The organism is Bradyrhizobium guangxiense (genome assembly GCF_004114915.1).
Classification (GTDB): domain Bacteria; phylum Pseudomonadota; class Alphaproteobacteria; order Rhizobiales; family Xanthobacteraceae; genus Bradyrhizobium; species Bradyrhizobium guangxiense.
The window spans coordinates 2227565-3135550 of the sequence record NZ_CP022219.1 but is presented as its reverse complement, the minus strand read 5'-3'; the positions used below and the strand labels follow the sequence as shown (position 1 = coordinate 3135550).

Annotated in this window: 872 protein-coding genes, 6 tRNA genes, 12 pseudogenes and 3 riboswitches (2 of these 893 only partly in view); of the genes and pseudogenes, 360 read left to right on the top strand and 530 right to left on the bottom strand. The window is 64.5% G+C overall.

Features of this window, described 5'->3' with window-relative positions:
• The 4 genes and pseudogenes from X268_RS14800 to X268_RS14785 all read right to left on the bottom strand — a co-directional run.
• A protein-coding gene (locus X268_RS14800; protein ID WP_128925636.1) for an acetamidase/formamidase family protein crosses the window boundary here: on the bottom strand, positions 1–1210 show its 5' portion. 32 nt of this gene lie to the left of the window's left edge; only the first 1210 of its 1242 coding nucleotides appear in the window; the start codon lies at positions 1208–1210; its stop codon lies beyond the left edge, outside the window.
• A 42-nt stretch (positions 1211–1252) separates the two neighbouring features.
• Positions 1253–2875: an amino acid ABC transporter permease/ATP-binding protein gene (locus X268_RS14795; RefSeq protein WP_128925635.1), complete on the bottom strand. Its 1623-nt coding sequence runs from the start codon at positions 2873–2875 to the stop codon at positions 1253–1255.
• A complete protein-coding gene (locus tag X268_RS14790; protein ID WP_128925634.1) occupies positions 2875–3795 on the bottom strand; it encodes an ABC transporter substrate-binding protein in 921 nt (306 codons plus the stop codon). The genes X268_RS14795 and X268_RS14790 overlap by 1 nt, the downstream gene beginning before the upstream one ends.
• Before the next feature lie 431 nt (positions 3796–4226).
• Positions 4227–4482 (bottom strand): annotated as a pseudogene (locus X268_RS14785) (hypothetical protein).
• A gap of 263 nt (positions 4483–4745) precedes the next feature.
• Between X268_RS14785 and X268_RS14780 the strand changes: the two are divergent.
• Positions 4746–4955: a hypothetical protein gene (locus X268_RS14780; protein WP_128925633.1), complete on the top strand. Its 210-nt coding sequence runs from the start codon at positions 4746–4748 to the stop codon at positions 4953–4955.
• An 83-nt stretch (positions 4956–5038) separates the two neighbouring features.
• Here X268_RS14780 and X268_RS39440 read toward each other — a convergent pair whose 3' ends face one another.
• From X268_RS39440 to X268_RS14750, 7 genes are all read right to left on the bottom strand, one after another.
• The gene (locus tag X268_RS39440; RefSeq protein ID WP_164937738.1) at positions 5039–5185 is read right to left on the bottom strand and encodes a hypothetical protein; all 147 of its coding nucleotides are present in this window, start codon (positions 5183–5185) and stop codon (positions 5039–5041) included.
• A 199-nt stretch (positions 5186–5384) separates the two neighbouring features.
• A tRNA-Cys gene (locus X268_RS14775) sits at positions 5385–5458 on the bottom strand.
• Positions 5459–5578: 120 nt separating this feature from the next.
• On the bottom strand, positions 5579–6310 hold the full coding sequence (locus X268_RS14770) for a tRNA-uridine aminocarboxypropyltransferase (RefSeq protein WP_128925632.1): 732 nt from the start codon (positions 6308–6310) through the stop codon (positions 5579–5581).
• 37 nt (positions 6311–6347) lie between these two features.
• Positions 6348–9452, bottom strand: coding sequence for an efflux RND transporter permease subunit (locus X268_RS14765; RefSeq protein WP_128925631.1), 3105 nt, complete (start codon positions 9450–9452; stop codon positions 6348–6350).
• Positions 9452–12601 carry an efflux RND transporter permease subunit gene (locus tag X268_RS14760; RefSeq protein WP_128925630.1) on the bottom strand — a complete coding sequence of 1050 codons (3150 nt, stop codon included), beginning with the start codon at positions 12599–12601 and terminating at the stop codon, positions 9452–9454. Before X268_RS14760 ends, X268_RS14765 begins: the two co-directional genes overlap by 1 nt.
• Before the next feature lie 37 nt (positions 12602–12638).
• Positions 12639–14045: an efflux RND transporter periplasmic adaptor subunit gene (locus X268_RS14755; RefSeq protein ID WP_128925629.1), complete on the bottom strand. Its 1407-nt coding sequence runs from the start codon at positions 14043–14045 to the stop codon at positions 12639–12641.
• Positions 14035–15519, bottom strand: coding sequence for an efflux transporter outer membrane subunit (locus X268_RS14750; protein ID WP_128925628.1), 1485 nt, complete (start codon positions 15517–15519; stop codon positions 14035–14037). Before X268_RS14750 ends, X268_RS14755 begins: the two co-directional genes overlap by 11 nt.
• A 741-nt stretch (positions 15520–16260) precedes the next feature.
• Between X268_RS14750 and X268_RS14745 the strand changes: the two genes are divergently transcribed.
• Positions 16261–17295 (top strand): cysteine synthase A, encoded by a 1035-nt coding sequence (locus X268_RS14745; protein WP_128925627.1) that lies wholly within the window; start codon positions 16261–16263, stop codon positions 17293–17295.
• A gap of 58 nt (positions 17296–17353) precedes the next feature.
• On the opposite strand, the gene X268_RS14740 is transcribed toward X268_RS14745, so the two are convergent.
• The 6 genes from X268_RS14740 to X268_RS14715 all read right to left on the bottom strand — a co-directional run bounded on the left by X268_RS14740 (position 17354) and on the right by X268_RS14715 (position 26574).
• Positions 17354–19537, bottom strand: coding sequence for an O-linked N-acetylglucosamine transferase, SPINDLY family protein (locus tag X268_RS14740; RefSeq protein WP_128925626.1), 2184 nt, complete (start codon positions 19535–19537; stop codon positions 17354–17356).
• Positions 19538–19718: 181 nt separating this feature from the next.
• On the bottom strand, positions 19719–21959 hold the full coding sequence (locus tag X268_RS14735; protein WP_164937737.1) for a tetratricopeptide repeat protein: 2241 nt from the start codon (positions 21957–21959) through the stop codon (positions 19719–19721).
• Between the two features lie 100 nt (positions 21960–22059).
• Entirely contained in the window at positions 22060–22797 is a 738-nt protein-coding gene (locus X268_RS14730) for an amino acid ABC transporter ATP-binding protein (protein ID WP_128925625.1), read from the bottom strand.
• 11 nt (positions 22798–22808) lie between these two features.
• A complete protein-coding gene (locus X268_RS14725; RefSeq protein ID WP_128925624.1) occupies positions 22809–24329 on the bottom strand; it encodes an amino acid ABC transporter permease in 1521 nt (506 codons plus the stop codon).
• Positions 24326–25531: an amino acid ABC transporter permease gene (locus tag X268_RS14720; RefSeq protein ID WP_128925623.1), complete on the bottom strand. Its 1206-nt coding sequence runs from the start codon at positions 25529–25531 to the stop codon at positions 24326–24328. Before X268_RS14720 ends, X268_RS14725 begins: the two co-directional genes overlap by 4 nt.
• A 26-nt stretch (positions 25532–25557) precedes the next feature.
• On the bottom strand, positions 25558–26574 hold the full coding sequence (locus X268_RS14715) for an amino acid ABC transporter substrate-binding protein (protein ID WP_128925622.1): 1017 nt from the start codon (positions 26572–26574) through the stop codon (positions 25558–25560).
• Between the two features lie 390 nt (positions 26575–26964).
• On the opposite strand from X268_RS14715, the gene metC reads away from it, so the two are divergent.
• A complete protein-coding gene (gene metC, locus X268_RS14710; RefSeq protein ID WP_128925621.1) occupies positions 26965–28149 on the top strand; it encodes a cystathionine beta-lyase in 1185 nt (394 codons plus the stop codon).
• Between the two features lie 176 nt (positions 28150–28325).
• Complete coding sequence (locus tag X268_RS14705; protein ID WP_128925620.1) at positions 28326–30017, top strand: Na/Pi cotransporter family protein; 1692 nt, start codon at positions 28326–28328, stop codon at positions 30015–30017.
• A 45-nt stretch (positions 30018–30062) separates the two neighbouring features.
• Here the strand turns inward: X268_RS14705 and X268_RS14700 are convergent, their stop codons facing one another.
• The 8 genes from X268_RS14700 to X268_RS14665 all read right to left on the bottom strand — a co-directional run bounded on the left by X268_RS14700 (position 30063) and on the right by X268_RS14665 (position 42894).
• A complete protein-coding gene (locus tag X268_RS14700) occupies positions 30063–30923 on the bottom strand; it encodes a DMT family transporter (protein ID WP_128925619.1) in 861 nt (286 codons plus the stop codon).
• A gap of 70 nt (positions 30924–30993) precedes the next feature.
• Positions 30994–31530, bottom strand: a complete 537-nt coding sequence (locus tag X268_RS14695) for a TetR/AcrR family transcriptional regulator (RefSeq protein WP_245477896.1) — start codon at positions 31528–31530, stop codon at positions 30994–30996.
• 170 nt (positions 31531–31700) lie between these two features.
• A complete protein-coding gene (locus X268_RS14690; protein WP_128925617.1) occupies positions 31701–32039 on the bottom strand; it encodes a lipid-A-disaccharide synthase N-terminal domain-containing protein in 339 nt (112 codons plus the stop codon).
• Positions 32036–32806: a glycosyltransferase family 2 protein gene (locus X268_RS14685; RefSeq protein ID WP_164937736.1), complete on the bottom strand. Its 771-nt coding sequence runs from the start codon at positions 32804–32806 to the stop codon at positions 32036–32038. Before X268_RS14685 ends, X268_RS14690 begins: the two co-directional genes overlap by 4 nt.
• Before the next feature lie 45 nt (positions 32807–32851).
• Positions 32852–33697, bottom strand: coding sequence for a phosphatase PAP2 family protein (locus tag X268_RS14680; protein ID WP_128925616.1), 846 nt, complete (start codon positions 33695–33697; stop codon positions 32852–32854).
• Between the two features lies 1 nt (position 33698).
• A complete protein-coding gene (locus tag X268_RS14675; RefSeq protein ID WP_128925615.1) occupies positions 33699–35441 on the bottom strand; it encodes an ArnT family glycosyltransferase in 1743 nt (580 codons plus the stop codon).
• A gap of 50 nt (positions 35442–35491) precedes the next feature.
• Positions 35492–37510, bottom strand: a complete 2019-nt coding sequence (gene pbpC, locus X268_RS14670; protein ID WP_245477894.1) for a penicillin-binding protein 1C — start codon at positions 37508–37510, stop codon at positions 35492–35494.
• Between the two features lie 179 nt (positions 37511–37689).
• Positions 37690–42894, bottom strand: a complete 5205-nt coding sequence (locus X268_RS14665; protein WP_128925613.1) for an alpha-2-macroglobulin family protein — start codon at positions 42892–42894, stop codon at positions 37690–37692.
• Between the two features lie 404 nt (positions 42895–43298).
• Between X268_RS14665 and X268_RS14660 the strand changes: the two genes are divergently transcribed.
• The 3 genes from X268_RS14660 (at position 43299) to X268_RS14650 (ending at position 44475) form a co-directional block, all read left to right on the top strand.
• Positions 43299–43375, top strand: a tRNA-Arg gene (locus X268_RS14660).
• Positions 43376–43678: 303 nt separating this feature from the next.
• A complete protein-coding gene (locus X268_RS14655) occupies positions 43679–43861 on the top strand; it encodes a hypothetical protein (protein WP_208764440.1) in 183 nt (60 codons plus the stop codon).
• On the top strand, positions 43861–44475 hold the full coding sequence (locus X268_RS14650; protein WP_128925611.1) for a type II toxin-antitoxin system HicB family antitoxin: 615 nt from the start codon (positions 43861–43863) through the stop codon (positions 44473–44475). The genes X268_RS14655 and X268_RS14650 overlap by 1 nt, the downstream gene beginning before the upstream one ends.
• Before the next feature lie 436 nt (positions 44476–44911).
• Here the strand turns inward: X268_RS14650 and X268_RS14645 are convergent, their stop codons facing one another.
• From X268_RS14645 to X268_RS39435, 8 genes are all read right to left on the bottom strand, one after another.
• On the bottom strand, positions 44912–45703 hold the full coding sequence (locus X268_RS14645; RefSeq protein ID WP_128925610.1) for a hypothetical protein: 792 nt from the start codon (positions 45701–45703) through the stop codon (positions 44912–44914).
• 10 nt (positions 45704–45713) lie between these two features.
• Positions 45714–46967 (bottom strand): DNA-packaging protein, encoded by a 1254-nt coding sequence (locus X268_RS14640; protein ID WP_128925609.1) that lies wholly within the window; start codon positions 46965–46967, stop codon positions 45714–45716.
• On the bottom strand, positions 46964–47593 hold the full coding sequence (locus tag X268_RS14635) for a hypothetical protein (protein WP_128925608.1): 630 nt from the start codon (positions 47591–47593) through the stop codon (positions 46964–46966). Before X268_RS14635 ends, X268_RS14640 begins: the two co-directional genes overlap by 4 nt.
• Before the next feature lie 525 nt (positions 47594–48118).
• On the bottom strand, positions 48119–50518 hold the full coding sequence (locus X268_RS14630; RefSeq protein ID WP_128925607.1) for a bifunctional DNA primase/polymerase: 2400 nt from the start codon (positions 50516–50518) through the stop codon (positions 48119–48121).
• 306 nt (positions 50519–50824) lie between these two features.
• Complete coding sequence (locus X268_RS14625) at positions 50825–51028, bottom strand: cold-shock protein (RefSeq protein WP_164937735.1); 204 nt, start codon at positions 51026–51028, stop codon at positions 50825–50827.
• Positions 51029–51051: 23 nt separating this feature from the next.
• Positions 51052–51231, bottom strand: a complete 180-nt coding sequence (locus X268_RS40860) for a helix-turn-helix transcriptional regulator (protein ID WP_128925605.1) — start codon at positions 51229–51231, stop codon at positions 51052–51054.
• 135 nt (positions 51232–51366) lie between these two features.
• Positions 51367–51885, bottom strand: a complete 519-nt coding sequence (locus tag X268_RS14615) for a DUF4339 domain-containing protein (RefSeq protein WP_164937734.1) — start codon at positions 51883–51885, stop codon at positions 51367–51369.
• Positions 51886–51953: 68 nt separating this feature from the next.
• Positions 51954–52172, bottom strand: coding sequence for a hypothetical protein (locus tag X268_RS39435; RefSeq protein WP_164937733.1), 219 nt, complete (start codon positions 52170–52172; stop codon positions 51954–51956).
• A gap of 532 nt (positions 52173–52704) precedes the next feature.
• On the opposite strand from X268_RS39435, the gene X268_RS14605 reads away from it, so the two are divergent.
• Positions 52705–53067: a hypothetical protein gene (locus tag X268_RS14605; RefSeq protein ID WP_128925602.1), complete on the top strand. Its 363-nt coding sequence runs from the start codon at positions 52705–52707 to the stop codon at positions 53065–53067.
• A 777-nt stretch (positions 53068–53844) separates the two neighbouring features.
• Here the strand turns inward: X268_RS14605 and X268_RS14595 are convergent.
• Positions 53845–54087 carry a DUF6894 family protein gene (locus X268_RS14595; protein WP_128925600.1) on the bottom strand — a complete coding sequence of 81 codons (243 nt, stop codon included), beginning with the start codon at positions 54085–54087 and terminating at the stop codon, positions 53845–53847.
• Between the two features lie 159 nt (positions 54088–54246).
• Between X268_RS14595 and X268_RS14590 the strand changes: the two genes are divergently transcribed.
• Positions 54247–54483 carry a hypothetical protein gene (locus tag X268_RS14590; RefSeq protein ID WP_128925599.1) on the top strand — a complete coding sequence of 79 codons (237 nt, stop codon included), beginning with the start codon at positions 54247–54249 and terminating at the stop codon, positions 54481–54483.
• A 1359-nt stretch (positions 54484–55842) separates the two neighbouring features.
• Here X268_RS14590 and X268_RS14580 read toward each other — a convergent pair.
• The 5 genes from X268_RS14580 to X268_RS39430 form a co-directional block, all read right to left on the bottom strand.
• Positions 55843–56079 (bottom strand): hypothetical protein, encoded by a 237-nt coding sequence (locus X268_RS14580; RefSeq protein WP_128925597.1) that lies wholly within the window; start codon positions 56077–56079, stop codon positions 55843–55845.
• A 64-nt stretch (positions 56080–56143) separates the two neighbouring features.
• Positions 56144–56908, bottom strand: coding sequence for a hypothetical protein (locus tag X268_RS14575; RefSeq protein ID WP_128925596.1), 765 nt, complete (start codon positions 56906–56908; stop codon positions 56144–56146).
• Positions 56909–56926: 18 nt separating this feature from the next.
• Positions 56927–57130, bottom strand: a complete 204-nt coding sequence (locus X268_RS14570; RefSeq protein ID WP_208764439.1) for a hypothetical protein — start codon at positions 57128–57130, stop codon at positions 56927–56929.
• Positions 57131–57344: 214 nt separating this feature from the next.
• Complete coding sequence (locus tag X268_RS14565; RefSeq protein ID WP_128925595.1) at positions 57345–58601, bottom strand: tyrosine-type recombinase/integrase; 1257 nt, start codon at positions 58599–58601, stop codon at positions 57345–57347.
• A 6-nt stretch (positions 58602–58607) separates the two neighbouring features.
• Positions 58608–58784: a hypothetical protein gene (locus X268_RS39430; protein ID WP_164937732.1), complete on the bottom strand. Its 177-nt coding sequence runs from the start codon at positions 58782–58784 to the stop codon at positions 58608–58610.
• A gap of 73 nt (positions 58785–58857) precedes the next feature.
• Between X268_RS39430 and X268_RS39425 the strand changes: the two genes are divergently transcribed.
• A tRNA-Ser gene (locus X268_RS39425) sits at positions 58858–58930 on the top strand.
• 22 nt (positions 58931–58952) lie between these two features.
• Here the strand turns inward: X268_RS39425 and X268_RS39420 are convergent.
• Positions 58953–59129 carry a hypothetical protein gene (locus tag X268_RS39420; protein ID WP_164937731.1) on the bottom strand — a complete coding sequence of 59 codons (177 nt, stop codon included), beginning with the start codon at positions 59127–59129 and terminating at the stop codon, positions 58953–58955.
• Positions 59130–59605: 476 nt separating this feature from the next.
• Here X268_RS39420 and X268_RS14560 point away from each other — a divergent pair, with 476 nt between their 5' ends.
• From X268_RS14560 to X268_RS14535, 6 genes are all read left to right on the top strand, one after another.
• Positions 59606–60277, top strand: coding sequence for a class I SAM-dependent methyltransferase (locus X268_RS14560; RefSeq protein ID WP_164937730.1), 672 nt, complete (start codon positions 59606–59608; stop codon positions 60275–60277).
• On the top strand, positions 60274–61218 hold the full coding sequence (locus X268_RS14555) for a glycosyltransferase family 2 protein (RefSeq protein WP_128925593.1): 945 nt from the start codon (positions 60274–60276) through the stop codon (positions 61216–61218). Before X268_RS14560 ends, X268_RS14555 begins: the two co-directional genes overlap by 4 nt.
• Before the next feature lie 6 nt (positions 61219–61224).
• Entirely contained in the window at positions 61225–63168 is a 1944-nt protein-coding gene (gene asnB / locus X268_RS14550; protein ID WP_128925592.1) for an asparagine synthase (glutamine-hydrolyzing), read from the top strand.
• A 2-nt stretch (positions 63169–63170) separates the two neighbouring features.
• Positions 63171–64013 carry a class I SAM-dependent methyltransferase gene (locus X268_RS14545; RefSeq protein WP_245477890.1) on the top strand — a complete coding sequence of 281 codons (843 nt, stop codon included), beginning with the start codon at positions 63171–63173 and terminating at the stop codon, positions 64011–64013.
• Between the two features lie 67 nt (positions 64014–64080).
• A complete protein-coding gene (locus X268_RS14540; protein WP_128925591.1) occupies positions 64081–65526 on the top strand; it encodes a hypothetical protein in 1446 nt (481 codons plus the stop codon).
• Positions 65527–65854: 328 nt separating this feature from the next.
• The gene (locus X268_RS14535) at positions 65855–66073 is read left to right on the top strand and encodes a hypothetical protein (RefSeq protein WP_245477889.1); all 219 of its coding nucleotides are present in this window, start codon (positions 65855–65857) and stop codon (positions 66071–66073) included.
• A gap of 33 nt (positions 66074–66106) precedes the next feature.
• On the opposite strand, the gene X268_RS14530 is transcribed toward X268_RS14535, so the two are convergent.
• Positions 66107–67393, bottom strand: coding sequence for a hypothetical protein (locus X268_RS14530; protein ID WP_128925590.1), 1287 nt, complete (start codon positions 67391–67393; stop codon positions 66107–66109).
• Between the two features lie 116 nt (positions 67394–67509).
• Here X268_RS14530 and X268_RS14525 point away from each other — a divergent pair, with 116 nt between their 5' ends.
• A complete protein-coding gene (locus tag X268_RS14525; RefSeq protein ID WP_027574503.1) occupies positions 67510–67737 on the top strand; it encodes a DUF2171 domain-containing protein in 228 nt (75 codons plus the stop codon).
• 101 nt (positions 67738–67838) lie between these two features.
• Here X268_RS14525 and X268_RS14520 read toward each other — a convergent pair whose 3' ends face one another.
• The gene (locus X268_RS14520; RefSeq protein WP_128925589.1) at positions 67839–68084 is read right to left on the bottom strand and encodes a hypothetical protein; all 246 of its coding nucleotides are present in this window, start codon (positions 68082–68084) and stop codon (positions 67839–67841) included.
• 686 nt (positions 68085–68770) lie between these two features.
• Here X268_RS14520 and X268_RS39415 point away from each other — a divergent pair.
• The gene (locus tag X268_RS39415) at positions 68771–68932 is read left to right on the top strand and encodes a hypothetical protein (protein ID WP_164937729.1); all 162 of its coding nucleotides are present in this window, start codon (positions 68771–68773) and stop codon (positions 68930–68932) included.
• 207 nt (positions 68933–69139) lie between these two features.
• Here X268_RS39415 and X268_RS14515 read toward each other — a convergent pair whose 3' ends face one another.
• The 3 genes from X268_RS14515 to X268_RS14505 form a co-directional block, all read right to left on the bottom strand.
• Complete coding sequence (locus X268_RS14515; RefSeq protein WP_128925588.1) at positions 69140–69898, bottom strand: hypothetical protein; 759 nt, start codon at positions 69896–69898, stop codon at positions 69140–69142.
• A 173-nt stretch (positions 69899–70071) separates the two neighbouring features.
• Positions 70072–70290, bottom strand: coding sequence for a DUF2273 domain-containing protein (locus X268_RS14510; RefSeq protein WP_128925587.1), 219 nt, complete (start codon positions 70288–70290; stop codon positions 70072–70074).
• A 91-nt stretch (positions 70291–70381) separates the two neighbouring features.
• Positions 70382–70618 (bottom strand): hypothetical protein, encoded by a 237-nt coding sequence (locus X268_RS14505; protein ID WP_164937728.1) that lies wholly within the window; start codon positions 70616–70618, stop codon positions 70382–70384.
• A gap of 262 nt (positions 70619–70880) precedes the next feature.
• Between X268_RS14505 and X268_RS14500 the strand changes: the two genes are divergently transcribed.
• Complete coding sequence (locus X268_RS14500) at positions 70881–71228, top strand: DUF6481 family protein (protein ID WP_128925585.1); 348 nt, start codon at positions 70881–70883, stop codon at positions 71226–71228.
• A 133-nt stretch (positions 71229–71361) separates the two neighbouring features.
• On the opposite strand, the gene X268_RS14495 is transcribed toward X268_RS14500, so the two are convergent.
• Positions 71362–71607 (bottom strand): pentapeptide MXKDX repeat protein, encoded by a 246-nt coding sequence (locus tag X268_RS14495; RefSeq protein ID WP_128925584.1) that lies wholly within the window; start codon positions 71605–71607, stop codon positions 71362–71364.
• A gap of 332 nt (positions 71608–71939) precedes the next feature.
• On the opposite strand from X268_RS14495, the gene X268_RS14490 reads away from it, so the two are divergent.
• Genes X268_RS14490 through X268_RS14480 form a run of 3 tightly spaced genes read left to right on the top strand, consistent with a single transcriptional unit; the run spans position 71940 to position 74868 of the window.
• The gene (locus X268_RS14490) at positions 71940–72962 is read left to right on the top strand and encodes a TRAP transporter substrate-binding protein (RefSeq protein ID WP_128925583.1); all 1023 of its coding nucleotides are present in this window, start codon (positions 71940–71942) and stop codon (positions 72960–72962) included.
• Positions 72959–73513: a TRAP transporter small permease gene (locus X268_RS14485; RefSeq protein ID WP_128925582.1), complete on the top strand. Its 555-nt coding sequence runs from the start codon at positions 72959–72961 to the stop codon at positions 73511–73513. The genes X268_RS14490 and X268_RS14485 overlap by 4 nt, the downstream gene beginning before the upstream one ends.
• Entirely contained in the window at positions 73510–74868 is a 1359-nt protein-coding gene (locus tag X268_RS14480) for a TRAP transporter large permease (RefSeq protein ID WP_128925581.1), read from the top strand. The genes X268_RS14485 and X268_RS14480 overlap by 4 nt, the downstream gene beginning before the upstream one ends.
• 136 nt (positions 74869–75004) lie before the next feature.
• Here X268_RS14480 and X268_RS14475 read toward each other — a convergent pair whose 3' ends face one another.
• A complete protein-coding gene (locus X268_RS14475) occupies positions 75005–75688 on the bottom strand; it encodes a GntR family transcriptional regulator (RefSeq protein ID WP_128925580.1) in 684 nt (227 codons plus the stop codon).
• Positions 75689–75917: 229 nt separating this feature from the next.
• Between X268_RS14475 and X268_RS14470 the strand changes: the two genes are divergently transcribed.
• The 4 genes from X268_RS14470 (at position 75918) to X268_RS14455 (ending at position 79799) form a co-directional block, all read left to right on the top strand.
• Positions 75918–76526: a TRAP transporter small permease gene (locus X268_RS14470; RefSeq protein ID WP_128929262.1), complete on the top strand. Its 609-nt coding sequence runs from the start codon at positions 75918–75920 to the stop codon at positions 76524–76526.
• Complete coding sequence (locus X268_RS14465; RefSeq protein WP_128925579.1) at positions 76526–77791, top strand: TRAP transporter large permease; 1266 nt, start codon at positions 76526–76528, stop codon at positions 77789–77791. The genes X268_RS14470 and X268_RS14465 overlap by 1 nt, the downstream gene beginning before the upstream one ends.
• Before the next feature lie 25 nt (positions 77792–77816).
• The gene (locus X268_RS14460) at positions 77817–78800 is read left to right on the top strand and encodes a TRAP transporter substrate-binding protein (protein WP_128925578.1); all 984 of its coding nucleotides are present in this window, start codon (positions 77817–77819) and stop codon (positions 78798–78800) included.
• 72 nt (positions 78801–78872) lie between these two features.
• On the top strand, positions 78873–79799 hold the full coding sequence (locus tag X268_RS14455) for a dihydrodipicolinate synthase family protein (RefSeq protein ID WP_128925577.1): 927 nt from the start codon (positions 78873–78875) through the stop codon (positions 79797–79799).
• Between the two features lie 128 nt (positions 79800–79927).
• Here the strand turns inward: X268_RS14455 and X268_RS14450 are convergent, their stop codons facing one another.
• Genes X268_RS14450 through X268_RS14435 form a run of 4 tightly spaced genes read right to left on the bottom strand, consistent with a single transcriptional unit; the run spans position 79928 to position 85650 of the window.
• Positions 79928–80839 carry a hydroxymethylglutaryl-CoA lyase gene (locus X268_RS14450; protein WP_128925576.1) on the bottom strand — a complete coding sequence of 304 codons (912 nt, stop codon included), beginning with the start codon at positions 80837–80839 and terminating at the stop codon, positions 79928–79930.
• A 1-nt stretch (position 80840) separates the two neighbouring features.
• On the bottom strand, positions 80841–82844 hold the full coding sequence (locus tag X268_RS14445) for an acetyl/propionyl/methylcrotonyl-CoA carboxylase subunit alpha (protein WP_164937727.1): 2004 nt from the start codon (positions 82842–82844) through the stop codon (positions 80841–80843).
• A 4-nt stretch (positions 82845–82848) separates the two neighbouring features.
• Positions 82849–84453: a carboxyl transferase domain-containing protein gene (locus tag X268_RS14440; RefSeq protein WP_128925574.1), complete on the bottom strand. Its 1605-nt coding sequence runs from the start codon at positions 84451–84453 to the stop codon at positions 82849–82851.
• Between the two features lie 24 nt (positions 84454–84477).
• Positions 84478–85650, bottom strand: a complete 1173-nt coding sequence (locus X268_RS14435; protein ID WP_164937726.1) for an isovaleryl-CoA dehydrogenase — start codon at positions 85648–85650, stop codon at positions 84478–84480.
• Positions 85651–85772: 122 nt separating this feature from the next.
• Between X268_RS14435 and X268_RS14430 the strand changes: the two genes are divergently transcribed.
• A complete protein-coding gene (locus tag X268_RS14430) occupies positions 85773–86801 on the top strand; it encodes an AraC family transcriptional regulator (protein ID WP_128925573.1) in 1029 nt (342 codons plus the stop codon).
• A gap of 96 nt (positions 86802–86897) precedes the next feature.
• Here the strand turns inward: X268_RS14430 and X268_RS14425 are convergent, their stop codons facing one another.
• From X268_RS14425 to X268_RS14415, 3 genes are all read right to left on the bottom strand, one after another.
• Entirely contained in the window at positions 86898–87197 is a 300-nt protein-coding gene (locus X268_RS14425) for a DUF3551 domain-containing protein (RefSeq protein WP_128925572.1), read from the bottom strand.
• 222 nt (positions 87198–87419) lie between these two features.
• A complete protein-coding gene (locus tag X268_RS14420) occupies positions 87420–87914 on the bottom strand; it encodes an Lrp/AsnC family transcriptional regulator (RefSeq protein WP_128925571.1) in 495 nt (164 codons plus the stop codon).
• A gap of 147 nt (positions 87915–88061) precedes the next feature.
• Positions 88062–88367, bottom strand: coding sequence for an ETC complex I subunit (locus X268_RS14415; protein WP_128925570.1), 306 nt, complete (start codon positions 88365–88367; stop codon positions 88062–88064).
• Positions 88368–88619: 252 nt separating this feature from the next.
• On the opposite strand from X268_RS14415, the gene X268_RS14410 reads away from it, so the two are divergent.
• Together X268_RS14410 and X268_RS14405 are read left to right on the top strand one after the other, a co-directional pair.
• On the top strand, positions 88620–89795 hold the full coding sequence (locus X268_RS14410; protein ID WP_128925569.1) for an OpgC domain-containing protein: 1176 nt from the start codon (positions 88620–88622) through the stop codon (positions 89793–89795).
• 180 nt (positions 89796–89975) lie between these two features.
• The gene (locus X268_RS14405; RefSeq protein ID WP_128925568.1) at positions 89976–90374 is read left to right on the top strand and encodes a translational machinery protein; all 399 of its coding nucleotides are present in this window, start codon (positions 89976–89978) and stop codon (positions 90372–90374) included.
• Between the two features lie 82 nt (positions 90375–90456).
• Here X268_RS14405 and X268_RS14400 read toward each other — a convergent pair whose 3' ends face one another.
• The 5 genes from X268_RS14400 to X268_RS14375 all read right to left on the bottom strand — a co-directional run bounded on the left by X268_RS14400 (position 90457) and on the right by X268_RS14375 (position 93742).
• Positions 90457–90651: a hypothetical protein gene (locus tag X268_RS14400; RefSeq protein ID WP_128925567.1), complete on the bottom strand. Its 195-nt coding sequence runs from the start codon at positions 90649–90651 to the stop codon at positions 90457–90459.
• A gap of 631 nt (positions 90652–91282) precedes the next feature.
• Positions 91283–91359: transfer RNA gene (locus X268_RS14390), tRNA-Pro, on the bottom strand.
• A gap of 93 nt (positions 91360–91452) precedes the next feature.
• Positions 91453–91938: a DUF192 domain-containing protein gene (locus tag X268_RS14385; protein WP_128925565.1), complete on the bottom strand. Its 486-nt coding sequence runs from the start codon at positions 91936–91938 to the stop codon at positions 91453–91455.
• A gap of 185 nt (positions 91939–92123) precedes the next feature.
• Complete coding sequence (locus X268_RS14380; RefSeq protein WP_164937725.1) at positions 92124–92786, bottom strand: cold-shock protein; 663 nt, start codon at positions 92784–92786, stop codon at positions 92124–92126.
• Positions 92787–92983: 197 nt separating this feature from the next.
• Positions 92984–93742, bottom strand: coding sequence for an SIR2 family NAD-dependent protein deacylase (locus tag X268_RS14375; protein ID WP_164937724.1), 759 nt, complete (start codon positions 93740–93742; stop codon positions 92984–92986).
• Between the two features lie 241 nt (positions 93743–93983).
• On the opposite strand from X268_RS14375, the gene X268_RS39410 reads away from it, so the two are divergent.
• Complete coding sequence (locus X268_RS39410) at positions 93984–94148, top strand: hypothetical protein (RefSeq protein WP_162832225.1); 165 nt, start codon at positions 93984–93986, stop codon at positions 94146–94148.
• Between the two features lie 80 nt (positions 94149–94228).
• On the opposite strand, the gene X268_RS14370 is transcribed toward X268_RS39410, so the two are convergent.
• Positions 94229–94516: a hypothetical protein gene (locus X268_RS14370; RefSeq protein ID WP_128925563.1), complete on the bottom strand. Its 288-nt coding sequence runs from the start codon at positions 94514–94516 to the stop codon at positions 94229–94231.
• A 245-nt stretch (positions 94517–94761) separates the two neighbouring features.
• On the opposite strand from X268_RS14370, the gene X268_RS14365 reads away from it, so the two are divergent.
• Together X268_RS14365 and X268_RS14360 are read left to right on the top strand one after the other, a co-directional pair.
• The gene (locus X268_RS14365; protein WP_245477887.1) at positions 94762–95028 is read left to right on the top strand and encodes a hypothetical protein; all 267 of its coding nucleotides are present in this window, start codon (positions 94762–94764) and stop codon (positions 95026–95028) included.
• A 28-nt stretch (positions 95029–95056) separates the two neighbouring features.
• The gene (locus X268_RS14360; RefSeq protein WP_164937431.1) at positions 95057–95227 is read left to right on the top strand and encodes a hypothetical protein; all 171 of its coding nucleotides are present in this window, start codon (positions 95057–95059) and stop codon (positions 95225–95227) included.
• Here X268_RS14360 and X268_RS14355 read toward each other — a convergent pair.
• The 3 genes from X268_RS14355 to X268_RS39405 all read right to left on the bottom strand — a co-directional run bounded on the left by X268_RS14355 (position 95224) and on the right by X268_RS39405 (position 96651).
• Positions 95224–95421, bottom strand: coding sequence for a hypothetical protein (locus X268_RS14355; protein WP_128925562.1), 198 nt, complete (start codon positions 95419–95421; stop codon positions 95224–95226). The two genes, X268_RS14360 and X268_RS14355, sit on opposite strands and share 4 nt — an antisense overlap.
• A gap of 659 nt (positions 95422–96080) precedes the next feature.
• The gene (locus X268_RS14350) at positions 96081–96308 is read right to left on the bottom strand and encodes a hypothetical protein (protein ID WP_128925561.1); all 228 of its coding nucleotides are present in this window, start codon (positions 96306–96308) and stop codon (positions 96081–96083) included.
• Positions 96309–96513: 205 nt separating this feature from the next.
• Entirely contained in the window at positions 96514–96651 is a 138-nt protein-coding gene (locus X268_RS39405) for a hypothetical protein (RefSeq protein ID WP_164937723.1), read from the bottom strand.
• Between the two features lie 459 nt (positions 96652–97110).
• Between X268_RS39405 and X268_RS39400 the strand changes: the two genes are divergently transcribed.
• Positions 97111–97287 (top strand): hypothetical protein, encoded by a 177-nt coding sequence (locus tag X268_RS39400; RefSeq protein WP_164937722.1) that lies wholly within the window; start codon positions 97111–97113, stop codon positions 97285–97287.
• A gap of 50 nt (positions 97288–97337) precedes the next feature.
• On the opposite strand, the gene X268_RS14345 is transcribed toward X268_RS39400, so the two are convergent.
• Entirely contained in the window at positions 97338–97634 is a 297-nt protein-coding gene (locus X268_RS14345; protein WP_008558895.1) for an HU family DNA-binding protein, read from the bottom strand.
• A 350-nt stretch (positions 97635–97984) separates the two neighbouring features.
• Between X268_RS14345 and X268_RS14340 the strand changes: the two genes are divergently transcribed.
• The 3 genes from X268_RS14340 to X268_RS14330 all read left to right on the top strand — a co-directional run bounded on the left by X268_RS14340 (position 97985) and on the right by X268_RS14330 (position 99553).
• Positions 97985–98476 (top strand): hypothetical protein, encoded by a 492-nt coding sequence (locus X268_RS14340; RefSeq protein WP_128925559.1) that lies wholly within the window; start codon positions 97985–97987, stop codon positions 98474–98476.
• Positions 98477–98805: 329 nt separating this feature from the next.
• Positions 98806–99108 (top strand): hypothetical protein, encoded by a 303-nt coding sequence (locus X268_RS14335; RefSeq protein WP_128925558.1) that lies wholly within the window; start codon positions 98806–98808, stop codon positions 99106–99108.
• A 172-nt stretch (positions 99109–99280) separates the two neighbouring features.
• Positions 99281–99553 carry a hypothetical protein gene (locus tag X268_RS14330; protein ID WP_128925557.1) on the top strand — a complete coding sequence of 91 codons (273 nt, stop codon included), beginning with the start codon at positions 99281–99283 and terminating at the stop codon, positions 99551–99553.
• A 116-nt stretch (positions 99554–99669) separates the two neighbouring features.
• Here the strand turns inward: X268_RS14330 and X268_RS14325 are convergent, their stop codons facing one another.
• The 3 genes from X268_RS14325 to X268_RS14315 form a co-directional block, all read right to left on the bottom strand.
• Positions 99670–100050 carry a hypothetical protein gene (locus tag X268_RS14325; RefSeq protein ID WP_128925556.1) on the bottom strand — a complete coding sequence of 127 codons (381 nt, stop codon included), beginning with the start codon at positions 100048–100050 and terminating at the stop codon, positions 99670–99672.
• 136 nt (positions 100051–100186) lie between these two features.
• Positions 100187–100414 carry a hypothetical protein gene (locus X268_RS14320; RefSeq protein WP_128925555.1) on the bottom strand — a complete coding sequence of 76 codons (228 nt, stop codon included), beginning with the start codon at positions 100412–100414 and terminating at the stop codon, positions 100187–100189.
• Positions 100408–100641 carry a hypothetical protein gene (locus X268_RS14315; RefSeq protein ID WP_128925554.1) on the bottom strand — a complete coding sequence of 78 codons (234 nt, stop codon included), beginning with the start codon at positions 100639–100641 and terminating at the stop codon, positions 100408–100410. Before X268_RS14315 ends, X268_RS14320 begins: the two co-directional genes overlap by 7 nt.
• Positions 100642–100740: 99 nt before the next feature.
• On the opposite strand from X268_RS14315, the gene X268_RS14310 reads away from it, so the two are divergent.
• Positions 100741–100932: a DUF3072 domain-containing protein gene (locus tag X268_RS14310; RefSeq protein WP_128925553.1), complete on the top strand. Its 192-nt coding sequence runs from the start codon at positions 100741–100743 to the stop codon at positions 100930–100932.
• Between the two features lie 58 nt (positions 100933–100990).
• On the top strand, positions 100991–101143 hold the full coding sequence (locus tag X268_RS39395) for a hypothetical protein (RefSeq protein WP_164937721.1): 153 nt from the start codon (positions 100991–100993) through the stop codon (positions 101141–101143).
• A 201-nt stretch (positions 101144–101344) separates the two neighbouring features.
• Here X268_RS39395 and X268_RS40705 read toward each other — a convergent pair whose 3' ends face one another.
• Both X268_RS40705 and X268_RS14300 read right to left on the bottom strand, forming a co-directional pair.
• Positions 101345–101479 (bottom strand): hypothetical protein, encoded by a 135-nt coding sequence (locus X268_RS40705; RefSeq protein ID WP_347341912.1) that lies wholly within the window; start codon positions 101477–101479, stop codon positions 101345–101347.
• A gap of 8 nt (positions 101480–101487) precedes the next feature.
• On the bottom strand, positions 101488–101688 hold the full coding sequence (locus X268_RS14300; protein ID WP_128925552.1) for a hypothetical protein: 201 nt from the start codon (positions 101686–101688) through the stop codon (positions 101488–101490).
• Positions 101689–101961: 273 nt separating this feature from the next.
• On the opposite strand from X268_RS14300, the gene X268_RS14295 reads away from it, so the two are divergent.
• From X268_RS14295 to X268_RS14280, 5 genes and pseudogenes are all read left to right on the top strand, one after another.
• Complete coding sequence (locus X268_RS14295; protein ID WP_128925551.1) at positions 101962–102621, top strand: oxidoreductase; 660 nt, start codon at positions 101962–101964, stop codon at positions 102619–102621.
• Positions 102622–102949: 328 nt separating this feature from the next.
• A pseudogene (locus X268_RS14290) lies at positions 102950–104023 on the top strand (tannase/feruloyl esterase family alpha/beta hydrolase); the annotation flags it as partial.
• A 6-nt stretch (positions 104024–104029) separates the two neighbouring features.
• Positions 104030–104569, top strand: coding sequence for a tannase/feruloyl esterase family alpha/beta hydrolase (locus X268_RS40855; RefSeq protein WP_488232313.1), 540 nt, complete (start codon positions 104030–104032; stop codon positions 104567–104569).
• A gap of 868 nt (positions 104570–105437) precedes the next feature.
• Positions 105438–105890, top strand: coding sequence for a VOC family protein (locus tag X268_RS14285; RefSeq protein ID WP_128925549.1), 453 nt, complete (start codon positions 105438–105440; stop codon positions 105888–105890).
• Between the two features lie 291 nt (positions 105891–106181).
• Positions 106182–106820, top strand: a complete 639-nt coding sequence (locus X268_RS14280; protein ID WP_128925548.1) for a glutathione S-transferase family protein — start codon at positions 106182–106184, stop codon at positions 106818–106820.
• 122 nt (positions 106821–106942) lie between these two features.
• On the opposite strand, the gene X268_RS14275 is transcribed toward X268_RS14280, so the two are convergent.
• From X268_RS14275 to X268_RS14265, 3 genes are read right to left on the bottom strand one after another with little or no spacing between them, the layout of a single operon-like run.
• Entirely contained in the window at positions 106943–107110 is a 168-nt protein-coding gene (locus X268_RS14275; protein ID WP_128925547.1) for a hypothetical protein, read from the bottom strand.
• A gap of 6 nt (positions 107111–107116) precedes the next feature.
• Entirely contained in the window at positions 107117–107362 is a 246-nt protein-coding gene (locus X268_RS14270; RefSeq protein ID WP_128925546.1) for a hypothetical protein, read from the bottom strand.
• Between the two features lie 58 nt (positions 107363–107420).
• Complete coding sequence (locus X268_RS14265; RefSeq protein ID WP_128925545.1) at positions 107421–107675, bottom strand: PilZ domain-containing protein; 255 nt, start codon at positions 107673–107675, stop codon at positions 107421–107423.
• A 225-nt stretch (positions 107676–107900) separates the two neighbouring features.
• On the opposite strand from X268_RS14265, the gene X268_RS14260 reads away from it, so the two are divergent.
• The 7 genes from X268_RS14260 to X268_RS14230 all read left to right on the top strand — a co-directional run bounded on the left by X268_RS14260 (position 107901) and on the right by X268_RS14230 (position 113605).
• Positions 107901–107975: transfer RNA gene (locus X268_RS14260), tRNA-Glu, on the top strand.
• A gap of 232 nt (positions 107976–108207) precedes the next feature.
• Complete coding sequence (locus tag X268_RS14255; protein WP_245477883.1) at positions 108208–108768, top strand: hypothetical protein; 561 nt, start codon at positions 108208–108210, stop codon at positions 108766–108768.
• A 219-nt stretch (positions 108769–108987) separates the two neighbouring features.
• Entirely contained in the window at positions 108988–109614 is a 627-nt protein-coding gene (locus X268_RS14250; protein ID WP_128925544.1) for a PilZ domain-containing protein, read from the top strand.
• A gap of 187 nt (positions 109615–109801) precedes the next feature.
• Positions 109802–110044 (top strand): hypothetical protein, encoded by a 243-nt coding sequence (locus X268_RS39390; protein WP_164937718.1) that lies wholly within the window; start codon positions 109802–109804, stop codon positions 110042–110044.
• A gap of 548 nt (positions 110045–110592) precedes the next feature.
• On the top strand, positions 110593–111633 hold the full coding sequence (locus X268_RS14240; protein ID WP_128925543.1) for a PrsW family intramembrane metalloprotease: 1041 nt from the start codon (positions 110593–110595) through the stop codon (positions 111631–111633).
• A gap of 72 nt (positions 111634–111705) precedes the next feature.
• Positions 111706–112284: an HdeD family acid-resistance protein gene (locus X268_RS14235; RefSeq protein WP_128925542.1), complete on the top strand. Its 579-nt coding sequence runs from the start codon at positions 111706–111708 to the stop codon at positions 112282–112284.
• A 235-nt stretch (positions 112285–112519) separates the two neighbouring features.
• The gene (locus X268_RS14230; RefSeq protein WP_128925541.1) at positions 112520–113605 is read left to right on the top strand and encodes a 3-deoxy-7-phosphoheptulonate synthase; all 1086 of its coding nucleotides are present in this window, start codon (positions 112520–112522) and stop codon (positions 113603–113605) included.
• Between the two features lie 66 nt (positions 113606–113671).
• Here the strand turns inward: X268_RS14230 and X268_RS14225 are convergent, their stop codons facing one another.
• Genes X268_RS14225 through epmA form a run of 3 tightly spaced genes read right to left on the bottom strand, consistent with a single transcriptional unit; the run spans position 113672 to position 116116 of the window.
• Positions 113672–113923: a hypothetical protein gene (locus X268_RS14225; RefSeq protein ID WP_128925540.1), complete on the bottom strand. Its 252-nt coding sequence runs from the start codon at positions 113921–113923 to the stop codon at positions 113672–113674.
• A 37-nt stretch (positions 113924–113960) separates the two neighbouring features.
• Positions 113961–115055, bottom strand: a complete 1095-nt coding sequence (locus X268_RS14220; protein WP_128925539.1) for a lysine-2,3-aminomutase-like protein — start codon at positions 115053–115055, stop codon at positions 113961–113963.
• Positions 115052–116116 (bottom strand): EF-P lysine aminoacylase EpmA, encoded by a 1065-nt coding sequence (gene epmA, locus X268_RS14215; RefSeq protein WP_128925538.1) that lies wholly within the window; start codon positions 116114–116116, stop codon positions 115052–115054. The genes X268_RS14220 and epmA overlap by 4 nt, the downstream gene beginning before the upstream one ends.
• Positions 116117–116278: 162 nt before the next feature.
• Here epmA and efp point away from each other — a divergent pair, with 162 nt between their 5' ends.
• The 3 genes from efp to X268_RS14200 all read left to right on the top strand — a co-directional run bounded on the left by efp (position 116279) and on the right by X268_RS14200 (position 119562).
• Positions 116279–116845: an elongation factor P gene (efp, locus tag X268_RS14210; protein WP_128925537.1), complete on the top strand. Its 567-nt coding sequence runs from the start codon at positions 116279–116281 to the stop codon at positions 116843–116845.
• 24 nt (positions 116846–116869) lie between these two features.
• Positions 116870–118492: a M23 family metallopeptidase gene (locus tag X268_RS14205; RefSeq protein WP_128925536.1), complete on the top strand. Its 1623-nt coding sequence runs from the start codon at positions 116870–116872 to the stop codon at positions 118490–118492.
• 83 nt (positions 118493–118575) lie between these two features.
• Entirely contained in the window at positions 118576–119562 is a 987-nt protein-coding gene (locus X268_RS14200) for a DUF808 domain-containing protein (RefSeq protein WP_128925535.1), read from the top strand.
• Between the two features lie 10 nt (positions 119563–119572).
• Here X268_RS14200 and X268_RS14195 read toward each other — a convergent pair whose 3' ends face one another.
• Entirely contained in the window at positions 119573–120076 is a 504-nt protein-coding gene (locus X268_RS14195) for a cupin domain-containing protein (protein ID WP_128925534.1), read from the bottom strand.
• A gap of 21 nt (positions 120077–120097) precedes the next feature.
• Positions 120098–120577, bottom strand: a complete 480-nt coding sequence (locus X268_RS14190) for a carboxymuconolactone decarboxylase family protein (RefSeq protein ID WP_128925533.1) — start codon at positions 120575–120577, stop codon at positions 120098–120100.
• Between the two features lie 54 nt (positions 120578–120631).
• Here X268_RS14190 and X268_RS14185 point away from each other — a divergent pair, with 54 nt between their 5' ends.
• Positions 120632–121162, top strand: coding sequence for a MarR family winged helix-turn-helix transcriptional regulator (locus X268_RS14185; protein ID WP_128925532.1), 531 nt, complete (start codon positions 120632–120634; stop codon positions 121160–121162).
• Between the two features lie 27 nt (positions 121163–121189).
• Here X268_RS14185 and X268_RS14180 read toward each other — a convergent pair whose 3' ends face one another.
• Entirely contained in the window at positions 121190–121441 is a 252-nt protein-coding gene (locus tag X268_RS14180) for a hypothetical protein (protein WP_128925531.1), read from the bottom strand.
• Between the two features lie 60 nt (positions 121442–121501).
• Entirely contained in the window at positions 121502–121756 is a 255-nt protein-coding gene (locus X268_RS14175; protein ID WP_128925530.1) for a hypothetical protein, read from the bottom strand.
• Positions 121757–121880: 124 nt separating this feature from the next.
• Here X268_RS14175 and X268_RS14170 point away from each other — a divergent pair, with 124 nt between their 5' ends.
• Entirely contained in the window at positions 121881–123110 is a 1230-nt protein-coding gene (locus X268_RS14170; RefSeq protein WP_128925529.1) for a lytic murein transglycosylase, read from the top strand.
• A 26-nt stretch (positions 123111–123136) separates the two neighbouring features.
• On the opposite strand, the gene X268_RS14165 is transcribed toward X268_RS14170, so the two are convergent.
• The 3 genes from X268_RS14165 to recJ form a co-directional block, all read right to left on the bottom strand.
• Positions 123137–123928, bottom strand: a complete 792-nt coding sequence (locus tag X268_RS14165) for an aldolase (protein WP_164937717.1) — start codon at positions 123926–123928, stop codon at positions 123137–123139.
• 96 nt (positions 123929–124024) lie between these two features.
• The gene (locus tag X268_RS14160) at positions 124025–124834 is read right to left on the bottom strand and encodes an SDR family NAD(P)-dependent oxidoreductase (protein ID WP_164937716.1); all 810 of its coding nucleotides are present in this window, start codon (positions 124832–124834) and stop codon (positions 124025–124027) included.
• Between the two features lie 91 nt (positions 124835–124925).
• Positions 124926–126767, bottom strand: a complete 1842-nt coding sequence (recJ, locus tag X268_RS14155) for a single-stranded-DNA-specific exonuclease RecJ (protein ID WP_128925526.1) — start codon at positions 126765–126767, stop codon at positions 124926–124928.
• 283 nt (positions 126768–127050) lie between these two features.
• Between recJ and X268_RS14150 the strand changes: the two genes are divergently transcribed.
• Positions 127051–128127 carry a methyl-accepting chemotaxis protein gene (locus X268_RS14150; RefSeq protein ID WP_128925525.1) on the top strand — a complete coding sequence of 359 codons (1077 nt, stop codon included), beginning with the start codon at positions 127051–127053 and terminating at the stop codon, positions 128125–128127.
• A gap of 241 nt (positions 128128–128368) precedes the next feature.
• Here the strand turns inward: X268_RS14150 and X268_RS14145 are convergent, their stop codons facing one another.
• The 3 genes and pseudogenes from X268_RS14145 to X268_RS14135 form a co-directional block, all read right to left on the bottom strand.
• Positions 128369–129400, bottom strand: a complete 1032-nt coding sequence (locus tag X268_RS14145; protein ID WP_128925524.1) for a glycosyltransferase family 4 protein — start codon at positions 129398–129400, stop codon at positions 128369–128371.
• A gap of 131 nt (positions 129401–129531) precedes the next feature.
• Entirely contained in the window at positions 129532–129747 is a 216-nt protein-coding gene (locus tag X268_RS14140; protein ID WP_128925523.1) for a hypothetical protein, read from the bottom strand.
• Between the two features lie 133 nt (positions 129748–129880).
• Positions 129881–130123 (bottom strand): annotated as a pseudogene (locus tag X268_RS14135) (4-hydroxythreonine-4-phosphate dehydrogenase PdxA); the annotation flags it as partial.
• Between X268_RS14135 and X268_RS14130 the strand changes: the two are divergent.
• Both X268_RS14130 and X268_RS14125 read left to right on the top strand, forming a co-directional pair.
• Positions 130096–130392, top strand: a complete 297-nt coding sequence (locus X268_RS14130; protein WP_128925522.1) for a hypothetical protein — start codon at positions 130096–130098, stop codon at positions 130390–130392. The pseudogene X268_RS14135 and the gene X268_RS14130 sit on opposite strands and share 28 nt — an antisense overlap.
• Positions 130393–130653: 261 nt before the next feature.
• Positions 130654–131973, top strand: a complete 1320-nt coding sequence (locus X268_RS14125; RefSeq protein ID WP_164937715.1) for an adenylate/guanylate cyclase domain-containing protein — start codon at positions 130654–130656, stop codon at positions 131971–131973.
• A 30-nt stretch (positions 131974–132003) separates the two neighbouring features.
• On the opposite strand, the gene X268_RS14120 is transcribed toward X268_RS14125, so the two are convergent.
• From X268_RS14120 to X268_RS14095, 6 genes are all read right to left on the bottom strand, one after another.
• Positions 132004–133017, bottom strand: coding sequence for a 4-hydroxythreonine-4-phosphate dehydrogenase PdxA (locus X268_RS14120; protein ID WP_128925520.1), 1014 nt, complete (start codon positions 133015–133017; stop codon positions 132004–132006).
• Positions 133014–134552 carry a tripartite tricarboxylate transporter permease gene (locus X268_RS14115; RefSeq protein ID WP_128925519.1) on the bottom strand — a complete coding sequence of 513 codons (1539 nt, stop codon included), beginning with the start codon at positions 134550–134552 and terminating at the stop codon, positions 133014–133016. Before X268_RS14115 ends, X268_RS14120 begins: the two co-directional genes overlap by 4 nt.
• An 11-nt stretch (positions 134553–134563) precedes the next feature.
• A complete protein-coding gene (locus X268_RS14110; RefSeq protein ID WP_128925518.1) occupies positions 134564–135046 on the bottom strand; it encodes a tripartite tricarboxylate transporter TctB family protein in 483 nt (160 codons plus the stop codon).
• A gap of 231 nt (positions 135047–135277) precedes the next feature.
• Positions 135278–136270, bottom strand: a complete 993-nt coding sequence (locus X268_RS14105; protein ID WP_128925517.1) for a Bug family tripartite tricarboxylate transporter substrate binding protein — start codon at positions 136268–136270, stop codon at positions 135278–135280.
• 58 nt (positions 136271–136328) lie between these two features.
• Positions 136329–137582 carry a CaiB/BaiF CoA transferase family protein gene (locus tag X268_RS14100; RefSeq protein ID WP_128925516.1) on the bottom strand — a complete coding sequence of 418 codons (1254 nt, stop codon included), beginning with the start codon at positions 137580–137582 and terminating at the stop codon, positions 136329–136331.
• 8 nt (positions 137583–137590) lie between these two features.
• A complete protein-coding gene (locus X268_RS14095) occupies positions 137591–138385 on the bottom strand; it encodes an enoyl-CoA hydratase/isomerase family protein (RefSeq protein ID WP_128925515.1) in 795 nt (264 codons plus the stop codon).
• 118 nt (positions 138386–138503) lie between these two features.
• Here X268_RS14095 and X268_RS14090 point away from each other — a divergent pair, with 118 nt between their 5' ends.
• Both X268_RS14090 and X268_RS14085 read left to right on the top strand, forming a co-directional pair.
• Positions 138504–139169, top strand: a complete 666-nt coding sequence (locus X268_RS14090) for a GntR family transcriptional regulator (protein ID WP_128925514.1) — start codon at positions 138504–138506, stop codon at positions 139167–139169.
• Between the two features lie 225 nt (positions 139170–139394).
• Positions 139395–140366: an MBL fold metallo-hydrolase gene (locus X268_RS14085; RefSeq protein WP_128925513.1), complete on the top strand. Its 972-nt coding sequence runs from the start codon at positions 139395–139397 to the stop codon at positions 140364–140366.
• Positions 140367–140466: 100 nt separating this feature from the next.
• On the opposite strand, the gene X268_RS14080 is transcribed toward X268_RS14085, so the two are convergent.
• The 5 genes from X268_RS14080 to X268_RS14060 form a co-directional block, all read right to left on the bottom strand.
• Complete coding sequence (locus X268_RS14080; RefSeq protein WP_128925512.1) at positions 140467–141186, bottom strand: haloacid dehalogenase type II; 720 nt, start codon at positions 141184–141186, stop codon at positions 140467–140469.
• A 167-nt stretch (positions 141187–141353) separates the two neighbouring features.
• The gene (gene glpX / locus X268_RS14075; protein WP_128925511.1) at positions 141354–142355 is read right to left on the bottom strand and encodes a class II fructose-bisphosphatase; all 1002 of its coding nucleotides are present in this window, start codon (positions 142353–142355) and stop codon (positions 141354–141356) included.
• 145 nt (positions 142356–142500) lie between these two features.
• Positions 142501–143817, bottom strand: coding sequence for a homoserine dehydrogenase (locus X268_RS14070; protein WP_128925510.1), 1317 nt, complete (start codon positions 143815–143817; stop codon positions 142501–142503).
• A 29-nt stretch (positions 143818–143846) separates the two neighbouring features.
• The gene (locus tag X268_RS14065) at positions 143847–145067 is read right to left on the bottom strand and encodes an LL-diaminopimelate aminotransferase (RefSeq protein ID WP_128925509.1); all 1221 of its coding nucleotides are present in this window, start codon (positions 145065–145067) and stop codon (positions 143847–143849) included.
• A 209-nt stretch (positions 145068–145276) separates the two neighbouring features.
• Positions 145277–145552, bottom strand: coding sequence for a hypothetical protein (locus tag X268_RS14060; RefSeq protein ID WP_128925508.1), 276 nt, complete (start codon positions 145550–145552; stop codon positions 145277–145279).
• Between the two features lie 252 nt (positions 145553–145804).
• Here X268_RS14060 and X268_RS14055 point away from each other — a divergent pair, with 252 nt between their 5' ends.
• Positions 145805–147610, top strand: a complete 1806-nt coding sequence (locus X268_RS14055; RefSeq protein ID WP_164937713.1) for a PHA/PHB synthase family protein — start codon at positions 145805–145807, stop codon at positions 147608–147610.
• Positions 147611–147674: 64 nt separating this feature from the next.
• The gene (locus X268_RS14050; RefSeq protein WP_128925507.1) at positions 147675–148073 is read left to right on the top strand and encodes an MAPEG family protein; all 399 of its coding nucleotides are present in this window, start codon (positions 147675–147677) and stop codon (positions 148071–148073) included.
• A gap of 37 nt (positions 148074–148110) precedes the next feature.
• On the opposite strand, the gene X268_RS14045 is transcribed toward X268_RS14050, so the two are convergent.
• From X268_RS14045 to X268_RS14035, 3 genes are read right to left on the bottom strand one after another with little or no spacing between them, the layout of a single operon-like run.
• On the bottom strand, positions 148111–148857 hold the full coding sequence (locus tag X268_RS14045; RefSeq protein ID WP_128925506.1) for a nucleoside triphosphate pyrophosphohydrolase: 747 nt from the start codon (positions 148855–148857) through the stop codon (positions 148111–148113).
• Entirely contained in the window at positions 148847–149914 is a 1068-nt protein-coding gene (locus tag X268_RS14040; RefSeq protein ID WP_128925505.1) for a hypothetical protein, read from the bottom strand. The genes X268_RS14045 and X268_RS14040 overlap by 11 nt, the downstream gene beginning before the upstream one ends.
• Positions 149911–150465, bottom strand: coding sequence for a hypothetical protein (locus tag X268_RS14035; RefSeq protein ID WP_128925504.1), 555 nt, complete (start codon positions 150463–150465; stop codon positions 149911–149913). The genes X268_RS14040 and X268_RS14035 overlap by 4 nt, the downstream gene beginning before the upstream one ends.
• A gap of 284 nt (positions 150466–150749) precedes the next feature.
• Here X268_RS14035 and X268_RS14030 point away from each other — a divergent pair, with 284 nt between their 5' ends.
• Positions 150750–151058, top strand: coding sequence for a hypothetical protein (locus X268_RS14030; protein WP_128925503.1), 309 nt, complete (start codon positions 150750–150752; stop codon positions 151056–151058).
• Between the two features lie 457 nt (positions 151059–151515).
• Here X268_RS14030 and X268_RS39855 read toward each other — a convergent pair whose 3' ends face one another.
• From X268_RS39855 to X268_RS14005, 5 genes are all read right to left on the bottom strand, one after another.
• Positions 151516–151662: a hypothetical protein gene (locus X268_RS39855; RefSeq protein WP_208764438.1), complete on the bottom strand. Its 147-nt coding sequence runs from the start codon at positions 151660–151662 to the stop codon at positions 151516–151518.
• A gap of 13 nt (positions 151663–151675) precedes the next feature.
• On the bottom strand, positions 151676–152722 hold the full coding sequence (gene argC / locus X268_RS14020; RefSeq protein ID WP_128925502.1) for an N-acetyl-gamma-glutamyl-phosphate reductase: 1047 nt from the start codon (positions 152720–152722) through the stop codon (positions 151676–151678).
• 26 nt (positions 152723–152748) lie between these two features.
• On the bottom strand, positions 152749–153732 hold the full coding sequence (gene argC, locus X268_RS14015) for an N-acetyl-gamma-glutamyl-phosphate reductase (protein ID WP_128925501.1): 984 nt from the start codon (positions 153730–153732) through the stop codon (positions 152749–152751).
• Positions 153729–154409 carry an FMN-binding negative transcriptional regulator gene (locus tag X268_RS14010; protein WP_128925500.1) on the bottom strand — a complete coding sequence of 227 codons (681 nt, stop codon included), beginning with the start codon at positions 154407–154409 and terminating at the stop codon, positions 153729–153731. The genes argC (X268_RS14015) and X268_RS14010 overlap by 4 nt, the downstream gene beginning before the upstream one ends.
• Before the next feature lie 347 nt (positions 154410–154756).
• Positions 154757–155287 carry a DedA family protein gene (locus X268_RS14005; protein ID WP_128925499.1) on the bottom strand — a complete coding sequence of 177 codons (531 nt, stop codon included), beginning with the start codon at positions 155285–155287 and terminating at the stop codon, positions 154757–154759.
• A 273-nt stretch (positions 155288–155560) separates the two neighbouring features.
• Between X268_RS14005 and parE the strand changes: the two genes are divergently transcribed.
• The 4 genes from parE (at position 155561) to X268_RS13985 (ending at position 160044) form a co-directional block, all read left to right on the top strand.
• Positions 155561–157603, top strand: a complete 2043-nt coding sequence (gene parE, locus X268_RS14000) for a DNA topoisomerase IV subunit B (protein WP_128925498.1) — start codon at positions 155561–155563, stop codon at positions 157601–157603.
• A 447-nt stretch (positions 157604–158050) separates the two neighbouring features.
• A complete protein-coding gene (locus X268_RS13995; protein ID WP_128925497.1) occupies positions 158051–158827 on the top strand; it encodes an outer membrane protein in 777 nt (258 codons plus the stop codon).
• A 239-nt stretch (positions 158828–159066) separates the two neighbouring features.
• Positions 159067–159252: a hypothetical protein gene (locus X268_RS13990; RefSeq protein ID WP_008558617.1), complete on the top strand. Its 186-nt coding sequence runs from the start codon at positions 159067–159069 to the stop codon at positions 159250–159252.
• A 21-nt stretch (positions 159253–159273) separates the two neighbouring features.
• The gene (locus tag X268_RS13985) at positions 159274–160044 is read left to right on the top strand and encodes an SDR family NAD(P)-dependent oxidoreductase (RefSeq protein ID WP_128925496.1); all 771 of its coding nucleotides are present in this window, start codon (positions 159274–159276) and stop codon (positions 160042–160044) included.
• A 111-nt stretch (positions 160045–160155) separates the two neighbouring features.
• Here the strand turns inward: X268_RS13985 and X268_RS13980 are convergent, their stop codons facing one another.
• The 4 genes from X268_RS13980 to X268_RS13965 all read right to left on the bottom strand — a co-directional run bounded on the left by X268_RS13980 (position 160156) and on the right by X268_RS13965 (position 164505).
• Complete coding sequence (locus tag X268_RS13980; RefSeq protein ID WP_128925495.1) at positions 160156–160920, bottom strand: outer membrane protein; 765 nt, start codon at positions 160918–160920, stop codon at positions 160156–160158.
• Between the two features lie 163 nt (positions 160921–161083).
• Positions 161084–162346, bottom strand: a complete 1263-nt coding sequence (locus tag X268_RS13975; protein ID WP_128925494.1) for an FAD-dependent oxidoreductase — start codon at positions 162344–162346, stop codon at positions 161084–161086.
• A 229-nt stretch (positions 162347–162575) separates the two neighbouring features.
• Positions 162576–162815, bottom strand: a complete 240-nt coding sequence (locus X268_RS13970; RefSeq protein WP_128925493.1) for a hypothetical protein — start codon at positions 162813–162815, stop codon at positions 162576–162578.
• A gap of 175 nt (positions 162816–162990) precedes the next feature.
• On the bottom strand, positions 162991–164505 hold the full coding sequence (locus X268_RS13965; protein ID WP_128925492.1) for a caspase family protein: 1515 nt from the start codon (positions 164503–164505) through the stop codon (positions 162991–162993).
• Between the two features lie 198 nt (positions 164506–164703).
• Between X268_RS13965 and X268_RS13960 the strand changes: the two genes are divergently transcribed.
• The 3 genes from X268_RS13960 to X268_RS13950 all read left to right on the top strand — a co-directional run bounded on the left by X268_RS13960 (position 164704) and on the right by X268_RS13950 (position 168725).
• Positions 164704–165666 carry a helix-turn-helix domain-containing protein gene (locus X268_RS13960; protein WP_128925491.1) on the top strand — a complete coding sequence of 321 codons (963 nt, stop codon included), beginning with the start codon at positions 164704–164706 and terminating at the stop codon, positions 165664–165666.
• 301 nt (positions 165667–165967) lie between these two features.
• On the top strand, positions 165968–167491 hold the full coding sequence (locus tag X268_RS13955; RefSeq protein ID WP_128925490.1) for a DEAD/DEAH box helicase: 1524 nt from the start codon (positions 165968–165970) through the stop codon (positions 167489–167491).
• Between the two features lie 166 nt (positions 167492–167657).
• Positions 167658–168725, top strand: coding sequence for a GGDEF domain-containing protein (locus tag X268_RS13950; protein WP_128925489.1), 1068 nt, complete (start codon positions 167658–167660; stop codon positions 168723–168725).
• Between the two features lie 86 nt (positions 168726–168811).
• Here the strand turns inward: X268_RS13950 and X268_RS13945 are convergent, their stop codons facing one another.
• A complete protein-coding gene (locus X268_RS13945; RefSeq protein ID WP_208764437.1) occupies positions 168812–169720 on the bottom strand; it encodes an alpha/beta fold hydrolase in 909 nt (302 codons plus the stop codon).
• Between the two features lie 129 nt (positions 169721–169849).
• Here X268_RS13945 and X268_RS13940 point away from each other — a divergent pair, with 129 nt between their 5' ends.
• Both X268_RS13940 and fabA read left to right on the top strand, forming a co-directional pair.
• Positions 169850–170377 carry a winged helix-turn-helix transcriptional regulator gene (locus X268_RS13940; RefSeq protein WP_128925488.1) on the top strand — a complete coding sequence of 176 codons (528 nt, stop codon included), beginning with the start codon at positions 169850–169852 and terminating at the stop codon, positions 170375–170377.
• A 161-nt stretch (positions 170378–170538) separates the two neighbouring features.
• Positions 170539–171069 (top strand): bifunctional 3-hydroxydecanoyl-ACP dehydratase/trans-2-decenoyl-ACP isomerase, encoded by a 531-nt coding sequence (gene fabA, locus X268_RS13935; RefSeq protein ID WP_128929254.1) that lies wholly within the window; start codon positions 170539–170541, stop codon positions 171067–171069.
• Positions 171070–171121: 52 nt separating this feature from the next.
• On the opposite strand, the gene X268_RS13930 is transcribed toward fabA, so the two are convergent.
• Complete coding sequence (locus X268_RS13930) at positions 171122–171568, bottom strand: TfoX/Sxy family protein (RefSeq protein ID WP_128925487.1); 447 nt, start codon at positions 171566–171568, stop codon at positions 171122–171124.
• 155 nt (positions 171569–171723) lie between these two features.
• Between X268_RS13930 and X268_RS13925 the strand changes: the two genes are divergently transcribed.
• The gene (locus tag X268_RS13925) at positions 171724–172233 is read left to right on the top strand and encodes a hypothetical protein (protein ID WP_128925486.1); all 510 of its coding nucleotides are present in this window, start codon (positions 171724–171726) and stop codon (positions 172231–172233) included.
• On the opposite strand, the gene X268_RS13920 is transcribed toward X268_RS13925, so the two are convergent.
• The 8 genes and pseudogenes from X268_RS13920 to X268_RS13885 form a co-directional block, all read right to left on the bottom strand.
• Complete coding sequence (locus X268_RS13920) at positions 172230–172640, bottom strand: HesB/IscA family protein (protein WP_128925485.1); 411 nt, start codon at positions 172638–172640, stop codon at positions 172230–172232. The two genes, X268_RS13925 and X268_RS13920, sit on opposite strands and share 4 nt — an antisense overlap.
• Positions 172641–172689: 49 nt before the next feature.
• Positions 172690–173061: an SUF system Fe-S cluster assembly protein gene (locus X268_RS13915; protein WP_018641712.1), complete on the bottom strand. Its 372-nt coding sequence runs from the start codon at positions 173059–173061 to the stop codon at positions 172690–172692.
• Complete coding sequence (locus tag X268_RS13910) at positions 173058–174305, bottom strand: cysteine desulfurase (RefSeq protein WP_128925484.1); 1248 nt, start codon at positions 174303–174305, stop codon at positions 173058–173060. The genes X268_RS13915 and X268_RS13910 overlap by 4 nt, the downstream gene beginning before the upstream one ends.
• Positions 174302–175606, bottom strand: a complete 1305-nt coding sequence (gene sufD, locus X268_RS13905) for a Fe-S cluster assembly protein SufD (RefSeq protein WP_128925483.1) — start codon at positions 175604–175606, stop codon at positions 174302–174304. Before sufD ends, X268_RS13910 begins: the two co-directional genes overlap by 4 nt.
• Positions 175607–175618: 12 nt before the next feature.
• The gene (gene sufC, locus X268_RS13900) at positions 175619–176371 is read right to left on the bottom strand and encodes a Fe-S cluster assembly ATPase SufC (RefSeq protein WP_128925482.1); all 753 of its coding nucleotides are present in this window, start codon (positions 176369–176371) and stop codon (positions 175619–175621) included.
• A 132-nt stretch (positions 176372–176503) separates the two neighbouring features.
• Positions 176504–177997, bottom strand: a pseudogene (gene sufB, locus X268_RS13895) (Fe-S cluster assembly protein SufB).
• Positions 177998–178110: 113 nt separating this feature from the next.
• Positions 178111–179250, bottom strand: coding sequence for a cysteine desulfurase family protein (locus tag X268_RS13890; RefSeq protein WP_128925481.1), 1140 nt, complete (start codon positions 179248–179250; stop codon positions 178111–178113).
• Positions 179251–179302: 52 nt separating this feature from the next.
• On the bottom strand, positions 179303–180496 hold the full coding sequence (locus X268_RS13885; RefSeq protein ID WP_128925480.1) for an acyltransferase family protein: 1194 nt from the start codon (positions 180494–180496) through the stop codon (positions 179303–179305).
• A 44-nt stretch (positions 180497–180540) separates the two neighbouring features.
• Here X268_RS13885 and X268_RS13880 point away from each other — a divergent pair, with 44 nt between their 5' ends.
• On the top strand, positions 180541–181533 hold the full coding sequence (locus X268_RS13880; protein WP_128925479.1) for a LytTR family DNA-binding domain-containing protein: 993 nt from the start codon (positions 180541–180543) through the stop codon (positions 181531–181533).
• A 338-nt stretch (positions 181534–181871) separates the two neighbouring features.
• The gene (locus X268_RS13875) at positions 181872–182519 is read left to right on the top strand and encodes an alpha/beta hydrolase (protein ID WP_024337874.1); all 648 of its coding nucleotides are present in this window, start codon (positions 181872–181874) and stop codon (positions 182517–182519) included.
• A gap of 18 nt (positions 182520–182537) precedes the next feature.
• Here X268_RS13875 and X268_RS13870 read toward each other — a convergent pair whose 3' ends face one another.
• The 3 genes from X268_RS13870 to X268_RS13860 all read right to left on the bottom strand — a co-directional run bounded on the left by X268_RS13870 (position 182538) and on the right by X268_RS13860 (position 184760).
• Positions 182538–182861 (bottom strand): DMT family transporter, encoded by a 324-nt coding sequence (locus X268_RS13870; RefSeq protein ID WP_128925478.1) that lies wholly within the window; start codon positions 182859–182861, stop codon positions 182538–182540.
• A gap of 10 nt (positions 182862–182871) precedes the next feature.
• Positions 182872–183549, bottom strand: a complete 678-nt coding sequence (locus tag X268_RS13865) for a glutathione S-transferase family protein (protein WP_128925477.1) — start codon at positions 183547–183549, stop codon at positions 182872–182874.
• A 107-nt stretch (positions 183550–183656) separates the two neighbouring features.
• Positions 183657–184760 carry an anhydro-N-acetylmuramic acid kinase gene (locus tag X268_RS13860; RefSeq protein ID WP_128925476.1) on the bottom strand — a complete coding sequence of 368 codons (1104 nt, stop codon included), beginning with the start codon at positions 184758–184760 and terminating at the stop codon, positions 183657–183659.
• A gap of 163 nt (positions 184761–184923) precedes the next feature.
• Between X268_RS13860 and tyrS the strand changes: the two genes are divergently transcribed.
• The 4 genes from tyrS (at position 184924) to X268_RS13840 (ending at position 190167) form a co-directional block, all read left to right on the top strand.
• The gene (gene tyrS, locus X268_RS13855) at positions 184924–186177 is read left to right on the top strand and encodes a tyrosine--tRNA ligase (RefSeq protein ID WP_128925475.1); all 1254 of its coding nucleotides are present in this window, start codon (positions 184924–184926) and stop codon (positions 186175–186177) included.
• A gap of 57 nt (positions 186178–186234) precedes the next feature.
• Positions 186235–187503: an MFS transporter gene (locus X268_RS13850; protein ID WP_128925474.1), complete on the top strand. Its 1269-nt coding sequence runs from the start codon at positions 186235–186237 to the stop codon at positions 187501–187503.
• A 218-nt stretch (positions 187504–187721) separates the two neighbouring features.
• The gene (locus X268_RS13845) at positions 187722–188126 is read left to right on the top strand and encodes a DoxX family protein (RefSeq protein WP_128925473.1); all 405 of its coding nucleotides are present in this window, start codon (positions 187722–187724) and stop codon (positions 188124–188126) included.
• A gap of 346 nt (positions 188127–188472) precedes the next feature.
• On the top strand, positions 188473–190167 hold the full coding sequence (locus tag X268_RS13840) for a methyl-accepting chemotaxis protein (protein WP_128925472.1): 1695 nt from the start codon (positions 188473–188475) through the stop codon (positions 190165–190167).
• A gap of 100 nt (positions 190168–190267) precedes the next feature.
• Here the strand turns inward: X268_RS13840 and X268_RS13835 are convergent, their stop codons facing one another.
• Positions 190268–194086: a DUF3971 domain-containing protein gene (locus X268_RS13835; RefSeq protein ID WP_164937712.1), complete on the bottom strand. Its 3819-nt coding sequence runs from the start codon at positions 194084–194086 to the stop codon at positions 190268–190270.
• A gap of 195 nt (positions 194087–194281) precedes the next feature.
• Between X268_RS13835 and X268_RS13830 the strand changes: the two genes are divergently transcribed.
• Entirely contained in the window at positions 194282–194971 is a 690-nt protein-coding gene (locus tag X268_RS13830) for a peroxiredoxin (RefSeq protein ID WP_128925470.1), read from the top strand.
• 111 nt (positions 194972–195082) lie between these two features.
• Complete coding sequence (locus X268_RS13825; protein WP_208764436.1) at positions 195083–196435, top strand: M23 family metallopeptidase; 1353 nt, start codon at positions 195083–195085, stop codon at positions 196433–196435.
• 117 nt (positions 196436–196552) lie between these two features.
• Here X268_RS13825 and X268_RS13820 read toward each other — a convergent pair whose 3' ends face one another.
• The 6 genes from X268_RS13820 to X268_RS13795 form a co-directional block, all read right to left on the bottom strand.
• Positions 196553–197788, bottom strand: a complete 1236-nt coding sequence (locus X268_RS13820; RefSeq protein WP_128925468.1) for an ABC transporter substrate-binding protein — start codon at positions 197786–197788, stop codon at positions 196553–196555.
• Between the two features lie 250 nt (positions 197789–198038).
• Positions 198039–198989: an MBL fold metallo-hydrolase gene (locus X268_RS13815; RefSeq protein ID WP_208764435.1), complete on the bottom strand. Its 951-nt coding sequence runs from the start codon at positions 198987–198989 to the stop codon at positions 198039–198041.
• Positions 198990–199183: 194 nt separating this feature from the next.
• Positions 199184–200065, bottom strand: a complete 882-nt coding sequence (locus tag X268_RS13810; RefSeq protein WP_128925467.1) for an NAD(P)-dependent oxidoreductase — start codon at positions 200063–200065, stop codon at positions 199184–199186.
• A gap of 2 nt (positions 200066–200067) precedes the next feature.
• Positions 200068–201199 (bottom strand): peptide chain release factor 2 gene (gene prfB / locus X268_RS13805; protein ID WP_128925466.1). Its coding sequence is split into 2 segments (ribosomal slippage): positions 200068–201129 and positions 201131–201199, totalling 1131 coding nucleotides; the frame shifts between segments, so codons are not numbered across the junction.
• Positions 201200–201305: 106 nt separating this feature from the next.
• A complete protein-coding gene (locus X268_RS13800; RefSeq protein ID WP_128925465.1) occupies positions 201306–203816 on the bottom strand; it encodes a penicillin-binding protein 1A in 2511 nt (836 codons plus the stop codon).
• A 276-nt stretch (positions 203817–204092) separates the two neighbouring features.
• The gene (locus tag X268_RS13795) at positions 204093–205388 is read right to left on the bottom strand and encodes an N-acetylmuramoyl-L-alanine amidase (protein WP_128925464.1); all 1296 of its coding nucleotides are present in this window, start codon (positions 205386–205388) and stop codon (positions 204093–204095) included.
• Positions 205389–206093: 705 nt separating this feature from the next.
• Here X268_RS13795 and X268_RS13790 point away from each other — a divergent pair.
• Positions 206094–209171 carry an Rne/Rng family ribonuclease gene (locus X268_RS13790; RefSeq protein ID WP_128925463.1) on the top strand — a complete coding sequence of 1026 codons (3078 nt, stop codon included), beginning with the start codon at positions 206094–206096 and terminating at the stop codon, positions 209169–209171.
• A 65-nt stretch (positions 209172–209236) separates the two neighbouring features.
• Entirely contained in the window at positions 209237–210469 is a 1233-nt protein-coding gene (locus X268_RS13785; RefSeq protein ID WP_128925462.1) for an NAD(P)/FAD-dependent oxidoreductase, read from the top strand.
• An 85-nt stretch (positions 210470–210554) separates the two neighbouring features.
• Here X268_RS13785 and X268_RS13780 read toward each other — a convergent pair whose 3' ends face one another.
• The 3 genes from X268_RS13780 to X268_RS13770 form a co-directional block, all read right to left on the bottom strand.
• Positions 210555–211889: a dicarboxylate/amino acid:cation symporter gene (locus tag X268_RS13780; RefSeq protein ID WP_128925461.1), complete on the bottom strand. Its 1335-nt coding sequence runs from the start codon at positions 211887–211889 to the stop codon at positions 210555–210557.
• A gap of 86 nt (positions 211890–211975) precedes the next feature.
• Entirely contained in the window at positions 211976–212533 is a 558-nt protein-coding gene (locus X268_RS13775) for a biotin transporter BioY (protein ID WP_128929252.1), read from the bottom strand.
• Between the two features lie 89 nt (positions 212534–212622).
• The gene (locus tag X268_RS13770) at positions 212623–213810 is read right to left on the bottom strand and encodes a pyridoxal phosphate-dependent aminotransferase (RefSeq protein WP_128925460.1); all 1188 of its coding nucleotides are present in this window, start codon (positions 213808–213810) and stop codon (positions 212623–212625) included.
• Positions 213811–214000: 190 nt separating this feature from the next.
• On the opposite strand from X268_RS13770, the gene X268_RS13765 reads away from it, so the two are divergent.
• The 10 genes from X268_RS13765 to aat all read left to right on the top strand — a co-directional run bounded on the left by X268_RS13765 (position 214001) and on the right by aat (position 223954).
• Entirely contained in the window at positions 214001–215401 is a 1401-nt protein-coding gene (locus X268_RS13765; RefSeq protein ID WP_128925459.1) for a M48 family metalloprotease, read from the top strand.
• 110 nt (positions 215402–215511) lie between these two features.
• The gene (locus X268_RS13760) at positions 215512–216279 is read left to right on the top strand and encodes a DsbA family protein (RefSeq protein ID WP_128925458.1); all 768 of its coding nucleotides are present in this window, start codon (positions 215512–215514) and stop codon (positions 216277–216279) included.
• Between the two features lie 210 nt (positions 216280–216489).
• The gene (locus tag X268_RS13755; protein WP_128925457.1) at positions 216490–217356 is read left to right on the top strand and encodes a DUF1236 domain-containing protein; all 867 of its coding nucleotides are present in this window, start codon (positions 216490–216492) and stop codon (positions 217354–217356) included.
• Between the two features lie 229 nt (positions 217357–217585).
• Complete coding sequence (gene aroQ / locus X268_RS13750) at positions 217586–218053, top strand: type II 3-dehydroquinate dehydratase (protein WP_128925456.1); 468 nt, start codon at positions 217586–217588, stop codon at positions 218051–218053.
• Between the two features lie 37 nt (positions 218054–218090).
• Positions 218091–218576, top strand: a complete 486-nt coding sequence (gene accB, locus X268_RS13745) for an acetyl-CoA carboxylase biotin carboxyl carrier protein (RefSeq protein ID WP_128925455.1) — start codon at positions 218091–218093, stop codon at positions 218574–218576.
• 97 nt (positions 218577–218673) lie between these two features.
• On the top strand, positions 218674–220029 hold the full coding sequence (gene accC, locus X268_RS13740; RefSeq protein WP_128925454.1) for an acetyl-CoA carboxylase biotin carboxylase subunit: 1356 nt from the start codon (positions 218674–218676) through the stop codon (positions 220027–220029).
• Between the two features lie 107 nt (positions 220030–220136).
• Entirely contained in the window at positions 220137–221663 is a 1527-nt protein-coding gene (locus X268_RS13735) for a sensor histidine kinase (protein WP_128925453.1), read from the top strand.
• Positions 221660–222100, top strand: coding sequence for a response regulator (locus tag X268_RS13730; protein ID WP_128925452.1), 441 nt, complete (start codon positions 221660–221662; stop codon positions 222098–222100). The genes X268_RS13735 and X268_RS13730 overlap by 4 nt, the downstream gene beginning before the upstream one ends.
• Positions 222097–223212: a sensor histidine kinase gene (locus tag X268_RS13725; RefSeq protein WP_128925451.1), complete on the top strand. Its 1116-nt coding sequence runs from the start codon at positions 222097–222099 to the stop codon at positions 223210–223212. The genes X268_RS13730 and X268_RS13725 overlap by 4 nt, the downstream gene beginning before the upstream one ends.
• Positions 223213–223273: 61 nt before the next feature.
• Positions 223274–223954, top strand: a complete 681-nt coding sequence (aat, locus tag X268_RS13720; protein WP_128925450.1) for a leucyl/phenylalanyl-tRNA--protein transferase — start codon at positions 223274–223276, stop codon at positions 223952–223954.
• Between the two features lie 38 nt (positions 223955–223992).
• On the opposite strand, the gene X268_RS13715 is transcribed toward aat, so the two are convergent.
• The gene (locus tag X268_RS13715; RefSeq protein WP_164937711.1) at positions 223993–225015 is read right to left on the bottom strand and encodes a DUF2155 domain-containing protein; all 1023 of its coding nucleotides are present in this window, start codon (positions 225013–225015) and stop codon (positions 223993–223995) included.
• Between the two features lie 208 nt (positions 225016–225223).
• Here X268_RS13715 and X268_RS13710 point away from each other — a divergent pair, with 208 nt between their 5' ends.
• Genes X268_RS13710 through X268_RS13700 form a run of 3 tightly spaced genes read left to right on the top strand, consistent with a single transcriptional unit; the run spans position 225224 to position 227718 of the window.
• A complete protein-coding gene (locus tag X268_RS13710; protein ID WP_128925448.1) occupies positions 225224–226171 on the top strand; it encodes an alpha/beta hydrolase in 948 nt (315 codons plus the stop codon).
• A gap of 41 nt (positions 226172–226212) precedes the next feature.
• Entirely contained in the window at positions 226213–227220 is a 1008-nt protein-coding gene (locus tag X268_RS13705) for a Na+-dependent transporter (RefSeq protein WP_128929251.1), read from the top strand.
• A 51-nt stretch (positions 227221–227271) separates the two neighbouring features.
• Complete coding sequence (locus X268_RS13700; protein WP_128925447.1) at positions 227272–227718, top strand: GNAT family N-acetyltransferase; 447 nt, start codon at positions 227272–227274, stop codon at positions 227716–227718.
• Positions 227719–227784: 66 nt separating this feature from the next.
• Here X268_RS13700 and X268_RS13695 read toward each other — a convergent pair whose 3' ends face one another.
• Positions 227785–228723 (bottom strand): GlxA family transcriptional regulator, encoded by a 939-nt coding sequence (locus tag X268_RS13695; RefSeq protein ID WP_128925446.1) that lies wholly within the window; start codon positions 228721–228723, stop codon positions 227785–227787.
• A 93-nt stretch (positions 228724–228816) separates the two neighbouring features.
• Between X268_RS13695 and X268_RS13690 the strand changes: the two genes are divergently transcribed.
• Positions 228817–229503 carry a DJ-1/PfpI family protein gene (locus tag X268_RS13690; RefSeq protein ID WP_128925445.1) on the top strand — a complete coding sequence of 229 codons (687 nt, stop codon included), beginning with the start codon at positions 228817–228819 and terminating at the stop codon, positions 229501–229503.
• A 190-nt stretch (positions 229504–229693) separates the two neighbouring features.
• Positions 229694–230347: a glutathione S-transferase family protein gene (locus X268_RS13685; RefSeq protein ID WP_128925444.1), complete on the top strand. Its 654-nt coding sequence runs from the start codon at positions 229694–229696 to the stop codon at positions 230345–230347.
• Positions 230348–230783: 436 nt separating this feature from the next.
• Here X268_RS13685 and X268_RS13680 read toward each other — a convergent pair whose 3' ends face one another.
• Positions 230784–231191, bottom strand: a complete 408-nt coding sequence (locus X268_RS13680; RefSeq protein WP_128925443.1) for an NADH:ubiquinone oxidoreductase subunit NDUFA12 — start codon at positions 231189–231191, stop codon at positions 230784–230786.
• A gap of 235 nt (positions 231192–231426) precedes the next feature.
• On the opposite strand from X268_RS13680, the gene X268_RS13675 reads away from it, so the two are divergent.
• The 3 genes from X268_RS13675 to X268_RS13665 all read left to right on the top strand — a co-directional run bounded on the left by X268_RS13675 (position 231427) and on the right by X268_RS13665 (position 234963).
• Positions 231427–232053 carry a BA14K family protein gene (locus X268_RS13675; protein ID WP_128925442.1) on the top strand — a complete coding sequence of 209 codons (627 nt, stop codon included), beginning with the start codon at positions 231427–231429 and terminating at the stop codon, positions 232051–232053.
• Positions 232054–232294: 241 nt separating this feature from the next.
• Positions 232295–232711 carry a response regulator gene (locus X268_RS13670; protein WP_128925441.1) on the top strand — a complete coding sequence of 139 codons (417 nt, stop codon included), beginning with the start codon at positions 232295–232297 and terminating at the stop codon, positions 232709–232711.
• Positions 232708–234963, top strand: a complete 2256-nt coding sequence (locus tag X268_RS13665; RefSeq protein WP_128925440.1) for a CHASE3 domain-containing protein — start codon at positions 232708–232710, stop codon at positions 234961–234963. Before X268_RS13670 ends, X268_RS13665 begins: the two co-directional genes overlap by 4 nt.
• On the opposite strand, the gene X268_RS13660 is transcribed toward X268_RS13665, so the two are convergent.
• Positions 234960–235856, bottom strand: coding sequence for a DMT family transporter (locus tag X268_RS13660; protein ID WP_128925439.1), 897 nt, complete (start codon positions 235854–235856; stop codon positions 234960–234962). The two genes, X268_RS13665 and X268_RS13660, sit on opposite strands and share 4 nt — an antisense overlap.
• Before the next feature lie 802 nt (positions 235857–236658).
• On the opposite strand from X268_RS13660, the gene X268_RS13655 reads away from it, so the two are divergent.
• On the top strand, positions 236659–240429 hold the full coding sequence (locus X268_RS13655) for a vitamin B12-dependent ribonucleotide reductase (RefSeq protein ID WP_128925438.1): 3771 nt from the start codon (positions 236659–236661) through the stop codon (positions 240427–240429).
• A 141-nt stretch (positions 240430–240570) separates the two neighbouring features.
• Positions 240571–240987: a Rossmann-fold NAD(P)-binding domain-containing protein gene (locus tag X268_RS13650; protein WP_128925437.1), complete on the top strand. Its 417-nt coding sequence runs from the start codon at positions 240571–240573 to the stop codon at positions 240985–240987.
• A 136-nt stretch (positions 240988–241123) separates the two neighbouring features.
• On the opposite strand, the gene X268_RS13645 is transcribed toward X268_RS13650, so the two are convergent.
• On the bottom strand, positions 241124–241687 hold the full coding sequence (locus tag X268_RS13645; RefSeq protein ID WP_128925436.1) for a type 1 glutamine amidotransferase domain-containing protein: 564 nt from the start codon (positions 241685–241687) through the stop codon (positions 241124–241126).
• Between the two features lie 166 nt (positions 241688–241853).
• On the opposite strand from X268_RS13645, the gene X268_RS13640 reads away from it, so the two are divergent.
• On the top strand, positions 241854–242369 hold the full coding sequence (locus X268_RS13640; RefSeq protein WP_128925435.1) for a ParB N-terminal domain-containing protein: 516 nt from the start codon (positions 241854–241856) through the stop codon (positions 242367–242369).
• Positions 242370–242838: 469 nt separating this feature from the next.
• Here X268_RS13640 and X268_RS13635 read toward each other — a convergent pair whose 3' ends face one another.
• Positions 242839–243105, bottom strand: a complete 267-nt coding sequence (locus X268_RS13635; RefSeq protein ID WP_128925434.1) for a DUF2312 domain-containing protein — start codon at positions 243103–243105, stop codon at positions 242839–242841.
• Between the two features lie 109 nt (positions 243106–243214).
• Between X268_RS13635 and X268_RS13630 the strand changes: the two genes are divergently transcribed.
• A complete protein-coding gene (locus X268_RS13630; RefSeq protein ID WP_128925433.1) occupies positions 243215–243997 on the top strand; it encodes a class I SAM-dependent methyltransferase in 783 nt (260 codons plus the stop codon).
• Positions 243998–244178: 181 nt separating this feature from the next.
• A complete protein-coding gene (locus X268_RS13625; protein ID WP_128929250.1) occupies positions 244179–245219 on the top strand; it encodes a hypothetical protein in 1041 nt (346 codons plus the stop codon).
• A 780-nt stretch (positions 245220–245999) separates the two neighbouring features.
• On the opposite strand, the gene X268_RS13615 is transcribed toward X268_RS13625, so the two are convergent.
• The 5 genes from X268_RS13615 to X268_RS13595 all read right to left on the bottom strand — a co-directional run bounded on the left by X268_RS13615 (position 246000) and on the right by X268_RS13595 (position 248973).
• The gene (locus tag X268_RS13615; protein WP_128925431.1) at positions 246000–246281 is read right to left on the bottom strand and encodes a hypothetical protein; all 282 of its coding nucleotides are present in this window, start codon (positions 246279–246281) and stop codon (positions 246000–246002) included.
• Between the two features lie 237 nt (positions 246282–246518).
• Entirely contained in the window at positions 246519–247055 is a 537-nt protein-coding gene (locus tag X268_RS13610) for a helix-turn-helix domain-containing protein (protein WP_128925430.1), read from the bottom strand.
• Between the two features lie 192 nt (positions 247056–247247).
• Entirely contained in the window at positions 247248–247919 is a 672-nt protein-coding gene (locus X268_RS13605; protein WP_128925429.1) for a cell envelope biogenesis protein TolA, read from the bottom strand.
• Between the two features lie 55 nt (positions 247920–247974).
• Complete coding sequence (locus tag X268_RS13600; protein ID WP_128925428.1) at positions 247975–248379, bottom strand: VOC family protein; 405 nt, start codon at positions 248377–248379, stop codon at positions 247975–247977.
• A gap of 234 nt (positions 248380–248613) precedes the next feature.
• Positions 248614–248973, bottom strand: a complete 360-nt coding sequence (locus X268_RS13595; protein ID WP_164937710.1) for a c-type cytochrome — start codon at positions 248971–248973, stop codon at positions 248614–248616.
• A gap of 249 nt (positions 248974–249222) precedes the next feature.
• Between X268_RS13595 and X268_RS13590 the strand changes: the two genes are divergently transcribed.
• A complete protein-coding gene (locus X268_RS13590) occupies positions 249223–249573 on the top strand; it encodes a zinc ribbon domain-containing protein YjdM (RefSeq protein ID WP_128925427.1) in 351 nt (116 codons plus the stop codon).
• Between the two features lie 248 nt (positions 249574–249821).
• On the opposite strand, the gene X268_RS13585 is transcribed toward X268_RS13590, so the two are convergent.
• The 5 genes from X268_RS13585 to X268_RS13570 all read right to left on the bottom strand — a co-directional run bounded on the left by X268_RS13585 (position 249822) and on the right by X268_RS13570 (position 252198).
• A complete protein-coding gene (locus X268_RS13585) occupies positions 249822–250742 on the bottom strand; it encodes a DMT family transporter (protein ID WP_128925426.1) in 921 nt (306 codons plus the stop codon).
• A 91-nt stretch (positions 250743–250833) separates the two neighbouring features.
• Positions 250834–250980: a hypothetical protein gene (locus X268_RS39385; protein WP_164937709.1), complete on the bottom strand. Its 147-nt coding sequence runs from the start codon at positions 250978–250980 to the stop codon at positions 250834–250836.
• A gap of 274 nt (positions 250981–251254) precedes the next feature.
• The gene (locus tag X268_RS13580) at positions 251255–251509 is read right to left on the bottom strand and encodes a hypothetical protein (RefSeq protein ID WP_128925425.1); all 255 of its coding nucleotides are present in this window, start codon (positions 251507–251509) and stop codon (positions 251255–251257) included.
• 170 nt (positions 251510–251679) lie between these two features.
• Positions 251680–251883 (bottom strand): hypothetical protein, encoded by a 204-nt coding sequence (locus X268_RS13575; protein WP_128925424.1) that lies wholly within the window; start codon positions 251881–251883, stop codon positions 251680–251682.
• A 150-nt stretch (positions 251884–252033) separates the two neighbouring features.
• On the bottom strand, positions 252034–252198 hold the full coding sequence (locus X268_RS13570; protein WP_430648413.1) for a Flp family type IVb pilin: 165 nt from the start codon (positions 252196–252198) through the stop codon (positions 252034–252036).
• Positions 252199–252526: 328 nt separating this feature from the next.
• Between X268_RS13570 and X268_RS13565 the strand changes: the two genes are divergently transcribed.
• On the top strand, positions 252527–253834 hold the full coding sequence (locus X268_RS13565) for a M15 family metallopeptidase domain-containing protein (protein ID WP_128925422.1): 1308 nt from the start codon (positions 252527–252529) through the stop codon (positions 253832–253834).
• A 103-nt stretch (positions 253835–253937) separates the two neighbouring features.
• Here X268_RS13565 and pdxY read toward each other — a convergent pair whose 3' ends face one another.
• Both pdxY and X268_RS13555 read right to left on the bottom strand, forming a co-directional pair.
• Positions 253938–254756, bottom strand: coding sequence for a pyridoxal kinase (gene pdxY / locus X268_RS13560; protein ID WP_128925421.1), 819 nt, complete (start codon positions 254754–254756; stop codon positions 253938–253940).
• Positions 254757–254813: 57 nt separating this feature from the next.
• Complete coding sequence (locus X268_RS13555; RefSeq protein WP_128925420.1) at positions 254814–255446, bottom strand: TetR/AcrR family transcriptional regulator; 633 nt, start codon at positions 255444–255446, stop codon at positions 254814–254816.
• 96 nt (positions 255447–255542) lie between these two features.
• Between X268_RS13555 and X268_RS13550 the strand changes: the two genes are divergently transcribed.
• The 3 genes from X268_RS13550 (at position 255543) to X268_RS13540 (ending at position 257302) form a co-directional block, all read left to right on the top strand.
• Positions 255543–256208, top strand: coding sequence for an O-methyltransferase (locus X268_RS13550; RefSeq protein ID WP_128925419.1), 666 nt, complete (start codon positions 255543–255545; stop codon positions 256206–256208).
• 180 nt (positions 256209–256388) lie between these two features.
• Complete coding sequence (locus X268_RS13545; RefSeq protein ID WP_128925418.1) at positions 256389–256733, top strand: DMT family transporter; 345 nt, start codon at positions 256389–256391, stop codon at positions 256731–256733.
• Positions 256733–257302: a TetR/AcrR family transcriptional regulator gene (locus tag X268_RS13540; protein ID WP_128925417.1), complete on the top strand. Its 570-nt coding sequence runs from the start codon at positions 256733–256735 to the stop codon at positions 257300–257302. The genes X268_RS13545 and X268_RS13540 overlap by 1 nt, the downstream gene beginning before the upstream one ends.
• A gap of 16 nt (positions 257303–257318) precedes the next feature.
• Here the strand turns inward: X268_RS13540 and X268_RS13535 are convergent, their stop codons facing one another.
• From X268_RS13535 to X268_RS13515, 5 genes are all read right to left on the bottom strand, one after another.
• Positions 257319–257639, bottom strand: coding sequence for a hypothetical protein (locus X268_RS13535; RefSeq protein ID WP_128929249.1), 321 nt, complete (start codon positions 257637–257639; stop codon positions 257319–257321).
• A gap of 132 nt (positions 257640–257771) precedes the next feature.
• Entirely contained in the window at positions 257772–257978 is a 207-nt protein-coding gene (locus tag X268_RS13530; protein ID WP_164937708.1) for a hypothetical protein, read from the bottom strand.
• Positions 257979–258214: 236 nt separating this feature from the next.
• Positions 258215–258493: a hypothetical protein gene (locus X268_RS13525; protein WP_164937707.1), complete on the bottom strand. Its 279-nt coding sequence runs from the start codon at positions 258491–258493 to the stop codon at positions 258215–258217.
• 169 nt (positions 258494–258662) lie between these two features.
• Positions 258663–259652, bottom strand: coding sequence for an SH3 domain-containing protein (locus X268_RS13520; RefSeq protein ID WP_128925414.1), 990 nt, complete (start codon positions 259650–259652; stop codon positions 258663–258665).
• A gap of 155 nt (positions 259653–259807) precedes the next feature.
• Positions 259808–261730 (bottom strand): FAD-binding monooxygenase, encoded by a 1923-nt coding sequence (locus tag X268_RS13515; RefSeq protein ID WP_128925413.1) that lies wholly within the window; start codon positions 261728–261730, stop codon positions 259808–259810.
• Positions 261731–261846: 116 nt separating this feature from the next.
• On the opposite strand from X268_RS13515, the gene X268_RS13510 reads away from it, so the two are divergent.
• Both X268_RS13510 and X268_RS13505 read left to right on the top strand, forming a co-directional pair.
• The gene (locus X268_RS13510) at positions 261847–262311 is read left to right on the top strand and encodes a MarR family winged helix-turn-helix transcriptional regulator (protein WP_128925412.1); all 465 of its coding nucleotides are present in this window, start codon (positions 261847–261849) and stop codon (positions 262309–262311) included.
• Between the two features lie 120 nt (positions 262312–262431).
• Complete coding sequence (locus X268_RS13505; protein WP_128925411.1) at positions 262432–262866, top strand: COG4315 family predicted lipoprotein; 435 nt, start codon at positions 262432–262434, stop codon at positions 262864–262866.
• Between the two features lie 46 nt (positions 262867–262912).
• Here X268_RS13505 and X268_RS13500 read toward each other — a convergent pair whose 3' ends face one another.
• On the bottom strand, positions 262913–263509 hold the full coding sequence (locus X268_RS13500) for a L,D-transpeptidase (RefSeq protein WP_430648349.1): 597 nt from the start codon (positions 263507–263509) through the stop codon (positions 262913–262915).
• A 143-nt stretch (positions 263510–263652) separates the two neighbouring features.
• Here X268_RS13500 and X268_RS13495 point away from each other — a divergent pair, with 143 nt between their 5' ends.
• On the top strand, positions 263653–264930 hold the full coding sequence (locus X268_RS13495) for a hypothetical protein (RefSeq protein WP_430648348.1): 1278 nt from the start codon (positions 263653–263655) through the stop codon (positions 264928–264930).
• Positions 264931–265290: 360 nt separating this feature from the next.
• Positions 265291–265521 carry a DUF6894 family protein gene (locus X268_RS13490; protein ID WP_128925409.1) on the top strand — a complete coding sequence of 77 codons (231 nt, stop codon included), beginning with the start codon at positions 265291–265293 and terminating at the stop codon, positions 265519–265521.
• Between the two features lie 97 nt (positions 265522–265618).
• Here the strand turns inward: X268_RS13490 and X268_RS13485 are convergent, their stop codons facing one another.
• Complete coding sequence (locus X268_RS13485) at positions 265619–266404, bottom strand: SDR family NAD(P)-dependent oxidoreductase (RefSeq protein ID WP_128925408.1); 786 nt, start codon at positions 266402–266404, stop codon at positions 265619–265621.
• 130 nt (positions 266405–266534) lie between these two features.
• Between X268_RS13485 and X268_RS13480 the strand changes: the two genes are divergently transcribed.
• Entirely contained in the window at positions 266535–266924 is a 390-nt protein-coding gene (locus X268_RS13480; protein ID WP_128925407.1) for a hypothetical protein, read from the top strand.
• A 107-nt stretch (positions 266925–267031) separates the two neighbouring features.
• Complete coding sequence (locus tag X268_RS13475; RefSeq protein ID WP_128925406.1) at positions 267032–267280, top strand: hypothetical protein; 249 nt, start codon at positions 267032–267034, stop codon at positions 267278–267280.
• Between the two features lie 25 nt (positions 267281–267305).
• Here the strand turns inward: X268_RS13475 and X268_RS13470 are convergent, their stop codons facing one another.
• From X268_RS13470 to X268_RS13450, 5 genes are all read right to left on the bottom strand, one after another.
• Positions 267306–267491 carry a hypothetical protein gene (locus tag X268_RS13470; protein ID WP_128920679.1) on the bottom strand — a complete coding sequence of 62 codons (186 nt, stop codon included), beginning with the start codon at positions 267489–267491 and terminating at the stop codon, positions 267306–267308.
• 174 nt (positions 267492–267665) lie between these two features.
• Positions 267666–267947 (bottom strand): cell division topological specificity factor MinE, encoded by a 282-nt coding sequence (gene minE / locus X268_RS13465; protein ID WP_128925405.1) that lies wholly within the window; start codon positions 267945–267947, stop codon positions 267666–267668.
• Positions 267944–268759 (bottom strand): septum site-determining protein MinD, encoded by an 816-nt coding sequence (gene minD / locus X268_RS13460; protein ID WP_128925404.1) that lies wholly within the window; start codon positions 268757–268759, stop codon positions 267944–267946. The genes minE and minD overlap by 4 nt, the downstream gene beginning before the upstream one ends.
• 19 nt (positions 268760–268778) lie before the next feature.
• Entirely contained in the window at positions 268779–269477 is a 699-nt protein-coding gene (gene minC, locus X268_RS13455) for a septum site-determining protein MinC (RefSeq protein ID WP_128925403.1), read from the bottom strand.
• A gap of 105 nt (positions 269478–269582) precedes the next feature.
• Positions 269583–270587, bottom strand: coding sequence for an ABC transporter substrate-binding protein (locus tag X268_RS13450; protein WP_128925402.1), 1005 nt, complete (start codon positions 270585–270587; stop codon positions 269583–269585).
• 100 nt (positions 270588–270687) lie between these two features.
• On the opposite strand from X268_RS13450, the gene X268_RS13445 reads away from it, so the two are divergent.
• The 6 genes from X268_RS13445 to X268_RS13420 all read left to right on the top strand — a co-directional run bounded on the left by X268_RS13445 (position 270688) and on the right by X268_RS13420 (position 275908).
• Positions 270688–271335: a TetR/AcrR family transcriptional regulator gene (locus X268_RS13445; RefSeq protein ID WP_128925401.1), complete on the top strand. Its 648-nt coding sequence runs from the start codon at positions 270688–270690 to the stop codon at positions 271333–271335.
• 83 nt (positions 271336–271418) lie between these two features.
• Complete coding sequence (locus tag X268_RS13440) at positions 271419–272189, top strand: ABC transporter permease (RefSeq protein ID WP_128925400.1); 771 nt, start codon at positions 271419–271421, stop codon at positions 272187–272189.
• A gap of 41 nt (positions 272190–272230) precedes the next feature.
• On the top strand, positions 272231–273268 hold the full coding sequence (locus X268_RS13435; protein ID WP_128925399.1) for an NAD-dependent epimerase/dehydratase family protein: 1038 nt from the start codon (positions 272231–272233) through the stop codon (positions 273266–273268).
• Complete coding sequence (locus X268_RS13430; RefSeq protein ID WP_128925398.1) at positions 273255–274076, top strand: GNAT family N-acetyltransferase; 822 nt, start codon at positions 273255–273257, stop codon at positions 274074–274076. The genes X268_RS13435 and X268_RS13430 overlap by 14 nt, the downstream gene beginning before the upstream one ends.
• Positions 274077–274082: 6 nt before the next feature.
• Positions 274083–275138, top strand: coding sequence for a dihydrodipicolinate synthase family protein (locus X268_RS13425; RefSeq protein ID WP_128925397.1), 1056 nt, complete (start codon positions 274083–274085; stop codon positions 275136–275138).
• Positions 275126–275908 (top strand): ABC transporter ATP-binding protein, encoded by a 783-nt coding sequence (locus tag X268_RS13420; protein ID WP_128925396.1) that lies wholly within the window; start codon positions 275126–275128, stop codon positions 275906–275908. Before X268_RS13425 ends, X268_RS13420 begins: the two co-directional genes overlap by 13 nt.
• A 169-nt stretch (positions 275909–276077) precedes the next feature.
• Here the strand turns inward: X268_RS13420 and X268_RS13415 are convergent, their stop codons facing one another.
• From X268_RS13415 to X268_RS13405, 3 genes are all read right to left on the bottom strand, one after another.
• On the bottom strand, positions 276078–277169 hold the full coding sequence (locus tag X268_RS13415; RefSeq protein ID WP_128925395.1) for a TRAP transporter substrate-binding protein: 1092 nt from the start codon (positions 277167–277169) through the stop codon (positions 276078–276080).
• Between the two features lie 128 nt (positions 277170–277297).
• Positions 277298–277555 carry a hypothetical protein gene (locus X268_RS13410; protein WP_128925394.1) on the bottom strand — a complete coding sequence of 86 codons (258 nt, stop codon included), beginning with the start codon at positions 277553–277555 and terminating at the stop codon, positions 277298–277300.
• 67 nt (positions 277556–277622) lie between these two features.
• A complete protein-coding gene (locus X268_RS13405; RefSeq protein WP_128929247.1) occupies positions 277623–278582 on the bottom strand; it encodes a DUF2778 domain-containing protein in 960 nt (319 codons plus the stop codon).
• A gap of 190 nt (positions 278583–278772) precedes the next feature.
• Here X268_RS13405 and X268_RS13400 point away from each other — a divergent pair, with 190 nt between their 5' ends.
• The gene (locus X268_RS13400; RefSeq protein WP_128925393.1) at positions 278773–279213 is read left to right on the top strand and encodes a DUF1810 domain-containing protein; all 441 of its coding nucleotides are present in this window, start codon (positions 278773–278775) and stop codon (positions 279211–279213) included.
• A gap of 190 nt (positions 279214–279403) precedes the next feature.
• On the top strand, positions 279404–281485 hold the full coding sequence (locus X268_RS13395; RefSeq protein ID WP_128925392.1) for a methyl-accepting chemotaxis protein: 2082 nt from the start codon (positions 279404–279406) through the stop codon (positions 281483–281485).
• A gap of 42 nt (positions 281486–281527) precedes the next feature.
• Here the strand turns inward: X268_RS13395 and X268_RS13390 are convergent, their stop codons facing one another.
• Positions 281528–282118 carry an NADPH-dependent FMN reductase gene (locus X268_RS13390; protein WP_128925391.1) on the bottom strand — a complete coding sequence of 197 codons (591 nt, stop codon included), beginning with the start codon at positions 282116–282118 and terminating at the stop codon, positions 281528–281530.
• A 50-nt stretch (positions 282119–282168) separates the two neighbouring features.
• A complete protein-coding gene (locus X268_RS13385; RefSeq protein WP_128925390.1) occupies positions 282169–283116 on the bottom strand; it encodes an AraC family transcriptional regulator in 948 nt (315 codons plus the stop codon).
• A 300-nt stretch (positions 283117–283416) separates the two neighbouring features.
• On the opposite strand from X268_RS13385, the gene X268_RS13380 reads away from it, so the two are divergent.
• The 3 genes from X268_RS13380 to X268_RS13370 are packed head-to-tail and all read left to right on the top strand — an operon-like array spanning position 283417 to position 286020.
• Positions 283417–284526 carry a DUF2336 domain-containing protein gene (locus X268_RS13380; RefSeq protein WP_128929246.1) on the top strand — a complete coding sequence of 370 codons (1110 nt, stop codon included), beginning with the start codon at positions 283417–283419 and terminating at the stop codon, positions 284524–284526.
• Complete coding sequence (locus X268_RS13375; RefSeq protein WP_128925389.1) at positions 284523–284855, top strand: PilZ domain-containing protein; 333 nt, start codon at positions 284523–284525, stop codon at positions 284853–284855. Before X268_RS13380 ends, X268_RS13375 begins: the two co-directional genes overlap by 4 nt.
• A gap of 49 nt (positions 284856–284904) precedes the next feature.
• On the top strand, positions 284905–286020 hold the full coding sequence (locus X268_RS13370) for an HD-GYP domain-containing protein (protein WP_128925388.1): 1116 nt from the start codon (positions 284905–284907) through the stop codon (positions 286018–286020).
• A gap of 27 nt (positions 286021–286047) precedes the next feature.
• On the opposite strand, the gene X268_RS13365 is transcribed toward X268_RS13370, so the two are convergent.
• Both X268_RS13365 and X268_RS13360 read right to left on the bottom strand, forming a co-directional pair.
• Entirely contained in the window at positions 286048–286251 is a 204-nt protein-coding gene (locus X268_RS13365) for a hypothetical protein (protein WP_128925387.1), read from the bottom strand.
• Positions 286252–286383: 132 nt separating this feature from the next.
• Positions 286384–287061, bottom strand: coding sequence for a nitroreductase (locus tag X268_RS13360; RefSeq protein WP_128925386.1), 678 nt, complete (start codon positions 287059–287061; stop codon positions 286384–286386).
• A gap of 112 nt (positions 287062–287173) precedes the next feature.
• Here X268_RS13360 and X268_RS13355 point away from each other — a divergent pair, with 112 nt between their 5' ends.
• Positions 287174–288136 carry an alpha/beta hydrolase gene (locus tag X268_RS13355; protein WP_128925385.1) on the top strand — a complete coding sequence of 321 codons (963 nt, stop codon included), beginning with the start codon at positions 287174–287176 and terminating at the stop codon, positions 288134–288136.
• A 6-nt stretch (positions 288137–288142) separates the two neighbouring features.
• Here X268_RS13355 and X268_RS13350 read toward each other — a convergent pair whose 3' ends face one another.
• Positions 288143–288607: a cupin domain-containing protein gene (locus X268_RS13350; protein WP_164937706.1), complete on the bottom strand. Its 465-nt coding sequence runs from the start codon at positions 288605–288607 to the stop codon at positions 288143–288145.
• A 202-nt stretch (positions 288608–288809) separates the two neighbouring features.
• Between X268_RS13350 and X268_RS13345 the strand changes: the two genes are divergently transcribed.
• Entirely contained in the window at positions 288810–289058 is a 249-nt protein-coding gene (locus X268_RS13345) for a hypothetical protein (RefSeq protein ID WP_128925384.1), read from the top strand.
• 134 nt (positions 289059–289192) lie between these two features.
• Here X268_RS13345 and X268_RS13340 read toward each other — a convergent pair whose 3' ends face one another.
• Both X268_RS13340 and X268_RS13335 read right to left on the bottom strand, forming a co-directional pair.
• Positions 289193–290068 (bottom strand): MBL fold metallo-hydrolase, encoded by an 876-nt coding sequence (locus X268_RS13340; protein WP_128925383.1) that lies wholly within the window; start codon positions 290066–290068, stop codon positions 289193–289195.
• Positions 290069–290305: 237 nt separating this feature from the next.
• The gene (locus X268_RS13335) at positions 290306–291928 is read right to left on the bottom strand and encodes an ABC-F family ATP-binding cassette domain-containing protein (RefSeq protein ID WP_128925382.1); all 1623 of its coding nucleotides are present in this window, start codon (positions 291926–291928) and stop codon (positions 290306–290308) included.
• Positions 291929–292225: 297 nt separating this feature from the next.
• On the opposite strand from X268_RS13335, the gene X268_RS13330 reads away from it, so the two are divergent.
• The 3 genes from X268_RS13330 to X268_RS13320 all read left to right on the top strand — a co-directional run bounded on the left by X268_RS13330 (position 292226) and on the right by X268_RS13320 (position 295284).
• Positions 292226–293266 carry an alpha/beta hydrolase gene (locus tag X268_RS13330; RefSeq protein ID WP_128925381.1) on the top strand — a complete coding sequence of 347 codons (1041 nt, stop codon included), beginning with the start codon at positions 292226–292228 and terminating at the stop codon, positions 293264–293266.
• Between the two features lie 66 nt (positions 293267–293332).
• Positions 293333–294391 (top strand): YeiH family protein, encoded by a 1059-nt coding sequence (locus X268_RS13325; RefSeq protein WP_128925380.1) that lies wholly within the window; start codon positions 293333–293335, stop codon positions 294389–294391.
• Positions 294392–294393: 2 nt separating this feature from the next.
• A complete protein-coding gene (locus X268_RS13320) occupies positions 294394–295284 on the top strand; it encodes a LysR family transcriptional regulator (RefSeq protein ID WP_128925379.1) in 891 nt (296 codons plus the stop codon).
• Between the two features lie 232 nt (positions 295285–295516).
• Here X268_RS13320 and X268_RS13315 read toward each other — a convergent pair whose 3' ends face one another.
• The gene (locus tag X268_RS13315) at positions 295517–295768 is read right to left on the bottom strand and encodes a hypothetical protein (RefSeq protein ID WP_128925378.1); all 252 of its coding nucleotides are present in this window, start codon (positions 295766–295768) and stop codon (positions 295517–295519) included.
• 17 nt (positions 295769–295785) lie between these two features.
• On the opposite strand from X268_RS13315, the gene X268_RS13310 reads away from it, so the two are divergent.
• Both X268_RS13310 and X268_RS13305 read left to right on the top strand, forming a co-directional pair.
• A complete protein-coding gene (locus X268_RS13310) occupies positions 295786–297027 on the top strand; it encodes a molybdopterin-dependent oxidoreductase (RefSeq protein WP_128925377.1) in 1242 nt (413 codons plus the stop codon).
• Positions 297028–297037: 10 nt separating this feature from the next.
• The gene (locus X268_RS13305) at positions 297038–297373 is read left to right on the top strand and encodes a cytochrome c (protein WP_128925376.1); all 336 of its coding nucleotides are present in this window, start codon (positions 297038–297040) and stop codon (positions 297371–297373) included.
• Between the two features lie 187 nt (positions 297374–297560).
• Here X268_RS13305 and X268_RS13300 read toward each other — a convergent pair.
• The 3 genes and pseudogenes from X268_RS13300 to X268_RS13290 form a co-directional block, all read right to left on the bottom strand.
• Positions 297561–297830 (bottom strand): annotated as a pseudogene (locus X268_RS13300) (GrlR family regulatory protein); the annotation flags it as partial.
• Positions 297831–298067: 237 nt separating this feature from the next.
• Positions 298068–298418 (bottom strand): oxidoreductase, encoded by a 351-nt coding sequence (locus X268_RS13295; RefSeq protein ID WP_128925375.1) that lies wholly within the window; start codon positions 298416–298418, stop codon positions 298068–298070.
• A 73-nt stretch (positions 298419–298491) separates the two neighbouring features.
• Positions 298492–298746: a hypothetical protein gene (locus X268_RS13290; protein ID WP_128925374.1), complete on the bottom strand. Its 255-nt coding sequence runs from the start codon at positions 298744–298746 to the stop codon at positions 298492–298494.
• A 167-nt stretch (positions 298747–298913) separates the two neighbouring features.
• On the opposite strand from X268_RS13290, the pseudogene X268_RS13285 reads away from it, so the two are divergent.
• The 3 genes and pseudogenes from X268_RS13285 to X268_RS13275 all read left to right on the top strand — a co-directional run bounded on the left by X268_RS13285 (position 298914) and on the right by X268_RS13275 (position 301850).
• Positions 298914–299643: pseudogene (locus X268_RS13285) on the top strand (DUF3750 domain-containing protein).
• 185 nt (positions 299644–299828) lie between these two features.
• The gene (locus tag X268_RS13280) at positions 299829–300809 is read left to right on the top strand and encodes a Bug family tripartite tricarboxylate transporter substrate binding protein (protein WP_245477878.1); all 981 of its coding nucleotides are present in this window, start codon (positions 299829–299831) and stop codon (positions 300807–300809) included.
• A gap of 24 nt (positions 300810–300833) precedes the next feature.
• Positions 300834–301850, top strand: coding sequence for a methyltransferase (locus tag X268_RS13275; protein ID WP_128925372.1), 1017 nt, complete (start codon positions 300834–300836; stop codon positions 301848–301850).
• Between the two features lie 129 nt (positions 301851–301979).
• On the opposite strand, the gene X268_RS13270 is transcribed toward X268_RS13275, so the two are convergent.
• The 6 genes from X268_RS13270 to X268_RS13245 form a co-directional block, all read right to left on the bottom strand.
• Complete coding sequence (locus tag X268_RS13270) at positions 301980–302684, bottom strand: hypothetical protein (RefSeq protein ID WP_128925371.1); 705 nt, start codon at positions 302682–302684, stop codon at positions 301980–301982.
• 257 nt (positions 302685–302941) lie between these two features.
• Positions 302942–303091: a hypothetical protein gene (locus tag X268_RS13265; RefSeq protein ID WP_128925370.1), complete on the bottom strand. Its 150-nt coding sequence runs from the start codon at positions 303089–303091 to the stop codon at positions 302942–302944.
• 73 nt (positions 303092–303164) lie between these two features.
• Positions 303165–303986: a tetratricopeptide repeat protein gene (locus X268_RS13260; protein WP_164937705.1), complete on the bottom strand. Its 822-nt coding sequence runs from the start codon at positions 303984–303986 to the stop codon at positions 303165–303167.
• Between the two features lie 32 nt (positions 303987–304018).
• Complete coding sequence (locus tag X268_RS13255) at positions 304019–304702, bottom strand: substrate-binding domain-containing protein (protein ID WP_128925368.1); 684 nt, start codon at positions 304700–304702, stop codon at positions 304019–304021.
• Between the two features lie 18 nt (positions 304703–304720).
• Positions 304721–305422, bottom strand: a complete 702-nt coding sequence (locus X268_RS13250; protein WP_128925367.1) for a GrlR family regulatory protein — start codon at positions 305420–305422, stop codon at positions 304721–304723.
• Between the two features lie 199 nt (positions 305423–305621).
• A complete protein-coding gene (locus tag X268_RS13245; RefSeq protein ID WP_128925366.1) occupies positions 305622–306656 on the bottom strand; it encodes a glutamine synthetase beta-grasp domain-containing protein in 1035 nt (344 codons plus the stop codon).
• A 534-nt stretch (positions 306657–307190) separates the two neighbouring features.
• Here X268_RS13245 and X268_RS13235 point away from each other — a divergent pair.
• Positions 307191–307394 carry a DUF2735 domain-containing protein gene (locus X268_RS13235; protein ID WP_128925365.1) on the top strand — a complete coding sequence of 68 codons (204 nt, stop codon included), beginning with the start codon at positions 307191–307193 and terminating at the stop codon, positions 307392–307394.
• 110 nt (positions 307395–307504) lie between these two features.
• Here the strand turns inward: X268_RS13235 and X268_RS13230 are convergent, their stop codons facing one another.
• A complete protein-coding gene (locus tag X268_RS13230; protein WP_128925364.1) occupies positions 307505–307831 on the bottom strand; it encodes an MliC family protein in 327 nt (108 codons plus the stop codon).
• 86 nt (positions 307832–307917) lie between these two features.
• On the opposite strand from X268_RS13230, the gene X268_RS13225 reads away from it, so the two are divergent.
• The 4 genes from X268_RS13225 (at position 307918) to X268_RS13210 (ending at position 310574) form a co-directional block, all read left to right on the top strand.
• Positions 307918–308661 carry a tyrosine-protein phosphatase gene (locus tag X268_RS13225; protein WP_128929244.1) on the top strand — a complete coding sequence of 248 codons (744 nt, stop codon included), beginning with the start codon at positions 307918–307920 and terminating at the stop codon, positions 308659–308661.
• Between the two features lie 23 nt (positions 308662–308684).
• Positions 308685–309365, top strand: a complete 681-nt coding sequence (locus tag X268_RS13220) for an SDR family oxidoreductase (RefSeq protein WP_128925363.1) — start codon at positions 308685–308687, stop codon at positions 309363–309365.
• A gap of 113 nt (positions 309366–309478) precedes the next feature.
• Complete coding sequence (locus X268_RS13215) at positions 309479–310165, top strand: DUF2161 domain-containing phosphodiesterase (protein ID WP_128925362.1); 687 nt, start codon at positions 309479–309481, stop codon at positions 310163–310165.
• 103 nt (positions 310166–310268) lie between these two features.
• Complete coding sequence (locus X268_RS13210; protein ID WP_128925361.1) at positions 310269–310574, top strand: hypothetical protein; 306 nt, start codon at positions 310269–310271, stop codon at positions 310572–310574.
• Between the two features lie 79 nt (positions 310575–310653).
• Here the strand turns inward: X268_RS13210 and X268_RS13205 are convergent, their stop codons facing one another.
• The 7 genes from X268_RS13205 to X268_RS13175 all read right to left on the bottom strand — a co-directional run bounded on the left by X268_RS13205 (position 310654) and on the right by X268_RS13175 (position 317148).
• Positions 310654–311259: a GNAT family N-acetyltransferase gene (locus tag X268_RS13205; RefSeq protein WP_128925360.1), complete on the bottom strand. Its 606-nt coding sequence runs from the start codon at positions 311257–311259 to the stop codon at positions 310654–310656.
• A gap of 152 nt (positions 311260–311411) precedes the next feature.
• The gene (locus tag X268_RS13200) at positions 311412–311810 is read right to left on the bottom strand and encodes a PaaI family thioesterase (protein ID WP_128925359.1); all 399 of its coding nucleotides are present in this window, start codon (positions 311808–311810) and stop codon (positions 311412–311414) included.
• 139 nt (positions 311811–311949) lie between these two features.
• Positions 311950–313152 (bottom strand): kynureninase, encoded by a 1203-nt coding sequence (gene kynU / locus X268_RS13195; RefSeq protein WP_128925358.1) that lies wholly within the window; start codon positions 313150–313152, stop codon positions 311950–311952.
• A gap of 8 nt (positions 313153–313160) precedes the next feature.
• The gene (gene kynA / locus X268_RS13190) at positions 313161–314000 is read right to left on the bottom strand and encodes a tryptophan 2,3-dioxygenase (protein WP_128925357.1); all 840 of its coding nucleotides are present in this window, start codon (positions 313998–314000) and stop codon (positions 313161–313163) included.
• A gap of 36 nt (positions 314001–314036) precedes the next feature.
• Entirely contained in the window at positions 314037–314846 is an 810-nt protein-coding gene (locus tag X268_RS13185; protein WP_128925356.1) for an alpha/beta hydrolase, read from the bottom strand.
• A 244-nt stretch (positions 314847–315090) separates the two neighbouring features.
• Positions 315091–316368 carry an ArgE/DapE family deacylase gene (locus X268_RS13180; RefSeq protein WP_128925355.1) on the bottom strand — a complete coding sequence of 426 codons (1278 nt, stop codon included), beginning with the start codon at positions 316366–316368 and terminating at the stop codon, positions 315091–315093.
• Between the two features lie 54 nt (positions 316369–316422).
• Positions 316423–317148, bottom strand: a complete 726-nt coding sequence (locus tag X268_RS13175; RefSeq protein WP_128925354.1) for a pyridoxamine 5'-phosphate oxidase family protein — start codon at positions 317146–317148, stop codon at positions 316423–316425.
• A gap of 75 nt (positions 317149–317223) precedes the next feature.
• Here X268_RS13175 and pdxR point away from each other — a divergent pair, with 75 nt between their 5' ends.
• Positions 317224–318696: a MocR-like pyridoxine biosynthesis transcription factor PdxR gene (gene pdxR, locus X268_RS13170; protein WP_128925353.1), complete on the top strand. Its 1473-nt coding sequence runs from the start codon at positions 317224–317226 to the stop codon at positions 318694–318696.
• A gap of 67 nt (positions 318697–318763) precedes the next feature.
• On the top strand, positions 318764–319009 hold the full coding sequence (locus X268_RS13165) for a DUF6719 family protein (RefSeq protein WP_128929243.1): 246 nt from the start codon (positions 318764–318766) through the stop codon (positions 319007–319009).
• On the opposite strand, the gene X268_RS13160 is transcribed toward X268_RS13165, so the two are convergent.
• Positions 319010–319375, bottom strand: a complete 366-nt coding sequence (locus X268_RS13160) for a hypothetical protein (RefSeq protein WP_128925352.1) — start codon at positions 319373–319375, stop codon at positions 319010–319012. It lies immediately after the preceding gene.
• A gap of 34 nt (positions 319376–319409) precedes the next feature.
• Positions 319410–319574 carry a hypothetical protein gene (locus X268_RS39380; RefSeq protein WP_164937704.1) on the bottom strand — a complete coding sequence of 55 codons (165 nt, stop codon included), beginning with the start codon at positions 319572–319574 and terminating at the stop codon, positions 319410–319412.
• Positions 319575–319993: 419 nt separating this feature from the next.
• Between X268_RS39380 and X268_RS13155 the strand changes: the two genes are divergently transcribed.
• On the top strand, positions 319994–320197 hold the full coding sequence (locus X268_RS13155; RefSeq protein ID WP_164937703.1) for a hypothetical protein: 204 nt from the start codon (positions 319994–319996) through the stop codon (positions 320195–320197).
• A gap of 9 nt (positions 320198–320206) precedes the next feature.
• Here the strand turns inward: X268_RS13155 and X268_RS13150 are convergent, their stop codons facing one another.
• Positions 320207–320755: a CreA family protein gene (locus X268_RS13150; protein ID WP_128925350.1), complete on the bottom strand. Its 549-nt coding sequence runs from the start codon at positions 320753–320755 to the stop codon at positions 320207–320209.
• Between the two features lie 207 nt (positions 320756–320962).
• Between X268_RS13150 and X268_RS13145 the strand changes: the two genes are divergently transcribed.
• From X268_RS13145 to X268_RS13125, 5 genes are all read left to right on the top strand, one after another.
• Complete coding sequence (locus X268_RS13145; protein ID WP_164937702.1) at positions 320963–322561, top strand: L,D-transpeptidase; 1599 nt, start codon at positions 320963–320965, stop codon at positions 322559–322561.
• A 101-nt stretch (positions 322562–322662) separates the two neighbouring features.
• On the top strand, positions 322663–323232 hold the full coding sequence (locus X268_RS13140) for a glutathione peroxidase (protein ID WP_128925348.1): 570 nt from the start codon (positions 322663–322665) through the stop codon (positions 323230–323232).
• 165 nt (positions 323233–323397) lie between these two features.
• Positions 323398–324411 carry a polysaccharide deacetylase family protein gene (locus tag X268_RS13135; RefSeq protein WP_128925347.1) on the top strand — a complete coding sequence of 338 codons (1014 nt, stop codon included), beginning with the start codon at positions 323398–323400 and terminating at the stop codon, positions 324409–324411.
• 7 nt (positions 324412–324418) lie between these two features.
• The gene (locus X268_RS13130; RefSeq protein ID WP_164937701.1) at positions 324419–324982 is read left to right on the top strand and encodes a dihydrofolate reductase family protein; all 564 of its coding nucleotides are present in this window, start codon (positions 324419–324421) and stop codon (positions 324980–324982) included.
• A gap of 411 nt (positions 324983–325393) precedes the next feature.
• On the top strand, positions 325394–326509 hold the full coding sequence (locus tag X268_RS13125; protein WP_128925346.1) for a helix-turn-helix domain-containing protein: 1116 nt from the start codon (positions 325394–325396) through the stop codon (positions 326507–326509).
• Between the two features lie 3 nt (positions 326510–326512).
• On the opposite strand, the gene X268_RS13120 is transcribed toward X268_RS13125, so the two are convergent.
• Positions 326513–326965 (bottom strand): DoxX family protein, encoded by a 453-nt coding sequence (locus X268_RS13120; protein ID WP_128925345.1) that lies wholly within the window; start codon positions 326963–326965, stop codon positions 326513–326515.
• Between the two features lie 307 nt (positions 326966–327272).
• Positions 327273–329582 (bottom strand): NADP-dependent malic enzyme, encoded by a 2310-nt coding sequence (locus X268_RS13115; RefSeq protein WP_128925344.1) that lies wholly within the window; start codon positions 329580–329582, stop codon positions 327273–327275.
• A gap of 248 nt (positions 329583–329830) precedes the next feature.
• Here X268_RS13115 and X268_RS13110 point away from each other — a divergent pair, with 248 nt between their 5' ends.
• A complete protein-coding gene (locus tag X268_RS13110) occupies positions 329831–331798 on the top strand; it encodes a hypothetical protein (protein WP_128925343.1) in 1968 nt (655 codons plus the stop codon).
• Positions 331799–331998: 200 nt separating this feature from the next.
• Here the strand turns inward: X268_RS13110 and aspS are convergent, their stop codons facing one another.
• Complete coding sequence (aspS, locus tag X268_RS13105) at positions 331999–333771, bottom strand: aspartate--tRNA ligase (RefSeq protein ID WP_128925342.1); 1773 nt, start codon at positions 333769–333771, stop codon at positions 331999–332001.
• Positions 333772–333967: 196 nt separating this feature from the next.
• Between aspS and X268_RS13100 the strand changes: the two genes are divergently transcribed.
• The 6 genes from X268_RS13100 to rnd all read left to right on the top strand — a co-directional run bounded on the left by X268_RS13100 (position 333968) and on the right by rnd (position 341222).
• On the top strand, positions 333968–335440 hold the full coding sequence (locus X268_RS13100) for a protein adenylyltransferase SelO (protein WP_128925341.1): 1473 nt from the start codon (positions 333968–333970) through the stop codon (positions 335438–335440).
• 206 nt (positions 335441–335646) lie between these two features.
• Positions 335647–336498 (top strand): phosphodiesterase, encoded by an 852-nt coding sequence (locus X268_RS13095; protein WP_128925340.1) that lies wholly within the window; start codon positions 335647–335649, stop codon positions 336496–336498.
• Complete coding sequence (locus X268_RS13090) at positions 336495–337445, top strand: carbohydrate ABC transporter permease (RefSeq protein WP_128925339.1); 951 nt, start codon at positions 336495–336497, stop codon at positions 337443–337445. The genes X268_RS13095 and X268_RS13090 overlap by 4 nt, the downstream gene beginning before the upstream one ends.
• A complete protein-coding gene (locus X268_RS13085; protein ID WP_128925338.1) occupies positions 337442–338311 on the top strand; it encodes a carbohydrate ABC transporter permease in 870 nt (289 codons plus the stop codon). Before X268_RS13090 ends, X268_RS13085 begins: the two co-directional genes overlap by 4 nt.
• Before the next feature lie 11 nt (positions 338312–338322).
• A complete protein-coding gene (locus X268_RS13080; protein ID WP_128925337.1) occupies positions 338323–339657 on the top strand; it encodes an ABC transporter substrate-binding protein in 1335 nt (444 codons plus the stop codon).
• A gap of 416 nt (positions 339658–340073) precedes the next feature.
• A complete protein-coding gene (gene rnd, locus X268_RS13075; RefSeq protein ID WP_128925336.1) occupies positions 340074–341222 on the top strand; it encodes a ribonuclease D in 1149 nt (382 codons plus the stop codon).
• A 166-nt stretch (positions 341223–341388) separates the two neighbouring features.
• Here the strand turns inward: rnd and X268_RS13070 are convergent, their stop codons facing one another.
• The 5 genes from X268_RS13070 to X268_RS13055 form a co-directional block, all read right to left on the bottom strand.
• Positions 341389–342771: an aspartate aminotransferase family protein gene (locus tag X268_RS13070; protein ID WP_128925335.1), complete on the bottom strand. Its 1383-nt coding sequence runs from the start codon at positions 342769–342771 to the stop codon at positions 341389–341391.
• A 233-nt stretch (positions 342772–343004) separates the two neighbouring features.
• A complete protein-coding gene (locus X268_RS39375) occupies positions 343005–343175 on the bottom strand; it encodes a hypothetical protein (protein ID WP_164937700.1) in 171 nt (56 codons plus the stop codon).
• Between the two features lie 30 nt (positions 343176–343205).
• Positions 343206–343769, bottom strand: coding sequence for an isochorismatase family protein (locus tag X268_RS13065; RefSeq protein WP_128929241.1), 564 nt, complete (start codon positions 343767–343769; stop codon positions 343206–343208).
• A gap of 25 nt (positions 343770–343794) precedes the next feature.
• Positions 343795–344415, bottom strand: coding sequence for a GNAT family N-acetyltransferase (locus tag X268_RS13060; protein WP_128925334.1), 621 nt, complete (start codon positions 344413–344415; stop codon positions 343795–343797).
• Complete coding sequence (locus X268_RS13055) at positions 344402–345019, bottom strand: hypothetical protein (RefSeq protein WP_164937699.1); 618 nt, start codon at positions 345017–345019, stop codon at positions 344402–344404. The genes X268_RS13060 and X268_RS13055 overlap by 14 nt, the downstream gene beginning before the upstream one ends.
• Before the next feature lie 71 nt (positions 345020–345090).
• Here X268_RS13055 and X268_RS13050 point away from each other — a divergent pair, with 71 nt between their 5' ends.
• Positions 345091–346131 carry a LysR family transcriptional regulator gene (locus X268_RS13050; RefSeq protein ID WP_128925333.1) on the top strand — a complete coding sequence of 347 codons (1041 nt, stop codon included), beginning with the start codon at positions 345091–345093 and terminating at the stop codon, positions 346129–346131.
• A gap of 224 nt (positions 346132–346355) precedes the next feature.
• On the opposite strand, the gene X268_RS13045 is transcribed toward X268_RS13050, so the two are convergent.
• Entirely contained in the window at positions 346356–347519 is a 1164-nt protein-coding gene (locus tag X268_RS13045) for an autotransporter outer membrane beta-barrel domain-containing protein (protein ID WP_128925332.1), read from the bottom strand.
• A 375-nt stretch (positions 347520–347894) separates the two neighbouring features.
• Here X268_RS13045 and X268_RS13035 point away from each other — a divergent pair, with 375 nt between their 5' ends.
• Positions 347895–348101, top strand: coding sequence for a cold-shock protein (locus X268_RS13035; RefSeq protein ID WP_057757870.1), 207 nt, complete (start codon positions 347895–347897; stop codon positions 348099–348101).
• 89 nt (positions 348102–348190) lie between these two features.
• Here X268_RS13035 and purN read toward each other — a convergent pair whose 3' ends face one another.
• Both purN and purM read right to left on the bottom strand, forming a co-directional pair.
• A complete protein-coding gene (purN, locus tag X268_RS13030; RefSeq protein WP_164938127.1) occupies positions 348191–348859 on the bottom strand; it encodes a phosphoribosylglycinamide formyltransferase in 669 nt (222 codons plus the stop codon).
• Positions 348859–349932 carry a phosphoribosylformylglycinamidine cyclo-ligase gene (purM, locus tag X268_RS13025; RefSeq protein WP_128925330.1) on the bottom strand — a complete coding sequence of 358 codons (1074 nt, stop codon included), beginning with the start codon at positions 349930–349932 and terminating at the stop codon, positions 348859–348861. Before purM ends, purN begins: the two co-directional genes overlap by 1 nt.
• Before the next feature lie 155 nt (positions 349933–350087).
• Between purM and X268_RS13020 the strand changes: the two genes are divergently transcribed.
• The 4 genes from X268_RS13020 (at position 350088) to ppx (ending at position 355308) form a co-directional block, all read left to right on the top strand.
• Positions 350088–350630 carry a CDP-alcohol phosphatidyltransferase family protein gene (locus X268_RS13020; RefSeq protein WP_025035876.1) on the top strand — a complete coding sequence of 181 codons (543 nt, stop codon included), beginning with the start codon at positions 350088–350090 and terminating at the stop codon, positions 350628–350630.
• A gap of 129 nt (positions 350631–350759) precedes the next feature.
• Complete coding sequence (locus X268_RS13015) at positions 350760–351437, top strand: P-loop NTPase family protein (RefSeq protein ID WP_128925329.1); 678 nt, start codon at positions 350760–350762, stop codon at positions 351435–351437.
• Positions 351438–351597: 160 nt separating this feature from the next.
• Positions 351598–353790 (top strand): RNA degradosome polyphosphate kinase, encoded by a 2193-nt coding sequence (locus X268_RS13010; protein WP_164938126.1) that lies wholly within the window; start codon positions 351598–351600, stop codon positions 353788–353790.
• Positions 353791–353805: 15 nt separating this feature from the next.
• Positions 353806–355308 (top strand): exopolyphosphatase, encoded by a 1503-nt coding sequence (ppx, locus tag X268_RS13005; protein WP_128925328.1) that lies wholly within the window; start codon positions 353806–353808, stop codon positions 355306–355308.
• 37 nt (positions 355309–355345) lie between these two features.
• Here the strand turns inward: ppx and X268_RS13000 are convergent, their stop codons facing one another.
• From X268_RS13000 to X268_RS12990, 3 genes are read right to left on the bottom strand one after another with little or no spacing between them, the layout of a single operon-like run.
• Positions 355346–356725 (bottom strand): sensor histidine kinase, encoded by a 1380-nt coding sequence (locus X268_RS13000; RefSeq protein WP_128925327.1) that lies wholly within the window; start codon positions 356723–356725, stop codon positions 355346–355348.
• The gene (locus X268_RS12995; protein ID WP_128925326.1) at positions 356722–357387 is read right to left on the bottom strand and encodes a response regulator transcription factor; all 666 of its coding nucleotides are present in this window, start codon (positions 357385–357387) and stop codon (positions 356722–356724) included. Before X268_RS12995 ends, X268_RS13000 begins: the two co-directional genes overlap by 4 nt.
• Positions 357387–357761 (bottom strand): PepSY domain-containing protein, encoded by a 375-nt coding sequence (locus X268_RS12990; protein WP_347341910.1) that lies wholly within the window; start codon positions 357759–357761, stop codon positions 357387–357389. The genes X268_RS12995 and X268_RS12990 overlap by 1 nt, the downstream gene beginning before the upstream one ends.
• Positions 357762–357847: 86 nt before the next feature.
• Here X268_RS12990 and X268_RS12985 point away from each other — a divergent pair, with 86 nt between their 5' ends.
• The 5 genes from X268_RS12985 to X268_RS12965 all read left to right on the top strand — a co-directional run bounded on the left by X268_RS12985 (position 357848) and on the right by X268_RS12965 (position 363439).
• Positions 357848–358123, top strand: coding sequence for a PepSY domain-containing protein (locus tag X268_RS12985; RefSeq protein ID WP_128925325.1), 276 nt, complete (start codon positions 357848–357850; stop codon positions 358121–358123).
• Positions 358124–358134: 11 nt separating this feature from the next.
• The gene (locus X268_RS12980; RefSeq protein ID WP_128925324.1) at positions 358135–358698 is read left to right on the top strand and encodes a cytochrome b/b6 domain-containing protein; all 564 of its coding nucleotides are present in this window, start codon (positions 358135–358137) and stop codon (positions 358696–358698) included.
• A 323-nt stretch (positions 358699–359021) separates the two neighbouring features.
• Positions 359022–360056 (top strand): efflux RND transporter periplasmic adaptor subunit, encoded by a 1035-nt coding sequence (locus X268_RS12975; protein WP_245477877.1) that lies wholly within the window; start codon positions 359022–359024, stop codon positions 360054–360056.
• Positions 360057–363131 (top strand): efflux RND transporter permease subunit, encoded by a 3075-nt coding sequence (locus X268_RS12970; protein ID WP_128925322.1) that lies wholly within the window; start codon positions 360057–360059, stop codon positions 363129–363131.
• Positions 363128–363439 (top strand): DUF3240 family protein, encoded by a 312-nt coding sequence (locus X268_RS12965; protein ID WP_128925321.1) that lies wholly within the window; start codon positions 363128–363130, stop codon positions 363437–363439. The genes X268_RS12970 and X268_RS12965 overlap by 4 nt, the downstream gene beginning before the upstream one ends.
• 6 nt (positions 363440–363445) lie before the next feature.
• Here the strand turns inward: X268_RS12965 and X268_RS12960 are convergent, their stop codons facing one another.
• Together X268_RS12960 and ndk are read right to left on the bottom strand one after the other, a co-directional pair.
• Positions 363446–364306 (bottom strand): TerC family protein, encoded by an 861-nt coding sequence (locus tag X268_RS12960; protein WP_128925320.1) that lies wholly within the window; start codon positions 364304–364306, stop codon positions 363446–363448.
• A 44-nt stretch (positions 364307–364350) separates the two neighbouring features.
• The gene (ndk, locus tag X268_RS12955; protein WP_128925319.1) at positions 364351–364773 is read right to left on the bottom strand and encodes a nucleoside-diphosphate kinase; all 423 of its coding nucleotides are present in this window, start codon (positions 364771–364773) and stop codon (positions 364351–364353) included.
• Between the two features lie 321 nt (positions 364774–365094).
• Here ndk and X268_RS12950 point away from each other — a divergent pair, with 321 nt between their 5' ends.
• The 3 genes from X268_RS12950 to X268_RS12945 all read left to right on the top strand — a co-directional run bounded on the left by X268_RS12950 (position 365095) and on the right by X268_RS12945 (position 367662).
• Positions 365095–365346 carry a hypothetical protein gene (locus X268_RS12950; RefSeq protein ID WP_027576269.1) on the top strand — a complete coding sequence of 84 codons (252 nt, stop codon included), beginning with the start codon at positions 365095–365097 and terminating at the stop codon, positions 365344–365346.
• A 226-nt stretch (positions 365347–365572) separates the two neighbouring features.
• Positions 365573–365746 carry a hypothetical protein gene (locus X268_RS39370; protein ID WP_164937698.1) on the top strand — a complete coding sequence of 58 codons (174 nt, stop codon included), beginning with the start codon at positions 365573–365575 and terminating at the stop codon, positions 365744–365746.
• 56 nt (positions 365747–365802) lie between these two features.
• On the top strand, positions 365803–367662 hold the full coding sequence (locus X268_RS12945) for an ABC-F family ATP-binding cassette domain-containing protein (protein ID WP_128925318.1): 1860 nt from the start codon (positions 365803–365805) through the stop codon (positions 367660–367662).
• A 135-nt stretch (positions 367663–367797) separates the two neighbouring features.
• Here the strand turns inward: X268_RS12945 and X268_RS12940 are convergent, their stop codons facing one another.
• The 4 genes from X268_RS12940 to X268_RS12925 all read right to left on the bottom strand — a co-directional run bounded on the left by X268_RS12940 (position 367798) and on the right by X268_RS12925 (position 371619).
• On the bottom strand, positions 367798–368763 hold the full coding sequence (locus X268_RS12940) for a tripartite tricarboxylate transporter substrate-binding protein (RefSeq protein ID WP_128925317.1): 966 nt from the start codon (positions 368761–368763) through the stop codon (positions 367798–367800).
• A 232-nt stretch (positions 368764–368995) separates the two neighbouring features.
• Positions 368996–369481: a hypothetical protein gene (locus X268_RS12935; protein WP_208764434.1), complete on the bottom strand. Its 486-nt coding sequence runs from the start codon at positions 369479–369481 to the stop codon at positions 368996–368998.
• 178 nt (positions 369482–369659) lie between these two features.
• Positions 369660–370112, bottom strand: coding sequence for a DNA polymerase III subunit chi (locus X268_RS12930; RefSeq protein ID WP_128925315.1), 453 nt, complete (start codon positions 370110–370112; stop codon positions 369660–369662).
• Positions 370113–370119: 7 nt separating this feature from the next.
• The gene (locus tag X268_RS12925) at positions 370120–371619 is read right to left on the bottom strand and encodes a leucyl aminopeptidase (RefSeq protein ID WP_128925314.1); all 1500 of its coding nucleotides are present in this window, start codon (positions 371617–371619) and stop codon (positions 370120–370122) included.
• Between the two features lie 339 nt (positions 371620–371958).
• Here X268_RS12925 and lptF point away from each other — a divergent pair, with 339 nt between their 5' ends.
• The 9 genes from lptF (at position 371959) to X268_RS12880 (ending at position 382053) form a co-directional block, all read left to right on the top strand.
• Complete coding sequence (lptF, locus tag X268_RS12920; RefSeq protein ID WP_128925313.1) at positions 371959–373128, top strand: LPS export ABC transporter permease LptF; 1170 nt, start codon at positions 371959–371961, stop codon at positions 373126–373128.
• Positions 373125–374222 carry an LPS export ABC transporter permease LptG gene (gene lptG, locus X268_RS12915; protein ID WP_128925312.1) on the top strand — a complete coding sequence of 366 codons (1098 nt, stop codon included), beginning with the start codon at positions 373125–373127 and terminating at the stop codon, positions 374220–374222. The genes lptF and lptG overlap by 4 nt, the downstream gene beginning before the upstream one ends.
• The gene (locus X268_RS12910) at positions 374222–376711 is read left to right on the top strand and encodes an LPS-assembly protein LptD (RefSeq protein WP_164937697.1); all 2490 of its coding nucleotides are present in this window, start codon (positions 374222–374224) and stop codon (positions 376709–376711) included. The genes lptG and X268_RS12910 overlap by 1 nt, the downstream gene beginning before the upstream one ends.
• Positions 376712–376779: 68 nt before the next feature.
• Positions 376780–377715 (top strand): SurA N-terminal domain-containing protein, encoded by a 936-nt coding sequence (locus X268_RS12905; protein WP_164937696.1) that lies wholly within the window; start codon positions 376780–376782, stop codon positions 377713–377715.
• Entirely contained in the window at positions 377715–378752 is a 1038-nt protein-coding gene (pdxA, locus tag X268_RS12900) for a 4-hydroxythreonine-4-phosphate dehydrogenase PdxA (RefSeq protein ID WP_128925310.1), read from the top strand. Before X268_RS12905 ends, pdxA (X268_RS12900) begins: the two co-directional genes overlap by 1 nt.
• Positions 378752–379609 carry a 16S rRNA (adenine(1518)-N(6)/adenine(1519)-N(6))-dimethyltransferase RsmA gene (rsmA, locus tag X268_RS12895; RefSeq protein ID WP_128925309.1) on the top strand — a complete coding sequence of 286 codons (858 nt, stop codon included), beginning with the start codon at positions 378752–378754 and terminating at the stop codon, positions 379607–379609. The genes pdxA (X268_RS12900) and rsmA overlap by 1 nt, the downstream gene beginning before the upstream one ends.
• 23 nt (positions 379610–379632) lie before the next feature.
• Positions 379633–380691 carry an alcohol dehydrogenase gene (locus X268_RS12890; RefSeq protein ID WP_128925308.1) on the top strand — a complete coding sequence of 353 codons (1059 nt, stop codon included), beginning with the start codon at positions 379633–379635 and terminating at the stop codon, positions 380689–380691.
• 77 nt (positions 380692–380768) lie between these two features.
• A complete protein-coding gene (locus X268_RS12885) occupies positions 380769–381005 on the top strand; it encodes a hypothetical protein (RefSeq protein ID WP_128929237.1) in 237 nt (78 codons plus the stop codon).
• A 331-nt stretch (positions 381006–381336) separates the two neighbouring features.
• Entirely contained in the window at positions 381337–382053 is a 717-nt protein-coding gene (locus X268_RS12880) for a Crp/Fnr family transcriptional regulator (protein WP_128925307.1), read from the top strand.
• Between the two features lie 68 nt (positions 382054–382121).
• Here X268_RS12880 and X268_RS12875 read toward each other — a convergent pair whose 3' ends face one another.
• On the bottom strand, positions 382122–382859 hold the full coding sequence (locus X268_RS12875; protein WP_128925306.1) for a Crp/Fnr family transcriptional regulator: 738 nt from the start codon (positions 382857–382859) through the stop codon (positions 382122–382124).
• Positions 382860–383016: 157 nt separating this feature from the next.
• Here X268_RS12875 and X268_RS12870 point away from each other — a divergent pair, with 157 nt between their 5' ends.
• On the top strand, positions 383017–383256 hold the full coding sequence (locus tag X268_RS12870; protein ID WP_128925305.1) for a hypothetical protein: 240 nt from the start codon (positions 383017–383019) through the stop codon (positions 383254–383256).
• 16 nt (positions 383257–383272) lie between these two features.
• Entirely contained in the window at positions 383273–383974 is a 702-nt protein-coding gene (locus tag X268_RS12865) for a Crp/Fnr family transcriptional regulator (protein ID WP_128925304.1), read from the top strand.
• 34 nt (positions 383975–384008) lie between these two features.
• Here X268_RS12865 and X268_RS12860 read toward each other — a convergent pair whose 3' ends face one another.
• Entirely contained in the window at positions 384009–384623 is a 615-nt protein-coding gene (locus X268_RS12860) for a cupin (protein WP_128925303.1), read from the bottom strand.
• A 324-nt stretch (positions 384624–384947) separates the two neighbouring features.
• Between X268_RS12860 and X268_RS12855 the strand changes: the two genes are divergently transcribed.
• The 4 genes from X268_RS12855 to X268_RS12840 all read left to right on the top strand — a co-directional run bounded on the left by X268_RS12855 (position 384948) and on the right by X268_RS12840 (position 388927).
• Positions 384948–385637, top strand: a complete 690-nt coding sequence (locus X268_RS12855; RefSeq protein WP_128925302.1) for a hypothetical protein — start codon at positions 384948–384950, stop codon at positions 385635–385637.
• 123 nt (positions 385638–385760) lie between these two features.
• The gene (locus X268_RS12850; protein WP_128925301.1) at positions 385761–387107 is read left to right on the top strand and encodes a caspase family protein; all 1347 of its coding nucleotides are present in this window, start codon (positions 385761–385763) and stop codon (positions 387105–387107) included.
• Positions 387108–387132: 25 nt separating this feature from the next.
• On the top strand, positions 387133–387627 hold the full coding sequence (locus tag X268_RS12845; protein ID WP_128925300.1) for a hypothetical protein: 495 nt from the start codon (positions 387133–387135) through the stop codon (positions 387625–387627).
• Between the two features lie 151 nt (positions 387628–387778).
• The gene (locus X268_RS12840) at positions 387779–388927 is read left to right on the top strand and encodes a hypothetical protein (RefSeq protein WP_164937695.1); all 1149 of its coding nucleotides are present in this window, start codon (positions 387779–387781) and stop codon (positions 388925–388927) included.
• Here the strand turns inward: X268_RS12840 and gmk are convergent.
• From gmk to X268_RS12795, 9 genes are all read right to left on the bottom strand, one after another.
• Positions 388860–389519 (bottom strand): guanylate kinase, encoded by a 660-nt coding sequence (gene gmk / locus X268_RS12835; protein ID WP_128925298.1) that lies wholly within the window; start codon positions 389517–389519, stop codon positions 388860–388862. The genes X268_RS12840 and gmk overlap by 68 nt on opposite strands.
• A 3-nt stretch (positions 389520–389522) precedes the next feature.
• A complete protein-coding gene (locus tag X268_RS12830) occupies positions 389523–390410 on the bottom strand; it encodes a YicC/YloC family endoribonuclease (protein WP_128925297.1) in 888 nt (295 codons plus the stop codon).
• 115 nt (positions 390411–390525) lie between these two features.
• Positions 390526–391800, bottom strand: a complete 1275-nt coding sequence (mltG, locus tag X268_RS12825; RefSeq protein ID WP_128925296.1) for an endolytic transglycosylase MltG — start codon at positions 391798–391800, stop codon at positions 390526–390528.
• Between the two features lie 123 nt (positions 391801–391923).
• A complete protein-coding gene (gene fabF, locus X268_RS12820; RefSeq protein ID WP_128925295.1) occupies positions 391924–393189 on the bottom strand; it encodes a beta-ketoacyl-ACP synthase II in 1266 nt (421 codons plus the stop codon).
• 108 nt (positions 393190–393297) lie between these two features.
• Positions 393298–393537, bottom strand: coding sequence for an acyl carrier protein (locus tag X268_RS12815; RefSeq protein WP_008130699.1), 240 nt, complete (start codon positions 393535–393537; stop codon positions 393298–393300).
• Between the two features lie 315 nt (positions 393538–393852).
• Positions 393853–394590, bottom strand: coding sequence for a 3-oxoacyl-[acyl-carrier-protein] reductase (gene fabG, locus X268_RS12810; RefSeq protein WP_128925294.1), 738 nt, complete (start codon positions 394588–394590; stop codon positions 393853–393855).
• A 10-nt stretch (positions 394591–394600) separates the two neighbouring features.
• Positions 394601–395560, bottom strand: coding sequence for an ACP S-malonyltransferase (gene fabD, locus X268_RS12805; protein WP_128925293.1), 960 nt, complete (start codon positions 395558–395560; stop codon positions 394601–394603).
• A gap of 190 nt (positions 395561–395750) precedes the next feature.
• Positions 395751–396776: a fatty acid desaturase family protein gene (locus X268_RS12800; RefSeq protein WP_128925292.1), complete on the bottom strand. Its 1026-nt coding sequence runs from the start codon at positions 396774–396776 to the stop codon at positions 395751–395753.
• Positions 396777–396779: 3 nt separating this feature from the next.
• Positions 396780–397478, bottom strand: a complete 699-nt coding sequence (locus X268_RS12795) for a TetR/AcrR family transcriptional regulator C-terminal domain-containing protein (protein ID WP_128925291.1) — start codon at positions 397476–397478, stop codon at positions 396780–396782.
• Positions 397479–397813: 335 nt separating this feature from the next.
• Between X268_RS12795 and rpsF the strand changes: the two genes are divergently transcribed.
• Both rpsF and rpsR read left to right on the top strand, forming a co-directional pair.
• Positions 397814–398281, top strand: coding sequence for a 30S ribosomal protein S6 (gene rpsF / locus X268_RS12790; RefSeq protein ID WP_128925290.1), 468 nt, complete (start codon positions 397814–397816; stop codon positions 398279–398281).
• A 5-nt stretch (positions 398282–398286) separates the two neighbouring features.
• Positions 398287–398526: a 30S ribosomal protein S18 gene (gene rpsR, locus X268_RS12785; protein ID WP_007592020.1), complete on the top strand. Its 240-nt coding sequence runs from the start codon at positions 398287–398289 to the stop codon at positions 398524–398526.
• 217 nt (positions 398527–398743) lie between these two features.
• Here rpsR and X268_RS40030 read toward each other — a convergent pair whose 3' ends face one another.
• The 7 genes and pseudogenes from X268_RS40030 to X268_RS40025 all read right to left on the bottom strand — a co-directional run bounded on the left by X268_RS40030 (position 398744) and on the right by X268_RS40025 (position 402971).
• Positions 398744–399646 (bottom strand): hypothetical protein, encoded by a 903-nt coding sequence (locus tag X268_RS40030; RefSeq protein WP_245477874.1) that lies wholly within the window; start codon positions 399644–399646, stop codon positions 398744–398746.
• A gap of 152 nt (positions 399647–399798) precedes the next feature.
• The gene (locus tag X268_RS39850; protein WP_208764433.1) at positions 399799–400047 is read right to left on the bottom strand and encodes a hypothetical protein; all 249 of its coding nucleotides are present in this window, start codon (positions 400045–400047) and stop codon (positions 399799–399801) included.
• Entirely contained in the window at positions 400047–400481 is a 435-nt protein-coding gene (locus X268_RS12765; RefSeq protein WP_164937694.1) for a hypothetical protein, read from the bottom strand. The genes X268_RS39850 and X268_RS12765 overlap by 1 nt, the downstream gene beginning before the upstream one ends.
• Before the next feature lie 166 nt (positions 400482–400647).
• Entirely contained in the window at positions 400648–401244 is a 597-nt protein-coding gene (locus X268_RS12760) for a superoxide dismutase (RefSeq protein WP_128925288.1), read from the bottom strand.
• A gap of 28 nt (positions 401245–401272) precedes the next feature.
• Positions 401273–402181 (bottom strand): DUF1259 domain-containing protein, encoded by a 909-nt coding sequence (locus X268_RS12755; protein ID WP_164937693.1) that lies wholly within the window; start codon positions 402179–402181, stop codon positions 401273–401275.
• 17 nt (positions 402182–402198) lie between these two features.
• The gene (locus X268_RS39365; RefSeq protein WP_164937692.1) at positions 402199–402432 is read right to left on the bottom strand and encodes a PepSY domain-containing protein; all 234 of its coding nucleotides are present in this window, start codon (positions 402430–402432) and stop codon (positions 402199–402201) included.
• 35 nt (positions 402433–402467) lie between these two features.
• Positions 402468–402971, bottom strand: a pseudogene (locus X268_RS40025) (hypothetical protein).
• A 521-nt stretch (positions 402972–403492) separates the two neighbouring features.
• On the opposite strand from X268_RS40025, the gene X268_RS12740 reads away from it, so the two are divergent.
• The 5 genes from X268_RS12740 to rplI all read left to right on the top strand — a co-directional run bounded on the left by X268_RS12740 (position 403493) and on the right by rplI (position 407797).
• On the top strand, positions 403493–404527 hold the full coding sequence (locus X268_RS12740; protein WP_128925285.1) for a Cj0069 family protein: 1035 nt from the start codon (positions 403493–403495) through the stop codon (positions 404525–404527).
• A 3-nt stretch (positions 404528–404530) separates the two neighbouring features.
• Positions 404531–405127, top strand: a complete 597-nt coding sequence (locus X268_RS12735; RefSeq protein ID WP_128925284.1) for an ABC transporter ATP-binding protein — start codon at positions 404531–404533, stop codon at positions 405125–405127.
• Entirely contained in the window at positions 405124–405924 is an 801-nt protein-coding gene (locus X268_RS12730; RefSeq protein ID WP_128925283.1) for an ABC transporter permease, read from the top strand. Before X268_RS12735 ends, X268_RS12730 begins: the two co-directional genes overlap by 4 nt.
• Positions 405925–406168: 244 nt before the next feature.
• On the top strand, positions 406169–407146 hold the full coding sequence (locus X268_RS12725; protein ID WP_128925282.1) for a hypothetical protein: 978 nt from the start codon (positions 406169–406171) through the stop codon (positions 407144–407146).
• A 51-nt stretch (positions 407147–407197) separates the two neighbouring features.
• Positions 407198–407797 (top strand): 50S ribosomal protein L9, encoded by a 600-nt coding sequence (rplI, locus tag X268_RS12720; RefSeq protein ID WP_128925281.1) that lies wholly within the window; start codon positions 407198–407200, stop codon positions 407795–407797.
• 110 nt (positions 407798–407907) lie between these two features.
• On the opposite strand, the gene X268_RS12715 is transcribed toward rplI, so the two are convergent.
• The 3 genes from X268_RS12715 to X268_RS12705 form a co-directional block, all read right to left on the bottom strand.
• A complete protein-coding gene (locus tag X268_RS12715; RefSeq protein ID WP_128925280.1) occupies positions 407908–408375 on the bottom strand; it encodes a PaaI family thioesterase in 468 nt (155 codons plus the stop codon).
• Between the two features lie 8 nt (positions 408376–408383).
• Positions 408384–408980, bottom strand: a complete 597-nt coding sequence (locus tag X268_RS12710) for a TetR/AcrR family transcriptional regulator (protein WP_128925279.1) — start codon at positions 408978–408980, stop codon at positions 408384–408386.
• A 114-nt stretch (positions 408981–409094) separates the two neighbouring features.
• Positions 409095–410021 (bottom strand): hypothetical protein, encoded by a 927-nt coding sequence (locus tag X268_RS12705; protein ID WP_164937691.1) that lies wholly within the window; start codon positions 410019–410021, stop codon positions 409095–409097.
• Positions 410022–410300: 279 nt separating this feature from the next.
• Here X268_RS12705 and X268_RS12700 point away from each other — a divergent pair, with 279 nt between their 5' ends.
• From X268_RS12700 to alr, 3 genes are all read left to right on the top strand, one after another.
• Positions 410301–411551, top strand: coding sequence for a cyclopropane fatty acid synthase (locus X268_RS12700; protein WP_164937690.1), 1251 nt, complete (start codon positions 410301–410303; stop codon positions 411549–411551).
• Between the two features lie 861 nt (positions 411552–412412).
• Positions 412413–413918, top strand: coding sequence for a replicative DNA helicase (locus X268_RS12690; RefSeq protein ID WP_128925277.1), 1506 nt, complete (start codon positions 412413–412415; stop codon positions 413916–413918).
• A gap of 62 nt (positions 413919–413980) precedes the next feature.
• Positions 413981–415249: an alanine racemase gene (alr, locus tag X268_RS12685; protein ID WP_164938125.1), complete on the top strand. Its 1269-nt coding sequence runs from the start codon at positions 413981–413983 to the stop codon at positions 415247–415249.
• A gap of 12 nt (positions 415250–415261) precedes the next feature.
• Here alr and X268_RS12680 read toward each other — a convergent pair whose 3' ends face one another.
• Positions 415262–415483, bottom strand: a complete 222-nt coding sequence (locus X268_RS12680) for a cysteine rich repeat-containing protein (RefSeq protein WP_128925275.1) — start codon at positions 415481–415483, stop codon at positions 415262–415264.
• Positions 415484–415523: 40 nt separating this feature from the next.
• On the opposite strand from X268_RS12680, the gene X268_RS12675 reads away from it, so the two are divergent.
• Positions 415524–416294, top strand: coding sequence for an exodeoxyribonuclease III (locus X268_RS12675; protein ID WP_128925274.1), 771 nt, complete (start codon positions 415524–415526; stop codon positions 416292–416294).
• Positions 416295–416457: 163 nt separating this feature from the next.
• Complete coding sequence (locus X268_RS12670) at positions 416458–417447, top strand: hypothetical protein (RefSeq protein ID WP_128925273.1); 990 nt, start codon at positions 416458–416460, stop codon at positions 417445–417447.
• A 62-nt stretch (positions 417448–417509) separates the two neighbouring features.
• Here X268_RS12670 and X268_RS12665 read toward each other — a convergent pair whose 3' ends face one another.
• Positions 417510–417878, bottom strand: coding sequence for a GFA family protein (locus X268_RS12665; RefSeq protein WP_128925272.1), 369 nt, complete (start codon positions 417876–417878; stop codon positions 417510–417512).
• 288 nt (positions 417879–418166) lie between these two features.
• Between X268_RS12665 and X268_RS12660 the strand changes: the two genes are divergently transcribed.
• The 9 genes from X268_RS12660 (at position 418167) to X268_RS12620 (ending at position 425018) form a co-directional block, all read left to right on the top strand.
• Positions 418167–418907, top strand: a complete 741-nt coding sequence (locus tag X268_RS12660) for a FadR/GntR family transcriptional regulator (protein ID WP_128925271.1) — start codon at positions 418167–418169, stop codon at positions 418905–418907.
• Positions 418816–419847 (top strand): NAD(P)-dependent oxidoreductase, encoded by a 1032-nt coding sequence (locus X268_RS12655; protein ID WP_430648343.1) that lies wholly within the window; start codon positions 418816–418818, stop codon positions 419845–419847. The genes X268_RS12660 and X268_RS12655 overlap by 92 nt, the downstream gene beginning before the upstream one ends.
• Positions 419848–419857: 10 nt before the next feature.
• On the top strand, positions 419858–420541 hold the full coding sequence (locus tag X268_RS12650; RefSeq protein ID WP_128925269.1) for an amino acid ABC transporter permease: 684 nt from the start codon (positions 419858–419860) through the stop codon (positions 420539–420541).
• A gap of 7 nt (positions 420542–420548) precedes the next feature.
• Complete coding sequence (locus tag X268_RS12645) at positions 420549–421217, top strand: amino acid ABC transporter permease (RefSeq protein ID WP_164937689.1); 669 nt, start codon at positions 420549–420551, stop codon at positions 421215–421217.
• Position 421218: 1 nt separating this feature from the next.
• Positions 421219–421977, top strand: coding sequence for an amino acid ABC transporter ATP-binding protein (locus X268_RS12640; protein WP_128925267.1), 759 nt, complete (start codon positions 421219–421221; stop codon positions 421975–421977).
• 20 nt (positions 421978–421997) lie between these two features.
• A complete protein-coding gene (locus X268_RS12635) occupies positions 421998–422792 on the top strand; it encodes a transporter substrate-binding domain-containing protein (protein WP_128925266.1) in 795 nt (264 codons plus the stop codon).
• A gap of 64 nt (positions 422793–422856) precedes the next feature.
• Positions 422857–423303: a ribose 5-phosphate isomerase B gene (gene rpiB / locus X268_RS12630; protein ID WP_128925265.1), complete on the top strand. Its 447-nt coding sequence runs from the start codon at positions 422857–422859 to the stop codon at positions 423301–423303.
• Between the two features lie 12 nt (positions 423304–423315).
• On the top strand, positions 423316–424233 hold the full coding sequence (locus X268_RS12625; RefSeq protein WP_128925264.1) for a ribokinase: 918 nt from the start codon (positions 423316–423318) through the stop codon (positions 424231–424233).
• 59 nt (positions 424234–424292) lie between these two features.
• Entirely contained in the window at positions 424293–425018 is a 726-nt protein-coding gene (locus X268_RS12620; protein ID WP_128925263.1) for a sulfite exporter TauE/SafE family protein, read from the top strand.
• 6 nt (positions 425019–425024) lie between these two features.
• Here the strand turns inward: X268_RS12620 and X268_RS12615 are convergent, their stop codons facing one another.
• Both X268_RS12615 and X268_RS12610 read right to left on the bottom strand, forming a co-directional pair.
• Positions 425025–427088, bottom strand: a complete 2064-nt coding sequence (locus X268_RS12615) for a putative bifunctional diguanylate cyclase/phosphodiesterase (protein WP_128925262.1) — start codon at positions 427086–427088, stop codon at positions 425025–425027.
• Positions 427088–428248: an ABC transporter substrate-binding protein gene (locus tag X268_RS12610; protein WP_128925261.1), complete on the bottom strand. Its 1161-nt coding sequence runs from the start codon at positions 428246–428248 to the stop codon at positions 427088–427090. Before X268_RS12610 ends, X268_RS12615 begins: the two co-directional genes overlap by 1 nt.
• A gap of 189 nt (positions 428249–428437) precedes the next feature.
• On the opposite strand from X268_RS12610, the gene radA reads away from it, so the two are divergent.
• The 6 genes and pseudogenes from radA (at position 428438) to X268_RS12580 (ending at position 435730) form a co-directional block, all read left to right on the top strand.
• The gene (radA, locus tag X268_RS12605; protein WP_128925260.1) at positions 428438–429883 is read left to right on the top strand and encodes a DNA repair protein RadA; all 1446 of its coding nucleotides are present in this window, start codon (positions 428438–428440) and stop codon (positions 429881–429883) included.
• Between the two features lie 166 nt (positions 429884–430049).
• Positions 430050–430679, top strand: coding sequence for a CvpA family protein (locus tag X268_RS12600; protein ID WP_128925259.1), 630 nt, complete (start codon positions 430050–430052; stop codon positions 430677–430679).
• A 28-nt stretch (positions 430680–430707) separates the two neighbouring features.
• On the top strand, positions 430708–432231 hold the full coding sequence (gene purF / locus X268_RS12595; RefSeq protein WP_128925258.1) for an amidophosphoribosyltransferase: 1524 nt from the start codon (positions 430708–430710) through the stop codon (positions 432229–432231).
• A gap of 137 nt (positions 432232–432368) precedes the next feature.
• On the top strand, positions 432369–433109 hold the full coding sequence (locus X268_RS12590) for an SDR family NAD(P)-dependent oxidoreductase (protein ID WP_128925257.1): 741 nt from the start codon (positions 432369–432371) through the stop codon (positions 433107–433109).
• 91 nt (positions 433110–433200) lie between these two features.
• Positions 433201–434333, top strand: a pseudogene (locus X268_RS12585) (NHL repeat-containing protein).
• 170 nt (positions 434334–434503) lie between these two features.
• On the top strand, positions 434504–435730 hold the full coding sequence (locus X268_RS12580; protein ID WP_128925256.1) for an ABC transporter substrate-binding protein: 1227 nt from the start codon (positions 434504–434506) through the stop codon (positions 435728–435730).
• 89 nt (positions 435731–435819) lie between these two features.
• On the opposite strand, the gene X268_RS12575 is transcribed toward X268_RS12580, so the two are convergent.
• From X268_RS12575 to X268_RS12540, 8 genes are all read right to left on the bottom strand, one after another.
• Positions 435820–437085: a TCR/Tet family MFS transporter gene (locus X268_RS12575; protein ID WP_128925255.1), complete on the bottom strand. Its 1266-nt coding sequence runs from the start codon at positions 437083–437085 to the stop codon at positions 435820–435822.
• Entirely contained in the window at positions 437082–438464 is a 1383-nt protein-coding gene (der, locus tag X268_RS12570) for a ribosome biogenesis GTPase Der (protein ID WP_128925254.1), read from the bottom strand. Before der ends, X268_RS12575 begins: the two co-directional genes overlap by 4 nt.
• A 49-nt stretch (positions 438465–438513) precedes the next feature.
• Positions 438514–439065 carry a hypothetical protein gene (locus X268_RS12565; protein ID WP_128925253.1) on the bottom strand — a complete coding sequence of 184 codons (552 nt, stop codon included), beginning with the start codon at positions 439063–439065 and terminating at the stop codon, positions 438514–438516.
• A 45-nt stretch (positions 439066–439110) separates the two neighbouring features.
• Positions 439111–439764, bottom strand: coding sequence for a tetratricopeptide repeat protein (locus X268_RS12560; RefSeq protein WP_128925252.1), 654 nt, complete (start codon positions 439762–439764; stop codon positions 439111–439113).
• 166 nt (positions 439765–439930) lie between these two features.
• On the bottom strand, positions 439931–441523 hold the full coding sequence (locus X268_RS12555; RefSeq protein WP_128925251.1) for a class I adenylate-forming enzyme family protein: 1593 nt from the start codon (positions 441521–441523) through the stop codon (positions 439931–439933).
• Positions 441524–441595: 72 nt separating this feature from the next.
• Entirely contained in the window at positions 441596–442180 is a 585-nt protein-coding gene (locus X268_RS12550; RefSeq protein WP_128925250.1) for an NnrU family protein, read from the bottom strand.
• A 223-nt stretch (positions 442181–442403) separates the two neighbouring features.
• A complete protein-coding gene (locus X268_RS12545; protein ID WP_164937688.1) occupies positions 442404–442982 on the bottom strand; it encodes a hypothetical protein in 579 nt (192 codons plus the stop codon).
• A gap of 98 nt (positions 442983–443080) precedes the next feature.
• Positions 443081–444703, bottom strand: a complete 1623-nt coding sequence (locus X268_RS12540; protein ID WP_128925248.1) for a peptide chain release factor 3 — start codon at positions 444701–444703, stop codon at positions 443081–443083.
• A gap of 158 nt (positions 444704–444861) precedes the next feature.
• Between X268_RS12540 and sugE the strand changes: the two genes are divergently transcribed.
• Positions 444862–445176, top strand: coding sequence for a quaternary ammonium compound efflux SMR transporter SugE (gene sugE / locus X268_RS12535; RefSeq protein WP_128925247.1), 315 nt, complete (start codon positions 444862–444864; stop codon positions 445174–445176).
• Here sugE and X268_RS12530 read toward each other — a convergent pair.
• From X268_RS12530 to X268_RS12500, 7 genes are all read right to left on the bottom strand, one after another.
• A complete protein-coding gene (locus X268_RS12530; protein ID WP_128925246.1) occupies positions 445169–446176 on the bottom strand; it encodes an inorganic phosphate transporter in 1008 nt (335 codons plus the stop codon). The genes sugE and X268_RS12530 overlap by 8 nt on opposite strands.
• Before the next feature lie 99 nt (positions 446177–446275).
• Positions 446276–446920, bottom strand: a complete 645-nt coding sequence (locus tag X268_RS12525) for a DUF47 domain-containing protein (RefSeq protein ID WP_128925245.1) — start codon at positions 446918–446920, stop codon at positions 446276–446278.
• Between the two features lie 156 nt (positions 446921–447076).
• The gene (locus X268_RS12520) at positions 447077–448045 is read right to left on the bottom strand and encodes a branched-chain amino acid ABC transporter permease (protein ID WP_128925244.1); all 969 of its coding nucleotides are present in this window, start codon (positions 448043–448045) and stop codon (positions 447077–447079) included.
• A 1-nt stretch (position 448046) separates the two neighbouring features.
• Positions 448047–448910, bottom strand: coding sequence for a branched-chain amino acid ABC transporter permease (locus X268_RS12515; RefSeq protein ID WP_128925243.1), 864 nt, complete (start codon positions 448908–448910; stop codon positions 448047–448049).
• 73 nt (positions 448911–448983) lie between these two features.
• Positions 448984–450219, bottom strand: a complete 1236-nt coding sequence (locus X268_RS12510; RefSeq protein WP_128925242.1) for an ABC transporter substrate-binding protein — start codon at positions 450217–450219, stop codon at positions 448984–448986.
• Positions 450220–450252: 33 nt separating this feature from the next.
• Positions 450253–450999 carry an ABC transporter ATP-binding protein gene (locus X268_RS12505; protein ID WP_128925241.1) on the bottom strand — a complete coding sequence of 249 codons (747 nt, stop codon included), beginning with the start codon at positions 450997–450999 and terminating at the stop codon, positions 450253–450255.
• Positions 450992–451747 (bottom strand): ABC transporter ATP-binding protein, encoded by a 756-nt coding sequence (locus X268_RS12500; protein WP_128925240.1) that lies wholly within the window; start codon positions 451745–451747, stop codon positions 450992–450994. Before X268_RS12500 ends, X268_RS12505 begins: the two co-directional genes overlap by 8 nt.
• A gap of 342 nt (positions 451748–452089) precedes the next feature.
• Here X268_RS12500 and X268_RS12495 point away from each other — a divergent pair, with 342 nt between their 5' ends.
• The gene (locus X268_RS12495) at positions 452090–452731 is read left to right on the top strand and encodes a PAS domain-containing protein (RefSeq protein ID WP_164937687.1); all 642 of its coding nucleotides are present in this window, start codon (positions 452090–452092) and stop codon (positions 452729–452731) included.
• Positions 452732–452756: 25 nt separating this feature from the next.
• On the opposite strand, the gene X268_RS12490 is transcribed toward X268_RS12495, so the two are convergent.
• Positions 452757–453110: an ArsC family reductase gene (locus tag X268_RS12490; protein ID WP_128925238.1), complete on the bottom strand. Its 354-nt coding sequence runs from the start codon at positions 453108–453110 to the stop codon at positions 452757–452759.
• A gap of 104 nt (positions 453111–453214) precedes the next feature.
• Here X268_RS12490 and X268_RS12485 point away from each other — a divergent pair, with 104 nt between their 5' ends.
• From X268_RS12485 to X268_RS12475, 3 genes are all read left to right on the top strand, one after another.
• Positions 453215–453586: a tRNA-binding protein gene (locus X268_RS12485; protein ID WP_128929233.1), complete on the top strand. Its 372-nt coding sequence runs from the start codon at positions 453215–453217 to the stop codon at positions 453584–453586.
• Positions 453587–453801: 215 nt separating this feature from the next.
• Positions 453802–454434 (top strand): TetR/AcrR family transcriptional regulator, encoded by a 633-nt coding sequence (locus X268_RS12480; protein WP_128925237.1) that lies wholly within the window; start codon positions 453802–453804, stop codon positions 454432–454434.
• Positions 454435–454437: 3 nt separating this feature from the next.
• The gene (locus X268_RS12475) at positions 454438–455220 is read left to right on the top strand and encodes a sulfite exporter TauE/SafE family protein (RefSeq protein WP_128925236.1); all 783 of its coding nucleotides are present in this window, start codon (positions 454438–454440) and stop codon (positions 455218–455220) included.
• Between the two features lie 3 nt (positions 455221–455223).
• On the opposite strand, the gene X268_RS12470 is transcribed toward X268_RS12475, so the two are convergent.
• The 10 genes and pseudogenes from X268_RS12470 to X268_RS39840 form a co-directional block, all read right to left on the bottom strand.
• Positions 455224–455928, bottom strand: coding sequence for a glutathione S-transferase family protein (locus X268_RS12470; RefSeq protein ID WP_128925235.1), 705 nt, complete (start codon positions 455926–455928; stop codon positions 455224–455226).
• Positions 455929–456021: 93 nt separating this feature from the next.
• Positions 456022–456165, bottom strand: coding sequence for a hypothetical protein (locus X268_RS39360; protein WP_164937686.1), 144 nt, complete (start codon positions 456163–456165; stop codon positions 456022–456024).
• Between the two features lie 113 nt (positions 456166–456278).
• Positions 456279–456944 (bottom strand): DUF429 domain-containing protein, encoded by a 666-nt coding sequence (locus X268_RS12465; RefSeq protein WP_128925234.1) that lies wholly within the window; start codon positions 456942–456944, stop codon positions 456279–456281.
• 554 nt (positions 456945–457498) lie between these two features.
• The gene (locus X268_RS12460; RefSeq protein WP_128925233.1) at positions 457499–458014 is read right to left on the bottom strand and encodes an RNA polymerase sigma factor; all 516 of its coding nucleotides are present in this window, start codon (positions 458012–458014) and stop codon (positions 457499–457501) included.
• Positions 458011–458220, bottom strand: coding sequence for a YgaP family membrane protein (locus X268_RS12455; RefSeq protein WP_128925232.1), 210 nt, complete (start codon positions 458218–458220; stop codon positions 458011–458013). The genes X268_RS12460 and X268_RS12455 overlap by 4 nt, the downstream gene beginning before the upstream one ends.
• A gap of 95 nt (positions 458221–458315) precedes the next feature.
• Complete coding sequence (locus X268_RS12450) at positions 458316–459500, bottom strand: serine hydrolase domain-containing protein (RefSeq protein WP_128925231.1); 1185 nt, start codon at positions 459498–459500, stop codon at positions 458316–458318.
• 73 nt (positions 459501–459573) lie between these two features.
• Positions 459574–460266: a GNAT family N-acetyltransferase gene (locus X268_RS12445; protein ID WP_128925230.1), complete on the bottom strand. Its 693-nt coding sequence runs from the start codon at positions 460264–460266 to the stop codon at positions 459574–459576.
• Between the two features lie 4 nt (positions 460267–460270).
• On the bottom strand, positions 460271–460618 hold the full coding sequence (locus X268_RS12440; RefSeq protein WP_128925229.1) for a Lin0512 family protein: 348 nt from the start codon (positions 460616–460618) through the stop codon (positions 460271–460273).
• 196 nt (positions 460619–460814) lie between these two features.
• Positions 460815–462479, bottom strand: coding sequence for an acetolactate synthase large subunit (locus tag X268_RS12435; protein WP_128925228.1), 1665 nt, complete (start codon positions 462477–462479; stop codon positions 460815–460817).
• 752 nt (positions 462480–463231) lie between these two features.
• Positions 463232–463552 (bottom strand): annotated as a pseudogene (locus X268_RS39840) (LysR substrate-binding domain-containing protein); the annotation flags it as partial.
• Between X268_RS39840 and X268_RS12425 the strand changes: the two are divergent.
• The 3 genes from X268_RS12425 to X268_RS12415 are packed head-to-tail and all read left to right on the top strand — an operon-like array spanning position 463504 to position 465938.
• The gene (locus tag X268_RS12425; RefSeq protein WP_245477872.1) at positions 463504–464565 is read left to right on the top strand and encodes a VWA domain-containing protein; all 1062 of its coding nucleotides are present in this window, start codon (positions 463504–463506) and stop codon (positions 464563–464565) included. The pseudogene X268_RS39840 and the gene X268_RS12425 overlap by 49 nt on opposite strands.
• A gap of 57 nt (positions 464566–464622) precedes the next feature.
• The gene (locus X268_RS12420; RefSeq protein ID WP_128925227.1) at positions 464623–465495 is read left to right on the top strand and encodes a bifunctional helix-turn-helix transcriptional regulator/GNAT family N-acetyltransferase; all 873 of its coding nucleotides are present in this window, start codon (positions 464623–464625) and stop codon (positions 465493–465495) included.
• Between the two features lie 56 nt (positions 465496–465551).
• The gene (locus tag X268_RS12415; RefSeq protein WP_128925226.1) at positions 465552–465938 is read left to right on the top strand and encodes an ester cyclase; all 387 of its coding nucleotides are present in this window, start codon (positions 465552–465554) and stop codon (positions 465936–465938) included.
• Between the two features lie 22 nt (positions 465939–465960).
• On the opposite strand, the gene X268_RS12410 is transcribed toward X268_RS12415, so the two are convergent.
• The 3 genes from X268_RS12410 to X268_RS12400 all read right to left on the bottom strand — a co-directional run bounded on the left by X268_RS12410 (position 465961) and on the right by X268_RS12400 (position 468679).
• Positions 465961–467181 carry an MFS transporter gene (locus tag X268_RS12410; protein ID WP_128925225.1) on the bottom strand — a complete coding sequence of 407 codons (1221 nt, stop codon included), beginning with the start codon at positions 467179–467181 and terminating at the stop codon, positions 465961–465963.
• A gap of 253 nt (positions 467182–467434) precedes the next feature.
• Positions 467435–468013 (bottom strand): DUF308 domain-containing protein, encoded by a 579-nt coding sequence (locus X268_RS12405; protein WP_430648341.1) that lies wholly within the window; start codon positions 468011–468013, stop codon positions 467435–467437.
• Between the two features lie 81 nt (positions 468014–468094).
• A complete protein-coding gene (locus X268_RS12400; protein WP_128925223.1) occupies positions 468095–468679 on the bottom strand; it encodes a TetR/AcrR family transcriptional regulator in 585 nt (194 codons plus the stop codon).
• Between the two features lie 77 nt (positions 468680–468756).
• On the opposite strand from X268_RS12400, the gene X268_RS12395 reads away from it, so the two are divergent.
• The gene (locus tag X268_RS12395; RefSeq protein ID WP_128925222.1) at positions 468757–469257 is read left to right on the top strand and encodes a peptide deformylase; all 501 of its coding nucleotides are present in this window, start codon (positions 468757–468759) and stop codon (positions 469255–469257) included.
• 229 nt (positions 469258–469486) lie between these two features.
• Here X268_RS12395 and X268_RS12390 read toward each other — a convergent pair whose 3' ends face one another.
• The gene (locus X268_RS12390; RefSeq protein WP_128925221.1) at positions 469487–469849 is read right to left on the bottom strand and encodes an ArsR/SmtB family transcription factor; all 363 of its coding nucleotides are present in this window, start codon (positions 469847–469849) and stop codon (positions 469487–469489) included.
• Entirely contained in the window at positions 469849–470511 is a 663-nt protein-coding gene (locus X268_RS12385) for an SRPBCC family protein (protein WP_128925220.1), read from the bottom strand. Before X268_RS12385 ends, X268_RS12390 begins: the two co-directional genes overlap by 1 nt.
• 178 nt (positions 470512–470689) lie before the next feature.
• Here X268_RS12385 and X268_RS12380 point away from each other — a divergent pair, with 178 nt between their 5' ends.
• A complete protein-coding gene (locus tag X268_RS12380) occupies positions 470690–471049 on the top strand; it encodes an AraC family ligand binding domain-containing protein (RefSeq protein ID WP_128925219.1) in 360 nt (119 codons plus the stop codon).
• Positions 471050–471163: 114 nt separating this feature from the next.
• Here the strand turns inward: X268_RS12380 and X268_RS12375 are convergent, their stop codons facing one another.
• On the bottom strand, positions 471164–472411 hold the full coding sequence (locus X268_RS12375; protein ID WP_128925218.1) for a serine hydrolase domain-containing protein: 1248 nt from the start codon (positions 472409–472411) through the stop codon (positions 471164–471166).
• Positions 472412–472642: 231 nt separating this feature from the next.
• The gene (locus X268_RS12370; RefSeq protein WP_128925217.1) at positions 472643–473203 is read right to left on the bottom strand and encodes a hypothetical protein; all 561 of its coding nucleotides are present in this window, start codon (positions 473201–473203) and stop codon (positions 472643–472645) included.
• Between the two features lie 242 nt (positions 473204–473445).
• Between X268_RS12370 and X268_RS12365 the strand changes: the two genes are divergently transcribed.
• The 3 genes from X268_RS12365 to X268_RS12355 all read left to right on the top strand — a co-directional run bounded on the left by X268_RS12365 (position 473446) and on the right by X268_RS12355 (position 477857).
• On the top strand, positions 473446–474411 hold the full coding sequence (locus tag X268_RS12365) for a hypothetical protein (protein ID WP_128925216.1): 966 nt from the start codon (positions 473446–473448) through the stop codon (positions 474409–474411).
• Positions 474412–474880: 469 nt separating this feature from the next.
• Entirely contained in the window at positions 474881–476746 is a 1866-nt protein-coding gene (locus tag X268_RS12360; protein WP_128929232.1) for a caspase family protein, read from the top strand.
• Positions 476747–476864: 118 nt separating this feature from the next.
• Positions 476865–477857 carry a hypothetical protein gene (locus X268_RS12355; protein WP_128925215.1) on the top strand — a complete coding sequence of 331 codons (993 nt, stop codon included), beginning with the start codon at positions 476865–476867 and terminating at the stop codon, positions 477855–477857.
• Positions 477858–477881: 24 nt separating this feature from the next.
• Here the strand turns inward: X268_RS12355 and X268_RS12350 are convergent, their stop codons facing one another.
• The 3 genes from X268_RS12350 to X268_RS12340 are packed head-to-tail and all read right to left on the bottom strand — an operon-like array spanning position 477882 to position 482102.
• Positions 477882–478532, bottom strand: a complete 651-nt coding sequence (locus X268_RS12350; RefSeq protein ID WP_128925214.1) for a DUF4384 domain-containing protein — start codon at positions 478530–478532, stop codon at positions 477882–477884.
• A 12-nt stretch (positions 478533–478544) separates the two neighbouring features.
• Positions 478545–480323, bottom strand: coding sequence for a caspase family protein (locus tag X268_RS12345; protein WP_164937685.1), 1779 nt, complete (start codon positions 480321–480323; stop codon positions 478545–478547).
• Positions 480324–480380: 57 nt separating this feature from the next.
• Positions 480381–482102, bottom strand: a complete 1722-nt coding sequence (locus tag X268_RS12340) for a hypothetical protein (protein WP_128925212.1) — start codon at positions 482100–482102, stop codon at positions 480381–480383.
• Between the two features lie 177 nt (positions 482103–482279).
• On the opposite strand from X268_RS12340, the gene X268_RS12335 reads away from it, so the two are divergent.
• Together X268_RS12335 and X268_RS12330 are read left to right on the top strand one after the other, a co-directional pair.
• On the top strand, positions 482280–482537 hold the full coding sequence (locus tag X268_RS12335; protein WP_245477871.1) for a hypothetical protein: 258 nt from the start codon (positions 482280–482282) through the stop codon (positions 482535–482537).
• Positions 482538–482587: 50 nt separating this feature from the next.
• A complete protein-coding gene (locus X268_RS12330) occupies positions 482588–483616 on the top strand; it encodes a DUF4424 domain-containing protein (protein WP_245477869.1) in 1029 nt (342 codons plus the stop codon).
• A 9-nt stretch (positions 483617–483625) separates the two neighbouring features.
• Here X268_RS12330 and X268_RS12325 read toward each other — a convergent pair whose 3' ends face one another.
• The 9 genes from X268_RS12325 to X268_RS12285 are packed head-to-tail and all read right to left on the bottom strand — an operon-like array spanning position 483626 to position 497225.
• Complete coding sequence (locus X268_RS12325) at positions 483626–485431, bottom strand: serine/threonine-protein kinase (protein WP_128925209.1); 1806 nt, start codon at positions 485429–485431, stop codon at positions 483626–483628.
• Positions 485344–486204 (bottom strand): PP2C family protein-serine/threonine phosphatase, encoded by an 861-nt coding sequence (locus X268_RS12320; RefSeq protein ID WP_128925208.1) that lies wholly within the window; start codon positions 486202–486204, stop codon positions 485344–485346. The genes X268_RS12325 and X268_RS12320 overlap by 88 nt, the downstream gene beginning before the upstream one ends.
• A 6-nt stretch (positions 486205–486210) precedes the next feature.
• Entirely contained in the window at positions 486211–486912 is a 702-nt protein-coding gene (gene tagF / locus X268_RS12315; RefSeq protein ID WP_128925207.1) for a type VI secretion system-associated protein TagF, read from the bottom strand.
• Complete coding sequence (gene tssM / locus X268_RS12310; RefSeq protein ID WP_128925206.1) at positions 486909–490457, bottom strand: type VI secretion system membrane subunit TssM; 3549 nt, start codon at positions 490455–490457, stop codon at positions 486909–486911. Before tssM ends, tagF begins: the two co-directional genes overlap by 4 nt.
• Positions 490458–490500: 43 nt before the next feature.
• On the bottom strand, positions 490501–492027 hold the full coding sequence (gene tssL / locus X268_RS12305; RefSeq protein WP_128925205.1) for a type VI secretion system protein TssL, long form: 1527 nt from the start codon (positions 492025–492027) through the stop codon (positions 490501–490503).
• Positions 492024–493361, bottom strand: coding sequence for a type VI secretion system baseplate subunit TssK (gene tssK, locus X268_RS12300; RefSeq protein WP_128925204.1), 1338 nt, complete (start codon positions 493359–493361; stop codon positions 492024–492026). The genes tssL and tssK overlap by 4 nt, the downstream gene beginning before the upstream one ends.
• A gap of 46 nt (positions 493362–493407) precedes the next feature.
• The gene (gene tagH, locus X268_RS12295; RefSeq protein ID WP_164937683.1) at positions 493408–494775 is read right to left on the bottom strand and encodes a type VI secretion system-associated FHA domain protein TagH; all 1368 of its coding nucleotides are present in this window, start codon (positions 494773–494775) and stop codon (positions 493408–493410) included.
• A gap of 12 nt (positions 494776–494787) precedes the next feature.
• Complete coding sequence (locus tag X268_RS12290) at positions 494788–495351, bottom strand: DUF6931 family protein (RefSeq protein WP_128925202.1); 564 nt, start codon at positions 495349–495351, stop codon at positions 494788–494790.
• Positions 495352–495356: 5 nt separating this feature from the next.
• The gene (locus tag X268_RS12285; RefSeq protein WP_128925201.1) at positions 495357–497225 is read right to left on the bottom strand and encodes a type VI secretion system Vgr family protein; all 1869 of its coding nucleotides are present in this window, start codon (positions 497223–497225) and stop codon (positions 495357–495359) included.
• Positions 497226–497574: 349 nt separating this feature from the next.
• On the opposite strand from X268_RS12285, the gene X268_RS12280 reads away from it, so the two are divergent.
• The 9 genes from X268_RS12280 to X268_RS12240 all read left to right on the top strand — a co-directional run bounded on the left by X268_RS12280 (position 497575) and on the right by X268_RS12240 (position 509630).
• The gene (locus tag X268_RS12280) at positions 497575–498891 is read left to right on the top strand and encodes a type VI secretion system protein TssA (RefSeq protein ID WP_164937682.1); all 1317 of its coding nucleotides are present in this window, start codon (positions 497575–497577) and stop codon (positions 498889–498891) included.
• 115 nt (positions 498892–499006) lie between these two features.
• Positions 499007–499531, top strand: coding sequence for a type VI secretion system contractile sheath small subunit (gene tssB / locus X268_RS12275; RefSeq protein WP_128925199.1), 525 nt, complete (start codon positions 499007–499009; stop codon positions 499529–499531).
• A gap of 17 nt (positions 499532–499548) precedes the next feature.
• Positions 499549–501051, top strand: coding sequence for a type VI secretion system contractile sheath large subunit (tssC, locus tag X268_RS12270; RefSeq protein WP_164937681.1), 1503 nt, complete (start codon positions 499549–499551; stop codon positions 501049–501051).
• A 50-nt stretch (positions 501052–501101) separates the two neighbouring features.
• A complete protein-coding gene (locus X268_RS12265) occupies positions 501102–501587 on the top strand; it encodes an Hcp family type VI secretion system effector (RefSeq protein ID WP_128925197.1) in 486 nt (161 codons plus the stop codon).
• Between the two features lie 168 nt (positions 501588–501755).
• Entirely contained in the window at positions 501756–502304 is a 549-nt protein-coding gene (gene tssE, locus X268_RS12260) for a type VI secretion system baseplate subunit TssE (protein ID WP_128925196.1), read from the top strand.
• 1 nt (position 502305) lies between these two features.
• Complete coding sequence (gene tssF / locus X268_RS12255; protein ID WP_128929231.1) at positions 502306–504273, top strand: type VI secretion system baseplate subunit TssF; 1968 nt, start codon at positions 502306–502308, stop codon at positions 504271–504273.
• Complete coding sequence (gene tssG / locus X268_RS12250; RefSeq protein ID WP_128925195.1) at positions 504237–505301, top strand: type VI secretion system baseplate subunit TssG; 1065 nt, start codon at positions 504237–504239, stop codon at positions 505299–505301. Before tssF ends, tssG begins: the two co-directional genes overlap by 37 nt.
• Before the next feature lie 97 nt (positions 505302–505398).
• Entirely contained in the window at positions 505399–508038 is a 2640-nt protein-coding gene (gene tssH, locus X268_RS12245; RefSeq protein WP_128925194.1) for a type VI secretion system ATPase TssH, read from the top strand.
• Between the two features lie 5 nt (positions 508039–508043).
• Entirely contained in the window at positions 508044–509630 is a 1587-nt protein-coding gene (locus X268_RS12240) for a class I SAM-dependent methyltransferase (protein WP_164937680.1), read from the top strand.
• A gap of 86 nt (positions 509631–509716) precedes the next feature.
• Here the strand turns inward: X268_RS12240 and X268_RS12235 are convergent, their stop codons facing one another.
• Complete coding sequence (locus tag X268_RS12235; protein ID WP_128925192.1) at positions 509717–510346, bottom strand: hypothetical protein; 630 nt, start codon at positions 510344–510346, stop codon at positions 509717–509719.
• A gap of 72 nt (positions 510347–510418) precedes the next feature.
• On the opposite strand from X268_RS12235, the gene X268_RS12230 reads away from it, so the two are divergent.
• Positions 510419–511435, top strand: a complete 1017-nt coding sequence (locus tag X268_RS12230) for a hypothetical protein (RefSeq protein WP_245477868.1) — start codon at positions 510419–510421, stop codon at positions 511433–511435.
• Positions 511436–511555: 120 nt separating this feature from the next.
• On the opposite strand, the gene X268_RS12225 is transcribed toward X268_RS12230, so the two are convergent.
• The 11 genes from X268_RS12225 to X268_RS12175 form a co-directional block, all read right to left on the bottom strand.
• Positions 511556–512122 (bottom strand): OmpA family protein, encoded by a 567-nt coding sequence (locus tag X268_RS12225; protein WP_128925191.1) that lies wholly within the window; start codon positions 512120–512122, stop codon positions 511556–511558.
• A gap of 387 nt (positions 512123–512509) precedes the next feature.
• Positions 512510–514207 carry a GMC family oxidoreductase gene (locus X268_RS12220; RefSeq protein ID WP_128925190.1) on the bottom strand — a complete coding sequence of 566 codons (1698 nt, stop codon included), beginning with the start codon at positions 514205–514207 and terminating at the stop codon, positions 512510–512512.
• A 60-nt stretch (positions 514208–514267) separates the two neighbouring features.
• On the bottom strand, positions 514268–515599 hold the full coding sequence (locus tag X268_RS12215; RefSeq protein ID WP_128925189.1) for an MFS transporter: 1332 nt from the start codon (positions 515597–515599) through the stop codon (positions 514268–514270).
• A gap of 75 nt (positions 515600–515674) precedes the next feature.
• On the bottom strand, positions 515675–516481 hold the full coding sequence (locus X268_RS12210; protein ID WP_128925188.1) for an enoyl-CoA hydratase/isomerase family protein: 807 nt from the start codon (positions 516479–516481) through the stop codon (positions 515675–515677).
• A 31-nt stretch (positions 516482–516512) separates the two neighbouring features.
• On the bottom strand, positions 516513–518057 hold the full coding sequence (locus X268_RS12205) for an AMP-binding protein (RefSeq protein WP_128925187.1): 1545 nt from the start codon (positions 518055–518057) through the stop codon (positions 516513–516515).
• A complete protein-coding gene (locus X268_RS12200) occupies positions 518050–518568 on the bottom strand; it encodes a (2Fe-2S)-binding protein (protein WP_128925186.1) in 519 nt (172 codons plus the stop codon). The genes X268_RS12205 and X268_RS12200 overlap by 8 nt, the downstream gene beginning before the upstream one ends.
• Positions 518565–519380 (bottom strand): FAD binding domain-containing protein, encoded by an 816-nt coding sequence (locus X268_RS12195; protein ID WP_128925185.1) that lies wholly within the window; start codon positions 519378–519380, stop codon positions 518565–518567. Before X268_RS12195 ends, X268_RS12200 begins: the two co-directional genes overlap by 4 nt.
• Positions 519377–522379, bottom strand: coding sequence for a xanthine dehydrogenase family protein molybdopterin-binding subunit (locus X268_RS12190; RefSeq protein ID WP_164937679.1), 3003 nt, complete (start codon positions 522377–522379; stop codon positions 519377–519379). The genes X268_RS12195 and X268_RS12190 overlap by 4 nt, the downstream gene beginning before the upstream one ends.
• 143 nt (positions 522380–522522) lie before the next feature.
• Entirely contained in the window at positions 522523–523362 is an 840-nt protein-coding gene (locus tag X268_RS12185; RefSeq protein ID WP_128925183.1) for a helix-turn-helix transcriptional regulator, read from the bottom strand.
• A gap of 127 nt (positions 523363–523489) precedes the next feature.
• A complete protein-coding gene (locus X268_RS12180) occupies positions 523490–524911 on the bottom strand; it encodes a UbiD family decarboxylase (protein ID WP_164937678.1) in 1422 nt (473 codons plus the stop codon).
• 29 nt (positions 524912–524940) lie between these two features.
• Positions 524941–525561, bottom strand: a complete 621-nt coding sequence (locus tag X268_RS12175; RefSeq protein WP_128925182.1) for a UbiX family flavin prenyltransferase — start codon at positions 525559–525561, stop codon at positions 524941–524943.
• A gap of 166 nt (positions 525562–525727) precedes the next feature.
• On the opposite strand from X268_RS12175, the gene X268_RS12170 reads away from it, so the two are divergent.
• The 10 genes from X268_RS12170 to X268_RS12125 all read left to right on the top strand — a co-directional run bounded on the left by X268_RS12170 (position 525728) and on the right by X268_RS12125 (position 537927).
• Positions 525728–526699, top strand: coding sequence for a LysR family transcriptional regulator (locus X268_RS12170; RefSeq protein WP_128929228.1), 972 nt, complete (start codon positions 525728–525730; stop codon positions 526697–526699).
• A gap of 210 nt (positions 526700–526909) precedes the next feature.
• Positions 526910–527950: a Bug family tripartite tricarboxylate transporter substrate binding protein gene (locus X268_RS12165; protein ID WP_128925181.1), complete on the top strand. Its 1041-nt coding sequence runs from the start codon at positions 526910–526912 to the stop codon at positions 527948–527950.
• Positions 527951–528484: 534 nt separating this feature from the next.
• Positions 528485–529879 carry an ABC transporter substrate-binding protein gene (locus X268_RS12160; RefSeq protein WP_128925180.1) on the top strand — a complete coding sequence of 465 codons (1395 nt, stop codon included), beginning with the start codon at positions 528485–528487 and terminating at the stop codon, positions 529877–529879.
• A 3-nt stretch (positions 529880–529882) separates the two neighbouring features.
• Positions 529883–530818: a carbohydrate ABC transporter permease gene (locus X268_RS12155; protein WP_128925179.1), complete on the top strand. Its 936-nt coding sequence runs from the start codon at positions 529883–529885 to the stop codon at positions 530816–530818.
• The gene (locus tag X268_RS12150) at positions 530815–531654 is read left to right on the top strand and encodes a carbohydrate ABC transporter permease (RefSeq protein ID WP_128925178.1); all 840 of its coding nucleotides are present in this window, start codon (positions 530815–530817) and stop codon (positions 531652–531654) included. Before X268_RS12155 ends, X268_RS12150 begins: the two co-directional genes overlap by 4 nt.
• Entirely contained in the window at positions 531651–532703 is a 1053-nt protein-coding gene (locus X268_RS12145) for an ABC transporter ATP-binding protein (protein ID WP_128925177.1), read from the top strand. The genes X268_RS12150 and X268_RS12145 overlap by 4 nt, the downstream gene beginning before the upstream one ends.
• A 4-nt stretch (positions 532704–532707) precedes the next feature.
• A complete protein-coding gene (locus tag X268_RS12140) occupies positions 532708–533481 on the top strand; it encodes a GntR family transcriptional regulator (protein WP_128925176.1) in 774 nt (257 codons plus the stop codon).
• A gap of 32 nt (positions 533482–533513) precedes the next feature.
• Positions 533514–535157 (top strand): arylsulfatase, encoded by a 1644-nt coding sequence (locus X268_RS12135; protein WP_128925175.1) that lies wholly within the window; start codon positions 533514–533516, stop codon positions 535155–535157.
• A 147-nt stretch (positions 535158–535304) separates the two neighbouring features.
• Positions 535305–536135 (top strand): formylglycine-generating enzyme family protein, encoded by an 831-nt coding sequence (locus X268_RS12130; RefSeq protein ID WP_245477866.1) that lies wholly within the window; start codon positions 535305–535307, stop codon positions 536133–536135.
• Between the two features lies 1 nt (position 536136).
• Positions 536137–537927, top strand: a complete 1791-nt coding sequence (locus tag X268_RS12125) for a chloride channel protein (RefSeq protein WP_128925173.1) — start codon at positions 536137–536139, stop codon at positions 537925–537927.
• Positions 537928–537934: 7 nt separating this feature from the next.
• On the opposite strand, the gene X268_RS12120 is transcribed toward X268_RS12125, so the two are convergent.
• Genes X268_RS12120 through X268_RS12110 form a run of 3 tightly spaced genes read right to left on the bottom strand, consistent with a single transcriptional unit; the run spans position 537935 to position 541408 of the window.
• Positions 537935–538657 (bottom strand): GntR family transcriptional regulator, encoded by a 723-nt coding sequence (locus X268_RS12120; protein ID WP_128925172.1) that lies wholly within the window; start codon positions 538655–538657, stop codon positions 537935–537937.
• Positions 538658–538685: 28 nt separating this feature from the next.
• Positions 538686–540281: a GMC family oxidoreductase gene (locus tag X268_RS12115; protein WP_128925171.1), complete on the bottom strand. Its 1596-nt coding sequence runs from the start codon at positions 540279–540281 to the stop codon at positions 538686–538688.
• The gene (locus X268_RS12110; RefSeq protein WP_128925170.1) at positions 540281–541408 is read right to left on the bottom strand and encodes a mandelate racemase/muconate lactonizing enzyme family protein; all 1128 of its coding nucleotides are present in this window, start codon (positions 541406–541408) and stop codon (positions 540281–540283) included. The genes X268_RS12115 and X268_RS12110 overlap by 1 nt, the downstream gene beginning before the upstream one ends.
• Positions 541409–541515: 107 nt before the next feature.
• On the opposite strand from X268_RS12110, the gene X268_RS12105 reads away from it, so the two are divergent.
• The 3 genes from X268_RS12105 to X268_RS12095 are packed head-to-tail and all read left to right on the top strand — an operon-like array spanning position 541516 to position 544110.
• Positions 541516–542286: an ABC transporter permease gene (locus tag X268_RS12105; protein ID WP_128925169.1), complete on the top strand. Its 771-nt coding sequence runs from the start codon at positions 541516–541518 to the stop codon at positions 542284–542286.
• Positions 542283–543092 (top strand): ABC transporter ATP-binding protein, encoded by an 810-nt coding sequence (locus tag X268_RS12100; protein ID WP_128925168.1) that lies wholly within the window; start codon positions 542283–542285, stop codon positions 543090–543092. Before X268_RS12105 ends, X268_RS12100 begins: the two co-directional genes overlap by 4 nt.
• 22 nt (positions 543093–543114) lie before the next feature.
• Entirely contained in the window at positions 543115–544110 is a 996-nt protein-coding gene (locus X268_RS12095; protein WP_128925167.1) for an ABC transporter substrate-binding protein, read from the top strand.
• A 294-nt stretch (positions 544111–544404) separates the two neighbouring features.
• Here the strand turns inward: X268_RS12095 and guaA are convergent, their stop codons facing one another.
• Complete coding sequence (gene guaA, locus X268_RS12090; protein ID WP_128925166.1) at positions 544405–546003, bottom strand: glutamine-hydrolyzing GMP synthase; 1599 nt, start codon at positions 546001–546003, stop codon at positions 544405–544407.
• 147 nt (positions 546004–546150) lie between these two features.
• Here guaA and X268_RS12085 point away from each other — a divergent pair, with 147 nt between their 5' ends.
• From X268_RS12085 to X268_RS12070, 4 genes are all read left to right on the top strand, one after another.
• The gene (locus X268_RS12085; RefSeq protein WP_128925165.1) at positions 546151–546522 is read left to right on the top strand and encodes a nuclear transport factor 2 family protein; all 372 of its coding nucleotides are present in this window, start codon (positions 546151–546153) and stop codon (positions 546520–546522) included.
• A 146-nt stretch (positions 546523–546668) separates the two neighbouring features.
• Positions 546669–547778, top strand: coding sequence for an endonuclease/exonuclease/phosphatase family protein (locus X268_RS12080; RefSeq protein WP_128925164.1), 1110 nt, complete (start codon positions 546669–546671; stop codon positions 547776–547778).
• Positions 547779–547891: 113 nt separating this feature from the next.
• A complete protein-coding gene (locus tag X268_RS12075) occupies positions 547892–548224 on the top strand; it encodes a DHCW motif cupin fold protein (protein WP_128925163.1) in 333 nt (110 codons plus the stop codon).
• A gap of 262 nt (positions 548225–548486) precedes the next feature.
• Complete coding sequence (locus X268_RS12070) at positions 548487–548696, top strand: cold-shock protein (RefSeq protein ID WP_008141931.1); 210 nt, start codon at positions 548487–548489, stop codon at positions 548694–548696.
• A 214-nt stretch (positions 548697–548910) separates the two neighbouring features.
• Here X268_RS12070 and X268_RS12065 read toward each other — a convergent pair whose 3' ends face one another.
• Positions 548911–550212, bottom strand: a complete 1302-nt coding sequence (locus X268_RS12065) for an RsmB/NOP family class I SAM-dependent RNA methyltransferase (RefSeq protein WP_128925162.1) — start codon at positions 550210–550212, stop codon at positions 548911–548913.
• Positions 550213–550248: 36 nt separating this feature from the next.
• Entirely contained in the window at positions 550249–550671 is a 423-nt protein-coding gene (locus X268_RS12060) for an MAPEG family protein (RefSeq protein ID WP_128925161.1), read from the bottom strand.
• A 158-nt stretch (positions 550672–550829) separates the two neighbouring features.
• Here X268_RS12060 and X268_RS12055 point away from each other — a divergent pair, with 158 nt between their 5' ends.
• A complete protein-coding gene (locus X268_RS12055) occupies positions 550830–551444 on the top strand; it encodes an acriflavin resistance protein (protein ID WP_128925160.1) in 615 nt (204 codons plus the stop codon).
• 69 nt (positions 551445–551513) lie between these two features.
• On the top strand, positions 551514–552356 hold the full coding sequence (locus tag X268_RS12050; protein WP_128925159.1) for a metallophosphoesterase family protein: 843 nt from the start codon (positions 551514–551516) through the stop codon (positions 552354–552356).
• A 13-nt stretch (positions 552357–552369) separates the two neighbouring features.
• On the opposite strand, the gene X268_RS12045 is transcribed toward X268_RS12050, so the two are convergent.
• The 3 genes from X268_RS12045 to guaB form a co-directional block, all read right to left on the bottom strand.
• Positions 552370–552663 (bottom strand): hypothetical protein, encoded by a 294-nt coding sequence (locus X268_RS12045; RefSeq protein ID WP_128925158.1) that lies wholly within the window; start codon positions 552661–552663, stop codon positions 552370–552372.
• 151 nt (positions 552664–552814) lie between these two features.
• Complete coding sequence (locus tag X268_RS12040; RefSeq protein ID WP_128925157.1) at positions 552815–553837, bottom strand: NADP-dependent oxidoreductase; 1023 nt, start codon at positions 553835–553837, stop codon at positions 552815–552817.
• A 245-nt stretch (positions 553838–554082) separates the two neighbouring features.
• A complete protein-coding gene (gene guaB, locus X268_RS12035; protein ID WP_128925156.1) occupies positions 554083–555576 on the bottom strand; it encodes an IMP dehydrogenase in 1494 nt (497 codons plus the stop codon).
• Between the two features lie 391 nt (positions 555577–555967).
• Between guaB and X268_RS12030 the strand changes: the two genes are divergently transcribed.
• A complete protein-coding gene (locus X268_RS12030; RefSeq protein WP_128925155.1) occupies positions 555968–557458 on the top strand; it encodes an MFS transporter in 1491 nt (496 codons plus the stop codon).
• A 128-nt stretch (positions 557459–557586) separates the two neighbouring features.
• On the opposite strand, the gene X268_RS12025 is transcribed toward X268_RS12030, so the two are convergent.
• Positions 557587–558273 carry an RlmE family RNA methyltransferase gene (locus X268_RS12025; RefSeq protein ID WP_128925154.1) on the bottom strand — a complete coding sequence of 229 codons (687 nt, stop codon included), beginning with the start codon at positions 558271–558273 and terminating at the stop codon, positions 557587–557589.
• Between the two features lies 1 nt (position 558274).
• Positions 558275–559348, bottom strand: a complete 1074-nt coding sequence (locus X268_RS12020; RefSeq protein WP_128925153.1) for a Ppx/GppA phosphatase family protein — start codon at positions 559346–559348, stop codon at positions 558275–558277.
• 211 nt (positions 559349–559559) lie between these two features.
• On the opposite strand from X268_RS12020, the gene X268_RS12015 reads away from it, so the two are divergent.
• Positions 559560–561932, top strand: coding sequence for a xanthine dehydrogenase family protein molybdopterin-binding subunit (locus X268_RS12015; RefSeq protein ID WP_128925152.1), 2373 nt, complete (start codon positions 559560–559562; stop codon positions 561930–561932).
• A 152-nt stretch (positions 561933–562084) separates the two neighbouring features.
• On the opposite strand, the pseudogene X268_RS12005 reads toward X268_RS12015, so the two are convergent.
• A pseudogene (locus tag X268_RS12005) lies at positions 562085–562884 on the bottom strand (hypothetical protein).
• 105 nt (positions 562885–562989) lie between these two features.
• Between X268_RS12005 and X268_RS12000 the strand changes: the two are divergent.
• The 3 genes from X268_RS12000 (at position 562990) to X268_RS11990 (ending at position 566440) form a co-directional block, all read left to right on the top strand.
• A complete protein-coding gene (locus tag X268_RS12000) occupies positions 562990–563481 on the top strand; it encodes a YaiI/YqxD family protein (RefSeq protein WP_128925150.1) in 492 nt (163 codons plus the stop codon).
• A 2-nt stretch (positions 563482–563483) separates the two neighbouring features.
• Positions 563484–565295, top strand: coding sequence for an ABC-F family ATP-binding cassette domain-containing protein (locus X268_RS11995; RefSeq protein WP_128925149.1), 1812 nt, complete (start codon positions 563484–563486; stop codon positions 565293–565295).
• A 65-nt stretch (positions 565296–565360) separates the two neighbouring features.
• Entirely contained in the window at positions 565361–566440 is a 1080-nt protein-coding gene (locus tag X268_RS11990) for a D-TA family PLP-dependent enzyme (RefSeq protein WP_128925148.1), read from the top strand.
• A 176-nt stretch (positions 566441–566616) separates the two neighbouring features.
• On the opposite strand, the gene X268_RS11985 is transcribed toward X268_RS11990, so the two are convergent.
• From X268_RS11985 to X268_RS11950, 8 genes are all read right to left on the bottom strand, one after another.
• Positions 566617–567837 (bottom strand): BaiN/RdsA family NAD(P)/FAD-dependent oxidoreductase, encoded by a 1221-nt coding sequence (locus X268_RS11985; RefSeq protein ID WP_283818299.1) that lies wholly within the window; start codon positions 567835–567837, stop codon positions 566617–566619.
• Entirely contained in the window at positions 567834–568751 is a 918-nt protein-coding gene (locus X268_RS40020) for an SDR family NAD(P)-dependent oxidoreductase (RefSeq protein WP_131871457.1), read from the bottom strand. Before X268_RS40020 ends, X268_RS11985 begins: the two co-directional genes overlap by 4 nt.
• 240 nt (positions 568752–568991) lie before the next feature.
• Positions 568992–569468, bottom strand: coding sequence for a MaoC family dehydratase (locus X268_RS11975; RefSeq protein ID WP_128925145.1), 477 nt, complete (start codon positions 569466–569468; stop codon positions 568992–568994).
• Positions 569469–571187: an AMP-binding protein gene (locus tag X268_RS11970; protein ID WP_128925144.1), complete on the bottom strand. Its 1719-nt coding sequence runs from the start codon at positions 571185–571187 to the stop codon at positions 569469–569471.
• 128 nt (positions 571188–571315) lie between these two features.
• Positions 571316–572233 carry a 3-hydroxyisobutyrate dehydrogenase gene (gene mmsB, locus X268_RS11965; RefSeq protein ID WP_430648411.1) on the bottom strand — a complete coding sequence of 306 codons (918 nt, stop codon included), beginning with the start codon at positions 572231–572233 and terminating at the stop codon, positions 571316–571318.
• Positions 572229–573296: an enoyl-CoA hydratase/isomerase family protein gene (locus tag X268_RS11960; RefSeq protein WP_128925142.1), complete on the bottom strand. Its 1068-nt coding sequence runs from the start codon at positions 573294–573296 to the stop codon at positions 572229–572231. Before X268_RS11960 ends, mmsB begins: the two co-directional genes overlap by 5 nt.
• Positions 573293–574438, bottom strand: a complete 1146-nt coding sequence (locus X268_RS11955) for an isobutyryl-CoA dehydrogenase (RefSeq protein ID WP_128925141.1) — start codon at positions 574436–574438, stop codon at positions 573293–573295. Before X268_RS11955 ends, X268_RS11960 begins: the two co-directional genes overlap by 4 nt.
• Before the next feature lie 121 nt (positions 574439–574559).
• Positions 574560–576056: a CoA-acylating methylmalonate-semialdehyde dehydrogenase gene (locus X268_RS11950; protein WP_128925140.1), complete on the bottom strand. Its 1497-nt coding sequence runs from the start codon at positions 576054–576056 to the stop codon at positions 574560–574562.
• Positions 576057–576158: 102 nt separating this feature from the next.
• Between X268_RS11950 and X268_RS11945 the strand changes: the two genes are divergently transcribed.
• The gene (locus X268_RS11945; RefSeq protein WP_128925139.1) at positions 576159–577067 is read left to right on the top strand and encodes a LysR family transcriptional regulator; all 909 of its coding nucleotides are present in this window, start codon (positions 576159–576161) and stop codon (positions 577065–577067) included.
• Between the two features lie 123 nt (positions 577068–577190).
• Here X268_RS11945 and X268_RS11940 read toward each other — a convergent pair whose 3' ends face one another.
• Together X268_RS11940 and X268_RS11935 are read right to left on the bottom strand one after the other, a co-directional pair.
• On the bottom strand, positions 577191–577808 hold the full coding sequence (locus X268_RS11940) for a TetR/AcrR family transcriptional regulator (protein WP_128925138.1): 618 nt from the start codon (positions 577806–577808) through the stop codon (positions 577191–577193).
• A 64-nt stretch (positions 577809–577872) separates the two neighbouring features.
• Positions 577873–578406 (bottom strand): PaaI family thioesterase, encoded by a 534-nt coding sequence (locus X268_RS11935; protein ID WP_128925137.1) that lies wholly within the window; start codon positions 578404–578406, stop codon positions 577873–577875.
• A gap of 156 nt (positions 578407–578562) precedes the next feature.
• On the opposite strand from X268_RS11935, the gene X268_RS11930 reads away from it, so the two are divergent.
• The 3 genes from X268_RS11930 to X268_RS11920 all read left to right on the top strand — a co-directional run bounded on the left by X268_RS11930 (position 578563) and on the right by X268_RS11920 (position 582216).
• A complete protein-coding gene (locus tag X268_RS11930) occupies positions 578563–579333 on the top strand; it encodes an enoyl-CoA hydratase (protein WP_128925136.1) in 771 nt (256 codons plus the stop codon).
• Between the two features lie 239 nt (positions 579334–579572).
• On the top strand, positions 579573–580769 hold the full coding sequence (locus X268_RS11925; RefSeq protein WP_128925135.1) for an acetyl-CoA C-acyltransferase: 1197 nt from the start codon (positions 579573–579575) through the stop codon (positions 580767–580769).
• Between the two features lie 151 nt (positions 580770–580920).
• On the top strand, positions 580921–582216 hold the full coding sequence (locus X268_RS11920; protein WP_128925134.1) for an MFS transporter: 1296 nt from the start codon (positions 580921–580923) through the stop codon (positions 582214–582216).
• Here the strand turns inward: X268_RS11920 and X268_RS11915 are convergent.
• The 11 genes from X268_RS11915 to X268_RS11865 form a co-directional block, all read right to left on the bottom strand.
• Positions 582213–583610, bottom strand: a complete 1398-nt coding sequence (locus X268_RS11915) for a carbohydrate porin (protein ID WP_128925133.1) — start codon at positions 583608–583610, stop codon at positions 582213–582215. The two genes, X268_RS11920 and X268_RS11915, sit on opposite strands and share 4 nt — an antisense overlap.
• Before the next feature lie 22 nt (positions 583611–583632).
• Positions 583633–584646 (bottom strand): transporter, encoded by a 1014-nt coding sequence (locus tag X268_RS11910; RefSeq protein ID WP_128925132.1) that lies wholly within the window; start codon positions 584644–584646, stop codon positions 583633–583635.
• Between the two features lie 287 nt (positions 584647–584933).
• Positions 584934–585680, bottom strand: coding sequence for a CoA-transferase (locus X268_RS11905; protein WP_128925131.1), 747 nt, complete (start codon positions 585678–585680; stop codon positions 584934–584936).
• Positions 585677–586483 (bottom strand): CoA transferase subunit A, encoded by an 807-nt coding sequence (locus tag X268_RS11900; protein WP_128925130.1) that lies wholly within the window; start codon positions 586481–586483, stop codon positions 585677–585679. Before X268_RS11900 ends, X268_RS11905 begins: the two co-directional genes overlap by 4 nt.
• A gap of 43 nt (positions 586484–586526) precedes the next feature.
• Positions 586527–587741, bottom strand: coding sequence for a 3-sulfinopropanoyl-CoA desulfinase (gene acdA, locus X268_RS11895; protein ID WP_128925129.1), 1215 nt, complete (start codon positions 587739–587741; stop codon positions 586527–586529).
• A 57-nt stretch (positions 587742–587798) separates the two neighbouring features.
• Complete coding sequence (locus tag X268_RS11890; protein WP_128925128.1) at positions 587799–588374, bottom strand: peroxidase-related enzyme; 576 nt, start codon at positions 588372–588374, stop codon at positions 587799–587801.
• 21 nt (positions 588375–588395) lie between these two features.
• Complete coding sequence (acuI, locus tag X268_RS11885) at positions 588396–589397, bottom strand: acrylyl-CoA reductase (NADPH) (protein WP_128925127.1); 1002 nt, start codon at positions 589395–589397, stop codon at positions 588396–588398.
• Positions 589398–589400: 3 nt separating this feature from the next.
• A complete protein-coding gene (acuR, locus tag X268_RS11880) occupies positions 589401–590051 on the bottom strand; it encodes an acrylate utilization transcriptional regulator AcuR (protein WP_128925126.1) in 651 nt (216 codons plus the stop codon).
• A gap of 349 nt (positions 590052–590400) precedes the next feature.
• On the bottom strand, positions 590401–591054 hold the full coding sequence (locus X268_RS11875; RefSeq protein WP_128925125.1) for a TadE/TadG family type IV pilus assembly protein: 654 nt from the start codon (positions 591052–591054) through the stop codon (positions 590401–590403).
• On the bottom strand, positions 591051–591590 hold the full coding sequence (locus X268_RS11870; RefSeq protein WP_245477862.1) for a TadE/TadG family type IV pilus assembly protein: 540 nt from the start codon (positions 591588–591590) through the stop codon (positions 591051–591053). Before X268_RS11870 ends, X268_RS11875 begins: the two co-directional genes overlap by 4 nt.
• A gap of 32 nt (positions 591591–591622) precedes the next feature.
• Entirely contained in the window at positions 591623–593044 is a 1422-nt protein-coding gene (locus X268_RS11865) for a TadE/TadG family type IV pilus assembly protein (protein WP_128925123.1), read from the bottom strand.
• Positions 593045–593395: 351 nt separating this feature from the next.
• Here X268_RS11865 and X268_RS11860 point away from each other — a divergent pair, with 351 nt between their 5' ends.
• Positions 593396–594871, top strand: a complete 1476-nt coding sequence (locus tag X268_RS11860) for an FAD-binding oxidoreductase (protein WP_128925122.1) — start codon at positions 593396–593398, stop codon at positions 594869–594871.
• A gap of 92 nt (positions 594872–594963) precedes the next feature.
• Here the strand turns inward: X268_RS11860 and X268_RS11855 are convergent, their stop codons facing one another.
• The 3 genes from X268_RS11855 to X268_RS11845 all read right to left on the bottom strand — a co-directional run bounded on the left by X268_RS11855 (position 594964) and on the right by X268_RS11845 (position 599234).
• The gene (locus X268_RS11855; protein ID WP_128925121.1) at positions 594964–596661 is read right to left on the bottom strand and encodes a GMC family oxidoreductase; all 1698 of its coding nucleotides are present in this window, start codon (positions 596659–596661) and stop codon (positions 594964–594966) included.
• A 109-nt stretch (positions 596662–596770) separates the two neighbouring features.
• The gene (locus tag X268_RS11850; RefSeq protein ID WP_128925120.1) at positions 596771–598330 is read right to left on the bottom strand and encodes an acyl-CoA carboxylase subunit beta; all 1560 of its coding nucleotides are present in this window, start codon (positions 598328–598330) and stop codon (positions 596771–596773) included.
• Positions 598260–599234 (bottom strand): IclR family transcriptional regulator, encoded by a 975-nt coding sequence (locus X268_RS11845; RefSeq protein ID WP_128925119.1) that lies wholly within the window; start codon positions 599232–599234, stop codon positions 598260–598262. The genes X268_RS11850 and X268_RS11845 overlap by 71 nt, the downstream gene beginning before the upstream one ends.
• 94 nt (positions 599235–599328) lie before the next feature.
• Between X268_RS11845 and X268_RS11840 the strand changes: the two genes are divergently transcribed.
• The 4 genes from X268_RS11840 (at position 599329) to glsA (ending at position 604866) form a co-directional block, all read left to right on the top strand.
• Positions 599329–599550: a biotin/lipoyl-containing protein gene (locus tag X268_RS11840; protein WP_063684430.1), complete on the top strand. Its 222-nt coding sequence runs from the start codon at positions 599329–599331 to the stop codon at positions 599548–599550.
• Between the two features lie 167 nt (positions 599551–599717).
• On the top strand, positions 599718–600884 hold the full coding sequence (locus X268_RS11835) for a TAXI family TRAP transporter solute-binding subunit (protein WP_128925118.1): 1167 nt from the start codon (positions 599718–599720) through the stop codon (positions 600882–600884).
• Between the two features lie 37 nt (positions 600885–600921).
• Entirely contained in the window at positions 600922–602997 is a 2076-nt protein-coding gene (locus X268_RS11830; RefSeq protein WP_128925117.1) for a TRAP transporter permease, read from the top strand.
• 21 nt (positions 602998–603018) lie between these two features.
• On the top strand, positions 603019–604866 hold the full coding sequence (gene glsA / locus X268_RS11825; protein ID WP_128925116.1) for a glutaminase A: 1848 nt from the start codon (positions 603019–603021) through the stop codon (positions 604864–604866).
• Positions 604867–604936: 70 nt separating this feature from the next.
• On the opposite strand, the gene X268_RS11820 is transcribed toward glsA, so the two are convergent.
• Positions 604937–605239 carry a nucleoside triphosphate pyrophosphohydrolase family protein gene (locus tag X268_RS11820; RefSeq protein ID WP_164937677.1) on the bottom strand — a complete coding sequence of 101 codons (303 nt, stop codon included), beginning with the start codon at positions 605237–605239 and terminating at the stop codon, positions 604937–604939.
• Between the two features lie 25 nt (positions 605240–605264).
• Positions 605265–605792 carry a carboxymuconolactone decarboxylase family protein gene (locus tag X268_RS11815; RefSeq protein WP_128925114.1) on the bottom strand — a complete coding sequence of 176 codons (528 nt, stop codon included), beginning with the start codon at positions 605790–605792 and terminating at the stop codon, positions 605265–605267.
• A 30-nt stretch (positions 605793–605822) separates the two neighbouring features.
• Between X268_RS11815 and X268_RS11810 the strand changes: the two genes are divergently transcribed.
• The gene (locus X268_RS11810) at positions 605823–606020 is read left to right on the top strand and encodes a hypothetical protein (RefSeq protein WP_128925113.1); all 198 of its coding nucleotides are present in this window, start codon (positions 605823–605825) and stop codon (positions 606018–606020) included.
• Between the two features lie 365 nt (positions 606021–606385).
• On the opposite strand, the gene X268_RS11805 is transcribed toward X268_RS11810, so the two are convergent.
• From X268_RS11805 to X268_RS11750, 12 genes are all read right to left on the bottom strand, one after another.
• Entirely contained in the window at positions 606386–606745 is a 360-nt protein-coding gene (locus X268_RS11805) for a Zn-ribbon domain-containing OB-fold protein (protein ID WP_128925112.1), read from the bottom strand.
• Positions 606742–607878, bottom strand: a complete 1137-nt coding sequence (locus tag X268_RS11800; protein WP_128925111.1) for a thiolase family protein — start codon at positions 607876–607878, stop codon at positions 606742–606744. The genes X268_RS11805 and X268_RS11800 overlap by 4 nt, the downstream gene beginning before the upstream one ends.
• 149 nt (positions 607879–608027) lie before the next feature.
• On the bottom strand, positions 608028–609227 hold the full coding sequence (locus X268_RS11795; RefSeq protein ID WP_128925110.1) for a CaiB/BaiF CoA transferase family protein: 1200 nt from the start codon (positions 609225–609227) through the stop codon (positions 608028–608030).
• A gap of 127 nt (positions 609228–609354) precedes the next feature.
• The gene (locus X268_RS11790) at positions 609355–609561 is read right to left on the bottom strand and encodes a hypothetical protein (protein WP_035674530.1); all 207 of its coding nucleotides are present in this window, start codon (positions 609559–609561) and stop codon (positions 609355–609357) included.
• A 111-nt stretch (positions 609562–609672) separates the two neighbouring features.
• Entirely contained in the window at positions 609673–610842 is a 1170-nt protein-coding gene (locus tag X268_RS11785; RefSeq protein ID WP_128925109.1) for an acetyl-CoA acetyltransferase, read from the bottom strand.
• Between the two features lie 60 nt (positions 610843–610902).
• Positions 610903–611553 (bottom strand): bifunctional 4-hydroxy-2-oxoglutarate aldolase/2-dehydro-3-deoxy-phosphogluconate aldolase, encoded by a 651-nt coding sequence (eda, locus tag X268_RS11780; RefSeq protein WP_128925108.1) that lies wholly within the window; start codon positions 611551–611553, stop codon positions 610903–610905.
• 38 nt (positions 611554–611591) lie between these two features.
• The gene (locus X268_RS11775) at positions 611592–612560 is read right to left on the bottom strand and encodes a sugar kinase (protein WP_128925107.1); all 969 of its coding nucleotides are present in this window, start codon (positions 612558–612560) and stop codon (positions 611592–611594) included.
• 24 nt (positions 612561–612584) lie between these two features.
• On the bottom strand, positions 612585–613571 hold the full coding sequence (denD, locus tag X268_RS11770; protein WP_128925106.1) for a D-erythronate dehydrogenase: 987 nt from the start codon (positions 613569–613571) through the stop codon (positions 612585–612587).
• Between the two features lie 67 nt (positions 613572–613638).
• Entirely contained in the window at positions 613639–614562 is a 924-nt protein-coding gene (locus X268_RS11765; RefSeq protein WP_128925105.1) for a carbohydrate ABC transporter permease, read from the bottom strand.
• 81 nt (positions 614563–614643) lie between these two features.
• Positions 614644–615597: a carbohydrate ABC transporter permease gene (locus tag X268_RS11760; protein WP_128925104.1), complete on the bottom strand. Its 954-nt coding sequence runs from the start codon at positions 615595–615597 to the stop codon at positions 614644–614646.
• A 64-nt stretch (positions 615598–615661) separates the two neighbouring features.
• Positions 615662–616981 (bottom strand): ABC transporter substrate-binding protein, encoded by a 1320-nt coding sequence (locus X268_RS11755; protein ID WP_128925103.1) that lies wholly within the window; start codon positions 616979–616981, stop codon positions 615662–615664.
• A 51-nt stretch (positions 616982–617032) separates the two neighbouring features.
• The gene (locus X268_RS11750; protein ID WP_128925102.1) at positions 617033–618100 is read right to left on the bottom strand and encodes an ABC transporter ATP-binding protein; all 1068 of its coding nucleotides are present in this window, start codon (positions 618098–618100) and stop codon (positions 617033–617035) included.
• A gap of 202 nt (positions 618101–618302) precedes the next feature.
• Here X268_RS11750 and gntR point away from each other — a divergent pair, with 202 nt between their 5' ends.
• The 5 genes from gntR to X268_RS11725 all read left to right on the top strand — a co-directional run bounded on the left by gntR (position 618303) and on the right by X268_RS11725 (position 623402).
• Positions 618303–619403, top strand: coding sequence for an HTH-type transcriptional regulator GntR (gntR, locus tag X268_RS11745; RefSeq protein WP_128925101.1), 1101 nt, complete (start codon positions 618303–618305; stop codon positions 619401–619403).
• A 137-nt stretch (positions 619404–619540) separates the two neighbouring features.
• On the top strand, positions 619541–621370 hold the full coding sequence (locus X268_RS11740) for an IlvD/Edd family dehydratase (protein ID WP_128925100.1): 1830 nt from the start codon (positions 619541–619543) through the stop codon (positions 621368–621370).
• Between the two features lie 136 nt (positions 621371–621506).
• Positions 621507–622238 carry an SDR family oxidoreductase gene (locus tag X268_RS11735; RefSeq protein WP_164937676.1) on the top strand — a complete coding sequence of 244 codons (732 nt, stop codon included), beginning with the start codon at positions 621507–621509 and terminating at the stop codon, positions 622236–622238.
• 17 nt (positions 622239–622255) lie between these two features.
• Positions 622256–623002 (top strand): SDR family NAD(P)-dependent oxidoreductase, encoded by a 747-nt coding sequence (locus X268_RS11730; RefSeq protein WP_128925098.1) that lies wholly within the window; start codon positions 622256–622258, stop codon positions 623000–623002.
• A 7-nt stretch (positions 623003–623009) separates the two neighbouring features.
• Positions 623010–623402: a GFA family protein gene (locus tag X268_RS11725; RefSeq protein WP_128925097.1), complete on the top strand. Its 393-nt coding sequence runs from the start codon at positions 623010–623012 to the stop codon at positions 623400–623402.
• A 2-nt stretch (positions 623403–623404) separates the two neighbouring features.
• Here the strand turns inward: X268_RS11725 and X268_RS11720 are convergent, their stop codons facing one another.
• Positions 623405–624316: a DMT family transporter gene (locus tag X268_RS11720; protein ID WP_128925096.1), complete on the bottom strand. Its 912-nt coding sequence runs from the start codon at positions 624314–624316 to the stop codon at positions 623405–623407.
• 89 nt (positions 624317–624405) lie between these two features.
• Between X268_RS11720 and X268_RS11715 the strand changes: the two genes are divergently transcribed.
• The 3 genes from X268_RS11715 to X268_RS11705 all read left to right on the top strand — a co-directional run bounded on the left by X268_RS11715 (position 624406) and on the right by X268_RS11705 (position 626515).
• Positions 624406–625275 carry a LysR family transcriptional regulator gene (locus X268_RS11715; protein WP_128925095.1) on the top strand — a complete coding sequence of 290 codons (870 nt, stop codon included), beginning with the start codon at positions 624406–624408 and terminating at the stop codon, positions 625273–625275.
• 73 nt (positions 625276–625348) lie between these two features.
• Positions 625349–626029 (top strand): site-2 protease family protein, encoded by a 681-nt coding sequence (locus X268_RS11710; protein WP_128925094.1) that lies wholly within the window; start codon positions 625349–625351, stop codon positions 626027–626029.
• 63 nt (positions 626030–626092) lie between these two features.
• Positions 626093–626515, top strand: a complete 423-nt coding sequence (locus X268_RS11705) for a type 2 periplasmic-binding domain-containing protein (protein ID WP_128929227.1) — start codon at positions 626093–626095, stop codon at positions 626513–626515.
• Here the strand turns inward: X268_RS11705 and X268_RS11700 are convergent.
• The 6 genes and pseudogenes from X268_RS11700 to X268_RS11675 all read right to left on the bottom strand — a co-directional run bounded on the left by X268_RS11700 (position 626503) and on the right by X268_RS11675 (position 632308).
• On the bottom strand, positions 626503–627321 hold the full coding sequence (locus tag X268_RS11700; protein WP_128925093.1) for a TonB family protein: 819 nt from the start codon (positions 627319–627321) through the stop codon (positions 626503–626505). The two genes, X268_RS11705 and X268_RS11700, sit on opposite strands and share 13 nt — an antisense overlap.
• Positions 627322–627332: 11 nt before the next feature.
• The gene (exbD, locus tag X268_RS11695; RefSeq protein ID WP_128925092.1) at positions 627333–627788 is read right to left on the bottom strand and encodes a TonB system transport protein ExbD; all 456 of its coding nucleotides are present in this window, start codon (positions 627786–627788) and stop codon (positions 627333–627335) included.
• Positions 627789–627791: 3 nt separating this feature from the next.
• Positions 627792–628757: a tonB-system energizer ExbB gene (gene exbB, locus X268_RS11690; RefSeq protein WP_128925091.1), complete on the bottom strand. Its 966-nt coding sequence runs from the start codon at positions 628755–628757 to the stop codon at positions 627792–627794.
• Positions 628754–629443, bottom strand: coding sequence for a Fe2+-dependent dioxygenase (locus X268_RS11685; RefSeq protein WP_128925090.1), 690 nt, complete (start codon positions 629441–629443; stop codon positions 628754–628756). Before X268_RS11685 ends, exbB begins: the two co-directional genes overlap by 4 nt.
• Before the next feature lie 2 nt (positions 629444–629445).
• A pseudogene (locus tag X268_RS11680) lies at positions 629446–631845 on the bottom strand (TonB-dependent receptor).
• Between the two features lie 223 nt (positions 631846–632068).
• Complete coding sequence (locus X268_RS11675; protein WP_027571757.1) at positions 632069–632308, bottom strand: hypothetical protein; 240 nt, start codon at positions 632306–632308, stop codon at positions 632069–632071.
• 379 nt (positions 632309–632687) lie between these two features.
• On the opposite strand from X268_RS11675, the gene X268_RS11670 reads away from it, so the two are divergent.
• From X268_RS11670 to X268_RS11660, 3 genes are all read left to right on the top strand, one after another.
• Complete coding sequence (locus X268_RS11670; RefSeq protein ID WP_164937675.1) at positions 632688–633857, top strand: efflux RND transporter periplasmic adaptor subunit; 1170 nt, start codon at positions 632688–632690, stop codon at positions 633855–633857.
• Positions 633854–637000 (top strand): multidrug efflux RND transporter permease subunit, encoded by a 3147-nt coding sequence (locus tag X268_RS11665; protein ID WP_128925089.1) that lies wholly within the window; start codon positions 633854–633856, stop codon positions 636998–637000. Before X268_RS11670 ends, X268_RS11665 begins: the two co-directional genes overlap by 4 nt.
• Positions 637001–637063: 63 nt before the next feature.
• Positions 637064–637630 (top strand): invasion associated locus B family protein, encoded by a 567-nt coding sequence (locus X268_RS11660; protein WP_164937674.1) that lies wholly within the window; start codon positions 637064–637066, stop codon positions 637628–637630.
• A gap of 67 nt (positions 637631–637697) precedes the next feature.
• Here the strand turns inward: X268_RS11660 and X268_RS11655 are convergent, their stop codons facing one another.
• A complete protein-coding gene (locus tag X268_RS11655) occupies positions 637698–639986 on the bottom strand; it encodes an arylsulfatase (protein WP_128925088.1) in 2289 nt (762 codons plus the stop codon).
• Positions 639987–640105: 119 nt separating this feature from the next.
• On the opposite strand from X268_RS11655, the gene X268_RS11650 reads away from it, so the two are divergent.
• On the top strand, positions 640106–640780 hold the full coding sequence (locus X268_RS11650; RefSeq protein WP_164937673.1) for a TetR/AcrR family transcriptional regulator: 675 nt from the start codon (positions 640106–640108) through the stop codon (positions 640778–640780).
• 14 nt (positions 640781–640794) lie between these two features.
• On the opposite strand, the gene X268_RS11645 is transcribed toward X268_RS11650, so the two are convergent.
• Positions 640795–641157, bottom strand: a complete 363-nt coding sequence (locus X268_RS11645) for a DUF1428 domain-containing protein (RefSeq protein WP_164937672.1) — start codon at positions 641155–641157, stop codon at positions 640795–640797.
• A gap of 176 nt (positions 641158–641333) precedes the next feature.
• A tRNA-Gln gene (locus tag X268_RS11640) sits at positions 641334–641407 on the bottom strand.
• A gap of 397 nt (positions 641408–641804) precedes the next feature.
• Here X268_RS11640 and X268_RS11635 point away from each other — a divergent pair.
• Entirely contained in the window at positions 641805–642620 is an 816-nt protein-coding gene (locus X268_RS11635; RefSeq protein ID WP_128925085.1) for a class I SAM-dependent methyltransferase, read from the top strand.
• Here X268_RS11635 and X268_RS40015 read toward each other — a convergent pair.
• The 8 genes from X268_RS40015 to X268_RS11595 all read right to left on the bottom strand — a co-directional run bounded on the left by X268_RS40015 (position 642617) and on the right by X268_RS11595 (position 650632).
• A complete protein-coding gene (locus X268_RS40015) occupies positions 642617–642757 on the bottom strand; it encodes a hypothetical protein (RefSeq protein WP_245477860.1) in 141 nt (46 codons plus the stop codon). The two genes, X268_RS11635 and X268_RS40015, sit on opposite strands and share 4 nt — an antisense overlap.
• Positions 642758–642770: 13 nt before the next feature.
• Positions 642771–643808, bottom strand: a complete 1038-nt coding sequence (gene pdxA, locus X268_RS11625; protein WP_128925084.1) for a 4-hydroxythreonine-4-phosphate dehydrogenase PdxA — start codon at positions 643806–643808, stop codon at positions 642771–642773.
• Positions 643805–644911, bottom strand: coding sequence for a four-carbon acid sugar kinase family protein (locus X268_RS11620; protein ID WP_128929224.1), 1107 nt, complete (start codon positions 644909–644911; stop codon positions 643805–643807). The genes pdxA (X268_RS11625) and X268_RS11620 overlap by 4 nt, the downstream gene beginning before the upstream one ends.
• Before the next feature lie 107 nt (positions 644912–645018).
• Entirely contained in the window at positions 645019–645939 is a 921-nt protein-coding gene (locus X268_RS11615) for a dihydrodipicolinate synthase family protein (RefSeq protein WP_164937671.1), read from the bottom strand.
• Positions 645940–646094: 155 nt separating this feature from the next.
• Positions 646095–646997, bottom strand: a complete 903-nt coding sequence (rnz, locus tag X268_RS11610; RefSeq protein ID WP_128925083.1) for a ribonuclease Z — start codon at positions 646995–646997, stop codon at positions 646095–646097.
• A 51-nt stretch (positions 646998–647048) separates the two neighbouring features.
• Positions 647049–648032, bottom strand: coding sequence for an antibiotic biosynthesis monooxygenase (locus X268_RS11605; RefSeq protein ID WP_128925082.1), 984 nt, complete (start codon positions 648030–648032; stop codon positions 647049–647051).
• 14 nt (positions 648033–648046) lie between these two features.
• Positions 648047–649444 (bottom strand): guanine deaminase, encoded by a 1398-nt coding sequence (gene guaD / locus X268_RS11600; RefSeq protein ID WP_128925081.1) that lies wholly within the window; start codon positions 649442–649444, stop codon positions 648047–648049.
• A 15-nt stretch (positions 649445–649459) separates the two neighbouring features.
• Positions 649460–650632, bottom strand: coding sequence for a multidrug effflux MFS transporter (locus X268_RS11595; RefSeq protein WP_245477858.1), 1173 nt, complete (start codon positions 650630–650632; stop codon positions 649460–649462).
• Between the two features lie 491 nt (positions 650633–651123).
• Between X268_RS11595 and X268_RS11590 the strand changes: the two genes are divergently transcribed.
• The gene (locus X268_RS11590; protein ID WP_128925079.1) at positions 651124–652620 is read left to right on the top strand and encodes an amidase; all 1497 of its coding nucleotides are present in this window, start codon (positions 651124–651126) and stop codon (positions 652618–652620) included.
• Here the strand turns inward: X268_RS11590 and X268_RS11585 are convergent, their stop codons facing one another.
• The gene (locus tag X268_RS11585; protein ID WP_128925078.1) at positions 652621–653226 is read right to left on the bottom strand and encodes a TetR/AcrR family transcriptional regulator; all 606 of its coding nucleotides are present in this window, start codon (positions 653224–653226) and stop codon (positions 652621–652623) included.
• 199 nt (positions 653227–653425) lie between these two features.
• On the opposite strand from X268_RS11585, the gene X268_RS11580 reads away from it, so the two are divergent.
• A complete protein-coding gene (locus X268_RS11580; protein ID WP_128925077.1) occupies positions 653426–654670 on the top strand; it encodes an efflux RND transporter periplasmic adaptor subunit in 1245 nt (414 codons plus the stop codon).
• A 162-nt stretch (positions 654671–654832) separates the two neighbouring features.
• Positions 654833–658036, top strand: coding sequence for an efflux RND transporter permease subunit (locus X268_RS11575; RefSeq protein WP_128925076.1), 3204 nt, complete (start codon positions 654833–654835; stop codon positions 658034–658036).
• Between the two features lie 8 nt (positions 658037–658044).
• Here X268_RS11575 and X268_RS11570 read toward each other — a convergent pair whose 3' ends face one another.
• The 13 genes from X268_RS11570 to X268_RS11505 all read right to left on the bottom strand — a co-directional run bounded on the left by X268_RS11570 (position 658045) and on the right by X268_RS11505 (position 669624).
• Positions 658045–658773 carry a sulfite exporter TauE/SafE family protein gene (locus X268_RS11570; protein WP_128925075.1) on the bottom strand — a complete coding sequence of 243 codons (729 nt, stop codon included), beginning with the start codon at positions 658771–658773 and terminating at the stop codon, positions 658045–658047.
• 186 nt (positions 658774–658959) lie between these two features.
• Positions 658960–659196, bottom strand: coding sequence for a hypothetical protein (locus X268_RS11560; RefSeq protein WP_245477856.1), 237 nt, complete (start codon positions 659194–659196; stop codon positions 658960–658962).
• A gap of 243 nt (positions 659197–659439) precedes the next feature.
• A complete protein-coding gene (locus tag X268_RS11555) occupies positions 659440–660558 on the bottom strand; it encodes a helix-turn-helix transcriptional regulator (RefSeq protein ID WP_128925072.1) in 1119 nt (372 codons plus the stop codon).
• A gap of 188 nt (positions 660559–660746) precedes the next feature.
• Positions 660747–660995: a DUF6894 family protein gene (locus X268_RS11550; protein WP_128925071.1), complete on the bottom strand. Its 249-nt coding sequence runs from the start codon at positions 660993–660995 to the stop codon at positions 660747–660749.
• A 118-nt stretch (positions 660996–661113) separates the two neighbouring features.
• Entirely contained in the window at positions 661114–662079 is a 966-nt protein-coding gene (locus tag X268_RS11545; RefSeq protein WP_208764461.1) for a helix-turn-helix transcriptional regulator, read from the bottom strand.
• Between the two features lie 231 nt (positions 662080–662310).
• Positions 662311–663462 (bottom strand): helix-turn-helix transcriptional regulator, encoded by a 1152-nt coding sequence (locus X268_RS11540; RefSeq protein ID WP_128925069.1) that lies wholly within the window; start codon positions 663460–663462, stop codon positions 662311–662313.
• 304 nt (positions 663463–663766) lie between these two features.
• The gene (locus tag X268_RS11535) at positions 663767–664264 is read right to left on the bottom strand and encodes a hypothetical protein (protein WP_128925068.1); all 498 of its coding nucleotides are present in this window, start codon (positions 664262–664264) and stop codon (positions 663767–663769) included.
• A gap of 87 nt (positions 664265–664351) precedes the next feature.
• Positions 664352–664798 carry a MaoC family dehydratase gene (locus X268_RS11530; RefSeq protein ID WP_128925067.1) on the bottom strand — a complete coding sequence of 149 codons (447 nt, stop codon included), beginning with the start codon at positions 664796–664798 and terminating at the stop codon, positions 664352–664354.
• 450 nt (positions 664799–665248) lie between these two features.
• The gene (locus X268_RS11525; protein ID WP_128925066.1) at positions 665249–665671 is read right to left on the bottom strand and encodes a hypothetical protein; all 423 of its coding nucleotides are present in this window, start codon (positions 665669–665671) and stop codon (positions 665249–665251) included.
• Positions 665672–665683: 12 nt separating this feature from the next.
• Entirely contained in the window at positions 665684–665905 is a 222-nt protein-coding gene (locus X268_RS11520; protein ID WP_128925065.1) for a hypothetical protein, read from the bottom strand.
• Between the two features lie 113 nt (positions 665906–666018).
• Complete coding sequence (locus X268_RS11515; RefSeq protein ID WP_128925064.1) at positions 666019–666837, bottom strand: lytic murein transglycosylase; 819 nt, start codon at positions 666835–666837, stop codon at positions 666019–666021.
• 115 nt (positions 666838–666952) lie between these two features.
• On the bottom strand, positions 666953–667759 hold the full coding sequence (locus X268_RS11510) for a shikimate dehydrogenase family protein (RefSeq protein WP_128925063.1): 807 nt from the start codon (positions 667757–667759) through the stop codon (positions 666953–666955).
• 5 nt (positions 667760–667764) lie between these two features.
• A complete protein-coding gene (locus X268_RS11505; RefSeq protein ID WP_128925062.1) occupies positions 667765–669624 on the bottom strand; it encodes a flavin-containing monooxygenase in 1860 nt (619 codons plus the stop codon).
• Between the two features lie 175 nt (positions 669625–669799).
• Here X268_RS11505 and X268_RS11500 point away from each other — a divergent pair, with 175 nt between their 5' ends.
• The 3 genes from X268_RS11500 to X268_RS11490 are packed head-to-tail and all read left to right on the top strand — an operon-like array spanning position 669800 to position 673588.
• A complete protein-coding gene (locus X268_RS11500; RefSeq protein WP_128925061.1) occupies positions 669800–671425 on the top strand; it encodes a long-chain fatty acid--CoA ligase in 1626 nt (541 codons plus the stop codon).
• A gap of 48 nt (positions 671426–671473) precedes the next feature.
• A complete protein-coding gene (locus X268_RS11495; protein ID WP_128925060.1) occupies positions 671474–672685 on the top strand; it encodes an acyl-CoA dehydrogenase family protein in 1212 nt (403 codons plus the stop codon).
• A gap of 9 nt (positions 672686–672694) precedes the next feature.
• The gene (locus X268_RS11490) at positions 672695–673588 is read left to right on the top strand and encodes an HpcH/HpaI aldolase/citrate lyase family protein (protein ID WP_164937670.1); all 894 of its coding nucleotides are present in this window, start codon (positions 672695–672697) and stop codon (positions 673586–673588) included.
• On the opposite strand, the gene X268_RS11485 is transcribed toward X268_RS11490, so the two are convergent.
• From X268_RS11485 to X268_RS11445, 9 genes are all read right to left on the bottom strand, one after another.
• Positions 673585–674451 (bottom strand): efflux RND transporter periplasmic adaptor subunit, encoded by an 867-nt coding sequence (locus X268_RS11485; protein ID WP_128925058.1) that lies wholly within the window; start codon positions 674449–674451, stop codon positions 673585–673587. The genes X268_RS11490 and X268_RS11485 overlap by 4 nt on opposite strands.
• Positions 674448–674654, bottom strand: a complete 207-nt coding sequence (locus X268_RS11480; protein WP_128925057.1) for a DUF1656 domain-containing protein — start codon at positions 674652–674654, stop codon at positions 674448–674450. The genes X268_RS11485 and X268_RS11480 overlap by 4 nt, the downstream gene beginning before the upstream one ends.
• Positions 674651–676699: an FUSC family protein gene (locus X268_RS11475; RefSeq protein ID WP_128925056.1), complete on the bottom strand. Its 2049-nt coding sequence runs from the start codon at positions 676697–676699 to the stop codon at positions 674651–674653. The genes X268_RS11480 and X268_RS11475 overlap by 4 nt, the downstream gene beginning before the upstream one ends.
• 2 nt (positions 676700–676701) lie before the next feature.
• Positions 676702–677175 carry a MarR family winged helix-turn-helix transcriptional regulator gene (locus X268_RS11470; RefSeq protein WP_164937669.1) on the bottom strand — a complete coding sequence of 158 codons (474 nt, stop codon included), beginning with the start codon at positions 677173–677175 and terminating at the stop codon, positions 676702–676704.
• A 90-nt stretch (positions 677176–677265) separates the two neighbouring features.
• A complete protein-coding gene (locus X268_RS11465; protein WP_128925054.1) occupies positions 677266–678174 on the bottom strand; it encodes an amino acid ABC transporter substrate-binding protein in 909 nt (302 codons plus the stop codon).
• Between the two features lie 147 nt (positions 678175–678321).
• The gene (locus X268_RS11460; protein ID WP_128925053.1) at positions 678322–679761 is read right to left on the bottom strand and encodes an amidohydrolase family protein; all 1440 of its coding nucleotides are present in this window, start codon (positions 679759–679761) and stop codon (positions 678322–678324) included.
• Between the two features lie 16 nt (positions 679762–679777).
• On the bottom strand, positions 679778–680803 hold the full coding sequence (locus X268_RS11455) for an ABC transporter substrate-binding protein (RefSeq protein WP_128925052.1): 1026 nt from the start codon (positions 680801–680803) through the stop codon (positions 679778–679780).
• 39 nt (positions 680804–680842) lie between these two features.
• Positions 680843–681619 carry an ABC transporter permease gene (locus X268_RS11450; protein ID WP_128925051.1) on the bottom strand — a complete coding sequence of 259 codons (777 nt, stop codon included), beginning with the start codon at positions 681617–681619 and terminating at the stop codon, positions 680843–680845.
• Positions 681619–682476 (bottom strand): ABC transporter ATP-binding protein, encoded by an 858-nt coding sequence (locus tag X268_RS11445; RefSeq protein WP_128925050.1) that lies wholly within the window; start codon positions 682474–682476, stop codon positions 681619–681621. The genes X268_RS11450 and X268_RS11445 overlap by 1 nt, the downstream gene beginning before the upstream one ends.
• 198 nt (positions 682477–682674) lie before the next feature.
• Here X268_RS11445 and X268_RS11440 point away from each other — a divergent pair, with 198 nt between their 5' ends.
• Entirely contained in the window at positions 682675–683433 is a 759-nt protein-coding gene (locus X268_RS11440) for a GntR family transcriptional regulator (RefSeq protein WP_128925049.1), read from the top strand.
• On the opposite strand, the gene X268_RS11435 is transcribed toward X268_RS11440, so the two are convergent.
• Entirely contained in the window at positions 683430–683846 is a 417-nt protein-coding gene (locus X268_RS11435) for a nuclear transport factor 2-like protein (protein ID WP_128925048.1), read from the bottom strand. The two genes, X268_RS11440 and X268_RS11435, sit on opposite strands and share 4 nt — an antisense overlap.
• Before the next feature lie 146 nt (positions 683847–683992).
• On the opposite strand from X268_RS11435, the gene X268_RS11430 reads away from it, so the two are divergent.
• Together X268_RS11430 and X268_RS11425 are read left to right on the top strand one after the other, a co-directional pair.
• Positions 683993–685234 (top strand): amidohydrolase family protein, encoded by a 1242-nt coding sequence (locus X268_RS11430; RefSeq protein ID WP_128925047.1) that lies wholly within the window; start codon positions 683993–683995, stop codon positions 685232–685234.
• Positions 685235–685440: 206 nt separating this feature from the next.
• On the top strand, positions 685441–685761 hold the full coding sequence (locus X268_RS11425; protein ID WP_128925046.1) for a hypothetical protein: 321 nt from the start codon (positions 685441–685443) through the stop codon (positions 685759–685761).
• Positions 685762–685777: 16 nt separating this feature from the next.
• Here the strand turns inward: X268_RS11425 and X268_RS11420 are convergent, their stop codons facing one another.
• From X268_RS11420 to X268_RS11395, 6 genes are read right to left on the bottom strand one after another with little or no spacing between them, the layout of a single operon-like run.
• Positions 685778–686692 carry an NAD(P)-dependent oxidoreductase gene (locus X268_RS11420; RefSeq protein ID WP_128925045.1) on the bottom strand — a complete coding sequence of 305 codons (915 nt, stop codon included), beginning with the start codon at positions 686690–686692 and terminating at the stop codon, positions 685778–685780.
• The gene (locus X268_RS11415; RefSeq protein ID WP_128925044.1) at positions 686692–687561 is read right to left on the bottom strand and encodes a substrate-binding domain-containing protein; all 870 of its coding nucleotides are present in this window, start codon (positions 687559–687561) and stop codon (positions 686692–686694) included. The genes X268_RS11420 and X268_RS11415 overlap by 1 nt, the downstream gene beginning before the upstream one ends.
• A gap of 14 nt (positions 687562–687575) precedes the next feature.
• Entirely contained in the window at positions 687576–688259 is a 684-nt protein-coding gene (locus tag X268_RS11410; protein WP_128925043.1) for a 4-carboxy-4-hydroxy-2-oxoadipate aldolase/oxaloacetate decarboxylase, read from the bottom strand.
• Positions 688256–688969, bottom strand: a complete 714-nt coding sequence (locus X268_RS11405) for a PIG-L deacetylase family protein (protein WP_128925042.1) — start codon at positions 688967–688969, stop codon at positions 688256–688258. Before X268_RS11405 ends, X268_RS11410 begins: the two co-directional genes overlap by 4 nt.
• A 52-nt stretch (positions 688970–689021) precedes the next feature.
• Positions 689022–689906, bottom strand: a complete 885-nt coding sequence (locus tag X268_RS11400; RefSeq protein ID WP_128929222.1) for an amidohydrolase family protein — start codon at positions 689904–689906, stop codon at positions 689022–689024.
• A 32-nt stretch (positions 689907–689938) separates the two neighbouring features.
• Entirely contained in the window at positions 689939–690649 is a 711-nt protein-coding gene (locus X268_RS11395; protein ID WP_128925041.1) for a TetR/AcrR family transcriptional regulator, read from the bottom strand.
• A gap of 122 nt (positions 690650–690771) precedes the next feature.
• On the opposite strand from X268_RS11395, the gene X268_RS11390 reads away from it, so the two are divergent.
• Positions 690772–691749 (top strand): tripartite tricarboxylate transporter substrate binding protein, encoded by a 978-nt coding sequence (locus tag X268_RS11390; protein ID WP_128925040.1) that lies wholly within the window; start codon positions 690772–690774, stop codon positions 691747–691749.
• Between the two features lie 137 nt (positions 691750–691886).
• Positions 691887–692810, top strand: coding sequence for a PepSY-associated TM helix domain-containing protein (locus X268_RS11385; protein ID WP_128925039.1), 924 nt, complete (start codon positions 691887–691889; stop codon positions 692808–692810).
• Positions 692811–692822: 12 nt separating this feature from the next.
• Here the strand turns inward: X268_RS11385 and X268_RS11380 are convergent, their stop codons facing one another.
• Positions 692823–693965, bottom strand: coding sequence for a mechanosensitive ion channel family protein (locus X268_RS11380; RefSeq protein WP_128929221.1), 1143 nt, complete (start codon positions 693963–693965; stop codon positions 692823–692825).
• A gap of 126 nt (positions 693966–694091) precedes the next feature.
• On the opposite strand from X268_RS11380, the gene X268_RS11375 reads away from it, so the two are divergent.
• Entirely contained in the window at positions 694092–695342 is a 1251-nt protein-coding gene (locus tag X268_RS11375) for a DUF763 domain-containing protein (protein ID WP_128925038.1), read from the top strand.
• A gap of 36 nt (positions 695343–695378) precedes the next feature.
• Here X268_RS11375 and X268_RS11370 read toward each other — a convergent pair whose 3' ends face one another.
• The 7 genes from X268_RS11370 to X268_RS11340 form a co-directional block, all read right to left on the bottom strand.
• Positions 695379–695621, bottom strand: coding sequence for a hypothetical protein (locus X268_RS11370; RefSeq protein WP_128925037.1), 243 nt, complete (start codon positions 695619–695621; stop codon positions 695379–695381).
• A gap of 27 nt (positions 695622–695648) precedes the next feature.
• Positions 695649–695912 carry a hypothetical protein gene (locus tag X268_RS11365; protein WP_128925036.1) on the bottom strand — a complete coding sequence of 88 codons (264 nt, stop codon included), beginning with the start codon at positions 695910–695912 and terminating at the stop codon, positions 695649–695651.
• A gap of 15 nt (positions 695913–695927) precedes the next feature.
• Positions 695928–696128, bottom strand: a complete 201-nt coding sequence (locus X268_RS11360; RefSeq protein WP_128925035.1) for a hypothetical protein — start codon at positions 696126–696128, stop codon at positions 695928–695930.
• 14 nt (positions 696129–696142) lie between these two features.
• Positions 696143–696328, bottom strand: a complete 186-nt coding sequence (locus X268_RS11355; protein WP_128925034.1) for a hypothetical protein — start codon at positions 696326–696328, stop codon at positions 696143–696145.
• Between the two features lie 147 nt (positions 696329–696475).
• Positions 696476–697747 (bottom strand): cytochrome P450, encoded by a 1272-nt coding sequence (locus tag X268_RS11350; RefSeq protein ID WP_128925033.1) that lies wholly within the window; start codon positions 697745–697747, stop codon positions 696476–696478.
• A gap of 77 nt (positions 697748–697824) precedes the next feature.
• On the bottom strand, positions 697825–698148 hold the full coding sequence (locus tag X268_RS11345) for a hypothetical protein (protein WP_128925032.1): 324 nt from the start codon (positions 698146–698148) through the stop codon (positions 697825–697827).
• A gap of 106 nt (positions 698149–698254) precedes the next feature.
• Entirely contained in the window at positions 698255–699028 is a 774-nt protein-coding gene (locus X268_RS11340; protein WP_128925031.1) for a ferredoxin--NADP reductase, read from the bottom strand.
• A gap of 158 nt (positions 699029–699186) precedes the next feature.
• Here X268_RS11340 and X268_RS11335 point away from each other — a divergent pair, with 158 nt between their 5' ends.
• Complete coding sequence (locus X268_RS11335; protein ID WP_128925030.1) at positions 699187–700383, top strand: amidohydrolase family protein; 1197 nt, start codon at positions 699187–699189, stop codon at positions 700381–700383.
• 112 nt (positions 700384–700495) lie between these two features.
• Here the strand turns inward: X268_RS11335 and X268_RS11330 are convergent, their stop codons facing one another.
• The 8 genes from X268_RS11330 to X268_RS11295 form a co-directional block, all read right to left on the bottom strand.
• Entirely contained in the window at positions 700496–700951 is a 456-nt protein-coding gene (locus X268_RS11330) for a MarR family winged helix-turn-helix transcriptional regulator (protein ID WP_128925029.1), read from the bottom strand.
• Positions 700952–700977: 26 nt separating this feature from the next.
• Complete coding sequence (locus X268_RS11325) at positions 700978–701682, bottom strand: ABC transporter ATP-binding protein (RefSeq protein ID WP_128925028.1); 705 nt, start codon at positions 701680–701682, stop codon at positions 700978–700980.
• On the bottom strand, positions 701679–702470 hold the full coding sequence (locus X268_RS11320) for an ABC transporter ATP-binding protein (protein ID WP_128925027.1): 792 nt from the start codon (positions 702468–702470) through the stop codon (positions 701679–701681). The genes X268_RS11325 and X268_RS11320 overlap by 4 nt, the downstream gene beginning before the upstream one ends.
• The gene (locus X268_RS11315; RefSeq protein ID WP_128925026.1) at positions 702467–704356 is read right to left on the bottom strand and encodes an ABC transporter permease; all 1890 of its coding nucleotides are present in this window, start codon (positions 704354–704356) and stop codon (positions 702467–702469) included. Before X268_RS11315 ends, X268_RS11320 begins: the two co-directional genes overlap by 4 nt.
• A gap of 156 nt (positions 704357–704512) precedes the next feature.
• Positions 704513–705715: an ABC transporter substrate-binding protein gene (locus tag X268_RS11310; RefSeq protein ID WP_128925025.1), complete on the bottom strand. Its 1203-nt coding sequence runs from the start codon at positions 705713–705715 to the stop codon at positions 704513–704515.
• A gap of 80 nt (positions 705716–705795) precedes the next feature.
• Positions 705796–706380 (bottom strand): amino acid synthesis family protein, encoded by a 585-nt coding sequence (locus X268_RS11305; protein ID WP_128925024.1) that lies wholly within the window; start codon positions 706378–706380, stop codon positions 705796–705798.
• Between the two features lie 15 nt (positions 706381–706395).
• Positions 706396–707292: a UPF0280 family protein gene (locus X268_RS11300; RefSeq protein ID WP_128925023.1), complete on the bottom strand. Its 897-nt coding sequence runs from the start codon at positions 707290–707292 to the stop codon at positions 706396–706398.
• Positions 707289–708746 carry a 6-hydroxynicotinate reductase gene (locus tag X268_RS11295; protein WP_208764460.1) on the bottom strand — a complete coding sequence of 486 codons (1458 nt, stop codon included), beginning with the start codon at positions 708744–708746 and terminating at the stop codon, positions 707289–707291. Before X268_RS11295 ends, X268_RS11300 begins: the two co-directional genes overlap by 4 nt.
• Positions 708747–708997: 251 nt before the next feature.
• On the opposite strand from X268_RS11295, the gene X268_RS11290 reads away from it, so the two are divergent.
• Positions 708998–709480: a (2Fe-2S)-binding protein gene (locus X268_RS11290; RefSeq protein ID WP_128925021.1), complete on the top strand. Its 483-nt coding sequence runs from the start codon at positions 708998–709000 to the stop codon at positions 709478–709480.
• Positions 709480–713004, top strand: coding sequence for a molybdopterin cofactor-binding domain-containing protein (locus X268_RS11285; protein WP_128925020.1), 3525 nt, complete (start codon positions 709480–709482; stop codon positions 713002–713004). Before X268_RS11290 ends, X268_RS11285 begins: the two co-directional genes overlap by 1 nt.
• A gap of 128 nt (positions 713005–713132) precedes the next feature.
• Here the strand turns inward: X268_RS11285 and X268_RS11280 are convergent, their stop codons facing one another.
• A complete protein-coding gene (locus X268_RS11280) occupies positions 713133–714101 on the bottom strand; it encodes a catechol 2,3-dioxygenase (protein WP_128925019.1) in 969 nt (322 codons plus the stop codon).
• A 419-nt stretch (positions 714102–714520) separates the two neighbouring features.
• Between X268_RS11280 and X268_RS11275 the strand changes: the two genes are divergently transcribed.
• Positions 714521–716260, top strand: a complete 1740-nt coding sequence (locus X268_RS11275; RefSeq protein ID WP_128925018.1) for an ATP-binding protein — start codon at positions 714521–714523, stop codon at positions 716258–716260.
• Between the two features lie 170 nt (positions 716261–716430).
• Positions 716431–716946: an MgtC/SapB family protein gene (locus X268_RS11270; RefSeq protein WP_128925017.1), complete on the top strand. Its 516-nt coding sequence runs from the start codon at positions 716431–716433 to the stop codon at positions 716944–716946.
• 3 nt (positions 716947–716949) lie between these two features.
• On the opposite strand, the gene X268_RS11265 is transcribed toward X268_RS11270, so the two are convergent.
• The 6 genes from X268_RS11265 to X268_RS39350 all read right to left on the bottom strand — a co-directional run bounded on the left by X268_RS11265 (position 716950) and on the right by X268_RS39350 (position 723933).
• Complete coding sequence (locus X268_RS11265) at positions 716950–717159, bottom strand: hypothetical protein (RefSeq protein ID WP_128925016.1); 210 nt, start codon at positions 717157–717159, stop codon at positions 716950–716952.
• A gap of 3 nt (positions 717160–717162) precedes the next feature.
• Positions 717163–718311: a PepSY-associated TM helix domain-containing protein gene (locus X268_RS11260; RefSeq protein WP_128925015.1), complete on the bottom strand. Its 1149-nt coding sequence runs from the start codon at positions 718309–718311 to the stop codon at positions 717163–717165.
• Positions 718312–718319: 8 nt separating this feature from the next.
• A complete protein-coding gene (locus X268_RS11255) occupies positions 718320–720287 on the bottom strand; it encodes a TonB-dependent siderophore receptor (protein ID WP_128929220.1) in 1968 nt (655 codons plus the stop codon).
• Between the two features lie 551 nt (positions 720288–720838).
• A complete protein-coding gene (locus X268_RS11250) occupies positions 720839–723391 on the bottom strand; it encodes an HAD-IC family P-type ATPase (protein WP_128925014.1) in 2553 nt (850 codons plus the stop codon).
• Positions 723388–723555: a hypothetical protein gene (locus X268_RS39355; RefSeq protein ID WP_164937667.1), complete on the bottom strand. Its 168-nt coding sequence runs from the start codon at positions 723553–723555 to the stop codon at positions 723388–723390. Before X268_RS39355 ends, X268_RS11250 begins: the two co-directional genes overlap by 4 nt.
• A 234-nt stretch (positions 723556–723789) precedes the next feature.
• The gene (locus tag X268_RS39350; RefSeq protein WP_164937666.1) at positions 723790–723933 is read right to left on the bottom strand and encodes a hypothetical protein; all 144 of its coding nucleotides are present in this window, start codon (positions 723931–723933) and stop codon (positions 723790–723792) included.
• A gap of 258 nt (positions 723934–724191) precedes the next feature.
• On the opposite strand from X268_RS39350, the gene X268_RS39345 reads away from it, so the two are divergent.
• Positions 724192–724347 carry a hypothetical protein gene (locus tag X268_RS39345; protein ID WP_164937665.1) on the top strand — a complete coding sequence of 52 codons (156 nt, stop codon included), beginning with the start codon at positions 724192–724194 and terminating at the stop codon, positions 724345–724347.
• Positions 724348–724456: 109 nt separating this feature from the next.
• Here the strand turns inward: X268_RS39345 and X268_RS11245 are convergent, their stop codons facing one another.
• Positions 724457–725086, bottom strand: coding sequence for a ParB-like protein (locus X268_RS11245; protein WP_128925013.1), 630 nt, complete (start codon positions 725084–725086; stop codon positions 724457–724459).
• A gap of 339 nt (positions 725087–725425) precedes the next feature.
• On the opposite strand from X268_RS11245, the gene X268_RS11240 reads away from it, so the two are divergent.
• From X268_RS11240 to X268_RS11215, 6 genes are all read left to right on the top strand, one after another.
• A complete protein-coding gene (locus X268_RS11240; RefSeq protein WP_128925012.1) occupies positions 725426–725767 on the top strand; it encodes a hypothetical protein in 342 nt (113 codons plus the stop codon).
• A 222-nt stretch (positions 725768–725989) separates the two neighbouring features.
• Positions 725990–726277: an acyl carrier protein gene (locus X268_RS11235; RefSeq protein WP_007592476.1), complete on the top strand. Its 288-nt coding sequence runs from the start codon at positions 725990–725992 to the stop codon at positions 726275–726277.
• A gap of 10 nt (positions 726278–726287) precedes the next feature.
• The gene (locus X268_RS11230) at positions 726288–726758 is read left to right on the top strand and encodes a 3-hydroxyacyl-ACP dehydratase FabZ family protein (RefSeq protein WP_128925011.1); all 471 of its coding nucleotides are present in this window, start codon (positions 726288–726290) and stop codon (positions 726756–726758) included.
• Positions 726755–727960, top strand: a complete 1206-nt coding sequence (locus X268_RS11225) for a beta-ketoacyl-ACP synthase (RefSeq protein ID WP_128925010.1) — start codon at positions 726755–726757, stop codon at positions 727958–727960. Before X268_RS11230 ends, X268_RS11225 begins: the two co-directional genes overlap by 4 nt.
• A gap of 51 nt (positions 727961–728011) precedes the next feature.
• Positions 728012–729289, top strand: a complete 1278-nt coding sequence (locus tag X268_RS11220; protein ID WP_128925009.1) for a beta-ketoacyl-ACP synthase — start codon at positions 728012–728014, stop codon at positions 729287–729289.
• Positions 729290–729297: 8 nt separating this feature from the next.
• Positions 729298–730230 carry a lipid A biosynthesis lauroyl acyltransferase gene (locus X268_RS11215; protein ID WP_128925008.1) on the top strand — a complete coding sequence of 311 codons (933 nt, stop codon included), beginning with the start codon at positions 729298–729300 and terminating at the stop codon, positions 730228–730230.
• A 103-nt stretch (positions 730231–730333) separates the two neighbouring features.
• Here the strand turns inward: X268_RS11215 and X268_RS11205 are convergent, their stop codons facing one another.
• From X268_RS11205 to X268_RS11175, 7 genes are all read right to left on the bottom strand, one after another.
• Positions 730334–731446, bottom strand: a complete 1113-nt coding sequence (locus X268_RS11205) for a polyamine ABC transporter substrate-binding protein (protein WP_128925007.1) — start codon at positions 731444–731446, stop codon at positions 730334–730336.
• A gap of 7 nt (positions 731447–731453) precedes the next feature.
• Positions 731454–732632, bottom strand: coding sequence for an aminotransferase (locus X268_RS11200; RefSeq protein ID WP_128925006.1), 1179 nt, complete (start codon positions 732630–732632; stop codon positions 731454–731456).
• An 8-nt stretch (positions 732633–732640) separates the two neighbouring features.
• Complete coding sequence (locus X268_RS11195; RefSeq protein WP_128925005.1) at positions 732641–732967, bottom strand: rhodanese-like domain-containing protein; 327 nt, start codon at positions 732965–732967, stop codon at positions 732641–732643.
• Between the two features lie 333 nt (positions 732968–733300).
• Positions 733301–735229: a potassium transporter Kup gene (locus X268_RS11190; RefSeq protein WP_128925004.1), complete on the bottom strand. Its 1929-nt coding sequence runs from the start codon at positions 735227–735229 to the stop codon at positions 733301–733303.
• Between the two features lie 141 nt (positions 735230–735370).
• Positions 735371–737269, bottom strand: coding sequence for a potassium transporter Kup (locus tag X268_RS11185; protein WP_164937664.1), 1899 nt, complete (start codon positions 737267–737269; stop codon positions 735371–735373).
• A gap of 251 nt (positions 737270–737520) precedes the next feature.
• Positions 737521–738351, bottom strand: a complete 831-nt coding sequence (locus tag X268_RS11180) for an OmpA/MotB family protein (RefSeq protein WP_128925002.1) — start codon at positions 738349–738351, stop codon at positions 737521–737523.
• Between the two features lie 24 nt (positions 738352–738375).
• Entirely contained in the window at positions 738376–739149 is a 774-nt protein-coding gene (locus X268_RS11175) for a motility protein A (protein WP_018645542.1), read from the bottom strand.
• 290 nt (positions 739150–739439) lie between these two features.
• Here X268_RS11175 and X268_RS11170 point away from each other — a divergent pair, with 290 nt between their 5' ends.
• Positions 739440–739733, top strand: a complete 294-nt coding sequence (locus tag X268_RS11170; protein WP_128925001.1) for a hypothetical protein — start codon at positions 739440–739442, stop codon at positions 739731–739733.
• A gap of 3 nt (positions 739734–739736) precedes the next feature.
• Here the strand turns inward: X268_RS11170 and X268_RS11165 are convergent, their stop codons facing one another.
• The 4 genes from X268_RS11165 to X268_RS11150 all read right to left on the bottom strand — a co-directional run bounded on the left by X268_RS11165 (position 739737) and on the right by X268_RS11150 (position 744275).
• Complete coding sequence (locus X268_RS11165; RefSeq protein ID WP_128925000.1) at positions 739737–740456, bottom strand: RraA family protein; 720 nt, start codon at positions 740454–740456, stop codon at positions 739737–739739.
• 124 nt (positions 740457–740580) lie between these two features.
• Positions 740581–741459: a CDP-alcohol phosphatidyltransferase family protein gene (locus tag X268_RS11160; protein WP_128924999.1), complete on the bottom strand. Its 879-nt coding sequence runs from the start codon at positions 741457–741459 to the stop codon at positions 740581–740583.
• Positions 741460–741542: 83 nt separating this feature from the next.
• Positions 741543–742265 carry a phosphatidylserine decarboxylase gene (locus X268_RS11155; RefSeq protein ID WP_283818298.1) on the bottom strand — a complete coding sequence of 241 codons (723 nt, stop codon included), beginning with the start codon at positions 742263–742265 and terminating at the stop codon, positions 741543–741545.
• A 54-nt stretch (positions 742266–742319) separates the two neighbouring features.
• Positions 742320–744275, bottom strand: a complete 1956-nt coding sequence (locus X268_RS11150; protein ID WP_128924997.1) for an ABCB family ABC transporter ATP-binding protein/permease — start codon at positions 744273–744275, stop codon at positions 742320–742322.
• Between the two features lie 201 nt (positions 744276–744476).
• Between X268_RS11150 and X268_RS11145 the strand changes: the two genes are divergently transcribed.
• Positions 744477–745082 carry an LOG family protein gene (locus X268_RS11145; RefSeq protein ID WP_164937663.1) on the top strand — a complete coding sequence of 202 codons (606 nt, stop codon included), beginning with the start codon at positions 744477–744479 and terminating at the stop codon, positions 745080–745082.
• Here X268_RS11145 and X268_RS11140 read toward each other — a convergent pair.
• The 4 genes from X268_RS11140 to cysS form a co-directional block, all read right to left on the bottom strand.
• Positions 745079–745456 (bottom strand): VOC family protein, encoded by a 378-nt coding sequence (locus X268_RS11140; RefSeq protein ID WP_128924995.1) that lies wholly within the window; start codon positions 745454–745456, stop codon positions 745079–745081. The genes X268_RS11145 and X268_RS11140 overlap by 4 nt on opposite strands.
• Before the next feature lie 105 nt (positions 745457–745561).
• Complete coding sequence (gene cimA / locus X268_RS11135; RefSeq protein ID WP_128924994.1) at positions 745562–747160, bottom strand: citramalate synthase; 1599 nt, start codon at positions 747158–747160, stop codon at positions 745562–745564.
• Positions 747157–747648 carry a GNAT family N-acetyltransferase gene (locus tag X268_RS11130; protein WP_164937662.1) on the bottom strand — a complete coding sequence of 164 codons (492 nt, stop codon included), beginning with the start codon at positions 747646–747648 and terminating at the stop codon, positions 747157–747159. Before X268_RS11130 ends, cimA begins: the two co-directional genes overlap by 4 nt.
• Positions 747649–747763: 115 nt before the next feature.
• A complete protein-coding gene (cysS, locus tag X268_RS11125; RefSeq protein ID WP_128924992.1) occupies positions 747764–749146 on the bottom strand; it encodes a cysteine--tRNA ligase in 1383 nt (460 codons plus the stop codon).
• A gap of 287 nt (positions 749147–749433) precedes the next feature.
• Between cysS and X268_RS11120 the strand changes: the two genes are divergently transcribed.
• Both X268_RS11120 and X268_RS11115 read left to right on the top strand, forming a co-directional pair.
• Positions 749434–749715, top strand: a complete 282-nt coding sequence (locus tag X268_RS11120; protein WP_128929219.1) for a hypothetical protein — start codon at positions 749434–749436, stop codon at positions 749713–749715.
• Positions 749716–749859: 144 nt separating this feature from the next.
• Positions 749860–751044, top strand: a complete 1185-nt coding sequence (locus tag X268_RS11115) for a DUF2865 domain-containing protein (RefSeq protein ID WP_128924991.1) — start codon at positions 749860–749862, stop codon at positions 751042–751044.
• 192 nt (positions 751045–751236) lie between these two features.
• Here the strand turns inward: X268_RS11115 and X268_RS11110 are convergent, their stop codons facing one another.
• Genes X268_RS11110 through X268_RS11100 form a run of 3 tightly spaced genes read right to left on the bottom strand, consistent with a single transcriptional unit; the run spans position 751237 to position 754763 of the window.
• A complete protein-coding gene (locus X268_RS11110) occupies positions 751237–752994 on the bottom strand; it encodes an NAD+ synthase (RefSeq protein WP_128924990.1) in 1758 nt (585 codons plus the stop codon).
• 22 nt (positions 752995–753016) lie between these two features.
• Positions 753017–753370, bottom strand: coding sequence for a diacylglycerol kinase (locus X268_RS11105; RefSeq protein ID WP_128924989.1), 354 nt, complete (start codon positions 753368–753370; stop codon positions 753017–753019).
• 4 nt (positions 753371–753374) lie between these two features.
• A complete protein-coding gene (locus tag X268_RS11100) occupies positions 753375–754763 on the bottom strand; it encodes a class II 3-deoxy-7-phosphoheptulonate synthase (protein WP_128924988.1) in 1389 nt (462 codons plus the stop codon).
• 182 nt (positions 754764–754945) lie between these two features.
• Here X268_RS11100 and X268_RS11095 point away from each other — a divergent pair.
• A pseudogene (locus X268_RS11095) lies at positions 754946–755838 on the top strand (alpha/beta hydrolase family protein).
• Positions 755839–755844: 6 nt separating this feature from the next.
• Here the strand turns inward: X268_RS11095 and X268_RS11090 are convergent.
• Positions 755845–756108: a hypothetical protein gene (locus tag X268_RS11090; RefSeq protein ID WP_128924987.1), complete on the bottom strand. Its 264-nt coding sequence runs from the start codon at positions 756106–756108 to the stop codon at positions 755845–755847.
• Positions 756109–756295: 187 nt separating this feature from the next.
• Positions 756296–757780, bottom strand: a complete 1485-nt coding sequence (locus X268_RS11085) for an aldehyde dehydrogenase family protein (protein ID WP_164938119.1) — start codon at positions 757778–757780, stop codon at positions 756296–756298.
• Between the two features lie 114 nt (positions 757781–757894).
• Between X268_RS11085 and X268_RS11080 the strand changes: the two genes are divergently transcribed.
• Positions 757895–758977, top strand: coding sequence for a substrate-binding domain-containing protein (locus tag X268_RS11080; protein WP_128924985.1), 1083 nt, complete (start codon positions 757895–757897; stop codon positions 758975–758977).
• Positions 758978–759111: 134 nt separating this feature from the next.
• Here the strand turns inward: X268_RS11080 and X268_RS11075 are convergent, their stop codons facing one another.
• The 5 genes from X268_RS11075 to X268_RS11055 all read right to left on the bottom strand — a co-directional run bounded on the left by X268_RS11075 (position 759112) and on the right by X268_RS11055 (position 761933).
• Entirely contained in the window at positions 759112–759693 is a 582-nt protein-coding gene (locus tag X268_RS11075) for a TIGR00645 family protein (RefSeq protein WP_128924984.1), read from the bottom strand.
• A gap of 34 nt (positions 759694–759727) precedes the next feature.
• Positions 759728–760366 carry a TerC family protein gene (locus X268_RS11070; protein ID WP_128924983.1) on the bottom strand — a complete coding sequence of 213 codons (639 nt, stop codon included), beginning with the start codon at positions 760364–760366 and terminating at the stop codon, positions 759728–759730.
• Positions 760363–760725: a hypothetical protein gene (locus tag X268_RS11065; RefSeq protein ID WP_128924982.1), complete on the bottom strand. Its 363-nt coding sequence runs from the start codon at positions 760723–760725 to the stop codon at positions 760363–760365. The genes X268_RS11070 and X268_RS11065 overlap by 4 nt, the downstream gene beginning before the upstream one ends.
• Before the next feature lie 2 nt (positions 760726–760727).
• Positions 760728–761195, bottom strand: a complete 468-nt coding sequence (locus tag X268_RS11060; protein WP_128924981.1) for a TerB family tellurite resistance protein — start codon at positions 761193–761195, stop codon at positions 760728–760730.
• Between the two features lie 357 nt (positions 761196–761552).
• Positions 761553–761933 (bottom strand): nuclear transport factor 2 family protein, encoded by a 381-nt coding sequence (locus tag X268_RS11055; protein WP_128929218.1) that lies wholly within the window; start codon positions 761931–761933, stop codon positions 761553–761555.
• Positions 761934–762066: 133 nt separating this feature from the next.
• Here X268_RS11055 and X268_RS11050 point away from each other — a divergent pair, with 133 nt between their 5' ends.
• The 3 genes from X268_RS11050 (at position 762067) to X268_RS11040 (ending at position 764389) form a co-directional block, all read left to right on the top strand.
• Positions 762067–762894, top strand: coding sequence for a class II glutamine amidotransferase (locus X268_RS11050; RefSeq protein ID WP_128924980.1), 828 nt, complete (start codon positions 762067–762069; stop codon positions 762892–762894).
• 17 nt (positions 762895–762911) lie between these two features.
• Positions 762912–764141, top strand: coding sequence for a carboxylate-amine ligase (locus tag X268_RS11045; RefSeq protein ID WP_128924979.1), 1230 nt, complete (start codon positions 762912–762914; stop codon positions 764139–764141).
• A 62-nt stretch (positions 764142–764203) separates the two neighbouring features.
• Positions 764204–764389 (top strand): hypothetical protein, encoded by a 186-nt coding sequence (locus X268_RS11040; protein WP_128924978.1) that lies wholly within the window; start codon positions 764204–764206, stop codon positions 764387–764389.
• Positions 764390–764402: 13 nt separating this feature from the next.
• Here the strand turns inward: X268_RS11040 and X268_RS40850 are convergent, their stop codons facing one another.
• Positions 764403–764918, bottom strand: coding sequence for a hypothetical protein (locus X268_RS40850; RefSeq protein WP_245477854.1), 516 nt, complete (start codon positions 764916–764918; stop codon positions 764403–764405).
• A gap of 164 nt (positions 764919–765082) precedes the next feature.
• On the opposite strand from X268_RS40850, the gene X268_RS11030 reads away from it, so the two are divergent.
• Positions 765083–766222, top strand: a complete 1140-nt coding sequence (locus X268_RS11030; protein ID WP_128924977.1) for a hypothetical protein — start codon at positions 765083–765085, stop codon at positions 766220–766222.
• Between the two features lie 11 nt (positions 766223–766233).
• On the opposite strand, the gene gor is transcribed toward X268_RS11030, so the two are convergent.
• The 3 genes from gor to rpiA all read right to left on the bottom strand — a co-directional run bounded on the left by gor (position 766234) and on the right by rpiA (position 769038).
• Positions 766234–767622 carry a glutathione-disulfide reductase gene (gene gor / locus X268_RS11025; RefSeq protein ID WP_128924976.1) on the bottom strand — a complete coding sequence of 463 codons (1389 nt, stop codon included), beginning with the start codon at positions 767620–767622 and terminating at the stop codon, positions 766234–766236.
• Between the two features lie 145 nt (positions 767623–767767).
• A complete protein-coding gene (locus X268_RS11020; RefSeq protein ID WP_128924975.1) occupies positions 767768–768310 on the bottom strand; it encodes a DUF2059 domain-containing protein in 543 nt (180 codons plus the stop codon).
• A 2-nt stretch (positions 768311–768312) separates the two neighbouring features.
• Positions 768313–769038, bottom strand: coding sequence for a ribose-5-phosphate isomerase RpiA (rpiA, locus tag X268_RS11015; protein WP_128924974.1), 726 nt, complete (start codon positions 769036–769038; stop codon positions 768313–768315).
• 157 nt (positions 769039–769195) lie between these two features.
• Here rpiA and X268_RS11010 point away from each other — a divergent pair, with 157 nt between their 5' ends.
• The 6 genes from X268_RS11010 to X268_RS10985 all read left to right on the top strand — a co-directional run bounded on the left by X268_RS11010 (position 769196) and on the right by X268_RS10985 (position 775491).
• Positions 769196–769870 (top strand): HAD family hydrolase, encoded by a 675-nt coding sequence (locus X268_RS11010; protein ID WP_128924973.1) that lies wholly within the window; start codon positions 769196–769198, stop codon positions 769868–769870.
• A gap of 156 nt (positions 769871–770026) precedes the next feature.
• Entirely contained in the window at positions 770027–770521 is a 495-nt protein-coding gene (locus tag X268_RS11005) for a hypothetical protein (RefSeq protein ID WP_128924972.1), read from the top strand.
• 109 nt (positions 770522–770630) lie between these two features.
• Positions 770631–771650 (top strand): GTP 3',8-cyclase MoaA, encoded by a 1020-nt coding sequence (moaA, locus tag X268_RS11000; protein ID WP_128924971.1) that lies wholly within the window; start codon positions 770631–770633, stop codon positions 771648–771650.
• A 168-nt stretch (positions 771651–771818) separates the two neighbouring features.
• Positions 771819–772400: a TRAP transporter small permease subunit gene (locus X268_RS10995; protein ID WP_128924970.1), complete on the top strand. Its 582-nt coding sequence runs from the start codon at positions 771819–771821 to the stop codon at positions 772398–772400.
• Between the two features lie 26 nt (positions 772401–772426).
• On the top strand, positions 772427–774082 hold the full coding sequence (locus X268_RS10990; RefSeq protein ID WP_128924969.1) for a TRAP transporter large permease: 1656 nt from the start codon (positions 772427–772429) through the stop codon (positions 774080–774082).
• Positions 774083–774201: 119 nt separating this feature from the next.
• On the top strand, positions 774202–775491 hold the full coding sequence (locus X268_RS10985; RefSeq protein ID WP_164937660.1) for a M20/M25/M40 family metallo-hydrolase: 1290 nt from the start codon (positions 774202–774204) through the stop codon (positions 775489–775491).
• A gap of 174 nt (positions 775492–775665) precedes the next feature.
• Here X268_RS10985 and X268_RS10980 read toward each other — a convergent pair whose 3' ends face one another.
• Together X268_RS10980 and X268_RS10975 are read right to left on the bottom strand one after the other, a co-directional pair.
• Entirely contained in the window at positions 775666–777087 is a 1422-nt protein-coding gene (locus tag X268_RS10980) for a sensor histidine kinase (protein WP_128924967.1), read from the bottom strand.
• Position 777088: 1 nt separating this feature from the next.
• A complete protein-coding gene (locus X268_RS10975) occupies positions 777089–777763 on the bottom strand; it encodes a response regulator (protein ID WP_128924966.1) in 675 nt (224 codons plus the stop codon).
• Between the two features lie 225 nt (positions 777764–777988).
• On the opposite strand from X268_RS10975, the gene X268_RS10970 reads away from it, so the two are divergent.
• Positions 777989–778516 carry a P-loop nucleotide/nucleoside kinase family protein gene (locus X268_RS10970; RefSeq protein ID WP_245477852.1) on the top strand — a complete coding sequence of 176 codons (528 nt, stop codon included), beginning with the start codon at positions 777989–777991 and terminating at the stop codon, positions 778514–778516.
• Positions 778517–778573: 57 nt separating this feature from the next.
• Here the strand turns inward: X268_RS10970 and X268_RS10965 are convergent, their stop codons facing one another.
• From X268_RS10965 to X268_RS10945, 5 genes are all read right to left on the bottom strand, one after another.
• Positions 778574–778924 (bottom strand): YunG family protein, encoded by a 351-nt coding sequence (locus tag X268_RS10965; protein ID WP_128924965.1) that lies wholly within the window; start codon positions 778922–778924, stop codon positions 778574–778576.
• Positions 778925–779187: 263 nt separating this feature from the next.
• Positions 779188–780276: a TRAP transporter substrate-binding protein gene (locus tag X268_RS10960; RefSeq protein ID WP_128924964.1), complete on the bottom strand. Its 1089-nt coding sequence runs from the start codon at positions 780274–780276 to the stop codon at positions 779188–779190.
• A gap of 167 nt (positions 780277–780443) precedes the next feature.
• Positions 780444–781532 (bottom strand): TRAP transporter substrate-binding protein, encoded by a 1089-nt coding sequence (locus X268_RS10955; RefSeq protein WP_128924963.1) that lies wholly within the window; start codon positions 781530–781532, stop codon positions 780444–780446.
• A gap of 220 nt (positions 781533–781752) precedes the next feature.
• The gene (locus X268_RS10950; protein ID WP_128924962.1) at positions 781753–782889 is read right to left on the bottom strand and encodes an Mrp/NBP35 family ATP-binding protein; all 1137 of its coding nucleotides are present in this window, start codon (positions 782887–782889) and stop codon (positions 781753–781755) included.
• 129 nt (positions 782890–783018) lie between these two features.
• Positions 783019–783456 carry a VOC family protein gene (locus X268_RS10945; RefSeq protein ID WP_128924961.1) on the bottom strand — a complete coding sequence of 146 codons (438 nt, stop codon included), beginning with the start codon at positions 783454–783456 and terminating at the stop codon, positions 783019–783021.
• 196 nt (positions 783457–783652) lie between these two features.
• Here X268_RS10945 and X268_RS10940 point away from each other — a divergent pair, with 196 nt between their 5' ends.
• The 5 genes from X268_RS10940 (at position 783653) to X268_RS10920 (ending at position 788487) form a co-directional block, all read left to right on the top strand.
• A complete protein-coding gene (locus tag X268_RS10940; protein ID WP_128924960.1) occupies positions 783653–784525 on the top strand; it encodes an NAD(P)-dependent oxidoreductase in 873 nt (290 codons plus the stop codon).
• Positions 784526–784642: 117 nt separating this feature from the next.
• On the top strand, positions 784643–785923 hold the full coding sequence (gene nhaD, locus X268_RS10935; protein ID WP_128924959.1) for a sodium:proton antiporter NhaD: 1281 nt from the start codon (positions 784643–784645) through the stop codon (positions 785921–785923).
• Between the two features lie 137 nt (positions 785924–786060).
• A complete protein-coding gene (locus tag X268_RS10930) occupies positions 786061–787656 on the top strand; it encodes a sensor histidine kinase (protein ID WP_164937659.1) in 1596 nt (531 codons plus the stop codon).
• Between the two features lie 44 nt (positions 787657–787700).
• A complete protein-coding gene (locus tag X268_RS10925) occupies positions 787701–787904 on the top strand; it encodes a DUF1289 domain-containing protein (protein ID WP_128924957.1) in 204 nt (67 codons plus the stop codon).
• A gap of 28 nt (positions 787905–787932) precedes the next feature.
• Positions 787933–788487, top strand: coding sequence for a TIGR02281 family clan AA aspartic protease (locus X268_RS10920; RefSeq protein ID WP_128924956.1), 555 nt, complete (start codon positions 787933–787935; stop codon positions 788485–788487).
• Between the two features lie 134 nt (positions 788488–788621).
• Here the strand turns inward: X268_RS10920 and X268_RS10915 are convergent, their stop codons facing one another.
• The 3 genes from X268_RS10915 to dctA are packed head-to-tail and all read right to left on the bottom strand — an operon-like array spanning position 788622 to position 791355.
• Complete coding sequence (locus X268_RS10915; protein ID WP_128929216.1) at positions 788622–789461, bottom strand: bifunctional allantoicase/(S)-ureidoglycine aminohydrolase; 840 nt, start codon at positions 789459–789461, stop codon at positions 788622–788624.
• Positions 789462–789495: 34 nt separating this feature from the next.
• Complete coding sequence (locus X268_RS10910; RefSeq protein ID WP_128929215.1) at positions 789496–789996, bottom strand: ureidoglycolate lyase; 501 nt, start codon at positions 789994–789996, stop codon at positions 789496–789498.
• A gap of 24 nt (positions 789997–790020) precedes the next feature.
• On the bottom strand, positions 790021–791355 hold the full coding sequence (gene dctA, locus X268_RS10905; RefSeq protein ID WP_128924955.1) for a C4-dicarboxylate transporter DctA: 1335 nt from the start codon (positions 791353–791355) through the stop codon (positions 790021–790023).
• A 195-nt stretch (positions 791356–791550) separates the two neighbouring features.
• On the opposite strand from dctA, the gene X268_RS10900 reads away from it, so the two are divergent.
• Together X268_RS10900 and X268_RS10890 are read left to right on the top strand one after the other, a co-directional pair.
• Positions 791551–792447: a LysR substrate-binding domain-containing protein gene (locus tag X268_RS10900; RefSeq protein WP_128924954.1), complete on the top strand. Its 897-nt coding sequence runs from the start codon at positions 791551–791553 to the stop codon at positions 792445–792447.
• A gap of 610 nt (positions 792448–793057) precedes the next feature.
• Positions 793058–793357, top strand: a complete 300-nt coding sequence (locus X268_RS10890) for a hypothetical protein (protein ID WP_245477850.1) — start codon at positions 793058–793060, stop codon at positions 793355–793357.
• A gap of 132 nt (positions 793358–793489) precedes the next feature.
• Here the strand turns inward: X268_RS10890 and X268_RS10885 are convergent, their stop codons facing one another.
• The 26 genes from X268_RS10885 to X268_RS10760 all read right to left on the bottom strand — a co-directional run bounded on the left by X268_RS10885 (position 793490) and on the right by X268_RS10760 (position 823311).
• Positions 793490–794857, bottom strand: coding sequence for a sensor histidine kinase (locus X268_RS10885; protein ID WP_128924952.1), 1368 nt, complete (start codon positions 794855–794857; stop codon positions 793490–793492).
• Complete coding sequence (locus X268_RS10880; protein WP_128924951.1) at positions 794850–796286, bottom strand: sigma-54-dependent transcriptional regulator; 1437 nt, start codon at positions 796284–796286, stop codon at positions 794850–794852. The genes X268_RS10885 and X268_RS10880 overlap by 8 nt, the downstream gene beginning before the upstream one ends.
• On the bottom strand, positions 796283–797986 hold the full coding sequence (locus X268_RS10875) for a hydrogenase maturation protein (RefSeq protein ID WP_347341909.1): 1704 nt from the start codon (positions 797984–797986) through the stop codon (positions 796283–796285). Before X268_RS10875 ends, X268_RS10880 begins: the two co-directional genes overlap by 4 nt.
• A gap of 6 nt (positions 797987–797992) precedes the next feature.
• Positions 797993–799033, bottom strand: a complete 1041-nt coding sequence (gene hypE / locus X268_RS10870) for a hydrogenase expression/formation protein HypE (RefSeq protein WP_128924950.1) — start codon at positions 799031–799033, stop codon at positions 797993–797995.
• Complete coding sequence (gene hypD / locus X268_RS10865; protein WP_128924949.1) at positions 799030–800172, bottom strand: hydrogenase formation protein HypD; 1143 nt, start codon at positions 800170–800172, stop codon at positions 799030–799032. Before hypD ends, hypE begins: the two co-directional genes overlap by 4 nt.
• Positions 800169–800405 (bottom strand): HypC/HybG/HupF family hydrogenase formation chaperone, encoded by a 237-nt coding sequence (locus X268_RS10860; RefSeq protein WP_128924948.1) that lies wholly within the window; start codon positions 800403–800405, stop codon positions 800169–800171. The genes hypD and X268_RS10860 overlap by 4 nt, the downstream gene beginning before the upstream one ends.
• Complete coding sequence (hypF, locus tag X268_RS10855) at positions 800405–802666, bottom strand: carbamoyltransferase HypF (RefSeq protein WP_128924947.1); 2262 nt, start codon at positions 802664–802666, stop codon at positions 800405–800407. The genes X268_RS10860 and hypF overlap by 1 nt, the downstream gene beginning before the upstream one ends.
• A complete protein-coding gene (gene hypB, locus X268_RS10850) occupies positions 802663–803580 on the bottom strand; it encodes a hydrogenase nickel incorporation protein HypB (protein ID WP_128924946.1) in 918 nt (305 codons plus the stop codon). The genes hypF and hypB overlap by 4 nt, the downstream gene beginning before the upstream one ends.
• Positions 803580–803921, bottom strand: a complete 342-nt coding sequence (hypA, locus tag X268_RS10845) for a hydrogenase maturation nickel metallochaperone HypA (protein WP_128924945.1) — start codon at positions 803919–803921, stop codon at positions 803580–803582. Before hypA ends, hypB begins: the two co-directional genes overlap by 1 nt.
• Positions 803914–804999 (bottom strand): nickel-dependent hydrogenase large subunit, encoded by a 1086-nt coding sequence (locus X268_RS10840; RefSeq protein WP_128924944.1) that lies wholly within the window; start codon positions 804997–804999, stop codon positions 803914–803916. Before X268_RS10840 ends, hypA begins: the two co-directional genes overlap by 8 nt.
• Positions 804996–805502, bottom strand: coding sequence for a [NiFe]-hydrogenase assembly chaperone HybE (gene hybE, locus X268_RS10835; protein WP_128924943.1), 507 nt, complete (start codon positions 805500–805502; stop codon positions 804996–804998). The genes X268_RS10840 and hybE overlap by 4 nt, the downstream gene beginning before the upstream one ends.
• Positions 805499–805708 (bottom strand): rubredoxin, encoded by a 210-nt coding sequence (locus tag X268_RS10830; RefSeq protein WP_097659208.1) that lies wholly within the window; start codon positions 805706–805708, stop codon positions 805499–805501. The genes hybE and X268_RS10830 overlap by 4 nt, the downstream gene beginning before the upstream one ends.
• Positions 805705–806568, bottom strand: coding sequence for a hydrogenase expression/formation protein (locus X268_RS10825; RefSeq protein ID WP_128924942.1), 864 nt, complete (start codon positions 806566–806568; stop codon positions 805705–805707). Before X268_RS10825 ends, X268_RS10830 begins: the two co-directional genes overlap by 4 nt.
• Positions 806565–807011: a thioredoxin domain-containing protein gene (locus X268_RS10820; RefSeq protein WP_128924941.1), complete on the bottom strand. Its 447-nt coding sequence runs from the start codon at positions 807009–807011 to the stop codon at positions 806565–806567. The genes X268_RS10825 and X268_RS10820 overlap by 4 nt, the downstream gene beginning before the upstream one ends.
• Before the next feature lie 260 nt (positions 807012–807271).
• Positions 807272–807568: a HypC/HybG/HupF family hydrogenase formation chaperone gene (locus X268_RS10815; protein ID WP_128924940.1), complete on the bottom strand. Its 297-nt coding sequence runs from the start codon at positions 807566–807568 to the stop codon at positions 807272–807274.
• A 29-nt stretch (positions 807569–807597) separates the two neighbouring features.
• A complete protein-coding gene (locus tag X268_RS10810; protein WP_128924939.1) occupies positions 807598–808176 on the bottom strand; it encodes a HyaD/HybD family hydrogenase maturation endopeptidase in 579 nt (192 codons plus the stop codon).
• A gap of 17 nt (positions 808177–808193) precedes the next feature.
• The gene (cybH, locus tag X268_RS10805; protein ID WP_128924938.1) at positions 808194–808937 is read right to left on the bottom strand and encodes a Ni/Fe-hydrogenase, b-type cytochrome subunit; all 744 of its coding nucleotides are present in this window, start codon (positions 808935–808937) and stop codon (positions 808194–808196) included.
• A 9-nt stretch (positions 808938–808946) separates the two neighbouring features.
• Complete coding sequence (locus X268_RS10800; RefSeq protein ID WP_128924937.1) at positions 808947–810737, bottom strand: nickel-dependent hydrogenase large subunit; 1791 nt, start codon at positions 810735–810737, stop codon at positions 808947–808949.
• A gap of 29 nt (positions 810738–810766) precedes the next feature.
• Positions 810767–811858: a hydrogenase small subunit gene (locus X268_RS10795; protein WP_128924936.1), complete on the bottom strand. Its 1092-nt coding sequence runs from the start codon at positions 811856–811858 to the stop codon at positions 810767–810769.
• A gap of 251 nt (positions 811859–812109) precedes the next feature.
• Positions 812110–813549 (bottom strand): nickel-dependent hydrogenase large subunit, encoded by a 1440-nt coding sequence (locus X268_RS10790; protein WP_128924935.1) that lies wholly within the window; start codon positions 813547–813549, stop codon positions 812110–812112.
• On the bottom strand, positions 813546–814562 hold the full coding sequence (locus X268_RS10785; protein WP_128924934.1) for an NADH-quinone oxidoreductase subunit B family protein: 1017 nt from the start codon (positions 814560–814562) through the stop codon (positions 813546–813548). The genes X268_RS10790 and X268_RS10785 overlap by 4 nt, the downstream gene beginning before the upstream one ends.
• A gap of 67 nt (positions 814563–814629) precedes the next feature.
• Positions 814630–815949, bottom strand: a complete 1320-nt coding sequence (locus tag X268_RS10780; protein ID WP_128924933.1) for a DUF3422 domain-containing protein — start codon at positions 815947–815949, stop codon at positions 814630–814632.
• 138 nt (positions 815950–816087) lie between these two features.
• The gene (locus X268_RS10775; RefSeq protein WP_128924932.1) at positions 816088–818400 is read right to left on the bottom strand and encodes a TonB-dependent receptor; all 2313 of its coding nucleotides are present in this window, start codon (positions 818398–818400) and stop codon (positions 816088–816090) included.
• Positions 818381–819412, bottom strand: a complete 1032-nt coding sequence (locus tag X268_RS10770; RefSeq protein ID WP_347341908.1) for a HoxN/HupN/NixA family nickel/cobalt transporter — start codon at positions 819410–819412, stop codon at positions 818381–818383. Before X268_RS10770 ends, X268_RS10775 begins: the two co-directional genes overlap by 20 nt.
• A 351-nt stretch (positions 819413–819763) precedes the next feature.
• Positions 819764–822031, bottom strand: a complete 2268-nt coding sequence (locus tag X268_RS10765; protein WP_208764432.1) for a TonB-dependent receptor — start codon at positions 822029–822031, stop codon at positions 819764–819766.
• 284 nt (positions 822032–822315) lie between these two features.
• Complete coding sequence (locus tag X268_RS10760; protein ID WP_128929212.1) at positions 822316–823311, bottom strand: Bug family tripartite tricarboxylate transporter substrate binding protein; 996 nt, start codon at positions 823309–823311, stop codon at positions 822316–822318.
• A gap of 279 nt (positions 823312–823590) precedes the next feature.
• Here X268_RS10760 and X268_RS10755 point away from each other — a divergent pair, with 279 nt between their 5' ends.
• On the top strand, positions 823591–824727 hold the full coding sequence (locus tag X268_RS10755; RefSeq protein WP_128924929.1) for a GNAT family N-acetyltransferase: 1137 nt from the start codon (positions 823591–823593) through the stop codon (positions 824725–824727).
• A gap of 28 nt (positions 824728–824755) precedes the next feature.
• Here the strand turns inward: X268_RS10755 and X268_RS10750 are convergent, their stop codons facing one another.
• Positions 824756–825979 carry an FAD-dependent oxidoreductase gene (locus X268_RS10750; RefSeq protein ID WP_128924928.1) on the bottom strand — a complete coding sequence of 408 codons (1224 nt, stop codon included), beginning with the start codon at positions 825977–825979 and terminating at the stop codon, positions 824756–824758.
• 459 nt (positions 825980–826438) lie between these two features.
• Here X268_RS10750 and X268_RS10745 point away from each other — a divergent pair, with 459 nt between their 5' ends.
• The 3 genes from X268_RS10745 to X268_RS10735 all read left to right on the top strand — a co-directional run bounded on the left by X268_RS10745 (position 826439) and on the right by X268_RS10735 (position 830735).
• Entirely contained in the window at positions 826439–827785 is a 1347-nt protein-coding gene (locus X268_RS10745; RefSeq protein ID WP_128924927.1) for a lipopolysaccharide biosynthesis protein, read from the top strand.
• 213 nt (positions 827786–827998) lie between these two features.
• Positions 827999–829174: a glycosyltransferase family 4 protein gene (locus tag X268_RS10740; protein ID WP_128924926.1), complete on the top strand. Its 1176-nt coding sequence runs from the start codon at positions 827999–828001 to the stop codon at positions 829172–829174.
• Positions 829175–829199: 25 nt separating this feature from the next.
• On the top strand, positions 829200–830735 hold the full coding sequence (locus X268_RS10735; RefSeq protein WP_128924925.1) for a glucosamine inositolphosphorylceramide transferase family protein: 1536 nt from the start codon (positions 829200–829202) through the stop codon (positions 830733–830735).
• A 142-nt stretch (positions 830736–830877) separates the two neighbouring features.
• Here the strand turns inward: X268_RS10735 and X268_RS10730 are convergent, their stop codons facing one another.
• The 5 genes from X268_RS10730 to X268_RS10710 form a co-directional block, all read right to left on the bottom strand.
• A complete protein-coding gene (locus tag X268_RS10730; RefSeq protein WP_128924924.1) occupies positions 830878–831825 on the bottom strand; it encodes an ABC transporter substrate-binding protein in 948 nt (315 codons plus the stop codon).
• Between the two features lie 89 nt (positions 831826–831914).
• Positions 831915–832952, bottom strand: coding sequence for an ABC transporter permease subunit (locus X268_RS10725; RefSeq protein ID WP_128924923.1), 1038 nt, complete (start codon positions 832950–832952; stop codon positions 831915–831917).
• Positions 832945–834468, bottom strand: coding sequence for a sugar ABC transporter ATP-binding protein (locus X268_RS10720; protein WP_128924922.1), 1524 nt, complete (start codon positions 834466–834468; stop codon positions 832945–832947). The genes X268_RS10725 and X268_RS10720 overlap by 8 nt, the downstream gene beginning before the upstream one ends.
• Positions 834469–834598: 130 nt before the next feature.
• Complete coding sequence (xylB, locus tag X268_RS10715; RefSeq protein ID WP_128924921.1) at positions 834599–836044, bottom strand: xylulokinase; 1446 nt, start codon at positions 836042–836044, stop codon at positions 834599–834601.
• 13 nt (positions 836045–836057) lie between these two features.
• Positions 836058–836981, bottom strand: a complete 924-nt coding sequence (locus tag X268_RS10710; protein WP_128924920.1) for a LysR family transcriptional regulator — start codon at positions 836979–836981, stop codon at positions 836058–836060.
• A gap of 107 nt (positions 836982–837088) precedes the next feature.
• Here X268_RS10710 and X268_RS10705 point away from each other — a divergent pair, with 107 nt between their 5' ends.
• From X268_RS10705 to X268_RS10655, 11 genes are all read left to right on the top strand, one after another.
• Positions 837089–837412, top strand: coding sequence for a Dabb family protein (locus X268_RS10705; protein WP_128924919.1), 324 nt, complete (start codon positions 837089–837091; stop codon positions 837410–837412).
• Positions 837409–838488, top strand: a complete 1080-nt coding sequence (locus tag X268_RS10700; RefSeq protein WP_128924918.1) for a maleylacetate reductase — start codon at positions 837409–837411, stop codon at positions 838486–838488. The genes X268_RS10705 and X268_RS10700 overlap by 4 nt, the downstream gene beginning before the upstream one ends.
• Positions 838489–838492: 4 nt before the next feature.
• Positions 838493–839866, top strand: coding sequence for an amidohydrolase family protein (locus X268_RS10695; RefSeq protein ID WP_128924917.1), 1374 nt, complete (start codon positions 838493–838495; stop codon positions 839864–839866).
• A 21-nt stretch (positions 839867–839887) separates the two neighbouring features.
• Entirely contained in the window at positions 839888–840790 is a 903-nt protein-coding gene (locus X268_RS10690) for an NAD(P)-dependent oxidoreductase (RefSeq protein ID WP_128924916.1), read from the top strand.
• A gap of 14 nt (positions 840791–840804) precedes the next feature.
• Entirely contained in the window at positions 840805–841689 is an 885-nt protein-coding gene (locus X268_RS10685) for an intradiol ring-cleavage dioxygenase (protein WP_128924915.1), read from the top strand.
• 60 nt (positions 841690–841749) lie between these two features.
• On the top strand, positions 841750–843144 hold the full coding sequence (locus X268_RS10680; RefSeq protein ID WP_128924914.1) for an FAD-linked oxidase C-terminal domain-containing protein: 1395 nt from the start codon (positions 841750–841752) through the stop codon (positions 843142–843144).
• 10 nt (positions 843145–843154) lie between these two features.
• Positions 843155–844678 carry a sugar ABC transporter ATP-binding protein gene (locus X268_RS10675; protein WP_128924913.1) on the top strand — a complete coding sequence of 508 codons (1524 nt, stop codon included), beginning with the start codon at positions 843155–843157 and terminating at the stop codon, positions 844676–844678.
• A complete protein-coding gene (locus X268_RS10670) occupies positions 844671–845621 on the top strand; it encodes an ABC transporter permease (protein WP_128924912.1) in 951 nt (316 codons plus the stop codon). The genes X268_RS10675 and X268_RS10670 overlap by 8 nt, the downstream gene beginning before the upstream one ends.
• A complete protein-coding gene (locus X268_RS10665; protein ID WP_128924911.1) occupies positions 845618–846595 on the top strand; it encodes an ABC transporter permease in 978 nt (325 codons plus the stop codon). The genes X268_RS10670 and X268_RS10665 overlap by 4 nt, the downstream gene beginning before the upstream one ends.
• 41 nt (positions 846596–846636) lie before the next feature.
• Positions 846637–847611, top strand: a complete 975-nt coding sequence (locus tag X268_RS10660) for a sugar ABC transporter substrate-binding protein (protein WP_164937658.1) — start codon at positions 846637–846639, stop codon at positions 847609–847611.
• 72 nt (positions 847612–847683) lie between these two features.
• A complete protein-coding gene (locus tag X268_RS10655; RefSeq protein WP_128924909.1) occupies positions 847684–847971 on the top strand; it encodes a YciI family protein in 288 nt (95 codons plus the stop codon).
• An 89-nt stretch (positions 847972–848060) separates the two neighbouring features.
• On the opposite strand, the gene X268_RS10650 is transcribed toward X268_RS10655, so the two are convergent.
• From X268_RS10650 to hydA (X268_RS10590), 13 genes are all read right to left on the bottom strand, one after another.
• The gene (locus X268_RS10650; protein WP_128924908.1) at positions 848061–849053 is read right to left on the bottom strand and encodes an ABC transporter ATP-binding protein; all 993 of its coding nucleotides are present in this window, start codon (positions 849051–849053) and stop codon (positions 848061–848063) included.
• Positions 849050–850039 (bottom strand): ABC transporter ATP-binding protein, encoded by a 990-nt coding sequence (locus X268_RS10645; protein ID WP_164937657.1) that lies wholly within the window; start codon positions 850037–850039, stop codon positions 849050–849052. The genes X268_RS10650 and X268_RS10645 overlap by 4 nt, the downstream gene beginning before the upstream one ends.
• 31 nt (positions 850040–850070) lie before the next feature.
• The gene (locus X268_RS10640; protein ID WP_128924906.1) at positions 850071–850994 is read right to left on the bottom strand and encodes an ABC transporter permease; all 924 of its coding nucleotides are present in this window, start codon (positions 850992–850994) and stop codon (positions 850071–850073) included.
• Positions 850991–851932 carry an ABC transporter permease gene (locus X268_RS10635; RefSeq protein ID WP_128924905.1) on the bottom strand — a complete coding sequence of 314 codons (942 nt, stop codon included), beginning with the start codon at positions 851930–851932 and terminating at the stop codon, positions 850991–850993. Before X268_RS10635 ends, X268_RS10640 begins: the two co-directional genes overlap by 4 nt.
• Positions 851933–851949: 17 nt before the next feature.
• The gene (locus X268_RS10630; RefSeq protein WP_128924904.1) at positions 851950–853551 is read right to left on the bottom strand and encodes an ABC transporter substrate-binding protein; all 1602 of its coding nucleotides are present in this window, start codon (positions 853549–853551) and stop codon (positions 851950–851952) included.
• 154 nt (positions 853552–853705) lie between these two features.
• Positions 853706–855376 carry a nickel ABC transporter ATP-binding protein NikE gene (gene nikE, locus X268_RS10625; RefSeq protein WP_128924903.1) on the bottom strand — a complete coding sequence of 557 codons (1671 nt, stop codon included), beginning with the start codon at positions 855374–855376 and terminating at the stop codon, positions 853706–853708.
• The gene (locus X268_RS10620) at positions 855373–856221 is read right to left on the bottom strand and encodes an ABC transporter permease (protein WP_128924902.1); all 849 of its coding nucleotides are present in this window, start codon (positions 856219–856221) and stop codon (positions 855373–855375) included. The genes nikE and X268_RS10620 overlap by 4 nt, the downstream gene beginning before the upstream one ends.
• A complete protein-coding gene (locus tag X268_RS10615; RefSeq protein WP_128924901.1) occupies positions 856218–857249 on the bottom strand; it encodes an ABC transporter permease in 1032 nt (343 codons plus the stop codon). Before X268_RS10615 ends, X268_RS10620 begins: the two co-directional genes overlap by 4 nt.
• 31 nt (positions 857250–857280) lie before the next feature.
• The gene (locus tag X268_RS10610) at positions 857281–858900 is read right to left on the bottom strand and encodes an ABC transporter substrate-binding protein (RefSeq protein WP_128924900.1); all 1620 of its coding nucleotides are present in this window, start codon (positions 858898–858900) and stop codon (positions 857281–857283) included.
• A 119-nt stretch (positions 858901–859019) separates the two neighbouring features.
• On the bottom strand, positions 859020–860456 hold the full coding sequence (locus tag X268_RS10605) for an NAD(P)-binding domain-containing protein (RefSeq protein WP_128924899.1): 1437 nt from the start codon (positions 860454–860456) through the stop codon (positions 859020–859022).
• Positions 860453–861202 carry an SDR family oxidoreductase gene (locus X268_RS10600; protein WP_128924898.1) on the bottom strand — a complete coding sequence of 250 codons (750 nt, stop codon included), beginning with the start codon at positions 861200–861202 and terminating at the stop codon, positions 860453–860455. The genes X268_RS10605 and X268_RS10600 overlap by 4 nt, the downstream gene beginning before the upstream one ends.
• A 1-nt stretch (position 861203) precedes the next feature.
• Complete coding sequence (locus tag X268_RS10595) at positions 861204–862178, bottom strand: NAD-dependent epimerase/dehydratase family protein (RefSeq protein ID WP_128924897.1); 975 nt, start codon at positions 862176–862178, stop codon at positions 861204–861206.
• A 16-nt stretch (positions 862179–862194) separates the two neighbouring features.
• A complete protein-coding gene (hydA, locus tag X268_RS10590; RefSeq protein ID WP_128924896.1) occupies positions 862195–863664 on the bottom strand; it encodes a dihydropyrimidinase in 1470 nt (489 codons plus the stop codon).
• A 57-nt stretch (positions 863665–863721) separates the two neighbouring features.
• On the opposite strand from hydA (X268_RS10590), the gene X268_RS10585 reads away from it, so the two are divergent.
• Positions 863722–864384, top strand: coding sequence for an aspartate/glutamate racemase family protein (locus X268_RS10585; protein WP_128924895.1), 663 nt, complete (start codon positions 863722–863724; stop codon positions 864382–864384).
• On the opposite strand, the gene X268_RS10580 is transcribed toward X268_RS10585, so the two are convergent.
• From X268_RS10580 to X268_RS39335, 9 genes are all read right to left on the bottom strand, one after another.
• Complete coding sequence (locus X268_RS10580) at positions 864381–865040, bottom strand: flavin reductase family protein (RefSeq protein ID WP_208764431.1); 660 nt, start codon at positions 865038–865040, stop codon at positions 864381–864383. The two genes, X268_RS10585 and X268_RS10580, sit on opposite strands and share 4 nt — an antisense overlap.
• A gap of 5 nt (positions 865041–865045) precedes the next feature.
• Positions 865046–865978, bottom strand: a complete 933-nt coding sequence (locus X268_RS10575; protein WP_128924893.1) for an N-carbamoyl-D-amino-acid hydrolase — start codon at positions 865976–865978, stop codon at positions 865046–865048.
• Positions 865979–866115: 137 nt separating this feature from the next.
• Entirely contained in the window at positions 866116–867411 is a 1296-nt protein-coding gene (locus tag X268_RS10570; RefSeq protein ID WP_128924892.1) for an aminotransferase class III-fold pyridoxal phosphate-dependent enzyme, read from the bottom strand.
• 10 nt (positions 867412–867421) lie between these two features.
• Positions 867422–869002: a hydantoinase B/oxoprolinase family protein gene (locus X268_RS10565; RefSeq protein ID WP_128924891.1), complete on the bottom strand. Its 1581-nt coding sequence runs from the start codon at positions 869000–869002 to the stop codon at positions 867422–867424.
• On the bottom strand, positions 868999–871008 hold the full coding sequence (locus tag X268_RS10560) for a hydantoinase/oxoprolinase family protein (RefSeq protein ID WP_128924890.1): 2010 nt from the start codon (positions 871006–871008) through the stop codon (positions 868999–869001). The genes X268_RS10565 and X268_RS10560 overlap by 4 nt, the downstream gene beginning before the upstream one ends.
• 487 nt (positions 871009–871495) lie before the next feature.
• Positions 871496–872956: a dihydropyrimidinase gene (gene hydA, locus X268_RS10555; RefSeq protein ID WP_128924889.1), complete on the bottom strand. Its 1461-nt coding sequence runs from the start codon at positions 872954–872956 to the stop codon at positions 871496–871498.
• Positions 872917–873657, bottom strand: a complete 741-nt coding sequence (locus X268_RS10550) for a maleate cis-trans isomerase family protein (protein ID WP_128924888.1) — start codon at positions 873655–873657, stop codon at positions 872917–872919. Before X268_RS10550 ends, hydA (X268_RS10555) begins: the two co-directional genes overlap by 40 nt.
• A 116-nt stretch (positions 873658–873773) precedes the next feature.
• Positions 873774–875207 carry a PepSY domain-containing protein gene (locus X268_RS10545; RefSeq protein ID WP_128924887.1) on the bottom strand — a complete coding sequence of 478 codons (1434 nt, stop codon included), beginning with the start codon at positions 875205–875207 and terminating at the stop codon, positions 873774–873776.
• Between the two features lie 13 nt (positions 875208–875220).
• The gene (locus tag X268_RS39335; RefSeq protein ID WP_164937655.1) at positions 875221–877563 is read right to left on the bottom strand and encodes a TonB-dependent receptor; all 2343 of its coding nucleotides are present in this window, start codon (positions 877561–877563) and stop codon (positions 875221–875223) included.
• A gap of 115 nt (positions 877564–877678) precedes the next feature.
• A riboswitch (cobalamin riboswitch) is annotated at positions 877679–877880 on the bottom strand.
• Positions 877881–877954: 74 nt separating this feature from the next.
• Here X268_RS39335 and X268_RS10530 point away from each other — a divergent pair.
• Entirely contained in the window at positions 877955–878527 is a 573-nt protein-coding gene (locus X268_RS10530) for a histidine phosphatase family protein (protein ID WP_128924885.1), read from the top strand.
• An 87-nt stretch (positions 878528–878614) separates the two neighbouring features.
• On the opposite strand, the gene cobT is transcribed toward X268_RS10530, so the two are convergent.
• The 8 genes from cobT to cbiE form a co-directional block, all read right to left on the bottom strand.
• Complete coding sequence (gene cobT, locus X268_RS10525; RefSeq protein WP_128924884.1) at positions 878615–879673, bottom strand: nicotinate-nucleotide--dimethylbenzimidazole phosphoribosyltransferase; 1059 nt, start codon at positions 879671–879673, stop codon at positions 878615–878617.
• A gap of 10 nt (positions 879674–879683) precedes the next feature.
• Positions 879684–880433, bottom strand: coding sequence for a precorrin-6A synthase (deacetylating) (gene cobF, locus X268_RS10520; RefSeq protein WP_128924883.1), 750 nt, complete (start codon positions 880431–880433; stop codon positions 879684–879686).
• A 40-nt stretch (positions 880434–880473) separates the two neighbouring features.
• Positions 880474–881151: an energy-coupling factor ABC transporter permease gene (locus tag X268_RS10515; RefSeq protein ID WP_128924882.1), complete on the bottom strand. Its 678-nt coding sequence runs from the start codon at positions 881149–881151 to the stop codon at positions 880474–880476.
• 37 nt (positions 881152–881188) lie between these two features.
• Positions 881189–881409: riboswitch (cobalamin riboswitch) on the bottom strand.
• A 45-nt stretch (positions 881410–881454) separates the two neighbouring features.
• Positions 881455–882186 (bottom strand): uroporphyrinogen-III C-methyltransferase, encoded by a 732-nt coding sequence (cobA, locus tag X268_RS10510; RefSeq protein WP_128924881.1) that lies wholly within the window; start codon positions 882184–882186, stop codon positions 881455–881457.
• A complete protein-coding gene (locus X268_RS10505; protein WP_128924880.1) occupies positions 882183–883493 on the bottom strand; it encodes a cobyrinic acid a,c-diamide synthase CobB in 1311 nt (436 codons plus the stop codon). The genes cobA and X268_RS10505 overlap by 4 nt, the downstream gene beginning before the upstream one ends.
• Entirely contained in the window at positions 883493–884275 is a 783-nt protein-coding gene (gene cobM / locus X268_RS10500; RefSeq protein WP_128924879.1) for a precorrin-4 C(11)-methyltransferase, read from the bottom strand. The genes X268_RS10505 and cobM overlap by 1 nt, the downstream gene beginning before the upstream one ends.
• A complete protein-coding gene (locus X268_RS10495; RefSeq protein WP_164937654.1) occupies positions 884272–884640 on the bottom strand; it encodes a cobalamin biosynthesis protein in 369 nt (122 codons plus the stop codon). Before X268_RS10495 ends, cobM begins: the two co-directional genes overlap by 4 nt.
• Positions 884637–885818, bottom strand: a complete 1182-nt coding sequence (gene cbiE, locus X268_RS10490) for a precorrin-6y C5,15-methyltransferase (decarboxylating) subunit CbiE (protein ID WP_128924877.1) — start codon at positions 885816–885818, stop codon at positions 884637–884639. The genes X268_RS10495 and cbiE overlap by 4 nt, the downstream gene beginning before the upstream one ends.
• Here cbiE and X268_RS10485 point away from each other — a divergent pair.
• Positions 885817–886563, top strand: coding sequence for a cobalt-precorrin-6A reductase (locus X268_RS10485; RefSeq protein WP_128924876.1), 747 nt, complete (start codon positions 885817–885819; stop codon positions 886561–886563). The genes cbiE and X268_RS10485 overlap by 2 nt on opposite strands.
• On the opposite strand, the gene cobJ is transcribed toward X268_RS10485, so the two are convergent.
• Genes cobJ through X268_RS10450 form a run of 7 tightly spaced genes read right to left on the bottom strand, consistent with a single transcriptional unit; the run spans position 886539 to position 894461 of the window.
• The gene (cobJ, locus tag X268_RS10480; RefSeq protein ID WP_128924875.1) at positions 886539–887273 is read right to left on the bottom strand and encodes a precorrin-3B C(17)-methyltransferase; all 735 of its coding nucleotides are present in this window, start codon (positions 887271–887273) and stop codon (positions 886539–886541) included. The two genes, X268_RS10485 and cobJ, sit on opposite strands and share 25 nt — an antisense overlap.
• A complete protein-coding gene (locus tag X268_RS10475; RefSeq protein WP_128924874.1) occupies positions 887270–888001 on the bottom strand; it encodes a precorrin-2 C(20)-methyltransferase in 732 nt (243 codons plus the stop codon). Before X268_RS10475 ends, cobJ begins: the two co-directional genes overlap by 4 nt.
• A 2-nt stretch (positions 888002–888003) precedes the next feature.
• Positions 888004–888633 carry a precorrin-8X methylmutase gene (locus X268_RS10470; RefSeq protein ID WP_128924873.1) on the bottom strand — a complete coding sequence of 210 codons (630 nt, stop codon included), beginning with the start codon at positions 888631–888633 and terminating at the stop codon, positions 888004–888006.
• Positions 888633–889796: a precorrin-3B synthase gene (gene cobG / locus X268_RS10465; RefSeq protein WP_128924872.1), complete on the bottom strand. Its 1164-nt coding sequence runs from the start codon at positions 889794–889796 to the stop codon at positions 888633–888635. Before cobG ends, X268_RS10470 begins: the two co-directional genes overlap by 1 nt.
• Positions 889793–893041, bottom strand: a complete 3249-nt coding sequence (gene cobN / locus X268_RS10460) for a cobaltochelatase subunit CobN (RefSeq protein ID WP_128924871.1) — start codon at positions 893039–893041, stop codon at positions 889793–889795. Before cobN ends, cobG begins: the two co-directional genes overlap by 4 nt.
• On the bottom strand, positions 893041–894090 hold the full coding sequence (gene cobW / locus X268_RS10455) for a cobalamin biosynthesis protein CobW (protein WP_128924870.1): 1050 nt from the start codon (positions 894088–894090) through the stop codon (positions 893041–893043). Before cobW ends, cobN begins: the two co-directional genes overlap by 1 nt.
• Entirely contained in the window at positions 894087–894461 is a 375-nt protein-coding gene (locus X268_RS10450; protein WP_128924869.1) for a DUF1636 family protein, read from the bottom strand. The genes cobW and X268_RS10450 overlap by 4 nt, the downstream gene beginning before the upstream one ends.
• 94 nt (positions 894462–894555) lie before the next feature.
• Positions 894556–894775: riboswitch (cobalamin riboswitch) on the bottom strand.
• Positions 894776–894815: 40 nt separating this feature from the next.
• Here X268_RS10450 and cobO point away from each other — a divergent pair.
• Both cobO and X268_RS10440 read left to right on the top strand, forming a co-directional pair.
• The gene (gene cobO / locus X268_RS10445) at positions 894816–895451 is read left to right on the top strand and encodes a cob(I)yrinic acid a,c-diamide adenosyltransferase (RefSeq protein ID WP_128924868.1); all 636 of its coding nucleotides are present in this window, start codon (positions 894816–894818) and stop codon (positions 895449–895451) included.
• A 5-nt stretch (positions 895452–895456) separates the two neighbouring features.
• Positions 895457–896905, top strand: a complete 1449-nt coding sequence (locus tag X268_RS10440) for a cobyric acid synthase (RefSeq protein ID WP_128924867.1) — start codon at positions 895457–895459, stop codon at positions 896903–896905.
• On the opposite strand, the gene cobD is transcribed toward X268_RS10440, so the two are convergent.
• Positions 896894–897859 (bottom strand): threonine-phosphate decarboxylase CobD, encoded by a 966-nt coding sequence (gene cobD, locus X268_RS10435; protein WP_164937653.1) that lies wholly within the window; start codon positions 897857–897859, stop codon positions 896894–896896. The genes X268_RS10440 and cobD overlap by 12 nt on opposite strands.
• 11 nt (positions 897860–897870) lie before the next feature.
• Complete coding sequence (cbiB, locus tag X268_RS10430; RefSeq protein ID WP_128929211.1) at positions 897871–898794, bottom strand: adenosylcobinamide-phosphate synthase CbiB; 924 nt, start codon at positions 898792–898794, stop codon at positions 897871–897873.
• Positions 898795–898962: 168 nt separating this feature from the next.
• Between cbiB and cobU the strand changes: the two genes are divergently transcribed.
• From cobU to bluB, 3 genes are read left to right on the top strand one after another with little or no spacing between them, the layout of a single operon-like run.
• Positions 898963–899466, top strand: a complete 504-nt coding sequence (cobU, locus tag X268_RS10425; RefSeq protein ID WP_164937652.1) for a bifunctional adenosylcobinamide kinase/adenosylcobinamide-phosphate guanylyltransferase — start codon at positions 898963–898965, stop codon at positions 899464–899466.
• On the top strand, positions 899463–900245 hold the full coding sequence (gene cobS, locus X268_RS10420; protein ID WP_128924864.1) for an adenosylcobinamide-GDP ribazoletransferase: 783 nt from the start codon (positions 899463–899465) through the stop codon (positions 900243–900245). Before cobU ends, cobS begins: the two co-directional genes overlap by 4 nt.
• A gap of 4 nt (positions 900246–900249) precedes the next feature.
• A complete protein-coding gene (gene bluB, locus X268_RS10415; RefSeq protein WP_128924863.1) occupies positions 900250–900882 on the top strand; it encodes a 5,6-dimethylbenzimidazole synthase in 633 nt (210 codons plus the stop codon).
• On the opposite strand, the gene X268_RS10410 is transcribed toward bluB, so the two are convergent.
• A complete protein-coding gene (locus X268_RS10410) occupies positions 900879–901784 on the bottom strand; it encodes a LysR family transcriptional regulator (RefSeq protein WP_164937651.1) in 906 nt (301 codons plus the stop codon). The genes bluB and X268_RS10410 overlap by 4 nt on opposite strands.
• Positions 901785–901910: 126 nt before the next feature.
• Between X268_RS10410 and X268_RS10405 the strand changes: the two genes are divergently transcribed.
• The gene (locus X268_RS10405) at positions 901911–902849 is read left to right on the top strand and encodes a ring-cleaving dioxygenase (RefSeq protein WP_128924862.1); all 939 of its coding nucleotides are present in this window, start codon (positions 901911–901913) and stop codon (positions 902847–902849) included.
• A complete protein-coding gene (locus tag X268_RS10400; RefSeq protein ID WP_128924861.1) occupies positions 902846–903472 on the top strand; it encodes an alpha/beta hydrolase in 627 nt (208 codons plus the stop codon). The genes X268_RS10405 and X268_RS10400 overlap by 4 nt, the downstream gene beginning before the upstream one ends.
• Positions 903473–903661: 189 nt before the next feature.
• On the opposite strand, the gene X268_RS10395 is transcribed toward X268_RS10400, so the two are convergent.
• Positions 903662–904204, bottom strand: coding sequence for a 2'-5' RNA ligase family protein (locus X268_RS10395; RefSeq protein WP_128924860.1), 543 nt, complete (start codon positions 904202–904204; stop codon positions 903662–903664).
• A 568-nt stretch (positions 904205–904772) separates the two neighbouring features.
• On the opposite strand from X268_RS10395, the gene X268_RS10390 reads away from it, so the two are divergent.
• Positions 904773–905393, top strand: a complete 621-nt coding sequence (locus X268_RS10390) for a nucleoside/nucleotide kinase family protein (RefSeq protein ID WP_245477848.1) — start codon at positions 904773–904775, stop codon at positions 905391–905393.
• Positions 905394–905577: 184 nt separating this feature from the next.
• Here the strand turns inward: X268_RS10390 and X268_RS10385 are convergent, their stop codons facing one another.
• Both X268_RS10385 and X268_RS10380 read right to left on the bottom strand, forming a co-directional pair.
• Positions 905578–906783 carry a calcium-binding protein gene (locus X268_RS10385; RefSeq protein ID WP_128924858.1) on the bottom strand — a complete coding sequence of 402 codons (1206 nt, stop codon included), beginning with the start codon at positions 906781–906783 and terminating at the stop codon, positions 905578–905580.
• Between the two features lie 226 nt (positions 906784–907009).
• On the bottom strand, positions 907010–907986 hold the 3' portion of the coding sequence (locus X268_RS10380) for a calcium-binding protein (RefSeq protein ID WP_128924857.1). Its footprint extends 226 nt past the window's final position; 977 of the gene's 1203 nt are visible here — the last part of the coding sequence; the start codon falls outside the window, past its right edge; it ends in the stop codon at positions 907010–907012.

Sequence of the window (907986 nt, the reverse complement as noted above, 5' to 3'; positions counted from 1 at the left end):
TGCCGTGGACACCCCAATTGGCATCGACCACCTGGGTGACGCCGAAATCGGCGCCGACCGACATCAGCGAGATCGCCTCGTCCTCGCTGAGGCGATGCACGGTCATCAGGAAACGGCGAAGTTTTCTGAACGCATCGCGCATCGCACGGTCGAGACTACTGTGATTGGCGATCTCCGTTTGCGCGTCGGAGCCGAGCGCGGCGAGATAGTTCGGATAGGTGAAGCCGTAGAACGACCAGGCGTGGTCGGTCTCGAGCATGGGATGGTCGAGGCCTTCGAGGCTGGTGCCGGCAAGGTCGGCCTTCTTGTGCAGGATGAATTCGAAATCGCCGGTCAGCGAGGTCTCTATCGCGGTGCCACCGAGCTCGCTGTCGCCTTGCGCGGCATGGGGATCGCCGACAGAAAAATAGGCGCCGGGGACGGCAACCGGATAGAACATTCGCGCGCCCTTGCCGATGCGCCAGTCATCGATATTGCCGCCGGTATAGCTCGGCGGAATCGAGCTGACGAAATCGGCTTCCGACGGCGCAAGGCCCATGGTGCCGAAGTGCAATCGTGCGGGCACTTTCACGCTGGAGAGGATGTTCTCGCGTTTCCTGATGGTGGCGTGATCGACGCGGACGCCGGGATAGTCGATGGTCGGATGCACGATGCCGTCAGGATCGGTCTGCGGCGTCCAGACGTAATTGTAGACGGCCTTTGCAAAGGGCTCGCCGGAGGTGTCGAGCTCGAAGATGGTGATGACCTCGCGTGGCTTCGGCTCCTCGATCAGGTCGTGATAGTGAAAGCCCCAGTTGGCGGCGACATTGGAGCCGAAGCAGCGGCCGGCATGGCAAGCACTGCAGCTCGGCCGCGGCCTGATATCGAGGATGCGCACCTCCAGAATGTCGCCGGGCTCGGCGCCCTCGATCGCGACAGGGCCGGTGAGCAAATGCACGCCGATCCCCTCGCCTGCGCCGCGAATGAAGGGGCCCTCGACCGGGCCTGAGCCGCGGCGCGCGACCGCCTTGTGCTCGCGCGTCCACTGGAACACGCTCTCGGCGCCTGGATCGCCCTGGATCATGCGCTCATAGTCGTCGTTGGCATGATGGGTCAGCGTCTCGATGGTGGCGCGATCCCCGGAGCGCAGCGTCAGGGCCGGCGTGACTGTCTTGGAGAAATAGCCCCAATGGACCGTTTTCGGCGAAACCGGGAGCGTGACATGCTTCATGAGGTGGCCTCGTAGGGAGTCTTGAGCTTGTGGAGGCGCCGCTCATCGCACCGTCTCCAGCGTCTTGTCGGCTTCCATCACACTGAGGAAACGCGCCGTCAGCGGATTGCGGGGATTGGAGAGCACCTCGTGCGCGGGCCCCTCCTCGATGATCGCACCGCCGCTCAGGAAAGCGACGCGGTCGGCGACCTCGTCGGCGAAGCGGATCTGGTGTGTCGAGATGATCATGGTGAGGCCGTCGTCGATGGCGAGGCGGCGGATCACCTCCAGCACCTCGTTGACCAATTCGGGATCGAGCGCGGAGGTCGGCTCGTCCAGCAGCAACACACTTGGATTGGGTGCGAGCGCGCGGGCGATGGCAACGCGCTGCTGCTGGCCGCCGGAGAGATGCCGCGGCAGCGCATCGGCGCGATGCGAGAGGCCAACGCGGTCGAGCAGCTCGGTGGCGCGGCGATCGGCATCGATCCGGGTCATGCCATGGACCCAGCGCAATGGGCCCGCGATGTTCTCCTTCGCCGACAGATGAGCGAACAAATTGAACTGCTGGAACACCATGCCGACGCCGACACTGGCGCGCTCGTTGGCGATGGCGCGCGGCGACAGTGGCTTGCCGTCTTCGCCAAAGCCAAGGCGGCGGCCGCCGACGCGCACGGTGCCGGCGTCCCAGTTTTCGAGATGGTTGATGCAGCGGAGCAGCGTGCTCTTGCCTGAGCCGCTCGGCCCGAGCAGTGCGACAACCTCGCCGACCCGCACCGTGAGGTCGAGGCCGTGGAGCACTTTCTGCGGGGCGTAGCTCTTGGTGAGATCCTTGACCTCGACCGCGATGTTGTTGCGCGCGATGGTCGCGGCGCGGCGGGCGCGCTCCTCACGGGTCAAGGCCAGCGGCGGCGTGTCGGTCAACTCTGCTGGTGCGCGCCCGGGATCGGCGACGGTCGCATCGGCGAGTTCGAGCCTGGCGACGAGATCGACGCGGCGCCACGGCAGATAATCGACGAGCTTGCGCTCGCGGCCCTTGGCACGGTCGAGATCGAGCAACCATTCGATGAAGAGCTGGATGACGCTGATGGTCGCGGTCAGCACCAGATAGAGCAGACCCGAAGCGAAGAAGATCGAGAAGAAGTCGAAGGTCGAGGACGCCAGCTGGGTCGAGCGCAAGGTCAGCTCCTGCACCGCGACGACGGAGGCGAGCGAGGAATTTTTCAGCGCGCTCACCGCCTCGTTGCCGAAGGCCGGGATCATGGTGCGGATGGCCTGCGGCGCGATGACCCTGCGCATCAGCACTGACGGCGTCATGCCGAGCGCCTGCCCCGCAGTCAGCTGCCCGCGGTCGACGCCGAGTACGCCGGCCCGCAGCATCTCCGCGATGAACGGCGCCTCGTTGCAGGCGAGCGCGAGACCGGCGGCCAGCACCGCCGGCAGCTTGATGCCGATATGCGGCAGCGCGTCGTAGGCGAACACCATTTGCAGGATCAGCGGCGTGCCGCGGAAGATCACGGTGTAGGCCCTGGCGATCCCCGAGAGGAGCCAAAAGCGCGAGAGCTGCATGCCGGCGAGGATCAGTCCGAGGATCAATCCACCGCCGAGCCCGAGGGCAGTCACCTCCAGGGTGAGCTCGATGCCCTCGAGCAGATACGGCATGCTCAGATAGTGGAGGAACAGCGACATCAGTCAGCCGTCAGAATGTCCGGCTCCTTGAAGTTGTTCACATCGAGCCCATGCTTCTTCAGAAGCTCCATATGCGTGCCGGCCTTCTGCACCTCGATGAGGGCGGCGAGCACGGCGTCGCGGAATTTCGGCTTGTCCTTGGGAACGGCGATGCCGACCGAATATGGGATCGTCACCGCGATCGCCTTCTCCAGCTTGTCCGGATAGGCCTTCACCGCGCTGTCGACGGTGTTGACGTCGTTGACATAGGTGTCGGCACGGCCGGCGAGGATCGCCTGGATGCAGTTGGCGTTGTTGTCGTAGAGCTGGATGGTCGGCTCCGCCTTGCCGGCCTTCTTGCACTCCGGGATCAAGGCCTGAATCAGGGGCACCTCGACATAGCCGGTGTTCTCGGCGGCAGCCGCGCCGCACATCGACATGTTGATGCCGTTGATGCCCTTCGGATTGCCCTTGGCGACCAGCACGCCGTCGAACACTTTCGAATAGGTGATGAAGTCGGCCGCCTTGGCACGCTCCTTGGTGGCGTAGATGTCGGAGATCACGATGTCGGCCTGGCCGGCCGCGAGCGTGGTCAGGAGTGCCGCAAACACTACGGGCTTGTAGGTCAGCTTGAAGCCGAGGCATTCGCCGATGGCTTCACCGAGATCGATATCGAATCCGATGTACTTGCTGGGGTCCTTGGGATCGATCGTCTCATAGCCCGGCGTGTGCGGGTTGATGGCGTTGACGAGCGTCTTGCCCTTCCAGTCCGGGTACTTCTCCTGGAGCGTGGCGCAGGCGGCGGGCGCAGCGGCCTGCGCGCTCAGCGGCGCGGCGACGACGAGGCCGAAAGCGATGGCGGCACCGAGCATGAGCTTGCGCTGTGGCAATGATGCGCGCGCCGTTCCCCGCCGCGCCTGGGGCCAAACCGATTTCTCCATCTCGCCAGTTCCTCCGAAATGTCATGGCGCCTGCCATGGTCCAGTGATCGGAGAGGAAGCGTGCGGGAGCGCGGCGCGAAAAGCTTGTCCGCGGGCGTACAAAAAATTGGATGGAGCGCGCCCGACATTTGGGCAAACGGCTGCCCAAAAACTGTTCGCAGGCCACAGCGGCGCGGGTAGGGATTCCGAATTCGGGATAGACACATCATCTCCGCCGACGCAGCGATTTGCGCGATCGGCGCATCATTCGGTGAACCTGTTTGACAGAGATACGACATCGCCGATTGAGATCTGACGCCGAACCGAAGCATCCACGTCCGGCATCCGCAGCAAATTCACTGGTCTTCCACAGCATATCCACAGGCCGACCATGGCGGATTCGCGAGCCCCTGCGAGGCACTTGCTGCGCACAAACCCACAAGCAGGGCGGTTCAGCCACCCTGATCGAAGACGGAGCGCAGGCCTCGCTCAGATTCGACCGGTTATGCCGCAGCAGACGGTGATGGCGCGGACGTTGGGAACTTCGCCCGCGCAAAGCCGATAGACATCGGGCGCACAGGCCCGGCGCTGCTCGGCCGTTCCCTGCGCGTGGGCGACGGAAGCAAATAGCGTCAGGAACAGCCCGACCGTCGAGGCGCGACGCGCCCGGCTCTTCACACCTGCAGACCGTAAGAACCTCGCCTGCATGACCAATCTCCTCTCTGCCCTGCCCGCCTCCCGGCTTTCTCGGCCGGTCTCGTGCAGAGGGGTAGGAGAAAAAAATTGCGCGGAATGTGATCCCTTTCACACGGGGGACGGCCGGACGGAACGTAGCGTTTCTCAGGGGATTATTTGGAAATCGCTAACCAATCGAACCCAGATCGCCGGGTCGTTAAAATGCGAACGATCGGCTCAATCGGGTAACAAACCGGCTTTGCGACATTGCGCCATCCGCGTTTTGCGAGGATGCGATGAGAAGCGAAGCCGAATTCAACTTGCTGCTGGATGCCGTCCGGAACGCCATGGTCATTGAAGATTTCGCTTCCGCTCCGGAGCAGGAATTCGTGCCGCGCTCGGGGAACTTTGACGCGATGTCCAGGACAGCCCCGATGGCCGCCAACGACAATGATGGTGCCTGGCCTCTCCTGCCATTTCCCGACGGCTGGTACGCGGCCGGCTAAGGCCTGCTTTCACCGCGACCCGAACCGCCCGCCTCGCGGGCGTGTTGCCGCGCGGCCTGCGCCGGAACCCGGCCCGGCAATGGTCAATTTTTGACGCGATCCTCGCCATCCTGCGGCGCCCGGTCCGGTGGGGCCGATGGAAAGATACTGTCGTAGATCGCGCGGGCCTCACGAATGAGGCGGGCTCGCTCCAGCTCGGATTTCGGGACAAATCGGACGATGTCGCCCACTTGTGGCTCCAGTGCTCGGGGTGACGAGATGCTTCACTTCGCAGATGCGAACACTATGCCAACGGGCTGAATCGCGGGTTTCCGGCAAGCCCCGGGCAAACCCGGTGGCCGCGCCATCCTGCACCTCGCGGAGCGCCGCGCGCCGCATCGGCGGAACCGACGCAAGGTAAAATTGTGCTGGGAAATCAGAGTATTGTGATGGAGGCCACGACCAGAATTGAACTGGTGTACACGGTTTTGCAGACCGTTGCGTAACCACTCCGCCACGTGGCCCCGTAAGGGCGGACCAATATAGGGGATCAATGGCTTAGGCAACTGCCTTCGTCTGAGTTTGGCTCGTAGCCCCCGGCGCGGTCGTTATGATCGCAACCGCTCAGATGATGCCGGCCGAAGTCAGGCTCGTTTGCGACGACGGAAGTCACGCCGGCCCTTCGGGGCGGGTTTGGGCGCCAATTCCGGCATATCGGCCTGGACCTCGCGGTAGCGTGTCAGCAGTCGTTCAAAACTGGCATGCAGGGTCTCGGCGATGTCGGGACGTCGCTCGAGGCCGGCGAGAACCGTCGCCGCGGCCTCTATGGTCGAGAGCCCGTCGCGGCGCGGCTCGCGGCGCAGGCGCCCATAGCGCGAGGGATGCGCCGGGTTGAGGATCACGCGCTGGCATTTGAGCATCCAGGGATTGCGCCACCACAGCGCCTTGGCCTGGCTCCAGGTGCCGTCGAGCAGCACGACCCCTTCGAGCTTGCTGAGGATCGCGCGCTGGTTCTCCGCGATCTCACCCTTGCGGTTGAGCGCGATGACCTCGCCTTCGGCTTCGAGATCGGCGGCGCGCGCCGAGCCGAGATAGAGCACGGCCCAGCGCGCGGCATTCTCGACCGGCCGTCCCAGCGCCTTGGACAGGCTCGGCCAGGACAGACCGACGCGCACCGTGGCATCGGCGAAATGCCTGGCCAGCAGGCGCGCGGTGCCGAGCGCCCTGTCCTGCTCCTGCGGATGCTGCAGGATCAGGAGCGACAGCCGATTTTCGATCGGCGTAACGCTGTCGCAGATGCACAGCGGCATCGGCTTCTGGCAATGCGGGCACTCGGGAATCGGATCGGCGGCGGCCGTATCGGGCGGGTTCGACATGGGCGCGGCTATACGCTTGAAGCGGGGCTTCAACAACCTATTCCGCGGGCGCAGGCACTGGACGCGGTTCGGACCGCCGCCGCAGGCGGTCGATCAAGAGATAGATCACGGGCGTGGTGTAGAGTGTCAGGATCTGCGAAACGAACAGGCCCCCGATGATGGTGATGCCGAGCGGACGGCGCAGCTCCGTACCGGGGCCGGTCGCCACCACGAGCGGAATGCCGGCGAACAGTGCCGCCATGGTCGTCATCAGGATCGGGCGGAAGCGCGCCTGGCAAGCCTCGAAGATCGCCTCCGCCGAGGACAGGCCGCGTCGGCGCTCGGCGTCGAGCGCGAAATCCACCATCATGATGCCGTTCTTCTTGACGATACCGATCAAGAGGATGATGCCGACGAAGGCGATCACCGTCAGCGGCGTGTCGGTGAGCTGCAGGGCGAGCAGCGCACCGAGCCCGGCCGAAGGCAGCGTCGAGATGATCGTGAGCGGATGGGCGAGGCTCTCGTAGAGCACCCCTAACACAATGTACATCGCCACCAGCGCACCGAGGATCAGAAGCGGCTGGCGGCCGCTGGTCCTGGCGAAGTCGCCGGCATTGCCGTCGAAGCTGCCGCGGATGCCTTCGGGCATGTGCAGCTCCTCCACCGCCCGCTGGATGTTTTGCGTCGCCGCCTGGAGCTGCACGTTCGGCAGGAGGTTGAACGACACCGTGGTCGAGGGAAACGATTGCGAGTGATAGACCGCGAGCGCGGCAAGGCCGCGCGTGGCGTACACCACGGCCGATAGCGGCACCTGCGCGTCGCCCGCGCCGGCGACATAGATGCGATCGAGGTTGGCGGGATCGACCTGGAATTTCGGATCGATCTCCAGCACGGTCATGTACTGGTTGCGCTGGGTGTAGATGATCGAGATCTGGCGCTGCGAGAAGGCGTTGTTCAGCGCGTTGTCGATGTCCTGAACCCTGACGCCGAGCGCCGAGGCCTTCTGCCGATCGATCGCGAGCGTGAGCTGAAGGCCGCCTGGGTCGCGGTCGCTGGAGATGTCGGTGATGCCTTCGACACTCTCCATCCGCTTGGCCACGATCGGCGCCCACTTCTGCAGCAGTCCGAGATCGGTGCTGGTCAGCGTGTACTGGTAGTCGGAATCGCTCTGCCGGCCGCCGGCACGGACGTCCTGGGCGGCGAACATGAAGAGGCGGATGCCGGGCACGGGGTACAGCGCGCGCCTCAGGCGGTCGATCACGGTCTGCGTCGAGACGTGGTCGCGCTCCTCCGGCGGCTTCAGGCTGATGTACATGACGCCGCGGTTCGAGGTCGCCCCCCCCGGCCCGCCGCCGGCGCCGACGGTCGAACCGATGCCCGCCACGGCCGGATCCTGCATGACGATGTCGGCGAGCCGCTGCTGGAGGCCAAGCATCGACTGGAACGAGATGTCGGCCGAGGCCCGCGTCGCTCCGATGACGAAGCCGGAATCGTCGGTCGGGAAATAGCCCTTGGGAACCTTGATGTAGAGCGTCACGGTGAGACCGATGGTGGCGAAGAACACCAGCAGCGTTGCCAGCGGATAGTCCAGCACGGTACGCAGCGTTCGGGCGTAGAAGGCGACGATGCGCGACAGCGAGCCCTCGATCAGCCGATCGAACAGGGTGGCCGTGCCGGACGTGGTCTGCCGGATGTAATGGGCGCAGATCATCGGCGTGACCGTGAGCGACACCAGCGTCGACACCAGAATGGCGAACGTCAACGTCAGCGAGAATTCCCGCAGCAGGCGGCCGACGATGCCGTCCATGAAGATCAGCGGCGTGAACGCCGCGACCAGCGACAGGCTGATCGAGACCACCGTGAAGCCGATCTGCTTCGCGCCCTCCTGCGCCGCCCGAAACGGTCGCATGCCGTGCTCGAGATTGCGATACATGTTCTCGATCATGACGATGGCATCGTCGACCACGAAGCCGACGGAAATCGCGAGCGCCATCAGCGACAGATTGTCGATCGAGAAGCCCGCCACCCACATGCCGGCGCAGGTGCCGGCCAGCGCCAACGGCACCGAGATGCCGGCCGCGATCGTCGGCGTCAACCGCCGCAGGAACACGAACACCACGAGCATCACCAGGACCGCGGTCGCAAGCAATGTCCATTGCATGTCCAGCACGCTGGCGCGAATCGTGCCGGTGCGGTCGACCAGGGTCGAGATCTCGACTCCGGCGGGAATCCACTGCTTCAGCTGGGGAACCAGCGCCTTCACCCTGTCGACGGTATCGATGACGTTGGCGTCGCCCTGCTTGGTGATCTGGATCAGCACCGCCGGCTGCTTGTTGAACCAGGCGATCGACCGCGCGTTGCGGACGGAATCCTCGATGTCGGCGACGTCGGATAGCCGCACGAAATTGCCGTTGGAGCTCTTGATGACGATGTCGCGGAATTCTTTCGCCGTGCGCATCTGCCGATTGAGCGCCAGCGTCTCGCTCTGGCGCTCGCCGTTGAAGATGCCGACGGGACCCAGCGGGTTGGCGTTGACGATCGCGGTCCGGACGTCGTCGGTGGCGATGCCGGCATTCGAAAGCGCGACCGGATTGAGCTGGACCCGCACCGCTGGCTGGTCGGCTCCGGACACCGTGACGTCGCCGACACCCGGAACCTGCGAGATGCGCTGCGCCAGCACCGTGTCGGCGACGTCATAAATCGCGCTGGCCGACAGCGTCTTCGAGGTCAACGCCAGCACGAAGACGGGCGCGCCGGCCGTGTTGGCCTTGCGGAAGCGCGGCAGCGTCGGCAGGTCGCTCGGCAGATCGACCATCGCGGCATTGATCGCCGCCTGCACGTCGCGCGCGGCCTTGTCGATGCTGCGGCCGATGTCGAACTGGAGCTGGATGCTGGTGTTGCCGAGCGTCGAGGTCGAGGTGATCTGGTTGATGCCGGCGATCTCCCCTAGCCGCCGCTCCAATGGAGACGCCACCGTCGCCGCCATCACCGACGGGTCGGCGCCGGGCCGGCTGGCCGAGACGAAGATGGCGGGGAAGTCGACGTTCGGGACCGAGGCGACGGGAAGGAACTCGTAGGCGACCACACCCAGCAGGAACAATCCGATCGACAGCAGCGTGGTGGCGACCGGGCGGCGGATGAAGGGCTCCGAGATCGACGCCATCACTGCATCCCCTCGGTCGCGCCCGCGACCGGCGGGCCACCGGATTCAGCCGGCGGCAGCGCCTGCTCGAGGCGGCGGTTGATGCGGTCGAGCGCGAGATAGATCACGGGCGTCGTATAGAGCGTCAGCAGCTGGCTCAGCAGTAGGCCGCCGATGATGGAGATGCCGAGCGGAAAGCGCAGCTCGGCGCCGGTGCCGCTCTCGATCGCGAGCGGCAGCGCGCCGAACAACGCCGCCAGCGTCGTCATCATGATCGGGCGGAAGCGCAAGAGGCAGGCCTGCACGATGGCTTCGTCGGGCGACATGCCCTGCCCGCGCTCGGCCTCGAGCGCGAAATCGATCATCATGATCGCGTTCTTCTTGACAATGCCCATCAGGAGAATGATGCCGATCAGGCCGATCACCGAGAGGTCCTGCCCGCACAGCACCAGCGCCAGGATGGCGCCGACGCCGGCCGAAGGCAGCGTCGACAGGATCGTGATCGGGTGGATGTAGCTCTCGTAGAGCACGCCGAGCACGATATAGATCGTGATCACGGCGGCAAGCAGCAGCCAGGGCTGCCCGGCGAGCGCCTTGGCGAATTCGGCGGCGTCGCCGGCATAGACGCCGACGATGCTGTTGGGCATGCCGATCCGGGTCTCGATTGTCTTCACAGCCTCGACCGCATCGCCGAGCGCGGCGCCCGGCGCGAGGTTGAAGCTGAGCGATACGGAGGGGAATTGCGCCTGGTGCGAGATCGCGAGCGGCGCAGTGGTGCGCTTCAGTGTCGCCACGGCCGACAGCGGCACCTGGGCGCTCGGCGCTCCGGCGACGGTGCTCGCCGCGCCCGGCAGATAGAGCTTCGAGAGGATCGAGGGATCGCGCTGGTACATCGGCAGCGCCTCCAGCACCACGCGGTACTGGTTGGCCTGGCCGTAAATGGTCGAGATCTGGCGCTGCGCGAACGCGTCGTTGAGCGTATCGGTAATTCCTTGCAGGCTCACGCCGAGCTGGCCCGCGCGGGTGCGATCGACGTCGAGCTGCGCCCGCAGGCCGCCTTCCTGCGCCTCGGAGGAGACGTCGCGGAACAAGGGATCGCGCCGCATCTCAGTAACCAGCTTGCGCGCCCATTCCGACACCAGCGTCGCATCGGTCCCGGTCAGCGTGTACTGGTATTGCGAGCGGCTCGACTGGGTCGAGATCTGCACGTCCTGCACCGGCTGGAAATAGACGGTCATTCCGGGGATACCCGCCACCCTCTCCTTCAACCGAGTGATGACGACCGCGACATCGTCGCGCCGCTCGCCGCGCGGCCTTAAGCTCATGACGAGCCGGCCGACATTGGTGGTCGGATTGACTGAGCCTGCCCCGATCACCGAGACCACGCCGACGACATCAGGGTCGGCCTTAATGGCGTCGGCCGCCTCGGCCTGCCGCCTCTGCATCTCCGCAAACGACACGTCTGCTCCGGCCTCCGTGACTGCCGTGATCGAGGCGGTGTCCTGCAGCGGCAGGAAGCCTTTTGGCGCGACGACATAAAGGACCAGGGTTGCGATCAGGGTGACGAAAGTCACGACCAGCGTCGCGCGCTGGCGCTCCAGCACCCACAGCAGCGAGCGATGATAGGCCTCGACGGTGCGGTCGATGAAGCGACTGACGGCGGCAAGTCCCGGCACCGCCAGCTCCTCATGGGCGTGCTTGAGCAGGCGTGAACACATCATCGGCGTCAGCGTCAGCGAGACCACGGCCGAGGTCACGACCGCAATGGTCAAGGTCAGCGCGAATTCGCGGAACATGCGCCCGACGAGGCCCGACATGAACAACAGCGGGATGAACACCGCGATCAGCGAGACCGTCAGCGAGATCACGGTGAAGCCGATTTCGCTGGCGCCCTTGAGCGAGGCCTCCATCGCGCCATCGCCGTTCTCCATGTGGCGCACGATGTTCTCGATCATGACGATGGCGTCGTCGACCACGAAGCCGGTGCCGATCGTCAGCGCCATCAGCGACAGATTGTCGAGACTGAACCCGGCGAAATACATGATGCCGAAGCTCGTGATCAGGGACAGCGGCAGTGCCACGCCCGCGATTATGGTCGCGCGCAGCGAACGCAGGAACAGCAGCACCACCAGGGTCACCAGCACGACCGCAAGGACCAGCGTGAACTGCACGTCGCGCACCGAGGCTCGGATGGTGACGGTGCGGTCGGAGACGATGGTCAGGTTCACACCGGCCGGGATCGCGCGCTGCACTTTGGGGATTTCGGCGCGGATCTGCCTGACGACGTCGATCACGTTGGCGCCGGGCTGGCGCTGGATGTCGATGATGACGGCCGGCGTGCCCTGGTACCAGCCGCCGGTGCGGTCGTTCTCCAGCCCGTCAACGATGTGCGCGACGTCGGCGATGGTGACCGGCGAGCCGTTGCGATAGGCGATGATGACGGGCTTGTAGGCGTCGGCCGCGGCGATCTGGTCATTGGCCGCGATGATGTAGGATTGCTGCGCGCCGTCGAGCGAGCCTTTCGGCCCCGAGACATTGGCATTGGCGATGGCGGTGCGCAGATCTTCCATCGCAATGCCGTAGGCGGCGAGCCGCGCCAGGTCAGCCTGGATGCGCACGGCCGGTTTCAATCCGCCGAGCACCGAGACCCGTCCGACACCGGAAATCTGGCTCAAACGTTGCGCCAGTATGGTGTCGGCAATGTCGCTCATCGCCCGCAGCGAGATCGTGTCCGAGCGCAGCGCCAGCGTCATGACAGGCGCGTCTGCCGGGTTCACCTTGGCGTAGGTCGGCGGATAAGGCAGCGTCTTGGGCAGCACGCCGGCTGCGGCGTTGATCGCGGCCTGCACGTCCTGCGTCGCGCCATCGATGTCGCGGTTGAGGTCGAACTGGAGCGAGATCTGGCTGACGCCGAACGAGCTCGTCGAGTTCATCGCCGACAGCGACGGGATCTGCCCGAGCTGCCGCTCCAGCGGCGCGGTGATCAGCGAGGCGATCACGTCGGGGCTCGCGCCCGGCAGCTGCGTCGTCACCTGCACGGTCGGGAAATCGACCTGCGGCAGCGCCGAGACTGGCAGCGCGAAATAGCCCAGCAGCCCGCCGATCAGAAGCGCGATGCCGAGCAGCGAGGTTGCGATCGGCCGGCGGATGAAGGGTTCGGAGACACCCATGGGATCTGCCTGCCGCTTCAGGCGGCTGTTGACGGGATCATGGCTGCTTGGCTCCAGATCCCGATGCCCCCGGCCCCGGTGCCGGCCCGGTCTGTCCCTTCTGGTCGCCCTCGCTGCTCTTGCGCTTGGCGCGGAACTCGCCGTCCTTGCCTTGTCCGTCCTTCTGCCCTTCGTTCTGACTCTCCTTGGCGCCATCCTTCCTCTGGGCGTCAGGCCCGCGCGAGCGCTTGCGTGGGGCGAGATCAGCCGACGGGGTCTGGTCGTCACGGCCGACGATCACCTTGGAGCCGTCGGACAGATTGGCAAAGCCCGTGGTGACGACCCTGTCGTTCGCCGACAGGCCGCTGGCGATCACGGCGTCATGCTCGTTCTGCTGGGTCACCGTCACGGGCTTGGCCGAGACAATGTTGTCCCCGCCGATGACGTAACTGAAAGTCCCGATCGGGCCGCGCTGCACCGCAGAGGTCGGCACCACCAACGCCTGGGTCAACGTCTCGACCTTGAGGCGGACATTGACGAACTGGCCGGGCCAGAGCTGGTAATTGGCGTTGGGGAATTCTGCCTTGAGCTTGAGCGTGCCGGTGGTCTGGTCGACCTGGTTGTCGATGCCGGTGAGCTTGCCGGTGTCGATCACGGTGATGCCGTCATTGCCGAACACGTCGACTGCGAGCGGGCCCTTCGCCGCGGCCGCATTGACGCGCATGATCTGTTGCTGCGGCAGGCTGAACCACACCGCGATCGGCTGCAATTGCGTGATCACCACAAGGCCCGTGGTGTCGGAAGCATGGATAATGTTGCCCTGGTCGACCTGGCGCAAGCCGGCGCGCCCCGAGATCGGCGCCACGATCTTGGTGTAGCTCAGCGTCGCCGCCGCGTTGTCGATCGCGGCCTGATCGGCCTTGACCAGCGCCTCGGTCTGCGCGACCAGCGCGCGCTGGGTGTCGGCCTGCTGCTTGGAGCCGGCGTTGGAGGCAGCAAGCTGCTCGTAGCGTGTCAGGTCGATGCGCTGGTTGGCGAGCTGAGCCTGATCCTGCGCCTTCTTGGCGACCGCTTGGTCGTAAGTGGCCTGATAGAGTGCGGGATCGATCTCGCCGAGCACGTCGCCCTTCTTGACGTCCTGGCCTTCCGTGAAGTTCACCGCGATCAGCTTGCCATCGACCTGCGAGCGCACGGTCACGGTGTTGAGCGCGCGGATCGCGCCGACACCGTCGAGATAGACCGGAACGTCCTGCACCCGCGGGCTCGCCGCCAGCACGGGCACCGGCAGATCGAGCCGCTGATTGTTGCGATTGTTGGCCTGCTGCTGATGCGTGACGGTCCAGCCGAGATAACCGAGTCCGCCGAGGATCGCGAGCGTGACCAGGGTCATGATGAAACCGCGGCCGCGCGACCTTTTCGCCGTCCCCTCCTCCGCAGCTTGCTTACCATCCGGCTTAAAGAGCATTGACCGGTTTCTCCATTCGCGGCTCCCAGCCGCCGCCGAGGGCCTGATAGAGGCTGACGATGGCGAGCAGGCGGGCCAGTTGCGCCTGTGACAGCGCGTCTTCCGCCTGGAACAGGGTCAGTTGAGTGTTGAGCACGGTCACGATGTCGGCGGTGCCGGCCCGCAATTGCTGCTCGGACAGATCGAAGGCGCGGCGCGAGGCGGCGACGACGTCGCGCTGCAATTGCAGCTTGATCGTGGTCTGCTTGATCGAGAACAGCGCATTGTCGACGTCGGCGAAGGCCTGCACGATGGTCTTGCGGTAGGTCTGGAGCAGCTCGTCCTGCCGCGCCTTGGCCAATTCGAAATTGCCAAGGATCTTGCCACCGTCGAAGATCGGTTGCGTGGCGCTGCCGACGAGCTGGAAGAACGCCGCATGCGGCTGGAACAGCGAGACCAGCGCCGAGCTCTGATAGCCGCCATTGCCGGTCAGCTGGATGGTCGGAAAGAACTGGGCCCGGGCATTGCCGATGTTGGCGGTCGCAGACGCAAGCTGCGCCTCCTGGCGGCGGATATCCGGCCGCTGCGTCAGCAGCTCCGACGGCAGGCCGGACGTCACGCGCGGGGTCGCGATCCGGTCGAGGGAGCCGCCCTGCACGCGCACGCTCTCCGGCGGACGCGAGACCAGCACGGCGAGCGCGTTGACATTCTGGTCCAGCGTCTGGCGCAGCGGCGGCACCAAGGCCTTCTGATTGGCAAGAACGCTCTCCTGCTGGGCGACGTCGAGATCCGTGCCGGTGCCGGCCTTGCGCCGCTCCCTCACGGCATCGAGGATGCGCTGCGCGCTCGCGATGTTGCGCTGTGAGGTCCTGATGCGGTCCTGCGAGGCCAGCACCTGGAAATAGGCGTTGGCGACGGCCGCCAGCGTCGTCAGCGCGACGGTGTCGCGATCGAAACGGTTGGCGTTCGCCGTCTCCTCGGCCGATTGCAGCGCGTCGCGGTTCTGGCCCCAGAAGTCGAGCTGATAGCTCGCGCTCAGCGAAGCCGAATAATTGACGACCTCGCGGCCGCCGATGGACAGGCCGGACGCGCTCGAGCCCGAGGTGCGCGAATAGGTTTCCGACCCGCCCGTCGACACGCTCGGCAGCAGCGCCGCGCCCGCCTGCCGTGCCTGGGCGTCGGCCTGGACGATGCGCGCAACGGCGGCGGCGATGTCGAGGTTGACGGTCTGGGCCTCTTCCATCAGCTGGGTCAGCTCCGCGGAGCGAAAGCCGCGCCACCAATCCAATGACGGTGGCGCATCGCCCTTGCCGCCGTATTTGTACTGCGTGGGAACGTCCAGGGCGGGATCGGGAAGGTCCTGGGTCAGCACGCAAGCACCCGAGGCGGCAGCGAAGCTCAGCACCGCAAGCCAGCGGGCCGCACGCAACGCCCGGGATGCAGCACCTTCGGACCGCCGCATGGCGATCGCCGGAACATCCTGTGTCACATCCACCCCCCGCCGGGCAGATCATGCCGCCGCGCAACCGGATTAACCGATTCGCGGCGGGACGGTCGGGAGGCTTTGGACAACTCGTTCACAGGGGTGATGCTTTCTGCGGAACCTCGACATCGATACTAGCCGGGCGGTGAACTGCCGGACAGTCCCGCAGTTGCGAGATGGTCATGCCAACGCGCCGGAAACAACCCGGAAAAAATGCAAAAAATGCCTGTCCTGCAGTGACTTCTCTCATTCCCAAAACCGGAGAAGGCGCGATCAAGCTTACCAAGATTTCATGTGATATTGCTGCCACACCGGCACCTGAGCCTTTCCATCCGGCCGTGCCCTTGTCCACCGCACGGCGTCGGTTCAGTTTCGCGATCCAACCGAGCCAGGTCTCAAGGCCGTCAATGGCCGAAAAGGATGCTTGCTTCTGGAGGGAGATATGACTTCGGCCATCCAAGCGCCATCCACAGCCTCGATGGCCGCTCGTTTCGCCATTGGAAGAAAGCGATCGTGAAATGGCTGGCGGCGACCGTCATCTTCCGTGCTGCGACGGAGTTCAGCCATTTCCGCCTATAGCTGTCCCGCCGCGCGCCCAAGTCCATCATCGGAGCTCGCACCGCTCGAGAAAATCCATTGACTGGACAGGCGTTTCAGCCGGTTTCGCCGCAGCGCAAAAGCCTTCCCCTTTGGTCTTCCAAGCACTAGGTTCTGGCCAACCAGATCAAACCCCTTGGTAGCGATTTCCCAGACATGACCATTCGAAACGACGTTGTCGAAGCCATCGGCAACACCCCGCTGATCAAGCTGAAGCGCGCCTCGGAACTGACCGGCTGCACCATTCTCGGCAAGGCCGAATTCATGAACCCAGGTCAGTCGGTGAAGGATCGCGCCGGCAAATGGATGATCCTCGAGGCCGAGAAGCGCGGCGAGCTCAAGCCCGGCGGTCTCGTGGTGGAAGCGACCGCCGGCAATACCGGCATCGGCCTTGCGGTCGTCGCCAGCGCGCGTGGCTACCGCACCCTGATCGTGATCCCGGAGACGCAGAGCCAAGAGAAGAAGGACTTCTTGAAGCTGTGCGGCGCCGAGCTGATCGAGGTCCCGGCCCTTCCTTACGCCAATCCCAACAACTACCAGCATGTCGGTCGCCGTCTTGCGGACGAGCTGCGCAAGACCGAGCCGAACGGCGTGCTGTTCGCCGACCAGTGGAACAACCTCGACAACGCGAAGGCGCATTACGAATCCACGGGGCCGGAGATCTGGGAGCAGACCGGTGGCAAGGTCGACGGCTTCGTCTGCTCGGTCGGTAGCGGCGGCACGCTCGCCGGCACCAGCCGCTTTCTGAAGGAAAAGAGCAAGAACGTGCGGATCGCGTGTGCCGATCCCCACGGCGCCGGCATGTACGAATATTTCAGAACCGGCGACGCCAAGGCGACGCCGGGCGGCTCGATCACCGAAGGCATCGGCCTCAACCGCGCGACCGCCATCGTCGAGACCGCGAAGGTGGATGACGCCTATCTCATCCCCGACGGTGAAGCCGTCAGCGTGATCTATGAGCTGCTCCAGCATGAAGGTCTCTGCCTTGGCGGCTCGACCGGCATCAACATCGTCGGTGCGATGCGCCTCGCCAAGCAGCTCGGGCCCGGCAAGACGATCGTCACCGTGCTGTGCGATTCCGGCAGCCGCTACCAGTCGAAGCTGTTCAACGCGGATTTCATGCGCGCCAAGAACCTTCCGGTGCCGGAGTGGCTCGAGAAGCGCAGCAACATCAAGCCGCCTTTCGTGTGACCGTCACGCTACTCGGGGCAAGAGCGCACGTCCACAAGCTCTGCGCGGTTCGGCCGGTTTAGGCGACCTCCCCGCTTTCCGGGGCCGCGGCGCAATAATCGCGCCAGAACTTGCGGTAGCCCGCTTCGAGCTCGCGTGTGTAGATCTCGACATTGCCGGCGGGCGAGGCTGCGATCTGAGCCGGCAAACCCGCGCGCAACTTCGCCAGATGCTCGGGCTGCGAGGCATATTTGCGGGCGATCTCGACATAGCCGTCGTCATCCTCGGCGACCCAGTCGCCGAGACCGACGGCCGCCACGATCGAAGCGCCGGCGCGCGAGGAGGCGCCATTGCCGAGCTTGGCGACGACGGGCACGCCCTTGTAGAGGGATTCCCAGGTGCTGATGCCGCCATTCTGCGGGAACGTGTCGAGCGAAATATCGATCCGATCGAAGGCCCTCAGATGGTCGTCGCGTGAAGTGGTGCCGAGGCACGTGATGTCCTCCTCGGGGATGCCCTGCGCGACGAAGCGTGCGACCAGGCTGTCGCGCAGCAAGGGATCGTCGAGCAAACTATGCTTGAGGACGATCTTCGATCCCGGCACCTCCCGCATGATGCGCGACCACACACGGATCGCGTCATCCGAGATCTTGTAGATGCGGTTGAATACGCCGAAGGTGACATAGCCGTTGCGGAGCATCGGCAGCTCGGACGGCTGCAGATTGGTGACGGGCTCCATCGTGATCAGGCACGGCAGATCGTAGATCTTTTCCGGGAACAGATGCCGCGCCGATGGCGGAATGAAGATGGGATCCGCGAGCACATAGTCCATCGTCGGCATGCCCGTGCCCGTCGCGTGCCCGAAACCGGTGGCCTGGATCGGGGCCGGCTTCCGCGCGAAGACCGGGAGCCTGTTGCCGGTCGTGTGGCCCGAGATGTCGATCAGGACGTCGACATTGTCGGCCTGAATGCGATCGGCGAGCTCATCGTCCGACATCTGCCAAGCCTCGACCCAGACGTCCGCCATTTGCTTGAACTTGGCGGTGTACTCGTCCGCCCCCGGCCAGGAGTAATAGCAGATGATCTTGAACTTGGCGTGATCATGATGGCGCAACACGGGCAGCACGGTGAGCCCCGCCGAATGCTGCCGGAATTCGGCCGCGACATATCCGATCACAATCTGCTTGTCCGGATCCAGCGGCCGCTTCGGCAGCGTCCTTTGCAAAATCTTCGAGCCGATCGCATCCCACCAGGACTTTCGCACCGCCTGCTGGACCGCGAAATCCGCCTCCGCAAGGTAGTCCAGCAAGAAGATCTTGCCCCTGATCGCGTCGCCATAGTCCGGTCGGAGCGCCAGCGCGCGATCGAGATATTCGATCGCAGCGTCCATGTCTCCCTGGTTCGAATAAGCGAAGCCCATCAGCGCCAACCCCATCTCGGAGCGAGGATTTCGCTCGATCAAGGTCGTCGCGGCCGCCATCGCCTGCGCGGTCCTTCCCATGATGAGGCAGACCTGCGCCTTGCCCCGAAGGGCCAGCTCGAGCTTGGGCGAAATCGCAAGCGCCGCATCGAAATCTGCCAGCGCCTCGTCCAAGCGCTGCAGTTCGAAACTGAGCCGTCCGCGCTGGGCCAGGATCCGCGGCGCGCCCGGCTTGATTGCGAGTGCCTGGGCGAACTTGGCTGCGGCCTCCTCGTGGTGCCGCAAGTCCATGCTGACCATGCCGCTGCCGACGATGGCCTCGGCGTGACGCGGCTGAAACAGCAGGGCGCGATCGAAACTCTCCTTGGCGCGCATGGTCTGCCCAAGCACGATCTCGACCATGCCGCGATTGCAGAGCGCGTCGGCATAATCCGGTTTGATCTTGATGGAGCGCTCGTGCATCTCGAGCGCCTGCTCGTATAGCCCCAGATGCATCAGCGTGTTGCCGAGATTGGTCAGCGCGACGGCGAAATTCGGCTTCAGCGCGATCGCCCTCTCCTGGGATCGCCGCGCCTCCTCGTAATTGCCGAGGTCGAAATGCACGGTCGCAAGGTTGTTGTGGGCATCGTGCAGGCGCGGATCGAGCGCAATCACGCGCTCGAGCAGCTGCTGTGCCTCCTCGAGGCGCCGGCCGTCATGGGCGCACATGCCGAGCAGGTGGATGGCGTCGACATGATCCGGAAGGGCTTTCAGGATTTCACGGCACAGCGCCTCGGTTTCGGCATATCGACCTTGGCCATAGGCGTTCGCCGCGGCGGCAATCACGGCGTCGGCCTGCTTCATCAACTTCTTCTGCAATCGCGCATTTTGGAATGCGCGCGCGCCGCCGCCGCCGCCGCTCTTCTGCAAGGTGTCTCTCCGGAGGATGCCCTGGTGCGAGTCTAACTGATTCGCGGACCCGGCCGGCCGGTCAGCGGACCGGCATCGGCTCCGGGATTTCCCGGGGTCTCAGCGCAAGGGCTGCCTACGCCACCTCACCGCGTTCCGAGGCCGCGGCACAATGATCGCGCCAGAACCGGCGATAGGCCGCTTCGACCTCACGCGTATAGCGTTCGACGTTTCCGGCCGGCGAAGCTGCGATCCGCGCCGGCAGCTCCGCCCGCAACTTCGCCAGATGCGCGGGCTGCGCCGCGTATTTGCAAGCGATCGCGGCATAGTCGTCGTCATCCTCGGCGACCCAGTCGTCGAGGCCGACCGCCGCCACGATCGAGCCGCCGGCGCGCGACGAGGCGCCGAGGCCGAGCTTGGCGACGACCGGAACGCCCGCATAGAGCGATTCCCAGGTGCTGATGCCGCCGTTTTGCGGAAATGTATCGAGGGAGATATCGACCTTCGCAAAGGCCAGCAGATGCTCATGGCGCGAGGTCGAGCCGAGGCAAGTGATACTCTCTTCGGCAATGCCCTGGTCCATAAACCGCGCGATCAAGCCGTCGCGCAGCAAGGGATCGTCGAGCAGCCCGTGCTTGATGATGATCTTCGAGCCCGTCACCTCACGCATCACCTTCGACCAGACCCGGATCGCCTCATCCGAGATCTTGTAGATGCGGTTGAAGACGCCGAAGGTGACATGACCGTTGCGGAGCATGGGGAGCTCCGAAGGCGGCACGTCCTGGATCGGATCGATCGTGATCAGGCACGGCAGATCGTGGACCTCCTCGGCCAGCAGATGGCGGGCCGATTGCGGGATGAAGATGGGATCCGCGAGCACGTAGTCCATGGTCTGAAGACCGGTTCCCGTGGCGTGTCCAAAGCCTGTGACCTGGATCGGGGCCGGCTTGCGGGCGAAGACAGCGAGCCTGTTGCCGGCCGTATGCCCTGACACGTCGATCAGGATGTCGATCTTGTCTGCCTGGATGCGGTCGGCCAGCTCGTCGTCCGACAGCTGCGCGGCGTCGACCCAGACGTCGGCGAGAGGCTTGAACCGCTCGGTGATCTCGTCCTGCAACGGCCAGCAGGAATAGCAGACGATCTCGAACCTCGTATGATCATGATGGCGAAGCACCGGCAACAGAGCGAACGCTGCCGAGTGGTTCCTGAATTCCGAGGCGACATATCCGACGACGATCCGCCTGTCCGGATCGAGCTGCCGGGGCGGCAATATCCTTTGCGGCAGTTTGGCGCCGATCACATCCCACCAGGATTTTCGCACCGCCTGCTGGACCGCGAAATCGGCCTCCGGCAGATAGTCCAGGATGAAGATCTTGCGTGCGATGGCATCCGCATAATCCGGCGAGATCGCGAGTGCCGCATCAAGATGCTCGAGTGCCGTCGCGACGTCTCCCTGGTTGGCATAGCAGGCGCCGAGCAGCACGATTGCGTAATCGGACCGCGGATTGTCCTCGAGCAGGGTCTTGACGGCCGCAATCGCCTGCGTCGTGTTCCCCAACAGGAGGCTGACTTGCGCCTTCCCACGTAGCGCGAGCTCGAGCCGCGGCGATTGCGTCAGCGCCGCGTCGAAGTCCGCCGCCGCCTGCTCCAGCCGGTACAGATCGAAGTTGAGCCGTCCGCGCTGCGCCAGAATCCGCGGTGAACCCGGCTTGATCGAAAGCCCTGCCACAAGGGCGGCCTCCGCCTCCTCGTAGTGCCGGAGCTCGATGCACACCATGCCCTTGCCGGCAAGCGCTTCCGCATGACGCGGCTGAAACACGAGGGCGCGGTCGAAACTCTCCTTGGCACGTTCGAGGCGGCCGATCATCAGCTCGGCCATGCCTCGGTTGCAAAATGCATCGGCATAGTCCGGCCGCAGCCTGATCGCACGTTCGTGCAGCCCGATGGCCTGCTCGCCGAGGCCGATGTTGAGCAGCGTATTGCCGAGATTTGTCAGGGTGATCGGACAATTCGGCTTCAGCGCAATGGCCTTCTCCTGGCAGGCGCGGGCATCCTGAAATCTCTGCAGATCGAAATACACGGCCCCGAGATTGCCATGGGCATCCGGCGAGCGCGGATCGAGTGCAATCGCGCGCTCGAACAGCTGTTGCGCTTCCTCGAGCTGCCCATCCTCAAACGCGCGCAGGCCGAGCAGGTGCGTGGCGTGGAAATGATCCGGCACCTCCTTCAGAATCTCGCGGCAGAGTGCCTCGGCCTCCGCAAATCGGCCCTGCCCGAGCGCCTCGATTGCGAAGGACAACACGGCGTCCGCCTGCTTCCTCAACTTCTTCTGCAATCGCGCATTCTGGTAGGCGCGCGCGCCGACACTGCTCTGCAACGTCTCTCTCCGGGGATGGCCCGAAAAGAGGCAAAGCTGATTCGGATGGTGCCAAGCTGGCGTGTCAGTCAGGCCGGCGCGGCCATGGAATGGCGAGTGTTCAGCGCAGAATCTGGCTCAGGAACAGTTTCGTGCGGGCGTGCTGAGGCGCTGCAAAAAACTCGTTCGGGGTGTTGGCCTCGATGATCTGGCCGGCATCCATGAACACCACGCGGTTGGCGACCTCGCGGGCAAAACCCATCTCGTGGGTGACGACCAGCATGGTCATACCCTCCTCGGCGAGGTCGACCATGGTGTCCAGCACCTCCTTGACCATCTCGGGGTCGAGCGCCGAGGTCGGCTCGTCGAACAGCATGACTTTCGGATTCATGGTCAGGGCGCGGGCGATAGCGACGCGCTGCTGCTGGCCGCCGGACATCTGGCCCGGAAACTTGTTGGCCTGATGCGGGATCTTGACCCGCTCCAGGAATTTCATCGCCGTCGCCTCGGCGTCCCTCTTCGGGATGTTGCGCACCCAGATCGGCGCCAGCGTGCAATTGTCGAGCACCGTGAGGTGCGGGAACAGGTTGAAGCTCTGGAACACCATGCCGACCTCGCGGCGCACCGCATCGATGTGCTTCAGGTTCGGCCCGAGCTCGATGCCATCGACGACGATCTCGCCCTCCTGGAATTCCTCGAGCGCGTTGATGCAGCGGATCAACGTCGATTTGCCGGAGCCCGAGGGCCCGCAGATCACGATGCGCTCGCCCTTGCGGACGTCGAGGTCGATGTCGCGCAGCACGTGAAAGTCGCCGTACCATTTGTTGAGGCCGGAAATCTTGACGATGGGGTCGGACATGGGGACCTCGATCAGTTGCGACGGTGGGCGTTGAGGCGGTGCTCGACGAACAGCGAGTAGCGCGACATTCCAAAGCAGAAGATGAAGTAGATGACCCCGGCGAAGGCGAAGCCGGTGAACGCAGTCGAAGGCGTCGACCATTTCGGATCCGAGAACGAGGCCCTGAGCGAGCCCAGCAGATCAAACAGCGCCACGATCGAGACCAGCGACGTGTCCTTCAACAGCGAGATGAAGCTGTTGACGAGGTTCGGAATGACGTGGCGAAGCGCCTGCGGCAGCACGATCAGCGAGGTCGTCTTCCACCAGGACAGCCCCAGGGCTGCCGCGGCCTCGCCCTGCCCGCGCGGAATCGCCGCGAGCCCGCCGCGGACGTTCTCGGCCTGGTAGGCGCCCGTGAACAGCGCAATGCCGATCAGCGCGCGGACGAGGCCATCGACCGTGAAATTGCCTGGCAGGAACAGCGGCAGCATGTAGGTGGCGAAGAACAGCACGGTGATCAGGGGCACCCCGCGCCAGAACTCGATGAAGGCGATCGAGAAGATCCGGATCAGCGGAATGGTGGAACGCCGCCCCAGTGCCAGCGCGATGCCGATCGGCAGCGAGGTGACGATGCCGGTGACGGAGACCACCAACGTCACCAGCAACCCGCCCCACAGATTCGTGGTCACAATAGGCAACCCGCCGTGATCGAGCCCCATCAGCTTGATGACGACGGCAATCGCGACGAAGGTGGCGACGCTCGACAGGAACGCGCGCCATCCTGTCCGCAGGCCGCCGCCGAGGACAAACGCGATCAGGGACACGACGAGGGACGTGATGGCGAAATCGGTCCAGACTGACTGGCCGGTGCCTTGAATCTGGTCGCGCAGCCAGATCAGGGGGAAGATAAGCCAGGAGATCACCGTGCCAGCCAGCACGATGAGTTGGCCGACGGCCCAAAGCAGTGGCCCGAGGTTCGATGTCTTGCTGAGACTGAGCAGGGCCTGCCCGGCGCCGACGATGCTGTCGTCGAACAGTTCCAGCAGACCGGCCGTCCAGCTGAGGCCAAAACCCTTGATACCGCCGCCGTGCAGCAGGAAGAACGCGACCACCGGAAATGCGGCGAAGAACAGACTGGCGTTGAGCCCCTTCGCCGGCAGACGCGGCACAAGCAACGGTATCAGCAGGATCACCGCCAGGACGAATGTCAGGTTGACCCGCCAGCGCTCGGATTCGGGGTAAAAGCCGTAGACCAATTGCGGCAGCTTGGCCTGGATGTAAGGCCAGCAGGCGCCGACCGCAAAGCCGGCGTTTTCCGTCAGGCATGCCGTGCGGTCCTTGCCGCTCCACACCGCATCGACCATCAGGAACTTGACCGAGGGAACGATGGTGAACCACAGCAGCAGGGCGCCCACGATCGTGAGCAGGATATTGGTCGGCGAGTTGAACAGGCGGGGGCGCATCAATCCGACGAAGCCCGTGGTCTTCACCGGCGCGGGACGTTCGGTGAGCAAGTCCTGGCGGACGAAGCTGCTCGAGGCGATATCGCTCATGCGCCCAGACTCCGGCTGACGCGCCAACCGTAGACGCTCATGATCGCGCTGGTGAGGAGCGAGATCAGCAAATAGATGCCCATCGTCATCGCGATGATCTCGATCGCCTGCCCGGTCTGGCTCAACGAGGTGCCGGCGAAAACCGAGACGAGGTCGGGATAGCCGATCGCGACCGCCAGCGACGAGTTCTTGGTGAGATTGAGGTACTGGTTGGTCAACGGCGGCACGATGACGCGCATGGCCTGCGGCACCACGATCAGGCGGAGCGTGTTGCCCCGGCTGAGGCCCAGCGACGATCCCGCCTCCATCTGCCCCTTGTGGACCGACAGGATGCCGGCGCGCACGATTTCGGCGATGAAGGCGGCAGTGTAGGTCGACAGTGCCAGCGTCAGCGCCACGAATTCCGGAATGATCCGCGAGCCGCCTGCGAAGTTGAAGCCCCTAAGCTGCGGCAGCTCGAAGGTGAATGGCAGCCCGACCGCCAGCGTGGTGGCGAGCGGCAGGCCGAACAGCAGAGCCAGCACATAGGGCCAGATCCGGATCACCCGCCCCTGCTGGAGCAACGCCCGCCGAGCATGGACGCGCAGGACCAGCGCTGCCACGATGCCGAGCGCCAGCATTGCCAGGAACGGCCCGAGGCCGCTCTGGCCGATCAGACTCGGAATGACGAGGCCGCGATTGCTGAGAAAGGCGATGCCGAGCAGCGAGATGCTCTGCCGCGGATTGGGCAGGGCGGCGAGCACCGCCAGGTACCAGAACAGGATCTGGAACAGCAGCGGAAGGTTGCGGATGATCTCGACATAGATCTCGCCGACGCGCGACAACAGCCAATTGGGCGACAGCCGGCACAGTGCGACGATGAAGCCGATCAACGTGGCGAACACGATGCCCACCACCGAGACGACCAGCGTGTTCAGGAGCCCGACCACGAACACGCGCAGGAACGTGTCCGAACCGGTATAGGAGATCAGGGTCTGGTTGACGTCGAAGCCGGCATTGTTGCGCAGGAAACCGAAGCCGGCGGCAATATGCTGGTTTTCGAGGTTGGCGCGAGCGTTCGAGACGATCTCATAGCCGATCCAGCCCAGGATCGCCGCGAAGGCAAACTGGACGGCGACGCCGTTCCAGCCTGCCTTGCCACCCAGAAGGCGCCTGATCTTCAGCGCGATCTGGGGCGGCGGTTTTCGGGCCTCGGTGCTCATGCCGCTGCCAGCGGATCAGCGCGCGATCAGCGGATCGGCGGCGCGTACTGAAGACCGCCCTTGTTCCAGAGATTGTTGAGACCGCGGTTGATGGCGAGCGGCGAGCCCGCGCCGACATTGCGATCGAACACTTCGCCGTAATTGCCGACCGCCTTCACGATCCGCACCACCCAGTCCTTGGTCAAGCCGAGCTGTTCGCCGAAATTGCCGTCGGTGCCGAGCACGCGCTTCAGCTCGGGATTTTCCAGCTTGGCCTTCTCGTCGACGTTCTTCGAGGTCACGCCGAGCTCCTCGGCGGTGAGCATCGCGAACAGAGTCCACTTGACGATGTCGAACCACTGGTCGTCGCCGTGGCGTACCATCGGGCCGAGCGGTTCCTTCGAGATGATCTCGGGCAGCACCATGTGGTCGTTGGGATTGGCGAGCTTCAGGCGATTGGCGTAGAGGCCCGACTGGTCGGTGGTGAAGACGTCGCAGCGCCCGGCTTCATACGCCTTGACGGTTTCATCGTTGGTGCCGAACGCGATCACCTCGTACTTCATGTTGTTAGCCTTGAAGTAGTCGGCGAGATTCTGCTCGGTGGTGGTACCGGTCTGCACGCAGACCGAGGCGCTGTTGAGCTCCAGCGCCGAGTTCACCTTGAGCGACTTCTTCACCATGAAGCCCTGCCCGTCATAATAGGTCACGCCGGTAAAGTTGGCGCCGAGCGAGGTATCGCGCGAGATGGTCCAGGTGGTGTTGCGCGAGAGCACGTCGATTTCGCCGGATTGCAGCGCGGTGAAGCGGTCCTTGGCGGACAACGGCACGTACTTGACCTTGCTCGCATCGTTGAAGATCGCGCCGGCGATCGCCTTGCAGACGTCGACGTCGAGGCCGGTCCAGTTGCCCTTGTCGTCGGGCGAGGAGAATCCCGGCAGGCCCTGACTGACGCCGCAGGACAGCATGCCTCGGTCCTTGACGGTCTTGAGCGTTTGCGCATCGGCGGCTTGGGAGGAGAGGCCGGCGGCGAGAGCAAGGGTGAGAGCCAGGGTTACGCGTTTCATGGGCTTTGGGCCTTTCAAAGTCGTCTCAAGGAACGTTATCTCAGGATCAACCCTGCGGGGGCCAGACGTATCAAGACCAACCCTTGCAAGAGTCATGCTGGAAAACCTTGCCGAACACCCGCCGATCCCGGGAGGCCATACCTTAATCCCCGCCGCAGGCGTCCGCCGATATGGCTGTGACGCAAGGTCCGGTCAGACGATGGATCGAAGGTCGCGGCAGGCCCCTCAACATGCGGCGACTGAATAGCACCTGCGCATCACAGAACGACTGGCGTGCCGGGTCAAGGGGTTGACGGGACTCTTCTGTGTTCTGTTATTAACGACAGCGGCCTTTCGGCCAGCCCGCTGGGCGCCAAGCCCGAGCGGAAACGCGGTTTTGAAAGCAGACGCATGGATTCCTCGCACCCCCAAGAGCAGCACGCCGAGACCCGACTGGTCACTTCCGGCCGCGACACCAAGGCGCAGAAGGGGTTCGTCAATCCACCGGTCTTTCACGGCTCGACCGTGCTCTATCCGACCGCCGAGGACCTGCACGCCCATCGCGGCGAGTTCACCTATGGCCGCCACGGTTCCCCCACCACCAAGGCGTTCCAGGAGACGCTGATGGCGCTGGAGGGGCCGCAGTGCGCCGGCGTCGGCATCGTCCCGTCGGGGCTGTCGGCGATCTCCACCACCCTGCTCGCGGTTCTGAAGGCCGGCGACCACATTCTGGTCTGCGACAATGTCTACCGGCCCTCGCGCAACTTCTGCAACGGCATGCTCACCCGCTACGGCGTCGAGACCACCTATTTCGATCCGCTGATCGGCGCCGGCATCGACAGGCTGTTCAAGCCCAACACCCGCGCGGTGCTGGTGGAGGCGCCGGGCTCGCAATCGTTCGAAATGCCCGATATCCGCGCCATCGCCGAGGTCGCCCATGCGCGCGGTGCGCTGGTCATCGACGACAACACCTGGGCCACCCCGCTCTATCACCGCTCGCTCGAACAGGGCGTCGACATCAGCATGCAGGCCGCAACGAAATATATCGGTGGTCATTCCGACATCATGTTCGGCACGATCTCGGCGAATGCCAGGGCGTGGCCGACGGTCGCCGAAGGCATCCGCCTGCTCGGCGTCTGCGCCGGTCCCGACGACGTCTTTCTCGCACTGCGCGGCCTGCGCACGTTGTCGGTGCGCCTGGCGCAGCATCATCGCTCCGGGCTCGAGATGGCGCGCTGGCTCGCTGCCCGACCCGAGGTCGCGCGCGTGCTGCATCCGGGACTCGAGACCGATCCGGGTCATGCGATCTGGAAGCGCGATTTCAGCGGCGCCTCGGGCCTGTTCAGCATCGTGCTGAAGGCGGCGCCGCAGAAGGCGGTCGACACCATGCTGAACACGCTCAAGCTGTTCGGCATGGGCTTCTCCTGGGGCGGCTTCGAGAGCCTGGCCATTCCCTTCGATTGCGACGCCTATCGCACCGCGACGAAGTGGGCACCCGGCGGGCCGACCCTGCGTCTGCACATCGGGCTCGAAAGCACCGACGATCTCAAGGCCGATCTCGATCGCGGCTTCGCTGCCCTCAAGGCGGCAATGTGAGCCTGCGCACAAAGCATCGCGCCTGAGAATGCGCCAATCGCGCCGGCGGACGCGCAACGCGCGCGCTTGGGAACGCCCACGTGTCGCAAACGTTAACGCCGACGCGCCAACAAATGGTTTGATCCTCAAGCATTTGGCGCTAGCCTCACCAATCGACTCCAATCCGGACACGGAGAATGGGAACGTTGGTTCTGCTCGACCTCATGGGCGGGGTGGCGCTGTTGCTGTGGGGCCTGCACATGGTCCACAGCGGAATTCTGCGCGCCTTCGGTCCTGACCTCAGGCGCCTGCTCGGCAAGGCGCTGAGCAACCGCGTCAGCGCCTTCGCCGCGGGCCTCGGGCTCACCGCGCTGCTCCAGAGCAGCACGGCGACCGCCTTGATCACGAGCTCGTTCGCAGCCGAAGGCCTCGTCAGCCTTGCCGCCGCCCTCGCCATCATGCTCGGGGCCAATGTCGGCACGACGCTGATCGTGCAGGTGCTGTCGTTCAACATCGCAGCCGTTGCGCCGGTCTTGTTCGTGCTTGGCCTCGTCGCGTTCCGCTCCGGCCCGCGCTCGCGGATCAAGGACGTCGGCCGCATCTGCATCGGCCTTGGCCTGATGCTGCTCTCGCTGCACATCCTGCTCGACACGCTTGCGCCCGCCGAGAACGCGCCCGGCGTCCGCGTCGCGATGTCGGCCATCACGGGCGATCCGATCCTGTGCATCGTTATCGCCGCCCTCATCACCTGGGCGGTGCATTCGAGCGTCGCCAGCGTGCTCTTGATCATGTCGCTGGCCTACTCGCAGTTCATCACGCCTTACGCGGCGATGGCGCTGGTGCTCGGGGCCAATCTCGGCAGCGCCATCAATCCGGTGTTCGAGGGCGCCAGGCACGACGATGCCGCGAGCTATCGACTGCCCGTCGGCAATCTCGTCAACCGCGTGGTCGGGATCGCTCTAGTCCTGCCTTTCCTGGGCACGATCGCCGATCACATGCATGCCTGGCAGCCCGATCTCGCCAAGATGACGGCAGCTTTCCACATCGCCTTCAATGTCGGCACGGCTGTCGTCTTCATCGGCCTGCTCGACGCCATGTCGCGCCTGCTCACCTGCCTCTTGCCGGATCGCGTGCAGGAGGCCGACCCGGCCCGGCCGCGCTATCTCGACGAGACCGCGCTGGAGACGCCGTCACTGGCGCTCGCCGACGCCGCCCGCGAGACGTTGCGCATGGGCGATTTCGTCGAGGTCATGCTGCGCAAGGTGATGGCCGCGATGATGACGGGCGACCGTGCGCTGGTCGACCAGGTCTCCAAGATGGACAATTTGGTCGACGGTCTCGACGAGGCCATCAAGCTCTACGTGACCAAGCTGATGCGGGGCAGCCTCGACGAGAGCGAAGGACGGCGCGCGATGGAGATCATCTCCTTCGCCATCAACCTCGAACATATCGGCGACATCATCGACAAGAGTCTGAGCGAGCTCGCCACCAAGAAGATCAAGCGGCGCTTCCAGTTCTCAGCGGAAGGGGCCGACGAGCTCGCCGCCTTCCACAAGCGCACCATGGACTCGCTGCGGATCGCCTTCGGCGTTTTCATGTCGGGCGACGCCAACGAGGCTCGCAAGCTGCTGGTGGAGAAGACGGCGCTGCGCAACACCGAGCTTGCGGCCGTCGAGCGCCATCTCGACCGCCTGCGCGAGGGGCGCCCCGAAACCATCGAAACGACGTCGCTGCATCTCGACGTGCTGCGCGATCTCAGGCGCATCCACTCGCACATCTGCTCGGTCGCCTATCCCGTGCTCGACGCGGCCGGCGAGCCTTATCGCCGGACCGAAGCGGAGTCGGCTGCCCTGCCCACCTCAGGCGCGGCGTCGGCAGTGCCGCGCTAGCCGGCCGGGCACCGACTGAAGTCGGCACGACACGATGCCCGACGATCAGGCTGGTTGGGCGCGTGGGCGCAGCTGCGTGATGGCGACGCCTGAGATCGCGAGCAGCCCGCCGGCGATCAGCTTTGGGCTTATGCGTTCGTCAAGGAAGATGACGCTGGAAGTCAATGCGAACACCGGCAGCAGCAGACCAAAGGGCGCGACGCGTACCATCGAGCAACGGGCGATCAGCCAGAACCAAAGGCCAAACCCAACAATTCCGCCGATGAAGATTGTGTAGGCGAGCGCCAGCCAGCCACGTTCGTCTGCCGTGACAAGGCTCGCCATTTGTCCAGATTCGAGCAGCAACGACATCAGCATGACCTGCGGCACCGTGAGCAGCGACGACCAGGCCATCAACATCAGGGGATCAAACGGGCCATAACGCTTAGTCAAGACGTTGGACACCGCAAATGCGAAAGCTGCCCCGACCACAAGCAGCAGCGGAAGCGCGGTTGCCGATACGCCAGGCCCCGCTGCCAGCACGACCACACCGATGAAGGCAAGTACCACGCCGGCTGACGTAGTTAGAGACGGCCTCTCCGCGAGCAGCGGCCAAGCCAACAAGACGGTGAATGGTGGGGCGAGTTGATATGCGACGGCTGACATACTTCCCGAGCCGAGCCCGAGACCAACGTAGAACAGGCCGAAGTTCAATCCACCAAGGAAAAGCGAAATGGCTGCGACAGGTCCGAGCTGCCTGCGCCTCGGCCTTTCGACGAACGGAACAAGCAGCAGCGCGATTGCCAGGAAGCGCAGTGCGAGGAAGAAGAGAGGCGGAAACTCCCCCACGCCCACTTTGATGACCACGAATTGATAACCCCAGAGCAAAGGAACGACCACCGCGCAGACAATCTGCATGGCGGACATAGCATCGTTACCTTCAAGACCATTTGGTCCAGATATAGGCCTGCGCACGGGGGAAACCTCCATGGTTTGTCTACCTGATGAAGCGGTCAAGAAGAGCGTCGACGGTGGCTTGCGAAATGATTCGTGTCGGAGCCGTCTTACCGACCACTCGCAGGCCCTCGACGAAGCAGACGAGAATTCGCGCGGCACTCGAAGGCTCGACACCATCGGCCAGTTTGCCCGCTGCCTTTGCACGGGAAAACGCACCAGCCACCCGGGTCTCCATGGCTTTGAAAAAGCTCTCGATGCGACGATCGACCTCGACGTCACGGCCAGCCAGTTCCATGGCTGTGGCTACCAGCAGGCATCCGCGCCGACCATTAGCACCGCTGTTGCGGTCGACGTAGCCGGCAAGGTAGGCCCTTAGGCCCTCGACTGGCTCTCTGCGGTGGTCAAGTTCGGTATCCATCCGCATCAAGGCAATGGCAATGTAGCGATCGAGCGCCCGCAAGAACAGCGAGTGCTTGTCACCAAAAGCGGCGTAAAGGCTGCCACGCGAGAGTTTCGTCGCCCGAAGCAGGTCCGGCAGCGCCGTGGCGTGATAGCCGAGCGACCAGAATACATTCATCGCGTGTTCGACAGCGGCTTCCGTGTCGAAACTCCGGGGGCGGCCACGGGGCAGCTGTACTGGGGCGGGGCGGCGCATAAGGATATATGAACCAGTCGGTCTTAAAATAGCAAGTGTCGATCAGTCACATATCAACGGTTTCAGGAGAAGCCCCGGAGGCTGGTTTGGGTTCAGCGCTCCAACGTCTTGGACGCCTTGCCGCGGTTCTTGATGATCAGCATGATGTTGCGAACATAGATGATCGTCGCCAGCGATTGTCCGAGGATGATGACCGGCTCGCGCTTCACGACGCCGTAGACCAGCGTCATCAGCCCGCCGCCCATCGAGCAGAACCAGAACGCCATCGGCACCACGCTGTTGCCGGCGCGCTCGCTCGCGATCCACTGCACCAGGAAGCGCGCGGTGAAGAACAGCTGCGCGACGAGGCCGAATGCCAGCCAGAAATCGAACTTGGCGACGAAGACGTCGTAGAGATAGTTGCTCAGCGCCTGACCGTATTGGATGATCATGCGTTCACCTCAGTCACTTCTGGTGTCGGCTTCTTGCGGCGGATCAGCCACCAAACGCCGGCGAGATCCATGATGCCGATCCACAGTCGATCGAAGAAACCGTAATTGGACACGCCGGAATGGCGCGGCCGGTCGATCACGTCGACATAGGCAATGTCGTAGCCTTCGCGGCGGACCAGCGCCGGCAGGAAGCGATGCAGCCCGTCGAAATAGGGCATCATCAGGAAGACCTCGCGCCGGAACGCCTTCAGCCCACAGCCGGTGTCGCGGGTGCCGTCCTTCAGGATGGCGTTGCGGACGCCGTTGGCCACGCGCGACTGGAATTTCTTGAAGCCGGTATCCTTGCGCCCGACGCGCTGCCCGGCAGCGAGGCCGACGCGCCCTGCGCCCTTCTCGACCGCCGCGATCAGATCAGGCAGGAAGGCCGGATTGTTCTGGCCGTCGCCGTCGAGCGTCGCCACGATCTCCCCGCGCGCCGCGCGCACGCCGCTGCGCACCGCCGCTGATTGGCCGCCTGATCTGGCATGGCGCAGCTGCCGCAGATTGTCCCGCTGCGCCATGATCGCCGCGATCCGTTCGCCGGTCGCATCGGTCGAGCCATCGTTGACGTAGATGATCTCATAGGCCCAGCGGCCATCGAGCGCCGCGCCGATCTCCGCGATCAGCGGCGCGATGTTGTCGGCTTCGTTGCGCACGGGAACGACGATGGAAACCGAAGGCGGGGAAACCGGCTGGGACGTCGACAAATCAAAGCTCGTGGTTGGCATTGGCCCGCGACCCGGGGGAACCGAGGCCCCGGCAGGCAGCCGCTTTTATGGGGCGGATGCCCCGTGGGCAACCCTTTTGAGACGGCCCGAGACCGCCCCCGCAAGAGGCACGATGGTGCCATCGCCCCGGATGGCAAAGCCCAGCCTTCGCGCCGCGAACCAGTAGCGCACCGCCATGGCGCCGACCGTGCCGACCAGGGCGCCGGCCACGACGTCGCTCGGGTGATGCGCGAGCAGCGCCAGCCGCGTCAACAAGATCACGATTGCGTAAGTGAACATGAAGACGCGCAGGCGCGGCCACAATGCCGACACGGCAAACGCCAGGGCGAACGCCGCCACGGCATGGCCCGACGGCAGGCTGGCATAGGCGCCGGTCCCCTCGAACGGCACGAAGTTGAAAGGATTGGCCTTGCCACCGACAAACGGACGTCCGCGCCCGATGATGAATTTCAGGACCTCGGCAACCAACGCCGACACGGCAACGGACAGAAACATGAACTGGAGACGCGTGCCGAATCCGAGCAGCAGCGCGCGGCGTGTGCCGTGAAGCCCTGCCGCAACGAACGCCAGAGCGACCAGCGCAGCTCCCATCACCAACAGCAGATACTCGTCCTTGCCGAAATCGGTGAGGATGCGGATCGGCCACAGGCCGGGCGAGCCGCGCGCCGGCATCAGCTGGATCTCGGTCTGGTCGAACGCGACCATCAGGGCGATGACGAGGGCTGCGCCCGCCGCGGGGAGCCACAACGAATGGCGCGCCAGTTTTCTCGCGGCTTCCGCGCGGCGCGAATGTGAGGGCGTGCGAACGAGCTGCGCCAGCGCGCGGCCCGACACGGCGAGCAATTGCGCGGGGTAGCCCGGATGCGGCGCAGTGCTGGTCGGGGCCGACATCCTATTCGGTACCTTCCGAGCGGAAGATCGAGATCGAGATCGCGCGGCCTTGCGAGAAATTGTAGCCGTCGATGCGGGTACCGACCTTGTAGCGCAGCCCGATCGCCTCGGCGCGCTGCACGAAGCTGCGCTCCGAGCGCTGCTCGATCAGCGCAAAACGACAGCTTCCTTGCCGCAGGAAGTCCGCCGCGCCCGAACCGTCGGTGAGCAGGGTCTGGGTGCCCGTCAGGAAGACGAGGCTGGGCTCGTGATAGCCGGCAGCAGCCGCCTTCGGCCCGACGCAGGTGACGTTGCGGAGCGCGCGCGCCACCTCGATGCTCGGAAACAGCGGCGTCAGCGACGGCAGCACGATGCCGTACACCGTCACCGCCAGCATCAGGGCCGCGACCAGCGCGTTGAGCAGCGAGCGCTCGGCACGATTGTTGTCGTAGAGCCACCAGGCGAACAGGCCGAAGATCAGCGAGGCCGCGATGAACGGCCAGGCCGCGAAGGCCGGCTGCCGCGTCAGCATCACCGCGCCGATCACCGCGATGATCGAGGCTGCCGCGGGGATGGCGAACCACCAGGCCGAACCGCGCATCAGCCAGGAGCGTGACAGCACGCGCCGCTCCACCGCACCGGCGGTGAGAATGGCGATCGCCGGGTAGAGCGGCAGCACGTAATGCGGCAGCTTGGTCAGCACCGCCTCGAACACGATCCAGGACGGGATCAGCCAGGCCAGCAGAAACTGCGCGCCGGGCTCACGCCGCGCCCGCCACACCGCGGGCGCCGCCATTGCCGCGAGTGGCGCACCTGGCCAGAACGTGACCCAGAACAACGCCAGGTAAAGTCCGGGCGGCGCGCCATGGGATTCCTGGGCGCCGATCTTGCTCAGCATGTCGCCGCCGACGGAGTCGGCGAAAAAAGCATCGCCCGCGCGCCAGAAGATCGCGACGAACCAGGGCAGCACCAGCACCAGCATCCACATCAGGCCCCAGACCGGGCGCAGTCGCCACAGCCAGGAGGAATCGCGGTCCTGGATCGCGAGCGCAACGATGGTCAGCCCTGCGAACATCAGGATCAGCGGCCCCTTGATCAGGATGCCGACCGCAAGCGCGCTCCAGAAGATCGCGGGCCAGCTCCAGGGCGGGCGCGTCTCGTCTTCGGCGCGCTGCCAGGACAGATAGGCCCGCGCCATCGCCCCCATCGCGGCGACCACGCAGAGCAGCAGCATCGCATCGGTCTTGGCGAGCCGCGCCTCGACGCCGAGCAGCACCGAGGCGCACATCATCAGCGCCGCCAGCACCGCGGCGCGCCGCGTGACGAAGCCGAGCGCGGCCCAATAGGTCATGAGCACGGCGCCGATCGCCCCGAACAGCGACGGCAGCCGATAGACCCAGATCCGCAATTCGGCCTTCGGCAGCTTGAGCATCGAGGCGGCTTCCACCGTCGCCGATTGCAGCCAGTAGATGCCGACCGGCTTCTTGTAGCGGACGTCCTCCTGGAAGCGGATATCGACATAGTCGCCGCTCTCGACCATCTGCTTGGTGGCCTGGGCGAACCGCGCCTCGTCGCGATCGATCGGCGGAATCGTGAAGAAGCCCGGCAGGAACAACAGCAGCGCGCACAGCAGCAGGAAGGCGACGGCGCGGGCGTGGCTGGCCGTGACGATGTCGAGCATGCTCACGAGCCCGCTGCCCGGGTTTGCAGGCGATTTCGGCTCGCGGGGCGCTCCAAAACGGGGGGCTGGGTAGGTCTCGGCCATTGGTTCCGCTTACGCTGAAACCGCCATCGCCACAACCGCTTGAGGCAGGGTCATTGAATTCGAATGACGACTGTGTCCGCGGCGCCCGTGGCATCGATCACGGTGAGCCGTGCAAAGCCCGGGCCGGGCGGATCGATCAGGCGTTGGCGACGGCCGTCGATCTCGCCGAGTGCCGTGCCGTTAACCATGACGGTCATAGGCAGAACGCCGCCGGCGACCTTGACCGGCATCGCGGCGCTCTCCTGCCCGCCGGAACGATCGACATCGATGCGCGAGCCATTCAGCGGAAACTGGATATGCAGTGCCTGCTCGCGGCCGGTCCGCACCAGTTCCCCGACCGGGCGGAACCGCTTCAGCGGCAGCGGCAGCTTGGCGTTGCTGGCGACCAGGGTTCCCCTCGGCGGCTTCGGCAATGGGGCGAGCGTCTTGCCGCTGCGGGCAAAGGCGTCGAACAGGATCGGTGCGGCGGCAACGCGCCCGATCAGGCCCGGAACCGGCGCGCCGTCGGGCCGGCCGACCCAGACGCCGATGGTGATCCGGCCGTCGAACCCGACCGACCAGGCGTCGCGATAGCCGTAGGAGGTCCCGGTCTTGAAGGCGATGCGGTTGTGGGCGGCATTCTCCGGCGGCGGCGTTCCCAGCAGCACGTTGCCGACTTGCCAGGCGGCGACCTGATCCAGCAGCCGGAGCGGCTCCCGATCGTCCTTGTCCGCCATGAGCTCACGCAGCGGCTTGGTGCTGCCGAGCCGGGCGAAGCCCGCATAGAGCTGGGCGAGATCCTGCAGCGTCACGCCGACGCCGCCGAGCCCCATGGCGAGCCCCGGCGCTTCGTCCTTGGGCAGAACCAGATGGCCGCCGGCCTGCCGCAGCCGCGCCGCGAGCCGGCTGGAGCCGACGCGGTCGAGCAGCACGATCGCCGGCACATTCAGCGACAGTTGCAGCGCCTTCCTCACGGGCACCGTGCCCTGGAAGGTCATGTCGAAATTTTCCGGCGCGTAGGAGCCGAAGCGAACCGGCCGGTCGTCGATCAGGCTTTCCGGATGGACGAAACCGTCCTCGAAGGCGAGCCCGTAGATGAAGGGCTTCAGCGTCGAGCCCGGCGAGCGCACCGCGCGGGTCATGTCGACCTGCCCTGCCCGGCTCTGGTCGAAATAATCGGCCGAGCCGACGCGGGCGAGCACGTCGCCGCTCTCGTTGTCGACCACGATGATGCCGACCGAGATGTTCGGACCCAACGCAATGGCGCGGTCGCGCGCCAGCGGCTCCAGCACCTTCTGCAAGTTCGCATCGAGCGTGAGCTTGACGATCGGCGTGTCCTTGACCGTCGACAGCGCGGTGTCGGAAGCGTGCGGGGCCAGGATCGGCATCGGCTTGCGCAGTTTCGGCACAGGCACGGCCTTGGCCTGCCTGGCGTCCTCTGCGCTGACCACCTGCTCCTCGACCATGCGGTCGAGCACGCGGTCGCGCGCCTTGCGCGCGGCCTCGGGATGGCGGTCGAGCCGGCGCGTCTCCGGCGATTGCGGCAGCGCGACCAGCAGCGCAGCTTCAGCCAGAGACAGGCGCTTCGGCTCCTTGCCGAGATAGCCGATCGAGGCGGCGCGGATGCCTTCGAGATTGCCGCCATAAGGGGCCAGCGCAAGATAAAGATCGAGAATCTGCTCCTTGCTCAAGCTGCGCTCGATCTCGATCGCGCGCACCATCTGCCGCAGCTTGGCATAAAGCGAGCGCTGCCGCCGCGGCTCCATCAGCCGCGCCAGCTGCATGGTGATGGTCGAGCCGCCGGAGACGATGTGGCCGCGCGTTCCGAGCTGCAGCGCAGCGCGCCCCAGTGCCAACGGGTCGATGCCGTCATGAGCGTAGAAGCGCTGGTCCTCGTAGGCGAGCAGCAGTTTCAGGTAGGTCGGATCGACGCTGGACGCGGCATCGACCGGCAGCCTCCAGCGGCCATCCGCCATCGCATAGGCGCGCAGCAGCTTGCCGTTGCGGTCGACGATGGTGGTGGAGACCTGCCGCGCTTCGCCAAGCGGGAGAGGACCGAGGGAGTAGACCCAGCCGACGAAGCCGATCATGGCGAGGATGAGGGTGAAGGCGACTGCGGAGAGGAGGCGATAGCCTCCGCCCCTCGCTCCACTGCCGTCATTCCGGGATGGTCCGAAGGACCAGACCCGGAATCTCGAGATTCCGGGTTCGGCTCTTCGAGCCGCCCCGGAATGACGAATTTCACTGTTAGCCGCAACCATCGACATATTCACTTCGCCGCCCGCACCTCGACCGTTCCCGTGCCCGTCCGCCCGTAGCGCGAGGGATTATACATGTCCTCGACATAGGCCTGCGGCAGCACGTATTTGCCGGGTGAGACGGCGCGTACGATGTAGGCGACGGTGAAGACCGATTTGGAATCCGAGGCCCGATCGATCGCCGCGGTAAAGCGGTCGTCGCGGAACTCGGTATTTTCCGGCTCTTCGCCGTCCTCGATCCAGTCCAGCGTACCGCTGTCGCCGGAAGAGACCAGCTGTGGATTGTCGATCTCGAGCCCGGCGGGCAGATAGTCCGACACCATGATATGGCCGTACTCGGGCTTGGCCTCGGTGATCTTCAGCACCACCGCGAAGCGCTGGTTCTGCTTGACCTTGCTGATGTCGGCCGGCTTGCCGTCGAGCGTGAAGTAGTTGCGCTCGATCTTGAAGCCGTTCGACGCAGCCGGCTCAGGCGTCACCGGCGAGCCCGACACCGAGACCACCGCCTGCACCGGCGCATCACCTGTGTTGGTGATCTTCAGCGGCTTGCCGTCCAGCGTTGCAGCCTTGTAGCTGCGATAGAGCGCGGTCTTGACCGGTTGGCCGTCGACTTCCATGGATAGGTTCTCCCTGGCGAGCGCCCGCGCCGCCAGCCCCAGCCACGCATTCTCCTGCGTCGAGGTGTAGGGCGTCAGCCCGCGCGCGGTCTCGACCCGCGACACCGCTTGCGTCAGCGTCGCTTTCGGCGCGTTGCCTTCGCTGGCCAGCGAGACCAGCGCTGCGGCATCGCGGAGCTGCGAACCGTAGTCGGTGCGGCCGAACTCCAGCACAGGCTTCGGTGCAAGGCTGTCCAGCGCGGCACCATAGACACGCTCCGCGCGGTTACGATCGCCGACCAGAGCCAGCGCGGCCGCAAGCTGCGATTTCGCGATCGGAGTTGCGAGGTTGGCGAGCTTGGTGTCGGCGAGATAGCGGAGATCGCCGATCGGCGCCGCGCCGTTGCGGGCGAGTACGTAGAGGCCATAAGCGAGATCACGCCCGCCATCCTTCTCTGGCTCGTTCGCATTGACGACGGAGTTGCGGATGCGGTCGAGCGCGTTCTTGAACAGCACGTCCGGCACCGCAAAACCTTTCTCACGGGCACGCGTCAGGAAGTCGGTGACATAGGCATCGAGCCAGGCATCATCGCCGCCGGCCGACCACAGGCCGAACGAGCCGTTCGAGCCCTGACGCGCCAGCAGCCGCTCGATCGCGTCGCGGATGCGCTGGTCGACCTCGGTATCCATGGCGAGGTGCGCGCCGGCCGCGAGCTCGTTGACATAGAGCAGCGGCATCGCGCGGCTCGTGATCTGTTCCGAGCAGCCATAGGGATAGCGGTCGAGCGCTTTCAGGATCGTCGCGGCGTCGAGCGCGGTCGACAGGCTCGCCGAGACCGAGACACTCCCGGTGCCCGGCACGAGGTCGGAGAACATGTCCGAGGTCAGCGTCAGGCTCTCGCCCTTCGCCAGCGTGCGGATCGAGCGCCGTGCCAGCACCTGCGTCGCCGCCTTGACGTCGAACGCATAATGGCGCGCCAGCGCCAGCCCGTTCGGTCCCTTGATGTCGACGTCGAGCGTCGCCTGCCCCGCCGCGGTCGCGTCGATGGCGAGCGAGAACGCATTGCGCTGCTTGGCGGCGAGCTTGACCGTGGTGGCGGGATTGCCCGTCATCTTCACCGGGCCGCCGGTCTTGGCGTTGATGACGTAGTCGCCGGCCTGGCCCTCGACATTGTCGATCTCAAGGTTGACCGTGCCGTGGTCGCCGTTGAGGAGGAAGCGCGGCAGCGTCGTGGTCAGCACGACGGGATCGCGGATCACGACGTCGGTGTTGGCGCGGCCGAGCTTGGTCGCGGTCCAGGCCACCGCCATCACGCGCGCGGTGCCGGCGAACTCCGGAATGTCGAAGCTCACTTCCGCGGTGCCGTCGGCGGCAATGGTCACGATGCCGGAATAGAGAGCCAGCGGCTTCTGCGTGGGCGGCGAGCCCTGCAACTCGGCGGCCCCGGCGTCACCGCCGGACTTGATCTGGCCGCGCGTGCCGGACATGCCGTCGATCAGCTGTCCATAGAGATCGCGGATCTCCGCGCTCAGCCGCCGCTGGCCGAGATAGTAATCGTCAGGCGCCGGCGGCTTGTAATTGGTGAGGTTGAGGATGCCGACGTCGACCGCGGCGATCACGATCTTGGCGTCCTCGCCCGGATTGAGCCCGTCGAGCTTGACCGGGATCTTCAGCGCCGAATTCGGCCGGACCAGCGCCGGCGGCGACAGCTTCACCTGCAAGGTGCGGGTCTGCTTGTCGATGCCGAACCATTTCAACCCGATCGCCCGGCCCGGCATGCGCTGCGCCGCGGCATCGAGCGGACGGCGCAGCGTCGCCACCACATAGGCACCAGTGCCCCAATCCTTGCCGACTGGGAGCTTCACCTGCGCGGTGCCTTCCTTGACATCGACGGTCTGCGTCGTCAGCAGGCGGTCACCGAGCACGTTGATGGTGAGCTTGCCGGCGCTGCGGACATTGACCGACACGGTCATGGTGTCGCCGGAAGTGTATTGCGGCTTGTCGATCGAGGGCTCCAGGAGGTCCGGCGTGTCGGCGCTGCCGTCGGAATACCAGCCGACGTCGAACTGCACCGAGGTCACCGGGCCATCGGCGTCGTTCGACTTCACATCGAGCCGGTAGCGGCCGGGCTGCGGGCTGAGTGAAATCCGCGCGGGCTTGTCGGGCGCGACCGCCACGTCACCGTCGGCAACGCGCGAGGTCGATTTGACCGGCTCGTACTCCCAGTAGTTGTTCTGGCGATACCATTGGTAGCGCGACTCCATCTTCAGAAGCTCGTAGCGCAGACCGTCGCGGCGCAGCTTCTCGCCCTCGGGCGAGACGAACACGACATCAAACTCGGCCTTGTCGCCTTCCGCGACGTTCTTGTCGCCGAACAGCGGCCTGACGCCGATCTGCGCCGCCGCGGGCGCGACCGGGAGCACGATCTTGCGCTCGACGGCACGGCCGCCGGTCTCGACCATGCGGACGAAGATCTGGGCCTCCTGCGGCCGGGTCGAGGCCGGCTGCTTGTCCAGCGTCACCGGGAAGGTCGCAACGCCGTTGGCGTCGGCCTCGGGCAGGTTCTCCAGCGGCGTACGCTCGTTCGAGGTGGTCTCCTCGTCGGCGACGCCGAACTGGTAGCCGGCAAAGCCCGGACGCTCGGCCGCAGGCGCGACCAGCATGTCGCCTTCGAGCGCGAGGCCCGAAGCCGGCGCGCCGTAGAGGAAATGGCCGTCCGCCTTAAGCTCCACTGGAGTGTTAGCCTTGATCAGCTTGTCCTTGGCGGACAAGTCGAATTCGATCCGATCAGGAACGTAATCCTCGACCATGAAGGTGGTCTCGCCAACCGAGGAGCCCTTCGGATCGGTGAAGGCGCGCGCCCGCCAGGTGCCTGTCGGCACGGCCGAGTTGAGCGGCACGGCCAGCGTGCGACCGCCGGCGCCCTGGTCGGGCAGCACGGCACGGCGGAATTCGACGCCATCGGGGCGTTCGATCACCAGCGTCAGAGGCCCGCCGGTGACGGCGTTGCCCTGCCCATCGCGCAAGAGTGCGGTGAGATAGACTGTCTCGCTGGAGCGGTAGACGCCGCGCTCGGCATAGACGAAGGCATCGGCGCCGGCGGGCACGGCGCGACCCGCAACGCCGCGGTCGGACAGGTCGAAGGCCGACGTCTTCAGGCTCAGGAAGGCATAGTCTGCCTTCTCGCCGGTGACGGTGAGCATCGCCGGCGACAGACCGCCCTCGCCGCGTGCAAGGCCCGCCTCGAACAGCACGTGGCCGCTGTCGTCGGTCTTGCGGGTCGCCAGGATCTCGTTGTTGCGGGCGACCAGTCGCACCTCGGCCTTGCCGACCGGATCGGTCGAAGCCAGCGAGTTGACGAACACATGGATACCGTCATTGCCGGAATAGGCCGACACGCCGAGATCGGAGACGATGAACCATTGCGTGGCGAGCTGATAATCGTCGTCCGAGCCCGGGCCCTTGGCCGCAGCGGTCATGACGTAAACGCCGGGCTGAAGCTCGCCGAGCGCCTCCTCGACCGGGAATGCCGTGGTGACGTCCTGATTCAGCGTCATCGCGGTCGAAAGGTCGCCGGACCAGACCTTGACGCCACGCTCGTCGCCGAGATCGGAGAGCTGGTACTTGGACAGCGTCTTCTGGAAATCGCTGTCAACCACCGTGTTGATCAGATTGCGGTCGCCGATCCGGAACACGTTGATGTTGACCGCGGGCGTGTTGACGCTGACAACGGGAATGCCGCGCTGACCGGTCTTGGGAAGCACATAGGCCCGGCTGGTGAAGCGCACGAAGGGCTTGCGGTCGCGCACATAGACATTGAACTCCGCCGATTTCGGCAGACCTTCCTTCACCGTGGACGGCAAGCCGGCGCGCAGGTTGATGTTGTAGCGTTCCCCGTGCTTCAGCCCGTCGACGCAGAGCTGCTTGGCCTCGGCCGACAGCGCCGGCTTGTCCTGCCCGGCCAGCGCCAGGAACGGCGCGAAATCGGTGCGTTTTGCCAATTCCTCGGAGAACTGAAAGCAGACGCGCGGGCTGGCCGAGTCCGAATCCACGGTATAGTCGAGCAGGCGGAAGCCGTGCTCGTCGCGCATCTTCTCATATTGGCCGCGGACGTCGGCGACCTCCCGCATGTCGAGCGACAGCCGCAGCGCATCCAGCGCCGGCCGCCACAGCTTGCGTTCGGCCAGCGCCTTGCCGAGCACGGCGAGCGCGTCGGCCTCCTCGCCCGCATTGCCGGCGCGTTGATAGGCGATGTAAGCCGCGGTCGAGGCGCGCTCCAGCAGGAAAGTCTGCTCGCTCGAGCTCTTCGGCGAGATCTGGAAGATGACCTTGGCGAGCCGCAGCCAGTTGCCGGTATCTTCCGGCGTGGTGGCCGCGATCTGGCCGAGCACCGACAGTCCCGTGCGGTAGTCGTTGCGCCGGAAGGCGGCGTCGGCGTCCGTCTTCAGCGTCGCATTTGTCTTGGCGACCGGCCCCGCTTCGCTCTTGATCTGCGCCTCCAGCTTGATCGCGGAATCGGCGAGGTCGTCGCGCTTGAAGGCCTTGTCAGCGGCCTGGGCTGCGCTGAGGCCGAGCGCCAGCGTGGCGCAGATTGTGACGGCGCGAACAAGACCGATCATGATGGACTCCCGGAAATCGCGGACAGCTGCCCGCTGGCCGCATGAAGTGCGCGGAAAGGTGACGGACTCAAGGCGATGGAACCAAAGCTGCAAATCGTCGCGTTCGCCATGAAAAGGCAAGCCCGGAGGAGACCGATCAAGGTACCGTCGCGCACGCCGTCCTGTGGCGCAGCAATACCAGATCCGTCGACCGGCGGCCGCATCCCGGAAGCTGGCCAGCGTTCCCGGCGATGTGATCCATCGTCCAGTCCGCTGCCGCTCAACCCGGCACCCTGACACGCCACCGTCTCGCTTTGTCGCGGCATCGAGGAAAACGGTTCGGTTCAGGCTTGGCGAAACACCCAATTTTTCATAATGGCATGGTAGACGTACAGCCAAGCCCCCACGCCGGGGCGGCTGAAGACGGTCCCGTAGCTCAACTGGATAGAGTAGCGGATTTCTACTCCGCGGGTTGCAGGTTCGAGTCCTGCCGGGATCGCCAGTTATTTCAATTACTTACATGATTTTCCCGTCAGTAAGTCGTGTTGCGCTTGTTGCGCTTGATTCCCTAATATTTCCAACGATTCCCCACAACTCCCGGCTGGTCGGCGCGACACGAGGCGCAACAAGGTTGCAATTTCGGTACAGTCGCGCTGAAAATGTCCCGAGTCGCCGCACATCCCACCTGCCTTAACTTTCCGGTTATTGATATTACATACGGTATCATCCATTGTCGCAGCGCGCGAAACTAATTGCCGACATCTGCAATAACCCGCGAGATGTTCGGTTCGAGGATGCATGCAAGGTGGCAACTTGGCTCGGCTTTCTTTCCGACAAGAATTCGGGCGGTTCGCATCGAGCATATTCCCGGCCAGGTGAGCCGACAGGTCTGAACTTTCAAAACCGCGGCGGGAAAATTGTGCCTTATCAGGCGCGACAACTGATCGAAATGATCGAACGATACGGCCACGAGATTGGAATCGACTGATGGCAGACGTAGCGAAATACTCCACGCGCATCGCGTACAGTGCGGAAGATGAGGGCTATATTGCCACCGTTCCCGAACTGCCCGGCTGCTCGGCATTCGGTGCCACAGCCGCAGAGGCGCTCAACGAGATTGGACCAGCTATCAAAGCATGGATCTCGGCAGCGGAAGCGGCCGGAAATCCGGTGCCTCCCCCCGCCTCATTAGATGATGAGCTTCCCAGTGGTAAATTCCTAGTTCGTGTCGCTAAGACCGTTCATGCTCAACTATCTGCGGCTGCTCAGCGCGAGGGTATCAGCTTAAACCAATACGTCGGCACTATCCTGGCGACGGCGACACTTGAAAATGTCTACTCACGTGCGACCACGATCGGCTCACACGGGCACTTGGCTGGGTCGTCCCGCGCGGCCCTTGTGGATGTGTCAAGACAAAGCGCTACTTATGTGACGAAGATTGTCCCGCACGATCAAGCTGTCGTTTCTACCTTGGGCGGCATGGCATACCTCGAACTCAAAAACTATCCTCTGCACACTGGGGCTGGAGGAATGGTTTTCAGCGGTTTTAAAAAGTCCAACCCCGGTTCCGCCAGACGAACGAAGGTCCCCACACATGGCTGATCCAACTCAGTACAGTTTCGACTTACAAGAGGTGGCTGAAGCACTCGTCAGAAAACAAGGGCTCACTTCTGGCCGATGGACTTTGGGGGTGGAGTTCAACTTTACCGCGATGATGGCAGGTGCATCTCCAACGGCAATAAAGCCGAGTGCATTGGTGCAAGTCGGCCGGGTGCAACTAGTTCAGGCTGGGCCAGACACGCCTCCGGGCGTACCCATTGTCGAACCAGCGAAGCCGGTTACTCGGAAGAAGCCCAAATGAAGCTGCAGGCGCATTGACCAGTGTCGCGGGATCTATGCAAAATCTGCAGCTCCTCTCGCAGCGTCCGCGGCCCCGACGTCGCCCACCAAATCCCGTAGCTCACCGCTAGCACGATATCGTCGTGCTTCCCTACCCACGATCACGACGTGTTGGCACCCGACGCGTTAGCTATCGCGGCTATTTACAACCCCAGGCCCAATAGCGACATGCGAGCGAGCGCTTTTCCCAGGTTGGCAATGCCTGGCGTAGCAGCACGATCTCCTCCTTGGGTATGAAGTCGATGGTAGATGATCCCGCCTCCACTATGAGTGCGCCCTTGTCGAGCAGTCGCAAGAGGTGAATTGGTCGTGAAGCCAAAGTATTTTTGAGCCGCAGTTCATGTTCAAATCTCAGATTCGCTAAATCAGAGTATGCACCGTCGCGACCAACGCCATACGAAGCGATCATCATAGCAGGCAAGATCACCGTCGCCAGGCCGAGAGGTTGGAGCCTGTGCGGCTTGAGAGCATCGTAGCTCAGAATGTAGTTCGCGACACGGATATAGATGAAGGCCAGCAACAGGTAAAATGCGGAAAGGCGAGTCTGATCCGAGAACAAAATGGCCGTAATCGCCAATACCAAGTAGATCGTTTCTAACGACCATTCATCGAACCACTTTCCTATTATGCTTTTGGGCTTGCCCGGCTTTTTGAAGTTGTCTTTTCGATAGAGGGCGATCTGAACGACCACAATGATTAGCATCACAACGAAAGCCGGCCCCGACGCAACAATCAGGTCCGAGAAATAATCATAGGTGGTGAAGTAGGATTGGAAGTCTCTCCCGACTACGCCGAAGTATCCCCATTCGTATGCCACTACAACTGAAAGCGCTGCGAAACTGAACGCCGCAATTATTGAAGGAAATTTTTCAAGATTCATGTTGATCAGCTCCCCGGCCAGCAAAGTAGGCAGGAACAGCTGTCGAATCAAAGCTGTTTCGTCAAAGCCGCAGCTCCGTGATCATCGTGATGTTCTGCGGACCGCTCAGTTCGGTCAGCGCCCACACCAGGGCGTCGACCCGGTCCGGCGAATAGCCGACCTTAGCGCGATCGAAATCCGTCGTAAACGCGCACATCTGATCTTCGAGCACATCGAATCCGCCGACGTGATGCACCTTGCGCTGTTCGTAGAGCGCTGCGATCGGCTCGGCGCGCACCACTTTGCCGCGGCTGGCGTGCACCGCTTTGAAGCTCACCCGCGCATCGAGCGCGCGAATGGTTGCCTCGACCATGGCGCCCCCATTGTTCACCTCGGCGAGGATCCGGTCGGCCTTCCACCGTCGGTAAGCTCCGATGGCTTTCGCCGCCCACTCGTGCGGCGCGTACCGGCCCGAGCAGTCCTCCAGCACGTAGATCGTGCCACCGCGCGCGACGCCGGCCACAATGATTCCGGTCTCGTCTGAGCCTTCGTTGTTCGAAACGGCTGGATCGATTGCCACGACGATGCGGCGCAGCTCCGGGACCGCCGAAACGCGGTCGCGGTCCAGCCAGTCCAGTTGCCATAGCGCGCCCGGATTGTCCGAAAGCAGCTCGGCGTTCAGCTCCTGTCGGCCAAGGCGCGTCCCTTCGTACCGCTGGCGAACAGCAGCGAGGAACGTGGGCGCCAGGTTAGCTTCGTTTTCGAACGTCGAGCCACGCGTCACCACGATATCCTGACGCGCCAATATCTCTTTGATCAGCTTGATTGGTCGAGGCGTGGTCGTAACGAGCCAGCGCGGGCGCTTCCCGAGACGTAGGCCGAATTGCAGCATGTCCCATGTCCCTTGGACGTCGGTCCATGCGGCCAGTTCGTCCGCCCACGCTGCGTCATGTTCGGGACCGCGCAGCCGGTCCGCTTCCTCGCTGGAAAACGTTGTCGCAACCGCCCCATTTGGCCATGTCAGCCGGCGTTTGCTCGACTCGTAGATCGGCCTATTCCACGCCGGCGCGGTGTTGAGCAGTCCGGACACGCCTTCGACAAGCGTATCGCGCGCGTCTGCAGCGGTGGCAGCCACTAGCGCGATGCGGCCGGCCTGACGGGTCTCGACCAGTTCGTGCACCCACCCTGCCCCGGCTCGCGTCTTACCGAAGCCGCGGCCGGCCAGGATCATCCAACCAATCCAATCGCCGGACGGCGGTAGCTGGCTGGGACGGGCTTTGGCGCGCCATCCACCGTCCTCCAGTGCGTCGGCGAGTGCTGCGGCAATGCTGGTCACGCGCCCGGCTCCGGCAGTGGCACAGGACACAGCGTCGGCACCGCTACAGCATCGATCACCACGGGGGGCCTGCCCGGGTCCGCCGTCTCAGAGTCCAGTTCGTGCAGCGCTGCCACAACGGCCGCGCGCGCCGCTCCGTGAGGTGCCAGGGCTCGCAGGATGGCCGCCTGCACTTTGGCGAACTGCGGGCTATTCACGATCGCCACGTTGTTCTGAATGTTGATGGTGCCCTGCGCAATCGTCGCGATCTCGCCAGTTACCTTGCCGATCTTCTCGAGCACGCCGACCAATTGTGCGGCCACGATTGCTGCGCCGCGCGCGTCCCCGGCTTCGGTGGTCGCGGCGAGCTGTGACATGAGCATCGTGCGCACCGCCCGGAAGTGGTCGAGTACGGACGCGCCCTCGTCCGCGGCTTTTTCTGCCAGCTCGGCGAGTTGCGCCGGCCCGACGAGATAGGACGCTTTCATTTCCGCGCTGACATGGTTGTGCCAGTGCCGGCCAATTGCATCTTTCGACAGGCCGAACTTCGTGGCCAGGCTATCGAGCGAGGCGCCACCAGCACGCAGCAGTTCAATCCTCCAGCGCTCGTCATGAGCGCAACAGGTACATCGGGGTCCGGTTTTCATCTGCAATTTTCCAATGCGAATTGCGCCACCGACCCGCATCACCGGCCGGGGGCGCAACATGGGCGCGACAGAGTAGATTAGAGCATTGATTATCCGGCGCTATTATCGTGAGGAGAAGATATATAATCCGTTAATCCATAGACCAAGCGGCTAAGGCGAGCGCTAAAGCGCCGGAAAACTGGCGCGGATTGACGCGCGACACGCCCTATTGATGCAGCGTTGCGACCGGGAACAATAAGCAAGGTTTGTATGTTTGGCTTCGAACACAACGAGAGGAGCCAACGCTATGAACGGGATCATCTATATTATCGGTCTTATAGTCGTCATCGGTGCAGTGCTGACGTTCTTTGGACTGCGCTGAACGAGAGGCTTTCTCCACCGTCGCCGTACCCCGGGCACGTCGGGCGTGATGGGCGTGATTTCTCATGTGCTCTTCTTTTTCCGCTATTCGCTTGTCTACATATTTTTGAACTCAGTTTTTCACCACATAAAAAACCGCGCCCATCACGCCCACCTTGCCCGGGTTCACTGCCTTAGCGGCGTCGGCGGCGGAGTCAGTGATGCAGTACTGAGTGATCGGGCGGCAGCCAAGCGGCCGTCTTCGGTCAATTCCTGCCGCGCATAGATCGTTGTTTTGCCCCCTGACACGCGCCACCGGCCGCCGCTGTCCCGAGCGTCGGGATTTGCAACGGCCACATAGCCGCACTCCGCAAGCCGTTTCGGGACTGCCTTGCGAAGCTTTACATCTTCAAACAGAAGCCGCAGCTGGCTGTCACCGGGCGTGCGCGCCCTGATCATTTGCAGCGTCAGGGCGTCGGGCTTGCCCATAGTTTCGATCACGTCCGCCAGATCGCCGCTCTCAGGCGCAACACCGGCCGCCACAACCATATGCCAAGCTGCCGTTTTCGGCGGGGGCGCCTTGGCGTTGAAGTTCGAAATGTCTAGGTGCGCCAGGTAATACGCAACAGCCTCGTTACCGCCCCTCTCGAACCACGCATTGATATCGTCCCAATATGCCGGTCCGAAGTCTTCCTGCGTCTTCGTCGAGACGCAAACGAAGTGTCGGCGGTCGTCGGGAGCGAGGTAAAGCGCGTCGAGGTGATTGCTGGTCATGATCACCCCGCAAACGTTCTCGGCGGCATATTGCGGGATGTTCTTTGTGTTGATGCGGTGGGCCTCGGGCGGATTGGTGATCACGTCCTTGGTACCGTCGTAGAAGGCATACCGCGACTCGCCCCCAAGGTCGTGCACTTCATTGATGCGCAACACGACGGACACGAGGTAGTCGTTCCACTCCGAATGAAAGAACGTCTTCGCAGTGATCTGCTTGAAATTGTGCGAACCAATTGCTGCTACAACTGGCTTCAGAATCGTGTCTTTGCCGATGCCTTGGGGCCCGATGAAGACCAGCGCGTGATTTAGCTTATCCCCCGGGCGCTGCACGCGGTGCGCGAGCCAATGGACGATGTGGTCGGCCTCGCCGGGATAGATCGACTTAATATGATTCAGCCACTTCGAAACATCGCCCTCAATGGGCTCGATATGAGACGGGATGTAACGATTGAATGTCCGGTCTCCTGGGCTGCGGATCCATCCGTCGTTCGTCAAAACCTTGTCAGTGATAATCTTCGGCTCCCCCGGTGCCCAACCCATCGATTTCACAAACCGATGCTGCGACAGCCAGGTGCTCGCGAGCGTGCCCGGGCCTTCGGCTTTCATCGCGTCCTTGACGCGGCCGATATGCTTGTCGACGCTGCCGGAGGCAAACAGCTCGCCAGTGCGTTCGTAAATCATCTTGCCGGACGGCAGATGCGCCCAATATTCGTTCAGCGCGTGCGCCTGATCGATCGGCAGTTCGGGGTGATCGGGAAGCGGACCGAGCATCGCGGCTTGATACTGCTCCCGCTCGAGTCTGAGCCGTTCGAGAATTTCGGCGGGGATCTGAACTGGAACCGGAACAGGGCAAATCGGAGGCTGCGGGCACCCGAAATGCTCTTTGAACATCCAAGTGATGTCGCGTTTCAACAGAGCCAACAGCGTCTCAAGGTTCTCGCCCTCGGTCTTGAAGTCAGCAGGATTCCACCAGCGCCGCGTGATCACCTCGTGCTGATCTGCCCAGCACATCGCCAGGAATGCTTTCAGGCCGTCCTCACCCGGGAAGCTCAGTTTAATCCGCTTGCCGATCGATATCCATTCATCGTTGCCCAGTGTTTCGAGACCGCTTGTCCAGCGTTCAACCTTTTTTCCAATCCACCAGCAAAGTTGTTCGTAACGGACGTCGTCATGCGAGACGCCACCGACCGCGTCCGGCACAGGTCCGGTGATGGAACCGCCCTCCGGTCGCTTCAGTAAATCGAACAACGGCGCTGTTTTGTCACTGTACGGAACTGGCGGCGGCGCGTCGGCGGCGAGCAGATACGGTCGGCCACTAAACGCCGATCCAGGCGCAACGTTGTAGGCAAGATTGCGGACCGAGATTCGCTCGGCGTCGTCCGCGGGCGCCGTTTCGGGACGGAAATGCGAAATTTTAACCTTGTGGAATCCACGGTGCTTCTGCGGATCGAAGCCGTCGGGGCATCGGAACGCGAAGTGCCACCCGCCGCTCGGTGAATGTCCGTAGGGGGACGGAACGTCGATACCAATCTCGGCGCACCAGGCGGCAAACTGCGCCCATGCTTCGTCGCGATCGCCATGCGCGTCGACATCGATTAGGACCACACGGGACAGGCAAGCGCTGATGCCGAGCTGATGCCCTTGCTCCAGCCAGGCTTTCCAATCCGCAGGGTTCGAGGTCGCGTCGTAAAATCCATGCTCGCAAGCCGGCGTCTTCGTGTCGGCGCGGAGCGGAAACAGCGCGAGGGCGTTTTGCTGCGCGTAATCGAAAAACGTTGCGATACCGGCGGAATTGTTGTATGTGTTATGCATCGATTGCGCCCTCCTTCGGCGCGGTCAGGTCAATACAGAGCCCTGCAATTGCCGTTGCGGGGCTCTTGCTTTTTCAGCGCATGAGTGGCGGCGGCGGGGGATACCTGGGCGGGAGAGTCTTAGGCGACCAGGGCAACCGCTGTTCGCGGCAGAAGATCAGCCAGGACAGGTTTTCCGCGAGTTCTTTCGCTCGACGGTGCCAAGCGCAGGGTTCGCAAACGATCTCTTTCAGGTAGAGCGCGCAGTGAGCGTGAAGCAGTTCGGTCGCGTGTGCGATCGCAAGATCGATATCGTTTTGCATCATCATCAGATCAGTCGAACTCCCACGGCTTTCGTCTTGCCGCGCCGATCGTCGAATTCGATTTCAAACGAAACGTTCTGACCGATGACGGGATCGTACCCTCGGGGAAACTCCGAGACATGTACGAATAGATCGGGCCCGCCATCGCTGTTGCGGAGCCATCCAAAACCGCGGTCGTTGTTGTAGGAGATGATACGTCCGGTTTTCATTTTCCCTCTTCCTTCTTTGAGAGCTACGCGCTGGCTGGGGCAGACTCGTGTGCTGCAAGCCATTCGGCCGCTGCGGCCTCGGTGATGCGGGTACTTCGTTTGCCAATCCGCACCACTCGCGGTCCTTGGCCATCGGCAAGAAGCCGGTAGAATGTCCGACGGCCAATGCGGTGGCGCTCGCAAAACTCAGATACTGTCAACATTCTGCCTCCACGGGTGAACGCAAAAAACCCCGCCGGCGGGCACTCAAGCCGCAGGCGGGTGGATGACGCTATTATACACGAAAGGCACGCCGAGTAAACTAACGGCGCGTTAACTGCTCCCTTTCGATCGGGGCATCAATTGCGCTCTTCCTCAACGATGACTTTGCGTCCTCTGGTGAAGAGCACAAAGAGACCGAGCACGAGACTGCCGCAGGTCCAAAGCGAAAGGATGAGCCCAGTTCCCATTGTCGTTCCGATAGCAGCACCCGCTCGTCCTGCATCGCTTCCATTTGTCGTCATCGGCAGGACTTGGGACCAGTAGGAAAACAACCACGCCGCCATCAGGCCGTTGAATAGAAGAAAAACAATCAAAAACAGCCAGCCGAAAAACCCGCGCTTGCGCTTTTCTGTCCGGACGACCCGCCTGGCTTTGGGCGTCTCTAAACGCGGTGTCGGTCTAATCTGAGGAGGTCTTTGCCCCAACCAGGCCGCGACTTCAGGCACCGACCGTGCGGCTTGCCATTCAGAGAACCCATTTTTCCAAATCAGCGCCGCGCCGGGCTCCGAAAGTAAGTTTAAAGCTCGCACCAGCTCTTGGATCGATACCGGTCCCAAGGATTGATCGCCATTGGCGTAGTACCAACCTTCACTCAAGACGTCGGCCCCCGTTGCCCATTCTAAGGGTTGTAGGATGCCGCAAGCGCCACCTGATTGTCGAGGTGCTATTCGAAGCAAACGGTGCCCGGCAGAGATCGGCCCGGATAGCTCGCCAGGATCCGAATCTGATCTGCCGGAATGCCGAGCCCGAATAGGGAAGCCATGAATTCGCTGCGGCTTCCACCGCAGGCGAACGCCTCGACCGCGTCCTCGTATTTGTCCAAGTCAGCGAGAGTGTGCAGCGCAACGAAGCCAGGAAAGTTGGCGCGGATCGTATCGAGCATGTGATGCAAGCCCCTTTCTGATTCCCGGGAACATGAGACCACAGGAGCAGCGTACCGTCAAGGCAACTTCGTATTTTCCGTAATTTGTCAACATGGCGCGTAATTTGTCAACGCGCGAACGACTACGAGCTGTGGCTGGCAAGCTTTTTAGCTACTAGCAATTGACAATTTGACTCTCGGCGTACGTCGCCATTCTTAGCGAGATGCCTCGCTCCAAACGCACCACGCCCCCAGACGGCCGCCCGGTCAAGATTACCTTCGGCGAGCTGCGCGAGATGGGTCTACGTGACGTCTTGATCTACTGTGCCGACTACCGCTGTGGCCACAACACCTCAGTCAGCGCCCATTTTTGGGCTGATGAGCTTCGGCTTTCCGACGTCGAGCCCCGCTTCACCTGCACCGCCTGCGGCCGGCGCGGCGCCGACGTAAGGCCGGATTTCGACACCGGTCAGCCGCCTCTTGCGCTCGCGGCCCATCGTCGGAACAATGCGCCATAGACACGACTTCTCCCATGGAAGTTCCGGAGTAGCGTATGCGTCAGTCACCATCGATTGTCCCGCTAGATCGTCTCGACCGCGACATCTATCTGGTGCTTGAGGATTTCGGCGCGCGCCTTGGCTGCGCCTGGCGCGAAACCGACGAGCAGGACACAGACCGTGAAACGGTGCTGCGGGACCTACTGTCGGGGCAGTATGCCTATCCGATCAAAATTGTCGCTTTCAACGCTGTCGAAGGGTGGTCCCGCGATGCCACAGAGGACATAGCAGACGCGCTCGCCGACCGAGTGTCGCACGAACGGATCGAACTTCCGCCCGCGCTGGAAGCGTTCGTCCGCGCCAACAGCTCCCGCCCGTTTGGTCTGCAACTCGCGCTGCCTCTGCGCGGAGCCGCCTGAAGCGATTCAAAGGAACGACCGCCCCTCTTTGCACTTTTCTGGACATGCCAGAAGTTTCGCCGGGAATGCTACGGCCGCTGCGCCTCACGCTACTATATGGGGTTCTCGTGGCGCGCGGCTCCAAGCTCTACCATCCCGGGAGCGCTCACCCGGTCTGTAGCATGTCGCTTGCCAAGCAGATGATTGAGGCCGGCTTACTCGTCAGGAGCGGACAGCGCTTCGAACTAAGCGAGGAAGGCAGGAGCCATGCGGCGTAGTCCGTGTGAAACCCGTGGGCCGCGAGCACGTACCATCATCATGAGGTACTGCGCACGATGCGACAACATCCGGTGGGTCTGCGAGACTCACCCCGACCGACCGATGTTCGGCCACCGAGCCTGTCCTTGCGGTGCGCCCGGCGAGCCTTGCCCCATCTGCAACAGGACCGAGCCCGGCAATCCGGACGATGTGCCTGAAATGCCGGACGGCTACGTCGTGGACACAAAGAGGCGTTTATGAAAACGGCGGCCCCAGCAGGCAGGCTGCCGGGGCCGTGGGGTCTGCTCCGGCTTCAGGGGGGCGTGGTGGACACCGGAGCACAGAAGCAATTCGTGGGATTACGATTCGTTCCCTACTTCAACCGGCCGCTGGTTGGCAACGACCGCCAAGCATCCACTGAACTCAAGATTCCACACGAGTCCCTTGTCCGAATGACAGCAGACGTCGCGGCGTTTAAGAGCGAGGACCGCTAAGGGCCAACAGGCGACATTGGCGAAGACGTCGCCAGCAGGGGTGGGCTTACTGCGTGTGGATGATCGTAAAGGAGAACTCGACTTCCATCACAGGGCCGCTTTTATCGCGCACGGCGATTGCCATTTGATGGACTTGCGAGTCCTTGAAACTTGCCATGCTATCCGCTGCCAGTCCCGCCAGAGCGCGGGCCGCCTCTCTTTGGACCGCCATCATGTCCCGCAGATCCAACCCTTCCTCATCGAGGATAAGGTCCTCCCCATCGCGGAAGTCGAAGAAATAAAGGGGCATCCGGCACTCCCAACGCAGGCGGGAGCGCGCGTGTCTCTCAGCCACCGACGCCTACGGCTAGGGCCCCGATCGGTGGTGCGGGAAAATGTCCAACAGCACCCTCTGTTCCAAAATCGCAAAGGAGGCGGAACTCAGATTAACCTATGTTGGTTAAGCGGTATGGCCCCCGCCACGAATGCCGAACTGTTTGCGCGTGCCTCCGCAGCGATTGAGGAGGCTAAACGGCTAATGGCTGAAAACGACAAATGGCAGGCCGAAGTTCTCTACAATCTGCGGCGCTTGGCTATTCGGACGACTTTTCATGCCCGGAGCATGAAACTCTATTCGCCTCTGGATTTTCCAGAACTGAGGCTGCCGTATCAGCCATTTCCAGGGGAGACGGATAGTCAGGCATAGCGCGTATCACCTTCAGCGTGGCCCTAACGCGCGCGGCGGCCACGTATGCCCTCTCCAGATTGTCGCGCGCCTGTTTCCGTGAAACTTGGCACTCGCGGATGGCTTTGTCAGCTCGCCGAAAGAGCGGATCATCTTGCATCGGACTGAAAAGCACAGCGGTTTGCTTGGTTCCTAAGCGGCAAAGGGCGGATGTCGGATGCGGTCCCTAAAGGTCGGCTTTGGGTCAAAGGCTGCCTTCGCCAGCTTGCATAAATCTGTTCGGGATCCACCAGGAAGCAGTCGTCGCGACGCTCTGAGCCAAGGTCGCCGCGAGCCGCAATCTGACGCGGACTCACCTTCCTCTCAGGATGGAGGGTGGCGTCGAAGTGCTCAAACTGCTCGTATTAGCGGGGATGATGGCCTGCTTCCTATCCTCGCCCGAGCACAATCTAGCGCGGTGCGGCTGTTGGCAATGCTCGGACTGTTGGAAACCGTCCGCTTCCAAGCGCCGTTGCATCTCCTGAATTTCGGCGAGCCGCCGTTCGACTTCGCTAATTGATCTAAGTTGGTCTTTTCGAAACAACCCCTTCGCCGGCTTCTTCATGACCCCGTCCTTCAAGAAAGATTGCCAGGTTTTCCCGGCTGCTCGACTCTAATCTGATGTAACGATGTCGGTTCCAAAGAGTGCCGCCAGCTCCTGTGGGCTGAGAAGCTGTGTCTTCCCCATATCTTCCGAACGATCGGCGGAGTCGAACTCAAAACCCCCACCTCGCGGCTCCGGCTAAACAGTCGATATGTTCAATGCTGCGCGTTGTCAGTCCTGAACGTCGCAATCAATCGGAACATCCAAGATGTTGGTCGAGTTAAAAGTGTGCTGATTGCTCCGCTCTGCAGATAGCCGTTCGCAACCTAGTGGCATCGATTTCCAATGGATCACACTGCACAATTTGACGAGCTGAGGCGGATCGAGTGCGAAGTGGTCGAAGGAGAACGACGGCTCGCTGAGCAAGAGGCCTTACTTCTTGAATTGAAGCGCCAAGGTCAGGAGACAGCCAAAGTAGAAGCTGAACTTGAACGGATGCGCCAAGATCAGCGACGTCGCGATCAAGACCGACAACGTCTCCTTTCCCGGCTTCAGCCCTGAAGGTCTCCGAGCTTGTTGCCGCCGCTGGTCCGGGAACCACGCTGGGCTTGCCAAGTTTTCCCGAAGCGCTCGGTAGATCCTCCGGGCGCTTGGAAGAAGGTGACTTGTGCCCCGGCCCAACATACCTTTGTCGGGCTGGGGCCTTTTTGCCGCTCGAAGCGGCATAGCGGGGCAATTTCCGCGGACTTCAGAGAGCAGACGCGCATAAGAAGCCGCGGGACCCTGATGTGGACGCCTCAGCGCTCCCACGGGCGAGCTTCGAAGGCCCCTCGGACGTCCTCAGCAAAAGATCCGGCGACGTTCGGAGCAAAGACTGAATGCCGTAGCGGCACGATCTCCGGCGGCACACCGAAGCCCGGTGCGCTGGCCCGGCGATCAAATGCGCCCAGCTCGCCGTATGCCGCCCGGAGTTCTAGTACTGCGGCGCGGTAACGTTCACCGGCAGCGATGTGCTTTTCGCGAAATGTCGACATCAGACCGTTCCATTCACCCTGGCAAATTCAATAAATTCGTGAGGTTCGAAACCAGGCTCACGGCTCAACGCGCCATAATCGCGGCGATTTCAGCGCGGCCTTCAGCGAGCAGACGAGCATAGGTGTCGTCGATCGAATTTGACGCCGCGGGCTTCGGCGGCGTACCAAGCGCTTCGGCCGCGGCTTTAGCTTCAGCCGGTGCTTGCTCTACCAACCAAGCGTCAACGTGGTCGCGCATCACGCCCGCCGCGTCGGCAACTGCATTCGAGGCCACTGCGATCGCTGTCTCCAGCACTTCGACCACCGACTCCTGCTCAGCCAGATCTTGCATCTGCGGCGCGGCGGTCCGGTTCAAATGGGCGGTCAAAATGTGCTCCCGGACCTCGTCGGTGAGTCCGCTCAGCGCGGCCGGTCCCTCGAATACCGCTTCGAGAACGGATCGGTCTTGCTCCGCGATGCGGGCGATCTCAGCCTGCGTTTTGCCACGCAGAAATTGCCGGAGATCAAGGCGCAGCATCGCACTGGCGGTGTCTTTCCGATCTGTGACGCGCGGCGTCATTGCGTCGCGCTGCGCCTTAATCTCCCGGCGAGCGAGAGCGACGGCCGACTTTGCTCGAACCAGGTGAGGAGCGAGGCTAGGGGCATGAGACCGCACTAGATCCGCGCGGCCATGATCAGACAAACGCTTGTCCGCTCTCGCTTCGGCTCGCTTGGCTTCGATTTTGTCGAGAACGTCGATCGAACTCAGGAAGTGCGAACGCAAGCGCTCCGCAGCCCTGGTGTTGTTGTGGCGCATAAAGCGCAGGCTAAGTTCGTCGATCAGTGACATGATGTTTCCTTTGGATAGTTAGGCAGCGGCGGCCGAGGTTGCGTTTTGGAATGCCGCGAGGAATGTCGGGAGGTGAAGTCCCCAGCGGCCGGCGATCTTTTTCGCGCCAGGCACACGTCCGCTTTCTAGCGCATGGAAAGCGCCCTTCTCCGTGCGGCCGATCACTCTGCCGATAGCAGCAGCGCCCCACACAAGTTCGGTTTCTGGATTTTCGGTTTTCACGACCGCGAGACTCCATTGAGGCTCGCTACATCGGGCAAAAAAATAGCCGAGGCGCGAGCACATATTGTGCTGGTTCGCTCTCGACCATCCCGGTCGTTCGGGTTTCACCAAAGCGCTAGGACATCCCGTCCGTCGTTGCCATCCCGGCAAACGCTTGACTACTTCCGCTAGAAACTACGTGAAAATACTAAAACATGGCGCCGGTTAAAAAATCCTAACCAAATTTACCTTCCGCCGCGGCCAATTCCTCGGCGTGATCGGCTCGCGGGATCAAGTGCGCGTATGTGTCGATTGTGATCTGAATAGACGCGTGACCGATCCGCTCCGATAGCTCTTTCAGGTTCAAGCCGAGACCGACTGGAGGCCGAGCGAGGCACCAACTGGCGAAGTAGTGCCGCAGGCTGTGCGCACCCGTGTATTTTGCTCGTACGACTGGCCTGCCCTTCTCATCTCGCTGCGGCTTCCCACCTTCATCCAGCATTGGCACCGTGATGCCGGCCGTTTCCCAGGCGGGGATAATCCCGCGTTCGATGATGTTCGAGTGAGTCTCGACTTTTCCGGAGCCGTTCGGAAAAACCAGGTGTAGCTGGGCTTCATTCTTCGGACATTGCAGTTTCCATGCTTTGAGCGCGGCGAGCGTCTTAGGCGGGACTGGAACGACTCGTTGACTATCGGCCGACTTCGGATTGCCAATGGTGTTATACCGATCAGCGCGCTGGCGAACATGCAGTTCGCTCTTTTTGAAATCGACGTCCTGCCAGCGCAGCCCGCGTAGTTCGCTGGCGCGCAGGCCGCAGCGAACAGCCGTAAGAAAGAATGCGCGCCAACGCTCGCTGTTGGTATGCTGCAACAGCGCGTCCACCTCCCGCGGTTCGGGAATATCTCGCCCGATAACCAGCTTGCGCTTTTGTCGACGTTCGACTTTGCGCTTTCTACTGCGGTTCGCGGTCATCGAACGCACGACGTTGTGCCCCACCTTCCCGCGTTCCAGTGCGTCGCTGAGCAAGCTGGAGAGCGAAGTGGTGACTTTCTTGACCATTGTCGCTGAACGAACCTCGCCGACCTTCTGCCCCGGTGCGGGAATACCGTTGCGAAGCTTGTCCTGCCACTCTCGAACAATCGCAACTGTCAGCGCTGCAAGTTTCAAAGGCCCGAGATATGGATTGATGTGAAACTTCAGGTGCTGGCGGTATTGATCGACTGACGAACGTTCGAGATCGCCGCAACCATCGATCCATAGGTCGCCAGCTTGCTCGACCGTAATGCTACGACTTGTAGGAGTGTGAACTCCTTTCTTTACATCGATCCGGACTTGCGCCTGGAAGTCCTCGGCATCTTTTTTGCGATCGAAGGTCTTTATGTGGCGCTTGCGCTTTCCGCGGGCATCCCGTTCAGCCGTTGAATATTGAACGACGTAAGCCGAGCGCTCTTCGCCGCTCTCCGTGGTCCACACCCGCTTCCTGATCGACATTGCGACTCACTCCTCTCCATCGGGAAGAATGCTAGCCCTCAATTCATCAGTCTGGGCCGCGTCGATCGTTTCAAAAGCTGAGATGCGTTGCGCGAGCCAATTCTTCGCTGCATCGCGTTTGTCCTGCGGAAATGTTTCGATCGCTCCCCAAAAAAGATGTTCGATTTCATCTTCAATCGACATGTCGCACCCTCGCCTTGAGAATTGCCGGGAGTATACGGTAGGCGCGACAAAGGCGCAACATGACGCGAAATTTGATAGTAAAATCAAGAAATGAAAGCGGATTTCTACTCCGCGGGTTGCAGGTTCGAGTCCTGCCGGGATCGCCAGTTCGTTTTCACCTTTTGTTTTTCAATGCCTTACGCCCGTTTTCGGCGAACTGTTCATCGGTTTGCCAATCTCTGCGCTTGAGATCGTCTGATCGCCCGCTCGCTCGGCGAGCACGATTCGGCTGGCTTCGTCGATGTAGAGCTGCGCCTCCCCGATCGTCTTCGGCTCGTCCCTTATCGTGGTCAGCGACGCAAGCAACTCGCCTTCTCGGCGCTCTTGATGTGCTGGCGCCCATGCTCACGACATCGGACCTCGCATGCCCGGCTGAGAACGCAGCTCAGCGCCGATCATGCCTTCGTATCGGGAGCATGCCACTTCTCGTACTGAGCGATATCTTCTTCGGCCCATGTTCGGCCCATGCGTGACGGCTGTCCGACTTCTCCATCTTCGCAACTCGATACTGGCCAGTGGATTCGGGAGTCGTTGGGCGTCGTGCGTAGCTTCGCCAGTTCCGTCAAGAAAGTTGCCCCTGGTCTGCACAACCGGGTTCCTACCGAGGCTGCTCCTGGCCGGGATTGGGTGTGATCCAAGGTCGGTGGCCGGGCTCGACGGGCCTGGCCCTATGTAGTATGCGACTAAGGAAGCGCTAAAATCACGTTTAGGATGCGAGGATGGGTGAAGCCCGGATAGCGTCCGTACCCAATCTTAAGGGTGCGGAGACATACTCGTCCGCGATGGCTGATGCGAAGAACTACATCTCGTGGATTCTCGCCTCGTTCTCGGATTACCTTGCCGCGCCGGTGCTCGAAATCGGTGTCGGACACGGCAGCTATGCCAGCGTGTTGCGCGGCTACGGCGACTATATTGGTATCGATATCGACCCGGCTTCGGTCGAGGAAGGACGCCAGCGGTTTCCCGGTCTCGATCTGCGCGTTTCGGACATCACGAGTCCGGAATTCGTCGCGCTCGCCAACGAGCGCAAGGTGAGAACGATTGTGTGCCTGAACGTGATCGAGCACATCGAGGACGATGGCCAGGCAGTCACGAACCTCGCCCGGGCGCTTCAGCCTGGTGGCCATCTCCTCGTGATCGTTCCGGCTCTGGAGCTTCTCTTCAACGATCTCGACCGTATGGCGGGCCATTACCGCCGCTATAGCCGGGCCCAGGTGCGATCGCGGCTGACCGATGCCGGGCTCGAGGTCGTTCGCTGCGACTACTTCAATTCGATAGGCGGACTTGGCTGGCTCGCCAACCGCGCCGTTCGCCATGGCTCGCTCAACGACAAGGCAGTCAATTCGCAGATAGTCCTGTTCGACAAATGGCTCGTTCCGCTCTCGCGGCTTGCCGACCCCGCGACGAGGAAGGTCTTTGGCCAGTCGGTCATTGCGGTAGGCCGCAAGCGATGATCTCGATCGTCATACCTGCACTGAACGAGCAGGACGAGATCGGCAGGACCATCGCACGCCTGCGACAGGTCATGTCCAATGGTGCAATCGGCCCGTATGAAGTCGTGGTGGTCGATGACGGCTCTTCCGACGAGACTGCGGCTCGAGCCGAGGCGGCCGGAGCGCGCGTGCTGCGCCATCCGCACAACATAGGCTACGGCCGGTCATTGAAGGATGGGATTCGGGCCGCCCACTACGACACGATCATTATCAACGATGCCGATGGGACCTACCCGATCGAAGCCATTCCGGATCTCCTCGCGCGGTACAACCAAGGCTACGACATGGTCGTGGGCGCGCGCAGTGGCAAGCACTACCGCGAATCGCTCATCAAAATGCCGCTGCGTCGGGTGCTGCGTTTCCTGGTCGAGTTCACGGCCGGACGCTCCATCCCGGACATCAACTCCGGCCTTCGCGTGTTCCAGCGGTCCAGCGTGCTGGAATACTTCGACCATCTCTGCGACACCTTTAGCTTCACCACATCGATGACGCTAGCCTACATGATGACCGGGAAGTTCGTGGCGTACATCCCGATCGAGTATCACAGGCGGGGGGGAAAATCTAAGGTCAGGTTGCTGCGCGACTCGATGAAGACACTTCAGTACATCGTGGAAGCGGCGATCTACTATAATCCGCTGAAGATGTTCGCGCTGCTGGCGTGCATCGTGCTCGTATCCTCGCTTGCCAGCTTTGCCCTCGCGCTGATCGCGAAGCTCAACGTGTTCTTCTTCGTCGGGGTCGGCGGGATCATTTCGTCCGTCATCATCTTCTCGCTTGGATTACTGGCGGTGCTGCTCCGCCAGATCATGGTCAAGTCATCGCGAATGGAGCGGGAGAATTACGAGTCCGGCAGCCCCAACGAAGCGCCGCCGCTTCGCGAAAATCGCATGACGCGCGTCTGAGGCATCATGTGCGGCATTGCGGGCATCTATTCGAACGATCGCAGGCTCGCATGCGAGAGATCAGTGCGCGCCATGATCGCCGCTCTGCACCATCGCGGCCCAGACGACAGCGGCATCTTGATCGCTCCGGGAATAGCGCTCGGCCATGCCAGGCTGGCGATCCGCGATCTCAGCGCCGATGGGCGGCAGCCCTTCACCGATCCCTCTGGTCGGGTCATCGTCAGCTACAATGGCGAGATCTACAACGATCGGGAAATCCGGGCTGAACTGGAGCGCGATTTCGGATTCACGTTCCGAACCAGTTGCGACACCGAGATCATTCCGCTGGGCTACATGGCATGGGGCGATCGGATATTCGATCGCTTGGAGGGCATGTTCGCCGTCGCGCTATGGGATCGGGACGAGCGGCGTCTGATCCTGGCGCGGGACGGCATCGGCATCAAGCCGCTCTATTATGCCGAAGACCACGGAGTGGTTCGCTTCGCGAGCGAAATAAAAGGCATTTTCGCCGATCCGGATCAGCCCCGCCAGGTCTCGGCGGAGGGGCTTCATGCGTTCTTCGCGATGGGCTATGTCGGCCCACAGGACACCACCTTCGAGGGGGTACACCAGATTGCGCCGGGGACCGTCGTCACCTACTGCGAGGGCAAGCGGTCCGAACGGCGATTTTGGCGACCGACCAGAACTGGTGAAATCACTGACATCGGCGACGCGACGGTCGAGCTCGAGCAATTGTGGAGCAAGGTTGTTTCCGACCAGCTGGTGAGCGACGTCCCCGTCGGCGTGCTGCTCAGCGGCGGAATCGACAGTACGCTTGTCGCTTTGGGCGCCGATCGGTCCGACGGCCAGCTGCCGATGTTCACAGCGAGCTTCGCCAACCAGGAATTCGACGAGACGCCCCTCGCACGAACGGTGGCCGATGCGATCGGGGCCAAGCTTCGCTCCGTTCAAATCGAGATGCGCGCCGATCTCGGCGACCTGTTGGCGACGGTTGTCCACCACTATGATGGTCAATCCTGCGACGAGGCTTCGCTGGCGCTGCTTCTGCTTTCACAGGAAGTGAGAAAGAACGTCACGGTGGCGCTCACGGGTGACGGCGGCGATGAGTTTTTTGCCGGTTATCCGACATATGCCGCATCGAAATGGGCGGCCCGTATCGGCCCGCTTCTGCCGTCAGGCGCCTGGAACTGGGTCGGCCGGTTGTTCTACGGGTTCGGTGCGGCAGGACAAAAGCGGCTCCCGCTGCCTGCCATCGCATCCCGCTTTGCCTTCGGCATGGCGGCTGGTCCGCACGAGGCGCATGCCTGCTGGCGCCGCTACGTCCCGCAGTTCATGCTTTCCAAACTGTACGGCAGTGCGCTGCGCCCACTTCTCCAGGAGGATCCGTTCCACGGCTACAAGGCCGAGATTGCAAACGCGGAAGGCGATCTCATCGATCGTTGTCTGGTTGCCGACCAGCGCTGGCACCTGCCGGCCGGACTTCTGCTGAAGTCTGACGCTATGAGCATGGCCCACTCACTCGAGCTAAGAGTCCCGTTTCTCGACCGGCGGATCATGGACTTTGCGGGGCGCTGCCATGCCGATCTGCTGCTTTCGCGGCTGGGAGAAAAGAAGGCTCTGTTGCGGCGACTCGCCCGCCGGCTGAGAGCACCCAGCGCCGTCACCGAGGGAGCCAAGCGCGGCTTCAATGCACCGCTGGCCAGCCTGCTCCGCCACGAGCTGCGGCCAACCGCCGAGCGAATTTTTGAACGCGAAGCCGACGCCCTCGCCCCCTTCATCGTACCGGACGAGGCGCGGCGACTTTGGCGGGAACACGCCGAGCATCGGCGCGACCATTCCTATGCGATTTGGCCGATCCTGCATTTCGGGATCTCAAGAACATTGTCGCGTAGTGTGGTATCCAGCTCGGCCACCTCGGCCGATCTGACCATGATCGGCGTCGGGACGTGACAATGAAAAGGGAACGTACCGACATAATGCAGCACGATCCGGCAGCAAGAAACAGCGATCGCGATCAGACGATTCGCGACTTCGGAGAGCAATGGACGCGCCATACGGAGAATCCGGACTACTACGGCAGCGTCGAATTGCTGGCCGATATCATCGCGCCGTTTCTGACGCTCGAAGATATCAAAGACCGCAAATGCGCCGACATTGGATCAGGTACGGGGCGAATTGTCCTGATGATGCTCGCAGCCGGCGCCGCGTCGGTGGCCGCCATCGAACCGAGCCAGGCTTACGACGTGCTGGTCCGCAATACCGCCTACGCCGGCGAGCGGGTACGCTGTTTGAATGTGACGGGCGAAGCCATTCCAAGGGAAGACTTCGACGTCGTGCTGTCGATCGGCGTGCTTCATCATATTCCGGAACCGGAGCCAGTTGTGCGGGCCGCGTATGAGGCATTGCGGCCGGGCGGCCAGATGCTTGTTTGGCTCTACGGCCGCGAAGGCAGCCGCGCCTATCAGAGCATCTTCGTCCCGGCGCGCTTGATCACACGCAACCTGCCGGTCGTCGTGAACGAAGGCCTGTCGTGGCTGCTCTATCCCGTGGTTCTGGCCTACGCGGCTCTCACTCGGCTCATGCCCGCATTACCTCTGTCGGATTATCTCTCGAACGTTTATATGCGCTTTTCACCTGCCGAGCGCCGCCTCGTCATTCTCGATCAGATCAACCCGCGATGGGCCAAATATTATTCTCGCGATGAGGCCGAAGCCTTGCTTTGCGACGCAGGTTTCACCAATGTACGGTTGCACCATCGGCATGGATATTCGTGGACGGTCTGTGGATCGAAATAGACATCCATCCGGCGAGCACTGAAGCCATCGAGACGTTGTCATCCACCAAGCGGTCTAAGGAATGCAATTGGACGCAATCAAGACCGCCCGTATTCTGTTTGCTGCGACCCTGGTGTTGATCTCTCTGTCGGTAGCCAACTATTTCGCTTGGCTACGGCTGAAGCCTGAGGTGGCGGCAATCGGGTGGATCGTCGACAAACCCGATTACGAAAGCCATCTCGTCAACATGCACCAGCGCGCCCTCGCCAGAGTCAGCCCTGGCGCCCCTGATGCATATCTGCCGATCTACGATGTTCGGAATCCTGGCTTCTTCCTGCTGGTTGCGGAACTGTTTGTGCGCGCTGGCGCAACGACGCCGCTGCCACTGGAGATTCTCTCGATCGTTTTGTTTGATGTCGGCGCGCTCTGCTTCTTCTTCTGGGTCTATCTTCTGTTCAGCGACCTGCTTGTCGCGGCATTTGCACTGTCATTTCTCGCGCTGTCCCAATTTTTTCTGTTCTTTCCCGGCGTCACGCATACGATGCCGTTCGAATTCTTCTTCTTTAACGCCACGCTGCTGCTGTTCGTCCTCTATCTAAAGAGGAACGTGCGCGCGTATCTCGTCGGCGCATTGGTGGCGATGTTCCTTACATGTATGAACTACTGGTTCTATTACATGTCGTCCTGGATCATCATGGTCGGGCTCTGGTGGCAGTACCGGGGTAGACCCCGCCTCCGCGACATCGCCATGATCTCGACGCCTCCGCTCGCGGCGGCCAGCCTTACGATGATCATGGTGATGTCGCTTACGGGAGGGATGAGGAGCGGAGGGTTACGACTGCTCGAGATCCTTGCCGCCCGAACAGTCGATGCTCGTGTCCCCGGCGGCGCCTGGCTTCCGGACCAAAAGTTCATGTTCGCCGCGGACTGGTCCAATTATCCGTTCCTGGTCAAATACCGCCTGGAGTGGGCCTACAATATCGATTTAAAGCTGTTTGCATGGGCCGCGGCCTGCGTGCTCATCATGCTATGGTTTCACAAGCGAAGCTCCGCCATTTCAGCGCTCATTTTGCTGGCTGGCGGATTTTCCTGGTACTACGTCATGTTTCAGCACACACACATTCACCATTTCACCGGGCAATACAGTTTCATGGCAATCTGCTCTATCGCGGGCTTGATTGCTGGAGAAACGATAAACAGCATTGGGAGAGCTTTGGCTCTTGCGCGGCACTGGACGCGAACCCGCGATCAGGCCACCCGCACCGCTTTGAATATTGCCCTTGCCATCGTGTTGGGTGTTGTTAGTTCGCGCGCGATCATACCCTACCTGAAGAACACGGGGTCTTTGATCAAGGAAACCGTGGTGATTGCGAGCACAGTCGAAGCGAAGTACCGCGACGCGGTCGGCGAGATCTGCAAGCATCATCCCGAGATCACACAGACGGACCTGGAACGCGCGTCAAGCACCTGGGGCATTGATTGGCGCGCCAAGCAGCTGGCGGATACCAATCAACTGCCAAAATGTCCGACCTAAAGCGTGATCCGGAAAAGTGCGCAGCGGTTTTCCGAAAAGATCATGAATCAACAACAACCTAAAGCGCGATGACGATTCATCCTAATCGCATCGCGCTTTAGTCGCTGCAGCGGACTTCCCTGGCGACCCTGCGCCTGGTTCATCGGCGCGTCCTTCGACCTCGAAATATCCTCTGCCGGGATCGCCAGTGTCATTTACCAATCAAGGCCTTTCACGAACGCGTGGGTAACCATCCTGCGGCCTTTGAACGGCGCCGATCAGCCCTATCTAAGCGCCGGGCGGGATGTGCCCGACAGGTTTTTTGATGCAGCTATCCGAGTTGACGAGAATGGCGATCGCATCTGCCGTGGCGATCGTCGCGATGTCGTATTTGGCAATCGACGCAGGTGTCGTGAACACCAATGTGGTCACAAAGCCCATCAAGGTGGCTCAGGCCTCAATCGTCGGAGCCGCGATGGGCCAGCATCACCTCGCCTTCGCCGTTCAGGAGTGGGCGCGTCGCGGGCACGACAAGCCGCAGCGGGAGCATTGCCTGGCGGTCGACTGATCGCGGCGCCCTCCTCGGCTGTCGGCGAAACATTCATCCTCCATCACCTGCCAACTGATAGGCCCGCCACCACCGTGCAATCGCCGCGGCGAGATCATCCCAAAGCTCGCTCGGCAAATCCGGGACCGCCACTCGGACGCTATACTGGTCCGTGGTCGCGTCGTGAAACCATTCGGTCGCTGCGAAATCGAAACCGAAGCTGCCGGCATGGCGGATGGGAAAGCCCTCCTCGCGCAGTTCGTTGCTCATGTCCTCGGCGGCCTGCCGCGCGCTCGCTTCGTCGAGGGGGCGCTTTCCCCGCAAGGTAACGTAGAGACCGTGGGCGAAATGGAGCTCGCCGGAGAGCGCCGGGAGCTTCGCCGTAAAGCATCGCGCCGTGCTTCGGCCGTTGCGCAAGATCGCCGCAACACGCCGTTTCGTAAGGACCCAATAGACCGCGCTGCCGACGAAGGGCGGGAAGTGTGCCGGCAATGCCGCGCCGCCGAGCAGTCGCACCGCGTTGCGCGTTTCGGCCGCGAGACGTGTCCAGTCGGGGCGCCGTTCCCGCCGCCGGTGCTCGTTGCCGTGGACGAACACGGCCGAGCCGAGCCGGCCATATTCCGCTCCGAGCGAGTCGAGCTTGTTGTGGCTTCGCACCAGGACCACAGGAATTCCGTTTCGCCGGGCCCACCGCAGCACACGCCTGATCCGGCCTGCCCTGCCGGTGAAACATGTCGTGTCGAACACAAGGAGATCGAGACCCGAGCCGTCATGTCCGAGCGCCGCCTCGAAGGCGCCGGCGAAGGAGCAGGAATCCAACAGAAGAATTCGCGGCGAATTCGCTGCAGCAAACGCATCGCCCAGCGGCAGACTCAAAGCCACGAGCCGCAGATGAGGAACAAGGCTCCGGATCAGCTCCAGCGTCTCGCCGTAGGAGCCTGGAAGCACCAGGATATCGGCCTTCTCGACGATTTGCGCGGAGGCCAGCAGCACGGCGGAAATCGCAGCCATGCCTGAGGCCGTATAGAGCGCGGTGCTCGTGCAGCCGCGGTCGAGCTCATAGAACGAAGGACCGCGCACCGACAGATCGGCCCGCTGGTAGTCGTAACTGAACGCAAAAGGCCCGCTGACGGGAGCGCTCGTATGCGACCAGGCCGTCTCCGTCGCCTTCCACTCGTGCAGCTCGTGCTCCGCCCTCAGCGCCGCCGTGAGCTGAAATTTGGACCTGACGACCTCGTCGACCGATTGCGGACGCGGCACATCGAGCCGATGTCTCAGGCAGTCGTTCAACAGCCTGAGTTCCTCGTGCTTGCGGTCCAGATAGGCCTGAATGCTCTCCATGCGCGTCTTGGCAGATCCGATCGGATTTCAACGTTCCGAGAGCGTCTCGGATCCAACGCGCGCCTGGTGCAACGAACGCCGATATTCGCAGTTAAGACCTGAGCAAGGAGGACGAGATGGCTGATATCAGAGAGCACATGAAAATCATCGGCAAGGACGGGGCTCATGTCGGCACCGTCGACCGCGTCGAGGGCAACCGGATCAAGCTGACGCGCAAGGACAGCCCGGAAGGTCACAAGGACCATCACCACTATATCGACACGAAATATGTCGGTGCCGTCGAAGGCGATGTCGTCAAGCTTTCGGTGAATGCCGATGCGGTACCGAAGACGGAAGCCGCCTGAGACACTGAGCCCCTTCGGGAGCTTTTTCTTTGTTCACGATCCAACTCCGCTTCGTTCCAAAAGCACGAATCGGGACCGGCAAAATCAGTGCGGCACATTTCTTAATGCTGCGTTTCGCCCAGCCGGTTGTCCGCATTCAGCGTCACGAGCACCGGCCGCAAGCGGTACGCATCGATCGCGGCATTCGACAGCAGCAGTCTGCGCCGCTCGCCTCGCAGCATCATGCGGTCGATCCTGTTCAGGATGAAGCGGGCTGACTCCCGCTGCTCTCCCGTGAGCAGGCCGGACCGGTCGAGGTATTTCCAGGCGATCTCGAAAGACTGTGCGCGTAACTCTGGGTCAGTCATAGCCAGCCAACATCCGCAAAGAATGAATGTTCCCCTTCGCAGACGAGTGAAGCGCGCCACACCGGTCAGATCGAACGACGGCGCAACAAAATGCGAAGGCGACGTGGAACGAGATCACGGCCGGCACGTTGATGGCGTGAAATCGAGTGGTGCCGATCTGCCAGCCCCGATCGGCTTTGAAGGACCCCGTGCTTGTCCCTTGAGCACGGGGCTTTCTCATGCTGGCCGGCGATTGATCGGCCTCGCCCCGTCCCGCCGAATTCCTTCCGAGAATGCTCTCAGTCCGCCCGCTCGTCGCGCCGATCGCGCGCGAGTTCGTGCCAGGCCAAAGCGAGCTCGATCAGGCGCTGCCGGTCGGCACCTTCCGATGCCGCGGCACGCTTCATTGCGGCCTCGGCCTCACGCTGTGCGTCATACTTGCTACACATGCGGTGGACCCTAGCCGGCCATCTGGACAAGCGCATGGCAATTTCGTCCGTATGATTGCGGGGTGACGCCCCCCCTGACCTCCCGGGCTGAGCGAGCGCCGGCCCTGTCGCCGCTTTGCATGCGCTGATTACGAAGCCATGAGGCCGGGTTTCTTTCAGGCGATCTGTGAATGGCGTCACAGTCTTGGCCTGCCATCTCGGTTAAACAACACCTCGACGCTTCAGCAGCGCGCGAAGGCATCAATGGTGTTTTCCGTCATGACACAGGAAGCAGCAGCTTCGGCCAACGCCCCGACGCAACGGCAAAAGAGCGACCTGCTCCGCATCGCCTATCTCGGCAGCATCGGCATCGTGATGCTGGCCTGGATCGCCGGCCTGGTCTGGGGCGCGATCGCGTTCTTCAACTGGCTGGTATCTTGACGCAAGGCGATCGGTCGCGCGCAAGCGCTTTCGCGAACACGTCTCGCTGCCGGATCGTGCATTAGGCCGTGCAGCACCTGCCCCAGTTCGATCCCGCCGCAAACGGCACAGCCCGAAGCGCCAACCCATCCGGACAATCGCCCAAGAGGACAAAAAAAGAGGCGGGCCTTTCGCCCGCCTCTCTCAGATCAGGATGCAAGCAGTGCCTCAACGGCACGCCCGCGGATCGGCCGCCACGTACTGCCCATCCGGGTAACGGTAGTAGCAATTGCCTTGCGCCCAGTAATAGCCGGGCTGGGATGCGGCGGTAGCGCCCGCGATGGCGCCGGTTGCGCCGCCGAGAACCGCGCCGGCGGCAGCCCCTGTGGTATTGCCCGAGATCAGTCCACCGAGCACGCCACCGACGATGGCGCCCCCAAGCGCGCTTACGCCGGGATCAGCCGGTGGCGGGGGCGGAGGCGGCGGCGCATAGGCGACCGGAGGCGGCGGCGGAGCGTAGACCACCGGCACGTCGTCATAGTACTCCTCCGAGATGTAGGCGGGCGGGCCAGCCATGCGCTGCGGATAATAATACCAGACGCCGCCAACGTCCCACCACCAGCCCGAGCGGCCGTTGCGGACCTCGTGGCGCCAACGCCCACCGTCCCAGGCGCGGTTGCCGCGATAGGCCTGTCCGTCCCAATCGCGCGTCGGCGCGGGGCCCCTGGCATAATTGCGTCCGGGCGGCGAGCCGCCCGCGTTGCGCGGCCGGCTATCCGGCTGCGGCGCTGGCTGGACCGCCTGCCGCTGCTGCGGGCCCCTGTGCATCTCTTGATTGGTCGGGGACGCCGCTCCCGCACTCGGACGGGCCGCGGGCTGGCCAGCGTCCCTCGATGGCCTGGCATCCTGAGCCTGGGCCGAAGCCGCGAGCAGCGACATGGCCGAAACCAAGGGAATGATGATCTTCATGCGGCTGGACGCACTCATACGTGCTTGCCCCCTACTCTCTCGATTGCCGTGGTGTCCAGCGCGATAAACGATTCGGATCGCCCCAGACTTGATGCCGGCTGACATAGCTGACCTGCTTTGGTCGGCGAAGTCCCGTTACAAATGATTAAGATCAGGGCTTTTTTCGGCCCGAGGGGTCAGCTGGAGCCGCTCTAGCGCGCGGGCTCGATCACGTTGCAATTGCTCCGGCCCGACATCAGGCAGTCCTGCATCTTGCTGGCCGCGGTGAGGTCCCGTGCGAGCCACCAGCCGATCCCGAGGATCACAACCGCGATGATCAAGCCGGCGAGCGCGCCGCGGCGGTTGTCACCGGATGGAGGCTTCGGCCGGGATGTCGGCTTCTCGCCCGGTTCGGGCTCGGACGTGGACATGGCTACCTGATCGCACGGGCGCCCCCGGCTTATCACCTCTGCGACGTCCCGTCACATCCCGATCAGCCGCTTCGGCCAAGCTCGTTAGGGTTCAGCCTCGGGTCGCCCGGATCGCTTCCTTACGCGAGGTCTCGACCGCCGGGATCGCCTGCTGGGCTCGCGGTGCGCAGGTTGTGAGCACGAACGCGGTCTGGGTGCACTCCCAGCCGGCCCCCAGGACGGCGCTTTCGATGGGCTGCGGGCGCGCGAGCAGCAGCGTGGCACCGGTCACGGCCACCAGGGCGACGGCAATTGCGAGTGCCTTCAGGCTGAATCTTGAGATCGTCATGCCCGTGCTCCGTATCGGGGCGGGACGCTAGGCGTCGCCCTCGCGGTCCCTTATGAGGGACATCACAATTCGGCAGTTTTTCCGGGCTACGAGAGATCGTCGGGGATGGCGATTTTCGTTGACCTGATCGGCTGCGATTATGGGTGGCTTCGCGACGCGCAGCGATGTACACGCTTCTGCGTCGCGTGGCGCCTGCTATGCCCAGCCGACTTACCAACACGCAGTGATTTAGGATCGAAAGCGAGGAAGACAAGGCTCGTCGATGAGTGGATTCAGGGAACCCGGCTTCGCAGACCGGCAAAAGGCGGCGCAGGATGCCCGCAAAAACCTTTTGAACAAATTTAAATCGCAGCCGGGCCCCGACGACCCGGCGGTTGTCGCACGCCGCGCTGAGCGCGAGGCACTCGCCGCCAAGCGCGCCGAGGCCAAGGCTGCGCGGGAGGCCGAAAAGGCCGAGCAGAAGCGCGTCGAGGAAGAGGCCAAAGCCGCTGAAGCCGCGCGGATCGCGCGCGAGGCGCAGGAAGCCGCCGAAAGACAGGCAGCCCTCGAAGCCGAACAGAAGGCCAAGCGCGACGCGCGCTACGCGGCCCGCAAGGCCAAGCGCAAGTGACCTGACGCGAGACCTGCGGAGGTCGCGTTCAATTCAAATTGAAGCAGGACACATTTGGGGCGGTCCAGGTGACCGCCCCGAACGTGTGCGCGTGCGCTCCTTGCCGAGCGCCGCGATCGTGAATGGACGAAGATCAGTTCTTCTTCATCATCCCGTCGTCCTTCTTCATCCCGTCCTTCGACATGTGATCCTTCTTCATGCCGTCGTCCTTGGACATGGTGTCCTTCTTCATCATGCCGTCCTTGGCCATCGTGTCCTTTTTCATCATGCCGTCGTCCTTGCCCATCTTGTCCTGGGCAAAAGCGGCCGGCGACAGCGCAAGGCCAAGCGACAGAGCGGCAGCCGAGACGCCGAGCATGATACGGGTGCGAATAGTCATGGTTCATCTTCCCTTCGAGATGGTGTTTGTCAGCGACGGAGGCCGCTATCCAAGCTCGACGGATCGCCAGCCGACGTTGTTACGCGGCCTCCGATAAATTTTGACGGGCCCTCCACCCTCCGCCGTTCGGCATAGTCTCGCGCGCGTATCCGAGATCGGACGTGTGCAGCGCAGCATGTCCGGCACTTGCCGCGGCATTCCATCTCGAACTATCAGATGAGAGAATATCGGGCGAAAGACCGGCTAGGATGGGCCTATACACCGGTCACCCACGACCCGCCCAATCACGCCAAGCAAGAACCGTCCAAAGAAACGTTCAAGGGGATCAAACCATGATTACGCGCCGCCATCTGGTTGCGACCGCGGTCGCCGCGCCCGCCATCCTGCGCTTCGGCATCGGGACCGCGCAGGCCGCGACCACACTGAAGATCTCACATCAGTTCCCGGGCGGGACCATCGACAAGGGCGATTTCCGCGACCGGCTCTGCCGCGTGTTCGCGGCGGAAGTTGCCAAGCGCAGCAATGGCGACATCGCTGCCGAGATCTATCCGAACTCCTCACTGATCAAGACCAACGCGCAGTTCTCGGCGATGCGCAAGGGCGCGCTCGATATCAGCCTCTATCCGATGCCCTACGCCGGAGGCGAGCTGCCGGAGACCAATATCGGCCTGATGCCGGGCCTGGTGACCACCTACGACCAGGGCCTGCGCTGGAAGAAGGAGCCGGTCGGCAAGGCGTTGACCGACTTCCTCGCCGACAAGGGCATCATCTTGCTCACCTGGGTCTGGCAGGCCGGCGGCGTCGCCAGCCGCTCCAAGCCGATCGTCGCGCCGGAAGATGCCAAAGGCATGAAGGTTCGCGGCGGCTCGCGCGAGATGGACATGGTGCTGCAGACCGCCGGCGCGTCGGTGCTGTCGGTTCCCTCCAACGAAATCTATGCGGCGATGCAGACCGGCGCCTGCGATGCCGGCATCACGTCGTCGACCAGCCTGATCTCGTTCCGTCTGGAAGAGGTTGCGAAGTCGCTGACATCAGGCGCAGGCGCCTCCTACTGGTTCATGCTCGAGCCGCTGATGATGTCGAAGGCCATCTTCGACAAGCTGCCGAAGAACCATCAGGACATCCTGCTCGCCGTCGGCACCGAGCTCGAAGCCTTCGGCCGCAAGGGCGCGCAGGATGACGACGTCGAGGTGGCCAAGGTCTACGAGAAGGCCGGCGCCAAGGTTTCGGCGCTCGATGCCGCGACCGTCGGCAAGTGGCGCGACATCGCCCGCGACACCGCCTGGAAGGACTACAGCGCCAAGACCGCGACCGCGGCTAACCTGCTCAAGCTCGCCACCGACGTCGCCGCATGAGCCACGGTCCGCTTCCGGATCGTGACGACACGGCCAACACTGTCGCAAGGTCGGGCCTTGCGGCAGCGGTCGATCGCGGTCTTGCCATCGTCAACAGCATCATCGTGGTGTTCGCCGCGGTCGCCCTCGTCGCCGCTTGCGTGATCCTGAGCTACAGCGTGCTGAGCCGTGCGCTGTTCAAGGCCGCCAATTACTGGCAGGACGAGGCCGCAGTGTTCCTCCTGGTCGGTGCGACCTTCATGACAGCGGCCTATGTGCAGCAGAACCGCGGTCATATCGGCATCGAAGCCTTCGTCGGCTTGCTGTCGCCGTTCGCGAACAAGGTTCGCCTCTGGCTGGTCGATGCCGCGACATTCCTGTTCTGCGCCTTCTTCACCTGGAAGTCCTGGACACTGGCCCATGAGGCCTATGTCGATGGCCAGGTCTCCAACTCGATGTGGTCGCCGCCGCTCGCCATCCCCTACTCGCTGATGGCGCTCGGGATGAGCCTGCTCTGCCTCCAGATCCTCGTGCAGCTTGCGCTGCCCTTCACCGGAGCCAAGCGACCATGAGCGTCTTCGGTATCGGCCTCGCCTACGGCATTGCGACCCTGCTGGTGATGTTCTCAGGGATGCCGATCGCCTTCGCGCTCGGCGCGGTCGCGGTGGTGTTCATGGGCATCTACATGCCCTCAGCCTCTCTCGATACGGTGACGCAGAACGTCTACGAGGAGATGGCCTCGATCACACTGTTGTCGATCCCGCTCTTCATCCTGAAGGGCGCGGCGATCGGCAAGTCGCGCGCGGGCCAGGATCTCTATTCGGCTCTGCATGCCTGGCTGCATCGCGTGCCTGGCGGGCTTGGCGTCGCCAATGTGTTCGCCTGCGCATTGTTCGCGGCCATGGCGGGCTCGAGCCCGGCGACCTGCTCGGCGATCGGCTCGGCCGGGATTCCCGAGATGCGCAAGCGCGGTTATTCCGGCGGCTTTGCCGCCGGCATCATTGCCGCCGGCGGCACTCTCGGCATCCTGTTGCCGCCCTCGATCACCATGATCCTGTTCGCGGTTGCCGCCGAAAAATCGCTGGGGCGTCTGTTCCTCGCCGGTATCGGGCCGGGCCTGCTGCTAGTCACGCTGTTCGGGGCTTACGCCGTGATCCGTTTCCGCCGGGAATATGCGGCCGCCGAAGCGATCTACAAGAGCGGCGGCCCCGAGGCCGCGATCCTGACCCGCGACGAGTATACGCTGGCCGAACGCTTCAGCGTGCTGCCGCGTGTGATCCCGTTCGTGCTGCTGCTCACCGGCGTCATGATCGCGCTCTATGGCGGCTACGCCACGCCGTCGGAGACGGCGGGCCTCGGCGGCCTCCTCGCGCTGGCGCTGATCGCGGCGATCTACAGCGTGTGGCGGCCGGGCGACCTCGCTCCGATCATGAAATCGACGATCCGAGAATCGACCATGCTGATGATGATCATCGGCATGTCGCTGCTCTACTCCTACGTGATGAGCTATCTGCACATCTCGCAATCGGTCGCCGAATCCATCGTTGCAATGCACCTGCCGCGCTGGGAGCTGCTGTTCGCGATCCTCGTCATGGTCGTCGTGCTCGGCTTCTTCCTGCCGCCGGTCTCGATCATCCTGATGACGGCGCCGATCATCCTGCCGCCGCTGCGCGCCGCCAATTTCGACATCATCTGGTTCGGCGTGGTCATGACCATCGTGATGGAGATGGGGCTGATCCATCCGCCGGTTGGCCTCAACATCTTTGTCATCCGCAACGTCGCGCCTGACATTCCCCTGCGCGAGGTGATCTGGGGCACCCTGCCGTTCGTGCTGCTGATGATGTTCGCAGTGCTGCTGCTCTGCTTCGTGCCGGGGATTTCAACCTGGCTGCCGGATCTCGTGATGGGACCGGACGGGAGCAGGTAGCGACAATCACGACTGCCGTAGGATGGGCAAAGCGACTTGCCCGCCGTAGCTCGAAGAGCGAAGGCGGAAGCGTGCCAACCGCCTGAGGGCGATCACGGAGGGACGGTGGGCACGGCGCTACGCGCCTTTGTCCAGCCTACGATTTCTCCTTCCGCCGCCCCTTTGGCGCGTTCGCGACGACCTGCAACAGATCCTTGCGCACGGCCTCGATGTGCCGCTCCAGGAACCGGCAGGCGTCCTCGACCTTCCCTGTGCGGCAGAGTGCGATCAGCTCGGCGTGCTCCTTCTCCGCTATCCCCATCGCCTTGGTGTTGGAGAGCTGCAGGCGCGTGTAGCGGTCACTGGTCTGCAGCAGCGACAGCACGATCGCGCGCGTACGCGGCTGCGGCGCGTGCACATAGAGCGCCATGTGGAAGTCGGCGTTGAGCTGGCCCCATTCGCTGACATTGCGCGCCTTGATCGCCTTCTCGAAGCTCTTGTGGATGTCGTCTAGCCCCTGGAAGTCCTCCGCGGTGAAGCGCGGCGCCGATTGCGCCAGCAGCCGCGGCTCCAGGATGCGGCGCAGGTCGAAGACGTCGTTAATCTCGTCCAGCGACAGCTCGGAGACGATGGCACCCTTCTGCGGCACGATCCGCACCAGCCCTTCCGCTTCGAGCTGGAATAGCGCCTCGCGCACGGGAATGCGACTGACGCCATAGGCCTCGCCGAGCGCATCCTGGCGCAGTTGCGATCCGGCCGGATAGGTGCCGTCGAGGATCGCCTGCCGGAGCTGATCGACGATCGCAGCCGACAGGGTGCGGTGTTTCAGAGGCTGTTTCATCTGACCTTCTGTTGTCCTTCCGACTCGTTCCGCCGACACGGTCCCTGTCTTGCATGTTGAGGTGCCCGGCAAAAGCCGAGCACTCCGCAAAGCGAGTGCCCAGCAAAAGCGCGCCCTGCCGCCGAAATGACCGCAATCTCCGTTTGACTCCCAAAATGTATAAATTATACATTTGGCAATCGCACGACAATTCTTTGGGGTTGGGGCCTCTTTCATGATCGAGCAGACGATGCCGGCCACGCGCGCGCTCAGCCTCCGACGTACGGTCGTCCGGATGTCGAGCGCCCTGCTCGCCTTCGAGCGCCTAGCGCTGATGGGCCTGATGTATCTGCTCACCGGCCTGATCCTGGTCAACGTCGTCACCCGCTACTCGCATTTCCCGATCTACTGGATCGACGAGTCTGCCGTCTATTGCGTGGTCTGGCTGACCTTCATCGGCGCATCGGCGATGACGCGGCTGCGGCTCGACTTCGCGGGGACCATGCTGACGGAGCGCCTGTCGCCACGGCAGCAAAAAACGGCCAAGGTGATCTCGACCGGCCTCGTCGTCGTGTTCGGCATCGCCCTGACCGTCACCTGCGTGCTCTGGATGGACCCGATTGGCCTCGCGCTCGCCGGCTTCGACGGGCGCCAGCTCGCGGCCGAGACCTTCAACTTCCTCTACACCGAGCGCACCCAGACGCTGAATTGGCCGACCTGGGTGATGTATCTGACGCTGCCGATCTTCGCGGTGTCGATGACCATCCACGGCCTCGCCAATCTGCTGGAAGATCTCGGGCTGGTCCCGCGCACGCCGCTGACGGGCTTTCAGCTCTCCGAGCTCGACGGGGTCAACTGATGATCACGTCGGCGGCTTTCATGGCCTTCATGCTGGTCGGCGTGCCGATCGGGCTCTGCCTGTGTCTCGCCGGGCTCGTCTACATCGCCGCCTCAGGCAATCCGGTGCTGTTTCAGTCCTACCCGCTTCAGCTGTTCGGCGGCGTCGACAGTTACGGCCTGATTGCAATTCCGCTGTTCATCCTGATCGGCGAGATCATGAACGGCGGCGGCATCACGCGGCGCATCGTCGACATGGCGATGGCCTTCGTCGGCTCGCTCAAGGGCGGGCTCGCCTACGTCAACATCCTCGCCAACATGTTCATCTCGTCCATCCTGGGATCCGCGACCGCGCAGGTCGCGATCATGGCCCAGATCATGGTGCCGGAGATGGAGAAGAAGGGCTACGACAAGACCTTCGCGGCCGGCCTCACCGCCTATGGCGGCATGCTCGGCCCGATCATCCCGCCGTCGGTGATGTTCGTGGTCTACAGCGTGCTGGCGCAGGTCTCGGTCAGCGACATGCTGATCGCCGGCATCGTGCCGGGCGTCATCCTCACCGTGATGTTCTGTCTCGTCATCGCACTGATGGGCTATATCTACAACTATCCGCGCGCGGACTATCAGACGCCGCGCCAGCGCGTCATGACGATCCTGCGGACGTCGCCGACGCTGCTGATCCCGATCGTCATCGTCGGCACCATCCTCGGCGGCCTCGCCAATGCGACGGAATCGGCGGCCGTCGGTGCCGTTGCCGCGGCCCTGGTCGGAAAATTCTGGACCAAGGAGTTCGAGTTCTCGCAGCTGCCGCAGATGATGCTGCGCAGTGCGATCTATTCGGCGATCGTGCTGTTCCTGGTCGCGGCCGCCGCGGTGTTCTCCTGGGTCCTGATCTTCGGCAAGGTGCCGCAGGAGACCGCCGCCTGGATCCAGACCGCCGCCAAGGATCCCGTCAGCTTCATGCTGGTCTGCAACGTCATCCTGCTGGTGATCGGCACGGTCATCGACGGCATTCCCGGCCTGATCATGACGGTGCCGATCCTGCTGCCCGTTGCGACTGAGGTCTATCACATCGATCCCCGGCAGTTCGGCGTCGTGGTCGTGATCAACCTCGTGCTCGGCCTTTTGTCGCCGCCGGTCGGGCTTTGCTTCTTCGTCGCGGCCGCCGTCACCGGCGCCAAGCCCGGCAAGATGTTCATGGTGACGCTGCCCTTCTTCGTCATCTCCTGCGTCCTCCTGGTGCTGCTCTCGCTCTACCCCTCGCTCTCGCTGATCCTCGTCAAATAAGCCTATCCGAAAGGAAACCCCGACCATGCCGCTCTCCCGTCGCCGCTTTCTCGCCGCCAGCGCCGCCGCATCGGTGTTCGCGCCGTCGCTGGCGCTGGCCCAGGCCAAGGAATTCCGCCTCGGCCTGATCACGCCCAACGGCCATTCCTGGAACAAGGCCGCGCTGAAGTTCGGCGACGAGCTCAAGGCCGCGTCCAATGGCCGCCTGACCCTGACCGTGTTCCACTCCGGTCAGCTCGGCAACGAGACCGCGATGATGCAGCAATTGCAGTCGGGAGCGCTCGACATGGGCTTCATCCAGGCCGCCGAGCTCGGCTCGCGCGTGCCGCACATCGCCGCGATCAACGCGCCCTACATCGTCCGCTCGACATCGTCGGTGGCGAAATTCGTGCGGCACCCGGCCGCAGTCAAATTGTTCGAGGTGCTGCCGCAGGAGACCGGCACGATCGGCCTCGGCTGGGGTATCACCGGCATGCGCGCGGTGTTCTCCTCCAAGGACCTGAATACGCTCGCCGACATCAAGGGCATGAAGCTGCGCATCAATCCGACGCCGGTCTACCGCGATTTCTATTCCTCCCTTGGCGCAGCGCCGACGCCGATCCCGACTCCGCAGGTGTTCGATGCCATGGCCAACGGCCAGGTCGACGGCCTCGAGGCCGATCTCGAATTTTCCTGGAACCAGCGTTTCGACAAGGTGTCGAAAGTGATCCTGCAGATGAATGCCGTCTTCATGCCGATGGCAGCCGTCGTCTCTGGCCGGGTCTGGCAGTCGCTGCCGCCGGCTGACCGCGAGCTGATCACCAAGCTCGTGAAGTCGACGCTGGACGCGCAGATCGACGAGCTTGCCGGCAACGAGCCCGCGCTGATCGAGAACTTCAAGAATGCACCGATCCCGATCCGACAGGTGCCGGCCGGGGACACCGAGGCCGTGATCGCCGAGTTCGACAAGATCTGGCTGCCCAAGGCGCCGGTTCTCGCCGAGCTGCGCAAGGTCGGCGCAACGCTCTGATCCCACCGCCATCCTCTTCACAACGCCCGGCGGATCCAGCCCCCCGCCGGCAATCTTACTTGGAGTCAATCAATGAGCCGCCGCGTTTCCTGGGAAGGCGTCTTCCCGGCCGTCACCACCCAATTTCACGACGATCTCTCGCTCGACATCGACGCCACCGCGAAGGTGATGGACGGGCTGATCCGCGACGGCGTCTCCGGCCTGATCGTTTGCGGCTCGGTCGGCGAGAACACCTCGCTCGAGCGCAAGGAGAAGGTCGCGATCATGGAGACCGCGAAGGCGGTCGCGAAGGGCCGCGTGCCCGTGCTGTGCGGCATCGCCGAATTCACCACGGCCTTCGCGGTGGAGACCGCGAAGGAAGCCGCACGCGTCGGCATCGACGGCGTCATGGTGATGCCGGCGCTGGTCTATTCGTCCAAGCCGCACGAGACCGCCGCGCATTTCCGCGCCGTCGCCTCTGCGACCGACCTGCCGGTGATGCTCTACAACAATCCGCCGATCTACAAGAACGACGTCACCCCGGACATCCTCGCCTCGCTCGCCGACGTCGAGACCGTGGTCTGCTTCAAGGATTCTTCGGGTGACCCCCGCCGCTTCATCGACACCCGCAACATGGTCGGCGACCGCTTCGTGCTGTTTGCGGGCCTCGACGACGTCATCGTCGAGAGCGTCGCCATGGGCGCCGTGGGCTGGGTCTCCGGCATGTCGAACGCCTTCCCGCGCGAAGGCGAGACGCTGTTCCGCCTCGCCAAGACCGGGCGCTTTGCCGAAGCGATGCCGCTCTACGAATGGTTCATGCCGCTCCTGCATCTCGATGCCCGCCCCGACCTCGTCCAGTGCATCAAGCTGTGCGAGCACCTCATGGGCCGCGGCACCGCACTGACCCGCCCGCCCCGTCTCGCGCTGCTGCCGCACGAGAAGGCCGAGGTCGAGGGCATGATGGCGAAGGCGCTCAAGAACCGGCCGCGTCTGCCGGATGTCGGCCTGAAGGCGGCTTAACGGCAGGTCTCGTAGGCTGGGCAAAGCGAACGCGTGCCCACCTTCTGCCAATGATTGAGAAAGATGGTGGGCACGGCGCTACGCGCCTTTGTCCACCCTACGGCACCTACGCTCGCAATAACGGAAGACTATGAAGCCGCCCGCTTCTTCTTTGCATTCAGCGCCGACGCCACGCGGCTCACCGGCGGCTTGCCAAGCACGCTGCTCATCTCGTTCGTCGCCGCCAACAGCTTGTCCATATCGACGCCAGTCCTGACGCCCATGCCGTCCAGCATGTAGACGACGTCCTCGGTCGCGACATTGCCGGTCGCGCCCGGCGCATAGGGACAGCCGCCGAGGCCGCCGGCCGCGGCGTCGATGACGCGGACGCCCTCTTCCATCCCGGCATAGAGGTTGGCAAGCGCCTGGCCGTAGGTGTCGTGGAAATGCATCGCCAGCCTGGCTGAGGGAATGTTGGCGGCAACCGCGCGCAGCATCTCCTTGGCCTTGGTTGGCGTGCCGACGCCGATGGTGTCGCCGAGCGAGATCTCGTAGCAGCCGAGGTCGAACAGCGTGCTCGCGAGATCGGCCACCACCTTCGGCTTGATCTCGCCATCGAACGGACAGCCGAGCACGCAGGAGATATAGCCACGCACCTTGACGCCATCGGCCTTGGCGCGCGCCAGCACCGGCTTGAAGCGCTCGATGGATTCCGCGACTGTGCAATTGATGTTGGCCCGCGAGAAGCCTTCGGAGGCCGCAGCGAACACCGAGACCACCTTCGCGCCCGCGGCCCGCGCGCCGTCGTAGCCCTTCTCGTTCGGCACCAGCACGTGGAATTCCGCCCGCGTCAGGTGGTTAACGCCGCGCAACACGGCATCCGAGCTCGCCATCTGCGGGATCGCCTTGGGCGACACGAAGGCGCCGACCTCGACCGTATCGAGGCCGGCCCCAACCAGCGCCTCGATGAAGGCGATGCGGGCCTCGACGCTGACGGGAGTCTTCTCGTTCTGGAGGCCGTCGCGCGGCCCCATTTCGATGATGCGGACCTGGTCGCTCATGTCACTCTCCTGCAGGCTCGACCACGGCGAGTTCGACGCCCTCCTGCACGATGTCCCCGACCTTGCATTTGACGGACTTCAGCACGCCGGCATAGGGCGCACGCAGCGTCTGCTCCATCTTCATCACCTCGAGGGTGAGGATCGGCGCGCCCTTGTCGAGCCTGGCGCCCTCCTCGGCCAGCACGGCGACGACCGTGCCCGGCAGGGGGGCCGCGATCTTGTCTTCACCGACATGCTCCTCGCTCTCGCCGCCGAACGGATCGACCCAATGCAGGTCGAAACGACCGTTGCGGGTGCGCAGGTACAGCTCGTGACCGTCGATCACCGCCGCGACCGACGACTTGACGCCGTCGAGCGTGAGATCGACCCCGCCGTCACGCGGCGCGATTGCGAACGCGAGCTCGCGCTCGCCGATCACCAGCGTCGACGGCCCGCTGCCATAGTTCAATACAATCTTCTGCTCGGGCCCATGGCCGACGCGGAAGGTAAAGCTGCGCTGGCGGCGGCCGACCGGCTGCCAGCCGAAAGTCTGCCAGGGCGAATTCGCCTCCGCCTGCGCCGTCTGTCGCTCCTCGTTGACGATCGCAGCAACCGCCGCGCACAGCTCCAGTTCCCCGGGGGCCGGCGCGGCCTGTGTCAGAACAGCCAGCTCGCGCTCGATGAAACCAGTGTCGATCGCGTTGGTCCGGACCTTCGGATGCGTCATCAGCGCCGAGAGGAACGGGATGTTGGTGACGATGCCGCGAACGTCGGACTCTTCCAGCCCGCGGTTCAGCCGCTCGATCGCGACATCCCGCGTCGGCGCCCACGCGATCATCTTGGCGAGCATGGCGTCGTAATATGGCGAGACCATATCGCCCTCGCGATAGCCGGCGTCAATGCGCAGGCCTCCCGTCTCGGCCGGCAGCCGCCAGGTCGAAATTGTTCCCACGGACGGCATGAAGTTCTTGGTCGGGTTTTCCGCGTACACGCGCGCCTCGACTGCGTGGCCGTTGAGCTTGATCTCGTCCTGCTTGAGCGGCAGCGCCTCGCCGAAGGCGACGCGCAGCTGCCATTCGACGAGATCTATCCCGGTGATCAGCTCGGTCACGGGATGCTCGACCTGCAGACGCGTGTTCATCTCGATGAAGAACACGTCCTTGCCGTCGGAGACGAATTCGATGGTGCCGGCGCCAACATAGTTCACCGCGCCCGCCGCCTTTCGCGCGGCGGCGCAGACCGTCTCGCGCTGGGCAGCGTTCAGCGTCGGTGACGGCGCCTCCTCGATCACCTTCTGGTGCCGGCGCTGCAACGTGCATTCGCGCTCGAACAGCGAGAGCAGATTACCATGGCTGTCGCCGATGATCTGCACCTCGATGTGCCTGGGATTGTCGACGTACTTCTCGATCAGCATGCGGTCGTCGCCGAACGTGGCCAGGGCCTCGCGCTTGGCACTGACGATCGCAGGTCCGAGCTCGGCCGCCGAGCGCACGATGCGCATGCCACGGCCGCCACCACCGGCGGAGGCCTTCACCAGGACTGGGAAACCGACCTTCTCGGCCGCCTTCGCCAGCGTCACGTCGTCCTGGGCCTCGCCGTGATAGCCCGGCACCAGCGGCACGCCGGCTTTCTCCATCAGCTCTTTTGAGCCGGATTTCGATCCCATCGCATTCATCATTCCGGCGGTCGGGCCGACGAACACCAGCCCGGCGTCGAAGCAGGCTCGCGCAAACTCAGCATTTTCCGATAGGAAGCCGTAACCGGGATGCACGGCCTCGGCGCCGGTCTTGCGGGCGGCCTCGATCAGCCGCTCAGCATTGAGATAGCTGTCGCGGGCGCGTGCGGGCCCGAGCAGCACGGCCTCATCCGCGAGCGCGACATGCATCGCGTCGCGGTCGGCCTCGGAATAGACCGCGACGGTGCGCAGACCCATGGCGCGGGCGGTGCGGATGACGCGGCAGGCGATCTCGCCGCGGTTGGCGATCAGGAGCGTGCGAAAACGACGGTAGAGCTTTGAGCGGTCCATCGCATCACATCCTGAACAGGCCGAATTTCGTCGGCTCGATCGGCGCATTCGACGCCGCCGAGAGGCCGAGGCCGAGCACGAGCCGCGTGTCGGCCGGGTCGATCACGCCGTCATCCCACAGGCGTGCAGTCGCATAGTATGGGTGTCCCTGGCTCTCATATTGCGCGCGGATCGGCTCGCGGAATTTGTCTTCCTCCTCCTTGGACCAGCTATCGCCCTTGGCCTCGATATTGTCGCGGCGGACCTGGCTCAGCACCATCGAGGCCTGCTCGCCGCCCATCACCGAGATGCGAGCATTCGGCCACATCCACAGGAACCGCGGCGAGTAGGCGCGGCCGCACATGCCGTAATTGCCGGCGCCGTAGGAGCCGCCGATCACGACGGTGAATTTCGGCACCGACGCCGTCGCGACCGCCGTCACCAGCTTGGCACCATCGCGGGCGATGCCGCCGGCCTCGTACTTCTTGCCGACCATGAAGCCGGTGATGTTCTGCAGAAACACCAGGGGAATGCCGCGCTGACAGCACAGCTCGATGAAATGCGCGCCCTTCAGCGAGCTCTCGCTGAACAGGATGCCGTTGTTGGCGATGATGCCGACCGGATAGCCCCAGATATGAGCGAAGCCGCACACCAGCGTCGTGCCGTAGAGTTTCTTGAACTCGTCGAACTCCGAGCCGTCGACGACGCGGGCGATGATGTCGCGCACGTCGAACGGCTTGCGGCCGTCAACAGGCACCACGCCGTAGATCTCCTCCGCCGCAAACAGCGGATCGCGCGGCGGATGCATGTTGAGGTTCGGCCGTACCGACGGTTTCAGCGTGCCGACGATGCGGCGCGCAATCCCGATCGCATGGGCATCGTTCTGGGCGTAATGATCCGTCACGCCGGACTGACGCGAATGCACGTCGGCGCCGCCGAGCTCCTCGGCGCTGACGACCTCGCCGGTCGCGGCCTTCACCAGCGGCGGGCCGCCGAGGAAGATCGTGCCCTGGTTGCGCACGATGATGCTCTCGTCCGACATCGCCGGCACATAGGCGCCGCCGGCGGTGCAGGAGCCCATCACGATCGCGATCTGCGGAATGCCCTGTGAGGACATCTGCGCTTGATTGTAGAAGATGCGCCCAAAATGCCGCTCGTCCGGAAAGATCTCGTCCTGGAGCGGCAGGAAGGCGCCGCCGGAATCCACCATGTAGACACAGGGCAGATTGTTCTGTCGCGCGATGTCCTGCGCGCGCAGGTGCTTCTTCACCGTCATCGGATAGTAGGTGCCGCCCTTGATGGTGGCGTCGTTCGCGACAACAACGCATTCGCGGCCCGCAACGCGCCCTATCCCCGTCACGACGCTCGCCGAATGCACGTCGCCGCCATAGAGGCCGTAGGCGGCGAGCGGCGACAGCTCCAGGAACGAGGTGCCGGGATCGACCAACAGGTCGACGCGCTCACGCGCCAGCATCTTGCCGCGCGCGGTGTGGCGCTTGCGCGAGGCTTCGCCGCCGCCGCCGGCGACCTGGCTGAGCCTTTCGCGCAAGTCGGCGACGAGGCCGCGCATGGCTTCGGAATTGCGCGCAAAATCTTGGGAGGACGGATCGATGCTCGAATGAAGCGGCATGGTGATTCCAATGGAGTGAAGGTTCTAAGCCGTCTCGGCCATCAGCTCGCGGCCGATCAGCATGCGCCGAACTTCGGAGGTGCCCGCGCCGATCTCGTAGAGCTTGGCGTCGCGCCACAAACGCCCCACAGGGAATTCGGATGTGTAGCCGACTCCGCCGAGCGCCTGGATCGCCTCGCCGGCCATCCACGTCGCCTTTTCCGCGGAATAGAGGATCGCGGCAGCAGCGTCCTTGCGCAGGGTGCGCGCGTGGTCGGCGCGGTCGCAGGCGCGCCCCACCGCATAGACATAGGCGCGCGTGGCCTGCCAGGTCGCGTACATGTCGGCGAGCTTACCCTGCATCAGCTGGAAGTCGCCGATCGGCTGGCCGAACTGCTTGCGCTCGTGCATGTAGGGCACGACCGCATCCATGCACGCCGCCATGATGCCGAGCGGTCCGCCCGAGAGCACCGCGCGCTCATAGTCGAGGCCGGACATCAGCACCTTGACGCCCTCGCCGACCTTGCCCATCACGTTCTCTTCCGGCACCTCGCACTCGTCGAAGAACAAGGGATAAGTGTTGGAGCCGCGCATGCCGAGCTTGTCGAGATGCTGGCCGTGGCTGAAGCCTTTGAAGCCCTTCTCGACGAGGAAGGCAGTCATGCCGCGCGGGCCGGCCTCCGGATCGGTCTTCGCATAGACCACCAGCACGTCGGCATCGCCGCCATTGGTGATCCACATCTTGGAGCCGTTGAGCACGTAGCGGTCGCCGCGCTTGTCGGCGCGCAGCTTCATCGAGACGACGTCGGAGCCGGCGCCCGGCTCGGACATCGCGAGCGCGCCGACATATTCGCCCGAGATCAGCTTGGGCAGATAGCGCTGGCGCTGCGCGTCGTTGCCATTGCGGCGGATCTGGTTGACGCAGAGGTTGGAATGGGCGCCATAGGACAGCCCGACGGCCGCGGACCCGCGCGAAATCTCCTCCATCGCGACGATATGGGCGAGATAGCCCATGTTGGAACCGCCATATTGCTCCGGCGCAGTCATGCCGAGCAGGCCGAGGTCGCCGAGGCGCTTCCAGAGGTCCGCCGGAAACAGATTGGCCTTCTCGATCTCGGCGGCGCGCGGGGTGATCTCCGCTTCGACGAAGGCGCGCAAGGTGTCGCGCAGCAGGCTGATATCTTCGCCCAGATCGAAATCGATGCTCGGGATGTTCAAGGCGATTCCTCCGTATTTTGGGCACCAAACCTAGCGGGGTCAGAGCCCTTCTGCAGTCGAAAAGGTTGCATTTTCCGCCAAACTTGGCGAGGATTTTCCCGAGGGATACCCCGCAGGTTCCAATGCCTTTTCAGACCGCAACCGCGCTTCCGCGCCGGGCCGTGACCCCCGCCGCCTTCGTCCGCGGCGTGCTGGCCGCCTATGAGCGCTATGGCTGCGACCCGGCGGAAGCGTTGAGCCGGGGCCAGATCGCGCCGGACTTGGTCAATTCGCCCGACGGGCGGATCACGGCCGCCCAGTTCGAGGCGCTGGCCGGCCACGCCATGCGCGAGCTCGACGACGAGGCGCTGGGCTGGTTCTCGCGCCGCCTGCCCTACGGCACCTATGGCATGCTGTGTCGCGCCTCGATCACGGCGCCGACGCTGGAGCTGGCGCTCAAGCGCTGGTGCCGGCACCATCGCCTGGTCACCGAGGACGTGTTGCTCGATCTCGAGATCGGCGAGGAGACCGCGGTGGTCTCGATCCGGGAGCTGCGCGATCTCGGGTCGTTACGCGAGTTCTGCCTGGTCACGCTGTTCCGCTACGTGCTCGGCTTCTCCTGTTGGGCCGTCGACTCCCGGATCGCGCTCCGCGCAGCGGAATTCCCGCATGCGGAGCCCGGCCATGTCTCGGTCTATCCGACCATCTTCTGCCGGAACATTCGCTTCAAGGCGGACCGCGCCCGCATCGTCTTCGACAAGCACTATCTCTCGCTGCCGCTCACGCGCAGCGCCGTCGATCTCGACAACATGCTCAAGGGTGCGCTCAGGCTGACCGTGCTGCCATATCGGCGCGACCGGCTGCTGGTCGAGCGGGTCCGCCGCGTGCTCCGCAATGCGCGCGGACGCAGTCTCGGCGCGGAGGACGTTGCGAGCGAGCTGGCGCTCTCCACACGCACCATGCACCGCCGCCTGCGCGAGGAGTCCACATCGCTGCGCGATCTCAAGGAGGAGGCAAAATTCGAGCTCGCCAAGCAGGAGCTGATGCGCGGCCGCACGCCGATCAAGCGGATCGCCGAGATTGCTGGCTTCCGCAACGAGAAGAGCTTTTCCCGCGCCTTCCGCACCTGGACCGGAGCCAGCCCACGCGAATTTCGCGGCAGGTATCGCTGAGGCGCGCTGAAGCCCTCACCCGGCCGCCAAAAACCAACGGCCTCCGGGCTCGATCCCGAAGGCCGCAACGTCGCGAAACCAGCGTCGGCTGCGAGGTCAGTTCGAGTTGGTCTGCCCGCCCGAGCGGAGCTTGGCGCGCGGCTGCGTGTGCTTCGGCTGATAGGCGAGCGCGTCGTTCGCGGTCTTCGCGCCGCCGCTCTGCGAGCAGGTGCCGCCGATGCCGCCGGCCGCCTGGCGACAGGCTTCCATGGTCGGAAAGCCGCAGCCGTGAGCGGCCTGCGCGCCGTTGGTGATGCAATATTCTTCCGCCTGCGCAGCCGGCGCGGACATCATCAGAAACGCGGACGCGAACAGCGTCGCTGCGGAGGCGACGAACGTCTTCGAGATCGAGGTCATGACGTGTTTTCCAGCTTAGGGTCCCACAAAAGCGGCCTCGGCATGCGATGCAGGCTGAGGCTTCACACCTCGTATCTAGGCCGCGCGCAGGAGCCGGCAATCACGGTTGAGCGCATTGCAGGACTTCGTAAATCACATGTCACAGTTAGGTGAGCAAATCATGTATTATGTTTCGGATTGCTGGAAATGCCGGCGAGCCCCGCGTGGAAGTTCAGGGGTCGTCTATCCCGCTGGCACCACCGCGGCGACCTCCTGCAACGGCAGCGGCACGTCCTTCGCGACACCGAGCACCGGGAAGCTGCGGACGTTCCTCACGTCAGGCATGGCTGCGAAATGCAGAAGCTGCTGGCGCATGCTCTCGACGCTCGGCGCCACGCATTTCAGGAGATAGTCGGTGTCGCCCGAAATGCGCCAGCATTGCTGGATGCGCGGGATCGCTGCGATCGAGCTCTCGAACGCTTCCAGCACCGGCTGGGCCTGGCTAGCGAGCTGGATCGAGACGAAGGAGACCACTTCATAACCGAGCTGCCGCTCGTCGAGGACGGCCCGCACAGCCCGGATCACCCGGCGGCTGAACAGCGATTTCAGCCGCCGCAAGCAGTTCGGCGCGGACACACCGACGCGCTGCGCCAGCTCATTGTTGCGCACCCGTCCGTCCAGCTGCAGCTCTGAGAGTATCTTCAGATCGACGCCGTCGAGCTGGTCACGCGCCGCCATCCCCTCACCCCGTCATGATCGTGTCATGCGGGAAGCGAAGCACGGCGGGAAATGGCTGCCAAGGGCTCTCGGGTTCGGACGACTAGACGCTTCCTTCGTCATGGCCGGCGCCCCGGGCATGACGACACGTCGGATGAAAATGGCCCCTTAATGTGTCCAGGGCTCACCGCGCCGGAACGAGAAATTGTCGGCATAGGCGACCGGGCGGCGGATCGAATCCTGGGGCTCGATGACCTGGTAGGCGATGCCCTTGCGCTCGCAATAGGCGATCGCCTCTTCCTTGGAGTGGAAGCGGAGCGTGATCTGCTGCTTCATGTCACCGGACGAGGTCCAGCCCATCAGCGGCTCCACGGCGCGGGGCTGCTCCGGCTCGTAGTCGAGCTGCCATTCCCTGGTCTTGGAGCGGCCGGATTGCATCGCGTTCTTGGCGGGCTTGAAAATGCGTGCGGTCATTGGCTGTCCGGCCTCTTCGTCTTTTCGTTCGATTTCGATGCGTCAGGGTGGCAGTTGGTGCAAACCTCAGGGATAGTATAGAGACACCGGTTGGGAACTGATGGTGATTCCGGCCGCCCGTAGCCTCTGCGACGGTATAGTCATTATGCTGCACCGTGACAATTGCGTACCCGCCTTCCGCGCCGGCATCCCGCCCGGCGGCACTGCCTCCCCGACCTCAGCCTGTCCGCCCCCTTCGAGAGCCCCCCTCGCATGGCATTCCTGAACATCAACGCCACGCTCCCCGAAAAAGGCCGCGACCTCCGGCTCGACCTGTTTCGCGGTGTCGCGAACTGGGCGATCTTCCTCGACCACATCCCCGACAACGTCGTGAACTGGATCACGACGCGTAATTACGGCTTTTCCGACGCCGCCGACCTGTTCGTCTTCATCTCCGGCTATACCGCCTCGTTCGTCTATGCACGCATGATGCTGGAGCGCGGCTTCATCGTCGGCGCCACGCGGCTGACCAAGCGGGTCTGGCAGCTCTACGTCGCCCACATCATCCTGTTCGTAATCTACATTGCCTCGATCAGCTATCTGGCGTTGCGCTTCGGCGATTCCGAGATGATCAACGAGTTCAACGTCGCCGGCCTCGTCGACAACGCCACCGAGACGCTGCGCCAGGGCCTGTTCCTGCGCTTCAAGCCGCTCAATCTCGACGTGCTGCCGCTCTACATCGTGCTGATGGGCCTGTTTCCGCCGGTGCTGTGGTTCATGCTGCGCAAGCCCGACCTGACCATGGTGCTGGCGATCGTGCTGTGGCTGGCGGCGCGCCACTTCGGCTGGAATCTGAACGCCTATCCGGCCGGCCAGTGGTACTTCAACCCCTATTGCTGGCAGGTGCTGTTCGTGTTCGGCGCCTGGTGTGCGATGGGCGGCGCGCGGCGCTCGATGACGCTGATCAATTCGCCGATCACGCTGTGGCTCTGCCTCGGCTATCTGCTGTTCGCGCTGGTCATGACCATGGCCGGCCGCTTCCCCGCGTTCGGCGGCTTGTTCCCGGAATGGCTGTTCTCGGCCTTCAACCCGAACGACAAGACCAACCTCGCCCCCTACCGCTTCATCCATTTCGTCGTGATCGTGATCCTGGTGATCCGGTTCGTGCCGAAGGAATGGCCTGGGCTCGAATGGAAGGTGTTCGATCCCCTGATCGTCTGCGGCCAGCAGTCGCTCGCGGTGTTCTGCGTCGGCGTGTTCCTGTCCTTCGTCGGCCATTTCGAGCTGTCGATGAGCTCGGGCTCGCTGCTCGCGCAGATCTTCGTCAGCGTCGCCGGCATCGCGATCATGACGACGGTGGCCTATTACATCTCGTGGTCGAAGAAGCAGGACAAGCCACTGAAGCCGCCGCCGCCCAAGCCGGCGGCAAGCGCGGCGACGGCAGGCTGACCAAGAAACGCCTGTCATCGGGCAAGCCGTTCGCAAAGCGCGTCGTCGGTCACCCTGACGGCTCGAGCCGGGATCGATTGACCTGGGTCAACCAGGGGCGGTGCCGGTCGGCATAATGTCGCTCCGACACGCGCCGCGGCATCGATGTCGGCGGCCTCCCCTCGGACAAGGCTCAAGCACATGCCCTCTCATTTTCACGCCGTGGTATGGATCGACCATTCGCAGGCCAGGATCTTCCATCTCGGCCTGAGCGGCTCTGATGAAATCACGTTGCATCCGCAATTTGCGACGCGTCATCTTCATCACAAGGCCAACGCGATCGGCAGCGGCCATGCCACCCCTGACAAGGCGTTCTACGCCGACGTGAGCAAGGCCATCGCCGACGCCGGTGAGATCCTCATCATCGGTCCGGCAAGCGCGAAGACGGAGCTCGCCAGCCACATTCGCGCGAACGCACCCGATATCGCCAAGCGGATTGCCGCGGTGGAAGCGGCCGATCATCCCTCGGACGCCGAAATCGTCGCCTATGCGAAGCGTCACTTCAAGCTGCCGCTGCCGCGCGTGCAGGCACGGGGCTAGGCCGCGGGCAAAACGGCACTCGGCCAGGGCCACACGATTTCAACCTCAGGCGCGATGAGTCTTCATTTCAGACTGATCGCGCTCAGGCCACTTCCTCGCCGTCAAACTCGGTGAATTTCTTGTAGATCCAATCGCGGCCGTCATGGCGGCGCCAGACCTTGCCATAGACGAGCTGCCCGTTGATCGAGCGGCGGGGCACGATCACGGTCCAGAGGTGCCAGATCTCGCTCCAGCTCGATTGCGGACCGGCGGTTCGGAAGTTGCGGTCGAAAGACATGAATCGATCTTGATAGTGATCGCCGCGGCGATCGCAACAACCGCTCGTCTTTAACCTAACCGATCAACCTTACTCCCCGCAGCTGACAGCCGCGAGCGGTTGAAAGCTGGCGCCGATCTATCTAGACTGTGTGCGTGATTTGAGAATGACCGCACCATGTTGGGCGCGGGACTATTTGATTGAGTCGACGTCCAATTTTGCGATTGAATTTCGAGAAGATCGTCAGGGCGACCACGATGAACCTGCAATTTGCGCGTCTGCGCCTGGCGCTGCAGTCGACGCCGCCTGCGCCAGTAGCGAGGACGCAGGCGCAAGAGCCGCCGAAAGCCGCCAACGACAACCAGACGGCCTGGCCATTCGTCCCGTTTCCGCCGGGCTGGCACGCGTCCGGCTGTTAGGCCGGATCTGACGGGAATGACGCCTGAAAAACGCAACGCCGCGTAAGCGGAATATTATCGCTTGGCGGCGTCCGTTTAGACATTGGGCGCTGAAATCCCCAACAACCATGAGTCTGTAGTGACGCCCCAAAGGTTCGATGAGGCGCCGGCAATTCTGTCCCGGCCAGCGGGCCTAATTCGTTGAAACATCGCGCGGACGTCGCGAAAGGACGTTGAGAACCGCCTATCGGGACTGGTCGGGGCAGCTGGATTCGAACCAACGACCTGCAGTACCCAAAACTGCCGCGCTACCAGGCTGCGCTATACCCCGAATGTCCGGCGAGCCCCGTCGATACACGCTTCCCAGGTCGCCAGCAAGCTTCCAGGCGCCGGTAAGGCGCCCAGCTCCAAGTGCCTGCCCGGCCTATTTGCTGCCGAACAGCGGGTGGCCGACGCGGTCGCCGGGGCGGATGCCGTATTTCTGTGCTGTTCCCGCCACCACCTCCAACACGGCCCGGGCGGGTCCCCGGGACGAGATGATCTTGGTCGACATCGGCTCGGTGTTCTCGGCGATGCGCAGGATGCGGCCGTTGGCGCCGATGAAGATCATGTCGAGCGAGACATAGGTGTTCTTCATCCACATTGACACCTCCTGCTCGGGAGTGAAGTCGAACAGCATGCCTTTGCCGTCCGCCAGCTCCTTGCGGTACATCAGGCCGGTCTGCTTCTCCTCCTCGGTCGTCGCCATCTCGACCGAGAAAACCTGCACGCCGTTCTTGGTGACGATCTCCAGCGGCTGGAAGCTGGCGGCGCCGGCGGGGGCGCTGGCCACGGCACAGCCTACGATGACGAGGATGGCGGCAAGCCAGCCATTCAGGGCGGACCAGGCGGCCTTTCGATCAGGATTCATGGGAGACACTCGAGGCGTGGGACTGGACGTGTCCTTACGCGGCGGTCGCCGGAAAAGCCAGAGGCGCGCCGGCCGGCCGGCGCGCCTCAATTGCTCACGATTGCGGGATTTGGCGGCGCGCGTATCTTTCCGGAAAACCGCTTCGCACTTTGCGCTAACGCGGCCCTCCGGGTCCGGATCATGCTTTAGTGCGACTGCAGTCCCGGCGATCCGGTCTCGGGATGGATCTCGGCCGCCATCATGCCCTTGGAGCCGGGCCCGAAGCGGACCAGGACATACTGGCCGGGCCGCAGCTCGGTCATGCCGAAGCGGCGCAGCGTCTCCATGTGCACGAAGATGTCGGGCGTGCCCTCGCCGCAGGTCAGGAAGCCGAATCCACGCAGCCGGTTGAACCATTTGACCTGCGCCCGTTCCAGCCCGCTGGTCGGGGTGACCGTGACATGGGTGCGCGGCGGCAACATCTGGGCCGGATGGATCGCGGTCGACTCGTCCATCGAGACCACGCGAAACGCCTGGTAACCCTTGGCGCGCTGGATGCACTCGACGACGATGCGGGCGCCTTCATAGGCCGTCTGGAAGCCGTCGCGCCTAAGCACGGTGACGTGCAGCAGCACGTCGGGCCAGCCATTGTCGGGAACGATGAAGCCGTAGCCTTTGGAGGCGTCGAACCATTTGATGACGCCGTGGACTTCGACGAGATTGGCACTCGCCTCACCCAACCCGCCGAAGGGATTGAGCCCGCTTTCGCGACCGGTACCGCCGTGCTCGCCCGGCGTCATCCGCCCGGGCGATACTCCCTGCCCGGGAACCCCGAGCTTCTTGGACTCAAATCCGTCCGACGACCCCATAACCCCGGACCCCACACTGTCATGCGACCCGCCTCAGCAGCGGTGTCGAATCACGCGTCTTTCGAGAACCTTCTCAACTGGACGCGACGCGAATCTTTCGACTCAAAAGATAACACTCCCGGTTGCGAGGCATAGACAAAAAAGAGATTCGCCGGAACCTATGAACAGCTTGCACAGCCGCGAATCAAATTGATGCCTCAATTGCCGACAAAGGGCCCGAGCGCTTCGCCGATGTCGTGGCGGATGACGAGGTCGGCAATGTCGTCCTGCTCGGTCGGCTCGCGATTGATGATCACCAAACGTGCACCGGCATTCTTTGCCATCATCGGAAAGCCCGCCGCCGGCCAGACCACGAGCGAGGAACCGATCGCGATGAAGAGATCGCAGGCGCGCGACAGCGCGGTCGCGCGCTGCATTTCATCATCCGGCATCATCTGCCCGAACGAGATCGTGGCGGTCTTCACCGGCTCGTCGCAGGCGGTGCAATTCGGCGCGCCGTCATCCTCGAAGCGGCGCTTCACCCAGTCGAGGGAATAGGCCTGCCCGCATCCGATGCAGCGCGCATAGGTTGTATTGCCGTGAAGCTCAATCACGTGCTCGGCGGCGAAGCCGGAGGCCTGGTGCAGATTGTCGATGTTCTGGGTGATGACAGCGGGAACCTTGCCGGCGCGGTAGAGCGAGGCCAGCGCGCGATGGCCGCGGCCGGGCTTCGCCGCCGCGAAGACCTCCTCCATCGCGAAACGGCGACGCCAGGATTCCTCCCGCGCCTCCCGGCTCGCGACGAATTCGCCGAACTCGATCGGACGATAGCGCGTCCAAATTCCGCCCGGCGAGCGGAAGTCGGGAATGCCGCACTCGGTCGAGATACCGGCGCCGGTGAACGGCACGATCCCCCTCGCCTCGGCGATCATGTTGCCGAGCCGTTCGACGCCGCTCTGAAGATTCGATGCAATCAATTGCGGCCTCCCGATTCGATTTGCCCTGACAGCAACATGCGCAAGCGACAAGATTGTTGACGCTGTTATCAAGCGCTAATGCGACCCGCTCGGCAATTTCTTCCGACCCTCGCATATCACAATCCTGCAATGCCTCCTCCCCATTGACGCCCCATTCGGGAGCATCAATGGATATGTGAATACGACTCAAGATGATGCGGCGGCAGTGCTTGAGTTCACCAGTAAACTCGAGGGGATGGCCATGACCGAGGACGAAGAACGCAAAGCCCGTGAGCGCGACGAGATCGCCGCCCGTGTCGCCGCCTTCCGTGCCACGCAGGAAAAATTCAAGCGCGAGCGCGAAGAGTATTTCGTGTCAACGTTGGAGAACGCCCGCAAGGTCGAACGGCCCTCGCTTTGGCCGTAAGACGCCTCAGATCAATGCGCGTGAAAAAAGCCCGGAGCATCGCTCCGGGCTTTTCGCTTGTCAGCGTTACCAACTCGTCGTTACCAATGGCTCCAGTAGTGGTGGTGCCGGTAGTACGGTCCGCCGTAATAGGCGTAGGAGCCCGGCCCGTAGTAATAATCGGGGCCGTCATAGTAGCCGTAGCGGGGGCCGTAATAGCCGTAAGGGTGGGACGCCGCGACCGCACCCGCGGTGATCGCGCCGGCGGCGAGGCCAAATGCAAGGCCCGGGCCGATGCCGCGCCCGCGTGCCTCGGCAGGCGCAGGGGCCGCGATCGCGGTCACGCCAACGGCTGCGACGGTGGCCAGAACTGCCAATGTCTTCTTCATGGTCTCCTCCTTCGCGTCTTCCGGAGACAACGACGAGCGTCCGCGATAGTTGCGCGCAGGGTGCGGAACTGCCGGCTGTAAAAAAGCCGAGGCAACCGGAACGAAATCACCGGGCGCGCATTACCTCTTCAAGTGCGGGAGCCTCCGCCATCCGGGTTGAGGCAACGGCACGAAGACCCCGTCAGCATCTCCGAGATGCTGGCGGGGGTTTTAAGTTTCACGGGAGCAAATGGCAGCAGAGCACAATGACTGCCAGCGGGGCGACGATCGAGGAGGAAGGTTTGCCGTTATCCGCTTTGCTGGCCCGTATTCGTAAATTGGTTCCCAGATCCGACGATCGGCATTACGACGAGATCGTGCGCAGCTTCGGTGTCGGCACGCTGCACCCGCCGCCGACGCCAATGAGCGACCGCGAGCTGGCACAGGCGATCGCCGAGTTCCTGAAAGAGCAGCCGTCGAGCGAATCCGTTGCGAGCCTCGGCCGCCGGCTCGACCCCTCCTCCCCGCTCTGAGTTCCTTCGCGGGCGCAGGGAACCGGGATTGCGCGCAGACGTTGAATCCTTCTTCGCAGAGGAAGAGGCCGACATGCCCGCTTGGCTCGAAGTCCTGCTCAACCTGTCCGGCTATGCCGGCTTCGTAGTGCTCGCCTCGCGCGGCACTGCGGGTCCGCGGGCGGCGGCCGACGACAGGATCTGTCGCGACGAGCGTTAATTGGCGCGCGCCGGCTGGCCCGCCGTGCGTACCAACCGGTCCGCCTTGACCGCAACGCGGCTATCGTCAGCCTGCGGCCGCAGCGAGAAGCTGATCGTCACGAAAGCGAGACAGAACAGCGTGCCGACGATGGCGACACGCCGGTAGGTGTGCCGGTCGCCTTGGAAAAAGAACGGCTGCGAAAAAGGTGTCATGACAAATTGCTTCTTGGCAAAGTCGTTTCTTGCTTGTCTTTGCCAGACACCTATCCCACGCAGCGCAAAGCGCAACGCGATTGGGCTTTTAACCTAACCGAATAGGGTTATCGGCTTTCGCGCAAAGGATCGTTAGGAGTTTGCCGAGCGCCTTCGATCGCGGCGAGCCGCATGTCATATCGCACGAAGCCGGGGTTGCGACACGGCTTTGCCGACCGGCTTTGTTCCAGCTTCGACAGCATTTCGTTCTCGAAGAACGAATCGGAATCGAAGAAATCGGCGCGGAGCAGGTCTTAACAAAACGTGCGGGTCGCACACACGACGATAAGATCATGGCGCATCGGAAAACGGCGCATCACAAGACGGTGCGTCAGGAGGCGTCGAGGCCCACAAGCGGCATTTGCGGCACCGACGGCCTGCCTGTGCGCAAGCGCGGATGCCGGCCTTACCAGAACACTTTTGCGATCTCGGCGAGTAACCAGCACGCGTCCATGTCGCTCTCCCTCGCCTCACTCTTTACGAAGCAGACGCGGCGGGGACTGTGCGAGACCTCACGCTGTCTCGTTCTGGCACGCGTGGTCGCAGCACCGCCCCGCGGGCGCAGCCGTTCTGCATCCGACTCCCTTTCGTTCTCGAAGAACGAATCGGAGTCGCAAAAATCAGCGCGAAGCGATTCCTAACGATCGATGAAAGCGTGCGAAGCGATCTCTGTTGCGGCGGGATCCATCGTCGGCGTCGGCGCGATCGTCGGCGACAGGAATTTCGATACGCCCGCGAACACGATGACGATCTCGCGGCAAGGTTCGCATCGAAAACTGTTGGCGGAATTCGCCGTCATCGGCTTTGCGCATCGGGGGCACGTCATGCAGGCCGAACGCCGACGGCATGTTTTCGTTCCCACATGTCCACGCTCGAGCCTTGGCGGCGAATGTTCGCGGGGCGCACCACGACGCCCACCAAGGCGAACTTCAAATCGGGCATGTTGCCGCCCCCCGTGCACGCTGCTCCAAAAACTGCCCGTTCAAGCGCGGACCACCTGACGGAGGCAGCGCTTGCCGGTGGCGGATCTCGTGTGGCGTCCGCCGGCGCGGATCAAGCCGCTCGCTTCGCTTTCTCCTCTTTCGAGAAACATTCCAGGATCTGAATGCGGACTTCTTCTGCGGCCGGGCCCCCGAGCTTCCTGAGCTCGTTCCACAGCCTGATCACTTCGCGCTGTTTTTCGACGGTCATGGGTCACCTCCCAAGCGATCCAACCAAGGTAGGCACACTAGAACAAAATAAGAACAAAAAGTCCAGTCCCCTCGCGCAATTTCCCCTGCATGTCGTTGAACCTTTTCGGCGTAGCGCGCACCCATGGAAGCTGGGGATTTCAGCGCCCAGTCATATGGCAGCGCCGCGATCGACGATCATACTCCGTCGCCGCGGCGCTGTTGCTTTTTGAATTTTCAACTTTAAGTTAGCACTACGGCTGGCGGCCAGGCGCTGAAATCCCAACGCCGCCGGCCAGAAGAACCCCGTGCGAAAGCGCGGGGGTTTTCTTTTGCGGCCGCAGCTGGCGGCCGACGCAGCAGGTCGTGGCGCTCGGGAACGAACTTTCGCTTTGTCGCATTGACCGGCCGAATGGTGCTGCCCATCGCACGATGCGGCGGCTGCCGAGGCGCGCACCGCGCCGTTCACCTTGAGGCGCCGATGATCTGCGAGTTCTGTGAGACCGACATCCCGATCGGACTTGCGGTCTGCCCGGCTTGCGGAAAGCCGCAGAGCGCGCCCGGACAGGCCGACCGGCGCTCTCTGTGGCTTGTCCTGATCGTCGTGGTGATGTTCGGCATCGCGGTTGCCGAGCACCACCTTATCTTCAGCCCTTGATCGTTGCGCCGTCTTGCGAGAGTGCCAGTCGCAACCAGGTCGCCGGCGCCTCAGACCGCGTCCTTGGCCACCTTCAGCGGCGAGGCCTTCACCGACTTGCTCGCGGGCTTGGCCGCAAACTGCATCGGCTCCTTGGTGAAGGGATTGATGCCCATGCGGGCCTCGGTCGCCGGCTTGTTCACGACCGACATCTTCACGAAGCCAGGGATGACGAACTCGCCGGACTCGTTGAGCTCCTTGTAGCCGACCGTCGCCATGTACTCGATCACCGACTTCACGTCGTTCTTCGAAAGCTGCGTGCCCTCGGCAATTGCATCAATCAATTGGGTTTTCGTCATCTTCGCCATGTCTGAATTCCTTTTGTGCGCGCGAGCATCTGCTGTGCCCGCGGCCTGAAGCGCGGGGGGACGCGCTGCCGATGTCATGCCAGAGGCCATGAAGTGACGGGGCTTAGAACCCATCGAGGCCGAAAACGCAAGCAGGGCTTCTGCGGGGTTCCCGACTTCCTGTGAAAGACGCTGTAAGGGCTTGCAATTTCGTTTGAACCATTTCGCGGCTGGCGCGTCTTATCAATGAAGTCCCTAAGCTTCACCCCACCAGAGAGCCCCGCTTCCCCCAGGCGGGGTTTCGCTTTTGCGTACCTGGCAGAACGCCCGCGGCTGCTATAAGCCCCGAAATGATTTCTCGCGGGGAGCTCATGAAGGTCGCTATCGTCGTCGCAGGTTTGATCGTCGTCGCCGTCGCAGCCCTCGTTGCGATCCAGCCGAGCTTCCTGAAGCCGGCGTCCCTCGCCCTCGTCAAGAAGTCCGACATCTTCGGCTTCTCACCCGGCATGACATTCGACGAGACCAGCAAGCTCATCAGTCAACGCCATTATCTCTGCCGCCCCGGCCCCGGCTCGTTCACCCTCGAATGCGACATCAACGGCGCCAAGGTCTCGGTCGACAGCGACGCGGCCGACGCCAGGCATCCGATCTGGCGCGTCAGCGCGACGCTGAACAAGCCGGGATCGCAGGAAGCTGCCGTCCAATCGATCTCCGAGCAATTCAATGCGCAAGCCATCAAGGGCCGGGATGGATGGACATGGATCGTCGGGCGCGGGTTCAAGCTGAGCTACGACGGCCTCGCCCTGAATCTCGTGGACGAGGCGGCGGAGGCCCGGCTTCGCAAGGACGAAGCAAAGCGCTAAGGAATGATCCGGACCCGGAGGGCCGCGTTAGCGCAAAGTGCGAAGCGGTTTTCCGGAAAGATCATGCGCAAACAACGACCTGAATCGCGATGACGATTCATCTGGATCTCATCGCGCTCTGGAGCGTTTTCGAGCGAAGTGGACACCGGTTCGCGTGAAGAAAACGCGTCAAGACAAGAATCTAGAGCTTCGGTTCTGATTCAATCAGAACCGAAAATGCTCGGAGTCACCTCGTCGTGAAACTTGTGTCTTCGCGCGCCTTGTTGACACTTCAGTAACCCAACGCCGCCAAGCTCCATGCAGTCTCGTTGCGTTGGAGTATCCCCACAGTGCTGGATTTTGACGAGCTGCGTGAACTCGCAGCCGATGTTCGTGTCTTCGTTGAACTCGCCGAAGACAAGGCCGAAGCGCTCAGAGCCGTCATCGCGGCCTACGACGTCGTGCTGGCCATCTTCCCCACCGCCGAGGGCATGGGCCTGCACGTCATCAAGGGCGGCCAGATCCTGGACGAGATTGCAAGATCGCGGAGCCATGCGGTCTACAGCCATACGGCCGTTGCGGTCCCCGACCTGCAACATGCACAAGCGCTCAAGCTGCTGACGGCCCCGGTCGCACAACGGATGGCGGCCTAAGCCTGAACCTAAGCTAAATCTCACAACGCCCCGCGGCGCGATGACGCTCCATTCTCATCGCGTTGCGCTCGCGTTGGAACCTGCTCCAAGAATATCGTCCTCCTGAACGCCCCATCTCGGAACATGCCTTCCACGCTCCCGTTGGCTTTGCGCAACCAACCAGGAGTTTGCGATGAGGAAGTTGATGATTGCCACCGCCGCGCTCGGTCTCATGTGCGGCTCGGCCTTTGCGCAGAACCAGACCGGTCCTGCCCCACAGTCCAACAACATGCAAAAGCCCGGCATGACCGGCACCGGCAAGGGTTCGACGACCCACGGCACCACCGGCATGAGCAATGACGGCATGAGCAAGGGCGGAATGATGAAGCCCGATGCCTCCGGTCAGGGCGGCTCCGGCCCGGGCAGCGACCAGGGCGGCACGAAGGCTCGCAGCAACATGAAATAAGCCAAGCCTTAAATAGGCCAAGCCTTCTGCACGGCTCACTTTCGGCCGCGTTGCTTCCCATGGAACGGCGCGGCCATCTCGTGTTTAGGCCGCCTCGTCCCTCAGGTGGCAGCTAGCTAGTCCCGCAGCCGGTTCACGATCCCGAGCGGGATCCATGATCCTAGCACCATCAAGATCGCGATTGTTGCGACCACGACGTATTTCAACGGATGCTGCGACGAGGCGAGCGAGCCCTCGAAATTGAGATACGGGAGGATCGTCTCCATGGCCATTCCGATGTGGGCAATCGCGGTCAAGCCGCCAACGACTGACGCGAAGATATTCACCGTCCATCCGATCGCGCCGCGCCGGTTCGACCAGGCCTCATGGATCGCGACCGCCAGCATCACGGCGACAAAGACCAGCATGAAGGTCATCGAGCCACCGACGCTCGCGGTCGGGCCGAAGAGCTCCAGCAGCAGCATCGCCGCCACGGCGAGCAATGTGATCGTCTTCACGACGCTCCCTCGTCAGTGTCCCAGCACGAAGACTGCAGAGCCGGTCATGATATCCATGATCGCGCTGAGCAGCGCTGAAGCATAAGAATTGGTCGCGCCGGCAGCGCCGAGGTTCGGCGGCAATGCCGACGGCCCATCACCGAACATCCCCGGCCTTCCGACTGTCACCAATCGAGACCGGCTTGTTGAGGAAATACTCACGGTTGCCGGTCGCGGCTTCCGCGTACTGGTCGATGGCGACGATGATGGCCTGGACGTGGGCATAGCACCACCCTTCCCGCGTCGCGCGTCGGCGAACGTCCTCGAGCGCGGTCAGGAAGGGTGACAGATCTCGCTCGTCGTCGAACCACCGCCTGCTCACCATGTCCTCCCGCCGAGCACCCTGCCCTTGGGCTGGCGCGGCTCTGCCGCCTTCAGCGCGTCGCGTTCCGCGCAAAGACTCTCGACCTTCGCCTCCATCCGCGACAGCAGCGCTTCGGCCGAGGCCGTGCCGATACCGGCCCGTTGCAGCTGGAGGATCTCCTTCCTCTGCCTGCCCATCTGGATGCGCATCCGTTCGATTTCCCGCCTGAGATAGTCCAGGTCCGGCATTGTTCCGCCTCGCGAATTTTAGATTATGGCCCATGAGAACAAAAACGGAACGAAGAGTCGAGTCCGACGTTCTACGGAAATCGGAAAAGGAGATGCACAATGGCCGACAACACCCAGAAGGACCCCAAGGACTGGGTTTCCGGGGACGACCCGATGACCGGAGCGCAGGAATCCTATCTCAAGACCCTCGCCGAGCAGGCGCACGAGAGCCCGCCCGAGGACGGGCTGACCAAGGCCGAGGCCTCGGAGCTGATCGACAAGATGCGGCAAAAGGCCGGGCTGGAGGAGTGAGCCGTCCAATTGCGGGAACCCGGCTCCGTGCGTATGCAAACGAAATTGGGAATCGAAGATGCCTTATTTCGTTTGTGCCCGCGACGGAGCGGGCCAGATCATCTTGAAGCGTGACACCAAGGAGGCGGCCGAGAAGAAGGCCGCCGAGCTGCGCGACATGGGCTATTTCGAAGTCGAGATCGTCGCCAAGAGTGACGAGGAGACGGCGTGAGGGAGTGGCGGATGCAGGCCGAGTTGGCCGTGCATGATCAAACAGCCGATCCGGCATCAGCTCGCAATCAAGGTCGAGCCTTCATGCGTCCCTCAGCACCTTGAAGGCGCTGAGAGCGACGAAAGCACCCAGACCGCAGGTCAGCGCATTCACGACCCAGGACATGGCGATGCCGAGGAAGGTCGGTCCTCCGACCGCTCCTCAGAAAAAATACGCTGCGCTGATGCCCGGCCACTCCAGCCAAAGAAACGCGAAGTCGGTCAGCGGCTCAAGAAAGAGAAGCACCGTGGAGATGAGCGCCCCGATGGCCAACGCCATGGCGAGGGATGTCTTCACGGAGAGCATCAAAGACCCAGCAGGCCGAAGATGACAGGAATGAGGAAAAAGGCGGCGGCCCCGAGCAGGAGGCCGACGAAAATCCGTACAGTGCGGCCGTGAATCTTGGTATCGAGCCACGCACAGATGGCCATCGCAGCCTGTCTCAGCCAGCTGCCAACGAGGGCTCTGACGAGATCGAACAGGAGTTCTGCAAGGAATGCGGCCATGGCGTTTGGTCGGCGCGAGCGCTGGCGGGGTTCAAGTGCCATATCGCATCGAAGGACCGACCATGGCCGCAAAAGCAGCGCGCGGGGGCTCGGCGCAGGGCGTAGGATGGGTAGAGCGAAGCGAAACCCATCGATTGGCCTTGTTGCGCGACGAAACATGATGGGTTTCGCAAGTGCTCTACCCATCCCACGAGCTAACCCAGATTGCCTTGGGCTTCCTGATCTGCATTCATTAACTTGGCTTTGGTCTTCCAACGCAAAACAGTGGCTTGAATGAAAACCGCACTTGTCTTCGGCGCCACCGGCTTCATCGGCTCGCATTTGCTGCGCGACCTGTTGGACAGTCCCGACTATTCGCGGGTGGTGGCGGTGGCACGCAAGCCGCTGGCGGTGAGCCATCCGAAGCTCACGGTGTTGATCGGGGATCTCGCGTCCCTGCCCGCACTCAGGCCGCAATTGGTCGCGGACGAGATCTTCATCGCGCTCGGGACGACGCGCAAGCACACGCCCGACGAGGCCGAGTACTACAAGATCGATCATGATTATCCGCTGCTCGCGGCCAAGATCGCCAAAGCGAACGGCGCGCAATCGGTGTTTCTGGTCACGGCCGTCGGCGCCAACGCCGCGTCCAGCGTGTTCTATCTCAGGACCAAGGGCGAAGTGGAACGCGACATTCTCGCGCTCAATTTCGAGCACACGCATATTTTCCGGCCGTCGATGATCCTCGGCGCGCGCGAGGAGGACCGCCCGCGTGAACGCCTCATCATCGCGGTCTGGGGCGTGCTCAATCCGCTGCTCGTTGGCCCGGCCGACCGGTATCGCGGCCTCACCGGGAACGACATCGCGCACGCCATCGCCAAAGCCGCGCGGCATCAAACGGAGAAGATGAGAATCTATCATTGGAGGGAGATGGCGGCACTGCTTCGAACGTGATGCGGTTCGTAGGATGGGTAGAGCGAAGCGAAACCCATCGCTTCTCAATCGCCACTCTCCAGCGCCAGCAACGTCAGCCAGTTCACCGAGACCGAAAAAATTGCAGTATCGTTCTTTAACCGACATCTGCAGGCGGCGTAGCATCCGCCGTCCTCTTCGATCGACTTCATCGGCAAGGGCGAAGGGCGAGCGCGGTTGAAAGCTTGCGCCGCTGGACTGCACCTCCCGAATAACCCAAGATAGTTGCAGTGTCGGTGCACCGGATCGTCCGGGGACAGGGCGAGCTGCGTGCACCGCAGTAAAATCAAAAAAGCGGCAGGGAAGAACGATGCAGGGAAAGAGAAATCGGGCGCTTGATGGTGCCATGGCTTGCCTGGCTCCAGTCGCAGCGATCATGGTCATTGCGATCTCGCCGGCAAGCGCCGACAATTCAGCCAACATACTGCCCGCGCTCAAATGCGCTGACCTGACCGGCTGGAAGATGCCGGGATCGACGGCAACAGTCACCAAGGCCGAAATGGTGCCGGAGGCGCCACCGGGAACCGTGCAGCCGTCGCCGCCGGCGCCGGCCACGATATCGGTCGCGCTGCCGCCGAACTGCCGCGCGGATGGCGTGATCGATCAGCGCGTGGGGGTCGAGGGCAAGTCCTACGCGATCGGCTTTGCCGTTGCCCTGCCCGATCGCTGGAACGGCCGGTTCTTGTTTCAGGGCGGCGGCGGTTTGAACGGCTCGATCCGGCCGCCGCTGGGTTATCAGGCGGCCGGCGAGGTGCCAGCGTTGGCGCGCGGCTTTGCCGTGGTCTCGACCGATAGCGGTCATCAGGGCGCGGTGTTCGATGCCTCGTTCCTGAAGGACCAGGAAGCCGCGCTCAACTTCGCCAATGCATCCGTCGGCAAGGTGACGATCGCCGCCAAGGCGATCGTCGCGCATTACTATGGCCAGCCCGCAAAGCGTTCCTATTTCACGGGGTGCTCGACCGGGGGCCGCGAAGGCATGCTGGCCTCGGCGCGCTATCCCGAACAATTCGACGGCATCGTCGCCGGCGCACCCGCGATGCGCACCGGCAATTCCAATATCGGCCTCGCCTGGGCCAACGCTGCCTTCAGCCAGATCGCGCCGAAAGATGCGTCCGGTAAGCCGGAGCCCGCCAAGACTTTTTCCGCGGGCGAGCGCAAGCTGATCACGAACGCGATCCTCAATGCGTGCGACGCCAAGGACGGCGTCAAGGATGGCCTGATCTTCGACGGCAAGGCCTGTCAATTCGATCCCGCGGTGCTCACCTGCAACGGCGATAAGTCGGATTCCTGCCTGGCGCCGCCGCAGGTCGATGCCCTGAAAAAAGCTTTTGCCGGTCCGAAGAATTCACGCGGCACGCAGGTCTACCCGTCGTTCCCGTGGGACAGCGGCGTGGCAGCCGAAGGCGTTGCCATTCCCGGCATCCTGACCACTGGCGCGCGCAGTCCGGTCGGACCGCCTGTTTGGGAAAGCATCAACGTCGATCAACTCGAAGACCGGGTCAATGCGAGCGGGATGGATCGCCTCACCAACACCGCCTACTGGACCAACCTTTCGAGCTACTTCGGCCGTGGCGGCAAGATGCTGTTTTACCACGGTGTCAGCGATCCCTGGTTCTCGGCGTTCGACACCGTGAATTACTACGAGCGCATGGCGGCGGATTCCGGCGGCATGGAATTGGTGCGGGAAAAATCGAGCCGGGCCTTCCTGGTGCCCGGCATGGGTCACTGCTCGAGCGGCGCCGCGCTCGATCGTTTCGATCTCCTCAGCGCGGTCGTGGACTGGGTGGAAGACGGCAAGGCGCCCGATCTGGTGGTCGCGACGGGACCAGCCTTTCCCGGCCGCAGTCGGCCGCTTTGCGCCTATCCGCAACATGCGCACTACAAGGGCCAAGGCGATCCGGAGAGCGCGGCGAGCTTTGAGTGCAAGTAGGGGGTGTGCGCGGTGCGTAGGATGGGTTGAGCCCCTTGCGAAACCCATCTCTTCTCGATCGCCGCCCTCCGTAAGTCCGACATAACCCGTCCGCAACGTCAGCTTCCGCTGCGCCAGATTGGCGATGAAGAAGCCTCCAATGCGATCTCAACGTCATCGCTCCCTCACCTCAGGAACGAGTGCGACAGTCCGCGGGCATGCCGCGAGTAAGCAACAAGAGCGATGGGTTTCGCAAGAGCTCAACCCATCCTACGGGCTACGGCCGCGCTTAGCTCGGCTTGAGGACGCGCCCAGCAAGAAGCAGAAGCCCAAGAACCAGGATTTGCCTCTCCACGCGAGGGCGTGAACTTAGACGTGGGTGAAAATAGGCGCAGGAAGGTCTCGCCGCAGCGGCCACAGGAACGAGTTCGACAAGCCGGAATTCAGTGAGAAGCGGTGCCGCCATGCTTCCCCGCATATCGGCACTGAAGGCCCGTGGCGGCGCCGCTGCAGGGCTTTTCTTCAGGAGATCGACATGAGTGATCGCACAGGCAATGAACCCGCACCTTTGTTACTTTTCGGTGTGGCGGTTCTCCCCGTCATCGCGGTGCTAGCTTGGTTCGCGTTCTGAACATCACGCGCGACATTGCCAATTCGGGTTAAGCAAGCAGAGCACGCCGCTCGGCGAACTATTGGATGGCGATGGAATCGAGCCGCATGAGATCTCTTGAGGCCAGGAAAACCTCACGCAGTTGAGAGCGCTAGGACATAAGGCGGCACGCAATTGTCGCGCACCCCCTGCACGGTGACGGATTTTGCTGCTATTTGTTGCGCCGTCGTGCCGAAACGGGCGGAAATTCCTACAAGGCTCTGAGGAAGGAAAAGACACATGCGATACCTCCACACCATGCTGCGCGTGCGCAATCTCGATGTCGCGCTCAAGTTCTACCAGGATGCGCTGGGCTTGAAGGAGGTGCGGCGGATCGAGAACGACAAGGGGCGCTTCACGCTGGTGTTCCTGTGCTCGGCGGACGATCTCGAGGGCTTGAAGAAGCAGCCGCCGACGCGCGGGGCGCCGCTGGTCGAGCTCACCTATAATTGGGACGAGGAGAAGTACGGCGAGGATCGCTTCTTCGGCCATCTCGCCTATGAGGTCGACGACATCTACGCCACCTGCGAGAAGCTGATGAAGGCGGGCGTCACCATCAACCGTCCGCCGCGCGACGGCAACATGGCCTTCGTCCGCTCGCCGGACCTGCACTCGATCGAGCTGCTGCAGAAGGGCGATCCGAAGCCGCCGCAGGAGCCCTGGGCATCGATGCCCAACACCGGCCATTGGTAGGCTCCAGCGCTGGAACAAGCCCTCCCCGCCTGCGTTCACCCTCCGACAATGCGATTGGAGGAGGAAACAATGGGACGTGGAATTCTGCTGTGGCTGCTCGGCGTGCCGATCCCGGTGATCATTCTGTTGTGGCTGTTCTTCGGCCGCTGAGCGACAGGTTCGACTTTGCAAGGAAAGCTCCGCCCCGTGCGGAGCTTTTTGCATGAGGGACGCGCCGCAATCACACATCGCGCGTTTCGGCAAATTCCGCTATCACCCGCGAGAAGCGACAACGCCGCGGGGAGACGCCTGATGCCTGACACCAAGCTGACAATCTGGGGCCGCGCCAATTCGGTCAACGTGCAGAAAGTGCTGTGGTGCCTCACCGAGCTCGGCCTCGCTTACGAGCGCATCGACGCCGGCATGAGCTACGGCAGAACGCGCGAGGCCGAGTATCTGGCGATGAATCCCAATGCGCGGATCCCGACCCTGGTCGAGGGCGATTTCGTGCTGTGGGAGTCAAACTCGATTCTGCGCTATCTCTGCCTCGCCCATGGCCGCGGCACGCCGATCTATCCCGAGGCGCCGAAGCAGCGCGCCTCGGTCGACCGCTGGCTCGACTGGACGCTGTCGACGGTGCAGCCGGTCGACCGTCCGGTGTTCTGGGGCATCGTGCGCACGGCGCCCGCCGAGCGCGATATGATTCAGGTGCAGCGCGATGCCGACGCCGCCGCAGAGGTCTGGGCGATCGCCGACCGCCTGCTCTCCTCGCGCCGCTTCATGGAGGGCGATGCGTTCACGCTCGCCGACATCGCGGTCGGCTCCTATGCGCGGCGCTGGCTCGGCGTCGAGGGCATCAGCCGGCCGGCGCAGCCGCATCTGACGCGCTGGCTCGCCGAGCTCGGCAAGCGGCCCGGATTTGCGCAATATGTCGCACCGCCGATGTCGTGAGCCGGCGGCGCCGCGTTAGTCTGCGGTGAGAGCACGAGGAATTCGCGTTTTGGCGCAAGCCTCCGGCGTCAACTTTTTGACTTGACGCTACGGTGCATGGGGTTGTTTTCGCGTTTTTGTTCTTAACGCCAGCCGCGCTCGATCAGCAGCACGCAGATGATCAGCACCAGCGTCACCACAGCTGTCGCCAGCCGCGCCGTCCAGCTGAGGCCGCGGCCGACCCACCACAACAGCGCGCAATACATCAAGACGGGAACGATGAGGTCGAGGCGCAGCAGATCCGGCGGCATCGGGCTTCAGCGCCGGACGGTGGTGTCGATGCCGATCGAGCCGCCGATCTTCACGCAGGTCCCGGTGCCCTCGACCATGACGAAGCGCGGGCCGTAGCTGGCACAGGAGCCCGCCCGTGCCTTGCCGGCCGCGCCCTTCAGCGGCACGGCCGTGCTCGCCTGGGGCCGTTCGGCAGGCGGCAGACGCAGCGCCTCCGCCGCGGCGGCGGATGTGGCGAGCAACGGGATCACGATGAGCAGCTTCGTAGGCATGGCCGCGTTCTAGCCCGAAACAGGCGCAGCGCGCCATCGGAGGCCGGTGCGCCTGCGATCAGATGAACTTGATGCCGGCCGATTTGCCGCGGCGCCACACCACCTGGCAGCTCCGCCCGGTGCGCGCATCGCGCGCGAAGGCGAGCCGGATCACGCCCGGGAGCTGGCTCGCGTCCTCATCCATCGTGATCTTGGCGCCGGAGTCCGAGATGTCCTGGACCAGGCAATGCCGCGCGGCGAAGCCGCCGTCGAGCGTGATCCAGGCGTGCTGCGACAGCAGCTTGCGGGCTGCGCGGTTTTTCGGCAGTGGCATTGGCGAGAGATCTCCCGCTCCAGCGCTATCCAGGGAACCCTAAGAAACCGTTGAAATCGTATCCTGATCATCCCCCGGTCGGCGCTGTCCACCGGGGCCAAAAGACCGCTCCCGAACGGCTTGCCCGGAGGCAGAAAGGCCACTATACGTTCGCCCGCTGCAAGCCGCCGGGCCCTGTTCGGCCTGCCAGTGGCCGTGCCGGCAAAACGGCAGGGCCCTGCGTTTGCTCCCTTCGTCTATCGGTTAGGACGCCACCCTTTCACGGTGGAGAGAGCGGTTCGATTCCGCTAGGGAGCGCCAGTGCGCGCGCGACGGCCACATTGAGCCACCGCAGCACCCCGCGGCATTAGCCCCGCGGCCGCATGAACCTCCCCGCCGCCTGGCACCGACTAATGTCAGTTGGAACCGGTCCAGGCCCATGGCACAGCCTCACCCCGAGATTGCAGCTTCGTCCGGCGCGTCCGCGGTGGCGCCGGGGCTCCCGCAATGGCTCAGCCGTCCCCGCTCGCATCCATCGGATCGGCGCGCCAAGATGCTGGAGCATATGGCACGCACGAGATCGCTTCCGCAGCGCCGGGCCGATCGTGCGCCGGCCACGCCTGTGCCGTCAAACGGGAGCGCCCAGGATCTAATCGGCGATGCCATCGGCCACGCGATCCTGTTCGGCATCATCGCCCTACTCTTCCAGTCGCGCATTCCTCTCTATCTCGGCGCGTTCATCTTCCTGACCGATGGCGGGCGCATTGAAAGCGCACTGGCAAGGATCGGTATCCGCCTCGAGCCCGCAACGATCGGCGAAGACATCGTCAAGCGCTCCGCATTCTGGTTCGGATGGTTCGCGTTCCTCGCCGCCGTGAAAGGCTCTGCCGCCGCCTGGCTCGCGCCGTGGTTGCCTCCGGGAGAGCCATGGTCTTTCCTCGCCTGCATCGCCCTGCTGCTCGCCGTCGTCGAGGCGCTCACGGCGCTGGCGATGCGGCGCGCATTGCCGCACTTGGGAGTCGAGATCAGCCCGAACGGCGTGGCATGGACGACGATCCAGTTGGCCATGGCCATCGGCGCGCCGGCCTTGCTGGTGCTGCTCGGATTTCATTAAGAGATTGCGTCGCGCGGTTGCGCCCACCGCTCCCTCAATGACGACGTTGTGAGTCGGCCCTGCAGTGAAACGGGACTTTATGCCGCGCTTTTCGCGGCGCGATCGACGTGAGCATTAACCGGAAATTTACCCCTGCTTTTGAGCGGCAGTATCATTTGCTTAGAAGTTGACCGCTACCGTGAAACTACGGAAGCGATCCCCGAACATCATTGGCACCTCATGTCCGTCGCAGAGTTCCTCAGGCAGCGTGCAGTGGACGTCACCGTGAACGGCAGCTACTCGCTGTCGCGCTGGTACGATTGCGAGGGCAAGCTGCGCAGCTTTGCCTGCCGCACCAAGCGCGTCTCGCCCTTCCGCATGATCGTGGACGTTCCCGTTGTCGGCAAGGTCGGAGAGCGCCTGACCTCCTACTTCCAGGATTTCGGCGAATTCCAGTGCACCATCAGCGCGACGCTGAAATCAGGCTTCCTCATGGAGCTCGACATGACGCGGGCGCGGCGCGCCTGGATGTCGGAAAAGCTCACCTGGCTCGAAAAGAAGCAGAAGGACGACAGCATCAAGGAATTGCGGCGCGACGCGCGTTTCGTCCCGCAGGTCGCGCACACCGTCCTGACGCTCGCCGACGGCAGCATCCATCCCTGCTTCATCATCGACGTCTCCACGGCCGGGGTCGCGATATCCTGCGAGTACGACCCACCGGTGGGAACGGCGCTTGCCGTCGGCGCCTGCGTCGGGCGGGTCATCCGCAAATTCGACCACGGCTTTGCGGTCAGATTCGCCGAAAAGCAGTCCCGGGACGACCTCGTCCGCCTCGTTGTTCGCTCGCCGCTGCAGCAGTCGGCCTGAGCCGGACCGGGCGACCCAACTCTTTCCTAACTCACGCTGCACGTGACGCTCCCTGCAGGGCCGCCCGCGCGTTCCGGCCGCCTTGCCTCCGCATCGCTGCCCTATCGCGGCCCCATTGCGGGATCAGCTTTTGTCGGTCCGAGCCTCACGCCGGACGTCATTTGCGGACTTGCGATCGGGAGACCGGATGGCAGTCAACAAGATCACCTGGGACAGAGTCGGCCGGGTCACCGAGCCCGGACGCTACATGTACACGTTCGGCTGGCTCACCATCACCGCCGGCGATCTGGAGATCTGGAAGCTTTACCCCCAGGCCGCCTTCACGCTGCTGGCGCAACCGGCCGAGCCCGACGCGTCCCCTGGCGAGGAATTCCACCTCGGCGCCTTCGACGTCGCCCCCGACGCGCCGCCGCCGTTCACCACCCACTGACGGCGGAAGGCGCCGGCCGTTGCGGGAACGCATGGCATGGCCGTTGCTTTATCATCGCCATGATGCATATCCCCGCCGCCGATCAAACCTTCCTGCTGTTGCTCATCGTGTTCTGTCTCGGCACGTGCCTGGTCCGCGTCTTCTGGGAGCTAGAGCAGGTGCGCACGCGCCGGGTCGTGCCGCCGCCCCGTGGGCGCACAACGAAGCGCGATTAGCTGGCCGGTCCCGCACACGCGGCCCTGGGGGAAGCCGTCCAGCCTTTTCGCCAGAACATGTCGAGGCAGCTGCGCACTGAATCGAGAAAATCTGCGCATTGCCTTGATCTGACTTGCCAATCGCATCCAAAGCTCGACCCGCGAGACCGTTGCCATGGATGACGAACAGGCCCTGTCATGTCGTTGATTACACTTGTACTCTACAGCTCCCTGGGCGACGGCAGACGAATGGAAGTTGTCGCCCTCGTTCAGCCGGCCGATAGCGAGCGCATGACACATGGTCGCATCGGTGAATGTGGATAAGCGGACCAAGGGAACCTATTTTCGGCGCCGATGTACCTGATTGAAGCGTTGCCCACCGTCATCGGAACTGCCGCCGTCGCCCCGGCGCTGCTGATGCTGTGGCTCGTCATCGCCGCTGAAGAGCGCCCAGGCCCGCCCACCCAGGTCTGGACCGCGTTCCTGTTAGGAGCGGCCAGCATCTCCCTGCTCGGCCTTGCCCGGGCCCCCTTTGCCAAGATGGTCGCCGCCCCAGACGATCCCTGGGCAGCGCTGGCCATGCATTCGATCTTCGGCGTCGCGCTGCCCGAGGAAGCGGTCAAGGTCGTCGCCATCGTTCTGGTCTCCTCGACCAAGCGGCGGACCTTTGCCAATCCGATGGACACCGTGGTCTACGGCGCCGCGGTCGGCCTTGGCTTCGCCGCTTACGAGAACCTGGCCTATCTGGTTCAGCATGCCGAGATGTGGCGCTCGCTGGCCGCGTTGCGCAGCGTGTTGACCGTGCCGTTCCACGGTGCGCTCGGCATCATCGCGGGCGCCTACCTGACGATCGCGCGCGCCGGCACCGCGCTCGGCGCGAACCGCCACCACCGCGACTGGGCCCGGCTCTCCAGTCGCCTCCTGATGCTGGCCGGCCCGCTCGCGCTGCATTCGGCCTTCGATTTCCCCCTGCTCACCCTCCAGCGCATGCCGGACCTCGATCCGACACTGCGGATCTGGCTCGGCGCGGCGAGCCTCTTGATCGGATTCAGCTCGATCGCCTTCGCGGTCCGCCTGGTCCGGCGCGTCGCCCGCCACCATGCCCCCCGGACCGATGTCGCGCGCGAGCGGCTCAGCCAGCTCCGCCGGATGTGGGCGCTGCTGCTTGCCGGCGGCGGCCTCGGCTTTATCGGGCTCGCCTTCGTGCTGACCTCGATCCATCACTGGCTCATCGACCCCGAGCGCAATCTGACGCTGGCTCTGATCCCGATCGGCTTCGTCTCGATCCTGCTCGGCCTTGCGCTTCTGATTGTCACAACGGCCATCTACATTCTCGGCCGCAACCGCATCCGCACCAGCGCGGAGGGGTTTTCCTCCGCGCCCGGCGGCGGGTAAGCCTCGCAAGATGGCGAGCGCGGCGCGCGTGGACTAGATTGAGCGCTGACCTTTCGGATCTGGAGCCTGCCGATGACATCGCCCGAGGATTTTTCACGTCTGCAATCCGTCATGAACCAGACGGTCAAGGCGCATTGGAAGGCCTTCCTGTTCGAAGGCATCCTGCTTGCCGTGCTCGGCGTCGCCGCCCTGATCCTGCCGCCGCTCGCGAGCCTTGCGATCGCGATCTTCCTCGGCTGGATGTTCCTGATCAGTGGCATCGGCGGGGTGATCGTGACTTATTGGGCGCGCAGCACGCCCGGCTTCTGGTGGTCGCTGATCTCGGCGGCGCTCGCCGTGCTTGCCGGCATGCTGCTGCTGGCCCGGCCGATGCAGGCCGTGCTGACGCTCACCATCGTGCTTGGCGCCTACTTCCTCGCCGAGGGCGTCGCCACCATCATGTACGCGCTGGAGCACCGCCGCGAGTTGAGCAGCCGCTGGTCGTGGCTGCTGATCTCGGGCCTCGTCGACATCGCGATCTCGTTCATGGTGATCACGGGCCTGCCGAGCTCGGCGGAATGGGCGATCGGCATCCTCGTCGGTATCAACCTGCTGTTCGGCGGCGCCAGCCTGATCGGCATGGCGCTGGCGGCGCGCAACAGCAACACCTGACCCGCCTCGTCGCCCGCGGCGCCGATCGGGGGGTGACAAGGTGCCATTGGCGCGCTATATGGCCTGCCATGATCACCGTCGCCACCAGCTATTTTTGGTACTTTAGCTACGACAGCTCGCTGGCGGCAGGAGGATCGCGCTCAATCTGAAATATTGCAGCAAACGTCCGAACAAGCCGCCAGACCTGGCGGCTTTTTTGTTGGCCGGCAGGATCTCAAAACGACAGGAGCCCGCCGTGCTGAGCACGACCGACGATCTTCGCATCCGCGAACTGAAAGAACTGAGCACCCCGGAAGAGGTGATGCGGGAGGTCCCGCGCACGCTCACCGCCACCCGCGTGGTGATGGCCGCGCGCAACGCCATCCATGCCATCCTGAACAGTCAGGACGACCGCCTTCTGGTCGTGGTCGGTCCCTGCTCTGTGCACGATCCCAGGGCCGCGCTCGATTACGCCGAGCGCCTCGCAAAGCTGCGTGAGGATCTCGCCGACCAGCTCGAGATCGTGATGCGGGTCTATTTCGAGAAGCCGCGCACCACGGTCGGCTGGAAGGGCCTGATCAACGATCCCGATCTCGACGGCAGCTTCGACATCAACAAGGGTCTGCGGCTGGCGCGCAACGTGCTGTCGGCGGTGAACAATCTCGGCCTGCCCGCCGGCACCGAATTCCTCGACATGACGACGCCGCAATACATCGCCGACCTCGTGTCCTGGGCCGCGATCGGCGCGCGCACGACCGAAAGCCAGATCCACCGCGAGCTGGCTTCTGGGCTGTCGTGTCCCGTCGGCTTCAAGAACGGGACCGACGGCAATGTTCGCATTGCCGCCGATGCGGTGAAATCAGCCTCGCATCCGCATCATTTCATGGCCGTCACAAAGCTCGGCCGCTCGGCGATCGCCTCGACCGCCGGCAACGAGGACTGCCACATCATCCTGCGCGGCGGAGCTGAGCCGAACTATGACGCGGCAAGCGTCGTGGCCGCCTGCAACGAGCTGGCCAAATCCGGCGTCGCGCCGCTCTTGATGGTCGATGCGAGCCACGCCAATTCGAGCAAGAAGCCGGAGAACCAGCCGCAGGTCGCGGCCGACATCGCCGGCCAGATCGCCGGCGGCGAGAACCGCATCATGGGCGTGATGATCGAGAGCAATCTCGTCGCCGGCCGCCAGGACGTCGTGCCTGGCAAGCCGCTCGCCTACGGCCAGAGCATCACCGATGGCTGCATCGATTGGGCGACTACGGCAACCGTGCTCGAGCAGCTCGCCGACGCAGTCGAGGTCCGCCGCAACACCCGCCGCGCCGGACTGCACGAGCGGTCGGCCTAGGAGATGGCGCGGCGAAGTGTCAGTGTCTTGCTCGGTACCTCTCCCCGTCGGGGAGAGGTACGCTGATCAGCAGCCGCGGCAGATGCTCTTGATCTTCTTGTCGAGAGCCTGGTTTTCCTTGCTCAGTGGATCGTTCGGATCGGTCAAATTCTTCTCGTTCGGCACGTCCGAGACGCGCGGCTGGCGATGACCGACCGGCGCCGGCGGCACCGATCCCGAGGTTGCGCCACTCGACGGCGATCCCTTGGCACCGGTCTGCGCGATCCCCGGGCCGCCGAGCAAGACCACGAGCGATGCGGCCAGCATGATCTTCTTCATCTCAGTCCTCCATTCTCAAACCGACGCGTCTCACCGCTCAAGTCTCAGGCGGATAGAGATGAACGTCGCCGCAATAATCGACGATACGATAGCTCGTTTTCGTTTCCGCTTCACGTGCACCGGCTGCGGTATTTTGCTCCGCCAACACATAGTTGGGCCCCACTGGCGATTTGCCCGCGCCACCGGGAAGATCGATGACATAGTCCGGCTGACACAGCCCTGACACCCGTCCGCGCAACTGTCGCATCAACTCCTGCCCTTCCGCCAGCGTCGTCCGCAGATGCGCAGTGCCCGGCGCGAGATCGCCGTGATGCAGATAGTAGGGCTTGATCCGGCATTCGACGAAAGCTCGCATCAAATCCGACAGAGCGGCGATGTTGTCGTTGATCCCGCGCAAGAGCACGGACTGGCTCACCAGCGGGATTCCGGAATCGGCGAGCCGCGCGCAGGCGGCGCGCGCCGGCCCGGTCAATTCGCGCGCGTGGTTGGAATGCACGGCGACCCAGGTGGTCGCGCCCTCGACCTTGAGCGCTGCAACCAACCCGTCGCTGATACGCGCGGGCTCGGCCACGGGTACGCGGGTGTGAAGCCGGATGATCTTGACGTGATCGATGGCGGCAAGGTCGGCCATGATCTCACCTAGCCGCCGCGGCGACAGCATCAGGGGATCGCCACCGGTCAGGATCACCTCCCAGATCTCGCGATGCGATCGGATGTAATCAATCGCCGCACGATAGGCATCCTCCGACAGCGCGTTCTCCTTGCCGGGCCCGACCATCTCGCGGCGGAAGCAGAAGCGGCAATAGACTGCGCAAACGTGAACCAGCTTGAACAGAACGCGATCGGGATAGCGGTGCACGATACCCTGCACCGGAGAGTGCGGATGGTCGCCGATCGGATCGGGGCGCTCTCCCGGCTGCATCTCCAGCTCCGCGGCCGTCGGAACGAACTGACGGGCGATGGGATCGTCGGGGTCGGACGTGTCGATCAGTTCTACCAGCGCCGGCGTGATCGCGACCGCATAGCGTGCGGCAACACGTTCGAGCGCGGGCAACGCCGAAGCCGGCGCCAGGCCCTCGGTCACGAGCTCGGCCGGCTCGCGCAATGTCCGTGCAAGACTGGTTTTCGTCATCTCTCGCTTAAGGTCTCACTTGCAGGCGGTGTCCACACCACCTGGTCAATCCGCGATGCGCCGCTTGCCAGCATCACCAGCCGGTCGAAGCCGAGCGCAACGCCGCTCGCCTCCGGCATTGCCGCAACGGCGGCCAGAAAGTCCTCGTCCAGCGGATAGGCCTCTCCGTAGCGGCGCTGCTTCTCCGTCATCGATTCCGTGAAGCGTTTGCGCTGCTCCTCGGCATCGGTCAGTTCCCCGAAGCCGTTGGCGAGCTCGACGCCGCAGGCATAGACCTCGAAGCGTTCGGCAACCCTGGGATCCCCAGTCTTCACCCGTGCCAGGGCCGCCTCTGGAGATGGGTATTCGAACAGAACGGTCAAACGCCCCTGCCCCAGATGCGGCTCGACATGCTCGACCAGGAGCTTGCTGAAGATGTCGGACCAAGTATCGTCCTCGGCCACGCGGACCTTGCCGCCGGCGGCCCCGGCGAGCGCGGCACGGTTACCCTCGCCGCCCGAGATTGTCGACAGCAGATCGATGCCGGCGAACCGCTCGAAGGCGCCCGCGACCGTCAGGAGTTCGGGCTCGGCGAAGGGATCGGCGGTCCGGCCACGGAAGGAGAAGGTCCCGATGCCGGTCGCATGCGCCGCACGGGCGATGACGACGACGCAATCGGCCATGATCGCGTCATAGGGGGCGCCTGCCCGGTACCATTCCAGCATGGTGAATTCGGGCAGATGCAGGTCGCCGCGTTCCCGGTCCCGAAACACCCGGGCGAACTCGAAAATCCGCGTCTCCCCTGCCGCCAGCAGCTTCTTGCAGGCGAATTCCGGCGAAGTCCGCAAGTAACGGCTGGCGCGGCTGCCGTCGGGCCGCATGATCTCGGTCCGGGGGGCGTGCAGATGGGTTTCATTGCCGGGCGAGACCTGGAGAATCGAGGTTTCGACCTCCACAAACCCATGTTCGGCGAAAAAGCCCCGCAAAGCTCCGGTCACGGCGCCCCTGGCCTGCAGGAACGGCCGCCGGTCGAGGTGCCGCGAGGGCGACCAGAACGGTGAGATGGGCTTGTCCCCAGCCATTAACCGACCGCCCTGTGCCTCAGCAAAACGCTGGCATCCACCGGCAAAATCAGTATGTTGCGGCCCGAAACGGGCGCCGAGGTCCGATTTGAGGCCCCAAGTCCCCCATCAATTTGACCACGTCCTGGCCGGTGCCGGGCCAAGCAAGCAGGAAATAAAGCTTTGAGAGTCATCGCCAGTTCTATTCGCAAGGGCAACGTGATCGAGCAAGACGGCAAGCTTTATGTCGTCGTGAGCGCCGAGAACATCCATCCCGGCAAGGGCACCCCGGTCAGCCAGATCGAAATGCGCCGAATCTCGGACGGGGTAAAGATCTCCGAACGCTACAAGACCACCGACCAGGTCGAAAAGGCCACGATCGAAGAGCGCAACTACACCTACCTTTATGAGGATGGCGACGGCTACCACTTCATGAACCCGGAGACCTACGATCAGGTCCAGGTCTCCAAGGACGTGGTCGGCGACGCCGCTGCCTATCTCCAGGAAAGCATGACGGTCAAGCTGTCCATGCACGATACCAACCCGGTGTCGATCGCGCTGCCGCAGCGCGTGACACTGGAAGTGGTCGAGACCGAGCCGGTGACCAAGGGCCAGACCGCCTCCTCCTCCTACAAGCCCGCGGTGCTCTCCAACGGTGTGCGCACCACGGTGCCGCCGCACATCACGGTCGGCACCCGCATTGTGGTGATGACCGAAGACGGCTCCTACTCCGAGCGCGCCAAGGACTGACGGGGAACAGGGCAGTCGCAGCAGGTGGCGCCAGGGGGCGAGACAGTGGTTGGGAAAAGTTTCCGCTTCGTCTCGCAACTTCTGGCGTCGCTTTCGCTCTTCATTGCCTCCCCGCTCGCGGCGGATGAATTCCGCAGCCCCTCGCTCACGGCGCTGCGCGTCGACTGGCGCGCAGCGCTCGACCAGGTCCGCGCCGAGATCAACAGCCGCCCCCGGATCGCGGAGGATTTCATCTTCGCGCCTCGCCGTTCGGTGCTGCGCTACGATCCGCGCGCGACGCCCGCACTGGTGCAGCTCAACGCAGTCTCCTCGCGATTTTTCACCGGCATCACACGCAGTTCCGTGCCCGTGCTGCTGCCGTTCGACGCTGCCGCCTACCTCGAAGCGCAGCGCAGCGGCGCGCCGGCGACGCTCACGCTCTCGCGCTACCAGGCGGACTTCAACCCGGTCGACATGTTCGATGCCGGCCCCGCCGGCTACAGCGCGACCTTCTCGCTCGAGCCCGGCGCCGGCGACGGCATGCCGGGCCGGGTATTCGCAAGGCCGGTCGAAGTGCAGATCACGGGCTCGGCGCTGGTCTACGACATCGCCGATCCCGCGGGCGGCAAGGGCGAGCCGGTCAAGTCGCTCGCGACGACCTACCCGGACCTGCGCAGGTTCATCCGGGAAGGCTATGTCCGCTACGCCTTCACCCGTTTCGGCGTCGCCTATGTGGTGTCGATCCAGTGTCTCGACAGCGTCGCCAAGCCGCGCCGGCTCGCCTGCAAGGAAGCCTATCCCGTCGCCGAGCGCTTCCTGAAGGCCCTACGTGTCGCCGGCGGCCAGCGCATGCGGCCATTGACGGACATTGCCGCCAACGTCCTCGATCGGCCGGCGGACCGTTCACCGGATTTCAGCTACCGACCGAGCGGCGACATCATCCCGAACACCGGTTACCGCAAGCAGGCCGGCCATCCCGACATGATGGCTTATGCCCAGATCCGCTTTCCCCTCGATAAGGCGCCCGCCTTCGTGCGCTCGCAATCCTACGGCAGGCGCGACAGGAACGAAGGTCCGACCGCCTATCCATGGCGCGACAATTTCTGCGAGTCCCGCAGCTTCGCGGTTTGGCAATGTGGCGGTGGTTACGGCCACCAGGGCGAGGACATCCGCGCCGCCGACTGCCCGCCGCCAGGTGAAGGCCACGAGCCCTGCGATCCCAAGCAGCGCGGCGTCGTCGCCGTGCGTGATGCCATCGTGATCCGCGGAGCCAGGGACCAGGCGGCGACGCTCCAGGTCAATAGCCGTATCGAGCACATCCGTTTCCGCTACATGCACATGAATCCGCACGCGATGAACGCAGATGGCGTGCTCAATGGCCGTCTCGTCACCGAGGGCGAAAAGATCGGCGTTATCTCGAACTATCTCGACCATCCCGCCGGAACATCGCTGCATCTGCATTTCGATGTGCAGGTCTTCACACGCGACGGGTGGATCTGGGTCAGCCCCTACGTCACCCTGGTCTCCGCCTATGAACGCCTGATCCGCGCCCGCGGCCGCGAGATCGGGCCGGAGATTGCGGTCACGGCACAGCCGGTCGCTCATGCCTTGCCGGAGGACGTGAACAAGCCGGACCTGCGCGAGGGATCGAGCGGCGAGGAGAACTAAGGACGTCCTCGTTCCAATGCCAGCTGGCGCAAGAACATGCTGTCGCCCGTGCCGCCGGCTCGAACGAAGAAGGAATAGGTTTGATGAGCGTCGGACTGATCGGTCTTCTCGACGACATCGCGGCGATTGCAAAGATGGCAGCAGCCTCGCTCGACGATGTGGCTGGCCAGGCCGCCAAAGCGGGCACAAAGGCAGCTGGCGTGGTCATCGACGATGCAGCCGTCACGCCGAACTACGTCATTGGCTTTGCCTCCAAGCGCGAGCTGCCGATCGTCGGCAAGATCGCGGCCGGATCGCTGCGCAACAAATTGCTGATCCTGCTGCCGATCGCCCTGTTGCTTGGTTATTTCCTTCCCGCCGCGGTCACGCCGCTGCTCATGCTGGGCGGCGCCTTTCTCTGCTATGAGGGGGCCGAGAAGGTGCTCGAAGCGGTGATGCCTCATCATGCGCACGACCACGAAGCTCAACTCGAACCGATCGCGTTGAATGCCGGATCGGTCGAGGACGAGAAGGTCGCGAGCGCCATCAAGACGGATTTCATCCTGTCGGCGGAGATCATGGCGATCACGCTGGCTGCCATCCCGGCCGGCAGCATCTGGACGCAGGCACTGGTGCTGGCGCTGGTCGGCTTTGGTATCACAGTCGGGGTCTACGGCGTGGTGGCCCTGATCGTGAAGGCGGATGATGTCGGCATGGCCTTTGCGCGCTACGACGGCGGCTCGGTCATTGGCGGGGCGATCCGCCTGCTCGGACGCGCGCTCGTCCGCGGCATGCCCACCTTCTTGTCGGTGCTGAGCACCATCGGCACCGCTGCCATGATCTGGGTCGGCGGCGGCATCATTCTGCACGGCATCGAAAAATACGGCCCGCCGATGATCGGCCGCATGGTCCATGCCGCAACCGAGTCTGCCGCGCACGCAATTCCGTCCGTAGCCGGCATCATTGAATGGTCGGTCGAGGCAGCCATTTCAGGCGTGCTTGGACTGCTTGTCGGCGCACTTGCGATTCCGGCAGTCGAATACGGTCTCGCACCGGCATGGAAGCGGCTGAGACGATCGCGGCAGGCCTGAAGGCTACCGATCATTCAAGGAACGTCGTCAGTTGCGCGCCCTCGTCCGCGACGAAGACCGCGATCAATTCGGCCGGCTCTGTCGCGCTCGCATTGGCCGACACCAGATGGGTCGAGCCTGGCGGCTCGAAGAAGGATTGGCCGACGCCGAATGTCTCGACTGGGCCGCCGCCGAGCTGAGAGCGGATCTCGCCCTTGGTGATGTAGGCGGTCACCGAGCCTGCGTGACGATGCGGCCGCGAGAACCCGCCGGGACCGTAGGACACGCGCACGATGGTGACGCGCTTGCCCGGGACGTTGGGCAGTGCGTAGGAGCCGATCGGCTCGACCTTGTCGAGCGACGAGCCATCCGCAGCGGAGGCGCAGAGCGGCGCCAGTGCGCCCGAGACGGCGTCCATCGTGACCGGGAGCGTCTTGCCGATCGCCAGCGCGCAGGCCAGCCCTGCGATGACCGCAAACGCCGTCGAACGTGACAGCGCCGGATGCGGCACTGCAGACAAACTCATGGCTGTCATCGTGACCTCCTCGCGCGCCGATCAGGATGCCGCAGCGTTCGCGGTCACCGGCCGCGGCGCCGGCGTCCAGCGGAATGCGGCACCAAAACGGTTCCAGACATTGATCGAGGCGACCGCCGAGGTCAGGTACATCAGCTCGGTCTCGGAGAATTCGCGGACGGCTTCGGCGTAAACCTCCTCGCCGATGCCGTCCGGCAGGAGGGTCAGCGCCTCGGCCCAGGCCAGCGCGGCGCGCTCGCGCGGTGAAAAGATCGGCGCCTCGCGCCAGACCGCGACCAAATTGAGCTTGTCCACGGGCACGCCGATGCGTTCGGAGAGGAGAATGTGATGCTGCACACAGAAGGCGCAGCCATTGATCTGCGAGGCGCGCAGCTTGACGAGCTCGAGAAGTTGCTTGTCGAGGCCGGCCTTGGCCGCAAGCTGGCCCAGCGCAAGCACCACGTCATACGCATCGGGGGCGATCCGCTTGAAATCCTCGTATTCGCTGCGGGCGTGTGACATTGCCGTTCACCTCGTCTTATTGTAAGAGTACTTATATCTTATAAGAGCACTTACATGATGCGCAAGTCCGACAACATCACGAGATCGAAAACGGTGCGGAAGCCGCCGGCGGCAGCCGAGGATGGTGCCGTTCGCGTGCCCGCCCCCGGCGAAGGCAAGCGCGGCGAGCAAGGCTATCTCGGTTATCTGCTGCGGCAGGCTCATGCCGCGGTCCGGCTGACGATGGAACGAACACTCGCCGATCTCGGCGTGACGTCGCCGCAATTCGCCGTGCTGACGATGCTGAATGCCTATCCGGGCCTGTCCGGCGCAGACGTCGCCCGTCTCACCTTCCTCACCCCGCAGACCGTCGGCGTCATCATCCGCAATCTCGAACGTGACGGCGCGATCGTGATGACGCCCCATCCCATTCACGGTCGCATCCAGCAATGGACCCTGACGCCGCGCGGCGCGACGCTCCTGAAGGCGTGCCGGGAACGGGTGATCGCGCTCGAGAAGCGCCTCGCGCGGGGGCTGGACAGCAAGACAGAAACCGCGATCCGGCGTTGGCTCGCCGGAATCGCGGCTGATCTACAGGAGGATTGACCGACCAGCGTCCGGCTGCGGCTGGCCCTATCCGCCCTTCAACGTTTTCTTGACCTCGCCATCGTGCCAGACATCGCCCACCGCGATCACCCGCACGCGGCTTTGGTCGGTGGCATTCACCAGCACGTGCGAACCCATCCGATCGCCGCTCTGCTCAAGATGTAAATCGGTTTCGGGCTTCCAGCTCAGCGTGGTCGCGAGATCGCCAGGAAAGATCTGCCATTGCGATCCGTCGTCGAGCTCGACGACATGGCTCTCGGCATGCGTGCGTATCTTCATTCCACCCCGAATTCTTGATGAACAGAACTGGCCCCGGCGCTCAGGCCGGGGCCGATTCCGTCAGTCGTTGTCGTGATGAATCACGGTCTTGCTGCGATTGCCGAATTCATCTTCCTTCTTGATAACAGTGGTGCGGTTCGACGGCTCGCGCTCCTTGATGACCGTCGTGCGATCACGTTCCCGAACGCGATAATCCGGCGACTGGCCAACCGTCACGCCGGCACCGACCGGGCCGACGTGAACGCCGACTTCATCGGCAAGCGCAGGGACCGCAATGGCGGTGACCATGGCAACGGCAAACAGATACTTCCTCATCGTGTGCTCCTCAGTGTCCTGCGGAGGGAATGCAAGACTGCGACCATTTGTTCCGGGCGAATGCCTGTTCCGGACGTTCCAGGAACCGGCTCACAGGAGCTCTGTTTCCCGCTAGAATGGCGCCATGAAGCACGCTGATTCCTCGATTGATCACGCCCGCCGCAATCTGCTGAAATCCGCGCTCGGCGTGGCAGCCCTGCTCGCTGCGCCCGCCGATGTTTTCGCTTCGCCTCCAGGCTTTGACGAATGGCGCGAGGCTTTTCGCGCTCGTGCAATGGCCAAGGGCATTTCGGCCGCGACATGGCAGCGCGCGATGGGGCGGGTCGAGCCCGACATGAGCGTGTTCAAGCAGATGCGAAACCAGCCCGAATTCCACGAGCAGGTGTGGCAATACATCAACCGCCGCGTCTCCGACTGGCGCATCATCAACGGCAAGATCGCGCTGAAGAACAACGAGGCGCTGTTTGCACGCATCGAGCGCGATTTCGGCGTCGAGCGCGGCACGCTGCTGGCGCTGTGGGGCGTCGAGTCCGCCTATGGCGATCCCCTGGTGCAGCAGAACCACATGACGCCGGTGTTTCCCTCGCTCGCCGCGCTTGCCTGGAACGACCCCCGCCGCAAGGCCTATTGGGAGACCGAGCTGATCAACGCGCTACGTATCGTCGACAAGGGCTGGAGCACGCCGGAGCAGATGCAGGGCTCATGGGCCGGTGCGATGGGGCACTCGCAATGGATGCCGGAGGTCTGGCTCAATGTCGGCATCGACTATGACGGCGATGGCAAGGTCTCGCCATTCGGCAAGCCCGACGACGCGCTGGGCTCGACCGCAAAATACCTCGTCAATCGCGGCAAATGGCACCGCGGCGAGCATTGGGGTTATGAGGTGCGCGCGGCAGATAACATGAGCGGCAGCCGCACCTATGCGGCGTGGCAGGCGGCCGGCGGCACCCGCGCCGACGGCCAGCCCTTCCCGCAGCCCAACGCATCCGCGCAGATGTGGACGCCGGTCGCGGGCGGGCCGACGTTCCTGCTTGGACCGAACTTCTATTCGGTGAAGAGCTACAACCCTTCAATGAACTATGCGCTCGCGATCTGCCATCTGGGCGACCGCTGCCTCGGCGCACCGCCCTTCATCCAGCCCTTCCCCGGCTCCGAGCGGGCGTTGACGCTGGCCGAGGTGCAGGAGATGCAGACACGCCTGACCAAGGCCGGCTTCGACACCGGCGGCACCGACGGCCGCGTCGGCAACGACACCATGAAGGCGGTCAGGGATTTCCAGCAGCGCGCAGGCATCACGCCGGCGGACGGCTATGGCGGGCTGAAAGTGCTGGCGAAGCTGCGGCAGGGATCGTAGGCCGCCCCCCTCTCCTACAGCTTGCCTCAATGCCTATACTGCGGCTCCTCCGCATCGAGCTGTCTGCGGATCGCAGCGAGATGGAGCCGGGCGGATTCGGAATCGCCCTCGCGCATCTGCCTGTAGGTCTCTGCCGCAACGGCCGGATCGACCGGCAGCACTTTTCGTCCCGTCGACATCGCCAGCACCTGCACCTCGGCGGCGCGTTCGAGATAGTAGAGATCGTCCCAGGCCTCCGCGATGGTCGGTGCCAGCACCATTACGCCGTGGTGCTTCATGAACACGATATCGGCATCACCCACGGCCGAGGCGATGCGGGCGCCTTCGCGGTTGTCGAGCGCGAGGCCGTTATAGTCGCGGTCGACCGCCGTGCGGCCATAGAATTTCAGCGCGGTCTGGCCGGCCCAGATCAGGGGATCGCCTTCGGTCATCGACAGCGCCGTCGCATAGGGCATGTGGGTGTGAAAGGCGACCTTGGCGCGCGGCAGCAGCCTGTGCATCTCGGCATGGATGTAGAAGGCAGTCGCCTCGGGCACGCCCTCGCCGTCGAGGACGTTGCCATGGAAATCGCAGATCAGCAGCTTCGACGCGGTCAGCTCGCGAAAGGCGTAGCCGTAGGGGTTGACGAGAAACAGATCGTCGTGGCCGGGCACGACGGCCGAGAAATGGTTACAGATGCCCTCTTCAAAGCCGTTACGCGCGGCCATGCGGAAGCAGGCGGCCAGATCCTCGCGCGCGGCGCGGATCGCATCGGTCGCAAGGTCCGGGCGGTTGGAGCGAAAGGGCGCGGGTGAGGAAGCGTGAAGGCTGTGCGCCATGGCGGAGGACACCTCTGTCGGTCGGGAGCTCTTCGCGTTGTACAGGGGCTGCGCCTGCGCGTCAGCCCCTGCGCGTGCCACCCTGCCCTGCACGGCTCAGGCCCGCCGCGGCACGCCTCCTGCGTTCATGCCGCCGTCGATCACGAGCTCGCTGCCGGTGACGTAGCGCGAAGCGTCGGAGGCTAGATACAGCACGCCGGAGGCGATCTCCGCGGCCTGCCCGGCGCGGCCGAGCGGCGTTACGACCTTGGCCCGCTCCTCCGGGTCGATCGGCGCGTTCTGGCCGGCGCCGGTCGCCCCGGTCGGGATCTTGCCCCAGATCGGGGTGTCGATGATGCCGGGATGCACGGAGTTGACGCGGATGCCGTCGCCTGCCGCAGCACACTCCATCGCGATCGACTTGGCGAACAGCCGTACGCCGCCTTTGGTCAGCGAATAGGCCGACAGGCCCGGCGAGCCGCGCAGCCCCGCGAGCGAGGACATCATCACGATCGAGCCGCCGCCGGTCTTGCGCATCAGGGGCAGGCAATGCTTGACCGAGAGAAACACCCCGTCGAGATTGATCGCGTTCTGCTTGCGCCAGTCAGCGAGCGTCATGTCGACGATCGATGGCACAGAAATGCCGATGCCGGCGTTGGAGACGAGCACATCGAGCCGGCCGTAGCGTTTGCCGATCTCGGCGACGATCTCGATCCAGCGCTCCTCGCTGGTGACGTCCTGCTCCAGAAAGATCGCCTTGCCGCCGGCTTTTGCAACGCGCTTGGCGAGCTCGGGGCCGCGCAGCTCGTCGATGTCGGTTGCGATGACCGTCGCGCCTTCGCGCGCAAACAATTCGACGATGGCCTCGCCAATACCGGAGGCACCGCCCGTCACCAACACGACCTTGCCCTCAACCTGCCCTGCCATGTTCACTCCCTTTTTTGTTGTTTGCGGCCGTTATCTTGTACGCATGATCTCCGCGCAAATGCGTACCGCGTTGGTCGCTGGCGATCTTGCGTTATCTGATCACGGATGGCCCCTGGTCCGGTAGCGCGATGTCGATGACGCGGAATTGCACGCGCTCGGCGCCCTGGTAGCGGTCGACCGAGAGCGAGCCGGCGACATGCAGTTGCTGGCCGCGATTGGCGAGGAGCGCATTGCCGAGCTTCTGGCCGACCGACCGGAATGCGATGCCGTTGACAATTGCGCCGTCGCCCGACTTGAAGCGCAGGCGCAGATGCGCCTGGCCGACCTCGTCGGCAAACACGAGCTGATGCGCCGGCAGCGCCAGCACCGGCTCCGGATTGCCGCTGCCGAAAGGACCTGCGCGGTTGAGCGTCGCCGCAAGCTCCGCCGTCACCGCGCGCGCGGACACGGCGCCATCGATATAGAGCTCGTTGACATGGCGTGCCTCGGCGACGTCCTGCGCCAGCGCATTTTCGAGATAGGCACGAAACTCGGCGAGCTTCTCTTTCCGCAACGTCACGCCCGCGGCCATTGCGTGCCCGCCACCTTTCAGCAGGATGCCCTCGGCGACCGCCTGCCGCACCGCCTTGCCGAGATCGACACCGGCAATCGAGCGGCCGGAGCCGGTGCCGATGCCGCCCGGCTCCAGCGCGATGGCGAAGGCGGGCCGCGAAAACTTTTCCTTCAGCCGGGAGGCCACGAGGCCGACCACGCCGGGATGCCAGCCCTCGGAGGCCGTCACGATGACGCCGAGCTTGTCCTCCAGCCCGATCGAGGCCAGCGCCTCGGCTTCGGCCTGCGCTTCGGCGGCCTGCTCGATGACGCGACGCTCGCTGTTGAGGCGGTCGAGCTCGGCGGCGATCCGCGCCGCCTCGACGCTGTCGCCTTCGAGCAGCAGCCGCACGCCGAGATCGGCGCGGCCGATGCGGCCGCCGGCATTGATGCGGGGCCCCAGCATGAAGCCGAGATGCCAGGCCTCCGGCGGCCCGTTGAGCCGCGCCACGTCCATCAGCGCGGTATGGCCGACATGGTCGCGCCGCCGCATCGCGATCAGCCCCTTCGCGACGAAGGCACGGTTGAGGCCGATCAAGGGCGCCACGTCGGCGACCGTGCCCAGCGCGACGTGATGCAGCATGCCGAGCAGATCCGGCTCAAGCATCTCCGCACGCCAGAAGCCGCGCTGGCGCAGCTCGCGGTTGACGGCAACCAGCGTCACCAGCACGAGGCCGACAGCGGCGAGATGGCCAAGGCCGGAGAGATCGTCCGGCCGGTTCGGATTGACCAGCGCATCCACCTCGGGGAGATCGAGGCCGCATTGGTGGTGGTCGATCACCACCACGGACATGCCGAGGCGTCTGGCCTCAGCGAGCGGCTCGATGCTGGTGGTGCCGCAATCGACGGTGACGAGCAACGTGGCGCCCTTTGCCGCCAGCCCACGCACAGCTTCCACGTTGGGACCGTAGCCCTCGAAAATGCGGTCGGGAATGTGGATCAACGGATCCAGCCCGCAATGCCGCAGGTGCCAGGCCAGCAGTGCCGCCGAGGTCGCGCCGTCGACGTCGTAGTCGCCGAAGATCGCAACCTTCTCGCCCTTCGCCGCCGCATCCGCGATCCGCCTGGCGGCGGCCTCCATCTCCGTCACCGTGAACGGATCCGGCAACAGCTTGCGGATGGTCGGATCGAGGAAGTCGGGCACGGCGTCGATGTCGACCCCGCGGCCCGCCAGCACCCGTGCCAACAGCTCCGGCAATTGGTGCCGCTGCACGATGGCGAGCGCCTGGGCCGCCCCGCGCGCATCGAGCCGGTCGCGCCACAGCTTGTCGGTGAGCGAGCGCGCAACCCCCAGGAAGGCCTGGGGCGCTTCGACAGGGAGTGCGGATGCAGGCGGCGTCATGACGAGGCTATCGATTGGGAACTCGGGTCCGGACGATCACGCTGGCGGCCGGGACTGGCTTGAAATGATTGGCCGGGAAAGCCCGGCGATTTGCAACGGCCGGGACGCACAAAGCGGTGGATGGCCCGGCAGGCAGGCCGGAGTGACTATCATTTAGGCATTCCGCCGAACAGCAAATTAAGCAGGCGTTAGGCGGAATCCTCGAAAAAGAATCGCATTCGATCTGTAATTTGTTGTTCCGGGTTCGTTGCAGATCAGACCTCATTGCCAAGGGAAATTCCCGATGTCTGCTGCGCTGGGTCTGAAAGCCAAGCCGATTGCCGCCGAATCCGCTGAAGATGATTCCGATGTCTCCGCGCTGATCAACCGCCTGACCGCGGAGGTCAACCAGATCGCGGTCGACAAGACCAAGTCGATCCAGCAGATCACCAACCAGATGAAGATGCTGGCGCTGAACGCGCTGATCGAGAGCTCGCGCGCCGGCGCGCAAGGCGCGGGCTTTGCGGTGGTGGCGCAGGAGGTCCGCGGCGTCGGCCAGCAGGTCGAGACCATCGCACGCGAGCTCGAGACGCAGTTGACAAAGCGGACCGGCGATCTCGTCTCCTCGATCGAGCGCATGAGCCAGCGTTCGCGCGGCGAGCGCATGATGGATCTGTCCCTGAATGCGATCGAGCTCATCGACCGCAACCTCTATGAACGCACCTGCGACGTGCGCTGGTGGGCGACCGATTCCGCCGTGGTCGATTGCGCGGCTTCGCCGAGTGCGGCCGCCGTCTCCCATGCCTCGCAGCGCCTCGGCGTGATCCTCGGGGCCTACACCGTCTATCTCGACCTCTGGCTCTGCGACCTCGACGGCAACGTCATCGCCAATGGCCGCGCCGACCGCTTTCGCGTCGTCGGCCAGAACGTCGCCCACACCAAATGGTTTCGCGAGGCAAAGGGCCTGCGCTCCGGTGACGACTACGTCGCCGGCGACGTCGAGAACCAGCCGCTGCTCGGCAACGCACAGGTTGCCACCTATTGCGCCAGCGTCCGCGCCGGCGGCCAGGCGAGCGGCGCGCCGATCGGCGTGCTCGCGATCCATTTCGACTGGGAGCCGCAGGCCCGCGCCATCGTCCAGGGCGTGCGCGTCGGCGACAGCGACAAGGCCCGCGTGCTGCTGATCGATTCGAATTTGCGCGTCATCGCGGCGTCTGACGGCCAGGGCATCCTCAGCGAGCGCATCTCGATCTCGCTCAACGGTCAGCGCTCCGGCTTCTATCGCGACCACACGGGCGCGCTGGTCGCCTTCCATGCAACGCCGGGCTACGAGACCTATCGAGGCCTCGGCTGGTACGGCGTGATCATCTGCGGCGCGTGAGGCGAGCGGGTCCACCCCCGATCAAAACCCACAAAACAACCCCATGCACAGTAGCCCGGGGGTTGTTTTAATTGGTTTTTTGCGATCGCCAACAACGCCCCAGCGGAGCGTTTTGACACGTCGGGCAAAGCACCGGCGTTCTGCGACCACGGTATTCTGTTCGCGTGCTTCGAGCGGATCAAATGACGGATGAGCTATTTGGTTTACTTCACCGTAATTCCGAGCCTCGCGCGCGGAATTCTTAAGCTGCAGCGGCAACCAGCTTGCCATAGACATCTTCGTATTGCCTCGCCATCCGACGTGCGGTGAAGCGTTCCTCGAAGCGCGCGCGCACCCGCCTTCGGTCCAGCTTGCCCAAATCGCCGACCGCCTTGACGGCCTGCTCCTCGTTCTCGACGATGAAACCGGTCACGCCGTGCTCGACGACCTCTGGCACGGAGCCGGCGGGGTAGGCGATCACGGGCGTTCCACACGCCATCGCCTCGATCATGACCAATCCGAAAGGTTCAGGCCATGCGATTGGAAACAGCAGAGCGGCGGCTTGGCGAAGGAAGGACTGCTTCTTCACGTCGTCGACTTCGCCGATAAGCTGGATTTTATTGCCGTCAATCCGGGGCGCGAGGTGTTTCCGGAAGTAGGCAGTCTCGGCGCGCGGAATCTTCGCGGCGATGCGAAGGGGCATCCGGGTTGCGTGCGCGATGCGGATCGCGTCCTCAGGTCCCTTCTCCCTCGTGAGACGCCCGAGAAATGCCAGATAGGTCCCTTCCTCGTAGGAAGGCTGCAACAACTCCGACGGCAATCCGTGTTGAATCGTTCCGATCCATCTTGCCTCAGGGAGTGGCAGGCGCTGATGATCGGAAATCGACACGAAGCTAGCGTCTGAAAACTGATGCACCACGTGGGGCAAGCCAGGCAGGTCGAGACGGCCGTGCGTGGTCGTCACGAACGGCACGCCAAGTCGACTGAGCAACGGTAGTGGCAGCCAATCGACATGTGAGTGGATCACGTCGAAATCACCAGCTCGTCGCGCGATCGCTTCAAGCAGCATTGCGTTGGCGGCACTTGGATCGGCGCCCTTCCGGCCGAGACGCAGCGCCGTTGGCCATACCGGGTGAAGTTCGCCTATCGTTCGAGAGTCGCCGCTGGCAAAGAGCGTGACGTCATGACCTAGCTCGACAAGTTTATCCACAAGCCAGGCCACCACCCGCTCGGTGCCGCCGTAAAGCTTCGGAGGGACGCTTTCGGCCAGGGGAGCAAGCTGAGCAATACGCATGGCGGCTCGCTATAATGCCGAACGCACGATCAGCACGACGGTCGCGGAAAGAAGGTTCGAAATCGCAAGCAAGGTCCAATTCGGCCGCGCGCTGGCGCTCGCTATGCGACAGGCCAAGCTCTCCGCGAGCTTCAACATTCGTCATCGGAAAGACGCTCGAGATAGGCAAGCCCGAATGCTGCGAGTTCCTGGGCATCACCGTTACTCTCGCGCGCTTCCCGCCTCCCTTGCAGATGACGCTCAAGGAGGCTGCGACGGCCATCGGCAGCAGCGACACTGCGATGCTTGGCGCGGTACACGCACCAAGCGGTATCGACCGCTGTTCGTAGCGGACCGTCGTCGACCATGTTCCCACTCCGACGTGGAGATGTTCATGTGACGCCAACTCGTCGCGCGGGCGGAAGTTTCCAGTTTTTCCCTAAAGTCTAAGCCCGCACGCAAGGCGCGCACAATTAGTCCTCGCTCCTGGTGCGTGCAAGGTCAGCCAAGCCGACGTGCCGACATCTCCGCGGCGAGCAGCAACGCGGCGCGGCTGGCGCCGATCGAGGCGATGCCCTGCCCTGCGATGTCGTAGGCGGTCCCGTGCGCGGGCGTGCAGATCGGAAATGGAAAGCCGCCAAGCAAGGTCACGCCGCGATCGAAGCCCATCAGAATTACGGTGACAGTGCTGTCACCGTGATAGAAAATGACCGACGATGTCTGAGCATGATCAAAGACAGTATCGAAGAATTCGTGATCGCCTTGCTGCGTTCGAAAGCGGTGAGATCACCCTGGATAAAGCAGTTATCGATCTGGAAGGTCTACTGAACTCCCTAGAAATGACGGATGAGCCTTGGAAGGAGGCATTTCGTCATCATTGGAGCACACTCGAAACTGCCAGAGCGCTCCTGCGCTCCGGTGAGGTAAGCGAGCTAAGTATCGAGGCCAACCACGCAGTGGGCAATGCTACATCTCAATTAAGACTCTTAGTATCAGCGAAACTGGTGATTTGAAGCACGGCCAGGCGAAGTAGCGGCAGTTTCCGTCCTGGCAGTTCCCTCGGCGGCACTGTCGGCGCCAGCGAGACTGCTTCCGCCCGCCTCCCCGACACACAAACATGTGAGGGGTAGGGTTGCGCCGGGGGAACCGGCCGAGCTCAGCGCCGCAACGCCACTTGCCGCCGGTCCGGCACGTCCCAAATGAAGGGGGTGGTCGATGGCCGATTTCCTGAAGGCGCAAGACCCATCTTGAGGTTCTCCGCGGCGGAGACCGGCATGCCGTCACCGGCACCTATGAACGAAGCTGAGAGGTTGGCCGCCCTGCGCGCGCTCGACATCCTCGATAGCGCGCCGGAAGCGGCCTATGACGAAATCGCCGAACTCGCAGCGCAACTCTGCGGCTGCCCGGTCTCCTACATCAGCTTCATCGACGACGAGCGGCGCTGGCTCAAGGCACGATACGGTCTGCCGGCCGAAGTCACCGACGCTCCGCGCGAGAACGCCGTGTGCACGACCACCATCTGCGGCACCGAACTACTCGTCATTCCCGACCTGACACAGGACCCGCGCTTCGAAAACAGCCCGATGGTCTCACTGAAGCCATCCTGCCGATTCTATTGCGGCATGCCACTCATCACCGATGAAGGTTATGCGCTCGGAACGCTTTGCGTCATGGACTTCGAACCGAGGCAGCTTTCCTTCGAGCAGACGGAAGCTCTTCGAATGCTTTCGCATCAGGTGCTGGCGCAACTGGAGCTCCGCCGAAAGCTGATCGAGTCCCGCCAGGCCATCGAGCAACTGGAGCAGGCACGCCTGGAGGCCGCCGCCGAGCGAGAGCGCGCCGAGGAATTGCTGCGCAACGTCCTGCCGGCACCGATCGCCGCCGAGCTGACGCGCCACGGCCGAGTTCAGCCCAAATACACCCGGTCGGCGACCATCCTATTCGCAGACATCCAGGGCTTTACCCTGCTCGCCGAACGGACCGAGCCGGCCAGGCTGATCAATCTCCTCGACGGTTATTTCTCGGCCCTGGACGACATTGGCGCACGATATGGTCTGGAGAAGGTCAAGACCATGGGCGACGCCTACATGGCAGTTGCGGGCGTTATCTCGCCCGACCGGCGGCATTCGATCGATGTCTGCCTCGCGGCGCTGGAGATGCGCGCGCAGCTCGCCCATCTGAGAGCGCAATGCGAGGCGATCGGCGAAGATGCCCTGCAATTGCGCATCGGAATCCATACCGGCCCGGTCATCTCCGGGGTCGTCGGCAACCGCCGAATGAGCTTCGACATCTGGGGTGATGCGGTCAACACCGCATGGTTCATGGAAGCGTTCGGAACAGCTGGCCGGATCAACGTGTCGGAAACAGTGGTCGGGCACGTCCACGGGCTATTCGACCTGGAATCGCGCGGCCCCATAGAGGCCAAGCATGCGCGCGCCCACGAAATGTTCTTCCTCAACGGCCTGAAGAGGGAATATTCGCGCAACGAGGACGGAAATCTGCCGAACGATCATTTTCTTTCGGAGTATCACCGCATCGGTGGCTCGCGGTTGCCCCGGCAACGGGGGGAGCACGTCTACTGCCGCGGCGGTTGATCATGCTTTGGCTCGCGTGTCTGATGGCCGTCAGCCCGGCTTGGCCTCGTAGCGCATTGCCATCTCCCCCGCGAGAAGCAACGCGGCGCGGCTGGCGCCGATCGAGGCGATGCCTTGCCCTGCGATGTCATAGGCGGTCCCGTGCGCGGGCGTGCAGATCGGAAATGGAAAGCCACCAAGCAAGGTCACGCCGCGATCGAAGCCCATCAGCTTCATCGCGATCTGGCCCTGGTCGTGATACATCGTCAGCACCGCATCGAAGGCGCCGCCCTTGGCGCGCAGAAACACGGTGTCGGCGGGAAAGGGCCCCTCCGCAGCAATGCCCTCGCGCTGGCCGGCCGCGACCACGGGTGCGATGATTTCGATTTCCTCGCGGCCGAAATTGCCCCCATCGCCGGCATGCGGATTGAGGCCAGCCACCGCGATGCGCGGCCGCGCGAAGCCGGCCTTGCGCATGCAGGCATCGGTCAGCGTGAGCGCGCGATGGATGCGTTCGCCGGACAGCCTCGCAGCGACGTCCCTGAGTGGAATGTGCGACGTGACGCGCGCATTCCAGAGCCGGTCGAGCACGTTGAATTCGCTGGCCGGAGTTGCGAGCTCGACCACCTCGGCTGAAAACGCGATCTCGTCGTCGTACTCGGCGCGGGCAAGCCGCATCGCCTGCTTGTTGAAGGGCGTGAAGCAGACGGCATCGACGCGGCGGTCACGGCCGAGCTCCAGTGCAAGCCGATAGTTCGCGAGCGCGAATTTTCCGCCGGCAAGGGTTGCAGTCTTCGGCTCGACCTCCCGGGGGGCGAGGTGGCCGAGATCGATGAACAGCGCATCGCCCTGCGCGGCACGAAGGTCGGTGCCCCGCTCCACCGTGGACAACTCCGGCCGGACGCCGGCGACGCGCGCGCCCTCGTCGAAGATGCGGCGATCGCCGATCACGACAAGCCGGCTTCGGGCCCGGATGTCGTCCTGCGCCACCAGCTTGGCCGTCAATTCGGGGCTGATGCCGGCGGGATCGCCCATGGCCAGCGCAATCAGCGGCTTTGCGGTCATATGGTCACCTTCTCCTGGGCCGTGGTCTCGGCCGTGGCGGATGCGGGTTTGCGCCAGAGGCGCGGAAGCTGCAACGCGAGCGGCAGCAGCAAGAGCGCGATTCCGGCCACGATCAGGCATGTCACGAGCTTGTTGGCGAAGAAGATGCCGAGCGATCCCTTGGAGATAAGCATCGACTGCCGGAACGCATCCTCGGCCTTGTCGCCGATCACGATTGCGAGCACGAGTGGGGCCAACGGATAGAACAGCTTCTTGAAGAGATAGCCGACGATTCCGAAGCCGAGCATCATGACCACGTCGAGATAGGAGTTCGACACCGAATAGGCGCCGACGACGCAGATGATCACGATCAGCGGCGCGATGACCACGAAGGGAATCCGCATCAAGGCGGCAAAGACCGGAACGGTCAGCAGCACCAGCGCGACGGCGACGATGTTGCCGACATACATCGAGGCGATCAGGCCCCAGACGAAATCCTTGCTATCGACGAACAGCATCGGCCCGGGATTGAGGCCCCAGATCATCAACCCGCCCATCATCACGGCCGCGGTCGCCGAGCCGGGAATGCCGAGCGAGAGCATCGGCAGAAGCGCGCTGGTGCCGGCGGCATGATCGGCCGTCTCCGGCGAGATGATGCCTTCGACCTCGCCGGTGCCGAAGTAGCGGCCGCGGCGCGAGAAGCGGCGCGCAATGCCGTAGCTCATGAAGGACGCCGCGGTCGGGCCGCCCGGCGTGATCCCCATCCAGCACCCGATCGCGGCGCTGCGCAGCAATGCCACGCCATGCCGCGGCAGGCGGCCGACGGCGCGGAACACCTCGGCCCAATCGATCTTCGAGGACACGGCGCGGGCATGAAACTCCTCTTCCACGGCAACCAGCAGCTCGCCGATGCCGAACAGGCCCATCACCGCGACGACGAAGCTGACGCCCTTGACGAGTTCGTCGACGCCCATGGTGAGGCGGACGCTCCCGGACACCGTGTCGATGCCGATGGCCGCGATGGCAAAGCCGATCGCGAGTGCGACGACGGTCTTGATCGGCGCCGCGCCGCCCATGCCGACGAAGCTGGCGAAGGCCAGGAAATAGACCGCAAAATATTCGGCCGGGCCGAAGGCGAGCGCGACCTGCGCCACCCAGGAGGCGAGGAACGTGATCAGGATGACACCGACCAGGGCGCCGAACGCAGCCGAACCGAATGCGGTCGCCAGCGCCGTGGTCGGCCGGCCGTCGCGTGCCATCGGATAGCCGTCGAAAGTGGTCGCGACCGACGACGGCTCGCCCGGGATGTTGAACAGGATCGAGGTCACGGAGCCGCCGAACAGCGCGCCCCAGTACATGCTGGAGAGCAGGATGATTGCGGACACCGGCTGCATGCCGAAGGTCAGCGGCAGGAGCAGCGACACCCCGTTCGGCGCGCCGAGCCCCGGCAGCACGCCGACGAGAATGCCGAGCAGCACGCCGACGACCATCAGGGCCAGATGGGGCACGGTGACCGCGATGGTGAAGCCGTGCAGGAGCTCTGCAAGATTATCCATCGGCCTCGCCCTCAGAATCCAAGCGCTGCGGCCAGCGCGCCGTGCGGCAGGCTGACCTGGAACATGCGCTCGAACACGACATAGAGCGCGAGTGCCGTCGCCCCCGCCATGGCGAGCGCGCGGGGCACAGATTGGTGCCGGGGAATCGCCAGCACCGCAAAGACATAAAGCGCAGCGGCGACGTACATCCCGAACAACGGGATTGCGGCCACGAAGATCGCGGCGGGGACGAACAGGCCGGCAAGCCGGCCCAGCTCGAGCGAGGTGATGGCGATGGGAACGTTTGCCAGCGTCGCGGCCGGCAGCACGCCGCGCGCCAGATTGTAGAGGCTCCCGAGCACGATGATGATGCCGGTCAGGAACGGGAACGTGCCGGCGTCGACGCCCGCACTGGACCAGCCGATGCCGTTGTCGAGGCTGGAGACGACGACGGCGCCACCGAAGCCACCGGTGAGCACGGCGGTCGCAAGTTCAAGCGCGCGGCGGGAGATCATGGGGGACTCCGCTCTGACGTCGGACAATTGCCAGCTGTGGGCACGCATCTTTCTCCAGCGATCGCTGTCGTCCCGGCGAACGCAGGGACCCATAATCCCAGGGAGGAGTTTGACGAAGACACTGGGTTAGACGTTCTTCTGTACGACGACTGCCGTTCATCGATAGATCACGCTGTATGGGTCCCGGCGTTCGCCGGGACGACAGCGGAGGTCGGGGCACGGCGGCCCCCCTCACTTGACCAGCCACCCCTGCTCGCCCGCGACCTGCTTGACGTGCTCGAGGTCCTCCTTGATGAACTTGTCGAACTCGGCGCCGGTCAGGAACGTGTCGACCTGGGACGTCTTCTCGATGTAGTCCTTCCACTCCGGCGTCGCCTGCACCTTCTTCATGAGGTCGACATAGAACGCGGCCTGCTCCGGCGTGACCTTGCCGGGCAGCCAGACGGTGCGCGGCTGCTCATATTGCTTGATGTCGAGGCCTTGCTCGACGCAGGTCGGAACGTCACCCCAGCTTTCGGTCGCCGTGATCTTGGCGCCTTGCGGCAACCGCTTGGGGCTGAAAACGCAAAGCGGGCGCTGCGTGCCGCCGCGCCACTGCCCGAGGCTTTCGCTAGGATTGTTGACGTGGGAATCGAGATGTCCGCCGGCGAGCTGCACGGCGGTCTCAGCCCCGCTCTTGAAGGGGATGTAGGTCAGCTTGACCTTGCCGACCTTCTCGATCATGCGCGTCAGCACCTCGTCGGTGTCCTTCGACTGAGCGCCGCCCATCTTGAATTCGCCCGATGCGGCTGCCTTCAGATAATCGCCCGCATTCTTGTAGGGCGCATCCTGCTTGACCCAGAGCAGGAACTCGTCCTGCGCCATCGCCGCGATGGGGGTGAGATCGGTGTAGTTGAACGCGACCTTGGAGACGAGCGGCTGCTGCCAAGCGTTCGAGGTGCCGAAGATCACCTTGTAGGGATCGCCCGCGGAGGCCTTGCCGTAGACATAGCCTTCGGCGCCGCTGCCGCCGCCCTTGTTGACGACGACGATCGGCTGATCCGTCAGCTTGTGCTTGGTGATGATGTTCTGCACCGCGCGGGCGAGATTGTCGGTGCCGCCGCCCGGTCCGGCGGTCGCCACGAACTCGATCGGCTTTTGCGGTTGCCATGCGCTCAGCGCCGGCATCGTGCCGGCGAGCACGGCGACGGCTGCTGAGAGCAGAAATGTTGACGTCCGACCCATGATTTCCTCCAGATGATTTTTGTATTTTTATGTTTGGTCTTGTCGTATCGACGTCCGCTCAGGCGACGCGTTCCTCGCGTCTTTCCAGGGCCGAGACGATGGCGCCTTCTTTTTCGAGCGCTTCGATCCGCGTCTGGTCGAACCCGTGCTCGGCCAGCACTTCGCGCGTATGCTCACCATAGACCGGTGCGCCCGATAGCACTTTGCCCGGGGTCTCGGAAAACTTCACGGGAAGCCCGATCGTCTTCACGGGGCCGAGCGTGGAGTGATCGACCTCGACGACCATCTCCCGGGCCAGCGTCTGCGGATCGCTCAGCGCCTCCAGCATGTCGTGCACGGGACCGCACGGCACGCCCTTCTCGTCCAGCGCAGCGAGCCAATGCGCCCGTGACTTGGTGCGGAAGCGTTCGCTGAGGACGGCTTCGAGTTCCTTCAGGTTCGCCATGCGATCGGCGCCGTTGACGAAGCGCGGATCGGCGGCGAGCTCGCTCGCGCCGAGCGCTTCCAGCATCAACAGCCAGTGCTTCTTGTTGGCACCGCCGACCACCAGCCAGCCGTCCGAGGCTTCGAACGCCTGGTACGGCGCGTTGAGCGGATGGGCCGATCCCATCGCGCGCGGTGCAGTGCCCGCGGCGAGCGCGATGGTCGACTGCCAATAGGTCTGCACCAGGGCGGCTTCATAGAGCGAGGTCTCGACCCACTGCCCCTCCCCGGTCTTGAGGCGGTGCGTGTAGGCCGCGAGGATGCCCATGCTCGCGAGCAGGCCGGCGGTGATGTCGGACAATGGTGGGCCGCATTTGACGGGCGGGCCGTCGGGGCGTTCGCCGGTAAAGCTCATGATGCCGCTCATAGCCTGTGCGACGAGGTCGAATCCCCTGCGGTGCTTGTAGGGACCGGTGCGGCCGAAGCCCGACAGCGAGCAATAGATCAGCGCCGGGAATTGCGCGTGCAGCGCTTCGTAGCCGAAGCCGAGACGCTCCATCGCGCCCGGCGCAAAATTCTCCACCAGCACGTCGGCGTCCGCGATCAGCCGCCGCAGCACCTCTTTGCCGCCGTCGGTCTTGAGATCCAGCACGATGCCGCGCTTGTTGCGGTTCATCATCAGGAAGGACGCGGCCTCGTCGCCAATCTTGGGCGGCACCGAATGGCGGGGGTCATCGCCGTTCGGCGATTTCTCGATCTTGATGACATCGGCACCCATGTCGGCGAGCATCAAGGTGCAGGTCGGCCCGGCCATGACATGGGTGAGATCGATGACCTTGAGGCCGGCGAGCGGTCCGGTACGGCGAGAGGTGGATTGCGAGCTTTGCATCGGGCGTCCTATTGGCCGCGCCATTGCGGCGCGCGCTTGTTGAGGAAAGCATCGAGCCCTTCGCGAAAATCCTGGCTCGTGTAGCACATCAGGATGAGGTCCTCGCCCTCGTCCCGCGTCAGCCGTCGCTGCAGACGCGCCACCGCCTGCTTGGTCGCGTTCAGCGTCAGCGGCGCGTGACTGGCGACGAGCCGGGCGACCTCGTCGGCCCGCTTGTCCAGCGCGGCGATGTCCTCGACGACCTCGCCGAGCAGCCCGACGCTGGCGGCCTCCGCGGCGTCGACCAGACGCGCGGTGAAGATCAGATCCTTGACGCGCGCGGCGCCGATCAGCGCGGTGAGACGGCTGACATTGGACATCGACAGGCAATTGCCGAGCGTCCGCGCGATCGGGAAGCCGATCTGCGCGCTTCTCGTGCCGATGCGCAGGTCGCAAGCTGCGGCAATGCCCGCCCCGCCGCCGGTGCAGAACCCGTTGATCGCCGCGATGGTCGGCACCCGACACTGCTCGAGCGTGGTCAGAACACGGTCGATACGGTTCTCGTAGTCGATCGCGTCCTGGGGCGTCTTGAATTCGCGGAACTGGTTGATGTCGGTGCCTGCGGCGAAGGCTTTGTCGCCGGCCCCGCGCAGCACCAGCACCTTGATGTCATGATCGCGGTTGGCCTCCTCGCAGATCGCGGCGAGCCGCTCATACATGGCAAAGGTGAAGGCGTTGCGGGCCTGCGGGCGGTTGAAGGTGATCCGCCCGATGCCGTCTTTGCATTCAAAAACGAGGTCGTCCGCCTGCGCTGCCAGGTCCATTTCCTCATGCCCTCTTGTTTTTTACATTTTTGAATGCAAAATTTGAGATTAGCAAGCTGGAACTTCGAGACCTGCATAGATTTCTTCAGTTTTGCATTCAAATTTGAGCGCTGGTCCCATGCTTCATGAAGACGTCGTCGGCCGTATCCGCGCCATTCTTCTCGACGGCGAAATCCCGCCGGGCGCCCGCATTCCCGAGCGCGAGCTGTGTGAGCGGCTCGGGATCTCGCGCACGCCGCTGCGTGAGGCGCTCAAGGTGCTCGCCGCCGAAGGTCTCGTACAGCTCCTGCCGCATCGCGGCTCGCGCGCAGCAAAGCTGACCGACAAGGACATGCGCGACCTGTTCGAGGTCTGCCAGGGTCTGGAGGCGCTCGCCGGCGAACTCGCCTGCGAGCGCATCACCGACGCCGAGATCGACCAGATCGCCGGGGTGCATGTCGCCATGGTGCAGCACTATCGCGACGGCGATTTGATCCAGTACTACCGCGGCAACCGCGCCATTCACGAAGCCATCGTCACCGCGGCCGGAAACCCTGCCCTCGCGGGGCTTTACACGTCGGTGACGGCGCGCATCCGGCGCGCGCGCTATGTCACGCCGATGACGCCGCAGCGCTGGGCACTCGCCGTGAAGGAGCACGAGGCCATCCTGAACGCGCTGCAGAGGCGCGACGGCACCGGCCTCTCGCATATTCTGCGTGCGCATCTCCGCCACAAGCGCGAAGAGGTGTTGCAGGCGGGCTTTGCCGAGACCGAAGGAAACGATCTCACGCTGAGAATTGCGTAAGGCGCAATTCGTGTTGTCTTGCGCCGCGGACAGCGCATCCACACGCAGCCTTCGACGCTCCGCAGCCCGTTCCCGCTCCACGTGAATCTGCTCACTGATTCCACTTGCTAGCTTGTCGCGGCGGGCGCAGCATACTCGTCTGCCGACTTGCGGCCGACTGGCCGTCAGGGCGGCCCCAACGCGCGAACAATCGCGCAAAGCAAAAGACAAAAGCGGAGGAAACGCATGACAATCGATGTCTCACGTCGATCCCTACTCGCACTTGGAGCTGGCCTTGGAGCCAGCGCGATGCTCGGCAGCAGTGCGATGGCGCGGGCTCCCAAGCTCGGCACCCAGACGCCGTACTGGCACCGCTTCGTTCTCGGCGATGCCGAGGTGACCGTCGTGTCCGACGGGCCGCTGCCGCTCGGCGATCCCTCCGGAACCTTCACCGGCGTTCCCAAGGAAGAGGTCAAGAAGATGCTGGCCGACAACTTCCTGTCGCCGGACAACGTCGTGCTCGAACAGAACTCGCCGATCGTGAACACCGGCGACAAGCTGATCCTGTTCGACACCGGCATGGGCACATCGAAGATGTTCGGCGCCAGCACCGGCCGGCAGCAGAAGAGCATGATGGAGGCCGGCATCAAGCCGGAGGACATCGACGCCGTGGTCTGCTCGCACGCCCATATCGACCACATCGGCGGCATCGTGGATGCCAACGACAAGCCGCTATTCCCGAACGCGCAAGTCTACATTTCGCAGACGGATTTCGACTTCTGGACCGACGAGGGCAAGCTCGGCAGCCCGGCCAAGGACTTCGTCGTTCACGCTCGCAAGAATCTGCTGCCGGTCCGTGAGCGGATCAAATTCTTCAAGGACGGCGAGGAATTCCTGCCCGGCGTGCAGGCGATCTCGGCGCCCGGCCATACCGTCGGCCACACCATCTTCATGGTGTCGTCGGCGGGCAAGTCGTTCGCATTCCTCGGCGACCTCTCGCACCATTCGGTGCTGCTGCTGGAGAAGCCGCGGATGGAGTTCTCGTACGATACCGATCCGAAGCAGGCGGCGGACTCGCGGGTGAAGTTGCTGACGATGCTCGCCGCCAACAAGATCCCGGTGATGTCGTATCACTTCGCCTGGCCGGGCTACGGCCATGTCGCCAAGGCCGGTGACGGCTTCCACTACTATCCGGAGCCGATGAAGATGACGCTGTAGATTCTCTGCAATCAGGTCCGGGCGGCAGTCATGCCGCCCCGATCTGTCCTTGGCGCATGATCTTTCCGGAAAACCACATCGCACTTTTCCGGATTGTGCTTTAGCAGCCGAGCTTGTCGGCGATCCCGCCAAAATCCCTGGCGACGATGTCCCAATTGCCGGTGGCTTCGAAATCGACCTTCTGAAGCGGACCATACTCGGTCGGCCGGGCCACGAAGGCGGTCTTCAATCCGTTCTTTTGCGCGGCCGCGAGATCGCCGTTGTGGGCGGCGACCATTATCACCTCGCTCGGCTTGAGGCAGAGCAGACGCGCGGCACCGAGATAGGTCTCGGGATCGGGCTTGTAATGCTCGAACAGCTCGGCCGACATGATGAGGTCCCACGGCAGGCCGGCGAACTTGGCCATGTTGGTGAGCAGTGCGACGTTGCCGTTCGAAAGCGGCGCGATGACGAATTTCGTCTTCAGCCGGGTCAGGCCGGCGACGCTATCGGGCCAGGGGTTCAGGCGATGCCAGCCCTTGGTGAGATGATCGAGATCGGCGTCCGTGAGGCCCTTGATCTCGAACTTCTCCACCAGCTTCTCCAGCGAGCGGCGGTGCAGGTCATCGAGCATGACGTATCCGCGCTCGGGATGCTTGCGGACGTCGTCCATGGAGGCGACATACATGCCGCGCCAGCCGTCGACGAGCGCGGTCCAATCGGCCGTGATGCCGCGCTGCTTGCCCCACCACATGAAGTCGGTGATGAGGCTGGTGCGCCAGTCCACGACCGTGCCGAACACGTCGAAGACGAGGGCTTTGACGGCGGAGAGATCGGACATGCGCGCTTCCTTTGTTCTTGTTGTTGTCATTCCGGGGCGATGCGCAGCATCGAGCCCGGAATCTATTTGGCGTCAGAGTCTGCCGCCCGATGGATTCCGGGTTCTCAGGGCCGCGCGCTTCGCGCGGTCCCGCCGCCCCGGAATGACGCCAGCGGCTATTGCTTGGCTCAGTCCAGGTGGAACTTGGCGAGCTCGCGGTGCTCGGCCTTGATGTAGCGCACGGTGCCGGTGACGGAGCGCATCACCACCGTCTCGGTCTCGATCACGCCGTCCTTGCGGAACTTGACGCCTGACAGCAGCGAGCCCGTGGTGACGCCGGTGGCGGCGAACAGGCAGTCGCCGCGCGCCATGTCCTCGATGCCGTAGATCATCTTGGGATCGTTGACGCCCATCTTGGCGGCGCGCTCGCGCTTCTCGTCGGAATCGAGGATCAGGCGGCACTGCATCTGGCCGCCGATGCAGCGCAGCGCCACGGCCGCGAGCACGCCTTCCGGAGCACCGCCGGTGCCGAGATACATGTCGACGCCGGTGTTGTCGGGGTCGGCGCAATGGATCCCCCCGGCGACGTCGCCGTCGGTGATCAGGCGCACGGCAGCGCCCGTGGAGCGCACACTCGCGATGATGTCGGCATGGCGCGGACGGTCGAGCACCAGGACCGTGATGCCTTCCGGCTGGACGCCCTTGGCCTTGGCGAGGCGGCGGACATTGTCGGCCGGCGAGGCATCGAGATCGACCACGCCCTTGTCGTAGCCGGGGCCGATCGCGAGCTTCTGCATGTAGACGTCGGGGGCGTGGAGCAGCGTGCCGCCGTCGGCCATCGCCATGGTGGCGATCGAGCCCGGCATGTTCTTGGCGCACAGCGTGGTGCCTTCGAGCGGGTCGACCGCGATATCGACCTCGGGGCCTGCCTTCAGGCCGACCTGTTCGCCGATATAGAGCATCGGCGCCTCGTCGCGCTCGCCCTCGCCGATCACGATGGTGCCCTGGATCGGCAGCTTGTTGAGCTCGCGCCGCATCGCGTCGACTGCGGCCTGGTCGGCCGCCTTCTCGTTGCCGTGTCCGCGCAGCCGCGCCGACGACACCGCCGCCCGCTCCGTCACACGCACGATCTCCAGCGTGAGAATACGCTCGAGCAACGCCTGCGGCGGCACTGAAATATGGGTCGACATCGGCTAACTCCTTCGAAACGGTTGGGACGGAAATCTCCGTCCGCATCAACTCACAACGCCCGCGGTTCGTTCGACCGAACGACCGCCTCATGGTTTGAGCATGACCTTTCCGGAAAACCGCTCAACACTTTTCCGAGGTCATGCTCTAGTTCTTCTCGATCCGGATCACCTGCGGCCGCCCACTGATCACCTTGTCCTTCTGCACGGCAGCGAGCGCGCGGCGCACGGCGTCCTCATGCGTGGCGTAGGTGATCAGGATGACGGGCACGGGGACCGCCTTGCCGTCAGCAGGCGCAGCGCCGCCATTGGGGTGACGCTGCACGATCGACTCGATCGAAATCTTCTGTTCTGCAAGCCGGGTCGCGATCGCAGCCGCAGTGCCGGGGAAATCGCGCGCGAGCAGGCGGATGTAATAACCGCCCTCATGCCGCTCCATCGGCGCCTTCTTGGTGTCGCGCAGCTGCGCGATCGGCCGGCCGAACGGATTGGCGCGGATGCCGCGCGCGACGTCGGCGATGTCGGCGACGACGGCCGATGCGGTCGCAGCGCCGCCCGCGCCGGGCCCGACCAGCGTGATCGGCGGAATGCCCTCGCCATCGATCGTGACCGCATTGGTGACACCCATCACCTGCGCGATCGAGGAGGATCTTGGAACCATGGTCGGATGCACGCGCTGCTCGATGCCCTTGGCGGTGCGCACCGCAACGCCGAGCAGCTTGACGCGGTAGCCGAGATCGGACGCGGCGCGCAGATCCTCCGGCGCGATGGATGAGATGCCTTCGACATACACCGCGCTTTGAGCAACTTTCGTGCCGAAGGCGAGGCTGGCAAGGATCGCGAGCTTCTGGGCGGTATCGTGGCCGTCGACGTCGAAGGACGGGTTGGCCTCGGCATAGCCGAGCCGCTGCGCGTCCTTGAGGCATTCGGCGAAGGACAGCCCCTCCTGCTCCATCCGCGTCAGGATGTAATTGCAGGTGCCGTTGAGGATGCCATAGACGCGGTTGATGCCGGTGCCGGCAAGCCCCTCGCGCAAGGTCTTGATGACGGGGATCGCGGCGCCGACCGCTGCCTCGAAATTCAGCGCGCCGCCGTGCTTTTCGGCTGCCTTGGCAAGCTTGATGCCGTGCTTGGCCAGCAGCGCCTTGTTGGCGGTGACGACCGACTTGCCGGCGTTGAGCGCGGCCTCGACCGCCGACAGAGCGGGATCGCCGGCGCCGCCCATCAGCTCGACGAAGCAATCGATACCGGGATGCGTGGCCAGCGCCATCGCGTCCTTGGCCCATTCCATGCCGCGCAGATCGATGCCGCGCTTCTTCGCTTTCGAGCGCGCGGTGACCGCAACGACGCGGATGCCGCGGCCGCTGCGGGCCGCGAGCACGCGGGCCTGCGTTTCAATCAAACGGACCACTTCGGCGCCCACGGTGCCGAGCCCCGCTATGCCCACTTTCAGGGGTGCAACCATGATGTCTTAGAAAACCTGCCGAAGAGAACTTAACGCCGATTGGCGAGCGGAACGACGTTGTGCAACGTTTCGATGCCGCTTTCAAGGAAGCGTCGCACGCCGCGCGCGGCCTGCCTGATCCGTTGCTCGTTTTCCACCATGGCGATGCGGACATATCCTTCACCATGCTCGCCGAAGCCGACGCCGGGCGAGACCGCGACGCCGGATTTCTCGACCATCAGGGTCGCAAACTGCATGCTGCCGACGCTGCGGAAGGCTTCCGGCAGCGGCACCCAGGCGAACATCGAGGCCTCCGGCGGTGGAATCTCCCAGCCGGCACGGCCGAACGATTCCACCAGCGCATCGCGGCGCTTGCGATAGGTGTCGCGCATCTCCTTGATGCAATCATCCGGGCCGTTCAGCGCGGCGGTCGCCGCGACCTGCACCGGCGTGAACGCACCGTAGTCGAGATAGGATTTGACGCGGGCGAGCGCGGCGATCACGCGCTCATTGCCGACCGCAAAGCCCATGCGCCAGCCGGCCATCGAATAGGTCTTCGACATCGAGGTGAACTCGACGGTGACGTCCATCGCGCCCGGCACCTGCAGCACCGACGGCGGCGGGTTGGCTTCGTCGAAATAGACCTCGGCATAAGCGAGATCGGACAGGATCAGGATCTCGTGCTTCTTCGCGAATGCGACAAGGTCCTTGTAGAAGTCGAGGCTCGCGACATAAGCGGTCGGGTTGGAGGGATAGCAGACGACCAGCGCGAGCGGCTTCGGGATCGAATGGATGATCGCCCGTTCGGCCGCCTCGAAGAACTGCGGCGTCGGCTCGGAGGGCACCGAGCGGATGACGCCGCCCGCCATCAAAAAGCCGAAGGCGTGAATCGGGTAGCTCGGGTTCGGACACAGGATGACGTCGCCGGGCGCCGTGATCGCCTGCGCCACGTTGGCAAAGCCCTCCTTCGAACCCAGCGTCGCCACCACCTGGGAGTCGGGGTTGAGCTTCACGCCGAAGCGACGCGCATAATAGGCCGCCTGAGCCCGGCGCAGCCCGGGGATGCCGCGGGAGGCCGAGTAGCGATCGGTGCGCGGCTTGCCCAGCGTCTCCTTCAGCTTCTCCAGCACATGCGCTGGGGCCGGCAGGTCCGGATTGCCCATGCCGAGATCGATGATGTCGGCGCCGGCATTCCGCGCGGCCGCCTTGGCCCGGTTGACCTGCTCGAACACGTAAGGCGGAAGGCGGCGGATGCGGTAAAATTCTTCCATGGCTCTCTGGGCTCCGGGCAACCGGTCAGGACAGAATCGACGGGACAGGACAGCGGCGCGAAAGGGGCTCAGTCTGGTCGCAAAAATCGCTCAAAATCAAAAGCTTAGAGCAATTATCGACAACGAAGACTGAAGTCGTTCGCCCTGACTCTCGGCTGAACCGGGATCTTTTAGCACGGCAAGGCCGGGGCGCCACCCGTTGGACGGCCTTATTTCGCGTCCTTGGCTGCCGTGGCCTGGCGATCACGCGCCGCAGCCAGCTCGGCTTCGATCTTGGCGCGCTGTTCCGGCGGGATGATCGCTTGGTCGCGCTCCGGCGGCAGGTCATGCACCGGCAGATATGTCCCCGGCTCCTTAGAATGCGCTTGCGCGTCCGCGGGCGTCATATCCGCGAGCTGGCTCGAACAACCGCCCAGCGCAAATGCCGCGCTCAGCAGCGCGCCATGGATCAGCAGCGACCTTTGTAGGACCCTCAACGCCAACACTTGGGAAATCCTCTACTCGTCCCAATGCAAGCTGCCGCACATTATCGCGACAACCTGCCCAAGCTCAAACCATTGCTGCCCACAAATGGAACGAGCGAGAAAACATCTAAGGCCCACGGCCCGAGAGTTGCACCGTGAATGTGACAAAACCAAGAAAATTTGTCGCAGTGCAGCACATCTTGGAGCGTGTTTAACGTCAAACATGCGAGCTTCGCGGTGACGAATACGGAATGAATCGTTACTGTTCTGCCCATGAGCATGGCCACCACCGACACGCCCAAACCCGACACAAAGTTCGATGCGGACGCCTTCGCGATGAATGTCGCGCGGGCGATGGAGAGCGGCGGCAAGGCGCTCGCTGCCTATCTCAAGCCGCGCGAGAGCGGCGAGGTGCAGGACCGCCCGCCGGCCGAGCTTGCGGAAGTGGTCAAGACCTTCACGTCGGTCGCCGAATACTGGCTGTCGGATGCGTCCCGCTCGTCCGATCTGCAGACCAAGCTCGCCAAGGATTATCTCGACCTCTGGGGCTCGGCGGCGCGCCGCATGGCCGGCCAGGACGCTCCGCCTGCGATCGCGCCCTCGCCGCGCGACAAGCGCTTTGCCGATCCGGAATGGAAGTCGAACCAGTTCTTCGATTTCGTGATGCAGCTCTATCTGCTCACGACCAAATGGGCGCAGGAGCTGGTGCGCGACGCCGAGCTCGATCCGCACACGCGGCGCAAGGCGGAGTTCTACGTCCAGCAGCTCACCAACGCGCTGTCGCCGTCCAATTTCGTGCTGACAAATCCGGAGGTGCTGCGCGAGACGGTGGCCAGCAGCGGCGAGAACCTCGCGCGCGGCCTGACGATGCTGGCCGAGGACATCGCCGCCGGCAAGGGCATGCTGAAGATCCGCCAGTCCAACCCGGACAATCTCGTCGTCGGAGTCAACATGGCGACGACGCCAGGCAAGGTGATCTACCAGAACGAGATGATGCAGCTGATCCAGTATTCGCCGACGACGGAGACGGTGCTGCGCACCCCGCTCCTGATCGTGCCGCCCTGGATCAACAAGTTCTACATCCTCGATCTCAAGCCGGAGAAATCCTACATCAAGTGGTGCGTCGACCAGGGCATCACCGTGTTCGTGATCTCATGGGTCAATCCCGACAAGCGGCTCGGCAACAAGAGCTGGGAAGACTACATGAAGGAAGGCCCGCTCACGGCGATGGACGTGATCGAGAAGGTCACCGGCGAGATGAAGGTGCACACCGCTGGCTATTGCGTCGGCGGCACCATGCTCGCGACCACGCTGGCCTGGCTGGCCGAGAAGCGCCGCCAGCGCGTCTCGTCCGCGACGTTCTTCGCCGCGCAGGTCGACTTCACCCATGCGGGTGACCTGCTGGTCTTCGTCGACGAGGAGCAGATCGCCGCGCTCGAGCAGGACATGAAGACGGCCGGCGTGCTCGAAGGCTCCAAGATGGCGATGGCCTTCAACATGCTCCGCTCCAACGACCTGATCTGGTCCTATGTCGTCAGCAACTATCTGAAGGGCCAGCAGCCGAGCGCGTTCGACCTGTTGCACTGGAACTCGGATGCGACGCGGATGACGCAGGCGAACCATTCCTATTACTTGCGCAATTGCTATCTGGAGAACCGGCTCTCCACTGGCACGATGGTGCTCGACAACACGCTGCTCGATCTCTCCAAGGTCAAGGTGCCCGTCTACAATCTCGCCACCCGCGAGGACCACATCGCGCCCGCGGAATCGGTGCTGTACGGCTCCCAGTTCTTCGGCGGTCCGGTGAAATATGTGCTGTCGGGCTCGGGCCACATCGCCGGCGTCGTCAATCCGCCCGCCTCGAACAAGTACCAGTACTGGACCAACGACAACATCAAGGACGTCAACGTCGCGCAGTGGATGAAGGGCGCCGTCGAGCACAAGGGCTCGTGGTGGCCGGACTGGCGGCAATGGCTGGGCGAGATCGATCCGGAGCAGGTTCCGGCGCGCAGCGTCGGCAGCGACGCCCTGCCCCCGATCGAAGACGCGCCCGGCAGCTATGTCAGGGTTCGCGCATAGCGGAATCGCCTGCGCTTTCGTATAGACTCCCGCTCACCGCAGCGACGACAGAGGGGACCGGACTATGACGCGCGAATTGTTCTGGCTGACACTGACGGTGATCCTGACCGGCATCCTCTGGATCCCCTACATCATCAACCGCTGTCAGGTTCGCGGTCTTTCCGGGGCCATGGCCAATCCCTCGCGCGGCGACAAGCCGCAGGCCGAATGGGCCAACCGGCTGATGTTCGCCCACGACAACGCGGTCGAAAACCTCGTGATCTTCGCGCCGCTGGTGCTGATCCTGAACGCGATCGACTATTCGACGAAATGGACCGCCCTCGCCTGCGCTGTCTACTTCTGGTCCCGAGTCGCGCATCTGATCGTCTATGCGATCGGCATCCCGGTATTCCGCACGCTTGCCTTCACGGTCGGCTTCCTGGCACAGGCCGTGCTGGCACTGGCGATCTTAAAGATCTTCTAGATATCCGGCCATCGCGCGTGATCAGCCCCGAGGTACCTTAAGTCGGCTTGCCCTTAAGAGCGCCTCGTCTTCGCGGATGGCTGGTCGGGGGCTCGGGCTCGCTTTTCACTTCTAAATCCAGCGGCAAGTCAAGCTGCCGGGGCTCTCTCATGATCCGCAAATTGAGCCGGTCACTTTTCAGCGTCACTTCTAGAGAGACGCCTAACTCGGAAAAGTGAACGGTACGCGGCTGATCAAGTTCCGAAAATCCAAAGAAGGTAAATGGCAATTCAACCGCGTCAGGACCAACCTCTCGAGAAAGCACCTGCGCAGAAAATGTATCAAGATTGATGCCCGTCTGCCCCGGTCCACCAATGCCAGTGCGAAGCAGAACCTTGCCAGTCTCAAAGCCACCGAGCTTTTCTCGCTTTGCATTTGCGGCAGCAACGACCTGCTCCAATGTCAGGCCATCCAACTTAGCAAGCGCTCGCACAACTTCGATTACATCGGCTAGCTCTACGCATCTCTCCTTGCTGCTCTCACTCTCACGGACTTCGATCGCCTCTTCGAGCACTTTTCCAATGAGAAACGATTGCAGAGTACTGCGAGGTACGGTCTTTGTCGCTTCAAGCTCCTGCCGAGCAGCGATCTTTTCGGGAATCCTATCTCGGACAAGCTTGCCAAATGACACGTTCTTCCGAACGCGCAAATGATCTTTCTCGCTGCTAGCAATCACCGTACAACCAAGCCGATTGAGCAAATAATATGCATGCGCGAGAGTGGATCCCTCAAGATCAATAGGCATCGGGCCCCAGACAATTTGGCGTTCGCGGAAGATTTACCGGCTTATTTTCTTTGCGCCTGACGCTCGTCCGAACCATGATATTGTCCGGCCCCAGCAAACGAGCGAATTCGTCGGCAAGAGCTCTAGTTGCAGATAGATTCCTAGTATCCGGCAACTTAGACAGCGGTATGTAGAATAGGTTGGGCTTGTGACTCTCTCCTTCTAGCCAAAGCTCTTTTAGGACCCGGAGCTTGTCCCAATGTTCGATCGCCGCTGAATCTGGCGATTGAATATAGTGACCCGCCCCGCCCTCAGCTGTGTGAATTGGCGAGATGGCGACCTGCCACGGATTGATGCCCGTAAGGTCTTCGTCTTCCTCATCGAGCTGCACTACAAAGAAGCGCGTGGCATCGCTTATCCACTCGACGTTCAGCCGGGTGGATTGCCCGCGCAACAACTCATTATTCACCCAAGCGCCAACCGAACCAAACAATCGTTCAAGCGACAAACCTGGCCTAGCCATCAACGGCGCGCCTACAGAGGCTGCTGCGTCGCGTTGTACGTTCAGCCGCAGACTCGTCGCGCGACTCTGCTCATGAGTTGTAATCTCCCACTGGTCGCGCGTCCGTGAAATACGTAGGAGGTTGCCAAACTCCCCGCGCCGCTTCGGCTCAAAGAACTGCTGAAGAACCAGCCCGCAAGCACGATTGCCTGCAGAATCCAAAACCTCTCTGCAGGCGGACTGGAAAGAAACAAGCCAAGTATCTGTGTTCAGGTCAACAGGGATCGACCTATAGCTGCCTCGATCCCAAATCGTCTCGCCGATGACGCTTGAACGAACAATGATTTGCTGACCACCGCCGGCAAGAGCACGAAGTTGTTCAACGACAGCTGTTCCAAGAGCGTCTGGCGCCAGGAGTCCATGCGACGCATCGGCACTGACAAGAATAAACGGCAACGTCCATGCCCGCGGAAGCGCCATAAGACCGGCGGCTTTTGGACCGAATATTTTGCGAGCATCTACCGTCTCCTCCCAAGCAGCTGGAGCCGTTGTTTGAGAATGGTAGAACCCATTCATTTTTCGCGAATTGTTCCGAACACGGCGTTGGCGATATTTGTCAGCAACCCGCTAACACCATCGGAGAAATAACCGATCAAGAAAGCCATTGATGCCGCACTGGCCGTTCCGCGTGACGCGTCACCCACATGACCCAAGATCATTCCGCTATCGAGCAGTGTAAGGACAGCGCATGCATAGACCCCACCGACGATCGGAACAAACAATCTCCAAAGCTGGCGATCAAGATGCCAGCTACCCTTGGCAACGGAGTGAATCAGCCACTTGATCGAAAACGTTGTCCCTCCGACGCCGCCGCTAAAAAATATCACGAACATACGCGGATCGACCTTCGCAGAAGCATCCGAGCCTAGCGCGGGAAATGGAATCGAATAAGAACTGCCAGAGAACGCTAGCGCGACCGCAGTGCCGGCGATCGCAATCAGTAGACCAAAGACAAGGGTCAACGATTCCCGACGGATATACTTGCGGGCTTCTGCCGAAAATTTCGATGGCCAATCATACGGCCGCCGACCGTCCGTATAGTCGGTGGTTTTCCCGGGAGTCGCCATTGGCGGGGCGCCATCGGAGGATTGCGGTGTTGCGCTGGCTGGCACATCAACCCGCTCAATCCCCGGCGCCCCACTCTCTGGCACTAGTCATCTCCGAACTATGCCGCACGCGATGCATTGAAAACTGTTTCGGCGACATTCTCAATGTGTGGATGAGACTTATAGTCCCAAACTGTCTCTCGTCCGACAATGCGTGCAATCGCCCTCCGAAAAAACTGTGACCCAGCCGCCTCTACCGATTGAGCGAGCAAAAATCGATTGCCGGTTCCCGCCACGAAATATGATTGCCGAGCATCAAGGGCCTCATAGGCGTCACCTTCACCAGAGAGCCACTGAAGGCAACCCTCGGCCTCTACTTCGGTGCAAAGCCTCTCAAACGAGAATGGAGGCTCAAAAAGGATATGAATATGCGCGTGATCGACGCCGCACCCGACAATCGATCGCGGCTCCGTCGCCCCGTGCTCAAACCAAACGACCTCCGTCAAATCGCGACGAAACGAATGGGCGATTTTCTCGACTGCCCGAAGTGGCGAGGTACCCTGATGCTGCCCCCAACGAGCTGCGTTCACAGCGTGATCTTTCGGGATACCTAGGACCCAATTCGGAACAATAGAACCGAGCGTAGGCGTTACGACCATTGGCCCAGTATCACGGAGCACCGTGTCATAAAGCGGTTTGGGGCAAGTCGTTGAGAATATATTTGCAAAACGTGAAGTGCGCACGGACCCCTCCGCCGAAAAATTCGAATCGCAGCGGTATTGTAAGCCTATTGCAGCCAAACTGCTGGAGAGATTCGGAAGATAGTCATTCCCCCATCAGACCGCAATACTAACTTACCCCCAAGTTGGGAGGCTCAAAAGGCGCAGAGGAAACGAATTGAAGAAAAAGATTAACGGGGATTGATCCATGCGAAAGGCACCGAAGCGATAGTCCCTGACCCCCCCTGCTGCGCGCCGTATCGCCTCGATGGGATGACCGAGCCGCTGTGGCGCGATTCTGGCCATTTCAGATAGCCGTCGGTGGCTCGAAGCGAAACGCCTTGTGCCGGCATCACGGCGGCGTGATCGCGAATGCCGCAGCCGAGCTCAAGGGGGCAAAGAAGAGCGCGAAACCCTTCAGCCGCGTCGACAATGCCTTCATCCAGTCCGCATTGGACTGGGCGTTGCTCCGATAGATTTCAGGATTAACCTTGCCCACGACAACCCTCTGCCTAAGGGAACAGCGCGATCTGCTCCAGCCCCATCGTTTCGGGTAACCCGAACATCAGGTTCATGTTCTGGATCGCCTGCCCGGCCGAGCCCTTCACCAGATTATCGAGCGTGGAAATGACGATCGCCCGGTTCTTGATGCGGTCGGCGACGACACCGATCTGCACATAGTTGGAACCGCGTACATTCTGCGTCTGCGGCAGCACGCCCTTTTTGGCGACGTGCACGAAGGGTTCGTTGACGTACGCCTTCTCGAGCGCGGCCCGCAAATCCTCGGGTGTCGCGCCATCGAGCTTTACATAGCACGTACAGAGTTCGCCGCGCGCCATCGGAATCAGATGCGGCGTAAAGTTCACCGTCACCGCAGAGCCGGCGGCGAGGCCGATCTCCTGCTCGATCTCGGGCGCGTGCCGATGCGTGCCGACCGAATAGGGCGAAAGCCCCTCGCCCGCCTCGCTGAACAACGTGTTCTGTTTCAGCCCGCGTCCGGCGCCGGTGACGCCGGATTTCGCGTCGATGACGATGTCGTCGACGTCGATCAGTTTGGCCTTCGCGAGCGGTACCAGCGCGAGCAGCGCCGCCGTGGGATAGCAGCCGGGACAGGCGACCAGCCGCGCCGACGTGATTTTCTCGCGATAGAATTCGGTGAGACCGTAGACCGCCTCGCCCTGCAATTCGAGCGCCCGATGCTCATGGCCGTACCATTGCGCATAGGTGCTCTTGTCCCGCAGCCTGAAATCGGCGGACATGTCGAGGACCTTGATCTTGGGATTTGCCTTAAGGACCGCGGCGATGATTTCCTGCGTGGTCCCGTGGGGCAATCCGCAGAACACAGCATCGAGCTTGCTCCAATCGACCTTTTCCCATTCCACAAGTTTAGGCAGGTCCAGCATGAAGAAATGCGGAAACACCTCGCTCATCGATTTGCCGGCATGGGTATTGGCAGTGAGTGCGGCGATCTCGGCATTCGGATGCCGCGCCAACAGGCGTACCGCGTCGGCGCCGGTGTAGCCGGAGGCGCCGAGAATGCCGATCTTCTTCGTGCTCATCACACGCTCCTCTAACGCTGGATCGGTTACGTCTCTGACAGCCCCAGCATCAGCCGCATGTTCTGCACCGCTGCGCCAGATGCGCCCTTGCCGAGATTGTCGAGCCGGGCGACCAGCACGGCCTGGTGATATTTGTCGCTGGCGAAGACGTAGAGCTCGAGCTGGTTGGTCTCGTTGAGCGCTTCCGGTTCGAGCCGGCCGCCCTTGGCCGCTTCGTTCTGAAGCGGCATCACGGAGACGTATTTCGAGCCGGCATAGCGCTTGGCGAGCGCGGCCTGCAGATCGGCACCGCTAGGCTTGCCGGGCAGCGTGTCGAGCTGCAGCGGCACCGAGACCAGCATGCCCTGCCGGTAATTGCCGACCGAGGGTATGAAGATCGGCCGCCGCGTCAGGTTGGAATAGAGCTGCATCTCCGGCAGATGCTTGTGCTCGAAGCCGAGGCCGTAGAGCTCGAAGGACGGTGCGCTGCCGTCTTCGAAGCTCGCGATCATCGACTTGCCGCCGCCGGAATAGCCGCTCACCGCATTGACGGTGACGGGATAGTCGGACGGCAACAGGCCGGCATCGACGATCGGTCGCAACAGCGCGATCGCGCCGGTCGGATAGCAGCCGGGATTGGAGACCTTCTTGGCAGCCTTGATCTTGCCGGCCTGATCCGGCGTCAGCTCCGGAAAGCCGTAGGCCCAGTCGGGCGCAACCCGGTAGGCGGTCGAGGCATCCAGCACCTTCGGTCCCGCCGCACCCATGCTGTCGACGAGGGCAACCGTTTCCCTGGCGGCATCATCGGGCAGACAGAGGATGACGAGATCCACCTCCTCCATCAACGCCTTCTTGGCGACGGGATCCTTGCGCTTGTCGTCGGCAATGGTCTTCACGACGACGTCGTTCTGGAGCTTCAGCCGCTCGTTGATGCCGAGCCCGGTGGTGCCGGAGCCACCGTCGACGAAGACGGTGGCCGGCTTCTTGGCCGCGCTGGCGGCCGGAGCTTTGGTGGTGTCGGCGACGGTCATGGCGCGCTCCCTTCGAGCATGTTCGTGTCTCTTGCGAAAACCTGTTCTGCGAAGGCTTGCGGCCTTGCCTGCCGCATCAAATGTGAGATCTGCTTGGCGGCGGCATCGCCCGCACCGAGCACATTGGCGATCGCTGCATAGTCGGCGTCGGACTTGTGCTGGTTCAGCTTGAAGCTGCCTTCGACTTCCTCAACCGTCATCATCAGGCCCACGATCGCCTTCTTCATCGTCTCCAGCCGGCACGCCGTCATCTTGCCCGAGGTCCACGGCTTCTTCGGCAGCAGCCAGCTCTCGAACTTGTCGCTCAGCGTGTCGATTTGCACCGACAGCTCCTCATCCGTCAGGAGGCGCACCAGCCCGCTCAGATGCACCGACTGGTAGAGCCAGGTCGGCACCTGATCCGGCGAGACGTACCAGTCCGGCGACACATAGGCATCGGGGCCGTTGACCGCGAGCAGCCAGGACGCCGCGCCATCCGCAAGCCTTAGCAGCGGATTGTGACGGGCGAGATGAAAGGAAGCTTGCGGCGTGCCGTCGGCGGCGTAAGTCAGATAGAACGGCAACGGCGAGGCGACCGGCTTCTTGCCGTCGAAGGCGCACATGGTGCCGAAGCCGCGCTCCTCGGCGAACTTCAGGCTCGCGGCGCGGTCCTGCTTGAAAACGGGTGGCGTGTACATCGTGGTCTCCTGCTGGGCCTCCTTGTGGGAGCCGCCGGATCAGATCGCGCTGACAGGAGAGAGAATGCCGCGGATCGGATCCAGCGGCAAAGACGATGATCTCAAACGCGATCGACCGCCCAAACCGCAAGACTGCGGCGGCGGCGACGGGCGAACAGGATGGTCGCGGCGTTGATCATGGCGCGGGGCTATAGAGCGAGATCTGGTTCCCGTCAAGGTGACCATTGTCATTCCGGGGCGATGCAAAGCATCGAACCCGGAATCTCGCACCACAATCTCGAGATTCTCAGGTGCGCAAGGGCGCACCGGAGTTCACTCGCTTCGCGAGCGCCCCGGAATGACGGGGCTTAGATCCCCCGCCACATCCATTCCATGATCTTGGCGAGCACGTCACCGAACAGCAGGAGCACGGCCGACCAGACCAGGGCCGAGATGAAATTGGCGACCTGGAAGCTCCAATAGGGCATCTCGAAGATGCCCGCCGCGAGCGGCACCGAGGCACGCAAGGGACCGAAGAAGCGGCCGATGAAGATGCTGGGGACGCCCCAGCTGCGGACGAACGCCTCGCCTCTGGGCAGCAACCCCGGATAGCGCGAGAGCGGCCACATCTCGGCGACTCTCTCCTTGTAGCGGTAGCCGAACCAGTAGGAGACCCAGTCGCCCAGCGCCGCACCGAGACCGCCGGCGATCCAGACCGGGTAGAAGCTGATGCCGCTCACCCCGATCAGCGCGCCGATCGCCACCAGTGCGCCCCAGGCCGGAACCAGCAGCGAGATGAAGGCGAGCGACTCCCCGAAGGCGAGCAGGAACACGATCGGGGCCGCCCAGGCCTGGTGAACGCGCACGAAATCGGCCAGGGCGTGCGCAAACTGCTCCATCAAAAATAGCCTTCCCGCCCCGTCTCAAGGTGCTGCTCGATGAAAAAGACTGGTAAGCCAAGGACTTGTGTGACATCAAGTCACAAAAGCCGGCCCAGCGCTAACGGGAACGTCAAATTGCCGGGATTTGGCTGCCCTGCGGCGTAAAATCGCCGGGATTGGCTCGCAACCACGCGGCCCGTCCGGCCCTGCGGTAACCTTTCCAAGTCAGAAGTGGCATAGTCGGCCTAACCGATTCGCCGCTGACGCGGCCCCTAAAGCACATCAAGACATATGTCCAAGCAATTGAAGCCTAAAGCAAAAGACGACTTTTTCGGCGGCGACGAGCCGAAGTCCCGTGCGCCCGCCAAGGGGGCGCCGCGCGGCGGCGGGGAAGCCGATTACACCGCGGCCGACATCGAGGTGCTTGAAGGCCTGGAACCGGTGCGGCGCCGGCCGGGCATGTATATCGGCGGCACCGACGAGAAGGCGTTGCACCATCTGTTCGCCGAAGTGATCGACAACTCGATGGACGAGGCGCTGGCTGGCCACGCGACCTTCATCGGAGTCGAGCTCAGTGCCGACGGCTTCCTGACCGTCACCGACAACGGCCGCGGCATCCCGATCGATCCGCATCCGAAATTCCCGAAGAAGTCGGCGCTCGAAGTCATCATGTGCACGCTGCATTCGGGCGGCAAGTTCGACAGCAAGGTCTACGAGACCTCGGGCGGTCTGCACGGCGTCGGCATCTCGGTGGTGAACGCCCTCTCCTCGCGGCTCGAGGTCGAGGTCGCACGCAGCCAGAAACTCTACCGCATGTCGTTCGAACGCGGCCACCCCAAGGGCAAGCTCGAGGATCTCGGCAAGGTCAACAACCGCCGCGGCACGCGCGTGCGCTTCAAGCCCGACACCGACATCTTCGGGCAAAAGGCCGCGTTCAAGCCGCAGCGCCTGTTCAAGATGACGCGCTCGAAGGCGTATCTGTTCGGCGGCGTCGAGATCCGCTGGAACTGCGCACCCGAGCTGCTCAAGGGCATCGAGGACGTGCCGGCGGAAGCCACGTTCCACTTCCCCGGTGGTCTCAAGGACTATCTGGCGGCGGCGATCCACGCCGACACGCTGGTGCATCCGGACATCTTCTCCGGCAAGTCGGGCCGCAACGGCGCGCACGGCGCCTGCGAATGGGCGGTGGCCTGGACCGCGGATGCCGACGGCTTCCTCTCCTCCTACACCAACACGGTGCCGACGCCCGACGGCGGCACGCACGAATCCGGCCTGCGCAGCGCACTGCTGCGCGGCCTGAAGGATCACGCCGAGCGCGTCGGACAGGGCAAGCGCGCCGCCTCCGTCACGTCAGAGGACGTCATGGTGGGCGCGGCCGTGATGCTGTCCGTGTTCGTACGCGAGCCTGAATTCCAGGGCCAGACCAAGGATCGTCTCGCCACCGCCGAGGCGCAGCGCATCGTCGAGCAGGCGATGAAGGATCCGTTCGACCATTGGCTGTCCGGCAATCCGAACATGGCCAACCGGCTGCTCGATTTCGTGATCGACCGCGCCGAGGAGCGGCTGCGCCGCCGGCAGGAGAAAGAGACCGCGCGGAAAACCGCCGGCAAGAAGCTGCGCCTGCCCGGCAAGCTTGCCGACTGCACCGACGCCGGCACCGAAGGCTCCGAGCTTTTCATCGTCGAGGGCGACTCGGCAGGCGGCAGCGCCAAGCAGGCGCGCGACCGCAAGACGCAAGCGGTGCTGCCGCTGCGCGGCAAGATCCTCAACGTCGCTTCCGCCGGCAAGGACAAGCTGACGGCGAACGCGCAGCTCTCGGATCTCGTGCAGGCGATCGGCTGCGGCCAGCTCGCGCAATATCGCGAAGAGGATCTGCGCTATCAGCGCATCATCATCATGACGGACGCCGACGTCGACGGCGCCCACATCGCCTCGCTCCTGATCACCTTCTTCTACCGGCAGATGCCGCGGCTGATCGACGAGGGCCATCTCTTCCTCGCGGTGCCGCCGCTCTACAAGCTGACCCACGGCTCGAAATCGGTCTACGCCCGCGACGACGCCCACAAGGACGCGCTGCTCAAGAGCGAGTTCAACGCCAATGCCAAGGTCGAGGTGAACCGCTTCAAAGGCCTCGGCGAGATGATGCCGGCGCAGCTCAAGGAAACCACCATGGATCCGAGCAAGCGCACGCTGCTCAAGGTGGTGCTGCTCGCCGACGACCGCGACACCACGGCGGATTCGGTGGAGCGCCTGATGGGCACCAAGGCCGAGGCACGCTTCGCCTTCATCTCGGACAAGGCCGAGTTTGCCAACGAAGAGCTGCTGGACGTCTGACTTGCGAGGCGGATGACACCCTTGGCCGCTGCCGAACCTGTCAAGAGCCCCGGCCTGACCGCCGGGGCTCTCTCGTTTCTGGGGCCGGTACGCCATCCGATCGGCGGCGTCGGGCGGCGACTCGGCCAGCGACTCACGGGGCCGAAGAGGGCTACGGAGGCTCAGGGCTGAGGCAGGATTGCCTCCATTTCGAACAAAGCCGAATTCGCTAACGAGAAGTTACCAAAAAACGCTTCTCACAAAATACTACATAATGCATTGAGATATCTAGATTATTGCGAATTTCGACAGGCACGTCCCCAACCCCCGCTTACCGGCGTTTTCCGGCAACTGTGCCTGCCCGGCAACAGCATTTCGGCGGGAAACGTCTATAGTCCGGGCCATCAGATGACACGAACTTCAGTGCGCTCGCGCCTGTTACGACAGACCAAGGTTGGGGATTTTGACATGAAGAAGGTTTTGTTCGCTCTGGCCGCGGTTGCCGCGATGACCGGTTCGGCTTCGGCCGCTGACCTGGCTGCCCGTCCCTACGTGAAGGCGCCGATGCCGGCGCCCGTCGCCAACTGGACCGGCTTCTACATCTTCGGCGGCGCCGGCGGCGGCGTCTGGGATGCGGACACCCACACCAACTTCGTTGGCGTTCCCGTGACGATCGATCAGCGCGTCGGTGGTGACGGCTGGTTCGGAACGGTCGGTCTCGGCTACGACTGGCAGTTCAGCGGCACCTGGGTGGCCGGCGTGTTCGCCGACGGTCAGTTCGGCAGCCTGCGCGGCAGCATCAACGATGAGTTCGCTGCGCTGACCGGCCGCATCAAGATGCAGGACGCTTGGGCCGCGGGCGTTCGCCTCGGCTATCTGGTTGCGCCGAACGTTCTCTCCTACGTCAATGCCGGTTACTCCGGATCGCATTGGTCGGGCGCTGGCTTGACCAACCTCGCCGGGACGGCTTCGGGCTTCCATACTGACTCGTTCAACCGCAATGGCTGGTTCGTCGGCGGCGGCGTCGAGAACAACCTGAACATCTTCGGCATCTCGGCGCCGGGCTGGTTCATGAAGACCGAATATCGTGCCGCCTACTACGATCGCAAGGACATTGCCGTCCGCACCGACGCCGGCAACGTCGCGACCACCGACTCGATCAGCTTCAAGCCCTTGGTGCAGACCATCAGCACCTCGCTGGTCTACCGCTTCAACTGGACCGGTCCGGTCGTCGCGAAGTACTGATCCGAACGCAAGTTCAGAACGTCAAAGCCCCGGCATCGTCCGGGGCTTTTTCGTTGTCCGCGCCTATCGGCCGATGCTTACCTTGAGTGAGCGGTCCTGGGATGACCTTGCGCACGGACATGCGTCCTCCCCATTGTATCCGAACCGAAGCTACGGCTAGTCTGGCGCCAAGTTTTCGCGAGAACGGCAATCTTTCGCGCCGAACACCGCGACAGAAGCAAACCGACGGGGAGGAATGCATGCGCAGATTTCTGCTGGTCGCAGGCCTGCTTGCGACGGCCGTCGGGCTGCTCTGGATCGGACAGGGGACCGGCACGGTGCCCTGGCCGCGATCGAGCTTCATGGTCAACCAGCTGCAATGGGCCGGCTATGGCGCTGCCATGGCCGGTTTCGGGCTGGTGCTGATCTGGCAGAGCAATCAATAAAAGAAACCAGGGAATACAAGCATGACATCCAGTCGGTTCGATCTCCGCGGCAAGGTCGCGATCGTGACAGGAGGCAATGGCGGCATCGGCCTCGGCATGGCGCGCGGCCTTGCCGATGCAGGCGCAGACATCGCCGTGGTCGGGCGCAACGAGACCAAGTCCAAGGCGGCGGTCGACGATCTCAGGCAGCGCGGCGTCCGGGCGATCGCGGTCGCGACCGACGTCACCGACAGGGCGGCGATCGAAGCCATGATCGCGCGCGTGGTGAAGGATCTCGGCCGCATCGATATTCTCATCAACAATGCCGGCATGAGCATCCGCAAGCCGCCGCACGAGCTCGAGCTCGACGAATGGAACAAGGTGATCGACACCAACCTGACCAGCGCGTTCCTGTGCTCGAAGCTCGCCTATCCGCACCTGAAGGCATCAGGCAACGGCAAGGTGATCAACATCGGCTCGATGATGTCGATCTTCGGTGCGAGCTTTGCCACCGCCTATGCGGCAAGCAAGGGCGGCATCGTGCAGTACACCCGCGCCTGCGCCAACGCTTGGGCGCCCGACAACATCCAGGTCAATGCGATCCTGCCGGGCTGGATCGATACCGACCTCACCCGCGGTGCGCGGCAGCAGGTCTCTGGATTGCACGAGCGGGTGCTGGCGCGCACGCCTGCGGGGCGCTGGGGCGACATCGACGACTTCGCCGGTATCACCGTATTCCTCGCATCGGCTGCCTCGAACTTCGTCACGGGCACCGCGATCCCCGTCGACGGCGGCTTCTCCGTGATGGCCTGAGGCGGACGCGGGCCGCAAATCCAACGGTGCAAAAAAAAGCCCCGGACCAAACCGGGGCTTTTGAATTTGGCAGTGCTTTTCTTGATCGTTGGTCGCGTTGCGTCGACGTGCTCAGTAACGGGCGATGGTCGGGGCGTCGAACTTGTAGCTCGCGCGCACCACGGCCCATTGGATGTCGCGCGGCTTGGTATCGAAGGTGTAGTTTCCCGAGGTGCCGCCGAGCTGATAGGTCTGGCTGGCGAAGGCCGCGTAGTTGTATTCGAGACCGACGATCCAGTTGCGGGTGACGCCGTATTCCCAGCCGGCGCCGACGGTCCAGCCGTTGTGCCAGTGGGTCTGGCCGCCCGAACCCGAAACACCGACGGTGTCGCTGACCGACAGTCGGTTGTTCACGCCGGCATAGCCGCCCTTGATGTAGAAGAGGTTGTTCTGCACGGCGAAGCCGGCGCGGCCGACCACGGTCGCGAGCACGTTGGCACGCCAGGAAAACACGTCGTCCCCGGCACCGAACACCGTGTTCGTGAACGTGCCCTTGTTGTCGAGGCCGGAGATCGTGCCTTCCATGCCGAACACGTAGTTGTTGGCCTGCCAGTTGTAGCCGATCTGGGCGCCGCCCATGACACCCGAATTGCGCTGACGGAAGCCTTGCCCAACCGAAAGGTCGCCGAACGGCGCGCCGGTCCCGTTGTTGATGAACTGCTCGTTGGTCCACGCGCCGCCGATGTGGCCGCCGACATAGAAACCGGTCCAGTTGAACAGCGGCTCGACATAAGCGGGCGCCTTGGTGTAGCGCGCGCCGAGATCGGCGGCGGAGGCAGCACCGGTCGAAACCAGAGCGGTCGTGCAGGCGAAGGCGGCAATCAACTTATTACGCATGGTACACCCCGTGTCCTTTGATGGGCGCACGGTCACAGACGGCTCTTACTAAAATTGAAATCAACACGGTTAACGTGGCCGACGAGCCCGCATCGGGCTGCAAATCGGTCAGCGCTGTTGCAGGCGCGCAACGCCTCGCGCGCAATTTAGCACGGCGTTATCCCTACCGAAGTCCTGCCTGGGATCCCGGCGCGGCCTTCGAGTGCACGTGCTCGGGCCGCACCCCGAGTGCAATCAGGCGCGCCGGAATGCCCTGCAGCCATGGCAGTGCGGTGATGACGCGTACGATCAGCGGCACCTTCAGTGGCCGGTCGCCGCCCTGCAAGGCACCGCTGATGATGTTGTTCTGCACGACCACCTGCATTCGCTGCGTCATCTTCACCGGAAACTCGCGACGACGGCGCACGGCATCGAGCTCATCCTCGGGCGGGCAGCCGTGCTGCAGCTTGTCCGCCAACAGATTGGCGGCCGCCACCGCGTCCTGCACGGCCAGATTGACGCCGACGCCGCCCACCGGCGACATCGCATGGGCGGCGTCGCCGATGCAAAGCAGGCCCGGCCGCGTCCAGCGCGCCATGCGGTTGATCGCAACGGTCAGCAGCTTGACGTCGTCGAAGCTCTTCACGTCAGCGATGCCGGACCTGAGGATCGGCGCCATGCGCACGACGTCGTCAAGCAGCGCCTGCAATCCCCTCGCCTTCACCGCCTCGTGCTGTCCCTTGGCGATGACGTAGGCGCATTGCCAATAGTCGCCGCGGTCGAAGGTGATCATCATCTTGCCGCGCTCGACCCGGGCGAACACGTTCTCGGTCTCGTCGGGTCTGCGGCCGGCGCGAAACCACAGCACGTCCATCGGCGCGCCGACCTCCTCGACGGCAAGGCCTGCGCGCTCGCGCACCGTCGAATGCCGGCCATCGCAGGCGATGGTGAGATCGGCTTCGATGTCGATGGTGCCGCCTGGCGTCTTCGCTCGTACGCCGGCAATCGTCTCGCCGCGGCGGATCAGATCGACCGCCTCCGTGCTCATCATCACCTCGAGCGAGGCAAAGCGCCGGCCGGCCTCGCGCAGGAAATTCAAGAAGTCCCATTGCGGCATGAACGCGATGAAGGGGTATTTGGTGCGGAGCCGACTGAGATCGGCGATGCGCACCGGCGTGCCGCCGAACAGTCCGTCCATTTTCTGCAGGCGCTGGTGCGGCAGCTTCAGGAAGCCGTCGATCAGGCCGAGCTCATCCATCACTTGGAGCGTCGAGGGATGCACGGTATCGCCGCGGAAGTCACGGAAGAAATCCGCATGCTTCTCCAGCACCACGACCTCGACGCCGGCTCGCCCCAGGAGATAGCCGAGCATCATGCCGGCCGGCCCTCCGCCGACGATGCAGCAGCGGACCTTTCTCGTCCGGTTCGATTGCTGGTCGGATATCATTGCAGCCAGAATCCGCGATGCGCGTATCGATCAAGAATGCCAGACACAAGACAACGCCAAAGCGCGATGCGATTAGGATGAACCGTCAACGCGTTCTAGCCTATTGTTTGAGCATGATCTTTTCGGAAAACCGCTGCTCCCTCCTCCGGATCATGCACTCGTGCGGTTGAATTCAACTGGTCGACTTCAGACTAGGGAGCGATCACGGCAGCGTTCAGATGTCCGGAATTCATTTGGCCGCATCGGATTTCGTCGGCACCTCGCCGCCATTCTCGACACACTTTTTATAGAATGCCGCTTGGTCGCTCCCGGAGCCTTTTGCGCTGCCCGCCGCAGGATTGCCGGGAACACGCGGCGGGAAGGTCTTCGCAACAGCTGCATTGCATTTTTTTGCGACCTCGGCAGTTATTGCAGGAGCAATGCTTGTCGATAGGACGAGGAAAAATGCGGCTGCGGTAAGTCTTTTCATGAGGTAGTCTCCCTCCCATCGAAGCGGCTGCGGCAGCTCAAATGCCACTTTATAGTCCACTCCCTTCGAGGGACAGCGTCATTGCGTCCTAAGAAGGCCAACCTTCTGCGCCGCACTCCGATAACGATTTGCCAAAGGCGCGAGTTCCACTTGCAACGACCCGGACCACGCCCTCTCAATTGTTGCTGCGGTTCGCGCTCTTAAAGCTCTTGATCTCGGAGACGCTGCCGTCGCGATAGGTCAGCTCCACCGAGACGGACTGCGTGCCTGGGGCGAGCTTCATGTAGAGCGGCATGCCGGCGGTGATCGCGCTGGGGTCGCGCATGTCGCAAGGCGGCATCTTCAGAACCTGGTTGGGCACGGCGGTGTCGATGCCGATGCGCACCTCGCGGATGGCGCAGCGATAGGACACGAGGTGCGTGTAGTAGACCAAGAGCCCGTTGAACTCGCGGAACGACAGCCAGCTCGTCGCGGTCATGTCGAGGATCTTGCGCTGGTCGCGGATCAGCGCGGCCTCGGGATCGAACCTGATCGGGAACGGGCCCTGCATGTCGCCGGCCTGATCGACATAGCGGACCTCGATGGTGCCGGCCTGCGCATCCGGCGGCAATTCGATCGACGGGTTCGGCATCCGCTTGCGCGTGCGCGGATCGAGCGTGTCGATGAATCCGGTCTCGCGGAAATCGCCCTTGCCGGCCATGCGCCAGGAGATGCCGAGCGTCGGGTCGGCGAATGAGAACACCACGCTCCAGCCGCCATTGTGCCGCGAGAAGCTCGCGATCGGCGCGTTGGTGGCCTCCTCCTTCGGCAGTTGCGGCACTGACACCGGCGGCAACGCCGCGAGCTTCTGCGGCGGCGGCTCGTCCGGCCGCGTCGCGGCATCCTTCGCCATGCCGCTGAGGAACACGTCATCGACCATCTGGTCGAAATAGACCGGCACCTGCCTGTGCTTGACGGTATCGGCCATCTCGCTGACGGCGCGGCGGGTGCGCTGCGCCACCTGCACGAGGGTCTCGCCGGGCTTGAGCAGCTCCCTGGCGAAGGTGCGCGTGAACACCGAATTCGGATTAGTGTCGTCGCTGGACAGACGGTCGAGCGCGGTCTGGCGCGGACCGGCCGAGAACACCGAGAACACGCCTTCGGGCAGTTGCGTCATCGGCGCAAGTCCGCCGCCGCCGGCGACGGCGCGGGTGCCCTTGCGCTCGAACGGATTGTTGCGGCAGGCGTCGAACACCAGGATCGACGTCCGCGCCTTCTTGTTCTGCAGGCGCTCGATGATGCGATCGGCGAGGATGGAGGCGTCGCGCACCAGCTCCTCCTGCCCTTCCGTCGCCGCAGGCACGTCGGTCGGCAGCAGATAGTTCTGGCCTGCGATCTCGAAGCCGTGCCCGGCGTAGAAGAAGAACGCGGTATCGCCCGGCTCGATCGCCTTGTCGAAGGCGAGCAGCGTCTCCGAGAATTGCTGCCGGTTCTGGTTCTCCGCGACCATCACCGAGAAGCCGAGCTGCTTCAGCGTGTCGCCCATAGTGCGGGCGTCGTTGACGGCCTTGAGCAGCTTGGGGACGTTCCTGTAGTCGTTGTTGCCGACGACGAGGGCGACGCGCTTCTCGGCATGGGCCGGAAGCGCAAGGCCACTGAGGCCAGCTGCCAGGCCAAGCGCCGCCAGAATTCTGAAAAGCCGACGCGTCATCGCAAGTTTCCCGTTGCAGAGCGGCGCCAGGCCGCTGCCTTCGAACGGCAGTTCATTGGACCCTTTGCCGCTGAGTGATAGTCGGCCGAGACGCAACGGCGGTTCAAGGACCTGGGCTCCGGTTCCATGATCTGGCTATGGCAGATTCCCTCGGAATCTGCTCTTTCTAGGGCAATTGCGCTGCAAGCGGGGGCTACCGTGTATCGCTGGTGTACCGACGAGGTCGAGCCGAACGATCGCTTCGACTATTGGCGCGAGGTGCGCTCCAAGGGACTGTTCGGCGTCACCGCCGAGCTCGAGCGCGAACGGCGCACGGATTTCTTCGGCGAATTCTCGTTGCGCCAGCTTGGCGGCGCCGGTCTCGTCGAGCTGAAGGCCTCGGCCTACACAGTCGAGCGCAGCACGTCCGACATCGCCTATGCGCCGGGTGACGCCATCTGCGTTTATCAGCAACTCGGCAGCGGCGGCTGGTTCGGCGGCATGCGCGGAAACGACTTTGCGATCGCCAACGGCAGCTTTGCCACCAGCCACACCGACCTGCCCTACCGCACCACGCCGCTCGGCGCAGGCGGCTTTCATCTGCGCATCCTGAAGATTCCGGTCAGCAGCATCCCGGCGCAGGACAAGCGCATGCGCGAGCTTTCGCCGAAGACATTCGCTGATTCCACCCTGTCGCCCCTGCTCGGTGCCTGCTTTGCCGAGCTCGGCGCAGCGTCCACCGACGAAGGCGCCGAGGACGCGACCTCCCTGGTTCAGGCTTTGGCCCATCTGGCGCTGATCGAGCGCGGCATCGTGCGGCCCGGTAGCCGGCGCGGACAGGCCGCGCTGCGGACCGCCCGCCTCTCGCAGGCCAGACGCCTGATTGCGCGCCATTTGCAAAACCCGGATCTGGCGCCGACCATGGTGGCCGACGACCTCGGGGTGTCGGTGCGCCACCTGCACATACTGTTCGAGACAGCGGCGAAAAGCTTCTCGCAGACCGTGACGGACGAACGGCTGAAGCAGAGCCGCCGCCTAATGCGCGAGGCGCCGGAGCGGCTGATCGCCGATATCGCAGCCGCCTGCGGCTTCGAGAGCCTGGCGACCTATTACCGGGTCTTCAACGCCGCCTACGGCATGGCCCCCGGTGACTTCCGGGCCCAGGGCTCGGAGGGACGCTAGCCGCCGTTTTGGCGGCGCCGGCGGCAAGCGCGGGGCTAAAGCCGAAAACCTCAGAAGCGCCCGAGATTTGGGCAAAAACCTCAGGCTTTTTAGGGTCTTCCCGCGCCCGCTCCATTGACTTTGGCGGATTCCGCCCTATGTTCCGGGGCGACGCGGCTCAGATCGAAGACCGATTCCCGAGCCTGGCGCTTTGTTCGCGTGAGTCAGCACCCCCAGCTTCTTTGAGAGCGCGCCGTTTCGGGGTGGAACGCGACAGCCTTATTACCCTCGATTCCGAACGGCGGTTTCGACCAGAGGCTCAATGTCCTTTTCAAATCTCGGACTGTCCGAAAAAGTCCTCGCCGCAGTGGCGGCCACCGGTTACACCAATCCCACCCCCATTCAGGAACAGGCGATCCCCCACGTCCTCGCACGCAAGGACGTGCTCGGCATCGCCCAGACCGGCACCGGCAAGACCGCGGCCTTCGTGCTGCCGATGCTCACCATCCTCGAAAAAGGGCGCGCCCGGGCACGCATGCCGCGCACGCTGATCCTTGAGCCGACCCGTGAGCTCGCGGCCCAGGTCAAGGAGAACTTCGACCGCTACGGTGCCGGCCAGAAGCTCAACGTCGCCCTCCTGATCGGCGGCGTCTCCTTCGGCGACCAGGACGCCAAGCTGATGCGCGGCGTCGACGTGCTGATCGCAACGCCCGGCCGCCTACTCGACCACACCGAGCGCGGCGGCCTCCTGCTCACCGGCGTCGAGCTGCTCGTCATCGACGAAGCCGACCGCATGCTCGACATGGGCTTCATTCCCGACATCGAGCGCATCTGCAAGCTGGTCCCGTTCACCCGGCAGACCCTGTTCTTCACCGCGACCATGCCGCCGGAAATCCGGCGCATCACCGAAGCCTTCCTGCACAATCCCCAGAAGGTCGAGGTCTCCAAGCCCGCCACCACCGCCGTCACCGTGACGCAGGCCCAGGTGCCTGCCGGCCGCGAGGCGCACGAGAAGCGCGAGTTGCTGCGCCGCCTGCTGCGCGAAGCCAAGGACCTCAAGAACGCGATCATCTTCTGCAATCGCAAGCGCGAGGTCGCGATCGTTCACAAGTCGCTGCAGAAGCACGGCTTCAGCGTCGGCGCACTGCACGGCGACATGGACCAGCCGGCCCGCATGGCCGCGCTCGACCAGTTCCGCAAGGGCGAGCTGCCGCTGCTTGTCGCCTCCGACGTTGCCGCCCGCGGCCTCGACATCCCCGAGGTCAGCCACGTCTTCAATTTCGACGTCCCCCATCCCCCCGACGACTACGTCCACCGCATCGGCCGTACCGGCCGTGCTGGCCGCACCGGCACTGCGATCTCGATCGTGACACCGCTCGACCAGAAGTCGATGGCGGCCATCGAGAAGCTGATCGGCCAGAGCATTCCGCGCGCCGAGGGCGATTACGACGTCCACACCGAAGCCGGCGATGGGGCCGAGCAGCCGCGCGGCCGCGAACGTTCACGCGGCGGACGCGGCAAGCCGCAGCGCGGCCGCGATCGTGAGCGCAGCCATGAGCCGCGGGAGGCCCGTGGCGAGGCAAGACATTCTTCTGAGACGAGACATTCCTCAGAGACCCGGCACGCCTCGGACGCACGACAGTCCTCCGAAGCGCGGCATCGGTCCGACGACAAGCGCAGGGCGGAGCCGCGGCGCGACGCGCGCCCGCAGGCCAATCATGCGCATGTGCCGTCGATCGGCCGTCCCGAGCCGCGCCGCCAACGCGAGGTCGACACCGAGCCGGGCGATCACTCGCATCTGCCGGCGTTTCTGCTGCGGCCGGTTCGCTCCCCCGCCGGCGCCTGAAGCGCGCGAAGCGCTCCAGGCTTCGGTTGAGGAAATAGGAAATACACGTTTTCAGATTTTTCGTGAACGTATATTTACGGGGCGTTCACGATCGTCCGTTAGCCTACGAACATAATTTAAGCATTGCTGCGGTCGTGGGCGCGTCGACCGCTGTGGGGTATGTTCTGTGGTCAAGGTGCTCGACGAACACGAACGCACGATGGCGTTCGCCGAGGTAGCGCTCGGTCAGATCCGATCGCTGCGGCAGACGGCAATTCCCCGCAATTACGAGATCTGGTACGTCTACGCCACCGGCTACAACGCGCCGCTCAACAAGATCATCAACGAGACGCTGGCACGAAGCGGCAAGCTGACCGAGGCCGATCTCGAGCAGATCTACGAGACCTATCTTTCCCATATCAAGACCACCGACCGCATCGACAAGGTCGGCGCGCGCGTCATCGGCGAGATCGACGACGTGATGAAGGTCTTGAGCGATGCACTGGGCATGACCAGCTCCTACGATGCCAGCCTGTCGGGCGCGACCGAGAAGCTGTCGTCGGCCAAGAGCCGTGACCAGATCAAGGCGATCGTCGAAACGCTGCTGCGTTCGACCAGCGAGATGCGCGAGGCCAACAAGCTGCTGGAAGACCGCCTGACGCTGTCGAAGAACGAGATCAGCAATCTCCAGCAGAGCCTGGAGGCGATCCGCGCCGAGAGCCTGACCGATCCGCTCACCGGCCTCGGAAATCGCAAATATTTCGACCGCATGATCGGCATGGCCGTGCAGAGCGCGCTGGCCTCGAGCGAGCCGCTGTGTCTGCTGCTGTTCGACATCGATCACTTCAAGTCGTTCAACGATTCCTACGGCCATCTCACTGGTGACCAGGTGCTGCGGCTCGTCGGCCTTTCGCTAAAGCAGACCATCAAGGGTCAGGACATCACCGCGCGCTATGGCGGCGAGGAATTCGCGGTCGTGCTGCCCAACACGGCGCTGCGCCAGGCCCTCACGGTGGCCGATCACATCCGCCGCGCCGTGATGGCAAAGGAATTGAAGAAGAAGTCGACCGGCGAGATCCTCGGCCGCGTCACCATTTCCGTCGGGGTCTCCATGCTCAAGGAAGGCGACGATACCGACGCGCTGATCGAGCGTGCCGATGCCTGCCTCTACGCCGCCAAGCGCAACGGCCGCAACCGCGTGATCTGCGAAGCGGATCCGGAATACGCGGTCGAGACCCACGGCCGGGTGGCCTGAGCACCACCTCTTTCTGCAAATCAGTTTCGAACTGAAACCTCGTAACCGAGGACGCTAGCGTCCCCGGTTCGTACTTCTCAGCGAGGTCAGGTCTGGTTGATGAATTCCGCGATCAGACGATTCACGGTCTCGGGCGCATCCTCGAGACAGTAGTGGCCGGCTCCAGTGAGACGATGGACGCTCGCACCGGGGAAGACCGCTTCGAAGAGCGGCAAAAAGTGCGCCGCGTGAAGCGTGCGGTCCGCCTCGCCCCAGATCGCCAGCGCTGGCCTGCCGCGGATGATGCGATCTGCTGCGGCACCAGGCGTCGCGAACTGGTGTGCGCCGATCGCAAAGCCCTTCGCCCAGCCGATCGCCCCGAGGCATTCGGCCGGATTGGCAAACGGCGCGCCATAGGCCTCAAGCCAATCGTCGCTGATGATCGCGTTGTTCTCGAAACCATTCAGCTTCAGCGTGCTCAAGATGTTGAAGCCGAGTTGCCCAAGCACCACTTCGAGAGTGCCGTCTGCTTCGGCTTGCGCAATCCACCGAAACCACGGTGAAACAGCGGCATTTGCAGTCACGCGCTCCAGCAGATCGACTTGACCGAATGGTGTCGGGCCGTTGGTCGAGACGAGCCGCCGGATACGGTCCGGGTGCCGCGCCGCGAATCCCATGCCGACCGGGCCGCCGAAATCATGCATCACGAGCGTGATGTCGGTCAGGTCCAGCGCGAGGACGAACTTCTCCAGATTGTCGATATGGTCCTGCAGCCAATAACTGCGCGTGGCCGGCGTCTCGCTCTTTCCAAATCCCATGTGGTCCGGGACGATGACGCGATGCGTCGCGCTCAACACCGGAATCAGGTGACGGAACAGGTAGCCCCAGGTCGGCTCGCCATGAAGGCAGAGGACGACCTCGCCATGGCGAGGCCCCTCATCGACGAAGTGCATCCGGAACGCAGGGGCGTCCGTGAAATGCGGCGCAAAGGCAAAGGTGCTCACCGAACGTGGCATCGGGCTGGATCATGGGCTCCTCGAAGATGCATGGTTTCAATTTGAAACCATTCTTGCATATCCCTTGAGGTTTTACTTTGCAACCACTATAGGGGGCTTGAGCAGCACGGGGTCGGGAGAGCGGTCAGGATGGGCAGGAGGATTAGTCACAAGGATTCGCTGTGCGGCGTCGCGCGCCCTCTGGACGCGATCGGCGACTGGTGGTCGCTTCTGATCGTGCGCGACGCCTTCGATGGCTTGCGCCGGTTCGGGGAGTTTCAGAAAAGTCTCGGCCTCTCCAAGAACATCCTGTCGGCCCGGCTGCGCAATCTCGTGGCACACGGCATCATGGACATTGTGCCTGCGGCAGAGGACGGCCCATATCAGGAATATGAGCTGACCGAGAAGGGACGCGGGCTGTTTCTGGTTCTTGCAGCGCTCAGACAGTGGGGCGAAGATTTTTGCTTCGCGCCTGAAGAGGCCCACGTGCTGCTGGTCGACAAAAAATCCGCGCTTCCCGTACGCAGGCTCGAGCTACGGGCTCGAGATGGACGCATTCTCGGTCCCGCCGACACGATTGTGCGGCCCGCGCCAAACATGGCCAGCGTCGCGCTGGCGCGCCCACAAATTCGGCCGGCTACGAAGCGCCGTGGTCTCAAGTTACGTACCAAGAAGTAGCGACCGTAACCGCGTGATCTGCGGGCCTCGATGCGGAATTCAGGACGCGCAACGGGCGGGCGCGAGGCGCCGAAAACCACCGCGCTTGACATTCCAACTTGCCAACCGACATTTTCCTCGCCGCCGTGGCGCCTGACCGCGAGCATCGAGGACGTATCGCCTTGCCCAATCCTCACGATTTCCATACGCCGCAACCGTCCTACAGCAGGGACGAGCTGCTGAGATCGAGCGAAGGCGGCTATTTCGGCCCCGGCAACGCGCAATTGCCGGCACCGCCGATGCTGATGATGGATCGCATCGCGGAAATCAGCATGGACGGCGGCGCGTTCGGCAAGGGCCATATCGTCGGCGAGCTCGACATCGCGCCGGACCATTGGTTCTTCAATTGCCATTATCGCGGGGATGCGCTGATGCCGCCCACGCTGGGGCTCGATGCCATGTGGCAGATGATCGGCTATTGGCTGGGCTGGTCGGGCTCGCCGGGCAAGGGCCGCGCCATCGGCGTCGGCGAGGTGGAGTGCACCGGCGAGATCACACCGAACACACAACGCGTGCGCTACGAGGTCGCGATGCGGATGGTCCGCCGCGGCAAGCTGGTGCTCGGCATCGCCGACGGGCGCGTGCTGGCGGACGGCATCTGCGTGTTCACGGCAAAGGACATGAGGGTCGGCCTGACCAAGGCCGGGGATTGAGCTCTCATAGAGTGGGCAAAGGCAACGCGCCGTTCCCACGATCTCGGCACGATCATCTTGAGCCGTGGGCACGCTTCGCTTTGCTCACCCTACGCACCGTTTTCTTGGCGACCTTCTTCGCCACACCCTTCTTCGGCACGACCTTCTTCCTCGCCGCCTTCTTCCCCTTCGGTCGCTTCTTCACCTTGGCACGCCGGGCGGCGGCGAGGGCCGCCCTCGCCCATTGCGCGAACTCCTCGGAATCGTCGAACAGGCGTGCCGGCAACTCCCAATAGGAGTTCACCACCACCGTCTTGGCGCGGGTCGAATATTGAAACGGCTTTGAGCCTTCTGTCTCGAAAGCCGGGATGGTCGCCTCGTCCGCCCGGAAGAACAGGCCTGCCCGCAGCGACAGCGCGAAATTGACGCCGTCGGCGGAGATGCCGTAGCCCGAGAACATCTTGCGGATGGTGACGGGTCCGAAATCGGCGAACAGGTCGGTCAGGAATTCGCGGTCCATGCTTGTTCGTCACGCTATCCCTCTGGCAGCTAGAGGGGCCATCCCATCGGCAACGTTAACAATGTAGCAGGTTCTGGACAGTACGACTTCTACCAGAGGTTTATTTTCAACAGGTTCGATAACCGAAAGCCGCGGAACATTTCGGAGGACGACCCATGGCTAGCAGTCTTGCCGACCTTGCCCGGTTTGCTGGCGCGCAATTCCGAAGCGCATTTGAACATATGGACACGCACGGCTGGGGCAATACCGCGCTTGGAACCACCGTGACCGGCTGGTGGAATTCCCGATATCACCTACACGTGCTGGAGACCGACGATCTCGCCTACGTCGAGACCATGGCCATGGAGTGGCTCTGCACAGAACACAAGAAGGCAAGATTCGTCGGAGTCGTGATGAACGGCAAGATCACGATAAAGGGCAAGACACACAATTCATTAATCTTGAGATCGCGAGCCTCCGATCAGTCGCTCAGGATGATGGCGTACAATCCATACTACGGGGCCTCCGACAAGGAAGAGCCGTGGGTGACGCCGTTCATAGATTTTCCAGCAGACTATGTCGTTCCACCCGAGACACGGAAGGCACTGGAGGAGATCATGATTACGTCGTCATTCGGAAGATCGCCGCATATGGCTCGCAGCGTGGTCGAGCCACGACGGGCTTAGTCAGCGATCGTGGCCGGCCGCAGCTCGACCGACTCGCCGCAGCCGCAGGCGGAAATCTGATTGGGATTGTTGAAGACGAACTGGGCCTGCATCTTGTCGGCCTTGTAGTCCATCTCGGTGCCGAGCAGGAACAGCACGGCCTTGGGGTCGACCAGGATCTTGACGCCCTTGTCCTCGACGACCTCGTCGGTCGGCCGGATCTCGTGGGCGTATTCGACCGTGTAGGACTGGCCGGCGCAGCCGCCGTTTTTCACGCCGACGCGCAGGCCGACGATTTCGGAATCGGCGCGCTGGGTCAGCTCGGTGATGCGCTGGGCAGCCGCATCCGTCAGCCGCATCACCTGCGGGCGCGGACGCCGCGGCTTCGGAGTGGATGCTGGGGTCGAACCTGACGAAATCTGGGTCATCTTATCTATCTGGTCCGTTGCGGAGCGAATTCAATGCCAGTGTTGCGCGTCACCACATGTTGAGGACGAGGCGCGCCTCGTCGCTCATGCGCTCGGGCGACCACGGCGGCTCCCAAACTACCTTGACGTCGACCACGCCGACGCCGGGAACGCTGGCAACCGCGTTCTCGACCATGGTCGGCAGCTCGCCGGCGGCCGGGCAGTTCGGTGTCGTCAGCGTCATCTGGACGTCGACCGAACGGTCGTCCTTGATCTCGACCTTGTAGATCAGCCCGAGCTCGTAAATGTCGGCCGGGATTTCCGGATCGAACACGGTCTTGAGCCCGGCGATGATCTCGCGGGTCAGCCGCTCGGTCTCCTCCGGCGGCAGCGCCGAATGGGTCTCCATCGGATTGGCTTTGATTTCGGCCGTGTCACTCATGCGAACAAATCCCGCGCCTTCAAAAGCGCCTGTGCCAGATGATCGACTTCTTCCCGCGTATTATACATGCCGAACGAGGCCCGGCAGGTGGCTGTGACGTTGAACCGCTCTAAAAGCGGCATCACGCAATGGGTGCCGGCGCGCACCGCGATGCCCTGGCGGTCGATCACGGTCGCGACATCGTGCGCGTGAGCACCCCTAAGCTCGAAGGAGATCACCGGGCCCTTGCCCCGTGCCGTGCCGATCAGCCGCAGCGAGTTGATCTCGCGCAGGCGCTCCTGGGCGTAGGCGGTGAGGTCGGCCTCGTGGGCCGCGATGCGCTCCTTGCCGATCGAGTTGACGTAGTCGATGGCCGCGCCAAGGCCGACCGCCTCGACGATCGCCGGCGTGCCCGCCTCGAATTTGTGCGGGGGATCGCCATAGGTGACGACGTCGCGCGTGACCTCGCGGATCATCTCGCCGCCGCCGTTGAACGGGCGCATCGCGACGAGGTGGTCGTACTTGGCCCAGAGCACGCCGATGCCGGTCGGACCGTACACCTTGTGGCCGGTGAAGACGTAGAAGTCGCAGCCGATGTCTTGGACGTCGATCGGCAGATGCACCGCGCCCTGGCTGCCGTCGACCAGCACGGGAATGCCGCGGGCATGGGCGATCTTCACCACGTCCTTGACGGGCACGATGGTGCCAAGCGCGTTCGACATCTGCGTGATCGCGACCAGCTTGGTCTTTGACGTCAGCAGCTTCTCGAACTCGTCGATGAGGAAATTGCCCTCGTCGTCGACCGGCGCCCATTTGATCACCGCACCCTGGCGTTCTCTCAGGAAATGCCAGGGCACGATGTTGGAGTGGTGCTCCATGATCGAGATGACGATCTCGTCGCCTTCCTTGATGTTCGGGCCACCCCACGAGGACGCGACGAGGTTGATTGCTTCCGTCGCGTTGCGGGTGAAGATCACTTCTTCCGTACGCGGCGCGTTGATGAACTGCGCCACCCTGGTGCGGCTGCCCTCATAGGCCTCCGTCGCCGCATTGGCGAGGTAATGCAGGCCTCGATGCACGTTGGCGTATTCGGACGTATAGGCCTGCGTCATGCGGTCGAGCACCGCGCTCGGCTTCTGCGCCGAGGCGGCATTGTCGAGATAGACCAGCTTCTTGCCGTAGACCTGCAGGCTAAGCGCCGGAAAATCCTGGCGCACGCGCGCAACGTCATAGGCTCCGTTCTTGACCGCGGGATGCGTGCTCATTGGCGACGCTCCAGCCAGCGCTCGGCGACGCCGATCACGTGCTCGCGCAAGCCGTCATCGGCGATCTGCTCGATCGCTTCGCCGACGAAGGCCTGGATCAGCAGCGCCTGCGCCTGCTTCTCCGGCAGGCCGCGGGCCTTCAGGTAGAACAGCAGGCTGTCGTCGAGCGCGCCGGCGGTGGCGCCGTGGCCACAGGAGACGTCGTCGGCGAAGATTTCCAGCTCCGGCTTGTTGTCGGCTTCGGCTTCGTCCGACAGCAGCAGCGCACGGGTCATCATCTTGCCGTCGGTCTTCTGTGCGTCAGGACGGACGATGATCCGGCCCTGGAACACCGAGTGGCCGCGCTCGTCGATCACCGCGCGGAAGGTCTCGCGGCTGACGCAGTTCGGCACGGCATGGTCGACTACCAGCGTGGTGTCGCCATGCTCGGTCTTCTTCAACAGGTTGACACCGTTGGCCGAGAGCTCACTGCCCTCGCCCGCCAGCATGATGAAGCCCTGAAGACGGCTCACCGCGGCGCCGGTGGTCATGTTGAAGAAATTGAACTTCACATTGGCGCCGATGGTGACGAACTGCGAGGTGACGTTCACTGCGTCAGGCGCGTCGTCCATCAGGCGGATATGCGCGACGTCGGAATTGTCGCCGACCGAGACGATGACGGCGTCGTTGACCTGATAGGCCTTGGCGTCCGCCGCCACAAAAGTCTCGACGATGGTGACGCGAGCGCCCTTCCCGACCACGACCTGCGAGCGGGTGAACGCCGAGGTCGACGCGGCAGTCGCGATGTGGATGATCTGGATCGGCGCGGACAGCTGCGCGCCATCCGCGATCGACAACACGACGCCGTCGGTCGCCATTGCCGCATTCAGCGCGATCACCGCATCGGTGGCTGCGGTCTTCAGGAGGCTGGCGTCCTTCTCCAGTGCCTCACGCGATGTCTTGAAGCCCGCTTCAGTGCCAAGCGCCTTCACATCGGACAGATCGGCCGCGAACACGCCATCGACCAGCACCAGCTTGCGGGCGCCGTCGATCGCATGGACCTTGACCGCGTCCGCAGCGCGCTTAAGCGCGGCGGCATCGGGCGCTGCTGCCAACGGCAGCACCTCGCCGACCAGCGCACGCAGGTCGGTGTATTTCCATTCCTCGATCCGGCGGTGCGGCAGGCCGAGACGCTCATAGGTCTCGAATGCCTCGCGGCGCACGGCGGTGACCCCAGGCGAACCCGGCAGCCGGCCTTCGACGCTGGCGAAGAGATCGCTCACCGCGCGGCCCTTTCCGGTCTTTGCCACAGCAACGTTCATCGCAAACAATCCTTACGCGGCATCCTCGAACTGGGCGTAGCCGGACGCTTCCAGCTCCAGGGCCAGCTCCTTGCCGCCGCTCTTCACGACGCGGCCCTTCGACATCACATGCACGACGTCGGGCACGATGTAGTTCAGCAGCCGCTGATAGTGGGTGATGACGACCATCGAGCGCCCCGGCGAGCGCAGCGCGTTGACGCCGTCGGCCGCGATGCGCAGCGCGTCGATGTCGAGGCCCGAATCCATCTCGTCGAGGATGCACAGGCTCGGCTCGAACAGCGCCATCTGCAGCACCTCGTTGCGCTTCTTCTCGCCGCCGGAGAAGCCGACATTGACGCCGCGCTTGAGCATGTCCTGCGGGATGTTCAGCGACTTCGAGACCTCGCGGACCTTCTTCAGGAAGTCCGGGGTCGAATATTCGCTCTCGCCGCGCGCCTTGCGCTGCGCGTTGAGCGCGGTGCGCAGGAACGTCATGGTGGCGACGCCGGGAATCTCGACCGGGTACTGGAACGCCAGGAACACGCCTTTGGCGGCGCGCTCATCCGGCTCCATCTCCAGCAGGTCCTCGCCCTTGAACAGAATCTGGCCGTCGGTGACCTCATAGCCGGGCTTGCCGGCAATGACATGCGAGAGCGTCGACTTGCCGGAGCCGTTCGGCCCCATGATGGCGTGGACCTCGCCCTCGTTCACGGTCAGCGTCAGCCCGTGGAGGATCTCACGCTCCTCGACACGAACCTTGAGGTCTTTCACTTCAAGCAAAGCCATAATGTTTTTCCATCTATCCCCTCATCCCAGGGAGCGCCGAAGGCGCGTCTCGAAGGATCGAGGCCACCAATCTTTCCGGTATCCATCCTTCGAGACGGCCGCTTTCGCGACCTCCTCAGGATGAGGTCCGAGCTAGCCGACCGACCCTTCGAGCGAGATCGAGATCAGCTTCTGCGCTTCCACCGCGAACTCCATCGGCAGCTGCTGCAGCACGTCCTTGACGAAGCCGTTGACGACGAGGCCGACCGCCTCCTCCTGACTGAGCCCGCGCTGGATGCAGTAGAACAGCACGTCCTCGGAGATCTTCGAGGTCGTCGCCTCGTGCTCGAACGTCGCCGAGGAGTTCTTGGCCTCGATGTACGGCACGGTGTGCGCACCGCATTTGTCGCCGATCAGCAGCGAGTCGCAGGCGGTGAAGTTGCGTGCGCCGGTGGCTTTCCGGTGCGCGGTGACGAGGCCGCGATAGGTGTTCTGCGACCTGCCGGCGGCGATGCCCTTGGAGATGATGCGGCTCGACGTGTTCTTGCCGAGATGGATCATCTTGGTGCCGCTATCGACCTGCTGAAAGCCGTTCGAGATCGCGATCGAGTAGAACTCGCCGCGGGAATTGTCGCCGCGCAGGATGCAGCTCGGATATTTCCAGGTGATGGCCGAGCCCGTCTCCACCTGGGTCCAGGAGATCTTGGAGTTGGCGCCGCGGCAGTCGCCACGCTTGGTGACGAAGTTGTAGATGCCGCCCTTGCCTTCCGAATTGCCGGGATACCAGTTCTGCACCGTCGAATATTTGATCTCGGCATCGTCGAGCGCGACCAGTTCGACCACGGCCGCGTGCAGCTGGTTCTCGTCGCGCTGCGGCGCGGTGCAGCCTTCGAGATAGGAGACGTAGGCGCCCTTGTCGGCGATGATCAGCGTGCGCTCGAATGGCCGGTGTTGCGCTCGTTGATGCGGAAATAGGTCGACAGCTCCATCGGGCAGCGCACGCCCGGCGGCACGTAGACGAACGAGCCGTCGGAGAACACCGCCGAATTCAGCGTCGCATAGAAATTGTCCGAGGTCGGGACCACCGAGCCCAGATATTTCTGCACCAATTCAGGGTGCTCGCGGATCGCCTCGGAGATCGGCATGAAGATCACGCCGGCCTTCTTCAGTTCGCCTTGAACGTGGTTGCAACCGAGACCGAGTCGAACACCGCATCGACCGCGATCTTGCGGCGGGCGGGATCTTCCTCGCCCACCTTCGGCTCGACGCCTTCGAGCATGGCGACTTCCCGCAAGGGAATGCCGAGCTTCTCGTAGGTCTTCAGGATCTCGGGATCGATCTCGTCGAGCGAGGAGACCGTTTCTTCGGCTTCGGCGCCGCGTAGTAATAGAGATCCTGGAAGTCGATCTTGGGATAGTCGACGCGCGCCCAGGTCGGCTCCTGCATGGTCAGCCAGCGCCGATAGGCCTCAAGCCGCCACTGCAGCATCCAGGCGGGTTCGTTCTTCTTCTGCGAGATGAATTTTACGATCTCTTCCGACAGCCCCTTGGGGGCCTTCTCGGTGTCGATCAGGGTCTCAAACCCATAACGATACTGGTCGACGTCGATGCGCTTCACGCGCTCGACCGTCTCTTGTACGGCTGGCATTCCATCCTCCGCTCGCGGTTTCAAGGACCGCGGTGGATCAAACTCGGACGAGTATTACGATATTTCTCTGCGGAAAGCACGGGCTTAGAACCGTTCAAGCCGTGTTTCGTCGCTCAACCCTTAAGTAGGGTATTACCAAGCTTTCGCCAAGCCTCTAACGCCCTGTTGATGTCCTCCAGTTCCGAGGACCAGCCAAGACTGAGGCGCACCGCTCCCTGGGCCACCGCCGGGTCAAATCCCATGGCCGAGAGAACGTGAGACGGCTGGACCTTGCCCGACGAGCAGGCCGAACCGGAGGAGACCGCGATGCCTTCGAGGTCGAAACCGATCACGGCCGTTTCGGCCTTGAGACCCGGCGCCGTGAACAGCACGGTAGTTGGCAACCGCTCAACATCTTCAGAGAAGATCGTCGCGCCCGCGACTCCCCGGATACCATTTTCCAAGTGACTTCTGAGAGTTGCCATGCGCTCCGCATCCTCCGGGAGAGCCTGAAGCGCGGCTTTCGCCGCCGCGCCAAGGCCGGCGATGCCTGCGACGTTCTCGGTTCCGGCGCGACGGTTGAGCTCCTGCCCGCCGCCCCGCAGCACCGGCTCGAGGCCGGCGATCCCCTCCGTCACGACCAATGCGCCGATGCCCTTGGGGCCGCCGATCTTGTGCGCAGAAAAGCTCGCAACGTCGGCGCCTATAGCCTTGATGTCGAACGGGATTTTGCCCAACGCCTGGATCGCATCGATGTGCAGGAGGCCGCCGGCCTCATGGACGAACCTCGCCGCCTCGGCGACGGGCTGGAGCGCTCCTGTCTCATTGTTGGCGGCCATGATGGAAACCAGCGCCGGCGGGCCGTCCCTGAGCTGCGCCTTCAGGTGCTCAAGATCGACCACACCGGAACGCGTGACCCGGATCAAACCGATCGCGGCGCCTGGGACCCGGCCGCCTGCCAGCACCGAGGCGTGCTCGACCGCGGAGACCAGCAGCCGCTCGACAGGTCCGCCGGACGGGCCCCGCAGCCCCGGCGACAGCGCCAGCGCATTGGCCTCGGTTCCGGCGGAGGTGAAAACAACGTTCCGCGGCAGAGCACCGACGGCCGTCGCAAGCACGGCGCGGGCGTCCTCGACCAGCCGTCGCGCCTCCCGCCCCTCGGCATGGACCGACGATGGATTGCCGACCAGGTCGAAGGCCGCAACCATCGCCGCCCGCGCCTCAGGGCGCAGCGGCGTGGTTGCATTCCAGTCGAGATAGACACGGTTCGGCATCTCGCCCTCTTAGCACCTTTTGTCGTCCGACCAACCGCACGGCGGGGCCTCGTCAGGCCGGCTGATGCTGCTCCATCCTTGCGAGCCGTCGCGGCACCGCCCGCAATCCGAACAGCGGCCGCAGCCAGGAAATGCGTTGAACGACTTCATAGGTCGCCACACATGTGAGCGCGGTCCCCATGATGACAAAGCAGGCCTCGATCCCGGCCGGCAGGCCGCTGTCGTGCAATCGATGCGCGATCACGATGATCGCGGTCTGATGCACGATGTAGTACGGGAAGATCGCCTCGGTCAGATAGCACCGCGCGGGGCTGTCGGCTGTGAGATAGCGTCGCGCAAAGCCCAGCACGGCAGCGATCGCGAGCCATTGGTAGCAGCCATAGGCCGAGGCCGCGGCCCACTTCAGCGCAGGCGACGGCGCGAACAGGCCGGCGCGAACCAGGATGAAGGCCGAGAAGCAGGCGGCTGCCGCCAGCAGGGCCATCCAGCGCTGGCGCTCGACTTCGCACCAGATCCCCTCCTGCCTGGCCAGCAGGAAACCGATCAGGAAAGCCGTCGCATGGTCCGCATGGTTGTACCAGTCGCCAAACAGCGCATGCGTCGACGGAAAAGCCGGAAACAGCACGAGGCGCCAGGCCGCAAACAGCAGGCAGGGCACGATCAGGAGCCGGGGGCCGGCAAGCACGCCAGCCAGCTTCCGGCCAAGCCAGTCAGCCCCGGCCGGCCACAGCGCGAGCACGCCGATCAAGGAAATCGTGTAGACCCAGAGATAGACCACGAACCAGAGATGGTTCCAGGTCGGCAACACGATGCACGGGTTCGGGCAGAACTGCGCACCGAAGGCAAAGTAGTGCCTGGCGTAGAAATCGAAGAAGCCGGCGGGATAGCCGAGGCTTTCGACGATCTGGAGATAGGATTGCGGCGGCACGATCACGAGCATGCCTGAGATCAGCGGGATCAAGAGCCGTGCCGACCGCGCGCCGGCGAGCGAGGCCAGGCTGGACTTGCCAAGCATGAAGCGGGTGGCAACCCCGGACACCAGGAACAGCAGCGACAGGCGCCAGGGGTTGAGGAATAGCATCACCGGTTCCAGCCAGGTCAGCCGGTGCGCGCTCTTGATGTGGAATCCCCAGGACACGTAGAGCATGCCGACGTGGTAGAAGATCAAGAGCCCAAAGGCTAAAATCCGCACCCAGTCCAGATCGATACGTCTGTCCGAGCTTTGGAATTGCTGTGGTGTTGTCATGGTTTTCTGCTCCTTGACGGGACGACAAACGCGGTTTTGGGGCCATGGCTGACACCGAAAATGCTCCGCCTGCGGCGCGCGTCGAGCCGGTTTGGGATCAGGCACGGGCGCGAGGGGATGAGCCGCCGGCGGCTGGGACGAGTCGCGCGTCTTTTGGGATCAGCGGCGGCGACCGGATGATGTTCGCCGCGATTGCGGCCGTCGCGCTCGCGATCGGGATCGTCAATGCATTTTCGGGCGCGCAGGACGCGGCCTGGCGCGGCGACAGTTACGACATCGGCCGGCGGCTGTTTTGGGAGATGTCGAGCATCGCCGTCATCGTGCTGTTGCTGCCGATCCTGGTCTTGGCGGTCCGCCGCATGCGCCGGACACCTGGCCTCGCCGCTCAGGCGGCGATCGGGACAATCGCCCTGCTCGGCTTCTCCACCCTTCACATCACCGGCATGGTCTGGGTGCGGAAGCTCGCGCTCTGGCTCGCGGGCGGGGCCTACGATTTCCGGTTCTCGCTCGCGACGGTCCTGTACGAATTCCGGAAAGACGCCGTGGCCGTTGTCCTGATCGCCGCCACGATCTGGCTGCTCGAAAGCCGGCGTGAGCTGAAGAGCACGGCAGTCGCATCGTCGACGCCGCCCGCGCCGCCGCAACCGTCGTCACCCGATCTGATCTGGCTGCGCGACGGCACGAGCCGCATTCGCGTGGTGCCGCGCGAAATCCTCTGGGTCGCGTCTGCCGGCAACTACATCGAATACAGCCTCGCCGACGGCACCCGGCCCCTGATCCGGGGTACGCTGGCAGCGGCGGAAAGCGAGCTGGCGCGCTTTTCCATCGTTCGCGTCCACCGGACCAAGCTTGCCAATCTCGACCGGGTGCGCGGCGTCGACCTCAAACCTTCCGGAGATTTCGAACTCGCCTTCGACAACGGCCAGACGCTCGGCGGCAGCCGGCGTTACCGGCCGGCGGTCGCCTCGCTCGGAAGCCGAACCGCCCCAGCGGGAATCGCTACCGTCGATCAACCGGTGCCCCATAAACAATCGTGATTCCAATCGGTTGAGCACTGCCCTCCGGCAGAGCGGCCGGCTCTTGCCGTGCTCCGGCCGATTTCAGGCAGGTCCCGGTGCTGGGACGCAAGCCAGAGATGACACTGCGATGACCGGCTAAGTTCTTGAGCTGATTGAGAGATGTCGAAGAAGCTTGCTTTTTGACCCTGGCCTCGTGTTAGAAGCGCGCGTCAGTTCACCTGCGCGCCACTCGCGCATCATCCGAGGGCGCGCCTCTCCACCCTTCATCCGTGCTCTTGTCGGCGGCAACGCGGGCAGAGCCAGAATCGGACGATTGCGCAGGGATCACCTCAAGGGACTTAAGTCAGAGATCATCGATGCCTGAAGTTATTTTCACTGGCCCCGCCGGCCGACTCGAAGGCCGCTATCACCCGGCCAAGCAGAAGAACGCGCCGATCGCGATGATCCTGCATCCTCATCCGCAGTTCCACGGCACGATGAACCATCAGATCGTGTACCAGTGCTACTACGCCTTCGCTCATCGCGGCTTCTCGGTGCTGCGCTTCAATTTCCGCGGCGTCGGGCGCAGCCAGGGCTCGTTCGACCATGGCACCGGCGAATTGTCGGATGCTGCCGCCGCACTCGACTGGGCGCAGACAATCAATCCCGAAGCGCGCGCCTGCTGGGTCGCCGGCTTCTCCTTCGGTGCCTGGATCGGCATGCAGCTCTTGATGCGCCGCCCCGAGGTCGAGGGCTTCATCTCGATCGCGCCGCCCGCCAATCTCTACGACTTCTCGTTCCTCGCGCCCTGCCCGTCGTCGGGCCTGATCGTTCACGGCGAGAAGGACGCGGTGGTGCCGCCCAAGGACGTCAACACGCTGGTCGAGAAGCTGAAGACGCAGAAGGGCATCGTGATCGACCAGCAGATCATCCCCGGCGCCAACCACTTCTTCGATGCCAAGCTCGAGCCGCTGATGGAAACCATCACGGCCTATCTCGACATGCGTCTCGCCAACGTGCGCTAGGACCCTGTAGCCCGGCGCTCAAGCCAGCTTGAGCGCGACGATCCCCAGCAAGACGAGCGCGATGCCGGCAAGCTTCATCGCGCTCAGCGCCTCCCCGAACAGCACGACGCCCATGATGAAGGTGCCGGCAGCGCCAATGCCGGTCCAGACCGAATAGGCAACACCGACCTCGAGCACCTTCAAGGCGCGTCCGAGCAGCACAACGAAGGCGGCGAGCAGCACCAGTGAGGCGATGCTCCAGCCGACGCGCGTGTAGCCTTCAGCATACTTCATCGCGATCGCCCAGCCGACATCGAGCAGGCCGGCGATCACCAGCATCAGCCAGGCGACGGACGACGACATCGGCGTGCGCTCAGGCCGCGAGCTTGAGCAGGTGCGCGTCGTGACGAACGAGGAAAGCGCGCAGCAATTGCGGATAATCTTCGCCGACGGCGGTGCGGACACTCGGACGCTTCGCCAGCTCGGCGCGCCACGCTCGGACCTTCGGCACATCCGTGAAGATGCCGTGCTCCGTCAGTTCGTCGAACAGATCGAAGTAACGGAAGACAGGCGCGAACACCGCATCGACCAGGCTGAACGCCTCGCCGGCGAAGTACGGGCCCGCGCCAAGCGCTGCCTCGACGCGCGCGAATTTCGCCGCGAGTGCCTGGCGCTTGCTCTCGAAGGTCGCCGGATCCGTCGTGGTCTCCAGACCCCAGAGATCGCCGAGGATCGCTGAGCCGAACTCCATCCAGGCACGGTGCTCAGCCCGCTTCAAGGCATCCGCCGGATGCAGCTTCGCGCCACCTTGGGTTTCCTCGATGTACTCGCAGATCACATTGCTCTCGAACAGCGCGACCTCTCCCTGCTCCGTCGTCACCACCAGCACCGGCACCTTGCCGAGCGGCGACAATTTCAGAAACCAGTCGGGCTTGCTGGCGAGATCGATGTCGATCCGCTCGAACGGAACGCCCTTCTCCTTCAACGCGATCACCGCGCGCTGGACGTAAGGGCAAAGCTTGTGGCTGATCAGTTTCAGTGACGCGGTCATGGCGCGGATCCCGGCAGGTTGATGCAACTGCATCCATATAGATGCATTTGCATATACCCGTCAAGTTCAATGCATCTGCATTAACCGGCCGATCTCAGGCCGCCGCCTCAAGGTCTGGCGATCACCCCGCCCGTCATCGGCATCGGCACGCCCGTGGTGGCAGGGTAGGACAGCGGCAGCCCCTTCAGCCCGCGCGCTGCGAGGAAGCCGAAGGCCTGGGCCTCGATGGCGTCGGAGGCCCAGCCGAGCGTCTCGGCCGCCTCGACGGTGGCCGAGCCCACCCGCTCCCGCAGCATCCGCAGCATGGTGAGGTTGCGGGCGCCGCCGCCGCAGACGATCCAGCTGCGCGGCCGCCGCGGCAGCAGCGGAATGACGCGGGCGATCGCTGCCGCGGTGAAGGCGGTCAGGGTCGCCGCGCCATCGGCCGGCGCGACGTCGCCGAGCCTGAGGCCAGCGAAGTCGTTGCGGTCGAGCGATTTCGGCGGCGACAACGCGAAGAACGGCAGCTCCAGCGCGCGGGCGATCCAGGCTTCGTCTGCCTTGCCAAGCGCCGCGAACTTGCCTTCGGCATCGAAGGCCTGGTTCATGGTGCGGTACATGAAATCGTCGAGCAGCGCGTTGCCAGGGCCGGTATCGCAGGCGATCAGCGTGTCGTTGCCGTCGATATAGGTGATGTTGGAGACGCCGCCGATATTGACCACGACGATCGGGCCCTCGCGCTCCAGCGACTGCGCCAGCGCCCGATGGTAGACCGGTACGAGGGGCGCGCCCTGCCCGCCCGCCTCGACATCGGCGGCGCGGAAATCGTACATCACGGGAATATGGATCGCCCTGGCCAGCGCCGGCGCGTCGCCGATCTGCCCCGTCAGCCGCCGTTCCGGCCGGTGCAGCACGGTCTGACCGTGGAAGCCCACGATGTCGATCTCCTCGGGCTTCATGCGGTTCTGGGCGACGAAGGCGGCAACCGCCTCGGCGTGGGCCAGCGTCACCACGCGCTCAGCTTCGGCCAGAATGCCCGGCCGGGCGTCACGTCGCTGCAGGTGCACGGCCTCGTTCAGCGCCTGGCGCAGCAGATTGCGCTCCGCCGGGGTATAGGCCCGGTAGCTCGACGGTCCGAATGCCTTCACCTGCTTTCCATCGGTTTCGATCAGCGCGACGTCCACCCCGTCCAGCGAGGTGCCGCTCATCAAACCGAGTGCCGTCAACATCATGGATCAGCATCCTCATGACCCGTTCCGGCATGCCGATCTTGTGCCAGAGGGACACATCTTATAATGCCACAGCGCCAAGCGGCGGGCAGCAGTCGGGTTCCCACGAAATACCCTTAAATTGCTCCCGAAACAGTAAACCAAGAATTGTTGGGCATGCCGACAGATGACTGCATTTAAATCGGATTTTCTCAATATCCTGCAGGAACGCGGTTTCATCCACCAGTGCTCCGATTTCGAGGGGCTGGACGCGCTCGCCGCCAAGGGCGAAGCGACCGCCTATGTCGGCTACGATTGCACCGCCCGCTCGCTGCATATCGGCAACTATCTGACCATGATGATGCTGCACTGGCTGCAGCAGTCCGGCAACAAGCCGATCACGCTGATGGGCGGCGGCACCACCATGGTCGGCGATCCCTCCGGCAAGGACGAGACGCGCGCGATGCGCACCGTCGCCGAGATCGAGGAAAATAAGGCCTCGATCCGCGGCGTGTTCGCCAAGGTGCTCCGCTACGGCGAGGGCAAGAGCGACGCCGTCATGCTCGACAATGCTGAGTGGCTGACCAAGCTGAACTGGATCGAGATGCTGCGCGACGTCGGGCGCCACTTCTCGGTCAACCGCATGCTGACCATGGACTCCGTGCGCCTGCGCCTCGAGCGCGAGCAGGAGATGAGCTTCATCGAGTTCAACTACATGGTCTGCCAGGCCTACGACTTCGTCGAGCTCGCCAAGCGCACCGGCTGCAGATTGCAGATGGGCGGCTCGGACCAGTGGGGCAACATCATCATGGGCGTCGATCTCGGCCGCCGCATGGGCACCCATCAGCTGTTCGCGCTGACGACGCCGCTCCTGACCACGGCCTCGGGCGCCAAGATGGGCAAGACCGCGCAAGGCGCGGTGTGGCTCAATGCCGATCAGTTCAGCCCGTACGATTTCTGGCAGTATTGGCGCAACACCGAGGATGCTGACGTCGGCAAATTCCTGAAGCTGTTCACGACGCTGCCGATGGCCGAGATCAAGAAGCTCGAGGCGCTCGGCGGCTCGGAGATCAACGAGGCCAAGAAGGTGCTCGCTACCGAAGCGACCGCGCTGCTGCATGGCCGCGACGCCGCGAACGAAGCCGCCGAAACCGCACGCCGCACCTTCGAGGAGGGCGCGCTCGCCGAGAGCCTGCCGACGGTGGAAATTCCGCGCGGCGAACTCGACGCCGGCCTCGGCGTGCTCAGTGCCTTCGTCAAGGCGGGCCTGGTCGCCTCCAACGGCGAGGCGCGGCGGCAGATCAAGGGCGGCGGCCTGCGTATCAACGACGAGCCCGTCACCGACGAGAAGATGGCGCTCTCGGCGGCCAATCTCACACCCGAAGGCGTGATCAAGCTGTCCTTCGGCAAGAAGAAGCACATCCTGCTCAAGCCTGCATAGGCGTATGAGCTTTTCGCTGCTTGTCAGGTTACGCCGAAGCGCGCTCCCTGACCGGCAATGGATCAGAACACGCCCAAGGAAGCGCCCAGGGGAACGACCACGGAACCACAGCGCCCGCAGCGAGGCGCTGTGCGCACCGCGCTGGTCGTGCTCGCGCTGTGCTTCACGCTGGCGGTTCTAGGCCGCGGCCTCAGCGAGAGCTTCACCGTCTTCCTCAAGCCGATCTCCGAAAGTTTCGGCTGGGACCGCGCACAGGTCGTCTCGATCTATTCACTGACCTGGCTGATCAGCGGGCTGACCGCACCGCTGGTCGGACGGCTGTTCGACCATTCCGGACCGCGCATTGTCTACGCGCTCGGACTGTTCCTGCTCGGCTCCGCCTTCCTAATCGCGAGCCAGGCGCAAGCGCTCTGGCAATTCCAGCTCTCGATCGGGCTCTGCGTCGGCATCGGCGTTGCATTCATCGGCAACGTGCCGAACTCGATCCTGCTCGGCCGCTGGTTCGGCCCCAAGCTGCCGACCGCGATGGCGGTGGTCTATTCGGCGATGGGCGGCGGCGTGCTGGCGCTGCTGCCGGCCTCGCAGCTCTTGATCGACCAGTTCGGCTGGCGTGAGACGTATCAGCTGTTCGGCCTCGCCGCGCTCGCGTTGCTGGTGCCGCTGCTGCTCCTGCCCTGGCGGATGTTTTCGGCCGGCTCGCCGCATGTGAGCAAGAGAAGCGATCCTGACTTCGTCGACAATGGCTGGACGCTTGCGAGCGCGATGCGTCATCACGCGCTCTGGGCGCTGTTCTCGACCTTCTTCTTCACCGCGGTCGGCATGTATTCCATCGCGGCGCAGATCGTGGCCTATCTGATCGACGCCGGTTTTCCGCCGCTGCAGGCTGCCACAGCCTGGGGCTTTTCGGGCGTCGTGCTGGTGTTCGGCATGTTGGGAGTGTCCGCGCTCGACGGCATGATCGGGCGGCGACCATCGGTGCTGCTCAGCTACGCGATCTCGATTCTCGGCATCGTCCTGCTCTGGCTGCTTCAGTATTATCCGAACGTCATCCTGCTCACCGGCTTCGTCATCTGCTTCGGCAGCATGATGGGCTCGCGCGGCCCGCTGATCACGGCCACCGCGATGAAGATCTTTCGCGGCAAGCGCGTCGGCACGATCTTCGGCACCATCTCGATCGGCAGCGGCCTCGGCTCGGCCTTCGGCTCATGGAGCGGCGGCCTCATCCACGATGTCACGCACGGCTACAATCTCCTGCTCGCTTTCGCACTTGCGAGTGTGATCCTCGGAATGATTCCATTCCTCATCGTCCCCGCCTTGCGAGAGTAAGTCTCCTCGACGTAACCTGCATCCCTCTATGTCACCGGGAAATTACGGACGAGATGCGCGCATCGTACGCAAAAAATCTGGCGCAACCGGCGTGAGCGGACGCGTTGCGGTGTTTTGTCCGACATGACGAAAATGTCAGCGCGGAATCGATCCGGAGTGGCTTGCGAGGCGGCGCTGAATACGATCCTAGTCGCGCATTGGATGGAGGGCACAAACCAATGAACTTTCCCTATCTCACTCGCTTTCAACCGGTTCTCTTGAGCCTGTTTCGCTTCATCACCGGCCTCTTGCTGTTCCAGTATGGTGTCGCGAAGCTCTTCAAATTTCCGGTGCTTCCCTACTTCGCGAACATCCCGCCGCTGATCTGGACCGCCGGCGCGATTGAACTCGTGCTCGGTGCGCTCCTGATGCTCGGCCTGTTCACCCGTCTCGCCGCTTTCATCCTCTCCGGTGAAATGGCCTTCGCCTACTTCATGGGCCACATGCTCAAGGGCGAAACGCCGGTGTTCCTGCCACTGCTCAATGGTGGCACCGCGGCGATCCTGTTCTGCTTCGCCTGCCTCTATTTGTCGGCAGCCGGCGGCGGCTCGGTCAGCGCCGATGCGGCGATGGGCAAGGACTAGCCGCCCCTCTTTGACCCGCAAGCAGGACGGCACCGGCAGACCCGCCGGGCCGTCTCAGCGCGCCCCCAGCACGTTCCAGATCAGAACGAGGGCCGCAACCAGCAGCACGGACATGATGATACGGTGAGCGAATCGGCTCATTGCAGGTCCGGTCGGGCTCGGTAGCTCCCGACGTCCAATATCGATTCTCCGCCCCTGAGGCCGTCGGCAAGGCGATTTGCCTGCACGATTGCGCAGGAGCCTGCGGACGCCGCGCGCGCGGCAGGCCGCCGCATGCCTACGTTCATGATTGGTAAGAACTTCATGCTACCGATGCGAGCAATAACAACCGTTCCTAGAGGCTGTGATGAAGCTGCTGAGCCATCTGAAGATCCGCACCAAGCTTGCCAGCATGGTCTGCCTTGCGGCCCTCACAGTCACGGCCATCATCGGCGTTTCGTCCGTCCTCAGCAAGAGCCGCATGATGGAGGACCGCGTCCAGCAGATGCGGATCGCCGTCGAGCTGCTCTACAATTACGCCCAATCGCTTCAGGACGAAGTTACCGCCGGCAAGCTGACGCTGGCCGATGCCAAGGCCCAGTTCCACCAGCGCGGCCGCCGCATGAACTTCAACGGCAACCAGGGCTATCCGGTGGTTTACAATCCGGACGGCTCCCTCGTCGTGAACGGTGCCAATCAACAGCTCGAAGGGAAGGTCACCGGCGCCAAGGATTCCAACGGCGTGCTGATCGCCGACGCCATCATCAAGGCCGGCAGCGACACCGCGCAGGGCGGCGTCCCCTCCTCCCTCTATCCCCGCCCCGGCCAGACCGAGCCGGTCCGCAAGACCGTCTTCGCGCGCAAATTCGCGCCCTGGAACGTGACTATCAGCTATGGCCTCTATGTCGACGACATCGACGCCGACGTGCGCGCGCTGACGCTGGAGCTCGCCGCGATCGGCATCGGCCTGGTGCTGCTGATGGCGACGCTGTCCTGGCTGATTGCCCGCGACGTGCTCGGTGCGCTCGACCGCCAGAAGAACCGCATGCAGGCGATCTCCGAAGGCGCTATCGACAAGCCGGTCGAGGAGACCGACCGCGGCGACGAGATCGGCCGCATGGCCGAGACCCTCGAAGTGCTCAGGCAGACGTCCTTGACGGCGCGCGCGCTGGAGGCCGAGCAGGCCGCCACCAAGACACGCACCGAGCAGGAGAAGCGCGACGCCCTGATCGCGCTGGCCGACCGCTTCGACGCTTCCGTCGGTCAGCTCGTCGGCCTGATGGCCTCCGGCTCCGGTGAGCTCGAGACCACCGCCAAGTCGATGTCCTCGACCGCCGAAGGCACCAACCGCCGCGCCGCCGTGGTCGGCTCGGCCGCGACCGAAGCCAGCCAGCGCGTCCAGACGGTCGCAGCAGCGGCCGAGGAGCTCTCCTCCTCCATCACCGAGATCAGCCGCCAGGTTGCCCAGTCCGCCGAAGTCACCGGCCGCGCGGTCGACAGCGCGCGCCGTACCGACACCATCGTGCGCGCGCTCTCGGACGGCGCCCAGCAGATCGAGCACGTCGCCGAGCTGATCTCCAACATCGCGGCCCAGACCAACCTGCTCGCGCTCAACGCCACCATCGAGGCCGCGCGCGCCGGTGAGGCCGGCCGCGGCTTTGCCGTCGTCGCTTCCGAGGTGAAGTCGCTGGCGAGCCAGACCGCCGAAGCCACCCGCGAGATCGGCGACAAGATCGCCCAGATCCAGGGCGCGACCAAGGAGGCCGTCGACGCCATCGGCGGCATCACCGCCACCATCGAGGAGGTCAGCCGCATCGCCACCTCGATCGGAGCTGCGATCGAGGAGCAAGGCGCCGCCACCGCCGAGATCGCCCGCAGCGTCTCGCAGACCGCAGAGGCGACCAAGGAAGTCACCACCAATATCGGCGGCGTCTCCACCGCCGCGAACGAGACCGGCAACGCCGCCGGCATGGTGCTCGCCGCCGCCTCGAACCTCTCCAAGCAAGCCGAGCAGCTCTCGGGCGAAGTCGGAACCTTCCTGGCGGGCGTGCGCGCGGCCTGACGCACCACTCCAGAGTAAGAACGTTTGGCGCGAAAGCGTCGCCACATCGGTCATGGCCGGGCTTGTCCCGGCCATCACGAGCACTTGGGAATGTGGGTGGTTACCGCCGCGCCAGGCTGCAGCCGCTCGAGAGCTGACGCGTCGAGCCGGTCGAACCGTCATTCGACTGCGAGGGGAATTCCTCGAACGGCGAGTTCTGCTTGCCGGTGTTGAATTCGAAGATCTTGCGGAACAGGCCAGGAGCCATCGCCGAGATCGGATTGACGCGCATCACGGGTGCGGCCGGCGTGCCGACCACTTCATAGGTCACACCGATCAACCCTTCATTGTTGCCGCCACCGAGGAAGATGCCAAATAGCGGGATCTGGCCGAAGATGTTGTTGACGCCGTACATCGGCACGAAGGTGCCGCTCATGCAGACCTGGTTGCCGGGATAGTCGATCGAGCCCTCGATGGTGGCGCCGATCATCGGGCCCTTGACCACGCCGTCGCGGATCGTCAGCGCGCCGTTCTGGCGGGGGAACTCGGCCCGCAACGCGCTGAAGGAGACGCCGTTGCCGGTGCCGTTGGGCGCGCCAGCGGCCACGCGCTCGAGCTGCGCCTCGCCCTTCACCGTGAAATCGCGCACGTTGATGAGGCCTTCGCGCACCGTGTTCGGCTCGGATGTCGGCGGCTCCATCGCCACCACCATCTGGCCGCCGACCGCCTTGGTGTAGGTGTCGGTGAAGCGCAGCAGCGCGCCGGCATCGTTGGTCTGGAGATAGATCACCTCGCGATTGCCCTGCGCACGCCCACCGCGCAGATCGGCGGCCACCGGCGTGTCCTTGCCGATCTTGCCGCTCAGCGTGAAGGCTTTGATGGCGCCATTGCGTTTCGACATCTTGGCATCGACGCTGCGCATCGCCTCGCCGTTGAAACCCGCGACGGCACCGAGCTTCACGTCGATGTCGAAATCGACATTCTTGATCTTGTTCTTGTCGTCCTTGGGATTGCCCGAGATCGCCGATTTCAGGAACCCGCGGCCATCGAACACGTCGCCGCGCATCGTGCCCTTGACGACGCCGTCCTGGCTGCGCTCCACCTTCAGCGAAGCCTTGTCGCCGTCCGACGGCGAATAGGTCGGGAAGCTGGCATTCATCAGGTCGCCGTTCGCGTCGACCTCGAGCGAGCCCTTGATCGAGGCGCCGCTGCCTTCGATGACGATGTCCTCGAAACGCGTCGATTGCGCCGTCGGCACGACCTTGAAGCTGGCCTTGCCCGACTTGCCCGGCAGCTTGACCCAGCCGGGCAAAATGTTGTCGAGCCGCACCGACGTCAGATCGGCCTCGACGCCGAGCTTCGTGGTCTGGTCGGGACCGCCGGCAATCTTGCCTGACAGCTTGATCGGCAGCGATCCGCTGACCGCGGGGCTCAGATCAAATCCCAGGCGTGCCCGGCTCGCATCGTCCAGCGTCGCCTGCAGCCTGACATCCGCATCGCCTTCAGTCGGCTTGCGGTAGTCGAGCGAAGCCGCCTGCCCGTTGATCTTGACGTCGCCCTTGACCTGGTAGCCCTGGTTGTTGGCGACGATCTTGAGGTTGTTGGCCTCCAGCTTCTGGTTCATCACCAGCTTGTCGGCGGCAAAACCGTTGAGATCGGCGGTGACGGCGTAGGTGGTGTCAGCCTTGGTCAGCTCGCCCTTGACCGGCATGCCGAGCTGGATGTTGGCCGAGAAGGTCCCCTTGCTGGTGTTGGGATCGACGACCGTCGACGACAGATCGCTCAGGCGATCATTGGCCAGCATCTCGGCCGCCGCGGGCACCGGTCCCTCGACGCGAAACCTCGTGCGCGACGGCGACGGCTTGGGCGCCATGTCCGGCACCTCGAAGGTGAAGTCGGAGATCGTGATCTTGCGTCCGGCGGGCGTATCGGCAATGCCCTGCCCGATGTTCACGGTCGCGGTGCGGCCGGTCACCCGCGCCTTCAGATCGGCATCGTGCACGACGGGCATGCCGTCTACGGGACGCACCGCGACGCCGCTCGCCACGATGTTGACCGACAGGCCGTCGTCGGGAATCGGCGGCCCCTTGCGCGGGAGGTTCTTCACCGGCGAGTTGATGCCGATCTCGATGCGCTGAAGCGTGCCGCGCTCGATTCGCTCGATCACCCATTCGCGCAGCTCGGGAACCACCAGTGTGGGCCACATCCGCTTCAGCGCCGAGGCCGACATTGGCGTTCCCGCAAAGCCCAGCGTCAGCCGCGGCTCGCCGGAATAGTCGATCGAACCGGTGCCTGCGACGCCGATCTCGCCGTTGCTGATGTCGGCCTGCGTCAGCAGGAAGCGCTTGTGGTCGGTGTCGAAGCGGAAGCCGATCGCGATACGGTTGAAGACGAGCGGCGGCTCGTTGTCGATGCCGCCGAGCAGGATCGAGCCGCCGCTGAAGCCGAGCTGCCAGTCGTTGACGGTGCCGTTGGGCGGCTCGAGATGGGCCAGAAGCGTCAGGCGGTTGGCGCCCGACAGGACCTTGAACGGCGCGACCAGCACACGCCGATTGGCGTCCCACTCGACGTTGATCTCGGCCTGGTCGATCGCCATCGGATAGTCGGGCGTATCGGTATCGATGATATTGCCCGCGCCGATGGCGATCTTGCCACGGAAGAAAGTCGGCACGCCGTCGCGGCCGAGCTCGCCCTTGAGCTCGCCGGTCAGCGGCAAATCGGCGGTATAGGTGAGGTCCTTGACCCGCAGCGCCAGCAGGATGTTGGAGGTCGAGACCTTGTCGGCCTTGATGTCGACCGAGCGCACGCCGTTCTCGGCCGGCCCGATCGTGGCCCGCAGCATCCACGGGCGCGCGCCCTCCTCGCCGAGGCTGAGCGTGACGCCGCCGCGGCTCGGCCGGCGCAGGCTGAGCGTGATGTTCTCAAACGACCATTTGCTGCCGCGCTGCTGATCGTCGACGATCAGATTGCCGTTCTTCAGGCCGATCTCGTTGAGGTTCTGGCCGTCGAGACCGGTCATGCTGAGACTGTCGAGCCAGTCGAGCCCCTGAAGGATGCCGCTCTGAGCGGTCGCCTGTGGCGCGGCCTGGGAGGCGGCTTGAGACGGATCCTGGTTCGGGGGCACTGTCGCGAATGGCGGCGGCGGGACGCCGTTGCGCGGAAATGTCGGCGGCAGGCCCGCGTCCTTCTTCGAGGCGACGCCGGTTGCCAGCGGCTTTGCCGTGTCGCCGGCGGATACGGTGACGGTGCCGTCGGGTGCGATGCGGATCGCGAGCTCGGCGTCGACGAGATTGAGGCTCTCGGCGCGCAGGTGCCCCATCAGCAGGCCCGCCCCCGAGAGTTTCACCTCGGCCTTCGGCGCGCTGGCGACGACGGCGTGATCACGATCGCGGACGATGATGTCGCGGATGCGGACGGCGATGCGGACCCGCCCGGCCCGCTCGATCTGGGTGCCTCCGATCTCGACCGTGTTGCCGTGACCGATATTGTCCTCGATCGCCGCGGCCAGCCACGGCGTTGCGATGTCGAGATTGATGGGACCGGCGCCGAGCCGCCACCACAGCGCAGCGAAACAGCCGACGAAGATCACGGCGAGCGTCCCGACGACGAGGACGAGGCGCTTCAGCCAGCGATCGGCGACCAGCCAGCGGCGCAACGCGCCAAACCCGTCACCAAAGCGGTGGAAGCCCGAGTTGGAACGCGACAACAGCCGGCGCGCGCGATGGCCCGCGGCCGCCTCCTGATCCGGATCCCAATCGGCGTCGTCCCATTCCTGCGGTTGTTGCTGACCACCGCGCCGATCGAAGTCCCGATTGTAATCCTGGGGCGACTTATTCCTTGCCATTGCCTCTCGATACAGGCGCCCGTCATAGGATTGAGCGCCGCCGGGACCGCAGCCGTCCACGGGAAGCGAGGCTCCCTGCGCCGGCACTGCAGCCATACCTCGAATATTCCTGCTGTTCGTCATTTCGCCCCGGGAGCGCGTTCAACGAGCAGTGGTGTGGTGCGTGGAATTCCTTGTAACCATACTCCGGCGTCGTCAGACTTGCCCAGCCGAGGGCGCGATTCCGGCTCACCGGACGAGAGCTGCAATACCGTTTCGGTTGACCCGCCGAAAGCGTCGAAAGGAAGGCGTATGTCCAAGAAATCCCGAAAGAAATCGTCCAAGGCGCCCTCCGGCAGTCCGACGGCTAAAAAGAAGCCCCTGAAAACGCGGGCAGCGACTCAAACAGGATCCGCAAAGACACGGAAGGGACCGGCGCGCAAATCAGCCGGGACCGTAGCCAAAGCAGGATCACACAAGGCCGCATCGAAACAGTTAAATTCCTCCAAATCTGCATCCGCGCCCGCGACGGCGAAGTCCGGCCTGGCCGAGGGCCATAAGGCCCCCGCCTTCCGCCTGCCCCGCGACGGCGGCGACGTGGTCACATCGGCGGACTTTGCCGACCAAAAGCTCGTCCTGTTCTTCTACCCCCGCGCCGACCCCCCCGGCTGCACGAGGGAGGCGATCGACTTCCCCCGCCTCGCCGACGCTTTCGCGGCTGCCGGCACCGCCGTTCTCGGGATTTCCGCCGATCCGTTAAAGGCCCAGGAGAAGTTCCGCGACAAGCATGGCCTGACCGTCCCCCTCATCTCGGACGAACAACACAAGATGCTGGAAGCCTATGGCGCCTGGGGCGAAAAGTCCATGTATGGCAAGACCTTCCTTGGAATTCTTCGCACTACGGTCCTGGTCGGAGCCGATGGGAAGGTGGCCAGGATCTGGCGCAATGTCCGGGTCGACGGCCATGCCGACGCCGTGCTGGAAGCAGCAAGAAGCCTTTAACCAGTCCTTTGAATTCGCGTGTTCCCGTTTCCGGAAAATTAACCATGACCGGCCCAGATTGCTGCGGCAATTAGGGCCGTACGGACTCATCCGACCGGCGCGGGAGTGCCGATGTCGAAAAGTTCTGCCCAATACTCGCAGTACCCCCAACATCATCCGCACGACCACGGACGGTCCTTCCAACGGCGTCCCACTGCCGCGGTCGCCGCGGCGATCCCCCTTCCCGCAACCGACGATGCCTACACCATCGTCCATGCCGGCAAGCAGGTCCGCTTCGGGCCGGTGGTATTCTGGATCGTGGTCGGCACCGTGGTGCTGCTCGGTCTGTGGTCGGCGGCGACCGCTACCTATTTTGCGTTCCGGGACGACGTCCTGACCCGGCTGATCGCCCGCCAGGCCGAGATGCAATACGCCTATGAGGATCGTATCGCCGAGCTGCGCGCCAAGGTCGACCGCACCACCAGCCGCCAATTGCTCGACCAGGAACAGTTCGACCAGAAACTCGACCAGATCATGAGGCGCCAGACGGCGCTGGAGTCCCGGGCGACGGCGCTCGGGGCCATGCCCGATGTGACAGGCTCGATTCCCCGCGCGGCCCCGCAACGCGGCGATGCCAGCCAGATCACGCCCAAACCCTCACCGATCAGCGACACCGTTATCTTCGTGGCACCGCCGGACCGTGAGGCACGCCTGGAATCACGCGCACCGGCCGTCGCGGCGCCGCTGACCAATCAATTCGCCAAGAACCAGGGTTTTGACAACGTTCTGGTCCGGCTCACGACTTCGCTCGACCAGGTCGAGCGTCGCCAGATGGCGACGCTCAGCGCCGTCGAGGAAGGCATGGATTCGCGCATGCGCCGGATGCGCGGTGTGGTCAGCGATCTCGGTCTCAATCTCGCCAATCTCGAAGCCGCCGTGCCGCGCAGCGCGATGGGCGGCCCGTTCGTTCCCATCAAGCTGAGCGCCAATGCCGGGCCGTTCGAGAAGCAGCTCAATCGCATCAACGTCACCCGCGCCGAGATGGACCGTCTCAATCGCACGCTGGCGCTGGTGCCCTACCGCAAGCCCGTCATCGGCGAGGTGGAGTTCACCTCCGGCTTCGGCGTGCGCAGCGATCCCTTCCTGGGCCGGCCCGCGATGCATACCGGGCTCGACTTCCGCGCCGCCACCGGCGATCCGGTTCGTGTCACGGCCAACGGCAAGGTGGTTTCCGCCGGCTGGTCCGGCGGTTACGGCCGCATGGTCGAGGTCGACCACGGCAACGGGCTTTCGACCCGCTACGGCCATCTTTCCGAGATCAGCGTCAAGGTCGGCGAGTTCGTGAAGATCGGCCAGGTCGTCGGCCTGGTCGGCTCGACAGGTCGCTCCACCGGTCCGCATCTGCATTACGAGACCCGCATCGAGGGCGAAGCGGTCGATCCGCAGAAATTCCTGCGCGCCGGCGTGCGCCTCAGCGCGGGCTAAAGCATGATCCGGAAAAGTGCGAAGCGGTTTTCCGGAATGATCATGCGAAAACAACAACCTAAAGAGCGATGACGATTCATCTAATCTCATCGCGCTTTAGGCCGCGCAGCCGGTTACTTACTGGCTGCGCTCGTGGCCGACCTCTCCGGTGATGACATCGCCGAACAGCTCCCAGGCCTGCCCGTTGAACCGCATCAGCTGCATCTGCTCGATCGGGAAATAGTCGTCAGGCGAGGTGTTGACCATGATGCCCGGCAGCATCAGGTCGGTATGGAAGTTCTTCAGATTGGCCGCCTGCTTCATCACGTTCTCGCGCGTCAGGTTGTCGCCGCACTGCCTCAGCACCTGGGCCATCGCCTCGGCTTGCACGTAGCCGTAGATGTTATTGGCGTTGGCCTTGTCGCCGTCGGGGTAATATTTGTCCATGAACTCGCGCCATTTGATCACGGCGGGATCTTTGTCCCAGGCCGGATCGGTCGGGTCCTTGAGGTACGCAGTCGAGATAATGTCCTTGGAATAGTCGAGCCCGGCGGGCTTGAGCACCGAGGCGACCGAGGTCGCGGTGTTGGCCAGGAAGAACTTCGGCTTCCAGCCGAGCTCGCCCACCTTCCGGATCGCCTGCGCCGAGCCTTTCGGCGCGGCCCATGAGAAGAAGATGTCCGCACCGGAATCGTGCAGCGCGACGATCTGCGAGTCGATCGAGGGATCGCTGACCTCGTAGGACTTGTCCGCGATGATCATGCTCGCCTTGTCGCCGAGCCCATCCTTCAGACCCTTGAACTGGTCCTTGCCGGCATCGTCGTTCTGCCAGAACACCGCGATCTTGCCGTTGGGGAAATGCTCGCGAATGTACTTGGCGTAGATCCTCCCTTCGCTCTGGTAGTTGGGCTGAAAGCCCATGGTCCAGGGAAAGTTCTTGGGATCGCCGAACTTGGTGCCGCCGGAGGCGACGAAGAGCTGCGGTACCTTCTTCGCATTCATGTATTTCATGATCGCGGAGTTCGAGGGCGTGCCGAGCGCCTGGAAGATCAACAGCACCTCGTCGCTCTCGATCAGCTTGCGCGCCTGCTCGATGGCCTTCGGCGGCGAATAGGCGTCGTCATAGCTGATGAAGTTGATCCTGCGCCCGTTGATGCCGCCCTGGTCGTTGACCATCTTGAAATAGGCGGCTTCTGTCTTGCCGATCACGCCATAGGAGGACGCCGGCCCGCTATAGGGCATGATGTTGCCGATCTTGATCTCGGTGTCGCTGGCGCCGGGGTCGTATTTCTTCTGCGCCAAAGCCGGTAGCGTGACGAGCACTCCGGCAACAAGCATGGCGAGGGCAGCGAGATTCTTGCGACGACCCGGCATCGTTCTCTCCCCTGTTTGTAGTCTTATTTTGCGGGGAGTGTCGCAAGCAGGATAGCGGCTGGCAAGCGTCACGATTTTCCGCAAGGTGAAACAACAGGTCGGAAGTTACTGCTGCGCTATAGCAGGTGCAAAGCGCGTCTATCGATCGCCAGCCCTTGTCCGTTCAGCTTTCGATAGCGGACATGGCCAGGTCGCTCCAGTTGGTCGGCTAAGGGCCACAAGCGGTCATCCTCTTGTTCTGGGATGGCTGCTATTGAACCTTGTGGGAGGGGCGTTTAACAACGATCTCTTTACCTACTTCGATGACCATCAAATCTTCACCGACTTCCAAAGGGCCACGATAGTTTTTGCGCGTACCCGGCACGAGATCGTCGGCTGTGGCTGTGGGTAATACTATGTGAGAATAGAGAGCCAACCGCGGTTTGGCCTTTTCGAATACTTCCCCAGCCTGTTCAGGAGTGACGTGGTGTCCGACAATTGTTTTCATACGCTCGGCCGGAATACCGGCACGTTGAAAAGACTCCGGCGACGCGACTTCGTGCACCAGAAGATCAACGCTTTCCGCCGCGCGGATGAGGTTGTCAGAAATTCGGGTGTCACCTGATAGAACAACCGAGCGGCCCGCATAATCAATCCGATAGCCGTAAGCCGGCTCGACCGGCGCATGGTCGACTTTGATCGCCGTTACTCTCACGCCGTCTTGTTCATAAACTAGGCCTGCGCCGATCTCATGCGTATTGACGAGAGCGCCTTCTGCCGGTGCTTTATCGTCAGATATTCTGAAACGAATATCGAACTCGAATGCTTGCCGAAGATGGCTGACCATATTCTCGGTCCCTGGTGGTCCCCACCCCTCCAACGGCCGGTTCCGCCTGCTAACAAGCCAGCCGGTCAGCCATGCATCAGGAAATCCGACGACGTGATCGGAATGAAGGTGAGTAAAGAACACACCGTTGATAGTCTCCCATCCAACCTTGATTTGAGTCATGCGCTGTATTGCGCCCCGACCAGCATCGAAAAGAAACTTCTTGTCGCCGGCCTCGACCAGTATGCTCGGACCGAAACGATCCATCACTGGTGGAGGATTGCCTGTGCCTAGCAAAGTCACACGAATTTCCTGACTACTTGCGGGGGCGCCTGAGAAGAATGAGACGGCCGCAAGAAGAAACATGCTCACTACCCTGAATGATGCAATCGACATTGCAGTCTCTCCAAGGAAAACCGAAGGAATTTTAGACAGCTTTTTGTGTCCGCACCAAATGGTTGTAGTGCCACCTTAATCCAATTTTGAGAGGTTGAACAGATGAGGTCCGCAATGGGTGAGAAGCCGAATAGCCTTTCATGGTCGGAGACTTCTGCTTTGCGTTGCCAAGCTGAAGTTTATGAGGACACGACCTAGGACGGCTTCTTCGGCCGCGACACCAGCTCGATCATCTTGCCTTCGTCGTCGTCAGGCATCGCGGCCCTCGCCTGCGCGTAAGCCTCGACTGCGGCGCGCGAGACCAGCGGCTTGTCCGCCAGGAGGCTCTCGGCGAGCTTCACGGCGTAGGCGGCATCCTTGTGTCGCAGCGCTGCAGTGAAGGTCGCGCCGCTGAAATCGCGGGCGACCATGCGCTTGGAGTGACGCGCTACCTGCGGGCTTGCGGCGACGCCTGCCTGGATCGATTCCAGCACGAGATTCATGTCGAGCCCGGCCTGCTCGGCGATCGCAAGGCCCTCGGCCAGACCGGCGATCTGGATCGCGCCCATGAGATTGTTGATGAGCTTGTAGACCGTGCCGGAGCCGACGGCGCCGAAATGACGGATGGTCGAGCCGATCGGCTCAAGATAGGGCCGCGCGCGTTCGAGATCGGCGGCGTCGGCGCCGACCAGCAGCGTCAGTTTCCCGGCCGCCGCCGCGTCCGGCAATCCCGTCACGGGGCAATCGATATAGATCAGCCCGCGCGCGTTGAGCTCGCGGCCCATCTCGCGGGCGTGGTAATAGGAGACGGTCGAGCATTCGATCGCGATGGTGCCGGCTTTCGCCGTCTTGGCGGCGCCCTTCGGTCCGAGCCAGACCGCGCGTGAGGCCTCGTCGTCGGCGACCATGGTCACGACCGCATCGGCGTCGATCGCGGCGTCCTCGGGCGACGTCGCCCAATGTGCGCCGCGCGCGATCAAGTCCTCAGCCTTCGCCTTGCTGCGATTCCACAGCGTCACTGTGAAGCCGGCATCGAGATAACGGCCGGCCATGCCATGGCCCATTCGCCCCAATCCGATGAAGGCGACGCGGGACATGATCAGTCCACGTCCTCGACATCGCCGGCGGTGGTGCCGAAGGCGCGCTGCGCCAGGGTCGCCGCCATGAAGTCGTCGAGCTCGCCATTGAGCACGCCCGAGGTGTCGGAGGTCTGCACACCCGTGCGCAGATCCTTCACCATCTGATAGGGCTGCAGCACGTAGGAGCGGATCTGATGGCCCCAGCCGATGTCGGTCTTGGCGGCCTGGTCGGCGGCGGCTTTCTCCTCGCGCTTCTTCAGCTCGATTTCGTAGAGGCGCGCGCGCAGCATGTCCCAGGCCTGAGCCCGGTTCTTGTGCTGTGAGCGGCCGGCCTGGCAGACCACCGCGACGCCGGTCGGAATATGCGTGAGGCGCACCGCGGATTCGGTCTTGTTGACGTGCTGGCCGCCGGCGCCACCCGAACGCATGGTGTCGGTGCGGACGTCGGATTCCTTGATGTCGATCTTGATGCTGTCGTCGATGACCGGGAATACCTGCACGCTCGAAAACGAGGTGTGCCGCCGCGCGTTGGAATCGAACGGCGAGATCCGGACCAGGCGATGCACGCCTGCTTCCGTCTTCAACCAGCCATAGGCGTTGTGGCCGGAGACCTGGATGGTCGCCGACTTGATGCCGGCTTCTTCGCCCTCGGACTCTTCGAGGTACTCGACCTTGAAGCCGTGCGTTTCGGCCCAGCGCGTGTACATGCGCAGGAGCATCTGCGCCCAGTCCTGGCTCTCGGTGCCGCCAGCGCCGGCATGGACCTCGAGATAGGAATCGAATCGGTCAGCCTCGCCCGACAGCAGCGCCTCGAGCTCGCGGCGCGCGACTTCCTTCTTGAGATTCTTCAGCGCAGCTTCGGCTTCCGCCACGACACCATCATCGCCCTCGGCTTCGCCGAGCTCGATCATGCCGATATCGTCTTCGAGCTCCTGCTCGACCTTGCCGATGCCGGTGAGCGAATCCTCGAGCGAGGTGCGCTCCTGCATCAGCTTCTGGGCTTTCTGGGGATCGTTCCAGAGGTTGGGATCTTCTGCGAGCTTGTTCAGCTCAGCGAGGCGCGCCGTCGATTTCTCGACGTCAAAGATGCCTCCTCAGCAGCCCGACTGACTGCTTGATCTCTTCTACCAACCGTTCGATTTCGGCGCGCATGTCGTTCTCTGATTCCGCGGAAGCCCGCGTGCAATTCGAGAGGGGGATGTAGCGGTGGCGGCTGCAAAGCGCAACCGCCGGAACCGCGATCGTCGCTGTTACCCGCTTAATATAGCCCGCCGGTGCCCGGCCGCATGAAGAAGCCGGAATCCGGCTGCTGCTGCTGCGAGGCCGGCATTCCGCCGCCGCGCCCGTCAGCATCGGCAACACCAATAACCGAATAATTGTCCGGCGGCGCCGTGCCCGGCTTAAAGGCTTCGAGGATGGTTCCGCCGGTCTCGCCCGGACCGGCGCGCATGCCGGTCTTGGCGACGACGCGCACAAGCTTGATGCCGGCCGGCACCTTGAACGGAACCGCGGGCTTGTCGGCGAGCGCGAGCTTGAGGAAATCGCGCGCGATCGGAGCTGCCAGATGGCCGCCGGTCGCGGCATTGCCCTTACCCAGCGGACGCGGCTTGTCGTAGCCCATATAGATGGCGATGGCGACGTCGGGCGAGAAGCCGACGAACCAGGCGTCCTTGGCCTCGTTGGTGGTGCCGGTCTTGCCGGCGATCGGCTTGCCGACCTCCTTGACCACGGTCGCGGTGCCGGCCTGGACCACGCCTTCCATCAGCTCGGTGATCTGATAGGCGGTCATGGAGTCCAGCACCTGCTCGCGGCGGTCGATCAGCTGCGGCTCGGCCTGGGTTTTCCAGCCGCCGGGCGCGTCGCAGCCGCGGCATTCGCGCTGGTCGTGCTTGAAGATGGTGTGGCCGTAGCGGTCCTGAATCCGGTCGATCAGGGTCGGCTTTACGCGGCGGCCGCCGTTGGCGAGCATGGAATAGGCCGTGACCATGCGCATCGCCGTGGTCTCGCCGGCGCCGAGTGCGTAGGAGAGATAGTTGGGCAGCTCGTCATAGACACCGAAACGGCGGGCATACTCGCCGATCAGCGGCATACCGATGTCCTGCGCGAGGCGCACCGTGACCGTATTGAGGGATTGCCGCAGCGCGTTGCGCAGCGTCACCGGTCCCTGGAACTTGCCCGAGGAGAAGTTTTCCGGCCGCCACACGCCAGCGCCCTGCCCCTGATCGATTTCGATGGGAGCATCGAGCACGACGGTCGAGGGCGTGTAGCCGTTGTCGAGCGCGGCCGAATACACGATCGGCTTGAACGAGGAGCCCGGCTGCCGGTAGGCCTGCGTGGCGCGGTTGAACTGGCTCTGGTCGAACGAGAAGCCGCCGACCATCGCGAGCACGCGGCCGGTCCAGGGATCCATCACCACCATCGCGCCGGAGACTTCGGGGATCTGGCGTAGCCGGTACTGGCCCTCCACCGGCTGGCCGTCCTTGTAGAGCGGATCGGCATAGATCACGTCGCCGGGCTGGAGCACCTGCGACACTGCCGTCGGCGTCTTGCCTCTGCCGCCGCCCTGCGTGGCCCGCGCCCACTTGACGCCGTCGACCGTGACGAGGCCGGTCTCGCGCTGCTTGCTGATCGCGCCGCCGAGCTCGCGGCTCGGCTGGGAGCCGATGCGCGCCGACTGGTCGCTGGTCTCCAGCACCACCGCCATGCGCCACGGCGAGATATCGGAGAGCGATTTGATCTCGGCGAGCTTCACACCCCAATCGCCCGAAACATCGAGCTTGCTGATGGCGCCGCGATAGCCCTGCTGCTCGTCATAATTGACGAGACCCGTGACCATAGCCTTGCGCGCCATGACCTGGATCTTCGGATCCAGCGTGGTCCGGACCGAGAGGCCGCCTTCATACAGCTTCTTCTCGCCATAGCGCTCGAAGATGTCGCGGCGAACTTCCTCGGCGAAATATTCGCCGGCGAAGGTGTGGGCGCCGTTGGACCGGCTGGGGACGGCGAGCGGCTCCTTGCGCGCCTTGTCGGCGTCGGCCTGCTTGATCCAGCCGTTCTCCACCAGACGATCGATCACATAGTTGCGGCGCTCAATGGCGCGATCGCGGTTACGGACCGGATGCAGGGTCGCGGGCATTTTCGGCAGAGCGGCCAGATAGGACGCTTCCGCCACCGTCAGCTCGTTCACCGATTTGTCGAAATAGACCAGCGAGGCCGCCGCGATGCCGTAGGCGCCGAGGCCGAGATAGATCTCGTTCAGATACAGCTCGAGGATCTTGTCCTTCGAGTAGGTCTTCTCGATCCGCATCGCCAGCAAGGCTTCCTTGATCTTGCGCGCGAAGGAGACCTCGTTGGTGAGAAGGAAGTTCTTGGCGACCTGCTGGGTGATCGTGGAGGCGCCCTGCGGGCGCCGGTTCGAGCCGTAGTTCTGGATGTAGAGCAGGCCTGCGCGCGCCATGCCGGTGTAGTCGATCCCGCCATGCTCGTAGAAATTCTTGTCTTCGGCCGCCAGGAACGCGTTGATCACGAGCTTGGGCACAGCCTGGATTGGCAAATACAGCCGCCGCTCCTTGGCGTACTCGCCGACCAGCGAACCATCGACCGCGTGCACGCGGGTCATCACCGGCGGCTCGTAATCCTGGAGCTGAGAATAGTCCGGCAAGTCCTTGGAGAAATGCCAGATCAGGCCTGCCACGGCCCCGACACCGACAAGGAACACCACCGTTCCCGCGGCGAACAGGAAGCCCATGAACCGCACCAGCAAGCGCATTATGTGTTTATCCGTTCAAACTCTGGATCAGCCCAGTATCGGTCCCTCGGCACCCAAACTGGCGCCAAACCTCACGTCGCGAATTCGCCGGCCTACACAATACCATCAGTGCCGGACTTAAGACGCTTGCCGAACGGGATTCTCGCCGATTCCGGAACCCCCTGCGGCATTTTTATAAAGCGCCCGCTGTGGCCAAACTAGGGCTTTTGCGGTGGGACGGAAAAACCCTTTCAGTTCGAAGACCCCCGGGTCGTCAATTCGACGATCCCCGGGTCGTCAATTCGACGATCCCGCCGTGGCCATCCGTTTGGCCAGAAACCCGTCGATCGCCTGTGCCATCGAGCCCACGGCACGGGACCGCCAGCCTTCGGAGACCAGATGCTCGAGGTCGCCCTTGTTGGAGACATAACCGATCTCGACCAGCACCGAGGGCACGTCAGGGGCCTTCAGGACCCGGAAGCCGGCGGACTTCAGGGGATGCTTGTGCATCCGTACCGTCGACTTCATTTCACCCATCAGGAGGCGGGCGAAACGGTTTGAAAAGGTGCGGGTTTCCCGCTGCGTGAGGTCGATCAGGATATCGGCGACGTCGGTCGGCTCCTCGGCGAGATTGAAGCCGGCGATCGCATCCGCGCGGTTTTCCGCATCCGCCAGGCGCTGGGCTTCGGCGTCGGAGGCCTTGTCGGACAGCGTATAGATGGTCGCGCCCTGCGCATCGCCCTCGGCGCGCGGCAACGCATCGGCATGAATCGAGACGAACAAGGCGGCCTTCAGGTTGCGGGCGACCTTGGTCCGGTCATTGAGAGGAATGAAGGTATCGTCATCCCGCGTCATGACCACACGGTACTTGCCGGCCTTCTCCAGCCTGTCGCGGAGCGCCAACCCGAAGGCCAGGACCAGGTTCTTCTCGCTCTCGCCGCTCGACTGCGTGCCGTTGTCGATGCCGCCATGGCCGGGATCGATCACGACCACCGGGCGGCCATCGGCCTTCTGCTGCGCTGCGTCCGGCGCTGAGGTCGCGGGCGCCGTCGCAGGCTGCGCCTCGGCGATCGTCGGCCGCAGCTCGGGGCGGTTTTCGGGCGCGAGCGCCTGCGCGAAGGCGGCCCGGTCGACCTCCTCCAGCTCCAGCACCAGCCGGGCCGGCTGGTCGTTGGCCGCCTCGAGCACATAGGATTTGGCGATCCTGGCGGGTCCCGTCAGGTCGAACACGATTCGCGAGCCGCCGGGCATGACAAGCCCATAGCGGAAGGCCTTGACCAGCCCGCGTCCCCCGGCCCCCGTGCCTGCGGGCAGCCGAAAATTGACCTGCGGCACATCGACGACGACCCGGTAAGGATCGGCCAGGGTGACCGCGCGGAAGGTCACGGCCTGGTCGAGGTCGAGAATGAAGCGGGTCTGCTTGCCATCACCGGCCAGCCGGGCGGCCGATGCGATCGGAAAATTCGCGGCCGCAACAGCGGGTTGCGGCTGGCTTTCCGCCGCGCTCAGGCGCGAGGAATCAGCGCATGGCAGCGCTGCAGCGCACAGCAGCGCGCACCCCAGCAAAACCCGTTGATTTGTGCGGCTCGCCACCGATTCCGTGCCTCCGAGCAGCCCTTTTAACGCAATAGAACCACAGGGTTAATCGCTCCTTAATGACGGAAACGCGAAACTGGCCGACTGTGACCGCCATGCGACGCTCCCTTGCACCGATGGCTCATTCCTCGTATGTACGGAATGCTGACGGCCGATATTCCGGTTGTGTCGCATTCAGCCTCCCGGCGCAGCGCCGGAACTCTCAAGGTTTGGGAATTCCAGCGTTTTCCGTTTCCCTCTAAGACCAGCGCGGTGCGCGGCAGCGAGGTGGAACGGACCAAGCGCCGGCGGCGGACGGTTCCGGGCTACCACTCACGTAGCCGGGGCGGTTCTGACAGCGACGTAACCCATTACCCGGTCTCTTGATCCTCAAGGGAACGGTTCGTGATCCCCAAGGCGAGCGCGCTCGCGCCATGCCTGGCCAGCAGCAACTGATTGAAGGGCGGCCTCGCCGCCCAATGTTTCATACGGGCCGACGCTTGATGCGCCAGACTGTGCCGACGAATTCTGAAGGACCATTCGCGACGCTGCGGAGTGAAAATCCCGCGCGCCGCCCTGGTCCTGAAGCTTCCGGTCCGGCAAGGCGCGAGAGACGGCGTTTCGGCCTTCCCCTCACCCCCGAATCAGGTGGACCGTCGCGTCACCCGGCGGCGCGATACGCGCCCACGGTGATCAGCGCCCGCCGCCGCCAAGAGCTAAGACATGCCCAACAAGATGTTGATCGATGCCACCCACCCGGAAGAGACCCGGGTCGTCGTGGTCCGCGGCAATCGCGTCGAAGAGTTTGATTTCGAGACCGCGCAACGCAAGCAACTGCGCGGGAACATTTATCTCGCCAAGGTCACGAGGGTCGAGCCCTCGCTCCAGGCCGCCTTCGTCGAATATGGCGGCAATCGTCACGGCTTCCTCGCCTTCAGCGAAATCCATCCCGACTACTATCAGATCCCGGTTGCCGACCGGCAGGCGCTGATCGAGGCCGAGGAACAGGCCCATCGCGAGGCCGAGGAGGAGAACGAGAACCGCTCCCACGGGCGCCGCCGCTCGCGCCACCGCAACGCCCGCCGCCGCGGTCATGGCGAGCGCGTGCGCAGCGACATCGTCGAAGGCCTTGAGGCCGGTGGCGATCCCGCCGCCCAGCCGATCGAGGGCGCCGCGCTGCCGGAGCATGCCGAGAGCGCACTGCCCGAAGGCGAGCATCTGCACGCGGATGCGGTGCACCACGACGAGCACGAAGGCCATGATCACCACGATCACGGCGAACATGCGGATGGCGAGCATGATCACGACGATCAATATGGCCATCACGACGAGCACGCCCGTGACCACGATCACGATCATCACGACCATGAGCATGCCGACGAGACGCCCGCGCCTGTCGCGGCGGTCGGCGCTGAGCCGGTGGTCGCAACCGAGACCATCGCCGCGCCGCAGCATGCGGAGGCCTCCGAAGCGCACGCTTCTGAAGCCCATGCGGAAGCTCTGGCCGAGGCCGTGACGTCGGCCGCCGAGCCGGCCGATGCAGTGTACGCAGCTGGCGAGACTGCCGAGCCCTCGCCCGCCGAGGCCGCGGAAGCAAACGGCGAAGACGACGAGGATGAGGACGAGGACGGCGAAGAAGCCGAAGAGGAAGTCGTCGAATCCGTCGGCGGCGACGACGTGCTGGAGGAAGTGCCGGAGCGCACCTTCCGCCCGCGCCGCCAGTACAAGATCCAGGAAGTCATCAAGCGCCGCCAGGTGATGCTGGTGCAGGTCGTCAAGGAAGAGCGCGGCAACAAGGGCGCTGCGCTGACGACCTATCTGTCGCTCGCCGGCCGCTACGCCGTCTTGATGCCGAACACTGCGCGCGGCGGCGGCATCAGCCGCAAGATCACCAGCGCCCAGGACCGCTCGCGCCTGAAGGAAGTGGTGCAGGATCTCGACGTGCCCGAGGGCATGGGCATCATCCTGCGCACCGCGGGCGCCGCCCGGACCAAGCCCGAGATCAAGCGCGACTTCGAATACCTGATCCGGATGTGGGAGACGGTGCGCGACCTTACGCTGAAGTCGCAGGCCCCGACCCTCGTCTACGAGGAAGGCTCGCTGATCAAACGCTCGCTGCGCGATCTCTACAACAAGGAGATCGACGAGATTCAGGTCGCCGGCGAATCCGGCTACCGCGAAGCGCGCGACTTCATGAAGATGCTGATGCCCGCCAATGTCAGCGCGGTGAAGCAGTATCGCGACGGCCAGCCGCTGTTCTCGCGCATGGGCGTCGAGAGTCAGCTCGACGCGATGTTCTCGCCGACCGTGCAGCTGCGCTCCGGCGGCTACATCGTGATCAACCAGACCGAGGCGCTGGTCTCGATCGACGTCAACTCCGGACGGTCGACGCGCGAGCACCATATCGAGGACACCGCGCTCAAGACCAATCTGGAGGCGGCCGAAGAGGTCGCCCGCCAGCTCCGCCTGCGCGACCTCGCCGGTCTGATCGTGATCGATTTCATCGACATGGACGAGAAGCGCAACAACCGTGCGGTCGAGCGCAAATTGTCCGATTGCCTCAGACAGGATCGCGCGCGCATCCAGGTCGGCCGCATCTCGCATTTCGGCCTGCTCGAGATGTCGCGCCAGCGCATCCGTGCCAGCGTGCTCGAGAGCTCGACCGATCCGTGCCCGCATTGCGGCGGCACCGGCCATGTCCGCTCGGTGTCCTCGGTGGCGCTGCAGCTGCTGCGCGGCCTCGAAGAAATCCTGATGAAGGGCGCCACTCACAATCTGGTGGTCCGCACCCGGACCGACGTCGCGCTCTATGTGCTGAACCACAAGCGCGGCCATCTGCGCGACCTCGAGAACGGCTTCAAGGTCACCCTCTCGGTGATCGCAGATCCCAGCGTCAGCGGACCGCAGGCCTATCTCATCGATCGCGGCGAGCAGGTGCATACGCTGGAAGCCGCCAAGGCGCTGCTTGCGGCGCAGGCGGCCGCAAGCCCGCCGCCATTGGCCGAAGACGCCTATGACGACGAGGAGTTCGATCCGGAGCTGGAATCCGAGGTCGAAACCGAGGAGACCGAAGGACTTACCGAAGAGGCCGCAGGCGAGGCATCGCCCGAGCAGGACGGCCAGCGCCGCAAGCGCCGCCGGCGCCGGCGCGGCCGCGGTGGCCTGCGCGAAGGCGAGTTGCGCGAGGATAGTCCCCCCACCCTTCCCGAGGCGGCCGTCACGGCCGGCGAAGGCGAGGAGGATGCCGAGTCCGAGCAGGACGGCGAGGAAGGCGAGGAGCAAGCAGCCCGTGGCGAGCAGCAGGGCGGCGGCGAGCGCCGGCGCCGGCGTGGTCGCCGCGGCGGACGCCGCCGTCGTGGTGGCGGCGAGGACGGTCTTGCCGGATCCATCGGTGACGAACTCGGCACCAATCAGCCATCGGAAGCTGCCGACGCCGTTGCCGATTTCGACGGCTTCGGCAGCGAAGCTGCGCCCTCGATTGCGCAGGCCGAGCACACCGCCGAGCCGCAAGTCTCACAGCCCGAGCCGCGCGCCGAGGTGCAGGCCGAGACGCCGGCCCAGCCCGAGACCGTTGCGGCGGAGGAAGAGCGCGCCGACGACAAGGCGGCGCGGCGCCGCTCCACCGTCCGCGAAAAGGTGAGCTTCCTGTCGAGCGAGCCGGCAGCGCCGGTGACGCAGGCGGCGGAGCCGGTCGTCCCGCCCGCGCCGGCGGCTGAGCCCGCGCCAGAGCCGGCCAGCCAAACGCCGGCCGCGCCGCGCCGCGCCGGCTGGTGGTCCCGCCGCTTCGGCGGCGGCGAGTAAAGAGATTATCCAGATGAAACCGCCCGGCCAAACCGGGCGGTTTTGATTTGGCGAGGTGAGTTGGAATGCAAAGTGCAATCGTTCTCGGCGGCGGCATGATCGGTGTCAGCGCGGCGCTGCATCTGCGGCAGCGCGGCTGGGCCGTCACGCTCATCGACCGCAGGGAGCCTGGCCGCGAGACCAGCTACGGCAATGCCGGGATGATCCAGGCCGAAGCGGTCCGTCCCTATCCGATGCCGCGCGACCTCGCCTCGCTGCTGAAAATCGCGACCGGCCGCACCAACGACGTGCGCTACAGCCTGTCGTCGCTTCACCTCCATATCGAGCCGCTGCTCCGCTACTGGTGGCACTCGGCGCCGAAACGGCATCGCGAGGCGATCGAGGCCTGGGCGCGGCTGATCGGCTACGCGACCGCAGAGCACGACATCCTCATTCGCGAGGCCCACGCCGACAATCTGATCCGCCGCGCCGGCTATCGGGCGCTGTACCGCAACGCCGCGGACCTGGATCTCTCGATCAAGGCCGCGAAGGAAGACCAACGCGAATTCGGGATCAATTTCCGCGTGCTGTCCGGCAGCGAGCTCGCCAAGGCCGAGCCGATCCTGCGCGACGATCTTCCCGGCGCCATCCACTGGCTCGATACCTGGACCGTGTCCGATCCCGGCGCGCTGGTGACAGCCTATGCCGAGCTGTTCGAGCGCCTCGGCGGCACCATCGTGCTCGGCGATGCACGATCGCTGCGGCAGACCGCAACCGGCTGGTCGGTCGACACGGACCAGGGGCGCCTCGACGCCGCCCACGCCGTCGTGACCCTCGGACCATGGTCGCCCGATCTCCTCGGCAAATTCGGCTACCGCATTCCGCTGGTGCGCAAGCGCGGCTACCACATGCACTATAGCGGCGGCGCATCGCTCGACCTGCCTCTCGTCGATAGGGGCGGCGGCTATGCCATGGGCCCGATGGCGAAGGGAATCCGCATCACCACCGGCGCGGAATTGACCGGCATGGATGCGCTCGCCACGCCCGTGCAGCTCGCCAGCGCGGAAGCCTCCGCGCGCGAGCTGATCGACCTCGGCAAGCGCGTCGAGCCGGATCCGTGGTTCGGCCCCCGCCCCTGCACGCCCGACATGCTGCCGGTGCTTGGGCAAGCTCCGCGTCATCCGGGCCTCTGGATGAATTTCGGCCACGGCCACCAGGGCTTCACCCTGGGCCCCGCCACGGGCCGCCTGCTCGCCGAGATCATGAGCGGCGAGACGCCCGCGATCGATCCTGCGCCTTACCGGCCGGAGCGGTTCTGAATCCAAACAAAAGGGCTGATCGAGGATCTCGACCAGCCCTATGACTTCAAGGTCTGACGGCGCAGCTCGCGCTGGCAGCTCCGGATCAGTCCGTCGTGATCGCCGTTTCCATGTCAGTCGGATCGATCTGCTTGGAGAGATTGGCCTTGAGCTTGTCGCGATCGAGCTCGCCTTCCCACCAGGCGACGATCACACAGGCAACGCCGTTACCGCACAGATTGGTCAGCGCGCGGCACTCGCTCATGAACTTGTCGATGCCGAGCACGATCGCCATGCCCGGCACGAGGCGCGGATCGACCACGGCGAGCGTCGCCGCCAGCGTGATGAAGCCCGCGCCGGTGATGCCGGAAGCGCCCTTCGAGGTCAGCATCGCCACGACCAGGATGGTCAATTGCTGGCTGAAGGTGAGATCGACGCCGAGCGCCTGCGCGATGAACAGCGTTGCCAGCGTCATGTAGATGTTGGTGCCGTCGAGGTTGAACGAGTAACCCGTGGGCACCACCAGCCCGACCACCGACTTGGAGCAGCCGAGCCGCTCCAGCTTTTCCATCATGGACGGCAGCGCGCTCTCCGAGGATGAGGTGCCGAGCACGATCAGCAGCTCGTCCTTGATGTAGGCCAGGAACTTGAAGATCGAGAAGCCGGCCAGGCGCGCGATGATGCCGAGCACGACGAACACGAACAGCGCCGCGGTGGCGTAGAAGGTCGCGATCAGGCCGATCAGGTTGAGGATCGCACCGGTCCCGAACTTGCCGATGGTGTAGGCCATCGCGCCGAACGCACCGATCGGCGCCGCGCGCATCACGATGGAGATGACGCCGAACACGGCATGAGCGGCATCGTCGATGAAGCTGCGGATGGTGTGACCGCGCTCGCCGAGGCTCATGATGGCGAAGCCGAACAGCACCGAGAACAGCAACACCTGCAGAATCTCGCCTTGCGCGAAAGCGCCGACCACGGTGTCCGGAATGATGTGCAGCACGAAGTCGACGGACTTCTGGCCGGCGGCCTGCTTGGCGTAGTTCGCGACGGCCGCCTCGCTCGCCGCGGCATTGCCGAAGCCCGCGCCCGGCTTGACCAGATTGCCGACGATGAGGCCGATCACCAGCGCGAAAGTCGAGACGACCTCGAAATAGACCAGCGCCTTGACGCCGATGCGGCCGACCTTCTTCGCATCCTGGATGTGAGCGATGCCGGAGACGACGGTGCAGAAGATGATCGGCGCGATCACCATCTTGATCAGCTTGATGAAGCCGTCGCCGAGCGCCTTGATCCATTCATTGGTGGCAACCGTCGGCCACAGCCAGCCGACGATGGCGCCGAGCACGATGGCGATCAGCACCTGGACGTAGAGAACCCTGTACCATGGCTTTGCTGCGGGCGGCGCAACCGGCGCCCCCGCCATCGTTGTCGTCGTCATCGTTTCACTCCCCCTCAAAACGCTGGGCCAGCCAAGATCAACTTGGCCGGCCCTGTCAATTGGAACCGCGAACTCTTTTGCGCGCTTTATCGGCGGCGCTCGATCAGTTTGCGCGCTGCCGGCATCAACGTTGCGCCGAGCGCATTCTTGACGAGCGATGCCGCGATGAACGGCACGATACCGACCTGCCAGGCCTTCGCAACACCGAGGCCAAGGCCGAACGCCAGCCAGCCGAACCCGGCGGCCAGAATGACGATGTGGCCTATGGCCATCGCCACGAACAGCAGCGCCACGCTGCGATCCCAGCCGCGCTCTGCGAGCCAGCCGGTTACGAAAGCGGCTGCAACAAAACCAAACAGATAGCCAGCAGTCGGGCCAACCAAAGGTGCAATTCCACCCACCGGTCCGGCAAATACCGGCGCGCCCAGCGCGCCCTCGGCGAGGTAGGCGATCATGGTTGCGCTGCCAAGCCGCCAGCCATAGGCAGCGCCGATCATCAGCACCACCAGCGTCTGCAACGTCATGGGCACGTAAGGCAGCGGCAGGTTGACCTTGGCGGACAGAGCCATCAACGCGGTGCCGAGGGCAACCAGCACGACGGCGCGCATAGCACCAACGCTTTCGCCCGGCCGGGTCGGCCACATCAAGGTGGCGAGGGAAAAGTGCGGCACAGCGGTGGTCGGGACGGATCGGTCAGACAAGATGAACTCCGGAGATGGTCGAAAACTGGCGGCTATTTAAGCCAGTGAGCGATCCGGTCAACTGCCTCGCGCATCTCTTCTGCCGAACGGGCATAAGAGAATCGTATGAACGAACGGCCATGGATCGGATCGAAATCGAGGCCGGGCGTCGCCGCAACCCTCGCCTGCTCCAGCATCTGCTTAGCGAACTCGAAACTGTCGGACGTGAAGTCCGAGACGTCGGCATAGAGATAAAATGCACCATCGGCCGGCAAGAACTTGCTGAGGCCCGCCTTCGGCAATCCCTCGATCAGGATCCGCCGGTTTTCCTGATACCCGTGCTTGATCGCCTCCATCTCGGCAGCGCCGTCGAAGGCGGCCTCTGCCGCGATCTGCGAGAGCGCCGGCACCGAGATCGAGAGGTTCTGCTGCAGCCGCTCGATCGGCCGCACCAGGATTTCGGGCACGACCATCCAGCCGACGCGCCAGCCGGTCATGCAGAAATATTTGGAGAACGAGTTGATCACGAGTGCGTGCTCGGAAAACGCAGCCGCGGTGACGGCCGGAAACGCATAGTCGAGCCCGTGATAGATCTCGTCGGAGATGAAGCGGATGCCCGCCTCTTCGGCGGCCGCAATCAGGCCGGCGAGCGCTTCGCGGGACATCATCGTCCCCGTCGGATTGGCGGGGCTGCCGACCAAGACGCCCTTCAGCGGCGCTTTGCGATGGGCCGCGAGCAGCGCCTCGCCGGTGAGCGCATGGCGCGTCTCGTTCGTGGTCTCGATCAGCACCGGCTCGCAGCCGAGCGCGGTGAGGATATGACGATAGGGCGGATAGCCCGGCACTGTCACGGCAACACGGTCGCCCGGCTCGAACATCGACAGGAAAGCCAAAATGACCCCGCCGGAGGAGCCGGTCGTCACCACGATTCGCTCGGGGCTGACGTCGCAGCCATAAGCATCGCGATCATGGCGCGCGATGCGCTCGCGCAAGGAGGGAATCCCAAGTGCGGAGGTATAATCGATCCGCCCGACCTCGAGCGCCGCATGGGCGGCCGCAATCGCCGTCCTGGGTGCCCCGGCCGCGGGCTGGCCGACCTCCATGTGGATGACATGGCCTCCGGCGGCCTCGATTCGGGCCGCCGCGGCCATGACGTCCATCACCATGAACGGGGGAACATCGCTGCGGCGGGAGGGCGCGAGCCACTGCCCCAACCGGTTCCTCAATGTCGCGTCGTGCATCGATTTCTGCTATTTCGCTGGCGAGCCGGTGCATCCGGCCCGGAGAACAGGTCGCTTGCGCCCCAGACTGGCCGCATTGTACGGCTCATAAGGGGTAAGGCTCACAAGGGCATATCGCGTATCCGGTCCGCCGCCAATCGCCAAAACCAATCACGAAGCTGCTTCCAGACCGTTTGACCAAGACCATTTGATGTCGTTCCAGATCGCATTGCGCAAGAAGGCTTCCGCCCTCACCGCCCTCGTCACGGCTGCGGCGATCGCGTTGACGCCGGTCTCAGCAGCGCACGCGCAAGCCAAGGGGCCGCCGGTCCTGCGCGACACCGAGACCGAGCAGCTGCTGCGCGAATATACGCGCCCGATCCTGCGCGTTGCGGGTCTGGAGAAGCAGAACATCCAGATGGTGATCCTCAACGACAGCACGTTCAATGCGTTCGTCGCCGACGGCCGCCGCATCTTCGTCAATTGGGGCGCGATCCTTCAATCGGAGACGCCGAACCAGATCATCGGCGTGCTCGCGCACGAGACCGGGCATCTGGCCGGCGGCCATCTGTCCAAGCTGCGCGAGCAGCTCGCCAACGCCCAGACCCAGATGATCATCGCGATGCTGCTCGGCGCCGGCGCGATCGCCGCGGGCAGCACCCAGCGCAGCAGCGCGGGCAACAACGGGCTCGCCAATGCGGGTGCCGCCGCCATCGCCGCGCCGCAGGAGGTGATCCGCCGGACGCTGCTGTCCTATCAGCGCCAGCAGGAGGAGAACGCCGACCGCGCCGGCGTGAAATTCCTGACCGCGACCCAGCAATCGCCGAAGGGCATGTACGAGACCTTCAAGCGCTTCACCAGCGAGAGCCTGTTCGCCGCGCGCGGTGCCGATCCTTATCTTCAATCGCATCCGATGCCGGCCGAGCGCGTCGCCGCATTGCAAGAGTTCGCAAGCTCCAGCCCCTACTGGAACAAGAAGGACGATCCCGCGCTCCAGCTGCGCCACGACATGGTGCGCGCCAAGATATCGGCCTTCATGGAGCGACCTGAGACGGTCTACCGCCGCTATCCCCAGACCAATGACAGCCTGCCGGCGCGCTATGCCCGCGCCATCAGCACCTATCTGCACGGAGATTTGCGCAGCGCGCTCGCCCAGATCGACGCGCTGATCCAGGTTCAGCCGAACAACCCGTACTTCTACGAGGTGCGCGGCCAGGCTCTGCTGGAAAGCGGCAAGCCGGCGGAAGCGATCCCGGCCCTGCGTAAGGCTGTCGCACTCTCGAACAATTCACCCCTCATCGAGATGTTACTTGGGCAGGCTCTGGTCGGATCCGATAATAAGGCCTACACCGACGAGGCCGTTCGGATTCTCCGCGCCGCGGTGGCGCGGGAGCCAGAGGCTATCCTCGGTTATAGCCAGCTCGCGATGGCCTATGGCCGGAAGGGAGATTATGCCGAAGCTGATCTCGCCTCGGCACAGGCCGCTTATCTGCGCGGCGACAACAAGACCGCCCGCGAGCTCGCCACGCGCGCGAAAACCCGTTTTGCCGTCGGCACGCCCGGATGGGTCAAGGCTGACGACATCGTGGCGGCCAAGCCGCCGCGCAACTGACGAGAACGACGCCTGACACCAAGACGCCTTGCACCACGACGTCACGACACCGAGCTTTGAGTCCGCCGGGGACGTATCCCGAAACCTGCTTTGGATAAGAGGATTTGCCTATGCCTTCGCTGCGCCTGCTTGCTCCTGCGTTGATTGCGTTCGCCCTGTTCGGCGCAGCGGTGCCCGCCTCGGCCGACAGTTTCTCCGACAGCCAGCGCACCGACATCGAGAAGATCGTCAAGAATTATCTCGTCAGCCATCCCGAGGTGCTCGAGGAAGCCATGGCCGAGCTGACCAAGCGCCAGGCCGCGGCCGAGGCGCAGAAACACGAGGCCAGCGTCGCGCAGAACGCTGAGGCGATCTTTAACTCGCCGCGCCAGGTCGTGCTCGGCAACAGGGACGGCGACGTCACCTTCGTCGAGTTCTTCGACTACAATTGCGGCTACTGCAAGCGCGCGATGGACGACATGCTGACCCTCATGAAGAGCGACCCGAAGCTGAAGGTCGTGCTGAAGGAGTTTCCGGTGCTGAGCCAGGGTTCGGTGGAAGCGGCGCAGGTCGCGGTCGCCGTGCGCATGCAGGATCCCTCCGGCAAGAAATATCTCGACTTCCACCAGAAGCTACTTGGAGGTCGCGGCGCTGCCGACAAGGCGCGCGCACTTCAAGCAGCCAAGGAAGCCGGCCTGGACACCGCGAGGATCGAGAAGGACATCAACAGCCCCGAGGTGCGCGCCACCATCGAGGAGAACTTCAAGCTCGCCGAGGCGATGGGCATGAACGGCACGCCGAGCTACGTCATCGGCAAGCAGATCGTGATCGGCGCCGTCGGCGTCGAAGGCCTCAGGGAAAAGATCGGCATTGCCCGCTGCGGCAAGGCAACCTGCTGACCACACGTTTTGCGGTACTGAAAACACGAAAGGGCCGGCTGGAAAGCCGGCCTTTTTCTTTGCGCGCGAAGCTTGGCATTATCGTGCAAGGTCATTCATCTGGCATTCAACAAACAAATGCCGCGGAACAGGCGAAGTTCCGGAACAACTGAAATCTCCTTTCGTTGTCGGCGCGGGCAATGACGCGAAGAAACACGTGAGGAGAATTCGATGTTGAACCGCTTTATGATTTCAGTTGCCGCAATCGCCCTCGTCGCGGGCGCCGGTGTGGCGAACGCGCAAGACAAGGGCCGCGACAGCGGCGCCGGCTCGCAGCAGATGCAGCATTCGCAGCCCTCCGGCGGCGCCGCCGAGCGCGGCGGCTCGATGGGCCGGGATTCCACGAGCCATGACAAGGGCACCGTTGGCCAGGCCGGCGGCTCCAGCGAAATGAAGTCCGATCGGTCTTCGGAGGGCAAGTCCGGCGCGATGAAGGACGAGCACTCCGGCGGCGCGATGAACAAGAACGCGGCCGAGGACAAGTCTGGCGCGACCAAGGGCCAGCGCACCGACGAACGCGCGCAGGGCCAGATGGACAAGTCCCAGCAGGACAAGTCCAAGAGCATGAGCCAGGACACCAGCAAGTCCGGCAGCAAGGACCAGAAGGACATGAAGGCTGAGGGCAGCAAGAGCGGCACCTCGACCAACAACGCCGAGAACCAGAAGGGCACCGGCACGAGCACCAACCAGAACGCCCAGGGCCAGACCGGCACCAGCAGCACCCAGAACGCTCAGGGCAGCACCTCGTCCTCGACGACGGTGGGCCAAGCGGGCGCCGCCGCGAAGCTCTCGACCGAGCAGCGGACCCAGATCACTTCGGTGATCCGGGAGGAGCACGTGCGGCCGGTGACCAACGTGAACTTCTCGATCTCGGTCGGTACCCGCATTCCGCGTGAGGGCATCGAGCTGCATGCCCTGCCGTCGCGGGTCGTGACGATCTATCCGGAGTGGCGAACCTACAAGTACGTCCTCGTCAAGGACGAGATCGTGATTATCAATCCGGACACCTACGAAATCGTGGCAGTCCTGAACGTCTAAGCCCGGAATACCGGCAACCTCCGGGGGCGGGCCGCCATGCCCGCCCTTTTGCCGTTGGCCGGCAGCCATGGTTCGGACTGGTTAACAAGCAATTTCCGTGGTTTCCACACAGGTTTTTGCGCACTGGATGAGGTCCTTGAACCCGCCCCTGAGGCCCTTCAAGGCTTCCCCTCACGCGCTTTGTTACCTATAACCCCGCCACGCCGAAGCACCTCTTTGCGGGATTGGAATGGCCGAACCAGCAACCGACACGATCCTCGTCTTGAACGGGCCGAACCTCAACATGTTGGGGACACGCGAGCCGGAGAAGTATGGCCACGCGACACTGGCCGACGTCGAGGCGCTGTGCCGGGAGACGGCGGCGACGTTCGGTCTCAAGGCCGATTGCCGGCAGTCCAACCGCGAGGGCGAGCTGATTGACTTCATCCACGAGGCGCACCGGCGCAAGATGAAGGGCATCATCATCAATGCCGGCGGCTATTCGCACACCTCTATCGCGCTGCACGACGCGTTGCTCGCGGTGCAGCTTCCGACGGTCGAAGTGCATGTGACCAACATCCACGCCCGCGAGAGCTTTCGTCACCACTCCTACACCGCGCGCGCAGCCTTCGCCTCGCTCTGCGGTTTCGGCATCGAGGGCTACCGCCTCGCCATCCAGGGCCTTGCCGCCAAGCTTGCCATCAAGCCCAAAGCCTGAAGCCCTCTCATCAACAAGAACATTCGGATCAAACAACATGGCGCGCCAGCCAGACGACAAAGCAGCCGCAAAGTTTTCCAGCGAGGATTCCGCGCTCGTCCGCGAGCTTGCCTTGCTGCTCGATGAGACCAGCCTGACCGAGATCGAGATCGAACGCGCGGGCCTGCGCCTGCGCGTCGCCCGCAACGTCAGCGTCGCGGCGACCATGCCGATGCAGGTTGCGGCTGCGCCCGCCGCCCTTCCGGCCGCTCCCGCCGCGCCGGCCGCCGGGCCCGACTTGTCGAAGCACCCCGGCGCTGTCAGCTCGCCAATGGTCGGCACCGCCTATTGGGCGCCGGAGCCCGGCGCCAAGCCGTTCATCGAGGTCGGAGCCAAGGTTTCGGTCGGCCAGACGCTGCTGATCATCGAAGCCATGAAGACCATGAACCAGATCCCCTCGCCGCGCGCCGGCACGGTGACGCAGATCCTGGTCGAGGACGGCCAGCCGGTCGAGTACGGCGAGCCGCTGGTGATCATTGAGTAGGTGAATGGGGAGTAGCGAATAGCGGATGGTATCACCGTTCTCTGCTCGCTATTCGCCACTCGCCATTCGCACCTTCCTATTCGCCCGCTGAGGCACCATGTTCGACAAGATCCTCATAGCCAATCGCGGCGAGATCGCCCTTCGCATCCTCAGGGCCTGCAAGGAACTCGGGATCGCGACCGTCGCCGTGCACTCCACCGCCGACGCCGATGCCATGCACGTGCGCTTGTCGGACGAGAGTGTCTGCATCGGACCGCCGGCGTCCAAGGACAGCTATCTCAACGTGCCCGCACTGCTGGCTGCCTGCGAGATCACCGGGGCCGACGCGGTGCATCCCGGCTACGGCTTCCTGTCGGAGAATGCGCGCTTCGCGGAGATCCTGTCCGAGCACAATCTGCATTTCATCGGCCCCAAGGCCGAGCACATCCGCCTGATGGGCGACAAGATCGAGGCCAAGAAGACCGCCAAGCGCCTGGGCATCCCCGTGGTGCCCGGCTCCGACGGCGCGGTCGGTCCCGACGACGACGCGCTGGCGATCGCCAGGAAGATCGGCTTTCCAGTGCTGGTGAAGGCGGCGGCCGGCGGCGGCGGCCGCGGCATGAAGGTCGCGCACAGCGAGGCCGACTTGCAGCTGGCGCTGTCGACGGCGGCCAACGAGGCCAAATCCGCCTTCGGCGATGCCTCCGTCTACCTGGAGAAATATCTCCAGAAGCCGCGCCATATCGAAATCCAGATCCTCGGCGACGGCCGCGGCGGCGCCATCCATCTCGGCGAGCGCGACTGCTCGCTGCAACGCCGCCACCAGAAGGTCTGGGAGGAAGGCCCCTCACCGGTGCTCGCCGCCGCGGCACGGGCCAAGATCGGCGAGACCTGCGCGAAGGCGATGCGCGAGATGAAATATCTCGGCGTCGGCACCATCGAATTCCTGTTCGAGGACGGCGAATTCTACTTCATCGAGATGAACACCCGCATCCAGGTCGAGCACCCCGTCACCGAGAGCATCACCGACATCGACCTCGTGCTGGAGCAGATCCGCATCGCCGCCGGCGGCGACCTGCCGGCCAAGCAGGACGAGATCCAGGTCATCGGTCATGCGATCGAGTGCCGCATCAACGCCGAGAATCCCCAGACCTTCCGCCCCTCGCCCGGCCGCATCCTGCAATACCATCCGCCCGGCGGGCTGGGGGTGCGGATCGATTCCGCGGTCTACCAGGGCTACACCATCCCGCCCTATTACGATTCCCTGGTCGGCAAGCTGATCGTGCACGGCAAGACCCGCGCCGAGTGCCTGATGCGGCTGCGGCGGGCGCTGGACGAGATGGTCGTGGAGGGCATCGAGACCACGTTGCCGCTGTTCCGCGCGCTGGTGCGTGAAGACGATATCATCAACGGCGACTACCACATTCACTGGCTGGAGCAGTATCTGGCCGGCAAGCAACCCGCCCCGCAATAAATCCGCCCTTGTCGTGGAACCCTTTGGCCCCGATCGCGTTCTCGACGTCGGGGTTAGTTCCAAGGGGGCATTTTGACTTCCGCTGACTGTGACAGAACGAGGCCGTCGTGACGGCCGAGGCCCAACGACGGCGCACATTTTGGCAGATCCTGCTGATTTCGGCGGGGCTTCTGGTCCTGACCGTGATCAGCGCCGGCTCGGTCTATCTTGTCAACAAGGCGCGGGAGGACAGCAACTGGGTGCTCCACACCATCGAGGTGGAGAACCAGATCAATGCCCTGCTGCTCGAAGTCCGGCGCGCCGAGAGCAGCGCCCGCGGCTTTCTCCTGACGCAGGGACCGGATTTCCAATCGGATCATGAGAAGGCCGTCGCGGCGATCGTTCCGGCGCTCGACAAGCTCACGCGCCAGATCGGCGACAATCCGGCGCAACGCGACAGCATCGAGAAGCTGAGCGCCGCGATCGAGACGCGGCTCGACCAGTTCTCGCGCGAGATAAAGTTCGTGAAGGACGGGCGGCCCGAGCTGGCCACGGAGCTCGTCCGCGAGGCCGCACGCGGCAACACCACGACCACGATCAGCAATCAGGCCAACGCCATGATCCGCGAGGAGGAGCGGCTATTTAGGCTCCGCACGGTCAACTCCGACCGGAGCCAGACCCTCGCGGCATCCATGACCGGCATCGGCTCCGGCCTCGTCGTGTTGCTGGCCCTGATCTCGACCTGGCTGGTGCGGCGCTCGGCTGGCGCCCGTGACGAGGCCGAAGCGCGCCTGCGCGATGCCAACGTCAATCTGGAGACCGTCGTCGACGAACGCACCGCGGATCTGCGCGAGGCCAACGACGAGATCCAGCGCTTTGCCTATATCGTCAGCCACGATCTGCGCTCGCCGCTCGTCAACATCATGGGCTTCACCAGCGAGCTCGAAGAGCTCGGCGGAGACATCTTCCGCCGCATCGGCAGCCTCACCCACGTTCCCGCCGACGGGCCGCCGCTGGCGCCCGGCGCCGCCGGCGAGATCGCGCTCGAAGGCGCCGACAAGCAGCTCTCGGAGGATTTTTCCGAAGCGCTCGGCTTCATCAAGACCTCGATCGCGAAGATGGATCGGCTGATCTCGGCCATTCTCAACCTCACCCGCGAGGGCCGGCGTGAGTTTCAGCCGGTGAAGATCGACACGACCGAGCTGATCGAGGCCATCGTGTCGACGCTGGCGCACCAGGCGGCCGAGGCGCAGGCCGAGATCCATCTCGAGCCCCTGCCGAACATCGTCAGCGACCGCCTCGCACTCGAACAGATCTTCTCCAATCTGATCGACAACGCGATCAAGTATCTAAAGAACGGCGTCCCCGGCGAGATCAGAATCCGCGGGCGGACCAAGCTCGGCTACGCCATCTTCGAGATCAGCGACAATGGCCGCGGCATCGACGCTAGGGATCATCAGCGGATATTCGACCTGTTCCGCCGCGCGGGAACCCAGGACAAGCCCGGCCAGGGCATCGGTCTTGCGCATGTGCGTGCACTTGTGCGTCGCCTCGGCGGCACCATGTCGGTATCATCGGAACTGAACGCGGGCAGTACCTTCACGATCACGCTGCCGATCGCCTGGAACGTGAGCAACTGGAACCGAGATCGATGACCCAGCCAGTCACCATCATCATGATCGAGGACGACGAGGGCCACGCCCGCCTGATCGAGCGCAACATCCGCCGCTCGGGAGTCAACAACGAGATCGTCTCGTTCGCCAACGGCACGGACGCGATGCGGCACTTGTTCGGCACCGACGGCTCCGGGCTGGTGCAGAAGGGCAACGCGCTGCTGATCCTGCTCGACCTCAACCTGCCCGACATGACCGGCATCGACATCCTGAGGCAGATCAAGGAAAACAAATACCTGAAAGCCTCGCCGGTGGTGGTGCTGACCACCACCGACGACTCCCAGGAAATCAAGCGCTGCTACGAGCTCGGCTGCAACGTCTACATCACCAAGCCCGTCAACTACGAGAATTTCGCCAATGCCATTCGGCAGCTCGGCCTGTTCTTCTCGGTCATCCAGGTCCCGCCCGCCGCACCATGAACCAGCGCACGCCAACACTGCTCTACATCGACGATGACGGTGCGCTGGCGCGCCTGGTCGAACGCGGCCTGACGCGGCGCGGCTACAGGGTCGTCCATGCCGCCAGCGGCGAGGAAGGCCTGGAGCGCATCCGCCGTGCGGCTGCCCAAGGCAATATCGATGGCGGCATCGACGTGGTGGCGCTCGACCAGTACATGCCCGGCCTCGACGGGCTGGAGACGCTCGAGCAGATCATGGCGATCCCGGACGCGCCGCCGGTCGTGTTCGTCACGGCCTCGCAGGATTCCAACATCGCCGTCACCGCGCTGAAAGCAGGCGCCGCCGATTATCTCGTCAAGGACGTCACCGGCGATTTCATCCCCCTGCTCCACGTCGCGACCGAGGGCGCGCTGCGCCAGGCCGAATTGCAGAAGGCGCGTGAGGAAGCCGAAGCCGAGATCCATGCCTCGCGCGACCGCTACGCGGCCCTTGCCGCCGAACGCGAGCTGCTGCTGCGTGAGGTCAACCACCGCGTCGGCAACTCGCTCCAGATCATCGCCTCTCTGCTGCACCTCCAGGCAAGCTCCGCCGCGCAGGACGAGGTCAAGGCGGCGCTCACCAATGCGATGGGCCGCGTCGCCGCGGTCGCGCAGGTGCACCGCCGCCTCTACACTTCGCAGGACCTGAAGAGCGTGGTCCTGAACCAATATCTGGACTCACTGCTCGAGGATCTTCGCCGCTCGGCCGAAGGCAACCGGATGTCGCGCCTGACGCTGAAGGCCGAGGCGATCGAGATCGATCCGGACCGCGCGGTTGCGGTCGGCATCATCGTCAACGAGCTGGTGATGAACGCGGTGAAATACGCCTATCCCGACGGCGCGGGCCCGATCCATGTCGAGCTGAGCTCGCAGGGCGAGGATCTCCTGCTGTCGATCACCGACGACGGCGTCGGCGACAACGTCAAGGCCGATCCGCGCTCCACCGGCATGGGCCAGCGCATCGTCGCGGCCATGGCCGCCAAGCTCGACGCCTCGGTCGAGCGCGATCCCACGCATTCCGGAACCCGGATTGTGCTGAGGTTCGGTCGCACGCCCGCAGTTCCCGGCAAGACCAGCCCCGCCGCCACGGGCTGATCCCGCCTCTGCGGCCCACCCCCATCGCAACCGCATCGCGATCCTGCTATGGTTGCCGACCATGACTTCGCGCGACTCCGCTCCGTCTGAAATCACCCCGGCCGTCCTGCTGCGCGCCTATGCCTGCGGCATCTTCCCGATGGCGGAAAGTGCCGACGATCCGACCCTGTTCTGGGTCGAGCCGGAATTGCGCGGCGTGATCCCGCTCGGCGGATTCCGCATCGCCTCGCGCCTTGCGCGCACGGTGCGCTCGGATGCGTTTCGCGTGACCATCAACACCGCGTTCAAGGCGACGATCGCCGGCTGCGCCGCGCCGCAGGCCGGACGCGAGGACACTTGGATCAACAAGCGCATCCGCGACCTCTATGGCGGCCTGCACCAGCTCGGCCATTGCCACAGCGTCGAGGCCTGGCAGGGCGAAGATCTCGTCGGCGGGCTGTACGGCGTCAGTCTGGGACGGGCCTTCTTCGGCGAGAGCATGTTCCACACCGCGCGCGATGCCTCGAAGGTCGCGCTGGTGCATCTGGTCGCGCGGCTGATTTACGGCGGCTTCGAGCTGCTCGACACGCAATATGTCACCGATCACCTGAAGAGCTTCGGCGCGGTCGAGATCCCGCGGCGGCGCTACACCGCGCTGCTCGACAAGGCGCTCGCCGGCGAGCCCGGCGATTTCCTCAGGCTCTCCCCCGGCGAAGCGATCCCGGGCGCACGCGCGCTCGAGATCATCGCCTCGCGACAATAGTCGATAGCTGGGTTAGCGCCCGAATCCGGGGATTTGGCCTAGCGGCCAAACCCTGGGATGCCGAACAGGCCTGGCCGCTGCTCGGGCGGCGGTGGCGGCGGCGGTGCCGGTTGCTGCTGGATCGGCGGCAGGGGCTGCGGCGGACGCTGCTGCACCTGCTTGGGCGCGGCCTTCTTCTGCGCGGGCGGCGGCGGAGGTGCGGGCTTGGTCGCGGGATCCGGCGCCGCGGTGGCAATGGTCTGCTGCGGCTCTTTGCAGTCGGTGAGCCAGATGTCGTAGATCGGGTGCTCGACACCGTGCAGGCCCGGGCTCGCCGCGTACATCCAGCCCGAGAAGATCCGCTTCACCTCGCCCTGCAGGGTGATCTCGTCGACCTCGACGAAAGCGTCGGTATTGGTCGCCTCCGTCGCAGGCCGCGTGTAGCAGGCGTCGGTCTTGACCCTGAGCGCACCGAACTGAACGGTCTCGCCGATCTCCTCGTCGAAATTGATGATGCGCCCGGTGATCTTGTCGAGCCCGGAGAACGTCGCCTTCTTGTTCACGATCTTCTGCGCCGGCGGTTCGGTCACCACCTCGTCGCCCGGCTGCAGACTCGCAGGCGTCTGCGGCACCGCGCCCGGAGCGCCCTTCTGCTGCGGCTGACGACCGGGCGCGCCCTGCGGACCGGGCGGCGCGATGGCGGCGGATGGCGGCTGGTTGGGCGGCGCGACAGTGGAGCCCGGCGGCGGCGCCAGCGGCTGGCTCTCGACCGGCCCCGGCATCACATTACCCTGTCGACCCGGCGGCGGCGGCATCGGGCGCGACGGCAGCACTCGGCCCTGCGGCGGCAGCTCCGGCACCTCTTCGTCGTCATCGGGGATCTGCTGCGGCTGCGGTTGCCCCCGTGGAATGTTGCCGGGCGGCCGCAGCGGCGGCGGATCGGAGAAGATCGTGCCGATCTGCGCCTGAGCCGGCGTCGCAACCGTCAGTGCGGTGGCGGCCAGAAGCGCCGCAAGGCCTGTCAGAGGAATGGTTCGAAACATCTCGCGCGGCTTCAACAGCGAATCGGGCTTGTTGGACATTTTACAGGGGTTACCGCCGCTCGCAGGCCATCGGGTTAACACGGCGAATACGGCGGGGGGAGGGCGGCATCCCTGCCCTTCCCGGCCCGATCTGGCCAGACCGGCTCCCCAATGAGATAGTCGATCACCCCTCCCCGGGGCGCGAGGCGGGCATCGCCTTCCGAAAACGACGTCCAACCCTCAACAGGAAACACCCCGAGGCCGCCTTATGCCCGTAGTGCTCGATCCCGACGCCGCCGCCGTCTACAAGGCGTTCCAGGAGGCCGGCCGCCCGCCCTACGAGACCCTGACCGCACCGGAAGCGCGGGCCTATTATTCGCAGGCGCGCTTTGCCACCAATCCCGACGCGCCGGAGCTTGCGCGCGTCGCACAGCTCTCGATCCCGGCGCCCCACGGCGCGATTCCTGCCCGCCTCTACGTGCCCAAGGAGCCGCGCCGGCATGAGAACCTGTCGCCGGCGCTGGTGTTCTTCCATGGCGGCGGCTGGGTGATCGGCGATCTCGACTCCCACGACGTCGTCTGCCGCCAGCTCGCGGTCGAAGCTGCGCTAACCGTGATCTCGGTCGACTACCGTCTCGCGCCCGAGCACAAATTTCCGGCCGCCGCCGAGGACGCCATCGCCGCGACCAACTGGGTCGCCGCCAACGCGCGCGAGTTCGGCATCGACGCCGCGCGCCTTGCAATCGGCGGCGACAGTGCCGGCGGCAATCTCGCCGCCGTTGTCGCGCTCACCACGCGTGACGCCGGCGGTCCTGCGCTCGCGGGCCAGGTGCTGATCTATCCGGCGACCGATTTCGCCATGACCCACGGGTCCCACAGCGAGCCCGACACCAGCGTGCTGCTGACGCATTCGGTGATCCGCTGGTTCCGCGACCATTACCTGAACGGTGCCGCCGACATCCACGATTGGCGCGCTTCGCCGGCGCGTGCGCAAGACCTGACCGGCCTGCCGCCGGCCTATGTGCTGACCGCCGGCGCCGATCCCTTGCGCGATGAAGGGGACGAATATGCCGCGCGCCTCAAGCAGGCCGGCGTACCCGTCACGACCAGGCACTATCCCGGCCAGTTCCACGGCTTCTTCACCATGGGCAAGCTGCTGCAACAGGCCAATGTCGCGATCGGCGAGATCGGCGCGTGGCTGAAAGGGCTTGGCTGAAAGGACTTGGCTGAAGGGACTTGGCTGAAACACCGTTCCGCATGGCCTCTCATCTTCGAACCATCTGCACGATTCCGCTGCGCGGGCTGACCTGGCTCGGCAGCCAGGGCACCCGCGCGGTGGCCGCTGTCGTGTTCATCGCAGCCGCAGTGCCGCCGCTCGGCGCCTTGCTGCGCCCCTATCTCACCGAGGCGATCCTCTGCCTGCTCTGCATCTCCTTCATGCGGGTCGATCTGGCCGCCCTCTACAGCCATCTGCGACGGCCGGCGCTGGTTGCAACCGCCACGGCCTGGACCACGATCGGCGTGCCGCTGATCATAGGAGTGATCGCGCACGCAACCGGGCTCACGGCGCGCGCGCCCGGGCTTTCGCTCGCACTGATGCTGCAGAGCATGGCCTCGCCGATGATGGCCTCCCCGGCACTGGCCGCGCTGATGGGGCTCGACGCCACGCTGGTGCTGATCACGCTGGTGACCTCGACCGCGCTGGTGCCGTTCACCGCCTCGCTATTCGCGGGCCTCTTCCTCGGCGACATGCTCAGCATCACGCCGCTGACGCTGGGCCTGAAACTGCTCGGCATCCTCGCAGCATCGCTGCTGGCCGCGACGGCGATCCGATGGATCTTCGGCGCGGCGGCGATCCAGCGTCATAAGACGCCGATCGACGGTTTCAACATCATCATCCTCTTCGTCTTTGCTGCGGCGATCATGGGCGATGTCGTCAGCGACCTCCTCGCCCAGCCGCTCTTCACCATCAGCCTCGCAGCCCTGTCCTTCGCGATCTATTTCACGCTGCTCGCGATCACCACGCTGCTGTTCCGCCGCATCGGCACCGAGCGCGCGCTGGCCCTCGGGCTGATGGTGTCACAGCGCAATCTCGGCCTGATGCTGGCAGCAACGGCCGGCGCGCTGCCGCCCACCACCTGGCTCTATTTCGCGATGACGCAGTTTCCGATCCACCTTGCGCCGTACATGCTGATGCCGATCGCGCGGCGCCTGACGGCGCGCACGGAGGGACCCGGAGCTGCGGCTGCAAGCGGCTCCGCTTAGTCCTTCGGCTAAGCAGCTAACATGGTCCAATTGCCCCCGTGGGATCAGCACATGAACGAAGCCATCATACGTCGCGCAACCGAGCACGATCTGCCGGAAGTGTTGACTCTCTACCGGCATCTTCATCCGGACGAAGCCCGATTGGAGGAGGACACTGCCGAGCGTGTCTGGTCGACGCTACTTCGATCCGGCTTCATGACGGTCATCGTGGCGCAGACAGCGACGCGGCTTGTCTCGTCCTGCACCCTCGCGATCGTACCTAATCTGTCTCGGGGCGGTCGATCATATGGCGTGATCGAGAACGTGGTCATCCATGCGGATCACCGCAGACAGGGACTCGGGCGACGGGTTCTTGCGTATGCGCTCGACATCGCATCGCAAGCCGATTGCTACAAAGTCCACCTGGCGACCGGCTCGAAACGGGAGAGCACCTTGCGCTTTTACGAAGAGGCCGGATTTGAGCGGGGCGGCAAGACGTATTTCGAAGTACGGCGATGAAATGCGCTTTTGCGGCGGCGCAGACCTCGCCATGCTCCACACGTGCGCGAACTCGCGGAGGCTCGCCTACCCCGCCCGCGCCGCGCGCCGCAACGCCTGCGGCGGCTGGCCGAAGGCGCGGATGAAGGCGCGCCGCATGCGCTCGGGATCGCCGAACCCGGTCGTCTCCGCGACCAGCTCGATCGCCTCGCGGGAGGACTGCACGCGCTCGCGCGCGACCTCGAGCCGGAGCCGCTCGATCGCCTTCGACGGTGTCGTTCCGGTCTCGGCGGCGAAGGCGCGGGCAAAATGCCGCGCGCTCATGCCGGCGCGGTCGGCGAGGTCTTCGACGGTCAGCCTGGTGTCGAGATTTTCCCGCGCCCAGGACAGCAGTGCGCCGAAGCGGCCGTTCGGCGCCTTCAATTCCAGCAGGGAGGAGAACTGCGACTGGCCGCCGCTGCGGCGATGATACAGCACGAGGTGACGCGCGGCGTGCTGCGCGATCTCCTCGCCGTGATCTTCGGTCACCATCGCGAGCGCGAGGTCGATGCCCGCGGTGATGCCCGCCGACGTCCACACATTGCCGTCGCGGGTGAAGATCTGGTCCGGCTCGAACTTCACCTTGGGATAGCGCGCGACGAAATCCCGTGTGCGTCCCCAATGCGTGGTGGCGCGGCGGCCGTCCAGCAATCCTGCCTCGGCCAGCACGTAGGCGCCCGAACAGACGCTCGCGACCCGCACGCCGCGCTTAGCCAGCCGTTGCACGAAGGCGCGCGTTGTCTCGCAGCGCGCGGCATCCGTCACGCCTGCGCCGCCCGCGATGATCAGCGTCGTGATCGCATTCGCCGACTTGAAGTCGTGCGCCATCATCTCGGCGCCCGACGAGCTGCGCACGGGCCCCGCGTTCAGCGCCAGCACGCGCAACGCCAGCGGCTTTCCGGCGCAGCGCGCCGCGACCTCGAATACCGAGATGGGACCGGCCGCATCGAGCAGCTGGAAATCCGGAAAGATCAAAATGCCGATCATGACTCGATGTCCGAAAGAGAGGGAATTATGCCATTTTGGACATAAAGGCATCATGCCAATCTGCCGGCGTCAAGTGTTTCATTGGAGGCTCTCATGTCGGCACCGCTCCAGATCGGTCTCTTGGTATTTCCGCGCGTCACCCAGCTCGACTTCACCGGGCCCTTGCAGGTGTTCGCCATGCTTCCCGACGCAAAACTGCACCTGATTTGGAAGCGGATCGAACCGGTGCCGAGCGACTCCGTGATGACGTTGACGCCGACCACGACATTCGCGGACTGCCCGCAGCTCGACGTGATCTGCGTGCCCGGCGGCGGCGGCACCAACGATCTGCTCAACGACCAGGACGTGCTGGATTTCCTGAGCAAGCAGGCCGAAGGCGCGAAGTACGTCACCTCCGTTTGCACGGGATCGCTGGCGCTCGGCGCCGCCGGCCTCTTGAAAGGCTACCGCGCCGCCACGCATTGGAGCGCGATGGAGATGCTCACCCAGTTCGGTGCGACCCCGACCAAGACGCGCGTCTGCGTCGACCGCAACCGCATCACCGGCGGCGGCGTCACCGCAGGCATCGACTTCGCGCTGACGCTGGTGTCGATCCTGCGCGACCGCACCACGGCGGAAGCGATCCAGCTCCAGATGGAATACAACCCCGCCCCACCCTTCAACTCCGGCTCGCCTGACACCGCCCCGGCCGAAGTGATGGCCCTGTTGAGGGAGCGTGGCGCGCAGAACCAGGCGCGACGGCTCGAGGCCGTGAAGCGCGCCGCTGAAAGGGTGAAGTAGTCCCGACACTCTCGCGTCCCGGACGCGCTTCGCATCGCCAAGGAAGCGCTGCGTCCGGGCATTTGTCGCACAGCTGCATCAACTCGCCATGGCCGCACTGCTGACATGACGCTGTCAGGAGCCTGTCGCGACAATCCGCATCGCGCGACGCTCCCGCTTTCAGGTCGCGCGCGCACGGGAGGACCTGATCATGGCGCGATACCGCCTGCACTGTGTCGGAGCTTCGGGCAATTCGTTCAAGGTCGCACTCTTCCTCAACTGCGCCGGGCTCGACTGGGAGCCCGTCGGCGTCGACTTCGCCAGCGGGGAGACGCGCAACCCTCACTGGCGGGCCGCAGCCAACATCATGGGCGAAGTCCCCGTCCTCGAGGCCGAAGGCCGGCATATGAGCCAGTCGGGCGCGATTCTGATGTGGCTCGCCGGAACTCACGGCGTGTTTGCTCCGACGCGCGAAGAGGCCTTCGAGGCGATGCGCTGGCTGCTGTTCGACAATCACAAATTCACGTCAAACTTTGCGCAGCACCGGTTTCAGCGCTGCTTCATGCCGGAGCCCGTTCATCCGGCGGTGCTCGCCTATTTGCGCGCGCGGACCGAAAGCGCCTTCGCCATCGTGGACAAACACCTCTCCGACCGACGCTTCGTGCTGGGCGACCGGCCGACAATCGTCGATTTCTCGCTTCTCGGTTATTTGTACTATCCAACTGAGGAGACGGGCTTCGATCTTTCGACGGCTTTCCCTGCGATCGATGCCTGGCGCCGGCGCGTCGCGGAGCTGCCGGGCTGGAAGCCGCCCTATGAGATGATGCCGGTCGGCAACTCGCCGCCGCTTCATCTGTATCTCTGAGAAGTGGAAGCGCTGACCATTCGTCACTTGCGCGTCCCGGACACGCTGCTCGGTGTCACGTCGTGCTGTCCGGCATCCGGGGCACGAGACCTCACGTCCTCAAGAGAAAAAGGCCGCTCGGTTTCCCGAGCGGCCTTTCCTGTCTTACGACGGCTGCACATTCCATCGGGCGATTTCGGAGCTTCCAGACCGGGGGCCTATCTCCCGATCGAGTCCTTTCTCGGCAGCCGCTGCATCTCGGGACAGTCGCGAACTGTTGCCCGAACCGAACGCGATGGTTTCCCATCTCCGTAAGATGGGATCATTGAGCCGCATCGCTCGCGAGGCCGCAATGCCCGCGCAGACGCCGTCCCCGCTGTTCCCGTTGTCCACAGCGGTTTGGAGGCGGATGCGGATGCATCCAATCGGACGATGACGATTGGTGGGGCCGAACGGGCTAGCCAGGCGTCCAGGGCTGATAGTCGCCGGTCGCCTTCGGACGCTTGCCGCTGGCGAGGGTCGATCCCGAGGGGCGATAGGCCTTTGCCGTGCCGGTGAGATTCGGCTGGTGCGGCTTTTCCCACTCGCGCGGCTGATAGTTGGCCTCGGTCGGCGGCAGATCGACGACGTGGTGAATCCAGCCGTGCCAGGACGGCGGGATCCGGCTCGCCTCGGCGTAGCCGTTATAGACCACCCAACGCCGCTCGAAGCCGAGGGTCGGATCGACCGCTCCGCCGCGGGTGCGATAGTAGAGATTGCCCTGCTCGTCCTGGCCGACCAGCTCACCGTACCGCTTGGTCCAGAGTTGGGTGCCAAAGGTCTGGCCATTCCACCAGGTGAAGAACTTGAGGAAGAACTGTTTCATGCGGCAAGGGCCCTGCTTCGTCGGGCCCTGATGCCATCCGGGCGGCGAAATGTCCAGTTCGGCGGGCGGCGACATGCCCTCCCCGAATGCGCACCGCTGCCGCAAATCGGACGTGATCCGTTCATGCCGGGTACAGCAGACGTGCGAGAGGCTTCCATTCACACGCAAACCGGCGTGATCCCAGGAACTCCAGCCCATTCTTGAGGTTTGACTTCCGGGAAAGGAGTTTAAAACCATGAACAGTCTGAGAGTTTTGAGTGCCGCCGCAGCGCTGGCGCTTGTTGTGCCCATGACCTCACCGAGCTTCGCGCAAGGGCCCAGCGCCCGCGTGAGCGGCGCCCCCCAGGTCGGCGGCGGCGGCGGCGCTCACATCGGCGGTGGCGGCGGCGGCTTCGGTGGCGGAGCACGGATGGGCGGCGGTCCCGCGATCCAGGGCGGCGGCGGCAATTTTGCGGCGGGCCCAGCGGCGCGGCCGAGCGGCGGCAATTTCGTAGCCAGCCCGTCGCCCCGTACGGCCTTCGCACCATCGGTCAGCGGTGACCGCAGCGTTGCAACGGCGGGCAACTGGCAAGGCGGAAGCAATTGGAGCGGTCGCCACTGGCATCATCATCGCGGCGGCTTCTGGCCCGGCTTCGCGGCGGGAGCGGCGATCGGCGGCATCGGCTCGTACGCCTATTACGGCGGCGGCTATTACGATGACCCCTACTACTATGGCGACAGCTACTATGACGAGCCGTCAGTGGCGGTGGTCCCCGACAGCGGCGGCGACTCTGCAGCCTATTGCGCGCAGCGCTACAGATCGTATGACCCGGCTTCGGGCACCTATCTCGGTTATGACGGCCAGCGGCATCCCTGCCCGTAAGCTATCCGCTCGCGGTTGACGAAAGGCGTCGCAGTCCTGCGACGCCTTTTTTCGCGCATCTCGCCTCTCAGCGAGGTGGCCGCTCTTTGCTCGTGTGGGTAAAATGCATACATGTCGAATTAAATGGACCTGTATTCACCGCACCGTGCATATCTACCCTGATCCAATCCAAAATTGACCGGACACACGATTCGCGGATATCACCAATCGCAGTGGGGACTTCGATCTGCTGGGAAGTGTCATGCCGCGTATTCTCGTGGTTGATGACGATCCGATGGTCGGCGCGACCATCGAGGTCCTCCTGCAACGTCAGGGCTTCGACGTCACGCTGACCGACGGTGGCGAAACAGGACTGGCTGCGCTCGAAGCGCAGGCCTTTGACGTGATGCTGGTTGACATCTTCATGCCGCATATGCGCGGCTTCGAGTCCATCCGCATCTTCCACGAGAGAGCGCCGGCGACCCCTTTGATCGCGATGTCCGGCTACGCCTTCGCGTCGTCCGCCTCGCCCTCTCCCGATTTCCTGCGCATGGCGCTGGAGCTTGGCGCAACGCGCTGCCTGCGCAAGCCGTTCACGCCGGAAGCCTTGCTGACCAACATCCGGGAATGTCTCACAAGCGAGAGCGCACAGCTGAAGGACAAGAAAGAAGCCCCTTGATTCCAACGCAGCGCGTCATTCTCGGTGCTGGACTTGCCATCCTCCTGATCATCACCGCGGCCTCGATCGCCCTCGACGTCAAGTCGCGGTCCGATGCCGCGTGGGTCAATCATACCATCGAGATGCAGAGGAAGATCTCCGATCTGCGCGTGTTGTTGCGACGCGCCGAGAGCGCCGCGCGCGGCTACGAGCTCTACCGCAGCCCGGGCTTCAGCGCCGAGTTCCAGGCGGTCCATGCCCAGATCGCGCCGGCCCTCGCCGAGCTCAAGCGAGGCGTGCGCGACAATCCCGATCAGGTCGCGCTGCTGGAGGGCACCGAACCGCTGGCGCTGCGCCGGGTCGAGATCGCCGCTGAAGCGATGCGCCTGCGCGCCGCCAACGACCAGGCCGGCATTGCCGCGCTCAACGGCAGGGCCGAGGGCCGCGGCCTCATGGACACGGTGATGAGTAATCTCGACCGGTTGAGCGCGGACGAGGAGCGCCTGCTCAGCGTGCGCTCGCAAGATTCCCGCCGCACCGGCATCGTACTGCTCGGCATCGATGTCGCGGGCGCGCTGGTGATCCTGCTGCTCGTCGTGATGGTGATGCGCGAAAGCCGGCGCACCGAGGTTGCGCTCAAGAGCACGCTGATGGAGACCACGGCCGCCAAGGATGCGCTTGCGGAGGCGGTGGCGGAGCGCACGCAGCATCTGGTGGACGCGCATGACGAGCTGCGCCTGTCGGTCAACGTGTTGCAGAGCACGTTCCACAGCATGGCGGAGGCGGTGCTGGTCATCGACGCCGAAGGCAATGTCCTGCTGTCCAATCCGGCCGCCGAGCGCATGCTACTGCATCGCGCCGGCATGAACCTTGGCAATCTACGCGCGCTCTCGGATGTGTTTCACGGCGACGGTCTCACGCCGCTCAAGGCCGACGAGCTGCCCTCAGTGCGCGTGCTGCGCGGCGAGCAGTTCGAGGATCTGGAGATGATCGTCCGCCCCCACAGCGGCAATCCTCCACGGCATCTCATGATCAGCGGTCGGCCGATGCTGGACGGGCAAGGCAACATTTCCGGCGCGGTGCTGGTCTATCACGACGCGACCACCTCGCGCGAGACCGAGCGGCAGCTGTACCAGTCGCAGAAGCTGGACGCGATCGGCAAGCTGACCGGCGGCGTCGCGCACGACTTCAACAACATGCTGACCGTGATCTCCGGCAACACCGAGACGCTGGTGGAGAGCCTGAAGCAGCAGCCGGAGCTGCAGCGCGTGGCGCGGCTGATCGACGATGCCGCCGAACGCTGCGCCGAGTTGATCCAGCATCTGCTCGCGTTTGCCCGGCGGCAGCCGCTGCAGCCGCGCAACGTGGAGATCAACGGCGCCATCGCGGACATCGCAAAGCTGTTGCGCCCCACCCTCGGCGAGCAGATCCAGGTCGAGACCGTGCTGGAACAGGGGCCGATGACTGCCCATATCGATCCGTCCCGGCTCACCAATGCCGTGCTCAACATGGCGATCAACGCGCGTGACGCCATGCCGAACGGCGGCAAGCTGCTGCTCGAGACCCGCCGCGTCGTGCTCGATGAAGCCTACGCGCAGGCCAATGCCGACGTGGTGGCCGGCGCCTACGTAATGCTCGCCGTCAGCGACACCGGCACCGGCATGTCGCCCGACATTCAGCTCAAGGCGTTCGAGCCCTTCTTCACCACCAAGGAGGTCGGCAAGGGAAGCGGCCTCGGCCTCTCCATGGTCTACGGCTTCGTCAAGCAGTCCGGCGGCCACATCAAGATCTACAGCGAGGAAGGCCACGGCACCACCATCAAGCTGTATCTGCCGCCCGGCGAAGGCATGACGGACGCCACTGCCGTCGCCACCCCGCAGGCCGAGGGCGGCGCCGAGACCATTTTCGTCGTCGAGGACGACGCCCTGGTGCGCAACTTCGTCACCGCGCAGCTGCAGAGCCTCGGCTACAAGACCGTGGCCGCGCCCGACGGCAAGGCCGCGCTGGAATTGATCGACGCCGGCCAGCCGTTCGACCTGCTGTTCACCGACGTCGTCATTCCCGGCGGCATGAGCGGGCGCGACCTCGCCGACGAGGTCGCCAAACGCCGGCCCGGCCTGAAAGTGCTCTACACCTCCGGCTACACCGACAACGCCATCGTCCACCACGGCAAGCTCGATGACGGCGTGCTGCTGCTGACCAAGCCCTATCGGCGCAACCAGCTTGCCGAGATGATCCGGAAGGCGCTGGAGGATGGGGTGGCGGCGAGCTAGCGCGTCGCCAGCACCACCGCAGCCAGCGTGAAGATCAGGCCGGCGATCTGCCCGGCCCCGAGCGGCTCGCCAAGCGCGATCGCGGAGGCGACGACGCCGATCACGGGCACGGCCATGGTGCCGATCGCGGCGACCGAGGCCGGCAGCCGCGCGAGCGCTGCGAACCAGCTGACATAGGCGATGCAGAACTGCACCACGGTCGAATAGACCAGCAGCCACCAGCCGACCGGCGTCACCTTGTCTAAGTGCGAGGTCTCGACCAGGAGGCCGATGATCGAGATCGGCAGGCAGCCGATGCCGATCTGCCAGGCTGCGGCCGTGATCGGCGGCAGATGGATCGGGTACTTCTTCGAGAACACCGTGCCGACGGCAAAGCCGAGCGCGCCCGCGAGCGCCATGATGATTCCCGGCAGCTTCTCGGCGCTGGCGGCAATGCCGTTGCCGCCCATGATCGAGCCAAGGCCGGCAAAGGCCATCACCAGCCCCAGCGTGCGCAGCACGGTTGGCCGCTCGCCCAGCACCGGCCAGGCGATGATCGAGGCCCAGACCGGCATGGTGTAGGCGATCAGCGCCGCCTCGCTCGCCGGCAGCCAGAGCAGCGCCAAGCCCATCAGCACCATCCAGCCGGTGACGTTGAGCATGGCGGCGGTGATAAGCCGCGGCCAGATCCCGGGCTCGACCTTCAGGCTTTGCCGGCGGAACACCGCCAGCGCCGCCAGCAGCACGGCCCCGAGTACGCCGGTGACCCCGCGCAAGGTCAGCGGCGGCAGCTCCGCGAGCAGGAATTTCGTCACCGGCCAATTAAACCCCCAGCCGATCGAGGTGATCGCGAGGAACATCAGGCCGGCCGGGGCGATGCGCGGTCGCGCATCCCGGCGAGTCGAATCAAGCATGTGGGTAGCCCGGCAAAATCGAGGTCAGCTTGGCGCGGATTCGTCCCTCTCACCACCACCTCGGCGGGCATGCCTGCCCTCAGCTTCCGTAGGGCTACGTGAGTCCTGCTGACGCAATCCCTTGCCCCAAAAATATACCTGCCCTGTGAACAGCGGGATGAAGCACCTGCAGCATCATCGGATGCAAATTTTTTCAGTTGGGAATCCCTGAGGACTCACTGATACTTGCCTCCACAACAGGCGCGGGCTTGCCCCCTGTTATCCCCCGCAATCCACCATATTTAGTATTTGATTCAGGAACTCGCACTAGTTCTTGACGGGCGCAACGGAGAGTCCTAGCTTTCGGTCCGTTCGGCGCGAGTGAGTTTGCGTCCCGCCGGCACTCCCCCAAAGGGTCTCGCAAATCGGCACTCCGCCAAGCCAGCCAAAGGCAGCGGATGAGGGCTTGTCTGCCCGCGATAGGCGGACTTTTCGGGCGCCAGAACGGGCCGGCAACAGGCTCGGAAGGCAGGCTTCACGGTGGTGCGAAGTGACACCTGCGTGAGGTGAGAGAAGTAGTGACGTTGTGGGGCGTTGAACGCATGTCGGGCCCATCCCCTTGGGGGCGGATGGGTGTGGACATGCCGGCGGATGATCCGGTGCGTGCACCGAGCCGTCGCGTCGGGAGAACAAGGGCCGGGTCCACCGGCTGAACGGCGGTGCCTTCCGGCCGATGGCCAAGGGGCGCCGCGAAACGAAATGTCGACCCGGCACGCCCTCAACGAGGGGCGGGACCGGTCAAAGATAAGGACGGGGCAAGACCATGCGGATTGAGCGGCGCCACACCACTTCGGGACAATCACCTTACGCCGGGATCGACTTCCGGCTGACCACGTCGGAGATCAGGAATCCCGACGGCTCGGTCGTGTTCAAGCTGGACAATGTCGAGGTGCCCACGGAGTGGTCGCAGGTCGCCTCCGACGTGCTGGCCCAGAAGTATTTCCGCAAAGCCGGCGTCGCCGCGCGCCTGAAGAAGGTCGAGGAGGAATCCGTCCCCTCCTTCCTGTGGCGCTCCGTGCCCGACACCGAAGCCCTTAGCCAGCTGCCTGAGAAGGAGCGCTATGTCAGCGAGCTCAGCGCAAAACAGGTGTTCGACCGCCTCGCCGGCTGCTGGACCTATTGGGGCTGGAAGGGCGGCTATTTCTCCAGCGACGAAGACGCCCAGGCCTTCTACGACGAGCTCCGCTACATGCTCGCCATGCAGATGGTCGCGCCGAACTCGCCGCAATGGTTCAACACCGGCCTGCACTGGGCCTATGGCATCGACGGCCCCGGCCAGGGCCATTATTACGTCGACCCCTTCACCGGCAAGCTGACCAAGTCCAAGTCGGCCTACGAGCATCCGCAGCCGCACGCCTGCTTCATCCAGGGCGTTGGTGACGACCTCGTCAACGAGGGCGGCATCATGGACCTCTGGGTCCGCGAGGCGCGCCTGTTCAAATACGGCTCCGGCACCGGCTCCAACTTCTCGCGCCTGCGCGGCGAGGGCGAAAAGCTCTCCGGCGGCGGCCGCTCGTCCGGCCTGATGAGCTTCCTCAAGATCGGCGACCGCGCCGCCGGCGCGATCAAGTCGGGCGGCACCACCCGCCGCGCCGCCAAGATGGTCGTCGTCGACGTCGATCACCCCGACATCGAGACCTATATCGACTGGAAGGTGAAGGAGGAGCAGAAGGTCGCCGCCCTCGTCACGGGATCGAAGATCAACCAGAAGCACCTCAAGGCGGTGCTGAAGGCCTGCGTCAATTGCGAAGGCTCGGGCGATGATTGCTTCGACCCCGAGAAGAACCCTGCCCTGCGCCGCGAGATCAAGCTCGCGCGCCGCAGCCTCGTGCCCGACAATTACATCAAGCGCGTCATCCAGTTCGCCAAGCAGGGCTACAAGGACATCCAGTTCGACACCTACGACACCGACTGGGACAGCGAAGCCTATCTCACGGTCTCCGGCCAGAACTCCAACAACTCGGTCTCGCTGAAGGACGACTTCCTGCGCGCGGTCGAGACCGACGGCGACTGGAATCTGAACGCCCGCACCTCCAAGAAGGTGACCAAGACGCTGAAGGCGCGCGACCTCTGGGAGAAGATCGGCTACGCCGCCTGGGCCTCAGCCGACCCGGGCCTGCACTTCAACACCACGATGAACGACTGGCACACCTGCAAGGCGTCCGGCGACATCCGCGCGTCCAATCCGTGCTCGGAATACATGTTCCTGGACGACACGGCGTGCAACCTCGCCTCCGCGAACCTGCTGACCTTCTACAACACCGAGACCAAGCAGTTCGACGTCAGGGGATACGAGCACCTCTGCCAGCTCTGGACCATCGTGCTCGAAATCTCAGTGATGATGGCGCAATTCCCGTCGAAGGCGATCGCCGAGCTCTCCTACGAGTTCCGCACGCTCGGCCTCGGCTACGCCAATATCGGCGGCCTCTTGATGACCATGGGTCTCTCTTATGACTCCAAGGAAGGCCGTGCGCTCTGCGGCGCGCTGACCGCCGTGATGACCGGCATCACCTACAAGACCTCGGCCGAGATGGCGGCCGAGCTCGGCACCTTCCCCGGCTACAAGAAGAACGCGGCGCACATGCTGCGCGTGATCCGCAACCACCGCCGCGCCGCCCATGGCGAGGCCTCCGGCTATGAGGCGCTCAGCGTCAACCCGGTGCCGCTCGACCATGCCTCGTGCCCGCAGGCTGACCTCATCACCCATGCCAAGGCGGCCTGGGATGCGGCGCTCGCGCTCGGCGAGCAGCACGGCTATCGCAACGCCCAGACCACGGTGATCGCGCCGACCGGCACGATCGGCCTCGTGATGGACTGCGACACGACAGGCATCGAGCCCGACTTCGCCCTCGTCAAGTTCAAGAAGCTCGCCGGCGGCGGCTACTTCAAGATCATCAACCGTGCGGTGCCCGCCGCGCTGCGCGCGCTCGGCTATCGCGAGAGCGAGATCGCCGAGATCGAAGCCTATGCCGTCGGCCATGGCTCGCTGGCCAACGCCCCCGGCATCAACGTCACCACGCTGAAGGCCAAGGGCTTCACGGACGAGGCCATCGCCAAGGTCGAGAAGGCCCTGCCGACCGCCTTCGACATCAAGTTCGCCTTCAACAAATGGACCTTCGGCGAAGACTTCATCCGCGACCAGCTCGGCATCGGTGCCGAGGCGATCGCCGCCCCCGGCTTCGATCTGCTCCAGGCCGTCGGCTTCACCAAGCGCGAGATCGAGGCCGCCAACGTCCACATCTGCGGCGCCATGACGGTGGAAGGTGCCCCGCACCTCAAGGCCGAGCACTATCCGGTGTTCGACTGCGCCAATCCCTGCGGCAAGATCGGCAAGCGCTACCTGTCGGTCGAGAGCCACATCCGCATGATGGCAGCGGCGCAGCCCTTCATCTCGGGTGCGATCTCCAAGACCATCAACATGCCGAACGACGCCACGGTGGAGGACTGCAAGTCCGCCTACATGCTGTCGTGGAAGCTCGCGCTGAAGGCCAACGCGCTCTATCGCGACGGCTCCAAGCTCAGCCAGCCGCTGAACTCGCAGCTCATCAGCGATGATGAGGACGAGGACGATGCGGTCGAGATGCTGCACGAGAAGCCGATGGCGGCGCGGACCACCCAGGTGGCCGAGAAGGTGGTCGAGAAGCTGGTCGAGCGCATCATCGTGATGCGCGAGCGCGAGAAGATGCCGGATCGCCGCAAGGGCTACACCCAGAAGGCGGTCGTCGGCGGCCACAAGGTCTACTTGCGGACCGGCGAGTATGACGACGGCCGTCTCGGCGAGATCTTCATCGACATGCACAAGGAAGGCGCGGCGCTGCGCTCCTTCATCAACAACTTCGCCATCGCGGTGTCGCTGGGCCTGCAATACGGCGTGCCGCTCGACGAATATGTCGATGCCTTCACCTTCACCCGCTTCGAGCCGGCGGGCCCCGTGCAGGGCAACGACAGCATCAAGTACGCGACCTCGATCCTCGACTACGTCTTCCGCGAGCTCGCGGTGAGCTACATGTCGCGCTTCGACCTCGCCCATGTCGACCCCAACGAGACCGGCTTTGACGCCCTCGGCAAGGGCGTCGAGGAAGGCAAGGAGCCGGATGAGGACGGCGGCCACCACGCCACCCGCCTGGTCTCGCGCGGCCTCACCCGCTCGCGGACCGACAACCTCGTCGTGATGCGCGGCGGCTCGACCGCGGTCGCGCAGGGCAACGACAGCGCGCCCTCCGGCGGCAACAAGGTCACCGCCCTCGCCTCCCACGGTGCTTCAGCCCGTGTCGGCGATGCCCTCGAAGGCGCCGTCGCCCTGAAGCAGGACGTCCAGCACGACCTCTCCCCCACGGAGAAGCTCGAGCAACTGCAATGGAGCAAGGCCGGCAGCGCCGCGGTCGCAGCCCCCAGCAAGGCCGAGCGCCGCGCCGAAGCGAAAGCAAAAGGCTACGAGGGCGAGATGTGCAGCGAGTGCGGCAACTTCACGCTGGTGCGGAATGGCACCTGCATGAAGTGCGATACGTGCGGAAGCACGACTGGGTGTTCGTGATTGGGTAGTGATCACGACGACAATCATTTAAGGCAATCAATGAAGGGCGGCCACCAGGCCGCCCTTCCAGTATCCAAATCCGAAAACTTGCAAGAAACGCGAAGCTCGTGCTTAAGTACAACTTTTGATAGAGCATAGAAGATGCTGAGCGAACATCACGACGACTCCTCCGAAACGGTTGGAGCCCTTACGATCCCTTTGGAAAGCCGAGTCCTCGGAGAGTTTATTTCCGGACTGCTAGGCCAATCGCGGTCCATAGAGCGCCAGTTTCTCGATCGGCGATTTGAGATCGACTTCAACTGGCTCCTAAATCTCGATCAGATCATCTCCCAACGTCTCGCCTCACAGAATCAGGCCAAACTCGTCTCCTTTTCCGCAAAGTTCACTGCAACGAAAGCTAGCTTTATCAACATCAACGATTTCTCGGCGCAACACCTTAGAAGGTACGGGAAAAATTTCGACTTAATACAATACGGTGTCGTGCTGGCATTAATTATCGGAATTGCCGGCGGTATTTTTGCGAACAGGATCTACGATTTCATCAAGGATTGGCTCTGATCGGGTTGCAACGTTAGTCCGTAGGATGGGATGAGCTCTTCAATTACGGTGACAGTGCACTAAATTATTCGCTCACCCCTCCTCCACGACCGCAGCAGGATGGCGTCGACTCAGTGCACCGTCACCGCAACATCGACTAAGCGGCGCTGCTGCGCTGCATGTGACGGCCTTCCTTCAGCTCTTCGATGATCTTCGCGCTGAACGCCTTGAGGTCACCGGGGTTGCGCGAGGTGATGAGGCCCTGGTCGACGACGACCTCCGAATCTTCCCACTTCGCCCCGGCATTGGCGACGTCGGTCTTGATCGATTTGTACGACGTCATGCGGCGGCCCTTCGCGATCCCCGTCTCGACCAGCAGCCAGGGCGCATGGCAGACCGCGGCGATGACCTTCTTGGCATCGAAGACGCTCTTGATGAATTGAAGCGCCTTCGGCTCGACGCGCAGCAGGTCGGGGGTGATCTGCCCGCCGGGCAGCACCAGCGCGTCATAGTCGGCCGCAGTGGCCTGATCGAGGGTCTTGTCGACCTTGACGGGGCGGCCCCAGTCCTTCTCGTCCCAGCCCTTGATCTCGCCAGGCTTCAGCGAAATGATCTCCACAGTCGCACCGGCCGCCTTGAGTGTGTCACGCGGCACTTCGAGTTCCGATTGCTCGAAGCCATTGGTGGCGAGAATCGCGATCTTCTTTCCGGACAGTTCCATCCGTGTCTCCTTTGAGCGTGTGGTGATGCCAGTCAATCAAACGCTTTCGCATTTCGTTCCTCACGCCGTGCCGCCGAAATTGCCTTTGCGGTCGAGCCCTTCTCTCCTAAACTCCCAACCCCGTCGGCATAGGTTCCGGTGCGTCCCGTAGAAGCGGAGTTGAGTCATGCCCAAACCGGAAAGCTTCCCGATCGAGAAGATCTTCGTTCCCACGAAGCAGAAGAAGACTCTCAAGCCCGAGACCGTCGCGGAGATCGCGGAGAGCATGCTGGACATCGGACAACAGACCCCGATTTCCGTTCGGCGCGATGGAGACCGCCTCGTTCTGGTGGAGGGACTGCATCGGTTAGAGGCCTGCAAGGCGCTCGGCGAGACGACCATTCTCGGGGTCGTCGTCACGGCGGAGTTTGCTGAACACAAGCCGCAGCTCGCCGAACGGCCCGAAGTCGAGGCCGAGCGCATCAAGATGGCGCGGTTGAAACAGTTGCGCCTGGAGAAGGAAGCCGCGGAGGCATCGATGGCTGCCTTGAAGGGCGCCGGCGCAACGCAAGCGCCGCGCAGCCGTGCGACCAAAGGCGGCCGCGACAATGCGAAGGCATCGCTGGGCCGGACTGAGAAAGCCAAACCGAAATCATTGTCGGACTGGATCACGCAGCAGAAGGGCAGCGGCGGCCGCTATTGAGTGCCGACGCCGTCATTCCGGGGGCGCGCCCGCTTGGGCGCGAGCCCGGAATCCATCTGATGGCACGACGCGAGGCGCAATGGATTCCGGGCTCGCGCTTCGCGCCCCGGAATGACGGCAGGGCTATCGCATATGGATTTCGCGGGGACCGCGGGCTTGCTCCGCCTCTCCCGCTTGCGGGAGAGGCCGACGCGCTCGCAGAGCGCGGCGGGGGAGGGTTTTCGCCACTCGGGGGCATCTTCCGCAATTTTCAACAATCCCAATGCGGAGACAGCCCCCACCCCAGCCCTCCCCCCCGCAAGCGGGAGAGGGAGCCGACTGCCACTGCCGCCACATCGTGCACACCATATGCGATTGCCCTGGGAATGATGGCGGGGTTTGCGGCGCGCCACCTCGCGAAGCTGCCAGCACCTGACGGCCGCAATCCCAGCGATCGCCGCCGCCTCTCTCACCAATCAACCGGACCGTCTCACGCCGCCTTCGCCTGCTCCGGCGCGGCCGTCTCCATCGCGCGCATGTAGAGGTCGAGCAGACTTTCGCGCTCGTCGCGCTCGTTCTTGTCTTCCTTGCGCAGCTTGATGATCTCCTTGAGGATCTTCACGTCAAAACCTTCGCCCTTGGCTTCCGCGAAGACTTCCTTCTTCTGTTCGCTCAACTCCTGCATTTCCGTGTCGAGGTTCTCGATCCGCTCGACGAAGGAACGGATCTTGCCGCCGGGAATGGTGATGTCGGACATGGTGCCTCCTCGCTGACTGAGGTCGCGAAAATGCCCGCAAAGAAATAACCAATGTGTTAACCTCGGTCTCCTCCGCATTGCCTTGTGGAAAAGCCGAGGGAGCCGCTGCATGCCCGAGCTTCGCTTCGATGACGGTGCCGCCTATGAGCAGATGATGGGCGTCTGGAGCCGTTCGGTCGGCGAGGTCTTTCTCGACTGGCTGAAGCCGGCACAAGGACTGCGCTGGATCGATGTCGGCTGCGGCAGCGGTGCCTTCACCGAGCTGATCGCGGCGCGCTGCGCCCCGGCGGAGGTGCAGGGCATCGATCCCTCCGAGGGACAGCTCACTTTCGCCCGCACACGTCCCGGCGCGCGCGGCGCCGCATTTCAGACCGGTGATGCCATGGCCCTGCCCTTTCCGGCGGGAAGCTTCGATGTCGCGGTGATGGCATTGGTTCTCGTGTTCGTGCCGGATGCATCGAAAAGCGTCGCGGAATTGGCGCGGGTCGTTCGCCCCGGCGGTCTGGTCGCCACCTATATGTGGGACATGCTGGGCGGCGGATTTCCGCTCGACCCGATCCTCAATGAGATGCGCGCCATGGGGCTGTCGCCGACGCGGCCGCCGCATATGGAAGTGTCCACCCTCGCGGCGCTTCAGGGCTTCTGGACCGCGGCCGGGCTACTGGAGATCGAGACCCGCGAGATCACCGTGCAGCGGACGTTTGCCGATTTCGACGAGTTCTGGAACGTGGAGACGAAGGCCCCCTCCACCGCGCCGGTGCTCGCCGCCATGCCGGCGGCCGATGTCACCGCGCTGATGCAGCGCGTGAAGGCCCGTCTGCCAACGGCTGCGGACGGCCGCATCACCTGCAGCGCCCGCGCGCATGCCATCAGTGGACGCAAGCCGGGGTGAGGATGTAGCCCTGGGTCTCGCAGAGCGAAGCTGTGCCGCACCGCTCGCTCGGCGCTTACCCGCTTGCTCGCATCCCGCTGCTGACCCCGCCATAATTTTACCTCTGCGCACGCGTTGTGTCTGATGGCGGCGAGACCTATCCTGTCCTTGATCGGACTGCCTCCCATTGATGCCCGACCGGATGGAGAGCGCATCGGTGCCTGACACGAACGACCCCAAACCTGATAGCAGCAAGCCTGACGCCCCCAAGCCTGACGCCCCCAAGTCTGAGACCGCCAAGCCGGACGAGACTCGGGCCGAGGGCGGGTTGGCGCGGGCCTACGACCGGATCAAGAGCGCGGAGCAAGATCTCGCGCGACTGGACCGCTTGGTTGCCGGAATGGAACGCGACAGCGAGAGCCCGCGGGCCTCACACCCAAGCGCCGCGCCGACGGCAACCGCCGCGCCGGGAGACCGGGCGCCGAAGCGCGATGCCAAGCTTCCGAGCCCCTACATTCCGACTACCAAAGTTCGCGATCGAGGCTTGAAGACAGATCCGGCCATGATGCGCGCCCTGGTCATCCTCGTGCTGGCGATCGGCCTGCTCGGGGTCGCCGTCGCTTCGCAATATCGCGACGAGGCCCAATCCATCGGCCAGTCGATCATGGCGCGATGGGCGCCGCCGGCCGCAAGCCCGCCCGCGCAGGCGTCCGCGGTGGAAAACCAGGAGCAGCCGCCGGTCGTGCTGCTGGCTGCTGCGGGCGAGCCGAGCCCGGTGGCCGCGCCGCCAGTGCCGAAGGAAGCGGACAGCGCCGCAAAGTCCGGCGCAACAGTGCCTGAGGCCTCGTCATCCGAGCTGGCGCAATCGCTCAAGGCCATCACCAGCGAGCTTGCGAACATCAACGACAAGCTCGAGCAGCTGAAGAGCCGCAACGAGCAGACCCTGCGCGAGCAGGCCGACACCATTCGACAGCTCAAGGCGGCGCAGGAGAAGGATGCGGCGGACAATGCGCGCCTGGCTGTCCAGGTCCAGGCGCTGCAAACGCAACTGAGCGCGTCATCGGCGTCATCCGCCTCTGCCGCCGCCAAGCCCGTCGTGCGCAGCGTCATGAACAACAATGCGGCTGCGCCTGCCCGGCCGCACGGACCAGCGGCAGAGCCCCGCCGGCCCAGGCCGCCGCCGCGAGGACCCTGGATGCCGCCCTATATGGCCGATCCCTATTACGGCGATCCGGACTGGTGAGCCCGCAAGGAGCGGGCTTCAGAGCGTAGCCCGGATGGAGCGAATCCGGGACAGTGCAGCCTCAGCACGGGCGCGGTCGGCACCTCCTTGTTGTCCGCCGCAACAAAAGAGGTGGGTCAGGCCTGCGGCTAACCCACCCCGTCAGTTTTTGTCCGGGCGACTTGCATCTCAACGCCCATCCTCCGGCACCGCGTTGCGCTGTGCTCGTCTCGCAGCTTGGCGCGCCGCCTTCCTCGCAACCCGGCGCGCGCGAAACTGCTTTGCGGCACGAAAGGTTCGTGGCGCGACGACCTGAAATGCCAAAGAGGCCATTCCGGCGACCACACCCTTCACCACATCGAACGCGAAATCGGGTCCAAAATACTCCCACATGACCCTGCCTCCTTCTCGCGAAGGCTCCGCCGGGCAGGAGTGGGCAGATTGCGAACATGAAAAAGCCCCGTCCGTCACCGGCGGGGCCTCGGGAAAATCTCTGTGCGCGCAGTTCAGCGCACGCGAAATCTCTCGGTACACCCGCTCATGGTGGACTCGATGAACCAGCTGCAAAGCATGGCGGTGCGATGAAAAACGCCCATAGCGATCACCCAAGGATTTCGAAATGCGAAGGCGCCGGATGCGCAATGCCAACGCGCGCACGAGGAGCCGGTTGGCGGCACATAAACAGACAGGACAGCCGCCGTCTGTGGGGCAATTCACATGACGGCATGACTTTTTTGAGGCGGAGCGCGATTGACCCTGCCGCTCCACGGTACGCGGTTGTCGCCCCTTGAAGGTCGATCGCTACCACCAATACGGCCAGCGCCATCCCTCATAGCGAACATAGGACGGCACCAGCGGCGGGCCGTAGGGATCGACCTTGTCGTCCTCGGGGCGATAGCGATAGCGCGGAACGACATTGTAATCCCACGGTGTCGGCCGCAGCACGGGCGCTGTGACGACGAGCCGCTCCTGCGGGGCGCGAACGACGACGGCTTTGCGCGTGCGGGCCTCCGCGCCTGATGTTGCAAGGCTGCTCAGCACCAGGGCGGTTCCGAGCGCGCAGGCGGCGGTCAATTTGGTCATGCGGTGATCTCCTTCGCGCAAAGAGTGCAAAAGGATGCCAGGCAAGGCAAGCAAATTTCGCGCGAGGTGCGGGGACGAGTGCTGACGAATTTGGCTCCGCTGCCGCTCTGCCGTCATTGCGAGGAGCTCTTGCGACGAAGCAGTCCAGACCGTTGCCGCGGAGACAGACGGGATTGCTTCGGCCTTCGCCAAGGCTTCGGCCGACAAGTCGCTCCGCTCATCCGTCGCTACGACGCCCTACGCCGCGTCGATCTCCTCAGGCACCGGCCCCGCCACGAGCCCGTCGAGGCCGACCATCAAGAGTTCGGCGATCCGCATCAGCTGGTACAGCGGAATGTCCGCCTCGCCCCGCTCGGCCGCGGCCATGAAGGCCGGCGTGACGCTGAGGCGCTCGGCGAGCTGGGCTTCGGTATAGCCGCGCATCTCGCGGGCGGCCCTGACGCGCGTGCCGATGCCGAGGCGGTGCCGGGCCTGCTCGTCCGCGGTCATCATGGCGGCCTGCTCATCTGCGCTGGCATAGCCGTCCGCGAAGGCGCTGCCGACCAGCCGCTCCTTGCGCCAGGCGACGCGGCAGGCCTTGCGCAGGCCGCTTGCGAAAACCAACGTGAACGCCTCGGCGATCCAGGCCGAGCTGTTGAGCTGGAGCCGCGCGCCGGAAGCGGAGACATCGCGGATCGTGCAGGGCACGCTGACGGTGCTGCCGGCCCCGTTGTCGAATTCGACGATGCCGGTGCGCAAGGTGTGGTGCCTGACGGCGGCGCGATGATCGCTCATGACAGCTCCCGTAAGCTTGCGGCGGCGTCGAAAGACGCATCCGAAAGACTGAAGCGTCTCTACCTCAGCATTTTTGCCGAACCGCTAAACTTCCACCGCTTCACCGAACGACGGCCGCCATGGTAAAGGAATTGTTCAACGCGCTCGGCGGCGCCGCCGCGCGAGACGAATTGGCCAAGCACTTTCGCTCCCCTACTCCCGCGCCCGGCGCAGCGCCTCCTGCAGCTTGATCCGCTGCTTGTCCCAGCGCTCCTGCTCGGCCTCGTCGCGCGCGTCCAGCGCAGCCCGCTCCGCTTCGATCTCCTCCAGCCTGGCATCGTGCTCCCGCCTCGCCTTCTCCAGCGCAGCCTCGGCGGCGGCGACCGCCTTGTCGCGGCGTGCACGCTCCCTGGCGCGGGCGGCCTCCTCCTTGGCACGCGCGGCCTCGCGCCGCCGCTCCTCCTTCGCGAACGCCGCGGCGGCCTTGCGGGCCGCCTGATCGTCGGTCTTGCCGGATGGTGGCTTTGCGGCCTTGGCCGGACGCTTCGGCGATCGCGTCGTGCTCTTGGGCTTGGGCTTGGCTTTGCTCTTGTTCTTGCCTTTGGGCGTTGCGTCGTCATCGGCGAGATCGGTGGGCAGCTCGGCGCTTTCAGTGAACGGCCCGTCCGATCCCACGGGGCGCCTGAGCACAACTCCGGGCTTCGCCATGGTCGCGGCGACGATAGCGGGGTCGTCGGTCTCCTTCGCGGCGCCCTGGTGGAACAGGTTGGAGCTGGCGCCCCAGGCCTCGAGCGCCGCCTTCATCGAGGGCGCGGCGATCGCCTGATCGAAGAAGCCGAGCGAGGTCTGGTAGGTCTTCAGTTTCCTTTGCGGTTTTGCCGGCATGTCGTCCCGATTGAAGCTTGCTGTCCCTCAGCGATCGTAACAAGCGTAGCCCGGATTACGAACTCCCCAGCAACGCATCGTATCCCTTCGCGCTGAACGCCAGCAGACAAAAGCCGTGCCCGAACGGATCGGCCAGCATCGCGATCCGGCCATAGGGCGCATCGCTCGCCGGCACCTCCAACATCGCGCCGGCGCGCAGCGCGCGCTCGACGGCGGCATCGACATCGTCGACGACGACGTCGACATGCACCGGCGTCCAGTGCCGCTCGTAGCGGCGGCGGTCGCCGCCGGCACCCAGCGTGCCGGCCCGCTTGGTCAGGAGATAGACCGGCGCGGGCCAGCCGAGCAGCTCGACGAAGTCGGTGCCGAAGCGGCGACCGACCGTGAGGCCGAAGGCGGCGGTGTAGAAGCTTGTGGCTTGCGCCACATCGGGAACGTCGATGTTGAGCAGGAAGGTCATGGCGGGCTCGTCTGCGAATTGCCGCGCAAACCTAGCCCGGATGCAGCGCAAGCGTCATCCGAGATGATGCCGCACGCGGCTGGCGCCGACGATGTCCGCAAGACGCCACCATGCCAATATACCCCCGTTTTGCCCGACGCCGCAAATCGCATTCGGACAAAACGAAAACACGAGGCTTATCAAGGCCCCGTCTACTGTGCATGGGGTTGTTTTCGTGAAATCGTACCGACGGCCTCACTTGCCGCGCAGGCTCAGGATATAGGCCGACAGCACATCCGCCTGCTCCGGCGAGATCACGAGGTTCGGCATGTTCTGATGGCTGGTCCGCCAGAACACCTTGAGCGATAGCGCGGTGGTGCCGCTCCTGTCCGCGATGGCCTGGAAGCTCGGGGCCTCGTCGAAGAACCCGGCCATGTGCGGCTCGATGGCGTGACAGGTCTGGCACCATGCCTGCGCCAGGCGATGGCCTTCGGCGACGGCACGCGGGCCGGATCTCGGCGCCCCCGCCGCGGTGTGGACGACGCCGAGCACAAACAGCACCGACAACGCGATCAAGAGAGCGAGGCCGAGATAGATTCGAGCACTGTGCGACATCGCCATTCCCACTCGCTGCTTCGTCGACACAACCTAGGTCGGGCCGCGCGGATCAGGTTGATTTGCATCAAGCGAAGCGCCTCCGCTGGCTCGTCGCGGTCTTCGTCGCGCTGTTTCGGTGATATCGCACCATCAGCCGACCGCGGCCTCCCGCAATCGGCAGCTTTCGCTTGCTTTCCTGTTCCCGGCCCCTACGGTCGCGCCGCGAACGAAGCACGAGACCCCGAGAAGAGCTGGACGAGACTTGCCATGACCGACGCGATGAAATGCCCCGCCTGCAGCTCCGAGCATGCCTATCAGGATCGCGATCTCTGGGTCTGCCCGGAATGCGGCCATGAATGGAGCGGTGCGGCGGAGGCGGCCGCGGATGCCGCGCCGGACGCCGGCGTGCGCGATGCCAATGGCAATGTGCTCGCTGATGGCGACAGCGTCATCGTGATCAAGGATCTCAAGATCAAGGGCTCCTCCTCGGTGGTCAAGGGCGGCACCAAGGTGCGCAACATCCGCCTGCAGGACGCCACCGACGGCCACAACATCGCCTGCAAGATCGACGGCATCGGCGCGATGAACCTGAAGTCGGAATTCGTCAGGAAAGCGTAGCCGCGGCGACGTAGGGCCTGGCCGCCCGCGGTAACGCTAACGCCCGGTTCCAGCTCCGGAACCCACAATCTTCTTATCGCTGTCGTAAATCCGTGTAAGCTTGAAGACGCCGGGGCTGGCGTTTGCAGCGCGTATCTATTTTCTCAACCCGGGGCTGGCTTGCAGGGTTACCTGTTCGATTGCATCACATCTTCAGACTTGAGCGGGCCGCCCCCTGGGCGGCCTTCCTGTTTTATGGGCGATAGACACTATCGCTGCCGCTGCGCCAGATAGAATCCGCACAGCACGGTCACGAGGCCCGCGGTCTGCAGCAGCGTCGGCGGCTCGCCCAGCAGCAGCCAGCCGGTGAGCAGCGTCAGCGCCGGCACGCAGGCCGGAAACACAGCAGCCCGGGCAACGCCGAGGCGCTGCACCGAGACGGCGAACAGATAGAGCGCGGCGGGACCTGCGAGCACGCCCTGCGCCAGCGCCTGGATGGCGTTTTCGGAGACGCCGATCGCCACAACATGGGCGAGGCCGACGGTTGCGACGTAGACCGGCAGCAGCAACAGCGACAGCGCGTTGATGACAAGCGCGGCCGAGACCGCGGAGACGCGCCAGCGCCGCAGCGCGGCGCCGAAGCCGGCGAACATCAAGCCGGTCAGCACGAAGATCAGATCGCCCTGCACGCCGGTGGCGCCGATATGGCCGATCGATTCCGCGCCGATCACACCGAGGCCGCCGACAATGACGAGGGCGCCGACGAGACGCGAGACGGTGATCCGCTCCTTCAGAACCAGGGCTGCGAGCAACAGGCCGCCGAGCGTGGCACAGGAGGGCTGGATCACGCTGCCATGGCCGAGCGGCACGAACAGGAAGCCGGTGTAGGAGATCAGCGACATCACCGGGCCGCCGAGCACCATCAGCACGAGGCCCCTGCCCCAGCCGATGCCGCAGAGATCCTTGACGCCGGCGCGCAACACCAGCGGCAGGAACGCGATCCCCGACCAGACGTAGCGATGCACGAGCAGATCGACCGGCGTGAATCCGACCTTGAGCCCATGCCGCGTGCCGGCAAAGCCGAGCGCCCAGAACAGCGCCGCGGCAAGGCCGCAGGCCACGCCGAGCAGTGCCGGCGCTGCATCGTTGTTCTGAGAGAGAGCCTCGGCGCCGCTCGTCCGCTGGTCCATGGACCAAGCCTTATGTCAGCCCGCCAATGGCCTCAACCCACGCGGCCGCAGGGCTGGGACGCGCAGAGCCTCGCGCGCTGCGCAGGATCGCTCAGAAAAATCCGGGGCTGAGATCGAGGCCGTAGGTCAGGCTCAGCACGAATACGAACAAGGCGGCGGCCGCGAACAAGGTGGCGTGCTTGAGAATGAACGCGCGCGGCGAAGTAGGAGCAGCAACGACTTTCTGCGCAATGGGCATGACGGGCTTCCACTATGATTGCAAACCCGGCCGCGAAAATGCGGCAGCCGCATCAAGCGATGCGGTCTGCAAAGCAACCGTTAAATGGATCACGTACGTTATGAACGGAGATACATAACCGGCACATTCACGCGAACTTGTTCGCGGCCGGATTCTCAATCAGCGCATCGACATCAATTGATCGCGCCGGGAGATTGCGTCGAAGTCAAAGGAGTGAGGTGAGGCAGTGGATCCCGCCTCTCCGCGGAACCCACTTGACGTCACGCGATAGAGCTCAGCGGGCAGCGCCCGTGGTGACGTCCGCAGTCTTCAGCTTGCGGGGGCTGAGCACCTTGGTCTGGTGAACCGAGGCGACCGTGGTCGGCGCAGCGGCCTGTTGCTCGACATGCGCGGCACCGAGGACGCGAACCTGCAAGGGCGAGACCGGAAATCCGTTGGCCTCGTAAGTCGGCAGTTCGGCCGCAAAGGCCGCGGTGCTGCCTGCGATCGCCAGGATGGCGGCGGCGATCGACAGAGTCTTCTTGTTCATTGGTGATGCTCCTGAGTGGAAGAGTCGGAGCATATTTAGGCCGGTCTTGCTGCAATGCGACACGCTTTGTTGCATTGCACAAGCGCGCACGGTGCATAGCAATATATTTAACATCTACAAGGCTTTGGCCGAATCATGCCGGCCGCGACATGCACAGTCATGGGCGGTGCTCAGCCACCGAGCACGTTGCCCCAACCATCGAACAGATAGGCCTTCCAGGCCACCGTTCCATCGTTACCCGGCCGGCTGGCCCGCCGGTAATCGTCAGCCTGATCGGCGGTCCAGGTGATGATCGTGTCCGTGAGGCGATCGTGCAGGATGGCGGGTTCGGTGGGATCGAAGGCGTCCATGGGACGAAGCGAGGGATGCGTCATGGGCGACCAAACGCGCCAGCCGCAACAAAGTTGCCGCGAGGCGCGGGAGCAAGACAGCGCATCAAGGACGCGATGCGCGTGATGCCAGGAAATGCTGACTTTGAAGGGGCGATGGCTGCAACGACGGTGTCGATGCAGCGGCGCGCTGCCCTACATCAACGCCGTCGCCAGCGATTGCAACTTTGCGACGAGATTGGTGCCGAGCGCATAGATGATCTCGATGATCGCGAGCGCAATGCCGGCTGCGATCAGGCCGTATTCGATCGCAGTCGCGCCGGTTTCATCGGCGGCGAATTCCGCCCATTTGCATTTCAATTTCACAACCGCATCCTTCCCAACTCTACCGGAAATTGCCGGCAAGAGACAAATGCACTGCCACAATCCAAAATTGAGTAAACACGATCATTCAAGTTGACGACATGAGCCGCTCGCTGGGGAACCGCCGTGGACCCCGCGTTGCAGCTCGGCAACACCCGGTCGAAAAGCCCATTTTCGCCGATTTGCGCCATTGCGCTGCCACACGGTCCTCCGAACAATCGACGCACTGCGTGCCTTTCCGTGCAAGACTGTTTTCGTCAAACTGTTTGCATCATGACTGTCCGGGCAAGGCGGGTCCGGGCAGAACCGTTTGGAGGCAGGGATCATGAACGATCGACGGTCTCTTCTGGTGGCAGTCGCGTGCCCCTCGGCCGTGCTCGCCGGCTGGCTGGCGCTTTCGCTCTCCGCCTATGGCCCTGCCCTGATCGAGAACAGCGGTGCCAATGCGGCTGCCGTCTCGCGCGCCAAGGATCTCAGCCGGCTCGACCTCGCCGACGTGCCGGCCGCTGCGACCATCGAGGACGGTATCGCCTTGACCGCCGACATCGCGGCTGCGGTGGCCGCCGCACCGGCCCCGACGATCGCTGAAGCGGCGCCTGAGCCCGCCGTTCCCGCCGTCAAGCTCGCCTCGGCCGATCCGGCCCTGATCCTGCCAGTGGAGGCGCCGCCTGCGCCGCAGATCTCGCTCGAACCGGCGCCGGAGCCCGTCGTCAGCGAGGCTGCCCCAGCCGCGGCGCCGGAGCCCGTCAAGCTCGCATCTGCCGATCCCACCGAGATCGTGACGACAGACGCGCTGTCGCCCGCAGCGATCACGGGCGCCCCCGTCACGCCCGTGAGCAAGGCATCGCCGCCGGCCGACACCGTCGCCGTGCTCGACGAATGCTTCGTCATGGATGCGTGCATCGACCGCTATCTCTGGACGCTCTACCAGCGCACCGCAAAGGAAGACTCGATCAAGGTTCAGGAGCGCCGCGCCGTCACTGTCAAGCGCAAGGGCAAGACCGTCACGGTGATGCGCACCTTCACGAAGCTGGTCGACGAGGATTTCGGCTGGAAGGATCCGAAGGCAGCCGAGCACGCTAGCATGTCGATGATGGACTACGTCATCGGCGGCATGGACAAGAGCTTCAAGCAGAAGCTGTTCCGCACGCTGCTGGCCGCGGAAGCCGCCGGTCTCTCGCCCGGCATCACCAGCGCGTTCCGCGACGACTATCGCCAGTCGATCGCGAGCGGCCTGAAGGCCGCCTCCGACCGTTCCTATCATGGCGGCAGCTCGCGCGGCGGCTACGGCCACGGCATGGCGGCCGACATCGTCAGCACCCAGGGCAACAACCGCGCGCAGCGCTGGGTCTCGACCGAAATCCTGTGGAAGTGGGTCGATGCCAACGGCAAGGCGTATGGCATCGGCCGGCCCTATCTCGGCCGTGATCCGCCGCATGTCGGCCCCGTCGACGGACCGGAATACATCTCACGCCGCGGCACGGGGGACCGCAAGGAAGCCGCCGTCAACGTCAAGCCGAAGAAGACGCGCAGTGCCGCCGCGAAGACGCCAAAGGCGCAGGCTGCGCGCGAGCAGAAGAGCCCGGCCAGGCCGCAGAAATCGGCGCAATCGGCCGGCAAGCGCGCGACCTGAAGCATGATCCGGAAAAGTGCGCAGCGGTTTTCCGAGAAGATCATGCTTAAACAACAACCCAAAGCGCGATGACGATCGTCCTATTCGCATCGCGCTCTACACCTTACGGAGCGAGTCCCGGCGTCGGCAGCGGCACGAGCCGCATCTCGGCCGCGCCGGCCTCCTGGGTGCGCACCAGCACCGCAAAAATGGTCTCGACGGCAAGCCGCACCGCTGCTTCGGTCGCCGCGCCCTTGGCCAAATGTGCTGCGATCAGGCCGGTGAGGAGATCGCCGGTGCCGTAGGGGCGGATCGGCAGGCGCGGCGTTGCAAAGCGCGACCCCTCTCCGCCGGCGCAGAGGATCGTCTCCACCTGCCCTTCCGCCGTATCGTTGAGCGTGCAACCGGTGGCGACGACGTCGATGCGGCCCGTCCCCGCCAGCGCCGCACATGCCGCGCGCAGACCCTGCGCATCCGCGATCGCGAGGCCTGAGAGCAGCTCGAGCTCGAACCGGTTCGGCGTCGTCAGCTTTGCGGCCGGCAGCAGCCTGTGCCGCACCACGTCCAAGATGCCGTCGGCGACATAGACGCGGCCGTCATCGCCGATCACGGGATCGCAGAGATAGACGAGCTTCCTATTCCGCGTCAGCGCCCGCTCGACGAAATCGGCGATCACGACGGCATTGCCCGGCGAGCCGAGATAGCCGGTCACAAGCACGGCCGCCTCGTCGACGAGCCCGCGCTCCTCGACGCCCTTGAGGAGATCGGCGACGAGCTCGGTCTCCAGCACCCGTCCGCGCAGGGTCGGATAGCGCGGATGGTTGGACAGCAGCGTCGTCGGCACCGCGGCAACGTTCACGCCCTCCGCCTGTATGGCATAGGCGGCCGCGCTGTTGCCGACATGGCCGTGGACGACCTGGCTTTGAATGGAGATGACGAGCATCAGAGAGGTCCGTACGGACAAACGTCAGGCGATGCAAGAGTAGCCCGGATTCACGCGTCAGCGTCGTGCCAATTCCCCGAGATAAGCACAGAACATGTCGGCCAGCCCGTCGGCATGACGCACGATCTCGGCCTCGCTGCGCGGCGTCTCCGAAAACCGCTTGCCGACCTCGCTCAGCGTCGTCTTGATCAGCTCCCCGGCAAGCACGCGCGTCGTATCGGAGGCCTTGGGCAGCGCTTCCTGCATAAACCCGGCGATGATCTGCTCGCCGGCGGCCCGCGCGTCCTGCGCCTCCGGCGCGTCGCGATAGAGCGGCGCGGCATCGCTGAGCGCGACGCGAATGGCGGCCTCCTCGCACTCGGAGCGGATGAAGGCATGGACCAGCGCGCGCAGCCGCGCCGGCGGCGGCTTCGCCCGGTCCGCGAGGATGTCACGCAAGAGCTGGCTGGTGCTCCGCCACTCGTCGCTCTGGAGACGAAACAGGATCGCCGCCTTGTTGGGAAAATATTGATAGAGCGATCCGACGCTCACCCCGGCCCGCTCCGCCACCCGCGCCGTGGTGAAACGTTGCGCGCCTTCCTTCGCCAGGACCTGAACAGCGGCATCGAGAATGGCCGCTACCAGGCCGGTCGAGCGGGCCTGTTGCGGCTGTTTTCGTGAGGAAACTGAGCGGCTTCGACGATCGGCCATGGCGCACCCGGCGAATGCGAATAGGAAATGCGACGAATTAGTCGTATTTCACGCCGCACGCAAGCACGCGTTTTTCGTCACCTCTGGAGACCTCGAATGACCAACCCAATCATCACGTCGCTTGCGCCGCTGCTGGAACGCCTGTTCGACGAGGCCGAGGCGGCAAGCGGTGCAACGCGAGCCGCCGTCGCCGATTTGTCCGATATGGACCGGGCTCGGATGATGCGGAGCAAGACCGATTACCGCGACCTCTACGGACGCCTGAAGGATGCGCCGCTCGCAGTCTCGCGCGAGACCGGAGCACTGCTCTACATGCTCGCGCGCAGCTCCGGCGCGAGGACGATCGTCGAATTCGGCACCTCGTTCGGCATCTCGACGCTGCACCTTGCAGCAGGCTTGCATGACAATGGCGGCGGCCGCCTCATCACCAGCGAGTTCGAGCCGTCCAAGGCGGCGCGAGCGCGGGAAAACCTCATCGCCGGTGGCTTGATCGATCTCGTCGAAATCCGTGAGGGTGATGCGCTGAAGACGCTCAGCGCCGATCTGCCCGATACGATCGATCTCGTGCTGCTCGATGGTGCCAAGGCGCTCTACCCGGATATCCTCGATCTGCTCGAAGGCCATCTCGGGCCGGGTGCGATCATCGTCGCCGACAATGCCGACGACAGCCCGGACTATCTGGCGCGCGTACGAAGGCCCGGCAGCGGCTACATGTCGACGCCCTTCGCCGACGACGTCGAACTCTCCGTGCGTATCAGCTGACGCCTGTCGAGCCGCGACGAAATCATGAAGCCCCCGCGCGATTCATCACGCGACGGCTTCATGCCGCGTCCCGCCAATGTCGCAGGCTCGTCACCGACATGTGATACCTAGTTCCAGCCAAAGCGAGGGCGCCGCGTAGTAAACATACCTACCGCGCGGTATCTTTCTTCCGAGCTGACCATGACCTCCACCTTCAATGCCTACGCGGCGCTTGCCCTCGCCATCATTCTCGAGGTCACGGCGTCGGCCTTCCTGCAGCAATCCGCTCAATTCACGCGCCCGTGGCCGACGCTGGCCATGGTGCTGTTCTACGTCGCCTCGTTCTATGCGCTGTCGGTGGCGATCCGCGTCATCCCCTTGAGCATCGCCTATGCGATCTGGGGCGGGGTCGGCATCATCCTGACCGCCACCGTCTCCTTCGTGCTGTTCCGCCAGATGCTGGATGCCGCGGCCTTCGTCGGCATTGCGCTGATCGTGTCAGGCGTCGTGATCATCAACCTGTTCTCGCAGACCACGGTGCACTGATGCCGGCGAGCGCCTACACCCGCGCCAAGCAGCCGGAGCAGGTCCGGCGCGCCCTGCTCAACCACGCCGCGGCCATCGCGATGGACCATGGCGTCGCCGGTGTCACCGTGCGGGCGGTCGCCGCTGCGGCCGGCGTCACCAAGGGCGGGCTGTTCCACCATTTCGGCAGCAAGCAGGCGCTGATCGAGGGCCTGTTTGCCGACCTCCTCGGCCGCGTCGATGCCGAGATCGACGCCGCCATCGAAGCTGACCCGAAGCCACGCGGCAGCTTCACGCGAGCCTATGTGAATGCCGTGTTCACCGGCAGAACCTTCGGCTTTGCGACACCATGGGCGGCGCTGAGCATGGTGGTCGTCACCGATCCGCCGCTGCGCCGGCTCTGGAACGAGTGGATCAAGGCGCGCCTGAAGCGTCATCGGTCGACGGACGGCACACCGGATCTGCAGATCGTGCGTCTCGCCGCCGACGGCGCCTGGCTTTCCTATGTCACGACCGGACAGACGCGCATGAGCGCCGAGCTACGCGCCGTGCACGCACGGTTGCTCGCACAGACCCATCGGCGCGGTTAGCGAAGAACCGGGCGGCCTATTGGCTCTGCGTCGGCTTGGGCGGGCGCGGTGCGGATCGCGCGGGCTTCTTGGCGGGCTTGGCCGCATCGCGCGGCGGCGGCTCGTCGACCGACTGCAGATAGGCGGCGAGCGCCTTGGCCGAGTCGGAGCTGGTGGCGTAATGGTCCTTCAGAAACCAGGACAGTGTCAGGCTGATGTGGCCCTTGGCGAGGCCGCGCGGACTGCGATGGCAGGTCGCACAGCCGTCCGCAAACAGCTTGGCAGGCGACTTGCCGGCATCGAGATTTTGCGCGGCCGCGACCGTCGCCGTCAGAACGGCGGCGGCTGCAAGACCAATCAAGGGCACGATCCGGTCGCGCCCCAGTCCCCACAGCGATGTCAAATGTCGTCCCCCAGAGCGTTTCCGAACGAAGTGGACAGCCGGTTCGCGGACAGAAAACGCGTCCAGATGTCGCGTTCCGCCCGTCGGTCACGCCGCCAACAGCTGATCGAATTCGGGCGGCGCGTAGGCCTTGCCGTCCTGGTCGGTGATGACGACCCGCCACCCTTCGCTCGCCCACACCTTCGCCTTCGCCACGATGACCAGCCGGCTCTCGCGGGCGAAACTATACTTCTCGTTGTCGCGTTCTGCGACCATCTTGTAGGCCAATTCGCGTCCCCTTGCGTCGCCCTGCACCCGGCCTCCTCGTGGCAGCGGGCTTTGGCGGCAATTCGCCGGGAGCATGGCAATTTGGTGCCGTCCGCTGGCATGGCGCCGCGTTCGGCTTCGCGCGTGCTCGTTAGGACGCAATTCCATCCGTCGCAGGCTTGCCCCGCGACGGCACGGGGCCGTCTTCATGTCGTGCTGGATCGGCCGCCGGGAGCCGGCCCGTGCATCTGCAACGGAGCCGATCCTCCCCTATCCGAGGCCCGCTAATGCACGCGGATGATGTGGGGGCGGCCGAGATCGATCAGCCCCTGCACCGCCGAGAGGCGGTCGTCGAGGGCCGCGATTGTGAGCAGCAGATTGTTGCGGCGTTCGTCGAGCATCCCCATCTCGGCGCCGGTGAGCTTTGCACTCCTCCGTTCCTTGTGGATGCTCTCGAGGGATTCGCGCAGTCCGGCGATCAGGCCGGCTAGCTGCTTGGCCTCCTTGGTCATCGACCGCTTCGCGACATTTTGGCGGCGCGTCTCCGCCTGGCTCTGTCTCATCGTCATCCTCCCGTGCCCCGCTGCCCCGAGTGGATGCCTGCATCTTTGGATACACATGTTACGATCGATGAAATCTGCCCGCGAAGAACCTCCATAAATTGTACGCGCCGGGAACCCGGTCCAATCCCGCAGAAAGCCCGGCGCGAGGGCCGGGCTTTCCTTGAGAATGTCAGTGCTTCTGGTGGCCGCCGGGACCGCCGGCCGGAGCACCACCGCCACGCGGCGCGGCATTGATTTGCGGAGCGCCGCCACCGCCGTGCGGCATTGCAGGCGCAGCGGCACGGGGCGCCGGCATCTGCGCATGGGCATTCATCGGCGAACCGTGGCTCACATTCGGCTGCGCGACATGCGGCATCGTGGGCCGCGCGGCGGGTGCGGCGGACACTCGCGGTGCTTCATGCGCGCGTGTCATCGGCTGGGCACGCACCGCAGCGCGACTCGCGGCCTGCTCGTGCATCATGCGCGCCTGCGCATCGCGCGGATTACGGCTCTGCACATTGGTCCTCTCATGCGCGATGCGCTCGCTTCGGCCGGCAAGCGTCCGGTCGGCGGCAACAGCAGCGTCGCGTCTTGTGATGGCAGCGTCGCGCTTTGCGATCGCGGCATCGGGCCGCGGGGTCGCGGCGCTACGTCCGGAGATCGCAGCGGCACCCTTGCCCCGCACTCCCTCCCGTTCCAAGGCAACCGCCGCATCGCGCGTCGCCGCGCGACCGATACGGGCTGCACGCGGGTCAATCGTCATTCGCGTCGCGATGCTCTGGTGCGAAGTCCAGTAACTATTCCAGTAGGCGTGGCGGTGGTACCAGGGACGTGCCGTATAATAGCTCGACCAGTACGAGGTCAGCACGAAGGGAACGACGGGCACATCGATCTCGTCGACATAGTCCGGCAGATAGACGTAGTGGTTGCGATAGAGGTATTCGAGATATTGCGACGATACCCAGCCGCGATCGTCGGAGAAGCTGACGTCGCACCAGGCATTACCGCGCAGGCAGCCGTGGATATTGACGCGGGCTCCCTCGGGGATGCGATCGACCAGGGGGAAGCCCACGCCCGGGCCGGCCCGCAAGCCGGTCGAGACCGTGACGATGCCCGGCGCGGCCAGTGCGGCCGTTGGCGCGAGCAGCAATGCGGCAAGCAAAACACTCTTGAATTTCATGGCATGTCCTCCTCTTTCGAGTCGGAACGCGCGAACGGAACGCCCGTTCCGTGCACGGGGGTGCCGTGGATCGAAAGATCGAAACGCAAGCCGCGCGCGGTTCGATATTCATCCGCCGTTCATCGGCACAACGCGTAAGCGGCGCTGCCGGACCGTCAATTGACCGGCAGCATGAATGCGTCGAAATACGCGGCGAGCCCGGCAAAGTCATCGAGCGGCAGCACGGTCGCGACATACTGGTCGGGCCGCACCACGACCATGCAGCCGGGCTTCCGATCGATGCCCCGCATTGCGAACACGTCATGGCCGCTCTTGAGGTCCGGACAGAACATCTTTTCGTAATCGAGAAAGCCATAACGGCCTTTGCTCGGCAGCAGCAGCGGCGGCATAGCCGCAATGTCGAGCTCGCGATGATCCTGTTGAAACACCGCACGCAGATCGATCACGCCGTCGATATCGGAGCCTGTTCGCGTGTATCGCCGGATCGGAGATTTCGTGGACTCCGCGAGAAAGTTGCACAAGACACGAATGGCCGATCCCGGCGTTGCGGGATTCTCCGCGGGCGAAAACGCGTAGATGCGGAAGCGACCGTCAGCCTGTGCGGCATGACCGAGATGGACCGGCTTTGCGTCCGCCAGCCGGATCACCGGAGCGGAGTGGAAGCGCTTGCCGATGACGAGGCCCTGCGCGAGGTGCTGATGCGATGTCGCGCCGGTGAGGGCTGACGGCCCGTAATGCGTCGCCGTGCCCGCGGTGTAGCGGCCGTGCCGGACGAAATAGTCCTGCGTCCTGGCGGCATCGGCGCCGCCGGCCTTGGCGGCGGAGGCGAGAATTCCCGCCCATTCGCGGTCGAAATCGATCAGCTCTTTCGCGACCGCCTGGCGCTCCGCCGAATAGGAATGCAGCAGCTGTGGGGCGCACTGCTTCCGCAGCACCGCGGCGAGCTTCCAGCCAAGATTGAAGGCGTCCTGCATCGAGACGTTCATGCCCTGCCCCGCCTTTGGGCTGTGGGTGTGGCAGGCATCGCCGGCGATGAAGATGCGCGGCAGGCGCGTTGCGACCGCAGTCTCCGGCACATCATCGAATTTGTCGGTGAGACGCTGGCCGATCTCGTAGACCGACCACCAGGCGATCTCCTTCACCTCGAGCGTATGCGGCTTCAGAATCCGCTGCGCTTTCGTGATCACGTCGTCGGCGGTGATGTTGCGGTTGGCAACGCGCTCGCCGACCTCGAGCTTGGCGAGCTCGACATAGATGCGGACCATGTAGCCGCCTTCGCGCGGAATGATCAGCAGGCTGCCGTCCTTCGCCGATTGGATCAGCGACTTGAATCGGATGTCCGGAAAATTCGTCACCGCCAGCACGTCCATCACGCCCCAGGCGTGATTGGCGGAATCGCCGTGCAGCTCGCGCCCGATCGACTTGCGCACCGTGCTGCGCGCGCCATCGCAGCCGACCACGTAGCGCGCCTTGACCACCTCGACCTTGCCCTCGTTGGCGGCGTCGACGCGTTCGAGCCGCACGGTCACGGCATGGTCGGCGGGCCCTGCGGCCGGATCGACCTCGAGGTCGACCAGGCGCCGGCTGTAATGGGGTTCGAGCTTGGCCGGCGATTTGCGCATGATGTCGAGAAAACCGTCATGGATGCGCGCCTGGTTGAGGATGACGTGCGGGAATTCCGACAGCCCGTCCTCGACGTCCTGCACCCGGCCGCTGCGGATGATGGTCTCGGGCTGCCGCTCGTCCGGCTTCCAGAACGTCGTCTCGTTGACCCAATAGGCCTCCTTCAGCACGCGCTCGCTGAAGCCATAGGCATGAAACATCTCCATCGTGCGGCAGGCGATGCCGTCGGCCTGCCCCACCAGCAGGCGGTCCGCCTTCTGCTCGACGATGCAGGTCTTAATATCGGGGAATTGCGCGAGTTGAGCCGCTAGCGTCAGGCCCGCAGGGCCGCAGCCGACGATGAGGACATCGACCTCGTCGGGCACGGCACCCATGGCGCCCGAGGCCTGAACGCGCTCGGCAGGGTCGGCAATCTCAGGATCGCCCGGCTGGAATCCATTGAGGTGGAATTGCATGAGCCTCTCTCCCGCCTGATGTTGTCTTGGATCTTGTCTTGGATATTGCTCAGTATGCTGACTATCAGTATACTTGTCAACGATCCGCCCCCTCCCTGTCGCAGACGGAGAATTCGGTGAAAGACAACAACGATATGCCCGGACATCTGGCGCGCCGATTCCAGCAGATCGCGGTCGCGGTGTTCCTGGCTGAGGTCGGCGATGCCGGCTTCGACCTCACGCCGGTGCAATACGCCGCGCTCGCGACCATCAAGGCCAATCCGGGGCTCGACCAGGTGACGCTCGCGGGATTGATCGCCTATGACCGCACCACCATCACCGGCGTGGTCGATCGCCTGGTGCAGAAGGGTCTTGCCGAGCGCCGCGCCTCCAGTCGCGACCGCCGCGCCCGCGAGCTCGAGATCACCGACGAGGGCAGGCGCACGCTGCGCAAGATCACCCCGGCGGTGGAATCGGCCCAGCGCGTCATGCTGCGCGGCCTCAGCGCGAAGGAAGGCGAGGAGTTGATGCGGCTTCTGCGCAAGGCGATTGCCGCCGGCAACGATCTGAGCCGCGCGCCATTGCGCAACATCTCGGCATGATCCAGTATTTTTATCCGCAATTGTCGCAGCGCGACGAAACCTGGAACTAACCTTCGGCTGCTAGGGTCGGCAACATTCTGCGCTTAACGCGCGATTAACTTTGCGGTTCAGGGGTTTCGGATGTTCAGGTTTCTCATCGCGGCCGCGGCCATTGCGCTCTCGACCGCTCCTGCGCTCGCAAACGGACATGGCGGCGGCGATGCCCCTCCTCCGCCCAAGCCCGAGGCGACCACCGCGCCGGCGAAGGTGGTTCTGACCAAGCAGGGCCCCAAGCTCGTCGACCTCAAGGGCATGACGCTCTATTATTACGAGCGCGACACCACCGGAAAGACATCGAACTGCAACGGCAAGTGCACCGAGAGCTGGGTGCCGCTGCCCGCAACCGCCGACGCCAAGGCCGTCGGCGACTTCACCGTGATCAGCCGCAACGACGGCAGCAAGATGTGGGCATACCGCTATCGCCCGCTCTACACCTCACCCGCCGACAAGGCCCCAGGCGATGCCAATGGCAACGCTACGACACTGCAATGGCGGATCGCTCGACCTGAGAACTAACGGCGAGATCGGCTCGCGCGTGAGCGGCCAGCGCACGCGAGTTACCTCAACCTCGCCAGCGTGCGCCTGCCTCGGCCTGCGCGCTCTGTCCGGGCGGCAGCACCACGACCGTCGAATTGAGCTTCACCCGGTCGTACAGATCGATCACGTCCTCGTTGCGCATCCGGATGCAGCCGGACGAGATCGCCTGCCCGATATATTCAGGCTGGTTGGTGCCGTGGATGCGGTAGAGCGTGTCCTTGTTGCCGACATAGAGATAGATGCCCCGCGCACCCAGCGGATTGGCCGGACCGCCGGGAACGCGCGCCGGATACGGTCCGAGCCGCGCCTGGATATCGGCTGTCGGAACCCAGTCCGGCCATTCCGCGAGGCGGCCCACCCGCGCAACGCCGGAGAACGCCATGGCTTCCTCACCGACCGCAACGCCGTAGCGGATCGCCTTGCCGTCAGGCAGCACGTAATAAAGGTAGCGCGCGTCAGTATCGACGAGGATGGTACCCGGCTGCTCCTTGCGGCGGTAATCGACGATGTGACGGAGATATTGCTCGGGCACGTTGGCCTGCGCGTAAGGCGTATGCGCGAGCAACTGCCGGTCGCGCGGCGTCATGCTCGCGTCCGTCGACGGTGAAAGCGTCGTCTGCATGCAGCCGCCCAGCGGCAGCAAGGCAGCAGCGAATAAAGCGATCAGAAATCTTGGCACCGCCGGCCCCCGATAGCGGATAGCAGCGCCCCCAGCATCCCCAGATGCTGCCAAAATCGTGCTGAAAACAAGGCAGCTGGGAACACGTGCGCGTGTTCGACAAATTGGGTTCCATCACCACAAACGGCGGAAGAGCGTCGCATCATCTCCATCCCCTCGCCTTGCTTTGGTCAAACCCGGCTGGACTCGTGCATCATCGGGCCGAGGTCATCAGATTTGGGCCTGCCTCAACAGACCGGCTCGCGCCAATGCGGGCGACGAGTACTCAACACCTGGGCTTCAGACACCCGGGCTTCAAAGGAGCTGCGATGCTCGCGACGCTGAACCCCAAGCAAATCGTCGATGAGATCGTGAAGGACACGGTCAAGGACAACGATCCGCACGACGCGATTCAGATTTCGCCCGACATTGTGCTGGCCTCGCGCCCAATCAGCGTTGCGCCGGCGTTGGCGCCCGACATGGCGAGCCGTCCGGAGCCGAAATTCGCCCCGCCGCCCAAGATCTCGCTGGAGTCCAAACTCTCCGTGGAGCCCAAGTTCAGCCCTGTTTTGGAGCCGCAAGCGCCAGCACCGCCCTCGGTCGACACGGCCGTACGCGTCGCGGCGAGCGATGATCATGGCCGGCAGAAGCGATCGTCCGTGGGCAAATGGCTGCGCGGTGCGTTCGTCACGTTTCTGTTTGCGGGAGCAAGCGCAGCCGCCACCATCGCCTGGGAGCGGCACGGCGATACGGCCAAAGAGATGCTCGCCGGATGGACCCCTGCATTGGCGTCGCTGACGTCGCTACTGCCTTCCACGTCGCAGACCGCGCCGGTCGCCCCCGCAGAGGCCGCAGCGCCGGCGGAGCAAGCTGCGGCGCCCGCAGCGCAAGCGGCAACCGATCAAGCCGCCGATCAATCGGCCGCGCCGCCTGCAGCGCAGGTTGCAACAGCCGTGCCCGCGGCGACACCATCCGATGCGGCGCAGTCGGTGCAATCGATGACGCGCGACCTCGCGGCGATGGCGCAGCAGATCGAGCAGCTCAAGGTCAACATCGCCGAGTTGAAGGCCGGACAGGAGCAGATGGCGCGCGAGATGGCGAAGCCGCCTGCGCTCAAACCGGTGGCCGACGCCAAGCCTGTCGATCCGCGCGCACGCGCTGCTGCGGTCACGCCGCGAGCTCCGTCGCCGCCGCCGGTTCGCAAACCGAAACCGGTCGTGTCGCACACTTACATGCCGGCTTATTCCCCCCCGCCGCTCGCGCCTCCTCCGCCGTCGTCGCAGGCAACCGCGGCGCCGCCGCCAGCGGTCGCACCGGTGACCACGACCCAGGCCGTCGCCGATGACGACGGACCGGTAGTGCGTCCGCCGATGCCGCTGCGCTAGACCAGGACCTACGGCGTCGCGTACGCTGTCCGAGTCGATGTGATACGTTGAGTCCGGGCAATTACGGGAAGCGATGCCACGAGCGTCTTCCAAGAGAAAAGGCCGTCGGGATCTATGCCGCCGGCCTTCTCTTGCAGCTGCCGGTTCCCGGAGCCCGGTTCTGCTGCAATTCCATGCCTTATGATCACGCCGACATGTTTAATTAAATGTTAACGCAGTCACACACTGCACATCATTTCTGCGCCATAAGCACAGAGATTGCGCGGCCCGTTCATTCGGTAGATATCGACTCAGTGGTAGCATCCCGGGATGCGTTTGAGCCTTCCACCGAAGCTCAGCACGTCACATCGGGGAATTCGGATGCCTTACTACTCCTTCGATCTTGTGGTTGGTGAAGAGTTCAGAAACCAGGGCGGAATCATTCTCGAAGACATCGAGGTCGCCTCGGATCGTGCCGATCAACTGGCGACCGAGCTGTCGCTGGTCAAGCCGGAGCTGCAGCAGAAGGGTTGCGCGGTGCGCGTCACCGATCGCGATCACAATGAGCTCTATCGCACGCCGCTTGATCCAGTGCCGGCCTGGCGACGCTGACTAGAGCGTTTTCGAGCGAAGTGGACACCGGTTCGCGTGAAGAAAACGCGTTAAAAACTAGAGCTTCGGTTCTGATTCAATCAGAACCGAGAATGCTCTAGTCGTCGAGCGCCGGCGGCTCGAACCAGTTCGTCAGTGACAATCCGCCGTCGACGACGAAGGAAGCGCCGGTGACGTAACCGGACAGCTTGTTCGACAGCACCGTGAGCGCCATCGGTGCGAGGTCGTTGGCCTCGCCGAGTCGCCCGAGCGGAATGTGCCGCGCCAGCGCGGGATCCGCAACGAACCCGCCCGCTGCGATCGCACCGGGCACCAGCGCGTTGATGCGGATGCCGTAGCGGCCAAACGTCTTTGCTAGCTCTTTCACCAGCATCGCCATCGCCGCCTTCGCCGTCGAATAGTGCGGCAGATTGCGCGGCGTGCCGGCATGCAGCGAGGTGAGAAACAGGAACGAGCCCGGCCGCTTCGCCGCAATCAGCTGCTTTGCGAGTTCGCGCGCCAGGTGAAAACCGGCGTCGAGATTGACGGCATGCATCTCTTGCCAGATCCTGCGCTCGACCGCGAGCGCATGATCGGCCTCCCGCCGCGGCGGCGATGCGCTGTGTACGAAATGCGTGATCCCGCCCAGCGCCGCGTTCGCGGCAGCGAGCAACGCGTCGCACGCGCCGAGATCGGCGAGATCGCCGACCCAGGGCACTGCCAATTCAGGCTTCTCGCTGGCGCCGATCGCGGCCGTCACCCGCGCGGCGTTCACATCGGCGAACACGGTGCGGACGCCCTCGCCGACCAAGGCTTGCGCGATGGCGCGGCCGATGCCGTTGCCGGCGCCGGTGACCAGTGCTGTGTCACGGGCAGGATCGAACGGCGTGCTGAACAGGCTCATGTCGTTCTCCGAGGCTGGGTTGGTATTCACGATAGCGCACCGCAGCAAGAAGCGACAAATTCACACCGGGCACCATTGCGGAGCAACCCGCTGGACGCTAGCCTTCCAAAAAAACGAGGAGATACCAAGGATGCGCTACGGTTTCCTAATGGCCGGCCTGTTGTTGATCGCGGCTCCAGCCCAAGCCGAGGACCATCCCCGCTCAACCTATGTGACCCTGGTCTTGCAGGCCTTCGCCGCCAAGGTCGAATGCCCGGGCACGGATGTCGTCTACCAGGACCTCGTGCAGAAGGCGCAGCAGTTGCACCTGCCCGACGGCACCACCGAGAAAGTGCGCAAGGCGATCGCCTGGATGCACACCGGCGGCAAGATGGGCGAGAAGCAGGACGACGATCTGATGGCCGAGGTCGCGGTGGCCACCCAGGCGACCGATCTCAACCAACGCCGCCTCGGCATGTCCAGCTGGTGCGAGGCCCAGAAAACCAACCTCGCCGGGCTGATCCGCAGCAAGGGCGGCTAGCAAGCCGGCTCGCGCGTCATTAAGCACGCCGCCGGGAACCGCAAGGCCGGCCAACAATCGTCACATTCCTCGCCAGCATGCGGGCTTTTTCGAAGAGGAGAAGCTCCATGCGGATTGCTTGTTTCGTTTTCGGCACCGTGCTTGCCGCCAGCACGCTGCTGGCTGCCCCGGCCGGGGCGAAGAACTCCGAGACTCAGAAGGGCGACGGCAAGTCGACCTCGCCGTCGTGTAGCGCCTATCAACAGGCACCGGACGGATCGTGGGAACAACTCCCCTGCAAGGAGACGGGCGAGCGCAGCCAGCCGCAAACGCAGCACAAGTCCGGCGCGCAAGGTGCCGATCAAGGCGGGCGCTGAGCCCGCCGCGCGATTACCGCACGTCTCAGCTCTGGTGCGGCCCCCGGATGATCTTCATGGCGTCGGCAATGTGGCGCCACTCCCGTGCCTCGTCGGCCTCACCGCGGCCCTCGCAGGCCTGGGCCTGCTCGGCGGCCTTCGCGATCGCAGCAAAGCCGTGCTGCTCGAGCATCTGCCGCGCAACGGTATGGACCTGGACCTCGGACATCATGAGCGCTCTCCCGGTTGATGGAACCGCGGTGCAGCGCGCGGCTGGTCCCGCGGGTTGTTCACAACGATCTCGCTGTGGGTCCCGTTCCGTTTCGCCCAACGACAAAGGCGGCCCGCTATGCCCAGCGGACCGCCTTTTCACCCACCCCAAACTGGAAGCCGTCAGCCGCGCCCTCTACGCGACTGCCACTTTCTTGCGCTCGAAATCGTTGGGCACTTCGATATCGACCTCCAGGGTCGACACGTCGTCGCCGCGTTCAAGCCGGACGATGACCTTGGTCGGATCCAGCGTCACATGCTTGGAGACCACGGCAAGGATTTCCTCACGCAGCACACCGAGCAGATCGGGCTGGCCACGCATTCCGCGTTCATGGGCAAGCAGGATCTGCAGCCGTTCGCGAGCGACGGGTGCCGACGCCTTGTTGCCGCGGAGAAGCCGGAGCAGACCCATGCTCATGCCGCCCTCCGTCGCAGCAGGCGATCCATGAAGCCCTTGCGCTCGGTCGGCACCTGCATCGGCACGGTGTCGCCGCACAGACGGCGCGCCGCGTCGATATAGGCCCGCGCCGGTGCGCCGTCCGCGTTCGACAGCGTCACGGGTGTACCGACGTTCGAGGCGCGCAGCACGTCCTGGCTCTCGGGGATGATGCCGAGCAAGGGCGTTGCGAGGATCTCGAGGATGTCGTCGATCGTCAGCATCTCGCCGCGCGCGGCGCGGGAGGGATCGTAGCGCGTGATCAGGATGTGCTTCTCGACGCGCTCGCCCTTCTCGGCCCGCACGGTCTTGGAATCGAGCATGCCGATGATGCGGTCGGAATCGCGCACCGAGGAGACTTCCGGATTGGTCACGATCACGGCCTCGTCGGCGAAGCGCATCGCCATGGAGGCACCGCGCTCGATGCCGGCCGGGCTGTCGCAGATCACCCAGTCGAAGCGGCTGCGCAGCTCGTCGATGACCTTGCCGACGCCCTCTTCCGTCAGCGCGTCCTTGTCGCGGGTCTGCGAGGCCGGCAGCAACCAGAGGTTCTCCAGCCGCTTGTCGCGGATCAGGGCCTGCGGCAGCTTTGCCACGCCCTGCACCACGTTGATGAGGTCGAACACGACGCGGCGCTCGGCGCCCATCACGAGGTCGAGGTTGCGCAGGCCGACATCGAAGTCGACGACGACGACCTTGTCGCCGCGCTGCGCCAGCGCGGCCCCCAGCGCGGCGGTGGTCGTGGTCTTGCCGACCCCGCCCTTGCCTGATGTCACGACCAGTACTTTGGCCATTTCTGAAATCTCCTTCTGGTCAGTTCAGCGCGGTAATTCGCATGGTGTTGCCCTGCAGCCAGGCCTGGGCCGGCCGGCCGCGCAGGGCGGCGTCGATGTCGTCGGCGGTCTGGTAAAACCCATCGATCGCAAGCAGTTCGGCCTCGATCTTCTGACAATAGATGCGCGCGCTCGTGTGACCGTTCACGCCCGCCATGGCGCGGCCGCGCAGCGCGCCGTAGACGTGGATCGAGCCGCCGGCCACCACCTCGGCCCCGGAGCCGACCGAGCCGAGGATGGTGACGTCGCCTTCCGGGAAGATCACGGTCTGGCCCGAGCGCACCGGGCTTTCGAGCAGCAGCGATGTCGGCTTGGCCTCGGCTTTCATCTCCGGCTTCTTCGGCGCGCTCGGCTCGACCACACAGCTGCGTCCGCCCGACAGCAGCGGCGGCATCATCGGGGTCAGCCTGGCCTCCTCCACACCCTCGATGCCAAGCACGCGGATGTTGCGGTCCTGCAGGTTGGTGAGAAGATGGCCGATGCCCGCCTGGCTGAGGTCGACCGAGGACAGGTCGATCACCACGGGCCGGCCGGCAAAGAAACCCGGCGAACGCGCGATGGTGGCGTCGATCTCCTGCAGCCAGTCCTGGACCGGAACCGTCGGCGTAAACACGAAGGCCACGTAGGAGCGCCCGCGCAGGCGCACCATTTGGCGTTGGACTTTTGCTGCAGCCTCCATGGCGGCCGACTCGTTCCCTGTTATTGAATGGTTAACGATGCGGCGGATATGGTTAACGGCCGGTTAATTCTCCGTGGGATTACGTAGGCTGGGGGGCAGCGCCCCCTACTTCTTCACCTTGCGCGCATCCATCTTGATGTTCGGATCGAGCATCTTGGTCGTGAAGGCGGTCGTGACGTCGAACGGCTTCTCCATGCCGAGATAAGTCTGGACCAGCTCGTAGTCCTTCTTCATCCGCTCGCCATCGATCCAGCCGAGACCCTTGGTGGTGGTGAACTCGTCCGTCATCAGGAATTTGATCCGCTCCCACTGGCGCTCCTGGTTCTCCTTGTCGAGACCCGAGACCTGGTCGAGCAGCGCCTTCAGGCACGGGGTGGCGTCGGCGACGCAGGCCGCAAAGGCCTTCTGGGTGACGCGCACGAAGTCCTCGACGAGTTTCGGGTTCTTCTGGAGATAGGCGCCGTTGACGATCAGCGAGTTGCCGTAAGGGTTGAGCCCGATGTCCTTCCAGTTGACGTAGCCGAGGTCAGGTCCGAACTCGATCACCTTCAGATCGTGCTCGTTGTAGAAATCGCTGATGATGTCGACGGTGTGGCTCTTCAGTGCCGCGATCTTCGCGGTCGGCCCGACATTGACGAAGCCGACGGCGTCGGGCGCCAGCCCTGCGGCCTTGGCGAAGGCCGGCCACATCACGCGCGAGGCGTCGCCCGGCGGATTGCCGATCTTGTGGCCGGCAAAGTCCTTCACGCCGTTCACGCCGTAGCTCTTCAGCCAGTAGAAGGTCTGCCCGGTATTGGCATAGACGCTCATCACGGCAACGGTGTCGGCACCCTTGCTCTTGGCCACCAGCATGGTGGCGAGATCGGCGACGCCGAACGGCGAGCCGCCGGAGCCGACCTTGGCAGCGGAGACGCCGGAGCCCTTGCCGGTCTCGATCGTGAGGTCGATGCCGGCCTTCTCGTACCAGCCCTGCGCCTTGGCGTAGTAATAGGGCGAGTGATCGGCCGTCGGCGTCCAGTTGAGGATCAGGTTCACCGCCTCGCCCGCGCTGGCCGGCACCGCCGGCAAACCGAGCATCAGGGCCACAACAGCCGCCTGCAAACGCTTCATCGCATCTCTCCTCGTTGCCGCGACCCGGCTTGTCGCTCTCCCCTTGTGAGGATACCAATGCAACAAGCCCGCCCTCAACTTGTCAACTGTTTGGTTGGAAATGCCCGCAAAACGATCTGGCGACACCGTGCCGCAGCGCCGCGACCCCGTCGCCACCCGCAACAAGCTGCTCACCGCGGCACGCCTGGAGTTCGCCCGGCACGGTTTTGCGGGCGCCCGCGTCGACGAGATCGCCGAGCGCGCGGGCGTCAACAAGCAGCTCGTCTACCATTATTTCGGCGACAAGGACGCGCTCTACCTCGCCGTGCTCGAATGGGTCTATGAGGACATCCGCGAGCAGGAGCGCAAGCTCAATCTCGAAGGCCTGCCGCCGGAGAAGGCGATCCGCAAACTGATCGAGGCCTCGTTCGACCATTTGGCCGCAAACCCCGATTTCATCGTGCTTTTGAACGACGAGAACCGCGGCGGCGCGCGCCACGTCCGCGGCTCCACGCGGCTGGAAGCGATGCACTCCCCGCTGGTCAGGAGCGTGTCGCACATCCTCAACGAGGGGGTGCGCGCGGGCGTGTTCCGCAAGGGGATCGATCCGGTTCAGCTGTATATCTCCATTGCGGGCCTCAGCTATTTCTTCTTCTCCAACACCCCGACGCTGTCGGCGATCTTCGGCAAGGACCTGTCGAGCCGCAGCGCAAAGCGGGCCCGCCGCCGCCACGTCGCCGACCTCGTGCTGCAGTCGCTCCGGCCATAATCAACCAACTGGTTGAAACTTTCCCCGGGGACGGCTAGGCTGGCGGCCTGCGGCATCGCTGCCGCGCCAACAGGGAGCAAGCGGTGGCAGGAGACAGGGCAAGCAGCTCGCGCAGCTTTGCGGTCATCATGATCGTGCACCTCGCCGTGCTCGTGCTCTGGCAGGTCGCGGTCGATGCCTTCCACGTGCCGAAATTCATCCTGCCCTCGCCGCTCGCGACGGTGCAGACGCTGGGAACCGCGGGCTATGCCTGGAGCGCCAACACGCTGGTGACGGCAATGGAGATCCTCGGTGGCTTCGCGCTCGGTGCCTTCGTCGGCGTCGCGCTCGCGGTGATCTTCAGCTGGGCGCCGCTGCTGAGCCTCGTGCTGCTGCCGCTGTTCGTGACGCTGAACATGATCCCGAAGGTCGCGCTCGGCCCGCTCTTCATCGTCTGGTTCTCCTACGGCATCGTCCCGAACATCCTTATCGCCTTCAGCATCTGCTTCTTCCCGATTCTGCTCACCACCGCGCGCGGCTTGCGCGAGGTCGAGCCGGATCTGCTCGACCTCGTCAAATCGCTGCGCGGCTCGCGCTGGACCCTGTTCCGCAAGATCCAGCTGCCGGGATCGCTGCCTTACGTCTTCTCCGGCATGAAGGTCGGCGCCATCCTGGCCGTCGCCGGCGCCATCGTCGGCGAGTTCATCGCCTCCGAGCGCGGGCTCGGCTACCTCATGATCCAGGTGCAGTCCTCGCTCGACACGCCCGCAATGGTGATGGCGGTCGTGCTCCTGACCTTGCTCGGGGTCGCTCTCTACGGCCTCGTCCTCGCCCTCGAACGCATGTTCGTGGTCGGCGACGCAAGACAGACCTGACAACGGCAGACCTAGGGCCGGCAGACTTGAAGGATAGAACCATGCTGCTCACGCGCGAGAACCTGCCGAAAACCATCCCCGATGTCGCAGCTCTCGACGATCTCCTGTGCCGGCCAACGCAGGCGCTGATCGACGACCTCGCCAAGGTCGAGGGCGACATCATGATCCTCGGCGTCGCCGGCAAGATGGGCCCGACGCTGGCCGGGCTTGCCAAGGCCGCCGCGCCCGATCGCCGGATCATCGGTGTCGCCCGCTTCAGCGACGCCAGCGTGAAGGACTGGCTGCACCCGCGCGGGGTCGAGACCATCAGCTGCGACCTGATGGACGAGAAGTCGATCGCAGCGCTGCCGAAGGCACCGAACATCGTCTTCATGGCCGGCCGCAAGTTCGGCGCCGAGGGCGATCTGTCGCTGACCTGGGCGATGAACGCGCACGTGCCCGCCCTGGTGGCACAGGCCTTCCCGTCCTCGCGCATCGTGGCGTTCTCGACCGGCTGCATCTATCCGTTCGTGCCCGTCGACGGCAAAGGCTCGACCGAAGACATGGCGCCGAACCCGCCGGGCGAATACGCGCAATCCTGCGTCGGTCGCGAGCGGATGTTCGAGTATTTCTCGCGCAAGTTTGCAACGCCGGGGCGCCTGTTCCGTCTCAATTATGCGATCGACATGCGCTACGGCGTGCTGCACGACATCGCGGCGAAAGTGCTCTCGGGCACGCCGATCGACGTCAGCCTCGGCCATGTCAATTTCATCTGGCAGGGCGATGCCTCTGCGCAGGCGCTGCGCTGCCTCGCCCACTGCACCACCCCGACATCGCCGATCAATGTCAGCGGCCACGAGATCCTCGCCGTGCGCGACCTTGCCCAGAAGTTCGGCGCAAGGTTCGGCCGTGCGCCGGTGCTGACCGGCAAGGAAGAGCCGACGGCATGGCTGACCGACACGTCAAAGGCAATCGAGCTGTTCGGCCTTCCCGTGGTCGACACCGAGCAGTTGATCGCCTGGACCGCGGATTGGGTCGCGCGCGCCATGCCGAGCCTCGGCAAGCCCACCAAATACGAGGTGCGCGATGGACGCTACTGACGGTCCGCCCGTCTTCACGCTCGGCGTGCAGGACGCGGTCGCGGGGCTGGCGCTCTCGACCGAAGCGCACTGGAACCAGACCGAGGAGGACTGGCGCATCTTCCTGCGCGAAGGCATCGTGTTCGGCATCCGTGACGGCACGCGACTGGTCGCGACCGCGGCACTGCTGCCCTATTCCGGCAACAACGCCTGGATCAGCATGGTGCTGGTCTCGGCCACGCATCGCCGCCGCGGCCTTGCCACCCGTCTCGTCGATGCCTGCCTGGAAACCGCCCGAAAGAACGGCCTGACGAGCTGGCTCGATGCCACGCCCGACGGCGCTGCCGTCTACGGACCGCTCGGGTTCACGCCGACGCTGCAATTGCGCCGCCTGAAGCTGGTGAAGCCTGCGCGCGCCGACGCTCCGCCATCGTCCTCCGCAACGCTCGATGCGCTCAGTGCGCGGGACCGGCGGGCCACCGGGTTCGACCGAACCGCGCTCCTGTCCGCCTTGGTACAACGCTCCGGCTCGCGTATCGTCACCACGAGCGGCGCCATCGCGCTGGTGCGCGACGGCCGGACCGCCCGCCACATCGGCCCGCTATTGGCCGACGATGCGGCAGCAGCTCTGGCTGTGGTCGACGCGATCATACGCTCCGAGACCGGCGCGCTGCTGCTCGACGCCGTCGCGTCGCAATCAGCGTTCCTGGAAGGCTTGACCGCCTCCGGCTGGACCATCGAGCGGCCGTTTCAGCGCATGCGCTTCGGCCGCGCCACCGTCACCGCCGAAGACATGCCATTCGCCGTCGCCGGCCCCGAATTCGGATAGGACATCATGCACCACAGCCAGATCAACAGCGACGTCCGCAAGCTGATCGCCGACGGCACCGTGCTGCCGGCGCACCCCCTCGCGCTCACCGCCGAGCGCCAGCTCGACAAGATTCATCAGCGCGCGCTGACGCGCTATTACATCGAAGCAGGTTCGGGCGGCCTTGCGGTCGGCGTGCACACCACCCAGTTCGCGATCCGCGATGTCGGCCTCTACCGCCCCGTGCTCGAGCTCGCCGCCGAGACCGCGGCCAACTGGACCAAGCGTCCGCTGGCGATGGTCGCGGGCCTTGCAGGTCCGACGACGCAGGCGGTCACCGAAGCCCGCACCGCACGCGACATCGGCTATCACGCCGGGCTGCTCAGCCTCGCCGCGATGAAGAGCGCCTCCGAGGACGAGATCATCGCCCACTGCACCTCGGTCGCGGCCGAAATCCCGCTGGTCGGCTTCTATCTCCAGCCGGCGGTCGGCGGCGTCGTGCTGTCGAGCCGCTTCTGGCAGCGCTTCGCCTCGATCGACAATGTGATCGCGATCAAGATTGCGCCGTTCAACCGCTATCGGACGCTCGACGTGCTGCGCGGCGTCGCAGCCGCAGGCGCGCTCGACCGCGTCGCGCTCTACACCGGCAATGACGACCACATCCTGCTCGATCTCACCCTGCCCTTCGATCTGTGCGACAACGGCGTCACGACCCGCACCTACTTCAAGGGCGGCCTGCTCGGCCACTGGTCGGTATGGACGGCGAGCGCGATCAAGCAGTTCGAGCGCTGCAAGGCGGCACGGCACAAGGACAGCGTGCCGGCCGACCTGCTCGCGCTCGATGCCCGCGTCACCGATTGCAACAGCGCCTTCTTCGATGTCGCCAACAATTTTCACGGCTGCATCGCCGGCTGCCACGAGATCTTGCGGCGCCAGGGCCTGATGAAAGGCTTGTGGTGCCTCGATCCGGACGAAGGCCTCAGCCCCGGCCAGAAAGAGGAGATCGACCGCGTCACGCGCGAGCACGCCGACCTCAGCGACGATGCCTTCGTCGCCGCCAACCTGAACAAATGGCTGGCATGAGCTCTGCCCCCTTCATCAGCCTGCAGGGCGTCCGCAAGGTCTATCGCAGCGGCGGCACCGAATTCCTGGCGGTCTCCGACGTCACGATGGAGGTGCAGGAAGGTGAGCTGGTCTCGCTGGTCGGCCCGTCCGGATGTGGCAAGACGACGGTGATGAAGATTCTGGCCGGGCTGCACGGCGCCGATGGCGGCACCGTGAGGATCGGCAATGCCAACAGCCCGTTCGATCCGACCCGCGACATCGGCATGGTGTTCCAGCAGGCGCTGCTCTTGAAATGGCGCACGATCCTGGACAACGTGCTGCTGCCCGCCGAGATCGTCGGCCTGCCGATCAAGGCCGCGCGCGAACGGGCGCGCGACCTGCTCAACCTGGTCGGGCTCGCCGGCTTCGAGCAGAAATATCCGCAACAGCTCTCCGGCGGCATGCAGCAGCGCACCGCAATCGCGCGCGCCTTCGTTCACGATCCAAAGCTGATCCTGATGGACGAGCCGTTCGGCGCGCTGGACGCACTGACGCGCGAGCAGATGAATCTGGAGATGCTGCGGATCTGGCGGGAGAGCGGCAAGACCATCATCTTCGTCACCCACTCGATCCAGGAAGCCGTGTTCCTGTCCTCACATTGCGCCGTGCTGACGGCGGGACCTGCGAAGATGGCCGACTATTTTCCGATCGACCTGCCCTTCCCGCGTGACCTGCCGCTGAAGACGACGGATGCATTCGGCGCCTATGCGCGAAGGATCTACGCCAAGCTGGGTCTGGGAGCGGCGTAAGACGCCGCGATTCCCCCTCTGCCGTCATTCCGGGGCACGACGCAGTCGCGAGCCCGGAATCCATCGGGCAGCAGGACACGCGGTGAAATGGATTCCGGGTTCGCGCCAAGAGGCGCGTCCCGGAATGACGAGTTTCCAGGGCACGTCCCAACGACCACGCCTGCCGCGCTCAACTCCTGTTGCGCGCCTTGCTGAGCAAATAGTTGTCGTAGAAATTCTCAGCGATCTGCGTATAGAACAGCAGTTCTTTCATATACGCGTCGTGGCTTTCCTTGGTCCGCTTGAACAGGTCGCTTTTGGCGGCGAGCTCGTTCAGATGATCCTGGGTCGCGTTGTAGCAGGCCTCCAGCACCGGTTGCGGGAACGCCTTCAGCTCGGCACCATTGGCGATCAGCCGCTTCAGCGCCGCCGGATTCACGCTGTCGTACTTCTCCAGCATCCAGGCGCCGGCCGTCGCGCCCGCCTGGTTGACGATCGCCTGGTACTGCTTGGGCAGCGAAGCCCATTTCTCGTCATTGACGATCATGTGCAGCATGGCGCCGCCTTCCCACCATCCCGGGAAGTAATAATATTTGGCGACCTTCTGGAAGCCGAGCTTCTCGTCGTCATAGGGGCCGACGAACTCGACCGCGTCGATCGTGCCCTTCTCCAGCGCCGGATAGATGTCACCGCCCGCGATCTGCTGCGGCACGACGCCGAGCCTTGCCAGCACGTGGCCGCCCATGCCGGCGATGCGGAATTTGAGGCCCTTGAGGTCGTCGACGGTCTTGATCTCCTTGCGGAACCAGCCGCCCATCTGGGTGCCGGAATTGCCACAGAGGATCGCATGCGCCTTGAACGGCTTGAGCGCCTCGTTGGTGAGATCGGCGCCGCCGCCGAAGTGCCACCACGATTCCTGATGGCGGTGGTTCATGCCGAAGGGCGCGCCGGTGGCGTAGGCCAGCGCCGGCTCCTTGCCGATGTAGAAATAGAGCGGGGTCTGCGCCATCTCCACCGAGGCGGTGCTGACGGCGTCGAGCGCCTGCAGGCCCGGAACGATCTCGCCGGCGGCAAAGGTCTGGATCTGGAATTTGTTGTCGGTGGCCTCCGCAACATATTTCGCGAAGGTCTGCGCCGTGCCGTAGATGGTGTCGAGCGATTTCGGGAAGCTCGAGGTCAGGCGCCATTTGATCTCGGGCGCGCTCTGCGCGATCGCAGGTGCAGCAACCAGCGTGGCAGCGCCGGCGACTGCGCCACCCCCAAGGAATGTACGGCGTTTCATGATGGGCTCTCCCGTGAATTCAGTTTTCAAACATATGAGTTTTGCGGCGACGATCTTCGCGGACCGTTTGCCCGTTCCGAAAGCAGAGTTCAAGATGCGACAGAACGGCCGGTCGCCGGGAGCCCGCTTCAGAGCAGCTTCGCGCTGACGAACAGCGCGCGCACGGCGTTGGTGGCCTGAACCGCCAGCATCGCGTTACCGGCAGCGCCTTCCAGAGCTGCAACGGCGTCCTCATGCAGGGACCGGAATTCCATCCACTCGACCGACTTGAAGTTGGTGAGGAATTGATAGGCCTGGCCGACCGTCGCGATCGCCAGCGTGTCACCGTTCAACTTGATCTTGAACGTCGTACGCAGCGGGGTGTCGGAGCTTGATGGATCACTCATGGGCTGCTTCTGGACGATGACGGCTTAACGAAGGGGAAACGGCAGCCCCGGCCGGAGCAGGCGACGATCAGGAGTCGGTGCTCGCGCGCTGCGAGGCGGTCGCCGCCCCGCTCAGGCTCGGCACCACGACAAGGCGGTTGAACTCGCCATTGTCGTAAGCCTTGAGGAAACGTTCATAGTCCTTGATCGAGACGCAGCCGTTGGAATCGCCGCGCGGGCCCAGCATGTAGCTGTGGGTCAACAGGCCGACGCGGCCGAGCGCGCTGGTACCCTCGGTCGGCGTCAAGCGCAGCGCGCGGACGCCGTGGAACAGCTTTTCGCGCGGCTTCAGGTCGTAGATCGCGGGCGGGGTCGCACCCACCATCCGCTGATCGACATGATCAGGATCGTCCATCAGCGCGCCCATGCCCGAATGGGCTTCCAGCGCGATGCCGCTCGGCAGGTAGAGCGCCTTGGCCTTGATGTCGTAGACCGCCGTGCGCGAATCATAGCCGAGGGCGCCGAGATCCGGTGCCTTGCTGAACAGGCCATCGCCGGGGGTCAGCGAGGCCAGCCTGATCTTGTCGGTGAATTTCTCGAAGAAATTGCGGTTGTCGGCCCTGGGACCGGTGTCGGCATAGGCCTGGCTGGAGGCGATCTGGGCGGAGAAGTCCGCCTGCACAGGGCGCGAGCGCGGCATCGGGATGGCATCGGCGCGCTGCGAGGGCCTCGCCTCCTCGGTCACGGAGCGGTCGTCGTCGGTCAAGGTCGAACGCCAGTCGTCGCCCTGGAGCTTCTGGGCCAGCATCGCCTTGGCGTCGCGAAGCTTGAGCTGGGCCGCATTCAGGGCGGAACGCTCCAGCGGCCGCAGGCCGAGGGCGGACGACGTCCCGGACGCCGAAGCGAAACGGTCTTCAAAGGAAGGAGCATTGGCCGGCGGCAACGCGGCAGAGATCAGCGGCGTCGATTCGCCGAAATTCGAGGTCCCGAGGTCCGAAACCCAGGCGGCGGCGCCCAGTGCCAGTGCGACCGCAGCCAGCGACAGCATAACGTGCTCGGCCCGCCCAATACGGCGGCGCGACAACAGCCTCTCGGCGTGTGTTGCGTCGGAAACCATCAGATCCCCAAAACGACCCCCGGGGGGCCCAACCCCCGCCCGGAGACTCTATACCAGCTACCACATTGGGAGCCAAAAGTTAGGCATAATCGCGGCCGTTTAGGCAGATCTTGGGTGTCCGATGACCGATCCTTTCGACCTGGAGCGCTTCGTCCGGGCCCAAAACCCCGTTTTTCGCGCCGTCGAGGCCGAGCTGGCCCGGGGCCGGAAGCAGACACACTGGATGTGGTTCATTTTCCCGCAGGTCGCAGGCCTCGGCTTCAGTGCCATGTCGCAGCGCTACGCCATCGGCTCCCGCGCCGAGGCCGAGGCCTATCTCGCCCATGCCGTGCTCGGGAGGCGCCTGATCGAATGCACCAGGCTCGTGCTCGCCATTCAGGGACGGAGCATCAACGCGATTCTCGGCGCGCCGGATGATGCCAAATTCCGCTCGTCGATGACCCTGTTCGGCGCGGTGTCCGCTGAGCCCGTCTTCGGCGAGGCGCTCGCCCGATATTTCGCCGGGGAGCGCGATGCTGCGACCCTGGAAATTCTTGCCAGGCTCGACCGGGTATCCGGCTAAAGCATGATCCGGAAAAGTGCGCAGCGGTTTTCCGGAAAGATCATGCACAAACAACAACCTAAGGCGCGATGACGATTCATGCCAATCGCATCGCGCTTAGGCTGCGGACGAATAGCGTAAACCCGGGATTAAGACGGGCCTTTTATCGTCTGCGCAAAATAATTCCACCTGCGCAATTGCCGGACACACCATGAAAATCGGTACGCTCCTGACCACCGCCATCGTCTCGTTGTCGACCGTGGGCGGCGGCCTCGCCGTCTACGTCGCCGCGACCAAGTACCAGACGATGGAGCGGATCACCGAAGCGGAGGGCCGGCTCGCCATCGTCCGCGCCGTCAGCGACATCCCGCGCTACCTCAATCCCGAGCGCGGCTTCTCCACCAACATCCTCTACGGACCTGCAACCATCGATCCCGCACAGCTCGCCGAGCAGGACAAGCTGCGCAGGCAGACCGACGGGGCCCGCGACAAGATGAACGCGCTGCGCAAGGAATTGCCCGGCTCGTTCGACGACGGCACCACCATCGGCAGCAACATCGACGGCATCAATGCCAAGTTCACCGGCTTACGCGATGCCATCGACAAGGCGCTGGCCGGGCCGGCCGAGGCGCGCAAGGACGCCGCCAAGAAGATCGTCGCCGACAATGCCGTGCTCAACGGCGGTGTGACTGCGCTGCTCAACGAGCAGGTCCGCCGCATGGCGATCCTCAACGGCGACGCCTACCGGCAAGCGAGCTACGCCAACACCGCCATGACATTGCGTGACGTCGGCGGCTTCAATTCGAGCCTGCACAAGAATCTGGTCGGCGGCAAGAAGCCCGCGACCGACGCCGAGAAGGCCGACATCAGCCGCTCGCAGGGCCGCAACGACCAGCTCGTGATGGCGCTGCTGGAATTACGCGGCAATCCGGCAACTCCGGCGAACGTCGCCGCTGCGCTCGATAAGTTCAATTCGATCTATATCGAGGAATTCGGCCGCGAGCTCAAGCTCGTCAAGGACGGTGCGGTCAGCGGCAAGTACGAGCACGACATGGAGACCTATTACGCCGCCACGCAGCGCGGGCTCGGCACCATCATCGAGGTGCGCGACGCGTTCTATGACAATGCCGAGCAGATCCTTGCCGGGGCTTCCTCCGCCGCCCGCACCAGCTTCATCATCGCGCTTGCAGGCCTTGCCGCAGTGGTGGTCGCGAGCGCCGGTCTCATCGTGATGGTTCGCCGCCGCGTCTGCGCCCCGATCGTCAACCTGACGACGCGGATGTCGCGGCTCGCCGAGGGGGAGGTTGCGGACAGCATTCCGGGCGCCGAGCGCTCCGACGAGATCGGAGCGATGGCTGCAGCCGTTCAGGTCTTCAAGGACAACATGATCCGGGCCGATCGGCTCGCGGCCGAGAAGCAGGCCGAGAACGACGGCAAGATGCGCCGCGCCCAGGCGCTCGACGAGCTCACCCGCGCGTTCGAGGCGAAGGTCACCGAGCTGGTCGGCGGCCTGTCCAAGGCATCCTCGATCATGGAAAGCACCGCACAGTCGATGACCTCGACAGCGGCGCAGACCAACAGCCAGGCCGCGATCGTCGCCGCCGCCTCCGAGCAGACCTCGACCAATGTGCAGACCGTCGCCAGCGCCACCGAAGAGCTGACCTCCTCGATCACGGAGATCGGGCGCCAGGTCGCGCAAAGCACCGAGATCGCGGCTCGCGCAGTCGACAACGCCCGCCGCACCGGCGACACCGCCCGTGCGCTCGCTGAGGGCGCGCAGAAGATCGGCGACGTCGTCACGCTGATCCAGAGCATCGCCGAGCAGACCAACCTGCTGGCGCTGAACGCGACCATCGAGGCCGCCCGCGCCGGCGATGCCGGCCGCGGCTTTGCCGTGGTCGCGTCCGAGGTGAAGTCGCTGGCGGGCCAGACCGCCAAGGCGACCACCGAAATCTCCGAGCAGATCACGGCGATCCAGACCGCGAGCGACGAGACCGTGGCCGCGATTCGCAACGTTGCCGACGTCATCGGCGAGATCGACCAGATCGGCACCGCGATTGCCGCCGCGATCGAGGAACAGGGCTCGGCCACCAAGGAGATCGCCCGCAGCGTCCAGGAGGCCGCTCGCGGCACCCAGGAGGTCAACACCAACATTTCCGGCGTGCAGCGCGCCGCCGACGACACCGGAGCTGCCGCACGGGAAGTGCTCGGCGCCGCCGAGCAGCTCTCGACCCAGTCGCGCGACCTCGCCGGACAGTTCGACCGCTTCCTCGGCGAGGTCAGGGCGGCTTAAACGTGCATTCGTTGCCCGTTGGCTCGATCGGGCTACGCGACGTCAATATGGCGGCGCCTTGCGCGCCCGTTGCGCTTTCGCCGCCTCCATCCACCAGGTGAGATCGTCGGCAAAGCGCGGGAACGAGCGCTCCAAGGCGTTGCCGCCCTCGCCGATCGGCTCGCCCTCGGCCGACAGCGTCTGCGCGATCGGACCGACGCCGATGGTGCTCGACACCACCACCATGCCCATTTCAGACAGGGTGCCGTGCCAGGCGGTCGCGGCGCGCGCGCCGGACAGGCGGCCGGCCGAATAGCTCACGATCGCCGCCGGGCGCCAGAACCACTCTTCGAGGAAGTGGTCGGTGAGATTCTTCAGGCCGGGCTGGATGCCCCAATTGTATTCGCCGGTGACAAAGACGAAACCGTCGGCGCCGCGGATCTGCCCGGCCAGCGTCTCCAGCGCTTCCGGCGCCGAGCCCTTCGGATACTCCTTGTACATGCGGTCGAGCATCGGCAGGCCGATCGCCTTGGCGTCGATGAAGGTGACGTCATCGCCGCGGCCACGCAGCCGGTTGATGACGAAATTCGCAAGGCGGATGCCCATGCGGTCGGAACGGTAAGAACCGTAGAGGACGAGAATGCGGTTGCTCATGGCCTGACGGTAGCACGAAACCGGCGGCCGGCTCTACGCGATTTGTCAGACTATCGCCCGCGCCCGCGCTCCAGAGTTTGCGACGGCGTCTCACCGAACTGGTCGCGGTAACTTCGGGAGAAATCGCTGAGATGCCAGAAGCCGAAGGCGAGTGCCACGGCCTTGACGCTGTCGGCGCCGGCGAGCAGCCGCCGGCGCACCAGCCACAACCGGCGCAGGCGCAAATAACGATGCAAGCTCATGCCGCGATAGCGGCGGACGATGTCGTGCATGGTGCGGACGGACAGCCCGAGCTTGCGCGCAATCTCATCGCTGTAGATCGGCTGCGAGAGATCATCGGCTAGAAGCGCGCTGATCTCCCGGAATATCCTGAAGTTTCGCTCGTCATTGGGACGCAGGGTCCAGCGGACCGAAACGACGTCCTCCAGCGCGTGGTCGACGGCTGCGAGCAGAGATTCCTTCATTGCTCTCGCCTTGAGGGGGAGATCCGCCGCCTCGACCGGCTCTGAAGCCGCGGCCATGACCTCACGCACCACACGGCGCAACCTGTCCAGGCCGGCCGCGCTGGTTTCGAAGATCTTGAAGCTCTGGGAAGCTCTTGGCCAGCCGCGATCCGTCACCTCCGGCCTGAACACCACCGAAGCGATCTGCCGCTGCACCTCCTCGATGATGGTGTAGGCCGCGCCGCCGCTGCCGATGACGATGGCCGGACGCGCACGCTGCGAGCCGTTGAAGCGTATCGGCACATCAAGGTCGTCCATGTTGAACCCGACCGCCGTGCAATTCTCAACGAGCTGCGCGTCGACCACGCGCGGAAACGCGGTCGTCAGATTCACGTCGCAGCCGGGCAACGACAGAATGATCTGCTCGGCCGAAATCGTCCGCACGAAAGGCGTGAATTCTAAGTCCAGGCCGCGGATGGCATACCGAAATTCATCGACGTCTGAAAAGCGAAATATTCTGGGTGCCAACCCGGGCACGTCATCAATGCTGTTCATGGCGGTACGAAACGCTGCGCCGCAATTGACGCGCGTCCGGCGGCGGTGCCGGGTCCCCTTTCCCCTTCGCCTGTGGCGTTAGACCGAGAGAATCAATCTTAACGTGTCTTGGCCAGTTGGCGAAGGCACGATGGCAAGGACAAGCCGAGACGTCAGATCTCGCCGAATTTCGATAGCGTTTTTCGGGAATTCGGCGCTGCGGCGCACCCGAATACTCGTGATCTAAAATTCAAATTAACGCCCTTAGGCTGCAATAGAGCCTGTTGGATCGTCAAGTTATTTCATTTTCAGGCTCCTGCCATGATGGCAAATTCGCCTGCCGATATTTTGGTCGAGTTGGAAAATGCGGTCGCAACGTGTCCGCTGGACCGTTGCGCCCGTATCCTCGAAGGCATTTTGCAGTTGCTCACTGGGAGCTGCGACCGGTCTCAGGAATTGCTTGCCAATGTGGTCGACGGCGTCCTGCTGCGATTGACGGAGCGGGTCGAGGCCCGCGCATTGGTTCGTCTCGGCGTGGCGCTTGCCGAGCTCAAGGTGGCTCCGCCGCAGACCTCGCGACGACTTGCCTCACACGACGATCCCGACGTGGCCTGCCCCGTTCTGCGCAACTCGCAGGCGCTGTCCACGTCCGAGCTCGAAACGATCGCGATTTCGAGCGGTGAACGGCAGCAACTCGCGATCGCCGCCCGCGCATTCATCGAGCCGCCATTGACCGAGGCGCTCATCGGGCGCGGCGGCCGCGCCGTCCACCTTGCGCTGATCAGCAATGCAGGGGCACGGCTCTCCGATGCCGCCTACGCCGCAATCATTGAAAAGTGCGTGAGCGATGACGAGCTCACGAAGGCTCTGGCGCTCCGACCGGGCACGCCCGATGCGGTTGTGCGGAAGTTGCTATCGGCCTCACCGAGCCCCAACGTTCGCGCGGAGCCGAGGGCTCCCTCCGTCTCGCCTCCTCAAGCGCCGACACCGACTGTGCCCAAGCTGCCCAGCGCGGCCGCCTATTCCAGCGCGCGGCCGGAGATCGTCGCGCTCAACCGCATCGGCAAGCTCAACGATTCCACGGTGAACCGCTTCGCGATCCGCGGCGAGACGGCCAATCTATTCACCGCCTTGTCAGTGCTTTCGGGGACTCCCATCGAGATTGTCGAGCACGTCATGACCGACGACGATTGCGAGGGTCTCGTCATGGCCTGCCGGGCTTCGCGGCTGAACTGGCAGACCACGCTTGCGATCCTGAGCAACCGCAGCGGCACCAGGCTTTCCTTTGCCGAGCGCGAGCGCGCGCAACACCTGTTCGAGACACTGCTTCTGTCGACCAGCCAGTGGACGGTGCGATGGGGGGAAATCGCCGCCAATGCCCAGGGCAATGGTTGCGGAAAACATGGCGCAAGAGCGGGGGTTAGCCGATGAAATTCGACGGCCGCAAGGCAGCGCGCGTACGGATGGACCACAGGCAGCCGATCAATCTGATGGGCTCCGACGGCACCTGGAGGCGCAGCTGCGTTCTGCTCGACGTGTCGCAGACAGGCGCGAAGGTCGAGGTCGAGGGCACGCTGGACGTCCTGCAGGCCAAGGAGTTCTTCATGCGGCTGTCATCGACCGGGCTCGCCTACCGGCGCTGCGAGCTGGTCTGGATCGACGGCACCACAGCCGGCATTCACTTCGTGACTGCGGACGGCAAGAAGAAACAGGCCAGCGCACCGTCGGCCGCTCCGCAGACCATGGTGCGGAGCAAATAGGCAGAGAATTCAACCCGCATTGCAATCCGCGACAGTCCAGGTCTAAACCGTGCAGAACGCGCGAACCATCCTCAGCCCCGCTGACAGAGACGGCGTCCGCGAGAAGGAAGCGGCCCGCCCGTTCGTGCACGTGCTGGCCGACAGATCCGAGAAGCTGGCGGGCGTCTGCGCGATGCTCGAGGAGCGTTTCGCCGTCGCGGGCGAACGGCTGGACGCCGAAGCCAAGCTCTCGCAGGTGCCTTCCGCCATCGTCATCCGTGCGGATCTGCGCGACATCGACAATATCGCGGCCATCAAGAAGCGGGCTGGCAAGCTCGCCAAGGCGAAAAAGCGGATATTTCTCCTCGAGCACAGCTCTCACGTCGGTATCTCGCAAGCCTACGCGCTCGGGGCGACGCTCGTCCTGCCCGGTCCGGTCAACCGACCCAGACTGCTGGCGGCCCTGTCCGATCCGGCGAATCCATCTCTCTCATCGAGCGAGACCGCCCAGTCCGATACCGCGGTCGAGGCGGCGGCAACCGCGATCGCCTCGATGTTCACGGCGGTCACCCTTGACCAGCCCCTCGACGTCGACGGCACCAAGGAGGCCGGCCGCCAGATTGCCGATCGCATCACCGAGCGAGGCCTTTCGGAATGGCTGACGACGGTACGGCGACACCACGAGGGAACCTACCAGCACTGCCTGCTCGTGACCGGGGTCGCCATCGACTTCGGCCTGAGCCTCGGTGTCGGTCGGGCCGATCTGGAGCGCCTCTACTCGGCAGCCATGTTCCACGACATCGGCAAGGCGCAGATCCCGCTCGCCATTCTCGACAAGCCGGACCGCCTCGATGCGGAGGAACGGGCCCTGATCGAGACCCATCCGGTCGTAGGCTACGCGTTTCTGAAGGGGCACGACAAGATTTCACCGGAAATTCTCGATGCCGTTCGCCATCATCACGAGTACCTCGACGGCAGCGGCTATCCCGATGCGCTCTGCGCCGAGAGTATCGGCGACATCGTGCGGATTCTGACCATCTCGGACATCTTCGCGGCGCTGATCGAGCACCGGCACTACAAGCCGACCATGCCGCGCGCGGAGGCCTACAACGTCTTGTGCGGGATGAATGGGAAGCTGGAAAAGGCTCTGGTCCATTCATTCAAGCAGGTTGCGCTCACGCGGTGAGCGCAATAGAGCCATCTCGAACACACCCTAATGGGTCGCGCGATAGCTGGCGCGGCGCGGGATGGACCGGCAGGCCAGCCCCTCCGCCAGCAGCTTCATGTCCTCATGCCGCCCGCTGCTGATCAGCCGGCCGAACTCCTCGGGTGTGAAAGGAAGAGATGGATCACTATCGATCGGACGCCGCATCCGCGGGCCGAAGAACCGCCGAACCAGGCTAGCCAGCCGCCGCATGTCAATTCCCTCGCGCCAGCAACAAACCTCTCACGAGGCGTATTGTTCCTCCTGCGTCTTCGAGATTGCAAGAGGTCGCCGACGACTCCGCACCAAAAAAAATCGCGGGAGAATATTCGCCTCCTCGTTGTGCTAATCGGCAAAACCCACGTAGCGCACGAACTCCTGATTGTGCTCCCGATCCGAGCGCACCGCGTTCGCGGCAAAGCCGTCATCGGGATAGCCCATCGCAACGCAGGTCATGATGACCTCGTCCTCCGGAATCCTCGCGACCTCGCGCACGATATCAGAGCGCATGATGCCCTGCCCGTTGATCACCGAACCGAGACCGCGATCCCACGCCGCGAGCACGATGCCGTAGCAGAGCGCGCCGAGATCGAAATGACAGACCGCGCCGGGATCGAGCACGCGGTCGTAGGTCAGGACCAGCGAGACCGGCGCGTCGAACTGGCGGAAGCCCCGCAGCACCCAGTCCTGCCGCATCGGCTTGTCGTCGCGCGCGATTCCCATCGCGCCGAACAATTTCTTGGCGATGTCGACCTGCCGCGTGCGATGCACGCCCTGGTACTCGCCGTGGCTGACGATGTCGCGCTTGACCTTGGCGCCGCCGGCCATCTCCTCCATGTTGCGGCGGCGCACCTCTTCGAGTGGCGCGCCGGTGAGCACATGGACATGCCAGGGCTGGGTGTTCATCGACGACGGCGCACGCTTGGCACTCTCGATGATCGCCTCGATCACCGCGCGCGGCACCGGCTTCTTGTCGAAACCACGCACGCTGCGGCGCGACTGGACCAGCGTTTCGAATTCCACCTCTCAGAACCTCCCTGCCCGTTCATCCCGCAGCATCGCAACCGGTTGCCGATGCGGCGCGCAAAATCTATGCTACCCCGCAAGCAAGACCAAGAACCCTGGAGGACCTGCCATGGCCGCGCCGCTCGACCCCGTCATCGCCCAGATCATTCCGCTCATGCCGATGCGCGATCCCACGGTCATGACGCCACAGAGCGCCCGCGATTCCTTGCGCGCACTGGCTGCCTCGCGCGCCGCCATCCCGCCCCCGCCCGTCGATAGCGTCGAGGATATCAAGGTGAAAGGCGGCGCCGGCACGCTTTCTGCGCGCGTCTACCGGATCGGCACCACGCCGGCGCCGACCGTGGTGTTCTTCCATGGTGGCGGCTGGGTTGCGGGCGACCTCGAGACCCACGATCGGCAGGCGCGCAACCTTGCGATCGAGACCGGCGCCGTCGTCGTCTCCGTCGACTATCGGCGCCCGCCTGAAACGCCCTTTCCCGGCGCCTTCGAAGACGCCTTTGCCGCCGTGAGCGACGTGTTTGGCCGCGTCGCGGAATTTGGCAAGGACGATAGACGCCTCGGCGTTGCCGGCGACAGCGCCGGCGGCAATCTCGCGGCCACCACCGCAATCGCCTGCCGCGATGCCGGTATCAAGCTCGCTGCGCAATTGCTGGTCTATCCCGTGACAGACGTTCTCGGCGCTTACGCCGATGCGGGTGAGAACGCGCGCTATCCCTCGCGCGCCGAGAATGCCGACGGCTACTTCCTGACGCGCGCCACGATGGAATGGTTTTGCGGCCATTATCTCGCCGATCCCACCCACGCCAGCGACTGGCGCGTCTCGCCGCTGCGCGCGGCGTCGCTCGCCGGCGTCGCGCCCGCGATCGTGACCACCGCCTGGTTCGATCCCCTGCGCGACGAGGGCGCGGCCTATGCACGGGCGCTGGAGGCCGCGGGCGTGAAGGTCAAGCACCATGAGGGTCCCGGCCTGATCCACGGCTATTTCGGCATGGGCGACGCCTCGGACGTCGCGCGCGCCGAAGCGCAGCGCGCGCGGGCTGACTTCAAGGCGTTGCTCGCGCGAGGCGTTTGAGGGCGATCAGGCGCTCTGCGCCCGCTGCAGGCCAGTGTGCCCCCAGGTCTCGTCCCAATCCTGGCCGGCGGCGTCGACGACGCGGCCGTCCGCCTCGAAGAACTTGTTCGGCACCTGGAAGATCGCCAGGATCAGCGCGCCCTCCGGACACCAGGCCGCGTGGCGGCTGCCCGCCTCGCGCCAGATGAATTCGCCGGCCCTGCAGGCGATGCCCTGAGCGGGGCCCTCCTTATCGACGAGTGCGCCCTCGATCACCCAGCTTTGCTCGATGCCGACATGCTCGTGATCCGGCAGCACCGATCCAGGCGCAAACCGCATCAAGGCGGTCATCAGCCCCGTGCGGCGATCGAACAGCAGCGTCTTGGCCTCGCACCCCGGAAAGCGCGTCGTCTGCCATGCCATGTCTTGAGGCCGAACCAGGTGCGAATGCTGATCGGCGGCTCCCTGGTGTTTCGGGATCATTGCGTCCATCACGATGCTCCGTCCAGCTAAGCTGACCGAGCCTAGCAGGATCGCCGGCCGGGGTCAGCGAGCAGTGCAGCAGACCGCGCGCGGGCCGAACTCCCACTCAAAAAAACGCCGGGCGGACCGGACGACAGGCCGCCATCCAGCTTGATTGCGCCACGATTCCCGGTTCCAATCTCTCCGCCATTTCTGGTTTAGGGAGACACCCATGATGAAGCGGATTTTCCTGGCTGCGATCGTTGCCGCCTTTGCGGCAGGCTCGGCCCTTGCGCAAGAAACCTGCGAGAGCAAGGCGGTCGGCAAGGACGGCAAGCCGCTGGCCGGCGCGGCCAAGACCTCGTTCATGAAGAAGTGCAAGCAGGAGGCCTGCGCGCCCAAGGCCGTCGGCTCTGACGGCAAGCCGCTCGCCGGCGCCGCCAAGAACAGTTTCATGAAAAAGTGCGAGACCAGCGCTTAATCGCAGCGAACTCGCTGCTTCTCTGTCGAACATCGCTCCACGAACTCGTCATGCCCGGGCCTGTCCCGGGCATGCACGTTCTTCGCGCCGCGCAAACGATCGTGGATGGCCGGGCCCGGCCGTGACGGAGAGCGTCACTCCCGTCTGAACTTATAATCGAATGCCCCGCCCAGCGGCTTGATCCAGCCCACCGTCGGCGCGGGAAAGTGGATCGGCAAAATCAGCGTGTCGGTATCAGCCACGGACGCGAAGAATTTCCGCCGCGACACCGCCGATTGCTTCGGATCCCAATCCGGCTTCGCCGACCAGTCCGGCTCGCGGCACTGGATCTGGTGATGCATGAGGTCGCCCGCGACCACCGCGCGCTGGCCCTTGGAAAAGATGTTCACACAGCAATGGCAGGGCGAATGCCCCGGCGTCGGTGTCAGCGTGACGGTATCGTCGAGCGCGTAGTCGTCGTCGACCAATAACGCCTGTCCCGCCTCGACGATCGGCAGGCAATTGTCGCGAAACACGGTGCCGGGCGGAGTGCTGCCCTTGGCATGCTCCGCCTCCCAGGCGGCATATTCGCCCTTGTGGAAGACGTATTTCGCGTTCGGGAAGGTCGGCACCCAGCGACCGTCGCGCAACGTCGTGTTCCAGCCCGTGTGATCGATGTGCAGATGGGTGCAGAACACGTAGTCGATCTGCTCGAAAGAGATGCCGAGTGCGAACAGCTCGTTGCGCCAACGCTCCTTGCCGGCAAAATCGAACGGCGGCGGATGGCCCTTGTCTTCGCCGGTGCAGGTGTCGACCAGAATGGTGTAGCGCGGCGTGCGCACGACGAAGGTCTGATAGGTGATCACCATCATGCCACGCGCGGCGTCGAACACCTCGGGCTCCATCGTCGGCAAATGACGGGCGAACACGCCAGCATCATAAGCCGGGAAGAAATCCTGTGGCCGCCGCCATGGCCCTTCCCGCTCGATCACCGCATCGATGGTGATGTCGCCGATCCGAAGCTGCTTCATGGTGTTCGCTCCCCTTTTTTGAGAGAGCGTAACAGCCTTGCTGAGGTGTTCAAGCCAGTCGCGCCGCACAGGACGCTTGCCGGCGGATTGGAGCCTGCATTCTAAACATCGTCATTGCGAGCGCAGCGAAGCAATCCAGAATCGTTCCGCGGAGGCAGTCTGGATTGCTTCGCTGCGCTCGCAATGACGAATGACGCTACACTGCCACCGTCGTCGCGCTCCCGCAGCCCGCGGAGACTACGACCGCAACCCCGGCGCCTCCTGCCCGGTGCGCGCGACATATTCGGTGTAACCGCCGCCGAACTGGTGGATGCCTTCCGGCGTCAGCTCCAGCACGCGGTTCGAGAGCGTGGCCAGAAAATGCCGATCGTGCGAGACGAACAGCATGGTGCCTTCGAAATCCGCCAGCGCCGCGATCAGCATTTCCTTGGTGGCGAGATCGAGATGGTTGGTCGGCTCATCCAGCACCAGAAAGTTCGGCGGGTCGAACAGCATCTTGGCCATGACGAGGCGCGCCTTCTCGCCGCCCGAGAGCACGCGGCAGCGCTTCTCGACGTCGTCGCCGGAGAAGCCGAAGCAGCCGGCGAGCGCGCGCAATGATCCCTGCCCCGCGGTCGGAAACGCATCTTCCAGCGACTGGAACACAGTGCGTTCGCCGTCGAGCAGGTCCATGGCGTGCTGGGCGAAATAGCCCATCTTGACGCTGCCGCCGAGAGCCACCGTGCCCTGATCCGGCTCGCTCGCGCCGGCGACGAGCTTGAGCAGCGTCGACTTGCCGGCGCCGTTGACGCCCATCACGCACCAGCGCTCCCGACGGCGGATCATGAAATCAAGGCCATCATAGATGCGCTTCGAGCCGTACCCCTTGTGCACGCTCTTGAGCGCGACGACGTCTTCGCCCGAGCGCGGCGCCGGCGGAAAGCCGAACGCCACGCTCTGGCGGCGGCGCGGCGGCTCGACCCGCTCGATCTTGTCGAGCTTCTTCACCCGGCTCTGCACCTGCGCCGCATGCGAGGCGCGCGCCTTGAAGCGCTCGATGAACTTGATCTCCTTGGCCAGCATGGCCTGCTGGCGCTCGAACTGCGCCTGCTGCTGCTTCTCGTTCTGCGCGCGCTGCTGCTCGTAGAACTCGTAGTCGCCGGTGTAGGTGGTGAGCGAGCCGGAATCGATCTCGATCACCTTGGAGATCACGCGGTTGATGAACTCGCGGTCGTGCGAGGTCATCAGCAGCGTGCCTTCGTAATCGTGCAGGAATTTTTCCAGCCAGATCAGGCTTTCGAGGTCGAGATGGTTGCTCGGCTCGTCGAGCAGCATGACGTCGGGCCGCATCAGGAGGATGCGCGCCAGCGCCACACGCATCTTCCAGCCGCCGGAGAGCTTGCCGACGTCGCCGTCCATCATCTCCTGGCTGAACCCGAGGCCGGCCAGCGCTTCGCGCGCGCGGCCGTCGAGCGCGTAGCCGTCGAGCTCCTCGAAACGGTGCTGCACCTCGCCGTAGCGGGCGATGATCTCGTCCATCTGGTCGGCCTTGTCGGGGTCGGCCATCGCGGCCTCGAGCTCGCGCAACTCGGCCGCGACCTCGCTGACGGGACCGGCGCCATCCATCACCTCGGCCACGGCGCTGCGGCCAGACATCTCGCCGACGTCCTGGTTGAAATAGCCGATGGTGATGCCGCGATCGATCGAGACCTGGCCCTCGTCGGGCAGCTCCTCCCCGGCGATCATCCGGAACAGGGTGCTCTTGCCGGCGCCGTTGGGGCCGACCAGCCCGATCTTCTCACCCTTGTTGAGGGCGGCGGAGGCTTCAATGAACAGGATCTGGTGGCCGGCTTGCTTGCTGACGTTGTCGAGGCGGATCATGGGGTCTTTTGGGGGGATTTTTGCGTTGCAGCGTCATAGGCCATGCGGGCCGCGAGGGGAAGCCCGGCGGACCTGGGTTTCGCGCCAATGCCGGTTCCTGCACCCACAATGTTAGCTCATGCGCGACACCCCATTTCGCAATCGGCCAGCCACGCGTGCTGCAGCCGCGCTAAACTAATCGATTTAATCTATTAGATCGATTGAAATAATTCATTGGATCAATTGTTCGGATTCTCTGATCCTCAGCTGCACCGAGACCACTCGGTGAGTCACTCCAGCCAGCATTGGATCAATCTCATGAACCGCACCACAACGTCAGCCCCCTTTACGGAAGCAAGCCTGGTGAATCAGGCCGCAACGACTACGCCGGCCCCCGCGAACGACCCACGCATCGATCCCGAGGTTCGTGCGTTTCTCGCAAACATCAACAGGGACAGTTCGCCGTTCTGGGAGCTGCCCCAACCCAAGCCGCAGGACGTGCTGACATCGCTGCAGTCGCAGACTGCCGTGGACATGTCCGGTGTCATCACCACCGAGCAGACGATCGAGCTGGATGGGCACACCGTGAAGCTCTATGTCATGAAGCCCGAGCATCTGGCCGGCAGACCCGGCGTCGTGCTTTTCATCCATGGCGGTGTCTGGATCGTCGGCAACTTCCAGAACCATCAGCGCCTGTTGCGGGATCTGGTCGTGGGCTCGGGGCAGATCGGCGCATTCGTCGAGTACACGCCGTTGCCGGAGGCGAAGTATCCGGTGCAACTTGAGGAATGCTACGCCGCGCTCAAGTGGATCGCGGCGCATGCTGACGAATTCGGCGCCGACGGAAGCCGTATTGCGATTGCAGGCAACTCCGTCGGTGGCAACATGAGTGCAGCACTGGCCCTCATGGCCAAGGATCGCAAGGGGCCGAAGATCAGCTACCAGGCGCTGCTCATCCCTGCGACGGACGCCAGCGTCGATACCGCATCATATCATGAATACGGAACCGGCCGTTTCCTTGCTCGCGCCTTCATGAAGTACGGCTGGGATCTCTACGCGCCCGCCGCGAAGACCCGGGACAATCCCTATGTATCGCCGCTGCGCGCCGGCAGCGAAGAATTGAAGGGACTGCCGCCCGCGCTCGTCATCACCGCGGAGAACGATCCGCTGCGCGATGAAGGCGAGGCCTATGCAAGGAAGCTGAAGGAGGCCGGGGTCAGCGTGGACGCGGTTCGCTACAACGGCACGATCCATGATTTCGTGCTGCTCAACGCACTGCGTCACGTTCCCTCCACCGAAGCTGCCATCGAACAGGTGAACCAGGGTCTGCGTCGGCATCTCGCAGCCGCGACCGATTGACTGACCGATGGGGGATGCGGCGGCTCCTCGCCGTCGCATCCTTCGCAACTCCCCAGAGATACGCCAATGACCTTTGTTCAGAATTCCCGTCCATACCCCGTCGCGCGTGCCATGCGCGACAACATCCTGTCATCTGGAAACTCCGCCCTCGCGATCGTCCCCGGCGTCGCGCTGGCCGGGACCATTGCCGCGGTCTCCAACATGATGCGCAGTATTCCTGCCGTCGCGACGTTCAGCCCCATGATCCTGGCCATCGCGATCGGAATGGCCGTGCGCAACCTTGCCGGAACACCGGCTCTCGCCCGCGCCGGAATCAGCTTCAGCATGCGCCGTTTGCTTCGGCTGGCGATCGCTCTGCTGGGCTTCCAGATCACGTTGACCCAGCTTGCCGCCGTCGGCACCAAGGGGATTCTCATCGTCGTCGGCACGCTCGTCGCCACGTTCGTATTCACCCTCGCAGCCGGGCATGTATTGGGCGTCGAGCGCACGCTCAGTCAGCTGATCGCGGCAGGCACCTCGATCTGCGGCGCGTCAGCCGTCGTTGCGACCAACAGCGTCACCGAAGCTTCCGACGAGGACGTCGCATATGCAATCGCTTGCGTCACGATCTTCGGCTCGATCGCGATGTTCGTCTATCCCATGCTGCCTCGCCTTCTGCATCTCGATGCCGATGCCTACGGCCTCTGGAGCGGCGCGTCGATCCACGAGATCGCCCAGGTGGCTGCCGCCTCCTTCCAGAACAGCCAGCGCGCGGGTGAAATGGCGACCGTTGCCAAGCTTGCCCGCGTCATGCTGCTCGCACCCGTCGTCCTGAGCCTGAGCGTCGTCACACGGGCTTCGACGCAGCGAGCCGGCGGCAAGTCGGCAAGGCCGCCCATCCCCTGGTTCGCGATCGGCTTTGCCGCGATAGCCGCGCTAAACAGCGTCGTGTGCATTCCGGCGGACCTCAGGAGCGCGGCGATCACGCTTTCGACCTTCCTGCTCACGATGGCGCTCGCGGCCATGGGCCTTGAGACCGACGTCTCGAAGTTGTACGCGGAGGGGCTGCGTCCGGCTATACTGGGCGGGCTGGCCTTCCTCTTCATCGCAGCCTTCAGCCTGACCCTCATCAAATTCGTGGGATGACCATGACGCTCGAACAGCTCCGGATCTTCGCCGCTGTCGCCGACAAGCAGCACGTCACCCAGGCCGCCCACGAATTGAATCTGACACAATCAGCCACGAGCGCGGCAATCGCCGCGCTCGAAGGACGCTACGGGGTCAGGTTGTTCGATCGGGTGGGACGCGGCATTGTTCTCACGCATATGGGCCGGACGTTTCTCGGTGAAGCGCGTGCGGTGCTCGCGCGCGCGCACGCCGCCGAGCAGGTCCTGCGCGATTTTGCCGGCCTCAAGGCCGGACGACTGGTGATCGCGGCAAGCCAGACGGTCGGGAGCTACTGGCTTCCGATGAGGTTGCTGGCGTTTCAGGCCGTCCATCCCGGCATCGAAATCGACGTCAGGATCGCCAACAGCGAGCAGGTTGCAACCGACGTTCGCGACGGTATGGCGGATGTCGGCTTTGTCGAGGGCGACATTGATGACGCCGCATTGCCCGCCCGCCGGGTCGACGGCGATGCGCTGGTTGCCGTCGTGGGTGCGCGGCACCCTCTGGCGAGCCAAAAGAAGCTGCCCGCCGACTGGATGACCAGGACATCGTGGATCCTTCGCGAGCCGGGCTCCGGAACGCGGGCCATGTTCGAGCGTGCGCTGAAGAAGCGCGGGGTGCGTCTCGCCGACCTGACGGTGCAGCTCGAACTGGCCTCGAACGAGGCGATCAGGACCGCGGTCGAAACGGGCGGCTGCGCCGCAGCCATCTCCGATCTCGTGGTCGAGAAGGCGATAACGGCAAAACAGCTCGTTCAGCTCGAGGACGAATTGGCGAAGCGTTCGTTCTACGCGCTCCGCCACAAGGAGCGGCATATCAGCAAGGCGGAAGCCGCCCTGATGTCCAGCATCGCCGCCGGCGCCGCACCATAGGCGAAGCCGGGCCCGCCCGTACCGCGTATTCCGCAACGATCGAACCGACGTCTCGCCGGCATGTGCGCCGACGCGCGTGCAAGCGGCTGCGGAATTCGATCGCAGTCGACGATCAGAACGATCTGATCATCTCGTTGGATTGCCGATGCACCAAAGTCTACCTCTTTGGACACAGGCAGGCACTTCAAGCATTGCGTGCCGGAAATAGAGATGGAGAACTACAATGACCCATTCACGTCGCGCTTTCCTTGCGATCGCCCTGTTCGTCGCTGCCGCGTCCACGCTTGGTGCGCCGTCCGCGCTTGCCCGCAGCCCGGTGCACGTGGCGGATCCCAGAGTTGCCGTTCACTCGGAACGAGGCTTTCGCCAGATCGACAGGCATCTTCCGGACGTCCGGCAGGCGCGACCTCAACCGCACGTCGAAGATCCGCTCGCGGACTTGATCCTCGGATGAACCGCGAGGACTGGTCCAGCGCAAATCCATTCCAACAGGAGCCTTCGATGTCCCCGCACCTCGACTATGCACACTCTCCGGCATTATCCCGCCGCGCCATGCTTCAAGCGCTCGGGGCTGCTGGCCTCACGCTCGTCGGCTCATCGGCCCGCGCTGGTCAATCGATCCGGCTGCCGATCGCCGGCGAGCCGCGTGATCGGCTGATGACGACTGACTTCCCGCAAAAGGGGAGCATGATCCTGCAGCGCGCGCGGCCGCCGCTGCTGGAGACCCCGATGGAGGTGTTCGACCGCGGCGTATTCACCCCCAACGACCGGTTCTATGTGCGCTGGCACTGGGCCATCATACCGTCGTCGGTGGATGCGGCCGCCTTCAGGCTGTCCGTGCGCGGCCACGTCAACCAAGCCCTCTCTTTGTCCATCGGCGACCTGCTCAAGTTGCCCCGTGTCGAGCTTGCCGCGGTCAACCAATGCTCGGGCAATTCGCGAGGGTTCTTCCTGCCTCGTGTGCCGGGCGCGCAATGGGCGCATGGCGCGATGGGCAATGCGCGATGGACGGGAGTCCTGCTCAAGGACGTGCTGGATCGCGCGGGCGTCAAGCCGGGCGCAGTTCAGGTCCGCTTCAACGGACTGGACGAGCCGGTCGTGCCTGACGCACCCGACTTCCGCAAGTCGCTCGATATCGATCATGCCCGTGACGGCGAGGTCATGATCGCCTTTGCCATGAACGGCGAGCAACTGCCGCTCCTCAACGGCTTCCCGCTGCGGCTGATCGTGCCGGGATGGTACTCGACCTATTGGGTCAAGATGCTCAGCGACATCGAGGTTCTCGATCGCCAGGACGACAATTACTGGATGGCGACCGCCTACACCGTCCCGGATACGCCGCATGCCAACATCAAGCCGGGCCAGACCGGCGTAAAGATGGTTCCGATCAGCCGCATGGTGCCACGGTCGTTCTTCACGAACGTCGCGGACGGCGCATCGCTTCCCGCGGGCGCAGTCGCAACGATCCGGGGGATCGCGTTCGGCGGTGATGCTGGCGTCGCCAAGGTCGAGCTATCGATGGATGGCGGCCGCACCTGGCAAACCGCGACGCTTGGCGAGGACCACGGCAAGTACAGCTTCCGCCGCTGGCAGTTGGATATTCCACAATTGATGAAGGGCGGCCATTCGCTGATGGTCCGCTGCACGAACGTCGCCGGCGAAAATCAGCCGGCAACGTCAAACTGGAATACCAGCGGCTTCATGCGCAATGTCGTCGAGACGGTCCAACTCACCGCGATCTAGGAGCATCGCCATGCGTCACCTCATCCTCGTCATCAGCATCTCGTTCGCCGCTCTACTGGCACCCACGCCTGCATGGGTCCAGCCGGCCCCCGCGATTACGTCCACAACAGTGGAGCTGCCGCCGGGCGACGCGCTTTTTCCTGGTGGATCCGAAGCGGATGCCATCAACAACAACTGCTTGGCGTGCCATTCGGCAGACATGGTGCTGAACCAGCCGGCCTTGCCCAAGTCCACCTGGGAATCCGAGGTACACAAGATGATCAAGGTCTACGGAGCTCCCATCGAGGACAGCGACGTGCCGGCGATCGTTGACTACCTTGCCAAGGTAAAAGGAAGCGACCAGTGACGCTCGGCGCCGCTGAAAAAATCCGGTGCTGCCAAATTCGCCCTGTACGACGAACCGACGATCAAGTCGTGAATAGAATAGGACCCCTGCCTCTCAGGCAGCACCGAAAACTCTGGAATGGGTACCGCTGAATCGTCCACTTCAGCTCGCGAAGCTGACACCCGACGTTGATGAGCACGCGGTCCTTCGCCCATCGCATCAACCTCAGCGAGGCTGCCAGCCGCAGGCTGCGCTTGCCGGCGAGCGCGATGCCTTCGAGCTCGCCGCTGTCTTCCGTGCAGGTCCCGGAAAAGCCGATCCCGACCTCGAAGCCACCAAATACGGGGTTTTCGCCTTTCGCCGGCGTATGCTCCTGATTCAGCATCTCGCCCTTCCAGCGGCCGTCCGCCGAGGAATAGGAGCCGAGATAATAGAAGAACGCATCGCCGCCGAGGATGCGGCCGTCGATCAGCAGCATCGGAGGTCAGCCTTGAAGACGTCGAGCGCGCGCAGGCTCATCCCTCAGCTTTAGGGCTTAGACCCCTACGATCTGTATCTGGGCGGACAACTCACTGGCCCCGGGGATGCGCTTCGTCAGCAAGGAATTGGCGTGGACGCAGTCAGGCTCCCTGCGCCCGCCGCCCCCGACGCTTTGAACGCGCCCGGCCCAGCGCCACGATTCCGCGATCAGCGCCAGCCCGCTGCATGTTGATGGTCACTTTTTGAGGATGCCCGGATTGGTATTTCCAAGCTGCTGGACGGCAGCGTTCGCGGCTGGCGTGTTGTAGTTCGGTCGAGATCCGCCGTCGTCCTGACCGGAAGGCATCGCGCCGAGTCTCTGGCGGGTCGTTCCCTGACCCTTTGCATTGGACGCGTTGGGGCCTGGCGAACCACCAGTCCCGCTCAGCGTCGTCCCGTTCGAAAGCGTCGAACCGCCCCCGCCACCCGAGCCCGTCGCACTCGCACCGCCGCTGGTTGAACCGCCTGAAGCGCCGCCTGAGCTTTGTGCCATGGAGAACGAAACGGTGCCCAGCAGGGTGATCGCCGCGATCGCGAGAAGCCTCATCTCTCTCTCCATTCACCCAGCAAGCTCTGAATCGCTTCAGCTTCCCGTCGTGAGGCGCGCAAGGTCGCAGCTCCTAACGCCGGCGGGCGATCCACACTCCGGCCAGAAAGGCAACGAACAGCGACCGGAGGGGCGCTTTCGTTGTTACCTCGCGCAACTGATCAGCCCATCGCCTGGCGGAATCCAGCGAAGGCGAGTCGAGCTGCGGATCGGCCGTGCCCCTTCGCTCTCCGGAACCCTCCCGCACCGTTGAGGCCTGCTCAATGCCGCCCTGACCGTCCGTCAATCCGGAGGCTTCTGTCATTGCGGCAGCTTCCTTGATGTCCATGCGCGTGCTCCGGTCCTGCTGCGGTTGCGGAACAACGGCTTGAACTCAGGTGCCGGTCCGGCTCTGGTGGCAAGGTCGTTCGGAACCAATGTCCTATGGCGGCGGCGTTCATGCGAACTATATGGTTTGTCAAACGCGCCCGCCGTACCGCTCCCTTGAAGAAGCCCTTGCTCGTCTTTCTGTTCCTCATCTTCGCACCGCTTGCCGCCTCGGCGGCGAGATATGTCTGGCTGGGTGACGGTCGCGGGAATTGGCAAACCGCCGATCGATCGAGCGCTGGTCTTCTGGCTCCTGCTGCCGATCACCCCCAAGCCGTGATACGGGTGTTCGGCGCACGAACGGTGAGATGGCGCAGCATCTTCGCCGTCCACACCTGGGTGGTCGTCAAGGAAGAATGCGGCGGCCTACACCCGGTATGACTACACGGCGTGGGGCGAGCCGATCCGCACCAACGGCTTCGCTCCGGACGGGCGATGGTTCGGCGCGATGCCGGAAACCATTGTCGCTGTCGATGGAGAACGCGCCGAGGCGCTGATCCCAAAAATCAGGAATGTGATCGAAAACTACGAGTTTCGATCCTATGGAGATTACAGCGTCTGGCCTGGTCCCAATTCGAACACCTTCGTTCAGGCCGCGCTCGACTCCGTCCCCGAACTTCGCGCCGTCCTGCCCCCGACCGCAATCGGCAAGGACTTCCCGTACACCGGCAGATGGTTCGGCGCGACGGCGTCCGGCACCGGCGTCTATGCTTCGCTTGCCGGATATATCGGCTTTTCGGTTGGCTGGGTCGAAGGCCTGGAGATCAACTTCTTGGGTGCCGTGCTCGGTTTCGACATCCGCCGTCCGGCGCTCAAGCTACCAGGCCTCGGCCGCCTTGGGATCCGCCCCGGCGCGTGAGAGCAACATTGGCTATTCGAGCAGACCCGGCGGGAAGTCCCAAGCCTTCCGCATCAGCCTGAGCGCGGTCTAAGAATAAGCTGCCGGTAAGGAAAAAGTAAGCCGGGGATCAAGCGGGGACGGCATCCAACCGGGTACATCCGAAGGGAGACAGTGCGCCGAAACATGGCTGATCGGGGAGCCGGATGATGATCACACGCCGCGATGTGTTGATCGCATCGGCCGGCATCGGACTCTCCGCTGCATCTTGCGCGCCTGAAGCTCTCTCTCAGCCGCGCGCGAGAACCGCGCATATCCTGACCGGCTTCTCGCCAGGGCTGCCGGACGCAATGGCGCGACTGGTGGCCGGACAAATGAGTGACTATGCGGAAACCTTCGCGGTCGAGACCCGGCCGGGCGCAGCCAGTCGTATCGCAGTGGAAGCTGTGAAGAACGCGGAGGCCGACGGATCGGTCATCCTGTTCGGGCCGATCGGCTTTATGATCTTGTTCCCCCATGTCTACAAGAACTTAAGATATCAGCCGCACGATTTCACGCCGGTCTCGACCATTGCCTCGGCCCCCGCATTTCTGACAGTGGGTCCAATGGTGCCCTCTGACGTGACGACGATTGCAGATTTTGTCGCCTGGTGCCGCGCCAATCCAAGGCTCGCCACCTACGGGACGCCTGGTGTCGGAACGTCGCTACATTTTCTTGGCATGATGCTGGGCCGCCTCGCCGGCTTCGATTTTCTTCACGTGCCTTATCAAGGCACAGGCGCGATTCAGGATCTCGTCAAAGGCGTGATTGCAGCGGGCGTCATGCCGATCGGCAGCGCGCTCGGCCTCGCCCAATCCGGAGACCTTCGTGCGCTGGCAACGACAGGGCCGCGCCGCTCCCGTTTTCTTCCTGCAGTGCCCACCGTGCGGGAAACTGGATATCCTTCGCTCGAAGACCTCACGTGGTTTGCCTTCTTCGTTTCCGCAAAGACGCCGGCGTCGATCGTCAACAAGTTGAATGCTGCGATCCAGTCGGCCATGCGCACCGACGAGGTCAATTCCGGCCTGGCGAAGCTGGCCGTCGAACCCGACGTTATTGCTATGGGAGACTTCGCACGGCTCATCGCGTCCGAATCGGACCGATGGCGGGCGATCGTGCGGACGACGGAGTTCGCCCCCACTGATTGAACCGAGCACTGACTGGAGGAGCACATGAGCCGGCCCGCATCCGTGCATGACCTCGTGCAATCGCATCGCATCACCGCGGTAATCTACGCGGCAGCGAAACTCAATCTCGCCGAGGCCATCGGTGATGAGCCGAAATCAGCAGCGGAGCTCGCTGAGCTGGTGTCCGCCGACGAAGATGCGCTGCGCAGACTGCTGGTTGGCCTCACGACCCTCGGCCTCTGCAGGCAGGTCGATGCGGACCGCTTTGCCATGACTGATCTCGGCAGACAGCTCGATGAGACCGCCGACCCATCCTTCAAGGATTGGGTCCTCTTCGAGGGCGAGATGCTCGCGCAAACTTGGACCGGCCTGGTCGAGTCGGTTCGGACCGGCAAAACTGCAACGCAACTGCGCGGCGACGGCGACGATCGTTACGCCGCGACGGGCCAGGCGACGGAATGGACCCGCCGGTTCAACGCCGCGATGGTCAGTCTGACGAGAACCATTGTTCCCAAGATCGTGGCGGGCCATGACTTTTCGGCCGCGAGGGTCGTGATGGATGTCGGTGCCGGCACCGGCGAATTGATCGGCGGCGTGCTCCTGAACAACCCTCATCTTCAGGGAATCGCCTTCGATCTTGCGCGGTGCGAGGAAGACGCACGCGCACATTTCGATCGACTCGGCATTGCGCACCGCTGCAGCTTCATAGGCGGCAGCTTCTTCGAAGCGATCCCAAATGGTGCCGACACCATATTGATGAAGAGCATCATTCACAATTGGAAGGACGACCGCTGCAAGATCATTTTGCGGAAGTGCTGGGATGCACTGCCATCCAGCGGCACGCTGATCATCATTGAAAGGATCATGCCAGAGCCCGTCACAACGGAGCCTGAGGACCGCTCCTGCGTCCTGAGCGACCTCAATATGCTGCGCGGACCGGGCGGTCGCGAGCGGACGGAAGCTGAGTATCGCGCGTTGGCAATGTCGGCCGGCTTCGATCTCGCAGAGAGGACCAGCATCGGGTCGTTCAGCTTGATCAAGTTCAGGAAAGCCGACGATTGACGAGCCCTTCCCGCCGTGAGGAGCTGATGTGCCTCGCCTCAATGGCGAAGCCTGTTTCCCCGGTTGATGAACGGGTCAACTTTCCGCACGGCGCCGCAAACGGACATCCGACATTCTTGGTAACACACCCTAAGCCCTTCGCATCAGCCTCAGCGAGGCTCCCAGCCGCAGGCTGCGCTTGCCGGCGAGTGCGATGCCTTCGAGCTCGCCGCTGTCTTCCGTGCAGGTCCCGGAGAAGCCGATCCCGACCTCGAAGCCGCCGAACACGGGGTTTTCGCCTTTCGCCGGCGTATGCTCCTGATTCAGCATCTCGCCCTTCCAGCGGCCGTCCGCCGAGGAATAGGAGCCGAGATAATAGAAGAACGCATCGCCGCCGAGGATGCGGCCGTCGACCAGCAGCATCACGCCGGAGAGGCCGGCCTCGACGCCATCGAGCGCGCGCAGGCTCATTCCATAGAGCCCGTTGGCGATGGCGCCCTGCCCGATCGTGCCGCGCCGCGGAAGCGCGCCGTCGTCGAGCCGCGTAAGATTGGCCCAGAAGTGGGCACCCGGCATCGTGTCCGCGCCGCCCTGCAGACGGATCTCGTTGCCGATCAGCTTGCCGCGCGCCGCGATCCTGGCGACGTCGGCCCCCATCAGCGGCTTGTAGTTGGGATCGAGATTATGCCGCTCGGTGATCACCTCGGCGCTGACCTCGCCGTCGCGCTCGACATAGCTGCCAAGATGCGCAAAGCCCGAATTACCGCCCAGCATCTTGCCGCCATGCAGGCACATGATGCTGCGGCCGAACGCATCGTTGACGCCGTATTCAACCTTGTAGAGTCCATCCAGCAATGCACTAAGCCCGTAAATCGAAAAAGGATCGTGGGCTACCTAGCACTGCCGCCGCAGCCAGGCCATCCTGCTTTTCCGCGCAGGAGCAGTCGCCGAACGGCTCCCTGCCACGAGGCCATCATGCCCCTGTCTTGCCTGGTTGGGTCAAGCCCAATGTCGTCCAATCTGCGGCACCTAATTCCGCTGCGATTTCAGGGCCTCGCCTACTGTGCATGGGGTTGTTTTCGACATTCTTGTTTGGGCGGGTCCTGCACGCGTCAGTGACGCTTGAAATACTGCACCTCGCGCTCGTGCTTCTCGGCCGCCGCACGGCTCTTGAACGTGCCGAGATTGCGGCGCTTGCCGGTCCTCGGATTCACCTTGCGCGAATAGAGACGATATTCGCCGGACGCCAATTTGCGGATCATGGTCGCGCCTCCGTCTTGTCCAGACATCAACGGCATAGGCGCGACGGAGGTTCCCGCCGCATGCGGGATCTGGTCAGAAGCACAGCGTGGTGACCAGCTTGCCCTGCTTGTCCTTGATCGCATAGGGGCAGCGCAGCCGCTCCAGCGCCTTCTTCGCGTCCTCGTCACCGAGCGCGGCGGCGCGCTCGTAATAGGCCTTCGCGGCGTCCTTGTCCTTAGGTCCGCCGCGCCCTTCTTGCGCGAAGGCGCCCATCCGCTCCAGCGCGCCGGGATGGTTTTGTGCGGCCGCCTTCTCGAACAGCGCACGCGCCGCGACGTCGTCCTTGGCGCCGCCCGTGCCTTCGGAAAGCATCAGGCCGAGCTGGTACTGCGCTTCCGCGTTGGTCTCGGCAGCCTTGCCGAGCAGCGCGCGCGCCTGCGCGGGATCGGCCGGCGCAGCGCCACCGGCGCCGCCGAGCGCAGCGAGATTGCTGACGCCGCGGGGATTGCCTGATTGCGCCGCCTTCTCGAACAGTTTTCGCGCCTGGGCTTCGTCCTTGGCAACGCCCGAGCCGGTCGCATAGGCAACGCCGAGCTCGACCATGGCGGCGCTTGATCCCTTGTCGGCCGCCTTGCGCCAGGCGGCGAGCGCCTCGGTGGTCTGCCGGTTGGCGGCATAGGCACGGCCGAGCGCGAACATGGCACGGCGCGAGGACGGCGCGGCCTGCTTACAGAACTTGATCGCGGTCGCAATGTCGGCGGATGCGATCTCGCTGACGCCCCTCACGTCGGCCGGCTTGTCGGGATCGCTGGGATCGGCCGCCACGCGGTCGCACAGAACGAGGTCGGCCGATTGCGCATGCGCGCCCGAGGGCGCGGCAAGCGCGAGCAGGATGGCAAGGAGATAGGTCCGCATGGACTCCACGCTGCGTCTTCGCTCAGGCAAATTCAAGGCTCCAGTCCCGATTGGCGCAGCACCGGAATGACCTCCGGCGATGCCAGATAGCGCAGCAGCCGGTCGGCGGCGGCGGCATGCGTCGCCTTCGCCATGCGGCCGGCGGAGAATACGGCGGGCGTTTGCAGATCATGCGGGATCGGGCCGACCACCTCGATGCCGTCGACCTGCTTCAGCTCGCTGATCTGCTGCACGGCGAGATCGGCCTCGCCGCTGACGAGGCGCTGCGCCGTAAAGCCCTGCTCGACGACGGTGGCCTTGGCGTTGATCTCGGCTGCGATCCCCATCCGTGCGATCAACTGGGCGAAGTAGACGCCGCTCGCGCCCAGCCGCGAATAGGCAACGGACCGTGCCGCCAGCAGCGACTTGCGCAGCGCCGCTTCGCTTCCGACGCCGGGGTGCGCCTGCCCTGTCCGCACGGCAATGCCGACATAGGAGCGCGCCAGATCGGCTGCGCCGTCGGCGAGCACGCGGCCCTCCGCGATCGCCTCGTCGAGCCCCTCGCGCGTGAGGATCACGAGATCGGCGGCCTCGCCGTCGCGCAAGCGCTTCAGCAGCGCCAGGGTCGGCGCGAAGTCGGCGTCGACGTGGATGCCTGTTTCGACCTCGAAGGCGGAGGACAGGGTCCGCATCGCGCCCATCAGGCCGAGCGTCGAAAGCATGCGAATTTTTTCCATGAGCTATTCCCGTAGCGATCAGGCGCGATGCATCAGCTTGAGCGCGGCGGTCAGGCGCAGACTGCGCTTGCCGGCAAGCGCGGTCGCCTCCAGCACCGCCTCTCCCGCATCGTAGCGGCCGGAGAAGCCGATGCCGACCTCGTGGCCGCCGAAGATCGGATCATCCTTGGCCGGGGTGTGCTCCTGGTTGAGGATCTGGCCTTTCCAGCGGCCGTTCGCGGCGGTGTAGCTGCCGAGATAGTAGAACGACGCATCGCCGCCGAGGATGCGCCCCCCGTTGAGCAGCATCACGCCGGTGAGGCCGCCGTCGAGACCGTCGAGCATCTGCAGATGGACGGAGTAGAGGCCGTCGGTGATGCCGGCTTCGCCGATGCCGCCGGCGACCGGCACCTCGTCGTCCGTGATCGGCGTCATCACCGACTGGAACGGAACGCCCGGCAGCTCCTTCAGCTCGCCCTTGAAGCGATAGAGATCGCCATCCGCCCAACCCTTGGCGAGCAAGGTGGCATCATCGGTGCCCGCCATGGCGCGATAGGTTGGATCGGGATTGTGGCGGACGGGGTTGATCACGACGTCGACGCCGCTGTCGGTCTTCTCGTAGGTGCCGATATGGGCGAAGGCCGAGTTGCCGCCCAGCATCTTGCCATTGCCGGCATGCATCACGCTGCGGCCGACGGCGTCGCCGAGCTGAAACCTCACCTTGTAGAAGCCTTCAAACACCAGCCGTGTCCCCGGCCCTGCGCGCGTCCCTGGACACTCTATCCCGCTTTCGGAAGCGATGGACAAGTGTGGCGCGGTCAGGTGCGCAAGAGACCATGGGACCAGCCGTCATCAAAACGCAAAAATCCGCCGGAGCCTTGCAGCTCCGGCGGATTGTGAGCCAACCCGGGCCAGCCCCCCAGCCCGAGCCGGGAGGATCTTAGGCCGCGGCCTTCTTGTCGGTCGGCACGGACGAGATCGTCTTCAGGATCTGCGAAGCGATCTGGTATGGGTCGCCCTGCGAGTTCGGACGGCGGTCTTCCAGATAGCCCTTGTAGCCGTTGTTGACGAAGGAGTGCGGAACGCGGATCGAGGCGCCGCGGTCAGCAACGCCGTAGCTGAACTTGTTCCACGGCGCGGTCTCGTGCTTGCCGGTCAGACGCTTGTCGTTGTCCGGGCCGTAGACGGCGATGTGGTCCATCAGGTTCTTGTCGAAGGCGGCCATCAGCGCCTCGAAATACTCCTTGCCACCGACCGTACGCATGTACTCGGTGGAGAAGTTGGCGTGCATGCCGGAGCCGTTCCAGTCGGTGTCGCCGAGCGGCTTGCAGTGGAATTCGATGTCTATGCCGTACTTCTCGGTCAGCCGCAGCATCAGGTAGCGAGCCATCCACATTTCGTCAGCGGCCTTCTTGGAGCCCTTGCCGAAGATCTGGAATTCCCACTGGCCCTTCGCGACTTCCGCGTTGATGCCTTCATGGTTGATGCCGGCCGCGAGGCAGAGGTCGAGATGCTCTTCGACGATCTTGCGGGCGACGTCGCCGACGAACTTGTAGCCAACGCCGGTGTAGTACGGACCCTGCGGCGCGGGGTAGCCGTATTCGGGGAAGCCGAGCGGACGGCCGTCCTTGTAGAAGAAGTATTCCTGCTCGAAGCCGAACCAGGCGCCGGCGTCGTCGAGAATGGTGGCGCGCTTGTTCGAGGGATGCGGTGTCTTGCCATCGGGCATCATGACTTCGCACATCACCAGCACACCGTTGGTGCGCGCGCCGTCCGGGAAGACGGCGACCGGCTTCAGCACGCAATCGGAGCTGTGGCCTTCGGCCTGCTGGGTGGAGGAGCCATCGAAGCCCCAGAGCGGAAGCTGCTCGAGCGTCGGGAACGACGCGAATTCCTTGATCTGGGTTTTGCCGCGCAAGTTCGGAGTCGGCGTATATCCGTCGAGCCAGATGTACTCGAGCTTATACTTGGTCATTGAGCCTCTCTGTAGATGATGCGAAAGGTGGGGTTGAGAGCCCCGCACGTTTGTACCCGGCCATCATCGGCCGGCCCCTTACAAGCATTTTGCGTGCCAAAAGGCCGCAGGTTGCCCGGTTTTCCACCGCGGCCGGCGTCTCCTTGCCGCGAGCAGATCGCCCAAGGCGATATGCGTCATAGCCGCGCACCTTCGCGTGAAGCTGCAACGCAAAAATCGCGAGAAAATCGCCTGATTCTGAAGCAGGCAGACGGGTCGTGGAAGTTGCCGATGAAACGCGCATCAACGTCCGGCAATTTTCGCAAAGTCCTCCGCCCCTGCTCAGCAACCTTTGGAATGGCTTACGCGTTAGCCACTAGCAGCGTGCCTTAAGGGATGCAGACCTCTGGCTGCCCATAAATTGGGCGGCAACTGATCTCCTTTTCAGCACTTTCCAATCTGGGCGACGCGGCCGATATGGGGATTCCGGTAACTACAATCGAACGAGTCGGGCGCACCATGGAGGCCAAGGCGCTTCGACCAAGGAGAATCGTAATGATGAACAATGGTCTGAGTCACGGATCGGCAACGATCTATCAATTCCCGGTCGGGGGCCGCGCGGCTCTTGCCGGACGTCGCTATGGCGAGACCCGCCTTCCTGCCGATCACGCTTCGCTGCCCGCGAACGTCTCGATCTGCAGCGAGAGCTGGTATCATCAGGACGCGGTCGACGAGGCCAAGCCAAAATGGGATCGCTGATGCCTGTGCTTGGTTCGAAACCGCCGCGCTCGCGCAAGCGGCTGGCGATAGTCGAAAGAGGGTCGAAACAACGGTGTTTCGGCCCTTTTTGATTCCAGCTGGCCTCGCGGCTAGATCGCGGGCCGTTCGACCACCGCGCAGGCCGTGACCGGCCGCCTCAGGTGCTTCACCGTGGTGGGTCCCGCCTTGGGAATTCTCAGCGTGACCCCAGCTCCCGAATAACGTGCGCCCGAGACCGACAGCCGCTTGGCGAGCGTGACCGGCTCGCCGTCGATCTGGAGAAAGGCCCGCTTGTCGTCGTCATAAAACCCAACGATGAATTGCGTCCCATCGGCGCATCGATAGGTCCGGAACGTCTGCGCACCAGCCTGCGGCGCACTGCAAATCCCGCCCGCCAGCATGGTGATCGCCAAAACAATGGCCTTGTGCCGGCCCATGATCGCCCCCTGTAATAGATATCAAGGACGCCCGCCGTGCGCCCGCTGGAACCATAACCCAAGCTGATCCCATGCAAGACCCCTCCCTGAAGGACTCTCCTGCCCGCCACCTCGCCCTCCAGGGCGCCAGCAATTTTCGCGATCTCGGCGGCTATCCGACCACTGATGGCCGGACCACGCGCTGGCGACACATCTTCCGCTCCAACCATCTCGGCCATCTCACCGCTGACGATGTCGAGATCGTCCGCGCGCTGGGCGTCAGAAGCGCATTCGATTTCCGCGGGCTGGAGGAGCGCGCGGCCGGCGTCTGCGTCGTGAGGGAGATCACGGTGCATTCGCTGCCGATCGAGCCGACCGTCGTCGCGGCGCTGCGCGCCGAGCTCGCGAAGGGCACGCTGACCGCAGCGGTCGCGCTCGAACTGATGCGCGAGTCCTATCGCAACTACGTCCGCCACAACACGCACAGCTTTCGCAGCCTGTTCGCCCATCTCCTGGAGGACAGGGCCCCGCTGGTGATTCACTGCACCGCCGGCAAGGACCGTACCGGCTTTGCCAGCGCGCTGATCCTGCATGCGCTCGGCGTCCCCGATGACGTCATCGCCGAGGACTACCTCCTGACCAACCGGCACTACAAGCGCGACGCATCAAGCGCCTCCGACCTTCCCGCCGACGTGCTCGACGCCATCGGCAGCGTCGAGGCCTCGTACCTCGCGGCAGCCTTCGAGGCCGTCGGTCGCGAATATGGCGATCTCGAAACCTATTTGCGCGACGGGCTCAAGCTCGGCGAAACTGAGCGAGCCGCGCTGAAGCAGCGCTATCTGCAATCATAGGCCGCCGCGCCGGGAGAACGATGATGCAAGACAAGGTCCTGGTCGTGACGGGCGCGCGCGGCGCGCTCGGCAAGGGGGTTGCGCAGATCGCACGATCGCGCGGCGCGCGCGTCGCCGGCATCGACTACGCGCCTTCACAGAGCGCCGCGACGCCCGATCACATCGAGATCGGCGGCGTCGACCTGTCGGACGCGGCGCAGGCGAAGACGGCGGTGGATGCGACGGCAAAGCATTTCGGCCGGCTCGATGCGCTGATCAACATCGCCGGCGGTTTTGCGTTCGAAACTGTCGGCGACGGCGACACCAAGACCTGGCAGCGCATGCACGCGTTGAATGTCCAGACCGCGCTCAACGCCTCGCGCGCCGCACTACCGCATCTCGCAGCATCCGGGGCCGGCCGCATCGTCAATATCGGCGCCATGGGCGCGCTTCTGGCGGGCTCCGGCATGGGACCCTATGCGGCGTCGAAAGCCGGCGTACATCGGCTCACTGAAGCGCTCGCCAACGAATGGAAAGGCAAGGTCACGGTCAACGCGGTGCTGCCGTCGATCATCGACACCGCCGCCAACCGCGCCGACATGCCGAAGGCCGACTTCTCCAAATGGGTGACGCCGCAGGAACTCGCCGAAGTCATCCTGTTCCTCGCCAGCGATGCCGCGAGCGGGGTCACCGGAGCCCTGATCCCGGTGGGCGGACGGGTGTAAAGGCCTTCCGATCGCATCGTCTTGCGCGGCGGCTCTGATTCAATCGGACCACAGAAGGCTCTAAGCTGCCCGCAACTGATTCTTCGATCGAGCATCGCCTCCGGAACCTTCCCGTGGAAACCGCGCTTTATCTGCCCGTCAAACGCTTCCTCGAAGAGCTAGGCTTCACCGTGAAGGGCGAGATCGGCGGCTGCGATCTCGTCGGCCTCAGCGCCGGCGATCCGCCGGTGGTCGTGATCGGCGAGCTCAAGCTTGCCTTCAACCTCGAGCTCATTCTTCAGGCCGTCGACCGCGCGCCGGCCGGCGATGAGGTCTGGATCGCGGCGAAGATGTCGATCCGCGGCAAGGGACGCGAGAGTGATGCACGCTATCGCAATCTCTGCCGCCGCCTCGGCTTCGGCATGCTGGGCGTCACAGATCGCGGCCAGGTCGAGGTGCTGGTGAAGCCGCCGACCGCAGCGCCGCGCCGCGAGCCGAAGCTGCGCTCGCGCCTCGTCGCCGAGCACCAGCGCCGCCAGGGCGATCCCGCGCTCGGCGGCAGCACCCGCGCGCCGATCATGACGGCCTATCGGCAGCAAGCGCTGGCCTGCGCCTCCGCGCTCGCGGACGGACCACGGCGCGTGCGCGACTTGCGCGAACGCTGTCCCGATGCCGGCAAGATCTTGCTTAATAATGTGTATGGCTGGTTCAAACGCGCCGACCGGGGAATCTACGGGCTCACCGAGGCCGGACACGCCGCCCTGAAGCGCTGGCCGCAGCAACGGATCGAGGTCGAAGCAGGTGCTCCATCACCACTCTGATGGGAGATGGATGCAAGCGGTGAATAGCTGAGATGCCACACCAAATTCATATTGCAATGCAACATAGGCGGCACTAGGTATCCAGAATCGAAACGAGGCCCCCATGAGCGCAGACTGGAATACCAAGTACGGCACGCGGCGCGTCCGCCACGATCCGCCCACCCTGGACGAGGCGATCTTTGCCGCCATCGGCATCACCGACGATCAGGCGCAGCAGGCCGAGATCGCCGCAGCCTTGATGGGGATGCCGCTCGATGTCGTGCAGGCCGAGGTGAAGAAGCAGGCGCGCAGCAACAGCCGCATCACCGCGACGCGCGTGATCGCCGGCGAGCAGGGTGCACAGCGCTCCGTCGTGGTCGAACGCCGCGTCGTTCGTCGTTTCGGCAACGACAAGCGCACCGGCACCTGAAGCGTTCGTTTCACGCCCTGAAATAGCAAAGCGGACCGGCCATGCCGGTCCGCTTTTTGATTCAAGGCGCGATGTGAGGTCAGGCCGCGCGATTGTCGTACATGCTGGAGATGATCTTCCAGCAGGTCGAGTTGAGGCTGAGAAGCGCGCGCCCGGCCGTGAAGGGCGAAGCCGCGAGATCGGCGAGCTCGGCTTCAGGCGTCTTGGCGAGATCGATCGTGCCGGTCGATTCGCCATGACGGAAAGCCAGATGCGCCCCGAACTTCCTGGCGAGCGCCCGCATCGCGTGATTCTCGGCGCCCGTGGTGATGCGCAGGCGCTTGTAGCCTTTCCAGCGCGCCTCCGCGATCAGGCGGCGGAATAGCACGGTGCCGACACCCTGGCGCCGCGCGGAGGCTTCCACGCTGAAGGCGACTTCAGGCAAGGCCTCTTCTTCCGGCGGATGCAGCTCCGCCGCACCGCGGACCACGCCATCGACGATATAGGCGACGATCACGGTGCCGTCCTCGGCACAGCGGGCGGCGTAACGCTCGATAAAGCTGTCGTCGAGAAAGCCGTTGAAACGGTCGTGCCGGCTTCCGGCATCGAGCCTCAGCAGATGATCGCGCAGGAGCGGCAATTCTTCCTGCTGAATCAGGGTCCGCACATAGCCCGGAGCGGTGCGAACGGTCTCTTCAAGTACCACGTCAAAACTCCTCTTGGTGTCCCTCGAGGAGGCGTTCGAATCCCTAGGCCCCCTATATTGTGCATCGCAACATCTTTTGCAAGGCGAGGACCTGCCCAAGTTAGAGGCACAGGGAACGACTAATTCGTTAACAAAATCAAAGCCCCGTAGTCTTACAGGATTAGCTGGGTCTGGGTGACAACGGCCACCAGCTTGCCGTCCGCGGTCTCCAGCCGGGTGGTCCAGACCTGGGTCCTTCGGCCGCGATGGACCGGGGTCGCTGTGGCAATAATGGTGGTTCCCTCCTTGGCCCCACCGATGAAATTGGTCTTGCTCTCCAGCGTGGTCGTCCCCTTGGCGTCGTCAGGCAAATTGATCACGGTCGCGGCCGCGCCGACGGAATCGGCCAGCGCCATCACTGCCCCGCCATGGATGGTGTGGTGCAGCGTGCAGAGATCGGGCCGAACCGTCATTCGCGCCACCACGCGGTCCTTCTCGGCCTCGACGAACTCGACACCCTTGAGCTCGGCAAACGGCATCTTCATCGCTTTGAGTTTCTCGAACGGCGTCATCAGACGTTCTCCCAATTCGTTGTTGTCTCAACGTGAATTGCTTTGCGCGGCAAGGCAATGACGTCCGAGGTAATGGCCGTGCTGACATCGGCGCGCGCGCACCGCCAAGCAGCGCTGCGTCGGGGGCACGAGACCGTCCTCACGTCACCGCATTTACGACCTGGTATTCCGGCCGTCGCCACACCTCGCCCGCGATCACCTCCTCGATGATCCCGGCCGCACGGATGATCTCGCTCTCGCCGATATAGAGCGGCGTGATCCCGAAGCGCATGATGTCAGGTGCGCGGAAATCACCGATGAGGCCGCGGGCGATCAGCGCCTGCATCGCAGCATAACCGCCGTCGAAGGCGAAGGAGACTTGCGAGCCGCGATGCCCATGCGCGCGTGGCGTGACGAGCTCGAGCTGCGGGCAACGGCGTTCGACCTCCGCAATGAGGAGATCGCCGAGCGCCAGCGAGCGCGCGCGGATTTCGGCGATATCGACGCGGTCCCAGATGTCGAGCGAGGCCTCCAGCGCCGCCATTGCCAGCACCGGCGGCGTGCCGACCCGCATGCGCTCGACGCCGCCTGCGGCCGCATAGCCAAGCTCGAATGCGAAGGGCTTGGCGTGGCCCATCCACCCCGACAGCGCGGCGCGCGCGCCGTCGGCGTGGCGCGGCGCAACGTAGAGGAAGGCCGGCGCGCCCGGGCCGGCGTTCAGATATTTGTAGGTGCACCCCGCCGCGAAATCCGCGCCGCAGCCGGCGAGATCGACCGGCAGCGCGCCGGCGGAATGGGCGAGATCCCAGACGGTGACGATGCCGAGCGTATGAGCCTTCGCGGTCAGATCCGCCATGTCGTGGCGGCGGCCGGTGCGATAATCGACCTCGGTGAGGTAGAGGACGGCGACCTCCTCCGACAGCGCGGATTCGATTTCATGCGGCGCCACCAGGTGCAGCTGGTGGCCGCGCCCCAGCGTCGCGATCAGGCCTTCGGCCATGTAGAGGTCGGTCGGGAAATTGCCGGTGTCCGACAGCACGACCTTGCGCGACGCGTTCATGTCGAGCGCGGCAGCGAGCGCCTGATAGACCTTGAGCGACAGCGTGTCTCCGACCATCACCGAGCCGGCTTCCGCGCCGATCAGCCGCGCGATGCGATCGCCGAGATGGCGCGGCTGGGCGTACCAGCCGGCGGTGTTCCAGGCGCGGATCAGCTCATTGCCCCACTCCGCCGTGATGACGCGGTTGACGCGCTCGGCAACGCCAAGGGGCATCGCGCCAAGCGAGTTGCCGTCGAGATAGATCACGCCGTCAGGTAGATGGAACAGAGCTTTGGTGTCGTCATAGACGCGATATTTGGTCATAGCCATCTCTACAGGATCGTTCGCACGCGCCAGAGTTCGGGGAACAGCTCCACCTCCAGCATGCGCTTGAGATAGCTGACGCCACCGGTCCCGCCGGTGCCGCGCTTGAAGCCAATGACGCGCTCGACCGTCGTCACGTGGTTGAACCGCCAGCGGCGGAAATAGTCCTCGAAGTCGACCAGCTTTTCGGCGAGCTCGTACAGCATCCAGTGCGTTTCCGGTGCCTCGTAGACGACACGCCAGGCCTGCAGCACGCCTTCGTTGAAGCTGTGCGTCTCGCGAACATCGCGGGCCAGCACTGCGGCCGGCATCTCGAGCCCGTTGCGGTCGGCGAGCCTGAGCACCTCGTCATAGAGGCTTGGCGTTGCGAGTTCGGCCTCGAGCAGCTTCGTCGTCTCCACGTCGTGCGCGTGCGGCTTGAGCATGGCGTGGTTGCGGTTGCCGAGCAGGAATTCGATCAGCCGGTACTGGCGGGACTGGAAGCCCGAGGACTGCCCGAGCTGGGAGCGGAAGCGCGTATATTCGCTCGGCGTCATCGTGCGCAGCACGTCCCAGGCGTTGTTGAGCTGCTCGAAGATGCGGGACATTCGCGCCAGCATCTTCATCGCGGGCGACACTTCGTCTCTCGCGATGGCGCGGCGCGCGGCGCTGAGCTCGTGAATGGCGAGGCGCATCCACAGCTCCGTGGTCTGATGCTGGATGATGAAAAGCATCTCGTCATGCGCTTCCGAGAGCGGATGTTGCGCGCCGAGGATCGCATCCAGCGCGAGGTAGTCGCCGTAGGATATGCGCCGGGCGAAATCGGTCTCGGCGCCTTCGCTGGTGGGATCGTAATCGCTGGACGTCATGGGCAGGCCCTTTCGATCGATCGTCCCCGGCTTGGCTCAGTCGAGGCCGATCAGGCGCGCGGTGATCGGCGAAGCCGGATCCTTCAGTCCGTCGATCACGGTAAAATGGTTCAGCCCGGGATCGACGACGAGGCGGGGCGACACGTCGAAGCCGGTCCAGATGTTGGCCATCAGATCCGACTGGCGGATGAATTCGGGCCGCTCGCCGCCACCGACCCAGGCGGTCAGGGGCGAATGCCCGCGCGGCAGATGCAGCGCCGCGCTTTCCAGCGCCGCCTCCTCCATCGTCATGCGCAGCGTCTCGTTCATCTTGGTCTTGAGCAGCGGACGCAGATCGTGCAGGCCGCTGATCGAGAGCGTGCCGGAAATCCGGCTATAGACGGACGGCTCCAGCCGGCTGTCGTCGCACAGCATCCGCGTGACGAGATGGCCGCCGGCGGAATGACCGGCAAGCCGAATCGGCCCTGCGACGAGCGAAGCCGCCTTGGCGATCGCAGCGGCAATTTCGGCGGTGATGTCGGAGATGCGCGCGGCTGGCGCCAACGTGTAACTCGGCAACGCCATGGTCCAGCCGTGCTGCCGCGCGCCAGCGGCGAGATCAGTCCATGTCGACTTGTCGAAACGCATCCAGTAGCCGCCGTGCACGAAGACGACGAGACCTTTGCTGTCGCCATCGGGCGAGATCAGGTCGAGCTTCTGGCGCTCACCGGTGCCATAGGCGATATCACCGCGAAAATTTGTCAGGCCGGCGCGGTAGGCGGCAGCCCGCTCCGCCCATTGCGCCGGCATTTTGTCCGAGCCCGGGATATGGGCCGAATTGGCATAAGCGTCATCCCAATCGCGCATTGTCACTCCCGAGGACTGGTCCGGCGAAGTGGCCGCCAGTCTGCCACCGCTCCAGGCCGCATCCTAGTCTTTATTTTAAGCTTAAAGGATCTAGGAAGCCGGCGTTTCGGGCAGATGGCGCAGCAGCCGAGACGCCGTAGGGCGGGCAAAGCGAAGCGCGCCCACGATTTGGATCATATCGGAGAAAAAGGGTGGGCACGGCGCACCTGCGCCTTTGCCCACCCCACGAGATCTGCGACTGCAGCTACGCCTTCTCCAGCCCGCACCATTCCGCGATTAACAGCGCCATCGCCTTGGTCGTCTTCTTCAGCGACTCCAGCTCGACATATTCGTTGAAGCCGTGCATCTCGCCGCCGCTGGCGCCGAAGCACAGGCTCGGGATGCCGTGGTTGAGACCGTAGAAGCGCGTGTCGGTGAGCGCGGTGAACACGAGGTCTTCGACTGCACCGCCATAGACCTTGTTGAAGGCCTTTCCGAAGGCGGCCTCGGGCGCAGCGGCGTCAGTCAGTTCGTAGCCTTCCGACAGGAAGCCCGACCATTCGATTTCGGGCGGATTGTTGGCGAGGAAGCGATGGTTGCGCGCCGCGGCTGCGACGCAGGCCATGATCTCCTTCTGGTGATCGGCGATCGACCAGCCCGGCAACACCGCGATCCGGCAGTCGACATCACACCAGGCCGGCACGCTGGAGGCCCAGTCGCCGCCCTTGATGATGCCGGGGTTGAAGTTGATGGGGTGGTTGAGTGTCTTGAAATGGCGATCGGCCTTGGCGCGCTCGTTCCATTCGATCTCGAGCTTTTGCAGCGCCTGGATCAGGTGATAGGCGGCCATGATCGCATTGGCTCCGGAGCCAGCGAAGGCGACATGTGTCGGATGTCCCTTCACGCGCAGGCGAAACCAGATCACGCCGACCTGTGAGCGCACCATCTTGCCGCCGGTCGGCTCCGGAATGAAGCAGGCGTCCGCACGATAGCCGCGCTGGAGCGTGGAGAGCGCGCCGACGCCGGTGCTTTCCTCCTCGATCACGGACTGGAAGTGAATTCGCGCTGTCGGCTTGAAACCAGCGGCCTTGATCGCATCCAGCGCATAGAGCGCGCCGATGGTGCCCGACTTCATGTCGCAGGCGCCGCGGCCGAACATCTTGCCGTCTTTGATGACCGGCGAGAACGGCGGCGTCTCCCACAATTCCAGGGGGCCAGCGGGCACCACATCGCAGTGGCCCTGAAGGATCAGCGACTTGCCGCCGTTCGTTTGCGGACGGTAGGTGCCCACCACCGAGCGCGCCTTCGAGAAATCGTGCTCGATTGGACCGAAGCCGCGCAGATCCTTGAGATCGTCGACATTGATGTGCCAGTCGTCGACCTCGTAGCCGCGCTCACGCAGGAGGTCGCCAATCATGTCCTGGCAGGGCCCCTCCGCCCCGCGGGTCGACGGGATCGCGACGAAATCGCGTGTGGTTGCAAGCTGGGCGTCGAAGCCGGCATCGACGGCGTCGAGGATCCTCTGCTGCATTTCGGCATTCATCAGGCAACTCCAGGCATTTCCAATGGTCCCAAGGAGTGCGCAAGCTAGCCGATTTCAGCCGTTCGGGTACTCCACAAAATATGCATCCCGCAATGCATCTTCGAGCAGTCGGCCTTCTGTGTAGCCATCGAGCGTCGCAGGGCGTGTCACTCCATCCAGCAGGCGCGGACACGGCTCGGGCGCGCCGAGCACCGTGCGCACCGGGATGCGCTCGGCATAGATCGGCAACGCATAGTCCTCGTCGTCGTCAGCGACACCCTTGGCGCGTATCTTGGCCGAGGCTTCCTCGATTTCCATCGCGATGAAGGACGTCGCCTTGATCTCCTGCGTGTTGCTGGCCCTGAGGCCTGCGGTGCGATCCGGGAAGAAGCGGTCGACCATCGCAATCACCGCGCGCTCCTTCTCGTCCGCGTCGGTGACGAGATAGGCCGTGCCGAACGCCATCACCGCACGGTAATCGGCGGAGTGATTGAAGCCGCAGCGCGCCAGCACGAGGCTGTCGAGATGGGCGACGGTGAGACACACGCGCTCGCCTTTGGTCTGGTTGCGCAGCATCCGGCTGGCGCTCGAGCCATGCCAGTAGAGCTTGGTGCCCTCGCGCCAGAAAAAGGTCGGCGTGCAATAAGGCTGGCCGTCGATCACGTAGGAGACGTGGCACAGCATCGAGGAGTCCAGGATGCGATGAACCGTGTCGTGATCGTAGAAGCCGCGGTCGTGGCGGCGCTTCACCTGGTTGCGCGCCGACGTTGGATAGGAATTGGAGGTCTCGGTCTGGCTCACGGCCGCTCCTGCTGTGGCTGGAAGGATTTGGGGGCAGTTGTAGCGGCGCATTTGGTCTGCGATAGTTCCAATTCCATGCAAAAAATTCCGACCAATTCCGTTTCTTCGCCGGCCAAGACCGAGCTGCCGCTCGACCTCACCGGCCCGCACGTCACTGCGGGCGCCTCCGCCGCGCACCGGCTCTATCAGGCCTTGTGCGAAATGATCGTCTCCGGCCTCGTCAAGCCCGGCGAGCCGCTGCCGCCGTCACGCACGCTGGCCAAGCAGACCGGCTTTCGGCGCAACGCCGTCGTGACCGCCTATGAGCGCCTGATCGCCGATGGCTTTGCCGAGGCCACCGTCGGCTCCGGAACGTTCGTCGCCGCACGCGTCCCTGCGCGCGCGGCCGAACCGAACAAGCCCAAGGCGATGGTCGAAACGCCCGGGCAAGGCGCGTTCTCGCTCGGCTGCACCCACATCGACGAGCGCGCCATGCAGCGCTTCCGCGCCTTCGTCGGCCGTCGCATGCGCGCCTTCGGGCCCGAACATCTGCGTTATGGCGATCCGCGCGGCAGCCGCGAGTTGCGCGCGGCGATTGCCAATCATTTGCTGTCGGCGCGCGGGCTGCGCTGCGACCCCGATCAGATCATGCTGACGTCAGGCACCCTGCACGCACTGCGGATCGTGCTGAGCGCGATCCTGAAGGCGGGCGACCAGGTCTGGTGCGAGGACCCGGGTTATCCCGCCGCGCGAAAGACCATCGCGCATTGCGGCTATCGCGCCGTGCCCGTTCCCGTCGATGAGTACGGCATGCTTGTCGCCAAGGGCCGCACTGCGGCGTCCGACGCACGCGCGGCCTATGTCACGCCGTCACACCAGTTTCCGCTGGGCGTTCAGATGTCGATGCCGCGGCGGCTCGAGCTGCTCGACTGGGCCAAGCAAGCCGGCGCCTTCGTGCTGGAGGACGACTACGACAGCGAATTCCGTTATGACGGCGCACCACTGATGTCGCTCGCCGGGATCGACCGTCTCCAGCGCGTGATCTACCTCGGCACGTTCGCCAAGACGCTGTTTCCGGGCCTGCGCATCGGCTATTGCGCCCTGCCCGAACGCCTCATTGCGGACGTGACGGCCGCGCGCGCGGCGCTCGACCGCTTCCCCGGCACGCTGATGGAAGGCGCGGTCGCCGACATGCTCAATTCGGGTGCCTTCTCCGCAAACCTCAAGCGCGTGCGGAAACTCTATCGCGAGGCGCGCGATGCGCTGGCCGAAACGCTGGAAGCCGCATCCGATGGCGCGCTTTCGGTGCCGGTGCCCTCGCAGGGCCTGCATCTCGTCGCCCGGTTCGATCCGTCGGTCAACTTGGCGGTGGCCGCGCATGTCAAGCAAGCAGCCGGCGCGGAAGGCTGGCTGTTGGCCGACACGTATGCGCGCGCCCGTCCACTGCCCGGTTTCGTGCTCGGGTTCTCCGGCCATGCGGTTCCGCAGCTCGTCGCCTCCGCCGAACGGCTCGCGCGGGAATCCCGCGCGGCCCTCCGCACGAAAGTCAGGGCGGCCCGGCGCGCGTGACGAACGTTCACTATGAGAATCGCCGGCCTGTCCCTACATTGCGGCCCCGATGCCGAGGCCTTTCACCATGCTGCTCTGCCGCGCGACCTGCCTTTCGCTCCTGATCTCCATGGCGCTTGCCGGAACGGCGCATGCCGCTGCGGTCGGACGCGAGCAGGACATCGTCGATCTCAAGCTCGGTCAGCGCGTGCAGGTGGATGACGGAACCTGTCCGGCCGGACAGGTCAGGGAGGTGCGCGGGGCGAGAATGACGGACAAAGGCGTCGCACGCACTAGCACCTGTGTGCCGCGATACGGTCCGAAAACGAAATGATTACTGCTTCGCCGGATCGAACATGCACTGCAACGTCGGCTTGGCGATCTTGGTGAAGGTCGCGCCGATCTCGCTTTGCTTGGAAGCCGGCACCCAATCGGTCTCGATGGTGGGCACACCGGTCTCGCTGATGCCACGCAAAAGCGCCTCACGCAGATCGCGGTCCTCGACGGCGGCCGCAGCGTGATCATGCAGGCAGCCGCAGACCTCCTCAGGATGTTCCCACCGCCCAAGCATCCGCGGTGCACACTGCCGGACGAACTCGCTGCGGGGATCCGGTAACCTGGAGGGCGCACGCACCTGCGCCTCGGCGGCGCCGATCGCCAGAACAGACACGAACGCAGCAGCGCAAATTCGAACGAGCATGACGGCCTTTATCGGCTGATCTTCTTGTTATCGATCAGAAGTGCGCGGCAACCACGATCGGCTGCGACGTCGTGGTGGTGATCGGCGAGCCGCTGTACTGGAAGGTACCGACGCCGGGGAGATTGCCATCAGGCGAGCCCGCGAACGAAGAACCGGCGATCACGAACCCGAAAGCAAGGATGAAGCTGAGCGAGCGCATGGACGTGTCTCCGAATTCCGTGGCCGGCGGTGTCGCCGTTCGTCGTCGCGAAGCTGATAACCATGAGCGGTTTCGCGCGTGATGCGCCAAAAGCGCAAAATGGTTTCATCCGGCGTGCGAATTGTTTCGTCCGGTCCGGGGCGACGACACAATTCCCGAAAACTGCCAATCATTTCAGGCCGGTCGCGCCATAGCTCAAAGTAGCCTGCCAGGTTCCTGCTCCGCTGCGCAAACGCGTCCGCGCCGCCGCCGTCATGGTCCCGCCTCAAGCGCTTCACACGCATTTTACGTTTTTCTGCTGAAGAGGCTGACAAACGAAGGCTGGGTCCTGTCGAACCGGGGGCGCTTCTGCTGCGACCCAAGCCATCGAAATCGTGACGCGCCGGTCACCAGGCGCGTTCAGTTGAGGGATGGCCATCATGATGGCGCAAGATCGCGCAACGCCGCGCGAGGCGGACCAACGGACGGACGGCGGACATCAACGACCCAACCGCGTCGCTTCGGCCGGCGCGATGTCGCTGCAGTCCGGCCGCGGCTTTGAGGCCGCGCCGCAAGCATTCGTGCGGCTGACCGGCTCGCATCTCGTCAAGTCGCAGGCCGGCCGCGCCTTTGTCGCCGAGTGACGCAATGCGTCACTGCGTGAAGAACTCCCCGCACTTCTCAACATTTGCGTCCCCCGGTCCCCACGGCATGATCGGCACGGTGGAGGTCGAGTTCTTCGGCGAACCCTCGATCAGCTTGTCCGAATAGACCATGTAGACCAGCACGTTGCGCTTGACGTCACAGCCGCGCACGATCTGCATCTTCTTGAAGAACAGCGAACGGCGCCGGCGGAACATGTCGTCGCCCTGCTCCATCTTGTTCTTGAACTTGATCGGGCCGACCTGGCGGCAGGCCAGCGAAATATCCGAGACCTCCTCGGCGAGGCCCAGCCAGCCCTTGAAACCGCCCTTCTCCGGTACCGTGAAATGGCAGGCGACGCCCTCGACCTCGGGATCGTCGAGACCATAGGTCGCGAGCTTGTCGTTCGGGCTCATCCACTTGAACACGGTGGAGCGACGGAAGATCAGATCAGGCTCGTCGGCGGCCTGAGCAGACGCCGCCGGCACGGCCAGCGCCAGGAGGAAGAAAGCGAATCCTTTCAAGCGGATGCCGGAAAGGCCGAGGAAACGAGATGACATGAAGTTCTCCGGTAATAAGTCTCCGCAATGTAGGCATGAGGTGGCCCCTCAGGAAGACGACGGACAGCCCGACGCGGCCGCCGTTTACCGCTCCGTGAGGCTTTTTTGTTACGTCTTGAACAAATGTAGCTGACGGCAGAACCGCCTTGCTGGTGAACGCGTATCCCCTCTGCGAGACTAACGCCTGATTGGATTATGGATTCGAGGATGAACAGCGTGAACGGGTCGGGTTTTCCTGCCAAGCCGGCGCGGCTTTGGCAGGTCGCCATCTTGACGGCGGCGAGTGCGATCGGCGCGACCAGCCAAGCAGACGCGGCATTCTATTATTGGACGGATTATTCCGACGGATCCTATTACGCCCGGCAGGAGCGGCATCCCGAGATACCACGCCAGAAGCCGCAGAGGCGCAGCGCGGCCGGCAAGAAAGAGGTCGTCGCCGAAAAGGAAGCCGGCGCGAAGCCACAAGGGCCGCTGGTCATCGTCGTCTCGATCGACCGGCAGAAGGTCACGGTCTACGACAGCAACGGCGTGTTCGCGGAATCACCGGTGTCGACAGGCATGAAGGGCCATTCCACCCCGATGGGTGTGTTCAGCGTCATTCAGAAACACAAATTCCATCACTCCAACATCTATAGCGGCGCGCCGATGCCGTACATGCAGCGGATCACCTGGTCCGGCGTCGCCATGCATGCCGGCGTGTTGCCGGGCTATCCTGCCTCGCATGGCTGCATCCGCATGCCGATGGCGTTCGCCGTGAAGATGTGGAACTGGACCAAGATGGGCGCGCGCGTGATCGTCGCGCCGGGCGAGATGAGCCCGCACAGCTTCTCCCATCCCCTGCTCGCCTCGTCGCGCGTGCCACCGCAGCCGACCGCCAACCTCGATCCGCAGACCAATGTCGGCGACAAGGCGGACAAGGGCGCCGCGTCGACCAAGGCCGCCGAGATCAGGCCCGAAGAGGCCAAGCCCGTCGAGACCAAGACGGCCAGCGCCGAAGGCGTGCTCGAGCTGCGCGCCTCCGTCGGCCACACCGTGATGTCGGATGTGACGACGGGCAACGCGGCGGCCCGCGAAGAAGCCGCCGCCCCGGTTGGCAAGACCAAGACGGCCGAAGCATCCGATGCCGCCAAGCCTGCGTCGGAAGACGCCGCCAAGCCGGCGGACGAGAACAAGCCCGCCGACAAGGTCGAGGCCGTCAAGGCCGAGCCGGTCAAGACGGAAGCCGCGAAGGCACCCGATGCATCGGCCCCTGCCCTCGCCGCCTCGCCTGAGGCGAAGAAGGACGAGAGCCGCGTGGCCGACCCGGCGCCGGCCGCAAAGCCGGAAGCGCGCAAGCGGGCCGGCCAGATCGCCGTCTTCATCAGCCGCAAGGATTCCAAGCTCTACGTGCGGCAGAATTTTGCGCCGCTGTTCGAAGCGCCGGTCACCATCGCCACGGGCGACCGTCCGCTCGGCACACACATCTTCACCGCGGAGCTCGACAAGACCGATTCCAACGTGCTGCGTTGGTCGGTGGTGTCGCTGCCCGTCTCCGCCCGCTCCGCGGCACGCGAGGACGACGGCCGCCTCACCGGCCGCCAACGCGGCGCTGCCGTGATCCCCGTCGCTGCCAAACCTGTCACCGCCAAGCCCGTGGTCACGCCTGACAGCCCGGCCGAAGCCCTCGACCGCATCTCGATCCCCGCCGACACCATGGCGAAGATCAACGAGATGCTGACGTCAGGCGGCTCCATCATCATCTCCGACCAGGGCATCAACCAGGGCGAGACCGGCGAAGGCACCGACTTCATTGTTCGTCTGTACTAAAGCGTTTTTTGAGCGAAGCGGATTCCGATAACGCGGTGTTGACGAGGCAGGTCGCACCGGCGGAGTAACATCCGCCCCGGATCATTTCGGGGGACGCCGTCATGATGAATCGCAGGACCATGCTCACCGCGGCACTGGCCGGCATGCTGGCGCCGGCGACACGCGCGTTCGCCGCTGGCAGCATGAGCCGGATCGCGGCTTACGCCTTCTCCTTCCCCGCTCTGTCCGGCGACGACATCCGCCTCGCCGCTTTCACCGGCAAGCCGCTGCTGGTGGTCAACACGGCCTCGCTCTGTGGCTACACGCCGCAATATGCTGGCCTGCAGGAGCTCTGGGACGAGTTTCGCGCCCGCGGCCTCACCGTGATTGGTGTGCCCTCCAACGATTTCGGCGGCCAGGAGCCCGGCGGCAGCAGCGAGATCACGGAGACCGCGCACCACCAATATGGTGTTACCTTCCCGGTCACGGCCAAGACCGTCGTGGTCGGAGCAAAGGCGCATCCTTTCTACAGATGGGCCGCCGAAGCGCGACCGAGAGAAGTTCCGCGCTGGAACTTCCACAAATATCTGATCGGCCGCGACGGCTATATCGCGGAGGTCTTTCCGTCCGCGGTCGAGCCGGCCGATACGCGAATCAAGACGGCCATTGCCAGAGCGCTGGCCGACAGCTGACGCGAGCCGTGCCCCATCGGGCTGGGCACAATTGTGGCGAGGTGCCAAACAGCCGTTGCAATGGCGACGGCGCACCATCTAGGCTAGGATCGTTTGGGGCAGGAGGGTTTTGCCGCAGGCGAAAAGCCGCGGCGGAACAACGGGATCAATCTCGAGGACAACACCATGCGTGTGGCGGCAGGACTGATTTTGGCAAGCGCAATGTCGGTTGCGATGACCGGCGCAGCATGGTCGCAGACTCCGGCCGCAAAGCCCGCAGCCGCGACACAGGCCGCACCGGCGGCGACACCGGCCGCCGCGGCGCCCGCGGCAGCTCCAGTGGCAGCCGCCGCGCCTGCCGGATTCGTCAATCCACCTCCGCCCAAGCAGGCGCCGCAGCCGGCCCGTGCGGCCTGCAACACGCCGGGCGCGCTCGGCGTCGCCCGCACCGTCGAGATCGACACCACGGGCGGTCCCGGCTTCGGCTTCGAGCACTTCAAGGAGCTCGACTTCCTGCGCGACAAGGAGGTGGTGCTGACTTTCGATGACGGCCCCTGGCCGAAGAACACGCCCGCGGTGCTGAAGGCGCTCGCCGATGAATGCACCACCGGCATCTTCTTCTCGATCGGCAAGCACGCGACCTACGAGCCGGAGATCCTGAAGCAGGTCTACAACGCCGGCCACACCGTGGGCACCCACACCTGGTCGCACGCCAATCTCAACAACAAGAAGCTCAACGAAGCGCAGCGCAAGGAAGAGATCGAGAAGGGCCTGTCCGCGGTGAAGTGGGCGCTCGGCGGCATCTCGCCCTCGCCGTTCTTCCGCTTCCCGGCGCTCCAGCATCCGCCGGAGATGGTCACCTATCTCGGCAACCGCAACACCGCGATCTTCTCCTGCGACATCGACTCGTTCGACTTCAAGGCTTCCAAGCCCGAGAAGGTGATAGAGACCGTGATGAAGAAGCTGGACGCCAAGGGCAAGGGCATCATCCTGATGCACGACTTCCAGAAGCACACGGCGGAGGCCCTGCCCGAGCTGCTCAAGCGCCTGAAGGCGGGCGGCTACAAGGTGGTGGCGATGCGCGCCAAATTCCCGGCATCGACGCTGCCCGAATACGACCAGGAGCTGCTCAAGGACGCAAAGCTGCCGACGGTGAGCCAGCGCCCGGTCAATTCCGTGGTGACGACAGTTTCCGAATAGACGGCCGTTGTCTTTCCGCATCGAAGGCTACGTCATCGTCTCGGCGGACGGCATGCTCGCCGACGCGGGTCACGTCATGCCCGACAGCCTGAAGTTCGAGGGGGACAAGCTGTTCTTCGAGCAGGCGCTCGATCGGGCCGCCCTGATCGTGCACGGCCGCAACTCGCATGAGCAGCAGCCGAACTCGCCGAAGCGCAAGCGGCTGATCCTGACCCGCAAGATCAAGGCGCTCACGGTCGATCCGGAGCTGCCGAACGCGACCTTGTGGAATCCGGAACACGCGAGCTTCGAGGAGGCCTGCGCCTTTGCGGACGTCGCCTCCGGCATGGTCGCCATCATCGGCGGTCCCGTCGTGTTTGACCTGTTCATGGACCGCTACGACACGTTCTGGCTGTCGGAAGCCCCACAGGTGCGCCTGCCCGGCGGCGAAGGCTGTTTCGTCGGCGTGCCGGCGCGGACCCCGCATGAGGTGCTGGCTTCGCACGGACTGAAGCCGGGCGCACCCTATCTGCTCGACGCGGCCCATGGGGTGACCGTAACACCGTGGAACCCGGCCAGGGGCTCCAACTAAAACTCGGAAATCAACCCCATGCACAGTACCGGTGCTGACGCACCATCAAGCATCTTTCTCGCCTGTCACGACAAATTGGTCCCGCCGCCGGCCAGCACAAAGCCGGCTAGCATATTGGCCGAGAACCGGTAATCGGCCCCGACGGCGGTCGTGGCGCTATAACCAACGTCGGTGGCGCTGCGTCAATACGATCCGGCGCATGAGAAACACCGCATCAATAGACTGAGACAAAAGCTCAAATCGGGGCGGCCTTGGATCGTGGCGGAAGCCTCATCCGGCCGCCGCCCGCCCGAGACGGTGGGATTTGTGCACGAATGAACCGACTTTCCCTCTGCGGGAGATCACCCTATACCCCCGGAGCCGGGACCCCTGCTCCAACCCTTACGACAATCGAGACACGACCACGCCACCATGAGCGACGACTGCCCGACGGCGGGTCCGAAAGCTGCCTCCGGACTGACAGGCGATACAGCCCCGATTTCATCCTTGTTGCCGGCCTTCGGCTTCAGTGCCGATCAGATGGAAGCCGATGCGAATGTGGCGGCGTGGCGGGAGGCCGTCGCCACACTGTTCGATGTCGACCAGCTCGCTGCCGACGAACCGAGCCCGTTCCGCGCCGACATCAGCTCCTACGCCATGGGGCCGGTGCTGATAGGACTGAGCCGGGCCAGCGGCCAGCGCTTTCGTCGCACGCCCGAAACGATCGCGCGCAGCGGTGTCGACCACATCATCCTCCAGCTCTACCTGAGGGGTGGCTTCGACGGTCTTGCGGGCGACAGTCCGGTCCGCGTGCATGCCGGCGATATCTGCCTGTTCGATCTGGCCCAGACGCTGGAGACCAGAGCAACGGCGTTCGAGAATGTCACACTGGTCGTACCGCGCCCGATGTTCGGCAGCCATCTGCTACGGGTCGATGATCTGCACGGCCTGGTGCTGCCGGGCAGCAGCGTGATCGCGAGACTTCTGGCGGGGCATCTCACGGCTCTGTTCGAATTTGCGCCGCGCATGAGCCTCGACGAATGCCAATCGGTGGTCGAGGGCACGGTCTCGCTGCTGGCCGCCTGCCTGCGCAACGAGCTCGAGCGTGGCGAGACTGATAGCGACCATGCCGCCGCCGCGAGCCCGTCCTTGATGCGGATCCGGCAATATATCGAGGCTGGACTTGCGAGTGAAGACCTGTCGGCGACCTCGATCGCCGCCCATTTCGGCCTGTCCCGGGCCTCGCTTTACCGGCTGTTCGCGCCGGTCGGAGGCATCGCGGAGTACATCCGCAGCCGGCGGCTGCACCGCGCCTTCTTCGACCTCGCCAATTCGGGAGCGCGCGGCCCGCGGATCAGCGAGGTCGCGCGGCGCTGGCAGCTCGGCACCGACGCGCATTTCGCGCGCTCGTTCAAGGCAGCCTATGGCATCACGCCGCGCGCCGACCGCGAGGCCGCATTGCTTGGCATGCAGCGCGGCACGGATACAACGAACGGCGCGACGATCTCCCGATGGATGCGCGAGATCGCACCCCCGAGTTCAGATTGATGGCTAAACGTCTCCGTAGGCCGCTTCGGCTGGACGCGTGGTGCGGCCGTAGCCCATCAGCATAAACAATGCACCGATGATCGAGAGGTTCTTCAGCGCATCGACCACCATCTTCGCATTGTCGGGCGGCGCCTGGTTCCAGAAATCATCGAACAGCACGGTCGCAACCGCGACGTAGATGACCATCAGCATCGCGAAGAATCGCGCGCCGAAATTCAGCGCGATCATCAGTCCTGCGATGATCTCGAGCCCGCCGACCGCGATCGCCAGCAGCTGCGGTGTGGTCATCGCGGTCGCCGTCTCGACCTGCTTGGCGTAGGGCGCGACGACGTCAGGCACCACGACCTTGGTGGCAATGAAGTCGGCCGTCGCCTGGATGGCAAAGAGCTTGGTCGCGCCCGTGTAGATGAACAGCACGGCGAACAGAATTCGCCCAAAAGTCACGAACGCTGGCATGATCGGCCTCTTGGCAAGCTCAGAGCGCGGAACGCGTCGATGGATTATGAAGAGTCGTGCGCCGGTTTACAAACGTGGAAATGGAGACCTGAAAGGAATTCAAAGGTTGGCCGCACGGGCGGTCTCCCTTCTCCCCTTGCGGTAGAAGATGGCATAGGCGGCCTTCAGGCCGCCGTTCTTGAGAACGCCGAAGCTTAGCTTCGGCTACGGCGCCGGATGAGGGGTATCTCTCCGCGAGCTCAATTTCAGAGAGGAAGCGCGGAGAGATACCCCTCACCCGTCTCGCCGCTCCGCGGCGTGCTCCGTCTCACGTAAACAACGTCGGCTGTTGCCGGGCCGCGCGCTCCTGCGCTTCGACGACCGCGACGGCGGTCATGTTTAGGATGCCGCGCGCCGTCACCGAGGGCGTGAGGATGTGTGCGGGGCGCGCCGGGCCGACCAGGATCGGGCCGACGGGCAGCGCGTCCGCCAGCGACTTGATCATCTGATAGGCGACGTTGGCGGTGTCCAGGGTCGGCATGATCAGGATGTTGGCCTCCCCCTCCAGCTTGGAATGCGGCAGCACCATCCGTCGCGCAGCCGCGGAGAGTGCAGTGTCGCCCTGCATTTCGCCGTCGGCTTCGATCTCCGGATGCTTGTCCTTCAGAAGCTGGGTCGCCAGCCGCATCTTGCGTGAGGAATCGGTGTCGTAGCTGCCGAAATCCGAATGCGAGACAAAGGCGATCTTCGGCTTGATGTTGAAGCGCTGGACGTGGACCGCGGCGAGCGAGGCGATCTCGGCAAGCTCCTCCGCGCTCGGATTGGGGCGGACTTGCGTGTCGGCGATGAAGAAGGCGCCCTTGCTGGTGATCAGCAGCGCCAGCGCCGCGTAGTCGCTAATGCCAGGCGAGAAACCGACGATCTCGCGGACATGGCGCAGATGGCTCATGTAGCGTCCCTCGACGCCGCAGAGCATGGCGTCCGCCTCCCCGCGCGTGACCGCGAGCGCCGCGATCACCGTGTTGTTGGTGCGCCCCACGGTGCGAGCCGCATCCGGCGTCACGCCGCGGCGGCCGGCGACCTCGACATAGGACTGCACGTAGGACCGGTAGCGCGGATCGTCCTCGGGATTGACGAGGTCGAAGTCCTTGCCGGCGCGGATCGAGAGACCGAAGCGCTTGATGCGCGCCTCCACGACAGACGGGCGGCCGACCAGGATCGGGCGTGCCAGGTTCTCCTCCAGCACCACTTGCGTGGCGCGCAGCACGCGCTCGTCCTCGCCTTCGGCATAGATCACGCGCACCGGCTGGGTCTTGGCCTTGGCGAACATCGGCTTCATGACGAGGCCGGAGCGGAAGGCAAAGCGCATGAGCTGCGCGGCATACTCGTCGAAATTGGTAATGGGGCGCGTCGCGACGCCCGACTCCATCGCAGCCTTCGCAACCGCGGGCGCCACGCGCAGGATCAGCCGCGGATCGAACGGGCTCGGGATCAGCGAGCCCGGACCGAAACCGCCCGCTTCGTTGGTTTCGACCCCCAGCGCCACCGCATCCGACGGCGCCTCGCGCGCGAGCTGCGCGATGGCCTCGACCGCGGCGTGCTTCATCTCCTCGTTGATCGCGGTGGCGCCCACGTCGAGCGCGCCGCGGAAGATGAAGGGAAAGCACAGGACGTTGTTAACCTGGTTCGGAAAGTCGGAGCGGCCGGTGCAGATCATGGCATCGGGACGCGCTTTCCGCGCCTCCTCCGGCATGATCTCCGGGGTCGGGTTGGCGAGCGCCATGATCAAGGGCTTGTCGCCCATCGCCTTCGCCATCTCGGGCTTGAGCACCCCTGGTGCCGAGAGGCCGATGAAGATGTCGGCGCCGCCGATAACATCGCCGAGCGTGCGCTTGTCGGTCTTCTGCGCATAGACCGCCTTCCAGCGGTCCATCGTGGTGTTGCGGCCCTCATGCACCAAGCCGTCGATATCGCAGACCCAGATGTTCTTGCGCTGCGCTCCCATCGACACCAGGAGGTTCAGGGTTGCGATCGCAGCCGCTCCTGCCCCCGACGCCACGATCTTGACGTCAGACAGCTTCTTGCCGTTCAGCCTGAGGCCATTGGTGATGGCAGCGGCGACGATGATGGCGGTGCCGTGCTGGTCGTCATGGAAGACCGGGATCTTCATGCGCTCCTTCAAGCGCGTCTCGATCTCGAAGCACTCGGGTCCGCGGATGTCTTCCAGATTGATGCCGCCGAAGGTCGGCTCGAGCGCCGCCACGGTCTCGACCACGCGGTCGATGGTATCGGCGGCAATCTCGATGTCGAATACGTCGATGCCGGCGAACTTCTTGAACAGAACCGCCTTGCCTTCCATGACGGGCTTGGAGGCCAGCGGGCCGATATTGCCGAGACCAAGCACCGCAGTGCCGTTGGAGACCACGGCAACCAGATTGGCCCGGGTGGTCAGCGTGGCGGCTTCCGCCGGATTCTTGGCGATCTCGGTGCACGCGGCGGCAACGCCCGGAGAATAGGCCAGCGCGAGGTCGCGCTGGTTGGCGAGCGGCTTGGTCGCCTGGATCTCGAGCTTGCCGGGGCGCGGCAGACGATGGTAGGCGAGCGCCGCCTGGTGGAGATCATCAGAATAGGACGACATGCGGTGTCTCGCCTCGCGTTACCGGCCTCGAAAATGCACGATCCGGAGCGCCTGTCCAAGCGGACCGTATTTCCGGGTCATGGAAACGGGATGAAGCACGCCGGGTACCCCGGTGGCAACATCCGATTGCGCGCCCATCAACAGGGCGCGCGGTCAAATATTTGAAAACCATAGCTTTCCCTGGACCGCGCGGCGTTTCGCGAATATGGCAGGTTGCGTGGTTCGAAACGAGCAACTGGGGCACGGAAATGAAGCGAATCCTGATCGGCCTGATCGCACTCCTCGTGCTCGGCGCGGGCGGATGGTTCGGCTTCAACCTCTACGCCCAGCATCGGGCCACCGCCGAGGTCGAGGCGGCGTTCGAGCAGGTGCGCGCAGGCGGCGGCAGGGCGAGCCACGGCAAGGTCGAATTCGAGCTCGCGACCCGGACGCTGACGATCGAGGACATCAATGTCGAGCCCGCCGAGCCGCAGCTCGCCAACGTCAAGATCGCCAAGGTCACAGCCGTTGGTGTGCGCCAACCCGGCGAGGCGCGCTTCTCGGCGGACAGCATTGAAGCGTCGGAAGTCGAGTTCGCCTTCACGTCCAACGAGCGGGCGAAGCTGACAGCCAAGTACAAGATCCCGCAGATCAGCGCGCGCGACGTTTCCGGCCCGACGCGTGCGGCCGGCGCGCCGCTGACCGGCTCAATTATCGACATGTACCGGTTCATGCTCGCGCAGTACGCGACCGTCTCGGCGTCCTCGATTGCAATGCCGACCATTGCGGTCAACGTGGATGCGGGCAGTGGCAATCCGGGCAGCGGCGATTATGTCTATTCGGGCCTGTCGATCCAGAATGTCGACGGCGGCAAGATCGAAACGGCGAAGACGAACCGCGTCACCTATTCAATCGACCTGGCCCAGCCGGGCAAGCCCGCGAAAATGACCGGCGAGCTATCCGGTCTGACCATCTACGACTTCGACGCAACCGCTGTACGCGCCGCGCTCGATCAGCAAGGGTCGGGCGACGACAGCTTCCACCGGATCTATCGACGCATCTCGGTCAACTCATATGTGGTGACGACGGCACCGGGCACGCGTCTGCAGGTCGACGGCATCAGTTTCGACGACATCGCCATCCGGCCCTCGAAATTCCGCCCGGCCGAGATCATCGCGCTGGTCCCCAACGACGGCTCGATCCCGACACCGGCCCAGTCGCGCGACATCCTCGAGAAGATGGCCGATTTCTTCGAGGGTTTTCGGATCGGCAAGGCCGAGATCGGCAAGCAGACGGTCGAGACGCCGCAGGGAACGGGACGGCTCAACGCGATCACATACGATCAGGACAAGATCGCGCTGGAAGGCCTCGACATGCCGCTGCCGCAGGGCCAGCTCAAGATGGAGCGCTTCGCGCTGAAGTCTTTCAGCGCCGCAAACCTGTTGCGCTGGGCGGCTGGCCTTCGAACTCCAGGGCAGCCGCCCTCGCCCGATCAGATGCTGGGCCTGTTCCGCGTGCTCGAAGGCGCCGAGATCAAGGGCGTGGCTGCGCCCTTCAAGAACACGAAGAAGCTTGTCACGATCGACACGCTGAGCCTGAACTGGGGGCAATTGATCGGATCGATCCCGAGCAAGGCCCATGTCGTTGCCAAATTCGTCACGCCGACAGACCCTTCCGATCCGAAGCAGCTTCCACTCGTCCTCGGCGGGATCGACAAGGTCGCGATCGACCTCGACCTTGGCGCGGCGTGGACCGAGTCAGCCAACAGCTTCGCCGTGGCGCCGGCGACGCTCGATATTGGAGGTATCGCGAGAGCGCAGCTGCGTATCGCGCTCAACAACGTGCCGCGCGAAGTCTTTTCAGCCGACCCCGCTCAGTTCATGGGTCAGGCCGCCCGGATTGAGGCTGAATCGCTCGAATTGTCGGTGCGCGACAATGGTTTCGTCGATTCAGCGGTGGCGCAGAATGCACGGGGGCGAAATGTCAGTCGCGACGAGGCGCGCCGGACGCTCGTCGACAGCGTCAGGGCGTACCGAGCGGACGTCGCCGCCGCCAATCCGGAGGCAGGCACGGCGGTGGATGCGATCGCAAGCTTTGTCGAGACGCCGGGCCAGACGCTCGTCATCAAGATCGCGCCGCGCGCGAAGGCGCCGCTGATGCAGTTGATGCAGCTTTTCAATGCGGACCCGGAGGGCGCGCTGGCGCAGTTCAGGATCGAGGCGTCGACGGGGCTGTGAGGCCGCTGCGAAAGCGGTGGCAGTTGAACTGACGAAAATCCCTCCCCGTCATTGCGAGCGCAGCGAAGCAATCCAGAGTCCCCCCGCGGAAAGATCCTGGATTGCTTCGCTGCGCTCGCAATGACAGCGTGGAGAGAGCCTTCCCCGCGTCCGCCTTCGCTGAAGCTTCGGCGAGACAAGCGCGGGGAGAGGCAAAAGCCTCATTTCTGCGGCAGGTTCACCCGCACATGCAGCTCGCGCAGCTGCTTGGTGGTGGCTTCCGACGGAGCGCCCATCAAGAGGTCCATGGCCTGCTGGTTCATCGGGAACAGCGAGATCTCGCGCAGATTCGTGGTGCCACAGAGCAGCATCACGATGCGGTCGACGCCCGCGGCCATGCCGCCATGTGGCGGCGCGCCGTACTGGAAGGCGCGGTACATGCCGCCAAAGCGCTCGACCACTTCCTGCTCGCCGTAGCCTGCGATCTCGAACGCCTTCACCATCGCTTCCGGCACGTGGTTTCGGATGCCGCCCGAGGCGATCTCGTAGCCGTTGCAGGTGATGTCGTACTGGAACGCCTTGATGGTCAGCGGATCCTGGCCCTTCAGCGCCTCGAGACCACCCTGCGGCATTGAGAACGGGTTGTGCGAGAAGTCGACCTTCTTGTCGTCCTCGTTGTATTCGTACATCGGGAAGTCGACGATCCAGGCGAGCTCAAACCGCTCCTTGTCGGTGAGGTTCAACTCCTCGCCGACCTTGTTGCGGGCAAGACCTGAGAACTTCCAGAACTTGTCGGGATCGCCGGCAACGAAAAAGGCAGCATCGCCCTCCTTGGTGCCGAGTTGCGCGCGGATCGCAGCGGTGCGCTCAGGCCCGATGTTGTTCGCGAGTGGACCTGCGCCCTCGCCGCCCTCGCGCCACATGATGTAGCCGAGGCCGGGCTGGCCCTCGCCCTGCGCCCACGAGTTCATGCGGTCGCAGAAAGCGCGGCTGCCGCCGCCCGGCGCCGGGATCGCCCAGACCTGGTTCTTGGGGTCTTCGAGCATGCGCGCAAAGACCTTGAAGCCGGAGCCGCGGAAGTGCTCGGAGACGTCCTGCATCTCGATGGGGTTGCGCAGGTCCGGCTTGTCGCTGCCGTATTTGCGCAAGGCTTCGGCGAACGGAATGCGGCGCCAGCCCTTCGTCACGGGCTTGCCCTTGGCAAACTCTTCGAACACGCCGGTGATCACAGGCTCCATCGCTGCGAACACATCTTCCTGCGTCACAAAGCTCATCTCGACGTCGAGCTGGTAGAACTCGCCCGGCAGACGGTCGGCGCGCGGGTCCTCGTCGCGGAAGCAGGGCGCGATCTGGAAGTAGCGGTCGAAGCCCGACATCATCAAGAGCTGCTTGTACTGCTGCGGCGCCTGCGGCAGCGCGTAGAATTTTCCCGGATGGATGCGCGAGGGCACCAGGAAGTCGCGCGCGCCTTCCGGCGAAGACGCGGTCAGGATCGGGGTATTGAACTCGAAGAAACCCTGCCCCTCCATGCGCCGGCGCATCGACTTGATGATCTCGACGCGCGTCATGATGTTCTGATGCAGCTTCTCGCGACGCAGGTCGAGGAAGCGGTACTTCAGGCGGATATCTTCAGGATAGTCCTGGTCGCCGAACACCGGCAGCGGCAGGGCGCCGGCCGGGCCCAGCACCTCGATCTCGCTGATATAGACCTCGACCTTGCCGGTCGGCAGGTCGTCATTGTCGGTGCCCTCGGGGCGGCGGCGGGCCTTGCCGTCCATCCGCACCACGAATTCCGAGCGCAGCTTCTCGGCCAGCGAGAATGCCGGCGAGTCCGGGTCGACCACGCACTGGGTCAGGCCGTAATGGTCGCGCAGGTCGATGAACAGCACGCCGCCATGGTCGCGAACGCGATGGACCCAGCCCGACAGGCGGACCGTCTCGCCGATGTTGCTCTCGCGGAGCGCGCCGCATGTATGTGACCGGTAGCGATGCATGGTCGTCCCAAAATCAATGTCTGAGGAAGCGAATCGAACCGCCTGTCGTGGCCGGTCCGAGATTGCGGCAGGGGTTACCCCGGCAGAACCGGGGCGGCAACCAAGGGAACGGCCTGTTTTGGACCTCAGATGCCCATTTTTGGCTTATCCGAGGCCGAACCTTTGCCGATTGACGTTCCAGCCCTATCTTGAGGTCATGACGGTACATTTCCCCTTCCAGAACTCCTATTCGGCGCTGCCGGACAGCTTCTTTGCCCGCGTTGCGCCGACCCCGGTCGCGGCCCCCCGGCTGATCAAGCTGAACCGGCCGCTGGCGATCCAGCTCGGGCTCGATCCCGATCTGCTGGAGACGGCGGAAGGCGCGGCGATCCTGGCCGGCAAGACGGTTCCCTCCGGGGCCGATCCTATCGCCATGGCCTATGCCGGCCACCAGTTCGGGCATTTCGTGCCGCAGCTCGGCGACGGCCGCGCTATCCTGCTCGGCGAGGTCATCGACAGCGACGGCGTCCGCCGCGACATCCAGCTCAAGGGAAGCGGCCCCACCCCGTTCTCCCGCCGCGGCGATGGCCGCGCCGCGCTCGGGCCAGTCCTACGCGAATACATCGTCAGCGAAGCGATGTACGCGCTCGGCATCCCGACCACGCGCTCGCTCGCCGCCGTCGTCACCGGCGAGCACGTCATCCGCGAGACCGCGCTGCCCGGCGCAGTGCTGACGCGGATCGCCTCCAGCCACATCCGCGTCGGCACCTTCCAGTTCTTCGCCGTCCGCCGCGACACCGAGGCGATCCGCCGGCTCGCCGATCACGTCATCGCCCGGCACTATCCGGAGCTGGTGCAGGCCGAGCGACCCTATCACGCCCTGCTCGCCGCTATCGTCGCGCGCCAAGCCGAGCTGATCGCGCGCTGGCTGCTGGTCGGCTTCATCCATGGCGTGATGAACACCGACAACAGCTCCATCTCGGGCGAGACCATCGACTACGGCCCCTGCGCCTTCATGGACGCCTACAATCCCGCCCAGGTGTTCTCCTCGATCGACGAGATGGGTCGCTACGCCTATGCCAACCAGCCGCGCATCGGCTTTTGGAATCTGACGCGTCTTGCCGAATGCCTGCTGCCGCTGTTCTCGGACGAGCAGGAAAAGGCGGTCGCCGAGGCGCAAGAGATCCTCGGCGCGTTCTCCGATCAGTTCAGCGACGCCTACCAGGCGGGCCTGCGCAAGAAGGTCGGCCTGTTCACGATGCGCGACGGCGACGAGGCCCTGATCCAGGACCTGTTAGATACCATGGCCAAGAACCACGCCGACTTCACCCTCACCTTCCGCAAGCTCGGCGAGGCCGCAGGCGATGACGCCGCCGACGTTCGGGCGCAGTTCATGGAGCCCGCAGCCTTCGACGAATGGGAGGGCCGTTGGCGCGCGCGCATCGCGCTGGAGTCGCAAGGCGCCGTCGAGCGGCAGGCGGCCATGCACGCGGTCAATCCCATGTTCATCCCGCGCAACCACCGCGTCGAGGCCGTGATCCAGGCCGCGGTGAACGACGACAATTACGCGCCGTTCGAGGAGCTGGTGCAGGTGCTGGCCAAGCCATTCGAAGACCAGCCGGAGTATGCGGCCTATGCCGATCCGCCGCTGCCGGACCAGCGGGTGTTGCAGACGTTCTGCGGGACGTGAGGCGGGTTCGACCGCGCACCACCATCTCTGATTGATGCACGGCATGGATTGCGCCTTGCGCGGTCCATTCCAGTCCCGCGAGCCTTGTGGACACGTCCCGCCCGCGGGAACCGCTGTCATCAAACTGAAACACACGCGCTCTAACCGCCTGTCAGGGTCGTCTTGCCGGAGGCGTCCGTCTCCTCGAACAGTCCTGACAGGCGCGCATGCCCTTCAAATTCATCCACCTCACCGACACGCATCTGGCGAATCCCGGCTCGACGCTCTACGGGCTCGACCCGCGCGCCCGGCTGGACGCGGCGATCGCGGACATCAACAAGCACCAGTCCGACGCTGCATTTGCGGTGGTGACCGGCGACCTCACCCATTGGGGCGAGGCTGACTCCTACGCCAACTTCGCCGAGGCGATGGCTGCGCTGAAGATGCCCTACATCGCCATGGTCGGCAATCACGACCGCCGCGTGACCTGCCTCGACGCACTGAAAGCGGCGCCGCGCGATTCCAACGGTTTCGTGCAGGGCACGCGCACCACCGAGCACGGCCTGTTCGTCTTCCTCGACACGCTGGACGAGACCAGCCATGCCGGCGAGATGTGCGCAAGGCGCCTCGGCTGGCTCGCGAGCACGCTTGCCGCCGCGTCCGCAGGCCAAGAGTTCGTCGTCTTCATGCATCATCCGCCCTTCCCCGTGGGCGTCCACGCGATGGACGAGATCGGGCTGAAGCAGAGCGCCGAATTCGCGGAAGTCATCGCGCCCTATCGCGCGCGCATCCGCCATCTGTTCTTCGGCCATGTGCACCGGCCGATCTTCGGCAGCTACGGCAAGATTCCGTTCTCGACGCTGCGCGGCACCAATCACCAGGTCTGGTTCGAGCTCGATGCGAACGCGCCGCATCTCGGGAGCCACGAGCCGCCGGCCTATGGTGTCGTGCTGATCGACGGCGACAATCTCGTGGTGCACAGCCACGACTTCCTCGACCAGAGTCTGCGCCTCCCCTTCGCGCCGCCCGCGGGAATGGACGGGCGCGACTATGCGCTCAAGTTCGCGGCGGTGAGATGAGCCTTGCCGAACCCGCGGCTCTCCCGGTCGCGACCTCCGCGGCGGCGCGGCCGGATGTCCTGAAACGCCTGATCGTCCGCTTCAAAGCCTCGCTGCCGGCCTATCTGCTGCTGCTGCCCTCGCTGGTCTTCCTCGCGCTGTTCACCTATGGCGCGATGGGGCGGGTCCTCATCGACGCGCTCTATCAGCGCGCCACGCCGAAAGCGCCGGTGCGCTTCGTCGGCCTCGACAATGTCAGCGCGGTGCTGGCCGACCCCGCCTTCACCGGCGCCGTCGTCAACAATCTCGTCTACGCAGCCGGCACCGCAATCCCGAGCATCGCCCTGGCGCTGTTGTTCGCGCTGGCGCTGTCGCGCACCCATGCCGTGAGCAGCGCGCTGCGCGCCGCGCTGTTCCTGCCGGTGCTGATCCCGATGGTCGCGGCGTCTGCGCTGTTCCTGTTCATCTTCCTGCCCAATGTCGGCTTGATCGACTATTACATCGGCCGGCTGCTTCCGGTGCTGCCGAACTGGCTCGGCGACCCCGACATCGCGCTTTACGCGATCATGGTCATCACGATCTGGAAGAATGCCGGCTATTACATGCTGTTCTTCCTCGCCGGCCTCCAGGCCGTGCCCGAGGATGTGATGGAGGCAGCCCATCTCGACGGTGCCGGCCCTTACATGCGCCTGCGCCACATCATCCTGCCGGAGCTCAAGCCCACCTTCCTGTTCGTCACCGTCATCGCAATCCTCAATGCGGTGACGCAGGTCGACCACGTCTTCGTCATGACCCAGGGTGGCCCGTCCAACGCGACCAATCTCGTGCTGTTCTACATCTACCAGCAGGCGGTCGAGCATTACGACATCGGCAAGGCCTCGGCGGCGACGCTGCTGACGCTGGCCGCGCTGATGGGCCTCACTGCCCTGTCCTTCCGCACCATGGCGAACCGCGAGGGCGGGCCATGAAGCTGTTCGACTGGCTCTACAAAGACGCCCCGCTCGCGACAAGGGGCGAGATCACGCCGAAGCTCGGCTTTGCGCTGACCGTGCTGCTCGCGATCGTCTGGCTCATCCCTTTTCTATGGATGGTCGTGGCGACGCTGCGCCCGGCCTCCGACGGAATCAACGCCATGGCCGAGCTGATGCCGAGCCTCAAACCCACGCTCGACAACATCAGGGATGCCTGGGAGATCGGCGACTTCCCGCGCTACACGCTCAACACCACGATCATCTGCGCCGGCATCTTGCTGGTGCAGTTCGTCACCATCACGCTGGCGGGCTTTGCCTTTGCGCGCCTCGCCTTCGTCGGCAAGACGCTGATCTTCTACCTGTTCCTGATGCAGCTGATGCTGGTGCCGGTGCTGCTGATCGTGCCGAACCTGAAGCTCGTGGCGCAGCTCGGTCTCTACGACACGCTCACTGGGGTGATGATGCCGTTCTTCGCCTCGGCCTTCGGCACCTTCTTGATGCGCCAGGCGTTCGAAGCCATTCCGACCGAGTTGGAAGACGCCGCCCTGATCGACGGCGCCAGCCTGCTCCAACGCATCCGCCACATCTACGTGCCGCTGTCGATGCCGAGCTTCTCGGCCTTCGCCATCATCTCTGTGCCCAGCCACTGGAACGACTTCCTCTGGCCGCTGATGGTGATCAACTCGCCGGACAAACGGCCGCTCACAGTGGGCCTCTCCGTCTTCACCAAGACCGCCGAAGGCACCCAGGCCTGGGGCACCATCGCTGCGGGCACGTTGATGGTGATCGCCCCGCTGCTCGTCACCTTCCTGATCTTCCAGAAGCGCTTCATCAGCTCTTTCGTCACCTCAGGCATCAAATAGGAGATTTTCCGATGCTGTTTTCCCGCAGGCTCGTACTCGGCCTTGCCATAGTAGGCACACTGGCCGGCGCGCTCGCCCTTCCGGCCCTCGCCGGCGAAGGTCCGACCGAGGTCGATTTGTTCTTCCCCGTCCCCGTCGACGGCAAGCTCGCCCGCGACATGGGCACCTTGATCAAGGAGTTCAACGAGACCCATCCCGACGTCAAGGCGACCGCGGTCTACACCGGCTCCTATGACGACACGCTGATCAAGACGCGCGCCGCCATCAAGGCCGGCAAGCCGCCAGCCGCCGTGATCATGTCCGCCAACTTTCTGCTGGACATGCAGATCGAGAACGAGCTCACCAATCTCGATGCGCTGATCAAGGCGGACGGCACCACCAAGGAGCAGTTCCTCGGCCAGTTCTTCCCGGCGCTGCAGGGCAACGCGGTGATCAATCGCTCGGTCTACGGCGTGCCGTTCCACAATTCGACGCCGCTGCTCTACATCAACGCCGACAAGGCCAAGGAAGCTGGCCTCGATCCGAACAAGCCGCCGCAGACCTGGGCCGAGCTCACCGACTGGGCCAAGAAGCTGACCAAGCGCGAGGGCGACAAGGTGACCCAATGGGGCATCGCGATCCCCTGCGCCTACGACTATTGCGGCTGGATGATGGAAACGCTCACCATGAGCAATGGCGGGCGCTACTACAACGAGGAGTTCGGCGGCGAGGTCTATTACGACACGCCCTCGATGCTGGGCGCGCTCTCCTGGTGGAACGACCTCATCTACAAGCACAAGGTCCACACGCCCGGCGCCACGCCTGGCCCTGCCGTCAGCACCTCCTTCATATCAGGCAATGCCGCGATGATGATGCTGTCGACGGGCTCGCTCACCTATGTGCGCGACAACGCCAAGTTCGCCTACAAGGTCGCCTTCATCCCCCGCAACGTTCGTAACGCGGTGCCGATCGGCGGCGCCTCCCTGATCATGCCGGCCGGGCTCGAGGCCGACAAGCAGAAGGCCGCCTGGACGCTGATCAAGTGGATGACCTCGCCCGAGAAGAGCGGCTGGTGGAGCCGCGCCACCGGCTATTTCGCGCCCAACATGGCCGCCTACAAGACGCCCGAGATGGTCGAATTCCTGAACAAGAACCCGGACGCCAAGACCGCCGTCGAGCAGCTCGACGTCGCCAAGCCCTGGTTCGCGACCTACAAGACCGTGCCGGTGCGCAAGAATCTCGAGGACGAGGTGATGCTGGTCCTCAACGGCAAGAAGCAGCCGAAGGAAGCCCTCGCCGCCGCCCAGAAGGCCGCCGACGAGACGCTGAAACCGTACAACGCGGAGACCTCGCTGAAGCTGCCCTAAGACCGGCACTTCATCGCACCAACATTCATTCGGCGCTCCGTCAAGCGGGGCGCCGAAATCGTTTAGGGCGCCCCAATCATATTAACCCGGCGTCCACCATGCGGCCGTGCCTGCCGCCGGTAACCATTGCAATTAACAGACCCTCAACGCACCCCCGACAAATCTATCAATGTTTCTGGAGATTTCGCCGTGGATCTGTTGGTTTTCGAGTTCCTGGGACTGGCGCTGGTTGCCATGTGCGTGGTCGTGGTCGCGCTGCCTTGCGCCCGCAAATCCTCGCACCGGATCCGCTACGAATAGGAATTTGGTCGGAAAACGCGATTCCAGACTGGATGCAAGGCTCGAATTCGCATCGAGCCCCTTGACATCACAGCACTTTCGGCAGAACGGCTGATACCAAGTGTCATGGGCCGTTCATGGATTTGATTACCACCACCGCTGACCTCGCGGCTGCCTGCAGCCGGCTGGCCAAGCATCCCGTCATTACCGTCGATACCGAGTTTCTGCGCGAGACCACCTACTACCCGCTGCTGTGCGTGGTGCAGATGGCCAGCGCCGAGGAAGCCGTCGTCATCGACACCCTGGCTGCCGGCATCGATCTCAAGCCGTTCTTCGAGCTGATGGCCAACGAGAGCGTGCTGAAGGTCTTCCACGCCGCCCGCCAGGACATCGAGATCATCTGGCATCAAGCCAACATCATCCCGCATCCCGTGTTCGACACCCAAGTCGCCGCGATGGTGCTCGGCTACGGCGACAGCATCGCCTATGACGCCCTGGTTGAGAAGGTGACCGGCCACCGCCCGGACAAGACCCACCGCTTCACCGACTGGTCGCGCCGGCCGCTGACCAAGGAGCAGATGCATTACGCGGTGTCCGACGTCACGCATCTGCGCGACGTATTCGCAGCGCTCGACGCCGACCTCAAGAAGCGCCGCCGCAGCGAATGGGTCTCGATCGAGATGGAAGTCCTGACCTCCCCCAGGACCTACGACTTCCATCCCGAGCGCGCCTGGGAACGGCTGAAGACGCGGGTGCGCAAGCCGAAGGACCTCGCGGTGCTGATGGAGGTCGCGGCCTGGCGCGAGCAGGAGGCGCAGAGCCGTGACGTGCCGCGCGGCCGCGTGCTGCGCGACGAGGCGATCACCGACATTGCGACCCACGCGCCGACCACGCTGGAAAAGCTCGCCCATCTGCGCTCGGTGCCGAAGGGGTTCGAGAAGTCGAAATGGGGCGCGGACATCGTCGCCGCGGTCGAGCGCGGGCTGGCGCGGGATTTTTCGACGCTGCCGAAGCTGGAGAAGCCGCGCAACAATTCCAATGGCGCGGCCATCGTCGAGCTTTTGAAGGTGCTGCTGCGCATGACCGCCGAGCGCCACGCGGTCGCCAGCAAGGTGATCGCGACGGTCGATGATCTCGAGGAGATCGCGGCCGATGACGAGGCCGACGTCCCTGCTTTGCGCGGCTGGCGCCGCGAGCTGTTCGGCGATGCCGCCTTGAAGCTGAAGCGCGGCGAGCTGGCCCTGGCGATCGAGAAAGGCCGCGTGATCGGGGTCCAGCGGGCGTAGGCGACCCGCGCGTTCATTGCAACGATAGCAGAGCCCGTCCCTCATCCTGAGGAGCGCGGAACGCGCGTCTCGAAGGATGAAGGTCCGGCTCTTGGCCTCGCCCTTCGAGACGCGCGCAAAGAGCGCGCTCCTCAGGGTGAGGGTCCATCATCTCCGATGCCGCCGCTTACGCCGGGGTCAGCTTTGCCACTTCGCCCTTCATGTCGTTCAGCACACCCGAGATCGACGCGACCAGGTCGTCGATCTCAGTCTTGTTGACGATCAGCGGCGGGCAGATGGCGATGGCGTCCAGCATGTTGCGCGAGATCACACCGCGCTCCTGGAGCATGCGGCTGGCGATGCCGCCGACCGCGCCGGGCGTCGCGGCCGCTGTCTTGCGGCCCTTGTCGAGCACCAGCTCAATCGCCGCGATCATGCCGACGCCACGGACCTCACCGACCAGCGGGTGGCTGGCGAGCTCGCGCAAGCGGCCCTGCATATAGCCGCCGAGCTCGGCGGCATGCGCGACCAGGCCACGCTCCTCGATGATCTTGAGGTTTTCGAGCGCAATGGCCGAGCCGACCGGATGGCCGCCGGCGGTGAAGCCGTGGCCGAGCACGCCGATCTTGTTGCTCTCGTCGGCGATCGGCTCGAACATGCGCTCGTTCAACATGATCGCCGACAGCGGGAAATAGCTCGAGGTGATCTGCTTGGAGACCACCATCGCATCCGGCTTGATGCCGTAGGTCTCGCAGCCGAACATCTTGCCGGTGCGGCCGAAGCCGCAGATCACCTCGTCGGCTACCAACAGGATGTCGTACTTCTTGAGGACCTTCTGGATCTTATCCCAATAGGTCGGCGGCGGCACGATGACGCCGCCCGCCCCCATCACCGGCTCGCCGAAGAAGGCCGCGATGGTGTCGGGCCCCTCCTTCTGGATCAACGCGTCGAGCTCCTCGGCCCGGCGCGTTGCGAACGCTTCCTCGCTCTCGCCTGGCGCGCCGTCCTTGTAGAAATGCGGCGAGCCGGTGTGCAGGATGTTCGGCAGCGGCAGGTCGAACGAGCGGGGATTATTGGGCAGCCCGGTGAGGCTGGCCGAGGCGATGGTGACGCCGTGATAGGCGCGCAGGCGGCTGATCACCTTCTTGCGCTGCGGTTGGCCGAGCGCGTTGGAGCGATAGGCGATCAGCTTCAGCACAGTGTCGTTGGCTTCCGAGCCGGAGTTGGTGAAGAACACCTTGCTCATCGGCACCGGCGCGATCGCAACCAGCTTCTCGGCGAGGTCGATCGAGGGCCCGTGCGACTTGGCGGAGAACGTATGATAGAACGGCAGCGCCTGCATCTGCTTGTGGGCGGCCTCGCCCAGCCGCTTCTCGTTGAAGCCGAGCCCGACGCTCCACAGGCCGGCCATCGCCTCGAAATAGCGCTTGCCGGACGCATCGAAGACGTAAGGACCGTCGCCACGCTCGATCACCAGGGGGCCGGCTTGCTGATGCGTGCGCGCGTTGGTGTAGGGATGGAGCTGGTAGGCCACATCCCGGGCCTCTTGCGAATTGGGCAGCATGGACATTTGCGAAGATCCTTGAAATCGTCATGTCGCGGGCGTAGCCGGCGTCATCACTCGATGATCAACTACCTTGGCTATTGCGACAGCGCAGAACTTGCAACGCCAATTCGTCGGCAGCAAGCGCTCAGCAGCGTTGCACAAGGCCGCAGATGACACAGCAGCGCATGGCAACGCCGCGCAGACGGTAGCCGCACGTGACAGGACCGCACCGGACAGAGCCGAATTCGAGGCAGCTCTCACGCCGCGTCGTCGTCATGCCCATCGTCCGCGCCGGCAGCGGCTTCCCTCACCTCCACCAGCGCCATCGAGAGCAGGTAGACCGTCGTCGGCAGACCAAGCCTGCGCGCCTTCTCGACGGCATGCGACAGATCGCTCGCCAGCTCCTTGAGCTCGTCTCCCCGTGACAATCTTTCACCCCGTCCACCGGTCGCGGCTGCCTACGCCGCAACGACGCCGCTGGTTCTGATCAGTTCGGCGCTGGACTGAACTGTAGCAAAATTCCCGATGACATTCACTACCGCATGCTTGTAGGCGGCGGCATCGCCCGTTCCCGGCTGCCGGCAAGCCACGGCATCAGTGACCACCTGGAAGCGATGGCTGCGATGAAACCCGTCGACGGCGGTGGCCAGAATGGTTTCGTCCAGGGAAAAACCAATCAGAATACAGCGCACATTACGGATATTGGACATGTAGTCCACAAACCGCGACGAGCTGTAGGCAGACGGCAGCGGATGCTCGAACGTCAGCTCTCCCGGTCGCGGCTTGGTCTCCGCGATCCAATCGGTCAGCCTGGATGCCGGATTGAACCAGGCCGCCTGCGCGATGCGCTTCAGATGCATCACCGGCCACAAATTGCCACGCCACAGCATCAGAAGTTCCAGGCAGCGCGCGGTAGCGGCATCGCCGTCGAGGATGACGTGGCGACGCCCGGGGGTCAGATATTCGATCTGGAGATCCGCGCAGACCAGGATCGGCGGATCATCGTGCATGGAATCCAGCATTGTCTTGCGCAAGGCTGCACCAATTTCAGCGGTCGGCGAGCGCGAGGTCCCGCAGCGGTGAGGTCACCGCACGCCCTGCCGAGGCGTCGAGCACGCCCGGCCGGTCCCAATCGCCCTCGGGACGAATGATCACATAGGGATCGCTGTCCAGCGTGATCGCGTCCGGGCCCGGCTCGATCTCCAGCAGCATCTCCGTGTAGGAAAAATCCGAGAACGTGATCTTGCGATTATGGCCGAGCGGCTTGGCGCCGAAATGTGCCCAGAAATCGACCAGCCTGTCCTGCGCCTGACCGTAGATCTTGCGAAAGCCCTTGCGCTTCACGTAGTCGACGCTCGCCTGCACCAGCTTGAACGAGACGCGCGAGCGCCGATATTGGTGTCGCACCGCAAGCCGCTCCACCTTGGCGAAGTCGCCGAAGAAGCGCCCCCGCAGGCAGCCCGCAGGCTCGTTGCCGACGAAGCCGATGAAATGCGCCGCGACCATGTCGTTGCCGTCGAATTCCTCCTCGAACGGACAATCCTGCTCGGCGAGATAGACCGCGGAGCGGATGGCGGTGACCAGCATGAGATCGCTTGGATCGCGCGCAAGCCGGATCGTGATGGCGCGGGAACAGGGCTTGGCGACAGGAATCCTAGTACCGTGCATCTGCAAAACTCCTTGCTTGGATGATCGCGCCCGGCATGCCCATCGGCTGCCGATGCCAGGGCCGCTCGTAGCACCAGAGGTCGGGCTGGAAGCTCGGGACCGGCACGAAGCCCGTCGCCTTCATGATGTCGCGTCCGGCCACCGTTGACGGCTGCGCATAGCAATCCGCGCCGCGAAACCTTAGCTGTCTGAGATGCGCCGCAGCCTTGCCGAGACCAGCGATGCCACGCCCCGTCGTCGCGATCGCCCAGATGTAGATGGCGGCGACATCTTCCTTTGCGGAAGCCAGATACTGCGCCTCGGGCGCCGTGAGGCAGATCTCGTCGAGGAGCAGCGCATCGTGCCCGCGGTCATTGAGAAACAGGAACGCCATGCCGCCGACGAGCCGGCCCTTCCGGCTGAACGTCAGGATGCTCTGCGGATCGAACGCGAAGTATCGCGCAAGCTCGGCTGCCCCGATCCGCACGCCCGGCACCAGCCGGTGCGCCATCTCCGCAAGCGCGGCAATTTCGGCAAATTGCGCGCAGCGCACATCGACATCGGAGCTCAGCGGCAAGGCATCGAAATCATGCCTTGCGGCAAACGAGCCCCTTTCCATACTCATATCACGCCTCTATCGTTCGAGGCTTTCGTGCCCCGCTATGCCGATGAGCTTAGCGGCTGGGGATCAGGAGTATGCAGCAGTTATTGCACCGGGGTGCTGCGGTGACGCAGCGCCGTGAAGAAATCCTGGACGCGTCCTGGGACGATTTGAAGCTGTTTTTAGCTTGCGCAAAATATAAAAGTTTTCGCAACGCCGCCGAGGAGCTCGGGCTGACTTCCACCACGCTGATGCGGCGGATCGATCGGCTCGAAGAGAGCATCGGCTGCAAGCTGTTCCTGCGCGACCAGAGCGGGCTCACGCTCAGCGATGAAGGCACCGCGATGATCGCTGACGTTGCGCATATGGAGCGTCATGCCTTCAACGTCTTCCGCCGCGCCGCGCGATCGTCCAACGACACGGCGGGCACCGTGCGTGTCGCGGTGACGGAGGGGCCTGGCAATTTCTGGATCCTGCCGCGACTGATCGACTTCCAGAAGACCTACCGCAGGATCACCGTCGATCTGCGCTGCGCGATGGAGCAGGCCGACGTCGCACGGCTCGAATCGGACATCGCGATCCAGCTGGAGCCGCCGACCAATCCCGACCTGATCGTCGCCAAGCTCGGCCGTCTCCACATCTACCCCTTTGTCTCCAAGGAGTACGAGGATCTCTACGGTGTGCCGGCGACGCTGGCGGAGCTGAAGAACCACCGCATCATCAAGCAGAGCGCGCCGCAGGTCGACGACGGCGCCTATGCCCGCGTGCTCGGACTGAAGTCGCTCGAGGGCATCGTCGGGATCAAGACCAATTCCTCGGTCGGCGTGCTCTATGCCGTCGAGCGCGGCGCCGGCATCGGTTTCCTGCCGACGGTCTCGATCGCGCTCGGCGCGCCGCTGATCGCCGTCGATCTCGGCGTCAGCCACCACGCCGATCTCTGGCTGACCTATCACCGGGAATTCCGAACCTCCGAGCGCCACAAGATCGTGGTGGACTGGCTGAAGAAGATCTTCGATCCCAGAACCTACCCCTGCTTCCGCGACGAGTTCATCCACCCGAACGCGCTGGTGCCGATGATGACGGCCGCGCGTGAGGGGTTTGGGGTCGCGGGATATGTCGCGACGACCCCGACATAGGCGGGGCGAGAGCGTTTTCGAGCGAAGTGGACTCGGTTCGCGTGAAGAAAACGCGTCAAACGAGAATGTAGAGCCCCGCTCCGATCGCATCGGAGCGGAAATGGCTCTTAAGCGCGATGAGATTTAGATTTAGATGAATCGTCATCGCGCTTTAGGTAGTTGTTTGTGCATGATCTTTCCGGAAAACCGCTTCGGACTTTTACGGATCATGCTTTAGCTTCCGCTCACCATCGATATTCGAAGCCGACGGTGCCCTGATGCGACGTCAGCGCGCTGCGGAACTTGCCGTCGTAATTGACGTAGAGCCGCGCCACGCTGGTCAGGCTGAGTGAAGCCGAGGCGCCGGCATCTGCGCCGTAACGGCTCTCGCCGATTCCGGGAACGACGATGCTCTGGGTCCCCAGGCTGACCTGGATCGATCCGAGGTCCTGGTGGAAATTGTCGACGAACTTGCCGTAGGCGGAGAGGTCGAGGACCTTCTGGTCGATGATGAAGTAGCGGCCGATCTCGGCCCCGATCATGACGCGTGCGCGCGACAGCGTCGTCGAGCCGACGTTGAGCGGATCGAGGCCGCCGGTCTCCTGGAACGCCGCGCTGGTGGCGCGCACATATTCCAGTGCGCCCTTGGGCACGATGCGCAGCTGGTCCTTGGTCCAGTAATAGCTGATCTCGGTCAGCGCGCCGTCGATCGTGGCGCGATAGCCTGCAGTCGCAAGGCCAAGGCCGGTGTCGCGACTGGAGCGGACCTTGCCGAAGCCGTGCACCAGGGCAAACGCCCAGGTCCACGGCCCCTTGTCGACCGAGCCGTTGAAGCCGATTTGCGTCAGGTCGAGCGTCGCCGATTGCAGCGCCAGCGGCACGTCGACGTCGGTGTGGCTCTGGTCGACGGAGAAGCCGAGATTGATGCCGGGAGCCACGCGCGCGCCAAAGCCGGCGACTCCGCCAACCGTCTTGCGCTTGTCGCCGACGAAGTCCCCTTGCGGGTCGGCGCGGACCGAGATGCCGTAGCCCTCGAACCAGGTGCGGTAGCGCGGATCCTCGGTGCTCGCCGATGCACCGCCGCCGCCGGGATTGGTCCGGAACGCCCGGTTGACACCGCCCGATGCCTGGTTGCCGAGCCGCTCCAGGAAATTCGAGCCGAGATTGAGCGCACTGCTGCCGGTCGACTGGTCGTAATTGGTCGATGTCGGCGATGGCACCGGGATCGGGGTTGGTGACGGCGTGGGCGTCGGGGTCGGCGTGGGCGTCGGGCTTTGTGCCAGGACTGGCGATGCGGCTGCCATCGTCACGACGATCGCAAACGCCATCGCGATCGCTGCGGCGACCCGGCGGACGCGGTCGAGCCCGCTCGTCGGCCGTATCCCGGAGGGCTGCGACCTGCAGCGCATGACGACAAATCCCGAAGCCAATGGCGGTCCGCAAAAATGCAATACGCGCGACGCGCGTGTGCGGCGATTTGTGCCGAACTGCCACGGAGGGTCAACCGCTTGGCACGCTGTCGCCGAGCCTATTGCCCTCCATTGTGGTTCCCCGGCCACAGGTCGCAAATAGCAGACGATGGTACCCGCCCTGGTTCTTGAAAATAGGGCGCGGCTTGCTAACGCGCGATTTTCATGTTGCAATATCGGACACAATCGGGAATTGGCCGCTTGGCTGTGCGTTTCGTGACGTTGATATCTGAACAGACTTCCGAAAGCCCGTTTGTGGCGTGGCACGCGAAAAAGCGGCCGCGTCTTTTTTCTATCTAGTGGAGGAGACTAGCGATGCCGCAAAAGGGCACCGTCAAATGGTTCAACCCGACCAAGGGCTATGGGTTCATCAAGCCGAACGGCGGCGACAAGGACGTGTTCGTCCATATCTCCGCAGTCGAGCGTGCCGGACTCTCCACCCTCAACGAGAACCAGGTGGTTGAATACGACCTCGTGGAGAACCGCGGCAAGACATCCGCGGAGAACCTCAAGGTCTCCTGACGTCTCTCACGCTTGTGAGAGACGATGACGTTGCCCCCGGCTCTGCCGGGGGATTTTGTTTGGAAAGACCGCGCGCGAGGCTACGCGCCTCAGCTCACCACCGGCGCAATCAGAAAATTCTCCGACGCCGCACTGCCCGCAGTCCTGCAGACATCGCCCTCGATCCGGACCTTGCCGGTGGCAAGCAGCCGCAGTGCTTCGGGATAGATGCGGTGCTCGACTTCGAGAATGCGCTCCGACAGCGTGTCGGCGGTATCGTGGTCGCCGACGGGAACCGCGCCCTGCATCACGATCGGGCCGGCATCGGTCTCGGGGATCACGAAATGCACCGTCGCGCCGGACAGCTTCACGCCGGCGCGCAGGGCCTGGCCGTGCGGGTCGAGGCCGGGGAAGGACGGCAGCAGCGAGGGATGGATGTTGAGCATCCGTCCGTACCAGGCCTTTGTGAACTCGGCCGTGAACAGGCGCATGAAGCCGCCGAGGCAGATCAGCTCGATGCCGTGCTGGTCGAGCGCGGCCTGCAGTACTTTCTCGAAGCCGGCGCGGTCCTTGCCGAACGGCTTGCTCTCGATCACCAGCGTGTTGACGCCGGCCGCCTTGGCCCGCTCGAGTCCGAGCGCATCGGTCCTGTTCGAAATGACGAGCGAGATCTCGGCCGGAAAATCCGCAGCGCTTGCGGCCTTGATCAGCGCGGCCATGTTGGAGCCGCGACCGGAGATCAGGATGGCGACGCGGCGCTTCGTCACGGCGCCAGTCATCATAGCGCCATGTCGAGGTGGCCGTTATAGACGACGCGGTGCTCGCCCTCGGCCGGGATCACGGTGCCGAGCTGCGCCACGGTCTCGCCGGCATCGGTGAAGACCTCGATCACTTTGTCGACCTTGTCCGGCTCGACGATCGCGATCATGCCGATGCCGCAGTTGAAGGTGCGCAGCATTTCCAGCTCGGCGATGCCGGCCTGCGCGGCCAGCCATTTGAACACCGGCAGCACCGGCAGGCGCGCCAGATCGATGCCGACGCCGAGGTTGTTCGGCAGCACCCGCGGAATGTTGTCGGTGAAGCCGCCGCCGGTGATGTGGGCGAGCCCCTTCACCGCGCCGGTCTCCCGGATCGCGCGCAGGCAGGATTTGACATAGAGCCTGGTCGGCGTCAGCAGCGCACCGCCGAGCGTCATGACCGGCGCGAATGGCGCCTGCGCCTCGAAGCCGAGGCCGGACTGCTCGACGATCTTGCGCACCAGCGAGAAACCGTTGGAATGCACGCCCGACGAGGCGAGACCGATCACGGCGTCGCCCGCCGCGATGTCCTTGCGCGGCAGCAGCGTACCGCGCTCGGCCGCGCCGACGGCAAAGCCGCCGAGGTCGTAATCGCCGTCCTTGTAGAGTCCGGGCATCTCGGCGGTCTCGCCGCCGATCAGGGCGCAGCCGGACTCCCGACAGCCCTCCGCGACGCCCGCGACGATCGCCGCCGTGGCCTCCGGGTCGAGCTTGCCGCAGGCGAAATAGTCCAGGAAGAACAGCGGCTCGGCGCCCTGCACCACGAGATCGTTGACGCTCATGGCAACGAGGTCGATGCCGATCCCGCCATGCAGCCCGGTCTCGATCGCGATCTTGACCTTGGTGCCGACGCCGTCGGTCGCGGCCACCAGGACGGGGTCCTTGAAACCGGCTGCCTTGAGGTCGAACAGGCCGCCAAAGCCGCCGATTTCGGCGTCGGCGCCGGGACGCGCGGTGGCGCGCACCATCGGCTTGATCAGGGCGACCAGGCGGTTGCCCGCGTCGATATCGACGCCTGAATCGGCGTAAGTGAGGCCGTTTTTGCGGTCGGTCATGCCCGATTTCCAGTGGGTTTGCGGCTGGTTACGTCGAATTCCGGGGACGCGCAATGGCTCGCATGGCGCACCGCCCTATACTATGTAGATATCAACCGGTTCAGCCTCCCAGGGGGCCGGATTCGAGGTCAGACCGGGTGCCGGGAAGCGCTTTCGTGAGTATTCCGAATATCATTACCCTGGGCCGCATCATGCTGGTCCCCATCATCGTCTGGGCCATCGTGTCGAGCCAAATGGAGGTCGCGTTCGCCGTCTTCCTGATCGCCGGTATCAGCGACGCCGTGGACGGCTTCCTGGCCAAGCGCTTCAACATGACGAGCGAGCTCGGCGCCCTGCTCGACCCGCTCGCGGACAAGGCCCTGCTGGTCTCGATCTACATGGCCTTGGGCATCTGGGGCGCGATTCCGCGCTGGATCGTGATCCTGGTGGTCTCGCGCGACATCATGATCGTCGCCGCCGTGATCGTGTCCTGGCTGTTCGACCGGCCCGTCGAGATGAAGCCGTCGAAAGTGTCCAAGCTCAACACTGTCGCACAGGTGGCGTTCGCGGCCCTGGTGCTAGCCGCGCTTGCGTTCGGCTTCAAGCCAGCCCCTTATGATATCATCCTGATGGGCCTCGTCACGGTCTTCACGCTCTCCTCGGTGTCGCTCTATCTGGTCGAGTGGCTGCGGCACATGAGCACAATAGAGGCCAAGTAGCACGATAGAGGCCAAGTAGCACGATCGAGGCCAAATGAGAGGGGAAGCGCCTCGCAAAAGGCCAACTCCGCTCGACTAAGTCGAATTCTCTTCAGAAGGGCCGGCGCGCCGGCATGGAGCAAAGCAAGCGTGGCAGGCCGCGTCCATCCCCGACAATTGGCGTTTGCGCTTCCGCATGCGGAGAGCCTCAGCCGGGACAACTTCCTCGAGGGCCCCGCCAACGCGGCCGGTCTCGCCCTGATCGACAGCTGGCCGGAATGGCCGAACCGGATCATGTGGCTCGCGGGCCCGGAAGGCAGCGGCAAGAGCCACCTCGCCGCGATCTGGGCCGAAATATCCGGCGCCCGCTCGACCGCCGCCAACGTGCTGACGGCCGCAAGCGTTCCGGGCGCGCTCGCCACCGGCGCGCTGGTGGTCGAGGATCTGAGGGCCGGGAATTTCGACGAACGCGCCCTCTTCCACCTGATGAATCTCGCCCGCGAGGACGGCGCCTACGTGCTCTTCACCGGACGCGAGGTCCCGGCTTCGCTCCAGATCGAGCTGCGTGACCTGCGCTCGCGTCTGCGCGCCGTGCCGGTGGTCACCCTGCTGCCGCCCGACGACCAGCTGTTCCGCGGCCTGATCGTCAAATTCTGCGCCGACCGCCAGCTCACCGTGGACGAGAGCGTGGTCGGATATCTCGCCAACCGCCTGGAGCGGTCCTCGGCCGCCGCCCGCCGGGCCGTCGAACTGCTCGACAGCGAGGCCCTTCGGCTGGGCCGCCCCGTCACACGGGCGCTGGCCGCCGAGCTGCTCCGGGACGCCTGAGCCGCGCCGCCCACCGCCAAGGAGGCTTGCGCGAACTCTGCTTGACGCCGCGAGGCCGCGGAACATCAATGTCATCGAAACGTCATCGCTGTAACACATGCTCCCGCGGGTTTTGCGCGTAGGTCGCAAGGTTAGGCGAGACAGGATGGACCGACTTCTGATGGACTCTGCGCAAGCTGTTGAAACTAAAGAAAAAGCTCCGGAAGCCGAGGGTCTGCCGGCAATCGCATCGAGCCCCGAGCGGTTCATCAACCGGGAGCTGTCGTGGCTGCACTTCAACCGCCGCGTCCTGGAGGAATCGGTCAATCCCAGTCACCCCATGCTGGAGCGGGTGCGATTCCTGTCGATTTCCGCGAATAACCTCGACGAGTTCTTCATGGTCCGCGTCGCCGGCATCAAGGCCCAGGTGCGCGAGGGCATTGCCGAACGCAGCCCCGACGGCCTGACCCCGTCCGAGCAGCTCGCGCTGATCAACCGCACCGTCTCCGAGCTGGCCTCCGACCAGCAGGCGATCTGGCGCGACCTTCGCGGCACGCTGGCCGATGTCGGCATCGTGCTGGTCGACGGCAAGGACGTCACCAAGGCGGAACGGACCTGGATCGAGGACTACTTCCTCAACAACGTGTTCCCGCTGCTGACCCCGCTGGCGATCGACCCGGCCCACCCTTTCCCGTTCATCCCGAGCCTCGGCTTCACCATTGCGCTCCAGCTCACGCGTGCGGCTGACGGCAAGCAGATGAACGCGCTGATCCGCATGCCCGGCAAGATCGATCGCTTCATCCGCCTGCCGGCCGACAGCAAGATCGTTCGGCTGATCTCGCTGGAGCAGGCGACCTCCCTGTTCATCAACCGCCTGTTTCCCGGCTACAATCTGCACGGCCAGGGCGCCTTCCGGATCATCCGCGACTCCGAGCTCGAAATCGAGGAAGAGGCGGAAGACCTTGTCCGCCTGTTCGAGACGGCGCTCAAGCGCCGCCGGCGCGGATCTGTGATCCGGCTCGAGATCGACGCCAAGATGCCGGAGGAGCTGCGCAGCTTCGTTCAGCACGCGCTGTCGGCAGCCGATGACGAGGTCTTCCTGGTCGACGGGGTGCAGGCGATGAACGAGCTCTCGCAGCTCACCCGCCTCGACCGTCCCGACCTCGAATTCACGCCCTACGTGCCGCGCCACCCCGAGCGCGTCCGCGAGCACGGCGGCGACATCTTTGCCGCGATCCGGCAGAAGGACCTCGTCGTCCATCACCCCTATGAATCTTTCGACGTCGTCGTGCAGTTCCTGCAGCAGGCCGCGCGCGACCCTGATGTCGTCGCGATCAAGCAGACGCTCTACCGCACCTCAAACAACTCGCCGATCGTACGCGCGCTCGCGGAAGCCGCCGAAGCCGGCAAATCCGTCACGGCGCTGATCGAGCTGAAGGCGCGCTTCGACGAGGAAGCCAACATCCGCTGGGCGCGCGATCTCGAACGCGCCGGCGTGCAGGTCGTCTACGGCTTCCTCGAACTGAAGACGCATGCGAAGCTCTCGATGGTGGTGCGCCGCGAGGGCGGCAGCCTCACCACCTATGTCCATACCGGCACCGGCAATTATCATCCGGTCACCGCACGCATCTACACCGACCTCTCCTACTTCACCTCCGATCCGACCATCGGCCGCGATGCCGCACGCGTGTTCAATTTCATCACCGGCTACGCCGCGCCGAGCGATCTGGAAAAGATGGCGGTGTCGCCCCTGACCCTGCGCAAGCGCATCATCGAGCACATCCAGGGCGAGACCGCGCATGCGCGGCACGGCCGGCACGGCGCGGTCTGGATGAAGATGAATGCGCTGGTCGACCCTGATATCATCGACGCGCTGTACGAGGCCTCCCAGGCCGGGGTGCAGGTCGAGCTCGTGGTGCGCGGTATCTGTTGCCTGCGCCCCGGTATTCCGGGCCTGTCCGAGAACATCCGCGTCAAGTCGATCATCGGACGTTTCCTGGAACACGGCCGAATCTACTGCTTCGGCATGGGCCAGGGCCTGCCGAGCGCCAAAGCGGCTGTGTATATCTCGTCCGCCGACATGATGCCGCGCAACCTCGACCGCCGCGTCGAGGTGCTGTGTCCGCTGCAAAATCCCACGGTGCATCAGCAGGTTCTCGAACAGATCATGGTCGCCAACCTGAAAGACAATGAGCAGAGCTGGCAATTGTTGCCGGACGGGTCTTCAACGCGTATGAAGGCCGCGAAGGGCGAGGAGCCTTTCAACGTCCACAACTACTTCATGACAAATCCGAGTCTGTCTGGCCGTGGAAAGTCGCTCAAGGAATCCTCTCCGCGTCGTCTCACGCGCCGGAACGAACGCCATCAACCCTGATCGGGGATTTCCGACGTGAAGCGGCCGCGCAAGCGCGGCTCGAGCGTCGCGGTCATCGACATCGGCTCCAACTCGGTTCGTCTCGTGGTCTACGAGGGACTGACGCGGAGTCTCATTCCGATCTTCAACGAGAAGACGCTGTGTGGCCTCGGGCGTGAGGTGCAGAGCACCGGCCTGCTCGCCCCCGACGCCGTCGACAAGGCGCTGACCTCGCTCAAGCGCTTTCGAGCATTGTGCCGCGTGATGCAGGTCGGTCGCGTGTTCGCGATCGCGACCGCGGCCTGCCGCGACGCCTCCAACGGCCCCGATTTCATCGCCAAGGCCGAGCGCATCTGCGCCGTCAAGATCGAGATCCTCTCCGGTCCGCGCGAGGCGCGGCTGTCGGCGCTCGGCGTGATCTCCGGCATTCATCATCCCGACGGCATCGTCGGCGACCTCGGCGGCGGCTCGCTCGAATTGATCGACGTTCGCAAGAACAGCGTGCGCAGCGGCGTGACGCTGCCGCTCGGCGGGCTCGCGCTCCAGGATCTGGCGCACAAATCGCTCAAGCGCGCCGACCGCATCGTGCGCGAGGAGCTCGACGAGGTGCCGCAGCTCACCGCGGGCCGCGGCCGCACCTTCTACGCGGTCGGCGGCACCTGGCGCGCACTCGCGCGCATTCACATCATCCAGAGCGGTTATCCGCTGCAGGTGATGCACGGCTATTCGCTGTCCGCGGCCGAAGCGCTCGACTTCTCCCGCAGGCTGCGGCGCCTGGCGGCGGCGAACATGCTCGCCGACATCGAGATCGTTGCGGACGCGCGCCGCCCGCTCCTCACCTATGCGGCGCTGGTGCTGGAGCACATCATCCGCGTGGCGAAGCCGAAAACCATCGTGTTCTCGACCTTCGGCGTGCGCGAGGGACTGCTGCACGAGAAGCTGCCGGAGACGGAACGCAACAAGGACGGCCTGATCTGCGCAGCAGAAGAGCTGAACCAGCTGTTGTCACGCTCGGCCAAGCATGCCCACGAGCTGATCGCCTGGACCGATCGCCTCGCTCGCGTGGTGAAGCTGCGCGAGACCGAGGAGGACCGCCGCTTGCGCCACACCGCGTGCCTGCTGTCCGACATCGGCTGGCGCGTGCACCCCGATCACCGCGGCGAGCAGACGCTCAGTCTCGTCGTCAACGGCAATTTCGGCGCGATCACCCACACCGAGCGCGCCTTCGTCGGCCTGTCAGTGTTCTATCGCTATGCGGGTCTCAGCGAGGAAAACCAACCACCGACCACCATGCAGGGCCTGCTGACGCCGGCACAACTCGAACGCGCCCGCCTGCTCGGCGCGGCCTTCCGTGTCGCACATCTGATCTCAGCGGCACGTCCGGGCGTCTTGCCCGCCACGCATTTCCGCAGCCAGGGCCGCAAATTGATGCTGGTGTTCGAGCATCGGCTCGTCGACCTCGTCGCCGACCGCGTCGGCAGCCGCTTCCGCCAGCTCGCCCGGCTGATCGGCCGCGCCGGCTCAATCGTGCGACGCTGACACACTGTGACAATGCGACAAGCCAGCGGTTGGGCCATCAACCGGAAGCAGCCATTCGATCGTGGCTGCCCTCCGGCGCGATGACGGCCTTCAGTCCGCCGAGGTCGGAGTCGGCGAGAACGAGCTGCCATCCATAGGCACTCAGAACGTCCTGGACGATCGCGAGGCCGAGGCCTGCGCCTTCGCCGCGCTCATCCAGCCGCGCACCGCGTTCGAGCACGCATGCGCGTTCGGCGGCGGCGATGCCCGGACCGTCGTCCTCGACCGTGATCGCGGGATTCACGGTGGCGGCCGCGCCAATGCGCACCTGGCTCTTGGCGTGACGGACGGCGTTTTCCAGGAGATTGCCCAGCACTTCGGCCAGATCCGTGCGATCGAGCGGGACGCTCGGCTCGCCCGTGATGCAGGTCTTGAATTCAAGCCGCTGCGCAGCAGGCGTGCGCGTCAGCGTCAGCATCAGGGACTCGACAAGCGGTCTGAGGGGCGTGGAAAGACCGCCGCGCTGTCGTGCCGTGCCCCGCGCCCGGGCGCGTGCCAGCTCGCGGTCGACATGACGGCTCATCGCATCGGCGACGGCTTCGATGGCCTTGGCGATGTCCTGCTCACCTCGCTGACGCAAAAGCGCGACATCGGCCGCGAGGGCGGCGAGCGGCGTCTTCAGCCCATGGGCAAGGTCACCGGCGCGGCTGCGCGAACGCTCGATCTCCCCTTCCTGGGCGTCGATCAGGCTGTTGACCTCCTCCACCAGCGGCTTCACCTCGGCAGGAACGTCGACGGGGAGATGCTTGCGTTGGCCGGAGCGGACGTCGGCGACGCCGCGCCGAAGTGCGTCGAGCGGACGTAAGCCCAGTCCGACCTGGATCGAGGTGGCCGCCGCCAGCACGAGCCCCAGCAGGCCGAGCGCCAGCGCCAGATCCCTGGCGAAGTGCGAGGCAGCGGCCGCTACGTGGGCGAGATCGGCCGCCACCGCGACACGCACCGGCGCGCGGCGATCGCCCACGGTGAGCAGCACGCGGCGTTCGCTGACCAGGAGCCGGGCGTTCGCCGGGCCTTCGATGATGTGACGGTGCAATTCGCCGGGCGATGGCTCATCCCGCGGCAGGTCCAACACCGTGTCCCACAGCGACCGTGAATGCAGCATCTGGCCGCCATCGTCCGATACCTGCCAATACAAGCCGGAAAGCGGGTCGGCAAAACGCGGATCGGCTGGCGGCCGGCCCACCACGAGCTTGCCCTGCGCATCGGCATCGACACCCGCCACGAGTTGCTTGACGTAAACGTCGAGTTCGTCGCCGACGGTGCGCGTGACGTGGCGTTCGAACAGCAACGTCAGCCCAGCGCCGGCAATGGTCAGCGCAACCAGGATGGCCACCACTCCACCGGCCACCAGTCGCAGCCGCAGCGAGCCCCAGCTCACGGCCTCGTCTCCGGGACCAGATAGCCGAAGCCGCGCCTGGTCTCGATCAGATCGGCGCCGAGCTTCTTGCGCACCCGGCCGACCAGCACCTCGAGCGCGTTCGACTCGTGGTCCTCGCCGTGGCCATAGACGTTCTCGTCGAGCTCGTGCTGCGACACCACACGGCCGCGGTGGTGCAAGAGAAAAGCGATCAGGCGATATTCCAACGGCGACAACGCGACGGGTACGCCGCGCAGCATCACCCTCATCTGGCGCTCGTCGAGTTCGACGTCGCCTGCGACGATCCGTGGGGAGGCATGCCCTGCCGAGCGGCGCACGATCGAGCGCAGCCGCGCCAGCAATTCCTCCATGCGGAACGGCTTGGGCAGGTAGTCATCGGCGCCGGCGTCGATACCATCAACGCGCTCGGCCCAGCTGCCGCGCGCGGTCAGGATCAGCACCGGCATGGACCTTCCGTTCGCACGCCAGCGCTTGAGCACCGCCAGGCCGTCCATGCCGGGCAAGCCAAGATCGAGGATGACAGCGCCGTAGTCCTCGGTATCGCCGCGGAACCAGGCTTCCTCGCCGTTGCGGACGGTCTCGACCACATAGCCGGCCGCGTGTAGCGCCATCTCCACATCGGCCGCGATCCGTCGGTCGTCCTCCACCAGCAACAGGCGCATCACTTCTCCTTGATGCGTTCGATCTCGCCGCTGCGTGCGTCCACGTAGGCGTCGTAGAGACGCCCCTTGTCGTCGACGAGGCGAAACTCATAGACCCAGCGGCCGCGCTGACGCTCTATTTCGACGCCGGCAACCTCGCCCGGCAGCTTGCCCCGGACCGATGCGAGAATGTCAGCGAGTGACTTGATTTCGCCAGCCTCGACTGCGCGACGAACCGCCTCGGGCGCGCCCTTGCCGTGGTCGCTTGCTGCCGCCGGCACCGATGCGAGCGCGACGCCTACCAACAACGGCACTGCGAGGAATCCTAGGAAGCTGGCGGGCTGCATTTGCAGAGAATGCCCTAATCGACCTGACAAAACGCTGACGTGGATCAACAGGGGCTCGTCAGGGCCCTTCCGCCAATGTCCGCAACATCGCCTCGCCGCACCACGCCGCCGGGCGCCACACATCGGAGAGAACCATGCGCAAGATCATCATTTTCAGCGCTGCCGCCGCCTTGCTCGCGACTACGGCAACCGCTCATGCCGGCAGCCTCGGGCGTCCCTGCACTGCAGCGCCACAGACAAGCTGGCTGTCGCTCGAGCAACTGCAGGCCAAGGTCGAAGCCCAAGGCTACAAAGTTCAGAAGGCCAAGCTCAAGAACGCCTGTGGCGAACTCTACACGATCGACAAGTCCGGCAGCCGGGTCGAATTGTTCGTCGATCCGACCAGCGGCCAGATTCTCGGTCAGCTGTAAGGGTCTGCACCATGAGCGCCATTCACGACGCAATCGAGGCCGGCGGCGAGAAGCCGTTGGGCTCCGTCAAGGTCTGGGACCCTTTCGTGCGCGTGTTCCACTGGTCGCTGGCCGGGCTGTTTCTGCTCGCTTATGCGACCGGGGACGAGATCGAGAAAGTCCATATCACCGCCGGCTACACGATTGCGGGGTTGCTCGCGTTACGAATCGTGTGGGGCTTCGTGGGGCCGCGCCATGCGCGCTTCAGCGACTTCGTGCGCTCGCCGCGCGCGGTGCTCGCCTATATGCGCGACGTCGCGCTGCTTAGGGCGCCGCGCTATCTCGGCCATAATCCGGCCGGCGGCGTGATGGTCGTGGCACTGATCCTCATGCTGATCGGCACCTGCGCCACCGGTTACATGATGACGACGGACAGCTTCTGGGGAGCAAAATGGGTGGAGGAGGTGCATGAGGCGTTCGCCAACCTCACGGTCGGCCTCGTCGTCGTCCATGTGCTTGGCGTCCTCGTGGCGAGCTTCGAGCACCGCGAGAGTCTGGTGAAGGCGATGATCACGGGAAGGAAGCGTCCATCGTGAGTTGGGTAGGCCTCACTGCCCCCTCTCCGAACGGCGAAGACGGCTTAGCTTCTAGGGCGCCGAAGGAATTGACCGAGATCAACCGAAACGCTCCACGAATGGCAGGCAGCCTTCCAAAGTGGCTGGCCCGCTTGAGACAGATCAACTCTCCAACGCGCTGGTGGGTTAAGCGGAACCTGCAATCGAGCAGCGCTTCGCTCGCCCGTGAGTGTGGGACATTCCTCATGCGACTCCATCACGGAAATCTCCTTCTCGCCTCTTCTGGGGGCGCGCTCGCTCGTACGCTCTTTGCCGTTGCACTGAGCTTGTTGCCTTCCGTCTCGATGGCACAGGACGAAGTGAAGCTGAGCGAAGCGCAGGCGCGCAATCTCGGCGTGCGCGTGACTCATCCGGTCGCAAGCCGGACCGATCTGACGCTGCCCTATCCCGTTCAAATCGTGATCCCCACGCAGCAATTGTGGGTCGTTAGCGCGCCCGTCGCCGGCATGGTCGCCAATCTCCTGGTCGGACGCGGCGATCGCGCCTCCGCCGGCCAGCCGCTGGTCACCCTGGAGAGTCCAAGCTTCGTCTCCCAGCAGCGCGACTTCTTGCACGCGATTGCGCAGGAGCACCTCGCCAACCAGCAGCTCAATCGCAACGTCGATCTGTTCGAAGGCAAGGCCGTGCCGCAACGCGTGCTGGAGGCCAGCCAGGCCGAAGCGCGCCAGGCCGCTCTCGTCGTCGCCGAACGGCGCCAGATGCTGCGTCTGAGCGGGATGTCCGACGATGCCATCTCCCGACTGGCGCAGGAGGCGGCGATCAGCGGCACGCTCACGGTTAATGCGCCGCAAACCGCATCGGTGGTCGAGGTCGCGGTATCGCCGGGGCAACGGCTCGAACAGTCCGCTCCGCTCGTCAAGCTGGCGCGGCTCTCACCGCTGTGGGCCGAAATCGCGGTGCCTGCCGCCAATATTCGGGCGATCCACACCGGCGCGAAGGTCGAGATCGAGGGCTATGCCAGTCCCGGCAAGGTCGTGCTGGTCTCCGAGACCATCGACGCCGCCACCCAGACGATTCTGGTTCGCGCGGAGGTTCCCAACGACGGCGAGTTGCATCCTGGTCAGACCACCGCTGCCCGCATCGGCTTCCTCTCCGCCGGCGAAAGCGCCTTTGAGATTCCCTATAGCGGGCTGATCCGGCGGGGCGAGCAGACCTCGGTCTTCGCCGCCATCGAGGGCGGCTTCCGGCTGGTTCCGGTCAAGCTGCTTGCGGAAGATCAGGACCACGTCGTCGTGTCGGGCCCCATCACCGAACGGGACGCGATCGCAATCGGCGGCATCTCGGCGCTTCGCGGCATTCTCTCCGGACTGGGACAATAGATGCTCCGGCGCCTGGTTGCGTTCGCGCTCTCCCAGCGACTGTTCGTCGTGCTGGGTGTGCTGCTGGTGATCGGCGCCGGCGCCGTCCTCCTGCCCAGCCTTCCGATCGACGCCTTTCCTGACGTCTCGCCGGTTCAGGTGAAGATCATCATGAAAGCGCCGGGTCTCACCCCGGAAGAGGTCGAGCAGCGCATCACCGTGCCCGTCGAGCTCGAGCTGCTTGGATTGCCGAACAAGAAGGTACTCCGCTCGACCACGAAATATGCGCTGGCCGACATTACCGTCGATTTCGAGGACGGCACCGACATCTACTGGGCACGCAACCAGGTCTCGGAGCGGTTGTCGAACATCTCGCGCGATTTCCCAGACGGGGTGAGCGGCGGCCTTGCGCCGATCACGAGTCCGCTCGGCGAGATGTTCATGTTCACGATCGACAGTCCCGAGCTTTCGCTCGCCGAGCGCCGGACCCTGCTCGATTGGGTGATCCGCCCCGCCCTGCGCACGGTCCCCGGCGTTGCCGACGTGAACGCGCTCGGCGGCTATGTCCGCGCCTTCGAGATCGTGCCGCGCAACGATGCGCTTGCTGCGCGCGGCATCTCCTACGACCTGTTTCGCCGGGCCATCGAAGCCAACAGCCGCAACGACGGTGCCGGACGGGTGAACCAGGGCGAGGACAGCGCTCTGGTTCGGATCGAAGGCAGCATCCGCTCGATTGAGGACATCAAGGCCATCGTCGTCGACACGCGCGAGGGTGTGCCGATCCTGGTCAACGACGTGGCGAGCGTCAAGGTCGGCACGCTGACGCGCTATGGCGCCGTTACCGCGGACGGCCGCGGCGAAACCGTCGAGGGGTTGGTCCTTGGCTTGCGCGGCGCCAACGCGGGTCAGCTCATCCGCGACGTGCGCGCCCGGCTCGCGGAGTTGCAAGGCGCGCTACCGAAAAGCGTGTCGATCAACGTGTTCTATGACCGCAGCCGCCTGGTCAACCGAGCGGTCGGCACCGTGGTGCGGGCCCTCGGCGAGGCGACCGCCCTCGTGATCGTTCTTCTGCTGCTTTTCCTCGGCAATTGGCGGGCCTCACTGGTGATCGCGCTCAGCCTGCCGCTCGCCATCGTGATCGCGTTGATCGTCATGCGCCTGGTCGGAATGTCGGCCAACCTGATGAGCCTCGGCGGACTTGCGATCGCGATCGGCATGCTGATCGACGCCCTGGTGGTCGTGGTCGAGAACATCGTCGGCAACCTCGGCAAGCACGAGCCGGGCAAGGCCGCGCCGCTGATCCACCTGGTCTACCGTTCGGTTTGCGAGGTCCTGGAGCCTGTCGCCTCGGGCGTGCTCATCATCATCATCGTGTTCGTGCCCCTGCTGACGCTGCAGGGGTTGGAGGGGAAGCTGTTCATCCCCGTCGCGCTCGCGATCATTTTCGCGCTGGCCGGCTCGCTGCTGCTGGCGCTCACCGTGATCCCGGTCGCGACGTCCTTCGTGCTCAAATCTGCATCGCATCGCGATCCCGTGCTGGTGCGCGCGGCACAACGGGTCTACGCGCCGGCCTTGGACTGGGCCTTGAACAACGAGCGCAAGGTGATGGCTGCGGCGCTGATTGGCCTGGTCGCGGCGGGCTTCGCCTACACCAAGCTCGGCAAGACGTTCATGCCGACGATGGACGAAGGCGACGTCATCGTCAGCGTGGAGACGCTTCCGTCCGTCAACCTCGACGAATCGCTTGCGATGAATGCAAGGCTGCAGGCCGCGCTTCTGACCGTGCCTGACGTTGCCGGCATCGTCGCCCGGACCGGGTCGGACGAGCTCGGCCTCGATCCGATGGGCCCCAACCAGACCGACACGTTCCTGGTGCTCAAGCCGGCTGCCGAGAGAACGACTGACAATCGCGAGGTCCTGCTGCAGAAGCTTCGCGAAGTTCTGAGCGGCTTTCCCGGCATCTCGCTCAGCTTCACCCAGCCGATCGACATGCGCGTGCAGGAGATGATCAGCGGCGTGCGCGGCGACGTCGCCGTCAAGATCTTCGGCCCCGACATCGCTAGGCTGAACGAAACCGCGGCAAAACTGTCGGCGATCCTGTCCAGCATCGAGGGGGCCGAGGACGTCTACACCACGCTGAACGAGGGCGCGCAATATTACACGGTTGCGGTCAATCGCATGGAGGCGGGCCGCCTCGGCCTGAGCGTGGACTCGATCGTCAACTCGCTGCGGACCCAGATCGAGGGCCGGACGATCGGGACCGCGCTCGAGGAAGGACGGCGCACGCCGATTTTGGTCCGAGGCAGCGAGACGACCCGGGAAGCGCCGACGCTGCTGGCGAGCCTGCCGCTGACGCTCGCGTCCGGACGGCATGTCGCGCTGTCACAGGTCGCCCGCATCCAGCGCGTCGACGGCCCGGTGAAGATCGACCGCGAGGACGGCGCTCGCATGAGCGTGGTGCGCGCCAACATTCGCGGTCGCGACATGGTCGGCTTCGTCGACGCCGCCCGCCTGAAGGTGATGAACGAGCTCCCGCTTCCGAGCGGCTACCGGCTGACCTGGGGCGGACAGTTCGAGAACCAGCAACGCGCCGCCGCGCGCCTGTCCGTGGTGGTGCCCGTCGCGATCGGCCTGATCTTCGTGCTGCTCTTCACCACGTTCGGTGCCATCCGGCAGGCCTTGCTGGTGCTGGTCAACATTCCCTTTGCCCTGATCGGCGGCGTCTTCGCGCTGGTCGTGACCGGTGAATATCTGTCGGTGCCGGCCTCAGTCGGCTTCATCGCGCTGCTTGGTATCGCCGTGCTCAACGGCGTCGTCCTGGTGTCCTATTTCAATCAGCTCCGCGCCCACGGTCTTCCCGAGGATCGTATCGTCGTCGAAGGCGCCATGCGCAGGCTTCGGCCGGTGCTGATGACCGCCAGCATCACGGCGCTGGGCCTGATCCCGCTGCTGTTCGCTTCCGGCCCAGGATCCGAGGTGCAACGCCCGCTCGCAATCGTCGTGATCGGAGGATTGCTGTCCTCCACCCTGCTCACGCTGATTCTCCTGCCGATCCTGTATCGCCGCTATGGCGGGACATCGAAGGGGAAGGGATGACTGACCAGCCCGTCTGTCTCACGCTGATCGTGCCGCATCAGCTTCGCGACGAGGTATTCGACCATCTCGCCGAACAGACCGACCTTGTTTCAGGATTCACGGCCTCGCAGGGCTCAGGTCACGGCACTGAGATCCGACTGCTGACGGCCGCCGAACGCGTGAAGGGCCATGCCGATCAGACCGTCGTGCAAGTGGTGCTGGCAAGGAACGATGCCAGCCGCCTGCTCGACCGGCTGCGGGTTTCGTTCGCCGGAACCAAGCTGGTTTACTGGACGATGCCGGTGACAGAATTCGGCACGATCGACTGAGCCGTCCTACTCGGCCGACGCCCTGGCGTGCCGCTCGGACGATTCCAGCGCGGCAGCCGTCAGGCTGCGCCGGCGCCAGATGGTGCCGACCACCAGCACGACGACCACGCCGAGCGCGGCGCAGAAATATTCGCCGCCAGCGCCGCCATGGCCGAACTGCAGCGGGACACGCAAGGCGCCGAACATCGAGTCGAGCGAGGCGCCGAACGGGCCATCGAACAGCGTGTGCAGCTTCGGCGCGATGCCGGGGTCGGTCGCGATCACCTCGCCCGCGATCCAGCCGAGCAGCGCCGCACCGGCCCAGACCAACACCGGCAGCTTTTCCAGCAGCGCCATGATCAGCGCCGCACCGGCAACAATCAGCGGCACGCTGATGGCAAGGCCGAGGATCAGGAGCGGCACGCTGCCATTGGCCGCGGCAGCGACCGCAATGACGTTGTCGAGACTCATGACGATGTCGGCGACCACGACGATCTGCACGGCCTGCCACAGATGCGCGGCCGCGTCGACGTCGTCCTCGTCGTCGTGTTCCGGCACCAGGAGCTTGGCCGCGATCACGATCAGCGCAAGACCGCCGACCAGCTTGAGGTACGGCAGCTCCATCAGGCTGGCCACAATGCCGGTGAAGATAATGCGCAGCATCACCGCTGCGCCGGCACCGAAGATCATGCCCCACAGCCGGTGCCGCGGCGACAGGCCGCGGCAGGCGAGCGCGATCACGAGCGCGTTGTCGCCGGAGAGGAGGATGTTGATCCAGATGATCTTGCCGACCGCGATCCAGAAGGTCGGTTCGGCCATCTCATTGCGGAACTGGGTGAAGAATGCCCCGATCGTAGCGGGATCGAAGATCTGCCAGAGCCAGTTCACAATGAGTCCTTTCGCCCCGTCGTCCTAACCTGTGGGCTGATCGATCAGCCGACGATCTCGTTGCCCGAGAAGAACTGCGCGATTTCGATCGCGGCGGTCTCCGGCGCGTCCGAGCCGTGCACCGAGTTCTCGCCGATCGACTTTGCGTAGAGCTTGCGGACGGTGCCCTCGGCGGCCTTGGCCGGATCGGTCGCACCCATCACCTCGCGATACTTGGCGATCGCACCCTCGCCTTCCAGCACCTGTACGACAACCGGACCGGAGGTCATGAAGTCGACCAGCTCGCCGAAGAAGGGGCGCGCCTTGTGGACCGCATAGAAGGTCTCGGCCTGGCCCTTGGTCATGCGGATGCGCTTCTGCGCGACGATGCGCAGGCCCGCCTTTTCGATCACGGCGTTGACCGCGCCGGTCAGGTTACGCTCGGTCGCGTCGGGCTTGATGATCGAGAAGGTGCGTTCGATGGCCATAATCTTGTCCTTAGGGAAGAAAAGCGGTGGTTGTCGAGTTGCGGGGCTTATATCGGCGCCTTTGCCGGACGGCAAGCGACCGCCAAAACCCGCTCACGGGCGCTTCGCCGCAGGCTGCCCGGGGGCGGATCCGCCGGATGGATTACCGAGATTTCACCCAGATGAACCGAATCTGAAGCGCCCATTCAGGGTTTGGTTCAGCCTCACCGGCGTAAGGTCGGGCCTATCGAAACCGAAGCCTTAAGTTACAGGCGGAACGTTTCGGCGGCCTTTTCCATCGACGCGGAGTGCCCCCGCGCCGGCAGTTTTGAGGAGAACACCATGTTGAGGAAACTTTCGCTTGCCGCTGTCGCCGCGGTTGCGCTCGGTGCCGCGCTGGCGCCGACCTCGGCCTCCGCTCACTGGCATGGCGGCGGCTGGGGCTGGCACGGCGGCGGCTGGCACCACGGCTACGGCTGGGGCGGCCCCCGCTTCTATGCCCCCGTCTCCTACGGTTATGGCGGCTGCTATGTGCGCCGGCTGGTCCCGACCCCCTGGGGACCCCGCTGGCGGCTGATCAACCGCTGCTACTGAGCCCGATAGCACCTTCCAAGACCGACAGGTATCTGCGCCCCCCACAGGTACCTTCCGAGAGGAGCCCCGGCGATCCCCCCGCCGGGGCTCCGCATTTTGAGCGGACAGGGCGGAGTTCATACAATCTTGACGAGAATGCCCAACATCTCCCGCGAGTGGCGAAACCATTTTGGGGGCCAATGACTTGGTACCGTGTCCATACTTTGAGAACACGGAACCCTGAGCGATGGCTGGCCCTTTTGCCGATGACAGCGAACAGATCGACCGGCGCACCAGCCGATCGATTTGCGATGCCGTGGGCGAACGGCTCCAGCAGAGCCTGCGCCCCGACCCCCGGCTCCCGACACATCTCGAGCAGCTTCTGAACGAGCTGCAGCGGCGGGACCGCGAGCCGCACTGAGCTGCGAGTGCGGAAAAACGGGTTGCGTTTGATCCCGCCTGCGGTGACAAGGCCGCATGCTTGTCATCTCCGACCTCTCGATCCGCCTCGCCGGACGCCTTCTGATTGACCAGAGTTCCGTGCAGATCACGCCGGGATCGCGCGTTGGTCTGGTCGGACGCAACGGCACCGGCAAGTCGACGCTGTTCAAGGTGATCCGCGGTGAACTCGCGGCCGAGCACGGCTCCGTGACCCTGCCGCCGCGCTGGCGCATCGGCAGCCTGGCGCAGGAAGCCCCGAACGGCCCCGAGAGCCTGATCTCGGTCGTGCTCAAGGCGGATCTCGAGCGCGATGCATTGCTGCATGAGGCCGAGAGTGCGACCGATCCGCATCGGATCGCCGAGATCCAGACTCGCCTCGTCGACATCGACGCGCATTCGGCGCCGAGCCGCGCCGCCGCGATCCTGTCCGGCCTCGGCTTCTCCGCCGCCGACCAGCTCCGTCCCTGCGCCGAATTCTCCGGCGGCTGGCGCATGCGCGTCGCGCTCGCCGCAACGCTGTTCGCGGCTCCTGACCTTCTGCTGCTCGACGAGCCCACCAACTATCTCGATCTCGAAGGCACGCTGTGGCTGGAGGATCACCTTGCGCATTATCCGCGCACGGTGATCGTGATCAGCCACGACCGCGACCTCCTGGAAAGCTCGGTCGACCAGATCCTGCATCTGGAGCGCGGCAGGCTCACGCTCTACAAGGGCTCCTATTCCTCGTTCGAGGAGCAGCGCGCCGCACGCGAGCTGCTCGACGCCAAGGCCGTCAAACGCCAGGAGGCCGAACGCGCGCGGCTGCAGGCCTTCGTCGACCGCTTCAAGGCCAAGGCCTCAAAAGCCCGGCAGGCACAGTCTCGCGTGAAAATGCTGGAACGGCTGAAGCCGATCACGGCGCTGGTCACCGAGGACGTGCGCGAGATCAGCTTTCCTGCGCCGGAAAAAATCCTGTCGCCGCCGATCATTGCCGTGGACAACGCTTCGGTCGGCTACGATCCGGCGAGCCCGGTGCTGAGCCGCGTCACCTTGCGCATCGACAATGACGATCGCATCGCGCTGTTAGGGGCCAACGGCAACGGCAAGTCGACGCTGGTGAAGCTGCTCGCCGGGCGCCTCGCGCCGTTCTCCGGCAAGGTGACACGCGCGGACAAGCTGTCGATCGCCTATTTCGCGCAGCATCAGCTCGACGAGCTCAACGAGGACGCCTCCGCCTATGACCACGTCCGCAAGCTGATGGGCGATGCGCCGGAGGCCAAGGTGCGGGCGCGCGCCGGCGCGATCGGCTTCTCCGGCAAGGCGGCCGATACCAAGGCCGGCAAATTGTCGGGCGGCGAGAAGGCGCGGCTGCTCCTGGGCCTTGCGACCTTCTTCGGCCCCAACATGATCATCCTGGACGAGCCGACCAACCATCTCGACATCGACAGCCGCGGCGCTTTGGCCGAAGCGATCAACGAATTTCCCGGCGCGGTGATCATGGTCTCGCACGACCGCTATCTGATCGAGGCCTGCGCCGATCGGCTCTGGATCGTCGCTGATCGCACCGTGACCAATTACGACGGCGACCTCGACGACTACCGCCGCCTGGTGCTGTCCACCCGCAACGCGGACGCCCCGCGCGAGCGCAGTGCGTCCAGCGAGAAACCGCAGCGGGCAAGAGCGGACAATCGCGGAGGCTTGAAGAAGCGCATCGCGGAAGCCGAAGCCGAGATCGCCCGCGTCAGCGAGATCATCACCAAGATCGACACCGCGCTCGCTTTGCCCGACATTTTTACGCGCGATCCCAAGCAGGCCGCGCAGTTGTCCAAGGCGCGCGCCAATGCTGCCGACGCACTGGCGCGGGCCGAGGAGCAATGGCTGGAGGCGAGCACGCAGTATGACGAGGCGGCGGGGTAGCGCCTCATCAAAACCTGCAAAACAACCCCATGCACAGTACCGGCATTGTAATACCGAGCGCTTAGCTATTGAACGGGCTGCTCTTTATCCACTCTATGAGCGACCCCCAGCACGGCGATCGTGCGCTGGACGCGCTCAATCCGCGTATTGGCCGGCGGCCTTGATGATCGGCGCCCAGCGGTCGATCTCACTCGCCAGCATCGCGCCCAACGCCTCCGGCGTCGCCTTGTCCTGCGGCACCGGCTCGGTGTTGATGTCGTTGAACCGCGCGATCAAGGCCGGATCCTTCAGCGCGGTCTGCAGAGCCGCCGTCAGCTTCTGAATGACCGCCGGCGGCGTGCCCTTGGGCGCATAGAGGCCGTGCCAGACGCCGAGCTCGAACCCCTTGAGGCCGGCCTCGTCGGCCGTCGGCAGATCGCGAAGACTCTTCAGCCGTTCCTTGGTGGTGACCGCGTAGGCCTTGACCTGCTTGGCCGTGATCGGCCCGGTCGTGTTCGTCGCCTGGTCGCAGGTGAGATCGATCTGCTTGCCGAGCAGATCGTTCATGATCGGGCCGTTGCCCTTGTACGGCACCGTGGTGAGCTGCTTCTGGATCGCCGTCATGAACAGCATGCCGCAGAGATGCGACGCCGCACCCAAGCCGGCATTGGCGTAGGTGAGCTTGTCGCCCTGCTGCTGGGCGTAGGCGACGAGGTCCTTGAGCGTGTCCGCCGGAAAATCCGGACGCGCGATGATGGTCATCGGCGCGTTGGTCACGAGCCCGATCGGCGCAAAGGCCGTCTTGGTGTCGTAGCTGAGATTGCGGTAGAGCGTTGCGGCGGTCGAGATGCCGACATGATGGATCAGTAGCGTGTAGCCGTCGGGCTGGGCACGCGCGGCACGGGTCGTGCCGATCGTGCCGCCGGCGCCGGTCGCGTTTTCGACGATGATTTGCTGTCCCAGCAATTTCGCCATGCCCGCGGCCGTCAGCCGGGCGATGGTGTCGGTCGGCCCGCCCGCGGCGAACGGAACCAGCACGGTGATCGGCCTCGTCGGATAGTCCTGCGCGAACGCCGCGCCAAACGGCAACAGCAGAGCCGATACGAGGGCGATGAACCGCATTAGTTTCCTCCGGAATGTTATTGGCGCCATCAAAGCGCATTCCGGGGCGCGCGGCCATCGCCAAAGCGACGCACCAGGAGCGTTGCGGTCTGTGCGTAGGCGCGCGCGGCTGCGACCGATGCATTGGTATGCGCGGGATCAAAGTCGAGCACGCAGCCGCGTGAAGTGACAGCGCATCGCTCACACGCTGCACGGCACCCGGGGCACGCAGCATCGATAGCGTCGGTACGCCCTACGCGTGCTTCTTCTTCGGCTTCACCGCCTTCGGCACCGGCTGCGGATCGGGATTGCCTTCGATCGAGGACAGGCGGCCGGAGGGGAAGGTGTAGATGCCGGCGCGCGGGCCGGTGGTCCAGGTCACGACGGCGACGCGGCGGCCGGCGGCATCGTTGGAGAGATTGACGTTCGAGGGCGCGCCGATGCCGCGCACCACGTCGCATTCGGTGTGGCCGAGCGCGACCGTGCCGCCGATCGGTGCCGGCGCCGTCGTCGATGCATTGGCATCGGCCGGCCCGGGCGGCGGCGCCATGCCGGGACAGGCGCCGTCGGCGCTGACGAGATCTTCAGCTCCGACCGGCTTGTCCGGGGTCAGCGGCGGCGATTCGATCGAGATGTTCTTGATGAAGAGACGGCCGGGCTTCTGGAACCATTCGGCGTCCTTCGACAACAGATCAGTCCCGCCCGAACAGCCCGCGACCAGCGGTGCTACGGCGGCCAACGCAATTATGAGCGAGCCGGGAAGCTTTTGATGTCGCACGATAAACCAAATTCCCCAGGTGAAGGACCAGCCCTAAGCGTTTGTCCCAACATCACTTTGCGGCACGAAGGTGACCAATGCCAGCATCGCCCGAAAAGTGCAAATTATCATTAATTGCCAAGGATGATTGCCAAGGACGCTAATTCCGACGCTGCCACCGGCCCCGCTCGTCGGCCTGCCAATAGGTGACATCAAATCCCCGAGCCTTGCAATCCGTCCAGGCGCTGCGGGCGAGCGCCAGCGCATCCGGATCGTCACCGTTGAACAGCAGCACCATGCGCTCATAGCCCTGCGCATCCTGCGGGAGGCCGGCACTATCGACCAGGAAGCGGACATGGGCGCCGTTGGGATTGCCCTCCTCGACCGCCAGCACGATCGGCTGGTCGGCGGCATCGTTCACCCGCCATGTCGCGTGCGGCAGGAAGGAATCGTCGCGATAGGTCCACAGGTGAGCATCGAGCGCGTCGGCCCGCTCCTCCGAGGTCGACTGCACCACGACACGCCAGCCGCGCTCGAGCGATTTCTCGAGAAGCGGCGGCAACACATTCTCCACCGTCATGTTTTGCAGATGATAGAACAGGGCTTCGGTCATCACAGGATCATTTGCGCTCGTAATGGTCGGCGACCAGGCGATCGAGCAGACGAACACCGTAGCCGCTGCCCCAGCTCTGGTTGACGTCGGTCTTGGGCGCGCCCATGGCGGTGCCGGCGATGTCGAGATGGGCCCAGGGCACACCGTCGACGAAGCGCTGCAGGAACTGCGCTGCGGTGATCGAGCCGCCATGACGACCGCCGGTGTTCTTCATGTCGGCGAACTGGGAATCGATCAGCTTGTCGTATTCGGGACCGAGCGGCATGCGCCAGACCTTTTCCCCGCACTCGACGCCGGCCGTCAGCAGGCGTTCGGCAAGCTCGTCATTGTTGGAGAACATGCCGGCATGCTCGGTGCCGAGCGCGACCACGATCGCGCCGGTCAGCGTCGCCAGATCCACCATGAATTTCGGCTTCACCTTCTTGGCGACGTACCAGAGCACGTCGGCCAGCACGAGGCGGCCTTCGGCGTCGGTGTTGATGATCTCGATGGTCTGGCCCGACATCGAGGTGACGATATCGCCCGGCCGCTGCGCGTTGCCGTCAGGCATGTTCTCGACGAGGCCGATGGCGCCGACCACGTTGGCCTTGGCCTTGCGCGCCGCCAGCGCGTGCATCAGGCCGACGACGCAGGCCGCGCCCCCCATGTCGCCCTTCATGTCCTCCATGCTGCCGGCCGGCTTGATCGAGATGCCGCCGGTATCGAAGCAGACGCCCTTGCCGATGAAGCTGACCGGCGCCTCGCCCTTCTTGCCGCCGTCCCAGCGCATGACCACGGTGCGGCTCGGCCGTGCCGAGCCCTGGCCGACGCCGAGCAGTGCGCCCATGCCGAGCTTCTGCATCGCCTTGACATCGAGCACCTCGACCTTGACGCCGAGCTTGCGGAGCTGGCTGGCGCGGCGCGCGAACTCCTCGGGGAACAGCACGTTCGGCGGCTCGTTGACGAGGTCGCGCGCGATCATCACGCCGTCGACGACGTGGCCGGCCGCGACGAACGCCTTCTTTGCAGCAGCGGCATCGCCGACCGCAAGTGAGACATCGGCGCGCGAGCCGCCCTCCTCGCCGTCCTTCTTCTTGGTCTTGTAACGGTCGAACTTGTAGGCGCGCAGGCGCAGGCCGGAGGCGATCGCAACCGCCTGCTCGCTCGTCATGGCGCCACCCGGCAGCTCCGCCATGATGGTCATGGCGGCGCTGCCGGCGGAAAGCTTGCTCGCCGCCACACCGCCGAATTTGAGGAAATCGTTCGCCTTCAGGCCGGCCGCCTTGCCGGCGCCGATCACGAGCAGGCGCGTAGCCTTGACCCCTTCCGGCGCCAGGATATCCAGCGCCGCCCCGCTCTTCCCCTTGAAGGCGGCGGCCGCCGCCGCGCGCTTCACGAGATCGACAGCGCCGCCCAGCGCCTTGGCCGTCACTGGCCCGACCTTCAGGCTGTCGTCGCAGAATACGACCAGGATGCCACGGACGGCTGATGACAACGGGACGAAGCCGACCTTGATGGCATCGGACATGGGTAACTCCTTCAAAAATCTTGGTCTTTTTATCATCCAGGGTCGTGACCGCGGCCAGACCTGAACGACGATTCACTGGGCCATGTGCACTATGGGCCAGCGGCCCGGCAGATGCCAAGCACCCCCCGTGGCCCCCACGCCACAACGAGGGAAATATTAACCATATATTGAGGGTGCCATGGGGCAGCCATTTTGTTGACGGATCAAAGGGATGGTAGTGAGAGAGTAAGCTGGCGGAAGAGCTGTTGGCCAACCTTGGGGATCCCCTGGTCGGGGATTGGTTGGCCAACCGGACTTCCGGCCGGCATTGGGGTCTTGGTGGGATTCGTGCGGTAGCGCATGGGGTCGATCGATAGGTATATTTTCCGCACCACGCTGGCGTCGTTTGCGCTGGTCCTGGTCAGCCTCACCGGCGTGATCTGGATTACGCAGGCGTTGCGCGGCATCGACCTGATGACGAGCCAGGGTCAGACCATCCTCACCTTCCTCGGCATCACCAGCCTCGTCATCCCGGCGCTGGTCCTGATCATCTCGCCGATCGCGCTGATGATCGCGATCTCGCACACGCTCAACAAGCTGGCGACCGATTCCGAGATCATCGTGATGAATGCCGCCGGCTTCTCGCCGTTCCGGCTGTTCTATCCGTTCTTCTACGCCACCTGCGTGGTGGCGCTGCTGGTCGCCTTCATCGCGGCCTATCTTGCTCCCGACGGCATGCGGCGGATCAAGCAGTGGGACGCCGAGATCACCGCGGACGTGCTCACCAACATCCTGCAGCCCGGTCGCTTCGCCCAGCTCGACAAGAACCTCACGATCCGGATTCGCGAACGGCTGCCCGGCGGCATCCTTGCCGGCATCTTCATCGACGATCGCCGCGATCCCAACGAGCGCGTCTCGATCGTCGCCGAACGCGGCGAGGTCGTGAAGAACGACACCGGCTCGTTCCTGGTGCTGGAGACCGGCAATCTCCAGCGTTTCGAGGCGGGCAAGCGCGATCCGGCGCTGGTGGCGTTCGGCCGCTACGGCTTCGACATGTCGAAATTCTCCAACCAGGGCCGCGACGTCACCCTGGGCATCCGCGAGCGCTATCTCTGGGAGCTGTTCTCGCCGTCCGAGGATGATCCCGTCTACAAGCAGATTCCCGGCCAGTTCCGCTCGGCCCTGCACGACAGCCTGCTCGCGCCGATCTATCCCTTCGCTTTTGCCGTGCTGACCTTCGCCTTCCTGGGCGCGCCGCGCACCACGCGTCAGAGCCGCAACTTCTCGATCGGCTCCTCGATCCTCGCGGTGTTCGGCCTGCGCATGGCGGGCTTTGCCTGCTCGGTGATGGCGGTGAAGTCGTCAAGCCCGGTGCTGGTGCAATACGCGATGGTTTTCGGCGCCATCGCGGTCGGGCTGTGGATGATCATCGGCGGCGTCGTGGTCGAGCCGCCCCCTGGCCTGATGGAGGCCATCAACAGGTCGAACGCGCGCATCGCGCGCCTGTTCGGACGTCCGGCCACCGCATGAGCATGCTCACCAACACACTCGGGCGCTATTTCGCCGGCCGCTTCGTGGTCGCGGCGCTCGGCGTGTTCGCCAGCATCTTCCTGCTGCTGGTGCTGGTCGACTACATCGAGATGGTGCGCAAGACCTCAGGACTGGCATCGGCCTCCGCGCTCATGGTGGCCGAGACCTCGCTGTTCCGGGTGCCGCAGCTGCTGGAGAAGCTGACGCCGTTCTGCATGCTGATCGGCGCCATGACCTGCTATCTCGCCCTCTCTCGCCGATTGGAGCTGGTGGTCGCGCGCGCCGCCGGCATCTCCGCCTGGCAGTTCATCTCGCCGGCGCTCGGCAGCGCGCTGCTGATCGGCGTGATCGCCACCGTCGCCTACAATCCGATGTCGGCGAACTTGCGCGAGCTCTCCAAGCGCATGGAGGCCGAGCTGTTCGGCTCGGCGCCCGGCGGCGGCATCCAGGACGCCTCCGGCTTCTGGCTCAATCAGGTGACCAGCGACGGCCAGACCATCATCAATGCGGCGCGCAGCGAGCAGCAGGGCATCCGGCTGACCGGGCTCACGCTGTTCCGATTCGATCCGGACCAGCACTTCAAAGAACGGGTCGAGGCGCGCGAGGCGACGCTCGAGAACGGCCGCTGGCTGTTCAAGGGCGTCCGCCGCTTCTCGCTCGACGCGCCGCCGATCGACCAGGCCAGCCTGGAGATTCCGACGACGCTGACCGAGGCGCAGGTCCGCAACAGCTTTTCCACCCCCGAGACTGTGTCCTTTTGGCAACTACCGAGCTACATCCGCTCCTCCGAAAGCTCGGGCTTCGCGACAGCCGGATACCGACTCCAGTATCAAAAGCTTCTGGCTCAGCCGTTTTTGCTAGCGGCCATGGTGATGCTCGCGGCCTCCGTGTCGTTGCGCTTCTTCCGGATGGGCGGCGTGCAAAAGATGGTTTTGAGTGGCGTGGGCGCAGGCTTTCTGCTCTACGTCCTGTCGAAAGTAACTGAGGACTTGAGCAAGGCTGAGTTAATGCATCCGATCGCTGCGGCGTGGTTGCCCGTTGTAGTGGGCGGCCTCACCGGCTTTTTGGCCTTGCTCTATCAGGAGGACGGTTAGTGACTGCCGTCCAACGAGGGCTCGTGTCTCGTTTGACGCGGCGTACCTTGGTGCGCGCGAACGGGATCGGCGTGTCCGTCCGCAGGCTGCTGCTTGCCGCCGTCACGGCTGCCTCGCTCGGCGGGCTGATGGATGCTGCGCTCGTAGCCCCCGCCTCTGCCCAGAGCTTCACCTACAATCCGCTGCCGCCGCGCCCCAAGCCGCCGAAGGCCGCCAACGACAACCAGATGCTGGTTCAGGCGACCGAGGTCGACTACGACTACAATAATTCGCGCGTCTCCGCGGTCGGCAACGTTCAGCTGTTCTACAACGGCACCAGCGTCGAGGCCGACAAGGTCATCTACGACCAGAAGACCAAGCGGCTGCATGCCGAAGGCAACATCCGCATGACGGATGCCGACGGCAAGATCACCTATGCCGAGATCCTGGATCTCTCCGACGATTACCGCGACGGCTTCGTCGATTCGCTGCGCGTGGACACCGCCGACCAGCCCCGCATGGCGGCAAGCCGCGCCGACCGCTCCAGCGGCAACTACACGGTGTTCGAGAACGGCGTCTACACGGCCTGCGCGCCGTGTAAGGACGATCCGAAGAAGCCGCCGCTTTGGCAGGTCAAGGGTGCGCGCATCATCCACGACCAGCAGGAGAAGATGCTGTATTTCGAGACGGCCCAGCTCGAGTTCTTCGGCGTGCCGCTCGCCTACATGCCCTATTTCTCGACGCCCGACCCGACCGTGAAGCGCAAGAGCGGCTTCCTGATGCCGGGCTATTTCCCGGGCACGACCAACACCGGCTTCGGCGCCGAAATTCCCTACTACTGGGCGATCGCGCCCGACATGGACGCGACCATCACCCCCCGCTTCATGTCGCGCCAAGGCGTGCTGCTGCAGGGCGAGTTCCGGCAGCGCCTGATCGACGGCGCCTACCAGATCCGCGCCTATGGCATCGACCAGCTCGATCCCGGCGCGTTCGCCGGGCTGCCCGGCGACCGCCAGTTCCGCGGCGCCGTCGACACCAAGGGTCAGTTCGCGCTGAACGACAAATGGGTCTGGGGCTGGGACGGCGTCCTGATGTCCGACTATTATTTCTTCTCGGACTACCGCCTTTATCAGTACCGCGATCCGCTCGGCTCGTTCCTGCTGCTGCCGACGGAGGCGCTGTCGCAGCTCTATCTGACCGGCGTCGGCAACCGCAGCTTCTTCGACGCGCGCACGATGTACTGGCTGAGCTATTCGGGCAACCAGAGCCAGGTGCCGATCGTCTATCCGGTGATCGACTACTCCAACGTGCTCAACTATCCGGTCTTCGGCGGCGAGTTCAGCTACAAGACCAATTTCGTGAACCTGTCGCGTGACCAGGCGGTGTTCGATCCGATCACGACGCTCGCCAACACCAACAGCCTGTGCACGACGGCATCGGCCGATCCGCTCGCCCGCATGCCGTCGCAGTGCCTGTTGCGCGGCTTCCCCGGCACCTACCCCCGCCTCACCGCGGAAGCGCAGTGGCGCAAGTCCTACACCGATCCGTTCGGCCAGATCTGGACGCCGTTCGCCAGTCTGCGCGCCGACGCGATCAACTCGTCGGTCTCCAACCAACCGGGCGTATCGAACTATCTTCCGGTCGGCGATACCCAGGCGTTCCGCCTGATGCCGACCGTGGGCCTCGAATACCGCTATCCGTTCATCAACATCCAGCCCTGGGGATCGACCACGGTCGAGCCGATCGCGCAGATCATCATCCGGCCGAACGAGTCCTATGCCGGCAAGCTTCCGAACGAGGACGCCCAGAGCATGGTGTTCGACACCTCGAACCTGTTCAGCGTCGACAAGTTCTCCGGCTACGACCGCGTCGAGGGCGGCGGCCGCGCCAATGTCGGCGTGCAGTCCACCACGCAGTTCGACAAGGGCGGCGCCGTCAAGGTGCTGTTCGGCCAGTCCTACCAGCTGTTCGGCCTGAATTCCTTCGCGGTCCAGGACGCCATCAACACGGGCATCGATTCCGGCCTGGACAAGCCGCGTTCCGATTACGTGGCGAGCGCCAGCTACTCGCCCAACAGCACCTACACGTTCAGCGTCCGCTCCCGCATGGACGAGCAGACCTGGAACGTGCAGCGCTTCGAGGCGGAAGGCCGCGCCAACTTCAATCGCTGGTCGGTCGCCGTGCTGTACGGCAATTACGCAGCGCAGCCGGAACTCGGCTATCTGCCCCGCCGTGAGGGCATCCTGACCTCGGGATCGCTGAAGATCGCGAACAACTGGGTGGTGTCGGGCTCGGCGCGCTGGGACCTCGAGGCCAACAAGATCAACCAATATGTGCTCGGTGCCGGCTATGTCGACGATTGCTTCGTGCTGGCGGCGAACTATGTAACTTCGTATAGCTATTCTGCGGGCACCACGCCGCCCGTGCTGAGCCATGCGTTCATGTTCCAGATCGGCCTGCGCACGCTGGCGACGACGTCGACGACCAGCAGTAACTCCGGCCTCCAGTGAACGGTTTGAAGTGCCGGCCGCGCTTGCCCCATCACAGGCTCGACGCGGCTGACCTGCGAGCGACAATCATGACGACCTCATTGCCCGCCTTCCGCCTCCTGCTGGCCATCGGTGCCGCCCTGGTCCTGAACGGACTACCCTCGCCGTCGCGCGCGCAGAACATCGTCGTCATGGTCAACGGCGATCCGATCACCGATTTCGACATCGAGCAGCGCTCCAAGCTCGACCAGCTGACGACGCAGAAGACCCCGGGCCGGCAGGACGTCATCAACGAGCTGATCGACGACAAGGTCAAGCTCAAGGAAGGCAAGAAGTACGGGGTCGATCCCGGCGTCTCCGACATCAACCAGTCCTACGAGGGCATGGCGCAGCGCATGCGCATCTCGCCGGAGCAGCTCACCAAATCGCTCGAATCCAAAGGCGTGCGCCCGGAAACGCTGAAGGGCCGCATGAAGGCCGAGATGGTCTGGACCAGCCTCGTGCGCGGCCGCTTCAAGGAGAAGCTGCTGGTCGGCGAGCGCGACGTCGCACAGGCCGTGCAGGCCCAGACCGGCGACAAGCTGCAGATCGAAGGCACCGAATACAAGATGCAGCCGATCGTGCTGATCGTGCCGCGCGGCTCGTCCGCGGCGTTCCTGGAGACCAGGAAGAAGGAAGCCGAGGCCTATCGCGCGCGCGTCGGAAGCTGCGAGGAAGCCAATTCGCTGTTCCGCTCGACGCCGAACGCCACCATTCGCGACAGCGTCACCAAGACCACCGCCGAATTGCCCGAGGCGCTGCGCAAGGTCCTCGACGATACCCCGATCGGCCACCTGACCGCGCCCGAGACGACCAAGAACGGCATCGAGATGGTGGTGCTGTGCGCGCGCAAGCCGACCATGATCGACACGCCGAAGAAGCGCGAGGTTCGCGAGAAGATGTATCAGGAGAAATACGAGAAGACCCAGAAGGCCTATCTCGACGAGCTCCGCAAGGCGGCGATGATCGAGTATCGCAATCGCTGATGGCTCATCGCGAAGCAAAGCCGCTGCCCCTTCCCCTTGCCCTGACCCTGGGAGAGCCGGCCGGCATCGGCCCCGACATCACGATCGCGGCCTGGCTGAGGCGCCGTGAGCTGAACCTGCCCGCGTTCTACCTGCTCGGCGACGAGGCGCTGATCGCGCGGCGCGCCAAGGCGCTCGCCGCCGCGCTGGGGGCCGCTATCAGGACCGCGGCGGTGAGTCCCGGCGAAGCCGCTTCCGCCTTCACCGATGCCCTGCCCGTGGTTGCCACCGGCGAGCATGCGACCGCCGAGCCCGGCAAGCCGGATGCATCGAGCGCACCGGCCGCGCTTGCCTCGATCCGCCAAGCGGTCACCGATGTCCGCGAGGGCCGCGCCGGCGCCGTCGTCACCAATCCGATCGCCAAGAGCGTGCTCTACCGCGCAGGCTTCCGTCATCCCGGCCACACCGAATTCCTCGCCGAGCTCGCCGCAGAGAACGGGCGCGTGCCGCAGCCGGTGATGATGCTGTGGTCGCCGCGGCTCGCCGTGGTGCCCGTGACCATCCATGTCTCGATGCGCGATGCCCTGGCCCAGCTCACCAGCGAGCTGATCGTCTCGACCGTGCGCATCGTCGCGCGCGAGCTGAAATCCCGATTCCCAATCGCGCGGCCGCGCATCGCGATCTCCGGCCTCAATCCGCATGCCGGCGAAGACGGCTCGCTCGGCCATGAGGAGCAGACCGTCATCGCCCCGGCGCTGAGGACGCTGCGCGCCGACGGCATCGAAGCGAAGGGCCCGCTGCCCGCCGACACCATGTTCCACGAGGCCGCACGCAGCAGCTATGACTGCGCCGTCTGCATGTATCACGACCAGGCGCTGATCCCGATCAAGACCATCGCCTTCGACGACGCGGTGAATGTCACGCTCGGCCTGCCTTTCATCCGCACCTCGCCCGATCACGGCACCGCCTTCGACATCGCCGGCACCGGCAAAGCCAATCCGGCGAGCCTGATCGCGGCACTTCAGCTTGCCAGCCGCATGGCGGCTTCGCAAAGTTGATGAGCGCGATCGACGCCCTCCCGCCGCTGCGCGAGGTCATTCGCCAGCACGCGCTGTCGGCGCGGAAATCGCTCGGTCAGAACTTTCTGCTCGACCTCAATCTCACCGCCCGCATCGCCCGTGCGGCAGCACCGCTGGAAGACTCCACCATCGTCGAGATCGGCCCGGGGCCCGGCGGGCTGACGCGCGCGCTGCTTGCGCTCGGTGCAAGGCGCGTCATCGCCATCGAGCATGACGACCGCGCGATCCCTGCCTTGCAGGATATTTCCGCGCGCTATCCTGGCAGGCTCGAGATCGTGCATGGCGATGCCATGAGCTTCGACCCGCGCCCGCTGCTCAATGGCGAAACAGCAAAGATCGTCGCCAACCTGCCCTACAACATTGCGACTCAGCTCCTGATCAAGTGGCTGACCACCGAGCCTTGGCCGCCCTGGTACGAGATGATGGTGCTGATGTTCCAGCGCGAGGTGGGTGAGCGCATCGTGGCGCACGAGGACGAGGAGGCCTACGGCCGGCTCGGCGTGCTCGCCAACTGGCGCTGCGAGACCAAGATCCTGTTCGACATCGCGCCAGCGGCCTTCGTGCCGCCGCCGAAGGTCACCTCCTCCGTCGTGCGCCTCAAGCCGCGCGCAGAGCCGCTGCCGTGCGATCGCAGGCTGCTCGAACAGGTCGCAGCCGCCGCCTTCGGCCAGCGCCGCAAGATGCTGCGGCAAAGCCTGAAGTCGCTCGGCGTCGATCCGGCGCGGCTTGCAGAGGCCGCCGGCGTCGAGGCGACGCGGCGCGCCGAGACCATTCCGATCTCGGGCTTTGTTGCCATGGCGCGTGAATTGGCGAATATACGCAGCGAAGCTGAGTAACCAAGAATTCCGGAGGAAAGAAAATGGCGCTGATGCGCAGGCAGTCCCTGGTCAAGTTCGACGCGCCCTTGTGCGAGACCATCGTCGACACGCCGAAGCCGAAAGGCGCCGAGGTTCTGGTGCGCATCGAGCGCTGCGGCCTCTGCCATTCCGACCTGCACATCCAGGATGGCTATGCCGATCTCGGCGGCGGCAAGAAGCTCGACACCACGCGCGGTATGACGTTGCCCTTCACGCTGGGCCACGAGATCGCGGGCGTGGTCGACGAAGTCGGCCCGGACGTTCCCGCCGGCCTCGTCGGCGCCAAGAAGGCGGTGTTTCCCTGGATCGGCTGCGGCCAGTGCCGCGATTGCGCCAATGGCGACGAGAACCTTTGCGTGAAGCAGCGCTTCCTCGGCGTCTCCATCGACGGCGGCTTTGCCACCCACGTGCTGGTGCCCGACGCAAAATACCTGCTCGACTACGATCCCCTGCCCGTCAACCAGGCCGCGACGCTGATGTGCTCGGGCGTCACCGCCTATGGCGCGCTCAAGCGCCTGGTCGACCGTCCGCGCCAGCGCAACCTCCTGCTGATCGGCCTTGGCGGCGTCGGCATGATGGGGCTGTCGTTCGCGCAGGCGATGTTCAAGCAGCCGATCACGGTCGCCGACCTTTCGCCGGCCGCCCGGGATACCGCGCTGAAGAACGGCGCGGCGGTCGCTTACGACCCGTCCGAGCCCGACGTGATCAAGCGCATCCTGAAGGAGACCGAAGGCGGATTCGACGAGATCGTCGATTTCGCCGGCAATGAGAAGTCGATGGCTTTTGCGGTCGCCGTTGCCGCACGCGGCGGCAAGATCGTGGTCTCCGGCCTGATGGGCGGCCAGTTCACGCTGCCGATGGTGCAGTGGGTCTACAAGCGCATGACCATCGAGGGCTTCATGGTCGGCACGCTCGCGGAAGCCCACGAGCTGATGGCGCTGGCGCGCGCCGGCAAGATCAAGCCGACGCCGATGCGCGAGGAACCGATGGGCGACGTCCAGAAATGGATCGACGCGCTTCGCGCCGGCAAGGTCGTCGGCCGCATCGTGCTGAAGAACTGACTTCGTCGCTGCGGCGGGCCCGACGCAAGTTGCGCCCGCCGCACGGAACGCCTGCGGCGTCGCTGCGTTTGCAGCGCATGTCCATTCGCTGTACCGTCGAAAGCGCATTCTTCATCGCCTGGAGCTGCCTGGAGCAGAGCGGCGAGCTCGGCCCGCCGGACGAGACCGCGAACTTCCTTCTGGACGCCATCGAAGCCCTGCTCCGGACCGGCGAACGCCGGCAGCTCATGCTCGCTAACAAGGCGATCGACGCCTGGCGCGCGCACGCTGCCCAGCGCCGATCCTCATGGGACCGCGAAGCACGCGTCGGGTGATGATCACCCCCGCCTCGGGACCGCCGGCCCGGCGGCATTTTCGGGCGGATCACGGCCGGCGGTCCGTTGGGCGAAGCGCACGGGGTACGGCGCTCGGCGCCGGATGCTACGCCAAGCCGCAAGCCCGCAATGTCCACTCCTGAACACACCACGCGGCAATCAACGCAGGGGCCGGCAGGCGCGTCACGCATTCCGGAATTCCGCAATAGCGCACAGGCGAACTTTTCAGCTGCCGCCGAGCCCCTTGTGTGCACTTTGGAACCGTTGGTTCCGCCATGGAAACGTAGGGTTCTGACTGGCGCCGATTCCCGGCCAGCGAAGAGAAGAAACTGTGACCGGTCGGCCTCAGAACGATCTGCTGCGGCAGCTCACCTCCAGAGATTTCGAATTTCTCGCACCTTCCCTGCAGCCGGTCGACGTCGAGGCGGGCCACGTCCTGCATCACGCCGGCGACACGGTGGCTGCGGTTCATTTCCCCTGCGGTCCCGCGCTGGTGTCCTTCGCCGTGCCGGTCGAGGATGACCGCGAGGTCGAGAGCCTGCTGGTCGGACGCGAGGGCGCGGTGGGCGTCGCCGCCGGCTGCAATCCTTCGCTGGCCTATTCCCGCGTCGTCGTGAAGCTGGGCGGCACGCTGGTCCGTCTGCCGCTGCGCGCGCTCGAACAGGCGCAGCAGAGGTCGACCGCGCTGCAGGAGATCTTCTCGCGCTATGCCGACTGCCAGTTCGCGCAATTGCTGCAGACCGCGGCCTGCAACGCCACGCATTCGATCGAGCAGCGCGCCGCCAAGTGGATCATCTCCACGCAGGAACGTATCGGCCAGGCCGAGATTCCCCTCACCCACGAGCAACTGGCCGGCATGCTGGGCGTCTCGCGCAGCTATGCCAGCCGCGTCATCCAGATGTTCAAGGCAAGGCGCATCCTCGCCACCCGCCGCGGTGCCATCCTGATCCTCGACGCGCCGGCGCTCGACGCCAGGGCCTGCTGCTGCAACGATTGGGTGAAGAAGCATTTTGACGAAGTGCTGGGTGCTGCGACCGCCGGTGGCTGACGCATAGTCGGGGCCAGCGCGCAGCGGTTTCGGAACGTGTCCTCTTTCTGCAAAAGGGGCTTGCAGCCCTACATCCGGGGCGACGACTGACGCTTCAGGTGCAGATAAGTTGGATTGAAACCCCCGAGCCGCTGCAATTCACGCCATTTCATCACGATCAGCTCGCCGTCGCGCAGATCCATGACCTCGCTCCGCCTCAGCTCGGCGAGCGACCGGTTCACGGTCGCGATCGCCATGCCCAGCGTCTCGCCAAGCTGCGCCAGGCTGATCGGCACGCGGCAGCGATTGCCGCGAACGAGCTGCGCGGCACGGGCGCGGTAGAACAGCTCGCAGAACAGGTGCGCCATGCGCGTCTGCATCGGCCGGGCGCTGTTGTTGGTGATGGCCTCGCGAAAGATCGCGGCATCGAGCAGCGTCTCGCGCCAGACCGCCAACCCGAATGTCGGCCGCCGCCGAAAGGCGACGAACAATTCGCGATGCGGAATGAAGGCGACCAAGGCTGGCCCCAGCGCGCTCAATCCGTGGTCCATCTGGTCGATGAACAGGCCCTGCGCATCCGGCAGGTCGCCGGTGAGGTGGAAGGCAAGATATTGCCGCCGCCCGCTGCCGAGCAGATGGTAGCGCGCGACCATGCCGGAGACGACCAGCACCGAATGCTCGGGTTCGTCGCCTTGCCGGATGAAGTCCTCATTCGGTTCGAGATCGCGCTGGGTGAAGGTGAGCGCGCGAATTTCAGCAAGATCCTCCTCGGCGAGCGCGGTGTGCTCGCACAGGTTCCGGATCAGCACGTCGTGAGCTTTTTCCATGGCGCCGCCAAAAATCGCACCGGGTCTATCAAAAGATACACCTGGCTCGGGTTCAGCGGACTAGAACGCTGATCGGAAGCACAGGTTGCTAACCGGCTTGCGACCGGCCCGGGCGCATCCATACCGATCACCCCCAGAGCGCCGAGCCTACCCACCCATGAGCCCTACCACCATTCTGGAACGCATCCGCGGCCTGTTCGCATCTGAAAGGAGCGCGCACCTCGACTGCATCAGCGATGCCTTCAGGAATGGCACGTTGCGGGAGCCGATCCGGCCGATGTCCGATCAGGAACTCGCCCGCGCCATCCGCGAGTTCCGCTCTGCGCCGGTCTCCGACTGGACCCTCGCCAAGCTCTCGCGGCGCTTCGTCGAAGCATCGAGGCCGCGGGCCGACTGAAGCATCGCGCGAGCTTATGCCGCATCCGAAGTTCATCGCGCGTCTCCAGGCGATCGCAAGCCTGCCCGAGGAGGAGCGCCGGCAGGTCGCCGCCCTGCCATCCACGTTGCGGCCAGTCGCCGACGGCGAGATCGTGCTGCGCCACGGCGAGGCCGCTTCGCGCTGCGTCTTCGTCGTGAGCGGCTTTCTCTACCAGTCGCGCATCGTCGGCGACCGCAGCCAGATCCTTGCCTTCCACGTCCCCGGCGACATGCCGTGCCTGCACACGCTGCTGGTGTCGCCGATGGATGCGGATCTCGTCGCCCTCGGACCGAGCATCGTCGGCACCGTCGCGCACAGCCAGCTCCGTCAGTTGCTCGACGGCTCGCTCCCTTTGACCCACGCATTCTGGCGCGAGACGCTGATCGATGCGGCGATCTCACGGCAATGGATCGCCCGCCTCGGTGCCCAGGCGGCGCTGCCAAAAGTTGCGCACCTCATCTGCGAGCTCGCTGCAAGGCTGGAGGTGGTCGGCCTTCTCAAGGACGGCTGCTTCCAGATGCCGATGACGCAGCGGCACGTCGCCGACGCCTGCGGCCTGTCGATCGTCCACGTCAATCGCACCATTCAGGAATTGAGGCATCGCGGATTGATCGCCTGGGAGGGCAGCGAGATCGAGCTGCTGCAACCCGAGCAGCTGCGCCAGCTTGCGGATTTCACGCCCGACTATCTGACCTGAACGCTGCGGCTATATGCGCCGGCGTTCTCTCCGTTCAGGATCGCGGCCGCTCTCGCCGCCACGCGTCGAGCAGCGGACCGTCGGCTCCCATGACCGGATCCGTCTTGGGCTTGCGGACCTTGGCGATGCGCTTGATGGCGTCGGGACGTTCGCGCGTGTCGGTGCACTCGTCATAGGTTCCATTCTGCGGATACGCGCCGACGACCAGAAAATCCCGGCTGGACTCGATCAGCCGGTGTCCCGTGCCCGCGGGCAGGACCAGAACGTCCCCCGCCTTGACATTGAGGATGCGGCCCTTGATGCCGCCGCACTCGATCCTGGCTGTGCCGCGCGCCACGCCCATGACTTCATGGATCTGTGAATGGTAGTGGACGAAGTCATAGACAGTATCGCGCCATGACCGGCCCCAGCCGTTGGTATCGAACAGCGTGTCGATGATGACGTCGGGGGAAAAGCGCCGGCCCTTCAATTGCACCGCGCCGCGATAGAACAGCACCGGAAAATTCGGATTGTTCGGCACGATGCCGTCGTCGCGAAAACGGAGGGCGGCCGGTTGTCGCGTAGGCACCAACGCCCGTAGCGTCGCCTCATCGGGACGGTCCTCCACCAGCTTCTTGGCGAAATTCTTGATCTGGTCCTTGATCGGCATGGCCTCTCCTCAGCCGCGAGATAACGATAGCAGAGACGATAGGTTTCCAGAGCCCCAGAGGCTTTCCAAAGCGACTGGACAGCGGCTTCTGATGAAAATCGCCCAGCTTGATCTTCCTCAACGACCGGGAGGGCTCCCTGGGTTTCCATGATCAGACCGTCGGCTCCACGCTTGTCGCGGCAGGAGAAACGCAAGAGAGTATCTGCCGACATTGGTCGGAGGTGACAGCGGGTCCAGTGCGTGCGGTCCGATCCGGCTCAAAGCCGCAAGACATTTTCGCGGCACCACTTTTGCGGCAGCTAGTAACTTTGAAGGAGAGGTTCGATGAGTGTCTTTCCGAATTGGTTCAAACGGGCGTATCATACTTGGAAACTTCTACTCGGAGCGCCGCTTGTTTGCCTCCTCGGGATCTCAGGCGCCTCAGCGAGCATCATTCAACTTGATATCTCAGGGCGGGCCGAAAGTGTCCGTTTCGTTTGCGATCCGCTTGGCGGGTGTGGGCCGAGCCAAAACATTTCTTCTCAGTTCGCACTCCACCTTTCCTTCGACAGCGGGCCTGCGGACCAGCTCATCGACTTCTCTTCGGGTCAATACGAATTTCTTGGGTTTACCTCGGGCACTTTCTTCGTTGATCAAGTCGGCACGTTTCCGATAGCGACCGGCAACACCCTGGTGACGTGGCGGGAAGGCCTGCCGGGTGAGAATGCGATAACGGTGAGCACACCGAGCCTTTCCCAAAAAGTCTTCATCACTCAACCGGGCGCAACTGGACACTACCAGTTCGTGGGCTGCGCCCCCGGCGATGATCCGCTTAGCGTTTGCCGCGGCAGCCTATCCCCTGACGTTGCGACCCTGACCGGTGCTCCGGGCATCGTATCGGCCGTGCCCGGCCCGACCGTGGGGGGTGGGCTGCTGGGCATCCTGCTCGCTTGTGCCGGTCTTGTCCTGAGGTTGCGTGGGCTGCAGGTCTTGACCGGGCGATCAATGGCTTTCGCAGGCGTTCAATCACCGTAACGATTGATGACCCTGCGCAGCGCGCGGCTGTGATCCGAGTCACGCTCCTTCGCCCGCAGCGTCGCGCCGCTTTTCGCGCGCGCACAGGGCTGGTAGAGTGCCGCCATTATTTTGGGGCATTTCATGCGCGCGAGGATTTTCAATCGCGTCCTGCGGCGGGCCGGGCTGATCGCAGCCGTGCTGGCAGCCACGACGCTTCACGCATCGGCCGAGAAGCGCATCGCGCTTGTGGTCGGCAACTCCGCCTACAAGAACATCACACCGCTCGACAATCCGTCCAAGGACGCGAGCCTGATGGCGGAGACGCTCGGTGCGCTCGGCTTCACCCTGGTCGGCGGCCGCGCCCAGCTCGATCTCGACAAGGGCGCGATGGACCTCGCGGTGCAGAACTTTGGCCGGCAGGTCCAGGGCGCCGACGTCGCGCTGTTCTATTATGCCGGCCACGGCGTGCAGGTCGCGGGCTCCAACTATCTCGTCCCGGTCGGCGCCAATCCGACGCGCGAGGCCGACGTCGATTTCCAGATGACTGACGTCAATCTCGTGCTGCGCCAGATGCAGGGCTCCGGGACCCGCCTCAACCTCGTGATCCTCGACGCCTGCCGCAACAACCCGTTCGGCTCGCGCGGCTTGCGATCGTCGGACGGCGGCCTTGCACAGATGCGCGCACCCGAGGGCACGCTGATCTCCTATGCGACCCAGCCCGGCAACGTCGCCCAGGACGGCACCGACGGTCACAGCCCCTATACCAAGGCACTGGCGACGACCATCCGCGTCTCCGGCCTCGACGTGTTCCAGACCTTCAACCAGGTCGGCCTCGCCGTGAAGCGCGCAACTTCGGGCGCGCAGCAGCCGTGGGTCTCGTCCTCGCCGATCGACGGGACGTTCTACTTCGTGCCGCCAACGCAAACCGCGCCGCCGCAGGTCGCGGCGATGCAGGCCGATCCGCTCCCCGCGGAGCGCCTGCGCGCCGATCCCGACCACGTGCCCTTGCGCGATGCCGCGCTGCTCAGCGAGCTCAGCGAGCGGCTCTACGAGCTCAATTTCGACCCCGACACGCCCAACGGCCTGACGCGGGCGATCACGAAGCTGCAGCAGCGGATCTCGATGGCTCCGAATGGGGAGCCGACCGAAGGCCTGCTGCTGCGAATGCGCAGGATGGAGGATCTGAAGCCCTGGGGCTCGATCGTCTACGGGCCTGACAGCAGCAAATGGGGCATCTCCTGGAACCACGCCTCACGGCGCGCGGCGGTGGCGGATGCGCGCGGCAATTGCGCCGGCGCCAAGTGCCCGATCGAGCTGTCGTTCTACGGCAAGAGCTGCGGCGCGTTTGCGATCTCCGACAAGTCGTGGTCGCTGGTCCAGCGCGAGGGCGTGCAGCGCGCCCGGGACGCCGCGCTTGACGAATGCGGCAAGGCTGGCAAAGCTTGCCGCATTATCGGGGCGGTCTGCGCGGACGGCTCCGGCCGCTGATCCCTTTTCATTTGGATGTTTGCGCATGCCCGTTGCCGTCGTCCGTACGATTGCCGTTGCCGTCCTCCTCACCGCTCCCCTCGCCGTATCTTGCGCCTTGGCCCAGTCCGGCAGCGCCGGCGGCTCGATCGGAAATGACGAGAAATCGCTGTCGGGCTCGCGTTCGGACCGCTCGGCCGAGCCCGCTCCCTCTGCGCGACGGAGCAAGCCGGCGGAGGAATCGCGCTCGTCGTCGCGGCGAGGCGGCGGCGGAGGTGGCGGCGGCAGCTTTGACGGCGCCTGGGTGGTCACCAGCATCGGCTGCGGCGGCACCACGTCCGGCGCGGTCGTGGTCTCCTCGGGCAAGGTCATCGGCCAGGGCGTCAGCGGCACGGTCAGCGCGAGCGGCGCGGTTAGCACCGTCGGTCAAGGCGACGGTGTGACCTTCACGGGCGCCGGCCATCTCGGCGCACGCAGCGGGTCCGGAACCTGGCGCCGCTCGGACGGCTGTGGCGGAACCTGGAGTTCGACGAAACAATAGCGCCGCCAAGACGCCCGATTTCGCTGCGGAACGAACATCGTGCAGGCCCAATTCAAGCCACATCCTCTCCGGATTTGCGGCTCATTGCCACCCAAGTCTTTGATGACAAAGGGTGGTTGAGAGTTGCGTCATGCGTAACCGGGAGACCAGGATGGGCAACCGCACCGCAAAGTTCGTATCCGCGCTGGTTGGCAGCGTCATTGCCGGCGCGCCGCTGGCCGCCGTGTCGCAGAACGCGCCGACCGCATCGGGCACGGCCAGCCCGGCTGCTGAATGCCTGGCCACGCCGAAGGGCGCCGCGCCGCAGGGCCAGCACTGGTTCTATCGCCTTGAGCGCACGACCAAGCGACAGTGCTGGTACCTGCGCGCCGCCGGCGGCAAAGCCTCCCAGACCGCGCAAGCAACGACCGACGCCTCCGAGGCGGATGCAGCACCGTCGCAGGCAGTGCAAGACGCGCGCGCCGAATATATCGCGCCGCAGACGAATGCCGCACTTGGCACGCGGAACGTGACGGCGCCGGCTACAGCGAATGCGCCCGCGGTCGCGCCGCAGCCGCCGAGCAGCGTCGCCGAGACCAACGCGCAACAGCCGGAGCCAACCACGGTCGCAGTCGCCGCGCAGCCGAACGCGAAACCGTCAAAATCCCCTGCCCCGCTCGCGCCCGCCGCCGAAGGCACGAGCGACAAGTCCAGCGGCTCGCTGCAGATGCTGATGCTCGTGATCGGCGGCGCGCTGGCGCTCGCGGGCATCCTCGCCAGCATCATCTACCGGTTCGCCGGCGGACGCGTCCGCGTCCAGACCGCCGACCGCCGCGGGCATTGGGACGATTGGTCGCCGCAGGACCACGACGGAAGCCGCGCACCCTGGCTCGGTGCGACTGCCGCCGCCACAGCGCGCGCGCAGCCGGCCCCCATCGACTTCGATGAACTACGACCGCAGACCGCGCAACTCGCCGCGTCCACCAAGGAGATCGGCAGGATCGCGCCCCGATCCGCCGTCATTCGCAACGCGGCCGCAGAGGTCGGCAAGGCTGACATCTTCAACGGACAGTTCGAGATCGAAGCCTCGCCGCCGCGGAACGCCGCCAAGGAGACCGACGACGAAAAGCCGGTCGCTCGGGATGACGACCGTCGCAACGAGGATATGCAGGTCGAGGACGCCGTCGACGTCGACGTGATCACCGCGATGCTGGAACGGCTGGGGAAGCAAGGGCCGCGGCTGCCGCAGCCTACTACTTCTCTAGCTGATTCCGCAGTCCTCGCACGAAGCCCTCAAGACCGACCTGGCGTTCGCGCTTGAGCTGTTCCGCTCGGAGGATTGATCGTACGGCTTCAAAGGCAATGCCTATGTTGTCGTTGACGACAATGTAGTCATAGGCGTCGAAATGGCTCATCTCGTCGCCGGCCTTTTTCATCCGCCCACGAATAACTTCGTCTGAATCTTGGGCGCGGGTGTGCAATCGCTGCTCAAGAGCGGCGACAGATGGTGGCAAAATAAATACGCTGACGACGTCCTTTCCTGAGCGATCTCGAAGCTGCTGGGTCCCCTGCCAGTCGATGTCAAACAGTACGTCCCTACCAGAGGCTAGCGCGGCTTCGACTGGACCGCGCGGCGTGCCATATCGGTTTCCGAACACATGCGCCCATTCAAGCAACTCGCCGTTCTCGACCATAAGCTCGAAACGTTTCTGATCGACGAAGAAGTAGTCCTTACCCTCGACCTCACCCGGCCGCATTGGGCGCGTTGTCGCTGAGACTGACATCTGGAGACCTGGTGTCTCTGCAATCAACATCCGCGACAGCGTCGTCTTGCCTGCGCCCGAGGGCGAGGACAGCACGAACATCAATCCACGCCGCTCGACACCGTCAGTTCCGTGACCGCCCGTCGTCATCGATCACTCCAAATTCTGGACCTGCTCGCGGAACTGCTCGACCACGTTCTTCATGGCGAGGCCCGTATTGGTCAGCTCGATGTCGTTCGACTTCGAGCAGCAGGTGTTGACCTCGCGGTGAAACTCCTGCGCCAGGAAGTCGAGCTTGCGGCCGATCGGGCCGCCCTTGCCGATCAGCTCGCGCGCCTGCGCGATGTGGGAGGCGATGCGGTCGAGCTCCTCGCGGATGTCGGCCTTGGTGGCGATCAGGATCGCTTCCTGCATCAGGCGGTCGGAATCGAAGCGGTCGGAGGTGTCGAGCAGCGTCGCGATCTGCTCGGCGAGTCTCGCCTTGATCGCCTCGGGCTTGCGGCCGGGGGCGGCTTCCGCCTTTTTCGCCAGCTGCTCGATCTCGTCCACCCGCTGGGTCAGGATCTGGCCGAGCGAAGTGCCCTCGCGCTTGCGCATCGCGACGAGCTCGTCGAGCGCCTTGTCGAAGGCCTCGGCGGCAGCGGCGCGCGCGGCCTTGTCCTCCTCCTCGTCGCCCTCGGGCTCGGCGACCTCGACAACCCCCTTGATGGCGAGCAGGCCGTCGATGCTGGGCGCGACCGCGTCGACCTTGCCGGAGATCAGCGCGGCCGCCTTCAGGACGGCGTTGAGCACGTCCTCGTTGACGCGGACCGTGGCGGCCGCGTTGGTGCGCTTGACGTTGAGATTGGCGTAGACGGTGCCGCGCGACAAAAGCTCGCCGGCGCGCTTCTTGGCGTGGGCCTCGAGCTCGTCGAACCCTTGCGGCAGCCGCACCCTGAGGTCAAAGCCCTTGGCGTTGACCGACTTCAATTCCCACTCGAACGTGTACGGCCCGCTTGCACCGTGGCATCTCGCAAAGCCGGTCATGGACGACAGCGCCATCAGGTCAAATTCTCCAGAAACACGGGATTCGCGAGGCATCAAGCCACGCGAATCTTAAGACTATTTTGCAGGAAAGTGGAATCCGCAAAGTCCCGCAAGCAGGTCTGCAACGCGCCTAGCGCTGGACCACCGGCGGCGAGGGTTGCACCGCGCCCTGCCGCGCCGGTGCCGGATTTGCGGGGCGCGCGGCCGGGGGCTTCTTCTGCTGATTGGGCCGGGCCGGCGTTGTCGCGGTCGGCGTATCGGTGGCCCCGGGCGCGGCGGCAGCTGGCGGCTGCGCCTCCTCGGCCGGCTCGACCGTGTCGTTCTGGATCTGCTTTTCCATCGCGCGCAGCTTGGCGACGTTTTTCTGGTGCGCGTCGTAGGTCTCGGTGAAGGCATGCCCGCCGGTGCCGTCGGCGACGAAATAGAGGTCGCGGGTGCGGGCCGGATTGGCGGCAGCCTCCAGCGAGGCTCGGCCGGGATTGGAGATCGGCCCCGGCGGCAGGCCCTCGATCACATAGGTATTGTAGGGCGAAGGCTGCGTGATCTCGCTGCGCTTGATCGGCCGGCCGAGCGTGCCCTTGCCGCCGACGAGGCCATAGATGATGGTCGGATCGGACTGCAGCTTGATCCGCTGTTTCAGGCGGTTGACGAACACCGCAGCGACGCGACTGCGCTCGTCGGGCTTGCCGGTCTCCTTTTCCACGATCGAGGCCAGCGTCACCAGCTGCTCCGGCGTCTTGACCGGAATGTCCTGGTTGCGCCGCTCCCAGATCTCGGCGAGCACACGCTTGTGCGCCTGCTGCATGCGCTGGATCACCTGCTCGCGCGGCGTGCCACGCGGGAACTTGTAGGTCTCCGGCAACAGCGTGCCCTCGCGCGGCAGCTCGCGCACGCTGCCGGTGAAGATGTCGTTGTCGGACAGGCGCGCCACGATCTGCTCGGAGGTCAGGCCTTCCGGAATCGTGACGGCATGCTGCACCACCTTGCCCTCGACGATGGTGGCGATGACGTCGCGGAGCGAGGCGCTCTTCTGGAACGCATATTCACCCGGCTTGAGATCCGAGCTCGCCTTCAACGCGGCAACGCTGGCGATGAACACCCAGGGATTGACGTCGGTCACGCCTTCCCGGTTCAGCGTCTCGGCGATGTCACGCTTGCCCGCACGCTGCGGGATGTTGACGATCTTGTCTTCCTTCAGCGGCCCCGGCGCCTCGAGCACCTGCCGGCCGTAATAATAGACCCCGCCGGCGCCGAGCATGGCGATCAGCAGAAGGGTGATGATGGCGTTGCCGACGACCACCAACGGATTGCGCGCGCGGTCCGATCGCTTCGGCGGCGGCGGGAGCTGCTCGGGCTCCAGCGCTGCCCGCGGACTCCGGGGGGAAATGGGCGGCCTTTCACTCATCGAAGCAACCTGAATCCTGCCGGTTCAATAGCGACCCGACAATCGCTTGCCAGGCCAAATGCACGCCCACTTCCATGACTATCGCCGAATACGGCAAAACGGTGGATTCGTCTCAAACACAAACTAATTGGTGAAGCGCCGGACGATCACCGACGCATTGGTGCCGCCAAAACCAAAAGAGTTCGACAAGGCGACGTTGACCTCTCGCTTCTTCGGCGTGTGCGGCACCAGATCGATCGCAGTCTCGACCGACGGATTGTCGAGATTGATCGTCGGCGGAACGACATTATCGCGAATCGCGAGAATGGCGAAGATCGCCTCGATCGCACCGGCCGCGCCGAGCAGATGACCCGTCGACGATTTGGTCGAGGACATCGCAACCTTGGAGGCAGCATTGCCGAGCAGACGCTCGACTGCACCGAGCTCGATTTCATCGCCGAGCGGTGTCGAGGTGCCGTGCGCGTTGATGTAGTCGAGATCGAACGGCGTCAGGCCGGCACGCTTCAGCGCGGCCGACATGCTGCGGAAACCGCCATCGCCATCGGGCGACGGCGACGTGATGTGATAGGCATCGCCCGACAGACCGTAGCCGATCACCTCGGCGTAGATTCTGGCGCCGCGACGCTGCGCGTGCTCGAGCTCCTCGAGCACCAGAACGCCAGCCCCCTCGCCCATGACAAAGCCGTCGCGGTCCTTGTCGTAGGGGCGCGAGGCCTTCTCGGGCGTCTCGTTGAAGCCGGTCGAGAGCGCACGCGCGGCGTTGAAGCCGGCAATGCCGATGCGGCTGATCGGCGATTCCGCACCGCCCGCGACCATCACATCGGCATCGCCGAGCGCGATCAGGCGCGCGGCATCGCCGACCGCGTGCGCGCCGGTCGAGCAGGCCGTGACCACCGAATGGTTCGGTCCCTTCAGCCCGTGCGCGATCGAGACGTAGCCGGAGGCGAGATTGATCAGGCGGCCGGGAATGAAGAACGGCGACACCCGGCGCGGTCCGCGCTCCTTCAGGAGGATCGCGGTGTCGGCAATGCCGTTGAGGCCGCCGATGCCGGACCCAATCATGGTGCCGATGGCGCACTTGTCCTCTTCGGTCTCGGGGTGCCAGTTGGCGTCGTCGAGCGCCTGGCCGGCCGCGGCCATGCCGAAGATGATGAAGTCGTCGACCTTGCGCTGGTCCTTCGGTTCCATCCATTTGTCGGGATTGAAGGTGTCGTTGGAGCCGTCGCCGCGCACGACCGTGCAGGCGATCTTGGTCTGGAGATCGGAGACATCGAAGCTCTCGATCCTGCGCGCACCGCTTTCGCCGTTGAGGATGCGCTTCCAGGTCGGCTCGACGCCGCAGCCGAGTGGCGAGACCATGCCGAGACCCGTGACGACAACCCGCCTCATATCCGAAAACTCCGCATCGAAAGATTCACGGCCAATAACAAGAAACCGGCTGACCGCTGGCAAGCGGCCCGTCCGGTTTCAATGTTGTCCCCGCGAAAATGAAGAGCCTTAGCTCTTCGCGTTCTTCTCGAGAAACTTCGTGGCATCGCCGACGGTGAGAATCGTTTCCGCGGCGTCGTCCGGAATCTCGCAACCGAATTCCTCTTCGAACGCCATCACCAGCTCGACGGTGTCCAGACTGTCGGCGCCGAGGTCGTCGATGAAGCTCGCAGCGTCGACAACCTTCTCGGGTTCAACACCAAGGTGTTCGACCACGATCTTCTTAACCCGCTCGCCAATGTCACTCATTGCTTAACCTCGTGTTGTTCCCTGTAGACCCGACCCCCCGGGACGATACGAGCCGTCGTGGTCGTGTTACTTTGCCTTCGCTTACGAACTTTGATTTGGCCCCATCTTAACCGATACAGGGCCCGGCGAACGACGGCCAAGGCTCCGCATCGCCAATATACAGGGTTTCAAAAACCTGCAATGGCGTTCTTTGCCCATCCGTTGAGGGTCCGGTTATCACACTTCAACTGCCTTGACTACAAGCCTCATTTCGCTCCGAAAACGGCCGTTTGCCGCATCCCGCACCGCCCATGTGGGCAGTGCGGAACGAAGGCTTCAGATCATGGCCATGCCGCCGTTGACGTGGATGGTCTGGCCGGTGACGTAGGCCGCTTCGTTCGAACTCAGGTACACAGCGGCCGCCGCGATGTCCTCCGGCGTCCCCAAACGCGCAGCCGGAACCTTGGCCAGAATCGTTTCGCGCTGCTTGTCGTTGAGCGCGTCGGTCATCGGCGTCTTGATGAAGCCAGGCGCGATGCAGTTCGCGGTCACGCCGCGCTTGGCGTATTCGGCGCCCAGCGTCTTGATCATGCCGATCAGGCCCGCCTTCGACGCGGTGTAGTTGCCCTGCCCCGGATTGCCGGTGACGCCGACGATCGAGGTGATGGCGATGATGCGGCCGAAGCGTTTGCGCATCATCAGCTTGGTGGCGGCGCGTGCCAGGCGGAAGGTCGCGGTCAAGTTGACGTTGATGACCTCCTCCCAATCCTCGTCACGCAGCTGCACGAAGAGATTGTCGCGGGTGATGCCGGCATTGGCGATGAGGATGTCGACCTGGCCCATCGCGGCTTCCGCCGCCGGCACCAGCGCTTCGACCTCGTCGGCCTTGGAGAGATTGCACGGCAGCACAAAGACGCGTTCGCCAAGCTTGCCGGCGAGCTCATCCAGCACTTCCTTGCGCGTTCCCGAAATCGCAACGGTCGCGCCCTGCGCATGCAGCGCCTGCGCGATCGCGCCGCCGATGCCGCCGGTCGCGCCGGTGACGAGCGCCTTTTTGCCAGTCAGATCGAACATCGATAACTCCTCACCCCTGCTTCGCGGCGGCCAAGGCTTCTTTGGCGGCGGCAATGTCGTTGGGACCGCCGACGGCAATGCCGACGGCGCCGTCCGCAATGCGCTTGACGAGACCGGTCAGCACCTTGCCGGCGCCGATCTCGAAGAAACGGGTGACGCCCTGCCCTGCCATATAGGCAACCGACTCGCGCCAGCGCACCGTTCCCGTGACCTGCTCGACCAGGCGGCGTCGGATCTCGTCGGGATCGGTGATGGCGCTCGCCAGCACGTTCGACACCAGCGGCGCGGCCGGCGCCTTGATAGTGACCTTCGACAGCGCTTCGGCCATGGCGTCGGCGGCAGGCTGCATCAGCTTGCAATGGAACGGGGCGGACACCGGCAGCAGCATCGCGCGCTTGGCGCCCTTGGTCTTGGCGATCTCGACGGCGCGATCAACCGCGGCCTTGTCGCCGGAGACGACGACCTGGCCGCCGCCATTGTCGTTCGCGGCCTGGCAGACCTGCCCCTGCGCCGCCTCATTGGCCACCTCCATGGCGGCCTCATAGTCGAGCCCGAGCAGCGCGGCCATTGCGCCAGCGCCAACCGGGACGGCCTTTTGCATTGCGAGACCGCGGGTGCGAAGCAGGCGGGCGGTATCCGAGACCGTCAGGCTGCCGGCGGCGGCCAGCGCCGAATATTCACCGAGCGAGTGGCCGGCGACGAAGGCCGCGTCCCGTCCCACGGAAAAACCAGCCTCGGCCTCCAGCACGCGCAGGGTGGCGACAGACACCGCCATCAGCGCCGGCTGGGCATTTTCGGTGAGCTGCAGGGTTTCGGCCGGACCATCCCAGATCACCGCCGTCAGCTTCTCGGACAGCGCGGCATCGACCTCGTCGAACACGGCGCGCGCGACCGGAAAGGCGTCGGCCAAGGCCTTGCCCATGCCGACCGCCTGGGACCCCTGTCCCGGAAATGTGAATGCTGCCGTCATCGGCGCTCCCTGCTTTGTCGGGCACGATCCCTGCTAGAACCGGCAGCCGATTACGCGCGGCCTTGTGGCCTAGTTCCTTGGGCCATGGTTCCGGATCGTGCTCCAAAGGAGGGCCGTAGACACTGTCCGGGGCCGGACTGTCAAGCCGAGATGGGAAGCCCGGCCGGCATTCAACTGGGGATACGCCGCATCAGAACCCGCCGGCGGTCTGGTTGGCGTCGACCTTCACCCCCGCCTGGGCACGGCGCGCGCTGTTCACCAATTGACCCGGCCGGTCATCCCGATCGGGCTTCGCCGTCGCAAGCCTGAGCACCGCGGCATAGCCCGGCTGCACCTCCATGCGGCCGGCATGCCGGCTTACGCTGAGCAGCCGATGCACCTTCGGCAGATTGTAGCAGGGTACGTAGAACAGCAGATGATGCTCGAGGTGATAGTTCACGTAATACGGCGCGATGAACAGGCGCTCGAGAAAATTGGCGTGCGTGGTGCGGGTGTTGCGCAGGGGATCGTTGCTGTCGGGGACGACGGCATGCTCGGCGATGTTACGGATGCGGGTGATGACCATCATCCAGGTGAGCAGCGGCCCCAGCCATAGCAGTGGATAGGCCCACCACACGCCGGCCGCCGCGAGGCCAGCGAACATCACGGCATTGACGATGCATTGCGGGCCGAGCTTGTCCCAGAAATACGAGGCGCGCTGGCGCCACGGCCACTCCTTCGAACCGAGCGCGTTGAGCAGCTGCGCCTTGCGCTGCTGATAGCCGGTCTGTCCGGTGATGTCGCGAATGAACTTGCGGCGGTAGCTCAGCTTCGTGATCGGAAACGGCGCCGACAGCACGAGGTCGGGATCATCCTCCTGCTGCGTGCGCGCATGATGCTGCAGGTGATAGCGCCGGTAGCTGCGCGTCTCCGCAAACAGCGGATAGGCGCAGAACCACTGGCTCAGGGCCAGATTGGTCCTCTCGTCGGCGGACAGGCAGCCATGCGCGCCGTCATGCATCAGGATCGCAAGGCCGAGTGGGCGCGAGCCGATGATCGCGACGGCGAGGACGTAGGTGAGCGGATTGGGCCACCACGCGACCAGCGCGGCGGCGGCAGCGATCAGCGCCCAGGCATGCGCGATCAGCGCGACGCCTTTCCAGGTCACACGCTGGCGCACATCGGCAAGCTGGTCGTCGGTCAGGAAATCGCGGGCACGCATGCGAAGCGCGGTCATGGCCTACCCCTCCTCATCCGAATGTGATGCATCCTCGACAAGCCGCAGCCGCGCGGTATCGCCGGTGGATTTCGCCTGCTCGCCGAGCACGCGCAGCATCTCGGCGCAGAGCTCCTCGGGCGAGCGGCCCATCGCATAGCCTTCGAGGATGACGCCAATGGCGACCGCCCAGAAACGCCGCGAGCTTTCGTCGGGCGCACGCAGCGAGCGCCAGCCGTGCCGCGCCACCTGGCTCGCATAGGCCCGCGCGCCTTCGCTGTGCAGGCGCTCGATGGTGCGCTCGACCAGCGGGGCAAGATCCTGCCGGCGTCGCGTCAATGTCAGCGCTTCGGCGAAAAAGGCGACGGAATCGCTTGCTGTCACGGTCTCCGCCAGCGCGTGGGTGTATTCCCGTGGCGTCCGCGCCTTCAGTGCCGCCTGCTCGGTCGCGCGCGCCAGATACAAGAGGTCGCGGCAGGCGCATTCGACGAACAACGCCTCCTTGGTCCGGAAATAGTAGGTGATCTGGCTCGGGAATGCGTCCGCGGCGGCCGCGATGTCGGTGATCGCCGTGCCCGACAGCCCCCGCTCCCGAAACAGCGGGCTTGCCGCATCGAGCAGCAGCGAGCGCATCTTGCGGCCGGCCGACCGCGTGGCGCGCGCGGCGTGCTTCGGATCGCCCGCCGACGGCTCGAACGGAGCCTTGATCGATTCACCCGCCATCAGCACCTCCGACCCATTCTTTGTATGATATACAAACAAATAGGTCAAGCCGGTACGGGAGGATGGGTTTGGCCGCCCTGCCAGCGGCCGCTTGGTCGAAAACGGGCGCTCCAACCTTGCCAAGTCGGCCAAAATCCGTATAAGGCGCGCATCCGCAGACCCCGGCCGGGAGCTGAACGGACGGTCTCAGCAAATCATTCGTGATTTTGGTGTGGCAGGGCCAGTCGGCCCGTCGTCCCGTGTTTCCGCCTTCTGAGCTTAATCCCAGAGTCCTTTCCGAAGGCCTCTTAAGGGCTTGACGCCGGGCGATGCGCCAACACGAGGAAAGGACCACCATGGCTCTTTATGAGCATGTTTTTCTCGCGCGCCAGGACGCGAGCACGCAGCAGGTCGAAGAGCTGACTGCGCAGATGACCGGCATCGTCGAGAATCTCGGCGGCAAGGTCACCAAGACCGAGAATTGGGGCGTGCGCTCCCTCACCTACCGCATGAACAAGAACCGCAAGGCGCACTTCGTGCTGCTCAACATCGACGCGCCGTCCGCGGCGATCGCCGAGATCGAGCGCCAGGAGCGCATCAGCGAAGACGTGATCCGCTATCTCAGCGTCCGCGTCGAGGAGCTCGAGGAAGGCCCGTCCGCGATGATGCGCAAGGCCGATCGCGATCGCGAGCGTGACGATCGTGGCGGCGGCTTCCGCGGTGAGCGTGAGGGCGGCTTCCGCGGCGACCGCGAGGGCGGTTTCCGCGGCGATCGCGGTCCGCGCCGCCCGCGCGATGAAGCTGAAACCACGGATGGGGAGTAAGAACAATGGCTGAAGCTGGTGCACGTCGCCCGTTTTTCCGTCGTCGCAAGAGCTGCCCGTTCACGGGCGCCAACGCTCCCAAGATCGACTACAAGGACTCCAAGCTGCTGATGCGTTACGTCTCCGAGCGCGGCAAGATCGTGCCGAGCCGCATCACCGCGGTGTCCGCGAAGAAGCAGCGTGAGCTCGCCCGCGCCATCAAGCGCGCGCGCTTCCTGGGCCTGTTGCCTTACGTCATTCGCTGACACGACCAATTCGACCGGCGGCCATCGCGCCGCCGGTCGCAACTTTTCGAACTCATAAGGCTTCTGGGTCGCCGACCGCCAGAGCTGAGCGACGGGCTACTTGATCTCGCCATATGCCAGATCATCGAACAGGGTCGCACTATCCGCCTTGGTCCACAAGCCGATCATGCCAGCGTCAGAAATCGTACTGTCCTCCACCTCGAATATCTGCTTCCCATCATAGGTCACCTTGAACCGGCTTCCCGTGAAGTCGCAACGTAGCGCGTGCCATTGCCCGGGACGCCACCGGCGTGCTGACGCCATAACCCCCCTTGCGTCCGACAATGTCGAGCGATGTTCGAACGCCTTTGATGGTCTTGTAGAGCACTACGTTGTCCTCCAGCGCGTTGGCCCGGACGACGTAGTAATTGTCCGCGTCTTTGGCGCGCCAGATGATGCCTGCTGCGCGATCCTCTGATCCGGCGACAGCCTTGAATTTGACCTCCACGAAGCCGTCACGGACACTGGAATCGTTCTTGATGGCTACCGGGAAGGTCGCTCGTCCGGATTGCTTGAGCACGTTCGGCTTGCTCGGTGCCGTGGCGTCGGCCTCGACGGTCCATTTCGATTGTCCCTGGCCGGTCTTCGTCAAAGTCCAACCTTCCGGCGGCATTCCGGCAGGAGTGCTGTCAAAGTTTAGGGTGTTGGCCACGGCGTTACCTCCCATCAGCAAAACCGGCAAGAGCGCCGAGGCAAGCCCCACGCGCGCAAAGCGTTCAGCGGGGAAGCGCCTGGGCATGTTGATCTTCGCATTGCCTTTATCCTGTTTCTTACGCGCGGACTCTCCGAACAAAGCCCCCGTGTGCGAGTTGGTGCACACCTCCAGCGAGGAAGGGAGACCATCATGAGAAACTCTGCACCGGCTGCCCTTTTGTCCGCTATCTTGCTGGCCTTCGTATTCGGCGGAGGCGCGGCACAAGCGCAGTCCACCCCTGTCCAGCAACCTCAGTCGCCGCAGCAGTCGGAACAGTCGCGCGAGCAGGATCGCAGCCGCGCGGAGGACGTCACGATCGGACGCGACTGGAAGGCTCAGGGCGGCGAAGCCGATCACGCCGGCCAGGCCGCGCCGAACGACGACCATCAGACCGTCGGCCGGGACTGGCGCGCTCGTCCAGACGACAAGGATCGGCAATAGGCGACCTGGCCAGACCCTAGATGTCGGACGTGCGGCCGTCGAAGCGAGCGCCGCACGTCGCTTCACCGCCAGACCATTCCCGAGCCCCACGCGCATGGTCACCCCCACAGAGCCCAATGAGCAACCACGCCGGCTGAAGAATCGGATGGGCGACCGGCCCGACGACGGCGGTGACTGCGATCAGCACTGGATTGCTGACCTTCCAGTGGATCAGAACCGTCAGCGTTGACGAGCTCACGCTCCATCCGGCCGACCAGCGCGACCGGTCCGCCGAAGCCAAGAAAGCCAAGTCTCAGGAAATATCGCACCAGCTCGCCCATCTTTCCGTGCTCGATGCCCGTCGTCATCACTTCGTCCCATCCCCGTTGAATGCTGGCTCCAATATGCCGTCGAGCGGGCTGCCGAGCCCGGTCGGCTTCAGTTCAAATCGCCTTCCGCTCTTCGTCACGCTGTAGCAGCTGTCCTCCATGTCCTTGAGGAACAGGCAGAGCTCATTCTTCTCGACGCGCCATGTTCCGACCTGCTTCGCGCCCATTGAGTAAGTTCGCAGAGTCCCGTCGCCGTCATAAACAAACCGATAGTGAACCTCGTCGGTCAGTTGCTTACCCGTAAACGCCGCTCGAATCTGCGCGCCGGTCAACGTCCGAACGCTCTCGGCCGCGACAAAACCGGCATCGAGGCTGACCAGTCCTCCGATGCCGACACCCAGTGCCGCGATGAGACACCTCGCAAGTTGGCGCTCCAAGTCCGCCGGCCTCACTTTTTGCACGCCTTCCGACACATCTGATACTCGGTCTTGCATGCGGGCCCGGCGTAATTCTTCATGCAAGCGGCCCGCTGGTCGGCGCAAACCTTGCAGGTTTGCGCGCGAGCCGCCTGGGAGGCATCGAGCAGAACGGCCAGCGCGAACACAGCGACGGCAATGTTTCTCATCCTTCTCATCTCCTTCAGATTTCCTTCGCGTATCGATCGTAGAGCGCGGAGGCGTTTTCCCAGCGGATGGCCTCCATGTAGACGTCGACATAGCGGGCTGCCGCAGCGCCGAAGTCCATGTGATAGGCGTGCTCATACATGTCGAGCACCAGCACGGGACGGCCGCCGGCGAGCGTCGTCGTATGGTCGGCAGCCCACTGGTTGACGAGCCGTTTGTTGCGGGGCGAGTAGGAGAGGATCACCCACCCCGAACCTCCTCCCTCGGCCTTTCCCATCGCAGCGAACTCCGTCCGCCATCGATCGATGCTGCCGAAGTCTTGCACGATCGCTTCGGCGAGCGCTCCGCCCGGCTTACTGGCGCCGCCGAGACCATCGAAGTAGATCTCATGCAGGATCATCGAGTTCGCCGCGATCAGCTCTTCGCGCTTCAGGCCGTTGATGACGAAGTTCGGCGCCTTAGCGAAGTCCAGCTCGGCGAGCTGCGCGCTGATCGCGTTGAGCCGCTTCACCGCGCCGCCGTAGTTGTTCTCATAGTGACTGACGAGCACCTTTTCGGAAATGCCGCTGATCGCCTTCGGATCGAACAGCAGCGGCTTGGTTTCGTAGGGCATCAGGCGACTCCTTCGTTCAAGCTTTGGCTCAACTCTTCGTACTGGCCGTCTTGTCGAGCGCCGCACGCAGGTCCTCGGCCAGCTTCAAGACGTCGTCGTTCGCCCAGAAGTGCATGAAGAACAGCCTTGGCTGCTCATCGAGCATGTGGCTGTGCAGCGCGGTCACCTCGATGCCGTGGGTCCGCAGCGCCAGGATGACGGGGTTGACCTCGTCGCTGGTCAGCACAAAGTCGCCCGTGATGGCGGTCTTCCCGCCTCCCGTCGGCTGGAAGTTGATAGCAGTCGCGACGCCCATCGGGCCGACGGGGGCCAGCGGCATGCCGTCCTGAGTGATCGGGTCTCGCCGCTTGACGTTGAACTGGTAGACGCCGCCGTTGGCCTGGCCCTTCACGCCGATGATCTGGTCGAGCTTCGCCGTATCGAGGTCGACGGCCGGCGGCGGGCTCGCCGGCGCCGCGGCCGTCAGCGGCGTCTTGCTCTCGGCCAGCGCATCGTGGATCGCCGACGCAAGCTTGACGGGTTCCCCGTGGCCGGCGACGTGCATGTAGAAGGTCGCAGGGCTCGCCCGCAGCAGATGATTGTGCACGGCCGTGATCTCGAGACCGCTCGCGATCATCTTCGCCATCACGGGGTTGATCTCAGTCTCGAGCAGCACTAGGTCGCCCATGACCATGGCGCCGCCGTGCGCGGGCTTGAACGCAACCCATCCGCCTAGGGCAAGCGCCGGCTTGATCGCCACCTCATCAATCGTCACGGAGAGGTCGCTGCGCGGAAGGCCGTAGCGGCGGACGTCGTCCGAAACCGCCGGCTTGCGGCCGAGCGCCTCGTCTACCTTCTGCCATTCGGCATCTTGAGCATACGCCGGGAAGAAGGGCGCGAAGCGGATTGCGAAAAAGCAGACGGCGAGGCCGACCAGAGCCAAGATGCCCCTTTTCATGGTGCTGCTCCTCGAGCTCAATTCCGCTCTTTGATCTGGCCACCGCTGTCGACGAGCAGCTTCACTGGCTTGCCGTCCTTCACCGCATTGGCGGGGATGCCTTCGGCCGTCGATTTGACGTCTTGCACCTGCGAGTAGCCGGCCGCCTGGATCTTGGCGATCAGCTCGTCCTGGGTCAGGGCGTGAGCGGGCGAGAGTCCCGCCGCCAGGGCCACGAAGAGCACTGCCCGATAGATCGTCGATGTTCGCATGTCTGATCTCCTGGTTGTCCCTGCCCCAGAAGTCATCAGGCCTTTGACCTCACTTGCCGGTTGTGCAGCTCCCTGGTCGCGTCGCGGCACCATCGATAGAATGCATCGTAGAGCTGGAGACCGGCGTTCAACTGCTCGAGGTCGTGGTCGAACATGCGCGACAGGCTCGCGTGACCCACACCGTGCGGCCACGCCCGTCGCGCTTGGGAATCCTGGCGGCCGGCACCGTCGGATGGTTCGCTTCCTTCCAGGCGGCTTGACCACTTTCGAGGTTCTCGGCGGCGACGTTGCAGCAGCGGAGCCAGGCCGCGGTCCCCTCGCTGAGCTTCTTGCCTTTGCGACAGACCACGACGACGGACTGGCCCGTCAGGCGGGACGCCCAATCCTGGACGTCGAGATGCGAGCGCCGCGCCCGGGATGAGGCGCGGATCGGCCGAGAACTCCTCTTCGATGCGCATGTCTATGAGCGTCGGAGCGGCCGCCGTGCCGACCAATCGAAACAATTTATCGGGTGAAATAGATGTGTACGATGCTGACATGCTGCGCCCTTGGTGATCAGGACGCGATTCTTGGGCATGACGCCTCGCGGGGAGATCGCACATCCCCGAGCCGCGAATAAAAGCCCAGTTGGCCGGGCTGTCAACCCGTGGGGCGGCGAAGGATTCAAGAAATCATCAGACCAGCGTTGCGGAAGTTTCAATCGAACTGAGGAACTAAGCCGACATTCGGCGTCGCGCTGGCCTTAATGAAACCTCTGACCGAGCTTCTTGACGATCTCGCGGAGATCGCTCGCATGCTCTTCGATGAACTTCACGGCTTCTTCGGAAAGCGAAAGCTTAGGCTCCGGAACTTCTCTATCTCGTTCTAGTCGGTCCGAATCTTTCATGCTCCCACGGTTCGACTGGGGAGGACAAACGTTGTTGAGCCAGATCAAGGTTTGCTCGCTACGATCTTGAAACGTCCGGAGCAGTTCACGTAGACTGCCGGTCCGGGATCAGGCAGACTCCCGGCGAGACTTCGGTCCAAGTTCTGCGCAGCACGCAACACGTGGAGCTTGCGCATGGATACCGAAAAGCAATTCTCTCCCCGACATACAGTTGCCATCCTCTCGCGAGGCGATGCGGCCGCGCGTCGAGATGCGACCTCAAAATACGGCCGCTTCGCCGACGTCTTCGAAGCGCTCGCCGCTGTTGGCATCGAAGGACGCCCCGCGATCTACGACGAAAGCTTCGCCGACGACGTCCGCCAAGAACTTCTCGCAGTGGATGGCGTGCTCGTCTGGGTCAATCCGATTCAGGAAGGCCGGAACCGCGCCGGTCTCGACGCCCTGCTGCGCGAGGTCGCCGCGCAGGGCGTGTGGGTGAGCGCTCATCCGGACGTCATCCTCAAGATGGGCACGAAGGAGGTGCTCTATCGCACCCGCTCGATGGGCTGGGGGTCGGACACGGCTCTCTATCAGACCGCCGAGACGATGCTTGCCGAGCTGCCGACGCGGCTCGCTTCCGGCCCGCGCGTGATCAAACGCAACAGGGGCAACGGCGGCCAAGGCGTCTGGAAGATCGAGAGGCTTCCGACCTCCTCCATGATCAGGGTCCTGGACGCGACCAAGGACGCGCCCGAGGAAGTGACGCTGGATGATTTCCTGCGTCGCTGCGCGGAGTATTTCGAGAGCGGCAGCGTGATCGACCAGGCGTTCCAGCCTCGCCTGAGCGAGGGCGTGGTGCGCTGCTACATGGCAGGCGACCGCTGCGCCGGATTCGGCCATCACAAGGTCAAAGCGCTGGTCGACTCGCCGGCGGCGCGTTCGGAGGCTGGACCGCGGCTCTACTCGTCGAGCGCGGACCCGCGCTTCCAGCGGCTGCGGCGATTGATGGAAGACAAGTGGACGCCGCAGCTTACTTCCCTGCTGGACATCGCACGAGATGATCTGCCCGCGATCTGGGACGCCGACTTCATGCTCGGCCCGGTCCAGGCCGACGGGAGCGACAGCTATGTGCTGGGCGAAATCAACGTCAGCTCGGTGCATCCATACCCGGACGACGCGCCGGCGGAGATCGCCAGGCGAGTTGCCGACCGGCTGAAGCTTAAGAACTGACGCATGCTGACGGTCAGAGGGCTCAAGCGCCTGCATCTCTCCGTATCATTCGACCTGCAGGACGGCGAATGCGTCGCCCTGCAGGGGCCTTCCGGGGTCGGAAAGACATTGCTGCTCCGCTCCATCGCGGATCTCGATCCCAACGACGGAACAGTCAAGCTGGACGGCATCCTCAGAGAGGCGATGCCCGCCCCGGCCTGGCGAAGGCGGGTGACCTACCTCGCCGCCGAGCCGGGCTGGTGGTCTGACACCGTGCAAGAGCACTTCGCGGCCTGGGAGGCTGCCCTTCCGCTGGTAGCGCGACTGGGGTTGCCGCATGACTGCGGAGAGTGGTCGATCCAAAGACTTTCGACCGGCGAGAGATTGCGGTTGGGACTTGTGCGGGCGCTCATGCTGCGATCACGGGTGCTTCTGCTGGACGAGCCGACCTCGGCCCTCGACCCGGCAGCCGCTGCGGCCGTGGAAGGTGTGATTGCCGAACGCATCTCGGATGGAACGAGCGTCCTCTGGACTACCCACGACGGCGCCCAAGCCCGCCGGGTCGGGACCAGGATTTTTGTGATGAGACCCGACGGCGGGATCGAGGAAAACCGGTCGTGACCTACATCCAGCTTTCGTACGGCGACCTCGTCCTACCCGCTCTCCTTGTCGTCATGGACGGCGTCTTCTCGCTTGTCCTCCACCTCAAGCTTGAGAGGCAACTGGCCATTGCTACCGTGCGCATGGTGGTCCAGCTCGTCCTCGTCGGATACGTGCTGACGTTCCTGTTTGCCGCGGTGTCGCCGCTCTGGACCGCTCTCGCCGCCCTGATCATGGTCCTCTTCGCCTCGCGGGAGATCGTCGCGCGGCAGAAGCGACGTCTTCAGGGCGTTTGGAAGTACGGCTTGGGCGCGGGATGCACGCTGCTCGCCGCCGGCACGGTCACGATGTTCGCGCTTATGACGGAGCTACGCCCCGATCCGTGGTATCATCCGCGTTATGCGCTCCCTTTGCTGGGCATGATGCTCGGCAACACCATGACCGGGATAAGCCTGGGCCTGGACGTGCTGACGAACAGCCTGGTGCGTGAACGAGCCGGCGTGGAAGCTTGTCTTGCGCTGGGCGGCACGCGACACCAAGCCCTCCTGCCGGTCATACGGGACGCCTTGAGAAGCGGCTTCATGCCGATCATGAACAGTATGGCGGCGATCGGTCTCGTTTCCTTGCCGGGGATGATGACCGGCCAGATCCTTGCGGGTGTCGAGCCGATCGATGCCGTCAAATATCAATTGCTGATCATGTTCCTAATCGCCGGCGGGACTGGGCTGGGAACGCTGGTCGCCGTCCTGGGTGGCGCACGCCTGCTCACTGACCATCGACATCGGCTGCGTCTAGATCGCATGCTGACCGAGGCTTGAGTCAGCGCACCAGATAGCCGTTGATTGTCCGGGCCAAACTGGCTAGAAGACCCCCGTTTGGTTTGCGGCTCCCAGTGGGGCCGCATTCGTTTGCGGCTCCTAACTTGGGGGCCGCTGAGCTGAGTGAGCTGAGGTTTCTGCTACGGTTTTTGCTACACAGCTCAAACCGATTACCGTAAACCTCTGATAACACTAGCGATTTCGCTGGTCTCGCTCTAACCGCTCGAAGGGAGCGGGACAGCTGATGATGGCATTTGTGCTGATAGCCCTGATCGCCGGCGCCGCGTCGGCCCTGATGTTCGCCTCGATCATTTCGGGCGCGCTGATCTCGCTCGTCCTGTTCTATCTCGCTCCGCTCCCGCTGATGGTCGCCGCGATCGGCTGGGGCCCGCTTTGCGCCAGCCTCGGCGGCATCGGTGCTGCGATCGGCCTCGGCGCCCTGTTCGGCCTGCCCTACTGCATCGCCTTCGTCGTCACAGTCGCGCTGCCGGCGTGGTGGCTCGGCCATCTCGTCCTGCTCAGCCGTCCCGTGGGACCCGTCGCGCCTGATGCCGCGACCGAGCCGTCCGCCGAACCCGAGTTCGAATGGTATCCGGTCGGCCGCATCCTGCTCTGGATCGCAGGCTTCGCCACGCTGACCACGATCGCCGCCCTGCTCACGCTCGGGACCGACGCCGAGACCATCCTTGGCACGCTCAGGCGCGGCCTGATGCGCCTCCTCCGCGCCACCGACCCGCAAAGCTCCGGCGAAGCCGGCCAGTTCGTCGATGCGCTGGTGCGGATCGCACCGGCCGGCGCCACCATCATCGCGATGATGACGCTGACCCTCAACCTCTGGCTCAGCGCCAAGGTCACGGCGACGTCGGGACGGCTGCGGCGCCCGTGGCCGGACATGAGGACGGCGGAGCTGCCGCCGATGACCCTGGTGGCGCTCTGCATCGCGCTCGCCTTCTGCTTCACCGGCGGGCTGCTCGCGATCGTCGCTCAGATCACCGCGGCCGCGCTGATGATGGGCTATGCGCTGACCGGCTTTGCCGTGCTGCATACGCTCACGCTGGCGCTGAGGAGCCGCACCTTCTGGCTCGGCTCAACCTACGCCGTCGTGGTCGTGTTCGGATGGCCCGTGATCGCGATGGTGATCCTCGGCCTTGCGGATGCCGTGTTCGGCTTTCGCGAACGCTTCCTGCGCAGCCGGCAGCCGCCGCCGCTGCCGACCCCCTGAGTTCAACCCCGAAACCGAAACCTAAGAGAGCACTTCAAAAGGAGAACGAATATGGAAGTCATTTTGCTGGAACGCGTCAACAAGCTCGGCCAGATGGGCGAAGTCGTGAAGGTTCGCGACGGCTACGCCCGGAATTTCCTGCTCAAGCGCGGCAAGGCGCTGCGCGCCACCGCCGACAACCGGGCCAAGTATGACGGCATGAAGGCCGAGCTCGAGGCCCGCAACCTCGCCTCGAAGGCCGAGGCGTCCAAGGTCGCCGAGAAGATCGAGGGCAAGAACATCATCGTGATCCGCCAGGCGTCGGAAGCCGGCCAGCTGTTCGGCTCGGTCAACGTGCGTGACATCGTGATCGCCTTCGAAGCCGACGGCGTTTCGCTCGCCCGTCCGCAGATCCAGCTCGACGCGCCGATCAAGGCCATCGGCAAGCACTCGATCACCGTTGCCGTTCACCCCGAGGTCGAGGTCGAGATCACCGTTACGGTCGCGCGCAGCCAGGACGAGGCCGAGCGCATCAACCGCGGCGAGGACATCTCGACCCGCAACGAGGACCGCGACGCGGCCGCCGAGGCGATCGCCGCCGCCGGCGAGTTCTTCGATCCGGAAGCCCAGCACGACGAGGTCGAGCCGGCCCCGGCCGCGGAAGAGAAGTAAGCCGCTGTTCGTTATTCCGGGGCGGTCCGCAGGACCGAACCCGGAAGATTCCGGGTCTGGCGCTTGCGCGCCATCCCGGAATGACGGCCGTAGGAATCAGCCCGGTCGCCTCAGGCGGCCGGGCTTTTCGTTTTCGCAGCGACCTCTTCGCTCAACATCGCGATCGAGGCCAGCGCCGTTGCCGTGTGCTTCTCGACCCCGTGGCTGACGCAGAACACATCGGCCGCAACCACCGAGACCTGGCGGCCCGGCTTGATCACCCTCGCCCGGCAGATCAGCTTCTCGCCGACCGCCGGCGACAACAAATTGAGCTTGTATTCCGCCGTCAGCGCCGGCTGGCCGCGCGAGGTGGCGGCAGCGATCGTCGTGGCATTATCGACCAGGAAGGCGGTGACGCCGCCATGGAAGAAGCCGTGCTGCTGCAGCAGCTCCGGCCGGCGGTCGACCGCGATCGTGCAGGTGCCGCGCGTCAATTCCGAAAGCTCGGCGCCGACCAGGTTCATGAAGCCCTGCCGGCCGACATTGCTGTGGATGCGTTCGGCGATCGGCGCGAATTCGGGATCTGCGTCGTTGCGCATGCGGCCTCTCATTGTTTGTGGATGCGATCGGGCGGTACCAGCGCGCGGATGGCGCAGGCGATCAGCGTGTCGGCCTCGGCGCGCGGATCGGCGCGATCGCGGCCCGACAGGAAGGCGCGGCAGAAGATCTGCGCCGGCCCGATGAGCTGGCTGACGAACATCGCCGCCGTCATCGGCAAGAGCTCGCCGCGCGCAACCAGCGGCGCGCGCCAGCGCTCGATGCCTTCGACAAGGCGCGCATTCCGCGCGCGCTGGGCATCGCGCACGTCCTCGCCCCACTCGCTGCGCGAGATCTCGAAGAGGTAGCGCGCCTCGCGCCGGCTGGTCACGACCCAGTCGAGATGTGCCCGGATCAGACGATCGATGCCCTGCTCCGCATCCGGCACGGGATCGAGCGCGGCCAGCACCGCGGCGTGATAGTGCCGCAAGACCTCCAGGAACAGCGCACCGGCGAGCTCCTTCTTCGAGCCGAAGGCGTGAAAGAAGCTGCCGTTGGAGGCGCGCGCCCGGGTGCGGATCGCAGCCACCGTCGCAGCTTCGAAGCCGACGCGGTCGAACACGGCAAGACCCGCCGCCAACAAATCGTCTCGCATCCGCGCGGTCATCGGCGCCTCCTCCTAGAGCAACACTCTAGAGCCCTACTCTAATGACGGTCAAGACGATGCGAAGGCCGCTCATGGTCGCGGCCTTCGCATCGTGGATGGAAAAATCCGGGTGACTTAGCGCGAGATCGGCGGCGTCGGCGGCCCGGAGGACGCAGGCGGCGCCGGCGGCGGGGCTGCAGCGGTCGCGGGCGGCGCCTGTTCCTGCGGCTTTGGCGCCGGGGCCGGTTCGGAGCTGGCGGCAGGCTTGGGAGCAGCCTCTTCCACCGGCTTGGGCGCGGCCGGCTCAGCGGGCTTGGCGGCGGCTGGAGCTGTCGGCGTCACCTGCGGGATCGGATCGGGCCGCAGCGTAGGCGTCTCGCTGCGCGGCTCGACCTTGGCGCTGCTGTCTGGCTTGGGCTCGACAGGCTTCTCGGAGGCGTTGCCGCTGTCGGGCTCGGCTTTCGGGCTCTCGGTCCTCGATTCGCTCTTCTTGTCTTCACTCGCCGGCGCGGCAGCATCAACCTTCGGAGCATCCTCAATCCCCGGCTTGGCGCGGCGCTTGCCCTTGCGCCCCTCGGGCGCAGCCTGGCCCTCGAGCTTAGCACCCTCCTCGGCCGGCCGCGCAGCGCGCTTCTGGCGCGCACCTTCGGCAGCGGGAGCAGCAGCCTCGCCATCCGGCTTGGCCGCGTCCTGCGCACGCGGGCGGCGGCCCTGATGCTCGGGGCCAGTGCTCGCGTCCTTCTCCTTGGCGCCGTCCTTCTTGCCGTCCTTGGCCTGGTAGCGGGTGTCGGTGGCACCATTGGAGACCAGATAGGAGGCGAGGATGCCCGCCATGTCCGGGCTCGTGGTGTAGTGCTGGCGCAGGAAGCCCGGCAGCGAGCCCGGCGCCACGGACTTCAACAATCCGCGCGGGCTCTTGTGGCACGCATTGCAGGTCTGCGTGAACAGCTGAGACGGGGTTTTGCCGGCCTCGAGGTTGGTCGCCTGCGCAAGAACGGTATCGGCCGCGCCGAAGCCGATCAGAAGCAATACCGTCGCGAGGCTGAGCGCTCGGCTCGACATTCCCATCATCTCCATTGAGTTTTTTCGAGTACAGCCGGCATCTGGCGCGGCGGCGGGTCACCTTTTATCCGATTGCGCCGCGAATGGAAGCAGCCTCCACGCGCAAGGATGTGATTAAGCGATTTTGGAATATCCGCTTTGATCACAGCGCAATAGCGGGCCAGCGCGACCGTCTCTAGATTTGGATGCAAACGCATAGGAACCTGAGCGGGACCTGAGCGTCGGATGTGAAGGCCGGGTTAGTCGCATCTTTCGGGTTCGCTCGAGAGGAAGGTGGCGATGGACCGTTTGTTGCGTCGATTTCTGTCTCAATTCGTCCGCCGCGGGTCATTGACGGTGACCAGCGCCAGCGGATCGAAGTTCACTGTCGGCGACGGCACTGGCGTCCCGGTCGCGGTGCGCTTCGTGACCGCAGAGGCGGAACGGAAGATCCTCGTCAATCCCGAGCTCGGGCTGGGCGAAGCGTATATGGATGGCGAGTTCGTCGTCGAGCACGGCACGATAGCTGATGCCCTCGCGATCCTGCTCGATCAACCCGACCTATTGCCGCAGTGGGCAAAGCCCTGGTGGCACCTGCGCTATCTGACGCGGCACCTGAAGCAGTTCAACCCACGCTCGCGTGCCCGCCACAACGTCGCGCATCACTATGATCTCGACGCCCGGCTCTATTCGCTGTTCCTGGACGCCGACAAGCAATATAGCTGCGCCTATTTCGAGACGCAGGACGCGACGCTCGACGACGCGCAACTCGCCAAGAAACGCCACATCGCCGCCAAGCTGCTCGTCAAGCCCGGCCAGCGCGTGCTCGACATCGGCTCCGGCTGGGGCGGGCTCGGGCTCTATCTCGCCGAGATCGCGGGCGCCGATGTCACCGGCGTGACGCTGTCGACCGAGCAGCTGCAAATCGCCAATGCGCGCGCGGCCGAGAAGGGCCTGTCCGGCGCGGCCAGATTCCTGCTCCAGGACTATCGCGATGTCGAAGGCCCGTTCGACCGCATCGTCTCGGTCGGCATGTTCGAGCATGTCGGCGCCCGCTTCTACGACACCTATTTCGAGCGCTGTGCCGAGCTGTTGAGCGAGGACGGCGTCATGCTGCTGCATTCGATCGGCCGTTCGCAGGGCCCGGATTCCACCAATCCCTGGATCGCCAAATACATCTTCCCCGGCGGTTACATCCCGGCCCTGTCGGAAGTGCTGCCGGCGATCGAGCGCGCCGGCCTCCTGGTCTGCGATATCGAGATCCTGCGCCTGCACTACGCGGAAACGCTGAAAGCCTGGCGGGAACGTTTCATGGCGCGCCGTGAGGAAGCCGTACAGCTCTACGACGAGCGATTCGCGCTGATGTGGGAATTCTATCTGGCGGCCTGCGAGATGACCTTCCGCAAGCAGGCCATGATGAACTTCCAGATCCAGCTCACCCGCCGCCAGGGCGTGGTGCCGATGACGCGCGACTACGTGCCGCGCGAAGAGGCCCGGTTACGGGGTCGCGAAGGAGCGACCTGGCCGCGGCTCAAATTGGCTGGTGAATAGGTCCTAAAGCATGATCCCGAAAAGTGCGAAGCGGTTTTCCGGAAAAGATCCTGCGCAAACAACCTAAAGCGCGATGACGATTCATCTAGATTTCGTCGCGCTTTAGTGACGCAGGGTCGAAATCTGGCAGGACGAGTAAGGGGCGGTTAACGCCAGTTGCGCCCGCAGTTCGGCCAGGATTTCGGGGGCGACAGGCTGGCGACGCACTTCGGGCCGCTCGGCGTGCTCCATGGCTGCAATCAGCCCCGTCAGCCAAAGCCGGCTACCTGCCTCGCTTCGCCACATCTGGTGCTGCCGTTCTGGCCGCATCGCTTGCCCCGTTTCCTGTTGACGGACCGCGGGAGACAATTCCCTGCCCTGTCCGCTGTTCCCAATCATACCCCCGAAAGAATCCGGGAGGATGTGATCCACTTCACATAACTCTGGTCGGGCCTGGCTTAGACCGTCGCCATGAGCAAAGAGACCCAGACTTCATTTGACGCGCAGGACGACCTCCGCACTGATTACGCCCTGATCGCGACCGGCGTCGGGGCAGCTCTGGTCGCGCTGGTCTATCTCCTGCTGATCTGAAGGCGAGCCGAAGGCGCGCAGCGCGTCATTTCGCGGGCCTTTTGATTATGTCTGCGCGCCGACCCCGAGGTTCATGGCGTCCGGATTTTTCCATGGCGCGGTGGCGGCCACGCCCGGGCCGGACCGAGTTCCGCGAAAATCCGTCAAGCGCGGTGCGTGCTGCGACTGCTAATCATCCACCATTTTAACTGAGCGGTTGATAGCGGTCAGCTTTCGCTTCCGCTTTAGGCCGAGCCGGCGCTTTATCCCGGCCCCGCATCCGCCCAAGAAAATTGCTAAGCACGTCCGACCATGGCCCTGACTGATTCGAACGTTCTCAAACTCGCGCCCGATGCCGGAACTCCCGCTTATCGGAGTGCACCGCATAATATCGAGGCGGAACAGAGCCTTCTGGGCGCGATCCTGGTCAATAACGACGCCTTCTATCGCGTCTCCGACTTCCTGGAGGCGAAGCATTTCTTCGAGCCGCTGCATCAGACCATCTTTGAGACCGCCGGCAGCCTGATCCGGATGGGCAAGATCGCGACGCCCGTCACGCTGAAGACGTTCCTGCCCGCCGATACCGATGTCGGCGGCATGACCATCGGGCAATATCTTGCGCGGCTTGCCGCCGAAGCGACCACCATCATCAATGCCCAGGATTATGGCCGCACCATCTACGACCTGTCGCTCAGGCGCGACCTGATCGGGATCGGCGAGGACATGGTCAACGTCGCCTACGACGCGCCGGTCGATTTTCAGCCCCGGGCGCAGATCGAGGACGCCGAGCGGCGCCTTTATGAACTCGCCGAGTCCGGCCGCTATGACGGCGGTTTCCAAAAATTCTCGCAGGCGCTGACGGTCGCGGTTGATCTCGCGGCCAAAGCGTTCCAGCGCGACGGAAAATTGTCGGGCATCTCCACCGGCCTGCGCGACCTCGACACCAAGATGGGCGGCCTGCAGCACTCCGACCTCATCATCGTGGCGGGCCGTCCCGGCATGGGCAAGACCTCGCTCGCGACCAACATCGCCTACAATGTCGCCCAGGCCTATGTCGGCGAGCTCCAGGCCGACGGCACCATGAAGGCAGCTAATGGCGGCGTGATCGGCTTCTTCTCCTGCGAAATGTCGGCCGACCAGCTCGCCACGCGTATCGTGGCCGAGCGCACAGGCATTCCCTCCTCCCACATCCGCCGCGGCGGCATCTCGGAAGCCGATTTCGAGAAGATCCGGCAAGTCTCGATCGAGCTGCAGTCGCTGCCGTTCTATGTCGACGCCACCGGCGGTCTGTCGATCGCGCAGTTGATGGCGCGCGCGCGCCGGCTGAAGCGCCAGAAGGGCCTCGATCTGCTCGTGATCGACTACATCCAGCTGCTCTCGGGTTCGGGCAAGCGCGCCAGCGACAGCCGCGTGCAGGAAATCACGGAGATCACCACGAGCCTGAAGGCTCTGGCCAAGGAGCTCAACGTTCCCGTCATCGCGCTGTCGCAGCTCTCGCGTCAGGTGGAATCGCGCGACGACAAGCGGCCGCAGCTCTCGGATCTGCGTGAATCAGGCTCGATCGAGCAGGACGCTGACGTCGTGCTGTTCGTGTTCCGCGAGGAATATTACCTCGCCATGAAGGAGCCCCGTCCCGGCACCGAGGAACACGCAAAATGGCAGGCCGACATGGAGCGCACGGTCGGCCGCGCCGAAGTCATCATCGGCAAGCAGCGCCACGGTCCGACCGGCACGGTCGAGCTGCACTTCGACGCCTCGGTCACCCGCTTCGGCGACCTCGCGCATGACGGCCAGCTGCCGGAACGCAGCGACTACTAGGTCCTCGCCGAGTTCATTGGGTTGAACCGCGCGGGTCTCTTGCGTAAAACGGCGCCATGACAATGGCGTCCGACCCGAAAACGATTCCGCAATCCGGCCTTCTCTCCGTGGAGGCCAATCAGGCTGCCGCGCTCGCGGCCTATGGCGGCGTGCTGACCGTCGATCTCGACGCGATCATTGCCAATTGGCGCAAGCTCGAGAAGACGGCGGTGCCGGCCGAATGCTCGGCGGTGATCAAGGCCGACGCCTATGGCTGCGGCGCCGAGCAGGTCGCGCGCGCGTTGAACAAGGCCGGCTGCAAGACCTTCTTCGTCGCCACCATCGAGGAAGCGCGCAAGGTGCGTGCGGCGGTGCCGGAGCCCACGATCTACGTGCTCGGCGGCTATTTCCAGAACACCGGCGAGCACTACGCCAAGATCAATTGCCGGCCGGTGATCGGCGATCTCAACGAGCTCGCGGAATGGGACGTGTTCTGCCGCCGCACCGGCTGGACCGGAGGCGCCGCGGTCCACATCGACACCGGCATGAACCGGCTCGGCCTGACGCTCTCCGAAGCGCAGGCCATCATCCCCCGCATCAACGCCGGCGATCACGGCATCACCCTGGTGATGAGCCATCTGGTCTCGGCCGAACAGCTCAACAGCCCGGTCAATGCAAGGCAGCTTGCTTCCTTCCGCGGCATCGCCAGTGAATTCTCCGGCGTGCCGGCCGCGCTGGCCAATTCGTCCGGCATCTTCCTGGGCGCTCCGTTCCAGTTCGATCTGGTGCGGCCGGGCGCGGCTCTCTACGGCGTCAACCCGACGCCAGAGGCCGACAATCCCATGCAGCCTGTGGTCGAGCTCAAGGCACGCATCGTGCAGACCCGCAACATCGAGCGCGGCGAGACCGTCGGCTATGGCGGCACCTGGACCGCGCGGCGGCCGACCAAGCTCGCGATCATCGCGGTCGGTTATGCCGACGGCTATTTCCGCGCCGCCAGCTCCAACGACGGCACCCGGGGCGCCGAGGTCATCGTCGCCGGCAAGCGCTGCCCGGTCGCGGGCCGCGTCTCCATGGATCTCATCGCGATCGACGTCACCGATCTGCCGCCGAACGCGGCGCGGCGCGGCCATATGGTGACGCTGCTCGGCGAGGGCATCACCGTCGACGAGCTCGCGCATCATTTCGGCACTATCGGCTATGAGGTGCTGACCAGCCTCGGCCACCGCTACGCCCGGCTCTACAAGGGCGGCAATGTCGAGGAGCCATTGGTGAAGCCGGCTCCGGCGAGCACCGCCGAGCAGCCCTCGCCGCCGCCGATCGAGCGGCCCGCGGCCCCGCCGCCGGGCTGAGCGAGCAGTCGTTTACTTCTTCTTCCTGTTGTCCAGCGCCGTCTTGCAGGTCGCGCTGAGCTGGTCGTGCTTCTCGCTGAGGCAGGCGACGACGCGCCCGCCGCCGGGCGCGATGCCGGCACAGAATTTGTCATAGTCTGCCTTGCAGGCGCCGCGCGGGTCGGACGATTGTGCCGACGCGAGCCCGGAGAACGCGACAGCGGCGACGATGACGACAAAGTTCAACTTGGACATTGTATCTCCGGGTACGGAAGGCAGGAGCCGGTAGCTCTACATGAAGATCGCGACATTCAACATCAACAACGTCAACCGCCGCCTGCCCAATCTGTTGGCATGGCTGCGCGCGGCGAAGCCCGATGTCGTCGCGCTCCAGGAATTGAAGGCAAGTGATGGCGAATTTCCGGCGGCCGCGATCGAAAAGGCCGGCTATGGCGCGGCGTGGCGCGGACAGAAGACCTGGAACGGGGTGGCCATCCTCGCCCGCAAGGCCGAGCCGATCGTCACCCGCGACCGCTTGCCTGGAAGACCCGGCGATCTCGAAGCCCGCTACATCGAAGCCGCGGTGCGTGGCATCATCGTCACCAGCATCTACCTGCCGAACGGCAATCCGCAGCCGGGACCGAAATTCGACTACAAGCTCGACTGGTTCGCGCGCCTCAAGCGTCACGCCAATACTTTCATCAAGCAGGATCTGCCCGTCGTGCTTGCCGGCGACTACAACGTCGCGCCAACGGAGATCGACATCTATCCGACGCGTTCATGGGACAAGGATGCGCTGATCCAGCCCAAGAGCCGGGCGGCCTATGCCTCGCTGGTTTCGCAGGGCTGGTGCGATGCGATCCGCGAGCTCAATCCGGACAAGCGCATCTACACGTTCTGGGACTACAAGCGGAACCGGTGGCCGCGCGATGCCGGCCTGCGGCTCGATCATCTCCTGCTCAGCCCTGCGCTGACCCCTCGCCTGATCAAGGCCGGCGTCGACAAGACGATCCGCAGCGAGGACGGCGCGTCCGATCACGCACCGGCCTGGGTGGTGCTGAAATAACCGGCGCAGCGACGGGCTGACCTCCGTCGCCAAGACAAAGCTGCCAAGACAAAGTCGCCAAGACAAAATCAAGATCCTCTAAAGGCAAACTCAGGGGCGCTTGAATGGCTTTGGGTCCGTGCGACGCTATTCTCGCGCAGCCCTTAACCCCGGGAGGCGGTGGATGCCAGATTTGCGGCTTGAGGGGACGATCATCCTCGAAAATGACAAGACCTACTGGTTCAAGGACAATTTCAAGGGACAGGAGGTTTCTCTCACACGGGCAATGGCGATCGTAGAGTCCATTGTCGATCGCAAGCTCGTGCCCTTTGAGACCAAGCTGTTTCTGGCTCGGCCGTTCGACGGCAGCAAGGTCATCGCTATCGTGAGTCTGCTGGTGGCGTCCCCCTCGCAAACCAACCCGCTGACGGCCGTTGGACGTGCGGTGGTCGGTTATATCGTCAGGCATCGCGAAAACAGAGCGCGATTTAACTATGGTGACGTCATCGGCACCGACGCCTTTTACACGACCCAGGGAAAGCTGGTCGGCGAAATCACAGTCACCCGCAAGGACGAGCCGGGGCTGGAAACTCCGTTGATTGACCCCATCGACCTCGTCGGTGGCGAGCTTGCCGGTCTGGTACGGATCGGCGCGAAGGCGCTGATAAGAGCCGGTGCGGACGTCGCCGCTAGCACATTCCGCGACGCAATGGCGTTGGTTGAACGAAAGCTGGTCGAACGCGGCGCGAGAAGCGAAGCGGCCGCCATCAGGGTTCTTACTGAGGAGGAATTGGCGAAGGTCTGGGGCGCCGGCCGCGGAGCAAAACCCCTGACTCCCAGGGAAGTGGACAAGGCGATCGGGATCATGCGCGGCGGAACCGACGTTCACGTTGAATCGCTGGGCCAGATGCGGCAGCTCCAGGGTGAACTAGGCCAACTCGGCGTTCGCTCCCAGAGCACCTCGGCCATCATTCCTCAACGGCCGGCCGGCACCGAACTGACCCAAGAGCTACAGGGTAGCTTCAAGGGTGGACGGGGAACATACAGGGTGGACGACGCGCATGGACCGGGGCAAGTCCCCTACAGTCCTCACAATGAATACCCTCACATCAACATCACCCTGCCCGACGGCAGAAAGCTCGCCATACTCGTCAACGGGTCAAAGTCATTTTGACGAGCGGCGGCGAGGATGGCGCCAGCGATCACGCGCCGGCATGGGTGGTGTTGCGGTGATCCTCACCACAAATTCCTGCCGTCGATCACGTTGACCGGCACGGCCTCGAGATCGAAATCGTCGAACAGGCGCGCGTTCACCGCGACCTTGGGATTGTCGAAATCGGGCTTGCCGCTCGACCAGTCCGGCGACTCCGAATAGGTGCCGCAGCCGCAACTGGCGCAGAAATGGTGTTTGACCGTGCGGCTGCCCCAGAGATAGGTCGCGACATTGTCCGGCGGCGACAGCAGACGAAACTGCGCCGGCGTGTAATAGGCCCATAGCGCACCGCGCTTGGCGCAGAGTGAACACGTGCAGCGCGTGACGTTCGAGGGCGCCTCCGTCACCTCGAACACCGTCTCACCGCAATGACAGCTTGCCTCGATCGGCATGACCCGCTCTCCGTTTCGTCAGGAGATGGTCGTAGCCGGCCGCTGCTGCCAACATGCTGTCAGCAGCGAGTTCGTCCCCGCGCTTCGGCGTGCAGGGATTGGCGGCGTCAGCGCAGGACCAACAGCGAATCCGAAAAACAACCCCATGCACAGTAGCCGGCCCTAATCGATTCAATGCCTTAGCAAGGTGCCCATGAGGCCGCCTCCCGGCTGCCAACCTGACCCTCTTGACCTCCACGCCTTGGTTAGCATACTGGTCTGACCAAGATCAGACCAAACGGAACGGGGATGGAGCTCAAGCGGACCGCCGAAGGCGAAAAAGGGTTCGAGAAGGTGTTCGCCTTCCTGCGCGAGCGGCTGCTTGCGGGCTCGCTCAAACCCGGCGACCGCCTGATTTCCGAGCGCGAGCTCGCCACCCTGCTCGGCGTCAGCCGGCCGATCGTGCGCGAGGCGCTACGCGCGCTCACCGTGCTTGGCATCGTCGAGATCCGCGACCGCATCGGCACCGTAGTGACGCGGCCGGACGTGTCGGTGCTCAACGACTTCTTCACCTTCGCCCTCGCCCAGCAGGCGGACATGCTCGACGACGTCATGCAGGCGCGCGTCGCGATCGAATGCCAGGCGATCCGGCTCGCCTGCGAGCGCGCCAACATCGCCGATTTCGAGCGCCTGCAGCGCGCCCTCGCCAAGATCGGCGAGACGATCGACGAGGCCGACGCCGGCGGCATGGCCGACTTCGAATTCCACCGCGCCATCGTCGTGGCATCGCATTCGGAAACGCTGACGGTGCTGCACTCGTCGATGGCGGGCCTCTTGACGCATTCGCATCGCAGCCGCCGCGAGCTGGTGCAGGCCTTTCCGTCGATGAAGACCTATCTGATCGACGACCACCGCCGCATCTTCGAAGCCGTCATCGCGCGTGATCCCGAGCGCGCGGATGCGACGTTGCGCAAGCATTTTGCCATCGGCGACGAGTACCGCAGACGCGCCGTCGTCGGCGACATCGACAAGGCCAGCGCCTCACGCTGATCGCCGACGAACCAAGAAACCAAAGAAACGGAACGACAATATGGGACGGGACGACAAGGGAAGTGTCGGCTTCATCGGTATCGGCACGATGGGCCGCGAGATGGTGCGCAACCTGCTGAAGGCCGGGCATGCGGTGCGCGCCTTCGATCTCAACGAGGCTGCCTTGGCCGACAGCGTCAAGGACGGCGCGAGTCGGGCCAGCAGCCCTGCGGATGCCGCTGACGGTGCCGACGTCGTCATCACCATGCTGCCCGACACGCCTCATGTCGAGGCAACCATTTACGGCGAGTTCGGCCTCTTGAAATCTCCACCACGCGGCAAGCTGATCGTCGACATGAGCACGGTCTCGCCGGTCGCGGTCCGCCGCATCCATGCCGACCTGCAGGCAATTGGCGTCGGCTTCCTCGACGCGCCGGTCTCGGGCGGACCGGTTGGCGCCAAGAACGCCGCGCTCTCGATCATGGCCGGCGGCGATGCCGATGCGTTCGCCAAGGCCGAGCCGTTCTTCCGCGCCATGGGCACCACCATCACCCATGTCGGCGCGTCCGGAGCCGGACAGACGGTCAAGCTCTGCAATCAGCTGATCTGCGGCATCAACATCCAGGCGATCTGCGAGGCGCTTGCGCTCGGCCGTGCGTCGGGCCTCGACCTCAATCTGCTGCGCCGGGTACTGCTCGGCGGCTCCGCCGCCTCCTGGATGCTCGACAAGCTCGGCCCCGCGATGATCGCGGGCGACGTCTCCGCCGGCTTCCGGATCGATCTGCAGCTCAAGGACCTTCGCCTCGTGCAGGAGCACGCGCAGGCTCTCAACGTGCCCCTGCCCGGCACCGCGCTCGTCACCAGCCAGTATGTCGACGCTCGCGCCCATGGCGAAGGCAGCAACGGCAACCAGGCGCTGTTCCGCGTCTATGACCGCATGACCAACCAGACCACCGGCTGAACCCGATACGATGAGCCTGCAACTCGACTTTCCCGCGGTGCTGGAGCGTTGGCCGAGCTTTCTCGCCGGCGCCGTGCTGACGCTGGAGCTTGCCGCCTTCGCGACGGTGCTCGGCGCCCTGCTCGGCACGCTCGCGGCGGTCGGGCGCGGCACGCACAATGCGCTGATCGCGGGCGCCTGCAAGGCCTATGTCGAGACCATCCGCAACACACCGCTCCTGGTGCAAATCTTCCTGGTCTATTTCGGCCTTGCCAGTCTGGGACTGAAGTTCTCGGCCTTCGCGGTGGCCGTGGCCGCGCTGACGATCAATGTCGGCGCCTACACCGCCGAGATCATGCGCGCCGGCTTCGAGGCGATCCCGCGCGGGCAGATCGAGGCGGCCGAAGGGCTGGCGCTGTCGCGCCTCCAGATCTACTGGCACATCATCCTGCTGCCGGCGATCGAGAAGGTCTATCCGGCGCTGACCAGCCAGTTCGTGCTGCTGATGCTGGCCTCGTCGGTCTGCTCGCAGATCTCGGCCGAAGAGCTGACCGCCGTCGCCAACTACATCCAGTCGGACACCTATCGCGCGTTCGAGACCTACATCATCGTCGCCGTGCTCTATGTCATCCTCTCCCTGGTGATGCGTGCCGGCTTCTGGGGTCTCGGCCTCCTGCTGTTTCCGCGCCGGCGCCGGCTCGGCACGCCCTTATGAGATGACCATGGGCGGACATCTCAACATCAATCATCTGATGTTCCTCGGCCAGGGCGCGCTGTGGACCATTGGCCTGTCGCTGATCGCGCTGATCGGCGGCGGCATCGTCGGCTTCGTGGTCGCACTGGCGCGGATCTCGCCGCTGAAATCGGTGCGGATCGCCAGCGCCGTCTATGTCCAGCTCATCCAGGGCACGCCGCTGCTCGTGATCCTGTTCCTCGGCTATTTTGGCCTCGCCGCCATCGGCCTCAAGGTCTCGCCGCTGGTCGCTGCCGGCGCCTCGCTCACGCTCTATGTCGCCGCCTATCTGGGCGAGATCTGGCGCGGCTGCATCCAGTCCGTGCCGAAGCCGCAATGGGAGGCTGCCGAGGGCCTGGCGCTGAGCCGAACGCAGCGCATGATCAAGGTGATCCTGCCGCAGGCGATCCGCATCGCGACGCCGCCGACCGTCGGGTTCATGGTGCAGATCATCAAGAACACCTCGCTCGCCTCCGTGGTCGGCTTCGTCGAGCTGATGCGCTCGGGCCAGATCGTCAACAACTCGCTGTTCGAGCCGTTCGCCATCTACGCCATCATCGCCGTCACCTACTTCGCCATGTGCTATCCCCTGTCGCTGCTCAGCCAGAGGCTGGAACAGCGGATGGGGCGTGGCAGGGCCAACCTCGCGCCAGCCTGACATGCAGCAAAACGCCCCCTCCTCCGAACCGATCGTGTCGCTCCACAACGTGCAGAAGAGTTTTGGCGCGCTGCGCGTGCTCGACGGCGTCTCCTTTGCCGTCGCGCGTGGCGAAGTGCTGGCGCTGATCGGCCGCTCCGGCTCCGGCAAGAGCACGGCGCTGCGCTGCATCGACCGTTTCGAGAAGGTCGACGGCGGCGAGATCGTCGTGTGCGGACATCGCGTCGACCGCCCCGACGTGAACTTGCGCGCGCTGCGCCAGGACGTCGGCATCGTGTTCCAGAGCTACAACCTGTTTCCCCATCTCACGATCGAGCAGAACATCACGCTTGCGCCTTGCGCGGTGAAGGGCATGGCGACAGCCCAGGCCAGGGATCTCGCCCGGAAGGTGCTGGCGCAAGTCGGGCTCGAGGAGAAGCTGCACGCCTATCCCGAGCAGCTCTCGGGCGGCCAGCAGCAGCGCGCCGCGATCGCCCGCTCGCTCGCCATGCAGCCCAAGGTGATGCTGTTCGACGAGGTCACCTCCGCACTCGATCCCGAACTCACCGGCGAGGTGCTGAAGGTGATCGAGCAGCTCGCGGCCGACGGCATGACCATGGTGATGGTCACCCACGAGATGGGATTCGCCAAGGGCATCGCCGACCGCATCGTGTTCATGCATCGCGGCAAGGTCCACGAGACCGGACCTGCCTCGATCCTGACGTCGCCGACCACGCCCGAACTCACGCAATTCGTGGGAACGGGAAATCTAAAATCATAACAGGGAGAGGAGAACCAGGGATGACCAACAAGATAGTGCTGGGGACTGCCGCCGCATTGTGCGGCCTCATCATGATGGCGGTAACGCCCGCATCGGCCGACCTGCTCGACGACATCATGAAGGCGAAGAAGATCCGCATCTCGACGGACCTCGCTATTCCGCCCTCAGGCATGATGGATTCCACCATGAAGCCGACCGGCTCCGACGTCGAGGTGGCGCAGCTGCTCGCGAAGGACTGGGGGCTCGAGCTCGAATTCATCCAGACCACCGGCGCAACCCGCATTCCCAACGTCCTGACCGGCAAGGCCGACATCATCATCTCGACCCTGTCGGTGACGCCTGACCGCGCCAAGGTGATCGACTTCACCAAGCGCTATGCGACGCTGCAATCCGATGTCGGCTGCCTGAAATCCTCGACCGTCAAGGACTGGCCCGACCTGAAGGACAAGTCGATCGGCGTCTCGCGCGGCACCACGCAGGACACCACCCTGTCCAACATGAAGGACAAGGACCTCAAGATCGCGCGCTATGACGACGACGCCACCATGGTGACGGCGGCGGTCTCGGGCCAGGTCGACTGCGTCGGCTCGTCCGCGACGATCATCAACCAGATCGGCGTGAAGAATCCTTCGCGCGTGTTCGAATCCAGGATTCCGCTGGCGACCTTCGACCTCGCCATCGGCCTGAAGAAGGGTGAGCAGCCGCTGATGGACAAGCTCAACGCCTGGATCACCGAGAACGTCAAGAACGGCAAGCTGAACGCGATCTACAAGAAATTCCACGGGGTCGATCTTCCGGCGGACATGCGTAGCTGAAACCAAGAGCCGTGACAGCCGCACGCGGCTGTCACGGCCAATGCAAGATCAAGAAGGACATTACATGCGTCTCGTCATCGGATCCGACCACGCCGGCTGGCCGCTCAAGCAGACCGTCATCGACCACATCCGCAAGCTCGGCCATGACGTCGTCGACGTCGGCTCCTATGACGACAAGCCGGTGGATTTCCCCGATATCGCGCGGGCGGTGGCACAGAAGGTCACCTCGGGCGAGGCCGCGCGCGGCATCATGGTGTGCGGCACCGGCGTCGGCGCCTCGATCGCCGCCAACAAGATGAAGGGGATCCGTGCGGCGGTCTGCCACGACGTCCATTCGGCTCACCAGAGCGTCGAGCATGACGACGTCAATGTCATGTGCATCGGCGCGCAGATCGTCGGCGCCTGGCTCGCCGTCGATCTCGTCTCCTCATATCTCGCTGCCGAATTCTCCACGGACGAAGACTTCCGTCGCCGGGTAGAGAAACTGCGCATCATGGACGAGCAAGGCTGACGGCCTATCGCCATGATCCTGGTGTTCGGGTCGCTCAACATCGATCTGGTCGCGCAGGTGCCGGCCATTCCCGGCCCGGGCCGGACGGTGCTCGCACCGTCCTACCAGCGCCATTTCGGCGGCAAGGGCGCCAACCAGGCCGTGGCTGCCGCGCGAATAGCGGGCCCTGACCGCGTCCGCATGGCGGGCCGCGTCGGCCGGGACGGATTTGGCGACAGCGCAATCCAGAACCTGCGCACAAACGGCGTCGATACCGATCTCGTCGTCCGGGCCGACGAGCCGACGGGCTGCGCGTTCATCACGGTCGATCAGGCCGGCGAAAATGCCATCACGGTGGCCAGCGGCGCCAACATGGAGGCTGGAGCCGACGACCTCCCCGCCGAGCTTTTCTGCTCCGACACGGTGCTGGTGCTTCAGATGGAAGTGCCGTTCGCAGAGGCGCTGAAAGCCGCGCGCCGCACCAATTCAGCCTCCGGGATCGTCATCTGGAATTTCGCGCCGGTTCCGGAGAAGATGACCAGCGCGATGGTGACGGAGCTGCTCGCGGCGACCGACTATCTCCTCGTCAACGAGCACGAGGCGCTCGATGCCGCCAGGGCCATCGGCCTGTCTCCATCTCATTACGAAGCCGCAGCCGCGGAGCTCGCGCGGACCGGCGGCCTCACCTGCATCGTCACCGCCGGCCCGCAAGGCGCCCTGGCTGTCGCAGCGGACGGAACCCGTTTGCGCGCACCCGCCCCACGCATCACGCCGGTGGACACCACCGGCGCCGGCGACACCTTCGTCGGCGTGTTTGCGGCCATGCTGGGCGAAGGCGTGGCGCTGCAACGCGTGCTCGCCGTGAGCTGCGAAGCCGCGGCCTTGAAGTGCCTCACGACCGGTGCGCAAACCGGCATGCCGATGCGCAGCGCATTGGCCTCCCTCGCCTAAAGCGCATCGCTCGTGTCCCCGCCCGGGGCTACACTCTCTCGATTCCCGGAGCGCTGCCCTTGGCCTTTCTCTTCGTCCTCACCGTCGGCCTGCTCGCCGGCACCATTTCCGGCATCGTCGGCACCGGCTCCTCGATCATGCTGATGCCGGTGCTGGTCTATGCCTATGGGCCAAAGGAAGCTGTGCCGATCATGGCGGTGGCTTCCGTGATGGCGAATTTCTCGCGTATCCTGGCCTGGTGGCGGGAGGTCGACTGGCGCGCCTGCGCGGCCTATTCGGTCACGGGCATTCCGGCCGCCGCGCTCGGTGCGCGGACGCTGCTGGCGCTGCCCTCGCATGCCGTCGATCTCGCCATCGGAATCTTCCTGATCGCGATGGTGCCGGTGCGGCATTGGCTGGCGCGGCATGATCTCAAGGCCAATCTCTGGCATCTTGCGATCGGCGGCGCCGTCATCGGCTATCTCACCGGCATCGTGGTCTCGACCGGGCCGCTCAGCGTGCCGCTGTTCCTGTTCTACGGCCTCTCGAAGGGCGCCTTCCTCGCCACTGAAGCCGCCGGCTCGCTCGGCCTCTACTTCGCGAAGTCCGTGACCTTCGAGCGTTTCGGCGCGCTGACCGGCGATGTCTTCATGAAGGGCCTGATCGCCGGCGCCTCGCTGATGTCAGGCGCCTTCATCGCCAAGCGCTTCGTGCTGCACCTGAAACCGGACATGTTCCGCCTATTGATGGATGCGATCATGATCGCGGCCGGGCTCTCGATGCTGTGGAACGCAGCGCAGACCTGAAGGTGCTCAGGCGAATTCGGGCGCGATCGAGGGGCTGTCGGCGAGGACGCGGCTCGCCGCTGCGGGCTGCCCGTCGAGCCATTGCAGCACCACGTCGAGCGGCTGCGGCCGCTGATAGAGGTAGCCCTGGCCGAACCTCACGCCCATCTCGCGCATGGCCTCGGCCTGCTCGGCGCGCTCGATGCCTTCGGCAACCAGGGTGAGCCCCAGCGTGCCGGCGAGCGATGCGATCACGCCGACGATCGCCTTGTCCTCCGCGCTATCGGGAATCTCGCTGATGAATGCCTTGTCGATCTTGACCCTGTCGAGTGGGAAACGCCTGAGATGAGCGAGCGAGCTGTAACCGGTGCCGAAATCGTCGAGCGCGATCGTGGCGCCCAGACGGCGCAGGCGATGCAGAGTCTCGGAGGCGCTGGCGATGTTGTTGATCAGCGAGCCCTCGGTGATCTCGAGCTCGAGCAGAGATGCCGCAACCTCGAAACGCGCGCAGGTCGCGCGCAGCTCGGCGGCCAGCGAATGGTCGGCAAGCTCGGACGGCGGCAGGTTGATCGCGATCCGGATCTGCGGCCTGCCGGCGGCGGCCAAACGCTGCAGCGCCGAGCAGGCATCGGTCAGCACGTAGCGGGTCAGCCGTGCATTGTTGCCGCTGCGCTCGATCAGCGGCAGGAATTCGGCCGGACCGATCACGCCGTGCTCGGGATGGCGCCAGCGGATCAGCGCTTCAAGGCCGATGACCTCGTGACTTTCGAGGTCGACCTGGCTCTGGTACCAGACCTCGAACTGTCCCTCGGCAAAGCCCGTGGGAATGGCGAGCTCGAGATCCCGGCGGCGGCGATAGTCGCGCTGCAGCTTTTCGTCCAGCACGGCGACCGTGCCGGGCGCCTTGCTCTTGGCGTGGTAGAGCGCGATGTCGGCCAGCGTCGGCAGATGCGACAGCTCCGGATCGTCGGCGTGACGCACGGCAAGGCCGATGCTGGCACGCGGCACGACCTGCTTGTCGTGGAGCCGGATCGGTTCGGAAATGGCGGCCAGCACCTGCTGCGCGAATGCGTGCGCCGACGCTTCATTGCTCACTTCGGGGCGAATGACGACGAATTCGTCGCCGCCGAGCCGGGCGACCCAATCCTCCGCCGCGACCGCGCCGCGAAGACGCTCGGAGATGTGGACCAGGAATTTGTCGCCGGCCTCGTGGCCGAACGTGTCGTTGATGCCCTTGAAGTCGTCGAGATCGATGAAGCAAAAAGCCACCAGCGCATCCGGCCTGCCGCCATCGCGGCTCGCCACGGCGAGGCGCTCGGTCAGGGAGCGGCGGGTGGGCAGCCCCGTGAGCGGATCGTGCGCGGCCATGTGTCCGAGCCGGTCGAGCGCACCCGACGTCGTGTGCTGCATGGCATTGAAGGCGCGCGCGAGCTGACCGAACTCGTTCGAGGACGTGACGTCCGCCGGATAGGCGCGGCCGTCCTGTTTGCTGCGCTGGATCGCCGACATCATGGCTGCCAGCGGCTTGCCGATGAAGATGTTGGCGGAGATCCGCATGGCGATCAGGGTCGCAAACGTCGCGAGCAGGCCGACGACCAGCAGCAGCACCAGTCGGCTGCCGGCTCCGGCGTAGAGAGCCGCATGGGAATAGGCGATTGCGATACGACCGGCCTCAACGGCCATGTTGCCGTTGCTGTAGTGGATCGGTCGCGAGACCTCGGCGACCGACTGGACTTCGGGACGTCCCACCACGCGGGCGATCGCAGCGCCCGTGTCGTCATAGACGGCCGCCGCCGCGATGGTCTCGTCGTGCATGATCTCGTTGAGCACGCCCGTGACCTGGTCGTAGCGCATCTTCCAGAGCGGCTCGGCGATCAGCTCGGCCCGGCTCTCGGCGAGGCGGGCCATGCGGGCGTCGAGCTGCTTGATCTGCGACCAGAAGCTCGAAGCCTCGACGCCGGCGGAGGCGAGCAATTGCACCAGCAGCAGCACGGGCACGGTGGCCCAGATCATCGCCCGGACGACCGAGCGCAGGCGCGGCGCCGTCTGCTGGTCGCGGTCCGGATCGGTCATTGCCTCATCCTTGCGCATCAGTCCGCGAGGCCTTCGGGAAGCGGCAGCGACGAAATGAGCGCGTCAAGCGAGAAGTCGTAGTGACCGCAGCGTCCGGCCTTGGCCCGGAACCGGGTGAAGTCAATCCGGTCGAAGGCGCGCGTCTTGATGAGATCGCCGACCGAGCCGAGATTTTCGCGCGTGATCGCCGACGTCTTGACCTCGACGCGGGGCGAGGCCGCCGCGAAATCGCAGCCATCGGCATAATCGCGCAGGAGGACGATCGACCAGCCGCCGAGCAGGAAATGCCCGCCGTCGGTCAGCAGCAGGCGGCCTGCCTTGATCTCGCGCAGCGCGTCCTCCGACCAGTTGAGGCCGACCAGCTGGATGTCGCGGCCGGGCACGAGGCCGGCAGCGATCACCGCACGCAGCGCGCCGAGCGCCATCGGATCGTTTCCGGCCCAGATGCCGGCGGGGCGGATCTCCTTGCGCGCGGCCCAGCCCAGATAATTCGTCGTGACCCGCTCGGCCTCCGATTGCGTCCAGTTGGCGAACAGCAGCCGGTCCACCACGACATCAGGCGCGGTATCCACCGCGAGCCTGAGACCGGCATTGCGCGCGATCGAGGCGGGCGTGATCTCGTCGCCGCCGATGCCGAGAATGTGGATCTTGCCGTCCGCGCTCTGCCATTTCTCGGCCCGCGCCGCCGCGATCAGGGCGTTGGCCATCCGCGCGCCCGCGGTCTGAAGATCGGTGGTGATGTCGCCGAGCCAGGTCTTGAGCTTTTGCCTGGGCGGACCGAGACGGATCGCATCCTCGCCGATCAGCGTGTTCGAGAGCAGCAGCGTCTTGACGCCGGCGGCCTCGGCCGCCTCGAGGATCGGGACGGCGGCGGATTCCTCGTTTGACAGGATGAGGAAATCGGGCTTGTCGTGACGTGCCACCACGCCGAAGCCGAGCTCCTGCATGATGCGGTAATTGCGCTCGCTGGTCAGCACCTCGACATGCGCGTCGAGCTGGCGGCCGGCGGCCTGCATGGTCTGCGCGACCATGTCCCAGTAGACCTCGCCGGTCTTGCCGGGGCTGACGAAGACGATCTCGAGGGGCTTCGCAAGGGGCTTGGCAACGCTCGGGCTGACCGACGCGAAAACGGCGCAGGCCGTGCCCGCCGCGAGCAATAGTCGCAGGAATCTAGTCATTTCTCTTCGCCGCCCCCGATGGTTCCGAGACTGGACCCGCGTCCGCTAACACTTCGCAAAATCCACCGGGCCACTGCGGCACAGGGCTAATGAAAGGTATATCTATCGTGCCGAATTGAGATATTCGAAGGCGGCGATCACCCGCCGTTCCGTGCTATCAGCGAGCCGAAACCGCGACTCATCCGTCCCATGGCCAAGAACACGCTTTCCTTCGTCTGCCAGAACTGCGGCGCGGCCTATAACCGCTGGCAGGGCAAGTGCGAGTCCTGCGGCGAGTGGAATACGCTCGCGGAAGAAGACACCAGCGGCAGCGTGCCGGTCTCGATCCGCTCCAAGCGCAAGGGCCGGACGTTCGCGCTGGAGAGCCTTGCCGGCAAGAGCCCGGATGCGCCGCGCCTGTCCTCCGGCATGACCGAGCTCGACCGCGTCACCGGCGGCGGCTTCGTCCGCGGCTCGGTGCTGCTGGTCGGCGGCGATCCCGGCATCGGCAAGTCGACGCTGCTGACGCAGGCAACCTCCATGCTGGCGCGCGCCGGTCACCGCATCGTCTACATCTCCGGCGAAGAGGCGATCGCCCAGGTGCGCCTGCGCGCCGAACGGCTGGGCTTGTCGGACGCACCGGTGCAGCTCGCGGCCGAGACCTCGGTCGAGGACATCGTCTCGACGTTGTCGGAGGGCGCGGTGCCGCGGCTGATCGTGATCGACTCGATCCAGACCATGTGGACCGACACGGTGGAATCGGCGCCCGGCACCGTGACGCAGGTGCGCGCCTCGGCGCAGGCGCTCATCCGCTTTGCGAAGAAAACCGGCGCGGCCATCATCCTGGTCGGCCATGTCACCAAGGACGGCCAGATCGCCGGCCCCCGCGTGGTCGAGCACATGGTCGATGCCGTGCTGTCGTTCGAGGGCGAAGGCTCGCAGCAATTCCGCATCCTGCGCGCCGTGAAGAACCGGTTCGGACCAACCGACGAGATCGGCGTGTTCGAGATGACCGGGCTCGGCTTGCGCGAGGTCACCAACCCCTCCGAGCTGTTCCTGTCCGAGCGCGATCTCGGCACGCCCGGCACCGCAGTCTTCGCGGGTATCGAGGGCACGCGGCCCGTTCTGGTCGAATTGCAGGCGCTGGTGGCGCCGACCTCGCTCGGCACGCCGCGGCGCGCGGTGGTCGGCTGGGACCCGAGCCGGCTCTCGATGGTGCTGGCGGTGCTGGAGGCCCATTGCGGGGTCAAGCTGTCCGGCCACGACGTCTATCTGAACGTCGCCGGCGGCCTGCGCATCCACGAGCCGGCGGCGGATCTCGCCGCCGCCGCGGCGCTGGTGTCATCCTTGGTTAATGCGCAATTGCCGACCGACGCGGTCTATTTCGGCGAGATCTCGCTGTCCGGCGTGGTGCGCCCGGTGGCACAGACCCCAGCCCGGCTGAAGGAAGCGGCAAAACTCGGCTTTCAGCGCGCTGTGCTGCCCGAATCGGCCCGCGGCGAGAGCGGCGGCGATGCCGGATTGTCGCTGAATGCGGTCAACAGCCTGACGACATTGGTGGCGGAGATCGCCGCCCGCGGCTCCCGCCGGGGCGAATCGAATGCGCCGGCAGAGAAAAATGCCACACCGGCAAGATTCCGCCGCGGAGAGGGTTAGCCGGAGGTGACGTCGGAGGCCCTCACCGCTATACAGCCGTCACAAAAGCAGCATGGGATTGCGTGGTTGCGGCCTTGCCGGGAACGCCGTCTGCCCCTCTTTTAGGGCAGCGGCCAAGCACCGATTCGCAGAGCACCTTTGAAGTACGAGCGGACCAGCCCAGCCGATGCCAGTAACCATCCTCGACCTGATCCTGCTCGGTGTGATGCTGATCTCTGGCCTGCTCGCCATGGTCCGCGGCTTCATGCGCGAAATCCTGTCGATCGCGGCCTGGGGCGCGGCGGCGATCGTGACGCTCTATTCGTTCTCGAAGCTGCTGCCGACCGCCAAGGCCTATTTCAACAACGACACCGTCGCGAGCGTGGTGGTCGTCGCGGGCGTGTTCGTCGGCACCCTGATCGTGGTCTCCGTGATCACGGTGCGGATCTCCGACATGATCCTGGATTCGCGCATCGGCGCGCTGGACCGCACCCTGGGCTTCCTGTTTGGCCTCGCTCGCGGGCTTTTGATCGTCGTGGTCGCGTTCCTGTTCTTCACCTGGCTGGTGCCGGACAAGCAGCGTCCGGACTGGGTCACGGGGGCCAAGTCCCGCGTGGTGCTCCAGGGAACCGGGGATTGGCTGATGGCCCTCTTGCCCGACGACCCCGAGAACACCATCTTGAAGAGATTCAAGAAAAACAAACCAGATGATGATCAAGCTGATTCCGAGCAGCAGCCTTCGGGCAGTGGCGACGGATACAGTAAACCTGCTCGTGACAGCCTGAAAAAGCTGATCGAGAAACCTGCGGCGCGTTGATTAAGCCCTAAAGAGAGGCGCGGACGAGATGCGACACCCTGACCAGGACGCCCAATTTGATCTCGATCCAAACGCCGGTCCAGGTCCGGCCGCGCTGGAGGTTCAGGACGATCTGGAGGGGGATACGCTGCGCGAGGAATGCGGCGTCTTCGGCATCTACGGCCACCCCGATGCCGCTGCGATCACCGCGCTCGGCCTGCACGCGCTTCAGCACCGCGGCCAGGAAGCCGCCGGCATCGTCTCCTACGACGGCAGCCGTTTTCACAGTGAGCGCCGGCTCGGCCTCGTCGGCGACACCTTCTCCCGCCGCGAGGTGATCGACCGCCTGCCCGGCAACATGGCCGTCGGCCATGTCCGCTATTCCACCACCGGCGCCACCATCCTGCGCAACGTGCAGCCGCTGTTCGCCGAGCTCAATGCCGGCGGCCTCGCGGTCGCCCACAACGGCAACCTCACCAACGGCCTGACGCTGCGCCGCGAGCTCGTGAAGAGCGGCGCGATGATGCAGTCGACGACCGACACCGAGGTGATCCTGCACCTGGTCGCACGCTCCAAGCGCGCGCGTTTCATCGAGCGCTATATCGACGCGCTGCGCGAGATCGAAGGCGCCTATGCGCTGGTCTCGCTGACCAACAAGAAGCTGGTCGGCGCGCGCGATCCGCGCGGCATCCGCCCGCTGGTGCTCGGCGAGCTCGACGGCTGCCCGATCCTGACCTCCGAGACCTGCGCCCTCGACATCATCGGCGCGCGCTTCGTGCGCGACATCGAGCCCGGCGAAGTCATCGTGTTCGACGAGAACGGCCAGGACATCCACAAGCCCTTCCCGCCGATGGCGCCGCGCCCCTGCATCTTCGAATACATCTACTTCTCGCGGCCGGATTCCATCGTCCACGGCCGCTCGGTCTACGAGGTCCGCAAGGCCTTCGGCGCCCAGCTCGCGCGCGAGAGCCACGTGCCGATCGACGTCGTCGTGCCGGTGCCGGATTCCGGCGTGCCGGCCGCGGTCGGCTACAGCCAGCATTCCGGCGTACCGTTCGAGCTCGGCATCATCCGCAACCATTATGTCGGCCGCACCTTCATCCAGCCGACGCAGGCGATCCGCGAATCCGGCGTGCGCATGAAGCACTCGGCCAACCGCGCCGCGATCGAAGGCAAGCGCATCATCCTGATCGACGACTCGCTGGTGCGCGGCACCACCTCGAAGAAGATCGTGCGCATGATGCGCGATGCGGGCGCCAAGGAAGTGCATTTCCGCCTCGCCTCGCCCCCGATCCTGTATCCCGATTATTACGGCATCGACCTGCCCGATCGCGGCGGCCTCCTGGCCGCGACGCATTCGCTGGAGGAGATGCGCGAGATCATCGGCGCCGACTCGCTCGCCTTCCTGTCGATCGACGGCATGTCCCGCGCCATGGGCGAGCCCGGCCGCGATCCCGCCAATCCGAAGTTCTCGGATCACTGCTTCACCGGCGCCTATCCGACCCACCTCACCGACCAGACCCAGACCGAGCCGCAGCCGCGGCAGCTGTCGCTGCTGGCGGAGGCGAGCTGACGGCGTAGCCGTCATCCCGGGGCGGTCCGCCAGGAGCGAGCCCGGGATCTCGAGATTCCGGGTTCGATGCTGCGCATCGCCCCGGAATGACAGTCGTTGGGGCTTGTCCCGGCCATCCACCGCTGTAAACCCCCGCCATGACAAAGCCCCTCGCTGACCGTATCGCTCTCGTCACCGGCGCCTCGCGTGGCATCGGCTATGCCACCGCAATCGCGCTCGCCAAGGCCGGCGCGCATATTGTGGCGACGGCGCGGACGCAAGGCGGGCTGGAAGAGCTCGACGACGAGATCCGCAAGGACGGCGGCAGCGCCACGCTGGTGCCGCTCAACCTCACCGATTCCGACGGCATCGCGCGTCTGGGCGCCGGCCTGCACGAGCGCTACGGCAAGCTCGACATCCTGGTCGGCAATGCCGGCGTGCTCGGCCCCTCCTCGCCGATCGGTCATATCGAGCTGAAGACCTTCACCGACGTGATGGCCGTCAACGTCTCCGCCAACTTCCAGCTGATCCGCTGCATGGAGCCGCTGCTGAAGCAGTCCGACGCCGGTCGCGCCGTGTTCATCACCTCGGGCGCCGCCAACAAGGCGACCGCCTATGTCAGTCCCTACGCCGCCTCGAAGGCCGCGCTGGAGACGCTGGCCCGCGCCTGGGCGCAGGAGACCGCGAACACGAAGCTGCGCGTCAACCTGTTCAATCCCGGCCCGGTCCGCACCCGCATGCGCGCCACGCTGATGCCGGGCGAGGATCCGGCGACGCTCGACACGCCTGAGCAGGTCGCCGAATTCATCGTGCCGATGTGCGCGCCCGGCTGGACCGAGACCGGCAAATTCTACGACTACAAGACCCGCACGCTGATGAGCTTCCGCGCACCTGCGTAATTTCCTTGCCTGATTGACTTGCCTGCCTCCCCGCGATTGACTGCCCGCGCTTAAGCGGCAGCAAGCCGCGAGCCAAAAAAGGGAGGTCGCCATGGCGCCATGGCATGATCGCGCAGGCTTTGCGCGTGCGCTCGCAAATGTCTCTCACGCCCTCGCCATCCTGATCGCCGCCAGCGCTGTCGTGCTTCCGGGTTTGGCACGAGCCGGCGACGTCCCGACCTTCGCGGTCGATCCCTCCTGGCCGAAGCAGTTGCCGAACAACTGGATCCTCGGCCAGGTCGGCGGCATCACGGTCGACTGGCAGGGCCATATCTGGGTGATCCATCGCCCGCGCTCGCTCACCGACGACGAGAAGGGCGCGAGCCTCAATCCACCGCGCTCGAAATGCTGCGTGTCGGCGCCGCCCGTGCTCGAATTCGACGTCGACGGCAATCTGCTGCGCTCCTGGGGCGGCCCGGGCCAGGGCTATGAATGGGTCGGTCGGGAGCACGGGATCGAGGTCGACGAACGCGGCTTCGTCTGGATCGGCGGCAACGCCGACAACGACAACGCGATCCTGAAATTCACACTCGACGGCAAGTTCGTCGCCCAGATCGGCAAGATCGCGCCGAGCCTCGGCAGCAACGACACCACCCAGCTCGGCAAGCCCGCCGAAACCGCGCTCGACAAGGAGGCCAACGAGATCTACGTCGCCGACGGCTACGGCAACCGCCGCGTCATCGTGTTCGACGCGACAACGCTCGCCTACAAGCGGCACTGGGGCGCCTACGGCAACAAGCCCGACGACGCCAAGCAGGCGCCCTACGATCCCAAGGCGCCGGTTGCGCAGCAGTTCGGCAACCCGGTCCACTGCGTGAAGCTCGCCAATGACGGCCTCGTCTACGTCTGCGACCGCATCAACAACCGCATCCAGGTGTTCAAGAAGGACGGCAGCTTCGTGAAGGAGTTCTTCTTCGAGAAGAATACGCTCGGCAACGGCGCGGTGTGGGACATCGCGATCTGGCCCGATCCGAAGCAGACCTATCTGCTCAGCGCCGACGGCGAGAACAACGAGATCAGGACGGCAGCGTGGTCGGCAGCTTCGGCCACAGCGGCCGCAACGCCGGTCAATTCCACTGGGTGCACGCCATGGCGATCGACCCCCGGGGTAACGTCTATACCGCCGAGGTCGATACCGGAAAGCGCATCCAGAAATTCAAGCTGACGTCGGACGCGCTCAAATAGCGTCTCAACGCATTTTGCCCAAAAGTTAACCGATGGATGACGCTACGACGCAGCGTCATCCGGCTTTAGGCGCATTGCCGCCGGCCGTGGGACAGGCTAGAGCCATCAGCCGGAACAAAGGCTCCATCCAAGAGAGCCGTCCGCATATTTGACAATGGAGGAAACCTTTTATGACGACGACGTTCGCGCGCCGCTCCGCGGCCCTTCTGGCCTGTGCCGCCTTCGGTTTTGCCACATCCGCCTTTGCCCAGGACAAGACCGTCAAGATCGGCGTGCTCAACGACATGTCGAGCCTCTATGCCGACATCGGCGGCCCGAACTCCGTGGTCGCGATCAAGATGGCGGTCGAGGATTCCGGCCTGCTCAAGAAGGGCTGGAAGATCGAGGTTCTGAGCGGCGATCACCAGAACAAGCCTGACGTCGGCGTCAACATCGCCCGGCAGTGGATCGACAACGACAAGGTCGACGCGATCGCAGACACGCCGAGCTCGGGCGTGGCGCTCGCGGTGAGCAATCTCGTCAAGGAGAAGAACGCGGTGCTGCTCAATTCGGGCGCGGCCACCGCAGACCTCACCGGCAAGGCCTGCACACCCAACACCATCTCCTATACCTACGACACCTACATGCTGGCCAACGGCACCGGCAAGGCGCTGACCAAGGCCGGCGGCGACAGCTGGTTCTTCCTCACCGCCGACTACGCGTTCGGTCACGCCCTGGAGCGCGACACCAGCGCCGTGGTCACCGCCAACGGGGGCAAGCTGCTCGGTGGCGTCAAGCACCCGCTCAACACCGCCGACTTCTCCTCCTTCCTGCTTCAGGCGCAATCGTCGAAAGCCAAGATCATCGGCCTCGCCAATGCCGGCGGCGACACCACCAACGCCATCAAGCAGGCCGCCGAGTTCGGCATCGTCCAAGGTGGCCAGAAGCTCGCCGCGCTGCTGCTGTTCATCAACGACGTGCACTCGCTGGGCCTCAAGACCGCGCAGGGCCTGACCTTCACCGAATCGTTCTACTGGGACCTGAACGACAAGACCCGCGAATGGTCCAAGCGCTTCTCGCAGCTCGCCAGCAAGAACGCGATGCCCTCGATGACCCAGGCCGGCAATTACGCGATGGTGCTGCATTATCTCAAGGCGATGGAAGCGCTCGGGAGCAATCCCCATGACGGCGCCAAGGTCGTTGCCAAGATGAAGGAGCTGCCGACCGACGATCCGCTGTTCGGCAACGGACCGCTGCGGCAGGACGGACGCCGCCTCATCCCGGCCTATCTGTTCGAGGTAAAGAAGCCCGAGGAGTCGAAGGGCCCCTGGGACTATTACAAGCTGGTCGCCACCATCGCGCCGGAGGACGCGGCCAAGCCGCTCAAGGACAGCGATTGTCCGCTGGTGAAGAAGTGACCGCGTAGCAGTCATTCCGGGGCGATGCGACGCATCGAACTATGGTGCGCAATTGCGCACCTGAGGATCTCGAGATTCCGGGTCTGGTGCTAGCGCACCAGCCCGGAATGACGGTGACCGCCCAGCGACCGCACCGCGATCGCGACGCACACCATCATCAACACCGCCGCCAGCAGGAACGGCGCGCCGGGCAGATGCAGCGGCGCGTTGCCGCCGATGAAATACGAGAACGTCAGCGTGAACAGGAACGGACCGACCAGCTGCGACACGCTCTGCACGCTCGCGGTCGCGCCTTGCAATTGGCCCTGCTGATCGGGCGCGACGAGCCGCGTCATCAACGCCTGCGACGCGGCGCCCGAGATGCCCCACAGCGCCAGAATGGGAATTCCGATCCAGGACAGTGGTCCGGTCGGCGCAGCGCCGAGGACCACGAAGCCGACCGCGCCACAGCACAGCCCGAGCAACAGAGCCTTGGGTTCGCCGAGCATGCGCACGATCGGGCCGATCGCGAGCCCCTGCACTACCATGGCGCAGATGCCGACCATCGCCAGCGTCAGCCCCACGGTCTTGGAATCCCAGCCATAGCGATAGGTCGCATACAGCACGAAGGTCGAGGGCAGCACGACATGCGCGACCTGCGCAATGAAATTGACGACCGACAATGCCGCAAGCGTCGCGTTGGAGCGCAGCAGGCGCAGCGCCCCGAGAGGATTGGCAGTTCGCCAGCGAAACGGCGCGCGCCTGTCGGGCGCCAACGATTCCGGCAGAACGAACAGCCCATAGAGTGCGTTGGCAAGGCTCAACGCCGCCGAGGCCCAGAACGGCAGGCGCGGATCGATGTCGCCGAGCAGGCCGCCGAGCGCCGGGCCGAGCACGAAGCCGGCGCCGAAGGCGGCTCCAATCCTGCCGAAGATCGCCGCGCGCCGTTCCGGCGGCGTGACGTCGGCGATGTAGGCAAAGGCGGTCGAGATGCTCGCCGAGGTGATGCCCGAGATGACGCGGCCGACGAACAGCCAGACCAGCGACGGCGCGAGCGCCATCAGCACGTAGTCGGCGGCAAGGCCGAAATTCGACAGCAGCACGACAGGACGCCGCCCGAACCGATCGGACAGCGCGCCGAGCAGCGGCGAGAACACGAATTGCATCAAGGCCCAGGCGGTGCCGAACAGGCCGAAGATGCGCGCCGCATGCGCGGTGTCGTTGTCGACGAAGCTTTCGATCAGCTTCGGCAGGATCGGCATGATCACGCCGAGCGCGAGCATGTCGAGCAGGATGGTGACGAAGATGAAAGCGACCGCGCCGCGCCGGCCCCTTGCGGCGCCTTGCAGCGTCGTCGCGCCGGCGCCGTCGCTCACGACGGGCGCTTGCGCTTGTGCGCGAACGGATTGGCCTTCTCGCGCAAGGTGATGCGCACCGGCGTGCCCGGCAGATCGAAGGTCTCGCGCATGGAGTTGGTGAGGTAGCGCAGGTAGGACTGCGGCACCGCGTCCGCACGCGAGCAGAACAGCACGAAGCTCGGCGGGCGCGCCTTGTTCTGCGTGATGTAGTTCAGCTTCAGCCTGCGGCCGGACACCGCAGGCGGCGGATTGGCCTGGATCGCCTGCTCGAACCAGCGATTGAGCGCCGAGGTCGGCACGCGCCTGTTCCAGACCGCATAGGCGTCCTGGATCGCCTGCATCAGGCGGTCGATGCCCTCGCCCATCAGGCCGGAGACGGCGACGATCGGCACGCCCTTGACCTGCGGCAGCCAATGATCGGCATCGCGGCGCAGACCCGAGATCGCGCCGCCGCCCTTGGTCTCCATCAGGTCCCATTTGTTGACGGCGAGCACGATCGCGCGGCCCTCGCGCTCGATCAGATCGGCGATGCGCAGATCCTGCTCCTCGAAGCGGTTCTGCGTGTCCATCATCAACACGACGACTTCGGCAAAGCGCACCGCACGCAGTGCGTCCGCAACCGAGAGCTTCTCCAGCTTCTCCTCGATGCGCGAGCGCCGGCGCAGGCCTGCGGTGTCGAACACGCGAAAATCGCGACCCTTCCAGTTGATCTCGACCGCGATGGAATCGCGCGTGGTGCCGGCCTCCGGGCTCGTCAGCAGACGCTCTTCGCCGAGCAGATGGTTGATCAGCGTCGACTTGCCGGCATTGGGCCGGCCGACGATGGCGACCCGGATCGGGCGCGTCGCGGCCTCTTCCTCGGAGAGCGGCTCGTCGTCCTCGATCTCGTCTTCGTCGATCGGCTCCGGCATCAGCTTGGCGAGCGCGTCGTAGAGCTCGCCCATGCCCTCGCCGTGCTCGGCGGAGATCTGGATGGGATCGCCGAGGCCGAGCGCGAACGCTTCCATCGCGCCGGCATCACCGTGCTTGCCCTCGCTCTTGTTGGCGACCAGCAGCACCGGCTTGTCGGCCTTGCGCGCGAAATCGGCGAAAGCACGATCGGTGGGCGTGAGGCCGACGCGGGCATCGATGACGAAGAACAGGGCATCGGCCTGCGCGATCGCGGTCTCGGTCTGCTCCTGCATGCGCGCGGTCAGGGAGCCCTTGGCGCCCTCGTCGAGGCCGGCGGTATCGATGATGGTGAAGTGGAGGTCGCCGAGCCTGGCCTCGCCCTCGCGGCGGTCGCGGGTGACGCCCGGCAGATCATCGACGAGCGCGAGCTTCTGTCCCACCAGGCGGTTGAACAGCGTCGATTTGCCGACATTGGGCCGGCCGATGATGGCGATCGTGAAGGACATCGGTCATTCGTGCGCTGCCGGGGCTGCGCCTGTCAATCAAAGGAAAGAATTAGCGCGAGAAGCTGCCGCTCGGCAGCGGCGCCGGGAAGGCGCTCTGCGATTGCTGCTGCGTGGCCTGGGCGGGTTGCGCCTGCTGGACCGGCTGATCCGGCGGCGGCGCGGTGGTGCGCTTGCGGACGATCTTGTGCTTGGGCGGCGGAGCGGCCGTGGGCGGGGCCGCCTCCGGCTGGGCCTCGCCGTCGACCTCGCCGGCGGGCGCCTCGGCCGGCGCGACGGCTGCGGCGGCCGGCGGCTTGGTGTGCTTCGCCTTGGCGCCCTTCGCCGGCTTGGCCGGCTCGGGCGGCGGCTCCGCAGGCAAAGCCGCCACCGCAGGCGCGTTCGGATCGGGCTGTTGCTGCGCGCCCTTGTACAGCTCCTTCGGAACGCCTTGCTCGAGGCCCGGCACACCCTCCGGGAAGACCGGCTTGCGGTCACCCCGCAGCTTCTTCTTGGTGTCGAGGAAGTCGAGCATGTCGCTCGGATCGAAGCTGGAGCAGCCGCCCAGAGCGCCCGTGAAGGCGATCAGGACGGCGGCTGCGATCAAGCGTGGCGTGCGGCGCATCTTGTGTCTCGTCTGCGTCAGAGGGCCGTCGTCAGCTGTTCTTGCTCAGCTCTTGGCGACGGGCGGCAACAGGGCCTGGAGCGCCTCGGCGCGCGAGCGCAGGCCGGGCGGCGTTTCGCCGTCCTCGGCGATCGCGTCGAGCCATTTGCGGGCCGCGGTCATGTCGTTGTTGCGCCATGCCGACAGCGCCAGCATCTCGCGGGCGGTGTGGCGGAAGGTCGATTTGGGCGCGGCGGAAGGCTCCAGCCGCTGCTGCATGTCGGCATAGCTGGCGCTGTCGAGCACGAGGCCGGCGGCGCGGATCTTGGCCAGATCCTGCCACTCGCCGCCGACGCTGCGGTCGGCAACGAGGTCGTCATACATCTTCGCGGCGGCCTTGGGATCACGGCTGGCGGCCTCGGCTGCGGCGCGGAGCCGCGCCAGCGTGCGATAGCCCGACGGCGCCTTGGCGGCGAGCTCGGTGAAGGCAGCCTCGGCCTCGGCGTGCTTGTCCTGCTCGGACAGCTCGACGGCCTTCTCGAACGCGGCGCCGGCCGCGGCGGCCTTCTGGGCCTCGAAATATTGGTAGGCGCGCCAGCCACCGACGGCGGCCACAATCAGCACCATCAGAGCGATGAAGTAGATCGAATATCTGTCCCACAGCTTCTTGAGCTGTTCGCGACGTACTTCCTCGTCGACTTCGTCAAATAATTCAGACACTTATGCTAATCCCATGCCCGTCCGGGTGCGCGCGCCAATGCGTCCGCGTCAGGAATCCCGTCCCCGTGTGGCGGCGAGGTACCCTAACGATATGGCGGTGGCAAGGCAAAGCGAGCCCGATCAAGGCGTTAACCACCCGGGACAGCCCGGATACCCCCGCCCTGCTTCAAGCGCCAAGGAGCTCCCGCAGCTGCCGCTTCAGCACCTTGCCGTTGGCGTTGCGCGGCAGCGGGTCTGCCGTGATCGCGATGGTTTCGGGAACCTTGTAGTCGGACAGCCGCTCGGCGCACCAGGCGCGCAGGTCCGTATCCGCTACCGGCTGTCGCGTCACCACCACGGCGTGGACGCGCTCGCCCAGCACCGGGCAGGCCCTGGCGATGATCGCGCTCTCGACCACGGCGGGATGGCCGGCCAGCACGGATTCGACCTCGGCCGAATAGATCTTCAGGCCGCCGCGATTGATCATGTCCTTTTGCCGGTCGAACACCCGAACGACCCCTTCCGCATCGACCGAGCCGAGATCGCCCGAGCGCCAGAATCCGCCCGTGAAGCTTTCGGCGGTGGCCTTCGGGTTGTTCCAGTAGCCCTTGATGACGGAGGCGCTCTGGATCCAGAGCTCGCCGATCTCGCCATGGGGCAGCTCGCGTCCGTCCGCTCCCATCGCGACGATGCGCGCGCCGGGACAGGGCAGGCCGACGCTGTCGATATGGCTCTCGGTCAGCTCGCCCGGCATGATCGTCGAGGGCGACGTCGTCTCGGTCGCGCCGTAGCAGTTCATCAGCTTCAGGCCCGGAATCTTCGCCTTGAGCTTCTCGATCGTGGCAACCGGCATCGGCGCGCCACCGAAGCCGCCGATGCGCCAGCTCGACAGATCGTAGCCGTCGAAATCGGGCTGGAGCAGGCAGAGATTGTACATCGCCGGCACCATCACGGTGTAGGTCACGCGCTCGCGCGCGGCGAGCTTGAGGTAATCGGCGGCCTTGAACTCGGGCATGATGATCAGCGCGCCGCCGCAGCGGATCATGGTGGTGATGTTGGCGACGACGCCGGTGACATGGCCGAGCGGCACCGCTGCGATCGAGCGATCGGTTTGCGTCAATTGCAGGCAGGACACGAACACCATCGAGGAATGGACGATGTTGCAATGGGCCAGCATCGCGCCCTTCGGCTTGCCCGTGGTGCCGGAGGTGTAGAGGATCATCGCGGTGTCCTCTTCGCTCACGTCGACGGGCGCCACAGCCGGCGGGTTGTCGGCGAGCACTGCGAAACGCGACAGAGCCGGATCGTCGTCGACGGCGATGCGGTGGATCACATCAGGCACATCCTGCGCATCGGGCAGCCGCTCGGCGAGCGCGGCTTCGTGGATCAGGATCTTAGCGCCGCAATCGGCGAGCACATAGGCGATCTCCGGCTTCTGCTGGCGCGTGCCGAGCAGCACCGTGACGAGCCCCTCATGTGCGGCGGCAAACAGCAGCAGCGGAAATTCGATGCGGTTGCCGAGCAGGATCGCGACGCGATCGCCGCGCTGCAGGCCGAGCTTGCGAAACCCTGCGGCGAGCCGCCTCGCCTGCTCCACCGCCTGCCGCCAGCTCAGCCGGACATTGCCTGCAATCAGCGCTTCGCCATCGGCATTGTGGCCGCAGGCGTTCGCGATCATCGCCCACAGGCTCGCAGGCCGGTCCGCGAACGCCGGCACCACCCGATCGCCAAACCGCGCCTCGAGCCGCATCGGCGGGATCTGAGATTGCGACCAGTCCATCGGGATGCCCTCGGCTTGTTGCTCTTGGTATCTTCCCCGCACGGTTACGCGAACTCGTCTTGCGCTGATTGGCTAGACACCCACCACGGGAACACCGATCACAACAGGATGGAACGCAAAGGCCAGCGCGAGATAGGCAACGACGCCGACTGCGACTGCGATCAGGTCATTGGTGACGCCGCCGACCGGAATCGGCGGGGCGCCGGCGTCGGTGCGATGCTTCAGCGAGATGCGGTCGTAGACCGCCCAGCCCAGGAACGAGCCGAACAGGATGATGGAGCCGAGATCGCCGTTGGCCAAGAGATGCGCCGCAGCCCACAGCTTGATACCGGCCAGCATCGGATGCTTCAGCGTCGCGTAAATGCGGCCGCGCAAATACGAGGCGACCACCAAGATCACCGCGGGCAGCATCAAGGCGACCGTGATGTGCTTCAGCGCCTTGGGCGGATACCACACGTCGATCCAGCCGGAGCTGCGGTAATGAGCAAAGCCCCAGATGATCAACGCGAGCCCCGCGAACGAGACCAGCGCGTAGAGGATCTTGTAGGTGCCCTCGCCCAGCCTCGCGATCGCCTGCGCGCGCGCGTCTCGTTTGGTTGTGAAAACATGGGCTGCGAAAAACAGCACCAGCCCCAGGATCATGACCAGCAGACCCACGACATCCTCCCCGCAAAGCAGCCCCCGGCTCTGAGGTATCATCGATTGGCCGCCGGTCGCAACTCTCCCTCCTCATGGTGAGGCACGCGCCCTTGCGCGCGTCTCGAACCATGCAGGCCTGGAGGCGGCATCAGCGGGGGCCTTTCATCCGTCGAGACGCGCATGACGAACGCGCTCCCTGCGACAACGGCTTCGCTGTTGCGCAAGGGATGAGGGGATAGAGCTATTTTCCGAGCTCGCGATTGTCGACGTAGCGGATCGCGATCGGCCGCCCCGCCAGGGCGCCGCCGAGGCCGCCCGTGAATTTCAGCGGCAGACAGGCCTTCAACGATGAATTGATCGCATTGAGGTAGCTGGTGCGGATATCCGCCGGCACGCCCGCTGTCGCAAAGGTCAATCGCGGCGGGCCGATCAGGCCGCCGGCCTTGTTGAAGCTGAAGCGCACCGCCATCTGCATGCCCGCGCGCGTATTGTCCGATGGCGGCGACCAGCAGCTGCGCAGCTCGGCGAAGAGATCGCCGATGGTGTCGAGATCGTGATCGGGCCTCTGATACTTGGCGCGGTCGGCTTCCGATGGAACGCTCTGGATGGTGAGCTGGAGATTTTGCCCGTAAGGATAATCAAGCTCGGGAATGCAGGGGCCGGGCTCGAGCGGGCTGCAATAGGACGGTGTGCAGGGTCGGCCATCGAGCACGCTGCACGGCTCGTGCGCAAACGGGATCGGATTGATCTGGCGGCGCTGCGCGTCCGCGGTGGCGATCGAGATCGTCAGCAAGAGAAGAACAAGGATGCCGCGCCACATGGAATGAGCTCGCAATGCCACGAGAAGAAGTGGCATTGCCCATGAAGGCGTCAACCCCGCGCGCATTCACATGCTCGCGCGCGACAGGGTGTTGCACCCTACCCCTTCTTCTTGACGTCCTTTACGTTGGTGAACTCGATGCCCTCGGCGCGCTCTTTGGTGTAGCCGAGATAGAACTCGTTCCGGGCGAGATAGACGGGATCGCCGTCGACGTCGTCGGCGATGCTGGAGGTGTTGGCGGCGATGAAGGTGTCGAGCTTCTTGCGATCCTCCGAGGAGACCCAGCGCGCCAGCTGGAACTCGCTGACCTCGAACTCGACCGGCAGCGAATATTCCGCCTCCAGCCGCGCCTTCAAGACGTCGAGCTGGAGCGCGCCGACCACGCCGACCAGCGCCGGCGCACCGTCGCGCGGGCGGAACACCTGCACGACGCCCTCTTCCGACATCTGTTGCAGCGCTTCCTTCAGCTTCTTCGCCTTCATCGCGTCGGTCAGACGCACGCGGCGAACGATTTCCGGCGCGAAGCTCGGCACGCCGACGAAGTTGAAATCCTCGCCCTCGGTCAAGGTGTCGCCGATGCGCAGCGTGCCGTGATTGGGAATGCCGACGACGTCACCGGCGAAGGCTTCGTCCGCGACCGAACGATCCTGCGCGAAGAAGAATTGCGGGCTCGACAGTGGCATGCTCTTGCCGGTGCGCACGAGCTTGGCTTTCATGCCGCGGCTGAGCTTGCCCGAGCACAGGCGCGCGAACGCGATGCGGTCGCGGTGGTTCGGATCCATGTTGGCCTGGATCTTGAACACGAAGGCGCTCATGCGCGGATCGGTGGCCTCGACCTTGCGCTGGTCGCTGTCCTGTGCGCGCGGCTCGGGCGCGAACTTGCCGAGACCTTCGAGGAGGTCGCCGACGCCGAAATTGCGCAGCGCGCTGCCGAAATAGACCGGCGTCAGATGCCCCTCGCGGAACGCCTCGAGCTCGAACGGCTTCGAGGCCTCGGTGACGAGCTCGAGCTCGTCCTTCACGGCAGCGACGTCGAGATTGGCATTGAGCTTGGCCAGCTCCTCGATCGCGATCTGCTGCGCCGCGCCGGTCTTGGCGCCGCCGCCTTCGAGCAGGCGCACGCCGCCGTTGACGACGTCATAGGTGCCGAGGAAGTCGCGGCCGCGCCCGACCGGCCAGGTCATCGGCGTGGTGTCGAGTGCCAGCGTCTTCTCGATCTCGTCGAGCAGCTCGAACACATCGCGGCTCTCGCGATCCATCTTGTTGATGAAGGTGATGATCGGGATGTCGCGCAGGCGGCACACCTCGAACAGCTTTCGGGTGCGCGCCTCGATGCCCTTGGCGGCGTCGATCACCATCACGGCGGAATCGACCGCCGTCAGCGTCCGATAAGTATCTTCCGAAAAGTCCTCGTGGCCAGGCGTGTCCAGCAGGTTGAAGACGAGGCCCTCGAACTCGAAGGTCATCACCGAGGTCACGACCGAGATGCCGCGCTCGCGCTCGATCTTCATCCAGTCCGAACGCGTGTTGCGCCGCTCGCCCTTGGCCTTGACCTGGCCGGCGAGGTTAATGGCGCCGCCGAACAGCAGCAGCTTCTCGGTCAGCGTGGTCTTGCCGGCGTCGGGATGGGAGATGATCGCAAAGGTGCGCCGCCGCGCCACTTCAGCGGCAAGCGGGGAACGGGCCGGCGATTCGGCTGTGGTGGTGGCGATGTCGGACATGGCGGGAGCGTTTGGCAGGGAAACTGGGCCTGATCAAGCCTGATTTGGTGATTGCAGGGCCTCCCGGCCAGCCCCATATCGGCCCCGGGGAGGACGGCCTCCCTGTTTCTCAGCATCTCGTTCGCGGGGACGACCCTGCCTTGATCCGGAGGGTTGTCATGGCCTGGAGCATCCTGTTCGTCGCCGGGCTTCTCGAGATCACCTGGGCGATTGGCCTGAAATACACCGAGGGCTTCACCAGGCTCGTTCCGTCGGTCGTCACGCTTGCGGCGATGGCTGGCAGCGTCATCCTGCTGGGTCTCGCCCTCAAATCGCTGCCCGTCGGAACCGCCTATGCGGTCTGGACCGGGATCGGTGCGGTCGGCACCGCCACCCTCGGCATCGTCCTGTTCGGCGAGCCCGCCACGGCCCTGCGCCTTGCCAGCATCGGGCTGATTGTGGCCGGGATTGTCGGGCTGAAGCTCGTTACTTGACGAAGATCTTGACCGCCCACCAGCTCAGCGCCGCGACGATGGCCGAGGCCGGGATCGTGATCACCCAGGCATAGACGATCGAGCTCGCCACGTTCCAGCGCACAGCCGAGACGCGGCGGGCGGCCCCGACGCCGACGATGGCGCCGGTAATGGTGTGCGTGGTCGAGACGGGAACCCCGAGGAAGGTCGCCATGAACAGGGTCGCGGCCCCTCCCGTCTCGGCGCAGAAGCCCTGCATCGGCGTCAGTTTCGTGATCCGCAGGCCCATGGTGCGGACGATGCGCCAGCCGCCCATCAAGGTGCCCATCGCCATGGCCGCCTGGCACGACAGCACCACCCAGAACGGCACCGAGAAGTCGCTGCCGAGATGGCCCTGTGAATACAGCAGCACCGCGATGATGCCCATGGTCTTCTGCGCGTCGTTGCCGCCGTGGCCGAGCGAATAAAGCGAGGCGGAGGCGAATTGCAGGATCCGGAAGGCACGATCGACCGCGAACGGCGTCGAGCGCACCGAGGCCCACGACACGATCGCCACCAGCATCATCGCCAGCAGGAAGCCGACCAGCGGCGACAGCACGATCGCCAGCACCGTCTTGGACAATCCGCTCCACACCGCCGCCGAGATCCCTGCCTTGGCCATGCCGCCGCCGACGAGCCCGCCGATCAGCGCGTGCGACGACGAGGACGGGATGCCGAGCGCCCAGGTCACCAGGTTCCAGACGATCGCTCCGACCAGCGCGGCGAAGATCACCTGGGCGTCGACGATCGAGGGATCGATGATCCCGGTGCCGATGGTCTGGGCAACGTGCAGCCCGAACACCATGAAGGCGACGAAATTGAAGAAGGCAGCCCAGAACACCGCGAATTGCGGCCGCAACACGCGGGTCGAGACGATGGTCGCGATCGAATTGGCGGCATCGTGCAGGCCGTTCAGAAAATCGAACAGCAGCGCGACAGCGATCAGTCCGACCAGGACGGGAAGACCCAACGCAGCATCCACGGCGGCGCCCCTGCTCTAAGCTTTGCGCATGATCTCCGCGCAAACGCATTCCGCGTTTGTCGCGAAGGAAAACCGCTGCACACTTTTCCGGATCATGCGCTAAACTTGCTCGATGACGATGCTGTTGATCTCGTTCGCGACGTCGTCGAAGCGATCGGCCACCTTCTCGAGGTGGTCGTAGATCTCGACACCAACGATGAAGTCCATCGCGTTGCCGTCGCGATGCTTGAGGAACAGCTCCTTCAGTCCGATGTCGTGGAGGTCGTCGACGCGGCCCTCCAGCTTGCCCAACTCCTCGGTGATCGCGGTGAGCATGGCGACGTTCGGGCCGATCGCCTGCATCAAGGGCAGCGCGCGGCCGACCAGATTGGCACATTCGATCAGCAGCCCGCCGATCTCGCGCATGGGGGGCTCGAAGCTGCGGACCTCGAACAGCATCACGGCCTTGGCCGTCTGCTGCATCTGGTCGATGGCATCGTCCAGCGAGGTAATCAGGTTCTTGATGTCGCCGCGGTCGAACGGGGTGATGAAGGTGCGGCGCACCGCCGTCAGCACCTCACGGGTTATGTTGTCGGCGTCGTTCTCGAACTGGTTGACGCGCTGGCAATAGACCGGCGTCTCCTCGCCCCCGTTGAGCATCCCCTGGAGCGCGATTGCCCCCTGAATCACGGTCTGGGCATGCCGGTCGAACAGGTCGAAGAACCGTTCTTCCTTGGGCAGGAAAGCGCGAAACCATCGCATCATGGGGACAGGCTACCGGTTGGAAATGGCCCGGCCCGTCGGGGCCGTCATGAAACTGTCATAGACCATTTTCGATCCACGTGCGTGTCATCTCACGCCCGCGGAGCCGGATCATCCACCGCTTTCACGCAATAAGTAAATCGACCTTGAATCAATGACTTAGAGCGATCGCCGGAAGTAATGCGCGATTTCGCCGATGACGCCACGACGGAAGGTGAGCACGCAGATCACGAAGATCGACCCCTGGATCACTGTCACCCATTGGCCGAACCCGGCCAGATATTGCTGCATCGCGATGATCACGAAGGCGCCGACCACGGGACCGAAGATGGTGCCGAGGCCGCCGACCAGCGTCATCAGCACGACTTCACCGGACATCGACCAATGGACGTCGGTGAGCGAGGCATTCTGCGCCACGAACACCTTCAGCGCGCCGGCGAAACCGGCCAGCGTGCCGGACAGGACGAAGGCCAGGAACTTGTACTGGTCGGTCCGGTAGCCGAGCGAAATCGCGCGCTGCTCGTTCTCACGGATCGACTTCAGCACCTCGCCGAACGGCGAGTTGATGATGCGGAAGATCAGCAGGAAGCCGGCGAGGAACCCGACCAGCACGACGTAATAGAGCACCGTCGGCTTGGAGAGATCGAACACCCCGAACATGCGCCCCTGCGGGATGCCCTGGATGCCGTCCTCACCATGGGTGAACGGGGCCTGGAGGTAGATGAAGTACAAGAGCTGCGACAGCGCCAGCGTGATCATCGAGAAATAGATGCCCTGCCGGCGGATCGAGATGTAGCCCGTGATGATCGAGAGCACGAAAGCCGCTGCAATGCCGACGAGGATACCGAGCTCGGGCGGCAACGCCCACACCTTCAGCGCATGCGCGCTGCAATAGCCGGCCGTCCCCAAGAACATCGCGTGGCCGAACGACAGCAGGCCGCCATAGCCGATCAGCAGGTTGAAGGCGCAGGCGAGCAGCGCAAAGCACAGCGCCTGCATCACGAAGAACGGATAGACTCCCGTGAACGGGACCGACGCCAAGAGCAGCGCCATCACAACGAACACAATCATCTCGTCGCGCATCGCGCGCGGGGATGCCGGCAGCGTGTCGTCTGTCAGGGTTGTCATATCAGGCCGCCCTTCCCGTCAATCCCGTTGGCTTCACCAAGAGCACCAGCACCATCAGCACGAACACCACGGTGTTGGAGGCCTCGGGGTAGAAATATTTGGTCAGGCCCTCGATCACGCCGAGCGCGAAGCCGGTGATGATGGAGCCCATGATCGATCCCATGCCGCCGATCACGACCACCGCGAACACGACGATGATGAGATCCGCACCCATCAGCGGCCGCACCTGGTTGATCGGCGCCGAGAGCACGCCGGCGAGCGCGGCCAGACCGACGCCGAGGCCGTAAGTGAGTGTGATCATGCGCGGTACGTTGATGCCGAAAGCGCGCACCAGCGTCGGATTTTCGGTGGCGGCCCGCAGGTAAGCGCCGAGCTGCGTCTTCTCGATCAGGAACCAGGTCGCCAGACACACGACCAGCGAGAACACGACGACCCAACCGCGATAGATCGGCAGGAACATGAATCCCAGGTTCATGCCGCCCCTGAGCTGGTCCGGAATGGCGTAAGGCAGTCCCGAGGAGCCGAAATAGTTCTGGAACACGCCCTGCACGATCAGCGCGATGCCGAAGGTCAGCAGCAGGCCATAGAGGTGATCGAGGCCGGTCAGCCATTGCAGCATGGTCCGCTCGAGGATCATGCCGAAGATGCCGACGATGACGGGCGCAAGCAGCAGCGCCCACCAGTAGTTGATGCCGCCGAGGTTCAAGAGAAAATAGGCGACGAAGGCGCCCATCATGTAGAGCGCGCCATGGGCGAAATTGATGATGTTGAGCATGCCGAAGATCACGGCAAGCCCGAGACTGAGCAGCGCGTAGAACGAGCCGTTGATCAGTCCCACCAGTAGCTGAGCGTATAGAGCCTGCATCGATTCCGCACCCGGTCCCTTCGGCGTTCCCTCAAAAGTCGCCCGCAAGCCTCAAGGCCCGCGGGCGGTTATCTCACTTCTTCAAGAGCGCGCACTTGCTCTCGGATAGCGGCGTGAAAGCCTGGTCGCCCGGCACCGAGCCCACCAGCTTGTAGAAGTCCCACGGTCCCTTGGACTCGGAGGGCTTCTTCACCTCGAACAGATAGGCGCTGTGGATGGTGCGGCCGTTGGGCTGGATCTCGCCCTTGCCGAACAGATCGTCCTCGGTCGGCATCGACTTCATCTTCTCGACGATCTTGACGCCGTCATGCGGATTGCCGCCGACCGCTTCGAGCGCCTTGAGATAGTGACGCACGCCCGCATAGACGCCGGCCTGCACCATGGTCGGCGGCGCGTTGTTCTTCATCTTCGCAGCGAAGCGCTTCGAGAACGCCCGGGTCTGGTCGTTCATGTCCCAGTAGAACGTCTCGGTGAAGTTGAGGCCCTGCGCGGTCTCGAGGCCGATCGCCTTGACGTCGGTGAGGAAGAGCAGCAATGCCGCGAGCTTCTGACCGCCCTTGCCGATGCCGAACTCGGCCGCCTGCTTGATGGTGTTGGTGGTGTCGCCGCCGGCGTTGGCAAGACCGATGACCTTGGCCTTGGACGACTGCGCCTGGAGCAGGAAGGACGAGAAGTCCGGCGTATTCAGCGGATGCTTGACGCCGCCGATCACCTTGCCGCCATTGGCCGTGACCACCGCCGTGGTGTCGCGCTCGAGAGCGGCACCGAAGGCATAATCCGCGGTCAGGAAGAACCAGGTGTCGCCACCTGCCTTGACCAGCGCCTGGCCGGTGGTGTGCGCAAGCATGTAGGTGTCGTAGGTCCAGTGCACCGTGTTGGGCGAGCACTGCGCGTTGGTGAGATCGGAGGTCGCCGCCCCCGAATTGATGTAGACGCCGTTCTTTTCCTTGATGACGTTGTTGACGGCGAGCGCCACACCGGAATTCGGTACGTCGACGATGACGTCAACCTTGTCGACGTCGAACCACTGCCGCGCGATCGCGGTGCCGATGTCGGGCTTGTTCTGGTGATCGCCGGAGATGATGTCGATCTTCCAGCCCTTCGCCGCCAGGCCGGAATCCTCAACGGCCATCTGCGCCGCGAGCGTCGAGCCGGGGCCGCCGAGATCGGCGTAGAGGCCGGACTGATCGGACAGCGCACCGATCTTGACGGTCTTGTCCTGCGCGGACGCGACACCCGCCGCGGCGATGGTCAGCGCGGTGGTCAGCGCGGTGGTCAGCAGCAATGACGCAATCGACCTGGTCTTCATGCAACTTTCCTTTTTCAATTCTTCTTTGGCGTTCTAGACGCCGAGATAGGTGTGGAGCTTGTCCATGTTGGCGGCAAGCTCCGCATTGGAAAATCCGTCGATGATCTTGCCATGCTCGACCACGTAGTAGCGGTCGGCGACGGTGGACGCGAAGCGGAAATTCTGCTCGACCAGAAGGATCGTGAATCCCTCCTTCTTCAGCCGCGCAATGGTATGGCCGATCTGCTGGATGATGACGGGCGCGAGACCCTCGGTCGGCTCGTCCAGCATCAGGAAGCTCGCGCCGGTGCGCAGGATGCGCGCGATCGCGAGCATCTGCTGCTCGCCTCCGGACAGCTTGGTGCCCTGGCTGCCCAGCCGCTCCTTCAGATTCGGGAACAGCTCGAAGATCTGATCGAGCGGCAACCCGCCCTCACGGACCACCGGCGGCAGCATCAAATTCTCACGCACGTCGAGGCTGGAGAATATGCCCCGCTCTTCCGGGCAGAACGCGATACCCATACGCGCGATCTTGTCAGAGGTCGCGCGTATGATCTCCCGGTTGTTGAACGTCACCGAGCCGGTGCGCTTGCCGATGATGCCCATGATCGACTTCAGCGTGGTCGTCTTGCCGGCGCCGTTGCGCCCGAGCAGGGTGACGACCTCTCCCGCGTTCACGTCGAAGTTGATCCCGTGCAGGATGTGGGACTCGCCGTACCAGGCTTCGAGGTTGCGGACTTGAAGGATGTTTCCGCCGGTCGCAGCCTTGGCCGGAGCCTCGGCGATCGCAGTGTCAGGCATGACCGGCTCCCAGATAAGCTTCCTTGACGCGCTCGTCCTTGGTGAGCTCGCTGTAATGACCTTGCGCGAGCACCTGCCCGCGCGTCAGCACGGTGATGATGTCCGAGAGGTTGGCCACGACACTCAAATTATGCTCCACCATCAGGATGGTGTATTTCGCGGAGATGCGCTTGATCAGCGCAGCGATCTTGTCGATGTCCTCGTGACCCATGCCGGCCATCGGCTCGTCCAGCAGCATCATCTCCGGGTCGAGCGCGAGCGTGGTTGCAATCTCGAGTGCACGCTTGCGCCCATAGGGCATCTCGACCGCCGGCGTGTTGGCGAACTCGCTGAGGCCGACATCGTTCAACAACTCGCGTGCGCGGTCGTTGTAACGGTTGAGGACCGACTTGGAGCGCCAGAAATCGAACGAAGAGCCGTGCTGGCGCTGAAGCGCGACACGGACGTTCTCCAGCGCGGTGAGATGCGGAAACACCGCCGAGATCTGGAACGAGCGAACAAGGCCCATGCGGGCCACGTCGGCCGGCGCCATCGCAGTGATGTCCTGCCCCTTGTACAGGATTTTTCCGGCAGACGGTTTGAGGAACTTGGTCAGAAGATTGAAGCAGGTCGTCTTGCCGGCCCCGTTCGGGCCGATCAACGCATGAATGCTCCCACGGCGAACCTTGAGCGCAACGTCGCGGACCGCGAAAAAGCCCGCGAACTCCTTGGTCAAGCCTTCCGTTTCGAGAATGAACTCATCGGCCAAACAGATTTCCCCCTGCCCGCGAAATACGCGTGGCTATCCTTAGTTTACTTCGGCATTCCGGAGGTCTTGGAGCCCATCCGGAACGCCGCCTCCGGGCGCGGAATATGCCGGAGGTGACGGGGGTTAGGCAAGGCGGAAAGCTGAGCAGATCAGGCCTCCGGCTGGGATACAAATGCTCCCTTAGTCGGAGTTGTTCGATGTCGTGCCTGCCCGGCCTCCCGGTTCGCAAGGCACCGGCCATCAAGCCGTCGTTAACGGTCTTTCGTGCCGCGCGCCAGCCTTCATCAAAAATTTCCCCGCAAACGACATCATGCTTTGGGTTTATCTTCCGGGAATATTGTCTTGGATTTCGCGAGCGCCGCTCCCTCCATCGTCAAGTCGATCAGGCAGCGAGATCTGCTGAACACGTGGCTGCGACTTTATGCGCGCCAGCAGATCGCACCGGCGATCTGGGAGTACCAGCCCGCGCGGCTCGAGGAAGAACTCTCCGACCTCATCTATTATACGGTGGACATCTCGACGCCGACGCCGAGCCTGATCATCCAGAGCGAAGGCACACGTATCTCGCGCGCCTATGGGCAGACCGGCAAGGGCGTTCTGCTCAGCGATTATCTCGGGCAACGTCTCGCACCGTTCGTGATGCCGATCTATCATAAATGTGTGGCGCGCGCCCTGCCGGTCTATAGCGTTGCAGATGTCGACGACATCTACGGCCGCATCGTCGCTTATGAACGGCTGCTGCTGCCGTTCCACACCGACGGCAAGGTCTGTCACGTCATCGCCTCGGTCAAGACCTTCTGCGAGGACGGCGGCTTTGAGATCAAGAATCTGATGCGCGGAAACGACGCGCTACCGCGTCCGAAGCTGCGCGCCGTGATCGATCGCGAGCTTTTCCATCGCGCACCCGGCCGAATCGCGACTGCCGACGTGGTCGAGCTCGCGGACCAGCCCGGCACCGCCACCGAGATGATCGAGCTGAACTAGCGGTCGGCGGGCGCTGGCAGCGAACCTACTTGACCTTGACTTCCTTGGCATAGATGTCCGGCTTGAAGCCGACCAGCAGCCTGCCGCCAATCTCCAGCACCGGCCGCTTGATCATCGATGGCTGCGCTAGCATCAGGGCCAGCGCCTTCTTCTCGCTCAAGCCTTCCTTGTCGGCATCGGGCAGCTTCTTGAAGGTCGTCCCGGCGCGATTGAGCAGCGTCTCCCAACCGACCTTGTCGCTCCATTGCTTGAGCTTGTCCTTCTCGACGCCAGCCGCCTTGTAGTCGTGAAACGCGTAAGGCACGCCATGCGTGTCGAGCCAGGCTCGCGCCTTCTTCATGGTGTCGCAGTTCTTGATGCCGTAGATTGTGTTGGGCAAGACGTTCCTCGCGCATGACGTATCGTGACGGACGTGGCGTTGTACGAAACTCCGGTTCGCGCGACAATATCGCGAACGACGCCAACTCGCCGAACGGACATCCCATGCACGTCACCCACGATCCCGCAGCCGCCGCCTCGCCGACCATCGACTTCAACAGCTTCCTCGCCGTCGATATCCGCGTCGGCACCATCGTCGACGCCAAGCCGTTTCCCGAGGCGCGCAAGCCGGCCTTTCGGCTATGGATCGACTTCGGACCCGCCATCGGCGTGCGCAAATGTTCGGCCCAGATCACCGAAAACCATCCGCTCGAGACTTTGGTGGGACAACAGGTCGCGGCCGTCGTCAATTTCCCGCCGCGCCAGATCGGACCTGTCATCTCGGAGGTGCTGACGCTCGGCTTGCCCGATGCCAACGGCAAGGTCGTGCTGGTGCAGCCGAGAAAGCCGGTGCCGAACGGCGGACGGCTGTTCTAGCCGCGCGACCCGGCCTGCGGCCTCGCTTCGGGCCAGCGCATTCGCAACGACGTCATCCTCCGTCTTTCCCGGCGTCCGCGGCCGGGCTTGACCGGGCTTCTTTTTGGCAATAAAAATGACTGACTGATCGTTTTTTGTTTTGACAACCTTACTTTTGGCGTTTGCCAGGATCCGTCGGAAAACGATCGATCTGTCAGTTATTTGGGGACCGCCGAATGCCCAAAATCAGCGACAAGCAGCGCGAAGGCCGGCGGCAGCAGATTCTCGAAGCGGCCCTCGCCTGCTTCTCCGAAGACGGCTTTCACCAGACCGGCATGGCCGACATCGTCAGGCGGTCCGGACTGAGCCATGGCGCGGTCTATCTCTACTTCCAGAGCAAGGACGATCTGATCGAAGCACTCGCGGACGACCGGCATCGGCGCGAAGCCGTGCTCAATTCGGTTGCGAAAGGATCCGGCGATCCGATCGAAGGACTTCACGCGCTGATCCGGGTCTACGCGCAATGGCTGACCGATCCCGCCGGCGAAGCCCGCCGCCGTGTCGGCGTCCACGGCTGGGCCGAAGCCCTGCGCAACCGCCGCGTCCGCAGCAGCGTCGTCGAGGGCATCGAGATGCCGCGCGCTCTGATCGTCGCGCTGGTCGAGCGCGCCCAGCACGACGGCCTCATCAGACGCGACTTCGGTGCGGACGCGATCGCGCGCGTTCTGATCGCGATCTTCCAGGGGTTTGTGCTGCAAAAATGCTGGGGTGACGAATTTGACGTCGAGGCCTGCATGGCGGCCGTGACCGGGGTGATCGACGGCTTTCGCACGACCAGGCCCGGTACCAGGCGGCGGACCCGGACGTAAGCGATGTCCTGGCTCCACGAGCTCCTCGCCGGCGGCGGTGTCGGTCTGGTCGCCGGACTGGCATCGGGCTTCTCGGGCACCAGCCCGGGCGGCGGGCTCGTGATCTTCTCCGTGCTGCTGCTCGGGGCCGAGCAGCACGTTGCCCAGGGCACTTCGCTGATCACCCAGATTCCGCCGACGGGTCTCGCCGGCATACGCCGCTACTGGCAAAGCGGCAATCGCAGCCCCTTGCCGTGGGTCATGTGGATCGGCCTCGGATTTCTGATCGGCGGCGCCGGCGGCGGTTATGCCGCAACAACGGTTTCCGATTCCGTCCTGCAATGGACCTACGTCGTCTATCTCGTCGCGCTGATGGCCCTGTTGATCCTGCGCCGCGATCGCAGGGACGGCAGCCGCGAAGCCGGGGACGAAGACCAGCTGCCTTGGCTCCCCCTGCTCCTCATCGGCCTGCTCGCCGGATTTTCCTCCGGCTTCATGGGCATCGGCGGAGGTCTGGCGATCACGGTCGGCCTCGCCGCGGGCCTGCGCGTGCCGCAGCATCAGGCGCAGCTCGTCAGCCTCGTCTTCTCGATCATCCCGACCAATCTTCCGGCGGCCTGGATCTATTGGAGCAAGGGCCTCATGGTCGGCTGGCCGGCGATCATCGGCATCCTTGCCGGGCTCTGGGTTGGCACCGATCTCGGCGCACGCATGGCCAATGGCGTCAGCCGATCGGTGCTCCGCGGCGCCATGATCGCCCTCGTCTCGCTGATGGCGATCTACATGACCTACAAGGCGCTGAGCTAGGTTTCAGGGCCGCTGCGGAATGTTCAATCCGCGCTGCACCGCCGGACGCGCCAGCCCGCGCTCGAGCCAGGCACCGACCGACTTGAACTGTGTGAACGCGACGAGATCGCCGGCACCGTAGAAACCGATGAGATTGCGCACCCAGCCGAGCATGGAGATGTCGGCAATGGTGTAATCGTCATCCATGAACCATTGCCGGCCGGAAAGATGCGTCTCCATCACGCCGAGCAGCCGCTTTGACTCGCCCACGTAGCGCTCCAGCGGCCGTTTGTCCTCGAAATCCTTGCCGGCGAATTTGTGGAAGAAGCCGACCTGGCCGAACATCGGCCCGATGCCGCCCATCTGGAAGTGCAGCCACTGGATAGTCTGATAGCGCCGCGCGGCATCCTCGGGCAGGAACTTGCCGGTTTTCTCCGCAAGGTATTGCAGGATCGCCCCGGACTCGAACAGCGGCAGCGGCCGGCCACTCGGACCGTTGGGGTCGAGGATCGCCGGGATCTTGCCGTTCGGATTGAGCGAGAGGAATTCAGCCGTCTTCTGGTCGTCCTTGCCGAAATCGACGAGATGAACTTCGTAAGGAAGCCCGATCTCCTCGAGCATGATCGAGACCTTGACGCCGTTCGGAGTCGGCAGCGAGTACAACTGGAGCAGCTCAGGATGCTTGGCCGGCCAGCGCTTGGTGACGGGAAAGGCGGATAGATTGGACATCGGCACTCCGGCTGGGTTCGTGAGATGCCGGCTAATCTAGGCGAGCTGCCGACTAGCGCAAGGCCAGCTGGCCGTCACACCAGATCCAGCGGCTCACAATGGCCGCAGCACATGGCTGGTGGCGTAAACCGCATCGCGCTGCGCGCGCTGCTCGATGAAGAGCCGACCGGTGATGAGCAGAGCTCCGGTGAAAACGAGCGCGAGCATCGCGGTCGCGAACTGACTGGCATCATTCATCGCACGAGCATCTCTGTCCTGTGTCGGGACGGGAACGCGGGCCGGCCAGCGACAGTTCCCGCATGCCATGAATAAATTGCCGCTTTTTCCCAGCGAGACCGACGGCCTCACTCTCAATAATTGATTTCCATCCGCAGCCCGCGCGGATCGCGCTCATCGCCCCCGACACGCTGCATGCTGTCGCGCGCTGCGACCGCGCACGCGCAGGCATCGATGAGATCGTCGCGGCCGATGCCGGTGCCGTGACGCCATGTCAGCCATTTCGGCAGGCGCGTGAAACCGCGTTGCGCCAGGAGCGCGATGCGCTGCTCGCGGCCTTGCTCGGTCGTCTTGTTCGCGAGCCGCACGCGTCCTGCCAGATTCCAGAACACCAATTCCGGATGCGCCTCGCCGATCGTCGCCTGCCGCGCCGGCGTCATGATCTCGTCGACGTCTCGGATCTTGTCCCGGATATTCCAGAGCTGCGCCGACACGCCCCTGCCCTTGCCTTCTTGCGTCCAGTAATGGCGATTGGCCGCCGCCATATCGGCAAATGTCCAGAGGTCGCGGCGCGCGCCGAGAAACACGGCGGGACCAATCAGCTCGCGTGCGCGCAGGTCGCAGGTGCGATAGCCGCTCGGATTCAATCCGATCGGCATGTCGATCATTGCGCGCGCATGCGGCATCGCGAGCAGGCGTCTCAGGCCCGGCGAATAATCGAAGCCGTGATCGCCGCGCTTGTCGATCCACGCCGCGACCCAGCCGAAGCGAAATCCGTCCAGCCCCAAATAGTTTGGCACGTCATGCGTCCGTCAATTTCCGTTTCCGCGCGCGTCTCGCTTGACATCCGCAAGTTGCGGGCGCATGTCCCGCGCCCTCGCAAGCACTTCCGTTTGCGACAGACACCATGAACCGAGCGATGTCACTCCGCTACGAAAGAATTGTCCGCATGCCGAATAGCCCGAAGCTATTCGACATCGCATGCCCGGCTCATGGGAGCGATCTTGCCTGACCGCAAGATCGATCGTCCGCTTCTCACGGACCCTCCCGAGCCTGCCGCTCCGGAGGGTTTTTTGTTGCCCGCCGCGCGGCCCAACCGAACAACCCGGCAATGGCCGGAACGGGAGACCCGGATCCCGGGGCTCGCGCCGAGAAGGCGCGTGCCCAAGTGCGCGGGGCCTGCCGGAGGGAACGAGGCGATGAGCCGGACACCGATGGCAGAGCGAACCCAAAAGGGTTCGCAACGTGCGGCGCGTCGACAGCGCCGCGATCGAATTATTGTAACTCGGTTTGCCGCGAGGCGATGTCTCCCGCTCACATCACTCCATTCTTTTCCTTTTCGTTCAATGGTCCCTCATCTCGTCAGATATTCGCGCATCAGGGCGCGGGCCCGGTGCAGGCGCGCCTTGACCGTCTGCCTGGACGCACCGAGTGCATCGGCAATTTCATCGATGGTCATTTCCTTGACGTCGCGCATCAGCGCGACGTCGCGATAATGCGGCGGCAGCGCCTCGAAAGCCGCGGCGACGTCGAGCCGCAGCTCGGCTTCAGGACGCGACAGCAGGGCCCCCTCCCCGTCATCGGTCGGCGGCGCGAGCCCGGCCTTCCGCGCAAGCCGCAAACATTCGCGCCGAACCACGCTGAACAGCCAGGCCGAAAATGCCAGCAGCGAGCGGATCGTGCCGACATGGCGGAACAGGATCCACAGTGCCTCCTGCGTCGCATCCTCGGCATCCGCGGAGCTGCGGCAGGTCGCGCGCGCGTAGCGGCGGATGTCCGGCTGTGCGGTCTCGAGCAGCGAGGCGATCGCATGGGGATCGCCAAGCCGCGCGGCTTCGAACAGCTTCGGCGAGATCGCGGCCACACTCACGACGCGCCTCCTCGTCCGATCCCCGCCATCGCGCACATCGGGCAATAACCGACGAGGCCGGTCAGTGCGAAAACAACACCGCCGAGTGCGACCAGCCACGCCGTCGCGCCGGCGAGATAAACGAATGCCGCGGCCGCTACCGCGACGCCCAAGGCGATCCGCACCGTCTGCTGCAGGCCGCCAATGTTCTTCCTGTAAAATGCCATCGCATCCTCCGAGCCAAGTCGAGGCTGACTGCCTCGACCACCAAGAGGGCGCGCCGGCCGAAAAGGATTCGCGGCGACAGGCAAATTTTTCGTCGTCAGCCTCCGACGGCCTGGTAGGTCAGGCGCTTGAACTCGAAGAAGAACGGATTCCAGAAGCCCATATAGCGCTGGGCCATCAGCACGCCGGCGGTATTGGCCTCCGGACATATCCACCAATGGGTGCCCGCCAGGCCGCCCCACTGGAATTCACCGGTGGAGTTCGGCGGATCGAATGGCGTCGGCGCGAAGGTGACTGCGCCGCCGAGGCCAAAACCCTTGCCGGGGATCGGACCGAGATTGGCGAAACGGATGGTCTGACCCGCGGGCAGCTGGTTCGTCATCATCTGCCGCAGCGTCTGCGGCTTCAACAGCGCGTCCGAGCCCGGCAGCAGCGCGCGGACCAGCGCAAGCATGTCGGGCAAGGTCGAGACCAGGCCGCCGCCGCCCGAGAGGCGCGGGAACGGCCGCCGATAGGCTTGGGGAAACGGCAGATCGTCCGCGCGCGTGAGGCCGGGCTTCATGGGATCGAGCACATCGGCCCCATTGTAGAGCGCGACCAGCCTGCCCTGCTGTGCCTCGGGAACGTAGAAACCGGTGTCGGTCATGCCGAGCGGCTCGAAGATGCGCGCCTTGAGGAAGGCATCGAGGGACTTGCCCGAGACGACCTCCACGACGCGGCCGAGCACGTCGGTCGCCACCGAATATTCCCAGGCCGTGCCGGGATGATAGGACAGCGGCAAGTCGGCGAGCTTGTCGATCATATCGCTGAGCGGCGTCAGCGGATTGAGCACGCGCGCCTCGTTGTAACCCTTGAACAGCACCGTGCCGGGATCGAAGATGCCGTAGCTGAGGCCGGAGGTGTGGGTCAGGAGCTGGCGGATCGTGATCGGGCTTTTCGCCGGCTCGACATCGGCAAGGTTCGAAGCATCCTGCTTCAGCACCTTGCGATTGCCGAGCTGCGGCAGGATCTTTTCGACGGGGTCATCGAGACCGATCCGGCCTTCCTCGACCAGCAGCATGACCGCACAGGTGACGAAGATCTTGGTGTTGGAGAACGCGCGGAAGATGTGGTCGGGCCGCAGCGCTGCGTTCGCCTCGCGATCGGCAAAGCCGACGCATTGCTGGTCCACCACCTCGCGCCCGCGCAGCACCGCCCAGGACGCGCCCGGGATGATCTCCTGATCGACGTAGCGCTGCATCGCCGTCCGTACGGCGGAAAAATCGCTGACCCTGGCGTCCATGTGTCTCCCCGAATTTGTGGTTGGGACGGATATAACGAAAATTCACAGGAAATGAACGCCGCCCGGAGCGGAGCTATCCTTCCCTCATGAACGCGGTCACGTACAGCCGACGCCGGATCCGCATGCCCTGCCGACGGTACAGCGCGATCGCAGAGCTGTTGCTCGAAAACACGTGCAGGAACGGAATTTCGCCGCGCGCCTCGATTCGTCGTGCGACCGCAGCTAACAGCGCCTGCGCATAGCCGCGCCCGCGATAGTCCGGATGCACGCACACGGCTGTCATCTCGACGAACTTTCCCGGCTTCATCCGTTCGCCCGTCATCGCGACCAGCTCGCCGCCGGCGCGAATGCCGAGGAACGTGCCGAGCTCATGGGTGCGCGGCGCGAACGGCCCCGGCTTGGTTAACTCCGTCAGTGCCGTCATCGCAGGCACGTCGGCCGGCCCCAGCGTGACGATCTCGGCATCGCGGAGCGAACTGTCGGCGGGAGAGCCGATCATCTGCTCGCCGGTCTCGGCCAGCACGACCTTGAACCCGGCGGGCATCTCGACCGGCTCCGTCGTGAACAGCGCGGCGACTTGTGGACCCGACAAGAGATCGCGGAGCGCGGCAAAGCTCGCCGCGGACATGTCGACCATGTCGGCAAACGGCGTCATATCGGCGGGGTAGCGGAGCGCCCGTGGGCCACCCTCGGCCAGATGCTTCTGGCTCGTCGTCAGCGCGCTCCAGATCGGGCGATCCAGCAGCGCCTCATCGCTCTCGGACACCGGCCTAGTCCTTGTCGAAGCTGACGATCACCGCCGCATTGGCGATGAGGATGGGGTCGTTCGCGACTTCCGTGGCCGAGGGAATCTCAAGCCCGCCCTTGACCGTGGTGACAGTCACCGTGCCGTAAGGCAGCTCCTTGGCGACCGCCTCCTTGTCGACGGCTTCCGGATTCGGCACCCCGATCGTGACGTCCACGAACATGTCGTTTGCGGTCTTGCCGATCATCCGGAAGAAGCCGAGGCTGGAATGCCGGATCGCATCCGACACCGCCCGTTTCGCCGCCTTGGTAGCGTCCCGGCCATGGACGTCGACGCCCATGCCCATCTCGGTGACACAACGAATGCGGGTCATTTCATGTTCCTATGGCTGGGGTGGCTATAGCACTTCGGCTGGTCGGCATATTCCGTCATTGCGAGGAGCCCGCGTCAAGATTGCGAAGCAATTTTGCGCTGGCGACGAAGCAATCCAGACGGCCTCTGCGGAACGATTCTGGATTGCTTCGCTGCGCTCGCGATGACGATGTGGAAACAGTTTCGCCTCCCATCAATCACGCCTTCGCCTTCTCATGCGCGCGCAGCTCGTCCACGAGCACTCGCACATTCTCCGAATAATCGATCGGAATCGAGACCAGATGCACGCCACCTTCCCTAAAGGCGGCGTCGAGCGTCGGGCCAAAGCTGTCGATGCTCTCGATGCGATGCCCCTTCGCCCCGTAGGCCTTGGCGTAAAGCGCGAAGTCCGGATTGCCAAAGGTCATACCGTAATCGGCGAAATGATCCACCGCCTGCTTCCAGCGGATCATGCCGTAGGCGTTGTCCTCGAGCACCAGCACGACGAGGTTGAGCTTGAGGCGGACCGCCGTCTCCATCTCCTGGCTGTTCATCATGAAGCCGCCGTCGCCGGCGACCGCGAGCACGCGGCGGTCGGGATAGAGCATGGCGGCCATCATCGCGGACGGCAGGCCGGCGCCCATGGTCGCCAGCGCATTGTCCAGCAGCAGCGTGTTGGCGACGCGGGTGCGGTAGTTGCGCGCAAACCAGATCTTGTACATGCCGTTGTCGAGCGCGACGATACCGTTCTCCGGGATCACCTGGCGGATGTCGTGCACGATGCGTTGCGGCGTCGGCGGCCAGCGCGCCTCGGTGGCGCGGTCGGCGATGTGGCCGAGAATTTCCTCCCTGAGCGGCAGCAGCGCCGCGGCCTGCGGCAGCTTGCCTTCGAGCCGGTCGGCGAGCAGCTCCAGGCTCGGTCCGACGTCGCCGACGACCTCGGCGTCCGGAAAATAGACCTGCTCGACGCTCGCCGAGGTATAGCTGACGTGGATGACCTTCGGCCCCGACGGTCCCATGATGAAGGGCGGCTTCTCGATCGGGTCGTGGCCGATCGCAACGATCAGGTCGGCGGCGTCAATGGCATCGTGCACATAGTCGCGCTCGGACAGGGCGGCGGTGCCCATGTAGAGATTGGTGCCGCCGGGCACGGTGCCCTTGCCCATTTGCGTCGTGAAGAACGGAATGCCGGTGCGTCGCACGAAGCTTGCGATGCCGTGGGTCGATCGCGGCCGGCTGGTTGCCGCGCCCATCATCACCAGCGGGCGCTTCGCGGCCAAGATCATCTCGGCGGCGCGGTCGAGCGCGGCGCGATGGGCGACCGGGATCTCGATCGGATGGACCGGGATCACGGGAACGCCGGGCACCTCGTCGCCGGCGACGTCCTCAGGCAGCTCGAGATGCACCGGCCCGGGCCGCTCCTCCATCGCGACGCGAAACGCGTCGCGCACCACCGTCGGAATGCTGGAGGCGCTGACGATCTGCCGCGACAGTTTCGTCAGCGGCTTCATGGTCGCGACCACGTCCACGATCTGGAAGCGCGCCTGCCGGCTGCTCATGATCGGCTTCTGGCCGGTGATCAGGATCATCGGCATCGCGCCGAGATGCGCATAGGCCGCGCCGGTGGACAGGTTCAGCGCACCAGGACCGAGCGTCGAGAGACAAACGCCTGGCTTGCCGGTCAGCCGGCCATGGGTGGCGGCCATGAAGGCGGCGGCCTGCTCGTGGCGGGTCAGGACCAACTCGATCTTGGACGTGCGGAGCGATTCCACCACATCGAGATTTTCCTCGCCGGGAACGCCGAAGATGCGATCGACGCCTTCATTCTCAAGGGCCGCCACGAACAGGTCGGATCCCTTCACCTTTCGTTCCTGCCCGATCATGTCGCCTCCGCTTGAGAATAGCTCCCGTGTTCCCGGGCGCGAGCACATGGTAACGGCTCATGAGACGGGCACAACTCACAAAGAGGCGCGCGGCTGCATCCACCAGCGAGGAGCTCTTGCGACGAAGCAATCCAGAACCCCTCCGCGGAAAGATTCTGGATTGCTTCGCTGCGCTCGCAATGACGGAGCAAGAAGTACCGGCGTCGCTCGTGCAGCAAGCCTCTCCATTGCAGACATGCCTTCGCAGCCTCGCGGCGCATCTCGCCCGAGCTTTGCTTCGTCTCTTCACCCTCGTAATTGAAAGAGGGCGCAGGGAAGACCGGGAGCCCGCTGCCACCCGAGGTCCACTGTGCGAAATCCTGCGTAACAAGAAGCTGCACAGCGGCATACAGGTGTAGCCAGGACATCCCGGCCTTCCCTGCGCAGTGGGTTGACGGCTTATGTCGTGCTCTCCCCGGGGAGCGTTGCACTATTGCCCCCGTCGCCTTCTCGGATGACTGATGCGCGTGCCCGGTCGGGCCGCCACATCACCGCGAGACTTGACGCCAGCCTGCGGGCGCCAGGACCACACGATTTTGCCGTACGCCGATCACACCGGTCGTATGCGCGACACTCTCGCTCACGGCTCTCCGCCCTGCGAAGCTCTTCGCGCCGATGTCACCTGCGTCCACCGCCGCCCGACCCGCGTTCGTGACGATCGCGATACGCCCCTCTTCCTTGGGCCGGGTTACCGCGACACATACGACGTTTCCGACGCGCAGGCGCAGCGCGAGCTGGCGGTTCTGCGGGTAGAGCGCCGAGAGCGGCGTCGGCGATGGCGGGTGGTCGGCCAGCACCTCGACCAGCGCACCGCTGGCAAGATCCCCGGCAAAACGATAGCGAGGGGCCTGCGCCAGACCAAAGCCGAGCCGTGCGAGATCGGCCATGGTGTCCGAATTGTTGACGCGCACCCGGCTCGGCAGCGCGATTTGGCGAAGCGAGCCAGCGACGTAGAATTCCAGCGGCAACACCTCGCCGGTACGCGATGAAACGAACGCGACCATCTGGTGGCCGTCGAGCGCATCGGGGCGGGCTCGGAGGCTCGGCTCCGCGCGTCGCCAAATGGCTCGGCGACATCAGGGAGTTCTTCCCTGCACCGGTGGTGCAGGTGATCCAGAAGGACGCCTTCGAGCGCAAGGGTTTGCGCCAGATGCTGCTCGAGCCCGAATTCCTTGCAACCGTCGAAGCGGATGTCGGCCTGATCGCCGATCTGGTCGCGCTGCGCGGCGTGATGCCGGAAAAGACCAAGGACACCGCCCGCATCGTGATCGCCAAGGTGGTGGCCGAGCTGATGGAGCGGCTCGAGCGGCGCACCGCGGACGCAATCCGGGGCGCCTTGAATCGTTCGCTGCGCACCAATCGTCCGCGCTTTGCCGACATCGACTGGCCGCGCACCATCAAGGCCAATCTGCGCCATTATCAGACCGAGCATCGCACGGTCGTACCCGAGCGGCTGATCGGCTTCCTGCGCCAGCAGCGTCGCATCGTCGATCTCGACGAGGTGATCCTGTGTGTCGATCAGTCGGGATCAATGGCAACCTCGGTGGTCTATGCCTCGATCTTCGCGGCGGTGATCGCCTCGCTGCCCGTGGTCGCAACCAAGCTGGTCTGCTTCGACACCGCCATCGTCGACCTGACCGAGGAGCTCGCCGATCCCGTCGAGGTGCTGTTCGGCGTCCAGCTCGGCGGCGGCACCGACATCAACCGCGCCGTCGCCTGTTGTGAAGAGCGCATCGAACGGCCGGCAAAAGCGCATCTGATCCTGATCACCGATCTCTACGAGGGCGGCAATTCCGATGCGCTGGTCGACCGGCTGGCGCGGTTGGTAACGCGCAGGATCAATGTCGTTGTGTTGCTGGCGCTGACCGACGCCGGTCATCCCTCCTACGATCCCGTGCTGTCGGCGAAGGTTGCAGGCCTCGGCATTCCCGTCTTCGCCTGCACGCCGGACCAGTTCCCGGATCTGATGGCGACCGCACTGAAGCGCGAAGACGTCGCAAATTGGGCCGCCGACCAGGACATCAAGCTGATCCGGCCGGCGACCTAGGCAGCAACCAGCCGGTTGAATTGACCTGCCGGCGATATCTGACTACAGTCAGATATCATGCTGGACCCAATCTCTCGCGTTCGCCGCTTCAACCGCGCCGTCACCTCCGCCGTCGGGGCGCTCGATACCTCATTCCTCGGGCGCGGCCGCCCGCTCGGCGCGGCACGGGTGCTCAATGCGATCGGGCACGGGCGCTCGGACGTGGCGGAGATCCGCGACTATCTCGGGCTCGATTCCGGATTGATGAGCCGGCTCCTGCGCAGCCTCGAGGACGAAGGGCTGGTCGAGACCGAAGCGCATCAGGACGATGCGCGCCGGCGTGTCGCGACATTGACGCGTGCAGGCCGGCGCGAGTTCGCGGCCTACGAGGCACTGTCGAACGCGCAGGCCGAAGGCTTCCTGGCGCAGCATTCGCAACGCGAGGCGCTGCTGGCCGCGATGGACCTGGTCGCCTCCACCCTGACGCACGAGCGGATTGCGCTGGAGGAAGTGGATCCGCGCTGCGAGGAGGCGCGCCACTGCCTCGGCGAGTACTATGCCGAGCTCGGCCGCCGCTTCAGTCAAGGCTTCGACGTCTCGCTGTCGCGCGACCCCGATGCCAAGGACATGCGCCGCCCGCGCGGCACCTTCATCGTCGCGATCTCGGACACGCTGCCGATCGGCTGCGTCGGCTTGAAGGGGACGGATCACGGCTACGCCGAGGTCAAGCGCCTGTGGGTCGCACCTGCCGCCCGCGGGTTGCGGCTCGGCCGGCGCCTGATGGATGCGACCGAGAGCGCCGCGCGCGAGCTCGGCTTCACGCTGCTGCGGCTCGACACCAACAGCGCGCTGCCCGAGGCCGGCCAGCTCTACCGCACCACGGGCTGGCGCGAGATCCCGCGCTTCAATGACGATCCCTATCCCGACCTCTTCTTCGAAAAGCGGCTGTGAGCCGCGAGGCGAATTCGCCTCCTGCTGCGTTGTCCTTGCAGCCTAGGAGTTTTGCGATGAACAGCGCCGATCTCGCCGACCTCTATCGCAACTACATCGCCTGCCTGAACCGGCAGGACTGGCCGGCCCTCGGCCGGTTCGTGCATGACGATGTCGTCCACAACGCCCGGCCGCTCGGCCTGTCCGGCTATCGCGCGATGCTGGAGCGGGACTTTCGCGAAATCCCGGATCTGCGTTTTGACATCGCGCTGCTGATCTCGGATCCGCCCTGCATCGCGTCACGACTGCAGTTCGATTGCACGCCGATCGGGACATTCATGGGGCTTGCCGTCAACGGCAGGCGCGTGTCGTTCTGCGAGAACGTGTTCTACGAATTTGGCAATGACAGGATCCGGCAGGTCTGGTCAGTGATCGACAAGGCCGCGATCGAGGCGCAGCTCTGACGCTGCGCCTCGACACCGAAGCTCACGCCGCAGCCGGGGCCACCTCGCCTTGCGGCTTTGCGAACGGCCTGAACGTCATCGCCATCAGGAAGGCACCGAGGCCCATCGCCCAGGACGCGACGTAGAGCCAGGCGTAGCTGGAGAACGCGTCGTAGATCAGACCGCCGGCGAGCGGGCCGGTGGCCATGCCGAGGCTGCCGGCCATCGCGGTGCCGCCGATCACCGTGCCCATCATCTTGAGCGGAAAATTCTCGCGGATGATCACCGCGTAGAGCGGCATGGTGCCGGCATAGATGAAGCCGAAGACGGCGCCGACCGCGTAGAAGGTCGCGAGCTGATGCGCGAAGACGTAGGCGAGCGCGCCGAACGCCTGCAGCAGCAGGCCCGACACCAGCACGCGCTTGGCGCCGAACCGGTCGCCCATCAGGCCGAAGGCGATGCGGCCGCCGAGGCCGGCAAACCCCTCGATGCTGTAGATCGTCACCGCCGCGATCAGCGGGATACCGCAGCTCACGGCGTAGCTGACGGTGTGGATGATCGGGCCGGAATGGGTGGCGCAACAGAAAAAGTTGGTCGCGAGCAGAACCAGGAATTGCGGCGAGCGCAGCGCCTCGCCCATCGACATCTCGGCCGCCGCACCACCCTCACCCCTCGGCGCAGTTGGGACTTGCGCGAGTGCCGGCGGACGGCGCACCAACAACGAGACCGGGATCATGATGGCGGCGACCACCAGCGCCACGATCTGCATCGAGGTCCGCCAGTCATGGCCGGAGACGAGCCAGGCCGCGAACGGCGACATCGTCATCGGCGCCACGCCCATGCCGGCCGACACAAGCGACACGGCCAAGCTGCGATGGGTGTCGAACCAGCCGGTGACGGTCGCCATCATCGGCGCGAAGATCGCCGCGCAGGACGCGCCGGACAGAAGGCCGAACACGAACTGGAACGCTAGCAGCGAGGTGGCATGGCTGGCCGCAAACAGGCTGAGCGCCAGCACGGTCGATCCCGTCAGCACCACCGGCCGCGGCCCGAACCTGTCCGTCAGCGTGCCCCAGGCCATGCTGGTGAACGCCATCGCCAGAAAGCCGATCGTCATCGCGCTGGAAATGCCGGTCACCGACCAGCCGGTGTCCCTGGCGATCGGCTGCAGGAACACCGGCAGCGAAAACATGCCGCCGATCGCGACGCAGCCGAGCAGGCCGCCGGCTGCGACGATCACCCAGCGATAGGGGGATTGAGTCATATGGGTCTCCCAAGATGATCTTGTCTGAGAGGAAGACGAATGGGAACCGCGCCGGCCGACATGGGATCACGCAAGTTTTCGCGGGCCTCGCCGACAAAAATCGCGAAAACAACCCCATGCACAGTAGCCGGCCTCTGCGGGATCAAGGACTTAACGACCGGGCAAATGAGCTGCCAGAGGCTTTCGACGGCGCGCCGCGATTTGACCCGTCGGGCAAAACAGCGGCGGCCAGCGGAACGTCCATATGCAAGCCTCACATCGCTGCGCTGCGGCGCCACGCGCCGACCGTGAGCCAGACCGCCGAGACCAGGAAGTAGAGCGCGCCGACCGCGGCGTAGCCCGCGACGTTCGCGATCGAGGGGATTGCGGGCATCGTAGCCTGAAAGATGAAGAAGCCGCCCGCCAGGGCCGATTGGCCGCCGCTGAGCACCATGGCCCACTGCGCGCCGAAACGCTTCCAGCGCCGCAAGGCCGTGCCGAGCTGAAGCAATCCGGACAGCATCGCCCAGGCCCCGAAGATCCCGAGCACCCAGTTCATGCTCACCTGCAAGGCCAGAGCGACCGCGATGGCGGTCACCACGCTGACCAGCACGTTCAGGCCCTGCGTGCGGTTTCGGTTCAATCCGCCGCTGCAGAGCGCGTCGAGATAATTGGCGGCGGCGTCCCATGCCGGATAGGCGACGAGCAGCGTTGCCGCGATGACCGCAGACGACGGCGCGATGGCAAAGGCCGCAATGACCCAGGTGACGGAAAACGCGGCCCGCAGGAAGTAATATTGCTTCAGCCATTGGGTATCGTCCGCGAAGTCCGAACTCGTCTCACGATCTCTCACGCTCATTCTCCTTACCTACTAGTTGGTAGCCTTGCGATGCAACGATCGACGCCACACGGCCTTTGCAGCCTTGTCGCTCCGTCAGTGCCTGGTGGACAGCCGGTCCAGCAGCGGCCGGGTGATGGTCCCGAACATCCTGGGATCGCCATAGGCGCGCGCCGACAGCATCGCGCCGTGAACGGTCGCCATGAACCCTTCAGCCTCGACCTTGGCAGAGCTGGCGAGATGCAGCTGCCCCTTCCGCTTGCCGCGCTCCAGCACCGATGTCAGCCACGACGCCAGGGCACGAAAATGCGCGCGGACTTCCAGCGCGACCTCGTCGGGGAGGATCGGAAGCTCGCTGGCAAGCAGCGCGCAGACGCAGAAGGGAGCGGTCGCATCGGTGATGCACGCCTCCCAATAGGCCACGTAGTTTTCGAGCTGGTTGCGCGGGTCCGGAATGTTGCGCTCGAGTGCCGCCAATCCGGCCTGGGCCTCCTCGCGATAGCGCGACACCAAAGTGCGGACCAGATCGACCTTGCTGGCAAAATGATGATGGATGCTCGGCTTGCGAATGCCGACCACGTCGGCAATGTCCGCATAGCTGAAGCCGTTGTAGCCGCCGGCAATGATCAGCGAGCGCGCGCAGGCCAGAATGTCGTCGGCAGTCGAGGAGGCGTTGCTCATGTGACGCATCTACCTTCCAGTTGGTAGACCGGTCAAGACGAGATGCTTCAATGATCCGTGAATGCTAGGAGCCCTGCATGACCATTCGTCCGATCGTCCGCTACCCCGACCGCCGGCTCGCGATGCCGGCTCGCCCCGTCACCGTGTTCGACGACGGCTTGCGCGAGCTGGCAGCCGACCTCCTGGAGACCATGCGCGCCGCGCCCGGCATCGGCATCACCGCGCCGCATATCGGCGTGCCCGTGCGCGTCGTGGTGCTGGATCTCGACGCCGGGGACGGCCCCCTCACCTACGTCAACCCCGTCGTTGAATGGGCCTCACCCGAGATGATCCTGCACCGCGAGGGCAGCGTCTCGATGCCCGGGGTCAACGACGAGGTGCAACGCCATGCGCGCGTGCGGATCAGCTACCACGATCTCGACGGCAACATTCAAAGCGAGGAGTCGGAGGGCTTGCGCGCGGTGTGCCACCAGCACGAGATCGACCAGCTCGACGGCATGTTCTGGATCCAGCGATTGTCGCGGCTGAAGCGGGAGCGGCTGGGGAAGAAGTACGAGAAGATGGCGCGAAACTCGTAATGCATGTGCCCCCTTGCAGGGCTATCGCATACGGCTTTGCGCGACCTGAGCGCACGCCTCGTCCTTCGAGACGACCGCTTCGCGGCCTCCTCAGGACGAGGCTAAGCAGCATCGGCGCTCTTGAAACGAGTGCCGCACACCAGGTCCTCATCCTGAGGGTCCGCCAACGGCGGGCGTCTCGAAGGATGGCCACAGGCGAAGTCGCTCCCTCTCCGCACGCCCGGCGCCCTCACGCGCGCTTCCCGCCCCTTCTGGTGATCGGTGCATTGCGGCGCTCGCGCTTGCCGCGCGCGATCTCGGTTGCCAGCGCGTCGAGCTTCGGCTCCCAGAAATTCCGGAACTGACCGATCCACGCATCCACCGCCCGGAGTCCCGCGACATCGACCGAATAGAGCCGCCGTTGCGCCTCCGCCCGCACGTTGGCAAAGCCGCTCTCTCGCAGCACCTTGAGGTGCTGCGAGACGGCCGCTTGGGTGATGCCGAACTCGGCCCCGATGATTTCGACGACCTCGCCGGATGCCATTTCGTTTTGGCCGAGCAGCTCGAGGATGCGGCGGCGGACGGGATCGGCGAGGACCTCGAAGATTTGCATCAGCTTCCTGTGCCGGGATGAGCGATGCCGGGCGGCACCTCGCCGCGGTAGAACGCGATGGTGCGGTCCGAGCGCCGTTTCGCCTCGTCAGGATCGACCCCGCTTGCGACATGCGCCGCACGCCAGGATTCGCCGCTGGTCGTCATGAAGTCCTTGCCCTCCGGCGAGACCATCCACGCCTCGGCCGTCTCGTGGTCGACCGATGCCCCGGTCGCAAGATATCGCTCCAGCCCCGCCAGCGCGAGATCCCAACCGACCCCCACCGCTCCCGGGCCGAACTGATTCCAATGATCCTCGATGATCGCGGTGTGCTCAAGTATCAAACGTGCCTGGCTTCGTTCGGCCGCCAGCCTGACCTCGATCCAGCTCGTGGCGCCGCCGAATTCCCATGTCGCGGCGAAATGGGTCGGTGGCGTGCACGCCGTGATGGTGCCGCCCGCATTGCCCTTGACCTGATAGCGTCCGCCGAGTTGGAGGTCCCCCTCGACCGCCGCAAACCAGCGCGGAATGCGCTCCCTGCTGGTCACGGCGTCCCAGAGATCGTCGACGCTGGTGTCGTAGAGCCGCGTCAGCGTCACCGTGCTGGCGGGTTTCCCGTCCTTCTCGAAGTTCGTCACCGAACGCGTGACAAGCCCCAACACCCTGGCGACGTCGATCTGCATTGGATTCCTCCTGATGGTCTCGTTGAAGGATAAATACCGATCTCCACTAATATAAGTCAATACTTATATTAATGTCCTCTGCGTCAAACCGCCTCGGCGCGGCGATGCGAACCGAACACCGGTTCAAGAGTCTGTTTGTCCTCGCCCTGCGAGGCCTGGATCAGTGGGAAGGAAATTCATGAAAGTTCGCAAATTCGCCGTCGCCGACGCATCATTCGAGCGCTCGCCGGGACAGGACGGCGAGATCTTTGCCGCCAATGTGATCGACCAGCGCCACGGCGGCCCGATCACCATCGGTTTCGGCCGCTACGCGGCGAACCAGAGCCTCGACGAAAAGCTCACCGTCGACGATGTCATGCTCGTCCTCGAAGGACAGCTTTCGGTCACCAGTGGCGGCAGCACCGTCACTGCAGGTCCCGGCGAGATCATTTACATGCCGAAGGGCGAGATGGTCACCATCCGCTCGCACGAGCAAGGCGCCGTCACCGCTTACGTCACCTATCCGCATTGGCAGGAGGCGCGCGACGGCGCGGCCTAACGGGTGACGTGCGTGTTCGACCAGGTTGTCGTCGCCCGGCTTGACCGGGCGACCCAGTACGCCGGTCAAGCCGGGGCATGACAGCGCGTGCGTGGCGCGAGCGGTGCGATAGCCCTACCCGCCCGCCATCAGCGCCTTTGCCAGCGCCATGTAGGCCGGCAGCGTCACGGGATCGTTGGCGGCGTTGCCGGCGACGGGGTGCGAGGCGTAGCGCGCGATCACCATCTCGGCCTTGGGATCCACATAGATGCCCTGGCCGTAGACGCCGCGCGCCATGTAGGCGCCGTGCGCGTTGTGGGTGACCCACCATTGATTGCGATAGGACGCGCCCGGCAAGGTGGTGTAGCCGGCCGGCTTGAACTTTTCGGGGTCGCCGCCGCGCGCGATGTCCTCGACCACCTGCGACGGCACGATCTGGCGGCCGTTGAAACGGCCGTAATTGCGCACGGTCTCGCCGAACCGGGCGAGATCGCGCAGTGTCGTGGAGAGCCCGCCGCCGCCGCTCTCGGTGCCGATGCGGTCGACGTGATAATGCGCGTCCTCCTCCGCTCCCATCGGCTGCCAGATCCGCTCGGACAACAGATCGGACAGCGTCAGGCCGCTGGCGCGGCGGCAGATCCACGCGAGCACGTCGGTGTTGACTGTCTTGTAGGCGAAGGCCTTGCCGTGCTCGCCCTGCTTCCTTTGCGCGACAAGGAAATCGAAAATGTTGGTCGCGCCTTCATAGTCCGGCGGGATCGGCGCCATGCCGTTGGCGCGCCGCAGGCCCCACACGTCCGAATTCTTGTCGGTGTAGATTTCGGTGTAGGCGAGCCCCGTGGTCATATCCATGACCTCGTGCACGCGCGCGTCCCCGAACGCGCTTGTCTTCAGCTCCGGCACATAGTCCATGACGGGCGCCTGCGGATCGATCTTGCCCTCGGAGACCAGAATGCCGGCGAGCACGCCGGTGAACGACTTCGTCACGGACATGCCGATATGCGGCTTGTGCGGCTTCAAGGCGCCGAAATAGCGCTCATAGATCAGCCGGCCCCGATGCAGCACGGCAATGCCGTCGGCATAGGTCTCCTCGAGCATCTTTGCGAAGGTCATCGGACGGCCGTCCATCGTGGTCGAAGCCACCGCGCCGATATCTTGCTCCGCGCGCGGCAACACCGACGCCGGCCCGGCCCCGCGCCAGACATTCACCGTCGGCACCAGCTGGCGGATATTGCTCCAGGCCCAGCGCAGCTCGGGGAAATTGCGGAAGGAGCCGTCCTGGAAGGTGATGAGGCGATCGGCGGATGGCGGGAAGCCGCGCATCCAGCCGAGGGCTTCGGGGTCGGTTGTGGTGGACTGGCTAGCGGCAGGCGCGGCTGACATGAATGCTGGCTCCGGACGGACACTGCGAGCGTCGTAACACAGCATGGCTCGGCGGAGATCCAGCATTTGCGCCGGGCGGCTACGCAATGATCGCGTCGACGGCGATCCTAGCCGACGGCGGTCTCACTTCGGTTTGCCGGGTTGCTACCAGCTCGTCGCCGAGGTCGCTGGTGATCACTCTGACGTCGTTGAGCTCACCGCTGGAAAAGGATCAACGCTATCCAGAGGACGTCAGCCGCCAAACCGCTTGACGAGCTTAGAGCCCTTGGCTGTTTCAATCTGCTGCTTGGTCAGCTCGCTGCCCACGCTCAGGCCCGTCGTCATGAGGTTGTTGCGCAGTGCCGCCGCCTGTCTCTCGTTGTCGTAGTCTATTTCGACGTGATCAACACTCATGAGATGGCCAAATTCATGGGCCCAGGCGCGTCCACTGGCGAAGTCATCGCCATACCACTGCACGAAGCTGGCCGGCTCTGGATCGCTATGAAGGTATGAGCCCCCGCCTGCTGAAAGGTTTGGAATCGGATTGACCAGATAAATGTGGATCGCATTATCGGCCGCATGGCGGAGGCTGAGAACATCCAGCACCTGCTTGTCGTTGCCGCGAGCACTCTTTGCCATGTCAAGCGGCCTGTCTGTCAGGCAATCATTGATCACGAAAGTGATCTTCGCCTGTGACCAGATCTTGTTGACCACATCCAGAGCCTTTTTGGCGGCAGCACAATCCCATTTCACGGGCTCCAGAACCCCCTTTTCGGCAAATGGCGTGATGTAAATTTTCACTGGAATGGGCATGAAAGTCTCCAAGTCGATTTTCGAATTCATTCCGCCAAACGCTGCATTTTGCACTCTGATGGTGCGCCTTCTGAACTGGGCAAGGCGTCCAGATATCATTCGATCGAATGACGACCTCCCTACCAACAGACGGCTATTGAACGCCGTCCAAGCAAGATCGCACAAACAGTGAGGCTGCAATACCCTGATCGAGGTTGGCTGGCGGCCGGACGTTTCGATCGGTTCAACTTTGGAGAATTTTGATGGCCGTGCAACCGTTGCGCAACGAAAGGCGCCCCCTGAAGCCGCTGCAGCCCTGGACTCAGCCGGACAACACCTCCAGGTACAAAGTGAGGACCGGAGACACCTGGCTCACCCTGGCGGCCCGCAACCATCATCAGTATTCCGAGCACGACATCATCTGGGTCAATTTCCGCCTCAGCCCGCTCGACCGCTTCTACACCGACCAGGTCAATTGGTATCTGCGTGAATATGTCGGTTGCCGCCACAGCCTCGACGGAGGTCGGAACTGGGCTTTTACGGACGACGCCGACCCGGGATACATCTTTCTTCCGAACTTGACGTACAACGAGGACGCGATCGCCATCACCGGCAGGAGGGGCGTGGGTGGAGTCAGCGCTCCCGGATACAGCGATCAGAACGCATACGATACGATATCCCAGGCGCTGGACATCTATGGCGTTGCCGACATGGGCATCAGCATGTCGGAAATTCCGCTTGGTGCTCTTGCTGAAGGTGGAATGATCGTGACCGGGGCGCTCGCCTCCATTGTTGGACCCTTCGTTGCACTGGGCTCCCCTTATAACGACGCCCTGAAGTACAAATCGCGACAGCATTTCTTCGGTGGATTTTGCTCATCCTTTGTCATGAGGGCCGACGGTTGGTCGGCCGCGATGGTCAGCGACTTCTATCCCCCGCTCGGCTATCCGCCGCTCGACAGCGTCTTTCCCGAGAAGCGCGAAACGTTCCGCAAGCTCTACAATTTCGGACTTCAGGCCGGCCGCTTGCAGGCCTCTCGGCTGAATACCGTCGACCGGAAAAACCTCTTCGTTCTGCTGCGCAGTCGTCTTTCCGACGCGGACGGGCGCTATTGGAGCGGTGACGTCAAGGAATGGTCGGTTCGAAAGAAGAAAGATTACTACGATCGCCTTGGTGCCATTCTCCTAAAAATGATGTTGGACAACGACCTGAAGATCAAGCTGCGGTGACTTGTCCATCTGTGACGCTGGAAGCTTCTGAACGCGTGGCGCAGCCCGATCGCTCCGGGGGCCTCGAAACCTATTCGGTGACCAGATTCCGGGCCGGCGGTGGGTTCCCCCCTTACGCGTCGCTCACCGAAGGTTGCTACAACGCCCCGCGCCGCCGCCTCTCGGAGGGGCGAGATAGGCGAAACAGAAACAAATAATCATATCAATAACTTAGAACTCATGCAGCAGGCGTGCCGAATTGCTCCTGTTGCACCAGCCCTTGGCCCGCCGAAACTTTGAATGCGACCTTGAACGCGTTCGCTTTGAGCAACGACAACATGAGGAATGGACCAGCCTCCAAACTGTTACTGTACGCAGACGGGTGGCCGCCAGTAACGTACGAATTGGTTCAGTGAGCAATTTTTGCGTTCTATGCGGCCGTCTTAGCGACGCGACGACTATCTTTCGGGCAGACGCTGGGTGTTTCGCCATGAGATTGTATAGACACCTCCAAGTTTGTTTTCTTCTCGCTGCTGCGCTGTTCCTGACCTCTCAGGCAGCTTGGGCAACAAAGCGAGTGGCCCTGGTGGTCGGCAATTCCAGCTACCAGAATGCCCCCCTCCTCCCGAACCCTGCCAACGACGCCGCAGCCATCACCGCGACCTTGAAGAGCGCAGGTTTCGACGTGGTCGACTCCAGGCTCAACCTCGCTGCGACCGACATGCGGCGGGCTCTGAGGGAGTTCGCCGATCAGGCCCGCGACGCCGACATTGCCCTGGTGTACTATGCGGGCCACGGTATCGAGATTGACGGAACGAACTATCTGATCCCGACAGACGCTAGACTCGAACGCGACACCGACATCTATGACGAGGCGTTCTCGCTCGACCGCGTTCTGCTCGCGATTGAGCCTGCAAGGCAGCTGCGCGTCGTGATCGTCGACGCCTGCCGGAACAATCCGTTCGCGGATTCGATGAAACGGACCGTTGCCTCGCGATCAATCAGCCGCGGGCTGGCCAGGGTCGAGCCCACCGTCTCCAACACCCTGATCGCGTTTGCGGCAAAGGCCGGACTGACGGCACTGGACGGCAACAGCAAGAACAGTCCGTACGCGTCGGCTCTCGTGAAATACATCGCAAAGCCGGGTCTCGACTTGCGCAGGGCCTTCGGCTTCGTGCGCGATGACGTCCTGCAAGCCACCGGCAACCGGCAGGAGCCCTATGTTTACGGCTCCCTGGGCGGCGAGGACGTTGCACTTGTTCCGGCTGCCAAGGCAGAAGAGCCGACACAAGCTGCCAATCCCCAGTCCGAAACGCGCCGTGACTACGAACTGGCGCTGCAGCTGCGCAATAAGCCTGCTCTGAACGCATTCCTGAGCCAGCATCCGGACGGATACTATGCGAACCTCGCCAAGCTGCAGCTGAATCAGCTCGAGGCCGAAGAGGCACGCGTTGCTGCGACAGCGAAGGCGCAGCAGGCCGAGCAGGAACAGGCTCGCCTGATGTCCCAGGGCGCCCAGCGTGTCGACCGGGAGAAGGCCGCTGCGGATCTGAAGGCTGCCGAAGAGGCCCGTGTCGCCGCCGAGAAAGCGAAGCAAGCTGCGCTCGAGCAAGCGACTGAAGCGGAGCGGAAACGAACTTCGTCGGAATCCACAATCGTCGCAGGGCTTTCCGAGAATAAGCCGGCTATTGGGAGCACGATTGCGGATGGTCCCACAGCAGCGACGTCCGCCGAGGCCAACAGCACGACGAGGCTCGCCGCGTTGAGCGCCGAGCCGCGCCCGACCGATATCGCAAAGGCCGATATCGCCAAGTCGGTACAGGGCGAATTGAGTCGCGTCGGCTGCTTTACCGGTGCCGTCGATGGCCAGTGGAATGCGGCTTCACAGCGTTCGCTGGCTTTGTTCAACCGGCACGCGGGAACGACATTTGATGCAAAGCTCGCAAGTCTCGACGCGCTTGACGCAATCAAGCTCAAGCCAGCCCGGGTCTGTCCCCTGATCTGCGATCATGGCTACAAGGCTAATGGCGACCAGTGCGTCAGGATCACGTGTGCCGAGGGCTCGTTCCTCAACGATGACAACGAATGCGAGAAGCGGCGCGGAAAGAAGCCCGTTGCCAAGCGCAACACGGACGAAGGTGCGTCACGTGCCGATCGTCCGGCGCGCGAAAGATCGGAGCCCACGGCGGACGTTCCGCGGCGACAAACCACGGCGAAGGCAAGTGGCGGAGGCGGCAGCGGCCAGATCGTTTGCGATCAATATTTGTGCCGTCAGGTCCGTCGCGGCTGCCACCTCGACTACCGTGGCGGGGGGGGCCCCGGCGGCAATACCGGGAATGTCGAAGTCTGCAATTAGCAAGGTGCGAGTTCGCCAGCCGTCATAGGAAGCCCTATCGAGGATCTGACGAACAATCGCACGTAACATCGGGTCGGCCCAAGTCCACGCCGGACCCGCTCGATGCGGAGCGACCCTCGTGGTGGCGTGTGAGCTCGAACAGAAAGACGCCAAGTCCTTTCCGGGGGTGACGCTCTTTACGAAGCGGCTGGCGCCCGGCATGAAGCCGACGGCGGTCTATCTTCCGCCAAAGCGCGTCACGACCGCCACCAAACTGGATATCGTGATCTGGCTGCATGGCTTCTACGTCAAAGACCATGAATTCCTGTTTCACGACGATCCGGCCCGGCTCCGCGAACAGGTTCGGGATTCCGGCAAGGACGTCGCGCTCATCGCGCCGTTTCTGGGCTATGAATATGCCGTCGGCGATACCTTTGCTGGAAATTACAGCGTCAAGGATCTGGCAACGTCGAACTGGGGGGAACGCTACCTCGACGAAATCCTGGGAGCTCTGGCCAAGTTCCTCGGAGGCTCTTCGACGTCCATTCCTCAACTCCAGATTGGCAAGCTCATCATCGCTTGCCACTCCGGCGGTGGCAACGGCATGCGCAATCTGGTCGGAACTCTCGGAAAGTATCAGGCTAAGCTGACTGCTTGTTGGGGATTTGACTGTCTTTACGGCGCCAAGGCGCGACCTGACGATGCGACCTTCTGGTACCAGTGGCTGTCCGGACAGAGCAGTTGTGCACTCGAGATCGTGTATGGTCCATCAACGCTGCCGCAGTCCGTGAAGTTGGATCTGATAGGACGCGGGCTGGCGACCTCCGACGGCAATCAAGCGCAGCCTCAGCGCCCTGCCCTCAAGAACCTCCGCGTGACCGTAGGTCACTACGATCTGTTCCCGGCATTCGGTCAGATGGTCAGAGTCAACGATCTGGACGAAGCTTTCGTTGATCGGTTCATGATACCTCAGGTCGCCGACCAACCACGGTCGCATCAGAAGTCTGCATCGTCGAGTGGTGAGTTTCTCCAACGCGCGATTTCCAATGTTCGCAGCGCATTTCCATTCCCCAACGACATTCATTACATGATCGCCCGTGGCGGCTTCTTCAGCCGGCTCAGCAAGCTCTGACGCTGGCGGCTTATCCTTACGAGTTCACTTGATGGAATAGGGTTTGACGTCGAACGACCAATTGTTCGGCAACAGCCTTCCACTGGCGTTGTCCGGCACGCGCAGCTCACTGGTCCAGGCCGATAGATAGCTCAGTGCCGCGGCTTGATCTTGTAGCTTGCGCGGCAAGTCCGGCAAGTCGAGTAGTTGGACACGTCGCTCGCTCAGGATCGCGATCATCATTGCAGATCCTGCTGGCGGTGCGACGACGTACTCAAAACCTTTCTGCCGTGCAGCCGGGCTTGGAACGACAAATTCGACGCCAGGCTTGACGAGATTGATATCGCGGCCGTCCGACTGCGCCAGCAGCTCGGGAGTCGGAAAAATCTGGGACATCCGTCCTTCCGCATCGATGTCGACCAGAATGAGATATCCGGGCTTCCTGGCGGTGACGCCAAACGAGACCTTGCTGCCGAGCGTGACGCTCTGGCCTGGCATGATCTGGAGCGACACACCTGCAGCATTGCTTGGGCTACGCACCGCCTGCACGGGCCAAAGCCACCATTCATGCGTGCGGACAGACGGCGCTGCCGACGGCAGCGGCGCCGCGCGGGCGGCTTCCCCACCAACCAGCAGCGGTAGAAAGAGGATTGCGAGCCAGGAGCGCTGCCGGTGGATCAGCTGCAAAGACGGCACCGGCTGCTCTCCTCAGGGAGCACTGAAGAAGCCGATCGAGGCGATCCGGGCGTCCGCGGGCAAGTAGCGTTCGAGGCTCTTGATCATCTGCCCCGAGGCACGGCGCCGGTTGAGCTGTATCAACGCAGTCTCGAGGTCGACCATGCGCTGTTGCGACGTCACTGCAACGATCTGTTCCGCGCCAAAGGGTTCACCGACCTTCAGCGGCAGCCGCAGGCTCGCAGAGCGGGCCACTGCAGGATCGGAGCCCACCGGATACAACATTTGGATGGTGCCGTCGCCGGACACGTTGAACAACAACACGGCCCTCGATGCCACATCCGACAGGTCGACCTGGACGGTTTGGCCGGCACGCTGCTGGCGGTCGTCTGGCCATATACGCATCATCTGAGGCGACCGAACCGCGATACGCTTGAGTTCACGAATGGCCGCAGTCCGGTCAACAACGGTCGACAGACCGGCAACGTCCATTCCATACGCAACCACGTCGCCCCATGCGATCACATCGTGCGACACAGGATCCCAGATGAGGTCCGGGTTGTCAGTGGGTTGGACGGCCTGTACGGGAATGTCCTTTGTCGTCACGCTCGCGAAGTAGTTCGTCTTGCCGTCGAGCGCCGCGAGCCGGATCGGCGAAGCGAGGCGAAGCGGTGGCGTGTCGCTGATCGGAAGGTCCTTGACCGGGGCCGCGGCGAGGGTCGGCGCGGTGGATGCCTTGGCCGTGACAGCCGGCGGCGGGGATGCCTGGGCCTCGGCCGGCGCGCCGGTCCCGGCAGAGCCAGAGGCTGCTCTTGCGGCCGGCCCCTGAATCAAGACGACGCCGCGCGTCAAGCCGAAGGCAACCTCGGTCTCCGGTGCCTGTGGCGGCGATGATATCGTCACGATGTTCTGGCGCTGGTCCGATAGCTGATAGACCACCTGCCGAACATTGCTGAAGAGCTCCTTCAGCGTCACCTTCCCATCGTGGTTGATGTCCGCGCTCCCTTCCACCGCCCGCGCCACCGCGTAGCTGAGAGCCCCGCGCAGGCCCTCGATGCCGGGAATGCGGACTTCCGGCGCCTTCGTGTAACGGTCCACCGCGGCAAGGAATGCCGTGCGATCGAGGTCGAGTTCGGACTTCGGATCGTTGCTATCAGAGACCGGCTTCAGTTCGTCGACCAGCAGCGTATAGCGCGGCACCTGCCGGAAGCTCATTTCGGCGGCACGCGGATCGATATCGCGCACCATGCCGCCACCATGGCAGGTATCAGCCACGAAGATCACCTTCGCTCCGCGCAACTCGAACTGCCGGATGAAATGGTTGAACTCGCTCCCGAGAATGCGTTCGACGGAGCCGGTCGGCGTGGTTGCGAAGCCCGGCAGCAGGAACACGTTTTCCATCCCGTCCGGCTCCGAGCCCTTGACGCGCTCCGGCTCCTGAGTGCCATGACCGGCGATCGACAGAAAGATGAGGTCGTTGTTCCCGGTCCGCTCCACCAGCGCACTGATTTCGCGCAAAACGCTCGCCCTGTCGGCCTGTGCATTCACGAGTTCGACGACGTCGCCGACCCCCATCGACTTCAAGCTGACGACAATGTCACTGGCGTCGGCAACCGCGCCCTTCAGTTTGCGTACGTGCTGATAGTCGTCGATCCCGATGACGAGCGCGCGCACCGCCGCTCCCTCTGGGTTGCTGATCGCCAAACCGCCGGCAGCACGCGCCTGCGGGGCCGTCAACCCGATCAACCCGGCCAGACCGATCGCTGCGCATAGCCGCCCGATCTTCCACTCACGTCGCCTGGGCATTCGCATCGTAAGCCACCTCGACATCCTGCCTACCCATTCTGTAGCGCGAACGACACAGCCGGTTCAGCGCCTCTTACTTGCCGTCTTGCGCCCCGCCTGTGGTTCGGTCTCGGGATAGGCGCTTGCAGAAACCGTTGCCTGATCATCCGCGAAGGCCTTGAAGCGGACCGGAACGTAGCCGCGCGAGAGCAGGCTCGCCAGCGGATAGACATTGCGGCAGACGCGGCCGTTGCAGCCGCCAGTCGAGGATTCCATCACCTCGGCCTTGCGATCGGGCGTGAATCGCAGGAACAACATCACGTGCGAGCCCGGCTTGTTCAAGGCATCGCCAGGCTTCAGGTCCCACGGATTTGCCACCGGGGCCGCAATCGCGGGAATTGCGGCAGTCGTGTAGTGGACCGAGAGCCCCCACGTGGCGCTGACGAATGCCGAACAGTCGACGCCAGCCACATCCGGTCGCGGCGCGTTGCGCGTGCACACATTGCCGGCCAGCGTTCCGCTCTCGATCCGCTGCCGGAAGTTCGCGAGCGAACCGTGGCAGCCCCAGCAATAGGGGACGCCGCGCACCTCCTGGTTCACCTTGCCCTGCAAATACCAAGGCCGCCGGACACGGCTGAAGCCGCTGCACTGGCTGTCGGGATCGCTGCCGTAGTTCGCCTGCGTGAGCTTCCACTGGATGCCCTCGAACGCAAACGCGGTCTCGATCGCCTGTTGTCGATTGGACGGCCTCACCGCGGCCGACGTGTTGACGACGACGCCGGTTTGCGATGCCGGCGCAGCTGCCGTTCGCGACGGCCGCACATCGATGATCGACACGTTATTGAGAGGCCTGAAACCGACGCCGACCACCTCGATGCCGTCGGGCTTGGTCCGTAGAAAATAGACGTCGCCGTCGCCGGAGACTGTCACGAACCGTCTGGTCAACGGCGCATTTTCGAGGGGAAGCTCATAAATTCCCTCCAGACGCCCGTTCGCGGCGTAGCGCGCCACGAACGTGGAGGCGTTCTTGCCCGACGGCGGAACGTCTTCCGCCAGCACGTAAAAGCGGTCGCTGTTGTCGATCTCGAGGAATTCCACCGCGCCGAGCTGGTTGCGAACCCGCAGGCTGAGTTGACCGATCGTCTCGTTGGAGACCATGGTCTGGATCTCGACCCGAACGCTCGCATTGCCCTTGTCCGGAATGATATCGGCGATCACGGAGCCCTTGCCCCGAGACGCCACATATTGCCTGTCGGGCTGCCGCGTCGTCTTGATGATGGCCGCGCGGGTATTCTGGTCGAGCAGGTCGGCTGCGCTGCCGGGCGCCTGCGAACCCATCTGGGCAAAAGCGGAGACGGCAAGCCGATCGTCCACGCCACGGCTCGAGACCTCCTCGAGCTGGATCACGTCGCCGCCGAGTCCGCGCGTGGATTGTCCCGCCGCTGCCTTCAGAGTCCGCACGCCGCCGTCCCAAACCATGATGTCATCGTTGCGGACGACGAGGTCGGTCGGCTGAACGTCCTGCGGCATCCTGAGGACGTCTGGATCAGAATTCGGCTGTTTGGGATCGAACTGGAGAATGCGGCCGTTGATCTGGTCAAGCACGAACAGGTTGCCCTGACCGTCGACGCTGATCGCTTGCGGACCGCCGAGTTCCACGTCCTCGCTGGCCGGGACAATGCCGACCATCGAAGCACCTGAACCGCCGCCAAAGCTGCGTACGACAGTATCGTCGGCGCGCGCCTGGGTTCCGAGGAGCCCGGCGCCAACGATGACGACCCTAATCCAACGCCTTGGACGAAGCATGTTCAATGTACCCCGAACCGATCGCCGCGTCAGATCGACTAATCCCAGGTGCCGGAAACGCGGCGCTTCAATTGGTGGTGAGCAATCTCGATCGCGTTCAATCCATCACTGGACGGTGATCGTCCTAACCCTCTTCAGCTTGCGGTGCAAACCATGGCCCGGAACAGATTTGAGCAAGTGAATGAAGTCCAGTCCGACGCAATCACGCTGGTCCTCAAGCGCGACCATGACGGTGCTTCCGGATCAATCGTGCTGCCGGCAGCAGCGAGCGGGGGACGACTGACCACCGACCAGACCAGTGCTCAGTTGCCGGCGCAGGACGCCTTTCGTGGCGCGATCCGACTGGCGAACGATTTGAAGCTCGCGGTGGTGGTGTGCGACCCGGAAGGGGTCTGGAAATCCGAGTGGGGCGATCTCTATCAGCCGATCGAATGAGGCACACCGGGCGCAACCGACATATGTTGCGCCGCCACATGGAGACAAGCATGGTGAACGCCTCCCCTGCCCAACCGTCCTCCCGAATATCGGCTTTGGGGTTGGCGTTGTTGGCTGCGACGGTGTGGCCGGCCCGAGCCAACGATTCAGCCGCGGAATTGTCCATCGGCGGGCTTCAATTCGTGCGCACCAGTAACGTGACCATGGCGAGCGAGGACCTTCGTATCGCACTCGACAGCGTCAACGTTCGCTACCAGTTCACCAATGTCCCCGCCAAGCCGATCACACTGACCGTCGCCTTTCCGCTGCCCGACATCGACCTCTCGGAATCCGAGAACATTGCCCTGCCGTCGAATGATCCCGTCAACTTCGTCGACTTCACGACCAAGATCGACGGCAACTCGACGCCACTGAACATTGATCAGCGGGCCATGGTCGGCAACAAGGATGTCAGCGCCTTGCTGCGTGAACTAAAACTGCCGCTGTTGCCGATCGGCGACCGTGAGATTCGAGTGGCTGAGCTGCCCGAGGCGACCCGAACTCGGCTCGTGGACGACGGACTCCTGCTGCCTGCCGGGAGGAGTGACAACGGTCGCCAGCAATATGTGCCCGGCTGGGTCGTCAAGACCTCGGCGGTCCGTCAGCAGGTGTTTCCGGCCGCCAACACCGTCACCGTTGAGCACCAGTATCGGCCGAGCGTCGGCTCCAGTCCGGACACCATCCTACGCTCTGGCCTGCGTCGCAGCAGCGCTCTCAGTCAGGAGGTTCAGCGCTACCGGAAAGAGTACTGCATTCAGGACGCATTCCTTGCAGAACTCGACAAGCGCGCAGGCAGCAACCAGGCCAACACCAGCAAGCTGCAGGAACGACGCATATCATATGTGCTGAAAACCGGAGCGAATTGGGCGGGCCCGATCCGATCGTTCAAGCTGACGATCGATCCAGGGGGCAGCGACCGTCTGGTGAGCTTCTGTCCTGGGCGGCTGAAGGCTTCCTCCACCGGCGGCACGCTTGAATATACCTCGACCGATTTCAAGCCGGATGCCGATCTGAAGATCCTGGTCATCGGAACGTTTTGAGCGTGCCGATCAGTTCGTGAGCAGCACGTAACGTGCGGCTGCGGTGATGGCTACCTTGTTGCGCTGAGATTCGCTGAGCGCCTGTAGGAAGAATGTGTCGGCAGCGATCGGCTTCGGTTGACGCAGGGAATCCAGGACCTGCGGGGTCGCGACCACCAACAGCAGCTGCGGCCCGCTCCCGCGTGCCGGCGGGAGCGCAAACGAAAGCGAGTCGATGCCCGGTTTCAAAAGATAGCTCAGGCTCTGGACCTCGCCGCGATCTGACACCATCAGCAGTTCCACGACGCGGTTGGCGAAGTTCTCGATGGTACCGTTGAGGGTTTCCCCGGCCTTCAGCTCTGTCGCCGACAGGTTGATCCGCGGCGCTCGCGCCTGATCGCTCCCGACCTCGCTCAAGAACTTGACGGCGGGGCATTGCGCAGGGGTCACCTGCCTGACGCCGACCGAAGGTTCAAAGCCTTGTTCACGCCGGAACGCCTTGTCGAAAGTGTCGAACGGGGCGGTGGAGGCCCCGAAGCCTTCGATGACGGCAGCATTCTGGCTTACGGCGACCGGCAGGATGAAGAAGCAGTCGCCGCCGGAATATTGCGCCACATATTTGCGGATGCGATCGGTTCGCCCGGCCCTATCGGGTGTTGGAGACGGCGTTGCCGTCGGCGACACCGGCAGCGTGACCGACTCCTGGCGTCCCGCCTGCGAGGCAGCCGGCTCGGCCTTCGGCGGCCCCATTCCTGCAGCAAGCTTCGGAGGTGGCGGCAACACGGTTGCGCCCGGCCCCGACCAGATCAGCTTGTAGAAGGCCCATCCTCCTCCCCAAAGCAGGAGCAAGACCGCCGCCACGCCAGCCCCGCGCCAGAGACCTCGTTTCCACGCCGATGGCGGCGTCCCGTCCTGCCGCGCCGGCGCCCTGCCTTCCGGGCGCGACAGGGGATCAAATCCGTACAATGGCGCGGGTGATGGCTCAGCCGAACCAGCCAGCGCCCAATTCGCGACCTCCGCCATGCTCGGACGCAATGCCGGATCAGGCTGCAGCATTCGTTCCAGCAAGGGCCGGATGCGCATGTCCACCGCTCCCAGATCGGGTACGCGCCGGCGCTTCTCCACCAGTTGAAATTGGCTGCCGCCCATGTCGAGCTTCTGCCCGGTCAGCGCGTGGAACAGGACGAGCCCGAGGCTGTAGACATCGGATTTGGCAGTGACCTCGTTGCCGTAGAGTCCGACCTGTTCCGGCGATGCGTAATTGTCCTTTCCGGCAAAGCCGGAGCCGATAATGGTCTTGTCCCCCATCTGGGTCGATCGGGCGATGCCGAAATCGATGAGCTTGGCCCGCCTGACGTCGTCGAGCGGCACAATGATATTGTCCGGCGAAACGTCGCGATGGATGATGCCGTGCTCATGGGCAGCATGCAGGCCCGATGCGACGCGCTGCATCAGCTTGATCAGCGCCTCGAGGGTCAACGGTCCGTCCTCGAGCATGCTCGAGAGGGAGCGGCCGTTCACGAACTCCATCGCGAGATACGGTCGCTGCAACACCGGTTCCACCGTGAACAGGAAATAGCGAACGATGGCGTCGTGCGGCAGATTGTGGAGCGCGGCAGCCTCCCGACGGAACAGCGCGAGAGCGGCTTCATTCTCGACCATATCGGGCAGCAGCATTTTAACCGCAACAGGCGATCCGGTCTGGATCTCGCGGCATTTATAGACTTCACCCATGCCGCCGGCGCCGATCACCGCTTCGATCTCGTAGATGCCGTTGAGGCGGGTGCCGGTCGGCACGCCTCTGTAGGACGATCGGAACGGATCGTTCGGGGGCATGATTGTGGCTTCCAATCGAGCGGCGTTCTTGTTGGCTCACGTGATTGTGGCGCGAGCAGCCGCACAATTACGATCGTCACGTTGTCAAGGCCGCCGCGGTCGAGAGCCAGCGCGAGCATGTCATCGCACGCCGCCTGTGCGCGCCGTGTCGCCGCATGCTGCAGGATCTCCTCGTCCTGCACGTGCTTCGTCAAGCCATCGCTGCAGATCACGAAGATGTCTTCCGGCGCGGCCGGGCCGGTCACCACCTCAAACTCCGGATCGTCGGCGACGCCGACAGCGCGCGTAATGGCGTTGTTCGGCCAATCCTTCACGTCTTCACGCGACAGCGCGCCTTCGGCGATGAGTTCCTCCAGTTCGCTATGATCGTGCGACACCTGGTTGATGATCCCGCGGCTGATCAGATAGACCCGGCTGTCGCCTGCCCATACACAGGCATAGTAACCGTCGCGAACGAGCAGAACCGCCGCCGTGGTCCCGACCGTGGCCCCCTGTCGCTCTTGGCTGAGCGCCAGGATCTGCTGGTTTGCGCTGAACAGCCGCACCTCGCATTCCGCCAGCAGATCGGCGGCGGACTCGAGCGTTCCGATCGCGTCAAGCGACTGCACCACAATGCGGCTGGCGAGATCACCGGCCTCGTGACCGCCCATCCCGTCGGCCACAGCCCAGAGGCCGACGTCTGTACGTACCAGGAATGAATCTTCGTTACGCTCTCGCACGCGTCCGGCGTGAGTGACGCTACCGACATCGAATAAGGTTGGGACGTGTGTCATCGCGCGTCATCCCGTCCCCGGGCCAGCCGAGGCAAGATCGCCGGTCAACAGCATCGCGTAGTGAAATGGATCCGGCAATCCGCGGTAGCTCAGCGCCATTGACGGAAATCCCTCGCCTCCGGCCGTCCACCAGAAGCTGGCCGCGGCGTAGACTTCCGGCGCGGCGGTGCAAAGTGCAGCAAACGTTCCCGCGAATGCATCGGCCGCCGCACCACTTGCCACTGCGCCGGTACCAAGCGACGTGATCGATGGGTCGCAGGCCGCCGCCTCTCGCAATCGCGGCGCCTCAAGACGATCCAGTGCATCGGATATCTGCTCAAAGGTTGCGGCCTGATCCAGAGTCGAAAGCAGAAACGCCTCCGCTTGCCCGAACCATTCATCCTGCGGATCGATGTTCGGTGGGGGCAACATCTCTCCTTCGCGCGCGACTGCATGCAGCGTCAATGGATAGTACCGCCCGACCCCGTCGAGCGATGGCATGATCGCCCCTGTGACCGAGCTACCGCAGATCGTTGCGCCGAGCCAAAACCGCCAAACCGGTGCGGTAACGAAGGCCTGCCGCCAATCCGAGCCCAGTCGGTGGCGACTTGCGGACAGCGCAGCCTGCAGCCAGGGCTCCCATGCTTCAAGGAAGCTGCGCGGGGTCGCGATTGCGATAAAGTCGCGTTTTGCTCCGATCTTGCCGAATAAACCGCAACGCATCGTCATATTCCCGTCGGGCAACGAAACTCGCGGAGCACTGACATGTTCAGCGGATTGCGCAATGATCCGGTCGAGATCTGATAGTTCAGCTCGCGCCCGGCGACGATGAACGTCGCGCTGGCCGTCTCCGCCTTCGCCACCAGTGAACCTGCTTCCAGCATCCGGAACAACGACCAGGGACCGGTTCGCTCGAGCACGGAAGGCGGACCCGTGTCGTTGCTCACGGAAATCGCCGTTCGCGGCGACGGACCGGGCCACAAAACCGTCGTCGGCGCGTTGCTCTGCGGCTGCGGCGCAGGCGCAGGTTGCGGGCCGCCAAACAAGGATGACGTGGCCGGTCCGGGACTGGTCGGTCCCGCGATCGTGGTACCGCCGATCTCGGTCTTGACGGTCACGCCCGGTCCGGCTGAACCGGGCGGCCGGATTGCGAACGATACCGCCGGCACGGCGCCGCCTGTCTGAAAGAAGGCATCACGGATATAGGCGGCATTCTGAAATTGCTTGAGCGTATCCGGAGAAAATGACCGTCCGACGGGACTTTCCTTCCGCCAGACCCACTCCGACCGAGACGTGTCGGCGTAGGGGGCGAGATACTGCGCAAAGAATTTATCCATGATCCCGTTCGGGCTGAATACTTTGGCGAAGTCGGCGAGCGGAACCTCCTGGTTGCTGCTCCGGACGAACGGATAGCGGTTGGTGACCGTCTGTTGGCAGGCGGGCGTCACCTGATCCCGTAGCGTCTGCAGGATCTGCCCCGCGGTCGAGGCCGCGATGCTCCCCTCGAATTCGGCAGCCGCCGCTCGCAACATGTCGGAGAACGGCGGAGGCATGCGCGAGGCATTGTTGCGAAGGGCCGCGACCTGGGACTGAAGCGCGGCGGTCGCCTGCGCCGTCAGTTGCGGATTTTCGACCATCAGCGTCAGGTTCTGTGCGATGTCGTTCAGGTTGGCGATGGTCGAGTCGATCGGCCGGCGAGTGCTCTCGCCTTCGAGCACGGCGTGGTAGGGTTTGAACTGAGCCTCAATCGTCGCGCCCATGGGACCATCCTGGGCATTGGTGAAGAGTGCCGGGGCCGGTGGAACGGCAGCGGCCGCAGGTGCCGCGGAATTCGCCACCGTCTTCGGGCGTTCCTTTGTCAGCGTCGTTTCGTCGCGAACCGATTCCAATATCTGCCGCATCGGTGAGGTCGGCGCGGAAAGCGCGCGCAGCACCTCGTATTTGGGCTTGTCGGCGAGCAACTTCTTCAGACGCAGGCTCCCAAGTGCTGTTCGCCAGGTCGTCACGAACTCGTTGGAATAGATGCTGAGCAGATCGCCCGTCAGGTTGTCATATTGCTGGTCCACGGCCGACTGCTGACCGGCATCACCCAAAACCCAGCGCTCCCGCTTCATTCGCTCCGACAATCCGGGCAACCGTGCCACGAACTTCTGATGGAAGCCGTAATAGGTGAAGAACTCGGGCACACGCAGGGCATCGAGCGGTTGTCCGGTCGTGGATTCGAACACGACAGCCATGTCCGGACCACCGCGCCGGCTGGCGATCCAGTCGCCAGCCGAGGACGCACGCGCCTCCGACTTCAAGAATTCGTAGGCACGTTGCGAGACGCTGAGGCGCGCCAGCGAGCTCTGGGCCTGCTTGATCAATCGGCCATCGAGCTCAACCAGCGGCGGCTGCTCGGTCTCGAGGTCGAACATCGCAACGAGGTTCTCGTCGAGCAGACGTCGCCCTTCCGCGTTCGTCGCACCGGGATAGAGGTTGTCAGCCCAGTCACGCTGCATCCATGAGCGGATCAGCTCGCGATCCGGCGCCTGCAGGCCACCAAGCATCAGGTAGACCTTCAGCGCCTCGTAAACGAAGGCCGGCTCGTTGATCCGCGCGTTGAGCTGCTCCTCCAGGCGATAGAGAAGGCGCGGCCGGAACATGCGCTCGAGCGCCGTATGGTAGGCTGCCTTCGCAGGGGAGAGCAGCCGGGCGTGCTGACTGAGTCCATAGCGTGCCGACAGAGGCACCGACTCGTTGCGCGATGCATAGCCTGCCGGTGCATTGCGCAACCGGTAGAGCAGAGGCAGCACCTTGTCGAGATCGCGATCGGCGATCAGCGTCTCTTTGATAACGGGCGCTCCGGCGGCCGCATACTCACTGTCCGCCTGCAGGCTCTGCTCGATCAAATCAGAATTGCGCTTGTAGCTCGTCAGCCACGCGGCGATCAGCCCGATCGAGATCAGTCCGATCAAGGACAGCGCCGCGGTCTTCATGATCAGCGCACGGCGTACCGCGGCACGGTCGGTCGAGACCCAATCGGCCTCGCCGATGATCACCTTGGAAATCAGATCTGCCAGGAAGTAGCTCTTGCCCGTGCCGGAATAGGATCCGGAGCCAACCTCCTCCGCGCCGAACGTACGCGCCAACGACCCGATCAATTGGTCGATCGGCGTGCCTTGCTGTGTGCCCGACGTGAAGTAGAACCCGCGCAGATTCGCATTGACGTGATAGCGCGTCGGCTCGAAGATCTGGTTGAGGAAGTCGTGGATCTGGGGCTTGAGCCGCGCCATCTGCGCTGGGAAACCGAACAATTGGACACGATGCTGCGGCGTCGGCTCGTCCTGCAGACGATCGAGCGTTTCCTCGCTCAGCCGCTCCAGCAGATGGTCGAACTCGACGGGGATCTGTCCCACCAGATTTTGGGTCTTGTCGGCGGTCTGGAACGTGGCACCCCAGACCTGACGGCGGCCGGCCTCGCCGAGGTAGGCGAAATATTCGGTGAATCCGGCGACGAGATCGGCCTTGGTAAAGAGCGCATAGACCGGGAAGCTGACCTTGAGCCTCTGGTGCAATTCGAGCAGACGCATCCTGATGGCATCGGCGTGAAGTGCGAGCTCCTGCTTCGGCAGTGTCAGTATGTCTTCGATACTGATGGCGACGAGGACGCCATTGATCGGCTGGCGAGACCGGCTCTTCTTCAGGATGTCCAGGAAGGCCAGCCAGCTATCCTTGTCGGCCTTGCTGTTGGAATCCTGAGTGGTGTAGCGGCCGGCAGTATCGATCAGCACGGCTTCCTCGGTAAACCACCAATCGCAATAGCGGGTACCGCCGACCCCGGCGATGGCCGCAGGCGTCGCTCCACGCGCGAGCGGAAATTTCAGGCCGGAATTGACCAGCGCCGTGGTCTTGCCGGCGCCGGGTGGACCGATGATGACGTACCAGGGGATATCGTAGAGATAGCCCGACTTGTTGCCACTGGCGGTCTTCAGCGTCGCGAGCGCATCCCTCATGCGCTCCTTGAGCACCGGCTCGTCGCTGACTGGCTGATCCGCACCGGCGATACCGTCGGCGATCTCTTTGGCATTCTTGCGCCGCTTGAAGAGATTGAGGCCGACGACAGCTGCCACGGCCGCGGTCAGCAGCAGAATAGCGATCTGGCGGACGATATGGTTCTCCAGTGGCCGCCAATCGCCGAACGCGATGAAAGGGCCGGCGAAATAGATCACCGCTCCGAGAGAGCTGAGCCCGACCCCATAGAGAATGATGCGGATAATGTCCTTGGCAAGCATCTAACCGTACCTGTCGCAAACCGCGAGAGCTCGCGGTGTCGGCCTATTCACTGCGTTCGATAAAGATCTCGACGCGCCGGTTCTTGGCGCGCCCCTCCGGTGTCGTGTTGCTGGCGATCGGCGCATCGGCTCCCTTGCCCTCGATGTCGACGCGCGAACCGTCGGTCAGGCCAGGCTTGAGCGCGGCGGCCACCGCCTTGGCGCGCTCGACCGACAACTCGAAATTCGACGGGAAGCGGACCGTGCGGATCGGCGAACTGTCGGTGTGGCCTACGACCCGGAGGCGCCCCGGCTCCTTGTCGAGCGTTGCCGCGACGCGGAGCGCGACCGGCTTGAAGCCGTCGAGGATGGTGGCTTGACCCGAGGCAAACAACGCCAGGTCGCAGACCCTGATGACGATGAAGCTCGCGGTCTGGTCGGCCGTCATGGCGCAGGCGGTGTTCTCCTTCGCCAGGGCGTTTCGGATGCGCTGCAACTGGGTGATGCGATCGGGTGGCGGCGGAGGTGGCGGCGGTGGCGGAGGGGCGACGCCCCGCCGCTTGAGCTCGATCGGACCGTCCGGATGGAGTGCGTGCGCGACCTCGGCAGCATTCTCCGCCCGGCCGGCCAAGAGCGTCCGCAGGACGAAATAGGACCCGGTCAGCAGCGCTGCAGCCACGGCCGCGACCAGCCAGACGGGAACACGCAAACGCTGCCGGCGCCCCGCCAGCGCCTGCCCGCGCCAGTTGGGCGACAGGTCGCTCATCGTTTTCGGACGGACCCGGCGCAGCAATTCGTAGAGGTTCCGCTGGATCAGCTGCAGGTTGGCGAGTCCGCCTGCCGACGTTCGGTGAATGCCCTGGAAGCCGAGCGCCAGGCAGGCGTGCTGAAGTTCGAGCACCGGATAGTTGACCAAGGGATCAACTTTCAAATGATCGAGGATCTCGAAGAAGCGCACCCCACCGACCCGTTCGCCGAAGAACCGGCTCAACATCGAATACTGCGTCCAGACGTGGCGTTCCTCGGTCGGGATGTGCTGCACGATATCGTCGGCGGTGGCGCACAGAATATATTTCGCGGTGTTGGCCTGATACTCGGATATGCCCGCTGAACGGATATCCTTTTCGAAGAACTTGATAGCGTCGGCGACCTGCTCCATCAGGCTCGCGAACGACGCACGCATGAGCGCCACCCGCAAGCGGCCGAGCAATTGGAGCAATGGGCCCGCCGCGCGCATCACCGGATTGGCATTTGGCGCGACCAGATCGTCGACGCGCAGCGGCGGTCCGGGCGGCAATATGGGCTGCGGCGCCTGGTTTTGCGCAGGCGTCGAGATCCATTCCTCGGTCGGATGGCTGACAGGCGGGGCGGCGTAACTTGCGCCCTGCGGGACGGGAGAAAAGGATGATGGCGGTGCCGGCGTGTCGCGAGACGGTACGGGCGATGGCGAATAAGCCGGACGTGCCGCAGGTAACTCGCCCGCCGGAGGTTGAGGGGTCGGCGCCGGCGGCAACTTTCCGCCAGGGTTGGGACGAATGATCGTCCGTTCGCCCCGACCGAAAGGATTGACCGGCTTGTCCCTGTCGCTCATGGCCTGTCTTCCAGGATGGCCCAAAGGTACAGCTCGAGCTCCGGCCAGTCGCCGGAAAAGTGCATTCCGATCGATGCCGCGGTGCTGAACTCAGGCCACAGCGGAGACTTGCGATCGAGATAGAAATAGACGTGATCGGTGATGGCGCGGATATGCGGCGGCGGCGTCGGCAGATGCACCAACGTCAGACCCGGCAGGTTTGCGTGCACGATCTCGTTCATCTTCGTGTTCGGCCCGACCTTGAACAGGTGCGGGAAGTCGTTCTGGATCTCCACCAGCGGCCGCCGTGCGGCAACCTCCAGCACCAGGGTCGCGGTTCGGAATAGCGCCCGATCGCGGATCGGCGATACGAAGGCGTTCTGAGCGCGTTCGATGATCTCCAGACGGATCGCCCGCCGGCCGAGCCGCGCGCTCAAGAAGTCCTGGATGTCGCTCACCAAGGGCGTGAACACGTTCTCCAGATCGTCGTGATCGTACGCCGGGTAATTGCGCGCGCGGCGCTCGGCCGTCGCGAATGTGGCAAGTTCACCCGCGAATCTCAGCAACTCCTCGTATAGCCGCTCGGGGTGCACGCTGCCGGACCGCTGGAAATGGGTCAGCACGGGAATGGTGCGGTTGAGCACTTGCAGCACCAGATAGTCGACGCTCTGCAGGCCGCCTCCAGACGACGGATCGACTGCGTAACGTGCGAGCTCGTCGAGCTTGGTCTCGACCCAGCCGATGATGCGGTTGAGCCAACCGTCGATGACCGGATGCGCGGCGCAGACGAGCATCGGCGGCACGAACTTGTCGTCAAACAAGATGTTCTTGTCGCGCACTTCCAGAATGCGCGCGATGCCGAGACCCATGTATCCGGGCTTGCTGGTCTTACGCAGTTCGAACGACAACCGCGGATAGGCGATGTCGATCTCCTCCTCTATGCGTAACGCCGAGGTCGAGTCGATGAAGGTCTCCGACGTCCGAACATAACGACTGGCGCTGTCGGTGCGGTCCTCATCGACCTCGCGGGTATTTGGCGCTGCCACCGGCATCATCAGCCAGACGATCTGGCCTGCGGCCGTTTCCGGCACTTCGATCGCTTCCGGGATGGGGCTATCGGCGGGAATGTCGAACGGCGTTCCGTCGGGCATGACGCCGGAGGCGTTGCGCACCGCGAACTTGCTCTGTTCGGTAAGATCCCTGTCGATCTCGAGCTGGGCGAAACCCCAAGGGTACGGCGTCGTGTAGCGAACGCGCTTTTCCAGCAAATGTTCGATGTAGCGGTCGTTCTGCTGCAAATGATGCGGTCGCAGAAACAGACCTTCTGACCAGAAAACTTTGCTGTACCAAGACATTCCGCATCCACTCAGTAATTTGTCGGCGACCGCGTGCCGCCGTCATTCACTTTGAATCAGCCTTGTCGGCGCGATCGTAATAGTCGGCGAAATACAACATAAAGGTCTCGATCGGCGCGCTGTTGTCGCGGCCGAGATGCGCCTTCCAGCGCGTCAGGAATTCGTCCCAGAGCTTGCTCTTGTTCGATCCGAACCAGGCGTTTGCGCCGCGCTGAAGCTCGAGTTCGCGCGCCATCAGCGTCGGGTCGATTCTGGCGATCAGCTCATGGACAGCGTGCTGCATCGCCATATACGTCCTCAATTGATGTGATTTGAGGTCGCCGAAGGCCTGTGCCAAGGCGCGTTGCGCGTCGAGATAACTGCGCGTCCGCGGTCCGAACATAATGCGCATCGCTTCTTCCGATGTCGGCGAGAACTTCAGCGGATTGTTCTCGATGGCCTGGACGGTGGTCTGGCTGGTGCTGCGTGTCAGCTGCTTGGCCTGGGTTCGCGCCTGCAGCAGCGCCATCAGGTTATCGACGGTCATGCGCAAGATGATGCCAAGCTGTTCGGCGAGTTCAGCATCGCTCTGGTGAGCAAAGAAATTGTCGGGCAATCCGGCAGCGCGTGCCACCATCCGCGTGAACTCGACACCGCCGGTTGCCATGGCCCTGACGGGTTCCTCCTCCGCCGCCTGCGGCGGGTGGGACGCCTCGGCATGCCGCGATTGCGCCGGCTGGGCAGCCGCTGGCTCGTCATCGGTCCACACGGATGGCCGGCGCGGGGTTGGCACCGCGGGCGGGCGCTCGACCTGGGGGCTCGGAGCGGCAATCGGACCGGCCGCCCAACTCATGTCGTCCTGCGCGGAGGACTGGTAGGAAGGCATAGGTGACGAACGCCGGACAGGATCCACAGCCGGCGCCGGGACGCTCGCCGCCCAATCCAGAAACTCCGGATTGACGGGCCGCGCAGCCTCACGCGGCTTCTTCAACTGCTGCGGGTCGATCGGCGGCGGCACGTCCCGATCGGCGGTCCAGAGCTCTCCGTAGTCGGCGTGTTGCTGGGCGAGAGATCCTTGGTGTTGCGTCTCATGGTTTGGCGCGCGCCCGCCGGGCTCATCCTCGAGCGAAACGGCGATGATGTAATGGCCGATCGTGAGCCGGTCACCGTCGCGCAGGCGGTGCGGCCCTCGCATGCGCTGGTCGGCGCCGTTGAGAAAAGTGCCGTTCGTGGAAACGTCGTGCAGCCAATAGCCGCCGTCGCGAAAGTGTACCTCGCAATGCTTTCCGGAAATCATCCGCGCCGGATCCGGCAGCGTCCAGTCGAGGTGACGGTCCCGGCCAATATCGACTGAACGCCTGCCGGTGACGGTAAATGACACAGGTCCGCCATCCGGAAGATTCGGTTCGTTCTCGATATTGAAGCGAAGCACCATCACATCGTCTCGTTAGCGTGGAGGGCGCGGTTCGCCGCGTGCTAATTGAATACCATCCTTCAGGCATGCCGTCATTATCCGGTCCCGCGAGTCACGGTTCAGCCGGCAAAGGCCGATGAGCAGGGAGGTGCGTACCGCCCGCGCTGCCTGATCGGGCTTGGCTTCAACCGGCGCAAATTCCGCGGGAACCACGCTTCCTCCGGACCAGCCGGCCGCCAGCGCGATCCACGTCGCCGGCTGCTCGGGGTCGTTGGCGTTGCCGACGGCCAGCGCCTTGTTCCGTGATGGCTCATCCGATTGGTGGACCCAGGTCTCGGCAAAATCCAGCGACCTGCTGTCGTTGGCGTCGAAATGGTCGAACATCCGTCGCAGCGAGCGGCACCCCCAGGCAACGGCCACGCGCCTGGGAAGCAGGTAGGCGCAGAAGGATACGGCCTGGTGCCAGTTGCGCGCGTCGGCAGCCTCCTGAAGGAAATCCAGCGATGGCTTGTCGGCGTCGGCCTTGCCAATATCGTAGCGCGCCATGGGATAGGCTTGAAGCAGATCCTGAACCGTACCAAACCGAACCTGACCCATAGCCATCAGCCGACAAGGGTTGGAGTGCCATGGGCGGCCAGCGGACCGCCGGCTGACAGCGCCATGGCGGCCTGCGCCGTCATGGCGATCGTCGGTGCGTTGATGACGATGCCTCCCGGGGTCAGAATAATCTGGCTGGGCCCCACTTGCAGAGTTATGGTCGCATTGGCCGTCAGCGTGATGCTGAGGCCTGCATTGACGGACTGATCCATGGCCAGCGTGATGTGCTGACCGCCCAATTCGATGTCCAGCTTGTCATTGCCGTTCTTGAGCGTTGTCTTGCGGGTGTCACCGCCAAATGCGGCTTCGCCGATAGTCCTTGTCTCGGTGTCGCGGACCGTCACGTCATGGTCTTTTTCCGCATGCACCGTGATCTTCTCGGAGCCCTTCTTGTCCTCGAAGCTCCACTCGTTGAAGCCGCCGCCACCTTTGGTCGAATCTGACTTCAGGCCGCCAATCGTCTTCTTCGACGGCAGGTCGTAAGGCAGCTTGTATTCGTCATTGTACACGGTGCCGATCACCAGGGGCCGGTCCGGATCCCCTTCCAGGAATTCGACGACGACTTCCTGTCCGACGCGCGGAATGATCTGACCGCCCCAGCGTTTGCCGGACCAGACCTGGGCCACGCGCAACCGGCACGACCGCTTCTTTTTGCGATCCCAGAAAAAGCGGACATAGATTTCGCCGAGCGACTCGACGTCGATTTCCTCGCTCGAATTGTCGTCCTTGGTCACCACTTTGGCGGTCTGGATGCCGTTGATCCTCGGCTTCGGCGTCAGCATCAACGCTCGAAACGGCCGATCGCTCGGCAGAAACTCGTAGCTGCCGAAATAGACGTGTTGCCCGGCGTCGCTGGGGCCGCCGGTGCGATAGGATTCGATCGAGAAAGAATGCGTGGACCGCACGACGAGATATTCGATGTTTTGCGAATCCTTGGAGTGCTTTTCGAGCTTCGTCAGTCCGCCGGGGAACAGGTTAACGGCATCGCCGTTGCCCCGCCGCCGGCGGTCCATCGCCTGCTCTGCCTCGAGCTGGATCTTCGCGTAGCGCTCGCCGTCCGATTTCTCCTTGAACTTGCCGGGATAGTCGTAAAATTCCATCTCCGACCTGGTGTAATGCTCGGTGCCCTTGGCGTCGCTGATCATCTTTGCGTTGGGCTTCTGATAATTGTAGTCGTTGAGCTCGATCTTGCCGGTGCGAAACCGGCGCTCCGAAACCCACTCATAGATATGCTGCTCGCCGCGACGATCGGCTCCCGCCAGCGGGATGTAGGGGATCGTGGCAAGACCGCTGACCGGGCTGTGCGACGATTTGGAGTCCGCCAGCACGAGCGTGTGCTTGCCGCCCTCATGCTTGAAGAAATAGTAGATGCCGTGCTGCTCCATCAGCCGGGACACGAAGTTCAGGTCAGTTTCGCGATATTGAACGCAATATTCGAGCTTCGGACAGGAGCCCTCCTCGGTCAGCTTGGATTCATAATCGGTGAAGCCGCGTTCGTTGAAGACCTCCTTGATGATGTCGGGTGCCTTCTTGTCCTGAAAGATCCGGCAATCGGTGGTGCGCGACAACAGCCACAACCAGGGTCTCAGCACGATCCGATAGCTGAAATAATCGTTCTTCCCCCCGAGCCACTGGGCCTCGGTCAGAATGCCGCTGAACTCGCGCTCCTTTTCATGCAGCTTTATCGTCAACGTGCACTGCTGGCCGATCGCGCGGTCGAAGTCGAGGTCGGCGTCTTCGCTAAGACATTCGATACGATATTCGAACAATTCGCTGAGACCTTCCGAGCCCTCGAATCCGGCAAAAACCAGAACGTCCTTGCCGAGAGGTGTCTTGAGTTCGCAGAGACGGGTATCCTGACTAAGCTGGCCCATGTGGCGCCTAAACTCCCTCCTCCGATCGAATGACCCGCTGCGCAGAGCTGATCAAACGCCATACAACAACCACGGGAATCCGGGGCGCGCCACCTGCTGCGCTGACAAGTCCGCCGCGGCGCAGGTCCTCTCACGCGTCCACCCGAATGGCCCAAAGAGCCACCCCCGCTATCAAGTAGTCGACTACAAGAGCTTGCCGGTTCACGCAAAAATGGCATGATCTTAGGAATGAACCAGGATCAGAGGATGTCTCACTTACAAGAGATGATCGGATCATGATCCGCTGCGTGCTCCGCAGGTCATCATTGGCGGGCAGCGGGACGTGACCGAGCGGTTGGATGGGCCTCGTATGCTTGATGTCCCTTTACTGACGCAGCCCATTTCCGCTGACGATCCCTGCGGCCCGGATCTCGACGCCATAGGAGACGTCGAATATCTCAACTTCTTCGCAGGTGCGGAATCTCTACTCCCGATGTCGTTCTTCGACGTCGTCAACGCCAATGGCGAGCGTGGGCGCTTCGATCCAAAGGCGGTTGATTTTGCCGGGCAGTTTGCCGCCGCGGAGCCCCTCCTTGCGCGCACCCGCGATCTGCGTCTGAACATGCTGCTGGCTAAATTTTCCATCCTCAATCGCGATCTCGACGGCTTCCTCTGCTGCCTGAAGGCAACTAATTTGCTGCTTAACGAGCAGTGGGAAGCAGTGCATCCAAGAGACGAGGACGGCGACTACGCGCTTCGCGCCGTCACGGTCGAATCGCTCGACGTCTTCCCGACGGTCATTAACCCGCTGCAGTTCCTTCCCCTGATCGAGAACCGCAGACACGGCGCCCTCAACTATCGTGCCTATCAAGTTGCAATGGGCGAAATTCCCGCGGGCGCCGGCGACGCCGATGGGCCCGATGCTGCAACCATCGAGCGCATCGTCAGTGAGACCGATCTCGATACTCTCAAGGCAACCAGCGCCCGATGCTCCGCAATCGCTGCTGAAATCTCGGGCATCAAGCAGGCCTGGCACGAAAAGCTGAACGGGGGCCCTTCCATCAGCCTGGACAGGGTTTCCGGCTTGGCGAATGGCATGGCGGCTTGGCTTGCAGGTCTGGTCGCGTTGCGAGATCCGGCCGCGGTGGTCGCGGCAAGGGGCGAGAGCGTCGAAGCTATGGAGACTGAGGCGCCGCTCGCCACCCCCGGGGAGCTCGCTTCTTCCGCCCAAGCCTCCGCGGCGCTTGCGGCCGTGACCGACTATTTTGCCCGAATGGAACCGTCCAACCCGGCGCTGCTGCTCGTGCGCCAGGCGCAGGAGATGATCGGCAAATCGTTCATCGAAGTGATGCGGATGCTCGTGCCTTCGCACGTCGAGAGCGCCGCGATCAACATCGGGCGCAATAAGGTCTTCGACTTGCCGATCGAACGGATGGCGGAACTTGCCGCCCCGCTCTCCGCGAGCGCCGACGGCAACGATCAAGACGTTGTATTTTCAGTGGAAAACCGGGCGCAGGCCTTGGGCCTGCTGGCCAAGGTCGCGTCGTTTTTCCGAAGCGCCGAGCCCTCCAGCCCCGTCCCATTTTTGCTCGATCGCGCGCGAGAGCTCGCACAACGCGACTTCCTCAGTCTTTTGGATGATGTTTTGCCCGAGGGAACGCTTAAAACAATCGACAGGTCGCATTGAACCGAGCTTTCGCTCGAGGGCACTAACTGGACACGAGGCTGTTTGCCGACCGCAACTCAAAGCGCCCTAGTCGATTCCGCGTCGGCGTCAAAAGCGATTTCGTAGTGAGGACATCATGGCTACAGACAGCGGTCAAAAGTTCATTCGCCGGAACCGCGCTCCGCGCGTGCACATCACATACGAAGATCCGTACGACGCGGAGCGGCTGATAGAATTGCCGTTCGTCATGGGCGTCCTCTCCGACCTCTCCGGCAACAATCCGGGCGTCGAAAAGGCCAAGGTCGAGGAGCGTAAATTCCTCGAGTTCGACATGGACAATTTCGACAACCGCATGGCCGCTATCCAGCCTGGTGTGACGGCGCGCGTCGCCAATCGTCTCACCGAGGGGACGGACGAAAAGCTCACGGTCAACCTGCGCTTCAACAAGATGTCGGATTTCACGCCGGTGGCAGTCGCACGCCAGGTGCCGGCTACGGCCAAGCTGCTCGAGGCGCGCGAACAGCTCGCCAATCTGCTGCGCTACATGGATGGCAAGGTGGCAGCCGAGGACCAGCTGAAGAAACTTCTCGCCGATCCTCAACTGATGGCCGCGCTGCGGGAGCGCGCCAGCGCGCCTAGCGAACCTGGCACCGAGAGCTAAGGGAAGGAATGGGGACCATGGCAAAAGAAGCTGCTCATAAAGAAGCTACTACCCGGGTTGGCACCGTCGAGGCAGACGAATTTTCCGCTCTGCTGAAGCAAAGCTTCAAGCCGCGCACCGAACGCGCAGCGATCGAAGTCGAAAACGCGGTGTCCACGCTCGTACAAGAAGCGCTCAAGGACACGAGTGTCATCAAATCGGACGTGCTCGACACCATCGAGGAGATGATCGCGCGGATTGACCAGAAGCTGACCGCGCAGATGAACGAGATCATTCACGCGCCCGAGTTTCAGGCGATCGAAAGTGCCTGGCGCGGCCTCCACTACCTCGTCTTCAATTCCGAGACCGACGCCAACCTCAAGATCCGGGTGATGAATGTCTCGAAGAACGAGCTGTATCGGAATCTGCGGCTCTATCCCGATGCGCGCTGGGACCAAAGTCCGCTGTTCAAGCAGGTCTATGAGTACGAATTCGGCCAGTTGGGCGGCGAGCCGTTCGGCTGCCTGATCGGCGACTACTATTTCAGTCACCTGCCCACCGACGTGCAGTTGCTGCGCGATCTCAGCAAGATCGCAGGCGCCGCTCACGCCCCGTTCTTCAGCGGCGCCGAGCCGACGCTGATGGGAATGGATTCATGGACCGAGCTGTCCAACCCGCGCGACATCGGCAAGGTGTTCGACACGCCGGAATATGCCGCATGGAAGGGGCTGCGCGATCAGGACGATTCGCGTTATCTCGGCCTGTGCATGCCGCGCGCGCTGGGTCGCCTCCCCTACGGCGCGAAGTCGGAGCCCGTGGAAGAGTTCGCCTTCGAGGAGGAGACCGACGGGCACACTGGCGACAAATACGGCTGGATCAACGCCGCCTATGCGATGGCCGTCAACATCAACCGCGCCTTCAAGGAGTTCGGCTGGTGCACGCGAATCCGCGGCGTTCAGTCCGGCGGCGAAGTCATCAATCTGCCGACGCACACGTTCCCGACCGACGACGGTGGCGTCGACCTGAAATGCCCGACCGAGATCGCCATCAGCGACCGCCGAGAGCACGAACTTGCAAAGGCGGGCCTCATCCCGCTGATCCATCGCAAGAACACCGACAAGGCCGCCTTCATCGGTGCCCAGTCGCTCTATAAGCCGAAGAAATATTTCGGCGAGAAGGGCGTGGATGCAACTGCGTCCGACAACCTGTCGTCACGACTGCCCTATATGTTCGCTGTGTCTCGCTTTGCGCACTATCTGAAGTGCATGGTTCGCGACAAGATCGGATCCATGAAGGAGAAGGATGAGCTGACGGTCTGGCTGCAGACCTGGATCAACGAGTACGTTGATGCCAACCCAGCCCTGTCGTCAGAAGCTCAGAAGGCGCGCAAGCCGCTGGCCGCTGCGAAGGTAGAGGTCATAGCAAACGAGGAGAACCCGGGATACTACAACGCGCGCTTCTTTCTTCGTCCACACTTTCAGTTGGAGGCGATGGACGTCGGCCTCAGTCTGGTTTCGCGCCTGCCAGGCCCGAGCTCCTGACGCCGCAGCATCGCAACCGTAAACATGCAGAATTTTGAAAGGACTATGCTATGGCTGTCGACATCTTCCTGAAACTCGATCCGATCAAGGGCGAGTCGCTCGACGACAAGCACAAGGACGAAATCGAGATTTTGAGCTGGTCATTCGGTGAGAGTCAGACCGGCACTTTCCACAGCGGCTCGGGCGGCGGCGCCGGCAAGGTCAGCGTCCAGGATCTTCACTTCACGCATTTTGTCGACAAGGCGACGCCGGAACTGTTCAAAGTCTGCGCCAATGGCAAGCACATCGACACCGCGATCCTCACCGTCCGCAAGGCCGGAGAAAATCCGCTGGAATATCTCAAGATCGAGATGAAACACGTCATGGTCAGCAGCGTATCGACGGGCGGCTCGCATGGTGAAGACCGCCTGACCGAAAACGTCAGCCTGAACTTCGCGAAGGTCAAGATGACCTACAAGACCCAGACGGAAAAAGGCGCCGCCGGAGCTTCACCGACGTTCGGCTGGGATGTTCCTGCCAATAAGGAATGGGCCTGATCGGCCCCTGCTTGGCGCCGGTTGCCAATAGCGCGAACCGGCGCCAAGCCCTGCAATCTTGATTGTACCTTTCCGTCGCCCGTCGTGAACCCGAGCGCCTGCTGGCGGTCTCGGAGACCGGCTGGCGCCTACCGAATTGCGTGCGAGCCGGCGTCATGGGGACCGCAAATGACGATTGCACCGAAGAGGGATCGACTCTCTCCTCCATTGATGCTGGCCTTCCGCGCGGCCCATGAAGCGCGCGATGCGCGCAAGAAGCTCAATCTGCGCGATGAGTTCGGCGAGCGAGTCATTGCCGGGCGGCGCAGCGCGGGCCGCTTTCCCATCTCGGAAACGCTACTTCGACGCGAGGTCTCCCATGACCTCGAAACGCTCCTCAATACGATTGCTCTGGAATCGACCCTGGACCTGACTGGCCGGGATTGCGTGCGGACGTCGGTCCTGAATTACGGCTTCCCAGATATCGCTCATCGATCGATCGACGAGATCACCGACGACGAACTCACCGACGCGCTGCGCGAAACGCTGACGACTTATGAACCGAGGCTCGATCGCAAGACGATCCGGGTCCGCCGTGACGGTTCGGTCGTCCCTGAACAGCTCAAGCTGCGCTTCATCGTTCACGCAGACCTCAAGGCCGAGCCGCTCAACGTCCCCGTGGAATTCGTCGCCGACGTCGAGCTCGATAGCGGCGACATCCAGATCAACCGACTTTAACATGAATCGCGAATTCCTGGATTTCTACAACCGTGAACTGTCACTGCTCTACGAGCATGCCGGCGATTTCGCCGAAGAATATCCTGGCATCGCAGAGCGCCTCGGCGGCCTGATTCGCGACCGCTCGGATCCGATGATCACGGGGCTGCTCGAAGGTGCCGCATTTCTCGCCGCCCGTGTTCAACTCAAACTCAAACACGAATTTCCGGAATTCACCGCCAATCTGCTTGAGCAGCTGGTCCCAAACTACCTTGCCCCCACCCCGTCGGCCATGCTGGTCGCAGCACGACCGCCTTATGCCGATCCGGCGCTGCGCGACGGCAAAAAGATCGCACGCGGCGCCTATTTCGACGCCACCTACCGCGAAAGGGAGCGAAGCCTTGCCTGCCGATTCCGACTTTGCCGAGATGTCGTGCTCTGGCCGTTTGACGTCACGGGCGCAGAGTATTTCTCAACGGCAGGCGCGCTGCAGGCGCTTGGGATTTCCGTCGGCAGCGACGTCGTCGCCGGATTGAGGCTGTCGCTGACGCATCGGACTGCGGCCCGGCTCGATGAGGAACCGCCTGACGCGGAAGCGCGGACCAAGCCAGAGACCTGGTTTGCCGGTTGCCGCGTGAGCGAACTCCCGATCTATCTGACCGGCGCGGAATCCGACGCCATCGCGCTCTATGAGCAGTTGATCTCGAATTGCAGGGGTGTCTACTTCCGCCATCTCGACGACTTCGGCGATCCGGTGGTGACCCCTGCACCTCATGACTGCGTGCAGCAGATTGGCTTCGACGAGAACGAGCCGCTCTTTCCCAACGACAATCGGGTTTTTCGCGGCTCGGAACTGTTGCGGGAATATTTCATGTTCCCCCGCAAGTTCCTCGGCATCAATCTGACCGGACTTCGCAGCGTGATGCCACGGCTGCGCAGCAAATCGATCGACATCGTCTTCGCCTTCGATGAAAACAATTCAAGGCTCCCGGCCGCGGTGCGTCCAGATGTCTTCAAGCTCTATACGGCGCCGGCGATAAACCTGTTCGAGAAGACCAGCGATCGCATTCCGGTCAAGTCGAATACGCACGAGTACCACGTCGTGCCCGATCGCAGCCGCTATCTCGAATACGAGCCGCACCAGGTGCTCGACGTCTACGCTCACTTTCCGGCAGAAAAGGACAAGCGGCCGGTGCGTCCGCTGTATTCGGCCGCCGTCGACCGGACCAGCGGATCTGTCGAAGGACTCTATTTCACCGTCCGCCGGCTGCCTCGGCGTCGCACCGTGGAAGAAAAAACGTACGGCGCATCCTCCGACTACACGGGCACGGACATGTTCCTGTCGCTGCTCGAGCCCGGCGAACTGAGCGGCGAAGGCTCCGTCGCCGAGCTCAGCGTTCGGGCATTGTGTTCCAATCGCCATTTGACCGAGCATTTGCCGGTCGGCCAGGGCGGCGCCGATTTCCGCCTGCTGGACGATACCTCCCTTGATCTGATCTGCGTCGCGGGCCCCACCCGGCCGCGCGAGCCCGTGGTCGCGCAGTTGCGAAGCCGCAGCGAGATCGCCAACAGCGGGATTGTCAGCTGGCGGCTGATCAACATGATGAGCCTGAACTATCTCGGCCTCGTCGAGCGCGGTGGCGGCAAGAACGCCGGAGCGTTGCGCGAAATGCTGTCTCTGTTTGCCGACCAGTTCGACGACGCGACAGAACGCAAGATCCGCGGCGTGCGCAGCATCGAAAGCCGGCCGGTGGTGCGGCGGGTGCGCGAACGAACGGGCAGCGGCGCGGCGCGGGGTCTGGAGATCACCGTCACGCTCGACGAGAAAGCGTTCGAAGGCAGCGGCGTGTTCCTGCTCGGCGCCGTGCTGGAGCGCTTCTTCGCAGATTATTCGGGCTTCAACACCTTCACGCAGACGGTCATCTCGACGCCGGAACGCGGCGAGATCATGCGGTGGCCGCCGCGCATGGGCACGCGGAGACCGCTGTGACGCTGATCGAAGAGATGAAGGCGGAGCCCTGGAGGTTCGATTTCTTCAATACGTTGCGCCAGCTCGAGCGGGCCAGTCCGGATCGGCCGCGGATCGGCGACAGTGCCACGCGCCGCGATGAGTATGTCGATCTCGGCCAGGTGCCCTATCTGGAGTTCCCCGCCTCCAATCTCGCGGCAGTCGACGACCAATCCGGCCGGCTCAGGATACTCGTCAAATTTCTCGGTCTCCTGGGGCCACAGGGCGCCCTGCCGCTCGCCACCACGGATGAAAGCCTCGGCTGGTGGCTGATGCGGGACGACGCTTTCCCGCGTTTCCTCGACCTGCTCAACGGACGCTTCCTGCAACTGTTCTTCCGCGCCTGGGCCGACGCACGACCGATCGCGCAGCATGATCGGCCAGCCGATGATCGCTTCATCGCCTATGTCGGCTCCTTCGCCGGCCTCGGCTCCGACGTTTTCGCCGATCGAGACACCATACCGGACATGGCGAAGCTCAGCTTCGCCGGACTGGTCGCCCCTAGGGTCAAGTGTGCCTCACGGCTGACGCGGTTCCTGCAGGGGTTGTTCGACGTGAGGGTCGAGATCGATGAATTTGTCGGCACTTGGCTCTCGTTCGAACCGAGTCACTGCAGCCGGCTTGGCGGGACCCATGCCAGGATCGGCCGGGACGCTCTTCTGGGCTCACGCGTCTTCAGCGTCGAGGATAAGATCAGGGTTCGAATCTTCGTCAAGAATTTCAGGCAGTACGAGCAGTTCCTGCCGACCGAAACACCCAATTTGTCGGAGCCCTTGGCAGATGCCGTGTTCTTCTACATCGGCGACGAATTCGAATGGGAGGTGGAGCTCGCCATTCCCGCGGGAGAGGTCGTCCCGGTCAGGCTCGGACAGAGTGGACGGCTTGGTTGGACCACCTGGGTCTCGCCGAACTGGGCCTCGACGGAAGAATTTCGCCGCGATGCCCGCTTTCAGCTCGGCGAGCGCCTGAGGGCCCGTCGGGGCGCCGCGGTCGATGCAGCTGCGATTTGAACCAATTCATCGCGCCGATCGCCATAACGTTATGGGGTTTGAAGCATTTTCCGCTTGGTACCAGGCACCGCGGAGGAATTAGGCAGGAGGAGCAGCCGTGACAGACATCAGCCTTGAAGCTGTAACAGGCAAGCTGAATCGCGCCGGCTATGATGCCTTCATACAAGCGCTGCGCCATGCCAAGAGCGCCGGTAACCGCAATGTCGAGCTTGCGCACTGGCTCTTTCATATTCTGCAGCAGGAGCGCACCGACCTCAGCCTGTCCGTGGATCACTACAAGCTCGACCGGGGTCGCTTGTTGTCGGACCTTGCCGGAGCCATCAATGGATTTCGCAAGAACGAAACCGACATGCCGGGTGTCGCCAATTCGGTCATCGATCTGCTCGACCGGGGCTGGCACTATGCGACGCTGTTCTTCGGCGAAACTCAGATCCGCACCGGCCATCTGTTGGTGGCGGGCCTGAAGTCGAACGATGTCCGCCGTGCCCTGAACAACCTCTCGCCGGAATTCGCAAAGATCAACGTCGATGCATTGGCCGCGGAGCACCGTGCCATCTGGGCCGGCTCCGACGAGGAAACCATGCGGCCGATGGACGGCTCCGGCCTGGTCGGCGCCGATACCGCGGGCGGGGACCAAGCAGGTCCCAAGGGAACGACACCGCTCGCCCGGTTCGCCCAGGATCTCACCGCCAAGGCCAGATCGGGCCAGATGGATCCGATCCTCGGCCGGGACGACGAAATCCGCCAACTGATCGACGTGCTCATGCGCCGGCGGCAGAACAACCCAATCCTCACCGGCGAGGCCGGCGTCGGCAAGACCGCCGTTGTCGAGGGCTTCGCGCAACGCATCGCCGCCGGCGATGTACCGCCACCGCTGCGTGATGTAAGGCTCTGCTCGCTCGACATCGGCTTGATGCAGGCTGGCGCCTCAATGAAGGGCGAGGTCGAACAGCGGTTACGCTCGGTGATCGATGAGGTCCAGAGCTCACCCACTCCCACCATCCTCTTTATCGACGAAGCCCATACGCTTATCGGGGCCGGAGGCGCGGCGGGCACGGGTGACGCGGCCAATCTCCTGAAACCTCCCCTCGCCCGTGGCACGCTGCGTACGATCGCCGCCACCACATGGGCGGAATATCGCCAGTACATCGAGAAGGACCCCGCTCTCACGCGACGCTTCCAGCCGATCCAGATCGATGAACCCGACGTCGAGACCTGTTGCATCATGCTGCGCGGACTTCTTGGTCCGATGGAAAAGCACCACAATGTCCGCATCTCCGATGCAGCGATCGTTGCAGCCGTCAACCTTTCGCACCGCTACATTCCTTCAAGACAGCTCCCGGACAAGGCAGTCAGCCTGCTCGACACCGCATCGGCACGCGTCGCCATCAGCCAGAGCGCGACGCCGGGTCTGATCGAGGACACGCGCGTTTCGATCACCGCTCGCGAGGCTGAGCGGTCTGCGCTCGTCAGCGATGCCGACCTGGGAATCACGGAAAGCGAGCGCATTGCCGCCATCGACAACGACATCGCAGCTCTGAAGGACAAGCTGGCGCACCTCGAGGCCGATTGGGCCGCCGAGCAGGCCCTGGTCAAGGACATCCGCAGCATTCGCGAGATCCTGTCGGAGGCCAAGGAAGGCGAGGACCCGGCTTCCAGACGCGCGGAACTGCGCGGCAAGTTCGAGACGCTGGAGGGCATCAATCCGGAAAAGCGGATGGTCTATGCCCATGTGGATCAGCAATCGGTCGCGTCCGTCGTATCCGACTGGACCGGCATCCCGGTCGGCCGGATGATGCGGGACGAGATCGAAACCGTCCTGAAGCTGCCGGAGATTCTCAACCGCCGTGTCGTCGGCCAGTCCCATGGGCTGACGATGATCGCCAAGCGAATCGAACCCAGCCGAGCCAAACTGGACAACCCGTCGAAGCCAATCGGAGTGTTCATGCTGGCCGGACCGTCCGGGGTGGGCAAGACGGAAACCGCCTTGGCGCTTGCCGAGACCCTCTACGGCGGCGAGCAAAACATGATCACGATTAACATGTCGGAGTTTCAGGAAGCGCACACCGTTTCGACCTTGAAGGGCGCACCTCCCGGCTATGTCGGTTATGGCGAGGGCGGTCGCCTGACCGAAGCCGTGCGGCGCAAGCCCTACAGTGTCATCCTGCTCGACGAGGTGGAGAAGGCCCATCCCGACGTTCATGAGATCTTCTTCCAGGTATTCGACAAGGGGACCATGGAGGACGGCAACGGTCGGCGGATTGACTTCAAGAACACCTTGATCATTTTGACCACCAACGTCGGCACTGATCTGATCATGGGCCTCGCGCGTGATCCCAAGTATCGCAACGAGCCGGAAGAGCTCGCAAAGATGCTGAGACCGGAATTGCTGAAGGTGTTTCCCGCAGCACTTCTTGGACGCATCGTCTCGATCCCATACTTTCCGCTGTCAGACGAGATGCTCGCCGGCATCACTCGACTGCAGCTCGACCGGATCGGACGGCGGCTCCGCGACAATCATAACGCGGCCTTCAGCTACGACGATGCAGTCGTTGAGCACATTGTGTCGCGCTGCAACGATCCGGATTCCGGTGGGCGCATGATCGACAATATCATTACCAATACCCTGCTCCCGGAGCTGTCGCGCGAATTCCTCGGCAGATCGCTTGCAAAGGAGGAAGTGAAGCAAGCCCGGGTCTCGATCGAGAACGACAGATTCGCCTATACGTGGAACTGAGCACGATGAATATTCAAACCGAGCATCGCCACCCGACCATTGGTTCCACGCGATATGACGAGGTCTTCTACCCCGGCCACGTCTACGGGCTCACTCATCCGAACCATCTCGCGACGATCGCCGCCGTTTATGGCATGCAACCCGCTCGGGTGGAACACTGCCGGGTGCTGGAGCTCGGCTGCGGCGTTGGCGGCAATCTGTTGCCGATGGCCTTTCAATATCCGGCAAGTGAATTCGTCGGTGTCGACCTGAGCGGCGTAACGATCGAGCGCGGTCAGCGAAATATCGCAGCATTGGGCCTGAATAACATCAAACTCCTGCATTGCGACATCATGGATGTCGACGCAAATTTCGGAGAGTTCGACTACATCATCGCCCACGGCGTATTTTCTTGGGTGCCGCCGGCGGTGCGGGAAAAGATGATGACGATCTTCAAGCGGAACCTCGCGCCGCAAGGGGTCTGCTACCTCAGCTACAATGCGCACCCGTTCTCACATCTGCGCGACATGGTCCGCGACATGATGCGGTACCACACTCGCCACCTCACCAGCATGAGGGAAAAAGTAGGACAGGCCCGCGCAATCCTGAAGTTCTTGAGTGAGGGCTCGAAGGCCACCTCGGTCCACGGTGCGGTCATGCGCGACCAGTACAACCGCGTCCTCAAGTCTCCCGACGAGCTGTTGTTTCACGACGATCTCGACGACGGCGCCGAGGCATTCCTGCTGCAAGAGGTTGTCGAGCGCGCAGGCTCCCATGGCTTGCAATATCTAAGTGACGCCGATTTCTCACGACGCAATCTGGCGGGCTATTCCGAGGAGGTGCGCGCGACGTTGCAACGCTTCCCAGACAGCGAGTTCATGGCGCGCGACCAGTATCAGGATTTCATCGACGGGAACGGCTTTCGCCGTACTCTGCTCTGCCACGACGACGTCTCGCTCTCCCGCCAGATCGACCTCGATTTCATCACCCGCTTCTATTTGCTGAGCACGACGAGCCCGGTTGATCCGGACGCCTGCGTGGCCGACGATTCTGCGATGGAATTCGAGAATCAGGACGGTAGCAGGATCAAGGTGACCAATCCGCTCTTGAAGGCCGCGCACCTGTATCTCGGCCGCGCCTGGCCTCGCGCACTGTCCTTTGACGAGTTGCTCGCCGGCGCCCGGGCGCTGCTTGGCGGCCGAATGGCAGATGATGACGAAAGGGCGCTGACTGAGGCGATGTTCATTCTGGCTTGCAGCGGCGAGGTCTCGTTCCTCCTGTCGCGACCGTTCCTTTTGGAGGGCGCGTCGGATCGTCCGCAGGCGAGTCTTCTCGCCCGCAAGCAGGCGCAGACAGGTCCCCTGGTCACCAACCTCCTCCATCAGACGGTGCAGCTCGAGGACGACCGAACCCGGGACTTTCTGCAATTGCTCGACGGTACCCGGACCATCGACCAGATCACGACCGAAATGACCAAAAGATTCGGCGAGACCATCCGGATAGAGCAGAAGGATAGCGCCGGATCCACCGCCGAGCCGTTGCTGCTGTCGACACGAGAGAGCGTTCAGCGTTCGCTTGCGATGGTCGGCAAGCTGGGCTTGCTGGCCGCCTGAGGGGTTCAGCGGGTTGGCCTGTCCGAGAAGGACGAACGGCATGAAGGCGAGAGCTCCCGCTCTCTGACGGAAACAGCTTAGGCCGATCAGCCGTCGTGGGTGTATTGCTGGCCAAGAAGCCATCCCGTGACAATGCCGGCCGGACCGCTGGTATAGACACCATTAAGGCCAACGCCGGCGCGCAGCATTCGCCATTCACTTTCGCCGACCCAGGGAATTCCGGGATCACCCTTCTGATATTGCGACAGCAGCGTTCGGGCGACTTCCGCGGCATTTGCGTAGATCGGCCCGTTGGCCCAGCGAGGCCGGGGTAGGCCCGTCATGCGGCAATAGAGGGCCGTGCAGACGTAGGCGGACGCCTCTTCCGCATTGGCGTCAAGGCCGGTGCGCAAGAGATCGTAAGCGGCATGCAGGGCCTCGTGGACGATATAGGCCTCATCCATCCGGCCCGTCGCGGATACGACCTCAAGAGTATTCGCAGCAACCGCAGTGCCGTCGGCTCGGGTCCGCGCGACATCGTTATATTGCGCAGCAACACCGGCCGCGAGATCGGTCGGAACCCGGACGGTGACCTGTCCCAACCGGATGGCGCGTGCGACATGATGGAACGTTTGCGGCGCAATCGTCACATGGCTGCCGCGGATCGGAAACCGGAAGCGAATGCGTGCGACCGCTGGGCCATTGAGCACGTCGAGTACCCTGCTCCGCAGTGACATTGGATTGTCCTCGCTGTCGAGACCACCCCATGTAACGTCGTCGGCGCTGCCGGTTGGGAGGTTCAACAGTCTATGCGTCAGCGTGACGGGAACTTGGTCACTGGAGGTGACTTAGGCGCGGCCGGCAGCACAATTGAGCGAACTGAAATTGAACCCGGCCCGTTTCGGGCAGACCAATCAAAGATTAGTCTCGCCTCGGAGGGCGGCCCTGCGATGACCAGCACCCCGACCACGACCGACACTTTCCGCAAGATCGCGGCGCGGCTGACCATGTTTCGGCCGCAGATCGATCTGACGCAATATTTCGCCGGTCCCAACCCGGATGTTCGCCTTTACGACGAGAAGCCCTACATCAGGCATCAGCTCGAGCAGTACGGCGTTGCGGCCGCAACGAACACACTCGATGGCGTCACCTTCCTGCCGACGAACTGGGACGACCTGATCAAGAAGCTACGCATCGCCAAGACACCCGACGGATTCGACGCTTTCGCCGAGGGGCGCAGCCCGGAGAAATCATCGCATTGGGCCCTCGATTTGTCGATGGCTGCGACGATCGGCAAGGGTTTTCGAGAGATCTGGCGTCCGAAGCTGTCCGACAGGCCACTCTCGACGCGTGACCTCCCGGGCCGGCACGGCTTCGGGCTTGGACGCGACCGCGGGCAATGGAGCGACGCCTACAGCTCACAATTCGGCAAGGACCCGCAGCCGCAAGACATTACCTCGCTGCATTTCGCAGTAGCGCCCGATCGGGTCAACGTCCACATCGACGAAACGGGCTTCGTATTCGAGGGCGCAGACGGCGCCCTCACGGTCGGGCCGAACTTCGCGCACCACGCTGGCAACGAACTATTCTGGAAGAGCAACCCACATCTGCCGCGTTGGGCGGCCGAACATATCGACCTCATCCTGCCGAACAGCGCGAACGACTTTTCGCGCTTGGGCATTTCGGTCGACATGTACCAGCGCAAGGACTTGCGCGTCACGGTCACAGGCTCCTGCGGAATTTTCGGCGGATTCGAGTGCTCGGGAACGGTGAGCATCAGTGGGACGCACGATTTGCTCGGCTCGAAGCCCAAGGGCGCCCGCTGAATTGGATCGGGCGCCTACAAAACTCTGACGCCGAGGATCCGCCGTTGCCTGACGGTGTGCGGACCATCGACCGGATCACGACTACCGCGGGAAGGTGCATTGTTTGCTGTCGAAAGGCAGCTAGATCGTCCCACCCCCAACGAAGATTTCGACGACCACAGCCCGATTGGCGGCCCTGTTGATCACGGTCGTGTTGTCTTGCAGATACTCGTAATGTGGAGCTGGCTTAACGGAGAAGACGCGCGAGCGGGCGCTGGGGCCGAACAGGTGAAAGACATTCCTGGCCCGCCCCGTGCGCAGGAAAATGTTGTTCCGTTCGCTTCCGGTGCTGTCGCTGTATCCGACGATCTGAAACTGAAGCGACTTGTCAGTCTCGAATCGCATGAGCTGCGCTGCCAGCAGCGGATCGCGCTTGGCGATGGTCTTGAGATGCCGCCAGTCGACGCCGAAATCCCAGATGATGAGATATTGGCAGGCACCGACCGGCGGGACCAGACTGACGTCCGCACCGATGTGGCCGACCTCGGTGCGGGACGTCGCAACTTCGTTGGCCTGGTAGGGAAAGACGTCGGCGCTGCGAACCTTGGCAAGCGGCACGCACTGTCGTTCCGGGGCCGCCAAATTGGGCATTTTTTCCACGGGGCCGGGCGGCGTGTCTCGAGGCAGAGGTTGCGGCGCGCGTCCCATCGCAATTTCTCCCCTTGCTGGCGTGGCCCGTCCAAAGCTGAGCACCGAGGGAGCGTGCGCTCCCAGCACAGCTTGACTAGTAGTGACGCGAGCGGTCGGCAGGTTCAAAGGCGAGTTGCGGGCGCCATGGAATCACCAAGGCTTTGGCCACACCATGCGGAACACGTCACGCAGCTTTATCCTTCCAGCGCGATTTGTACTTGCGAGATGGTAGACGTCGAAGTTGGCCGACTGTCAGCCGATGCCGTCAGCGGTCATTGGACCACAATCCATTGATAGTCCGGTTTCCCTTGTCGATGTCCAGACTAGGTAATCCGGAAGTTCGGTGACGCGCCGGGCGATCTCGGCGATCTTTGCGCCCCGTTTGCGGGCGGCGCATCGCAAAGTCTAACTTCGTCGCAAAAGGGCATCGCTGATCTTCTCGGCCGCCATGATCACGGGAATGTTGGTATTGGCCGTCGGCAACCGCGGCATGATCGAGGCATCCGCCACGAAGATATTGTCGCTGCCGATCACCCTGCCCTCGGCATCGACCACGACCATGGGGTCGGGGGGATCGCCCATGCGGCATGTGCCCACGGGGTGCCAGACGCCGAACACGCTCTGCCGCACGAAAGCTTCGAGCGCGCGGTGGTCGGCAAGCGTGGCCTGGAAGGCCGTACCGTTGAGCAGCGCGAGCCGGATCAGAAGTTGCCGAAGGCCAACGGGCACGTCGAGCATCGGCCCGAGGATGGACGCGACGATGCGGTTGACCGTGCCATACCGGCTCAGCCGTTTGATGCGCGAGGAATACGAGGCCGGGAAGAAGTCACCGGCCTCAGGATTGAGCGCGGGATGGACGACAAGGCTCGCAAGCAGGCGGACGGACGCAATCATCCGTTCGAGATCACGCGGATCGGACAACAGGTTGAAATCGACCACCGGATAGGTCCTGGGATCGCGGCTCGCCAGGGTGAGCGAACCGCTCGAATGCGGCCGGTTGCACCAGAGGAAATAGAGCCCGAGCCGCGTGCCCAGCGCATGCCAGCCGCCGCGCGCCGAGGCCGTGATGTACATGTCGGAGGGATCGCAGCCCGCCAGTTCCGACGAGAAGCGCATCGCCGCAAAGTTTGGGCGCCGCTGGGCAAGCGGCAGCCGCAACTGCCTCGGCAGGTATTGGCAGAACGTCAACGCGGGATGGTCGCGCAAATTGCAGCCGACCCCGGGCAGATCGATCGCCACGGGAATGCCCAGAGCTTGCAGCGCCGCACCGGGGCCGATGCCCGCCCGCATCAGGATCGCCGGCGATTGCAGCGCGCCTGCCGTGAGGATTACGCGGCCGGCACCGACGGTGAGCCTTTCGCCGCCGCGTGCGACCATCACACCCGTTGCGCGGCGACCGTCAAGCTGAAGTTGCTCGACCCCGCTGTCGGCCCAGATGGTCAGGTTCGGCCGCGCCCGCGTTGCCGCATCGAGGTAACCGGCGGCCGTGGAGACGCGCCGGTCATTGCGGTTCGAAAACGCCGGCGGAAAAATGCCGTCCTCGAACTCGCCGTTCTGGTCCTTTCGGAACGGCAGGCCAGTTGCGGACCACGCCTCGCCCACCGCATGGCCGAACGGCGGCATCGCTTCGCGCGCGATGCGGCGGATCGGGATTGGGCCATGCTTGCCGTGCAGCGGTCCGTCGAAATCGAGATCGGTCTCGAGCTTTAGGAAATACGGCAGCACGTCCGCCCAACCCCAGCCTCGCGCGCCGAGATCGCGCCATTCATCATAGTCCCGCGGCAGGCCGCGATTGGCCGATTGCACATTGATGCTGGAGCCGCCGCCCATCACCCGCCCCTGCTCGTAGGCGCGGACGACCGGTTTGCCCTCGGCATTGCGGCCGGCTGCCGCCGACAGACCCGGCCAGATGTATTTGTCGCCGAAGAACAGCGTCATCGGATAGCTGTCGAGGATCTCCGGCGGCGTTGCCTCAGGCGGCGTATCCATCCCGGCTTCGACAAGAAGCACGCGACGCGTTCTATCCACGGACAACCGGTTGGCGAGCACACAGCCCGCCGACCCGCCGCCAACGATCACGTCGTCGAAATGCAGCTCATCCATTCCCGTCTCGTTGTGCAATTCGATGGACCAGCGCGGCCGTTGCGACCGCGCTGGTTGAGCCTAGCGGAAGTCTCCCTTGGTCTCGGGGATCACGATCGCACCGATCAGGTAGATCACGAACACGCCGACCGCGAAGGAGGCCAGCGACATCGGGATTTCCGCCGGGCTGCCGCTCACCAGCGAAACGAAGGTTGGCATCATGCCGCCCAGCGCGAAGCCGATGTTCCAGGACAGACCAGTGCCGCTCGCGCGCAGCGCGGTCGGAAAACGCTCATTCAGGAAGATCAGCACCGGCGCATAGCCCGCATTGCCGATGAAGGCGATAGCGAGTGCATAGATCGTAATCTGCGTCGTGTCCTTGGTAGCCGCAAGGTTGAGATAGCACAGCGGCAACAGCACCGCCGCCAGCACGCCGATCAGAAGGAAGGTCTTCTTGCGGCCGATGCGGTCGCTGAGCGCGCCGACCAGCACGGCCGAGAAGAATGCCGACACGCTCGCACCCATCAGGATCAGCGACGAGGTCTGGTTCGGGACCGCGTTGATGACCTTCAGGAAGCTCGGCAGATAACCGGAGGTCAGGTAGTAGCCGGCTCCGCCGCCGAAGGTGATCAGCAAGTTGACCAGCAGCACGCCGCGATATTCGCCGGAGAACACGTCCTTGACGGGCGCCTTCGATACCTTCGCCTGCTTGTTGCCCTGCTGGCGCTTGAGCTCCTTGAAATAAGGCGACTCCTCAAGGTTGCGGAAGATGAACCAGCCGAGCAGCGAGCTCAGCAGGCCCGAGAAGAACATAAAGCGCCAGCCCCACACGGCAAAAGCATCGCCGGGGAAGACCGAGGACGTGATCAGGAAGATGAAGGATGCAAGCAGCGCGCCGATGCCAGCACCGCCACCGCCGACCAGGCCGGACATCGCACCACGCCATTGCGGCGGAACCGATTCGGTGCCGATCGTGTGCGTGGACGCCACGACGCCGCCGACAAAGATGCCCTGCACCAGGCGGAGGATCAGGAATATCATCGGCGCGATGACGCCGACTTGGGCGATGGTCGGCAGCAGACCGAACGCCGCCGTGCTGAGGCCGACACCGACAATGGCGACCAGCATGGCCTGCTTGCGGCCGTGCACGTCGGCGTAATGGCCGAACACTGCGGAACCCAGCGGCCGCATCAAGAGTGTGACAGCGAAGGAACCGTAGACCGCGGCGAGCGACAACGCCGCATTGCTCGACGGAAAGAACAGTGCGCCAACGACCGGCGCCACGTAGAGCAGAATGAACAAATCGAACAGATCGAGTGCCCATCCGAGCACCGACGCGATGATCGCGTTGACCATCTGCTTATTGTCTGCGGACGCCTGTGCGCCCGCGACCGGGATATCCATCTCAGCCATGTTGTTTACCTCCCCCGTTTGAATAGCGCCGCGGTCCGCGTCATTGCGAACCGCGGCAGTCCGTTGCGTCGTGTCTCAGCGGCCGACGAATTTCGGCGGACGCTTGGCGTTGAAGGCCTCGACACCCTCCTTGAAGTCTTCGGATTGGCGCAGGCGGCTGTAGCAATGGCCTTCGAGCTCGATGGCAATGGCGAGCGTCGAATCCTCGGTGTCGTTGAGGAGCTTCTTGGCGGTGCGCTGCGCCAGCGGCGAGAAGGTACGGAGCTCGTCGACGAGCTTGTCCGTCGCCCTCTCCAGCTCGGCATCCGGCACGCATTCGGTGGCGATGCCCCACTCGTAGGCCTGCTTGGCCGAGATGCGCTTGGAGCGCATCACGATGTCCTTGGTCCGGGTGATGCCGACCATCTTCTGCAGCCGGGCCGAACCGCCCGAACCCGGGATCTGGCCGAGCTTCTGCTCCGGCAGCGCGTATTGCGTGGTCTCGGAGGCAATGCGGAAGTCGCAGGCCAGCGACAGCTCGAAGCCGACGCCGAAGCAATAGCCCCGGTTAGCGACGATCACGGGCTTGGCGCAGCGCGCGGGCGCCGCGATGTTCCAGGCGAGCTTGGAGACGTGCTCGGGGCTCGCTTCCATGAAGCCGCCAATATTGCCACCGCTTGAGAAGTGCTCGCCTTCCCCGCGCACCACGATGACGCGCACGCGCGCATCTTCGTCCAACGTCTCGAAGGTCAGCCTGAGCTGGTCGCGCTGCGGCATCGCCACGACGTTGTAGGGCGGGCGTCCAAGGATGATGTCGGCGCGCTCATGCGCCTCGTCGATCTCGACTTTGAACCCGTCGAGTTTTGCGAGCCGGGGATCAGCGAATGTATAGGGTGACGGCATCTCTTCTTCCTTCTGTTGATGGGTGTGGCGATCAGGCCGCGTCCGACGGCGGCAGGCGCTCGGCCTCGTATTCCCCGGCGACAAGCAGTCGCCGCAGCAGCTTGCCGACCGGCGATTTCGGGATTGCGTCGACGAAGACGTAGCGGCGCGGCCGCTTGAAATTGGCAAGGCCCGAGGTGCGGCAGAACTGCTCCAGTTCGACCTCCGAGACCGCGCGGTTGCGCTTGACGAAGGCGGCAACGACCTTGCCCCACTTTTCATCGGCGACGCCGACCACCGCGACCTCGTCGACGGCGGGATGCAGCGACAGACAGCTCTCGATCTCGACCGGCGAGACATTCTCGCCGCCGGTGATGATCATGTCGTCGACGCGGCCGGTAACGAAGAGATCGCCGTCGGGATCGACGTAGCCGGTGTCGCCAGTAAAATACCAGCCTTCGCGCAGCGATTTTGCGTCGGCCTCGGGACGGCGCCAGTAACCTTCGAAAGCCTCGTCACCGGCGAGCGTCGCGATGATCTCGCCCTCCTCGCCAACGGCGGCAAGATCCGCAATCGACCTCGCGCCGATGCGCACGACCTTGACGTGCTGGTTCAGCCCCGCCTTGCCGGCCGAGCCGGGCTTTGCGGCCGCATTCTGGTCGATCGTGAAAGTGTAGATCTCCGAGCTGCCGTAGTGATTGACAAACAGATTTGGCTTGAAAGCATCGTTCAGTTTCTTCAGCAGGCCATCGGTCATCGACGCACCGGCAAAACCGAGCTTGCGCACGGTGGAGACGTCGGTTTTGGCAAAGGCCTCGTGATGGACGAGGTCGTGATAAAGCGTCGGCACCAGATAAAGGTTGGTGATCGCCTCCTTCTCGATCAGCGCCAGCGCGTGGCTGCTGTCATAGCGCGGCAGGCAAATAAATGTGCCGCCGATCAGCGACATCGCCAGCAGGGAGCGGACACCCATGGTGTGGTAGAGCGGCATCACGCCAAGCGTGCGCTCGCCGCGACCGTAGAGATTTTGCGCGACATGGGCGATCGCGGCAGCGCGTTCTGCGCGATGCCGCCGCGGCACGCCCTTTGGGCGCGAGGTCGTACCGGAAGTATAGAGCATGATCGACGAGGCATCGGCGCCGACGCGCGGCTCGGCGTCCGGCGCGCTGTTCTTGATGAGATCGGCGAAGCTGGTCGCATCGCCAGTCCCGGGATCGACGGACACACGCAGCAGCTTGCCTGCCAGCGCCGATCCCTGCACCGCCTCGGCGGAGATGTCCTGATAGAACACCGCGCAGGCTTCGGCATTGTCGATGCAGTAATCGAGCTCGTCGGCCTTGGCGCGCCAGTTGATCGGCGTGATCACGAGCCCTGCGAACTGGCAGGCCCAGTGCAGGGTCGCCGCCTCCCAGCGGTTCTGCAGCAGCGTGACGACGTGATCGCCGGGCTTGAGGCCGAGGCGGTCGAACGAGGCGACCAGCGCGGAGATCTTGTCGTACCATTGCCGGTATGTCAGGCGCAGATCGCCGTCGACCAGCGCAACCGCATTGGGATCGCGCGCGGCGCTGGCCATGAAGCTGCTGGCGAGATCAAGCATCGGGCGTCTCTTTGTTGGATGAAGCAAGCTCGGCGGCGGCCTCTAAGGTCGCCTGGATGATCGGGGTGTAGCCGGTGCAGCGGCAGATATGCCCGCTGAGGAGATCGCGGATCTCCGCCTCGGTCGGCGATGGATTCTTCGCGAGGTAATGGTCGAGCGACATCAGGATGCCGGCGGTACAGAAGCCGCACTGGAGGGCGTGGTTGCGGCGGAACGCCTGCTGCAGCACACCCAACCGGTCGGCCGAGGGGGGGAGCCCCTCCACCGTTCTCAGCTCGCAGCCATCGACCTGCGCCGCGAGCGTCAGGCAGGACCGCGTCAGCATGCCGTCGACGACAATCGTGCAGGCGCCGCAGACGCCGTGCTCGCAACCGACATGGGTTCCGGTCGCACCGAGCTGGTGGCGCAGGAAATCGGAGAGCAGCATGCGCGGTTCGGCCTCACCCTCGACCGGCTTGCCATTCAGCGAGAAACGGACGGGATGGCGACTGTCTGCCTTGAGACGGGTCATTGCAGCACCTCGCCGATCAGGTCGCGGCCGATCATCCGCACGAGGTCGCGGCGATAGCGCGCGCTGGCGTGGACGTCGTCGCGGGCTCCGAGTTCATATGCAAAGGTATTGAGAGCGTCGTCGAGCGCACTGCCCTCCAGGTGAGGCCAGTCGCGCGCGGTCGGGACATCAGCGACGCCCCCGACAGCGAGACGCACGCCCGTCGGAATCTTCATCGCAGCGCAGGCGACGATGGCGAAATCGCCGTGACGACGCGCGACCTCGCGGAAGGCGACGCGCGCCCCCTTAACCACCGGCAGCGAAATGCCCTCGATCAGCTCGTCATCGGCACGCGTGGTTAGCATCATGCCGGCAAAAAAGTCTTTTGCCATGACGTGGCGGCGGCGCCTGGTGTTGCGCAACAGCACCTCACCACCGAGCGCGACCAGCGTCAGCGGCATCTCTGCGCTGGGATCGGCATGCGCGAGGGAGCCGCAGATGGTGCCGCGGCTGCGAGTCTGCATGTGTCCGACCCAAGGCAGCGCCAGCGCCACCAGCGGCAGCGTCTTGGTAAGATCCGGCCAGGCCAGCAGATCGGCCTGGCGCACGCCCGCGCCGATGACGACGGCATCGCCCTTGCGCTCGATCTGGCGCAGCTCCCTGATCCCCATGATGTCGATCAGCAGCTTTGGTTTGGCCAGACGCATATTCAGCATCGCCATCAGCGATTGCCCGCCCGCGAGCACACGGGCATCGCCGGCCTGCTGTGCGAGGCCTTCGAGGACGTCACTGATGCTCCCGGCACGGAGATAGTCGAATGCGGGCGGCTTCATCGGCGCCCTCCGAACAGGCTGGCCAGCTTCGCCAGCAGCGCGAACAGTGAGAAGCCGCCACCCTCCGCGCCACCGCCGCCGGCCTTGCGAGCGAGCGCGGTGAAGAACTGGCCGATGATCACGCGCGTTGCGCCGTCGAGCAGGCGGCCGCCGATGCTGGCGACCTTGCCGCCGATCGCGGCGTCGTAGCTGTAGGTCAGCCTGGTGCCGCCATTGCCGTCGGGCGCCAGCGTGATGCGTCCCTCGGCATTGCCGAAGCCGAGCGCACCGGTGGCGCCGCCGCGCAAGGTGACCGCACGTGGCGGGTCGAGATCGAACAGCTCGACATCGGCACGATAGCGGCCGGTGACGGGACCGATGCCGAGCGTGACATCGGCGCGGAAATGGGTGTCGGTGACCTTGTCGACGCGCTGGCAGCCCGGAATGACCGATTGCAGCGTCGCGGGATCGAGCAGCATGGCCCAGACCTGTTCGGGCGCGCCCTTCACCACAGCCTGCCCCTCACCGCGCAAGCGCCGATCATCATCGCGCGCGGGGGCAGCGGTCACGCGACCCGCGGGAGGCGGCGGTTCAGCGCCGCGCACGAGCTCCACGAGCCGCGCCGGCACCAGCGGCAAGGTGACGTCGGCAACGCCAAGCGCATCGGCTACCGCATTGGCGAGGCACACCGGCGTCGACATGCAATTGCCTTCGCCGACGCCTTTTGCGCCGAGCGGCGTGAACGGCGACGGCGTCTCCATGTGGAATATCTCGGGCTCCGGCACCTCGGTGGTGGTCGGCAGCAGATAGTCGGCAAGCGTGCCCGTCAGGAAGCTGCCGTCCTCGGCATAGGCATATTCCTCGAGCAGCGCGGCGCCTAGCGCCTGTGTGAAGCCGCCGCGGATCTGGCCGTTGACCATGCCGGGATGAAGGATGGTGCCGCAGTCATGCATGGTGACGTAACGGTCGATCCGTGTCTCCAGCGTGACGCGGTCGATCTCCACGCCGCAAAAGTCGAAGATGAAACCATGGCAGAGCGAGGAGTTGATGCGGTCCTCGTCGTCGGGCGCCGTCAGTTCCGGTGGCGTCCAGAACACGGTCTCGCGGATGGTCTGGCCGGCATCGTCAGGCAGCGAGCCCGGCGACCAGTGGCTGAGGGCTGCGACGCGCGAGAACGCGATCCGGTTCTCTGGATTGTGTTTTGAGGCGACGAACCCTTTTGCAAAAATGATGTCGGCAGCCTCGACGTTGAGCTGGCTGGCGGCGATCCGCGCAAGCTTGCCGGCGACGCGCTCGGCCGCAATCTTCGCGGTGCCTGCCACGGCCGCGGCAAAACGGCTGGCGTAATTCCCTGACGCGATTGACCAGGCGTCCTTGGCCGTGTCGATCTCGGTGTTGACGCGAATGTCCTTCGGCTGCAGGCCGAAGACGTCGGCAACGACCTGCGACAGCACGGTGCGATGGCCCTGCCCCTGCGGCACCGAGGCGACGTGCACGGTGACGCTACCGACCGGATCGAGGCCGACGGTCGCGGTCGCCTGCGCGCCGTTCTTGGGACCCGCCTTGCGACGCTCGGCCGCGGTCAGCACAGTGGTGATGTAGCCCATGTTGGAGACGCTGGGCTCGACCACCGCGGTGAAGCCGATGCCGTAGAGACGCCCCTCTGCCCGCGCCTCGTCGCGCTTGGCTTTCAGTTCGCCAAGCCTGCCCTGCTCGACCGCTTGCGCGATCGCTTCCTGGTAATTGCCGGAGTCGAGCAAGGCTCCCGTCGCAGTGCGATAGGGAAACGCGTTCGCCTCAATCAGGTTGCGCTTGATGACATCAAGCGGGTCGAGGTTCAGGCCGATCGCAATGCGCTGCCCCAGCCGTTCCAGCGCGAAATAGACCTGCGGCCCGCCAAAACCGCGGTTGAGGCCAGTCGGCGTCTTGTTGGTGACGACGACGCGATTGCGGACCTTGACGTGGCTGATGTCGTAGGCGCCGGTCAGATTGCCATGCATGCGATAGAGCGTCGCCGGCTCGGGCGCACGCAAGTGCGCGCCGCAATCCTCGACCTGGTCCCAGTCGAGCGCGAGAATCTTGCCATCCGCGGCCACCGCCGCCGACAGCTTGGTCGCGCGATTGGTGGCCGACACCGATGCGGTGAGATGCTCGAGCCGGTCCTCGATCCATTTGACGGGTCGTCCCGTGCAGCGCGCCGCCGCCGCGATCAGCACGATGTAGGGAAATACGCCCTGCTTGACGCCGAAGCTGCCGCCGGAATCCGGCGGCGTGCGCAGCCGCAACCGGTTGCCCGGCACTTTCAATGCCCGCGCAATCACCGTGTGGATGCTGAACGGACCCTGGAAGTTGGCGAGAACCTCATAGGCGTCCTCGCCCGCCTCGTGCGAGACAACGACGCCATAGGTCTCGATCGGCGTGCAGGAGTTACGGGGATAGCGGATGTCGATGGAGAAGCGATGCGGCGCATCCGCAAAGGCTTTTTCCGGATCGCCATAGCGGAAGGAACGATCGCTGGCGAGATTGCCGGGAAAGCCGTCGTGCAGCACCGGTGCCTCGGGTGCGATCGCGCCGAGCGGATCGACCACTGCCCCGCGCGGGCTGTATTCGACGTTGATGAGCTCGGCCGCGTCCTCGGCGCGGGCGCGATCGGTCGCCACGATCACGGCAACGGGCTCACCAACATAGCGCACGCGGTCCATTGCAATGGGCCAGCACTCGACCGGCGCCTTCACGCCGACGACGAGGCTCGTGGTGACGGCCTTGACGTCGCTGCCGGTCAGAACCGCGGCGACGCCCGGCAGGCGCTTTGCAGCTTCAGCATCGATCGAGAGAATATCGGCATGTGCGTGCGGCGATCGCAGGATGGTCGCATGCAACGTGCCGGGCGCAACGCCCAGATCGTCGATGAAGCGGCCGCGGCCGGTGAGCAGCGCAGCATCCTCCACGCGCTCGATCGAACGCCCGACCCACGGTTCATCGCCGCTTCCCGGATTTGCGGATTTGACCGCCTGCAACATGTCCCGGCATACCTCCCGACGCGCTCTTTGACGCGACGGTGACAGATGTCAGGACGGCGGGTGGGCGGGCCATACCGCCCGCTCTCACCACTTACCAAATCGTCTCATTAGAGACTGTGCAGCGCAATATCAGCTTGCGGAACTCAACCGGCAAGACGCGAAACGTTGCGAAACTCGCGCGGGCTGACGCCGGCATGATCGCGGAAGAAACGCGTGAAATGCGCCGGCTCCGGAAAGCCAAAGCGCTCGCTGAGCTCGCCGAGCGGCGTGTCCTCGCGCATCACGGCCTCGAGCGCGCGCTCCATGCGGACAACGTTGAGATAGAGCTTTGGCGAGACGCCGAGTGAGGTCTCGAACAGGCGGAAGAATTGCGCGCGCGAGAGGCCCGCGCCCTTCACGAACTGATCGACATTGGAATAGGAATCATGGACGCGCATCGCGTCCATGGCGCGGCGGATGCGCCAGTCGCAGCCAACCGCGGTCATGCCGCGGATCGAGGTCGGAAAGCTGCGCCAGGGTGTGAAGCGTTCGATCACCGCGATCATCAGGTCAGACAGGGTCTGCTCATGGGTGCGCACCGCATCCGGATTCGCCATCATTTCAGTGGCCAGATGCAGCGTAAGCTGGCGGATGCGCGGCGACACCTCGCCCGAAGGACGCTCGAAAAAGCCCGGCGCGCCGCTCGCAGCCCAACCGGGTCGGAACTCCTTCAGCCATTCCGGCTCGATATAGAGCGCCATGATCAGCGTGCGCGGCCGATTGACGTCGTGCACATAGGCATGCGGCTTCCAGCCGTCGACCAGCACGGCGGCGGTGTCGGTCAGCGGCGTGACCTGGTCGCCGACTAGGAACTGCGTGTCGGCGCCCTCGACCTTGAGCAGGACGTGACAGTGATGATGAGCGTGACGAACCAGCGAACGGTCCATGTCGAGCAGCGCGACCCTGCCGAAAGCGCCGTGAGCGATGCGCAGGGCCGTCGACATCAGTTCCTTCCCCCCGGCAGCATTGCGCTGCAATACGATTGGTTCATTGGCGAGGCACTATAACCAGCACCCGCTTCATATTCCAACGACGCAAACCGACGCAAGTCGATTGGAGGCGGTAACCGGCTCATGCACGCGCCTCCGCGAGAAGCCGCGCGACCGCCGCACTCGGATCGGCCTGCAACGCAGTGGCGAGATCGACATGCTCCTCACCCTTCACGCGGATGCGCTTGAAGGCGAGTTCGGGCGCGCTGACCGGTGCGGTCGCATCCAGGCCCATCTTGGCGCTGATGCCGTTGTCGGTGGTCGGATCAAGCTTCGAGCCGAGCGCACCTGAGACGACCATGAGATCGCGATCAGCCTGGAAGCGCGTCGCCACCGCCCATTCGATTTCGTCCGATGAGGAGATGTCGACGTCCTTGTCCACGACGACCACCTGCTTGATGTCGTAGTGGGCGCCGAAGGCGCACATCATGATGTTCTTGGGCTCGCCGTCATTGGCCTTGTCGATCTTGATCGCGAGATGATAGCGGCAGGGGCCGCCGCGCGTCAGGCGAACGTCGAGCACGTTGGGGAAGCTGCGGCGCAGATGCTGGAGCAGCGTCGCCTCGCGCGGCACGCCGCCGAGGATCAGGTGCTCGAAACCGCCGCCAACGATGGTGTGGAAGATCGGCTTCTTGCGATGCGTGATCGCATCGACCTCAATCACCTCGCGGTTGGCGCGCGGACCGTAATATTGAGGGAACTCGCCGAACGGGCCTTCCGGCTCGCGCACGCCCTGAAGAATGCGCCCCTCGATCACGATCTCCGCATGGGCAGGGACGCGGACCGAATTGGTGCGGCATTTGACGACATCGACAGGCGTGCCAAGCAGCGCGCCGGCAATTGCCATCTCGTCCTCATCGAGTGCGGCGATGGCTTGGGAGGCCAGCAACAGTGCCGGATGCGCACCGATGACGATGGCGATCTCCAGCGCCTGCCCCTGCTCTTCGGCGAGGCGATAATAGGAGAAGGTGTGCCGCGGTAGCAGGAGCACGCCGATGCGGTTCTTTCCGGAGATCTGGCAGCGGTGGATCGAGACGTTCTGCACGCCGGTTCTGGGATTGCGCGCAATCAGGAGGCCGGCGGTGATGTAGGGACCGCTGTCGCGCTCATTGTGCTTGGGCACCGGGAGCTGGCGCAGCAGATCGACATTATCATGCACGACCTCCTGCACTGGTGCCCTCGCGACCTCATGCGTCGGCAACGGGTGGCTGGCGGCCGCCAGAAAGCGCGGCAGCAACTGGTCCTCGGTCACGCCGAGGGACTCGGCCACCCAGTCGCGCCCGGCAAAGAGATTGGCGACCACGGGGATCTCGTGCCCGCCGGGGCGCGGAAACAGCACCGCGCTGTCGCGCTCCAGGCGCTTGGCGATGGCGGCGAGCTCGTCGGCGAGGCCAATGCCTTCGCGCGCAATGGCGAGCTTGCCGTGTTCGGCGAGGTAGGAGAGCCAGCCGCGTAGATCGGCTTGCACCTTCGCAGCGGGTCTGGCCGGAGGTTCCATTTGCATGTAACGGGTCTTTCCTCGACGTCTTCAGCTCAGGGCGCAGCCTTGTGCAGCGTCGGCGAGCGGCGCTTAAGCGCCTCGTCCTCGCCCCAGCGGCGCACCACGCCGATGTCGATATCGAACAAGTCGAGCACGCGGCCAACGGTGTGCTCGACCATGTCTTCGAGATTTTCCGGTTTGGCGTAGAAGGCCGGCACGGGCGGCGCGATGATCGCGCCCATCTCCGATAGCGCCGTCATGGTCCTGAGGTGCCCGGTGTGCAGCGGGGTCTCGCGCACCATCAGCACCAGACGACGGCGCTCCTTCAGTACGACGTCGGCGGCACGAGTCAGCAATGTCGTGGTCACGCCCGAGGCGATCTCGGACATCGAGCGCATCGAGCACGGCGCCACAATCATGCCGGCGGTGCGGAACGAGCCACTGGAGATGGCGGAGGCCATGTCGTCGATGGCATGGCAGACATTGGCGAGCCCTTTCACCTCTGCGATCTTCAAATCGGTCTCGTAGGCAAAGGTCAACTCGGCGGTCTTCGACATCACCAGATGCGTCTCGACGCCGGCATTGCGCAGCAGCTGCAGCAGGCGCACGCCATAGCGGACGCCGGAGGCGCCGGAAATACCGATGATCATCCGCTTGGGCCAGGCGTCCCGCATATGTCTGGTTTCACTCTCTTGGGCCGCGCCTTTAGGGCACGTGCCCACAAGACTAGGCAATCCATGTCATCACCACAAATAATCATTGATTATATCATCAATCATCTGAAATGATGGATGAACCTCGGTAGGCGAATGAAGGACGGGCCCGGTGGAACTCAGGCAGATGCAATATTTCCTGTGCCTAGCCGAGGAAAAGAACGTCACAAGGGCCGCGCGCCAGCTCAACATCGTGCAGCCGGCACTAAGCATGCAGATCGCCAAGCTCGAGGCCGAGCTTGGCCAAAAGCTGTTCGACCGCAGTGTGCAGGGCATGACGCTGACCAGCGCCGGCGAAGCGCTGGTGCGGCTGACCGCCCCGATCGTGCGCGACGCCGAATATGCGCGTCAGGAGATGGCACAGCTCGGCGGGGGCATCTCGGGCCGCGTCTCGGTCGGCCTCATCACATCGGTGGCGCAGAGCACGATGGCGAGGTCGTCGGCGCCCGTCGCCAGCCGCTATCCCGACATCACGCTGTCGGTCTGCGAGGGCTATACAGAGACGCTGGTCGACTGGGTCAACACCGGCCAGCTCGATTTCGCGCTGATCAACGTGCCGCGCCGCAAGACGCCGTTGGCAGCGCGTCACGTCATGGACGAGGAGATGGTGTTCGCCTGCCGGAAAGACGGCCCGATCAGGCCGCCTGCAAAACTACGCTTCGACCACATCGCCAATGTCGATCTCGTGCTGCCGTCGAAGCGCCACGGCCTGCGCCTGATCCTCGACGAGCACGCCGCCGCAATCGGCATCGACCTGCGGCCACGCCTGGAGCTCGACACCCTGCCCGCGCTCTGCGACGTGATCTCGACTACCGATTTCGCGACGGTGCTGCCGACCATCGCCCTCCGGCAATCGCTCGCAAGCGGCGCCATTCGGGCGCATCGCTTCGACGAGCAGAGGATCGTGCGCTCGATTGCGTGGGTGCATCACCCCAGGCGCGCCGTGTCGGTCGCGGCCAAGGCCGTACTCGATGTCATCAGCCAGGATCTTGCGCAGGCCGCCGCCGTGGCGAGCGGGTTCGTGGAGCCCGCCCCGCGCGACGCAACTTTGCCTTTACGCAAGGAGCGCGGGAAACCGAGGCGGAAAGCGATCTCCTGAACGCAGAATTCCGCACGGACAAGATGTCGCTCGCTGCAAAATGAGACGCGTTGGTAAGTTTTGAGACCAGCCGGCATGACGGCCGCAATGGCCTGCTAACTACGGTCCAGGCGCAGAAACTCGCGAACCTGGCGCTCATCCCCGACGACTCCTGTCCCGGACGATTCCAGGTCTTGCAGAACAAGACACAGTCGGGAGGTCAAGTCCGGGATGACACCGTTCGGTCGCAGCAAGATCACGGACAGCACGGCGCCATGCGCCAACGGCTTTCACCTCAACCGCAGGTCCTTGCTGTCGTTCGGCGCGGGCGCTGTGCTCGCCGCCACAGGAGTTCGTCCTGCACGAGCACAGGACTATCCCGCCCGGCCGGTGCAAGTGCTCGTGCCCTTTGCCGGCGGCAGCGCCAGCGACGTCGTCACGCGCATCCTGCTCAACCGTATGTCCACATCGCTCGGGCAGGCCTTCGTGGTCGACAACCGCCCCGGCGCCGGCGGCAATATCGGTACTGCCGCGGCGGCTCATGCATCGCCTGACGGTTACACCCTGCTGATGAGCACCTCCGGTCCGCTGGCCGCGAACAAGTCGCTCTACAAGGACCTCCCCTACGATCCGCTGAAGGATCTCGCCCCAATCGGCCTGTTCGCGACGCTGCCGAATGTCATCGTGATCAACTCAAAACTGCCGCCGAAATCGCTGGCCGAGTTGATCGACTACGCCAAGGCGCATCCGCGCGAGCTGAACTACGGGACGGTCGGCGTCGGCTCCTCGCAGCACCTGGCAGCCGCCTACTTCGAGCAGCTCACCGGTGCCGAACTGACGCACGTGCCCTACCGCAACATCGCCGCCTACACGCCGGACTTCATCGCCGGACAGGTCCCGCTCGGCTTCCAACTCCTGCCGAACGTCCTCGGTCTGATCAAGAGCGGTGATGCGCGTCCGCTCGCGGTTGCCAACGACAAGCGCATGACGGCACTGCCGGATGTGCCGACCGCGGCCGAGGCCGGCCTTAAGAATTACGAGAGCGCGGCCTGGCTCGCGCTGCTCGCGCCGGCGAATACCGAGAAACCCGTCATCGAACGGCTGTATAAAGCGATGGTCGAAGCCGTGAACGATCCGAAAGTGCGCGCCCTCTTCGTCGAACAGGGCGCCGAGCCGCTGGTGATGGACCCGCAAGGCCTGAAGGACTTTATGGCCTCGGAAGCCGCGAAATGGGCGAGGATCATCAAGAAGATTGGCATTGAGCCGATGTGACTCCGAGGCTTCGCTTCTCGTGGCTCTGGCTGTTCTGCACGCTATAATGCGCCAAGATACTCTGCCCGCGGAAGCACGTGGAATTCACGCACCGGTGGAGGTTCAGTGGGGTCAACGCTCGAATATGAGACGAAGTGAGTTCCCGCCAAACCACGCCAAATTTCGCGATAGCCGCTCCCCTCCCTGTCTTCCGGCCGCCCACAGTTCGACGGCGCCGTATGGATCATCCAAGACGGCGCGCTGACCCATCTGGTTGGCGACCTGCCGAGCTGATTGCACAGAGATATAGCGGCCAGATCCATGCGGCCGGCGAGGCTCGCGCGGATTTCGAGCGCCTCGGTAGCACCTAATTGAAGACTGCACTTCATCACTGCCCGACCCGATCACCTTGCCGGAAGCGAGGTCCGAGATCGATTCACGCTCCGCGTCAGACGGCCGGATGATGATCCATTTTGTCGCGGTTGACTTGTTATAACATTTGGGCAAATGTCCTAACTAACCGGAAATATAAATCCGGATTTTCGGGAGGACCGCATGCCGTCATTCACGCTGACGCGACGAACGCTACTCAAGACCGGAACCGCAGCCGCCGCTTTCGCGGCGCTTGGTCCGGCCTTTCTCCGGCAAGCTGCCGCGCAGGACGCCGACCTCGCGCCATACAAATCCGCTCAGATCGATTGGCAGCAGGTTTCCGGCGAGACCATCACGGTCGCCGTGATCCCGGCGAGCTATTTCGAAAACCTCATCACGCTGGCGCCGCAGTTCAAGGCGCTCACTGGCATCGACGTCCGCTTCGAGAAGATTCCGCCGGCGCAGATCCGGCAGAAGAGCGTCATCGACCTGACCTCGAAGACCGGCACCTATGCGACCCATGCCGCGGATCCCATGTATTACGCGCTCTATGCCGCGAACAAATGGGCCGAGCCGCTCGACACTTACCTCGCCGACAAGTCGCTGACCGATCCGGCCTGGTTCAAGCTCGACGACATCATTCCGGCCTGGCGCAGCGCCAACGGCATCGACGGCAAGCTCTATGGCATGCCCTATGACGGCGAGGTCACCATTCAGGTCTATCGCAAGGACCTCTATGACGCGAAGGGCCTGAAGCCGGCCGACACGCTGGAGGCCTACATGTCCAACGCCGCGGCGTTGAACACGCCGAACGACCGCGTCTGGGGTGCAGCCCTGCGCGGCGTCGCCGGTGCCGGCCAGAACATGTACATTTATCCGTCGATCTTCCGCGAGTTCGGCGGCGACTGGATGAAGGGCGGCAAGCTCACGGTCAACGGCCCCGAGGCCGAGGCGGCGCTCGCCTGGTACGTCGACATCATGAAGAAGTATGCGCCGACGGCGGCGGCGAACTGGAACTGGCCGGATATCGCCGACGCCTTCTCGCAAGGCACCGTCGCCAGCTACATCGACGCGCATTCGTCGGCTTCGGTCATCAACAATCCCGAGAAGTCCAAGGTGATCGGCAAGGTTGCCTATGCCCGCTGGCCCAAGGGTCCCTCGGGCAAGCGCACCACGTCGATCTGGAACTGGGGCTTCCCGATCAATTCCGCGCTGCCGGAGAAGAAGCGCAAGGCCACCTGGCTGTTCATCCAGTGGGCCGCGAGTGCCGAGACCCAGGCGCGCACCGCCCACAAGTTCGCCGGCCCCACCAAACGCTCGGGCGTCAACCGCACCTCGGTGTGGAAGGATCCTGACTACATCAAGCTGATGAACGGCTTTGGCGAGAACTTCGTCGAGGCCACGATGGGTGCCCTGCAGGAGGACACCGACGTCGACTGGCGTCCGCGCGTGCCGCAATGGCCGGCGATCGGCGACACCATGGCGACCGCGATCCAGTCGGCCCTCTCCGGCCAGGCCACGATCAAGGCCGCACTGGACGATGCGCAGCGCCGCATCGAACCGATGATGCGCGGCTGAGCCATGGCGACCACAGCGGTGACATCGGCCGGGATCGCGAGCGAGGCGCCTCGCAGTGATTTCGGCCGCGTCCTGGCGCAGCGCGAGCGCCGGTTTGCGGCGGCCCTGCTTGCACCGGCGTTTCTCGCGCTGCTCGCCACCACAACGTTTCCGCTGCTCTTCCTGGTCTACACCAGCGCATTCCGGATGGATCTGGCGATGCCGTTCACCAACGGCTTCGTCGGGTTCGACAACTACCAGGTGCTGCTCTCCGACGAGCGCTTCTGGACCTCGCTGCTGGTGAGCCTGGTCTATACCGGCTCGACCGTCGCGCTGCAGGGCATCATCGGCCTCGCGCTCGCCTTGCTGGTCATGGACATGAAGCGTGGCCAGGGCTGGTTCAGGGTCATCGCCATCCTGCCCGTGGTGCTGTCGCCGGCCGTGGTCGGCATGATCTGGCGCACCTTCATGCTGGCACCGGAATTCGGCATCGTTGACTTCCTCGCCATCAATGCCGGCCTCGGCAGCAAGAACTGGCTCGGGGATCCCACGTTGGCGATGGTGTCGGTGATCGCCATCCATACCTGGCAATGGACGCCGTTTGCGTTCATGGTGCTGCTGGCCTCGCTCGCCTCGCTGCCCGAAGACATCTACGAAGCGGCTCGGCTGGACCGTGCCTCCGCCTGGCAGCGCTTTCGCCGCATCACCCTGCCCCTGCTGCGCCCGGCAATCGTCATGGTCATTATCATGCGGACCATGGTGGCGCTGACCGCGTTCGCGGCGATCTTCACCGTCACCGCCGGCGGCCCCGGCACGGCGACCGAGATCCTCAATCTCTATGCCTACCGGAAATCTTTCACCGAGCTGTCGATTGGCTACGGTTCGGCGCTCGCGGTCGCGCTCCTGATCGTGACTATCATCATCTCCGGCATCCTGTTCGCGATGCGGAGGGCGAAATGACCGCAAGGCGCCTTCGCATCTTCGCCCTGCTGGCGATCTCTATGGTGTTCCTGCTGGCTTGGGCATTCCCCATCATCTGGAGCGTGCTGAACTCGCTCAAGACCGATTCCGACGTATTGGCCTATCCGCCCAAGCTGGCGTTCGCGCCGACCCTGGAAGCCTATCGCGACGTGCTGTTCGGCTCCGGATCGATCCTGCCGAACCTGCTCTCGAGCGTCATCATCTCAGTCGGCACCACCGTGGTCACCATGCTGATGGCGGTGCCGGCGGCCTACGCGTTGGCGCGCCTGCGCTTTCGCGGCAAGAAGTTTGCGGGCTTCTACGTGCTGGCCACGCAGATGCTGCCGCCGGTCGGCATCATCATCCCCTACTTCCTGGTGCTGCGGAACATCGGCTGGATCGACACCTATCAGGGCATCATCCTGATCTATCTGTCGTTCTCCCTGCCCTTCGCGATCTGGCTCTTGGTCTCCTATTTCGAGGACATTCCTTTCGAGATGGAGGAAGCCGCCTATCTCGACGGCGCCAGCCGATTGAGGACGCTGTGGCGGATCATCATTCCGCAGGTCCGTGGCGGCATCGCCGTGACAATCGTGTTCGTGTTCCTCAATGCGTGGAATGAATTCCTGTTCGCCGTCGTGCTCAGCGGCAACACGGTGCGACCGGTCACGGTCGCCATGTTCAATTTCGTCTCCGTCGAGCAGACGCTGTGGGCCAAGCTCGCCGCGGTCTCGGTTCTCGCCATGCTGCCTGTCGTCGTCCTCGGCGTGGTCGCGCAGAAGCATATCGTGAAGGGCCTGATGGTCGGTGCAGTCAAGGGCGGAGGACGCCGATGAGCAGCCAGGGTCAGGTCAGTTTTCGCAACATCGTCAAGATGCACGGCGAGTTCGCCGCTCTGAAGGGCGTCAATTTCGACATCAAGCCGGGCGAGTTCTTCGCGCTGCTCGGCCCGTCCGGCTCCGGCAAGAGCACGACGCTGCGCATCCTCGCCGGCCTCGATGCGCCGACCGCCGGCCGCGTGCTGATCGACGACAAGGACGTCACCTCGACCGATGCGCGGGACCGCGACATCGCCATGGTATTCCAGAGCTACGCGCTCTACCCGCACATGACGGTGGCCGAGAACATCGCCTTTCCGCTGGAGATGGCCAAGCTGCCGAAGGCCGAAATCACGCCTGCCGTGAAGGACGCGGCGCGCAAGGTGAAGATCGAGCATTTGCTCGACCGCAAGCCGGGCCAGCTCTCGGGCGGCCAGCAGCAGCGCTGCGCGCTGGCCCGTGCCATCGTGCGCAAGGCTCGCCTGTTCCTGCTCGACGAACCTCTCTCGAACCTCGATGCCAAGCTGCGGCTGGAAACCCGCGCCGAGCTGAAGAAGCTGCAGCGCTCGCTCGGCGTCACCGCGGTCTACGTCACCCACGACCAGGAAGAGGCCATGACGCTTGCGGACCGCATGGCGGTGTTCATGTCCGGCGAGATCCAGCAGGTCGGCACGCCCGCGGAGGTGTTCGCCCGCCCGAACTCGATCGATATCGCCGGCTTTATTGGAAATCCCCCGATGAACCTCGTCCGTGCCCGTTACGTGGACGGGGACGTCATCATCGCGGGCCACCGTCTCAAGACGACGGCCACGACCGCGGGTGAGCACGACGTGGTGGTCGGGCTTCGGCCCGGCGCCCTCCGCATGACGGAGGGTGGCATCGGCGCGCGCGTCGACCTGATCGAGGATCTCGGCGATACCGCCGTGCTCGACCTCGACTGCGCGGGCACCATGATCCGCATGCGCGTCGCCGACGGCAACATTCCCGGCGAGGGCGACACGATCTCGATCACCGCCCGCCCGCAGGACATTCACTTGTTCGATCCAGCAACACGCATGCGGCTCTGACACCATGGCTATTCAAACACGCAAGAAGAAGCCCGCGCCGCTCGGCAGCGATGTCGTTGCGGAAGGCTCGACGCCCTTGCATATCCAGATCCGCGAATCCATCCGCAGCCAGGTGCGCGACGGCAAGTTGATCGACGAGACCGGTCGCCTGATGACCGAGGCCGAACTCGGCCGCCATTTCGGAGTCAGCCGCATCACCATCCGCAACGCCATCGCGCCTCTCGTGAATGAAGGCATGTTCGACCGCTCGCGCGGCCGCGGCACCTTCCTGCGCTCGAACCAGCCCGAGAACTGGGTCGGCCATCTCATGGGGTTCTCGGAAACCATCCGCGACGCCGGCTACCAGGCTGGTGCGAAAATCCTGCAGCAGGGCATGACCAACCGGCACGACGCCGCCGTCCGCGAGCAGCTTCGCGAACGTGCCGTCTGGCAGCTTCGACGCCTGCGGCTCGCAGACGACACGCCGATCGCCATCGAGCACGCCTTCTATCCGCCGGACATCGGTCTCGAACTGGAGAAGCGCGATCTGGTCTCAATCATCATGTACCGCGTCTTCGAGGACGAGCTTGGCCTCGCCATCAAGGACGCCCAGCAGACCATCAGCGCCGACCTCGCCGACGCCGGCAGCGCCAAGCTGCTGGGGGTGAAGGTCGGATCGCCCCTGCTTGCCATCGAGCGCGTCACCTTCGGCAAGGACGGACGGGCGCTCGAGCTGCTGCGCGCCGTTTACTTACCGAAATATTTCCGCCTCAGCATCAGCCTGACGCGCCGCCACTAGCAACGCCACACGTCAATAATGAGGATACAAACATGCCGAATGGCGCAAAGACCCCCGATAGCCCCAACATCCTGCTCATCCTCAACGACGACATGGGCTTTTCGGACATCGGCTGCTACGGCGGCGAGATCCAGACGCCGAACCTCGACCGCCTCGCTGCCAATGGCTTTCGCTACTCGCAGTTTTACAACACCGCTCGCTGCAGCCCCTCACGAGCCTCGCTGCTCACCGGCCTGCATCCGCACCAGACCGGCATCGGCATCCTCACCTACAGCAACGGCCCCGAGGGCTACGCCGGCAATCTGAACAAGAGCTGCGTGACGATCGCCGAAGCCCTGAAGAGCAGGAACTACACGTCCTACCTCAGCGGCAAATGGCACATTGCCAGCAGCCTGACCGAGCCGACCGATGCATGGCCGATGCAGCGCGGCTTCGACCACTTCTACGGCACCATCATCGGCGCCGGCAGCTTCTACCATCCCAACACGCTCACCCGCGGCAACAACAATATCGAGCACGAGGCGGAGAAGGATCCGTCATTCTTCTACACCGACGCGATCAGCGATCAGGCCGCGGCTTTCATCCGCCAGCACAAGGCGGAAAAGCCCGACGCCCCGTTCTTCCAGTATGTCGCCTACACGGCGCCGCACTGGCCGCTCCACGCCCATGACGAGGATATTGCGAAGTACAAGGGCCGCTTCGACGCGGGCTGGGACAGGCTGCGCGAAGAGCGTCTCAAGCGCCTCGTCGATGACGGCATCATCCATCCGGACTGGCGCCTGACCGATCGCGATCCGACCCAGCCACCGTGGACGGAAGCGGAGCAGCGCGAATGGACGCTGCGCTGCATGGAGGTCTACGCAGCCCAGATCGATCGCATGGACCAGGGCATCGGCCGCATCCTGAAGGCGCTGGAAGAGACCGGCCAAATGGATAACACGCTGATCATCTTCCTCTCCGACAACGGCGCCTGCGCCGAGGACATTCCGGAAGGCGTCACGGCAAAGGAGCTGGTCGACCAGTTGATGATCGCCAAGGCGACGACACGCGACGGCCGGCCGGTGCGCTTCGGCAATGACCCGACCTTGATGCCCGGCGCCGAGGACACCTATCAGAGCTACGGCACCGCCTGGGCCAATCTCTCCAACACGCCGTTCCGTCTCTACAAGCACTGGATCCACGAGGGCGGCATCGCGACGCCGTTCATAGTGCACTGGCCGCGCGGCATCTCCGAAAAGGGCGGCCTGCGGCACAATCCAAGCCAGCTCCCGGACGTGATGGCGACCATCCTCGACGTCACCGGCGCTACCTATCCCAAGGAGTATAACGGCAACGCCATCCTGCCCTGCGAAGGGGAGAGCCTCGTGCCGTCATTCGCCTCGGCGTATGGCAACCGTGGCCCGCTGTTCTGGGAACACGAGGGCAATGCGGCCGTGCGCGTCGGCAAGTGGAAGCTGGTCCGGAAGTATCCCGGGCCCTGGGAGCTCTACGACATGGAGACCGACCGCACCGAGATGAACGATCTCGCCGCGCAGCATCCGGATCGCGTCCGCGAGATGACGACGCAGTATCAGCAATGGGCCAACCGCTGCGGCGTGATCCCGCGCGAGAAGATTCTCGAACTGATGAAGGCCGAAGGCGGCACCGCCTTCTGGGAGGAAGAGAAGCAGAAATAGGGCATGGCTGGGGATCGCTCACATTGTTGCATCCTGCGCGCCGCCGGCAACGAACCGGCGACGAGCATTGATGCGCCAGCAGCGATCCCTCCCAGTGCTAACCCGATCGCGCGCCGCTGGAGCTCGCTGATCGGTGGAACCTTCCACATGGGATCCGACGGCGGAGGCTTTGTCGAGGACGGCGAAGGCCCGATGCGGCTCCTCACGCTGTCGCCGTTTGCCATTGCCTGTCACACCGTGAGCAATCTGCAATTCGGCGACTTCGTCCGCGCCACGGGCTACACGACAGACGCCGAACGCTACGGCTGGAGCTTTGTCTTCGACGGGCTGTTGCCGGAAGAGACACGTGCGAACCGCACGACGCGCGTTCAGGAAACGCCATGGTGGGTCCCGGTGACGCGCGCCTATTGGGCGCAGCCGGAAGGACCGTCGAGCAGCATTCTCGACAGGCTCGATCATCCCGTCGTCCACGTCTCCTGGAACGACGCGCAGGCCTATTGCCAATGGACCAGCACGCGTCTTCCGACCGAAGCGGAATGGGAGATGGCCGCGCGCGGCGGGTTGGACCAAGCCACCTACCCCTGGGGCAATGAGCCGCAGCCCCGCGGCGAGCATCGCTGCAATATCTGGCAAGGCGACTTTCCCGACCGCAACACCATGGATGACGGCTATTTTGGTACGGCGCCCGTTCACGCCTTCACGCCCAACGGATATGGCCTGCACAATGCCGCGGGAAATGTCTGGGAATGGTGCGAAGACTATTTTTCGCCGAGCTATCATCGCCTCACGCCATCGCGAGATCCCTTGAACCGCGAGCCTGCTCCCAACCGGTCGATGCGCGGTGGATCCTTCCTCTGCCACGAATCCTACTGCAATCGCTACCGCGTCGCGGCGCGAAGCTCCAATACGCCCGATTCCTCGTCCAGCAATATCGGCTTCCGCGTCGTGCGCACCGAACCGCTGCGGGATCCGGCCTAGGATGGCGCCGGTACCACATCCTGCGAAGCCGGCTGCGGCTCCCGCCATCCGCCTGCTGCCGTTGTTCCTGCGCAATTTCGTGCGCAATCGCGAGACCGGTCTTGTGCTGGTCGCCATCGTCGTCGGACTACTCAGTGGCGTGCTGGTAGCCGCGATCTCGAGCCTCAGCCAAGTCTCTCACGCCCTGCTGTTCGACATTCCTTTCGACGCCCACCTCAGCGCCACCGGCGTCATCTCCTGGCAGCGCACGCTGCTCGTCCCGATGCTTGGCGGCCTGGTGCTCGCGCTGATCGGACTGTATTTCGCCCGGCGCGTGAAGGGACAGCAACTCGCCGACGCGATCGAGGCCAATGCGCTCTATGGCGGCCGGGTGTCCTTTCGCGGCAGCCTGCTGATCTCGATCCAGACGCTGCTGTCCAACGGGTTCGGCGGATCGGTCGGGCTGGAGGCCGGCTATACCCAGATCTGCTCGATGTTCGGCTCCCATGTCGGCCAGCGCCTGGCCGCCCGCCGCAACGACATGCGGCTCCTGGTGGCCTGCGGCGCCGCGGGTGCGATCAGCGCCGCGTTTTCTGCACCGCTCGCCGGCGCCTTCTACGCCTTCGAGGTCGTGCTCGGCGCCTATACGTCCGCCGGGCTCGTGCCGGTTATCGCCAGCGCCGTCACCGCCTGGCTCGTCGCGCGGCAATTGACGCATCAGTCCTTTCTGATGGTGCCCGGCTTCCCCTCACCGGTTTCCGTCGAGATGATCGGCCAGACGGTGCTGATCGGCATCATCTGCGCCTTCATCAGCATCCTCGTAATGCTTGCCGTCGCATTCTCCGAGCGCTGCTTTCAGCGCATCACCATGTTCAAGGGCCTCCTGCGGCCGATTCTCGGCGGCCTCCTGCTCGGCGGCCTCGCTTTGCTGACGCCCACCGTGCTCGGCGCCGGTCATGGCGCCATGCAGATCCTGCTGGTCAGCAATCCAACCTGGCTCCTGCTCACGACCACGATCGTGTTCAAGATCCTCGCCTCGGCCATCTCGCTCGGCTCCGGCTTTCGCGGCGGCCTGTTCTTCGCGTCGCTCCTGCTCGGCGCGCTGATCGGACAGCTCTACAGCATCGTGCTGTCCGGCCCTCTTCCCACGATCGCGCTTCAGCCCGGCACCGCCGCGATCGCGGCGCTCGCCGCGCTCGGAACCGGCGTCCTTGGCGCACCGTTCAGCATGGTCTGTCTCGCGCTCGAGATCACCGGCGATTTCTCGGTCACCGTTGGCGCGGTGGTCGCTTCATCGGTCTGCGCGCTGATCGTGCGCGAGCTGTTCGGCTATAGCTTTGCGACATGGCGCTTCCATCTGCGCGGCGAGGTGATCCGCGGCCCGCAGGACATCGGTTGGGTCCGGCAGATGAGCGCGGCCTCCCTGATGCGCACCGATTTTGAGAATGCGCTGACGACGATGCCGATCGGCGAGGCGCAAAAGCTGTTCTCGCCGGCGCAGGTCCGCCAGATCGTGCTGCGCGATCCCAACGGCATCTATGCGGGCATCGTCCCTGCCGCGACACTGCATTCCGTCGCCAACCAGGACGACGAGCAGCTCGGGTCACTGGCTCAGCAACAGGACGAGTGCCTGCTCCCGACCACCCCGGTGCGCGAGATCCTGAAGGCATTTGAACGCAGCGAAGCGGATGTGCTCGCAGTCGTCGACCGCACCGACCATCGCGCGACGATCGGCACGCTGAGCGAAGCCCATGTCCTGCGCACCTACGGGGAAGAACTTGAGCGCCGGAACCAGGAGCTGTTCTCGCGTTGAGCGAGCGTTAGGGCCGCAGATCCATGTCGATCCGCACGAAGTCGCCGCGATAGGTGACCTCGCCGAGATAGATCACGGTACGGTCCGCGGTCGTGAAGATGCGGCGGACTTCGGCCACCGGCGAATTCAGCGGTACGCGCAGCAGCCGCGCCGCCTCGATATCCGCAGCACCGATCGTCAGGGTCTGGCGCGCGCTGGCGATCGCGGGATCCCTGAGATCGTTGAGGATCGGGATCACGGTCTCGTTTCGAAAACGCTTCGGCGATCTGCGAAAGATCTTCTCGTCGAGATAGATCGAAATGACGCAATACGGCTGTTTCTCCCGCGAATGCAGCCGGCGCATGAAGACGTATTTTTCGGCCGGCTTGCCATCGCCGGAAAGCAGCGGCGCGTTGGTGCGGCTCTCCGAGATGTTGATGATCTCGGGCGAGGTGTCGCGATACATGTCGGCGAGATCGGACAGCGTCGTCTCGACCTTAAGCCAGCGATCCTGCCGCACGGTCCCCGTGACGAAGGTGCCGCGGCCCTGCTGCGCCTCGATCACGCCGTCGCGGGCGAGCAGCTCCACCGCCTGCCTGATCGTGACGCGCGACACGCCGAACTCGGCAGCCAGCTCCTCGTTGGCGGGCAGGCGAAATCCCTGAGTCCAGACACCGCGCGCGATACGCTGCCGGAAGATGTCGGCGATCTGCGCGTATTTGGGGACGTGACTGTCGGAACTCAATTCCATCTCGTCCTCCGGAATTCAGGCCGCGCGATCAAGCCATGACCAGCGCTGCACCGCGCTCGCCGATCATCAGGCTGGTCGCATTGGTGTTGGCCGAGGTGATCTGCGGCATCACCGAGGCATCGATCACACGCAGGCGCTCGACGCCGCGCACACGCAGCTGCGGATCGAGCACGGCCTGCGCGTCGCTGCCCATGCGACAGGTCCCCACACAGTGAAATACTGTGCCTCCGGTGTTACGCGCAAAGTCCCACAGCCCGGCATCATCCCTGGCCGCCTCGCCCGGCACCATCTCGACATCCCAGAGCGAACGAAACGCCTTCTGCCGATAGATCTCGCGCAAAATCTTCAGACCCGCGACGATGGTCTTGCGGTCGATCTCCTCGGCGAAATAGTTCGGCGCGATCCGCGGCTGCTCGTACGGATCGGTCGAGCTGATCGCGAGCTGCCCGCGCGACTTTCCGTGGCATTGCCAGACCGACGCGGTGAAACCGGAATAGCTGTGCAGGGGTTCGCCAGGCTTGTCGACCGAGAGCGGCATCACGTTGAACTGCACGTCCGGCCGGCCGCCGACGGCGTATTCCGTGCAGGCCGCGCCGCCCACCTGGCCCGCGCCAACCGTCAACGGGCCGCTGCCTGCCAGCATCCATTGCAGCCCCATCTTCGTCAGCTCGACGGGATTGCGCACCTGATCGTTGAGCGAAATCCGCTCCTTCAGCCGAACGATCAGCCGCGCCTGATAATGGTCCTGAAGATTGGCGCCCACATCAGGAGACTCGGCAACGACGGGAATGCCGAGCTTGCGCAGCAATTCGGCCGGACCTACGCCGGAAAGCTGGAGGATCTGCGGGGATTGGAGCGCGCCGCCGGACAGGATGATCTCACGATCAGCCGCCGCGCTGTGGACTTGCCCCTTGCTGATCCACTCGACGCCGGTCGCGACACGACCGTTGAAAACGACCCTGCTGACCTGCGCGTGGGTGATGATGGTGAGGTTGGGACGGGGGGCGGCGGGGCGCAGAAATGCAGAGGCCGAACTGGTCCGCCAGTGCCGCCCGATGCCGAGCTGGTAGGTACCGACGCCGAGCGTCGTGGCGCCGTTGAAGTCGGGATTGCGCGGCAGACCGAACTCTACACCCGCCTCGACCCAGGCCTTCGATGCCGGATTGTCGTTGCGGAGGTCGGAGACCTCGAACTCCCCGAGCCCACCGTGAAACTGGCTCTCGCCGCCGCGGTAGCGCTCGTAGCGCCGGAAATACGGCAGGAGTTCGCGATAGCTCCAGCCATCGGCGCCAAGGCGCTCCCAATCGTCAAAATCCTCGTGCTGACCCCGGATGAAGATCAGACCATTGATCGAGGACGAGCCGCCGAGCACGCGGCCGCGCGGCCACACGATGGCACGGCCGCCGCTCCCCTCCGAGGGCTCGGTCCTGAACAGGCGCGAGAACCGCTCGTTGTAGATGGTCCGGTAATAGCCGACCGGAAGCTTCAGCCAGAAATTTCGATCCGACCCACCGGCCTCCAGCAACAGCACGCGGCAGGACGGATCGGCCGACAGTCGGTTTGCAACGACGCAACCGGCCGAGCCCGCGCCGACGATGATGTAGTCGTAGCCGCGTGCTGGCATCAGATCGTCCGGTATTGTTCGATGGATGCAAGATCGGGCGCGAAGCCGAGGCCAGCCTCGTCGCCGAGCGTGATCATGCCGTCGCGGACAGCGAGCACGGGACCGCAGAAGCGATCGCGCAACGGGTTTTCATTGCAATCGACTTCGAGCAGCCCGTCGCCGCCGACGCCGGCGAGAAGATGCGCGGATGCCAGAAGGCCGATGCCGGCGCCGAGATAGTGCGGGCAGAACATCTTTCCCGACTTCAGGATGTCGCGGGCGATGCTTGCGCAAGCCGACAGGCCGCCCCATTTGGCGATGTCGGGCTGGACGACACCGAGCACCGGCTCACGCAGCACCTCGGCAAAACCGGCGTGGCTCGCGATGTTCTCGCCGGCCGCGAGCGGAAAGCGGATGGCCTCGCGCAATTGCGCCCATTCCTGACGGGGGCGATCGGCGCGGATCGGCTCCTCGAGCCAGGCGAGACCGACGTGATCGAGCTGCGGCGCGAGCTCCAGCGCCTGCGCCAGGGTCCAGCCCTGGTTGACGTCGGCGGCCAGCAGGCCCTCGCCCACAAGACGGCGCAGCGCGGCAAGGTTGGCGCGGTCGCCTGCCGGATCGAACCCGATTTTCAGCTTCAACGCGCGATAGCCGCGGCTGAGCGCCGCTTCGGCTGTCCGTTCGGAGCCGACCGGATTGATGCCGCTGGCGTAGACCTTGATCGTGCGCCCCGCCCCGCCGAGCAGCCTCCACAGCGCAACGTTCTGGCGGCGCGCGTGGAGATCCCAGACAGCGAGATCGATGCCGGCGATCGACTGTGCAAACGGGCCGGCCTCGCCCGATTGCAGCGCGAGCACGGAGGTTCCCTGCGTCAGATGCTCGAACGGAGCAGACGGCTCAAAGGCGTTGAATCCGACCAGCGCCGGCGCGAGCAATTCGTTGACAAGCCGAACACGATGCTCGGCGCCCGGCGCGGGAAAATTGCACCACACCTCGCCCCAGCCGATGTTCCCGTCGCTGTCTTCGACGCGGACGAAGACAGCCGGCCGATCCTTCATCCGCCCGAAGGACGTGATGACCGGCGTGGTCAGCGGGTAACGATAGCCAAAGGCCTGGACGCTTCGGATGGTGAAAGGCTGTGATGTCATGCGGGAAAACCTGCGACGCCTACGACCAAAAGGCGCCACTTGTATGGTCATCCTATTTATAATATGACCTCTGAAAACATCAACCGCAATCTGGGTGGACGCGTCGAATGAACGGAGCTGGCCTGAGACGCCTCGGTCTCGGATTGATACCGTGGATCGGTGCGATCGTGCTCTGGTACGCCGTGCGCTGGAGCGGCTTCGTCAACGTCTCGCTGATTCCTGCGCCGCACCAGGTCGCCGCAAAATTCTTCGAGCTTCTCACCAAAGAAGGCCTGCTGATCGACATCTTCGCCTCGACGCGGCGTGTCTTTCTCGGCGTCGCGCTCGGCATCCTCGCGGCCGTGCCGGTCGGATTTTTGCTCGGGTGGTATCGGCCCGCCCGCACCTTCGCCGACCCCATGATCAACTTCTTCCGCGCGCTACCGCCGATCGCGCTGATCCCGCTGGTGATCGTCTATTTCGGCGTGGACGAGCTCGCAAAGCTCGTCATCCTGTTCTACGCCTCGTTCTTCTCCGGCGTGATCGTGATGTATGAGGGCGTGTCGCAAATTACGCCGCTCTACATCCGCGTGGCGCAGACGCTCGGAGCCAACCAGGCCGAGATCTTTCGCAAGGTCATCATTCCTCTCACCGTCCCGCACATTCTCACGGCGCTGCGCGTGGCTTTGGGCGTGGCATGGGCGACGCTGGTCGCATCCGAGTTGATCGCGGCACAGCGCGGGCTGGGCGCCATGATTCAGAATGCCTCGACCTACTTCCTGCTCGACGTGATTTATGTCGGCATCATCTGCATCGGCCTGATCGCGCTGATCATGGATTTGATCCTGCGTAAGATCACGGCGCGGCTTCTGGTCTGGCAGGATCGGGTCATCGCATGAACAAGCGCGCGCAGTTCGACAAGGTTTCGCTGTGCTTCGAGACGCCGAAGGGCCGCCTCAACGTGGTCGAGGACGTCAGCTACGACATCAAGGACGGCGACTTCATTGCGGTGATCGGCCCGTCCGGCTGCGGCAAGACTACGATGATGAGCATGCTCGCCGGCTTCCAGAAGCCGACCACCGGCAAGGTCCTGTTCGACGGCCGTCCCGTCGCCGGTCCCGGCCCCGAGCGCGGCGTCATCTTCCAGGAATACGGCGTATTCCCCTGGTTGACGGTGAAGCAGAACATCGCCTTCGGCCTGACGCTCAACGCCAACCATGTCCCGATCGCCGAGCGCGAAGCGATCTGCGATCACTATCTCGGCCTGATGGGCCTGGCCGACTTCGCCAATTCCTTTCCGAAGCATCTGTCCGGCGGCATGCGGCAACGCCTCGCGATCGCGCGGGCCTATGCGGTGAAGCCGCAGTTTCTCCTGATGGACGAGCCGTTCGGGGCACTCGACGCCCAGACCCGCTCCAACATGCAGAACCTGCTGCTCAAGGTGCTGGAGACCGAAGGAAAAACCGTCATGCTGATCACCCATTCCGTCGAGGAGGCGATCTACCTCTCCTCCCGCATCGTGGTGGTGACGGCGCGGCCGGCGCGGATCAGGGAAATCATCGACGTTCCCTTCGCTTATCCGCGCGACGAGTCGATCCAGGAGCGGCCGGAATTCGCGGAGCTGCGAAGTCATATCAGGCAGCTCGTCATGGACGAATATCGCGCCCAGCAGGCGCAGATGCGTCCGGTCTCATTCTCGGAATAACAGACAAAACGGAGGACACATCATGGATCGGCGGCAATTTCTGACCACGACGGCGGGCCTTGCGGTCGGCACCTTCACGGCCGCGGCACCGGCAATCGCGCAAGCGAAGACGAAGGTCCGCGTCGGCTATCTTCACACCGTCGCCGTCGACGGCCAGATCTGGACCGGCATGGACCGCGGCTCCTTTGAAAAGCAGGGCCTCGATCTCGAGCTGCGGCAGTTCAACACCGGCCTCGAAATCTTTCAGGCTCTGATTGGTGGCAGCCTTGACGTGCTGGCAACCGGTGCGGTCCTCTCGAACTTCCCGGCCCGCGGCCAGGGCAAGGTGTTCCTCATCAACGATATCGAGGTGGCGACCGCTCAGCTCTGGGTGCGCGGTGATCAGGGCATCAAGTCGTTCGCGGACCTCAAGGGCAAGCGCATCGCGACCGCGACGGGTACGACCGCGCACGTCTTCCTTGATACGGCATTGCGCGCGAACAAAGTCGATCCCAAGGACGTCGAGCTCGTCAACCAGACCATGCCCGCGGCTGTGACCGCGTTCATCTCCGGCGCCGTGCCTGCCGTGGCGCTGTGGGTACCCTTCAACGTCACGGTCCGCGACAAGGTGCTGGGCGCGACGATGCTCGCCGATGCGTCAGCCTACTATCCGAAGGCGGCCATCATCGGCGGCTGGGCCGCTGCGAATGACTATTATGAGCCCAACAAAGAGACTTTGGCCAAGCTGATCCGCGGCTGGGCGGATGCCAATGACTATATCGTCGCGAACAGCGCTGAAGCGATGGAGAAGCTGCAGAAAGGCCACTACAGCCAGACGCCGTTGTCGGACATCAACGAGTCGTTCAAGGCGCAGAAGATGTTTACGTCCAAGGACTGGAAACGGATGTACTCGGACGGGACGGTCACCAACTGGCTGCAGCAGTCGACAGACTTCTTCATGGCCAACGCCGGCATCAAGGACTTCACGCCGGCGAGCAAATATTTCGATCCGAGCCTGTATTTGAAGACGATTGCCTAGATACCAAGGCATTGAGGGCTGGGTGTTCGCGCCGGACGCATCATCTGTGCGGCGCGCTCCAGCTGCCTTTATCCCGGCCAATGATCTGCCGACGTACCAAGCACGTATGAGCACCGAAGGGAACACCCATCCCTTCCGCACGCTCAACTGCGCTGCTGCACTCCCCTGTTCGGGGCGGCATGGATGGTCGCTCCAAAAAGGCTAAGCTGGTCTCGAGGTTCTTTGGTCGTAGTCTCCTGGAGGCGAGAGACATTCCGAAGCCTACGCCAAGCTACGCGATAGCTGCCTGCAGCACTACTCCCACTCGATCGTCCCAGGCGGCTTGCTGGTCACGTCGTACACCACCCTGTTCACGCCCTTCACCTCGTTGATGATGCGTGTGGCGGTCTCCCCTAAGAATTTCATGTCGAACTGGTAGAAGTCGGCGGTCATGCCGTCGGTCGAGGTGACGGCGCGCAGGCCTACGACGTAATCGTAAGTGCGGCCGTCGCCCATGACGCCCACCGTCTTCACCGGGAGCAGCACGGCAAAGGCCTGCCAGATCTCGTCGTAGAGGCCGTGCTTCCTGATCTGGTCGATGTAGACGGCGTCCGCCTTGCGCAGTATGTCAAGCTTGTCCCTCGTGATCTCGCCGGGGCAGCGGATGGCAAGGCCGGGGCCCGGGAACGGGTGGCGGCCGACGAAGATTTCGGGCAGGCCGAGCTCGCGGCCGAGCTTGCGTACCTCGTCCTTGAACAGCTCGCGCAGGGGCTCGACGAGCTTCATGTTCATGCGCTCAGGCAGGCCGCCGACATTGTGGTGCGACTTGATCGTCACCGAGGGGCCGCCGGTGAAGGAGACGCTCTCGATCACATCAGGATAGAGCGTGCCTTGCGCCAGGAAATCGGCGCCGCCGATCTTCTTGGCCTCGGCCTCGAACACCTCGATGAAGAGGCGGCCGATGGTCTTGCGCTTGGCTTCGGGGTCGGTGACGCCTTCGAGCTCGCCCAAAAACTGTCTTGAGGCATCCACGTGCACGAGCGGGATGTTGTAGTGGTGGCGGAACAGGTCGACGACCTGCTCGGCCTCGTTGAGGCGCATCAATCCGTGATCGACGAAGACGCAGGTGAGCTGGTCGCCGATCGCCTCGTGGATCAGCACGGCCGCGACGGCTGAATCGACGCCGCCGGAGAGGCCGCAGATCACTCTGCCCTTGCCGACCTGCGCGCGGATCTTGGCGATCTCCTCCTCGCGGAAGGCGCGCATGGTCCAGTCGCCGGTGAGGCCGGCGATCTTGCGCACGAAGTTGCGGATGAGTTTGGCGCCGTCGGGCGTGTGCACCACTTCGGGGTGGAACATCAGGCCGTAATATTTGCGCTTCTCGTCCTGGATGATCGCGAACGGGGCGTTCGGCGAGGTGCCGGCGACGGAGAAGCCGGGCGGCATCTTGGTGATGCGGTCGCCGTGGCTCATCCAGACCTGGTTCTTGCTGCCTGACGACCAGACGTCCGCGAACAGCTGGCTGTCGGCCTTGACCTCGACATCGGCGCGGCCGAACTCGCGGTGATGGCCGCCCTCGACCTCACCGCCGAGCTGGGCCGCCATGGTCATCTGGCCGTAGCAGATGCCCATCACCGGCACGCCGGAGGCGAAGATCAATTGCGGGGCGCGAGGCGAGCCCGCTTCATGCACCGACTCGGGGCCGCCGGAGAGGATCACCGCCTTCGGCTTCATCTCCTTGAAGGCTTCTTCGGCCTTGTTGAACGGGACGATCTCGCAATAGACGCCGTCCTCGCGCACGCGACGCGCGATCAGCTGCGTCACCTGGCTGCCGAAGTCGACGATGAGAATCTTGTCGTGCGCCGAGGCCACCGAGGGCGTCGACGCGGAGCGGTCGTTCTGTGCTGCTGTCATGGCCAGCAGATACGCTGGCCGCGGGCGCGCTGCAACCGCGCTGGCCGCGCGCCCACATTCTTCTTTGGGCATGGACAAACCATTATAGGTCAGTAATATTGACCCATTATGCCCATCCTCAGAAAGGGGCCGATCAGGGAGAATGCCATGTCACAGCACCATCAGCCATCAACGCTGGCCGCGCTCGGCCGCACCTGGGTCGAAGCCTGGAATACTGGCGATCTCGAGCGCGTGCTTGCCCTCTACGACGAGGCGGCCGTGATGACCTCGGACCGCATTCCCATGCTGGGGTTCGACGCCAGCGGCACGGTGCGCGGCAAGGATGCCTTGCGCGCCTATTGGGGCAAGGCACTCGGGTTGTTGCCGGAGCTGCATTTCACGCTGATCGATCTGTTCGTCAGCCCCGACAGCGTCGTGGTGTTCTACGCCAACGAGCGCGGCAAGAAGATCTGCGAATATCTGCGGGTGAACGATGCCGGGCTGATCGTGCAGGGCTCGGCGAACCATTTGGTCGGGTGACGGAGCTCCCACCTCTATTGTGACAACGATGCGAAGGCCGGCGCGGCTCGGTGCCGGCTGCGACCATCCGCGCGCCTCGACTGAATGCGAGCTTTCCGGTATTCTCTACCATTGATTGAATGTCATTTTCATCCTTGGGAGATTTCATGAAGCTCGCATCTTTCAACGTGGAAAACCTTTTCATGCGCGCGCGTGCGCTCAGCGGCCCTGGCTTCTCGGAGCAAGGCAAGGTCATCCTGAAGGCGCAGGCCGACATCAACGCCCTCCTCGGCAAGGACACGTACACCAAGGCCGACAAGAAGAAGATCGTCGAGCTGCTCGATACGCTCGGCCTCAAGAAGTCGGACGAGAGCAAATACGCGATCCTGCGGCAGAATCGCGGCCATCTGGTCAAGCGGCCGCAAAGCGGACCGATCGAGGTCGTGGCCGACGGCCGAGACGACTGGATCGGCTGGGGCGACCTCACGGGGGAGCAGGTCAACGAGGAGGCAACACGCAATACTGCGCGGGTCATGAAGGCCATCGATGCAGACGTGCTCGGCGTGGTGGAAGCGGAAAGCCGGCCCGCCCTGGTCCGGTTCTGCAAGGACGTGATGCCCGCCGTCGAGGCGACGCCCTACGATCATATCATGCTGATCGACGGCAATGACGATCGTGGCATCGACGTCGGGCTCATGACCAAGAAGAAATTCGAGATCGTCTCGATCGCAAGCCACGTCGATGACGAAGACGAGGACGGCCTCGTCTTCAGCCGGGATTGCGCCCAGTTCGAGATCAGGACGGCAGAGGGAAATTCACTCATCGTCCTCGCCAATCACTTCAAGAGCAAGGGCTTCGGCTCCCAGGCGACCTCGAACGCGAAGCGCAAGCGGCAGGCCGCACGCACCGCGACCATCTATCGTCAGCTCCGCCAGCAGCACGATTTCATCGCGGTGATCGGCGATTTCAACGACACGCCGGACAGCGATCCGATCAGCCCACTGTTTCATCAGACCGGCCTGAAGGACATCAGCGAGCTCGGCGGGGTCGACGATGGCGGCCGCCCCGGCACGTTCAAGAACGGCACCGCGTCGAACAAGATCGACTACATCCTGCTATCACCAGCCCTGTTCGAGAAGGCGACGGCCGGCGGCATCTTCCGCATGGGCGTCTGGGGCGGCAAGAACGGCGACCTGTTCCCGCATTTTCCGGAGATCACCAAGGAGGTCGAGGCTGCGTCCGACCATGCGGCGATCTGGGCCGAGCTCGACATCTAGCAGCCCGCGCATTGGCGCCTGCCGTCTTCGGCAGGCGTCAATGGCTTGCGACGGTCAGGTTAGTGGTTATGAGGTTGAAGGACCACGAAACCACATTGACCGGATTCGCCAGCATGAAACTCCCCACCTCCCCCTTTACCGTCACCGACTGGAGCAAGGTCGAGCCGACCACGCATCCCGGCGAAACCGGAGAGGCCAAGTGGCGCACGCTCAATATCGGCGATCTTCGCGTGCGGATGGTGGAATATTCGCCGGGCTATCTGGCCGATCATTGGTGCGATCGCGGCCATGTGCTCTACGTGCTGAAGGGCGAGCTCGACAGCGAGCTGCGTGACGGGCGCACATTCAAGCTCACGGCGGGGATGAGCTACCAGGTTTCGGATTTCGGCGACGCCGCGCATCGGTCCTCGACCGCAACCGGGGCGACGCTCTTCATCGTGGACTAAGTCGCGGCGAGCGGTTAATTTGCACCGCAAAATAGCAAAGTCGCGCGACGTTCCGAGCCGCGGGTGGTGCCTTGAAGTGGCCCCAAATTCTCGCTATATTGTGATCATCGATACTTGGCCGAACGACTGGGCCGCTTCGCTTCGTTGCTGACGGGCGCGCACGCTTCAGATGAATTCTCCAAACATCGACTCATCAGGATCAGGGACGCATCGAAGCGTCATGGTCCGCGTGCGTACTCTCTCTAACTAAAGGAAATTACCCATGGCTATGGGCACCGTGAAGTGGTTTAATACCCAAAAGGGTTATGGTTTCATCCAGCCGGACGACGGCCAGAAGGACGTGTTCGTGCACATCAGCGCCGTCGAGCGCGCTGGCCTCTCCTCCCTCAACGAGGGTCAGAAGGTCTCGTTCGACATCGTCGCCGACCGCCGCAGCGGCAAGTCGTCTGCCGACAATCTCCGCGTCGGCTAACGCCGGCGCAGCGTTCTGACCACGGACGTACCGGCAGAACGCTCGAGTTAGAAAGCCCCGCGACCGGGATCCGGTCCGCGGGGCTTTTGTTTTGGGGCCTCCGTCCTTCCGGGCTCGCGAAGCGAGAGCCCGGAATCCATCGAACCACACACGCTGCCGCACGATGGATTCCGGGCTCGCCCTTCGGGCGCCCCGGAATGACGGCGGAGTGAGATCAGCCCGTCTTCCTCAGCACCGAGACGAAAAATCCGTCCGTTCCGGTCCGCCGCGGCGTCATCAGCCAGCCTTCCGGCGATTGCAGCGCGGCCTCGCCAAAGGCCTCGGCCTTGTCCCAGAGCACACTCGCGGTCTGCTCGGGCGGGACGACCACGAACTCGGGATGGCGCGCGACGAATGCCCTCACCTGCTCGCCGTTCTCCTCCGACAGCACCGAGCAGGTGATGTAGGCAATGCGGCCACCGGGCTTCACCAGCGGAACTGCCCGCTCCAGCACCTCGGCCTGGTCGCGCAGGCGAATCTCCAGCGCGCCCGGGCGCATGCGCCATTTGGCGTCGGGATTGCGGCGCCAGGTACCGGTTCCCGTGCAGGGCGCGTCGATCACGACGAGGTCGGCCGTGCCGCTGATATCCGAGAGCGCATCGGCCTCGCCCTTGGGCGTGCGAATATCGGCATTGTGGACGCCGGCGCGGGACAACCGTTCGTGGATCGGAGCGAGCTGGCGCTTGTCGCGATCGGTCGCGATCAGCCGGCCCCTGCCCTGCATCAGTGCGGCGAGCGCCAGGGTCTTGCCGCCGGCGCCGGCGCAGAGATCGATCACCTGCTCGCCGGGTTTTGCCGCGGTGAACTGGGCCGCAAGCTGCGATCCCTCATCCTGCACTTCAATGGCGCCCTTGATGAAGTCCTCTTCGGCCTGAATGCCGGGGTTGCGCGCATCGGCCGAAAGCTCGATACGGAGGCCCGTTGCCGACCACGGCGTCGGTTTCGCATGAAGATGAGAAAGCGCCCTCAGAACCTTGTCGCGATTGGATTTTAGCGTGTTGACGCGAAGGTCGAGCGGGGCCCGGCTTGCCATCGCGGCCGCCTCCGCCACACGGTCCTCCCCGAACACCTTGGCAAGGTGCGGGTCGAGCCATTCGGGATAATCGCCGGCGATCGCGGCCGGCGCCCCCTGGAGGGAGCGCGAGGCGAGCGCGGCCTCTTCGGCCTCGGTCAGCGGCGCCGGCGCAAAGCGGCTGCCGTCGAACAACGCGCCCATCGTGGCTGCGTCCATATTGCGCTCGAGGCGGAGCATGCCGATCAGCCGCGCCCGCGCGGTATCCGCGTCCATCAGCCAGGCGCTCGAAGCGTAGCGCCGCAGCACGTCCCAGACCAGGCCGGCGATGGCGGCGCGGTCGCCGGAACCGGCGAAGCGGTGCGCAGTGCCCCACTCCTTCAACGCCTTGGCCGCGGGCACGCGGTCCTTCTCGATGGTGTCGATCAGCTCGATGGCTGCGGACAGCCGGGCAGCGGGGGTCATTCTTAATCTTTCAGGTCAGCATTGGCAGGGACGCGCCTAGACCAGCAACAAGAGCTTCAGCGCGAAGTAGATCCACATCGCCAGCAGCACCAGCACGCCGGCGAGCCAGACCGTGGAGCGCCGGCCGAGATCGTTCGACGAGACGAAGACCCCGGCATGGGCAAAGCGCGTCACCACGAACACCCAGGACATCAGCACGATGAAGAGATCGGCGCGGCGCAGCGGCAATGCCAGCGCGATCAGGACGTAGAACAGCACCGGCAACTCGAACTGGTTGCGGTAGCAATTGGCGATTTGGGTGGCGCCCTTCGGCCAGTTCGGCTCGCCGAGCGCAATGTCGCGGATCCTGGTCTCGCCCGAGACCAGCGTCTTGCGGCGCGCGACGACCATGCCGATCAAGAGCGCGAAGGTGAGCCCGATCTGGACGAAGACCGGCAGCAAGACCATTTGAACGGACATCGGAACTTCCCATCCGGCGGGGACCGCCGGACGTCCATTAGCCGCCGCTCCTCGTCCTGACAATCAACGAGTTGAACTGGCTTTCCCGATTTTGCGACCAACCACCGATAGTTAAAGCGGATTTCGCCCCCTGTCGGGGCCCAAGGCGAGATGGCGCCATGACCACCCTGACCAGCCTTTGGACCGAATCTGCCGACGGCCGGCTCGGTCTCCTGATGTCGGCCCTGTCGGGGATCGCGATGGCGCTCGCGGTCGCGCTGGCGATGACGGTGTACTTTCGCCTGAGCTACCGCACCTGGCGGGACGTCCTGCGGCATGGCGTGGCCACGCTCGCGGCGCTCGCCTTGTTCGCCTTCGCCGCCTACGACATGCGCCATGCCGCACTCGCCTATCTCGGACTCAATCCGTCCAAGCCCGTCGTCGCGTTCGAGATCCGCATGCCTCGGGAGATGCTGACGGGGATGACCGACAGCCAGATCGAGCTGCACACCGATCGCAACCAGATCCTGGCGCTGGTCGACGGCGTGCGCGACCTCGCCGACGGACGCGCACTGCTGCGGGGCGCGGTGGCGCTCAACCACCGCACCGCGGACCGCATACTCGTGGTGAACCTGCCGGGCAAGGGCACGTTCGAGTTTCGCCTCCGTTTGCCCGCCGAGCCGCATCGCTCCCCGGAATTCGGCCCCTGGCATCTCGCCGACCGCATCGCCTCGCCGCTGGCCGCCCCGGTCGCGCCGCAGGACGCCTACACGATCCGCTACCGCGTGCTTTAAACTTTGTTCGTCGCGATCCATGCCCGCGCCGTCATCGTTCCGACGCGCGACAACGGCTAAGCTGGTCGCATGTCCGAATTTCGCCTGACGCAGATTTCCGACACCCATCTCGGCCGGCGCTTCCCCGGCCTGGTCGCCAACTTCCATCGCGTTTGCGAGCACATCGACGCCGACAGGCCCGATCTCGTCGTCAACACCGGCGACGTTTCGTTCGACGGACCGACCAGCCGCGACGATGTCGTCTTCGCAAAAGGCCTGCACGACGCCCTGCCCGTCGCATGCCGCTATCTCCCCGGCAATCACGACATCGGCGACAATCCGACCGCGATCGGGCCGGCGCCGAAGCCGCCGGTCAACGAGGCGCACCGCCGGCAGTTCTACGACATCATCGGCGAAGACCATTGGGCGCTCGAAGCCGCGGGCTGGCGCTTCATCGGCCTCAATTCGCTGGTCATGAATTCAGGGCTCGGCTTCGAGGCCGAGCAGTTCGACTGGCTGTCGCAGCAGATCGCGCGCACGAACGGCGGACCGGTCGCGCTGTTCCTGCACAAGCCCCTCTTCCTCAACCGGCCCGACGATGCCGAGACGCCGGAGACGTCGATCCGCTACGTGCCGCAGCCGGCGCGGGCACGGCTGATCGAGATGTTTGCGGGCGTCGATCTGCGCCTCGTCGCCAGCGGCCATGTGCACCAGCGGCGCGACTTCACCTGGCGACACCCCCGCCACGTCTGGGCCCCATCGGCCGGCTTCGTCATCAACGATACGCGGCAGGACCGGATCGCGATCAAGGAGGTCGGGCTCGTCGAATACCGCTTTCGGCCTGACAGCCTTGAGGTCCGCCACGTCAAGGCTGCAGGCCAGGTGGATGTCGACATCGAGGAACTCTTCGCCCAGATGGGCGGCGAGCACTGACGCGCTTGGCCGCTCAGGCGACGCTCTTGAGGTCCTGCTGGATCGCGGCGAGCAGGGATTGCAGCGCTGCGCTGTTCACGGGCTTGGCCGCGAGATCATTGGCAGCCGGTTGCCTGACAGGCGCGGTCTTGACCGGACGCGTCGGGAATGGCGGCGGCGCCGGCATGGCGAGACGGGTAAGATCGTCCCTCTCATCGAAGCGGACGAACTTGCCATGGATGACGTCGTCGCGGCGGCCCATGACGAACATGGTGGTCCAATAGCCGGCGGCCAGCAGGATTACGCAGAAAAAACCAATCTCTAACATCGCAGCACCTAAAATATGCGCGATGATTCAACGTCTTCGCCCTGGGGTCAATGAAGCGGCGGTCACACCTGCGGCTTTTGCGGAACAGGTGTGGCCGATCGGTCACTCTTCGTTAACCATATCCGCCCCACCTCGGGCGGAAGCGGCCGTATCAGGCCTTGTCCGGGCCGACCCGGACCAGTTGCTTGCCGAAATTGGCGCCCTTCAGCAGGCCCATGAAGGCGCCGGGCGCACTCTCCAGGCCCTCGGTCACGAACTCCTTGTATTTGACCTTGCCGTCGCGAACCCAGCCGGACATGTCGCGCAGGAAGTCGCCATGGCGCGCGGCGAAGTCGGAGACGATGAAGCCGCGGAAGGTCAGCCGCTTGGTGAGCGTTGCGCGCATCAGGGATGCGGCCCATTTCGGCGGCTTAGCCTCGGTGTCGTTGTAGTGCGCGATCAGGCCGCACACCGGCACGCGCGCAAACGGATTGAGCAGCGGGAACACCGCCTCGAACACCGCGCCGCCGACATTCTCGAAATAGACGTCGATGCCTTTCGGGCAGGCGTCCTTCAGCTTGGCGGCGAGATCAGGGTCGCGGTGATCGATGCAGGCGTCGAAGCCGAGCTCCTTGACCACGTAGTCGCATTTGTCCTTGCCACCGGCGATGCCGACCGCGCGTGCGCCCTTGATCCTGGCGATCTGCCCCACCGCCGAGCCGACCGCGCCGGAAGCGCCGGCAACGACGACGGTCTCGCCTGCTTGCGGCTTGCCGATGTCGAGCAGGCCGGGGTAGGCGGTCATGCCGGGCATGCCGAGCACGCCGATCGAGGTCGAGATCGGCCCGAGCTTGGGATCGACCTTGATCAGGCCCTTGCCGTTCGAGATCGCGTGCGTCTGCCAGCCGGAGCGGATGCGCACGATGTCGCCGACCGCGAAATCGGGATTGTTTGAGGCCGCGACCTCGCTGACCGCCTCGCCCTCCATCACGCCGCCGACCGGCACCGGAGCTGCGTAGGACGGCCCCTCGCTCATGCGCCCGCGCATATAGGGATCGAGCGACAGCCAGATCGTCCGCAGCAGAACTTCGCCCTGTCCCGGTGTCGGAACGGCGAATTCCTCCAAACGGAAATCAGACGATTTGGGTTCACCGACGGGACGCGCGGCGAGAACGATGCGTTTTGCCTGGGACATGGCTTCCTCCAATTTTCTGTCGTTGCGAGCGAAGCGAAGCAATCCCGCGGCGTCAATACCAAAAGGACTGGATTGCTTCGCTTCGCTCGCAATGACGAGTTGGAGGCACGCGCGCGCCACAAACGCACTATCATGCCCCGCGAAGGCGGGGGCATCCAGCACTCTGAGAATATTGAACCGAGAGGCCGCGGCGTACTGGATCGCCCGCCTTCGCGGGCGACGACACCGAGAATGGGGCGAACGAACTAACCCCCACCCGGATAGTTCGGGCTCTCGCGCGTGATCGTGACGTCGTGGACGTGGCTTTCGCGCAGGCCCGCACCGGTGATGCGGACGAAGCTCGCCTTGTCGTGCAGCTCCTTCATGTCGCGAGCGCCGACATAACCCATCGCAGCGCGCAAGCCCCCGGCGAGCTGATGCATGACGTTGCCGACCGGGCCCTTGTAGGGCACCTGACCCTCGATTCCTTCGGGCACGAGCTTGAGCGTGTCCTTGATGTCCTGCTGGAAGTAGCGGTCCGCCGAGCCGCGCGCCATCGCGCCGACCGAGCCCATGCCGCGATAGGCTTTGTAGGAGCGGCCCTGCCACAGGAACACTTCGCCGGGCGTTTCGTCGGTGCCGGCGAGCAGCGAGCCGACCATGGCGATGTCCGCGCCGGCGGCGAGCGCCTTGGCGAGATCGCCGGAGAATTTGATGCCGCCGTCGGCGATGACGGGGATATCGGCCTTCTTCGCCGCCTCGACCGCATCCATGATCGCGGTGAGCTGGGGAACGCCGACGCCGGCGACGATGCGCGTGGTGCAGATCGAGCCCGGGCCGATGCCGACCTTGATGCAGTCCGCGCCCGCGTCGATCAGCGCCTGCGTGCCCTCGGTGGTGGCGACGTTGCCGGCGACGACCTGCACCGAATTGGACAGGCGCTTGATGCGGTTCACCGCGTGCAGCACGTGACGGGAATGGCCGTGCGCGGTGTCGACGACGACGAGATCGACGCCGGCATCGATCAGCCGCTCGGTGCGCTCGAAGCCGTTGTCGCCGACCGTCGTGGCGGCGGCGACCCGCAGGCGCCCCTGCGCGTCCTTGCAAGCGAGCGGATGGGCGACCGCCTTCTCCATGTCCTTGACGGTGATCAAACCGACGCAGCGATACTGATCGTCGACCACGAGCAGCTTCTCGATGCGATGCTGGTGCAGCATGCGCCGCGCCTCGTCCTGGCTGACATTCTCGCGCACCGTGACGAGCCCTTCATGCGTCATCAGCTCGGAGACTTTTTGCCGGCGGTCGGTGGCAAAGCGCACATCGCGGTTGGTGAGGATGCCGACCAGCTTGCCGGGCGTATTCTTGCCTGCGCCGGTGACGACGGGAATGCCGGAGATGCCGTGGTCGCTCATCAGCTTGAGGGCGTCGTCGAGCGTGGCCTCGGGGCTGATGGTGAGCGGGTTCACCACCATGCCCGACTCGTAGCGCTTGCCCTGCCGCACCTGCGCGGCCTGCCCTTCGGGATCGAAATTGCGGTGGATGACGCCGAGGCCGCCGGCCTGCGCCATGGCGATCGCCATGCGCGCTTCGGTGACGGTGTCCATGGCCGAGGCCATGATCGGAATGTTGAGCGGAATGGCGCGGGTGACGCGCGAGCGGATGTCGACCTCGCCCGGCATGACGTCCGACAGGCCCGGCTTCAGCAGCACGTCGTCGAACGTAAAGGCTTCGCGGATGCCCTGAAGTTGCACCGTGGCCATTTGCCAACTCCTTCCTGCGGCCTTGCCGCAAACGCTAATGGATGAGCGCCGCCCTCGGCGTACCTTGCGGCATCGCCTTGAGAATCGGAGCCCATCGGTGGGGTTGACGCCGGTCGATAGCATGCCCGCGTGACGAATCAAAGCAATTCGGACCGCTGGCCAGCCATGCACAGGCTTTTTTACGTAGATTCCGCGAGGATAGACCCTACGCAGCCCACCCGCCGTCCTACGGGGGCGCGACGACGTCGCGGGCCCGGAACGCCGGAGGCGGAGGGTCACACCGTTGTTATGCGGGATTTAGGTGCCATGCGTCGATCCGCAATGGTCGGGAGCAGGCGGCGGTGATAAGCCGAACCGCGCCCCTCCTTCCGATTTTCATTACCAATCCGTCATGGTCGACAAGCAACGCGTCATCCCGCTGATCGTGGCCACTGCTCTCTTCATGGAGAACATGGATTCGACCGTCATCGCCACCTCGCTGCCGGCGATCGCGGCCGACATCGGCACCAGCCCACTGACCCTGAAGCTCGCGATCACCTCCTATCTGCTGTCGCTCGCGGTGTTCATTCCGGCGAGTGGCTGGACCGCCGACCGGTTCGGCGCGCGGATGGTGTTCGCGATCGCAGTCGGCGTGTTCATGGTCGGCTCGGTCGGCTGCGCGCTCTCGACCTCGGTCACTGATTTCGTGTTCGCGCGCATCCTGCAAGGCATGGGCGGCGCGATGATGACGCCGGTCGGGCGCCTCGTGCTGCTGCGCTCGGTCGACAAGAGCGCGCTGGTCAATGCCATGGCCTGGGTGACGGTCCCTGCCCTGATCGGCCCGGTGATCGGCCCGCCGCTCGGCGGCTTCATCACCACCTATGCGTCCTGGCACTGGATCTTCCTGATCAACATCCCGATCGGGCTGCTCGGCATCTTCATGGCGCTGCGCTTCATCGATCCCATCAAGAGTGAGACTCAGGAGCCGTTCGATCTCTACGGCATGGTGCTGGCCGGCATCGGGCTTGCCGGCATCGCGTTCGGCCTCTCCGTTGCCGGACTGAATCTCCTGCCTTGGAGCACGGTGGCCGCCCTGGTCGTGGGCGGTGCGATCTCGATGACACTGTATGTCCTGCACGCCCGCCGCACGGGCTCGCCGGTGCTCGACTTCTCGCTCCTGAAGCTGCCGACGCTACGCGCGGCCGTGTTTGGCGGCTTCATGTTCCGGCTCGGCATCGGCGCGCTGCCGTTCCTGTTGCCGCTCCTGATGCAGATCGGCTTCGGGCTGTCGCCGTTCCATTCCGGCCTCGTCACCTTCGCCTCCTCGCTCGGCGCTATGGGCATGAAGACACTGGCGGCACGCCTCATCCGCACCTTCGGCTTCCGCAATCTGATGACGGTGAACTCGATTGTCAGCGCGTTCTTCCTCGCCGTCTGCGCGCTGTTCACGGTGACGACGCCGCTGCTCATCATCATGGTCATCCTGGTGGTCGGCGGCTTCTTCCGCTCGCTGGAGTTCACCGCGATCAACACGGTCGCCTACGCCGACGTCGAAACCGCGCAGATGAGCCGGGCCACCACGCTCGTCAGCGTCAACCAGCAGCTGGCGGTCTCCGCAGGCGTTGCCGTCGGCGCAGCCTGCGTGGAAACGACGATGTGGTTCCACCATGTCAGCGAGATCGATGCCACCGTGTTCGCCCCAGCCTTCGTCGTGGTCGCGCTGACCTCGGCGGCGTCGAGCTGGTTCTTCTGGCAAATGCCTGCAGATGCCGGCCACGAGATCTCCGGCCGCAAGGCGGTGGAGATCGCGAGCCGCAAGGGCGCCGGCAAGGGCGCAGAGAAGGCCGCGGTCAAGGCGGCGTCCGAGGATACGCAAAACGTCCGGGATCAGCGGCTGGGGTGAATACCTCCTCGGTCATTCCGGGGCGATGCGCAGCATCGAACCCGGAATCCATCGCGCCGCAGAACGTGTTGGAAAATGGATTCCGGGCTCGCCTCTTCGAGGCGCGCCGGAATGACGGGAGTACGCGGCTACGCCGTTCCTCCGCCCCGAAATCCCGTCGCCAGCACGTAGCGTTCCGAGGAATCCTGCCGGCTCGCCGCCGGCTTGACGTGACGCACGGTGGCGAAGTCGCGCTTGAGCTGGGCCAGCAGCTCGGCGTCGGCGCCGCTCTGGAACGTCTTTGCCAGGAACGTGCCGCCGGGCTTGAGCACGTCGCAGGCAAAGGCCGCCGCGGTCTCGACCAGGCCGACGATGCGGAGCTGGTCGGTCTTGCGGTGGCCGGTGGTGTTGGCGGCCATGTCGGACATCACGACGTCGGCCTTGCCGCCCAGCATCGCCGTGAGCTTCTCCGGTGCGTCGTTGTCCATGAAGTCGAGCTGCGCGAAGTCGACGCCGGGAATCTCGGGCATCTCCAGCAGATCGATCGCGACGACCTTGCCCTTGCCTTCCGTCGAGCCGACGCGCTTCGCTGCGATCTGGCTCCAGCCGCCGGGCGCCGCGCCGAGATCGACCACGGCCATGCCGGGCTTCAAGAGCCGAAACTTGTCGTCCATCTCCAAGAGCTTGAACGCCGCGCGCGAGCGATAGCCCGCCGCCTTGGCCTTGGCCACATAGGGATCGTTGAGCTGCCGCTCCAGCCACAGCTTCGACGACAATTTGCGCTTGCCGCCGGTCTTGACCTGGACGTGCAAGCGGCCGGTGGTGTCTTTCGCCATCTCACCAGCTCCTGAGCGCGCCGTCCTCGCGCATCATCTCGACCAGCATGCCTTCGCGCAGGCCCCGGTCGGCGACGCGCAGGCGCGGCAGCGGAAAGGCGCGGCGGATTGCGTCGAGAATGGCGCAGCCGGCGAGCACGAGATCGGCGCGCTCGACGCTGATGCAACTGTTGTTGGCGCGCTCCTCGTAGCTCATGCCGAGCAGCTTGTTGATGGTCGCGGTGATATCGGCATCGTTCATCCAGATGCTATCGATGCGGCGGCGGTCGTAGCGCGCGAGGTTGAGATGGATGCCGGCGAGCGTCGTCACCGTGCCCGACGTGCCGAGCAGGTGCATCTCAGTGAGATCGCGGCCGTGCACTTCCGCGAACGGCGCGACGTGGTTTGCGACCTCCTGCTCCATCGCAGCGTAGATCTCCGGCGTGACGTCGCGTCCGCCGAACTGCTCGGCGAGCGTGACCACGCCATAGGGGATCGACATCCAGGCCTTGATGCGCGGCTCCGGATTTTCCGGGTCGCGCTCGATCCGCACCAGCTCGGTCGAGCCGCCGCCGATGTCGAACAGGATCGCGCCGCGTCCCCGCGGGTCGACCAGCGGCGAGCAGCCGAGCACCGCGAGCGCGGCCTCGGTCTCGCGGTCGATCACCTCCAGCTCGATGCCGGTCTCGGCCGCAACCCGGCTGCGGAAACCTTCCGCATTCGAGGCGGCGCGGCAAGCCTCAGTTGCGATCAGCCGCAGCCGGCGCGCTTTCCGCAAATTGATCTTGTCGCGGCAGATGCTGAGCGCGGCGATGGCGCGCTCGATCGCGGCGTCGCTGATCGAGCCGGTCGCCGAGACGCCCTCCCCGAGCCGGATGATGCGCGAGAAGGAATCGACGACGCGAAAGCCGTCCTGGGTCGGACAGGCGATCAGCAGCCTGCAATTGTTGGTGCCGAGGTCCAACGCCGCATAGACGCCGGTTCCCGGCGCCTGCGCGCCGACGGCCGGTGCGGTGGCTAACGCCACCGCCGCCATCGACCCCTCCAGCTCACCGTGCGGCGCATGGCCGTCGCGGAGCCGCGTGTGGTCATTCATACAAACTGTCTTTCCGAGGCCGCGGTCGGGCCGGTCAGGAATTGCTTTTTCGCCTGAAACATTAGCAGCGCGGCAGGCCTGCGCAACAACGCATCACATGGGACCATGCCCATTCGTGCGTTGTCGTGAACCGGGTGGTGGGCTATCTCAGGGGTGTCCGGTCCCCCGCTGCCGCGAAAATGCGCAAATGCCGGCTTTTCAGGTCAATTCCATGCAAGAACACACCAAATCGTCCACGCTCGAAAACGCTATTGCACTGCAAAAATATGGCGTCGGGCAGCCCGTCCGCCGCAAGGAGGACGACACGCTGGTGCGCGGCAAGGGCCGCTACACCGACGATTTCAACCTGCCCGGCCAGGCCTATGCCGTGGTCGTCCGTTCCACCCATGCCCATGGCACCATCCGTGGCATCGGCATTGACGCCGCCAAGGCGATGCCGGGCGTGCTGGGCGTCTGGACCGGCAAGGACCTCGACGCCGCCGGCTACGGTCCCTTCACCTGCGGCCTGCCGCTAAAGAGCCGCGACGGCTCGCCCCTGCTGCAGACCAACCGTCAGCCGCTCGCAACCGACAAGGTCCGCTTCGTCGGCGATCCCGTCGCCTTCGTGGTGGCCGAGACGCTGGCGCAGGCCCGCGATGCTGCCGAGGCGGTCGAGCTCGACGTCGAGCCGCTGCCCGCGGTGACCGATCCCGACGAAGCCGCCAAGCCCGGCGCGCCGCAGCTTTATGACCACATCCCTAACAATGTCGTCCTCGACTATCACTACGGCGACATGGACAAGGTCAACGCGGCCTTTGCCAGCGCCGCCCATGTCACCAGGATCGACATCGAGAACACCCGTGTCGCCGTGGTCTCGATGGAGCCGCGCGTCGGCCTTGCCTCCTACGACAAGAAGACCGAGCGCTACACGCTTCAGGTCCCGACGCAGGGCGTGGCCGGCAACCGCGCCAACCTCGCCAAGAACCTGAAAGTGCCGAACGAGAAGGTGCGCATCCTCACCGCCAATGTCGGCGGCTCCTTCGGCATGAAGAACATCAACTATCCCGAATACATGTGCATCCTGTACGCGGCCAAGGCGCTGGGCCGCCCGGTGAAGTGGCTCGACGAGCGCTCGACCGCCTTCCTCTCCGACAGCCACGGCCGCGCGCAGAAGATCCACGCCGAGCTCGCGCTCGACGCCGAGGGGCATTTCCTCGCGGCCAAGCTGTCCGGCTATGGCAATGTCGGTGCCTACATCACCGGCGTCGCGCCCGGCCCGCTGTCGCTCAACACCGGCAAGAACTTTTCCAGCGTCTACCGCACGCCGCTGATGGGCGTCGACATCAAGGTGGTGCTGACCAACACCACGCTGATGGGCGCCTATCGCGGCGCCGGCCGGCCCGAGGCGAACTATTACATGGAGCGACTGATCGACCGCGCCGCCGACGAGATGGGCATCAACCGGCTGACCTTGCGCAAGCGCAACTTCATCAAGCCGAGCCAGATCCCGTTCGCGGCCTCCTCCGGCGTCACCTATGATAGCGGCGACTTCCAGGCCGTGTTCAACAAGGCGCTCGAAATCTCCGACCACGAGAACTTCGCCAAGCGCAAGAAGGAGAGCAAGAAGGCGGGCAAGCTGCGCGGCATCGCCGTCGGCTCCTATCTCGAGGTCACCGCGCCGCCGAGCCCCGAGCTCGGCAAGATCGTGTTCGATGCTGACGGCACCGTGCAGCTCATCACCGGCACGCTCGATTACGGCCAGGGCCATGCCACCCCGTTCGCGCAGGTGCTGAGCGCGCAGCTCGGGGTTCCCTTCGAGAACATCAAGCTCGTCCAGGGCGACAGCGACATCGTCCACACCGGCAACGGCACCGGCGGCTCGCGCTCGATCACCGCGACCGGCCAGGCAATCGTGGGCGCTGCAAAGCTCGTCATCGAGAAGGGCAAGCGCGCCGCGGCGCACATGCTGGAGGCGTCCGAAGCCGACATCGAATTCGAAGGCGGCAGCTTCACGATCGCCGGCACCGATCGCAGCATCGACATCATGGAGCTCGCCAAGCGCCTGCACGACGGCAAGATGCCGGAGGGCGTGCCTGACAGCCTCGACGTCGATCACACCAGCGAACCGGTCGCCTCGGCGTTCCCGAACGGCTGCCACGTCGCCGAGGTCGAGATCGATCCAGAGACCGGCGTGGTGCAGATCGTGCGCTATAGCGCGGTCAACGATTTCGGCACGGTGATCAACCCGCTGCTGGTCGCGGGCCAGCTCCATGGCGGTGTGGTTCAGGGCATCGGCCAGGCGCTGATGGAGCACATCCGCTACGACGAGAGCGGCCAGCCGATCACGGGTTCGCTGATGGACTACGCCCTGCCGCGCGCCGAGGACGTCCCCAACATGACGATCGGCGATCATCCGGTGCCAGCCACGACCAATCCACTCGGCAGCAAGGGCTGCGGCGAAGCCGGTTGCGCCGGCAGCCTGTCGACGGTGGTGAACGCGGTGCTCGATGCGCTCTCGGATTACGGCATCAAGCACATCGACATGCCGCTGACACCGGAGCGCGTCTGGCGCGCGATCCAGGAGGCGAAGGCCAAGGCGGCGTGAGGGGGCGCACACGCATTCCGCCGTCATGGCCGGACTTGTCGCCTACTCTAAGTCTCACCTCGTCATTCCGGGGCGGTCCGCAGGACCGAACCCGGAATCTCGATATTCCGGGTTCGATGCTTCGCATCGCCCCGGAATGACGTTGCCGGTGATTACGCCGCCGCCTGCTCGCGCGGCTGGTAGATCGCGGTGTGCTGGCAATGCGCGATCGGCGTCGTGCCGTTGGCGACGACGAGCGCGTCCAGCTCGACGAAGCGGTGGCCCTTCTTCTCGTAATTCGCTGTGACCTTGGCCCGCGCGGTGATCTCGTCGCCGGCGCGCGCGGCAGATAGCAGCTGCATGCGGCTGCCGACGTGGATCCAAGGACCCAGGATGGTGTTGTCCACCAGCACGCGGTTCATGACGCGCTGGATCAGGCCGGGATGGCCGAGCCCCTCGCGCGCGAAGATCGGATCTTTCTCCCTTACGTCGGCGAGATAGTCGGCTGCGTCCTGCCCGGCCCAGCGGCGCGGCGTCGTGCCGAGCCATTTGCCCATCTCGAACGTCGCAGGACTGACCGGCTTGCGCTCGGCGACAGCGGGGACTTCGACATAGTCGCTCAATGCTACCACCGGCGCCTCCATCGGCAGCGAGGCCGTCCCGGTCGCGCAGAGCTCGGTGCGGCTGAACACCTCGATGGTCAGCAAGCCGTTGTGCTCGGTGGCATCGACATCGGCGGTCTCACCGTCATAGACCGGCTTGATGAAGCGGGCCTCGATCAGCCCGCGGACAGGAAGTCGCGGCCCCAGCGCGCGACCGGCACGTGCATCATGTAGGCGAAGACGTCGACGCCGGGGACCAGCCCGCCGGAAAAGCCGAAGCGGCGCGCCACCGTGTCGTCATGCATCTTGTTTTCGGATTGTTTGGCGGTGTTGTAGGCCTCGACGCGGTAGGTTTCGAGCCGGTTCGGCATGGGCATCTTCCCTGCATTCTCATTGTTTCGGGGCCGATCGTAGGCTCCCGGGAACAGCGGTCAATCCCCTCGCCTTTGCCGCCCGAATGCGGTACCACGCGCGGAATGACCGACACTCCCACCCGCATCTATGTCGACGCCGACGCCTGCCCCGTGAAGGACGAGATCTACCGCGTCGCGATCCGGCATGGCATACCCGTCAGCGTGGTCGCGGGCAATTTCATGCGCGTGCCGCAGGACCCGTTGATCGAGCGCATTGCAGCAGGTAGCGGCATGGATGCGGCCGACGACTGGATCGCCGAGCGCGCCAGGCCTGGCGACGTGGTCGTGACCTCGGACATTCCGCTGGCGAGCCGCTGTGTGAAGGCGGGCGCCGACGTGATCGCGCCGAACGGAAAGCCGTTTACCGAAGAGTCGATCGGGATGACGCTGGCGGTGCGCAATCTGATGACGGATCTGCGCTCGGCCGGCGAGGTCACCGGCGGCCCACGATCGTTCGCGCCGCGCGACCGCTCCGCCTTCCTGTCGGCGCTCGACCAGACGCTGCGGCGGATCGCGCGACGTCGCACCGATGCGGCCGCAACGAGTCAGGGTTGACCATGGCGCCGCCACTGATCCAACTGAAAGACATCCGGCTGACCTTCGGCGGCACGCCGCTGCTGTCAGGCGTCGAGCTCAATGTCGCCCCGGGTGAACGCGTCTGCCTGATCGGCCGCAACGGCTCCGGCAAGTCGACGCTGCTGAAGATCGCCGCCGGCCTGGTCGAGCCCGATGGCGGCACGCGCTTCGTGCAGCCCGGCGCCACCGTCCGCTATCTGCCGCAGGAGCCGGACTTCGGCACGCACAAGACCACGCTCGCCTATGTCGAGTCCGGGCTCGCGCCCGGCGACGACCAGCACCAGGCGCGCTATCTCCTGGAGCAGCTCGGCCTCACCGGCGAGGAGAACCCGCACAACCTCTCCGGCGGCGAGGCCCGCCGCGCGGCGCTGGCCTTTGTGCTGGCGCCCTCGCCCGACATTCTGCTGCTGGACGAGCCGACCAACCACCTCGATCTTGCCACCATCGAATGGCTGGAACAGGAGCTCGATAGCCGCCGCAGCGCGCTGGTGATCATCAGCCATGATCGCCGCTTCCTCACTAATCTGTCGCGCTCCACTGCCTGGCTCGACCGCGGCAAGATCAAGCAGATCGATCGTGGCTTTGCCTCGTTCGAGAGCTGGCGCGACGAGGTGCTGGCCGAGGACGAGCGCGACCAGCACAAGCTCGACCGCAAGATCGTCGACGAGGAGCACTGGCTGCGCCACGGCGTCTCCGGCCGGCGCAAGCGCAACGTCAAGCGCCTCGCCAATCTGCACGCGCTGCGCGCCCAGCGCCGCAATTATCGCGGCACCGCCGGCAGCGCCAACCTCGCGGCCAGTGAGGCCGAGCAGTCCGGCAAGCTGGTGATCGAGGCCAAGGGCATCACCAAATCCTATGGCGAGCGCAAGATCGTCGAGAATTTCTCGACCCGCATCCAGCGCGGCGACCGGCTCGGCATCATCGGCCCGAACGGCGCCGGCAAGACCACGTTGGTCAACCTGCTCACCGGCGGCGCGGAGCCTGACTCCGGCACCGTGCGGCTCGGCGCCAATCTGGAGATGGCGACACTCGACCAGCATCGCGAAAGCCTCGATCCCAAATCGACGCTGGCCGAAGCGCTCACCGGCGGCCGCGGCGACCACGTCATGGTCGGCGGCAAGCCAAAGCACGTCGTCGGCTACATGAAGGACTTCCTGTTCGCGCAGGAGCAGCGCGGCACGCCGCTGGAGGTGCTCTCCGGCGGGGAGCGCGGCCGGCTGATGCTGGCGCGTGCGCTGGCCAAACCGTCAAACCTGCTGGTGCTGGACGAGCCGACCAACGATCTCGATCTCGAAACCCTCGACGTGCTCGAGGAGATGCTCGGCGACTATGAGGGCACGGTCATCCTGATCAGCCACGACCGCGACTTCCTCGACCGCGTCGTCACCTCCGTGATCGCGCCCGAGGGCAATGGCAAGTGGATCGAATATGCCGGCGGCTACAGCGACATGCTGGCGCAGCGCGGCGCGGACCTCAAGCGCGAGACGGCAAAGGCGCAAGCCTCCGCGGAGAAGAAAGAGGAGCGCGCCTCCGCTTCTTCGTCGGCGCCCAAGCGGAAGCTGAGCTTCAACGAGAAGCACGCGCTGGAAACGCTGCCGCAGAGGATGGAAACGTTGCAGGCGGATATCGCAAAGCTGCAGCGCGTGCTTGATGATCCCAACCTCTACGCTAGGGATCGCAAGAGGTTCGACGATACCTCGGCCGCCATCGCCAAGGCGCATGAGGAACTGTCCGCCGCCGAAGAGCGCTGGCTCGAACTCGAAATGCTCCGTGAAGAGATTGAACAGGCATAGCGCGTATTCCGCAAGAAGTGGGCACCGGTTTTGCGATCAGAATACGCGCCAACTAAAGGACTGCCATGACAACACCTCTTGCCGCCAAGATCGCCCGCGAATACGGCACGCCCTGCGCCGTCATCGACATGGACAAGGTCGAGCGCAACATAGCGCGGATCCAGAAGGCTTGCGACGATGCCGGCGTCGCCAATCGGCCGCACATCAAGACGCACAAGAACCCGACGATTGCCAAGATGCAGGTTGCGGCCGGCGCCAAGGGCATCACCTGTCAGAAGCTCGGCGAAGCCGAGATCATGGTCAATGCCGGCATCGACGACATCCTGATCAGCTACAACCTCCTTGGCGACGAGAAGATGGCGCGCCTCGGCGCGCTGCAGGCCAAGGCGAACATGACCGTGGCCGCTGACAACTCCACGGTCGTCGCCGGCCTGCCCAAGGCGGCTGCGGCATCGGGCCGCCCGCTCTCGGTCGCGGTCGAATGCGACACTGGCCGCAAGCGCGCGGGCGTCGAGACGCCGGCCGAAGCGATTGCGCTGGCGCGCGAGATCGCGGGGTCGAAGGGCCTCGAGTTCGCCGGCTTCATGCTCTATCCGACCGAGACAGGCTGGGCTGAGGCGCAGAAGTTCTACGACGAGGCGCTGGCCGGCGTGCGCGCGCACGGGCTGGACGCAAAGATCGTCTCGACCGGCGGCACGCCGAACCTCGTCAATCTCGGCAAGCTCAAGGGCGGCACCGAGCATCGCTTCGGCACCTATATCTACAACGACCGCATGCAGGTCGCCGCGGGCTCGGCGACCTGGGACGACTGCGCGCTGCACATCTATTCGACCGTGGTGAGCCGCGCCGCGCCCGAGCGCGGCATTTTGGACGCCGGCTCGAAAACGCTGACGACGGACACCGGCGGCCTCGACGGCCACGGCCTGATCCTGGAGCATCCCGAGGCAAAAATCGCGAAGTTCGCCGAGGAGCACGGCTTCCTCGATCTCTCCCGCAGCAACACAAGGCCCAATGTCGGCGACGTCGTCCGCATCGTGCCAAACCACGTCTGCGTCGTCGTCAACATGATGGACGAGGTGGTGATGGTGCGCGGCGAGGACATCATCGGCACGCTGCCGGTGTCGGCGCGCGGGAAGCTGCGGTAGACGGTTCGACGCCCGCGCATCCTTCGAGGCTCGGCTCCCGGTGCTGTCGCACCGGAAACCGAGCACCTCAGGATGACGCTCTCTCGTGAACTCTTCTCTGGGAGAGACGACGCTCTCTCTTAGCCGTCGCCCTGAGGTGGCCGCTTCTTCTGCGGCCCTTGAAGGGCGGCGGCGTTCTACGCACGGTTGAGCCAAGCCAACACACCCCTGCCCCCCGCAAGCCCGGTCGCGAAGGACGCCTGCAGCAGGTAGCCGCCCGTTGGCGCCTCCCAGTCCAGCATCTCGCCGGCCGCGAACACCCCCGGCAGCTTGCGCAACATGAAGTGTTCGTCGAGCTCGTCGAAGGTGATCCCGCCCGCCGTCGAGATCGCCCGCTCGATCGGCGCTGTGCCGGTGAGCTGCACCGGAATTGCGTTGATCAGCTCCGCAAGCTCGGACGGCGAGAACGATGTCAGCGTTCGGCCGGAGGCAATGGCCGCCTCCTGCATCAGGCCGATTCCGACCGGCGACAGCTGCGCGGCCTTGCGCAGGAAGTTCGCGAGCGATTGCTTGCCGCGCGTGCCCGATAGCCGCGTCGTCAGCCCGGCCGTGTCGAGGTCGGGCCGCAGGGCTATCATCAACCGCGCCTGCCCGAGAACAAGCAAGGCCTCCCGCAGTTCCGCCGACAGAGCGTAGATCGCGCCACCTTCGATGCCGCTGCGGGTGATCACCGCTTCGCCGCGCACCGTGTGCAAGCCGATCGTCAGCGCCACGCCCTTGAGCGGCTGGCCCTCGAAACGGTCGCGGAACACATTTGACCATGCGACCGTGAAGCCGGAATTGGCGGGCCGCAGCTTCGAGACGGCAACGTCTCTTGCTGTTAGGAGATCGCCCCAGCCGCCATCCGCCCCGAGCCGCGGCCAGCTTGCGCCGCCGAGCGCGAGGATCGTGGCACTGGCCGCGACCGCCGCCACGCCATCGCGCGTTCGAAACAGCAGCCGCCCCTCGCCGTCCCATCCGGTCCAGCGATGGCGGAAGGCAAACCGCACGCCGCTCGCGTCGAGGCGCCGCAGCCAGGCGCGCAGCAAGGGCGAGGCCTTGAACGCTTTCGGAAACACCCGGCCACTGCTGCCGACGAAGGTCGGCTCGCCCAATGCTTCGCTCCACGCACGCAACGCCTCGGGCGAAAAGGCCTCGATCGCCGCTTGCAGCTTCGGTGCGGCCTCGCGGTAGCGCGACATGAACTGCGGCAGCGGCTCGCTGTGGGTGAGGTTGAGCCCGCCCCGGCCCGCCATCAGGAATTTGCGCCCCGCAGACGGCATCGCGTCGTAGACGGTGACGCGCGCGCCGCCCGACGCGAGCACCTCCGCCGCCATCAGCCCGGCGGGACCGGCACCGATGACGGCGACGTCCCTCAGAGCTTGATCCCCGCCCGTGCCGCCGCCTGCGCCACATATTTCTGCGTCTGCTCGAACGCACCCGTCAGCGCCTTGGCCTTCGACATGTCGCTGATCTCGGCGAAGTGGGCGGCGACCGCGTCCGGCGTCCATTCGGACTCCGGCAGGTTGATGCCTTCGCTCTCCAAAATCTTGATCACGGCGAAGGAGCCGGCGCCGGCGCCCATGATGGTGCGGGTCGGCGCATCCTCGCTCAGCATGTACTCGACCGCGGGCGTGATGGCGTTTGGCTTCATCAGCTGCAGCGCCTGTGGCGGCAGCAGCTCCTCGGTCATCCGAGTTGCCGCGGTCGGCGAGATGATGTTGACGCGGATGTCGTTCTTGCGGCCTTCCTCGGCCAGCACATTCATCAGTCCGACCATGCCGGATTTCGCCGCGCCGTAATTGGCCTGGCCGAAATTGCCGTAGAGGCCAGAGGACGAGGTCGTCAGCACGATGCGGCCGTAATTTCGGTCGCGCATGCCGGCCCAGGCCGCCTTGCAGCAATAGAAGGTGCCGACGAGATGCACGTCCAGCACCTTCTGGAAATCAGCCGCTTCCATCTTGCCGAACGACTTGTCGCGCAGGATGCCGGCATTGGCGCACAGAAGATCGACGCTGCCCCATTCTTTGGTGGCGCGCTCGACCATGGCGGTGACCTGCTCGAAATTAGAGACGTCGGCACCGTCGGCCATCGCGGTGCCGCCGGCTTTGCGGATCTCTTCAACCACGGACTCGGCCGGCGACAGCGAGCCGCCGGTACCGTCTCGCGCGCCACCGAAATCGTTGACCACGACCTTCGCGCCGCGGCTCGCCAGCCCCAGCGCGTGCGCCTTGCCGAGACCATTGCCCGCGCCGGTGACGATGGCGACGCGTCCGTCGAACCTGATTGCCATGAGTGCGTTTCCTAGTTTTCTTCCCTTCTCCCCTTGTGGGAGAAGGTGGCGCGAAGCGCCGGATAAGGGGTCTGTCTCGGCAGATGAGCGCGTGGAGAGAGACCCCTCACCCGGCTTCATCTCGCTCCGCTCGATTTAGCCACCCTCTCCCACAAGGGGAGAGGGTGCACCGAGCGCGGATTGACAAGCTTTTGAGCAGCGATGGATGGCTGGGTCAAGCCCGGCAACGACGCCTCTGGCCTAGGCGAAATAGATCAGACCCAACCAGTCCGCGACCAGCGCCGGCTTGTCCTCGCCCTCGATCTCCACCGTGACGTTGGTGCGGGATTGCAATTCATTCGGCTTGCGGAGCTTGGCTTCCGCCAGCACGAAGCGGCCGCGGACGCGCCTGCCCGATCGCACCGGCGAGATAAAGCGCAGCTTGTCGAAGCCGTAATTGACGCCCATCGTGGTGCCCGCAATCGCCGGCATCACCTCATAGGACATCACCGACAACATCGACATCGTCAGGAAGCCGTGCGCGATGGTGGTGCCGAACGCGGTCGCCTTGGCCTTCTCGGGATCGACATGGATGAACTGGTGATCCTCGGTCACGTCGGCGTAGGTATCGATGCGAGGCTGGTCGATCAGGTGCCAGGACGACACGCCGATCTCCCTGCCGACCATGGCCTGATAGGCCTCCAGCGTGATCGGCGGCGACTTCCAGATTTGGTTCACTTAGGTCTCACTCCGTGTTTTCGGCAACTCCGGAAAATCCTCCTCGCGGAATTCCCGGCCCCGCAGCGGATCGTTGCGATCGTCGTCGCGTTCGAGACGTCGTAGCTGCACGCGGCGGATTTTGCCAGAGATCGTCTTCGGCAGCTCGGTGACGATTTCGAGGCGGCGGATGCGCTTGAACGGCGCCAGGCGCGTATGCAGGTGCTTGAAGATCGACAGCGCGGTTTCAGGTGAGCGTTCCGCGCCCGAAATCAGCAGCACGAAGGCCTTGGGAATTGCGAGCCGAATCGGGTCCGGGCTCGGGACCACCGCGGCTTCCGCGACGAGCTCGTGCTCGAGCAGAACACTCTCGAGCTCGAACGGGCTGATGCGGTAATCCGACGACTTGAACACGTCGTCGGAGCGGCCGACGAAGGTGAGATAGCCGTCCTCGTCGGCGAACACCACGTCGCCGCTGCGATAGAGCTCGCCCTCGGCGCCGGACAGCTTGCCGTCGTCGCCCTGGTAGCCTTGCATCAGGCCGGCCGGGCGGTCGGCGCCGAGCACCAGCGTCACCTCCCCCTCCTTCGCCGGATTACCGTCGGCGTCGCTGATCTGCACGCGATAGCCCGGCAGCGGACGGCCCATCGAGCCGATCTTGATGGGCTGTCCCGGCGAATTGCCGGCGAGCGCGGTGGTTTCGGTCTGGCCATAGCCGTCACGGATGGTGAGACCCCAGGCGGTGCGCACCTGGTCGATCACTTCGGGGTTGAGCGGCTCACCGGCGCCGCAGACCTCGCGAAGCGCGACCTTGAACGAGGCCAGGTTCTCCTGGATGAACAGCCGCCACACGGTCGGCGGCGCGCACAGCGTGGTAACGCCGCAGCGGCCGATGGTGGCGAGCAGCGCCTTGGCATCGAAGCGCGGCTGATTGACCACGAACACGGTCGCGCCCGCATTCCACGGCGCGAAGAAACAGCTCCAGGCATGCTTGGCCCAGCCAGGCGAGGAGATGTTGAGATGAACGTCGCCGGGCTTCAGCCCGATCCAGTACATGGTGGAGAGATGGCCGACGGGATAGCTGCGTTGGCTGTGCCGCACCAGCTTCGGTTTTGCCGTGGTGCCAGAGGTGAAATAGAGCAGCATCGGGTCGTCGGCGTTGGTCGCGCCGTCAGGCGTAAAGCCTTCGGAGGCCTTGGCCGCTTCGTCATAGGCAAGCCAGCCATCGGAGGGCGCGCCGACCACGATGCGGACGACATTCTCGGCACCGAGGCTTGCGAATTTTGCGACCTGGTCCTGCGCCGCCACCACCGCCCTCGCCTTGCCGCGATCGAGCCGGTCACGCAGCTCATCGGCGGTGAGCAGCGTGGTCGCAGGGATCACGACCACACCGAGCTTCATCGCGGCGAGCATCGTCTCCCACAGCGGAACCACATTGCCGAGCAACAGCAGAAGATGATCGCCGCGCCTCAAGCCCTGGGCGCGGAGGAAGTTCGCGACCTGGTTCGAGCGCTTCGAAAGCGCCGCGAACGATAGCTTGGTCTGGCGATCCTGCGCGGCGTCGACGATCCAGAGCGCCGGCCGATCCTTCGATTCCGCCTTCCTCGCCAGCTCGGCGTCGAACCAGTCGAGCGCCCAGTTGAAGGGAACCGGATCGGGCCAGCGGAAGCCTTTGACCGCGGCCTCGTAGTCCGTGCGGTGATGAAGCAGAAACGCGCGCGCTTCCTGAAATGTGGTCATGGTCCGGGCCCGTCGAAATGATGTTCGAGCGTAGCCCGGATGCAGCGAAGCGCAATCCCGGGCCGGCGAGGCCATTGGAGGCAGCTGTCCCGGATTTCGCTTCGCTGCATCCGGGCTACGAAGTCCCGCTATTTTCCAGCGAGGCTGCGAACGTGCTTGATAATCCCGGAAAAATCCACCCCGCCCTGGCCGGCTGCGTCGAAAGACTGATAGATCTCCTGCGCATGCTTGCCGAGCGGTGTCGCCGCACCCGCGGCCTTGGCGGCATCCTGCGCCAGGGTCAGATCCTTCACCATCAGCGCCGAGGCAAAGCCCGGCTTGTAGTCGTTGTTGGCGGGCGAGGTCGGCACCGGGCCCGGCACCGGGCAATAGGTCGTCAGCGACCAGCACTGGCCCGACGAGGTCGAGGCGACGTCGAACAGTGCCTGGTGCGAAAGGCCGAGCTTCTCGCCGAGCGCAAAGGCTTCGCTGACTGCGATCATGGAAATGCCAAGGATCATGTTGTTGCAGATCTTGGCGGCCTGGCCAGCGCCAGCGCCGCCACAATGCACGATCTTCTTGCCCATGTTTTCGAGCACCGGCTTGGCCGCAGCAAATGCCTTCTCCTCACCCCCACACATGAAAGTGAGCGTCGCGCCCTTGGCGCCGCCGGTGCCGCCGGAGACCGGCGCGTCGACCGAAAGCACGCCGTGCTTGGCAGCGAGCGCATGCGCAGCCCTCGCGCTCTCGACGTCGATGGTGGAGCTATCGATGATCAGCGTTCCCTTGGTCATGGCAGGTACGACCTCGTTCCAGACGCCGAGCACATGCTTGCCCGCGGGGAGCATGGTGACGACGACATCGGCGCCCTGCACCGCGCCGGGCGCGCTGGCGGCAATGCTGGCGCCATCGGCCTTGGCCTGATTGCGCGAGGCTTCGACCAGGTCGAACGCCACGACCTTGTGGCCGGCCTTGACGAGGTTGGCCGCCATCGGGCCGCCCATGTTGCCGAGACCGATGAATGCGATCGTGGCCATTGTCGTTTCCTCCGCTACAGCGTTGTTAATTGAACTTCAGCTCGTCCACGCCGATCTCGGCGAGATAGGGCGCGAGCATCTCCGGCGTCACATCTTCGATCCGCGGCGGCGACCAGGTCGGGTTGCGGTCCTTGTCGATCACAGCCGCGCGCACGCCTTCGCGAAAATCATCGCTCCGAAACACTTCCAGCGCGGCACGGTATTCGCGCACCAGGCATTCCTCCAGGCTCGACGCTCCACGCGCAAGTCGCAGCAGCTTAAGCGTCACCACCATGCCGCGCGGCGATTTTTCGTTCAGCGTCTTCAGCGTGGCCAGCGCGAACTCGGAACCATCGCGCTTCAGCGCCGCAAAAATATCCTCCATGCGGTCGAAGCCGAACAACGCATCGATGATCGGCTCCTTTGCGGCCACCGGCCCCGCGGTCTCGCCGGTGGCAAAGCCGCCGATGAGCTTGCCGACGTCGCCGGCGGTCGCACCGGACCGCAGCTTGGTCAGTGTCTCGCGCAGCTCCGGCAATCTCGCCGCCGGCACGACCCAATCGGCAAACTTCGCGTGGATCGCGTCCGGCCCGTTCATGGTCTGGCCGGTCAGCCCGAAATAGGTGCCGATCTCGCCCGGCGAATGCGACAGCAGATAGGTGCCGCCGACATCGGGAAAGAAGCCGAGACCGACTTCGGGCATCGCGAGCTTGGTGCGATCGGTGACGATGCGGTGGCTGGCATGGGCCGACAAGCCGACGCCGCCGCCCATCACGATGCCGTCCATGAAGGCGACATACGGCTTCGGGAATGTCTTGATCCGGGCATTGAGGATGTACTCCTCCCGCCACAGGATCCTGCCGAGGTCGCCGCCAGCCTTGGAGCTCTCCCAGAGCGTGCGGATGTCGCCGCCGGCGCAGAGGCCGCGCTCGCCGGCGCCTTCCAGCAGGACCACGGCAATTGCAGGATCAGCTTCGAAGCGATCGAGCGCCTTGTCGATGTCGCGAAACATCTCCAGCGTGACGGCGTTGATCGCCTTGGGACGATTGAGCCTGATGATGCCGGCTGCGCCTTCGACGCGCGCGACCAGATCGCCCTCTTCCGCTCCGCTCATCGCGCGCCCTCGATCAATTTGCGCGCCACGATCAGCCGCATGATTTCATTGGTGCCTTCGAGGATCTGGTGCACGCGCAAGTCCCGCACGATCTTCTCGATGCCATATTCGCTCAAGTAGCCGTAGCCGCCGTGAAGCTGCAGCGCGTGATTGGCGACCTCGAAGCCGACGTCGGTACCGAAGCGTTTCGCCATGGCGCAGAGCATGGTGGCGTCAGGATCCTTGCGGTCGAGAGCCGCCGCAGCACGCCACAGGAAGGTGCGCGCAGCCTCGAGCTCGATCGCCATGTCGGCAAGACGGAATTGCAGCGCCTGGAATTCGTCCAGCCGTTTTCCGAATGCCTTGCGCTCCTTCATGTAGGCGCGTGCCTTGTCGAGCGCAGTTTGGGCACCACCAAGAGAACACGCCGTGATGTTGAGGCGGCCGCCGTCGAGGCCGGCCATCGCGATCTTGAAGCCGACGCCCTCTTCGCTCAGGCGATTGGCGACAGGAACGCGGGCGTTCTCGAACATGACGGCGCGGGTCGGCTGTGCGTTCCAGCCCATCTTGCGCTCATTGGCGCCGAAGGAGACGCCGGGCGTCTTGCCGTCGATGACGAGGGTCGAGATCCCGCCCGGTCCGTCGCCGCCGGTACGCACCATCGCGACCAGAAGGTCGGTGCCGCCAGCGCCGGAGATGAACTGCTTCTGGCCGTTGAGGACGTAATGGTCGCCGTCCCGCAGCGCGCGGGTGCGGAGCGCCGCCGCGTCCGAGCCGGCGCCCGGCTCGGTCAGGCAGTAGCTTGCGATCAGCTCCATGGTGCAGAGCTTCGGCAGCCATTGGTGGCGCTGGGTGTCGCTGCCGAAGGCATCGATCATCCAGCTCGCCATGTTGTGGATGGAGATGAAGGCCGAGGTGGTCGGGCAGCCCGTCGCCAGCGCCTCGAAGATCAGCGCCGCATCGAACCGCGTCATGGCGGAGCCGCCGACATCGTCGCGGATGTAGATGCCGCCCATGCCGAGGGTGGCGGCCTCGCGCATCACATCGACGGGGAAATGCTTTTCCTCGTCCCAGCGCAGCGCATGCGGCGCGATCTTTTCCGCCGCAAACGTGAGCGCCATGTCGCGAATTGCGACCTGATCCTCGTTCAGAGCGAACTGCATGCGGGGCTCCTCACCTTCCTCGTCATTGCGAGGAGCGAAGCGACGAAGCAATCCAGACTGTCTCTGCGGAAAGATTCTGGATTGCTTCGCTACTCTCGCAATGACGGGCTGGGCAACAGCCCTACTTCATCAGCGGGATCGAGAACTCCGCACCTTCCTTGACGCCGGACGGCCAGCGCGAGGTCACCGTCTTGGTCTTGGTGTAGAAGCGGATCGAGTCCGGGCCGTGCTGGTTGAGATCGCCGAAGCCCGACTTCTTCCAGCCGCCGAAGGTGTAATAGGCGATCGGCACCGGGATCGGCACGTTGATGCCGACCATGCCGACATTGACCTTGGCCGCGAAGTCGCGCGCGGCGTCGCCGTCGCGGGTGAAGATGGCGACGCCGTTGCCATAGTCGTGGTCGGACGGCAGCGCCAGCGCTTCCTTGTAGTCATGCGCACGCACGACCGAGAGCACCGGGCCAAAGATCTCTTCCTTGTAGATCCGCATGTCCTTGGTGACGTTGTCGAACAGCGAGCCGCCGAGATAGAAGCCGTTCTCGTAGCCCTGCATCTTGAAGCCGCGGCCGTCGACGGCCAGCGTCGCGCCTTCCTTGATACCGATGTCGATGTAGCTCTTGACCTTCTCGACCGCCTCGCGCGTCACCAACGGACCGTAATCGGCCGACGGATCGATCGAGGTGCCGATCTTGAGACTCTCGACGCGCGGGATCAGCTTTTCCATGAGACGGTCGGCGGTGGACTTGCCGACGGGGACCGCGACGGAGACGGCCATGCAGCGCTCGCCGGCGGAGCCGTAGCCGGCGCCGATCAGCGCGTCGACGGCCTGGTCCATGTCCGCGTCCGGCATGACGATGGCGTGGTTCTTGGCGCCGCCGAAGCACTGGCAGCGCTTGCCGGTCTGGGCGGCGCGCTCATAGATGTACTGCGCGATCGGCGTCGAGCCGACGAAGCCGATGGCCTTGATATCGGGATCGTCGAGGATGGCGTCCACGGCTTCCTTGTCGCCGTTGACGACGTTGAGGATGCCGGCCGGCAGGCCCGCCTCGATCATCAGCTCGGCAAGTTTCATCGGCACGCCGGGATCGCGCTCCGAGGGCTTGAGGATGAAGGCGTTGCCGCAGGCGATTGCAGGGGCGAACTTCCACATCGGGATCATCGCCGGGAAGTTGAACGGCGTGATGCCGGCGACGACGCCGAGCGCCTGGCGCATCGAATAGATGTCGATGCCGGGGCCGGCTCCTTCCGTGTACTCGCCCTTCATCAGATGCGGGATGCCGCAGGCGAATTCGACGACCTCGAGACCACGCTGGATGTCGCCCTTGGCGTCCGGCACGGTCTTACCGTGCTCACGCGCGAGCAGCTCGGCGAGCTTGTCGTAGTCGCGCTGGATCAGCTCCAGGAATTTCATCATGACGCGAGCGCGGCGCTGCGGGTTGGTGGCGGCCCACTCGGGCTGCGCGGCGCGCGCGTTCTCGATGGCGGCGCGGACCTCGGCCTTGGACGCCAGAGCCACCTTGGCCTGGACGTCACCGGTCATCGGCTCGAAAACGTCGGCGGTGCGGCCAGAGGGGCCCTTGACCTCCTTGCCACCGATGAAATGTCCGATTGAACGCATGGAATGGTCTCCTTCAGGCCGAGCGTGGTCGTTTTGACAAATCCTATTGACCTGCATTTTATAGGATTCAAGTCTGAGATAATGCACCATAGATGTGCGAAAATGCTGGATCAAGGCGCTATCGATTGGGACGACTTTCGCTTCGTGCTGGCCATCGTGCGGGGCGGCTCGGTGTCGGCTGCGGCAAAACAGCTCGGCGTCGACCATGCGACCGTCATCCGCCGCGTCGACCGACTGGAGAAGCACCTCTCGGCCAAGCTGTTTGACCGGCGCAAGACCGGCTACCTCCTCACCGAGGCGGGCCAGCGCGTCGCCGACAGCGCCGAAGCCATGGAATCGACCATCGTCGCCAATCAGGAGCAGGTCGGCGGCTCCGTGGCGCGGCTGACCGGCACGGTGCGGATCGGCGCGCCTGATGGGTTCGGTACCGCCTTCCTGGCGCCGCGACTGACGCCGTTCGCGGACCGGTACCCCGATCTTGACCTGCAACTTGTGGCAACCGCGCGGCTGTTCAGTCTCTCCAAGCGCGAGGCCGACATCGCCATCAGCCTGACCATGCCGAAGGAAGGCCGCATCGTCGGGCGCAAGCTGCTCGACTACCGCCTTGGCCTCTATGCCGCTCCCGCCTATCTCGATCGCTTCTCGAAAATCGCCTCAAAGCAGGACCTGACGCAGCACCGCTTCGTCGGCTACATCGAGGAGCTCCTGTTCACGCCGGAGCTCGATTATCTGCCGCAGGTGTCGCCGCGGATTTCCGCGCGCTTTCGCAGCGCCAATCTGATCGCCCAGCTCAACGCCACGCTTTCAGGCTTCGGCATCGCGGTGCTGCCCCACTTCATGGCGAGCGATTATCCGCAACTCGTTCCGGTGCTGCCCGACGAGATCTCGATCACGCGGACGTTCTGGATGCTGATGCATACCGACAGCAAGGATCTGGCGCGGATCAGGGCGGTGGCGGACTATATCAGCGAGATCGTGGAGCGCGAGCGCGCGCTGTTTGCAGGAAGGTGAGCGGCGGTCTCATAGGGTGGCCAAAAGCGCAAAGCGCCGTGCCCACCATTTCTCTCCGATTGCTCTCTCCGAAGCGACCAAGTCGTGGGCATGCTTCGCTTTGCCTACCCTACGGCACCGCGCCTAGCTCTTCGCCTTCTTCGCGGCCGCCGCCTTTGGCTCACGCTTGGCGCCATCGAGCGCGCTGTCCCTGCCCGCCTTCAGCACTTCATCCGACAGCTCGCTCGACCCCGCAACGCGGGCCAGCAGCATGGTGCCGGCCATGGTCGCCAGCGTCGCGATCGCCTGCTTGCGGGCGGCCTTGCGCGGCATGTTCGGGATGAAGTCGGCCAGCAGCTCGATCATCTCGTCGAGCTTGCCGGCAAATGCCTTTCGCGCCTTGGGGCTCTCGCGTGCGATCTCGGCGCCCAGCGCGGGAATTGAGCAGCCATGGCCGGGATTGTCGCGATGCAAGGCCGAGAGGTAGGCCTCCGCGATCAGGGCCAGCCGCTTTTCCGGCGAAACCTCGTCGGTGATCTTGCGCCAGTGCTCCATCGAGCGGTCCATCGCATAACCGAACGCCTCGATCATCAGCGCCTCACGAGAATCGAAATGCGCGTAGAAGCCGCCATGGGTCAGGCCGGCCTCCTTCATGAGGTCGGCCACGCCGACGCCATGGGCCCCCTTCTCGCGCAGCCGCGTGGACGCCTTCCTCACAATGCGGTCGTGGGTTTCCTGCTTGTGTTCCCGGGAGTAGCGCATGCGGTTCTCATTGAATGTCGAGAGTCATCTCATAACACGCAAATGACGAAATGGGTGCATTAATTCATGTTAAGTTGCTTCCGATCATGGAAAACGTTGCAGTTGCGTGCACCGCAAGGGCCCCCTTGCCGTCCCGGACAAAGCCCTCGGTGTAGCTGGTCTGCCGCCCCAGCTTGATCACCTTACCTTCGGCCGAGATCAGCCCGGAATGGACCGAGAGCGGACGCAGGAAGGCCAGCTTCAGATCGAGCGTCACCGAGCCCTGGCCGGCTTCGAGCCGGGTCGAAACGGCACAGCCCATGGCGGTATCGAGCAGCGCCGCGGCGGTCGCGCCGTGGATGAGTCCGATGGTGTTTTCGAGATCCTCGCGAGGCTCCAGTTCCATGACGATCCGCCCCGGCTCGACCACCGCCATGGTGAAGCCGATCAGCTTTGCGAAGGGCGGCGGCGGCAGCCGGCCGTCGCGGATGCCCAGCATCGCGTCCATGCCCGACAGCCCCATCGCCACTTTCGCGACCGGCCCCGGCACCTGCCAGTCCACCACGCGCTCCCGCCGCTGCGCCGGCGAAAACAGGTCGAGTTGATCGTTACTTGTCATGGTCGCCCCTTTGAATGATAGATATCATACTATGTCGCGGACTTCGCGCTGGCAACTCCACATCGCCTGCCCGCTTGACAAGTCGGAGGTTTCGGCCCGGAAGTAATCCCCGACCCGCGCGTTTCGCGCGCCCCCGAGACCCTTCGAGATCCTGCGATGCAAATGCTCAACAATCACTGCGGCGTGACACGGGATGCCCGCGGCGTCGTTCATGTCACGATCTGCAACGCCGGGCCGCTCAACATTCTCGGCTCGCCCGTGACCGACGCAGTGCGCGAGGGCCTGCAGCAGCTCAGCTCCGACCGCAGCATCCGCGTCGTGGTGCTGCGCGGCCAGAGCGAGAAGAGCATGATCGGCGGCGCCGACATCAAGGAGATGGCCAAGCTCGACCAGAGATCGGCTGAAGCCTTCATCAGCCGTCTGCGCGATCTCTGCGAGGCCATGCGCCAGTTCCCTGCTCCGGTCATCGCGCGGATGCCCGGCTGGTGCCTCGGCGGCGGGCTCGAGGTGGCGGCAGCCTGCGACTTCCGCATCGCCGCGCATGACGCCCATTTCGGCATGCCGGAGGTCCGCGTCGGCATCCCTTCGGTGATCCATGCGGCCCTCTTGCCCCGCCTGATCGGCTGGGCCCGCGCGCGCTGGCTGGTGATGACGGCGGAGAATATCGACGCAGCCACCGCGCTCGCCTGGGGATTGGTCGACAAGGTCGCGCCGGAGGGCGGATTGGATGCGGAGATCGAGCACCTGGTGAAGGCCTTGCTCGCATGCGGCCCCGAGGCGTTGCGCTCGCAGAAGGCGCTGCTGCGGCAATGGGAGGAACTGCCGCTGACGGAGTCGGTGAACCTCAGCGTGCAGGTGTTCGGCGAGTCGTTCCTGACGGACGAGCCGACCCGGCTGATGGGCGCGTTTGTGAGCCGGAAGCGGTAGGCCTCTCCAAAGTTGGTGTCATGCCCCCGCGAAGGCGGGGCGTCCAGTATGCCGCTGCTGCTCGGCTCCTCGCTGTCTCCGGAATACTGGATCGGGCGCCTTCGCTGGTGATGACCGCGGGGCTCGAACGACCAAATCTCATCCGAGCCACGACAATTTCTCATCCCTGCCGTGGTTGCATTTTTTGCGCCGCATCATATGATGGTCATCATCTTACCTGATCGTAGGGAGTTCTCGTCATGGCCGAAGCCGCCGATCCAGTCGTCATCGTCTCCGCCGCCCGCACCCCGCTCGGCCGCTTCATGGGCGAATTGTCGCCGCTCCCCGCTCACAAGCTCGGATCGCACGTGATCGGCGCGGCGCTGGAACGGGCCAAGCTCGCGCCTGAGAAGGTCGACGAGGTCTTCATGGGCTGTGTGCTGCCGGCCGGACAGGGCCAGGCGCCGGCGCGCCAGGCGACACGTAGCGCCGGTCTGCCCGATGCCATCGGCGCCACCACCGTCAACAAGGTCTGCGGCTCCGGCATGAAGGCGACCATGCTGGCCCACGACATCATCCGCGCCGGCTCGGCCGAGATCGTCGTCTCCGGCGGCATGGAGAGCATGAGCAACGCGCCGTACCTGCTGACCAAGGCGCGCGGCGGCTATCGGGTCGGCCACGACCGCATCATCGACCACATGATGATGGACGGGCTGGAGGATGCGTACGAGACCGGCCGCTCCATGGGCGATTTCGGCGAGGCCACCGCGGAAGCCTATCAGTTCACCCGCAAGGACCAGGACGCCTACGCGATGGAGACGCTCAGCCGTGCCCGCAAGGCGGTCGAGGGCGGCGCGTTCAAGGCGGAGATCGCGCCGATCACGCTGAGCGAGAAGGCAGGCCCCCGCGTCATCGCCAATGACGAGCATCCGCTGAAGGTCGATCCCGCCAAGATCCCGGGCTTGAAGCCTGCCTTCCGCGCCAACGGCACGATCACGCCGGCCGCCTCCTCGGCCAATGCCGACGGCGCCGCGGCGCTGGTTCTGACGAAACGCTCGCTGGCCGATCGCAACGGTTTGCCTGTTCTGGCCGAGATCAAGGGCCACGCCACACACAGCCAGGAGCCGCAATGGTTCACCACGGCGCCGATCCCGGCGATCCGCAAGCTGCTCGACAAGGTCGGCTGGAGCGCCTCCGATGTCGACCTGTTCGAGATCAACGAGGCTTTTGCGGTGGTGGCAATGGCGGCGCAGCGCGATCTCGGCATTCCCCGCGACAAACTGAACGTCAACGGCGGCGCCTGCGCGCTCGGCCATCCCATCGGGGCGACCGGCGCACGGGTGATCGTGACGCTGCTGCATGCGCTGGAGGCGCAGAACCTCAAGCGCGGTATCGCGGCGCTGTGCATCGGCGGCGGCGAAGCCACCGCAATCGCGGTCGAACGCTCGGCGCGCTGACCGCCACTGTCCGAAATTGAGGGAAGTTCGACATTTCGGACTTCCCCTATTTGTGACAGATTGGCAGGCGTGGCGAGCCCGCTACTGACAGTCCGTTGGCAGCAAGCACGCTGTAAGTAATGCCCCTCCTTTCGGTGTCCAAGGAAATTCGATGATCTCGAACTGGCTCGCGGCAACCCTCAATCGTCGCAACATCCATTACGGCTGGGGGATGGTCGGCGTGACCTTCCTTGCCGCGCTGATCAGCGCCGGCACGGTCGGCGCACCCGGCGTGTTCATCGTTCCCCTGCAGAAGGAGTTCGGCTGGAGCACGGCGCAGATCTCGTCCGCGCTGTCGATCCGCTTCGTCCTGTTCGGATTGATGGCGCCATTCGCGGCTGCCCTGCTCAACCGCTATGGCTTTCGCAACGTCACGCTCGCCGCGCAGCTGATCGTGGTCTCGGCGCTCGTGCTCTCGCTCGGCATGACCGAGGTCTGGCAACTCGTAGCGCTCTGGGGCGTGGTGATCGGCATCGGCACCGGCATGACCGCGCTGGTGCTGGGCGCGACCATTGCCACCCGCTGGTTCGCGGCAAGGCGCGGCCTCGTGGTCGGCATCATGACCGCGAGCGTCGCCACCGGCCAGCTCGTGTTCCTGCCGCTGCTGGCAAGCCTCACCGAACGCTTCGGCTGGCGACTTGCGCTCGGCTTCGTCTGCATCATGCTCGGCGTCTCCGCGCTGGCCGTGCTGCTCGCGATGCGCGATCGACCCAGCGACGTCGGCTTGCGTCCATTCGGCGACGAAGGCACCGAAGCCCTGCCTGCTCCGCCCGCAAGCCACGGCTCGATCACGGGTGTGGCGCTCGGCACGCTGCGCGACGCTTCGAAGTCGACCGCATTCTGGATCCTGTTTGCGACCTTCTTCGTCTGCGGCGCCTCGACCAACGGCCTCGTCCAGGTGCACCTGATCCCGATGTGCCTCGATTTCGGCATCCCGCAGGTGCAGGCGGCTAGCCTGCTCGCGGCGATGGGCATCTTCGACTTCTTCGGCACCATCATGTCGGGCTGGCTGTCGGATCGCTACGACAACCGCTGGCTCTTGTTCTGGTACTACGGCCTGCGCGGGCTCTCCCTGATCTTCCTGCCGTTCAGCGACTTCTCGTTCTATGGCCTGTCCGTCTTCGCGATGTTCTATGGCCTCGACTGGATCGCGACCGTGCCGCCCACGGTACGTCTCACCGCGCAGAAGTTCGGGCCCGAACGCGCCAATCTGGTATTCGGCTGGATCTTCGCCGGCCATCAGCTCGGCGCCGGCACCGCCGCCTTCGGGGCAGGCTTCTCGCGCACTGTCTACCAGAGCTATCTGCCCGCGTTCTTCATCGCCGGCGCGCTGTGCGTGTTCGCCGCGCTGATCGTGCTGGCGCTGTCGCGGCAGCCGAAGCCGCAGCCGCAAGCGGCGATGGCCTAGTACCTGATCGTGGTGGTGACGCCGAACCCCGCGGCGTCACCAATCCGCGACAGACCGGTGGAATCGTTCGGGTTCGGGATGCCGCCGGAGGGGCGGAACACGTACTGGAAATAGGGCGCGATCAGCCAGCCCGGCTTGATGTGCGCCTCGTAGATCATCTCGATCAGCGTCTCGTTGCTGCGCACCGGAGTTTGGATGCCGGTGAAGACCTGCGTGTCGAGGTCGAGACTGCGCGCGGTGTTCGAGATCCGCATATAGGCCATCGCCACACCGAAACGATCCAGCGGACGGCCCGGCGTGAAGCCGACAAAGCCGATGCCGCCGTCGAGATAAAGGTCGATCAGATTGCGGTCCGGCGGGCTGTAGGCGATGCGACCGAACGCCGTGACGCCAGGAAGCGAGGCCGAGGTGCTATTCTCCTTCACCTCCGGCGGGCGATAGAGCACCTGCTCGATCACCGCGAAGACGCCGTAATTGCCGCGAAGCTTTGCGGGAATGCCGCTTCCCGAGGGATCGGCGATCGACTGCCCCTCCGCGGTGAAGCGTTGACTGTCGAACGAGCCGTAATGCTTCCAGGCACCGGGCGTGAAATTGCCGGCGAGCGGACGTCCCCCGACATCGATGTCGTAGTTGAAGCGGACCTGGCCGATCATCCAGGGCGGATCGTTGATGCGGAAGGCCAGGCCATGATGGTCGCGCAGCTGCGGATCGACATTGCCCGGCCCCGAGGGATCGCCGTTGAACACCGCGCCATAGGCCGTGATCTGCTCCGTCAGCGCCGCCTTGATGCGGATGCCGGGCACCGCGATCGGTGGCGCCGGGCCGCCCGCCGGAAGGTTGCTCGCCTTGATAGCGGGCCAGCCGAAGGTGCCGTTGATGAAGAGATCGTCGGTCTGGCTGTCGAAGAACTCGACATCGGCCGCCTGTTGGCCGGCTCGGATGTTCAGCCTGTCACCAAACAAGCTCTGCTCGAAATAGGCGTTGTAGAGCCGCTGGTCCGGCAGCGCTTCGATCTCGCTGATTGTGGCGAGATTCATCACGTAGTTGCGGGAGAGGCCCCCGCCGTAGATCACGAGTGCATTGGCGTAGAAGCGACCGCCGCTCCAGCCGACCAGCTTGTCGAGATCGGCATCGACCGACAGATCGAGGCGGCCGAAATGGATGGCGCCGCGCTTCACGCCGCCGGAGGTATTGGCGATGTTGTCCGCAATATAGGTGGCGCCGAAATTCAGGCCTTTGCCCGCAAGGCCGTCATGCCACGCGTTGAACCATTCGGGAAACAGCCATCCGGCCGCGCTTTCGTCCTTGGAGCCGGCGAGCGCGCTCGTTGCCGTGCAGGCCAGTGCAATCGCAGCCGCGCCTCGCAGCAGGGAGCTATGGGCAGTTCCGATCACGCTTGATTCCGGCTGGCATACGCTATTTGAAGATACCCGTACGCCGCATGAAGAGATAGGCCGCGCCGACCGAGCAGGCCATCAGCACCGCGGCCCAGAGGAAGCCGGTCTCGACGTCGGTGAGCGGCAGGCCCTTGGTGTTCATGCCGAAGATGCCGGTGATCAGCGTCGGCGGGAGCAGCAAGGAGGTCACGATCGAGAGTGTGTGGAGATGACGGTTGCTCTCCTCCTCGTTCTTGAAGCGCAGCTCTTCCTCGAGCAGGCGGCTGCGCTCCCTGAGCTCGACGATGTCGTGATCGAGGCCATCGAGCCGCTGCGCGAGCTTGCCGGCCTGGATCCGCAAGGCGGGCGACAGGCGATCGGTGTTCTTCTGGTCGAGCCGGTGAAACAGCACGCGCAGGCCGGTGAGCTGCCGGTGCAATCTCACACAGGTCCGGCGCAGGCGGCCGAGATTGCGGCGCATCTCCGGTCTTGCGTCATCGGCGAGGATGCGCTCCTCGATGTCGTCGATCTCCTGGCCCAACTTGTCGGCCACCCGATCCAGCGTGTCGGCGACCTCGTCGACGATCTTCTCGAGCAGGTGCGCGACATTGTCGACGCGGTAGCCCCCTTCGAGCACGCGCCGCGTTGCGTCCGCCGAGCACAACGCCTGATGGCGACCGCTGACGAGAAGGCGCTCGGTCATGGCGAAGCGCAGGAACGCGGTCTCCTCCGTTACGGCGTCGATCTCGCGCACGAGGTCGGAGAACACGCCATAGACGCAATGATCGATGACGTGGAGCTGCTGGAACGTGTCGTTCGACAGCAGCAGCTCGCGCGCCAGCGGCGGCAGCTGTGAGGAGGCAATCCACGGCCGTGCGCGCGCATCGGTCAGGTTGAAATGCAGCCACAGCCGGCCGTCATGGCCGAACTCGATCGGCTGGGCGACCGGCAGCGCCTCAGCGCTGCCGTCGCTGTGCAGACGGAAGGCCCAGACCAGGCCGGTGATGGGTTCGGCGTTCGATCCCGCGCTGACAAGCTTTGCCGGCTCCGCCATGGTCCAATCCCAACCGTCAACACTGCCCTGTTCCGGACGATGGCTGGCGATATCCCCAGCCCCCCGCGCGGCTACTCAATTACGCCAGTGTTACAGCTTGATGATATCCAGTCGCCTCGGTCTCTCGACGCCGTCATGACGAAGGCATGAGGGGCCGTGTTGCACGAGGCGCGCCGGGTGACGGAGCGCGCCTGGTCGCACCTCACTCGGGGCGGCCAAGCAAGAAATGCGAAAACAACCCCATGCACAGTAGCCGGCGCGTTGGGAATCAATGGCTTAGCGCGGCCTCAACCCGGACCCGGCAGTGTGCCTGCGAACTGCGGGTAACACTCGCGCAGCTCCTCGCGAATTCGCCCCCGCATCAAGGACAGGGTCTCCTCGTCCGGCGACGGCGTCGTGACCTCGCATGTTTCGTTGTCGTAGGAGAAACCTGTCGTGCCTCGAATGTCACGCCAATCGTATCCCGGATGCGTGCTCTCGAGGCGAAAGCGTCCCGCCTCTCGTTCGAAGGAAAAGAGCGCCGCATTGGTCAACAGGGCGTAAGGGCCGCCTCGCCGATAGGCCGTCTCGTCGGTGACGCCAGGCGCAGACACGAAGTCCACGCGCTCCACCAGGGATCGCAGGCTGTGCTCCTCCCGGAACAGAATGACTCGCGGAACGAGGAAATACAGGTAGGCGGAGCCGAACGAACCGGGCCATCTGACGGGGTTGTTCGGATAGTTGCCAGTGCCGACGAGATTGACATTGCCCTGGCCGTCGATCTGACCTCCACCGAGGAAGAAGGCGTCGAGACGCCCCTGCGCTGCACAATCGAACAGCTCCTCGGCACCGCCGGTGAAGGAATTATGCATGACCGACCCGAGGATCGAGACCTGCACGCGCTCCAGTCTGTCCCGCTCGTTGAGCGCACGCAACAGCATCGCGCCCGCCGCCGGCATCGGCGACGACTGGCCGACCGCAACATGCCGCACGCCTTTCAGCAGCCGCGAGATCGTGTAGATCATCAGCTCGCGGCTGGTGCACGCCTCGCTCATGCCGGGCTCCTCGAATCCCGGATGTAGGCCTGGAAGCCTTCCGGCGAGCGCGCCGCCCTCGCGTATTTCTCGACCTCCTGCCCATCCCTGGGATACTGGGCGTAGAGTCCCGTCGGCCACCCGCCATTCTTGAGCTGTGCCACCGCGCTCACATAGATCGCGGGCAGGACGCCGGCGGCCATGTTCTCGTCTTCGAGCAGCGATACCTCGGAGATGCGCTCGACGGTCACGAAGGTCTTTTTCGAGGCATGGGCCAACAGCATCACCTCGCGTCGGCGTCCGAGCCGAACATTGCCGAACCGGTCCGCTTCGGGTGCGTGGATCAGCGATATGTCGGGCTGGATCGCCGAGACCACGACGATCTTCTCACTGTCGTCGAAGGGATTGGACGTCACCTTCCAGTCGTCTCGCTTCTTCAAGACGTCACTGCCGATGATGCCGCGGATCGGCATGAACGGGACGCCCTTCTCTGCGGCCGTCAGCCCCGCGAACACCGCGGGACAAGTCGCATCGCGAAGGCGAATGGATCCGTCGCGGACGGCCCGGCTGAAACAGGGCGCGCCGCCGGCTTCGCCCAGGCTGACGGCACTCGTCTCCAGCGTTGCCACGGCGCCGGCGCCGATGAGCATGTCGACCTGCATGCCGCCAATCGGCGCACAGACCACATGGAGATCGCGAATGCCGCGATCGATCAGCATCCGGACCAATCCCGGGGCCGCGGCATAGTCGTCCGGCGCCAGGCCGAGCTTGCACCCCGACGGTATCATCTCCGCCATCTTCTGCGGCGTTACGAAATCTGTCATCTCTCCACCTCTCCCTCGCTTCCAATCAGGGCGCCGCGGGCCTCTAGTTCTCTTCTGTGGCACCCTCCGACACGACGTAGCCGTCGCGCGTCTGCGGCAACTTCCAGCCCAGGACCTTGCTGGCAACCAACGTGCGCAGCACCTGCGCCGTGCCGCCGCCGATCGTGAACATGCGGACGTCACGTGCCATGCGCTCGAGAGGAAAGTCACGCGAATAGCCCCGCGCCCCGAACACCTGCAGCGCATCATTGACGATCTTGATGGCGGCTTCCGACGCGAAGATCTTCGCCTGCGCCGCAAGCATGGGATCGGGAAATGCGCTGCCGCCCGGTCCTCGCGAGGCAGCAGCTGCGTGCAGCATCAGGCGTGATGCGGTCAGCTGTGTCTGCATATCGGCGAGCATCCAATGCAGACCTTGAAATTCGCCGATCGGCCGCCCGAACTGCTGGCGCGTCTTCGCCCACGCAATGGCGTGCTCCAGCGCGCCGGCCGCAACACCCATGGCGACCGTGCCGGCCCCGACGCGCTGGCTGTTATAGGCGTTGATGAGGTCGGCAAACCCGCGTTTGAAGCCCGATGGCGGCAACAGCACCATGTCCGGCGTGATCTCGAGATCCTCGAAGACGAGCTCGCCCTCGGGCATGCCGCAGAGTCCCATCGTCATTTCGCGCTTGCTGACGCGCAATCCCTGGACCTCGCCGCGGACCGCCAGGAAGCCGCCGACGCCCAGCTCCTCTCCACCCTCATCGAACACGCGCGCGAAGATCAAATGGAGGCGGGAAACCCCGGCGCCGGTGATCCAATGTTTCTTGCCGTTGAGCACGTAGCGGTTGCCGCGCTTGTCCGCCCGCGTGGTCATCCCGCCCGCATCGCTGCCGGCGTCAGGCTCCGTGATGCAGATCGCCGGCTTGTCGCCACCCAGGACGAGATCGGCGGCACGCTTCTTCTGCGCGTCGGTGCCATAGGCCATGACGGTCGAGATGGCGCCCATGTTGGCCTCGACCACGATGCGCGCAGAGACGGTGCACGAGCGGGCGATTTCCTCGATGACCAACACCGTGTCGAGAAAGCTCCGGCCCTGCCCGCCATATTCCGGCGGAATGGTCATTCCCATGAAGCGCTCGGCCTTCAGCGCCTCGACGACATCCCATGGATAGTCGCGAGACTGGTCGATATCGGCTGCGCGTCCGCGGATCGTCCCGTTCGAGAGCGCCGCGGCCCTTTCCTTCAAGGCCAGCTGCTGGGATGAGAGCTCCATGACCGTTCTCCATTCCGCACCGACGGGAGTATTGCCGAAGAGGTCAGTCGGTCCCCGTTAGCCGCGTCCCATACTGTAGAATTCCGCATTCGGACGCATGCTGGTGACGTTGGCAAGCCGATTGGAGAGGCCGAAGAAGGCCGTGATCGCGGCAATGTCCCAGATGTCCTCTTCCGTGAAGCCGTGCGATTTCAGCGTGGCGAAATCGGATTCGGAAACCTCGTAGGCCTCCGTCGAGACGCGTACGGCGAAATCGAGCATCGCCTTCTGCCGATCCGTGATGTCGGCCTTGCGGTAGTTGACCGCGACCTGATCGGCGATCAGCGGATCCTTGGCGCGGATGCGCAGGATCGCGCCATGCGCGATGACGCAATACTGGCATTGATTGAGGTTGCTGGTCGCAACCACGATCATTTCCCGCTCCGCCTTGGTGAGGTTGCCCGGCTTGTCCATGAGCGCGTCGTGATAGGCAAAGAACGCGCGAAACTCGTCCGGCCGGTGCGCGAGCACGAGAAACACGTTCGGAATGAAGCCGGACTTCTCCTGGACGGCCAGGATACGGGCCCTGATGTCGTCAGGCATGTCGGCGAGATCAGGGACAGGAAAGCGGCTAATGGCAATTGCCTGGGTCATGGCCTGGATATTCCTTAAGGGCTAGTCGATGGAAATCGGCACGATCACGCGTCCCCGCACCGCGCCGGCAATGAGACGGTCCGCAACCGGGATGCAGTTTTCGAGGGACACCTTCTCCGTCATCGCATCAAGTCGAATCGGATCGAGATCCCGGGCCAGCCGCCGCCACGCCTCGATGCGTTCGTCGCGCGGACACATGACGCTGTCGATCCCGACCAGCGTGACACCGCGGAGGATGAAAGGAGCGACTGTGGCCGGAAAGCTCATGCCGGCCGCCAGCCCACAGGCCGCGACGACGCCGCGATACTTCATCGATGCGCAGACATTGGCGAGCACCTGCCCGCCGGCCACATCGACCGCGCCGACCCACTGTTCTCTCGCAAGCGGCTTGCCGGGCTCGCTGAACAGCGATCGCGGCAAGATCCGCTTGGCGCCAAGGCTCGCGAGATATTCGGCCTCCTCGCTCCGGCCCGTCACCGCGACCACGTCATAGCCGAGCCTTGCAAGCAGCGCGGTCGCAATGCTGCCGACGCCACCGGCAGCTCCCGTCACTAGCACCTCACCGTCACCCGGCTTGATGCCGTGGCGCTCCAGCGCCATCACGCACAGTGCCGCAGTGTAGCCGGCCGTTCCGATGCTCATCGCTTGCGCGAAGGAAAAGGTGGGCTCGAGCGGTATCAGCCAGTCGCTCTTGACGCGCGCTATCTCGGCCAAGCCGCCCCAATGCTGCTCGCCCACGCCCCAGCCGTTCAACACGACCTTGTCGCCGCGCTTGAACTCGGACGACGAGGATTCCTCGACGGTCCCCGCAAGGTCGATGCCGGGAACCATTGGAAACTTGCGGACCACCGGGCTCTTCCCGGTGATCGCGAGCGCATCCTTGTAGTTCAGGGTCGAACAGGCGACCCGCACCGTCACATTGCCCTCGGGCAATCTGTCGCGCGGGAGCTCCGTTAGTCCTACGGACTGCTTGCCACCTTCATTCTCGATCAGGATGGCTCTGAAGCTATTGCTCGCTGTCATGGGTCACCTGTCCTTTGCCTGGATCATCCCGAGGAATCCCCGGGCGAATATGTCGAGCGCATCGGGGCGCCGTTCCAGCTTCGCCCGCAGCACCGCCCCTTCCCAGCCGATCCAGAAGAAGTGCGCGAGGCTGTCGCAATCGAGGCTCTTGGGTATGTCGCCGGCCTCCTGCGCCAATCGGAGACAGCGTGAGGTCCGTGCTTCCCAATCCGTGAAAACGGCGGCCAGTCGCTTTCGGAACGGCTCCGGCAAGGCCCCCATCTCTTGTCCGAGATTGCCGACGAGGCAGCCACGTCGATAGCCGTAGCGCGCCATGCCCGACCGGGCGTCTGCGATGAAATCGCGGAGGCGGTCCAGCGGAGCCCGCGCTGCATCGTCGAACCATCGATCCAGCTTGCGCGCGAAATAGGCGGCATAGGCGTCGATCAGTTCGAGGCCAAAAGCCTCCTTGCTGCCGAAGTAGTGATAGAACGACCCCTTCGGCGCATCCGCAGAGGCCAGGATCTCGTCGATGCCGACGGCGCTGAATCCCTTCTCGGTCAGAAGTGCAACGCCCGTGCGCAGCAGACGCGCGCGCGGTGCATTCGGCTGCGACTGGTCCTTCGGAGGACGGCCGCGCCGACGCGGCTCTGAAACCGAGGCCACCTTGGTCATGAAGATTTATTAGACCGATCGTTTTATAAAATCAACCGTGGGCTGAAGACGATCCCCGGCCCCGCTGCAGCGACACAGTACCACCCCGGTGGCGAGCGAACTGGAGCTTGCCTTGGGGAGCCTTGCTTTGATGTGCAATGGAATTCCGATCCGACCAGGGCCATCGCATCTGGGAACGATTTCGGCTGTGGCCATCCTTCGAGACGCCCGCCGTCAGCGGACCCTCAAGATGAGGACCGGTTGCTCGCAAAGCGCGGCCCGATGAAGGGCTCCACGATCGTCTCGAACGACGAGGCGCGCGCTTGTGCAAAGTATCGTTTGGAACAGCCTTGCCCGTGTTGCCGCGGGGCTAACAGGTCTTCTGCTGCAGATGCTGGACGCAGGTGCAGGTGCTCGTCGCCGGATATTTCACGTCGTAGTAAGGAGGGGTCAACGTGGCCGGGCCATTGGTCGAGCAGCGCGGAAACAGATAATAGCTGTCGGACAGCTTGACGGTGCCCGCGATGGTGAAGCCTAGGTTGGGCGTGTAGTCGTAGGACACCTCGCTCAGGATGAGGGAGATGTTGGCGTTGCTGGTCCCGCCCGGCGCGGTAAAGGACGACAACGTCATGGCGGTCCCCGGCGTTCTCGCCGCTCCCGCCTTGGTCGACGTGCTCCATTGCACCGTCGCATTGCCGCTGCTGTCGGTCGAGACTTCCGAGACCGTGATCGTCATCAAGGAGGTGCTGCCATTCGTGATGGGATATGGCGCCATGATGGCGGTCGCGGCAGCAAGGATGCCGGTCATTTGAGTCGAGGTGACGGCCGTGTTCTGCGTGATCATGTCGGCGACACTGTGCGCGGTCGCGCTGACCTTGACGTTCATGGAGAGCGCGGTTCCGAGCTCGACGCCGCCGACATAGAGCAACAGCATGAACGGCGTCACGATGGCGAACTCCGTCGCTGCAACGGCGCGGACATCGGCCACCAAGTGCCGGGCGCGAGATGACAGGGCGGAGATCATAAGGAAGCTCCTGGCTCGTTCTGGAACGCGGCGGACGACATGATCAGCCGGTTGCCATTGCTGAGGTTCGACAGGTTGAAGCCGAGCGGACCGAGCATGACCGGCCACTCGTACATCACACGGAGCACGACGATGTCGCCGGGATTGCCCGGATTGTACTGCCAGACATTGGAGACCTTGCCCGAGCCGTCATAGGTCAGGGTTGGCATTGCCGTGTTCGCGGACGTCCAGGAGGTCGCCACCTGCATGTCCACCATCAGGGTACTGCAATTGAACAGGATCACGATCTGGTCGCAGACCTTCTGCTTGAAGACCGCCTGCGTCATCTGCGCGGACTGAACCTGCCCGGTCATGACCAGCCGCGCCGATTGCTGCACGATCGATTCAAGCATCTGCTGGGCGAAGAAGACGAGAAAGGTCTGGATCAGTGCGATGATGAGGGCGAGAAACGGCGCGGCAACGAGCGCGAACTCGACGGCGGTGGCTCCGCTGTCACTGGCGGCGAAAGCGACGCGGCGATTGCGGCGTCTCCTCATTGCCGATGCGGATCCGAGCATGGCCTCTTTCCCTACTGCACGAGGCTGGCCGTGCTCGACGCGACCTTGATGAACAGGTCCGTCAGCGCCTTGTTGATGTCGCCACCGTTCTGGACACTCGCGTACAGGCCCGGTGAGGCGCAGGATTGCAGCCGTTGCGCGATCGTGCCCGTCGACGAGGTCGGATTGTTGAACTGCGAGATACGGCTGGGATACCAGCTGTCAGCCGGCAGCTGCAGGGACTCAGTGTAGAGGATCGCGATACGGATGTTCCGCTTCTTGATGGTATCACATATCGCCGTGTTGAGCGGTTGCTGGCATCGCACGGTCGTGGAATTGGCTGGCGGAAGCGCATAGGTGGCGTTGGGGTCGCAGCTTCCCCCGGTCTTCGGGATGAGCTTGTCCTCGACGCCGTCGGTGACGAGAAAGACCACCTCCTGCGGCGTACCTGCCGCGGTGCCGTCGCCTGGATTGGGCATGGCGGTGTTGAGGTCTGTCAGGCCCTTCGAGATATCGGTGCCGTAGTCGGTGGTGTAGATGCAGGCGCCCTTGCTGTCGAGGACGGGGCAGTTCTGGTGATCGACCGTCAGGAGCTGAATGTTGCCGACTTTCGTGCCGGCGGTGTCCGGCGTGGTCAGCGTCTGGACCGTGTTCAGGGCGTAATCGAAGGTATAAATGGCAGCCCTGTAGGTCGTGTGGTTGAGGGCCGACATGCACTGCATGACGCCGCCCGGCGTGCCTGACTGCGGGCACGACCAGGGTCCGACCATCAATTGCTTGACGGCGTTGGTCACGAGATCGATGCGCAGCGTGATGTTGTTGGCACGTGCGACCGTGAGATTGTCCTTGTTCGTCGAGCTGGGATTGGCGTTGTTGGGATGTGCCTCATGGCAGGCGAATGCGCAGTTCTTGGCATAGGTGGGCTGGTTCTTGGTGGCGAGCACCATGTTGTCGATGTCTTTCTGGGTCGCCGCCAGCGCCATCGACGGGGAGTCATCCAGCAGCAGGTAGAAATCCATGTTGGGCGCGCTGGACGCCTTCGCCGTCGCCGACCCTCCCACCTGCCAGGTCTGCTTGCCGAGGACGCCAGGAAAATTATTGACGGACTCGGCCACGTAGGAAACCGTGATGGTCCGCGCCAGGCCGACGTCCGTGACCGTGACCGTCGGCGTCGGCACGGCCTTCAGCCCGGGAAGATTCGCCTTCGCGGCGAAGACGGCAGCCGCCGTGTTCTCGATAGTGGTCCTGTCGGTCTGCGTCAGCATCGCGGGCCGCACGGCTGCGATCGCGGCTGCGTCGGCAGCCGCGTTCAATTGCTCGCGCTTGCGCAAGGCCAGCGTGTAGTCGAGCGTCATGCCCAGGAGAAAGACGATAGGGACCATCGTCAGCGCGAAGATGATGGCGACGTTGGCCTTCCGGTCTGTCGCAAAACAGAGCATTGCGCGGCGGATCATGAGGTTCATCCTGGCTGCCGTCGTTGTGGCAGTGGCCCTTTCCCTGACATCGACGGAAGAGGCCATCGGGTTCGATCCCGGCCCTCTTCCGACACGGGCGGACTATGTCGATGGCTCTCTTAACCAACACTTACGGGCCGTTCGCAAACAGCGGCCCTCATGGATCGAGATGTCTCATGTCGAGAAGGCATCATTAACGCCGTTTAAACGCGACCGCGTAGAGTGGGGGTATTCGAGGATAGAAACCCGTAAGACCCCGGAGGAAGAGTTAGACTCCGCGGCGCAAACATGGACAATGAGCCGACGCACGCAACGTGCGCAGTGCACACCAAGATGCGCCAGGGGAAACAAATGCCGGCAGCCGGTCCGTCGTCCGAACCCATCATTCCAACCGGTCCGCTCACCGCCCAGATGCGCGATTCACTGCGCGCGATCGTCGGTGAGAAGGGCCTCATCGAGGACGAGCACGGCAAGCAGCCGTTCGTGACGGATTGGCGCGGATTGCTGGTCGGGCGTGCCGGCGCCGTCGTTCGTCCTGGCAGCACCGGGGAAGTCGCGAAGGTGGTCAAGCTCTGCCATGAGCATGGCGTCGCGATCGTACCGCAGGGTGGAAACACCGGCCTGATGGGCGGAGCGACGCCCTGGCCTGCGCATACCGGCATCGTGTTGTCGCTCGGCCGCATGAACCGCGTGCTGGAGGTCGATGCCACAGGCTACACCATGACGGTCGAGGCCGGCTGCGTGCTGCAGACGCTGCAGGAGACCGCGGCCAGGCATGACAGGTTCCTGCCTCTCAGCCTTGGCGCCCAGGGCTCGTGCATGATCGGCGGCAATCTGTCGACCAATGCCGGCGGCGTGCAGGTGCTCCGCTACGGCAATGCCCGCAATCTCGTCCTGGGACTCGAGGTCGTGCTGCCGAACGGCGACGTCTGGGACGGCTTGCGTGCGCTCAAGAAGGACAACACCGGCTACGATCTCAAGCACCTCTTCATGGGCGCCGAAGGAACGCTCGGCATCATCACCAGGGCCGTGCTCAAGTTATGGCCGGCTCCCAAGGACGTCTGCACGGCGTGGCTGGCGATCCGGGATCCGCGTGCGGCGCTGGAGATCCTGTCGGAAGCCCATAGCGCATCCGAGGACAATGTCGGCTCCTGCGAGCTGATGAGCCGCGCCGCCATCGACATGGTGCTTCGCCACGTTCCCGACACGCAGGATCCGCTCAAGGCGGACACGCCCTGGTACCTGCTGCTCGAATGGTCGTCCGCGCGGGCGCGCCAGGACGGCGCCGAGGGCATCGCGGCGAAGATGGAGCAGTTTCTCAGCGATCAACTCGAGGCCGGGCGCGTGCTCGACGCGGTCATCGCCCAGACCGGAAACCAATCGCACAACATGTGGCGCATCCGGGAAAGCGTCGCCGAGGCATCGCGGGCCGAGGGGCCGGGGCTCAGCTACGACGTCTCGGTGGCGATCTCCAGGATTCCGGAGTTCATCGACCAGGGGCTCAAGGCCGTGCTCGACATTCTCCCGACCATCCGGCCCTATCCCCTCGGACACATCGGCGACGGCAACCTGCATTTCTCGTTCATGGGGCCGCCCGGCATGGATCAGCAGACGCTGACGCAATACAAGGGCGCCATCACGCGGGCCGTGAATGACCTCGTCACCTCCATGGACGGTTCGATCTCGGCGGAACACGGTATCGGCATCGACAAGCTCGACGAGCTCAGCCACTACCGCTCGAAGACCGAGCTCGACATCATGCGAACCATCAAGCGCGCGCTCGATCCGCAAAACATCATGAATCCCGGCAAGGTGCTGCGGCTGTGACTTCGCAGGAAATTCGCCTGCCGCCGTCCTTCGAGACGCCCGCTTGATGCGGGCTCCTCAGGATGAGGAAGCAGTGCGCGGCGTGACAAGCGCTACTGCATGATCGCAGCCGCGATCTTCTCCGCCGACATCAACACCGGAAAATTGGTGTTGGCGCAGGGCACCACGGGGAAGATCGAGGCGTCGACGACGCGCAGGCCCTGGATGCCCTTGACGCGACCCTGATTGTCGACCACCGCCATCGGATCGTCGGCACGGCCCATGCGGCATGAGCACGAGGCGTGCCAGACGCCGATCGTCGCCTTGCGGACGAAGGCTTCCAGCGCCTCGTCGTCGTTCATCACCTGATCGAAGGTGAAACCTTCGACCACGAAATTGTCGATCATGTAATGGCGCAGCGCCGCCGGTCCGTCCATCAGCGTCGCGGCGATCTTGGTCAAAATCCTGTTTCTGGTGTTGACCACGCCGATCTTGCGGACCTTGTCGGTGTAGGCGGCGGGGAACGGCTTGTCGGTCACCGTCCTGACGACATCGCTCATCTGAATGGCCGCCATCTTGCGGAAGCCGCTCATCAGGCGATCGAGGTCGCGCCGGTCGGACAGAAGATTGAACTCCACGATCGGCTCCGCGGAGGGATCGCGCGAGGCAAGCCTGACCTGTCCGGTCTCCGAATAGGTCTTGTTGACGAAGGTCAGCAGCGAGCCGATCTGCTCGCCGACCGCATGCCAGGCCGACTTCGAGAGCAGGACCACGAACATGTCGCCCTTCGGCACATCGGGCAGCCCCGATGAGTAGCGCAGGCCCAACTGCATGTGGCGCCTGGTGTGCTCGTTCATGCGCGCGCCGCGGCGGACAAAGGACGACAGCGAGATCGAGGGATGATCCATCAGGCGCTGCCCGACGCCCGGCAATCCCATCAACACGGGAATGCCCATATCCTTGAGGTGGCCGACCGGCCCGATGCCGGCACGCAAGAGATGTGCCGGCGAATGGATCGCACCGCTGGAGAGGATGATCTCGCGCCCGCGGAATTCCTGCTCGCGTCCGTCGACGACAGCCTTGACGCCGACGCATTGCGTGCCTTCGAACAGCAGCTCGCGCACCTGCGTGTTGGTGGAGATGGTGAGATTGGCGCGCTTGCGGGTGTCGCGGTCGAGATAGCCCATGGCGGCCGAGACGCGCTGCTCGGCTTGGTTGGAGTGGGTCACCGGGAAGAAGCCGTCGACGAACTCGCCGTTCTGGTCCGGCAGGAACTGATGGCCGGCCTGCTGGAAGGCCTGGGCGAACGCCTGCGAGTGCTTGGTCCAGTGCTCGCGGGGGATACGGCGAACCGGGATCTTACCGTCCTTGCCGTGATAGGGACCGTCGAAATCGAGATCGCGCTCGACCTTCTTGAAGAAGGGCAGCACGTCGTTCCAGGTCCACCCCTCCGCGCCGCGCGCGTCCCATTCGTCGTAGTCGGTCGGCGCGCCGCGATTGGCCATCTGGCCGTTGATCGACGAACCGCCGCCGAGCACGCGCGCCTGCTCGTATTTGCGCAAGGGCGGACGCGATTCGTTCGGATTGTTGTGGCTGACGACCTGTGTCGTGACCTTGAGCTCGGTCCAGTGGAAGCGCGGATCGAAATAGGCCGTGCCGGGATAGCTGTCTCGAATTTCAGCCGGCTCGTTGCCGGGCGGTGTGTCCTGTCCGGCCTCGCACAGCAGGATCTTGTTGGCACTCTTTGCCGAGAGCCGGTGGGCCAGCACGGACCCCGCCGAGCCGCCGCCCACGATAATGAAGTCGTACACGATTGGCGCTTCCTCTTGTTCTTGTCCGGCGAAAGTAGCGCGTTCTTGTTTGGAGGTCACGCCGCGGCTGCCCGGCAAGATGCCGCGCAGCCGCAGTGACGGCCGAGCCTCAGGGCCTGATCGTCATGTTCTCCGGCGGCCCCACCTTGCGCAATGGCTCGGCGAGACGGGCGAACTCGCACAGCAGCGAGCGCGTCTTGCGGGGATCGATGATCTCCTCGACCCAGAATTTTTCGGCCGAGCGGAACGGCGAGCGCAGCTTGTTCAGGCGCTCCTGGATCTCCTCCAGCTTGGCCGCCTTGTCCTCGGCCGCGTCGATGTCGGCGCGGTAGGCGGCCTCGATGCCGCCTTCGAGCGGCAGCGAGCCCCAATAGGCCGACGGCCAGGCGTAGCGGATCGAGAAGCGGTCGGCCGGCTGGTGCACGACGCCGGCAACGCCGAAGGCGTTGCGCAGGATCACGGTGCACCACGGCACCGTGGTCTGGTTGACTGCGGCCATGACGCGCACGCCGTGGCGGATGGTCGCCGCCTTCTCGGCATCGAGACCGATCATGAAGCCGGGGCAGTCCATCAGGTAGACGATCGGCAGGTGGAACGTCTCGGCAAAATCGACCCAGCGCACCACCTTCTGGCAGGCGTCCGCCGTCCAGGAGCCGCCATAGTGGAAGCTGTCGCTGGCGAGCACCATCACCGCCCTGCCCTCGAGCCGGGCCAGGCCGACGATAATGGGCTTGCCGTAATTCTTGGCAACCTCGAAGAACGAGCCCCTGTCGACCACGGACTCGATGATGGGGCGCACCTTGTAGACCTGCTTGCGGTTGCGCGGCACCGCGTTCATCAGCGCCTCGTCGCCGCGCTCCGGATTGTCGGTGCAGGGCAAGGTCGGCGGCAGCTCGTACACTGACGACGGCAGATAGGACAGGAAACGCCGCGCGCAGGCGAACGCCTCTTCCTCGGTGTCGACGGCATGATCGATCGCGCCGGCGCGGGTCTGGATGTCGGCGCCGCCGAGCTCCTCCTTCGAAAGGTCCTGTCCCAGCGCCTTCACCACCGGCGGTCCCGCGACAAACATCGCCGACTTCCTGGTCATGATGGAATAGTGGCTGGCGGCAAGGCGCGCGGCACCGAGGCCCGCCACCGAGCCGAGGCCGAGCGCGACCACCGGCACACGCGACAGGTTCTCCGTCGTGAAGCGATACCAGCGCGTGCCGCCGATGCCGCCCGGCAGGTTGGCCGCACCCTTGGTCTCGATGGTCTTGACCGAGCCGCCGCCGCCAGAGCCTTCGATGATGCGGACGATGGGCAGACGAAAGTCGTGCGCCATCTCCTCGGCCATCAGCGGCTTTGCCGAGATCGACGCATCCGCCGAGCCGCCGCGCACCGTGAAATCGTCACCGACCACGACCACCGTGCGGCCATCGACGCGCGCGCGGCCGAACACACAGTTCGCCGGCGTCAGCTTCTTCAGATCGCCGCTGGAATCGTACTCGCCGATGCCGGAGACGGCACCGATCTCGTGAAAGCTGCCTTTGTCGATCAGCTTGTCGATACGCTCCCGAACAGTCAGTCGGCCCTGGTCATGCTGTCGCTTGACCTTTTCAACGCCGCCCATCTCCCGCGCGAAGGCTTCGCGCCGGGCGAGCTCGTCGAGTTCCGGCTTCCAGTTCATTCACTCCCTCCGAATTGATCGGCTTGTTATTGTTATGGACGGCGATCGCGACCGGTTTACGCGAGATGCGGTTGTTGAAGACGTCGCCTTCCGCGCCCTCGACCAGGCTGCCGAGCGAGCGGCCGAGCTCCAGCATCAGCGGCGCGACTTCGGCATGCAGCCGCTCCTCGTCGTACATCGCGGACAGGAGGCCGATCGTGATGACCACGAAGGTCTGATATTGCGGCGACCAGATCGGCACCGCGAGACCGTTGATGTGCGGGCTCCACAGGCCGCAGGCCACGACATAGCCGCGCTCGCGCAACATCTGCCTGTTGGCTTCGATGCGGGGCTTCAGGATCTTCGCGGCTTCAGGAGCTTCCCGCTCCATGTCCGCGATGAAGGCATCGCCGATCTCAGGCGCCAGCGCCGCGGTGTAGGCCGCGCCCGCGGCGGTCGAGGCCATCGAGATGCGGCTGCCGGTGCCCTCGTGCAGGCCGAGTGCGGTCGCCGAGCGCGCGAACAAGAGATAGACGAGATGGAAGCGATCCGGAACGACGAAGCCGACCGTTCCGGGCAATTGCTCGGCGACGTCCTGCAGCCGCTGGCGGATCATGCTGCGCAGCTGCGCGCCCTTCATCATCGTGGCGCTCATCGCCACCGCGCTCGGGCCGATGCGATACTTTTGATCGCGCGGCAGGTACACCAGTTGACCCATTCGCGTCAGCGTGTGCGTGAGCCGCGACACCGTCGAGCGCGGCAGACCGCAGCGATTTGAAATCTCGAGATTGCCGAGCCTTGCCTCGTGACCCTCGAAGCATCGCAACACGTCGAACGCGCGCGAGACCACCTGGATGACATCTCCCTCACCGGCATCGCCAGCGAGCATGCCTTGCCTACTCAACCGCTCCGATCGTCGTCCCATGTTCCCTACCGTATGTTCCGCTGTGCGGAATTAAATTCCACTTGCAGACGACGCTACCTCAGGCATTTTGCGACGACAACAAAAAGGCGATGGCATGCCAGAAATTAAGATCGTCACGGAGGTCGCGGGGCGCATCTGCGCAACTCCCGTGCAAGTTGGAGGAACCGTCGCGGATGGCGATGACGTTGTGGTGGTCGAAGCGATGAAGATGGAGATACCGGTCCCCTCGCCAGCGAACGGCACGATCACCTCGCTTCTCGTTAAGCTCGACGACGTCGTTGCCGAGGGACAGGCGATCGCAATCGTCGCGAACTGACCGCATCATCCGTTCGTTTCCGCGACAATCTGTCAGTCGCATTCCCGCATGCGCGGTACGGCGTTGCCATCGCTCGATCGCGATGACATGATCGGTCTCAAACAAAACGTTGTTTCAAACAAAGAACGAAAATCTTCGCGGCAAAGCGAGGATCATTGGAGGGAAACATGCTTCGTGGGCTGCTCATGCTCGCGCCTGCCTTGGTGGCAGGTATTTCTTTTGCGTCTACACGCTACTCGTTCGCCGAAGACATCAAGCTGCCGGCGACTTTGACGTTCACCGCCTACGACACCGGCACCGCTGGCTTCAACATCGCGGTCGGCGTCGGCAAGATGATGAAGGACAAATACAGCACCGACGTGCGCGTGCTCCCCGCCGGCAACGACGTTGCGCGTCTCGCGCCGCTGCGCGCCAAGCGCGCGGCTTCCGCCGCAATGGGATCCGGCACCTATTTCGCGCAGGAAGGCGTGTTCGAGTTCGGCTCCAAGGAATGGGGCCCGCAGCCGCTCCAGATCCTGCTCTCGACCGTCGACTGCAATTGCGGTTCGCTTGGCGTCGCCGCCGACACCGGCGTGAAGGAGCTGAAAGACCTGAAGGGCAAGCGCGTCGGCTTCGTGGTCGGCTCGCCGGCGCTGAACCAGAACTCGCTCGCAGTGCTCGCCTTTGCCGGGCTGACGCAGAAGGACGTCAAGGCGGTGGAGTTCGCGAGCTACGGCGCGATGTGGAAAGGCCTGATCAACAACGACGTCGATGCCGCCTTCGGCACCACCATCACCGGCCCCGCCAAGGAGGCCGAGACCTCGCCGCGCGGCCTGATCTGGCCGCCGCTGCCCGCCAAGGACAAGGAGGGCTGGGCGCGGATGCAGAAGGTCGGCTCGTTTTTCTTCCCGCAGGTCGCCACCTGCGGCGCCGGCATCTCGCCGGAGAAGCCGGTCGAGCTCGGCAACTACCCCTACCCGATCTTCGTCGCCTACGCCTCGCAGCCGGCCGATCAGGTCTACGCGATCACCAAGGCGATGATCGTCAATTACGACGCGTATAAGGACTCCGCGCCCGGCGCCGGAGGTCTTGCTGCCGACCGCCAAACCAAGAACTGGGTGGTGCCCGTGCATCCCGGCGCCGTGAAGGCGCTGAAGGAAGCCGGACAATGGAGCGATGCGCAGGAGGCGCACAACACCAAACTGTTCAAGCGGCAAGAGGTGCTCGCCACGGCGTGGGCCGATTACGGCAAGTCCAATCCGCCGTCTGACGACAAGGCCTTCCTCGACGGCTGGATGAAGGCGCGCGCTGCGGCGCTCGCTAAGGCCGGCATGCCCAACGGGTTCGAGGAATAGTCCACCAGCTGTTACCAGCCCACGCGCGGGATCGATGATGTCTGCTGCTTCCACCTCCGCCGCCCCGCAAGACGAGCCCAAGCGGGTCGTGTTCGACGACCCGCACGGTCCCGCCGGCAACATGCAGGAAGCGGAGGTCACGCGCGTGCGTGCGCTCCGCGGCGCCTGGCGCTGGATGCTGGTGGCCGCGACCGCGGCGACCATCCTGCTGTGCATCAACCAGCAATTCTCACTGCGCTTCTTCGTCGGCTACACCCAGCTCAACACGGAGTACTTCTATCTCCTGATCGCCTTGATGCTGCCGTTCACGTTCCTGATCTTTCCGGGCACGGAGCGCGCGCCGCTCGACCGCATCCCCTGGTATGACCTCGTCTTCTTCGTCGTGACCTTCGCGGCGGCGCTCATGCTGATGTCCAATGTGCGCAGGGCGGCGGAAGCCGGTTGGGAATTCGGCGGCGCGCCGAACAGCGTGATCGCCGCAGGCCTCGTGATGTGGGTGATGCTCATGGAAGCGCTGCGCCGCACCGGCGGCTGGAGCCTGCTCTTCAGCGTGCTGCCCTTCACCGTCTATCCGCTGTTCGCGGAGGCCGGCTGGTTAGGTCCGTTCCGCGGCACGCAATCGACGCTGGAGCAGGCGACTGCCTATCACGTGCTCTCCGGCGAGAGCCTGCTCGGCATTCCCATCCAGGCCTTCGCCGACACCGTGATCGGCTTTCTCGTGTTCGGCACCGCGCTGATGATGACCGGCGCCGGAAAGTTCTTCATCAATCTCGCCTTCGCGCTGTGCGGCACCTTCCGCGGCGGTGCTGCCAAGGTCTGCATCTTCGCCAGCGGCCTGCTTGGCATGATGTCGGGCTCGATCATCTCCAACGTGCTGACCGCCGGCACCATGACCATCCCCGTGATGAAGAAGAGCGGCTTCCGCGCCTCCTATGCCGGCGCGATCGAGGCCTGCGCTTCGACGGGGGCGGTGCTGGCGCCGCCGGTGATGGGCGCGACCGCCTTCGTGATCGCGCAATTCCTCAATGTCAGCTATGCCGACGTCGCCGTCGCCGCGATCATTCCGGCCGTGCTCTACTACGTCGGCCTCTTCATGCAGGTCGATGCCTATGCCGCGCGCCACGGGCTGAAGGGCATTCCGCGCGCCGAGCTGCCGCGCATCATGGATACGATCAAGGACGGCTGGTACTACGTCTTCGTCATCGCGCTTCTGATCGTGATGCTGCTCTACTTCAAGCGGGAGAGCCACGCGCCGTTCTATGCCACCGCGCTGCTGCTGGTGCTTAACCAATTGTTCTCCAAGGACACGCGCTGGACGCTTGCGACCATCGGCAGGTTCCTCGAGGTCAATGGCCGGACCTTCGTCGAGCTCGTCGGCATCCTCGCCGGTTGCGGCCTCTTGATCGGCGCATTCTCGATGACCGGCGTGGTCTCGAGCCTTGCCAACGACTTGCTGCACATTGCCGGCGACAATGCCTTCCTGCTGCTCGGCATGTGCGCCCTCACCAGCCTGATCCTCGGCCTCGGGCTGACGACGACGGCCTGCTACATCTTCCTCGCCATCCTGGTCGCGCCCGCGCTGGAAAAGCTCGGGCTCAATCGCATGGCGGTGCACATGTTCATCTTCTACTGGGGCATGCTGTCGTCGATCCCCCCGCCGGTCGCGATCGCCTCCTTCGCCGCCGCAGGCATCGCCGGCTCGCCGGCGATGAAGACCGGTTGGGAATCGATGTGGGTCGGCAGCATCATCTATTTTCTGCCGTTCTTCTTCGTGCTCAATCCGGCGCTGGTGCTGCAAGGACCAAGCCCGTATCTGGCCGGTCTCGGCCTGATGGGCCTCGCTGCGTTCGGCACGCTGTTCATCTGCGGCGGCATTCAGGGCTATCAACCCTTCGTCGGCGATCTCCGCGGCACAGGGAGCCTGGAATGGCCGATCCGCGTGCTGCTGGTGATCGGCGGCTTCGTGGTCGCGACACCCGGCGGCGGGATCATGCCGCTGTCACAGATGCAGGTCACGCTGCTCGGGCTCGCCATCCTGCTGCCCACGCTTTTGATCGCACTCTTGCTGGTGAGGCGGCAGTCGCTCATGCCGAACGGGTTGCGCGTACCCTGATTGCGTTGCACAAATGAGGCGATGAAACCGCTCTCGCCTCTCGCCTCCGCCTGGACCCGCTCGAAGCCGCCCTTGCTGCGGTTTCTGGACAATTGCCTCAATGAATTCTCTGCCGAAACCTCGGGCAGCGTTGCCGACTACATTCCGGAGCTGAGCAAGGCCGACCCAGCCTATTTCGGCATCAGCCTCGCAACCCTGGACGGCCATGTCTATGAAGTCGGCGACTCCAGGGTGCCCTTCACCATCCAGTCGATGTCGAAGCCGTTCGTGTTCGCGCTGGCGCTGGATCTGCTCGGCGCCGGCAGGGTCGAGAGCGCGATCGGCGTCGAGCCCTCGGGTGATCCCTTCAACTCGATCCGGCTGAATTCCGAGAACCACCCGTTCAATCCGATGGTCAATGCCGGCGCGATCGCCTGCACCGGGCTGATCTACGACAACAAGGGCTCCGATGCCTTCGAGCAGATCCGCCACGCACTCGGCCGTTTTGCCGGCCGCGAGCTCGATGTGGACGAGGCCGTCTACGCCTCGGAAAGCCAGACCGGCGACCGCAATCGCGCCATCGGCTATCTCCTGAAGACCAACGCGGTGATCTCGGACAACGTCGCCGGCGTGCTCGACGTCTATTTCAGGCAATGCGCCGTGCTGGTGACGGCGCGCGACATCGCGGTGATGGCGGCAACGCTCGCCAATCGCGGCATCAACCCGGTCACGGGCGAGCAGGTGCTGAGCGCGTACGCGATCTCGCGCACCCTCTCGGTGATGACCTCGTCGGGCATGTACGACTATGCCGGCGAATGGATCTACCGCATCGGCATCCCCGCCAAGAGCGGCGTCGGCGGTGGCATCCTGGCGGCGCTCCCTGCCCGCCTCGGGCTCGGCAGCTATTCGCCCAAGCTCGACAAGCACGGCAACAGCGTGCGCGGCATCAAGGTCTGCGAGGCGCTGTCCTCGCATTACGATCTGCACATGCTCAACCGCAGCGACGATGCCCGCAACGCCGTCATTGCCGACTACGACATCGGCAAGAGCCCGTCACGCCGCTTGCGACGGCCGCAGGAGCGGGAGATTTTGGCGGCGCATGAGCAGGAGGTGAGAATCATCGAGCTGGTCGGCACGCTGTCGCTCTCCGCCGTCGACTACGTCTCGCGCCGGCTCGCGGGCCGGCCCCGTCCGCAATTCGTGATCTTCGACCTCCACCGCGTGACCTCGACCACGCGCGCCGGGGCGCGGCTCGCGGCCGAAGCCTTCGAGGAGCTCGCCGCGCTGAATGTCACGGTGGTGCTGTCTGGCGTCAGGCGCGCATCCAGGGAGTGGGATTCCCTTCGGGAATGGACGGCCGAGCTGAAGAACGTCCGCGACTTCTATTTGCTCGACACCGCGATCGAATGGGCCGAAGACCAGATCGTCTACCGCTATGGCGGCTCGATCGACTTCCACGAGACCACCGAACTCGCCGAGCAGCCGCTGCTCGAGGGCCTCAATGAGGGCGAGCTGACGGATCTCGCCTCGATCTGCACCATCCGCACCTATCAATCCGGCGCCAAGATCCTCGCCACGGGCGATCCCGCCGATTCCCTGTTCTTCCTGCGCAGCGGCGCGGTGCACGTCACGCTTCGCGACGGCATCCGCCTGGCAACGCTGACCGCCGGCATGGCGTTCGGCGAGATGGCCCTGCTGGAGCCGACGCGCTCGGCCGATGTCTTCGCCGACATGGCCGCGACGGCGTTCGAGGTCGCGCTGAGAGATTTCGAACGATTCCGCCGACAGCATCCGCACGCCAGCGAGCGCATCATGCGCAACCTCGCAAAGCTGCTGGCAGACCGCCTGATCGTGGCCAATGCCAAGGTCGATATTCTGACGTCGACCTGAGCCGCGCGGCCCGCTTCACCTCTCCCGTAGGGAGAGGTGAACAAAACAGCGCTCGCGGCGCATACCCCGCTCAGCGGCTCGCCGCTTCGCTGATGCGTCGCTTGATCTTAGCGGCACTGGCATCGAGCAGCGCGGATGGCTGCTGGCCGGTGGCGGCGCACAGGCAGGCCCAGTAGTAGACGACATCGCCGAGCTCTTCGACGAGACCCGCCTTGTCGAGCCAATCGTCGCGCAAGAGCTTCTTGATGTGCTCGGCGACTTCGCCCGCCTCACCGGCAAGGCCGAGACCGAGATAGGACAGCCGCTCGTTGGTCGGATGCTCATCGACTTTGGCAATGGTTGCGGCCCAGGCCGCATATTCATCGATCGTCATCGGCATCCCTCGCGCTTGGGTCGGTTCAGCCCACCACTTCGGTGACGGGCTGAAGATCGATCTCGAAGGTCTCCAGGAATTTCGAGGTCATGATGTAGAAGCCGACCGAGAGCTGCAACTCGACCAACGCGGCCGGCGTCAGCTTCGACGCGATCGCCTTGAAGGTCGCTTCCGTCGGCTTCTTCAGCTTGACGATCTCGTCGGTGAAGGCGAGTGCGGCGCGCTGCACGTCATTGAAGCAAGTCGCAGCCTGCCAGTTCTCGAGCGACTCGTTCTGTTCGTCGGTGACGCCGACATTCTTGCCGATCCGCTTGTGCGCGACGATCTCGTACGGCGCCTCGCACAAGATGCCGGTGCGGGTGATCGCGAGCTCGCGCACGATCGGATCGAGCTCGCCCTTGTGGCGGATCGCGCCCCCCAAGCGGCAGTACTGCTCGAAATAGCTCGGCGAGTGCGCCATCATGCGGAAGATGTTGGCGTTGCGGTTCTTGTCGAGAATTTCGCGGGTGCGGTCGGATGCCTTGGACGGGTCGCTGTACTGAATGCGGGCCATGATTTTCCTGAAGTTTTCCCTGAGCTTTTGATGCTTTTTGTCGCCACCGGCGAAAGTTCCCAAAGACTCTATTCGCGGCTGGACGCAGGAGCAACATTATCGAGTCAAATTGCCGCCGCATTGCTGATCGACCCTGAGACAGTCGATATTCGCCGCGTGGGGACAAATCGCGGTGAGTACTCGCAATGGGGTGTTCCGAGTAAAACAATTGGCCGTCGGGTGCGCTAGCCGCACAACGATGAGTCACGCCCAGGTCTAGGGAGAAAAAGGCATGAAGGAAGCCACCAAGGGGGCAGCCTCGGGAGCGCTCGCGCATATGCTGGCGGTGACGGCGATGCTCGTCATCGCCAGCATCTTGTTCTACGGGCGTTAGTTCGAGTTCGAGTTTCAGCGTTTTCGTCATTCCGGGGTGGCCCTCGCACAGGCCAGGCCCAGAATCCCGTTCCAGGCTCGGTCCTACGACCGCCCCCGAATGACGGATACCCCTCCTCGGTTGCCGTAGCCCGGATGAAGCAAAGCGCAATCCGGGATAGAGCCGCACCAGGAGAATCCCGAATTTCGTTTCGCTTCATCCGGGCGACGTTCGCGTCCCGCTACTTGGCCTTGGCAAAGAACGGCACGATCTTGCCGGCGAACGGCTTGAAACTCGCGATCACCGAATCGCCGATGGCGAGATCGTTCTCGCCGTGCGCCATCATGCGAAAGCCCTCAGCGCAATCGACCAGCAGGATGTTGTAGGGTACGTGCACACGCGTCTCGGGGGTGGCGGCGCGGCAGACCAGTGAGGTCGCGTAGACCCTGCCCTTGCCGCTGGCACGCAGCTCGCGCGGATTCGATTCGCCGCAAGCCGCGCAGAAGGCGCGGTGAAAATACTGCACATGGCCGCATGAGCCGCAGGTCTGGTAAGTGATGGCCTCTTCGCCCTTGGTCCAGTCTGCCAGACGCCCGCTCATCGCACTTGCTCCAGGAACATGCTGACGTGGGACGACAGCACGCCGCCGTCGCCATGCAGCAGAGCGATCGAGGCATCGCGCACCTGGCGGTTAGCCGCTCGCCCCGTCATCTGCAAATGCGCCTCGACCAGATGCGCCATGGCGCCGCCGACGCCGCAATGGCCGTAGCTGAGCAGGCCGCCATGGGTGTTCAGTGGCATCGCGCCGTCGCGGCCGAAATGGCCGGCGCGAACCCGCGCAGCGGCTTCGCCGCGGCCGGCAAGGCCGAGGTCTTCCAGCAGCATCGCGAGCGTGATCGTGAAGCTGTCGTAGATCGCGGCATAGCGCACGTCGGAGATCGCAAGGCCCGTCGTCTGCTTGGCACGCGCAATCGAAATCTCGGCGCCGAGTTCGCTCAGTGCCGGCGCTGCCGTGACATGCTGATGGGTGTGCGCCTGGGCGCAGCCGCGGATACGCACGCCCGTCTCCCCCGTCCGCTCGCGGCTGATCACGAAGGCCGCGCCGCCGTCGGACACCGGGCAGCAGTCGAGCAGCTTGAGCGGCATCGCCACCGGCTTCGAGGCCATGACGTCGGCGACCGTGATGGGATCGTGAAATTGCGCACCGGGATGGGTGCAGGCGTGCGCGCGCATCAGCACCGCGAACTCCGCGAGGTCCTGCTCGGTCACGCCGTATTCGTGCATGTAGCGCGTGGCGACGAGGCCGTAATAGGCGGGAATGGTCGGTCCCAGCGGCACCTCGTAATCGGGATGGCCGACCTGCGCCAGCGCCTGGATCGAGGCATCGCGGCTCTGCCCGGTGAGGCGGTTCTCGCCGGCAACGACGAGCACGTTGCGCGCAACGCCCGACGTGACAAGATGATGCGCCAGCATCGTCATCGCAAGCCCCGTGGCGCCGCCGACCTGCACGGCGTGCGCATAAGACGGGCGGATGCCGAAATGCTCGGCGAAGACGGTCGCCAGCATGATGTGAGGCGAGACGGTGGAATAACCGCAGAGAATGCCGTCGATCTCGCTCCGCGTCAGGCCGGCATCGTCGAGCGCGGCTTGCGCGGCCTTACTCATCAGGTCGAGCGAGGATGAGCCTTCATGCTTGCCGAACGATGTGAGGCCGACGCCGGTGATGAAGCTCATGGTGCCATTTCTCCACCGTCATTCCGGGGCAGCCCGACGGGCTGAACCCGGAATCCATCGAGCGGCATGTGCGGAGGATAAATGGATTCCGGGTTCGCGCCCAAGTGGGCGCGCCCCGGAATGACGGATGAGATAGACATCGCCATTCCCTACGCCAGCGCTGCGCGCGTGACGCCGTCACGGACCATGGCGTCAATTTCGTCGGCCGAGTAGCCGATCTCGCGAAGAATCTCCGCGCCGTGCTGGTTGAGCCGCGGCGCCAGGCGCACCGGCTCGGCTTCGGTCTCCGACCAGGTCGCCGTCACTTTCATGCTGCGGATTGGACCTTCGGTCGGATGAGTCACGACCGGGAAGAACCCGGTCGCTTCCAGATGCTCGTCGTGCAGGATCGAGGCAAGGTCGTGCATCGGCATCACGGGCACGTCCGCCTTGGTCAGCAAGTCAATCCATTCGGCGGTGGTGCGCGTCTCGAAGATGCGCGCGAGCTCGGCATAGACGACGTCGATATTGGCAGCGCGGCCGGCGAAGGTTGCGAATTTGGGATCGGCGCGCAGGTCGTCGCGGCCTGTCGCCTTGAAGAAATTCTCCCACTGCTTGTCGTTGTAGACGATGACGCTGAGATAGCCGTCCGAGGTCTTGTAAGGACGGCGATCGCGCGAGAGGTGGCGGGCATAGCCGCCCTTGTCGAGCGGCGGCTCATAGGTCAGCCCGCCCATGTGATCACCCATGACGAAACCGGCCATGGTCTCGAACATCGGGATATCGACGCGCTGGCCGCGACCGGTGCGGTCGCGGTGCACGAGGCTGGCGCAGATCGCGCCGACGGCGGTGAGACCGACGATGCGGTCGACCAGCGCATTCGGCACGTAGCGCGGCACGCCATCGCCGGTCTGCGCCATCAAGGCCGGCAAGGCCGTGGCGCCCTGGATCAAGTCGTCATAGGCGGGCTTTGCCGCATAGGGCCCGTCCTGGCCGAAGCCGAACACGCCGGCGTAGATAAGGCGCGGGTTGATCGCGGAGACGACGTCGTAGCCGAGCTGGAGCCGCGCCATGGCCTGCGGACGGACGTTGTAGACGAGGACGTCGGCATCCTTCAGAAGCCGCAGCACGGCCTCGCGTCCGGCCGGCTTCTTCAGATCGAGACAGATCGAGCGCTTGCTGCGGTTGGTGTTGAGGAACACCGGACCCATGCCGGCGTGACGCATCGGGCCGATCAGGCGGGTGACGTCGCCGTCGAGCGATTCCACCTTGATGACGTCGGCGCCGTAGTCCCCGAGCATCTGGGTCGCATAGGGGCCCATCAGCACGGTGGTCATGTCGACGACCTTGATGCCCTTCAGCGGCCCCATCGTTCGCTCCCGATTGCGCGAGGGCTCAAGGCGCGACCCCGCGATTTCGGTCAGCTAAAGGCAGTGACGCCGTGCGCGCAAGGGCGGCCGGCGTATGGCCGCATGCGCCGCGCGGTTAAATCGGGCGCTATTTCTTCTGGCGGGATTCGCGGATCTTGAGGAGCCGGTCGAGCTCTTCGTTCTGCTGGCTGATCCGGTCGGCGATACGCGACTCGTTCTGCTCGCCCGAGGCAGCCGCGGCCTGCTCGATGAGCTGGCGGATGTTGTCCTCGAGGATCGCGATCCGATCGTTGAGTGCGTCCATCGACAGCGAGTCTTCGTAGTCAGTGCTCATGATGCATTCCCTGCAAACCAATCAGGAGCATTAAGGCGGGCCCGAGAGCGGCCCACCATGATTTAACGCAAAGAAGTGGGCACGGCGCCCGTGCCCACCCAAGGAACCGACCTACTTCAGCGGCTCGAGCACCGAGACGTAGTTCGCGACTGCAGCACCGCCCATGTTGAAGATGCCGCCGAGCTTGGCATTCTTGAGCTGCATGCCCTCGGGCGCCTGGCCCGCGAGCTGCATCGCCGTCATCACGTGCATGGAAACGCCGGTGGCGCCGATCGGATGGCCCTTGGCCTTGAGGCCGCCGGACGGATTGACCGGCAGCTTGCCGTCCTTGAGCGTCCAGCCTTCCTTGATGGCGCGGGCGCCCTGCCCCTTCGGTGTCAGGCCCATCGCTTCGTACTCGATCAGCTCGGCGACCGTGAAGCAGTCATGGGTCTCGACGAAGGAGAGATCGGAAAGCGTGATCCCGGCCTTCTCCAGCGCGCGCTGCCAGGCAACCGTGCAGCCCTCGAACTGGAGGATGTCGCGCTTGGACATCGGCAGGAAGTCCTGGGCGTGCGCGGTGGCGCGGAAGCCGATCGACTTGCTCATGGCCTTGGCGGTCTCGGCGTCGGCCAAGATCAGCGCAGCGGCGCCGTCGGAGACCAGCGAGCAGTCGGTCCGCTTCAAGGGACCGGCGACGTAAGGGTTCTTCTCGCTCTCGGCGCGGCAGAAGTCGAAGCCGAAATCCTTGCGCATCTGGGCGAAGGGATTGGCGACGCCGTTCTTGTGGTTCTTGGCCGCGATCAGCGCCAGCGCATCGGACTGGTCGCCGTATTTCTGGAAGTAGGAACTGGCGATCTTGCCAAACCCCCCGGCGAAGCCGCCGGCGGTGTCGCCGTCCTCGGGCAGGTAGGACGCCTTGAGCAGGTTCTTGCCGATCTCCGCGCTGGGTGTGCGGGTCATCTGCTCGACGCCGACGACCAGCACGATCTTGGCGGCGCCTGCGGCAATCGCGCGCAGGCCCTGGTGCACGGCAGCAGAGCCCGTGGCGCAGGCGTTCTCGACGCGGGTCGCCGGCTTGAAGCGCAGCTTCGGGTCGGCCTGGAGCACCAGCGAGGCGGTAAAATCCTGCGGTGAGAAGCCGGCATTGAAATGGCCGAGCACGATCTCGTCGACGTCGGAGGCCGAAATGCCGGCATCCGCCAGCGCCTCATTGGCGACGCCGGTGACGAGGCTTTCGACGGTTTCGGTGTCGAACTTGCCGAACGGCGTATGCGCCCATCCGACGATGCTGGCGGTCATGGTCTTTTCTCCCTGGGATTTCTCACCTGAGCTAAATCTTAGCCCAGGGATAGCAAGACTTCACGCGGCTTTCAGGGCCTTGAGGGTGCGCTGGCAGATGGCAGTTATGCCAGCCCAGTTCCCGGCCCGGATCTCCGCCGCCGGGCACAGCCAGGACCCGCCGACTGCGACCACGTTGGGTTCGGCGAGCCAGCTCGCCGCATTGGCCTCGCTGATGCCGCCGGTCGGGCAGAACCGTACGTTCGGGAACGGGCCAGCGAGGGCGCGCAGGCCCTTGATGCCGCCGGCCTGCTCGGCCGGGAAGAACTTTGCGACGTCGAAGCCGTGGGCCAGCGCCAGCATCAGCTCGGAGGCCGTGGCGATGCCCGGCGCGAACGGCAAGGAGCTGTGGGCTGCGGCCTTGAGGAGATCGGGGGTCAGGCCGGGGCTGATGCCGAAGGCGACGCCGAGCTTCTCGACCCGGGTGAAATCGGCCGGATTGAGGATCGTGCCGATGCCGACGACCGCCTCGGGCACCTCGGCCATCATCGCCCTCGCCGCCTCGATCGCGACGGGGGTGCGCAGGGTCACCTCCAGCGTGCGGACGCCACCGGCGACCAGCGCGCGCGCCAGCGGCACGGCGTCCTGGATCCGCTCGATGGTGAGAACGGGAATGACGGTCGCGGCCTTGAACAGCGCGGCGAGGTGATTCTGTTGGGCGGTCGTGGTCATAGGGCTCGATTCAGTTGGTCGCGTTGAGTTGGTCGCGTTTACTTGGTGGCCCGGCGAGAGGCGGGCGGCCGGGGCCGTTTCTTCGGCGGCATGGCATAGCCCGGAATGATGGCGCCGGGATAGCAGATCACGACGCTGGCGAGGCGATGCCCGGCCTGGGCGGCTTCGGCCGGATCGGAACCGGCCAGCCGGGCGGCCATGTAGGCCGCGGCAAAGCTGTCGCCGGCCGCCGTGGTGTCCACCACAGGCCTGGTCATGGGCTCGGCGCGGACCTCGTGGGTAGCCCCGGGAAAGCGCAGCAGGCTGACGGGCTCGGCGAGGCGGAACACCAGCTCCGGCGTCGGGATGCGCGACATCAGCTGCTCGTTGCTCTCGCCGGGATAGAGCGCGAGCAGATCCTCGGTCGAAGTCAGCACGATGTCGGCGGCTGCGAACGCCGCGGCAAACACCTCGCGCGCGACGTCGCGGTCCGGCCATCCGCGGGCGCGAAAATTGGTGTCGAACACGAAGCGGGTGCCGAGCAGGCGCGCGCGCTTGATCGCCGCGAACAGGCGATCGCGCCCCGAAGCATCGTAGATCGAGAGCGTGATCGCGGAGAGATAGACAATGTCGTAGCTCGTCAGCGAATTGAGCAGCTCGTCGGTCTCCGGCAAATTCATCAGCTGCCGTGCCGCCGCGCTGTCGCGCCAGTGAAAGAACTGGCGCTCGCCCTTGGCATCTAGCTGGATCATGTAGAGGCCGGGCAGCTTGCCCGCGAGCCGCACGACGCGCCGCGTGCCGACGTTCTCCGCGTTCCAGGCGGCGATCATCTCATCGCTCAGCGCATCGTCACCGAGCGCGGTGAGATAGTCGACCTTGATCTCGAGCCGCGCCAGGTAGACGGCGGTGTTGAGGGTATCGCCGCCGAAGCCGCGCGAGTACAGCCCGCCGCCCTGCCCGGCAGACGCGCCACCTTGCGCCTGCCGAAGCTCGACCATGCATTCGCCGATGCAAGCAACGCTCGCCATCACCAGGGCCCGCTCAGTCAGGGATCAGGCGACGAAATTGCCGCCGAGCTCGTCTTCGATGTGAATGCGGATGATGTCGTCGAAGGTCTTCTCGGCGGTGGTGAAGCCGAGCTCGCGCGACCGCTTGGCGTCGAAATTGCGCGGCCAGCCGCCGACGATGCCGACGATGAAGGGATCGGGCTCCCGCTTGATGCGCGCGGCGACCTTGTCGCCGGCAACCTGCTTCAACGCGGCGATTTGCTCGCCGACGGTCGCCGACAGGCCCGGCATGGTCAGGTTGCGGCGCGGACCGACCGCGGCAAGGTCCATGGTGCCGGCATGGAGCAGGAAGCCGACTGCGGAGCGCGGCGTGGCGTGCCAGTGGCGGACGTCCTCGGACACCGGCAGGATCGCTTCCTTGCCGGCGAGCGGCTCGCGCAGGATGTTGGAGAAAAAGCCCGATGCCGCCTTGTTGGGCAGGCCGGGCCGGATGCAGATGGTCGGCAGGCGGATGCCGATGCCATCGAGGAAGCCGCGGCGGGAATAGTCGGCGAGCAGCAGCTCGCCGATGGCCTTCTGGGTGCCGTAGCTGAGCAGCGGGGTATGGAAGAACTCATCGCCGATCGCATCCGGGAACGGCGCACCGAACACTGCGATCGAGGACGTGAACACCACGCGCGGCTTGTAGCCGCCGCCGACCAGCCTGATCGCGTCGAGCAGCATCCGCGTGCCGTCGAGATTGATGCGGTAGCCCTTGTCGAAATCGAGCTCGGCTTCGCCCGAGACGATCGCAGCCAGATGGAAGATCACGTCGGGGCGGCCGGCGATCAGCTTCTCGGCCGCGCCGGGGATCGCGAAATCGCCCGACACCGTCTCGACCGGGAAACCGGCCTTCTCCGGCTTCTTCGGCTCGACCACGTCATGCATGGTCAGTTTGGTGATGTCGCTCTTGCCGAGCCGGCCGTCGCGCAGCAGCCGTTCACAGAGTTTGCGGCCGACCATGCCGGCGGCGCCGAGAACCAGAATGTGCAAGAGCTCAACTCCTTATTTTATTGGCCGAAGCGCGCCGCTCCTGACGCGCCCTCGGCAAGCCCCGCGATCACTCCTTCACGGCGCCGGTCATTGCCGACACATAATGCTCCACGAAGAAGGCGTAAAGGATGACGAGCGGCAGCGAGCCGGCCAGGGCTCCCGCCATCAGCGACCCCCAGCGGTAGATGTCACCATCCACGAATTCGTTGACGATCGCGACCGGCACCGTCTTGTTGCTGGTCGATTGCAGGAAGGTCAAGGCGTAGATGAACTCGTTCCAGCACAGCGTGAAGCAGAAGATGAAGGCCGAGATCAGGCCGGGAATTGCCAGCGGCAGCACGATCTTGATCAGGATCTGCCAGCGGCTCGCGCCGTCGATCAGCGCGCATTCCTCGAGCTCGAACGGGATGGTCTTGAAATAACCCATCAACAGCCAGGTCGAGAACGGGATCAGGATGGTCGGATAGGTCAGGATCAGCGCCAGCGGCGAGTCGAACAGGCCGTACTGAAACACGACGGTGGCGAGCGGAATGAACAGGATCGACGGCGGCACCAGATAGGCGAGGAAGATCAGCCCGCCGACGAGATTGGCGCCCTTGTAGCGCAAGCGCACGATGGCGTAGGCCGCGAGCACCGATGCGATGATCGAGAGCACCGTGGCGCAGATCGCCACGTACATCGTGTTCCAGAGCCAGTGCGGATAATAGCTCTCGAACAGCAGCTTGTGGAAATGCTTGAAGGTCGGATTCCAGGTCCAGAACGGGTTGTATCTGTCGAGATCGAGCAGCTGCTCGTCCGGCTTCACCGAGGTCAGCGCCATCCAGTAGAACGGAAACAGGAGCACCACGACGATGATCGTCAGCGGCAGGGACAGCGTCACGATCCGGCGCGGCACCGACTGCAGATAGCTCATGCCCTCGCTGTTATCGACGCGCGCGGGCGCCGATATGACGGACTTGAGGTCGACTTTCGAGGCAGGAAGATCAGTCATTGCTCCCTCCCTGTTGCCACTTGCGGCAGCGCGCGCGGGGCTTGCCCCGTTCGCGCAAAGAACATCGAGATAGCACGGGGATCAGTCATTGCTTTCCCCCTGTTGCCACTTGCGGCGCTGCAGACCGAACCACGACACCATGATCGCGGCGAGCAGGAACGGGATCATGGCGCTGGAGATCGCCGCGCCCTCGCCGAGCTGCCCGGCGATGATCGCGCGCTGGTAGGACAGCGTCGCCATCAGATGGGTGGCGTTGACGGGACCGCCGCGCGTCATCGCCCAGATCAGCTGGAAGTCGGTGAAGGTGAACAGCACCGAGAAGGTCATCACGACGGCGATGATCGGCGTCAGCAGCGGATAGGTGATGTAGCGGAAATTCTGCCAGCGCGTGGCGCCGTCGAGCGTTGCAGCCTCATAGAGCGATGGCGACACCGTCTGCAGGCCTGCCAGCAGCGTGATCGCCACGAACGGCACGCCGCGCCAGATGTTGGCGAAGATCACGCAAATGCGGGCCCAGGTCGTGTCGCCGAGGAAGTTGATGTTCTGGTTGATCAGGCCGAGATGCCTCAGCGACCAGGAGATGATGGAGAATTGCGAGTCGAAGATCCACCAGAACGCCAGTGCCGAGAGCACCGTCGGCACGATGAAGGGGATCAGGACCATCGCGCGCAGCATCGCCTTGAACGGCATGTTCTCGTTCAGCAGCAGCGCGAGATAGAGCCCGATCGCGAATTTGAGGGCGCTGGCGACGAAGGTGTAGAGCAGCGTGTTGAACACCGACAGCCAGAAGATGGAATCGTCCCACAGCCACTCATAATTCTCGGTGGCGACGAAGTGCCCGACCCTGCCGATGCGGGTATCGGTGAAGGACAGCCAGATCCCGAGCCCCAGCGGATAGGCCAGGAAAAAGATCAGGAAGGCCATGGCCGGAACCATGAACCAGAAGCCGAGCCAGTTACGGTTGTGTTTGAGCTGGGTCCAGGCGCTGTCCTCGCTGATCTGAGGCTTGGCCCGGGGAATTGCGACATCAGCCATGCCCGATATCCCTGATCGAAATGTTGACGAGCGGGCGGCCGGATGGCCGCCCGCCCCGTGACCGTCAGCGATAGATGCGCTTCAGCTGGCGCTCGGCTTCCGCCATAGCGCCCTTCGCATCCTTGGCGCCGGTGCAGTAATTGGCGAACATGTCGACGACGATGAAGTCGGCGATCGCAGTTGCCGCCTTCTCGCCGACCGTACCGATACCCGAGGCCGGCAGCGTGCGCTTGGAGGCCTGCGAGAACACGGCGTTCTTGGGATCGGCCGTCCAGATCGGCGCCGATTCATAGGCGTTCAAGGTCTGCGTCAGATAGCCCTGCGCGCCGTCCAGCCACTTCTCGTAGTTCTCCTTCTCCAGCATGAAGGCGACGAAGGCCTTCGCCGCGTTCGGATATTTGGTGAAGTTGAAGGCGAGGATCGGCAGCGCAAGCTGCAGCTCGGTCGGCTTGCCGACAGGTCCGACCGGCCAGAGCGCGTGATAGGTGTCCTCGGCGAGCTCCTTCTTGCTCGCATCGGTCTTGGCGGCGACGTAGATCGAGATGCCGTTCGCGGTGCAATAGAGCTCGCCGGCGAGGAACGCCTTGTTGTTGGAGGAATCGTTCCAGGACGCCGTGCCCGGGATGAAGCTGTCGTACAGCGCCTTGCAATATTCCAGCGCCTTCGCCGTCTCCGGCGAGTTGATGATGATCTTGTCGTTCTGGTCGACCGTGTAGGCGCCGTGGCCCCACAGCACCCAGTGCAGCCACGAATTGCCGTCGCCTGAGGCGTGTCCGAGCGCGAAGCCGGCCGGGGTGTTGTTCGCCTTCAGGGCCTTGCACATCTCGAGGAAGCCAGGGAAGTCCTTCGGGAATTCCTTGAAGCCGGCCTTGTCGAGCGCCGACTTGCGGTAGGTCATGTAACCGCCGTTGGTGGCGACGGGAATGCCGAGCCAGTCATTGCCGAGCTTGCAGGTCTTGGCGGCCGCATCGGTCCAGCCGCCGTACTTCTTGCCGAGATAATCGGCGACGTCGTTCATCTTCAGCACTTTGGTGGGGAACAGCTGCGGCAGCGTGTGCAAGCCCCAGGCGAGATCGAGGCCGGAGCCGGTATTGGCGGCAACCGAGGCCTTGGGCTGCACATCCTCAAAGGACTCGCTGAACACGTTCATCTCGGTGCCGGTGGCCGCCTTGAACGCCGCGACCATCGCATTGAACGCATCGTCTTCCGCCGGCACGAAGCGCTTCCACCGCATCACGGTCAGCTTCGCGCCCGGCTCCGCCTTCCAGGGCGCGCTCTGCGCCCAGGCCTTGGCGAAGTCGAACAGTGCCGGCCCGGTGAGCATGCCGGTTGCAGCCAGTGCCGTTCCGCCTTGAAGCAGAGTCCGGCGGGTAAAGTCTCTCATGTCGTCCTCCCTGTGATGCTTTTTATTGTCTAGTCTTAGTCTTGTTTCGCCCTACGCGTTCAGGCGTTTCCCCGTAGCCTCGTCGAACAAGTGCACCAGTGACGGGTCCGGCTTCAGCCGCACCTTGTCGCCCGGGTTGAACTGGTGACGTTCGCGGAAGACCGCGACCACCTGCTCGCCGCCGACCTTGGCAAACCCCTGCGTCTCCGAGCCGGTCGGCTCGACCACGATGATCTCGGCCTCGGCGCCGTCGTCGGCGATGGTGAAATGCTCGGGCCGCACGCCATAGACCGCGGGACGGCCGTCGGACGCCACGGGCGCGGTCTTGAGCGGCAGCTTGACTCCGTTCGGCCCTTCAAAGGTCGCAACGCCGTTGACGCGCACATGCCCCTTCAGGAAGTTCATCGCGGGCGAACCGATGAAGCCGGCGACGAACTGGTTGTCGGGCTTGTCATAGAGCTCGAGCGGCGTGCCCATCTGCTCGACGATGCCGTCATGCATGACGACGATCTTGTCGGCCATGGTCATGGCCTCGATCTGGTCGTGAGTGACGTAGACGGTCGTCGTCTTCAGCCGCTGGTGCAGTTCCTTGATCTCGGTGCGCATGGCGACGCGCAGCTTGGCATCCAGGTTCGACAAGGGCTCGTCGAACAGGAAGACCTGCGGATCACGCACGATGGCGCGGCCCATCGCGACGCGCTGGCGCTGACCGCCGGAGAGCTGGCGCGGATAGCGATCGAGCAGCGGCGACAGCGCGAGGATCTCGGCGGCGCGCTTGACGCGCTTGTTGATCTCGTCGGCGCTCGCGTTCCGCAGCTTCAGCGAGAAGCCCATATTGTCGGCGACGGTCATGTGCGGATAGAGCGCGTAGTTCTGGAATACCATCGCAATGTCCCGCTCCTTCGGCTGGACATTGTTGACGACGCGGTCGCCGATCGAGATCGTGCCGGAAGTGATGTTCTCAAGACCGGCGAGCATGCGCAGAAGCGTCGACTTGCCGCAGCCGGAGGGGCCGACCAGGACCACGAACTGGCCATCTTCGATCGGAATCGTCACGCCGTGCAGGACTTCAAAATTGCCGAACGATTTCCGCACGTCGCGGATTTGCACAGACGACATCTAGCTCCCTCCTCGAAAGTCCACGACGCCTCTAGCGCCGCGACCGTCTTGTTTTTTCAGACTTCGCCGAACGAAGCCCGATCTTAGCGGGCAACATTGTCGGCAGTTTGAGCGGTTTTGGCAATTTGTCTTTGGTTAGTCGTTGCTGGTAGCGCTGTCAACGTTCCTTTGTTTGCGGGACTGACTGTGTTAAGAGCAGCAAATGGGTCGAAAACGCACCAAGTCAGGCAAAATCCGACTGGCGGAAGTCGCCGAGCTTGCCGGCGTCAGCCCGATTACGGCGTCCCGCTTCTTCCGTAATCCCGAAGCCTTGTCGGTCGCCAAGCGGACCCGGGTCGAGAGCGCCGCCAAGGAGCTCGGCTATGTCCCGAACCTTGCGGCCCGCGCGCTGGCCTCGCAACGCACCGAGGTGATCGGTGTCCTGATCCCCTCTCTCACCAACAACGTGTTCTCGGACGTGCTGCGCGGCATCTACGATGCGTCCGAAGGCAGCCGCTACTCGATCCAGCTGTCCAACACGCGCTACAGCATTCTCCAGGAAGAGAAGCTGCTGCGCCTGTTTCTTGCGCAGAAGCCGGCCGGGCTGATCGTCACCGGCATCGACCAGACCGCAGAATCGCGCGCGATGCTGGAGGCCGCCGACTGCCCGATCGTGCAGATCATGGAGATCGGTCCCGATCCGGTCGACATGATGATCGGCTTTTCGCACTACGATGCAGCCCGCGCAGCGGTTGCGCATCTGTTCGAACAGGGCCGCCGCAGAATCGGATTCGTCGGGGCGCGCATGGATCCGCGTGTGCAGCGGCGTCTCGACGGATATGTCTCTGCCATGAAGGACGCCGGACTGTTCGACCAGCGCCTCGTCGTCACGACCGCGACGCCGACCTCGGTGACGCTGGGCGGCGCGCTCTTCACGGATCTGCTGGCGCGGGAGCCCGATCTCGACGCGGTGTTCTGTGCCAATGACGACCTCGCACTCGGCGTTCTGTTCGAATGCCGGCGCCGCGAGATCGCGGTCCCCGACCAGATCGCGATCGTCGGCTTCAACGACCTCGAATTCATGGCGTCCGCCGTCCCTACCCTCACCAGCGTGCGCACCAACCGTTACGAGATGGGCAAGACCGCCGCCGCCATGCTGATCGAGGCGATCGACGGACGGCGCCCGGAGCAGCCGGTGCTCGATCTCGGATTCAAGGTGATCGAGCGGCAAAGCTCGTCGTCGCGCCATGCGGACAGCAGGCCAGCCATTTCGGGTGCGGCTGCCGCGAACAAAATGGTAGCGTTACCAAGTGGCCACGACTAGTATCGGATTTGTGAGGAAACGCCCCGCCAGCGGGCCAGCGATCCATCGTTCGCTCCGTTGGGCGTTGCACAAGCCGACAGCCCAAGACTGATGTAGATGGACGGAACGCCAGTGCGTTTGCATTGCAGGAGAAACCAATGACAAAAAAGCCAACCAATGGGCACGCCCCCGCCAGCACCGGTACGCGACGCCACCTTCGCTCGCAGGAATGGTTCAACAACCCGCATAATCCGGGCATGACCGCGCTCTACATGGAGCGCTACCTCAATTACGGCCTTCCCCGCGCCGAGCTGCAGTCCGGCAAGCCGATCATCGGCATCGCGCAGACCGGCAACGACCTCTCGCCCTGCAACCGCCACCATCTCGAGCTCGCCCATCGCGTCCGCGAGGGCATCCGCGAGGCCGGCGGCATTGCGATGGAATTCCCGACCCATCCGATCCAGGAGACCGGCAAGCGCCCGACCGCGGCGCTCGACCGCAACCTCGCCTATCTCGGCCTCGTCGAGATCCTCTACGGCTACCCGCTCGACGGCGTCGTGCTCACCACCGGCTGCGACAAGACCACGCCGGCCTGCATGATGGCGGCGGCGACCGTGAACCTGCCCGCGATCGTGCTGTCGGGCGGTCCGATGCTCAACGGCTGGCACAATGGCGAGCGCACCGGCTCCGGCACCATCGTCTGGAAATCCCGCGAGCGGCTCGCCGCGGGCGAGATCGACTATGAGGAGTTCATGGAGATCGTGGCCTCCTCCGCGCCCTCGGTCGGCCATTGCAACACCATGGGCACGGCCTCCACCATGAACGGCCTCGCCGAAGCGCTCGGCTTCTCGCTGCCGGGCTGCGCGGCGATTCCGGCCCCCTATCGCGAGCGCGGCCAGATCGCCTACGAGACCGGAAAACGCATCGTCGAGATGGTGTGGGAGGACCTCAAGCCCTCGGACATCCTCACCCGCAAGGCGTTCGAGAACTGCATCGTGATCAACTCCGCGATCGGCGGCTCGACCAACGCACCGATCCACATCAATGCGCTCGCCCGCCACATCGGGGTCGAGCTCACCATCGAGGACTGGCAGAAGGTCGGCCACGACGTGCCGCTCCTGGTCAACATGCAGCCGGCCGGCTTCTATCTCGGCGAGGAATTCCACCGCGCCGGCGGCGTGCCGGCCGTGGTTCGCGAATTGATGAAGCACAAGCGCATCCATGAAGACGCCGTCACCGTCAACGGCCGCGGCATCGGCGAGAACTGCAAGAGCGCCCCGGTCCCCGACAACGACGTGATCTGGGCCTACGACAAGCCGCTGGTGAAGGACGCCGGCTTCCTGGTGCTGAAGGGCAATCTGTTCGATTCCGCGATCATGAAGACCTCAGTGATCTCGAAGGAATTCCGCGACCGCTATCTCAGCAACGCCAAGGACCCGAATGCCTTCGAGGGCCGCGCCATCGTGTTCGAGGGGCCGGAGGATTATCACGAGCGGATCGACGATCCCTCGCTCGACATCGACGAGCGCTGCGTGCTGTTCATCCGCGGCACCGGCCCGATCGGCTACCCCGGCGGCGCCGAGGTCGTGAACATGCAGCCGCCGGCGGCGCTGATCAAGCGCGGCATCCTGTCCCTGCCCTGCATCGGCGACGGCCGCCAGTCCGGCACCTCCGGCTCGCCCTCGATCCTGAACGCCTCGCCGGAAGCCGCCGCCAATGGCGGTCTTGCGATCCTCAAGACCGGCGACAAGGTCCGCATCGACCTCAACAAGGGCAGCGCCAACATCCTGATCTCGGACGAGGAGCTGAAGAAGCGCCACGCCGAGCTGAAGGCCAGCGGCGGCTTCAAGCATCCGCCGAACCAGACGCCGTGGCAGGAGATCTATCGCAACACGGTCGGCCAGCAATCGACCGGCGCCTGCATGGAGCTCGCCACGCGCTACCAGAACGTCGCCGGCACGTTCGGCGTGGCGCGGGACAATCACTGACAACGGTCATTCCGGGGCGCGACGTAGTCGGGAGCCCGGAATCCATTGATCCACCGACGCTGTGGCCCGATCGATTCCGGGTTCGCGCCAAGAGGCGCGCCCCGGAATGACGACAGAAAATTCAAAGGAGAAGAAAATGGCAGACCGCCTCAAGGGAAAGCGCGCCGTCGTCACGGCTGCCGCGGCAGGCATCGGGCGCGCATGCGCCATCGCATTCGCGCGTGAAGGCGCAACCGTCATCGCCACCGACATCAACGAAGCCGGCATCGCTGATCTGACCAAGGAAGGCATCGCCGAGGTCGCGAAGCTCGACGTCCGCAACACCGCCGAGGTCAACGCCTTTGCCAAGCGCATCGGCAAGATCGACATCCTGCTCAACGCCGCCGGCTTCGTGCACCACGGCACCATCCTGGAATGCTCCGAAGAGGACTTTGACTTTTCGTTCGACCTCAACGTCAAGTCGATGCACCGGACCATCAAGGCCTTCCTGCCCGACATGATCGCGGGCGGCGGCGGCAGCATCGTGAACATCTCGTCCTGCGCGGCGCTGCGGCCGCCGGCAAACCGCTACGTCTACAGCTCGTCGAAGGCGGCGGTGTCGCTGCTGTCGCGCGCGGTCGCGCTCGATTTCATCACCAAGGGCATCCGCTGCAACTCGATCTGCCCCGGCACCGTCGAGACGCCCTCGATGCTCGACCGCGCCGCCGCGCAAGGCCCGCAAGGCAAGGAGATGTTCATCTCCCGCCAGAAAATGGGCCGGCTCGGCACCGCCGAGGAGATCGCGGCCCTGGCGGTCTATCTCGGCAGCGACGAAAGCGCCTTCACCACCGGCGTCGATCTCGTCGTCGACGGCGGCTACATGCTCTGACACCAGAGGCACCGGGCATGAACAAGATCGACCTCAACGGCCGCGTCGCAATCGTCACCGGCGGCGCGCAGGGCTTTGGCCGCGCGATCACCGAGCGCTTCGTTGCCTCCGGCGCCAAGGTCGCGATCTGGGATTTCGATGCCGCCTTGGCCGAGAAGACCGCGAAGGAGATCGGCGACAGCGTCCGCGTCTTCAAGGTCGACGTCACCGACACCGCGGCCGTCGAGCGGGCCCGCGATGCGACGCTGGCCGCGTTCGGCAAGATCGACATCCTCGTCAACAATGCCGGCATCGCCGGCGTCAACAAGCCCGTCTGGGAGACCGACCTCGAGGAATGGCGCAAGGTGCTGCGCATCAACCTCGACGGCCCCTTCATCGTCTCAAAGGCGATCGTGCCCATGATGCTCAAGCAGAAATACGGGCGCATCGTGAACATCGCCTCGATCGCCGGCAAGGAGGGCAATCCGAACGCCGCGCACTATTCGGCCTCCAAGGCCGGCCTGATCGCGCTGACGAAGTCGCTCGGCAAGGAGCTCGCCGCACATGACATCCTCGTCAACGCGGTGACACCGGCCGCCGCGAAGACCGCGATCTTCGACCAGATGACGCAGCAGCATATCGACTTCATGCTGTCGAAGATCCCGAAGGCGCGCTTCGTGCTGGTGGAAGAACTCGCCGCGATGGTGGCATGGCTTGCATCCGAAGATTGTGCCTTCTCCACCGGCGCGGTATTCGACATTTCCGGCGGACGCGCGACTTATTGAGGACAGCATGATCCGGGAAGGTGGCTGCCTGTGCGGCGCGGTGCGGTTCAAGGCGGAGGGTGAACCGCTCAACGTCCGCATCTGCCATTGCCGCCTCTGTCAGAAGGCGATGGGCTCGCCTTTCTTCGCCCGGGCGCAGTTCGACCAGCGCGCGCTGACCGTCGAGGGTGACACGGCGCGCTATGCATCGTCCGAGAACATCGACCGCGTGTTCTGCAAGCGCTGCGGCCCCCGCCTGTTCGCGTGGCGGCGCAACGGCACGCTGGCCGGCGTCGCGCTCTCGGTGTTCGACGATCGCAACGCCTTCGCGCCGACCGAGCACATCTGGGTCTCGGAGAAGCCCGCCTGGCTCAAGCTCGACGACGGTCTGACGCAATATCCGGGGACGATCCCGGCCTGATGTCAGACTTGGCCTGACACGGGCGCCCTCGCCATCTGAGCGCGCCGTCCCGTCGTCGTCGCGATCCAGATTCCGGCGAAAACCGCGACGATGCCGGCCGCCAGATTCCAGCGCAGCGGTTCGTTCAGCAGCCAGGCTCCGACCAGCGAGGCCGTGATCGGATTGACCGTCACCGAGATCGCAACGCGCGTCGGTGTCGTACGCTCCAGCGCGAAGGCCCAGAGATAGAAGGTGAGCGCCGCGCCGAAGGCACCGAGATAAGCAGCCGCCAACCATTGCGGCGCGCCGAAGCCGGCAACCGGTGCAAAGCTGCCGCGGACATAGGAGAGCAGGATCAGGCAGACGGCGCCCGCCGCCATGCTCATGGTCGTGAAACCGATCGGGCCGGAGCGCCGGATCAGCGGCTTCGACCAGATGCCGTAGAGCGCCATGCACAGCGCCGCCGCCATCATCAGGAGATCGCCCCGCCAGGCGCCGGATGGCGCGGAGGCCAGGTCGGAGAGCAGCGCGACCGCAACGCCAGCCGTCGCGATCACGACGCCGACCGACTTGCGCCAGGTCAGGGCCTCGACGCCGAGAGCTGCGCCGATCACGAGCGACAACAGCGGAAGGGTCGACAGAGCGAGCGCGCCGCGCGCGGCGGTCGTGAACATCAGCGACGCGTTAAACAGGATCGGGAACAGCGCAAAGAACAGGATGCCGAGCGCGATGGCGGCGGCCCAGTCGCCTCGTTCCGGCCAACGATCGCCGCGCAGCACCGTGAGAGGTAACAGCAGGAGGAAGCCGATGCCGAACCGGAACGAGCCGATCGCCAGCGGATCGATGCTGCCCACGAGATAGCGCGTCGCGCCGATCGAGGTGCCGCCGAGGCCGCTCGACAGCACCGCCGCCAGAACGCCGGAGATCTCGCCCATGCTTGCTCCCTTTGATGCTTTGAAACCAGCATACGAGGCGCGCCCAAACAGGTAATGGAATTTCCGTCATGCCAGGATAAGTTTTCGTCATGACCGCACCCGTTCTCGATCCTGATCTGCTGAAGGCCTTCGCCGCCGTCGCCGAGCATCGCTCCTTCACGCGCGCCGCCATGACGCTCAACCGGACGCAATCCGCGGTCAGCGTCCAGATCAGGCGCCTGGAAGAACGGCTCGGCGCAAAACTGTTCCAACGCACCAGGGCCGGCGTTGCACTGACTGCAGCAGGCGACCAACTCCTCGTCTATGCGAAGCGGCTGCTCGACCTCAATGCAGAGGCCGTCGATGCGCTCTGCGCGCGCAAGCACGAAGCCGTGGTCCGCCTCGGCGTGATGGACGACTACGGCACGATCGTCATTCCGCCATTGCTGGCGCAATTCGCCAGGAGCCGTCCGGAGATCCGGGTCGAGATCGAGACCGGGCTGACCGCGACGATGCCGGCCCGGCTCGGCGAGGCCTACGACCTCGTCATCGCCATGCACCCGGCGGGACGCGGCGACGGCGAGTTGCTGCGACGCGAGCAGGCGGTGTGGGCTGCGGCCGCCTCGTATTCAGTCGGGCCACCGCACGACGCGCTGCCCCTCGCACTCTACCCACCCGGCTGCCTGTTCCGGCAATGGGCCGCGGACGCGCTCGATGCCGCCGGCCGGCCCTGGCGCCTCGCCTTTATCAGCCAGACGCTTGCAGCGGTGGAGGCGATCGCAGCCCAGAGCCTTGCCATCACCGTCGTGAAGGCCGGTGTCCTGCCGCCTCGTCTGCGCGTCCTGTCGGAGCACGACGGCCTGCCGCCGCTGCCGGCCGCGGACATCCGCCTCCATTGCGCGCGTAAGCTGTCGCTCCCGGCGGCGCTGCTGGCGGATCATCTGCGGCGTGGCATTCCGGACCCGGCCACCCTATGTTGAACTGAAGCGTTGCTGCACCGCCGGTTTGGCTGGAACGGCTGCAAGGCCGCGAGCGAACCGGGATCAACGAGCCGTGAACATTTCCTTCTATGACCTCTCCGTCTGGGTGCTGCCGCTGGTGCTCGCCATCACTTTTCACGAGGCTGCGCACGCCTTCGTCGCGGATCGGCTCCGCGACAACACGGCCGCGCAGCTCGGCCGCGTCAGCTTCAATCCCATCAGGCATATCGATCCGTTCGGCACCCTGATCCTCCCGGCGATGCTGCTGTTCGCGCATTCGCCGTTTCTGTTCGGATACGCCAAGCCGGTGCCGGTGAACTTCCGCAAGCTGAACAACCCCAGGCTGGGCATGGTCTGGGTGGCCCTTGCGGGGCCCGTCACCAACATCCTGCTGGCGCTGGCCGCGGCCCTCGCCTTCCACGCCCTGCCCCTCGTGCCGGCCAGCTCGGCGAAATGGGTCGCCGACAACCTCAAGAATGCACTGATCATCAACGCCATCCTTGCCGTCTTCAACATGATGCCGATCCCGCCGCTCGATGGCGGGCGCGTCGCGGTCGGGCTGCTGCCCGGCCCCCTCGCCTTGCCGTTGGCCCGGCTCGAGCCATTCGGGATGCTGATCCTGATCGGCCTGTTGATCCTGCTGCCGCTGGCGGGCTCGCAGTTCGGTCTAAATCTTGATGTTATTTCAGCAATACTGCGGACGTGGACCGGTCATGTGATTCAGGCTGTTCTCTTCCTGACCGGCAATGCGTAGTTGAACAGCGAACCCCGAACACAAGCCGAAGGGCCAGAGGCCGACTTGGTCAAAGCTGCCGATATGCTGATCGCGCGACGCGCCGACACCCGCGCCCGCGCCGATTTCGCCACATGGAAGATGATGGCCAAACTCAATGGGGCGTCCGCCTTGCCTCCGGAGGCCCAGGAGTTCCTGGCGAGCTATCAGAACCTCCTGACACAGGCGAGCGAGGGCGAGGCCACCGAGGCCACCATTGGCGCAATCTACAAGGCCTATTATGCCGAAATGGGCGGCGGAGGAACCGCGCCCGACGTCCGCTCCCGTCCGCCTGAAACGGCGCAGGACAATGTTACCGCCTTCCGCCGCCCGGCACCGGCCCCGAAGCGGTCCGCCTCCTTCCGGGCGGGAGCATTCGCTGGAGCCCAGAAACGGCCGCTGCCGGTGGCGCTGATTTTCGCCTGCCTGGTCGTGGTCTATGTCGCGATCCGACTCTACTGGCGCTGAGCGGCCGTCTTCTTTTTCTTCTCGTCACGCGGCTTGAACTTGATCTCGACGGTGCGCTCGAACCGCTCCTCGGTCAGCTCGTTGGGTGGTACCGGAAACGGATCGGACTTGTGGACCATGGAGATCGCAGCGGCATCGTAAGCGGCATCTCCGGACGATTCCACGACATCGACCGAAATCACGTTGCCTCTCCGGTTTAGCGCGAAGCTCACCTTTGCCGTCTGGTCCTTGGGCTCCTTGCCCTCGGGATTGACTTTGTGCGCTGCAAGATGCGCGCTGATCTTGCGGTTCCAGTCCGCCGTCAGCTTCAGCAGGTCCTTGCCGATGCCAAGCACCGGCGCCATGGCCTTCTCGCCTTCGCGGATGGCGTCTTCGAAAGTCTGCCGATCCGCTGCAACCGACTTCTGGGACGCCTCCATGGCCGGCGTTTCAACCGCGGCCAGCTTCGGCTCGTCGTCCTGTTCCTTCTTCGTCTTGTTCTCGGTAACGAGACGATCGGCCTCCTCGACCTGTTGCGGCCGGTCCTGGGGAAGATCCGACTCCTTCACCTCGGTCTTCTGTTCGGGCAGCGCCGGGCGCTCTTCCGACTCATCCGACTCCGTAGGCGCGAGGGGCAGATTGGACTCTTGAACCGGCGGCGAGGTCATCTCCACCGCGAACTCCGCACCAGCCGCCCCCAGGCCGTCGCCGTCGTCATCGACCCGCAGATGGGCCAGCGCGAGCGCAGCACCACCCAGATGGAGCGCAAGCGCCGCCACCGCCGCCAGGATCCAGAGCTTCCGGGATGGTTTGAGTTCGTCCGACATCGCGCGTCTTCTCAAGGCTGAGCGGCGCCTGCCGCGGGCGCTCCCGGGGCGCCTTCCAGCGCCACCAGCTTCACCCGCGTATAACCACCCGAGCGCAACAGCTCCATGACTCCCATCAACTCCCCATACGGTACCGACTTGTCGGCGCGCAGGAAGACGTACTTGTCCTTGCTCATGTCGGACATCCCGTCGAGCGTCCCGATCAGCTCGGTCCGGTGTACCGGGTTTTCCCCGATCGCAAGCGTCAGATCCGGCTTGATGCTGAGATAGGTCGGCTTGTCCGGCTTCTTCTGCGGCGTCGCGCTCGACGTCGGCAGATCGATCGGCAGATCGACCGTGGAAAGCGGGGCCGCGACCATGAAGATGATCAGCAGAACCAGGATGACGTCGATAAACGGCGTGACGTTGATGTCATGCGTTTCCGAGAAATCGTCGTCGTCGTCATTGTCTGCGAGCGAAACGGCCATGGTTCACTCCGCTGCGCGCGAGTGCACGCTGCCGTGGCTGCGGTCGAGGTCGCGCGAGAGCAGCCGCGCCGCCGCCCCCGAGGCGCGGCTGACGAGCTCGAGATAGCTCTTCGTCACGCGCGAGAAGTGGTTGTAGATGATGACCGCAGGGATCGCCGCGACGAGGCCGATCGCGGTGGCGAGCAGCGCCTCGGCGATGCCGGGCGCGACCACGGCAAGGTTCGTGGTCTGCGACTTCGAGATGCCGATGAAGCTGTTCATGATGCCCCAGACCGTGCCGAACAGGCCGACGAAGGGCGACGTCGAGCCGACGGTCGCAAGCACGCCCATGCCGATCCGGATGCGCCGCGCCTCGGCGCGCACGATCTCGGAGAAGCTGGAGGCCGCGCGCTCCTTGATGCCGGCGTCGCTGGACAGGCCGGCCGACATCCGGGCCTCGCGCAGGGCCGCTGCCAGGAAGGACGGCAGGATGCCCTCCTTGGCGCCGAGCGCCATTTGCGCTTCGGCAAGGGAGCGCGTCTCGGCAATTTTCTTCAATGCCGAACGAAGCTTGGCGGAGGCAACCGAGAGCTCGATCGACTTGGCGATGAAGACGGTCCAGGTCATCAGCGATGCGAAGGCAAGCCCGATCATCACCGCCTTCACGATGACGTCGGCCGACATGAACATGACCCAGGGCGACAATTCCTTCATCGCCGGCGCAATGGCCGCCGCGTCGGGCTTTGCGGTCGTCGAGACAGTGGCCGCGGGGGGCGCCGTCGGAGCGGCCGGAACGGTTGCCGCCGAGGCCGCAGGCGCCGGGGCACCGGGCACTGTCGCCCCGGGCGCCGGGCTGGCCGCAGACGGCTGAGCCGCCGATTGCGCCGGTGCGGGCGCGGTTTGCGTCTGGGCGGCAGCGGGGGATGCGAGCCAGGCGGCCGCCAGCATCGCGGCTGCGGCAAGGCTTGCTTGGAAGGACATGATCTTCATACTTCGGCCCAGTAGCGAATGAGGTTGTGATAGATACCCGTCAATTTGACCGTTTCGGGATCGTCACGCCCGAGCCGTTCCACCAGCGCCTGTATCGCGGTGTCGAGGTCAAAGATCATGCTCCGGGCTTGATCGTCCCGTATCATGCTCTGAAGCCAGAAGAAAGACGCAACCCGCGTTCCCCTGGTCACGGGGGTGACGAGATGGAGGCTGGTCGAGGGATAGAGCACGCAGTCGCCGGCTGGCAACTTCACTTCGTGGGAGCCGTAGGTATCCTCGATCACAAGTTCGCCACCGTCATACTCTTCCGGCTCGGCGAGAAACAGCGTGACCGACAGGTCTGTGCGGATGCGAAGGCCGGTCAGGCGATCGCCCCGGATCGCATTGTCGACATGCAGGCCGAAATGATGGCCGCCGCTCGCCGCATAGCGGTTGAACAACGGCGGGAAGATCTGGAGCGGGATCGCCGCCGCGATGAAGCGCGGGTTGGACGTCAGCGCCGAGATGATGCGGTTGCCGAGCCTGCGCGCGACCTCGCTATCCGCAGGCAATTGCTCGTTGCGCTTGACCATGGCCGACTGCGCGCCGGCAGTCGACCGCCCGTCTTCCCATTCGCTGGCGTCCATGATGCGGCGGAAATCCGCCACATCTTCCTTGCTGAGAACGCCAGGCAAGCACGTCAACATGATCAGAACTTCGCCGTCGTCACGAGGTAGAAGGCCCGTCCCGGCGCGACCGCCACGAAGGGGACGTTGCTGCGGTAGAACGAGTCGTAATAGAGCTTGTTGGTCAGGTTCTGCGCGTAGAACTTCATGGTCCAGTTCTGGTCGATCTTCTTCTCGACGAACGCATCGAAGCGCCAATAGCTCGGCAGCTCGTTGGTGTTGGCCGCAAACGTGCCGCCGTAAACCTTCGAGCGGTACACCGCCTGCCCGCCGAGCTCCCAGCCGCCGTCGAATTTGTACTTGGTCAGCATGCTGAACGACTGGTGGGCGACGTTGGCGAGCTGCAGGCCGATATTCGAGGCGACGCCGCTCTGCGTGACCTTGGACTGCATCAGCACCAGGCCGCCGAAGATGCTCCAGCGATCGGTGATCTTGCCCTCGGCTTCGATGTCGATGCCCTGGATCCTGTAGGCAGCGCCCGACGTCAGCAGGCCATTGACGGTCTCGCGCGCGTTGTCCTTGGTGGTCTGGAACAGCGCGCCGGTCACCAGCAGGTGGCGGTCGGCGAGCTCCCATTTGGTGCCGAGCTCGACCGCCTTGTTGCGCTCCGGCCCGAGCAGGAGGGTCGAGTTGGGGGGAACACCGCCGTAATCGGTGCCGGTCGCGTCAAGCTCCGAACCGAACGGATTGGCCGAGGTCGCATAGGCTGCATAGATGCTGCCGATCGACATCGGCTTTTAGACCAGGCCGACATTGTAGTTCACGAGATCCGCGTTCTGCTTCACGAAGCTCGAATTGTTCGACGCGCTCTGGCTGTAACCGTCGTAGCGCACGCCGCCATTGACGATGATCGTGTCCTGCCAGTTCGCGGTATCCATGACATACACGCTGCTGGTGTTGACGCCGTAGCGCGTCGGGTTTCCGAGCAGCGAGGGAATGCCGAACGGAATGTAGGTGTATTGCGGGGCGTAGAGATTGACCCCGGTCACCGCGCCGGAGCTCGTGAAGGGCGAGCCGGACAGTTCCGACGCAAGGCCGGCATAGCGGTCGATCGAGATGTTCTCGTTGGAATATTCGACGCCGAACACCGCGGTGTGCTTGACCCCGCCGGTGTCGAGCTTGAACGTGGCCTCGTTCTGATTGGCCCACACGTCGACGTTCTGGTAGCGGCTCTGCGCGCTCGCCGTCGTGGTCCAGAGCAGCGGATTGGGACTGGTCGTGATCGGGTTCTGCGGCAGCGTGCCGATGTAGTTGAGCAGCGAATGCTCGCCGCGCACCTTGCTGGTCAGTGTGATGGCATCGTTGACCTTGTACTCGATCGTGCCGGTGCCGAAATCCTGCCGCGCGGTCTGGAAGTCTCGGTTGAGGAAGCCGTACCAGTTTCCGCGCGGGATGCCGGCCGACGTCACCGGCACATTGCCCTGCTTGTAGTAGGGCACGCCGAAGTCAGGATAGCCGCTGAGGTCGGTATGGACGTAGTTGGTCGTGATCTTGAGGTCGGCGGTCGGGGTGTACTTGGTCGAGATGAAAGTGCCCCAGCGATTGTCGGTGACGTGATCGCGTCCGGCGACCTCGGCATCCTGGAACAGGCCGCCGGTGCGCACCGAGAAGGTCGGATCGATCACCTGGTTGACGTCGAGCGTGACGCGCTTGGTCCGATCGGTGCCGAACTCGGTGTCCATGCGCTTGAAGTTGACGTCGCCGGCCTGCTTGGTGACGATGTTGATGGCGCCGCCGGCGGTGCCGCGTCCAGCGTAGGACGATGCCGGCCCGCGCAGGATCTCGATCTGCTCGGTGAAGAAGTTCTCGCGGATGGAAACGGCGGGATCGCGGATGCCGTCGATGAAGACGTCGTTGCGCGCGTCGAAGCCGCGAATGAAGAAGCGGTCGCCGAACGCGTTGCCGCCCTCGCCCGAGCCCAGCGTCACGCCCGCGGTCGAGCGCCCGATCTCCTTCAGCGTCGTCGCGTTCTTGTCCTCGAGCACTTCCTTGCTGAGCACCGTGATGCTCTTGGGCGTGTTCAGCATCTTCTCGGGAAACTTGCCCGAGGCCTGGACGTGGTCGACCTTGTAGGGCGCGGCCGGATCGGCATAGGGATTGCCGTCGGGAGCATCCGACGGCGCAGTCGGCGCCGCCTGCTGGGCCGTCTGCTCGCGCTGCGCGGCGCGACGAATTGCGTTGCGCGCCCGGATCTGCTCCGGCGAGGGCTTCGACGCCGTCGGACGCGGCCGCTCGACAGGCGCGTCGACCGTCACCGGCGGCAGGTTCGACTGCTGCGCCTGCGCCCCACTCGACACCGACGCCACCGCAATCAAGCTTGCAACCGCGGAGACCTTCTTGCCGGAAACGCCCGCGAATTTTTCATCCACCAGATCGAATGCTGCGACCGAACGCAACGACCTCGGTGCCACCACCTGCCCCATTACCCAACGCCCCATCTTCCTGTTCGCTCATTCACTTCGATGAACGATGAGTTGTTGGTATCGGCCGCAAAATAGCGGGTCAATGCGAGTGCCTCGCAAGAACGCTTGAATCCGTCCAGATCAAAACAATTCTAAACTGGAGTTTGAAACCGTTCTAAACTGAGATTGGATTCGTTCTAAGAGACAGCGTCGAATGCTGCGCAATCCGCAGTCTCGCTCAGCATCAATCACTGCTCGGCGGCTTCATCAGCGAAAACAATTCGTCGACCGTTTTCTGCGCAACGGCGCGCACGCGATCGGTGCTGTCCATGCCGGCGATGTTGACGCCGTTCACGACGGCCTTGATCTCGTCTCGGAAGTCGGTGAGGAAGCGCAAGGGATCGCGCTGCTCGTTGGCCACACGCGCGATCAATCCCGTGATCAGAATCTGACACGCGATCAGCTTGCCGTTCAGTTCGTCCATCCTGCGCTCCATTGGTGGCGGCGCCGATATGGACGATGCCGAAATTGCTGACAACCGAAACGGCGTCCGCGCGATTTAGAACCGTTCTCGTCAGCGGCATCGCGCGGTGGCGCGGCGCGATGCCGTTCGGACTTGAGCACACCGTCCGCGGGTGTCGCACAAGAGTTGCCCGCCGATCGACCTGGCCGGGAAAATGCAGCACTGCACACGGCCGCGCCAGACCATTGCCCAGACGGTGCAAAGCTTTCCAATTGTTTAGGATTCTCGACGGATAGTGCTGTTTACACTGGAACTTGGCGTGTATTATACAAACGCGCTGGAACCCTGCGATTGCCCTATAATTCGTAAGCTGAGGGCATACGAGCCGACACGAGACGACATGAAAAAGTCCCGGCCGATCCTCTGGCTTCTGATCATCGCGGCCGTGGCCTCCGCGGGTTACTATGGTTGGCAGAAATTCGGTCCCGAAGCCGGAAAGGCCCAGACCGCCCAGAAAGGCCCACCCCGCCCCGCCGCCGTCCCGGTGAGCGTTACGCCGGTCCAGAAGGCCGACTTCCCGGTCTACCTGACCGGTCTCGGCACGGTTCAGGGTTTCAACACCGTGCAGGTCCGGACGCGCGTGGACGGCCAGATCGACAAGCTCGCCTTCAAGGAGGGCCAGATCGTCCAGCAGGGCGAGCTTCTGGTCTCGATCGATCCCCGTCCCTATCAAGCCGCGCTCGACCAGGCCAAGGCCAAGAAGGCGCAGGACGAGGCGAACCTCGCCAACGCCAATCTCGAGCTTCAGCGCGCCATGAAGCTGGGCGAATTCGCGACCGCACAGCGGGTCGACACCCAGCGCTCGACCGTCGCCCAGCTCACCGCCCAGATTGCCGCCGACGAAGCCGCGATCGCCAACGCCCAGACCCAGCTCGACTACACGCAGGTCAAGGCGCCGATCACCGGCGTCGCGGGCCTGCGCCAGGTCGACATCGGCAACATCGTCAATGCCTCGACACAGACGGGCATCGTCATGATTTCGCAGGTCGAGCCGATCGCCGTGATCTTCACGGCGCCGGAAGACCAGCTTCCTTACATCAGCGAGGGCCAGAAGTCCGGCGCGCTCAAGGTGATCGCCTTCACCACCGACGGCAAGAAGACGCTGGCCGAGGGCAAGCTTGCGGTCATCAACAACCAGGTCGACACCACCAGTGGGACGATCCGGCTCAAAGCCGTATTCGACAACAAGGACCACACGCTGTGGCCGGGCCAATCGGTCTCGACGCGGCTTCTGGTGCGGACGCTGAAGGACGCGACCGTGGTTCCGGATGACGCGGTCCAGCATTCCACCAACGGCCTCTATGCCTATACCGTCAATCAGGACAACAAGGCCGAGGTGCACAAGATCAAGGTCAGCTACGCCATCGATGGTCGTTCGGTCATCGAAGAAGGGCTGACGCCCGGGCAGCAGGTGATCACCGGCGGCCAGTTCAAGGTGCAGCCCGGAAGCCTCGTCTCGACGACGGTGGCGAGCTCGAACCCGGCCCAGAATAAGGTACGACAGGAATGACCGAGGGCGGGATTTCGGCACCTTTCATCCGTTATCCCATCGGCACCTCGCTGCTGATGGCCGGCATCCTCTTTGTCGGTCTCGTCGCCTATCCCCTGCTTCCGGTCGCACCGCTGCCGCAGGTCGACTTCCCGACCATCCAGATCACCGCCAATCTGCCGGGCGGCAGCCCCGAGACGATGGCTTCGTCCGTGGCCCAGCCGCTGGAGCGCCAGTTCGCCCAGATACCCGGCATCGCCCAGATGACCTCGACGAGTTATCTCGGCACCGCGTCGATCACCATTCAGTTCGACCTCAACCGCAGCATCGACGGCGCCGCCAACGACGTGCAGGGCGCCATCAACGCCGCCAGCGGCCAATTGCCGAAGAACCTCCCTTCACCGCCGACCTACCGCAAGGTCAACCCGGCCGACGCGCCGATCCTGTTGCTTTCGGCGACGTCGGAGACACTGCCTCTGACCAGCGTCAGCGACGCGGTCGACGCCCAGCTCGCCCAGCAGATCAGTCAGCTGTCGGGCGTGGCGCAGGTCTTCATCGGCGGCCAGCAGAAACCCTCCATCCGCGTCCAGGTCGATCCCGCGAAGCTGGTCGCCAAGGGCCTGTCGATGGAGGACGTCCGCAGCCAGATCGCGATCACCACGGTCGACAGCCCCAAGGGCAATATCGACGGTGAGAAGCGCGCCTATACGATCTACGCCAACGACCAGCTCACGCACGCGAAGGACTGGAACGACGTCATCATCGCCTATCGGAACGGCGCTCCGTTGCGAATCCGGGACATCGGCCAGGCGGTCAGTGCCGCCGAAGACGCCAAGCAGGCGGCCTGGGCGAACGGCAAGCGCGGCGTGTTCCTGGTGATCTTCAAGCAACCCGGCGCCAACGTCATCGAGACCGTCGACAGGATCAAGGCGACCCTGCCTCGCCTCGTGGCGGCGATCCCACCCGCGATCAAGATCGAGCTCATCAGCGACCGCACCACGACCATCCGCGCCGCGGTCGAGGACGTCCAGTTCACGCTGCTGCTGACCATCGCCCTCGTGGTCATGGTCATCTTCATCTTCCTGCGCAGCTTCTGGGCCACGGTCATTCCGACCATCACGGTTCCGCTCGCGCTACTCGGCGCCTGCGCCCTGATGTGGGTCGCCGGCTATTCGCTCGACAATCTGTCGCTGATGGCGCTCACCATCGCGGTCGGATTCGTGGTCGACGATGCCATCGTGATGCTCGAGAACATCACGCGCTACATCGAGGAAGGCGAATCGCCGATGGCGGCGGCCTTCCGCGGTTCGAAGGAAATCGGTTTCACCATCGTGTCGATCAGCATCTCGCTGGTCGCGGTGCTGATCCCGCTGCTCCTGATGGGCGGCATCATCGGGCGCCTGTTCCGCGAATTCGCCGTCGTGCTGGCGATGACCATCTTCGTCTCGATGTTCGTGTCGCTGACCCTGACGCCGATGATGGCCTCGCGCTTCCTGCGCGCCCATGGCGAGGTGCAGCACGGCCGCTTCTATCAGTGGAGCGAGCGCGCCTTCGACGCGATGCTGCGCGGCTACGAATACGTTCTGGATCACGCCCTGGCCTGGCGGCGCACCACGCTCACGATCTTCTTCGCCACTCTCGGACTGTCGATCTACCTGTTCGTCCTGATCCCGAAAGGTTTCTTCCCGCAGCAGGATGTCGGCCTGATCACCGCCACCTCGGAAGCCTCGCAGGATATCTCGTTCAGGGAGATGGTCCGGCGCCAGGAACAGCTCGGCAAGATCATCCTGGCCGATCCCGACGTTGCCAGTGTTGCCATGTCGATCGGCGGCAGCGGCCGCGCCGGCAACAACGGCAACATCTTCATCACGCTGAAGCCTCGCGACCAGCGCGAGGCCTCCGCGCAGCAGATCATCGCGCGGCTGCGTCCCCAGTTCGACAAGGTCGAGGGCGCCCGCCTCTACATGCAGGCGGCCCAGGACGTGCGGCTCGGCGGGCGGCCGACGCGCACGCAGTTCGAATTCACGCTGCAGGACGCCAATCTGGACGAGCTCAACGAATGGGCGCCCAAGATCCTCGCCAAGATGCAGACGCTGCCGGAGCTGCGCGACGTCGCGACCGACCAGCAGACCCAGGGCACCACCGTCCAGCTCAGGATCAACCGCGACACCGCCGCACGGTACGGCATCCAGCCGCAGCTGATCGACGACACGCTGTATGACGCCTTCGGACAGCGGCAGGTCACGCAGTATTTCACCCAGCTCAACACCTACAAGGTGATCCTGGAGATCCTGCCGGAGATGCAGGGCAATCTCGACAGCCTCAACAAGCTCTATCTGAAATCGCCTTTGACGGGCGATCAAGTGCCGCTCTCGACGTTCGCGACCTGGACCACCGATCCGGTCCGCCCGCTCTCGATCAGCCACCAGGGCCAGTTCCCGGCGATCACGATAAGCTTCAACCTCGCGCAAGGCGTCGCGCTCGGCCAGGCGACCGAGGCCGTCCAGAAGGCGATGGCCGATCTCGGCGCGCCGCCGACGCTCAACTCGAGCTTCCAGGGTACCGCGCAGGCGTTCCAGCAGTCGCTCGGCACGGTGCCACTACTGATCCTCGCCGCGCTCGTCGTGGTCTACCTGATCCTCGGCATCCTCTACGAGAGCTACATCCATCCGATCACGATTCTGTCGACGCTGCCCTCGGCCGGCGTCGGCGCGCTCGCGATCCTGATGGCGGCCGGCTTCGACTTCAGCCTCATTGCCTTGATCGGCATCATCCTCCTGATCGGCATCGTGAAGAAGAACGGCATCATGATGGTCGACTTTGCGATCGCCGCCGAACGCGACGAGCACAAGACGCCGGAGGAATCGATCCGCCAGGCTGCGCTGCTGCGCTTCCGTCCCATCATGATGACGACGATGGCCGCGCTGCTCGGCGGCGTGCCCTTGATGCTCGGTCACGGCACCGGCGCCGAGATCCGCCAGCCGCTCGGCTATGCCATGGTCGGCGGCCTGATCGTCAGCCAGGCGCTGACGCTGTTCACCACGCCCGTCGTCTATCTCTATCTCGACGAGCTCAACAACTGGTTCTCCAGCTGGGGCCGTTCGGATGACGGCGAAGGCCACGAGACGTCCGAGCGCGGCACTGTCAAGCAAGCCGCCGAGTAAGCTTGCGCCGCGTCTTCCGCGAGGCTACAGCGAGGCCCCGGTTCACGCCAACGCGGTTTCGCCATGCTCTTGCAATCCAGACTTGTCGCCCTCGCCGCTGCTGCCCTGCTGCCCCTGGGCGCCGCGTATGCCCAGCAGGGCGCCAAGAAGAACGCCCCTGCCCCGGCGGCACAGCCTGCGCCGGCACCGACGCAGCAGTCGCAGGCGGACGGCGGGCCCGGGCAGCCTGGTTGGATCGTGCGCTGCACCAGCGCCAGCCGCGATGCCGCGCTCGAATGCGCGATGGAGCAGAACGCGGTGCTGACCAAGACCGGCCAGACCGTCGTCCTGATCAACATCCGCATCGCGCCCGACACGCGCACGCCGATTGCGCTGTTGCAATTGCCGCTCGGCCTCAATCTTCCCGTCGGCGCCAAGCTTCAGGTCGACGAGGGCAAGACCTTCGACCTCCAGATCCAGACCTGCGAGAACCGCGGCTGCTACGCCTCGACCCCGGTCGCGGCGGACCTGCTCGCGGCCTTGCGATCCGGCAAGCAGTTGAAGGTTTCCTTCCAGAACATGGCCAAGGAGACGATCGCGATCCCGATGCCGCTCGGCGACTTCGCCGCAGCCTACGACAAGATCAAGTAAAGGCTCTCCCGTTTCCCGCTGGCGTGCGCGCCTCGCAACGACGGCGCGGATGCAGCGCCCTTCCCTCTCACTGCCGCGCCATCTGCGCGTTGCCGACGGCATCGCCGTCGAGCTTCTGGTCGTCATGCATGGTCACGGTGACGCGGAGCAGCCGTCCCTCGTACTCGAACGGCGCTTCGTAATGCGACACGGGGCTGCCGCGATCGCGGCCGATGTCGAGGCCGGACCACGAGATCAGCGTGTGGAAACCGAGCTGGGTCTGCAGCGAACCCGCCGGCTCGCCGTCGATCAGCAGCGTGTACTCGCTGACCCCGGTGCGCGCGCCTTTGGCCGGCGGCTCCTTGCGCACGAGTCGATTCACATGCACGCCGAGCCGCCGGGCGCCCGACGGCACCTTGCGGTCCGACCGAACGATCTGGTGGCTGCCGCCGATGTTGAGATCGTGCACGAGATGGCCGTCGCTGACATAGAGGCTGTAGCCCGAGGTCGCGTCACCGTGCGAGATCAGCACGCCGTCGGCGCCCGCCTCGTCAGTCTCGACATGCGCCTCGATCGTGTAGCTGCGGCTGCGCACGTCGGGCGCGACGTCGGTCGGCACGTGGCCCATGCCGGCGTGGAAGACGAAACGGTGGCGCGCACGGTGGAAGCGCGCGGCATTCTCCGCAAAGCGCGGCCCGAAGCGGTCGTCGAGCGGCAGCACGTTGTGCTTCTCGGCCTCCTCCCACCAGGTCGCGATCATTCGTTCGAGGCGCTCCGGCTCCGCTGCCGCAAGGTCGTTGGTCTCGGAGAAATCCGCGTCGAGATGGAACAGCTCCCATTTATCGTTCTCGAACGGCGTGCCCGACGGATGAAAGGCGACCGCCTTCCACCCCGCCTGCCACAGACCGCGATGGCCGAACATCTCGAAATATTGGGCTGAAATCTTTGAGGGCGCGGATGCGTCCAGGATTGAACGCGCAAAGCTCTCGCCTTCGAGCGGCATTTGCGGGCAGCCCGCGATTGTCGTGGGCGCCTCGATGCCGATCAGCTCCAGCAAGGTCGGGGTGAGATCGCAGGCGTGGACGAACTGGTGGCGCAGCTCGCCTTTGGCTGCGATCTTGTTCGGCCAGTTGATGACGAAGGGATCGCGGATGCCGCCGCCATGGGTGTTCTGCTTGTAGCGGCGCAGCGGCGTGTTGGACGCCATCGCCCAGCCATGCGGGAAATTACTGTGGGTGTCCGGCCCGCCGATATCGTCGATGCGGGCGAGCTTCTCCGCGATCGGCTCCGGCTTGAAATTGAACGGCCCCATCGCGTTGACAAAACCGAGCGGCCCGCCCTCCTGGCTCGCGCCATTGTCGGACATCACGATGATCACGGTGTTGTCGCGGATGCCGGCCGTGTCGAGGAATGCGACCAGCCGCGCCAGATGCCGGTCGGAATGATCGAGCATGCCGGCAAACGCCGCCTGCAGGCGCGTGAAGACGCGGCGCTCGTCGGCCGAATGCTCCTCCCAGGCCTTTACGCCATCATTGCGCGCAGGCATCCGTGTGCTCTCGGGCACCAGCCCCATCGCCTTCTGGCGCGCCAGACGCTGCTCCCGCTCGACGTCCCAGCCGTGCGCGAAGGCAGCGTCGTAGCTCCTGATGATGTCGGCCGGCGCCTGATGCGGCGCGTGGCAGGCGCCGAGCGCGATCCAGGTGAGCCAGGGCACGTCCGGCCGATCGGCGAGGTGATCGCCGATGAAACGGATCGACCGGTCGATCAGGTCTTCGGTCAGGTGATAGCCGTCGGCATAGGACCCCGGCGGATCGATATGCGTGTTGTCGGAGACGAGCTCCGGCGCGTACTGGTCGGTCTCGGCGTCGAGGAAGCCGTAGAAGCGATCGAAGCCGCGCCCGAGCGGCCAGCCGTCGAACGGGCCGGTGGCGCCGCTCTCGGTCAGCGGCGTGACGTGCCATTTGCCGACCATGTAGTTGCGATAGCCGTGCACGCGCAGCATCTCGGCGAGCGTCCCGGCCTCACGCGCGATCTTGCCGCGATAGCCGGGATAGCCGGAATCGAAATTGGCGAGGCACCCGACCCCGACGGAATGATGGTTGCGCCCGGTGAGCAGCGCCGCGCGCGTGGTCGAGCACATCGCCGTGGTGTGGAAACCGCTGTAGCGCAGGCCTTCCGCGGCCAGCCTGTCGATGGTCGGCGTGCTGATCGCCGAGCCGTAGCAGCCGAAATCGGAAAAGCCGACGTCGTCGAACAGCACGACGAGGACGTTCGGCGCGCCCGCGGGCGGCCTAGGCGGATCCGGCCACCAGGGTGTCGATTCCGCAACCGTCTTGCCGACGCTGCCGCGGAACGGCGTTCCGCTACCTGCGCTCATCTGATCCTCCCTGCCGGGTCGCGTTTCGTTGTCTCGGCGCCCGCGGTTGACCCGCGGCTCGCGCCGCCCTAAATTATAATCAGAACTATGATTATGATTTTTGACGGATGCAAGCACGGATGCGCCCACGGCCCGGACTGATGGAGCTTCGCGATTTCGACCTGCCGGGTGTGGCCCCCTCGCGGCAGAAGCGCAGCCGGGAAACGACGCTGGCGCTGCTGCGCGCCGGCGCCGCGATGCTGAGGACGCGCAGCCTTGCGGAACTCTCGATCGAGGCGCTGTGCGGCGAAGTCGGCGCCACCGTCGGCGCCTTCTACAGCCGGTTCGAGAGCAAGGAGAGCTATTTCAACGCGCTGATGGCGCTGGCCACCCGCGACGGCGAGCAGCGGCTCAGCGAGATCCGCCCGCCGTCACACGAGGCCGGCCTCGACGAGCTCTGCCAGGTCATGGTCAGCGGCATCATCGTCTGGATGCGCAGCCACGAGGGTGTGCTGCGCGCCGCGCTCCAGCACGACGACACGCGCCCCGACAAATGGACGCCCTTCAAGGCCCTGGCAAGGGCAACCACCGAACGCGTCCCCCCTCTCCTGCTCCCCGCCATGGGCAAGGGCCGCAAGCCGGCAAAGATTCGCGCCATCGCCTTCGGCTTCCAGGTTGTGCTCGGAACGCTGGTGAACGCGATCCTCAACGATCCCGGACCGCTATCGCTGTCGTCGAAGGAGATGGAGAGGCGGCTCGCCAGCTGCCTGTTGCTGCTGCTGCAGGCTGAAATAGGGCACGCAACGCGGAGCTAGGCTCTGCCCGGCTCTCAGCCGACGACGTCGCTCGCCTGCAGCAGCGTCGTGAAGCCGCCATAGATCATGCGCTTGGCGTCGAACGGCATGCCTTCCATCTTCAGCCGCGGGTCCTCCATCACCTTCTTGTTGACGGCATCGCGGGTCTCACGGTCGCAGTAGACGATCCAGGCGAACACAACGACCTCGTCCTCCGTCGCCATTACCGCGCGCGGAAACGAGGTCAGCTCCCCATAGGGGACGTCGTCGGCGATGCATTCGACATAGTCGAGCGCACCATGCTCCATCCAGAGCGCGCAGGCGCTCTTCGCCATCGTCTTGTAGGCCTCGATATTGTGCTTGGGCACGGCCAGAACGAAGCCATCGACATAGGGCATCACGGATCTCCTTGGGTTGTACGGCCCAAGGACGATGAAGAGCGCGGCGATCCGACGGCGAGGCGCGATTTTCAGGATGAGGCAAACCGTCGCGAGCGGCGGCGCGGTCACTCGGCCACACGGACCTGCCGAGCGGCGTACAGGGAGGTTGGATCCTGTGAAAAACGACCTGGAATTGGCTGGGGAACCTGGATTCGAACCAAGACAAACAGAGTCAGAGTCTGTTGTGCTACCGTTACACCATTCCCCACCGAAGCGCTTGAAATCCTTAAGCTTTCTTCGGAAGTTTTGCAAGCATTGCCGAAAGCTCTGCAAATCAGCGGCTCGCAGGCCGGTCATATAGCCGCCTCGGCGTTCGCGGTCTAGTCTTTCGTGACGGTCAGGCTCAGGTGCCTGCCAATGTCCTTGTCGATGCTGTGCTCCGTTTGGATCCGCGGCGCGCAGATCAAGACAGGTCGCGTAGCCGAGCGACTTGGTCGCAGCAAAACCATGATCCGCGCCGACGCCGATTCGAGGCACGACCGAGACAGCTCTGCGCGGCCGCGACGAGCACGGAACGCAAGGGCGGGATGGCCAACCGGCCGGCAGCTCTCTGATTGCAGATCAGGTCATAGACAAGGTGTTCAACGCATAATAGACCAGCAGCCATGGACTGGCGGTTGAAAGCACTGGCATTTCGCGCGCTCGCATTACCGGGCGGGGCTCACGCGCATTATTTCCTGCAGCGCCACGTCACGCGGAACTGGCCTCGCCGGGCCAAGACACTGGACGCTCTGGCCGGGATCGCGCATCGCGTCATAGAGGATTACGCCCGCCATCGGGGTGGGACGCCCAAAACCGTTCTTGAGGTCGGAGCTGGCCGCGATCTGGCCGTTCCACTCGCCTTGCGGCGGCTTGGTGTCGAAAAGGTCATCGCCTGCGATGTTGAGCGGCTTGGCAAGCTCGATCTGGTCCAGCACGCAGCCGATCGCATCCTGGTGGGGCAGCTCAACTTGTCGAGTTGGGACGATCTGGAGCGGTTCGGAGTCAACTACCTCGCGCCGCACTATGTGAGCCAGGACGACGAGCCCGTCGACTGCTCCTGCTCGAACGAAGTTCTTGAGCACGTGCCGGCCGATCAGCTTGCAAAGCTCCTGACGGCGCTGCGGGCGGTCACAAAGGGAATCACCACGCACTCGATCGACTACAGCGATCATTATGCGCGGTCGGACAAGTCGGTCTCTCGTCTGAACTTCCTGCGCTACTCGGAGAAAGAGTGGCGCCCGTTCAACAGTGGCAAGCAGTATGTGAACCGCCTTCGTCACAGCGACTATGTGCGGATGTTCAAGGAAGCCGGGTTCACGATTCTGGAAGAAAGCTCGGTAGCGGGGGACCCTCCTCCCGACTTGAAGCTGGCAGATCAATTCAAGCGATACGATCCAGCGGATCTTTTCGCGATCAAGGGGCGCATCATCGCTGCCTAGATCACGGCGTCGTGCCTGCGCGCCACGCCGCTGGTACACATCACGGCAACAAGCTCGGTGAGATCCATCGCGCTGCCACCGCCGAACTCGAGTATGGTGGGACACTGGATTTCGATGGCCGTGAAGGCGTTGGTCATCGTGCGTTCGATCTCATGACGTGGATGCCGAGGCGCCGGCGGAGAGCCGTTCGGCATAGTCGATGGCCTCGATCAGGCTGTGCTCGTTGGCGATGCCCTTGCCCGCGATGTCGAAGGCGGTGCCGTGATCCACGGAGGTGCGGATGATCGGCAGGCCCAGCGTGATGTTGACGCCCGAGAGCTCCTGCCAGCGACCGGTCGCGGGATCGACCTGGAAGCCGAGCAGCTTGACCGGAATGTGCCCCTGATCGTGATACATCGCGACCGCAGCGTCGTACTGGCCGGCGCGCAGCTTGACGAAGATGGTGTCGCCCGGCACCGGGCCGACGACATCGAGGCCATCGGCAACCGCCTTGGCGATCGTCGGCGCGGACACGTCGATATCCTGCCGGCCGAACAGGCCGCCCTCGCCCGCATGCGGATTGAGCGCGGCAATCGCGATCTTCGGCTTGGCAATGCCGAGCCGGCGCAGCGCGTCGTTGGTGAGGTCGATCACCATGCGCAGGCGCTCCGGCGTCAGGCGCTTCGGCACGTCCTCCAGCGCGACATGGGTCGAGACGTGGCTGACGCGCATGTTGCCATGGGCGAGCAGCATCACCGAGCCGCGCACGCCGGTGAGATGCGCCAGCATCTCGGTATGACCGGGAAAATGATAGCCGGCCTTGTTGAGCGCTTCCTTGTTGAGCGGCGCGGTGACGATCGCCGCCGTCCGGCCCGCCTGGGTCAAGCGCACGCCCTGCTCGATCGCCTTGTAGGCAAAGCGGCCACCATCGGTACTGAGGACGCCAGGCCTGATCGGGTCGCCTTCGGCGTCCGCCTGCAGGTAGCACAGGTTGGGCCAGTCACGACCGTCAGCCGTCACCTCCGGGATCGCAATATCGGCGCCGAGCGCGGCCTTGGCACCATCGAGCGCCACGCCGCTGCCGATGATCAGCAGGCGCAGGTCGCCCTTCGCGATTCGCTCCTTCAAGCTAACGCACGCTTTGACGATGATCTCCGGCCCGATCCCGGCGGGATCGCCCATGGTGATGGCAAGATGACGAGAGGTCATGTCGGACTCCCCATTCTGAGCAGATGATTGTCCCGGAGCAGGTCACGCCACAGCTTGCTGTCGCCGAACGCTCCGGACTTCGAAACGACTTCCACGCCGGTCCAGCGTCCGCCTTGCAGGATCGAGCGCGGCAATCCCGGTACGATGCGTCCTGTGACCTGGAGCGCATGCGCGCCAAGGGCAAGACATGCGGCCTTCAAGGTCTCGCCGCCGGCGACGATCAGCGTGCCGGGCGGATCGAGCGCCGCGATCAACGCCGCCATTTCGCGCGCAATCCGCCGCGCCGCTTCAGTGCGTGACAGACCTTCGGCGAGAGAAAATTTGACCATCGCCACGCGGTCGTCGCCCAGCTTGCGCTGAGCGCGCGATGCGCCCTCACCTTCCGCCAGCGCGATCATCGCTTCGCCGCAGGCCGCCAGCTGTGAGGCGGTGGCGGGCTGGTCGGAGCCGAACAGCCCCAGCACCGGCAACTTCAATTGGCTCGGCGCATCGGCACGATGGCTGCGGGCCAGCGCGCCGGCCAGGCCGCCGCTGCCACACCACAGCACGGGCTCCGGCATGCGCCGCCCCATTTCGGCGACGCGATCGAGGTCGAGGTCGCTCTCGGCATCGAACACCTGGACGCCGCCTTGCGAGAGCGTGTCGGGCGCGCCCCGTCGTGCCTCGATGCCGTCTTGCCTCAATTGATCCAGCAAATTACCGCCGACCCTATGCCAATCGCCATGCACCGAGCGCGCAAGTTGTTGGCCGCCTGTGGTGCGGCGTCCCTGATATTCGAACGCGGGCGCGACCACGCAGGAGGCCCAATGGCCGCTGCGCAGGCAAGCACCAAGCTCGGCCGCCCACGCGCCCCGAAGGAGGCTGTCGACTTTCTTATAGGCGATCGTGCCGCCCTGAAGGTGCGGCACCAGTCGTTCGACGATCGCGACGCTCTCGGCCTTCGACCGCTCGCGGGTGCCGCTGTCGATTGCCAGGCTGCCAGACTCTCGCGGCGCATACGCTTCCGGCCAGATGACATCGAACGGTCCGCACAGGCCGACGAACTCCGCCGCGGTGTCGAGCGCACCGGTGAGATCGTCGGCCAACAGACGAACGCTCGTCATCGTCATGGTGCTCCCACGCCGAAAATCTTGCCCGGGATGGCGGCAAGCCCGGCAAGCACATCCTGGAAGCAGTTGGACATCGGTGCGCCTCGTCGTCCGTACCAGAGCTAGGCGGAGGCGGCGAATGCCGCGGCATTCGCGAGCAGAACTTTCAGCTGGTCCGTCTGCAGGGCCTCCAGCGGCGGCCGCAGACGCTGCCACCCGGCATGCTTGGTGCGATTGGCCGCCAGCGCCTTCAGCGACGCCATCTGCGGAAATTGCGAGACCAGCCCGCGCGCCTTCACGATCCGCGCCTGCGCCGCCTTGAGTGCCGGGTCGTCATCGCTATCACCGAAGTGCTTGAAGACATAGGCCAGGCTGCGCGCGACGACGTTGGAGGTCGCTGTGATGCAGCCCGCCCCGCCCTTGCGCAGCAGCGGCAGCATCAACGGATCGGCGCCGCCGAGGACCGCAAACTCCGGGAAGCGCTCGACCATCGCTGTCATGTTGGCGAAGTCGCCGGACGAATCCTTGATGCCGGTGAACGTGGCCGGATAGGCCTTGCGCAGCCGCTCGATCAGCGCATGCGAGATCGGCTGCGCCGACATCTGCGGATAGTGATACAGAACGATTTTCAGGCGCGCAGCACCGATGCGCTGCACCACTTCACTATAGGAGGCGAAGATGCCGTCATCGGTGACATTCTTGTAGTAGAACGGCGGCAGCATCACCACGGTGTCGACGCCGACCGAGAGCGCGTGACGCGTCAGCGCGACGGTCTCGGTGAGCGCGGCGACGCCGGTGCCCGGCAGAAGCCGCTGCGGCGAGATGCCCGCAGCCACGACGGCGTCGAGCAGCGCGATGCGCTCCGCGACGGAAAAGGAATTGGCCTCGCCCGTGGTGCCCAGCATCGCGATGCCATCGCAGCCTTCGTCTAGGAGATAGCGGCAATGCTCCACGAAACGCGCGTGATCGGGCGCGAGCTCGGCATCGAGCGGCGTCAGCGCGGCGGAGAACACGCCATGAGGGTGGAGTGACGATGTCGACAAGACTTCCTCCGATGGCCGGACCGTTGTTGTTCGCAACGAATATTCGTTATTTGCTGACACTGCCGTAAAATCAGCCGGTCCCAGCGTCAAGGGCGATGGCTGTCTTGGCCGGGCATTCGGACGTGGCCAAGGTCGAAAGACAGCCACCGCTGCGACTAGAGCACGATATGATCGAAGTCGGCGGCGATCCGGGTGTTCGGAAAGATCCTCGACGCCTCAGCCAGAATCTCGTCGTCCTCGTACCGCCCCGACATATGGGTCAGCATGAGCTGGCGGACATTGTTCGCGGCAGCAAAAGCGGCCGCTTCTGCGGCGGTGAGATGGCCGTAGTCCCGCGCGGTCGCGGCGTCGCGGTCGAGGAAGGTCGCCTCGATCACCAGCATATCGGCGTCGGTAACGTAATGGGGCAATCCCTCGGTCGTCTCGGTGTCGCCGATCACCACCAGCTTTCTGCCGCCGCTCGGCGGCCCCAGGACGTCCTCCGGATCGATTATTCGATCGGCGATCGCGACCGGCCGTCCTGCAGCCAATTCACCACGGACAGGACCATCCGGCACACCAAGAGCCGCAAGGCGGTCGGGCCGAAGACGGCGACGTGCAGGGCTCTGGAACACGAAACCGAAACTATCGGTGTCGCGGTGACGGACCGGAAAGCAGGCGATGGTGAAGTCACCGGCGTCGACGACCTGTCCTTCGCTCAAGGCTGCAAACTCGACCGCAATCGGCGCCCTGCCCGCACCCCACAGGCCGGCGAGCATGCGGATGACGATGTCGAGCGTGCCCGGCCCGCCGTGAATGGTCATCACCTCGGCGCTCTGCCGCAATCCCAGTGTTGAAAACAGTCCGGGAATGCCGAGCACGTGATCGAGATGAGCGTGCGTCAGCAGCATGCGGTCGAGCCGCCGAAAGCCCAAACCGCTCTTCAACAGCTGGCGCTGTGTGCCCTCGCCGCAATCGACCAGGATGCGCTTGCCCGCGGCCTCCACGAGAAGGGCCGGATGATTGCGTTCCGCGGACGGAACGCTTGCCGAGGTGCCGAGAAATGTCAGGGCGAACATGGCCGTCGCTGTCCAGTGACCGCCCCTCCCGCGACAGCGCGGTGGGCGGTCTCACCGTCCCCAATGCCACGCGAGCAGCAGCGCGTACAGACCCATCGAGGCGGCATAGAGCACAGCGAGAAGCGCGTAGCCTGCGATCTGGCGACCGATCGCCCCTTTCGGCGTGATCCACCAGTCGAGCGCCTTGAAGGCTGCGGGCACCAGCCACCAGCCGAGCAGCTGGGTGCTGACGAGATTGCCGACGAACAGCGACAGCCAGACCGGGACGCCGTGGCTCTCGATGAACGGTCGGCTGACGAAGGTGCCCCAGAGATAAACCACAGGGTAAAGCACTAGGAGAACGATGAGGTTGCTCTTCCAGATGAACTCCCGTCCTTGTTCCGGCGCCTGCGTCTTGCCGGCCGGGAACCAGAAATTGAAGCCGTAGCTCGCCCGCTTCACATTCATGCCGGCGTTGAAGCGCTCGCCTTCCTTGAGCAGCGTCTGCCGCACGGGCGAGTCCAGCCACGCGTTGAGATTGGCATCAGAGTCGAAGGACAGGATGATGATCCATTCCTCGTGCAGCCCCGGAATCGGCCGCTCGATCTTGTGGCGCAGAAATCCCTTGAATTCGGCCTCCGCGGCCTGGATGCGCTGCTGCCATTTCAGGAACGCATCCTCGAGCCCGTCGGGGACCCTGAACGAGATGACGGCAGAGACGGCGCTGTCGCGCTGAACGCCGGTGTCGGGCAGGATATGCACATCCTCCGAACCGACGAAGAAGCGCTGCACCTCTGCGATCAGCTTCGCCCGCACCTCGCTTTGAAGCCAGGCACGCGCGGCAGCCGGGCTGGCAAAACGCAGGATCGTCACCCAATCGACATGGGCAGGCGGCTGCGGCGGCACCACCTCCTGCCCCAGGAATCCGGGCCACGCCTTGAGCACCTCGCCGACCTCGCCGTTCCAGCGCGCGAACGTGGCAAAGCCGTCGTCGGCGATGCGGCGCTGGATGACGAGGGCGACCGGCTGGCCGGCTGCGTCTGGCGATACGCTCATGAGCTGTCGTCCGCTCAGCTCTTTTTGTAGAGACGCTTGCCCATCACCCAGGTCTCGTCGACGCAGCGATCGTCGCCGACCATCATGACGGCGAACAGCATGCTCGCAGCCTCGTCCATGGTGCGCGGGGCGGCGCCGTCGGCGATCAGCGACTGATGCCACGCTTGCGCCATCTGCCCGCCATTCGGATCGAGCGCGACGAAATCGGCCTCCTTGCCGGGCTCGAAATTGCCGAGCTTGTCGTCGATGTAGAGGCCTTCGGCACCGCCGAGCGTGATCGACCAGAAGCCGCGATAGGGCGAGAGCTTGTTGCGCTCGGCTTCCGCGAGGTCCTTGCGCGCCGGATCGATGCTGCCGTCGAGCAGCGTGTTGTTGCACATGCCGACCTTGTAGGCGTCGTCGAGCACGGAAATCATCGAGAAGCGGTTGCCGCCGCCCACGTCGGTGCCGAACGACATCTTGACGCGATGCTCGGGATCGGTGGCGCGGCCGAGGCGGAACAGGCCGCTGCCGAGGAACAGGTTCGAGCACGGGCAGAACACCACCGCGGCGCCCTTCTTCGACATGCGGCGGAATTCATGGTTCGAGAGATAGACGCCGTGGCCGCCGGAGAATTTCGGCCCGACCAGGTCGAACTTCTCGTAGACGCCAAGATAGTCCTGGCAGTCCGGGTGCTCGACCAGCACGCCGCTGCATTCGGCCGGGTTCTCGGAAATGTGGGTGTTCACCCAGCAGTCCGGATGCTCGTGCTTGAGGCGCTGGCACGCTCTCAGCAATTCCGGCGAGGCGCCGAAGGCGAAGCGCGGCGTGATGGCGTAGAGATTGCGGCCCTTGTTGTGGTACTGCGCGATCAGCCGCTTGCTGTCGCGATAGAAATTCTCGGGCGTATCGATGAAATCGGCCGGCGCGTTGCGGTCGATGCCGGTGAGGCCCGCGATGACGCGCATGTTGCGCCTGCTTGCTTCCTCGAACAGCTCCTCGGTCGAGACCGGCGAGGAACTGGTAAAGGCCTGGCAGGTGGTGGTGCCGGATGCCAGCAGCGCGTCGAGGAAACGCTTCACACCCTCGCGCGCATAGTTGCGATCCCGGTATTTGAGCTCTTCCGGATAGACCCACTTCTGCAGCCACGGCAGGAGCTGCTCACCATAGGCACCGAGAACCCGGGTCTGCGGCAGATGAATGTGACCGTCGATGAAGCCGGGGACGATGATGCGGTCTTTGATGTGCGTGATCGCGACGCCCGGATGCGCGGCGGCGATCTTGTCATGGGGACCGAACGCCTTGATCACGCCGTCCGTGACGACCATGAGGCCGTCCTGGTGAAAGCGCGCAGCGGCCTGCTCGTTGCCGATGTGCTTCCAGGGATCGTCGACGAAGTCGAAGAACGTGCCGCGAATACCGACAGTGGTCATGAATGGGTTCCTTCCTTAGGATTGTGTGGCGTGGCGCGCCGAGGGCAGCGAGATCGCCAGCAGCGTCCCCGCAATGGCGCAGAGGCCGAGATAGAGCCATCCGATCGGCGCCTGTGTCGCTTCGGGCAGCACCGCGGCGATCGCCATGGCACCGCTGACGGCGAGATAGCAGAGCGCGCTGATCAGGCCACCGATCAGGCCGTGGTCGCGCTCGAACAGGCCGAGCGCCATGCCGTACATCATCGGGCACAGCACGCCGCAGCCGCCGAGCACCAGCGCACCGCCGACCGTGATCGAGGCAAGATCGAGTCCGAAGATCATGCCTGTTACGGTCAGGACTGCCGAGCCGGCCAGAAACAGCGCGAAGGCGCCGAAGCCCAGCATGCGCGCCGGCATGAAGCGTGCGAAATGCGCGCAGCCGAGCTCGCCGGCCAGATTGACGCCGCCAAGGCCGAGCGCGACGAGACCGTAGATCGCCGCCGAGTAACCGAGGCCGGTCTGGTAGAAGAACGGTGCGACGACGCCGAACGCAAGCTGCGCGCTCGCGGCCGCCGCGAACACCAGCACGAAGGCGAGGAAACCCGGGCGGACCAGCGCCTCGCGCAAGATCGCCGCCGTGCGGCGCGGATCGAACGGCGCGCGCCGCTCCGCCGGCAAGGTTTCGGGCAGAAGAAAAACCACGATCGCGGCGACGAGGGCCGCGGCGATGGCAATAATGACGAAGACACCGCGCCAGGACATCAGCTCGACGATGAAGCCGCCGGCCGCCGGCGCAAGCACGGGCGCAAGCCCCCAAGCGGCACCTAACAGGCCGGAGATCGCGGTCAGCTCACGACCGCGAAAGCAGTCGGCCGCGACGGCATAAGCGACGACGAGGCAGGTGCAGCCGCCGATGCCTTGCAGGAAGCGCAAGCCAAGCAGCAACGATGCGCTGGTGGCGAGCGCACAGGCGATGCTCATCGCGATCAGCACCGACAGTCCCGCGAGCAGCACCTTGCGGCGGCCCAGCGTATCGGAGGCAATACCGACGGGCACCAGCGCCAGAGACATGCCGAGCATGTAAGCGGTGACGGTGTTCTGCATCGACGCCGCGTCAGCGGCCAGGTCCACCACCATCTGCGGCAGGCCGGGCGTGTAGGCGTCGAGTGGAATCTGGCTGAACGGCACGACGCATAACAGGATCGGCACGATCCCACTCCTCGCGCGACCGGCGTCCGAAGCAAGTGCAGTCATGGCTCACGCCCCCTCGATGCCCGCGGGTCCCATCTTTTCGTGCGCGCAATGAGAGGCGACGATGCAGGTTGCGGGTCTTGACGCGCGGAACGTGCCAGAACTGTGTGTAGAAACTCTTAGGGGTGCCCGTATCGCCACGGATTCTGACAGCGGATGCCGAGGCGCGGATGCGCTCAAACAAAAAACGCGAAAACAACCCCATGCACAGTACAAATCATTGCAGAATTTCGCTCGCATGCAGCTCGAGCGCTGCGAGCGCACTGATTTGACACGTCGGGCAAAACAGGCGCACGGTTACATCATCAGCCCAGGATCAATTCGCCGTTGAGCCGCCCCATTAACCTGTCGGAAGGCATGAGCCGCTGCTACCAACCTCGCGCTCTATCCGCATCGGATCACGCTCGATTCGGTTTTCGGAGCCCAAGGTGCGAGATACGGAGTTCGTGATGCAAAAGGGACTGAACGCAGATGCCGACGGCTTGAGCTACGGCTCGATCAGCGGGCTGCTGAGCGCTTTGCATCTGCGGAAAGTGTCTGCATCCGAGTTGCTCGAGCACACGATCGCGCGCATCGAGGCTCTGGACGGGCCGATCAACGCGATCATCGTTCGTGATTTCGATCGCGCCAGGGAGGCCGCCCGCGCCGCGGATGCTGCACTTGGCCGCGGCGAGCGCTTGCCATTGCTCGGCATTCCCGTGACCTTGAAGGAACCGTTCAACGTTGCCGGCCTGCCGACGACCTGGGGCTTTCCGCATTTCAGGGATTTTCAACCTGCCGACGATGCCCTCGTCGTCTTGCGCCTGAAAGCGGCGGGCGCCGTCATCATCGGCAAGACCAATATCCCGATCGGGCTCAGGGACTTCCAGAGCTACAACGAGATCCATGGGACCACGAACAACCCGTGGGACCTCGGCCGCTCGCCTGGCGGCTCGTCGGGCGGATCGGGTGCGGCGCTGGCCGCCGGGGTCGGCCCGCTCTCGATCGGCTCGGATATCGGCGGCTCGATCCGGGTCCCTGCACATTTCTGCGGCGTGTTCGGACACAAGCCCAGCCTCGGCCTGGTGCCGCTGCGCGGATACAGCCTGCCGCCGGCGCCGCCCGTCCCCGGCCAGGGCGACCTCGCTGTCGTCGGGCCGATGGCGCGCACCGCGTCGGACCTCGCATTGTCGCTCGACGTGATTGCCGGCCCTGACGAGACGCGCGACGGGATCGGCTATCGCCTTGCACTGCCCGCCCCGCGGCACGAGCAGCTCAAGGATTTCAGGATTCTCGTCATCGATACGCATCCGCTGATGCCGACGGGCGATGCCGTGCGCTCCGCGATCGGGCGATTGGCCGGCCGGCTCGAACGATCAGGCGCGCAAGTCGCGCGCGCAAGCTCGGCGCTGCCGGATCTTGCCGAGTCCGCGCGGTTCTACATGAAGCTGCTCAACGCCGCGCGAAGCCCGCGCCTGACCCCGGCGGCGCTTGCAGACGCTCAAGGACTCGCTGCGACGCTTGCGCCCGACGATCGCAGTCTCGAGGCCGAGCGCGCCCGTGGCTGGGGCATGATCCATCGTGAATGGCTCGCGGCCGACGGAGCTCGCCTGCAATTGCAACAGAAATGGCACCAGCTGTTCCGCGAGTTCGACGCAGTGATCTCCCCGGCCGCCGCCGTGCCGGCCTTTCCGCACGATCATTCCGAGCCGTTCGATGCGCGAAAGCTCGACATCGACGGCAGACTCTACAACTACGCCGACGCCTGCTTCATCTGGGCGGATCCCGCCTCGACCTGCGGACTGCCTGCGACCGCCGTTCCGATCGAGCGCACGCCGACGGGCCTGCCGATCGGCGTCCAGATTATCGGGCCGTATCTGGAAGACCACACAACGATAGCGCTGGCCGGGCTGATCGAACGCGAGTTCGGCGGCTTCGTGCCGCCGCCGACGCTGTCTGCGAGATAGCTACCTCTTGTCGGCCGACTGCGCCGCGACCGCCTGCACGGCGACATCAGCCACCTGGCGCAGCGCTTCGCGATCGGCACCCGACGATGCCATCACGCCCATGCCGACCGACACCGCCGAAACATAGCGCGCGAGCGCAGCGGGGTCTGACGTCGGCTTGAGATCGCCTTCGGCCTTGGCGCGGATGAAACGTTCGCGGAGCTGGTCTTCATTCTGGGCGCGGCGGGCGGCAAGCTCGAAGGGGACGTTCTCCGAGCCGGTGCCGCAGGCGATGCCACCCTGCACGAGCAGGCAGCCGGGCGGATTGGCGGGATCGGTTTGCTTGTCGGCGATCCCCATCAGCATGCGCTCGGCGACCTCGCGGGCGGTGGGGGCGGCAACCACCTCGTCCATCCAGATGCCTCGCAGCTTGCTGTAGCGGTCGAGCGCGGCCTTCAGCAGGCCTTCCTTGTTGCCGAAGCAGGCATAAAGGCTCGGCGGGTTGATGCCCATGGCCTCGGTGAGCTGGGCAATCGTGGCGCCCTCATAGCCATGGCGCCAAAACACTTCCATCGCCTGGTCCAACGCCATTTCGGCGTCGAATTCGCGGGGGCGTCCCATGCCCATGTGCCTGTCTCCTCGGATCGGCGTCCTGATATCAGCCTAACGCCGGATCCTATCTATTTGTTCTAGCTTTCTTTTTCTTGTGTCTTCCAATCGTCGCGGTATCGGCGTACAATTTTCTTAGTGATTGGTACATATGTATCTTGCACTGCGGTATCCAGCTCCACATCTGTAGTGAACACTACATATCTGGAGCGCGCAAATGCCCCCCTCCCAAAACCCCTCCCGCACCGGCCGTCTCCGCCGCCTCCTGAGTGGCGTCGCCGTCGTAGGCGCCCTTGCCGTGGCCGGCTCGATCGCCACGGGCCGCTACTTTCATGCGGCGCAGGCGACCGCACCGGCGGCCGCGGCTGAACAGGCTGTTTCCGTCACCGTCGCGATGATTGAGCCCCGGCAGACCGTGCTGTGGGACGATTTCTCCGGCAGGCTCGAGGCCATCAACCGCGTCGAGCTCCGCCCGCGCGTCGCGGGTGCGATCCTGTCGACGAACTTCACCGAAGGCGCGCTGGTGAAGGCTGGCGACGTCCTGTTCAAGATCGACCCGGCGCCATACGCGGCCGAGGTCGACAAGGCCAACGCCCAGCTCGAGGCGGCGAAGGCTCGCGTGGTGTTCACCACCAGCGAGGTCGAACGCGGCGCCCAGCTCGTCGGCAACGCGGTCGTCACCCGGCGTGACTACGACCAGCGCGAGAACGCCAACCGCGAAGCGATCGCCAATGTGAAGGCGGCCGAAGCGACGCTCCAGACCGCCAAGCTCAATCTCGACTATACCGAGGTGCGTGCGCCCGTGGATGGCCGGGTCGGCAAGATCGAGGTCACCGTCGGCAATCTCGTCGCCGCCGGCACCGCCTCCCCGGTGCTGACCTCGCTGGTCTCGGTCAACCCGATCTATGCGTCGTTCGATGCGGACGAGGAGGTCGTGCTGCACGCGCTGAATTCCATTGCGGATGGCTCCGGCCAGCGTGGCAAGCTCGACCAGATCCCTGTGGAGATGACGACGTCGGGCGGTCTCTCGGCGAAAGGCCACATCCAGCTCATCGACAACCAGGTCAACGGCCAAAGCGGCACGATCCGTGTCCGCGCGGTGTTCCAGAACGAGGACGGGCGCCTGATCCCCGGCCAGTTCGCCCGCGTGCGCATGGGTCAGCCGAAGCAGCAGACGCTGGTCATGATCGACGAGCGCGCGATCGGCACCGACCAGGACAAGAAGTTCGTGATGGCGGTCGGCGACGACAGCCGCGCGGTCTACCGCCCGATCACGCTCGGCGGCGCAGTGGATGGATTGCGCGTCGTGACCGCGGGCCTGAAGTCCGGCGACCGCATCGTCGTCAACGGCTTGCAGCGCGTGCGTCCGGGCGCGCTGCTCAAGACCGAAGTCGCGGAGATGGGGGCGCGGGGGCCGCAGCAGGCATCGAACCACAGCAATCAGGACGTGGTGCAACGCTGAACCTTCGTCATTCCGGGTCTCGCGCAGCGAGAACCCGGAATCTCGAAGTTAAGAAACTCCGATGACTTCACCTCGGGATTCCGGGTTCGCGCGTGGTACGCCCGCCCCGGAATGACGGGGAAGCGATCGGAGAACCGCAAGATATTGCCCAGGGGCAAGGCCATGAATCTCTCGAAATTTTTCATCGATCGTCCGATTTTCGCCGGCGTTCTCTCCGTCCTGATCTTCCTTGCCGGCCTGATCTCGCTGTTCGCGATGCCGATCTCGGAATATCCCGACGTCGTGCCGCCGTCGGTCGTGGTGCGCGCTACCTATCCGGGCGCCAATCCCAAGGTGATTGCGGAAACGGTGGCGACGCCGATCGAGGAGCAGATCAACGGCGTCGAGAACATGCTGTACATGTCGAGCCAGGCGACGACGGATGGCGCGATGACGCTGACGGTGACGTTCCGCCTCGGCACCGACCCCGACAAGGCGACGCAGCTGGTGCAGAACCGGGTGCAGCAGGCCGAGCCGCGCCTGCCGGCCGTGGTGCGCCAGCTCGGCATCATCACCAAGAAATCCTCGCCCGACCTCACCATGGTGGTGCACCTGCTGTCGCCCAACGGCCGCTACGACATGACGTATTTGCGCAATTACGCGGTGCTCAACGTCAAGGACCGCCTGGCGCGGATCGACGGCGTCGGTGACGTCCAGCTCTATGGCGCCGGCGACTATTCGATGCGGGTCTGGGTCGATCCGCAGAAGACCGCCGAGCACGGCCTGACCGCGAGCGATATCGTCAGGGCGATCCAGGCGCAGAACGTCGAGGCCGCCGCCGGCGTGGTCGGCTCCTCCCCCAACGTCAAGGGCATCGATCTCCAGCTCTCCGTCAACGCCGAAGGCCGGCTCCCGAACGAGGATCAGTTCGGCGACATCGTGGTCAAGACCGGCACGCGCGGCGAAGTCGTGCGCTTGCGCGACCTCGCACGCATCGAGCTTGGCGCCTCCGAATACGGCCTGCGCTCGCTGCTCGACAACAAGCAGGCGGTGGCGATCCCGATCTTCCAGGCGCCCGGCTCCAACGCGCTGCAGATCTCCGACAACGTCCGCGCCACCATGGCCGAGATCAAGAAGAACATGCCCGAGGGCGTGTCCTACCAGATCGTCTACGATCCCACCCAGTTCGTGCGCTCCTCGATCGAGGCGGTGATCCATACGCTGTTGGAAGCGATCGCGTTGGTGGTACTGGTCGTGATCCTGTTCCTGCAGACCTGGCGCGCCTCGATCATCCCCCTGCTCGCGGTGCCGGTGTCGATCGTCGGCACGTTCGCGGTGATGCACGTGTTCGGCTTCTCCATCAACGCGCTCAGCCTGTTCGGCCTCGTGCTCGCGATCGGCATCGTCGTCGACGATGCCATCGTCGTGGTCGAGAACGTCGAGCGCAATATCGAGGCTGGCCTGTCACCGCGCGATGCCACCTATCAGGCGATGCGCGAGGTCTCGGGCCCGATCATCGCGATCGCCATGGTGCTGATCGCGGTGTTCGTGCCGCTCGCCTTCATCTCCGGCCTCACCGGGCAGTTCTACAAGCAGTTCGCGCTGACGATCGCGATCTCGACCGTGATCTCCGCGGTCAATTCGCTGACGCTGTCGCCGGCGCTGTCGGCGCTGCTGCTCAAGGGCCACAACGAGCCGAAGGACCGGCTGACCCTCGTCATGGAAAAAGGCCTCGGCTGGTTCTTCCGCGGCTTCAACAGGGCTTTCACCCGCTCCTCCGAGAACTACAGCAGCACTGTCAGCAAGGTGATTTCGGGCAAGGCCGCCGTGATGGGCCTCTACGTACTGCTGGTCGGCCTCACCGCCTTCCTTTTCCAGCAGGTGCCGAGCGGCTTCGTCCCGGGCCAGGACAAGCAATATCTCGTCGGCTTCGCGCGCCTGCCCGACGGCGCCACGCTCGACCGCACCGAAGAGGTGATCCGCAAGATGAGCGACATCGCGCTAACCCAGCCCGGCGTCGAAAGCTCGGTGGCCTTCCCGGGCCTGTCGATCTCCGGCTTCACCAACTCGTCCAATGCCGGCATCGTGTTCTCGACGCTGAAACCCTTCGACGAACGCAAGGATGCGGCCCTGAGCGGGAACGCAATTGCGGCCGAGCTGAACAAGAAATATGCCGGCATCCAGGAAGCCTTCATCGCCATGTTCCCGCCGCCGCCGGTCAACGGCCTCGGCACCATCGGCGGCTTCAAGCTGCAGATCGAGGATCGCGCCGGTCTCGGCTATGACGCGCTGAACGAAGCGACCAAAGCGTTCATGGCGGCGATGCAGAAGGCGCCGGAGATCGCCGGCGTGTTCTCGAGCTTCCAGGTCAACGTGCCGCAGCTATTCGCCGACATCGACCGCACCAAGGCGCTCCAGCTCGGCGTGCCCGTGACCGAAGTGTTCAACACGCTGCAGATCTATCTGGGCTCCTACTACGTCAACGACTTCAACAAGTTCGGGCGCACCTATTCGGTCCGGGTCCAGGCCGATGCGCCGTTCCGCGCGCGGGCCGACGACATCAGGCAGCTGAAGGTGCGTTCGTCCTCGGGCGACATGGTGCCGTTGTCGGCGCTGCTCAAGATCCGCCAGAGCGCGGGGCCGGAGCGCGCGATCCGCTACAACGGATTCCTGTCCTCCGACATCAATGCGGCGGCCGCGCCCGGCTTCTCATCGGGCCAGGCGCAGGAAGCCGCGACGCGAATTGCGGCCGAAGTGCTGCCGCCCGGCTTCGCCTTCGAATGGACCGATCTGACCTATCAGGAGTTCATCGCCGGCAATTCCGGCATCTGGGTGTTCCCGCTGGCGATCCTGCTGGTGTTCCTGGTGCTCGCCGCGCTCTACGAGAGCCTGACGCTGCCGCTCTCGATCATCATGATCGTGCCGATGGGCCTGCTCGCTGCGATGTTCGGCGTCTGGATCTCCAAGGGCGACAACAACGTCTTCACCCAGATCGGCCTGATCGTTCTCGTGGGACTCTCGGCCAAAAACGCGATCCTGATCGTCGAATTCGCGCGCGAGCTCGAATTCGCGGGAAGGACGCCGATCCGGGCCGCGATCGAGGCGAGTCGCTTGAGGCTCCGCCCGATCCTGATGACCTCGATGGCATTCATCATGGGCGTGCTGCCGCTCGTGCTATCCACCGGCGCGGGCTCGGAGATGCGGCGAGCCATGGGCGTTGCCGTGTTCTCCGGCATGATCGGCGTCACCGTGTTCGGCCTGTTCCTGACGCCGGTGTTCTATGTGCTGCTCAGAACCATCACCGGTAACAAGCCGCTGGTGCATCACGGCAGCGACACCAGCGCCGCGCCGGTTCAGGGGCTTCATCACGAAGGCGCTGGTCATTAAAGCAGGTGTTAGATCAGGGAAATCCCTGAGATCAGCAACAGAACGAGCACGGTCTTGCGAAAGACCGTCTCGTTGACGCGGTGGAACGCGATCACGCCGAGTGCGGACCCCGCGAACAAAGCCGGCAGGCTGATCGCGAGGTCGACAAAGACCTTTGACGACAAGTCCTGGTGTCCGACCAGCAGCGCGATGGCGAACAGTTGCATGGCGGCAATGAAGGGCTGCACCAGACCGCGCTGCTCGCTCTTGGGCATGCCGCGCATGTCGCACCAGATCGTGGGGACGGCGCCCGGCATCGCCGTCAACCCGCCGACCAGCCCGCCTCCGAACCCGATCAGCGCGACCCAATGCCGGCCGACGGCCTCACCGGCCGTGACCAGCGTCGGCCGCAGCAGCATGTAGGCCGCATAGAGCGCGACGACGATGCCGAACGCACGCCGGAGCAAATGCGTGTCCGTGCTCTGCAGCAGCGACACGGCGATTGGAACGCCGATCAATCCGCCGACGATCAGCAGCAGGCTGCCCTCCCAGCGGATGCTGCTTCGGAGCGCCCACAGATTGGTCGCTTGCACGCCGATGCTGCACGCCATCATCAGCGGCACGGCTTCGAGAGGTTGAAATACGCGCAGCAGGATTGCACCTGCGACGGCCGAAAATGCGAAGCCGGACAGTCCCGAAACGAAGGCCCCGGCGAATACGGCAACACTCAGCAGAATCAGAGTCGTGACATCAGGCACGGACCGTCCTCCGGTCAATCGGTGGGAATCTGCGGACCATCTGCATCCGGGGCCGCGGGGCAGACGGCTGCCTCGTGCGGAAGCGAAATGTGCATCGCGCGGGCGTGAGATCGTTCCAGGATTACGAGTCCGGCCAGTTGAAGAGCGACCAGCGCCGCGGTCAGGGCGATCGCGACGACGTTGAAATTACGTGCGCTCGAAAGCCGGCTGACCGGCGGTGCGCTCGCGCGCATCAGTTCCGTAGGCATGTCCTGGAATATCCTCTTCCCTGGCGACCGAAATGACTTCGTTCAAAGGCAATGTATCGTCCGGCCGAGCCAGCAAATGCCGATAGCGCTGCAATGCGCGCCGCGCCTCGATCTTGCGCTGCTCGCGAAACACAGCGCCGACGCGAGCCACGATGTCGCGGAACTTGTCGGCCATAACGAACGGCGTCCTCGGCATAACGACCTCCTCTCAACCTCTGCGAGAGAATGATAGGATTCACTCCGGTTTGCTGTGAGTTGCTTCACAAAGTCGTCGAACAAGAAATCGTGTGGCTCATCTCTAAGAGAGAACGAAAACAATCGCGTCATTCGATCGAATGACGCGCGATAACTTTCCAATGATGTTGCTGTTTGAGCCCGGCCGCGAACTGCGGCCATGGCTCTCCGACGCCAATGCGCGTCAGTGCATCAGCGGATTGACAAAGCCCGCCGCAAGCTTGACGAGATCGGCCTGACGGGACACGCCGGTCTTGGCAAAGACACGATGCAGATGCGTCTTCACCGTCGTCTCGGCGATTCCCAGCGCAGCAGCAGTCTCCGGCACGCCGCCGACCTCGACGATCGACTGGAGCACCCGCAGTTCCGCGGGCGTCAAGTCGAAGGTGCGGTCGATCAGGCCGGCAAAAGAGCGACTGTCGAGTTCCGCTTTCCAGACCAGCAAGGCCCCGACGGCCGACGTTCGCTCCGTCGCACCATCGCGCAGCAGCGACGGCAGCGCGATCACGTGAGCGACGTAGTACGATCCGTCATGCGACGTCAGAGAGATCTTCCGACCCTCCGCCGCCGCCACGGCGACCTCTCCCGGATCACAGAAGATGCTGCGCAGGGCGCGATTGGCCTCGGAGGATCTCGTCACCAGCCGGCCCGCGATGGAGCGCAGCACATCGTCGGCGGCCAGGATCGTCTCCGCGGCCGGATTGCTGTGGACGATCTGGCAGGTCGAATCGAGCAGGACGACGCCGGCATTCAGGCGGTCCACCACGTCGGCCAGCGCGCTCGCGCGTTGCTGCTTCCGCTCGATCGCGCGGTTGATCATCAGCGCCCGGCTCGCATGCGGGACCAGGGACTGCATGCGCGCGCGTTGCTCGGCGTCGAGCATCTCCCTGCCCGGAATGACGGTCATCAGCATCGGACGCGAGGATTTCGACTGCTCCAGCACGACGTTGGCGACGTCGACGCACCCCTGCGGACGCAGCCATTCCTGATAGAAGCGCCCGCTGCGGTACTCGTCGAAATTCACGAGGTCCGGAATGTTGCGCACCTCGCCATACCGCGGAAGCCGTGCGAGCGGATCGTACCGGGAGTAGGTCTCGGAATAGAGCCGGATGTAGTGCGGATCGACGCCGCAATAGTAATGAGTCGCCCCGGATTTGCTGACCGTGTCCTTTGAAATCAGGCCGCAGGCCCGGCTGCCGATAAATGCATTGAGCATGACGACGACCTCACCCCACAACTCAGGGTCGAGTCCCGCGTCATAGATGCTCTCGATCAGCTCGGAATGTCCTGGAGGTCGGGGCATCACAAGACCCAATGGTGTCTGACCCTAAGATGTTGTGGAATGTTCTTCATGCCTGCCGGCCTCTGTGAGTCCATCGGGGGAGCAAAAGGTTCAACTCCGACAGCGATTGACCAACGCCGAGGTAGAGTTGGCGGTCGACTCCGACTTGGACGGAAATGCCCGCGCTTCAGCCGAAAGCAACTCTGCACTCACGGCTGGTCCCAGCCCTGCCTCTCGGCGCAGTCCGACCAGACCGGAGCGCGATAGATCTCGTTCCCGCCGGCGTCCCTGACGCGGATCCAGGCGTCGCGATCGCGCAGATCATCGCGCCAGACGAACAGGTGCCTCGCCATCTCGTCGGCAACGACGAACGTCGCCCCCGCATGCTCGAAGATCATTCCGCCCGGGTCGATCTTCACGATATTGCCGACCAGCAGGTCGAAAAAGAAACGGCGCATTCAATCCTCCGGCTGCCGATGCCGCACGCAACGATGTGGGCGCGTTTCCGCGACCAGGAATGATGGCGGCTCCCTGCCTGCTGATCGGAATCGCAGATGGCTGAATTCAGCGCCGCCACTACAGCGCCCCGCCGCTCCTGACATCGCTCGGCGTCGCGTTGTAGGTGCGCCGGAAGCAGCGGTTGAAATATGAGAGGTCGCCGAATCCGACGTCGTAGGCGATCGAGCTCACCGTCCGCTCGGCGTGCCCGGGTTCCCGCAGCATGCGATGTGCGCGCTTGACGCGCTGCTCGATCAGGAAGGAGGAGAACGTCTTGCCGTCGGCCTCGAACAGGCGCTGGAGATAGCGCGGCGTCACGCCGAGCTCGTGCGCAACCGTTGCCACCGACAGGTCCTGCCGCCAGCAATTGTTGGCAATGGCGACCTTCGCCTTCTGGAGCCGCGCCGCCTTGATGCCCCGCCGTCCCGCCAGCTCTCGCGTCTCGCTGGTGGCACCGAGCACCACCGCCAGCAGATCGTGCAGATGGGCGACGCCAAGTTGGCGCAACGCGGGCGCCGCGAATGCCGTCTCACGCAGCATCGCGCTCGCGTAATCGACGAGCAGCCGAAGCCCCGCCGCGCTCTCCGGCAGAATGCGCATGACGGCATCGTCGACATCCACGATCATCGGCGCCAGCACGCGCCTCGGCACACGCAGCGAGAAGCAGCTGCCCAGCGAGAGCCGCTCGAATGTCGTGACATCCGCCGCGCTTGTCAGGACCGCCTCCCCTGCATGGAGGCCGAGGTCGTGCCCCCGCTCGGATATCCCGAGAACGCCGGACCTGTTCACGATCAAGGCGAGACTATCGTCGCCATCGGCCACCAGCTGCTTGGTACGAATGACCCGCGCTCCGCACAATCCCCCGACCAACAGCTGGGCTTCCGGCAGGACGTGGGATGTGAAGCTCGCCGCGGCCGGCCTTCCCTCCCTGGCCTCGACCTCGGCCTTCAGCACCCCGCGACAGTAAAACTCGCGGATCAGCGGAACGCGCTCGCTTTCGGGAATTTCGTTCGTTGAAACATTGAGAACGGAAAAATCAACCATGCTGCTCACTGCAATCTCTCCAACCCACGAGCAGTCCGGCCATACGCATCGTTTCCTCACACGTGCGCTCGAGGTCGTCGCGGCATGTCCGTGCGAGCTGCTCTTCTTTTCCGAAGCGCGATATACGAAAGTCTGAAATGACTCGCGTCCTACGTTCGGATGACCCGCATGATCGGTCCATCACAATGGATTGAGAGCGCGGCACGTAACATCGAGGCATGTGGAAACGAACTATATCGCCCCGTCATCGCCATTCGTGCGGCGCGCGAACGGCACGGCAAAGCCGGCGGCGATCTTCACGAGATCGGCCTGCCTGCCGGCGCCCGTCTTCTCAAACAAGCGGCCAAGATGCGTCTTCACCGTCGTCTCGGCGACGCCGAGCTTTGCAGCGATGTCGGGAACCCCGCCGGTCTCTATGATTGCCATTAGCACGCGCAATTCGGACGGCGTCAGCCTGAAGGCCGCGGCAATCGCATCGGCAGCAAGCAATGGCAGCATGGAAGCTCTTTGAACGAAGAGCATCGTGGCTGCAGTGTCGCGCGGCAGGCTGCGGTCCCGCTTCAGCGGAAAGGCATGAAGCAGATAATGCTGCCCATCGGCCGACGTCGCAAGCTCGATCCGGCGACGAGCGGTGGAACCTGTGGCTGCATCGATTTCGCAGAGGCTGCGGAATATTTTGTCGGTCTGGGTGTTGCGGGCCACGATCCGGTCGCCAACCATCGCGAGGAGATTGGCATCGGCGAACAACTGGCGACATGCGGCGTTGGCATGGACGACACGGCCGTCGGCGTCGAGCAGGCAGATCGCCGTGTTCAATCCGTCGAGGACGTCGGCAAGGTCCTCTACCGTGTGGGAGCGGGCCCGGATCTGCCGGCCCATGATCTGCGACCGCTGGATGTGCGGGGCGAGCAACAGCATGCGCTCGCGCATCGCGGCGTCGACGGTGCCGCGCGAATGATGGCGCAACACCTGCAGGATCGTGGTGCGGGTGACCGTCCTCTCCAGCGCGACCGTCGCAAGGTCGATCGCGCCTTGGGGTTCCAGCCATTCGCGATAGAAGCTGGTCTGCAGAAACTCCGCATGAGGCATGATGTCGGTCACACCGATCGTCTGGTCGGGCGCAAGCGTGAGGTGACGATCGAGCAGAGGGTCGAGCTCAACATACCGGTCGCGATAAAGCTGACGGAAGCGAGCATCGGTTCCAAAATGCTGGTGGATCTCGAGCGAAAGCCGCGCCGAATCCCTGGACAGGATCATCGCGGCACACCCGCCGACGAAGTGCGAAACCTGCTCCAATGCCCCGCTGCGCAACGCGGGATCGACCGCCGCATCGTAGATCTCGCCGACGAGGGACGAGAACCGATTTGCTTGGTGGATCGTCATCGGGCGGACGCCGCAATCTGCCTGTCGCCTGCGCGAGATAGAGAACTCGCAATCCGGGGACGGATGGAGAAGCCGGGCCGGCCAATTGCCGCCTTCGACGAGGAAATAACCTTGCAGCCAGATGCTGGAATATCGAACATCGTCCTTGCGTAACGTCAACCGCAGGGTGCGGCTTGGACGGGTTCGCCAAAGACTAGGATAAATGCGAACAGCGCTCGGACTGTGTGCGATGAGTCACGCGTCTGCTCACTGCCGCCCGCTGCACGGCCGCCGTCCTGTCGTCTTCACGGCCGGCATCAGCAACCTATTTCCGGTTCTCCTCGCAGAACTTCAATGCCGCGAGCGCTTCGCCGGCGCGCGGTATCTGCATCTCGATACTGTCGTCGTCATCGTCCTCGAAATCGAGCGTGAGGCGCTTGGCCTTTGCCAGTCGGTCCATCATCGACTGGTCGTACTCGAAGATGCCGCGCACGGTGGTCTTGTCCATGACCTCCCACTTCGACCGCTTCATGATGTCCGCATCGTCCGTGCCGACATCGGCGCGGAGGATCTCGCCGACTCTCTCCCATTCCCAGCCGTCGTAGATCATCACGATCACGATCGCCTTTTCGGAATAGGTGATCACGATGACGTAGTCGCGGTTCTCGTCAGCCCTGTCCTTGTAGCCACGGCTCGCGTTGCAATGCGTATCCTGCGCCCGCTTCTCGATGGTCCAGTCACCGACCATGGATTGTTGCGCAAGCGCCGGCCCGGCGCTCAAGGTACCTGCAATCAGCAAGACGGCGAGACGGAATCGTTTCATGCCAGCCTCCAGCGCGGTCCCCAGCAAAGATGATCACCTCTGCGGAAGAGCCGCAAGGGCCCAGGACATGGCACGGCGAACGGGGCCCTACCCGCGCCGTGGCACGATCGCGATCGGGGTGAAGGTGTAAACCTCCTCGCCGTTCTGGTTGAACATCGTCCACTTCACCAGCGCGATGCCCTGCGGCTTCGACTTGGACGGCGTCAGGCTCATGACTTCCCCGACCAGGTGCAGACGGTCATTGGGCCGCACCGGCATCATCCAACGCAGCCCGTCGACGCCAGCCCCGATCAGTGGATGCGGCCCAAACGGGCGGGTCTGGATCGCAAGGTTCATGGCGATCGCAGCGGTGTGCCATCCGGAGGCAGCAAGCCCCTTGAACAGCGTCGCCTTGGCGGCCTCGTGGTCGAGATGCATCGGCTGCGGATCGAACTCGGCGGCGAAGCGCTTGATGTCGGCTTCAGTGACCACGACCACGGGGGATTTGAACCGCATTCCAATGCTGAGATCGTCGAACCACTCGACCTGCGCCATGATTTTGCCTCGCAATGTGATTGATCGCCGCGCCGGAAGGCGCTCAGCTGAAGACATTAATTAAAGCGGGATGTAGCGGCTTTGCAGCGCACAAGCAAAGCCCCGGTTCCCCGCGAAACCCCATTCCCAATGCGACGAAACACGCCTGAAACAGATGGCCGTCTAAATGGTTGTCAAAACAAGTACAGGGACGGCCACCATGCAATTCCTCCTCGACCTAATCTACGAATATTCCTGCTGTCAGAACCTCGTCGCCCAGCCGCTAGGGAAGGACGAGACATGATCGAGCTGATCTCGGGTCTGCTGGCCCTTTGCAGCATCGGCGTCTTCGCGGCGCACGCTGTGGATGCCTATCGCACCACGCACTTCTAACAGGCATCATCGCCGCCCTGCCGCACCCCTCCCTGAGGCAGCCGTGCACATCGAGCGCGCGTCTGCGGCCTCTCGTTGCTAGAACGGCCGGCGATAGAAATGCTCCGAATGTGTTGCCGGCGGAAAGCGGTTGGCAAGCGCCAGCGCCCCCTTCTCGTCCGTCTCGAGCGCGATCTTCTGCGCCAGCATCACGTCGCCCGGCACCAGAAAGCCGGACGGGACGAAGCACCAGCCCATGGTGGCGTGCCCGGCTTCGTCGATCTCGTGGACATTGGCGGCGGTGCCGTAATGAATGCGGTAGGTCTTGCCGGTATCACCGCCGACCACGTCGAAATACCGGTGCTGCTCGAACTGCGCGAGCTGCGCCGGTGACAACCATTCGGCCAGCAGCCGGCGGCCACGGGCATCCGGCGTGTTCTCGCCGAAGAACCGCCGATAGAGTTCACGCAGCGCATGCAGACGCGCACGCGCGGGCGCGCGGAGCCAAACTGCCGCGATCATGTGCAGCTCAGATCAACCGCCGACCAGGCGGGGATAGAACAGCGTTTCCTGCGCGGTCGGGTCGAACGATCTGATACGGGTGACTTCGCCAGGTCCGCTGCGAAGGGCAGCGGTGAAGCCGGCCCCGGTCAGCTCCCGAAAGCGTCGCTCGGCCCGCGCGAGCGCTTCGGCATTGCCGGGATCAAACTCGTGGCGCGTATCGCCCGTCTGGTCCATCACGATCTGGGTAGCCATGTTGAGTCTCCTCATGCCCAGCCCTGAACTTGATCAAAGCAAACCTCGTGCCGTCTGTTCCAGATGGCAACAACTTTCTCGCGCCGGCGCATCACACATCGCTGAGCAGCAGCTCAGCGCGAGGCCGCCGCGCCTCCGCCCTCGTCGATCTGCCGGCCCATCAACGCGATCGCCTTTTGATAGACGCCGGCGGCATTCCAGGCTTCGATCGCAGCGAAATTCGGCTCACCCGGCTGGTATCCGGCTCCCGCACGCCAGCCATGGGCCTTGAGGAAATTCGCCGTCGAGTTCAGTGCATTGGCCGCAACCTCGAGATTGCCAGTGCCGTAGGCCAGGATGTTCTTGGGCATGAACTGGGTCTGGCCGACCTCACCATGCATGGAGCCGCGAGTCGCCCCCGATAGCGTGCCGCGGTCGATCAGCTTCAGGGCGGCATAGAGCTGATCGGTGAAGAATTCGGGACGGCGGCAGTCATAGGCAAGGGTTGCGATCGACGACAGCATGTTCTGGTTGCCGCGCTGGCTGCCGAAACCCGTCTCCATGCCCCAGATGGCAATCAGAGGTCCGGGCGGAACGCCATAGCGCTGCTGGATGGAGGCGAACAAGGCTGCTTGCGACTGCTTGAGCTGTCGCCCCTTGGCGACGATGGTGGTGGCACCGCGCTTGGCAAGGAACTGGTCGAGCGTCAGCGAGAAGCTGCGCTGGCCGCGGTCGGCCGCAATGGTAGCACTGGCGTAATTGGTCTGCATCAAGGCCGCGAGCGCGGTCTGGCCGATGCCCTTGCCCTGCGCCTCCGCGCTGAACTCGCGCTTCCAGGCCTCGAACCCCGCCGGCGAGCTGCCGCATTGCGCCGCCTCGGCCGAGGGCGCCAAAGAGAGAAGCAGCGCTGTGGCGCCGATCATGGCCGTCGCAACGGTCCTGCCCTTGGTCATTCCTCGTTCCTCTCTCCTCAACTACGCGACCGGCTCGCGCAAGCGCATGATCCTACGTCGGCTTTGATCGCTCAAGCCCCGCGCGACGTAACGGGCGCCTTGACACCGGAGCGGATCACCGTCCTTCGTCGCGGCCGAGCAGGAAGTCCACCATGATGCCCTGGTGCTGCTCGTACATGTCCGTGCCCGTTCCCGTCACGCAGCCGGCCTTGCGGGCCGCCGCGATAAAGGGCGAGATTTCGGGCTTGGTGATGACGCAGCCGCAATAAGCCGAGGACGCGAGCCGAGCGACATCGACCGGCAGCGGATCGCCTTGTTTCATCCCCGCCGGTGTCGCATTGGCGACAAATTCGAAGCCGGTGGGGTCCATGGTGCCGGCCCGCACCGGAGCCTTGCCGAGGCCGTTGAGTTGCCCGATCAGCACGTCGCGGCGCTCGGTCGCGCTGTCGTGAATGGCGAGCTCGCTCACGCCGGTCTCGACCAGCGCAAGCGCGATGGCCGAGCCCGCGCCGCCAGCGCCGACGAGCAGCGCCCTCCGACCGGCGGGGGCGATGCCTTTCGCCCGCGCGGCACCAACGAAGCCAAGGCCGTCGACCATATCGCCATGCCATGCGCCATCGGCGCGCCGGCGCATCAGGTTGACGCTCCGCAGGAAATGGGCGCGCTCCGTCGCACTGGTGCAGGCCTGATAGCAGGCGAATTTGTGCGGGATGGTCACGACGAGGCCGTCGAGATTCTTCAGCCGCGGTGCCAAGGAAAGAAAATCCGGCAGATCGGCCACCGAGATCCGGACTGGAACGAGAATGCCGTCATGGCCGCTGGCCGCAAAGGCTGCCGTCACGCCTGCGGGCGAGCGCACCTGCGCGATGGGATCGCCGACAATGGCGTAGAGGCGCGTGGCACCGGTGGGCGCCGGAACCATGCCGCTCACCCCGGCACCGGGGAGCCGCCCGCCTCCGCCGCAGTGCCATAGGTCAGCTCCAGACCATCCAGCTTGCCCTCCTTGCGCCATTTTTCGAGCAGCCGCAGGAATGCCACCGGCCCGCGCCAATATTGGCTGTTCTTCGCCGCGATCGGATCGAACACGCCCTCATTGTTGTAATAACCGGGCGTGCATTCGGCGAGATAGGTCTGCCGGCCGACCGCGGCCTTGACGACCTCCTCGACCCAGGCGGTCTCGGCCGCCAGCGTCGGCTCCAAGGTTCGCGCGCCACGCTTGCGCGCTTCGGCAATCACATAAGCGATGTGCCGCGACTGCTCGTCGATGATGTGCGGGAAGTTGGCGCTCTGGCCGGCTTGCACCGTGACGATCAGGAAGCAGTTCGGGAAGCCGCGACTGTAAAAGCCGTGCATCGTCTTGACGCCGCCTTGCCAGCGCTCGGATAGGCTCAGGCCGTCGCGGCCGTAGACCTCGAAGCCCATGCGCCGCGCGTAGTCGGTGCCAACCTCGAAACCGCTGGCGTAGATCAGGCAGTCGATCTCGTAGGCCTTGCCGCCTGCCACGACGGCATTCTCGGTGATGCGTTCGACACCCCGCCCTTCGGTGTCGACGAGATGCACGTTGGGACGGTTGAAGGTGTCGAGATATTCGTCGTGAAAGCACGGTCGCTTGCAGAACGCCTTGTACCAGGGCTTGAGCGCGTCCGCGGTCGCCTTGTCCTTGACGACCTCATCGACGCGGGCGCGGATCTCCTCCATCTTGCGGTAGTCGGCCTGCTCGATCACCTTCAGCGCCTCTTCCATCGAGGTCACCGGATGCTCCTGCCGACGCGGCGCCAGCAGGATCTCGCCGAGCAGGCCGGTCCAGCCGTCCTGCACCAGGTCCCGTTCGAACGGCTCGCCGGAGATCACCGCGGTGAAATTGTCCATGCGTTCGCGCTGCCAGCCGGGCGCGAGACTCTGCGCCCAGGCCTGATCCGTTGGCCGGTCGTCGCGCACGCCGATCGCCGACGGCGTGCGCTGGAAGACATAGAGCTCCTTTGCCGAGCGGCCGAGATGCGGCACGCATTGCACGGCGGTGGCGCCGGTGCCGATGATGCCGACGCGTTTGTCGGCAAGGCCGGTCAGACCACCATCCGCGCTGCCGCCGGTGTAGCCGTAATCCCAGCGACTGGTATGGAAGCTGTGGCCTTTGAACATCTCGATGCCGGGAATGCCCGGCAGCTTCGGCCGGCTGAGCGGACCTCCCGCGAGAATGACGAACCGGGCGCGGATCCGGTCGCCCCGATCGGTCTCGACCAGCCAACGCGCCTCCCCCTCCTGCCATGTCATCCGCGAGATGACGGTCTGAAACAGTGCACGCTCGTACAGCTTGAAGTGACGGCCCATGCGGCGGGAGTGCTCGTAGATCTCCGGTGCCCGCGCGTATTTGCGCACAGGCATGTAGCCGGTCTCTTCGAGTAGCGGCAGGGAGATGTAGCTCTCGGTATCGCAGGCGGCGCCGGGATAGCGATTCCAGTACCAGGTGCCGCCGAAATCGGCGGCCTTTTCCACGATGCGGAAATCATCGATGCCGGCCTCGCGCAACCGCGCGCCACAGAGCAGCCCGCCGAAGCCTCCGCCGACGACGAGCACCTCGGTCTCTTCGCTGATTGGTGCGCGCGCAAAGTCGGGATCGGCCCAGGGGTCGTCGAGATAGCGACCGAGGCCGCCGGTCACCTCGACATACTGAGCCTTGCCTTCGGCACGCAAACGACGGTCGCGCTCGTCGCGATAGCGCGCACGGAGCGCCGCAATATCGACCGTAGGTTCGCCGGCCGCGCCGGTCTTGTGTCTTTCCGCTGACATGCATTTCCTCCACGGCGAACGCTGCGTCGGCGGCAGCTCGGGTCAATTAGCCCTGAAAAAGTGACGCATGCAATCACGTCCCATGTTTTTTGCGTGAACGCCGCGAGGCGTTCCGCTAACCTCGCGCGAAAATCACAACGTTCGCCACGCAACGACGTGGCTACCGGAGGAGACCATGCAGGGATTGATGATGGACATGCCGCTTCTGATCAGCGGCCTGATCCAGTATGCCGCCGACTATCACGGCGAAGCCGAGATCGTCGCGCGCGAGATCGAGGGCGACATTCATCGCTACACCTATGCCGACGCCCATCCGCGCATCAAGCGCATGGCGCTGGCGCTGAAGCGGCTCGGCATGAAGCAAGGCGATCGCGTCGGCACGCTCGCCTGGAACACCCATCGCCATTTCGAGATGTTCTACGCGGCGCCCGGCATGGGCTATGTGCTGCACACCATCAATCCGCGGCTGTTTCCCGAGCAGCTCGTCTACATCATCAACCACGCCGAAGACCGGCTGTTGTTCATCGACCGCGCCACCTTACCGATCGTCGAGGCGATCGCCTCGCAGCTGACAACGATCGAGGCTTATGTTGTGATGTCCTCGCGCGAGCGGATGCCCGAGACCAAGCTCGCCAATGTGCATTGCTACGAGGAGCTTCTGGCACGCGAGAACGAGGCCGGCTTCGCCTGGCCGGAGTTCGACGAGAAATCCGCATCCACCATCTGCTACACCTCGGGTACGACGGGCAATCCCAAGGGCGTGATCTATTCGCACCGTGCCGCGATCCTGCAGACCATGACCTGCTGCAATTTCGACTTCCTGCCGGGCCATGTCGAAGGCGTGCGCGAGGTGATGATGCCGATGGCGCCGCTGTTCCACGGCAATGGCTGGAACATGCCGTTCACCGCGCCCTACACCGGCTCCAAGCTGGTGCTGCCCGGCCGCAACTACGAGCCCGACAAGCTCTATGAATTGCTCGAGGGCGAGAAGGTGACGCTCTCGGCCGGCGTGCCCAGCTTCTGGCTGATCCTGCTCGACTGGCTGGGGCGGACCGGCAACAAGTTCTCCACCCTGCGCGCAACATTGTCGTCGGGCTCGGCGCCGCCGCGCGCAATGGTCGAGAAGCTCAAGCGTGACTACAAGGTCGACTACATCCAGGCCTGGGGCATGACGGAGGCGCTGGGTTGCTCGATGCCGGGCCTGCGACCCGGCTCGGAGCACCTCAGCGAGAAGGAGAAGTTCGACCGCCGCCAGGTCTCCGGCCGCGCCTGCTTCGGCACCGCCTTGCGCATCGTCGACGACGCCGGCGTCGAGCTGCCGCGCGACGGCAAGACCGTCGGTCATCTGCGCGCCCGTGGCCCATGGGTCGCCTCCGGCTATATGAAGCTGGACGAAGGTCTCGACCGCGACGGCTGGCTGATCACCGGCGACATGGCGGTGATCGACCCGCAAGGTCACGTCACGCTGACCGACCGCTCCAAGGACGTGATCAAGTCCGGCGGCGAGTGGATCTCCTCGATCCAGCTCGAGGACATCGCCTTGTCGCATCCCGATGTGCTCCAGGCTGCGGTGGTCGCGATCAACCATGAGAAATGGCAGGAGCGCCCGCTCCTCCTCGTCGTCCGCAAGAAGGGCGCAACCGTCGACGGCAAGACGCTGCTCGACCACATGCGGCCGAAGATCGCGAGCTGGTGGCTGCCCGACGCCGTCGAATTCCTGGACGAATTCCCGATGACTGGGACCGGCAAGGTGCTCAAATCGACGCTGCGCGAGAGGTTCAGGGAATATCGCGTCACCTGAGCCGCCGCGCTCGGAACAAACGCTGTCCATCGATCAAGGAAGCCAGAGATGCTCTACCCGATGTCGCCCAAAGTCGTCGCGCTCAAGCGCAAGCTCGAGAGTTTCATGGACCGACACATCTATCCGAACGAGGAGCGGTTCTATCGCGAGGCAGAAGAGCTGGGCCCATGGAAAGTCTATCCCGTCGTCGAGGAGCTGAAGCCGCTGGCGCGCGCCGAGGGGCTCTGGAATCTGTTCCTTCCCGAGAGCAATCATGGCGCGGGCCTGACCAATCTCGAATATGCTCCACTCTGCGAGGTGATGGGCCGCTCGCATCTTGCGCCGGAGGTGTTCAACTGCTCGGCACCCGACACCGGCAACATGGAGGTGCTGGAGCGTTACGGCTCGGAGAGGGACAAGGAACGCTGGCTGAAGCCATTGCTCGCCGGCGAGATCCGCTCCTGCTTCGCCATGACCGAGCCCGCGGTCGCATCATCCGACGCGACCAACATCGAAAGCTCGATCGTGCGCGACGGCGACCATTACGTCATCAACGGGCGCAAATGGTACACGACCAATGCGACGGACCCGCGCTGCAAGATCTGCATCTTCATGGGCAAGACCGATCCCGACAATCCCGATCGCCACAAGCAGCAGTCGATGATCCTGGTGCCGATGGACACGCCCGGCATCGAGGTGAAGCGCCCCCTGCCCGTGTTCGGCTTCTACGGCGTGCCCGATCGAGCCTCCGAGGTCGTCTTCACCAATGTGCGGGTGCCCCGGGACAACATGCTGCTCGGCGAAGGTCGCGGTTTCGAGATCGCGCAGGGTCGCCTCGGCCCCGGTCGCATCCACCATTGCATGCGGCTGATTGGCTTGGCCGAACGCACGCTGGAGAAGATGTGCCGCCGCGTCCGCAGCCGCGTCGCCTTCGGCAAGCCGGTCTCCGAGCAGACCGTGACCCAGGAGCGCATTGCGGAGGCCCGCATCATGATCGAGCAGGCCCGGCTGCTCACCCTCAACGCCGCCTATGCCATGGACACGGTCGGCAACAAGGTGGCGAAAGCCGAGATTGCGATGATCAAGGTCGCCGTGCCCAACATGGCCTGCCAGATCATCGATTGGGCGATCCAGGCCCATGGCGGTGGCGGCACCTCGAACGATTTCGGCCTGACCCAGGCCTATGCCACCGCGCGGCTGCTGCGGCTTGCCGACGGGCCGGACGAAGTTCACCGGAACCAGATCGCAAGGCTGGAGCTGAAGAAATATTCGAACGCTTAGGCGATCATGATGGTCCTTCTCGATCCCGATCTCCGCCGCACCTGGCTGTTCGGGCCAAGTGCCGATCCCGCTGCGCATGCCAGGATGCTGGATAGCGGCGCCGATGCGCTCATCGTCGATCTCGAGGATTTCACCCCGCCCGCACGACGCCCCGAGGCTCGCGGACTGCTCGACCGCTTCGTGCGAGAATGCCGACAGCGGCAACGCGTTGCCGCCGTCCGCATCAATGCCCTGGAGACCGATGGGCTGCTGGATCTTGCGGCAGCCATGACGGCGCGCCCCGATGTGATCGCCTATCCCATGAGCGACAGCGCCGCCCAGATGCATGCGCTGGACGCTGCGATCTCGCATTGGGAAAGACAGCTCGATCTGGACCAAGGCAGCACGGAGATCCTTCCCGTCTGCGAAACGGCGTTGGGGGTTGTCGAGGTCCGCACGATGGCCGCGGCCACCTCCCGCATTCGCTGCGCCCTGCTCGGAGCCGAGGACCTCGCCAATGACCTCTGCGCCGAGCGCGGCGCGGATGGCCTCGAGCTCGACTACGCTCGACGGCGCTTCATACTGGAAGCGCGTGCAGCCGGCATCGAGCCGATCGATGCTCCCTACACGTTCAGCGACGTCGAAGGCGCCATTCGCGAGGCAGTCCTGTCGCGTCGCCTCGGTTACCGCAGCAAGTCCCTGGTGTTGCCCGAACATGCGCTGCGGCTCAATGACGTGTTCACGCCCGGAGCCGACGAGATCGCACGCGCGCACGCGATCGTGGCTGGTTTCGACGCGGCGCGCAGCCGCGGAGAGGATCGTGCGCTGGTGGACGGCCTTTGGGTCGAAGTGCCGACTTACCGCAACGCGCGAAGGCTGATGGAGCGGGCGCGACGATTGGGCACGCTCCCAAGCGAAACCTAGTCCAGCACGTCCACCGTCGCCGAACGTCCCGCAACCAGCGACATGTCCGCGGGCACGGGGTCGAGCGCGATGCGCACCGGAATGCGCTGTGCCAGCCGTACCCAGCTAAAGGTCGGGTTGACATTGGCGAGCAGGCTGGCGCCTTCGGCACGGTCGCGATCCTCGATGCCGGCGGCGATGCTCTCGACATGACCAGACAGCGTCGTCCTCTCGCCCATCAGACGGATCTGCACCCTGTCGCCGACGCGGATGCGCGCAAGTTTCGTCTCCTCGAAATAACCTTCGACGTGCAGCGTGTCGGTATCCACCAGCGCCATCACGCCCTTTCCGGCCGTGACGTAAGCGCCGGGACGCAAATCCATGTTGGTGATCACGCCGTTCACCGAGGCATGGACCTCGCTGCGGTCAAGGTTGAGCTTTGCCAGCGCGCGATCGGCGACAGCCTGATCGACGGCCGCCTTGGCCTGAAGCTGGGTGGCGAGAACCTGCTCCTGCTTCTGCTGCGAGACCGCGTCGGTTGTCAGCGCGCTGTAGCGCTTCAGATCGGCATTGGCTTGGTCGAGCGTTGCCTGATGACCTGCGACCGATGCGTCGGCCTGCCGCAGCGCCAGCGCAAAGCGCTCTCGGTCGATGCGGAACAGGACATCGCCCCGACGGACCTTCTGGTTGTCCTTCACCAGCACCTCGGTGACGAAGCCCGACACGTCAGGCGCGACCTGCACCACGTCGGCGCGTACCCGGCCGTCGCGCGTCCAGGGCGACTCCATGTAATAGACCCAGAGCTCAAGGCCGACCGCGAGCGCGGCGACGACGGCAAGGGCGGTCAGAGCGAAGCGGCCCAGCCAGGCGAAACTCTCCTTCATGACAGATACTCCGAAAGATAGACGACGCCGCCGAGAAGGCAGACGAAAACCGAAAAATCGAACAGCGCGCGGTGCCAGACCAGCCGATAGAGATCGAAGCGCTGCATCAGCCGGCGCAGAAGCGCGCTGAGGACATAGGCGACGACGATCCACAGCAGCAGCGCCGGCACGAACACGCCGTAAATGTCGATCACATATCTCATGCCGCAACACTCTCTGTCCGCGGCCGATAGGCCGGCGCGTCCGGAAACAGGCCGCGCCGGATGCCGACGAGGCCGATCAGCGCGTCTTCGCGTGCGCTGTCGTTGGGGTCCTTCACCGCCCGGGCCAGCGCCCGGTCGACGCTCGTCAAGAGCTCGCTCGGCATCCCACCACCCGCATAGCCGCGGCAGGCCTTGGCGAGCTGGTCGAGCATGTCATCGATGACGGCAATGGTGGCGGCCGCAAGTCCGTAGCGGGCGCGACGCAGGTCGATGATGTTGATGCCGATGCGGAGCTGGACCAGGCTGTCGGCATCGCGACGGTCGCTCTCCGAGAGGAACGCGATGCGCTGCACCAGGAGGCCGAGCCGGTGCAGCATGAGGCCTGCGAACTCCGCGCGGTCACGCTTGCCGCGTCGTTCGGCTGCGACCGCGATCGTCTTCCAGCCGGACAGCACCAAACGATTGGCGATCCATTCCGCGCCCACCCCGCGCGCGATCCTGGTCACCAGCTCGGCAATGACGACACCGACGAAGAAAGCGACGGCAGAGTTGGCATAGGAAGCAAAATCCGCGCTGTAGGTCGATTGCAGCGCCAGCAGCGTCGCGGTATTCGCCGCGAGAGCCATGCCGGTGCCCGCCGTCGCGGGCCGGCTGATCAGGAAGCCATAGAGCAGGAAAGTCGGCGCCAGCGCGACGATCAGCACCTCGAGATGCGAGATCGCCGGCACCAGCGCGAACAGATAGACCGCGACCACGACGATGGCGACCAGCGACCACAGGCCGAAGGTGCGGATGAAGCGCGCGGGTTCGTCCTGGGCGGCAAAGAACGAACAGGCGACCGCCGCCATCATCGGCGCCGAGGCGCCGTCCGGCCAGCCGGCCCCGATCCAGAATGCGCAGCAGATCAGGATCGCGATAGCGGCGCCGGCTGCCGACCAGAGCGCTAGGCCGCGATCCCGGTGACGCACCGGCGCAGCACCGGCCTCGGAATGAAATGCAAGGTCGAGCGTCGAAACATTGCGGTTCTCGGCGATCGCCTCGGTCAGCTCGCGGCAGTCGCGCGAGAGGTCGACGAGTTCGCGCAGCCGCAACAACAGGCTTGTTGTGATGATCCGTTCCCAGGAGGCGCTGTCATCGAGCACCGCCTGCTGCTCCGTGATCGCGTTGCGGATCCGATCGGCCGATCGCCGTGCGCTATCGCCGCTCATGACCCATTGCGCCAGATCCCCCAGCAGCTGCTCCAGCGCGGGCTGCCGCTGCAGGGCTTCCGCGCCCAGTGCAGCCAATCGATCCTCGATCGAGGCGATCACCGGCAGCAGAGTCAGCATCCGGAGCCGGATTTCGCCGAGGCCCGTCACGGCATTGCGGTCGGTCAGCCGATCGTAAGCAAGATGCGTGGAGAGCGTGTCGATCTCGACAATATCGGTCGCAAGCTTGAGGCGCTTGCCGCGGCGGGGCTCACTGGTGCCCTCCCGCAGCAGCACCGAGCTGCCCAGGCCGCGCGCGTCCACCAGCCAGCTATCGACGCGGTGAGCGACCGCGGGTGCGACGCTGCGAGGAAACACGATGGTCGAGACCAGGCCGGCGCAGATGATGCCGAGCGCGATTTCCTCAAGTCTCGACACCGCAGTGTCGAAGATCGCTCCCGGCTCGGACACCGAGGGAAAGCCGATCAGCGCTACCGTGTATCCGGCCAGCATGAAGACATAGCTGCGGGGCGTACCGTCGAGCAACGATAGATAAAGGCAAAGCCCGACCCAGAGCGCGATGGCGAGGCAGAGCAGTTCCGGCGCATCGCTGAGGTTCGGCACCAGCGCCACCGTCATGATCGCGCCGACCAGCGTCCCCATCACGCGGAAGAACGCTTTCGAGCTGGTCGCCCCCGCCAGCGGCTGCGAGGTGATGTAGACGGTGGCCATGGCCCAATAGGGCCGCGGCAGATCCATCGCCAGCGCGATGACGAGCGCCAGCATCGACGCGACGAACGTCTTCAAAGCAAAAATGAGGTCCGCGTGGCGGACCAGGAACGGCTCATCTGCGCGCATGGCTATTTCAGCTCGGGACCGGTCTTGACGTCCTGCAGACGACTGGTCCGCTGTTCGATGCGCTGAAGAGTCTCGAAGGTGACCGCAAGTTCCTCGGGCCCGATATCCTTCAGGAGGTTGGCCCGAACACGCCGCAAGATCCGGTTCGTCTGCTCGACTTTGGCCTCGCCCGCCCTGGTCAGATGCAGCGTCTTGGCGCGGCGGTCGGTGGGGTCCTCGCGGCGTTCCACGAGACCTTCCGCCTGAAGCAGGTCGATCAGCCGCACCAGCGACGGCCCTTCAATGCCGAGTTCGTCCGCCAGCACGCCCTGGCGCACATTCTCGCCCTGGCGCGACAGCACCAGAAGCGGAATGGCAGTGGCATAGGACAGTCCATGGTCGGACAACGCCTGATCCGACTCACGGCGCCAAACCCGGCCGAGGCGCGCGACGAGCCGGCCGAGTTCAGCATGGATATGAGCTTGTGAGGGAGCCACCCTGATTAGATAGGAGACTATCTATTAGTTCGCAATCATACGATCGATCACGAAACGGCGACCGGAGCGCCGCAGGCCGGCGCCTTCGCCTCAGTTCACCATATACACATCAGGATCGGCGCTGGAGCTCGGCTTCTTGAAGGCGTTGCGCAGGGCCGGTGACATCGGGACGTTGTAGTTGAGGCCGTTCGGCGGCGTCGGCGATTGCAGCCACTTCTTGTAGAGCACCTCGATCTCGGGGCTCGCGTAAAGCTCCGCGGTGGCGCGATCGGCGAGCGCCTTGAACGGCGCATCCTCTCGCCGCAGCATGATGCCGTAGGGCTCCGGCTTGGAGAACGCTTCCTCGCTGATCATGAAGGCTTGCGGCTCCTTGGAGCGTGCGATCGCCACGGCCAGCTGCACGTCGTCGAGAGCGTAGGCCTGGGCGCGGTCGGTCTCCAGCAGCAGGAAAGCCTCGGCCTGATCCTTGGCCGGCATGATGTTGATGCCGAGATTCCGCTCGGTGTTGACTTTGGCGAGCTGCGTCAGGTTGACCGAGCCGGCCACAGCCGTGACCGCCTTGCCCTTGAGATCGTCGATGGTGTTGATCTTCGCGGCCTTCTTGGCCGCAAAGCGCGTCGCGCTGAGGAAGTGCGTGTTGGTGAAGGCGACCTGCTTCTGGCGGTCGGCGTTGTTCGTGGTCGCCGAGCAGTGCAGATCGAGCGTACCGTTGACCATCAGAGGGATCCGGTTCGACGAGGTCACCGCGAGGGTGTCGACGGCGATGTCGGGCATGCCAAGCTGCTTCTTCACGGCATCGACGATCCTGAGGCAGATGTCCATGGCAAAGCCGACCGGCTTCTGGTTACCGTCGAGATAGCTGAACGGCACCGAGGCCTCCTGATAGCCGAGTGTGATTTTCTTGGTCTCCTTGATCTTCTGGAGCGTGCCCGTGAGGTCTTCAGCCGAAGCTGCGCCAGCAAGGCATATGACGGCCAGGAAGATGGTAGGAAGACGCATTGGGGGCTCCTTGAACAGATCTCGGCAGCGCTGGAGCGCGGCCCAGCGCGTGATAGCGCAGAGTCGGACCGGTCGCCAGACGAGGTTCCGCTTATCAGCTATCGCGGTTTGATATCGGCGAGACCAGCGCGCGCGTTGCGCCCAGCCCTATTCGCAGGTGAGCTGTCGCTCGAACCAGCCGGTGACCCGCTCCGACAGCGGCGACCACATCTGCCTGAAGCTCTCGAGCGTGCCGACATTGGCGCGGTACATCGCTCGCAACTCCTGCTCGATGGCCGGCAGGTCGACGCCGGCACAGACGCCATCGCCGACGATGGTCTTGCCTGCAACGACGACCTCCTGCACCAGCGAGGCGTTGCCGCGCGCGAACAGCAGCGTCATGGGATCGACAGGCATGATCCGATCGCGGTCGAGCCGATCGAGATCGATCACGACATAGTCGGCGGGGTTGCCGGCGGCCAGCTCCCCGCTCCCGGGCGCACCGGTCGCACGGCGCCCATTGCGGATGGCGAGAGAGAATAGCTCGGCCGGCTTCCATGTCGCCTTGAAGCCGAGGCCGCCATGGACCATCTGACCCAGCCGCATCTCGCGCAAGATGTCGTCGTCCTCGTCCAGCGCCAGCCCATCGACACCGACCGCAATGGAACAGCCGCATTTGTGCGCGGCGGCGATCGGGGCGAGGCCCGAGCGCAAGTGCATGTTCGAGCTGAAATTGGTGACGATGCGCGCACCCGAAGCTGCGATCATCTCGAGCTCGTCCGGGCGGGCGTGAATGCAATGCGCCAGCGTCAGCCGCTCCGAGAGGAAGCCGATATCGCGCAGATAGGCAAGCATGCCCGGAAAGTTCTGGTCGGCCCAGGCGCGCTGATACACGGTCTCCAGGAGATGCATGTGGACGCGTCGCCCCGTCCGAGCCGAGTTTTCGGCCACCGCCTCCAGTAGCGGTTTCGAGCACCATTGCACGCCGGCAGGCCCGAGCTGCACGTCGACCATCGGGCCGGCGATGGAAGCGGCAATGGCATCGGTCAGCTCGATATAGGCCGCTGGCGACATCGGCGCGCGGATGAACAACTCTTCGATGGTCCTGCGGTCGTCGCGCGCCAGACCGGACAGCACCGGCTCGGCATCGCCATAGACGATCGGGTTCTGGTCGCGCACCGCAATCGCAAAGGCCATGCGGATGCCGACGTCCGACGCCGCTTTCGCAACCGCCCTGGCTTCATCGAGCAAGGGCATTGTCCCGCTCGGCCGGGTGTAGTGGACCATCATGGCCGCGCAGCCGGCCCTTGCGGAACGGGCCAGTGCAGAAGCGGCGGTCAGGTAAGGATCGACCGGCGTGCCGAGCGCGGTGCGCAGGATCCAGCTTTCCAGGGGCATGCCGACCGCGCCGAATGACGATGCTGTGGCGCGGGCGTGGTCATGGGCGTTGACGAAGGCCGGAACGACGAGGGAGCGCGGGCCGCTCGCGGCCCCCGCCCTCTCCGAGACGTCGGTGATGACGCCGCCGTCGTGCCGCAGCACGACATTGTCGCTGACACCGCGATCGGGGCCACGGAACAGGCTGGTTGCCGAAATCTCCGTGGCCATGACCCTCTCTCCGAAATCAGTTGGCAGTATACACCAGCTCCCGCTCCGCGCGCGGCGGCAGGAATTCGCGCGAGAACCCCTCCGCCGGCGTCGGCGCGCGGGCGAGCTGATAGCCCTCGACCACGATGCCGATGGCCCGGGTCATGCGGTCGTCCTTGATGTCGCCGATGCCGATCTCCTTCATCTCCGGCGAGACGATCAGCTTCTCGTAGGAATATTGCAGCCGGCGCTTCTCGACATCGGCATTGATGAGATTGTCGTAGTTCAGCGCCGCCTTCATCCCGGCATTCTGGTCCTTCGCAACCGCGATCGCGCCTTTGTTGATCGCGCGCACGAGGCCCGCGACCGCCTTCGGGTTCGACGCGATCAGCTTTTTCGAGACCATCACGCCGTTGGAATAGAGGTCGAGGCCGTAGTCACCGAACGAGAACCATTTGAAGTCCTTGTCCGGATCCTGGCGGTTGAGCACGAGATTGAAATAGCTGGTGATGTTGAAGACGAGCGCTCCGTCGATGTCGCCCTTGATCAGCATCGGCTCCTGAAGGTTCGGCGCCATGTTGGAAATCTTGATCTTCTCGTTGTCGAGCCCGTTCTTGCGCGTGAACACCGGCAACAGGCGGGTCGTCGGCGTGCCCTGCGCGCCGCCGAGGGTGTGGCCCTCGAAATCCTTGATGGAGTTGATGCCGCTGGTCTTCTTGGCGACGATCGCGAACGGCGGCTGGTTCCACATCATGTAGACCATGATGGGGGCCTCCTGCGGCTTGGTGGAGGCGTTCTGGATGATCGCATTGACGTCGCCGAACCCAGCGTCATAGGCGCCGGACATGATGCGCGTGACGGTAGCACCGGAGCCCTCGCCCTGGTCGATGACGACGTTCAGGCCTTCCTCTTTGAAGAAGCCGTTGTCCTTGGCATAGAAGAAGGCGGCATCGCTGCCTTGAGTTTTCCAGCCCAGCGTGAACTTGATCGTGGTCTCCTGAGCCATCGCAGCCCCCGTGGACAGGGCCAACCCCAACAGCGCCGCAGTTACTCTTCTCAACATCGAGACCTCCTCAAGCTTCGTTGCATGACGGTTTGAAAATCAGGTGGCAATCACGTCGTTCTTGCGCGTGGCCCAGCCGGTGACCCGCCCCTCGATCAGCGAGAACACGACGTAGAGCGCGACGCCGAGGCCGGCGAGCACGAACAAGCCGGCGAACACCAACGGCACGTTGAAATTGGAGGATGCGGTCATCATGACGTTGCCGATGCCGCGGTTGGAGGCGACCGTCTCCGACAGCACCGCGCCGACGAAGGCGTAGGAGATCGCGACCTTCAGCGAGGCAAAGAAGAACGGCATGGTCCGGGGCAGACCGACATTCCAGAGGATGTCGAGCTTGCTGGCGCCGAGTGCCTTCAAGACGTCCTCGAGCTCGGGCTCGGTGGTCGCAAGCCCCGTCGCGATGTTGACGACGATCGGAAAGAAGCAGATCGACAGCGCGGTCAGCACCGCCGGCACCGTGCCGGAGCCGAACCACAGCACGAAGATCGGCACCACCGCGACCTTGGGGATCGAGGAGAAGCCGATCAGGAGTGGATAGCAGGTATCATAGGCCGTCTTGGAGACGCCGATGATGGCGCCAAGCGCAACACCGAGCGCGACGCCGAGCACGAAGCCGAGCATGGTGGTGGCGAGCGTCTGCACGATGTGCGGCCACAGCACCGGAAAGCGCTGAACCAGCGTCACGAACACCTGCGAGGGCCGCGGCAGCACCAGGTCGGACATGCCCGTCATCAGGCAGAACAATTCCCAGGCGGCGAAGAACAGCACGATCAGTCCCGCCGACCACGCCTTCTGTCTGACATCGATCCCGAACATCAGCCTGTCCCCTGCACGCTAGCGCTACGCGCGTCCTCGATGAAGGCACGCAGCTTCTGGTTCAACGCGACGAAATCCGGCTCGAACGTCATCGGCACGGTGCGCGGCCGTGCGAACTCGACGCGGCTGTCGTCGAGGATGCGGCCGGGCCGCGCGCTCATCACGCAGATACGGCTGGCCAGGAAGCCCGCCTCGCGCAGATCGTGGGTGACCAGCAGCACCGTCGGCTTGTGCATCATCCAGAGGGTCTGGAGGATCGTCCACAGCTCCTCGCGGGTGAACTGGTCGAGCGCGCCGAACGGCTCGTCCAGCAGCAGCAGGCGCGGCTCATGGATCAACGCGCGGCACAGATTGGCGCGCTGGAGCATGCCGCCGGAGAGCTGCCACGGGTAGCGGTTGCCGAAGCCTTTGAGGCCGACCTGCTCCAGCAGTGCATCGGCCTTGTCGCGAAACTCGGTCTTGCGCAGCTTGCGGAAGTTCGAGCGGAACGGCTCGACGATCTTCAGCGGCAGCATGATGTTCCGCTCGATCGTCATCCACGGCAGCATGGTCGGATTCTGGAACGCCATGCCGACCCGCATCGCCCGCGCCGCGACCTCGCGGCCGCCGACGATGACGACGCCGCTGGTCGGCTGCACCAGGCCGCTGACGAGACGCAAAATGGTCGATTTGCCGCATCCGGACGGGCCGACCAGTGCGACAAACTCGCCGTCGGCGATCTTGAGCGTGGTCTTCGACAAAGCCGGCACGGCACGGTCCCCGCGCCCGAAGGTCACGGAGGCCTCGGACAGCTCGATCGCGGTCGCGACGGCGCCTTCGGAAGCGGGCGGACCGTCAAATTGGGCGTTGGGTTGCATGCGCATCACAGCCAAAGTGCATGCAAGCTGGATGCCAGCTCCCGCCCCAAGCAAAATCGATGACCTCGCCGCCTCTCCGCGCCGGAAGGCGGGACTCGATTTAGGCAATCCCGGCTCCAAACTGCATGCAATTGGAGCGCCGGATCACCGCAAGGCTGTGCTAAAGGGAAGCCTTGATCTTTCCTGAAGGATTCGCCGATGGCGGCGCGCCTAAGCAGCAAGACTTCTGAATCGTCAGACAAGGTCAGCGTGATCTGCCGCGCGCTGCGGCGCGCGATCATCGAGCAGGCGCTGGAGCCCGGCGCAAAGCTGCCCGAGGACGCGCTCGGCGAGCGCTTCGGCGTCAGCCGCACCATCGCCCGCCACGCGCTGGGGCAACTCGCCGCCGAAGGTCTGGTCGAGCTGCGCCGCAACCGCATCGCGGTGGTGGCGACGCCGAGCTGGCAGGAGGCGCGCGATGCTTTCGACATCCGCATCGAGCTCGAGCGCCTGGTCGTGCGCCAGCTCGCCGGCAAGCTGACCAAGGCTCAGATCGCCGAGCTGAACGCCCATGTCGATGCCGAGGATCGCGCCCGTGGCGGCACGGACGCGGTCTCGATCCGGCTCGCGACCGAATTCCACATCTTGCTCGCGCACATGACGAACAGCCCGATCCTGGTGCGCTATGTCAGCGAAGTGGCCTATCGCTGCTGCCTGACCCTGTCACTCTACAGCCGGCCACATTCGACCGAGTGCGCCATCAACGAGCATCGCGCCATCATTGCCGCGCTTGCCAAGGGCGACGCGGCCAAGGTGATGGAGTTGATGCACCATCACCTGGATTCCGTGGCCAATCGTGCACTCGTGGCCCCCGCTCCGCAACGCGGCCGGGACTTGCTCGATATCTTGGCGCCCTACGCCGACGAAGAGGCCGGCCATCGCGTGGTCAAGCTGCCCAAGGTGGCGCGGAAAGGCTAGGCCTCGATGCCGCGCCGTACGAGGATGCGCTCGGCGCTGTCGTTCCAGACGTCCATCTTCACGATCTGGCCGTCTTTGACGACGAAGCGATCGACATAGCGATTGCCTTCGAACGGCGTGCCGTCCATCCACTCGCCATAGAGCGTGCCGACACTGTAGACCACGGTTTCGTCCTTGCCGGGACAGACATCGAACCGGTCCATCTTCTTCTTGACCCAGCGATAGCGCCTGGCGTTGAAGCCGGTCGGCCCGCGCGGATGATCGAACTCGCGTCCGCCGGTGAACGTGATCACCGTGCCCGGCTTCATATAGGCCGCGGCCGCATCGGGATCTGGTATCATCGAGGCGGTGAGATACGCTTCGACAATCTCGGCGTCGGCCATCGGACGTTCGGCTGTTGCGGGGGCGGACATCTGGTTCTCCGGGATGCCGGCATTCTACAATTCACGTGCTAAAGTGCATGCACATTTTTTGAACAATGTCGCGATACAACTGCACACAATCTGGAGCTGCCTGCTGCGCGAGCTTCGGCTAGGCTGCCACAGCTGAATTCGATGCCATGACCACCCGAGCCGCCTTCGACCTGATCTTCCGTAACGCGCTGTTGCGATCATCCGCTGCACCCGTCGACATCGGCGTGAAGGATGGTCGCGTCGCCGCCATCGAGCCAAAGCTCACCTGCGAGGCGGTCGAGATCGACCTCGGCGGGCAACTCGCCCTGCCCGGCTTCGTCGACACCCACATCCATCTCGACAAGGCCTGCCTGCTCGACCGCTGCGGGCACAATCACGGCAGCGTCTCGGAAGCGATCCGCGCCGTCGCGGGGATGAAGAAGGATTTTACGGTCGAGGACGTCTACGCGCGCGGCGCGCGGGTGCTCGAGCGCGCCATCGTGAACGGCACGACGCGGATGCGTACGCATGTCGAGATCGACCCCCGCATCGGTTTGCGTGGCTTCGAGGCCGTCACGGCGCTGAAACGCGACTACGCCTGGGCGATCGACCTGTCGCTCTGCGTCTTCCCGCAGGAGGGCCTCACCAACGACCCCGGCAGCGACGAGCTGCTGGTTCAAGCGCTGCGCGACGGCGGCGACGCAATCGGCGGCTGCCCCTATATGGACACCGACCCGAATGCGCATCTCGCGCGCATCTTCGATCTCGCGGAGGACTTCGACGTCGACGTCGACCTTCATCTGGATTTCGATCTCGATCCCTCCTGGTGGCATCTCGATGAGGTCTGCCGGCAAACCGAGCGGCGAAACTATGGCGGACGGGTCGCGATCGGCCATGCGACGAAACTTTCGGCCCTGCCGCCGGAGCGGATGAAGGCGGCCACCGCGCAACTGGCAAGAGCCGGCGTCGCCGTCACGGTGCTGCCCGCGACCGATCTCTATCTGATGGGGCGCGAGGCCAGCCACAACGCGCCGCGCGGGCTGACCCTTGCCCACAAGCTCGCGCGCGACGGCGTCGTGTGCTCGGTCGCGACCAACAATGTGCTCAATCCCTTCACGCCGTTCGGTGATGCATCGCTGCTGCGGATGGCGAACTTCTACGCCAACGTCGCGCACGCCGCGGTGAGCGATTTCGACATCTGCCTCGACCTCGTGACCGACCAGCCGGCGCGGCTGATGAACCTTAGCGATTACGGCATCAAGCTCGGCAACCCCGCCGATCTCGTCGTGCTCGACACGAGGGATAGCCGCTTTGCCATCGCCGAGCTGCCTGATGTCGTGATGGGTTTCAAGAGTGGCCGGCAGACGTTTGTCCGGCAGCGGCCCGTTCTGTTCCGGCCCGGGAGCTGAACCGGGTTCGGTGGGACGTCCAGCGGTAAAATCGTCGGGACACGCAGCTGATGACCGAGCCGTTTCGCGCTGATTTCACAGCCGATTCTTGCCTGAAACCGAGCCGGTAGAATCCCGGACCGTAGCTGCGCGCATTGCACAAGAGGCCATCAGGATCATATCAAGGGACGCTCTGAACCATCCGGGTTCAGTGGGAAAGCACGTATATGTTCAACGCCTTCAGTAGCATCGATGACCGCTCCATTCGCGCCAACACGCCTGCGGAAACGGCCGTCAAGCGATTGAACGGAATCGGCGAAGTGTTGTCGGGCCTCGATATCGCGGCGATCCATACACAGGACGACATGACGCGCGCGCTCTGGACGCTCGATACCGCCGACAAATGCATCCGCATGATCCTCGCCGAGTTCCGCACCGCGCCCGCCAAGGAGCAGGTCGTACGCAAGGCCAAGAGCCTGGTCGATGCGATCGAACTCGCCCGCGACGAAATCTCGAACTATCGCGACGGCAGCAAGGTCTTGAGCTGAACAGCGATGTTCGGCGTCAGCGCCTGATCTTCGCCAATATCCGGTCGGCCTCGGTCCGCCAATCAGCGCTGCGGGCGAACTCCTTCGTGCCCCTGGCGCCAAACAATCCTTCATCGGCGAGATCTGCGACCCAGGCCTGCCGCTCGGCGGTGCCCTGCGCCGACCATGGCGTCAGCCCCGCCTCGCGCACGGTCTCGGCGACCTCACGTACTTCCTCGGCCCGCCGGCGACCGTGCTCGATCACGCGCTGGAAGAAATAGGCGCCCTGCTTCTCCCAGTCGATGGCGGGGAACGTCTCTGTGAGCGAGGCCAGCACCGCGTCTTCGACCCCATAGGCGCGAGCGGTCGTGAAACTCTCGATGACCATGGCCTCGAGACCCTTGATCATGATGCTGCGGCACATCTTCACCGCCGAGGACACACCTAACTTGTCGCTGGCGACCTTCGCGGCAAAGCCGATCGCGTTCAGCAGCGGCTCCAGCTCCCTCGCGCCGGAACCGCCGAGCAGCAGCGGCACCTTGATGCGATAAGGTGGCACCGAGGTCATCACCGCGCCCTCGACATAGCGACCGCCTCCACCATCGATCAGTGCCGCCGCGCGTTGCTTGGCGCCGGGAGAGGCCGAATTGAAATCCAGGAACCAGGTGCCCTGGTTGATCGCCGCCGCGCAGGCCTTCGCCACCGGCACGGCCTGGCTGGCGGTGACGGCGGAGATGACGAAATCGCATTTCGCGGTCAGCTCCGCGTGAGAGGCGGCAAGCGCCACACCGAATCTTGCCGCGTGCTCCTTCAGAGAAGCGCCCTGCTCGCTTCCGAGCTTGATGTCATAGGCGGAGACCTTGATATCCTGCTGGCGCAAATCCTCGGCCAGGATCCGGCCGACCTCGCCATAACCGACCAGCCCGATCTGCCATCGCTTCGGATCCGCCATCAATTCAATCCTCGCGTCGTCTCGTCGAACAGCTCCTCGACCGCATAGCGGCGCGGAATCAGCGCCTGCTGGAACACATAGTCGATGATCAGCTCGAGTGGCTTCCGGTTGGCCTCGACACCGAACGGAACCAAATCGGGCGTTGCCACAGGCCCCATCTGCTCCTTGTTCCGCTTGAGCAGATCATAGACGCCCGCGACCACGTCGGGGCGCGATCTCGCAAGCTGCTCGGTCACGACCACGAGATGATTGACCGGCACGACGCCGCGCTTGGCGTACCATCTGGCGGCTTCCACAGCCGGATCGGGAAACAGAGGCGAGAGCCTGGGATTGTCGGAGGTCTCGCCAAGCACGGCGTCGAGCTCGCCGTCGAGCAGCATCTGCAGGACCTTCTTGTCCTTCGGAGCGCGTTCGGTGGTGTCGACATATTCGGCCACGTGCGGGTCCTCGAAGGTGATCCAGTGGATCTTGTCGAGGCTCACGCCGTAGTCGTTGGCGAGGATGCCCCTGATCCAGGCGCCGGTCGTCGTCGTGAACGAGCGGATGCCGACGCGCTTGCCTTCGAGGTCGGATGGACCGAGCGTTCCCCGGGCGGGATTGTAGAGGGCATAAGAATGCTGGAAACGGCCGAGCATGGTCGCCGGCAACAGCACCAGCGGCTTGCCATGCGCCTTCGCCATCAGATAGGTGACGATCGCCATCTCGCAGACGTCGAAGGCCTGCTCCCGCACCATCGGCTTTAACGCGGGGTTGGTCGGCGTGTACTCGATGAAGTCCAGCTCAAGAAGATCGGAGCGCAGCGTGCCGCCCTTCACCGCCTGGACGTGGGGGTGACTGCCGAGCACGGCCTTCAGCTTGAGACGATCCATCCGCCCGCTCCGCCTCAGACGTCCTCGGGATTGTCGACATAGACGAGCCCGGCCTTCGCCAGCGCCTCGCGCATGTTGTACATGTCGAGACCCAGCTCACCCGAGGCGAGGCGCGTGCGCTTGCCGCCCTCATCCGCGTTGCGCTTCCTCGCCTTCTCGGCAACTTCAGCCGCATAGCGCTTCCCCACCACGACGACGCCATCGTCGTCGGCCACGATGACGTCGCCGGGATCGACATTGACGCCGGCGCAGACCACGGGGACGTTGACCGAACCGAGCGTCGCCTTGACCGTGCCCTTGGCCGAGACCGCGCGCGACCACACCGGAAACTTCATCTCGTGCAGGGCTTTGACGTCGCGGCAGCCGGCATCGATGACCAGCCCCTGCACGCCCCGCGCCTGCAGCGAGGTCGCCAGCAGCTCGCCGAACATGCCGTCGGTATTGTCGGTGGTGCAGCCGACCACGAGGATGTCGCCCTTCCTGCACTGCTCGACCGCGACATGGATCATCCAGTTGTCGCCGGGCTGCGCCAGCACGGTGACGGCAGGACCCGCAATCGCCGCGCCCGACCAGACCGGCCGCAGGTAGGGCTTCATCAGGCCGATGCGCCCATAGGCCTCGTGCACGGTCGAGACGCCGTATTCCGCCATTCCGGCAGGATCGGCACGCTTGATGTTGCGAACGACGACCGGCTTCATGCCAGCTCCTCCGCAACGGTCGGGAACAGGCGCTGATAGGCTTCGCCATAAGTCATGGGCACGCCCGTGTTGCGGCTGCCCTGGATGCCACGGTTCAGCGCAACGCGCTCGTAATAACCCCAGAGGTGCTTCTGTGCGGCCAGGATCTGGAACGCCTCGTACTTCTCTTTCCAGACCTCGTCGATCTTGACGATCGTGTCCGGCTTGTAGTTGCACTGCTCGGGCTGGTGCGGCTCGAACAGGAACACAGGGGGCGCGGAATATTTGTACTGCGCGCCGGGCTTGTGGCCCATCGCCTGCGCGACCACGCGCGTCTCCTGCGCGAAATGCGCCGCATTCGGATGGTCGAAATTATAGGGATCTTCCAGCGCATGCGTCAGCACGAAGCTCGGGTTGAGCTCGCGGTAGATGTCGACCATGCGATCGAAATGCGCCTCGGTGAGCTTCAGGGGATAATCGCCGCAATCGAAGAACTCGATCTCGGCGCCCAAAAGCTTCGCCGCCCGCTCCGCTTCGTCCTTGCGGCCGGCCTTGACCGATTCCAGCGTCGCGCCCTTCTCCTTCCAGGCGAACTGGCTCTCGCCGCGCTCGCCGAAGGACAGGCAGACGATCTTCATGCGATAGCCCTTCTTCGCATGCAGCGCGATGGCACCGCCGGCGCGCCAGACGAAATCGCCGGGATGGGCGGTGACCACGAGACCTGTCTTCATGGGACGAACTCCCCTCTTTCGTTCGTTGACTTTGTATCGATTGCCATCGTTGTCATCGACCGAACTCGAACAGGCGCGCAGGGTTGTCGACGAGAATCTTCTGTTGAAGCTCCGGCTCCGGCGCGAACAGTGGGATCAGATCGACAAGATCGCCGTCGTTCGGCATCACCTTGACGTTGGGGTGCGGCCAGTCGGTGCCCCAGATGACACGGTCGGGCGCGGTCTCGACGATCCTTTGCGCGAACGGCACCGCATCGGTAAACGGCGCGCCAGCGGATGATACGCGCTCCGAACCGCAGATCTTGACCCAGCATTTCTCGTCGCGCTGCATCAGCTCGATCAGGATCTTGAACGGAAGCTGGCCGAGTCCCTCGGACGCCTTCACGCGTCCCATATGGTCGATCGTGTAGCTGAGCGGCAACCTCGCCAGCATGTCGGCATAGTCAGACAGGTCGATCGCATCGAAATGCAGGTCGATATGCCAGCCGAGCGGCGCGACCATGGCAATGACGCGGTCGAACACGCGCTTGTCGGGCACGCCACCAAGATGGCGGACGAAATTGAAGCGGCAGCCGCGGAAGCCGCCCTCGTGCAGCACGACAAGCCCGCGCTCGGTGATGGTATCGTCGATATTGGCGACGGCGCGGTAGGCGCCGTTGCTCTCAGCGATGGCGTCGAGCGCCACCGTGTTGTCGGTGCCGTGCACGCTGGCATTAACGATGACCGCGCGCTCGACACCGAGCTTGGCATGGAGCGCCCTGAAATCCTCGAGCGGCGCATCCGGCGGCGTGTAGGAGCGATCAGGCGCGTAAGGGTATTTCGCGCCCGGCCCGAAGATGTGGCAATGCGCGTCGCAGGACAGTTTCGGCAGCTTGAACTTGGGCGTGCGCGTGTTCGGATCGGGCGGCGGAATGGTCGGCGTGTACATCATCGTCATCAGGTGAACTACCGAAAGCGAGGCCGCTTCTTTCAAGTCTTGCTGCTGACAACCGGCCGCCGCCGCGCCGGCGCGGCATGATCGAGCGGCGGCGCCTGGAACGAGGCGACCGTCGCCTGCACCAGCTGCTCGATGGCATTGGCGGCGTCGCCGCCGTCGGCCTCGCCGCGCGACAGGCGCGTGACGCGGTCCGGCGTCACCAGCGAATAATAGAGCGCGCCGAGCAGGAAGTGGCTGCGCCAGACGATGTCGGTGCGCGGAATCTGCGGCAGGCTTTCATGGATCGCATCGATGAAGGCATGGCTGGGGTCGTCGAAAGTCTGCGCGATGATCTTGCGCGCGACCTCGTTGCCTTCGGCCGACATCACCGCGCGCAGCCGCGTAAAGCGCGCTCCGCCGCCGGCAAGGTCGCTGCCCGAGGTGAAGGCCGGCACCACATAGGCGCGCACGATCGCTTCCAGCCGGTCCTGGAGATCGCGCACGCGCCGCGCGGCCGCGAGCAGTTCCGAACGGCGCAGGTTCATCGGCCCACAATGGCGCCGATAGATCTCGAGCAGCAGACCGTCCTTGGTCTTGAAATGATAGGTCACGCTGCCGGGATTGGCCCCGGCGGCTTGCGCGATGTCGCGCACCGAGACGGCATTGAAGCCGTTGGTGGCGAACAGCTCCTCGGCCGCAGCGAGGATCGCCTCGCGCATGTTCGGCTTGCGGGCCGCTTCCTTGCTGGTGGGCTTGCGTGCCATGTGATTTGTACTATCGTACAAAAGATCAGGTCTCGTCAACAAAAACCACCGGGGCGGCGTCCGAGACCGGGTTGTTGGAGACCGCCGCGGGCGCGCGAATGCCCTCAAGGAGTGCTGGGAATATGCTGGGTTTGAACAAGACGATCGGCGGGCTGGTGCTGGGTGCCGGTCTGCTGATGGGCGCCGCCACGCACGCTGCCGAAAATTATCCGAGCAAGCCGGTCCACATTCTGGTCCCCTATGCCGCCGGCGGCGCGGTCGATGTGCTCGCGCGCACCCTGGGCCAGGCGCTGGCCAAGACCTGGGGCCAGCAGCCGGTCATCGACAATCGTCCCGGCGCAGGCGGCATCGTCGCCTCGCAGGCGCTGACGCAGGCCGCGCCCGATGGGTACACGCTCATTCTCGTCGCGAGCGGCCATCCCCTGAACCAGTTCATCTATTCGAGTGTGCCCTACGACACCTTCAAGGATTTCACGGGCATCACGGAGGTCGCCTCCTCTCCGCTTGCGATCGTCGTGGCCAAGGACAGTCCCTACAGGACGCTCGGCGATCTCCTCGCCGCGGCGAAGAAGGAGCCGGACAAGCTCTCCTACGGCATGTCCGGCAACGGCACTTCGGCCCATCTCGCCGGTGAGCTGCTCAAGCACATGTCCGGCGCCAAGATCGTCGCGATCCCCTACAAGGGGGGCGCGCCGGCGCTGACGGCCGTGATCGCCGGCGAGATCCCGCTCAGCATCAATCCGCTCGCCGAAGCGATCGGCCAGCTCGAGGGCGGCCCGGTGCGCGCGCTCGCCGTGACCTCGGCCGAGCGCTCCAAGGCGCTGCCGAACGTTCCGACGGTCGCGGAAGCCGGCGTAGCCGGCTATGACGTCTCGGTCTGGTGGGGCGTGCTCGGCCCGGCCAAGATGCCGCCCGAGATCGTCGCGAAGCTCGAGACCGACCTGAAGGCGGCGCTGAAGGATCCAGGCGTCCTGTCGACGCTGGACAAGATCGGCGCAACGCCGGTCGGCTCCTCCGCCAAGGACTTTGACGCGTACATGCATGCGGAGGCGACCAAATGGGAGCCGGTGCTGAAGGCGGCCAATATCCGCGCACAGTGAAGGTCTCCAGATGAGGGCGTGCTGCAGCGAACTTTAATTCCGGTTGCTGCAAGTCAACGCAACAACATGGACAAAGCGTCATTTGTGTTTTGCACGGCTGTGCGCGAGCACGGCTGAGAGAACACTGAGGACGACGAATGAACAAGCCCGCCTTGTTGAGACTTCATCGCTGGATCACTCTGGTCTTCGCTCTCCCGCTGTTCGTGATCATCGCCACCGGCCTGATCCTGTCCATCGAGCCCCTCGTGCAAACGAGTGGCATTGGCGGCCCCGCGATCGACCCCGGTCGCGTCATCGAGCTGGTGAAGCGGTACGATCCCGACGGCAAGGCGCGCGGACTCTCCATCAACGCCGGCAGCCGCAGCATCACGCTGCAAGGCAGCAGTGCGTCGGCAATCGATCTTGCAACCGGCGAAGCCGCCTCGCCAGGCTCGACCCTGTCGAATGTCTTCCTCTGGGCGCGATTCACTCATGAACGTCTCATGGGACAGGCCTGGCTGGTGACGGCGTCCACGCTCGCCATGGTGATCATCCTGCTGCTCGGCATCGTCATGGGATTGCCGCGGCTGCGCAACACGCTCTCGGGATGGCACAAGGGAACGGCGTGGTTCACGCTGCCGCTGATCCTGCTCAGCCCGTTGACCGGCCTCTGCATGGCGTTCGGCCTCACCTTTCAGACGGCCCCCGCTTCCAGCGCGGGCGGTCGCCCCCTCGCCCTGCCCGACGCGATCCGCATGGTCGCAGCCTCGCATGAGCTGTCGCATGTGATCTCGATCGGTACGCGCGGCGGCCGCATGATGGCGAGACTTTACGACGGCGGCGAGTTGCGCGCCTACGCCATCACGTCGTCTGAGGTCACGCCGCTACCGCGCAACTGGCCGCGCCTGATCCACGAGGGAAACTGGTCGGCCCTGATCGCCTCGCCGCTCAATGTCGTGACGTCAATCGCACTGCTGACCCTGCTATCGACCGGCCTCCTGATCTGGGCGCGGCGAACGCTGCGCAAGCGGCGACCGCGCGCGGACGGTCCCGCCGGTGTCGCCATGGTCGGCAGCCGCTGATCGCATTGGGCGTCAATTGCGCGCGGCCGCCCGCACCTTCTCCGGTGTGCCGGCGCGCCGCAGGAGATCGGCATCATCGTCGGCCGACGGGATCAGGATCGCGCGATCGCGCGGCAGCGCCTCCGGCATCTCATCGCGAATGAAGGCCACGAGCTTTTCCCTGATCTCGCAGCGCAGGTCCCAGGATTGCGGCGCATTCCGCGCGCTGACCAGCGCCCGCAGCTCGATGGTGCGCGCATCCGCGTCGATCACCTGAAGATTGACCACCGCCCCGTCCCAGAGCTTGGACTGCTTCACCGCCTCTTCCAGCCAGCGCCGGATGCGCGGAACGTCGGCACGATAATCGACATGGAGCGCGATCACGCCGATCAGGGATGCGGTGTCGCGAGTCCAGTTCTGGAACGGCTTTTCGATGAAATAGGACAGCGGCACCACCATGCGGCGCCAGTCCCACAGCCGGATCACGACATAGGTCGAGGCGATGTCCTCGACCCAGCCCCACTCGTTCTCGATGATCACGACGTCCTCGATGCGGATCGGCTGGGGGATCGCGATCTGCAGGCCCGCGATCAGATTGCTCAGCAGCGGCCGCGCGGCAAGACCGACGATGATACCGGCGGCACCTGCAGAGGCGAACAGGCTGACGCCGTACTGCCGCACCGAATCGAACGTCATCAGCGCCGTGGACACCGTGATGATGACGATGATGGTGTCGGTGACGCGCTTGAACACGCGAACCTGCGTCACGTGCTTGCGCGCGACGAAATTCTCGGTGACATCGCGAAAATTCTGCAGGTAGCGCGCCGCGCTCATGTCGACGACCCTGATCGAGATCCAGCCGATCAGGGCGATGACGGCCACGACGAACAGGCGCATCAGCGGCGTTCGGATCGTGTCGTCGAGCGGCGCCAGCGGCAAGACCAAAGGGACGGCCGCCAGACATAGCGCCAGCTGAGCCGGGCCGGACGTGCGCGCGATGAACACGCCGAGCAGCGGAAGACGGGTTCCAAAGGCGCGGTTCAGCAGCCATGTCGCGACCCGGTAGAACGACAGCGCGAGCAGGATCGCGCCGACGACCAGGCTGAGGCCGACAAACCACGACGGTATCCAGCCGAGCATCCTGTCGATCTCGGCCATCAAGGCCTGCCAATGCATCGCCATTCCTCGTTGCCTTGCGGTAGCCCGCACAACGCCTTGCGGACCGGCTTCGCTCCCCCGTCCTCTGCAACGCAGCATTCCGCTGGTGCAACCGTCACCGAACTGGGCTAACTTGAGACACTCATGACTCGACGTAGCGGCAGCGCCGATCTTCCCTTGCACACCGGACGGGTTCCGCCCTGGCTGGCGAGCCGCATGGCCTCGCTCGGGTCAATCGTCACGCAGGCGATCGTGCATCATTACGGCCGCGATGCATTTCTGCAGCGCCTGTCTCATCCGTTCTGGTTCCAGTCGTTCGGCGCCGTGATGGGGATGGATTGGCACTCCTCGGGGATAACGACCTCCGTGATTGGCGCACTGAAGCGCGGGCTTGGGCCGCTTCAGGACGAACTCGGGATTTATGTCTGCGGCGGCCGAGGCCAGCATTCGCGCAAGACACCGGACGAGTTGATGCAGCTCGGCGACCGCGTCGGCTTCGACGGCGCAAAGCTGACCCGCGCCAGCCGCCTGGTGGCGAAGGTCGACAGCGCGGCCGTGCAGGACGGCTTCGACCTCTATCTCCACGGCTTCTTCGTGACCGCCGACGGCAAATGGACGGTGGTGCAGCAGGGCATGAACGGCGACAAGCGGCAGGCACGACGCTATCACTGGCATTCCGAGGCGCTGAAGAGCTTTGTCGATACGCCGCACAGTGCGATCGACGGCCCCCAGCAGGGCGAGATCGTCAATCTCACCGACCATCGCGCCGACGTCTCACGCAGCGCGCAGCTGGATCTGTTGGGCGATCTCGGCCCTGATCGCATCGTCTGCGAGTTCGAACGGCTGGTCGGGACCGCGCCCGAGCCGGCACAGGCCGTGCTGCCGCATCTGATCATGCCCGCGCATCACGACGTCAGGCCGAAGGACGTGTTCGCGCGCCGCCTGCACGGCACGCTGGCGGCCGCAGCCGAGCGTGGGCCCGTCGATTTTCCGGACCTGCTGCTGACGCCGGGCGTCGGCGCCCGCACCGTGCGCTCGCTCGCGATGGTCGCGGAGGTGGTGCACGGTGCGCCCTATCGTTTCAAGGACCCCGCGCGTTTCTCGCTCGCCCATGGCGGCAAGGACCGGCATCCCTATCCCGTTCCGATCAAGGTCTATGACGAGACGATCCGGGTGCTGAAGGGCGCGATCCAGAGCGCGAAGCTCGGGCGCGAGGAAGAAATGCAGGCGATCAGGCGGCTCGACGATCAGGCACGCCGGCTGGAGCGGACCGTGCACGGCCCTTCCGTGGACGCCTACATCGCCGGCGAGCGCGCCGCCTCGCCCGATCTCGACGGCCGCTCCGTGTTCGGCTGGGAGCGCGATCTTTCGCCCACAAAAAAGCGGACCGGCTGAACGCCGGTCCGCAAGTTGGCGGGAGGAACGCCCCTCTCAGGTCTCGTCGGCCTCCGGCTTCTCGTCGAGCCGGTTTGCTGAGTGGTCCTGATATTGTTCGGTCTGGATGGATTTGCCGTCCATGCCACGAATGTCCGAATGCTGTTTCTTGTCGCGGTTGGACAGGACCATGTTGTCGCCGATCATCTCCTTCGGCACGTCGGTCAATCCGCCAGTGCCGTCGCCCTTGCCATGCATGCCCGATCTGAAATGCGTCTTGCTGCCGTGCCCAGCTGGCATCCGTCTCTCCTCTTGCCGTGATCCTCTCTAGTGCTTCTGTTGCGCCGCCGTCGGTTTCGGCGGCTTGTGGCCGCTCTGGCCGGAATCGTTGTGCTTGTTGTGGTCGCTCTCCTGGTTGAGGCCGCCGCGGCTCACCGGAAACTCGCTGTGTCGAGCCTCCGGCCGCGCGCGATGAACGGCGGTATCCTCGATGTTGCGGCCGGAGGCCTGATCGAGCTCCCTCGCATCGGGAACGTCAGGCCTGCGCTCGAGGATGCGCACCTGCTGCTCGTGGGTCTTTTTGCCTTGCATGCTGATCTCCAATCGTCACCTACCGCCGCCCTTGCCAGCCTCATCGTGGGAGTGGTGGGAGTCGTGCTCGCCCCCGCCACCGGAGACGCGGCTGTGGCTGCGCTGCGAATTGTCCGCCGGCGGCTTCTTCACCTCCAGCGGCGCCTTTGCGTTCTCATGTGAAGCGCCTGGTCCGCCCTGGCGGATGCTGTTCGGAGTCTTGGTGGATGTCGACATGGATGTCGTCCTCCTCAGCGATCTTGCTGATAGCCTTGATTGGTCGTGTTCTGCTTGATGTTGCCCTGCTGTCCCTGCTGGTCCGGATTTTGCGCGCGCTGCTGGCCTTGTGGCGTCTGATCAGCGGACATCTGCTTGCGGTCGCCGGTTCCCTTGCGGCTCTGATTTTCCGGCGGAACAGGTGGCATCTTGCTGGTCATGATCTTGTCTCCCGTTCAGGCGACGGTCCGCGACACCGATGGCTGTGGAACCCCTTGCCGCGTCCGATGTGCCTGTGACAACAGCACGAATGGCAGACCGTTCCTGATCGATCAGGACCGACGAAGATTTTCCGAAAGGATGCGCTTTCAGCTCGCCGCGGTGAGGGAACGATCGATGCTCGCCTCACCGCGCGCAATCATCTGTGTTCCACGGCCCTCGGACGTGACGGGAAGCGTCGCGATTGCGCGCAAGCCCGGCCGCTTGCGCCAGTGGATCTCGGTGGGGTCGACGGCCAACGCAAGTTTCGGCCACCGCACAAACAGCGCTTCCAGCGCGCAGGCCGCCTCGATGCGCGCGAGCTGATGGCCGAGGCAGAAATGGATCCCTGTTCCGAACGAGATGTGACGGTTCGGCTTGCGTTCGAGATCGAGCCGCTCGGGACGATCATGCATCGCCGGATCCATGTTTGCGGCGGCGAGCATGACCATGACGCGATCACCCTTCTTGAGGTGCACGCCCTCGACCTCGACGTCCCGCCGCACATAGCGCGGCTTGGAGAACTGCACAGGCGAGACGAAGCGCAGGAATTCTTCGACGGCGAGGCCGACCCGGCTCCAGTCCTGTTCGAGCCAATCGCGCAGGTGGGGATTCCTGAGCAGCTCGTAAGCCGAGCCGCTGATCAGATGCGTGGTGGTCTCCGCCCCCGCCGCAAGCAGCAGAAAGACCATCGAGACCATTTCGTCAGGCGAGATCTGGCCGCCTTCGCGCTCGACCTGGATCAACTCGGCGATCAGCCCCTCGCCGCCCTGCTCGCGCGCGATCTGCAATTGTCGTTCGAGATAGGCGCGCATCTTGCGGAACGCGAACAGCAGGCGGAAAAAGCTGAGGACATTGGTCAGCGAGGACATCTCGTTGGCCCAGGCGATGAATCGCGGACGGTCGGCCGGCGGCAGGCCCAGGAGTTCGGAGATCACCGCGAGCGGCAGGATGCGCGCATAGCGCTGGACGAGATCGGCCGGATTTCCGTTCGCAAAGAGCTCGCCCGCGAGACCGTCGGCGATGGCCCGGATCCGCGGCTCCATCGCGACGATGGCGCGGCGACGAAAGGCCTCGTCCACGATGCCGCGCAGCCTGGTATGGTCAGGCTCGTCCATCGTCAGCATGTTGTTGGCGATGGTCCTGACGTATCTCGGCATCCACCAGCGCAAGCCGGCGACGTCGCCGTCCTCCTTGCGCAACGTGAAGGTCGCGCCGTCCTTCAGGACCTGCGCGGTGGCGTCATGGGTCGTGGTGATCCAGACGTCGCCGATGAGAGGGAAGTGTGTCGCGACCACGGGGCCGGACATGCGCAACGTCGCAATCGCCTTCGGCGGATCGCGAAAGAAGGCCTCGCTGGTGAAATCGAGGCGCACAGTCATGGGATCACCGGACTGATTGCTGGCGTCTCACGCAGATGGTGCGCGGTGTCGCCGGTGCAAGGGGTGCGGCGACGTGTCTATCCGCGTCCCGGCGAACGCTGCCCCGCCTTGCGCTGCTGTTGCGTGTAGGCGTCCCAATGGCTCCAGCTGCCACTACTGAGGCTCTGCAAATCGGTTGCGAGCGGCCGGCGCGTGCGCTTGTCGTGATCGGCGATCACCCGTTCGGACTGCGCGATCTTGCGCTTGAGTTCGGCGACCGCCTTTTGGGTCTGGCCGTTCCGCTTCGACGAGGCGATCTCCCCCATCGTGAAGCGCGCGGTCTCCAACGCCTTCAACTCGGCGCGATTCTTCTTCAACTGAACCCGGTGCCAGGCGATGTTGCTGTCGCTGTCCGCAACCATGTGGGAACTCCGCTGATTCGCTCCCACAGTGTATCAAGCGCCGAATCGGCGCCGCAACGCCCGCCTGGCGGCGGAAATACGGTCTTCTCGGGCAAGAATTGCGCGTTCAGCGCTCGGCAAAGGCCTTTTCGACCACGAACTGGGCCGGCTCACCGTGATTGCCTTCGGCAAAGCCCCGCTCCCCCAGGAGCACGCGGGTGTCCGCCACCAGCGCCGGGCTGCCGCAGATCATGACGCGGTCATGGGCGGCTTCCAGCGCCGGCAGGCCGATATCGGCGAACAGCTTGCCCGAGGTGATGAGGTCGGTGATGCGGCCGCGGTTGCGGAAGGGATCGCGGGTCACGGTCGGGTAGTAGATCAGCTGACCTCGGATGTATTCGCCCAGCAGCTCGTCCTTCGGCAGATGCTCGGTGATCATCTCGCCATAGGCGAGCTCCTTCACATGCCGGCAGCCGTGCAGCAGCACCACCTTCTCGAAGCGCTCGTAGGTCTCGGGGTCCTTGATGACGCTCAGGAACGGCGCCAGACCGGTGCCAGTGCCGATCAGGTAGAGATTGCGCCCCTCCTCGAGATTGTCGATCACGAGAGTGCCGGTGGCCTTGCGGCTGACGATGATCTCGTCGCCTTCCTTCAAGTGCTGCAGGCGTGAGGTCAGCGGGCCGTCCGGCACCTTGATCGAGAAGAACTCCAGCGTGTCCTCGTAATTGGCGCTGGCGACGCTATAGGCCCGCAGCAGCGGCTTCTCGCCGACCTTGAGTCCGATCATGGTGAATTCGCCGTTGCGGAAGCGGAAGGTCGGGCTGCGGGTGGTCTTGAAGGAGAACAGCGTGTCGGTCCAGTGGTGGACGCTCAAAACGCTTTCCTGATTGAAATTGCTCATCTCACCTTCCCTGTCGCGTCATTGCGGTTTTCGAGGCGGTCCAGCTATGCGTCGTTAGTACACGATCATTCGTATACTAATGAATAATCCTGCTTGATCCCGCGGTCAAGGCTGCCCAAGATCGAAAGCCTTGCAGTTAGGAATAAGGAGCCCCTTCCATGGCGCATGACGCCCCCCAGGCCGCCGGACCCTCGAAGCTCGTGATCCGCAATATCGGCCTGATCCTGTCCGGCGCTTTGGAAAAGCCGATCCTGGACGGCGACACCATCGTCGCCGAGAACGGCAAGATCACCGCGATCGGCCGCTTCAAGGACGTCGACATCGAAGGCGCGACCACGATCGTCGATGCCAACGGCACCACGGTCGCGCCGGGCCTGATCGACAGCCACGTCCACCCCGTCGCCGGCGACTGGACGCCGCGCCAGAACCAGATCAACTGGATCGACAGCTATCTCCATGGCGGCGTCACCACCATGATCTCCGCCGGCGAAGTGCACATGCCCGGCCGCCCCCGCGACGTCGTCGGCCTCAAGGCGATGGCGGTGTTCGCCCAGCGCGCGTTCTGGACGCTGCGTCCGGGCGGGGTGAAGGTTCACGCCGGCGCGCCGGTGATCGAATGCGAGATGGTGGAAGAAGACTTCAAGGAGATGGCGGCGAACGGCGTCAAGCTGCTCGGCGAGGTCGGCCTCGGCGGCGTCAAGGACGGCCCGACCGCGCGCAAGATGGTGGGCTGGGCGCGCAAATACGGCATCCAGAGCACGATCCACACCGGCGGCCCCTCGATCCCCGGCTCCGGCCTGATCGACAAGGACGTGGTGCTGGAGGCCGACACCGACGTCATCGGCCACATCAATGGCGGCCACACCGCTCTGCCCGACGACCAAATCCGCTGCATCTGTGAGGGCTGCAAGCGCGGGCTCGAGCTCGTGCACAACGGCAATGAGCGCTCCGCGCTGTTCACGCTGCGCACCGCGCGCGAGATGGGCGATCTGCACCGCGTCATCCTCGGCACCGATGCGCCCGCCGGCTCCGGCGTGCAGCCGCTTGGCATCCTGCGCATGGTCTCGATGCTGTCCTCGCTCGGCGAGCTGCCGGCCGAAATCGCGTTCTGCCTCGCCACCGGCAACACCGCGCGGATGCGCCAGCTCGATTGCGGCCTGATCGAAGTCGGCCGTTCCGCCGATTTCGTCATCATGGACAAGGCGCAGCACTCGCCGGGCAAGAACATCCTGGAGAGCGTGCAGCTCGGCGACCTCCCCGGCATCGGCATGACCATCATCGACGGCATCGTGCGCACCCAGCGCAGCCGCAATACGCCCCCGGCCGGCAAGGTGCCCGAGGTGGTGGCGAAGTGACGGCACTTGCCGTCATTCCGGGGCGCGCGTGAGCGCGAAGCCGGAATCTCGCGCAACGACCTCTGGATTCCGGGTTCACGCGCGATGCGCGTGCCCCGGATGACAGGGCGCATCACCGCAGCTTGTTCAACAACGCCATCAGCATCTCGCGCTCCTTGGCGTCCAGCGGCGCCAGCGTCTCACGGGTGACGGCGAGCGCATTCGGGGCAACCTTCTCCGCAAGCTGCTGACCGGCGCGCGTCAGGCTCACCAGCAGGCGCCGTCCGTCCTCCGGATCCTGGCTGGTCTCGGTCAGCCCCCGCGCCGTCAGGCGGTCGATCACGCCCTTGATGGTCGCGACGTCCATCGCGGTCAGACGCCCGAGCTGGTTCTGCGAGCACGGCCCGGTCTCGGCGAGCTTCGACAGCGCTGCCCATTGCGTCGGCGTCAAGTTGGTGCCGATATCGCGGGCGAAGATCGAGCTGTGGCGCTGCCAGACCTGACGCAGGATGAAGCCGACCTGCTCGTCGAGCACGTAAGCCGGTTTCCCCGGTTTGACGCCTTTCCTGGCCGCAACGCTTCTCGCCATCCGCTCGCCGTCCCTTCCCTTCGCCTTCACAACGACAGATGCGCGTCGCGGATATCAGGACGCGCGTCCAGCTCGACCATGGTGCCGCCAAAGCAGATGCGGCCGCGCTCGATGATGTAGGCGCGATCAGAGATGAGCCGTGCGAAATGCAGATTCTGCTCGGAGACGACGATGCTGACGCCCTCTTTCTTCATGGTCAGGATGGCCTCGACCATTTGCTCCACGATCTTCGGCGACAGGCCTTCCGAGGGCTCGTCGAGCAGCACCAGCGACGGATTGCCCATCAGCGTGCGGGCAATGGTGAGCATCTGCTGCTCGCCACCGCTCATGCGGCCGCCCGGACGGTTCTTCATCTCGCCGAGATTTGGAAACAGCGTGAACAGCTTCTCACGGGTCCAGTGCGGGGCGTTCGGACGCTTCGGCTGGCGGCCAACCTCGAGATTCTCCTCCACCGTCAGGTCGGTGAAGATTCGCCGTTCCTCCGGCACGTAGCCGAGCCCTTCGCGGACGATCTCGTGCGTCGGCCTTGCCGAGACGTCCTTGCCTTCGAACATGATGCGTCCGGTCCGCTGGGCGACGAGACCGACAATCGAACGGAACGTGGTCGACTTGCCGGCACCATTGCGGCCGAGCAGCGCCACCACCTCGCCCTCGCCGACCTCGAAGCCGATGTCGAACAGGATATGCGCCGGGCCGTAATGGCTGTTGAGGCCCTCGACAGTCAGCTTCACAACGATGCTCCCTCGCGATGGCGGGCATCGTAGACAAGGCCTTCGCCGAGATAGACCGCCTGCACCTGCGGATTGCCGCGCACCTCGGCCGGCGTGCCTTCGGCGATCAGCGTGCCGCGGTTGAGCACGATGATGCGGTCGGCATGCTCGAACACAACGTCCATGTCGTGCTCGGTGAAGAGCACGCCGATCGATTTCTCGCGCGCGATTTGCGCGGTGAGCCGCATCAGATCGACCCGCTCGCGCGGCGCCATGCCGGCGGTCGGCTCGTCCATCAGCAACAGCTTCGGCTGGTTGGCGAGCGCGACCGCAAGCTCGAGCCGCTTGAGGTCGCCATAGGCGAGCTCGCCGCAGGGGCGATCGGCATAGCCGCCCATGCCGACCAGCTCGAGCAGCCGGCCGGCCTCGTCGCGGTCGAACTTCGGCGCCGAGCCGAACAGATTGAACAGCTGCTTGCCGTACGAGATCAGCGCGACTTGCACGTTCTCGCGCACGGTCATGGTGGCGAAGGTCGCGGTGATCTGGAAGGTCCGTCCGACGCCCATGCGCCAGATCTCACGCGGCTTCTTGCCGGTGGTCTCCTCACCCGACAAGCGCACATGACCGGAGTCGGGCTTGTTCTGGCCGTTCAGCATGTCGAAGCAGGTGCTCTTGCCCGCGCCGTTCGGCCCGATCAGCGCCAGGATCTCGCCGGCGCGCAGCGAGAACGACACCCCGCGCACGGCGTGGATGCCGCCATAGGATTTGGTCAGGCCTTCGACTGCGAGAAGTGTGGGCGCAACGCTCATTCGGCGGACTCGATCGGCTTTGCAAGCAAGGGGGATCCCGGCGGAGAGGATTTCCGGCGGCGCTGCGCCAGCATTTCCAGCATGCCGACGATGCCCTTGGGAAAGACCACAACGATCAGCACGATGAAGCCGCCGAGCACGAGCTTCGACAGATCGGTCTGGCTGACCAGCCAGATGTTGAGCGCCTTGTAGACGATGGCGCCGATCACCGCGCCGGAGACCGTCTCGACGCCGCCGAGGAGTACCATGACGAGCGCGTCGACCGACAACGAGATGCCGAGATTATCGGGAAAGACGCTGCCCTTGAGGTAGGCGAACAGCGCACCACCGATGCCGGCGGTCGTGCCGGCGATCACGAAGGCCGTCCACTGGATGCGTTTGGCATCGATGCCGATCGCCTCGCTGCGCAGAAGCGAGTCGCGCGTGGCCCTGAGCGCATAGCCGAATGGCGAGAACACCATGGCCCGCAGCGCGATCGTCACCAGCGCCGCAACGCCGAGCGCCAGCCAATAGAAATGCGACGGGCTGGCCGCCCAGCTCGACGGCCACACGCCCAGTATGCCGTTGTCGCCGCCGGTGACGCTCACCCATTGGAAGGCGATCGACCAGACGATTTGAGCGAACGCCAACGTCAGCATCGCGAAGTAGACACCGGAAAGCTGGACCGCGAAGAAGCCGAACACGGCGGCCCCCATGCAGCCGAGCAGCGGACCGAGCAGCAGGCAGACGATCATCGGCAGCCCCGCCATCTTGGCAAGGAAGGCGATGCCATACGCGCCAAGGCCGAAATATGCGGCATGGCCGAACGAGGCGAGCCCGCCGACAGACATCAGGAAGTGCAGGCTGACGGCGAAGATCACGAAGATCGCGATCTCCGAGCCGACGGTCAGCGCGTAATTGCCGGCGAACAGCGGCAGCATCGCCGCGACGATCAGCGCCGCAAGCGCGGCCATCCGCTCGTTGGACGTCAAGGGCCGCCACGGATTGACGGTGAGCCCCGGCGTCTTGCGCGCGGGCGCCTCCGGCTTGCCGAACAGGCCCCAGGGCCGCACGATCAGCACCACCGCCATCACCAGGAAGACCAGGATGATGGAGATCTTCGGGAAGATCAGGATGCCGAAGGCGTTGAGCTCGGAGACCAGCACCGCCGCGACGAAGGCGCCGATGATGCTGCCGAGGCCGCCGATCACGACGACGACGAAGACCTCGACGATGATGCGCAGGTCCATGGCGTGATGCACGGCATCGCGCGGGATCTGGAGCGCCCCGCCGAGCGCGGCGAGGAAGACGCCGACGGCGAACACCGATGTGAACAGCCATTTTTGATTGACGCCCAGGGCTGCGACCATGTCGCGGTCCTGCGTTGCCGCACGCACCAGCACGCCCCAGCGCGTGCGCTGGAACAGCAGCCAGAGAATGCCGAGCACGACCGGTCCGAGCACGATCAGGAATAGATCGTAGCTCGGGATGTTCTGGCCGAAGAAATCGATGGCGCCCTTGAAGCCCGGCGCGCGGCGGCCGACGAGATCGTCAGGCCCCCAGACCAGCACGACGAGATCCTCGACCATCAAGGTCAGGCCGAAGGTCGCGAGCAGCTGGAACAGCTCGGGCGCATGGTAGATGCGCCGGAGCAGCACCATTTCGACGATGACGCCGATCAGCGCCACCGCGAGCGCGGCCAGCACGATGCTGCCCCAGAAGCCGAACGCGCCCGACAGGCGTTCGGTCAGCGTGAAAGCGATATAGGCGCCGATCATGTAGAAGGCGCCATGCGCGAAATTCACGATCCGCGTCACGCCGAAGATGATCGACAGGCCCGAGGCCACCAGGAACAGCGACGCTGCGCTGGCGAGACCGGTCAGAAACTGTACGACATAAAAGGCCATCGGCGGTCCGGGTTCGTTAAGTCTCAGAAATCGTAGGGTGGGTTAGCGAAGCGTAACCCACCGCCTTTTCTCGCGTGGCGCCGAAAGCGGTGGGTTGCGCCCCCCAGATGCGCTTTGCGCATCAGCAGGGCTAACCCACCCTACGGCAGCGAGCCCTCAATCCTTCGGGCGCAGCTTCTCGACTTCGGCATCGCCAGGCAGATAGTCGGAGCCCTTCTTGTAGGACGAGTCCACCATCACGCCCTTGCCGTCCTTCAGCGCGGTCTTGCCGACGAAGGCACCGAGGGTCGACTGGTGGTCGATCTTGCGGAAGGTGATCTCCCCGAACGGCGACGGCACCGAGAGACCTTCTGCCGCCGCGATCAGCTTCTCCGGATCGCTCGTGCCAGCCTTGGCGAGGATCGCAGCCGCCGACTTGATGGTCTGGTAGCCGACGATCGAGCCGAGGCGCGGATAGTCGTTGTACTTGGCCTGATAGGCCTTCAGGAAGGCGTCATGCTCGGGCGTCTTGATCGAGTACCAGGGATAGCCCGTGACGATCCAGCCCTCCGGCGTCTCGTCCTTGAGCGGATCGAGATATTCGGGCTCGCCGGTCAGGAACGAGACGACCTCGCGTCCCTTGAACAGGCCGCGGGTGTTGCCTTCGCGCACGAGCTTGACGAGGTCGGCACCGAAGGTGACGTTGAGGATGGCCTCGGGATTGGCGGCGGCGACGGCCTGCACCACCGGGCCGGCGTCGATCTTGCCTTGCGGCGGCCACTGCTCGTCGACCCACTGGATGTCCGGACGCTTCTCCGACATCAGCTTCTTGAACACCGCGACCGCCGACTGGCCGTATTCATAGTTCGGCGCGATCGTCGCCCAGCGCTTGGCCGGCAGCTTGGCAGCAGCCTCCACCAGCATCGCCGCCTGCATGTAGTTGGAGGGACGCAGGCGGAAGGTGTATTTGTTGCCTTTGGACCACGTGATCGCGTCCGTCAGCGGCTCGGCCGCGAGGAAGAACACCTTCTTCTGGTTGGCGAAGTCGCTGACCGCAAGACCGATATTGGACAGGAACGTGCCCGCGAGCATCGCAACGCCCTCGCTCGAGACGAGCTCATTGGCCGCGGTCTGCGCGTCCGCCGGCTTGCCGCCGTCGTCCTTGGAGATGACGACGAGCTTCTTGCCGTTGATGCCGCCGGCCGCGTTGACCTCCTCGACGGCGAGCTGCCAGCCCTTGCGATAGGGCTCGGTGAAGGCCGGCAGCAGCGAATAGCTGTTGATCTCGCCGATCTTGATGTCTTGCGCCAGAGCCGAATGAGCCATGCCGCCTGCCAGAAGCGCGAAGGCCGCGCCCACAAAATAGTTTCTCGCTCGCATCCCAACCTCCAGTTTTGAACTCTTGACGTCTTCAGCGTGACCTTGTCGGAGAAGCTGTGCCCGCCTCCCCGGCTCAAACCCTATCTCAGACCGTCCTCGCCCTTCACTTCCGCAACCGTGAGCCCGCCGACGCGCGGCAAAGGACGTCCGCTGTCGGTGACGGCGACGGCGACCATGATCTCGTTGGCGCGCGGCGCGTCATTGATCTGAACTTCCATGCCGTCGAAATGGCTGCGCACGAAGGCAGCGTCCTTGTGGCCGAGCGGAATGTCGAGCGTCGTCCCGGGCCCGCTGCGTTTCTTCGACGATGGGATCAGCGCCGCGCCCTTGGTCAGAACCTTGCGCACCGGCGCGCCCATCTTGGGGTGAAGGATCGCGGCGGCGTGTTCCAGCTCGCCGTTCTCGCCGACGGCCGCGGCCTTGCCGTAGCTCTGCGCCTTGGCGCCATCGACGCCGAGCGCAGCCACGGCGCGCTTCGCCAAGAGTTCGCCCAGCTCTTCGCCGATCGCGATCAGCGGCGAGAGATCCTCGACATACCTTCCGGCGAAGGGATTTTCGATCACGGCGATCGCCGCCGCGCGCCGGGTCGGCGGCGAGACCTGGCGGCCCATCTCCATCTGCGTCTCTTCGACGACGGTGACGATCTTGCGGATGATCGCGCTCATGTTTCGCTTCCCTGTTCAGGCACAGACCGCGTTCTCCGGCAGACGCGGACGCGTTCTTTGCTGTTCTATATCCTTGGGTCCGATGACAAGCATATCACCACAAAGCTGCAATACGGCCCCCTCGATCAAGCCGCGATCGAACAATTGACGTGCACATTCCGCGCCAGATTCGAGGGCGGCGGCGATCTCATTCTGTGACAGTTCACCGACATGTCGGGTGACGAGACGTGCGCCGAGATCGCTGTCGGGCTGAAGCTCGCAGGCCGGCTGCCTGGCGATGGCGGGATGCCCCGGCAGATCGACGGCGTTGGCGATGACCGTCGCCGCGGCGTCGGCCTGTGAAGCCGTCGCGGCCAACACCGTGACCGCGTCGGCAATCCCGAGCGAAAAGCTGCGGCCGTGGCGCCCGCTGGTCGCGACGCCCCCGACCTGGTCATCCGCATCGACCCGCATGGCTCGCATGACGCCGTCACGATCGGGGCGATCCATCAGGCCAATCGAAAAATGCTCGCCTCTGCCCAGATGAACGGCAATGTCGCCGCCATTGTTGACATAGGCCCGATCAAGGCCCGCAGCGCCCAACATGGCGCCGAGAATCTCCTCCGCCACACTGCCGGCAACAGCAGCCATCGGCGTGATGAAGCCATCAGCAGCAAAGGGCGCGACTGCGGCGTGCATCCGGCGCGCCACCACGCCCTTCAGGGAGGTCCGCGCCTCGGCAGCAGCGCGCAGCGTCGGCAGCTCCGCGCAGAGCTCGTCGAGCAGGCCCGTGAAGCGCCGCGCCGCAGCCTCATAGGCCGCATGAACCGCGTCCACGCGCCCCTTCGCCTCAATGATCAGATCGATCGGTCCATCCTGCAAATGCAGCCGCCGGCCATCTGACAGCAATGCGATTTGCGGGATCCTCGTCATGCCCGCGGCCCCGGAATCGGATTCTGCCAAGGCAGCTGGCGAACATCCTCGCCGTTCTGCACCTCGGAAAGCGGCTTCACATAATCCATGTGTCCGCCGAGCGCGGCGTAGTCGGACAGCTTCATCGTAAATTCGATCGGCGCGACCAGCGCCGGCGTCGGCACATAGCCGAACGCGCCCGCCGGCATCTGCGTGACATCGACCATGTAGGTGATGCCGCCGCCGGGCCAGACATAGACCGGCGCACCGCCGCTGGTGACGCGCGTCAGCGCGTCCTTCACCGAGCGCGTCAGCCGCACCGGATTGTCGGTGACGCCGGCGCGCAAGGAGCCGCCGGCGCCCGCCATGAACAGCACCGTGCACAGCGCCGGCTCGCAATTCTCCTGGATGCGCTCGACCGAGAACTTCAGGTCGGCAGGCATCTCGGTCTCGACCGGCTTCAAGGCCTCGTCCAGCACGTAATAGGACGAATGTTCCCCGGTGGTGGAAACCATCAGCATGGTCAGACCGGGCTTTGCTTCCTTGGCATCGAACGGCCCGAGGATCGACAAGGGATCGGAGATGTTGGTGCCGCCCCAACCCGTGCCGGGATCGGCGACCTGGAAATAGCGCCCGGGCGTCGACCGGCGGCCCTTCATCTTGATGCCGGTGTCGGCGATGTCGAGCAGCTTGCCGGCCTGGTGCTCGCTCAGCACGCCGGTGATGTGGTCGTCGACCACGACGACCTCGTCGACCTTGCCGTGCCATTGCTTGGCGAACATGCCGATCGTCGCCGAGCCGCAGCCGACGCGCATGCGCTCTTCCCTCACGCCGTTGACGATCGGCGGCTGACCGGCCTGCACTACCACCGCGGCCCCGCCGTCGATGGTGAGCTCGACCGCCTTGCAATTGGCGAGGTCCATCAGTGTGTCGCAGGTGACGCGACCCTCTTTCTTGGAGCCGCCAGTCAGGTGATGCACGCCGCCCAGCGACAGCATCTGGGAGCCATATTCGCTCGTGGTGACGTGTCCCACGGCTTCGCCCTGCGCGCGAACGGTCGCGGTCTCCGGGCCGAGATAGCGGTCGGTGTCGATCTTCACCTTGACGCCGCAATAGGAGAAAATGCCCTCGGTGACCACAGTCACCATGTCGACGCCGTCAACCTCCGCGGAGACGATGAACGGCGCCGGCTTGTAATCGGGATAGGTCGTACCCGCGCCGATCGCCGTGACGAAGGTCGAGGGTTCGTGGACGATCTTGCCGTCCCAATCTTCCGTGCGGCTGAACGGGACCAGCTTGCCGCCATGCGAGACGGTGCGTTCCAGGATCACGTGCGGATCGACGCGGACGAGCTTGCCGTCGTGGTTGGCGTAGCGATCGCAGGCCCCCGCCGCGCCCGGCTTGATGTAGCACATCACCGGACAAGCATCGCAGCGGATCTTGTCGATGACAGCGCTCGTCGTTTCAGTCACCATGTCGGAGCCAGCGGACATTTGCGGTTATCATTCGTACACGAACGATGTTGCGCGCGCTCCCCTGGCGCTGTCAAGCGGCGGTGCAGCGCAAAAGGCGCGGCTGCCGCATAAAACCTCATTTGCCTATCCACCCTGTCCACAAAGCAGGCAGCCGCGCTGCAGTGCGGCATGCACGGCTTGCACGTTTGTGTACAAACGGTATCGTCGCAATCGAAACTTGGCAGCAATTTGCCGCAGGCTTGAGAATGAGGATGACGCAGACACCGATCCGCCTCACCGTGAACGGCAGGATCATCGAGGTCGCGGCGGCGCCAGAGACGCCGCTGCTCTACGTGCTACGCAACGATCTCGCACTCAACGGCCCGAAATATGGTTGCGGCCTCGGCGAATGCGGCACCTGCACGGTCCTGATCGACGGCACAGCGGCGCGCTCCTGCGTGATTCCCGTCGGCGGCTGCGCTGGCCGCGACATCGTGACGCTCGAGGGGCTCGGCACGCGCGACAAGCCTGATGTCGTGCAGCAGGCCTTCATTGACGAGCAGGCCGCGCAATGCGGCTACTGTCTCAACGGCATGATCATGACCACCAAGGCATTGCTCGCGATCAACCCGCGGCCGACCGAGCAGGAGGCGCTGGCGGCGCTGCGCTACAATCTCTGCCGCTGCGGCACCCATGTCGAAATCCTGCGCGCCGTGATGCGCGCCTCCGGCCAGCTCACCGAGGCCGCAGATTGATGGCCTCCCCTGTTTCGAACGGAGCTGAGCATCCATCCGGTTCGCTCGTCGTCGCCCGCACCGTGGACGAGGTCACATCCGAGACCTTCGTGCGGATCACCGCGGACGGATCGGTCACGGCCTATAACGGCCACGTCGATCTCGGCACCGGCATTCGCACGGCGCTCGGCCAGATCGTCGCCGAAGAGCTGGACGTGTCCTTTGCGCGCGTCGTCGTGGTGCTTGGCGACACCGCCTTGGTGCCGAACCAGGGCGCGACGATCGCGAGCGAGACCATCCAGATCACCGCCGTGCCCTTGCGCAAGGCCGCGGCGCAGGCACGTCACTTCCTGATCGCGCGCGCGGCCGAGCGACTCGAAGTGCCGGCCGCCGATCTCCGGGTAGAAGACGGCCTCGTTCGCGGTCGCGACAACCGCAGCGTCAGCTACGGCGAACTGATCGGCGGCGAAGCGATCCGGCTCGAGCTTGCCGATGACGTCACCGTGAAGCCTGTCGGCGACTACTCCATCGTCGGCCAGTCGACGCCCCGCGTCGACCTGCCCGCCAAGGCCACGGGCGAGCTGACCTTCGTGCACGACGTCCGCGTGCCCGGCATGCTGCACGGCCGCGTGGTGCGTCCACCCTATGCCGGCGTCGACGCCGGCCCGTTCGTCGGCACCAGCCTGATTGCCGTCGACGAGTCCTCGGTGCGCGATATCCCCGGCATCATGGCCGTCGTGCGCCTCGGCGATTTCGTCGGCATCGTTGCCGACCGCGAGGAGAACGCGATCCGCGCGGCGGAGCAGCTCAAGGTGAGCTGGAAGCCGACGCCGACATTGACCGATCTTTCCGACGTCGAGACCGCGCTGCGCGCCAATCCGTCGACACCGCGCACGCTGATCGACAAGGGCGATGTCGGCGCGGCGATCGCCGGTGCGGCCAAGCCGATGCAGCGTACTTACGTGTGGCCGTATCAGATGCACGCCTCGATCGGCCCGTCCTGCGCCGTGGCGGATTTTCAGGACGGCAATGTCAGGGTCTGGTCGGGCACACAGAATCCGCACGTGCTGCGCAGCGATCTAGCGCTCCTGATCGAGCGACCCGAGAGCGAGATCGAGATCATCCGGCTGGAGGCCGCCGGCTGCTATGGCCGCAACTGCGCCGACGACGTCACGGCCGACGCACTGCTGCTGTCGCGCGCGGTCCGCCGGCCCGTGCGCGTGCAGCTGACGCGCGAGCAGGAGCATGCCTGGGAGCCCAAGGGCACCGCGCAGCTCATCGACGTCGATGGCGGGCTCGATGCCCACGGCGGCATCGCCGGTTACGATCTCGCCACGCGCTATCCGTCGAATGGCGCGCCGACGCTGGCGCTGCTGCTGACCGGCCGCATCGCACCGGAGCCGGCCGTGCTGCAGATGGGCGACCGCACCGCGATCCCGCCCTATGACTACGACAACATGCGCGTCGTCGCCCACGACATGCCGCCGATCGTGCGCGCCTCCTGGTTTCGCGGCGTCTCGGCCCTGCCGAACACCTTTGCGCACGAATCCTACATCGACGAGGCCGCAACCGAGGCCGGCGTCGATCCGATCGAGTACCGCCTGCGCTATCTGAAAGACCCGCGCGCCGTCGATCTCGTCAACGCGGTCGCCGAACGCGCGGGGTGGAAACCACGCCCCGTGCGCGAGGAGAAGGACGGCGAGGTCGTGCACGGCCGCGGCTTTGCCTATGCTCTTTACGTCCACAGCAAGTTTCCCGGCTACGGCGCGGCGTGGTCGGCCTGGGTCACCGACGTTGCCGTGAACAAGACGACCGGCGACGTCAGCGTGACCCGCGTGGTCGCAGGGCAGGATTCCGGACTGATGATCAACCCGGACGGCGTGCGCCACCAGATCCACGGCAATGTCATCCAGTCCACCAGCCGCGCACTGATGGAGGAGGTCTCGTTCGAGCGCGGCGCGGTGGCGGCGCGCGAATGGGGCGCCTATCCGATCATCCCCTTCCCGGACGTGCCCAAGATCGACGTGCTGATGCTGCCGCGGCAGGATCAGCCGCCGCTCGGCGTCGGCGAGTCCGCGTCCGTGCCGAGCGCAGCCGCGATTGCCAATGCGATCTTCGATGCCACCGGCGTGCGCTTTCGCGAGCCGCCGTTCACGCCGGAGCGCATCCTGAAAGGGTTGCACGGCGATGCAGCGGTAAGGCCGCAGGCGCTGCCCGCGCCGGCAGCATCGCCGCCATCTCGCATCTGGGCAAATCCATTCACCAAGCGCGCCGGCATCTTCGCGACGATTGCGGCCGTCTGCACGGCCGCCATCGGCGTCGGCGCCGCGGTGCTTCCTGGCCGCGCGATTGCGCCGATCGCACGGCCCGACGCGTCGGTCTATTCCGCGGCGACGATCGCCCGCGGCGCGCAGCTCGCGGCGCTCGGCAATTGCGCGGAGTGCCATACCAAGCTTGGCGGCGCGCTCAATGCCGGCGGGCGTGCGCTGGAAACGCCGTTCGGCACGATCCACAGCACCAACATCACACCCGATGTCGAGACCGGCATCGGAGCCTGGTCCTACCCCGCCTTCGAACGCGCCATGCGCGACGGACTGCATCGCGACGGACGGCCGCTCTATCCCGCCTTCCCCTACACGCATTTTTCAAAGACCAGCGACGCCGATCTGCAAGCGCTCTATGCTTACCTGATGGCGCAGCCCGCGGTGCGCGCGACGACCCCCGCCAACACGCTCGCCTTCCCGTTCAATCTGCGCCCGCTGCTGGCAGGCTGGAACGCACTGTTCCATCAAACCAAGGAGTTCAAGCCCGATCCCGCAAAGTCCGAGGCCTGGAATCGCGGCGCTTATCTGGTCGAGAGCCTCGGCCATTGCAGCGCTTGCCATTCGCCGCGCAACGCGCTCGGCGCCGAGCAGCGCGAAAGCTATCTTGCCGGCGGCTTTGCCGAAGGCTGGGAAGCACCGGCGTTGACCTCGCTCTCGCGCGCACCGATCCCGTGGAACGAGGACGAGCTGTTCGCCTATTTGCGCACCGGACATTCCCGCTATCACGGCGTCGCGGCCGGCCCCATGGCGCCTGTCGTCAGGGACCTCAAGGCCCTGCCCGACCAGGACATTCGTGCGATGGCGATCTATCTCAACGCGTTCAACGACGCGCCGATTGCGCCGCAGGACGCACTCGCCGCGAAGCTCGAGAGCGCGACGCAAGTCACCGTCGCCTCCTCGACCGGCGCCCGCCTCTACCAGGGCGCCTGCGCGGTCTGCCACGAGGTCGGCGCCCTGCCGCTATTCGGCAGCCGCCCCTCGCTCGCGCTCAACAGCAATCTGCACAGTGAGACATCGGATAATCTCGTGCAGGTGATCCTGCACGGCATCGCCGAGCCAGTGTCGAGCGATCTCGGCTATATGCCGGCGTTCAGGAACAGCATGAGCGACGCGCAGGTCGAGGAGCTCGTCAACTTCCTGCGTAGGCAGTTCGCACCCGGCAAGGCGGCCTGGACCGGCGTGCGCGAGACGATCGCACGCGTGCGGAGTTCAGCCCACTAACGTCATTCCGGGGCGCCGCGAAGCGGCGAGCCCGAAATCCATAACCCCGGCTGGTGTTTATGGATTCCGGGCTCCCTCGCTACGCTCCGGCCCACGAATGACGCTGAATGAAGCGCAGAGCCACAACGCTACCCGTGCTTCTTCACCTCCACCGGTGGCGTGCCGTGGGTGTGGAAGGACTCGATCGTCTTCAACCCCCAGGCCTGGCCCTTCTTGCGCTCCTCCTCGGTCCACACGATCGGCTTCCAGTCGGGCGCGAGAATCAGGCGGGCGCCGGCATTGGCGACCTCGACACGGTTGCCGCCGGGTTCGTAGACGTAAAGAAAGAAGGTCTGCTGGATCGCGTGCTTGTGTGGCCCGGTCTCGATGTGCACGCCGTTCTCGAGGAAGATATCGGCAGCACGAAGGATCTCCTCGCGGCTGTCGAGCGCGTAGGTGACGTGATGGAAGCGGCCCGGCACGCCTGAATGGTCGAGCGAATAGGCAAAGTCGTAGCTCTTGTTCGACATCGTCAGCCACATCGCCGCTTCCCGGCCGTCATTGAGCACGATTTGCTCGGTGAGGCGGCAGCCGAGGTAGTTCTCGAAGAACTCGCGGTTGGCCTTGATGTCGACGGCGAGGCAGTTGAGATGATCGAGGCGACGGACATTGACGCCGCGCGCGGGAAAGCGCTGCGCCTGGTTCTTCAGCGCGGGCCTCAGCTCCGGCGGAGCCTGGTACCATTCGGTCTCGTAATAGAGCTCGACGATGTGCCCGTCGGGATCGCGGCAGCGGAAGGTCGGGCCCTGCCCCATGTCGCCGTCGATCCAGCCGATGTCGAAGCCGGTTCCCTTGAGCGCGGCGACGCGGCGCTCGAGCGCCTGCTGGCTACGCGCGCGTAGCGCCATGTGACCCATGCCCGATGTCTTCGACGCCGTGAGCTTGAGCGAATAGCGCTCGTAATCGTCCCAGCCGCGCAAATAGACCGACTCGCCCTTCTGGCCGCTGACCGTCATGCCCATGACGTCGACGAAGAATTTCAGGCTCTCGTCGGGCCTCGGCGTCAGCAGCTCCATATGGCCGAGATGGGCGAGATCGAGGATCGGTTCGGGCTGCATGATTTCCTCCGGGACTCGGCTGCTGACCGACGGGGCCATTGGGGCACAACGACGCGCGCCCCTGCGCGGCAGCATTGGTTATGATTTCATTTGTACTAATGTACAAATGATTAGGTCCCGTCAACAAATCAACCGGCCCTCTCGTTGCGAATGGCTCCTCGGCTGCTCGCGTTGGGTCATTGGGACTGAGGTCAGCTTGCCCGGATGGTAAACTCTTCCTTAAGGCCGCCTCGCCTAAATCGCCTCGAAATGCCGTATTTTCCTGGCGTTTCGACCCAATATTTTGCATTTGCGACAAAGCTCCCGACCGAATTACCGCAGATTTAACGGAGCGGGCGCGCCCGGCGTTTAACCGTTTGTGCAGCGGCGGCCACACATAGTCTGGAACAAATTCCTCGCTCTTGCCCGGTTCATTGATCGTGACATCCTTTGGACGCGTGATTTCGGTACGTGGATCGCTCGCCCGGGTCGGGCTGTTGGCGACCGGCCAGATGCCGATCTCGGAAGTTCGTGCGACCGTCGGCCGCTTTGTCAGCATTCGCTGCGCCAGCTCGGTCATCGTCGCGATGATCACCGAGGTGTCCTGCGAGAATCTGTCGGGCGCGGACAATTACATCGCGATCGCCTCGGTCGACTTGCTCGGCGAGATCCTCAATGCCAGCGACAAGCCGAAATTCCAGCGCGGCGTCACCAATTATCCGACCATCGGCGACGCCGTCGATCTGATCACGAGCCAGGAGCTGCGCACGATCTACGCACCGACCGGCTCGGACCAGATCAATGTCGGCTTCCTGCAGCAGGACCGCTCGGTGGTCGCCTATGTCGACGTCGAGGAAATGCTGTCCAAGCATTTTGCGGTGCTGGGATCGACCGGCGTCGGCAAATCCACCGGCGTGTCGCTGCTGCTCAACGAGATCCTGAAGGCGCGTCCGAACCTGCGCATCTTCCTGCTCGACGTGCACAACGAATATGGCCGCTGCTTCGGCGACCGCGCGCTGGTGCTGAACCCGCGGAACCTGAAGCTGCCGTTCTGGCTGTTCAATTTCGAGGAAATCGTCGACGTGCTGTTCGGCGGCCGCGCCGGCGTGCCGGAAGAGCTCGACATTCTCGCCGAGGTGATCCCGCTCGCCAAGGGCGTCTACACCCAGTACCAGAACGCCGACCGCATCGGCCTCAAGCGCATCGATCCCAAGCAGGTCGGCTACACCGTCGACACGCCGGTGCCCTATCGTCTGGTCGACCTGCTGTCGCTGATCGACGAGCGCATGGGCAAGCTCGAGAACCGCTCATCGCGCATCATCTATCACAAGCTGATCTCGCGCATCGAGGCGGTGCGCAACGACCCGCGCTACGCCTTCATGTTCGACAACGCCAATGTCGGCGGCGACACCATGGCCGAGGTCATCAGCCATCTGTTCCGCCTCCCCGCGAACGGCAAGCCGATGACGGTGATGCAACTCGCCGGCTTCCCGGCAGAAGTCATCGATTCCGTCGTCTCGGTGCTCTGTCGCATGGCGTTCGACTTCGGCCTGTGGAGCGACGGGGTCTCGCCGCTGCTGTTCGTGTGCGAGGAAGCGCATCGCTACGCCTCTGCCGACCGCAACATCGGCTTCGGGCCGACCCGCAAGGCGGTCTCGCGCATCGCCAAGGAAGGCCGCAAATACGGCGTCTATCTCGGTCTCATCACCCAGCGTCCGGCCGAGCTCGACGCCACCATCATCTCCCAGTGCAACACGCTGTTCACGATGCGTCTTGCCAACGACCGCGACCAGGCACTGCTGCGCGCCGCGGTGTCGGATGCGGCCGCGAACCTGCTCTCCTTCGTGCCCTCGCTCGGAACGCGTGAAGTGCTGGCCTTCGGCGAAGGCGTCGCGCTGCCGACCCGCCTGCGCTTCAAGGAAGTACCGCCGCATCAATTGCCGCGCGGCGAAGCCACCATCTCGAGCGTGCCGTCCGTCACCTCGGGCCACGACATGCATTTCGTCAGCGCCGTGCTCGAGCGCTGGCGCGGTGCCACCTCGCAGCGCGACGTGCCGAACGATCCGGTGTTCTCGGCCCCGCCCGCCAAGACCATGTCCAGCGTCGAAGCCCCGATGCTGCAGCCGTCGATGGGCCTCGACCCCGACCGCTTCTCGCTGCTGAAGAAGCCGCTGCGGTAAGGGGCGGACACCACTTCCGCAAATTACAGTATCATGCCCCCGGCTTGCGCACCGCGTTGAGCCTCTCGCCCGCATAGACTATGTTTCGCCGGCGCGAACCCGGCGTCCCTTGCCACAGCAAGCCGGCATACGATCTCATGGGACGCGGCCGACGAGATGACGGACAAGATATGATCGAGCTGGATTGGCCCGAAATTTTGCTGCGCCTCGGCAGCGCCACGCTCGCCGGCAGTGCGATCGGCCTGAACCGCGACCTGCACGGCAAGCCGATCGGGCTGAAGACGCTCGGCATCGTCGGGCTCTCCACCGCAACCGTCGTGCTGCTTGCGGTCCAATTTGCCGAACCCGGCAAGATCACCGATGCGGCGAGCCGTGTGATCCAGGGCATCCTGACCGGGATCGGCTTTCTCGGGGCTGGCGTCATCGTCCACGAGAGCGACCGTTTTCGCGTGCGGGGCCTGACCAGCGCGGCCTGCACCTTTCTCGCCGCCTGTCTCGGCATTGCCTGCGGCGCCGGGCAATGGAAGATCGTCCTGATCGCGCTGGCCTTCGCCTTCGTTCTGCTCACGATCGGCCGCCGGGTCGAACGCTGGCTGCATCGGATGCTTGGCGGCAAGGACGAGAGACACGAGGTCGGCTACGATATCGAGGAGCACCATCTGTCGGAGCCCGATCGCCGGCCGTGACCCTCAGCGCGGATCATTCGCGCGGCACCAGCAGACGATCGTCAGAACGATCGGCAACGACAATGCCAGCCAGGAGAGTCCGTCCCACACGCCATCTCCGACCAGCGCGAACCCCAGTCCCAGGCCGCAGGCGACGTCGACCAGGAGTGGGATGCGGAAGACGTCCCATGCGCTCCTGTGAACACGAGGCTGGTTCGGGGCGGGAGTGGCCATGGGCTAAGCGCCGACCGCCGCGGTCGGGCCGCCGGCATCGAGCAGCTTGCGGCGCACGGAGGGCTTTCGCCTTGCCACCCAGAGATAGATTCCGCTGACGAGCACGACGATCGCGATGACGTCCAGCAGCGCCCAGATGATCTTCAGCGGAAGCCCGCCATAGTCGCCGAAATGCAGCGGACGCGAGACCTGAAGCGTCTTCAGATACCAGGGCACCTCGGGGGCCACGATCGTCCTGCCGTCATTGGCGTCGACCAGCATCGGCTGGAGCATGCGCGCCGTGAAGGGCGTCGCGCCCTTGGTCCAGACCACGAGGTGCTGCGGACTGCCGAAGCGCGCCGATGTCGGCATCGTCACCGAGGTGACCAAACGATCGGGAAATCTGGCGCGAACGAGGTCGACGGCGGCCTGGACCGAAGGGATCGGAGCCACGGGCTTGCCGAGATGAGGCGCCAGCAAGACCGGGATCAACTGCGCACGCCACAAATCAAACAGCGGCGTCGCCAGCGTGTTGATCATGCCGGTGAGGCCGACGACCATCGTCCAGGTCACGGTGACGATGCCGAGGAGATTATGGGTGTCGAGCCATTTGGCGCGAGGCGACGACCGCCGGCGGATCGTACCGAATTCGAGCCGTCGCATGAACGGCCAATACACGATCACACCCGATATGATCGACGCGGCGAAAACAAGCCCCATCGCACCGAGAAACAATTCGCCAGGCAGACCTGCGAACATGTCCTTGTGAATGCGCAACACGATGTCCATGACATCCTGATGCGGCGCTTCCTCCCCGAGCACCTTGGCCGTCCGGGCATCGAGCGTGAGGCGATGGAAGTTACCAGGTGCCGGAACAGCGGTCGGAGAAACCGCGACCGTCACCAGCGGCTCCGTCTGCTTCAGATTGAGAAGCAGGACATACTGACCGGGAAACCGGGTCTGAGCCGCGGCGATCATCCGGTCGAGCGAAAGCCGCGCCGTACCCTCCGGCATGACGGGCGCCGCAATCTCGTCCTCGAGCAGATCGTCGATCTCGTCGTGAAAGACCAGCGGAAGCCCCGTCACGCACAGCATCAGCAGGAACAGCATGCACACCAGCGAGGTCCCGGTGTGAATGCGGGACCATAGGCGGATCGTGCGTGCCTGAACCATGACGATCCCTACCAGCGATAGCTGACCGTGCCCGTGATGGTGCGCGGGCTGGTGTATTGGCAGCCGCCACTCGTCGTGCAGGCAAGCGTGACACGGTCGGCGATGTTCTTCACGTTCAGCGCCAGGTTCACGCCCTTCGGCTGGCGATAATGCAGGCCAGCATCGAACACGACGTAACCTTCGTTGACGATGGTGTTGGTGGTGTCGGCAAAGGTCGGTCCGTTGTAGCGGACGCCGCCGCCAAGACCCCAACCGTCCCACGTCCCACCCTGGATCGTGTAGTCGAGATAGGCCGACGCCATCTGGCGGGCCACCAGCGTCGGCACCTTGCCGAGGTCAGCGGCAGCGGTGGTTTGGGTCACCTTCACATCCTGATTGGTGTAGGTCGCCACGAGGTTTAGCCCGGGCACGATCTGCGCCAGCGTCTCGAACTCGATACCACGCGAGTTCACCTCGCCGAGCTGGACCGAGAAGCCGAGATGCGATGGATCGCTCGTGAGTGAGTTTTGCCGCGTCAGGTCATACAGCGCCACCGTCATCAACAGGGTTCGCGACGGCTGGTATTTAACGCCGATCTCATGCTGCTGCGCCGTCGTCGGCTTGAACGGGCTGCCCGAAAAGTCCGTGCCCGGGGTCGGCAGGAAGGATTCCGAGTAGCTGTAGTAAGGTGCCACGCCGGAATCGAACACGTAGGAGACGGCGCCTCGCTTGGTAAAGGCGGTGTCCTTGGTGTCGGTGGTCTTGTTGGTCGCCAAGGCGTAGGTGTTCTGCTCGGAGGCGTCGTAACGTCCGCCCAATGTAAAGATCCAGTTCTGGATCTTCATCTGGTCCTGCACATAGACGCCCACCTGGTCGATCGTCTGGTTCGCTGATGGAGTGACGACCGTAGTCGGAACCGCGATGGCTTGGTCGTAGACTGGATTGATCTTGCTGAGCGACGGCGCAATTCCGGAATAGGTCCGGTCCGTCATGTTGAACGTCAGATAGTCGACGCCGGAGACCACCGTGTGCTGAAGCGGCCCCGTGCCGAACTTGCTAATCAGGTGGTTGTCGGTCGACAGGGTATCGACTTGCTCCTGGATGCGCATCGCGCGACGCGGAAAGACCGTCGTCGTATCAAGCGGAGTTCCGATGAACGTCAGATAGCGATAGTCGAGCTCGGTGTGGCCGTAGCGAGCCTTCGATTCGAAGATCAGATTGTTGCTGAACCGATGCTCGAACTGATAGCCGACGCGCTCCTGCTCCTGGTCGAACCTGTTGTAGCTGGGGTCACCGAGGAACAGCGGCAGCGCCGTGATACCGGTGACCTTTCCGCCGCTGAGATGAGCCATAGACAGCGGAAAGGCGTTGCCGGTCAGATCGTGGGTATAGTCGGCGAGAATGGTCAGCGTGGTGTCGTTGGTCGGCTTCCAGGTCACGCCGGGAGCGATATAGGTCCGGTTGTCCTTCACGAAATTCGAGAAGTTGGCGATCTGCGCGTCGGAATCGCGGAACACGCCGGTCAACCGGTAGAGCAGCGTGCCGTCCTTGGTCGCGGGCCCGCCGAAATCGAATGCGCCCTGAAACCGGTCGTAATTGCCGAACTGACCGACGATCTCGCCAAAGGCCTTGTCGGTCGGCCGCTTGCTGATGACGTCGACGAGGCCGCCCGGCGCGCCCTGCCCGTACATGACGGAGCTCGGCCCCTTGATGACGTCGATGCGCTCGAAGCCGTAGGGCTCGTTGCGGAACAGCGACAAGAAGTTGGGATCGCCGACCTCGCGAAGTCCGTCGCGATAGGCGCCGTAGCCATTGTTGTCGAAGCCGCGGATGTAGACGTTGTCGAACCGCGGGTCCTTGCCGCCGGGCTGGATGGCGAGACCCGCGACATACTGCAAACCTTCGACCAGCGTCGTGACCGAACGGGCATCGAGCTGGTCGCGGCTGACGACGGAAACGGATTGTGGGGTCTCGAGGATGGGCGTGTCGGACTTCATCGCAGCCGAGCTGACGACGGGTACAAAACCCCTGACCGGATCCGTGCCGCGTTCCATTGCAGCGGCGGCCGGCTGAGAACCGGCCTGGGACGGCTGTCCAGCCGTGCGCGATCTCGCGCGTCGGGCCCCCAGGGATCGCGAGGTGCGCGATGTCGTGACCGAACGCTTGTTCGCACGGCTTTGCTCGACCACGACCGGCGGAAGATCAGATGCTCCACTCACGCTCTGGGCTCGCGCATCGTCGCCAAAGGCGATGGCCGGAGGAAGCGCGAGAAGACCGCACAGCACCGACACGCGTCCGCGCTTCGTTGCGCGTCCGTCAAACACGAATTCCAGCATTTCCAGTCCCCGAATTTACGGGGACGACCATGCAGAGACTCCGAGCGCATAATCAAAGTCTTTTGGGCGCTCGTGTCGTAGAATCTATTTAGACTGGATTCATTCCAATGAAATGACGCCGGCATCTCGCACGCGTCTTCCGCTGGCTGCATGAATTCCTGACGCTGACGATCCAGCCGCTGCGCACTGCGACGACTGAGCTGCCGCCCGGATTAGAATCGCAACCGCCGCGCCCAGATCGGTTTCAGCAATTCGAGCAGCGTGAGCACCAGCAATCCCGCGCCGAGCGTGACGATTAGATCGTCCAGATGCAACGGACCAAAACGGAACAGACCCGACGCCGGCGGCCAGAACAAGGCCGCAGCGAGCACGAGCGCGATCGACAGGAAGATCCAGAACAATGCCGGGTTCGGACGGAAGAAGGCCGACAAGAAGGATGCGCTGAAGGATCGGTTGACCAGCACCAGCGCGACGACACAGACGACGAGCGCGATGAAGGCGAGCGCTCGCGCCTCATCGGGCGGCATGCCGGAATGAAGCGCGACGACAAAGATCGCGGCGATCAATGCAAATGCCATGATGCCCTGGAGAACGCTCCAGCCGACCAAGGCCCACGAGAACAGCTCCCCATCGGCGCGCCGCGGCGGACGCGTCATGACATCGCGCTCCTCTCGCTCGGCTTCGAACACGAGCGAGCAGACGGGGTCGATGATCAGCTCCAGAAACGCAATGTGAACGGGACCAAGAACCAGGGGCAGCCCGAACACCAGCGGAAGCAGGGCAAGCCCCGCGATCGGAACGTGGACGGCGAAAATGAAGGCCATCGCCTTGCGGAGATTGTCGTAGATCCGGCGCCCGAGGCGGATCGATGCAACGATGGAGCTGAAGTCATCGTCGAGCAGGACGATCGAGGACGCCTCGCGGGCGACATCGGTGCCGCGCCCGCCCATCGCAATCCCGATATGGGCAGCCTTCAGGGATGGCGCGTCATTGACGCCGTCGCCGGTCATCGCGACGATCTCGCCGTTGCGCTTCATCGCCTGGACGATCCGCAGCTTCTGCTCCGGCAGGACCCGCGCGAACACGTTCACATGTCGGGCGCGCTCCGCGAGCGCCGCATCGTCGGCCTGCTTGACCTGATCGCCGGTCATGATGTCGCTGACGTCGAGTCCGGCCTGGTGCGCAATGGCGACGGCCGTTGCCGGATAGTCGCCCGTGATCATGATGACGCGGATTCCCGCCGCGCGGCATTCGCGAACCGCCTCCGGAACATGAGCCCGCAACGGATCGGCAAGCCCGACCAGGCCGACAAAGCGGAATGCGAAAGCCTCCTGGGACGTCGGCAGTGAAGCGTCCTCGCACGCGGCAACCGCCATCCCCAGCACGCGAAGCCCGTCCTTCGCCATTGCGCCGACAGCCGCCTGCACGGCCTCCCGGTCGGCGTCGTTCAGCCTGCACAGCCGCGCAATCGCCTCCGGCGCGCCCTTGGCGCACGCGACGAGGTGCGCGGCTGCGGATGTGCGCCAAACCTGGGTCATGGCCAGCAGCTCGGGACGCAGACCATAGGTCCGCACCAGCGTCCGCTCGGCATCCGGCACATCACCTTCCCGCAAGACACCCCGCGCAAACAGATGCAGAGCCTTCTCCATCGGATCGAACGGCTCCGCAGAGCTCGCCAGCGCCCCACAGCGCGCCAGCTCGACGAATTCGGGCCCGACATGATCCTGTCCGGACGCGGCCGCACGCAGGCGAGTCCCATCGAGCAGCCGCAGCTCGGCAACCGACATCTGGTTCTGCGTCAGCGTTCCGGTCTTGTCAGTGCACAGAACGGTCGCCGAGCCGAGGAGCTCGATGGCGGCGGCGCGCCGCGTCAGGACGCGGGCCTGCGAGATCCGCCACGCGCCCATCGCCATGAACACCGTGAGCACGACGGCAAACTCCTCCGGAAGCATCGACATGCCGATGGCGACGCCTGCCAGCAGCGCTTGCAGCCAGTCGCCGCGCAAGACGCCGTAGAGGGCAACGGCGGCCAGGCTGATCACGGCGCCGCCGAGAAAACAGAGGCGCACCAGCCTTGCGGTCTGTTGCTGAAGCCGCGGCCGCTCGGCCTGCAGGCCGCGCAGCGACAGCCCGATCTTCCCGATCTCGCTGCGCGGCCCGGTAGCCTCGACCAGCGCCAGCCCCTCGCCGCGCACGACGAGCGAACCGGAATACACGAATGGCTGATCCTCGCCGCCGGGGCGGTGATCGGCCGCAGCGACCTTGTCGGCGGTCTTCTTGCGGACGGGCACCGACTCGCCGGTCAGCAGGGACTCGTCGATCTGCAGGTCGCGCGCCTCGACGAGCGCGGCGTCGGCGGGAACGCGATCGCCTTCGCCCAGGACGAGAAGGTCGCCCTGCACGACCTCGCGGCCGGCAATCCGCTTGCGCGCACCGTCCCGCACCACCAGCGCGCGCGGGCTGGTCAGGTCGCGCAAGGCTTCCAGCACCCGCTCGGTCCGGGTCTCCTGCACCACCGTGATCACAATGGACATCGCCCCGAACGCCAGGAGGATCAGCGCCTCCTTGAGATCGCCGAGCACGAGGTAGATCAGCCCGCCGCAAAGCAACAGCAGCAGCATCGGCTCGCGCAGCACTTCCACCACGATGCGCAGGGAACTGCGTCGTTCCGGCCGGGGCAATTCGTTGGGGCCGTCCGCCGCGAGCCTCGCTTGAGCTTCTGCTTCGCTCAGCCCGACAGAACTATAGCGTTGCACCTCACTCACGACTTTCGCCGCAGGCTCCAGAGGCTGCCGACACCGACGACGGCGGTGACGAGCAGGACGGCGACGAAGGTCTGGATGATGGTGAAATTCAGCGCGTCACGCGCGACGAACAGCGCCGTGATCGCGCCGGCAAGGACAAAGAGGATGCGAAAGATGACGCTCATGGCCGTGCCTCCAAAATCTGCATGACTTGATCTGCATGACTTGGAGCCTTGGCCCTCGGCGTCGGGGCGCAACGCTGTCTCTGCAACCATGCAGGCACACGTTAGCCGCTCAGGGCGAGGCAGGTTTGCGACAGGTCAAGGCTGTCTCCGCCATCGCCGCTCGACAGGTGCGACGTGATGTCCGCGTCGGAGCGAGCAGCCGCTGCATCGCTTACGGCTGCGAGACGTGTGCCGCTAGCGCTTCGCCATCAACTCGAGCGCCGGAGCAAAGCGTTCCGCGAACGTCAACGTCTTGGCGTGGTGGACCGCGGCAAAGGATGCCGAGATTCCCGCCGAAGCGACCGCGAGCAAGGCAATTGCGAAAACCAGACGGCGCATGTTCGCCTCCTGTGTGAGCTCGACTACCCCATAGAGATGGGACGGCTTTGTTTCAGGACGGTTTCATGGGGGCGGAAATTGATTTCGCTCAAGCGGCTGTGATGAGATCCGGCTTATCTGGGCGCATTTCGTAACCAACTAACAAGGGTCGACGTGTTTTGCGGCCGTGTTGGGAATTTCGCACCCGCGACCGCGATCCCAAACACTGCGGCGACGAAGCAGCATTCGCTGGAATGGGAGTGATCGAGGACTACTCAAATGGAGATCGTGATCCAGAAGCTCAACGGCCTGTGGCACCTCATCGTCGGATCCTGCCAGATCCGAACGCCCTTCCTGGACACCCAGGACCGCGCGCTGGTGGTCACTTACGCCCGCCGCGCCTACCCCGGCGCCAGGATCTTCCAGCGCGACTGATGCCTGCGGCTGCGCACGGTCGTGCCTGAATGGAAGCGAGCGTCGGCCGCTTCAGATCTCACGGCCTTCCGCCCGATGGGGCCATATCGCTGCGCGGCCCCCGACAATCCTAATCATCGTCCTCCGGACCGCACCAGCCGGGCAGATAGATCGCATCCCTGCTTTTTGCCGCGGCCATCGCCTTCTCGAGCGCCTTGTCGAAATCGGCTTCCACCACCTTGCGCAAGAGTTTTCGGCGCAGGAAGTCAGCCCACAGAAATTCGGAGAACGGCGTGGTGTCCTTGGCGAAGCCCCCCATGCGGCGCAATTCGCCGGCAAGGCTGCGGAACGGATCGTCCTTGAGATCGGCGACCGATTTCGGCAGATCGCGGAACGACCTCCGCTCACCCTTGGCGTCGTAAGGGTAGACCCAGCGCTTGTTGTCCATCACGCCCCAGAACGCCTCGCGCTCGACCATGCGGAGGTCGCCGACGACGGTCACCAGCACCTCCTCGACACCTTCGTCGTGCAGCGCGCGGCCGAGATGATGATGGTCGATCACGTAATAGCGTGCGTCCGGACCGTAGACGACCGGGATCATGTGCTTGCCGAGCAGATCGGCCTGCTTCTTCCTGCCATGCTCGCGCCAGCGCTTGCGCTTCTCCTTGACCTCGCGCATGCCGACCGTCATCTGCGTCGGCCGGAGCGACAGGATCGGGACCGGATGCACTCTCGGCTCGCGCGCGTTGGTCGTGGTCATGGTCGAAAGGCCCTCGCATGGATGCAACTGACGGTTCGGGTTCCCCCCGACTATGACATGGGCCCTGCGGCGGCAAAACGTGTTCGGAAGGGCGTCGAGATCACAAGCCGATGTTGACGGGAACGAAGGCGTGAAGTCTCGCGGTCTCGCCATGCCGGTTATTGCAGCGCAGCGCCCCGCGCCCTGCCGCCGACATGACGGCCGTTCCGCGATCGTTGCACGCCAACCCGCGCACAAATAGTGCGCGCTCCGAATACACGCGGGCATTGAAAAGATTTTCTGCAACGCGTTCATCACGTATGCTATCTAAAATCGCTGCTTCGGAGTGTTCCCCGCCCCATGAATAACCAGCGGCCCATAAGCTCTGACGACGAGCACCGGGTGCTCCAGTTCAGGCCGCGCACCTCGTCCGCCCCGAAGGTCCACCGCGGCAACGGTACAGTGCAGCCGTTGCGCGCTGCGCCCGAACCGCTCGACCTGTCACGCTATGAGCAGCCTCGCAGCGAGCCGGACCATTTCCGTCACCGCATGCTCGCCAACATCGCGGCGCTGGCCTTCACCATCGCCCTGACCGCCATCGGAATTTGGCTCGCGGTCAGCATTGCGGATCTGCGCCGGACCCAGGATTGCGTGCTGATGGGCCGCCGCGACTGCGTCAAGATCACAACGCCGCATATCTAGGTCCGATCCGCCGCGGCCCGCGGCGGAAGCGGCTCAGGCGGGGCATCCCCAGCCCGATCTCCCTGCCGGCCCGGCTCCATTGAACTCAGGGCGGCGCTCCGATATACGGGCTTTCGACCCGGCCAGAGGGGGGTTTGAGGGCGTCATCAGGGGCGCGATGCCCACCCACCGTGCCACTCTGGAAAATCTGACAAATACCCGCAATATATCAAAGGCTTAGTGATGTCTTCCACATTCGATCAGGTCGCCACGATCATCGCTGAAACCTGCGACATCCCGCGCGACACGATCACGCCGGATAGCCATGCCATCGACGATCTCGGCATCGACAGCCTCGATTTCCTGGACATCGCGTTCGCGATCGACAAGCAGTTCGGCATCAAGCTACCGCTGGAAAAGTGGACCCAGGAGGTCAACGACGGCAAGGCGACCACCGAGCAGTATTTCGTGCTGAAGAATCTGTGCGCCCGCATCGACGAACTGGTTGCGGCCAAGGGCGCGAGCGCCTAAGCGCGCGGTCATGCAACTCGAATACTTCCACATGATCGATCGCATCGTCGACCTCAAGGTCGACGAGAAGACGATCGTCGTCGAAGCCCAGGTCCCGAAGGAAAGCACCATCTTCGAGGGGCACTTCCCGGGTTACCCCTTGATGCCCGGCGTGCTCCTGATCGAATCGATGGCGCAGGCCTCGGGCTGGCTCCAGCTCGGCGTGTTCAAGTTCGAGCGCATGCCGATTCTCGCCGCCGTGAAGGAGGCCAAGGTCCGCGGCTCGGTCTTCCCCGGCGATCTCATGAGCATCGAGGCGAGCCTCGTCCATGAGGGCTCGGGCTATGCCATGACCGAAGCCAAGATCAGAGTCGGCGGCAAGCTGCGCGCCAATTCCGCGCTCACCTTCACGCTGATCCCCTTCCCCAATGCGGACATGCGCGGATACATGGCGAAGGTCGCCGAACGCGTCGGCTTTCCGCAACAGGTCGTATCACCATGACTGACACAGCTTCGAAGCCCGGCCAGACGGAAGTCTGGATCACCGGCATTGGACTCGCGACTTCGCTGGGTGAGGGCCTCGAGGCCAACTGGGCCGCGCTTCAGGACAAGCGCATCAACGTCGATGAGAAGGGTTTTGCGCCCTACATCGTGCATCCCCTGATGCCGGTCAGCTTCGACGCCCAGATTCCGAAAAAGGGCGACCAGCGTCAGATGGAAGCCTGGCAGCGCATCGGCACCTATGCCGCGGGCCTCGCGCTCGACTCGGCCGGGATCAAGGGCAACAAGGACATCCTGTCGAAGATCGACATGGTGGTCGCCGCTGGCGGCGGCGAGCGCGATCTCAACGTCGACACCGGCGTCCTGACGGCCGAGGCCAAGGGGGCGAACGCGCCCGGCTTCCTCAACGAACGGCTGATGAGCGATCTGCGCCCCACCTTGTTCCTGGCGCAGCTCTCCAACCTGCTCGCCGGCAACATCGCCATCGTGCACGGCCTTGGCGGCACCTCGCGCACCTTCATGGGCGAGGAAGTGGCCGGCGCCGACGCTGCGCGCATTGCACTGGCGCGCATCGCCTCGGGCGAGAGCGACATCGCCCTCGTCGGCGGCCCGCATAATGGCGAGCGCAAGGACCTGATGGTCCTCTATGAATTCGGCGACTTCAACCTCAAGGACAAGTTCGCTCCGGTATGGGCGCGCAAGGACCACGCCGGCTTCGCGCTCGGCTCGGCCGGCGCGTTCCTGGTGCTGGAATCGAAGGCGCATGCCGAGGCGCGCGGTGCCAAGCCGTTCGCGAAGCTCACCAGCGTCGTTGCCGACCTCGCCCGGCGCAAGCAGCCCGGCGATATGGCCGCAACGCTGGAGCAGCTGTGGGCCAAGCTGCCCAAGCGCGAGGGCAAGGGCGCGATCATCACGGGCGCGACCGGCGCGGAGCCGGCGACCTCGGAAGAGCGGGGCTTCCTGAAAGGCCATGCCGATTTCCCGGTGCGCTCGACCGGCACGATGTTCGGTCACACCATGGAAACGCAATTCCCGCTCGGCCTCGCGCTCGCCGCGTTGTCGATTTCGCGTGGCGCGCTGTTCCCGCCGAACGATTCCACGGGGACCGAGATTGAAATGCAGGGGGCGCCCACCCAGATTGTGGTGGTGGGGGCCGGACACTGGCGCGGCGAAGGCATGGCGCTGGTCGAAGCTGTCGGCTGAGGCGCGGCGCGCTTTGGCCGGATGACGCTCTAGCTCTATCGGGGGATCGACATGACTGCACCACGCGACAAATTCGGGCGCCCCGTCGTCGTCGTCACCGGCATGGGCATCATGACCTCGCTCGGTGCCGGCAAGGCCGACAATTGGGCGAAGCTCGTCGCCGGCGAATCCGGCATCCGCACCATCACGCGCTTTCCGGTCGACGGCCTGAAGACCACGATGGCCGGCACCGTCGATTTCGTCAGCGTCGATCCGTTCTCGTCCACCGGCCTGTCCGAACGGATGGCCGAGCTGGTGACGCAGGAAGCGCTGGAGCAGGCCGGCATCGGCGCCAAGGCCGATTTCCCGGGCCCCCTCTTCCTGGCGGTTGCGCCGGTCGAGGTGGAATGGCCGCAGCGCCGCGAGCTCGGCCGCGCCGTCGGCAAGCCGGACTTCACCTATGACGATTTGCTGCGCATTTCCGGCGGCGGCAAGTACAGCGCCTATCATCACCGCTTCATGTTCGGCTCGGTGGCCGCGCATCTCGCCGAGACCTTCGGCACCAAGGGTTCGCCGATCTCGCTGTCGACGGCCTGCGCGTCCGGAGCCACCTCGATCCAGCTCGGCGTCGAGGCGATCCGCCGCGGCGAGACCGATGCCGCCCTGTGCGTCGCGACCGACGGCACCGTGAATCCGGAAGCGCTGGTGCGCTTCTCGCTTCTCTCTGCGCTGTCGACCCAGAACGATCCGCCGCAGGCGGCCTCCCGCCCCTTCTCCAAAAATCGCGACGGCTTCGTCATGGCCGAAGGCGCCGGCGCGCTGGTGCTGGAGAGCTATGAAGCAGCGACCGCGCGCGGCGCAAAGATCCTCGGCGTGATCGCCGGCTGCGGCGAGCTCACCGATTCGTTCCATCGCACCCGCTCCTCGCCCGATGGCAAGCCGATCATCGGCTGCATGAACAAGACGCTGGCCGACGCCGGCATGACGCCTGACCAGATCGACCACATCAACGCGCACGGCACCGCGACGCCCGAGAACGACAAGATGGAGTTCAATACGACATCGGCCGTGTTCGGCGAGCTCGCGCAGAAGATTCCGGTCACCTCCAACAAGTCGATGGTCGGCCATACCATCTCGGCGGCCGGCGCGGTCGAGGCGATCTTCTCGCTGCTCACGCTCGAGCATCAGCGCATCCCGCCGACGATCAATTACGAGACTCCGGATCCCACGATCCTGTTCAACGTGGTCGGCAACAAGGCGCGCGATGCCCGCGTCACCGCGGTGATGTCGAACTCGTTCGGCTTCGGCGGCCAGAACGCCTCGCTGATCCTGACCCGCGAACCGGCCTGACCGGGCGTATGGCGCTGATCTCTCTCGGCACGAAGATTCGCGCGCGGAATGCAGCCAAATCGATCAGCGGAGGCCTGATCGGCGCCGCCACTGTCGGCATGCTGCGCACCACGCGCTATTTCGATCCAATCAAGACCTCGGATTTCTTCGCGCGCGTCACCAGGACGATCGGCCCGCGCCTGCGCGAGCACCGCATCGGCCGCGCCAATCTCACCGCCGCCTTTCCCGAGAAGTCGCCGGAGGAGATCGAACAGATCCTGATGGGCGTGTGGGACAATCTCGGCCGCGTCGGCGCCGAATTCGCCCACATGGACCACGTCTGGGACTATGATCGCGAGCATCCGGAGAAGAGCCGCATCGAGCTGCCCCAGCGCAGCATCGAGCTGTTCGACCAGATCCGCGACGACGGCAAGCCGGCGCTGATCTTCGCCGCGCATCTCGCCAATTGGGAATTGCCGGCTCTCGCCGCCGTCGCGCACGGGCTGGACGCCGCGATCCTCTATCGCCGGCCGAACATCGCCTCAGCCGATCGCATCATTCAGGAGATGCGCCAAGTCAATATGGGCACGCTGATCCCGGCCGGCCGCGAGGCGCCGCTGCGGCTCGCCCAGGCGCTGAAGGATGGCAAGCACGTCGCCATGCTGATCGATCAGTACCTGACCGGCGGCGTCGAGGTCACTTTCTTCGGCCGCAAGACCCGCGCCAACCCGATGCTGGCGCGCCTCTTGCGCCAGGTCGAATGCCCGATCCACGGCGTGCGCATCATCCGCCTGCCGGGCTTTCGCTTCCGCGCCGAGCTGACGGAGGAAATTCCGCCGGTGCGCGACGCCGAGGGCAAGATCGACATCCAGGGCACGACACAGGCGATCACCAACGTGGTGGAAAGCTGGGTGCGCGAGCATCCCGAGCAATGGCTGTGGCTGCACAGGCGGTGGCGGTAGCAGCAGCGCCTCTGCCGTCATTCCGGGGCGGTCCGAAGGACCGAACCCGGAATCTCGAGATTCCAGACTCGATGCTTCGCATCGCCCCGCAATGACCTGAGCCTTACCGCCCCGTCTTCACCTTGGTCCAGAGCCGGTTGATGATGCGCTGGGTCGCCGGCTCGCGCGCTGTGATGACGAACAGTTTTGAAAGCGTCGCCTCGTCCGGATAGATGTTCTTGTCATCAAGGATTTTCGGATCGACCAGTTTCTGGCTGGCGAGGTTGCCGTTGGCGTAGGATAGGAAGTCCGAGTTCTTGGCGGCGACGTCCGGGCGGTAGAGATAGTTGATCAGCTCGTAGGCTTCCTTGACGTTCTTCGCGTCCGCAGGAATCGCGAGATTGTCGAAGAACATCTGCGCGCCCTCCTTCGGAATGGTGTAGCCGATCTCGACGCCACTCTTGGCTTCCGCCGCGCGCGCGCGGGCCTGCATGATGTCGCCGGACCAGCCGACCACGAAGCAGATCTCGCCGGTGGCGAGCGCGCTTAAATATTCAGACGAATGGAATTTTCGCACGGACGGCCGAACCTTGGAGACGATGTCCGCGGCCTTCTCCAGATCCGCCTGCTTGGTCGAGTTCGGGTCGAGTCCGAGATAGCTCAGCGCCGCCGGAAAGATGTCGTCGGCGGAGTCGAGCATGTGCACGCCGCAGTCTTTGAATTTTGCCAAATTCTCCGGCTTGAAGACGATGTCCCAACTGTCGATCTTGGCATCGGGTCCGAGGATCTGCTTCACCCTGGCGACGTTGTAGCCGATGCCGGTCGTGCCCCACATGTAGTTGGCGGCGTAGACGTTGCCGGGGTCGTAGGTCGCAAGACGCTGGGTCACCACCGGCCAGGCATTGCCAAGGTTCGGCAGCTTCGACTTGTCGAGCTTCTGAAAGATGTTGGCCTTGATCTGCCGCTGCAGGAAATAGGCGGTGGGCACCACGACGTCGTAGCCGGACTTGCCGGCCATCAGGCGCGTCTCCAACGTCTCGTTGGCGTCGAAGGTGTCGTAGACCACCTTGATGCCGGTCTCCTTGGTGAAGTTCTCAAGGACATCCGGCGCCATGTAGTTGGACCAGTTGTAGAAGTTGACGACGCGCTCCTCGGCCCCCGCGGGCGGGGAAAGCAACGTCAGCGCGGCGGCGATGGCAAGACCCAGACGAAACCCCGAACGGCCGACGTCCGTCATCTTCTTTCTACCTCTTGCGTCCACGCACAGCGTCCGACAGCCGCTCCAGCGCGGTGTCGAGCGTCTCATCCTTCTTGGCAAAGCAGAAGCGAACAACCGAGGTCACCGGATCCTGCTCGTAGAACGCCGACACCGGGATCGCCGCCACCTTGTAGTCTTTCACGATACGCCAGCAGAACTCTGTGTCGCTCTCGTTCAGCCCGAGCGGCGACAGGTCGACGGTGAGGAAGTAGGTGCCCTGCGACTTCAGCACGGGGAAACCGAGGCTCTCCAGCCCCTTGGCCAGGCGGTCCCTGCTCCGCGTCAAATCCTTGCGCATCGACAAGAAGTAGTCGTCGGACTTGCCGAGACCGTAGGCCACGGCGGCCTGCAGGTTCGGCGCGGTGGTGAAGGTCAGGAACTGGTGCACCTTGGCGGCGACGCGCAAAAGCGGCGGCGCCGCGCAGACGAAACCGATCTTCCAGCCCGTCAGCGAGAAGATCTTGCCGGCCGAGCCGACCTTGATGGTGCGCTCACGCATCCCGGGGATGGTGATCAGAGGGATGTGCTTGTGCTCGTCGAAGGTGACGTGCTCCCAGACCTCGTCGCAGATCGCGATGACGTCGAACTTCTGGCAGTAGCGCGCAAGCAGCTCGAGGTCCTCGCGCGGATAGACCACCGCCGACGGATTCAGGGGATTGTTGAACAGAACCGCCTTGGTCTTTGAATTGAAGACGCTTTTCAGCATGTCCTCATTCACCCGCCAGTGCGGCGGCTCGAGCCGGACCAGGCGCGGAATGCCGCCGGCCTGGCGGATGATCGGCAGATAGGAATCGTAGACCGGCTGGAAGCAGACGACCTCGTCGCCGGGCTGGACCACGGCGAGGATCGCCGAGGTCAGCGCCTCGGTGCCGCCGGAGGTCACCATCACCTCGCTCATCGGATCGAGCTTGAGGCCGTGCCAATGGCCGTAATGGGTCGCGATCGCCTGTCGCAGCTCCGGCAGGCCCATCATGGAGGGGTACTGGTTGTAGCCGTTCAGCGAGGCCTCGGCCGCGGCGCGGCGGATGTCCTCCGGGCCGGGATCGTCAGGAAAGCCCTGACCGAGATTGATGGCATTGTTGTCGCGCGCGGCCTGCGACATCGCCTCGAAGATGGTGACGGGAAGGTCGGCGAAGACCTTGTTCAGATTGGAGCTCTTCGACATCGGCCGGGTCAGCCACCGACCTTGCTGGGAAGACCCGCCGCCTTCCAGCCCAGCATGCCACCGGCCAGATGCTTGTCGTAAGGCAGGCCCGCCGCCTGCGCCGCGAGCGAGGCCGTCACCGAGCGCTTGCCCGAGCGGCAGGCGAACACGACCTGCTTGCCCTGGGGATCGGGGATCGCCTTGGGATCGAAGGTCGAGAGCGGCACCACGACGCCGTAAGGATAGGCCTCGGCCTGCACCTCGTTCGGCTCGCGAACGTCGACCAGCAGATAGCGCCCTTCCGCGACACCTTTGGAGACCTCGTCCGGGGTCAGATCCTGTACCTGGTTTGCCACATCATCCTCCAACGTCGCAGGGCCGTATGCCGGGGCGTCCCCGGCCGGCGGCAACCTCGCCTCTCGAGAGACGAAAATCAAGCGCTACAAAGGCTTGAGCCGCGCGGCGCAAGTTAAAGCTAAATCGCAGCGACTTGAAGTGCGGCTTTCAGGGCCACGCCCGGAAATCCAGCTTCACCTCTCGCCACCCGTCGGTGTCATTCCCCGCGCAGGCAGGGAATCCAGTACGCCGCGGCGGCTGTGGCGAGAGCGAGCTCTTCAACTCCGGCCTCTGGGAGGCTGGATCGCCCGGTCAAAGCCGGGCGATGACAGTACAGCGCGCCGGCTCCGGCCCTAAATCGCCACCTGGGTGCCGACTTCGACCACGCGGCCAGAGGGAATCTGAAAATAGTCCGTGGCGTCGTTGGCAGAGCGGCTGAGCGAGATGAACAGCCGGTCCTGCCAGCGCGGCATGCCCGAATGGGCGGCCGGCTTCAGCGCCCTCCGCGACAGGAAGAACGAGGTCGACATGATGTCGAACTGCCAGCCGAGCTTGCGGGCGATCGCCAGCGCCTTCGGCACGTTGGGCGATTCCATGAAGCCGAACTTCAGCGTCACCTTGGAGAAGGTCGGCGAGATCTGCTCCAGTTTCACGCGCTCGGACGGATCGATCCGCGGGGTCTGCGCCGTCTCGATGGTGAGAATGACGTTCTTCTCGTGCAGCACCTTGTAGTGTTTCAGACTATGCATCAGCGCGGTCGGCGCGCTGAGCGGATCCGAGGTCAGGAACACCGCGGTACCGGGCACGCGCTGCGGCGGCCGCTTCTCCAGCATCGCCACGAGATCGGCGAGCGGGAACTCGAGCTTGCGGGACTTCTCGAACAGCAGCCGGCTGCCGCGCCGCCACGTGTACATCAGAATGATCATGAGCGCGCCAAGCGCCAGCGGCACCCAGCCGCCCTCGAACACCTTGAGCAGGTTGGCGGTCAGGAAGGTCAGATCGAGGAACAGGAACGGGGCAATCAGCGCGCCGGCGGCGAGCGGCGACCACCGCCAGCCCTTCCAGATCACGACAAAGCCCATCATCGCGGTGACCACCATGGTGCCCGTGACGGAGATGCCATAGGCCGAGGCCAGCGCACTGGAGGAGCGGAATAGCAGTACCAGCAACACCACCGAGACCAGCAGCAATTGGTTGATGCGCGGGATGAAGATCTGGCCGGAATGGACTTCCGACGTATGGCGAATTTCGAACCGCGGCAGCAGCCCGAGCTGGATCGCCTGCCGCGTCAGCGAATAGGCGCCGGTGATCACCGCCTGGCTGGCGATCACGGTCGCCATGGTCGCCAGCACGACCATGCTGCCGCGAACAAAGCCTTGCGGGAAGAGCTGGAAGAACGGGCTTACGATCGCGCCGGGATCGCCAAGGACGAGAGCACCCTGCCCCAGATAATTCAGCGCCAGCGATGGCAGCACGATGAACAGCCAGGCGGTCTGGATCGGCCGCTTGCCGAAATGGCCGAGGTCGGCGTAGAGCGCCTCAGCGCCGGTGACCGCTAGGAACACGGCGCCCAGCGTCACGAAGCCGATGATGCCGTGGTGAAGCATGAAGGACACGGCGTAGAGCGGGTTCAGCGCGTACAGCACCTGCGGCTGCTGGATAATGGGATGGATCGCCGCCGCCGCAAGGACCGCAAACCAGACGCACATGATCGGGCCGAAAAAGGCGGCAACGCGGGCCGTGCCGCGGGACTGAACGGCGAACAGGCAGGCCAGGATCACGACGGTTAGCGGCACGATGTAAGGCTCGAACGTCAGGGTGACGTCCTTCATGCCCTCGATCGCCGACAGCACCGAGAGCGCCGGCGTGATCACTGCGTCACCATAGAACAGCGCACCGGAGATGATGCCGAGCAGCACGATGGTCGCCCCGCCGGTACCGACCGCGCGCTGGGCCAGCGCCATCAATGCAAGCGTGCCGCCCTCGCCGTTGTTGTCGGCACGAAGCAGGATCACGACGTATTTGAGCGTCACCACGACGATCAGCGCCCACAGGATCAACGAGAGAACGCCGAGCACCGCTGCTGGCGTCGGCACCCCCTCGGCGCCCGAGGCGGCCATCACTGCTTCGCGAAACGCGTAGAGCGGGCTGGTGCCGATATCGCCATAGACCACGCCGATACTGCCGAGCGTCAGTGCGCCGAAGCCGGCGGTGGTGTGGGCGTCGCCATGCCCATTGGCCGCCGCCGTTTCCGGGGCGGGAACTGCTACGTCGCTTGTCATGGGAGAGCCCGGTGGCCTCTAAAATGCTTCACTGCACAACGGCGGAAGAGCGCGCGGCTTATAGTCCTGCGCTACCGGCATAGCCTAGCCCGATTTCGGGCCCTTGCCATGCGAAATTTGCATAGACTTGCCAGTTGCGCTTCAAATAGTGACCTGGGTTCCAACTTCAACCACCCGTCCCGTGGGAATCTGGAAATAGTCGGTGGCATCGTTCGCGGACCGGCTCAGCGCAATGAACAAATGGTCCTGCCACAGCGGCATGCCCGACTGCGCTGACGCCTTCAGCGACCGTCGCGACACGAAGAACGACGTGGACATGATATCGAACTGCCAGCCCTGCTTGCGCGCGATCGCGAGCGCCTTGGGTACGTTCGGCTGCTCCATGAATCCGAAGCGCAGACGGACCTTGGAGAACTTGTCGCTGATCTTCTCCATGCGGAACCGCTCCGCGAGGTCGACCCGCGGCGTCTGCGCGGTCTCGATGGTCAGGATCACGTTGTGCTCATGCAGCACCTTGTTGTGCTTGAGATTGTGCAGCAGCGCGGTCGGCACGAACGCGGGATCGCTGGTCAGAAACACCGCGGTGCCCTTGACGACGTGCGGGGGCCGTTTCTCGAGGCTGCGGATTAGGTCGTCCAGCGGCACCTCGATCCGGCGCGTCTTCTGAATCAGAATCCCCGAGCCCTTGCGCCAGGTCCAGATCGTTCCCGCCATGGCCACGCCGAACAGCAGCGGCACCCAGGCCCCCTCGAGCAGCTTCAAGAGATTGGCGCTGAAGAAACTCAAATCGACGACGACGAAGGGCATGATCACGGCGGCAGCGGCGGCAGCGCGCCAGTTCCACAATTTCCAGATCACGACGAAGCCCATGATGCCGTCGGCGACCATGGTGGTGGAGACCGCGATGCCGTAGGCCGAGGCCAGATTGCTGGGGGTGTGGAAGAGCAGCACCAGCAGCATCACGCCGATCAGCAGCAGCCGGTTCACCCGCGGCAGATAGATCTGGCCGGCATGGGCCTCGGAGGTATAACGGACCTCGAAGCGCGGCAGCAGACCGAGCTGCACCGCCTGATAGACCAGCGAATAGGCACCTGTGATCACCGCCTGGCTCGCGATCACGGTCGCTGCAGTCGCGAGCCCGACCAGCGGCAGCACCAGACGCTCAGGGACCATGCGATAGAACGAGTGCTCGATCGCGCTGGGGTCGGACAGTACCAGCGCGCCCTGCCCGAAATAGTTGATCAACAGCGCCGGCAGCACGAAGAACATCCAGGCCGACTGGATCGGCTTTCGCCCGAAATGGCCAAGATCGGCGTAGAGCGCCTCGCCCCCCGTCACCGCCAGGAACACGGCGCCGAGCGTCACGAGGCCGATCGTGCCATGCGACAGCACGAACTGCACCGCGTAATAGGGATTGATCGCCGCCAGCACGGAGGGATCATCGACGATATGGACCGCGCCCATCACCGCGATGACGGTGAACCAGACTACCATCACCGGCCCGAAGGCCGAGGCGACCAGCGCGGTCCCCTTGCTCTGGACCGCGAACAGCAGCGCGAGGATGAGGACGGTGAGCGGCACGACGTAGTGCTCGAACGCGGGGGTTGCGAGCTTCAGGCCTTCGACCGCCGATAGCACCGAGATCGCCGGCGTGATCATGGAATCGCCGATGAACATGGAGGCGCCGATCACGCCGAGGGCCAGCAGGAACCAGCTCCGCCGCCCGAGGGCGCGCTGGCCGAGCGCCATCAGCGAGAGCGTGCCGCCCTCCCCGTTATTGTCGGCGCGCAGCAGCAGCAGGACGTATTTGGCGGTGACGACGATCAAGAGCGCCCACAGGATCAGCGAGAGCACGCCGAGCACGATGACCCGCGAGACCGGCTCACCATGGGCCGCGCCCCTGACAGCTTCGTGGAATGCATAGAGCGGCGAGGTGCCGATATCGCCGAAAACGACGCCGATGCTCCCGAGCGTGAGGGCCCAAAAACCTGATCTGACCGGCCCTTCCTGGGTCTCGGCCTGTGTGATGCTCGCCGTCATGAAGGTGGAAAACGTTTCGTCCCTGGAATTGATCCGGCGCCTTTTGACGCTTCCGGTGCCCCTGTCAATCGCCGCGCCACCATAGCAGGCGCCGAGACGGATGCTGTGACGCCGCAGCCACGCTCATCGCCAGCGCGACGACATGCCTCAGGTAAGATGGTAGCGCAAGAGGCCTTGGTGTCCGAGCCTGCTCTCGTCGGAAAACCGGTGCCCGCTTTACGCCAACGCGGCGCTTCGGGCCCGGATCATGCTCAGGGCTTCAGATTGGGCGGCAGCGGCGGATCTTCGCGCATCAGGGTGATGGTCACTCGCCGGTTGGCCGCGAGCGAAGGATCGTCCGGAAACAGCGGCTGGGTGTCCGCCTTGCCGGAGACGGCGAAGATGTGCGATGGCGGCAGGCCCTCGCGTTCGAGGATCTGACGCACGGCATTGGCACGGTCGGCCGACAGATCGAAGGCGCCGTAGTCGCTGCGGTTCGGCACGAAGCCGGCCGCGGTGTGGCCGGCGATGGAGACGCGCAGCGGCGTCGCCTTGAGCGGGATCGCGAGCTTCTCGACCAGACGGCGGGTGCGGTCATAGGGCACCTTGGAGCCGTCGGCGAACATCGAGCGGCCGTCCTGGTCGACGATCTCCAGGTTGAGACCCTGCTTGGTCTCCTCGAACATGATGTGCTTGGACATCTCGGTCAGCTCCGGCATGTCCTGCAGCGCCTGGCGCAGCGAGGCTGCGGCGAGCGCGAAATTGCGATCGACCTTGATCTTGGCGCCGGAGGTCTTGTCGCGGTCTTCCTGGTCCGGGGTCGGGGTGTTGGAGGCGTCCTCGGGCTGGATGTGATCGACGTTCTTCAGCCTCGGGCGCGTCGGCAGGCCGTCGGACTCGACGATGCCGGCATAGCGCGCCTCGCTCTGCACGCCGAAGGCGTCGCGCATCGAGCCGGCGACGATCTTCAGCTTGTTGGCGTCCTGCGTCGAGAACGCCACGAGCATGACGAAGAAGCTCATCATCAAGCCCATGAGGTCTGCGAAGGTCACGACCCAGCCGTGACCGCCGCCATGCGCATCGCCGCGTTTCTTCTTGGCCATGGCTGAAAATCCCGGCGGGCCGGCTTACGCCGGCACCGGCTCGCCCTCGGCGTGACGATGCTTCTCCGGCAGGTAGGCCAGCAGCATTTCGCGCACGAGCGTCGGGCTCTTGGAGTCGCGGATCATCAGGATGCCGTCGATGATCAGGGTGCGGTTGGTCTCTTCGTCAAGCAGCTTGCCATGCAGCTTATCGGCGATCGGCAGACAGAACAGGTTCGCAACCAGCGCGCCGTAGAGCGTCGCGAGCAGCGCGGTCGCCATGAACGGGCCGAGCTTGGAAGGGTCGGTCATGTTGGCGAACATCTGCACCATGCCGATCAGGGTGCCGATCATGCCGAAGGCCGGAGCGCAATCGCCGATGGCGCGGTAGATCTTGCTGCCCTCGTCGAGGTGCATCAGGAAGTTGTCGCGGTCGCGCTCGAGATTGTCTCGGATGAAGTCGAGGTCGTAGCCGTCGGCGACGTAGCGGATGCCCTTGGCGAGGAACGGCTCGTCGGTCTCGACCTTTTCGAGGCCGACCGGGCCCTGCTTGCGCGCGATCTCGGCGATGCGGGCGAGCTCGTCGACGAGGTCGTGCGCCGACAGCCGGCTCATGGTGAAGGCGAACTTGGCGCCGAGCGGAAGGCCGTGCAGCAGCGCCGAGAGCGGAAAGCGGATCATGGTGGCCGAGATCGAGCCGCCGAAGATGATGATCATCGCATGTTCGGAGATGAACATGTGAAGGTCGCCGCCCATGAAAATCATCGCCGTGATGACGATGATGCCGGCCGTGAGCCCAACGCCCGTCATGATATCCATGGGATACTCCAACGCGTACGCAACAACGGCCGTCCTGGCCGCTGGCGCGGCCCAACCCCGAACCGCATCGGAAACCCTAGAGCGCCGCCCTTAAAGCCGCGTAAAGGTTAAGTTGGGCAGGCCCGGCAGACCGGCGCAGCGCGCCGAAATGCGGCCGGCTTTGCCGACCGCCGTCAGGAATCTCAACGCTTTGCTAACCATGACTGCGGCCCCGCGCCACATCCGCGACGGGCGACGATGCAGTATCATCCCATGGGCTGCGGCCTGCTCGATCGCGGGAGCGATTTGCAATGTTGACGCTGTTCAGTCTTCTCACGGCGTTGCCGGCGGTGCTGGCGCTGCATCTGCTCGAGCCGGAGCTCGTCCTGCCGGCGTTCAGCGCCGTGCTCTTTGTCGAGGCTGCCTTCGCCGTCATCGCCGCGCGATTGATTCAGAGCACCGGCAGCGCGGACGAGATCACGCTGTGGGATCTCGCAGGCGGCTTCACCTTGATCGGATGCGCCGCCGCCGTGTTCGGAGAGCCGGATCAGGCCGCCCTGTTCCTGACCGAACAAGGCAGCTCGCGACCGGCCTCATCGCCGTAAGCTTCAGTGAATCTCCGCCGAGCGCTTCAGCGCGGCCTTCAGCTTCTCCAGCGAAAAGTCGGGACTGCGGGCGATCTCCAGGATCGGCGTCTCGCGGCGGCCGCAGAGCTCGGCAGCCTCGGGCAGCTTGGCCGCGACGTCGAGCGGGATCACGATGGCGCCGTGCTGATCGGCATGAATCAGGTCGTCCGACCTCACGGTCATGCCGGCGACGCGAACCTCGCCGCCGAAGCTTTCCGCATGCACCCAGGCGTGCGAGGGGCCGATCGAGCCGGCCAGCGCCTGGAAGCCGGGCGCCCATTGCGGAATGTCGCGGATCGAGCCGTCGGTGATGACGCCGAGGCAGCCGAGCGCCTTGTGCACGTTGCTCTGCACCTCGCCCCAGAACGCACCGTAGCCGACGTCAGGGCCGTCGATGTCCTGGATCACGGAGATGCGCGGACCATGGCCGGTGCCGACATATTCGTAATATTCGATGCGGCGCTTCGACTGTTCCTCGGCGGGAAGCGAGGACTTCAGCACCGAGCGGATGGCAACCGTGCGAGCATAGCCGACGATCGGCGGCAGGTCGGGAAACGGGCAGACCAGTTGCTTGGTGGTGTAGCCGATCAGCCGGCGCTCGGGCGCCACGATCTCCATGGCATTGCAGATCGTCGGCGTATCGTAGCGGCCCAGCGCTTCGAGGACGGCAGCGGGCAGCGGCCCGGTCGCGGAATTGGTCACGGCGTTCTCTCCCAGATTGGCGGCGGTTGATTGCGCGATGCCGCCGGCATCAGGGCGATATAGCCGAGATCGGGTCTCGACCCAACTCAGCGCGCCATCATGGCAGATATCCGCGAAAAAACGCTCAGTGCAGCCGCCCTGGACGGTCCTCCTGCGGCGGCTCCGCCACGTTCGCCAGCGTCGGCGCCGACGGCGGCGAGGCGACCTCGCCTCCCGTAGGAGCAGAGGCTTCCATGGCGCGCGCCTGGTCGCGATAGGATTTGTAGCCGAGCGGCAAAGCGAGGAGATAGAGCACCGTGCCGATCGAGAGCACGTGCCAGGGATAGGCGATCAGCAGCGCGATGAAGACGATCACCGCGACGAAGGCCGGCAGCACCAGCTCCGGCGGCACGCGCATGCGCTTGGTCTTGCCGGAGAACACCGGCAGGCGCGACACCATCAGGAAGGCGATCAGAAGCGTATAGGCCGCGGTCACCGCCGCAGGCATGCGGCCGAGCTCGAGGAAGGCGACATAGATCGGCAGCAGCACGGTGATCGCGCCGGCCGGCGCCGGCACGCCGGTGAAGAAATTGGCCGCGAAGGCGGGCTTGTTCGGGTCGTCCATGGTGGCATTGAAGCGGGCCAGGCGCAGGCCGCCGGAAATCGCGAACACCATGGCGGCGATCCAGCCGGCATTGCCGAGCTCGTGCAGCTGCCAGAAATACAGCATGAGACCGGGCGCCACGCCGAAATTGACGAAATCGGCGAGGCTGTCGAGCTCGGCGCCGAACTTGGACTGCCCCTTGATCATGCGCGCGATGCCCCCGTCGATACCGTCGAGCGCGGCCGCGAACACAATGGCATAGACGGCGAGCGAGATCCGCCCTTCGATCGAGAGGCGGATCGAGGTCAGGCCGGCGCAGATCGCCAGCAGCGTGATGACGTTGGGCACCAGCATCCGCACCGGTATCGGGCGGAACCGCCGGGGGCGCGTATCCGGGTATTTGAAGTCATAGGGCGTCATGGCTGTCCTCACCTCGAGGCGAGATATAGCAAGCCGCATCCCCCTCCGCCATTGCGGCGGAAGGCCCCTCGGGCCGACTTTCGTTAACTGGCGCGGTAGGCGCGGCTCGGGTCGTCGCCGGCGAGGGCCGCCAAGATGGTCTCGCCGGCGATGGCGATCTGCCCTTCCGAGACCAGCGCCTTAGTGCCGAGCGGCAGATAGACGTCGAGCCGTGAGCCGAAGCGGATCAGACCGAAGCGCTCGCCGGCGCCGATCGCCTGGCCTTCCCTGACGAAGCAGACGATGCGCTTGGCGACGAGGCCCGCGATCTGGATCACGCCGATGCGCGCCGTCGGCGTCGAGATGACCAGCGAGTTGCGCTCATTGTCCTCGCTCGCCTTGTCGAGCTCGGCATTGATGAAGAGGCCGGGCCGGTAGGCGATCCGATCCACCCTGCCCGCGATCGGACTGCGGTTCACGTGGCAGTTGAACACGCTCATGAACACCGAGATACGCGGCAACGGCCGATCGCCGAGACCGAGCTCGGCCGGCGGCAGCGCCATGGTGATCATCGAAACGCGGCCGTCGGCTGGCGACACCACCAGCCCCTCGCGCACCGGCGTCACGCGCACGGGATCGCGGAAGAACAGCGCGCACCACACCGTCAGGATCGTACCGATCCAGCCCAACGGCGACCACAGCCAGAACAGGATCAGGCTCGCCAGCGCAAAGCCGCCGATGAAGGGATAGCCCTCCTTGTGGATCGGCGGGGTCTGACGCTGGATCGAATCGAGAATGGACATCGCTATCTGCCGCTCGGGGTTAATGGCACGGGTCGTCGCGCGGGCCTGTTTAGGCCAGAGTTGGGACCGGAGACAAGGTCACTCCGCCGCCGCAGGCGCGGTCAGGGCGTCGCTGACGGGCGGCGGCTCCCGGTTGGGCGCCTCTTTGCTGTCGGCCATCTTGGCCAGCTTCTCCCGCGCCGCCTCGGCCTCGCGCTGCCTGTTCCACATGCTGGCATAGAGGCCGCCATGGGCGAGCAGCTTGGCGTGGGTCCCCCGCTCGGCGATGCGGCCCTGATCCAGCACGATGATCTCGTCGGCCCCGACGATGGTCGAAAGCCGGTGCGCGATCACCAGCGAGGTGCGGTTCTTCGCCACGCGGTCGAGCGCGCCCTGGATCTCGTGTTCGGTATGGGTATCGAGCGCCGAGGTCGCCTCGTCCAGCACCAGGATCGGCGGCGCCTTCAGCACGGTGCGCGCGATTGCGACGCGCTGCTTCTCGCCGCCCGACAGTTTGAGCCCGCGCTCGCCGACCTGGGTCTCGTAACCCTTGGGCGACATGCGGATGAAGTGGTCGATCTGCGCCAGTTGCGCCGCCTCTTCGACTTCGGCATCGCTGGCGTCCCAACGGCCGTAGCGGATGTTGTAGCGGATGGTGTCGTTGAACAGCACGGTGTCCTGCGGCACCATGCCGATGGCAGCGCGAAGGGAATCCTGCGTCACCGCGCGGATGTCCTGGCCGTCGATCAGGATCTTGCCGCCGGAGACGTCGTAGAGGCGAAACAGCAGGCGCGAGATGGTCGACTTGCCCGCGCCGGACGGGCCGACGATCGCGACGGTCTTGCCGGCCGGCACCTCGAAGCTGATGCCCTTGAGGATCGGGCGCGTCGGCTCATAGGCAAAGCGCACGTCCTCGAAGCGCACGGTGCCGGCGGAGATCACCAGCGGCTTGGCATCGGGCGCGTCCTTGATCTCGGCCTCGCGGCCCAGCACATTGAACATCTTCTCGATGTCGATGATCGCCTGCTTGATCTCGCGATAGACCATGCCCATGAAGTTCAGCGGTTGGTAGAGCTGGATCATCATGGCGTTGACCAGCACGAAATCGCCGACCGTGTTTGTGCCGTTGCGTACGCCGATCGCGCACATCAACATGGTCGCGGTCAGGCCCAGCGTGAAGATCACCGCCTGGCCGGTGTTGAGCACCGCGAGCGAGGTGTAGGTGCGGACGCTCGCTTCCTCGTAGCGCTCCACCGATTTGTCGTAGCGCTGCGCCTCGCGCGCCTCGGCCCCGAAATATTTCACAGTCTCGTAGTTGAGCAGCGAGTCGATCGCCTTGGTGTTCGCCTCGGTGTCGGAATCGTTCATCTTGCGGCGGATGCCGATCCGCCATTCGGTCGCGATATAGGTGTAGTACATGTAGACGGCGACCGTGATCAGGGTCGCGACAACGTAGCGCCAGTCGAACTGCCAGAGCAGCACGGCCATCAGCAGCGAGACCTCGACGATGGTCGGGATCAGCTGCAGGATCACCATGCGGACGATGACCTCGATCCCCTCGCGGCCGCGCTCGAGCACGCGCGTCAGCCCGCCGGTCTTGCGCTCCAGGTGAAAGCGCAACGACAGCTCGTGCATGTGGACGAAGGTGATGGTGGCGAGCTTGCGCACCGCGTGCATGGCGACGCGCGCGAAGATGCCGTCGCGCCATTGCGTCAGCAGCGCCATCAGGATGCGCATCACGCCGTAGCTCGCGGTCAGCAATAGCGGCGAGGCGATCACCCACAGCTGCCAATTGTCGGCCGCGACCGGCGCCGAGTTGGCGCCCGTCAGCGCGTCCGTGGCCCATTTGAAGCTGAACGGTACCGCGAGCGTGATCAGCTTGGCGGCGAGCAGCAGCACCAGCGACCAAACCACCCGCATCTTCAGGTCGAAGCGGTCGCCCGGCCAGATATAGGGCCACAGATGCGCGAGCGTGCCCATCAGCGTGGCCCGTTCCGGCGGGCCGCCGGCAGCATTGGGAACGTCGGCGCCGTCGAACGATTGAGGTTGGTCCATCAAGAAGCCTGAAAGCCCGCCGGATGCGAGCGTCGCCGCGATTTACGATTTTCGCCTGTCATATAGAGCCTTCCCGATGGCAGCGCACCCCGCCAGATGGCGAATCTTCGATTGTTTGTCGCCATTTACCGGTAAATTTCCGGCTCATCCGAATCACCTGAAGGGCTTGACGCCTCTTCGCTGCAATGCATCATGGCACCAATGAGCACGATCAAAACCGTCTGTGTCTATTGCGGCTCCGGCCCAGGAACCAATCCCAACTTCATCGAAGCGGCGAAAGCCCTCGGCAAGGCGCTGGCGGACAACAAGATCCGCCTCGTCTATGGCGGCGGCTCGCTCGGACTGATGGGGGCGGTCGCAACCTCCGTGCTGGATCACGGCGGCACCGTCACCGGCATCATCCCCGACTTCCTCCGGATGCGCGAGAACGCGCTGACGCGGGTGCAGGAGATGGTCGTCACACCCGACATGCACGAGCGCAAGCGGCTGATGTTCGAGCGCTCCGACGCCTTCGTCGCCTTGCCCGGAGGGCTCGGCACGCTCGAGGAGCTGGTCGAGCAGCTGACCTGGCAGCAACTCGGCCGTCACGCCAAGCCGGTGCTGCTCGCCAACATCGACAATTTCTGGGAGCCGCTGTTCTCCCTGGTGGCCCATATGCGCCAAACGGAGTTCATCCGCGCCGGCCTTACCGTCGACATCCTGAAGGCGGACAAGGTCGAGGAGATCGTCCCGCGGCTGCGCGCCGCGGCTGCGCAGATTCCCGACAGCCAGCGCGATCTCGCGCCGGAAGTGGCGCGCAAGCTTTAGTCTGCCGGAAACGTCACCGCCTCGATGCGGTTGCCGTCGGGATCGGTGACGAAGGCCGCGTAATAGCGTACGCGGTCGTGCGGGCGGATGCCGGGCGCCCCGTCTGAGGCTCCGCCTGTCGCGAGAGCTGCGGCATGAAACGCATCGACCTCGTCGGTCGTTCTCGCCCGCAGGCAGATGTGCACGCCGCTCTCCGCCGGCACACGCGGCATGGTCTCGCGCAGATTGATCCAGAACTCGGGATAGGCCTTGCCGAATCCGACCGTTCGGGGCCGCGTGACGAGACGCGTGAGGCCGAGGGCCGCGAGCGTGGCCTCGTAGAATCGTGCGGCACGCTCGAGATCGCTGACGCCGACGGAAATGTGGTCGATCATGCTTGCCCCCTCCCTGAGTCATTCCGGGGCACGCGAAGCGTGAACCCGGAATCGCGAGATTCCGGGTTCGGTGCTGCGGACCGCCCCGGAATGACTCCGCGATAGTTACGCCGGCGCCCCCGACTTCACCAGCTTGTAGATCACCGAATCCATCAGCGCCTGGAACGAGGCGTCGATGATGTTCGGGGAGACGCCGACCGTGGTCCAGCTGTCGCCGTTCTCGTCCTCGCTCTCGATCAGCACGCGCGTAACCGCGCCGGTGCCGCCGTTGAGGATACGCACCCGGTAGTCGATCAGCCTCAAGCCCTCGATGTATTTCTGGTACTTGCCGAGATCCTTGCGCATGGCAACGTCGAGCGCGTTGACCGGGCCGTTGCCTTCGGCGGCCGAGATCAGGTGCTCGCCGGCGACGTCGACCTTGACCACCGCGAGCGCCACGGTGACGCGCTCGCCGAGCGCGTTGTAGCGCTGCTCGACATTGACGTCGAACTGCTCGACCTCGAAATAATGCGGCACCTTGCCGAGGGTGCGGCGCGCCAGGAGCTCGAAGGAGGCATTCGCGGACTCATAGGCGTAGCCGGCGGCCTCGCGCTCCTTCAACTCCTCGACGAGGCGCGTCAGCTTCGGATCGCTCTTCTCGTAGGGAATGCCGGCACGGTCGAGCTCGGCGATGACGTTGGAACGTCCGGCCTGGTCCGAGACCAGCACCTTGCGGTGATTGCCGACCGACTCCGGCAGCACGTGCTCGTAGGTCTGCGGATCCTTCAGCACCGCGGAGGCATGTATGCCGGTCTTGGTGACGAAGGCGCTCTCGCCGACGTAAGGAGCATGCCGGTTCGGCACGCGATTGAGCATGTCGTCGAGCGTACGCGACACCTTGACGAGCGTTGCCAGCTTCTCCGCCGTGACGCCGATCTCGAAGGCGTTCGCAAACTCCCTTTTCAATTTCAGCGTCGGAATCAGCGAGCACAGATTGGCGTTGCCGCAGCGCTCGCCGAGACCGTTCAGCGTGCCCTGGATCTGCCGCGCGCCGGCACGCACTGCGGCGAGCGAATTGGCCACCGCCTGCTCGGTGTCGTTATGGGCGTGAATGCCGACATGATCGCCGGGGATGTGCTTCGTCACTTCGGTGACGATGGCCTCGACCTCATCAGGCATGGTGCCGCCATTGGTGTCGCACAGCACCACCCAGCGCGCGCCAGCATCGAAGGCGGCTTTTGCGCAAGCGAGCGCAAAACTCGAATCTTCCTTGTAGCCGTCGAAGAAATGCTCGCAGTCCAGCATGACCTCGCGACCGGCGGCCTTCGCGGCCGCGACGCTGTCGCGGATGGAGGCGAGGTTTTCCTCCTTCGTCGTCTCCAGCGCGACGCGCACCTGATAGGCCGAGGACTTTGCCACGAAGCAGATCGCATCCGCTTTCGCTTCCAACAGTCCGACCACACCGGGATCGTTCGAGACCGAGCGCCCGGCCCGGCGCGTCATGCCGAAGGCCGTGAAGCGCGCATGGGCGAGCTTGGGCTTAGAGCCGAAGAACTCAGTATCGAGCGGGTTGGCGCCGGGATAGCCGCCTTCGACGTAGTCGATGCCGAGATCGTCTAGCATCGCGGCGATGACCTGCTTGTCGGCCAGAGTGAAATCGACGCCGTTGGTCTGCGCGCCGTCGCGCAGCGTGGTGTCGAACAGATAAAGGCGCTCCTTGCTCATTGCGTCGCTCCGAGCGTCTTCTTCATGGTGGTGTTGGCGAGCCACTCGTCGTTGATGGTGACGCTGTTGCGCTGCTGGGCGGTGTAGCCGCGCTTGGCGAAGAAGCCCTGCGCGTTGTCGCTGGCATCGACCGACAGGCTCGTCGCGCCGCGGCCGCCGGCCAGTTTCTCCAGCGCGTCGACCAGCATGGTCGCAATGCCCTGCCCGCTGACGGCCGGATGCACATAGAGCATACGGATGTGATCGGTGCCGCGCAGCGAGGCGAAGCCCACGGGCGAGCCTTCGAGCGTTGCGATCAGCGTCAGGTCGGAGGCGAGCCGCTTGCCGAACTCCTCGTCCGCCGCGGCTGCCATCCAGGCTTCCTGCTGCGCCTCGCTATAGTCGTCGCCGGTCAGCTCCTCGATGCTGGCGGTGAAGATCGCGGCGAGCACCGGCAGGTCATCGGGAAGGAACGGCCTAAGTGCCGGCTTTGGCAAAGTCTGTCCCATCGTCCTCACCACATCCCATAGAGCTTGAGCACCAGCGCCACGGCACCCGCGAGCAGCGCGATCTTCAGCGCGATGTAATAGAGCCAGTGCCGCGGGAAAGGCGTGTCCGGCCGCTTCATCGCGCGACCTCCCACGTCGTTCCTTCCTTGGAGTCCTTGATCGCAATGCCCATCGCGGCGAGCAGATCACGGATGCGGTCGGACTCCCCAAAGTCCTTCCGTACGCGCGCAGCTGTCCGCTCGGCGATCAAGCGCTCGACCTCCTTGGCATCGACCCCGCTCGCCTGCTGCTTGCGCCCTTCCCACTGCGCTGCGCTCTCGGACAGGAAGCCGAGCAGGCGCAACGAGCCCGCCAGGGCACTGACGTCGCCGCCGCGCAGGCCATGCAGCGCCGCGATCGCCAGCGGCGTGTTGAGATCGTCGAACAGCGGATCGAGCACGGATGCGGCCGGCTTGCCGGGCGCGACGTCGGCTGCAACGCGATACCAGTCATCGAGCGTCTTGGCGCTCTCCTCCAGCGACTTCATGGTCCAATCGATCGGCGAACGGTACTGCGTCTTGAGCATGTTCAGGCGCAGCACCTCACCCGGCCAATCCCTGAGCAGCTCGTGAATGGTGATGAAGTTGCCGAGGCTCTTCGACATCTTCTCGCTCTCGACCTGCAAGAAGCCGTTGTGCATCCAATAATTCGCCATGCGCTCGCGGTGGAACGCGCAGCAGGTCTGCGCGACCTCGTTCTCGTGGTGTGGAAACACGAGATCGATACCGCCGCCATGAATGTCGAAATGCTCGCCGAGATGCTTCCATGCCATCGCCGAGCACTCGATGTGCCAACCCGGGCGCCCCTCGGCCGTGATACCGGCCGGCGACGGCCATGACGGCTCGCCGGGCTTGGACGGCTTCCACAGCACGAAGTCGGTCGCATCATGCTTGTAGGGCGCGACATCGACGCGCGCACCCGCGATCATCTCGTCGAGCGAGCGCTTGGACAGTGCGCCGTAGCGCGGCAGCGAGGAATTGGCGGCGTTCATCGCCTGCGGCGAGAACAGCACGTGATCCTCGGCGACATAGGCAAAACCGCCATTGACCAGGCGCTCGATGATCTCGCGCATCTCGCCGATATGCTCGGTCGCGCGCGGCTCGACGCTCGGCCGCAAGCAGCCCAGCGCATCGACATCGGCGTGAAACTGCTTGCCGGTCTGCTCGGTAACCTTCCGGATTGCCTCGTTCAGCGGCAGGCCGGGGAAATCGCGCGCGGCACGGTCGTTGATCTTGTCGTCGACGTCGGTGATGTTGCGGACATATTTGACATGCGCCTCGCCGTAGGTGTGGCGCAGCAAGCGAAACAGCACGTCGAACACGATCACCGGCCGCGCATTGCCGATATGGGCGTAGTCATAGACCGTCGGTCCGCACACATACATGCGGACGTTGCTCGCATCGAGCGGCACAAAGGTGCGCTTTTCCCTGCTCAGCGTATCGTAAAGGCGCAATTCCATGACAACCCATCCCTCTCGGCCGGGCGTCCAAGGCTCTCAATGTGTTTGAGAAAAGACGGCTCCAGCCAGCGAATCGCTAGCTCGTAATCTCGCGGCAAATGGCGCAAATGGCGAGGAGACCGTTCATGCGGAACATATGGGCCATCAGGCGCCCTTGCGTCAAGAGTACCGCGCAAACGCTTTCTTTCGCCCGTATAGCGCGCCGCCATCACAACGGTTCATGATGCCCTAACCATTTGAGCCCATTCTGGAACCGGCAGTTCCCCCTTTTTGCCCGGTGCCTTTTCATGCGATTTTTGCCCGCGCTCATTTGCGGCGCCGTCATCTTTGCGGCTTCCGGCGCCTTCCCCGAGACCCGTGTCTTCATCATTGCCAACCAATGCCTGGCCAAGGGTGACAAATGCGGCGCTCCGGCCGCGCACACCTATTGCCAGTCACGCGATTTTGCCCAGGCATCAAGCCATCGCCGGGTCGATCCCGACGAAATTACCGGCTCTGTCCCCAAATCCGGCACAAATTGCTCCCATGGCCATTGCGACGAATATGTCGCAATCACCTGCCAGCGCTGAATTCGCTCGGAGCTGGCGTAGCTTAGGCCGGTCCTTTGGCCCCCGAAACGACGTGACGATGCCGCCGGAAGCGGCTATTGGGAGGGCGCGCTTCGGCCCACCAAGGTCACATGGAAAGTCACATTGGGCCGTGACCTCGCTAGAATGGCGGATATGCCTGAATTCCTGTCTCTCTCCCCTGCTCGCCTTCGCCTTGCCTGCACCGTGCTCTTGAGCACGGCCGTGCTCGCCACCGGCGCTTTCGCTCAGGCTGGTCCGCCCGGCCCGCCGCCGCAAGCGGGCCAAAATGGCCTCGGGCCGAATCCGATGTGCGTGCGATTGGAGGGCCAGCTCGCCGCGCTGGACCGTGGCGGCGGTGGCGATCCCGCGCGTGAGGAGCAAATCCGCCGCTACCAGGACTCCCAGACCCGTCAGCAGGCGGAGCTCGACCGGGTCACCATGCAGGCCAAGCGCATGGGCTGCGATTCCTCCGGCTTCTTCTCGCTGTTCAACGGCCAGTCGGCCCAATGCGGCCCGGTCAACACCCAGATCCAGCAGATGCGCGCCAATCTGGACCAGATCACCGGCAATCTCGAGCGCCTGCGCGGCGGCGGCGGCTCCAGCCCGGAGCGCGACAACCAGCGCCGCTCGGTGCTGATGGCGCTGGCGCAGAACAATTGCGGCCCGCAATACGCCAACGCCGCACAATCGCAAGGCGGCGGCAATTTCCTGAGCAATCTGTTCGGCGGCAACAACGCGGGCAATCCGCAGGGCGCGCCGCCGCCGTCGGATCTCGGACCGCAATCCGGCACCTATCGCACCGTGTGCGTGCGCACCTGCGACGGCGCCTATTTCCCAGTTTCGTTTGCCACGGTGCCGGCGCGCTTCCCCGACGACGAGAAGGCCTGCAAGTCGCTCTGCCCAGCAGCGGAAGCCGTGCTCTACACCCATCGCAATCCCGGCGAAGACATGAACTCGGCGGTCTCGATCAGCGGCCAGCCCTACACGGCGCTGCCGACCGCTTTCAAATTCCGCAGCGAGTTCAACCCGTCCTGCTCCTGCAAGGCCGCAGGACAGACCTGGGCGGACGCGCTGAAATCGGCCGACGACAAGGCGACGGTCGAGCAGCAGGGCGACATCATCGTCACCGAGGAAAGCGCCAGGAAGATGCAGCAGCAGCGGCTCAACAAGGGCACGCCTGCGAATGCGAAGAAGGGCGCAGGCCCCGCACCGACGACCGCGACCGCACCGGCCGCGGCACCGCCGGCGGACACAGCCGCGCCTGCCAGCTCCGAGAACAAGCCGATCCGCTCGGTCGGCCCGACCTTCCTGCCGCAGCAGCAGAAATAGGTGTCCCCTTCTCCCCTTGTGGGAGAAGGTGGCGCGAAGCGCCGGATGAGGGTTCTCTCAGCGCTCACATCTGTGAACGCGGAGACAACCCCTCACCCGGGTGAGTTTGTTGCAGTTGCGGAGCTGCCCTCTCCCACAAGGGGCGAGGGCACAACAACGCTCATCTCGCTTGCGGCTCAGGAGGGAAGTCGCTCACCCCTCGAACGCGTCGATCGACGCCTTGCTGCCGCGCGACGCCAGCGCCTCGTCGGGCGCGGGCTGCTTCTCGCCCTTGTCGCGAAAGCGGTTGGTGATGGGATAGCGGCGGTCGCGGCCGAAAATCCTGGGCGTCACCTTCACGCCGGGCGCGGCCTGGCGGCGCTTGTATTCGGCGACGTTGAGCAGATGGTCGATGCGCGTGACGGTCTCGCGGTCGAAGCCGGCGGCGATGATCTGATCCAGCGGCTGCTCGCGCTCGACGAGACGCTCCAGGATGGCATCGAGCACGTCGTAAGGCGGCAGCGAGTCCTCGTCACGCTGGTTCTCGCGCAGTTCGGCGGTCGGCGGCCGCGTGATGATGTCGGGCGGGATCACCTCGCCGGCAGGTCCGAGCGCGCCGTCGGGCTTCCAGCTGTTGCGCAGGCTTGCCAGCCGGAACACCTGCGTCTTGTAGATGTCCTTGATCGGATTGAAGCCGCCATTCATGTCGCCATAGAGCGTGGCGTAGCCGACCGACATCTCGGACTTGTTGCCCGTCGTCACCACCATCAGGCCGGTTTTGTTGGAGATCGCCATCAAGAGCGTGCCGCGGGTGCGGGCCTGGAGATTCTCCTCGGTGACGTCAGGCGGCAGATTCTTGAAGAGGCCCGACAGGATGGTCTCGAACCCGTTCACGGCTTCCGCGATCGGCAAGACCTCGTAGCGGATGCCGAGATGGCCGGCGAGCTCACCGGCGTCCGCAATCGAGTGTGCGGCGGTGTAGCGATAGGGCAGCATCACGCCATGCACCTGGTCGGCGCCGAGCGCATCGACCGCGATGGCTGCACACAGTGCGGAATCGATGCCGCCGGAGATGCCAAGCAGCACGCCGGGAAAGCCGTTCTTGCTGACATAGTCGCGCAAGCCCAGCACGCATGCGGCGTAGTCGGCCTTGTCGCCCTCCGGCTGCTCTGCAATCGGCCCTGTGCAGCGCCAATCGTCGCCGTTGCGGGTGAAGCGCAGCGTGACGATGCTCTCCTCAAATGCCGGCAGCTGCGCCGCCAACGAGAGGTCACCATTGAGGGCGAAGGACGCGCCGTCGAACACCAGCTCGTCCTGGCCGCCGATTTGGTTGAGATAGATCAGCGGCAGCCCGCTCTCCGTGACGCGCGCCACCGCGACCGACAGGCGCACATCGTTCTTGTCGCGGGCGTAGGGCGACCCGTTCGGCACCAGGATGATCTCGGCGCCGGTTTCGGCGAGCGTCTCGACCACGTTCTCGTAGTCTTCGGACTCTTCCAGCCAGATGTCCTCGCAGATCGGCACGCCGATGCGCACGCCGCGCACGGTCACCGGGCCTGCAGCAGGGCCGCGCGAGAACAGCCGCTTCTCGTCGAACACGCCGTAGTTCGGCAGATTGCATTTGAAGCGCAGGCTCGCGATGCGGCCGCCGTCGAGCAGTGCGCAGGCATTGTAGAGCCTGCCGTCCTCGACCCAGGGCGTGCCGACCAGCATTGCCGGCCCGCCATCGGCGGTCTCGCGCGCCAGGGCTTCGATCGCGGCGCGGCAGGCCGCCTGGAAGGCCGGCTTCTGCACGAGGTCTTCCGGCGGGGAGCCGGCGATGAACAATTCCGGCAACAGCACGAGATCGGCGCCGTCGGCGATCGCCTGGACGCGCGCAGCCCGCGCCTTGGCGGCATTGCCCTCGATGTCGCCCATGACCGGATTGAGCTGGGCGAGCGTGACCGCGAATGCGTTGAGACGTTCGGTCATGGCCGCCCTTTTTCGATCCTTGCTAGACGAAACCCAACCGCTCGACGATGGCGAAGATCCAGAACGCGCCGGCCATCAGCAGCGCCACGCCGACCGCGGCCGAGCCCATGTCCTTGACCCGCCCAATCTGCTTGTCGTGGTCCATGGTCAGGCGGTCGGCGAGCTTCTCGATCGCGGTGTTGAGCAGCTCGACGACCAGCACGAACGCAACGGCACAAACCAGCTCGACCGCGCGCATCGCGGTCGCACCGATGAACCAGGCGAGCGGCACCGACAGCAGGAGCGCAAAGATCTCCTCGCGGACGGCCTGCTCCGATCCAAACGCAAAGGCCAGCCCGTTACGGGAATTGATCGTGGCCTTCCAGATCCGCAGCAAGGTTTTAGAGCCCCGCTGCGACCGGCATCGGCTGGGGCTTGCCGGCGCGCTCCTGCTTGAGGAGTTCCGCCACCAGGAAAGCCATGTCGATGGATTGCTCGGCGTTGAGACGGGGATCGCAGACCGTGTGGTAGCGGTCGTTGAGGTCCTCGTCGGTGATCGCGCGGGCGCCGCCGAGGCATTCGGTGACATCCTGCCCCGTCATTTCCAGATGCACGCCGCCGGCATGGGTGCCTTCGGCGGCATGGATCGCGAAGAACGACTTCACCTCGGACAGAATACGGTCGAACGGGCGCGTCTTGTAGCCCGACGTCGAAGTGATCGTGTTGCCGTGCATGGGATCGCAGGACCAGACAACCACCCGGCCCTCGCGCTTCACGGCGCGGATCATGTTCGGCAGATGCTCGCCGATCTTGTCCGAGCCGAAGCGGCCGATCAGCGTCAGCCGGCCGGGCTCGTTGTCGGGGCTGAGCACGTCGATCAGCTTCAACAGCTCGTCGGGCTTCAACGACGGGCCGCATTTCAACCCGATCGGGTTCTTGATGCCGCGGAAATATTCGACGTGTCCGTGATCGAGCTGGCGGGTGCGGTCGCCGATCCAGAGCATGTGGCCCGAGGTCGCGTACCAGTCGCCTGTGGTGGAATCGACGCGGGTCATGGCCTGCTCGTAGCCGAGCAGCAGCGCCTCGTGGCTGGTGTAGAAATCGGTGGCGCGCAGCTCCGGATGGCTCTCGAGGTCGAGGCCGCAGGCACGCATGAAGTTGAGCGCGTCCGAGATGCGGTCGGCCAGCTCCTTGTAGCGGCGGGACTGCGGAGAATCCTTGAGGAAGCCGAGCATCCATTGATGCACGCTGCCGAGATTGGCGAAGCCGCCGGTGGCGAACGCGCGCAGCAGGTTCAGCGTCGCGGCCGACTGGCGATAGGCCATCAGCTGGCGCTGCGGATCGGGGACGCGCGCCTCCCTGGTGAAGGCGATGTCGTTGACGATGTCGCCGCGATAGCTCGGCAGCTCGACGCCGTTCACCTTCTCGGTCGGCGAGGATCGCGGTTTTGCGAACTGGCCGGCGATGCGGCCGACCTTCACCACCGGCAGCGCGCCGGCATAGGTCAGCACCACCGCCATCTGCAGCAGCACGCGGAAGAAATCGCGAATGTTGTTGGCGCCGTGCTCGGCGAAACTCTCGGCGCAGTCGCCACCCTGGAGCAGGAAGGCCTCTCCGGCCGCAACGCGGCCCAAGGCCTTCTTCAGATTGCGCGCCTCACCCGCGAACACCAGCGGCGGAAACGTCGCAAGCTGCGCCTCGACGTCGGCCAAGGCCTTGGCGTCGGGATATTCGGGCACCTGTAGCACCGGCTTGCTGCGCCAGGACTCGGGCGTCCACCGCTCGGACATCGCAATCTCTCCGTGAAAGCAAAAAGCACAACCTGATCTAGGGGTTGCGAGGGCCGCCTTATACACAGGCTGGCACGACATCGCCAGTTGTAAATCCGCTTCGCACTGCAAGCCCTTGCAGGAAAAGCCAAATTCGCATTTGCTGGGAAACGGCGAAGAAACTGGCAGGATACCTTCTGCCCATGGACGCGGCACCGGACGACGTTTTCATCGACGAGATCAGCTTCCCGGCGACCGACGGGTATGCGCTCTCCGGCACTCTGTTCCTGCCGCGGGGCGGCAAGCGCCATGCCGTGCTGATCAACTCGGCGACCGCCGTCCCGCGAAAGATCTATCGTGGCTTTGCCTCCTATCCCATCGCGGCTGTGCGGTCCTGACCTACGATTATCGCGGCATCGGCGATTCCCGGCTGCCGGCGATGGTCGGCTACAACCGGCCGAAATCGCTGGTCGGCTTCAAGGCCTCGATGTCGGACTGGGCGGCGCTCGACGTCACCGCCGCGGTGCGCTGGATGCGCGAGCGCTATCATGGGCTGCCCCTTGCCTATGTCGGCCATTCCTTCGGCGGCCAAGCACTCGGGCTGATCGAAAACAACAGCGAAATTTCACGGGCCGCGTTCGTGGCCTCGCAGGCCGCAACCTGGCGGCTGATGACCGCGCCAGAAAAATACCGCGTCTTCGCCTTCATGAACTTCGTCGGTGTGCCGCTCACCCACGCACTCGGCTATGCGCCGGGCTGGGCCGGTGTCGGCGAGGATCTACCCAAGGGCGTCTTCCTGCAATGGGCCGAGTGGGTCTCGAGCCCCCGCTATCTCTTCGATTCCAAGCTGCCGACGCTGGAGAACTTCACGAAGTTCAAAGGCGAGCTGCGGGCATTGTGCTTCTCCGACGATCCCTGGGCGACGCGGCCGGCGGTCGAGCTGCTCGCGAGCGGATTCTCCGCGATCAAGCCGGAGGTGCTGACGGTGAGGCCGTCGGATGTCGGTACCAAGGGCATCTCCCATTTCGGCTTCTTCCGCCCCACGCACCGCGACACGCTGTGGCGCGGCCTCGCGGAATGGATTCAAGGCGAGTGAGGCGCGTTAGCGGATGACCGTGGCCAGAGACGAGTAGCGCCTGTTCGGTTTTGCATCGCTCGGCGCAAACTGTGCGAACGCCTCGCTGACCCGGGCGGCCGGCGTGATCCCGTCTGCAAACCGAAACTCCTTCGGCCGCGGCGCATAGAAGCTGGCGCTATAATAGTTGTCGTCGAAGCGCGTCTCGCCGACGCCGAACAATGCGTCGCAAGCGAGCAGGAGCGCGTAAACTCCCGCAACCGCCACGACGATCTCCCTGAAAATTGACATGATAATGCCCTGCCCTTTTGCGGGCAGGATGCAGGTTGGTTCCAAAGCTCTGGTTTAAGGCGCCGTGGTTCCTGTCGAGAGGGTTTGCGGCCGCTGAGCCGAATACAATCAATTTTATCGATCTCGAAAATGAGCCCGCCTGACCGAACGATCAGGCGGGCTCCAGTCGTGGCCGGTCGGGAGGTACTCAGACGGCCAGATTCATCCACACCGCCTTCGGCTCGGTGAAATTGTCGATCGCGGCGGTGCCGTGCTCGCGGCCGAGGCCGGAGTCGCGCTCCCCGCCCCAGGGCAGGCGAACGTCGGTGTAGCCATAGGTGTTCATCCAGACCGTGCCGGCACGCGCCCGCTTGGCGAAGCGCTGCAGCTTGCCGATGTCGCGGCTCCAGACCCCGGCGGCGAGGCTGTAGGCCGTGCCGTTGGCGATTCTCAAGGCGTCGGCCTCGTCCTTGAACTTGATGACGCTGACGACGGGGCCGAAAATCTCCTCCTGCGAGATCCGCATCTCGTGCGCGACATCGGCGAATACGGTCGGGCTGATGAAATAGCCGCGCTCGCCGACGCGCGTTCCGCCGGTGACGAGGCTCGCGCCCTCCTTCCGGCCGATATCGACATAGTCGAGGATCGACTTCATCTGCTTCTCGGAGATGACGGGGCCGAGCGCCGTCTTGCGATCGAGCGGATCGCCGATCCTGAGCGCCTTCGCGCGGGCCGCCAGCCGCTCGACCACCTCGTCATAGGCCCCCTCCTGCACCAGCACGCGGGAGCCCGCGGAGCAGACCTGGCCGGCATTGAAGAAGATGCCGGAGGCGGCAGCCTTGCTCGCCGCTTCGAGATCCGCATCGTCGAAAATGACGTTGGCCGACTTGCCGCCCAGCTCGAGCGAGACGCGCTTGAAATTGCCGGCCGCGCCTTTCATGATTCCGCGGCCGACGCCAGGCGAGCCGGTGAAGGTGACCTTGTCGACGTCGGGGTGATTGACCAGCGCATCGCCGACGACCCTGCCCGGCCCCGTGACGACGTTGAAGACCCCCGCCGGCAGGCCCGCTTCGAGCGCGAGCTCGGCAATGCGCAGCGCCGACAGCGAGGTCAGCTCGGCCGGCTTCATCACGATGGTGCAGCCGCAGGCCAGCGCCGGGGCGAGCTTCCACATCCCGATCATCAGCGGGAAATTCCACGGCACGATCGCCGCGACCACGCCGACCGGCTCGCGCATGGTGTAGGTCAAGGCATCGTCGCGCACCGGCACGACGTCGCCGCTGATCTTGTCGGCCCAGCCGGCGTAATAAATCAGCGTGTCGACCGCTGCCGGAAAGTCCTGGCGCGTCGTCGCAGCGATCGGCTTGCCGGCGTCGATCGACTCGAGCTCGATGATTTCCTCGGCGTTGCGCTTCAGCAACTCCGCCCAGCGCAGCAGGATCTGGCCGCGCTCGGAAGCCCGCATCGTCCGCCAGGGACCTTCGAACGCGCGGCGCGCGGCGGCCACCGCATGCTCGACGTCGGCCTCGCCGCCTTCCGCGATGGTGGCGATGACCTGCCCGGTGGCGGGATTGAGGGATGTGAAGCTGCGGCCGGAGCTGGCGGGAACGCGGCGGCCGTCGATCAGCAGATGCTGCGGCCGCGCCATGAACTCGGTGGCCGGCGAAGGCGCAAAATCATATGCAACAGACATCATATTTCCTCCGTTTCTGGTATTCCAGACTAGGCGCCTTTCAACCGGAGTAAATATGATATGTTCTGCAGATGGATCCCCAATATATGAAGTTGAATTCATAAGGAAGCCCCGATGCTTCAGATCGAGATCGAGGCCGTCTGGCGATTCCGTCGCGAGGGTAGTCCGCGGACCGTCGCCGTCATGCTCGGCGTGCTCAACGAAATCCGGAGGACCGGCAAGATCACCAGCGCGGCCAGCGACGCGCATCTATCCTATCGCCACGTCTGGAATCTCATCGAGCAATGGTCGGAGTTCTTCGGAACGCCCCTGGTCGAGACCCAGCGCGGCAAGGGCTCAAAGCTCACGCCGTTCGGCGAGCGGCTGGTGTGGGCCGGCGAGCGCATGCAGGCGCGGCTCGGGCCCCAGCTCGAAAACCTCGCGCAGGAGCTCGCCAGCGAGATCAAGCCGTTCCTCGAGCAGCGTCCGTCCGTGATCCGCGTGCATGCCAGCCACGGCTTTGCCGTGGCGAAGCTGCGCGAATTCCTCGACCGCGAGCCCGGCATCGGCGTCGACCTGCGCTATGTCAGCAACCAGCATTCGCTGGTCTCGCTGGCACAGGGCGCCTGTGACCTCTCCGGCTTGCATCTGCCGCACGGCGCGCTTCGCGCGCAAGGCATCAAGGCCGCCCGCGAATGGCTCGACCCGCGCGAGGACCGCATCATCAGCTTCGTCACGCGCGAGATGGGACTGATGGTCGCGCGCGGCAATCCGCTGCGCATCGCCTCGCTCGACGATCTCGCCAAGCCAGGCGTCCGCTTTGTCAACCGCGACCATGATTCCGGCACGCGCCTGCTGTTCGACCAGTTGCTTGCCGCCAACGGCGTCGACGAGAGCAGGATCAACGGCGCGCAGCAGATCGAATTCACCCACGCCGCGGTCGCGGCCTATGTCGCGAGCGGCATGGCCGACGCCTGCTTCGGCGTCGAGGCGGCTGCCCGCCAGTTCGGGCTCGATTTCATCCGGATCCTCACCGAGGACTATTTCTTCGTCTGCAAGCGCGCTTTCCTCGAGCCCGAGCCGATGCAACGCATCCTCGATATCGTCCGCAGTCACGATTTTCGCGCGGCAATCGCCACCCTGCCCGGCTACACCGCATCCGATACGGGCGAGGTCACCGGCGTGAAGGCGTTCCTGGAGATGCACGCCGTGCGATGATGTTGAGTGGTGCGATCGCTCTGTCCGCGACGGGCAAGAGCGGCACTCTCGTCGAGCAAGTCCAAGAGATGCCCGTCATGCCGCGTGCGAGCGCCAGACCACGTCCCCACGTCCGACGCCATAATCCACAGTGCTCAGCCGTGGCCGGACTCCTTGCGATGGCCGTTGTCGCTGAGACGATCGACCCAGGCGATGCCGATCGCCGAGATGATGAAGGTCATGTGGATCAGCCCCTGCCACATCACGCCGGTCTCGGTGAAATTGCTGCGCGTGGTGCCGAGATTGCCGGCCTCGATGAAGGTCCTCAGCAAGGAGATCGAGGAGATGCCGATGATCGCCATCGCAAGCTTGATCTTGAGCACGCTGGCATTGACATGGCTCAGCCATTCGGGCTCGTCGGGATGGCCGGTCAGGTTCAAGCGAGAAACGAAAGTCTCGTAGCCACCGACGATCACCATGATCAGAAGGTTCGAGATCATGACGACGTCGATCAGACCGAGCACGACCAGCATGATCTGCTGCTCGCTGGCGTCGAACGAATGCGCGACCAGATGCCAGAGCTCTTTCAGGAACAGCAGCACATAGACGGCCTGCGCGACGATCAGGCCGACATAGAGCGGCACTTGCAGCCAACGCGAGCCAAAGATGAGCTGCGCGAACAGGCCGAGTCGCGGTGGCGCGGCGGCCGCCAAAGGTGCTTTGGATTCAGACGACATGGATCACTCCGGATTGCAGACAGAAGGCGCCGCCTCAAAGACTCGCGATGACGGGAGCGAGTTCGAGCGAGCCGCGATAGATCATCTCGAAGGCGACGTAAATGATAATGGCGAGACCGATATAGGCGATCCAGCGCTGCTTCTGGAGCACGCGGCCGAGCAGATCGGCGGCGACGCCCATCATCGCGACTGACAGCAACAGGCCGAAGGCGAGGATGTAGGGGTGCTCGCGCGCGGCGCCCGCGACCGCGAGCACGTTGTCGAGCGACATCGAGACGTCGGCTGCGACGATCTGCACCGCAGCCTGGCCGAAGGTCTTTCGCTGCACCGGCGCAGCATCCGTGCCGCCGCCATGGCTGAACGCCAGCTGCCTTGAATGCGCCGCCTGCTCGCGCAGCTCGCGCCACATCTTCCAGCAGACCCAGAGCAGCAGCACGCCACCGGCGAGCAGCAGGCCGATGACCTGCAGCAGCTGGGTCGCGACGCCGGCGAAGACGATGCGCAGTGCAGTGGCGGCGGCAATGCCCACGATGATGGCGCGGCGGCGCTGCTCGAGCGGCAGTCCCGCTGCGGCGAGGCCGATGACGACGGCATTGTCGCCGGCGAGAACGAGGTCGATCAGGACGACCTGAAGCAGCGCAGTCAGCGCGTCGGGCGTGATGAATTCAGTCATGTTTGATCATTTTTCGATGCAGACGGATCGAGCCAATGCGGCTTTCGGCGCTCGATCCAGTCGAAGACCTTGGAGCGGGAGGACCGCAGCGCAGGCACGTCCTCGGCGAGCAGCGCGAGGCCGAGCGGCAGCATCCAGATGCCGAGCACCGGCAGGATGGACAGCACCCCGCCGACCACCAGCAGCGTGCCCGAGGGGATCCTCACCCAGCGGCTGGACGGCTTGAGCAGATAGGCGACGGTGTCGCCCATGCGCGGCGGCAGGCGGTGGACGAGCTTGTCGAAGCGCGGGTCTCCGCCGGCCATCTGGCCGGTGTTGCCCTCGGTTTTCGTCGTCCGCTCGTCCGAAACTGCGCTCATGCTTACTCCTTCAAGGCGGCCTGCCGTGCGGCGCCCGCCGCAGTCGCGACGACCGGCTTCGCGCGCGGCAGCACCAGCGTCAGCAAGCGCAACAATTTGATCGCCTGCACTTCGTGGGGATGGACGTCTTCGTCGGCAGCCGCGACCCTCTCCGAAAGTTCCATCAGATGCGACGACAACGGCATGTCCGAGACCGGCCGCAGCGTGTCGATCACGACGTTGGCAAAGTCTGGCTCCTCCAGCCGTTCGGCGAGCGCATCGAACATTGCAAACAGCCTCTCGTCGTCGAGATGCGGCGCCAACTTGCGATCCCGGATGAACCGGATCACCTCGTCGCGCTCGACCGGCGAGACCCGCCGGTCGGCCACCGCGACCAGCGCGCCAGCAATCACCAGCGCAGCCGCCGCCTGCTCGTTCAGGCTGGACGGCTCTGCGATCTCGATCGGATTTGAATGCTTGGGGTCAGTCATCGTTGCTCCCTAATCTTGCGAGATGGCCGCACGGAGCTGCGATGGGGACGATGAGGTCGGAGAGAACATTGAGGGCCCGACGATCGGCCAATCCATCGCATTCGCGCGGGACAGGTCATCCGACATCACGAGGTTTGCCGACATCGTCGGCGTCCTCGCCAGAGGGGCCCGGATTCTTGTTCGTGCCAGAGATAACGGCGGGTCTGTCGGAATCAAGGCGGTAGGTCTGCGACCAGCCGCCGCATCGGTTCCGAGTTGCTGTGCTTGGTTAAGAAGTCATGCGACCCATGGTCGTGTTCCGGAGGCCCAACTGCATGAACCACAGCTCTGCAGCGCCCCGCCGCCAACCGCGTCAACCTACCCCGGGCGCTCGACCAAATGCGCACGTGACGGCGCGGGATCAAACCGGTCGCCGAAATATTGCGTCTCGTGCGCCACCAGTCCGTCGCGAAATTCCATGATGCTCACGACGTAAGACGGCACACCATCATAGCTCAGCACGAATTCGCTCACCCAGAGATCACCGCCCCCAATGATCCGCCTGACCGTGAAGCGCTTCCGGTTCGGCTGCGCGAACCGGCTCTCCTGAATGTTCCTGCGGCCGCGGATTCGTTCGCCGGACTGCGGATAGTCGAGCACCGCATCCTCACGATAGATATCATGCTCGGCTTCGAAATCATTGGCATCCGAGGCGGACCAATGGCGCTGAAGCGCGGTCAATATGGCTTTATCGTTCATCTCGTTCTCCGATCTCCACTTCTCACATCGTAACACCGAAACCAGGGTTGTGATCTCTGCTTCGCACCGGGAACACGAGACCGCCACGCCGGTTAGTGCAATCACGACCCATCCGCCGTCTTCAGGAATTGCCATGTGCCGCTGGATCGCATACCGGGGCGAGACGACGTCTTTCGAGCCCTATGTCACCGAACCCGAGCATTCGCTGGTCGCGCAGAGCATCCGCTCGCTGCAATCCACGGCGGGCTCGAACGGCGACGGCTTTGGTCTCGGCTGGGACGGCGAGCATCCCGAGCCCGGCCTCTATCGCGAGACGCGCCCGGCCTGGTCGGACGAAAACTTGCGTTATCTTTGCCGGCATCTGCGGTCGCATTTGTTCTTTGCCCATGTGCGCGCGGCTACCGGCACGGCGGTGACGCGGCAGAATTGCCATCCCTTTGCCTGCGGCCACTGGATGTTCATGCACAACGGATTCGTCGGAAGCTGGAATCGGCTGCGCCGCAAGGTCGAGGCGCTGATTCCCGATGCGTTCTATCCGTCGCGGCTGGGCACCACGGATTCGGAAGCCGTGTTCCTGGCGATGATGGGGGCCGGTCTCGACAGCGATCCGCTTGAGGCGACGCGGCGCGTGCTGCAGGCCCTTATCGGCCTCGTCAATGAAGGCCACTTGCGCGAACGGCTGCGCTTCACCAGTGCAATCGCAAACGGCAAGGATCTCTTCGCCTTCCGCACGGCGGTCAACGATGCCGCGAACACACTCTATTTTCGCGAGGACGCCGGTCAGGTGGTCGTCGTGTCCGAGCCGTTCGACAAGGAAGAGAACTGGGCCGAAGTGCCGCCCAATCACGCGTTGATCGCGCGCGCGTCCGAAAGCGTGAAGATTGTTCCGTTCGACGTGACAATTTGCAGTAGCGCCGAGAGGGAACCCGCTCCTGCCAGAAGGATTAGTGCCCGCAGGTGATTTTTGCCGGGTGGGACATGACCTTTGCTTCGGACGTTTTGAAACTGCTGCGCCTCGATTCCTCTCACGACAGGCAGCACCTCGTCATTCGCTCGGCCGGCGCAGGCGGCAAGGCGGCCGAATATTCCTTCGGCATCGAAGAGGAATACTTCCTGGCTGACTGCCGCAGCTTCGAGGTTGCGATCCAAACTCCCAACGAGCTGTTCGAGTCGGCGAACTGGTCGACCGGCGGCCAGGCCATGCGCGAGATGCTGCAATCCCAGCTCGAGGTCGCCACTAACGTGCACGTCGACGTCAACGACGCCCGCGAAGAGCTTCGCTTCCTGCGGCGCGAGGTCGCGAACGTCGCCGCGCAATACGGCTTCGTGATCATGGCCTGCGGCACGCACCCGACCGCGGTGTGGCGCATGTCGCAACCGAGCCCGAAGCCGCGCTATGAGGAGATGATCGAGGACCTGCGCAGCATCGGCCATCGCAACATGATGTGCGGCATGCATGTGCATGTCCAGCTGCCCGATCCCGAGAGGCGCATGGCGGTGATGCGGGCGATGCTGCCGCATCTGCCGCTTTTCATCGCGCTGTCGGCGTCCTCTCCGTTTTGGAATTCGCACAAGACCGGACTGAAAGGTTACCGGCTCGCCGCCTATTCCGAGCTGCCCCGCACCGGCCTGCCCGAACTCTTCGAAAGCCGACAGGACTACGACGAATATGTCGGCGCCTTGCAGCGCTCGGGGGTGATTCCCGACGAAAGCCACATCTGGTGGGCCATGCGCCCTTCGATGCGGCATCCGACGCTCGAGCTCCGTGCGCCCGACACCTGCACCTTCGTCGACGATGCCGTTGCCATCGCCTCGCTCTATCGCTGCCTGACGCGCCACCTCTATCTCCGGGCTCATATGTCCCGCGAGGTCACGGCGGTCGAACGCGCGATCGCGGTGGAGAACAAATGGCGCGCTCAGCGCTACGGAACCGATTGCATCTTTGCCTCCAGAGACGGACCGGTCACGATCTCGGAGATGCTCTCCCGAATCATCGATGACATCGCCGAGGACGCGGACGCTCTGGGCTGCGCCGCCGAGATCGAGCATTGCCGCATCATTGTGGACCGGGGCAGCTCGGCTGAATTCCAGCTTCGCGTCTATCGCGAAAACGGCGACGACATCGCAGCCGTGTCACGATGGATCGCCGAATCGACGATCTCGGGAACGAGTGCCCCGATCGGGCAAAGTACCCCAGCGCCGTCATAGCGCCCGCGCAAGCTTCACGAGCGAGAACGTCATCTCTGGATTTCGTCGCCGTGGGGGAAAGTATGACTGACATTGCCTGGTGCGCCGGCTGCGGCCACAGCCTGGTCCCGATCCTGTCCGAGAACGGCCGCGCGCGACCGAGCTGCTTCTGGTGCGAGGGTGTCGATGCTCAGGCCATGGAGATGGCAAAATGGGCGGACAGCCCGGCCGGCAAGCCGGATCGGGCCGCGCCTCACGCTCTCGATTGAGCCGCGCTCCGCGTCAGGCCCGTGCCACGACGCGCGGACGAAACACGGACTCTACGGTCGGGGCAAGCGCGGCCGGCTTTCGCGTCGGCCGGCGCCGCGGGATGAAGAAGCTGTTCACGATGATCGGCTCCTGATCGCCGAGCGCGATCCGCTCTTTCGCGAGCAGGCTCATGACCGAACGCATCTTCATGACCTCCTGGGCCACGAAGCTGCAGTCCTCATCGCGATTGATCTGCTCGTGCATGATCGCTTCGGCTTCGCGCATGCTGATGCGCAGCGCTCTGATGGTTCTGCGAATTTCGCTGATGCGGTTGTCCATGGCTGCCTCCATCTCGGATGCAGCATAAGAACAAAACATGAACAATCTGTCAATCGCCGCTTCTACGGTGGCGATATTATCGCCGGGCGCAAGGGCGGCATCGCGCCGGCGCCGGCAACGCCGCTGCACGCGTCCTGATGAGGCTTGCTGACAAATTAGACAGGTCCCGTCGCTGCCCTGGAAGGCGCCGGCCCGCGCGCGGCGTCTCACGATCCGAACGGGCCGTCAACTAACGTCCCGTGCAACCTCCGGATTTTTCCCGCGCCGGTGCCTCCGCGTCACCCTGCTGGGCCCGTCTGCTGCCTTGCAAACCAACTGGCCCAAAATTCGCAATGACATTGCCGGCGAAGCAACGGCGCAGAGCGGAGAACGTCATGAACGTGCATGCTGCGGGCGATCTCAAGACGACCGGCCTCACCCATCCGAACGGCGCGCCGCTCCGCCTCAACACGCAGGACTTCGTCGCCATCGACCGCGACCGGAATGCGAAGTTCGAGGCGACCTATCGGCCGCAAGCGCTCTACAACCGCGCCAACGAAGGCTTTCACGCCAACAATGAACCCTTCCTGCTCCACGAGGTCGCGACGACCCTGCCGATCTATCGCCCCGACACCGGGCCGACCGACTTTCATCTGCATCTGCCGCCCGGCGGCTTTCAGCTCGTGTTGGTGACCTCGGGCGCATTCACCTTCGACTATGATGGCCGCTGGTACAATGTTGGCCCCGGCGCGGTGATGCTGCAAAGCGCGATCGTGCACCGCCAGCTGTTCTACACCTGGTCGGGACTGTCGACCGAAGAGAATCTGAAGACGCCGCAGACGGTGGTGCCCGATCCGATCTCGATGGGCTATTCCGGCAAATTCCTCGAAGCCTTCATCACCGATCCCACCACCTTTCCGAACCCGACCATCGTCGGTCCCGAGCAGATCAACGAGGACGAAACGCCGCGCGTGGCCTGGAGCCATCCGCTGCATGACCGCCCGGCCGATGCCGGCTTCTGGCTTCAGGATCCCCTGTCACTGGACGCGCTGTTCAAGCCGCTCACCGATGGTTCGGTCAAATCGTCAAAGCCCGTTTACGTGCGCGACATCGGCATCGAGATTCCGAGTGGGCATCTCGTTACCGGCCACATCATCGCGACCGACCCGCATGGCCACGCGCTCCTGCCGAAGAGCACGTCGAGCGCCGCGGACCCGACCTGCTTTGCCAAGGGCGAGGTCGTGATCTACCGCGTCATTCGCGGCACCGCCGAGTTCAGGAAGAAGTCCGGCGAGAGCTTCGAGCTCTCTGCCGGCGATGTCGTGACCGCGGGCAAGGAATCGATCAGCCTCATTGGCGTCGGTGAAAACACCCAGGTCCTCCGCCTCGGCCTGCTCAAGGGCATGAACGAGCTACGCAGCTGGACGCCGACGCAGCGTGACGAGATCGACGGACTCGCCGGCCAGATCATCACGCACAAGGACATCCGCCCCCTGCGCACCGAAGGCAAGCCGGTCGGATATCTGTACGCGTAGGCGCCGCCGCCCTACTCCGCCGCCTGGCGCACGTGCCGCGCGGTCGGCGTGCGCATGGTGACGAGTTCCTCGGCCGCGCTCGGATGCAGCGCGATCGTCGCGTCGAAATCGGCCTTGGTCGCCTTCATCTTCACTGCGATCGCGACCGCTTGCGTGATTTCGGCAGCGGCATCGCCGACGATGTGGCAGCCCAGCACGCGATCGGTCGTGCCGTCGACCACGAGCTTCATCAGCACGCGTGTGTCGCGGCCGGACATGGTCGCCTTGATCGGACGGAACGTCGTCTTGTAGATGTCGACGTGGCTGAACTGGGCGCGCGCCTCGGTTTCCGTCAAGCCGACGGCGCCGACCTCCGGCTGCGAGAACACGGCGGTCGGAATGTTGGTGTGATCAACCGTCACTTCGCGCTTGCCGAACACGGTGTCGGCGAAGGCATGCCCCTCGCGGATGGCGACCGGGGTCAGGTTGAAGCGATGGGTGACGTCGCCGATCGCGTAGATGCTGTCGACCGAGCTCCTGGAGAAATGATCGACCGCGATGCCGCCGTTCTCAGGGTTGATGGCAACGCCGGCCTTCTCCAGCCCGAGATTGGCGACCGCCGGATGGCGGCCGATCGCGAACATCACCTGGTCGGAGGCGAGGCTCGATCCGTTCGACAGATGCGTGGTGAACTCCTCGCCGTGCCGATCGACCTTGGCCACCGTGCAGCCGGTGAGGATGGTGATGCCCTGCTTCTCCATCTCGGCTCGGACATGGGCGCGCACGTCCTCGTCGAAACCGCGAAGGATGTTGTCGCCGCGATAGATCACCGTGACGTCGGAGCCGAAGCCGGCGAAGATGCCGGCGAATTCCAGCGCGATGTAGCCGCCGCCCTGGATCACGATCCGCCTCGGCAGCTTCTTGAGATGGAATGCCTCGTTGGAGGAGATCACGTGCTCGATGCCGGGAATCGCCGCGCCGTGATTGGGCGCGCCGCCGGTAGCGATCAGAATGTATCTTGCCGTGATCTTCCTGTCGTTCTCGAGCAGACGGACGGTGTGCTTGTCCTCGATCACCGCGCGGCTCTTGACGATTTGCGCGCCCGACTTCTCGACGTTTGCCGTGTAGGCCGCCTCCAGCCGCGCAATCTCCTTGTCCTTGTTGGCGATCAGCGTCGGCCAGTCGAAGGTCGCAGGCGGCACGGTCCAGCCGAAGCCTGCGGCGTCCTCGAGCTCCTGACGGACATGCGAGCCGATCACCAACAGCTTCTTCGGCACGCAGCCGCGGATCACGCAGGTCCCGCCCATGCGATACTCTTCCGCGATCATCACGCGGGCGCCGTGACCGGCCGCGATGCGGGCGGCACGCACGCCGCCCGAACCGCCACCGATGACGAAGAGGTCGACGTCGAATTCAGCCATTGTCCACTCCGACCTCTAAAGCATGGTTCGGACCCGGAGGGCCGCGCCAGCGCAAAGTGTGTAGCGGTTTTCCGAGAAGACCATGCTCAATAACAACCTGAAGCGCGATGACGCGCTCTAGGAACTCCCTGTCAGATAGTGTCTGTCAGATTTCCTTGCCACGCTTGCGCATCTCGGCGCGGAAGGCCCCCATCACGGTCTCGGAGAAGTTCTGGGCCCAGGAGTTCATGAAGGCCATGCTGAGCCCGATAGCGCGCGGCTCGGCCTCGATCAGCTTCTTGCCCAGCGGTGACTTGTAGAACGTGACGAGATCCTTCAGCTCCTGTTCGGTGAACTCGCTGGCATAGATTTGCGCCATGCCTTCGCCGATCTCGTTCTGGCGGCCGGCGAGCTGCTGGGCCACGACCGTCGCGACCTCGTTGAGGTCCTTCTGGTAGTTCAGATTCTGCTGGATCAGCGCGATCTTGGTCTTCTCGACGAGGCCGGGCACGGCGCCCGTATACATCGCGTTGGCGTTCTTGATCTGCAGGATCTCCTTGGCCGCCGCGATCGCCGCAGGCGAGGCCTTCGACTGGGCCGGCGCCGCGGGAGCCTTCTGGGCCGGCTGCTGGCCTGCGGCCGGGACGGCCGCGACGGCCAATCCCGCAGCGAGGGTCACGGCCGGCAAGAACTTCAAAACGCTCTTCATTCCTAGTCTCCTTTCGGCTTTCGCCGTTCAATCACGCGAATTCCCTCAGCACCCGCCAGAACGGCAGAGCTGGCCAAGCCGATGAACAGCCCGTGCTCGACCACGCCCGGAATCGCACTCAACGCCTTGGCGAGACCGGCTGGATCCTGGATCCGTCCGAGCTGGGCATCGACGATCCAGTGGCCGCCGTCGGTGACGAAAACGTGGCCGTCCTTATCCCCGCCTTTGGCCTTGCGGACCGCCATTTGCCCGGAAACGCCGCATTCGGCAAATGCCTTCTCGATCGCGCGGCGCGTGGCGCCAAGCCCGAACGGAATGACCTCGACCGGCAGCGGAAACTTGCCGAGGGTCGGCACCCATTTGGTATCGTCGGCAATCACGATCATGCGATCCGAGGCCGCCGCCACGATCTTCTCGCGCAGGAGCGCGCCGCCGCCGCCCTTGATCAGATTGAGCTCGGGATCGATCTCGTCGGCGCCGTCGACCGTGATGTCGAGATGGTCGACCTCATCGAGCGTGGTCAGCGGCACGCCGCAGCGCTCCGCGTCGGCCCGCGTCGCCTCGGAGGTCGGCACGCCGATCACCTTGAGCCCGGCGGCGACGCGCTCGCCGAGCAGCTCGACGAAATGCTTGGCGGTCGAGCCGGTGCCGAGCCCGAGCTGCATGCCGTCCCGCACCTCCTCGAGCGCGCGCGCGGCGGCCTGCCGCTTCAACTGGTCCATGTTCACGTCTGCGCCCGCCTCTCAAATCCGGGAGATGCGCCGCCGAAGGCGGCCGCTTTCGGCGGCCTATGTAGCCTCGTTTGCCTCGCGGGAACAGACCTATAAGGTGATCTTATGGGCCCGCCCCTTGCGTGGACACGACCGGGCCGGTAGCGCTGGAATCATGACCTCCCTTCACACCATCGTCTTCGATCTCGACGGCACGCTTGTGGATACGGCGCCCGACCTGATCACCGCGCTCAATTACGTGCTCGACCGCGAAGGCCTGCCGCCCGTGCCGATGGCCTCGGCCCGCAACATGATCGGCGCCGGCGCCCGCAAGCTGATCGAGCGGGGGCTGGAAGCGGAGGGCCGCTCGGTCACCCCTGCCGACATGGACCGCATGACCGCGGACTTCATCGCCTATTACGCCGACCATATCGCGGTCGAATCCCGCCCCTTCGAGGGGCTCGAAGCCGCGCTCGACCAGTTCTCGGCGCAAGGCCATCGCCTCGCGGTCTGCACCAACAAGCTGGAATGGCTGTCCAAGCGCCTGCTGGACCAGCTCGACCTCAGCCGCCGCTTCGCGGCGATCTGCGGCGCCGACACCTTTGGCGTCCAGAAGCCAGATCCGACCATTTTCCGCGAAACCGTGGCGCGCGCCGGCGGAGAGGTCAAAGCCAGCATCATGGTCGGCGATGCCGGAACCGATGTCGGCGTCGCCCGCCGGGCCGGGGTGCCGGTGATCGGGGTCAGCTTCGGCTATACGGACGTGCCGATCGCCGAGCTGAAGCCCGACCGGCTGATCCATCACATGCGCGACCTGCCGGCCGCCGCCAGCAGCCTGATGACGGCATAACGCCATCAAGCCATTCAAATTACGACACTATTCCGCGGCGCCCCGCGTTAACCATTCATTAACTATGCGTGCCCCGCCGGTTGCCTGCCCCAAGCGACGCTCCTAAGGTCCGCGCGGGGTTATGTGGCGGTTCGTCGCAGTTGAAGTGGATGGGTCATGCGTGGTGTCAGCGCGGTTGCGTTAGTGGGAGCGAGCGTCTTGGGAGCGGCAAGCCTTGGCGGCTGCTCCTCGATGTCCTGGGACATGTTCAAATCGGCGCCGCCGACCGTCCAGGTCCGGCTCGAATCCAATCCCCCGGGTGCCGACGCCACGACCTCGCTCGGCCCCGGCTGCAAGACGCCCTGCTCCGTCTCGGTTCCCGCCCCCGACGCCCCCTTCACGGTCGCTTTCGCGCTGCCGAAGTACCAGCCGGTAAGCGTCCCGGTGAACGTGATCAAGACTCCCGGCGATTTCACAACGCCCGCTTCGGTCACCACGGACCCGAATCCGGTCTTTGCGGAACTTCAGCCGGCCAGCCCGCCCAAGCCGGTTCGCAAGCCGCACCGGCCCCGGAAGCCGAAGCCGGCCGCAGCGGCACCTGCCGCAGCACCGGCTGAGGCGGCCCCGGCCGCGGCCTCGCCGTTCCCCGATCCGAACGCCGGCCGGCGCTGAACTTACGTATCCCCCCGATTGTCCTCGTCGCATCCGATGCTTAGATTGCGTCCCCGAGCACCGCTGAAGCAAAGGTGCGCCCGTCGCCGTAAGTGACAAGGCCTCTTCCATGAACGGATTCGCCGCGCTGTCGACCCCAATGACCGATCCGTTCGGGCGGACCATCAGCTATTTGCGCGTTTCCGTCACCGACCGCTGCGACCTGCGCTGCTTCTACTGCATGTCGGAAGACATGACGTTCCTGCCCAAGGCCGACCTGTTGACGCTGGAGGAGCTCGACCGGCTCTGCTCGGCTTTCATCGCCAAGGGAGTCAAGAAGCTGCGGCTCACCGGCGGCGAGCCGCTGGTCCGGCGCAACGTGATGACGCTGGTGCGCTCGCTGTCGCGGCATCTGTCGAGCGGCGCGCTGAACGAGCTGACACTGACGACCAACGGCACCCAGCTGGCGAAATACGCCAGCGAGCTTGCCGATTGCGGGGTCCGCCGCATCAACGTCTCGCTCGACACGCTCGATCCCAAGAAGTTTCGCGAGATCACCCGCTGGGGCGAGATCGACAAGGTGCTGGAAGGCATCGAGGCCGCGCGCGCCGCAGGACTCGCCGTGAAGATTAACGCGGTGGCCCTGAAGAATCTCAACGAGGACGAGCTGCCTTCGCTGATGCGCTGGGCCCACGGCAAGGGCATGGGCCTGACACTGATCGAGGTCATGCCGATGGGCGAGATCGGCTCGGGGCGGATCGACCAGTACCTGCCGCTGTCGCTGGTGCGTGCGCGCCTCGCCCAGCAATTCACGCTGACGGATCTGGCCGAGAGCACCGGCGGTCCGGCCCGCTATGTCAGCGTCGCCGAGACCGGCGGCAAGCTCGGCTTCATCACGCCGATGACGCATAATTTCTGCGAATCCTGCAACCGGGTTCGCATCACCTGCACGGGAACGCTGCATACCTGCCTCGGCCACGAGGACGCCTCGGACTTGCGCAAACCTCTGCGTGCATCTGACGACGACATGCTGCTTGCGGATGCGATCGACCGCGCCATCGGCCTCAAGCCCAAGGGCCACGATTTCATCATCGACCGTCGCCATGACCGCCCCAGCGTCAGCAGGCACATGAGCGTCACCGGCGGCTGACACCGTTGGACTACGGCCTTATTCCCCTTAACTATCAACAAACTTCCGATTGACTGGCGGCACGCCCGCTGATTTGGTGCGGCTGCCTCATGCCTGCGCGGCGAGATAAGCCACGCGCCCGCTCGGCGCAGTCAAGACGGCCGGGGCACAATCGGGGAGGACCTATCGTTGCAAGCGCTCCTAAAGCTGAGCCAAGGGATCGACGCGTTCACACGCTGGACGGGCAAACGCCTGGCGTGGCTGATCGTGGCCGCCGTCATCATCTCCGCGGTCAATGCGATCATCCGCAAGACATTCGACACCTCCTCCAATTCGTGGCTCGAGCTGCAATGGGTGCTGTTCAGCATCGTGTTCCTGCTCTGCTCGCCCTGGACGCTGCTCGACAACGAGCACATTCGCATCGACATCGTGAACAACGCGCTGCCGAAGACGGTCCGCAACGTGATCGACGTGATCGGTCACCTGTTCTTCCTTATTCCGCTGTGCATCGTCATGATCATCACGGGCGTGCCGTTCTTCCTGCGCTCCTTCCAGATCAACGAGCAATCCGGCAATGCCGGCGGCCTGCCGCAATGGCCCGCCAAAGCCCTGATCATGATCGGGTTCGCCTTCCTGCTCGTTCAGGGCATCTCCGAGCTGATCAAGCGAATTGCGGTGATGCGCGGCTTGATGCCGGATCCCCATGAATCGCAAGTGTCGGCGCTGGAGGCTGAAGTCGAGCACCTCGTCGAAGCGATCGAGAAGAAGTAGCCGTTGGCGACGGTTTAGGGGGAATCATGACTGCATTCATCATCGCCAATCTGGCGCCCATCATGTTCGCGTCGCTGGTCGTCATGCTGTTGCTTGGCTACCCGGCGGCATTCTCGCTCGGCGCCGTCGGCCTGTTCTATGCCATCATCGGCATCGAGCTCGGCGAATTCCGCCCGGACTTCCTCCAGGCCCTTCCGGAGCGAGTCTACGGCGTGATGAACAACGACACGCTGCTTGCAATTCCCTTCTTCACCTTCATGGGGTTGGTGCTGGAGCGGTCGGGCATGGCCGAAGACCTGCTCGACACCATCGGCCAGTTGTTCGGGACCATCCGCGGCGGTCTTGCCTATGCCGTGATCTTCGTCGGCGCGCTGCTTGCCGCGACGACGGGCGTGGTCGCGGCCTCTGTGATCTCGATGGGCCTGATCTCGCTGCCGATCATGCTGCGCTACGGCTATGACCGCCGCGTGGCATCCGGCGTCATCGCCGCATCCGGCACGCTCGCGCAGATCATTCCGCCCTCGCTCGTCCTGATCGTGATGGCCGACCAGCTCGGCAAGTCCGTCGGCGACATGTACGAGGGCGCCTTCATCCCGGGCCTCGTGCTCGCCGGCCTCTACGCCGCCTACGCCTTCCTCGTCAGCATGATCTTCCCGGCGGCGACGCCCGGCCTGCCGAAGGAGGCCATCGGCTTCCGCGAAGACAGCGGCAGCCGCGGCCTCGGTTCGCTCGGCGTGCTGTTCCTCGCCAGCTGCGTGTTCGGCTGGTTCATGATGCGCAATTCGAGCGTGCACGGCGCCGATTACGTCGTGCTGAGCATGTTCTACGGCATCATCTTCGCCTTCGCCGTCGCCGTGGTGAACTGGGTCATCGACAAGCTCACCGGCTTCCGCTTCCTGTCCAAGATGGCGCAGCAGACCACCTTCGTCATGGTGCCGCCGCTGTTCCTGATCTTCCTGGTGCTGGGCACGATCTTCATCGGCATCGCGACGCCGACCGAAGGCGGCGCGATGGGTGCCGCCGGCGCCCTCATCCTCGGCGCCGCCAAGCGGCGACTGAGCTGGGACCTGATCCGGCAAGCCACGGAATCCACCGCCAAGCTGTCGGCTTTCGTCGTGTTCATCCTGGTCGGCGCCCGCGTGTTCTCGCTGACCTTCTACGGCGTCAACGGGCACGTCTGGGTCGAGCACCTGCTCACCTCGCTTCCCGGCGGCCAGATCGGCTTCCTGATCTTCGTCAACGCGTTCGTCTTCGTGCTGGCCTTCTTCCTCGACTTCTTCGAGCTGGCCTTCATCGTGATCCCGCTGCTCGGACCTGCGGCCGAGCATCTCGGCATCGACCTGATCTGGTTCGGCGTCATCCTCGGTGTCAACATGCAGACCTCGTTCATGCATCCGCCGTTCGGCTTCGCCCTATTCTATCTGCGGTCGGTCGCGCCGAAGGAACGCTATACCGATCGCGTCACCGGCAAGCGGATGGAACCCGTCACCACCGGCCAGATCTATTGGGGCGCGGTGCCGTTCGTCGTCATCCAGATCATCATGGTCGGTCTGGTGATCGCGTTCCCCGCGATGGTCATGCACTACAAGGGCGTGCAGTCGACCATCGATCCCAACACGATCAAGATCGAGGTGCCGCAGATCGAGCTGCCGCCGCTGGATCTCGGACCCCCGCAGAAGTAGCGGGAACGACACACGCCGTCATGCTCCGCGCCAGCGGCGCATGACGCGCGATCGCGGGCGTGACAAGCTGCGGAAACGCAGGCATATCGGGCCATCCTCAGCCTCGTGGATGGCCGCTCATGCTCCGACCGCACCCTGCTCCATCACTCATCGCCCCGTTGATCGCCTCGCTCTGGCTGGCATGCGCCGCAACGATGGTGCACGCCGAGCCGATCGCCGACGTCCACATGCTGGCGCAAAAGGAGCAGCAGCCGCTGCTCGACACGCTGCGCGATCTCGTCAGCATCGAATCCGGCAGCAAGGACATCGACGGCCTGAACCAGATCGCCGAGCGCGTTGCCGGTCAACTCAAGCAGCTCGGCGGCACGGTGGAGATCCTGCACCCCACCGATATCTATCGGCTCCACGACACCCCCGAGAAGATCGGGCCCGCCGTCCACGCCGTGTTCAAGGGCACCGGAGCCACGAAGATCATGCTGATCGCCCACATGGACACCGTGTACCTGAAGGGCATGCTGAAGGATCAGCCGTTCCGCATCGACGGCGACAAGGCCTACGGCCTCGGCATTGCCGACGACAAGCAGGGCGTCGCGCTCATTCTCCATACGGTGGCGCTGCTGCAGAAGCTGAACTTCAGGGATTACGGCGCGCTCACGGTGCTCACGAATGGCGACGAGGAGATCTCCTCGCCCGGTTGGCGCAGCACCATCACCCGCCTCGCCTCGGATCAGGACGTGGTGTTCTCGTTCGAAGGCGGCGGCACGGACGGCACGCTGCGCCTCGCCACCAGCGGCATCGGCTCCGCCTATCTCAGCGTGCAGGGCAAGTCGTCGCATGCTGGCGCAAGGCCCGACGGCGGGGTGAATGCGCTGTACGAGCTCTCGCACCAGGTGCTGCAGATGAAAGACCTGTCCAAACCCGAGCGGGGCCTGAAGCTGAACTGGACCGTCTCCAAATCCGGAACCAACCGCAACGTGATCCCTGCGGACGCCGCGGCCCAGGCCGATGCGCGTGCGCTCAAGGTGTCCGATTTCGACGATCTGGAGAGGGAGCTGCAGGACAAGATCAAGAATCGTCTGCTGCCTGGCTCCAAGGTCGACCTGAAGTTCGAGGTGCGTCGCCCGCCGCTCGAGGCCAACGACGCCTCGCGCCGCGTGGCCGCCTACGGCAAGACGATCTACGGGGAGATCGGACTGTCCCTCAAGGTCGACGAGAAGGCGACCGGCGGCGGCACCGACGCCGCGTTTGCCGCGCTCAAGTCCCGCGGGGCCGTGGTGGAAGGCATGGGCCTGTCAGGCTTTGGTGCGCACTCCAACGATGCCGAATATGTACAGGTGGGCAGCATTGTGCCGCGGCTGTATCTGGCGACGCGCATGATCATGGACCTGTCCACCGGCAAGCTGAAATAGCGGGGCGCACTCTTCTTTCTCTCCTTTGCGGGAGAAGATGGCATAGGCGGCCTTCGGCCGCCGTTCTTAAGAACGCCGAAGCGCAGCTTCGGCTATGGCGCCGGATGAGGGGTTCTCTCCACGCGCTCAATTGAGAGTGGGAGTCGCGGAGAGAGCCCCTCACCCGTCTCGCCGCTACCGCGGCGCGCCCCCCTCTCCCACAAGCGGAGAGGGTGCAGCGTCACTGCTGCGCCAGTTGTTCTCAACAGCCTTTGCCACATCCGCCAGCCGAAACCGCAGCGTGAACTCCGCGCCGCCGCCGGGGAGGTTCTCCACCGCGACGGTGGCGGCGTGATCATCCGCCACGGCACGCACGATCGACAATCCCAGTCCCGCGCCATCGCTGCGCCGGCGGTCGGCGCGCCAGAAGCGCTGGAAGATCAGCTCGCGCTCGGCCTCTGCGATTCCCGGGCCGGAATCGCGCACGCGCACCGAACCGTCCTCGCCCACCTCGACGTCGACGGTGGTGCCCTCCGCCGTGAACTTGATGGCGTTTTCGGCGAGGTTGAAGATCGCGCGCTGGAGCATCTCCGAATTGCCGTGGATCCTGACCGGCGCGTCGGTGCCGCGCAGCGCGATGTCCTTGTGCTGCGCGATCGCGAACGGGGCAATCGAGGCGACCACCTCGGCACAGACGCCGCGCAGATCCGCGGTCTCGGCGGGATCGAGCACGAGGGGGTCGAGCTCGGCGATCTCCAGGAGCTGGGTGACGAGGCGGCTCATGGTTTCGATGTCGGCATGCAGGGCCTGCCGTGCCGCACGATCGTCAAGCGTCTCGATGCGCGTGCGCAGGATCGCGAGCGGCGTGCGCAACTGATGCGCGGCATCCGCCGTGAACTGCCGCTGCACCCGAAAGCCGCCTTCGAGGCGGTCGAGCGCCTGGTTGACGGCGGTGACGAGCGGCAGGATCTCGCGCGGGATCTGCTCCGTCGGCAGGCGGATGTCGGTGCGCGCCGGACCGATATTGCTGGCCTCCTCGGAGGCCTTCCACAGTGGCGCGATCGCACGGCGGAAGATGATGATGTCGGCGGCAAGCAGGACCAGGAGGCTCGGAATGGTGATCCATCCCACGCGCCGGAAGAAGTTGGAGACGATGTCGTCGATGATGACGTCGCGGTGCGCGAGGTCCTCGGCGACCTGGATGCGCACCGTCTTGCCGTCGATGTCGCGGGTGACCGTGGCACCGGAAATGCTGTCCGACGCGCGCGGTGCAGCCGCGGCGGGGCGCCGGTGCGAGGAGAACAGCAAGCGGCCATCGGCATCGCGAATGTCGTACTGATAGCGGCCATACGCGTCCGAGTAGAGGCCTTTGAGACTGTCGGGCAGATTGAACGTCAAAAGGCCGTCCGGCTGCGCCACGATGCGCTCCGCCAGCGCTTCAGCCTGGGCGCGCATGGCATCGCGATGCAGCTGGTCGATCTCGGAATTGAGCAGCCAGAACAGCACCAGCGGCAGGAAGATCGCGACCACCGCGACCGCGAGGATGTGCAGGAACACGATGCGCCAGATCAGCGATTTGAAGGTCGGCGACCTGCCATAGGACCCGATGCGGGCCACGTTATTTCTCCACGTCCATGAGATAGCCAACGCCGCGGATGGTGTGGATCACGACCTTGGCGCCGTGCTCTGCAAGCTGCTTGCGCAGCCGCGAGACATAGACCTCGACCGCGTTGGAGGCGACCTCGCCGTCCAGCCCGAAGATGTGGTCCTCGACGTTCTTCTTCGGCACCACCCGCCCCTGCCGGCGCAGCAGGATCTCGAGCACCGAGGTCTCGCGCGCGGAGATGATCCGCGGCTGGTCGTCGACGAAGATCTGACGGCTCTCGGTGTCGTAGACGAGGTTGGCGAGACTGAGCGAGCGGCCGAGCAGTTGGCCCGGCCGGCGCAGGATCGCCTCCAGCCGCGCCACCAGCTCCTCCATCGCGAACGGCTTGACAAGATAGTCGTCGGCCCCGCTACGCAGCCCGCTGACGCGGTCCTGCAACCCGCCACGTGCGGTCAGCACCAGCACGGGCAACGGCTCCATCTTGAGGCGCAGCTCGCGCAGCACCGACAGGCCGTCGCCGTCGGGTAGCCCGAGGTCGAGGATCATCGCAGCATAGCTGACGCTGCTCACCGCCTCGCGCGCTTCGGCCGCGCTGCCCACGATGTCGCTTTGGTAGCCGGCCGCCGCCAGCCCGCCCGCGACGAGCCGCGACAGCTCGGCATTGTCCTCGACGATCAAAAGGCGCATCGCATATCCGCCGGATACTCAGGTCGCCGCACGGCCCGCGCGGCATCTCCGCTCTCTTCCACCATTCGGGGCGCCTCGGCCAGCGAAAAAGCGCGGCCCTGGTCGCCTTGGCCCTGTCAGATTCATGTAAGCCGGCGCCGCCCACGATTCCAGCGGGCCCGCCGCTCGCATGTTTGGTTGGACATCGCCGCATCCGGCCCGTTGCGGGCCTCGGAGCGCTGCCCCATGATGGGCATCATGACCCCATCCTCGGCACTCATTGTGTTCGGCGGCCTTCCAGGCACTGGAAAGACGACGATTGCTCGCCAACTGACAATTCGTCTTGCGGCGACATATCTTCGTATCGATGCGATCGAACAGGCGTTGCGGGACACAGGTCTTCCTGTCGGCACGGAGGGCTACGCCGTAGCCAACGCGCTAGCTGCTGAAAATCTCAAGCTCGGACGGATCGTTATCGCCGACTGCGTCAATCCGGTGCTGGCGAGCCGCGCGGCATGGCAGCAATGTGCCTTGCAGGCCTCGGCACCCCTGGTTGAGATCGAAATGGTTTGCAGCGAACCGGCACGGCACCGGCAACGCGTGGAAAGCCGCACGCCCGACATTGCCGGTTTCAGGCTCCCGACCTGGAGTGATGTCGTGAGCCGCGCGTATGAGCCGTGGGATCGCGAGCATCTGGTACTCGATACGGCCGATTGCTCGATCGACGATCTGCTGGCGCGAGCAGAGACCTATGTTCGCAGCAAGATTGGCTAGCTCGACAATTCGTTCACGGCGGAGGTCAGCAAGCTGCGGCCAGGTCGGCCATCGATGTTAGCCCGACCTCATCAAATGCTCCTGAAAAGCGGCTCTCAGTGCGGCCAGTTGATCGCGTGTTGCTCCCAGCTCCGCATCGGCTCGGCTGGCCGGCAAATCCACATAAGCGATCGGCTGATCGAACTGGCTTGCCGTGAAGTCGTATCTTTTGCCTTCGATCCGATTGTAAAAATGATCGCCGGCCGGCAGCGGCGTCTTCAACAGCTCGCCGCCGAACAGTTCATGAATAAGCAGCGACGTGACGTTGCATTGTCCGGCCGCCGGATTGCTCGCGGTCCATTGGCTTGCTGTCGACAGCGACCATGCCTTCTGAAGCGATCTTTGTACGCCTTCGGGATCGAAGCTCATCGTCATCTCCAGCCAGGCATCGACGAACCTGATTTCGAATAATCCGATGATTGCGTCCTACGCCTGTTTTGCCCGACAGGTCAACTACAGCACTGCTTCGGCTCTCCGCCAATGCCGCTGGGACCGCAGATTCTTCGCTGACTTCTCAACCCGTTGGCTACTGTGCATGGGGTTGTTTTTCGCTTTTTGGGTCCGAGCCCTTCCAGATGCGACAACGCCCCGGAGCTTCCGCTCCGGGGCGTTGCCTGCGAGAGACGACGCGATCAGCTCTGCGAGCGCCGCGCCATGAAGATGTCGTAGCCGACCTCGGCGACCTGGAACCAGGCGTAGCCGTCGCTGGTGAACTTGGCGAGCGAGTCGTGCACCTTCTTGAAGCTCGGGTTGGTCGCAGCGACCTCGGCGTGCAGCTCCTTGGCGGCCTTGTGGCAGGCATCCATGATCGACGGCGAGAACGGGTGCAGCTTGGTGCCGCCGGCGAGCAGCTTCTTCAGCGCCAGCGGATTGGCGGTGTCGTAGCGCGCCATCATGTAGTTGTTGGCGTAGTGGCCGGCCTGCTCCAGCACGCTCTGGTAATATTTCGGCAGCGCATTCCACTTGTCGAGGTTGACGAAGGCCAGCAGCATCGGCCCGCCTTCCCACCAGCCGGGATAGTAGTAGTGCGGCGCGATCTTGTAGAAGCCGAGCTTCTCGTCGTCATAGGGGCCGACCCATTCGGCGGCGTCGATGGTGCCCTTCTCCAGCGCCGGATAGATGTCGCCGCCGGCGAGCTGCTGCGGCACCACGCCGAGCTTCTGGAGCACGCGGCCGGCGAACCCGCCAATGCGGAATTTCATGCCCTTGAGATCGTCGGGCGTGTTGACCTCCTTCCTGAACCAGCCGCCCATCTGGCAGCCGGTGTTGCCCGCGAGCAGCGAGACGACGTTGTAGCCCTTGTAGAACTCGTTGAGCACGTCGCGCCCGCCGCCCTGCATGTACCAGGCCTGGTTGATGCGCATGTTGGGGCCGAACGGCACGGCCGAACCGAAGGTGAAGGTCGGGTCCTTGCCGAAATAATAGTAGGAGGCGGTGTGGCCGATTTCGCAGGTGCCGTTCTGCACGGCGTCGAGCACCTGAAGGCCCGGCACGATCTCGCCTGCGGCGAAGATCTGGATCTGGAATTTGTTGTCGGTCGCCTCCGCGACCATCTTGCACATCATCTCGGCGCCGCCAAACAGCGTGTCGAGCGATTTCGGCCAGCTCGTCGGCATGCGCCATTTGATTTCCGGCATCGACTGCGCGATCGCGGGAGCCGCGAGCGTGGCGGCGCCGGCCGCACCAAGTCCTGTGACCTTGATGAAGTCTCTTCTCTTCATGATTTCCTGCCCTGATGTACCAGTGATTGTGAGCCTTCTTGCCGAGGCTTGACACCACCATGACGCAAGCCGCGGCCTAATTCCATCCCGATCGCACTGCGGCAAAGAAAAAGCCCGGCCTCCGTGGAGGCCGGGCTTTCCGGTTTTGCGACTTTCGGACGAGGCGATCAGCCGCGCGTGCGCGAGCGGATCATGAAGCTGTCATAGGTATATTCGGCTACCTGCCACCACAGATATTCGTCGGAGCGGTAGGCCTGCATCGCGTCGATCGACTTCTTGAAGTCGGCGTTCTTGGCCGAGATATCCGCCCAAAGCTCGTTGGTCGCCTTGAGGCAGGCTTCCAGCACCTCGTTGGTGAAGGGACGAAGCTGGGTGCCGCCGGCGACCAGGCGCTTCAAGGCCGCCGGGTTCTGCAAGTCGTAGCGCGCCGCCATCCAGGTGTTGGCGTTGGCCGTCGCGTTGGTGAGGATCGCCTGATAGTTCTTCGGCAGCGAATTCCACTTCTCCAGATTGGCGAAGGCGTGGACGGTCGGACCACCTTCCCAGAAGCCCGGGTAGTAGTAGTACTTGGCGACCTTGGCAAAGCCGAGCTTCTCGTCATCGTAGGGACCGACCCACTCGGCGGCGTCGATGGTGCCCTTTTCCAGCGCCGGATAGATGTCGCCGCCGGCGAGCTGCTGCGGCACCACGCCGACCTTCTGAAGCACCTGACCGGCGATGCCGCCGATGCGCATCTTGAGGCCGGAGAGGTCGGCGACGGTCTTGATCTCCTTGCGGAACCAGCCGCCCATCTGGGTGCCGGTATTGCCGCAGGGGAAGCCGATCACGTTCGACTTTTTGAAGAACTCGTTGCCGAGCTCCATGCCGCCGCCCTGATACCACCAGGAGTTCTGCTGCCGCGCGTTGAGGCCGAACGGCACCGAGGCGTAGATCGCCCAGGTCGGGTCCTTGCCGACATAGTAGTATGACACGGTGTGGCACATCTCGACGGTGCCGTTGGAGGTCGCATCGAGCGCCTGAAGGGCCGGAACGATCTCGCCGCCGGCGAACACCTGGATCTGGAATTTGTTGTCGGTCATCTCGGCGACGTACTTCGCCAGCTGCTCGGCGCCGCCATAGATGGTGTCCAGCGACTTCGGGAAGCTCGAAGTCAGGCGCCACTTGATCTCGGGCGAGGACTGCGCGATCGCCGGCGAGGCCACTGCGGTCGCCGCCGCGCCTGCTGCCGACACTTTCAGAAAATCACGACGCTTCATCTTCAGGTCTCTCCTTGCTGGGGCGTTTCCCCTTAAACTTCTCTTTGTGCCGCCGCTGATTCCGGAGACGCGCCAGGGGCGCGTCGAACCGAAGGGGCTTGACTGCGGTCGGCCTTTAACACGGAAGGCCCGGTTTCGGAACGCGACAATGGCATGATGGGGCTCTACGAAAGTCGCATGTCCCCCCAGAGAACGAGCAGGCGTGCCGCGGGCGGCCGCCTCAGGCCGCCGCGATGACCCCCTTGAGTTGGTCCCGGACCTGCCCTGCAATGGCGCGGTAGATCGCCGCATGGGGACCGTCCGGCTCGCTGTCGACGACGGGATTGCCGGCATCCGAGGTGGCGCGAATCGCCATGTGCAGCGGGATCTCGCCGAGGAACGGCACCCCGAGCTTCTCGGCCTCGTGCCGCGCCCCGCCATGGCCGAAAATGTCCGACCGCGTGCCGCAATGCGGGCACTGAAAATAGCTCATGTTCTCGACGATGCCGAGCACGGGCACGTTGACCTTCTTGAACATGGCAAGTCCCCGCCGCGCATCGATCAGGGACAGGTCCTGCGGGGTCGAGACGATCACCGCGCCCTTGAGCGGCACGTTCTGCGCCAGGGTGAGCTGGGCATCGCCCGTCCCCGGCGGCATGTCGACGACCAGCACGTCGAGCTTGCCCCATTCGACGTCGCGCAGCATCTGCGTCACCGCCGACATCACCATGGGACCGCGCCAGATCATCGCGGTCTCCTCCTCGACCAGGAAGCCGATCGACATGATGGCGAGGCCGAAGCGCCGCAGCGGAATCATCTTGCGCTCGTCGTTCAGCTCCGGCTTGTCCCGTAGGCCCGTCAGGCGCGGCACCGAGGGGCCGTAGATGTCGGCATCGAGCAGCCCGACCTTGAGGCCGAGGTCGCGCAGGCCCAGCGCCAGGTTGAGCGCGGTGGTCGACTTGCCGACGCCTCCCTTGCCGGAGGCGACCGCGATCACGGCGGCGACGCCCGGGATCTCCGACTGCCGCGCCATGGGGGATCCGCCGCCCTGTGGCGGCTTGTGGGCGTGGACCGGCTGCACCCCGGGAGCGCCGCGGCTCAGCTGCGGAGGCGGCGGTGGTGCGGAGCCCGGCTTGCGCTCGGCGGTCAGCGCCACCATGACGGTGGTGACGCCGGGGATGGTGCGCACCGTGGCCTCGGCCTCGGCCCGGATGGATTCCCAGGCCCTGGCCTCGGCGGCATCGACATTGATCGAGAAGAACACCTTGCCGTCGGAGGCGCTGATCGCGCTCAGCACATTGGCATTGGTGAGCGCGACCCCGCGGGGTGACTTGATCCTGGCGAGGCTTTCGAGAACTTGTTGCTGCGTCACGCTCAAAGTGCATCTCCTGAACGGAGCCTGATCCGGACCCGGCGGGCCGCCCCTGCGCAACGCGTGGAGCGGCTCTTCAGCAAGGTCAGGCTCGAGACTTTAGGATGCCCCATTAGAGCGGAAACGCCCAAAAGGCTACTGCCTGCCGATATCGTCAGCCATCTCGGCGGGCGCGGCCCCCTGCTCCCTGGCGGCCTCGTAATTCAGCTCGATCATGACCCCGTTGGGATCGTGAACAAAGATCTGCCAGAGGTCGCCGCCAGGCACCTGGCGGGAGTCGAACTTTATCCCCTTGGACGCCAGCCGCTGCTTCATGCCATCGAAGCCGCGACTGACAAAGGCGACATGATGGACGACGCCGGAATCCGGCTTTTGTGCCTCGGCCGTCGCAGAAATATCGACGAGGTGCACCACCGCCTTGCCCTCGCTGTACATCCAGGCGCCGGGGAAGGCGAAATTTGGCCGGGCGCCTTTTTCCAGGCCCAGCACGTCCTCGTAGAAGCGGACGGTCTCGGCCAGATTCCGGGTCCGGATGTTGAAATGATCGAGGACGCCAACGCTCACACCGCCCATGCTCTCGCTCCCTTTTTCGAAGTCCTTAGGTCCCGCCATCCTAGCACAGGGGGCCGCCAAACGAAGCCGTTGCCCTCCCGGCTTAACGGTTTATGGTGCGCCTCCGGTCCGCCCTCGCAGCGGAACTTCGAGGACGCCGCCCGGCGCCCTCCCGGCTACAACCGTAAAACTCAAAACTACGGACAAGGTACCACACATGGCTAAAGTCGCTTTCCTCGGTCTCGGCGTGATGGGCTTCCCCATGGCCGGACACCTCGTGAAAAAAGGGGGCCATGAGGTCACCGTCTACAACCGCACCGCGGCCAAGGCGAAGGAATGGGCCGACAAGTTCGGCGGCAAGACCGCACCAACCCCGAAGGCCGCCGCCGAAGGTCAGGATTTCGTGATGTGCTGCGTCGGCAACGACAACGATCTGCGCGCGGTCACGATCGGCGCCGACGCAGCCTTCGCCGGCATGAAAAAGGGGGCGACCTTCGTCGACCACACCACCGCCTCCGCCGAGGTCGCCCGTGAGCTGGACGCAGCCGCCACCAAGGCCGGCTTCAAATTCGTCGATGCGCCGGTCTCCGGCGGCCAGGCCGGCGCCGAGAACGGCGTTCTGACGGTGATGTGCGGCGGCACGCAGGATGCCTATTCCGGCGCCGAGCCGATCATCACGGGCGCCTATGCGCGGATGTGCAAGCTGCTCGGGCCCGCCGGAAGCGGCCAGCTGACCAAGATGGTCAACCAGATCTGCATCGCCGGTCTGGTGCAGGGTCTCTCGGAGGGCATCCATTTCGCCAAGAAGAGCGGCCTTGACGTCGCCGCAGTGATCGAGACCATCTCGAAAGGAGCCGCGCAGTCCTGGCAGATGGAGAATCGCTACAAGACCATGAACGAGGGCAAGTACGATTTCGGCTTCGCGGTCGAATGGATGCGCAAGGACCTCTCGATCTCGCTGGCTGAAGCCCGCCGCAACGGCGCCAACCTGCCCGTCACCGCACTGGTCGATCAGTTCTATTCCGAGGTCGAGAAGATGGGCGGCAAGCGCTGGGACACGTCGAGCCTGCTCGCGCGCCTGCAACGCTGAAGAGTGCGAGACGGTCGCTGCCGGGCAGCGGCGACCGACACGGGCCTTGACGCCGCGCCGGCGCCGCGAAGGCCTGACAAGCGCATTGAGCCGAGAACGAATTCCGGGGGGACTGACTTGCTGAGCGTGATAGCCGCCGTTTTCATCGTTGCGTATGCTGCCATCGCGCTTGAACATCCGCTCGGCGTCAACAAGAGCGCCTCGGCTCTGCTGGGAGCGGGCCTGCTCTGGACCATCTACGCGCTGTCCGTCGGCGACGCCTCGCTCGTCAACCACCAGCTCGACGAATCTGTCGCCTCGACCGCGCAGATCGTCTTCTTCCTGATCGGCGCCATGACGATCGTCGAGGTGATCGACGCCCACAACGGCTTCGAAGTCATCACCTCGATCATCCGCACCACGAAGCAGACTACGCTGATGTGGATCATCGGCTTCGTGACGTTCTTCCTGAGCGCAATCCTCGACAATCTGACGACCACCATCGTGATGATCTCGCTGATCCAGAAGCTGATCGGCAACAAGAGCGATCGCCTGCTGTTTGCGTCCATCATCGTGATTGCCGCCAATGCCGGCGGTGCCTGGACCGTGATCGGCGACGTCACCACGACCATGCTCTGGATCGGAGGTCAGATCACTCCCGTCAGCATCATGAAGTCGGTGTTCCTGCCGTCACTGCTCAACCTGCTGATACCGCTGCTCATCATCGGCTATTCGCTCAAGGGCAAGGACATCGTCCCGCCGCTACAGCGACAAGCGCAGGCTCTCAGGGTTGAGCTGTTCGAGCGCAATTTGATGTTCTATCTCGGTCTCGGTACCTTGGTTGCCGTTCCGGTTTTCAAGGCCGTGACGCACCTTGCGCCCTTCATGGGTATCCTGTTCGGGCTGGGCATCCTCTGGCTGGTCGGCGAGATCGTCCACCGCCACAAGGACGAGGATGTGCGCCGTCCCCTCACCCTCGTCCATGCGCTGACGCGCATCGACATGAGCTCGATCGTGTTCTTCGTCGGCATCCTCATGGCCGTCGCCTGCCTGGAGCACGCCCGCGTCCTCGAGCTGCTGGCGAAATGGCTCGACGCCACGGTCGGTCGCCTCGACATCATCGTCATCCTGCTCGGTCTCTTGAGCGCCATCATCGACAACGTGCCGCTCGTCGCGGCCACGATGGGCATGTACAATCTGGTGCAGTACCCCCCGGACAGCTTCATCTGGGAGTTCATCGCCTATTGCGCCGGCACCGGCGGCTCGATCCTGATCATCGGCTCGGCGGCGGGCGTCGCCGCCATGGGCCTCGAGAAGATCGAGTTCTTCTGGTACGCCCGCCGCATCGCAGGCCCCGCGCTCGTGGGCTATCTGGCGGGAGCGATGGTCTACATCGCGCAGCACGCGGCGTTGCATTGAACGGAACCGGCGAGGTCCAAATTAACGCCGGGTTAACGTAATTCTTTAGCTCCTTAAGTCACCTCTTAAGGATTTCTTGCCAGAGATAGACAATGCAGAAGGCCCGCGTCCGGCGCGGGCAGGAATCGTGTTGCTTGATGAGTAACCCCGCTGAAAAGCCTGAGGTTGTGCAGCTTCCGGCCGAGCCGGTGAGCGCTCCATCGGCGAGCAGCCGAAGGGCTGCGGCGCAGCGGGTGCGCGAGGCGCGCGACAAGTTAACGTCGACCAGCGGAACCCGGCCGGCCTTCGACGCCGAGATGCTGCGCCAATACGCCCAGACGCGGCTGTCGGCGTCCTATGTCGTGATGCTGCTGGTGGTGGCGACCGGCGTGCTGTTCGGCCTGTGGATGCAGCCAATCCCGGCTGCTGCCTGGACTGCCGGCATGCTCTGCATCCACGGCGCCATGATCCGTAGTTGCCGGCGCTTCCTCACCGAGCCCGCCTCGCCCACGGCGACCCGGGCGTGGCGGACACGCTTCGTCGTGCTCGACCTGCTCTACGGCTTGTGTTGGATGGCGATCCTGATCCATCCCGTGCTCGACATGGTCACGGAAACGCTGATGATGTTCCTGATGCTGCTGGTGATCGCAGTATCGAGCATGCTTGCCGCCAACCTGCCGATCGCAGCGCTTGCCGCCACCGCGCCGGTCGCGGTCGCCATGGCGCTGAGCTTCGCGATAACGGGCTCGCTGGACAATTACATCCTGGCCGCGCTGGCGCTCGCCGCCGAAGGCTATTTCGTGCTGCTGGCGCATCGGCTGCACTCCTCCACCTTCGCCACGCTGGAGGCGCGCGCCGAAAAGGACGCGCTGATCGGCGAGCTCGAACAGGCCAAGGCGATCTCGGATGAGGCCCGCCACCGCGCCGAATCCGCCAACGTCGCCAAGTCGCGCTTCCTCGCGCAGATGAGCCACGAGCTGCGCACCCCGCTCAACGCGATCCTCGGCTTCTCCGAGGTGATGAAAAGCGAGATCTTCGGCGCGCATGCCGTGCCGGTGTACAAGGAATATTCCGCCGACATCCACAATTCGGGCGTCCACCTCCTCAACCTGATCAACGAGATCCTCGACCTGTCGCGGATCGAGGCCGGCCGCTACGAGCTCAACGAGGAGGCGGTGTCGCTGGTCGGTATCGTCGCCGACTGCCATCATCTGATGAAGCTGCGTGCCTCCAGTCGCGGCATCACCATCCACGAAGTGTTCGAGCAGGCCATGCCGCGGCTCTGGGCCGACGAGCGCGCGATCCGTCAGGTCGTGCTCAACCTGATTTCCAACTCGATCAAGTTCACCCCGCAGGGCGGCGAGATCTGGCTCAAGGCCGGCTGGACTGCTTCGGGCGGGCAATATCTCTCGGTGAAGGATACCGGCTCCGGCATTCCCGAGGACGAAATCCCTGTCGTGCTCGCCTCTTTCGGCCAGGGGTCCAACTCGATCAAATCGGCCGAACAGGGCGCCGGTCTCGGCCTGCCGATCGCCAAGAATCTGATCGACCTGCATGGCGGCACGTTCACGCTGAAATCGAAGCTGCGCATCGGCACCGAGGTGATCGTCACCTTCCCGCCGGAGCGCGTGATGAGCGCGCTTGCGCCGTTGTCCGATGATTCTCCACCGCTCCAGCCGGAAAGTTCCGTACTGCCCGACGAGAAGCGCCGGCCGCGTCATAAGCCGATCATGAGCGCAGGCACGGGCTCTTAACCAGATGCTTGCAGACATGCCCGACAATCCCCCACTATGTCCGAATGAGCAAAGAAACGCCGTGCGTCGCCGTCTGCATGATCGATCCCAGGACCAAGCTGTGCTTCGGCTGCGGCCGGACCTTGCCCGAGATCGCGCGCTGGCACGCCATGGACAGCGCGGAACGGCTCCCGCTCATGACCCTGTTGCCGGCACGCATGACGGAAGCCGGACTGGAGCCGATCGCGCCATCGCCGAAGCGCTCCTGACCGGCCTGCGCGCCTTGGGAGGCGCGCAATGATCCGCTTCCTGCTCGTTTTCGTCATGCTCGCCGGCACGGCAGGCGCGGTCGTCGCCTATGGCGATCCCGAGCAAATCGCGCGCGCCGGCCACAAGGTCTCGCACATCTTCCGGGCGCAGACGGTGGCGCCTGCTCCCGCCGTGCAGATTCCGCGCGGCCAAGGCGGCGAATTCGCGCTGCGTGCGAAGATCAACGGTGTCGCGGCACCGATGGTAATCGATACGGGTGCGACCTCGGTGGTGCTGACCTGGGAAACCGCGAAAGCCATCGGATTGCCGCTCGAGATGCTCGAATACGATGTCGACCTCGAAACCGCGGGCGGCCATACCAAAGCGGCCCGTCTCACGCTCGACCGTGTTTCCGTCGGTCATCTCGTCGAGAAATCGGTGCCGGCCCTCGTCGTCCAGCGCGGTCAGATGAAGACCAACCTGCTCGGCATGAGCTTCCTCGACCGCCTGGAGAGCTGGGGCGTGCGCGCCGACAAGCTGATGCTGACCGGCTATCCCGAGCTTCAGAGCAGCCACCGCCGCTCGCGCACCGCGATCGATTAGCTCACAGCGGAACTGCGGCAGCACGGCGCAGGCTAGACATTTTAGGTTCTGATTGAATCAGAACCGAAGCTCCAGATTCTTGTTTTGACGCGTTTTCTTCACGCGAACCGGTGCCCACTTCGCTTGAAAACGTTCTAGACCTGCGGGGGGCCCTGCCGCAGGTTCATGTGCCGGTTGACGTCCTTGTAGAGAAGATAGCGAAACCGGCCGGGGCCTCCTGCGTAGCAGGCCTGCGGGCAGAAGGCGCGCAGCCACATATAGTCTCCGGCCTCGACCTCCACCCAGTCGCGATTGAGACGGTAAACCGCCTTGCCCTCGAGCACGTACAACCCGTGCTCCATGACATGCGTCTCCGCAAAGGGAATCGTCGCCCCCGGCTCGAACGTCACGATATTGATGTGCATGTCATGACGCATGTCGGCCGGATCGATGAAGCGGGTGGTTGCCCATCTTCCTTCCGTGCCCGGCATCGGTACGGGTTCGAGCGAATCTTCGTTGACCACGATTGCCTCGGGCTCGGCCAGCCCCGGCACGCGCTGGTACAGTTTGCGGATCCAGTGAACCTGCGCCGCACCCGTGCCGCGGTTGCGAATGCTCCAGGCGCAGCCGGGCGGGACGTAAGCAAAGCTGCCGGGCCTCAGCTCGAATTCACCATCTGCCAAATTGAGACTGAGCCGGCCGCCCACGACGAACAACGCCCCCTCGGCATCCCTATTCGGCTCCGGCATCTGGCTTCCTCCGGCCGGCGCGATCTCCATGAGATAGTAGGAGAACGTCTCGGCGAATCCGGAGAGCGGTCGCGCCAACACCCAGACCCGCGTGTCGTCCCAGTGCGGCAGGTGGCTGACGACGATATCGCGCTGCACGCCGTTGGGGATAACGGCATACGCGTTCGTGAAGACCGCGCGGCCGCTCAGCAGATCCGTCTGAGGCGGAAGCCCGCCCTGCGGTATGTGATAGCTGCGCGATGACATCATCAAGCCTCGTGAAGGTTACCGATGGGACGTATCAGCCTGCGGCCGACCAGAGAGCGAGTTGCATCTTCTCGCTCAGCCAGAATTCTTCGAGATTGTCGCCATGCCCCTTGCGGTCGACGACGAGGAACGCGCTTGTATCCTGGAGAACCAGGAGCGGATGATGCCAGCAGTTTCGGGCATAATTCACGCCCTGGTGGCCTCTTGCCGCGAACGCCCGATAGCTCGCGGAGACGGCAGGATCCGTGCAAACGACGACCAGCCACTCCGCTCCGTTGAGGGGCATGAACATCTGGCTGCCAAGCGGATGGCGCTCCATCAGTCTGATCGCGATCGGCGCGGGACGTGCCGAGGCGACGAACCAGCTGATATTGACCTGCCCGCCTTCCGCGGCGACGTCGATAGTGGCGAGCTCATTGTAGCGCGCCGCATAGCCCTGGTTGATCGACAGCGGCGTCTTCCCTTCCGTCTCGACGACCTCGCCGAACGGGGCGAATGCCTGTTTCGTCAAAGGCTCGATCGAGAGTGTCACCATCGCCAAACTTAAGCACTCCCGCGTCTAGAGGGTCTGCAGGCCCGCGACGGGACCATCCGTGCCGGCCGGATCCACTCGCAGATTCTCGGCTGAAGGGTCAATCTCGCCGTTCAGGATGCGATGCGCCTTGGCGTGATCGAGGTCTCCCTCCCATGAGGCGACCACGACTGCCGCAACGCAGTTTCCGACATAATTGCCCAGCGCGCGGGCGATGCCGATGAACCAGTCCACCGACAGGATCAGCACCAGTCCAATCGCCGGAATGGCCGGAATGGCGGACAACGTCGCGGCGAGCACGACGATCGCCGAACCCGGAACGCCATGGGCACCTTTGGAGGTGAGCAGCGCGACGCCGAGGATCGCCAGGAGGTCGCCCGTCGCAAGCGGCGTATTCGTCGCTTGTGCAATGAAGACGGCCGCCAAGGTCAGGTAAATGGAGAACGCATCCAGATTGAACGAGTATCCGGTCGGGATCACCAGACCCACGGTCGATCGCTTGATCCCGAGCAGCTCGAGCTTTCGCATGGTCTGTGGGAGCACGCTGTCGCCGGCGGCCGTGCCGAGGACGATCATCAGCTCTTCGCGCAGATAGGCCATCAGCTTGAACAGACTGAAGCCGGAGATCCGCATGATCGCGCCGAGAACGACGACCACGAACAGAACCACCGCCAGATAGAACAGGGCGACGAGGCCGCCAAGCTGCTTGAGCGAACCGATGCCGTATTTGCCGACGGTGAAGGCGATCGCGCCGAACACCCCGAGCGGGGCGAGCCGGACGACAAAGTTCATCATCTTGAAGATGATCTCGTTCACGCGCTCGACGAAATCGACGACCGGCTTGGCGCGTTCGCCGCACAGCGACACGGCACATCCGAACATGATCGAGACGATCAGGACCTGCAGAACATCGCCGGAGCTGAAAGCGCCGACCAGCGTCGAGGGAATGAGCTTCATCAGGAATTCGGAGACGCCGCCGCCGGCGACCTGGGCCGCCGTCTGGCTGAACCCGCTGAGCGCCTTGGCGTCCAACGCGCTCGGGTCGATGTTCATTCCGGCGCCGGGCTGGAAATAATAGGCGAGCGCGAGGCCGAACACCAAGGCGACGGTGGTGACGATTTCGAAGTAGAGAAGCGATCGAATGCCGACTCTTCCAACCTTGGAAAGGTCGCCGGCCGCCGAAATTCCCTGCACGACGACGCAGAACACGATCACCGGCACCAGCATCTTGATGAGCTTGATGAAGCCGTCGCCCAGCGGCTTCATCTGCAATGCGGTGTCCGGATAAGCCATGCCGAGAGCAATGCCGACGGCGAGTGCGACGACGACCTGGAAGAAGAGTGACTTGAACATCTTGGGCATCGCCTTCCTCGCTCGCTGGGCTTCCGTCTGGCTTGGTCGGCCGGAGCCTTCGCCATCGTTGTCGTTGGCGGCGAGCTGCGATCGCCGCGGAGGCAGCCTGCCGTCGCGACAGGATGGAGGCTGTATCGGCCATTCGTTGACCAGGTGCGAGATCAAGTCCAATATATAGAACGACACGATTGATAGGCTTTCGCTATGGATCTCCGCCAGCTCCGGTACTTCATCGCGGTAGCCGAGGAACGCAGCTTCACCATCGCCGCCCGGCGGTTGAACCTGTCGCAGCCGCCGCTCAGTCAGCATGTCCAGGGCCTCGAGGCGGAGCTCGGGACCCAGCTCCTCTACAGGACCAGCCGCAGGGTCGAGCTGACGCAGGCGGGCGAGGCCATGCTGGTGCGGGGACGCGCAATCCTGCAACAGGTCAAGGCTGCGGAGGACGAGGCTCGGTCGATCGGAGCCGGCCTGATCGGAACGCTCGACGTTGGAGCGACCGGCTCGATCCTGCGCGGCCGTCTCGCAGAGCTGCTTGCGGCCTATCGGGAGGGCGCTCCACTGGTCAAGATGACGGTGCATGAGCAGGCGCCGGCGCTGCAGATCGCAGCGCTGCTCGGCCGCACGACCAACATCTGTCTCATTCGCGGCATTCCGGCCGAGCGCGGCCTGACCAGCAAGCTTGCATGGCGGGAAGAGGTCGTCCTCGCAATGCCCCGCACCCATCGACTGGTGCGCCGCAAGCGCATCGCCCTCGGTGATCTGGCATCCGAGGATCACGTCATCCTCGATCCTGGTAGCTCCGACTTCGCACGATACGTGCAGTCGTGCTGTGTCGATGCCGGCTTCCTGCCGAAGGTGTCCCAGCAGGTCGTCGACGCCCAGTCGATCCCGAGCTTGATCGCCGCGGGTTTCGGCGTGGCGCTCGTGCCGCAGTCGATTGCGCGCTTCACGACCGACGACATCGTATTCCGTCCGATCAGGCCCTCACCGCCAACGGCCGACGTGTTTCTGCTCTTCAGGGAGGACGAGACGTCGATGGTGGTGCACAATTTCATCAAGCTGGCGCTGCGCTATCTGAATCATCGGAAGAGTCTGGGCTAGGAGCCATGATGTCGATATTGGCCCGCGTGATGTGTTCGGGCACGAGAGCGAAGTTATGGCAGGTGCTCTCTCCTCTCCGTCATTGCGAGCCAACGGATCCGCGCATAGCGCGGCCCGATGACAGGCTCCACGAAGCAATCCAGAATCTTTCGGCGGAGGGATTCTGGATTGCTTCGTCGCAAGGGCTCCTCGCAATGACGGAGGATGAGGTGGTGGCTCGCTCTCCAATTGACGCTGTCGTTCCCCGCGAAAGCGGGAAATCCAGTAGGCCGTGGCCTCTCGGTCCAATCACTGCCGTCTCGGAGTATTGGATCGCCCGGTCCTCGTGCGCAATTGCGCACTGGCCAGGCGATGACACCGATTGTGTGGCTATAGACATGCCTTCGCGTTCTCGCGGCACATTTCGCCCTAGCTTTGCTTCATCTCGCTACCCTCTTGAGCCAAGCGGCCGGATCGACAGAGGGCGACACAGGTAAGGCGCGGTGGCCCGGATGACTGGTCATCTGATCTCCTTAGCCGATTGAACGGGCCGCTGCGTCGAATTCAGGTTCAACTCGGCGCGAGACCATCCAACCTCTCCAAGATTTCACCGAGCTCAAATGCAGTTGACTTGATTCCGCTGCTCGCTCAGCGAAACTTCCTCCGCGCCGGCTGCCTGATTTGGAGGCCGGACACCGCGATGGATGGAGCCGTATCAATGCCGCAATTCGATCCTGAGCTCGTGTGCACCATGAGGACGGCCCTCGAGGAGGCCATGTTCAAGGTGCCTTCCGACCTGGTGACGATATCAACCAAGGCATTCCTCGCCGAATGCATTCTCAAGGCGGCGGCTCAAGGCCACACCAATTATGCCGATCTCGTCGCTGCGGCGACCGACCATATACAGGCGATCGCCTCGATGTTTTCGTGACAGGCCCGGCGCTGACCATTCGGCGGCCGCAAATTCTCGCTGCTGGAGCAGCTCCTTATTGCGGCGGCGACCTCACGAGGTGTCTTGCCCGACGGGCAACGCGGGCCTCATGCGCGAGTCGAACGCCAGTGCCTATGCCGCCGGCAACGCGAACGAGAATGTCGCGCCGCCCTCCGGACCGTACCCGGCGACCAGCTCACCGCCATGCTCGCGCACGATGCCGTAGCTGATCCAGAGGCCAAGTCCCGTCCCCTCGCCGACCCGCTTGGTCGTGAAGAACGGCTCGAAGATGTGGCTGATGTGATCCTTGTCGATCCCCGGGCCGTTGTCCGAGATCCGGAACAGGATTTCGTTTTCCTTGCGCACCGCCGACACGACCAGCCGCGGCGCTTCGGTGCCGCGCATCGCGTCGATCGCATTCTCAACGAGATTGACGATCACCTGGTGCAACTGCCCCTCATTGCCGGAGACCCAGAGCTCCGGCTCGACCTCCATCTGCAGGTCGATGCGCACCTGCTTGGTGCGTACGGCCCACAGCACCGCGGTGTTGATGAGCCGCTCGATGTTGACGCGCTCGACCTCGCCGAGCTTGCTGAAGGACAGCCGGCGCAGATTCTTCACGATCTCGCTGATACGGACCGCGCCTTCCAGGGTGCCTTCGATCAGCGGACCGAAATCCTCCAGGATCTCATCGATGCGGAGGCTTCGCCGCTCGGCCGCGAGCTCACCCTCCTTGGCCTCGCCGTGGACCGCGTCGAGATAGGCGGCGATCGCGGTGCGATAGCGCATCAGGGTGTGGACGTTGCCGTAGACGAAGCTGATGGGGTTGTTGAGCTCGTGCGCGACGCCTGCAACGAGACGGCCGAGGCTTGCCATCTTCTCCTGCTCGACCAATTGCCGCTGGGCGCGCTGCAACTCGTGATGCGCCTTGTGCAGCTCCTCATAGGCACGGCGGAGCTCTCCGATCGGCCGGCCCGTCAGCACCACGCCGATGAAGCGGCCGCGGTGGTCGTGACGCGGGGATGCGTTGATGGCGAACAGGTCCGAGCTGGCGCCCTCGCGCGAAAACCGCAGCTCGCCATCGACGACGTCGGAGGCGCTGCGCGGCTTCAGGAGCGGAACCAGCTTGGCCTTGTCCTGAACATCGATGACCTCGGCAATGTTCTTGCCGACGATGTCCGCGACGCTGCAGCCAAGCGTGTGCTGGAACGCGGAATTGACCTGCTGCACCAGCCCTTTGGCATCGCAGACGATGAGAATGTCGGAGACGGATTCGATGACGTTGGTGACGAAGGCCTGCGCCTCCTCCAGCTCCGCGTTCTTGTGCTCGAGGTCGACCTCATAGCGCAGGAGGTCCGAATAGACCTCATCCATCTTGCGGATGACCTCGATCCAGGCGCCCTCGCGCTCCTGATCGAGCTCCATCGCGCCGCGCTTGGTGATCAATTTGAGCAGCGTCTCCGGTTCGCCCGTTTCAGGAGAGTGCGTCACCTCAGGCATTCTTTCTCAAATCATACCTGGCCAGCTTGTTCCTGAGACCGACGCGCGATAGCCCGAGCTCGCTCGCGACCCGGCTGATATTGCCTTCGTAGCGCTCCAGGCAGCTGATGATAACCGCTTTCTCCAGGTCTTCCACCTTGTCCTTGAGGGTTGCGGAGCCGTTCAGCTTGCCGTGGACCGCGGCCGCCGGCGGCTTGCCGTTGCGCCGGCCCAGCAGCGGCGGGGCCTGCAATTCATCCGCGTCCGCCAGCACCGCCATGCGCTGGATCTCGTTCTGCAGCTCGCGGACATTGCCCGGCCAATGATATCTGGCAAATGCCTCGAGCGCCGACGCCGCGAAGCGCAGGCCAGGCCGATTGAAGGAGGTCTTCACCGACGATAGCACACCTTCTGCGATCAGTGAGACATCCATCGGGCGCTCGCGCAAGGCCGGCATGTGGACGGGAAACGCCGCCAAGCGATAATAGAGATCGCGCCGGAAGCGGCCGGCCTCGACCTCGGCTTCGAGATCCCGGTTGGTCGCGGCCACGACGCGGACGTCGACCTTGCGCACCCGCTGCGCGCCGAGGGGACGGATCTCGCTCTCCTGCAGGACGCGCAGCAGCTTGACTTGGAATGCCGGCGAGGTCTCGCCGATCTCGTCGAGGAAGATGGTGCCGCCATCGGCGACCTCGAACAGGCCGATCCGGTCCTGATAGGCGCCGGTGAAGGCGCCCTTCTTGCAGCCGAACAGCTCGCTTTCGAGCAGCTCGTCCGGCAACGCGCCGCAATTCTCGACGACGAAGGCCTTGTTGGCGCGCGCCGAGCCGTAGTGAATGGCGCGCGCGAGCAGCTCCTTTCCGGTCCCGGACTCGCCGGTGATCAGCACGGAGATGTCGTAGTCTGCGGCGCGCTTGCCGAGCTCGATCACCTTGTGCATGGGACTTTCGGAGGAGTGCACGATGCGGTCGAAATCGTAGAGCTGCTTGGCGACACCTCGCTTGACCGAGACGACCTTCTTGATATGCCCTGGCGTCGCCTTGACGTCGACGCCGGCCGTTTCCGTCTCCTTCTGGAGGCGATAGAGTTGCACCGCCTCCTTGACGATATCGACCAACCGATCCGGCTGCCACGGCTTGGTGACGTATTGATAGATGCCGGCCTCGTTGAGGCCCGCGATGATATCCTCGGAATCGGAATAGCCCGAGATGATCATCCGCACCGGATCGGGCCACAGCTCCCGCACACGCTTCAGGAAACTCACGCCTGATTCATGCGGCATGCGCTGGTCGCAGAGGATGGCGTGGACGATCTCGCCCTCCAGCAGCTTTTCCGCGTCGGCCGCATTGCCGGCGCAAAGCACCTCGAAATCCTCCCTAAGAACGCGCCGCAGCGCTTCCTGCGACCGGACTTCGTCGTCGACGACGAGAATGGTTCCCCGAACGCTCATGAGGGCACCACCATGGGTCTGGGCCGCTCGGCCGGCCGCCGCGACCGATGATTGGCGATGGTCAGCGGCGTGCGCGACTTCGGCACTTTATGGATGAAGTTGTAGCGCGCGACGTGATAGCTCGGATCGAAGCCGTAGAAATTGAGCCTCATCCGCCGCAGCTCCTCGTCGCGATAGGCTTGCAGCGGCTTTTTGGCCTCGTCCGCCGCGCGGCGGCTCTTCTTGTCGGCGAGGCGCGCCGCAAGGCCTTGATCCGCGCCCATCGCTGCAGCAAGTGCCACGAGACTTTCGCGCGCGAGCTCGCCACTTGCGAGGACGCGATCGACGATCCCGAGGCGTTGCGCCTCGGCGATGCCCATCGGCAGCCGGCACTGCGTGATCCGGGTCGCGTTCGCGGCACCCGCCCGGCGCGGCAGCAGATAGGTCCAGTATTCGGAGCCGAACAGATTGCCCATATCCTTGTAATGCGGGTTCAGCACGATCTGCTCACCGGCCCAGACCTCGTCGGCGGCCAGGCTCAAGAACACGCCTCCCGCTCCCGCATTGCCGCGAATGACCGATATCACCAGGCGGTCCGTAGTCTCGATGATCGCGCGTGCCAGATCGTCGATGGCATTGATGTTGCGCCAGGATTCATCGGCGGCGCTGTCGCCGGCCTCGATCTCCGCCAGATGAATGCCGTTCGACCAATAGTCGGAACCGCCGGTCAGAAGCAGCACCTTTGTCGGGCGCGCCAGCGCGGTCCGGTAGGCATGCAGCAGCGCTTCGCAGTCGCTCGTCGCCATGGCGCCGTTGTAGAAGGAGAACTGCAACTCGCCGATCTCGCCATGCTCGGCATACTGAATGGGAGCATAGCCGCAATCCGGCCGCCGCGGCAGGCCAGCTGCTTGCTCGGCGAAGACCTTTGCCGCGGACCGCTTCAGGCTCTTCGGTGCAAGCTGCCGCACATGGCCGATCCAGACCGCTCCGTCGACGGTCGCACGGGCCAAGGCACCATCGCATTGTGCGACGATCGTGCCGGGAATGCCGGAAATATCTCGCGCTTCGTGGACGTCGAACAGTCGCACGTCCTGGAAGAACAGGCTGTCGAGGAGGCCCGGCATGCCGTCGGCGCTGTTGATTTTGCGCAGAACGGTCTCGGTCGTGTCGTGCTGCCAGTCGATCGCCCGGTCCGACTGGTGGCAGGGCCCGCGCGCGCGAATGCGCGCGTCGCCCTCGCGCATCGGCTGCGGTGTCGGCCGTCCCGCCGCGATCGCATCGATCGCTTCCAGCACCGCTTCGACCGCGCATGAGGTCACCTCGTTGCGGTAGATGCTGGATTTTGCAGCGCGCCGCATCGGGAACGTGCGGAAGGCCCAGACTGGACCGGCGTCGAACTCGCCGTCCGCCTGCAACACGGTGACGCCCCACTCGGTCGCTCCCTCGAGAATGGCCCAGTCGAGCGCCGCCGGGCCGCGGTCGCCGGGCGGGCCAGGATGCACCACCAGGCAGCACACGTTGCGCCAGACATCTTCGGGGATCGCCCGTTTCAGGAACGGCGCGATCACCAAATCGGGCCGGTACAGCGCCACGCTTTCGCGCGTGACGTCGGCGTGGATGTCGAGCTCGACCGAGACCTCATGGCCGCGCTCGCGCAATTCAACATGGAGCCGCTGCGTCAGGCTGTTGAAAGAATGCGATAGCAGCAGGATGCGCATCATGATCGCTCAACAAATTCGCGGCAGTTGCTCGCCCGACAGCCAGTCGACGATCCGACCGCCACCAAAGCTCGTCGCCATCTGCACGAAATGATGGTCGTCGGCGACGGCCTCGCCGATGTCGGCGGCATCGCGGCCGAGCGGATGCCCCCGCATGGCGGCAAGCACGGCGCCGGCAACCTCGGGCGCGACGATCGCGACCAGCTTGCCCTCGTTGGCGACATGGAGCGGATCGAGCCCGAGCAGCTCGCACGCCGCCGCCACCCCCGGCTTGACCGGGATCGCCTCCTCCTGGAGGTGGAAACCGACATCGGACTGCAGGGCGATTTCGTTCAGTGTAGCGGCGAGCCCGCCGCGCGTGGGATCGCGCATCAGGCGGATGCCGCGCCCACCGGCAACGACCATCTTGGCGACAAGATCGTTCAGTGCCGCCGAATCCGACACGATCTCGGTCTCGAAGGCCAGATTCTGCCGCTTCGACATGATGGCAACGCCGTGATCGCCGAGGGTGCCCGAGATCAGGACGCGATCGCCGACCCGCGCGTTCTCAGCCGAGAGATCGAACCCATCAGGCACGACGCCCACGCCTGCGGTCGAGATGAACAGCCCGTCGGCCTTGCCGCGCTCGACCACCTTGGTGTCGCCGGTGATGATGTGGACACCGGCCGAGCGTGCCGCCTCCCCCATCGATTCCGCAATCGTCTTGAGGTCGGCGAAGCGGAACCCCTCTTCTATGATGAAGCTTGCCGAGAGATAGAGCGGCTTTGCACCGGCCATGGCGATGTCATTGACCGTGCCGTGGACTGCGAGCGAGCCGATGTTGCCGCCGGGAAAGAACAGCGGCGAGACCACATAGCCGTCGGTCGTCATCACCATCCGCCCCGCGCCGACATCGAAGGCCGACTGATCGTTGCCGCGCGCCAGCCATTCATTGCCGAACGCTTCGTGGAACAGCCCGGAAATCAGCTGCGCCATGGCGCGGCCGCCCGAGCCGTGGGACAGGTCGACGCAGCCGTTTCTGATATCGAGCTTGCGCTGATAGGCCTTCATGACGCCCGCCTCTGCTGATGGTCGCGGAAGCGGCCGTAGGTCCAATGCGCGGCGCAGGCGCCTTCAGAGGAGACCATGCAGGAGCCCATCGGCGTCTCCGGCGTGCAGACGGTGCCGAACAGCTTGCAGTCGACCGGCTTCTTCACCCCGCGCAGGATGGCGCCGCATTCACACGCCGGATTGTCGTCGACGCGAAGCTCGTTCATGCCGAAACGGACCTCGGCATCATATTTCGCGTAAGCGCGTTTCAGCTTCAGCCCGCTATAGGGAACCTGGCCGAGCCCGCGCCATTCGAACTGGTCGCGCAGCTCGAAGATGTCGGAGACCTCCTCCTTGGCGCGCAGATTGCCGTCGCGCGTGACCGCGCGGCTGTACTGGTTCTCGACCTCGTGCCTGTTCTCGTTGACCTGGCGCACCAGCATCAGAATCGCCTGCATCATGTCGAGCGGCTCGAAGCCCGAGATCACCACCGGCTTGCCGAACTCTTCGGCGAAGAACTCGTAAGGCGCGGTGCCGATGATGGTCGAGACATGCGCCGGCCCGACGAAGCCGTCGATCTCAACGCGGCCGATGCTGCGGATATCAGGGCTTTCCAGAATGTTCTGCATGGCGGGCGGGGTCAGCACGTGATTGCAGAACACGCTGAAATTCGAAAGCCGCTTCTTCTCGGCCAGCCGGATCATCACCGCGGTCGGCGGCGTCGTGGTCTCGAAGCCGATGGCGAAGAACACCACCTCACGCTCGGGATTTTCCTCCGCGATCCGGATCGCGTCGATGGTGGAATAGACCATGCGGATATCGGCGCCCCGCGCCTTTGCCTTCAGGAGCGAGGCGCCCTGCGAGCCGGGGACGCGCATCAGGTCGCCATAGACGCATAGGATGATCTCGCTCCGCTCCGCAAGCCGGATCGCCATATCGATGCGCCCGGCCGGCAGCACACAGACCGGACATCCCGGGCCATGGATCATCCGCAAATTGTTCGGCAACATGTCTTCCAGACCGTAACGCGAGATCGCATGGGTGTGGCCGCCGCAGAACTCCATGAAACGATACGGCCGTTCCAGATGGGTCTCTGCGCGAATCGTCTTCGCGAGCCCCAATGCGATCTCCTTGTCGCGATACTCGTCGGCATATTTCATGGCGCCACTCCCTGTCCCTCGACGCTCAGCTCGCGCAGCAATTCGAGCGTCCGCCGCGCCTCCTCCGGATCGATCTTGGTCAGGGCATAGCCGACATGGATGATCACGTAGTCCCCCACCGCGAGGTTCTCGATCAAGGCGACCGAGATCTCCTTGCTGACGCCGTCGATCGAGACGATGGCCATCTCATCAGACAGGAGTTTTGTGACCTCTGCCGGTATCGCGAGACACATCAGGCGGTTCCTTCCAGATCTTGCTGTTCGAAGAGTCGTAGCGCGGCAATCCAGGCCTGTCCCAGGCTGAGGCCGCCGTCATTGGGTGGCATCTGGGTTGGCAGCAGGGGCGAGAGGCCGGCCGCGATGCAGCCGCGCGCGATCGTGTCCGACAGGATGGCGTTGAGGAAGCAGCCGCCGCCGAGGGCAACCGTGGTGATGCCGGTCATCCGCGCCGCCTGCCCGATCCAGTCGATGCAGGCTGCGGCGAACGTGCTGTGGAACAGTTCGGCGCCTTCGACCGGATCGATGGTCCCGGTTGCCAGGCGCTCGAACAATGGAGCCAGGGACAGCTCGCCGCTCTCGATGATCCAGCCGTCCTGCGCGATGCGCGGCGCGCGCACCAGCGCCTCCAGCTTCATCGCAGCTTCCCCCTCATAGCTCTGCAGCGGACAGAGACCCAACAGTCCTGCCGCTGCATCGAACAGGCGGCCGGCGCTGGTCGTCGTCGGCACGCCCGGCTGGTCGAGCAGAGCGCCGAGGCGCGAGGCCTGCGGCTGCGCACCGAACCGCGTCGCGATCTCATCGCCTCGTCCGAGGCCATGCAGCGCGCTCGCACCCATGCGCCAGGGTTCGCGCGCGGCACGATCGCCGCCCGGCATCTTCATCGGCGCGAGGTGCCCGAGCCGCCGGAAGCGAGCACCGTCGCAGGCGAGCAGCTCGCCGCCCCAATTACCCCCGTCGCTGCCGTGGCCGAAACCGTCGAGCACCAGGGCCAGCGCCGGTCCGGCGATGCCATGCTCCGCCATCACGGCGGCCGCGTGGGCGTGATGATGCTGACCCGCGATCAGCCCCCTGCCGCTAGCTTGTGCGAAGCGGGTCGAGGCCATGTTCGGATGCAGGTCATGGGCAACGACGACCGGCTCGACGTCGAGCGTCGACAGCAAATGGTCGACCGTCTCCTCGAAGAAGCGGACGCCTTCCGCAGTGTCGAGGTCGCCGATATGCTGGGAGACGAATGCCTCGTTGCCGCGCGTGACCGTCACGGTCGACTTCAATGCGCCTCCGACCGCCAGGATCGGCGGCACGGGCCGCGCGAGGCGAACCGGCTCCGGCACGTAGCCGCGGGCGCAGCGGATGAATTGCGTCCGGCCCGCGACGACTGCCGCCACGGAATCGTCGGCCCGGGTGACGATGTCGCGATCATGGGTGACGACGAGGTCGGCAATGCCGGCAAGGCGCCGCTCGGCTTCGCGATTGTCGATCAGGAGCGGCTCGCCGCCGGGGGTGGCACTGGTGGCGACGATCGCCCAGCCTTCGCCGGCCCGTCCGTGCGCTGTGTTCAGTGCATCGAGGATCAGGTGATGGAGCGGCGCGACCGGCAGCATGACGCCGAGACGCGACAGGCCTGGCGCGACCTCTGGCGCGAGCCGATTGCGCGACCTCATCAGCACGATGGGCCGTGGCGCGGTCTCGAGCAGCGCAAGCTCGGCGACATCGGCATCAGCGATGTCGGCGACCGCATCCACCGATCCGACCATGACGGCAAAGGGCTTCTGGTCGCGATGCTTGCGCTGCCGCAGCTGCCGCACGACGCCATCGTCGCGGGCATCGCAGAGCAGCTGATAGCCGCCGAGGCCCTTGATCGCGACGATCTTGCCCGCGGCAATCGCGGCGGCAATGTCCGCGGTGTCATGGCTGAGCCTTGGGCCGCAAGCCGTGCAGGCAATCGCCTCAGCATGGAAACGACGACTGTTAGGATTGGCATAGTCGTCCGCGCAGGCGCTGCACATCGCAAAGCCCTTCATCGCCGTGGTCGGGCGGTCATAGGGCAGCCGCTCGGCAATGGTGTAGCGCGGGCCGCAATGGGTACAGTTGATGAAGGGGTAGCGATAAAACCGGCTGTTCGCGTCGAACAGCTCGCGCAGGCATTCCTTGCACGTCGCGGCGTCAGCGACGATGCGCGTCGACACCCGGCCCTGCTCGCTGGCGCGGATGCAGAATCCCTCGCTCGCCATCGCCCCGATCGGATGCACCGAGATGTCGTCGATGCGGGCAAGCGGCGGCTTTTCCAGCGGCAGCGCCGCGATGAAGTCGGCGGCGCGCTCGCCCTCGACCTCTATGACGACGCCGTGGGGATCGTTGGCGACGAAACCGTCGAGACGATAGCGCGTGGCGAGGCCGTAAACATACGGGCGAAATCCGACGCCCTGCACCGCGCCGCGGACATGCAGACGCAGTCTCCTCACCTCCGGCACGCTCGTCCCAGCGGTCATCGTCATCCCTGCGTCGCCATCTCGGCCCGCTTCGTCTTCGCCCAGCGCCTGCGGATCCAGGCATAGAAGGCCGAGAAGCCCTCGCCTGTGCGCGCCGACACCGTCATCACCTCGATGTCAGGGTTGACACGCCGCGCATATTCGACGGTCTTGGCAAGGTCGAAATCAAGCACCGGCGCGAGATCGATCTTGTTGATCAGCATCAAGGACGCCGCCGCAAACATGTCAGGATATTTGAGCGGCTTGTCCTCACCCTCGGTGGTCGAGAACACCACGATCTTGCAGGATTCGCCGAGATCGAACGCCGCCGGGCAAACGAGGTTGCCGACATTCTCGATGAAGAGAATGCCGCCGTTCAGCCAGGGCAGCCTGTCATAGGCCTGGCCGACCATGGCGGCATCGAGGTGACAGCCTTTTCCAGTGTTAACCTGGATCGCCGCCACGCCGGTGGCGCGGATCCGTTCGGCATCATTGGACGTCTGCTGGTCGCCCTCGATCACGCCAATCGGGAAGCTGTCCTTCAATTCCGAGACCGCGCGGACCAGCAGCGAGGTCTTTCCGGCGCCCGGGCTCGACACCAGGTTGAAGGCAAGCACCTCGTCGGCGCGGAAGCGCGCGCGATTGTCCGCGGCGAGCCTGTCGTTCTTGCCGAGAATGTCGCGCTCGACCTGGATGATGCGATCGCTGCTCATGCCGACGATCTCCTGACCCGCCGGATTGGCGCCGCAATCGAGCAACACCGCCTCGTCGGGACCGTGATCATGGTGGTGATGGTGAACATGGTCGTGGCTGTGGCCATGACCGTGATGATGATGGTGTCCACCGTGACTGTGGCCATGCTCATGGCCATGGTCATGATGATGATCATGCGCGTGTTCGATTGACGCCTTGCCATCGCTGCAGCCGCAGACCGTACACATCAGTCGACCTCCAATTCTCTTACGCGCATCTCTTCGCCGCCCGTCACCTGCAATTGATGGCCGCCGCAGGACGGGCACGGCTCGTAACGCTGCTTGATCTCGACGCTCTCCGAGCAGGCCATGCACCAGGCGATTCCCGGAGTCTCCACGATCTCCAGCCTTGCGCCTCGCGCGATGGTCTGCGCTGCGACCGCCTCGAAGCAGAATTTCATCGCCTCCGGCGCGACATGGCTGAGCGCACCGATTTCGAGGCAGACGACGTTCACCTTGCTGAAGGAACGCTTGCGCGCTTCCTCCTCGACGATACCGATGATGCCCTCGCACAGTGCCATCTCATGCATGGCCCACCTCGCGGAAGTCGAGCTTGAAACCGACGCAAGGGTCGAACGCGCCGATCAGCGTGCGAACGGCGTCCTGACCGCGCCGGCCAGCGGCCAGTTTCGCGCCCTTGAGGCTCCGGACCAGCGGCCCCCGGGCGTGAAAATTCCACTCGGTCGGCGCCAGGAATTCGAAATTGACGATGCGGCTTTCCTCGAGCGCGACCGCGTGGTAGAGCCGGCCCCGCGCGCATTCGACGGCGGCCGCCCCCTGGCTCGCGCGGAGCCGGTAGCTTGCGACGACGCCATCGTCGAGATCCTCTTCGCCGTGGTCGAGCCAGGCGCAGAGCCGCGCGACCTCGGCGATGCGCGCTTCGAGGCGCGCAGCCGGCCCCGCCGTCGACAAGACGGGTTCGCGCCGCGCCCACCGCGCCCAGACACCGGTTTCCGGAATTTTGCCGCAGAGCTCCGGCGCGTCGGAATAGGCTGCCCCGCCTGCCAGCAGACAATTCAAGACGTCGACGTCGTCAGCCGCCGTCAGGAATGATGGCTCGACCGGCGGCGGCAACAAGTCCTCACCCTCACAGCGCCCAAGATAGGCAGCGAGCGCGGTGCCCGGCACCAGAGCCCTGCCTTCGCCGGCGATGCCGAGCGCTAAAAGCGCGGTCTTGATCTTTGCCACGGCTTCGCGCCGCAACGCTTCCGACACGCCTTCGCTGGCCCCGCCGAGGACGGTGGTCGCCTGCATCATGGCGCGCACGGCGGCAGCGCTCGCGCCGTCGAGCGCCAGCCGCCCGATGAACAGGCTGCGCAGCAATTCGGTGAGCCGCTCGACCACGACCGCCGTGACGCGGCTGCGCGCTGTCGCCTGCGTCGCCTGCTGCCCTTGCGCGGCCTCGATTGCCGACAGGAACGCCACCTGATGGGCGACCGAGCAGAGCGAGAACAACCGCGGCAGCACCGGAAGCAGGGACTCCGCCGGCTTTCCCGCGAACAGCCGCGTCAACGGCGGCCGGCTGCGCGGCTGGACCGCGACGTCCGTGATCGTGCCGCCGGCAAGCCACACCGTGATGTCGATCTCGTTGCGGAAGGCCAGGGTCATCCCCGCCGCTCCGTCAAAGCACCGCGCAGGAAGTTACGCCGATCGATCGGGGTTGTCGCGGGCTCGCGGCGACGAACCGCCTCCTCGCTGTCCGCCGGCAGCATCAGCTCGGCGATTGCCGCTTCGGCCGTTGCCCGCGCGGCGGCCATGTCGGCGAACTGGAACATCGGCGAGAACAGCGAGCAGCTTGCGATGCGGCCCATCTGTCCGACTTCGCTGAGGGTGAACTCGATATCGCCTGCGGGAAAACGGATCTGCAGCGTCGTGCCCGAATTCTCCCACGCCGCGCTCGCCGGCATCACCACGTTCATGAACCACGGCGTGACCATGATGCCGACCATCGTGCCGTCGAACCGGCGGAAGCCGACCGCCTCGACGCCGAGCGCATCGTTGTAGATCGGCAGATCGCGCATCGCACGCTCGCCGATCTCCCGATAGCTGCCGGCCAGGAGCTCGCCCCACGCCACGGCATCGGCGTCGAGATTTGGCGCCCTCCCCGTCATGCCTCGATCGCCATGAATTTGGATTTCGGAGCATCGCAATTCGGGCAGTGCCATTCCTCCGGCAGCGCCGCGAACGGCGTGCCGGGCGCGATCTGCGCCACCTCGTCACCGTCGGCGGGATCGTAGACGGTCCAGCAGATGCCGCATTCCAGCCGCGTGGCCTCAGTGACGTCCTGACGGACGCCAAAATTCTCGAAGGCGCTCATTTGAAATAGGCCTCGATGATTTCCTGCAGCCGTTCGGCGGAGTCCTCGAAATCCTCGTCCGCGGCAAGCGCGACGGTCGGCACGCCGCCGACCTCGAGCGTATCGAGAATGATGGTGTCCATGGCGTTGAAGAACTGCACCGACCAGACATTGCGGATGCCCGTCGACAGCACCCGGCAGGTGCCATAGCCGCGTGACACGAGCTGGATCGGCCCGTTGCGGATCGTGTCCTGCAGAAAGCTCATGTCCACCGGGCTCATCGGCAGCAGCGTGAAATTGATGATCTGCGAGCGGATACCGGACCGCCAGGCCTGCGCGCGTTCGCGGATCTCGGCGAGCACCGGCAGAACGTTCATGGCGCCGTCCGGCACCGACCCGATCTCGAAATCGGCGGATGTGAGGTCGGCGGCCGCGCGCTTGACGATCTCCGGAATGGCGCCGATCTCGAGATATTCGGATGTGGCGTCGGTCTCGAGCCGCACGCGCCAGATTCCCGCCAGGACCGATTCCTGGATCTGGGCCAGCGATCCGTCGGGCAACGCCACGCCCCCGCCGACCTCGCCTTCGCCGAGCACGTCGGCGACGAGCTTGCTTTCGAGATCGTTCAGGTCGGCGAGCCGGAACAGCTGCGTCGGCGCATCGGCCTTTTGGCCGGCGATGGCCTGCGCGATCTTCGAGAGCAGCGCGACCGCATTCGGACAGCTCTTGGCAAGCTCGGCGCTGTCGAGCCTTGCAAGCTTTGCCAGCGCTCCGGCCGCCGTCAGGCTGCCGTTCGATGCATTGAGACTTTCCTCGCCGATCGGAAACACGCTGACCGGTTGCTCGGCGCCTTCGGGCGCATCCCAGAATCCGACCTTCATAGCTCGACCCCTTGTGCGCGATGCTGGGGAACGATGGTGACGGCGACCGCGGCGGCTTGCCCGCGCGGGCGGTCGATCAGCTTGGTGATGCGGTCGATATAGACCGACCAGTCCTGGATCTTGGCGATCAGCCCTAGCGTCTCGCCCTTGGCAATGAGGATCAGCGTCGGCTGCACCCGCACGCCGAAACGCTGGCCAAGCGTGCTCTCGTCGCCACAGGCGATGATCGCGCCGCGCAAGCGGCCATTGAACGCGGTGACCAACTCCGGCAGCACCACGGCGACGTCGATCGCCTCCGGAAACCGGTTCGGATCGCCCGCCGACAGCAGCACCGCGACCGCGCCAGCCTCGTCGGCCGCGCCAAGAAATTGATCGACCGTCGCGGCACTCACCTCGGACAGGCCGTGCCGCGTCGGATCCTGCTTCCGCACCTGGAATTCCATCAGACCTCCCCTGACAAGCTTATGGTTTTCGCTCGAGACAGGATTAGCAAGGCACATGCCAGGACATTCCAGCAGTTCTCTTCCGCTACATCATTGATCTAAATCAGATAATTCTTAGCACCCGGAACGGCGCATCCACCAAATGGTAAGATTCTTTCCAAGCTAGGTGGAAGATATCTTTGCAGATAGAAAGATCGCTTACAGGCAGCCTGCCCGTGAGGCCGATGCGGCGGGCGGCGATCTCGGCTGCAGAAGGCCGCTTATTCGGACCGAAGGTGGGCGGGCAATTGCGGCTCACGGTCGATCAGGTCGGCGAAGAAGCGGTCGCAATCCTCGCCATCGAGCGCAGCATCAAGCCCATCGATCGCAGCACCAATCAGCCGCGCCTCGTCCTGGTCCAGAAGCCGGATCGCAGTATCGATATAGACCAGCACGTGGGCGCCCACCGGCGGGGTGGAGAGCAGCAGCACGGAGACGCGGCGCTGCTCGCCGCGGAATTCGCATAGCGCCGACATTCCGTCAGTCTCGACGATCGTCATCGGCAAGCCGAGGCACATCGCGCTTTCTCCAAAGAAGGTCGCGCCAGTCAGGCCGGCCGCATCTCGTAATTGGCGTGGTCGATGTCATTGGCGAGCAACCGCTCGGTGTCCGCCAAAGGCTCGCTGCGGCGGCTCACCGCAACGCCCCACTCGGCCAATATCCGGCAGGCCAGATCGATCGCAGGCGCGATCTGGTCGCGCACCGGCGGCGTCAACGGCCCGCCCCAGTCTTCGAGATCGAGCGGCTGGCAGCCGATCAGCACGAGATGCTTCGGGCATCTGCCGAGCAGATCGGCTGCACTGATCACCTCCTGGAAGCCGGTCTGGTGGAGGCTCATCTTCTTGGCGCCGGTGAAACGCGGCACTTCGTCATCGCGCACCAGCTTCAACTCGCCGGGCTCGAGGCCGTAGTCGATGGCGTCGAACACGATCAGGCGATCGGCCTCTTCCAGATAGTTCACGAGGTAGAGGCCCTGCGTGCCGCCGTCGAGAATGGTGACGTTGTCAGGCACGGCGTAGCGGCGGTGGAATTCCTCCACCGTCCGCACGCCAAAGCCTTCGTCGGCCCACAGGATGTTGCCGATGCCGAGCACCAGGATGCGATTGTCTTGCACGGATGTCGGCATCGGTCACGTTCCCGTTTTCAATCGCGGAATTGCCGCTCGCCGGAGACCATCGAGGAGATGATGCTCTGGCGCGACATGATGTCCTCGCGGATGGCCGCGTAGATGTGCACCATCACGAACGTCACCAGTGCCCACATGCCCAGATGATGCCAGGTGTGAACGTCCTGGCTGTTCGGCCAGATCGCGAACACCCAGCCGAACAGCTTGTGCTGCCAGCTGTCGATGCCCATTCCTTCCGAATAGAGCGCAAAGCCGGTGACGATCATGAAGGCCACGAACAGCGTGAAACCCGTGAACATCGCAGTTTGCGCCAGCGGGTTGTGGCCGACATACATCTTCGGCTCGCGCTCCAGGAAGGCGTACCAGCGGATCTCGTGCAGCACCTCCTTCCAGAACTGCTTGCGATGAACGGGAATGTAGAAAATCTGCCGGGAGTGGTGATTGCCGACGAACGCCCACAGGATGCGCGTGAGGAAGAAAACCGCGAGCACCTGTCCGGCGGCGAAATGGGCAAAGCGGATGTAGCCCATCACGAAATTGTCGGACGCCTCGCCCGCGACCGTCGGCAGCGGCGATGCGATGAAATAGCCGGTCACCATCAGCACGAGAATCGAGAACGCGTTCACCCAGTGGCAGATCCGCACCGGCGCTTCGTAGACGTAGACGGTGGGGCGGCCCACCGCACGTTCTCCGGAAGCGTCGGCTGCGATCGCCGCGAGGTCCGGCCTTGAGTCCGAGCCGGGAGCAATGGCATCCATCATGACGGCCTCCTATCTGACCTTGACCTTGGCGAGCTCCTGACCGTCCGGACTCATGACATGCGTCGAACAGGCCAGGCACGGATCGAAGGAATGGATCGTGCGCAGGATCTCCAGCGGCTGCTCGGGATTGACCATCGGCGTGTTCATCAACGACGCCTCGAAAGCGCCGATGTTGCCCTTGGGATCGCGCGGCGAGCCGTTCCAGGTGGTCGGCACCACGCACTGGTAATTGTCGATCTTGGTGTCCTTGATCTTGATCCAGTGCGCGAGTGCGCCGCGCGGCGCCTCGGTGAAACCAACGCCCTTGGCCTCCTTGGGCCAGCTCTCCGGCTTCCACTTGTCGACATTGGCGGTCGAACTGTCGCCGGCCTTGATGTTGGCGACGAGCTTGTCCTGGAAGTAGCGCATCTGGCGTCCGGCCCAGACGGATTCGAGCGCGCGGGCCGCGGTGCGGCCGAGCGTCGAGAACAGCGCCGACGTTGGCAGGTTCAGATCCTTCAGGAACTTGTCGACGGGATCCTTGAACTCGGCCTTGTTCTGCGCGTAACCGACGATCCAGCGCGCCAGGGGGCCGACCTCCATGGCGTGCCCGCGCCAGCGCGGCGCCTTGATCCACGAATATTTGCCGGCCTCGTCGAGCTGCTCGATCGCGGTCTTCGTTCCCTTCGCGTTGGCGCCCAGCACGTAGTTCGGCTCGGTCACGCCGTCCCAGGGATGCAGGCCCTTGGTCTCGTCGGGATATTTGTACCAGGAGTGCACCACGAACTCCTGGATCTCGTCGGGGTTGGCGTGATCGACCGGAAACACCTCGGACAGATTGCCGTTGATGATGGCGCCGCGCGGCAGCTTCAGGCTCTTGGCGGAATAGTCGTTGGCGTGCTCGGGCACGTCGCCATAGGAGAGCACGCTCTGGCCCGACAGCCCGCCGCCATAGAGCCAGTCCTTGTAGAACGAGCCGATCGCCGCTACGTCGGGCAGGTAGACCTGTTCGTTGAACTCGATCAGGCGGTCGATGATCGAGGAAATCAGGTTCAGCCGCTCCATATTGATGGCGCCGACGGCGCCGGTGCCGTCGACATTGATCGGACAGGGCACGCCGCCGACGAGCCAGTTCGGATGCGGATTCTTGCCGCCGAAGATGGTGTGGACCTTGACGATGTCCTTCTGGAAGTCGAGCGCTTCGAGATAATGCGCCACCGCCATCAGATTGGCTTCGGGCGGCAGCTTGTAGGCCTTGCTGCCCCAATAACCGTTTTTGAAGGGACCGAGCTGTCCGGACTCGACGAACTTCTTCAGACGGGTCTGGAGGTCCTTGAAGTAGCCCGGCGAGGACAACGGCCAGCTCGAGATCGATTGCGCCAGCGTCGAGGTCGCCCGCGGATCCGCCGACAGCGCGGAGACGACGTCGACCCAGTCCAGCGCATGAAGATGATAAAAGTGGACGATGTGGTCATGCACCTGCAAGGCAAGCTGCATCAAGTTGCGGATCGAGTTGGCGTTCTCCGGAATGGTGATTCCGAGCGCGTTCTCCACCGCACGCACTGATGTCAGCGCGTGCGTGCCGGTGCAGACGCCGCAGATCCGTTCGGTGAACGCCCAGGCGTCGCGCGGATCGCGGTTCTTCAGGATCACCTCGATGCCGCGCCACATCGTGCCGGTCGAGACCGCGTTGCGGATGACGTTGTCGGCGTCGACATTGACCTCGACCCGCATGTGACCTTCGATACGGGTCACGGGATCGACGACGATGCGCTTGCCGGAATTGTCGAGTTTGAAGCCGTTGGGAGTCTGGATGCCCATGATTGCCCTACCCTAGTCTGTCACTTGGCTTAGCTGTTGTGGTCGGCGTCTTCGCGCTTCGACGCGAGCCGCTTCACCGCCGTCACGGCCGCATGTGCGGCCACCGCGGCACCGACGGCGCCGGCCGCCACCATGCCGATCTGATCGGCGTTCTTCTCGATGCCGAACTGCTTGATGTTGGTGAGGCGGTCGTAGAACGAGCCCTTGTCCCAGAAGCCGTCCTCGGAGCAGCCGATGCAGCCATGGCCGGACTGGATCGGAAACGAGACGCCGCCGTTCCAGCGCACGGTCGAGCAGGCGTTGTAGGTGGTCGGGCCCTTGCAGCCCATCTTGTAGAGGCAGTAGCCCTTGCGCGCGGCTTCGTCGTCCCACTCCTCGACGAATTGGCCGGCATCGAAATGCGGGCGCCGGTAGCACTTGTCGTGAATGCGCTGCGAATAGAACATCTTCGGCCGGCCCTGGCGGTCGAGCTCGGGCAATTTGCCGAAGGTGGTGATGAAAGTGACCACACCGGTCATTACCTCGGCGATCGGAGGGCATCCCGGCACCTTGATGATGGGCTTGTTGGTGATGACCTTGTCGATCGGGGTTGCCTGCGTCGGGTTGGGCTTGGCCGCCTGCACGCAGCCCCAGGACGCGCAGGCGCCCCAGGCGATGATCGCCATCGCATCCTCGGCCATCATCTTCAGCTTCTCGACGAAGGGCTTGCCGCCGTCGATGCAGAACATGCCGCCCTCGTTCAGTGGCGGATTACCTTCCACCGCAAGAATGTACTGACCTTTGTGCTTGGCGCGGGTCTCATCGAGAATGGCTTCCGCCTGGTGGCCCGCAGCTGCCATGATGGTATCGTCGTAGTCGAGCGAGATCATCGACAGCACCGCGTCCTTGACGAGCGGATGCGCCGACCGAATGAAGCTCTCCGAACAGCAGGTGCATTCGAGCCCGTGCATCCAGATCACCGGCACGCGCGGCTTGGTCTCGAGCGCATTGGCGATACGGCTTTCCGCCAACGGACCGAGCCCGAGGCTCGTCGCCGTCAGGCTGCAGAACTTGTGAAAGCTCCGACGCGTGATGCCTTGCCGCCTGATCACGCTGTAAAACGTTTCCGTCGCCGCGCCCATGAATCCTCCCGTCTTCGGCTTTGACTTTTCGATGACGCCAAAGACAGCAAGAAGCAGGCCAACAACCTGGAGCGATTCAAATGTAGAGAGATTCCAAAACGTTACGTCTTTGAATTGCTCTCATGAAGGGCAGCGAGGACAGCAAAAGCAGGAGAAGCGGAAACAACGCGATTTGCAGTCGGCAACGAAGTTTCCGGCTGCTTGAGCATAATCTTTCCGGAAAACCGCTTCGCACTTTTCCGGATCATGCTTTAGTGCGCAGTGCACACCATGCAGGGATCGAACGAGCGCACGATGTGCTGGATCGCAACCGCGCGCGCGCCGGCATCGCCGACATCGGTGCCGACCAGCGCCTGCTCCAGGGGCCCCCCGACGTCGAAAGAGTCCCGGGGTGAAAAATTCCACGTCGTCGGTGCGATGATCTGGTAGCGCGCGATCCTGCCGCCCCGTACCGCCATCCAGTGCCCGAGACTGCCGCGCGCCGCCTCGACCAGTCCGACATAGCTGCCGTCAGGGATGTCGCACGAATTGGTGCAGAACGGCTCCGACAGACGGAGCGCGCGCGTCCACTGCTCCATGGCAAGCGCGATGCGCGCGGTCTCGATCAGCCGCGCGATCACCCGGTTGCGCACATTCGTCCCGCTGGCCGACACGAGATCCGCAATCAACGCCTGCCCCGCCACGGTCTGACGCGCGATGGCGCCGACCTCGATCGGCTGACCGGACAGCCGCGGCGCCTTGCACCAGCTATAGGCGGCCGGCTTGTCGGGATCCGGGATCGTGCTGCTGTGGGCGGGATCGGCGGACGAGTCGCGCATCCAGGCGTGCGAGACGTCCTCCGTGATCTGCGCCAACGGCAGCGGCTCGATCGCAGCGCGCGGGCCGAAAAGGCCGCGCGGAAACAGCTCGCCGTCGGTGCCATGATAGGCGCCGTAGCTCATCATCAGGCCGGTGCCCCTGCCAAGCCCGCTCAGCGCGAGACTGTCGGCGAGCCGCAGGAAATGGGCGAAGTCGCCGCCGCGGCCGTCACGCCAGCGATCGAGCTCGTCCGCGGTGGTGATCGCGAGCACATTCTCCAGCGCATCCGCGAAGACGATACGCTCGAGGAAGCTGCGAAACGCGGTCGCGATCGACAGCAGGCGGACGCGCTCGCCGAGATCGATGGCACGCGTCGTACCGCCGGGCTGGAACGCGAGGCTGTGCGGCCATTTGCCGGCGATGATGCCCATGGTCTCGAGCAGCCGTGCCCGCGCCGGCAATGCGTCGCGCGCCGCACTACCGCGGGTCGCGGCAAAGCGCTCGTGCGTCGCGGCGTGCCAGTCGTGCGCGGCATAGGCTTCGCGGGCAAAATCCGGCATGAAGAAGATGTAGAAATGGGTGAGATGGTCAGCCGCGTTCTCCGCGGCATGCGCGATGCTGGTGGCGAGCAATCCATTCGGCGCCGCCTCGATCGCCATGGCATCGCGCAGCGCCGCGGCTGCGGCCACCGATTGCGAGACTGAGCAGATGCCGCAAATCCGGGGCGCCAGCGCCAGCGCGTCAAGCGGGGGACGCCCCTCCAAGATCTGCTCGAACCCGCGGTAGAGCGGCGCCGTCACCTCGGCGCGCCTGACGCGCCCGCTCTCGATGTCGAGGCGGACTTCGAGATCGCCCTCGACGCGGTTGAACGGGCCGATCGTGATCCGCGTCATGGCTTGGTCTTGGTCGTGGTGCGGCCCGGCGGCACGACGACGTGATCGGCGGTTGCGTTCAGCCGCACGCGTCGCGGCGTCGCGGATTTCGACAATGCGGCGAGCGCGACGAACCAGGCCTTCGGCATGTCGGTCGGCAAGCCGACCGGAATGCCGGCGAGCTTGGCGGTCTCCAGGAAGTTCTGGGCGCCCTCGAACCCCGGCGAGGTGCAGGCGATGCAGGCATAGCCGCCCTTGGTGCAAGAGCCGCCGCCGTTCCAGGAGCGCTGGTTGCAGTCGCCCACCGCCTGCGTCGCCTTGCAGCCGAGATGCTCCATCAGGCAGCCGCGCTCCGACATGGTCTCGGCACTGGCCTTGAACTCGTAGAACTCGTTGCGGGAGCAGCCATGATGAGCAAGATGATTGGCGACGAACTTCGGCCGGCCGTATCCGTCGAGGTCGCTCGCTGCGATATCCTTGGTGGTCAGTGCCAAGATGGTTTCCATCATCCAGCCCGGATGCGGCGCGCAGCCCGCGACGTTGATAACGGGAAGACCGAGCCGCGAGCGGAAAGCCGCCCCCAGCGCGCCACCGCTATCGGAGCCCTCGAACTGGAGGCCGACGGCATCGGTCGGATTCGATCCGGCGGCCGGCACGCCGCCATAGGCCGCGCAGCTTCCGATCGCGATCACATAGCCGGCATGCGGCGCAAGATCGAGCATCCAGCGATAGACGGAACGGTTAGTGCCGGCGAGCATGTTGAAGCGCCCGGTATCGCTCGGTCCACGGGCGACGGAACCTTCCAGCAGGAGAAGATCGAGCCGAACCTTGCCGTCGAGCACCGACTGCAGGATCTCGACCGCCTCCTCTCCCGTCTCCTCGCTCACGGACGGATGCCACAGCAGGTTGACGCCGAACTGACGCAGCTCGTCGAACCAGCCGGAGGCGCCGCTTTCGAGGATCGACATGGTGCAGCCGCCGCAGCTGGCGCCCTGCAGCCAGAGCACGTTGGTCATCGCATCGGATCGGCTCATCTCGTGTCTCCCGGTCGCTCTAGCTTCGACCGCTCGCGGGCGAAGCGCAAGAGGCTCGTTTGCGTCCTCAGTCGTGAGCGCCCGACATTTCGTCGTGCTTCAAGTGCCGCCTGCGGATGTTGCGGGTGACGATCCAGATCACCGCAACGGCGACCGGCACGAAGATTGCGGTCGCCAGCGAAGGCTCGACATGCAGGCCGCCGTCATGGGCGCCCTTGGCCAGATAGCCGAACAGGCTCACGACGTAGTAACCAATCGCCGCCACCGACAGGCCTTCGACCGTGCTCTGAAGTCTCAACTGAAGCCGGGTGCGGTCGTTCATCGAGCGCAGCAGATCGCGGTTTTGCTCTTCCAGCTCGACGTCGACGCGCGTGCGCAGCAAATCCGCGGCGCGCGCAAGCTTGATCGACAGATCGGCCTGCCGGTGCTCCATCGTCGCACAGGTGCGCATCGCGGGTGCCATGCGGCGCGCGAGGAAGGAGGACCAGGTCGGATAGCCTGCGATCTCGCCACCCTCGATCACCGCAAGGCGGGCCTGCACGATGTCGTTGTAAGCCCGGCTGGCGCCGAAACGAAACGAGCTGCCGGCAGCCTCCCTTTCGAGCGAAGCAGCTAGCGCGGTCAGTTCCGTCAGGAGATGATTGTTGAGCTTGAGGTCTTCGGCGCCTTGCATCTCCTCGAGCACTTCGACGAGCCGCCGGCCGATATGATCAACAGAGGGCGCAAGCTCGAGCGCAGTGGGCAGACCGAGCAGCGCCAGCGTACGATAGGTCTCGATCTCCAGCACGCGCTGCACGAGAGCACCGAGCCGGCCCGGCGACAGACCGTCGTTGCAAACGAGGATGCGAACGAAGCCCTGATCGTCCGTGCGAAAGTCGGATGCAACGACGGCGGGTCCGCTGCGGACCGCGGCGACGGCGAGGCTGCTCCTTTCGAAAAGCTGCTGCGCACGCTCCAGGGCCGCCGAGGTCTGCTCGACCTCGAGTTTGACCGCGACCAGCAATTGACCGGACTGGTGCAGCGACCGGACCAGCGCGGTGGACTCTGTGTCGATCTCACCGAAGCGGCGGGCGGACGTCTCGGAGCCGCCCAGGATCCAGGTGAAGGTGCTGAATTCCGAGTGCTGCTCCCAGCGGAGCTGCGTGGCGCCGATCGTCACCTGGTGATGTTTGGCCCCGTCCTCCGGCGGAGCCTGCCCGTGCGACATGCAGAACGCCACGAACTTCTGCCGGTCCGCTGCAGCGGCCTCGCCCTGACTAAGAAAAGCAAAGCGGAGCACCGTGACCGGCGCCGTCAACCGGGTGAATGGGCGAGCGTGCACCTCGGCCAGCACCGCACCACGTTGCGGATGCAGTTCAAAGTCGGCGAGATCGAGCTCACGGTTCATCGACGGTCCCCTGCTGCGCTTTCAGGCCGCGACGTGTCGCCACCCGGCCGTTCACTACCACAATACACCCATGCTCTAGCAATCCCGGATGGCAGAAGCGTCAATCGCCGCATCATTCGATTCGCGACCGGAGCGAGCCTAGAACACCCCCGCGATGGTGAGGCGGAACGTCAACGGCTCCACGGGGTGCAGCACATAGTCCATCACGCCATTCTGACAGACTCCCAATGGCGCAGTGCCAGATGTGCAGAGGCTATAGAGCGTGTCGGTCTTGAGCAGCGAGCCATAGGCATAGGTGATCTGGTTCGCCCTCGCATTGAAAAGATTGAGAACGTCGAGCTGGAGCCGCCAGCCATTGTCGATGCGATAGCCAAGCCGCCCGTTGAAGACGCTGGTCGCAGAGGAGCGGAATGCGTTGTCCTCCGTCAGCGGGCTCGACGCCAGATAGCGCCAGCGCAAGGTTCCGAACCATCCGGTCTTCTCGCCCAGCGTGACGCCGGCCGATGCCACCATCGCCGGCGCGTTCGGAATGTAGTTGCCGGGCGCGTTGCCGATCTGCGCCTCGGGATAGCCGGCGAGCGAAGCATGGACCTCCGCCTGCTCGCTGTCATAGCCGCGAAAACGCGCATGGGTCATGGCGAGATCGGCGTCGATCTCGATCCAGGAGATGGGCCGGTAGTGGTTGGTCCATTCAAAGCCGTAGCGGCGGCTGGCACGGGGCGCCGACGTGTCGCCAGCGTCGCCCGCGAACAGGATCTCGGAATCCTGATCGAGGATGAAGACGCTGAGCGAAGTGTCCAGGCCGGGCACGATCCTGCTGCGCACGCCGACCTCCGCACCCCTGGTCCGCACCAGCAGCGGCGACGGTGTGAGCCTCGTCGCAGGATCGCTCGGGTCCTCCGTCGTCGTCGCACCGCGGGCATCGTTGGAATGCATGCCGTAGCCGGCGCCGAAGAAGAACTCGGTTTGGTTGAACGGACCGAGCACCATGCGGAATTTCGGGCTGCCGAGCGATGCGTCTGCGCGGCCGGAATTGTTGACGCTGAACCGCGACGTGACGTCGGCGGCATAGTAATCGCCGCGCCATCCCACCGTCGTCCTCAGCCAATCGGTCCAACGCACCGTATTTTCGGCATAGACGCCGACGCTGCCCTCGCCGACCTTGTCGCTGCGGATGTTCGACAGGAAGCCACGCCGGAACGTGTTGGCGAGCGCCAGATCAATCGCGTCGTAGCGCGATTGCAGGCCAAAGGTGGTCTGCATCGGCAAATCCGCCAACGAACCGTTCAGCGTGCGTGAGGTATTGGCACCCAGCATCAGGCGGTCGTCGTGCTGGTGAAACTGGTCGCCGAGCACGGGATCGCTGAGGAAGTAGGTGAAGTTGTTGAAGAGATCGAGCTGGCTCTTCACCACATAGGCGTTGGCTTTCCACGAGCCGAGGTCGTCGCTCTGCGCGATGCGGCCAGAGAGCGCAAAGCGGTTGGTGTTGCCGCCATCGCTTGGATCTTCCGAGCCGAAGCGGCCGAGAAAACCGGCGGCGATCGCACGCAGCGGCACCTGATCGGTCGAATTCCATCTGTTGGCATAGGCCATGCCGGTGACGGACATGCCGTCGGTCGCGGTGCCCTGGCTGTAGCGCACCAGGCCATTGAGCTTCCGCACATTGTCCGGATTGTCCCACGGGCCGTTATAGGTGCCGATCTCGCCGGCCACGAGCAACGCGCCGCCACCCAGCTTCGCGGAGTCCATGGTGAGCAGGCGGCGATAGCCGAAGCTGCCGGCGGTGACCTGTGCCAGCCCGCTGGTGCGGTCGATCAGGCCGATGTGCACGCTTCCGACCGAGGCGAAGTCGCCTTCGTCGGCGAAGTACGGCCCCTTGCGCACGTCCACCGCGGTGACAGTTTCCGGGATCAGCCAGTTGAGGTCGGCATAGCCCTGGCCGTGCGCGTGGGTGCGCATGTTGACGGGAATGCCGTCGACGGTGATGGCAAGGTCGGTGCCATGGTCGAGATTATAGCCGCGCAAGAAATACTGGTTGGCTTTGCCCTCGCCGGAATGCTGCGTCACGATGAGACCCGGCACGGCCTCGAGCGCCTCGCCCGGCCGTGTGAAAGGGCGGGCATTGAGCTCTGCGCCGGAGATGGTGAGCTCGCTGGCCATGCCGGGCAGGCCGTTTGCGCGCGAGGCGGCGCTGTGTGCATCCGAGGCCTGCGTCGCCGCTGGATACACGAGGATGCGGTGGCCGGCGGCGGAGGGCTTGCCGGCGCGGCGCGATCCGACCGGCCTCTTGCGCTCTGGCGTCGCGTCACCGCCGACCTCGATGGGCGGCAATTCGTGCTGGCCGCTGTTGTTCTGCGCGAGAGCATGACTGTCATCCGCGAGCAGCACCAGGGCTGAGAGTGCCGTCAGTGCGCAGCCGCCACGACAGGGCTCACGCCGCTTCGGTCGCATCGGCGCATTCCAGCGCTTTCGTTGCGGCCCGGTGCCGGTTGCCCTCCAAGATGCGACGATAAAGCACGACCGAGACAAGCCATGCGATCGCAAACAGCGCGATCACGGCGAAACCGACATTGGCGAGCGACTCGTTGAGACCGTCGACCAGCGTCCACATGGTCCCGGACAGGCCGAGCCGGTCGGCGGCCAATCCGAGCGCCTCGATGCCGCCGATGAACAGCGCGACCGCCACGGACGCGCCGGTGATCGTGAGGTTGTACCAGAGCTTTCGCAAGGGATCGACGAAGGCCCATCGATAGGCGCTCACCATCAGCGCGGAGTCGGCCGTGTCGACCAGCGCCATGCCGGATGCGAACAGTGCAGGGAAAACCAGCACGTCTGCGACCGAAGCGCCGCGCGCGGCTTCGCTCGCAGAGATGCTGAGCAGGCTGATCTCGGTCGCCGTGTCGAAGCCGAGCCCAAACAGGAAGCCGAGCGGATACATGTGCCAGGGCTTTGTGACCATGCGGAATAGCGGTCCGAGCAGGCGGGCGAGGAAGCCGCGCTTGGCCAGCAGCGCCTCGAGCCCTTCGGCATCGTGAACGCCCTGCTCCCGTGCGGCCCGAACCGTTCGCCACAGGCCGACGAAGATGACGAGATTGATGGCCGCGATCACGAGCAGGAACAGCGCCGACACCGATGTGCCGATGAGGCTGCCGATCTCCTTGAGCAGGCTGTCGCCGCCAAGGCTCACCACGCCGAGCGCAAGCAATATGGTCGCGACCACAACGACGGTGGAATGCCCGAGCGCAAAATAGAGACCGACGCTGCGCGGGGCGCCGCCCGCCTGCATCAGTTTGCGCACCACGTTGTCGATGGCGGCGATGTGATCGGCATCGACGGCATGGCGCAGACCGAACACCCAAGCCAGCAGCGCGGTCGCCAACACCGTCGGCCGGTGGCCGAACAGCGCGAAGGCCCAGGCCCACGCGGCGATGTTGGCGGCGATGAGCGCCCCGAACAGCGCCATTGTCCCGGGCTCAACCGCCCGCAAAATCCGCCTCACCGCTTGCTCCATCCGCCCGATCCCGCAGTATGACGTTTATCAAGAACTCTCATACTGACAAAGAGCAAGAGCCGCGCCAGTTTCGGCCACGCGGCCGAAAGGCACCCGAAAATGGAGCTCATCGCATTGATTTAACGGAGTATTTTCCGCACACCTGTCGCGGCATCAGCGCAGGATGCGGCGCGGCTATTGGCAAGCGACTATCCACCTCGACAGTCAACTTGACCGGTCCGCAGAGGCGCGTTGGCCCCAACGGTTGCCACGACCGCGCCTTCACAAGCGTGGCCGCGTGTCACGCAGATGCAAGCGCAGCGATCACATGTCGACGGTCATCGACAGCAGATATGTGCGTGGTGCTCCCAGGAAGAACGTTCCGAACGACGCCACGCTGGACCAGTAACTCTCGCCGGTCACATTCTGGATATTGGCGCGGAAGACCGTTTTCCTGCCGTTGATCGCGGTGGTGTAGCGGGCGCCGAGGTCGAGTCGCGTCCATTCGGGAATCGGCTGCCTGTTCGCGCTGTCGACGAACTGCTTGCCGGTGTAGATGACGGCTCCGTTCAAGGTGAGGTCCCGCATCCACGGGAGGTCCCACTCTGCCCCGATATTGGCCTGAATGTTCGGCACGCCGATTGGCGTGTTGCCCACGTTGGCCGCGACGGCGGTCTTCGTCAGCGTGCCGTCCAGCAGCGAGATGCCTCCGAGCACACGCACATCCGGCATGATCTCACCGTAGACGTTGAATTCGAGGCCTCGGACCTGTTGCTCGCCCGTCGCAGCGAAGCGCCCGGCCGACAACTCGCCACTCGCCTTCGATATCTCGAAGGCGCTGAAGGTGGTCGCGATCCGGCCGAACTCAACCTTGATGCCGGCCTCGTACTGTTTGGCGACGTAGGGCTGCAGCACTTCACCGAAATTGGATGCGTTCTGGGGAGCCACGTCGCCCCGGGCGAGACCTTCGACATAGTTTGCGTACAACGAGACATTGTCCAGGGGCCTGACGACGAGGCCGACCACCGGCGTGACCGCGCTCTTGTCATAGGACGAGCTCAGCGTCCCGACATTGGAGAGATAATTGTGCGCCTCGATGCCCTGGCGCCGAACACCCAGGGTCAGCAGGACATGCTCGTCGAGCACGGACAAGGTGTCGGCAACCGAAAGCCCCGTGAGTTCGCTGTCCGAAAGCCGCGGGCGATCGCTGATCTCGTTGGCGAACTGTGTCGGCGCAACGTTCGGATTGTAGATGTTCGACGTAACCAGGCTGCCATTGGTCAGCCGCCGGTACAGTGCGTCATGATAGACCGAGGCCTGGACGACGACGGAATGATGAACGAAGCCGGTATCGAAACGGGCGCGAACGCCACCATCATATGTGGTTCGGTCGATGCTGAGTCCGAAGAACTGCGGCGTCGAGGTCGTGTCGCCGCTCGTATTGACGATCGTCGGAAGGCCGAAGAATCGCTCGACATTGGTCTTTGAGCCACCGATATCCGCGAACAGCGTGACCTGATCGCTGACGTCGTACTCGGTTCGCAGCAAGGCAGATTGGTCGTTGATGCGTGACCATTCCCAGGGCTGGGTCACGTTCAGCTTGCCGTCCGGCGCCTTCGGCACCTGCAGGCCGGGAGTTATCAGAAATGGACGTGACGGCGCATCGAACCGATCGGTCTGTGCGATGAGATAGAGCCAGGATCTGAATCGTTCGCCCTGATAGTCGAGGGCCAGCGATCCGACGCCCGTCGTTTCGGATTGGCGGTTGATGGGCGTGTCGCCGTCACGCACGCTCCCGGTGGCCCGCACGCCCCATTCCCTGCCATCGCCGTAGCGCCTCGCAACGTCCCAGTGACCGCCGAAGCGTGCGGTGGAGCCGTAACTTGCGGTCAAGCGGGTCAAATCCTCCTCGGCGCGCTTGGGCACGACATTGATAACGCCGCCGACGCCGCCATTGGGCGCCATCCCCGAGAGCGCGGCCGAGGGACCTTTGAGCACTTCGATGCGCTCAACGTAATCGGTGAAGATGCGATATGTCGGCGCGATTCCGTAAAGGCCCTCAAAGGCGAATTCGCCGTTGTTGCCTTCGTTGATCGGGAATCCACGGATGTTGAAGGAGTCCACCACGCCGCCCGTCGGATGGGAGCTTCGCACCGACGGATCGAGGATCAAGGCGTCCGCCCCCGTTGCCGCCTGCTGGTCCCGAATGAACTGGTCCGTGTAGCTCGTCACGTTGAACGGTGACTTCATGGTGCTGGTATTTCCGAGCACTCCCAGCCGCGCGCCTTGAGCGACCTGGCCGCCAGCAAAGGCGGGCACGACACCCGGCTGCCACCGCACTGCGACAGTTTGGACGGTTCGAGCTTGCGGCGCGCGCCGCGACGCCGATCGGGCCCGGACCTCGTTTCGCCTGGTTGGCGAGCGGCGGGACGATTGTTGCGCGGGAGCTTCGACGGTCACCGGTGGAAGTGAGCTGCCGCCCTGCGGTGTTTGGGATCGAGCAGGTAATTCGAACCACGTCAGCAACGCCACTCCACCCAGCAGCGCCGCTGCAAAGCGCGCTGCCGTCCCACCCCCACCCCGACGCCGCATTCCCAGAAAGTCCTTCCGTCAGTCAATTCCCCCCGCAGACAGGCATTCTCATCGACTACCTTCGACTCTTCGGCAGCATCCGATTTGCCTGCGTTCTGCGCATCGCCTCTTTAAGAAGACGCCATCGTGACGGCAACGCAAATGCGCGCGCCGCGACTTAGAATGCCTCGATCATCGCCGACCGTGAGGCAAATGTCTGGAACGATTCAAAATGCGCGTGGATGATTCCAAATCGACGCGGTCGAATGCCGCAGCAATGCCCGCAAGGAGTGCGCTTGTCGCTGTCAGTCGCGCTTGAGCCCGATCGACTTGACGATGGGGGCCATGTGGACCAGCTCGTCTTCGACCAGTCGCTGAAACTTGTCGGGACCCGAATCGATGTCCGGCTCCAGACCTTGCGAACGATAGCTTTCCTGCAATTGAGGATCGGCCATCACGGTGCGGGTCGCCGCAGCGATCCGTTCCACGATCGCATCCGGGGTGGCCCTTGGCGCGAACAAGCCAAACCAGCCGGCATAGCTGAGGCCCGGCATGCCGGATTCGATCACCGTCGGAATGTCCGGCGCGCCACTCAAGCGTCGACCGCTCGTCACGGCGATCAGCCGCAGCTTGCCTGCGCGATGCAGTTGCAGGAGCTGGCTCGAGACCACCGCAACCACCGCGGAGATCTGGCCGCTCACGAGGTCGTTGGTCGCGGACGCCATGCCCCGATAAGGCACGTGGACGAAATCCGCTGCGAGGCCGGATTGCAGCTTAAACATCTCCCCCACGAGATGGTTGCCGGTGCCGACACCCGGGGTGCCGTAGGAAAGCTTGCCCGGATTAGCCTTGGCAAAATCTACGAGCTCCCGCAGATCCTTCACAGCCAAGGAAGGATGAACCGCGAATGCAAGCGTACTGGTGATCAAGCGATAGATGGCGCGGAAATCACGGACCGCGTCGTAGGCGGGCTGCGCCGAAGACAACGGAATCATCACTTGGGTGCTGCCATTGCCGAGCAGAAGCGAATAGCCGTCGGGTGCGCTCTGCGCCACCGCGGCGGTGCCGATCGCACCGCCAGCGCCGCCGACGTTTTCGACATAGATCGGTCCCAGCAGCGAGGCAGTCCTTTCTGCCCAGGGACGACCGATCTGATCGCCCGCGGCGCCAGCTGTATAGGGAATGACCAGCCTTATGGGCCGGGACGGGTAATCGTCCGCAACAGCGCCGGCGGGCCAGACGGCCAGTGCCGCGACCCGCGCCGCCGTATCAAGCAGTCTTCGTCGTGAGAAGGGGGACATCGTCTGCGCATTCAGGACCGTGCTGACCATGTTACACGACTGAGAAGATCTGAAAATCCGCGCGGGGAGATCGCTGCCTTGCGCTGCCGAGGCAACAGGACCACATCGGTCGGGGGCCCCGAATCCCGGCGCCCGACAGATTGTTTAGGAAATTGGTAACGATACGAACCGCGTTGAGCGCATTAATGCAAAGCGCACGCCGCCAGTGTCTAGCTCGTAACGACCCTGCTATAAAGCGCGGCCACGGCTCGATCGATCCTCGCGAATTGTTGATTGCGCATGACCAAGCTTAGCAACACGTTCGACATCGCCATTGAGCCGTCGTTCGACTTCTTGTCTCCGGAATATGCCGAACTGTTCGGGCGCTCGGCCGCCACCGCGTTCCAGCATCCGATCTGGCTGCACAGCCTCTACACCAGGCTCGCGTCCGATGCGGGTGCGACACCTCTGGTCGTCGTGGTCCGCCACCGCACGACGAGAGACCTCGCGATGGTGCTGCCCTTGCTGCGGATCCGGCGCGGCCCGATCCGAACGGTCGAGTTCGCCGACCTGCGCGTCTCCGACTATCTGGCCCCGGTTTGTAGCCCGGACGTGTTTTCGCAGCTGCTCGACGACGCGGGCGCATGCGCGGAGATTCAGCGCCTCGTTCGTCCCTTCGATCTGTTCCGAATGACCAAGCTGCCCGACGGGCGGCTTCCGATCGAAAACCTTCTGGCTGCGCCCCGCCGCGTGTCGATGGGCACCAATGCCTATGCCACGGTTCTCGTCGCGCCGTTCGAGCAGTGGCGGACCAGTGCGATCGATCGCTCCTATCAGAAGGAGCTCGCGAAGAAATATCGCCAGCTCCAGAAGAAGGGCACGCTGAGCTTCTCGTGTTGCGACGACAGCGCCTCCATGCTCGAAGCACTGGAGGCGATGAAGAGATTTCGTGGTCCCCGCTTTCAGGCACAAGGCGACGGCGACCTGCTCCAGCGTCCCGAATATTTCCGCTTCTATTCCGACGTGGCCCTTCGTGGTCTCGGCAGCTTTGTGCGCCTCTACGCCATGAAGATGGACGGCGAAGTGATTGCCGCCGTGCTCGGACTATGCCATCAGGGCAGCTTTCTCATCATCATGAGCGCCTTCGACATTGCTGGATACAAGAGCCAGTCTCTCGGCGCGCTGATGTTCGAGCAGGTGACACGGGCTTGCATCGAGCGCGGAGATCAGATGCTCGATTTCACAATCGGTGACGAGCCGTACAAGAGATCGTTCGGCGCACGGCCCTCGCCGATGTGGGCGGTCACGCAGGTTGGCAGCACCGCGGGCGCCGTCGCCCTGTTCGCGCTGAAGCAGGCTCCCTGGCTGAAGCTGGCGGCCAAGCGGCTGGCGGATTGGCGGCTCCTGCCCGTCCGCACCCCGACGCCCACGCGCTGATCCGGCAGCGGGCGAAGCGCCGCGGCGCTCAGGCGCGCAGCGCGCCGCGAACGCGTCCAAGCCAACCCGGATGCATTTGATCGACACGGTGCGTCAGGCTGCGCCGCAGGAAGTGCAGCCGGCGCCGGACATCCCAGCCAATATCGTCGCGAGACGTCAGGGCCTGGCGGAAGCGCGCCATCTTCAGGGACTGCTCGTCCGCAGCGACCTTGTCGCGATCGGAATAGAACTGCGAAATCTTCTCCCGGCCCATGCCTGATGTCGTGAGCCATCGCGGCGCGTATTCGGTGCAAAGACGATCGACGTCCACCAGCAGGCGCGCAACGCCCGTGCCGGCCGCGGGGCAATTGGTCTGGAACGCATCGCCGATGAGCACGACGCCGGGCTGGAGGTGTGCTTCAACCACGGTCAGATCCATCACCCAGTTCTGGACCCGGTCGATGACGCTGAAATCGCCGAGATAGGGCTGCAATCCCGGCAGCAGACGCAAGACGGTCGCTTCCGGTTCGCGGCGCAGTTCGCGCATGATCGGATCGGTCGGGTCGCGGAACATGAAGAGATTGGCGCGCATGCCGACCCGGACTGGAAACAGGCTGAGATAGTCGATGCCGTCCGCCGTCCGCTCGCCATAGCAGGTCAGTGCCTCGAAATCGAACGGGCGACCGTCCCGGCGGGCAATCGTGAAACCGAACGAAACAGAGTGGCGCTCCGCCAGCACGCGACGCCTGATGCCCAGTTTGTAACCGAGAACTCCCGCCATGCCCGTGGCGAGAACGACGAGGCGCGCTGTCACGTGTCGTCCGGAGGCCAGCTCGACGTGCTGGAGGTCGTCGCTGCAGCTGATCGCAGTGACCTCGTCGACGATCAGGCTGGATGGATCGGGCATCTGGCTGCGTGCCATGGCCACCAGATCGGCATAGGGAAATCCGTAAGCCTGGCCGACGCTGACATCGATCACCTTGCCTTCCCGGATATTGAGCACCCGGTCATATCGACAGGCGGCATTCTGGAGCGCTTCGCGAAAGCCCAGCTTGCCGAGCATTGCGAGCTGAGGCCCGCCGATCTTTTCAACCCGGAACTCGTCCGGGTAGACCGCCCGCTTGTCGATCAGGGCGATGCGGTGCCCTGCCCGCGCCAGCACGGCCGCCGCGAGCGATCCGGCAAGGCCGCCGCCGACGATCGCGATCTCTGCAACGGTTCTCGAACTGTCGGTCGTGGCAGCCGGCTCGCTCTCAGTTCTGTCCGCCGTCATGATCCAGGCTCCCACGTCAACCAAAGTCGTACGTGCAATTCTCCGGCCTGATGTCGCATCGCAGGGCCAAACGCGATCATTTCTCGATATCGAGGTTAACAGAGCGGAGCGCGGCAATCCCGACCATGGCGGCACGCCCCTTGCTGGGGATTCCCCGTAAATTGCGGTTGCTGGCAGCGCCGGCTTGTCCCGGCGAACCATTCCGCATTCAAACGGCGGATCTCGGCCTTCTCGGCCATCGTTCGCGGCGGAACGCCGTCACACGGTCCGAGGCGGCCTTGCTCCATCCGGGACAATGAGGACGACGATGTTCCACTGTGAAGCAACGGGTCTCGCGACGATATCGTCGTTGGCAGGATCCTGGACCTTGCCCATTAACCCTCGCGATTTTTCGGCATGCTAGGTTGTCGCCAACATCGGAATATGTCTCTGCGGGAGAGAGCGGCTCCTTAAACTTCCATGATCGAATCCATCCTCCAGTTGTTGCGGCGTGACGTCACGCGCGGTGTTGTCGGGACCATCCTCCTCAAGGTCGGCAGCGGCGCGCTTGCGTTTGCGTTGTTCTCGCTGGCGGCACGAACGATGTCGCCCGACGGCTTCGGTATCTTTGCCACCTGGCTTTCGGTTGCCCAGATCGCCGCCGTCGTGGGACTGGTCGGCCAGGAATCGTTGCTGGTACGCTTCCTCAACGAGTATCAGGTCGGCGGCAGACCGGATCTCACCAAAGGCGTCCTCCTTTCGAGCCTCAAGATTGCCTCGGCCGCCATGCTGACCGTGACCGTCGGCATCGCCCTGGTGGCGAACATGAGAGGCGGCGGCTGGCTCCTCACACTTGCGGTGTGTGCCTACACGGCCGTGAACGCAGGCGTGATGCTCGGCAGTCAGGTTGCACGCTCGTTGGTCAGCATTCTCATGGGCGAGGGAAATCGCGAGTTCTTCTGGCGGGTCATCGTTGTCCTTTTTCTGCTCGTGATGCTGCTCGCGCACCGGCAACTCGATCCCGCCGAGTTGTTCGCGGTGATGACCATTGCCATGTCGGCCGGCCTGACTGCACAGATCATTTCGACCGTGCGCGCGCTGCCCGATTTGCGCAGCACCGCGGCCCGCTCCGAAACGTCCCGCTGGCGGTCGAGCGCCCTTCACTTCTGGCTCGCATCCATTCTCGAGGTCGCGAACCAGTATTTCGACGTGATCCTGGTCTATTGGATGCTGGATCCGACGACGGCCGGAATCTACTTTGCCGCCTCGCGCCTCGCCAACATCTTCGCCATGGTGTCCGCCGCGCTATACACTTTCGGCGCACGCCGGCTGCCATCGCTGTATTTTAGCAAGAACCATCTGGAGTTCGAGCGAACGCTGCGGCTGATGGCGGAAGTGACCGCGCTTTGCGTGGCCGCCGGGCTTGCCACGGTCTGGATCGGCGGCCCTTATCTCCTCAACCTGTTCGGACCTCACTTTACCGAACAGCATTCGGTCCTGATCGTGCTCGCAATCGGAACGGCCGTCCAGGCTGCGGGCGGCCCGTCCGCGGCGATCCTGCAGCTGACCGGCCATGAACGAATCTATGTTCCCGTCGTAGCCGCCAACGTCGCACTGCGGCTCGCGGGATTCCTCGTCCTCATCCCCTGGCTCGGCGTGCTGGGCGCGGCGATCTCGGCCACAGTGTCGCTGGCGCTCGCGACCATTGCCCTGAACGTGCTCTGCCGCCGGCGATCGGGGGTCGATCCTTCAATTCTCGTGCTGCTGCGCTTCACCGCCATGAAACGCGCCAACTACGCGGTCCGCGGCGCCGACTCCGCTGAGTAGCCGGCGTTCACGCAGCGGCGGCACGCGAGGCCGATTGGTTAACGCAACTCCCTGCTCGCCGTTCAGGAACAGGCGAAAAACGGCACGAACGACGTCGACGGGCAAGTCGCGCATTAACTTCGTTTGTTTCGGGTCGGTGTCCACGCGATACCCGCATGATAGGTACGGAGTTAAGAAGGTGAAGATTTCGTTTCTCTAACGGGTCGGGGATCCGTGCTCCACTATCAGCCGAACAAGAAACTGGGCGAGACGACCGCGACTGAGCTCGCGCGGTCGAACGGCGGCGGCCGAAAACTCCACGTGCTGCTCGCGCAGACCCAGGCCGAGAATGCCGGTGCGCAAGAGATCTCCAGGCTGCTCGGCGCCGGGCTGACCGCGCGCGGCTACCGCGTCACCAACCTCTTCTTCTTCCGCAAATCGGATTCCTTCGACGAGCCACCCGATACGCTCTATTGCACGCCGAGGCGGCCGGGCAACCCGATCGCGCTGTTGCAGATGCTGTGGACGCTCGGCCGTCATATCCGCACGATCAAGCCTGACGCCGTCCTGACCTTCCAGCATTTCGGCAACATCATCGCCGGCGGCGTGACGCGCCTCGTCAGTCGCGCACCGGTCGTCGCCAATCAGGTTTCGTCCGCGCTGGCGATGAGCTGGCCGGTCCGCACCGCCGACATCGCCATGGGCAGCCTCGGCTTCTTCGACCGCATTACGCTCAATTCGCAGGACATGGAGCGCGAATATTCGCGCTATCCCGGGGCCTACCGGTCGCGCATGGTGCATGTGCCGCACGGCTTCGATGACAAGGCCCTGACCCTGTCGAAGGAGGCGGCACGACGAGCGTTCAATCTGCCGCCCGACCGAGTCCTGCTCGGCTGCGCCGCAAGGCTGCATCCGCACAAGCGGCTCGATGCGGCGATAGGTCTGCTGCCGGACGAGCCTTCCTGGCACCTTGCGCTCGCCGGCCAAGGCGCCGACGAAGCCCGGCTGAGACAGCTGGCGGATGACCTGAAGGTGTCAGACAGGCTGCATTTGCTCGGGGAAATTCCTCCCAGCCGGATGGCGGACTTCCTCGCCTGTCTGGATGTGTTCGTATTCCCGACACAGGCCGAGACCTTCGGTCTGGCTGCGGTCGAGGCTGCCAATGCCGGAGTGCCGTCGGTCGTCACCGATCTTCCCGTCCTGCGCGAGGTGTTGTCCTACGAGGGGAAGCCGGCCGCTCTCTTCGTCGATGCCGCCGATCATGCGAAGCTCTCGACGGCCGTTTCCACGCTGCTGACGGACCACCGCTTGCGCGACGAGCTGCGACAAAACGCCAAAGGCCTGAGGCTGCGCTATTCGGTAGATGCCATGGTGGAGGAATACGTTCGAATTCTCGGCCAGGTCATTTGACCTGATACGTGGAAATGGGCTCGACATGATCATCGAGTTTCGCTGTGACCGACAATACGCGCGGCGATGGATGGACCGCGCGACGCTGTCGGTCGACGGCCGGGATGTTCCGGTTCAGATCGCGTGGGCGGCAACGGCCGAGCCGCGACCCGCGGGTCTCGACGCCCTGTTCGAGCTCGAACGCGTGGTGTTGCACAAGGGCAAGCCGAGTGGTGCCAACCGGCTGACCAACATTCCGGAACCGATGCGGGCTCGCACCGCGACTGCCGACGTGATCGTCGATTTCACCGGTGGCGCGCGCGATCCGAATAGTTCCGCCCGGCTCTATCTCCGTCCGCTGTTCAATGGAGTTGCAGGCGAAAATGCCGCGCTCGCTGCCATTCTGGCCGGCGACCTGCCGGTGATCGACATCGTCAATGAGGTCGATGGCTCGGTCGTCGATCGCGGCCATCCGTCCGGCGAAATTGCCGCAGGCCTCAGCGGCGCGCTCGAAACCGTCATGGCACGAACCCTGACCATGGTGGCGGCGATCCTGTCGGGAAGGCCGCGGATTGTGCCGCAGCTGGCGCGCCCCGCCGAAAATGACGCGCGACGCAGCCCCGTTGGCTACGTCGCGCGCGGCCTTGCCGCCTCGATCGCCAAGGAGATCTATCGCCTCTGCTGCTATGCCCCCCATTGGCATGTCGGATGGCGCTTCAACGACAATGCAGGCGTCTGGCAGACCGGAGATCTCTCCGGTCCAGGCTGGAACATTCTGGAAGATCCGGGCAACCACTTCTACGCGGACCCCTTTCCGATCACCTGGCAGGGGCGAACATTCGTCTTCTTCGAGGATCTCGACCACCGCGTCGGCAAGGGCATCATCTCGGCGATCGAGTTCGGTGCCAATGGGCCGACCGGCGAGGTCGTGCCGGTGCTGGAGGAGCCCTGGCACCTCTCTTATCCGTTTCTGATCGAAGACGGTGGCGAGTTGTGGATGATCCCGGAGAGCTCGATCCACGCCGACGTTGCACTCTACAAATGCGTGCGCTTCCCTGACAAATGGGAGCGGCACGCGACGCTGCTTTCGGGCCTCGAGCTGGCCGACGTCACGATCACGCGGCACAACGGCCTGCACTATTTGTTCGGAGCCTGGCGCGACGGAACCGGCGGCTACTCGGACTCGCTGGCGATCTATTATGCCGACCGCCTCCTGGGGCCCTGGTTGCCCCATGCCAGCAATCCGGTCCTGATCGACCGCGCGAGCACGCGGCCGGCGGGGAATTTCGTCACGATCAACAACAAATTGTGGCGCCCGGTCCAGAACTGCACAGACGGATACGGCGCGGCGCTCGCGCTGGCGGAGGTGGTCGAACTGTCGCCGACGACGTTCAAGCAGGTCGTCCGCCATTCCCTGAAGCCGGGACCGCTGTGGCCCGGCAGGAAGCTCCACACCCTGAACCGCTGCGGCCGGCTCGAGGTGATCGACGGATCGCACGTCCAACCCAAGACCCGCGCCTTCGCGAGCAAATCTCCGGCGACCGTTCCGTCTCCGCAAGCCAGCCCCTACACCGCCCGCTAACGCGAGCGGCAGCGGCTCGCACCATGCCCAAGCGCGCGGGCAAGCACCTGGCCGGTCAGTGCACGCGAATTTTCGGCGGACGGCGCCGATCAAGACCCCGCCCGCCGCCGCGTTGGCGACGCTGCCGCTACCGGACCGCGTTCTACTGAGAGCGATCCGAGGTCCAGCCCTTGTACTCGGCGACGTTGTCCCTGGTCACCAGCTTCGAGGGCAGCAGCTCGACGGTCGAGGCCGGCTTCTGGCCATTGAGAATGCCGACCCCGACCTGCACGGCCCGCCGCGCCATGAAGAACGGGTCCTGCGACGCAGAGGCCTGGATCTGCGCTGACTGCGGGTCCTTCAGCGCCGCCTCGATATCGGGCGCGCCGTCGACCGCCGTGATGACGATGCCCGTGCGGTTCTGCTGGCGCGCCGCAAGATCGGTGCCGATCGCCTGCGGGTCGTTGATGGCGAAGATGGCGTCGATCTTGGGAAAGCGGGTCAGGTAGCCCTGCGCGACGGTGAGACCGCCCTCGCGCGAACCCTTGCCGTCCTGATCGCTGGACAACACCTTGATGCCGGGGTTCTTCGCGAAGACGTTCTTGCAGCCGACGACGCGATCGATCACAGCGGAGACCTGCGGCCCGTTCTCGATGACGACGTCGCCCTTGCCGCCCAGCTTGTCGACGATGTACTGGCAGGAGATCTCACCGGCCTGCACATTGTTCGTGGTCACGGTGGCATCGGCGCCTTCGGCCGCGGTGTCGACTGCGACCACGACGATGCCCGCGCCCTGCGCCTTCTTGATCGCCGGCCCGATCGCTTTGGGATCGCCGGGATTGAGCAGGATCAGATCGACGCCGGCCGCGATGAAATTGTCGATCTGGGTGACCTGCTTGCCGAGATCGTATTCGAAGCCCACCGTCGTGATCTTCACATTGGGATTGGTCTTCTTCGCCTCGAACTCGGCGCCCTTCGACAGCGCGACGAAGAACGGGTTGCCCATCGATCCCAGCGAGACGCCGATCGACTTGAGCTCCTTGGCGAAGGATGGCGCGGTGGTCAGGGCAAGCGCCGCCGCGGTGCCGGCGAGCATGATCGTCTTCAACATGGACTTCCTCCCTGGTCTGTCTTCGTCTCCGGCGCGGCAGACCAGTTGCCGCAGCGGAATTCGCATCGAGCGGGCGCGCACCTAGGCTCTCAAGTCCTGGCAGAGCCTTGCAGCCGGTAACGATCCAGCGCCACGGCGCCGATGATCACGAGGCCCTTGATCACATATTGCCAGATGTCGGAAACACCGACGAGGATGAGGCCGTTCGACAGCACTGCGATGATCAGTGCGCCGACCAGCGTGCCCCAGATCGAGCCGATGCCGCCGACGAAGGAGGTGCCGCCGAGGATCACGGCGGTGATCGCGTCGAGCTCGTAGGACTGACCGAGCTGCAGGCCGTTGGCCGCGTAGAGCCGCGCGGCCTGCATGGCGCCGCCGAGCCCGGCGAAAAGCCCGGAGACACCGTAGACGAAGATCAGCACCGCCCAGACCTTGATGCCCGCAAGCCGCGCCGCGCTTTCATTGCCGCCCACTGCATAGATGTGCACGCCGAGCACGGTCCGGCGCAGCCCCAGCCACGAGACCAGGATGACGAGCAAGGCGATCACCGAGAGCCACGGGATCGAGGCGACGCCGGGAATGAGCGTCAGTGAGCCGTTGCCGATGAAGGCGTAGGGAATGGATGGATTGAACACGGTGGTGTCGGCCCCGAGCAGCCGCGCAAGGCCGCGCACCGCGGTCAGCGAACCGAGCGTGACGATGAAAGGCGGCAGGCGGAGCAGCGCGATCAGCGCGCCGTTGACAATTCCGAAGCCAAGGCCGGTGAGCAGCGACGCCGGCAGCCACATCATTCCGAGCTCCGGCAGCTTCGAGAGCGTCAACCCGGCCATCGCGGAGGCCGCCAAGATCGAGCCGACCGAAAGATCGATGCCGCCGGTGAGGATGACGAAGGTCATGCCTGCGGCGAGCACGGTGTTCACCGCGGCCTGCTGCAGCACGATGCCGAGATTTTGTCCGGTGAAGAAACGGCCCTCGGACAGGAAATGAAAGCCGATGCAGAGAATGAGCAGCACCGGCAGCATGCCAAGCGCGCTGATCAGCACCCTGACCCGCTGGCGCCTCGTCTCGGCGCCAGCACCGTTCGTCGTCGGGGCGGGCTGGGCCTTTGCAGCGCCATTGTCAGGCATCGAGATGCTCCATCCCCGTGGCAAGCGCCATGATGTCTTCCTGCGTCAGCGACGAATTGGGGCCGCGCGTCACCTCGCCGGCGATGTGCCCCATCCGCATCACGACGACGCGGTCGCAGATGCCGATGATCTCGGGCAGATCGGACGAGATGACGAGGATCGCGGTGCCGGCCTTGGCCAGATTGTCGATGATCGAATAGATCTCGGATTTGGCGCCGACATCGACGCCGCGCGTCGGCTCATCGAGGATCAGGACCTTCGGCGCAATGGCCAGAAGCCGCGACAGCAGCACCTTTTGCTGGTTGCCGCCGGACAGGCCCCCGGCGGGGACGCCGACATTGGCGGCGCGGATGCTGAGGCCTGCGAAGGCCCTGGCGGCGCGCTCGCGCGCTCTGTCGCGATCCAGGAACCAGCCGAGCTTCGCATCGCGGCCGAGCACCGCGAGGTTGATGTTGTCCAGGCACGACATGTCGAGGAACAGGCCGAGCGCTTTGCGGTCCTCGGTCAGATAGGCGATCCCGGCCTCGAGCGCCTCTCCGGGATTGCGAATCTCGACCGGCTGTCCCTCCAGCTCGAGCCGGCCGGAGGTCTTGGGCGACGCGCCGATGATGAGATGCGCAAGCTCGGTGCGGCCGGCGCCGATCAGGCCGGCGAGGCCAACCACCTCGCCCGCATGCACGGTAAGCGAGCAGCCCCTGACGCGCTGAGCGTCGGCCATGTCGATTGCCGCGAGCACGGGATGTCCCCGCCCCGCCTCGGGATCGTGGTCCTTCTTGTAGAACGAGGAGACGTCGCGCCCGACCATCAGCCGCACGATGGTGTCGGCGCGGATCTCGGGCTTGTCGAGCGAGCCGACCAACCGGCCGTCGCGCAGCACAGTGACGCGGTCGCCGAGCGCGTAGACCTCGTCCATGCGATGCGAGATGTAGATGATGGCAAGCCCCTCGGCGCGGAGCTGGCGGATCAACGCGAACAGCCGCTCGCTCTCGGCGGCCGACAACGCGGTGGTCGGCTCGTCCATGATCAGGATCTTTGATCTCGCGTGCAGCGCACGCGCGATCTCGACCAGTTGCCGCTGGCCCATGGAGAGATGCGCCACCAGCGTCGAGGGCAGGAAGTCCGCGCCGAGCCGTTTCAGGATCGGACCGACGCCTTCGCGCATGGCGCCGCGCGCCAGCAAACCTGATCGCGAGAGCTCCCGCCCGAGATAGATATTCTCGGCGACGCTGAGATTGGGCGCCAGCGACAGCTCCTGATAGATGATGGAGATGCCCGCGCTGCGGCCGCCGAGCGGACCTTCGATCCGTACCGGGTGTCCTTCGATGCGGATCTCGCCGCCGGGATCAGGCCTGTAGGCCCCGGACAGGATCTTCATCAGCGTCGACTTGCCGGCGCCGTTCTCACCCATCAGCGCATGAATTTCGCCGGCATAGACAGTGAGATCGACGGCCCGCAGCGCCTTGATGCCAAAGAAGGTCTTGGAGACCCCACGCATCTCGAGAATCGGATCGTTCATCGTGCCTCCCGGCGCACAATGCGTTTCCTACCCGCGTCTCAATCGTCTTGTCAGCGCGGCTCACCCATTAAACAAAACGCCGCAAGCCAGGGCAATACCGAACACCTGGGAATGCAACATCGCGGCTGGGCTAGTGGCGTGGGCGATACAGTTGGCGCCAGGCGGGAAGCCGCTCGGCATAGGCACTGGTCAGCCCGGCGTCAGGTTCGAACGTCGCGATGCGCTGCGGCCGCGTGCACACGGCGGTGATCGCCTCACCGGTGACAGCAAGTCGCCCCAATCTCGCCGCACCGAACGCCGCGCCGGTCTCGCCGCCGGCAAAGCGATGGACTGGAACATTCAGTACGTTGGCCAGCACCGCGAGCCAGAACTCCGAGCGCGAACCACCGCCGATGACGTCGGCTTCCGCAATCGCAATGCCGGCACCCGCGAGCGCGTCGCGGCAATCTGCCAGCGCGAAGGCAACGCCTTCGAGCACCGCCTGCACGATCGCAGCGCGATCGGTGCCATGGCTCAAACCATCGAGCATGCCGCGCACGGCGGGATCGTCGTGCGGCGTACGCTCACCTGCGAGATACGGCAGAAAGCTCACCGGCGACGGTGCCTGCGGGCGCGATCCAAGCGGTGCCAGCAACTCAGCCTCGCTGACGCCGAACAAGCGCGCGGCCCAGGTGAGGCAGGAGGCGGCGGAGAGGATCGCACCGGCCTGAATCCACATGCCGGGAATGGCGTGGCAGAACGTGTGCACGACACGATCGGGGTTGGCGGCTATTCTGTTGGTCGGTGCCAGCAAGGCGCCCGAGGTTCCCAGCGATACGAACGCGGTTCCCAGCTCGATCGCGCCGATGCCCATGGCGCCGGCCGGGTTGTCGCCGGCGCCACCCGCGATCACGGGCTGTCCGGTCATACCCCAGCGCTGCGCGAGCTCCGAGCGCAGCCTCGCCGCGGGCGCACATCCTTCAACCAGGCGCGGCATGTGCTGGCGCGACAGGCCGGTCGCTGCCAGTGCCGCATCCGACCAGTCCCGGCGCGCGGCGTGGAGCCATAGGGATCCCGACGCATCCGAAACGTCTTCGACGGCCTCGCCTGACAGCACCAGGCGCAGATAGGCCTTTGGCAGCAGCACGAGCTTCGTCGCCGCAAAGACGTCAGGCTCGTGCGTCGCGATCCAGAGCAATTTTGGCGCGGTGAACCCCGGCATCGCCTTGTTGCCCGTGGTCGCGCGCAACGCCGGCCAGCGCCGCTCCAGGATCCGGCACTCGGCGGCAGAGCGCCCGTCGTTCCAGAGGATGCAGGGCCGCAGCGGCTTCGCGCTCGCGTCGAGCAGTATCGCGCCATGCATTTGGCCGGACAGCCCGATCCCTTTGACCGCCGCCAGCGCGCCAGCATGCGAGGCCTTCAGGGCATCCAGCGTGGCGAAGGCCGCATCGATCCACAGCGCCGGGTCCTGCTCGGCATAGCCCGGCTGCGGCGAGGTGATCGTCAGCGGCCGGCTCTCGCTTGCGATCACGCGCTGGGCCTCGTCGACGAGAACGGTCTTGACTGCGGAGGTGCCGAGATCGATGCCGAGATACATGGATGCTTCCCGCTCACTTCGCCGCGTCGATCCAGATCCCCGGCTCCGAATGCTCGCGGATGTGGCTGACCAGGAAGTCCGAGAAGACCCTGATCTTGGCCGGCAGCCTGACGCGGTTCTGATAGGCGATGTTCATGGTGAGCAACGGCAGCTGCCAGTCCCTCAGGACGGGCACCAGCCGGCCGGCCGCGATATCGCCCTGCACGATGTAGAGCGGCTGGATCAGGATGCCGAGCCCTGCACGCGCCGCACCACAGATGATCTGGCCATCATTGCTGTCGAGCGTCGGCGCGATCCGAACCGTCTGGGTCGTGCTGCCCTGGCTCAGGCGCAGCGAATAGGGATCATTGGCGAGGTTGTAGATCAGCATGTTGTGACGGGCGAGATCCGCCGGATGCTCAGGCCGGCCGTGCTTCTCCAGGTATGACGGAGCCGCCGCGAGCACGCGGTGCATCTGGCCGATGCGGCGCACGATGATGTTGGAATCCGGCTCGTGCTCCCGCGTGCGGATCGCGACGTCGATGCCGGCCTCGATGAAGTCCAGATAGCGGTTCGCGCTGATGATCTGCACGCTGAGATCAGGATAGAGCGCGCGGAAGGCGGGCAGCATCGGCGCGAGGTAGATCATCGCGAAGGACAGCGAAGACGTCACGCGCAGCATGCCCTTCGGCGACAGCGCGCGGTCGGAGACCGCGTCTTCGGCCTCGGCAAGCTCGTTCAGCAGCGTGCCGCAGCGCTGCAACAGCTCCTGCCCTGCTTCCGTCAGCCATTGCCGGCGCGTATTGCGCTCGATCAGCCGGACGGCCAGGCGCTCCTCCAGCGCACTGAGATGGCGGCTGGCGGCCGCGTTCGACATCCGCAGGATTTCGGCAGCTTTGGACAGGCTGCCGAGCTCAGCGGTTTTGGCGAAGACCTCGAGTTGGAGCAGCCGGTCCATTTTTGCGTAAAAAGGAAAAGAGACTTACAAATTTTGGTCTTTATTTCCGATTTCTGCAAGGCAAAATAGTGCCAACAAAGCGCGATAGCAGGCGAGGAAATCAGGAAATGTCGGGCCCGATCAGGCACATCGTGATGTGGCGGCTACGCGGGGAGACCCCTGCGGAGCGCTCCGCCGCCCGGCTCAAGGTCAAGACCCTGTTCGAAGGCCTCAAGGGCCGGATCGACGGCCTCACCCATATCGAAGTCGGCATGGACGTCAGCGATGTCGACTACGCCTGCGACGTGGTGCTGTTCTCCGAATTCACTGACCAGGCGGCGCTCAGCGCCTATGCCAACCATCCGGAACATCTGCGGGTCCGCGAGGCCTTGGGCGACTTGCGGATTGGACGCTTTCAGGTCGATTATCCCATCAAAGAGACCGGCGCATGATCGGTTCGTTCACCTTTGAAAACCTGCCCTGCCGCGTCGTGTTCGGCAGCGGAACGTTGGCTAGCGCCAAGGCCGAGGTCGAACGGCTCGGCGGCAAGCGCGCGCTGGTGCTGACGACGCCGCAGCAGGAGGCTCAGGGCAAGAGCCTTGGCACCGCACTTGGCCCGCTCTTTGCCGGCATCTTTCCGGGCGCCACTATGCACACACCGGTCGATGTCACCGAGCGCGCGCTCACGGCGATGAAGGCGTGCGAGGCCGATTGCGTCGTCTCGCTCGGCGGCGGATCGACCACCGGCCTCGGCAAGGCGCTGGCCTTGCGCACCGGAATCAATCAGCTCTGCATTCCCACCACCTATGCCGGCTCGGAGATGACGCCGATCGTCGGCCAGACCGAGAACGGCCTGAAGACCACGGTGCGCGATGCGGCAATCCTGCCTGAGACCGTGATCTACGATGTCGATCTGACGCTGACACTGCCGGCGAGCCTGGCTGCGACATCAGGCATCAACGCCATCGCTCATGCGGTGGAAGCGCTCTATGCGAGGGATGCCAATCCCGTGACCTCGCTGATGGCGGAAGAAGGCATCCGTGCGCTGGCCCGCGCCCTGCCCGCGATTGCCGCCAGAAGTGACGACCGCGAGGCGCGCACCGAAGCGCTCTATGGCGCCTGGCTGTGCGGCGTCTGCCTCGGTACCGTCGGCATGGCGCTGCACCACAAGCTCTGTCACACGCTCGGCGGCACCTTCGATCTGCCGCACGCCGAGACCCACACCATCGTGTTGCCGCATGCGCTGGCCTACAACGCGCCTGATGTGCCCGACGCGATGGCGCGCATCTCGCGCGCGATCGGCGCGGCCGATGCCGCACAGCGACTGTACGACCTTGCAAAGCGACTGGGTGCGAAGCTGGCGCTACGCGACGTCGGCATGCCCGAGGGCGGCATCGACAAGGCGGCCGATCTTGCCGTCACCAACGCCTACTGGAATCCGCGTCCACTCGACCGAAACGCCATTCGCGACCTGATTGCACGCGCCTGGGCCGGCGAGCCCCCGGTCGCGATCAAAACGGCGGCTTGAGGCGATGCGGCGCACGCTGATCAGATCCGCCACCGTCATCACCATGGATGACGCGATCGGTGATCTCGCGACCTGCGACGTGCTGGTCGAGGGCAGCCGCATCGTCGACGTGCGCCCTTCGATCGATCTCGGCAGCGGGGCTGCTGAGACCGATATCGTCGACGGCACGGGCCGGATCGTCATTCCCGGCCTCATCAACGCGCATATGCACACCTGGCAGACCGGCTTGCGCGGCTTCGCCGCCAACTGGACCCTGCTGGAATATTTCCGCCGCATGCATGCGGGCCTTGCGACCGTGTTCCGGCCCGAGGACATCCACATCGCAACGCTCGTCGGCGCGCTGAACCAGATCAATTGCGGCACCACGACGCTGGTCGACTGGTGCCACAACAATCCGACGCCCGATCACACCGACGCCGCTGTGCGCGGCCTGATCGAGAGCGGGATCCGCGCCGCCTTCTTCCACGGCTCGCCCAAGCCTGAGCCGAAACCGGGCGAGCCGCATTTCTCGGAAGTGCCGCATCCGCGCCGCGAGGTCGAGCGGCTGCTGGCGGGCCCTCTCGCCGACCGCGACGGCCTCGTCACACTCGGGCTCGCCATTCTCGGCCCGCATTATTCGACGCTCGACGTCGCCATGCAGGATTTCCGACTCGCACGCGAGTTCAAGCTGATCGCATCGATGCATCAGGGTGGCGGCCCGGCCAAGACCCCCGGCGGCTGGGAGAAACTGATCGAGGCTGGCCTCGTCGGCCCGAGCGTCAACATCGTCCACGGCAACGATCTATCTGATGATCTGCTCGATCGTCTCGTGGATCTCGGCGTGTCGTTCTCAGTGACGCCCGAGAACGAGATGATCCAGGGCCACGGCTTTCCGATCACCGGACGTCTGCTCAAGCGTGGCGTCCGGCCGACAATCGGCATTGATCTCGAATCCGTGCTGGCCGGCGATGTCTTCTCCGCCGCGCGCATCGCGCTCTCGATGCAGCGGGCGCTCGACAATGCCGAGGCGCGCAAGACCAGCGGCACCATTCCGGCCACGACCACCATCCCGGTGCGCGAGGCGTTGCGCTGGATCACGACGGAAGGCGCCCGCATGCTCGGCCGCGAGCACCAGATCGGATCGCTGACGCCGGGCAAGCAGGCCGACCTCGTCATCATCAACGCCTCCGATCTCAATCTTTATCCGGTGCACGATCCCGTCGCGACCGTGTTGATGCAGACGAGCCTCGCCAACATCGAGGCCGTGATGATCGGCGGCGCCTGGAAGAAGCGGAACGGCCGGCTGCTGGCCGACGGACTCGCGACGAAGAAGGAGCTGCTGGCGCAATCCGGCCGGCGGCTGGTGCAGGACATCGAACGACAGGAGCGCGCCGCCTGAAGGCGCCAACGGACAACAACAATGACAGACGCTTCGAAGAATGTTGCTTTCATCGGGATCGGCAAGATGGGCCTGCCGATGTCCTTGCTCGTCGCCAAAGCCGGCTACACCGTCACCGCGTTCGATCAGAGCGCAGCGCGGATCAGCGAGGCTCGCGCCCAGGGCATTGCGATTGCCGCATCGCCCGCCGAGGCCGTGAGCGGCAAGGCCTCGGTCATCACCTCCCTGCCTGACGACGCCGCCTTGCGCGGCGCGCTGCTCGGCCCGACCGGCCTCATCGCTGCGATGGCGCCCGGTGCTGTTCTGATCGAAACCAGCACAGTGAGCGTCGAGGCCTCCACCGAAGTTGCTGCCACGGCGCAGTCCTGTGGCATTCTCTATCTTCGTGCACCGGTTTCCGGCAACGCCAGCATCGTTCACACCGGCGCCCTGACCTGTTTCGTCTCGGGGCCGAAAGAGGCCTTCGAGAGCGCAAAGCCGCTGGTCGCCGCTTTCACCCGCGCCCAGACCTATCTCGGCCCCGCCGAGGAAGCGCGTTATGCGAAACTCTCGGTCAATCTGATGATCGCCGTGTCGGCGGCGATGATGGCGGAGAGCCTGGCGCTGGCGCGCAAGGGCGGCATTGCCTGGCAGGACATCCTGAAAGTGCTCGACGACAGCGCGGTGGCCTCCCCCATGGTCAAGTACAAGACCGCGCCGCTGAGGACGCGCGACTTCGAGTCGACCTTCTCCTGCAAGCAGATGGCCAAAGACCTCGACCTGATCCTGGGTGCCGGTCACGCCGTCGGCGTCCCGCTCCAGCTCGCGGCCCAGGTGCGCGAGACCTATGGCTCGCTGGTCGCGCAGGGCGACGGCGACACCGACTTCATCGCGACGGTCAAGCATCTCGAACGGCTGTCCGGCCTCGGCGAGCCCAAACTCTGATCCACGGAGCCCCTATGCGCAACTTCAACGAGACCACGATCACGGACGCGGTGCTGGCGCGGATCGCCGGCGCGACCGACCCGCGCATCAAAGAGGTCAGCGAGGCGCTGGTCCGGCACCTTCATGCCTTCGTCCGCGAGGTGCGTCCGACCCAGAAGGAATGGGAATACGGCATCGAGTTCCTGACCTGCACCGGGCATATGTGCGACGACAAGCGCCAGGAGTTCATCCTGCTGTCGGACACGCTCGGCGTCTCCATGCTGGTCGATGCGATCAACCATCCAGTTCCGGAAGGCGCGACCGAGACCACGGTGCTCGGGCCGTTCTTCGTCCAGGCCGCGCCGGAGAAGAACAGCGGAGCCGATATCTCCGGCCCGATGGAGGGCGATCCGATGCTGGTCACCGGCTCGGTCTCGACCGTCGACGGCAAGCCGCTTGTAGACGCCATCGTCGATGTCTGGCACTCCGACGACGACGGCTATTACGACGTGCAGCAGCTCGACCAGATCGGCGATCTCGCCATGCGTGCCCGCTTCCATACCGACGCCCACGGCCGCTTCCATTTCTGGTCGATCAAGCCGGCCGCCTACCCCATTCCGCATGATGGGCCGGTCGGCGTGATGCTGGAGGCGCAGGGACGCCATCCCTGGCGCCCGGCGCATGTGCACTTCATGATCTCAGCGCCCGGTTTCGAGCAGTTGGTGACGCACGTGTTCGTTGCCGGCGACCAATATCTCGACAGCGACGTGGTGTTCGGCGTCAAGGATAGCCTGATCCGCGAATTCGTCCGTCATCCAGCCGGCCGTGCGCCGGATGGTCGCATGGTGGAGCGCGCGTATTTTCATCTCAACTACGATTTCGGTTTGAAGCCGGTTGCGAGCAACGCAAGAGCCGCCTAAGCCGGGCGGCAACGCAGCGGACCGGCAAGAGTCCGCGATCGAGGAGACAGGGAGCTGAGGATGGGACCGCGGGTCAGCACGAGCATATTGGCCGATCGCCTCACCGGCATGATCGGCCCGCGCGCGAGCGTCGCGCGCGGCGTGCTCGATCAGCATGGGCAGAGCGAGTCGCATTATCGGAGCCTGCCGCCCGACATCGTCGTTTTCCCCGAGACGACGCATGAGGTTGCCGAGATCGTGAAGCTGTGCGCGAGCGCGGGCATACCGATCGTCCCGTTCGGCGCCGGGACTTCGCTCGAGGGCAATGCGGCTGCGGTCGCCGGCGGCGTCTGCTTCGACTTCGCACGCATGAACAAGGTGCTGGCCGTGCACGACAGCGACATGGACGTCGTGGTGCAGCCCGGCATCACCCGCAAGCAGCTCAATGCCGAGCTGCGCAATACCGGCCTGTTCTTCCCGATCGATCCCGGCGCCGACGCCTCGATCGGTGGCATGACGTCCACCCGCGCATCCGGCACGATGGCGGTGCGCTATGGCACCATGAAGGACAATGTCATAGCGCTGGAGGTGGTGCTGGCCGACGGCCGCGTGATCCGCACCGCCAGGCGCGCGCGCAAATCGGCGGCGGGGTATGATTTGACCCGCATGTTCGTCGGGGCGGAAGGCACGCTCGGAATCATCACTGAGATCACGCTGAAGGTGCACGCCGTGCCGCAGGCGATCTCGGCCGCGGTCTGCAGCTTCGACACCCTGCACGATGCCGTGGACACCGCAATCTCCGTGATCCAGTCCGCGATTCCGGTCGCCCGGATCGAGCTGCTCGACGACGTCATGATGCGCGGCATCAACGCCTATGCCAAACTCGGCTACCGCGAGGCCCCCACCCTGTTCTTCGAATTCCACGGCTCGGAGAGCTCGGTCGCCGAGCAGGCCGAGGCCGCGCAGGCGATTGCCGCCGATCATGGCGGCCATGGCTTTGCCTGGGCCAAGGCACAGGAAGACCGCAGCCGGCTCTGGCATGCCCGCGACAACACGCTCTATGCGGGCCTCGGCCTGCGGCCCGGCGCCCGCGCCGTGATCACCGACGTCTGCGTGCCGATCTCGCGGCTGGCGGAATGCCTGACCGAGACGCGGCGCGATGCGGACGAGCACGGCTTCACCGCGCCGATTGTCGGCCATGTCGGCGACGGCAACTTTCACATGCTGATCCTGATCGACCCGGCCAAGCCGGAGGAGAGCGAAGGCGCCAAGGCGCTGCAGGCCCGCATGGTTGCCCGTGCCATCGCCATGGATGGCACCTGTACGGGTGAGCACGGCATCGGGCTCGGCAAGATCGAATATCTCACGGATGAGCTCGGCGAGGCCGTCGAGGTCATGCGATCGATCAAGACCGCCCTCGATCCGGACGGACTAATGAACCCCGGAAAGATCTTTTCAGGCGGAGCCAAGACATGAGCAACAAGTCATGAGCGACGCGCTCCCGATCGAGGTCACCTCGCCTACGCCGCTGCTGGAGCTGCGCGGCATCAGCAAGGAATTCCCCGGCGTCAAGGCGCTGGACGACGTGTCCTTTGCGGTCTACCCCGGCGAAGTGCACATGCTGCTCGGCGAGAATGGCGCCGGCAAGTCGAGCCTGATGAAGGTGCTGTGCGGCGCCTACCGCGCTGATGCCGGCGAGTTCTTCCATGAGGGCAAGAAAGTCGCGATCTCCTCGACCGCAGATGCGCAGAAGCTCGGCATTGCCGTGATCTTCCAGGAATTCTCGCTGGTTCCCTATCTCGATATCGCCCAGAACATCTTCCTCGGCCGCGAGCCGAAGGGCCGCATCCCCGGCACCATCGACCGCCGCCGGATCCTGGCCGACGCCAAGCGCGTGCTCGATACAATCGGCTTCGACGTCGATCCCTCCACGATCGTCGACAAGCTCGGCGTCGCCCAGCAGCAGATGGTCGAGATCGCAAAAGCGATCAGCCAGAATGCCCGCATCCTGGTGATGGACGAGCCGACCGCGGCGCTGTCCGACCGCGAGACCGAGCTCTTGTTCGCGCTGATCGCGCGGCTGAAGGCCGATGGCGTCGCCATCGTCTATATCTCGCACCGCATGGCCGAGGTGTTCGCGATCGGCGATCGCATCACGGTGCTGCGCGACGGCCGCCGCATCGACGGAGCTCGCCCCACCGACGTGACGCCGGACCAGCTCGTGCGCATGATGGTCGGCCGTAATGTCGACATGACTTATCCCAGGAATTTCGCCGACAAACCAGGCGAGGTGCTGCTACAGGTCAAGGGTCTGACCTCCTCGACCGGCATCTCCGACATCAATATCGAGGTGCGCAGGGGCGAGATCGTCGGCCTGTGTGGCCTCGTCGGGTCCGGCCGCAGCGAGGTCGCGCGCGCCATCTTCGGTGCCGATCCCGTGACGTCGGGCGAGATCATCTTCGACGGCAAGGCGATTTCCGGCGAGCCCGATCTTGCTGCCCGCCGCGGTATCGCGCTGATCCCGGAGAGCCGCAAGAGCGAAGGCCTCGCGCTGCTGCGCTCCGTCAGTGACAACCTCGTTGTGTCGGCGTTGAAGAAGTTGTTTCCAAGCGGGTTGTTCGACCAACGCGCGGCGCAGCGAACCGCCGACGGCCTGATCCGGCAGCTGCGGATTGCGACACCGAGCGCGCGGCAAACCGTTGGCCTGCTTTCGGGCGGCAATCAGCAGAAGGTCGTGATCGGAAAATGGCTGGCGGCCGGCTCAAAGCTCTTCATCTTCGACGAGCCGACGCGGGGCATCGACATCGGCGCCAAGTCCGAGATCTTCGCGCTGATCGACCGGCTCGTCGCCGATGGCGCCGCGGCGCTGATGATCTCGTCCGAGCAGATTGAGATCTGCCATGTCTGCGACCGCGCCTATGTGATGCGCGAAGGGCGGATTGCCGGCCATCTGACCCGCAACGAACTGACCGAGGAGAACATCGTGCGATTGGGGATGCATCATGCGTGAGGCCGCAGTCGCTTCAGAGCCCAATCCGCTGCAACGAATTCCCGGCGTTGCCATCGTGCTGGTGCTGCTGATCGCCCTGTTCGGCGCGATCGCGCCGGGCTTCCTGTCGGTCGCCAACCTCTCCAATGTGCTGGTGCAGTCGACCATCCTGACCATGCTTGCGCTGCCGATGACGCTGATCATCATGACCGAGGGGCTGGACCTGTCGATGGGCGCGGTGCTGACGCTGACCTCACTCTGCGTCGCCATCGTGTCGCTCGCGACCAAGTCGATGCTGCTCGGTCTTGGCGCCGGCCTGCTCGTCGGTGCGGCGTTCGGCATCGCCAATGGCTGGCTGGTCGCGATCGTCGGCATCCCGCCCTTCGTCGCGACGCTCGGCACGCTCGGTATGGCCCAGGGCCTGTCGCTGATCGTCAGCGACGGCCAGAGCGTGGTCGGCATCCCCCACAGCGTGCGTGACATCTATTCGGCGACGCTGCTGGGCGTGCCCGTGCCGATCGTGATGGCGCTGGTGACTTACGCGGCGTTCCACGGCCTGCTCTATCACACCCGCTTCGGCACCTACATCTTCGCGCTCGGCGGCAACCGCGAGGCGCTACGCTATGCCGGACTCTCGCCCAACAAGCTGCTGATCGCGGTCTACGCGATCGGCGGCGCCATGGCCGGGATCGCGGGCCTGTTGATGACCGCGCGGATGAATTCCGGCCATCCGACCGCCGGCCTCGGCCTGGAATTCGATGCCATCGCCGCCGTCGCCGTCGGCGGCACGTCGTTCGAACGCGGCAATGGCTGGCTGCTCGGCACCCTGCTCGGCGTCCTCGCCGTCGGCGTGCTGCGCAACGGGTTGAACCTGATCTCGCTGCCGTCATCGGTGCAGGTCGCAAGCGTCGGCGTACTCGTCATTGTTGCCCTGTTCCTCGACGGCCTCAGGAGCCGCGCATGACCGACATCACCAAAGAGGCGATGATGCCGCCCCGCTCCTTCCTGTCGCAGGATGCGATCCAGCTGTTCTATCGCCTGCTCGCGGCATTCCTGATCTGCGCCGTGCTCGCCGTGCTCAGCGATTCCTTCCTGAGCCTCGGCAACATCCTCAATGTGCTGAGGCAGGCGAGCCTGACCTTCTTCATCGCCTCCGGCCTGACGCTGGTGGTGCTGACGGCCGGCCTCGATCTCTCCGTCGGCGCCAATGTCGCGCTGTCGGCCTGCATCGCCGGCACCGTGATCCACAAGACCGGCTCGCCGGCGCTCGGCATCCTGACCGGGCTTGCCTGCGGCGGCATCGTCGGCCTGCTCAACGGCATCATGGTCACCGCGCTGCGCATCCCCTCCTTCATCGCCACCTATGGCATGCTCTGGGTGCTGAACGGCCTGACCTATTGGTACATGGCGGGCGAGACGCTGCACGGCTTTCCGGCCGGCTTCCGCCAGATCGGCAGCGGCTATCTGTTCGGCCTGCCGATCCCGGTCTATCTGCTCCTGGTGTTCCTCGGGATCGGAACGCTGTTCGCACAGCGCACGATCTGGGGCCAGGAGATCTATGCGATCGGCGCCAACCCGGTCGCGGCCCGGCTATCAGGCATTCCGGTCGCGCGGCGCCTGCTGTTGGTCTATGCCGTCTCCGGCATCATGGCGGGGCTCGCCTCGATCATCTTCCTGTCGCGACTCAATTCGGCCGAGGCCGACATCGGCGAGAGCCTGACGCTGCCCGCGATCGCGGCGGTGCTGATCGGCGGCACCTCGCTGTTCGGCGGCGTTGGCACCGTGTTCGGCACCTTCATCGGCGCGCTGATCCTGACGCTGGTGCTGAACGGCATGAACCTGCTCTCGGTCAGCGCCAACTGGCAGCCGCTGGTGACAGGCATCATCGTCATTCTCGCGGTCTGGCTCGACATGAAGACCCGCCGCCGCGCGCAATGAGTTCTAGCAATCCAACAAGCAAAATGAGGGATGGAGGCAACATGACACGGAAACTGGGCTATCTCGCGCTGCCGCTGCTGATGGCGGCGGCGTTCACCAGCCAGGCGCGCGCCGACGGCGAGACCATCGCCGTCTTCACCAAGAACCAGACCAACCCGTTCTTCCAGACGGTGCGGGTCGGCGCCGACAACATGGCGAAGACGCTGAACGCCAAGACGCTGCAGTACATCCCGACCAAGCCGGATTCGATCCCCGAGCAGCTCAGCCAGATCGAGGACGTCGTGGTGAAGAAGCCGAGCGCGATCGTGTTCACCCCGGTCGACTACAAGGCGATGGTGCCTGGAGTCGAGAAGATCAACGAAGCCAAGATCCCCGTCGTCAACATCACCGACCGTTCCGCCGGCGGCAAGTTCCTGTCCTTCGTCGGCGCCGATGATTACAGCCTCGGGCTCGAGACTGCGCGCTTCCTGCTCAAGACGCTCGGCGGCAAGGGCAACATCGTCATCATCGAGGGCGTCAAGGGCTCGCTCACCAATGTCGACCGCGTGCGCGGCTTTAACGACGCGCTGAAGGAAGCGCCCGGCGCCAAGCTCTTGGCCTCGCAGCCCGGCAACTACCAGCGGCTCCAGGCGCTCCAGGTCATGGAGAACCTGATGCAGTCGAATGCGCAGATCGACGGCGTGCTGGCCGCCAACGACGCCATGGCGGTCGGCGCGATCGAGGCGCTCGACGGCGCCAACCGCAAGGCGCAGGTGATCGGCATCAACGGCACCAAGGAGGCGATCGACGCGATCAAATCCGGCAAGCTGCTCGCCAGCGGCGACTACAACGGCTTTGCGCAAGGCTGCCTCGGCACCATGATGGCGATCCGCGCCTTGCGCAACCAGCCTGTGATCGCCGAGATCGTGCTTAAGCCCACCGTCATCACCAAGGACAATTATCAGCCGTTCGACGTGCCGCTGGAGCAGCGCACCTGCCCGACCTTCGAGGACGCCGGCAAGCTCGGCGCCAAGTAAATCCACCCCTCACATCCGGACGGCCGCCACAGCGGCCGTCCCAAGAACGAAAGCCAAGAAACGGAGATCACCATGCTGTTCGCCATTCACGCCATCGACCGCGCCGGTGCGCTGCCAACCAGGCTCGCCAATTACGATGCCCACAAGGCATTCCTGAGCGACACCTCGCGCTTCGGCGTCAAGATCGTGATGTCGGGACCGCTCGTCTCCGACGACGGCGCAACCATGATCGGCAGCCTGTTCCTGATCGAGGCGCCCAGCCGTAGCGAGGTCGAAGCCTTCAATCGCGCCGATCCCTTTGCCGCGGCCGGGATCTGGGAAAAGATCACGATCACCGGCTTCCTGCGCCGGCAGGGTTGAGGCCGCCCCAGTCAAAAGTGCGAAAACAACCCCATGCACAGTAGAATGGGGTTGTTTTTGCTTGGGAATTTCCGGCGTCAATCCCGCTCTTAGCTTCTCGTCGCAGCCGTCCCTTCATCGAGGTGACAGGCCACCCACTGCTCGGTTCCCACCGCGCGGAGTGTCGGCTCCTCGACCCGGCAGCGGTCGAAGACGAGTGGGCAGCGGGTGTGAAAGCGGCACCCCTTCGGCGGATTGATCGGGCTCGGCACATCGCCCTTGAGGATGATCGGATTTCGCTGAGCACCCGGCTCGGGCAGCGGCACTGCGGACAGCAGCGCCTTGGTATAGGGGTGCTTGGGTGCCGCAAAGATCTCGCGGCGCGGCGCGACCTCCACGATCTTGCCGAGATACATCACCGCGACGCGGTGGGTCATGTGCTCGACGATCGCGAGGTCGTGGCTGATGAACAGAAGCGCGAGGCCGAGTTCGCGCTGGAGGTCCTGCAGGAGATTGACGATCTGCGCCTTGACCGAGACGTCGAGCGCCGAGACTGCCTCGTCGCACACGATCAGCTCGGGCTCGGCCGCGAGCGCGCGTGCAATGCCGATGCGCTGACGTTGGCCGCCGGAGAACTCGTGTGGCCTTCGGTTCAGCGCCTCTCGCGGCAGGCGCACAGTGTCCATCAGCGACGTGACACGCACTTCGAGGTCTTCCGCCGACTTGGCGAGGCCGAAATTCCGGATCGGTTCGGCCAGGATGTCGCGCACGCGCATGCGCGGATTGAGGCTCGAGAACGGATCCTGAAACACCACCTGCACACGGCGGCGCATCTGGCGCATCGTGCCTGGCGCGGCATCGTCGATGCGCTGGCCGTCGAGGATCACCTGCCCCGCGGTGATGTCGAACAGCCGCAGGATGGCGCGGCCGACCGTCGACTTGCCGCAGCCGGATTCGCCGACCAGCGACAACGTCTCGCCGCGCGCGATCTCGAAGGACACGCCGTCGACCGCATAGACGAATTCGGACTTGCGGTTGAACAGGCCGCCCGTGACCGGAAAGTGCTTCTTGAGGTCGTTGACCTGGAGCAGCGGAGGACTCATGCCGCAATGGCTCCCTTGGCGGCGTAGTGGCAGGCGGCGATGTGGCGGGGGCCCTTCTCCTCCAGACCGGGCGCATATTGCCGGCAGAGGTCGGTCGCGAGCGCACAGCGGCCGGCGAAGACGCAGCCGGTGATTGGCTTGCGCAGGTCAGGCACCTGCCCAGGGATCTCGGCGAGCCGCGTCGCGGCGCCTGACAGCGAGGAGCCGAGCTTCGGCACCGCGCCCAACAGGCCTTGCGTATAGGGATGGCGCGGGGAACGAAACAGCTCGGCGACCGGCGCCTCCTCGACCTTGCGGCCGGCATACATCACCATGACGCGTTCGGCGATCTCGGCGACGACGCCGAGGTCGTGGGTGATCAGGATGATCGCCGCGCCCACGCGGCGCTTCAGATCCAGCATCAGCTTCAGGATCTGCGCCTGGATGGTGACGTCGAGCGCGGTGGTCGGCTCGTCCGCGATCAGGAGCTTTGGATTGCAGGCGAGCGCGATGGCGATCATCACGCGCTGGCGCATGCCGCCGGAGAGCTGGTGCGGATATTCGCGCACGCGCCGCTTCGGTTCGGGAATGCCGACCAGCGTCAGCATCTCGACCGCATGCATCTCGGCGGCCTGCTTGTCCAGGCCCTGATGGATCATCAGCGTCTCGCGGATCTGGCGGCCGACGGTCAGAACCGGATTGAGGCTCGTCATCGGCTCCTGAAAGATCATCGAGATGTCGTTGCCGCGGATCGCGCGCATCTCGCGGTCGGACAGTTGCAACAGGTCCCGGCCCGCGAAGCGAATGGCGCCCGCGATCCTGCCCGGCGGCTCCGGGATCAGCCGCATCAAGGACATCGAGGTCACCGACTTGCCGCAGCCGGATTCGCCGACGATGGCCAGCGTCTCGCCTTCATTGACATGGAAGGACACGCCGTCGACCGCCCGGTTGATGCCGCCGGGGGTGCGGAAGTGGGTCTGCAGGTTCTCGACTTCGAGCAGGGCCATCGCTATCAGCCTCGATCCATCACAGCCAACATCACAGACTCTTGGCCATGCGCGGGTCGAGCGCATCGCGAAGGCCGTCGCCGAGAAGATTCACAGCGAGCACGGTGACGGACAGGAACGCCGCCGGAAAGAACACGATGTAGGGCTTGCCCTGCCACAGCGCGCGGCCCTCGGCCATGATGTTGCCCCAGGATGGAATGGTCGGTGGCGTGCCGGCGCCGATGAAGGACAGGATCGCCTCCGTGATCATGGCGCTCGCGCAGATATAGGTCGCCTGCACCAGCATCGGCGCAACCGTGTTCGGCAGGATGTGGCGCAGGATGATCATCGGCGTCCGCGTGCCGCAGGCCACGGCGGCATCCACATAGGGCTGCTCACGCAGCGACAGCACCACGCTGCGGACGAGACGCGAAACGCGCGGGATCTCGGCAACGGTGATCGCCAGGATCACGTTGCCGACGCTGCCGCGAGTCAGCGCCATCAGCGCGATCGCCAGCAGGATCGGCGGGGTCGACATCAAGCCGTCCATGAAGCGCATCAGGATGCCGTCGGCCCAGCGGATGAAGCCGGAGACCATACCGATGGCCAGCCCCGCCGCGGACGCGAAGATCGCAACCGACAGGCCGACCGTGAGCGAGACCCGCGCGCCATAAAGAACGCGCGAATAGATGTCGCGGCCGAGCACGTCGGTGCCGAACCAGAAATCCGCGGACGGTGCGCGCGTGCGCTTGGCGGGCGCGAGCGCGGTCGGATCGACCGTTCCGAGATAGGGCGCGAACACCGCGATCAGGACCAGGATCAGCAGCATCGCGCCACCGATCGCGACGGTGGGATGGCCGCGCAAAAATCCGATGAAGCCGCGCCGGATCGTGACCGGCCGCAGAATCTCAGGCAGTTGCGGCGCGAGGACGAGCCCGGCCGGCATCGATTGCGGATTGACGGCGGTGTCGGTCAATAGCGGATCCTCGGGTCAACGAGCGTGTAAATGACGTCGATCATCAGATTGACGAGGACGTAGACGAAGCTGAACAGCAGCACGATGCCCTGGATGACGGGATAGTCGCGGCGCAGGATCGCATCGATCGTGAGCCGGCCAAGACCGGGGATCGCGAACACGCTCTCGGTGACGACCGCGCCGCCGATCAGGAGCGCGATGCCTATCCCGATCACGGTCACGATCGGCACCGCCGCGTTCTTCAGCGCGTGAATGAACAGGATGCCGCCCTGCCCGAGGCCTTTGGCCTTGGCGGTGCGGATATAGTCCTGCTGCAGCACTTCGAGCATGGCGGCGCGGGTGATGCGCGCGACCAGGGCGATGTAGACGCAGCCGAGCGCGATCGCGGGCAGGATCAAATTCTCCAGCCACGGCCAGAAGCCCGCGCTGAGCGGCGTATAGCCCTGCACCGGCAGCCATTCGAGCTCGAGCGCGAAGATGTAGGCGAGCATGTAGCCGACCACGAAGACGGGCAGTGAGAAGCCGAACACGGCAAAGCCCATGATGATACGGTCGATCAGGCTGCCTGCCTTCCAGGCCGCCACCACGCCGAGCGGCACCGCCACCACGATCGTCAGCAACAGCGTGACCATCATCAGCGACAGCGTCGGTCCGAGACGCTGCCCGATCATCGCCGAGACCGGCAGGTTGGTGAAGATCGAGGTGCCGAGGTCGCCGTGCAGGATACGCCAGACCCAGCTTCCGAACTGGACCAGGAAGGGCCGGTCGAGGCCGAGGCTCTGGCGGATGCGCTCCACATCCTCCGGGCTTGCCTGATCGCCCGCGATCACCACGGCCGGATCACCCGGCGCGATGTAGAGCAGGCTGAACACGAACAGCGCGACGATGGCCATGACCGGCAAGGTCGCGGCGATGCGCCGGAGGATGTAGGAGAGCATCTGGCCTCAACGCGCGATCATGCGGACTTCGACACGCCCCAGAAGAACGGCAGCGGCCCCTTGGTGATGCCGGAGACGTTCTTGCGCCATGCGGTGTACGTCAGGAAGAAGCCGGTCGGCGCGTAGACGACGTCCTCGATCGCGGCCTTATTGACCTTGCCGATCGCAGCCTTTTCCTCTTCGACATTCTTGGCCTCGAACCAGCCCGTGATCTCCTTTTCGGTATTGGGGCTGTTGGGCCAGCCGAACCAGGCTTTGTCGCCATTGGCGCGGATGGCGGTGTAGGCGGCGGGCGTGATGCAATCGGCGCCGGCATGCCAGCTGTGGAACATGTTCCAGCCGCCCTGCCCCGGCGGCGTCTTCTGCGCCCGGCGCGAGCCGACCGTGCCCCAATCGGTCGCGACGAAGTCGACATTCATGCCAAGCCGCTTCAACAGATCCGCGGTGACGTCTCCTTGCGCCTTGGTGATCGGCTGGTCCTGCGCCACGAGGCAGGTCACGGGCTGGCCGGAATAGCCGCTCTCGGCCAGCAGCTTCTTGGCCGCGTCGAAATCGCGCTTGCCCTTGAGGATCTCGCCGCCCAGCTCGTTGTAAACAGGCGTGTCAGGCGTGAAGAAGCCGGGCAGCGGCTTCCACAGCGCGTTATCGTCGCCGACGATCGCGCGCATATAATCTTCCTGGCTGAGCGCCATCAGCACCGCGCGCCGTGCCCGCACGTCATTGAACGGTGCGAACAGATGATTCATGCGGAAGGAGCCGATATTGCCGAGAGGATCGCCGATGTCGACGCTGATGTTCTTGTTCTTCTTCAGCACGGGCACGAGGTCAGCGATCGGGTTCTCCCACCAATCGACCTCGCCGTTCTGCAACGCCGCGGCAGCGGTGGCCGGATCCGGCATCACGATCCATTCGATGCGATCGAGCTGCATCTGCTTGCCGCCCGCGAGCCACGACGCCTTCTCCTGGCGCGGCACGTAATCGGCGAACTTCTCGAACACGGCCTTCGCACCCGGCACCCATTCGCCCTTGGCGAACTTCATCGGACCGGAGCCGACATACTCGGTGATCTGCTTGAAGGGATCGGTCTTCGCAATGCGCTCGGGCATGACGAAGGAACAGGGCGCGTTGTTCTTGGCGAGCGCGTAGAGCATTTTCGGGAAGGGCTGCTTCAGGACCCATTTGAAGGTGCGGTCGTCGACGGCGGTCAGTTCCTGCTGGATCGCGAGGATCATCAGACCCATCGGGTCGCGCGCGGCCCAACGCGACAGGCTCGCAACGACGTCCTTGCTCAGCACCGGCTCGCCGTCATGGAATTTGAGACCCGGGCGCAGCTTGAACGTCCAGATCTTGCCGTCGTCCGAGGTCTCCTCGGACTCGACCATCTGGCGCTGCGGCTGCAGCTGCGCGTCGATCCCGTAAAGCGTGTCCCAGACCATCGCGGCCGCATTGCGCACGACATATTGCGTGCCCCAGATCGGATCGAAATTGGCGAGATTGGCCTGCGGCACGAAACGCAGCGTCCGCGCGGATGCGCCTTGCGCGATGGCAGGGGCCGAGATGCCGGTCAATGCCAGACCGCCCGCGCCGGCCAGTCCCTTCAATACGGTCCTGCGATCCATGAAGTCCTCCCAGTAATGCCGTGATGCCGGCCATCGTTGGCCAAGAGCAGGTGAAACCAGAGCCCATTGGCCTGCAAATGGTATGCCACTAACCGGCCCTTCGCCAGCGGGATCTCATTGCGATCTGGGCCGGTTTTGAGCTTCAAGCCAGGCCTCAAAGCGCCGTCGCCAGCATCGCGCCGGTCTCGATATGCGGGATCGCCTCGACCAGCTTGCGCGTGTAGTCGGTCTTCGGATTGTCGAACAGCGCCCGGCTCTCGCCCTGCTCCACGATACCGCCGTTGCGCAGCACGATGGTGCGGTCGCAGAGCATGCGCACCACGTTGAGATCATGGCTGACGAACAGCAGCGCGATGTCGTTCTCGCGCCGCAAGCGGTCGAGCAGTTGCAGCACAACTGCCTGAACCGAAACGTCGAGCGCGGCGGTCGGCTCGTCCAGCACCAGCAGCCGCGGCCGACAGGCGATGGCCCGGGCGATGCCGACGCGGGCCTTCTGGCCGCCCGAAAGCTGGTGCGGAAAACGCGGCAACAGGTCCTGCGGCAACCCCACTTTCTCGGCGCATTCTTCGACGCGTTTGCGCAGAGCCTCGCCCGCGCGCATGCCATCGAGCCGCATCAGGGGGTGCGCGATACAATCGAAGGCCGTAAAGCGCGGGTTGAGGCTCTCGTTCGGATCCTGGAACACCATCTGGATGTCTTTTCGCAGGGGCGAACGGTGAAAGTCGCGTGAGGCCACGTGGCCGATCGAATGCCCTGCGAATACGATGTCGCCTTCGCTCGGGTCGATCAGCCGGCAGATCATCCGCGACGTCGTGCTCTTGCCGGACCCGGATTCACCGACGAGCCCGACGCTCTCGCCGCCGGCCATCGTCATCGAGAAATCGGCAACGGCCGCGGCGCCCTGGTCGAAGCGCTTTGCAAGCTTGCGCACTTCCAATAGCGGCGGCGTGCCGTGCGCAAGCTCAGGCCGGGGCTTGCTGATGACGGCCGCATAGCGCTCGCGTTCCTCCTCCGTCACGAGGTCCTCGATACGGGACGTCGCGGTCGGCGATGCCGCAACCAGCCGCCTCGTATAGGCATTCCGGGGCGTGCTGAACAGCGTCCTGGGATCAGCCTCTTCGACGATGCGGCCGCGCTCCATCACCGCGATGCGGCGGCAATAGCGCGCCGCGAGGCCGAGATCATGCGTGATCAGAATCGTGGCCATGCCGCGCGCCGCGGCGATGTCCGCGAGCAGATCCATCACCACTTTCTGGGTGGTGACGTCGAGGCCGGTGGTCGGCTCGTCCGCGATCAACAGCGCGGGATTGCAGGAGATCGCGATCGCGATCATGACGCGCTGGCACATGCCCCCCGAGAGCTCATGCGGATAGGCGTTCATCCGCGCTTCGGGATCGCGGATCTGGACGGCGCGCAACAGGTCCAGCGCCTCGGCGCGCGCGGCCTCCTTCGTTATCTTTTTGTGAGTGAGGATCGCGTCCGCGATCTGCAGTCCAATCGCGCGGATCGGGTTCAGCGCGGCGCGGGGGTTCTGGAAGATCATCGACATCGCGGCACCCTGGAGATGACGGAGGTCATCGCCGCGCAGCTTCGTCACGTCCTGACCGCGAAACAGGATCTTGCCGCCGGTGACGCGCCCGGCCGCATCGAGCAGCCGGGTCGTGGCAAAGCCGGTGACCGACTTGCCCGAGCCGCTTTCGCCGACGAGGCCGAGCATCTCGCCCTTCGCGACCGAGAGCGTCACTCCGCGCACCGCCTCGACCATGCCACGCCGGGTCGAGAACGTGACGTGGAGATCGTCGATCTTGAGCAACTCCTCGCTCATGTGCGCATCCGGGGGTCGAGAATGTCCCGCATGCCGTCGCCGAGGAGGTTGAAGCACAGCACCGCCATCATCAGCGCCAAGCCCGGAAAGGCCACCAGCCACCATCGTCCCGTCGAGATGAAGCGCGCCCCCTCCGCGACCATGATGCCCCATTCCGGCGTCGGCGGCTTGACGCCGAGACCGATGAAGGACAGGCCGGCGGCATTCAATATGGCCCAACCGAGATTGAGCGAGATCTGCACCGCCATCGCCGGCAGGATGTTCGGCAGCAGAAAGCGCAGCACGACAGAGAAATGGCTCTCGCCACAGGCGCGCGCCGCCTCGACCCAGCCGACATTGCGGCGGACGTTGACCTCGGCGCGGGCGAAGCGGATGTAGAAGGGGAGATTGATGATCGCGGTGGCGATCACGATGTTCTCGATGCGGTTGCCGAGGGCCGCGACCATCGCCATCGCCAGCACGAACAACGGAAAGGCCATCATGACGTCGACGAAGCGGCCGACGCCGCGATCGAGCCGGCCGCCGGCATAGCCGCAGAATGAGCCGACCACGGCTCCGATGAGGAACGAAATGCCGACCGCGGAGACGGCGATGGCAAGATCGAGCCGCGCGGCGATGACGAGACGGCTGAACACGTCGCGGCCGAGCTGGTCGGTGCCCGCAATATGCGCCGAACTCGGCGGCAGCAGGGCCTCCGAGACATTCGAGGCCACGGGATCGTAGGGTACGATCCAAGGCCCGAAGATCGCGACCAGCACGAACAGGAGCACGCCGGTCGCCGCAATTGCGGTCAGCGGGTTGCCGCGCAGGATCCAGACCGAATGGCGAAGGGTTGCGCTGGTCATCCGATCGACACCCTGGGATCGGCGATGCCGTAGCAGATGTCGACGACCAGATTGACGAGCACGAACAGGCTGGCCATCAGCAGCACGAAACCCTGCACCGGCGCGTAGTCGGAGGACAGCAGCGCATCGAGCGCATAGGAGGCGACGCCCGGCCAGGAGAACACCTTTTCCACCAGCACATTGGCGCCCAGCATGGTCGAGAACACGATGCCGGCGATGGTGATCACGGGCAGGATCGCATTCCGCAGCGCGTAAGTGACGACGACCTTGCGCCAGGACAATCCGACCGAGCGCGCCGTGCGCACGAAATCGCTGCCGAGCGACACCAGCATGGAGGCCCGTGTGATGCGCGCCAGCGGCGCGATCACGAACAGGGCCATGCTCACCGCCGGCAGGATCAACTGCTTGCAGGCCGTCCACCAGCCCTCGATGTCGCCGGCGAGCAGGAAGTCGATCAACAGAAAGCCGGTGCGCGGCGGCGGCACCGACGTGAACACGTCGATCCGCCCGGTCGGATCCGGCGCGAGCCCGAGCAGATAGTAGAACACGTAAATCAAGAGCAGGCCCGAAACGAAGGTCGGCACGCAGACACCGAGCGCGCAGAACAGCCGCACGCCGTGATCGACGATCGACCCTGGCCGCAGCGCCGCCAGCACGCCGAGCGGCACTGCCGCGATGAGCGCGATCAGGAGTGCGGTGAAGGTGAGCTCGAGCGAGGCCGGCAGCCGCTCGCGCAGATCCTTCAGCACAGGCTGCCCTGTCATCATGGAGCGGCCGAGATTGCCGTGGCCGATGTCGGAGAGATAGAACACCAGCTGCTCCGGCACCGATTTGTCGAGTCCCATCTGCTTGCGGATCTGCTCGATCTCCTCCTTGCCGGCATTGGGCCCCGAGGCGAAGAACACTGCGGGGTCGCCGGGCAGCACGCGCATCAAGAGAAAGGTGAAGACCAGCACACCGAACAGCGCCGGCAGCGACGACAAGAGCCGCCTGCCCGCCCGCACCATCGTTGCGCCAAGACCGGTCATCGCCGTTCAGAGCCTCCCTCGCCTACCGATATCACTTGCGACTGACATCGCGATAGTCGACCTGACGATGGAACTCGTAGGTGTAGCCCTCGATCGACGAGGCCATCACCGCGTCCTGGTTCGGCTGCCACAGCATCACCTGCGGCATCAGGTCGAAATGCATCGCGTTGAGCTTGCGGCCCGCTTCCTCGTACTGGGCCTTATCGGGCTCGAAGCGGGCTTCCTGCGCGATCGCGGCAAGCTCCGGGTTGTTGATCGAAGAGTAGTTCCAGCGCTGATTGCCGGTGTAGAAGTTGCGGTAGAAGTAATCGGTCGACGGCAGCCAGGCGACGATGCCTTCGGTAAAGAAGGGAAGCTTCTTCTCGTTGATCTGCGTCGACATCTGCGCGTCCGGCAGCTTCTGGATATCGACCTTGATGCCGATCTTGGCAAGCGACTCCTTGACCAGCGCCGCCATCGGCTCGGCGGTCGAGGCCTGGCCGACATTGAAGCTGAAGGTGGTCGAGAAACCTTCCGGCAGGCCGGCCGCCTTGAGATATTCCCTGGCCTTGTCGAGATCGGTCTTCAGCGGCTGCTGGAACGGATAGATGCCGTTGAGCGGCTTGCCATCCGGCCAGGTCGCGCCGAACAGCGGCGCGCCGCGGCCGAACAGGGCCGCCTTGAACATATCGTCATAAGGCAGCGCGAATGCGATGGCGCGGCGGACATTGACGTTGTCGAAGGGCGGGATCTGGTTGTTCATCGAGACGAAGGTGATCGAGTTGTATTGCGGCGTCGAGATCACCTTGAGCTTGCCCTTGGCCTCGAGCGATTGCACGTCGCTGGCCTGGAGGTCAACGACGAGATCGGCATCGCCGCGCTCGACCAGGTTGGCGCGGGTCGCCGGCTCCGGCACCGACTGGATGATCACGCGCTTGAAGAAGGCCGGCTTGTCGGGCGAGCCGCGGTTCCAGGCCTCGTTGCGCTTGGCGATCACCTGCTCGCCCGGCTTGAAGCTCTCGACCACATAGGCGCCGCTGCCGGCCGTATGCTCCTTCAGCCAGGCCGTCGCCCAGGGATCATCAGGCGTCGCGTGCTCCTTGGCGACCTTCGAGTTGATGATCATGGGATAGACGGTGGCGAGATTGGGGAGCGCGAGCTTGTCGGGCTTGGGCAGCGTCACCTCGATGGTGAGAGGATCGACCACCTTGAACTGATCAGCCGACGTCAGGGAGCCTGTGAGCAGCTGCGCCTTGCCGAGGATCGGCGCGGTGACGCAGCGATCGAGCGACCATTTCACGTCCTCGGCGGTGACGGGCGAGCCGTCCTGGAATTTGGCGTCCTTGCGCAGGCGGAATGTGAGCTTCAAGCCGTCGGGACTGACTTCGTAGGATTCGGCGAGCTCACCCGTGATCTTGTCGAGATCGAATACCCATTTGCCGTTGAGCTGCTTGCGGCCGAACGCCACGAGCCGGTCGTAGGTGCTCATGCTCAGGGCGAAGGATTCGCGCGTCGAGCCGGGGATGTTGGGGTCGAGCGTGTTAACCGACGCGCCGGTGACGTAGCGCAGTGTCTCGGCCCGGGTTTGCGCCTGCGAAGGCGCGGTGGCGATGAGCAACAGCGCGGTGGTGGCGAGCACGGAGGACGCCGACCTGAAAGACACAAAACGCATTGGTTTTTCCCTGAATTTCGTACGAGAGCGCCAGCAAGGCAGGTAAAGAAGGAGGCAAGTTGCGCGCCAGTCTCATGGCGCGCGCTTGCAGACGCGTCGTCGCGGAGGCGCATGGATGATCACTGCAATTCCTCCATTCTTCGCGCAGGCCGCGTAACCACGGCCTGCGGCACGTCATAGGCGCTGAGCGCGGCCCAGTGCCGCTCGACATCGGCGCGAAACAGGCCGCGCGTCAGGCCATGGACCAGCTTCGGCACCGCCGTCGTCATTGCGTTGATCGAGGATCCCGATGCACCAAAGCTCATGGTGGAGGCGATGGCGAAGAGATGGATGTCGGAGATCCAGGGTGTCTTGCCCGGCACGCGCTCGGTGAAAGCGTAATCGTCGGCGAGATAGGGGAAACGGCCGAGCCGTTCGTTGCGCTCGCCCGCCGGCGGCTGGTAGCGGTCGCCCCAGGTCGCGATATTGCCGGCGAAGCGGCTGAGCTCGCTGCGCCCGGCGAAGTTCATGTCGATGCCGGTGCCGCAGATGACGAAGTCGGCGGTGATGCTTCTATGCGGCGTCTGCAATTCGACCGCTTTGCCGGTCTCGCGCGCGGCTTCGACCGGCGCGCCCTCGCGCAATGTGAAATTGGCGTGACGCGCGCAACGATCGTAGGTTGCTTGCGGAAATCCCTCGCGCATTTCCAGGATGGTGCGCATGAAGCGCCAGCGCCAGGCATCATCGAGATCGCTGAGATGACGCAGGAAGCCGCGGAAGGTCAGCCAGCGATAGGGCTGGATCAGCTGGATCTGCGCGCGGCGGCAGAGCAGATGCACCTCGGCGGCGCCGGCTTCCAATGCAGTCGCCGCATTGTCGAAGGCGGATGCGCCGGCGCCGATCACCGCGACGCGCTTGCCGCGCAGGCCTTCGAAGTCGATGTCGTCAGCGACGGTCGCGACCTGGCCTGACGGCAGATGACGCAGCGGCTCGGGGGTGATCCAGCCGCCCATGCCTTCCTGCCCCGTCGCCAGCACGATCTTGCGGGTGTAGAGCGTCTCGATGGCGCCGGCCTGTTTCACGCGCGCGGCGAGCAGGCCGCCCGCCGCCGGCGCAATCTCCAGAAGCTCGCAATCATTGCGCACCGGCAAGCCGATCGTGTGCCGCACCCACAGCAGATACGCCGCCCAGTGCTCTCGCAAGATCAGCGCGAGCTGTTGCCAGCTCTCCTTGCCGAAGCGCGCTTCGTGCCAGGACTGGTAGGTCAGGCTCGGGATGTCGAGGTCCGGGCCGGTGTAGTCCTTCGGGCTGCGCAGCGTCGGCATCCGGGCATAGGTGAGCCACGGGCCCTCCTTCCCCTCCGCGGCCTTGTCGATCAGCAGGATGTTGCTGACGCGCGAGCGCATCAGACCGAAGCCGATGGCAATGCCGGATTGGCCGGCGCCGATGATGAGGACATCCAGCGCCGGCTTGCCGTCCGGCCCGGCCTTCGGCTCGAGCCATGCGGCGCAGGGATGCGCGATCCTGGCGAGATCGGCGCGAACCTGCGCCTCGAGGTGTGTCAGCGCTTCGCTCATGCCGCCAGCCAGCCTCCGTCGACCACGGCCACGGTGCCGGTCGTGAACGAGGACGCATCGCTGGCGAGATGCAGCGCGGTCTGCGCGATCTCCTCAGGCACCCCGAAACGTTTCATGGCGTGGCGGTTGCGCGAGGCTTCGCGCACCTCGTCCGGACTGGCGTGGCGGGCAAAGCTGCGGCGAAGCATCGGCGTGTCGATCGCGCCCGGCGCGATCGCGTTGACGCGAATGCCGTCGGCGGCGAAATCCACCGCCATGGTGCGGGTCAGGCTGACGATGGCGCCCTTGGCGGCGATATAGGCGCTGTTGCCCTTGCCACCGGCGATCGCGAGCTGCGAGGCCAGCGTGACGATCGAGCCGCGCTTTCGCCGCTGCATGTGCGGCACCGCCGCCCGCGCCCACAGCCAGGTGCCGCCGACATTGGTGCGGAACACCGCGTCCCAGTCTTCAAGGCTCGTCGTCAGCACCGTGCCGCCGCAGGAGAAGCCGGCGGCGGTCATCAGGACATCGACCTGCCCGTGGCTTCCGACGACGTCGCTGACGACGGTTTCGGCGAGACCGGCATCGCCGACGTCGCCGACATGGATCGTTGCCTCGCCGATCAGCCTAAGCGTCTCCTGAAGGCCCACCGCATCGCGATCGACCAGCGCGAGCCGCGCGCCCTCCTCCGCGAACAGTTTTGCGCTGGCGCGGCCGATCCCAGAGCCTGCTCCCGTGATGATGGCCGTGCGCCCCTGCAGCCGCATCTCAAATCTCCTCCTTGTGCTGCACCCACCAGGCGCTCATCGCGGCTGCCGATTCCGCGCAGCCGAACCGCGCACGCCAGCCGAATTCGTCGGCCATCCGCGCAACCGACATCGGCGCGCGATCACCGCCGTGGAGCTTGATGAAGGTCTTCTCTCCGGGCGCCGCGAGCCGGCACTGCAGCCCCGGATGCAGGGCCGCAAAGGTCTCACCCCATTGCAGCGCCGACCAGGCCACGCCGCTGGAGATATTGTAGAGACTATGGCGCGGCCGCTCGGCTTCGATCAGCACGGCCACTCCCTCGGCAGCGTCCGGCGCGTAGGTCCAGTCCTTCACCCCCGACGCAGGCAGCAGCGCCGGCTCCCCGCGCGCGAACGCGGCGAGGATCTGGTACTGGAGGCTCGGCGTATCGCGCACCGAGCCGGGCCGTTCCCACGGACCGAACACAGCGCTCAGCCGCACGCTCAGGAAATCGCCGCCAAAGAACTCGGCATGGCGTGCCACGGAGCGCTCCGAGGCGAATTTGCTGATGGCGTAGAAGGAGACGGGATCGCAGGGGGTCTCCTCGTCCAGCACCGAAACGCGCTGACCTGCGGCGCCGTAAGCCGATGCCGACGAGAGATTGACGAGGCGGCGAACACCATGGCGGATCGCCGCTTGCAGGATCGGAATCTGGGCCATGACGTTGATCTCGAGAACGCGCGCCGGCGATGCGCGTTCAAGCTCCTCGCCCGCGGTGACCGCGGCGCCCAGCACGATTGCGTCCCAGCCCTCGGCGATGAGAGCGTCGATGCGTTCTGCGTCGGTGATGTCGCCCTGCACGGTTTTGAGCCGCTCGCCATAGTCGGCCAGCGATCGCGGCGCTGTCGGCGGTAACGGCGCACGATCATACAGCGTCACCTCGTGCGCACGCGCGAGCAGCACCTCGGCCAGATTGAGGCCGACAAAGCCGGTGCCGCCGAAGATGACGATCTTCATCGCGCGCGATCCGCCGTCACAGCAATTTTGCCCCGAAATTCCGTTCCGGATCCATGTCGGCGACGAGCCTTCCGGTCGGCTTTGCCGCCTCACCGCCGCTGCGCGCGAGGAATTTTCCGCTGCCGGCGGATGCGAGGCACTTGTTGTCCTCGACGATCACGCGGCCGCGCGACAGCACCGATACCGGCCAGCCCTTCAGCTTGCGGCCTGCGAACGGCGTGTAGCCGGCAAGGTCGTGCATCATCTCGTCCGCGATCACGGTCTCGCGGTTGGGGTCCCAGATCGCGATATCGGCATCGGCGCCGACCGCGATCGAGCCCTTGCGCGGATGCAGATTGTAGATTTTTGCCGGCGCGGTCGCGGTGAGCTCGACGAACTTTTCCAGGCCCAGCCGTCCCTTCGACACCATCGCGTCGAACAGCAGCGGCAGCCGCAGCTCCAGTCCCGGCAGTCCGTTCGCGACCTGCTTGAAGTTCGGACTCGGGCCAGCGCGCAGCTTGCCGGTCTCGTCATAGCGATACGGAGCGTGGTCCGACGAGATGGTCTGGAGATCGCCGAGCGAGAGCGCCTGCCACAGCGCCTCCTGGTCCGCATGCGTGCGCGGCGGCGGGCTGCACATCCATTTCGCGCCCTCGGAGCCGGGCTTGTCGAGATCGTTGGCGGTCAGGAACAGGTATTGCGGACAGGTCTCGGCAAACACCTTGAGCCCCTGCCCGCGCGAATCCCGGATCACCTTGGCGCCTTCGGCGGTCGAGACATGGAAGATCATGATGGGCTGGTCGATCAGCGCCGCCATGCCGATCAGCCGGGTGAAGGCCTCGGCCTCAGAGACGCGGGCGTGGCTGACGGCGTGGGATTTCGGCATGGTGTAGCCGCGCGAAAGCAAGCGCTTCACCATCCAGGCGATGATGCCGTGATTTTCGGCATGGGCGCACAGCATCGCGCCGGACTGGCGCGCGGCCAGCAGAATGTCGAGCAAGGGCTCGTCGTCGACCTTGAGGCGGTCGTAAGTCATGAAGATCTTGATCGACGCATGGCCCTGCTTCACCAGCGCGGGGATGTGCTCCTCGACCGTCTCCCTGGTGGCATCCGCGATGATCATGTGAAAGGCGTAGTCGATCACCGCGCCCTTCCTGGCCAGCGCATGATAGTCCTCCACCACCTGCGGCAGCTTCATGCCGACATGCTGGGCCGCGAACGGGATCACCGTGGTGGTGCCGCCGAACGCGGCAGAGACGGTCGCGCTCTCGAACGTGTCGGCATTCATGATGCCGGCCGCGGACAGCTGCTCGATATGGGCGTGGCTGTCGACGCCGCCGGGCAGCACCAGCTTGCCGCGCGCGTCGATCTCGCGCTTGGCGGGGGGAAGCCCGCGGCCAATGGCCGCGATGGTCTCGCCTGTGATGGCGACGTCGGCCTCGAAGACGTCCGTGGTGGTGGCGACGCGGCCGCCGCGGATGATCAGGTCGTAAGCGGGTTCAGTCATGAGGCACTCCGTGATAGGCTCAAGGCACGTTCTCGAAATTTCTTAGGAAAAACCGACATGTCCCGGCCGCGCATTCTCGTCATCAATCCGAACTCCACCCCCGCCGTCACGCAAGGGCTGGAGGATGCGCTGAAGCCGCTCGAGTTCGAGAGCGGGCCGGAAGTGGTCTGCCGGACGCTGGCGGAAGGTCCGTTCGGGATCGAGAGCCAGGCCGACGTCGACAGCGTCGCGATGCCGCTGCGAAAGCTGGTCGAAAGCGACAACAGCTCGGCGGCCTTCGTCATCGCCTGCTACAGCGATCCCGGGCTTCAGGTTTGCCGCGAAGGCACTGACCGGCCCGTGTTCGGTATTGCCGAGTGCGGCGTGCTGACGGCGCTCGCTCGCGCCGAGACTTTCGGCGTCATCGCGATCGCCCAGCGTTCGATCCCGCGTCACATGCGCTATCTCAGGCAGATGGGATTGACGGAGCGACTCGCCGGCGAGCGGCCGCTGAATATGAGCGTCGCCGAAACCGCATCGGGCGAAGGAACGCTGGCGAAGATGATCGAGGTCGGCCGCGCGCTGCGCGACGAGGACGGCGCCCGGGCCATCGTGATGGGCTGCGCCGGCATGGCGCGCCACCGCCGTCCGCTGGAGGACGCGCTCGGCATTGCCGTGATCGACCCAACACAGGTGGCCGTCACCATGGCACTGGGTACGGTGCAATTCTCGGTTCACTAGGCGTCCTTCAGCTCTTTGGTGCCCCGCCGCGCCAGCCATTGCGCATGGCTCTCGCGGGTCAGTGAAAACGTATCCCGCTGGGTCGTGTAGAGATTGCCGAACATACGGCCGACCGGCCGGTAGGCGTCGAGGTCGACATACATGTTGGCCTCATCGACCAGCCCATCGCGGGCATGGACCCTGAGCACCTCGCCAACCAAGAGCTCGCGATCCGGCGAGAAGGTCAACACAATTTGGCGCCGGCATTCGAGCGCGAAGGGCGCAGCGGCAAGGCGCGGCACCTTCACGTCCACCGAGGCGAGCGTGGCAAGTCCGGTCGCAGTAACCTCGCTGTCGCCGGAGGGAAAATCGACCGCGCAGTCGTTCATCGCTACCGACAACGCCTCATCCACCATGTGAACCACGAACTCGCCATCGCGGTGGATGTTGCGGGTCGTGTCCTTGGGCGAGTGATCCGGCTTGTGCTGGAGCCCGAGCACGATCAGTGCGGGGCTTTCGGAGAACACGTTGAAGAAACTGAAGGGCGCGGCATTGATGGCCCCGTTCGCGTCGAGCGTCGTCACCAACGCGATCGGCCGCGGCACCACCACGCCGCAGAGCAGCTTGTAGCGATCCCGCGGGTCCAGTTCGCGCAGCGATATGCCCTTGCCTGCCATCGGCGTCACTTCTCCGGCGGCGGCACCGCGCCGGTCTGACTGGTGATCAGGCCGTAATGCTCGATGCGGCGATGCCGTGCGAAATCGAAGATCGTGGTCTTGCCGAAGATCGTCGCATCGAGGTCGCAGGCGTGGACCAGAACCTCGTCGTCCTCCGTCTTGGCTTCCGCAACGATCTCGCCATTGGGATCGACGATCAGGCTGCCGCCGAACAGCGGGTGGCCGTCCTCATTGCCGGCCTTGGCGACCGCGACCACCCAGGTTGCGTTCTGATAAGCGCCGGCCTGCACCGACAAGCGATTGTGGAACAGGCGCTTCTCGACGCCCTCCTCGCTCTTCTCCGCATTCACCGACGGCGTGTTGTAGCCGATCAGCACCATCTCGACGCCCTGCAGGCCCATGACGCGATAGGTCTCCGGCCAGCGCCGATCGTTGCAGATCGCCATGCCGATGATGCCGCCAAGCTCACGCCAGACCTGAAAGCCGAGATCGCCGGGCTCGAAATAGCGCTTCTCGAGGTGCTGGTGCGAACGCTTGGTGTCGTACTCGACATGGCCCGGCAGATGCACTTTGCGGTATTTGCCGACGATCTTGCCGGACTTGTCGGTGAGGATGGCGGTGTTGAAGTGATGGCCGTCGGGCGTCAGCTCCGCATAGCCGAAATTCATCGCGATTCCGTGCTGTGCCGCGCGCTCGAACAGCGGCCTCGTCGCCACGTTCGGCATCTCGCGCTCGAACCAGATGTCGAACTCGGAACGGTCTTCCGCGTACCAGCGTGGGAAGAACGTCGTCAGCGCAAGCTCGGGATAGACGACCAGGTCGGCGCCCCTGCTCTTGGCTTCATCCATCAGGGCGATCATGCGCTTGACCACGGCCTCGCGGCTGTCGGCCTTCTGAATCGGACCCATCTGGGCGGCGGCAACATTGACGATACGCATCAGCGATTTCCTGGTGATCTCTCGGACGAAGCCGCAGCTTCAGCGACGTGCCGGCGCGTGCAGCTTAACGCAGCCTCGCCCGGAATTTCCAGCCGGACGCCTGCGCGCCGGCATGATGTGCATGGCATGATCCGCACTCACCGGTGCTCCTCATCGGCAATGTCGAGGCCATGGTCGAGCGCGTCCAGAAGCAGCTCGGTCTCGCGCTCGGAGATGACAAGCGGCGGGGCGAGGAACAGCGAGGTCTGCTCGCCGCTGGTTCCGATCACGGCACCGGCCTCCAGCGCGCGCTCCGCAACACGCGAGGCGATCGGCACCTCGGTGGTGTCGGCATGCCAGGAGCGCCAATCCGGTCCGTGCAGCTCGACCGTCCAATGCAACCCCTGCCCCGCGGCGCGCCGCACGCTGGGATGCTTCTGCGCGATCGCGAGCAGGCGGCGGGCGAACAGCTGCTCGAGGCGCTGCACGCGCTCCAGAATCTTCTCCTCGGTGACAACCTTGAGATAGGCGCTGACGGCGGCCATGCTGATCGGATGGCCGCGCAGCGTGCCATAGTTCTGCCAGCTCGTGCCCTTCAGCCGCTCGACGATCGCCTTCGACACCACGACGGCGGCAACGGCGGCCGCGCCCCCGCCGAGCGATTTTCCAAGGGTCACAATATCAGGGCGACTTTGTGCCCCTTGAAACGCGAACCAGCGCCCGGCACGGCCCGCGCCGGTGACGACCTCGTCGGCGATCCAGTACGAGCCCGCCTGTCGCGCGCACTTCGCCACCTCGTCCTGATAGGCGCCATCGTAGTAGATGCCGCCTTGGGTGTAATCGATGATCGCCGCCGCCGTATCCGACAAGAGGCGCGGCGCGTCTGCAAGATACTCGCTGGGCGGCGTATTGTTGGCCGGCGCGCCGTAGATCGCGCCATCCGGTGCCGGCAGGATCCGCACCGGCGCCATCGGCGCCGGCAGCTTCGAGCCGCCGGCATGCACCGCAAGGCCGCCGTGCCATTGCGGCTGCACCGTCGTGCTGCGCGACAGGCCGGTGATGCCGTGATAGGCGCGCTCGCGCGTCGCGAGCGGTGCGCGCTGGGTCAACGCCTGGCAGAGCGACAGCGCCATGTCGTTGGCCTCGCTGCCGCTGATGCAGAAGCGTACCGCGCCGACCCAATCGTCTTCGCCCTTGAACGCCGTGGCCATCAGATCGTCCGCTGCCCGTTCCCGGCCAACCCAGGTCCAGCCTTCGTTGACGACGGGCGTGTCCGCCGCCCGGCGGATCGCCTCCACCATGGCGGGATGGCGGTGCCCCAGCCCACCGCCGGTATTGCTGCCGTCGATCAGCTTGCGCCCGTCCGCAAGATGAAAATAGACGCCCTCGCCGCCGACCACGGCCATGGGCGCGCTGTCGCCAGCATTCAGCCCGGTTCGCAACAATCGGCTCATGGCAATCCCCTCATTCCGCGGCTCCAATGCCGTAGCCACCGCCGCCGCAGGTCTCGACGGTCAGGAGATCGCCTTGCTGCAACACCAGGTTCGACTTGCCGTCGATCGCGACGTTTGCGCCATGTCGGATCAGGGAGATGCGGCATGGCTTGCCGGGCTTTCCGCCCTGCATGCCGAACGGCGGGATCACCATGCGCTCGATGCAGGTGGTCAGATGCATCGACGGAGCCAGAATGCGGTAGACGCGCACGACGCCATCGCCGCCGCGGTGGGCGCCGGCGCCGCCGGACTGCCGGCGGATGGACTGCTGCTCCAGGCGGATTGCGTAATTCGCCTCGATCACCTCGACCGGCGTGTTCGAGGTATTGGACAGATGCACCCGGGTTGCCGAGATGCCGTCCCGATCATGCCGCGCGCCTTCGCCGCCGCCATGGACCTCGTAGAGCATCTTCCAAGAACCGTCCTGCCGCGGCTGCGCAAAGAACAGGACACCAGCGGTGGTCGCCCCGCCCGCCGACAAACGTTCGGGAATGGTGTCCTGCATCGCGCGGAAGATCGCATCAACGATGCGCATCGAGGTTTCGTGATTGCCGGCGGCGACGGACGCCGACCAACCCGGTTCCAGGATCGAGCCCGGGCGCGTGATGATGGTCAACGGCCGGAGCGCGCCCGCGTTCTGCTGCATGTCCCGCCCGCTCATGATGCGCGCGGCATAGGCGACGGCGGAACGCGCCATGAACGGGGTCGTGTTGCAGAAGTTCGAGACGCGGTCGCAGCTTCCGGAGAGGTCGAAGGTCGCCTCGTCGCCCGCGATCGTGATCTTGACATGGATGCGCGCGGGCGCGTTGTTGTCACTGCCGTCGTCCAGATAGTCCTCGCCCTCGTAGACGCCGTCCGGCAGCGCGCGGAGCGCCTCCCGCATCTCGATTTCGGAGAGGTCGTGCAAGCGCGACTGCGTCGCCATGAACACCGCCTTGCCGTGCTCGCGGCAGAGATCGACGATGCGCCGCTCGCCAGCCTTGGTCGCCGCGATCTGGGCGAGCAGATCGCCCTCGCAGGATTCGGGGTCGCGGACATTGGCCTTCAGCAGCTGCACGATCGGCGCATTGACGCCGGCCGCGGTCGCGATCAGCACCGGCGGAATCCGCATCGCCTCCTGGAACGTGTCGATGGCCTTGGAAAAATAACTGCCGGGCCAGGTGCCGCCGATATCGGGCCAATGTGCGAGGCTGACCGCGAACGCCACGATCTCGCCGTCGACAAAGACGGGCCGCACCACCTTGACGTCATTGAGATGATTGCCGCCGAGCGCACCGACATTGTAGATCACGACGTCGCCGTCGTTCAGGCTGTCGCGCGGCATCACCTTCAGCAATTCAGGAATGGTATAGGCCATCGCGCCGAGATGGATCGGGATGTCGCGGCCCTGCCCGACCAGGCCGCCATGGCCGTCGGTGATCGCGGACGACAGATCGCCGGCCTCGCGCAGCAGCGGCGAGCGCGCCGAGCGCGTCATGACGAGGCTCATCTCCTCGGCCGCCGCGGAGAGCCCGTGCCTGATAACCTCGACGACGAACGGATCGAGCGTCATGCGGCCCTCCGCCTCAGGAACAGATTGCCCGCGGCGTCAGGCTTCGCCTGCCAGCCGGGCGGCACCACCACGGTCGACCACGCATCTTCGATGATCGCGGGACCGCTGACGATATCGGTCATCGCGGCGCGCTCGACGATCGCGGTCTCGATCCCATGCAGGTCGTCGAACGAGCAGGTTCGCGTACCTGATGACACTGTCCTTACCGCCGTCGCCGGCCGGCTCACGACGGTCGTGGATGGGCGGCGCGCCTGCACCCGCACGGATTCGATGACACAAAGCTCGCTGGTGGCGTAGCCGAACAGTTCGTGATGTCGCGCCAGAAAGTCTTTCTTCAGCTTCGCCACATCCAGCGGCAGCGTAAAGGAGACCGGAATGGCATCGTTCTGCGCCGCGTAACGCATCAGCGCCACCAGCTCGACCTGGACCTCCGCCTTCATGACGCCGTTGGCGATCAGCGGCGCCGAGGCATCGTCGATCAGCGTCCCAATACGCTCCGATACGCGCGCCAGATCGATGCCGTCGAGGGCCGCGCGCAGGGTCTGCTGCTGCAGGAAGCTGAAATCGGCGGTGAGACAGCCCAGCGCCGAGAACGCGCTCGATGCACTGGGCACCACGACCTCTGCAATCCCGTAGAGATCGGCGAGGCCGGCGGCATGCATCGGGCCGCCGCCGCCGAAGGCGAGCAGCGTGCAGTCGCGTCCATCGATGCCGCGCTCGACAGTGACGCGGCGCAGCGCGCGGGCCATCGTCGCGTTCGCGACCTTGATGATGCCAAGCGCGGTCTTGGTCAGGCTCATGCCCAGGGCATGCGCGATCGGCTCGATCACGCGCCCGGCGGCTTCGAGATCGATGCCGATCCGATCGCCGAGCTTGGTCGCGGGATTGAGATAGCCGAGCACGGCATTGGCATCGGTGATGGTCGGCTCAAAGCCGCCTCGGCCATAGCAGGCCGGCCCGGGCTCGGAGCCGGCGCTCTCCGGTCCGACCGTCAGGCCGCCGGGACCGTTGCGGACGATCGACCCGCCGCCCGCGCCGATCGAATGAACCGCAAGCATCGGCTGGCGCAGTGGCTTGTCGCCGAGCATGCGGCCGTCGGTCATCTCGGCCTGGCCGTCGACGATCAGGCAGACATCGGTCGTGGTGCCGCCCATGTCGAAGGTCAGCATGCGCGAGGTGCCGAGCTGGCGGGCGATGCTGACCGACGCCGACACGCCGGCCGCAGGGCCCGACATCGCCATCACCAGCGGCCGCCGCTTCACCGCCGAGATCGGGATCATGGCGCCGGCGGAATGAAACACCTGCAGGCCCGGCCCGATCGGCAGCCGCTGCTCCAGCTCGCTGAGATATTCCACCGCGATCGGCATCGCGGCTGCGTTGAACACGGTCGCCGAGGTCCGCTCATATTCGCGCGCCTCGGGATTGATCTCGTGCGACAGCGAGACATGGGCGACGACGTCCTTGAGGCGCTCGCCGAGCATCTTCTCGTGCACGGGGTTGGCATAAGCGTGAAGCAGAGCCACCGCCACGCTCTGAACGCCGGTCGCCTTCAGCCAGACCAGCAGACGCTCGATCTCAGCCTGCTCCAGCGGCTTGAGGACCCTCCCCTCGTGATCGAGGCGCTCGGCCAGCCCGAAGCAGCGCTCCGGCGGCACCAGCGGCGGCGATTTTGGCGGAATGTCGAGACGATAGAGATCGCGGCGGCGGTAGCGCGCGATCTCGAGCACATCGGAAAACCCTTCGGTCGCGACCAGCGCCACCTTCGGCAGACGGCCCTCGACTATGGCGTTGGTCACGCGCGTGGTGCCGTGGACGAAGCGTTTGACCTCGCTCTTGCGCAAGCCCACCGCCTCGATCGCCTCCAGCATCGCCTGAACCGGGGCGTCGGGGCGCGACGGCACCTTTGCGATCCGCGCCTCGGCAGAGTCGCGCCGGATCGCGATGATATCGGTGAAGGTGCCACCGATATCGGTGCCGACTTCCCAGTGATTTTCGGAGGAGCTCATGTGTGGGGTCAGCTACGTGCGACGTCCGAACCGGACGCCGGGTCGTTCCCGTTCATCGCAACCTCGTGCGCGCTCATCATGCATGGCCTGTCATGCCACCGTCTGCGAGCGTGCGACAGAGTGATGGGCGCGGGATAGGGCCAGCGGTGCCGCAATCCACTGCGCCAGCGCGCGGTCGGCGTGGCGCGCCGCGCCCCGCCCTGCACGTTTTGGTGCAGCGCTGCCTGCGCAGACGGCACGCCCATGCGACCCTCGTCCCTCCCGGAAAAGTGCAGCGCACCATGGATTCCTCCGCGAAAAACGTAATGCTCGCTGCGCTGCAATCGGAGGGGTCGAAATGATCTGTCTAATTTGCAGGCGACCAAGCGGAGGTGCGGGATGGCCGAGCGCCCACGAGCTATGCACGGTGGTCGGCTCTGCCTCTCTTTATTGTACGATCAGTAAGAGAGAAGATTCCAGCTCAAGGAGAGGTCGAGCGGCGCCCCGATCAGACCAGGCTCGACTTGCCCCGGCTGAGCACTTCGCCCGCGCCCTTGTCGCCGACGATCCTGCCCTGCTCATACACCACGCGGCCCCGCGCGATGGTCGTGACTGGCCAGCCGGTGACCTCAAAACCTTCCCAGGGCGTGTAGTCCGCGCCGTGGTGCAGATCGGCCTGCCGGATCGGCTTCGTCAGTTTGGGATCCCACAGCACGACGTCGGCATCGAAACCGATGCCGATCGAGCCCTTGCGCGGATAGAGACCATAGATGCGCGCATGGTTCGTCGCAGTCAGCTCGACAAACTTCTGCAGCGTGATGCGCCCCTTCGACACGCCCTCAGAGAACAGGATCGGCAGCCGCGTCTCAACCCCGGGGATGCCATTCGGCACCCAGCGGAACGAGGTGCGTGCATTCGGCGTCAGCTTGTCCTTGGGGTCGTCGTAGCGGAACGGGCAATGGTCGGAAGAGAAGGTCTGGAACACGCCTGTCGTGATGCCCTCCCAGATCGCCTGCTGGCTCTCGACATCGCGCGGCGGCGGAGAGCAGACATATTTCGCGCCCGTGATGTCCATGTTGAGGCCCTTCATGTCGTCGGCGGTGAGCGTGACGTATTGCGGACAGGTCTCCGCATGCACCGGCAGGCCGCGCTGCTGGGCCCAGCGCACCTGCTCCATTGCCTCGCGGCCGGAGACGTGGACGATCATAATGGGCACGCCGACGATCTCGGCATGGCTGATGGCGCGGTGCGTTGCCTCGCGCTCGACGGCCTGTGGCCGCGAGGTGCCGTGATAAAAGGGCGCGATGTGGCCTTCACGCTCGAGCTTGGTGGTGAGGAAACGGATCGCGTCATAGCCCTCGCAATGGACCATCACCAGCGCCTCCTCGCGGCGCGCCACGTCGAACACCTCGAGCAGCTGCTTGTCGCTGAGCACGAGGTCGTCATAGGTCATGAACACCTTGAACGAGGTGTAGCCATCCTTGACCAGGGCCGGCAGTTCCTGTCCGAGCACCACCGCGGTCGGATCGGAGATGATGAGGTGGAAGGCGGTGTCGATGTAACACTCGCCCTCGGCGAGCTTGCGGTAACTCTCGACGCACGCGCGCAGCGAGGTCCCCTTCTCCTGCAGCGCGAAGGGCAGCACCATGGTGTTGCCGCCGGCGGCCGCCGCACGCGTCGCCGAGGCAAAGTCGTCGGCCATCACCACGTCCGGGCCGGAGGGCTGCGAGATGTGAACGTGGCTGTCGATGCCGCCAGGCAGCGCCAGCAGCCCGGACGCATCGATCTCACGGGCCGCACCCTCGATGCGATCGGCGATGGCGACGATGTGGCCGTCGCGAATGCCGATGTCGGCGCGAAACTCGTCGCTGGCCGTCACGATGGTGCCGCCGCGAATGGCGAGATCGAGCTGCGTCACATGCGTCTCCGTCACTTGATGACCGGCAATGTCTGGAAGATCCGGCCCCATTCGGCAAGAGCCCCGATGTCGCCGCCGGCGAGGCCGAGCGTCCGCCACAGCGTGACCGCGACCGAGTCAAGCACTGCGATATCCAGCTCACGCTCAAGCGGGGCGGCCAGCGCAGCGCCATCGAAATTGGTGCAGAGGACGACGACGGCATCCGCGCCCTCCCTAGCGACGGCCCGGATCATATCCGCGATGGTCGCAGGCGGGACTTCGCCGAAGCAAAAATTGTCCCGCAGACCGAGGTGCTGCTCGGCCTGCGTGGGGATCCCCTCCTCCGCCCAGACATCCACGATGCGCCGCTGCACATCGTCCATGTAGGGCGAGACGAGGCCAACACGCTTGGCGCCGAGCGCGCGAACGGCGTCGATGCAGGCGAGCGTCGAGGTCGTCGCCGGCACGCCGGTGCGCGTGGTGATGGCGGTGCAAAGGCTTCTGTCGCGGCCAATGCCGAGCCAACTTGCCGAGGTCCCGTTCCAGGCGACGGCATCGACTTTGGCGTCCGCCAGCAATTCGGCCGCCGGCAGCATAACCGATGCGTCAAACTGGCTCAGCGCCGCGGCGTCCAGCGCGATCTCGGTGACGCGGAATCGCGAGAAATGCGCACTGACGCCGTCAACGCCCTGCAGCATGGCGCTGGTGACCGGCTCCAGCACCGAGTTGGAGGACGGCGTGATCATGCCGAGACGTTTGCGCAAGATTGCCATCGATCACATTCGCTCCGATGCGACGAAGCGCGGCGACGCTCCTTCCGCGATCATCCGCGGCCGACCGCACCGGCGCAACCCCGCAATTTGCATGCTGCGTATAGATTATATGCGCGTTAAGCCGCAAAGGTCGAGCGCAGGCGTCGCCATCCGATGACGATGCCGGTGACGGAGAACATCAATCCAAGGCAGCAGAGCCCGACGATCAGGATGTCGCGCAAACGCGGATGCGCCATGAGGATCGGAAAATCGAACGTGTGGAGGGCGCTGTAGAACCAGCGATAGGCGCGCCGCGAGGCGTCCAGCCGTTGCAGCACACGGCCGTCGGCAGCGTCGATGTCGAACCAGAGCTCGCCGCAGCGGGCGCGGTAGACCGGGGCGCCCGGAAGTGCCGATTGAGCGCGGTAGTCATCGTCGGCAGCGAGAACGGACGGCATATCGCATCCGGGCGAAAGCCGGCTCGCGAGGCCCCGAGCTTCCGGCGCGCTGATGAATTTCGCGCGTCCATCGCGTGGTGCTTCGCGTCCTCCGACCAGGATCTGCCTGTCGAGGCCCACGCGCTCGCGACGGTAGAGATTGCCGTTGAAGGCGAACCATTCGACCTCGTGGGCCGAGGACGATATCGGCTCTCGATCGAGCGATGGAGCCGCGGTCCAGTCCGGCACGGCGTTTATCGCGCCAGCTTCGGCGGGGGCCGGGTCCCCGCGCGAGAATAAGCGGCCGTGGTCCATCGAGAGCCAGCCGCTGAAGATCCAGGTCAGCACGAACAAAGTGGCCACGAGGCCAAGGAGATGATGCAGCGCATGCCAGCCGCGATAGGGTGAGGACATGCGGCCTCCGCGCACCCTGATCTGCAGGATTCCGAGCAATGCCCCAAGCATGGCCGCGACCAGGGCCAGCAGCGACAGCGTCCAGACGACGGGGTCCCACAGGGACCAGTTGCTGCGCAGGATCGTTGGATAGATCCAGTGCAGCACACTGCCGGCCCAATTCCAGCCGCGCTCGCCTCGCGTCGTATCGAGGACGACCTCGCCGGTGCGCGACGAGACATAGACCTCCGTTCCCGCGGCGTCTCCGACCGCGATGCGGAACAAGGGCCGATGACGATCGAAGCCGTTCGGTACGCTCCATTGATCATGGTCGGAGCGCGCGATGAACGCGGCCCGGCCGGCGTCGAGACCACGGCGGCGGGCGTAATCCTGCGCGATCGCCAGCGCGACGTCGATCGATGCCAATCGTGCGTCCTGTCCATCGGAGGCGCGGACCGCGCGCACGCCCGATTCTCCCGACACGACGTAGGCCGGCCCGTCACTCCGCTGGATCAGCCGAACGCGCGTGGCATCCTTGATCGCGCCGGCAGCCACCGCGTCGTCGACCGCCATTCGGACCTGCCCACGATCCACCGGCGCAAGGCCGGCAAATCGCTCCGCTTCGGTGAGTGACGGGAACGGCACGAAGTGCATCACGATTCCCGTCGCAAACCACATCGCGAACAGCAGGCAGAACGCGATCCCGAGCCAGCGGTGCACCAGGACGATCGTGCGCATCATCCGCTCAGCCGCCCTACCATTTGAACGCGGCCGAGAGCTCGTAAGTCCTGGGCGCGCCGAGCAGGATCTGGTCGGGATAGAACGGATCGCCCCAGATCGCGTAGCGCTTGTCGGCGATGTTGCGCACGCGGAAGGTCAGGCGGGCCTGCTCGACCGCATTGAACACCGTCTTGGGGATGTCGACGAAGGCATAGACGTCAGCCACGGTGTAAGCCTTCATCGTGACCACATTGGCATCGGTGTTGTAGCGGTCGCCGACATGGCGGCCGGTGATGCCCAGCTCCACCGGCCAGGGCGTGAAGAAGCGGTAGGACGCGCCGGCATTGGCGACGACGCGCGGCACGTTGGGCGGCGTGTTGCCCGAGAACGAGCCGCCGGCGAAATTGTAGTCGGCATAGCGCGCATCGACATAGGCGATGTTGCCCCAGAGCCGCAGCGGCTCGATCGGCCGCACCGCCGCGGCAAGCTCGACGCCCTTCGATTCCTGCCGCCCGGCGATGTTGAGCGCCATGCCGTCGGCCGCGGCATAGACGTTCTTGCGCTCGATGTCGTAGGCCGAGAATGACCACTCCGCCCTGTTGTCCCAGAACAGATGCTTGACGCCGGTCTCGTAGGTGCGCGACGTCGTCAGGTCGAGCGGCTGGGTCGGCAGCAGCAGGAAGATGTTGTTGGCAGAGACGTCGGCGCCGGTCGCGTACTGGCTGAAGAAGGTCAGGCCCGGGACGGCCTCCCAGGTATAGCCGATGCGCCCGGTCACCGGCGCCCAGTCCTTCGAGAACGGGAAGCCCGCTTTCTCCAGGCCGTTCTTGTCGGTCGAATTGCGGTCGAGCCCGATATGCTCGACACGCACGCCGCCGACCAGTGCGAAGCTGCGCGTCAGCTTCAGCCGGTCCTCGAACGACAGCGCCTCGTTGTCGATCCGCGCGGTCTGTTGCTGCGTCGTGAGCAGGCCGTAGAAGCCACGATTGGGATCGACCAGCGAAACGGAATCGCCGGGGAAATTCGCGGCGCCCGGCCTGGCGAAATCGAGATAGCTTGACGACAGCGTCGTCACCAGCCGGTTGTCGAAACCTGCGATGTTCGCGTCCCAGATCAAGTCGGTGATGTTGCCGACGAGGCGCTGGCGGTGTGCGACGTAGAAGCGCTCCCGATCGACCAGGTTCGTCCCGGAGTTGAACGCCTCGACCTCGTTGTTGAACCAGCTGCGCTCGGCGCCGTAGCCATAGGCCTGGCTCTTCAACGTCAGGTCAGGCGCGAGTTTCAGCTCGAAGCCGCCGCGCAGCCACACCTCCTGTGCCACGTTGCGGTTGTCGAGGACGTTGTAATTGGTGTTGAAGGTGCGGTCGTCGATGGTGACGGCACCGAGATTGGTTCCGTTGTAGTTTGAGACGTAGTTGCCGGAGACGATGCCGCTCGTCGCGTGCGAACCGCTGAAGGCGACCGGCACCAGCGGCGCGCCCCAATAGGCCTTTCCGCGATCCTCGCGGTACTCGATCGCGCCCCAGATCTTGAGACGGTCGGAGATCCGGTAGTTCATCTGCCCGGAGACGTCGAACGTCCTGGTGTTGGTGTCGTCGACAAAGCCGTTGAGCGAGGAGCGGCTGATGTCGAAGCGGTAGTCGAGGCCTTGCACATTGGTGCTGCCGCCCGAGCCGTAATGCGTGCGGAACGAGTTCAGGGAGTCGTACGAAAAGTCCGCCTCATTGCGGATCGGACCGATGTGCGGCTGCCTGGTGACGAAGTTGATCGCACCGCCGGCGGCGCCCTCGCCCGAGATCAGCGAGGCCGGGCCTTTGAGGAATTCCACGGCCTCCAGATTGGCGGTGTCCATGATCCGCGAGGTCATGTTCTGCGGACCGATCTTGATGCCGTTGTAGAGCGTGTTGATCTGGCTGTTGGTGAAGCCTCGCATCGAGAAGCCCGCCGGCTCCCCGGGCGCGTCGCCGGAGGTGACGCCGACCGCGCCCTGTGCCACCTCGGACACGGTGCGATAGCCCTGCTCGCGCATGGCCTCGGCGGAGATCACCTCGACGGTCGCGGGCGTCTCGCGCACGGTCAGCCCAAGGCGTGAAGCGCTTTCGGCCACCGCATTGGTGTTGAGCGGCGTCTGCGCCGGCGCAGCCGGCACGACGGGTTTTGGCGCTGCGGCTGTAGCGCCCGGGCGGCGCGCGCTCTGCGCCTCGCGGGCAGTCGGCTTGGCCGGCTTGCGGGATTGTGGTGGCGACACTTCCACGGGCGGCAGCGGCTCGCGGGCCTGCTGCGCCCACGCGGAAGGCAGATCGAGAGCGACGAGGGATGTGAGCGTGGCGGACGCGAGCAGGACGCTGGGCGGTCGTACGATACGAATGGAAAACACAGTTCGGACCTCGGTATGACGTCAGTGGCACGTCACAGCGAACGAGGTCTCACCTGTTGGCCTTGCAGCCGTCCGATGAAGCCGAATGTCTGTACTCCCCGACCGACATCTTCGCGTGTGACCACGGCTGACGGCAGGTCTCCTGGCTCGCGGGGCATCACCGCTTCGTCGCCTTCCCGGGACCGAGGACCCAGTGGCTTGTGACGAAGGATTATCCGCTCACAGTTGCGGGGGCAGCCACGGCATTGGGGACAAATTCCCCGCACCGCATTCCCTTTTCATCCCCTCTCGGGGAAACCGTCGCGAGCATCTAGGATTACCATCACAACAGAGTCAATGTGGCAGTTGCGGCGTTAGGGCCACAGCGACCAACTTCCTTGGAGAGACGAGCATGGAAGGCGAGACCTTGCTCTGGCTGATACGGCATGCGCCGGTCGACGGCGTCAAAGGGACGATCCACGCCGCCGACGCGCCGGCCGATCTCGGTGATCGCGCGCAGCTGGACGCTCTGCGGCGGCATCTGCCCGCGAATGGCTCCAGCTATGCCAGCCCGTCGCGGCGGACGGTCGAGACCGCACGCGCGCTGGGGCTCGAACCGGAGCTCGTCGCTGAATTCCGCGAGCAGGATTTCGGCGACTGGACCGGCCATCGACACGACGCGCTCTCGGCCAGCGGCGGCGAGACTTACGCGCAGTTCTGGAATGATCCGGCCGGCGGACGGCCGCCGGGGGGCGAGAGCTTTGCGGACCAGGTTGCGCGCGTCCGGCCGGGTCTGGCGCGGATCGGAGCTGGCCCCGCCACGCTCGTCGTGCATTCCGGCACCATCCGCGCCGTGCTCTGCATCGCGCTGGATCTCACGCCGCAGGCCGCCTTGCGCTTCGTGATCGATCCGCTGTCGCTGACCCGGATCGATCGCCTCGCCAGCGGCTGGCGCATCGTTTCGGTCAATCAGCGGATCAGCTAAAGCATGATCCGGAAAAGTGCGAAGCGGTTTCCCGGAAAGATCATGCACAAACAACAACCTAAAGCGCGATGACGATTCATCTAAATCTCATCGCGCTTGAGGTCGATCCGGCACATTGGCCTCCGCAAAGGTCGCCATGCCGTTGTGAAGCGCGCAGGCAATGCGCACCAGCGGCAGCGCGATCGCCGCACCCGATCCCTCCCCGAGCCTGAGATCGAGGCTGATCAACGGCTGCACGTTCAGCGCGCGCAGCACCAGCCGATGCCCCTGCTCCGCCGATTGATGCGACGGCAGCAGGAACGGCCGGCACGACGGGTTGAGCCGCACGGCCGCAAGCGCGGCCACCGATACGATGAAGCCGTCGATCAGCACGGGAATGCGGCGCTGCGCGGCCGCAATGATCGCACCCGAGATCGCCGCGATCTCGAAGCCGCCGACGGCGCACAGGATCTTTTCCGACGAGGCGCCCGCGACACCATGATGGGCGATCGCCGCATCGATCACCCGCGCCTTGTGCGCACGGCCGGCCGCATCGACCCCGGTGCCGCTGCCTGCAATCTCCTCGGCGCTCACGCCAAGCAGACTCGCGGCAATCGTCGCCGATGTCGTGGTATTGCCGATCCCCATCTCGCCGAAGATCAGCAGGTCGGGCTGCTCGATGGCCGCGCGCGTAACCGCGCGCTGGCCGGTCTCGAAGGCGAACGCCAGCTCCGCAGGCAGCAGAGCGGCCTCCACGCTGAAGTCCCGGGTGCCATGGCGCGGCTTGTCGGTGATGATATCGGGCATCGCCTCCTGCGCCAGCGTGCCGGCGTCGACCACTTCCAGACGCGAGCCCAGCTCGCGCGCCAGCACCGAGATCGCCGCGCCCCCGGCAGCGAAATTCGCCATCATCGCGATGGTCACGCCTTGCGGATACGCCGAGACGCCCTGCGCGACGATGCCGTGATCGCCGGCGAAGACGATGATCGGCACGCGTGCCGCGCGCGGCTGCTCGGTCGCCTGCAGGCCTGCGAGCTCGATCGCGAGCTGCTCCAGCCGTCCGAGCGCGCCGGTCGGCTTTGTCAGCTGCGCCTGTCGCGCAATCGCAGCCTCGCGATGGAGCGCGGAGATCTCGGGGCAATTCTGGGTGACCCATTCGGGGAGCATGCTGCCTCGCTTAACGCATACGCTTGAGGATATAGCTGTCCATGATCCAGCCATGCCGCGCGCGCGCTTCCTGGCGCGCCGCGACGATGCGCGGGCCGATCTCGGCCAGCACGCCGGACATGATGATCTGATCGGGCATGCCGAGATAGGCGCCCCAATGGATTTGAAGCCCGGCCGGATCGAGCGATTGAAACGCCGCGCCGCCGTCGAGCATCACCACCACAGTGTCGACGCCCAGCGGCCAGCCACCTTCGCGCAAGCGCCGTCCCGTCGTGACCAGAAACGGCTCGCCGATGTCGTTGAGCGGCAGCGCATGCGCCGCGCACAGCGCCTGGATCGAGGTGATGCCGGGCACGACCTCGATATCAGGCAAGGGATCCAATCTTCGCGCGATGCGCAGCGAGGAATCATAGAGCGAAGGATCGCCCCAGATCAGCAGCGCAACCCTGCCTTCGCTCCCGAGATGATTTGCAATCGCTTGCTGCCAGGTCGCGGCAACCGCATCGTGCCAATCGTCGACGCCCTTGCGGTAGTCTGCTTCACCGGCCTCCCGCACCGGAAGATCGAACTCGGCGACAACGGTCCTGTCGTTGGTCAGCACATCCGCGCAAATCGTCCGCCTGAGATCGGCGAGATCGGACTTCGCCGTTCCCTTGCGCGGGATCAGGATGAGATCGGCGGCATTGATGGCCTGAACGGCGGCGCACGTGAGCTGGCCAGGATCGCCGCAACCGATGCCGATCAGGGAAAGCGTGAGCATCGCGCGCGTGGGGCGGCCATGACGGCCGCCCCTTGTCTCTTCAGGCCGCGTTATGCAGGCGCGGGGTGACGAAGCCCGGCGCGGTGACGCCGCGCAGCGACTTGGCCAGCGCCAGCACGGCGAGATCGGCGAGCGGCTCGATCACGATGACCAGCGCGTAGGACGCCGCGAACGTCGCGATGTTGGCGAGGTTGGTCATGGCAAAGCCGGAGCCATAGAGCGCCCAGAACGCCACCCAGCCGATCACGCCGGCCTGATAGGTCGTCGACAGCGCCAGCGCCTGGCGATACCTGAGGTCGACATAGGCGGTGTTGCGCGAGATGATCCGCGAGGCGATCGCCTGGATCGCGAACAGCGGCACCAGCAGAGTCGTGACGTTCATGCCGTATTGCGGCAGGTCGGCCGGCTCGAACAACACGCCCTGAAGCAGCAGGCCGAACGCGAGGCCGAAGGCCGCGGGCGCCGCGCCGAACAGCAGGAACAAGGTCGAGCCGAGAATGAAGTGCACCTCGGACACCCCGACCGGGAAGTGCGGCAGGATCTCGAAGAAGGTGAAGACGACAGCGGTGGTGGCGAGCGTCCGCGCCGCGAACGAGCCGATGCCCTGCTCGCGCACGGTCTCGGCCGCGAGCTTCAAGGCAACGCCGCCTGCGGCGATGCCGGTTGCGTAACTCAACACGAGCTTGGCGCCCGTCACGATGCCGGGTTCGATATGCATGGCTCAGATCCTTCCTGCCGTCACACCCGACGGCCTTGGCCTCAAAACGTGCAGGGCCGGTCTCCTGGCTGGCGGCTCACTTGCGGTTCTCCGGCCTTCCCGGGCCTTGCGGCCCAGTGGCTGATCGGAGTCCCTCACCGCTTACAGTCGCGGGGGCGGCTGGGGGTTTGGGCGCCGCAACTGGGTCCGCCCACCCCCATTCCCGATTATGCTCCGGCGCTTTGCGCCACGTTGAGCACCATGCCGCTCCTGTGTGCCCCTTTCGCCGCGCCTGCGTCAAGGGGCGAGGCGCGGCCGGGGCGATCATGACGGATAATCCCCTGCCAGCGCGCCAAACAGGATCACGGCGGCGGTCGAAGCGGCGCCGCCACGGGCAAGCTGCTCGGCAAGCTCGGCAATGGTGGTGCGGACCAGCCGCTCGTCAGGTCGGCCGAGGGATTCGGCGAACAGCGCCGGGGTGGTTGGCGCGAGGCCGTGGGCAATCAATTTTGCGGCAAGCGCCGGGAAAGTGCGCCGGCCCATATAGACCACGGTGGTCGCTTCAGGGTCGGCCAGCGCCGCCCAGTTCAGATTTGGCGGCAGCTCGCCGGTGACGTCGGCCCCGGTCACGAACTGCACCCGGCGCGAGGTGTGACGCCGGGTCAGGGGAATGCCGGCCCGGGCCGCCGCCACGCAAGCCGAGGTGACGCCGGGAATGATCTCATAGCCGATGCCGGCCTCGCGCAGCGCTTCCAGCTCTTCCTCGAGCCGACCGAAAATGCCGGCATCGCCCGACTTGAGCCGCACCACGCGCGCGCCGGTTGCGGCATAGTCGACCAGGAGGCGGTTGACGTGATGCTGCTTGGTCGAAGGCCGCCCTGCCCGCTTTCCCACGGCGACCAGATTGGCATCCCGCCGGGCGAGATCGAGGATCGCGCCCGAGGCGAGATCGTCATAGAGCACGACGTCGGCCTCGCGCAGCCGCGCGGCGCCCTTGAGCGTGAGCAGCTCGGGATCGCCGGGCCCGGCGGAGATGAAGGACACGAATCCGCTCACCGATCCTCCGCGATCAGATGAAAGAACGTGCCGGTGGCACGGCCGCGGCGGGAGCCGGTCTCGGCGATGACTGCGCCCGTTGCATCATGCACCACCGCGAGCGGCGCATCAGGCTGGGCAAGAATGGTCGAATAGTGGAACTCATGGCCGCGCAGGCGCGCACCGGAGCGGTGTCCCGGCATCGGCGCGGCGAGCGTCGCGAGACGATAACCCAGATGCATGCGGCGTTTGGCAAAGCTCGTCTCGAGACCAAGCAGGCCTGTCATCTCATGGCGGACACCGTCCGCATCGGTCAACGCAGTTCCCAGCACCATATAGCCTCCGCATTCGCCGTGCACCGGCCGCGTTTCGGCGAAGCTGCGCAAGCCGCTGCGAAAACGGAGATTGGACGCGATCCTGCCGGCATGAAGCTCCGGATAGCCGCCGGGCAGCCAGCAGACATCAGCGCTGGCCTCAGGCGTTTCATCGGCCAGCGGCGAGAACGGCAAGATCTCGGCGCCCGCCGCGCGCCAGGCTTCCAGCATATGCGGATAGACGAAGGAGAAGGCGGCATCGCGCGCGAGCGCGATGCGCTGGCCGGGCGGCGCCACGTTCAAGCGGCTCGCCGCCGGCTGCGGCGACCAGCCGGCCGCGGAGCGCAGCACCGCGTCCAGATCGACATGCGCGGCAACGAAGCGCGCGGCTTCCTCGATCAGCTTGCCGATCTCCGCCTGCTCCTCGGCCTGCACCAGGCCGAGATGCCGCGTCGGCAGGCTGATCTCGGCATGACGCGGCAGCGCGCCGAACACGGCAATGCCGGCATCGTCGAGCGCACGCCGCACCAGGTCCTCGTGGCGCGGGCTGGCGACGCGGTTGAGCACGACACCCGAAAGACGCACGCCGGCGCGGTAGTCGCGAAGGCCCGCGGCGACTGCGGCTGCCGTCTGCGCCTGCCCCGAGGGATCGATCACCAGCAGCACCGGCCAGCCCAGCATCTCCGCGATGTCGGCAGTCGCGCCGGTGCCGGAGACGCCGCGCGCGGCGACGCCATCGAACAGGCCCATCGATCCCTCGGCGAGCACGACATCGGCGTCCGCACCGCGGCTGACGAGATGCGCGATGGCAGCACGATCCATCGCCCAGCTGTCGACGTTGACGGAGGCGCGTCCCGTGGCGGCGGCATGAAAGGCAGGATCGATATAGTCGGGCCCGCTCTTGAAGCACTGCACCTCCAAGCCGCGATTGCGCCAGGCACGCGCGAGCGCCAGGATCAGCGTGGTCTTGCCGACACCGGAGGCAGGCGCGGAGATGACGAGCCCTGCCGGCATCACGACGCCTCCGGAAAGCGCGGCTCGGAGCCAACCGGCCGATAGCGGCGGGCGTAGTCGGCAGCATAGAGGCGGCTCTCGTCGAAATCCGCGGCGCCAAGCGTCTTGCCGACCAGGATCAGCGCCGTGCGCTCCATCTCGGTGCCGATGGCGGCATCGAGCGTTGCCAGCGTCGCACGCACGATGCGCTGCTCCGGCCAGCTGGCGCGCCAGACGATGGCGACAGGGCAATCCGCGCCGTAATGCGGCGTGAGCTCGCCGACCACCTGGTCGAGCAGATGGATCGAGAGGTGGATCGCGAGCACCGCGCCGGTCGCCGCGAATGCGGCCAGCTTCTCGCTTTCAGGCATTGCACTGGCGCGGCCCGGCGTGCGCGTCAAAACCACCGTCTGGGCAAGCCCCGGCAGCGTCAGCTCGGCTTCCAGCGCTGCCGCAGCGGCGGAGAATGAGGGAACGCCAGGCGTGACAGTATAGGGAATGCCGAGCGCACGCAGGCGTCGCAGCTGCTCGCCCATCGCCGACCAGATCGAGAGGTCGCCGGAATGCAGCCGCGCGACATCCTTGCCCTCGGCATGTGCAGAGGCGATCTCCGCAACGATCTCCTCGAGCGACAGCGGCGCCGTGTTGACGATGCGCGCACCGGGCGGGCAATGCGCTAAGACGCCTTCGGGAACCAGCGAGCCGGCATAGAGGCAGACAGGACAGGCCGCGATCAGGTCGCGGCCGCGCAGCGTCAGCAGATCGGCAGCGCCCGGCCCGGCGCCGATGAAATGCACCGTCATGTGCCGTCTCCTTCGGCAATGGCGGCCGTCGCGGTGCGGTCCTGCGAGACCACGCGCGTCGCAATCAGACGCGCGCGAGGGCCCGCGGCCGCGAGCGCTGCGGCTTCCGCAACCGATCCGATGCCGAACCTTTCTGCGACCAGCCTCGACCGGGTCGGCGTATCGATCTTCGCGAGCACATCGGCCGGAACGGCCTTGATCGGCACGCCGCATTCGCGCGCGAGTTGCTGCAGCGCTTCCGCATCGGCCTTGTCCTTGACAGTCGCTACCGCCGCGAGGCCTGCGGGACCGCCAGCCGCCTGCAACGCCTCACGCAGCGAAGCCAGCGTGGCGTCCTTTCTAAATCCGAGCCCGGCGATCTTCATCGCACCACACTCCACTGCACCACCGGGCGTGCTACCTCCCACGACCGGTAGCGGCCGAGCGGGGCGGCGTGCGCGATCTCCACCCGCATCAGCTCGCCGCCGTGGTGCTGGTGCAATTCGCCGAGCAGCGCTTCCGTCTCCAGCGTCACGGCATGCCCCACGAGCCGCGTCCCGGGCGAGAGCCGCGACCAGATCGCATCGAACGTCGCGCGATCGAGGCCGCCGCCGATGAAGACGGCATCCGGCGGGTCCAGCGCGGCCAACGCTTCAGGCGCTGTGCCTCCGATGACGCTGATTCGATGCGCCAGGCCGAACGCCGCTACATTCTTGCGGATGTTCGCGACGCGATCCTCGCGAGCCTCGATTGCGGTCGCCGTCCCGCCGCACAGCGCCCACTCCACGGAGATCGATCCCGATCCAGCCCCGATGTCCCACAGCCGCTCTCCCGGACGCGGCGCCAGCGCCGAGAGCGCCAGTGCGCGAACCGGCCGCTTGGTGATCTGGCCGTCGTGGACGAAGAGGTCGTCCGGCAGGCCCGAGCTGCGGGGGATACCCTGTCCGCCCTTCGCCTCGACGGCGACGGCGACCAGGTTTTCAGCGGTATCGCCGGCAAAACGATCGGCGCGCCACTCCCTAATGCTTTCGCGCGGGCCACCGAGGGCGGCGAGCGTCCAGAAGGTCGACGCGCCCCAGCCGCGCCCGCTCAACCATCCTGCGAGATCGCCAGCCGCTTTCCCGTCGCGCACGAGACAGATGATGCGCGCTCCCTGCGCCAGATGCGGGACGAGACGCTCGAACGGTGCGGCGTGAAGCCCGAGGCAGATGGTGGTTTCGAGCCGCCAGCCCAAGCGCGCGGCGGCGAGCGAGAAGGTCGACGGCCCAGAATGCGCGATCCACTCGCCGGCTCGAAGCTTCTCCGCAAGACTCGCGCCGGCGCCATGCCAGAACGGATCGCCGGAGGCGAGCACCACCGTCGGTCGGTCGCGGCAGCTCAGCACGACGTTCGCATCGAAAGGTACCGGCCACGCACGGCCGCGGCTTCCAACGTCGGCAAGCGCAAGATGGCGCTCGCCGCCGAACACCGTTTCGGCCTTGCCAAGCGCCTTTCGGCTTGCCTCCGACAGCCCGGCAAGGCCATCTTCGCCGATACCGATGATGGTCAGCCAGGGATCAGACATGATTCGCGCCCTCATACTGGGCGGAACGGCCGATGCGAGCTTGCTCGCCGCGGAGATCGCGCGCGCCGGCATCGACGCCGTCTATTCCTATGGCGGCCGCACCCGCGCGCCGGCCGATCAGCCGCTGCCGACCCGCATCGGCGGGTTTGGTGGCGTGAGCGGGCTGGCCGACTGCATCCGCCGCGAAGGCATCACGCATGTGATCGACGCGACGCATCCCTTCGCCGCCGAGATGAGCCGCAACGCCGTTGCGGCTTGCACCGAGACGGGCACGCCGTTGATCGCGCTGGAGCGCGCGCCCTGGACCAGGGTGTCCGGCGACAACTGGATCGAGATGGCGAATATCAACACTGCCGTCGCCGCGCTGCCTGACGCCCCGGCAAACGTGTTCCTCGCCATCGGCCGCCAGCATATCGCCCCGTTTGCGACGAAGCCGCAACATTCCTACACGCTGCGCTTCGTCGATCCGCCCGAAGCGCCCCTGCCCTTTCCAGCGGATGTGATCGTGTCGCGCGGACCGTTCACGCTTCATGGCGAGCTCGAGATGATGCGCACACGCGGCATCTCCTGGATCGTCGCCCGCAATTCCGGCGGCGATGGCGCACGTGCGAAGGTCGACGCGGCCCGCAGGCTCGGCCTTCCCGTGGTCATGATCTCGCGGCCGCAGCTGCCCGAAAGGTTGCGGGTCGAGAGCGTCGCTGAAGTGGTGCAGTGGCTCGGTCATCGGACCCGCCTCGGCGCATAGACCCAGTGGCCGACGCGGCGTGTCCGCGAATTGCCGACGATCACCAGCGTGCGCATGTCGGCCATCTCGGGTGTCGCTTCATCCAGCGTCACTGTCGTGATCTTCTCGTCAGCCGTGCTGATCGCGCGCGCAAAGATGACCAGGCGCTCGCCGCAGCCGGCCTCCTTCAGCACCGCGAGCGCGCGGCCAAATCCTTCCGGCCGGCTTGCCGAGCGCGGATTGTACATCGCAATCGAAAAATCGGCCTCTGCGGCGAGCCGCAGCCGCTTCTCGATGACGGCCCATGGCTTGAGATTGTCCGAGAGGTTGATCGCGCAGAAATCATGACCGAGCGGCGCGCCGGCACGCGCGGCCGCCGCCAGCATCGCTGTGATGCCGGGCAGCACGCGGATCGGCAGGTCCTGCCATTGCGGCGCCTGTTCGAGTGCCTCGAACACCGCGGAGGCCATCGCGAAGACGCCGGGATCGCCGGAGGACACGACGACGACCTGCCCGCCTTCGGATGCAAGCCGCAGGGCTTCGTTGGCGCGATGCAGCTCCTCGCGATTATCGGAGGGATGCAGGGTGAGGCCCGGTCGCGGCGGCACGCGCGAAACATAGGGCACATAGCCCAGAATATCGGTCGCCGCGGCCAAGGCAGCGGTGACCTCCGGCGTCACCAGCGCATCGCTGCCGGGCCCGAGACCCGCGATGGTCAAGGTGCCCGTCATTCGGCGGCGTCCAGATGCCGGCCGTTGCCGTGCACCAGCACGATCGCGAAATAGGGACAGTCGGCGCCGTCGATCTCGGCGAGCCGCACGACGCGCTCTCCCGGCATGGTGCCGCGCTCGACCAGCCAGGCATCGTCGAGCCGGCCAGCGGAATCGAGCGCACGGCGTACCTTTGCGAGGTTGCGGCCGGTCTTCATGATGACGAGCGCATCGGAATCGCGCATGCGCCGTTCGAGCTCGTCTTCGGCAAGCGTCCCCATCAGCACCGTCGTCACGTCGTCGCCGAGCGCGATCGGTTGGCCGACGCCGTTCCAGCAACCGACCATGCCGGGAATGCCCGCGATCACCTCGATCTCGACACGTCCCTGCAGGCGCGTGTGCAGATGCATGAAGGAGCCGTAGAAATAAGGGTCGCCCTCGCAGAGCACGACGACGTCGACCGCGCGCGACAGCCGCACCAGACGCTCGGCCCATTCGTCGTAGAAGCCGGCGAGCAACTGGACGTATTCGGGACTGTCGAATGCGATCTCCGTCGTGACCGGATATTCCATCGGATATTCGGCGACGCCGGCTGCCAGCATGCCCTCGACGATGCGCCGCGCCTGGCCCGGCCGGCCCTTCTTGCGGAAATAGGCGACGTGTTGTGCGGCACGCACGGTCCGATCGGCGCGCACGCTCATCATGTCAGGGTTGCCGGGGCCGAGACCACAACAGATGATGCGTCCCATCGCTATTCGCTCCGGCTCGCCAGTGCATTCACCGCGGCAACGGTGATCGCCGATCCGCCAAGGCGGCCCTCGACAGTCAGCGCCGGCGCCGGCGGATCGGCCATCAGCGCGGCCTTGGACTCGGCTGCGCCGACGAAGCCGACGGGACAGCCGATGATCGCCGCCGGACGCGGACAGTCTGGGTTCTCCAGCATGTTGAGCAGATGAAACAGCGCGGTCGGCGCGTTGCCGATCGCGACGATCGCGCCGCCCAGATGCGGCCGCCACAGCTCGAGTGCCGCGGCCGACCGGGTGTTGTGCATGGATTGCGCGAGTGCGGGCACGGTCTCGTCGGAGAGCGTGCAGATGACGGCATTGGATGCGGGAAGCCTTGCGCGCGTGATGCCCTCCGAAACCATGCGCGCATCGCACAGGATCGGCGCGCCTCTCTGCAGAGCGGCGCGCGCGGCGGTCGCCATGTCAGGCGTGAAGTGGATGTGCGCCTCCAGGCCGATCATGCCGGCCGCGTGGATCATCCGCACCACGACTTGCTCCTCATCAGGCGAAAAGCGCGCAAGATCGGCCTCGGCCCGGATGGTGGCGAAGGATTGGCGGTAGATGGCCGCGCCATCGGTCTCGTAAGCGTGCGGCATCAGTTCCCTCCGACCAGGATCGAGGGATCGCTGACGATGTCGGCGCCGTTGAGTCCGCGCAGGACCGGCTCGTCGCGCGTCGAGCCGTCGCGGACGAGATCGAAGCCGGCGCGCGTCGCAACCAGCGTGACGTCGGTCGCGCCGGAATGGGCGCACCCTTTGCCGCAGCCGGAGACGTGGAGCCGCGCGTCGGCGGCGATGCGCGGCGCGAGCGCCGCGGCCAGTGCGCGGGTATCGGCATGGGCATCGCGGCAGCGCGGCGCGCCGCTGCAGGCGATGACGCGCAGCGCGGGATCGAACGGCTCGGTGATGAGACCGGCTCCGCTCGGCATCTCCCGCTTGCCCTCGCTCAGCACCATCCGCCACGGCGTCATCCGTAGCGCGTGGCCGCAACCGGCGAATTGGCCGAGCGTCGTGTGCAGCAACTGCCCGAACGCGACGCCGACCATCGCGCCTTGCGGGTAGTGCCCGGGCCGCGAGGCGGCCATCACCGGCGCCGGCTCGGTCTCGCCACGCAGCGATGCAGGCAATGCCGCGCCGGAGGCGATGTGGGCGGCCATCCGCCCGCGCCCGCTTCGCGCGCCGCCGGAGACCAGGAACCAGCTCGCGAGCGCCAGCACCGTGCTCACGGCCTCGCCGCGCGCGACGGAGCGGCCGAGCCGTGCACCGTCGGCCCGCACCAGGAGACGGCCCTCGCGGTCGCGCTCGATACGAATGTCGGCGGAATCCCCCGCCAGCACCCGCGATCGTCCATCGTCGATGGCGAAGCCGAACTTGGTGGGAAGCGCGAGGCCGCTATCGGCAAGCGCCTCCTCCAGCTCGGCGGCGAGCGACTGTGTTTCGTCGCCGCCGTTCCAGAACGGCATCACCAGAATATTGCGCCGGGCTTCGATATCGGCGTCGGGGTCGAGCAGCGTCAGCTGCGCAAGGCCCTCGAGCAGCGGCCGATGGCCTTGCTCGCTGACACCCCGGATCTGGAGATTGGCGCGGCTCGTCACATCGATCAGACCATTGCCGTGTCGTCCGGCGAGCTCGGCAAGCCCGGCGATTTGTGCGGCTTCAAGCCGCCCGCCGAACGGACGCACGCGCACCACGAGCCCGTCGCCCGACAGCATCGGGCGCAGCGCGCCGGGACACCAGCCCTTGACCGTGGCCGCGTTCATGAGGCCTCCCGCAGCGCCGCCGCGATCGAATTGCGGCGCGTTTGCCAAAGCGCGGCATCATGCAGGCGCGCAAAGCAGGTTTCCATCGCGGCGAGCGCCGACGGATTCTCACGCGCCATGAAGGCGCGGACGTCGTCATTGCCGAGCGTCGCCTCGTAGTAGAGATCGAACAGATGCGGCGGCACGGCGCCGGCGAGGTGTGCGAAGGCTGCCATGTGCTCCAGCGTCGCGGTGATCTCGGCCGCCCCGCGAAAACCGTGCCGCATCATGCCGGCGATCCAGGCCGGGTTGGTCGCGCGTGCGCGGACAACGCGCGAGATTTCCTCGGTTAGAGTTCGCGCGCGCGGCTGCTCGGGGCGCGTCGTGTCGAGATGATAGAGCGATGGTCCCGTCGCGCCGAGATGCGCCGCGGCCGCCGCAACGCCAGCTTCATGCGCGGCATAATCGGCGGCGAGCAGCAGATCGGTTTCGGGCAAGTCCTGGGCATGGACAAAGGCATCCGCCGCAGCAAGACGCTGCTCGATGCCGGCGCGATCGTTTTGTATCTCGCCGGCAGCCGAGAACGCCCAGGACGAGGCCGACAACCAGGCTTCGCCGGCGGCCTCACGCGTCTCCGGCGTGAAGGCATCGGAGATTGCCGACAGGCCGACGCCGTATTGTCCGGGCCGCGGCGCGAACACGCGCGAGGCGCGGTGGCGGTATGGATTCTCCTCGCCCTCGTCTTCGCGCGTCGAAAGTGCCTCGGAGGCGGCCTCGAACAATTGCGCAAGGCCTGCGAAGACGTCGCGGAACAGGCCCGACACCCGCAGCGTGACATCGATGCGGGGCCGGCCGAGCTCGGCCGGCGCGATGATGTCATAGCCGGTGACGCGGCCGGACGCGTGATCCCAGCGCGGCGCGAGGCCAGCCAGATGCAGCGCCATCGCGAACTCCTCGCCGGCCGTGCGCATCGTCGCCGAGCCCCAGAGGTCGACGACGAGGCCCTTCGGCCAGTCGCCGTGATCCTGCAAATGGCGGCGCAGCAGTTCCTCTGCGAGTCTTATCCCCTGCGCATGCGCCGATGGCGTCGGCACCGCGCGCGGGTCGACCGCGAAGAGATTGCGCCCGGTCGGCAACACGTCGGTGCGGCCGCGATAGGGCGAGCCCGACGGCCCCGGCGCGACGCGCTTGCCGGCGAGCGCGGCACGCAACGCATCGCGCTCCGCCTCGCCACAGGCGCCGCGACCGAACACGTGCAGGCCGTCGCCGAACTGGCTTTCCTTGAGGTCGCAAACGAAGCGGTCGATACGCGGAATCGCCTCGGCCGGCGCCGCCGATGCGTCGAGGCCGAGATCGTCTTCGAGACCTGCCGCGCGCGCCTCGTCGCGGATCGCGGCAATCAGCCGCTGGCGGCGTGCGGGATCGAGACCATCGGCGGTCGAATATTCGTCGAGCAGGCGTTCGAGCCGACGTAGCCCCTCCGGCACCGCGGATTGCGCGAGTGGCGGTGGAAGATGGCCGATCGTAACGGCGCCGATGCGCCGTTTCGCCTGCGCGGCCTCGCCGGGATCGTTGACGATGAAGGGATAGACGACGGGGAGATCGCCGATCAGGGCTTCCGGCCAGCACACAGACGACAGCGCCACGGACTTTCCAGGCAGCCATTCCAGCGTGCCATGCGCACCCATATGCACGATGGCGTCATAACGCTGCTGCCGGAGCCAGAGATAGAACGCGACATAGGCATGGCGCGGCGTGCGGGCGAGATCGTGGTAGTCAACATCGCGCGCGGTCGCATCGCCGCGCTCGGGCTGAACCGCGATGACCGACCGGCCACAAACGATGGCCGCGAAATGAAACGCGTCGTCGCGGCAAGCCGGATCGCTCTCCGGCGCGCCCCAGGCTTGCGCGAGGTCATCCTGCAGGGATTGCGGCAGGCGCGAGAGCGCCACGCGGTAATCGGCAATGCTCCAGGTCAGATTCTGCTTGAGCAGCGTCTCGCCGAGCGCATGGACCGGCGCGACATTGAAGCCGGCTTTAGCGAGATCGGATACTAAGGATTCGACCGAAGCCAGTGCATCGAGTCCGACCGCGTGCGCGATCTGGTGCGGACGCCCCGGATAGTTCGAGAGCACGATGCCCAGCCGCTTCTCGCCGGACGGCTTCTCTGCGAGGCGCCGCCAGGCCAGGACGCGCGCAGCAACAGCCTTCACGCGCTCCTCGTCGGGCCCGTGGGCCAGATGCGAAAACTGCAAATCCGGATCACGCATCGCGGCCGATTTGAAGCTCACTACGCCGGTGAACAAACGACCATCGACCTCGGGCAGCACCACATGCATCGCGAGATCGCCGGGCGACAGGCCGCGTAGCGAGGTAGCCCAGTCCTCGCGCCGCGCCGTGGAGAGCGCGATCTGAAACACCGGGCAAGACGCAGCATCGAACGGCGTCGTGCCGTCGTCGCCCAGAGCCGAGAACGCCGTCGCATTGACGATCGCGGCCGGAGGATGTTGCGCAAGATGCGCGCGCAGCCAATCGGCGACGCCCGCGGCCTTCAGCGAGGTGACGAACGCGCCGTAGGCGTCAAAGCCCTGTTCGCGCAGTGCGGCGATCAGAGCGTCGACCGGGCCGGTGTCGGCGGCGGTGAGATAGGAGCGATAGAACGTCACCAGCGCGCGCGGCCTGCCCTCGCCGTTCGCCGGCCCGGCGATGACGCCGCCCGCGGGATCGTAAAAGCCCATCTCAGGCACGCTCATCTCGCCGATGACGGGCCCTGCGTACAGGCCCGAAGCCAGCGCGAGCTGCGCGATCGCCGCCTGCGCCGCAACCGGGCCGCCGGAGTCGCAGAGCACCTTGAGCCGTCGCAGCGTCGAGACCGGCACCGTCGAACACTTATCGAGCCGCGTGTCATCGCGACCGTCGGCCGGCAGCACGGCAAGCGCGATGCCCCGGTCCTTGGCGAGCCGCTGCAAGGCCGCCAGCCCATACGCCCAGTAGGACTCCCCGCCGATCAAGCGCACCAGAATGCCGCGCGCCTGCGACAGCGTGCGCTCGACATAGGTGTCGACCGATAGCGGATGGCGCAGCTCCGCGAGATTGGCGAGCCGCAGCGACGGCAGGCTGCCCCGGCCACGGCGCCAGCCGGCCGCAAACGCGGCAAGGTCGGAATCCGAATACGAGAGCACCACGAGGTCGGCCGGGTCCTGGCCGATGTCCCTTGGCGTCGCGGTCTCCTCCAGACCGCGGCTCTCGCGGAAGACGACGTGCATCAGATGCCAGATCCTGAGATACCAAGTCCTGCCTTGATCGCGGCCTCGTCGATATCGCCGTGCTCGCCGATCACGACGAGTTTGGACTGCCTGAGACCTGCGCCCCAGGGCTTGTCGAACTGATGGCGCACGCGCTCGCCGACCGCCTGCAGCAGCAGCCGCATCGGCTTTCCCGCGACCGCGATATAGCCCTTGGCGCGCAGCACGTTCTGCTCGCGCGCCAGACGCTGGACGGACGCAACCAACGTGTCGATGTCGGCGACCTCCGGAAGATCGATCACAACCGAGGCGAAATCGTCGTGCTCATGCTCCTCCTCGCCGTCGTGATGCGAGGGGCGCGCGGCCAGATCGTTCTCGGCGGCGGCACCGAGGCCGAGGATGACGCGCGCGTCGATGGCGCCGTCGGTGACGGGCAGCATCGGCACGCGGCGCGGCATCTCGGCGGTGATTGCAGCCTTCGCAGCTTCAATGCCGGCGACGCCGGCAAGGTCGGCCTTGGTCAGCAGCACGATATCGGCACAGGCGATCTGGTCCTCGAACACTTCCGACAGCGGCGTCTCGTGATCGAGATTGTCGTCTGCGGCGCGCTGCGCCTCGACCGCCTCCGGATCGGGGGCGAAACGGCCCGCCGCCACGGCCTCGGCATCGGCCAGCGCGATCACGCCGTCGACCGTGATGCGCGAGCGGATCTCCGGCCAATCGAACGCCTTCAAGAGCGGCTTCGGCAATGCCAGGCCCGAGGTCTCGATCAGGATGTGATCGGGCCTCACCGGGCGCGCCAGCAGCTGCTCCATGGTCGGAATGAAATCGTCGGCGACGGTGCAGCAGATGCAGCCATTGGCGAGCTCGACGATGTTCTCCTCGGGGCAGTTGGCGTCGGCGCAGGATTTCAGGATCTCGCCGTCAACGCCCTCGCTGCCGAACTCGTTGACGAGCACGGCGAGCTTCTTGCCACCGGCGTTGCTGAGCAGATGCTGGATCAGCGTCGTCTTGCCGGAGCCGAGGAAACCGGTGACCACCGTGACCGGGACTTTTGCGAGCGAATTCATTCGGCGGCCTCCGGCGCGACAGGAATCGGGGGAATTCGCGCAAGCGACTGCTTGCGGAAGATCTCGGGACGGCTGCGCCAGGGCACGAGCCCGTCGGGTGCCGCCGCGTAGGCGGCAGCGCCCGCGACCACGTCGTACGCATTCGCATCCGACAAGCGGCCATAGACATAGGACCAGCGGCCGGGCGCGGTCAGCGCCACCGAGCAGCCCTGGCTGCACGCCGACAGGCATTCGACGGGAACCACATTGACACCCTCGGGCACGCCGGCCTCGAGGATCGCGCCGTGCAGGCGCTTGCCGGGCGTCGTCTCGCCCTCGCCAAGCGTCTGGCCGGCACGGCAGGGGATGCAGACATGAAGTGTGACGGTCATCGCCTCTTCCAGATAACAGCGGGAGGCGATGAGGCACACGGACCATTCTTCAGAAGGCCCGTTTCCCCGTCGCGGAACCCCCCGTCCGCCGGTCCAAAACTCGTCCGCGCTGGCAGGTCTCCCGGCTTGCGGAGCAGGGTCTTGCCCTTCGATCCCCGCCTTCCCGATTCCGCGGGGAATCAGTGGCTTCGGGCATCTCTCCGGTCACGGTCGCGGGGGCGGCTGCATTTTGAACCCAAATCTTGCCGATTCGGACCCTATCGCATTCCCTCTTCGCCTGTCATAGGACAGGAACCAACGCCGGGCCACCATTTGCCGGTGGCCGCCTCTTGTCAAGCCGAAGGACCGGGTCCCATGACGTCTGAACCGGATACCCAAACCACCGAGGATACCGACATCAGGCACGCCCATAAGATGGCGAAGAAGAAGGCCGCCCGCGACAAGATCATGGCGACCAAGAGCGGCGAAAAGGGCCTCATCATCGTCCACACCGGCGCCGGCAAGGGCAAGTCCTCCTCGGCCTTCGGCATGATCGTGCGCTGCGTCGCCCACGGTTTCCCTTGCGCGGTGGTGCAGTTCATCAAGGGCGCCTGGGACACCGGCGAGCGCCGCCTGCTCACCGGCCATTTCGGCGAGCTCTGCCAGTTCCACGCGATGGGCGAAGGCTTCACCTGGGAGACGCAGGATCGCGCCCGCGACATCGCCGCCGCGCGCGCCGGCTGGGAGAAGGCCAAGGAGCTGATCTCGGATGCGAATTTGCGCATGGTCGTGCTCGACGAGATCAACATCGCGCTGCGCTACGACTATCTCGACATCGCCGAGGTGATCGATTTCCTGACGAGCTCGAAGCCGCCAATGACTCACGTCGTGCTCACCGGCCGCAATGCCAAGGACGAGCTGATCGAGATCGCCGATCTCGTCACCGAGATGACGCTGGTGAAGCACCCGTTCCGCTCCGGCATCAAGGCGCAGGCCGGCGTCGAGTTCTGAGTTCGATGGCACGCGCGCTGATGATCCAGGGGGCCGGCTCGGACGTGGGCAAATCGCTCATCGTCGCCGGCCTCGCCCGTGCCTTCACGCGGCGGCACTTGCGCGTGCTTCCGTTCAAGCCGCAGAACATGTCCAACAACGCGGCCGTCACCGTCGATGGCGGCGAGATCGGTCGCGCGCAGGCATTGCAGGCGCTGGCCGCCGGCGTCGAGCCGCACACCGACATGAACCCGGTGCTGCTCAAGCCCGAGACCGATGTCGGCGCGCAGGTGGTCGTCCATGGCAAGCGCATCGCGACCGCACGCGCGCGCGACTACGCGGCGATGAAGCCTTCATTGATGGGCGCCGTGCTGGAGAGTTTCGAGCGTCTGAAGGCGAAGGCCGATCTGGTGCTGGTCGAAGGCGCCGGCAGTCCGGCCGAGGTCAATCTGCGCAAGGCCGACATCGCCAATATGGGTTTTGCGCGCAAGGCCGACGTTCCCGTCGTGCTGGTCGGCGACATCGACCGCGGTGGCGTCATCGCCCAGCTCGTCGGCATCAAGACGGTGATCGACCCCGAGGATGCTGCGATGATCTCTGGCTTCGTCATCAACAAGTTCCGCGGCGATCCCACGCTGTTCGACGACGGCTACAAGCTGATCGAGCAAAAGACCGCGTGGCGCGGCCTCGGCGTGCTGCCCTGGTTTCCGCGCGCCGGCGAGCTGCCGGCTGAGGATGCGCTGGGCCTCCGCGACGCGCGCAAGCCCGGCCAGTGCAAGATCGCCTGCCTCGCACTGTCGCGGATCGCGAATTTCGACGATCTCGATCCGCTCAGGCTCGAGCCTTGTGTCGATCTCGTGATGGTGCGTCCCGGCGAAGCCATCCCGGGTGACGTGCGTCTCGTCATCATCCCCGGCTCCAAATCGACCCGGGGCGATCTCGCCTTCCTGCGCGCACAGGGCTGGGACATCGATCTGCTTGCACATCACCGCAGGGGTGGCCATGTGCTCGGCCTCTGCGGCGGCTATCAGATGCTCGGGCGCAGCGTTGCAGATCCCGATGGCATCGAAGGTCCCGCAGGCGACACGCCGGGCCTCGGGCTGCTCGACGTGGACACGGTGATGAGCCCGCAGAAGACGCTGACACGCGTCACCGCCGTACATGCCGCCAGCAGGCAGCCGATCGCGGCCTACGAGATCCACATCGGCCGCACCGATGGGCCGGATCGCGCGCGGCCGTTCGCGACCCTGAACGGCGAGCCGGAAGGCGCGATCTCGCGCGACGGCCGCGTGCAGGGCAGCTATCTGCACGGCCTCTTCACGTCGGACGACTTCCGCAAGGCGTTTTTGGCGAAGCTCGACATTCAAGCAGGCGCCGGGCCCTATCATGCGAGGGTCGAGAGCGCGCTCGATGCGCTGGCCGATCACATCGAAAAGCATCTCGATGTCGAGGGCCTGCTCGCGCTAGCGCGCTAGCGCCTCGGCAAGTCGGCGCCATTCGGCTTCGCTGCCCGGAAGCCGGAGCCGCAGCCATGTCGGCCTCTTCGCGAACACGCGCGACCAGATCCGGGCACGCGCGAGCATGTCCTGCGCGGCAAGCGCGTCATGCGTCTCGTAGAGGCGAAACAGCGACGCGCCGCCGACAAGCCGCCAGCCTTGCGCTCGCGCCATCTCGTCGAGGCGAGCACAGTCCTTCGCAAGCCGCGCGGACGTAGCTTCGGCCCAGGCATCGTCGCGCAAGGCGCGGCAGCCGATCGCGATCGCTGCACCCGAGACCGGCCACGGGCCGGACATCGCCGCGAGCCGGTCGATATCGGCGGCATTGCCGGTCGCAAAGCCCAGCCGCAGGCCGGCAAGGCCATAGAACTTTCCGAAGGAACGTAAGATCAACAATCCCGGCCGGTCCGCCTCAGGCGCGAGCGACAGTTGCGGAACGGCGTCGACAAAGCTCTCGTCGATCACGAGACGGCCGACGCGCGGCAACAACGTCAGCAAATCCTTTGGCGTATGACGCCGGCCGTCGGGATTGTTGGGATTGACGAGGATGCCGAGATCCGCGCCTTCGAGCGCGTCGAGCTCGCTGACCTCCAGCACCTCCCAGCCCGCGGCCGACAGCACCCCTGCATATTCATTATAGGTCGGCGCGAGAATGCGCGCGCGGCCGGGTGGCGCGAGCTGCGGCAGCAACTGGATCGCGGCCTGCGCGCCACCAAGCGCGACGATCGGCGCGCTGGTGCGGTACGCGTGTCCTGCGGCGCGGTGCAGGGCCTCGATCTCCGCGCGCGAAGGCAGCGCACTCCACGCGTGCGCGCTGACCTCACCCACGGGATAAGGCAGCCGGTTGATGCCGGTCGACAGGTCGATCCAGTCTTCGGCGCGTCCGCCAAAACGCTGCTGAGCTTGATCCAGATTTCCACCGTGCTCGCGCATGCCCCGTTCTTTCACGCGAAGGCGAGGATCGCAAGCGTGCCGGCGAGCAGCAGCATGGCACGCCGGTAGACTGTCAGTCCCTCGTCAATGTCGGCGGCGCGCGGATCGCGCGCGCCCTCGTTCAGCCAAGGCTCGTTCGTGATGCTGCCGTGATAGATACGGGGGCCGCTGAGTCGCACGCCAAGCCCGCCGGCCATGGCGGCTTCCGGCCAGCCGGCATTCGGCGAGCGATGCCGCCGCGCATCGCGCGTCATGCATGCCAGCGCCTCCGACCGGTGCGGTGCCAGCAACACGAAGAGAAACCCGGTCAGGCGCGCCGGAATGAAGTTGGCGACATCGTCGATGCGCGCAGCCGCCCAGCCGAACGCTTCGTGGCGCTCGTTGCGGTGACCGATCATGGAGTCCAGCGTGTTGATCGCCTTGTAACCGAGAATGCCCGGCAGGCCGAACAGCGCGCCCCAGAACACCGGCGCGACGATACCGTCGGAGGCGTTCTCCGCAAGGCTCTCGATCGCCGCACGCGCGATCCCGGCTTCATCGAGCGCTGAGGGATCGCCCCCGACGATGCGCGAGACGGCCTCACGCGCGGCGGCGATATCGCCAGCCAGCAAGGGACGAGCGACGGCTGCGACGTGATCATGCAGCGAACGCAGCGCGACCAGCGGCCAGGCAAGGACACCGACGAGCACGATCTGGATCGAGCCCGGGGGAAGCAGGGACTGAAGCAGCCAGCCGATCACGACCGAGAATCCAATCACCAGAAGCGCTCCGGCGATGCCGGCTGCGCGGCGCAGCGCCGGCGGGTTGGAGGCGCGATTCCAGCCGCGATCGACGGCGCCGATCAGCCGCCCAAGCCACGTCACCGGATGGCCGATCCGCGCAAACAGCCACGACGGCCAGCCCAAGAGGGCATCCGCCGCCATCGCCGCTACCATCGCGCCCGCAAAGCCCAAGCCTACGTGCAAAGAGCCTACCTGCAAAGCCTGCCTCCTGCCCCGCCCCTGTTGCGCAAAGCAAAGCTGGAGCGCAAGCCCCTATCCGCCGGATTTCGGCTTTGTCTTTGCCCGCAATTGGTGGTTAGTCAGGCCCTTGAGGAGACCTTCATGGCCGTCATCTTGATCACGGGCGGAGCGCGATCGGGCAAGAGCAAGCGTGCGGAAACGCGCACACGCGCCTTTCCCGGGCAGCCCGTCTATGTCGCGACGGCCGAGGCGCTCGACACCGAGATGGAGGCGCGCATCGCAAAGCACCGCGCGCAGCGCGGAACCGACTGGATCGAACGCGAGGTCCCGCTCGATCTCGTCAAGGCGCTGGTTGCAAGCGATGGCGGCGGCGCAAGGCTGGTGGACTGCCTGACGCTATGGCTCTCCAATCTGATGCTCGCCGAGCGCGACTGGGAGCGTGAAGTGGCCGAGCTCGCCGCGGCGCTGCCTCGCTTGAAGAGCCCCGTCGTCCTCGTCACCAACGAGGTCGGCCTCGGCATCGTCCCCGACAACGCGCTGGCGCGCAGCTTTCGGGACGCCGCCGGGATCATGAACCAGACGATCGCTGGCGTTGCCGACGAAGTCGAGTTCGTGGTCGCCGGCCTGCCCATGAGATTGAAATGATGCCGCGCGCCGAGCTGCTCAAAGACATCTTCGTCGATCTCAGGATGGCGGCATCGTTCGTGACGATCCTCCCCGTGGCCTCCTCGAAGCCTGCGGGCGACGGCGCCGTCGCGCGAGCGACCTGGGCCCTCCCCGTCGCTGGGCTGCTGGTCGGCCTTGCCGGTGCTTTCGTCTACAAGGTCGCCATCCGCTTCGGACTGACGCCGAACCTTGCCGCCCTGCTCGCCCTCGCGACCACCGCCCTCGTCACCGGCGCGCTGCACGAAGACGGCCTCGCCGACACCGCCGACGGGCTCGGCGGCGGCCGGACGCGCGAGCGCAAGCTCGAGATCATGCGCGACAGCCGGATCGGCACCTACGGTGTCTGCGCGCTGATCCTCTCGTTCGGCCTGCGCTGGAGCGCGCTGGCGACCATCGCCAATCCCTTGGCCGTCACGCTCGCACTGTGCGCCGCGCACGTTGCTGCCCGTGCAGGCGTGCCGGCCTTCATGTCGCTGGTCCCGTCGGCGCGGCCGGACGGGCTTTCCGCGAGCGCCGGAGTGCCGCCGGGCCGCAGCGTCGCCATTGCGTTCGCGCTTGGAACGCTCGCACTCGCCCTTGCGCTCGGGCCGGGCAAGGCGCTTGTCAGCCTGATCCTGCTGTCGCTCGCCGGTCTGCTCCTGGCGCGGCTCGCCCTTCGCCAGATCGGCGGACAGACCGGCGACATCCTCGGCGCGTTCGAGCAATCCGGCGAGATCCTGATCCTGCTGGTCGCCGCTGCCTTCCAGATGGGACGCTGACCTCATGGCCGAGTTCGACGACATCTTCCGCCGGCAATTGCACGAGCTGTTCGTGTGGCGCCGCGACGTGCGCCGTTTCCGCAGCGATCCGCTGCCGGAGGACGCCATCGCGCGGCTGATCGAGACCGCCTGCCTGTCGCCCTCGGTCGGGCTCAGCCAGCCCTGGCGCTTCGTCATTGTCGACGATGCCGCGCGCCGCCGCGCCGTGATCGAGGATTTCAAGGCCTGCAATGCCGATGCGCTGAACTGCTATTCCGGCGAACGCGCAGCACGCTATGCCACGCTGAAACTGTCGGGGCTGGAACAGGCGCCCGGCCATCTCGCCGTGTTCGCCGACAAGACCAGCGACATCGGCCACGGCCTCGGCCGCGCCACCATGCCGGAGACGACCGAATATTCCGTCGTCGCTGCGATTATCGCGATGTGGCTCGCCGCGCGCGCGGACGGCATCGGCCTCGGCTGGGTGTCGATCCTGAACCCCGCGCGCATCCACGCCATTCTCGACGTGCCCGAGACCTGGAAATTCATCGCCTATCTCTGCATCGGTTATCCGGAAGCCGAGTGCGACCAGCCGGAGCTGGAGCAGGCGAAGTGGGAGCATCGGCGCGGCGCCGACGAGTTTACGCTGCGGCGTTAGCGAGAAGCGAGGACCTCCTCGCGGCCGAACCGCTCGACGAGGAAGTCGATGAACAGCCGCACCTTCACCGACAGATGCCGCGTCGGCGGGTAGACCGCGTAGAGCGCGAGCGGTGGCGCGGAATAATCATCCAGCACCGTCCGCAGCTCGCCTTTCCTCAACGCATCCGCCGCGATGAACTCCGGCAGCAGCGCAAGTCCCCTGCCCTTGATCGCGACGTCGCGCAGCACCTCGGCATTGTTGACGCAGAGCGACCAGGCCGGCTGGATCCAGTGGTCGCCATCCGCGCCGCTAAGCTTCCACTGGTTGCCTGTGAGCAGGAAGCCGTAGGTGAGCGAGGCGTGCTCGCGCAGATCCTGCGGATGCCTGGGCGTGCCGTGCCGGGCCAGATAATCCGGCGAGGCGCAGATCATGCGCGGCACCGGCATGATTTTTCGCGCAATCAGGCTGGAGGATTCCAATTCCGCGATCCGAAGCGTCACGTCAAAGCCGTCCTGCACCGGATCGAGCAGGTCGTCGCTGAGCACGATCTGAAGCTGAAGCTCGCCATAACGCGCCATGAAATCGGCGAGCGCGGGACCCAGCCGCATCGTGCCGAACGACATCGGTGCGTTGACGCGGAGCAGCCCGCGCGGTGCCGACTGGGCCTGCGTCACCGCCTGGTCGGCCGCCTCGACCTCCGAGAGGATGACGAGCGCGCGCTCGAAATAGCGCTGGCCGTTCTCGGTCGGGCTCGCATGCCTTGTGGTCCGGTTCAGCAGCTGGACCCCGAGGCTCTCCTCGAGATCGGCGATGTACTTGCTGATCGCCGAGCGCGACAGCCTGAGCTGCCGGCCCGCCTCGGCAAAGCTGCCGCTTTCGACTACCTTCACGAAGGCCCTGAGGCTGCCGAGCTTATCCAAGGCCGGCCACCGCGGATTGTTTCCAAATCGTAGACATAGCCGTCATATTTGCACGGATTGTCTCCAATCCAAAGCGGAACAATATTTCCGCCAGAGCAAGACGCTCCCCGAACTTGGAGGACGACAATGTCTGGACTGCACCATGTCACCGCGATTGCCGGCGACCCCATCCGCAATTTCGGCTTCTACACGCGGGATCTCGGCCTGCGCTTCGTCAAGAAGACGGTCAATTTCGACGATCCCGGCACCTATCACTTCTATTACGGCGATGAGACCGGCCGGCCCGGCACCATCCTCACCTTCTTTCCCTGGGCCGGCGTTCCCTCGGGACGCCGCGGCGTCGGCGAGACCCACCAGACCGCCTTCCGCGTGCCGCAGCGCTCGCTCGGCTATTGGACGCAGCGCTTCACCGAGAAGGGTATCGCCTATGAGGCGCTGGAGAAGCGCTTCGGCGAATCCGTGCTGCCGTTCACCGACCCCGACGGCATGGCGCTCGCGCTGGTCGGCGTGCCGGGCGCGGAGAACGAGCCCGGCTGGAGCAACGGCGACGTGCCGGCCGAGCACGCGATCCGCGGCTTCCACGGCGTGACCCTGCTGCTCGACAGCGCGGCGAAGACCGCCGCCGTCCTCACCGACGTGTTCGGCTTCAAGGAAACGGGACGCGAGGGCTCGGTGATCCGCTTCAAGGCGCCCGGCGATGTCGAAGGCAGCGTCGTCGACATCTACGAGGCCAAGGGATTCCTGCGCGGACATCAGGGCGGCGGCTCCGTCCACCACATCGCCTTCCGCGCGGCCGACGATGCCGAGCAGGGCAAGATGGCACAGAAGCTCGTGAGCAATCACGGCCTGCATCCGACCGAGCAGCGGGACCGCAACTACTTCCGCTCGATCTACTTCCGCGAGCCCGGCGGCGTGCTGTTCGAGATCGCGACCGACATCCCCGGCTTCGCCGTCGACGAGCCCGTCGCGACGCTGGGACGTGACCTCAAGCTGCCCGCCTTCCTCGAGCAGCACCGCAAGCAGATCGAAGGCGTGCTGCCGAGCCTGGAAGAGACCGCGTCATGACCGAGACTGCCTTCATCCATCGCTTCGAGCCCGCAGGCGACGCGGGCTCCGCTCCACTGCTGCTGCTGCACGGCACCGGCGGCGACGAGAACGACCTGCTCGGGCTCGGCAGGATGATCTCGCCCGGCTCCGCCCTGCTCTCGCCGCGCGGCCGTGTGCTCGAGCACGGCATGCCGCGCTTCTTCCGCCGTCTGGCCGAGGGCGTGTTCGACGAGGAGGACGTGCGACGTCGCGCGGACGAGCTCGGCGAGTTCGTCGTGGAGGCGCGAAAGCAGTACGGCATCGCCGCACCCGTTGCGGTCGGCTTCTCCAACGGCGCCAACATCGCAGCCGCGCTGTTACTGCTGAAGCCGGACGTGCTCGCCGGGGCGATCCTGCTGCGTGCGATGGTGCCGCTGTCGGCTCCGCCGAAAGCCGAGCTCGCCGGCAAGCCGGTCCTGCTGTTGTCGGGACAGGCCGACCCGATCGTGCCGGCGAGCAATTCGGCAAAGCTCGCGGCCCTGCTCTCGCAAGCCGGCGCGAGCGTGACCCACAGGGTGCTGCCGGCGGGCCATCAATTGTCGCAAGCCGACGTGACAATCGCCCGCGACTGGATCGGCAATTTCGCCGCGGAAGCCGCATGAGAGGAGCGGCGCATCGTTTCGAGGACGGTGCGCCGCTCGCTTTTCGAGCCATTGTCGCAAATGACAAAGAAACGAGACAGGCCCACGATCATGCGGCAGCGGAATATGCCGCGATAGGCCAGAAGCCAACATCCCGTTGTCTTTCAATCCTTGGAGTGTGCAACACTTGGCGGTCGCCTGCACACTGGCTCATGGAGCGTCCTTCGGCAGCTCCTTCTGGGCAACGATCCGCACCGGCGGAAAAGTGACGCAATCGATCACGTCGAAAACAACTTCGATCCGTCGGTCGAATGACTGCGCAAAGGCGATGGCGCTCTTACTGTTCCCGTCCAGGATTCGCGTGCCGAGCGTGCAATGGGGCGTCCAGGCGCCGGGCCGATAATGCGGCCGACAATGGACCGGGTCGATGGCCGCGCTGATCGAAGCGTGCCACCTTCCGAGGGTTGAGTTCGCCTCAGGCTCGGCCCATAGCACGAGAGGCGGGCCTGCGAACCATCGAATCCGTCTGAAAGCGATGGAGAGCTGTGCTTCGCCTGCAGTTGCACGGAGCATTGCGTCCCACGCGATCTTCTCTTCGATGTCAGGCGATTCATAGATGGCGAATGTGAGATGTGGCCGATAAGCCAGGACCCGCATCGATGGCTCATCCTCGAAAACCGCAACCTGATCCCACAGCCGCTCGATCTCGTTGGCGGACGCGTTATCGGCTCGAATGTTAATGGCGACCGCCATCGAGGTCCTGCTCAAGCTGAGAAGCTCCGTCATCTTGATCGGCCGGTCGGCGGTCCGCAATGGTCAACGGCTCACCAGCCCCATTCGCATCGCCCGGCCCGGCTCACTTCAAAGAAGCGCAGCTCGGGGCGCACCGAGCCAAGGTCAGGCATGGGCCGATTGGCGACACCTTCTGTTTGACCGTGGTATATTCGGACGACCCCAACGGAAAGGGACACGGAATAGCGGAGTAGATCATGCCTGGTTGGCTTTTGCCTCTGCTCGCCCTCCTCGCGATCGTGGGATTTATCACCTTTGCCTTTCGGCAGGGTACGAAGGTGAGACCCGACAGAAATAACAGCGATAACTGGGACCAATTTGGTGGTCCTCCTGATAGTCATACGGGGTCTGGAACGTAGTTTCCGAGCATCAGCCTAAAGTCAGCTTCGAGCCCACAAGCCGACAATCGGCAAGCCGTTCGGCGACGCTATGGCCAATTGCCGAAGTGAACGGCTCCGTTGTAGGCTCGAGTGACTTTGCGTGGGCGCATCCGATCCAGATGGAAAAGAGACAGAAGCTTCTATGCGACTTGGCCGATCGCCTCGTCGTGACCTCGCCAGATCGAACGGTCCGCGTCGCCATCGACGGTGTCGACGGGGCTGGAAAGACCACATTCGCCAATGAACTCGGAAGCCTCGTTGCGACCAAGGGGCGGCCTGTCATCCGAGCATCGGTCGACGGATTTCATAATCCCAGGGCGGTCAGATACCGGCGCGGGCGGCATTCACCGGAAGGCTTTTTCGAGGACTCCTACAACTACCCGGCATTGAAGCAATACCTGCTGGACCCGCTAAGGCCCGATGGTTCTCGCCGCTATCGTCGGGCATTCTTCGATCATGTGACCGATGAATTTGTGCCAGCTGATGATCTCAAGGCCGAGCCATCGTCCATCTTGCTGATCGACGGCATCTTCCTGCACCGGCCCGAACTGCTCGCCTATTGGGACGCTTCAATCTTTCTCCGCACGGACTTTGCCGTGTCCGTTGCGCGGTGCGCTTCGCGCGACGGCTCGTCACCCGACCCTGCGGCTGTATCGAACCGACGCTACGTTGAGGGACAACGGCTTTATCTTCGGAGTTGCCAGCCGGAAGCGAAGGCCACGATCGTAATCGATTACAACGACCTTTCAGCTCCCTCGATCGTCATCTGATCGGCTCAAGCTGGGAGGTAGGTCCGCATCAACTGCACGGAGAACGGCAAGCGGTCGTCGATCGTTCCCCAACGGTCCAGGGGGACCGCCTCGCGCCGGAGAACATCTGCCGGCGGAGAAAGACGAAACGGCCGTCTCGCCCCGCTGGAGGCGGGGCGAGATCGTTGCTCCCAGCGCAACGCGCTCAGATGAGAAAATCGGTCGCGTGCAGGCTCGCCGTCTGGACGCCGTCGAGCGTGATGGTGTCGCTCGCCGACAGATGGATCACGGCGTCGCCGGCGGCATTGTCGCTGATCAGGCTCGACAGCGCCGCCCAGTCCGCAAATCCGTAATCGTGCACATTGATCAGGTCATGCTCGGTCACGGTGCTGCCAACTGCCTTGTTGCCCTGATCGAAATCGGTGATCAGGTCATTGCCGGAGCCGGTGTTGAAGACGAAGGTGTCGCTGTTTCCTCCGCCCGAAAGCTGGTCATCGCCGGCGCCGCCGTTGAGAATATCGCGGCCGCCTGTGATCGAGCCCGGCGTTGCGGGGGTATAGACCGCCGCATCGCCATACAGGTAATCACGGGTTACCCCGCCGGTGAGAATATCGTTGCCGCCATGGGCATTGCCGGACATGGCAGGAGCATCGCCGTAGAGTGTCGGGGGCGTAAAGTGGAGGGGGTCGGGGACATTTGTCTCAAGTGTGAGCATGTCATCTCCCCCTTGGGCATTGTCGGTTAGTGAGGTCGCCGAATCTCCGAACCCAAAGCCGGCGGTCCAAATGATGTCGCTGTCGAAGGTGAAGGTGATGTTGTCGTTGCCGCCATGGGCATCGCCGCTGATGGAGCCGATGGCATCGCCGCTGGCCTGCGCTGTGCCCTCCATGGTGTCCACACTGATGTTGAGCGTGTCATTACCGCCCTGCGCCGTGCCGCTCATGGAACCACCGGCATCTCCGGCGTACACATTATCGTAGCTCCGCCAGCCCACCGCGCCGGTGATGACGTCGCCGCCGCCGTGTGAATTGCCCGACATGTCGCCAGCGACGTCGCCGAAAGCATGAGCGTTGGTGTACAGCGAATCGTCCTCGACGCTGATCGTGTCGTTGCCGCCGCTGGCGTCGTCGGTCATGGCCTGGGCGTCGCCGACCACGAGGGCCGCGTTCCAGCCGTAGTTGAAGTTGACCGTGAGCGTGTCGTTGCCACCATGGGACTGACCGTGCAACGTCGTGTTGTCCTCGCCGAAGATCGTGACCTCTGCTTCGGGCTGGGTGATGGTTGCCGTCACGGTGTCGTTGCCGCCCCAGGCATCCGCGGTGGTCGGAAAGTTCGGATCGCCGTAGATGGTTTCGATTTGACCAAACTGGTCGAGCAGGACGTCGATGGTGTCGTTCGGCAGATGCTGCATGGCGTAACTCCCATTTCATTGTCGGAAGCGGGCCTGACGCCTGCAGAGTTTTCTTGCAAGACGCGTTGTTGACCACGCTTCACGGAGACGAATCTAGTTTTGGTCGATGGCGAAGGTTTGCCGGAATTCGGGGCAGAGCTTGATCGCGCCAAGTTTCCGTCGCCGCGCGGCAAAATTCGTCATTGCGCCGTCGCAATCGCGACGCCGCCGCTCTTGCTCTGCGTCCTCAGATGATGAAGTCGGTCTGATGCAGGTTCGCCGCGTGAACCCCGTCTAGCGTGATCGAATCGTTGGCGGAAAGATGGATCACGGCATCGCCGGCGGTGTTGTCGCTGATCAGTTTCGACAGCGCCGTCCAGTCTGCGAAGCCGTAGTTCTGCACGTCGATCAGATCCTGTTCCACCGCGGCGCTGCCGAGGACCTTGTTGCCCTGATCGAAGTCGTTGATCGTATCGTTGCCGGAGCCGGCGTTGAAGACGAACAAGTCGCTGTTTCCCCCGCCCCACATCTGGTCATCGCCGGCTCCGCCGTTCAGCGTGTCGACGCCGCCAGTGATCGCGCCGGGTGCGGCCGGTTCATAGCTCCGCGCATCGCCATACATGAAATCGCGGCCCACGCCGCCATTGAGAACATCGTTGCCGCCATGGGAATGGCCTGCCATGGTCGGAGCATCGCCGTACATCTGCGCGACGGCATCCGTGTACAGGCCGGCGAGCTTGGCGGTGAGCACATCGTCGCCTCCCTTGGCGAAATCCATCAGGGATGTCGCCGAATCCCCGAACAAGGTTCCGCCTGAAATGGCGCTGTCACCGTTCAAAGTGATGGACAGGGTGTCGTTGCCGCCCTGCGCGAGCCCTCGCAGGGACCCGATGGCGTCTCCGCTGACGGTCGCCCCGCCGTCGATTGTGAGCACGCTGACATCGAGTGTGTCGTTGCCACCTTGCGAGGTGTCCATCATGGAACCGCCGGCATCGCCGGCGAACAGGTTGGCGCCGCCGCGCCAGGCGATCGAGCCGCTGATGTCGTCATGGCCGCCTTGCGCATTGCCCGACATGTCGCCCGCAACGTCCCCGAAGGCCGAGATCGTTGTGTAGACGGTGCGGCCGGCATCCGCGACGATGGTGTCGTTGCCGCCCCGGGCGTCATCGATCATCGACTGGGTATCACCGATCACGACGGCGGTGTCCCAGCCACCGTCGATGT

Excerpts from the sequence above, each read along its gene's own strand:
- X268_RS14795 (WP_128925635.1), bottom strand. The coding sequence starts at position 2,875 with ATGTCGCTGTTCCTCCACTATCTGAGCATGCCGTATCTGCTCGAGGGC.
- X268_RS14790 (WP_128925634.1), bottom strand. The coding sequence starts at position 3,795 with ATGGAGAAATCGGTTTGGCCCCAGGCGCGGCGGGGAACGGCGCGCGCA.
- X268_RS14780 (WP_128925633.1), top strand. The coding sequence starts at position 4,746 with ATGAGAAGCGAAGCCGAATTCAACTTGCTGCTGGATGCCGTCCGGAAC.
- X268_RS14770 (WP_128925632.1), bottom strand. The coding sequence starts at position 6,310 with ATGTCGAACCCGCCCGATACGGCCGCCGCCGATCCGATTCCCGAGTGC.
- X268_RS14765 (WP_128925631.1), bottom strand. The coding sequence starts at position 9,452 with ATGGCGTCGATCTCGGAGCCCTTCATCCGCCGCCCGGTCGCCACCACG.
- X268_RS14760 (WP_128925630.1), bottom strand. The coding sequence starts at position 12,601 with ATGGGTGTCTCCGAACCCTTCATCCGCCGGCCGATCGCAACCTCGCTG.
- X268_RS14755 (WP_128925629.1), bottom strand. The coding sequence starts at position 14,045 with ATGCTCTTTAAGCCGGATGGTAAGCAAGCTGCGGAGGAGGGGACGGCG.
- X268_RS14745 (WP_128925627.1), top strand. The coding sequence starts at position 16,261 with ATGACCATTCGAAACGACGTTGTCGAAGCCATCGGCAACACCCCGCTG.
- X268_RS14740 (WP_128925626.1), bottom strand. The coding sequence starts at position 19,537 with ATGAAGCAGGCCGACGCCGTGATTGCCGCCGCGGCGAACGCCTATGGC.
- X268_RS14730 (WP_128925625.1), bottom strand. The coding sequence starts at position 22,797 with ATGTCCGACCCCATCGTCAAGATTTCCGGCCTCAACAAATGGTACGGC.
- X268_RS14725 (WP_128925624.1), bottom strand. The coding sequence starts at position 24,329 with ATGAGCGATATCGCCTCGAGCAGCTTCGTCCGCCAGGACTTGCTCACC.
- X268_RS14720 (WP_128925623.1), bottom strand. The coding sequence starts at position 25,531 with ATGAGCACCGAGGCCCGAAAACCGCCGCCCCAGATCGCGCTGAAGATC.
- X268_RS14715 (WP_128925622.1), bottom strand. The coding sequence starts at position 26,574 with ATGAAACGCGTAACCCTGGCTCTCACCCTTGCTCTCGCCGCCGGCCTC.
- metC (WP_128925621.1), top strand. The coding sequence starts at position 26,965 with ATGGATTCCTCGCACCCCCAAGAGCAGCACGCCGAGACCCGACTGGTC.
- X268_RS14705 (WP_128925620.1), top strand. The coding sequence starts at position 28,326 with ATGGGAACGTTGGTTCTGCTCGACCTCATGGGCGGGGTGGCGCTGTTG.
- X268_RS14700 (WP_128925619.1), bottom strand. The coding sequence starts at position 30,923 with ATGTCCGCCATGCAGATTGTCTGCGCGGTGGTCGTTCCTTTGCTCTGG.
- X268_RS14695 (WP_245477896.1), bottom strand. The coding sequence starts at position 31,530 with ATGAATGTATTCTGGTCGCTCGGCTATCACGCCACGGCGCTGCCGGAC.
- X268_RS14690 (WP_128925617.1), bottom strand. The coding sequence starts at position 32,039 with ATGATCATCCAATACGGTCAGGCGCTGAGCAACTATCTCTACGACGTC.
- X268_RS14685 (WP_164937736.1), bottom strand. The coding sequence starts at position 32,806 with ATGCCAACCACGAGCTTTGATTTGTCGACGTCCCAGCCGGTTTCCCCG.
- X268_RS14680 (WP_128925616.1), bottom strand. The coding sequence starts at position 33,697 with ATGTCGGCCCCGACCAGCACTGCGCCGCATCCGGGCTACCCCGCGCAA.
- X268_RS14675 (WP_128925615.1), bottom strand. The coding sequence starts at position 35,441 with ATGGCCGAGACCTACCCAGCCCCCCGTTTTGGAGCGCCCCGCGAGCCG.
- pbpC (WP_245477894.1), bottom strand. The coding sequence starts at position 37,510 with ATGATCGGCTTCGTCGGCTGGGTCTACTCCCTCGGTCCTCTCCCGCTT.
- X268_RS14665 (WP_128925613.1), bottom strand. The coding sequence starts at position 42,894 with ATGATCGGTCTTGTTCGCGCCGTCACAATCTGCGCCACGCTGGCGCTC.
- X268_RS14650 (WP_128925611.1), top strand. The coding sequence starts at position 43,861 with ATGGCAGACGTAGCGAAATACTCCACGCGCATCGCGTACAGTGCGGAA.
- X268_RS14635 (WP_128925608.1), bottom strand. The coding sequence starts at position 47,593 with ATGAAAACCGGACCCCGATGTACCTGTTGCGCTCATGACGAGCGCTGG.
- X268_RS14630 (WP_128925607.1), bottom strand. The coding sequence starts at position 50,518 with ATGCATAACACATACAACAATTCCGCCGGTATCGCAACGTTTTTCGAT.
- X268_RS14625 (WP_164937735.1), bottom strand. The coding sequence starts at position 51,028 with ATGAAAACCGGACGTATCATCTCCTACAACAACGACCGCGGTTTTGGA.
- X268_RS40860 (WP_128925605.1), bottom strand. The coding sequence starts at position 51,231 with ATGTTGACAGTATCTGAGTTTTGCGAGCGCCACCGCATTGGCCGTCGG.
- X268_RS39435 (WP_164937733.1), bottom strand. The coding sequence starts at position 52,172 with ATGCTCGATACGATCCGCGCCAACTTTCCTGGCTTCGTTGCGCTGCAC.
- X268_RS14605 (WP_128925602.1), top strand. The coding sequence starts at position 52,705 with ATGCGTCAGTCACCATCGATTGTCCCGCTAGATCGTCTCGACCGCGAC.
- X268_RS14595 (WP_128925600.1), bottom strand. The coding sequence starts at position 54,087 with ATGCCCCTTTATTTCTTCGACTTCCGCGATGGGGAGGACCTTATCCTC.
- X268_RS14590 (WP_128925599.1), top strand. The coding sequence starts at position 54,247 with ATGGCCCCCGCCACGAATGCCGAACTGTTTGCGCGTGCCTCCGCAGCG.
- X268_RS14580 (WP_128925597.1), bottom strand. The coding sequence starts at position 56,079 with ATGTCGACATTTCGCGAAAAGCACATCGCTGCCGGTGAACGTTACCGC.
- X268_RS14575 (WP_128925596.1), bottom strand. The coding sequence starts at position 56,908 with ATGTCACTGATCGACGAACTTAGCCTGCGCTTTATGCGCCACAACAAC.
- X268_RS14565 (WP_128925595.1), bottom strand. The coding sequence starts at position 58,601 with ATGTCGATCAGGAAGCGGGTGTGGACCACGGAGAGCGGCGAAGAGCGC.
- X268_RS39430 (WP_164937732.1), bottom strand. The coding sequence starts at position 58,784 with ATGTCGATTGAAGATGAAATCGAACATCTTTTTTGGGGAGCGATCGAA.
- X268_RS14560 (WP_164937730.1), top strand. The coding sequence starts at position 59,606 with ATGGCTGATGCGAAGAACTACATCTCGTGGATTCTCGCCTCGTTCTCG.
- X268_RS14555 (WP_128925593.1), top strand. The coding sequence starts at position 60,274 with ATGATCTCGATCGTCATACCTGCACTGAACGAGCAGGACGAGATCGGC.
- asnB (WP_128925592.1), top strand. The coding sequence starts at position 61,225 with ATGTGCGGCATTGCGGGCATCTATTCGAACGATCGCAGGCTCGCATGC.
- X268_RS14545 (WP_245477890.1), top strand. The coding sequence starts at position 63,171 with ATGAAAAGGGAACGTACCGACATAATGCAGCACGATCCGGCAGCAAGA.
- X268_RS14535 (WP_245477889.1), top strand. The coding sequence starts at position 65,855 with ATGGCGATCGCATCTGCCGTGGCGATCGTCGCGATGTCGTATTTGGCA.
- X268_RS14530 (WP_128925590.1), bottom strand. The coding sequence starts at position 67,393 with ATGGAGAGCATTCAGGCCTATCTGGACCGCAAGCACGAGGAACTCAGG.
- X268_RS14525 (WP_027574503.1), top strand. The coding sequence starts at position 67,510 with ATGGCTGATATCAGAGAGCACATGAAAATCATCGGCAAGGACGGGGCT.
- X268_RS14520 (WP_128925589.1), bottom strand. The coding sequence starts at position 68,084 with ATGACTGACCCAGAGTTACGCGCACAGTCTTTCGAGATCGCCTGGAAA.
- X268_RS39415 (WP_164937729.1), top strand. The coding sequence starts at position 68,771 with ATGACACAGGAAGCAGCAGCTTCGGCCAACGCCCCGACGCAACGGCAA.
- X268_RS14515 (WP_128925588.1), bottom strand. The coding sequence starts at position 69,898 with ATGAGTGCGTCCAGCCGCATGAAGATCATCATTCCCTTGGTTTCGGCC.
- X268_RS14510 (WP_128925587.1), bottom strand. The coding sequence starts at position 70,290 with ATGTCCACGTCCGAGCCCGAACCGGGCGAGAAGCCGACATCCCGGCCG.
- X268_RS14505 (WP_164937728.1), bottom strand. The coding sequence starts at position 70,618 with ATGACGATCTCAAGATTCAGCCTGAAGGCACTCGCAATTGCCGTCGCC.
- X268_RS14500 (WP_128925585.1), top strand. The coding sequence starts at position 70,881 with ATGAGTGGATTCAGGGAACCCGGCTTCGCAGACCGGCAAAAGGCGGCG.
- X268_RS14495 (WP_128925584.1), bottom strand. The coding sequence starts at position 71,607 with ATGACTATTCGCACCCGTATCATGCTCGGCGTCTCGGCTGCCGCTCTG.
- X268_RS14490 (WP_128925583.1), top strand. The coding sequence starts at position 71,940 with ATGATTACGCGCCGCCATCTGGTTGCGACCGCGGTCGCCGCGCCCGCC.
- X268_RS14485 (WP_128925582.1), top strand. The coding sequence starts at position 72,959 with ATGAGCCACGGTCCGCTTCCGGATCGTGACGACACGGCCAACACTGTC.
- X268_RS14480 (WP_128925581.1), top strand. The coding sequence starts at position 73,510 with ATGAGCGTCTTCGGTATCGGCCTCGCCTACGGCATTGCGACCCTGCTG.
- X268_RS14475 (WP_128925580.1), bottom strand. The coding sequence starts at position 75,688 with ATGAAACAGCCTCTGAAACACCGCACCCTGTCGGCTGCGATCGTCGAT.
- X268_RS14470 (WP_128929262.1), top strand. The coding sequence starts at position 75,918 with ATGCCGGCCACGCGCGCGCTCAGCCTCCGACGTACGGTCGTCCGGATG.
- X268_RS14465 (WP_128925579.1), top strand. The coding sequence starts at position 76,526 with ATGATCACGTCGGCGGCTTTCATGGCCTTCATGCTGGTCGGCGTGCCG.
- X268_RS14460 (WP_128925578.1), top strand. The coding sequence starts at position 77,817 with ATGCCGCTCTCCCGTCGCCGCTTTCTCGCCGCCAGCGCCGCCGCATCG.
- X268_RS14455 (WP_128925577.1), top strand. The coding sequence starts at position 78,873 with ATGAGCCGCCGCGTTTCCTGGGAAGGCGTCTTCCCGGCCGTCACCACC.
- X268_RS14450 (WP_128925576.1), bottom strand. The coding sequence starts at position 80,839 with ATGAGCGACCAGGTCCGCATCATCGAAATGGGGCCGCGCGACGGCCTC.
- X268_RS14445 (WP_164937727.1), bottom strand. The coding sequence starts at position 82,844 with ATGGACCGCTCAAAGCTCTACCGTCGTTTTCGCACGCTCCTGATCGCC.
- X268_RS14440 (WP_128925574.1), bottom strand. The coding sequence starts at position 84,453 with ATGCCGCTTCATTCGAGCATCGATCCGTCCTCCCAAGATTTTGCGCGC.
- X268_RS14430 (WP_128925573.1), top strand. The coding sequence starts at position 85,773 with ATGCCTTTTCAGACCGCAACCGCGCTTCCGCGCCGGGCCGTGACCCCC.
- X268_RS14425 (WP_128925572.1), bottom strand. The coding sequence starts at position 87,197 with ATGACCTCGATCTCGAAGACGTTCGTCGCCTCCGCAGCGACGCTGTTC.
- X268_RS14420 (WP_128925571.1), bottom strand. The coding sequence starts at position 87,914 with ATGGCGGCGCGTGACCAGCTCGACGGCGTCGATCTGAAGATACTCTCA.
- X268_RS14415 (WP_128925570.1), bottom strand. The coding sequence starts at position 88,367 with ATGACCGCACGCATTTTCAAGCCCGCCAAGAACGCGATGCAATCCGGC.
- X268_RS14410 (WP_128925569.1), top strand. The coding sequence starts at position 88,620 with ATGGCATTCCTGAACATCAACGCCACGCTCCCCGAAAAAGGCCGCGAC.
- X268_RS14405 (WP_128925568.1), top strand. The coding sequence starts at position 89,976 with ATGCCCTCTCATTTTCACGCCGTGGTATGGATCGACCATTCGCAGGCC.
- X268_RS14400 (WP_128925567.1), bottom strand. The coding sequence starts at position 90,651 with ATGTCTTTCGACCGCAACTTCCGAACCGCCGGTCCGCAATCGAGCTGG.
- X268_RS14385 (WP_128925565.1), bottom strand. The coding sequence starts at position 91,938 with ATGAATCCTGATCGAAAGGCCGCCTGGTCCGCCCTGAATGGCTGGCTT.
- X268_RS14380 (WP_164937725.1), bottom strand. The coding sequence starts at position 92,786 with ATGGGGTCGTCGGACGGATTTGAGTCCAAGAAGCTCGGGGTTCCCGGG.
- X268_RS39410 (WP_162832225.1), top strand. The coding sequence starts at position 93,984 with ATGACCGAGGACGAAGAACGCAAAGCCCGTGAGCGCGACGAGATCGCC.
- X268_RS14370 (WP_128925563.1), bottom strand. The coding sequence starts at position 94,516 with ATGAAGAAGACATTGGCAGTTCTGGCCACCGTCGCAGCCGTTGGCGTG.
- X268_RS14365 (WP_245477887.1), top strand. The coding sequence starts at position 94,762 with ATGACTGCCAGCGGGGCGACGATCGAGGAGGAAGGTTTGCCGTTATCC.
- X268_RS14355 (WP_128925562.1), bottom strand. The coding sequence starts at position 95,421 with ATGACACCTTTTTCGCAGCCGTTCTTTTTCCAAGGCGACCGGCACACC.
- X268_RS14350 (WP_128925561.1), bottom strand. The coding sequence starts at position 96,308 with ATGCCGTCGGCGTTCGGCCTGCATGACGTGCCCCCGATGCGCAAAGCC.
- X268_RS39405 (WP_164937723.1), bottom strand. The coding sequence starts at position 96,651 with ATGACCGTCGAAAAACAGCGCGAAGTGATCAGGCTGTGGAACGAGCTC.
- X268_RS39400 (WP_164937722.1), top strand. The coding sequence starts at position 97,111 with ATGATCTGCGAGTTCTGTGAGACCGACATCCCGATCGGACTTGCGGTC.
- X268_RS14345 (WP_008558895.1), bottom strand. The coding sequence starts at position 97,634 with ATGGCGAAGATGACGAAAACCCAATTGATTGATGCAATTGCCGAGGGC.
- X268_RS14340 (WP_128925559.1), top strand. The coding sequence starts at position 97,985 with ATGAAGGTCGCTATCGTCGTCGCAGGTTTGATCGTCGTCGCCGTCGCA.
- X268_RS14330 (WP_128925557.1), top strand. The coding sequence starts at position 99,281 with ATGAGGAAGTTGATGATTGCCACCGCCGCGCTCGGTCTCATGTGCGGC.
- X268_RS14320 (WP_128925555.1), bottom strand. The coding sequence starts at position 100,414 with ATGGTGAGCAGGCGGTGGTTCGACGACGAGCGAGATCTGTCACCCTTC.
- X268_RS14315 (WP_128925554.1), bottom strand. The coding sequence starts at position 100,641 with ATGCCGGACCTGGACTATCTCAGGCGGGAAATCGAACGGATGCGCATC.
- X268_RS14310 (WP_128925553.1), top strand. The coding sequence starts at position 100,741 with ATGGCCGACAACACCCAGAAGGACCCCAAGGACTGGGTTTCCGGGGAC.
- X268_RS39395 (WP_164937721.1), top strand. The coding sequence starts at position 100,991 with ATGCCTTATTTCGTTTGTGCCCGCGACGGAGCGGGCCAGATCATCTTG.
- X268_RS14300 (WP_128925552.1), bottom strand. The coding sequence starts at position 101,688 with ATGGCCGCATTCCTTGCAGAACTCCTGTTCGATCTCGTCAGAGCCCTC.
- X268_RS14295 (WP_128925551.1), top strand. The coding sequence starts at position 101,962 with ATGAAAACCGCACTTGTCTTCGGCGCCACCGGCTTCATCGGCTCGCAT.
- X268_RS14285 (WP_128925549.1), top strand. The coding sequence starts at position 105,438 with ATGCGATACCTCCACACCATGCTGCGCGTGCGCAATCTCGATGTCGCG.
- X268_RS14280 (WP_128925548.1), top strand. The coding sequence starts at position 106,182 with ATGCCTGACACCAAGCTGACAATCTGGGGCCGCGCCAATTCGGTCAAC.
- X268_RS14275 (WP_128925547.1), bottom strand. The coding sequence starts at position 107,110 with ATGCCGCCGGATCTGCTGCGCCTCGACCTCATCGTTCCCGTCTTGATG.
- X268_RS14270 (WP_128925546.1), bottom strand. The coding sequence starts at position 107,362 with ATGCCTACGAAGCTGCTCATCGTGATCCCGTTGCTCGCCACATCCGCC.
- X268_RS14265 (WP_128925545.1), bottom strand. The coding sequence starts at position 107,675 with ATGCCACTGCCGAAAAACCGCGCAGCCCGCAAGCTGCTGTCGCAGCAC.
- X268_RS14255 (WP_245477883.1), top strand. The coding sequence starts at position 108,208 with ATGCTGGAGCATATGGCACGCACGAGATCGCTTCCGCAGCGCCGGGCC.
- X268_RS14250 (WP_128925544.1), top strand. The coding sequence starts at position 108,988 with ATGTCCGTCGCAGAGTTCCTCAGGCAGCGTGCAGTGGACGTCACCGTG.
- X268_RS39390 (WP_164937718.1), top strand. The coding sequence starts at position 109,802 with ATGGCAGTCAACAAGATCACCTGGGACAGAGTCGGCCGGGTCACCGAG.
- X268_RS14240 (WP_128925543.1), top strand. The coding sequence starts at position 110,593 with ATGTACCTGATTGAAGCGTTGCCCACCGTCATCGGAACTGCCGCCGTC.
- X268_RS14235 (WP_128925542.1), top strand. The coding sequence starts at position 111,706 with ATGACATCGCCCGAGGATTTTTCACGTCTGCAATCCGTCATGAACCAG.
- X268_RS14225 (WP_128925540.1), bottom strand. The coding sequence starts at position 113,923 with ATGAAGAAGATCATGCTGGCCGCATCGCTCGTGGTCTTGCTCGGCGGC.
- X268_RS14220 (WP_128925539.1), bottom strand. The coding sequence starts at position 115,055 with ATGACGAAAACCAGTCTTGCACGGACATTGCGCGAGCCGGCCGAGCTC.
- epmA (WP_128925538.1), bottom strand. The coding sequence starts at position 116,116 with ATGGCTGGGGACAAGCCCATCTCACCGTTCTGGTCGCCCTCGCGGCAC.
- X268_RS14200 (WP_128925535.1), top strand. The coding sequence starts at position 118,576 with ATGAGCGTCGGACTGATCGGTCTTCTCGACGACATCGCGGCGATTGCA.
- X268_RS14195 (WP_128925534.1), bottom strand. The coding sequence starts at position 120,076 with ATGACAGCCATGAGTTTGTCTGCAGTGCCGCATCCGGCGCTGTCACGT.
- X268_RS14190 (WP_128925533.1), bottom strand. The coding sequence starts at position 120,577 with ATGTCACACGCCCGCAGCGAATACGAGGATTTCAAGCGGATCGCCCCC.
- X268_RS14185 (WP_128925532.1), top strand. The coding sequence starts at position 120,632 with ATGATGCGCAAGTCCGACAACATCACGAGATCGAAAACGGTGCGGAAG.
- X268_RS14180 (WP_128925531.1), bottom strand. The coding sequence starts at position 121,441 with ATGAAGATACGCACGCATGCCGAGAGCCATGTCGTCGAGCTCGACGAC.
- X268_RS14175 (WP_128925530.1), bottom strand. The coding sequence starts at position 121,756 with ATGAGGAAGTATCTGTTTGCCGTTGCCATGGTCACCGCCATTGCGGTC.
- X268_RS14170 (WP_128925529.1), top strand. The coding sequence starts at position 121,881 with ATGAAGCACGCTGATTCCTCGATTGATCACGCCCGCCGCAATCTGCTG.
- X268_RS14165 (WP_164937717.1), bottom strand. The coding sequence starts at position 123,928 with ATGGCGCACAGCCTTCACGCTTCCTCACCCGCGCCCTTTCGCTCCAAC.
- X268_RS14160 (WP_164937716.1), bottom strand. The coding sequence starts at position 124,834 with ATGGCAGGGCAGGTTGAGGGCAAGGTCGTGTTGGTGACGGGCGGTGCC.
- recJ (WP_128925526.1), bottom strand. The coding sequence starts at position 126,767 with ATGACGCCGCCTGCATCCGCACTCCCTGTCGAAGCGCCCCAGGCCTTC.
- X268_RS14150 (WP_128925525.1), top strand. The coding sequence starts at position 127,051 with ATGTCTGCTGCGCTGGGTCTGAAAGCCAAGCCGATTGCCGCCGAATCC.
- X268_RS14145 (WP_128925524.1), bottom strand. The coding sequence starts at position 129,400 with ATGCGTATTGCTCAGCTTGCTCCCCTGGCCGAAAGCGTCCCTCCGAAG.
- X268_RS14140 (WP_128925523.1), bottom strand. The coding sequence starts at position 129,747 with ATGGTCGACGACGGTCCGCTACGAACAGCGGTCGATACCGCTTGGTGC.
- X268_RS14130 (WP_128925522.1), top strand. The coding sequence starts at position 130,096 with ATGTCTGAGCATGATCAAAGACAGTATCGAAGAATTCGTGATCGCCTT.
- X268_RS14125 (WP_164937715.1), top strand. The coding sequence starts at position 130,654 with ATGCCGTCACCGGCACCTATGAACGAAGCTGAGAGGTTGGCCGCCCTG.
- X268_RS14120 (WP_128925520.1), bottom strand. The coding sequence starts at position 133,017 with ATGACCGCAAAGCCGCTGATTGCGCTGGCCATGGGCGATCCCGCCGGC.
- X268_RS14115 (WP_128925519.1), bottom strand. The coding sequence starts at position 134,552 with ATGGATAATCTTGCAGAGCTCCTGCACGGCTTCACCATCGCGGTCACC.
- X268_RS14110 (WP_128925518.1), bottom strand. The coding sequence starts at position 135,046 with ATGATCTCCCGCCGCGCGCTTGAACTTGCGACCGCCGTGCTCACCGGT.
- X268_RS14105 (WP_128925517.1), bottom strand. The coding sequence starts at position 136,270 with ATGGGTCGGACGTCAACATTTCTGCTCTCAGCAGCCGTCGCCGTGCTC.
- X268_RS14100 (WP_128925516.1), bottom strand. The coding sequence starts at position 137,582 with ATGCAAAGCTCGCAATCCACCTCTCGCCGTACCGGACCGCTCGCCGGC.
- X268_RS14095 (WP_128925515.1), bottom strand. The coding sequence starts at position 138,385 with ATGGACCTGGCAGCGCAGGCGGACGACCTCGTTTTTGAATGCAAAGAC.
- X268_RS14090 (WP_128925514.1), top strand. The coding sequence starts at position 138,504 with ATGCTTCATGAAGACGTCGTCGGCCGTATCCGCGCCATTCTTCTCGAC.
- X268_RS14085 (WP_128925513.1), top strand. The coding sequence starts at position 139,395 with ATGACAATCGATGTCTCACGTCGATCCCTACTCGCACTTGGAGCTGGC.
- X268_RS14080 (WP_128925512.1), bottom strand. The coding sequence starts at position 141,186 with ATGTCCGATCTCTCCGCCGTCAAAGCCCTCGTCTTCGACGTGTTCGGC.
- glpX (WP_128925511.1), bottom strand. The coding sequence starts at position 142,355 with ATGTCGACCCATATTTCAGTGCCGCCGCAGGCGTTGCTCGAGCGTATT.
- X268_RS14070 (WP_128925510.1), bottom strand. The coding sequence starts at position 143,817 with ATGGTTGCACCCCTGAAAGTGGGCATAGCGGGGCTCGGCACCGTGGGC.
- X268_RS14065 (WP_128925509.1), bottom strand. The coding sequence starts at position 145,067 with ATGGAAGAATTTTACCGCATCCGCCGCCTTCCGCCTTACGTGTTCGAG.
- X268_RS14055 (WP_164937713.1), top strand. The coding sequence starts at position 145,805 with ATGAGCATGGCCACCACCGACACGCCCAAACCCGACACAAAGTTCGAT.
- X268_RS14050 (WP_128925507.1), top strand. The coding sequence starts at position 147,675 with ATGACGCGCGAATTGTTCTGGCTGACACTGACGGTGATCCTGACCGGC.
- X268_RS14045 (WP_128925506.1), bottom strand. The coding sequence starts at position 148,857 with ATGCCTATTGATCTTGAGGGATCCACTCTCGCGCATGCATATTATTTG.
- X268_RS14040 (WP_128925505.1), bottom strand. The coding sequence starts at position 149,914 with ATGAATGGGTTCTACCATTCTCAAACAACGGCTCCAGCTGCTTGGGAG.
- X268_RS14035 (WP_128925504.1), bottom strand. The coding sequence starts at position 150,465 with ATGGCGACTCCCGGGAAAACCACCGACTATACGGACGGTCGGCGGCCG.
- argC (WP_128925502.1), bottom strand. The coding sequence starts at position 152,722 with ATGAGCACGAAGAAGATCGGCATTCTCGGCGCCTCCGGCTACACCGGC.
- argC (WP_128925501.1), bottom strand. The coding sequence starts at position 153,732 with ATGACCGTCGCCGACACCACCAAAGCTCCGGCCGCCAGCGCGGCCAAG.
- X268_RS14010 (WP_128925500.1), bottom strand. The coding sequence starts at position 154,409 with ATGTACACGCCACCCGTTTTCAAGCAGGACCGCGCCGCGAGCCTGAAG.
- X268_RS14005 (WP_128925499.1), bottom strand. The coding sequence starts at position 155,287 with ATGGAGCAGTTTGCGCACGCCCTGGCCGATTTCGTGCGCGTTCACCAG.
- parE (WP_128925498.1), top strand. The coding sequence starts at position 155,561 with ATGTCCAAGCAATTGAAGCCTAAAGCAAAAGACGACTTTTTCGGCGGC.
- X268_RS13995 (WP_128925497.1), top strand. The coding sequence starts at position 158,051 with ATGAAGAAGGTTTTGTTCGCTCTGGCCGCGGTTGCCGCGATGACCGGT.
- X268_RS13990 (WP_008558617.1), top strand. The coding sequence starts at position 159,067 with ATGCGCAGATTTCTGCTGGTCGCAGGCCTGCTTGCGACGGCCGTCGGG.
- X268_RS13985 (WP_128925496.1), top strand. The coding sequence starts at position 159,274 with ATGACATCCAGTCGGTTCGATCTCCGCGGCAAGGTCGCGATCGTGACA.
- X268_RS13980 (WP_128925495.1), bottom strand. The coding sequence starts at position 160,920 with ATGCGTAATAAGTTGATTGCCGCCTTCGCCTGCACGACCGCTCTGGTT.
- X268_RS13975 (WP_128925494.1), bottom strand. The coding sequence starts at position 162,346 with ATGATATCCGACCAGCAATCGAACCGGACGAGAAAGGTCCGCTGCTGC.
- X268_RS13970 (WP_128925493.1), bottom strand. The coding sequence starts at position 162,815 with ATGAAAAGACTTACCGCAGCCGCATTTTTCCTCGTCCTATCGACAAGC.
- X268_RS13965 (WP_128925492.1), bottom strand. The coding sequence starts at position 164,505 with ATGACGCGTCGGCTTTTCAGAATTCTGGCGGCGCTTGGCCTGGCAGCT.
- X268_RS13955 (WP_128925490.1), top strand. The coding sequence starts at position 165,968 with ATGTCCTTTTCAAATCTCGGACTGTCCGAAAAAGTCCTCGCCGCAGTG.
- X268_RS13945 (WP_208764437.1), bottom strand. The coding sequence starts at position 169,720 with ATGCCACGTTCGGTGAGCACCTTTGCCTTTGCGCCGCATTTCACGGAC.
- X268_RS13940 (WP_128925488.1), top strand. The coding sequence starts at position 169,850 with ATGGGCAGGAGGATTAGTCACAAGGATTCGCTGTGCGGCGTCGCGCGC.
- X268_RS13930 (WP_128925487.1), bottom strand. The coding sequence starts at position 171,568 with ATGGACCGCGAATTCCTGACCGACCTGTTCGCCGATTTCGGACCCGTC.
- X268_RS13925 (WP_128925486.1), top strand. The coding sequence starts at position 171,724 with ATGGCTAGCAGTCTTGCCGACCTTGCCCGGTTTGCTGGCGCGCAATTC.
- X268_RS13920 (WP_128925485.1), bottom strand. The coding sequence starts at position 172,640 with ATGACCCAGATTTCGTCAGGTTCGACCCCAGCATCCACTCCGAAGCCG.
- X268_RS13915 (WP_018641712.1), bottom strand. The coding sequence starts at position 173,061 with ATGAGTGACACGGCCGAAATCAAAGCCAATCCGATGGAGACCCATTCG.
- X268_RS13910 (WP_128925484.1), bottom strand. The coding sequence starts at position 174,305 with ATGAGCACGCATCCCGCGGTCAAGAACGGAGCCTATGACGTTGCGCGC.
- sufD (WP_128925483.1), bottom strand. The coding sequence starts at position 175,606 with ATGAACGTTGCTGTGGCAAAGACCGGAAAGGGCCGCGCGGTGAGCGAT.
- sufC (WP_128925482.1), bottom strand. The coding sequence starts at position 176,371 with ATGGCTTTGCTTGAAGTGAAAGACCTCAAGGTTCGTGTCGAGGAGCGT.
- X268_RS13890 (WP_128925481.1), bottom strand. The coding sequence starts at position 179,250 with ATGCCGAACCGTGTCTATCTCGACTGGAATGCAACCACGCCGCTGCGC.
- X268_RS13885 (WP_128925480.1), bottom strand. The coding sequence starts at position 180,496 with ATGACAACACCACAGCAATTCCAAAGCTCGGACAGACGTATCGATCTG.
- X268_RS13880 (WP_128925479.1), top strand. The coding sequence starts at position 180,541 with ATGGCTGACACCGAAAATGCTCCGCCTGCGGCGCGCGTCGAGCCGGTT.
- X268_RS13875 (WP_024337874.1), top strand. The coding sequence starts at position 181,872 with ATGCCTGAAGTTATTTTCACTGGCCCCGCCGGCCGACTCGAAGGCCGC.
- X268_RS13870 (WP_128925478.1), bottom strand. The coding sequence starts at position 182,861 with ATGTCGTCGTCCGTCGCCTGGCTGATGCTGGTGATCGCCGGCCTGCTC.
- X268_RS13865 (WP_128925477.1), bottom strand. The coding sequence starts at position 183,549 with ATGACCGCGTCACTGAAACTGATCAGCCACAAGCTTTGCCCTTACGTC.
- X268_RS13860 (WP_128925476.1), bottom strand. The coding sequence starts at position 184,760 with ATGATGTTGACGGCACTCGGTTTGATGAGCGGCACCTCGCTGGACGGG.
- tyrS (WP_128925475.1), top strand. The coding sequence starts at position 184,924 with ATGACTGCATTTAAATCGGATTTTCTCAATATCCTGCAGGAACGCGGT.
- X268_RS13850 (WP_128925474.1), top strand. The coding sequence starts at position 186,235 with ATGGATCAGAACACGCCCAAGGAAGCGCCCAGGGGAACGACCACGGAA.
- X268_RS13845 (WP_128925473.1), top strand. The coding sequence starts at position 187,722 with ATGAACTTTCCCTATCTCACTCGCTTTCAACCGGTTCTCTTGAGCCTG.
- X268_RS13840 (WP_128925472.1), top strand. The coding sequence starts at position 188,473 with ATGAAGCTGCTGAGCCATCTGAAGATCCGCACCAAGCTTGCCAGCATG.
- X268_RS13835 (WP_164937712.1), bottom strand. The coding sequence starts at position 194,086 with ATGGCTGCAGTGCCGGCGCAGGGAGCCTCGCTTCCCGTGGACGGCTGC.
- X268_RS13830 (WP_128925470.1), top strand. The coding sequence starts at position 194,282 with ATGTCCAAGAAATCCCGAAAGAAATCGTCCAAGGCGCCCTCCGGCAGT.
- X268_RS13825 (WP_208764436.1), top strand. The coding sequence starts at position 195,083 with ATGTCGAAAAGTTCTGCCCAATACTCGCAGTACCCCCAACATCATCCG.
- X268_RS13820 (WP_128925468.1), bottom strand. The coding sequence starts at position 197,788 with ATGCCGGGTCGTCGCAAGAATCTCGCTGCCCTCGCCATGCTTGTTGCC.
- X268_RS13815 (WP_208764435.1), bottom strand. The coding sequence starts at position 198,989 with ATGTCGATTGCATCATTCAGGGTAGTGAGCATGTTTCTTCTTGCGGCC.
- X268_RS13810 (WP_128925467.1), bottom strand. The coding sequence starts at position 200,065 with ATGTCCCGCGTCGCCTTCATCGGATTGGGGCGAATGGGCCATGGCATG.
- X268_RS13800 (WP_128925465.1), bottom strand. The coding sequence starts at position 203,816 with ATGCGCTTGCTGGTGCGGTTCATGGGCTTCCTGTTCGCCGCGGGAACG.
- X268_RS13790 (WP_128925463.1), top strand. The coding sequence starts at position 206,094 with ATGCCCAACAAGATGTTGATCGATGCCACCCACCCGGAAGAGACCCGG.
- X268_RS13785 (WP_128925462.1), top strand. The coding sequence starts at position 209,237 with ATGCAAAGTGCAATCGTTCTCGGCGGCGGCATGATCGGTGTCAGCGCG.
- X268_RS13780 (WP_128925461.1), bottom strand. The coding sequence starts at position 211,889 with ATGACGACGACAACGATGGCGGGGGCGCCGGTTGCGCCGCCCGCAGCA.
- X268_RS13775 (WP_128929252.1), bottom strand. The coding sequence starts at position 212,533 with ATGTGGCCGACCCGGCCGGGCGAAAGCGTTGGTGCTATGCGCGCCGTC.
- X268_RS13770 (WP_128925460.1), bottom strand. The coding sequence starts at position 213,810 with ATGCACGACGCGACATTGAGGAACCGGTTGGGGCAGTGGCTCGCGCCC.
- X268_RS13765 (WP_128925459.1), top strand. The coding sequence starts at position 214,001 with ATGTCGTTCCAGATCGCATTGCGCAAGAAGGCTTCCGCCCTCACCGCC.
- X268_RS13760 (WP_128925458.1), top strand. The coding sequence starts at position 215,512 with ATGCCTTCGCTGCGCCTGCTTGCTCCTGCGTTGATTGCGTTCGCCCTG.
- X268_RS13755 (WP_128925457.1), top strand. The coding sequence starts at position 216,490 with ATGTTGAACCGCTTTATGATTTCAGTTGCCGCAATCGCCCTCGTCGCG.
- aroQ (WP_128925456.1), top strand. The coding sequence starts at position 217,586 with ATGGCCGAACCAGCAACCGACACGATCCTCGTCTTGAACGGGCCGAAC.
- accB (WP_128925455.1), top strand. The coding sequence starts at position 218,091 with ATGGCGCGCCAGCCAGACGACAAAGCAGCCGCAAAGTTTTCCAGCGAG.
- accC (WP_128925454.1), top strand. The coding sequence starts at position 218,674 with ATGTTCGACAAGATCCTCATAGCCAATCGCGGCGAGATCGCCCTTCGC.
- X268_RS13730 (WP_128925452.1), top strand. The coding sequence starts at position 221,660 with ATGACCCAGCCAGTCACCATCATCATGATCGAGGACGACGAGGGCCAC.
- X268_RS13725 (WP_128925451.1), top strand. The coding sequence starts at position 222,097 with ATGAACCAGCGCACGCCAACACTGCTCTACATCGACGATGACGGTGCG.
- aat (WP_128925450.1), top strand. The coding sequence starts at position 223,274 with ATGACTTCGCGCGACTCCGCTCCGTCTGAAATCACCCCGGCCGTCCTG.
- X268_RS13715 (WP_164937711.1), bottom strand. The coding sequence starts at position 225,015 with ATGTCCAACAAGCCCGATTCGCTGTTGAAGCCGCGCGAGATGTTTCGA.
- X268_RS13710 (WP_128925448.1), top strand. The coding sequence starts at position 225,224 with ATGCCCGTAGTGCTCGATCCCGACGCCGCCGCCGTCTACAAGGCGTTC.
- X268_RS13705 (WP_128929251.1), top strand. The coding sequence starts at position 226,213 with ATGGCCTCTCATCTTCGAACCATCTGCACGATTCCGCTGCGCGGGCTG.
- X268_RS13700 (WP_128925447.1), top strand. The coding sequence starts at position 227,272 with ATGAACGAAGCCATCATACGTCGCGCAACCGAGCACGATCTGCCGGAA.
- X268_RS13695 (WP_128925446.1), bottom strand. The coding sequence starts at position 228,723 with ATGATCGGCATTTTGATCTTTCCGGATTTCCAGCTGCTCGATGCGGCC.
- X268_RS13690 (WP_128925445.1), top strand. The coding sequence starts at position 228,817 with ATGTCGGCACCGCTCCAGATCGGTCTCTTGGTATTTCCGCGCGTCACC.
- X268_RS13685 (WP_128925444.1), top strand. The coding sequence starts at position 229,694 with ATGGCGCGATACCGCCTGCACTGTGTCGGAGCTTCGGGCAATTCGTTC.
- X268_RS13680 (WP_128925443.1), bottom strand. The coding sequence starts at position 231,191 with ATGAAACAGTTCTTCCTCAAGTTCTTCACCTGGTGGAATGGCCAGACC.
- X268_RS13675 (WP_128925442.1), top strand. The coding sequence starts at position 231,427 with ATGAACAGTCTGAGAGTTTTGAGTGCCGCCGCAGCGCTGGCGCTTGTT.
- X268_RS13670 (WP_128925441.1), top strand. The coding sequence starts at position 232,295 with ATGCCGCGTATTCTCGTGGTTGATGACGATCCGATGGTCGGCGCGACC.
- X268_RS13660 (WP_128925439.1), bottom strand. The coding sequence starts at position 235,856 with ATGCTTGATTCGACTCGCCGGGATGCGCGACCGCGCATCGCCCCGGCC.
- X268_RS13655 (WP_128925438.1), top strand. The coding sequence starts at position 236,659 with ATGCGGATTGAGCGGCGCCACACCACTTCGGGACAATCACCTTACGCC.
- X268_RS13650 (WP_128925437.1), top strand. The coding sequence starts at position 240,571 with ATGCTGAGCGAACATCACGACGACTCCTCCGAAACGGTTGGAGCCCTT.
- X268_RS13645 (WP_128925436.1), bottom strand. The coding sequence starts at position 241,687 with ATGGAACTGTCCGGAAAGAAGATCGCGATTCTCGCCACCAATGGCTTC.
- X268_RS13640 (WP_128925435.1), top strand. The coding sequence starts at position 241,854 with ATGCCCAAACCGGAAAGCTTCCCGATCGAGAAGATCTTCGTTCCCACG.
- X268_RS13635 (WP_128925434.1), bottom strand. The coding sequence starts at position 243,105 with ATGTCCGACATCACCATTCCCGGCGGCAAGATCCGTTCCTTCGTCGAG.
- X268_RS13630 (WP_128925433.1), top strand. The coding sequence starts at position 243,215 with ATGCCCGAGCTTCGCTTCGATGACGGTGCCGCCTATGAGCAGATGATG.
- X268_RS13625 (WP_128929250.1), top strand. The coding sequence starts at position 244,179 with ATGGAGAGCGCATCGGTGCCTGACACGAACGACCCCAAACCTGATAGC.
- X268_RS13615 (WP_128925431.1), bottom strand. The coding sequence starts at position 246,281 with ATGACCAAATTGACCGCCGCCTGCGCGCTCGGAACCGCCCTGGTGCTG.
- X268_RS13610 (WP_128925430.1), bottom strand. The coding sequence starts at position 247,055 with ATGAGCGATCATCGCGCCGCCGTCAGGCACCACACCTTGCGCACCGGC.
- X268_RS13605 (WP_128925429.1), bottom strand. The coding sequence starts at position 247,919 with ATGCCGGCAAAACCGCAAAGGAAACTGAAGACCTACCAGACCTCGCTC.
- X268_RS13600 (WP_128925428.1), bottom strand. The coding sequence starts at position 248,379 with ATGACCTTCCTGCTCAACATCGACGTTCCCGATGTGGCGCAAGCCACA.
- X268_RS13595 (WP_164937710.1), bottom strand. The coding sequence starts at position 248,973 with ATGTCGCACAGTGCTCGAATCTATCTCGGCCTCGCTCTCTTGATCGCG.
- X268_RS13590 (WP_128925427.1), top strand. The coding sequence starts at position 249,223 with ATGACCGACGCGATGAAATGCCCCGCCTGCAGCTCCGAGCATGCCTAT.
- X268_RS13585 (WP_128925426.1), bottom strand. The coding sequence starts at position 250,742 with ATGGACCAGCGGACGAGCGGCGCCGAGGCTCTCTCTCAGAACAACGAT.
- X268_RS39385 (WP_164937709.1), bottom strand. The coding sequence starts at position 250,980 with ATGCCCATTGCGCAGAAAGTCGTTGCTGCTCCTACTTCGCCGCGCGCG.
- X268_RS13580 (WP_128925425.1), bottom strand. The coding sequence starts at position 251,509 with ATGAACAAGAAGACTCTGTCGATCGCCGCCGCCATCCTGGCGATCGCA.
- X268_RS13575 (WP_128925424.1), bottom strand. The coding sequence starts at position 251,883 with ATGACGCATCCCTCGCTTCGTCCCATGGACGCCTTCGATCCCACCGAA.
- X268_RS13565 (WP_128925422.1), top strand. The coding sequence starts at position 252,527 with ATGAACGATCGACGGTCTCTTCTGGTGGCAGTCGCGTGCCCCTCGGCC.
- pdxY (WP_128925421.1), bottom strand. The coding sequence starts at position 254,756 with ATGCTCGTCATCTCCATTCAAAGCCAGGTCGTCCACGGCCATGTCGGC.
- X268_RS13555 (WP_128925420.1), bottom strand. The coding sequence starts at position 255,446 with ATGGCCGATCGTCGAAGCCGCTCAGTTTCCTCACGAAAACAGCCGCAA.
- X268_RS13550 (WP_128925419.1), top strand. The coding sequence starts at position 255,543 with ATGACCAACCCAATCATCACGTCGCTTGCGCCGCTGCTGGAACGCCTG.
- X268_RS13545 (WP_128925418.1), top strand. The coding sequence starts at position 256,389 with ATGACCTCCACCTTCAATGCCTACGCGGCGCTTGCCCTCGCCATCATT.
- X268_RS13540 (WP_128925417.1), top strand. The coding sequence starts at position 256,733 with ATGCCGGCGAGCGCCTACACCCGCGCCAAGCAGCCGGAGCAGGTCCGG.
- X268_RS13525 (WP_164937707.1), bottom strand. The coding sequence starts at position 258,493 with ATGAGACAGAGCCAGGCGGAGACGCGCCGCCAAAATGTCGCGAAGCGG.
- X268_RS13520 (WP_128925414.1), bottom strand. The coding sequence starts at position 259,652 with ATGAAATTCAAGAGTGTTTTGCTTGCCGCATTGCTGCTCGCGCCAACG.
- X268_RS13515 (WP_128925413.1), bottom strand. The coding sequence starts at position 261,730 with ATGCAATTCCACCTCAATGGATTCCAGCCGGGCGATCCTGAGATTGCC.
- X268_RS13505 (WP_128925411.1), top strand. The coding sequence starts at position 262,432 with ATGTTCAGGTTTCTCATCGCGGCCGCGGCCATTGCGCTCTCGACCGCT.
- X268_RS13500 (WP_430648349.1), bottom strand. The coding sequence starts at position 263,509 with ATGCAGACGACGCTTTCACCGTCGACGGACGCGAGCATGACGCCGCGC.
- X268_RS13490 (WP_128925409.1), top strand. The coding sequence starts at position 265,291 with ATGCCTTACTACTCCTTCGATCTTGTGGTTGGTGAAGAGTTCAGAAAC.
- X268_RS13485 (WP_128925408.1), bottom strand. The coding sequence starts at position 266,404 with ATGAGCCTGTTCAGCACGCCGTTCGATCCTGCCCGTGACACAGCACTG.
- X268_RS13480 (WP_128925407.1), top strand. The coding sequence starts at position 266,535 with ATGCGCTACGGTTTCCTAATGGCCGGCCTGTTGTTGATCGCGGCTCCA.
- X268_RS13475 (WP_128925406.1), top strand. The coding sequence starts at position 267,032 with ATGCGGATTGCTTGTTTCGTTTTCGGCACCGTGCTTGCCGCCAGCACG.
- X268_RS13470 (WP_128920679.1), bottom strand. The coding sequence starts at position 267,491 with ATGATGTCCGAGGTCCAGGTCCATACCGTTGCGCGGCAGATGCTCGAG.
- minE (WP_128925405.1), bottom strand. The coding sequence starts at position 267,947 with ATGAGCATGGGTCTGCTCCGGCTTCTCCGCGGCAACAAGGCGTCGGCA.
- minD (WP_128925404.1), bottom strand. The coding sequence starts at position 268,759 with ATGGCCAAAGTACTGGTCGTGACATCAGGCAAGGGCGGGGTCGGCAAG.
- minC (WP_128925403.1), bottom strand. The coding sequence starts at position 269,477 with ATGGAGGCTGCAGCAAAAGTCCAACGCCAAATGGTGCGCCTGCGCGGG.
- X268_RS13450 (WP_128925402.1), bottom strand. The coding sequence starts at position 270,587 with ATGAAGCGTTTGCAGGCGGCTGTTGTGGCCCTGATGCTCGGTTTGCCG.
- X268_RS13445 (WP_128925401.1), top strand. The coding sequence starts at position 270,688 with ATGCCCGCAAAACGATCTGGCGACACCGTGCCGCAGCGCCGCGACCCC.
- X268_RS13435 (WP_128925399.1), top strand. The coding sequence starts at position 272,231 with ATGCTGCTCACGCGCGAGAACCTGCCGAAAACCATCCCCGATGTCGCA.
- X268_RS13430 (WP_128925398.1), top strand. The coding sequence starts at position 273,255 with ATGGACGCTACTGACGGTCCGCCCGTCTTCACGCTCGGCGTGCAGGAC.
- X268_RS13425 (WP_128925397.1), top strand. The coding sequence starts at position 274,083 with ATGCACCACAGCCAGATCAACAGCGACGTCCGCAAGCTGATCGCCGAC.
- X268_RS13420 (WP_128925396.1), top strand. The coding sequence starts at position 275,126 with ATGGCTGGCATGAGCTCTGCCCCCTTCATCAGCCTGCAGGGCGTCCGC.
- X268_RS13415 (WP_128925395.1), bottom strand. The coding sequence starts at position 277,169 with ATGAAACGCCGTACATTCCTTGGGGGTGGCGCAGTCGCCGGCGCTGCC.
- X268_RS13410 (WP_128925394.1), bottom strand. The coding sequence starts at position 277,555 with ATGAGTGATCCATCAAGCTCCGACACCCCGCTGCGTACGACGTTCAAG.
- X268_RS13405 (WP_128929247.1), bottom strand. The coding sequence starts at position 278,582 with ATGCTGTCGCTGGCTGCGGTCGCACTGGCACTGGGCGCCGCCGCCTGG.
- X268_RS13400 (WP_128925393.1), top strand. The coding sequence starts at position 278,773 with ATGACCGATCCTTTCGACCTGGAGCGCTTCGTCCGGGCCCAAAACCCC.
- X268_RS13395 (WP_128925392.1), top strand. The coding sequence starts at position 279,404 with ATGAAAATCGGTACGCTCCTGACCACCGCCATCGTCTCGTTGTCGACC.
- X268_RS13390 (WP_128925391.1), bottom strand. The coding sequence starts at position 282,118 with ATGAGCAACCGCATTCTCGTCCTCTACGGTTCTTACCGTTCCGACCGC.
- X268_RS13385 (WP_128925390.1), bottom strand. The coding sequence starts at position 283,116 with ATGAACAGCATTGATGACGTGCCCGGGTTGGCACCCAGAATATTTCGC.
- X268_RS13380 (WP_128929246.1), top strand. The coding sequence starts at position 283,417 with ATGATGGCAAATTCGCCTGCCGATATTTTGGTCGAGTTGGAAAATGCG.
- X268_RS13375 (WP_128925389.1), top strand. The coding sequence starts at position 284,523 with ATGAAATTCGACGGCCGCAAGGCAGCGCGCGTACGGATGGACCACAGG.
- X268_RS13365 (WP_128925387.1), bottom strand. The coding sequence starts at position 286,251 with ATGCGGCGGCTGGCTAGCCTGGTTCGGCGGTTCTTCGGCCCGCGGATG.
- X268_RS13355 (WP_128925385.1), top strand. The coding sequence starts at position 287,174 with ATGGCCGCGCCGCTCGACCCCGTCATCGCCCAGATCATTCCGCTCATG.
- X268_RS13350 (WP_164937706.1), bottom strand. The coding sequence starts at position 288,607 with ATGGACGCAATGATCCCGAAACACCAGGGAGCCGCCGATCAGCATTCG.
- X268_RS13345 (WP_128925384.1), top strand. The coding sequence starts at position 288,810 with ATGATGAAGCGGATTTTCCTGGCTGCGATCGTTGCCGCCTTTGCGGCA.
- X268_RS13340 (WP_128925383.1), bottom strand. The coding sequence starts at position 290,068 with ATGAAGCAGCTTCGGATCGGCGACATCACCATCGATGCGGTGATCGAG.
- X268_RS13335 (WP_128925382.1), bottom strand. The coding sequence starts at position 291,928 with ATGATCCGCCTCGACAACGTCAGCAAGCAAGCCGGCCACCAGATCCTG.
- X268_RS13330 (WP_128925381.1), top strand. The coding sequence starts at position 292,226 with ATGAACCGCACCACAACGTCAGCCCCCTTTACGGAAGCAAGCCTGGTG.
- X268_RS13325 (WP_128925380.1), top strand. The coding sequence starts at position 293,333 with ATGACCTTTGTTCAGAATTCCCGTCCATACCCCGTCGCGCGTGCCATG.
- X268_RS13320 (WP_128925379.1), top strand. The coding sequence starts at position 294,394 with ATGACGCTCGAACAGCTCCGGATCTTCGCCGCTGTCGCCGACAAGCAG.
- X268_RS13315 (WP_128925378.1), bottom strand. The coding sequence starts at position 295,768 with ATGGATTTGCGCTGGACCAGTCCTCGCGGTTCATCCGAGGATCAAGTC.
- X268_RS13310 (WP_128925377.1), top strand. The coding sequence starts at position 295,786 with ATGTCCCCGCACCTCGACTATGCACACTCTCCGGCATTATCCCGCCGC.
- X268_RS13305 (WP_128925376.1), top strand. The coding sequence starts at position 297,038 with ATGCGTCACCTCATCCTCGTCATCAGCATCTCGTTCGCCGCTCTACTG.
- X268_RS13295 (WP_128925375.1), bottom strand. The coding sequence starts at position 298,418 with ATGAGGCTTCTCGCGATCGCGGCGATCACCCTGCTGGGCACCGTTTCG.
- X268_RS13290 (WP_128925374.1), bottom strand. The coding sequence starts at position 298,746 with ATGGACATCAAGGAAGCTGCCGCAATGACAGAAGCCTCCGGATTGACG.
- X268_RS13280 (WP_245477878.1), top strand. The coding sequence starts at position 299,829 with ATGATGATCACACGCCGCGATGTGTTGATCGCATCGGCCGGCATCGGA.
- X268_RS13275 (WP_128925372.1), top strand. The coding sequence starts at position 300,834 with ATGAGCCGGCCCGCATCCGTGCATGACCTCGTGCAATCGCATCGCATC.
- X268_RS13265 (WP_128925370.1), bottom strand. The coding sequence starts at position 303,091 with ATGATCCGCAAATTGGCGTCCGGCGAATATCGTCTCTATTCGCGCAAG.
- X268_RS13260 (WP_164937705.1), bottom strand. The coding sequence starts at position 303,986 with ATGCGGACCTATCTCCTTGCCATCCTGCTCGCGCTTGCCGCGCCCTCG.
- X268_RS13255 (WP_128925368.1), bottom strand. The coding sequence starts at position 304,702 with ATGGAAAAAATTCGCATGCTTTCGACGCTCGGCCTGATGGGCGCGATG.
- X268_RS13245 (WP_128925366.1), bottom strand. The coding sequence starts at position 306,656 with ATGACCAAGTATAAGCTCGAGTACATCTGGCTCGACGGATATACGCCG.
- X268_RS13235 (WP_128925365.1), top strand. The coding sequence starts at position 307,191 with ATGATGAACAATGGTCTGAGTCACGGATCGGCAACGATCTATCAATTC.
- X268_RS13230 (WP_128925364.1), bottom strand. The coding sequence starts at position 307,831 with ATGGGCCGGCACAAGGCCATTGTTTTGGCGATCACCATGCTGGCGGGC.
- X268_RS13220 (WP_128925363.1), top strand. The coding sequence starts at position 308,685 with ATGCAAGACAAGGTCCTGGTCGTGACGGGCGCGCGCGGCGCGCTCGGC.
- X268_RS13210 (WP_128925361.1), top strand. The coding sequence starts at position 310,269 with ATGAGCGCAGACTGGAATACCAAGTACGGCACGCGGCGCGTCCGCCAC.
- X268_RS13200 (WP_128925359.1), bottom strand. The coding sequence starts at position 311,810 with ATGACGCCGTTCGAGAAACTCAAAGCGATGAAGATGCCGTTTGCCGAG.
- kynU (WP_128925358.1), bottom strand. The coding sequence starts at position 313,152 with ATGACCAAATATCGCGTCTATGACGACACCAAAGCTCTGTTCCATCTA.
- kynA (WP_128925357.1), bottom strand. The coding sequence starts at position 314,000 with ATGACGTCCAGCGATTACGATCCCACCAGCGAAGGCGCCGAGACCGAT.
- X268_RS13185 (WP_128925356.1), bottom strand. The coding sequence starts at position 314,846 with ATGCGCGATTGGGATGACGCTTATGCCAATTCGGCCCATATCCCGGGC.
- X268_RS13180 (WP_128925355.1), bottom strand. The coding sequence starts at position 316,368 with ATGAATGCCGAAATGCAGCAGAGGATCCTCGACGCCGTCGATGCCGGC.
- pdxR (WP_128925353.1), top strand. The coding sequence starts at position 317,224 with ATGCAAAAAATTCCGACCAATTCCGTTTCTTCGCCGGCCAAGACCGAG.
- X268_RS13165 (WP_128929243.1), top strand. The coding sequence starts at position 318,764 with ATGCTGCTCTGCCGCGCGACCTGCCTTTCGCTCCTGATCTCCATGGCG.
- X268_RS13160 (WP_128925352.1), bottom strand. The coding sequence starts at position 319,375 with ATGCTCGTTCGAATTTGCGCTGCTGCGTTCGTGTCTGTTCTGGCGATC.
- X268_RS39380 (WP_164937704.1), bottom strand. The coding sequence starts at position 319,574 with ATGCGCTCGCTCAGCTTCATCCTTGCTTTCGGGTTCGTGATCGCCGGT.
- X268_RS13155 (WP_164937703.1), top strand. The coding sequence starts at position 319,994 with ATGATGGCGCAAGATCGCGCAACGCCGCGCGAGGCGGACCAACGGACG.
- X268_RS13150 (WP_128925350.1), bottom strand. The coding sequence starts at position 320,755 with ATGTCATCTCGTTTCCTCGGCCTTTCCGGCATCCGCTTGAAAGGATTC.
- X268_RS13145 (WP_164937702.1), top strand. The coding sequence starts at position 320,963 with ATGAACAGCGTGAACGGGTCGGGTTTTCCTGCCAAGCCGGCGCGGCTT.
- X268_RS13140 (WP_128925348.1), top strand. The coding sequence starts at position 322,663 with ATGATGAATCGCAGGACCATGCTCACCGCGGCACTGGCCGGCATGCTG.
- X268_RS13135 (WP_128925347.1), top strand. The coding sequence starts at position 323,398 with ATGCGTGTGGCGGCAGGACTGATTTTGGCAAGCGCAATGTCGGTTGCG.
- X268_RS13125 (WP_128925346.1), top strand. The coding sequence starts at position 325,394 with ATGAGCGACGACTGCCCGACGGCGGGTCCGAAAGCTGCCTCCGGACTG.
- X268_RS13120 (WP_128925345.1), bottom strand. The coding sequence starts at position 326,965 with ATGCCAGCGTTCGTGACTTTTGGGCGAATTCTGTTCGCCGTGCTGTTC.
- X268_RS13115 (WP_128925344.1), bottom strand. The coding sequence starts at position 329,582 with ATGTCGTCCTATTCTGATGATCTCCACCAGGCGGCGCTCGCCTACCAT.
- X268_RS13110 (WP_128925343.1), top strand. The coding sequence starts at position 329,831 with ATGAAGCGAATCCTGATCGGCCTGATCGCACTCCTCGTGCTCGGCGCG.
- aspS (WP_128925342.1), bottom strand. The coding sequence starts at position 333,771 with ATGCATCGCTACCGGTCACATACATGCGGCGCGCTCCGCGAGAGCAAC.
- X268_RS13100 (WP_128925341.1), top strand. The coding sequence starts at position 333,968 with ATGACGGTACATTTCCCCTTCCAGAACTCCTATTCGGCGCTGCCGGAC.
- X268_RS13095 (WP_128925340.1), top strand. The coding sequence starts at position 335,647 with ATGCCCTTCAAATTCATCCACCTCACCGACACGCATCTGGCGAATCCC.
- X268_RS13090 (WP_128925339.1), top strand. The coding sequence starts at position 336,495 with ATGAGCCTTGCCGAACCCGCGGCTCTCCCGGTCGCGACCTCCGCGGCG.
- X268_RS13085 (WP_128925338.1), top strand. The coding sequence starts at position 337,442 with ATGAAGCTGTTCGACTGGCTCTACAAAGACGCCCCGCTCGCGACAAGG.
- X268_RS13080 (WP_128925337.1), top strand. The coding sequence starts at position 338,323 with ATGCTGTTTTCCCGCAGGCTCGTACTCGGCCTTGCCATAGTAGGCACA.
- rnd (WP_128925336.1), top strand. The coding sequence starts at position 340,074 with ATGGATTTGATTACCACCACCGCTGACCTCGCGGCTGCCTGCAGCCGG.
- X268_RS13070 (WP_128925335.1), bottom strand. The coding sequence starts at position 342,771 with ATGTCCATGCTGCCCAATTCGCAAGAGGCCCGGGATGTGGCCTACCAG.
- X268_RS13065 (WP_128929241.1), bottom strand. The coding sequence starts at position 343,769 with ATGCTGGATTCCATGCACGATGATCCGCCGATCCTGGTCTGCGCGGAT.
- X268_RS13060 (WP_128925334.1), bottom strand. The coding sequence starts at position 344,415 with ATGCACGGTACTAGGATTCCTGTCGCCAAGCCCTGTTCCCGCGCCATC.
- X268_RS13055 (WP_164937699.1), bottom strand. The coding sequence starts at position 345,019 with ATGAGTATGGAAAGGGGCTCGTTTGCCGCAAGGCATGATTTCGATGCC.
- X268_RS13050 (WP_128925333.1), top strand. The coding sequence starts at position 345,091 with ATGCAGCAGTTATTGCACCGGGGTGCTGCGGTGACGCAGCGCCGTGAA.
- X268_RS13045 (WP_128925332.1), bottom strand. The coding sequence starts at position 347,519 with ATGCGCTGCAGGTCGCAGCCCTCCGGGATACGGCCGACGAGCGGGCTC.
- X268_RS13035 (WP_057757870.1), top strand. The coding sequence starts at position 347,895 with ATGCCGCAAAAGGGCACCGTCAAATGGTTCAACCCGACCAAGGGCTAT.
- purN (WP_164938127.1), bottom strand. The coding sequence starts at position 348,859 with ATGACTGGCGCCGTGACGAAGCGCCGCGTCGCCATCCTGATCTCCGGT.
- purM (WP_128925330.1), bottom strand. The coding sequence starts at position 349,932 with ATGACCGACCGCAAAAACGGCCTCACTTACGCCGATTCAGGCGTCGAT.
- X268_RS13010 (WP_164938126.1), top strand. The coding sequence starts at position 351,598 with ATGGACTCTGCGCAAGCTGTTGAAACTAAAGAAAAAGCTCCGGAAGCC.
- X268_RS12995 (WP_128925326.1), bottom strand. The coding sequence starts at position 357,387 with ATGCGCCTGTTGCTGGTGGAGGACGACCGACGGATCGCGGCCGATGTG.
- X268_RS12985 (WP_128925325.1), top strand. The coding sequence starts at position 357,848 with ATGCGCAAGATCATCATTTTCAGCGCTGCCGCCGCCTTGCTCGCGACT.
- X268_RS12980 (WP_128925324.1), top strand. The coding sequence starts at position 358,135 with ATGAGCGCCATTCACGACGCAATCGAGGCCGGCGGCGAGAAGCCGTTG.
- X268_RS12975 (WP_245477877.1), top strand. The coding sequence starts at position 359,022 with ATGGCACAGGACGAAGTGAAGCTGAGCGAAGCGCAGGCGCGCAATCTC.
- X268_RS12970 (WP_128925322.1), top strand. The coding sequence starts at position 360,057 with ATGCTCCGGCGCCTGGTTGCGTTCGCGCTCTCCCAGCGACTGTTCGTC.
- X268_RS12965 (WP_128925321.1), top strand. The coding sequence starts at position 363,128 with ATGACTGACCAGCCCGTCTGTCTCACGCTGATCGTGCCGCATCAGCTT.
- ndk (WP_128925319.1), bottom strand. The coding sequence starts at position 364,773 with ATGGCCATCGAACGCACCTTCTCGATCATCAAGCCCGACGCGACCGAG.
- X268_RS12950 (WP_027576269.1), top strand. The coding sequence starts at position 365,095 with ATGTTGAGGAAACTTTCGCTTGCCGCTGTCGCCGCGGTTGCGCTCGGT.
- X268_RS39370 (WP_164937698.1), top strand. The coding sequence starts at position 365,573 with ATGGCTGGCCCTTTTGCCGATGACAGCGAACAGATCGACCGGCGCACC.
- X268_RS12945 (WP_128925318.1), top strand. The coding sequence starts at position 365,803 with ATGCTTGTCATCTCCGACCTCTCGATCCGCCTCGCCGGACGCCTTCTG.
- X268_RS12940 (WP_128925317.1), bottom strand. The coding sequence starts at position 368,763 with ATGCGGTTCATCGCCCTCGTATCGGCTCTGCTGTTGCCGTTTGGCGCG.
- X268_RS12930 (WP_128925315.1), bottom strand. The coding sequence starts at position 370,112 with ATGACCGAAGCCCTGTTCTATCATCTGCAAAACATGACGGTGGAGAAT.
- X268_RS12925 (WP_128925314.1), bottom strand. The coding sequence starts at position 371,619 with ATGTCCGATGCCATCAAGGTCGGCTTCGTCCCGTTGTCATCAGCCGTC.
- lptF (WP_128925313.1), top strand. The coding sequence starts at position 371,959 with ATGGGGTCGATCGATAGGTATATTTTCCGCACCACGCTGGCGTCGTTT.
- lptG (WP_128925312.1), top strand. The coding sequence starts at position 373,125 with ATGAGCATGCTCACCAACACACTCGGGCGCTATTTCGCCGGCCGCTTC.
- X268_RS12905 (WP_164937696.1), top strand. The coding sequence starts at position 376,780 with ATGACGACCTCATTGCCCGCCTTCCGCCTCCTGCTGGCCATCGGTGCC.
- pdxA (WP_128925310.1), top strand. The coding sequence starts at position 377,715 with ATGGCTCATCGCGAAGCAAAGCCGCTGCCCCTTCCCCTTGCCCTGACC.
- rsmA (WP_128925309.1), top strand. The coding sequence starts at position 378,752 with ATGAGCGCGATCGACGCCCTCCCGCCGCTGCGCGAGGTCATTCGCCAG.
- X268_RS12890 (WP_128925308.1), top strand. The coding sequence starts at position 379,633 with ATGGCGCTGATGCGCAGGCAGTCCCTGGTCAAGTTCGACGCGCCCTTG.
- X268_RS12885 (WP_128929237.1), top strand. The coding sequence starts at position 380,769 with ATGTCCATTCGCTGTACCGTCGAAAGCGCATTCTTCATCGCCTGGAGC.
- X268_RS12875 (WP_128925306.1), bottom strand. The coding sequence starts at position 382,859 with ATGGAAAAAGCTCACGACGTGCTGATCCGGAACCTGTGCGAGCACACC.
- X268_RS12870 (WP_128925305.1), top strand. The coding sequence starts at position 383,017 with ATGAGCCCTACCACCATTCTGGAACGCATCCGCGGCCTGTTCGCATCT.
- X268_RS12865 (WP_128925304.1), top strand. The coding sequence starts at position 383,273 with ATGCCGCATCCGAAGTTCATCGCGCGTCTCCAGGCGATCGCAAGCCTG.
- X268_RS12860 (WP_128925303.1), bottom strand. The coding sequence starts at position 384,623 with ATGCCGATCAAGGACCAGATCAAGAATTTCGCCAAGAAGCTGGTGGAG.
- X268_RS12855 (WP_128925302.1), top strand. The coding sequence starts at position 384,948 with ATGAGTGTCTTTCCGAATTGGTTCAAACGGGCGTATCATACTTGGAAA.
- X268_RS12850 (WP_128925301.1), top strand. The coding sequence starts at position 385,761 with ATGCGCGCGAGGATTTTCAATCGCGTCCTGCGGCGGGCCGGGCTGATC.
- X268_RS12845 (WP_128925300.1), top strand. The coding sequence starts at position 387,133 with ATGCCCGTTGCCGTCGTCCGTACGATTGCCGTTGCCGTCCTCCTCACC.
- X268_RS12840 (WP_164937695.1), top strand. The coding sequence starts at position 387,779 with ATGGGCAACCGCACCGCAAAGTTCGTATCCGCGCTGGTTGGCAGCGTC.
- gmk (WP_128925298.1), bottom strand. The coding sequence starts at position 389,519 with ATGACGACGGGCGGTCACGGAACTGACGGTGTCGAGCGGCGTGGATTG.
- X268_RS12830 (WP_128925297.1), bottom strand. The coding sequence starts at position 390,410 with ATGGCGCTGTCGTCCATGACCGGCTTTGCGAGATGCCACGGTGCAAGC.
- mltG (WP_128925296.1), bottom strand. The coding sequence starts at position 391,800 with ATGAGTGAAAGGCCGCCCATTTCCCCCCGGAGTCCGCGGGCAGCGCTG.
- fabF (WP_128925295.1), bottom strand. The coding sequence starts at position 393,189 with ATGAGGCGGGTTGTCGTCACGGGTCTCGGCATGGTCTCGCCACTCGGC.
- X268_RS12815 (WP_008130699.1), bottom strand. The coding sequence starts at position 393,537 with ATGAGTGACATTGGCGAGCGGGTTAAGAAGATCGTGGTCGAACACCTT.
- fabG (WP_128925294.1), bottom strand. The coding sequence starts at position 394,590 with ATGTTCGATCTGACTGGCAAAAAGGCGCTCGTCACCGGCGCGACCGGC.
- fabD (WP_128925293.1), bottom strand. The coding sequence starts at position 395,560 with ATGACGGCAGCATTCACATTTCCGGGACAGGGGTCCCAGGCGGTCGGC.
- X268_RS12800 (WP_128925292.1), bottom strand. The coding sequence starts at position 396,776 with ATGACCGCGCTTCGCATGCGTGCCCGCGATTTCCTGACCGACGACCAG.
- X268_RS12795 (WP_128925291.1), bottom strand. The coding sequence starts at position 397,478 with ATGGCGGGTGAATCGATCAAGGCTCCGTTCGAGCCGTCGGCGGGCGAT.
- rpsF (WP_128925290.1), top strand. The coding sequence starts at position 397,814 with ATGGCTCTTTATGAGCATGTTTTTCTCGCGCGCCAGGACGCGAGCACG.
- rpsR (WP_007592020.1), top strand. The coding sequence starts at position 398,287 with ATGGCTGAAGCTGGTGCACGTCGCCCGTTTTTCCGTCGTCGCAAGAGC.
- X268_RS40030 (WP_245477874.1), bottom strand. The coding sequence starts at position 399,646 with ATGGTCGTCGTTCGGCGCGGCCTGGCCGGCGTGATCGGCTTCGCCGCC.
- X268_RS39850 (WP_208764433.1), bottom strand. The coding sequence starts at position 400,047 with ATGACGACGGGCATCGAGCACGGAAAGATGGGCGAGCTGGTGCGATAT.
- X268_RS12760 (WP_128925288.1), bottom strand. The coding sequence starts at position 401,244 with ATGCCCTACGAAACCAAGCCGCTGCTGTTCGATCCGAAGGCGATCAGC.
- X268_RS12755 (WP_164937693.1), bottom strand. The coding sequence starts at position 402,181 with ATGAAAAGGGGCATCTTGGCTCTGGTCGGCCTCGCCGTCTGCTTTTTC.
- X268_RS39365 (WP_164937692.1), bottom strand. The coding sequence starts at position 402,432 with ATGCGAACATCGACGATCTATCGGGCAGTGCTCTTCGTGGCCCTGGCG.
- X268_RS12740 (WP_128925285.1), top strand. The coding sequence starts at position 403,493 with ATGGATACCGAAAAGCAATTCTCTCCCCGACATACAGTTGCCATCCTC.
- X268_RS12735 (WP_128925284.1), top strand. The coding sequence starts at position 404,531 with ATGCTGACGGTCAGAGGGCTCAAGCGCCTGCATCTCTCCGTATCATTC.
- X268_RS12725 (WP_128925282.1), top strand. The coding sequence starts at position 406,169 with ATGATGGCATTTGTGCTGATAGCCCTGATCGCCGGCGCCGCGTCGGCC.
- rplI (WP_128925281.1), top strand. The coding sequence starts at position 407,198 with ATGGAAGTCATTTTGCTGGAACGCGTCAACAAGCTCGGCCAGATGGGC.
- X268_RS12715 (WP_128925280.1), bottom strand. The coding sequence starts at position 408,375 with ATGCGCAACGACGCAGATCCCGAATTCGCGCCGATCGCCGAACGCATC.
- X268_RS12710 (WP_128925279.1), bottom strand. The coding sequence starts at position 408,980 with ATGACCGCGCGGATGCGAGACGATTTGTTGGCGGCGGGTCTTGCCGTG.
- X268_RS12705 (WP_164937691.1), bottom strand. The coding sequence starts at position 410,021 with ATGTCGAGCCGAGCGCTCAGCCTCGCGACGGTATTGCTTCTGATCGGC.
- X268_RS12700 (WP_164937690.1), top strand. The coding sequence starts at position 410,301 with ATGGACCGTTTGTTGCGTCGATTTCTGTCTCAATTCGTCCGCCGCGGG.
- X268_RS12690 (WP_128925277.1), top strand. The coding sequence starts at position 412,413 with ATGGCCCTGACTGATTCGAACGTTCTCAAACTCGCGCCCGATGCCGGA.
- alr (WP_164938125.1), top strand. The coding sequence starts at position 413,981 with ATGGCGTCCGACCCGAAAACGATTCCGCAATCCGGCCTTCTCTCCGTG.
- X268_RS12680 (WP_128925275.1), bottom strand. The coding sequence starts at position 415,483 with ATGTCCAAGTTGAACTTTGTCGTCATCGTCGCCGCTGTCGCGTTCTCC.
- X268_RS12675 (WP_128925274.1), top strand. The coding sequence starts at position 415,524 with ATGAAGATCGCGACATTCAACATCAACAACGTCAACCGCCGCCTGCCC.
- X268_RS12670 (WP_128925273.1), top strand. The coding sequence starts at position 416,458 with ATGCCAGATTTGCGGCTTGAGGGGACGATCATCCTCGAAAATGACAAG.
- X268_RS12665 (WP_128925272.1), bottom strand. The coding sequence starts at position 417,878 with ATGCCGATCGAGGCAAGCTGTCATTGCGGTGAGACGGTGTTCGAGGTG.
- X268_RS12660 (WP_128925271.1), top strand. The coding sequence starts at position 418,167 with ATGGAGCTCAAGCGGACCGCCGAAGGCGAAAAAGGGTTCGAGAAGGTG.
- X268_RS12655 (WP_430648343.1), top strand. The coding sequence starts at position 418,816 with ATGCGACGTTGCGCAAGCATTTTGCCATCGGCGACGAGTACCGCAGAC.
- X268_RS12650 (WP_128925269.1), top strand. The coding sequence starts at position 419,858 with ATGAGCCTGCAACTCGACTTTCCCGCGGTGCTGGAGCGTTGGCCGAGC.
- X268_RS12645 (WP_164937689.1), top strand. The coding sequence starts at position 420,549 with ATGGGCGGACATCTCAACATCAATCATCTGATGTTCCTCGGCCAGGGC.
- X268_RS12640 (WP_128925267.1), top strand. The coding sequence starts at position 421,219 with ATGCAGCAAAACGCCCCCTCCTCCGAACCGATCGTGTCGCTCCACAAC.
- X268_RS12635 (WP_128925266.1), top strand. The coding sequence starts at position 421,998 with ATGACCAACAAGATAGTGCTGGGGACTGCCGCCGCATTGTGCGGCCTC.
- rpiB (WP_128925265.1), top strand. The coding sequence starts at position 422,857 with ATGCGTCTCGTCATCGGATCCGACCACGCCGGCTGGCCGCTCAAGCAG.
- X268_RS12625 (WP_128925264.1), top strand. The coding sequence starts at position 423,316 with ATGATCCTGGTGTTCGGGTCGCTCAACATCGATCTGGTCGCGCAGGTG.
- X268_RS12615 (WP_128925262.1), bottom strand. The coding sequence starts at position 427,088 with ATGCGCAAGGATGAGGCAATGACCGATCCGGACCGCGACCAGCAGACG.
- X268_RS12610 (WP_128925261.1), bottom strand. The coding sequence starts at position 428,248 with ATGACTAGATTCCTGCGACTATTGCTCGCGGCGGGCACGGCCTGCGCC.
- radA (WP_128925260.1), top strand. The coding sequence starts at position 428,438 with ATGGCCAAGAACACGCTTTCCTTCGTCTGCCAGAACTGCGGCGCGGCC.
- X268_RS12600 (WP_128925259.1), top strand. The coding sequence starts at position 430,050 with ATGCCAGTAACCATCCTCGACCTGATCCTGCTCGGTGTGATGCTGATC.
- purF (WP_128925258.1), top strand. The coding sequence starts at position 430,708 with ATGCGACACCCTGACCAGGACGCCCAATTTGATCTCGATCCAAACGCC.
- X268_RS12590 (WP_128925257.1), top strand. The coding sequence starts at position 432,369 with ATGACAAAGCCCCTCGCTGACCGTATCGCTCTCGTCACCGGCGCCTCG.
- X268_RS12580 (WP_128925256.1), top strand. The coding sequence starts at position 434,504 with ATGACGACGACGTTCGCGCGCCGCTCCGCGGCCCTTCTGGCCTGTGCC.
- der (WP_128925254.1), bottom strand. The coding sequence starts at position 438,464 with ATGTCCTTCACGATCGCCATCATCGGCCGGCCCAATGTCGGCAAATCG.
- X268_RS12565 (WP_128925253.1), bottom strand. The coding sequence starts at position 439,065 with ATGCGCCGCACGCCACGCTTGATCGCAGCCGCCGTCCTGATCGCCTTC.
- X268_RS12555 (WP_128925251.1), bottom strand. The coding sequence starts at position 441,523 with ATGGACTGGTCGCAATCTCAGATCCCGCCGATGCGGCTCGAGGCGCGG.
- X268_RS12545 (WP_164937688.1), bottom strand. The coding sequence starts at position 442,982 with ATGTGGCGCGGCATCCTTGTTCTTCTCTTGCTGACGATCTCGATCGCC.
- X268_RS12540 (WP_128925248.1), bottom strand. The coding sequence starts at position 444,703 with ATGTCCGACATCGCCACCACCACAGCCGAATCGCCGGCCCGTTCCCCG.
- sugE (WP_128925247.1), top strand. The coding sequence starts at position 444,862 with ATGGCCTGGAGCATCCTGTTCGTCGCCGGGCTTCTCGAGATCACCTGG.
- X268_RS12525 (WP_128925245.1), bottom strand. The coding sequence starts at position 446,920 with ATGATGCGATGGTTTCGCGCTTTCCTGCCCAAGGAAGAACGGTTCTTC.
- X268_RS12520 (WP_128925244.1), bottom strand. The coding sequence starts at position 448,045 with ATGACAACCCTGACAGACGACACGCTGCCGGCATCCCCGCGCGCGATG.
- X268_RS12515 (WP_128925243.1), bottom strand. The coding sequence starts at position 448,910 with ATGCAGGCTCTATACGCTCAGCTACTGGTGGGACTGATCAACGGCTCG.
- X268_RS12510 (WP_128925242.1), bottom strand. The coding sequence starts at position 450,219 with ATGAAGACCAGGTCGATTGCGTCATTGCTGCTGACCACCGCGCTGACC.
- X268_RS12505 (WP_128925241.1), bottom strand. The coding sequence starts at position 450,999 with ATGCCTGACACTGCGATCGCCGAGGCTCCGGCCAAGGCTGCGACCGGC.
- X268_RS12485 (WP_128929233.1), top strand. The coding sequence starts at position 453,215 with ATGCACGTCACCCACGATCCCGCAGCCGCCGCCTCGCCGACCATCGAC.
- X268_RS12480 (WP_128925237.1), top strand. The coding sequence starts at position 453,802 with ATGCCCAAAATCAGCGACAAGCAGCGCGAAGGCCGGCGGCAGCAGATT.
- X268_RS12475 (WP_128925236.1), top strand. The coding sequence starts at position 454,438 with ATGTCCTGGCTCCACGAGCTCCTCGCCGGCGGCGGTGTCGGTCTGGTC.
- X268_RS12470 (WP_128925235.1), bottom strand. The coding sequence starts at position 455,928 with ATGTCCAATCTATCCGCCTTTCCCGTCACCAAGCGCTGGCCGGCCAAG.
- X268_RS39360 (WP_164937686.1), bottom strand. The coding sequence starts at position 456,165 with ATGAATGATGCCAGTCAGTTCGCGACCGCGATGCTCGCGCTCGTTTTC.
- X268_RS12455 (WP_128925232.1), bottom strand. The coding sequence starts at position 458,220 with ATGGCATTTTACAGGAAGAACATTGGCGGCCTGCAGCAGACGGTGCGG.
- X268_RS12450 (WP_128925231.1), bottom strand. The coding sequence starts at position 459,500 with ATGGACGCCAGGGTCAGCGATTTTTCCGCCGTACGGACGGCGATGCAG.
- X268_RS12440 (WP_128925229.1), bottom strand. The coding sequence starts at position 460,618 with ATGACCCGCATTCGTTGTGTCACCGAGATGGGCATGGGCGTCGACGTC.
- X268_RS12435 (WP_128925228.1), bottom strand. The coding sequence starts at position 462,479 with ATGATCGGGCAGGAACGAAAGGTGAAGGGATCCGACCTGTTCGTGGCG.
- X268_RS12425 (WP_245477872.1), top strand. The coding sequence starts at position 463,504 with ATGAAACGAACGCGACCATCTGGTGGCCGTCGAGCGCATCGGGGCGGG.
- X268_RS12420 (WP_128925227.1), top strand. The coding sequence starts at position 464,623 with ATGCTGGACCCAATCTCTCGCGTTCGCCGCTTCAACCGCGCCGTCACC.
- X268_RS12415 (WP_128925226.1), top strand. The coding sequence starts at position 465,552 with ATGAACAGCGCCGATCTCGCCGACCTCTATCGCAACTACATCGCCTGC.
- X268_RS12410 (WP_128925225.1), bottom strand. The coding sequence starts at position 467,181 with ATGACTCAATCCCCCTATCGCTGGGTGATCGTCGCAGCCGGCGGCCTG.
- X268_RS12400 (WP_128925223.1), bottom strand. The coding sequence starts at position 468,679 with ATGAGCAACGCCTCCTCGACTGCCGACGACATTCTGGCCTGCGCGCGC.
- X268_RS12395 (WP_128925222.1), top strand. The coding sequence starts at position 468,757 with ATGACCATTCGTCCGATCGTCCGCTACCCCGACCGCCGGCTCGCGATG.
- X268_RS12390 (WP_128925221.1), bottom strand. The coding sequence starts at position 469,849 with ATGCAAATCTTCGAGGTCCTCGCCGATCCCGTCCGCCGCCGCATCCTC.
- X268_RS12385 (WP_128925220.1), bottom strand. The coding sequence starts at position 470,511 with ATGCAGATCGACGTCGCCAGGGTGTTGGGGCTTGTCACGCGTTCGGTG.
- X268_RS12380 (WP_128925219.1), top strand. The coding sequence starts at position 470,690 with ATGAAAGTTCGCAAATTCGCCGTCGCCGACGCATCATTCGAGCGCTCG.
- X268_RS12375 (WP_128925218.1), bottom strand. The coding sequence starts at position 472,411 with ATGTCAGCCGCGCCTGCCGCTAGCCAGTCCACCACAACCGACCCCGAA.
- X268_RS12370 (WP_128925217.1), bottom strand. The coding sequence starts at position 473,203 with ATGCCCATTCCAGTGAAAATTTACATCACGCCATTTGCCGAAAAGGGG.
- X268_RS12365 (WP_128925216.1), top strand. The coding sequence starts at position 473,446 with ATGGCCGTGCAACCGTTGCGCAACGAAAGGCGCCCCCTGAAGCCGCTG.
- X268_RS12360 (WP_128929232.1), top strand. The coding sequence starts at position 474,881 with ATGAGATTGTATAGACACCTCCAAGTTTGTTTTCTTCTCGCTGCTGCG.
- X268_RS12345 (WP_164937685.1), bottom strand. The coding sequence starts at position 480,323 with ATGCGAATGCCCAGGCGACGTGAGTGGAAGATCGGGCGGCTATGCGCA.
- X268_RS12340 (WP_128925212.1), bottom strand. The coding sequence starts at position 482,102 with ATGCTTCGTCCAAGGCGTTGGATTAGGGTCGTCATCGTTGGCGCCGGG.
- X268_RS12330 (WP_245477869.1), top strand. The coding sequence starts at position 482,588 with ATGGTGAACGCCTCCCCTGCCCAACCGTCCTCCCGAATATCGGCTTTG.
- X268_RS12325 (WP_128925209.1), bottom strand. The coding sequence starts at position 485,431 with ATGCCCCCGAACGATCCGTTCCGATCGTCCTACAGAGGCGTGCCGACC.
- X268_RS12320 (WP_128925208.1), bottom strand. The coding sequence starts at position 486,204 with ATGACACACGTCCCAACCTTATTCGATGTCGGTAGCGTCACTCACGCC.
- tagF (WP_128925207.1), bottom strand. The coding sequence starts at position 486,912 with ATGACGATGCGTTGCGGTTTATTCGGCAAGATCGGAGCAAAACGCGAC.
- tssM (WP_128925206.1), bottom strand. The coding sequence starts at position 490,457 with ATGCTTGCCAAGGACATTATCCGCATCATTCTCTATGGGGTCGGGCTC.
- tssL (WP_128925205.1), bottom strand. The coding sequence starts at position 492,027 with ATGAGCGACAGGGACAAGCCGGTCAATCCTTTCGGTCGGGGCGAACGG.
- tssK (WP_128925204.1), bottom strand. The coding sequence starts at position 493,361 with ATGTCTTGGTACAGCAAAGTTTTCTGGTCAGAAGGTCTGTTTCTGCGA.
- tagH (WP_164937683.1), bottom strand. The coding sequence starts at position 494,775 with ATGGTGCTTCGCTTCAATATCGAGAACGAACCGAATCTTCCGGATGGC.
- X268_RS12290 (WP_128925202.1), bottom strand. The coding sequence starts at position 495,351 with ATGGGTCAGGTTCGGTTTGGTACGGTTCAGGATCTGCTTCAAGCCTAT.
- X268_RS12285 (WP_128925201.1), bottom strand. The coding sequence starts at position 497,225 with ATGGGCCAGCTTAGTCAGGATACCCGTCTCTGCGAACTCAAGACACCT.
- X268_RS12280 (WP_164937682.1), top strand. The coding sequence starts at position 497,575 with ATGCTTGATGTCCCTTTACTGACGCAGCCCATTTCCGCTGACGATCCC.
- tssB (WP_128925199.1), top strand. The coding sequence starts at position 499,007 with ATGGCTACAGACAGCGGTCAAAAGTTCATTCGCCGGAACCGCGCTCCG.
- tssC (WP_164937681.1), top strand. The coding sequence starts at position 499,549 with ATGGCAAAAGAAGCTGCTCATAAAGAAGCTACTACCCGGGTTGGCACC.
- X268_RS12265 (WP_128925197.1), top strand. The coding sequence starts at position 501,102 with ATGGCTGTCGACATCTTCCTGAAACTCGATCCGATCAAGGGCGAGTCG.
- tssE (WP_128925196.1), top strand. The coding sequence starts at position 501,756 with ATGACGATTGCACCGAAGAGGGATCGACTCTCTCCTCCATTGATGCTG.
- tssF (WP_128929231.1), top strand. The coding sequence starts at position 502,306 with ATGAATCGCGAATTCCTGGATTTCTACAACCGTGAACTGTCACTGCTC.
- X268_RS12240 (WP_164937680.1), top strand. The coding sequence starts at position 508,044 with ATGAATATTCAAACCGAGCATCGCCACCCGACCATTGGTTCCACGCGA.
- X268_RS12235 (WP_128925192.1), bottom strand. The coding sequence starts at position 510,346 with ATGTCACTGCGGAGCAGGGTACTCGACGTGCTCAATGGCCCAGCGGTC.
- X268_RS12230 (WP_245477868.1), top strand. The coding sequence starts at position 510,419 with ATGCGTCAGCGTGACGGGAACTTGGTCACTGGAGGTGACTTAGGCGCG.
- X268_RS12225 (WP_128925191.1), bottom strand. The coding sequence starts at position 512,122 with ATGGGACGCGCGCCGCAACCTCTGCCTCGAGACACGCCGCCCGGCCCC.
- X268_RS12220 (WP_128925190.1), bottom strand. The coding sequence starts at position 514,207 with ATGGATGAGCTGCATTTCGACGACGTGATCGTTGGCGGCGGGTCGGCG.
- X268_RS12215 (WP_128925189.1), bottom strand. The coding sequence starts at position 515,599 with ATGGCTGAGATGGATATCCCGGTCGCGGGCGCACAGGCGTCCGCAGAC.
- X268_RS12210 (WP_128925188.1), bottom strand. The coding sequence starts at position 516,481 with ATGCCGTCACCCTATACATTCGCTGATCCCCGGCTCGCAAAACTCGAC.
- X268_RS12205 (WP_128925187.1), bottom strand. The coding sequence starts at position 518,057 with ATGCTTGATCTCGCCAGCAGCTTCATGGCCAGCGCCGCGCGCGATCCC.
- X268_RS12200 (WP_128925186.1), bottom strand. The coding sequence starts at position 518,568 with ATGACCCGTCTCAAGGCAGACAGTCGCCATCCCGTCCGTTTCTCGCTG.
- X268_RS12195 (WP_128925185.1), bottom strand. The coding sequence starts at position 519,380 with ATGAAGCCGCCCGCATTCGACTATCTCCGTGCCGGGAGCATCAGTGAC.
- X268_RS12190 (WP_164937679.1), bottom strand. The coding sequence starts at position 522,379 with ATGTTGCAGGCGGTCAAATCCGCAAATCCGGGAAGCGGCGATGAACCG.
- X268_RS12185 (WP_128925183.1), bottom strand. The coding sequence starts at position 523,362 with ATGTCGACGGCCCTGCGCATCGCTCACGGCGCTTTCGGCAGGGTCGCG.
- X268_RS12180 (WP_164937678.1), bottom strand. The coding sequence starts at position 524,911 with ATGCAAATGGAACCTCCGGCCAGACCCGCTGCGAAGGTGCAAGCCGAT.
- X268_RS12175 (WP_128925182.1), bottom strand. The coding sequence starts at position 525,561 with ATGCGGGACGCCTGGCCCAAGCGGATGATCATCGGTATTTCCGGCGCC.
- X268_RS12170 (WP_128929228.1), top strand. The coding sequence starts at position 525,728 with ATGCAATATTTCCTGTGCCTAGCCGAGGAAAAGAACGTCACAAGGGCC.
- X268_RS12165 (WP_128925181.1), top strand. The coding sequence starts at position 526,910 with ATGACACCGTTCGGTCGCAGCAAGATCACGGACAGCACGGCGCCATGC.
- X268_RS12160 (WP_128925180.1), top strand. The coding sequence starts at position 528,485 with ATGCCGTCATTCACGCTGACGCGACGAACGCTACTCAAGACCGGAACC.
- X268_RS12155 (WP_128925179.1), top strand. The coding sequence starts at position 529,883 with ATGGCGACCACAGCGGTGACATCGGCCGGGATCGCGAGCGAGGCGCCT.
- X268_RS12150 (WP_128925178.1), top strand. The coding sequence starts at position 530,815 with ATGACCGCAAGGCGCCTTCGCATCTTCGCCCTGCTGGCGATCTCTATG.
- X268_RS12145 (WP_128925177.1), top strand. The coding sequence starts at position 531,651 with ATGAGCAGCCAGGGTCAGGTCAGTTTTCGCAACATCGTCAAGATGCAC.
- X268_RS12140 (WP_128925176.1), top strand. The coding sequence starts at position 532,708 with ATGGCTATTCAAACACGCAAGAAGAAGCCCGCGCCGCTCGGCAGCGAT.
- X268_RS12135 (WP_128925175.1), top strand. The coding sequence starts at position 533,514 with ATGCCGAATGGCGCAAAGACCCCCGATAGCCCCAACATCCTGCTCATC.
- X268_RS12130 (WP_245477866.1), top strand. The coding sequence starts at position 535,305 with ATGGGATCCGACGGCGGAGGCTTTGTCGAGGACGGCGAAGGCCCGATG.
- X268_RS12125 (WP_128925173.1), top strand. The coding sequence starts at position 536,137 with ATGGCGCCGGTACCACATCCTGCGAAGCCGGCTGCGGCTCCCGCCATC.
- X268_RS12120 (WP_128925172.1), bottom strand. The coding sequence starts at position 538,657 with ATGGAATTGAGTTCCGACAGTCACGTCCCCAAATACGCGCAGATCGCC.
- X268_RS12115 (WP_128925171.1), bottom strand. The coding sequence starts at position 540,281 with ATGCCAGCACGCGGCTACGACTACATCATCGTCGGCGCGGGCTCGGCC.
- X268_RS12110 (WP_128925170.1), bottom strand. The coding sequence starts at position 541,408 with ATGACATCACAGCCTTTCACCATCCGAAGCGTCCAGGCCTTTGGCTAT.
- X268_RS12105 (WP_128925169.1), top strand. The coding sequence starts at position 541,516 with ATGAACGGAGCTGGCCTGAGACGCCTCGGTCTCGGATTGATACCGTGG.
- X268_RS12100 (WP_128925168.1), top strand. The coding sequence starts at position 542,283 with ATGAACAAGCGCGCGCAGTTCGACAAGGTTTCGCTGTGCTTCGAGACG.
- X268_RS12095 (WP_128925167.1), top strand. The coding sequence starts at position 543,115 with ATGGATCGGCGGCAATTTCTGACCACGACGGCGGGCCTTGCGGTCGGC.
- guaA (WP_128925166.1), bottom strand. The coding sequence starts at position 546,003 with ATGACAGCAGCACAGAACGACCGCTCCGCGTCGACGCCCTCGGTGGCC.
- X268_RS12085 (WP_128925165.1), top strand. The coding sequence starts at position 546,151 with ATGTCACAGCACCATCAGCCATCAACGCTGGCCGCGCTCGGCCGCACC.
- X268_RS12080 (WP_128925164.1), top strand. The coding sequence starts at position 546,669 with ATGAAGCTCGCATCTTTCAACGTGGAAAACCTTTTCATGCGCGCGCGT.
- X268_RS12075 (WP_128925163.1), top strand. The coding sequence starts at position 547,892 with ATGAAACTCCCCACCTCCCCCTTTACCGTCACCGACTGGAGCAAGGTC.
- X268_RS12070 (WP_008141931.1), top strand. The coding sequence starts at position 548,487 with ATGGCTATGGGCACCGTGAAGTGGTTTAATACCCAAAAGGGTTATGGT.
- X268_RS12065 (WP_128925162.1), bottom strand. The coding sequence starts at position 550,212 with ATGACCCCCGCTGCCCGGCTGTCCGCAGCCATCGAGCTGATCGACACC.
- X268_RS12060 (WP_128925161.1), bottom strand. The coding sequence starts at position 550,671 with ATGTCCGTTCAAATGGTCTTGCTGCCGGTCTTCGTCCAGATCGGGCTC.
- X268_RS12055 (WP_128925160.1), top strand. The coding sequence starts at position 550,830 with ATGACCACCCTGACCAGCCTTTGGACCGAATCTGCCGACGGCCGGCTC.
- X268_RS12050 (WP_128925159.1), top strand. The coding sequence starts at position 551,514 with ATGTCCGAATTTCGCCTGACGCAGATTTCCGACACCCATCTCGGCCGG.
- X268_RS12045 (WP_128925158.1), bottom strand. The coding sequence starts at position 552,663 with ATGTTAGAGATTGGTTTTTTCTGCGTAATCCTGCTGGCCGCCGGCTAT.
- X268_RS12040 (WP_128925157.1), bottom strand. The coding sequence starts at position 553,837 with ATGTCCCAGGCAAAACGCATCGTTCTCGCCGCGCGTCCCGTCGGTGAA.
- guaB (WP_128925156.1), bottom strand. The coding sequence starts at position 555,576 with ATGGCCACGGTGCAACTTCAGGGCATCCGCGAAGCCTTTACGTTCGAC.
- X268_RS12030 (WP_128925155.1), top strand. The coding sequence starts at position 555,968 with ATGGTCGACAAGCAACGCGTCATCCCGCTGATCGTGGCCACTGCTCTC.
- X268_RS12025 (WP_128925154.1), bottom strand. The coding sequence starts at position 558,273 with ATGGCGAAAGACACCACCGGCCGCTTGCACGTCCAGGTCAAGACCGGC.
- X268_RS12020 (WP_128925153.1), bottom strand. The coding sequence starts at position 559,348 with ATGAATGACCACACGCGGCTCCGCGACGGCCATGCGCCGCACGGTGAG.
- X268_RS12015 (WP_128925152.1), top strand. The coding sequence starts at position 559,560 with ATGCAAGAACACACCAAATCGTCCACGCTCGAAAACGCTATTGCACTG.
- X268_RS12000 (WP_128925150.1), top strand. The coding sequence starts at position 562,990 with ATGACCGACACTCCCACCCGCATCTATGTCGACGCCGACGCCTGCCCC.
- X268_RS11995 (WP_128925149.1), top strand. The coding sequence starts at position 563,484 with ATGGCGCCGCCACTGATCCAACTGAAAGACATCCGGCTGACCTTCGGC.
- X268_RS11990 (WP_128925148.1), top strand. The coding sequence starts at position 565,361 with ATGACAACACCTCTTGCCGCCAAGATCGCCCGCGAATACGGCACGCCC.
- X268_RS40020 (WP_131871457.1), bottom strand. The coding sequence starts at position 568,751 with ATGGCAATCAGGTTCGACGGACGCGTCGCCATCGTCACCGGCGCGGGC.
- X268_RS11970 (WP_128925144.1), bottom strand. The coding sequence starts at position 571,187 with ATGACCACATTTCAGGAAGCGCGCGCGTTTCTGCTTCATCACCGCACG.
- X268_RS11960 (WP_128925142.1), bottom strand. The coding sequence starts at position 573,296 with ATGAGCGGAGCGGAAGAGGGCGATCTGGTCGCGCGCGTCGAAGGCGCA.
- X268_RS11955 (WP_128925141.1), bottom strand. The coding sequence starts at position 574,438 with ATGCAGTTCGCTCTGAACGAGGATCAGGTCGCAATTCGCGACATGGCG.
- X268_RS11950 (WP_128925140.1), bottom strand. The coding sequence starts at position 576,056 with ATGCGTTCAATCGGACATTTCATCGGTGGCAAGGAGGTCAAGGGCCCC.
- X268_RS11945 (WP_128925139.1), top strand. The coding sequence starts at position 576,159 with ATGCTGGATCAAGGCGCTATCGATTGGGACGACTTTCGCTTCGTGCTG.
- X268_RS11940 (WP_128925138.1), bottom strand. The coding sequence starts at position 577,808 with ATGCGCTACTCCCGGGAACACAAGCAGGAAACCCACGACCGCATTGTG.
- X268_RS11935 (WP_128925137.1), bottom strand. The coding sequence starts at position 578,406 with ATGACAAGTAACGATCAACTCGACCTGTTTTCGCCGGCGCAGCGGCGG.
- X268_RS11930 (WP_128925136.1), top strand. The coding sequence starts at position 578,563 with ATGCAAATGCTCAACAATCACTGCGGCGTGACACGGGATGCCCGCGGC.
- X268_RS11925 (WP_128925135.1), top strand. The coding sequence starts at position 579,573 with ATGGCCGAAGCCGCCGATCCAGTCGTCATCGTCTCCGCCGCCCGCACC.
- X268_RS11920 (WP_128925134.1), top strand. The coding sequence starts at position 580,921 with ATGATCTCGAACTGGCTCGCGGCAACCCTCAATCGTCGCAACATCCAT.
- X268_RS11910 (WP_128925132.1), bottom strand. The coding sequence starts at position 584,646 with ATGGCGGAGCCGGCAAAGCTTGTCAGCGCGGGATCGAACGCCGAACCC.
- X268_RS11905 (WP_128925131.1), bottom strand. The coding sequence starts at position 585,680 with ATGAGCGAGGCGTGCACCAGCCGCGAGCTGATGATCTACACGATCTCG.
- X268_RS11900 (WP_128925130.1), bottom strand. The coding sequence starts at position 586,483 with ATGACAGATTTCGTAACGCCGCAGAAGATGGCGGAGATGATACCGTCG.
- acdA (WP_128925129.1), bottom strand. The coding sequence starts at position 587,741 with ATGGAGCTCTCATCCCAGCAGCTGGCCTTGAAGGAAAGGGCCGCGGCG.
- X268_RS11890 (WP_128925128.1), bottom strand. The coding sequence starts at position 588,374 with ATGACCCAGGCAATTGCCATTAGCCGCTTTCCTGTCCCTGATCTCGCC.
- acuI (WP_128925127.1), bottom strand. The coding sequence starts at position 589,397 with ATGACAGCGAGCAATAGCTTCAGAGCCATCCTGATCGAGAATGAAGGT.
- acuR (WP_128925126.1), bottom strand. The coding sequence starts at position 590,051 with ATGACCAAGGTGGCCTCGGTTTCAGAGCCGCGTCGGCGCGGCCGTCCT.
- X268_RS11875 (WP_128925125.1), bottom strand. The coding sequence starts at position 591,054 with ATGATCTCCGCCCTGTCATCTCGCGCCCGGCACTTGGTGGCCGATGTC.
- X268_RS11870 (WP_245477862.1), bottom strand. The coding sequence starts at position 591,590 with ATGAGGAGACGCCGCAATCGCCGCGTCGCTTTCGCCGCCAGTGACAGC.
- X268_RS11865 (WP_128925123.1), bottom strand. The coding sequence starts at position 593,044 with ATGATCCGCCGCGCAATGCTCTGTTTTGCGACAGACCGGAAGGCCAAC.
- X268_RS11860 (WP_128925122.1), top strand. The coding sequence starts at position 593,396 with ATGCCGGCAGCCGGTCCGTCGTCCGAACCCATCATTCCAACCGGTCCG.
- X268_RS11850 (WP_128925120.1), bottom strand. The coding sequence starts at position 598,330 with ATGAACTGGAAGCCGGAACTCGACGAGCTCGCCCGGCGCGAAGCCTTC.
- X268_RS11845 (WP_128925119.1), bottom strand. The coding sequence starts at position 599,234 with ATGGGACGACGATCGGAGCGGTTGAGTAGGCAAGGCATGCTCGCTGGC.
- X268_RS11840 (WP_063684430.1), top strand. The coding sequence starts at position 599,329 with ATGCCAGAAATTAAGATCGTCACGGAGGTCGCGGGGCGCATCTGCGCA.
- X268_RS11835 (WP_128925118.1), top strand. The coding sequence starts at position 599,718 with ATGCTTCGTGGGCTGCTCATGCTCGCGCCTGCCTTGGTGGCAGGTATT.
- X268_RS11830 (WP_128925117.1), top strand. The coding sequence starts at position 600,922 with ATGTCTGCTGCTTCCACCTCCGCCGCCCCGCAAGACGAGCCCAAGCGG.
- glsA (WP_128925116.1), top strand. The coding sequence starts at position 603,019 with ATGAAACCGCTCTCGCCTCTCGCCTCCGCCTGGACCCGCTCGAAGCCG.
- X268_RS11820 (WP_164937677.1), bottom strand. The coding sequence starts at position 605,239 with ATGACGATCGATGAATATGCGGCCTGGGCCGCAACCATTGCCAAAGTC.
- X268_RS11815 (WP_128925114.1), bottom strand. The coding sequence starts at position 605,792 with ATGGCCCGCATTCAGTACAGCGACCCGTCCAAGGCATCCGACCGCACC.
- X268_RS11810 (WP_128925113.1), top strand. The coding sequence starts at position 605,823 with ATGCTTTTTGTCGCCACCGGCGAAAGTTCCCAAAGACTCTATTCGCGG.
- X268_RS11805 (WP_128925112.1), bottom strand. The coding sequence starts at position 606,745 with ATGAGCGGGCGTCTGGCAGACTGGACCAAGGGCGAAGAGGCCATCACT.
- X268_RS11800 (WP_128925111.1), bottom strand. The coding sequence starts at position 607,878 with ATGAGCTTCATCACCGGCGTCGGCCTCACATCGTTCGGCAAGCATGAA.
- X268_RS11795 (WP_128925110.1), bottom strand. The coding sequence starts at position 609,227 with ATGGGGCCGCTGAAGGGCATCAAGGTCGTCGACATGACCACCGTGCTG.
- X268_RS11790 (WP_035674530.1), bottom strand. The coding sequence starts at position 609,561 with ATGAGCACTGACTACGAAGACTCGCTGTCGATGGACGCACTCAACGAT.
- X268_RS11785 (WP_128925109.1), bottom strand. The coding sequence starts at position 610,842 with ATGACCGCCAGCATCGTCGGATGGGCGCATACGCCGTTCGGCAAGTTC.
- eda (WP_128925108.1), bottom strand. The coding sequence starts at position 611,553 with ATGACCACGACCGCCCAACAGAATCACCTCGCCGCGCTGTTCAAGGCC.
- X268_RS11775 (WP_128925107.1), bottom strand. The coding sequence starts at position 612,560 with ATGGCGAGCGTTGCTTGCATCGGCGAATGCATGGTCGAGCTTCGGCAG.
- X268_RS11765 (WP_128925105.1), bottom strand. The coding sequence starts at position 614,562 with ATGACTGATCTTCCTGCCTCGAAAGTCGACCTCAAGTCCGTCATATCG.
- X268_RS11760 (WP_128925104.1), bottom strand. The coding sequence starts at position 615,597 with ATGGCTGATGTCGCAATTCCCCGGGCCAAGCCTCAGATCAGCGAGGAC.
- X268_RS11755 (WP_128925103.1), bottom strand. The coding sequence starts at position 616,981 with ATGAGAGACTTTACCCGCCGGACTCTGCTTCAAGGCGGAACGGCACTG.
- X268_RS11750 (WP_128925102.1), bottom strand. The coding sequence starts at position 618,100 with ATGTCGTCTGTGCAAATCCGCGACGTGCGGAAATCGTTCGGCAATTTT.
- gntR (WP_128925101.1), top strand. The coding sequence starts at position 618,303 with ATGGGTCGAAAACGCACCAAGTCAGGCAAAATCCGACTGGCGGAAGTC.
- X268_RS11740 (WP_128925100.1), top strand. The coding sequence starts at position 619,541 with ATGACAAAAAAGCCAACCAATGGGCACGCCCCCGCCAGCACCGGTACG.
- X268_RS11735 (WP_164937676.1), top strand. The coding sequence starts at position 621,507 with ATGGCAGACCGCCTCAAGGGAAAGCGCGCCGTCGTCACGGCTGCCGCG.
- X268_RS11730 (WP_128925098.1), top strand. The coding sequence starts at position 622,256 with ATGAACAAGATCGACCTCAACGGCCGCGTCGCAATCGTCACCGGCGGC.
- X268_RS11725 (WP_128925097.1), top strand. The coding sequence starts at position 623,010 with ATGATCCGGGAAGGTGGCTGCCTGTGCGGCGCGGTGCGGTTCAAGGCG.
- X268_RS11720 (WP_128925096.1), bottom strand. The coding sequence starts at position 624,316 with ATGGGCGAGATCTCCGGCGTTCTGGCGGCGGTGCTGTCGAGCGGCCTC.
- X268_RS11715 (WP_128925095.1), top strand. The coding sequence starts at position 624,406 with ATGACCGCACCCGTTCTCGATCCTGATCTGCTGAAGGCCTTCGCCGCC.
- X268_RS11705 (WP_128929227.1), top strand. The coding sequence starts at position 626,093 with ATGCTGATCGCGCGACGCGCCGACACCCGCGCCCGCGCCGATTTCGCC.
- X268_RS11700 (WP_128925093.1), bottom strand. The coding sequence starts at position 627,321 with ATGTCGGACGAACTCAAACCATCCCGGAAGCTCTGGATCCTGGCGGCG.
- exbD (WP_128925092.1), bottom strand. The coding sequence starts at position 627,788 with ATGGCCGTTTCGCTCGCAGACAATGACGACGACGACGATTTCTCGGAA.
- exbB (WP_128925091.1), bottom strand. The coding sequence starts at position 628,757 with ATGAAGATCATGTCCTTCCAAGCAAGCCTTGCCGCAGCCGCGATGCTG.
- X268_RS11685 (WP_128925090.1), bottom strand. The coding sequence starts at position 629,443 with ATGTTGACGTGCTTGCCTGGCGTTCTCAGCAAGGAAGATGTGGCGGAT.
- X268_RS11675 (WP_027571757.1), bottom strand. The coding sequence starts at position 632,308 with ATGGACGAACTGAACGGCAAGCTGATCGCGTGTCAGATTCTGATCACG.
- X268_RS11670 (WP_164937675.1), top strand. The coding sequence starts at position 632,688 with ATGAAAAAGTCCCGGCCGATCCTCTGGCTTCTGATCATCGCGGCCGTG.
- X268_RS11665 (WP_128925089.1), top strand. The coding sequence starts at position 633,854 with ATGACCGAGGGCGGGATTTCGGCACCTTTCATCCGTTATCCCATCGGC.
- X268_RS11660 (WP_164937674.1), top strand. The coding sequence starts at position 637,064 with ATGCTCTTGCAATCCAGACTTGTCGCCCTCGCCGCTGCTGCCCTGCTG.
- X268_RS11655 (WP_128925088.1), bottom strand. The coding sequence starts at position 639,986 with ATGAGCGCAGGTAGCGGAACGCCGTTCCGCGGCAGCGTCGGCAAGACG.
- X268_RS11650 (WP_164937673.1), top strand. The coding sequence starts at position 640,106 with ATGCGCCCACGGCCCGGACTGATGGAGCTTCGCGATTTCGACCTGCCG.
- X268_RS11645 (WP_164937672.1), bottom strand. The coding sequence starts at position 641,157 with ATGCCCTATGTCGATGGCTTCGTTCTGGCCGTGCCCAAGCACAATATC.
- X268_RS11635 (WP_128925085.1), top strand. The coding sequence starts at position 641,805 with ATGGACTGGCGGTTGAAAGCACTGGCATTTCGCGCGCTCGCATTACCG.
- X268_RS40015 (WP_245477860.1), bottom strand. The coding sequence starts at position 642,757 with ATGACCAACGCCTTCACGGCCATCGAAATCCAGTGTCCCACCATACTC.
- pdxA (WP_128925084.1), bottom strand. The coding sequence starts at position 643,808 with ATGACCTCTCGTCATCTTGCCATCACCATGGGCGATCCCGCCGGGATC.
- X268_RS11620 (WP_128929224.1), bottom strand. The coding sequence starts at position 644,911 with ATGACGAGCGTTCGTCTGTTGGCCGACGATCTCACCGGTGCGCTCGAC.
- rnz (WP_128925083.1), bottom strand. The coding sequence starts at position 646,997 with ATGTTCGCCCTGACATTTCTCGGCACCTCGGCAAGCGTTCCGTCCGCG.
- X268_RS11605 (WP_128925082.1), bottom strand. The coding sequence starts at position 648,032 with ATGAGCGTATCGCCAGACGCAGCCGGCCAGCCGGTCGCCCTCGTCATC.
- guaD (WP_128925081.1), bottom strand. The coding sequence starts at position 649,444 with ATGACCACTGTCGGTATTCGCGGCACGTTCTTCGACTTCGTCGACGAT.
- X268_RS11590 (WP_128925079.1), top strand. The coding sequence starts at position 651,124 with ATGCAAAAGGGACTGAACGCAGATGCCGACGGCTTGAGCTACGGCTCG.
- X268_RS11585 (WP_128925078.1), bottom strand. The coding sequence starts at position 653,226 with ATGGGCATGGGACGCCCCCGCGAATTCGACGCCGAAATGGCGTTGGAC.
- X268_RS11580 (WP_128925077.1), top strand. The coding sequence starts at position 653,426 with ATGCCCCCCTCCCAAAACCCCTCCCGCACCGGCCGTCTCCGCCGCCTC.
- X268_RS11575 (WP_128925076.1), top strand. The coding sequence starts at position 654,833 with ATGAATCTCTCGAAATTTTTCATCGATCGTCCGATTTTCGCCGGCGTT.
- X268_RS11560 (WP_245477856.1), bottom strand. The coding sequence starts at position 659,196 with ATGGCCGACAAGTTCCGCGACATCGTGGCTCGCGTCGGCGCTGTGTTT.
- X268_RS11555 (WP_128925072.1), bottom strand. The coding sequence starts at position 660,558 with ATGCCCCGACCTCCAGGACATTCCGAGCTGATCGAGAGCATCTATGAC.
- X268_RS11550 (WP_128925071.1), bottom strand. The coding sequence starts at position 660,995 with ATGCGCCGTTTCTTTTTCGACCTGCTGGTCGGCAATATCGTGAAGATC.
- X268_RS11545 (WP_208764461.1), bottom strand. The coding sequence starts at position 662,079 with ATGGTTGATTTTTCCGTTCTCAATGTTTCAACGAACGAAATTCCCGAA.
- X268_RS11540 (WP_128925069.1), bottom strand. The coding sequence starts at position 663,462 with ATGACGATCCACCAAGCAAATCGGTTCTCGTCCCTCGTCGGCGAGATC.
- X268_RS11535 (WP_128925068.1), bottom strand. The coding sequence starts at position 664,264 with ATGAAACGATTCCGTCTCGCCGTCTTGCTGATTGCAGGTACCTTGAGC.
- X268_RS11530 (WP_128925067.1), bottom strand. The coding sequence starts at position 664,798 with ATGGCGCAGGTCGAGTGGTTCGACGATCTCAGCATTGGAATGCGGTTC.
- X268_RS11525 (WP_128925066.1), bottom strand. The coding sequence starts at position 665,671 with ATGATCGCGGCAGTTTGGCTCCGCGCGCCCGCGCGTGCGCGTCTGCAT.
- X268_RS11520 (WP_128925065.1), bottom strand. The coding sequence starts at position 665,905 with ATGGCTACCCAGATCGTGATGGACCAGACGGGCGATACGCGCCACGAG.
- X268_RS11515 (WP_128925064.1), bottom strand. The coding sequence starts at position 666,837 with ATGACCAAGGGCAGGACCGTTGCGACGGCCATGATCGGCGCCACAGCG.
- X268_RS11510 (WP_128925063.1), bottom strand. The coding sequence starts at position 667,759 with ATGGTTCCGGCGCCCACCGGTGCCACGCGCCTCTACGCCATTGTCGGC.
- X268_RS11505 (WP_128925062.1), bottom strand. The coding sequence starts at position 669,624 with ATGTCAGCGGAAAGACACAAGACCGGCGCGGCCGGCGAACCTACGGTC.
- X268_RS11500 (WP_128925061.1), top strand. The coding sequence starts at position 669,800 with ATGCAGGGATTGATGATGGACATGCCGCTTCTGATCAGCGGCCTGATC.
- X268_RS11495 (WP_128925060.1), top strand. The coding sequence starts at position 671,474 with ATGCTCTACCCGATGTCGCCCAAAGTCGTCGCGCTCAAGCGCAAGCTC.
- X268_RS11490 (WP_164937670.1), top strand. The coding sequence starts at position 672,695 with ATGGTCCTTCTCGATCCCGATCTCCGCCGCACCTGGCTGTTCGGGCCA.
- X268_RS11485 (WP_128925058.1), bottom strand. The coding sequence starts at position 674,451 with ATGAAGGAGAGTTTCGCCTGGCTGGGCCGCTTCGCTCTGACCGCCCTT.
- X268_RS11480 (WP_128925057.1), bottom strand. The coding sequence starts at position 674,654 with ATGAGATATGTGATCGACATTTACGGCGTGTTCGTGCCGGCGCTGCTG.
- X268_RS11475 (WP_128925056.1), bottom strand. The coding sequence starts at position 676,699 with ATGCGCGCAGATGAGCCGTTCCTGGTCCGCCACGCGGACCTCATTTTT.
- X268_RS11465 (WP_128925054.1), bottom strand. The coding sequence starts at position 678,174 with ATGCGTCTTCCTACCATCTTCCTGGCCGTCATATGCCTTGCTGGCGCA.
- X268_RS11460 (WP_128925053.1), bottom strand. The coding sequence starts at position 679,761 with ATGGCCACGGAGATTTCGGCAACCAGCCTGTTCCGTGGCCCCGATCGC.
- X268_RS11455 (WP_128925052.1), bottom strand. The coding sequence starts at position 680,803 with ATGTTGAGAAGAGTAACTGCGGCGCTGTTGGGGTTGGCCCTGTCCACG.
- X268_RS11450 (WP_128925051.1), bottom strand. The coding sequence starts at position 681,619 with ATGTTCGGGATCGATGTCAGACAGAAGGCGTGGTCGGCGGGACTGATC.
- X268_RS11445 (WP_128925050.1), bottom strand. The coding sequence starts at position 682,476 with ATGCAACCCAACGCCCAATTTGACGGTCCGCCCGCTTCCGAAGGCGCC.
- X268_RS11440 (WP_128925049.1), top strand. The coding sequence starts at position 682,675 with ATGGCGGCGCGCCTAAGCAGCAAGACTTCTGAATCGTCAGACAAGGTC.
- X268_RS11435 (WP_128925048.1), bottom strand. The coding sequence starts at position 683,846 with ATGTCCGCCCCCGCAACAGCCGAACGTCCGATGGCCGACGCCGAGATT.
- X268_RS11430 (WP_128925047.1), top strand. The coding sequence starts at position 683,993 with ATGACCACCCGAGCCGCCTTCGACCTGATCTTCCGTAACGCGCTGTTG.
- X268_RS11425 (WP_128925046.1), top strand. The coding sequence starts at position 685,441 with ATGTTCAACGCCTTCAGTAGCATCGATGACCGCTCCATTCGCGCCAAC.
- X268_RS11420 (WP_128925045.1), bottom strand. The coding sequence starts at position 686,692 with ATGGCGGATCCGAAGCGATGGCAGATCGGGCTGGTCGGTTATGGCGAG.
- X268_RS11415 (WP_128925044.1), bottom strand. The coding sequence starts at position 687,561 with ATGGATCGTCTCAAGCTGAAGGCCGTGCTCGGCAGTCACCCCCACGTC.
- X268_RS11410 (WP_128925043.1), bottom strand. The coding sequence starts at position 688,259 with ATGAAGCCGGTCGTCGTTCGCAACATCAAGCGTGCCGATCCTGCCGGA.
- X268_RS11405 (WP_128925042.1), bottom strand. The coding sequence starts at position 688,969 with ATGAAGACAGGTCTCGTGGTCACCGCCCATCCCGGCGATTTCGTCTGG.
- X268_RS11400 (WP_128929222.1), bottom strand. The coding sequence starts at position 689,906 with ATGACGATGATGTACACGCCGACCATTCCGCCGCCCGATCCGAACACG.
- X268_RS11395 (WP_128925041.1), bottom strand. The coding sequence starts at position 690,649 with ATGGCACGCAAGCCCACCAGCAAGGAAGCGGCCCGCAAGCCGAACATG.
- X268_RS11390 (WP_128925040.1), top strand. The coding sequence starts at position 690,772 with ATGCTGGGTTTGAACAAGACGATCGGCGGGCTGGTGCTGGGTGCCGGT.
- X268_RS11385 (WP_128925039.1), top strand. The coding sequence starts at position 691,887 with ATGAACAAGCCCGCCTTGTTGAGACTTCATCGCTGGATCACTCTGGTC.
- X268_RS11380 (WP_128929221.1), bottom strand. The coding sequence starts at position 693,965 with ATGCATTGGCAGGCCTTGATGGCCGAGATCGACAGGATGCTCGGCTGG.
- X268_RS11375 (WP_128925038.1), top strand. The coding sequence starts at position 694,092 with ATGACTCGACGTAGCGGCAGCGCCGATCTTCCCTTGCACACCGGACGG.
- X268_RS11370 (WP_128925037.1), bottom strand. The coding sequence starts at position 695,621 with ATGCCAGCTGGGCACGGCAGCAAGACGCATTTCAGATCGGGCATGCAT.
- X268_RS11365 (WP_128925036.1), bottom strand. The coding sequence starts at position 695,912 with ATGCAAGGCAAAAAGACCCACGAGCAGCAGGTGCGCATCCTCGAGCGC.
- X268_RS11360 (WP_128925035.1), bottom strand. The coding sequence starts at position 696,128 with ATGTCGACATCCACCAAGACTCCGAACAGCATCCGCCAGGGCGGACCA.
- X268_RS11355 (WP_128925034.1), bottom strand. The coding sequence starts at position 696,328 with ATGACCAGCAAGATGCCACCTGTTCCGCCGGAAAATCAGAGCCGCAAG.
- X268_RS11350 (WP_128925033.1), bottom strand. The coding sequence starts at position 697,747 with ATGACTGTGCGCCTCGATTTCACCAGCGAGGCCTTCTTTCGCGATCCG.
- X268_RS11345 (WP_128925032.1), bottom strand. The coding sequence starts at position 698,148 with ATGGTTGCGGACAGCGACAGCAACATCGCCTGGCACCGGGTTCAGTTG.
- X268_RS11340 (WP_128925031.1), bottom strand. The coding sequence starts at position 699,028 with ATGAGCAATTTCAATCAGGAAAGCGTTTTGAGCGTCCACCACTGGACC.
- X268_RS11335 (WP_128925030.1), top strand. The coding sequence starts at position 699,187 with ATGGCGCATGACGCCCCCCAGGCCGCCGGACCCTCGAAGCTCGTGATC.
- X268_RS11330 (WP_128925029.1), bottom strand. The coding sequence starts at position 700,951 with ATGGCGAGAAGCGTTGCGGCCAGGAAAGGCGTCAAACCGGGGAAACCG.
- X268_RS11320 (WP_128925027.1), bottom strand. The coding sequence starts at position 702,470 with ATGAGCGTTGCGCCCACACTTCTCGCAGTCGAAGGCCTGACCAAATCC.
- X268_RS11315 (WP_128925026.1), bottom strand. The coding sequence starts at position 704,356 with ATGGCCTTTTATGTCGTACAGTTTCTGACCGGTCTCGCCAGCGCAGCG.
- X268_RS11310 (WP_128925025.1), bottom strand. The coding sequence starts at position 705,715 with ATGCGAGCGAGAAACTATTTTGTGGGCGCGGCCTTCGCGCTTCTGGCA.
- X268_RS11305 (WP_128925024.1), bottom strand. The coding sequence starts at position 706,380 with ATGAGCGCGATCATCCGCAAGATCGTCACCGTCGTCGAAGAGACGCAG.
- X268_RS11300 (WP_128925023.1), bottom strand. The coding sequence starts at position 707,292 with ATGACGAGGATCCCGCAAATCGCATTGCTGTCAGATGGCCGGCGGCTG.
- X268_RS11295 (WP_208764460.1), bottom strand. The coding sequence starts at position 708,746 with ATGGTGACTGAAACGACGAGCGCTGTCATCGACAAGATCCGCTGCGAT.
- X268_RS11290 (WP_128925021.1), top strand. The coding sequence starts at position 708,998 with ATGACGCAGACACCGATCCGCCTCACCGTGAACGGCAGGATCATCGAG.
- X268_RS11285 (WP_128925020.1), top strand. The coding sequence starts at position 709,480 with ATGGCCTCCCCTGTTTCGAACGGAGCTGAGCATCCATCCGGTTCGCTC.
- X268_RS11280 (WP_128925019.1), bottom strand. The coding sequence starts at position 714,101 with ATGCAGCCCGAACCGATCCTCGATCTCGCCCATCTCGGCCATATGGAG.
- X268_RS11270 (WP_128925017.1), top strand. The coding sequence starts at position 716,431 with ATGATCGAGCTGGATTGGCCCGAAATTTTGCTGCGCCTCGGCAGCGCC.
- X268_RS11265 (WP_128925016.1), bottom strand. The coding sequence starts at position 717,159 with ATGGCCACTCCCGCCCCGAACCAGCCTCGTGTTCACAGGAGCGCATGG.
- X268_RS11260 (WP_128925015.1), bottom strand. The coding sequence starts at position 718,311 with ATGGTTCAGGCACGCACGATCCGCCTATGGTCCCGCATTCACACCGGG.
- X268_RS11255 (WP_128929220.1), bottom strand. The coding sequence starts at position 720,287 with ATGAAGTCCGACACGCCCATCCTCGAGACCCCACAATCCGTTTCCGTC.
- X268_RS39355 (WP_164937667.1), bottom strand. The coding sequence starts at position 723,555 with ATGAGCGTCATCTTTCGCATCCTCTTTGTCCTTGCCGGCGCGATCACG.
- X268_RS39350 (WP_164937666.1), bottom strand. The coding sequence starts at position 723,933 with ATGCGCCGTCTGGTTTTCGCAATTGCCTTGCTCGCGGTCGCTTCGGCG.
- X268_RS39345 (WP_164937665.1), top strand. The coding sequence starts at position 724,192 with ATGGAGATCGTGATCCAGAAGCTCAACGGCCTGTGGCACCTCATCGTC.
- X268_RS11245 (WP_128925013.1), bottom strand. The coding sequence starts at position 725,086 with ATGACCACGACCAACGCGCGCGAGCCGAGAGTGCATCCGGTCCCGATC.
- X268_RS11240 (WP_128925012.1), top strand. The coding sequence starts at position 725,426 with ATGAATAACCAGCGGCCCATAAGCTCTGACGACGAGCACCGGGTGCTC.
- X268_RS11235 (WP_007592476.1), top strand. The coding sequence starts at position 725,990 with ATGTCTTCCACATTCGATCAGGTCGCCACGATCATCGCTGAAACCTGC.
- X268_RS11230 (WP_128925011.1), top strand. The coding sequence starts at position 726,288 with ATGCAACTCGAATACTTCCACATGATCGATCGCATCGTCGACCTCAAG.
- X268_RS11225 (WP_128925010.1), top strand. The coding sequence starts at position 726,755 with ATGACTGACACAGCTTCGAAGCCCGGCCAGACGGAAGTCTGGATCACC.
- X268_RS11220 (WP_128925009.1), top strand. The coding sequence starts at position 728,012 with ATGACTGCACCACGCGACAAATTCGGGCGCCCCGTCGTCGTCGTCACC.
- X268_RS11215 (WP_128925008.1), top strand. The coding sequence starts at position 729,298 with ATGGCGCTGATCTCTCTCGGCACGAAGATTCGCGCGCGGAATGCAGCC.
- X268_RS11205 (WP_128925007.1), bottom strand. The coding sequence starts at position 731,446 with ATGACGGACGTCGGCCGTTCGGGGTTTCGTCTGGGTCTTGCCATCGCC.
- X268_RS11200 (WP_128925006.1), bottom strand. The coding sequence starts at position 732,632 with ATGTCGAAGAGCTCCAATCTGAACAAGGTCTTCGCCGACCTTCCCGTC.
- X268_RS11190 (WP_128925004.1), bottom strand. The coding sequence starts at position 735,229 with ATGACAAGCGACGTAGCAGTTCCCGCCCCGGAAACGGCGGCGGCCAAT.
- X268_RS11185 (WP_164937664.1), bottom strand. The coding sequence starts at position 737,269 with ATGACGGCGAGCATCACACAGGCCGAGACCCAGGAAGGGCCGGTCAGA.
- X268_RS11180 (WP_128925002.1), bottom strand. The coding sequence starts at position 738,351 with ATGGCCAAGAAGAAACGCGGCGATGCGCATGGCGGCGGTCACGGCTGG.
- X268_RS11175 (WP_018645542.1), bottom strand. The coding sequence starts at position 739,149 with ATGGATATCATGACGGGCGTTGGGCTCACGGCCGGCATCATCGTCATC.
- X268_RS11170 (WP_128925001.1), top strand. The coding sequence starts at position 739,440 with ATGTTGACGCTGTTCAGTCTTCTCACGGCGTTGCCGGCGGTGCTGGCG.
- X268_RS11160 (WP_128924999.1), bottom strand. The coding sequence starts at position 741,459 with ATGACGCCCTATGACTTCAAATACCCGGATACGCGCCCCCGGCGGTTC.
- X268_RS11150 (WP_128924997.1), bottom strand. The coding sequence starts at position 744,275 with ATGGACCAACCTCAATCGTTCGACGGCGCCGACGTTCCCAATGCTGCC.
- X268_RS11145 (WP_164937663.1), top strand. The coding sequence starts at position 744,477 with ATGAGCACGATCAAAACCGTCTGTGTCTATTGCGGCTCCGGCCCAGGA.
- X268_RS11140 (WP_128924995.1), bottom strand. The coding sequence starts at position 745,456 with ATGATCGACCACATTTCCGTCGGCGTCAGCGATCTCGAGCGTGCCGCA.
- cimA (WP_128924994.1), bottom strand. The coding sequence starts at position 747,160 with ATGAGCAAGGAGCGCCTTTATCTGTTCGACACCACGCTGCGCGACGGC.
- X268_RS11130 (WP_164937662.1), bottom strand. The coding sequence starts at position 747,648 with ATGGGACAGACTTTGCCAAAGCCGGCACTTAGGCCGTTCCTTCCCGAT.
- cysS (WP_128924992.1), bottom strand. The coding sequence starts at position 749,146 with ATGGAATTGCGCCTTTACGATACGCTGAGCAGGGAAAAGCGCACCTTT.
- X268_RS11120 (WP_128929219.1), top strand. The coding sequence starts at position 749,434 with ATGCGATTTTTGCCCGCGCTCATTTGCGGCGCCGTCATCTTTGCGGCT.
- X268_RS11115 (WP_128924991.1), top strand. The coding sequence starts at position 749,860 with ATGGCGGATATGCCTGAATTCCTGTCTCTCTCCCCTGCTCGCCTTCGC.
- X268_RS11110 (WP_128924990.1), bottom strand. The coding sequence starts at position 752,994 with ATGACCGAACGTCTCAACGCATTCGCGGTCACGCTCGCCCAGCTCAAT.
- X268_RS11100 (WP_128924988.1), bottom strand. The coding sequence starts at position 754,763 with ATGTCCGAGCGGTGGACGCCCGAGTCCTGGCGCAGCAAGCCGGTGCTA.
- X268_RS11090 (WP_128924987.1), bottom strand. The coding sequence starts at position 756,108 with ATGTCAATTTTCAGGGAGATCGTCGTGGCGGTTGCGGGAGTTTACGCG.
- X268_RS11085 (WP_164938119.1), bottom strand. The coding sequence starts at position 757,780 with ATGTCTGTTGCATATGATTTTGCGCCTTCGCCGGCCACCGAGTTCATG.
- X268_RS11080 (WP_128924985.1), top strand. The coding sequence starts at position 757,895 with ATGCTTCAGATCGAGATCGAGGCCGTCTGGCGATTCCGTCGCGAGGGT.
- X268_RS11075 (WP_128924984.1), bottom strand. The coding sequence starts at position 759,693 with ATGTCGTCTGAATCCAAAGCACCTTTGGCGGCCGCCGCGCCACCGCGA.
- X268_RS11070 (WP_128924983.1), bottom strand. The coding sequence starts at position 760,366 with ATGACTGAATTCATCACGCCCGACGCGCTGACTGCGCTGCTTCAGGTC.
- X268_RS11065 (WP_128924982.1), bottom strand. The coding sequence starts at position 760,725 with ATGAGCGCAGTTTCGGACGAGCGGACGACGAAAACCGAGGGCAACACC.
- X268_RS11060 (WP_128924981.1), bottom strand. The coding sequence starts at position 761,195 with ATGACTGACCCCAAGCATTCAAATCCGATCGAGATCGCAGAGCCGTCC.
- X268_RS11055 (WP_128929218.1), bottom strand. The coding sequence starts at position 761,933 with ATGAACGATAAAGCCATATTGACCGCGCTTCAGCGCCATTGGTCCGCC.
- X268_RS11050 (WP_128924980.1), top strand. The coding sequence starts at position 762,067 with ATGTGCCGCTGGATCGCATACCGGGGCGAGACGACGTCTTTCGAGCCC.
- X268_RS11045 (WP_128924979.1), top strand. The coding sequence starts at position 762,912 with ATGACCTTTGCTTCGGACGTTTTGAAACTGCTGCGCCTCGATTCCTCT.
- X268_RS11040 (WP_128924978.1), top strand. The coding sequence starts at position 764,204 with ATGACTGACATTGCCTGGTGCGCCGGCTGCGGCCACAGCCTGGTCCCG.
- X268_RS11030 (WP_128924977.1), top strand. The coding sequence starts at position 765,083 with ATGAACGTGCATGCTGCGGGCGATCTCAAGACGACCGGCCTCACCCAT.
- gor (WP_128924976.1), bottom strand. The coding sequence starts at position 767,622 with ATGGCTGAATTCGACGTCGACCTCTTCGTCATCGGTGGCGGTTCGGGC.
- X268_RS11020 (WP_128924975.1), bottom strand. The coding sequence starts at position 768,310 with ATGAAGAGCGTTTTGAAGTTCTTGCCGGCCGTGACCCTCGCTGCGGGA.
- X268_RS11010 (WP_128924973.1), top strand. The coding sequence starts at position 769,196 with ATGACCTCCCTTCACACCATCGTCTTCGATCTCGACGGCACGCTTGTG.
- X268_RS11005 (WP_128924972.1), top strand. The coding sequence starts at position 770,027 with ATGCGTGGTGTCAGCGCGGTTGCGTTAGTGGGAGCGAGCGTCTTGGGA.
- moaA (WP_128924971.1), top strand. The coding sequence starts at position 770,631 with ATGAACGGATTCGCCGCGCTGTCGACCCCAATGACCGATCCGTTCGGG.
- X268_RS10990 (WP_128924969.1), top strand. The coding sequence starts at position 772,427 with ATGACTGCATTCATCATCGCCAATCTGGCGCCCATCATGTTCGCGTCG.
- X268_RS10985 (WP_164937660.1), top strand. The coding sequence starts at position 774,202 with ATGCTCCGACCGCACCCTGCTCCATCACTCATCGCCCCGTTGATCGCC.
- X268_RS10975 (WP_128924966.1), bottom strand. The coding sequence starts at position 777,763 with ATGCGCCTTTTGATCGTCGAGGACAATGCCGAGCTGTCGCGGCTCGTC.
- X268_RS10970 (WP_245477852.1), top strand. The coding sequence starts at position 777,989 with ATGATGGGCATCATGACCCCATCCTCGGCACTCATTGTGTTCGGCGGC.
- X268_RS10965 (WP_128924965.1), bottom strand. The coding sequence starts at position 778,924 with ATGAGCTTCGATCCCGAAGGCGTACAAAGATCGCTTCAGAAGGCATGG.
- X268_RS10960 (WP_128924964.1), bottom strand. The coding sequence starts at position 780,276 with ATGAAGAGAAGAGACTTCATCAAGGTCACAGGACTTGGTGCGGCCGGC.
- X268_RS10955 (WP_128924963.1), bottom strand. The coding sequence starts at position 781,532 with ATGAAGCGTCGTGATTTTCTGAAAGTGTCGGCAGCAGGCGCGGCGGCG.
- X268_RS10945 (WP_128924961.1), bottom strand. The coding sequence starts at position 783,456 with ATGGGCGGTGTGAGCGTTGGCGTCCTCGATCATTTCAACATCCGGACC.
- X268_RS10940 (WP_128924960.1), top strand. The coding sequence starts at position 783,653 with ATGGCTAAAGTCGCTTTCCTCGGTCTCGGCGTGATGGGCTTCCCCATG.
- X268_RS10930 (WP_164937659.1), top strand. The coding sequence starts at position 786,061 with ATGAGTAACCCCGCTGAAAAGCCTGAGGTTGTGCAGCTTCCGGCCGAG.
- X268_RS10925 (WP_128924957.1), top strand. The coding sequence starts at position 787,701 with ATGAGCAAAGAAACGCCGTGCGTCGCCGTCTGCATGATCGATCCCAGG.
- X268_RS10920 (WP_128924956.1), top strand. The coding sequence starts at position 787,933 with ATGATCCGCTTCCTGCTCGTTTTCGTCATGCTCGCCGGCACGGCAGGC.
- X268_RS10915 (WP_128929216.1), bottom strand. The coding sequence starts at position 789,461 with ATGTCATCGCGCAGCTATCACATACCGCAGGGCGGGCTTCCGCCTCAG.
- X268_RS10910 (WP_128929215.1), bottom strand. The coding sequence starts at position 789,996 with ATGGTGACACTCTCGATCGAGCCTTTGACGAAACAGGCATTCGCCCCG.
- dctA (WP_128924955.1), bottom strand. The coding sequence starts at position 791,355 with ATGCCCAAGATGTTCAAGTCACTCTTCTTCCAGGTCGTCGTCGCACTC.
- X268_RS10900 (WP_128924954.1), top strand. The coding sequence starts at position 791,551 with ATGGATCTCCGCCAGCTCCGGTACTTCATCGCGGTAGCCGAGGAACGC.
- X268_RS10885 (WP_128924952.1), bottom strand. The coding sequence starts at position 794,857 with ATGCCTGAGGTGACGCACTCTCCTGAAACGGGCGAACCGGAGACGCTG.
- X268_RS10880 (WP_128924951.1), bottom strand. The coding sequence starts at position 796,286 with ATGAGCGTTCGGGGAACCATTCTCGTCGTCGACGACGAAGTCCGGTCG.
- X268_RS10875 (WP_347341909.1), bottom strand. The coding sequence starts at position 797,986 with ATGATGCGCATCCTGCTGCTATCGCATTCTTTCAACAGCCTGACGCAG.
- hypE (WP_128924950.1), bottom strand. The coding sequence starts at position 799,033 with ATGAAGGCCTATCAGCGCAAGCTCGATATCAGAAACGGCTGCGTCGAC.
- hypD (WP_128924949.1), bottom strand. The coding sequence starts at position 800,172 with ATGAAATATGCCGACGAGTATCGCGACAAGGAGATCGCATTGGGGCTC.
- X268_RS10860 (WP_128924948.1), bottom strand. The coding sequence starts at position 800,405 with ATGTGTCTCGCGATACCGGCAGAGGTCACAAAACTCCTGTCTGATGAG.
- hypF (WP_128924947.1), bottom strand. The coding sequence starts at position 802,666 with ATGACGATGACCGCTGGGACGAGCGTGCCGGAGGTGAGGAGACTGCGT.
- hypB (WP_128924946.1), bottom strand. The coding sequence starts at position 803,580 with ATGTGTACGGTCTGCGGCTGCAGCGATGGCAAGGCGTCAATCGAACAC.
- hypA (WP_128924945.1), bottom strand. The coding sequence starts at position 803,921 with ATGCATGAGATGGCACTGTGCGAGGGCATCATCGGTATCGTCGAGGAG.
- X268_RS10840 (WP_128924944.1), bottom strand. The coding sequence starts at position 804,999 with ATGACCCTGGCCTTCCGCAACGAGATCGACATCACGGTGTGGCTTGCC.
- hybE (WP_128924943.1), bottom strand. The coding sequence starts at position 805,502 with ATGACGGGGAGGGCGCCAAATCTCGACGCCGATGCCGTGGCGTGGGGC.
- X268_RS10830 (WP_097659208.1), bottom strand. The coding sequence starts at position 805,708 with ATGAGCGCCTTCGAGAATTTTGGCGTCCGTCAGGACGTCACTGAGGCC.
- X268_RS10825 (WP_128924942.1), bottom strand. The coding sequence starts at position 806,568 with ATGAAGGTCGGATTCTGGGATGCGCCCGAAGGCGCCGAGCAACCGGTC.
- X268_RS10820 (WP_128924941.1), bottom strand. The coding sequence starts at position 807,011 with ATGGAATTCCAGGTGCGGAAGCAGGATCCGACGCGGCACGGCCTGTCC.
- X268_RS10815 (WP_128924940.1), bottom strand. The coding sequence starts at position 807,568 with ATGTGCCTCGGCTTGCCGATGACGATCGTCGAGACTGACGGAATGTCG.
- X268_RS10810 (WP_128924939.1), bottom strand. The coding sequence starts at position 808,176 with ATGCCGACATCCGTGCAAGACAATCGCATCCTGGTGCTCGGCATCGGC.
- cybH (WP_128924938.1), bottom strand. The coding sequence starts at position 808,937 with ATGATGGATGCCATTGCTCCCGGCTCGGACTCAAGGCCGGACCTCGCG.
- X268_RS10800 (WP_128924937.1), bottom strand. The coding sequence starts at position 810,737 with ATGGGCATCCAGACTCCCAACGGCTTCAAACTCGACAATTCCGGCAAG.
- X268_RS10795 (WP_128924936.1), bottom strand. The coding sequence starts at position 811,858 with ATGGGCGCGGCGACGGAAACGTTTTACAGCGTGATCAGGCGGCAAGGC.
- X268_RS10790 (WP_128924935.1), bottom strand. The coding sequence starts at position 813,549 with ATGACGCGGATCACGATCGGCCCGTTCAACCGCGTCGAGGGCGATCTC.
- X268_RS10785 (WP_128924934.1), bottom strand. The coding sequence starts at position 814,562 with ATGAGCCGATCCGATGCGATGACCAACGTGCTCTGGCTGCAGGGCGCC.
- X268_RS10780 (WP_128924933.1), bottom strand. The coding sequence starts at position 815,949 with ATGAACCGTGAGCTCGATCTCGCCGACTTTGAACTGCATCCGCAACGT.
- X268_RS10775 (WP_128924932.1), bottom strand. The coding sequence starts at position 818,400 with ATGCGACCGAAGCGGCGTGAGCCCTGTCGTGGCGGCTGCGCACTGACG.
- X268_RS10770 (WP_347341908.1), bottom strand. The coding sequence starts at position 819,412 with ATGGCGCTGTTCGGGGCGCTCATCGCCGCCAACATCGCCGCGTGGGCC.
- X268_RS10765 (WP_208764432.1), bottom strand. The coding sequence starts at position 822,031 with ATGCGGCGTCGGGGTGGGGGTGGGACGGCAGCGCGCTTTGCAGCGGCG.
- X268_RS10760 (WP_128929212.1), bottom strand. The coding sequence starts at position 823,311 with ATGTCCCCCTTCTCACGACGAAGACTGCTTGATACGGCGGCGCGGGTC.
- X268_RS10755 (WP_128924929.1), top strand. The coding sequence starts at position 823,591 with ATGACCAAGCTTAGCAACACGTTCGACATCGCCATTGAGCCGTCGTTC.
- X268_RS10750 (WP_128924928.1), bottom strand. The coding sequence starts at position 825,979 with ATGACGGCGGACAGAACTGAGAGCGAGCCGGCTGCCACGACCGACAGT.
- X268_RS10745 (WP_128924927.1), top strand. The coding sequence starts at position 826,439 with ATGATCGAATCCATCCTCCAGTTGTTGCGGCGTGACGTCACGCGCGGT.
- X268_RS10735 (WP_128924925.1), top strand. The coding sequence starts at position 829,200 with ATGATCATCGAGTTTCGCTGTGACCGACAATACGCGCGGCGATGGATG.
- X268_RS10730 (WP_128924924.1), bottom strand. The coding sequence starts at position 831,825 with ATGTTGAAGACGATCATGCTCGCCGGCACCGCGGCGGCGCTTGCCCTG.
- X268_RS10725 (WP_128924923.1), bottom strand. The coding sequence starts at position 832,952 with ATGCCTGACAATGGCGCTGCAAAGGCCCAGCCCGCCCCGACGACGAAC.
- X268_RS10720 (WP_128924922.1), bottom strand. The coding sequence starts at position 834,468 with ATGAACGATCCGATTCTCGAGATGCGTGGGGTCTCCAAGACCTTCTTT.
- xylB (WP_128924921.1), bottom strand. The coding sequence starts at position 836,044 with ATGTATCTCGGCATCGATCTCGGCACCTCCGCAGTCAAGACCGTTCTC.
- X268_RS10710 (WP_128924920.1), bottom strand. The coding sequence starts at position 836,981 with ATGGACCGGCTGCTCCAACTCGAGGTCTTCGCCAAAACCGCTGAGCTC.
- X268_RS10705 (WP_128924919.1), top strand. The coding sequence starts at position 837,089 with ATGTCGGGCCCGATCAGGCACATCGTGATGTGGCGGCTACGCGGGGAG.
- X268_RS10700 (WP_128924918.1), top strand. The coding sequence starts at position 837,409 with ATGATCGGTTCGTTCACCTTTGAAAACCTGCCCTGCCGCGTCGTGTTC.
- X268_RS10695 (WP_128924917.1), top strand. The coding sequence starts at position 838,493 with ATGCGGCGCACGCTGATCAGATCCGCCACCGTCATCACCATGGATGAC.
- X268_RS10690 (WP_128924916.1), top strand. The coding sequence starts at position 839,888 with ATGACAGACGCTTCGAAGAATGTTGCTTTCATCGGGATCGGCAAGATG.
- X268_RS10685 (WP_128924915.1), top strand. The coding sequence starts at position 840,805 with ATGCGCAACTTCAACGAGACCACGATCACGGACGCGGTGCTGGCGCGG.
- X268_RS10680 (WP_128924914.1), top strand. The coding sequence starts at position 841,750 with ATGGGACCGCGGGTCAGCACGAGCATATTGGCCGATCGCCTCACCGGC.
- X268_RS10675 (WP_128924913.1), top strand. The coding sequence starts at position 843,155 with ATGAGCGACGCGCTCCCGATCGAGGTCACCTCGCCTACGCCGCTGCTG.
- X268_RS10670 (WP_128924912.1), top strand. The coding sequence starts at position 844,671 with ATGCGTGAGGCCGCAGTCGCTTCAGAGCCCAATCCGCTGCAACGAATT.
- X268_RS10665 (WP_128924911.1), top strand. The coding sequence starts at position 845,618 with ATGACCGACATCACCAAAGAGGCGATGATGCCGCCCCGCTCCTTCCTG.
- X268_RS10660 (WP_164937658.1), top strand. The coding sequence starts at position 846,637 with ATGACACGGAAACTGGGCTATCTCGCGCTGCCGCTGCTGATGGCGGCG.
- X268_RS10655 (WP_128924909.1), top strand. The coding sequence starts at position 847,684 with ATGCTGTTCGCCATTCACGCCATCGACCGCGCCGGTGCGCTGCCAACC.
- X268_RS10650 (WP_128924908.1), bottom strand. The coding sequence starts at position 849,053 with ATGAGTCCTCCGCTGCTCCAGGTCAACGACCTCAAGAAGCACTTTCCG.
- X268_RS10645 (WP_164937657.1), bottom strand. The coding sequence starts at position 850,039 with ATGGCCCTGCTCGAAGTCGAGAACCTGCAGACCCACTTCCGCACCCCC.
- X268_RS10635 (WP_128924905.1), bottom strand. The coding sequence starts at position 851,932 with ATGCTCTCCTACATCCTCCGGCGCATCGCCGCGACCTTGCCGGTCATG.
- X268_RS10630 (WP_128924904.1), bottom strand. The coding sequence starts at position 853,551 with ATGGATCGCAGGACCGTATTGAAGGGACTGGCCGGCGCGGGCGGTCTG.
- nikE (WP_128924903.1), bottom strand. The coding sequence starts at position 855,376 with ATGAGCGAGGAGTTGCTCAAGATCGACGATCTCCACGTCACGTTCTCG.
- X268_RS10620 (WP_128924902.1), bottom strand. The coding sequence starts at position 856,221 with ATGACCAGCGCAACCCTTCGCCATTCGGTCTGGATCCTGCGCGGCAAC.
- X268_RS10615 (WP_128924901.1), bottom strand. The coding sequence starts at position 857,249 with ATGACCGGTCTTGGCGCAACGATGGTGCGGGCGGGCAGGCGGCTCTTG.
- X268_RS10610 (WP_128924900.1), bottom strand. The coding sequence starts at position 858,900 with ATGCGTTTTGTGTCTTTCAGGTCGGCGTCCTCCGTGCTCGCCACCACC.
- X268_RS10605 (WP_128924899.1), bottom strand. The coding sequence starts at position 860,456 with ATGAGCGAAGCGCTGACACACCTCGAGGCGCAGGTTCGCGCCGATCTC.
- X268_RS10600 (WP_128924898.1), bottom strand. The coding sequence starts at position 861,202 with ATGCGGCTGCAGGGGCGCACGGCCATCATCACGGGAGCAGGCTCTGGG.
- X268_RS10595 (WP_128924897.1), bottom strand. The coding sequence starts at position 862,178 with ATGAAGATCGTCATCTTCGGCGGCACCGGCTTTGTCGGCCTCAATCTG.
- hydA (WP_128924896.1), bottom strand. The coding sequence starts at position 863,664 with ATGACTGAACCCGCTTACGACCTGATCATCCGCGGCGGCCGCGTCGCC.
- X268_RS10585 (WP_128924895.1), top strand. The coding sequence starts at position 863,722 with ATGTCCCGGCCGCGCATTCTCGTCATCAATCCGAACTCCACCCCCGCC.
- X268_RS10580 (WP_208764431.1), bottom strand. The coding sequence starts at position 865,040 with ATGGCAGGCAAGGGCATATCGCTGCGCGAACTGGACCCGCGGGATCGC.
- X268_RS10575 (WP_128924893.1), bottom strand. The coding sequence starts at position 865,978 with ATGCGTATCGTCAATGTTGCCGCCGCCCAGATGGGTCCGATTCAGAAG.
- X268_RS10570 (WP_128924892.1), bottom strand. The coding sequence starts at position 867,411 with ATGAGCCGATTGTTGCGAACCGGGCTGAATGCTGGCGACAGCGCGCCC.
- X268_RS10565 (WP_128924891.1), bottom strand. The coding sequence starts at position 869,002 with ATGACGCTCGATCCGTTCGTCGTCGAGGTTATCAGGCACGGGCTCTCC.
- X268_RS10560 (WP_128924890.1), bottom strand. The coding sequence starts at position 871,008 with ATGAGCTCCTCCGAAAATCACTGGGAAGTCGGCACCGATATCGGTGGC.
- hydA (WP_128924889.1), bottom strand. The coding sequence starts at position 872,956 with ATGGGGCCGGATCTTCCAGACATTGCCGGTCATCAAGTGACGGAGACG.
- X268_RS10550 (WP_128924888.1), bottom strand. The coding sequence starts at position 873,657 with ATGGCAATCTTGCGCAAACGTCTCGGCATGATCACGCCGTCCTCCAAC.
- X268_RS10545 (WP_128924887.1), bottom strand. The coding sequence starts at position 875,207 with ATGATGCGCACGATCGTCCTGGTGCACCGCTGGCTCGGGATCGCGTTC.
- X268_RS10530 (WP_128924885.1), top strand. The coding sequence starts at position 877,955 with ATGGAAGGCGAGACCTTGCTCTGGCTGATACGGCATGCGCCGGTCGAC.
- cobT (WP_128924884.1), bottom strand. The coding sequence starts at position 879,673 with ATGCTCCCCGAATGGGTCACCCAGAATTGCCCCGAGATCTCCGCGCTC.
- cobF (WP_128924883.1), bottom strand. The coding sequence starts at position 880,433 with ATGCTCACGCTTTCCCTGATCGGCATCGGTTGCGGCGATCCTGGCCAG.
- X268_RS10515 (WP_128924882.1), bottom strand. The coding sequence starts at position 881,151 with ATGCATATCGAACCCGGCATCGTGACGGGCGCCAAGCTCGTGTTGAGT.
- X268_RS10505 (WP_128924880.1), bottom strand. The coding sequence starts at position 883,493 with ATGCCGGCAGGGCTCGTCATCTCCGCGCCTGCCTCCGGTGTCGGCAAG.
- cobM (WP_128924879.1), bottom strand. The coding sequence starts at position 884,275 with ATGACGGTGCATTTCATCGGCGCCGGGCCGGGCGCTGCCGATCTGCTG.
- X268_RS10495 (WP_164937654.1), bottom strand. The coding sequence starts at position 884,640 with ATGAAGATCGCCGGGCTCGGATTTAGAAAGGACGCCACGCTGGCTTCG.
- X268_RS10485 (WP_128924876.1), top strand. The coding sequence starts at position 885,817 with ATGATTCGCGCCCTCATACTGGGCGGAACGGCCGATGCGAGCTTGCTC.
- cbiE (WP_128924877.1), bottom strand. The coding sequence starts at position 885,818 with ATGTCTGATCCCTGGCTGACCATCATCGGTATCGGCGAAGATGGCCTT.
- cobJ (WP_128924875.1), bottom strand. The coding sequence starts at position 887,273 with ATGACGGGCACCTTGACCATCGCGGGTCTCGGGCCCGGCAGCGATGCG.
- X268_RS10475 (WP_128924874.1), bottom strand. The coding sequence starts at position 888,001 with ATGGGACGCATCATCTGTTGTGGTCTCGGCCCCGGCAACCCTGACATG.
- X268_RS10470 (WP_128924873.1), bottom strand. The coding sequence starts at position 888,633 with ATGCCGCACGCTTACGAGACCGATGGCGCGGCCATCTACCGCCAATCC.
- cobG (WP_128924872.1), bottom strand. The coding sequence starts at position 889,796 with ATGAACGCGGCCACGGTCAAGGGCTGGTGTCCCGGCGCGCTGCGCCCG.
- cobN (WP_128924871.1), bottom strand. The coding sequence starts at position 893,041 with ATGCACGTCGTCTTCCGCGAGAGCCGCGGTCTGGAGGAGACCGCGACG.
- cobW (WP_128924870.1), bottom strand. The coding sequence starts at position 894,090 with ATGAATTCGCTCGCAAAAGTCCCGGTCACGGTGGTCACCGGTTTCCTC.
- X268_RS10450 (WP_128924869.1), bottom strand. The coding sequence starts at position 894,461 with ATGACCGTCACACTTCATGTCTGCATCCCCTGCCGTGCCGGCCAGACG.
- cobO (WP_128924868.1), top strand. The coding sequence starts at position 894,816 with ATGACGTCTGAACCGGATACCCAAACCACCGAGGATACCGACATCAGG.
- X268_RS10440 (WP_128924867.1), top strand. The coding sequence starts at position 895,457 with ATGGCACGCGCGCTGATGATCCAGGGGGCCGGCTCGGACGTGGGCAAA.
- cobD (WP_164937653.1), bottom strand. The coding sequence starts at position 897,859 with ATGCGCGAGCACGGTGGAAATCTGGATCAAGCTCAGCAGCGTTTTGGC.
- cbiB (WP_128929211.1), bottom strand. The coding sequence starts at position 898,794 with ATGGTAGCGGCGATGGCGGCGGATGCCCTCTTGGGCTGGCCGTCGTGG.
- cobU (WP_164937652.1), top strand. The coding sequence starts at position 898,963 with ATGGCCGTCATCTTGATCACGGGCGGAGCGCGATCGGGCAAGAGCAAG.
- cobS (WP_128924864.1), top strand. The coding sequence starts at position 899,463 with ATGATGCCGCGCGCCGAGCTGCTCAAAGACATCTTCGTCGATCTCAGG.
- bluB (WP_128924863.1), top strand. The coding sequence starts at position 900,250 with ATGGCCGAGTTCGACGACATCTTCCGCCGGCAATTGCACGAGCTGTTC.
- X268_RS10405 (WP_128924862.1), top strand. The coding sequence starts at position 901,911 with ATGTCTGGACTGCACCATGTCACCGCGATTGCCGGCGACCCCATCCGC.
- X268_RS10400 (WP_128924861.1), top strand. The coding sequence starts at position 902,846 with ATGACCGAGACTGCCTTCATCCATCGCTTCGAGCCCGCAGGCGACGCG.
- X268_RS10395 (WP_128924860.1), bottom strand. The coding sequence starts at position 904,204 with ATGGCGGTCGCCATTAACATTCGAGCCGATAACGCGTCCGCCAACGAG.
- X268_RS10385 (WP_128924858.1), bottom strand. The coding sequence starts at position 906,783 with ATGCAGCATCTGCCGAACGACACCATCGACGTCCTGCTCGACCAGTTT.